Annotated in this window: 772 protein-coding genes, 36 pseudogenes and 2 riboswitches (1 of these 810 cut by a window edge); of the genes and pseudogenes, 367 read left to right on the plus strand and 441 right to left on the minus strand. The window is 71.1% G+C overall.

Annotated elements, in window-relative coordinates; translation table 11 throughout:
- Positions 1-85: 85 nt before the first annotated feature.
- Together H4687_RS01555 and H4687_RS01560 are read left to right on the plus strand one after the other, a co-directional pair.
- Positions 86-553: an STAS domain-containing protein gene (locus H4687_RS01555; RefSeq protein ID WP_078907546.1), complete on the plus strand. Its 468-nt coding sequence runs from the start codon at positions 86-88 to the stop codon at positions 551-553.
- A 442-nt stretch (positions 554-995) separates the two neighbouring features.
- Positions 996-1,751 (plus strand): DUF4142 domain-containing protein, encoded by a 756-nt coding sequence (locus H4687_RS01560; RefSeq protein ID WP_037723406.1) that lies wholly within the window; start codon positions 996-998, stop codon positions 1,749-1,751.
- A gap of 404 nt (positions 1,752-2,155) precedes the next feature.
- Here H4687_RS01560 and H4687_RS01565 read toward each other — a convergent pair whose 3' ends face one another.
- The gene (locus H4687_RS01565) at positions 2,156-2,689 is read right to left on the minus strand and encodes a MarR family winged helix-turn-helix transcriptional regulator (RefSeq protein WP_037723408.1); all 534 of its coding nucleotides are present in this window, start codon (positions 2,687-2,689) and stop codon (positions 2,156-2,158) included.
- Between the two features lie 34 nt (positions 2,690-2,723).
- Positions 2,724-3,812: a PP2C family protein-serine/threonine phosphatase gene (locus H4687_RS01570; protein ID WP_046916281.1), complete on the minus strand. Its 1,089-nt coding sequence runs from the start codon at positions 3,810-3,812 to the stop codon at positions 2,724-2,726.
- 162 nt (positions 3,813-3,974) lie between these two features.
- On the opposite strand from H4687_RS01570, the gene H4687_RS01575 reads away from it, so the two are divergent.
- On the plus strand, positions 3,975-4,481 hold the full coding sequence (locus H4687_RS01575) for a nitroreductase family deazaflavin-dependent oxidoreductase (protein WP_037723411.1): 507 nt from the start codon (positions 3,975-3,977) through the stop codon (positions 4,479-4,481).
- 213 nt (positions 4,482-4,694) lie between these two features.
- Here the strand turns inward: H4687_RS01575 and H4687_RS01580 are convergent, their stop codons facing one another.
- Positions 4,695-5,909: a lactonase family protein gene (locus H4687_RS01580; RefSeq protein ID WP_225966551.1), complete on the minus strand. Its 1,215-nt coding sequence runs from the start codon at positions 5,907-5,909 to the stop codon at positions 4,695-4,697.
- Positions 5,910-7,424: 1,515 nt separating this feature from the next.
- On the opposite strand from H4687_RS01580, the gene H4687_RS01585 reads away from it, so the two are divergent.
- Entirely contained in the window at positions 7,425-9,212 is a 1,788-nt protein-coding gene (locus tag H4687_RS01585; RefSeq protein ID WP_107067378.1) for a copper resistance CopC/CopD family protein, read from the plus strand.
- Positions 9,213-9,833: 621 nt separating this feature from the next.
- Here H4687_RS01585 and H4687_RS01590 read toward each other — a convergent pair.
- Genes H4687_RS01590 through H4687_RS01600 form a run of 3 tightly spaced genes read right to left on the minus strand, consistent with a single transcriptional unit; the run spans position 9,834 to position 12,180 of the window.
- On the minus strand, positions 9,834-10,763 hold the full coding sequence (locus tag H4687_RS01590; RefSeq protein WP_078852305.1) for a methyltransferase domain-containing protein: 930 nt from the start codon (positions 10,761-10,763) through the stop codon (positions 9,834-9,836).
- The gene (locus H4687_RS01595) at positions 10,760-11,407 is read right to left on the minus strand and encodes a TIGR04282 family arsenosugar biosynthesis glycosyltransferase (protein ID WP_037723412.1); all 648 of its coding nucleotides are present in this window, start codon (positions 11,405-11,407) and stop codon (positions 10,760-10,762) included. Before H4687_RS01595 ends, H4687_RS01590 begins: the two co-directional genes overlap by 4 nt.
- Positions 11,404-12,180, minus strand: coding sequence for a glycosyltransferase family 2 protein (locus H4687_RS01600; protein ID WP_078852304.1), 777 nt, complete (start codon positions 12,178-12,180; stop codon positions 11,404-11,406). The genes H4687_RS01595 and H4687_RS01600 overlap by 4 nt, the downstream gene beginning before the upstream one ends.
- Before the next feature lie 68 nt (positions 12,181-12,248).
- On the opposite strand from H4687_RS01600, the gene H4687_RS01605 reads away from it, so the two are divergent.
- The gene (locus tag H4687_RS01605; protein WP_037723413.1) at positions 12,249-12,983 is read left to right on the plus strand and encodes a response regulator transcription factor; all 735 of its coding nucleotides are present in this window, start codon (positions 12,249-12,251) and stop codon (positions 12,981-12,983) included.
- Positions 12,973-14,085, plus strand: a complete 1,113-nt coding sequence (locus H4687_RS01610; protein ID WP_037723415.1) for a sensor histidine kinase — start codon at positions 12,973-12,975, stop codon at positions 14,083-14,085. The genes H4687_RS01605 and H4687_RS01610 overlap by 11 nt, the downstream gene beginning before the upstream one ends.
- 126 nt (positions 14,086-14,211) lie before the next feature.
- On the opposite strand, the gene H4687_RS01615 is transcribed toward H4687_RS01610, so the two are convergent.
- From H4687_RS01615 to H4687_RS01625, 3 genes are all read right to left on the minus strand, one after another.
- Positions 14,212-15,396, minus strand: coding sequence for an ISAs1 family transposase (locus H4687_RS01615; protein ID WP_078852303.1), 1,185 nt, complete (start codon positions 15,394-15,396; stop codon positions 14,212-14,214).
- A gap of 192 nt (positions 15,397-15,588) precedes the next feature.
- Positions 15,589-16,965, minus strand: coding sequence for an IS1380 family transposase (locus H4687_RS01620; RefSeq protein WP_037723418.1), 1,377 nt, complete (start codon positions 16,963-16,965; stop codon positions 15,589-15,591).
- Positions 16,966-17,383: 418 nt separating this feature from the next.
- Positions 17,384-18,201, minus strand: a protein-coding gene (locus H4687_RS01625; protein ID WP_099963510.1) for an IS5 family transposase whose coding sequence is annotated in 2 segments (ribosomal slippage) — positions 17,384-17,847 and positions 17,847-18,201 — 819 coding nt in all. Because the reading frame shifts where the segments join, the coding sequence is not laid out codon by codon here.
- Between the two features lie 78 nt (positions 18,202-18,279).
- On the opposite strand from H4687_RS01625, the gene H4687_RS01630 reads away from it, so the two are divergent.
- On the plus strand, positions 18,280-19,353 hold the full coding sequence (locus H4687_RS01630) for a DMT family transporter (protein ID WP_078852301.1): 1,074 nt from the start codon (positions 18,280-18,282) through the stop codon (positions 19,351-19,353).
- A 173-nt stretch (positions 19,354-19,526) separates the two neighbouring features.
- Here H4687_RS01630 and H4687_RS01635 read toward each other — a convergent pair whose 3' ends face one another.
- The 5 genes from H4687_RS01635 to H4687_RS01655 form a co-directional block, all read right to left on the minus strand.
- A complete protein-coding gene (locus H4687_RS01635) occupies positions 19,527-20,579 on the minus strand; it encodes an NAD-dependent epimerase/dehydratase family protein (RefSeq protein ID WP_037723424.1) in 1,053 nt (350 codons plus the stop codon).
- A 71-nt stretch (positions 20,580-20,650) separates the two neighbouring features.
- Positions 20,651-21,271 (minus strand): hypothetical protein, encoded by a 621-nt coding sequence (locus tag H4687_RS01640; protein WP_046773275.1) that lies wholly within the window; start codon positions 21,269-21,271, stop codon positions 20,651-20,653.
- 93 nt (positions 21,272-21,364) lie between these two features.
- Entirely contained in the window at positions 21,365-21,766 is a 402-nt protein-coding gene (locus H4687_RS01645; RefSeq protein ID WP_037723428.1) for a hypothetical protein, read from the minus strand.
- Entirely contained in the window at positions 21,763-22,899 is a 1,137-nt protein-coding gene (locus H4687_RS01650; protein WP_037723430.1) for a molybdopterin-dependent oxidoreductase, read from the minus strand. The genes H4687_RS01645 and H4687_RS01650 overlap by 4 nt, the downstream gene beginning before the upstream one ends.
- Positions 22,900-23,273: 374 nt before the next feature.
- Positions 23,274-24,773, minus strand: a complete 1,500-nt coding sequence (locus tag H4687_RS01655; protein WP_050399665.1) for a DUF1996 domain-containing protein — start codon at positions 24,771-24,773, stop codon at positions 23,274-23,276.
- Between the two features lie 760 nt (positions 24,774-25,533).
- Here H4687_RS01655 and H4687_RS01660 point away from each other — a divergent pair.
- Positions 25,534-26,955 carry a hypothetical protein gene (locus H4687_RS01660; RefSeq protein WP_233443743.1) on the plus strand — a complete coding sequence of 474 codons (1,422 nt, stop codon included), beginning with the start codon at positions 25,534-25,536 and terminating at the stop codon, positions 26,953-26,955.
- A gap of 116 nt (positions 26,956-27,071) precedes the next feature.
- Here H4687_RS01660 and H4687_RS01665 read toward each other — a convergent pair whose 3' ends face one another.
- From H4687_RS01665 to H4687_RS46060, 4 genes and pseudogenes are all read right to left on the minus strand, one after another.
- Positions 27,072-28,700: a serine/threonine protein kinase gene (locus H4687_RS01665; RefSeq protein ID WP_037723432.1), complete on the minus strand. Its 1,629-nt coding sequence runs from the start codon at positions 28,698-28,700 to the stop codon at positions 27,072-27,074.
- Between the two features lie 481 nt (positions 28,701-29,181).
- A complete protein-coding gene (locus H4687_RS01670; RefSeq protein ID WP_037723434.1) occupies positions 29,182-30,045 on the minus strand; it encodes a cytochrome c biogenesis CcdA family protein in 864 nt (287 codons plus the stop codon).
- A gap of 7 nt (positions 30,046-30,052) precedes the next feature.
- Complete coding sequence (locus tag H4687_RS01675) at positions 30,053-30,643, minus strand: redoxin domain-containing protein (protein ID WP_037723436.1); 591 nt, start codon at positions 30,641-30,643, stop codon at positions 30,053-30,055.
- Between the two features lie 230 nt (positions 30,644-30,873).
- Positions 30,874-31,464, minus strand: a pseudogene (locus H4687_RS46060) (galactose oxidase); the annotation flags it as partial.
- Between the two features lie 554 nt (positions 31,465-32,018).
- Between H4687_RS46060 and H4687_RS01690 the strand changes: the two are divergent.
- A complete protein-coding gene (locus H4687_RS01690; protein WP_037723441.1) occupies positions 32,019-32,993 on the plus strand; it encodes a DNA-directed RNA polymerase subunit alpha in 975 nt (324 codons plus the stop codon).
- A gap of 357 nt (positions 32,994-33,350) precedes the next feature.
- Here the strand turns inward: H4687_RS01690 and H4687_RS47315 are convergent, their stop codons facing one another.
- On the minus strand, positions 33,351-33,473 hold the full coding sequence (locus H4687_RS47315; protein ID WP_259408158.1) for a hypothetical protein: 123 nt from the start codon (positions 33,471-33,473) through the stop codon (positions 33,351-33,353).
- 161 nt (positions 33,474-33,634) lie between these two features.
- Here H4687_RS47315 and H4687_RS01695 point away from each other — a divergent pair, with 161 nt between their 5' ends.
- The 3 genes from H4687_RS01695 (at position 33,635) to H4687_RS01705 (ending at position 37,932) form a co-directional block, all read left to right on the plus strand.
- The gene (locus tag H4687_RS01695; protein ID WP_037723443.1) at positions 33,635-34,957 is read left to right on the plus strand and encodes a hypothetical protein; all 1,323 of its coding nucleotides are present in this window, start codon (positions 33,635-33,637) and stop codon (positions 34,955-34,957) included.
- Positions 34,958-35,045: 88 nt separating this feature from the next.
- Entirely contained in the window at positions 35,046-36,626 is a 1,581-nt protein-coding gene (locus H4687_RS01700) for an AMP-binding protein (protein ID WP_037723445.1), read from the plus strand.
- A gap of 91 nt (positions 36,627-36,717) precedes the next feature.
- A complete protein-coding gene (locus H4687_RS01705; RefSeq protein ID WP_037723447.1) occupies positions 36,718-37,932 on the plus strand; it encodes an alpha/beta fold hydrolase in 1,215 nt (404 codons plus the stop codon).
- A 482-nt stretch (positions 37,933-38,414) separates the two neighbouring features.
- Here the strand turns inward: H4687_RS01705 and H4687_RS01710 are convergent, their stop codons facing one another.
- Positions 38,415-38,879: a hypothetical protein gene (locus H4687_RS01710; protein WP_037723449.1), complete on the minus strand. Its 465-nt coding sequence runs from the start codon at positions 38,877-38,879 to the stop codon at positions 38,415-38,417.
- Positions 38,880-39,399: 520 nt separating this feature from the next.
- Positions 39,400-40,635: an alpha/beta fold hydrolase gene (locus tag H4687_RS01715; RefSeq protein ID WP_050399667.1), complete on the minus strand. Its 1,236-nt coding sequence runs from the start codon at positions 40,633-40,635 to the stop codon at positions 39,400-39,402.
- 385 nt (positions 40,636-41,020) lie between these two features.
- On the opposite strand from H4687_RS01715, the gene H4687_RS47925 reads away from it, so the two are divergent.
- Positions 41,021-41,308, plus strand: coding sequence for a hypothetical protein (locus H4687_RS47925; RefSeq protein ID WP_037723451.1), 288 nt, complete (start codon positions 41,021-41,023; stop codon positions 41,306-41,308).
- A 726-nt stretch (positions 41,309-42,034) separates the two neighbouring features.
- Here H4687_RS47925 and H4687_RS01725 read toward each other — a convergent pair.
- Positions 42,035-48,508, minus strand: coding sequence for an RHS repeat domain-containing protein (locus H4687_RS01725; protein WP_046916745.1), 6,474 nt, complete (start codon positions 48,506-48,508; stop codon positions 42,035-42,037).
- 163 nt (positions 48,509-48,671) lie between these two features.
- The gene (locus H4687_RS01730; RefSeq protein ID WP_037723455.1) at positions 48,672-52,370 is read right to left on the minus strand and encodes a LamG domain-containing protein; all 3,699 of its coding nucleotides are present in this window, start codon (positions 52,368-52,370) and stop codon (positions 48,672-48,674) included.
- Positions 52,371-52,796: 426 nt separating this feature from the next.
- On the opposite strand from H4687_RS01730, the gene H4687_RS01735 reads away from it, so the two are divergent.
- A complete protein-coding gene (locus H4687_RS01735; protein ID WP_050399669.1) occupies positions 52,797-53,381 on the plus strand; it encodes a uracil-DNA glycosylase in 585 nt (194 codons plus the stop codon).
- Between the two features lie 796 nt (positions 53,382-54,177).
- On the opposite strand, the pseudogene H4687_RS01740 reads toward H4687_RS01735, so the two are convergent.
- The 5 genes and pseudogenes from H4687_RS01740 to H4687_RS01750 form a co-directional block, all read right to left on the minus strand.
- Positions 54,178-54,483: pseudogene (locus H4687_RS01740) on the minus strand (transposase); the annotation flags it as partial.
- 114 nt (positions 54,484-54,597) lie between these two features.
- Positions 54,598-54,729 (minus strand): hypothetical protein, encoded by a 132-nt coding sequence (locus H4687_RS47320; RefSeq protein WP_259408156.1) that lies wholly within the window; start codon positions 54,727-54,729, stop codon positions 54,598-54,600.
- 695 nt (positions 54,730-55,424) lie between these two features.
- Positions 55,425-55,703, minus strand: a complete 279-nt coding sequence (locus tag H4687_RS47930; protein ID WP_318787697.1) for a group II intron maturase-specific domain-containing protein — start codon at positions 55,701-55,703, stop codon at positions 55,425-55,427.
- Positions 55,619-56,809 carry a group II intron reverse transcriptase/maturase gene (ltrA, locus tag H4687_RS01745; RefSeq protein ID WP_318787698.1) on the minus strand — a complete coding sequence of 397 codons (1,191 nt, stop codon included), beginning with the start codon at positions 56,807-56,809 and terminating at the stop codon, positions 55,619-55,621. Before ltrA ends, H4687_RS47930 begins: the two co-directional genes overlap by 85 nt.
- A 1,789-nt stretch (positions 56,810-58,598) precedes the next feature.
- Positions 58,599-59,432 carry a class II fructose-bisphosphate aldolase gene (locus tag H4687_RS01750; RefSeq protein ID WP_046916744.1) on the minus strand — a complete coding sequence of 278 codons (834 nt, stop codon included), beginning with the start codon at positions 59,430-59,432 and terminating at the stop codon, positions 58,599-58,601.
- A gap of 208 nt (positions 59,433-59,640) precedes the next feature.
- On the opposite strand from H4687_RS01750, the gene H4687_RS01755 reads away from it, so the two are divergent.
- Entirely contained in the window at positions 59,641-60,432 is a 792-nt protein-coding gene (locus H4687_RS01755; RefSeq protein WP_046916743.1) for a DeoR/GlpR family DNA-binding transcription regulator, read from the plus strand.
- A 329-nt stretch (positions 60,433-60,761) separates the two neighbouring features.
- Here H4687_RS01755 and H4687_RS01760 read toward each other — a convergent pair whose 3' ends face one another.
- Genes H4687_RS01760 through H4687_RS01770 form a run of 3 tightly spaced genes read right to left on the minus strand, consistent with a single transcriptional unit; the run spans position 60,762 to position 63,895 of the window.
- Entirely contained in the window at positions 60,762-61,649 is an 888-nt protein-coding gene (locus tag H4687_RS01760) for a carbohydrate ABC transporter permease (protein ID WP_046914859.1), read from the minus strand.
- On the minus strand, positions 61,646-62,620 hold the full coding sequence (locus tag H4687_RS01765; protein ID WP_046914860.1) for a carbohydrate ABC transporter permease: 975 nt from the start codon (positions 62,618-62,620) through the stop codon (positions 61,646-61,648). The genes H4687_RS01760 and H4687_RS01765 overlap by 4 nt, the downstream gene beginning before the upstream one ends.
- Positions 62,621-62,623: 3 nt before the next feature.
- Positions 62,624-63,895 carry an extracellular solute-binding protein gene (locus H4687_RS01770; protein WP_050399670.1) on the minus strand — a complete coding sequence of 424 codons (1,272 nt, stop codon included), beginning with the start codon at positions 63,893-63,895 and terminating at the stop codon, positions 62,624-62,626.
- 248 nt (positions 63,896-64,143) lie between these two features.
- Between H4687_RS01770 and H4687_RS01775 the strand changes: the two genes are divergently transcribed.
- The 10 genes from H4687_RS01775 to H4687_RS01820 all read left to right on the plus strand — a co-directional run bounded on the left by H4687_RS01775 (position 64,144) and on the right by H4687_RS01820 (position 83,836).
- Positions 64,144-65,043 carry an SIS domain-containing protein gene (locus H4687_RS01775; RefSeq protein ID WP_046914861.1) on the plus strand — a complete coding sequence of 300 codons (900 nt, stop codon included), beginning with the start codon at positions 64,144-64,146 and terminating at the stop codon, positions 65,041-65,043.
- A 232-nt stretch (positions 65,044-65,275) separates the two neighbouring features.
- Positions 65,276-68,278 (plus strand): TIM-barrel domain-containing protein, encoded by a 3,003-nt coding sequence (locus H4687_RS01780; RefSeq protein ID WP_046914862.1) that lies wholly within the window; start codon positions 65,276-65,278, stop codon positions 68,276-68,278.
- Positions 68,279-68,379: 101 nt separating this feature from the next.
- Complete coding sequence (locus H4687_RS01785) at positions 68,380-70,248, plus strand: DUF4091 domain-containing protein (RefSeq protein WP_046914863.1); 1,869 nt, start codon at positions 68,380-68,382, stop codon at positions 70,246-70,248.
- Entirely contained in the window at positions 70,245-73,919 is a 3,675-nt protein-coding gene (locus H4687_RS01790; RefSeq protein WP_046914864.1) for a beta-galactosidase, read from the plus strand. Before H4687_RS01785 ends, H4687_RS01790 begins: the two co-directional genes overlap by 4 nt.
- A complete protein-coding gene (locus H4687_RS01795; protein WP_046914865.1) occupies positions 73,919-75,151 on the plus strand; it encodes an SGNH/GDSL hydrolase family protein in 1,233 nt (410 codons plus the stop codon). Before H4687_RS01790 ends, H4687_RS01795 begins: the two co-directional genes overlap by 1 nt.
- Before the next feature lie 12 nt (positions 75,152-75,163).
- Positions 75,164-77,317, plus strand: coding sequence for a GDSL-type esterase/lipase family protein (locus tag H4687_RS01800; protein WP_050399671.1), 2,154 nt, complete (start codon positions 75,164-75,166; stop codon positions 77,315-77,317).
- An 11-nt stretch (positions 77,318-77,328) separates the two neighbouring features.
- Positions 77,329-78,780, plus strand: a complete 1,452-nt coding sequence (locus tag H4687_RS01805) for an alpha-L-fucosidase (RefSeq protein ID WP_046914866.1) — start codon at positions 77,329-77,331, stop codon at positions 78,778-78,780.
- A 5-nt stretch (positions 78,781-78,785) separates the two neighbouring features.
- Positions 78,786-79,727 (plus strand): hypothetical protein, encoded by a 942-nt coding sequence (locus H4687_RS01810; protein WP_046914867.1) that lies wholly within the window; start codon positions 78,786-78,788, stop codon positions 79,725-79,727.
- Positions 79,724-80,617 carry a sialidase family protein gene (locus tag H4687_RS01815; protein ID WP_046914868.1) on the plus strand — a complete coding sequence of 298 codons (894 nt, stop codon included), beginning with the start codon at positions 79,724-79,726 and terminating at the stop codon, positions 80,615-80,617. The genes H4687_RS01810 and H4687_RS01815 overlap by 4 nt, the downstream gene beginning before the upstream one ends.
- A gap of 66 nt (positions 80,618-80,683) precedes the next feature.
- On the plus strand, positions 80,684-83,836 hold the full coding sequence (locus H4687_RS01820) for an alpha-N-acetylglucosaminidase (protein WP_046914869.1): 3,153 nt from the start codon (positions 80,684-80,686) through the stop codon (positions 83,834-83,836).
- 109 nt (positions 83,837-83,945) lie between these two features.
- On the opposite strand, the pseudogene H4687_RS47935 reads toward H4687_RS01820, so the two are convergent.
- From H4687_RS47935 to H4687_RS01830, 3 genes and pseudogenes are all read right to left on the minus strand, one after another.
- A pseudogene (locus tag H4687_RS47935) lies at positions 83,946-84,070 on the minus strand (IS5/IS1182 family transposase); the annotation flags it as partial.
- A 123-nt stretch (positions 84,071-84,193) separates the two neighbouring features.
- A pseudogene (locus tag H4687_RS01825) lies at positions 84,194-84,907 on the minus strand (DUF1996 domain-containing protein); the annotation flags it as partial.
- A gap of 310 nt (positions 84,908-85,217) precedes the next feature.
- A complete protein-coding gene (locus H4687_RS01830) occupies positions 85,218-86,576 on the minus strand; it encodes a membrane protein (protein ID WP_046914870.1) in 1,359 nt (452 codons plus the stop codon).
- A 640-nt stretch (positions 86,577-87,216) separates the two neighbouring features.
- Here H4687_RS01830 and H4687_RS01835 point away from each other — a divergent pair.
- Positions 87,217-87,558, plus strand: coding sequence for a hypothetical protein (locus H4687_RS01835; protein WP_225966554.1), 342 nt, complete (start codon positions 87,217-87,219; stop codon positions 87,556-87,558).
- A 53-nt stretch (positions 87,559-87,611) separates the two neighbouring features.
- The gene (locus H4687_RS01840; RefSeq protein ID WP_046914871.1) at positions 87,612-88,664 is read left to right on the plus strand and encodes an NAD-dependent epimerase/dehydratase family protein; all 1,053 of its coding nucleotides are present in this window, start codon (positions 87,612-87,614) and stop codon (positions 88,662-88,664) included.
- 106 nt (positions 88,665-88,770) lie between these two features.
- Here the strand turns inward: H4687_RS01840 and H4687_RS01845 are convergent, their stop codons facing one another.
- Both H4687_RS01845 and H4687_RS01850 read right to left on the minus strand, forming a co-directional pair.
- Positions 88,771-89,883: a sensor histidine kinase gene (locus H4687_RS01845; protein WP_046914872.1), complete on the minus strand. Its 1,113-nt coding sequence runs from the start codon at positions 89,881-89,883 to the stop codon at positions 88,771-88,773.
- Positions 89,873-90,607 carry a response regulator transcription factor gene (locus H4687_RS01850; RefSeq protein WP_046914873.1) on the minus strand — a complete coding sequence of 245 codons (735 nt, stop codon included), beginning with the start codon at positions 90,605-90,607 and terminating at the stop codon, positions 89,873-89,875. The genes H4687_RS01845 and H4687_RS01850 overlap by 11 nt, the downstream gene beginning before the upstream one ends.
- 139 nt (positions 90,608-90,746) lie before the next feature.
- Between H4687_RS01850 and H4687_RS01855 the strand changes: the two genes are divergently transcribed.
- Genes H4687_RS01855 through H4687_RS01865 form a run of 3 tightly spaced genes read left to right on the plus strand, consistent with a single transcriptional unit; the run spans position 90,747 to position 93,000 of the window.
- The gene (locus H4687_RS01855) at positions 90,747-91,460 is read left to right on the plus strand and encodes a glycosyltransferase family 2 protein (RefSeq protein ID WP_046914874.1); all 714 of its coding nucleotides are present in this window, start codon (positions 90,747-90,749) and stop codon (positions 91,458-91,460) included.
- A complete protein-coding gene (locus H4687_RS01860; protein WP_046914321.1) occupies positions 91,457-92,104 on the plus strand; it encodes a TIGR04282 family arsenosugar biosynthesis glycosyltransferase in 648 nt (215 codons plus the stop codon). Before H4687_RS01855 ends, H4687_RS01860 begins: the two co-directional genes overlap by 4 nt.
- Complete coding sequence (locus H4687_RS01865; RefSeq protein ID WP_107082319.1) at positions 92,101-93,000, plus strand: class I SAM-dependent methyltransferase; 900 nt, start codon at positions 92,101-92,103, stop codon at positions 92,998-93,000. The genes H4687_RS01860 and H4687_RS01865 overlap by 4 nt, the downstream gene beginning before the upstream one ends.
- A 149-nt stretch (positions 93,001-93,149) precedes the next feature.
- Here the strand turns inward: H4687_RS01865 and H4687_RS01870 are convergent, their stop codons facing one another.
- The 7 genes from H4687_RS01870 to H4687_RS01900 form a co-directional block, all read right to left on the minus strand.
- Complete coding sequence (locus tag H4687_RS01870) at positions 93,150-93,512, minus strand: ArsR/SmtB family transcription factor (protein WP_046914334.1); 363 nt, start codon at positions 93,510-93,512, stop codon at positions 93,150-93,152.
- 563 nt (positions 93,513-94,075) lie between these two features.
- Positions 94,076-94,429 (minus strand): zinc ribbon domain-containing protein YjdM, encoded by a 354-nt coding sequence (locus tag H4687_RS01875; RefSeq protein ID WP_046914335.1) that lies wholly within the window; start codon positions 94,427-94,429, stop codon positions 94,076-94,078.
- Between the two features lie 372 nt (positions 94,430-94,801).
- Positions 94,802-95,227 carry an ATP-binding protein gene (locus tag H4687_RS01880; protein ID WP_046914323.1) on the minus strand — a complete coding sequence of 142 codons (426 nt, stop codon included), beginning with the start codon at positions 95,225-95,227 and terminating at the stop codon, positions 94,802-94,804.
- Positions 95,224-95,607 (minus strand): pyridoxamine 5'-phosphate oxidase family protein, encoded by a 384-nt coding sequence (locus H4687_RS01885; RefSeq protein WP_225966555.1) that lies wholly within the window; start codon positions 95,605-95,607, stop codon positions 95,224-95,226. Before H4687_RS01885 ends, H4687_RS01880 begins: the two co-directional genes overlap by 4 nt.
- A 17-nt stretch (positions 95,608-95,624) precedes the next feature.
- Positions 95,625-97,268, minus strand: a complete 1,644-nt coding sequence (locus tag H4687_RS01890; RefSeq protein WP_225967086.1) for a SulP family inorganic anion transporter — start codon at positions 97,266-97,268, stop codon at positions 95,625-95,627.
- Between the two features lie 68 nt (positions 97,269-97,336).
- Complete coding sequence (locus H4687_RS01895; RefSeq protein ID WP_046914326.1) at positions 97,337-97,678, minus strand: ArsR/SmtB family transcription factor; 342 nt, start codon at positions 97,676-97,678, stop codon at positions 97,337-97,339.
- Between the two features lie 319 nt (positions 97,679-97,997).
- Complete coding sequence (locus H4687_RS01900; protein WP_097251188.1) at positions 97,998-98,345, minus strand: hypothetical protein; 348 nt, start codon at positions 98,343-98,345, stop codon at positions 97,998-98,000.
- On the opposite strand from H4687_RS01900, the pseudogene H4687_RS01905 reads away from it, so the two are divergent.
- A pseudogene (locus H4687_RS01905) lies at positions 98,326-99,271 on the plus strand (molybdopterin-dependent oxidoreductase); the annotation flags it as partial. The gene H4687_RS01900 and the pseudogene H4687_RS01905 sit on opposite strands and share 20 nt — an antisense overlap.
- Positions 99,272-99,521: 250 nt before the next feature.
- Here H4687_RS01905 and H4687_RS01910 read toward each other — a convergent pair.
- Positions 99,522-100,223 (minus strand): hypothetical protein, encoded by a 702-nt coding sequence (locus H4687_RS01910; protein WP_050399716.1) that lies wholly within the window; start codon positions 100,221-100,223, stop codon positions 99,522-99,524.
- 783 nt (positions 100,224-101,006) lie between these two features.
- Here H4687_RS01910 and H4687_RS01915 point away from each other — a divergent pair.
- A complete protein-coding gene (locus H4687_RS01915) occupies positions 101,007-102,806 on the plus strand; it encodes a protein-arginine deiminase domain-containing protein (protein ID WP_046914330.1) in 1,800 nt (599 codons plus the stop codon).
- A 425-nt stretch (positions 102,807-103,231) separates the two neighbouring features.
- On the opposite strand, the gene H4687_RS47940 is transcribed toward H4687_RS01915, so the two are convergent.
- The 3 genes from H4687_RS47940 to H4687_RS01925 form a co-directional block, all read right to left on the minus strand.
- Positions 103,232-103,720: a transposase gene (locus H4687_RS47940; protein ID WP_404819263.1), complete on the minus strand. Its 489-nt coding sequence runs from the start codon at positions 103,718-103,720 to the stop codon at positions 103,232-103,234.
- 145 nt (positions 103,721-103,865) lie between these two features.
- Positions 103,866-104,654, minus strand: a complete 789-nt coding sequence (locus tag H4687_RS01920) for an alpha/beta hydrolase (protein ID WP_318787700.1) — start codon at positions 104,652-104,654, stop codon at positions 103,866-103,868.
- Positions 104,655-105,101: 447 nt separating this feature from the next.
- Positions 105,102-106,568: an APC family permease gene (locus tag H4687_RS01925; RefSeq protein WP_225966556.1), complete on the minus strand. Its 1,467-nt coding sequence runs from the start codon at positions 106,566-106,568 to the stop codon at positions 105,102-105,104.
- Between the two features lie 3 nt (positions 106,569-106,571).
- On the opposite strand from H4687_RS01925, the gene H4687_RS01930 reads away from it, so the two are divergent.
- Positions 106,572-107,177 (plus strand): TetR/AcrR family transcriptional regulator, encoded by a 606-nt coding sequence (locus tag H4687_RS01930; protein ID WP_233443749.1) that lies wholly within the window; start codon positions 106,572-106,574, stop codon positions 107,175-107,177.
- Positions 107,178-107,712: 535 nt separating this feature from the next.
- Here the strand turns inward: H4687_RS01930 and H4687_RS01935 are convergent.
- Positions 107,713-108,882, minus strand: a complete 1,170-nt coding sequence (locus H4687_RS01935; RefSeq protein WP_046914332.1) for an ROK family protein — start codon at positions 108,880-108,882, stop codon at positions 107,713-107,715.
- A gap of 1,084 nt (positions 108,883-109,966) precedes the next feature.
- On the opposite strand from H4687_RS01935, the gene H4687_RS01940 reads away from it, so the two are divergent.
- From H4687_RS01940 to H4687_RS01955, 4 genes and pseudogenes are all read left to right on the plus strand, one after another.
- Entirely contained in the window at positions 109,967-111,316 is a 1,350-nt protein-coding gene (locus H4687_RS01940) for an aspartate aminotransferase family protein (protein WP_050399676.1), read from the plus strand.
- Between the two features lie 24 nt (positions 111,317-111,340).
- A complete protein-coding gene (locus tag H4687_RS01945) occupies positions 111,341-112,429 on the plus strand; it encodes a phosphotransferase (RefSeq protein WP_233443750.1) in 1,089 nt (362 codons plus the stop codon).
- A gap of 15 nt (positions 112,430-112,444) precedes the next feature.
- Positions 112,445-112,600 (plus strand): annotated as a pseudogene (locus H4687_RS01950) (transposase); the annotation flags it as partial.
- Positions 112,601-113,141: 541 nt separating this feature from the next.
- Positions 113,142-113,954, plus strand: coding sequence for a methyltransferase domain-containing protein (locus tag H4687_RS01955; RefSeq protein WP_050399677.1), 813 nt, complete (start codon positions 113,142-113,144; stop codon positions 113,952-113,954).
- A 128-nt stretch (positions 113,955-114,082) separates the two neighbouring features.
- Here the strand turns inward: H4687_RS01955 and H4687_RS01960 are convergent, their stop codons facing one another.
- From H4687_RS01960 to H4687_RS01970, 3 genes are all read right to left on the minus strand, one after another.
- The gene (locus tag H4687_RS01960; RefSeq protein ID WP_046912863.1) at positions 114,083-115,723 is read right to left on the minus strand and encodes an AMP-binding protein; all 1,641 of its coding nucleotides are present in this window, start codon (positions 115,721-115,723) and stop codon (positions 114,083-114,085) included.
- 212 nt (positions 115,724-115,935) lie between these two features.
- Positions 115,936-116,859, minus strand: coding sequence for an NAD-dependent epimerase/dehydratase family protein (locus H4687_RS01965; RefSeq protein ID WP_046912864.1), 924 nt, complete (start codon positions 116,857-116,859; stop codon positions 115,936-115,938).
- A 1,220-nt stretch (positions 116,860-118,079) separates the two neighbouring features.
- Positions 118,080-118,862, minus strand: a complete 783-nt coding sequence (locus tag H4687_RS01970) for an FAD-dependent oxidoreductase (protein WP_079028207.1) — start codon at positions 118,860-118,862, stop codon at positions 118,080-118,082.
- A 175-nt stretch (positions 118,863-119,037) separates the two neighbouring features.
- Between H4687_RS01970 and H4687_RS01975 the strand changes: the two are divergent.
- Positions 119,038-119,538: pseudogene (locus H4687_RS01975) on the plus strand (ATP-binding protein); the annotation flags it as partial.
- 49 nt (positions 119,539-119,587) lie between these two features.
- Here H4687_RS01975 and H4687_RS01980 read toward each other — a convergent pair.
- From H4687_RS01980 to solA (H4687_RS02045), 14 genes are all read right to left on the minus strand, one after another.
- Complete coding sequence (locus tag H4687_RS01980) at positions 119,588-120,322, minus strand: SDR family NAD(P)-dependent oxidoreductase (RefSeq protein ID WP_046912866.1); 735 nt, start codon at positions 120,320-120,322, stop codon at positions 119,588-119,590.
- Positions 120,323-120,371: 49 nt separating this feature from the next.
- A complete protein-coding gene (gene aspA / locus H4687_RS01985; RefSeq protein WP_046912867.1) occupies positions 120,372-121,781 on the minus strand; it encodes an aspartate ammonia-lyase in 1,410 nt (469 codons plus the stop codon).
- Positions 121,782-121,873: 92 nt separating this feature from the next.
- On the minus strand, positions 121,874-123,157 hold the full coding sequence (locus H4687_RS01990) for an NAD(P)/FAD-dependent oxidoreductase (RefSeq protein ID WP_046912868.1): 1,284 nt from the start codon (positions 123,155-123,157) through the stop codon (positions 121,874-121,876).
- Positions 123,158-123,206: 49 nt separating this feature from the next.
- Entirely contained in the window at positions 123,207-123,872 is a 666-nt protein-coding gene (locus tag H4687_RS01995) for a haloacid dehalogenase type II (RefSeq protein WP_046912869.1), read from the minus strand.
- A gap of 44 nt (positions 123,873-123,916) precedes the next feature.
- The gene (locus H4687_RS02000; protein ID WP_046912870.1) at positions 123,917-124,855 is read right to left on the minus strand and encodes an aldo/keto reductase; all 939 of its coding nucleotides are present in this window, start codon (positions 124,853-124,855) and stop codon (positions 123,917-123,919) included.
- On the minus strand, positions 124,852-126,312 hold the full coding sequence (locus tag H4687_RS02005) for an aldehyde dehydrogenase family protein (protein WP_050398147.1): 1,461 nt from the start codon (positions 126,310-126,312) through the stop codon (positions 124,852-124,854). Before H4687_RS02005 ends, H4687_RS02000 begins: the two co-directional genes overlap by 4 nt.
- The gene (locus H4687_RS02010; RefSeq protein ID WP_097251181.1) at positions 126,309-127,262 is read right to left on the minus strand and encodes a succinylglutamate desuccinylase/aspartoacylase family protein; all 954 of its coding nucleotides are present in this window, start codon (positions 127,260-127,262) and stop codon (positions 126,309-126,311) included. The genes H4687_RS02005 and H4687_RS02010 overlap by 4 nt, the downstream gene beginning before the upstream one ends.
- Before the next feature lie 23 nt (positions 127,263-127,285).
- Entirely contained in the window at positions 127,286-128,668 is a 1,383-nt protein-coding gene (locus tag H4687_RS02015; protein WP_046917170.1) for an aminotransferase class III-fold pyridoxal phosphate-dependent enzyme, read from the minus strand.
- Complete coding sequence (locus tag H4687_RS02020; RefSeq protein ID WP_046917171.1) at positions 128,665-129,531, minus strand: ABC transporter permease; 867 nt, start codon at positions 129,529-129,531, stop codon at positions 128,665-128,667. Before H4687_RS02020 ends, H4687_RS02015 begins: the two co-directional genes overlap by 4 nt.
- Positions 129,528-130,427: an ABC transporter permease gene (locus H4687_RS02025; protein ID WP_046917172.1), complete on the minus strand. Its 900-nt coding sequence runs from the start codon at positions 130,425-130,427 to the stop codon at positions 129,528-129,530. Before H4687_RS02025 ends, H4687_RS02020 begins: the two co-directional genes overlap by 4 nt.
- A gap of 3 nt (positions 130,428-130,430) precedes the next feature.
- Positions 130,431-131,570, minus strand: coding sequence for an ABC transporter ATP-binding protein (locus tag H4687_RS02030; protein ID WP_050398146.1), 1,140 nt, complete (start codon positions 131,568-131,570; stop codon positions 130,431-130,433).
- Positions 131,563-132,669 (minus strand): ABC transporter substrate-binding protein, encoded by a 1,107-nt coding sequence (locus tag H4687_RS02035; RefSeq protein WP_046920066.1) that lies wholly within the window; start codon positions 132,667-132,669, stop codon positions 131,563-131,565. The genes H4687_RS02030 and H4687_RS02035 overlap by 8 nt, the downstream gene beginning before the upstream one ends.
- 77 nt (positions 132,670-132,746) lie before the next feature.
- Positions 132,747-133,814 carry a M14 family metallopeptidase gene (locus tag H4687_RS02040; protein WP_046920065.1) on the minus strand — a complete coding sequence of 356 codons (1,068 nt, stop codon included), beginning with the start codon at positions 133,812-133,814 and terminating at the stop codon, positions 132,747-132,749.
- A complete protein-coding gene (solA, locus tag H4687_RS02045; protein WP_046920064.1) occupies positions 133,811-134,950 on the minus strand; it encodes an N-methyl-L-tryptophan oxidase in 1,140 nt (379 codons plus the stop codon). The genes H4687_RS02040 and solA (H4687_RS02045) overlap by 4 nt, the downstream gene beginning before the upstream one ends.
- 282 nt (positions 134,951-135,232) lie before the next feature.
- On the opposite strand from solA (H4687_RS02045), the gene H4687_RS02050 reads away from it, so the two are divergent.
- Together H4687_RS02050 and H4687_RS02055 are read left to right on the plus strand one after the other, a co-directional pair.
- Complete coding sequence (locus H4687_RS02050) at positions 135,233-135,979, plus strand: IclR family transcriptional regulator (RefSeq protein WP_097251178.1); 747 nt, start codon at positions 135,233-135,235, stop codon at positions 135,977-135,979.
- A 332-nt stretch (positions 135,980-136,311) separates the two neighbouring features.
- Positions 136,312-137,055 (plus strand): IclR family transcriptional regulator, encoded by a 744-nt coding sequence (locus tag H4687_RS02055; RefSeq protein ID WP_050398145.1) that lies wholly within the window; start codon positions 136,312-136,314, stop codon positions 137,053-137,055.
- A 27-nt stretch (positions 137,056-137,082) separates the two neighbouring features.
- On the opposite strand, the gene H4687_RS02060 is transcribed toward H4687_RS02055, so the two are convergent.
- The 4 genes from H4687_RS02060 to H4687_RS02075 all read right to left on the minus strand — a co-directional run bounded on the left by H4687_RS02060 (position 137,083) and on the right by H4687_RS02075 (position 143,243).
- Entirely contained in the window at positions 137,083-137,436 is a 354-nt protein-coding gene (locus H4687_RS02060) for a cupin domain-containing protein (RefSeq protein ID WP_046913884.1), read from the minus strand.
- A 205-nt stretch (positions 137,437-137,641) separates the two neighbouring features.
- Positions 137,642-139,081 (minus strand): NAD-dependent succinate-semialdehyde dehydrogenase, encoded by a 1,440-nt coding sequence (locus H4687_RS02065; RefSeq protein WP_046913883.1) that lies wholly within the window; start codon positions 139,079-139,081, stop codon positions 137,642-137,644.
- A complete protein-coding gene (locus H4687_RS02070; protein WP_046913886.1) occupies positions 139,078-141,978 on the minus strand; it encodes an FAD-binding and (Fe-S)-binding domain-containing protein in 2,901 nt (966 codons plus the stop codon). Before H4687_RS02070 ends, H4687_RS02065 begins: the two co-directional genes overlap by 4 nt.
- Positions 141,975-143,243: an aspartate aminotransferase family protein gene (locus H4687_RS02075; protein WP_046913882.1), complete on the minus strand. Its 1,269-nt coding sequence runs from the start codon at positions 143,241-143,243 to the stop codon at positions 141,975-141,977. Before H4687_RS02075 ends, H4687_RS02070 begins: the two co-directional genes overlap by 4 nt.
- Positions 143,244-143,504: 261 nt before the next feature.
- Between H4687_RS02075 and H4687_RS02080 the strand changes: the two genes are divergently transcribed.
- Entirely contained in the window at positions 143,505-145,130 is a 1,626-nt protein-coding gene (locus H4687_RS02080) for a PucR family transcriptional regulator (RefSeq protein ID WP_046913881.1), read from the plus strand.
- Between the two features lie 243 nt (positions 145,131-145,373).
- Here the strand turns inward: H4687_RS02080 and H4687_RS02085 are convergent, their stop codons facing one another.
- Both H4687_RS02085 and H4687_RS02090 read right to left on the minus strand, forming a co-directional pair.
- On the minus strand, positions 145,374-145,835 hold the full coding sequence (locus H4687_RS02085) for a hypothetical protein (protein WP_143685517.1): 462 nt from the start codon (positions 145,833-145,835) through the stop codon (positions 145,374-145,376).
- 89 nt (positions 145,836-145,924) lie between these two features.
- Positions 145,925-147,199 carry an ArgE/DapE family deacylase gene (locus H4687_RS02090; RefSeq protein ID WP_107082311.1) on the minus strand — a complete coding sequence of 425 codons (1,275 nt, stop codon included), beginning with the start codon at positions 147,197-147,199 and terminating at the stop codon, positions 145,925-145,927.
- Between the two features lie 170 nt (positions 147,200-147,369).
- On the opposite strand from H4687_RS02090, the gene H4687_RS02095 reads away from it, so the two are divergent.
- A complete protein-coding gene (locus H4687_RS02095; RefSeq protein ID WP_046913878.1) occupies positions 147,370-147,807 on the plus strand; it encodes an Lrp/AsnC family transcriptional regulator in 438 nt (145 codons plus the stop codon).
- An 882-nt stretch (positions 147,808-148,689) separates the two neighbouring features.
- Here H4687_RS02095 and H4687_RS02100 read toward each other — a convergent pair.
- A complete protein-coding gene (locus H4687_RS02100) occupies positions 148,690-149,148 on the minus strand; it encodes a hypothetical protein (RefSeq protein WP_046919399.1) in 459 nt (152 codons plus the stop codon).
- Positions 149,149-149,580: 432 nt separating this feature from the next.
- Between H4687_RS02100 and H4687_RS02105 the strand changes: the two genes are divergently transcribed.
- Positions 149,581-150,573 (plus strand): aldo/keto reductase, encoded by a 993-nt coding sequence (locus tag H4687_RS02105; protein ID WP_046919400.1) that lies wholly within the window; start codon positions 149,581-149,583, stop codon positions 150,571-150,573.
- Positions 150,574-151,295: 722 nt separating this feature from the next.
- Here H4687_RS02105 and H4687_RS02110 read toward each other — a convergent pair.
- The 8 genes from H4687_RS02110 to H4687_RS02145 all read right to left on the minus strand — a co-directional run bounded on the left by H4687_RS02110 (position 151,296) and on the right by H4687_RS02145 (position 176,141).
- Positions 151,296-152,564, minus strand: coding sequence for a diaminobutyrate--2-oxoglutarate transaminase (locus H4687_RS02110; RefSeq protein ID WP_046919402.1), 1,269 nt, complete (start codon positions 152,562-152,564; stop codon positions 151,296-151,298).
- 62 nt (positions 152,565-152,626) lie between these two features.
- A complete protein-coding gene (locus H4687_RS02115; RefSeq protein WP_404819264.1) occupies positions 152,627-153,646 on the minus strand; it encodes a TauD/TfdA family dioxygenase in 1,020 nt (339 codons plus the stop codon).
- A gap of 97 nt (positions 153,647-153,743) precedes the next feature.
- Positions 153,744-153,953 carry an MbtH family protein gene (locus tag H4687_RS02120; RefSeq protein ID WP_046919403.1) on the minus strand — a complete coding sequence of 70 codons (210 nt, stop codon included), beginning with the start codon at positions 153,951-153,953 and terminating at the stop codon, positions 153,744-153,746.
- Between the two features lie 147 nt (positions 153,954-154,100).
- Positions 154,101-170,615 carry a non-ribosomal peptide synthetase gene (locus H4687_RS02125; RefSeq protein WP_050398144.1) on the minus strand — a complete coding sequence of 5,505 codons (16,515 nt, stop codon included), beginning with the start codon at positions 170,613-170,615 and terminating at the stop codon, positions 154,101-154,103.
- Between the two features lie 2 nt (positions 170,616-170,617).
- Positions 170,618-170,902, minus strand: a complete 285-nt coding sequence (locus H4687_RS02130) for an acyl carrier protein (RefSeq protein WP_046916670.1) — start codon at positions 170,900-170,902, stop codon at positions 170,618-170,620.
- A 114-nt stretch (positions 170,903-171,016) separates the two neighbouring features.
- Positions 171,017-172,729, minus strand: a complete 1,713-nt coding sequence (locus H4687_RS02135) for an acyl-CoA dehydrogenase (RefSeq protein WP_046916669.1) — start codon at positions 172,727-172,729, stop codon at positions 171,017-171,019.
- Positions 172,726-174,390 carry an acyl-CoA dehydrogenase family protein gene (locus H4687_RS02140; RefSeq protein WP_046916668.1) on the minus strand — a complete coding sequence of 555 codons (1,665 nt, stop codon included), beginning with the start codon at positions 174,388-174,390 and terminating at the stop codon, positions 172,726-172,728. Before H4687_RS02140 ends, H4687_RS02135 begins: the two co-directional genes overlap by 4 nt.
- Positions 174,387-176,141, minus strand: a complete 1,755-nt coding sequence (locus H4687_RS02145; RefSeq protein ID WP_267886922.1) for a fatty acyl-AMP ligase — start codon at positions 176,139-176,141, stop codon at positions 174,387-174,389. The genes H4687_RS02140 and H4687_RS02145 overlap by 4 nt, the downstream gene beginning before the upstream one ends.
- Before the next feature lie 139 nt (positions 176,142-176,280).
- Here H4687_RS02145 and H4687_RS02150 point away from each other — a divergent pair, with 139 nt between their 5' ends.
- The 10 genes from H4687_RS02150 (at position 176,281) to H4687_RS47325 (ending at position 187,445) form a co-directional block, all read left to right on the plus strand.
- Positions 176,281-177,306 (plus strand): ABC transporter ATP-binding protein, encoded by a 1,026-nt coding sequence (locus H4687_RS02150; protein WP_050398143.1) that lies wholly within the window; start codon positions 176,281-176,283, stop codon positions 177,304-177,306.
- Positions 177,303-178,214 carry an ABC transporter permease gene (locus H4687_RS02155; protein WP_078907114.1) on the plus strand — a complete coding sequence of 304 codons (912 nt, stop codon included), beginning with the start codon at positions 177,303-177,305 and terminating at the stop codon, positions 178,212-178,214. Before H4687_RS02150 ends, H4687_RS02155 begins: the two co-directional genes overlap by 4 nt.
- A gap of 94 nt (positions 178,215-178,308) precedes the next feature.
- Positions 178,309-179,436 (plus strand): LLM class F420-dependent oxidoreductase, encoded by a 1,128-nt coding sequence (locus H4687_RS02160; protein WP_050398142.1) that lies wholly within the window; start codon positions 178,309-178,311, stop codon positions 179,434-179,436.
- A gap of 47 nt (positions 179,437-179,483) precedes the next feature.
- Positions 179,484-180,209 (plus strand): thioesterase II family protein, encoded by a 726-nt coding sequence (locus H4687_RS02165; protein WP_046917314.1) that lies wholly within the window; start codon positions 179,484-179,486, stop codon positions 180,207-180,209.
- Positions 180,210-180,259: 50 nt separating this feature from the next.
- A complete protein-coding gene (locus H4687_RS02170; protein ID WP_046917313.1) occupies positions 180,260-181,084 on the plus strand; it encodes an SDR family oxidoreductase in 825 nt (274 codons plus the stop codon).
- A gap of 46 nt (positions 181,085-181,130) precedes the next feature.
- Entirely contained in the window at positions 181,131-183,812 is a 2,682-nt protein-coding gene (locus H4687_RS02175) for a non-ribosomal peptide synthetase (RefSeq protein ID WP_079028249.1), read from the plus strand.
- A 153-nt stretch (positions 183,813-183,965) separates the two neighbouring features.
- The gene (locus H4687_RS02180; protein ID WP_046917318.1) at positions 183,966-184,859 is read left to right on the plus strand and encodes a LysR family transcriptional regulator; all 894 of its coding nucleotides are present in this window, start codon (positions 183,966-183,968) and stop codon (positions 184,857-184,859) included.
- A gap of 571 nt (positions 184,860-185,430) precedes the next feature.
- Entirely contained in the window at positions 185,431-186,288 is an 858-nt protein-coding gene (locus tag H4687_RS02185) for an alpha/beta fold hydrolase (RefSeq protein WP_046917317.1), read from the plus strand.
- A gap of 5 nt (positions 186,289-186,293) precedes the next feature.
- Positions 186,294-187,163 carry an LLM class flavin-dependent oxidoreductase gene (locus tag H4687_RS02190; protein WP_225966558.1) on the plus strand — a complete coding sequence of 290 codons (870 nt, stop codon included), beginning with the start codon at positions 186,294-186,296 and terminating at the stop codon, positions 187,161-187,163.
- A gap of 156 nt (positions 187,164-187,319) precedes the next feature.
- Positions 187,320-187,445 (plus strand): hypothetical protein, encoded by a 126-nt coding sequence (locus H4687_RS47325; RefSeq protein WP_257035288.1) that lies wholly within the window; start codon positions 187,320-187,322, stop codon positions 187,443-187,445.
- A gap of 143 nt (positions 187,446-187,588) precedes the next feature.
- Here the strand turns inward: H4687_RS47325 and H4687_RS02195 are convergent, their stop codons facing one another.
- The 3 genes from H4687_RS02195 to H4687_RS02205 are packed head-to-tail and all read right to left on the minus strand — an operon-like array spanning position 187,589 to position 191,157.
- Entirely contained in the window at positions 187,589-190,147 is a 2,559-nt protein-coding gene (locus tag H4687_RS02195) for an ABC transporter permease (RefSeq protein ID WP_046917311.1), read from the minus strand.
- Positions 190,148-190,150: 3 nt separating this feature from the next.
- Complete coding sequence (locus H4687_RS02200) at positions 190,151-190,912, minus strand: ABC transporter ATP-binding protein (RefSeq protein WP_046917310.1); 762 nt, start codon at positions 190,910-190,912, stop codon at positions 190,151-190,153.
- Positions 190,909-191,157, minus strand: coding sequence for a hypothetical protein (locus H4687_RS02205; RefSeq protein WP_225966559.1), 249 nt, complete (start codon positions 191,155-191,157; stop codon positions 190,909-190,911). The genes H4687_RS02200 and H4687_RS02205 overlap by 4 nt, the downstream gene beginning before the upstream one ends.
- Before the next feature lie 188 nt (positions 191,158-191,345).
- Between H4687_RS02205 and H4687_RS02210 the strand changes: the two genes are divergently transcribed.
- From H4687_RS02210 to H4687_RS02225, 4 genes are all read left to right on the plus strand, one after another.
- Positions 191,346-192,671, plus strand: a complete 1,326-nt coding sequence (locus H4687_RS02210; protein WP_225966560.1) for a sensor histidine kinase — start codon at positions 191,346-191,348, stop codon at positions 192,669-192,671.
- 65 nt (positions 192,672-192,736) lie between these two features.
- Entirely contained in the window at positions 192,737-193,396 is a 660-nt protein-coding gene (locus tag H4687_RS02215; protein WP_046912956.1) for a response regulator transcription factor, read from the plus strand.
- A 180-nt stretch (positions 193,397-193,576) separates the two neighbouring features.
- Complete coding sequence (locus tag H4687_RS02220; RefSeq protein WP_046912957.1) at positions 193,577-194,452, plus strand: CPBP family intramembrane glutamic endopeptidase; 876 nt, start codon at positions 193,577-193,579, stop codon at positions 194,450-194,452.
- 619 nt (positions 194,453-195,071) lie between these two features.
- A complete protein-coding gene (locus H4687_RS02225; RefSeq protein ID WP_225966561.1) occupies positions 195,072-195,698 on the plus strand; it encodes a cysteine hydrolase family protein in 627 nt (208 codons plus the stop codon).
- Positions 195,699-195,700: 2 nt separating this feature from the next.
- Here H4687_RS02225 and H4687_RS46070 read toward each other — a convergent pair.
- Positions 195,701-195,886, minus strand: a pseudogene (locus tag H4687_RS46070) (ATP-binding protein); the annotation flags it as partial.
- Positions 195,887-195,926: 40 nt separating this feature from the next.
- Here H4687_RS46070 and H4687_RS02230 point away from each other — a divergent pair.
- On the plus strand, positions 195,927-196,904 hold the full coding sequence (locus H4687_RS02230) for an alpha/beta fold hydrolase (protein WP_050398140.1): 978 nt from the start codon (positions 195,927-195,929) through the stop codon (positions 196,902-196,904).
- A 194-nt stretch (positions 196,905-197,098) separates the two neighbouring features.
- Here H4687_RS02230 and H4687_RS02235 read toward each other — a convergent pair whose 3' ends face one another.
- From H4687_RS02235 to H4687_RS02260, 6 genes are all read right to left on the minus strand, one after another.
- The gene (locus tag H4687_RS02235) at positions 197,099-197,710 is read right to left on the minus strand and encodes a hypothetical protein (RefSeq protein WP_050398139.1); all 612 of its coding nucleotides are present in this window, start codon (positions 197,708-197,710) and stop codon (positions 197,099-197,101) included.
- 194 nt (positions 197,711-197,904) lie between these two features.
- The gene (locus H4687_RS02240; RefSeq protein WP_046912959.1) at positions 197,905-198,216 is read right to left on the minus strand and encodes an SCO5918 family protein; all 312 of its coding nucleotides are present in this window, start codon (positions 198,214-198,216) and stop codon (positions 197,905-197,907) included.
- Positions 198,217-198,268: 52 nt separating this feature from the next.
- Positions 198,269-198,676 (minus strand): CBS domain-containing protein, encoded by a 408-nt coding sequence (locus tag H4687_RS02245; protein WP_046912960.1) that lies wholly within the window; start codon positions 198,674-198,676, stop codon positions 198,269-198,271.
- Between the two features lie 52 nt (positions 198,677-198,728).
- Positions 198,729-200,240 (minus strand): DEAD/DEAH box helicase, encoded by a 1,512-nt coding sequence (locus H4687_RS02250; protein ID WP_046912961.1) that lies wholly within the window; start codon positions 200,238-200,240, stop codon positions 198,729-198,731.
- A 323-nt stretch (positions 200,241-200,563) separates the two neighbouring features.
- Positions 200,564-200,767, minus strand: a complete 204-nt coding sequence (locus H4687_RS02255) for a cold-shock protein (protein WP_020114795.1) — start codon at positions 200,765-200,767, stop codon at positions 200,564-200,566.
- 741 nt (positions 200,768-201,508) lie between these two features.
- Entirely contained in the window at positions 201,509-201,844 is a 336-nt protein-coding gene (locus H4687_RS02260; RefSeq protein WP_046912962.1) for a helix-turn-helix domain-containing protein, read from the minus strand.
- Between the two features lie 1,367 nt (positions 201,845-203,211).
- Between H4687_RS02260 and H4687_RS02265 the strand changes: the two genes are divergently transcribed.
- Positions 203,212-203,859, plus strand: coding sequence for a hypothetical protein (locus tag H4687_RS02265; RefSeq protein WP_046912963.1), 648 nt, complete (start codon positions 203,212-203,214; stop codon positions 203,857-203,859).
- Positions 203,860-204,437: 578 nt separating this feature from the next.
- Here H4687_RS02265 and H4687_RS02270 read toward each other — a convergent pair.
- The gene (locus H4687_RS02270; RefSeq protein WP_225966563.1) at positions 204,438-205,127 is read right to left on the minus strand and encodes a hypothetical protein; all 690 of its coding nucleotides are present in this window, start codon (positions 205,125-205,127) and stop codon (positions 204,438-204,440) included.
- A gap of 841 nt (positions 205,128-205,968) precedes the next feature.
- Here H4687_RS02270 and H4687_RS02275 point away from each other — a divergent pair.
- Complete coding sequence (locus H4687_RS02275; RefSeq protein ID WP_046912965.1) at positions 205,969-207,183, plus strand: alpha/beta hydrolase family protein; 1,215 nt, start codon at positions 205,969-205,971, stop codon at positions 207,181-207,183.
- A gap of 450 nt (positions 207,184-207,633) precedes the next feature.
- Here the strand turns inward: H4687_RS02275 and H4687_RS02280 are convergent, their stop codons facing one another.
- The 3 genes from H4687_RS02280 to H4687_RS02290 form a co-directional block, all read right to left on the minus strand.
- Positions 207,634-208,404, minus strand: a complete 771-nt coding sequence (locus tag H4687_RS02280; RefSeq protein WP_046912966.1) for a DJ-1/PfpI family protein — start codon at positions 208,402-208,404, stop codon at positions 207,634-207,636.
- A complete protein-coding gene (locus tag H4687_RS02285) occupies positions 208,401-209,432 on the minus strand; it encodes a GlxA family transcriptional regulator (RefSeq protein ID WP_046912967.1) in 1,032 nt (343 codons plus the stop codon). Before H4687_RS02285 ends, H4687_RS02280 begins: the two co-directional genes overlap by 4 nt.
- Positions 209,433-209,787: 355 nt before the next feature.
- Positions 209,788-210,642 carry an alpha/beta fold hydrolase gene (locus H4687_RS02290; RefSeq protein ID WP_046912968.1) on the minus strand — a complete coding sequence of 285 codons (855 nt, stop codon included), beginning with the start codon at positions 210,640-210,642 and terminating at the stop codon, positions 209,788-209,790.
- 114 nt (positions 210,643-210,756) lie between these two features.
- Here H4687_RS02290 and H4687_RS02295 point away from each other — a divergent pair, with 114 nt between their 5' ends.
- Positions 210,757-211,263, plus strand: a complete 507-nt coding sequence (locus H4687_RS02295) for a MarR family winged helix-turn-helix transcriptional regulator (RefSeq protein ID WP_046912975.1) — start codon at positions 210,757-210,759, stop codon at positions 211,261-211,263.
- Positions 211,264-211,644: 381 nt separating this feature from the next.
- Complete coding sequence (locus tag H4687_RS02300) at positions 211,645-212,379, plus strand: sulfite exporter TauE/SafE family protein (RefSeq protein ID WP_078907112.1); 735 nt, start codon at positions 211,645-211,647, stop codon at positions 212,377-212,379.
- Positions 212,380-212,623: 244 nt separating this feature from the next.
- Here H4687_RS02300 and H4687_RS02305 read toward each other — a convergent pair whose 3' ends face one another.
- Entirely contained in the window at positions 212,624-213,574 is a 951-nt protein-coding gene (locus H4687_RS02305) for an alpha/beta fold hydrolase (protein WP_046912969.1), read from the minus strand.
- A gap of 146 nt (positions 213,575-213,720) precedes the next feature.
- Here H4687_RS02305 and H4687_RS02310 point away from each other — a divergent pair, with 146 nt between their 5' ends.
- Positions 213,721-214,347: a TetR/AcrR family transcriptional regulator gene (locus H4687_RS02310; RefSeq protein ID WP_046912970.1), complete on the plus strand. Its 627-nt coding sequence runs from the start codon at positions 213,721-213,723 to the stop codon at positions 214,345-214,347.
- A 156-nt stretch (positions 214,348-214,503) separates the two neighbouring features.
- Here H4687_RS02310 and tkt read toward each other — a convergent pair whose 3' ends face one another.
- From tkt to H4687_RS02335, 5 genes are all read right to left on the minus strand, one after another.
- Positions 214,504-217,755 carry a transketolase gene (gene tkt / locus H4687_RS47945; protein WP_192781799.1) on the minus strand — a complete coding sequence of 1,084 codons (3,252 nt, stop codon included), beginning with the start codon at positions 217,753-217,755 and terminating at the stop codon, positions 214,504-214,506.
- Between the two features lie 144 nt (positions 217,756-217,899).
- Positions 217,900-219,054, minus strand: coding sequence for a substrate-binding domain-containing protein (locus tag H4687_RS02320; protein ID WP_404819265.1), 1,155 nt, complete (start codon positions 219,052-219,054; stop codon positions 217,900-217,902).
- Positions 219,055-219,163: 109 nt separating this feature from the next.
- The gene (locus H4687_RS02325) at positions 219,164-220,360 is read right to left on the minus strand and encodes an ABC transporter permease (protein ID WP_050398980.1); all 1,197 of its coding nucleotides are present in this window, start codon (positions 220,358-220,360) and stop codon (positions 219,164-219,166) included.
- Positions 220,360-221,928, minus strand: coding sequence for a sugar ABC transporter ATP-binding protein (locus tag H4687_RS02330; RefSeq protein ID WP_050398979.1), 1,569 nt, complete (start codon positions 221,926-221,928; stop codon positions 220,360-220,362). The genes H4687_RS02325 and H4687_RS02330 overlap by 1 nt, the downstream gene beginning before the upstream one ends.
- Before the next feature lie 191 nt (positions 221,929-222,119).
- Positions 222,120-222,914 carry an IclR family transcriptional regulator gene (locus tag H4687_RS02335; RefSeq protein WP_233443549.1) on the minus strand — a complete coding sequence of 265 codons (795 nt, stop codon included), beginning with the start codon at positions 222,912-222,914 and terminating at the stop codon, positions 222,120-222,122.
- Between the two features lie 180 nt (positions 222,915-223,094).
- Here H4687_RS02335 and H4687_RS02340 point away from each other — a divergent pair, with 180 nt between their 5' ends.
- The 4 genes from H4687_RS02340 to gnd are packed head-to-tail and all read left to right on the plus strand — an operon-like array spanning position 223,095 to position 227,025.
- On the plus strand, positions 223,095-224,054 hold the full coding sequence (locus H4687_RS02340) for a cyclase family protein (protein WP_050398963.1): 960 nt from the start codon (positions 223,095-223,097) through the stop codon (positions 224,052-224,054).
- Complete coding sequence (locus H4687_RS02345) at positions 224,054-225,142, plus strand: NAD(P)-dependent oxidoreductase (protein WP_050398962.1); 1,089 nt, start codon at positions 224,054-224,056, stop codon at positions 225,140-225,142. Before H4687_RS02340 ends, H4687_RS02345 begins: the two co-directional genes overlap by 1 nt.
- Positions 225,139-226,107, plus strand: coding sequence for an NAD(P)-dependent oxidoreductase (locus H4687_RS47950; RefSeq protein ID WP_050398959.1), 969 nt, complete (start codon positions 225,139-225,141; stop codon positions 226,105-226,107). The genes H4687_RS02345 and H4687_RS47950 overlap by 4 nt, the downstream gene beginning before the upstream one ends.
- Positions 226,108-226,110: 3 nt before the next feature.
- A complete protein-coding gene (gene gnd / locus H4687_RS02355) occupies positions 226,111-227,025 on the plus strand; it encodes a phosphogluconate dehydrogenase (NAD(+)-dependent, decarboxylating) (protein WP_050398957.1) in 915 nt (304 codons plus the stop codon).
- A 627-nt stretch (positions 227,026-227,652) separates the two neighbouring features.
- Here gnd and H4687_RS02360 read toward each other — a convergent pair.
- A complete protein-coding gene (locus H4687_RS02360) occupies positions 227,653-229,134 on the minus strand; it encodes a gluconokinase (protein WP_046916174.1) in 1,482 nt (493 codons plus the stop codon).
- A gap of 175 nt (positions 229,135-229,309) precedes the next feature.
- Between H4687_RS02360 and H4687_RS47955 the strand changes: the two genes are divergently transcribed.
- The 5 genes from H4687_RS47955 to H4687_RS02385 all read left to right on the plus strand — a co-directional run bounded on the left by H4687_RS47955 (position 229,310) and on the right by H4687_RS02385 (position 234,362).
- On the plus strand, positions 229,310-230,194 hold the full coding sequence (locus H4687_RS47955; RefSeq protein WP_233443548.1) for an NAD(P)-dependent oxidoreductase: 885 nt from the start codon (positions 229,310-229,312) through the stop codon (positions 230,192-230,194).
- Positions 230,191-230,964 carry an SDR family oxidoreductase gene (locus tag H4687_RS02370; protein WP_046916176.1) on the plus strand — a complete coding sequence of 258 codons (774 nt, stop codon included), beginning with the start codon at positions 230,191-230,193 and terminating at the stop codon, positions 230,962-230,964. Before H4687_RS47955 ends, H4687_RS02370 begins: the two co-directional genes overlap by 4 nt.
- An 83-nt stretch (positions 230,965-231,047) precedes the next feature.
- Entirely contained in the window at positions 231,048-232,091 is a 1,044-nt protein-coding gene (locus H4687_RS02375) for an L-idonate 5-dehydrogenase (protein ID WP_063778532.1), read from the plus strand.
- Between the two features lie 63 nt (positions 232,092-232,154).
- Positions 232,155-233,183 carry a 2-hydroxyacid dehydrogenase gene (locus H4687_RS02380; protein WP_046916178.1) on the plus strand — a complete coding sequence of 343 codons (1,029 nt, stop codon included), beginning with the start codon at positions 232,155-232,157 and terminating at the stop codon, positions 233,181-233,183.
- Positions 233,184-233,639: 456 nt separating this feature from the next.
- The gene (locus H4687_RS02385; protein ID WP_046916179.1) at positions 233,640-234,362 is read left to right on the plus strand and encodes a peptidoglycan recognition protein family protein; all 723 of its coding nucleotides are present in this window, start codon (positions 233,640-233,642) and stop codon (positions 234,360-234,362) included.
- Between the two features lie 244 nt (positions 234,363-234,606).
- Here H4687_RS02385 and H4687_RS02390 read toward each other — a convergent pair whose 3' ends face one another.
- Positions 234,607-234,879, minus strand: coding sequence for an SGNH/GDSL hydrolase family protein (locus H4687_RS02390; protein WP_046916180.1), 273 nt, complete (start codon positions 234,877-234,879; stop codon positions 234,607-234,609).
- A gap of 337 nt (positions 234,880-235,216) precedes the next feature.
- Positions 235,217-235,594: a MerR family transcriptional regulator gene (locus H4687_RS02395; RefSeq protein WP_005473611.1), complete on the minus strand. Its 378-nt coding sequence runs from the start codon at positions 235,592-235,594 to the stop codon at positions 235,217-235,219.
- A gap of 75 nt (positions 235,595-235,669) precedes the next feature.
- Between H4687_RS02395 and H4687_RS02400 the strand changes: the two genes are divergently transcribed.
- The 3 genes from H4687_RS02400 to H4687_RS02410 all read left to right on the plus strand — a co-directional run bounded on the left by H4687_RS02400 (position 235,670) and on the right by H4687_RS02410 (position 239,570).
- Positions 235,670-236,398 carry an SDR family oxidoreductase gene (locus H4687_RS02400; RefSeq protein WP_046916181.1) on the plus strand — a complete coding sequence of 243 codons (729 nt, stop codon included), beginning with the start codon at positions 235,670-235,672 and terminating at the stop codon, positions 236,396-236,398.
- A gap of 732 nt (positions 236,399-237,130) precedes the next feature.
- Positions 237,131-237,589: a MarR family winged helix-turn-helix transcriptional regulator gene (locus tag H4687_RS02405; RefSeq protein WP_225966564.1), complete on the plus strand. Its 459-nt coding sequence runs from the start codon at positions 237,131-237,133 to the stop codon at positions 237,587-237,589.
- A 1,003-nt stretch (positions 237,590-238,592) separates the two neighbouring features.
- Positions 238,593-239,570: a phage baseplate protein gene (locus H4687_RS02410; RefSeq protein ID WP_046913916.1), complete on the plus strand. Its 978-nt coding sequence runs from the start codon at positions 238,593-238,595 to the stop codon at positions 239,568-239,570.
- Between the two features lie 331 nt (positions 239,571-239,901).
- Here H4687_RS02410 and H4687_RS02415 read toward each other — a convergent pair whose 3' ends face one another.
- From H4687_RS02415 to H4687_RS02425, 3 genes and pseudogenes are all read right to left on the minus strand, one after another.
- Positions 239,902-240,501: a dihydrofolate reductase family protein gene (locus H4687_RS02415; protein ID WP_046913917.1), complete on the minus strand. Its 600-nt coding sequence runs from the start codon at positions 240,499-240,501 to the stop codon at positions 239,902-239,904.
- Positions 240,498-241,007 (minus strand): annotated as a pseudogene (locus H4687_RS02420) (SRPBCC family protein); the annotation flags it as partial. The pseudogene H4687_RS02420 and the gene H4687_RS02415, both read right to left, overlap by 4 nt.
- Positions 241,008-241,198: 191 nt before the next feature.
- A complete protein-coding gene (locus tag H4687_RS02425; protein ID WP_046913918.1) occupies positions 241,199-241,735 on the minus strand; it encodes a hypothetical protein in 537 nt (178 codons plus the stop codon).
- 127 nt (positions 241,736-241,862) lie between these two features.
- Between H4687_RS02425 and H4687_RS48675 the strand changes: the two are divergent.
- Positions 241,863-241,996, plus strand: a pseudogene (locus H4687_RS48675) (winged helix-turn-helix domain-containing protein); the annotation flags it as partial.
- A gap of 39 nt (positions 241,997-242,035) precedes the next feature.
- On the opposite strand, the gene H4687_RS02435 reads toward H4687_RS48675, so the two are convergent.
- The 4 genes and pseudogenes from H4687_RS02435 to H4687_RS02450 form a co-directional block, all read right to left on the minus strand.
- Positions 242,036-242,803 (minus strand): ribosome-inactivating family protein, encoded by a 768-nt coding sequence (locus H4687_RS02435; protein WP_046913919.1) that lies wholly within the window; start codon positions 242,801-242,803, stop codon positions 242,036-242,038.
- Positions 242,804-243,141: 338 nt separating this feature from the next.
- On the minus strand, positions 243,142-243,627 hold the full coding sequence (locus H4687_RS02440) for a hypothetical protein (protein ID WP_179860226.1): 486 nt from the start codon (positions 243,625-243,627) through the stop codon (positions 243,142-243,144).
- A gap of 276 nt (positions 243,628-243,903) precedes the next feature.
- Positions 243,904-244,020: pseudogene (locus H4687_RS46090) on the minus strand (glycosyltransferase); the annotation flags it as partial.
- A gap of 76 nt (positions 244,021-244,096) precedes the next feature.
- The gene (locus tag H4687_RS02450; RefSeq protein ID WP_159026093.1) at positions 244,097-244,273 is read right to left on the minus strand and encodes a hypothetical protein; all 177 of its coding nucleotides are present in this window, start codon (positions 244,271-244,273) and stop codon (positions 244,097-244,099) included.
- 105 nt (positions 244,274-244,378) lie between these two features.
- Here H4687_RS02450 and H4687_RS02455 point away from each other — a divergent pair, with 105 nt between their 5' ends.
- On the plus strand, positions 244,379-248,107 hold the full coding sequence (locus H4687_RS02455; RefSeq protein WP_046913921.1) for an nSTAND1 domain-containing NTPase: 3,729 nt from the start codon (positions 244,379-244,381) through the stop codon (positions 248,105-248,107).
- A gap of 56 nt (positions 248,108-248,163) precedes the next feature.
- Here H4687_RS02455 and H4687_RS02460 read toward each other — a convergent pair whose 3' ends face one another.
- From H4687_RS02460 to H4687_RS02470, 4 genes are all read right to left on the minus strand, one after another.
- Positions 248,164-248,331, minus strand: coding sequence for a hypothetical protein (locus H4687_RS02460; protein WP_192781641.1), 168 nt, complete (start codon positions 248,329-248,331; stop codon positions 248,164-248,166).
- Positions 248,332-248,650: 319 nt separating this feature from the next.
- Positions 248,651-249,592, minus strand: coding sequence for a nitrilase-related carbon-nitrogen hydrolase (locus H4687_RS02465; protein ID WP_050399134.1), 942 nt, complete (start codon positions 249,590-249,592; stop codon positions 248,651-248,653).
- Between the two features lie 29 nt (positions 249,593-249,621).
- The gene (locus tag H4687_RS47355; RefSeq protein ID WP_257035252.1) at positions 249,622-249,750 is read right to left on the minus strand and encodes a hypothetical protein; all 129 of its coding nucleotides are present in this window, start codon (positions 249,748-249,750) and stop codon (positions 249,622-249,624) included.
- 277 nt (positions 249,751-250,027) lie between these two features.
- Entirely contained in the window at positions 250,028-251,041 is a 1,014-nt protein-coding gene (locus tag H4687_RS02470; RefSeq protein WP_046913924.1) for an NADP-dependent oxidoreductase, read from the minus strand.
- Between the two features lie 157 nt (positions 251,042-251,198).
- Between H4687_RS02470 and H4687_RS02475 the strand changes: the two genes are divergently transcribed.
- Both H4687_RS02475 and H4687_RS02480 read left to right on the plus strand, forming a co-directional pair.
- Positions 251,199-251,708 (plus strand): winged helix-turn-helix transcriptional regulator, encoded by a 510-nt coding sequence (locus H4687_RS02475; protein ID WP_225966565.1) that lies wholly within the window; start codon positions 251,199-251,201, stop codon positions 251,706-251,708.
- Positions 251,709-252,661: 953 nt separating this feature from the next.
- A complete protein-coding gene (locus H4687_RS02480; RefSeq protein ID WP_159026095.1) occupies positions 252,662-252,814 on the plus strand; it encodes a hypothetical protein in 153 nt (50 codons plus the stop codon).
- 158 nt (positions 252,815-252,972) lie between these two features.
- Here the strand turns inward: H4687_RS02480 and H4687_RS02485 are convergent, their stop codons facing one another.
- Positions 252,973-253,800, minus strand: coding sequence for an SDR family oxidoreductase (locus H4687_RS02485; RefSeq protein WP_046913925.1), 828 nt, complete (start codon positions 253,798-253,800; stop codon positions 252,973-252,975).
- A gap of 63 nt (positions 253,801-253,863) precedes the next feature.
- Here H4687_RS02485 and H4687_RS02490 point away from each other — a divergent pair, with 63 nt between their 5' ends.
- Complete coding sequence (locus H4687_RS02490; protein ID WP_046913926.1) at positions 253,864-255,090, plus strand: acyl-CoA dehydrogenase family protein; 1,227 nt, start codon at positions 253,864-253,866, stop codon at positions 255,088-255,090.
- Between the two features lie 132 nt (positions 255,091-255,222).
- Positions 255,223-255,717: a MarR family winged helix-turn-helix transcriptional regulator gene (locus H4687_RS02495; RefSeq protein WP_078907403.1), complete on the plus strand. Its 495-nt coding sequence runs from the start codon at positions 255,223-255,225 to the stop codon at positions 255,715-255,717.
- Positions 255,718-255,830: 113 nt separating this feature from the next.
- On the opposite strand, the gene H4687_RS02500 is transcribed toward H4687_RS02495, so the two are convergent.
- Entirely contained in the window at positions 255,831-256,682 is an 852-nt protein-coding gene (locus H4687_RS02500) for a LysR family transcriptional regulator (protein WP_233443547.1), read from the minus strand.
- 81 nt (positions 256,683-256,763) lie between these two features.
- Between H4687_RS02500 and H4687_RS02505 the strand changes: the two genes are divergently transcribed.
- Together H4687_RS02505 and H4687_RS02510 are read left to right on the plus strand one after the other, a co-directional pair.
- A complete protein-coding gene (locus H4687_RS02505; RefSeq protein ID WP_179860225.1) occupies positions 256,764-257,258 on the plus strand; it encodes a cupin domain-containing protein in 495 nt (164 codons plus the stop codon).
- Between the two features lie 175 nt (positions 257,259-257,433).
- On the plus strand, positions 257,434-257,793 hold the full coding sequence (locus tag H4687_RS02510; protein WP_046913929.1) for a DoxX family protein: 360 nt from the start codon (positions 257,434-257,436) through the stop codon (positions 257,791-257,793).
- Positions 257,794-258,082: 289 nt separating this feature from the next.
- On the opposite strand, the pseudogene H4687_RS02515 reads toward H4687_RS02510, so the two are convergent.
- From H4687_RS02515 to H4687_RS02530, 4 genes and pseudogenes are all read right to left on the minus strand, one after another.
- Positions 258,083-258,660 (minus strand): annotated as a pseudogene (locus H4687_RS02515) (TetR/AcrR family transcriptional regulator).
- Positions 258,661-258,758: 98 nt separating this feature from the next.
- The gene (locus H4687_RS02520; protein WP_046913930.1) at positions 258,759-260,066 is read right to left on the minus strand and encodes a DUF3533 domain-containing protein; all 1,308 of its coding nucleotides are present in this window, start codon (positions 260,064-260,066) and stop codon (positions 258,759-258,761) included.
- Positions 260,067-261,022: 956 nt separating this feature from the next.
- The gene (locus H4687_RS02525) at positions 261,023-262,471 is read right to left on the minus strand and encodes an FG-GAP repeat domain-containing protein (protein WP_046913932.1); all 1,449 of its coding nucleotides are present in this window, start codon (positions 262,469-262,471) and stop codon (positions 261,023-261,025) included.
- Positions 262,472-262,610: 139 nt separating this feature from the next.
- Positions 262,611-263,408: a hypothetical protein gene (locus tag H4687_RS02530; protein ID WP_225966566.1), complete on the minus strand. Its 798-nt coding sequence runs from the start codon at positions 263,406-263,408 to the stop codon at positions 262,611-262,613.
- A gap of 373 nt (positions 263,409-263,781) precedes the next feature.
- Between H4687_RS02530 and H4687_RS02535 the strand changes: the two genes are divergently transcribed.
- The 4 genes from H4687_RS02535 (at position 263,782) to H4687_RS02550 (ending at position 269,347) form a co-directional block, all read left to right on the plus strand.
- Positions 263,782-265,074, plus strand: coding sequence for a sensor histidine kinase (locus H4687_RS02535; protein WP_159026096.1), 1,293 nt, complete (start codon positions 263,782-263,784; stop codon positions 265,072-265,074).
- Positions 265,071-265,721, plus strand: coding sequence for a response regulator (locus H4687_RS02540; protein ID WP_046913933.1), 651 nt, complete (start codon positions 265,071-265,073; stop codon positions 265,719-265,721). Before H4687_RS02535 ends, H4687_RS02540 begins: the two co-directional genes overlap by 4 nt.
- A gap of 169 nt (positions 265,722-265,890) precedes the next feature.
- Positions 265,891-266,658, plus strand: coding sequence for an ABC transporter ATP-binding protein (locus H4687_RS02545; RefSeq protein ID WP_046913934.1), 768 nt, complete (start codon positions 265,891-265,893; stop codon positions 266,656-266,658).
- Positions 266,659-266,815: 157 nt separating this feature from the next.
- Positions 266,816-269,347, plus strand: a complete 2,532-nt coding sequence (locus tag H4687_RS02550) for an ABC transporter permease (protein WP_046913935.1) — start codon at positions 266,816-266,818, stop codon at positions 269,345-269,347.
- A 316-nt stretch (positions 269,348-269,663) separates the two neighbouring features.
- Here the strand turns inward: H4687_RS02550 and H4687_RS02555 are convergent, their stop codons facing one another.
- Positions 269,664-270,275: a hypothetical protein gene (locus H4687_RS02555; RefSeq protein ID WP_233443546.1), complete on the minus strand. Its 612-nt coding sequence runs from the start codon at positions 270,273-270,275 to the stop codon at positions 269,664-269,666.
- A 160-nt stretch (positions 270,276-270,435) separates the two neighbouring features.
- On the opposite strand from H4687_RS02555, the gene H4687_RS47360 reads away from it, so the two are divergent.
- Both H4687_RS47360 and H4687_RS47365 read left to right on the plus strand, forming a co-directional pair.
- Positions 270,436-270,603 carry a DUF805 domain-containing protein gene (locus tag H4687_RS47360; protein ID WP_159026097.1) on the plus strand — a complete coding sequence of 56 codons (168 nt, stop codon included), beginning with the start codon at positions 270,436-270,438 and terminating at the stop codon, positions 270,601-270,603.
- 20 nt (positions 270,604-270,623) lie between these two features.
- A complete protein-coding gene (locus tag H4687_RS47365; protein WP_050398949.1) occupies positions 270,624-270,812 on the plus strand; it encodes a DUF805 domain-containing protein in 189 nt (62 codons plus the stop codon).
- 42 nt (positions 270,813-270,854) lie between these two features.
- On the opposite strand, the gene H4687_RS02570 is transcribed toward H4687_RS47365, so the two are convergent.
- The 4 genes from H4687_RS02570 to H4687_RS02585 all read right to left on the minus strand — a co-directional run bounded on the left by H4687_RS02570 (position 270,855) and on the right by H4687_RS02585 (position 284,154).
- Positions 270,855-272,930, minus strand: a complete 2,076-nt coding sequence (locus H4687_RS02570; protein ID WP_046913936.1) for a SpoIIE family protein phosphatase — start codon at positions 272,928-272,930, stop codon at positions 270,855-270,857.
- A 193-nt stretch (positions 272,931-273,123) separates the two neighbouring features.
- On the minus strand, positions 273,124-281,526 hold the full coding sequence (locus H4687_RS02575) for a type I polyketide synthase (protein WP_050398948.1): 8,403 nt from the start codon (positions 281,524-281,526) through the stop codon (positions 273,124-273,126).
- Between the two features lie 464 nt (positions 281,527-281,990).
- Positions 281,991-282,584, minus strand: coding sequence for a hypothetical protein (locus H4687_RS02580; RefSeq protein ID WP_225966567.1), 594 nt, complete (start codon positions 282,582-282,584; stop codon positions 281,991-281,993).
- A gap of 448 nt (positions 282,585-283,032) precedes the next feature.
- Positions 283,033-284,154, minus strand: coding sequence for a lipid II:glycine glycyltransferase FemX (locus tag H4687_RS02585; RefSeq protein ID WP_046917462.1), 1,122 nt, complete (start codon positions 284,152-284,154; stop codon positions 283,033-283,035).
- Positions 284,155-284,380: 226 nt separating this feature from the next.
- On the opposite strand from H4687_RS02585, the gene H4687_RS02590 reads away from it, so the two are divergent.
- A complete protein-coding gene (locus tag H4687_RS02590; protein WP_046917463.1) occupies positions 284,381-284,812 on the plus strand; it encodes a hypothetical protein in 432 nt (143 codons plus the stop codon).
- A gap of 197 nt (positions 284,813-285,009) precedes the next feature.
- On the opposite strand, the gene H4687_RS02595 is transcribed toward H4687_RS02590, so the two are convergent.
- Together H4687_RS02595 and H4687_RS02600 are read right to left on the minus strand one after the other, a co-directional pair.
- The gene (locus tag H4687_RS02595; protein ID WP_046917464.1) at positions 285,010-286,317 is read right to left on the minus strand and encodes an MFS transporter; all 1,308 of its coding nucleotides are present in this window, start codon (positions 286,315-286,317) and stop codon (positions 285,010-285,012) included.
- 114 nt (positions 286,318-286,431) lie between these two features.
- Positions 286,432-287,373 carry a LysR family transcriptional regulator gene (locus H4687_RS02600; protein WP_046917465.1) on the minus strand — a complete coding sequence of 314 codons (942 nt, stop codon included), beginning with the start codon at positions 287,371-287,373 and terminating at the stop codon, positions 286,432-286,434.
- 133 nt (positions 287,374-287,506) lie between these two features.
- Here H4687_RS02600 and H4687_RS02605 point away from each other — a divergent pair, with 133 nt between their 5' ends.
- The 7 genes from H4687_RS02605 (at position 287,507) to H4687_RS02635 (ending at position 294,539) form a co-directional block, all read left to right on the plus strand.
- Complete coding sequence (locus tag H4687_RS02605; protein ID WP_046917466.1) at positions 287,507-288,484, plus strand: fumarylacetoacetate hydrolase family protein; 978 nt, start codon at positions 287,507-287,509, stop codon at positions 288,482-288,484.
- On the plus strand, positions 288,481-289,458 hold the full coding sequence (locus H4687_RS02610) for a cyclase family protein (RefSeq protein WP_046917467.1): 978 nt from the start codon (positions 288,481-288,483) through the stop codon (positions 289,456-289,458). Before H4687_RS02605 ends, H4687_RS02610 begins: the two co-directional genes overlap by 4 nt.
- Positions 289,459-289,577: 119 nt before the next feature.
- The gene (locus H4687_RS02615; RefSeq protein WP_046917468.1) at positions 289,578-290,726 is read left to right on the plus strand and encodes an FAD-dependent oxidoreductase; all 1,149 of its coding nucleotides are present in this window, start codon (positions 289,578-289,580) and stop codon (positions 290,724-290,726) included.
- A complete protein-coding gene (locus H4687_RS02620) occupies positions 290,723-291,757 on the plus strand; it encodes an amidohydrolase family protein (protein ID WP_046917469.1) in 1,035 nt (344 codons plus the stop codon). The genes H4687_RS02615 and H4687_RS02620 overlap by 4 nt, the downstream gene beginning before the upstream one ends.
- Positions 291,758-291,767: 10 nt before the next feature.
- Positions 291,768-292,730 carry a VOC family protein gene (locus H4687_RS02625; protein WP_046917470.1) on the plus strand — a complete coding sequence of 321 codons (963 nt, stop codon included), beginning with the start codon at positions 291,768-291,770 and terminating at the stop codon, positions 292,728-292,730.
- 88 nt (positions 292,731-292,818) lie between these two features.
- The gene (locus tag H4687_RS02630) at positions 292,819-293,784 is read left to right on the plus strand and encodes a fumarylacetoacetate hydrolase family protein (RefSeq protein WP_046917471.1); all 966 of its coding nucleotides are present in this window, start codon (positions 292,819-292,821) and stop codon (positions 293,782-293,784) included.
- On the plus strand, positions 293,781-294,539 hold the full coding sequence (locus H4687_RS02635; protein ID WP_046917472.1) for an SDR family NAD(P)-dependent oxidoreductase: 759 nt from the start codon (positions 293,781-293,783) through the stop codon (positions 294,537-294,539). Before H4687_RS02630 ends, H4687_RS02635 begins: the two co-directional genes overlap by 4 nt.
- Before the next feature lie 122 nt (positions 294,540-294,661).
- On the opposite strand, the gene H4687_RS02640 is transcribed toward H4687_RS02635, so the two are convergent.
- The 4 genes and pseudogenes from H4687_RS02640 to H4687_RS02655 form a co-directional block, all read right to left on the minus strand.
- Positions 294,662-295,360, minus strand: a complete 699-nt coding sequence (locus H4687_RS02640) for a Clp protease N-terminal domain-containing protein (RefSeq protein WP_225966568.1) — start codon at positions 295,358-295,360, stop codon at positions 294,662-294,664.
- 56 nt (positions 295,361-295,416) lie between these two features.
- Entirely contained in the window at positions 295,417-296,448 is a 1,032-nt protein-coding gene (locus tag H4687_RS02645; protein WP_046917473.1) for an aminotransferase class I/II-fold pyridoxal phosphate-dependent enzyme, read from the minus strand.
- Positions 296,445-297,785, minus strand: a complete 1,341-nt coding sequence (locus tag H4687_RS02650; protein WP_225966569.1) for a radical SAM protein — start codon at positions 297,783-297,785, stop codon at positions 296,445-296,447. The genes H4687_RS02645 and H4687_RS02650 overlap by 4 nt, the downstream gene beginning before the upstream one ends.
- A 215-nt stretch (positions 297,786-298,000) precedes the next feature.
- Positions 298,001-298,654, minus strand: a pseudogene (locus H4687_RS02655) (hypothetical protein); the annotation flags it as partial.
- A gap of 431 nt (positions 298,655-299,085) precedes the next feature.
- Between H4687_RS02655 and H4687_RS02660 the strand changes: the two are divergent.
- From H4687_RS02660 to H4687_RS02675, 4 genes are all read left to right on the plus strand, one after another.
- Positions 299,086-299,772, plus strand: coding sequence for a hypothetical protein (locus H4687_RS02660; RefSeq protein WP_046917476.1), 687 nt, complete (start codon positions 299,086-299,088; stop codon positions 299,770-299,772).
- An 87-nt stretch (positions 299,773-299,859) separates the two neighbouring features.
- Positions 299,860-300,372: a hypothetical protein gene (locus H4687_RS02665; RefSeq protein ID WP_046917477.1), complete on the plus strand. Its 513-nt coding sequence runs from the start codon at positions 299,860-299,862 to the stop codon at positions 300,370-300,372.
- Positions 300,373-300,692: 320 nt separating this feature from the next.
- Entirely contained in the window at positions 300,693-301,250 is a 558-nt protein-coding gene (locus tag H4687_RS02670; protein WP_046917478.1) for a glycoside hydrolase family 25 protein, read from the plus strand.
- Positions 301,251-301,277: 27 nt separating this feature from the next.
- Positions 301,278-301,820: an MOSC domain-containing protein gene (locus H4687_RS02675; RefSeq protein WP_046917479.1), complete on the plus strand. Its 543-nt coding sequence runs from the start codon at positions 301,278-301,280 to the stop codon at positions 301,818-301,820.
- A 29-nt stretch (positions 301,821-301,849) separates the two neighbouring features.
- Here the strand turns inward: H4687_RS02675 and H4687_RS46100 are convergent, their stop codons facing one another.
- From H4687_RS46100 to H4687_RS02695, 5 genes are all read right to left on the minus strand, one after another.
- Complete coding sequence (locus tag H4687_RS46100; RefSeq protein ID WP_225966570.1) at positions 301,850-302,500, minus strand: hypothetical protein; 651 nt, start codon at positions 302,498-302,500, stop codon at positions 301,850-301,852.
- Between the two features lie 193 nt (positions 302,501-302,693).
- A complete protein-coding gene (locus tag H4687_RS02685; RefSeq protein ID WP_225966571.1) occupies positions 302,694-305,582 on the minus strand; it encodes a helix-turn-helix transcriptional regulator in 2,889 nt (962 codons plus the stop codon).
- Between the two features lie 159 nt (positions 305,583-305,741).
- Positions 305,742-305,981 (minus strand): aminotransferase class I/II-fold pyridoxal phosphate-dependent enzyme, encoded by a 240-nt coding sequence (locus tag H4687_RS46105; protein ID WP_046914349.1) that lies wholly within the window; start codon positions 305,979-305,981, stop codon positions 305,742-305,744.
- Complete coding sequence (locus H4687_RS46110; protein WP_225966572.1) at positions 305,975-306,115, minus strand: hypothetical protein; 141 nt, start codon at positions 306,113-306,115, stop codon at positions 305,975-305,977. Before H4687_RS46110 ends, H4687_RS46105 begins: the two co-directional genes overlap by 7 nt.
- A gap of 673 nt (positions 306,116-306,788) precedes the next feature.
- A complete protein-coding gene (locus H4687_RS02695; RefSeq protein ID WP_046914350.1) occupies positions 306,789-307,145 on the minus strand; it encodes a cupin-like domain-containing protein in 357 nt (118 codons plus the stop codon).
- A gap of 336 nt (positions 307,146-307,481) precedes the next feature.
- Here H4687_RS02695 and H4687_RS46115 point away from each other — a divergent pair.
- Positions 307,482-308,012 (plus strand): annotated as a pseudogene (locus H4687_RS46115) (hypothetical protein).
- 65 nt (positions 308,013-308,077) lie between these two features.
- On the opposite strand, the gene H4687_RS02710 reads toward H4687_RS46115, so the two are convergent.
- A complete protein-coding gene (locus tag H4687_RS02710; protein WP_159026117.1) occupies positions 308,078-308,683 on the minus strand; it encodes a hypothetical protein in 606 nt (201 codons plus the stop codon).
- Positions 308,684-309,065: 382 nt separating this feature from the next.
- A complete protein-coding gene (gene hppD, locus H4687_RS02715) occupies positions 309,066-310,271 on the minus strand; it encodes a 4-hydroxyphenylpyruvate dioxygenase (RefSeq protein ID WP_046914352.1) in 1,206 nt (401 codons plus the stop codon).
- A gap of 199 nt (positions 310,272-310,470) precedes the next feature.
- Here hppD and H4687_RS46120 point away from each other — a divergent pair.
- Positions 310,471-311,403 (plus strand): annotated as a pseudogene (locus tag H4687_RS46120) (IS5 family transposase).
- Between the two features lie 46 nt (positions 311,404-311,449).
- Here the strand turns inward: H4687_RS46120 and H4687_RS02725 are convergent.
- The gene (locus H4687_RS02725; RefSeq protein WP_078907399.1) at positions 311,450-312,367 is read right to left on the minus strand and encodes a zinc-binding dehydrogenase; all 918 of its coding nucleotides are present in this window, start codon (positions 312,365-312,367) and stop codon (positions 311,450-311,452) included.
- A gap of 77 nt (positions 312,368-312,444) precedes the next feature.
- Here H4687_RS02725 and H4687_RS02730 point away from each other — a divergent pair, with 77 nt between their 5' ends.
- The gene (locus H4687_RS02730) at positions 312,445-312,843 is read left to right on the plus strand and encodes a winged helix-turn-helix transcriptional regulator (protein ID WP_046914354.1); all 399 of its coding nucleotides are present in this window, start codon (positions 312,445-312,447) and stop codon (positions 312,841-312,843) included.
- Positions 312,844-313,043: 200 nt separating this feature from the next.
- On the opposite strand, the gene H4687_RS02735 is transcribed toward H4687_RS02730, so the two are convergent.
- Entirely contained in the window at positions 313,044-313,715 is a 672-nt protein-coding gene (locus H4687_RS02735; RefSeq protein ID WP_046914355.1) for an IclR family transcriptional regulator, read from the minus strand.
- A gap of 232 nt (positions 313,716-313,947) precedes the next feature.
- Between H4687_RS02735 and H4687_RS02740 the strand changes: the two genes are divergently transcribed.
- From H4687_RS02740 to H4687_RS02765, 6 genes are all read left to right on the plus strand, one after another.
- On the plus strand, positions 313,948-315,129 hold the full coding sequence (locus H4687_RS02740) for a homogentisate 1,2-dioxygenase (RefSeq protein WP_046914356.1): 1,182 nt from the start codon (positions 313,948-313,950) through the stop codon (positions 315,127-315,129).
- Positions 315,126-316,010: a hypothetical protein gene (locus tag H4687_RS02745; RefSeq protein WP_046914357.1), complete on the plus strand. Its 885-nt coding sequence runs from the start codon at positions 315,126-315,128 to the stop codon at positions 316,008-316,010. Before H4687_RS02740 ends, H4687_RS02745 begins: the two co-directional genes overlap by 4 nt.
- Positions 316,007-317,203: a fumarylacetoacetase gene (fahA, locus tag H4687_RS02750; protein ID WP_046914358.1), complete on the plus strand. Its 1,197-nt coding sequence runs from the start codon at positions 316,007-316,009 to the stop codon at positions 317,201-317,203. The genes H4687_RS02745 and fahA overlap by 4 nt, the downstream gene beginning before the upstream one ends.
- Before the next feature lie 160 nt (positions 317,204-317,363).
- Positions 317,364-318,038 carry a DUF4389 domain-containing protein gene (locus H4687_RS02755; RefSeq protein ID WP_046914359.1) on the plus strand — a complete coding sequence of 225 codons (675 nt, stop codon included), beginning with the start codon at positions 317,364-317,366 and terminating at the stop codon, positions 318,036-318,038.
- A gap of 53 nt (positions 318,039-318,091) precedes the next feature.
- Positions 318,092-318,427 carry an ATP-binding protein gene (locus H4687_RS02760; RefSeq protein WP_046914360.1) on the plus strand — a complete coding sequence of 112 codons (336 nt, stop codon included), beginning with the start codon at positions 318,092-318,094 and terminating at the stop codon, positions 318,425-318,427.
- A gap of 529 nt (positions 318,428-318,956) precedes the next feature.
- Positions 318,957-319,841, plus strand: coding sequence for a universal stress protein (locus H4687_RS02765; protein WP_046914361.1), 885 nt, complete (start codon positions 318,957-318,959; stop codon positions 319,839-319,841).
- A gap of 562 nt (positions 319,842-320,403) precedes the next feature.
- Here H4687_RS02765 and H4687_RS02770 read toward each other — a convergent pair.
- Entirely contained in the window at positions 320,404-322,122 is a 1,719-nt protein-coding gene (locus tag H4687_RS02770) for a sensor histidine kinase (RefSeq protein ID WP_046914362.1), read from the minus strand.
- Positions 322,123-322,443: 321 nt separating this feature from the next.
- On the opposite strand from H4687_RS02770, the gene H4687_RS02775 reads away from it, so the two are divergent.
- On the plus strand, positions 322,444-322,908 hold the full coding sequence (locus H4687_RS02775) for a pyridoxamine 5'-phosphate oxidase family protein (protein ID WP_046914363.1): 465 nt from the start codon (positions 322,444-322,446) through the stop codon (positions 322,906-322,908).
- Between the two features lie 38 nt (positions 322,909-322,946).
- On the opposite strand, the gene H4687_RS47370 is transcribed toward H4687_RS02775, so the two are convergent.
- Together H4687_RS47370 and H4687_RS02780 are read right to left on the minus strand one after the other, a co-directional pair.
- Positions 322,947-323,078: a hypothetical protein gene (locus H4687_RS47370; RefSeq protein WP_257035204.1), complete on the minus strand. Its 132-nt coding sequence runs from the start codon at positions 323,076-323,078 to the stop codon at positions 322,947-322,949.
- A 523-nt stretch (positions 323,079-323,601) separates the two neighbouring features.
- Positions 323,602-325,983 (minus strand): phosphoketolase family protein, encoded by a 2,382-nt coding sequence (locus tag H4687_RS02780; protein WP_046914364.1) that lies wholly within the window; start codon positions 325,981-325,983, stop codon positions 323,602-323,604.
- Between the two features lie 47 nt (positions 325,984-326,030).
- Here H4687_RS02780 and ppk2 point away from each other — a divergent pair, with 47 nt between their 5' ends.
- Positions 326,031-326,834 carry a polyphosphate kinase 2 gene (gene ppk2, locus H4687_RS02785; protein WP_046914365.1) on the plus strand — a complete coding sequence of 268 codons (804 nt, stop codon included), beginning with the start codon at positions 326,031-326,033 and terminating at the stop codon, positions 326,832-326,834.
- 17 nt (positions 326,835-326,851) lie between these two features.
- Here the strand turns inward: ppk2 and H4687_RS02790 are convergent, their stop codons facing one another.
- Genes H4687_RS02790 through H4687_RS02800 form a run of 3 tightly spaced genes read right to left on the minus strand, consistent with a single transcriptional unit; the run spans position 326,852 to position 329,728 of the window.
- Positions 326,852-327,769, minus strand: a complete 918-nt coding sequence (locus H4687_RS02790; protein WP_046914366.1) for a universal stress protein — start codon at positions 327,767-327,769, stop codon at positions 326,852-326,854.
- A 5-nt stretch (positions 327,770-327,774) separates the two neighbouring features.
- Positions 327,775-328,797: a zinc-dependent alcohol dehydrogenase gene (locus H4687_RS02795; protein WP_046914367.1), complete on the minus strand. Its 1,023-nt coding sequence runs from the start codon at positions 328,795-328,797 to the stop codon at positions 327,775-327,777.
- A gap of 25 nt (positions 328,798-328,822) precedes the next feature.
- Positions 328,823-329,728: a universal stress protein gene (locus H4687_RS02800; RefSeq protein ID WP_046914368.1), complete on the minus strand. Its 906-nt coding sequence runs from the start codon at positions 329,726-329,728 to the stop codon at positions 328,823-328,825.
- 695 nt (positions 329,729-330,423) lie between these two features.
- Between H4687_RS02800 and H4687_RS02805 the strand changes: the two genes are divergently transcribed.
- Both H4687_RS02805 and H4687_RS02810 read left to right on the plus strand, forming a co-directional pair.
- A complete protein-coding gene (locus H4687_RS02805) occupies positions 330,424-330,891 on the plus strand; it encodes a cyclic nucleotide-binding domain-containing protein (RefSeq protein ID WP_046914369.1) in 468 nt (155 codons plus the stop codon).
- A 326-nt stretch (positions 330,892-331,217) separates the two neighbouring features.
- On the plus strand, positions 331,218-331,916 hold the full coding sequence (locus tag H4687_RS02810) for a response regulator (RefSeq protein ID WP_046914370.1): 699 nt from the start codon (positions 331,218-331,220) through the stop codon (positions 331,914-331,916).
- Positions 331,917-331,938: 22 nt separating this feature from the next.
- Here the strand turns inward: H4687_RS02810 and H4687_RS02815 are convergent, their stop codons facing one another.
- From H4687_RS02815 to H4687_RS02865, 11 genes are all read right to left on the minus strand, one after another.
- Positions 331,939-332,940 (minus strand): endonuclease/exonuclease/phosphatase family protein, encoded by a 1,002-nt coding sequence (locus H4687_RS02815; protein ID WP_046914371.1) that lies wholly within the window; start codon positions 332,938-332,940, stop codon positions 331,939-331,941.
- A gap of 135 nt (positions 332,941-333,075) precedes the next feature.
- Complete coding sequence (locus tag H4687_RS02820; RefSeq protein WP_225966573.1) at positions 333,076-333,369, minus strand: hypothetical protein; 294 nt, start codon at positions 333,367-333,369, stop codon at positions 333,076-333,078.
- An 86-nt stretch (positions 333,370-333,455) separates the two neighbouring features.
- A complete protein-coding gene (locus tag H4687_RS02825) occupies positions 333,456-334,976 on the minus strand; it encodes a S8 family serine peptidase (RefSeq protein WP_046914373.1) in 1,521 nt (506 codons plus the stop codon).
- Positions 334,977-335,559: 583 nt separating this feature from the next.
- Positions 335,560-336,993, minus strand: a complete 1,434-nt coding sequence (locus H4687_RS02830) for a glycoside hydrolase family 43 protein (protein WP_046914374.1) — start codon at positions 336,991-336,993, stop codon at positions 335,560-335,562.
- Between the two features lie 449 nt (positions 336,994-337,442).
- Complete coding sequence (locus tag H4687_RS02835; RefSeq protein WP_046914375.1) at positions 337,443-340,634, minus strand: RICIN domain-containing protein; 3,192 nt, start codon at positions 340,632-340,634, stop codon at positions 337,443-337,445.
- 221 nt (positions 340,635-340,855) lie between these two features.
- Positions 340,856-342,643: an amylo-alpha-1,6-glucosidase gene (locus tag H4687_RS02840; protein WP_046914376.1), complete on the minus strand. Its 1,788-nt coding sequence runs from the start codon at positions 342,641-342,643 to the stop codon at positions 340,856-340,858.
- A 49-nt stretch (positions 342,644-342,692) separates the two neighbouring features.
- Entirely contained in the window at positions 342,693-343,526 is an 834-nt protein-coding gene (locus H4687_RS02845) for a carbohydrate ABC transporter permease (protein WP_046914377.1), read from the minus strand.
- On the minus strand, positions 343,523-344,506 hold the full coding sequence (locus H4687_RS02850; RefSeq protein WP_097251116.1) for a carbohydrate ABC transporter permease: 984 nt from the start codon (positions 344,504-344,506) through the stop codon (positions 343,523-343,525). The genes H4687_RS02845 and H4687_RS02850 overlap by 4 nt, the downstream gene beginning before the upstream one ends.
- Before the next feature lie 21 nt (positions 344,507-344,527).
- Positions 344,528-345,772: a sugar ABC transporter substrate-binding protein gene (locus H4687_RS02855; protein ID WP_046918422.1), complete on the minus strand. Its 1,245-nt coding sequence runs from the start codon at positions 345,770-345,772 to the stop codon at positions 344,528-344,530.
- Positions 345,773-345,964: 192 nt separating this feature from the next.
- Positions 345,965-346,984 carry a LacI family DNA-binding transcriptional regulator gene (locus tag H4687_RS02860; RefSeq protein ID WP_046918423.1) on the minus strand — a complete coding sequence of 340 codons (1,020 nt, stop codon included), beginning with the start codon at positions 346,982-346,984 and terminating at the stop codon, positions 345,965-345,967.
- Positions 346,985-347,727: 743 nt separating this feature from the next.
- A complete protein-coding gene (locus H4687_RS02865) occupies positions 347,728-349,086 on the minus strand; it encodes a glycoside hydrolase family 43 protein (RefSeq protein WP_046918424.1) in 1,359 nt (452 codons plus the stop codon).
- 1,109 nt (positions 349,087-350,195) lie between these two features.
- Between H4687_RS02865 and H4687_RS02870 the strand changes: the two genes are divergently transcribed.
- The 3 genes from H4687_RS02870 to H4687_RS02880 all read left to right on the plus strand — a co-directional run bounded on the left by H4687_RS02870 (position 350,196) and on the right by H4687_RS02880 (position 355,830).
- Positions 350,196-352,502 carry a beta-L-arabinofuranosidase domain-containing protein gene (locus tag H4687_RS02870; RefSeq protein WP_046918425.1) on the plus strand — a complete coding sequence of 769 codons (2,307 nt, stop codon included), beginning with the start codon at positions 350,196-350,198 and terminating at the stop codon, positions 352,500-352,502.
- 160 nt (positions 352,503-352,662) lie between these two features.
- On the plus strand, positions 352,663-354,081 hold the full coding sequence (locus H4687_RS02875; protein ID WP_046918426.1) for a non-reducing end alpha-L-arabinofuranosidase family hydrolase: 1,419 nt from the start codon (positions 352,663-352,665) through the stop codon (positions 354,079-354,081).
- A gap of 102 nt (positions 354,082-354,183) precedes the next feature.
- Positions 354,184-355,830 carry a glycoside hydrolase family 27 protein gene (locus H4687_RS02880; RefSeq protein ID WP_050398877.1) on the plus strand — a complete coding sequence of 549 codons (1,647 nt, stop codon included), beginning with the start codon at positions 354,184-354,186 and terminating at the stop codon, positions 355,828-355,830.
- A gap of 175 nt (positions 355,831-356,005) precedes the next feature.
- On the opposite strand, the gene H4687_RS47375 is transcribed toward H4687_RS02880, so the two are convergent.
- Positions 356,006-356,137 (minus strand): hypothetical protein, encoded by a 132-nt coding sequence (locus H4687_RS47375; RefSeq protein ID WP_264086496.1) that lies wholly within the window; start codon positions 356,135-356,137, stop codon positions 356,006-356,008.
- A gap of 557 nt (positions 356,138-356,694) precedes the next feature.
- Here H4687_RS47375 and H4687_RS02885 point away from each other — a divergent pair.
- Both H4687_RS02885 and H4687_RS02890 read left to right on the plus strand, forming a co-directional pair.
- Positions 356,695-359,589, plus strand: a complete 2,895-nt coding sequence (locus tag H4687_RS02885; protein WP_046914902.1) for a glycosyl hydrolase family 95 catalytic domain-containing protein — start codon at positions 356,695-356,697, stop codon at positions 359,587-359,589.
- 210 nt (positions 359,590-359,799) lie between these two features.
- On the plus strand, positions 359,800-361,236 hold the full coding sequence (locus H4687_RS02890; protein ID WP_046914901.1) for an FG-GAP and VCBS repeat-containing protein: 1,437 nt from the start codon (positions 359,800-359,802) through the stop codon (positions 361,234-361,236).
- Between the two features lie 92 nt (positions 361,237-361,328).
- Here the strand turns inward: H4687_RS02890 and H4687_RS02895 are convergent.
- The 6 genes and pseudogenes from H4687_RS02895 to H4687_RS02920 all read right to left on the minus strand — a co-directional run.
- Positions 361,329-361,685 (minus strand): annotated as a pseudogene (locus H4687_RS02895) (ABC transporter permease); the annotation flags it as partial.
- A 317-nt stretch (positions 361,686-362,002) separates the two neighbouring features.
- Entirely contained in the window at positions 362,003-363,190 is a 1,188-nt protein-coding gene (locus H4687_RS02900; protein WP_046914899.1) for an ABC transporter ATP-binding protein, read from the minus strand.
- A 26-nt stretch (positions 363,191-363,216) separates the two neighbouring features.
- The gene (locus H4687_RS02905; RefSeq protein WP_046914898.1) at positions 363,217-364,050 is read right to left on the minus strand and encodes a carbohydrate ABC transporter permease; all 834 of its coding nucleotides are present in this window, start codon (positions 364,048-364,050) and stop codon (positions 363,217-363,219) included.
- A complete protein-coding gene (locus H4687_RS02910; protein ID WP_046914897.1) occupies positions 364,050-365,009 on the minus strand; it encodes a carbohydrate ABC transporter permease in 960 nt (319 codons plus the stop codon). The genes H4687_RS02905 and H4687_RS02910 overlap by 1 nt, the downstream gene beginning before the upstream one ends.
- Before the next feature lie 70 nt (positions 365,010-365,079).
- Positions 365,080-366,324, minus strand: coding sequence for an ABC transporter substrate-binding protein (locus H4687_RS02915; RefSeq protein ID WP_046914896.1), 1,245 nt, complete (start codon positions 366,322-366,324; stop codon positions 365,080-365,082).
- A gap of 758 nt (positions 366,325-367,082) precedes the next feature.
- Positions 367,083-367,985, minus strand: a pseudogene (locus tag H4687_RS02920) (non-reducing end alpha-L-arabinofuranosidase family hydrolase); the annotation flags it as partial.
- A 781-nt stretch (positions 367,986-368,766) separates the two neighbouring features.
- Here H4687_RS02920 and H4687_RS02925 point away from each other — a divergent pair.
- Positions 368,767-369,243 carry a hypothetical protein gene (locus H4687_RS02925; RefSeq protein ID WP_046914895.1) on the plus strand — a complete coding sequence of 159 codons (477 nt, stop codon included), beginning with the start codon at positions 368,767-368,769 and terminating at the stop codon, positions 369,241-369,243.
- Positions 369,244-369,452: 209 nt separating this feature from the next.
- Here the strand turns inward: H4687_RS02925 and H4687_RS02930 are convergent, their stop codons facing one another.
- From H4687_RS02930 to H4687_RS02955, 6 genes are all read right to left on the minus strand, one after another.
- Positions 369,453-369,911, minus strand: a complete 459-nt coding sequence (locus tag H4687_RS02930; RefSeq protein ID WP_046914894.1) for a hypothetical protein — start codon at positions 369,909-369,911, stop codon at positions 369,453-369,455.
- Positions 369,912-370,139: 228 nt separating this feature from the next.
- The gene (locus H4687_RS02935) at positions 370,140-370,316 is read right to left on the minus strand and encodes a hypothetical protein (RefSeq protein WP_159026135.1); all 177 of its coding nucleotides are present in this window, start codon (positions 370,314-370,316) and stop codon (positions 370,140-370,142) included.
- Positions 370,317-370,447: 131 nt separating this feature from the next.
- Entirely contained in the window at positions 370,448-371,023 is a 576-nt protein-coding gene (locus tag H4687_RS02940; protein ID WP_233443531.1) for a DUF4232 domain-containing protein, read from the minus strand.
- A gap of 702 nt (positions 371,024-371,725) precedes the next feature.
- Positions 371,726-371,983, minus strand: a complete 258-nt coding sequence (locus tag H4687_RS47380) for a snapalysin family zinc-dependent metalloprotease (protein WP_050398869.1) — start codon at positions 371,981-371,983, stop codon at positions 371,726-371,728.
- 272 nt (positions 371,984-372,255) lie between these two features.
- A complete protein-coding gene (locus H4687_RS02950; protein WP_046914892.1) occupies positions 372,256-373,179 on the minus strand; it encodes an RNA polymerase sigma-70 factor in 924 nt (307 codons plus the stop codon).
- Between the two features lie 154 nt (positions 373,180-373,333).
- Positions 373,334-373,807: a carboxymuconolactone decarboxylase family protein gene (locus H4687_RS02955; protein ID WP_046914891.1), complete on the minus strand. Its 474-nt coding sequence runs from the start codon at positions 373,805-373,807 to the stop codon at positions 373,334-373,336.
- A gap of 788 nt (positions 373,808-374,595) precedes the next feature.
- Here H4687_RS02955 and H4687_RS02960 point away from each other — a divergent pair.
- Positions 374,596-375,201, plus strand: a complete 606-nt coding sequence (locus H4687_RS02960) for a DinB family protein (RefSeq protein ID WP_046914889.1) — start codon at positions 374,596-374,598, stop codon at positions 375,199-375,201.
- A gap of 215 nt (positions 375,202-375,416) precedes the next feature.
- Here H4687_RS02960 and arr read toward each other — a convergent pair whose 3' ends face one another.
- From arr to H4687_RS02975, 3 genes are all read right to left on the minus strand, one after another.
- Positions 375,417-375,827: an NAD(+)--rifampin ADP-ribosyltransferase gene (gene arr, locus H4687_RS02965; RefSeq protein WP_046914888.1), complete on the minus strand. Its 411-nt coding sequence runs from the start codon at positions 375,825-375,827 to the stop codon at positions 375,417-375,419.
- Positions 375,828-375,839: 12 nt separating this feature from the next.
- On the minus strand, positions 375,840-376,373 hold the full coding sequence (locus H4687_RS02970) for a hypothetical protein (protein ID WP_225966576.1): 534 nt from the start codon (positions 376,371-376,373) through the stop codon (positions 375,840-375,842).
- A gap of 383 nt (positions 376,374-376,756) precedes the next feature.
- Positions 376,757-377,536 carry an inositol monophosphatase family protein gene (locus H4687_RS02975; RefSeq protein ID WP_046914887.1) on the minus strand — a complete coding sequence of 260 codons (780 nt, stop codon included), beginning with the start codon at positions 377,534-377,536 and terminating at the stop codon, positions 376,757-376,759.
- Between the two features lie 55 nt (positions 377,537-377,591).
- Between H4687_RS02975 and H4687_RS02980 the strand changes: the two genes are divergently transcribed.
- Positions 377,592-378,491 carry a LysR family transcriptional regulator gene (locus H4687_RS02980; protein ID WP_046914886.1) on the plus strand — a complete coding sequence of 300 codons (900 nt, stop codon included), beginning with the start codon at positions 377,592-377,594 and terminating at the stop codon, positions 378,489-378,491.
- 30 nt (positions 378,492-378,521) lie between these two features.
- Here H4687_RS02980 and H4687_RS02985 read toward each other — a convergent pair whose 3' ends face one another.
- Both H4687_RS02985 and H4687_RS02990 read right to left on the minus strand, forming a co-directional pair.
- The gene (locus H4687_RS02985; RefSeq protein ID WP_046914885.1) at positions 378,522-379,130 is read right to left on the minus strand and encodes an NAD(P)-dependent oxidoreductase; all 609 of its coding nucleotides are present in this window, start codon (positions 379,128-379,130) and stop codon (positions 378,522-378,524) included.
- Positions 379,131-379,237: 107 nt separating this feature from the next.
- On the minus strand, positions 379,238-380,047 hold the full coding sequence (locus H4687_RS02990) for an IclR family transcriptional regulator domain-containing protein (RefSeq protein ID WP_050398865.1): 810 nt from the start codon (positions 380,045-380,047) through the stop codon (positions 379,238-379,240).
- A 202-nt stretch (positions 380,048-380,249) separates the two neighbouring features.
- Between H4687_RS02990 and H4687_RS02995 the strand changes: the two genes are divergently transcribed.
- The 5 genes and pseudogenes from H4687_RS02995 to H4687_RS03010 all read left to right on the plus strand — a co-directional run bounded on the left by H4687_RS02995 (position 380,250) and on the right by H4687_RS03010 (position 382,656).
- A complete protein-coding gene (locus tag H4687_RS02995) occupies positions 380,250-381,347 on the plus strand; it encodes a homoserine dehydrogenase (protein ID WP_046914883.1) in 1,098 nt (365 codons plus the stop codon).
- Positions 381,348-381,541: 194 nt separating this feature from the next.
- Positions 381,542-381,623: pseudogene (locus H4687_RS47385) on the plus strand (hypothetical protein); the annotation flags it as partial.
- Positions 381,624-381,707: 84 nt separating this feature from the next.
- A complete protein-coding gene (locus tag H4687_RS46135; protein ID WP_233443530.1) occupies positions 381,708-382,043 on the plus strand; it encodes an aldehyde dehydrogenase family protein in 336 nt (111 codons plus the stop codon).
- A complete protein-coding gene (locus H4687_RS03005; protein ID WP_046914881.1) occupies positions 382,040-382,249 on the plus strand; it encodes a hypothetical protein in 210 nt (69 codons plus the stop codon). Before H4687_RS46135 ends, H4687_RS03005 begins: the two co-directional genes overlap by 4 nt.
- Positions 382,234-382,656: a hypothetical protein gene (locus H4687_RS03010; RefSeq protein WP_078907388.1), complete on the plus strand. Its 423-nt coding sequence runs from the start codon at positions 382,234-382,236 to the stop codon at positions 382,654-382,656. The genes H4687_RS03005 and H4687_RS03010 overlap by 16 nt, the downstream gene beginning before the upstream one ends.
- Here the strand turns inward: H4687_RS03010 and H4687_RS03015 are convergent.
- The 5 genes from H4687_RS03015 to H4687_RS03035 all read right to left on the minus strand — a co-directional run bounded on the left by H4687_RS03015 (position 382,631) and on the right by H4687_RS03035 (position 386,731).
- Positions 382,631-383,077 carry an Lrp/AsnC family transcriptional regulator gene (locus tag H4687_RS03015; RefSeq protein WP_046914880.1) on the minus strand — a complete coding sequence of 149 codons (447 nt, stop codon included), beginning with the start codon at positions 383,075-383,077 and terminating at the stop codon, positions 382,631-382,633. The genes H4687_RS03010 and H4687_RS03015 overlap by 26 nt on opposite strands.
- 79 nt (positions 383,078-383,156) lie before the next feature.
- Positions 383,157-383,930 (minus strand): cyclase family protein, encoded by a 774-nt coding sequence (locus H4687_RS03020; RefSeq protein ID WP_046914879.1) that lies wholly within the window; start codon positions 383,928-383,930, stop codon positions 383,157-383,159.
- Entirely contained in the window at positions 383,927-384,622 is a 696-nt protein-coding gene (locus H4687_RS03025; protein ID WP_046914878.1) for an HAD hydrolase-like protein, read from the minus strand. Before H4687_RS03025 ends, H4687_RS03020 begins: the two co-directional genes overlap by 4 nt.
- Positions 384,619-386,064 carry an amino acid permease gene (locus tag H4687_RS03030; protein ID WP_046914903.1) on the minus strand — a complete coding sequence of 482 codons (1,446 nt, stop codon included), beginning with the start codon at positions 386,062-386,064 and terminating at the stop codon, positions 384,619-384,621. The genes H4687_RS03025 and H4687_RS03030 overlap by 4 nt, the downstream gene beginning before the upstream one ends.
- 193 nt (positions 386,065-386,257) lie before the next feature.
- Positions 386,258-386,731: a hypothetical protein gene (locus H4687_RS03035; protein ID WP_046920116.1), complete on the minus strand. Its 474-nt coding sequence runs from the start codon at positions 386,729-386,731 to the stop codon at positions 386,258-386,260.
- Positions 386,732-386,916: 185 nt separating this feature from the next.
- Here H4687_RS03035 and H4687_RS03040 point away from each other — a divergent pair, with 185 nt between their 5' ends.
- The 3 genes from H4687_RS03040 (at position 386,917) to H4687_RS03050 (ending at position 389,175) form a co-directional block, all read left to right on the plus strand.
- On the plus strand, positions 386,917-387,681 hold the full coding sequence (locus H4687_RS03040; RefSeq protein ID WP_233443528.1) for an IclR family transcriptional regulator: 765 nt from the start codon (positions 386,917-386,919) through the stop codon (positions 387,679-387,681).
- Between the two features lie 163 nt (positions 387,682-387,844).
- Positions 387,845-388,648, plus strand: coding sequence for an SDR family oxidoreductase (locus tag H4687_RS03045; protein ID WP_046920114.1), 804 nt, complete (start codon positions 387,845-387,847; stop codon positions 388,646-388,648).
- Positions 388,649-388,890: 242 nt separating this feature from the next.
- Entirely contained in the window at positions 388,891-389,175 is a 285-nt protein-coding gene (locus tag H4687_RS03050) for a GlsB/YeaQ/YmgE family stress response membrane protein (protein ID WP_005473800.1), read from the plus strand.
- A gap of 116 nt (positions 389,176-389,291) precedes the next feature.
- Here the strand turns inward: H4687_RS03050 and H4687_RS03055 are convergent, their stop codons facing one another.
- Positions 389,292-389,759 (minus strand): membrane protein, encoded by a 468-nt coding sequence (locus tag H4687_RS03055; protein ID WP_046920113.1) that lies wholly within the window; start codon positions 389,757-389,759, stop codon positions 389,292-389,294.
- A 15-nt stretch (positions 389,760-389,774) separates the two neighbouring features.
- On the opposite strand from H4687_RS03055, the gene H4687_RS03060 reads away from it, so the two are divergent.
- From H4687_RS03060 to H4687_RS03070, 3 genes are all read left to right on the plus strand, one after another.
- Positions 389,775-390,395, plus strand: coding sequence for a helix-turn-helix transcriptional regulator (locus H4687_RS03060; RefSeq protein ID WP_046920112.1), 621 nt, complete (start codon positions 389,775-389,777; stop codon positions 390,393-390,395).
- Positions 390,396-390,548: 153 nt separating this feature from the next.
- On the plus strand, positions 390,549-391,166 hold the full coding sequence (locus H4687_RS03065; RefSeq protein WP_050398861.1) for an RNA polymerase sigma factor: 618 nt from the start codon (positions 390,549-390,551) through the stop codon (positions 391,164-391,166).
- Complete coding sequence (locus tag H4687_RS03070) at positions 391,163-391,765, plus strand: hypothetical protein (protein WP_046920338.1); 603 nt, start codon at positions 391,163-391,165, stop codon at positions 391,763-391,765. The genes H4687_RS03065 and H4687_RS03070 overlap by 4 nt, the downstream gene beginning before the upstream one ends.
- A 321-nt stretch (positions 391,766-392,086) precedes the next feature.
- Here H4687_RS03070 and H4687_RS03075 read toward each other — a convergent pair whose 3' ends face one another.
- From H4687_RS03075 to H4687_RS03130, 12 genes are all read right to left on the minus strand, one after another.
- Entirely contained in the window at positions 392,087-392,938 is an 852-nt protein-coding gene (locus H4687_RS03075; RefSeq protein WP_046920337.1) for an ABC transporter permease, read from the minus strand.
- Positions 392,939-392,949: 11 nt separating this feature from the next.
- Positions 392,950-393,861, minus strand: coding sequence for an ABC transporter ATP-binding protein (locus H4687_RS03080; RefSeq protein ID WP_046920336.1), 912 nt, complete (start codon positions 393,859-393,861; stop codon positions 392,950-392,952).
- Positions 393,858-394,211 (minus strand): transcriptional regulator, encoded by a 354-nt coding sequence (locus H4687_RS03085; RefSeq protein ID WP_046920335.1) that lies wholly within the window; start codon positions 394,209-394,211, stop codon positions 393,858-393,860. The genes H4687_RS03080 and H4687_RS03085 overlap by 4 nt, the downstream gene beginning before the upstream one ends.
- Positions 394,208-394,717, minus strand: coding sequence for a hypothetical protein (locus H4687_RS03090; RefSeq protein WP_046920334.1), 510 nt, complete (start codon positions 394,715-394,717; stop codon positions 394,208-394,210). Before H4687_RS03090 ends, H4687_RS03085 begins: the two co-directional genes overlap by 4 nt.
- A gap of 185 nt (positions 394,718-394,902) precedes the next feature.
- On the minus strand, positions 394,903-396,405 hold the full coding sequence (locus H4687_RS03095) for a carboxylesterase/lipase family protein (RefSeq protein ID WP_046920333.1): 1,503 nt from the start codon (positions 396,403-396,405) through the stop codon (positions 394,903-394,905).
- Between the two features lie 83 nt (positions 396,406-396,488).
- Entirely contained in the window at positions 396,489-397,337 is an 849-nt protein-coding gene (aac(3), locus tag H4687_RS03100; protein WP_063778582.1) for an aminoglycoside 3-N-acetyltransferase, read from the minus strand.
- 137 nt (positions 397,338-397,474) lie between these two features.
- Positions 397,475-397,879 (minus strand): hypothetical protein, encoded by a 405-nt coding sequence (locus H4687_RS03105; RefSeq protein WP_078907386.1) that lies wholly within the window; start codon positions 397,877-397,879, stop codon positions 397,475-397,477.
- Entirely contained in the window at positions 397,860-398,681 is an 822-nt protein-coding gene (locus H4687_RS03110) for an ABC transporter ATP-binding protein (protein ID WP_046919387.1), read from the minus strand. Before H4687_RS03110 ends, H4687_RS03105 begins: the two co-directional genes overlap by 20 nt.
- Entirely contained in the window at positions 398,678-399,691 is a 1,014-nt protein-coding gene (locus tag H4687_RS03115; protein WP_046919388.1) for a FecCD family ABC transporter permease, read from the minus strand. Before H4687_RS03115 ends, H4687_RS03110 begins: the two co-directional genes overlap by 4 nt.
- The gene (locus tag H4687_RS03120; RefSeq protein WP_046919389.1) at positions 399,688-400,728 is read right to left on the minus strand and encodes an ABC transporter substrate-binding protein; all 1,041 of its coding nucleotides are present in this window, start codon (positions 400,726-400,728) and stop codon (positions 399,688-399,690) included. Before H4687_RS03120 ends, H4687_RS03115 begins: the two co-directional genes overlap by 4 nt.
- 61 nt (positions 400,729-400,789) lie before the next feature.
- A riboswitch (cobalamin riboswitch) is annotated at positions 400,790-400,966 on the minus strand.
- A 403-nt stretch (positions 400,967-401,369) separates the two neighbouring features.
- Positions 401,370-402,011, minus strand: coding sequence for a superoxide dismutase (locus tag H4687_RS03125; RefSeq protein ID WP_046919390.1), 642 nt, complete (start codon positions 402,009-402,011; stop codon positions 401,370-401,372).
- A 288-nt stretch (positions 402,012-402,299) separates the two neighbouring features.
- Positions 402,300-403,457, minus strand: coding sequence for a Nickel transporter NicT (locus tag H4687_RS03130; RefSeq protein WP_179860222.1), 1,158 nt, complete (start codon positions 403,455-403,457; stop codon positions 402,300-402,302).
- A 618-nt stretch (positions 403,458-404,075) separates the two neighbouring features.
- Between H4687_RS03130 and H4687_RS03135 the strand changes: the two genes are divergently transcribed.
- Entirely contained in the window at positions 404,076-405,359 is a 1,284-nt protein-coding gene (locus H4687_RS03135) for a MalY/PatB family protein (RefSeq protein WP_046919391.1), read from the plus strand.
- A gap of 44 nt (positions 405,360-405,403) precedes the next feature.
- Here H4687_RS03135 and H4687_RS03140 read toward each other — a convergent pair whose 3' ends face one another.
- The 3 genes from H4687_RS03140 to H4687_RS03150 form a co-directional block, all read right to left on the minus strand.
- Complete coding sequence (locus tag H4687_RS03140; protein WP_046919392.1) at positions 405,404-406,237, minus strand: alpha/beta fold hydrolase; 834 nt, start codon at positions 406,235-406,237, stop codon at positions 405,404-405,406.
- A gap of 213 nt (positions 406,238-406,450) precedes the next feature.
- A complete protein-coding gene (locus tag H4687_RS03145; RefSeq protein ID WP_233443527.1) occupies positions 406,451-407,005 on the minus strand; it encodes a TetR/AcrR family transcriptional regulator in 555 nt (184 codons plus the stop codon).
- A complete protein-coding gene (locus H4687_RS03150; RefSeq protein ID WP_046919393.1) occupies positions 407,002-407,442 on the minus strand; it encodes an ester cyclase in 441 nt (146 codons plus the stop codon). Before H4687_RS03150 ends, H4687_RS03145 begins: the two co-directional genes overlap by 4 nt.
- Positions 407,443-408,340: 898 nt before the next feature.
- Between H4687_RS03150 and H4687_RS03155 the strand changes: the two genes are divergently transcribed.
- Positions 408,341-409,312: an NAD-dependent epimerase/dehydratase family protein gene (locus H4687_RS03155; RefSeq protein WP_046919398.1), complete on the plus strand. Its 972-nt coding sequence runs from the start codon at positions 408,341-408,343 to the stop codon at positions 409,310-409,312.
- A 128-nt stretch (positions 409,313-409,440) separates the two neighbouring features.
- Here the strand turns inward: H4687_RS03155 and H4687_RS03160 are convergent, their stop codons facing one another.
- Both H4687_RS03160 and H4687_RS47960 read right to left on the minus strand, forming a co-directional pair.
- Positions 409,441-410,388 (minus strand): hypothetical protein, encoded by a 948-nt coding sequence (locus H4687_RS03160; RefSeq protein ID WP_046919394.1) that lies wholly within the window; start codon positions 410,386-410,388, stop codon positions 409,441-409,443.
- A gap of 185 nt (positions 410,389-410,573) precedes the next feature.
- On the minus strand, positions 410,574-410,855 hold the full coding sequence (locus H4687_RS47960) for a S1 RNA-binding domain-containing protein (RefSeq protein WP_046919395.1): 282 nt from the start codon (positions 410,853-410,855) through the stop codon (positions 410,574-410,576).
- Between the two features lie 375 nt (positions 410,856-411,230).
- Here H4687_RS47960 and H4687_RS03170 point away from each other — a divergent pair, with 375 nt between their 5' ends.
- Entirely contained in the window at positions 411,231-412,127 is an 897-nt protein-coding gene (locus H4687_RS03170; RefSeq protein ID WP_050398859.1) for an SDR family oxidoreductase, read from the plus strand.
- A gap of 47 nt (positions 412,128-412,174) precedes the next feature.
- On the opposite strand, the gene H4687_RS03175 is transcribed toward H4687_RS03170, so the two are convergent.
- On the minus strand, positions 412,175-412,858 hold the full coding sequence (locus tag H4687_RS03175; protein WP_046916338.1) for a TetR/AcrR family transcriptional regulator: 684 nt from the start codon (positions 412,856-412,858) through the stop codon (positions 412,175-412,177).
- A 319-nt stretch (positions 412,859-413,177) separates the two neighbouring features.
- On the opposite strand from H4687_RS03175, the gene H4687_RS46145 reads away from it, so the two are divergent.
- The 3 genes from H4687_RS46145 to H4687_RS03190 are packed head-to-tail and all read left to right on the plus strand — an operon-like array spanning position 413,178 to position 416,599.
- Positions 413,178-414,146, plus strand: a complete 969-nt coding sequence (locus tag H4687_RS46145) for an enoyl-CoA hydratase/isomerase family protein (protein WP_046916337.1) — start codon at positions 413,178-413,180, stop codon at positions 414,144-414,146.
- Positions 414,147-414,153: 7 nt separating this feature from the next.
- A complete protein-coding gene (locus tag H4687_RS03185; RefSeq protein WP_046916336.1) occupies positions 414,154-415,083 on the plus strand; it encodes an alpha/beta hydrolase in 930 nt (309 codons plus the stop codon).
- A 37-nt stretch (positions 415,084-415,120) separates the two neighbouring features.
- A complete protein-coding gene (locus tag H4687_RS03190; protein ID WP_046916335.1) occupies positions 415,121-416,599 on the plus strand; it encodes a class I adenylate-forming enzyme family protein in 1,479 nt (492 codons plus the stop codon).
- A 189-nt stretch (positions 416,600-416,788) separates the two neighbouring features.
- Here the strand turns inward: H4687_RS03190 and H4687_RS03195 are convergent, their stop codons facing one another.
- The 3 genes from H4687_RS03195 to H4687_RS03205 form a co-directional block, all read right to left on the minus strand.
- Positions 416,789-417,133 (minus strand): Rossmann-fold NAD(P)-binding domain-containing protein, encoded by a 345-nt coding sequence (locus H4687_RS03195; RefSeq protein WP_225966577.1) that lies wholly within the window; start codon positions 417,131-417,133, stop codon positions 416,789-416,791.
- Between the two features lie 165 nt (positions 417,134-417,298).
- The gene (locus H4687_RS03200) at positions 417,299-417,868 is read right to left on the minus strand and encodes a TetR/AcrR family transcriptional regulator (protein ID WP_046916334.1); all 570 of its coding nucleotides are present in this window, start codon (positions 417,866-417,868) and stop codon (positions 417,299-417,301) included.
- Positions 417,869-417,979: 111 nt separating this feature from the next.
- Positions 417,980-418,594: a TetR/AcrR family transcriptional regulator gene (locus H4687_RS03205; protein WP_046916333.1), complete on the minus strand. Its 615-nt coding sequence runs from the start codon at positions 418,592-418,594 to the stop codon at positions 417,980-417,982.
- A gap of 380 nt (positions 418,595-418,974) precedes the next feature.
- On the opposite strand from H4687_RS03205, the gene H4687_RS03210 reads away from it, so the two are divergent.
- From H4687_RS03210 to H4687_RS48390, 3 genes and pseudogenes are all read left to right on the plus strand, one after another.
- The gene (locus H4687_RS03210; RefSeq protein ID WP_046919253.1) at positions 418,975-419,676 is read left to right on the plus strand and encodes an SDR family oxidoreductase; all 702 of its coding nucleotides are present in this window, start codon (positions 418,975-418,977) and stop codon (positions 419,674-419,676) included.
- Positions 419,677-419,738: 62 nt separating this feature from the next.
- Positions 419,739-420,617, plus strand: coding sequence for an alpha/beta fold hydrolase (locus H4687_RS03215; protein ID WP_046919254.1), 879 nt, complete (start codon positions 419,739-419,741; stop codon positions 420,615-420,617).
- A gap of 65 nt (positions 420,618-420,682) precedes the next feature.
- Positions 420,683-421,009: pseudogene (locus H4687_RS48390) on the plus strand (CocE/NonD family hydrolase); the annotation flags it as partial.
- Between the two features lie 143 nt (positions 421,010-421,152).
- On the opposite strand, the gene H4687_RS47395 reads toward H4687_RS48390, so the two are convergent.
- Positions 421,153-421,275 carry a hypothetical protein gene (locus H4687_RS47395; protein WP_264086568.1) on the minus strand — a complete coding sequence of 41 codons (123 nt, stop codon included), beginning with the start codon at positions 421,273-421,275 and terminating at the stop codon, positions 421,153-421,155.
- Between the two features lie 233 nt (positions 421,276-421,508).
- Between H4687_RS47395 and H4687_RS03225 the strand changes: the two genes are divergently transcribed.
- Positions 421,509-422,606, plus strand: coding sequence for an NmrA family NAD(P)-binding protein (locus H4687_RS03225; protein ID WP_046919256.1), 1,098 nt, complete (start codon positions 421,509-421,511; stop codon positions 422,604-422,606).
- A 920-nt stretch (positions 422,607-423,526) separates the two neighbouring features.
- Here H4687_RS03225 and H4687_RS03235 read toward each other — a convergent pair.
- Together H4687_RS03235 and H4687_RS03240 are read right to left on the minus strand one after the other, a co-directional pair.
- A complete protein-coding gene (locus tag H4687_RS03235) occupies positions 423,527-423,742 on the minus strand; it encodes an acyl-CoA carboxylase epsilon subunit (RefSeq protein WP_046919257.1) in 216 nt (71 codons plus the stop codon).
- A 17-nt stretch (positions 423,743-423,759) separates the two neighbouring features.
- Complete coding sequence (locus H4687_RS03240) at positions 423,760-425,361, minus strand: acyl-CoA carboxylase subunit beta (RefSeq protein ID WP_046919258.1); 1,602 nt, start codon at positions 425,359-425,361, stop codon at positions 423,760-423,762.
- Between the two features lie 286 nt (positions 425,362-425,647).
- On the opposite strand from H4687_RS03240, the gene H4687_RS03245 reads away from it, so the two are divergent.
- Both H4687_RS03245 and H4687_RS47400 read left to right on the plus strand, forming a co-directional pair.
- The gene (locus H4687_RS03245) at positions 425,648-426,331 is read left to right on the plus strand and encodes a TetR/AcrR family transcriptional regulator (protein ID WP_046919259.1); all 684 of its coding nucleotides are present in this window, start codon (positions 425,648-425,650) and stop codon (positions 426,329-426,331) included.
- A 113-nt stretch (positions 426,332-426,444) separates the two neighbouring features.
- Positions 426,445-427,740: a cytochrome P450 gene (locus H4687_RS47400; RefSeq protein ID WP_046919260.1), complete on the plus strand. Its 1,296-nt coding sequence runs from the start codon at positions 426,445-426,447 to the stop codon at positions 427,738-427,740.
- A 479-nt stretch (positions 427,741-428,219) separates the two neighbouring features.
- Here the strand turns inward: H4687_RS47400 and H4687_RS03255 are convergent, their stop codons facing one another.
- Together H4687_RS03255 and H4687_RS03260 are read right to left on the minus strand one after the other, a co-directional pair.
- On the minus strand, positions 428,220-429,368 hold the full coding sequence (locus H4687_RS03255; protein ID WP_046919261.1) for a PDDEXK family nuclease: 1,149 nt from the start codon (positions 429,366-429,368) through the stop codon (positions 428,220-428,222).
- 152 nt (positions 429,369-429,520) lie between these two features.
- Positions 429,521-430,078 (minus strand): hypothetical protein, encoded by a 558-nt coding sequence (locus H4687_RS03260; protein WP_233443591.1) that lies wholly within the window; start codon positions 430,076-430,078, stop codon positions 429,521-429,523.
- Positions 430,079-430,219: 141 nt separating this feature from the next.
- Here H4687_RS03260 and H4687_RS03265 point away from each other — a divergent pair, with 141 nt between their 5' ends.
- From H4687_RS03265 to rox (H4687_RS03285), 5 genes are all read left to right on the plus strand, one after another.
- A complete protein-coding gene (locus tag H4687_RS03265) occupies positions 430,220-430,630 on the plus strand; it encodes a VOC family protein (RefSeq protein WP_046919269.1) in 411 nt (136 codons plus the stop codon).
- Positions 430,631-430,670: 40 nt separating this feature from the next.
- Positions 430,671-431,192, plus strand: a complete 522-nt coding sequence (locus H4687_RS03270) for a helix-turn-helix transcriptional regulator (RefSeq protein ID WP_046919262.1) — start codon at positions 430,671-430,673, stop codon at positions 431,190-431,192.
- 5 nt (positions 431,193-431,197) lie between these two features.
- Positions 431,198-431,857 carry a VOC family protein gene (locus H4687_RS03275; RefSeq protein WP_046919270.1) on the plus strand — a complete coding sequence of 220 codons (660 nt, stop codon included), beginning with the start codon at positions 431,198-431,200 and terminating at the stop codon, positions 431,855-431,857.
- Between the two features lie 265 nt (positions 431,858-432,122).
- Complete coding sequence (locus H4687_RS03280) at positions 432,123-433,163, plus strand: vWA domain-containing protein (protein WP_046919263.1); 1,041 nt, start codon at positions 432,123-432,125, stop codon at positions 433,161-433,163.
- A 244-nt stretch (positions 433,164-433,407) separates the two neighbouring features.
- Positions 433,408-434,952: a rifampin monooxygenase gene (gene rox / locus H4687_RS03285; protein WP_046919264.1), complete on the plus strand. Its 1,545-nt coding sequence runs from the start codon at positions 433,408-433,410 to the stop codon at positions 434,950-434,952.
- 128 nt (positions 434,953-435,080) lie between these two features.
- Here the strand turns inward: rox (H4687_RS03285) and H4687_RS03290 are convergent, their stop codons facing one another.
- Positions 435,081-436,040: a 5'-nucleotidase gene (locus tag H4687_RS03290; protein WP_046919265.1), complete on the minus strand. Its 960-nt coding sequence runs from the start codon at positions 436,038-436,040 to the stop codon at positions 435,081-435,083.
- 249 nt (positions 436,041-436,289) lie between these two features.
- The gene (locus H4687_RS03295) at positions 436,290-436,724 is read right to left on the minus strand and encodes a RidA family protein (protein WP_046919266.1); all 435 of its coding nucleotides are present in this window, start codon (positions 436,722-436,724) and stop codon (positions 436,290-436,292) included.
- A gap of 133 nt (positions 436,725-436,857) precedes the next feature.
- Between H4687_RS03295 and H4687_RS03300 the strand changes: the two genes are divergently transcribed.
- The 8 genes from H4687_RS03300 (at position 436,858) to H4687_RS03335 (ending at position 447,552) form a co-directional block, all read left to right on the plus strand.
- On the plus strand, positions 436,858-437,673 hold the full coding sequence (locus H4687_RS03300; RefSeq protein WP_046919267.1) for a fumarylacetoacetate hydrolase family protein: 816 nt from the start codon (positions 436,858-436,860) through the stop codon (positions 437,671-437,673).
- 80 nt (positions 437,674-437,753) lie between these two features.
- Positions 437,754-438,284: a cupin domain-containing protein gene (locus H4687_RS03305; protein WP_050399322.1), complete on the plus strand. Its 531-nt coding sequence runs from the start codon at positions 437,754-437,756 to the stop codon at positions 438,282-438,284.
- Positions 438,284-439,216, plus strand: coding sequence for an acyl-CoA thioesterase (locus H4687_RS03310; protein ID WP_050399323.1), 933 nt, complete (start codon positions 438,284-438,286; stop codon positions 439,214-439,216). The genes H4687_RS03305 and H4687_RS03310 overlap by 1 nt, the downstream gene beginning before the upstream one ends.
- A complete protein-coding gene (locus H4687_RS03315; protein WP_046919088.1) occupies positions 439,213-440,847 on the plus strand; it encodes an AMP-binding protein in 1,635 nt (544 codons plus the stop codon). Before H4687_RS03310 ends, H4687_RS03315 begins: the two co-directional genes overlap by 4 nt.
- Complete coding sequence (locus H4687_RS03320) at positions 440,844-443,219, plus strand: bifunctional salicylyl-CoA 5-hydroxylase/oxidoreductase (protein WP_046919089.1); 2,376 nt, start codon at positions 440,844-440,846, stop codon at positions 443,217-443,219. The genes H4687_RS03315 and H4687_RS03320 overlap by 4 nt, the downstream gene beginning before the upstream one ends.
- A complete protein-coding gene (locus H4687_RS03325; protein ID WP_233443592.1) occupies positions 443,216-443,689 on the plus strand; it encodes an acyl-CoA thioesterase in 474 nt (157 codons plus the stop codon). The genes H4687_RS03320 and H4687_RS03325 overlap by 4 nt, the downstream gene beginning before the upstream one ends.
- On the plus strand, positions 443,686-444,585 hold the full coding sequence (locus H4687_RS03330; RefSeq protein ID WP_225966578.1) for a PaaX family transcriptional regulator: 900 nt from the start codon (positions 443,686-443,688) through the stop codon (positions 444,583-444,585). The genes H4687_RS03325 and H4687_RS03330 overlap by 4 nt, the downstream gene beginning before the upstream one ends.
- A gap of 186 nt (positions 444,586-444,771) precedes the next feature.
- Positions 444,772-447,552 (plus strand): alpha/beta hydrolase, encoded by a 2,781-nt coding sequence (locus H4687_RS03335; RefSeq protein WP_046919092.1) that lies wholly within the window; start codon positions 444,772-444,774, stop codon positions 447,550-447,552.
- A 134-nt stretch (positions 447,553-447,686) separates the two neighbouring features.
- Here H4687_RS03335 and H4687_RS03340 read toward each other — a convergent pair whose 3' ends face one another.
- The 7 genes from H4687_RS03340 to pdhA all read right to left on the minus strand — a co-directional run bounded on the left by H4687_RS03340 (position 447,687) and on the right by pdhA (position 455,169).
- The gene (locus H4687_RS03340) at positions 447,687-448,502 is read right to left on the minus strand and encodes an enoyl-CoA hydratase/isomerase family protein (protein WP_046919093.1); all 816 of its coding nucleotides are present in this window, start codon (positions 448,500-448,502) and stop codon (positions 447,687-447,689) included.
- Positions 448,493-449,359 (minus strand): 3-hydroxyacyl-CoA dehydrogenase family protein, encoded by an 867-nt coding sequence (locus H4687_RS03345; protein ID WP_046919094.1) that lies wholly within the window; start codon positions 449,357-449,359, stop codon positions 448,493-448,495. Before H4687_RS03345 ends, H4687_RS03340 begins: the two co-directional genes overlap by 10 nt.
- Positions 449,356-450,117 (minus strand): enoyl-CoA hydratase/isomerase family protein, encoded by a 762-nt coding sequence (locus tag H4687_RS03350; protein ID WP_046919095.1) that lies wholly within the window; start codon positions 450,115-450,117, stop codon positions 449,356-449,358. Before H4687_RS03350 ends, H4687_RS03345 begins: the two co-directional genes overlap by 4 nt.
- Positions 450,114-451,295 (minus strand): thiolase family protein, encoded by a 1,182-nt coding sequence (locus H4687_RS03355; RefSeq protein ID WP_046919096.1) that lies wholly within the window; start codon positions 451,293-451,295, stop codon positions 450,114-450,116. Before H4687_RS03355 ends, H4687_RS03350 begins: the two co-directional genes overlap by 4 nt.
- A gap of 189 nt (positions 451,296-451,484) precedes the next feature.
- Positions 451,485-452,969, minus strand: a complete 1,485-nt coding sequence (locus H4687_RS03360; RefSeq protein ID WP_046915710.1) for a dihydrolipoamide acetyltransferase family protein — start codon at positions 452,967-452,969, stop codon at positions 451,485-451,487.
- A complete protein-coding gene (locus H4687_RS03365; RefSeq protein ID WP_046915711.1) occupies positions 452,966-453,991 on the minus strand; it encodes an alpha-ketoacid dehydrogenase subunit beta in 1,026 nt (341 codons plus the stop codon). The genes H4687_RS03360 and H4687_RS03365 overlap by 4 nt, the downstream gene beginning before the upstream one ends.
- A 5-nt stretch (positions 453,992-453,996) precedes the next feature.
- A complete protein-coding gene (gene pdhA, locus H4687_RS03370; RefSeq protein ID WP_046915712.1) occupies positions 453,997-455,169 on the minus strand; it encodes a pyruvate dehydrogenase (acetyl-transferring) E1 component subunit alpha in 1,173 nt (390 codons plus the stop codon).
- 120 nt (positions 455,170-455,289) lie between these two features.
- Between pdhA and H4687_RS03375 the strand changes: the two genes are divergently transcribed.
- Positions 455,290-455,796 (plus strand): Lrp/AsnC family transcriptional regulator, encoded by a 507-nt coding sequence (locus tag H4687_RS03375; RefSeq protein ID WP_046915713.1) that lies wholly within the window; start codon positions 455,290-455,292, stop codon positions 455,794-455,796.
- A gap of 9 nt (positions 455,797-455,805) precedes the next feature.
- Here H4687_RS03375 and paaN read toward each other — a convergent pair whose 3' ends face one another.
- The 4 genes from paaN to H4687_RS03395 form a co-directional block, all read right to left on the minus strand.
- Positions 455,806-457,473: a phenylacetic acid degradation protein PaaN gene (paaN, locus tag H4687_RS03380; RefSeq protein WP_046915714.1), complete on the minus strand. Its 1,668-nt coding sequence runs from the start codon at positions 457,471-457,473 to the stop codon at positions 455,806-455,808.
- On the minus strand, positions 457,461-458,507 hold the full coding sequence (hisC, locus tag H4687_RS03385) for a histidinol-phosphate transaminase (RefSeq protein ID WP_046915715.1): 1,047 nt from the start codon (positions 458,505-458,507) through the stop codon (positions 457,461-457,463). The genes paaN and hisC overlap by 13 nt, the downstream gene beginning before the upstream one ends.
- Positions 458,508-458,684: 177 nt before the next feature.
- Positions 458,685-459,347, minus strand: a complete 663-nt coding sequence (locus H4687_RS47965; protein WP_233443594.1) for an SPW repeat domain-containing protein — start codon at positions 459,345-459,347, stop codon at positions 458,685-458,687.
- 75 nt (positions 459,348-459,422) lie between these two features.
- Positions 459,423-459,830 carry a RidA family protein gene (locus tag H4687_RS03395; RefSeq protein ID WP_046915716.1) on the minus strand — a complete coding sequence of 136 codons (408 nt, stop codon included), beginning with the start codon at positions 459,828-459,830 and terminating at the stop codon, positions 459,423-459,425.
- Positions 459,831-459,972: 142 nt separating this feature from the next.
- Between H4687_RS03395 and H4687_RS03400 the strand changes: the two genes are divergently transcribed.
- Positions 459,973-460,353 (plus strand): winged helix-turn-helix transcriptional regulator, encoded by a 381-nt coding sequence (locus tag H4687_RS03400; protein ID WP_046915717.1) that lies wholly within the window; start codon positions 459,973-459,975, stop codon positions 460,351-460,353.
- Positions 460,354-460,468: 115 nt separating this feature from the next.
- Here the strand turns inward: H4687_RS03400 and H4687_RS03405 are convergent, their stop codons facing one another.
- Together H4687_RS03405 and H4687_RS03410 are read right to left on the minus strand one after the other, a co-directional pair.
- Positions 460,469-460,834 carry a hypothetical protein gene (locus H4687_RS03405; RefSeq protein ID WP_225966579.1) on the minus strand — a complete coding sequence of 122 codons (366 nt, stop codon included), beginning with the start codon at positions 460,832-460,834 and terminating at the stop codon, positions 460,469-460,471.
- The gene (locus tag H4687_RS03410) at positions 460,831-462,021 is read right to left on the minus strand and encodes a cytochrome c oxidase subunit I (protein WP_078907504.1); all 1,191 of its coding nucleotides are present in this window, start codon (positions 462,019-462,021) and stop codon (positions 460,831-460,833) included. Before H4687_RS03410 ends, H4687_RS03405 begins: the two co-directional genes overlap by 4 nt.
- A 274-nt stretch (positions 462,022-462,295) precedes the next feature.
- Here H4687_RS03410 and H4687_RS48395 point away from each other — a divergent pair.
- Positions 462,296-462,688 (plus strand): annotated as a pseudogene (locus H4687_RS48395) (SpoIIE family protein phosphatase); the annotation flags it as partial.
- Positions 462,689-462,715: 27 nt separating this feature from the next.
- Here the strand turns inward: H4687_RS48395 and H4687_RS03420 are convergent.
- Together H4687_RS03420 and H4687_RS03425 are read right to left on the minus strand one after the other, a co-directional pair.
- On the minus strand, positions 462,716-463,156 hold the full coding sequence (locus tag H4687_RS03420) for an ANTAR domain-containing protein (protein ID WP_046915719.1): 441 nt from the start codon (positions 463,154-463,156) through the stop codon (positions 462,716-462,718).
- A 446-nt stretch (positions 463,157-463,602) separates the two neighbouring features.
- Positions 463,603-463,833: pseudogene (locus tag H4687_RS03425) on the minus strand (GNAT family N-acetyltransferase); the annotation flags it as partial.
- Positions 463,834-464,132: 299 nt separating this feature from the next.
- Here H4687_RS03425 and H4687_RS03430 point away from each other — a divergent pair.
- A complete protein-coding gene (locus H4687_RS03430) occupies positions 464,133-467,099 on the plus strand; it encodes an MGH1-like glycoside hydrolase domain-containing protein (protein ID WP_225966580.1) in 2,967 nt (988 codons plus the stop codon).
- A 246-nt stretch (positions 467,100-467,345) separates the two neighbouring features.
- Here H4687_RS03430 and lpdA read toward each other — a convergent pair whose 3' ends face one another.
- Entirely contained in the window at positions 467,346-468,758 is a 1,413-nt protein-coding gene (gene lpdA, locus H4687_RS03435; protein WP_046915721.1) for a dihydrolipoyl dehydrogenase, read from the minus strand.
- A gap of 327 nt (positions 468,759-469,085) precedes the next feature.
- Here lpdA and H4687_RS47970 point away from each other — a divergent pair, with 327 nt between their 5' ends.
- Positions 469,086-469,490 (plus strand): SDR family NAD(P)-dependent oxidoreductase, encoded by a 405-nt coding sequence (locus H4687_RS47970; protein ID WP_306459068.1) that lies wholly within the window; start codon positions 469,086-469,088, stop codon positions 469,488-469,490.
- Complete coding sequence (locus tag H4687_RS47975) at positions 469,457-469,864, plus strand: SDR family NAD(P)-dependent oxidoreductase (protein ID WP_306459067.1); 408 nt, start codon at positions 469,457-469,459, stop codon at positions 469,862-469,864. Before H4687_RS47970 ends, H4687_RS47975 begins: the two co-directional genes overlap by 34 nt.
- A 236-nt stretch (positions 469,865-470,100) precedes the next feature.
- On the opposite strand, the gene H4687_RS03445 is transcribed toward H4687_RS47975, so the two are convergent.
- Positions 470,101-470,595, minus strand: coding sequence for a PaaI family thioesterase (locus tag H4687_RS03445; protein ID WP_046915722.1), 495 nt, complete (start codon positions 470,593-470,595; stop codon positions 470,101-470,103).
- 92 nt (positions 470,596-470,687) lie between these two features.
- On the opposite strand from H4687_RS03445, the gene H4687_RS03450 reads away from it, so the two are divergent.
- Both H4687_RS03450 and H4687_RS03455 read left to right on the plus strand, forming a co-directional pair.
- Positions 470,688-471,155, plus strand: a complete 468-nt coding sequence (locus H4687_RS03450; protein WP_046915767.1) for a winged helix-turn-helix transcriptional regulator — start codon at positions 470,688-470,690, stop codon at positions 471,153-471,155.
- A 114-nt stretch (positions 471,156-471,269) separates the two neighbouring features.
- Positions 471,270-471,554 (plus strand): annotated as a pseudogene (locus H4687_RS03455) (TetR/AcrR family transcriptional regulator); the annotation flags it as partial.
- 83 nt (positions 471,555-471,637) lie between these two features.
- On the opposite strand, the gene H4687_RS03460 reads toward H4687_RS03455, so the two are convergent.
- Positions 471,638-472,747, minus strand: a complete 1,110-nt coding sequence (locus tag H4687_RS03460; protein WP_046915723.1) for an FAD-dependent monooxygenase — start codon at positions 472,745-472,747, stop codon at positions 471,638-471,640.
- Positions 472,748-472,913: 166 nt separating this feature from the next.
- On the opposite strand from H4687_RS03460, the gene H4687_RS03465 reads away from it, so the two are divergent.
- The gene (locus H4687_RS03465; protein WP_046915724.1) at positions 472,914-473,885 is read left to right on the plus strand and encodes a TetR/AcrR family transcriptional regulator C-terminal domain-containing protein; all 972 of its coding nucleotides are present in this window, start codon (positions 472,914-472,916) and stop codon (positions 473,883-473,885) included.
- Positions 473,886-474,040: 155 nt separating this feature from the next.
- Here H4687_RS03465 and H4687_RS03470 read toward each other — a convergent pair whose 3' ends face one another.
- Positions 474,041-474,595 (minus strand): hypothetical protein, encoded by a 555-nt coding sequence (locus tag H4687_RS03470; RefSeq protein ID WP_046915725.1) that lies wholly within the window; start codon positions 474,593-474,595, stop codon positions 474,041-474,043.
- A 202-nt stretch (positions 474,596-474,797) separates the two neighbouring features.
- On the opposite strand from H4687_RS03470, the gene H4687_RS03475 reads away from it, so the two are divergent.
- Entirely contained in the window at positions 474,798-475,868 is a 1,071-nt protein-coding gene (locus H4687_RS03475; RefSeq protein WP_046915726.1) for an AraC family transcriptional regulator, read from the plus strand.
- Between the two features lie 87 nt (positions 475,869-475,955).
- Here H4687_RS03475 and H4687_RS03480 read toward each other — a convergent pair whose 3' ends face one another.
- Genes H4687_RS03480 through H4687_RS03490 form a run of 3 tightly spaced genes read right to left on the minus strand, consistent with a single transcriptional unit; the run spans position 475,956 to position 479,631 of the window.
- On the minus strand, positions 475,956-477,413 hold the full coding sequence (locus H4687_RS03480) for an aldehyde dehydrogenase family protein (protein WP_046915727.1): 1,458 nt from the start codon (positions 477,411-477,413) through the stop codon (positions 475,956-475,958).
- On the minus strand, positions 477,410-478,288 hold the full coding sequence (locus H4687_RS03485; RefSeq protein WP_046915728.1) for an SDR family NAD(P)-dependent oxidoreductase: 879 nt from the start codon (positions 478,286-478,288) through the stop codon (positions 477,410-477,412). The genes H4687_RS03480 and H4687_RS03485 overlap by 4 nt, the downstream gene beginning before the upstream one ends.
- Positions 478,285-479,631: a flavin-containing monooxygenase gene (locus tag H4687_RS03490; protein ID WP_179860221.1), complete on the minus strand. Its 1,347-nt coding sequence runs from the start codon at positions 479,629-479,631 to the stop codon at positions 478,285-478,287. The genes H4687_RS03485 and H4687_RS03490 overlap by 4 nt, the downstream gene beginning before the upstream one ends.
- 453 nt (positions 479,632-480,084) lie before the next feature.
- Here H4687_RS03490 and H4687_RS48400 point away from each other — a divergent pair.
- From H4687_RS48400 to H4687_RS03500, 3 genes and pseudogenes are all read left to right on the plus strand, one after another.
- A pseudogene (locus H4687_RS48400) lies at positions 480,085-480,603 on the plus strand (alpha/beta hydrolase); the annotation flags it as partial.
- A 26-nt stretch (positions 480,604-480,629) separates the two neighbouring features.
- Positions 480,630-481,184 (plus strand): alpha/beta hydrolase family protein, encoded by a 555-nt coding sequence (locus tag H4687_RS47405; RefSeq protein ID WP_233443598.1) that lies wholly within the window; start codon positions 480,630-480,632, stop codon positions 481,182-481,184.
- 143 nt (positions 481,185-481,327) lie between these two features.
- Complete coding sequence (locus H4687_RS03500) at positions 481,328-483,013, plus strand: ribonuclease J (protein ID WP_046915729.1); 1,686 nt, start codon at positions 481,328-481,330, stop codon at positions 483,011-483,013.
- Positions 483,014-483,116: 103 nt separating this feature from the next.
- Here the strand turns inward: H4687_RS03500 and H4687_RS03505 are convergent, their stop codons facing one another.
- The gene (locus H4687_RS03505) at positions 483,117-483,320 is read right to left on the minus strand and encodes a cold-shock protein (RefSeq protein WP_046915770.1); all 204 of its coding nucleotides are present in this window, start codon (positions 483,318-483,320) and stop codon (positions 483,117-483,119) included.
- An 891-nt stretch (positions 483,321-484,211) separates the two neighbouring features.
- Positions 484,212-484,691, minus strand: coding sequence for an Lrp/AsnC family transcriptional regulator (locus tag H4687_RS03510; protein ID WP_225966583.1), 480 nt, complete (start codon positions 484,689-484,691; stop codon positions 484,212-484,214).
- A 101-nt stretch (positions 484,692-484,792) separates the two neighbouring features.
- Here H4687_RS03510 and H4687_RS03515 point away from each other — a divergent pair, with 101 nt between their 5' ends.
- Genes H4687_RS03515 through H4687_RS03530 form a run of 4 tightly spaced genes read left to right on the plus strand, consistent with a single transcriptional unit; the run spans position 484,793 to position 487,666 of the window.
- On the plus strand, positions 484,793-486,184 hold the full coding sequence (locus H4687_RS03515) for a pyridoxal phosphate-dependent decarboxylase family protein (RefSeq protein WP_046915730.1): 1,392 nt from the start codon (positions 484,793-484,795) through the stop codon (positions 486,182-486,184).
- Between the two features lie 44 nt (positions 486,185-486,228).
- Entirely contained in the window at positions 486,229-486,921 is a 693-nt protein-coding gene (locus tag H4687_RS03520; RefSeq protein ID WP_233443599.1) for a hypothetical protein, read from the plus strand.
- 32 nt (positions 486,922-486,953) lie between these two features.
- Positions 486,954-487,445, plus strand: coding sequence for a DUF2975 domain-containing protein (locus H4687_RS03525; protein ID WP_046915732.1), 492 nt, complete (start codon positions 486,954-486,956; stop codon positions 487,443-487,445).
- The gene (locus H4687_RS03530; RefSeq protein ID WP_046915733.1) at positions 487,445-487,666 is read left to right on the plus strand and encodes a helix-turn-helix domain-containing protein; all 222 of its coding nucleotides are present in this window, start codon (positions 487,445-487,447) and stop codon (positions 487,664-487,666) included. Before H4687_RS03525 ends, H4687_RS03530 begins: the two co-directional genes overlap by 1 nt.
- A 118-nt stretch (positions 487,667-487,784) precedes the next feature.
- Here H4687_RS03530 and H4687_RS46165 read toward each other — a convergent pair whose 3' ends face one another.
- The gene (locus tag H4687_RS46165) at positions 487,785-488,417 is read right to left on the minus strand and encodes a helix-turn-helix domain-containing protein (RefSeq protein ID WP_225966584.1); all 633 of its coding nucleotides are present in this window, start codon (positions 488,415-488,417) and stop codon (positions 487,785-487,787) included.
- Positions 488,418-488,554: 137 nt separating this feature from the next.
- Here H4687_RS46165 and H4687_RS46170 point away from each other — a divergent pair, with 137 nt between their 5' ends.
- Positions 488,555-488,731 carry a hypothetical protein gene (locus tag H4687_RS46170; RefSeq protein ID WP_225966585.1) on the plus strand — a complete coding sequence of 59 codons (177 nt, stop codon included), beginning with the start codon at positions 488,555-488,557 and terminating at the stop codon, positions 488,729-488,731.
- A gap of 199 nt (positions 488,732-488,930) precedes the next feature.
- Entirely contained in the window at positions 488,931-489,566 is a 636-nt protein-coding gene (locus H4687_RS03540) for a hypothetical protein (RefSeq protein ID WP_159026157.1), read from the plus strand.
- A 72-nt stretch (positions 489,567-489,638) separates the two neighbouring features.
- Here H4687_RS03540 and H4687_RS03545 read toward each other — a convergent pair whose 3' ends face one another.
- The 3 genes from H4687_RS03545 to H4687_RS03555 form a co-directional block, all read right to left on the minus strand.
- Positions 489,639-490,532, minus strand: a complete 894-nt coding sequence (locus tag H4687_RS03545) for an RNA polymerase sigma-70 factor (protein ID WP_046915735.1) — start codon at positions 490,530-490,532, stop codon at positions 489,639-489,641.
- Positions 490,533-490,599: 67 nt separating this feature from the next.
- Positions 490,600-491,778 (minus strand): NAD(P)/FAD-dependent oxidoreductase, encoded by a 1,179-nt coding sequence (locus H4687_RS03550; protein ID WP_192781643.1) that lies wholly within the window; start codon positions 491,776-491,778, stop codon positions 490,600-490,602.
- A gap of 249 nt (positions 491,779-492,027) precedes the next feature.
- Positions 492,028-492,195 (minus strand): hypothetical protein, encoded by a 168-nt coding sequence (locus H4687_RS03555; RefSeq protein ID WP_159026158.1) that lies wholly within the window; start codon positions 492,193-492,195, stop codon positions 492,028-492,030.
- Between the two features lie 16 nt (positions 492,196-492,211).
- Here H4687_RS03555 and H4687_RS03560 point away from each other — a divergent pair, with 16 nt between their 5' ends.
- Positions 492,212-492,439, plus strand: coding sequence for a hypothetical protein (locus tag H4687_RS03560; RefSeq protein WP_046915737.1), 228 nt, complete (start codon positions 492,212-492,214; stop codon positions 492,437-492,439).
- 125 nt (positions 492,440-492,564) lie between these two features.
- Entirely contained in the window at positions 492,565-492,738 is a 174-nt protein-coding gene (locus H4687_RS03565; protein WP_078907487.1) for a CsbD family protein, read from the plus strand.
- Positions 492,739-492,852: 114 nt separating this feature from the next.
- Here H4687_RS03565 and H4687_RS03570 read toward each other — a convergent pair whose 3' ends face one another.
- Both H4687_RS03570 and H4687_RS03575 read right to left on the minus strand, forming a co-directional pair.
- The gene (locus H4687_RS03570; RefSeq protein WP_046915738.1) at positions 492,853-493,230 is read right to left on the minus strand and encodes a hypothetical protein; all 378 of its coding nucleotides are present in this window, start codon (positions 493,228-493,230) and stop codon (positions 492,853-492,855) included.
- Positions 493,230-493,469 (minus strand): hypothetical protein, encoded by a 240-nt coding sequence (locus H4687_RS03575; protein WP_005473974.1) that lies wholly within the window; start codon positions 493,467-493,469, stop codon positions 493,230-493,232. The genes H4687_RS03570 and H4687_RS03575 overlap by 1 nt, the downstream gene beginning before the upstream one ends.
- A 239-nt stretch (positions 493,470-493,708) precedes the next feature.
- On the opposite strand from H4687_RS03575, the gene H4687_RS03580 reads away from it, so the two are divergent.
- The 3 genes from H4687_RS03580 (at position 493,709) to H4687_RS03590 (ending at position 495,177) form a co-directional block, all read left to right on the plus strand.
- A complete protein-coding gene (locus H4687_RS03580; protein WP_046915739.1) occupies positions 493,709-494,161 on the plus strand; it encodes a hypothetical protein in 453 nt (150 codons plus the stop codon).
- 34 nt (positions 494,162-494,195) lie between these two features.
- On the plus strand, positions 494,196-494,762 hold the full coding sequence (locus H4687_RS03585; protein WP_046915740.1) for a hypothetical protein: 567 nt from the start codon (positions 494,196-494,198) through the stop codon (positions 494,760-494,762).
- A gap of 187 nt (positions 494,763-494,949) precedes the next feature.
- Complete coding sequence (locus H4687_RS03590) at positions 494,950-495,177, plus strand: hypothetical protein (RefSeq protein ID WP_046915772.1); 228 nt, start codon at positions 494,950-494,952, stop codon at positions 495,175-495,177.
- 165 nt (positions 495,178-495,342) lie between these two features.
- Here H4687_RS03590 and H4687_RS03595 read toward each other — a convergent pair whose 3' ends face one another.
- Complete coding sequence (locus H4687_RS03595) at positions 495,343-496,041, minus strand: 2-phosphosulfolactate phosphatase (protein WP_046915741.1); 699 nt, start codon at positions 496,039-496,041, stop codon at positions 495,343-495,345.
- A 112-nt stretch (positions 496,042-496,153) separates the two neighbouring features.
- Positions 496,154-496,594, minus strand: a complete 441-nt coding sequence (locus H4687_RS03600) for a MarR family winged helix-turn-helix transcriptional regulator (RefSeq protein ID WP_046915773.1) — start codon at positions 496,592-496,594, stop codon at positions 496,154-496,156.
- Between the two features lie 106 nt (positions 496,595-496,700).
- On the opposite strand from H4687_RS03600, the gene H4687_RS03605 reads away from it, so the two are divergent.
- The gene (locus H4687_RS03605) at positions 496,701-497,351 is read left to right on the plus strand and encodes a maleylpyruvate isomerase family mycothiol-dependent enzyme (RefSeq protein ID WP_046915742.1); all 651 of its coding nucleotides are present in this window, start codon (positions 496,701-496,703) and stop codon (positions 497,349-497,351) included.
- 107 nt (positions 497,352-497,458) lie between these two features.
- Here the strand turns inward: H4687_RS03605 and H4687_RS03610 are convergent, their stop codons facing one another.
- From H4687_RS03610 to H4687_RS03645, 8 genes are all read right to left on the minus strand, one after another.
- Positions 497,459-497,749 carry a hypothetical protein gene (locus tag H4687_RS03610; RefSeq protein WP_046915743.1) on the minus strand — a complete coding sequence of 97 codons (291 nt, stop codon included), beginning with the start codon at positions 497,747-497,749 and terminating at the stop codon, positions 497,459-497,461.
- Positions 497,750-497,947: 198 nt separating this feature from the next.
- On the minus strand, positions 497,948-498,118 hold the full coding sequence (locus H4687_RS03615) for a hypothetical protein (RefSeq protein ID WP_005473988.1): 171 nt from the start codon (positions 498,116-498,118) through the stop codon (positions 497,948-497,950).
- Positions 498,119-498,249: 131 nt separating this feature from the next.
- A complete protein-coding gene (locus tag H4687_RS03620) occupies positions 498,250-499,161 on the minus strand; it encodes an aminoglycoside phosphotransferase family protein (protein ID WP_046915744.1) in 912 nt (303 codons plus the stop codon).
- A 260-nt stretch (positions 499,162-499,421) separates the two neighbouring features.
- Positions 499,422-499,649 carry a hypothetical protein gene (locus H4687_RS03625; RefSeq protein WP_046915745.1) on the minus strand — a complete coding sequence of 76 codons (228 nt, stop codon included), beginning with the start codon at positions 499,647-499,649 and terminating at the stop codon, positions 499,422-499,424.
- A 66-nt stretch (positions 499,650-499,715) separates the two neighbouring features.
- Positions 499,716-500,495 carry a trypsin-like serine peptidase gene (locus H4687_RS03630; protein WP_404819267.1) on the minus strand — a complete coding sequence of 260 codons (780 nt, stop codon included), beginning with the start codon at positions 500,493-500,495 and terminating at the stop codon, positions 499,716-499,718.
- Positions 500,496-501,569: 1,074 nt separating this feature from the next.
- Positions 501,570-502,406 carry an endonuclease/exonuclease/phosphatase family protein gene (locus H4687_RS03635; protein ID WP_179860218.1) on the minus strand — a complete coding sequence of 279 codons (837 nt, stop codon included), beginning with the start codon at positions 502,404-502,406 and terminating at the stop codon, positions 501,570-501,572.
- Between the two features lie 147 nt (positions 502,407-502,553).
- Positions 502,554-503,096, minus strand: coding sequence for a DUF1707 SHOCT-like domain-containing protein (locus tag H4687_RS03640; protein WP_107082346.1), 543 nt, complete (start codon positions 503,094-503,096; stop codon positions 502,554-502,556).
- Between the two features lie 142 nt (positions 503,097-503,238).
- Positions 503,239-503,865, minus strand: a complete 627-nt coding sequence (locus H4687_RS03645) for a class I SAM-dependent methyltransferase (protein ID WP_046915748.1) — start codon at positions 503,863-503,865, stop codon at positions 503,239-503,241.
- Between the two features lie 371 nt (positions 503,866-504,236).
- Here H4687_RS03645 and H4687_RS03650 point away from each other — a divergent pair, with 371 nt between their 5' ends.
- The 4 genes and pseudogenes from H4687_RS03650 to H4687_RS03665 all read left to right on the plus strand — a co-directional run bounded on the left by H4687_RS03650 (position 504,237) and on the right by H4687_RS03665 (position 508,341).
- A complete protein-coding gene (locus tag H4687_RS03650; protein ID WP_225966586.1) occupies positions 504,237-505,445 on the plus strand; it encodes a hypothetical protein in 1,209 nt (402 codons plus the stop codon).
- Between the two features lie 120 nt (positions 505,446-505,565).
- The gene (locus H4687_RS03655; protein WP_318787702.1) at positions 505,566-505,925 is read left to right on the plus strand and encodes a RacP protein; all 360 of its coding nucleotides are present in this window, start codon (positions 505,566-505,568) and stop codon (positions 505,923-505,925) included.
- A 13-nt stretch (positions 505,926-505,938) separates the two neighbouring features.
- Positions 505,939-506,504 (plus strand): annotated as a pseudogene (locus tag H4687_RS03660) (transposase); the annotation flags it as partial.
- Positions 506,505-506,853: 349 nt separating this feature from the next.
- Positions 506,854-508,341, plus strand: a complete 1,488-nt coding sequence (locus H4687_RS03665) for an FG-GAP and VCBS repeat-containing protein (RefSeq protein WP_046915750.1) — start codon at positions 506,854-506,856, stop codon at positions 508,339-508,341.
- Positions 508,342-508,512: 171 nt separating this feature from the next.
- Here the strand turns inward: H4687_RS03665 and H4687_RS03670 are convergent, their stop codons facing one another.
- Complete coding sequence (locus tag H4687_RS03670; RefSeq protein ID WP_046915751.1) at positions 508,513-509,376, minus strand: LLM class flavin-dependent oxidoreductase; 864 nt, start codon at positions 509,374-509,376, stop codon at positions 508,513-508,515.
- 120 nt (positions 509,377-509,496) lie between these two features.
- The gene (locus H4687_RS03675; RefSeq protein ID WP_046915752.1) at positions 509,497-509,988 is read right to left on the minus strand and encodes a MarR family winged helix-turn-helix transcriptional regulator; all 492 of its coding nucleotides are present in this window, start codon (positions 509,986-509,988) and stop codon (positions 509,497-509,499) included.
- Between the two features lie 177 nt (positions 509,989-510,165).
- Between H4687_RS03675 and H4687_RS03680 the strand changes: the two genes are divergently transcribed.
- The gene (locus H4687_RS03680; protein ID WP_046915753.1) at positions 510,166-511,569 is read left to right on the plus strand and encodes a pyridoxal phosphate-dependent decarboxylase family protein; all 1,404 of its coding nucleotides are present in this window, start codon (positions 510,166-510,168) and stop codon (positions 511,567-511,569) included.
- On the opposite strand, the gene H4687_RS03685 is transcribed toward H4687_RS03680, so the two are convergent.
- Positions 511,532-512,176: a hypothetical protein gene (locus tag H4687_RS03685; protein WP_046915754.1), complete on the minus strand. Its 645-nt coding sequence runs from the start codon at positions 512,174-512,176 to the stop codon at positions 511,532-511,534. The genes H4687_RS03680 and H4687_RS03685 overlap by 38 nt on opposite strands.
- A gap of 152 nt (positions 512,177-512,328) precedes the next feature.
- On the opposite strand from H4687_RS03685, the gene H4687_RS03690 reads away from it, so the two are divergent.
- Positions 512,329-513,459, plus strand: coding sequence for a hypothetical protein (locus tag H4687_RS03690; protein ID WP_046915755.1), 1,131 nt, complete (start codon positions 512,329-512,331; stop codon positions 513,457-513,459).
- Positions 513,460-513,499: 40 nt separating this feature from the next.
- Here H4687_RS03690 and H4687_RS03695 read toward each other — a convergent pair whose 3' ends face one another.
- The gene (locus tag H4687_RS03695; RefSeq protein ID WP_046915756.1) at positions 513,500-514,663 is read right to left on the minus strand and encodes a beta propeller repeat protein; all 1,164 of its coding nucleotides are present in this window, start codon (positions 514,661-514,663) and stop codon (positions 513,500-513,502) included.
- A 107-nt stretch (positions 514,664-514,770) separates the two neighbouring features.
- Between H4687_RS03695 and H4687_RS03700 the strand changes: the two genes are divergently transcribed.
- The gene (locus H4687_RS03700; RefSeq protein WP_192781644.1) at positions 514,771-515,553 is read left to right on the plus strand and encodes a restriction endonuclease; all 783 of its coding nucleotides are present in this window, start codon (positions 514,771-514,773) and stop codon (positions 515,551-515,553) included.
- An 11-nt stretch (positions 515,554-515,564) separates the two neighbouring features.
- On the opposite strand, the gene H4687_RS03705 is transcribed toward H4687_RS03700, so the two are convergent.
- The 3 genes from H4687_RS03705 to H4687_RS03715 are packed head-to-tail and all read right to left on the minus strand — an operon-like array spanning position 515,565 to position 517,204.
- Positions 515,565-515,993, minus strand: a complete 429-nt coding sequence (locus H4687_RS03705; protein WP_046915758.1) for a VOC family protein — start codon at positions 515,991-515,993, stop codon at positions 515,565-515,567.
- A 42-nt stretch (positions 515,994-516,035) separates the two neighbouring features.
- Positions 516,036-516,965, minus strand: a complete 930-nt coding sequence (locus tag H4687_RS03710) for a sensor histidine kinase (protein ID WP_046915759.1) — start codon at positions 516,963-516,965, stop codon at positions 516,036-516,038.
- Positions 516,962-517,204: a hypothetical protein gene (locus H4687_RS03715; protein ID WP_318787703.1), complete on the minus strand. Its 243-nt coding sequence runs from the start codon at positions 517,202-517,204 to the stop codon at positions 516,962-516,964. The genes H4687_RS03710 and H4687_RS03715 overlap by 4 nt, the downstream gene beginning before the upstream one ends.
- Before the next feature lie 298 nt (positions 517,205-517,502).
- On the opposite strand from H4687_RS03715, the gene H4687_RS03720 reads away from it, so the two are divergent.
- Positions 517,503-518,354, plus strand: a complete 852-nt coding sequence (locus tag H4687_RS03720; protein WP_046915761.1) for an RNA polymerase sigma factor SigF — start codon at positions 517,503-517,505, stop codon at positions 518,352-518,354.
- 54 nt (positions 518,355-518,408) lie between these two features.
- On the opposite strand, the gene H4687_RS03725 is transcribed toward H4687_RS03720, so the two are convergent.
- From H4687_RS03725 to H4687_RS03735, 3 genes are all read right to left on the minus strand, one after another.
- Entirely contained in the window at positions 518,409-518,828 is a 420-nt protein-coding gene (locus H4687_RS03725) for an ATP-binding protein (protein WP_046915762.1), read from the minus strand.
- 135 nt (positions 518,829-518,963) lie between these two features.
- A complete protein-coding gene (locus H4687_RS03730) occupies positions 518,964-521,519 on the minus strand; it encodes a SpoIIE family protein phosphatase (RefSeq protein WP_050399324.1) in 2,556 nt (851 codons plus the stop codon).
- Positions 521,520-521,595: 76 nt separating this feature from the next.
- Positions 521,596-525,864 carry a HAMP domain-containing protein gene (locus H4687_RS03735; protein ID WP_046915639.1) on the minus strand — a complete coding sequence of 1,423 codons (4,269 nt, stop codon included), beginning with the start codon at positions 525,862-525,864 and terminating at the stop codon, positions 521,596-521,598.
- Positions 525,865-526,279: 415 nt separating this feature from the next.
- Here H4687_RS03735 and H4687_RS03740 point away from each other — a divergent pair, with 415 nt between their 5' ends.
- From H4687_RS03740 to H4687_RS03750, 3 genes are all read left to right on the plus strand, one after another.
- Positions 526,280-526,687: a YciI family protein gene (locus H4687_RS03740; protein ID WP_046915640.1), complete on the plus strand. Its 408-nt coding sequence runs from the start codon at positions 526,280-526,282 to the stop codon at positions 526,685-526,687.
- An 8-nt stretch (positions 526,688-526,695) separates the two neighbouring features.
- Positions 526,696-527,841, plus strand: a complete 1,146-nt coding sequence (locus tag H4687_RS03745) for an RNA polymerase sigma factor (RefSeq protein ID WP_046915641.1) — start codon at positions 526,696-526,698, stop codon at positions 527,839-527,841.
- A gap of 149 nt (positions 527,842-527,990) precedes the next feature.
- On the plus strand, positions 527,991-528,374 hold the full coding sequence (locus H4687_RS03750; protein ID WP_046915642.1) for a hypothetical protein: 384 nt from the start codon (positions 527,991-527,993) through the stop codon (positions 528,372-528,374).
- A 55-nt stretch (positions 528,375-528,429) separates the two neighbouring features.
- Here the strand turns inward: H4687_RS03750 and hypE are convergent, their stop codons facing one another.
- From hypE to H4687_RS03840, 19 genes are all read right to left on the minus strand, one after another.
- Positions 528,430-529,518 (minus strand): hydrogenase expression/formation protein HypE, encoded by a 1,089-nt coding sequence (gene hypE, locus H4687_RS03755; protein WP_046915643.1) that lies wholly within the window; start codon positions 529,516-529,518, stop codon positions 528,430-528,432.
- Complete coding sequence (gene hypD, locus H4687_RS03760; protein ID WP_046915644.1) at positions 529,511-530,641, minus strand: hydrogenase formation protein HypD; 1,131 nt, start codon at positions 530,639-530,641, stop codon at positions 529,511-529,513. Before hypD ends, hypE begins: the two co-directional genes overlap by 8 nt.
- On the minus strand, positions 530,638-530,943 hold the full coding sequence (locus H4687_RS03765; protein ID WP_020114736.1) for a HypC/HybG/HupF family hydrogenase formation chaperone: 306 nt from the start codon (positions 530,941-530,943) through the stop codon (positions 530,638-530,640). The genes hypD and H4687_RS03765 overlap by 4 nt, the downstream gene beginning before the upstream one ends.
- Positions 530,944-530,976: 33 nt before the next feature.
- Positions 530,977-533,373, minus strand: a complete 2,397-nt coding sequence (gene hypF / locus H4687_RS03770) for a carbamoyltransferase HypF (RefSeq protein ID WP_046915645.1) — start codon at positions 533,371-533,373, stop codon at positions 530,977-530,979.
- On the minus strand, positions 533,370-534,179 hold the full coding sequence (gene hypB / locus H4687_RS03775; protein WP_046915646.1) for a hydrogenase nickel incorporation protein HypB: 810 nt from the start codon (positions 534,177-534,179) through the stop codon (positions 533,370-533,372). The genes hypF and hypB overlap by 4 nt, the downstream gene beginning before the upstream one ends.
- A gap of 3 nt (positions 534,180-534,182) precedes the next feature.
- Complete coding sequence (locus H4687_RS03780; RefSeq protein ID WP_046915647.1) at positions 534,183-534,581, minus strand: hydrogenase maturation nickel metallochaperone HypA/HybF; 399 nt, start codon at positions 534,579-534,581, stop codon at positions 534,183-534,185.
- Between the two features lie 135 nt (positions 534,582-534,716).
- Positions 534,717-534,821 (minus strand): DUF6893 family small protein, encoded by a 105-nt coding sequence (locus H4687_RS48405; protein ID WP_373560660.1) that lies wholly within the window; start codon positions 534,819-534,821, stop codon positions 534,717-534,719.
- An 11-nt stretch (positions 534,822-534,832) separates the two neighbouring features.
- The gene (locus tag H4687_RS03785; protein ID WP_046915648.1) at positions 534,833-535,378 is read right to left on the minus strand and encodes a hydrogenase maturation protease; all 546 of its coding nucleotides are present in this window, start codon (positions 535,376-535,378) and stop codon (positions 534,833-534,835) included.
- Complete coding sequence (locus H4687_RS03790; RefSeq protein ID WP_046915649.1) at positions 535,375-536,808, minus strand: hypothetical protein; 1,434 nt, start codon at positions 536,806-536,808, stop codon at positions 535,375-535,377. Before H4687_RS03790 ends, H4687_RS03785 begins: the two co-directional genes overlap by 4 nt.
- The gene (locus H4687_RS03795) at positions 536,805-537,497 is read right to left on the minus strand and encodes a DUF6084 family protein (protein WP_046915650.1); all 693 of its coding nucleotides are present in this window, start codon (positions 537,495-537,497) and stop codon (positions 536,805-536,807) included. The genes H4687_RS03790 and H4687_RS03795 overlap by 4 nt, the downstream gene beginning before the upstream one ends.
- The gene (locus tag H4687_RS03800) at positions 537,494-538,165 is read right to left on the minus strand and encodes a DUF5947 family protein (RefSeq protein ID WP_046915651.1); all 672 of its coding nucleotides are present in this window, start codon (positions 538,163-538,165) and stop codon (positions 537,494-537,496) included. The genes H4687_RS03795 and H4687_RS03800 overlap by 4 nt, the downstream gene beginning before the upstream one ends.
- Entirely contained in the window at positions 538,162-538,695 is a 534-nt protein-coding gene (locus H4687_RS03805; protein ID WP_046915652.1) for a hypothetical protein, read from the minus strand. Before H4687_RS03805 ends, H4687_RS03800 begins: the two co-directional genes overlap by 4 nt.
- On the minus strand, positions 538,692-540,476 hold the full coding sequence (locus H4687_RS03810) for a nickel-dependent hydrogenase large subunit (RefSeq protein ID WP_046915653.1): 1,785 nt from the start codon (positions 540,474-540,476) through the stop codon (positions 538,692-538,694). The genes H4687_RS03805 and H4687_RS03810 overlap by 4 nt, the downstream gene beginning before the upstream one ends.
- Before the next feature lie 83 nt (positions 540,477-540,559).
- The gene (locus H4687_RS03815; protein WP_046915654.1) at positions 540,560-541,648 is read right to left on the minus strand and encodes an NADH-quinone oxidoreductase subunit B family protein; all 1,089 of its coding nucleotides are present in this window, start codon (positions 541,646-541,648) and stop codon (positions 540,560-540,562) included.
- Positions 541,649-541,786: 138 nt separating this feature from the next.
- The gene (locus H4687_RS03820) at positions 541,787-543,520 is read right to left on the minus strand and encodes a hydrogenase maturation protein (protein WP_046915655.1); all 1,734 of its coding nucleotides are present in this window, start codon (positions 543,518-543,520) and stop codon (positions 541,787-541,789) included.
- A 198-nt stretch (positions 543,521-543,718) separates the two neighbouring features.
- Positions 543,719-543,976: a hypothetical protein gene (locus H4687_RS03825; RefSeq protein ID WP_046915656.1), complete on the minus strand. Its 258-nt coding sequence runs from the start codon at positions 543,974-543,976 to the stop codon at positions 543,719-543,721.
- Positions 543,963-544,277: a DUF6400 family protein gene (locus H4687_RS03830; protein ID WP_046915657.1), complete on the minus strand. Its 315-nt coding sequence runs from the start codon at positions 544,275-544,277 to the stop codon at positions 543,963-543,965. The genes H4687_RS03825 and H4687_RS03830 overlap by 14 nt, the downstream gene beginning before the upstream one ends.
- A gap of 53 nt (positions 544,278-544,330) precedes the next feature.
- Positions 544,331-544,948 (minus strand): TOPRIM nucleotidyl transferase/hydrolase domain-containing protein, encoded by a 618-nt coding sequence (locus tag H4687_RS03835; protein WP_046915658.1) that lies wholly within the window; start codon positions 544,946-544,948, stop codon positions 544,331-544,333.
- Between the two features lie 149 nt (positions 544,949-545,097).
- Positions 545,098-545,547, minus strand: coding sequence for a hypothetical protein (locus H4687_RS03840; protein WP_046915659.1), 450 nt, complete (start codon positions 545,545-545,547; stop codon positions 545,098-545,100).
- Between the two features lie 294 nt (positions 545,548-545,841).
- Here H4687_RS03840 and modA point away from each other — a divergent pair, with 294 nt between their 5' ends.
- From modA to H4687_RS03885, 9 genes are all read left to right on the plus strand, one after another.
- The gene (gene modA, locus H4687_RS03845; protein WP_046915660.1) at positions 545,842-546,666 is read left to right on the plus strand and encodes a molybdate ABC transporter substrate-binding protein; all 825 of its coding nucleotides are present in this window, start codon (positions 545,842-545,844) and stop codon (positions 546,664-546,666) included.
- Positions 546,663-547,529, plus strand: a complete 867-nt coding sequence (gene modB, locus H4687_RS03850) for a molybdate ABC transporter permease subunit (protein WP_046915661.1) — start codon at positions 546,663-546,665, stop codon at positions 547,527-547,529. Before modA ends, modB begins: the two co-directional genes overlap by 4 nt.
- A complete protein-coding gene (locus H4687_RS03855; RefSeq protein WP_078907489.1) occupies positions 547,526-548,626 on the plus strand; it encodes an ABC transporter ATP-binding protein in 1,101 nt (366 codons plus the stop codon). The genes modB and H4687_RS03855 overlap by 4 nt, the downstream gene beginning before the upstream one ends.
- 105 nt (positions 548,627-548,731) lie before the next feature.
- Positions 548,732-549,940 carry an MFS transporter gene (locus H4687_RS03860; RefSeq protein WP_046915662.1) on the plus strand — a complete coding sequence of 403 codons (1,209 nt, stop codon included), beginning with the start codon at positions 548,732-548,734 and terminating at the stop codon, positions 549,938-549,940.
- 591 nt (positions 549,941-550,531) lie between these two features.
- Positions 550,532-551,053, plus strand: a complete 522-nt coding sequence (locus tag H4687_RS03865) for a toxin-antitoxin system HicB family antitoxin (RefSeq protein WP_046915663.1) — start codon at positions 550,532-550,534, stop codon at positions 551,051-551,053.
- An 83-nt stretch (positions 551,054-551,136) separates the two neighbouring features.
- The gene (locus tag H4687_RS03870; protein WP_046915664.1) at positions 551,137-551,991 is read left to right on the plus strand and encodes a DUF4097 family beta strand repeat-containing protein; all 855 of its coding nucleotides are present in this window, start codon (positions 551,137-551,139) and stop codon (positions 551,989-551,991) included.
- Positions 551,992-552,074: 83 nt separating this feature from the next.
- Complete coding sequence (locus H4687_RS03875; RefSeq protein WP_192781645.1) at positions 552,075-553,109, plus strand: ATP-binding cassette domain-containing protein; 1,035 nt, start codon at positions 552,075-552,077, stop codon at positions 553,107-553,109.
- Positions 553,106-553,891 carry an ABC transporter permease gene (locus H4687_RS03880; RefSeq protein WP_192781646.1) on the plus strand — a complete coding sequence of 262 codons (786 nt, stop codon included), beginning with the start codon at positions 553,106-553,108 and terminating at the stop codon, positions 553,889-553,891. The genes H4687_RS03875 and H4687_RS03880 overlap by 4 nt, the downstream gene beginning before the upstream one ends.
- A gap of 309 nt (positions 553,892-554,200) precedes the next feature.
- Complete coding sequence (locus H4687_RS03885; protein ID WP_046913776.1) at positions 554,201-555,031, plus strand: class I SAM-dependent methyltransferase; 831 nt, start codon at positions 554,201-554,203, stop codon at positions 555,029-555,031.
- 254 nt (positions 555,032-555,285) lie between these two features.
- Here H4687_RS03885 and H4687_RS03890 read toward each other — a convergent pair whose 3' ends face one another.
- The 4 genes from H4687_RS03890 to H4687_RS03905 form a co-directional block, all read right to left on the minus strand.
- Positions 555,286-555,432, minus strand: coding sequence for a hypothetical protein (locus H4687_RS03890; protein ID WP_167358644.1), 147 nt, complete (start codon positions 555,430-555,432; stop codon positions 555,286-555,288).
- 15 nt (positions 555,433-555,447) lie between these two features.
- A complete protein-coding gene (locus tag H4687_RS46175) occupies positions 555,448-555,606 on the minus strand; it encodes a hypothetical protein (RefSeq protein WP_225966588.1) in 159 nt (52 codons plus the stop codon).
- Between the two features lie 88 nt (positions 555,607-555,694).
- Positions 555,695-556,366, minus strand: coding sequence for a hypothetical protein (locus H4687_RS03900; RefSeq protein WP_046913775.1), 672 nt, complete (start codon positions 556,364-556,366; stop codon positions 555,695-555,697).
- Positions 556,367-556,423: 57 nt separating this feature from the next.
- Entirely contained in the window at positions 556,424-556,885 is a 462-nt protein-coding gene (locus H4687_RS03905) for a VOC family protein (RefSeq protein WP_046913774.1), read from the minus strand.
- Positions 556,886-557,291: 406 nt separating this feature from the next.
- Between H4687_RS03905 and H4687_RS03910 the strand changes: the two genes are divergently transcribed.
- Positions 557,292-558,071 carry a hypothetical protein gene (locus H4687_RS03910; RefSeq protein WP_046913773.1) on the plus strand — a complete coding sequence of 260 codons (780 nt, stop codon included), beginning with the start codon at positions 557,292-557,294 and terminating at the stop codon, positions 558,069-558,071.
- Here the strand turns inward: H4687_RS03910 and H4687_RS03915 are convergent.
- Together H4687_RS03915 and H4687_RS03920 are read right to left on the minus strand one after the other, a co-directional pair.
- Positions 557,993-558,775 (minus strand): GntR family transcriptional regulator, encoded by a 783-nt coding sequence (locus H4687_RS03915; protein ID WP_234317439.1) that lies wholly within the window; start codon positions 558,773-558,775, stop codon positions 557,993-557,995. The genes H4687_RS03910 and H4687_RS03915 overlap by 79 nt on opposite strands.
- A gap of 85 nt (positions 558,776-558,860) precedes the next feature.
- Positions 558,861-559,127, minus strand: a pseudogene (locus tag H4687_RS03920) (family 78 glycoside hydrolase catalytic domain); the annotation flags it as partial.
- On the opposite strand from H4687_RS03920, the pseudogene H4687_RS03925 reads away from it, so the two are divergent.
- The 3 genes and pseudogenes from H4687_RS03925 to H4687_RS03935 all read left to right on the plus strand — a co-directional run.
- Positions 559,116-559,313: pseudogene (locus H4687_RS03925) on the plus strand (ABC transporter substrate-binding protein); the annotation flags it as partial. The pseudogenes H4687_RS03920 and H4687_RS03925 sit on opposite strands and share 12 nt — an antisense overlap.
- Before the next feature lie 87 nt (positions 559,314-559,400).
- Complete coding sequence (locus H4687_RS03930) at positions 559,401-559,895, plus strand: MarR family winged helix-turn-helix transcriptional regulator (protein WP_005474101.1); 495 nt, start codon at positions 559,401-559,403, stop codon at positions 559,893-559,895.
- Positions 559,896-560,078: 183 nt separating this feature from the next.
- The gene (locus tag H4687_RS03935) at positions 560,079-560,705 is read left to right on the plus strand and encodes a DsbA family protein (RefSeq protein WP_046913771.1); all 627 of its coding nucleotides are present in this window, start codon (positions 560,079-560,081) and stop codon (positions 560,703-560,705) included.
- A 44-nt stretch (positions 560,706-560,749) separates the two neighbouring features.
- Here H4687_RS03935 and H4687_RS03940 read toward each other — a convergent pair whose 3' ends face one another.
- Positions 560,750-561,718: an alpha/beta hydrolase gene (locus H4687_RS03940; protein ID WP_046913770.1), complete on the minus strand. Its 969-nt coding sequence runs from the start codon at positions 561,716-561,718 to the stop codon at positions 560,750-560,752.
- Between the two features lie 183 nt (positions 561,719-561,901).
- Between H4687_RS03940 and H4687_RS03945 the strand changes: the two genes are divergently transcribed.
- Positions 561,902-562,579 (plus strand): ATP-binding cassette domain-containing protein, encoded by a 678-nt coding sequence (locus tag H4687_RS03945; RefSeq protein WP_078907296.1) that lies wholly within the window; start codon positions 561,902-561,904, stop codon positions 562,577-562,579.
- A 22-nt stretch (positions 562,580-562,601) separates the two neighbouring features.
- Here the strand turns inward: H4687_RS03945 and H4687_RS03950 are convergent, their stop codons facing one another.
- Entirely contained in the window at positions 562,602-564,125 is a 1,524-nt protein-coding gene (locus H4687_RS03950; RefSeq protein ID WP_046913769.1) for a glycoside hydrolase family 43 protein, read from the minus strand.
- Between the two features lie 76 nt (positions 564,126-564,201).
- On the opposite strand from H4687_RS03950, the gene H4687_RS03955 reads away from it, so the two are divergent.
- Positions 564,202-564,528 (plus strand): hypothetical protein, encoded by a 327-nt coding sequence (locus H4687_RS03955; protein WP_233443457.1) that lies wholly within the window; start codon positions 564,202-564,204, stop codon positions 564,526-564,528.
- 38 nt (positions 564,529-564,566) lie between these two features.
- Positions 564,567-565,211, plus strand: a complete 645-nt coding sequence (locus H4687_RS03960; RefSeq protein ID WP_199813391.1) for a DNA alkylation repair protein — start codon at positions 564,567-564,569, stop codon at positions 565,209-565,211.
- Positions 565,212-565,254: 43 nt separating this feature from the next.
- On the opposite strand, the gene H4687_RS03965 is transcribed toward H4687_RS03960, so the two are convergent.
- The 4 genes from H4687_RS03965 to H4687_RS03980 all read right to left on the minus strand — a co-directional run bounded on the left by H4687_RS03965 (position 565,255) and on the right by H4687_RS03980 (position 568,532).
- On the minus strand, positions 565,255-565,647 hold the full coding sequence (locus H4687_RS03965) for a VOC family protein (RefSeq protein ID WP_046913766.1): 393 nt from the start codon (positions 565,645-565,647) through the stop codon (positions 565,255-565,257).
- Positions 565,644-565,946: an ArsR/SmtB family transcription factor gene (locus H4687_RS03970; protein WP_005474121.1), complete on the minus strand. Its 303-nt coding sequence runs from the start codon at positions 565,944-565,946 to the stop codon at positions 565,644-565,646. The genes H4687_RS03965 and H4687_RS03970 overlap by 4 nt, the downstream gene beginning before the upstream one ends.
- 106 nt (positions 565,947-566,052) lie before the next feature.
- The gene (locus H4687_RS03975; RefSeq protein ID WP_046913779.1) at positions 566,053-566,958 is read right to left on the minus strand and encodes an amidohydrolase family protein; all 906 of its coding nucleotides are present in this window, start codon (positions 566,956-566,958) and stop codon (positions 566,053-566,055) included.
- 95 nt (positions 566,959-567,053) lie between these two features.
- Positions 567,054-568,532, minus strand: a complete 1,479-nt coding sequence (locus H4687_RS03980; RefSeq protein ID WP_046913765.1) for an eCIS core domain-containing protein — start codon at positions 568,530-568,532, stop codon at positions 567,054-567,056.
- A 204-nt stretch (positions 568,533-568,736) separates the two neighbouring features.
- Between H4687_RS03980 and H4687_RS03985 the strand changes: the two genes are divergently transcribed.
- The 5 genes from H4687_RS03985 to H4687_RS04005 all read left to right on the plus strand — a co-directional run bounded on the left by H4687_RS03985 (position 568,737) and on the right by H4687_RS04005 (position 572,985).
- The gene (locus H4687_RS03985) at positions 568,737-569,267 is read left to right on the plus strand and encodes an SRPBCC family protein (RefSeq protein WP_046913764.1); all 531 of its coding nucleotides are present in this window, start codon (positions 568,737-568,739) and stop codon (positions 569,265-569,267) included.
- Positions 569,260-570,903, plus strand: coding sequence for a phytoene desaturase family protein (locus tag H4687_RS03990; RefSeq protein WP_050398567.1), 1,644 nt, complete (start codon positions 569,260-569,262; stop codon positions 570,901-570,903). Before H4687_RS03985 ends, H4687_RS03990 begins: the two co-directional genes overlap by 8 nt.
- The gene (locus H4687_RS03995) at positions 570,900-571,778 is read left to right on the plus strand and encodes an SDR family oxidoreductase (RefSeq protein WP_046913676.1); all 879 of its coding nucleotides are present in this window, start codon (positions 570,900-570,902) and stop codon (positions 571,776-571,778) included. The genes H4687_RS03990 and H4687_RS03995 overlap by 4 nt, the downstream gene beginning before the upstream one ends.
- 90 nt (positions 571,779-571,868) lie before the next feature.
- Positions 571,869-572,057 carry a hypothetical protein gene (locus H4687_RS04000; protein ID WP_046913677.1) on the plus strand — a complete coding sequence of 63 codons (189 nt, stop codon included), beginning with the start codon at positions 571,869-571,871 and terminating at the stop codon, positions 572,055-572,057.
- A complete protein-coding gene (locus H4687_RS04005) occupies positions 572,047-572,985 on the plus strand; it encodes a hypothetical protein (protein ID WP_046913678.1) in 939 nt (312 codons plus the stop codon). Before H4687_RS04000 ends, H4687_RS04005 begins: the two co-directional genes overlap by 11 nt.
- A 359-nt stretch (positions 572,986-573,344) precedes the next feature.
- Here the strand turns inward: H4687_RS04005 and H4687_RS04010 are convergent, their stop codons facing one another.
- Complete coding sequence (locus tag H4687_RS04010; RefSeq protein ID WP_046913679.1) at positions 573,345-574,193, minus strand: NAD(P)H-binding protein; 849 nt, start codon at positions 574,191-574,193, stop codon at positions 573,345-573,347.
- Positions 574,194-574,344: 151 nt separating this feature from the next.
- Between H4687_RS04010 and H4687_RS04015 the strand changes: the two genes are divergently transcribed.
- The 6 genes from H4687_RS04015 to H4687_RS04040 all read left to right on the plus strand — a co-directional run bounded on the left by H4687_RS04015 (position 574,345) and on the right by H4687_RS04040 (position 579,674).
- The gene (locus tag H4687_RS04015) at positions 574,345-574,785 is read left to right on the plus strand and encodes an RrF2 family transcriptional regulator (protein WP_078907295.1); all 441 of its coding nucleotides are present in this window, start codon (positions 574,345-574,347) and stop codon (positions 574,783-574,785) included.
- Between the two features lie 126 nt (positions 574,786-574,911).
- A complete protein-coding gene (locus H4687_RS04020) occupies positions 574,912-576,117 on the plus strand; it encodes a globin domain-containing protein (protein WP_046913681.1) in 1,206 nt (401 codons plus the stop codon).
- 101 nt (positions 576,118-576,218) lie between these two features.
- Positions 576,219-576,719 carry a group III truncated hemoglobin gene (locus tag H4687_RS04025; protein WP_046913682.1) on the plus strand — a complete coding sequence of 167 codons (501 nt, stop codon included), beginning with the start codon at positions 576,219-576,221 and terminating at the stop codon, positions 576,717-576,719.
- A 176-nt stretch (positions 576,720-576,895) separates the two neighbouring features.
- Complete coding sequence (locus H4687_RS04030; RefSeq protein ID WP_046913687.1) at positions 576,896-577,798, plus strand: UTP--glucose-1-phosphate uridylyltransferase; 903 nt, start codon at positions 576,896-576,898, stop codon at positions 577,796-577,798.
- A 332-nt stretch (positions 577,799-578,130) separates the two neighbouring features.
- Entirely contained in the window at positions 578,131-579,165 is a 1,035-nt protein-coding gene (locus H4687_RS04035) for a glycoside hydrolase family 5 protein (protein WP_046913683.1), read from the plus strand.
- 359 nt (positions 579,166-579,524) lie between these two features.
- Positions 579,525-579,674: a hypothetical protein gene (locus tag H4687_RS04040; protein WP_159026082.1), complete on the plus strand. Its 150-nt coding sequence runs from the start codon at positions 579,525-579,527 to the stop codon at positions 579,672-579,674.
- A gap of 26 nt (positions 579,675-579,700) precedes the next feature.
- Here the strand turns inward: H4687_RS04040 and H4687_RS04045 are convergent, their stop codons facing one another.
- From H4687_RS04045 to H4687_RS04050, 3 genes are all read right to left on the minus strand, one after another.
- Positions 579,701-581,347, minus strand: coding sequence for an acyl-CoA synthetase (locus tag H4687_RS04045; RefSeq protein ID WP_225966592.1), 1,647 nt, complete (start codon positions 581,345-581,347; stop codon positions 579,701-579,703).
- Positions 581,348-581,686: 339 nt separating this feature from the next.
- A complete protein-coding gene (locus H4687_RS47410; protein ID WP_257035083.1) occupies positions 581,687-581,812 on the minus strand; it encodes a hypothetical protein in 126 nt (41 codons plus the stop codon).
- Between the two features lie 178 nt (positions 581,813-581,990).
- Positions 581,991-583,322: a cytochrome P450 gene (locus H4687_RS04050; protein WP_046913684.1), complete on the minus strand. Its 1,332-nt coding sequence runs from the start codon at positions 583,320-583,322 to the stop codon at positions 581,991-581,993.
- A gap of 215 nt (positions 583,323-583,537) precedes the next feature.
- Here H4687_RS04050 and H4687_RS04055 point away from each other — a divergent pair, with 215 nt between their 5' ends.
- The 4 genes from H4687_RS04055 to H4687_RS04070 all read left to right on the plus strand — a co-directional run bounded on the left by H4687_RS04055 (position 583,538) and on the right by H4687_RS04070 (position 588,539).
- The gene (locus tag H4687_RS04055; RefSeq protein ID WP_046913685.1) at positions 583,538-584,263 is read left to right on the plus strand and encodes a DinB family protein; all 726 of its coding nucleotides are present in this window, start codon (positions 583,538-583,540) and stop codon (positions 584,261-584,263) included.
- Positions 584,264-584,326: 63 nt separating this feature from the next.
- The gene (locus tag H4687_RS04060; RefSeq protein WP_046913686.1) at positions 584,327-585,589 is read left to right on the plus strand and encodes an LmeA family phospholipid-binding protein; all 1,263 of its coding nucleotides are present in this window, start codon (positions 584,327-584,329) and stop codon (positions 585,587-585,589) included.
- A gap of 135 nt (positions 585,590-585,724) precedes the next feature.
- The gene (locus H4687_RS04065) at positions 585,725-586,762 is read left to right on the plus strand and encodes a glycoside hydrolase family 5 protein (RefSeq protein WP_050398566.1); all 1,038 of its coding nucleotides are present in this window, start codon (positions 585,725-585,727) and stop codon (positions 586,760-586,762) included.
- 235 nt (positions 586,763-586,997) lie between these two features.
- Positions 586,998-588,539: a serine/threonine-protein kinase gene (locus H4687_RS04070; protein WP_050398565.1), complete on the plus strand. Its 1,542-nt coding sequence runs from the start codon at positions 586,998-587,000 to the stop codon at positions 588,537-588,539.
- Positions 588,540-588,616: 77 nt separating this feature from the next.
- Here the strand turns inward: H4687_RS04070 and H4687_RS04075 are convergent, their stop codons facing one another.
- Positions 588,617-589,483, minus strand: a complete 867-nt coding sequence (locus tag H4687_RS04075) for a LuxR C-terminal-related transcriptional regulator (RefSeq protein WP_046920147.1) — start codon at positions 589,481-589,483, stop codon at positions 588,617-588,619.
- Between the two features lie 456 nt (positions 589,484-589,939).
- Between H4687_RS04075 and H4687_RS04080 the strand changes: the two genes are divergently transcribed.
- Positions 589,940-590,809, plus strand: a complete 870-nt coding sequence (locus H4687_RS04080; RefSeq protein ID WP_179860213.1) for a helix-turn-helix transcriptional regulator — start codon at positions 589,940-589,942, stop codon at positions 590,807-590,809.
- 72 nt (positions 590,810-590,881) lie between these two features.
- Here H4687_RS04080 and H4687_RS46185 read toward each other — a convergent pair whose 3' ends face one another.
- The 4 genes from H4687_RS46185 to H4687_RS04095 form a co-directional block, all read right to left on the minus strand.
- Positions 590,882-591,538 (minus strand): 2OG-Fe(II) oxygenase family protein, encoded by a 657-nt coding sequence (locus tag H4687_RS46185; RefSeq protein WP_225966594.1) that lies wholly within the window; start codon positions 591,536-591,538, stop codon positions 590,882-590,884.
- Positions 591,535-591,924 carry a 2-oxoglutarate and iron-dependent oxygenase domain-containing protein gene (locus tag H4687_RS46190; RefSeq protein ID WP_225966595.1) on the minus strand — a complete coding sequence of 130 codons (390 nt, stop codon included), beginning with the start codon at positions 591,922-591,924 and terminating at the stop codon, positions 591,535-591,537. Before H4687_RS46190 ends, H4687_RS46185 begins: the two co-directional genes overlap by 4 nt.
- 391 nt (positions 591,925-592,315) lie before the next feature.
- Positions 592,316-592,774, minus strand: a complete 459-nt coding sequence (locus H4687_RS04090; RefSeq protein WP_046920149.1) for an SRPBCC family protein — start codon at positions 592,772-592,774, stop codon at positions 592,316-592,318.
- Between the two features lie 9 nt (positions 592,775-592,783).
- Positions 592,784-593,782, minus strand: a complete 999-nt coding sequence (locus tag H4687_RS04095) for an AraC family transcriptional regulator (protein ID WP_050398564.1) — start codon at positions 593,780-593,782, stop codon at positions 592,784-592,786.
- Between the two features lie 167 nt (positions 593,783-593,949).
- Here H4687_RS04095 and H4687_RS04100 point away from each other — a divergent pair, with 167 nt between their 5' ends.
- Both H4687_RS04100 and H4687_RS04105 read left to right on the plus strand, forming a co-directional pair.
- Positions 593,950-594,885, plus strand: coding sequence for a squalene/phytoene synthase family protein (locus H4687_RS04100; RefSeq protein ID WP_046916696.1), 936 nt, complete (start codon positions 593,950-593,952; stop codon positions 594,883-594,885).
- A gap of 135 nt (positions 594,886-595,020) precedes the next feature.
- Complete coding sequence (locus tag H4687_RS04105) at positions 595,021-595,674, plus strand: hypothetical protein (RefSeq protein WP_078907292.1); 654 nt, start codon at positions 595,021-595,023, stop codon at positions 595,672-595,674.
- Between the two features lie 17 nt (positions 595,675-595,691).
- Here H4687_RS04105 and H4687_RS04115 read toward each other — a convergent pair whose 3' ends face one another.
- The 3 genes from H4687_RS04115 to H4687_RS04125 form a co-directional block, all read right to left on the minus strand.
- Positions 595,692-596,342: a GNAT family N-acetyltransferase gene (locus tag H4687_RS04115; protein ID WP_046916695.1), complete on the minus strand. Its 651-nt coding sequence runs from the start codon at positions 596,340-596,342 to the stop codon at positions 595,692-595,694.
- A gap of 114 nt (positions 596,343-596,456) precedes the next feature.
- Positions 596,457-597,884, minus strand: a complete 1,428-nt coding sequence (gene rox / locus H4687_RS04120; protein ID WP_046916694.1) for a rifampin monooxygenase — start codon at positions 597,882-597,884, stop codon at positions 596,457-596,459.
- A 324-nt stretch (positions 597,885-598,208) separates the two neighbouring features.
- A complete protein-coding gene (locus tag H4687_RS04125; RefSeq protein ID WP_046916693.1) occupies positions 598,209-598,442 on the minus strand; it encodes a hypothetical protein in 234 nt (77 codons plus the stop codon).
- Positions 598,443-598,624: 182 nt separating this feature from the next.
- On the opposite strand from H4687_RS04125, the gene H4687_RS04130 reads away from it, so the two are divergent.
- From H4687_RS04130 to H4687_RS04140, 3 genes are all read left to right on the plus strand, one after another.
- Positions 598,625-599,713, plus strand: coding sequence for a glutamate--cysteine ligase 2 (locus H4687_RS04130; protein WP_005474195.1), 1,089 nt, complete (start codon positions 598,625-598,627; stop codon positions 599,711-599,713).
- Between the two features lie 222 nt (positions 599,714-599,935).
- Positions 599,936-601,663 carry a SpoIIE family protein phosphatase gene (locus tag H4687_RS04135; RefSeq protein WP_046916692.1) on the plus strand — a complete coding sequence of 576 codons (1,728 nt, stop codon included), beginning with the start codon at positions 599,936-599,938 and terminating at the stop codon, positions 601,661-601,663.
- Between the two features lie 164 nt (positions 601,664-601,827).
- Positions 601,828-602,262 carry an ATP-binding protein gene (locus H4687_RS04140; RefSeq protein ID WP_046916691.1) on the plus strand — a complete coding sequence of 145 codons (435 nt, stop codon included), beginning with the start codon at positions 601,828-601,830 and terminating at the stop codon, positions 602,260-602,262.
- 67 nt (positions 602,263-602,329) lie between these two features.
- Here the strand turns inward: H4687_RS04140 and H4687_RS04145 are convergent, their stop codons facing one another.
- From H4687_RS04145 to H4687_RS04155, 3 genes are read right to left on the minus strand one after another with little or no spacing between them, the layout of a single operon-like run.
- Complete coding sequence (locus H4687_RS04145) at positions 602,330-602,794, minus strand: ATP-binding protein (protein WP_046916699.1); 465 nt, start codon at positions 602,792-602,794, stop codon at positions 602,330-602,332.
- Between the two features lie 42 nt (positions 602,795-602,836).
- Positions 602,837-603,139 (minus strand): DUF5133 domain-containing protein, encoded by a 303-nt coding sequence (locus H4687_RS04150; protein WP_046916690.1) that lies wholly within the window; start codon positions 603,137-603,139, stop codon positions 602,837-602,839.
- Positions 603,140-603,197: 58 nt separating this feature from the next.
- Complete coding sequence (locus tag H4687_RS04155) at positions 603,198-604,037, minus strand: SigB/SigF/SigG family RNA polymerase sigma factor (RefSeq protein ID WP_005474205.1); 840 nt, start codon at positions 604,035-604,037, stop codon at positions 603,198-603,200.
- Positions 604,038-604,422: 385 nt separating this feature from the next.
- Between H4687_RS04155 and H4687_RS04160 the strand changes: the two genes are divergently transcribed.
- Both H4687_RS04160 and H4687_RS04165 read left to right on the plus strand, forming a co-directional pair.
- On the plus strand, positions 604,423-605,250 hold the full coding sequence (locus tag H4687_RS04160; RefSeq protein ID WP_005474207.1) for an RNA polymerase sigma factor SigF: 828 nt from the start codon (positions 604,423-604,425) through the stop codon (positions 605,248-605,250).
- Between the two features lie 116 nt (positions 605,251-605,366).
- Positions 605,367-605,771 carry an STAS domain-containing protein gene (locus tag H4687_RS04165; RefSeq protein ID WP_046916689.1) on the plus strand — a complete coding sequence of 135 codons (405 nt, stop codon included), beginning with the start codon at positions 605,367-605,369 and terminating at the stop codon, positions 605,769-605,771.
- Between the two features lie 182 nt (positions 605,772-605,953).
- On the opposite strand, the gene H4687_RS04170 is transcribed toward H4687_RS04165, so the two are convergent.
- Positions 605,954-606,388, minus strand: coding sequence for a MarR family winged helix-turn-helix transcriptional regulator (locus tag H4687_RS04170; protein WP_046916688.1), 435 nt, complete (start codon positions 606,386-606,388; stop codon positions 605,954-605,956).
- 117 nt (positions 606,389-606,505) lie between these two features.
- Between H4687_RS04170 and H4687_RS04175 the strand changes: the two genes are divergently transcribed.
- The 6 genes from H4687_RS04175 to H4687_RS04200 are packed head-to-tail and all read left to right on the plus strand — an operon-like array spanning position 606,506 to position 612,329.
- On the plus strand, positions 606,506-607,681 hold the full coding sequence (locus tag H4687_RS04175) for a PP2C family protein-serine/threonine phosphatase (RefSeq protein ID WP_046916687.1): 1,176 nt from the start codon (positions 606,506-606,508) through the stop codon (positions 607,679-607,681).
- 59 nt (positions 607,682-607,740) lie between these two features.
- Positions 607,741-608,640, plus strand: a complete 900-nt coding sequence (locus tag H4687_RS04180; RefSeq protein WP_046916686.1) for an STAS domain-containing protein — start codon at positions 607,741-607,743, stop codon at positions 608,638-608,640.
- Positions 608,637-609,077, plus strand: coding sequence for an STAS domain-containing protein (locus tag H4687_RS04185; protein ID WP_046916685.1), 441 nt, complete (start codon positions 608,637-608,639; stop codon positions 609,075-609,077). The genes H4687_RS04180 and H4687_RS04185 overlap by 4 nt, the downstream gene beginning before the upstream one ends.
- Entirely contained in the window at positions 609,077-609,517 is a 441-nt protein-coding gene (locus tag H4687_RS04190; RefSeq protein WP_046916684.1) for an anti-sigma regulatory factor, read from the plus strand. Before H4687_RS04185 ends, H4687_RS04190 begins: the two co-directional genes overlap by 1 nt.
- Complete coding sequence (locus tag H4687_RS04195) at positions 609,517-610,587, plus strand: ATP-binding SpoIIE family protein phosphatase (RefSeq protein WP_046916683.1); 1,071 nt, start codon at positions 609,517-609,519, stop codon at positions 610,585-610,587. The genes H4687_RS04190 and H4687_RS04195 overlap by 1 nt, the downstream gene beginning before the upstream one ends.
- Positions 610,584-612,329 (plus strand): PP2C family protein-serine/threonine phosphatase, encoded by a 1,746-nt coding sequence (locus H4687_RS04200; protein ID WP_046916682.1) that lies wholly within the window; start codon positions 610,584-610,586, stop codon positions 612,327-612,329. Before H4687_RS04195 ends, H4687_RS04200 begins: the two co-directional genes overlap by 4 nt.
- Here the strand turns inward: H4687_RS04200 and H4687_RS04205 are convergent.
- The 5 genes from H4687_RS04205 to H4687_RS04225 all read right to left on the minus strand — a co-directional run bounded on the left by H4687_RS04205 (position 612,322) and on the right by H4687_RS04225 (position 615,465).
- On the minus strand, positions 612,322-612,747 hold the full coding sequence (locus tag H4687_RS04205) for a MarR family winged helix-turn-helix transcriptional regulator (protein ID WP_046916681.1): 426 nt from the start codon (positions 612,745-612,747) through the stop codon (positions 612,322-612,324). The genes H4687_RS04200 and H4687_RS04205 overlap by 8 nt on opposite strands.
- A gap of 87 nt (positions 612,748-612,834) precedes the next feature.
- Positions 612,835-613,644, minus strand: coding sequence for an SAM-dependent methyltransferase (locus tag H4687_RS04210; RefSeq protein WP_046916680.1), 810 nt, complete (start codon positions 613,642-613,644; stop codon positions 612,835-612,837).
- Positions 613,645-613,678: 34 nt separating this feature from the next.
- A complete protein-coding gene (locus H4687_RS04215) occupies positions 613,679-614,173 on the minus strand; it encodes a hypothetical protein (RefSeq protein ID WP_046916679.1) in 495 nt (164 codons plus the stop codon).
- Positions 614,174-614,389: 216 nt separating this feature from the next.
- Complete coding sequence (locus tag H4687_RS04220) at positions 614,390-614,641, minus strand: DUF397 domain-containing protein (protein WP_046916678.1); 252 nt, start codon at positions 614,639-614,641, stop codon at positions 614,390-614,392.
- 2 nt (positions 614,642-614,643) lie between these two features.
- Complete coding sequence (locus H4687_RS04225; protein ID WP_046916677.1) at positions 614,644-615,465, minus strand: helix-turn-helix domain-containing protein; 822 nt, start codon at positions 615,463-615,465, stop codon at positions 614,644-614,646.
- Positions 615,466-615,768: 303 nt separating this feature from the next.
- Here H4687_RS04225 and H4687_RS04230 point away from each other — a divergent pair, with 303 nt between their 5' ends.
- Positions 615,769-617,190, plus strand: a complete 1,422-nt coding sequence (locus H4687_RS04230; protein ID WP_046916676.1) for a tetratricopeptide repeat protein — start codon at positions 615,769-615,771, stop codon at positions 617,188-617,190.
- 12 nt (positions 617,191-617,202) lie between these two features.
- Here the strand turns inward: H4687_RS04230 and H4687_RS04235 are convergent, their stop codons facing one another.
- A complete protein-coding gene (locus H4687_RS04235; RefSeq protein WP_050398563.1) occupies positions 617,203-618,105 on the minus strand; it encodes an SDR family NAD(P)-dependent oxidoreductase in 903 nt (300 codons plus the stop codon).
- Between the two features lie 352 nt (positions 618,106-618,457).
- Here H4687_RS04235 and H4687_RS04240 point away from each other — a divergent pair, with 352 nt between their 5' ends.
- Positions 618,458-619,009 carry a DUF6624 domain-containing protein gene (locus tag H4687_RS04240; RefSeq protein WP_046916675.1) on the plus strand — a complete coding sequence of 184 codons (552 nt, stop codon included), beginning with the start codon at positions 618,458-618,460 and terminating at the stop codon, positions 619,007-619,009.
- A 148-nt stretch (positions 619,010-619,157) separates the two neighbouring features.
- Positions 619,158-619,743 (plus strand): annotated as a pseudogene (locus tag H4687_RS04245) (GNAT family N-acetyltransferase).
- A gap of 55 nt (positions 619,744-619,798) precedes the next feature.
- On the opposite strand, the gene mraY reads toward H4687_RS04245, so the two are convergent.
- Complete coding sequence (gene mraY, locus H4687_RS04250) at positions 619,799-620,866, minus strand: phospho-N-acetylmuramoyl-pentapeptide-transferase (RefSeq protein WP_050398562.1); 1,068 nt, start codon at positions 620,864-620,866, stop codon at positions 619,799-619,801.
- A gap of 394 nt (positions 620,867-621,260) precedes the next feature.
- Between mraY and H4687_RS04255 the strand changes: the two genes are divergently transcribed.
- A complete protein-coding gene (locus H4687_RS04255; protein WP_050398561.1) occupies positions 621,261-621,761 on the plus strand; it encodes a hypothetical protein in 501 nt (166 codons plus the stop codon).
- A gap of 58 nt (positions 621,762-621,819) precedes the next feature.
- Here the strand turns inward: H4687_RS04255 and H4687_RS04260 are convergent, their stop codons facing one another.
- From H4687_RS04260 to H4687_RS04270, 3 genes are all read right to left on the minus strand, one after another.
- Positions 621,820-622,788, minus strand: a complete 969-nt coding sequence (locus tag H4687_RS04260) for an aldo/keto reductase (RefSeq protein WP_050398560.1) — start codon at positions 622,786-622,788, stop codon at positions 621,820-621,822.
- 130 nt (positions 622,789-622,918) lie between these two features.
- Positions 622,919-624,220 (minus strand): MFS transporter, encoded by a 1,302-nt coding sequence (locus tag H4687_RS04265; protein WP_167358643.1) that lies wholly within the window; start codon positions 624,218-624,220, stop codon positions 622,919-622,921.
- Positions 624,221-624,367: 147 nt separating this feature from the next.
- Positions 624,368-624,973 (minus strand): LysE/ArgO family amino acid transporter, encoded by a 606-nt coding sequence (locus tag H4687_RS04270; RefSeq protein WP_225967157.1) that lies wholly within the window; start codon positions 624,971-624,973, stop codon positions 624,368-624,370.
- Between the two features lie 79 nt (positions 624,974-625,052).
- Here H4687_RS04270 and H4687_RS04275 point away from each other — a divergent pair, with 79 nt between their 5' ends.
- Entirely contained in the window at positions 625,053-625,961 is a 909-nt protein-coding gene (locus H4687_RS04275) for a LysR family transcriptional regulator ArgP (protein ID WP_046913628.1), read from the plus strand.
- Between the two features lie 10 nt (positions 625,962-625,971).
- On the opposite strand, the gene H4687_RS04280 is transcribed toward H4687_RS04275, so the two are convergent.
- Positions 625,972-626,655, minus strand: a complete 684-nt coding sequence (locus tag H4687_RS04280; RefSeq protein WP_046913629.1) for an NUDIX domain-containing protein — start codon at positions 626,653-626,655, stop codon at positions 625,972-625,974.
- 103 nt (positions 626,656-626,758) lie between these two features.
- Here H4687_RS04280 and H4687_RS04285 point away from each other — a divergent pair, with 103 nt between their 5' ends.
- Positions 626,759-627,436 (plus strand): AIM24 family protein, encoded by a 678-nt coding sequence (locus H4687_RS04285; RefSeq protein WP_046913630.1) that lies wholly within the window; start codon positions 626,759-626,761, stop codon positions 627,434-627,436.
- A gap of 95 nt (positions 627,437-627,531) precedes the next feature.
- Positions 627,532-628,161 carry an alpha-ketoglutarate-dependent dioxygenase AlkB gene (locus H4687_RS04290; protein WP_046913631.1) on the plus strand — a complete coding sequence of 210 codons (630 nt, stop codon included), beginning with the start codon at positions 627,532-627,534 and terminating at the stop codon, positions 628,159-628,161.
- A 28-nt stretch (positions 628,162-628,189) separates the two neighbouring features.
- Here the strand turns inward: H4687_RS04290 and H4687_RS04295 are convergent, their stop codons facing one another.
- Positions 628,190-629,407 (minus strand): FAD-dependent monooxygenase, encoded by a 1,218-nt coding sequence (locus H4687_RS04295; protein ID WP_192781647.1) that lies wholly within the window; start codon positions 629,405-629,407, stop codon positions 628,190-628,192.
- A 338-nt stretch (positions 629,408-629,745) separates the two neighbouring features.
- On the opposite strand from H4687_RS04295, the gene melC1 reads away from it, so the two are divergent.
- The 3 genes from melC1 (at position 629,746) to H4687_RS04310 (ending at position 631,547) form a co-directional block, all read left to right on the plus strand.
- A complete protein-coding gene (melC1, locus tag H4687_RS04300) occupies positions 629,746-630,111 on the plus strand; it encodes an apotyrosinase chaperone MelC1 (RefSeq protein ID WP_046913633.1) in 366 nt (121 codons plus the stop codon).
- Positions 630,112-630,167: 56 nt separating this feature from the next.
- Positions 630,168-630,992, plus strand: a complete 825-nt coding sequence (gene melC2 / locus H4687_RS04305) for a tyrosinase MelC2 (RefSeq protein ID WP_046913634.1) — start codon at positions 630,168-630,170, stop codon at positions 630,990-630,992.
- 102 nt (positions 630,993-631,094) lie between these two features.
- A complete protein-coding gene (locus H4687_RS04310) occupies positions 631,095-631,547 on the plus strand; it encodes an SRPBCC family protein (protein ID WP_046913635.1) in 453 nt (150 codons plus the stop codon).
- Positions 631,548-631,587: 40 nt separating this feature from the next.
- Here H4687_RS04310 and H4687_RS04315 read toward each other — a convergent pair whose 3' ends face one another.
- Positions 631,588-632,331, minus strand: a complete 744-nt coding sequence (locus H4687_RS04315) for a ribonuclease H family protein (RefSeq protein WP_078907291.1) — start codon at positions 632,329-632,331, stop codon at positions 631,588-631,590.
- A gap of 63 nt (positions 632,332-632,394) precedes the next feature.
- A complete protein-coding gene (locus tag H4687_RS04320; protein ID WP_046913636.1) occupies positions 632,395-633,204 on the minus strand; it encodes a VOC family protein in 810 nt (269 codons plus the stop codon).
- Positions 633,205-633,397: 193 nt separating this feature from the next.
- On the opposite strand from H4687_RS04320, the gene H4687_RS04325 reads away from it, so the two are divergent.
- The 3 genes from H4687_RS04325 to H4687_RS04335 all read left to right on the plus strand — a co-directional run bounded on the left by H4687_RS04325 (position 633,398) and on the right by H4687_RS04335 (position 635,733).
- Complete coding sequence (locus H4687_RS04325; RefSeq protein WP_046913637.1) at positions 633,398-633,817, plus strand: DUF6153 family protein; 420 nt, start codon at positions 633,398-633,400, stop codon at positions 633,815-633,817.
- 86 nt (positions 633,818-633,903) lie between these two features.
- The gene (locus tag H4687_RS04330; RefSeq protein ID WP_046913638.1) at positions 633,904-634,593 is read left to right on the plus strand and encodes a DUF3105 domain-containing protein; all 690 of its coding nucleotides are present in this window, start codon (positions 633,904-633,906) and stop codon (positions 634,591-634,593) included.
- Between the two features lie 198 nt (positions 634,594-634,791).
- On the plus strand, positions 634,792-635,733 hold the full coding sequence (locus H4687_RS04335; protein WP_046913639.1) for a lipoprotein: 942 nt from the start codon (positions 634,792-634,794) through the stop codon (positions 635,731-635,733).
- Here H4687_RS04335 and H4687_RS04340 read toward each other — a convergent pair.
- Together H4687_RS04340 and H4687_RS04345 are read right to left on the minus strand one after the other, a co-directional pair.
- The gene (locus tag H4687_RS04340; RefSeq protein ID WP_046913640.1) at positions 635,730-636,734 is read right to left on the minus strand and encodes a TerC family protein; all 1,005 of its coding nucleotides are present in this window, start codon (positions 636,732-636,734) and stop codon (positions 635,730-635,732) included. The two genes, H4687_RS04335 and H4687_RS04340, sit on opposite strands and share 4 nt — an antisense overlap.
- Before the next feature lie 157 nt (positions 636,735-636,891).
- Positions 636,892-637,371: a VOC family protein gene (locus H4687_RS04345; RefSeq protein ID WP_046913641.1), complete on the minus strand. Its 480-nt coding sequence runs from the start codon at positions 637,369-637,371 to the stop codon at positions 636,892-636,894.
- A 221-nt stretch (positions 637,372-637,592) separates the two neighbouring features.
- On the opposite strand from H4687_RS04345, the gene H4687_RS04350 reads away from it, so the two are divergent.
- Positions 637,593-638,249: an ATP-dependent Clp protease proteolytic subunit gene (locus tag H4687_RS04350; RefSeq protein WP_046913642.1), complete on the plus strand. Its 657-nt coding sequence runs from the start codon at positions 637,593-637,595 to the stop codon at positions 638,247-638,249.
- Positions 638,249-638,851, plus strand: a complete 603-nt coding sequence (locus tag H4687_RS04355) for a ClpP family protease (RefSeq protein ID WP_046913643.1) — start codon at positions 638,249-638,251, stop codon at positions 638,849-638,851. Before H4687_RS04350 ends, H4687_RS04355 begins: the two co-directional genes overlap by 1 nt.
- An 18-nt stretch (positions 638,852-638,869) precedes the next feature.
- On the opposite strand, the gene H4687_RS04360 is transcribed toward H4687_RS04355, so the two are convergent.
- The gene (locus H4687_RS04360; RefSeq protein ID WP_046913644.1) at positions 638,870-639,277 is read right to left on the minus strand and encodes a helix-turn-helix domain-containing protein; all 408 of its coding nucleotides are present in this window, start codon (positions 639,275-639,277) and stop codon (positions 638,870-638,872) included.
- Positions 639,278-639,378: 101 nt separating this feature from the next.
- Positions 639,379-639,972, minus strand: a complete 594-nt coding sequence (locus H4687_RS04365; RefSeq protein ID WP_046913653.1) for a DinB family protein — start codon at positions 639,970-639,972, stop codon at positions 639,379-639,381.
- Between the two features lie 255 nt (positions 639,973-640,227).
- Here H4687_RS04365 and H4687_RS04370 point away from each other — a divergent pair, with 255 nt between their 5' ends.
- A complete protein-coding gene (locus tag H4687_RS04370) occupies positions 640,228-641,697 on the plus strand; it encodes an FG-GAP-like repeat-containing protein (protein WP_046913645.1) in 1,470 nt (489 codons plus the stop codon).
- Positions 641,698-641,729: 32 nt separating this feature from the next.
- Here the strand turns inward: H4687_RS04370 and H4687_RS04375 are convergent, their stop codons facing one another.
- Positions 641,730-643,067, minus strand: a complete 1,338-nt coding sequence (locus H4687_RS04375) for a DUF6777 domain-containing protein (RefSeq protein WP_179860208.1) — start codon at positions 643,065-643,067, stop codon at positions 641,730-641,732.
- A 218-nt stretch (positions 643,068-643,285) separates the two neighbouring features.
- On the opposite strand from H4687_RS04375, the gene H4687_RS04380 reads away from it, so the two are divergent.
- A complete protein-coding gene (locus tag H4687_RS04380; RefSeq protein WP_046913647.1) occupies positions 643,286-644,572 on the plus strand; it encodes a streptophobe family protein in 1,287 nt (428 codons plus the stop codon).
- Between the two features lie 97 nt (positions 644,573-644,669).
- Here H4687_RS04380 and H4687_RS04385 read toward each other — a convergent pair whose 3' ends face one another.
- A complete protein-coding gene (locus tag H4687_RS04385; protein WP_046913654.1) occupies positions 644,670-645,998 on the minus strand; it encodes a lysine N(6)-hydroxylase/L-ornithine N(5)-oxygenase family protein in 1,329 nt (442 codons plus the stop codon).
- A gap of 130 nt (positions 645,999-646,128) precedes the next feature.
- Here H4687_RS04385 and H4687_RS04390 point away from each other — a divergent pair, with 130 nt between their 5' ends.
- Complete coding sequence (locus tag H4687_RS04390; protein WP_046913648.1) at positions 646,129-647,076, plus strand: methionyl-tRNA formyltransferase; 948 nt, start codon at positions 646,129-646,131, stop codon at positions 647,074-647,076.
- Positions 647,077-647,156: 80 nt separating this feature from the next.
- Here the strand turns inward: H4687_RS04390 and H4687_RS04395 are convergent, their stop codons facing one another.
- From H4687_RS04395 to H4687_RS04405, 3 genes are all read right to left on the minus strand, one after another.
- A complete protein-coding gene (locus H4687_RS04395) occupies positions 647,157-648,119 on the minus strand; it encodes an ABC transporter ATP-binding protein (protein ID WP_046913649.1) in 963 nt (320 codons plus the stop codon).
- A 4-nt stretch (positions 648,120-648,123) separates the two neighbouring features.
- Entirely contained in the window at positions 648,124-649,233 is a 1,110-nt protein-coding gene (locus H4687_RS04400) for a FecCD family ABC transporter permease (protein ID WP_046913650.1), read from the minus strand.
- 534 nt (positions 649,234-649,767) lie between these two features.
- On the minus strand, positions 649,768-650,808 hold the full coding sequence (locus H4687_RS04405; protein ID WP_005474300.1) for a FecCD family ABC transporter permease: 1,041 nt from the start codon (positions 650,806-650,808) through the stop codon (positions 649,768-649,770).
- A gap of 193 nt (positions 650,809-651,001) precedes the next feature.
- Between H4687_RS04405 and H4687_RS04410 the strand changes: the two genes are divergently transcribed.
- On the plus strand, positions 651,002-669,976 hold the full coding sequence (locus tag H4687_RS04410) for a non-ribosomal peptide synthetase (RefSeq protein WP_050398559.1): 18,975 nt from the start codon (positions 651,002-651,004) through the stop codon (positions 669,974-669,976).
- A 31-nt stretch (positions 669,977-670,007) separates the two neighbouring features.
- Positions 670,008-670,217, plus strand: coding sequence for an MbtH family protein (locus H4687_RS04415; protein ID WP_046914601.1), 210 nt, complete (start codon positions 670,008-670,010; stop codon positions 670,215-670,217).
- A 64-nt stretch (positions 670,218-670,281) separates the two neighbouring features.
- Here the strand turns inward: H4687_RS04415 and H4687_RS04420 are convergent, their stop codons facing one another.
- From H4687_RS04420 to H4687_RS04430, 3 genes are read right to left on the minus strand one after another with little or no spacing between them, the layout of a single operon-like run.
- Complete coding sequence (locus tag H4687_RS04420) at positions 670,282-671,349, minus strand: iron-siderophore ABC transporter substrate-binding protein (RefSeq protein ID WP_046914600.1); 1,068 nt, start codon at positions 671,347-671,349, stop codon at positions 670,282-670,284.
- A complete protein-coding gene (locus H4687_RS04425) occupies positions 671,349-673,217 on the minus strand; it encodes an ABC transporter ATP-binding protein (protein WP_046914599.1) in 1,869 nt (622 codons plus the stop codon). Before H4687_RS04425 ends, H4687_RS04420 begins: the two co-directional genes overlap by 1 nt.
- Positions 673,214-674,968, minus strand: coding sequence for an ABC transporter transmembrane domain-containing protein (locus H4687_RS04430; RefSeq protein ID WP_046914598.1), 1,755 nt, complete (start codon positions 674,966-674,968; stop codon positions 673,214-673,216). Before H4687_RS04430 ends, H4687_RS04425 begins: the two co-directional genes overlap by 4 nt.
- A gap of 375 nt (positions 674,969-675,343) precedes the next feature.
- Here H4687_RS04430 and H4687_RS48410 point away from each other — a divergent pair, with 375 nt between their 5' ends.
- Positions 675,344-675,595: an amidohydrolase family protein gene (locus H4687_RS48410; protein ID WP_046914597.1), complete on the plus strand. Its 252-nt coding sequence runs from the start codon at positions 675,344-675,346 to the stop codon at positions 675,593-675,595.
- A 238-nt stretch (positions 675,596-675,833) separates the two neighbouring features.
- On the opposite strand, the gene H4687_RS04440 is transcribed toward H4687_RS48410, so the two are convergent.
- A complete protein-coding gene (locus tag H4687_RS04440) occupies positions 675,834-676,325 on the minus strand; it encodes a hypothetical protein (RefSeq protein WP_046914596.1) in 492 nt (163 codons plus the stop codon).
- Between the two features lie 175 nt (positions 676,326-676,500).
- Between H4687_RS04440 and H4687_RS04445 the strand changes: the two genes are divergently transcribed.
- Positions 676,501-677,181, plus strand: a complete 681-nt coding sequence (locus tag H4687_RS04445) for a hypothetical protein (protein ID WP_046914595.1) — start codon at positions 676,501-676,503, stop codon at positions 677,179-677,181.
- Here H4687_RS04445 and H4687_RS04450 read toward each other — a convergent pair.
- Entirely contained in the window at positions 677,147-677,284 is a 138-nt protein-coding gene (locus H4687_RS04450) for a hypothetical protein (protein WP_225966599.1), read from the minus strand. The two genes, H4687_RS04445 and H4687_RS04450, sit on opposite strands and share 35 nt — an antisense overlap.
- Before the next feature lie 83 nt (positions 677,285-677,367).
- Between H4687_RS04450 and H4687_RS47415 the strand changes: the two genes are divergently transcribed.
- Both H4687_RS47415 and H4687_RS04460 read left to right on the plus strand, forming a co-directional pair.
- Positions 677,368-677,496 carry a hypothetical protein gene (locus tag H4687_RS47415; RefSeq protein WP_264086497.1) on the plus strand — a complete coding sequence of 43 codons (129 nt, stop codon included), beginning with the start codon at positions 677,368-677,370 and terminating at the stop codon, positions 677,494-677,496.
- A gap of 10 nt (positions 677,497-677,506) precedes the next feature.
- On the plus strand, positions 677,507-677,971 hold the full coding sequence (locus H4687_RS04460; protein WP_046914594.1) for an RpiB/LacA/LacB family sugar-phosphate isomerase: 465 nt from the start codon (positions 677,507-677,509) through the stop codon (positions 677,969-677,971).
- On the opposite strand, the gene H4687_RS04465 is transcribed toward H4687_RS04460, so the two are convergent.
- From H4687_RS04465 to H4687_RS04480, 4 genes are all read right to left on the minus strand, one after another.
- On the minus strand, positions 677,943-678,947 hold the full coding sequence (locus H4687_RS04465) for a serine/threonine-protein kinase (RefSeq protein WP_046914593.1): 1,005 nt from the start codon (positions 678,945-678,947) through the stop codon (positions 677,943-677,945). The genes H4687_RS04460 and H4687_RS04465 overlap by 29 nt on opposite strands.
- Positions 678,940-679,590: a hypothetical protein gene (locus H4687_RS04470; RefSeq protein WP_050398557.1), complete on the minus strand. Its 651-nt coding sequence runs from the start codon at positions 679,588-679,590 to the stop codon at positions 678,940-678,942. Before H4687_RS04470 ends, H4687_RS04465 begins: the two co-directional genes overlap by 8 nt.
- A gap of 5 nt (positions 679,591-679,595) precedes the next feature.
- Entirely contained in the window at positions 679,596-681,923 is a 2,328-nt protein-coding gene (locus tag H4687_RS04475) for an FHA domain-containing protein (protein ID WP_050398556.1), read from the minus strand.
- Positions 681,924-682,031: 108 nt separating this feature from the next.
- Entirely contained in the window at positions 682,032-682,442 is a 411-nt protein-coding gene (locus H4687_RS04480; RefSeq protein ID WP_046919422.1) for a hypothetical protein, read from the minus strand.
- Between the two features lie 417 nt (positions 682,443-682,859).
- On the opposite strand from H4687_RS04480, the gene H4687_RS04485 reads away from it, so the two are divergent.
- Both H4687_RS04485 and H4687_RS46195 read left to right on the plus strand, forming a co-directional pair.
- Positions 682,860-683,249, plus strand: coding sequence for a nuclear transport factor 2 family protein (locus H4687_RS04485; RefSeq protein ID WP_046919423.1), 390 nt, complete (start codon positions 682,860-682,862; stop codon positions 683,247-683,249).
- Between the two features lie 37 nt (positions 683,250-683,286).
- A pseudogene (locus H4687_RS46195) lies at positions 683,287-683,400 on the plus strand (DUF1905 domain-containing protein); the annotation flags it as partial.
- Here the strand turns inward: H4687_RS46195 and mgrA are convergent.
- A complete protein-coding gene (gene mgrA / locus H4687_RS04490; RefSeq protein WP_046919424.1) occupies positions 683,393-684,391 on the minus strand; it encodes an L-glyceraldehyde 3-phosphate reductase in 999 nt (332 codons plus the stop codon). The pseudogene H4687_RS46195 and the gene mgrA sit on opposite strands and share 8 nt — an antisense overlap.
- 125 nt (positions 684,392-684,516) lie before the next feature.
- Here mgrA and H4687_RS04495 point away from each other — a divergent pair, with 125 nt between their 5' ends.
- Positions 684,517-685,422 (plus strand): LysR family transcriptional regulator, encoded by a 906-nt coding sequence (locus tag H4687_RS04495; RefSeq protein WP_046919425.1) that lies wholly within the window; start codon positions 684,517-684,519, stop codon positions 685,420-685,422.
- Here the strand turns inward: H4687_RS04495 and H4687_RS04500 are convergent.
- Positions 685,412-687,124 (minus strand): helix-turn-helix domain-containing protein, encoded by a 1,713-nt coding sequence (locus H4687_RS04500; protein WP_192781648.1) that lies wholly within the window; start codon positions 687,122-687,124, stop codon positions 685,412-685,414. The two genes, H4687_RS04495 and H4687_RS04500, sit on opposite strands and share 11 nt — an antisense overlap.
- A 246-nt stretch (positions 687,125-687,370) precedes the next feature.
- Between H4687_RS04500 and H4687_RS04505 the strand changes: the two genes are divergently transcribed.
- On the plus strand, positions 687,371-687,991 hold the full coding sequence (locus H4687_RS04505; RefSeq protein WP_050398555.1) for a hypothetical protein: 621 nt from the start codon (positions 687,371-687,373) through the stop codon (positions 687,989-687,991).
- A gap of 106 nt (positions 687,992-688,097) precedes the next feature.
- Entirely contained in the window at positions 688,098-688,613 is a 516-nt protein-coding gene (locus H4687_RS04510; protein WP_046920157.1) for a mycothiol transferase, read from the plus strand.
- Between the two features lie 28 nt (positions 688,614-688,641).
- Here H4687_RS04510 and H4687_RS04515 read toward each other — a convergent pair whose 3' ends face one another.
- From H4687_RS04515 to H4687_RS04530, 4 genes are all read right to left on the minus strand, one after another.
- Positions 688,642-689,712 carry an adenosine deaminase gene (locus tag H4687_RS04515; RefSeq protein ID WP_050398554.1) on the minus strand — a complete coding sequence of 357 codons (1,071 nt, stop codon included), beginning with the start codon at positions 689,710-689,712 and terminating at the stop codon, positions 688,642-688,644.
- 93 nt (positions 689,713-689,805) lie between these two features.
- The gene (locus H4687_RS04520; protein ID WP_046916770.1) at positions 689,806-690,201 is read right to left on the minus strand and encodes a VOC family protein; all 396 of its coding nucleotides are present in this window, start codon (positions 690,199-690,201) and stop codon (positions 689,806-689,808) included.
- Between the two features lie 188 nt (positions 690,202-690,389).
- Positions 690,390-691,598: a hypothetical protein gene (locus tag H4687_RS04525; protein ID WP_046916771.1), complete on the minus strand. Its 1,209-nt coding sequence runs from the start codon at positions 691,596-691,598 to the stop codon at positions 690,390-690,392.
- A gap of 192 nt (positions 691,599-691,790) precedes the next feature.
- Entirely contained in the window at positions 691,791-692,678 is an 888-nt protein-coding gene (locus H4687_RS04530) for a glycoside hydrolase family 19 protein (protein ID WP_046916772.1), read from the minus strand.
- 289 nt (positions 692,679-692,967) lie between these two features.
- Here H4687_RS04530 and H4687_RS04535 point away from each other — a divergent pair, with 289 nt between their 5' ends.
- A complete protein-coding gene (locus tag H4687_RS04535) occupies positions 692,968-694,011 on the plus strand; it encodes an acyl-CoA dehydrogenase family protein (RefSeq protein WP_046916773.1) in 1,044 nt (347 codons plus the stop codon).
- 56 nt (positions 694,012-694,067) lie between these two features.
- Positions 694,068-694,568, plus strand: coding sequence for a GNAT family N-acetyltransferase (locus tag H4687_RS04540; RefSeq protein WP_046916774.1), 501 nt, complete (start codon positions 694,068-694,070; stop codon positions 694,566-694,568).
- Positions 694,569-694,578: 10 nt separating this feature from the next.
- Here the strand turns inward: H4687_RS04540 and H4687_RS04545 are convergent, their stop codons facing one another.
- From H4687_RS04545 to H4687_RS04560, 5 genes are all read right to left on the minus strand, one after another.
- The gene (locus tag H4687_RS04545; protein WP_046916775.1) at positions 694,579-695,730 is read right to left on the minus strand and encodes an LLM class flavin-dependent oxidoreductase; all 1,152 of its coding nucleotides are present in this window, start codon (positions 695,728-695,730) and stop codon (positions 694,579-694,581) included.
- An 85-nt stretch (positions 695,731-695,815) separates the two neighbouring features.
- Positions 695,816-696,370: an NADPH-dependent FMN reductase gene (gene ssuE, locus H4687_RS04550; protein WP_046916776.1), complete on the minus strand. Its 555-nt coding sequence runs from the start codon at positions 696,368-696,370 to the stop codon at positions 695,816-695,818.
- A 333-nt stretch (positions 696,371-696,703) separates the two neighbouring features.
- Positions 696,704-696,787 (minus strand): putative leader peptide, encoded by an 84-nt coding sequence (locus tag H4687_RS48415; protein WP_404819307.1) that lies wholly within the window; start codon positions 696,785-696,787, stop codon positions 696,704-696,706.
- A gap of 238 nt (positions 696,788-697,025) precedes the next feature.
- A complete protein-coding gene (locus tag H4687_RS04555; RefSeq protein ID WP_046916777.1) occupies positions 697,026-699,119 on the minus strand; it encodes an MMPL family transporter in 2,094 nt (697 codons plus the stop codon).
- A 161-nt stretch (positions 699,120-699,280) separates the two neighbouring features.
- Positions 699,281-699,778: a MarR family winged helix-turn-helix transcriptional regulator gene (locus H4687_RS04560; protein ID WP_078907297.1), complete on the minus strand. Its 498-nt coding sequence runs from the start codon at positions 699,776-699,778 to the stop codon at positions 699,281-699,283.
- A gap of 134 nt (positions 699,779-699,912) precedes the next feature.
- On the opposite strand from H4687_RS04560, the gene H4687_RS04565 reads away from it, so the two are divergent.
- Both H4687_RS04565 and H4687_RS04570 read left to right on the plus strand, forming a co-directional pair.
- Positions 699,913-701,442, plus strand: coding sequence for an SDR family oxidoreductase (locus H4687_RS04565; protein WP_046916778.1), 1,530 nt, complete (start codon positions 699,913-699,915; stop codon positions 701,440-701,442).
- A gap of 117 nt (positions 701,443-701,559) precedes the next feature.
- A complete protein-coding gene (locus H4687_RS04570; RefSeq protein ID WP_046916779.1) occupies positions 701,560-702,921 on the plus strand; it encodes a cryptochrome/photolyase family protein in 1,362 nt (453 codons plus the stop codon).
- Here H4687_RS04570 and H4687_RS04575 read toward each other — a convergent pair.
- Positions 702,855-703,931: a MerR family transcriptional regulator gene (locus tag H4687_RS04575; RefSeq protein WP_046916783.1), complete on the minus strand. Its 1,077-nt coding sequence runs from the start codon at positions 703,929-703,931 to the stop codon at positions 702,855-702,857. The two genes, H4687_RS04570 and H4687_RS04575, sit on opposite strands and share 67 nt — an antisense overlap.
- Before the next feature lie 363 nt (positions 703,932-704,294).
- Here H4687_RS04575 and H4687_RS04580 point away from each other — a divergent pair, with 363 nt between their 5' ends.
- The 3 genes from H4687_RS04580 (at position 704,295) to H4687_RS04590 (ending at position 707,254) form a co-directional block, all read left to right on the plus strand.
- The gene (locus H4687_RS04580) at positions 704,295-704,750 is read left to right on the plus strand and encodes an SPW repeat protein (protein ID WP_046916780.1); all 456 of its coding nucleotides are present in this window, start codon (positions 704,295-704,297) and stop codon (positions 704,748-704,750) included.
- Between the two features lie 126 nt (positions 704,751-704,876).
- Positions 704,877-706,127 (plus strand): aminoglycoside phosphotransferase family protein, encoded by a 1,251-nt coding sequence (locus H4687_RS04585; protein WP_233443452.1) that lies wholly within the window; start codon positions 704,877-704,879, stop codon positions 706,125-706,127.
- 248 nt (positions 706,128-706,375) lie between these two features.
- Complete coding sequence (locus tag H4687_RS04590; protein WP_050398553.1) at positions 706,376-707,254, plus strand: GNAT family N-acetyltransferase; 879 nt, start codon at positions 706,376-706,378, stop codon at positions 707,252-707,254.
- 30 nt (positions 707,255-707,284) lie between these two features.
- Here H4687_RS04590 and H4687_RS04595 read toward each other — a convergent pair whose 3' ends face one another.
- Positions 707,285-708,079, minus strand: a complete 795-nt coding sequence (locus H4687_RS04595; protein ID WP_046919156.1) for a GNAT family N-acetyltransferase — start codon at positions 708,077-708,079, stop codon at positions 707,285-707,287.
- A gap of 213 nt (positions 708,080-708,292) precedes the next feature.
- Here H4687_RS04595 and H4687_RS04600 point away from each other — a divergent pair, with 213 nt between their 5' ends.
- Both H4687_RS04600 and H4687_RS04605 read left to right on the plus strand, forming a co-directional pair.
- On the plus strand, positions 708,293-708,862 hold the full coding sequence (locus H4687_RS04600) for a nucleoside deaminase (RefSeq protein WP_046919157.1): 570 nt from the start codon (positions 708,293-708,295) through the stop codon (positions 708,860-708,862).
- Positions 708,863-708,941: 79 nt separating this feature from the next.
- Positions 708,942-710,114 carry an acyltransferase family protein gene (locus H4687_RS04605; protein WP_050398552.1) on the plus strand — a complete coding sequence of 391 codons (1,173 nt, stop codon included), beginning with the start codon at positions 708,942-708,944 and terminating at the stop codon, positions 710,112-710,114.
- Here H4687_RS04605 and H4687_RS04610 read toward each other — a convergent pair.
- Positions 710,092-710,943 carry a GNAT family N-acetyltransferase gene (locus tag H4687_RS04610; RefSeq protein ID WP_046918145.1) on the minus strand — a complete coding sequence of 284 codons (852 nt, stop codon included), beginning with the start codon at positions 710,941-710,943 and terminating at the stop codon, positions 710,092-710,094. The genes H4687_RS04605 and H4687_RS04610 overlap by 23 nt on opposite strands.
- A 327-nt stretch (positions 710,944-711,270) precedes the next feature.
- Between H4687_RS04610 and H4687_RS04615 the strand changes: the two genes are divergently transcribed.
- From H4687_RS04615 to H4687_RS04625, 3 genes are all read left to right on the plus strand, one after another.
- Complete coding sequence (locus H4687_RS04615; RefSeq protein WP_046918146.1) at positions 711,271-712,920, plus strand: alpha/beta hydrolase; 1,650 nt, start codon at positions 711,271-711,273, stop codon at positions 712,918-712,920.
- Positions 712,921-713,043: 123 nt separating this feature from the next.
- Complete coding sequence (locus H4687_RS04620) at positions 713,044-713,574, plus strand: DUF4232 domain-containing protein (protein ID WP_046918147.1); 531 nt, start codon at positions 713,044-713,046, stop codon at positions 713,572-713,574.
- Positions 713,575-713,748: 174 nt separating this feature from the next.
- A complete protein-coding gene (locus tag H4687_RS04625) occupies positions 713,749-714,873 on the plus strand; it encodes a baeRF3 domain-containing protein (RefSeq protein WP_046918148.1) in 1,125 nt (374 codons plus the stop codon).
- Positions 714,874-714,908: 35 nt separating this feature from the next.
- Here the strand turns inward: H4687_RS04625 and H4687_RS04630 are convergent, their stop codons facing one another.
- Positions 714,909-715,322 carry an SsgA family sporulation/cell division regulator gene (locus H4687_RS04630; protein WP_046918149.1) on the minus strand — a complete coding sequence of 138 codons (414 nt, stop codon included), beginning with the start codon at positions 715,320-715,322 and terminating at the stop codon, positions 714,909-714,911.
- 417 nt (positions 715,323-715,739) lie between these two features.
- On the opposite strand from H4687_RS04630, the gene H4687_RS04635 reads away from it, so the two are divergent.
- Positions 715,740-717,158: a PP2C family protein-serine/threonine phosphatase gene (locus tag H4687_RS04635; protein ID WP_050398551.1), complete on the plus strand. Its 1,419-nt coding sequence runs from the start codon at positions 715,740-715,742 to the stop codon at positions 717,156-717,158.
- A 48-nt stretch (positions 717,159-717,206) separates the two neighbouring features.
- On the opposite strand, the gene H4687_RS04640 is transcribed toward H4687_RS04635, so the two are convergent.
- Complete coding sequence (locus tag H4687_RS04640; protein WP_046917564.1) at positions 717,207-718,703, minus strand: DNA-binding protein NsdB; 1,497 nt, start codon at positions 718,701-718,703, stop codon at positions 717,207-717,209.
- 235 nt (positions 718,704-718,938) lie between these two features.
- Between H4687_RS04640 and H4687_RS04645 the strand changes: the two genes are divergently transcribed.
- Together H4687_RS04645 and H4687_RS04650 are read left to right on the plus strand one after the other, a co-directional pair.
- The gene (locus H4687_RS04645) at positions 718,939-720,081 is read left to right on the plus strand and encodes an aminoglycoside phosphotransferase family protein (RefSeq protein WP_005474392.1); all 1,143 of its coding nucleotides are present in this window, start codon (positions 718,939-718,941) and stop codon (positions 720,079-720,081) included.
- Positions 720,082-720,330: 249 nt separating this feature from the next.
- Entirely contained in the window at positions 720,331-722,307 is a 1,977-nt protein-coding gene (locus tag H4687_RS04650; protein WP_046917563.1) for an N-acetylmuramoyl-L-alanine amidase, read from the plus strand.
- Positions 722,308-722,385: 78 nt separating this feature from the next.
- On the opposite strand, the gene H4687_RS04655 is transcribed toward H4687_RS04650, so the two are convergent.
- The 7 genes from H4687_RS04655 to H4687_RS04685 all read right to left on the minus strand — a co-directional run bounded on the left by H4687_RS04655 (position 722,386) and on the right by H4687_RS04685 (position 728,907).
- Entirely contained in the window at positions 722,386-722,883 is a 498-nt protein-coding gene (locus tag H4687_RS04655) for a hypothetical protein (protein ID WP_046917562.1), read from the minus strand.
- Between the two features lie 155 nt (positions 722,884-723,038).
- Entirely contained in the window at positions 723,039-724,289 is a 1,251-nt protein-coding gene (locus H4687_RS04660) for an MFS transporter (protein ID WP_050398550.1), read from the minus strand.
- A gap of 172 nt (positions 724,290-724,461) precedes the next feature.
- Complete coding sequence (locus H4687_RS04665; RefSeq protein ID WP_033526253.1) at positions 724,462-724,707, minus strand: DUF397 domain-containing protein; 246 nt, start codon at positions 724,705-724,707, stop codon at positions 724,462-724,464.
- An 82-nt stretch (positions 724,708-724,789) separates the two neighbouring features.
- Positions 724,790-725,956, minus strand: a complete 1,167-nt coding sequence (locus H4687_RS04670; RefSeq protein ID WP_005474398.1) for a thiolase domain-containing protein — start codon at positions 725,954-725,956, stop codon at positions 724,790-724,792.
- Positions 725,953-727,029: a thiolase domain-containing protein gene (locus H4687_RS04675; RefSeq protein WP_046919521.1), complete on the minus strand. Its 1,077-nt coding sequence runs from the start codon at positions 727,027-727,029 to the stop codon at positions 725,953-725,955. The genes H4687_RS04670 and H4687_RS04675 overlap by 4 nt, the downstream gene beginning before the upstream one ends.
- Positions 727,026-727,967 carry a Zn-ribbon domain-containing OB-fold protein gene (locus tag H4687_RS04680; protein ID WP_046919520.1) on the minus strand — a complete coding sequence of 314 codons (942 nt, stop codon included), beginning with the start codon at positions 727,965-727,967 and terminating at the stop codon, positions 727,026-727,028. The genes H4687_RS04675 and H4687_RS04680 overlap by 4 nt, the downstream gene beginning before the upstream one ends.
- A 139-nt stretch (positions 727,968-728,106) precedes the next feature.
- Entirely contained in the window at positions 728,107-728,907 is an 801-nt protein-coding gene (locus H4687_RS04685) for a crotonase/enoyl-CoA hydratase family protein (protein ID WP_046919519.1), read from the minus strand.
- Between the two features lie 167 nt (positions 728,908-729,074).
- On the opposite strand from H4687_RS04685, the gene H4687_RS04690 reads away from it, so the two are divergent.
- The gene (locus H4687_RS04690) at positions 729,075-730,694 is read left to right on the plus strand and encodes an acyl-CoA synthetase (RefSeq protein WP_046919518.1); all 1,620 of its coding nucleotides are present in this window, start codon (positions 729,075-729,077) and stop codon (positions 730,692-730,694) included.
- 21 nt (positions 730,695-730,715) lie between these two features.
- Here H4687_RS04690 and H4687_RS04695 read toward each other — a convergent pair whose 3' ends face one another.
- Together H4687_RS04695 and H4687_RS04700 are read right to left on the minus strand one after the other, a co-directional pair.
- Positions 730,716-731,555 carry an alpha/beta fold hydrolase gene (locus H4687_RS04695; protein ID WP_046919517.1) on the minus strand — a complete coding sequence of 280 codons (840 nt, stop codon included), beginning with the start codon at positions 731,553-731,555 and terminating at the stop codon, positions 730,716-730,718.
- Between the two features lie 61 nt (positions 731,556-731,616).
- Positions 731,617-733,116, minus strand: coding sequence for an acyl-CoA synthetase (locus H4687_RS04700; RefSeq protein ID WP_046919516.1), 1,500 nt, complete (start codon positions 733,114-733,116; stop codon positions 731,617-731,619).
- A gap of 232 nt (positions 733,117-733,348) precedes the next feature.
- Here H4687_RS04700 and H4687_RS04705 point away from each other — a divergent pair, with 232 nt between their 5' ends.
- A complete protein-coding gene (locus tag H4687_RS04705; RefSeq protein ID WP_046919515.1) occupies positions 733,349-735,766 on the plus strand; it encodes a penicillin acylase family protein in 2,418 nt (805 codons plus the stop codon).
- A 245-nt stretch (positions 735,767-736,011) separates the two neighbouring features.
- Here H4687_RS04705 and H4687_RS04710 read toward each other — a convergent pair whose 3' ends face one another.
- A complete protein-coding gene (locus H4687_RS04710; RefSeq protein WP_078907287.1) occupies positions 736,012-737,682 on the minus strand; it encodes an acyl-CoA synthetase in 1,671 nt (556 codons plus the stop codon).
- A complete protein-coding gene (locus H4687_RS04715; RefSeq protein WP_046914130.1) occupies positions 737,679-738,791 on the minus strand; it encodes an NAD(P)H-dependent flavin oxidoreductase in 1,113 nt (370 codons plus the stop codon). Before H4687_RS04715 ends, H4687_RS04710 begins: the two co-directional genes overlap by 4 nt.
- Positions 738,792-738,976: 185 nt before the next feature.
- Between H4687_RS04715 and H4687_RS04720 the strand changes: the two genes are divergently transcribed.
- Positions 738,977-740,803: a serine hydrolase domain-containing protein gene (locus tag H4687_RS04720; RefSeq protein WP_046914131.1), complete on the plus strand. Its 1,827-nt coding sequence runs from the start codon at positions 738,977-738,979 to the stop codon at positions 740,801-740,803.
- A 50-nt stretch (positions 740,804-740,853) separates the two neighbouring features.
- Here the strand turns inward: H4687_RS04720 and H4687_RS04725 are convergent, their stop codons facing one another.
- The 4 genes from H4687_RS04725 to H4687_RS04740 all read right to left on the minus strand — a co-directional run bounded on the left by H4687_RS04725 (position 740,854) and on the right by H4687_RS04740 (position 746,642).
- Positions 740,854-742,479: a phytoene desaturase family protein gene (locus tag H4687_RS04725; protein ID WP_046914132.1), complete on the minus strand. Its 1,626-nt coding sequence runs from the start codon at positions 742,477-742,479 to the stop codon at positions 740,854-740,856.
- Positions 742,480-742,688: 209 nt separating this feature from the next.
- On the minus strand, positions 742,689-744,974 hold the full coding sequence (locus tag H4687_RS04730; RefSeq protein ID WP_046914133.1) for a serine/threonine-protein kinase: 2,286 nt from the start codon (positions 744,972-744,974) through the stop codon (positions 742,689-742,691).
- Positions 744,975-745,041: 67 nt separating this feature from the next.
- Positions 745,042-745,953 (minus strand): oxygenase MpaB family protein, encoded by a 912-nt coding sequence (locus H4687_RS04735; protein ID WP_078907284.1) that lies wholly within the window; start codon positions 745,951-745,953, stop codon positions 745,042-745,044.
- Positions 745,954-746,177: 224 nt separating this feature from the next.
- Complete coding sequence (locus H4687_RS04740; protein WP_046914134.1) at positions 746,178-746,642, minus strand: MarR family winged helix-turn-helix transcriptional regulator; 465 nt, start codon at positions 746,640-746,642, stop codon at positions 746,178-746,180.
- Between the two features lie 59 nt (positions 746,643-746,701).
- Between H4687_RS04740 and H4687_RS04745 the strand changes: the two genes are divergently transcribed.
- Positions 746,702-747,070, plus strand: coding sequence for a VOC family protein (locus tag H4687_RS04745; RefSeq protein ID WP_005474434.1), 369 nt, complete (start codon positions 746,702-746,704; stop codon positions 747,068-747,070).
- 329 nt (positions 747,071-747,399) lie between these two features.
- Here the strand turns inward: H4687_RS04745 and H4687_RS04750 are convergent, their stop codons facing one another.
- A complete protein-coding gene (locus H4687_RS04750) occupies positions 747,400-748,539 on the minus strand; it encodes a DUF418 domain-containing protein (protein WP_046914135.1) in 1,140 nt (379 codons plus the stop codon).
- A 394-nt stretch (positions 748,540-748,933) separates the two neighbouring features.
- On the opposite strand from H4687_RS04750, the gene H4687_RS04755 reads away from it, so the two are divergent.
- Positions 748,934-749,077: a hypothetical protein gene (locus H4687_RS04755; RefSeq protein ID WP_159026109.1), complete on the plus strand. Its 144-nt coding sequence runs from the start codon at positions 748,934-748,936 to the stop codon at positions 749,075-749,077.
- 363 nt (positions 749,078-749,440) lie between these two features.
- On the opposite strand, the pseudogene H4687_RS04760 reads toward H4687_RS04755, so the two are convergent.
- From H4687_RS04760 to H4687_RS04790, 8 genes and pseudogenes are all read right to left on the minus strand, one after another.
- Positions 749,441-750,034: pseudogene (locus tag H4687_RS04760) on the minus strand (aldehyde dehydrogenase family protein); the annotation flags it as partial.
- An 80-nt stretch (positions 750,035-750,114) separates the two neighbouring features.
- A pseudogene (locus H4687_RS48420) lies at positions 750,115-750,237 on the minus strand (aldehyde dehydrogenase family protein); the annotation flags it as partial.
- Positions 750,237-751,172: pseudogene (locus H4687_RS04765) on the minus strand (ABC transporter ATP-binding protein); the annotation flags it as partial. The pseudogenes H4687_RS04765 and H4687_RS48420, both read right to left, overlap by 1 nt.
- Complete coding sequence (locus H4687_RS04770) at positions 751,165-751,635, minus strand: extracellular solute-binding protein (RefSeq protein WP_234317562.1); 471 nt, start codon at positions 751,633-751,635, stop codon at positions 751,165-751,167. The gene H4687_RS04770 and the pseudogene H4687_RS04765, both read right to left, overlap by 8 nt.
- A gap of 502 nt (positions 751,636-752,137) precedes the next feature.
- Positions 752,138-752,872, minus strand: a complete 735-nt coding sequence (locus tag H4687_RS04775) for an SDR family NAD(P)-dependent oxidoreductase (RefSeq protein WP_046920408.1) — start codon at positions 752,870-752,872, stop codon at positions 752,138-752,140.
- Positions 752,873-752,954: 82 nt separating this feature from the next.
- A complete protein-coding gene (locus H4687_RS04780; protein WP_050399718.1) occupies positions 752,955-754,061 on the minus strand; it encodes an alanine racemase in 1,107 nt (368 codons plus the stop codon).
- Positions 754,062-754,173: 112 nt separating this feature from the next.
- Entirely contained in the window at positions 754,174-754,647 is a 474-nt protein-coding gene (locus H4687_RS04785; RefSeq protein ID WP_097251487.1) for a RidA family protein, read from the minus strand.
- A 746-nt stretch (positions 754,648-755,393) separates the two neighbouring features.
- Complete coding sequence (locus tag H4687_RS04790) at positions 755,394-756,080, minus strand: GntR family transcriptional regulator (RefSeq protein WP_046919456.1); 687 nt, start codon at positions 756,078-756,080, stop codon at positions 755,394-755,396.
- A 604-nt stretch (positions 756,081-756,684) separates the two neighbouring features.
- Here H4687_RS04790 and H4687_RS04795 point away from each other — a divergent pair.
- The 7 genes from H4687_RS04795 (at position 756,685) to H4687_RS04820 (ending at position 762,221) form a co-directional block, all read left to right on the plus strand.
- Positions 756,685-757,365 (plus strand): haloacid dehalogenase type II, encoded by a 681-nt coding sequence (locus tag H4687_RS04795; RefSeq protein ID WP_050399683.1) that lies wholly within the window; start codon positions 756,685-756,687, stop codon positions 757,363-757,365.
- A gap of 55 nt (positions 757,366-757,420) precedes the next feature.
- A complete protein-coding gene (locus tag H4687_RS04800) occupies positions 757,421-757,792 on the plus strand; it encodes an Atu1372/SO_1960 family protein (protein WP_257034974.1) in 372 nt (123 codons plus the stop codon).
- On the plus strand, positions 757,725-757,907 hold the full coding sequence (locus H4687_RS47420) for a RidA family protein (protein WP_264086498.1): 183 nt from the start codon (positions 757,725-757,727) through the stop codon (positions 757,905-757,907). Before H4687_RS04800 ends, H4687_RS47420 begins: the two co-directional genes overlap by 68 nt.
- A gap of 27 nt (positions 757,908-757,934) precedes the next feature.
- Positions 757,935-758,183 carry an SDR family oxidoreductase gene (locus H4687_RS47980; RefSeq protein WP_046919457.1) on the plus strand — a complete coding sequence of 83 codons (249 nt, stop codon included), beginning with the start codon at positions 757,935-757,937 and terminating at the stop codon, positions 758,181-758,183.
- Positions 758,180-759,583, plus strand: coding sequence for an NAD(P)/FAD-dependent oxidoreductase (locus H4687_RS04810; protein ID WP_046919458.1), 1,404 nt, complete (start codon positions 758,180-758,182; stop codon positions 759,581-759,583). The genes H4687_RS47980 and H4687_RS04810 overlap by 4 nt, the downstream gene beginning before the upstream one ends.
- A 20-nt stretch (positions 759,584-759,603) precedes the next feature.
- Positions 759,604-760,749 (plus strand): N-methyl-L-tryptophan oxidase, encoded by a 1,146-nt coding sequence (gene solA, locus H4687_RS04815; RefSeq protein ID WP_046919459.1) that lies wholly within the window; start codon positions 759,604-759,606, stop codon positions 760,747-760,749.
- A gap of 179 nt (positions 760,750-760,928) precedes the next feature.
- Positions 760,929-762,221, plus strand: coding sequence for an IS256 family transposase (locus H4687_RS04820; RefSeq protein ID WP_046914736.1), 1,293 nt, complete (start codon positions 760,929-760,931; stop codon positions 762,219-762,221).
- A 582-nt stretch (positions 762,222-762,803) separates the two neighbouring features.
- Here the strand turns inward: H4687_RS04820 and H4687_RS04825 are convergent.
- Positions 762,804-763,775: a succinylglutamate desuccinylase/aspartoacylase family protein gene (locus H4687_RS04825; RefSeq protein ID WP_050399682.1), complete on the minus strand. Its 972-nt coding sequence runs from the start codon at positions 763,773-763,775 to the stop codon at positions 762,804-762,806.
- Positions 763,776-763,987: 212 nt separating this feature from the next.
- Complete coding sequence (locus H4687_RS04830; protein ID WP_050399681.1) at positions 763,988-767,014, minus strand: aminotransferase class III-fold pyridoxal phosphate-dependent enzyme; 3,027 nt, start codon at positions 767,012-767,014, stop codon at positions 763,988-763,990.
- A 945-nt stretch (positions 767,015-767,959) separates the two neighbouring features.
- Here H4687_RS04830 and H4687_RS04835 point away from each other — a divergent pair.
- The 4 genes and pseudogenes from H4687_RS04835 to H4687_RS04850 all read left to right on the plus strand — a co-directional run.
- A complete protein-coding gene (locus tag H4687_RS04835) occupies positions 767,960-769,177 on the plus strand; it encodes a PucR family transcriptional regulator (RefSeq protein WP_050399679.1) in 1,218 nt (405 codons plus the stop codon).
- Between the two features lie 602 nt (positions 769,178-769,779).
- The gene (locus H4687_RS04840; RefSeq protein ID WP_050399678.1) at positions 769,780-770,463 is read left to right on the plus strand and encodes a haloacid dehalogenase type II; all 684 of its coding nucleotides are present in this window, start codon (positions 769,780-769,782) and stop codon (positions 770,461-770,463) included.
- Between the two features lie 50 nt (positions 770,464-770,513).
- Entirely contained in the window at positions 770,514-771,806 is a 1,293-nt protein-coding gene (locus H4687_RS04845) for an NAD(P)/FAD-dependent oxidoreductase (protein WP_046912877.1), read from the plus strand.
- A 1-nt stretch (position 771,807) separates the two neighbouring features.
- Positions 771,808-772,371, plus strand: a pseudogene (locus H4687_RS04850) (transposase family protein); the annotation flags it as partial.
- Between the two features lie 12 nt (positions 772,372-772,383).
- Here H4687_RS04850 and H4687_RS04855 read toward each other — a convergent pair.
- The 3 genes from H4687_RS04855 to H4687_RS04865 form a co-directional block, all read right to left on the minus strand.
- Complete coding sequence (locus H4687_RS04855) at positions 772,384-773,052, minus strand: hypothetical protein (RefSeq protein ID WP_179860205.1); 669 nt, start codon at positions 773,050-773,052, stop codon at positions 772,384-772,386.
- A gap of 60 nt (positions 773,053-773,112) precedes the next feature.
- Positions 773,113-774,366: an SLC13 family permease gene (locus H4687_RS04860; protein ID WP_225966602.1), complete on the minus strand. Its 1,254-nt coding sequence runs from the start codon at positions 774,364-774,366 to the stop codon at positions 773,113-773,115.
- Positions 774,367-774,473: 107 nt separating this feature from the next.
- A complete protein-coding gene (locus H4687_RS04865; protein WP_097250984.1) occupies positions 774,474-775,592 on the minus strand; it encodes a PrpF domain-containing protein in 1,119 nt (372 codons plus the stop codon).
- Between the two features lie 172 nt (positions 775,593-775,764).
- Here H4687_RS04865 and H4687_RS04870 point away from each other — a divergent pair, with 172 nt between their 5' ends.
- Together H4687_RS04870 and H4687_RS04875 are read left to right on the plus strand one after the other, a co-directional pair.
- On the plus strand, positions 775,765-776,718 hold the full coding sequence (locus tag H4687_RS04870; RefSeq protein ID WP_050399664.1) for a LysR family transcriptional regulator: 954 nt from the start codon (positions 775,765-775,767) through the stop codon (positions 776,716-776,718).
- Between the two features lie 62 nt (positions 776,719-776,780).
- Positions 776,781-777,323, plus strand: a pseudogene (locus H4687_RS04875) (IS5 family transposase); the annotation flags it as partial.
- Here H4687_RS04875 and H4687_RS46205 read toward each other — a convergent pair.
- Together H4687_RS46205 and H4687_RS04880 are read right to left on the minus strand one after the other, a co-directional pair.
- Positions 777,311-777,490, minus strand: a complete 180-nt coding sequence (locus H4687_RS46205; RefSeq protein WP_143685504.1) for a DUF6083 domain-containing protein — start codon at positions 777,488-777,490, stop codon at positions 777,311-777,313. The pseudogene H4687_RS04875 and the gene H4687_RS46205 overlap by 13 nt on opposite strands.
- A 157-nt stretch (positions 777,491-777,647) precedes the next feature.
- The gene (locus H4687_RS04880; RefSeq protein WP_046917150.1) at positions 777,648-777,911 is read right to left on the minus strand and encodes a helix-turn-helix transcriptional regulator; all 264 of its coding nucleotides are present in this window, start codon (positions 777,909-777,911) and stop codon (positions 777,648-777,650) included.
- Positions 777,912-779,164: 1,253 nt separating this feature from the next.
- Here H4687_RS04880 and H4687_RS04885 point away from each other — a divergent pair.
- From H4687_RS04885 to H4687_RS04900, 4 genes are all read left to right on the plus strand, one after another.
- Complete coding sequence (locus H4687_RS04885; protein ID WP_046917149.1) at positions 779,165-779,377, plus strand: hypothetical protein; 213 nt, start codon at positions 779,165-779,167, stop codon at positions 779,375-779,377.
- A gap of 81 nt (positions 779,378-779,458) precedes the next feature.
- A complete protein-coding gene (locus H4687_RS04890) occupies positions 779,459-780,100 on the plus strand; it encodes a type 2 periplasmic-binding domain-containing protein (protein WP_046917148.1) in 642 nt (213 codons plus the stop codon).
- Positions 780,101-780,105: 5 nt separating this feature from the next.
- Positions 780,106-780,639 (plus strand): hypothetical protein, encoded by a 534-nt coding sequence (locus H4687_RS04895; protein ID WP_225966603.1) that lies wholly within the window; start codon positions 780,106-780,108, stop codon positions 780,637-780,639.
- Positions 780,573-781,085: a hypothetical protein gene (locus tag H4687_RS04900; RefSeq protein WP_046917147.1), complete on the plus strand. Its 513-nt coding sequence runs from the start codon at positions 780,573-780,575 to the stop codon at positions 781,083-781,085. The genes H4687_RS04895 and H4687_RS04900 overlap by 67 nt, the downstream gene beginning before the upstream one ends.
- Positions 781,086-781,152: 67 nt before the next feature.
- Here H4687_RS04900 and H4687_RS04905 read toward each other — a convergent pair whose 3' ends face one another.
- The gene (locus H4687_RS04905) at positions 781,153-782,331 is read right to left on the minus strand and encodes an acyl-CoA dehydrogenase family protein (protein WP_046917146.1); all 1,179 of its coding nucleotides are present in this window, start codon (positions 782,329-782,331) and stop codon (positions 781,153-781,155) included.
- Between the two features lie 104 nt (positions 782,332-782,435).
- Positions 782,436-782,813: a ferredoxin gene (locus tag H4687_RS04910; protein ID WP_046917152.1), complete on the minus strand. Its 378-nt coding sequence runs from the start codon at positions 782,811-782,813 to the stop codon at positions 782,436-782,438.
- A 163-nt stretch (positions 782,814-782,976) separates the two neighbouring features.
- Here H4687_RS04910 and H4687_RS04915 point away from each other — a divergent pair, with 163 nt between their 5' ends.
- A complete protein-coding gene (locus H4687_RS04915) occupies positions 782,977-783,339 on the plus strand; it encodes a DUF6479 family protein (protein ID WP_046917145.1) in 363 nt (120 codons plus the stop codon).
- Positions 783,340-783,458: 119 nt separating this feature from the next.
- Here the strand turns inward: H4687_RS04915 and H4687_RS04920 are convergent, their stop codons facing one another.
- The 5 genes from H4687_RS04920 to H4687_RS04940 all read right to left on the minus strand — a co-directional run bounded on the left by H4687_RS04920 (position 783,459) and on the right by H4687_RS04940 (position 790,836).
- A complete protein-coding gene (locus tag H4687_RS04920) occupies positions 783,459-784,649 on the minus strand; it encodes a 4-hydroxybenzoate 3-monooxygenase (RefSeq protein WP_046914478.1) in 1,191 nt (396 codons plus the stop codon).
- Positions 784,650-784,836: 187 nt separating this feature from the next.
- Positions 784,837-786,027, minus strand: coding sequence for a type III PLP-dependent enzyme (locus H4687_RS04925; protein ID WP_225966604.1), 1,191 nt, complete (start codon positions 786,025-786,027; stop codon positions 784,837-784,839).
- 14 nt (positions 786,028-786,041) lie between these two features.
- Positions 786,042-787,754: an IucA/IucC family protein gene (locus H4687_RS04930; protein WP_050399663.1), complete on the minus strand. Its 1,713-nt coding sequence runs from the start codon at positions 787,752-787,754 to the stop codon at positions 786,042-786,044.
- A 41-nt stretch (positions 787,755-787,795) separates the two neighbouring features.
- A complete protein-coding gene (locus H4687_RS04935; RefSeq protein ID WP_404819308.1) occupies positions 787,796-789,610 on the minus strand; it encodes an IucA/IucC family protein in 1,815 nt (604 codons plus the stop codon).
- 35 nt (positions 789,611-789,645) lie between these two features.
- Complete coding sequence (locus H4687_RS04940) at positions 789,646-790,836, minus strand: ATP-grasp domain-containing protein (protein WP_046914483.1); 1,191 nt, start codon at positions 790,834-790,836, stop codon at positions 789,646-789,648.
- A gap of 401 nt (positions 790,837-791,237) precedes the next feature.
- On the opposite strand from H4687_RS04940, the gene H4687_RS04945 reads away from it, so the two are divergent.
- Together H4687_RS04945 and H4687_RS04950 are read left to right on the plus strand one after the other, a co-directional pair.
- The gene (locus H4687_RS04945) at positions 791,238-792,128 is read left to right on the plus strand and encodes a (2Fe-2S)-binding protein (protein WP_046914484.1); all 891 of its coding nucleotides are present in this window, start codon (positions 791,238-791,240) and stop codon (positions 792,126-792,128) included.
- Positions 792,129-792,318: 190 nt separating this feature from the next.
- Positions 792,319-794,424, plus strand: a complete 2,106-nt coding sequence (locus H4687_RS04950; protein ID WP_046914485.1) for a family 43 glycosylhydrolase — start codon at positions 792,319-792,321, stop codon at positions 794,422-794,424.
- Between the two features lie 5 nt (positions 794,425-794,429).
- Here the strand turns inward: H4687_RS04950 and H4687_RS04955 are convergent, their stop codons facing one another.
- The gene (locus H4687_RS04955) at positions 794,430-794,789 is read right to left on the minus strand and encodes an ArsR/SmtB family transcription factor (protein WP_046914486.1); all 360 of its coding nucleotides are present in this window, start codon (positions 794,787-794,789) and stop codon (positions 794,430-794,432) included.
- Between the two features lie 133 nt (positions 794,790-794,922).
- Between H4687_RS04955 and H4687_RS04960 the strand changes: the two genes are divergently transcribed.
- Entirely contained in the window at positions 794,923-796,272 is a 1,350-nt protein-coding gene (locus tag H4687_RS04960; RefSeq protein ID WP_046914487.1) for an MFS transporter, read from the plus strand.
- 26 nt (positions 796,273-796,298) lie between these two features.
- On the opposite strand, the gene urtE is transcribed toward H4687_RS04960, so the two are convergent.
- The 5 genes from urtE to urtA form a co-directional block, all read right to left on the minus strand.
- Positions 796,299-796,991: an urea ABC transporter ATP-binding subunit UrtE gene (gene urtE, locus H4687_RS04965; protein ID WP_046914495.1), complete on the minus strand. Its 693-nt coding sequence runs from the start codon at positions 796,989-796,991 to the stop codon at positions 796,299-796,301.
- Positions 796,992-796,996: 5 nt separating this feature from the next.
- Positions 796,997-797,800 carry an urea ABC transporter ATP-binding protein UrtD gene (urtD, locus tag H4687_RS04970; protein WP_046914488.1) on the minus strand — a complete coding sequence of 268 codons (804 nt, stop codon included), beginning with the start codon at positions 797,798-797,800 and terminating at the stop codon, positions 796,997-796,999.
- Positions 797,797-798,963: an urea ABC transporter permease subunit UrtC gene (gene urtC / locus H4687_RS04975; protein WP_046914489.1), complete on the minus strand. Its 1,167-nt coding sequence runs from the start codon at positions 798,961-798,963 to the stop codon at positions 797,797-797,799. The genes urtD and urtC overlap by 4 nt, the downstream gene beginning before the upstream one ends.
- On the minus strand, positions 798,960-799,844 hold the full coding sequence (gene urtB, locus H4687_RS04980; protein WP_046914490.1) for an urea ABC transporter permease subunit UrtB: 885 nt from the start codon (positions 799,842-799,844) through the stop codon (positions 798,960-798,962). Before urtB ends, urtC begins: the two co-directional genes overlap by 4 nt.
- A gap of 183 nt (positions 799,845-800,027) precedes the next feature.
- Positions 800,028-801,281 carry an urea ABC transporter substrate-binding protein gene (urtA, locus tag H4687_RS04985; protein WP_046914491.1) on the minus strand — a complete coding sequence of 418 codons (1,254 nt, stop codon included), beginning with the start codon at positions 801,279-801,281 and terminating at the stop codon, positions 800,028-800,030.
- Between the two features lie 238 nt (positions 801,282-801,519).
- Here urtA and H4687_RS04990 point away from each other — a divergent pair, with 238 nt between their 5' ends.
- A complete protein-coding gene (locus H4687_RS04990; protein ID WP_046914492.1) occupies positions 801,520-802,014 on the plus strand; it encodes a MarR family winged helix-turn-helix transcriptional regulator in 495 nt (164 codons plus the stop codon).
- Here the strand turns inward: H4687_RS04990 and H4687_RS04995 are convergent.
- Together H4687_RS04995 and H4687_RS05000 are read right to left on the minus strand one after the other, a co-directional pair.
- Positions 801,971-803,089: a substrate-binding domain-containing protein gene (locus H4687_RS04995; RefSeq protein ID WP_046914493.1), complete on the minus strand. Its 1,119-nt coding sequence runs from the start codon at positions 803,087-803,089 to the stop codon at positions 801,971-801,973. The two genes, H4687_RS04990 and H4687_RS04995, sit on opposite strands and share 44 nt — an antisense overlap.
- 169 nt (positions 803,090-803,258) lie before the next feature.
- On the minus strand, positions 803,259-803,993 hold the full coding sequence (locus H4687_RS05000; RefSeq protein WP_050399662.1) for a DUF1775 domain-containing protein: 735 nt from the start codon (positions 803,991-803,993) through the stop codon (positions 803,259-803,261).
- Between the two features lie 219 nt (positions 803,994-804,212).
- Positions 804,213-804,396, plus strand: a riboswitch (cobalamin riboswitch).
- A 30-nt stretch (positions 804,397-804,426) separates the two neighbouring features.
- Here H4687_RS05000 and H4687_RS05005 point away from each other — a divergent pair.
- Genes H4687_RS05005 through H4687_RS05020 form a run of 4 tightly spaced genes read left to right on the plus strand, consistent with a single transcriptional unit; the run spans position 804,427 to position 807,342 of the window.
- Positions 804,427-805,140 carry an energy-coupling factor ABC transporter permease gene (locus H4687_RS05005; RefSeq protein WP_046913827.1) on the plus strand — a complete coding sequence of 238 codons (714 nt, stop codon included), beginning with the start codon at positions 804,427-804,429 and terminating at the stop codon, positions 805,138-805,140.
- Positions 805,137-805,748 (plus strand): energy-coupling factor ABC transporter substrate-binding protein, encoded by a 612-nt coding sequence (locus H4687_RS48425; RefSeq protein ID WP_046913826.1) that lies wholly within the window; start codon positions 805,137-805,139, stop codon positions 805,746-805,748. The genes H4687_RS05005 and H4687_RS48425 overlap by 4 nt, the downstream gene beginning before the upstream one ends.
- A 5-nt stretch (positions 805,749-805,753) precedes the next feature.
- Positions 805,754-806,503, plus strand: a complete 750-nt coding sequence (gene cbiQ / locus H4687_RS05015) for a cobalt ECF transporter T component CbiQ (protein ID WP_046913825.1) — start codon at positions 805,754-805,756, stop codon at positions 806,501-806,503.
- Positions 806,500-807,342, plus strand: coding sequence for an energy-coupling factor ABC transporter ATP-binding protein (locus H4687_RS05020; protein WP_046913824.1), 843 nt, complete (start codon positions 806,500-806,502; stop codon positions 807,340-807,342). Before cbiQ ends, H4687_RS05020 begins: the two co-directional genes overlap by 4 nt.
- Here the strand turns inward: H4687_RS05020 and H4687_RS05025 are convergent.
- Genes H4687_RS05025 through H4687_RS05050 form a run of 6 tightly spaced genes read right to left on the minus strand, consistent with a single transcriptional unit; the run spans position 807,324 to position 812,526 of the window.
- Entirely contained in the window at positions 807,324-808,202 is an 879-nt protein-coding gene (locus H4687_RS05025) for an amidohydrolase family protein (RefSeq protein ID WP_046913823.1), read from the minus strand. The genes H4687_RS05020 and H4687_RS05025 overlap by 19 nt on opposite strands.
- Positions 808,199-808,510 (minus strand): L-rhamnose mutarotase, encoded by a 312-nt coding sequence (locus H4687_RS05030; RefSeq protein ID WP_046913822.1) that lies wholly within the window; start codon positions 808,508-808,510, stop codon positions 808,199-808,201. Before H4687_RS05030 ends, H4687_RS05025 begins: the two co-directional genes overlap by 4 nt.
- Positions 808,507-809,523 carry an aldo/keto reductase gene (locus H4687_RS05035; RefSeq protein ID WP_046913821.1) on the minus strand — a complete coding sequence of 339 codons (1,017 nt, stop codon included), beginning with the start codon at positions 809,521-809,523 and terminating at the stop codon, positions 808,507-808,509. Before H4687_RS05035 ends, H4687_RS05030 begins: the two co-directional genes overlap by 4 nt.
- Positions 809,520-810,329: an SDR family NAD(P)-dependent oxidoreductase gene (locus tag H4687_RS05040; protein ID WP_192781650.1), complete on the minus strand. Its 810-nt coding sequence runs from the start codon at positions 810,327-810,329 to the stop codon at positions 809,520-809,522. The genes H4687_RS05035 and H4687_RS05040 overlap by 4 nt, the downstream gene beginning before the upstream one ends.
- Positions 810,326-811,663 carry an L-fuconate dehydratase gene (locus H4687_RS05045; RefSeq protein WP_050399713.1) on the minus strand — a complete coding sequence of 446 codons (1,338 nt, stop codon included), beginning with the start codon at positions 811,661-811,663 and terminating at the stop codon, positions 810,326-810,328. The genes H4687_RS05040 and H4687_RS05045 overlap by 4 nt, the downstream gene beginning before the upstream one ends.
- An 11-nt stretch (positions 811,664-811,674) precedes the next feature.
- Complete coding sequence (locus tag H4687_RS05050; protein WP_097250965.1) at positions 811,675-812,526, minus strand: fumarylacetoacetate hydrolase family protein; 852 nt, start codon at positions 812,524-812,526, stop codon at positions 811,675-811,677.
- A gap of 408 nt (positions 812,527-812,934) precedes the next feature.
- On the opposite strand from H4687_RS05050, the gene H4687_RS05055 reads away from it, so the two are divergent.
- The 4 genes from H4687_RS05055 to H4687_RS05070 all read left to right on the plus strand — a co-directional run bounded on the left by H4687_RS05055 (position 812,935) and on the right by H4687_RS05070 (position 817,507).
- A complete protein-coding gene (locus tag H4687_RS05055; protein WP_050399661.1) occupies positions 812,935-813,984 on the plus strand; it encodes a sugar ABC transporter substrate-binding protein in 1,050 nt (349 codons plus the stop codon).
- Between the two features lie 91 nt (positions 813,985-814,075).
- A complete protein-coding gene (locus H4687_RS05060; protein WP_046916072.1) occupies positions 814,076-815,740 on the plus strand; it encodes a sugar ABC transporter ATP-binding protein in 1,665 nt (554 codons plus the stop codon).
- A 2-nt stretch (positions 815,741-815,742) separates the two neighbouring features.
- Positions 815,743-816,783, plus strand: coding sequence for an ABC transporter permease (locus H4687_RS05065; protein WP_046916073.1), 1,041 nt, complete (start codon positions 815,743-815,745; stop codon positions 816,781-816,783).
- 22 nt (positions 816,784-816,805) lie between these two features.
- Complete coding sequence (locus H4687_RS05070) at positions 816,806-817,507, plus strand: FadR/GntR family transcriptional regulator (RefSeq protein WP_046916074.1); 702 nt, start codon at positions 816,806-816,808, stop codon at positions 817,505-817,507.
- Positions 817,508-817,545: 38 nt separating this feature from the next.
- On the opposite strand, the gene H4687_RS05075 is transcribed toward H4687_RS05070, so the two are convergent.
- Positions 817,546-818,868, minus strand: coding sequence for a phytase (locus H4687_RS05075; RefSeq protein WP_046916075.1), 1,323 nt, complete (start codon positions 818,866-818,868; stop codon positions 817,546-817,548).
- A 145-nt stretch (positions 818,869-819,013) separates the two neighbouring features.
- Positions 819,014-820,273 (minus strand): DUF418 domain-containing protein, encoded by a 1,260-nt coding sequence (locus tag H4687_RS05080; RefSeq protein WP_046916076.1) that lies wholly within the window; start codon positions 820,271-820,273, stop codon positions 819,014-819,016.
- A gap of 190 nt (positions 820,274-820,463) precedes the next feature.
- Between H4687_RS05080 and H4687_RS05085 the strand changes: the two genes are divergently transcribed.
- Both H4687_RS05085 and H4687_RS05090 read left to right on the plus strand, forming a co-directional pair.
- Positions 820,464-821,141, plus strand: coding sequence for a response regulator (locus H4687_RS05085; RefSeq protein WP_046916077.1), 678 nt, complete (start codon positions 820,464-820,466; stop codon positions 821,139-821,141).
- The gene (locus tag H4687_RS05090) at positions 821,138-822,259 is read left to right on the plus strand and encodes a sensor histidine kinase (protein WP_046916078.1); all 1,122 of its coding nucleotides are present in this window, start codon (positions 821,138-821,140) and stop codon (positions 822,257-822,259) included. The genes H4687_RS05085 and H4687_RS05090 overlap by 4 nt, the downstream gene beginning before the upstream one ends.
- Positions 822,260-822,298: 39 nt before the next feature.
- Here H4687_RS05090 and H4687_RS05095 read toward each other — a convergent pair whose 3' ends face one another.
- The 5 genes from H4687_RS05095 to H4687_RS46210 all read right to left on the minus strand — a co-directional run bounded on the left by H4687_RS05095 (position 822,299) and on the right by H4687_RS46210 (position 830,143).
- Positions 822,299-823,567, minus strand: a complete 1,269-nt coding sequence (locus H4687_RS05095; RefSeq protein WP_078907646.1) for an SGNH/GDSL hydrolase family protein — start codon at positions 823,565-823,567, stop codon at positions 822,299-822,301.
- Between the two features lie 3 nt (positions 823,568-823,570).
- Positions 823,571-825,994, minus strand: coding sequence for a glycosyl hydrolase family 95 catalytic domain-containing protein (locus H4687_RS05100; protein WP_046916079.1), 2,424 nt, complete (start codon positions 825,992-825,994; stop codon positions 823,571-823,573).
- Between the two features lie 26 nt (positions 825,995-826,020).
- Positions 826,021-827,862, minus strand: coding sequence for an alpha-galactosidase D (locus H4687_RS05105; protein WP_078907645.1), 1,842 nt, complete (start codon positions 827,860-827,862; stop codon positions 826,021-826,023).
- Between the two features lie 130 nt (positions 827,863-827,992).
- Entirely contained in the window at positions 827,993-829,180 is a 1,188-nt protein-coding gene (locus H4687_RS05110; protein ID WP_046916080.1) for an ROK family transcriptional regulator, read from the minus strand.
- 564 nt (positions 829,181-829,744) lie between these two features.
- Positions 829,745-830,143 carry a response regulator transcription factor gene (locus H4687_RS46210; protein ID WP_046916081.1) on the minus strand — a complete coding sequence of 133 codons (399 nt, stop codon included), beginning with the start codon at positions 830,141-830,143 and terminating at the stop codon, positions 829,745-829,747.
- A 252-nt stretch (positions 830,144-830,395) separates the two neighbouring features.
- Here H4687_RS46210 and H4687_RS05120 point away from each other — a divergent pair, with 252 nt between their 5' ends.
- The 10 genes from H4687_RS05120 (at position 830,396) to H4687_RS05160 (ending at position 840,513) form a co-directional block, all read left to right on the plus strand.
- The gene (locus H4687_RS05120) at positions 830,396-831,079 is read left to right on the plus strand and encodes a response regulator (protein ID WP_046916086.1); all 684 of its coding nucleotides are present in this window, start codon (positions 830,396-830,398) and stop codon (positions 831,077-831,079) included.
- Positions 831,080-831,178: 99 nt separating this feature from the next.
- Entirely contained in the window at positions 831,179-832,516 is a 1,338-nt protein-coding gene (locus H4687_RS05125) for a sensor histidine kinase (RefSeq protein ID WP_225966605.1), read from the plus strand.
- A 265-nt stretch (positions 832,517-832,781) separates the two neighbouring features.
- Positions 832,782-834,212 carry a phytoene desaturase family protein gene (locus H4687_RS05130; protein WP_046916082.1) on the plus strand — a complete coding sequence of 477 codons (1,431 nt, stop codon included), beginning with the start codon at positions 832,782-832,784 and terminating at the stop codon, positions 834,210-834,212.
- 198 nt (positions 834,213-834,410) lie between these two features.
- Complete coding sequence (locus H4687_RS05135; RefSeq protein WP_050399660.1) at positions 834,411-834,689, plus strand: hypothetical protein; 279 nt, start codon at positions 834,411-834,413, stop codon at positions 834,687-834,689.
- A gap of 116 nt (positions 834,690-834,805) precedes the next feature.
- Positions 834,806-836,725, plus strand: coding sequence for an alpha/beta fold hydrolase (locus tag H4687_RS05140; RefSeq protein WP_046916083.1), 1,920 nt, complete (start codon positions 834,806-834,808; stop codon positions 836,723-836,725).
- Entirely contained in the window at positions 836,722-837,342 is a 621-nt protein-coding gene (locus H4687_RS05145; protein WP_050399659.1) for a hypothetical protein, read from the plus strand. Before H4687_RS05140 ends, H4687_RS05145 begins: the two co-directional genes overlap by 4 nt.
- 3 nt (positions 837,343-837,345) lie before the next feature.
- Positions 837,346-837,471 carry a hypothetical protein gene (locus H4687_RS47425; RefSeq protein WP_257034935.1) on the plus strand — a complete coding sequence of 42 codons (126 nt, stop codon included), beginning with the start codon at positions 837,346-837,348 and terminating at the stop codon, positions 837,469-837,471.
- Positions 837,472-837,510: 39 nt separating this feature from the next.
- Complete coding sequence (locus H4687_RS05150; protein WP_046915044.1) at positions 837,511-839,403, plus strand: ABC transporter ATP-binding protein; 1,893 nt, start codon at positions 837,511-837,513, stop codon at positions 839,401-839,403.
- Between the two features lie 115 nt (positions 839,404-839,518).
- A complete protein-coding gene (locus tag H4687_RS05155) occupies positions 839,519-839,710 on the plus strand; it encodes a hypothetical protein (protein WP_046915045.1) in 192 nt (63 codons plus the stop codon).
- Positions 839,707-840,513 carry a class I SAM-dependent methyltransferase gene (locus tag H4687_RS05160; RefSeq protein WP_046915046.1) on the plus strand — a complete coding sequence of 269 codons (807 nt, stop codon included), beginning with the start codon at positions 839,707-839,709 and terminating at the stop codon, positions 840,511-840,513. The genes H4687_RS05155 and H4687_RS05160 overlap by 4 nt, the downstream gene beginning before the upstream one ends.
- A 61-nt stretch (positions 840,514-840,574) precedes the next feature.
- Here the strand turns inward: H4687_RS05160 and H4687_RS05165 are convergent, their stop codons facing one another.
- Positions 840,575-840,970, minus strand: coding sequence for a GNAT family N-acetyltransferase (locus H4687_RS05165; protein ID WP_046915047.1), 396 nt, complete (start codon positions 840,968-840,970; stop codon positions 840,575-840,577).
- Between the two features lie 120 nt (positions 840,971-841,090).
- Between H4687_RS05165 and H4687_RS05170 the strand changes: the two genes are divergently transcribed.
- From H4687_RS05170 to H4687_RS05185, 4 genes are all read left to right on the plus strand, one after another.
- Positions 841,091-841,441 (plus strand): S24 family peptidase, encoded by a 351-nt coding sequence (locus tag H4687_RS05170; protein WP_046915048.1) that lies wholly within the window; start codon positions 841,091-841,093, stop codon positions 841,439-841,441.
- A gap of 320 nt (positions 841,442-841,761) precedes the next feature.
- Positions 841,762-842,754: a dihydroxyacetone kinase subunit DhaK gene (gene dhaK, locus H4687_RS05175; protein WP_046915049.1), complete on the plus strand. Its 993-nt coding sequence runs from the start codon at positions 841,762-841,764 to the stop codon at positions 842,752-842,754.
- Positions 842,755-842,844: 90 nt separating this feature from the next.
- A complete protein-coding gene (dhaL, locus tag H4687_RS05180) occupies positions 842,845-843,462 on the plus strand; it encodes a dihydroxyacetone kinase subunit DhaL (RefSeq protein WP_046915050.1) in 618 nt (205 codons plus the stop codon).
- The gene (locus H4687_RS05185) at positions 843,455-843,865 is read left to right on the plus strand and encodes a PTS-dependent dihydroxyacetone kinase phosphotransferase subunit DhaM (RefSeq protein WP_046915051.1); all 411 of its coding nucleotides are present in this window, start codon (positions 843,455-843,457) and stop codon (positions 843,863-843,865) included. Before dhaL ends, H4687_RS05185 begins: the two co-directional genes overlap by 8 nt.
- A gap of 69 nt (positions 843,866-843,934) precedes the next feature.
- Here H4687_RS05185 and H4687_RS05190 read toward each other — a convergent pair whose 3' ends face one another.
- Entirely contained in the window at positions 843,935-844,666 is a 732-nt protein-coding gene (locus tag H4687_RS05190; protein WP_046915052.1) for a glycoside hydrolase family 75 protein, read from the minus strand.
- 425 nt (positions 844,667-845,091) lie between these two features.
- Here H4687_RS05190 and H4687_RS05195 point away from each other — a divergent pair, with 425 nt between their 5' ends.
- Both H4687_RS05195 and H4687_RS05200 read left to right on the plus strand, forming a co-directional pair.
- A complete protein-coding gene (locus H4687_RS05195) occupies positions 845,092-846,072 on the plus strand; it encodes a fibronectin type III domain-containing protein (RefSeq protein WP_046915053.1) in 981 nt (326 codons plus the stop codon).
- A 184-nt stretch (positions 846,073-846,256) separates the two neighbouring features.
- Complete coding sequence (locus H4687_RS05200) at positions 846,257-846,793, plus strand: hypothetical protein (RefSeq protein WP_046915054.1); 537 nt, start codon at positions 846,257-846,259, stop codon at positions 846,791-846,793.
- Positions 846,794-846,808: 15 nt separating this feature from the next.
- Here the strand turns inward: H4687_RS05200 and H4687_RS05205 are convergent, their stop codons facing one another.
- From H4687_RS05205 to H4687_RS05220, 4 genes are all read right to left on the minus strand, one after another.
- A complete protein-coding gene (locus H4687_RS05205) occupies positions 846,809-847,372 on the minus strand; it encodes a PadR family transcriptional regulator (RefSeq protein WP_046915055.1) in 564 nt (187 codons plus the stop codon).
- A 61-nt stretch (positions 847,373-847,433) separates the two neighbouring features.
- Entirely contained in the window at positions 847,434-849,455 is a 2,022-nt protein-coding gene (locus H4687_RS05210; RefSeq protein ID WP_046915064.1) for an NADPH-dependent 2,4-dienoyl-CoA reductase, read from the minus strand.
- A 129-nt stretch (positions 849,456-849,584) separates the two neighbouring features.
- Positions 849,585-850,361: a putative protein N(5)-glutamine methyltransferase gene (locus tag H4687_RS05215; protein ID WP_046915056.1), complete on the minus strand. Its 777-nt coding sequence runs from the start codon at positions 850,359-850,361 to the stop codon at positions 849,585-849,587.
- A gap of 405 nt (positions 850,362-850,766) precedes the next feature.
- Entirely contained in the window at positions 850,767-851,513 is a 747-nt protein-coding gene (locus H4687_RS05220) for a GNAT family N-acetyltransferase (protein ID WP_046915057.1), read from the minus strand.
- Between the two features lie 231 nt (positions 851,514-851,744).
- Between H4687_RS05220 and H4687_RS05225 the strand changes: the two genes are divergently transcribed.
- The 7 genes from H4687_RS05225 to H4687_RS05255 all read left to right on the plus strand — a co-directional run bounded on the left by H4687_RS05225 (position 851,745) and on the right by H4687_RS05255 (position 857,369).
- The gene (locus H4687_RS05225; RefSeq protein WP_046915058.1) at positions 851,745-852,350 is read left to right on the plus strand and encodes a sulfite oxidase-like oxidoreductase; all 606 of its coding nucleotides are present in this window, start codon (positions 851,745-851,747) and stop codon (positions 852,348-852,350) included.
- Complete coding sequence (locus tag H4687_RS05230; RefSeq protein ID WP_046915059.1) at positions 852,343-853,137, plus strand: ferredoxin reductase; 795 nt, start codon at positions 852,343-852,345, stop codon at positions 853,135-853,137. The genes H4687_RS05225 and H4687_RS05230 overlap by 8 nt, the downstream gene beginning before the upstream one ends.
- A gap of 366 nt (positions 853,138-853,503) precedes the next feature.
- Positions 853,504-854,088 (plus strand): Rv1733c family protein, encoded by a 585-nt coding sequence (locus tag H4687_RS05235; protein ID WP_046915060.1) that lies wholly within the window; start codon positions 853,504-853,506, stop codon positions 854,086-854,088.
- Between the two features lie 94 nt (positions 854,089-854,182).
- Entirely contained in the window at positions 854,183-854,470 is a 288-nt protein-coding gene (locus H4687_RS05240) for a hypothetical protein (RefSeq protein WP_234317462.1), read from the plus strand.
- A 231-nt stretch (positions 854,471-854,701) separates the two neighbouring features.
- On the plus strand, positions 854,702-855,670 hold the full coding sequence (locus tag H4687_RS05245) for an acetylxylan esterase (protein ID WP_046915062.1): 969 nt from the start codon (positions 854,702-854,704) through the stop codon (positions 855,668-855,670).
- Between the two features lie 13 nt (positions 855,671-855,683).
- Positions 855,684-856,103, plus strand: coding sequence for a nuclear transport factor 2 family protein (locus H4687_RS05250; RefSeq protein WP_046915063.1), 420 nt, complete (start codon positions 855,684-855,686; stop codon positions 856,101-856,103).
- 105 nt (positions 856,104-856,208) lie between these two features.
- The gene (locus H4687_RS05255; RefSeq protein WP_046915065.1) at positions 856,209-857,369 is read left to right on the plus strand and encodes a serine hydrolase domain-containing protein; all 1,161 of its coding nucleotides are present in this window, start codon (positions 856,209-856,211) and stop codon (positions 857,367-857,369) included.
- Positions 857,370-857,570: 201 nt separating this feature from the next.
- Here H4687_RS05255 and H4687_RS05260 read toward each other — a convergent pair whose 3' ends face one another.
- Complete coding sequence (locus tag H4687_RS05260; protein WP_050399658.1) at positions 857,571-858,329, minus strand: class I SAM-dependent methyltransferase; 759 nt, start codon at positions 858,327-858,329, stop codon at positions 857,571-857,573.
- Positions 858,330-858,393: 64 nt separating this feature from the next.
- On the opposite strand from H4687_RS05260, the gene H4687_RS05265 reads away from it, so the two are divergent.
- Positions 858,394-859,980: an alpha-amylase family glycosyl hydrolase gene (locus tag H4687_RS05265; protein ID WP_050399657.1), complete on the plus strand. Its 1,587-nt coding sequence runs from the start codon at positions 858,394-858,396 to the stop codon at positions 859,978-859,980.
- 58 nt (positions 859,981-860,038) lie between these two features.
- Here the strand turns inward: H4687_RS05265 and H4687_RS05270 are convergent, their stop codons facing one another.
- Positions 860,039-861,895 (minus strand): alkaline phosphatase family protein, encoded by a 1,857-nt coding sequence (locus H4687_RS05270; protein ID WP_050399656.1) that lies wholly within the window; start codon positions 861,893-861,895, stop codon positions 860,039-860,041.
- A 370-nt stretch (positions 861,896-862,265) separates the two neighbouring features.
- On the opposite strand from H4687_RS05270, the gene rho reads away from it, so the two are divergent.
- Complete coding sequence (gene rho / locus H4687_RS05275) at positions 862,266-863,408, plus strand: transcription termination factor Rho (protein WP_046917159.1); 1,143 nt, start codon at positions 862,266-862,268, stop codon at positions 863,406-863,408.
- Between the two features lie 80 nt (positions 863,409-863,488).
- The gene (locus tag H4687_RS05280; RefSeq protein ID WP_078907643.1) at positions 863,489-864,712 is read left to right on the plus strand and encodes a D-alanyl-D-alanine carboxypeptidase family protein; all 1,224 of its coding nucleotides are present in this window, start codon (positions 863,489-863,491) and stop codon (positions 864,710-864,712) included.
- Positions 864,713-864,987: 275 nt separating this feature from the next.
- On the opposite strand, the pseudogene H4687_RS46215 reads toward H4687_RS05280, so the two are convergent.
- From H4687_RS46215 to H4687_RS05330, 11 genes and pseudogenes are all read right to left on the minus strand, one after another.
- Positions 864,988-865,845 (minus strand): annotated as a pseudogene (locus H4687_RS46215) (glycosyltransferase family 87 protein); the annotation flags it as partial.
- Positions 865,842-867,240: pseudogene (gene mptB / locus H4687_RS05285) on the minus strand (polyprenol phosphomannose-dependent alpha 1,6 mannosyltransferase MptB). The pseudogenes mptB and H4687_RS46215, both read right to left, overlap by 4 nt.
- A gap of 122 nt (positions 867,241-867,362) precedes the next feature.
- On the minus strand, positions 867,363-868,283 hold the full coding sequence (locus tag H4687_RS05290; RefSeq protein ID WP_046917157.1) for a glutaminase: 921 nt from the start codon (positions 868,281-868,283) through the stop codon (positions 867,363-867,365).
- Positions 868,283-869,695: an aspartate ammonia-lyase gene (aspA, locus tag H4687_RS05295; protein WP_097250943.1), complete on the minus strand. Its 1,413-nt coding sequence runs from the start codon at positions 869,693-869,695 to the stop codon at positions 868,283-868,285. Before aspA (H4687_RS05295) ends, H4687_RS05290 begins: the two co-directional genes overlap by 1 nt.
- A 248-nt stretch (positions 869,696-869,943) precedes the next feature.
- Entirely contained in the window at positions 869,944-870,990 is a 1,047-nt protein-coding gene (locus H4687_RS05300) for an asparaginase (RefSeq protein ID WP_050399654.1), read from the minus strand.
- A gap of 8 nt (positions 870,991-870,998) precedes the next feature.
- A complete protein-coding gene (locus tag H4687_RS05305) occupies positions 870,999-872,447 on the minus strand; it encodes an amino acid permease (RefSeq protein WP_046919903.1) in 1,449 nt (482 codons plus the stop codon).
- A complete protein-coding gene (locus tag H4687_RS05310) occupies positions 872,444-873,175 on the minus strand; it encodes a FadR/GntR family transcriptional regulator (protein ID WP_078907642.1) in 732 nt (243 codons plus the stop codon). Before H4687_RS05310 ends, H4687_RS05305 begins: the two co-directional genes overlap by 4 nt.
- Before the next feature lie 65 nt (positions 873,176-873,240).
- Positions 873,241-874,074 (minus strand): undecaprenyl-diphosphate phosphatase, encoded by an 834-nt coding sequence (locus H4687_RS05315; RefSeq protein WP_046919901.1) that lies wholly within the window; start codon positions 874,072-874,074, stop codon positions 873,241-873,243.
- A 127-nt stretch (positions 874,075-874,201) separates the two neighbouring features.
- The gene (gene crcB / locus H4687_RS05320) at positions 874,202-874,576 is read right to left on the minus strand and encodes a fluoride efflux transporter CrcB (protein WP_046919900.1); all 375 of its coding nucleotides are present in this window, start codon (positions 874,574-874,576) and stop codon (positions 874,202-874,204) included.
- Positions 874,573-875,169: a fluoride efflux transporter CrcB gene (gene crcB / locus H4687_RS05325; protein ID WP_225966607.1), complete on the minus strand. Its 597-nt coding sequence runs from the start codon at positions 875,167-875,169 to the stop codon at positions 874,573-874,575. Before crcB (H4687_RS05325) ends, crcB (H4687_RS05320) begins: the two co-directional genes overlap by 4 nt.
- 276 nt (positions 875,170-875,445) lie before the next feature.
- On the minus strand, positions 875,446-876,432 hold the full coding sequence (locus tag H4687_RS05330; RefSeq protein ID WP_046913440.1) for an SMP-30/gluconolactonase/LRE family protein: 987 nt from the start codon (positions 876,430-876,432) through the stop codon (positions 875,446-875,448).
- Positions 876,433-876,542: 110 nt separating this feature from the next.
- Here H4687_RS05330 and H4687_RS05335 point away from each other — a divergent pair.
- A pseudogene (locus H4687_RS05335) lies at positions 876,543-877,375 on the plus strand (hypothetical protein).
- Between the two features lie 71 nt (positions 877,376-877,446).
- Here the strand turns inward: H4687_RS05335 and H4687_RS05340 are convergent.
- Together H4687_RS05340 and H4687_RS05345 are read right to left on the minus strand one after the other, a co-directional pair.
- Positions 877,447-879,015, minus strand: coding sequence for a glycoside hydrolase family 53 protein (locus H4687_RS05340; protein WP_046913442.1), 1,569 nt, complete (start codon positions 879,013-879,015; stop codon positions 877,447-877,449).
- A 130-nt stretch (positions 879,016-879,145) separates the two neighbouring features.
- Positions 879,146-881,167 (minus strand): beta-galactosidase, encoded by a 2,022-nt coding sequence (locus tag H4687_RS05345; RefSeq protein WP_046913439.1) that lies wholly within the window; start codon positions 881,165-881,167, stop codon positions 879,146-879,148.
- 185 nt (positions 881,168-881,352) lie between these two features.
- On the opposite strand from H4687_RS05345, the gene H4687_RS05350 reads away from it, so the two are divergent.
- The 4 genes from H4687_RS05350 to H4687_RS05365 are packed head-to-tail and all read left to right on the plus strand — an operon-like array spanning position 881,353 to position 885,573.
- Entirely contained in the window at positions 881,353-882,672 is a 1,320-nt protein-coding gene (locus tag H4687_RS05350) for an extracellular solute-binding protein (protein WP_046913438.1), read from the plus strand.
- A complete protein-coding gene (locus H4687_RS05355; RefSeq protein WP_046913437.1) occupies positions 882,669-883,643 on the plus strand; it encodes a carbohydrate ABC transporter permease in 975 nt (324 codons plus the stop codon). Before H4687_RS05350 ends, H4687_RS05355 begins: the two co-directional genes overlap by 4 nt.
- Positions 883,640-884,545: a carbohydrate ABC transporter permease gene (locus tag H4687_RS05360; protein WP_005474661.1), complete on the plus strand. Its 906-nt coding sequence runs from the start codon at positions 883,640-883,642 to the stop codon at positions 884,543-884,545. The genes H4687_RS05355 and H4687_RS05360 overlap by 4 nt, the downstream gene beginning before the upstream one ends.
- Positions 884,542-885,573: a LacI family DNA-binding transcriptional regulator gene (locus H4687_RS05365; RefSeq protein ID WP_046913436.1), complete on the plus strand. Its 1,032-nt coding sequence runs from the start codon at positions 884,542-884,544 to the stop codon at positions 885,571-885,573. The genes H4687_RS05360 and H4687_RS05365 overlap by 4 nt, the downstream gene beginning before the upstream one ends.
- Positions 885,574-885,586: 13 nt before the next feature.
- Here H4687_RS05365 and H4687_RS05370 read toward each other — a convergent pair whose 3' ends face one another.
- Complete coding sequence (locus tag H4687_RS05370; protein WP_046913435.1) at positions 885,587-887,200, minus strand: MFS transporter; 1,614 nt, start codon at positions 887,198-887,200, stop codon at positions 885,587-885,589.
- 221 nt (positions 887,201-887,421) lie between these two features.
- Between H4687_RS05370 and H4687_RS05375 the strand changes: the two genes are divergently transcribed.
- Entirely contained in the window at positions 887,422-888,222 is an 801-nt protein-coding gene (locus tag H4687_RS05375) for a VOC family protein (protein WP_046913434.1), read from the plus strand.
- 23 nt (positions 888,223-888,245) lie between these two features.
- Here the strand turns inward: H4687_RS05375 and glgX are convergent, their stop codons facing one another.
- Both glgX and H4687_RS05385 read right to left on the minus strand, forming a co-directional pair.
- Entirely contained in the window at positions 888,246-890,372 is a 2,127-nt protein-coding gene (glgX, locus tag H4687_RS05380) for a glycogen debranching protein GlgX (RefSeq protein ID WP_097251482.1), read from the minus strand.
- A complete protein-coding gene (locus H4687_RS05385) occupies positions 890,369-890,884 on the minus strand; it encodes a pep a2 (RefSeq protein ID WP_046913433.1) in 516 nt (171 codons plus the stop codon). Before H4687_RS05385 ends, glgX begins: the two co-directional genes overlap by 4 nt.
- Before the next feature lie 267 nt (positions 890,885-891,151).
- On the opposite strand from H4687_RS05385, the gene H4687_RS05390 reads away from it, so the two are divergent.
- The 7 genes from H4687_RS05390 (at position 891,152) to H4687_RS05420 (ending at position 899,954) form a co-directional block, all read left to right on the plus strand.
- Positions 891,152-891,487 carry a DUF5133 domain-containing protein gene (locus H4687_RS05390; RefSeq protein WP_046913432.1) on the plus strand — a complete coding sequence of 112 codons (336 nt, stop codon included), beginning with the start codon at positions 891,152-891,154 and terminating at the stop codon, positions 891,485-891,487.
- 58 nt (positions 891,488-891,545) lie between these two features.
- The gene (locus tag H4687_RS05395; RefSeq protein WP_192781651.1) at positions 891,546-893,561 is read left to right on the plus strand and encodes an alpha-1,4-glucan--maltose-1-phosphate maltosyltransferase; all 2,016 of its coding nucleotides are present in this window, start codon (positions 891,546-891,548) and stop codon (positions 893,559-893,561) included.
- Positions 893,558-895,294, plus strand: a complete 1,737-nt coding sequence (gene treS, locus H4687_RS05400; protein ID WP_097250935.1) for a maltose alpha-D-glucosyltransferase — start codon at positions 893,558-893,560, stop codon at positions 895,292-895,294. The genes H4687_RS05395 and treS overlap by 4 nt, the downstream gene beginning before the upstream one ends.
- A gap of 29 nt (positions 895,295-895,323) precedes the next feature.
- Positions 895,324-896,712: a maltokinase N-terminal cap-like domain-containing protein gene (locus H4687_RS05405; protein WP_046916440.1), complete on the plus strand. Its 1,389-nt coding sequence runs from the start codon at positions 895,324-895,326 to the stop codon at positions 896,710-896,712.
- A gap of 4 nt (positions 896,713-896,716) precedes the next feature.
- Positions 896,717-898,954, plus strand: a complete 2,238-nt coding sequence (gene glgB, locus H4687_RS05410; RefSeq protein WP_046916441.1) for a 1,4-alpha-glucan branching enzyme — start codon at positions 896,717-896,719, stop codon at positions 898,952-898,954.
- A 173-nt stretch (positions 898,955-899,127) separates the two neighbouring features.
- Positions 899,128-899,481 carry a VOC family protein gene (locus H4687_RS05415; RefSeq protein WP_046916442.1) on the plus strand — a complete coding sequence of 118 codons (354 nt, stop codon included), beginning with the start codon at positions 899,128-899,130 and terminating at the stop codon, positions 899,479-899,481.
- Between the two features lie 71 nt (positions 899,482-899,552).
- Positions 899,553-899,954, plus strand: a complete 402-nt coding sequence (locus tag H4687_RS05420) for a MarR family winged helix-turn-helix transcriptional regulator (protein ID WP_046916443.1) — start codon at positions 899,553-899,555, stop codon at positions 899,952-899,954.
- 72 nt (positions 899,955-900,026) lie between these two features.
- Here H4687_RS05420 and H4687_RS05425 read toward each other — a convergent pair whose 3' ends face one another.
- Positions 900,027-900,449 (minus strand): SseB family protein, encoded by a 423-nt coding sequence (locus H4687_RS05425; RefSeq protein WP_046916444.1) that lies wholly within the window; start codon positions 900,447-900,449, stop codon positions 900,027-900,029.
- Between the two features lie 269 nt (positions 900,450-900,718).
- On the opposite strand from H4687_RS05425, the gene H4687_RS05430 reads away from it, so the two are divergent.
- Positions 900,719-902,008, plus strand: coding sequence for an alpha-L-fucosidase (locus H4687_RS05430; RefSeq protein ID WP_046916445.1), 1,290 nt, complete (start codon positions 900,719-900,721; stop codon positions 902,006-902,008).
- On the opposite strand, the gene H4687_RS05435 is transcribed toward H4687_RS05430, so the two are convergent.
- A complete protein-coding gene (locus H4687_RS05435; RefSeq protein WP_046916446.1) occupies positions 901,984-902,568 on the minus strand; it encodes a cysteine hydrolase family protein in 585 nt (194 codons plus the stop codon). The genes H4687_RS05430 and H4687_RS05435 overlap by 25 nt on opposite strands.
- Entirely contained in the window at positions 902,565-904,031 is a 1,467-nt protein-coding gene (locus tag H4687_RS05440; protein WP_046916447.1) for a purine-cytosine permease family protein, read from the minus strand. Before H4687_RS05440 ends, H4687_RS05435 begins: the two co-directional genes overlap by 4 nt.
- Before the next feature lie 234 nt (positions 904,032-904,265).
- Between H4687_RS05440 and H4687_RS05445 the strand changes: the two genes are divergently transcribed.
- The 3 genes from H4687_RS05445 to ligA all read left to right on the plus strand — a co-directional run bounded on the left by H4687_RS05445 (position 904,266) and on the right by ligA (position 911,321).
- Entirely contained in the window at positions 904,266-907,241 is a 2,976-nt protein-coding gene (locus H4687_RS05445) for a helix-turn-helix transcriptional regulator (protein ID WP_225966608.1), read from the plus strand.
- Between the two features lie 311 nt (positions 907,242-907,552).
- On the plus strand, positions 907,553-908,998 hold the full coding sequence (locus H4687_RS05450) for a glyceraldehyde-3-phosphate dehydrogenase (protein WP_046915397.1): 1,446 nt from the start codon (positions 907,553-907,555) through the stop codon (positions 908,996-908,998).
- A 223-nt stretch (positions 908,999-909,221) separates the two neighbouring features.
- Positions 909,222-911,321 carry an NAD-dependent DNA ligase LigA gene (ligA, locus tag H4687_RS05455; protein ID WP_078907058.1) on the plus strand — a complete coding sequence of 700 codons (2,100 nt, stop codon included), beginning with the start codon at positions 909,222-909,224 and terminating at the stop codon, positions 911,319-911,321.
- Positions 911,322-911,347: 26 nt separating this feature from the next.
- On the opposite strand, the gene H4687_RS05460 is transcribed toward ligA, so the two are convergent.
- On the minus strand, positions 911,348-912,574 hold the full coding sequence (locus H4687_RS05460; protein ID WP_046915395.1) for a PP2C family protein-serine/threonine phosphatase: 1,227 nt from the start codon (positions 912,572-912,574) through the stop codon (positions 911,348-911,350).
- A gap of 881 nt (positions 912,575-913,455) precedes the next feature.
- Here H4687_RS05460 and H4687_RS05465 point away from each other — a divergent pair.
- The 4 genes from H4687_RS05465 to H4687_RS05480 all read left to right on the plus strand — a co-directional run.
- On the plus strand, positions 913,456-914,322 hold the full coding sequence (locus H4687_RS05465) for a DUF4132 domain-containing protein (RefSeq protein ID WP_046915394.1): 867 nt from the start codon (positions 913,456-913,458) through the stop codon (positions 914,320-914,322).
- Positions 914,319-919,229: a DNA-binding protein gene (locus H4687_RS05470; protein WP_192781652.1), complete on the plus strand. Its 4,911-nt coding sequence runs from the start codon at positions 914,319-914,321 to the stop codon at positions 919,227-919,229. The genes H4687_RS05465 and H4687_RS05470 overlap by 4 nt, the downstream gene beginning before the upstream one ends.
- 82 nt (positions 919,230-919,311) lie before the next feature.
- Entirely contained in the window at positions 919,312-920,472 is a 1,161-nt protein-coding gene (locus H4687_RS05475; protein WP_050398033.1) for an ATP-binding protein, read from the plus strand.
- A protein-coding gene (locus H4687_RS05480; RefSeq protein WP_046920330.1) for a vWA domain-containing protein crosses the window boundary here: on the plus strand, positions 920,469-922,746 show its 5' portion. Its footprint extends 1,580 nt past the window's final position; the window shows 2,278 of its 3,858 coding nt (coding positions 1-2,278); it begins with the start codon at positions 920,469-920,471; its stop codon lies off the right edge, out of view. The genes H4687_RS05475 and H4687_RS05480 overlap by 4 nt, the downstream gene beginning before the upstream one ends.

The following is a 922,746-nucleotide window of genomic DNA, read 5'->3' on the forward strand; positions in this document are numbered from 1 at the left end:
GATTGGCCAGGTGGAGGGGCAGCCCGCCTGGAGTGCCGGGAAGTCTGGTCGGCGTACGGAGACCGCTCTAACCGGAAGACGCGCGATGAAACCGCCCCAGTCCAACCCCGAGGACGAGACAACAGCCGCCAAGCCGATGAGTAGTGGCGTTCCGCCTCACCATGGGGAGGACCTGCTGGAGGTCGGGAGCTCAAGGCTTTCGATCCAGCCCATCGCCGGTGGTCAATCCCCTCCCCTGCTGGAGCTACATCTCGCAGGGGAGCTCGACATCGACACCTCCGCGAGCTTGCGCGAGTACCTGGCTGGACTTGCCGCCCGTTCATCTAGCGGCCTACTGGTACTGAACCTCTCCGGTATCACCTTCTGCGATTCCGCAAGCCTGTACACGCTGCTGGGTATCCGGCAGGCACTGTCCGTGGCAGGCATCGAGGTACAGGTCGCCGAACTCAGTGCCGCTACGCGGGCTGCTGCAGAAAGAGCCGGTCCGCCCGTCCTCCGCAAGGTTCTGGGCACCCCTGGCCCGATTCCGCCCGATCGCCGACGTTTCTCCTGACATCTCCGGCCGCGCCTGGCCAGATCTTGCACGCAGCGCCTCGCGGCATCCATGAATGGAGTCGGGACGGCAGATCAGGTCTCCATAGGCGGCGGCCGAAAGCCCGTGGGCCGCGCTGCACCGGACTCTCCCCTCCCACAACCCGGCGCCGACGACACTCGCGCCTGCAGGCCAATGCGAGGTCGTGGCCGTCGGCGCCCATGAGGCCCCCTCATTGGCGCCGGTGTTCATGTGACGGAAGCACCGGACCCCCGCCCTTCCCCCAGGTCAGGGAGATCTGCACCTCAGCATCCGGGATACCGTTTCGATCACACTGCAAAATTTACCCAGCGCAATGATTCATTCGCCCGTTCCATCCGTACCCCCTGACGACCCATCCGCACGGTGGGTCCGGTGCCACGCGCCGGACCCAGGGTGCGGCCACCCGCTGCCAGGAGCTGCCATGCCCCGCACTTGGAACATCGGAACGATCTTCGTCAGCGGCGGTCTGCTGCTGACCGTCGCCGCGCTCGCCTACCCCGCGATGCTGGGAGTCGAGAAGACGGCCACGGGAACAGAGCGGATCATCGCCAACACCCCCTACGGGCCGCTCACAGAAGCCGACCGTGACTTCGTCATCAAGGTCCGCTCCGCAGGACTCTGGGAGTACCCCCTCGGTGAAATGGCCATGGAGCGCGGTACGACGCCGGAGATGAAGGAGGCCGGCGAACACCTGATCGTCGGCCACGCCGGCCTCGACGAGATGTGCCGGAAGATCGCCCCCGAGCTGAACATCACGCTCAACAACCAGGCGAGCCCGCAACAGCAGCAGTTCGTGGCGACTGTGGACGCGGCCAAGGGCAAGGAGTTCGACTCCACCGCGGTGCAGATCATGCGTGTCACGCACGGCCAGATCTTCCCGGCCATCGCCAAGATCCGCGCCAGTACGCGCAACACCCTCGTGCGTCAGTTGGCGGACCTGGCCAACGACACCGTGCTCGACCACATCACCGTGCTGGAGAAGACCGGCCTGGTCAACCACGACCAGGTCAACTACCAGCAGACCAACCCGCCGAAGCTCCCCAGCGAACAGGTCACCCCTCCGGTTCCCCAGCAGGGAGCCCCCATGGTCGTCCTGACCCCGCGCCCGGATCTGGATGTGCAGACCGCTGCCCCGACAGCAGGCCCGACTCCTGATCCCTCACCGTCGTCCAAGTGACGCGACCACCGACCCGCCACGCCGGCCTCGTCCTCAAGCGAGGGCGGGACGAGGCCGGGTCCGGGCCGCCGCACGAAAGGAGCGCACATACGGGAGGAACGCGGGACCGCTACCGCATCGACGACCCGTGCACCACGGCCAGAGCGGCAATGGCGAACCTCGGCACATGGGACATCAGTCCGCCCTCCGCCCCGCGGTCACCGACGCATCGCAGACCGCCCCGCCTACAAGTCGTCCGCTGTCGCGTGCCGCGGCTGCCCCGATACGGCGCGCAGATCAAGAGCCCTCGCCCCCTTACTCGCCCATCACGGCTTCCCTGACTAGTGCGATACCGGTCAGCGGGCAGGTCGGATCGGCCGACCAAGCGCGCACGACGGCAATGGCCGCGTGCCCGGGGCATGCCCTCAGGCGCCGTACCCCACCGTCGCGTCCACCCAGCCCAGGGGATACAGCTCCGGGTCGTCCGTCATCGGGGCCAGTGGCTCCATGCCCGCCTCGTTGAACGCGGTGAGCGCGTCCACGAGCGCCGTCCGCTGGTCCGGCACGAGCCGTTCGACGATCGTGGCGATCTCTGTACGGCGCCGGGCGGTGACGTCGGCGACCGTTCGCCGCCCCTCGTCGGTCAGCTGGAGCATGGTCTCGCGGCGGTTGTCCGGGTTGATCCGGCGGTCGGCGAGCCCGGCAGCGATCAGCCGGTCGACCATGCGCATGGCTGTGGACGGCGCGACCTGGAGCAGGTCCGCGAGCACGACGAGTTTGGTGGCGCCGCGGGTCGACAGCACCACCAGCATGCGGAACTGCGGCAGCGTCACCCGCTCCTCGACCTCGGCCAGGGATCTGGCCGACACCGCCACCAACAGCCGTGACGCGGTCAGCACCGCACGGGTGACCGCGTCGACATCGTCCATGCCCCTTGAAGGGGTCCTACGTTCCGCCATGCCCCCCTTTCTACGCGCTGAGGCACCCGCGTACTCAATCGGCAGGAGCAGATTTTCCCATTCCATGACCGTGGTAGCGCAGCAGGAGCATGGCGGCGTCGTCGTGCGGCGGACCAGCGGCGTGCCGCACCACGTCCTCACGCAACGCGATCAACGCGCTGTGCAGGTCAGGGTCTTTCAGCAGATGCGCCCGTTCGGCGAGCGGATAGAAGGCTCCCTGATCGTCACGTGCCTCGGTGACGCCGTCGGTGTACAGAAGTAACTGCTCACCGGGTGCGAAGGACACCGGGTACGGTTTCGGGCCGTCGCTCCCGGGAGCGCCCAACCCAAGCGGCAGGGCATAGGAAGGAGGCTGCGGGAAGTCGGCGGTGCCGTCCCGGCGCACCCGCATCGGATCCGGGTGACCGTAGTTGACGAACACCACTTCGTGATCGGAGCCGAACTCGGCAAGGATCGCCGTGACGAACTTCTCCCCCTCCAGTTCCCGGGCGACACTCCGCTCCAGCCGCTCGCCGAGCCCCACCAGGTCGGGTTCGTCGTGCGCTGCCTCCCGGAAGGCACCGAGCACCACGGCGGCCGTCTCGACGGCGGCCAGCCCCTTGCCCTGCACATCACCGACGATCACCCGCACACCGTGCGGCGAGGCGACCACCTCGTACAGATCGCCCCCGATCCGCGCCTCGGCCACGGCGGAGGTGTACGACACCGCCACCCGCAGCGGGCCCGCCGTCAACGGCACCGGTCGCAGCAGGACCCGCTGGGCGACCTCGGCGATCGAGCGGACACCGGCCAACTCCGTTTCCCGGCGCGAGCGCATCACGGCGGCGGCGATACCCACCCCGGTGACCCCGGCCACCGACCCCAGGGCCGCGAAGCCCCGGCTCGCCTCGAACAGGCCGTTGTACAGGCCGAGTCCCACGCACAGCAGCAGCGCCACCACACCGATGACGGCGGTACGCCGCCATCCCCCGACCAGCCCGGAGAAGGCCGGCCCGAGGGAGACCAGCGGGAGCAGTCCCACCCCGGGCCCCGCCACGACGTCCACCCCTGTCACCACGGCCATCACCGCGACAGGCATGCAGGACAGCAGCATGCCGTGGGACGGCGGCTCTTTCATGGTCATGGCGCTCTCCAGCGGTGTCGCGGCACTGGAGAGCCGCCCTGCGCAGACACCCCTCCTCAACACTTAGACTATGCAAGGATTGCTGCGACGGCACGGCTCTCGCTCCGGCCCTTTACCCAATCGATGCCGAGATCCGACATCCCACCGGCTCATGGAGACCCGATGCGGCAACCGGAAGGCGACGCCCCGCACCGCCCCCGACTCCCCTCCGGATGGAGATGCTTCGCCCTGCGGCTGCCGATCCTGTTGTTCCGTGCGGGACTGGGGCCCCTCTTCGGCGGACGGTTCCTGCTGCTTCACCACGTCGGCCGCGTCACCGGAGCCGACCGCCATGTGGTTCTGGAGGTGGTGGCGCGCGATCCGGCAGGTGGCAGTTGGACGGTTGCGTCCGGCTTCGGGCCGACGGCGGACTGGTACCGCAACCTGCGCCGCCGACCGCAGACCGTCGTCCAGGTGGGGAATCGCCACTATGCGGTCGACGCACGATTCCTCGCCCCAGAAGAGGGGGCAGAGATCATGGCCCGGTACGCGGCGCGACATCCACGGACCGCCCGCCGACTGTGCGCCTTCATGGGTCTGACCGTGGACGGCACCGCGGCATCGTTCCGAGAGGCGGGCAGAGCCATCCCGTTCGTACGGATCCATGCGGCCGAACAGCATCTGCGCTGAGCAGCCCGTCCGCCATCGCCTCGGCTTGGCCGGGAGTGACGATCACGGGCTGCTTCAACCGCATTCCTGGATTCACGGCGAAAGGCGGTGCTCACCCGGCCCTCCGTTCCGGCCCTCTGCAGGAAGGTTTCAACGACACACCGTGATCCGGCCCGTGCAGCCTGGCGCCCTGGATCAACTGCGGGGCGCCGCACCGCGGTGACCGTTTTGCCGTCACACCGCGGCGATGCCCTCCATTCCGGATTCGGCGAAGGCGGGCAGTCCTGTCACGGTCGTGACCTTCGTGAGCGAGCCGTTCCTGCCCACGCGGAAGCCGTCGACCGTACCGGAGACGGCGTTCTGCACATACAGGAACTTCTCGTCCTCGGTGACGGCCAGGTCGATGACGCCCTGGGACCGGGCCGACGGGGGCGTCGCCACGCCCACGTCGTTCGTGAGCGCCAGGCGCCCGCGCTTGTCCACGCGATAGCCGCTGACCGTGGAGTTGCCGGTGTTGCCCCCGTAGAAGAAGTCACCGGCGCGCTCCAGCCAGCACAGGGTCTCCTGCCCGTTGGCCAGCGGGCCCTGAACGACCTTCAGGGTGCCGTCGCGGCGCACCTTGTAGGTACTGACCGTCGACTTCTCCGCTTCGGCCACCAGCATCCGGCCGCCCCGGGCGAAGGTGATCGCGAAAGGCACCCCGCCTGCGGACTCGTTGACGACCGGTTCCTGCGCTGGGCGCCCGTCACGCCCCATGGGGAAGACCTCGACGGTGTTCGCGGACTTGGTGGTGACGACGAGCGCCCGGCCGTCCGGGGTGAACGCGACCTGCCCCGGCGAACTGCTGAACAGGGGGACCTCCTCGTTGTCCAGTCCCAGGGAGCGCTGCGAACCGCGCAGGGGCTTCAGCCCGTCGGAGGTGATCCGGAAGCCCTGGACGCTCCCCTCCCCACCCGCGTTCATGACGTACGCCAGCCGGCCGGAGACCGTGATCGACGCCGGGAAGTCGCCCCCGGAGGGCACTGTCTGCCTATCCGTCAGCTTCTGCCCCTGGACCAGGAACGAGGTCACCGTACCGCTTCCGGCGTTGACCGCCAGCAGCCGCCCCGACCGGTCGTCGTAGACGAGCGAGCCCTGCGAGGCGAGGGAGTCGGTCGGTGCGTCGATCTGGTCGCCGCCCCTGCCGCCTGTGGCGTAGCGGCCCGCGGCGGTCAGCGTGCCGTCGTCCCCCCGTTTGAAGACGTGGATGGTGTTGCCATCGAGTTCGTTGCCCTGCACGAACACCGCGTGGTCGGCGCCGACCTGCCCGGAACCCGCGTACCGGCGGCTGGTCTCCCCCGCCGAGGCCACGGTCACCGTCACCGCGGCCGCCGCCATGGCCAGGGCCACGGCTCCGGCGATCGTCAGCCGGGCCTGTACCGGGGACCTGCGCCTGGTGTGCCTGCTCATAACTCGCTCCTCGAACCCCTCCGCCATCCTCGAACAGTGGCGGATTGAGCCAGAGTCACCGATGAGACGCCTGAGCCTGAAGGGGTTCAGCCTCCCTGTCAGGTTCTCGTAATAACCCTGACGTCCGTGTGACGACCACGCGGGCCCGCCAGATCGCCGTCGGGGCCTCGCGGCCGGGCCCACTGCTGGCGCTCTCGCTTTGCACTGTGCAATCATCGAGTGGGGCCCGCCCGGCGGCGGACCGCCGGACGCCCGGGAGTGACGACGGCGGAGTACCGAGGTGAACATCGACGCGTCGGTCGCCGGAGGCCCCGCCAACCGGTCCGCGCTCAACACGGCCCCCAAGGCCGTGGCAGACCACAGGAGACCACGGGGCGTCAGCTCCTGCCAGGAGTCCGGCGCGCAACGGGGTCGCCGGCCAGAAGTGGGGAACGGAAGGTGCGGCGTGACCGCTCGCATGCCGGACGGAGACCAGACACCGGACGGCGATGGCCTCAGACCACTCGCCGCGGATGAGGTCTGGCACAGATTCCTGACCGACAGCGAACACGCGATACGGGAAACCGCGCCCAAGGAGCTCTCCGCCGCGGAACGTGGGACGGCGTCTCGGACGGCCAGCCCGCCCTCCCGTCCCCAGGGGGGAGGACACACACGAAGGCGTCCTACAAGCCCTCTCCGGCAAAGGCCCGCCTCGCTCGACGGGACGGGAGCCGTCGGTGAGCTGTGGCAGCCCACCGAGCCCCGCCCCCACTCGCCCTGGCGGGAGCTGGACGGCCGAGCAAAGTGCCGCCGCATCGTCCGTGCACTGGGAACGGCTGCCGCGATCACTCTCGCCCTCGGTCTCTGCTCCCAGCTGGCAGCCCCCGGCGACCCACACGACGGAGAGGACGACACCGTCTCACAGCAGTCGGAGCAGGCTCCCTCCGCATGGCCCGCAGACACACCCCACATCACGGCTCCGCCATCCGGCTGAGGGCCGTCGACGGCTGTGCGTCGATGCTCGGCAGGACTGCGGCCGTCGGCGCTGCCCGCCCCCCGCCGCCAACACCGCCGGACCCTGGCCCCGCAGGATGGCGGACCCGGATGTCCGACGTACATCGCCGAAGCATCGCCAGTGACCGTCACGGTCACAGCGCAGCTCGCACGCCCACGGCGGTCCGTCCACAGGGCCGGCCCGGCGGGGCGCCCGCGCCAGGCTCATCCACGAAGACGGCCGCCGACGTCCCGCCCGCCGAAAGGAGCACCGTCGCACCGGACGACTCGTCAACCGCCCGTCCGCTCACCGGCTCCCTGATCGCCGTGCCGGTCGTACCGGGGGCGGCACCTGGTGGCTGGTCAGGCGTCGGGCGTTCTCCGACACGGGGTGCTTTCCCGTGCCGACCCCGCGGCAGGAGACACCCGCCCTCGAACGACACGGTGGCGGGCATCTGCACACGCGTGCAGCACTCTCGCCAGATCCAAGAACCGCTCCGGAGACATGAAGTGGAACGACAACAGACGCAACACGCACGGCGCATGGGCAAGGCACTGCTGGTGGTGGTTGTGCTGCTGGCCGGTACCCTCCTCGCCGGCGCGGCACCCGCCTCCGCTCACGCGGTGCTGACCGGCAGCGACCCGCGCGAGGGTACGGTGCTGAAGACCGCGCCGGAACACGTCACGGTCTCCTTCAGCGAGTCCGTCGCGCTCACCGAGGACTCGGTGCGCGTCCTCGACCCCGACAGCCGCCCGGTGACCGCCGGCGACCCCGTGCGTGCGGACGGTAGGGCCGACACCGCGCGCGTGCCCCTCACCGACGGTCTGCAGCAGGGCACGTACACGGTCTCCTGGCGGGTGCTTTCCGAGGACAGCCACGCCGTCTCCGGTGCCTTCACCTTCTCCGTCGGCACGCCTTCGCAGACCCGCGCCGCATCCGCCGCCGAGCCTGCCGTGGCCCCGTCGGTCGACGTGCTGTACGGCATCGGCCGCTACGTCGCCTACGGGGGCCTGGCCCTGCTGATCGGCACCGCCGTATTCGTGCAGGTCTGCCGTCCCGGTGCCGGGGCCACGCAGGCGTTGCGCGGCCCGTTCCTGGCCGGCTGGTGGGCCCTGACACTGGCGACGACCGCGCTGCTGCTGATGCGCGGTCCGTACGCGAGCGGAGACGGACCGGCCGGTGTGCTCGACCCTCGACTTCTGCGCGACACGGTGGACAGCCGACCGGGCATCGCACTGCTGGTCCGTCTCGCTCTACTCCTGCTGGTCGCCATGCTCCTGAGGCACGGCAGGTCCGAACAGCGACACGACCGGCGCACGGTCACGGTGGGCATCGCCCTCACTCTCGCTCTGGCCACGACCTGGGCAGCGGCCGAGCACGCCTCGACGGGCATCCAGGTGCCGGCCGCGATGACGTCCGCCGCACTGCACCTGCTGGCCATGTCCGTTTGGCTCGGCGGGCTGACCGCACTGCTGGTCACGCTGTACCGGGCACCGGCCGACGACCCGCTCCGGCCCACCGTCGTCGGTCGCTTCTCCCGGCTCGCCCTCGGTGCCGTGGGCGTACTGGCGGCCACCGGCATCTACCAGTCCTGGCGCGGCCTCGGTTCCTGGGACGCGTTCACCACCCCCTACGGCAGGGTGCTCGCGCTGAAGACCGGGACCGTGATCCTCATGCTGACGGCGGCGTCGTACTCCCGGAGCTGGACTGAGCGGCTACTGCGCGTGCCCCCGGTACAACCCGTGCTCGTCACCGCGGGCAGCGGCCAAGGCACACCGCCCGACCCGCCGACGAAGGACGGCCCCGGTGCCGTGCCTGAAGCAGCCGGCATCGGCTCTGAGGGCGGCCGGCGCGGGCTGCGCAGGTCCGTGCTCGCGGAGGCCGTCATCGGTGTGGCAGTGCTCGCGCTCACGACCGTGCTGACGGGCAGCCAACCGGGGCGGGCCACCGTCGAGGCGGCGCGAGCCTCCACGGTGTCCGGACAGCCGGACGTGAACCTGACCGTGGTCCCGTTCGACACGGGCGCTCCGGCCGGGAGCGGCAGGGTGCAGATCACCCTGGAACCGGGCCAGGTCGGCCGGAACGTGGTCGAGGCCGTCGTATTCGGTGCCGACGGCGGCCTCATCGCCATCCCCGAACTACGCCTCACCTTCACCCAGACCGACAAACGCGTCGGCCCGCTCGATGCCGAACTCGTCGACCAGAGCGGCTACTGGGGCAGTGACACCCTCGACCTCCCACTCGCCGGAACATGGACGATGCGGGCCACCGTCCGCGTCTCGGACATCGACCAGGTCACCGTCTCCAAGACCGTCGAGATCGCCTCGTGAGGACGGGCCGGGACCATCGTCCTGAGGACGTGCGGCCCGCAGAACCCGGACGGGCCGCCAACTGCGGCCACGACGCCCGCGGCAGCCGATCGCCCGAAGTGACGAAGGAAGAGCCTCGGCCAGAGGCGGAACCGGATTGAGTCGCGTCGGGTGGAGGGCGCGAGGACTCAGCAACCCGGCGCCATGGGCGGCACGAGCCGGTTCCGCGGTCGGTGCAGCTCCCGGCCGCTGAGCAGGGCCGACCCGGCGAGGGGGCGAACCCCGGGCCGCTCGGGGCGGGCCTGCGTCAGCTGTCCCGGCCAGCGTCAGCCACCCGTCACGGGCCTGGAGCCGATGGCCGCGCAGGCCGCCTTCTCCGCGGTGTAGCCCGTCCGCGGGGTAGATCACCGGGTGATGTCCGGTCGGGGCGGAACTCCTACAGCGTGCGGAGTATCCGGGATCGGCCCGTCTCGGCAAGCGTGACACCGGCAAGGCACCACCGATCCGAAGGCCCTGCTTCCAGACGCTCCGTCAATACTGCGCTGCGCAAGCCACCCACGCCGAGCCCGCAGGGATGATCTCGAAATCTGGGCACCGCAGTCGACCGCGGGGCCCGTGCACCGCGACCAGGCTGACGGAACGTCACCGAACCCTGTGCCCATGGAGCCCGGACGGGCCGTTGACCTGTGGCCCCTCACCGGTTGTGGGGGTGTGGTCGGGCGGCGCGACGTGCCCGTCCCGGGCCGCGTCCGGCTCCTGGCGCTCCGACGTGGGGCGGTGGAGTTCCAGGAAGGAGCGCCTGTCGACGCTCCATCGGCCGGTGAGGATCCAGCCGGTGGAGTCGGCCGCGCGCAGCAGGGCGGTCGTGCCGACGCGGGCCCAGGGGAAGGGGCGGCCGTGGCGGCCGTGGGCGTCCTCCACGCGGACGGTGAGACGCTGGTCCACGTCTTCGTCCGCCGCCTCGGCCAGGAGGCGGCCACCGGGGCGGAGGAGGTCGCGCAGGCGGGTGAGGAGGGCTGCCGGGTCGCCCCCGATGCCGACGTTGCCGTCCATCAGCAGGACCGTGCCCCAGCGGCCCTCTCTCGGCAGGCGGTCGAAGACGGAGCGCCGTAGGGCGGCTCCGCCGTGGCGCCGGGTCCGGGCGACGGCGGCCGGGCTGACGTCCACACCGAGGGCTGTGACGCCACGTGCGGCCAGGGCGGCCACCAGCCGCCCCGGACCGCAGCCGACGTCCAGGACGGGGCCGGTGCAACGGCCCAGCACTTCGGTGTCGGCGGCGTCGGGGGCGGCGCACCAGCGCTCCACCTCCAGTGGAAGCAGCTCGGCCTCCCCCGGAGTGAGGGGCCCCAGGCTGCGCAGGTACAGCGGGCCCCGGCCGGCGCGCAGGGCCTGGGCGTAAGGGTCGTCCGTCCAGGGCTTGCCCGGCGCCACGGACGTCACGAAGCGGTCGGCGCACGGCGCGGGCACGATGCGCCGCTCGGGCGGCTGAACGTCGGTCTGCGGCCGGGGCGCCGTGTCGCTTCGTTCCGCCGGCTCGACGACGGATTCCGTACCGACAGCCGCGCCGCTCACCGGGTCACCTCCGCGAGCGAGTGCAGGACGGTGGCGAAGTGCGAGCCGGGTGGACACAGGCCGGCGACCGAGGCGGCATCGGACGCGGTGTCGACGTCCCGCAGCAGTGGGAGGTCGCGGACCGTCAGCCCCGCCTCGACGAGTCTGCGCCGCTGGATCGCGCCGGTGCGGTCGGTGGACATGGGTACACCCCGGACGAGCGACCCGGCGCGGGAGGGGTCGGCGAGGCCGAGAGCCCAGAAGCCGCCGTCGGCGGCCGGGCCGAACCAGGCGTCGTGGCCGTCCGTGCCGACATCGGCCAGCAGGCCGGCAGTGAGCTGCGGGGTGTCCATGCCGACCAGCAGTGCCGGCCCGTCGTCGCAGAGGGCGAAGGCGCCCGCGATCCGCTCGTCCAGCCCTCCTGACACCTGCGGGACGATGTCGAAACCCGGCGGCAGCCAAGGGCCCGGCGTTCCGTCGAGGACGAGCACCCGGCGCCGGGCCGGGACCCGGAGCAGGGTGCGGAGGGTGTCGGTGAGGGCGGCCTCGGCCAGGCCCGCCGCCTCGTACGGCGTGTAGGGCGGCGTGAGCCGGGTCTTGACGCGGCCGGGGACCGGTTCCTTGGCGATGATCAGCAGTGTGGCCGCTGCCGTGACGGTGTTCACCGCGCCCCTCCTGCGATCGGCGCGTTCGGGCCGGTGGAGGTGTGACCGATACCGGCCGACTGCTCGGCGAGAACGGCACGCATGTCACGGACCGCCTGCCAGGTGCCCCGCCAGGTACCGGTGACCTTCGAACGGCCCGTACGCGGGTGGTACGGCACGTCCGTCTCCTGAATGCGCCAGCCGGCGTCGGCGGCCCGGACCACCATCTGCAGCGGGTAGCCGGAGCGGCGATCGCTCAGGCCCAGGCCCAGCAGCGCTTCGCGGCGAGCCGCCCGCATCGGGCCCACGTCGCGCAGGCGCAGGCCGGTACGACGGCGGATCAGCCGTGCCAGTTCGAGATTGGCGAGCCGGGCGTGCAGGGGCCAGGCCCCGAGAGCGGTGGGCCGGCGTCGCCCCAGCGCAAGGTCGATGGAGCCGTCGAGGACGGGTCCGGCGACAGCCGGCAGCAGGCGGGGGTCGAGTGAGGCGTCGCAGTCGCAGAAGCAGACCACGTCGGCCGTGGCGGCGGTCAGCCCCGCGTGGCAGGCGGCGCCGAAGCCGCGGCGTGGCTCGTGGACCACCTGCGCCCCTAGGTCGCGGGCGATGTCGGGGGATCCGTCGGTGGAGCCGTTGTCGACGACGATCGCGCGCCAGCCGGGCGGGATGCGGTGCAGCACCCAGGGCAGGGCTTCGGCCTCGTCGAGGCAGGGCAGCACGACGTCCACGGAGGGAGAGGTTGTCTCGATCACCCCACTGAGCCTACGAACGCGGAGCGGACATAAGGGATGTGACATCCTTACGGATCGCTGACGTCCGCCGTCGCACCGCTGGGCGACGGGACGCCGGTGCGAGACTCACTCGTGTGAAACGCGTACTTGTCGTGGACGACGATCCCACCGTCTCCGAGGTCGTCGCGGGGTACCTGCATCGGGCGGGCTTCTCAGTCGACGTCGCCGCCGACGGCCCCGCCGCCGTGGAGACGGCAGCCTCCCGACCACCCGACCTGGTGGTACTGGACCTGATGCTGCCCGGAATGGACGGGCTGGAGGTGTGCCGCCGCATCCGAGCGAACGGTCCCTTGCCAGTGATCATGCTGACCGCGCGGGGAGACGAGGAGGATCGCATTCTCGGCCTGGAGGTCGGAGCGGACGACTACGTCACCAAGCCCTTCAGCCCGCGCGAGCTGGTGCTGCGTGTGGAGTCCGTGCTCCGCCGCGCCGGAACCCTGGCCGCCACGCGAACCGAGCCCGCGGAGCCCTGGCTGCGCAGCGGCCCGCTCGCCCTGGATCCCACCGCACGACGCGCCACCCGCAGCGGCGCCGAACTGGCCCTTACGACAAGGGAGTTCGATCTACTGGAGTTCTTTCTCCGCAACCCCGGCCGGGCAACGAGCCGCGAGGAACTCATGCGCCAGGTCTGGGGCTGGGACTTCGGCGACCTGTCGACGGTGACGGTCCACGTCCGGCGCCTGCGGGAGAAGGTCGAGGACGACCCCGCCAAACCTCATCTGATCAGCACCGTCTGGGGCGTCGGATACCGCTTCGACCCTCCCCCGTCGGACGTCACCCACGGGAGAGGAGCCGGCGATGGTCGGTGACACGCTGCTCATCGCCCTCTACGCCGCCGTCGGCGCGGCAGCCGCAGGGCTGACCGGTGCGGCGGCCCTGCGGCTGCTCCGCGACCGATCGGTCGCACTGTCCCTGTCCGTCGTCGCGGCCGTCACGGTCGCCGCGATGCTCGCCGGCACGATGCTGGTGTCCTGGGCGATGCTCCTCTCGGAGCACGACCTGTGGGTGGTCACGATGGTGTGCCTCATGGCCGCCGTCGCCTCCTTCGCCGTCGCCCTGCTGCTGGGCCGCCGTGTCGTCCGGGGAAGCCGGGCCCTCGCCGAGGCCACCCGCGCCCTCGGCGACGACGGCAACTTCGTCCCGCCCACCACCGCGCTCACCGCCGAACTCGCCCAGCTGAGCCGTCAGCTGGCCACGACGAGCGCCAGACTGGCCGCCTCCCGGGAGCGGGAGCAGGCGCTGGAAGCGTCCCGCCGCGAGCTGGTGGCCTGGATCTCCCACGACCTGCGCACGCCGCTGGCCGGACTCCAGGCGATGACCGAGGCCCTGGAGGACGGCCTGGTCGACAACCCGCACGTCTACCACAGCCGCATCCGCACCGAGGTCGGGCGGATGAGCGAGATGGTCAGCGACCTCTTCGAACTGTCACGCATCCAGGCCGGCGTCCTCGCCCTGACCCCGACCCGCATGTCGGTCTACGACCTGATCGGCGACGCCATCGCCGGTGCCGACGCCCTGGCCAGGGAGCACGGGGTACGTCTGGTGGGCGCCGGGGTGGAGCAGGTGCCCGTCGAGGTCGACGGTCGGGAGATGTCCCGTGTCCTGGTCAACCTGCTCGTCAACGCCATCCGCCGCACTCCGGCCGACGGCACCGTAGCGATCTCCGCACGCCGGGAGGCCGACCGTGTCGTGCTGGCGGTGACCGACGGCTGCGGCGGCATTGCCCCCGAGGACCTGCCCCGCGTCTTCGACACCGGATGGCGCGGCACCCACGCCCGGACCCCGCCCGCCGGAGCCGGACTGGGCCTGGCCATCGTGCGCGGCATCGTCGAGGCCCACCAAGGACACGCGGCTGTGTCCAATGTGCCGGGCGGCTGCCGGTTCGAGGTCCATCTGCCCGCAGCGGTCTGAGGTCGGGGCGGGAACGATCCGTGATCGTCCCGAAGGAGCGGACCGGCCGGAGGAATCCCAGCCGGTCCCTTGGTCACTCCCCTTGGGCCAGGGCTTCGGCGTAGTTGCTTGATGTCCGGTTCGTGATCACGCGAGTCCCAGGACAGCGAGCGGGCGTCGTGCGTCGCGAGCGTTGTGGCGCAGAGCGGCTGCGATGTTCGTGACGCCGGTCAGCTGCAGGGCTCCGATTGCGAGGTTGCGCCAGGTGGCCATTGCGCGGGGTGCGTTTCCGGTCCGCAGTTGTGAGGCATCCTCGGCGAAGGTGGTGTCCCGGACGTGGTGCAGGGCCTCCACCTTCCAGTGGCCACGCACGAGGGAGGCCAGTTTTGCGGGGGTGGCCTGCTCGGAGGTGAGGCTGGTGACGGCGTAGACGGTCTTCACGGTGGTCTTGCCGGTCTTGCGGTCGGTGCGGCGGCGCTTGATCTGGATGGCCTGGCGGGCGCCGGGAAAGAGCAGGTTGTTCACGGTGCACGCCTTGATCCGGCGGATTTCCAAGCGGCCATGGCCGGTACTGCGGGAGCGTCCTTGAAGAGGGATCTGCTTCCAGGGAAGGGACTTCAGCTGCTTGCGCAGTTTCTTCTGGTTGCCCTTGACGAGCACGATGTAGTGAGAGCCGCGGCTCAGCAGGTAGTCGGCGTGCTCGCGCTGGGTGTGCATCGCGTCGCTGGTGACGACGGTTCCGGCCAGGTCGGCGACGGTGTCCAGCAGCGGCTTAAAGCAGGTGATCTCGTTCGTCTTCTCGCCGACGTCCAGCTGGGCCAAGACCAGGCCGGTGGTGTGGTCTAGGGCGGCGAGCAGGTGGATCCTCCGGCCTTCGGCCTTGGCCGCCCCACGCAGGCTCTTGCCGTCCACTGCCAGCGCGCGCAGACCGCTCGCGGTGCGGGTACGGCGGTCGGCGAGCCAGCGGCCCACGGCTCGATCCAGGGCGTCGCCGTCGATCCTGGCCAGCAGTCGGCGGACCGTCGATTCCGCGGGCAGCAGCCGCTCGGGAATCAGTGGATCGGGATGTGCGCCGACAGCTTGCAGCACCTGCGGCGGGGCGTCGGCGATCCACTCGCCGACCGCCAACAGTGACCTCGCCCCGGCCAGTACTGCGCACGCGGTGAGCGCGAGCACGGCGGTCAGGGCGTGTCGCACCCCGCGCGGATCACGCGGGTCGGGCACCTCGGCCAGCCGTTCCAACAGGCCCGGCACGTCTGCGGGTTCGACCCGTGGATGGCCGCGGAGTTGGTCAAGAGCGGGTTGGATTGGCAATGATGCGTTGGCAGGCACGGGCTTCCACTTGAAATCACGAGGCGTCTAGCCTCGATCTTGCGTGACGGTCCGCCGACGGGGTCGGTGGACCGTTTTCGTGCTGTGGGCTGAGGCTGGGCAGGTTGAGGGCCCGAGTGTCGTCTCGGATGGACGCCGGGTTCCACTGTTCCGGCTGGAGGGTTCTCTCGTAGGGGCGGGTGAATCCGTTGTTCATCCCGGGTTCGGCAGGCGTGCGAGCCGTTCGAGGGCGGCGGTGATGTGACTGGTCCAGGGCCAGTGCCTTGCCAGGCGGAGGATCCGCCGACGACCGGTGGTCACGAACTGCCCCGCCGTGGTGAACAGGCGGAGCCGCAGGCGGCGGGGTTCCCAGAGACGGGCCTTGCCGGTCAGGGCGAGCATCGGCATCCAGGCCAGCAGGTCGAGAGCGATCTGCACGATCTCCAACCAGATCCGGTTCTGGGCCGTGCGGTGCAGAGGAAGATTCCGCAGGCCGGTGGCCCGGGCGGCCCGGATGCGGTCCTCGGCCCGGGCCCGCAGCCGGTGACGGAGCTCGAGCTCGGCGATCGGTCGGCCGGAGGTGTTGGTGGCGAAACACGTCAGACGCAAGCCGTCCGCGTCCGTGAGCCTCAACTGTGCCCCGGGGTGCGGCCGTTCCTTCCTGACGATCAGCCGCATCCCCCTGGGCCAGCCGTCCAGAACGTCGCCGGTGAGTTCTGCGACCCAGGCGCCGTCCCGGATCTCGCCGCCGGTCTCGACGGCCGCCGTCCAGGCCGAGGCCGGAACCTTCAGCACGTGCTGGTGGATCGCGTCGGTGATCACCATGCCGGCCGAGTAGGACAGCCACCGTCCCCGCTGAGCGAGCCAGCCCACGAAGTCGTGGGTGCCGCCCGCGGAGTCGGTGCGGATCAGGGTCCGGCGCCCACGCCGGTACTTCTTCGGCAGCTGGGCCAGCGCCAGTTGGGCGGCGGTGACGTGGTCGGACGCGGTGTTCGAGCCCGCGTTTCCTGGTCTGAGCAGGGCCGCGACCGGTTCCCCCGTGCCGCCCGGTCCGTGGTCGACGAAGCCCATCAGCGGGTGATGGCCGTAGGTCCGCTTCCAGGTGGGTGCGGCGTCCTCCTTGTCCGAGTGCGCGATCACCAGCACCCCGTCGAGGTCCACGGTCACCGTCCCGCCCGCATCAGGCGCTGCCCGTCCGGCCAACCGCCAGGCACGTTGACGGACTTCAGCCCGCTCGGAACGGACGGCTTGTAGGGCCTTCTCCCCGGAAGCTGCGAGGGTGTCGATGAGGCGGGAGACCGTCGGGTCGGAGGCGACCGGCCCGAACACGGCCGGCTCGGCCCGCAGCATGCCGATATCGGCCAGGCAGTCCCCGCCCATCGCGACCGCCAGCGCGAGGTCCAGGAGGATCTTCCCGGGATCGTGGACGGCCCGCGGCTTGCGCCAGGGCGCCAGGGCTGCCGATATCGCCTGGTCAAGACCCGTCTTGCGGACCGCCTCCAGCAGCAGGACCGCACCGGCCTGCGAGACCACCTGCCGACCGTCTCCCTGGACACGGACACGCGGGTACGACGAGATAGGCTCTCTCACCTGGAAAGTGCTCTTTTCCTTGCAGCCAACAGGACCCTCAGCAAGTCCTATCGTTGCAGGTCAAGGGCACTTTCTGTGTTTCTGATCAACTCTTGGACAGCCCACCTCGTGAAAGCGCGAGGCTAGGAACCCATGATCTTGGGAGCCCGTGCCTGTCTCGTTCTCGGGCGACCGCTGAGCTGGCAGGTCATTGCGATAGCAGCCCGGGGCGTCCCGGTCACGCTGCCGCGTACCACGGCCTGGCCACAGCTTCGGCAAAAGAGAAGGCGCCATCCCAGTTCGAAGAGGTCAACGCCCGGTGGCTGATTCAGCGTCAATGCGTCACTTGAATGCCGGGACGCCTGTCCCCGTTGCCGGGTAACGTGATCACATGCAGCTGTTTTTGACGCCTCCGCCGCCCGCCGCTTAAGACGGTGTCCTATGTGGTGAGGCGGACGAGTCGCTTGTAGCAGCACAGGGCGGCGGCGAGACCGAGAAAGGCCAGGTAGTTGCGGGGATTTCGTTCATAGCGGGGGCTGAGCCGACGGTAGCCGGACAGCCAGGAGATGGTCCGCTCGATGACCCACCGGCGGCGGCCCAAACGTTCGCTGGACTCGATGCCTTTGCGGGCGATGCGCACACCGATGCGCTTGCCACGTAACCATTTCCGCAGGTGAGGCACGTCGTACGCCTTGTCCGCATGGAGCCGTTGGGGCTTGAAGTGGCGGCCGCGGTGGGGGTCGTGTCTCGTTTGGTGACCGGCCACCATCGGCTTCAGCCCTTCGCTGTCGTGGACGTTCGCGGCGGAGACGCCGACGACCAGGGGCAGCCCGTTCGCGTCCGACAGGACGTGCATCTTGGAACCCGGCTTGCCCCGGTCCACGGGGCTCGGGCCGGTATGACCGCCCCCTTTTTCGCCCTGACGTGGGCGGAGTCGAGGACGACGCGTGAGACATCGATCAGGCCCGCGTCGTCGAGCCGGTGCAGGACGGCCTCGTGCAGACGGCCCCACACGCCGGCTCTGGACCAGATCAGGAACCGGCGATGGGCGGTGGACTTCGAGATCCCAAAGCAGGGTGGCAGGTAACGCCAGGAGCAGCCGCTGACCAGCACGTAGATGATCGCCGCGAACAGCGTCTCATCAGGCGTGTCCTGCGTTCCGCCGCCCTGCGGCCGCACCTTCGACGGTGGGATCAGCGGCTTCGCGATCTCCCACAGCCCGTCCGGAACAATCCAACTCCACGTACCCCGCCCCATACATGGCTCAACGAGCCCTCACCACATAGGACACCGTCTAAGGCGGGCAGTCGTCCACAGCCATCCCGAGGTGCCGGGATGGCTGTGTGGGTTGCCCACGGAAGAGATCGTGCTGGCAATCACTCGAGGAGATCTCAGTTGCAGTCCTCTTCTGCCCTGCCTGTTCGGCAGGGTGTTCTCTACGTCGCGATCGCGGCCACAGCGTGGGGTACTGGCGGTGCTGTGGCCGCCGAACTGTACGACGTTGCCGGGATCGGCCCCATCTCCGTTTCCTTCTGGCGATTCCTGACCGGACTCGGGCTGCTCCTGACGGCTCATCTGGTGAGGCGGACCCGGCGGCTGGAGACGGCGCTCTCGCTGCGCGCAACGTACGCGGCGAATCCACGGCGAGCCCTGCTCATAGGATTCGGGCTGGCCGTGTATCAAACGGCCTACTTCGCCTCCGTGCAACAGGCCGGACTGACCGTGGCCACGGTGGTGACCCTGGGCTCGGGTCCCGTACTGGTCGCCGTCGGAGCCCGGCTCACCCTGGGCGAGCGTACCGGTGTCGCCGGAATTGCCGCCGTGGTGAGCGGCGTCATCGGCCTGGTGCTGCTGATGGGCGGCGCGGACGGGAGTACCGGCCCGGCTCCCCTCCTGGGCATCGGGTATGCGCTGCTCTCGGCAGCCGGCTACGCGGGCGTGACTCTGCTGGGCCGCTTCTCCGGCCGGAAGAACGCGGGTGGCGGGTTCGAGGCGACGGTGACCGGCTTCGCGGTGGGCACGGTCTGCCTTCTGCCGATGGCGCTGCTGGAGGGCATGCTGCCCGACATGGAGCGTGCGGCTTGGACCCTGGGCCTGATCCTCTACTTGGGGGCGGTGCCGACGGCGCTGGCGTACACGTTGTTCTTCGTCGGCCTCGGAGCCGTACGGGCGACCACGGCCTCCGTGGTCGCCCTGGTCGAGCCGCTCACCGCGGCGGTCATCGGCGTCCTGGTCTTCGACGAGCGGCTCAACGCGGTCGTCCTCACCGGCACGGCCCTGTTGCTGTTCGCCGTGCTCTTCCTCACGGCGGGCGAAGGGGCCGGCCGAGCGGCGACCCGACGGACCCCCGACCTCAGTGCTGGCCATGGCAGGAACACGTCGCATCCGGCCACGCAGACCAAGGACTGACGCCGACGCAGCATGCGTAGGCGGGCAGTGGGCCGCCGGGCCCACTGCCCGCCGTGACTGACAAAGGCGGACGATGCACATCACGCCATCTGAGCTGACAGACCACCACGAACCGGATGTCTCCCAACTACGCCGAAGCCTTGCCCCTTGGGCGACTCGGCGCCCGGCCGGGCTCATCCGGCTCGTAGGGGTGCCGCCGCGAACTCCGCCATTCCTTCCGCGAAGGTGACTTGCGGCTTCCACCCCAGTTCCTCGCGGAGACGCCGTGAGGAGGCCGTGATGTGGCGGACGTCGCCGAGCCGGAACTCCCCGGTGACGACCGGTACCCGATCGCCGTACGCCGCGGCCAGCGCGGTGGCCATCTCCCCCACGGTGTGCGGCTCCCCACTGCCGACGTTGTACGCCCGCACCCCGCCCTCCGAGAGGCCCCGCACGCCGTCGAGCGCGGCGAGGTTGGCCCCGGCCACGTCCCGGACGTGCACGAAGTCCCGCCGCTGCCCGCCGTCCTCGAACACGCGCGGGACCTCCCCGCGCGCCAGCGCGGACCGGAACAGGGACGCGACCCCGGCGTACGGCGTGTCGCGCGGCATGCCCGGGCCGTAGACGTTGTGGTAGCGCAGGGCGGACACCCTGCCGCCCGTCGCCCTCGCCCACGCGGCGGCCAGGTATTCCTGGGCGAGCTTCGTGGCGGCGTACACATTGCGCGGGTCCGCAGGCGCGTCCTCGTCCACCAGCCCGCCGGTGAGCGGCTCACCGCAGTGCGGACACGGTGGTTCGAAGCGCCCCGCCTCCAGGTCCGCCACCAGGCGCGGCCCCGGCCGGACCACGCCGTGCCGGGAGCATGTGTAGCGTCCCTCGCCGTACACCACCATCGAACCCGCCAGCACCAGGTGCCTCACTCCGGCCTCCGCCATGCCCGCCAGCAGCACCGCGGTACCGAGATCGTTGCAGCCGACGTAGTCGGGCGCGTCGGCGAAGTCCTTGCCGAGGCCCACCATCGCGGCCTGATGGCAGACGGCGTCCACGCCCCGCAAGGCGTCGGTGACGGCCGCCCTGTCACGGACGTCCGCGTGCCGCCAGTCCACCCCGGGAGGGATCTGCGGCGCGGTGCGGTGGGCGGCGGGCAGCAGTGCGTCGAGGACGCGCACCGCGTGCCCGGCGCCGACGAGGGCGGTGACGACGTGCGAGCCGATGAAGCCCGCACCTCCGGTGACCAGGATCAACATGCTCCGACCGTAGGGCCGTCCATGCGCCCGCGGGCCGATCGGCTCGGGAACGTCAGCGGTTCGTAAGCCTTTCAGCGGTTCGCAGGCACTTCGGTCCGTGCCGTGTCCTTCGCCGGCCGGTATGTCGCCACCGTCAACAGGGCGAAGGCGACGGCGAAGCCGAGCATGGTGAACACGCCTCGCGGCCAGAAGATGTGGCTGTCGACGAAGAACCAGCAGGCGGCGAGGAGCACCACGGCCCCCGGCAGGACCCGCGCCCCGTGCCGGCGCCACAGCACCGCGCACGTGGCGAGGCAGGCCACCGCCAGCGCGTACACCCCCGTCCGGCCCAGCTCGCCGCCGACCGCGAACAGCCGCCCGGCCGCACCGCGGATGCCGTTATCCACCACGGTGCCGGCGGAGATCCCCGCCACCGCGTCGAGCCCGGAGTAGTACGCCGCATAGACCAGGCACCCGGACCAGGCGAGCACCGTCAGGGCACCCTCGGCATCCCGGCCGGGCCTGCCCCACAACGGGACGATCAGGCCGAGCGCCAGAAGGGGGAACACCGGCAGCAGGGCGATGTGCAGCCCCGCCCAGTGACCTGCCGTCGCCGCCGTCAGATGCCGCGGATGCAGCAGACCCGCGACGGCCAGTATGAGTGGTGCGGCCGTCACCAGAGCCGTCGTACGAAGAACACGGAGGGATCGCATCCGGTCACCGTAGGAGGCCCTCGGCTCAGCGGCACCGGCCGGCGGGAAGGCGTAAGACACCCGTAAGACGGCGCGGCGCGGTCGCCGCCTTCCTCATGTCGGCGGCCGCCGACGGCGGGCGAGTCCCCGCGAAGCCAGGATGAGCGCCGTCACAGCGGCCACGACGACCAGTGCGATCAGCCAGTTGCGCGGGTAGTCCAACGGCAGTACGGAGGAGTTGGCCGTTCGTCCCGGGCGGAGCAGCGCGGGCAACGCCACCACCGTCAAGGCGCCCGCGACGACCAGCGCCCCGCGCACGGGACCACGCGCACGACCGTGCACCGCCACCAGTCCGGCCAGCAGCACCAGCGGCGCGATCACCACGTCGTGGAGGACAACCGCCCCTCCCAGCCAGACCAGAACGCCGGTCAGGTCACGGACTTCCAGCAACAGCGACACGCCGAAGCCCATGAGTGCCGCACCGGCCACGCCCGCGAGGACCCGTGTCACCCTCATGACAGCACCTCCAGCCGACCGACCCACTTGGTCTGCAGCACACCGGGCCGGTTCGGGGCGATGAGCCGCACCGGGTAGCCGTGGTCGGGGTCGAGTTCCCCTCCGTTCAGGCGCAGGGCGAGCAGAGTCAGCGGATCCCGGGCGTGCTCATGCCCCATCTCCGACACTCGGTAGCCACCACGCAGCTGCAAGGACACCACCCGCACCCGTGCATCCGGCCGCGCGCCCGCCCGCTCCAACAGATCCACGACCCGCACACCCGACCAGTGCGCCGACTTGCTCCAGCCCTCCACGCACGCGATCGGCAGCTCCACCTCGTGCTGCGGCAGTGCGCGCAGCTCGTCCAACGTCAGGGTGTACCGCCGCGGGCCGTCCACGACCAGGCGGTACTTCTCGTCGACGATCCGGCCCACCCCGGCCGCAGCGGCTGTCCGGTTGACGGGCAGGCCCTGCGGACCCCGATCGGGGTGACGGGGCGCGAACAGGATCAAGCCCTTCAGCGGGGTGAAGGACTGGCCCACCGTGGTGAGGGTGACAGCCCCGACAGCTGCCCCCACCGCGGCCAGCAGCGACCGCCGGTCGGCCGCGTCCTGCGTCGGCAGTGTGAGAGTCCCGGGCGACCGCCGACTCCAGTGCGCCCGGATCTCCGGCGCCCTGACCGCGATGTGCAGCAGCAGCGCCCCCGTCACCAGCCACGCCACCGCGTAGTGCACCGGTACGAACGAGAACGGCCACGGGTACCACTGAGCCGTGTTCAACAGCCCGGTCGCCAGCTCGAAGACGGCGCCGGCCACCAGCAGCGCGATCGACAGACGCTCCAGCGCGTGCCGGAACGACCGCAGCGGCGGCCACGCGAACAACCGAGGGTAGACCGTCCACAGCTTGGCCAGCAGCAGGGGGATCGCCGCGATGCCGGAGGCGACGTGCAGGCCCTGGGTGAACCGGTAACCCCACGCCGGGCGACTGGGGATGCTGGGGGCCAGCCAGCCCGGCGGGTGTTGCATGAAGTGGCTGACCAGACCCGTGACGAAGCAGACGACGAACGCCGGCCCCAGCAGCCGGCCGATGGAGGTCGCCGTGCGGGCGTCATGCAGGCCGCCCTTGAACACCGGCGAAGAGACACGCAGTTTCATGTCTCCATCCCACCCGGCGCCAGGCCGCCGGGGAACGTGCGCGCTCCTTACGAAGTCGGAACGTCCCCGGCGCCGTGGGAGAGGTCAAGCGAGCAGCGGCTGACCAGGTGTGCCGCGGGCACGGACAGCGCCGGCTCCGGAGCGGTGCCGGTGCCTGCGGAAGCGGCACGGTGGTCAACACGCCCTGCGCCGCGCATCCCTTCCTCCTGCGGTCGGCGGCCACGCCGGTCTCGTAAGGTACGCACGGGTCCGGTCGACGCAGCCGACGCCGGAGTCGAGTGGCATGGAGCACCGGGAACGAGCGCGGGTCCTGACCGCGGCATGCGTCAGCCGCGGACAGGCCCGTGCGGTGGCTAACCCCCTCGGGGTCACTGTCACTTCTGGCCGGTGTTGATGCACTCGACCATCCGGTTCATCAACTTCTCGTCGAAGACGTTGACGAAGTCGCCGTGATCGGTGACCGGCTTGTGCAACTGCTCCGGGAACCCGTCCACGGAGAAGAAGGGGCGCGACCGGCCGCCGTCGTTCAGGCTCGGCGCGTCCACGTCGTACACCAGGCGCTGGACCAGCTGCGGAATGGCCCGGAAGCCGTTCGGACAGGCACCGGTACGCGGGTCGGCGAACGCGACGTGGTCGCGGTGGTTGGCACTGTCGACGTTCTGGCCGTCCCAGCAGCTCTGGAACTTGGACGTACGGACCACGCTGCTGCCCTGGGGGCAGATCGGGTACTTGTCCGTCAGCTGCCGGTCCTCGAAGCCGGTGCAGCTCCACGCCGCGTTGGCGTTGGCGGTTCCGTTGGTGAACGCCTTCGCGTCTCCGGTGATGATGCGCAGGAACTTCGGCATCGCCACGACCTTTCCGCTCGGGTTCCCCACGTAGTCGAGGGTCACCTGCGACGCGGTGAGGATCCTGCCCACGTTGCCCTCGGCTCCACCGCCCTGCTGGCCGGCGTCGAACTCCTGAGTGCCGTCCTGCAGGCGGAGGACCGGCCAGTAGTACGAGGACTTGTCCCCCTGGTTCCGGCAGGTGGTGTCGCCCGCCGCGAAGTCCTCGTTGTCGGCGAAGGCGTCGTTCGCCTGGTTGCCGACGTAGTCGTGCGTGTGGTGCGCCCCGTTGTCCACGCCGGGAGCGACGATGATGTTGTCGGTGTTGTACAGCTTGTTCCCGTTCACACCGCAGTCGGTGGTGAATTTGCCGAGTGAGGCGTTCTGTTGCCGCTGAGGGCTGGGGACGTTGGGCTGGACGGTGGTGATGTCCACGAAGTCCGCGGCGACCGGACCGTTACCGGCCTGTCCGCCGTTACCGGCGGGCTTCCCCTGCCCGTTCCCCTGGTTCTGTTCCTGGCCCTTCTGCCCATCGCCGCCTTGGCCGTTGCCCCCCTGGTTGCCGGAGGCGCGGAGCGTGCAGGCGGCGAGGGACTGGAGCCCCTGCGGCCGGTCGGCCACACGGCCGATGGCGATCTCTATGCGGTCGATGGCCGCGGTGCGCTTGCTCTTCAGCGGCCCCATGACCGCGTTGTCGGCGAAGGCGCTGTCCTGCTGTATGGCACGGACCGAGCTCTGCAACCGCTGGTATGCCTCCGCGACCTGCTGGTCCAGCAGCGCGAGTTCCTTGTCGACCTCGGCCCGGGCCTGGTCGGGCACCTGCCGCAGTCGGGAGCCGACGTCGGGGCAGTCGATGGTGGCGGCCCCCGCCGCCATGGCCTGATCGATCCGGTCCTGAGGGGAACTCCTGGTCGTATTGCCGGCTCCGCTCTCACCAGCCGAGGCATACACGTTGGCCACCACCAACCCCCCTGCTCCCATCACCACCGCGGCCAGTGCGGCTACGGTCCGGCGGGTCGTCTTCGATCGCTTGCGCGTGTTGCGTCGCATGAGACTCCTTCGAGAACTCTGGTCAGGTGGGTTCAGATGTCGCTGTGGTGCCGCTTGGGGCCGCTATGCGGTGAGCATGAGGCGTCGGATGCGGCCGGAGCCGCAGCCGTTGAGCGAGCCGCAGTGACGCGTATCGGAACCGCCCGGGGCCGCCCTGCTCCGTGACGGCCCGACGCGACCCGCCACCGTCGCTCGTACAGGAGGCGGCCGGTGCCTGTCCGTACGGCAGAAGGCCACCTCCAGGGTCCGGAGCCCAAGCCAGCCACGCGGACCCGGACTTGAGAGCTCGTGCGGTGTGCTGGCGTGATCACCGTCGGCTCCTCACATTCCTCTCGGCGTCGCTCTGCTGCGACGTCGTGACCAGAGTTACGTGTGGGACTGACGCGATGAGCAAGATCAGATACCTCGTCAGGGTCTCGTAAGGATTCGAGGAACTCGGGCCCGCCGTTTCCTGGCAGCAGAAACGCACGCCGGAGACACGCCTACCGCAGGACCCCCGCTCGGTCTCCATACGATCTGCGCCCCGCTCACCGAGCGGCGCGCCAGCCACTGGACCCTCGCCGTCGGCGCAAACAGGCACGGCATGAACGTCCAGCTCATGCCACTGCACGAGAAGGCGCACGCCCGGCCCCGCGAACGGTCAGGTACCACAGGGCTACGCGGGTGGGCGGCACAACACCGCGTCCGTGAACCATGACGAAATGCTGACGTCCGCGTCCGACCCAGGCCCGCCCGCCGCCGTCCGGCCTAACGTTCCCCCGTGAACCATGATCTCCACAGTGACCTGCGTTGCGATACCAGCCCCGGCCTTCGCCGCGATCTGTACGCCGTCGCCGGCGCCGCACTACTCGTCCTGACGGCCGCGCTCGTCGGTGTCACCATCAAGCGGTCGAAGGACATCCTCCACGTCGGCTGGCCGCCCTTGTACGCCAACTGGCTTCCCCACGTCGGCCCCGGCACCCCGGCAGCGCTCACCGTCGCAGTGGTCGTCGTGGCGTACGGCCCCACCGTCGCCGCACGCCTGCCCTGGCGCAGCCTGCTGCTCGCCTCCTGGGCCACCGCCACGGCGTGGACGTTCTCCCTCGCTCTCATCGACGGCTGGCACCGGGGCGTCGCCCGGCGGCTGACCACCCGGTACGAGTACCTCCAGGTCATCGACCGCTTCCACGACATCCCCGCGACCCTGCGGGACTTCACGAACCACATCCTGCTCGACTCTCCCGACCACTGGCCCCCGCACGTCGCCGGACATCCCCCGGGCGCCACCCTCACCTTCGTCCTCCTGGACCGGATCGGGCTGGGCGGAGGCGCCTGGGCCGGGGTATGGGCCATCACCGTCGGGGCCACCACGGCGGTCGCCATCCTCGTCACCGCGAGGAGCCTGGCCGATGAGTCCCTGGCCCGCCGGGCGGCGCCCTTCCTGGCACTCGCGCCCGCCGCCGTGTGGATGGGGACGTCGGCCGATGGCTACTTCGCGGCCGTCGCCGCGTGGTTCGTAGCCCTCGTCGCACTCGCGGCCACGGCAAGGACGGCACGCCGCTCGTGCACCGCCGCGTTCGGCGCGGGCCTGCTGTTCGGCCTGATCTGCTACCTCTCGTACGGGCTCACGCTGTTCGCGGTGATCGGGGCGGGGGTGCTGGTCCTCGGGCGAAGGAGGCTCAGGGCACTGCCCTTCCTGTTCGCGGGAACCGCCGTCGTACCGCTGGCCTTCACACTCGTGGGCTTCGACTGGTGGGAGGCGTACCACCTGCTCGTCGAACGCTACTACCAGGGAGCGGGCGGGTTCAGGCCCTACGGCTACTGGGTGTGGGCGAACCTCGCCTGCACCGTGCTGGTGGTGGGCCCGGCCACGGTGGCGGGGCTGCGGCGGATCGCCGCCGTACTCGTCCGGGAGCGCGAGCGGCTCTGGCCGGTCCGGGCACACGCACGATCCTTGCCCGTCGACACGACGCTCCGCCACACTCCCGAAGTCCGCCTGGCCCTGCTGGTACTCCTCGCTCTTGCCGCACTCCTCGTCGCCGACCTGTCGGGTATGAGCAAGGCGGAGACCGAACGGATCTGGCTGCCCTTCGCCGTGTGGCTACTCGCGGCGGGCGCCCTGCTGCCCCGGCCCCGCGCCTGGCTGGCCGCCCAGGCCGCACTCGCGCTGCTCCTCAACCACCTGCTGCTCACCGGCTGGTGAAGGTCCGGACCGGCACGCAGGCCACGGTCCACCGGGCGGACGCCGCTTCGAGAAGCGCGCACGCACCGGTTTGCCAGTCCCGTGGGCCGGGCAGGCAGCCGGCCGGACCGTCGGCCTCAGACGGCCGGGTCCGGACGAAACGTCACGAGGAACGTCTCCAGGGCTTGGCGATTGGCGGCCTTGTCCCAGTTGGCGGACGGCGTCGTCCAGCGCAGTGAGAAACTGCGGTGTCCGCCGAGGAGGAAACCCCGCCCGAAGGTGCGGCCCCGTCGGCCGTCGGTGTCCGAGAACCACTCCATGTCGGCGGCCTCGTACCCCTGGTACGTCGTTGCCTCGATCGCGCCGATCCGCCGGAAGCCCGCCTGCCGGCGCAGCGCGGGCTCAACGTCGTCGCGCCAGACCGCGACCGGGTCCGAACCGGCCCGCGTGCTGTACGTCACCGCGAGTGTGCGCGGGTCGCCGTCCGACCCGAACGTGACCCGGTACGCCGCATCGCCCTGCTTCCGGGTGGTCAGCCGCTTCCAGCCGTCGGGCAGGGCCACGGAGAACCCCTCGGGCGCACGGTACACCTGGTACCCCGCCGGGAGCGCGTCGACGGACACGGCGGGAGGGGACGGAGCGGCGGTGGCCGTCGGAGCCGGGGAGGAAGGGGTGCCCGAGGACGCGTCGGACGGGCGGGGGGTCGCGTCGACCGGCTCGCCGGCGTCCTCGGCCGCGGGTGCCGTGGACACCGGCGGCCGGGTCTGCGCGCCCCCGCCCGCAGTCTCCTCGGTGTGGGGCGGCTGTTGGGTCACAGCCAGGGCTGCGACCGCCACCGTGACCACGGCCAGCGCCGTCCCTGCGACCATGGCACGTCCGCTCCGCCGTGGCCCGAGGCGCCGGGCCGCGGCACAGGCTCGCCGCAGCCGGGAAGCCGCCACGACGGCTTGCGGATCCTGCTCCAGCACGCGGTTCAGGCTCTGGCGCACCGTGGTCCGCGTCGGCCGCTCCCAGGAGTCCTTGCGCAGCAGACCCTGGACGGTGGCTGCGAGCGGGCCCGCCCGCAGCATGCTCCCGAGCGGCGGCCGGGCCGCGCCACGCGGGGTGCTCGCCGGCCAGTCCGGGTCCGGGTACGGCGGCCTTCCCTCGAGCATCGTGTACAGGATGGCGCCCAGCGCCCACAGGTCGGCCGCCGGACCGATGCGCTCGTCCCGGGCCTGCTCGGGAGAGGCGTACGACGGTGCCGCCAGCCTGGGCACGAGGGTCGCCCCCGCCAGTCCGAAGCCGGTGACGACCAAGTGGCCTTGCACCCGGAGGAACACCTGCCCCGGGCTGAGTTCGCCGTGCGTGATGCCCTCGCCGTGCGCGGCCTCCAGCACGTCGAGCAACTGCAGTGCGACTGCGGCCGCCATGGTCGGGTCGAACGGACCCTCCTGATCGACGAGCTGACCGAGCGGCAGCCCGTCGACCCACTCGGTGACGGTCCACAAGGAACCGGCCCCCGTCAGCGCGTCGAGGACCGTGGCCACCCGGCCAGGGCTGACCCGCGCCATCGTCTCCGACATACGCATCACCCGGTCCGCGGCCTGCACCGCCTCCTCCTCGCCCAGGTGGGCGGGGAGACCGATCCGGGTGACCAGGCACGGACGCCCCTCTTGTACGTCCTCACCATGCCAGCTGACCCGGTTGGTCTCACGGTGCACGATGTCGATGAGCCGGTACCTTCCGGCAATCAACTCGTGCGGGGACACATGCGCCTTGACCATGGTCGTCCTTCGCTGAGACACCGGTTTCCTTCCTTTCCCGGAAGTACGGGGGACGCGTCGGGATCCGTTCAACTGGCCGCGACTCCGGCGTGATTCCTGTCTTTCATTCAAAGGCGTTCGACCATATGTACAAGGGAAAGGACGTCCCCACAGCTGTCCGGCCGTTCAACCAGCGGTGAACACGGCGGGTCGCGCGGTCCTGCGAAGGTGAAAGCGCGGTCTCGGAGTGAGCTTCGCCCGAAACGCGGAAGATATGGACTGAGGTCAGATGGGTTTTTGATGAGAGTTCATGCTCCAGTCGCACATGGTTACGCGCCTGGGGCCTGGCGCTGTCTGCCGCTGGTGATGAAACGCAGGTGGGCTCGGTGCCCTTGCTGGGCAAGGTCGGGATGCGTGCCTCCGGCGGTCATGCAAGATCGCGATGCCGGGTGCCGCACGTGTAAGGCCATCTCTCGAGGCGCGTGTGTCGAAAGCCCCTTGATCACGCTCGGGAGCCGGTGCGTTGACGTGTGCGCCTGTAGCGCCGGATCAGCAGTGCCGCGAGGAGCAGAGTCCCGAAGAGCACAGCGATCACGGCCGGACCAGCAGCGTCCAGGGTGCCGGCAACGGCTCGCTGGGCAGTGGCCGCCGTGTCGATGACGAGGTCGTTGGTGGTGGGGTCGCGCAGGGCGCGGATCTCGTACCAGCCGTAGTAGGCGACGTAGGCGCCGACCAGGAGGATCAGGCCGCCCCCGAGTCGGGGGGCGATCGCGCCGAGGCGGCGCAGGCGGGTGACGGCGGTGGTGCGGGTGAGGGCGACGGTCAGGGAGGCTACGCCGACGATCAGGCCCATCCCTGCGGCGTAGGCAGCGAAGAGGAGGATGCCTTCCACGGTGGAGCCGCTGCGGAAGGCGGAGACGACGATGGCGAGGAACGGGGCGATGGTGCAGCCGAGGGAGGCGGTGGCATACGCCGTACCGAACAGTGCCATCGAGGGCACGGAGCGCGTGATGGTGGGGGCACGGCGGAGTTTCGGGGCGAAGGTGGACAGTTGGCGGCCTGCGAGGAGCCATGCTCCGGCCGTGACGATGAGCAGGCCGAGGACGATGGTGAACCAGGGCAGGTGCTGCTGGATCTGGCCGGCGACGGGCTGGATGACGAGTCCGAAGACGCCGAAGAAGGTGGCGAAGCCGGCGGTCATCGCGGCGGTGGCGGCGAGCGCCCGGCCGACGGCGACGGTACGGCTGGGGCTGTCGTCGCCGAGGACGAGCAGGGAGAGGTAGGCGGGGAGCAGGGCGAAGCCGCACGGGTTGACGGCGGCGAGCATCCCGGCGCCGAGGGCGAGGGCGAAAGGGAGGTCGGCCATGGCGGGGTCAGCCGGTGAGGGCGGCGACCTTCTCCGCCAGGCCCTTGCCGCCGGGGAGCACGCCCTCGTAGACGGTCATTCCGGTCTGGTCGAGGATCACGTAGTAGCTCTGCTGGGTGATCTTGAACCGCTTCCACACCTCGCCTTTCTCGTCGGACAGGTGGGGGAAGGAGCCGGTGCCGGTGTCGGAGACGAAGGCGCGCATGGCGGTGTTCGTGTCCAGGCCGGCCACGCCGACGACGTTTGCCTTGCCGTGCTGGTTGGCGGCGACCTTGGCCGTCTCGGCGGCCTGCCCCTTGCAGGTGGGGCACCAGGGCGCCCAGAACCACAGCACCGTGGGCTTGCCCGCGAGCGTCTTCGCGTCGAACGGCTTGCCGTCCACCGTGGTCGCGGCGAAGTTCAGCGCTGCGGGGGCCTTCACGTCCAGCGACCCGCTGCCGCCGCCGTAGGAGTCGGTGGGTGACTGGGCGGGGGAAGAAGGCTTCGAGGGGGAGGTCCCCTCGTCGTCGGCGGGCGCGGAGCCACCGCCCGAGCCGCATGCGGTCAGGGTGAGAAGAGCGGCGGTGAGGGCGGCCGGGAGGAGGGTGCGGGCGCGCAAGGAGGACTCCTGAAGGGTCGGGACCGGTGGCGAGCGTAGTTCGTCGCGGCTCGAGCGGGCAGGGGGCCGGGGCCTTACGGATTGGTGACATCAGCCAGCGGCGTCATTGAGTCGTTCGAGGTCGAGGACGCTGATGCGTCCGCGGGCCAGGCGGAGCGGGCCGTCGGCATAGTCGCGCATGACCCCGTGCCCCGCCCGGCCGGCGGGCCCTCACGGTAGCCGCCGACGACGAAGATCTTCTTCGCGGGCTTGACGGAGACGGGGTCCTTGGAGACGAACGTCTTGTGGTTCTGCTTGCCGGTGAACTGCGTCCCGGCGGGCAGCGTGACCGTTCTATCGGGGTCCTCGTTGTGGACGATCATCAGCCCGTCGGCCTCGGCGACATCGCCCCTGAGCTTCTCGTGGCGCTTGGTGCCGTCCGCGAACAGCAGCCTGCCGTCGGCCAGGTGGATGTGGCCTTCAGAAGAGGTCGGCCAGGGTCCTCACCTCGTGGAAGGTGTTCTCGACCGGGTCCCAGACCGCCGAGCGGAAGTTCTTGCCGCCGAAGTTGTCGAGGTTGTTGCCGGACTCGGCGACCAGCAGGATCTTGCCGGTGTACAGCAGGGCCGCGTGGATGGTGTTCTGCCGGAACTCCTTGGGGACGTCGCCCACGTCCCAGTGCCCGTTCTCCGCCTTGTACTCGGGTCTGTTGATCTCGTAGTGGTGGTAGTTCGCGCTCCCGACGCGGTACAGCCACGGCCCGTTCAGACCGCCAGCGCCATCACCACCACGGTGCCGACCGGCAGACGACGGATGCGACGGCATCTGGCATTGCCCTCCATGTCGCGGATCCCCCCGGAACAGCTGGATGGTCGGTCGGGCCGCCGCCTCCCCTGTGTGCCGCGGCCCGACCGAGCCTGCACTGCGGCGTCCACCGGGTTCCCGCTCCCACTTGCACAGTGTCGGCGGCCGTCTGACGCCCCATGCTATTTTGCATCATGCAAAGTTGGACACAAGAGGAAGTACGAACGCCGCAAGCAACAGGGGGTCGGCACTGACACCTTTCGCCGCGCCTTGAACGGCTGGAGGGAGAAGCCGCGTGGCCGGTTCGGACGCATCGCGGCGCACCGCGCGGTCTGTGACTGTTCCTGCGGTGCCTTCCAGCGGCGCCGACCGTCTGCTCACCGACAACGGCGGCGGGATGTGCGCCGTCCCCGGCGCGCGCGTCCGGACGACGCCGGAACCCGACTTCGGCTCAGGTCGCGCGTGTGCGCGGGTCGGGTTTCCGCTCAGGGCCTCGATGCCGCTCTGATCCACAAAGAGACCGAAAGGCTTTCGACACTTTGATGTCCATGACGCCCGCCAGTGGGCACCGAATAGCCGGAGGCTTCACCTCATGCTGATTGCCCAACGTCCCTCGTTGACCGAAGAGGTCGTCGACGAGTTCCGTTCCCGGTTCGTGATCGAGCCGCTGGAGCCGGGCTTCGGTTACGCCCTCGGCAACTCCCTCCGCCGTACCCTCCTGTCGTCGATCCCCGGTGCTGCTGTCACCAGCATCCGTATCGACGGCGTGCTGCACGAGTTCACCGCCGTGCCGGGCGTGCGGGAGGACGCCACCGACCTGGTCCTGAACATCAAGCAACTGGTCTTCTCCTCGGAGGACGACGAGCCGGTCGTGATGTACCTGCGCAAGCAGGGCCCGGGTCTGGTCACCGCCGCCGACATCGCTCTGCGGGGCAGCGTCGAGGTGCACAACCCCGACCTGGTCCTGGCCACGCTGAACGACAAGGGCAAGCTGGAGATGGAACTCACGGTCGAGCGTGGCCGCGGTTACGTCTCCGCCGCACAGAACAAACAGGTGGGCCAGGAGATCGGCCGTATCCCGGTCGACTCCATCTACAGCCCTGTACTCAACGTCACGTACAATGTCGAGGCTACCCGTGTCGAGCAACGCACCGACTTCGACAAGCTGATCGTCGATGTCGAGACCAAGCAGGCCATGCGTCCCCGTGACGCCATGGCGTCCGCCGGTAAGACCCTGGTCGAGCTGTTCGGCCTGGTCCGCGAGCTCAACATCGACGCCGAGGGCATCGACATGGGCCCGTCCCCCGCGGACGCCGCCCTCACCACCGACCTGGCGCTGCCGATCGAGGAACTGGAGCTCACCGTCCGCTCCTACAACTGCCTCAAGCGCGAGGGCATCCACTCCGTGGAAGAACTCGTGGCCCGCTCCGAGGCCGACCTGCTCGACATCCGCAACTTCGGTACGAAGTCCATCGACGAGGTCAAGGCGAAACTGGCCGACCTGGGCCTGGCCTTCAAGGACAGCCCCGGAGCCGAACCTCTCACTCCCTTCGGGAGCACTGCCTGAAGTCCCGCCGCCATACGGCAGCGAGCTCAGTGGAGAGCAAGCAGCACCCAAAGTGAGCGCTCTGTCACCTTGGCAGCGCCTGACGGATCAGCAGGTGAGAGTGCGCTGAGACGAGAATGCCGGGTGTGGTTGGAGTGTCGGGTGTTGTCGGACGTCGACCCGTTTCACGGCCGACCGGACGGCCTGGAACACCCACAGTCGACGAGGATTGCCGTTCGCTAGCAGCACCAATGGTGTGTCGTGCTCGACTGACAGCAATCGAAGAGCCTGCTTCGCCGCACACGCCTCACCCCTTGAGAGTTCCCTGTCCGTCCTCGCTCAAGAGGAGGTACGGGCCGTCACAGGCGTTCGGAGAGATCACGGAACTCTTGTATCGCCGCGGCCGGCCCTCCGTCGGACCACGCACCAGCCGGTCGGGATCAGGTCGCGGTTGTCCAGGGTGGTGACCAGGATGTCCCTGCCGTCCTCCGTCTGCTTCACCTGTCCTCAGCCTCTCCTCAGAGTTCCGCCAAGCGGTGGCCCGACGGCAAGCCCGACCATCGGAACACACGCGACGCGGCAGTCCTCTCCGACCGTTTCACGCAGGGTCGGCGCCGCCGGCCCGCCCACACACCGACGACACCCCACAGGCGGACTATCAGATGATCACTCGATGCTACGGCGACCTGGAGATCGGCTACACCACCCGATGGAACGGCTCGGTCCATGCCGGAACCGCTTCCCGGACCGGGGCGTGGCGCACGCTGGGCAGCGTCTTCGGGGGTGGCTTCGTGTGGAATTGGCAGGACGCGTACGGCGCTCTCGTGGTCCAGGACCGCTCAGTCGGCCAGGACCTGCTCAAGCCGCCCGTCGACTTCCAGCATGTGGGTCGTTTCCCCGGCTTCAGCGTGCTCAAGACCGAAGTGTGGCGTCCTGTCCCGCCTGCCGGGTACGTGGCTCTGGGGGACGTGGCGAACTGGTCTATGTCCGGGAAGGGGGTGGAGAAGCCCGACGCCTCCGCCCTGGGCATCGTGTGCGTGAAGAAGGAGCACAACGGGCGCTCCTACGTGCGCCGCGCGGAACTCGGCCGCCTTCCCCTCCTCACGAACGGCAACGGGAAAGGTCTGTGGGCCGTCACGCCCCCGCTGTATCCGTCCGACGACACCGAGGAGCACCTGTTCCTGCACGCCGGTACGTTCAGCTGCGGCCCCGACACCCCGCACGGGCCGACGGCCGTGACCTGGGTGCTGGACTTGCCCGCCGTCGTCGACACAGCCGACTACGCCCCTGAACTGCGGCTGGAGTCCTACAACGCGCACCCGGCCCAGGCGATCGTCACCGACCGGGCCGTGACCGTGCCCTACTTCATGGTCAAGGACGATGCGCGCTCCGAGGCGTGGAAGGTGGCCAACTCCCCCTTCTACAAGATCCAGCGCAAGCGCCAGTACGACCTCATCCGGCACGTCGACTTCCGTAGCGCCGGCGGCGGACAGATCGCCGAGACGGTCGAGGAAGGCGTCTCGAAGGAGAGGGGTGAGGAGTTTGCCCTCACGACCGGGATCACCGTCGGCGTCACGGCGGGCGTGGAGGCATCGGCCAAGCCCTTCGGCGTGGGTGCGAGCGTCTCCGTGGAAACCTCGGTGAGCGCGTCCGTCGAACTGGGCTACACCACGCGCTACGGCGTGTCCACCTTCGAGAACAAGAGCGTGAGCGTGACGTTCGATGTGCCCGCCGGCCATGCCGGCGCGCTGTGGACCGATACCCACCAGCTGGTCCCGATCCGCCGTGACGGCACCCTGGTCACCAACGCGAACCTGCGGCTGAACGCCGGCGATTCCGGTTCCTACGTGGGCCGCACCTTCCCGGAGACCGCACAGTCCCAGGTCTCCGTCGTCCGCAAGGTCTCCGACATGGCACTAAAGGCCGCGGAGGAAATGGGCATCGATCTCAAGACCCTGGCCGACGTCACCGAGATCCCGCAGTAACACCCGCTTGGCGACAGCAGGGGCATACCGACAGGCGGGTGTGCCCCTGCTGTTGTGACCAGCAGGGCAACCGAGAAAAGGAGTTTCGATGATCTACACCAGCAAGTACCCGGCTGTCTCCGTCACCGATCGCCCCCTCCACGAGTGGGTGCTCGGCGATGCGTCGCGGCGCGGAACGCGGCCGGCCTTGGTGGACGTGGCGAGCGGACGGACGCTCAGTTACGGCGAACTGGCCGCGCTGGTCCGGGGGATCGCGGCGGGCCTTGCCGCAGAGGGCATCGGCAAGGGTGACGTGGTCGCGCTGCACTCGCCGAACACGGTTCTGTTCCCCGTGCTCCTCTACGCCACCACCACCGCGGGCGGGACGGTGACCACACTGTCGCCGCTGGCCACACCCGGCGAGATCGCCAAGCAGCTGATCGATGCCGAGGCGCGGCTGATGGTGAGCGTGTCGGCGCTGATCGAGACCGCGCGGGCCGCGGTCGAGCTGGTCCGGCAACAGACCGGCCGGGGCATCGAGGTCCTGGTCTGCGACAGGGCGGACGGTCAGCGTTCGGTGCTGGAGCTGCTGAGCGACGGCGACGTGCCGGCCTTCGACTTCGACCCCGCCGTGGACGTCGCCGTACTGCCGTATTCGAGCGGTACGACGGGCGTGCCGAAGGGCGTGATGCTGACCCACCGCAACCTGTGCACCAATCTGGAGCAGTTGAACGGCCTGCACCGGGTCGCTGAGAACGATCGTGTCATCGCGATCCTGCCCTTCTTCCACATCTTCGGGCTGACCGCGCTGGTCAACAGTGCGCTGCGCCGTGGCGCGACGGTGTACGTGCACGCGCGGTTCGATCTCGACGCGTTCCTGACCAGCCTGGAGCGCGACCGCATCACCCACGCCTACGTCGCCCCGCCGGTGATGCTCGCACTGGCCAAGCACCCCGCGGTCGGGAACCTGGACCTGTCGCACCTGCGGCGCGTCATCTGCGCCGCGGCGCCGCTCGACGCCGGGCTTCAGGCGGCGGTGGCCGATCGGCTGGGCGTGGAGGTCGGGCAGGCGTACGGCATGACCGAGCTGTCCCCCGCCTCGCACATCCACGCCGACGGCAACCTCGACGAGCCCGTCGCGTGTGTGGGGCACCTGCTCCCGTCTACGCAGGCACGGCTGGTCGATCCGTTCACGGGGCTGGATGTGGCGGCGGGTGAGCCGGGCGAGGTGTGGATCCGGGGGCCGCAGGTGATGAAGGGCTACTTCGGGCGCCCGGAGGACACCGATGCGACCGTCGACGCCGACGGCTGGCTGCACACCGGTGACATCGGCCGGGTCGACGAGGACGGGAACTGGTTCATCGTCGACCGGGTCAAGGAGCTCATCAAGTACAAGGGCTACCAGGTGGCGCCGGCCGAGCTCGAAGCCATCCTGGTGCAGCATCCCGGCATCGCCGACGCGGCCGTGATCGGCGTCGACGACGAGGAGGGCAACGAGATACCCAAGGCGTTCGTGGTGCCCATGACGGGGGTGCCGATATCCGCCACCGAGGTGATGGCCCACGTCGAAGGCCAGGTCGCCTCGTACAAGAGGATCCGCCGGGTCGAGTTCATCGAGGCGATACCGAAGGCGGCGTCCGGGAAGATCCTCCGGCGTCGGCTGCGGGAACGGGAGCCGGCGCGCTCCTGAACGGTGTCGGTGCTCGCGGGCCCGGCGCTTGGGGCGCCAAGGGTGGACATCCAACTCCCGAAAGTTTCCACGGACGTTGTAAAGTTTCCGTGTGGACAGCGCGGTTTACCGGTTCGGGCAGTACGCGTTGGACGCGGACCGCCGTTGCCTCAGCCATGAGGGACAGCGGGTCGACGTCGAGCCCCAGGCTCTGGATCTTCTGTGCCACCTGGTCGAGCACCGCGGCCGCGTCGTGCCCGAATCGGAGCTGCGCGAAAGGATGGGACACGGACACGCGGTCAGCGAGGACGCACTCGCCACCTCGCTGCACGCGGCCCGTATCGCCATCGGTGACAGCGACACACGACAGCAGGTGATCCGCGCCGTAAGCCCGCACGGCTATCGGTTCGTCGCGCAGACGACGGTGGCTTCCCCTCTTCCGGTCGCCACGGCCACGGCCCCCGGCATCCCGGCAGGGGCGGAGGCGGACCACGAGGTCATCCGCTTCTGCCGGTCCGCCGACGGCACCCGCATCGCCTACGCCCGCTCCGGCGAGGGCCCGCCCCTGGTGAAGACCGCCAACTGGCTGACCCACCTCGACCTCGACCGGACCAATCCGATGTGGGCCCACTGGTTCGACGGTCTCACCCGCGGCCGGCAGCTCATCCGCTACGACGAGCGCGGTTGCGGCCTCTCCTCATGGGACATGGGCAGCTTCACCCTCGACGACCTGGTCGCCGACCTCGATGCCGTGGTCGACTCCGTCGGCCTCGACCGCTTTCCCCTGCTCGGGGTGTCACAGGGCAGCGCCGTTGCGGTCGCCTACGCCGCTCTTCGCCCCGAGCGGGTCAGCCATCTGATCCTCACCTCCGCCTACGCCCGAGGACAGCAGATCCGTGCGGGCAGCGACGCCGAGCGCGATGCCGCCGAGGTCGACCTCAACATCGCCCGCGCCGGATGGCGTTCGAAGGACAACAGCTTCCTGCGCCACTTCGCCTCCCAGTTCCTCGCCGACGCCACTCCCGCGGAGTGGGACGCGTTCGCGGCCTACCAGCGTCAGACGACTTCGCCCGCCAACGGCCTGCGCTTCCTGGAGGAGTTCACCCGCATCGACGTCTCGGGCATCGCTCACGACGTGACCTGCCCCACGCTGATCATCCACGCCCGCGACGACGCGCGAGTCCCCGTCGCGCAGGCCCTGGAACTGGCCACGCTCATCCCCGACAGCCGGCTGGTCCTGCTCGACAGCCGCAACCACCTGTTCACCGCCGACGACTCGGCCTGGCCCACCTTTCTCACCCACCTCTACAGTTTCCTCTCCGAGTAGCCCGGCGGACGGAACGCCCGCAGCGACGGGAGCGCGCCGCGGTGCGGCGACCGCGTCCGGAGGCGGTCCGCAACGCCGGGGGGTGCCTCGGTCGCACACAGTCCGTGGCCATGCCGCCGGGGCGAGGAGGCGAGGCTCCCGCAAGACACACCGGTGCCGCCGCGGCCAGTCCGGTTCCATCGCGGCAGCTCCGGATGGAGATGAACTACGGGCAGGGGCCCACCGGCGCTACATCGGCCGGTGGGCCCCTGCCGCCCGTCAGAGGGCGTCTATTGCTCGATCTCGATGACGTGAATGGTCACGTGTGAACTGGTTCACGCGCCACCGCGTGGTGTAGGCGACCTGCAGGTCGCCATAGCTTGGGGTGATCACGCGCCCGGGTTCCACCGTGGTGTTCTGATCCGACGTCCGTGAGGCGGACGGCTTCACGGAAGCCGATGGTTTTGCCGGGCAGACGTGCGGGCTGTGCGAACGGTGTGCGGCTAGCCGATGACGATGTCGCAATCGGCCCTGCCCCGGGCGGCGATGTCGGTGAAGTCCGCCTGGACGGCGGGGTCGAACGCCGCCGAGCTGATACTGCGGGTCTTCTTGCCGGGTACGGCCTTCTTGCCAGTCGAGTGCGTCACCTTCGCCGCGTCCCACGTCAGGTCACAGGTCCAGTGGAAGGTGCGGACGAGCAGGTGCGAGTTGCGCCCGCTTCCCGCGATCGACCAGTTGCCGTCCGACTTGACCACGAAGGTGACACTGCCGCTGACGCCCCGGCTGCTGTCGCTCGTGGCGAACGTGATCGACTGGCCGTCCGCCGCCACCGTCTTGGTGGTGTCGTTGGCCTGCGCCGGAAGCGTTCCCAGCAGCAGGGAGCCCAGCCCGGCCCCCGTCGCGATCAGCAGCGCCAGCCCCCGGCGAGTCCGGGCCCGGCCGGACGTCCTGGTGTTGTCGATTCGCATCTTCTGTCCTTCTCTCGTGTGTTTTTCCGTGTCTGCGGTGAGTGCCGGGCGGAAATGCCCCATCACTGCTCCTTGGCCCAGCACCGCTCAAGCATCGCGTTCACCGGGAGCCAAGACTTGGTGGAGGTCTGAGGCTCGTCTGAGGGTGGGCTGAGGACGGACTGAGGGTGCCTCTCTCAATGAGCGAGCCGGATTGACGGGAGGCCTGTGAGCACCACGTCCGGCGAACCGAACGCCAACGGGGTAGGTGCGGCTGCCGGGACGTTCGCTTCGCGCGCTGCAAGCCGCGCCCTTGAGTCCAGGAGCAGACAGCCGGAGATCGAGCAGCCCGCATGTGGGCCGGCGCGGGCCCGCCCGGGGAATCAGGTCGAGCAGCTCTGGGGCAGCCCAGGCCCGCCCCGCGCGCCAGGTCACCAGGACCGCCTTCGTCGGCCCGAGTCGCTGATGACACGGTCACGGCCGTCGGGTGCTGTCAGCGGCCCGGCGGCACTTCGGCTGCCGGATTACGAGGCCACGCGACTCACTCGGTCAGGAAGGCGTCGATGTGTGACAGGAACTCGTCCCAGGCCGGTTCGAACGCGGTGAGCAGGTGACTGCGGCTTTTGAGCAGGACCAGTCGGCTGTCGGGTATGAGAGCGGCCAGCTCATTGGCCTGCGAGACCGGCACCCGCTCGTCGTCCCGGGAGTGGAGGATCAGTGTCGGACAGGCCACCCTGTGGGCGATGTCGGACACGTCGATCCGGGCGAACTCCTCTAGGAAACGGACCCCGTTGGAGGGCGAGGTCGTCTGTCGCTGGAAGGTCGTGAACTCGTCCCAGTCCTCCGGTGTGCCGTCGGGCAGGAACTGAGAGGCGAAGACCCGAAGGAATTTGGGGTCCTGGTGGATCCATCCCACCCGGGCCACATCCAGATCGAGGGCTGCCTCGGCACCCTCGGTCTCGCTTCGAGCCCGAACCTGCCTCCCTCGGGCGTAAGCCCCGGCGAGCATCAGCCGGCTGACCCGCTCCGGATGGCGTACGGCATAAGCGACCGCCACCGCCCCGCCCTGCGACACCCCGAGCAGGGGGAACCTGTCGAGCCCCGCGGCTTCGACCACGGTCTCCAGGTCGTCGACCCAGTCCTCGAACGTGAAGCCGGGCACCACCCAGTCGGAGAGACCGCACCCGCGCTCGTCGTAGCGGATCAGCCGACGGTTGCGGGCGAGCCCTCTCAGCCAGTGCGACCACACCGGAGTCGTCCACTCCAGGTCGAGATGGGACATCCAGTTGGCCGCCTTGAGCAGGGGCGGGCCCGAGCCGACGGCGGCATAGGCGATGCGCGTCCCGTCACCGGCCCGGCAGAACCGGATGGTCTGACGATCGGCGCCGAGCGGCCCTCCGGCCGCCGCCAGATGCACACCGGCCTCGCCGCCGGGGTCGTCGGGTGGCGCCCCCGCCCCGATGACCATCGCCGCAGCCACAAACTGGTATCCCCGCCGGTGCACCGTACGGATCACCTGTTGTCGGCTGCCGGTGTCATCCACGGCCAGCCGCGCGGTCCGCAGCGCCGTGGTAAGCGCGGCTTCGCTGACGAAACGGTCCCCCCACACCTCGTCGAGCAGCTCGTTCTTCGGCACCACGCGGTCACGGTGCTCGACCAGATGTCGCAGCAAGTCCAGGGCCCGGGGCTCGACGTGGACCGGTTCGCCGGCCCGCCGGAGCTGGTGCCGAGCCGTGTCCAGCTCGTAATCACCGAAGTGATACTTGTCCCCCTTCACCTTTGCAGCGTACAACTCATGCTTGTGTGTGTACACATGAACGAGTGTCAGGCACGCCGCCATACAGCCGGCCACGGACACATGGCCCGCATCGCAGGCAGGATGCCTATTGAGGTGACCGGCAAGGCGGAGCCGCCCCCGAACGGAAACCGGGATTCCGTGCCGCGCCCTGCCGAGGCTGTCCGGCATGGCGGGCACGAACTCGCAGTCCACCTGAGCACGGCGGGTCGTCTCCGTCGGCAGAGGACCCCGTCCGCACCGCTGTCTGCGTAGGCGGCCACAAGCAGGACCTGTACGGCCGTCCAAACCTACCTGCCGTGGGCGCCGCACATGGACATCGCGAACCGGCCCGCCGGCAGCCCAGGCTGGGAAGTGCACCGTTTCCGTGCCCTCGCGCTTGCACATCGCGGCGCAGCGCGACGAGCGCGGCATGCGCGTCAGGGTCCTTGAGCAGAGCGGCGCTTTCGGCGAGCGGCTAGAAGTGCCCGTCCTCGTCCCGCGCCTCGGTGACACCGTCGGTATGCAGCAGCAACTGCTCGTCCTGTGCGAACCCCACCTGGCAGGGCCGCGGCCCGGCGTCACCGTGCGCGCCCGGGCAGCGCAGGAGACGGCGGTTCGGGGAATTCGGCGGTGCCGGGCGTTCCCGAAAGGCCACCACATAGCGCAGACCTAAAGCGAGGCGCGCCGCAGAATGTCGCGGCATTCCTCTCCCCACTGTCCGAGCCACTACCCGAGCGGGCACGAAGTCGCGCCCCAGCCAACTCCCACCAGGACCGCAAACATCCCCGCCAGCCGGAAGGTCCCGGCAGTAGCGCGTCCAGGACTCATGAAATCGGCGAAGAAGGTGTAGAGGCGACTGGCGACTCTCCCGAAGTCCCCGATGAGACAGGCGCCGAGGACGATCAAAACGCTTCCGAAGATCAACCCGAGCATCTCGGCACCTTCCTCAATCTCACCGGTTGACCCAAGCGCCACTCCACGCCTGCTCACGTCGGTCCAGCCGGAGGCCGTCCGAACCGCTTCCACCAGGCGGCAACCCGACCTGACCACGGCACCGCTATGACGTCAGACCGCTCACGAACGACCAGGTCGAAACGGCGCCTATGAGTGCCCCGACGATCCTGATGACGAGCGGGCTGAAACCTGGGCCGGGGGCGAATGGCCCGCGACTGGTGAAGAACTCGTAGATCCGATAGGCGGCGTCGCGAATGTTGAGGGCGATGCAGAATCCGAGAATTCCTAGAACTCCCTTCCACGCCAGATAAAGGAAGCCCATAGCCCCCTCGGGGCCAGCTGCAAATATCATGCTTCCCGGCATTGCCTCTCCAGCGGTGCGAAGTGAGTAAATGTACTGAGACTGCCGCGCCGCAGTCTACAACAGCGGCGCGGCAGCACGTTTCTACCAGAACTTCAGGAAATCCCCCACTTCCCCGAATACTGTCCCCGCACTGGCAATCCTGGTGTTTCCGGCACCGAAATTGCCGCCGAGGCCGCCGAAAGCGCCGGCAGATGTCGTCACACTGTGGACGATGTCACCGCGACTGTTCCTGGTTCCGAAAGTTCCGCGGTGGCTCAGCGAGAAGGGGCCGGCGCTTCCGCCGATACCTGCCGACTCGCCTCTGACCTGGTCGATCGAGTCCGCGTTGCTCCAGACCAGACCGGCGGTGACACCGATGGAGGCTTCCCCACCCGATTGGTCCTCCTCGACCCAGGCGAAGGCATATTCGTCGCCCACCCGCATGAAGCATCCGGAGTACTCCGCTCCCGCACCGAACATCGCGCTGCCGCTCACGCACAGGCCCGAGGTACTGCTGTACGACATGACGTAGTCGTAGCCGTCCTTGACGTCCTCCCAGGAGGGCAGCCAGCCGGTTGCCTTCTCGAACCAGTTCTTGTTGGCCTCGGCCTTCGGCTTGGGGCCGGGGTTGGGCGGAGGTACGACCTTGAGCCAGCCCGTGGGAGGCGGTGTCGACGGCAGGGTGATGTTGCGGCGGCCCGGGATGCCGCCGAGTCCGGTGGGCTTCATGCCCTTGACGAGTGTGGGCCGTCCTCCGCAGCGGCAGGCCCGGACGGGGCCCTCACCACCGCTGCTGGTGGTCTTCTTCTTGCCGCTACTGACCGGAATGCCGCCCCGGCACGTGATGCCGTACTTTTGCGGCTCCCTGCACTCGGGCACGCCGAGACCGGACGGGTCGGCGAGGGTCGACGGATTCTGGACGGCGTAGCTGTAGCCGTTGAGGGTCTGCCCCACACCGGTCTGCAGAAGCGGGTCGACGCTGATGAACTGGCCGAGCTCGGGGTCGTACTGGCGGGCGTCGACATGGGTGAGACCGGTGCCGGTATCGGTGGTCTTGCCGAGGAACCCCTTGTCGTCGGGCCAGGCGGCCCCGGTGGTGTCGCCTCTCGGTGCGCCGAAGGGGGTCGTGTAGCGCCGGGAGAACTCCTGGTTCGTGGCGTCGATGGCGAGGGTGGCCGTGCCGTGCTGGTCGGTGACGAGGTAGCTGAGTTCGTCGGCGCCGCTCTCGTTGGAGCGGACGGCGACGGTCAGGCTGCCCGAGCCGTAGTGGCGCTGGGCCCACGTGCTGCCGTCCGCTCGCAGGTGCAGTTCGGTGGCCCCCACGTACAGGACGCGCTCGCCGCCCTCCGTGGAACGGATCAGGAGCGTGCCGTCGGCCCCGTACAGATAGTCGGTCGTCTTGCCGCTCTCGGTCAGGGTCGCCAGCCTGCCCTCGTCGGACCAGTCGAGGTCCTGGGTGGCGGTGCCGTCCGGCCGGCTGGTGGTGTTGCCGGTGCTGTCGAACTCGTAGGACCGGTCGGGGGCGGTGCAGTCGGCCTTCGTGCTGGTGCCGGTCAGGGCATGGGGCTGGTCCGCCTTCTCGTAGCAGTAGGTCGTGGTGGTGTCGCCGGTGGAGGTGTGTTCGGTCTCCCTGGCGCGCTGACCGGCGTCGTTGTAGCCGTAGCTGGTCCAGTACGCGGACCGGCCGCCCAGGCTGCTCGCGCTGCGGGCGTCGGAGCACTTCTGCGAGGCGGGTGTCCATGCCTCGGTCAGGCGCCGGTGCCCGTCGTGGGCGAAGCACTGGGTCTCCGCCGGTGCGGTGCCGCCCAGCGTGCTGGTGTCGGCGACGGAGGTGACGTTGCCCGCCTGATCGTAGGTGTAGGCGAGGTTCTGCAGCTTGTACGGGTGGGTCTGGTCCGTGACATGGCTGCCCAGGAGCCGCCCGGTCCCCTCCTCCCAGGTGTTGGTGACGTACGCCTTCTTGTGTTCCTCGGTGTTCGCGGTGCCGATCACGAGCTGCCGGGCCTGTCCGAGGGCGGAGTAGTCGGCGTGCAGGAGGTAGCCGGTGCTGCCTCCTATGGAGCTGACCTGGCCTGTGCCGGTGTAGCCGTAGTCGACGATCTCGGAGGGCAGTCCGCCGAGCGCGGGCTCCTTGCTGTTCTGCAGCGTGCCGTCGATGTTGTAGTTGTTCTCGAATTCGAGGGTGGCCGGTGCGCCCGCCGCGACGAGCGGGTCGGAGCCCGGCAGGGACAGCTCGGTGGCGGTGGGCCGGGACAGGCTGTCGTAGGCGGTGACGGTCCTCGTGTACGCCTTGCCGGTCTTGCCGCCGACGTAGCGGGTGCTCGCGTCGGGCAGGCCCTTGAGCAAGGAGTCGTAGGTAAGGGCGGTCAGTTGGTTCGCGTCGGTCTTCGAACCGGTCCAGGTGCCGGTGACCCGGCCGATCGCGTCGTATCCGGAGAGGACGGCGCGGCCGAAGGAGTCGGTGGTGCTGATGAGCCGGTCGAGACTGTCGTACTCCAGCTCGGTCAGACCCTTGTCCGGGTCGTCGGCGCTGGTCTTGCGGCCGAACAGGTCGTAGCCGTACGACCATGTGGCGCCGTCGGGGCCGGTGACCTGGGACTGTTGGTCGTCGAGTGTGTACTGGAACGTGGTGGAGGTGTACGAGGCGGTGCCCGAGCCGCCGCCGAACTGCGGGTCGGCCGGGCTGGCGCCCGCGTACTCGCGGGTCTCGACGGTCCGTTCGCGGGCGTCGACGATGGTGCGGGTCGACGAGCCGCCCTGGACGGCGGTGGTGGCGGTGGAGTCACCGGTGTAACTGGTGGTGGTCGACCACTTCTTCACCCCGTACGAGTGGAGGGTGCTGGTCGTGATCCGCTCCGCGCCGTCGTAGGCCGTCTCGATCTGCCGGGGTGCCTCGCCGTACTCCTCGCGCGTGTAGGTGCCGTCGGGGGTCGTGGTGCTGTCGAAGATGTCCTCGTACGTCTCATGGGCCAGGCCGCGGGTGTCGTAGCGGGTGTCGGTGAGCACCCGGCCGCCGAGCGGGGTGGGGGTCTGGGTCTGCAGCGGGCGCATCATCGAGTCGTACAGCTCGTAGCCCGTGTTGTACGTCTCGCCGTCCTTCTTCAGCTTCGAAGTGGACACCCAGGACGGTTCACTGCTGCTGATCCGGTACTTGAACGTGGTGTTCGCGCTGTAGCCGGCGGCCTTGTTCCGGTTGGGTTCCCAGACCGCCGTCAGTCGGCCGAGGGCGTCGTAGGTGGTCTCGGTCTTCTTCAGGTTTGCGTCGTACACCCGCAGAGGCTGGCCGTGCCGGTGGTCCAGGAAGCTGGTGACCTTGTGGGTCATGGGGTTGGTGACGATCGTCTTCGTCAGGGGGCCCGCGGAGACCGGGGTGTAGGCGGTGTTGGTGGTCTCTCCGGCGGCGTCGGTGACGCCGACGGGGCGGCCGAGGGTGTCGTACGTGGTGGCCGTGATCCTCTGCCAGCCCGAGGCCGCGCGCAGCCCGTCCGCACCCGCCATGGTTCCGTACCCCGTGGCGCGGCCGGTCCAGGTAGCCGCCCCCTTGGTGGGGGTCTGGGTCGCGGACCATGCGGTGGCCGAGGGGTTGTCGTAGACGGTGGCGGTGTCGGACAGCACATCGCCGCGCGTCCTGGAGTTCGCCGGCAGGTTCAGGCTCGTGTCCGCCACCGAGCAGGACTGGCCGACGGTACGGCTGCGGGAGACGAGGTCGCTGATGCCGGCGTCGGCGTTGCGGGCGTACCAGGTGCGGGTGCAGGTCTGGTCGCCCCCCTTGCCGACCTCACCCGAGTCGTCGACCGTCACCGGCATGCCGTGGTCGTCGTAGGTGGTGGTGAGCGCGCGGGCGCGCCAGGTCTTCGCCGCGGTCAGATACGCATGGGTGGTGGACTTCCCCATACGGACGAAACGGGCCACGTGGTCGGCGGCGTCGGAGGGCGCGCTCTGGCGCGCGGTCTCCTTCGACCACGGGTCGTTGACCTCGACGGTGATGGGGGTCGAGCCGTCGTAGGTGACGTGTTCGCGCCGCATGCCGGAGTACTGGTCGCTGTCGGTGACGCTCGCCACGCCGATCGACGGAGAGGACAGCGGGGCGAGTGAGACGGAGCGGGTGGTGCCGTCCTTCTTCTTGTCGCCGTGCATGCCCTGGAAGTAGAGCGAGACCGTCTTGGAGCGGGTCGTCTCCACGGCACCCGTGTGGACGGTGACCTGGCGGTAGCCGCGCCAGCCGGACCAGGTGCGCTCGGCCTTCGGGGTGAAGGGGTCGTCGGTGTGGTGCCAGGCGGCGCCGCTGTAGTCGTAGGCGTACTCGACGGCGTCGTTGTGGCCCGCCGGGTCCGATACGACGACGGCCTCGACCCGGTACTTGTGGAACCAGTCCACCGACGCCTCACTGGCCCCGTTGATGTTCCAGTACTTCGGGTAGCAGGAGCGGGTGTTGGTGTCTTCGGCCGCGCCCAGGACCTCACTGCGCACGCACTCCGGCGAGGACAGCGTGACGGTGGTGATCGAGCCGGTCTCCGAGGTGACCGTGGAGATACGGGGCCGGGTCAGGGGAAGGATGTCGTCGGTGCCGTCGACCCGGTTCTCCCGCCACTGGTAGGTGAACGAGATCGGGTTGAGGGCGATGGCTGTGTCGCCGGCCTTGCCTGTCCGCTTGATCGACTTCAGGGTCAGGACATGGTCGGAGGTGTCACCGATGTCCCCGCCGTCGAGGTACTTCTGCGTGAGGTCCCAGGAGTCGACTGGATCGTAGGCCCCGGCGGCAGCGTCCCACGAGAAGGTGTCGATGCCGGTCAGGCGCTTGCGGGAGAAGAACGAGGGGCCGTTGGCCAGGCAGTCGTCGTCTCCGTCGGTGCAGAGGGCGTCGAAGGGGACGTCGGGCCAGTTCTTGGCAGTGTCCTTGGTCAGCGAGGAGCAGTCCGATGCGGTGCACCGCTCGGCGTGGGAGAAGGTGACCTTGGCGTCGGCGTCGTCGGTGAACAGCGCGCCCTTGCGCAGGCCGTACTTGATCTCCTTGAGGTAACCGCCGCGCGTGTAGGAGGCATTGGCGGTGGTGGCCTTGTTCTTCTTGTAGTGGTTGGTCTCCTTGGCATACCAGTACGTGGAGGCGTTGCCCTGGGTGTCCTCGACGTAGTCCAGGTTCCAGCGCCATGCCTGGGTCACGGCGCGGTCGGCGAAGGCGTCGCCGTTGCCGTAGCCGGGGTCGCCGGAGTCGTCGCCGAAGACGGGCACGGTCCAGGTGGAGTTGGTGCGCTGGTCGGCGGCGCCGGCGAGCTTGTTCAGGCCGAAGACGTACTTGGTGCCGTCGCCGGTGGTGACCGTCCAGTGCTCGCCGTTGTCGTCGCCGTTGTCCGCGTCGGTGGACCGGGTCACGATCGAGGCGTCGTCGTTCTCCAGCCGCCAGGTGCTCTCCCAGGTGCCGGACACCTTCACCAGCCGCGTGGACTTGCCGTTGAGGACCAGCTGGGCGTTGTCGTACTTCCAGCAGTGGTCGAAGACATCCTCGTGGCCGTCGTCGTCGCAGGAGCCGTAGCCTCGCTCGATGTAGGACTCGCTCAGACCGAAGCCCTCACCGACCGCGCTGCCCTGGTTGTTGGTGGTGGCGATGCGGCCGTCGACACTGCCCGAGTCGTACGACAGAGACAGTTCCGGCTCCGGACCGGCCGCCGCGGACGGCACGTTGAAGTCGTGGTTCCACGTGAAAGAACCGGAGTTGTCGCCCGCCGTCCAGGAGGAGGACTCCGACAGTTCCGTGGCCGAGTAGTCACCGGCGCCCGAGGGGGACTCGCCGGCGCCGGGGTCGGCCGCGGTCACCGCGAACACCATGGCGTCAGCAGTCGCCGCGGCACGGGCCAGTTGCGTCGAGAAGCCCTCGCCGGTGGCGGTCAGCGGAACGGAGGCGGTGACGGTGCGGTCCGCGACGTCGTTGTCGGACGCGATGGGGGTGGCAGTGCGGCACGCCGCCTTCTCGGGTGTGTCGAGCACACAGGCAGGCAGGCGTACAAGGCGCAGTCTGGAGGACCAGCCGCCGCCGACGGCCGAGGCGAAGCCGCTGTAGTCGACGGCGATCTCGGCCCGTCCGGCATGGTCGGCCTCGGCGGTCAGCAGGACGCCGGTGATCCCGGCCTGCTGGGCTGCCTTCTGGCCGAGCACGGTGATCCGGGCCGTGGTGCCGTCCTCGACACCCTGCTTACCGTCGGCCGGTGCGAGGGTGACAGGGAGGCCGCCCGGCTTCGCCTGTGCGCTCTTGCCGGTGTCCAGATCGAGGACCACGTCACCCTGCTGCGGCCAGGCTGACTGCTGTTCGGCGCGGGCCCGCCGGGCGCGTTCGGCGTCGGCCTTCTTCTCCTTGGCGACCTTGGCGCGGGCCTTCTTGGCGCCGGGCCCGTCGACCTGCCTGACCTTGCTCGCCTGTTGCTCGGGGACATCCGGCCGGCCGAGGCCCTTGTCGGCGGCCTGCGCGACCGGGGTGAGGCCGGTCGGGACGACGAGCGCGAGGGCCAGGGCCGCGACGATCGCTCCGACGCGACGTCTTCTCCCGCCCCGCACTCTTTCTGATGTGCCTATGCCAAAAGTCATGGTTGTTGGACCACCCCGTTGTTCCGAGCCGTGATAGCTGACAAGTGACATGCCAGTGACCGGTGCTGTGCCGGGTGACAGGTCATGTGCTGGTCGGGTGGTGCGACGCCGCCGTTGGGCGCCGCACCACTCCTTGCGCGCGGATCGGTCCGCGTGGATCAGATCAGTCGCCTACGCGGACTTCGACCTGCTCCGGGCTCGCCATCGCCCCCGCCCACAGGCGGACTTCAGAGACGCGAGCGGGTAGATAGTGCTTCCAGGCTCCGTTGGTGAAGCCCTTGCCGATGGCGAAGTCCCCGCTGCCCAGCTGGACGGTGAACGCCTTCGCGTCACCGTTCTGTCCATAGCCCAGATAGAGGCTGATCGTGCCGTACACCGAGTCGTAGATGCCGGTCAGCCGCACCGGACTGTCCAGGGCGGCCACTTCGTCGGAGACCACGGAGGAGAAGGTGCCGTCCGCGTTCAGACGACCGAAGTGCCAGACGCCGACCGGCTTCGTGACCTCCTCCAGTGTCTCCTCGTCGAGCACGGTGTCCTTGCCGGTCAGCTCGTACCAGAGACCCCAGGCCGAGCCGTCCGCCGTTCGCTGGCCCAGGACCTGGCCGGTGTATCCGACGTCCTTGCTCACCAGTTTCGCGGAGTTCAGTTCGACGAGCGTGGACACGGTGAAGGGTGCGTGGTCGTAGACCAGCGGGCCCGGGGCCGTGGCCGCGTCGTCCACTCCGTCCAGAACTATGGCCTCGTCCGCGAGGGAGGCGCCGCCGGTCAGGGTCAGACTCCTGCCGTAGCCGGACGTGGTGTCCGCCACCGTCGTTCCGCTTCCCCTCGCCGCGTTCCAGTCGGCCACCAACTCGACGCCGGCGAAGTTTTCCGAGACCAACAGCTTCGTCTCGTCCGCGACCTCCTCGTGCGTCAGGACGCGTTGCCAGACCGCGACTTCGTCGATCGAGCCGGGGAAGTGGTACGTGCTGCTGCCGCTCGGAAACTTGTAACGGCCGAACTGCAGCCCTCCGGTGGACTCCCAGGAGCCCGCGCCGGTCGCCAGGGGCTGGCTCTGCCGACGGCCGTCCACGTAGAAGATCAGCTCCTCCGTGGCCGGGTCGTAGCTACCGGCAAGGTGGGTCCACACCCCCGTCTGGGCCGCGTAGACGGAGTACTTCCCTCGGAGCGTGGAGCCGTCCTGGTCAAGTACGCCGAAGAACCACTGCTTCACATCGGCGAGGTACCAGAGGACGAACGTGTTGCCCTGTCCCCCGGGCTGTGCGAGCACGGAGGCGTTCTTGCCGCCCTCGTCCAGCCGCGCCCAGGCGGAGACCGTGTAGGCGGACCGGGTCTCCAGCACCGGCGCACTGGTCTCCGCGTAGGCGGTGGTGCCGTTCAGCGACAGCCCCTTGTCGGTGACCGCCTCCGCCAGAGGCTGGCCTTCGGCGTCGTGCGTGACCAGCCCACGCCGGCCGCGGTCGTCGCGCACCGCGCCCCCGGCCAGCGTCGCGTTGTCGGCGCCGTCGGCGGTCGCGGAGTCCACCGCGGTACCGTCCGGCTCGTCGAAGTGCCAGCGGCCCACCGGTCCTTCGCCGGCGGCCACGAGGAAGTCCACCACGTTCTGCGCGCCCCAGCGACCCACCGAGTCCTTCGCCCGCACGTACACGCTGTACGTGCCGGAGCGGTCGGGCGTGATGTCCTTCGCCACGGTCGCTCCGTTGATCGGGGAGGACCAGGCCGCCGCGGTGGAGAGCTTGTACTGGTAGGCGACGTTCGAGTCACCGGTGGCCGGACCGAAGGTGAAGGTTCCCTTCTGGCCGGGACCACCACCCGCCGGACATGCCGTGTCGGTACAGCCGGAGTAGGGACTGCCGACTGTGATCTTCGGGGCCTTGGGAGCGGTCGGGTCGACCTTGAAGTAGCACCAGCCAGTCGTCGAGGCGTTGGAGGGCCCTGCGAGGTAGCTGCCGCCGCTGTTGTAGTACGAGCGCACCCACGCCCGGTACCGGTACAGCTTCCCTTCGGTCAACGTGGACCAGGACTTGGTCAGCTTCACGCCGTCGCCGACATACCCGCTGGACGGGCCGAGCTCGCCGTTTCCGGCCGTGGTGTCCGACCAGGTGCTGTCGCTGTTCTTGTGGTCGAGGTCGTAGAAGACACGGAGCTGCGCGTCCTTCTCACCACCGGCCGCGGTCTGCGCCGTCGCGGTCAGAGCCGGGGTGGGGTCGGAGACGATCGCCGGGTCCGACTCGGCCGTCTCGCACACCGTGCCCGATCCGGTCACCAGGCCGATGCCGGTGGGCTTGGCGGGCAGGCCCACGAAGTCGACCGCCAGCACGGCATCGTTCTTGAACCGCTTCCAGGCGCTGGTGTCGCTCTCGTCGTGCGCCCGGATCTCCAGTGTGAGCCGCGAGAACTTGCCCGCCGCGAAACTCCGCACCGTGGGCGTCAGGTTCTCGTTCGTCTCCTCGGGGTTGTCGTTGAACTCGATGGGCGCGTCAGGGGAGTCCGGATCGCACAGCGAGCCGCGGCCCGCCGAGACGTGCCGATCGCCCATCAGATCCAGCGCCTTGGGCCGCGAGGACCAAGTAGTGGAGGACGAGATGTTGTTCGTGCGCACCAGATCCACCCAGCGCGGATCGCACTGGAACGCCCACGGCTCCGTCACCCGGAACGTGGCGTCCAGGACGTGCTTGCCCTTCAGGCTGGCCGGCGAGAACTCGAAGTAGAGCCGCTGCACATATCCCGGTCCGCAGTAGTAGTTGCTCCAGGTACCGCACTTGCCCGCGCCCTTGCCCAGGCCGTCGTCGCCGTTGCCCCAGCCGTACGACTCGTAGCCGTCGCTGCGCAGCAGGGTGCGCTCGGACTCGCCCCAGGTCACCGTGGGGTCGATGAACAGCGGGAAGGCCGACTCCTTCGTGCCGGTGAGCATGCCGCTGTCGGGGATCACCGTCAGCGTGTCGTCGGAGAGCTTCACGTCCATCGTGGCGACCTTGTCGCCGGCGCGGGGTTCGGAGTCGTTGGAGGCCGAGGCGCCGGCCTCGGCCGGGTCCGAGCCCTGTGATGCCTCGGGGCCGGCGGCGTCCGTAGTGCCCGTAGCGCCCGTGGTGTTGCCAGTTTCCCCGGTGTCCAGGGCGGCTGTCCGCGCGGACGTGGGTCGAGTTCCCGCTGCGGCATCGACGGCGTCCGCTCCGGCCGAGTCCCACATCTGCGCGCGCGGCGCACGGAACACCCGGTTGCCGTCGTCGTCGACCGCGGTGAGGTTGCCGGTCCTGCCCTTCACGACGTCCAGAGCGGTCGTCCTCAGCGCGTAGTCGATCCTCTCGAGGTCCTCCGAGGCAGCGGCCTCGGGCGACTTGACCACCAGAACGTGCCGGAACCCCTCCGTCGACGCCGTGACCTTGAGGTCCACGCCCGGCAGCACCTCCGGATACACCGCGTCGGCGCCGTCCAACTCGGGCTCGGGAAGCTTGCCCGGCCAGCTCAGCCCCAGAGACCGTCCTCGGTCGGATATCTTCACCAGCGGATCGGAGGTCCCACCTCCGGAGAACTCCATCTCCACCGCGGCAGCCTTGGGCGCCACAGTCCCGTCGCCACGAACCTCCAGCGTGGCATCCGGCGTGAGCCAACCCCCGTCAGGGCCGGGCACCCGCACCGGAACCGCCGACTCCTCCAACGTGAAGGTGAAACCGTCGGGGTTGGCGTACACGGTCGTACGCTCCGTCCGCTCACCGACCACCTCGACGCGCTGACCCGACTCCCTGGCCTCGGTGAGGGCCTTCTGCCCCTCCGACAACGCGGGTTCCGCCTCATCGGCCACCGCCGTCCCCGGCAACGGACCCAACGTGGCCAGCAGCGCCAGCACCACGGCCCCGGTCACACCGGGAACCAGGCCCCGCCCCTGTCTTCCCCGTCTTCCACGCACGCCTCTGACACGTATCCCCCGTCTCACAGCCACATCCCGCCCCGGCTTCCGCCGCTCGAAGTTGACTATTCGATGCATCAACCTTTGCCTAATGCCACTGTTCGCAAAACTGCCGTGATGAAGATGTGACTTATGGTGTGCCGGTGGCTTGCGGAGTCGTTCTCCGCGTCGGCAGAGGGAAGGACGAGGGCTACGAACTCGGCAGGAGGAAGGGCCGTTGTACGGCTGCGGCCGTGGCCGTTGTTGTCAGAGGGGCCTGACACACTGCGGCCCATGACGTCACACGAGCGTTTTCACACCACGGCCCCTCGCACTCTGCGGGATCCCGATGCGCTGAGCGCCCGGCTGCTCGCTGTCAGGACGGAACCCGCGGTAAGCCCCTTGAACGACTGGGTGGAGAGACTGCGCGAACGGCTCGGCGACGCCGAGTCCGTGCCGTGGTTCGACCCCGCTGCCGGCGGCACCGAGGCCCGTAGCCTCTTTCTCCTTGAGGCACCCGGCCAGAAGTCCATGGGAGCCGAAGCTCCCCTGAGACGCACCGGCAGCGGCATCATCTCCATCGACAACGACGACCCGACGGCACAGAACTGCTGGACGCTGCGCGCCGAGGCCGGTCTGCCGTACCGGGAGTCCCTGCACTGGAACATCGTGCCCTGGTACCTGGGCACCGCGGACCGCATCGCCGCCCCCGGAAGGACGGAGATACAACGCGCGGCACCCTTTCTGCACGAGGTGATCTCCATGTTGCCCAAGCTGGAGGTGGTGGTACCGATGGGCCGCAAGGCCCAGGCCGGCTGGGCGGCCTACCAGGAGCGATACGCGCCGGCGGTCCACACGCTGACGACCTGGCACCCAAGCCCCCGGGTGTTCGCCTCACGCCCTGCGGCCCGCCAGGAGATCCTGGACGTCCTGCGCCGAGCGGCAGACCTGCTCGACGTCGACGTCCCGCCCGCCGAAGGCGACTGACGGCCGCTACGGTCGGCCAGAGGAGGGGAGAACGGCATGAGCGGAAACCGACGCGCGTTGCCTGCTGGAAAGAGCGTGCGCGGTCATCGCAGCGCTCTACGCGACGCTCTTGGCGTTGTCCACGAATTACGACGCCTTGCTGATCACCTACAGGAACGGCGACCTCACCCCGACGATCGCGGTCTTCACAGGGGCATGCGTCGGTTGGCTGGGTCTGCGCCTGGCGCGCTCCCCGCGACGCCCGCCGGTGCTGTGCGTCGGTGGCGGGTGCGCCGTTGGCCTGGTGGCCGTGTTGTGGTGGACGAACCACTCCACGGCGGATGAGGAGCAGGTCACGCCCACTCCGAGCACCGGAGGCTTGCGGTCTCAGCCTTCCGATAACACTCCAGGCACTGCGCCCCTTCCGGCCTCGCCCACCGCGGGGCCATGACCAGCCCGGCCCTCTAACGAGTGACGAGGAGACCACGCCCCGGGCTGTCTTCGGGGCTGGTGTCCGCAGCCCACAGGGCGAGTACGCCGCCTCCGCGCAGAACGCCGGCAGGAACAGGCCCGACAGGACCAGACGCAGCCTGAGTGCGCTCTGTGCGGTGATCGGCTCGGTACCGCTCCGGGGGAAGTGGCGGCCCAGCATCCCGGATCGCCCTCGTCGCTCCCGGTCCGTGGGCTGCATCGGATGGTTGTTGTCCATGGTCGCTTCCCGAACGATGTCGACGGTCATTGCGCCGAGCGCCTCTTGTGCGGTTTCACACCGGGCATCCGGCCTTCCGCTGAGCGGTCCGAGCTCCGCGGTGCCTCCCAGCTCACGGTCGACCAGGGCCCGGCCGCAGGCGGAGGCGTAGGCGGAGGCGTAGGCGGCGAAGACGCCGATCTGGCAGTTCTCGGTGCGGAGGGCGGTGCCGGAGTACTGGCGCTGAACCCCGGCGGAGGTGGTGCCCTTCTTGATGAACCCGGTGTCATCGATGATCAGGACACCGTCGGCTTCGCCGAGCTTGGCGGCGGCGTGTTCCTGCAGGTCGTCGCGGATGTCATCGGGCTCCCACTTCGATCCGGCGAGGAGGTGCTGCAGGCCGTCAGGGGTGGAGTGGCCGACCCGTTCGGCCAGCTGGTGAGGTCGGACCGGGGCGCCCTGCCGACGTTACCGTCGGTGGGTTTCCCCGGCCCGCCTCCCGAACCAGACGTGCCCGATCTCCAGGCATCCGGCTCTCCACAAGCCCCCTCAGGCGGCCGCTGCGATCGTGGTCCCGTTGGGATCACGATCGCCGGTCGCCCAACAGTGCAGCTTGGTCTGCATCTCCAGTACCCGGCGCTCGGCCTTGAGCAGCGCGAACTCCAGCGCGTCGGTATTCACCAGCGGCCTCCCGGCATTGCAGCATCCTCCCTGCCGACTTGCTGGCCCCCTTCGCCATGCACGGAGCTTTCCTCCGCTCGGACTACTAGGGGGCCTCCGCCCCACCTGCGGACCTCAGCCGGCAACGGGCCTGCCCTCGCTCTCCGGACCGGATGCCGGGAAAGCGGGGGCGACCGCAGGCGGTTCCCACGTTCATCATGTGCCGATCGGCCAGGTCGGCGTCCCGCTACTACCCCGGCAGCATCACCACGCCTACGCCGCAGACCTTCAGCGTGGTCTCCCCACCGGCAGTTGGAGACCGGCTACGGAGTTGACCACCCCTGCCGAAGCGAGCGGTCACGCACTGCACCCCGGGCCCATATCCGCCAGATTTGAGCCCGGTGCAAGACTTACGGGGCTTTACACGGGTTCCTCTTCGTACGCCTTCTGGCCTTGCTTGCCGAACCCGACGCGTCTGGCAGTACCGCGCCGTCCCGGCGTTGTCAGGGCTGCTTTCCGTCCTCACCGGCGTTCCCCGGCTCGGACTGCCCTCAGCTTCTACCCGGCCGCTGCGACGGCCCGGCGGCAGAGTAGGGGTCGGACCGGGGCGCGGTACTGGCCTTGTGACCAGCCCGTTTCCCCGGCCCGCCCTCCGCACCGGACATGCGACTCTCACCGCATCCGGCGCTCCACGGACTCCCTTGGGACCGCGCGGTTCACACCGTCGCGGCCTTCGCCCACGGTGTCGGGATGCTGTATCCACGCCAGCGATAGCGGGTCACCTTCACCCGCTGCGGGACGAACAGCGTGATCCCGTCCTCCTCGGGCCGCCAACCGGGCTCGCCGGTCAAGTAGCGGCGCCGCAGAGTCCTCCAGTCGATCCCGGGATGCTGCTTCCTCAGCCACAACGTCACTCGACGCCAGCAGAAGTCGTCGAGATAGTGGAACGTGGCTGTGGACGACCCGAACCGGAAGTAGTAACACCATCCCCGCACGCCGAGTTGAGCTGGCGGAGCAGGTCAGCGAGAGTGCGTTGACCTCTCTTGTTCGTCATCGCCCGCACCTTGCCCGTGATGGAGGCCAGGGCCTTCTTCGACGGATAGGTGTAGACGTAGTGCTCGCTGGTGCCCTTCTTGCGTCTCCGCTGGATGTGGAAGCCGAGAAAGTCCAGCCCTTCGTCGATATGGCAGACGCGGGTCTTGGCCTCGGACAGGCGCAGCCCCAGAGGGGCGAGCACGGCCGTGACCTCCTCCCACAGCGCGTCCGCGTGAGCTCGGGCGCCGCATACCATGATCAGGAAATCGTCCGCGTAGCGGACGATCCGGTATGTGGCACCTCCGCGTCGGCGGTGTGCTGTCCGCCTGCCGCCGTTGCCGTGAGCGTCCCACTTGGCGCAGAAGTGTTCATCCAGCGCCGAGAGGGCGATGTTCGCCAACAGCGGCGCGGCGATGCCGCCTTGGGGTGTGCCGGTGTTCGTGTCCCTGGTCTCGCCATCGGCGGACATGATGCCCGCCTTCAGAAACGCCTTGACCAGGGCGAGAACCCGCTTGTCTCCGACTCGTCGGCGCATCCGCTCAAGGAGAGCGGAGTGGGCGATGTTGTCGAAGCACGCTTCGATGTCCGCATCCAGCACCCAGTGGTAGCCCTTGGTGCCGAAGTGGTGCACCTCCGCGATCGCGTCATGGGCTCGTCGTTCGGGGCGAAAGCCGTAGCTGACCGGCTTGAAGGACGCCTCGAAGATCGGCTCCAGAACCAGCACGAGCGCGGCTTGCACGAGCCTGTCCATCGCGGTGGGAATTCCCAGCCTCCTGAGCTTTCCCCCGCTGCCCGGCTTGGGGATCATGCGCTCCCGCACCGGCAGAGGGGTGAACGTGCGGGCCTTCAACTGCTCCCGCGTGTCCTTCAGGAAGGCCACGATGTCGGCATCATCGGCGATGAAGGCCGGGATGACCCGGTCCACGCCGGCGGTGCGCGCGCCCTTGTTGCCCCTCACCCTCTCCCACGCGACGGTGAGGAAGTCGGGGTGATGGACAAGGTTGTAGAGATCATCGAACCTTCGGTCGGGATCATCGACCGCCCATTGGTGCAGCTTGGTCTGCATCCGTCGTACCCGCAGCCAGGCCCCATCGGGGTCGGGCCACAGCTGACCGGTATTCACCAGCGTCTCCGTCCCCTTGCAGTTCCTCAACTACCTGAATCCGCTGTGCTGCTTCGCCATGTGGACGGCTTTCCCGCCCCCGGACTACTACCAGCCCTCCGCCCCACCTCGGGCCGTCGGCGGACGTCGCGCCTTCCCGCCCTATCGCACCTGGAGAGTGCACGAAGACGAAAGCTTCGAGGTGGTTCCCACGTTCACTGTGAACCGCTCGTCGGGTGAGGCGGCCAGCTTTGCCCCTGCGGCATCGCCACGGTTACGCCACAGTCCTTCTCCGTGGCCTCCCGACCGGCAAGATCAATCCGATCCAGGAGTTCCTGCCCTGACAGGCAGTGCGCACCGCGATCCAGCCCAGATCCACCGGGTTTGAGCTGGCGGAGGTCTTGAGGGGCTTTACACCGCTGGTTCCTCGCGTCCACCTTCCCGTCTCGCTTGCTGGACCCGCACCGTCCGGTAGTTCCAGTGCGTCCCGTCGTTGTCGGGGCTGCTCTCCATCAGATCCGGCCGACTCGCCGGGCCCGACTGCCCCCTGCTTCTGTCGTCCCGCTGCGACGGGACAACGGTGCGGGTCTCACACCCGCACACGGATCACAGCGCCTCGTGGCGCACGGTCTCGCACCTCCACTCGGTCACATGGGGCCTCGTGGCGCACCCAGCTGTTCTTGCGGGCGACCGGGCGAGCAGCCCGCGCACGCAGTCCCGCATGCGGCAGCGGAGCCGACTCGGCCGAAGGGGTGCCCGATGGTCAGGAAGAGATCGGCCAGTTCGAGGTCCCACTGCGCGGCGGCAGACTCGGTGATCACCCTCGAAGGCTGCCCCGCCGCTGTCACTATCTGCGGCGTTATCGCACGATCGAGGGGCGGTCTCCATGAGACCGCCCCGGCACGACCGAAGTCCCGCTATACTCCCGCCACCCGGCGAAAGACCAGGGCAGGCAGCGAAATCCTGCTGGAATACTAACCATGCATGGCCCGGTCGGCCATGCCGAACCAGCAGTTGAACGAGGCGGCACGTCGCCGCCTCCTTCACTCACCGTGACCGGTACCGCTGATCGGACGCCCTCGAAAACTCCGCCGGATGCGCCTCCACCGCAGCTCCCCTGGGGAGAATCTGGGGAGTACGAGCGTCCCTGGGGAGCGCCTGGGGGGAATCGACTGCCTAACGAGGCACGAGGTTGAAAGACCACGAAAGAAAGATCCGTGCAGCTCAGAGACCTGATCGGCGGCATTTCCGCAGGTCAGGGCCGCCCGGTAGACGTCTTCAAGAAGATCGCTTCGTCTCCGGCTTCCCGAATCGTGGTCCGCCTGCCATGCGCGCTGCCCTCTCTTGCCGCACCACCTCACAACCAAGATCCGGACCATACGCGGGCCAGAGTCCGCCCACGTCCCTTAGAACCGCGCATTCGCGCTGATCAGGGCGATGCGCGTGATGTACCACCAACAGACCAAGAACCTGCTGGTGAACTACTCCCCCAAGAAGCTGGACTTCTTCCAGGCACAGGTGAAGAGCACCTGACCAGGACAGATGCCCGTCGAGCGCCCTACGCCTGGCCCATCTGAGCGGTGAGTCGACACACTGTCCCCACTCCCGTCGCATCGCACCGATACGCGGCCCGACCAGCGGTTCCGGGCATTTCGAGGCCAGTGTCCGCTCGCCCTGGGCGCCGGCAGAATCCAGCTTTCCCAGAGCGCCCCCGGCTCGCCCCGACGCAGGCCAGGAGAATCCTGACGGACATTCACCCGAGTGCGCGCAGCGCCTGGGCCACCGTCTCCGTCGTGCGGGCGCGGGCGGCGGAGAGCCAGGGTCGTGGGTCGACGGTTGGGGAGCCGTCGACGAAGGCGTCGCGGACGGCTCCGGTGAAGGCGACGTTCAGTGCCGTACCTGTGTTGATCTTTGTCATGCCGGCGGTGATCGCGCGGCGCAGCTCGTCCTCGGGCACACCGGTGGAGCCGTGCAGGACGAGGGGAACGGGGACGGACTCCTTCAGGCGGGCGATCAGTTCATGGTCGAGCCGTGCGGTGCGGGTGGTCATGGCGTGCGAGCTGCCCACGGCGACGGCGAGGGCGTCCACGCCCGTCCTGGTCACGAACTCGCGTGCCTGCGAGGGGTCGGTACGTGCGCCGGGTGCGTGGACGCCGTCCTTGCCGCCGACTTCGCCGAGTTCGGCCTCCAGCCACAGCCCGTGGGCGTGAGCCCACTCGGCGGCGGCGCGGGTCGCGGCCAGGTTGCGGTCGTGCGGGAGCGCCGAGGCGTCGTACATCACGGAGCCGAAGCCGTTGTCCGCGGCGCGGTGCAACAGGGCCTCGTCGGTGACGTGGTCCAGGTGCAGGGCGACCGGGACGAGGGCCGCCTCGGCCACCGCCGCGGTGGCGCGGGCGATCGGTGCGAGAGCGCCGCCGTGGAACCGCACCGCGTTCTCGCTGACCTGGCAGATGACCGGGGCACCCACACTCTCGGCTGCGGCCACGATCGCTTCGGCGTGCTCCAGGGTGATCACGTTGAACGCACCGACCGCGCGCCCTTCGGCGCGCGCGGCCCGGACGAGGTCGGCGGTGGGAGTCAGTGGCATGTACGGATGGCCTTTCCGGACGGCGGTTTCCCGTGCACAGCTCCCGGCATCGCTCCGCGCATGATGACGTGACGGAAATTGTGGAAGTTGATGCAGGAGATTGCTGTTTTAGAGGCGATAAATCGCTGAAAGATGCGACGTGCGTCAGAAAGAGGTGCCCCGGCCGTGGTTTCATGGGCGTCTACTTCACCGACAGGGAGCGACTGAGATGGCGGCACCGCAGGCCAGGTGGAGCGCGCTGCTGGACTTGCTGACGCGCGACGGGCGTATCGAGGTCGAGGCAGCCGCGGCCGAACTCGCGGTGTCCGCCGCGACGATCCGGCGTGACCTCGACGAACTGGCTCGCCAGCAGATGGTCACCCGCACCCACGGTGGCGCGGTGATCAACGCGATCGCGTACGACCTGCCCCTGCGGTACAAGGCGGCACGCCACGCCCCCGAGAAGGAACGCATAGCGCATGCGGCGGCCGGCCTGGTCAAGGCCGGAGCGGTGGTGGGTCTCAACGGCGGCACCACGACCACCGAGGTCGCGCGGGCACTGGCGACCAGGAGCGACCTGGGCCCCGAGGGCGGGGCCGAGCCGTCGCTGACGATTGTCACCAACGCCCTGAACATCGCCAACGAGCTGGTCGTGCGCCGCCATGTGAAGCTCGTCGTGACCGGCGGAGTGGCGCGCCCGGCCTCGTACGAACTGATCGGGCCGCTGGCCACCGAACTGCTCGCCGAGATCACGCTGGATCACGTCTTCATCGGAGTCGACGCGATCGACTCCGTGCACGGTGCGACCGCGCATCACGAGGGTGAGGCCAGCATCAACCGGGCGTTGGCGCGGCGCGCCCAGCAGGTTGTCGTGGTCGCCGACTCCTCCAAGCTGGGCAAGCGGACGTTCGCGCGCATCTGCCCGTTGGAGGACGTCCATGTGCTGGTGACCGACAAGGACGCTCCCGCCGGGCTGACCGAGCCGTTCGCCGCCGCCGGAGTGGAGATCATCCGCGCCTGACCTTCGGTGCCCCGCAGGGCTGTTCGCGACGTCCGTCACCGGCCGCACGCGCGGACACCCGGCGCCGCGCGGGTGAGTAGGGGTGAGCCGCGCACGACGCCCTGGCCGAACACCTCGCGGGGCGGGGGAGGTTCCGTGTGCGAGCAGAGGCGGTCCGTCGGTCCCTGCACCGTGGTCGACCGGACGGACAGCAGTGTCGGTGCCGTCGACAACGACCGCAGGTCCCCGGTCCGGACCCGCAGACCGGCGTCCGGCGGGTCGCACGGCGTGGTCCGGGCCGGCCCGGACTCCCTGCAGAGAAGTCACCACTTCACCCCGCTTCGACCACGTCACCCCTTGACTCCGCCGGCCGTCAGACCGCTGATCAGATGGCGCTCCACGAAGACGAACAGCACCACGACCGGGACGACGGCGATCAGCGAGGAGGCGAAGAGGTACTGCCACTGCTCCTGGTAGGCGGTGACGAACCCGGGAACGGCCTTGGTCAGCGTCGTGCGGTCACCCGAGGACGTGATGGTGAGGGCGACGACGTACTCGTTCCACGCGGCGATGAACGTGTACACCACCGCCGTCACCACACCGGGCATGGCCAGCGGCAGAGTGATCCGGGTCAGCGCCCCGAACCTGCCGACCCCGTCCAGGTAGGCCGCCTCCTCCAGCTCCTTGGGGACGCTCGCGAAGTAGGCGTTGAGGATCCAGACGCAGAACGGCAGGTTGAACGCCGCGTTGACGAGGATCAGCGCCTCTCCGGTGTCGGTCAGATCAAGGCTGACCATCTCGCGGTAGATACCGACCAGCAGTGCGGTGGGCGCGAACATCTGGGTGACCAGAACGAGCAGCAGGAACGCGCCGCGGCCACGGAACCGGTGTCGCGCGGTGTAGTAGGCGGCCGGCAGCCCGACCAGCAGCGCGAGCAGCGTGGACATCCCGGCGACGTACAGGGAGAAGCCCAGCGAGCCGGCGACGGGCGGATCGTCGAGCGACCACACGTCGGCGAAGTTCGACCAGCGCCATGCGGACGGCAGGTACGAGGGCGGGGACTTCATGAGTTCCGGCGTCGGCTTCAGCGCCGTCAGCAGCATCTGGAGGTACGGAGAGAGGAAGACCAGGGCGACCAGCCAGCCGGTGCCGGCGATCAGCGCGGTGCGTACCGTGAGTTCTTTGCGCGTGGACAGTAATCCGGTACGTGTACGCGTGCGTGTGGCCGGCGTTGTCATCGGATCTCCTCCCGCCAGCGCACGACCCGGAGGTACGCGAGCACCACGACGAGGATCAGTGCGAAGTTCACGACGGCCATCGCGGCCGATTCGCCGACGGCCTGGTTGTCGAAGGCGAGCTTGTACATGAACGTCGTCGTCGTGTCGGTGGCGAAGCCGGGTCCGCCGCGGGTCATCGCCCAGATGATCGGGAACGAGTTGAACACGTTGATGATGTTGATGATCGCGGCCACCAGCAGCGAGGGCCGAAGCAGTGGCAGCGTCACGGACAGGTACGTCCTGGCCGGGCCCGCGCCGTCCATCCGGGCCGCCTCGTAGACCTCCGCGGGGATGGTCTGGAGTCCGGCGAGTATGACGAAGGCGGTGAACGGCAGCGAGACGAACACCGCCACGGCCATCATCGCCGCGAATCCCAGGACCGGGTCGGCCAGCCAGTTCACCGGCTTGTCGAGGAGACCCATGTCCATCAGGACGCGGTTGACGACGCCGTAGAAGTTGTTGAGCATCCAGCGCCAGATGAGCGCGGTCATGAGGACGGACGCCGCCCAGGGCACGATGAGCGCCCAGCGGACCGCCCGTTGCCCGGGGAAGCGGGTGTTGAGCAACTGGGCGAGGCCCAAGGACAGCAGGAGGGTGACCGTGACGACGCCGACGACCCAGACCAGCGTGCGCAGCAGTACGCCCGGCAGGTCCTCCTCGGCGAACAGGTCGGCGTAGTTGTCGAGGCCCGCGGGGCCGAGGGACAGTCCTGTGGAGCTGATCCTGGTCAAAGAGGTGCGGGCCATTTCGACGACGGGCCAGACCACCATGGTCAGGATGAGGGCGACGGCGGGACCGAGCCACAGGAGCGGTTCGAGGGACCGTAGATCTCGCCGCCTCTTTCGGCCCGGGGCGGCGGGTGGTGCCGCCCCCGGTGGGGCCGACTCCCGCCGGTCCCCCGAGGCGCGTACGGGGATGTCGTGGACGGCCATGCGTCAGCCGGCCTTCTGGGCGGTCTTCTCCGCGGTCTCCTGGATCTTCTCCAGGACCTTCCGGGGATCGCCGTCGGCCACGGCGGTGCCTATCTGCTGCTTCACGGCGCCGTCGACGGCACCCCAGCCCGGGTTGTCCGCCGGGGCGAACCTGGCGCCCGCCAGTGCGTCGACGAAGGGCTTGTAGTAGTCGGTGTCCGAACTGAGGGCGTCGCCGGCCGACTTGGTGACCGAGAGGAATCCCTCGGTGGACAGGAAGGTGGAGGCGTTCTTCTTCTGGTACACGAAGTCCAGGAACCTGTTGACGGCTTCCCGGTTCTTGTCCCCGTCCTTCTTGAACGCCACCAGGTAGTCCTGGACGCCCAGGGTGTTGTGGGTGGTGCCGTTCTTGCTGGGCAGTGGCGCGACGCCGTAGTCGAGGTTCTTGTCGACGGGGTCGATGAAGCCCTTGCGCAGGAAGACGGCGCCGTTGATCATGCCGATCCGGCCCTGTGCGAACTGGTTGAAGACGTCCTTGCGGTTGGTGGTCTCCGGGTTGGGCTGGGTCAGGCCGTCCTTGGTCAGTTTCCTGAGGTAGGTCAGGGTGTCCACGTTGGCCGGCTGGTCGACGGCCCATCTGCCGGAGTCGTCGACCCAGCCACCGCCGTTGTTCATCGACCAGATGCCGAACTCGCCCTGGGCCTCCTCCGGTCCGAGCGGCAGACCCAGCGGGATGACGCCGCTCCCCCCGTTTTTCTTGATCTTCCTGGCGGTTGCCTCGACCTCGGCCCAGCTCGTCGGCGGCGCCGTGACACCCGCCTTCTTGAAGATCTTCTTGTTGTAGAAGAACAGCCGCGCGCTGGAGATGAACGGCAGTCCGTACTGGACCTGTTCGTACGTGGCCTGTTCGGCGAAGAGGGGCAGGAAGTCGCCCAGCACCTTCGCCGACACCGCCTCCTCGGCCGGGTAGATGAGGCCGTCGCGGGCGAAGTCCGAGAACTTGTTGTAGTTGAGGACGTCCGGCTGCTGCTTGGTCTGGATGTACGTCTTGACCTTGGAGTCCATCTGCTCCCAGTCGACGACTTCCAGGTTGACCTTGTAGCCCGGGTTTCCCGCCTCGAAATCCCTGATCAGGTTCTTCCAGTAGGGCTGGGTGTCGTCGTCGTACTTCGCGGCCACGAAGGTGATCGTCCGGCCGTCGGAGTCGTCTCCGCTCGAGGACCCTCCCTTGCCGCATCCGGTGAGAGTCAGGGCCAGAACCAGGCCTGCGGCCGTGCCAACGATGTGCCGATTCACGCGAGTACCACCTTCTCTTCGTGTGACAGTGCCCTGAACGACCAGTGCGGCTCCATGCTCATTTATGCTCGAATCTTGCTAAGATCAAGCATTGAACGTCATCATGCTCAATCGATCACGCATGGTGTCAAGGGCCCGCCGGATCACGACTCGGTCACGCCGAGGCGGATCGCCTTGGGTGCCCGCACCCATCAAGAGCGGCGCTTCACCGTGCGACCACGCCCTGTGCGTCCGAGACGGGAGTCCCGATGAGCCAGACCGAGACCGAGATCGCCACACAGCCGGAGTGCTGGCACCGCGCCGTCGCGCTCGCACGCCGGCCGGGGGCATCAGGCGTCGCCCAACTGCCCCGGACCGGCGAGCGCGTGGCCGTCGTCGGCTGCGGCACGTCCTGGTTCATGGCCCAGGCGTACGCGCTGCTGCGCGAGTCCGCCGGCCACGGCGAGACCGACGCCTTCCCGGCGTCCCAGATGCCGCTCGGGCGACGTTACGACCGGGTGCTCGCCCTGACCCGGTCGGGCACCACCACCGAAGTGCTGGAGGTGCTCCGGCGCCTGCGGGGGGTGACACCCACCGTCGCGGTCACCGCCGATCCGGCGACGCCCGTCATGGAACTCGCGGACATGACCGCCGTCCTGGACTTCGCCGACGAGACGTCGGTCGTGCAGACCCGGTTCGCCACCACTGAGCTGGTGTTTCTGCGGGCCCTGCTCGGCGAGGACCTGAGCGGGCTGGCCGCACAGGGGACGGCGGCGCTCGCCGAGCCGCTGACGGACGAGCTCCTGGCCGCCGAGCAGTTCACGTTCCTCGGCAGCGGCTGGGCCTACGGGATCGCCCAGGAGGCGGCGCTGAAGATGCGCGAGGCGGCGGGCGCCTGGACGGAGGCGTATCCCGTGATGGAGTACCGGCACGGGCCGATCAGCGTCACCGGACCCGGGCGGGTGGCCTGGTGGTTCGGCGACCCGGCCGCCATTGCCGAGGGACTGCCCGACGAGATCGCCCGCACCGGCGGCCGACTGGTGGCCTTCGGCCGCGACCCGGTGGCGGACCTCGTCGTGGTGCAGCGGCTCGCCACGGCCCTCGGCTCGGCACGCGGCCTCGACCCGGACAACCCGCGCCACCTCACGCGTTCGGTGATTCTCGCCTGACACCGTTCGACCGAATGCGACGGTCCGCCGAAGCCGGGCCCGCTGCCCGCGGCTCATGCCGTGAGCAGCGGGCCTGTCCGTCGTCAGCGACCACACCGGCCATCGGGGCCCCGCGAGAACCAGGGAACGCATCGTTGACAGATGTTTTTTCCTGCAAGAGTATGTGCACAAAACTACAAGATCTTGCATTGCTCGTCAGAGACTCCATGCCTCTCCCCGCTGGAGGACACCAGTGCGTGCACAGCCCCGCAGAGTCGGCGCCTCCCTCGCCGCCGCCCTGACCCTGACCATCGCCTCGCCGGGCACCGAAGCCCTCGCCCAGCCCCTACGGGCCGATGCGGCCCCGCGGCCGAGAGTGACCGAAACCGCGGACGGCCTGACCCTGTCCGTACCGGCCGCCGGGAAGGCCCCCGGCTACACCGTCGACGTATCCACCGACGGCGATCTCACCCTCACCACCGGGCGCGCGGGCGCCCCCGTCCTCGCCACCGCGGGCGGTGACACCGGCGGCTTACGGTTCCGCTCCGGCGGCGCCTGGCAGCACGCCACCGACGTCACCGCCTGGAGCTGGAAGAACGGCGTCCTGACCCTGACCGCCGACACCACCCTCGACGGGGCCGGCATCGAAGCGCGCCTCACCCCGGCCGCCGACCGCTACCAACTCGACTGGAACGTCGAAGGAGTCGAGCCGGACCGGCTGGGACTCGCCTACGACCTGGCCTCCGCAGGGCACTGGTACGGGCACGGCGAGGCCGAGACCCCGCAGGGCGGCCCCGGCACCGACCAGCCCTGGCCGCTGGACAGCGGCGAGGTCGAGCACCCGGCGTTCTCCCCCGCCTCATACCACATGATCGACCCGTTCTGGTACACCTCCAGCTCGACCGGACTCCGCGTCGACACCGGGAATGTCATGGACGTGGCGATCAACGAGGGCAAGGACGGGCTCGGCCGCTTCGATGTACGGTCCGCCGACGCCTACAAGGCCACCGTCTTCGTCGAGTCGACACCGCTGGAGGTCTACCGCGACTACGTGGGCATCGTCGGGAAACCCGCGAAGAGCGACGCCACGTACGAGCAGTACGCCAAGCCGGTCTGGAACTCCTGGGCGCAGTTCTACACCCACATCGACCAGGAGAAACTCCTCGACTACGCCACCGACCTCAAAGACGACGGGCTCGACGGGCACGCCCTGCAGCTCGACGACAAGTGGGAGTCGAACTACGGCAATCTGACCTTCGACGCCAAGGCCTACCCCGATCCGAAGGCCATGTCGAAGAAGATCCACGACCTCGGCTTCGACTTCGGGCTCTGGACGACTCTGTGGATCAACCTCGACTCCGACAACTACCAGTTCGCCGTCGACAAGGGCTACTTGCTGGGCGACGCCGCCGACCCCGCCAAGCCGTGCACGGTGACCTGGTGGAACGGCACGGCCGGAATCATCGACCTCGCCAACCCTGAGGCCCGGGCCTGGTACACCGGCCGCGTCAAGTCCCTGATGAGCGACTACGACATCGACGGCCTGAAGTTCGACACCCGCTTCTTCGACGACAAGTGCGCCCCGCGCGACGGATACGAGCCGACCGACTACCAGCGGCTCGGCACCGAACTCGCCGACGAGTTCGACCTGCAGGGCGTCGGCATCCGCGTGCACTGGGACTCCACGGCCCACCGGGCGGGGTTCGTCACCCGGCAGGTCGACAAGGGCACCGGCTGGGACTCGGTCCGCGCCTCGGTCACCCAGAACCTCGCGATCTCCACGATCGGCTACCCCTTCGTCACCACCGACATGATCGGCGGCTCCGGCGGCCAACCGGCTCCGGACAAGGAGGTGTTGATCCGCTCGGCGCAGGTGGCGTCGCTGATGCCGCTGATGTACTCCTCCACCTCACCCGTCGACACCATCGATGTGACGACCGGCCAGAAGGTGGTCTACGACCAGGAGACCATCGACCTCTACCGGGCGGCGGTCAAGCGGCACGAGCGTCTCGCGCCCTACATCTGGGACCAGGTCCAGCAGTCCCTCAGGACCGGTGACCCCATCGTCCGGCCGCTGTTCTTCGACTTCCCGAAGGACAAGGCGAGTTACACCGTCCCGGACGAGTGGATGCTCGGCCCCGCCGTCCTCGCCGCGCCGCAGGTCGCCGACAGGGCCACCCGCACCGTACACCTGCCGCCGGGCACCTGGTACGACGTCAACCAGGGCACCGTGATCCGCGGCCCGAAGGATCTGAAGGGCTACGGCGCTCCCCTCGGGGTCGCCCCGGCCTTTGTGAACCTCAAGGCCAAGGGCGCCGACAAGGCCCTGCGAGCCCTGCGCGGCAACGACGCTCCCGCCGCCTCCGTACTGCTCGCCCCCGACGCACCGGAGACCGGCAACGGCGCGGCCTTCGAGATCACCACCACAGCCACCAACTGGGGCTCCAGGCCGCTGAAGAAGGTCACCGCCACGCTGGCGGCCCCCACCGGCTGGCGCGCCGAGGCCATCACGGCCGCGACCACCACATCCCTGACCACCGGCGCCACTCTCACCACCCGATGGAAGGTCACCCCGTCCGCCGACGCCGACTGGGGCAGCCACCCCCTCACCGGAACCGTCACCTACGACGGCGGTACGAAGGTCTCCGACCGCGTCCCGGTGAAGGTGACACCGGAGCCGGGCACCGTCTCGGCGCCGTACCGCACGGCCGACACCACCGGCGGCGCCCAGTTCGCCCAGGCAGGCGACCAGTTCGCCATCTGGGCGGGCGGCCAGGACCTGTCGGGCTGGAAGGACGAGAAGGCAGCCGTCTACGAGAGTGGGGTGGTCGGTGACAAGGCCACCGTGCGGGCGCGAGTCGTCTCGCAGAACTCCGCCGGCCCCCTCGGCAAAGCCGGCCTCGCCGTCGCCAACGACCTGGCCGCGCCCGAGAAGGGCGGCTACGCGGTCCTCGTCATGACGGACAAGTACGGCCTGGAGTTCCTGACCGACAGCGACGGCGACGGAAAGCTCGACACCTGGGCCGGCGGCGGCCAGACCTACCACCCGGCCCACCTCAAGCTGGTGCGCGACGGCACGACGTACACGGCGTACGCGAGCAAGGACGGCACCACCTGGTCCACCGTCGGCTCGGCCACGATCGCCTCGGCCTCCGGCCGCGGGGACGCGGGAGTGATCGCCTCCGCCGTGAACCTCAACTACCCCGGCGATCGGATCCAGGCCGTCTTCGACGACTTCTCCGTCACCGCGTCCTGACCGGTCACCGCACCCTGGCGCTCCCGGTCGTCGCAGCCCGGCAGCGCCCCCACCGCCGGCTTCGGCAGCACCCGACGACCCTTTTGCGAAAGGGATCCACCATGACACGGCCCACACGCATACCCGCACGCGTATCCGCCCTCGCCGCCTCCTTCGTCGCCGGCGCGCTCGTCGCGACCACCACGACCGTCATCGCGGCCACCGGCGACGACCAGCACAAACCCACCACGACCTGGCTGACCGTGAAGGTCGCCGACGCCATGGGCACCAGGGACACCCTCACCTGGGTGCCCACCGGATCCTTCGCGAGCTCGGCCGAGGTCCGCGTGCCGCGCTATCCGATGACCGCCATCGAGGGCAAGGACACCAAGGAACTCGCCCTGGACGCCGTACGCGGCGAGCAGGTCTCCGCGCAGCTCGCCATCGCCTCCGGCAAGAGGCTCGACGACGTGCAGGCGAGGGTCGGCGACCTGACCGGGCCGGGCGGCGCGAAGCTCGACGGTGACAGTACGCAGGTGCGGTTCGTGAAGTACGTGCCCGTACAGCGCTCCAAGAGCGAGGTCGACTGGTCGGCCACCATCGACCAGGTCAGCTCCGCCAAGGAAGTCTCGGGCGACCGTGATCCGGACGTCGTCGGCGACCCGCTGGAGGAGCGCTCCTCGGTCGACGTGCCCGCGTACGCCGCACAGCCACTCTGGTTCACCTTCCGCGTCCCCAAGAACGCCCGCCCCGGCACGTACAGGGGCACGGTTGACGTCGACGTCGACGGCGACACCCACACCACGTACCCCCTCACCATCGATGTCGCCGACGCCACCGTGCCCGCCGCCGCCGACTACAGGTTCTTCCTCGATGTCTGGGCGCAGCCGGAGACCATCGCCCAGGCGCACAAGGTCGAGCTGTGGTCGAAGAAGCACTGGAAGCTCATCGAGGCGTACAACCGTGATCTGGCGTCGCGCGGTCAGAAGGTCATCAACACGACGATCGTCGACAACCCCTGGCACCACCAGTGGTCGCTCGGCACCCGGGAGTCGCAGACCGCGACGCCGTACACCAGCATGGTCGGCTGGAAATGGAACGGGACCAAATTCGCCTTCGACTTCGACCGCTGGGACACGTACGTCGAGACCGCCAGGAAGGCCGGGCTCGGCCCCGACATCGGCGCCTTCTCGATGCTGGCCTTCCAGGACCAGGAACACCTCACCTACACCGACACCCGCACCGGGAAGACCGTCTACGAGAACGTCGACCTGGGCGGGAACCGCTGGCGGCAGGCCTGGGGCGCCTATCTGCCCGCCTTCGAGGCCCACTTGAGGAAGAAGGGCTGGCTCCAGGACACCTGGCTGTCCTTCGACGAGCGGCCCATCAGCACCATGACGGTGGTCAAGGACTTCGTGCACGAGGTGGCGCCGGTCTTCGACGACCGCATCTCCGTCGCCGGATCGATCACCACGGAGGGTGTCGCGTCGAACCTCTCGGTGGACTGGGGCGGCATCGACGCGATGACGAAGGAGAAGGCGGCCGAGCGCCGCGCTGCCGGCAAGACCACCACGTTCTACGTGTACGGCGAGCCCGCACACCCCAACACGCTGTCCTACTCCCCCGCCGTCGAGTCGCGGATGCTGCCGTGGATCTCCGCGCGGCGCGGCCTCGACGGATTCCTGCGCTGGTCGTACAACAGCTGGACCAGCGACCCCTTCAGGCAGCCCGTGCACATCTTCACCCAGGGCGACGAGTACCTGATCTATCCCGGGAAGAACGGGCCGATGTCCAGCATCCGCTGGGAGCAACTCAAGGAAGGCGTCGAGGACTTCGAGCTGATCGCGCAGCTCCGCAAGAAGGACGGCGGCGACAGCGCCACTCTCACCGAGGCCCTCACGAAGGCCACTCGGGACCTGGACGGCCGTACGAAGAACGTCACCGACATCGAGACCGCGCGGGCGGCCGTGGTGAAGGAGCTGACCTCATGAGCCGGCATGTGCGAGGGCACGTGAGAGCGCTACTGCTCGCATCGGTGCTGGCCGCCACGTCCCTGGCCGCTCCGGCCGCCGACGCGGCCGCGCCCCCGGCGAAGGCGCAGGTGGCGCCCGCGGCGGGGAAGCAGCACACGGTCACCTACGACCAGTACGCCGTGCGGGTCGACGGCAAACCCCTGTACATCTGGGGCGCCGAGTTCCACTACTTCCGGCTGCCCAGCCCGGACGCCTGGCGCGACGTGCTCCAGAAGATCAAGGCGGGCGGGTTCAACGCCGTCTCGCTCTACTTCGACTGGGGCTACCACTCCGCCAGGCCGGGCTCGTACGACTTCACCGGCGTGAGTGACGTGGAGCGGCTGCTCGACGAGGCCGAGCGCGCCGGTCTGTACGTCGTCGCGCGGCCCGGCCCCTACATCAACGCCGAGGTGTCCGGAGGCGGTTTCCCGGCGTGGCGCAAGACCCGCGCGGGTGTGAACCGGACCTCCGAGGAGGGGTATCTGAAGGATGCCCGGGAGTGGATGAGCCGGATCAATCCGATCATCGCGCGTCACCAACTCACGCGCGGCACCGGCTCGGTGATCCTGTATCAGGTCGAGAACGAGTACCAGGGCGGACGCCACGACGCCGACTACATGCAGACGCTCATCGACTGGGCGAAGGAGGACGGCATCGACGTGCCGACCTTCGTCAACGACGGCGGCGCCAACCGGAACTGGGTGAGCGGCAAGGGCGCCCCCGACATCTACGGCTTCGACGCCTACCCGCAGGGCTTCGACTGCAAGGATCCGGACGTCTGGAAGAATCTGCCCGACTATTCCTACGTCAACGACTGGAAACCCGAGTCACCGCTGCTCATTCCGGAGGCTCAGGGCGGCGCCTTCGACCCGTGGGGCGGCACCGGTTACCAGGACTGCGCGAAGCTCACCGGCACCGACTTCACCCGGGTGTTCAGCAAGATGAACATCGCCGCCGGGGTCTCCGGTCAGTCGTTCTACATGACGTACGGCGGTACCAACTGGGGCTGGCTCGCCGACCCCAACGCCGTCTACACGTCGTACGACTACGGCGCTCCGATCAACGAGTCGCGCCAACTGACGGACAAGTACCAGGAGTTCAAGCGGCTCGGGTACTTCGTCAACTCGGTCTCCTCGCTGGCCCGGACCGACAAGGCCGAGGCGCCCGTCCCCTCCGACGAGGCGCTGCGCATCGACCGGCGCGTCAACCCCGACGACGGCACCCAGTTCTTCACGGTCCGGCACACCGACACCCGGGTGAAGGACAGAGACGAGACCACCCTGTCCCTGACCGGGGCGGACGGCGACTATCCGCGGGTGCCGCAGCGGGGTGCGATCACCGTCGACGGCCGGGACGCGAAACTCCTCGTCGCCGGCTACGACCTGGGCGATCAGCGGCTCGTCTACTCCACCTCGGAGATCATGACGCACGCCACGATCGGCGACCGCGAGGTGGCCCTGCTGTACGGGCGGGCGGGCGAAACCGGCGAGACCGTGCTGCGGTACGCGAAGCCGCCCCAGGTGAAGGTGCTCGCCGGCGACGTCACCACCACCTGGGACGCGGAACGCGGCGATCTGCGGCTGAACTACACCCACAAGGGTCTGGCCCGGGTGCTGGTGGACGGCCTGGAACTGCTGATCGCCGATGTCGCCGAGACCGCCCACTGGTGGCGGCAGGACACCGCCGACGGTCCGGTCCTGGTACGCGGCCCGTCCCTGGTCCGTACGGCCGAAGTCGCGGGCGGCACGCTGAAGTTGACCGGCGACTCCGCCAAGGCCGGGAAGATCGAGGTCATCGCGGAAGCGAAGAAGGCGACGTGGAACGGCCGCCGGACCACCGTCACCGAGGCACCGCGCACGGTACGGCTGCCCGCGCTGACGACCTGGAAGTACAAGGAGGAGGCCCCGGAGACCGGCCGGGACTTCGACGACTCCGCCTGGCCCACCGCCACCCGGCTCACCGCCGCCAACGCCGAACTGAACGGCTCACTGCCGGTGCTCGCGATGGACGAGTACGGCTTCCACCACGGCGATGTCTGGTACCGGGGCCGGTTCAGGACCACCGGCGTGGCGACCGCGCTCGCGCTGAACGCCAACACCGGCCCGACCGGCCAGTACGCGGTCTGGCTCAACGGCCGTTACCTCGGCAGCTCCGGTGACGGCGCGCACACCTTCGACATTCCGGCGGGCGCGCTCAAGGACGGCGGCGACAACGTGCTCGCCGTCCTGGCCGAGAACGCCGGCCACAACGAGGAATGGGGCCACGACTACTCCAAGGAACCGCGCGGCCTGCTCGGCGCGGAGGTGATCGGCGGTGCCTCCACCCTCACCTGGAAGATCCAGGGCAGCAGGGGCGGCGAGAACCCGGTCGACACCGCACGGGGTCCCTACAACAACGGCGGGCTGTACGGGGAGCGGGCCGGCTGGTCGCTGCCCGGTTACCCGGACGGCGACTGGAAGCGCACCTCACTGTCCACGTCCGCCCGGTCCGGGGCCACGGAACCCGGGGTGCGGTGGTACCGCACCGGCGCGAAGCTCGATCTGCCGACGGGCCAGGACAACGCGCTCGCGCTGGACCTCGCGGAGCCCGAGGGTGGCAGCACGGCGTACCGCGCCCAGATCTTCGTCAACGGCTGGCTGATCGGCCGCTATCTGCCCGACACCGGCCCCCAGACACGGTTCGTCGTCCCCAAGGGCATCCTGCGCGAGCGGGGCGACAACACCATCGCCCTGGCGGTGTGGTCCACCGGGAAGGCGGCCGGCCCCGGTTCGGTGAAGCTCGTCGACCTCGGCGCGAGTGCCGGTGGCATCAAGGTGAACACGGTGGCCGCGCCCTCGTACGACGCGAGGACCTACGCCATGCCCGCCGCAGGTGCGCGGGTCACGGTGGACGCCGAGCCGTTCCTGAGCACCGGCACGGCCACCGAGGTCCCCGTCACGGTCACCGTGCCGAAGGGCGCTCCCACCGCCCGCGACGTCGAGGTGTCACTGACCGTCCCGGACGGCTGGACCGCTGGTGCCGACGGCGCCACCGGCTTCGACCGGGTCCGCCCCGGCGCGTCGGTGACCGCCGTCTACACCGTGACTCCGCCCGCCGACCCGGTGCACTACGCCGTGCTGTCCGCGACCGCGGGACTGAAGCAGTCGGGTCGGCCGAAGCGTGTCACCGGCGAGCGGGCCGTGCAGGTGCCGCCGCCAGGACTCTCCAAGGACGCTTACGTCAGCGATCTGACCCTGGTCAAGGCGGTCAACGGCTGGGGTCCGGTCGAGAGGGACCTGTCCAACGGTGAGGCCGCGGCGGGTGACGGACGGACCCTCACCATCGACGGCACCACCTTCGGCAAGGGTCTCGGCGTCCACGCGAACAGCCAGGTCAGGGTCTATCTCGGCGGCGGCTGCACCCGGTTCACCGCCGTCGCCGGTCTGGACGACGAGGTCGGTGACGGCGGCAGCGTCTCCTTCCAGGTGATCGCCGACGGCCGCACCCTCGCCACCACCCCGGTCGTGTCCGGCTCCGACGGCGGCACCACCGTCGACGTGGACGTGTCCGGCGCCCGCTGGCTGGACCTGGTCGTCGACGGAAACGGCGATGTCTCCAGCGACCACGCCGACTGGGCGGACGCCGAGTTGACCTGTACGGGAGGTTCCTGATGGCCGTCCGGACGCGTGCGACACGCGGCGGCCCCATGGTTCTGCTGCTGGCGCTCATCGCCGTCCTGGCGGGGCCGGTGGCACCCGCCGAGGCCGGCCGGCGAACCGACGGGCACGGCTGGACGGGCACGTGGGCGACGGCCCCGAGCGAGCACTACGAGGTCTCGGGCATGTCCGAGGTGACGGTGCGGATGCCGGTGCACACCAGCGTCGGCGGCTCCCGGGTGCGCGTCCGGCTGTCCAACGCGTACGCCACCCAGCCGGTGACGATCGGTCACGCGACCGTGGGGCCCCGCGACGCAGGCTCCGCGGTCGAGCGGGCGTACGAGGTGCGGTTCGGCGGGAAGCGGCAGGTGACGATCCCGGCGGGCGGCACGGCGGTCAGCGACCCGGTCCCGTTCCCGCTGCCCGCCGGTGCCGACCTGGTGGTCAGCCTCTATCTGTCCGGTCAGGTCACGCACATCACCGACCACTGGTGGGCGCAGCAGACCGTGTACTGGACGGACTACGGGGCGGGCGACCATGCCGCCGACACCGGTGGTGACGCCTTCACCTGGACCACCACGAGCTGGCCGTTCCTCTCCGGTGTCGACGTGAGCGCGCCGAGAGCGCGGGCGGTGGTGGCGCTCGGCGACTCGATCACCGACGGCTCCTTCTCGACGGCCGACACCAACCGGCGCTGGCCCGACCTGCTGTCCGAACGGCTGAACGCCTGCCGGCCCGGCGCCGGGGTGCTCAACGCGGGCATCACCAGCAACCGGATCACCGCCGGGACGGAGACCAACCCCTCGGCGCTGGACCGTCTCGAACGGGATGTGCTGTCCCAGCCGGGAGCCAGGACCCTGATCCTCTTCGAGGGGATCAACGACCTCGGCGGGGCGAGTGCCGAGCAGATCATCGCCGGGATGAAGACGATCGCCCGCAGGGCCCACCAGCACGGGATGCGGGTCGTCGGCGCCACGATCACCCCGTACATGGGATTCACCTGGGGCGGGTGGACCGAGGAGACGGAGGCGCGGCGCCGGCAGGTCAACGCGTTCGTACGGCACTCCGCCCACGTCTTCGACGACTACGCCGACTTCGACCGGGCGGTACGCGACCCGGCGGACCCACGAAGGCTCGGTCAGGCGTACGACTCGGGCGACCATCTGCATCCCAACGACGCCGGCATGCAGGCGTTCGCCGACGCCGTCGACCTGACCTCGCTCGGCCTCGGCCGCGGCTGTTCCTGAGGAGGACCCGCAGTGCTCGGAGTTGTTGGACACGGAAGAAGGCCGGCGGCCCTGGCCACGGCCGTGATCGCCCTGGTGGCAGGACTGCTGCTCCCGGCCCCCTCGGCGGCAGCGGCTCAGCAGACACGGCACACACAGCAGTGGACGGGAACCTGGGCGACCGCCCAGCACGCCGCGTACGACCCGGGCACCTCGGAGGTGACCGTACGGATTCCGGTGCGGGTGAGCGCGGGCGGGTCGAGCGTACGCATCCGGCTGACCAACGGCTTCACCACCGAGCCGGTGACCATCGGGCACGCGACGGTCGGATCCGGTGACGGCGGCAGCGCGGTCGCAAGGCCGCGGAAGCTGAGCTTCGGCGGGAAGAGCGCGGTGACGATCCCGGCCGGCGGGCAGGTGGCGAGCGACCAGGTCCGGCTCTCCGTGCCCGCCCGGAGCAGCGTGGTGGTCAGCCTGTACTTCCCGGGCCGTCTCACCCACATCAGCCAGCACTGGATGGGCCTGCAGACCGTCTACTGGACGCCCGACGGCGGCGGCGACCACGCCGGGGACCCCGCCGGAACCGCCTTCACCCGTACCGACTCCACGTTCCCGTTCCTGACCGGTGTCGATGTACGGGGCGGCGGCGCGGCCGGTTCCGTCGTCGCGCTCGGCGACTCGATCACCGACGGCGCGTCCTCGACGGCGAACACCGACCGGCGCTGGCCCGACTACCTGGCGGCCCGGCTGTCCGGCTGCGCCACCACCGCCGGAGTACTGAACGAGGGCATCAGCGGCAACCGGATCACCGCCGGCACGGACGGCAACCCGTCGGCGCTCGAACGGCTGGAGCGTGATGTCCTGGCCCAGCCGAACGCCCGGACGGTGGTCCTGTTCGAGGGTGTCAACGACCTCAGCTGGGGCGGCGCCACCGGCGACCAGGTGATCGACGGCATCAAGGAGATCGCCCGGCGCGTGCACGCCCGCGGGCTGCGGCTGATCGGAGCGACCGTCGTCCCGTACCGGGGCTGGGGCGACTGGTGGACGGAGGCCAAGGAAGCCGACCGGCAGAAGGTCAACTCGTTCGTCCGGGACTCCGGCGGCGTCCTCGACGGGTACGCCGACTTCGACCGGGCGGTACGCGACCCGGACGACCCCGCCCGCTATGCCGCCGCGTTCGATTCGGGCGACCATCTGCATCCCAACGACACCGGGATGAAGGCGTTCGCCGACGCCGTCGACGTACCCGGTCTGCGCGTGGCACGCGACTGCCCCTCGACCCGCGTCCGCCTCACCCCGTACCGGCCGATTCTGCAGGCCGGCGGCCAGGGCACGAGGATCACGGCAACCCTGACCAACGACGGCCGCTCGGCGGTCACCGACGTCCGTACCCGACTGGATCTCCCGGCGGGCTGGTCCGCGGAACCGGCCGGCGGCGCGCGCCTCCGCGTCCTCGGCCCCGGGAAGAGCGCCACCGTCACCTGGGCCGTCTCCCCCGGGCCCGAAACCGCGTGGGGTACCCACCCGTTGAAGGTGCGCAGCTCCTACCACCAGGGCGGGACGCGGCGGTTCGACACCGACGAGGTGGACGCCACGGTCACCCCCGTCCCCTCCGGGGTGAAGGCGCCGTACCGGACGACCGCGACCGCCGAGGACGCCCAATACGCGCAGAACGGCGCCCAGTTCGCCATCTGGGCGGGCGGCCAGGATCTGTCCGGCTGGAAGGACGAGAAGGCCGTCGTCCATCTGCCCGGCGCCGCACCCTCCTCCGGCTCCGTGACGGCACGGGTCGTCGCGCAGACCGGCAGCGGGCCCTCCGCCAAGGCCGGGATCGCCGTCGCCAACGACCTGACGGCGCCCGGGAAGGGCGGCTACGCCGTACTGACCATGTCCGCGCAGTTCGGCCTGGAGTTCCTGACCGACAGCGACGGCGACGGCCGCCTGGACACCTGGGCCGGCGGCGGCTCCTCCTACCACCCCGCCTGGCTGCGGCTCGTCCGCGACGGGGCCACGTACACCGCCTACGCCAGTGCCGACGGCACCGCCTGGCAGCAGATCGCCACCGCCACCGTGCCGTCCGCGAGCGGCGGCGTGGGCGACGCGGGAATGGTCGCGAGCGCCGTCAACCTCAACCACCCCGGCCAGACCACCACCGCTGTCTTCGACTCCTTCTCCTCCTCCACGTGAGAGGCACCTCCATGGCAGTCAATCGCAGGCACTTCATGACCACGGCTGCCGCCGTCGGCGGCGCCGTGCTCCTCGCCCCGCCCGGGACCGCCGCGGCCCTCACCGGCCCGACGCTCACCGGGAACGGAACCGGCATCCCCGACTACCGGCCCACCAAGGCGTCCCTCGACACCCATCCGGTGCCGCGCTGGTACAAGGACGCCAAGTTCGGCATCTTCGTCCACTGGGGCGTCTACTCGGTGATCGGCGGCGCGACGCCGAGAAGCGCCTCCGAGTGGTATCTGTGGTACCAGAGCACCAAGGACACCGCCGAGTGGAAGTACCACCGCGACACCTACGGCGAGAACGTCACCTACGACGACCTGATCCCGCGGTTCAAGGCCGAGAAGTACGATCCCGACTCCTGGGTGGAGCTCTTCGAGCAGGCGGGCGCCGAGTACTTCGCGCTGACCAGCAAGCACCACGACGGATTCGCCCTCTACCCCAGCAAGGTGACGGACCGTCACTCGGGCGCGTACGGCCCGAGGCGGGACCTCGTCGGCGAGCTGATGGCCGCCGCCCGCAGACGCGGCACCGTGCGGCCCGGTCTGTACTACTCCCTCGGCGAGTACTTCAACCCGGCGATCGGCCGGCCGATGCGCAACTTCTACACCGACAAGGAGATTCCCCTGACCGGCTACAAGCCGGTCCAGGACTACGTCGGCGACTACGAACTCAAACAGTTGTACGAGATCATCGACCGCTACGACCCGGAGCTGCTGTGGGCGGACGGACAGTGGTTCCGCCCCGAAGGCAACCCGCCGTGGCGCAGCGAGGAACCCATGGCCCACTACTACAACCAGGCCAAGAACCGCAGGCATCCCAAGGGCGTGGTGACCAACGACCGATTCGACACCCACTTCGACTTCGCCACGTACGAGCAGCGCACCAATCCCACGATGGACCCGCAGAAGTGGGAGTGCTGCATGACGATGGGTTACTCCTGGGGCTACAACAAGCACGAGCCGGACGAGGACTACAAGACCTCGGAGTTCCTGATCCGGCTGCTCGCCGACGTGGTCAGCAAGAACGGCAATCTGCTGCTGAACATCGGCCCCAGGCCGGACGGCACGATTCCCGGCATCATGCAGGAGCGGCTGCGGGACATCGGAGCCTGGCTGAAGGTCAACGGCCCCGCGATCTACGGCTCGACGCCCTGGGTGCGGGCCGAGGAGGAGGGCAGCCCGCTCGGCATCCGCTACACCGTCTCCCCGGGCAAGTTCAACATCATCGTGCTGGGCGCGCCCAGCGGCACGCTTTCGGTGCCAGGCGACATCCCCGTCAGTGCCGCTTCCCGGGTCCGGCTGCTCGGCAGGAGCGGCAGTCTGAGGTGGACCCGCCGTGACGGAAGGATCCACATCGCCGTCCCGCCGTCCCTCCCCAGCGAGATCGCCAACGTCTTCACCGTCGACTGGGAGCGGTGAGCCGGATGGGATTCCGCGACACCACCGCGTACGACGCCCTGGGACCCACGCTCACCGTGACCACGGAGCCCGCCGAGCCGACCGGCGGTGGCACGGTGACCGCCACCGCCGTCCTCACGAACGACTGCCCCTTCCCGCTCCGCGATGTCGTGCTCCATCTGATCGACCCCGGCGCCACCTCGGCAGCGAAGACCATCTCCCTCGGCGACCTGCGGCGCGGTGCGAAGGTCACCCGGCGGTGGGAGACGAGGATGCCGGCCGACGTGGCCGGGGACGTGGCGTTCACCGCGCACGCCGTCTTCGACGTCGACGCGGGCGGCAGCGACTGCGCGCGAGCCGCGAAGACGTTCACGGTGCCCTACGAGCCCAATGGGGTGCGCGCCCCGTACCGGACGTACACCACCACCGACGACGCCCGATTCGGCCAGTTCGGCAGCCAGTTGGTGATCTGGGCGGGCGGCCGGGACCTGTCCGGGGGCACCGACGAGAAGGGAGTCGTCCTCCTCCTGGGCGCCGCCACCGCGTCGAGCACGGTGCAGGTCAGGACGGTGAGCCTCACCGGTACCGACAACCCCACCGCGAAGTACGGCATCGCCCTCGCCAACGACCTGACGGCGCCCGAGAAGGGCGGCTACGCCGTACTGACCATGTCACTGCGGTTCGGCCTGGAGTTCATGACCGACAGCGACGGCGACGGCCATCTCGACACCTGGGCCGGCGGCGGTGGTTCGACGCACCCGACCTGGCTGCGACTGGTGCGCTCCGGCACCACGTACACGGCGTACAGCACCACCAACCTGCTGTCCTGGACAGAGATCGCGAGCGTCACAGTGCCCTCGGCGAGCGGAGCCATGGACGCCGGTGTGGTCGCCAGCGCGGTCAACACCAACTATCCCGGGACGACCGTGCGCGCGGTCTTCGACCGTTTCTCCGTGGAGGAAGCATGAGCACCTACCGCCCCGAGGAGGACTTCCTCCCGCCTCCCGTGTCGCTCTCCCACGAGCCCGCCGCCCCCGAGCCCGGACAGGCGGTGACACTGACCGCCAAGCTCACCAACACCACACGGATCACGCTGTGCGGCACGGTGTTGTACCTCTCCGTATCCGGCGTCGGCCAGGCGTCGTCCATCGGCAAGCTGGCATCCGGTACGTCGGTGACCCGGACCTGGAAGACCCGGCTTTCCGATGACGCCGAGGGTGTGGTGTCGTTCGTCGCGCACGCGCTCTTCGACGTGCACGAGGACGGGTCCGACTGCACCCGCGCGACCGCGCTGCTGCGACTCCCGTACGGATCCCTGGCCGCAGCTTTCGACAACGCCGGGATCTCCTCCGACGACGCCACCACCACGGCCGACATCGACGGCTCGCGCTCCAGCCTGTCCGCCGAGGCACTCGCGTCGGCCGGACTCACTCCAGGGGCTTCGGTCACCTACGGCGGGACCACTTTCACCTGGCCGGAAGCCCAGCCGGGCGACAAGGACAACGTGGTGTCCTCCGGCCAGACAGTGCGGCTGTCCGGCACCGGCACCCGGCTGGCCTTTCTCGGGACCAGCACCTGGGGCGCGGGCAAGGGCCCCGGGAAGGTCATGTACGCGGACGGCACGGAGCAGGACTTCTCGGTGGACGTCCCCGACTGGTACGGGTCGTACGCCTCCGCCGCAGCGGTACTGCCGTACCGCAACACCCCTTCGCGCCGGGACGACAACCCCGTCAGCCTCTTCACCTTCGGTGTCGATCTGGAGGGCAGGGAGCTGCGCTCCGTCGTGCTGCCGAAGGTCGGCGACGGGCTGGGCAGCAGCAGTCCCGCCCTGCACATCTTCGCGATGACCGTCGCCTGATCCGAGCGGCGGTGCGACCGGGTCGGCCGCGGCTCGGAAGATCCGGCAAATTCTGAGAGGACGTTCATGACAGGCAATCAACCCCTCAGCCGCAGGCGCCTGCTGACCGGAGCGGCCGTGTTCGGCGGTGTGGTGCTGCTGTCCCCTCCGCAGGGCGTCCAGGCCGCCCCAGGGGGCGCGGACACGGGCACGAAGCCGTTCGACAGGACCGCCGCATCGCTCGCGCTGCGACGGCTACTGCCCTCGCACCACCGCCAGGTCACGCTGCGCGCGCTGGCCGCCGACGGCGCCGACCGGTTCCGGGTCACCGGCCGGCCCGGGGCGATCACCGTGGAGGGCACCAGCCCGGCGGTGCTGCTCACCGGCCTCAACACCTATCTCGCGCGGGTGGCGAAGGCCGACATCTCCTGGAACGGCGAACAGCTGGACCTCCCCCGGCTGTTGCCCGCCCCCGACGGCGAGATCGCCGGTTCGGCGAACGTGCCGCACCGCTTCGCCCTCAACGACACCAACGACGGCTACACCGGCCCCTACCGCGACTGGGAGGCGTGGGAACGGGAACTGGACGTCCTCGCACTGCACGGCATCAACGAGGTCCTCGTCTACACCGGCGGCGACGCCGTCTACTACGACACCTTCCGCCGGTTCGGCTACTCGGACGCGGAGTTGCGGGCGTGGATCCCGGCCCCGGCCCATCAGCCGTGGTGGCTGCTGCAGAACATGTCGGGGTTCGGCGGCCCGGTGTCCCGGCGGCTCATCGAGAAGCGCGCCGACCTCGCCGCGAAGATCACGGACCGGGTGCGGGAACTGGGCATGACGCCGGTCCTGCCCGGCTACTTCGGTACGGTGCCCGACGGGTTCGTGGCGAAGAACGGCGGTGACGCGGCGGTCGTACCCCAGGGCGACTGGGGCGCGTTCAAGCGACCCGACTGGCTCGATCCGCGGACGACCGCGTTCGACGAGGTCGCCGCCGCCTTCTACCGGGCCCAGTCGGAACGCTTCGGCGACAGCACGATGTACAAGATGGACCTGCTGCACGAGGGCGGCAACCCCGGTGACGTACCGGTGGGGCAGGCCGCCAAGGCCGTGGAGGCGGCGCTGCGCAAGGCCCACCCCGGCGCCGTCTGGGCGATCCTCGGCTGGCAGAACAACCCCAGCAGGGAGATCCTCGACGCCGTCGACAAGTCCCGCATGTTCGTCGTCGACGGCCTGTCGGACCGCTACACCACGGTCACCGACCGGGAAGGCGACTGGGGCGGCACACCGTACGCGTTCGGCAGCATCTGGAACTTCGGCGGCCACACCCCGATCGGGGCCAACGCCCCCGACTGGGTGGAGCAGTACCCGAAGTGGCGGGACAAGGACGGCAGCGCCCTGGCCGGCATCGCCGCGATGCCGGAGGCCGCCGACAACAACCACGCCGCACTGGCCCTGCTCACCGACCTGGCCTGGACGCCCGGCACCATCGACCTCGACGACTGGTTCGCCTCGTACGCCGTGTCCCGGTACGGCGCCGAGGACCCGCACGCCCTCGCGGCCTGGAAGATCATCGGTGACACGGCGTACGGCATGTCCCGCGCCGACGGCTGGAGCGAGGCACCCGACGGACTGTTCGGGGCCCGCCCGAGCCTGGGCGCGAACAAGGCGGCGGCCTGGGGACCGGAGGCGGACCGCTACGACACCACCGCCTTCGACCTGGCGCTGACCGAACTGCTCCAGGTGGCACCCGGGCTGCGCACCAACTCGGCCTACCGCCACGACCTGGCCGATGTGGCGCGGCAGGTGCTGTCCAGCCGGAGCCGGATGCTGCTGCCGCAGATCAAGGCCGCCTACGACACGGCCGACCGGGCTCGCTTCGACGAGCTCACCGGCACCTGGCTGGACTGGATGAAGCTCATGGACAGGGTGCTGGCCACCAGCGAACAGCACCTGCTCGGCAGGTGGCTGGCCGACGCCCGCTCCTGGGGTGGCACGAGGGCCGAGAAGGACCAACTGGAGTACGACGCGCGCTCGATCATCACCACCTGGGGCGGCCGGGCCAGCAGCGAGGAGGGGCTGCACGACTACGCCAACCGGGAGTGGTCCGGACTCGTCGCCGGCCTCTACCTGACCCGCTGGAAGTTGTACTTCCGCGAACTGTCCCGCGCCTTGAAGGAGAACCGGCCCGCCAGGACGGTCGACTGGTTCGCGCTGGAGGACGACTGGGCGCACCGGCACGACAGCTACCCGACGAAGACCAGCGGCGACGTCCACCGGCTGGCACGGCGGGTGCACGACACCCTGGCCGCCGACACCCACCAGGTCACGCTGACCGCGTCCTCCCCCCGGGGCGCGGTGGTGGAGGGCGGTGCGGTCACGGTCACCGTGGCGTTCACCAACCGCAACGGGTTCGCCCCCGCGACCGGGGTGGCGCTGGCCGTCGAGACGCCGAAGGGGCTGACCGCCCGGCCGGTCGGCGCGGTGACCGCCGCGTCGGTCGCGCCGGGCGAGACGTTCTCGGCGGCCTTCGAGATCACTCTCACCGGATCCGTCGACGCTCTGGTCACCCGCGTCCGGGCGACCGCCTCGTACCACGGCGGCGCCTCGAAGGGACCGGCGGGCGCGGCGGATACGCCCCGGGGTTCGGCCTCGGCGTCGGTGCGGCTCATGGCCGGCACCGGGGTGCGGGATCCGAACCGGACCGCGAACTTCAACGACGCCGTCTTCGGCCAGGCGGGTGCCGCGCTGGCCATCGAGGGCGCGGGCGCCGACCTGTGGGCCGGCACCAACCAGTTCGGCAGCATTCACCGCGCGGGCGCGTTCGGTACCGCCTCCACCGCCACGGTGAAGGTCGTCTCGCAGGACGGCACCGGCGGCTGGGCCCGCGCAGGGCTGATCGTGCGCAACGACCTGTCCACCGACGGCTCGCCCGGGTACGTCAACCTGGCCGTGACACCGTCCAACGGATGCGTGCTGTCCTGGGACTCCGGCCAGGACGGGACGTTCGACTCGATCAGGCTGGCAGGTTCCTTCGCCGCACCGGTGTTCCTGCGCCTGACCCGCGCCGGCTCCGCTTACACGGGCGAGGCCAGCACCGACGGCACGACCTGGACCACCGTCGGCACGGCCACCCCGGGCGGCGCCGCCGACACCCAGGACGTGGGGGTCTTCATGACGGCGGCGAACGGCTGGACCAGCACCCGTGGGATCGCGGAGTTCCAGGACTTCACCGTCTCCTGACCCCCTGCCCCGCCCGCCTCGGGCTCACGTCCCGGATCTCCCACGTCCCTCAGTTCAAAGACCCGATGGGCGCCGAAGGCCCAGGTCAGCGCCCCGCCCACGGGGCCTCCATGCCATAGGCGCCCTGGTGGTCGCTGACCGAGCGGGGCCGGTCCCTTCTCGCGGTGATCACGGTTCGGTCAACGCCCACCGCTCGTCCGATAGGTCACTCGGGTACGGCTTGCGTTCAGTCACCAGGTCACATCACCAGACCACCAGCGGCGGACCGGCAGCTTCCACCTCGCCGCCACACCATCAGGGGGCAGCAGAGCAACTCAGAGACTCACAGAGCGCCCACTCGGATTCCAGGAGACGAGATCATCGGCACTGTCGTCCGGTGTTGATGCACCGGACCATTTGGTTCATCAGGGCCTCGTCGAAGACGTTGATGAAGTCGCCGTGGTCGGTGATCGGCTTGTGCATCTGCTCCGGGAAGCCGTCCACCGCGTAGAACGGGCTGGACTTGCCGTTGTCGCCGGGGCTGGGGGCCTCCACGTCGTGCACGAGGCGCTGCACCAGCTGCGGGACGGCCTTGAAGCCGGCCGGGCAGGCACCGGTCCTCGGGTCGGCGAACGCGACGTGCGCGCGATGGTTGGCACTGTCGATGCTCCGGCCGTCCCAGCGGCTCTGGAACTTCGACGTACGGACCAGCTTGCTGCCTTCCGGGCAGATCGGGTACTTGCCCGTCACCTGCCGGTTCTCGAAGCCGGTGCAGCTCCATGCCGCGTTGGCGTTCGCGGGGCCATTGGTGAACGCCGTGGCGTCACCGGTGATGATCCGCAGGAACTTGGGCATCGCCACGACCTTGCCGCGCGGGCTGCCGACGAAGTCCAGGGTCACCTGGGACGCGGTCAGGATCCGTCCGGTGTTGCCCTCGGCACCACCGCCGGGTTGCTTGGCGTCGAACTCCTGGGTGCCGTCCTGCAGACGGAGAACGGGCCAGTAGTACGTGCACTTGTCGCCCTGGTTGCGGCACCCCTGACCTTGCCCCTGGTTGGCGCCTTGCCCCTGGCCGTTGCCTTGCTGGTTGCCGGAGGCACGCAGGGAACAGGGGGCGAGGGAGTCGAGGCCCTGCGGCCTGGGGCCCGACCTCCCTGATCGCTTGCGCATGTTGCGTCGCATGGGTTCCTCCGAGGGTTTCGGAGCAAGTGGGTTCGTGTCGTCGCCCGGGTGGCTGACCTGCCTGGTCGTTTGTCCGCTGCACCTGGCTTTCCCTCGGACGAACCCGGCTCCCGTCCCTCCTGGTGCACCACCGTCGCACCCCTTCGACTCGGCTGTAGTTCGGCACGGCCGCCTTCCACTTCACCCGCCTCGCGCCTCTCAAGATGCCGACGGAAGCTCGTCACCAGCCGGTCAGCAGCAGGTGGTTGAGGAGCAGCGCGAGTACCGCCTGAGCGGTGAGCCAGGCGCGGGAGCGGGGCAGGAACGCGCCGACCGCGAGCAGCCACAGGGCGTAGGGCAGCCAGATCCGTTCGGTCTCCGCCTTGCTCATCCCGGACAGGTCGGCCACGAGGAGTGCGAGGAACGCGGCGAGCACGAGCAGGGCCAGGCGGGGTTCGGGGGTGAGCCGGGACATGTCCCGAACGGGGAGCAGCTGTTCCCGCTCTCGTAGGAGCACGTTGGTGGCCCGCCGCAGCCCCGCCACCGTGGCGGGGCCGACCACCAGCACCGTGCAGGCGAGGTTCGCCCACACCCAGTAGCCGTACGGCCTGAAGCCACCCGCTCCTTGGTAGTAGCGCTCGACGAGCAGACGGTAGGCCTCCCACCAGTTGAATCCGATGAGCGTGAAGAGCAGTGGTATGACGGCGACGCCGGCAAGCAGGAAGGGCAGTACTCGGATCCGTTTCCGTCCGAGCAGCAGCACCCCCACCCCGATCACCGCAAACAGCGTGAGACCGTACGAGAGGTAGCAGGTCAGACCGAACAGCAGCCCCGCCCCGAACGACGCCGCCCACAGCCGGCGCTTCGTCCGCGCCGTCACCGCGAGGGCCAGCAGGGCCACGGACCATGCGGCGACGGCGGCGAAGTAGCCGTCGGCCGACGTGCCCATCCACACGGCGGCGGGCGCGAGGACGATGAACGGCGCGGTCCGGCGGGCGAGGGTTTCGTCGGCCAGGGCCCGTACGGTGACGAGGACGGCCGCCACCGCAGTGGCGCCGCCGGTGATGCACCACATGCCGGCCCACCCGCCGCCGCCCAGGCCGATGCGGTCGAGAAGGACGAAGGTGAGGGTGGCACCCGGGGGATGTCCGGCGACGTGCGGTGGCCACTGGCCCGGTGTGCCGTCCAGGATGTGGTGGGTGAAGTCCCGCAGGGTGGCGGGGATGTCGTCGAAGCGGTCGATGACCTGGAGGTATTCGTACCGGGTCGTCAGCCGACGGGCGATGCCGCGGTGCCAGCCGTCGACGAGGGCGAGGGAGAAGGTCCAGGCCGTGGCCGTGGCCCAGGAGGCGAACAGCAGGCGGCGCCAGGGCAGGCGTGCGGCGAGGATGGGGCCGTACGCCACGACGGCCACCGCGACGGCGAGCGCAGCCGGGGTTCCGGGGCCGACATGGGGCAGCCAGTTGGCGTACAGGGGTGGCCAGCCGACGTGGAGGACGTCCTTCGATCGTTTGATGGCGACTCCGACCAGAGCGGCCGTCACGACGAGCAGGGCGGCGGCCACGACGGTGCACAGGTCGCGGCGGAGATCACGGTTCACGCGGGGAACGTTAGGACGGACGGCGGCTGCCGTGCCCGTGTCGGACTCGGACGTCAGCGTTTCGTCATAGGTCGTCGGTGCTGTCGGCAGGCCTTCCGGCGCGGTCCGGCGAGCGGCCCCGGTTCACCTCGCTGCTCGGTGTCGTGTCGCTGGCAGGCACCACTGTGCGATGGGTGACCTGGCTGCTTCGTACCCGCCCACAACCCGCAGCTCACGCCGGTGAGGAACAGACTCCCCGACCCCGGTGGCAGACCGATGGGGCCTCCACGGGAGCCTCGGCCGGCCGGTCTGCCCGTCCGCCGGGACGAAGGCCGCCCCACCTGACGACCCAGCAACTTCGTTCCCCGGGCACGGAAGGCGGTCACCGTGCCGCTGCCGGCGTTGACCGCCAGCAGCATCCCGGAGGCGTCGTCGTAGACGAGGGAGCCCTGGGAGGCGAGCGAGTCGGCGGGGGCGTCGACCTGGTCGCCTCCCTTGCCGCCGGTGACGGCCGCGCCCCTGCTGCTGGCCGTTGCGGGGCTGGTCCACCCCCGGCATCTGACGGCGGCCACGGCAGGCGACTGGGCAGGGCTGCACATCGCCCTGTTGCCCGTGTTCCCCTTCCTGGTGCTCGGCGGCGTACTACTCCGGGCTCGACGCGGTGACGGGGATCTCCGCCGGCACAGTGGTGGATCACGGCGTCCACGGGGCGGCCGGACGGCTGTTCGCCGTGGGCAACGAGCTGGGCCGCACCGGGGTGTACGCGCTGGCCTTGGCCTGTCTCGCCACGTGCGCGGTGCTGTGGCGGCGGCACGGGGTACGGGTGCTGCCGGGTGCCGCGGTGCTGCTCGTTGCGTGTCGGTCGTTCGTCGACAGCCACATCTTCCGGCCGTGGGGTGTGTTCACGATGCTCGGCTTCGCTCTGGCCTTCGCTCTGCTGTCGGCGGCGGCATCCCGGACCGCGGCGGACTCGTCGCGGACCGGAACGCTTACGAACCGCTGACGTCCCCGCGCCGAACGGCACCCGGCCCGACGAACGGCCCTACGGTCGGGGACATGTTGATCCTGGTCACCGGAGGCGCGGGCTTCATCGGCTCGCACATCGTCGCCGCCCTCACCGGCGCCGGGCACGAGGTGCGCGTCCTCGACGCCTTGCTGCCCGCCGCCCACCGCACCGCACCGCCGCCCCCCGAGGGGGTGGACTGGCGCCACGCGGACGTCCGCTCCGCGGCGGACGTCACCGACGCGCTGCACGGCGTGGACGCCGTCTGCCACCAGGCCGCGATGGTCGGCCTCGGCAAGGACTTCGCCGACGCGCCCGACTATGTCGGCTGCAACGACCTCGGCACCGCCGTACTGCTCGCCGGCATGGCCGAGGCCGGGGTGAGCCGCTTGGTGCTGGCCGGCTCGATGGTGGTGTACGGCGAAGGACGCTACGAGTGTTCCCGGCACGGCGTCGTCCGGCCGGGACCGCGCCGGGTGGCGGACCTGGAGACGGGGCGCTTCGAACCGCCCTGCCCGCACTGCGGCGAGCCACTCGTCTCCGGCCTGGTGGACGAGGACGCGCCCGCCGACCCGCGCAACGTCTACGCCGCCACGAAGCTCGCCCAGGAGCACCTCGCCGCCGCCTGGGCGCGCGCGACGGGCGGCAGGGTGTCGACGCTGCGCTATCACAACGTGTACGGCCCCGGCATGCCGCGCGACACCCCGTACGCGGGCGTCGCGTCCCTGTTCCGGTCCGCGCTCGCGCGCGGTGCGGCCCCACGTGTGTTCGAGGACGGCGGGCAGCGGCGGGACTTCGTTCACGTACGGGACGTCGCCGGAGCCAACCTCGCCGCGCTGGACGGTCTCGACGCCCTGCCGGAGGGCGGGCATCGGGAGTACAACGTCGCCAGCGGGGAGCCGCACACGGTGGGAGAGATGGCCGCCGCGTTGGCCGAGGCGTACGGCGGCCCGGAGCCCGTCGTCACGGGGGAGTTCCGGCTCGGCGACGTCCGCCATATCACCGCCTCGTCGCGGCGCCTTGGCGAGGAGCTGGGGTGGAAGCCGCAGGTCGCCTTCACACAGGGAATGGCGGAGTTCGCGGTGTCCGGCCTGCGAGCCGTGTGACCTCACCTGTCATGCCCCTGGCCGGGCGAGCCGGATTCGCACCGCCCGGACCTGAGGGAACGGCCCGGCATTCCCCGCCGGGCCGTTCCCTCTTCTGCGGGTGGATTCAGCCGGCCGCAGGCAGGTGGACCTCGAAACGGCAGCCGCCAGGCACGTTGGTCACCGCCGCCCGGCCCATGTGGGCCTCCACGATGCCGCGCACGATGGCCAGTCCCAGCCCGGCCCCGGCGGGTGGGGTGCGGGCATCGGTGCCGCGCCAGCCGGTGTCGAAGACCCGGGGCAGGTCCTCCGGCGCGATGCCGCCGCAGCCGTCGGTCACCGACAGCACGACACGGCCGGCCTCCCGGCGAGCGGAGATGGCGACGGTGCCGTCGGCCGGTGTGCGACGGATGGCGTTGACGAGCAGGTTGGCCAGGACGCGCGACATCTCCCGGCCGTCGACCTCGATCGGCACCTGTTCCACCCCGGCACCCACCAGCCGCACCCCGTGCTCCCGGGCCAGGGCGTCGGCGCCCGCGATGGCGTCGCCGACCAGGTCGTAGACCGACATGCGGGTCGGGGTCAGGGCGAGAACGCCGGCCTGGATGCGGGAGAGTTCGAAGAGGTCACTGACCATGCCGCTCATGCGCTCGACCTCGGTGCGGATGCGGGTGTGGTAGACGCGCGGGTCGGCGACCATGCCGTCCTCCAGCGCCTCGGTCATCGCCTGCAGTCCGGCCAGCGGTGTGCGCAGGTCGTGGGAGATCCAGGCCACCAGTTCGCGGCGGGAGGCTTCCAGCGCTCTCTCCCGCTCCCGCGAAGCGGCCAGCTTGGCGCTGGTGGCGACCAACTGCCGACTCAGCAAGGCGAGTTCGGCGGTGGGCGCGGTGACGGGTGGGGTGAAGCTGCCGTCGTCGCCCAAGGCGCGCGTGGCCTCGGCCAGGGCCCGGCTGCCCTTGACGACGCTCCGGCCCAGCAGGAGGGCGACGGCGAGGGAGGCGACCGCGGCCATGGCGCACACCGTCGTCACCACCCACAGGTCGTGCTCCGACAGGAACATCGCCCAGGACACCAGCATCGTTCCGGCGAGCATCGCGGCGACCGTGACGGCCGCGACGACGGCCAGCGACAGCGCGACCGACCGGTTGCGCAGCAGCCGCAGGGCCGTCGCACCGGTCATCCCCGCGGCTGCCGCGCCGACGGCCGCGTACAGGGCGATGAGCAGCGTGTCAGCGACCATCGCCGACTCCCCTCTCATCGGTCTCTTCCGGCCGGGGAGGGTCGAAGCGGTAGCCGACACCCCACACGGTGCTGATCAGACGAGGGCTGGCCGGATCGTCCTCGACCTTCTCGCGCAGCCGCCGTACGTGGACGGTCACGGTCGACAGATCGCCGAACTCCCAGCCCCACACCCGGCGCATGAGTTCCTCGCGGCTCGTCGCGCGCCCGGGGTTGCGCAGGAAGAACTCCAGCAGGTCGAACTCCCGGATCGTGAGGGCCAGTTCGACGCCGACGCGGGTGGCGCGCCGGGCGATGGGAGCCAGGGCGAGCGGACCGCCGCGCAGCCAGGGCTCCGCAGCCTCGGTCCGGACGGCCGCCAACGCACCGGTGCGGCGGAGTACGGACTCCACGCGCAGGACCAGTTCCCGGGGGCTGAACGGCTTGGTGACGTAGTCGTCCGCCCCGACCTCCAGGCCGAGAACGCGGTCCTCCTCGTCACCGCGCGCCGTCAGCATGATCACCGGCAGTGGTCCGGCCTCGCGGATCCGGCGGCACACCTCCAGCCCGTCCATGCCGGGCAGCATCAGGTCCAGCACCACCAGGTCGGGCGGTCGGGCGGCCGCCCGTGCCACGGCGGTGAGGCCGTCGGCGGCGACGTCGACGGCGAAGCCCGCTCGGTGCAGGTACCCGGCGACGACCTCGGAGACGGTGGGGTCGTCGTCCACGACCAGTACGTGTTTCACACCAGCGAGTCTCGCACCGGGGCTCCACCGTCCCCAGGGGCGGCGGCGGACGTCAGCGTTCCGTAAGGAGTGGCGACGTCAGCGTTCCGTAAGGACACCAAATCCCTTATGCCCCCTTTGTGTTCGTAGGGTGAGTGGGGTGAACGAAACCTCCCCCGCTCCCGTGGACGTTGTGCTGCCGTGCCTCGACGAGGCTGATGCCCTGCCCTGGGTACTGCGACGGATCCCGCCCACCTGGCGCGCGATCGTCGTCGACAACGGCTCCACCGACGGCTCACCGGACATCGCCCGGGACCTCGGCGCGTACGTGGTTCACGAACCGCGCCGCGGCTTCGGCGCCGCCTGCCACGCCGGGCTGACCGCCGCCACGGCCGACGTCGTCTGCTTCTGCGACTGCGACGCCTCCCTCGACCCCCATCTGCTGCCGAGGGTCGCAGGACCCGTCCTCGACGGCTCCGCCGACCTGGTCCTGGGCCGACGCCGACCGACCACCCTTGGAGCCTGGCCGACCCACGCCCGGCTGGCCAACCTGGAACTGGCCCGCCTGATCCGCCGACGCACTGGCCTGCCCCTGCGTGACCTCGGGCCCATGCGCGCGACGCGTCGCGAGACGCTGCTGAACCTCGGGCTGACCGACCGGCGCTCCGGCTACCCGCTGCAGATGGTGGTCCGCGCCGCCGACGCCGGCTGGCGCGTGCACGAGACCGACGTGCCCTACCATCCGCGTACGGGCCGTTCCAAGGTCACCGGCACCTGGCGCGGCACCTGGCATGCCGTCAGCGACATGCGCGCCGTCCTCGCCGCACAGCCCGCGACCGGCCCGTTCACACCGGCTCCCGGAGGCGCGCGATGACCGCCGGCACGGGAGCGGCCACACTGCTGATCATCGCCAAGGAACCGGTTCCCGGCCGCGTCAAGACCCGGCTCACCCCGCCCTACACGCCGCACGAGGCGGCCGCCCTGGCCGAGGCGGCGCTCGCCGACACCCTGCGCACGGCGCTCCAGGTCCCCTCCCGGCGCCGCCTCGTCGTCCTCGACGGGGACCCCGGCCCGTGGCTGCCGCCAGGCTTCGACGTGGTCCCGCAGATGTCCGGCGGGCTGGACGAGCGGATCGCGGCCGCCTTCTCCCTCTGTCACGACGGGCCCGCGGTGCTGATCGGCATGGACACCCCGCAGCTCACTCCCGACCTGCTGGACGACGTCGGCAGGGACGGTCACGACGCCTGGTTCGGCCCAGCGGCAGACGGCGGCTTCTGGGCCCTCGGCCTCGCCGACCCGTCCCGCGCCGGAGCGCTCGTGCGGGGCACGCCGATGTCCACCGACCGCACCGGCGCGACGCAGCGGCGCAGGCTCGCCGAGGCGGGGCTGACGATCCGTGACCTGCCGGTACTGCGGGATGTCGACACCGCGGCCGACGCCGCCTCGGTGGCCGGCCTCTGCCGTCCCGGTTCGAGCTTCGCCACCCTCCTGACCTCCCTCGCGGAGGTCACCCGGTGAGCGGCACGGCAATCGGTACGCAAACCGCCGCCGCCGAGTGGTCCGACCGGGTCGGAACGGTGCCCCAGCCACAGACCGGCACTCCGCCGCCCGCCCGCCTCGCCGCGCCGGTACATCCCGCCGATCGCTCCGCGCCTGCCGCGGAGCCGGGCGAACCGTGGACGGACGACCCCTACGCCCAAGCCCTGCGCAGCGGCCGCGGCCCGCTGTACCTGCGCCGCCTGGAACCCTACGCCCACGGCGCGGCCGAGTTGATTCCCCTGGATGTGGAGCGCTGGTGCGCCGCCCCCGACACCGCCGACGCCGGCGTGCTGCGCCGCTGCACGGGTCCCGTGCTGGACGTCGGCTGCGGGCCCGGACGCCTGGTGGCCGCCTTGGCCGCACGCGGCGTTCCAGCCCTCGGCGTGGACGTCAGCCCGGCCGCCGTCACCCGAACCCGCCGCCATGGCGGAGCCGCCCTGCGGCGCTCCGTCTTCGACCCCCTGCCGAGAGAGGGCCAATGGGGCACCATCCTGCTGATGGACGGCAACGTCGGCATCGGCGGCGACCCGAAGGCCCTGCTCGCCCGCCTGCGCGACCTCGTACGCCCCGGTGGCCGTCTGCTGGCCGAGGCGGCCGACGACGATGTGAATCAGCGCCTCACCGTCCGCGTCGAGGACGCCCACGGCCGCCACGGCCGCCCCTTCCCCTGGGCCCGCACCGGCACGACCGCCCTCCTGCATGCCGCTGACACCACCGGCTGGATCCTCACCGGCAGATGGAGCACCCACAGCCGGACCTTCGTGGAACTACACCGTGCGACCACAGGATTCGAGGAGCTGCCCGCGGTCCCGGACGAGCACTCCACGGACAACGACAAGGATTCCGCCGGCCTCGAAAGGCGGGCCCAACCGTGACCGACACCGGCGCTCTTCGTATGACCAGGAGGGAAAAGAGGACGTGTGGTGACAGCGGGTGCGCCCCGGGTGTCGCCCGTCGCGGCCGTCTTCGCCTGGCGTCCCGCCTCGTGTCCGCCGGGAGGCGGTCGCCGCCGGAGTGAGGCCGACTACGACGGCCCGCGACGCCGGGGTGGGGCGGCGGGCTCGGTGGCCTTGAGGTTGGCCAACAATTCTGCCTGGCCCGCCAGTACGCCGGACAGGATGGTGCGTGCGACCCGCAGTAGCTCCGCCACCTGCGGATTGGCCAGCGAGTAGTAGACGGCCGAGCCCTCCCGACGGGGAACAACGAGGTTGGCCCGGCGCAGCACCGCCAACTGCTGGGAGAGGTGGGCCGCTTCGACACCTACTTCACCGAGCATTTCGGAGACCGCGTGTTCGCGCTGGCTGAGGAGTTCCAGCACGCGGATCCGTACTGGGTGGCCGAGGGTCTTGAAGAACTCCGCCTTCAATTGGTACAGCGGCGCGCTCACCGCGCCCGCCCCGCGCCCGTCAGGGCCGCCGGGGTGCCGGACGGCCGCTGTCGTGCGTGCACCATCCATCGGATCCACCCACAACTCTTCGCCATGGGGACATCCTCGCGCCCTCTCACGCACCTGACGACCTAGGGGATTTCATGAGATCGGCAATTCAGCAATCCGTGAGGGTGAGGTTGGGACGGTTGGCGCCATCCGCTTCACCGGCGGGTCATTGCTGGGTGCTGCCCACCATGAGGCCCTCATCGTGCTGGATGCCGGCGTGTGGCTGGGCCGGAGCCCCGAGGGTGCGGCCGCGGTCCGGGACCCGGCCCGCCGTGGAGCGGGACGCGCGCACCCGTCGGCCCTGTGCGTGCGGTACCGGCTCCTGCCCGCAGGTGCCCTGAGGACCGGCCACCTGATTCTGTCGACTGTGCATGCGGATCTGGACGCTGCGCCGGACGCCCTGCCCCCGGCCCGCGGGTAGGCACGGGGGCCGACAAACGAGTGGTCTCGCACTCCGCCGAGGACGGGACCACGTGGGTCTGCCATCAGCCCTCGATACGCCGACGGGCCGTTTGTCAGGCTTTCTTGACCACACTGGCCTTGAGCTGCATGGGACCGAAGCCGTCGATTCTGCAGTCGATGTCGTGGCCGTCCACCCCGTCCACGAGGCGGATGTTGCGCACCTTGGTGCCGGCCTTGATCCCGGACGGGTGTCCCTTGACCTTCAAGGTCTTGACCACCGTCACCGTGTCGCCGTCGACGAGCACGTTGCCCACCGCATCCCTGAGCACCCCGTCGTCGGCGCCGCCCACCGGTTCGGCGGCTGCGGGCGACCACTCGTGGCCGCACTCGGGGCAGACCAGGAGCGCGCTCATCTCGTAGGTGTACGCGCTGGAGCACTCGGGGCACGGCGGCAGCGTCTCGGTCACATCGTTCATGGTCTTTCCTTGCCTTGGTTCTTCCTGTGCCTCACGTGCATCAGGCTTCATGTCGCCGCGGCGGGCTCGCCGGGCCACACGTCCCTGCACCGCCGGCGCTGCCCACCGACCACGGCCTGGTGAACGGCGAGGGGGGACGGTCCACTTGCACGGGGATCGTGGGAGGGTGCCGTCGGTGACCAGGGGGCCCAGTGGCGGTCAGGTCCAGGATGACCGGATCGGGGCCCCGGTCCAGGACCCGGGCGATCGCGCCGGCGCACCGGGCGACGGCCTCGAGGCCCAGGTGTCCGGTCAGGGAGAGGACACCCCGGTCGGGGCGGGTGGTGTAGCGCCACTCGATGGTCATCCGCTGCCGCCTCGATCTCACAGCGGGAGGGTGATCCAGATGCTTTTTCCCTTGCCGTCCGCGTCACCGCGGATGACGGCGGTGCCGCCCAGACCCAGAGTCAGCTCCATGACGGTGCCCAGCCCGCCGCCGCCCGTACCCGTCACCGCGGCGTGCAGCGCGGGCTGGTAGGGGTGGCGATCATGGACGGCGAACGCGAACGTGTGCGAGCCGGCCGCGTAGATCACGGTGACGTTCGGGGACAGACCGGCGGCGTGCTGGACGCTGTTGGTGACCAGCTCGGACAGGATCAGCAGCGCCGGATCCACCGTGGGATGCCGTCGGCTGATGCCCCACTCGGTAAGGACCTGCTCGGTGGTCTCGCGGGCGACCCGTACCGCAGAGCCCATCGCCGGCAGGGTCAGCACATGCCGCAGGGGCAGGGTTTCCAGTCGGGCGCTCATCGGACGGCCTCGGCGTGGGCCAGGCGGAACCCTGCCCCCGCCTGCGGACGAACGCGGACCAGGGTGTCGTGCGGGTCGTGCGCCCAGCCGGGCAGCGTACGGCAGTGGTCCGCGGCCTCGATGATCACCTCGTCCGGGCCCGTAGCGGTCAGGTGCCGGCCGCTCCCGCCCGCCTTCTTGATCGCCCCCGGGTGATCGGTGAGCGATGGCCGCCGGGCCGGAGAGGCGGCCTGCGCGGGAGTACGGGCGATCGGACCCGCGTACTCCAGGACATGGACGGCCGGGCGGACCGCAGCCATCTCACGCCGGACATGGACCATGTGCTCCTGGGCGGCGCCTTGGAGCGGCCTCGGCGCCTCGCTGCCCGGAGCCTCTGTCATGCGGCGGGATGGAGCGCTCATCGGCAAGCCTCTTCGGTGACAGGGACGCAGGGCAGAAGCCCGGCCCGATGCAGGTGGGCGCGGGCCCCGGCGATGGCCTCCGGCGTGTTGGCGTACTCCCGCCCCTCCATCTGGAGCAGGTCCAGGACGCCGACCGACTGAAGGGCTTGGCGCTGGCCGGGGCGTATCCCGGAGATCAGCACGGCGATGCCGCGCCGGTTGAGCTTCGCCACCGCGTCCTTGATGACCAGGGCTCCGGTGGCGTCCATGGTCGTGATCCGCGACATGCGCAGGATCACCACGCGGACGTCGGCCACCTCGCTCAGTTCCAGGAGGAAACGGTGGGCGCCGGCGAAGAACAGCGGCCCGTCGATCCGGTAGGCGACGATGTGCTCGGCCAGCAGGGCGTGCTCCTCCTCACTGTGCTCCCCGGGTAGATCGGCCTTGAAGTCCACTTGATCCATCCGGGCCTGGTCGGCGACAGCCCGCAGGGCCAGGGCGCCGGCCACGACCAGGCCGATGACCACCGCATAGACCAGATCCAGGGCGAGCGTGGCGCAGGCCGTCAGGACCAGGACGATCGCGTCCGAGCGGGTCGCCTTCACCATCGCCCGCAGCGCGCCGACCTCGACCATCCGGATCGCGGTCGCCAGCAGTACCCCGGCCAGGGCGGCGAGCGGGATCTTGGAGACCAGCGGGGCGGCGGCGAACACGATGCCGGCGAGGACGGCGGCGTGGGTGAGAGCGGCCAGCCGGGAGCCCGCGCCGGTGCGGACGTTGACGGCGGTGCGGGCGATCGCCGCGGTGGCGGGGACGCCGCCGAACAGCGGGGCGGCCAGGTTCGCGATGCCCTGCCCGAACAGCTCCTTGTCCGGATCGTGCTGCTGGCCCACCGTCATCCCGTCCGCCACCGTCGCCGACAACAGCGACTCCAGCGCGGCCAGCGCGGCGACCGCGACGGCGGGGGCGAGCAGCGAACCCACCGCGGACACGTCGAGAAAGGCCAGGGAGGGGGCGGGCAGTCCGGAGGGCAGGTCGCCGATCGGCTCGGCGGCGTCCAGGTGGAAGGCCTGGGACACGAGGGTGGCGGTGATGACCGCGACGATCGAGAACGGGATGGTGGGCCACCACCGGGCTCCGAGCAGCATCACGGCCGCCACGGCGAGCGCGAGGATCACGGCGGTCCAGTTCGGCGCCTTCGCGAACTCCTCGACCGCCCGCCAGGTCACCACCAGGACCTTGTCGCCCTCGGGCTTGGCCACCCCCAGCGCGTTCGGGAGCTGCTGCAGGGCGATCACGCAGGCAATGCCGAGGGTGAAGCCCTCCACCACCGGCGCGGGAATGTAGCGCATGTACCGGCCGGCCTTCAGAAAGGCCAGCGCGACCAGCAGCACACCGGCCATCAGCCCGACGGTCAGCACTCCGCCGGGCCCGTACCGGGCGACGATCGGCACCAGCACGACCGTCATCGCTCCTGTGGGGCCGGAGACCTGGAGGTTGGAGCCGCCGAACAGCGCCGCCAGGGCGCCGGCCACCACGGCAGTCGCAAGTCCTGCTTCGGCGCCGAGGCCGGAGGAGACCCCGAAGCCGAGCGCGAGCGGCAGTGCCACGATGGCGACCGTGAGGCCGGCGAGCAGATCCCGGCGCGGGTTGCGGGCCATGAGAGCGAGGTCGGCGCGGGCAGGCAGCAAGGAGCGGACCCGGCCCACGGCCTGGGTGTGGAACGTACTCACGAAGCCGCGACCTCGGATTCCCGCAGCTCTTCCAGGAGTTCGTTCTGCCCGGCCAGCAGCTCCGTCAGGATCCGGCGCGCGGCCCGCATCAGCTCCGCCACGTCGCCGCCCGCCAGCTCGTACACCACGGTCGAACCGTCACGGGCCGAGGTGACGATGCCCGAGCGACGCAGGACCGCGAGCTGCTGCGAGAGCGCCGAGGCCTCGACGTCGATCGCGGACAGCAGGTCACGAACCGGCATCGGCCCACCCTGCAGCAGCTCGAGTACGCGGATGCGGACCGGGTGCCCGAGCATCCGGAAGAACTCTGCCTTGGCCTGATACAGCGGAACCGGCACGACCTGGGATTCCCTTCACCACCCCGATGGCTCGGGGGTGTCGTCTGGCTCCATGCCAGCGGCCACCTGCGGACACGACAAACACAGCATGTAGTGAATTGCAGAATTTCGCAATTCATTGATTGGTGTATGTCTGATCCGCAGGGGGCAGGAACCGCGGCGCCGCACCTTCAGGTCGCTGATGGGCAACCGGAGCGATCCGGCGGTGCCGCCGGACAGGCGACAAGGTGCCGGGGGACGGCCCCGGAAGCGCCCCGGAGCTTTCCCAGTCGAACCGGCGCACAACCAGCTCGGGCACGGCCTCCTCCTCCGCACGGCCTCACCCACACGCTCCGCCGCAGCCGCCGGTCTCCCCGGTCCGCCGCTCCCGCACGTCCTTGCCTTCCTCGGTGCCCTGCGTCCCGTAGACCCCTTTGGCAGGCGTGTCGTTCGCGAGCCGGTGGTGCATGTCCGCGAGCAGCGCGGCCAGGGAGACCTCGGGCGTCATGGCGAGCGGAGGCGGGACGAGGCCGTTCTCCTTGGCCACGTGCTCCTCGGAGAGCACCTGGAGGGCCCGCGCATCGGCCGCCGCGCCCGCCGGGTCGGGTGCGGCGCGCACGGCGTCGACGAGGGCGGTGAGACAGCGGTGTTCGCAGGTGAGGCTCTCGACCTGGGAGCACCAGGCCACCGACTACCCGTCGATCGGCACGGACTGCCCCGAGTACGAGCCGCGTGGTTGCCCGCGCGGGGCGTCGTTCTCCTGGTACACGTACTCGCCCGGCCGGGTCCGCTACCCCTACGTGCGCGGGGCGCTGCCGAAGCTGTGGCTCGAGGCCCGCAAGCGGCTCGGCGACCCGGTGGCTGCCTGGTCCGAGATCACGTCCGACCCGGCGAAGGCTCGCGCCTACGAGCGGGCGCGCGGCGAGGGCGGTCTGGTGCGCGCCGACTGGGACCCGGTCAGCGAGCTGATCGCGGCCGCCCAGGTGCACACCGTCAAGGCGTACGGCCCCGACCGCGTCGCCGGGTTCTCGCCCATCCCGGCGATGTCGATGGCGTCTTTCGCGGCCGGTGCGCGGTTCCACTCGCTGATCGGCGGCACCCTGCTGTCGTTCTACGCCCCCCGCGCGAGCACGACCGCGGGCTGGTCCCGGACGGGTTCCTGACCGCCGCCGACCTCGGGCACGACACTGAGCACGCCGAGTCCAAACAGTTCTCCTGGACAGGGCCACGGGCGAACCCGTGGTCCCGGGCGGCTCGCTCGGCTTCCGGTGGGGGAAGCCGGGCGAGGCCGCTGGAACCTGGACCTGGGCGACGTCGTACCCGAACTGAGCCTTCTGGAGCGGGCCGAGGAGACGGCCGAGGTCGCGCTGCCCCGCTTCGACGAGGGCAGCACGGAAGGCGGCTCGGTCATGGTGCGCGGGTTGCCGGTGCGCCGGGTCGGCGGCCGGCTCGTCACCACGGTCTTCGACCTGCTTCTGGCGCAGTACGGCGTGGCCCGCCTCGTACGAGGACACGTGCGAGCCGTACACCCCCGCATGGCAGGAGACGATCACCTCGGTCCCGGCGGAGCAGGCGGCCCGCATCGGCCGGGAGTTCGCCCGCGGCGCCGAGCGGTCCGTGATCGCGCTGGGTGCCGGCACCAACCACTGGTTCCACTCCGACACCATCTGCCGCGCCTTCCTGGCCCTGACGACGATGACCGGCTGTCAGGATGTCAACGGCGGCGGCTGGGCGCACTACCGCAGGAGCGGACGGCCGCTCTCGAGCCCGACCTGGGCATCGTTCTCGAAGTCGACCGCGCCATCCTCCTCGCCCTCGCGGGCGGTGCCGCATGACCGATGCCTGGCCGTGTGCCCCACGCTGATCAGCGCACCAGCGCCGCTGCCACCATGGGCGGCAGTACGTCGCACAGGTCGGTGACCCGGACATGGCCGGCGTGGCGCTCGGTGAACTCCGCGACGGAGACGTCCAGGGAGCCGAAGGACTCCGCGAAAGCTCGGCGCGCGTGCGGCGTGCGGTCCAGTGCCCAGGCCGCTGTCGCCCTGGAGGTGCGCAGGAAGCGGCCTGGCTCAGGTCCGACGACGAACAGTTCGGCGCGCCGGCCCGTGCCGTCGGCGGCAAGCATGACCAGGTCCTTGAACGTCTGCCGCTTGCGCATGGCGTCCGCGCCGCGCCACCGCGCCAGTTTGAACTCCGCCACGCGCCGGTCCGTCTCCAGGTCGAAGGGCCGGTGCGGGTCGTTGCCGGCGGCCAGCGAGGGACGTACGGCGATCTCCTCCCCGTCCTCCAGAAGATGCGGCAGCGCCAGCACGATCCCGGCCGCGTGGATGAGGTCGTTCAGCCGGCCGAGGTTCTCACGCACGGTCAGCGCGGCCACCATCAGTTGGGGGCTGATACCCCGAGCGGCGGCCATCTCACCGACCTCCCTCACGGGCCTTCCCGTCAGGTCCCGTTCCAGTGAGGCGATGGCCGCGGTCAACGGCTCGGCGCCCAGGAAGCCCGCCAACAGCGCCACGGCCTCACCCAGTTGCGGAGCAGCCATGTCATCGCGGGCTTCGTCGGTCATGAACAGCATTGTGCCCGGCGGTGTTCCGGCAGCGGGGCGGTTCCCGACCGGGGCGGGCCGGCGCGCGGTGATACGTGCGGAGCAGGCGGGATCCACCGGTGGCAGGACGAGTGAGTGCTCGGCGGCCTCGGCAGGGTCCTTCTCGGGCTCGAACGCGCGGGCAGTTCTGTGCTCAGTAGGCAGGACTGCCTGCTGCGGCGCGGACGGAGTGTTCCTGCACCTGCCAGTGGTCCGCGAAGAGGACCGCCAGACCTACGCGCGCAACATCGTCGCCGTTCCAGGCTGAACGCCCACCCAAGACGCCGGCTTCACCACGCTCGAGCTGGCAAGGGAGATCACGCAGGCAGAGTCTTCAGCCGCAGCACGGACTGGGCTACGGCCGCTGCCACGGGCGCGGCGCTGCCGGTCCGACGTGCAGCCGATCCTCGTCAGCCTCTCGCGTCACCGACAGGGGTCCGATGACCGGCCTGTGCCGGTCGGTTGGCCGTGCGGCCGCTGCGGTGGGCGCATCCCCCTGTGCGCTGGGCGGCCGCCCGGCGGCAGTGATCACTGGGCTGCGCCGGTCGGGTCACCTGGTCTCTCTGGCGGTCTCCGCGCCGGAGTCGGCGAGGGCGCGGCAGGTCCGGCGGCGCCGCCGGACCTGCGCCGCCCGGTCACGGGTACCACTTTCGGATGATCGGAGTCCGGCCTGTCGGCGGGGGTCGCTCCACCGGTCAGCGGAGGGCATGCCTCATGGGAGCGCGATGGGATGGAGGTGCAGACACCCCCATGAGGAGTACGCGAATGAACAAAGTGAGTGCCAGGACTGCGACAGCGTTGGCGATCGCTCTGGCGGCTGTCTCCGGCACGGTGCCGGCCTCTGCGGCTGACGCCACGGGCGCTGTACGGGCAGACATTCGTGCCGATGTGAACCGGGACGGTGCGGTCGATGTCACCGGGGATTCCGATGCGGCGGGCCAGACGACATGGACCAGCGGGCGAGGCGCGATCTTCCTGCCGAACCTCGGTGACAAGCAGCGGCGTTGCAAGACGAGGACGCCGGACGGCCGTTGGCTGTCCAACGCCCGTCTCCAGGCGTGCAACGACGCCGAGGGCACTGTCGTACGGGCTCCCGAGTACTTGGCGCCGCTGCGGACGGTCCCGGCCGGTGACGTCTCGGACACCGCCACCGGCAGCCTCCAGCTCGTCGGCGCGGGCAAGTCCAAGGTCCGGCTGTTCCTCCGGCGCGGCGGCACCTGGTCGTACGTCACCGATCGCACCCGGGTCACCGCGGCTGAACTGCGGTCCGGGCTGCGGCTCGGCCTCGACGGGCGGGACGTCATCCGGGAGGACTGGGACGGCCGGATCACCGTCCGTTTCACCGTCACCGACGGCGAACGCACCTCCACGGACGAGGTGATGCTGCGCGCCGCCCCGGTCCTGACCCAACACCACCTGCAGCGTGTCCAACAGGCGCTGGTCGTGGACGGAAACCGCGATGACACCAACCAGCGCACGTTCGCAAGGGCGTTCGCGAAGGAAGTGCGCAAGGCCGGTATCACCAAGCCGACGTACATGTTCAAGGACGGCTCGGACGTCTGGGCGCAGGACTTCATCGAGCCCGGTTACGTCAGTATGCCCGGCCCGGGCGGCAAGCCGCGTGTGCTGCGGATGATGATCCGCTCGGCGCAGATGGACCGCGACCCGGGCAAGCAGGTCTTCGAGCTGCGCGGTCCCGGCGTCGGCGCCGTACAGATCAACAAGGGGCTGTACGACGGCCAGATCAACTCCACGGGCAACCTGGAGACCATCCCGCCGTACACCCACAACGGCAAGTCGTACCCGGCTGGCCGGATCATCACCGGTCGGCACGGCTCCCGGCTGCCCTCGCACACCGGATTCCTCAGGGCGCAGCAGGCCCAGGACCCGCTGGTACTCGACGCCAGCTGGCTCGGTGTCGGTCATGTGGACGAGTTCGTGCAGTTCCTGCCCGCCGACACCCCGCGTGGATGGAAGATCGGCATCGCCGACCCGGAGGGCGCGCTCGCCCTGCTGCGCAAGGCGCAACGCGACGGGCACGGCCACACGAAGGTGTTCTCCATACCCCGCTCCTACGCCTGGGGCCGCATCCCCACGATCGACCAGGCCCTGTCCGACCGGCAGTTGCTCAAGGACAACGCGTACGCGGCCGGGAAGCTCAAGGAGAACCTGGCACTGCTGAAGCGCGAGACCGGCGTCACGGACGCAGAGATCGTGAAGATCCCGGCGATGTTCGAGAGCGGCTTCGGCTTCGGCGGCTCCCCCGGGACGCCCTCCGCGCCCTCCGCGCCTGCGCAGAACCGGCCGGTCATCGCGTATTACCCCGGCGCCGTCAACGGCGTCGTACTGACCCCGAAGACTTACCTGGCCGCCAAGCAGTGGGGCCCGGTCGTCGGCGGCAAGGACATCCTCGCCGCCGCGGTGACCAAGGCATACGCCAAGACCGGCATGCGGGTGCGCTACCTGGACGACTGGCGCACCCACCACGTCTCCGCCGGCGAGGTGCACTGCGGCACCAACACGATCCGCGCTGCGGACACGGCGTGGTGGAGTTCCATTCGGTAGGACCGAATCTCGATGGCCTCGGGCACATACCGGTACAGCGTGGTGGCCCCGGCGGCGGGCTGAGAGTAGGTGTGTCCACACCGCCGGGGGCACCGGCAGGCCTGCTGCTCCGCGCCGAGCCGTCACCATCGGGTGCCGCGCCCTCGGCGCCGGGCAGGCGGGCAGGGCGGTCAGGCGGGACAGGAACCGCAGGGTCGCGCTGGACGGATCGACGGCCGAACAAGGGGCGGCCCGCCGACGCAGGCAGGCCGCCCCTTCGCCGGACTCCTGCGCCAACCGCATCCCGAGCGCGTCCATGACGCCGATCTGATCCTCGGGGAGCCTCCTCCGCCGTGCCCGCAGGTCTCGCCTGTTCGTCGGCCGGCGGCGGAAAGATCTCGATGTCATGCCTGCCCCTCGGTCGTCGGCAGCGGGGCGGCGTGGTTTCAGCTCGACAGCCGGGCGCCGTCGGCCTGGCAGGCCGGACTTCTCGTGGTACGCCGGTTCGCCGCCCGGATCGGAACCGAGTACGGCCAGCCCGGCATCATCTGATGTTTGGCCTCGCCCCGGCCGTAGGTGCGGCAGAAGGAGCGGTCCGGGCAGGTCGCGGCGTCCGGCCGTAGCCACGGTGAGACGTCGACCGCCAGGACCAGGCGGTCTTCGGCGGCCTTGGCAGCGACAGCCCCGCGATCCTCCTCCCCAGCCAGCGGATTACCACATGCCCCTTGTCCAAGCCGCCGTACAAGGCACCGTGACCACGGCCATGTTCCGGCGCCAGGGCGAGATCGACCGGTGTCCTGACCGGCCCATCCGTGCAGATCAGCGTCGGTGAGTGCGAACAGTGCGTCAGCCCGCCCGTTCAGGCAGTCGTAGAAGTCGCTACGAAAGCGTGACAGCCTCACGAAGGCCTCATGCCGGTCCTCCTGTTGCAGCACAACTCATCTCTACGGCCTCGGTCTCGTCAGGTGCCGCCCAGGTCGGAGCACACGGTCAGGCCGAGGCCACCCGCGCGTCCCACGAATGCCCAGGTGAGCGACGCAGGTCGAGGCATGTTTCGACCTCGTCAGAGAAACGACAAGCTCAACTGTCGTGCCCGTTCCTGTCGGCGTCGACAGGAACGGGCTGCATATCGAGAGCCCTGCGAAGCGCTCGGAACCGGACCGTCCACATGTGGCGTGCCGCTTCCGCGTCGGGCGCGTAGTGCTCCGCAGCGTGATAGACGCCGGGGTAGACGTGCAGCTCTGTGGAGACACCGGCGGCGAGGAGCCGCTGCGCCAGGGCGATGTCCTCGTCCCGGAAGACATCAGCTGTTCCCACATCGATGAACGTCGGCGGCAACCCGGCCAGGTCCTCCGCGTGCAGCGGAGCGGCATATCCGTCAGGCTCCTGCCCGGCGAGGAACCACTCCCAGGCCTCGACATTGGTCCGTCGGTCCCACGCCCCGATCTCCGTGACCTCGTGAGCCGACGGCGTGGTGTTGCGGTGGTCGACCATCGGGTAGAGGGCCATGACGTAGGAGAGCGCAGGTCCTGCAAGGTCACGCGCCTTGAGAGCAGCGGCAAGGGCCAGATTGCCACCCGCGCTTCCTCCGAAGATCGCCAACCGTTCTGGGTCGAAGTCCAGGGGCGCCGCGTTGTCGCTCATCCACCGGAGGGCGGCGTAGCAGTCGTCGACCTGTGCCGGGTGCGGATGTTCAGGCGCCTTGCGGTAGCCGGTGGAGACGACGAGTGCCCCGAGTTCCTCGCAGATCTTCACGGCCGTTGCGTGCTCGTAGTCGAGGTCACCGAGGCACATCCCGCCGCCGTGGATGAAGAACACGGCGGGCGAGACGGGCGCAAGCCACCTGGGCCGGTAGATACGTACAGGCACGTCTGCGCACCCCGTCGGACCAGGCACCCGCACGTCCTCGGTGGAGCACGTCTGGGCCGAATTGATTGCCTCGACCATTTCTGCCGCATGCAGGGCATCGATGCGCCTGCGCTCTGCCAGGTCCTCGATGGCGTACACCCCACCAGGGAAGTTCTCGAGGAGCGCTTCCAACGGTGCCCGTAGCTCAGGATCGAGGCTGTCGAGCTGACTGATCTTCACTGAGGCCCCTCTGCCAGTTGTGAAAATTCTCAATGCACATTCATGCCCTCGGAGTCGAGGGCGGCCACCATCGCGTTGACGACCCACGCGGGCGCGTCAGCGGCGTCGCCGACACCAGTGCGATCCGGTCTTCGCTCACCGCACCTTCGTCGTCGTACGGCACGGCCGGGCCGGCGGTGTACACATTCGCGCCGGTCAGGGTCAGGACTGGTGACGGCTCCCGGTGGCTCACCGGTCCTCCCTTGCGTCCACCAGGAAGCGGGTGTCGCGACGCGGGCGCAGGTACAGCACCTCGTAGCCGAGCGCGGCGACGACGATCCCGGCGGTGATGACCAGGTCCACCGGAGCCGACTGGGACACGGCGTAGGTCAGGGCGATGATCACCACCACGGGAGCCAGCGGCCACAGCGGCATCTTCCAACCGGCATGCGGAGTACGACGGGCAGCGAGCGTCCCGATGGCCAGCAGCAGGTAGACGGCGGCGACGATGACGCCGGTGATCCCCAGCAGGGACTCGATGTCGACGAAGTAGGCGAACACGGCACCGGGCAGTGCGACCGCCAGCGTCGCCACGACCGGCGTGTGGAAGCGCCGATGCAGCCGGGTGAGCGCGGCGTTGACCGGAGCAGGCCATGCCCGGTCACGCCCCGACGCATACATCACGCGGCCGTTCTGCAGCACCATCACGATGACGGCGTTGAGGATCGCCAGCGCGATGCCGGCGCTCACCGCCGCAGCGACGCCGGGGCCGGCCCAGGCCTCGACGAAGTCGGGGAGGCCCAGCACCCCCAGGTCCTTGAGTGACCCAGCGCCCACGACGACGGCGGCTGTCGGCACGATGATGACCGTCGCAGCGATGAAGATCGAGCCGAAGACCGCACGCGCCACGTCACGGCGAGGCTCGATCATCTCCTCGGCCAGGTACGACGCGGTACCGAAGCCGTTGACGATGAGCATCGCCACAACGAGCCCGGACACCGCGACGCCGAGCGTGAACGGGGAAAGCACCCCGTCGGTCAGCGCCTCCGGCCGGACCAGCGTGCTCACCGGGCGCTCGGCGTGCGCGAAGCCGAGAAAGGCGACCACCCCGGCCGCCAGGACTTCCAGGGCGAGGAAGCAGCTGGTCACGAATGCGTTCGCGCGGACGTCGAGGATGGCCGTGCAGGTGGCCAGCAGCATCACCACCGCACCGGTGGTGGCCCGGTCGAGGTCGGCGATCGAGCTCAGGTAGTCGGCGGTGCCGAGCGCGATGATCGGCGGGATGATCACGAGCAGGGCGGCCGTCAGCACGAAGGTCAGCCAGCCGAGTGTGCGCCCGATCGCGTGGGTGATCATCGCGTACTCACCGCCCGAGCTCGGGGTGCGCGTGCCAAGTTCGGCGTAGCAGGCGCCAACGGCGATGGAGACCGCGACGCCGAGGAGCAAGGCGATGACGACGCCCGAGCCCTGCGTGGCCAGCAGCGCCGGGACGATGATGAAAAGGCTGGAGGCCGGCGTGATGCACGAGACGGTCAGCAGGATCACCGCGGTCACGCCGAGCACCGGTCTCAGCCGTCCCGTCGCTCGGCCTGAAGGTTCAGCGGGAGGCTCGGCGGTCATCTCGGCGGGGTTCGGTGCCATGACGGACTCCTCGCATTGAAAGCCTTTCAAACCTGGGTTCCGCGTAACTGTGCGGCGCGCCGTGGCTAGAGTCAAGAGGTGACCGACCAAAAGTCGAGGCGACACCGCCGGCTCGAACGTCCGCGTGAGCGGGTCATGCAGGAGGCGTGGGCGCTGCTCGTCGAGCGCGGCTTGGCCGACTTGAGCCTCTCCGAGCTCGGGCGGCGCTTGGACACGAGCGCCGGCCACCTCTCGTACTACTTCGGCAGCAAGAGCGGTCTGCTCCTCGAGCTGCTCCGCTGGAGCGAGCACGAGCTGGCCGAGCAGCGGGACCTCGTGCTGGAGTCCGGCGGCTCGGCCGAGGAGCGGCTGCACAGTCTGTGCATGCTCAACTTCCCTCGTGCCGCCGGTGACCCCCGCTGGCTGCTCTGGGTCGAGCTGTGGCCGCGGGTGATGCACGAGCCCGCCCTGCGCGAGGCTCAGCTCGAGTTCGACGCGGCCTGGCGTGAGGCGATCGCCCGGATCCTCGGCGAGCTGACCGACGACACCGAAACGCTCACGCAGCGAGTGGTCGCCCTCATGGACGGGCTGAGCGTGGCCCTGCTGACGGGCGACACCACGCTCACCGTCGAACAGGCGTGGCAGCATGTGAAGGCGCTGCTTCCGTCTGCCAGTCGTGACACGCAGCGACCTGCAAAGCGATGACGCCCGCGTCCTCGGTGCAGTTGTCGGCCTCGATGAACAACGCCCCGCTCCGGCAGGGTTGGCCGGCCGGGTAATCCACTGCGGTCTCCTACCGCCGGCCCGGCTCGGTCAGCATCCGGTCGCGACCGAAGAACAGGTGCCGGTCGCCCGGCTCGAACCGGCGAGACCTCGCGGCCCGTCACATGGGGCTCGGCCGGCAACCAGACGATCCTCCGCCGGACCTCTTCCCAGCGCAGCCGCCAGAGGGGCCGATGGCGAAGGACAGGCTCCTTGATCGGTCTCAGCGCTTGATGCGTCCGCGTACGGCGAGGACCGCGAGGGCCAGGAGGGCGCGTTCGAGAAAGCGCGAGGTCGTCTCCATGCAGGTGCCGGCTGTAGCGAGGTCTGGCCCGCTGGGCGGAAGATGACCGAGACACACCAACCAGAAGATCATTCCACCCGGTCAACCAACGTGCCACACCCCTTGGAGGGTCGTCGCATGTCACGCCCACAGCGCCTATGCCCAGCCCATCCCGATCGCCTGTCGGCGGTCGGCTCAGAAGGCCGGTGTGGACCGCTCCGTGAGCCGGCTCTGATGCCGTGCTCCGAGCACGGCTTCTCTCAGTCGTCTCTGTGCGATCGTCAGGCACGCGTAGACCGCTCCCCGGGCCGTCGACAGACCGATCAGATGCGGACCCGTCCTGAGTTCCGGCACGGCCGGAAGGATCTGGTCGAGCCGCCCGCGCACCTGGGGAAGCACGACGTCGACGAGTGGACGCAACCGGCCCACGAAGTAGACCGACTCCGGGTCCAGCGTCACGGCGACGACACTGACAGCGGTCACGATCGCCGCGGTGAACGCCTGAAGCACCTCGGCGTGCGGCACGTCGGTGCGCGGTTGCAGCCAGAGATCCTCAACGCGCTCCAGATCGAGCCCCTGTTTGCGGGCGAACCGAAGGAGACCCCTCGTGCTCAGCAGTTCGTCGAGGATCTCGTTGCCGACTCCGGAGGAGAGTGCCCCGATGTCGCCGAAGGTGGGTGTGCTCCCACGGGCGAGCTCGTGATCTGTGCAGTGGGCGAAGTTCAGTCTGGTGCTGAGGCTGAAGAGCGCGGCGTTGGCGAGGGTGGCGTCGTCGGTGAGGATCCCGAGCAGGGCCGCGTTCGCGTCGCTGTCGAGGAGCACAGGGGCGTCCACCAGGTCTTCGATGGCTCGGTGGAGATCGGAGCCCTCGAAGATTTTCATCGACTCCGCAGGGCCGAAGATCTCCGTGCCGCCCCGGACCCGCCCGGGCACGGCGACGACGATCTGCCGCAGGGGGCCCTGCGCGGACTCCGCGGCCTGCGCGATCAGACCGACCAGCCATCGCGCGGCGTCCGCGATCTCCTGGTGATCGGCGGTGGGAACCGTTACCTGCTGGATCTCGCGGCCCCTGAGGTTGGTCACCAGCACACCGGTGGTCTGCGCGCCGAAGCTGACACCGGCGACGTGGCCGGCTGTGTCGGACAGGTCCAGATAGGTGGACCGGCGGCCGCGGCCGGTGACCTCGTCGATCCCGCAGTCGACGAGGAAGCCGTCGGCCCAGAGCTCCTCCACCGCTCTGAAGACCGTGGCCCTGCTCAGGCCTGTCAGCTCGGTGAGCTTGTTACGTGTCAAGGGCGCGTGGGAGAGGACCGCGTCCAGGACTGACGCCTTGTTGTAGTCGCGGGAGGTCGGGTTGGTGGTCACGTGATGACCATAGCGAGAGCGGTACGCCGACCGTGCCCGCATCGGTCTGGGCGGCACGGCCAAGGGCGACGCGGTGACAAGCGGTTGTTTCGACGGACTTGCCGTTCCCTCCTGGCCGCCCTTGAGGCGTCCTCGCCGAAGGCTTCCACCGTGTCGGACGGTTCTCGAATCATCTGTCGATGCACTCCAACAGCGTCCACAAGGCTCCGAGAACACATGCCGCGCTGCGGCGAGGGCCTGGAAGCCGGGGTCGACGACCAACTGACTGTCGGCAACGAGCATCGATCAGCCGGAACAACCTCGACGTCGCCGGGTCGGCACCGTGCCCTGGGGCGACGGGACCGACCCGCGCTCCTGTCGCCGACCGGCATCCGGCTCGGTAGCCCCCGGCCCCGGCTGCGCTCCTGGTACGCGATGTGGCGATCTTCGGGCCGGCACGACCGGCCTCCCGGCGGCACTTCACCTGGCACGGAAGAGCGCAGACGTCCATGTCTTCGTGACGGGGACGGTCGACCTTCGGCGCCCCTGGGCGCCACGACAGCATGGCCACCCCGGGCATGCCGATCGGCTTCCGGGAGGCGCTCTCCCGCTACGGCTTCGACAACGCGAAGGCATGCCGCGGGCGCACCACGACGCGGTCGACGCCATCCAGAACCCCGTCAAGGGAGAGAACTTCGACTGCGGCTTCGCCCGCACGGGCCAGCTGAACCTGGCGTCAAAACCCGCCCACTTCGACTGGAGGGCATGGACGAGGCGATGGTGGCACCGCGAGCCCCCGCGGGGGCGGGGACTCGGTCACCGGCTACCCGCCCGGTAGCCCGCCTGCTCAACGAGACCGGCAGTGAGCCATATGTGTGCCCAACAGGCACCGCCGCCCGCTCCGGATCGGCGGCGACAGGGGCCGTTCGCGGTAAGACTGCGATGACGAAAGCGCCCCTCATCGTGCATGCGGGGGCCTCCCTGGATCCCGAAGATCCGGCCGAAGGGAAGTTTTTAGTCTCAGGTTGAAACTGAGATAAATGATGGTTACGATTTCGGCCAACGCAGCCAGTAGCCCCGGACAGAGACTGAAGGTGTGCCTGCCGTGACTTCGACGATCAGTCGGGCTCTCGCCCACTACCCCAACAGGTTCGATCCGGGGATACTGAGCGAACTCCCCGAACACCTCCAGGAGACCATTCAGCGCCGCGACAAGGTGCTGGGCCCTGGCTACACACTCATCTACAAGGAGCCGGTCGAGTTCGTCTCCGGTCACGGGGCCCACCTGATCGACCGTGACGGCAACGACTACCTCGACGCCTACAACAACGTCCCCTGCGTCGGACACGCCCACCCCCACGTGGCCGAGGCGGTCGCCCGCCAGATGACGGCGGTCAACACCAACACGCGCTACGCCCAGGAGGCCCTGGTCGACTACGCGGAGCGGCTGCTCGCGACCTTCCCCGAGGAGCTGTCGAAGCTGAGCATCGCGTGCAGCGGGTCCGAGGCCAACGACCTGGCGGTGCGAGTCGCGCGGTTCCACACGGGCGGCGAGGGCATCATCGTCACCCGCTGGGCCTACCACGGCCTCACCCGGGAGGTGGCGAGCTTCTCGCCGACCCTGGGCGCAGGCTCACCGCTGGGCCCGAACGTCCGGTTCATCGACGCTCCTGACCCCCGCCTCGTCGAGCCCGGATCCACGCTCGCCGAACACATGCGGCAGCAGGTGCGCGGCGCGATCGGCGACCTGGAGCGCCACGGCTACCGGCTGGCCGCGCTGATCACCGACTGTGCCTACTCCAGCGACGGCATCTTCACGGATCCCGTCGGATACATGCAGGGCGTGGTGGAGGAGGTGCACGCGGCCGGCGGTGTCTACATCGCGGACGAGGTGCAGTCGGGCTTCGCCCGGCTCGGGGAGTCGATGTGGGGCTTCACCCGGCACGGCGTCCTGCCGGACATCGTCACCATGGGCAAGCCGATGGGCAACGGTATTCCGATCTCCGGTGTGGTCTTCCGCCCCGAGGTCAGCGACGAGTTCGGACGCAACGTCCGCTACTTCAACACCTTCGGCGGCAGCTCGATCCCCGTGGCAGCCGGCGCGGCGGTGCTGGACGTCTTGGAGAAGGAGAACGTGCAGCAGCGCGTCCTGGTCAGCGGCAACGCTCTGCGCGCCGGGCTGAGGGAGATCACGAAGGACTCCCCCTACGTCGCCGAAGTCCGCGGTGCCGGCCTGTTCGTGGGCGTGGAGATCGTGAAGGACCGGGGCACCCTTGAGCCGGACCGCGCGCTGACCGACAACGTCATCAACGACATGCGCGAGCGCCGGATTCTCATCAGCGGCACGGGCCCCTCGGCGAACACCCTGAAGATCCGCCCTCCGCTGGCCTTCGACTCCGCCGATGTGACCCGATTCCTGGAGACCTTCGCCGAGGTCGCGAAAAATCGTCTGTGACAAGGCCGGCCGAAGGGACTGACCGTGAACACCTCACCAGCTACGAACCGTGCACAGCGGCTCCTCCAGGAGAGCGGTCTGACGTCGTCCCACGAGCCCATCGACGTGATGCTGGTGAGCGCTTTCCTCCAGGAGCACTATCACCTCACCGGGCGCTTGGGGCGACTGGCTACCGAGAAGGACGACACGTTCAGACTCAGCACCGACTCGCGCAAGTACCTCGTGAAGGTCTCACCGCCTGACGAGGCGGAGGCGGTCGTCCACCTCCAGACCGCAGCGCTGCGCTACCTCGAAAGCACCGCTCCGCACTTGCCCGTCCAGCGGGTGAAGCTGACCGCTGACGGAGAGGACCATGTCACGATCAGGGTGAACGACGGCAGGCCTCGGGTCCTGCGGGTGTTCGACTTCGTCGAAGGCCAGATCCTGGCCTTGGCGAGCCCGGACGTCGAGCGGCTCGCCAAGGCGGGCGAGATGTTGGGGCGGGTCGACGTGGCGCTCAGGACGTTCACGCATCCGGCGGACCGACGAGGTCTGGCCTGGGACCTCCGGCACTTCCACCAGCTGACCGAGCTGGTCGAGCACACGCCGAATCCCGAGCACCGCCGGTTGGCCGAGTCGGTCTTCCGGCTCTTCGGCGAAAACGTCGTCCCGAGGCTGAGCGATCTCGAAGCACAGGTGATCCACGGGGACTTCAGCCCCTACAACATCGTGGTGGACCCAGAGAAGAGCGAGCATTTCATCACCGGCGTCATCGACTTCGGCGACACGGTGCGCAGTGCGGTGATCTTCGACCCCGCCGTTCCCATGGCGAACCTGCTCGCCAGGACGCCGGATCATCCCTGGCGGGATGCCTGCGCCTTCGCCGCAGGCTACCAACGCACGCGGCCGATCAAGGACTCGGAACTTCCACTGCTCCCGGTTGCCGCACTGGCACGACTCACGCTGCGCGCGCTGCTCACCAACTGGCGAGCGGAGCGCGCACCCGAACGGCGTGAATACCTCCTCGGCCACGCCAAGGACGACTGGATCAATGTCGAGCGCGCCTTGGCCGTAAGCCTGGACGACGTCATCGCCCGACTCCGATCACGCATTGTGTCCAGTGCCAGTAGTTGATCGTTGGTCGGGTGTGTGACTTCTACTTACTACGGCACCCACGAAACCCCCGCCATCAAGAACTGGCTGGCCGAACGCCCCCGGTTCGAGCTGCACTTCACTCCGACCGGCTCCTCCTGGATCAACCAGGTCGAGCGGTGGTTCGGCTACCTCGCCCGCCTCTGCCGACGACCGAGGGAGTTCCTGCCCCGGGCAAGCCAGCAGGCGGGGCGACCACCGTGCCACATCACCGCGAACCGCCCGCCACACCCTCGCCCTGACCAAGATCCGGACCATAGGCGGGCCAATTCGGTGAGTACGACACCAGAAGGTTCTCGGTCTGCTGGTGGTACATCTGCAAAACCCGCATCTGCGCAAGAAGCCGGGCTTCTTCCAGGCACAGGAAGAAGCCGACAGAAAGATGAAGGCGCCTGCCCTCAAGGGGCTGCTGACGGGGGTGAGTTGACCCTGAGGCGGGGGCGGTGGACGAGGCGTGGGTCCGCCGCCCCTCGTCGTGTCCGGGTGGCGGCCCCGGGCCCCCGCGAGGTACCGGCCGGGGCCGGACAGGCCCCACCCGTGACCACGCCGACGACGAACCCGGAAAGCGGCCCCGGCAGACACCGATTGCAGTACTCCACGGTCCCCAACTCCCCTACTGATACGCTGCTTTGACTTTCAACAAGCGCCACTCGCACGCGAACATCAGGCACCCCCTGACGGGAGACAGCAGCACGTGGACACCACCGGACCACGCACAGCCGAGAGCCTTGCCGCACGCTTCCACGACGTCGACTCGTCCGGCGTCCCCGAGGACTTCATCGCCTATCTGCGGAAGATGGAGGAGAGCGAGAGCGGTCGCGCAGTGCGGGAGGCCACCTACCGCGCTCTGGAGACCGCCGAGGGCAGAGGAACCGACGTCGGGTGCGGCGCCGGCCGCGCCGTAGCGGATCTCGTACGGCTCGGAAAGGACGCCGTGGGAATCGACAGCAGCCAGGCCATGGTCGACGCGGCCCTGGCCAGGTTCCCGCACTGCCGCTTCGTCCAAGGCAGCGCCTTCGAGCTGCCGTTCGAGGACGGTGAACTGTCGTGGTACCGGTCCGAGCGGACCTTCCTCCACTTCGGCGACCCCGCCGAGGCACTGTCCGAGGCCCGCAGGGTGCTGAGGCCGGGCGGAACCATCGTTCTAGCAGACCCCGATCTCGGTTCGATGGTGGTGAGTTCACGGATTCCCGAGACGACCGAGGCGGTCAAGCACGCGTTCTGTTCAGCCGTCCCGAATCCCCACTCCGGCACCCGCAGCGCCTCCCACCTCGCCGACGCGGGCTTCACCGACATCGAGGTCGTTCCCATCATGGCGGCGCTGAACGATCACGCGCCCGCGTTCGGCGTGGTGCTGGAGCCGGCCCTGACGGCGGCTCTCGCCCAAGGCGTCGTCAGCGAGGAGGAGGCGGCGCGATGGAAGGACGACCTGAGCGATCTCTCGCGCCGCAACGCCTTCACCGCGACGGCGACCTTCTTCGTCACCACGGCCCGCCAGGCGTCATAGCGGACCGGGATCGGCGTGGGCGGCCCGCCGCGTCCTCCTCCGACGGAGGCGAACCCGCGCAGGGTCGGCACAGGGCTTGACGATCGGGTCGCCCGGGGACGGTCTCCCGGGCGACCCGAATCCCCAGGTCAGTTCGAGTGGGGCTGGATCCGTTCCCGGAGCAGGTTCTTGCGCACCTTGCCGGTCTCGTTGCGCGGCAGTTGGGGCAGGAGTTCCAGCTGGGAGGGCAGGCACCATTCGCTCATGCCGAGCCCGCCGAGCCAGTCCCGCAGGCCTTCGAGGGTGGGCGTCCGCTCCCCCGGGACGACGACCGCGCAGGCCAGCTCGCCGCCGTGGCCGTCCGGGTAGCCGACCAGGGCGACATCCCGTACGTCGGGGTGGTCCAGAAGGGCCGACTCCACATCGCTGACCGGGATCATGATGACGCCGATCCGGTCTTCGGCGCGGCCGTGGAGCCGGATGCCGCCGTGGCCGTCCGGCGCCGCGAGGTCACCGGTGTCGTACCAGCCGTCGTCGTGCTCGGCCAGCACGGTCAAACGGCCGTCGTCCCGGCCCCAGGTGGCCAGGCACAGCGAAGGGCTGCGCACGAAGAGACGCCCGGGTCGGTCGTCGCTGATCGGGTGGTCGGCCCGCAGGTCGATCTCGTGGCCCGGCGCGCAACGCCCGACCGTGCGCCCGGCGAGGTCCGGGTGCTCTCCGGCGCGTGTGAAGGTGTTGGCGCCCTCCGTCATGCCCCAGCCCACGTCCAACGGGATTCCGAAGGTCTCCGTCACCCGCCTGAACAGCGGCTGCGGAACCGTGGTACCTCCCGCGCGGATGATGCGCACGGTGTCCAGTCGCCGCGAGGCGCGTTCCATCGCGTCGATCAGCGCCGAGAGGAAGACCGGGACGATGACCATCCAGGTGACCCGGGCCTGGGCCAGGAAGGGGACGACGGCATCCGGCGCCCAGCGGTCCGTCATGACCGCGCACCCCCCACGGTGCAGCGGCATGAAGATCCCCATGGTGAGGCCGACGATGTGTGTCGCCGCGTTCGGTGAGTAGACGCGGCTGTGCGGGCCGATGCCGTCGGCGGCCGCGACGGGGGCGTACCAGGCGTACAGGGTGTTGAGGGTGTGCAGTACGGCCTTCGGCTCACCGGAGGTACCGGAGGTGAAGAGCACCAGGGCAACCCGGTCCGGGTCCACCACGGACGGATCCGGCAGGATGCTGTGCTCCGTGTGCTCGAAGAACTCGCGGAAGTCGAGTTCCCCGTCCCCGGTCCGCTCGCCGAGCACCACGCGGTGGCGCAGTGCGGGCAGCCGGGGTGCCATCTCGGCCAGCGCCGCGGCGTGCTCGAACCCGTCCCACCGGTCGATGGTCACGCAGACGACGGCGTCCAGTCGGCGGAGCATCCGCTCCAGCTCACGGGGGCGGAACGCGCACATGATGGGCGCGGCGACGGCCCCGAGCCGGGCGCAGGCCAGGAGCAGCGGTCCGACCTGCCAGACGTTCGGCACCTGCATCGCGACGACGTGACCGCTGCGCACCCCCAGGGCGTGCAACGCGCCGGCGAAGCGGTCCACGTACTCGGCGTAGCGCGCGTAGCTCATCCGTATGAGGCCCCGGCCGGCCTCCGACACAAGAAGGGCGGGGGCGTCGGGTGTCTCGGCACGCCACCGCGTCAGGTCGTCCAGGATGGTGTCGGCGCGCCAGAAGCCCTCCTTGCGGTACCGCTCCGTGGTGTCGGCGGACGGGCGTAACGTGGTGATCGGGTTCACAATTTCCACTTCTCATAGGATGATCGCGTCATTTCATTGCGTCGCAGCGGCCTTTGTGCCGCAGCCCGGCACCTCCGTGCACCGGTATCACGGCGCCGTCCTCATGCGCGGACCGGCGAGACACGCCACCGTGTCGGCGCCCTCGTCGGACACGGACGGCGGGCGGCGAAGGCGACGCGCACCGAACGGGCCGGTGAGCGTGTCGCCCCGGACCGTGCCGGTCATTCCTGGCCCAGTCCCTCGCGCCAGCTCGGGCGCAGCGGCTTCCAGCCCAGAGCCGTACGGGCGCGGTCATTGGCCGCGCCGTGTGCTGCGGTGAGCTGGTGGGCCAGGAACCAGCCGAGCAGCCGGGGCGCGAGGTCCTCCGGGATCGTACGAGGGGCCGGGCCGCCCAGCGCCTGAGCCCAGTGGGGCAGCCACTGCGCGGCCGGGGCCGGGTCGTCGTCCGTCACATGGAACACCCCGGTGGCCTCCGACTCGACGGCGGCGACCGTGGCTCCCACGGCGTCCTCCACGTGCAGGAACGACGTGATCCCCGTGCCGTTCCCGGGCAGCGGGAGCTGCCCGGCCCGTACCGCCTGGGCTGCCCCGCCGTCGCGGGCGTACATGGTGCCGGGGCCGTACAGCGTGCCGTACCGCAGGACCGCGCCGGCGAGCGGTCCGCTGTTCAGAACCAGGCGCTCCAACTCGGCGACAGCCCGTACGGTGGCGGCCCAGCCGGGATCGGGTGCGTCCACGTACAGCGGTGCGTCCTCGTCGAGGACCGGTTCCTCGGCCGGGGCGGCCGCGAAGGCGACGGACTGCGCGACCAGCCGTCGCGCACCGGCCGCCCGGGCCGCCTCCATCAGGTGGGCGGTGCCCTCGGTACGCAGGCGCGCGGTCAGGGCGAAGGCCGCCGCCGGGTCGTCGCCCAGCAGGCGCAGCGCCGTCATCTGATGGACCACCACCTCGGGGCGGACGGCCGACACCGCCGACACCAGGGCCTCACGGTCGAGGGCGTCGGCGCTCACGACGCTGTCCGCCTCCGGGGCCCGCTCCCGCGACTCCTGGCGCACCAGCGCGCTCACCTCATGGCCCCGGGCCCGCAGCGCTCCCACCAGGGGGTGGCCGATCACTCCTGTGGCCCCGGCGACGAGAATACGCATGCTTCATTCCTCCGTATCGGTAGAGAGAGGGTGCGAACCGCCTCGGCGGACGGCACGCCTTGTCACACTTGTGCGGACCGTTCTCGGTCAGGGCACGCCGAGCCCTCGGACCGGCCCGCGTGGAGTCGCGCACGGGCCGGTTCGAGCCTTCCGGCGGACCACCCGTCGGCACCCTGGCGAGGACGACATCCCGCCAGGGCATGCGGACGGTATCGGGGCGCGGCGCGAGGTGTCCGGGAGGAGGTCCTTGGTCGACCCATCCGGCGCTTTTCCGCCAAGTCGGCGGCCAGGCGGTCCGCCTGATGCCCCGTTCGCTGCCGCATACCGCTGTCCGGTCCCGCCGCGCCGGTGCCGCGTGATGCGCGCATGGCGCCCGCACAGGGCGCGCACTGGACGCGGTGCCCGGCCCTCGATCACGTCGGGCCGGGGGCCATCGGGTACCCCGGGAAAGTTCTTGCGGCAGGTCAGCGGCTCCCGAAGGACGGCCGTGGTGACGATGAACGGCGCGGGGTCCCGTACCGCTGCCGTGCTTCGTTCACCGGGACTCGCGTGCGCATTCTTTCGCTCCGCGCCGGACGACCCCGCCTCCGAATCCGTCGAGGCCAAGGGGTCGATGTCGGGGACCGGGACATCCACGCCTGAGAGCGACTCCAGGTGCAGTGGCGGGCTCGATCGGCTCGGCAAGGCGAGACCTAACACTCCGACGGCCACCGTGGTCACGTGTGGACTCCGGCCGACGACAGTCGCCTTGACCGAAATCGTGTGCCCCGTTCTCGCATCCCACCGCCACTGCCACGCCCGAAAATCGATGGTCGTGCAACTTTCAAGGACTCGTCGCGCATCAGCATTCCCCTTGTGATCACGCGTTGGCAAGGCGTAGCCACGGGTGGATTTATATGCCGCCCACCGCATGATTACCGGAAAGGAATCGAGGACTGCCGTCATGCCCGATTGGACGCCGAGCAGGGAATTTGTGGATCATTGCGCGCAATGACACGCTCGGTCTGCATCGCCTTGAACGCGCTCCGGGCGGCACGGCAGCCTCACTGCTGTACCGGCCGAGCAGCAGCCTCGTTACGGCATCCACGCGCACATGCGGGGTAGTTCCCGTTTCCGGCACTCCGGGCCGGCGTAAAGCGGCGTCCCTTCACGGGTGCACGGTTCAGCAGATGACAGACCGTCGCGAGGCTGCTGTCTCCAGGCGGCGGAAGTGGGCGGGACTACCTGGTCTTGAAGCGGTCCGGGTGCACGAAGTCCAGGCCGTCGACGGTCTGTTTGCCGAGCGCCTCGTGTGCGGCGATGTGGCCGTAGCCGGTGGCCATTTTGAAGCCCTTGCCGAGAAAGAACCCAGTGCCGATTTCGGTGACTTTCGCGATTTCTTCCCGGGTGAGTTCTCTGGGGACGGAGTCCGGGTCGGGGGTTGCTCTTGCGCGCCCGGCCAGCGGTCCGTCCACGGATGCCTTGACCGTCACGCCGTCGACGGCGGGTGCGCCGTACAGGGAGCGATCCTCGTACCACCGGCTGAAGATGGGGAAGTTCTCCGGTGCGAACTGTGTGGCCTCCTGGGCGATGAACCAGGTCAGGACGATCCGATGGGTTTCCGTGACGGCCTTGAGGTGGTCGGGCATGAGCCTTCGGGACCAGCCGCCCGAGGCGACGATGACCTTGTCGAAGGTCCAGGTTCTGTCGCCCGCGGTGACGACGACGCCGTGGTCGGTTTCGGCGATGCTGTCCACGGGGGTGTTCTCAAGGACGGTGGCACCGTTGGCCCGGGCCGCCGCGACGGCGGCGCTGACGGCGCGGTCGGTGCGCAGAACACCGGCGCGGGGGTCGTGGACGGCGCAGTCGTCGGGGCGGAGGTTGTGCTGGGGATAGCGGTCCGCCATCTCCTCCCGGCTCAGGACGCCGTGCTCGGCTCCGGGGCGATTCGACCCTCGCGCCGCACCCGTGGAGGCCGGTCCACCGCCACACCGCTGTTGCGCCTGCTCAACAGTCCGGTGCAGAGAATCTGGATCTCCACCGGACTGTTGAGCGGCAGCCCGGCGAAACCGACCGCGGTACGGGCGCGCCGTCCGTTGTCGCCCAGTACTTCGATGAGCAGTTCATGGCCGCGTCGGCCACGCGCGACTGCTCACCGAAGTCCGGCGTGCCGGCGACGAAGACCAGCATCTGCGCAATCCGGCCCGTCCGAGCGACGACATCGCGCTGGTCGTCGCGCGGACCCGCCTGCTGGAGCCCTCCCTGGTCGCCGACTGGGAGGTCCCGGCGGATCCCGCCTCCGTCGCCGGGATCCGAGCCGATGTGGCCCGCCGCCTCACGGAGTGGGGCTGGAGGATCTCGCCTTCGCGACCGAACTCGTGATCAGCGAACCGGTCACCAACACCATTCGCTACGGCGTCGAGCCAAGACGGCTGCGGGTGCTCCGGGAGGGCACCAGCCTGATCTGCGCGGTCGCCGACGGCAGCAGCACCTCACCGCACCTGCGACGGGCGGCCGACACCGACGAGGGCGGGCGGGGCCTGTTCCTCGTCGCCCAGTTCACGCAGCGCTGGGGGCACCCGCTACCTGCCCCGCGCCAAGGTGATCTGGACGGAGCGGTCGCTCCACAGCACGTCGGCCGAACCCGACGCGGACATGGCCGAAGCGCTGCTGGACCAATGGAGCGACGCGGACTGGTGATCGCCGTGACGCTCGGGCACGTGCACGACCGGCGCCCGCGCCGTGGGGCTCAGAACGCCGTGTAGCCTCCGTCCACGGGCAGGACGGCACCGGTGACATACGACGACTCCGGGCAGGCGAGAAAGAGGACCGCGTCGGCGATCTCCTCGGGTGTGGCGAGCCTGCGGAGCGGGATGGAGTCCTCTCTGACGCGCCGGTGGGCAGCAGGGTCGGGGCGTCGCTGGAACGACGCCTCGATGATCGGCGTCATGGTCAGACCGGGCGCCACCACGTTGACGCGGACGCCGCGGGGCGCCCATTCGATGGCGGCGCCGCGGGCGAGCGCGATGAGGCCGCCCTTGGCCGCGGAGTACAAGGTCTGGTTCGGCATGCCGACCATGCCGAGGCGCGAGCTGACGCACACCATCGACCCTCCGGACCGGGGTGCAAGCGGCATCAGGTGCTTCATCACCAGGAAGGCGCTCAGGAGGTTGCTGTGGAGCAGGTCGCGTGCGTCATCGGCCGTCGTCTCCGAGAGCGGGCCGGACTTCTGAAGTCCGTGGCAGAGGACGACCACTCCCACGTCACCGAAATGATCCGCCGCACTGGCGGCGAGTTCGGAGACGAAGGCCTCGTCATTGAGGTCGCCGGGGAGGTAGAGCTCGTCCGGATGGCTCTCGGGCAGCTCGGGTCGCCGTCCGGTGAGCAGCAGGTTGGCGCCCTCGCGGCGGAAGTGGGAGGCCACCGCCTGGCCGATGCCGCTCGATGCTCCGGTGATCACGGCGTTCACGTCCTGCAGTCTCATGTGCGTTCCTCCTCAGTCTCTGACGGGCCGGTACCGGGATCAGCGGCCGTCAGAGCAGTACCTGACCACTGCCGGCGACAACCTCCGGCCGCAGCAGGCGGGTGAGGGTGTCGGCGGGCAGCAGGCCTTTCTCCTGGACGAGTTCGGCCACGCCCCGGCCGGTGGCGAGGGCCTCCTTGGCGATGTCGGTGGCCGCCGAGTAGCCGATGTAGGGGTTGAGGGCGGTCACCAGGCCGATGCTGTTCTCCACGCTCGCGCGCAGCGCCTCGGTGTTGGCGGTGATGCCGTCCACGCACCGCTCGGCCAGCGTCAGGCAGGCGGCGCGCAGATGGGTGAGGGACTCCGACAGGGAGTGCAGGATGATCGGCTCGAAGGCGTTGAGCTGCAGCTGCCCGGCCTCGGCGGCCATCGTGATGGCGACGTCGTTGCCGATGACCTCGAAGGCGACCTGGTTGACGACCTCGGGGATCACCGGGTTGACCTTGCCGGGCATGATCGACGAACCGGCCTGCACCGGCGGCAGGTTGATCTCGTTCAGGCCCGCGCGCGGGCCGGAGGACAGCAGCCGCAGGTCGTTGCAGGTCTTGGAGAGCTTCACCGCGACCCGCTTGAGCACACCCGACATCTGCACGAACGCGCCGCAGTCCTGCGTGGCCTCCACCAGGTTCGCGGCCGTCACCAGCGGCAGCCCGGTGATGGCGGCGAGGTGACGCCGCGCCGACTCGGCGTACCCGGCCGGGGCGTTCAGCCCCGTACCGATGGCCGTCGCACCCAGGTTGATCTCATGGATCAGCTCGACGGCCTCGGCAAGACGGGACCGGTCCTCGTCGATCATGACGGCGAACGCGGAGAACTCCTGACCGAGGGTCATGGGCACCGCGTCCTGGAGCTGGGTGCGTCCCATCTTCAGCACGTCACGGAACTCGACCGCCTTGCGGGCGAAGGAGTCCTGGAGCACCGCCATCGCCCGGAGCAGCTCGCGCACGGCGTAGACGGTCGCGATCTTCACGGCGGTCGGGTAGACGTCGTTGGTGGACTGGCCGAGGTTCACGTCCTCGTTGGGGTGCAGGTACCCGTACTCGCCCCTGGCGTGGCCCAGCAGTTCCAGCGCCCGGTTGGCGATGACCTCGTTGGCGTTCATGTTGGTGGAGGTGCCGGCGCCGCCCTGGATGACGTCGACGACGAACTGGTCGTGCAGCTTGCCGTCACGGATCTCCCGGCAGGCCTCGACGATCGCGGCGGCCTTGTCGGGGGCGAGCAGACCCAGTTCCTCGTTGGCCCGGGCGGCGGCCTCCTTCACGGCGGCCAGGGCGTCGATCAGGTGCGGGTAGGCGGAGATCGGGGTGCCGGTGATGGGGAAGTTCTCCGTGGCGCGCAGCGTGTGCACGCCCCAGTACGCGTCGGCGGGAACGTCACGGTCGCCGAGGAGATCGTGCTCGATGCGGGTGTCGGCGGTCATGGGGCCTGTGCCCTCTCTCGGGAGGCATGGTGGGGGCCTTCCACGCCGCTGCGCGGAAGGCCCCGCGGTGTCACCGGTGTTCCGGCACCTGCTCAGAGAAGGCGGTCCTTCGCCTTGTAATAGGCACCGCCGAACGGCAGGAACCAGGGTGTGCCGTTGTAGAAGGGGACGGGCACCTTCGGGAAGCCGAAGCCACGCAGCGGGTTGGCCTCGGGCTTGCCGTCCATCATCTCGGCGACCGCACGGCCCATGTACGTGGCCATCTGGACGCCGTGACCGCAGTAACCCATGGAGTAGTAGAGGCCGTTGACTTCACCCGCGTGCGGAATGCGGTCCCAGGAGAAACCGACCATGCCGCCCCACACGTAGTCGATGCGCACCCCCGCCAGCTGCGGGAAGATCTCGGTCATCTCCCGCTTGAGGATGTCACCGCTCTTGGCGTCGGAGGCCGGGTTGGACGGGGCGAAGCGTGCCCGGCCGCCGAAGGCGAGGCGGTTGTCCGGGGTGAGGCGGACGTAGTGGCCGACGTTCTTGTGGGCGACCAGCAGACGGCCGTTGGGGATGAGTTCCTTGGCGCGTGCCTCCCCCAACGGTTCGGTGACGATGATGAAGCTGCCGACGTTGATGAGCCGCTTGCGGAACCATGGCATCGACTTGTCGGTGTAGGCGTCCGTCGCCGCCATGACCTGCTTGGCACGAATGGTGCCGTTCATGGTCTCCACCACGAAGCCGCCGCCGGGGAGGCGGGTGAGGCCGGTGGCGGCGTTGCGCTCGTGGATCTCGGCGCCGGCGCGTTCGGCGGCGTCCGCGAGGCCGCCGACGAACTTGCCCACGTGCAGGGCGGCGCTGTCGGGGTCGAGCAGGGCGCCGTGGTAGTAGTCCGTGCCGAGTTCTGCGCGGAGTTCGCTCCTGCTGAGGACGATCGTCTCGTGGCCGAAGTTGTCGGCCAGGTCACGTTGCTTGGCTCGCAGGCCGTCGAAGTGCCCGGGCTTGCAGACGGCGCCGAGGCGCCCGGCACGGTGGAAGTCGCAGTCGATGTCCTCGGTCCTGGTGAGTTCCTCGACGACGTCGACGGCGTCGCGGAAGGCGTTGTACAGCTCCAGGGCGCGCTCCTGGCCGTAGCGCTTGCGCGCCTCGGCGGGGCTGATGGTGATGCCCTGGGTGCACATGCTGCCGTTGCGCCCGGAGGCGCCCGAGCCGACCTGGTCCTTCTCGACGAGGACGGTCCGGGCGCCCTTGCGGGCGGTGTGGTAGGCAGTGGACAGGCCGGTGAGGCCGCCGCCGATGACCACCACGTCCGCCTCGTCGGGCAGGGCCTTTCCGGAGCGGTCGGGTCGGGCGGGGGCTGTGTCCAGCCAGTAGGGGATCTGCTTCATGGCGTGCGTCCTCTGTGTTCTCGGTCCTGTTTCGCCGTCGGGCCCTCGGTCAGCAGCCGAGGAGCTTCGGCAGGCCCGACAGATCGGGCAGCTCGTCGTAGGGCTGGTAGTCGGCGCTGCCGGGGTGGCCGTAGCGGTTGATCCACACGCGGCGCTTCAGGCCGAGGTCGCGGGTGGGGATGTGGTCGTACTCCCAGCCCTGGGCGGTGTGGATGACCTGGGAGGGCTCGACACCCATGGTCTTGAAGGCGTGCTCGAAGGTCTGGCGGTCCGGCTTGTAGGCGCCGGCCTGCTGGGCGGTGATGACGTAGTCGAACTCGACACCGATGTTCTCCACGTTCCGCGCGATCAGGTTGTCGTCGGTGTTGGAGATGATGGCGATCTCGTACTTGGTCTTCAGGGCACGCAGCGCGTCCGGGACCTCCGGGAAGGGGCCGAAGGTGGGGACGGCCTCGACCAGGGCGTCGCCGTCGGACTCGCGGTACTCCAGGCCGTGCAGGCGCATGGCGTTGCGCAGGCTGGAGTGCAGGATCTCGTGGTAGGGGCGGTAGGCCTCCAGGACGGCCTGGAACCGCATGACGCGGAAGTCGTCGAGGAACTCGTCGACGTCCAGATTGTCCAGGTCCAGCCGGTCTTCCAGAACCTTCAGGGTCGTGGGGGCCAGCTCGAAGTTGATGAGGGTCGCGTAGGCGTCGAAGGTGACGATCTCTCGCATGATGTCCAGCCTCGGGGTCGCGGGTTTCCGGAAAGGGTGGGGCTTCAGACGACGCGTTCGCCGGGGGCGACGATCGCGTCGAGCTCGGCCAGGTCGGCCGGGCTCGGTATCCAGTCGGCCGCCGCCGCGTTGGCGGTGACCTGTTCGGGGGTCATGGCTCCGCAGATGACGGAGCCGACGGCGGGCAGGGCCGCCAGTGCGCCGACCGCGACCTGGAGGAGGGTCAGGCCGCGTTCGGCGCCGTATTCGGTAAGTGCCTCGACCCTGTCCAGGGCCGCGTCGGTGAGCCAGCCCTGGCGCCAGGACAGGCGGCTGCCGGGCGGGGGCTCCGCACCGCGGCGGTACTTTCCGCTGAGCAGACCGTTGGCCAGCGGGTAGTACGGCAGCAGTCCGAGGCCGTGGTGCACGCAGGCAGGGATCAGTTCCTGCTCCACCTCGCGGTCGAGCAGGTGGTAGCGCGCCTGGGTGGTCACGAAGGCGTCCGTGACCTGATCGGCCGGGAGGTTGGAGCAGCCGATGTGGCGGATCTTCCCTTCGTCGACCAGCTCCTGGAGCGCGGCGACCGTCTCCTCCAGCGGCGTGACGCCGTCGGGTTCGTGGTACTGGTACAGGTCGATCCGGTCGGTGCCGAGCCGACCGAGCGAAGCCTCGACCGCGTAGCGGATGTAGGCGCGGGATCCACGCGGGCCGTACAGGTCGGCGTCCCGGCCCATCTCCATGCCGAACTTGGTGGCCAGCACCACGGTGTCGCGGCGGCCCTTGAGCGCGGCACCGAGGAGCCGTTCACCGTCGCCACGGAGGCCGCCCCGCTCGCCGAACCCGCCGTACATGTCGGCGGTGTCGAACAGCGTGATCCCGGTGTCGAGAGCGGCGTGGACGACGGCCTTCGTGCCGTCCTCGTCCAGGCGGGCGCCGAAGTTGTTGCCGCCCACGCCGACCACCGAGACGACCGGGCCGCGCTCTCCGAGCGAGCGGTATCTCATGACCGGTTCCCGAATCCGATGCAGACGTTCTTGGTCTGCAGGTAGCTCGCCAGACCTTCGAGCCCCTTCTCGCGGCCCCAGCCACTGTGCTTGTAGCCACCGAAGGGAAGCTCAACGCCGGTGCCGACGCCGGTGGCGTTGACATAGACCTGGCCGGCCCGGATGCCCTCGGCCAGGCGCATCGCCTTGTCGATGTCCCGGGTCCAGACGTAGGAGGCGAGGCCGTACGGGCTGTCGTTGGCGATCTCCAGGGCCTCGTCCGCGTCGTCGAACTCGATGACCGTGACGACGGGGCCGAAGATCTCCTCGCGGGCGCAGCGGGCCTGGTTGTCGAGCCCGGTCAGGACGGTCGGCTCGACGAAGTAGCCGTCGGCCAGTTCAGGGTCCGGGGGAGCGCCCCCGCCGGCCCGTGCCACGGCGCCCTCCTGCCGTGCCAGTTCCAGATAGCCGAGGACCCGGTCCCGCTGTCGTGCGGCGACGAGAGGGCCGACGTCCGGGTCGGTGAGACCCGGGCCGAGGCGCAGGGAAGCGACGTGCGCGACGAGCTTGTCCAGGAACTCCTCGGCGCCGCGCTGGAGGAGCAGCCGGGTGCCGGCCGAACAGGTCTGCCCGGCGTTGCCGAAGGCGGAGGCGGCGACAGCGCCGAGCGCCAGGTCGAAGTCGGCGTCGGCGAAGACGACGACCGGTGACTTGCCGCCCAGCTCGGTGACCGAGGGCACCACGTTGGCGGCGGCGGCCTGGGCGACCTTGATGCCGGTGGGCACCGAACCGGTGAAGGTGACCTGGTCGATGTCCGGGTGGCCGGCGAGGGCCGCGCCGGTCTCGCCGTCACCGGGGACCACGTTCAGCACGCCCGGCGGAAGACCGCACTCCAGGGCGATCCTGCCGATCTCCAGCGGGGTGAGCGGCGCCTCGGGTGAGGGCTTGAGGACCACGGTGCAGCCGGCGGCCAGCGCGGGGGCCGAACCCCTCGCGGTGTTCTGCAGCGGGTAGTTGAACGGGATGATCTGGCCGGAGACACCGATCGGCTCACGGACGGTGTAGTCGATCAGGCCGGGGCCGAGGGGGATCGTCGAGCCGCCGAGCTTGTCGGCGACGCCCGCGTAGAACTCGAAGTAGCGGGCGGCCGCTTCGACATCGGCCTTCGCCTGGCGAAGCGGCTTGCCGACGTCCTGGCTCTCCAGGCGGGCCAGCCGTTCGCCCTGGTAGCGGATGGCCTCCGCGATCCGGTACAGGATCCGGCCGCGGTCGGCGGCACGCATCCCGGCCCACGCCGGGGAGGTGAGGGCCGCGCGCGCGGCGGCCACCGCCTGGTCCACGTCCGCCTTGCCGCCCAGCGCCACCTCGGCGATGGCCGTGTCGTTCGACGGGTCGAGGACGGTGAAGGAGCGTCCGTCGGCGGCCGGGACCTGCTTGCCGTCGATGAGCAGCTCGGTCAGCTGCAGTTCGTTGGTCATGGCCGGATCTCCCCGAGCACCTCGCCGAAGATGACGACCTCGTCGCCGGGACGGACCGTGCGGATGCGGCGGACCCAGAGCACGATGCCGTCCTGCGGCGCGCTGACCTCTTCCAGCGTGGTGCCGTAGTGGTCGGTGATGGTGGCGATTCTGTCGCCTTCCTTGCAGGTCTCCCCCGGCTCGGCGTGGGCGACGAAGAAGCCGCCGGCGGCGGAGCGGGCGAAGGTCCCGGAGACGGTCGTGTAGGTGTCCCGCAGCTCCGCCTCGCCGTCGGTCAGGCCGAGGCGGCGCAGGATGTTGCGGATCGACTTCATGTGGTGCTCGACATTGGTCTCGCGGTAGGTGGCGCCGCCGCACTCGATGGTGATGGCGGGCTTGCCCGCTTCGAGGACGGGGTGGCGGACCGTGCCGCCCCACTTGCCGCCCTTCCAGACCAGCTCGTGCCCGGCGGCGAGCGCCAGGTCCGTCGCCAGGTCCTCGTAGCCGCCCTGGAGGATGACGAGCGGGGCGATCTCGCCGTAGGCGCCACCGGTGTGCAGGTCGACCACGGCGTCGACGGCGGGGACGACCTGCTCGACGAAGGTGGCGGCCAGCCGCTGCGAGTAGGAGCCCTCCGCGTCGCCGGGGAAGATGCGGTTGAGGTTGAGGTGGTCGATGCCGCTGGCGCGGGCGGCGGCCTCGAAGGCGGGGGTGTTCAGGCAGGGGATGCCGACGACGGTGCCGCGCAGGGTGGCCGGGTCGAGCTCGGCGAGCACGCGCCGGATGGCCTCCTGCCCGTCGTACTCGTCGCCGTGCACGCCGGCGTCCACACACAGGACGGGGCCGTCCTGGACGCCGTTGACGACGATCAGTGGAATGCCGAGCTCCACGCCGTAGCTGCTGGTGCCGACCGGGATCAAACCGTGGGCGCGCTCGCCCGGGGCGACGGTCAGCGGACCGATGGAGTACATGTGCTTCCTTCCCAAAACGTGGATCAGATACGGGTGGACGCCTCGGCGAGGGTGCCCGCGATGATCGCGGCGATACGGTCGAGGACTGCGCGGTCGCTGATCAGCGGGGGTGCGATCTGGAGCAGCGGCGCGGAGCGGTTGTAGACGCGGGCCAGCAGGCCGGCCTCGCGCAGCCGGCGCGGAATCAGGTCGGCGATCAGACCGGCGCGGGCGAGGTCGCTGAAGCCGCCGTCGTCGAGGTCGCCGACGAGTTCGCAGGTGTAGAAGAACCCGGTGCCGCGGACGTCGCCGACGATCGGCAGGTCCTTGAGGGCGGCCATGCGCTGGGCGAGGTCGACCTGGAGGGCGCGGACGTTGTCCAGGACGCGGTCCCGCTCCAGGATCTCCAGGTTGCGTAGGGCGATGGCCGCGCTCAGCGGGTGCCCGGCGAAGGTGTAGCCGTGGTTGAGGACCACACCGGGCCGGTTGATGACGTCGGTGACCTTGGTGCCGACGAGGGTCGCGCCCAGGGGGGCGTAGCCGGACGTGATGCCCTTGGCGACGGTGACCATGTCCGGGCGGGCCTCGAAGCGGTCGCCGCCGAACCACTCCCCGAGCCGGCCGAATCCCGTGATCACCTCGTCGGCGACGAGCAGGAACCCGTAGCGGTCGGCCAGCGCCCGCAGTCCCTGCCAGTAGCCCCGGGGCGGTGTGATGCAGCCGCCCCGGTTCTGCACGGGTTCGGCGATGAGCATCGCGACGGTCTCTGGGCCCTCGGTCAGGATCGTCGCCTCCAGCTCGGCGAGGAGCCAGGCCGTCCACACCTCGTCGTCCGCGAACTGAGGATCGAGGCCGAAGCGGCTGGTGTTGGACACGAACCGGGTGTCGATCGCCGGAGGCCCGTACGGCTCGGTGAGGCCGGGGTCGTCGGTGAGCGACAGCGCGCCGACGGTCAGGCCGTGGTAGGCGCCGCGCCGGGCGATCGCCTTGGTGCGACCAGGCTCGCCGCGCAGGACGTGGTAGCGGCGGGCTATCTTCCAGGCGGTCTCGACGGCTTCGGCGCCGCCGCTCGAGAAGAAGGTGTGCTCGATGTCGACGGGGGCGATCCAGGACAGCCGCTCGGCCAGTTCGATGGCCGAGGGGTGAGCGGATCCGGTCCACAGAGGGCTGTAGCACAGCTCGCGCAGCTGCCGTTCGGCTGCCTCGGCGAACTCGGGGCCGTAGGAGTAGCCGAGCTGGCAGCAGTACAGCCCTGACAGGCCGTCGATGTAGCGGTTGCCGTCGGCGTCGTCGACGTACGGGCCCTCCCCTCGCTGGACGACGAGGAGGTCTTCGCCCTCGTGGCCGAGCGATCCGTTGGCGGTCATGTTCAGCAGCAGGTGCCGCTGAGCGGTGGCCGCGGTCGGGTGAGCAGCGGCGGTGGTCATACGGCCTCGCCTCCGGGGGTGGCGACTCCGACGGTGTTGTCGACGGAGAGCAGGGATTCCTGTCGTCCCGTGCCGAGCCAGCGGACCAGGGCGACGAGGCCGAGGGCGAGGACGGCGAAGGCGATGAGGATGGCGCTGACGGCGGTGACGCTGGGGTCGATCTCGAAGGTGAGGGAGTTGTAGACCTGCACGGGCAGGGTGACGGTGTCGACGGAGGAGAGGAACTGGGAGATGTAGAACTCGTCGAAGCTGGTGATGAAGGAGAAGACCGCCGCCGCGATCATCCCCGGCGCCGCGAGGGGAAAGGTGATCTTCCGGGCGATCGTGAGGCGTCCGGCGCCCATGCTGGCGGCGGCGTCCTCCAGGCGTTCGTCGATGCCGCGCAGGGTCGCGATCAGGATCAGTACCGCGATCGGTGAGGCGAGCACGGTGTGGCCCAGGGCGATGGCGATCGGGCTGCCCAGCATCGCGGCCGGCTCGAAGAGGAGGAACAGGCCCAGTGCGGTGACGATCTGCGGGATGAGCAGGGGTCCGAGGACCAGGGCGAAGACGGCCGAGCGCAGCGGGAGTTCGCTGCGGACCAGGGCGGTCGCCGCGGTCACCCCGATGAACAGGGAGAACACCGTGCTCAGGGCGGCGACCAGGGCGCTCAGGGAGAGCGCGGCGGGCCATTTGCTGCCGTCGGCGAACAGGGCCTTGTACCAGTTCAGCGTCCATGTCTCGGGCGGGAAGGAGGCGAAGGCGTTGTTGCTGAAGGAGGTGACGAGGATGACGACGATCGGCAGGGCCAGGAACAGCAGGATGACGGTGGCGACGGCGGTCAGCACGATCCGTCCCGCGAGGGTCTTGCGCAGCTCCATCATGATCCGCTCCCCTTCCTTCTACGGCTGGCGCCGAGCGAGGTGACGACCTTGACCAGGAGCAGTCCGGCGAGGGTGAGGACCAGCAGGATGACGCCCTGGGCGGCCGCCCCGTTCCACTGGTTCTCCTTGGTGACCTGCTGGTTGATGAGGGTGGCGATCATCGTCTGGTTGGGGCCGCCCATCAGGGCCGGGGTGATGTAGTAGCCCAGCGAGAGGATGAAGCTGAGCAGTCCGGCACTGGCCAGACCCGGCGCGACCAGCGGCAGATACACCCGGCGGAAGATCGTCACCTTGCCGGCGCCCATGCTCGCGGCTGCCGCGAGCAGCCTGCGGTCCACCCCGCGCATCACGCCGTAGAGCAGCAGCACCGTGTACGGCAGCATCATCGAGGTGGTGCCGATCACGACGCCGAGTTCGTTGTAGAGCAACTGGAACGGAGCGCCGGGGACCGACATGGCCGTCAGCGTCTCGTTCACCAGGCCCTTGTCGCCGAGCATGATGATCCACCCGTAGGTGCGCACCAGCGCGGAGACGAAGTGGGGCACGACCACGACCAGCATCGCAAGTCCCGCGAGGACGGGCTTGAGCCGGGAGATCGCCTGGGCCAGGACGAACCCGAAGACGAGGCTGAGGACGGCTGTTTCGGCGGAGATCCGCAGCGTGGTGAACAGGACGGAGAGGTTCACGCCGGTCAGTGCGTCGGCGTACCAGTGCAGGGTGAACGAGCCGTCGGCGTCCTTCAGGCTCAGCAGCAGCGTGGAGAAGATCGGGTAGACGAACAGGACCAGCAGATAGACGACGACCGGCAGGGCGTAGAAGATCCCGACGCGGGTGCGGCGTGAGGCGAGGAGCTTGCGGGGGCGAGTGGGAGCCCCCGCGGTGAGGGTGGCAGCCATGACTCACCCCGCCTGTTCGTCTGCGAAGAGGTTGACGTCCTCGGGGTCGGCACTGATGCCGATCCGCTCGCCGGCGACGGGGCCCCGGCCTGCGGGTACTTCGAGACGCAGCAGCGGCGCCTGACCGCCGTCGACGCGGACACCCGCGCGCACCAGCGTGCCCACATAGGTGGCGGTCTCCACCGTGCCGGTACAGAACCCGTCATCAACGGCCGAGGCCCGCAGCCGGCCCGGCTGCACGGCCACCTTCACCTGGCGGCCGGAGGCGAGGTCGTGACGGCGGGCCTTGATCAGTCCGCCACTGCCGTCGAGTCGGACCAGGGTGTGTGTGTCGGTGTGCTGTTCGATGCGGCCGGGCAGGAAGTTGGCCGCGCCCAGGAAGTCCGCCACGAACGGCGTCCGCGGTCGTTCGAACAGCTCGCGGGGGGTGTCGAACTGCTCGATCAGGCCGTTGCGCATCACCGCGATGCGGTCCGACATCACCAGCGCCTCTTCCTGGTCGTGCGTCACGTAGATGACGGTCAGGCCGAGTTCCTGCTGGATGGTCTTGATCTCGATCTGCAGCTGGTCGCGGAGCTTCTTGTCCAGCGCGCCCAGGGGTTCGTCCATGAGGATGACCGGCGGCCGGTAGACCAGCGCCCGGCACAGGGCGACGCGCTGCTGCTGGCCGCCGGACAGTTCACGCGGCTTGCGTCCGCCGAACCCGGACAGCCCCGCGATCTCCAGCGTCTCCCCCACCCGCCGGCGGATCTCGTCCTTGCCCACCCCGCGCAGGGTGAGGGGGAAGGCGACGTTCTCGCTGACGGTCATATGAGGGAAGAGCAGGTACTGCTGGAAGACGAAACCCAGGCCGCGCTTCTGCGGCGCCAGGCGGGTGACGTCGCGGCCTCCGACGGTGATGGTGCCGGAGTCGGGTTCGCAGAACCCGGCGATCATCATCAGCGTCGTGGTCTTGCCCGACCCGGAGGAGCCGAGGAAGGTGACGAACTCCCCCGCCGCGATCTCCATCGACGCCTCGTCGACGGCGACCACGCCGCCGTAGGTCTTGCGCAGAGCCACCACCGACAGCGCTTTGCCGGTCGCGGTGGCCGGCGCCACGCCTGTCACCTTCACCGCCGGTGCGGCGACACCGAAATCAGCCACGAGCCCACTCCAGCCAGCGCTTGGTGACGGCCGACTCGTTCTTCAGCCACCAGTCGATGTCCGTGTCGAAGCCCTTGTCGTAGTACTTCGGCGCACCGGCGAGGGCATTGCGCTCGTCCTCGGTCAGCCTGGCGTAGGCCAGCGGCGAGGACGGGTTCGACGGGAAGGCCTTCGCCAGAGCGGCCTGGCTCTCCGCACGCAGCGAGAAGTCCATCAACCGGTAGGCGTTGTCCGCGTTGGCCGCGCCCTTGGCGATGGCGTAACCCTGGAACTGGCGGCGCATACCGTTGAGCTGCCGGGTGACCGGGACACCCTGCTTCTCCAGGTCGGCGATCCGGCCGTCCCAGACGGTGGACATCGTCACCTCCTGGCGGCTCAGCAGCACACCCGGGAGCGGGCCGCTGTCCCAGAACTTCTTGATGTCGCCTCGCAGCCGGGTCAGCACCTTGAAGGCACGGTCCACATCCAGCGGGTACAGCTTGTCCATCGGGACACCGTCGGCCAGGAGCGCGAACTCCAGCTCCGGCAGGTCACCGTCCGGGCTGCACATCGAACGGCCACCCTTGAACGCCTTGGTGTCGAAGAAGTCCGCCCACGACTCCGGCTTCCTGCCACCGAAGGCATCGGTGCGGTACGCGATGCACTGACCGTAGAAGCTGCTGCCGACGGCATGGTCGGTGATCTGGTTGTCCGGGATCTTCGCGCTCTTCACGCTCTTGACCCGGTCCAGGTCGAGCGCCTCCAGCGCGTCCTGCTTCACGTACTTGGTGTGCGACATCATCGAGTTGTTGATGAGGTCGCACTGCGGGCGGCCCTGCTTGATCTGTGCCAGCAGCGGGGCGTCGTCCAGGTTGAGCACCTTGACCTGGATACCGGTCTCCTGCGTGAACGGCGTGTAGATCGCCTTCTGCAGAGCCGCGCCGTAGGAACCGCCGCTGTCACGGACGATCACCGTCTTGGAACCCTTGCCGCCGCTGCTCGCGGCGGTCCGGCTGGTACCGGTGCCGCAGGCGCTGAGGGTGGTCGCGGCGGCGAGACCCGCAGTGACCCCGCCTATTCCTCGCAGGAACAGTCTGCGGTCTATTCGGGCATCTTTCATCTGGTGCCTCCTGGTGGTACTGGCCGTGAGAACGGGCGGCTGGGGAGTTGGACAAGGGGGGCGGCTGAAATGGGGGTCTAGGAGCGGGAATCGACCTCGTCGGATCCGGCACCCATGCCGGGCGCTCGGAGGGTGTCGGCCCGGGCTGCCGTGTCGGGGTCCCACGGGATGGCGAGGGCGGCGAGTTCGGTGCCGGGGGCGACGGTGAGGCCGTGCATGGCATAGAAGATCCGTCCGCCGGCCGGGGCGTGGAGGGTGTGTTCCGTGCCGTCGACCGGGTCGACGATGCGGCCGAGGAGGTCGCCCTCGGAGACTTCGCCGATGACGTCGGCGTCGAAGGAGAACTCCGGGTACCACAGGCCGGTGGCCTCGGCGGTGACGCCGGCGGACCAGACCCATGCGCGGACGGGTGTCGGGGCGGAACCGTCATGGTCGAGGACACTCAGGTGTCGAAGGGCCTTCAGCAGGCCGTCGACACGGCGGAGGGCAGTGGCCTCGTCCCGCCGGCCGAGCTCGCCCACCTCGACGAGGACCGCCGAGATGCCCCGGCGGGCGGCGGCCGCGTGGCTGTTGCCGCCCTCGGGCGTCAGTCCGAGGATGACGTCCTCGATGCCGAAGGAGCCTGCCAGTTCGGCCGTCGCCTTGTCCAGGTCCGGATCACCGGTGATGCGGTAGCCGACGAAGTCCCGCAGGACCTGGTCGATGCCGCCGCAGTGCAGGTCGATGTAGACGTCGGCGCCGTCGATCAGGTTCTCGAAGAGCCAGGCGGCCAGCCGCTCGGTGGGGCCGCCGGCCGGGTCGCCGGGGAAGACACGATTGAGGTTCACGCCGTCGACCGGGGAGATGTTGAGCCTGCCCTTGTACACGGCGGGAGGGTTGGCGACCGGACAGATGATCACCTGTCCGTGCACCTCGGAGGCCTCCAGCCCGTCCGCCAGTCGTACGACGGCGTCGATGGGCGGAAACTCGCCGCCGTGCACACCCGCGGTGATGACGACCCGGGGGCCGGGACGGGTCCCGTTGACGAGGGTCAGCGGGATGTCCGCGGTAAGGGTGCCGAGGTCGGCGGTGACGTAGCCACGAGCCTTGGTGCCCGGCTCGGCGACGAGGGTGCCCACGGAGAGCGTGGTGTCGTTCACGGTCATGCCTCCGTACGGCCGACGGTGGAGAGGAAGTCGATGGGCTGGGGCGAGGCGCCGTCCAGCGCGAGGTCCGCGGCGATGTCGCCGAAGGCGGGCGAGAGTTTGAATCCGTGACCGGAGAATCCGGCGAGCAGGATGACGTTCTCGGCGCCGGGCAGCGGGCCGACCAGGGGGCGGCTGCTCTCGGTGTAGCCCTCCATGTAGACGGAGAGGCGGGTGGGGTCCGGGTGCAGGTCGGGCAGGTATCGCCCGATCAGCTCGGAGAAGACCTCCAGTTCGTCCGGCCGCACGGTACGGTCCAGCCGGTTGGGGTCGTCGGCGAGCCGGTGCAGCGCGCGGGACAGTCCGAGCTTGACCGAGATGCCGTCCGGGGAGGGCAGGCCGTAGCAGTGGGTGGGTGCCGTACGGATGAACGCCGGCCGCTCCTCGCCGAACCAGGCGTCGGGGGCGATGGGCACGTACCAGGCACTGATGATGCGGCGGACTTCCACCTCCCACGGCAGGTCGGGCAGCAGGTCGTTGACCCAGGGGCCGGGCGTGACGACGGCGGTGTCGAAGCGCTCGCTGCCTGAGTCGGTGCGGATCTCCACACCGCCCGCGACGGGGACGATCTCGCGGACCGTGCTGTAGCGGTGGATCACGGCGCCCAGCTGCTCGGCGCGGCGGGCGGCGGTCTGGATCGTCAGTTCGGGGCGGATGAACCCGGCGCGGCGGTCGAGTACGGCCGCGTCGCCGTCCTCGATGCGGTACTGCGGGAATCGCTTGGCGAGCGTCTCGTCGTCCAGCACCTCGTGGTCGAGGTCGTGCTCGGCGATGGACTCAAGGACGGTGGCCATCTGCTGGTGGCCGGTCGGCCCCATGAGCAGGCATCCGGTCAGGCGGCGCAGCTCGCGGCCGGTCTCGTGCTGGAGCCGGCCCCAGAGGGCGTCGGCGTGCTTGAGGAGGGGGACGTAGCGGGAGTCCTCGAAGTGCGCGCTGCGGAAGATGCGGGTCTCACCGCCGGCGGCGCTGCGGTCGTGGCCGGGGGCGTAGCGGTCGTATCCGACGACCTCGGCGCCGCGGGCCGCCAGCCGCCAGGCGGCCTGGCTGCCCATCGTTCCGACGCCGACCACCGCGACGCGCTTCCTGGCAGCTGACACAGGACTTTCCTTTCGTATCGCCGAGGCGCATGCTGAGCCATCGACGTGAGGCTGTTCGATTCGAGATGGTTTGAGCGGGAGCCAGGCCCCCTTTGTGGACCTGCGGCTCGCAACCGCCGCGTCTCGCAGTCCGGCTCTCGGCGAGGGATCCCCTCAGATGCCGTGCCACTATGTGGAATGCTGTGCTAGAATCTGGCACAGAGAATGACAGTGCCTTGAGAGGGGAGTCAAGAGGGTGTCCAGCAGAAATTTTCTGGATCAACAGGGGGAAACAGGATGGAAATGAAGAGCGTCACCAGGTCGCTGCGCGTCCTGGAGGCGGTCGCCCAGCATCAGCCCGTGACCGTGGGAGAGTTGACGAAGCTCTTCGGGCTGCCGAAGTCCACCGTGCAGCGCACCCTGGTCACCCTGGCCGAAGCCGGCTGGCTGCGCGCCAACCGCAAGGACACCACCCGCTGGGAGATCGGCGCCCGCGTCCTGGCCGTACGACCCGCCGCCCTCCAGGGCTCCAGCCTCTTCGCCGCAGCCCGCGAACCCATGGTCCGCCTACGGGACACACTCAACGAGACCATCCACCTGTCGGTACCCGACGCCCTGCAATGCATGGTCGTCGTCGACCGCGTCGACTCCGACCACGCCGTACGCACCTTCCATACGATCGGTGACACCTCGCCCCTGCACGCCACCGCCGTCGGACGCGCCATCCTCGCCCACCTTCCGCGCCGGGATGTCGACGAGCTCATCAGTGCCGGGCTGGAGCGATTCAGCGACACGACTCCCGTCGAGCCCGACGAACTGCGCGCCGAGCTGGACCGGATCCGCACCGACGGCTACGCGGTCAACCGCAACCAGTACCAGCCGGGCGTCTGCGCCGTCGCCGCCGCCGTACTCGACGAGGACGGGACTCCGCTGGCAGCCGTGGCCGCCTCCATGCCCGAGGCCCGGTTCGACGGCGAACGCACCCCCAAGTGGGGTCGCCTCGTCGCCGACACGGCCGCGGAGATCTCACAGCGCCGCCTGGGCGCCTGAACGGCGGACAACACCCCGCAGGCCATCCGTCGAGGGCCGGGCACACCAGCGTGCGAGCCGGCCCTCAGCCTTGTGTCACGGCAGCCACCGCCCCGCGCCCGGCCGGGGGAAGGCCGGACGCAGGGCGGCCGCACCACGCGGCACGGCAGGGACGGCCAGTGACCCACCACTGTCCATTGCCGCGGGGAATCGGGATCCTCCTTCACACCTCACCGATCGTGCCATATTGTGGAACGCTATGCTATTATCCGGCACGACTTGACGTGACTCCTTGCTGGAGTCACCGGGCGAGAAACAGGAATCCACAGGCCTGAAGGGGAAACAGGATGGAAATGAAGAGCGTCACCAGGTCGCTGCGCGTCCTGGAGGCGGTCGCCCAGCATCAGCCCGTGACCGTGGGAGAGTTGACGAAGCTCTTCGGGCTGCCGAAGTCCACCGTGCAGCGCACCCTGGTCACCCTGGCCGAAGCCGGCTGGCTGCGCGCCAACCGCAAGGACACCACCCGCTGGGAGATCGGCGCCCGCGTCCTGGCCGTACGACCCGCCGCCCTCCAGGGCTCCAGCCTCTTCGCCGCAGCCCGCGAACCCATGGTCCGCCTACGGGACACACTCAACGAGACCATCCACCTGTCGGTACCCGACGCCCTGCAATGCATGGTCGTCGTCGACCGCGTCGACTCCGACCACGCCGTACGCACCTTCCACGCCATCGGCGACACCTCGCCCCTGCACGCCACCGCCGCCGGGAACGCCGTCCTCGCCCATCTGGGGAAGTCCGAGATAGCAGAGGTCACCGGGGGGACGTTGGAGGGCTACGGCGAGGAGACCATCACCGAGCCGGGTCAACTGCGGGCAGAGCTCCACCGCGTGCGGGAGCGCGGCTACGCCGTCAACCACAACCAGTACCTCCAGGGGGTCTGCGCGATCGCGGCACCCGTGTTCGACAGTGAGGACACACCGCTGGCCGCCGTGGCCGCCTCCCTGCCCGACTCCCGCTTCGAGCCCGGCCGGCTGCCCGAGCTGGGTCGGCTGGTCGCCGAGACGGCGGCGGAGATCACCGCCCGGCATCTGGCCTGACGACGGCCCGGCTCCGGCCGGGTTCCCTCACTTCACGATCACGTAGATCTTGCGCACGGTTTCGACGGTCTTCCAGACACCGACGAAGCCCGGCTTCATGACAAAGCTGTCCCCCGCCTTGTAGACCACCGGCTCGCCGCCTTCCGGTGTGAGTTCGGCGATGCCGGCGAGGATGTGGCAGAACTCGAAGGTCTCGCCCTTGACCGAGCGCGTCTCGCCGGGCGTCGCTTCCCAGACCCCCGTATGGATCATCTCCCCGCGGGCGACGTCCTGCGGCCAGGTCATGAATGTGGGGTCGCCGGAAACCAGACGTTCCGGAAGCGGGCCGGACCGGTGCGGCGCGAAGGAGGGATGGGCGTCGATGGTCTTCAGGAGCGACATGTTCTTCCTTGCCTGGAACTCGAGAACTGGTGGCCGCGGCCTCGGTCGTTCCATCGGCCCGCAGGGGCTCTGATGGAAGCGCTGGCTGGCGAGGCCGTCGTCGAGGAGAGGGGATGGCCTGCCCCCGCGCCCGGCGGTGTGGAAACCGGGCACGAGTGCGGCCCGCCACAGTGCGTGATGCGGCGTGGCCAGGGCATGACCGCCGTCAGCTCACGGGCACCGCGAGGTACTGGTACTCCAGGAACTCGTCGATCCCCACCCGGCCGCCCTCGCGGCCCAGCCCCGACTGCTTGACGCCGCCGAACGGTGCGGCGGGGTTGGAGACGAGACCCGTGTTCACGCCCACCATGCCCACCTCCAGCCGCTCACTCACCCGCAGGGCACGATCGAGGCCCTCGGTGAAGACATAGCCCACCAGGCCCCAGGGGGTGTCGTTGGCACGGCGGATCACCTCGTCCTCGTCGTCGAAGGTCAGGATCGCGGCGACCGGGCCGAAGATCTCCGTGTCCATCAGGCGGCTGCCGGGATCGACGTCGGCCAGCACGGTCGGCGGGTAGAAGCTGCCGGGGCCTTCGGGCGTACGGCCTCCGGCGAGCACCCGCGCCCCGCGCTCCACCGCGTCGGCGACCAGCTCCTCCACCTTGCCGCGCCCCCTCCTGTCGATCAGCGGACCGACGTCGACGCCCTCCCGGGTGCCCGGACCGACGACCAGCGCGGCCATCCGCTCGGCCAGCCGCCGTCCGAACTCCTCCGCCACCGAGCGGTGCACGAAGAAGCGGTTGGCGGCCGTGCACGCCTCGCCCATGTTGCGCATCTTGGCGACCATCGCGCCGTCCACGGCCTTGTCCAGGTCGGCGTCCTCGAAGACGACGAACGGCGCGTTCCCGCCCAGCTCCATCGAGGTCCGCACAACCGCCTCCGCGCTCTGGGCGAGGAGCAGCTGCCCCACGGCCGTGGAACCGGTGAAGGACAGCTTGCGAATCCGCCCGCCGCGCAGGAGCGGTTCGCACACCTCCCCCGCACGGGAGGTGGTGACGACGTTCAGCACGCCGTCCGGCAGCCCGGCCTCCTTGAGGATCGCGGCGAGAGCCAGGCTGGACAGAGGGGTCTGCGGGGCGGGCTTGAGCACCATCGTGCAGCCGGCGGCGACCGCCGGTCCGATCTTGCGGGTGCCCATCGCCAGCGGGAAGTTCCACGGGGTGACCAGCAGGCAGGGGCCGACCGGGCGGCGGGAGAGCAGCATGCGGTTGCGGCCGTCCGGCAGCGTGGCGAGGCCGCCGTCGATGCGCACGGCCTCCTCGGAGAACCAGCGGAAGAACTCCGCCGCGTACGCCACCTCTCCCCTGGCCTCGGCGAGCGGCTTGCCCATCTCGGCCGTCATCAGGTGGGCGAGCTCGTCGGTGCGCTCGACGATGATCTCGTAGGCGCGGCGCAGGATCTCGCTGCGCACTCGGGGCGCCGTACGCGCCCACTCCTCCTGCGCCTGCACGGCCGCTTCCTCGGCGAGCTTCGCGTCCTTGGCGCCGGCGTCGGCGACGTGGCAGAGGGTCTCGCCGGTGGCGGGGTCCTCGACGGGCATGGTGGCACCGTCCGCAGCGTCCACCCAGGCGCCACCGATGAACAACTGCGTGGGTGTGTCGGTCATGAGTTCTCTCCTGGTTGTCCGGGTCGGTCGGCGGCGGGGTCGAGCAGTTCCGCGAGGTGCAGGGCGCGGATGCCCCCGCCTCCGGCGAGGTGGTCGATCTGAGTGGCGCAACTGAATCCGTCGGCCACGACGACGGCCGGTGTCCGCGGGTCGATGTCGTCGAGGCGTGGCTTCAGAGCGAGGTCGGCGACGGCCATCGAGGTGTCGTAGTGCTGTTCCTCGAAGCCGAAGTTGCCGGCGAGCCCGCAGCAGCCCTCGGCCTCGTCGACCTTGCCTACGCCGAGGCGGCCGAGCAGGTCGCGGGGGTGGCGGCCCTTGAACGTGGCGTACTCGTGGCAGTGGGTCTGCAGCACGACGTTGTCCGGCAGTTCGGGGGGCGTCCAGCCGGGTGCGGCGAGATCGGTCAGGGCTCCGGTGAGGGTGTGGACGCGGGCCGCGACGCGCCGGGCGGCGTCGGTACCGAGGAGTTCGGGCACGTCACGCTTGAGCGCTGCGGCGCAGCTGGGCTCCGCCACGACGATGGGCCGGTCGTCGCCGTTGTCCAGGCGGGTGACCGTACGGGCCATGATGCGGCGCGCCACGGACAGCTGTCCGGTGCTCACCCATGTCAGGCCGCAGCACAGGTCGTCCTCCGCCGTGCAGGGCAGGCCGGCATCGGCCAGTACGCGGCTCGCCGCTCCGGCCACGTCGGGGCGGAAGGCGCGGGTGAAGCTGTCGACGAAGAGCAAGGCCTTCGCCGGCTCACCCGTCCTTGCCGCGCGCAGGGCCCGGCGAATGTCGTGCCGGGAGGAGAAAGCGGGGATCCGGCGTTTTGTGGTCACGCCGCCGAGGCGCGCGAGCAGCCTCCCGACGGGCCCGCGCAGCAGCGCGTTCACCGGGCGGGCCGCGTAGCCGACGAGCCTGGACGTCAGGGGGAGCCAGCCCAGTGAGTAGTGGGAGCGGGGCCTGACTCTGCCTTTGTAGTGCTGGTGCAGGAACTCCGCCTTGTACGTGGCCATGTCGACGCCGACCGGGCAGTCGCTGGAGCAGGCCTTGCAGGACAGGCACAGATCGAGGGCGTCCCGCACCTCCGCGGAGCGCCAGCCGTCCTGAACGGTTCCGCCCCGCACCATCTCCTGGAGCAGACGGGCCCGGCCCCGGGTCGAGTCGTTCTCCTCCCCGGTGGCCCGGTAGCTGGGACACATCACGCCGCCCGCGTCGCTGCGGCAGCGGCCGACACCGACACAGCGGCGTACCGCTCCCGCGAAGCCGTCCTCGTCGTGGGGGAAGGAGAAGAGGCTCTCGACGGGCAGCAGCGAGGGGGTGTGCAGCGCCAGGTCGGCGTCGAGGGGAGCCGGGGCCACGATGACGCCGGGGTTGAGCAACCCCTCCGGGTCGAAGACCTCCTTGAAGGCGGCGAACGTCCGGATCATCCGGTGGCTGTACATGACCTCCAGCAGCTCGCCCCGGGCCCGCCCGTCGCCGTGCTCGCCCGACAGACTTCCGCCGTGCTCGACGACCAGGGCCGCGGCCTCCGTCAGGAACCGGCGGGTGGCGGCCCGCCCCGTGTCCGTGGCGAGGTCGAAGTCGATGCGCACGTGGACACAGCCCGCGCCGAAGTGGCCGTACAGCACGCCGGTCAGGCCGTGCGCGGCCAGCAGCTTGCGGAAGTCGCGCAGGTAGGCGGCCAGGTTCTCGGGCGCGACGGCCGCATCCTCCCAGCCGGGCCAGGACTCCGAGCCGTCGACGAGCCGGGCGGCGAGCCCTGCCCCGTCCTCGCGGACCCGCCACAGCGAACGCCGCTCGGCCGGGCTGTGCACGACCCGCCCACCGGTCATCCGGCCCTGTGCTCCGAGCACGCCCAGCAGTTCGTCCGCGCGGGCGTCGACGGCCGCCTGGTCGTCGCCGTCGAGTTCGACGTAGAGCCAGGCACGTCCCTCGGGGAGGCCGGTGACGGAGTCCGGACCGCGCCGGGCGCGCATGGTGGCGACGATCGCCTCGTCCATGCCCTCGACGGCGGTGGGGTTCCAGCGCAGGATCTCGGGGACGTCCTCGGCGGCGTCGACCACGTCGTCGTAGCCGAGGGTGAGCAGGGTGGAAGCCTGTGCGGTCGCCACCAGGCGGACCGTCGCCGCGGTGACGACCGCACAGGAGCCCTCGGTGCCCACCAGTGCGCGGGCCATGTCGAAGCCGTGTTCGGGCAGCAGGTGGCGCAGTTGGTAGCCGGAGACCTGGCGCGGTACCCGGCCCAGCTCGGTGCGGATCGACGCCAGGTTGCCGTCGATCAGGCGGCGCACGTCTGCTTCCAGACCGGCGACGCGCCGGACGGCGTCCGTGTCGTCCGGGTCGGCGGCCCGCAGTCCGGTGCGGTCGGCGACGGCCCGCACGCCGTCGGCCGTCACGATCTCCAGCGCCTCGATGTGGCCGCTGGTGCGCCCGTGCCGTACGGATCGGTTGCCGCACGCGTCGTTGCCGATCATGCCGCCGATGGTGCAGCGGCTGTGCGAGGAGGGATCGGGTCCGAAGGTGAGCCCGTGCAGGGCGGCCGCGGACCGTAGCGCGTCCAGGATCACTCCGGCCTCGACGCGCGCGCTACGCGCCTCGACGTCGATGTCCAGAATCCGGTTCAGGTACCGGGAGAGGTCCAGCACGACGCCAGGTCCGACGGCGTTGCCCGCCATGCTGGTGCCGCCGCCGCGTGCGGTCACCGGGATGCCTGTCTCACGGCAGGCCCGCACCACCGCGACGACGTCGTCGGCGCTGCGGGGAAAGACCACGGCCCTCGGCGGGACCCGGTAGTTGGAGGCGTCGTAGGCGTAGGGCCCGGTGGAGCCTGGGCCGGTCTCCACCCGCAGGCCGGGAGCGGTCTCGGCGAGCCGCGCGACCAGCGGCTCCAGGGCCGTGGTGGTATCCGTCATCGCGGTGCCGCTCCCGATGTGCCGACCTCGACCGCGGTCGCCCACGCCCGCAGGCCGTCGTCCACCGCGGTCTCGTCGATGACGAGTGCCGGGATCATGCGTACGACCTGGTTCCAGGCGCCGCACTGCAGCAGGAGCAGGCCCTCGTCGACGGCGGCGCGCTGCACGCGGGCGGCGGTCTCGGCGTCGGGGCTGCCGTCCTCGGTGACGAACTCGGTGGCGAGCATGAGGCCGAGGCCGCGCACGTCGCCGATACCGGGCGTCCGGTCGGCGACCTCCTCCAGCCCCTGGCGCAGCCGCTTGCCCATGGCCTCGGCGTTCTCGACGAGCTTCTCGTCGCGTACGACGTCGAGGGTGGCGCACGCCGCGGCGCAGGCGACGGCGTTCGCCCCGTACGTCCCGCCCTGCGAGCCGGGCCACGCCTTGCTCATCAGCTCCTCGGAGGCGGCGATGCCCGACAGGGGGAAGCCGCTGGCCAGGCCCTTGGCGGTGACGAGGATGTCCGGGGTGACGCCGAAGTGGTCGTGTCCCCAGAAGCGGCCGGTACGGCCGACACCGGTCTGCACCTCGTCGAGCACGAGAAGGAAGCCGTGGCGGTCCGCCCGCTCGCGCAGGCCCTCCATGAAGGTGCGGTTCGCGGGGACATAGCCCCCCTCGCCGAGGACCGGCTCGACGATGATCGCGGCCGTGTCGGCGGGCGAGGAGATCGTCTGAAGGGTGTAGTCCAGTTCGTTCAGGGCGAAGCGGGTCGCGGTCTCCTCGTCCCAGCCGTAGCGATAGGCCGACGGGAAGGGGGTGACGACCACGCCGCTCATCAGCGGGGAGAAACCGGAGCGGAAACGAGTACCGGAGGTCGTCATGGAGGCGGCGGCGACCGTGCGGCCGTGGAAGCCGCCGTGACAGACGATGACGTTCGGGCGCCCGGTGGCCTGGCGGGCCAGGCGCAGCGCGGCCTCCACCGCCTCGCTTCCGGAGTTGGTGAAGAACAGGCTGTCCAGGCCGGCCGGCAGCACCTCGCCGAGCTTGTCGACCAGGCGGCGCAGCGGCTCGTGCATGACCGTCGTGTACTGGCCGTGGATCAGCGAGCCCACCTGCTCCTGGGCCGCCGCCACGACCTTGGGGTGGCAGTGGCCGGTGCTGGTGACGCCGATGCCGGCGGTGAAGTCGAGGTAGCGGCGGCCGTCCTGGTCGAAGAGGTGGACGCCCTCGCCCCGGGCCGCCACCACGGGCGTAGCCTGGCGAAGGTGCGGCGACAGTGCGGTCATGTTCGTCTCCCGGCCTCGGTGTTCGGTCTGCTGCGGTCCGCTGCGGTCTCCCGAGCATCCCCGCGGGCGGCGGGTGCGCCAACGCGCGATCTGTCCGGCCGGTACGCGACATCCGGACGTTGTGTCAGCCCCGTCGGTGGGCACGCCGGGCACCGATCACTCACGGACCGCTCTTGCGCAGGTCAGAGACGCTTGTCACTGTGGCCGGGCACTCTCCCGGGCTCCGGGCCGAGTTCGAGCAGGGACCCTCATGGAGAGACCGTGAACGACAACCACCCGGCCGGCCAGGGGCCCGCCCGTCCGCTCACCGTGGCCGATGTCCTGGCGCTTCCCGTCCTGGCCGCCGGACTGCCCCAGGTCGTCACCGGCATGGCGGACATGGACCGACCGGTCCGGTGGGTCCACATCACCGAGCTGACCGACCCCGCGTCGTTCCTCAGAGGCGGCGAACTCGTCCTCACCACCGGAATGCCCCTGCCGCAGGACGCGGCCGGCGTGCGCCGGTATGTCGACGAACTCGCCGACGTCGGCGCCGCGGCCCTGGTCATCGAACTCGTACGCCGCTATCACCGCCCGCCGGAGCCTCTCGTCGACGCATGCCGCCGTCGCGGCCTGCCCCTCGTCGCTCTGGCCAAGGACGTCAACTTCCTGGAGGTCACTCAGGTCGTGCACGCGCTCCTGCTCGGCAACCAGGTGGAGGCGATGCGCCGCACGCAGCGCATCCACGAGGCATTCACCACCCTGACTCTGCGCGGTGCCGGGCCGGAGGAGGTGGTGCGAGCGGCGGCGGAGATGAGTGGGCGCACGGTCGTCCTGGAGAACCTGGTACACCAGGCCCTGATCTGCGAGCCGTCCGGGCTCACGGTCGAGGAGGCACTCGCCGACTGGGAACGGCGCTCCAGGGCCACCGGGCCTGGCGACAGCACGGCGGTACGCGCTCCGGAGGGCTGGCTGACCGCCTCCGTCGAGTACCAGGGCGAGCGCTGGGGTCGTGTGGCCATGCTCCCGGCGCGCACCGAAGGCGCAGCGTTCGGGCCGGAGGAGATCACCCTGCTGGAGAGGACCGCGATGGCCCTGACCGTCGCGCGCCTCATCCACCCCACTCCATGGGAAAGCACCGCGCACCGCAACGCCCTGCGCGACCTCGTGGAGCAGCGCCACCGCTCCGCGGGGGACGCCCGCGCCCGCTGCTCCGCACTGGGCCTGCCGGCCGATCGCGGCCACTTCGTCGCAACCTTGGTGGATCTGCGTGCGGGGGAAGGGGTGCCCGAGATCGAGTCCCTTCTGCTGCGGGAGCTGAGTATGGCGGGCGCGCCGGCCCTGGTCGGCGAACTGGCCCCCGACCGCCTCGGTATCCTGCTGGCTCTGCGCGCCTCCCGGACCTGGCGCCCCCTCGTCGAGCGTCTGTCCGGCTCGGTACTGAGCTTGGCCCCGGAGGCGGTCGTGAGTGTCGGCTCCGAGGTCACGGATCTCACCGAGACCGCCCGCTCCTTCCGCGAGGCGGCCCGCGTCGCCGAGGCCACGCCACCCCGTCAGCCTCTGCCGTCGGACCGCTCCTTCCACGAGCTGTCCGACATCGGTCTGCGCCGCCTGCTGTACGCCGTCCGTGAGGACGCCCGGATCCAGGAGTACACCGAACGGCAGCTCCGGCGCCTGATCGACCACGACACCCAGCACGGCACCGACCTGTTGACGACCCTGCGCCACTACCTCGACGCGGCCGGCAACAAAACGACCGCCGCCCGTCGGGGAGGCCTCTCCCGCGAAACCATGTACCAACGGCTGCGCACCATCGAGCGTCTCCTCGCCCGTGACCTCGAAGCGGGCGACCAGCGCACCGAGCTCCACGTGGCACTCACAGCACTCGATGTGTCTCGGGCCGGCTGACGTAGCGGCCCGGTCCGGCTGATGACAGGGACGCTGCACCGTCGTAGCTCAGCAAGGGGGTGTGCGTGTCGGTTGAGCGCGGCCTCTTGAGCGCATCGACGCTGTCCCTTCCGCCCATGGTCTGTCATGGGCATCCGCGACGAGGAGCACCGGCCGATGCGTACGGACCTGCGGACCTCCGTGGCGGACGGCTCGCACCGCACCGCCTGAAGCGAGTCCCCGAGGGCGCCGAAACGCCCGTCCCTACACCCACTGCCTGCTCACCGACAGCCCGGCACTGACCCGGCACCCTTCGGCAAGGGGCACGACCGGTATTTCTCCATCCGGCTCGACGAATACGCCTGCGGCGCCCCGGTCGGACGGCTGCCGAAGCATCGGCGTCGAGCCGTACCTGCCGGGCCTGCCGGCCGATGTCGACGCCGTCGCCCGGCACGCGGCGGACGGCCGCCGCCGACACGTCCTGATCAACCACACCGCGGGCGCCGTACCCCTGCCGAATCTGGCCCACAGCGGACGATGCCGAGGAGTGGTCAGGGTCACATGTTCGAACGAGAAGCAGCCATACTCGGACCTGGCGCCGCCGCTGACCACGCCGAAGCAGGTCTGCCGCCGATGACCGAGCTGGCCGCCGCTGTCGCCCAGGGTCACACCGATGCCGCCGCCCGCGCAGAACACCGATCCGGCCTTCAGCGAGGTGGCCTGCACGCCGTCGAAGTCCCCAAGGCGATGCCTTTGCGGCCCGCGCACCCGCACACCCCCGTCCCCCCGAGGCTGCGCGCACGGGCTCGGCGGTACTACTCGGCGCCGACCGCACGCAGCGTGGCGAGCACCAGTGCCCGGGTGACGGTGACGATTTCGCTGACTCGGACCTGTTCCTGCGGGCCGTGCGCGAGGCGTACGTCGCCGGGGCCGTACTGCAGGGTGGGGATCCCCGCCCCCGAATACAACCGCAGGTCGCTGCCGTAGGGAGCGCCTCGCTCCGGCGGTCGTGAGCCGCCGGTGACGTCGGCGTGCGCGTCGCCGACCAGGGCTGCGAGCGGGTGTCCGGCGGGCAGCCGTCCGCTGGCGAACTGGCCTCCGGGCCACGTCACCGTGGCGGGGTGCGCGCGCAGCCACGGATCAGCCGCACAGGCTTCGGCCACGCACACCTCCAGTTCGGTGCGCGCCTGGACCGGATCCTCGCCCAGCCGGACACCCAGTCTTCCCTCGGCCAGCAGCAGGTCGGGCACGCTGCTGGCCCAGTCGCCGGCCCGGACGGTGCCCACGGACAGCGGGTAGGGAATGGGGTATTCGGCCATCAGCGGGTCGGCGCCGGTGTTGCGGCGGGCTTCGAGACGGGCGAGCGCGCGGTGGATGGGCAGGTAGGCGTCGACGGCGCTCATGCCCGCGTACCGGGTGCTGCCGTGAGTGGCACGGCCGGGTACCGCGAGACGGAAGGTCAGGGCGCCGGCGTTCGCGGTCATGAGCGCGCCGCTGGTCGGTTCCGTGATGATGCAGGCATCACCGGTGTGGCCGCGTTCGAGGGTGCCGAACGCTCCGAGTCCGCCGTCCTCCTCGCTGACCACGAAGTGCGCGGACACCTGGCCGCGCAGCCTCACGCCCGCTCGGCGTATCGCGGCCAGGGCGGCGAGTATCGCCACCACGCCCGCCTTCATGTCGCACGCTCCTCGTGCGTGCACCACGTCCCCGGTAACCCGGGGGCGAAAGGGGTCGCCCTCCCATCGCGCCAGGTCCCCGGAAGGGACGACGTCGACGTGTCCCTGGAGGACCAGGGTCGACCCGTCGCCCTGGGGCCGCGTACCACCCACCAGGCCCCACGCCTCCGTGCGCGGGGCCTCGCTGCCGGGAAATTGGGGATGGGCACGTAGCTCGGGCAGGTTCATGGACCACAGGTCGACATCGAGGTCCATCCGCTCCAGGTGCCGGGCCAGGACATGCTGCATCTCGGACTCCGCGCCGCTCCCCGTCACGCTCGGAACAACGAGAAGTTCCAGCAGCAACCGGCCGATGGCCGCCTCGTCCACCGCGGCCAGTGCCGAGGCTTCCCCATCGCTCAGGCTTGCTGTCATCTCAACACTGCTCCCGGCACGTGACATCAGAACAAGCCGGAGACTATGTTCGGCTGGTTGACGCAAGCAATCGCCATTTACTGCTGCCCTCTGTCGATTTCTTGCAATGTCAGCGTGTGCGTGGCGAATCCGTGCGTCGCGTCACAGGTTCCGACGTCTGGAGTGGGGTCATGGACGCCATCGATCAAGCGATCATCCGCTACGTGCTGCACAACGCACGTGCCACCTACGCCGACATCGGGAAGGCGGCCGGGCTGTCCGCGCCCGCCGCCAAGCGACGTCTCGACCGTCTGGAGGCCACAGGCGCGATCCGCGGTTACACCGCGCTCATCGACCCCCAGGCGTTGGCCTGGCACACCGAGGCTTTCGTCGAGGTCTACTGCACCGGCAATCCCACCCCCGCCGAACTACGCCAAGCCCTCGAAAACATCCCCGAGGTCGTCGAAGCGTGCACCGTCTCTGGCGCCGCCGACGCAGTCGTCCACATGCTCGCCAGAGACATCCCCCACCTGGAACAGGCCATCCAACGCGTGCGCGCCACAGCTCCTATCGAACGGACCGAGAGCGCCATCGTGCTCTCCCGGCTGTTGAACCGGCCTCGCGTGTGATCGACACCATGGGATCACCGCGAATGCAGAGACTCGCGTCGTGCACCGGCCAACGGTGACACCAAAAGGGGCCGCTCAAACGCTCAGTCACAGATCTGGGGATGGCCGGCGGAGTGGTTGAGCAAATCTGGGGTTGGCCCACTGGCCTCATCAGAGGTGCACTGCGATGGAGCGGCTGCGGTGACCTGCGACTTCTTCGGCCAGGAGGTGGGGCCCGTACGGGTCAGACGCTGTCGCGGTGACGGACCAGGCGGACCCGGACGTCACCCTTCGCCTGACCGAGTCCGTCCGGACCGCCGGTCCCGGCGGCGGGCCGTCACCGCACATCCCTCACCGGTGCGGGCCGTTCAGCGGGTGTCACGCCAGGCGCGCCGTCAGCGCGCGACACCGCCGGGGGACGTCGGCGGGGGCGGTCGGGGCGGGCACGGTGCCAGCGTGCGAGTGTGTCGCATCGGCCAGAGGCGTCTCGGGCAACGCACGGGACACCTGTCGGTGGCCGGACTGAGTGCCATGCGACCCGGCTCCCGCACCAGGCTGTGCCCTTGCCTACGCACCCACCCCGCGGGCAAGGGCAAACGCTGCGGCATGGCGAGCGCGACGGCATCGCACTGATCGAGCGGCGGTCAGCGGGCGGCCGGCCGGTCACCCCCGCGCGGCTGGCGGACGCGACCGCCTTGAGCTGCGCGTTGGCCGTATGGAACGCCGCAGGTCGTCTCGCCTTCGAGCAGGTACCGAACCGGCTTCAGCGTCGCTGCGCCGGGGCTCCCGCTGGCATCGCCGCCGCACTGACGGCGGCACGGGCGCGGAGGCCCCGCCGACGCGCGACCGAGCCGCCGACTGTTCTCTCAAGCCAGTCGGCCGTCGCGCTCACGCCAGGTCTTGCTAGGTGATGTCGCCGGAGTCGTCGTCGTTGTCGGCGTACCACCAGCTAGCGCACTGCTGGCTGCCGTTGCGCCGCAGGCAGGCCCGCACACCGTGGTGTGCTCCATCGATCCGTTCAGTTTGCACGAAGCCGTCGCGGGACGCGGTCGTCTCGCAGTAGTCATAGGAGCCCGCCTGCGAGTTGTTCCACCAGTAGTGCTCCGCACTTCCCGTGGCGACTCTGTGGGTCCGGTGGATGGAGAGGACGTCCCCGGCTCTTGCGCCGACCGTCTGGAAGAACGCGGCTCCGTTCCTCCGCTCGCTGTACAGCTTGATGGTCGCGCCGTGAAGTGTCACGGGATAGTGGGTTTTGATCTCGGCTGTCACCAGGATGTTGTTGTTCCGGTGACAGGCGTTCGCGGCGTGGGCGGTCGTCGGCGCAAGCAGCGGCACGGTTGTGGCCATGACAAGCGCGCCCATGACAGCGGCGTAGGTTCTGGATCTCATGCGGTGGATCAAGGCTTCCCCTTACTTACCTCGCCCCAGAGGGCGTTGGTCACCACTCAGACGCACGAAGGCAGCGAATGGTTGTGGCCACTTCCCGCTCACCCTCGGCGGCGGAAGTAGGACTGCGGCGACGGATCGGAAGCCGGTGTCACACAGGCCCAGTCGGCACGCGGCCTTCCACCGCAGGCCACATCATGGACCGCGTTGTCGCCGACCAACTGCCGATTCCGACCTCACCCGCAACGGAACCTCAACAACCCAAGTCAGCGGTTGAGTTGACGCATCCGTCCATCCGCCGGTGACCGGCATCAGTGACGTGTTGCTTGGCAGGGATTTGGCATGGAGATGCGGGATCCGAAGGTATGCGCTTGCCTAGCTTTTACTCCACGCGACTAGCGTGCATCCATGAAGTACACGCAGCTCGGACGCACGGGACTCAAGGTCAGCCGGCTTGTCCTCGGCACCATGAACTTCGGTCCGCAGACCAATGAGGCCGACAGTCACGCGATCATGGACGCGGCACTGGACGCCGGCATCAACCTCTTCGACACGGCGGACGTGTATGGCTGGGGCGAGAACAAGGGCCGTACCGAAACCATCATCGGCAACTGGTTCGCCAAGGGCGGCCGGCGGCGCGACAAGGTCGTCCTTGCCACCAAGGTGTACGGCAACATGGGCGCGGACGACGCGGCGTGGCCCAACCACGAGAAGCTGTCGGCGGTGAACATCCGGCGCGCCGTGGACGCATCGCTCCAGCGGCTCCAGACCGACCACATCGACATCTACCAGTTCCACCACATCGACCGGGACACCCCGTTCGAGGAGATCTGGCAGGCCGTCGACGTACTGATCCAGCAGGGAAAGATTCTCTACGTCGGGTCCTCCAACTTCCCGGGCTACAAGATCGCCCAGGCGAACGAGATCGCCGCCCGTCGCGGCGGCACCATCGGCCTCGTGAGCGAGCAGTGCCTGTACAACCTCTACGAGCGCCGCGCCGAGATGGAGGTGATTCCGGCCGCGCAGGAGTACGGCCTCGGTGTCATCCCGTGGTCGCCGCTACACGGCGGTGCGCTCGGCGGCGTGTTGAAGAAGCAGGTCGAGGGCGGTCGGCGCAGCGAGGGGCGGGCCGCGGGCGCCATGTCCGGCCCTGAGGTACATGCGAAGATCCAGGCATACGAGGACCTGCTCGACAAGCACGGTCTGGAGCCCGGTGAGGCCGCCCTGGCCTGGCTGCTCACCCGTCCCGGCGTGACCGGCCCGATCGTCGGCCCGCGCACGTTGGAACAGCTCGAATCCGCCCTGCACGCCGTCGAGTTGCAGCTGAGCGAGGAGTTGTTGGCCGGGTTGGACGAGATCTTCCCGGGACCGGGACCGTCTCCAGAGGCCTTCGCCTGGTAGCGGTGGCAGCCGCTTGGTTCGCAGTCGCCGCCACCGTCGCCGAGGCAGGTGCGGCGCTCGGCCTGCCGAGTGGCTGCCATTCATGACGACCTTGCCACGCAGGAGTCACTGCCCTGCGAGCAGGTCGTCCATGTCGGTTGTCCCCCTGCACACATCGAACGGGCCGCTCGGGCGCACGGCATCACCCTGGTCGCCCCGGTGGTCCTCGACAACAGCAGCCAGGCCAAGGCTGGCTCGTCGAGCTTCCCCAGCTCGGCCCTCCCCGTCGACTGGGACGACCATCAGGCATCTCACCTCCGCCACCCGGCCGAGAGCCCTCGCCCCGCTGCCCACCCGCGAACTCCACGAGATCCAGACGCACGACAGACTCGACCAGATGAACGAAGAGTGGCAGTACCGCTACACGATCCGGGCCAGCATCGAAGCCGCCCCCCTCTCGCAGTACGGCCGCGCCCACGGTTCTGCACGCCGCTTCTCGCTACCGCGGCCAGAAGAATCTCGCGTCCGGCACGTGCGCGCCACGCCGGCCGGCGACATCGCCCGTGTCGCGGACCGGCTCGGCACCGGACCCGGAACCCGACGCCGGACCACCCGCTTCGCACCCTGTGCTCAGCCGCATGACCCCGCCAACATCACCAACAGAGTGACGGTATCGGCGCACCCTGGCCCTGGGGATCTGACCGCAGCCGCGCCGCTTGTCCCGTCCCCAGGGCGTCGGATGACTACACCGTGGCGAATACCTGGACGGTGTCGCCCAAGATGTCCGCCACTTCCTTCCAGTCGGTGAGTGGAATCGTCAGGGGTGGCAGGAGCTTCAGAACACGCCCGGACCCCGAGGTCTCGGCGACGACGTCGGCGTGGAACAACGCCTCCCGCACCCGCTCGGCCGTCTCCGGGGCGGGGAAGCGCAATCCGCTCATCGCGCCCTTGCCGACGACTTCGACGGCACCCGCCGGAAGGGCGTCGGTGATGCTCGTGAGGCTGGTGCGGATCGCGACGGCCAGTTCGGCGGCGTGGTGGGTGAAGTGCGGGTCGGTCCAGTGGTCCAGGGCCGCGGAGCCCGCCACGAAGGCGAGGTTGTGGCCGCGGAAGGTGCCGTTGTGCTCGCCGGGTGCCCACTGGTCGATCTCGCGCCGGATCAGCAGGGCCGCCATCGGTAGTCCCATTCCACTGAGGGACTTGGACAGGCAGACGAGGTCGGGGCGTAGTTCGGGTGCGTCCTCGAAGCTGAAGAAGGTACCGGTGCGTCCGCAGCCCGCCTGGATGTCGTCCACGATGACCAACGTGCCGGTCGCGTCGGCGAGTTCACGGATCCGGGCCAGCCACGCGCGGGGAGCGGTGTGCAGTCCGCCCTCGCCCTGGACCGTCTCCAACAGGATCGCGGCGGGCGGGGGCGTCGCCGCGTCGGGGCCGAGGGCGTGTTCCAGGGCGACGAACGGATCGGGCTCGGTCGCGTCGCCGTACGGCAGGATCATGACGTCGGTCAGGGGCACCCCCGCTCCCCCGCGCAGCAGCGGGGAGGTCGTGGCCGCGAGGGCGCCGAGGGAGGCTCCGTGGAAGCCGCCGGTGAAGGCGATCACCTCAGTGCGGCCGGTGACCTTGCGGGCCAGCTTGAGCGCGGCCTCGACGGCGAGCGTGCCGGCCGGGCCGGGAAACTGGACGACGTGGTCACCGAGTCCGCGCGGCTGAAGGACGAGGCTGGTGAACCGCTCCAGGAAGTCGGCCTTGGCCGTGGTGTGCAGGTCCAGCGACTGCACCGGTCCGCCGGCCGTGAGGTAGGAGGTCACCCGTTCGACGATGGCGGGCGGGTTGTGGCCGTAGTTGAGCGATCCGGCCCCGCACAGCAGGTCCACGTAGCGGCGACCGGAGGTGTCCCACAGGTGGTGCCCGGCGGCGCGTTCGAACACGACCGGAAAGTCGCGGCAGTAGCTGCGTACGTTCGACTCGTGACGTTCGAACACATCAAGGGGTGTCCGGTCGGTCTCGGTCATCTCAGCACGTACCTTTCTGGATTCTCGAACTCATGAATCTCGTGACCCATGTGCTGACGACGTCACTTGACGAGGACCGTTCCGTCGCCGGGGCGGTGGTCGCGGGAGCGGCGGAGGTCGCTGAATGCGAACGTCCGCTGGAGCCAGCGGTCACGGCCGTCGTAGCGCGGGGTGAACGCCGAACGGCCGTGCAGGGTGACCCGGTTGTCGACGACGGCGAGGTCGCCGGGGCGCAGGCGTACCGAGGTGTACGTCCGGTGGGCCACCTCGGCCAGTTCGGCGAGGGCCGTTCGGGCCTCGGGGGTCACGCCCCGGGTGGCCGCCTCGTCGAAGCACCAGTCGGGGTCGTCCGGGTCGCCGGTGAGGACGGCATGCGCGGTGCCCTGACCGACCTGGCCGAAGGACGGCGGGGCCTCGGTGACGTACTCGGGGCGCCCGAGCGCGGCCCGGGTGGTCGGCGTCAGCAGGGGCAGGACGCGGCGTACGCAGCTGGTGCGCAGTTCGGCGACGCCCTCGTGGTCGGCCCGCAGGCACAGCAGCATGACGTAGTCGGGGCGGTGGGGGTGGAAGGCGTTCTCGGTGTGGAAGGTGAGTTCGACCGAGCCGACGTTGCCCTGGACCTTCTCCTGACCGGGCACCGGGACCACGTCCTGGACCAGTGCGCCGGACTTCTCCGCCGCGAACGCGGCCGGGTCGCCGAGCCCGGCCGCGAACAGCAGCAGTGTCGCCGCCGCCAGGGTGGGGGTGTGCTGGACGGAGCCCTTCACCATGGGGGTGGAGGGCAGGTCGGCGGCGCCGATGGGCAGCCGCCGCAGGACGAGGGCGCCGTCGGGGCCGGAGTTCCTGCGGAACTCCCGTATCGGACGTCGTACTTCGGCCGGGGCGTCCTCCCAGGCGTGGCGGGCCCGGCCCACCCAGACGGGGTCGTCGACCCGGTCCCCCGCCTCGTCCAGCAGACCGCTCGTCACCCGGGCCAGTACGGCGAGGTCCAAGGCACCGAGGCGCACCGTTCCGTCGTCGGTGGCGGGGCGGGGGGGCCGCGCCGGGTCCGCGGGTGCCGTCGTCGAATCGACGCTGATCACGTCGTGTTCACTTCCGTTCCGTACGTCGCATGAAAGGCCGTCGCGTGTTTGAGGCCGGCGCATGGATTCGGCCGTCGCGTGGATTCGGCCGGGGCGGTCAGGCGTCCATGGCGTCGACGAGGCTCTGGGGGCGCAGGTCGGTCCATTCGCGCTCGACGTACTCCAGGCAGGCGGTGCGGCTGTCCGGGCCGAAGACGGTGGTCCAGCCGGCGGGGACGTCGGTGAAGTCGGGCCACAGGGAGTGCTGGTTCTCGTCGTTGACCAGGACCCGGTAGGTGCCGTCGGGGTTCTCGAAGGGGTTGGTCATGGCGGGTCGGTGTTCCTTTCGGGAGCCGGGAGGCGCTTTGCCTCCCGGTGCAGGGGAGTTGGGCCACGGTTCCGGCCGAGAGTCCGGGCGGTGTGGTCGGTCGTCAGGTCGATGTGGTGGGCGGCAGGCCGGTCCGTGCGGCTCGCCTCACCGTTCGACGAAGTCCCAGTAGCGGGAGATCGCGGCTTCGTCGATGTCCGGGATCGCGACCGCCAGATCCCGCAGCCGCTGGAGCGTCCTGTCGTTGTCGAACTCCAGGGTCGGCTGCCGCTGGTCCGGCGCGTTCCTCGCGTGCTCTTCGAGATACGCCTGGTAGGGCAGGATCGGCAGGTCCTGTCCCCGTTCGCTCGCGTCCCACAGGCGCCGCAGCCACTCGGTGAGCGGGACCGGTTCGCAGACCGTCCCGCGCATCCGGTCGAGGCCGCTCATGAAGACGTCGGCGCCGACCCTGCGCGGGTGGTGGAGGTGGTGCACACGGGCGGTTCCCGTCCCGGTCAGGATCAGCCCCACGACGGCGCGGGCCAGGACGTCGACGGGGAGCAGCGCTTCCTCCAGGTCCGGTCCGACCGGATGGCAGCCGAGCGCGGCACAACTGGTGAGCAGCCGGGAGAACATGTCGTCCGGACTGACGGCACCGGTCGAGGTGTGCGCCCAGATGCGGCCGAGCCGGTGGATGGCGCCGGTGGCCCCCCGCTCGAAGGCACGCTCCACGAGCCGGTCCGCGACCCATTTGCTCGCCGCGTACCCGTGCCCGAACGGGTGTTCCTCACCAGCGATCGGCGAATCCTCCGTCACCAGCCGGGAGTCCTGGCCGAGCCCGAACACACCGAGGGTGGAGAGGTGGTGGAACGCCTTCGGCCGGCCTTCGGCGGCCAGGCGCAGCAGGGTCCGGGTGCCCTCCACGTTGGCCGGCTTCAGCCGGCCGTACGGTGAGAGGTGATGGACGTGTGCGCCGCTGTGCACGATCGTGTCGACCCGCTCGCGCAGCCCCGCCCAGTCCGCGGGGTCGAGGCCGAGGTCCGCTGCCGCCAGGTCACCCCGGACGACGTTCAGCCGCGGCTCGTCCGGCGTCGGACCGAGGTCGATGCCATAGCGCCGCAGGGCCCCAGTCAGCCGCTCGCCGGCCTCGTCGTCGGTTTGCGCACGGACCAGGCAGTGCACCCGCGCCGACGTCCGGTGCAGCAGCTCGGCCAGGAGGAAGGCTCCGACGAACCCCGTGGCCCCGGTCAGCAGAATCTCCCGAGGACCGTCGCCATACGCGACGGCGTGCCGCGTGTCAGGTGGGGCGGACGGGGATGTGCCGGACGTGAAGCGCAGGGCCGGACTCAGCTCGGCTTCCGAGTCCGGCACCCACAACGTGGTGTGCGGGGCGCCCCCGGTGAGGTGGCGGGCCAGTCCCGCCGGGGTCGGCGCTTCGAGGAGCGCCGACAGGCTGAACCGGACCGCCAGCGCCTCCCCGATCCTCCCGGCCAGCCGGACGGCGAGCAGGGAGTGACCGCCCAGCGCGAAGAAGTCGTCGTCGGCGGAGACCTCGGGCACCCCCAGCACCTCGGCGAACAGCCCGCACAGCAGGGCCTCTCGTTCGGTCCGCGGCGCCCGGCCGGTACCGGCGGCGGTGTCCGGCGGGGCGGGCAGTGCCCTGCGGTCGAGCTTGCCGTTGGCGTTCAACGGGATCGCGTCGACCTCGACGAACGCGGACGGCACGAGGTGGGCGGGGAGGACGGCGGCGAGCCGGGCCTTCAATTCGTCGGCCGCCAGGGCTGTTTCGGCGCCCGGTACGACGTACGCCACCAGCCGCTGGTCTCCCGGACGGTCCTCGCGGGCGATCACCGCGGCCCGCTCGACGCCGTCCAGCGCGGTCAGGGCGGTCTCGATCTCGCCGGGCTCGATCCGATAGCCCCGTATCTTGACCTGGTCGTCGACGCGTCCGGCGTACTCCAGGACTCCGGCGTGGTTCCAGCGGGCCCGGTCGCCCACCCGGTACATCCGGGTGCCGGGCGGGCCGTACGGGTCGGCGACGAACCGCTCGGCGCTCTGGCCGGGCCGGCCGGCGTAGCCGCGGGCGAGTCCGGCGCCGGCCAGGTAAAGCTCGCCCCACACCCCGTCGGGGACGGGCTGGAGGCGTGGGTCGAGCACGTACACGCGCGCGTTGCCGATGGGGCGGCCGATCGGCACCGGCCCCGCGTCGAGGCGGTCGTGGGGTTCGAGGCGGTGGACGACGCAGCCGACGGTCGCCTCGGTCGGCCCGTACTCGTTGATCACTACGGCGCCGGGGTGCCGGTCGCGCCATGCCTGGAGCGCGGTGCCGTCGAGTGCCTCGCCGCCGATGACCAGGTTCCGGGCGTCGCTGACGCGGTCGGGCAGCGACTCCAGGAGCCGCAGATGGCTCGGGGTGACCTTGAGCAGGGCGGATGGCGGTGTGTCCTGGTCGAGGTCAGCGAACCGCACCCGTCCGCCTGTGACGAGCGGGGTGAACAGCGTGGTCACCGGCATGTCGAAGGCGAGGGAGGTGTGCACCAGGGACTCGCCGGACGCGGCCGGGTACATCGCCGCGGCCTCGCTCAAGTAGACGGCGAGCGAACCGTGTTCGACGACCACGCCCTTCGGGCGGCCCGTCGATCCGGAGGTGTAGATCAGGTAGGCGGCCTGGTGGGGGTGGACGGGCACACCCAGGTCGCCGTCGGGGAGATCGTCCGGGGCGGCCGGGTAGGTGTCCACGTCCAGCACGATCCGCGCGCCCGCGTCGGCGACCAGCGCGTCGATCCGCGCACGCGGGTTGGCCGGATCGACCGGCAGATAGGCCGCCCCGGTCTTCAGGACCGCGAGCAACGCCACGACCACGTCCGGCCGGCGTGGCAGCACCACGGCGACGACGGTCTCGGGTCCCGCGCCGAGGGCGATCAGGTGTCGGGCGAGCCGGTTGGCGCGACGGTTCAGTTCGTCGTACGTCAGCCCCGTGGTTCCGGTGGCGTCCTCACCGTCCGCGACGACGGCCACCGCGTGCGGGGTGTGCTTCACCTGGGCCTCGAACATCTCCGGCAGCGACGCCCCCGGCAGCGGTCGGCCGGTGTCGTTGCGGCGGACGAGCACGTCCTCGCGTTCGGCGGGGGTGAGCAGGGGCAGGGCGTGCAGGGGACGCGCCGGGTCGGCGGTCACCTCCTCCAGCAGCCGCAGATAGCGGTCGGCGATGCCCTCGGCGGTGGCGCGGTCGAACAGGTCCGAGGCGTACTCGACCGATCCGGACCAGCCGCCCTCGCCCCGCTCGCCGGTCTCGACGAGCGTCAGGGACAGGTCGAACTTGGCCCGGTCGCCGGGCACGTCCCCGACGGTCACGTCGAGGCCGGGCAGCGTGGGGGCGACCGCCTGCTGGTTGACCGTCAGCATGACCTGGAACAGGGGGTGCCGGGAGCGTGAGCGCGCCGGGTTGAGGACCTCGACCAGTTGCTCGAACGGCACGTCGGTGTGGTCGTACGCTGCCACGTCCCTCCTGCGCACCCGGTCGAGGAGTTCCTCGAAGGTGGGGTCGCCGGAGGTGTCGGCGCGCAGCGCCAGGGTGTTGGCGAACAGGCCGACGAGGTCTTCGAGGGCGGTGTCCGGGCGGCCCTCCACGGGCGTGCCGATCACGATGTCGTCACCCGCGCCGAGCCGGTCGAGCAGGGTGACGAGTGTGGCGTGCAGCACCATGAAGGCGCTGGCGCCCCGCTCCCGGCCGAGCGTCTCGACCCGGTCGCGCAGCACGGCCGGCACCGTGAAGGGCACGGTGCCACCGCGCTGGGAGGCGACGGCGGGCCGGGGCCGGTCGGTGGGCAGCTCGGTCTGTTCGGGGATCCCGGCCAGTTCCTCGGTCCAGAAATCGAGCCGGTCGGTGGGCAGTTCGCGTTCCCACAGCGCGTAGTCGGCGTACTGCAGGGGCAGCGGGGCCCAGTCGGGAGCGCGGCCGGCGAGACGGGCGGTGTAGGCGGTGGAGAGGTCGGCGGCGAGGGGCCGCATGGAGGTGCCGTCGCCCGCGATGTGGTGCAGGAGCAGCAGCAGGGCGTGCTCCCGCTCTCCGTCGGTGAACAGCACGGCGCGGATGGGCGGTTGGTGGTCCAGGGCGAACGGGAGCCGGGCGGCCTCGGCCAGCCCGGTGTCGAAGTCGGCCGGGTCGGGGTCGGCCGGGTCGTACGACCGGATCGTGAAGCGCGGTTCCGTGTCGACGACGACCTGGTGCGGTCCCTCGGGCCCGTCGGCGATCACGGTGCGCAGCACGTCGTGCCGTCGGCACAGGTCGCCGAAGGCGTCCCGCAGGGCGTCCCGGTCGAGGGCGCCGGTCATCCGCAGGACCACGGGGATGGTGTACGTGCGGGACTGGCCGTCGAGCCGGTCGAGGAACCACATCCGGCGCTGTGCCGCCGACAGGGGCACCCGCTCGGGCCGTTCGCGCCGGACCAGCGGCGGCCTGGCGGCCCGTGTCGACCGACCCTCCAGCAGTTGAGCGAGCCCAGCGACGGTCGGGTGCTCGAAGACCTCCCGGATGGACAGCTCCGCCCCGAGGCCCGCGCGGATCCGGTTGACCAGCCGGGCGACGAGCAGGGAGTGGCCGCCGCGGTGGAAGAAGTCGTCGTCGGCGCCCACGTCGGGCACGCCGAGGACGGCGGCGAAGAGATCCGCCACGCGCCGTTCCGTGCCGTCGGCGGGTGGCCTGCCCGTGCCTCCGGGGGTGCGGTCGGGCGCGGGCAGCGCCTTGCGGGCGATCTTGCCGTTGGCGGTCAGCGGCAGCTTCTCCAGGACGACGAACGCGGCCGGGACCATGTAGTCGGGCAGGGCCCGCGCCGCCGCGGCGCGCAGCGCGGCCGGGTCCGCCGGGTGATCCGGCTCCGGCACCACGTAGGCGACGAGGCGCTTGTCGCCGGGGGTGTCCTCGCGGACGACCACGGCGGCGGCGTCGATCCCGGGCCGGGCCGTGAGCACGGCCTCCACCTCGCCGAGTTCGATGCGGAAGCCGCGGATCTTCACCTGGTCGTCGACGCGGCTGACGAACTCCAGCCGACCGGCGGCCGTCCAGCGGGCCAGGTCGCCCGTGCGGTACATCCGGGTACCGGGCGCACCGTACGGATCGGCGACGAAGCGGCCGGCGGTCAGTGCGGGGCGGCCGTGGTAGCCGCGGGTGACGAGGTCGCCCGCGACGTACAGTTCGCCGGCGGTGCCCACGGGTGCGGGGCGCAGCAGCGCGTCCAGCACGTACATCCGGGTGTTCCAGGCGGGTGTGCCGATGGTGATGACACCGGGCGGCACGGCGTCGCCGGGTTCGATGCGGAACAGGCTGCAGCCGATGGTGGTCTCGGTCGGGCCGTACTCGTTGAGGACGGTCACGCCGGGGTGCCGGGCGCGCCAGGCGTCCAGTACGTCGCCGAGCAACGACTCGCCGCCGAGGACGAGTTGGCCCTCCGGCGAGTACTCCTCGGGCACCACGCCCAGCAGGTGCAGATGGCTGGGGGTGGCCTTGACGAAGTCGGGCCGGGTGACGGTCGCGTCCGGGTCGGGGCCGCTCGCGCTCCAGCGGACCAGTTCCACGGTGCCGCCGGAGATCAGCGGCCCGAACATACCGGTGGCGGTGAGGTCGAAGGAGACCGGTGAGTGCACCAGGACGCGTCGGCGCAGGCTCTCGTACTCTTGGGTCGCCCACGCCAGGTAGGCGACCAGCGAGCGGTGTTCGACGACGACCGCCTTGGGCCGTCCGGTGGAGCCCGAGGTGAAGATGACGAACGCGGCGTGTTCGGGCCGACGGTCCACGGCGGTGAGCGGGCCGGAGGGTCGTGCGGCGATCGCCGGGTCGGCCGTCGACACGACCGGCGCGTCCGTCAAGGAGCGGACGGTCGCGGCGAGTTCGGCCGTGGTGACCACGGCGACCGGCGCGATGTCCCCCAGCATGAAGGCGAGCCGGTCGGCCGGGTGCGCCGGGTCGAGTGGCAGATAGCCGGCGCCGGTCTTCAGGGCGGCCAGCAGGGTCACCGGGATGTCCTCGGAGACCGGCACCAGCACGGCGACGTACCGCTCGGGACCGGCGCCGAGGCCGATCAGGTGCCTGGCCAACCGGTTGGCACGGGCGTCGAGTTCGGCGTAGGACAGCTCGGTCGCGCCGAACACGACGGCAGGGGCGTCCGGGGAGAGGGCGGCCTGGGCCTCGAACAGGTCGGTGAGCGTCCGGGACGGCACCTCGTGGTCGTTGCTGTTCCACTCGGTGAGCAGCAGCCGTCGCTCGTCTGCGTCCACGACGTCGAACTCCCCGACCGGGCGGTCGGGTTCGGCGACGACGGCGGTGAGCAGCCGGGTGAAGCGCTCGGCGATACGGGCGGCCGATTCGCGGTCGAAGAGGTCGGTGGCGAACTCCAGGAGTCCGCCGATCCCGCCCTCGGGCCGCTCGGTGAGGAAGAACGACAGGTCGAACTTGGCGGCGGGCGACGCGACCGGCCGCACCCGGGCCGTGAGGCCGGGCAGGTCGACGGCGAGGTCGAGGGCCGCCTGCTGGTCGGCGTTGTTGAAGTTCAGGCCGGTCTGGAACAGCGGGTGCCGGGCGGTGGAGCGTGCCGGGTTGACCGCCTCCACGACCCGTTCGAACGGCACGTCCTGGTGGGCGTAGGCGGCCAGGTCTGCGGCCCGCACCCGGCGCAGCACCTCGGTGAAGTCGGGGTCACCGGTCAGGTCGGTGCGCAGGACGAGGTTGTTGGCGAAGAAGCCGACCAGGGGGGTGAGGGCCTCGTCCGTGCGGTTCGCGACGGGTGAGCCGATCACGATGTCGTCGCCCGCGCCGAGCCGGTGCAGCAGGGTGGCCAGCGCGGCGTGCACGACCATGAAGACGGTCGTGTGATGCTCGCGGGCGAGCCGGACCAGGGCCTCGTGGACAGCGGGCTCGACCGAGAGGGGCACGGTGTCGCCCCGGTGGGTGGGGACGGCGGGCCGGGGCCGGTCGAAGGGCAGCTCCAGCTGCTCGGGCAGCCCGGCGAGCGTCGTACGCCAGTGGTCGAGTTGCCGGGAGAGAGCGCTCGCCGGGTCGTCCGCCTCGCCCAGCGCCTCCCGCTGCCACACCGCGAAGTCGGCGTACTGGACGGGGAGTCGGGCCCAGCCGGGGGCCTCTCCCCTGGCGCGGGCCGTATACGCGTCGGCGAGGTCGCGGGCGAGCGGGGCCATGGAGGCGCCGTCGCCGGCGATGTGGTGCAGGACCAGCAGCAGCACGTGTTCGCCCCCGCCGAGGTCGAACAGGGTGGCGCGCAGCGGCGGTTGGGCGGTGAGGTCGAACGGGGTGCGGACGGCGTCGGCCAGTCCGGCGGCGAGCCCCTCCTCGTCGACATCCACCACGCTCAGCGGCGGCACGGACGCCAGGACCACCTGGTGGGGTCCGTGCTCGTCCTCGGCGAAGACCGTGCGCAGCGCCTCGTGCCGCTCCGCCAGGTCGTCCAGGGCGGCGGTGAGCGCGGCCACGTCCAGGTCACCGGTCAGCCGCAGCGCGACGGGCAGGTTGTACGTCGGGGACGGGCCCTCGAAGCGGTGCAGGAACCACAGGCGTTCCTGCGCGTACGACAGCGGAACGCGGCCCTCGCGGAGCAGTGCCGTGACGCCGGTGCGGCGCGGGCCGCTTCCGTCGAGCCGGGACGCGAGCTTCGCCACGGTGGTCGCCTCGAACAGGACCGACAGTTCGAGGTCGGTGTCGAGGGCGGCGCGGATGCGGCTCGCCAGCCGGGTGACCAGCAGGGAGTGTCCGCCGAGCGCGAAGAAGTCGTCGTCGATCGAGACCTCGGGGACGCGCAGCACCTCGGCGAACAGGCCGCACAGGATCTCCTCCTGCGGGGTGCGCGGGCCGCGCCCGGCGGTGTGTGCGAGATCGGGGACCGGCAGGGCCCGGCGGTCGAGCTTGCCGTTCGGGGTGAGCGGCAGCACGTCCAGGGTGACGATCTGGGCCGGGACCATGTACTCGGGCAGCCGTGCCGCGAGGCGGTCCCGCAATGTCTCCGCGTCGACCGGGACGCCCGGGGCCGGGACGACGTAGCCGACGAGCCACTGCCCGTGCACGGCCGCGGCGGCGCGGGCGACGGCCGGGTGATCGGTGAGCGCGTCCTCGATCTCGCCGAGTTCCACGCGGAAGCCGCGCAGCTTCACCTGGTTGTCGGCGCGTCCGAGGTACTCCAGCTCGCCGTCCGCCGTCCAGCGCGCCAGGTCCCCGGTGCGGTACATACGCGCTCCGGGCGGCCCGTACGGGCTCGCGACGAACCGTTCGGCCGTGAGCGCGGGCCGGTCGAGATACCCACGGGCCAATTGGACGCCCTCGACGTACAGTTCACCGGGCGCTCCGGGGGCGACCGGTGCCAGCGTCGCGTCGAGCACGTAGGCGCGGGTGTTGGCGACGGGTCCGCCGATCAGCACGGTCTCGGTGTCCGCCGGCGCGGCCCAGGCGGTGACGTCGACCGCGGCCTCGGTGGGGCCGTAGGCGTTGAGGAGCACGGCGCGGGAGTCGTCGTGGAAGCGGCGGACGAGCTCGGCGGGCAGGGCCTCGTCCCCGGAGACGACCAGGCGTACGGAGTCCGGCAGCCCGGTCTCGGCCAGGTAGGCGCCGAGCATGGAGGCGCTGAGGTGGACGACGGCCACGGACTCCTCGCGCATCAGCCGCTCCAGGTAGAGCGGGTCACGGTGGCCGTCGGGCCGGGCGACGACGAGGGTGCCGCCGTACATCAGGGTCCAGAAGACCTCCCACACCGACACGTCGAAGCTGACCGGGGTGGACTGCAGCACCCGCTCGCCCGGGGCGAGTCGGTGGTCGCGCTGCATCCACCACAGCCGGTTCGCCATGCCCGCGTAGGTGTTGACGGTGCCCTTGGGGCGGCCGGTGGAGCCCGAGGTGTAGATGACGTACGCGGAGTTGTCCGCATGGGCCGTCACCCCGGGGTTGTCCTCGGGGCCCTCGGCAACGGGCGGGATCCGTTCGAAGCCGTCCGCGTCGCGGTCGGCGATCAGCAGCCGGGCGCCGGAGTCGGCGAGGATGTAGGCGATCCGGTCGGCCGGGTAGCCGGTGTCGATCGGTACGTACGCGGCGCCCGCCTTGAGCACCGCCCACAGGGCCACCATCAGGTCGACCGAGCGGGGCAGCATCACGGCGACCCGTGACTCGGGTCCGACGCCCCGCTCGCGCAGGGCGTGGGCGAGCCGGTTCACCCGGGCGTTGAACTCTCCGTAGGTGACGCTCGCGCCCTGGAACCGGACCGCCTCGGCGTCGGGAGTGCGCAGGGCGTGCGCCTCCAGCAGGTCGACCGCCGACCTCTCTGCGTCGAACGACACGGTGGTGTCGTTCCAGCCGGTGAGCACCAGGGCGCGGTCGTCGTCGCCGAGGACGTCGACCTCGGCGAGCCGTTGACCGGGGTCGGCGGTGACACGCTCCAGGACGCGGACGAAGCGGGCCGCGAAGCTCTCGGCCGTACGGCGGTCGTAGAGGTCGGTGGCGTACTCCAGGCGGCACAGCAGGCCGCCACCCTCGTGGACGTGGCAGTCGAAGTGCACGTCGAACTTGGCGGTCCCGCTGGTGACCGGGCCGGGGTCCGCGCTGACGCCGGGCAGGTCGAAGCGGGCCTCGGTGAGGTCGAGCCAGGCCAGCATCACCTGGAAGAAGGCGTGCCGGGAGCGGGAGCGCTCCGGGTTCAGCTCCTCCACGAGGCGTTCGAAGGGGACGCCCTGGTGGGCGTAGGCGGCGAGGCCCGTCTCCCGGACGCGGACGAGCAGTTCCTCGAAGCTCGGGTCGCCGGAGGTGTCCATGCGGTAGACGAGGGTGTTGATGAAGACGCCGACCACGTCGTCGAGGACGGAGTCGGGCCGGTCGGCGATCACACCGCCGAGCGGGATGTCCTCACCCGCGCCGAGCCGGGTCAGCAGCAGGGACACGGCGGCCTGGAGGACCATGAACGGGGTCGTGCGGGTGCGTCCTGCCAGGTCCAGCATCCGCTGGTACAGCTCGGGGGCGACGCGGAACTCGACGTGGTCGCCGCGGTGGGTGGCCACCGCCGGGCGCGGCCGGTCACCGGGGAAGGTGACCTCGGGCGGCAGGCCGTCCAGGTGCTGCTTCCAGTACTCGATCTGGCGGGGCAGGTCGGTGGCGAGCGTCTCGCGCTGCCAGATCGCGAAGTCCGGGTACTGCACGGTCAGTTCGGGGAAGCCCGACGTGTCGGCGCCGGTCCGGGCGCGGTAGCCGGTGGTGATGTCCTCGGCCATCGGACGCAGCGAGGCACCGTCCGCGGCGATGTGGTGCACGACCAGCAGCAGGACGTACGTGTCCGGCCCGGTCTCGTACAGCGTCGTCCGCAGGGGCACGTCGCGGGTCAGGTCGAAGGGGCGGCCCGCGTCGGCGGCGAGGTCGGGGGCGGCGTCGCGGACGTACTGCGTGGTGTAGGGCGTCTCGGGCGGCAGGACCACCTGGTGGGGGCCCTCGACGTCCTCCGGGTAGACCGTGCGGAGCGCCTCGTGGCGGGCTACCAGCTCGGCCAGCGCGCCGGCGAGGGCGTCCGTGTCGAGGGTGCCGGTCAGCCGGATCGCGAGGGGGATGTTGTAGGTGCCGGAGGAGCCCTGGAGGCGTTGCAGGAACCACATGCGTTCCTGGGCGAACGACAGCGGGACACGGCCGGGCCGTTCCTCGGCGGTGATGCGTTTGGCCTGGGGGGCCAGGCTGGTCAGTCGTTCGGCGACGCCGGCGACGGTCGGGGCGGCGAAGAGGTCGCGCAGCGACAGGTCGACGCCGAACTCGTCGCGCACCCGGTGCACCAGACGGATCATCAGAATCGAGGTGCCGCCGAGTGCGAAGAACTCGTCGTCTACACCGACGCGTTCGACGCCGAGGACGTCGGCGACGATGGCGCACAGGGACGTCTCCTCGGGCGAGCGGGGCTCGCCGCCGCCGGCCGGGGCCACCGGCGCGGCACGGGTCTCCACCCGCGCGGCGCCCATGACGAGCAGTCGGTCCGCGTCGTCGACCTCGATCAACTCGCTTGCCGGGACGTCGAGTTCGACCATCGCGTCGCCGAATCGGCCGAACAGTCCGGACAGGAGGTCGGCCAGGCGGGTGACGGCCGGGGGGTCGAAGGCTCCGGCGAGGTAGGAGAACTTCAGCCGCAGCCGTGCGCCGGGGAAGACCGACAGGGTGACCGGGTAGTGGGTGCGCTCGACGAGATCGGCGTGGGCCAGGCGCAGACCGCCGGCCTCGATGCCGTCGTCCATCGGGTAGTTCTCGAAGGCGACGATGGTGTCGAACAGCGCGTCGAAGCCGGAGGCGCGGGTCAGTTCCGCCAGCGAGGCGTGCTGGTGGGCGTGGAGGGACCGCTGTTCCCGCTGGAGCCGGGTCAGCAGCGCGGCCAGTGTCTCGTCCCGGTCGATCCGCACCCGGACCGGCAGGGTGTTCACGAACAGGCCGAGCATCGACTCCGCGCCGGGCAGCTCGGGCGGGCGCCCGGAGACGGTCGCGCCGAACACGACGTCGTCCCGGCCGGTGAAGGCGCCCAGCAGCAGCCCCCACAGGCCCTGCACCACGGTGTTGAGCGTGAGCCGGTGCGCGCGGGCCGTCGACACCAGCGCGTCGGTGAGCGCCTCGGACAGCATCAGTTCGTGGACGTCGTGCCCGTCGGAGGCGCGGTCGGCCCGCGCGAGCAGGGTGGGGGCCCGCAGCCCGTCGAGGCGCCGCCGCCACAGCCCGGCCGTGGTCTCGTGGTCCTGCCGGTCGAGCCAGGACAGATAGTCGCGGTACGGGGTGGTCGGCGGCAGTTCGGCGCCGCCGTACAGGGTGAACAGTTCGCGTACGAGCAGGGGCAGGGACCAGCCGTCGAGCAGCAGGTGGTGGTGGGTCAGCACGAGGCGGCGGTCGCCGAGGGCGGTGAACCGCAGCAGGGGCGGGCGGACGACGCTGAAGCCGCGGGCGCGGTCGCGGGCGAGGAAGGCAGCCAGGTCGTCCTCGTCGCGCTCCTCCCAGGGGACCTTCACGTCGGCGGGGACGACCTGCACGGGGGCGCCCGCCGAGCGGCTGCGGAAGGCGGACCTCAGGTTCGGGTGGCGGTGCAGCAGGGCGGTGGCGGCGGCCCGCATCCGCTCGGGGTCGAAGCCGCCGTCGGTCTCCAGGACGAGCTGGCCGACGTAGGGGTCCTCGGGCTCGTACAGCGCGAGGAAGAGCAGGCCCTCCTGGAGCGGGGAGAGGGGCAGGACGTCGGTGGCGCCCCGGAACCGGTCCAGTTCCTCCTGGGTGATGCGGACGAGGGGCACGTCGGAGACGGTGAGGCCGCCCCGGGTGTGCGCGGCCAGTTCGGTCAGGGCCTCGGTCCACGCCTCGGCGAGGGCGTGTACGTCGGCCTCCGTGAGGACGCCCGGGGGGTAGGTCCACTCGGCGGTCAGTTCGCCGTCACGGACGTGGGCGTCGATCTGGAGGGCGTGGGTGAGCGCGAGGTCGTCGTCGGCCAGCAGGTCGACGGCGGCCTCACCGTCGGCGAGGTGCCAGCCACCGAGATCGTGCGCGTCCAGACGGCCCAGGTAGTTGAAGGCGATCTGGGGCGCTCGCAGTCCGGTGAGCCGGTCGCGCAGCAGGTCGTGGCCGCGACCGCCGTGCGGGACGGCGCGCAGCTCCTCCTTGGTGCGCTTGATGAGGCGGGCTCCGGTCTCGGTGCCGGCGCCCAGGCGCACCGGGTGGATACGGGTGAACCAGCCGACGGTGGTGGACAGGTCCGTCCCGGGCGGGAGGTGATCGCGGCCGTGGCCCTCCAGGTCGACCAGGACCTGCCCTTCGCCCCGCCGGCGTTGTACGGCGGCCGAGAGCGCGGCGAGCAGGATGTCGTCCGGGGTGGCCCGGTAGGCGGCGGGCAGGGTGGCCAGCAGGGTCCGGGTGAGGTCGGCCGGGACGGTGACGGTGACCGAGCGGGCGGTGCCGTGGACGTCCCGGGCGGGGTCGAGGGGGCGGGCGCCGAGCACGGGTTCCGGGGTGGACAGCAGGTCGGTCCAGAGCGGGAGTTCGTCGAGGGGGGCCCGGAGGAGTCCGGCCCAGCGGCGCAACGAGGTTCCGGGCGGGGAGAGTTCGGCGCCCTTGAGTGCCTCGGCGAGGTCGGTCAGCAGGATGCGCCAGGACACGCCGTCGACGACCAGGTGGTGCAGGACGAGCAGCAGCCGGCCGGGGTGCGCGGGTCCGTGGTCGAACCACACCGCCCGGACCATCACGCCGTCGTCGGGTGACAGCGCGCGACGCGCGGCCTCCTTGTGTTGGGCCACCTCCGCGTCGCGGGCGGCCACGTCCTCGCCCGGTCCGGCCTCATCCTGCCCGCCCGCGTCCTCGCACCGGGCGTGGGTGAGGCAGTCCTCGGCCCGTACGGCACCCACCGGCCGGATGTACCGGCCGCGCATACGCAGGGCGTCGTGGCGGTCGAGGACCTGCTGGAGGGCGGCGGCCAGCCGGTCGTACGACAGTCCGGGCCCGGTGGCCAGCAGCAGGGACTGGGCGAAGCCGGCCGTGGAGCCGGCCCGTTCGGCGAGGCGCCGGGCCATCGGGGTCTCGGGGAGTTCGCCGACCGGGTCGTCCTCGACGGGCGGGGCCGCCGGTGCCGTCGTGGTGACGGCGGCGAGCCGGGTGACGGTCGGGTGGTCGAAGACGTCCTGGGGTGTGAGGTGGAGGCCCTGTCGGCGGGCGCGGCTCACGAGCTGGATGGCGTGGATGCTGTCCGCGCCGAGGGCGAACAGGTCGTCGTCGACGCCCAGTTCGGGGCGGCCGAGCAGGGCGGCGGCGAGGGTGTGCAGGGTCCGCTCGGTGTCGGTGGAGGGGGCGCGTCCGCCGACCTGGCGGGCCGGGGCGGGCAGCGCGCGACGGTCGATCTTGCCGTTGGGGGTCACCGGGATCGACGGCAGGACGAACACGGTCACCGGCACCATGGGGGCGGGCAGCCGCCGCGCGAGATACGCGCGGGGGTCGCTCTCGGGGGTGCCGGTGGCGTAGCCGACCAGTTGGCGGGCGCCCGTGGCGGAGTCGTGGACGAGGACCACGGCCTGTTCGACGCCGGGTACGGTCGCGAGGACGGCCTCGACCTCGGCGGGTTCGACGCGCTGTCCGTTGATCTTGATCTGGTCGTCGGCGCGTCCGACGAAGTCCAGGCCCCCGTCGGCGCGGCGGCGCACCAGGTCGCCGGTGCGGTACATCCGGGTGCCGGCCGGGCCGTGGGGGTCGGCGACGAACCGTTCGGCGGTGGCGCCGGGCCGGTCGAGGTAGCCGCGCGCGAGCTGGACGCCCGCGAGGTACAGCTCACCGGTGACCCCGTCCGGCACCGGTCGCAGGGCCGGATCGAGGACGTAGGCGCGGGAGTTGTGGGTGGGCGTGCCGATGGTGACCGTCTCGCCGGGCACGCAGGCGTGGGAGGTGGCGGTGACCGAGAACTCGGTGGGGCCGTAGGAGTTGTGCAGCCGGGCCCCGCACACGCGGTGGAAGCGGTCGGCGAGTCCGGCGGACAGCGCCTCGCCGCCGCAGCTGACCATGCGCAGCGTGGCGCTCGGCGCGTCCTCGTACTCGTACTCGTCGAGGAAGGGGCCGAGCATGGCCGGGACGAAGTGGATGACGGTGATCTGCTCGTCGTGGACCAGCCGGGCCAGATAGGCCGGGTCCCGGTGGCCGTCGGGGCGGGCCACGACGAGGGTGGCGCCCCGGGTGAGGGTCCAGAACACCTCCCACACCGACACGTCGAATCCGACGGGTGTCTTGTGCACGACCCGGTCCGCACGGGTGAGCCGGTACTCGTCCTGCATCCAGGCCAGCATGTTGCCGATGCCGGCGTGGGTGACGACGGTGCCCTTGGGTCGGCCGGTGGTACCCGAGGTGTGGATGACGTACGCGGCGTGGTCCCCCCGCAGGACGACGCCGGGGTTGGTGTCGGGCTGCCCCTGACCGAGGGCGCGTACGTTGTCCTCGTCGAGGACGAGGGTCGCGCGGGAGTCGGCGACGAGGTACGCGATCCGGTCGGCCGGATAGCCGGTGTCGACGGGCACGTACGCGGCGCCGCTCTTCAGCACCGCCCACAGCGCGACGATCAGGTCGACCGAGCGCGGCAGCTTCACCGCGACCCGCGACTCCGGGCCCACGCCCCGCCCGCGCAGGGCGTGCGCGAGACGGTTCACGCGGGCGTTGAGTTCGCCGTACGTCAGCCGCTCGCCCTCGAAGGCGACGGCCTCGGCGGCCGGGTCCTGGGCCTCGAAGAGGTCCACCAGGGAGCGCGGGTCGATGGCGTGGCCGGTGTCGTTGTGGGCGTGGAAGCGCTCCCGCTCCGCGTCGTCGAGCAGGTCGAGGGCGCCGATGGGCCGGTCGGGGTGCTCGGTGGCGGCGGTGAGGAGGCGGGTGTAGCGGTCGCGGTGGGCGGCTGCCGTCCCGGGGGTGAAGCGGCCGGGGTGGGCGTTGACGGTGAGCTGGATGCCGTCGCCCGCCTCGGGGTCGCCGAACGCGTGCAGGGCGAGGTCGCGCACCGGGCCGGAGGCCAGCTGGTGCGCGTCCGCCTGAGTGGGGCCGAAGGGCAGGCGGGCGGCGGCGAAGGAGAGGACGTTCACGGACGGGCCGCTGAGAGTGCCCGGGTGGGCGGCGGCTGCGAGGTCGCGGCGGAGTTCGTCGTGCGGGTAGCGCTGGTGGCGGGACGCCTCGGCGAGCCGGGCGGCGACGCGGTCCAGCAGCTCGGTGAAGGTGGTGGAACCGTCGACACGGATGCGCAGCGGGACGTCGTTGACGAGCATGGCGGGCGTGGCCAGGGCCCGTGGGCTGAGCCGGGCGGCCATGAACACCCGGACGACCACGTCGTGGGCGCCGGTGACCCGGTGGGTGTGCGCGGCCATGGCGGCGATCACGGGAAGCGCCCAGCGGGACCCGGCGAGTCCGCGGACGCGCCGGGCGGTGGGCTCGGTCAGACGGCCGGTGGCGCTGGGGAGGCTGGGGGCGAGACCGGTGGTGTGGGAGGAGGGGGCCGAGGGGGCGGCGGTGCCGTCGGCGGGGGAACCGAGGATCGTGGCGCCGAGTTCGGTGGACTCGGGCAGGTCTGCGAACTCGCCGCGCCAGTAGGTGCCGTCTCGCTCGCGGCGGGGGGACTCCAGATAGGTCCGCTCCTCGGCAAGGACCTCGGACAGGGTGCCGAAGCCGCTCGCCGGCGGCTGCTCGCCCGCCGCCAGGGCCGTGTAGACCTCCAGCAGACGGCGGCAGTGCAGCACCTGTCCGTAGCCGTCGAGGAGGATGTGGTGGTACCGGAAGTGGAACCAGTGCCGGTCGGGGCCGAGCCGCAGCAGGGTGTGCCGGAACAGCCGGTCGCCGGTGACCGGCACCGGCCGGGCCAGATCGGCGTCGATCCAGGCACGGGCGGCACCGGCCGGATCGGCCTCGCCGCTCAGGTCGAGATACTCCAACTCCCCCTGGACGGACGGGTCCACGCTCTGGCGGACTGTCTCGCCGTCGTCCTCGAAGCGGACCCGCAGCGCCTCGGTCTCGGTCACGGCCCGCTCCACGGCACGGGCCAGCAGGGCGCGGTCCACGGGCCCGGGAACGTCGTAGTGGATGCCGCACGTGTAGAGCGGGCTGTCGGGGGTGAGGCGCTGGGCGACCCACACTCCGTGCTGGGCCGCCGTCAGCGGCAGGCCCTGATGCGTCGGGGCAGCACTCCGCATGGTCAGACCTGCTTCCCGCTCGTCCGAGCCGCCTCGGACTCTCGGCCGACCAGCTCGGACAGCGCCGCGCTCAGCGCGTCGACCGTGGGGTGGTCCCAGGTCAGCGCGTCGTCGACGGTCACCTCGAACTCGTCCTCGATGTCGGCGGTGATGGCCAGCGCCGTCAGCGAGTCCAGGCCGTAGGCGACCAGCGGAACGGACGTGTCGATGTCCTGCGGCGCACGGCGCAGGTAGGTCGCCACCCGCGCGGTCAGCCAGGTGTGCACGTCTGGGTTGCCAGCGGTCATGAGGGGATCTCTTTCTTGAGCGGAGGGGCGGTCGGAAGCCGCGGCGCACGACGGCGCGGCGCGCGCCCGTGCGGGCGGACGGTGGAGGCCGTACGGCTGTGACGGTGGCGGTTGTCAGACCGCGAGGTGTCTTCCGGTGAGGCCGAAGGAGCGGCCGGTGGCCCGGCGGTCGAGGAGTTCGGCGAACAGCGCGTCCTCGGCCGGTGCGGGCAGCGGGCCGGTGGCATTCGGGCCCGGCGCCGATCGGTGCAGGGCCGCGCGCAGCCACGCGGGGTCGGCGAGGAAGTCGCCCGGGCGGGCGTGCCGCCAGACCTGCACGTAGACGGTCCGGGAGAGGAGCCGTACGTACCGGGTGACGAGGTCGTAGTGCTCGGGCCGGGCCTCGACGCCGAGGTCCACCGGCGACAACGTGCCGCACTCGGCAGCCAGTTCGGCCAGTTCGCTGCGGTCGCCGCGGACCGCCGTACGCAGTTCGGCGTGGCCGGCTGCCCAGGACGCGTCGGCCAGGGCGTGCAGGGATCCGGCGACGGGGTCGCGGCCGGCGGCGTGCAGGGCCAGCCGGTCGTACCGCAGGGGCGGCAGCGGCTCGGCGAGCGCGAACAGGTCGCCGGGCGGCTCGGTGCCGGGGCGGGCCCAGGTGCGGCGGGCCAGCAGCGGGAGCTGGGGCAGCAGGCTCATCTGGCAGGCGGCGCGCGCGATGTGTCCGAAGCCGACGGGCGCGAGGTCGCGCAGCAGCTTCTGGAAGAGGGCGGTGGGCCCTTCGCGGAGGTAGAAGTGGGCGCCCAGGAGTTCCGCGAGCCGGTCCATGGCGTCGAGGAGCAGCCGGGACACCTCGAACTTGACCGCCGAGGCGTAGACGCTCGCCGCGCCGGGGGCCAGGTGCAGCGCGCGGGCGCCGACCGCGCCGAGGGTTTCGGCGCGCAGCAGGTCGGCGAAGACACCGGCCAGCACCGAGCGGACGTGGGGGAGGTCGGTCGCGCTCCCGCCGTACAGTCGGCGCGTCGTCAGATGGTCCAGGGCGATGCGCAGTCCGGTGTCCAGGATGCCGCTGGCCATCGCGGGCAGGACCGTGCGGGTGATCTGGAGGGCCTTCAGGGCGGTCTCCAGGCCGGAGCCGACCGGGCCGAGAATTGCGGAGGCGGGAACCGGGAGTCCGTCGAAGGTCAGGCCGCCGAGCTGGACTCCCCGCATCCCCACGGTCTCGAAGCGCGGCAGGTCGGTCAGGCGTGCGGGGTCGGCGCTCGCCCGGTCGACGAGGATCAGGGAGTGGCTGCGCGGACCGGGCCGGGGGTCGGTGCGGGCGAGCACGACCATGGCGTCGGCGCGTCGGATGTTGGTGACGACCTCCTTGCGTCCGCTCAGCCGCAGTGAGCCGTCGTCCGCCGCCGTGGCGGTGAACTCCGTTCCCGCCATGTCGTTGCCGTGCGCCAGTTCGTGGAAGGCGATGGCGATGCGCCGGCCGTCCAGGAGGAGGTGGGCGGCCTGTTCGGTCTGCCGTGCGTCGCCTGCGGTCCACAGGGTGACTCCGGCGATGAGCGAGCTGGCGCCGTAGCCGAGGCCGAGCGCGGGGTCGCGGCGGTACAGGGCGCGCATCACCTCCGCGAGGTGGTCGGCGCGCTCCAGTCGGCCGCCCAGCTCGGGGGGCACGAACTCGGCGTTCAGTCCGTAGGAGTGCAGCAGCGACTCCCCCGCGGTGAGCGGCTCCGCCCGCTCGTCGGCGGCGAGGATCGCGGGCGCGCCGGTGGGGTTCGCGGGATCGGAGAGGCTTCCGAGCAGGTGCTCCAGTTCGTCGGCGCGCTTGGGGGCGAGGCCGGTGGTGGGGGTCATGCGGCACCTCCCAGCAGGGTGAACTCCGGTGCGGGTGTGCGGAGTACGGCTTCGGCCAGGGTGTCGAGGACCTTGCTGTCGTCGACGCCCAGCAGGACGGTCAGACAGGCCCGCAGCCACAGGGCGTTCCCGCCGAGCCCTCCTGCGCGCAGGTGCGGGTTCTCCAGCCACAGCAGCAGACAGGAGGCCGAGGCGTAGGCGCGTTCGTATGCTTCGGCGAGGCGGAACGCCGTGCTGGGCAGGCCGCCCGCCACGGGGACGAAGTCAGCCGACTCCTCTTCCAGGCGGGCCAGTTCGGCGAGCAGGAGGTCGAGCAGCGGGCCCGCCTCCGGGGGCCCCTGCCGCCGTAGCCGTGCGGCCAGGTCGGGCAGGGCCTGCACGGCGCTGCAGCCCGTCACGGACAACAGCGTCAGCCGGTCGGGGGCGAACGGGGGCAGCGGGGCGGTGAGGTCGGCGGCGGCGCGCAGGCCCTCGCCGTCGGTGCGGCGGCGGCTCAACTGGCGTGCCAGGCGCGGCATCTGGTTGAGGAGGGCCGCGCGGTTGACGGCCGTGCTGCCGTCGAAGATCGCGCAGATCCGGTGGTCGCGCTCCAGTTTGGCGAAGCCGCCGCCGGGCGGTGAGGTGAGGAAGCCGCGGACGCCCAGCAGTTCGCCGAGCGCGCCCAGGGTCTCCTGGGTGAGCGTCGGAACGTATGCCTTGGTGATCGCGGAGACGGCGCTCAGTTCGCCGGGCAGGGTGTGCACCGAGCGGGCGGAGAGCACGCTCACCGCCTCCGCCGTCAGTGCGGCGGCGGCTGCCCGGCCGAGGATGCGGCGTACGTGCGGGACGTCGGCGAGGCGGCGGCCGTACAGTTCGCGTCCGATCACGAAGTCCCGGGCCAGGCGCAGGGCGTGGTCGGCGGCGCCGAGGGAGAGCGCGGCGCAGGTGACGCGGGTGAGCTGGAGGGTCTTGAGGACCACGGGGATGCCGTCGCCCTCCTGCCCGATCAACGCGTCGGCGGGGACGGGTGCGCCGTCGAGGACGAAGCCGCTGATGTCGGCGCCCCGGATGCCGTGGGTCCGGACCTTCGGCAGGTTCCGCCAGGCTCCTTCGGGCAGGCGGCTCTTGTCCACGAGGAAGAGGCTGAAGCCGCGTGCGCCGCCCGCCGGGTCGGTGCGGGCGAGGACGCAGGCGAGGGTGGAGCGGGTGGCGTTGTTGATGAGCCACTTCTCGCCGGTGAGCCGCCAGCCGGCTCCGTCGCCGTCGGCGCCCGTGTCGGTGTCGGCCGCCGCCGCGAACTCGCCCGCCAGCAGGTCGGCACCGTGGTGGCGTTCGGTCAGTCCCCAGCAGACCGGTTCGCCGGCGCGTACACGTGCGGCGAGCCGGGCCGCCTGGTCCCGTGTGCCGGCCACCCAGACCGGTGCCGCCCCGAGGAACGTCTTGCCGTGGGCGATGGCCACGGTCAGATCGCGGCGGGCGACCGTGCGCAGCAGCGCCACCGTCTCGCCGAGGTCGCCGTCCGTGGGCAGCACGTAGTGGGCGGGCAGCCCGGCGTCGTCGAGCAGGTGGACGGCGCCGGCGGGGAACTCCTCCCGATGGTCGAGGGCGGCGAGCGCGTCCGGTGCGAAGGCGTCGTTCTCGTGGGCGGCGAGCAGGGTCTCCAGGTCGGCCGTGGTGGTCATCGTGCGGTCACCCGCCGGTGCCGGGCCAGGGCAGCGGTGAGCAGCGGGTCCTCGCCGAGGTGGAGGGTGTCCAGTTCTCCGGTGAGGTAGAGGGCGCGCATGGCCGCGCGCTGCACCTTGCCGCTGGTGGTGCGCCGGACACCGCCGGGGCGGACCAGGGCGACCGAGGCGACGGGGACGCCGAACTCGCGGGCCATGGTCTGTTTCATGTCGACGGCGATCTGCCCGAGGCGCTCCGCACCCCAGTGGGCCCGGATCTCGTGGACGGCGACGACCGACGGGGCGACGGCCGTCCCGTCGTCGTCGCCGACCAGGAAGACGGCGCCGTGCAGACCTTCCAACTCCTCATGCTGGGAGCGCAGTTCGTACTCGATGTCGGAGGGGTGGAGGTTGCGTCCGTGCAGGACCAGGACGTCCTTGCTGCGGCCGGTGATGTAGAGGTCCCCGTCGAGCAGGGCTCCGAGGTCGCCGGTGCGCAGGTACGGTCCGCGTCCGTCGCCGGTGCGAGCCCGGAAGGTCGCGGCGGTGATGTGCTCGTTCTCCCAGTAGCCCGCGGTGACACAGGGGCCGTCGAGCCAGATCTCGCCGATACGGCCCTCGGGCAGGGCCTCGCCGCTGCCGGGATCGACGATCAGTACGTCCGACCCGGTCGGCGCCCCGCAGGCGACGAGTACGCGGGAGGGGTGCGTGGGGCCGGCCGGCCGCAGGAGCCGGTTCTCCAGTGCCGTGGCGTCGACGGCGGTCCTGAGCGGTGGCCGTCCGGTGGTGCCCGACGCCATCAGGGTCGCCTCGGCGAGGCCGTACACCGGGATGAGCGCGTCGGACCGCAGTCCCGCGGTGGCGAACCGTTCGGTGAAGGCGGTGACGACGTCGGCACGGACCGGTTCGGAGCCGTCGGCGAACTTGACCCGGGACAGGTCGAGCGCGGCGAGCTGCTCGTCGGTGACGCGGCGGACGCATATCTCGTAGCCGAAGTCGGGCGCGGCGGTGAATCCGACGCCGTGGGCGTCCAGCATGCGCAGCCAGTGGTAGGGGCGGCGCAGGAAGGACATGGGGTCCATCTGCACATAGCCGTCGCCGGAGAGGAGGCCGGGCAGCATCAGGCCGATCAGGCCCATGTCGTGGTAGAGGGGGATCCAGCCGCCGTACCTGGTGTCGGCGTCGTTGCGGAAGGTGTCCACCATCCGTTCGACGTTGGCGGCGAGGTTGCCGTGGGTGACCATGACGCCCTTGGGGTCTCCGGTCGATCCGGAGGTGTACTGGAGCAGCGCCAGGGTGTCGGGCGACACCGCCGGGGCGGTCCAGGCGTCCGGGTCGCCCTCGCCGGTGTCGGTGGTGTGGCAGACCGCGCCGACGATGCCCTCCTCGGCGACCCACTTCTCGACGTCCGGCAGATCGCCGCTCTGTGTCAGGACGACACGCACACCGGCGTCCCTGGCGATGGCGGCGAGGCGGCGGCGTTCATGCCGGTAGCGGCCCGGCAGCGGGGCCGGCACCGCGATGACCCCGGCGTACACGCAGGCGGAGAACGCGGTGGTGAATTCGATGCCTGGGGAATAGAGGAGAAGCGCCCGGTCTCCTGGGGAGAACCTTTCCTGGAGCCAGGAAGCGATACGCCTGGAATGCAGATCGAGTTCTGCTCGATTGCGCACCTTGCCGCTGATCTCGCTGAATTCGGAAACGTAGGTCACTGCGGGCCGCCGCGGATTACGCGCTGCTCGCTCCGTCAGCTCCGTGAGTAATTCTCGCACGACAGGAACGGTACGTGATCTTGTTTCCCGAACTTGTACCGAAAGCTTCAAGCACGCCCAAAGCAAGACCATCGAACGGGCAAGAAAACTTGACACTTCCATGATCGACTTGACGCGGCGTCAGGCGTAGAAACGTTCCGTGCATGCGTCTAGCGGGTCAACGGTCGTCGTCGACGATCTCCACAAGCAATATCGGGCGAACCATGCGTTACGCGGAGTCGAACTGGAGGTGAGAACCGGTGAGGTCATGGGCCTGCTGGGTCCCAACGGAGCCGGTAAAACCACTCTGGTAAAGATCCTGACGACACTTCTCAGGCCGGACCACGGGCACGCTTTCGTGAACGGATGGAATGTGGCGGCGGAACCGGAGAAGGTCCGTTCGACCATCGGCATGGCCGGCCAGTACTCGACGGTCGACGGACTGTTGACCGGATTCGAGAATCTGTATCTCCTCGCGAAGCTGCGTGGCGCGGGCCGCCGTACGGCCCGCCGGGTCGCCGACGATCTGCTGTCCCGGTTCCGGCTCACCGACGTGGCGGGACGCCCGGCCGGCGGCTACTCCGGCGGGATGCGCCGACGGCTCGATCTGGCCGCCGCCCTGGTCGGCTCCCCACCCCTGGTCGTCCTGGACGAACCCACCACCGGACTCGACCCCGAGAGCAGGCTGGACACCTGGGAGGCGGTCACCGAACTCGTCGCCGGCGGCACCACGATCCTGCTGACGACCCAGTACCTGGAGGAGGCGGACCGCCTCGCCGACCGGATCACCGTCATCGACCGGGGCCAGGTGGTGGCCGAGGGCACCAGCGACGACCTCAAGGCCGCCGCCGGCAACCGGCTCGTGGTCTGCGTCGCCGCGGACGCTCAGCTCGACGCAGCCGCCCGCGCCGCCGCGCGGGCCACCGGCGCGGTCCCCACGGTGGACCGCCGCGCCCGGCGGGTGGAGGCGGCGGCGGGCGACGGCCGGGCCGCGCTCGCCCGCGCCCTCGCCGCGCTGGAGAGCGAGGACGTCGACGTACTGGAGATCGGCCTCAGCCGTTGCACCCTCGACGACGTGTTCCTCGGCCTGACCGGCCACGCCCACCGCGCGGACCACGTCGACAGCGCGGGCCGCGGCAACCGCGCGGATCAGGCGGACCACGCCGATCGGGAGATCACCCGATGAACGCTCCCGGTCGCGCCCCGGTCGCCGCCGCACCCCCCTGCGACCAGGTCGGCCACCGCCCGCGGCCGAACGCCACCGGCCTCGCACTCCACCCGACCGCAGCCCGCCGGAACCCGGTGATCCGGGTGGTCGCGGAGAGCGCGGACCTCGCCCTGCGCAATCTGCTGCATCTGCGGCGCACCCCGGGCCTGCTCATCACGTGCCTCGTCGAACCGGTCGTGTACGCCCTGCTCATCGGATACGTCTTCGGCAACAGCCTGGGCGGCCACGCCTACCGGTCGTACATGATGGGCGGTCTGATCGCCCAGACGGTGGCGTTCACCGCCACATTCACCACGGTCGGGCTCTCCAGGGACCTGGAGCAGGGGATGGTGGACCGCTTCCGCACCCTGCCGATCTCCCGGGTGGCCCTGCTGCTGGGCCGTACCACCTCCGATCTCACCACCTGTCTGGCGAGCGTCGCCGTCACCACCTCCTGCGGACTGCTGATGGGCTGGCGGGCGCACACCGGGCCAATCGAGATCGGGGCCGGACTCCTGCTGGTGCTGCTGTTCTCCTTCGCGATGTCGTGGATCGGCGTGTTCGTCGCCCTCATCGCGCCGAACGTCCAGGTGGCGGGCAGTCTCGGGCTGATCTGGCTGTTCCCGGCGACGTTCATCTCCTCCGGGTTCGTCTCCGGCTCGACGCTGCCGGGCCCGCTGCCCACCGTGGCCGCCTGGAACCCGATCACCTCGCTCGCCGACGCCCTGCGCCGGCTCTTCGGCAACACTCCCCCGCCGGGCTTCCACGTCCAGCACGACTGGCCCGCCCAGCATCCCGTGCTCTACACCGCCAGCTGTTCGGTCCTACTCATCGCCGTCTTCGTCACCCTGTCGACCTGGCGCTACCGCACCCGCACGAGCCGCTGACCGCACCCCCGCGACCGCCGCCGAGACCGCCGCGTCCCTGGCCGGCGGCCGCCCACCGCGAACACGCGGACCGTACGCCCCCACAGGAGCCCCCATGCCCGTCCCCACCCTGCGTCTCGGCCTCAATCTCGGCTACTGGGTCGGCGGCAACGACGCGTCCAACCTCCCGCTCGCCTCCCTCGCCGAGGAACTCGGCTACTCGGCGGTGTGGGTCTCGGAGGCCTACGGGTCCGACGCCGTCACCCTCATGTCCTGGATCGCCGCCCGCACCTCCCGGATCGACGTCGGCAGCGCGGTGCTGCAGATCCCCGCCCGCTCGCCCGCCATGACGGCGATGACCGCGGCCACCCTCGACACCCTCTCCGGCGGACGCCTCAGGCTCGGGCTCGGCGTGTCCGGGCCCCAGGTCTCGGAGGGCTGGCACGGCGTCAGGTTCGCCTCACCGCTGGGCCGCACCCGCGAATACGTCGACCTGGTGCGCCGCGCGCTGTGCCGGGAGCCGCTGGCCTACCAGGGCCGCCACTTCACGCTCCCCCTCCCGGACGGCCCCGGCAAGGCGCTCGCCCTGACGATCAGACCCCCGCGCGAGCGGATACCGGTCTACCTGGCCGCCCTGGGCCCGAAGAACCTGGAGCTGACCGGGGAGATCGCCGACGGCTGGCTCCCGGTGTTCTTCTCCCCCGACCACGCCGCCCAGCAGCTGCGCCCCCTCAGGGCCGGCCTCGCGAAGTCGGGGCGCACCCTCGCCGGCTTCGACATCGCCCCCGGGGTCCCCCTGGTCACCGGCCCCGACTGGCGGACGTGCGCCCGACGGGTACGCGGGTACGCCGCGCTCTACCTCGGCGGTATGGGCGGCAGGGAGGACAACCACTACACCCGGCTCGCCGAGCGCATGGGCTTCGGCGCCGAGGCCCGTGCCGTCCAGGAGCGGTTCCTCGCCGGCGACTACCCGGGCGCCATGGCCGCCGTACCGCTCGCGTTCCTCGACGCCACCTCGCTGCTCGGGCCCCGGGAGCGGATCGCCGAACGGATGACGGCGTTCGCCGAAGCCGGCGCCACCACGCTCAACCTGATGCCGGTGGGTCCCGGACTGCCCGGCCCGGACCGCGCCTCCGACGCGCTGCGCGTCGCCGTGGAGGCGGCGGAACTCGCCGGGGTCCTCGCACCCGGCACCACCTGCGACGCCGCCCGCCCACCAGGCACACGACAAGCACATGCCTGAGCACCCGCCTCACCGGCACCCCATCCCACAAGGAGACACCCGCACCCATGACCACGCGTGACACGACCCAGCTGATCTGCCTCCCGTACGCCGGGGCGGGCGCCTCGTTCTACCGGCCCTGGACCGCCCTCGCCGGGGACTCGCTGGAGATCGTCGCCCTGCAACTGCCGGGCCGCGAGCGGCTGATCGACGAGGAGCCGTACCGGAACGCACACCAGGCCGTCGACGGGCTCGTGACCCAGCTCCGGGAACGGCTCGGCGACGGTGGCGGCCACCGGGTCGCGATCTTCGGGCACAGCCTCGGGGCCGTGCTCGCCTACGAACTCGCCCACCGGCTGGTCGACGGCCCGGACTCCGTACCGGGCGTCGAGCTGGTCCATGTCTTCGTCAGCGGATCGCCGGAACCGGCCCGAGGGCGCGAGCAGCGCGCGTCGGGCCTGTCCGACGAGGACTTCCTCAAACGCGTCGGCGAGTTCGCCGGGTACCACCATCCCGCGCTGGACGACCCGGAGATGCGCGAGATGATCCTGCCCGCGCTCCGCGCGGACGTGGAGATGCACGAGGGCTACGAGCCCTCCACCACCCTCCCGCTCAACGCGCCCCTCACGGTCGTCCGGGGCGAGGAGGACGACCTGGTCGGCTACGACGACGCCGAGTCCTGGAGCAAGGTCGCCGGGCGCGACTTCGAGCATGTGGAGATCCCCGGGGGCCACATGTATCTCACCGACGCCGCGCCCGCGCTGGTCCGGCTGATCGTGTCGACGGTGCTGTGACTCCGCCCGTCCGGTCCCGCCGACAAGCCCGCTTCTCCGAGGAGTTCCCGATGCGTCTGCACGGCAAGTCCGTTCTCGTCACCGGCGCCGCCCGCGGACTCGGCAGGGCCACCGCGCTCGCCTGTGCCGCCGAGGGTGCCGACCTCACCCTGCTCGACCTCTGCGCCGACCTTCCGGGGGTGCCCTACCCGTTGGGCACACCGGGGCAGCTGGAGCACACCGCCGCGCTGTGCCGGGAGGCGGGCGCGGCCGTCCTCACCACCGTGGCCGACATCCGTGACCTGCGTGCCGTACGGGAGTCGGTGAACCGGGCCGAGGACCGGTTCGGCCGGATCGACGTCGCCGTCAACAACGCGGGCATCGCGGCGCCCTCGGGCAAACCGGTGCACGAGATCGACGAGGAGGAGTGGTCCCTGATGCTCGACGTGGACCTCTCCGGAGCCTGGCGGGTGATCCGCGAGGTCGGCAAGGCGATGAGCGCCCGGCGGGCCGGCAGCATCGTCAACGTCGCCTCCACCGCCGGACTCGTCGGCTACCGCCACTTCGCCGGGTACGTCGCCGCCAAGCACGCCGTCGTCGGCCTCACCAAGGCCGCCGCCCTCGACTACGCGCCGACGAAGGTGCGGGTGAACGCGGTCTGCCCCGGCTCGGTACGCGACGACGCGCGGGCCGAGGGCCGGATGCTCACCGAGATCGCCAGGGCGCTCGACGTACCGGTGGACGAGCACGAGAAGACCTTCGTCGAGGCGCAGCCGATGAACGCGCTGATCGAACCCGAGGACGTCGCGTCCGCGGTGGTCTTCCTCGCCTCGGACGAGTCCCGGCAGATCACCGGCTCGGTCCTGACCGTGGACGGCGGATTCAGCGCCCGCTGAGCACGCCTACGCCGTCCGCACCCCCAGAACGACAAGGAGTACCCCCGTGTCAGGCTCCCTCCACCTCGCCGCCGCCCGTTGCCACGCGGTGCGCGTCCGCTCGGACCGCTCCCCGGGCCCCGCGGAACCTCCGGGACTGTGGACCGAGGACGTGCCCGTGCCGGCCGCCCACCCGCTCGCGGAGCGCCGCCGTCACGCCGAACTCGCCCGCCCGGCCGAAGCACCGCGCAAGGTCCTGCTGCGCTATGCCGACGGGCCCTGCGACCTGATCGTCGTGGCCCCGCGCGACCGGTGGAACCGTACGGCCCTGGGACTGCTGGCGGCCGGTGAGGCCGTCGTACCCGGAACCGCCGAGGCGCCCTCCGGCGCGCCCACGGTCGCGCCCCCGCCCGCGTGGGGCCTGGGGGACGACGGCCCCACCGTGCCCCACCTCTTCTCCCTCACCGACGGGGGCGACGAGGCGACCTGGCTCGCCGCCCTCGCCGTCACCCTGCGCCGCTACGACCCCGAGAGCACCCCCGTCATCGGCACGGACCACGGTTCCTTCACCGTCGAGCAGGCGCCCACCCTCGGTGAGCTGAAGCCCTCCCCCGCGGACCGTCCCGCCTTCGCCGGCCTGCTCTTCGACGAGGCGGAGGTGCCCGGCGCGTATGTGCCCTGCCTGGCACCCCCGTTCCCGCTCACCCTGTCGGTCTTCAGGGACGCCGACGGCTGGCGGCTGCGCTGCGACCACGTCGGCGCGTATGTCTCCACCGAGATGGCCGTGCAGTTCACCCGGCACCTCGTACGCGCGCACCAGCACATCCTGAGCGCGCCCCGGACGGCGGTCGACGACGTCGATCCGCTGGACGAGGCGGAACGCGAGCGGGTCGCCGCCCTCGGCCGGCCGGCCCACCCCCTGGTCAGCACCCCGACCGGCGTATCCGAGGCGTTCGCACGGATCGCGGACGCGACGCCGAACCGTATCGCCGTGACCGACGGCGCCGCCGACCTGACCTATCGCGAGCTGGACGACCGGGCCGCCCTCCTGGCCCAGGGCCTGCGCGCGCACGGCGTCGGCCCCGGGGACCGGGTGGGTGTCTGCCTGGAACGCACGGCCGAACTCGTCATCGCCCTGCTCGCCGTGCTGAAGGCGGGCGCGGCCTACGTGCCCGTCGACCCGGCCTACCCGGCGGACCGTGTCGCCCACACCGCACGGGACGCGGGCACAGGCGTGGTGATCACGCGTCTGCCCGACTTCCCGGACGTACCGGGCTGCGCGCCCCTCACACCGGACGATCTCCTCGACGCGGCAGCGGCAGCGGCAGCGGCAGCGGCAGCCGGGGCGGGGGCGGCAGGAGCAACCGGTTCCGGGGACGCGGCCCCACTCCCCCGCGTCGCCCCGGACGCCGCCGCCTACGTCATCTACACCTCCGGCTCCACCGGCCGTCCCAAGGGCGTCGAGGTGCCGCACCGCAGTGTCATCGCCCTGATCGACGCGACCCGCGACGAGTACGGGTTCGGGGCCGAGGACGTGTGGACCTGGTTCCACTCCAGCGCCTTCGACTTCTCCGTCTGGGAGATCTGGGGCTGCCTGCTGACCGGCGGGCGCCTGGTCGTCGTCCCGTACTTCCTCTCCCGCGAGCCCGACGGCTTCCGCGATCTGCTGGTGTCGGAGAAGGTCACCGTGCTGAGCCAGACCCCGTCGGCGTTCGCGCAGCTGCTGGACGTGGACCACTCCCAAGTCGGCGTACGGCTGGTCGTGTTCGGCGGCGAGCCGCTCGACGCGCGCATGCTGCTGCCCTGGTTCGACCGGCATCCCGAATCGGCCTGCCGGCTGGTGAACATGTTCGGCATCACCGAGACGACCGTCCATGTCACCCACCAGACCCTCACCCGGCACCTGGCCCTCACCGCCACCCGCTCCGTCGGACCCGCGCTGCCCGGCTGGCACCTGTACGTGACCGACGAGGCGGGACGGCTGCTGCCGCCCGGCGTGGCCGGTGAGATCTGCGTCGGCGGCGCCGGGGTCGCCCTCGGCTACCTCGGCCAGGAGGAACTGACGGCCCGGCGCTTCGTGGCGGACCCGTTCACCGGCGGGACGATGTACCGCAGCGGCGACCTCGGACGACTGCGCCCCGACGGACGCCTCGAACACCTCGGGCGAATCGACAGCCAGGTCAAGATCCGCGGCTTCCGGATCGAACTGGACGAGATCCGCGCGGTCCTGCTGGAGGACCCCGACGTACGGTCGGCGGCCGTCGTGGTCCACCGCGACGACCCGGCCGACGCGGCCACCGCCAGGATCGACGCGTACGTGGTCCTCACGGGCGGCACCCCGGCCACGGTCCGCAACCGGGCCGCGGGCCTGCTGCCCGACTACATGCTCCCCACCACGGTCACTCCCCTGGAGTCGCTCCCTCTCACGGCCAACGGAAAGCTCGACACCACCCGACTCCCGGCGCCGACGTCAACGCCTCCGGAGGTCCCGGCACCGGGCACCGAACCCGCCACGTCCTCCACCGACGACGACCTCACCGGTCACCTCCGGGAGATCTGGAGCGACGTACTGGGCAGGCCCGTCGGCCTGGACGACGACTTCTTCGAACTCGGCGGCAACTCCCTGTTCGCCGTCCGCATCGGCGCCGCCCTGCGCGCCCGCGGTCTGCCGTCCCTCCGCCTGCGGGAGCTGTACCGCCACCCGACCATCCGGGAGACCGCCGAAGGCCTCGCCTCCTCATCCGGCTGAGCGCGGCGAGGCGGGTCGGGACCTTGCCCTGTCCCGACCCGCCAGCCACTGCCGCAGGCTCCCAAGCCCAGGAAATGGGCGCCAGTCGCCGTAATCTTAAGAAAGAGCGATTGAAGCCGACACATGCAATCGCCAATGGCTATGGTCGACGTCATGACCGACGTGGAGCTGCGCCACCTGAGGACCATGGCCGCCATCGCTGAAGAAGGAACGTTCGGGGGAGCGGCGGGGTCGCTCGGTTACACGCAATCATCCGTGAGCCAGCAGATCGCGGCACTGGAGAAGGCCGTCGGCGGCGCGGTCTTCGATCGGCCTGGCGGCCCCAGGCGGGTACGGATCACTCCTCTCGGCCAGGTCGTCTTGGCACACGGTCGCGATCTGCTCACGAAAGCGGGAGAGTTGGCAGACGCCGTCGATCGCTTCAGGGCGGGCAACGGTCGGATCGACATCGGCACCTTCCAAGGCGCGACCAACACGATCCTGCCGACCGTCGTGCGTCAACTGCTGAGCGAGCACCCTGGCTGCGACATCAGACTGTCCGAGGTGGAACCTGAGGATCCGCGGATCGGAGACCGTGATCTGTTGTTCCACTACGGTCAGCTCGAAGGCGACGTCGAGCATGTCGAGTTGCTCGACGAGCCGTACCTCTTGGTGGCCCACGCCGGCACGTTCCCCGATGGGCCCGTATCGGTGAAGCTGCTCCACCAAGCCCCCATGGTCGCCTGGCCGGCCAGCCCTCACCAGACATGGCTGGAGCGGACCCTCGCCAGGGGCGGCGCGCGGCCGCGCATCGTGTTCCGAACCGCTGGCCACGAATCCATCGTGTCCATGGCGCGGGCGGGCATCGGCTCGGCGGTGCTGCCCGCACTCGCCCTCCACGGATCCGACGCCTGGTCCGACGACCGGCTCAGCATCCATCGGCTGCAACCATCGCCCGCCAGTACGTGGTACCTGTATTGGCCGACCGGGCGCACCCATTCGCCGCTCGCCGCCCGTGCCGTCGACATCGCCCGTGAAGTCGCCCAAGAGCTGGTCGGCCAGATGTGACATCGGACGAACTCGACGGCCGCGACGCGTCGCGGCCCCCGTGGTGAGTCCTGCGAGGCGACACAAGATCTCGTGAAACACGGGAGCGCAAGGAGCGTGTTCCGCAGCGGAATCGATCGTAGAACGACGGACTGATGGAGGACCCGGAGCTGGTCGCTTGCCCGGACGGAGGTCCGGGGCCGGCGCCTACCGCCATTCGCCCGGCCGGCCGGCCCAAGGGCGAACGATCGGGTCCAACCCGCTTGGCGAGGCCCTCCGCAGTCGCCATGTGGTTCGTCGCTGGCGGATCCTGCCCGTGTGCGGGCGCGACCGCACAACTCGGTGATGCGCACCGGCTTCGGTCCGCCCGGCCGGTCGACAGGCACCGGCTGACAGCCTTCGCGGGTGCATCCGAGCCCACGCGGTCGGAGCGCCCGAGCGAGCCCTCGCCCTCCGCGGCTGCCACCGAGGCGAGATACCCCGACTCGACGTCGATACCGCCCCCTCAACGCTTTCAAAATCGCCATAGGCGATCAAGTTGATCGGTAATCATCGCTTTTCATGATGTTCCGATGAATCTAGCGTGGTGCCCATGACCAATCACCTGTCGAACGGCGAAAAGCTCCTCAAGATCAACGATGCCGAACTGTGCGTCGAGACCTTCGGGCACTCGACGCACCCGGCCGTCCTGCTGATCGACGGTGCGAGCGCCTCGATGCTGTGGTGGGAAACCGAGCTGTGCGAGCGGATCGCGCGTGGCGGCCGGTTCGTGATCCGCTACGACAACCGGGACACCGGGAGGTCCACCAGCTACCCGCCGGGCAGACCCGGCTACGCGTTCACCGACCTGGCCGGGGACGCTCTCGGCATCCTGGACGCCCTGCATGTCGAACGCGCGCACGTTGCATGCCGGTCCATGTCAGGCGGCATCGGGCTCATCATCGGGGTGGACCACCCCGACCGGGTGGAATCGCTGACCTTCGTCTCCACCTCCACGGGCGAGGACGGCCTCCCACCGTCGTCGGACGAGCTCACCAGCGGAATCCCCGACAACCCGGACCCCACCGACTCCGGCGCCGTGGTGGACTTCGTCGTAGCCTCGGCGAAGGCGTGCTCGGGCGGCTCGCCCTACTTCGACGAAACCGCCACCCGCGTGCTGGTCGAGCAGGACGTGGCTCGCACCCGCGACATCGCGGCCACCCTCGTCAACCACTACACGTTGTCCTTCGAGGGATCGTCCCGCGACTTCACCTCCATCAAGGCGCCGACTCTCGTGGTGCACGGCGACCACGACCCGGTCTGTCCCCTCCCCCACGGACATGCGCTGCACGAGGCGATTCCCGGCGCCGAACTGCTGGTTCTGAAAGGGGCCGGACACGACCTGCCGAGGCCACTGTGGGACACGTTCGTCCCGGCGCTGCTCCAGCACACGGAAAGGGGGCAAGATTGACCCGATTGCGTTCTGCCCTCTGGCTGCCGCTCTTCGACGATCTCGCCGACTCGATGGCGGTCGCCCGGCTGGCTGCCGAGGCGGAGGAGACCGGGTGGGACGGCGTGTTCGTATGGGACCACCTGCGCTGGCGGGCTCCAGTACGGCGGGTGGCCGACCCGTGGATCACGCTGGCTGCGATCGCCACCGCCACCGAACGCCTCCGGTTCGGCCCCATGGTCACCCCCCTCGCACGCCGCCGACCGGCCAAGGTCGCCAAGGAGACCGCGACATTGGACCGGCTCAGCGGCGGACGCCTCACGCTCGGCGTCGGACTCGGCAGCGAAGGCTTCGCCGGCGAGCTGAGCGCAACCGGCGAGGAGATCGACGACCGGCGGCGGGGCCGGATGCTCGACGAGTCACTGGAGATCCTCACCGCCGCGTGGTCCGGCCAGCCGGTGCACCACCACGGCCGGCACTACACCGTCGACGGCGTCTCCTTCCTTCCCCGACCGGTTCAGCTCCCCGGCGTGCCGGTATGGGCCGCGGGATTCCCCGGCAACGTCAAACCGATCCGCCGCGCCGCCCGGCACGACGGGTTCTTCCCGGTCAATCTCGAACATCCCGACCAACTCGCCGACGTCGCCAACACCCTCACCGATCTCCGCCGGCAAGAGACGACCCCGTTCGACATCGCCGTCCCCCTCCCACCCGACACCGACCCGTCGCCCTACGCCGCGGCGGGCGCCACCTGGTGGCTGGCGGAGTTCGACCCGGAAAGAGTGTCACTGGATCAGGTACGAGGCGTGGTCCGTGACGGCCCCGTCAATATCGCTGTTTCGAGGCGTACAGCACGTCGTAGTCGTGCTCGTCATGGTCGAACAGCGGGAACGTGATCGTGGATGAGCCGCGTCCGGCGACCCCTTCGATGCGTCCGGGAGCGAGGGAGGTGGGTGGTGGCGAGCTGCTGGAACACCCGGATCGGGTCGTCGGTCGACAGGACGGTGGTGGTGCCGAGCCTGACCCGGTGAGGTGGGGGGTCAGGGCGTGGAATGGACCATACCCATGCCACGGCCGGTGACGACCCCACCGGACAGACGGCGGTCGAGGTCGAGGGCGCGGTGGAGGCGCCCTCCCTCTACATCCACCCGGTGCGCGCCCGCCGTGTTTGTCCTTGACCTCGTGAAGTGGACGCCTGACGCCCGTCGTTGTGCACCGCCGTCGGTGTGCCTGCCGGTCGCCCTGGCGCACTGCATGCGCTCACCCGGCATCGTCCTGTCCGCCGCGGAATTCATAAGCGGCGGCGATGCCGGGTGGATCCTCACGTCGCCCGGATCGCGTCCGCCGGGGCCGTGCGCAGGGCCTGGCGGGTGGGGAGTTCGATCGTGAGGAAGGCCGTCGTCACGATCGTCGCCGCGACCGCGGGGAGCAGCCAGGCCGGGCCTGCCGGCCAGGGGCGGTCCAGGAAGCCCTGGCCGAGGAGGGCGAGGGGCAGGGCGGAGAGGAGCAGGCCGGAGACGAGCGCCGCCGTGGCGACCACGGCCGCCTCGCGGCGCATCATCGCCCGGATCTGCCGCGGCGTCGTGCCGACCAGCCGCAGGGCGGCGATCTCGGTGCGGCGCTGGGCCGTGGCCGCGACCAGCTTGTTGGCGATGCTGAGGAGGAGGTAGCCGAGGAGTACGACGATCGTCGCGAGGTTGATCCACACCTCGGGCGGGGTGTCCTGCTTGCCGCCGGAGGTCGTCTGGGAGGTGTTCTCCAGGGCCAGGCCCGGGCGGGAGGCCGTCAGATCGGCCAGTGCGCGTGCCGCCGTCGCCGTGCCGTCGGTGCGGACGAGGAGGCTCTGGGTGAGGCCGGAGGTGGTGTGGCCGGCCACGAGGTCCCCGGAGACGATCAGTGAGCCGAAGCCGAGGCCCCGGTCGTAGACGGCCGCCACCCGCGCCTCGGTCCGTGTGCCGTCGCCGAGGACCAGCCGGATCCGTCGGCCGAGTCCGGCGTCCCGCGAACCGGCGACCTCGCTGCTCACGGCGACCGTGGCGCCTTTCAGACCGGTCAGAGCGCCCTCGCGCACCCCGAGGTCGAGGACCCCGGCCGCGTCCGGCGTGGCGATCAGCGCCGGTACCGACTCCACATCCGGTTCGCCGAACATCTCGTACGGCCAGACGACGGTCGTCGAGCCGACGGGTGCGGCGGAGCGCACTCCGGGCAGCTTGCGTACGGCGTCCCGTGTGCCGGCCGGCAGGCCGCCGAGGGCCGGTGCGCTCAGCCGGTACTGGGCGAGCGTGCCGGTGCGGGTGTCCTGCGCGGTCGCCGCGAGGACGGTGCTCTGCGCGAGGGTGTAGGTCAGGACGAACACGACCGCCATCGCCAGCGGGCTGACCACTGCGGCGACCCGCAGCGCGTACGCCCGCACGTTGGCGAGGGCGAGCCAGGTCGGCGCGGGCGCCGTGGGCCGCAGCCGGCGTACGGCGGCCGCCCCGACCGTGCGGACGAGGGCCGGGCCGCACAGGGCCAGGCCGATCGCGGCGACGATCCCGGCGATGGAGGTCGCCGACGCGCCGATCACCGTGCGGGTCAGCAGCGGGGTGACGGACAGCGCGCACGCGGCGGCGATCAGCAGAGCCCCGGTGAGGGTACGGCCCTTGGAGGGCTTGCGCGGTTCGCTGCGGGACTCCGCGACGGCCTCCGTCGCGGGCATCCGGGAGGTGCGCCAGGCCGCGCCCCGGGCGGAGACCTGGACGGTCAGCGCGAGCAGGAGGAGCGTGGCGGCGGCGGGCAACGGGCCGACGGTCAGCGGAAGTTCGGGGGGCAGGACGCCTCGGTCGGCGAGCATGTCGTGGAAGCGGCCCGCCAGGAGGTAGCCGAGGGCCACTCCGGGGGCCAGGGCCACGGCCGCCACCACGGTGGACTGCGCGGCGGCCAGCCGGCGGATCTGCCGCGGGGTCGCCCCGACCGCCCGCATCAGCGCCAGGTCGCGGCGCTGCCCTGCGATCGACACACCCAGCGCGCCCGCCGTGACGAACCCGGTGATCAGCAGCACGATCCCGCCGAGCGAACCGGCGAGGAGGATCAGTAGCGAGCGGGCCGTGCCGACGCCCGGTGCCACGCTCTCGCCGATGTCCGCGCCGGTGCGGACGGTCAGCCCGGTACCGGCCAGCCGGTCGCGTACCGCGTCGGCGACCCGCTCGCCGGTTCCGGGTGCGGTGCGCAGGCCGATCAGGTCGTAGCGGTGTGCGCTGTCGCGGCCCGCGAGGCGCAGGGCCGTGGCGTCGGCGAAGTACACGCCCGCGCCCGGTGCGTCGACCACCGCGGCGACGCGATAGCGCACGGCGGGACGGCCGCCCGCCACGACCTGGACCCGGTCCCCGGTGCGCAGACCGGTCGCGGCGGGGACGGCGATCTCGTCCGCGCCGGCCGGCGCGCGGCCGGTGACGCGCGGGCGGGCCAGCAGTTGGGTGGAGGACCAGCCGTGTCCGGCCGCCGCGGGGTCGTCGGCGGTCGCTACGACCCCTCCCCCGACGTCGACCAGCGCGGCCGGGAAGCCGAGGTCGCCGACCACGGCCGTCACCCCGGGCAGGCCCGAGAGCCGGTCGGTCAGCGACGACGGGACGCGGGCGCGCTCGGGCAGGGCGAGCGGCAGGTCGCCGTCCGGGTGGTACTCCTGATCGGCCGCGACGACGATGTCCGCGCCGCCGAGGCGGCCGGGCGGCAGCTGTGAGCGCAGCCCGGACTCGGCCAGCACACCGGTGCCGGTGATCAGGGCGGCCCCGCCGAGTACCGCGCACACCACGGCGAGCAGCGCGGAGATCCGGTGCGCGGCCATACGCAGGGCGATCGGGAAGAGGGGGAGGCGGGAAGGGGTGCGGAAGTGCTCGGACATGGGTCAGCGCTCTCCCAACGCGACGAGTCGCTCGGCCAGTTGGGGCGCGGTGGGGTGGTCGAGGGCATCGACGACCCGGCCGTCGGCCATCACCAGCGCCTGGTGGGCGCGGGCCGCGGCGGCCGGGTCGTGGGTCACCATCACCACCGTCTGGCCCAGTTCGTCGACCAGGGCGCGCAGCAGCTCCAGCACCTCGTGCGCGCTGCGCAGATCCAGCGCTCCGGTCGGCTCGTCGGCGAACACGACGGCCGGACGGGCCGCCAACGCCCGTACCACAGCGGCGCGTTGCTGCTGTCCGCCGGAGAGTTCGGCGGGGCGCCGGCCGAGCCGGCCGGCCAGGCCGACGCGCTCCACCAGCGCCGCGATCCACTCCCGGTCCGGGGCTCGGCCGGCCAGCCGCAGCGGCAGCGTGATGTTGTCCTCGATGGTGAGGGACGGGATCAGGTTGTAGGCCTGGAACACGAACCCGACGCGCTCGCGCCGTAGTTCGGTACGGCGGGTCTCGCTCAGACCGGCGATCTCATGGCCGTCGATGCGGACGCTGCCCGAGGTCGGCGAGTCCAGCCCGGCCGCGCAGTGCATCAGGGTGCTCTTCCCGGAGCCCGAGGGGCCCATCACGGCCAGGAAGGTGCCGGGCCGGACGGTCAGAGACACCTCGTCGAGGGCCTTCACATCGCCCGGGTAGGTCTTGGTGAGCCGCTCCAGCGCGATGGCGGGGGCAGGCGCGGGCGCGGTGGCCCGTACGGCACTGGTCGCGAGGTTCACCGGCGGCCGCCCTTGAGACGGCGTACGACGAGGACGGTGGCGGCGAGGGCGGTGACCCCGCCGCTGGCGAGATTCACTGCGACACCGACGGCGGCGTAGGAGGCGACCATGTTGGCGACCGCGCTGATCACCAGGACCAGCCACAGCAGGACGCGGGTGGCCTCGCCGCGGGTGACGGCCGGGGCGGGGGCGTCGTGATGCGCGTCGTGGACGCTCAGTCGGTAGGGGTCGGTGGTCGCCATCATGGGCTCCTTCGGCGGGGACTTGGGCTGATGTCTCGGCCGGCGTCCCGGCTGATGTCTGCGACGCTACGGACCGCGACCCCCCTCGGCCGATCCCACCAGCAGCCGGGTCGGTGGTACAGCCTGCTGTACCTCACGGCGAAGTGACCCTGCCCCTAGGGTCGTTGGCACACATCAGGAGCGGAGTGAGCATGACGACGACCGACCCCACCGGCACTGCGGACGCCGACCCGACCGGCACTGCGGACCCCACCGGCACCGCTGACGCCGGCCCCACCGCCGAGCGTCCGCGGGAGGTCGCCGTCCAGGCCCTGCGGACCTCCGGTGCCGCGCTCGGGCAGCTCGTCGGCGGGCTCGGGACGGCGGCGATGGCGCTGGGCGTGCTGGTGCTGGCGGCCGTCGCCGCGGTGACCGCGCCGGCCGGGGTGGGCCTGCTCCTGGTGCCGGCCGTCGTCCGGGCCCTGCACGCCCTGGCCGACCGCGAACGGGAGCGGCTGGCCCGCTGGGGGCCCGAGATCGCCGCCCCCACCCCGCCGCCGACCGCGCCACGGGCCGCCCTCGCCCACCCCACCACCCGGCGCGAGCTGCGCTGGGCACTGCGCCACGCCAGCCTCGGGTTCCTGCTGGGGCTGCTCGGGGTGTGGCTGCCGCTGGCCGCGTTCCGGGACACCCTCTACCCCCTGGTGTGGCCGTTCATGCCGCCGGACACCAGCAGCACGTCCTTCGGCTTCGGCGTGGCGCACACCTGGACACAGGCGCTGGCGGTGAGCCTGGTCGGCGTCGGCTGGATCGCCGTCATCCTGGGTCTGACACCGGGCATGGCCCGCCTCCAGGCCCGCCCCGCACGGACGCTGCTGAGGGCCGGCCCGGACACCGACCTGTCCCTGCGGGTGGCCGAGCTGACCGCGACCCGGGCCGCCGCGCTCGACGCCCACGCCAGCGAACTGCGGCGCATCGAGCGGTCGTTGCACGACGGGACGCAGAACCGGATCGTCACGGTGACGGTCCTGCTCGGCGCCGCCCGGCGGATGGCCGTCCGGGATCCCGAGTGCGCCGACGAGCTCCTCGAACGCGCCCAGAACGCCGCCGAGCAGGCGCTGGCCGAACTGCGCGCGGTCTCCCGCTCGATCCTCCCGCCGGTGCTGTCCGACCGGGGGCTGGCGGGGGCGCTGTCGGGCCTGGCAGCCGAGTGCGCGGTGCCGTGCCGGACGGACGTGCAGGCACCGCAGCGGTGTGCGGCGTCCGTGGAGGCCACGGCGTACTTCGTGGTCGCGGAGGCGCTGACGAACATCGCCAAGCACAGCGGGGCGAACGCGGCGGCGGTCACCGTGCGGGCGCGGGGCGGACGGCTGCATCTGCGGATCGAGGACGACGGGCGGGGCGGCGCCGACGAGGAGGGCGGCTCCGGACTGACCGGCATCCGCCGCAGGGTGGCGGCCCATGACGGTACGCTCCGCGTGACCAGCCCGGCGGGTGGGCCGACGGTACTCGACGTGGACCTGCCCTGCGGCACGTGACGTTCCGGAAGCCGCGGGGCCGGTCCACCGAACCGCCCTGTACGACAGATGAGTTGGTTACCGACATGCGCATAGTGATGGCCGAGGACGACCCGTTGCTGCGCGAGGGTCTCGCCCTGCTGCTGGGTGCCGAGGGCCTCGACGTGGTGGCGAAGACCGGGACGGCCGAAGAGGCCCTGGACGCCATCGAGGAGCACAAACCCGACGTCGCGATCCTCGACGTAAGGATGCCGCCCACGCACACCGACGAGGGAATCCGCGCGGCGGTTCAGGCCCGGCGCCGCCGCCCCGACCTGGCCGTGCTCGTCCTGTCCGCCTACGTGGAACAGAGCTTCGCCACCGACCTGCTCACCGGCGGGGTGGAGGGACTGGGCTATCTGCTCAAGGAACGCGTCGGCCGGGTCGAGGAGTTCCTCGACGCGCTGCACCGGGTGGCGTCCGGCGGTACCGCCATCGACCCCGAAGTCGTCGCCCAGTTGTTCACCCGCTCCCGCCAGGACACCCGGCTGGAACGGCTCAGCCCGCGCGAACGTGACGTCCTCGCCCTGATGGCCGAGGGTCTCGGCAACAGCGCGATCGCGGAGCGCCTCGTGGTCACGGACGGCGCGGTCCACAAGCACATCCGCAGCATCTTCGCCAAGCTCGACCTGTCCCCGGCCGACCAGGTGGACCGCCGGGTGGCGGCGGTCCTGCACTACCTGCGGGACGCGAGGCGACGGGGGTAGTACGGGACACGGGGGGGGCGGCACGGGCTGGTACAGCCTGCTGTACCCGGGGTTGGGGTGTGCGCGGCAGTGATCGGAGAGCTCGGCGCTGGTGTGCTTGCGGCATCACAAAGGGCGGCGCTCGAAGGCCGCTCAGCCGCTGCCGAGCCGCCGCTCGGCCTCCCCGAAAGGGCACCCCCGGTGACGCTCACGAGCCACCCCCAGCAGGCCTCGGCACCACGCCACTCGGCCATCCGCCGCCGGCCCCTCACCTGGTTCTTCGCGCTGGCCCTGGGGCTGAGCTGGCTGGCCTGGACGCCGTACATTCTCTCCGCCAACGGTGTCGGCCTGTGGCATTGGACCTTCCCGGGCGGCGCGCTCGGCAGTCAGCTCCTCGGCGTCCTGCCCGGTGCCTACCTCGGCCCGATCGGTTCGGCGCTGCTGGTCACCGCCACCACCGAGGGGCGCGCCGGACTGCGGGCGTGGCGGGGCCGGATGACGAAGCTGAGGGTGAGCTGGCGCTGGTTCCTGGTCGTGGCGCTCTCGGTGCCGGCCGCGCTGACGGTCACCAGCGCCGCGCTGACCGACCAGAATCCGGTGATGCCGTCTGCCGCCGTGTTCGCCGCGTACGTCCCCGGCCTGATCATGCAGATGATCACCACGGGTCTGGCCGAGGAGCCGGGGTGGCGCGAGTACGCGATGCCGCACATGCAGCGCCGCTTCGGTCCGCTGGTCGCCACCCTGGTCGTGGGTGTGCTGTGGGGCTCCTGGCACCTGCCGCTGTTCCTCACCGAATGGGGCGGCGGCCCGGACGTCGACCCCTCCCGCCCCCTCGCCTTCATGGGCACGACGCTCGCGTTCAGCTTCGTGATGACCTGGGTCTTCAACCGCTCCCGCGAGAGCATGCCGCTCGTCATGCTGCTGCACACCAGCGTGAACAACTACTTCTCCCTCGCGTGGTCGGACATGTTCCCGTCGGCGGAGATCGAGACCACGACCTACGCTTTCCTGATCGCCGCGACGCTGGCGGCGGCGGTCATCCTGCTGGCGACCCGCGGACGCCTGGGCCTGCGCTGACCTGACACCACGCCACCCGACGTCCTCGAAGGCCTCCTCACCACGAGGAGGCCCTTTTCTTCATGACCTCACCCCCGGCCCCGTCTCCCTCCCCCGTCCACACGGCGGTTCGGCGACCTGACCGTCGGCTTGCCTCTGTCAAGGCCTCCGCCATCTTCATCCACGATCCCTGGGCCGGAACCAGAAGCGTCTCGATCGTCTGGTCGGGGACATGCAACGCGTCATCCGGGTGGTAGACCGTCTCGTCGACGATGTAGCCGAGGTTGGCGCAGTCCGGCCGGCCGCAGGAGATGGACGCGTGACGCTCGCCGACCGCTCGTATCGACGCCCCGCTGTCGGCATTCGGCTTCGGGGCGTCGAGTGTTGACGCGTCAGGTCTCGGGCACTCCTGGCGAGCGAGGCGTCCCTGAGCCGGCTTCGTAACTGACGGGCGACAGCGCTTATCGCCGAGTTTGGACAGCACTTGGTGATCACAGGGCAAGAAAATGTCGACGCGAACTGACACCGGTTCATGGGCGCACTGCGGCGCGACGCTGATGGGGATCTCCGAAACCTCCACCGTAGTTCGGTTGATCCACCAGACTTGCCCTTGTTTCCCGAAGGAGAAGGGACGGCAAACATGGCCAAGAGCGCGCTTCTGGTGATGGACATCCAACGTGATGTCGTGGCCATCGCCGACGACGGTTCCGGATATCTGCCACGCCTGCGCAGAGCGATCGACGGTGCCCGGGCTGCCGGCATCCCCGTGATCTACGTGGTGATGGGGTTACGGCCGGGCGATCCTGAAGTCAGCCCTCGCAACAGGGCGATGACAAACGCCGTGCGGGCCGGTCTGTTCACCGAGGGCGCCCCTGGCACCGAGATTCACGACGACGTTGCGCCCCAGCAGGGCGACGTGGTGGTGACCAAGAGGCGCGGGAGCGCGTTCTCGGGCAGCGACCTCGACCTGGTACTCAGGGCTCGCGACATCGACAGCCTCGTTCTCACCGGCATCGCCACCAGCGCTGTAGTGCTGTCCACCCTGTGGCGCGCCATCGACCTGGACTTCGGCCTCACCGTCCTGACGGATGCCTGCCTCGACACCGACCCCGAGGTGCACCGGATGCTCACCGAAAAGCTGTTCCCGCAGTGGGCAGATGTCGTCGCCGTAGAGGACTGGCTCAAAGCCATAGCACCGCGACAGCGGGAGGCCGTCCGGACTCACGCGTGCGGGGCAAGACAGCATCGCCTCTCACCGCCCGGGTGAAGTCAGCCGGCGGCGTTCCGTGCTGCTGTCCGGGCTTGGGCGATAGCGAGACGGTAGGAGTCGGTGCCGGTCTGGATCAGGTTGCCGCCGACGGAGAGCCGGTCGACGATGCCGGCACCAAGCCGGGGATCGGCGAAGGTCTTGGTCCAGCCGCTGAATCTTTCGTTCGAGGCGATGGCGACGCTGTTCGGGGTCGTGACTCCAGACCCCGAAGATCGTTCACCTCGCGTGATTCTCCCCGGCACCCCGCTCAAGACGCCTCAGCCCGCCGAGACCGCCCCGTCACCGGGCGAGGCACTGGTGCGGACACATCAGTGGCAGGGCTTCTCCTGCGAATCACGTACGGTCCGCGCCGCCTCCGCGCCGTGCTTCCCGCCCGTACTGCTCATCGGTGGGGCGTTCCAGCGAAAGGAATCCTGGGGACGCTGCGAGGAGGTGTTCCTCAAGAGCATGGACGTGTTCACCGTCGACCCGCCCGGCTGGGGAGCCGCCGACCTGCTGCCCGAGACCTACGGCGTCGATTTCCTTGCCGACGCCGTCTGCCACATGCTCGACGAGTACGGTACCCGCCTGGTCAATGTGCTGGCCGGTTCCTACGGAAGCGCCATCGCCTACGAGATCGCCCGGCGTTACCCCGACCGGGTCGGACGCGTGGTCCTGGTCGGCACGATGACGGCCATCCCCGACCACGCGCAGGCCGCGATGCGCCGCACTCTGAAGTACCTGGCCGCCGGACACATGGAGACGTACGCGCACGCCACGGTCGACCTCCTCATGACCCCAGAGCGCCTCGCGGACATCCCCAACGGCACCCGCGTCCGAACACTGCTGCTGCGCCGCATCGCCAACCTCTCCGAAGCGGAGGCGCACCAGATGTACACCAACACCCTGCGCCTGCTCACCCATCAGGCCCTCGACACCAGCCAGCCGCCGCGCGCTCCGGTCCTGACCGTGACCGGCGAATACGACTCGTTCACCACTCCGGAGCTGTGCCGCCAGATGGCAGCGGCGTGTGCCGACAGCTGGTACGCCGAGATCCGCGACGCCGACCACATGCTCATCCTGGAGCGGACCGCAGAGACGGCCGACTTGATCACCCGATTCCTGGCAGGCCAGCCGCTCGACGGCCTGCCCTACTGCCGCAGCGTCGAGCGAGTGTCACCGACCCTCACCCCGCCGACCGCCGAGCCCCTCTACATGACCTGACTCGCCCTGAGCCTTTGCTCCTGATGTGCGGGGTCGTTGCCCGGGTCCGCGGTGAAAGGGAGTTGAAGGCAGACGCGCAGAACGTCGACGCAGGTCCGGCCTCGCCCTTGCCGACGCCATGGACGACGGAGTCCATGGCTGCACACGGCCGGTCCTGGCAGGAGACGTCACCTGCCAGGCGCGGTTCGGATGTTCTACCAGCCGGTCAGGTCCACGAGGAGATCGCAGTGCGGGTCCTCGGGGGACGGACACTGGTACTGCTTTTCTCTGATGAGGCTCGGCAGAGAGGCGACCAGCGCGGTGGGCGTACCCGTGAGGCGGGTGTCAACGCCGATGATGCCGGGGAGATCAGGACGCTGCACGTACAGGCGCAGCAGGCTGGGGCCCAGGAGCAGAAACCCGATCAGGAAGGGGTTCTCCTCGTCATCGGGGTTCGACAGGGCGCGCAGGACGGTGAGTGCCAGGCCGTGTTCGGGTTCTGGGTCCGGGGTGAGCTCCGCGGGACGGAGGCGGATGACCGTCATCCCGATGGCTTCGCTGATGTCGCTGCTGCTGTGGAGCTGGGTGCCGGCCAGGACGGTGCGAAGGATGCCGGGGATGTAGTAGGGCGCGACGGTGTCGTTCGGGATCTCGTACAGGAAGGTCGCGCCGTCCTCGTCGTCTGCGGCAAGGACGGCGATCCGGACGGCGCCTGGGGCGGGCAGGACCCCGCGCAGGCGGCAGCCCTCAGCGATGGGCGCGTTGAGGTAGTACAGCAGCAGGCGGCTGACGGCCGCCTGCTGCTCCCGGTCTTCGGAATCGATCACTGGCTCATCCGTGCGGGGCACTTGTTGTGTGGCTGGTTGCGGCAGAAGGCGTTGATGACGCCGATCTTCTGTCCACGGCCGGCGTCATGCCTCCCGTCCGCAGCATTGCGGGTGTACTGAACGATCCCGACAGACGTGACCTGCGCGGGGTGGCCGCCAGTTCTGGGCGACAGCGGCTCACGCCTGCCCGTCGGTCAGACTGCCGCGGGGGCTCCGAGCATGGCGGAGGCCTGTTGCAACGGGCTGAGAATGCGCTCGGGTGCGGCAGCTCGGGAGAGGTCGCGGCAGGTGAAGCCGAGCTGGGCCATGGCTCGCAGGACCTCGTCGGCGCTGAAGTCGCGGCGGTCCTGGCGGGTGACGACCTGCCCGACCTGCTTGACGGGGTAGGTGCGACGACCGATGGTCACGGACGCCCCGATGACTTCCTCGGGCTTGACGCCCTTCATCGATTCCAGGACGCCGCTCTTGGTGAGGTCGAAGGGGAAGCGGGCGATGACACAGCGCATGATGCCTCACAGGGAGAAGAACGAGGGAATGGTTCTGACGCGGTCGAGGCGGTCAGCGTGCCAGGGCGAGGACGCCCAGGGCGTTGCCGTGTTCGTCCACCACGGGCAGGGCATCGAGGCGGCGGTAGCGCATCGCGTGCTCGGCTTCGGCCATCGTGGTCACGGGGGAGGCGAAGGGCCCCGGGTCGACGAGGATGTCCCGCAGCTGGACCCGGTCCGTATACACGGAGCTGTCGCGGACCGCGGTGAGCTGGGCCCGGGTGACAAGTCCGGTGCACACGCCGTCGTCGTCGCAGACGAGCAGATGCCCGGAGCGGACGCTCGCCATGACGGACAGGGCCACCTCTACGGTCATGTCGTCACAGGCCTGCGGTCCGGCGGTTTCCATGGCGTCTGCCACCGTCCGGAGCACGGGGGCGGCGGCGCCCGTCGAACGAAGCTGCATCTGAACCATCGTCAAAACGTGCCTCCTACAGAGGTGGGCCGGTTTCCTGAACCTGAACGCGAAGTCTTCACGCCGCCGGGTCGAACGAGGACTGCTGGGTCCTGCGCCGGGCGGCCGAGGCGGTGCTGCGTCGGCCGCGTGAGGACGACGTGCTGCGCTGCCGCCGCTCGGCGACCGGCGCGGTGATCGTCACCGGGATACCGGAGGGTGTCCGGGCGCCGGTGATCCGGCCGAGTGCCTCCTCGCCGGAGCGGACCTGGGTGGTCTGGGGCGAGATGCCGGCGGCGGTCATGAGGCGGGTCATGTCGCGGCGCTGGTTGGGGGTGACCAGGGTGACGACGCTGCCGGACTCGCCGGCGCGCGCGGTGCGGCCACCGCGGTGCAGGTAGTCCTTGTGGTCGGTCGGCGGGTCGACGTTGACGACGAGGTCGAGGTTGTCGACGTGGATGCCGCGGGCCGCGACGTTCGTGGCCACGAGCACGGTGACGTGCCCGGACTTGAACTGGGTCAGGGTGCGGGTGCGCTGCGGCTGCGATTTGCCGCCGTGCAGGGCGGCGGCCCGCACTCCGCTGTTCAGCAGGTCCTGCGTCAGACGGTCGACGGCGTGCTTGGTGTCCAGGAACATGATCACCCGGCCTTCGCGTGCCGCGATCTGCGTCGTCGTCCATTGCTTGTCCGCGCCGTGGACGTGCAGCACGTGGTGCTCCATCGTGCTGACCGCACCCGCGGACGGGTCGACGGAGTGGACGACCGGGTCGACGAGATAGCGGCGGACCAGGCGGTCGACGTTACGGTCGAGGGTGGCGGAGAACAGCATCCGCTGGCCCTCGGGGCGGACCTGGTCCAGGAGCGCGGTGACCTGGGGCATGAAGCCCATGTCGGCCATCTGGTCCGCCTCGTCCAGGACGGTGATCGCGACCTGGTTCAGTCGGCATTCCCCGCGGTCGATGAGGTCCTTGAGACGGCCCGGCGTCGCGACGACGACCTCGGCTCCACTGCGCAGCGCATTGGCCTGCCTGCCGATCGACATTCCTCCCACGACCGTGGCGAGACGCAGCTGCACCGAGCGGGCGTAGGGGGTGAGCGCGTCGGTCACCTGCTGGGCCAGTTCACGCGTGGGCACGAGGACCAGGGCCAGCGGCTGGCGGGGCTCGGCGCGCTGTCCGGCGGTGCGGGCCAGCAAGGCCAAACCGAAAGCGAGGGTCTTGCCGGAGCCGGTGCGCCCGCGTCCCAGGGCGTCGCGGCCCGCGAGAGTGTTGGGCAGGGTCGCGCCTTGGATCGGGAACGGGACGCTCACGCCTTGGGCGGTCAGCGCCGCCAGCAGCTGCTTGGGCATGTCGAGGTCGGCGAAGGTTTCCACCGCGGGGAGTGCGGGAGTGATCGTCTCCGGCAGGGCGAACTCGCCCTGGACGACTGCGGGCCGCCGGCCGTAGCCGCTCGAACGGCTCGGCCCCCCAGAACGGCTCGGGGTGGACGATCCGAAACGGCCGCCCCGCCTCGAACCGGCGCCGGCGCCGAAAGCGGTGCCGTCACCACGGCTGCGGCGGGAAGAACGGGAATTCGTACGTGCGGAGTTCATCGAGAACCCTTCCTTGATACGGCACGCATCAAGGAATTCCCGCAACAGAAGCAGCGCAGGGAATCACAAGCACGGACCGAATAGAATGCGAAAAAGAATGAGGGGTGCGGTAGATCTGGCGCGGATTGCATCAACGGAATTTCCGGCACCACATGGACGTGACATTCCGGATGCCTACCGGTTGCATCTTGGACCAGGCGCGTCCCTGGACGAGGGACCAGGGACGCTTCTCGTCCCGCAGGTCGCACCACTGCGGCACATGTCCGTAGCTGGGGCCCGCACCCCGAGGGATGCGGGCCCCAGCTACGAAGCGCGCGCCAACGTCAGGCGATGACGATGTTCTCGGCCGTCGGGCCCTTCTGGCCCGCCGCGATGTCGAAAGTGACCTTCTGGCCTTCGAGCAGCTCACGGAAGCCCTGGGCGGCGATGTTCGAGAAGTGGGCGAACACGTCCGCTCCCCCACCGTCCTGCTCGATAAAGCCGAATCCCTTGGCCGCGTTGAACCACTTCACCGTGCCTGACGCCATGTCATGTCTCCTCTTGGGCAGTACGCCGGGACCCGCGATGCACGGATACCAGGTCGCCGCGATGATGCCCCGTCCGGAAACAACCGGCCATACGAAAAAGACGCCAGTGGCGAAAAATTCCGACGCAGATTTTGGGAACCACAACTGCAACTGAGATCGACAGTAGCATGAGATGGCGAGCCGGGTGCTGTAAGCGACCCCGCCCTGTCTATAGCAGCAAAAACACTTTCCGCGCCATGTGCCAAACCCTCACGTCGCGGATATAGATATTGACCGACCCGAAGCGCAGCGTTTCAGCAACAGCGGCACCGTGGAGCGCTCAAAAGAGCGCGCAGCTCATCGGAGATGGTGGCTCCGCGATCTCGAACTCACGGCCTGGCACGTCCTGCGCTCAGACCGCAGGTCGGACGACCCTGCTGGACGGACAGCCCTCCTCCAAGCCTGGACGAGTGCCTGAACGTCTACTTCCCCACGCCGCCCGTAGCCACGACCTCGCAGTGCTACTCTCCCGGCCCGGCGCGCCTGTCTCTTCCGAGCCACACCGTGGCCGCCAGCGATCAGCACGCAGACGACAGGGACCGCAGCGTCGTCGCTGCCAAGGCGGAGGTGACCGCCTGGTCCAGCAGCACGGCAGAACGCCCACGCCGACGACGTAGGTGCTGGAGAACCTCCGCACCACCACATCTGACGCAGGTGCCACTCGCCGTAAACCCTGTCATCCGAGGCGATGATCCCGCTGTCTCAGGCTGCGGGTGGTTTGGACGCTTCGGCGGCGCGGCGGTGCTCGGCGTTGATGCGCTGGGCTTCTTGAAGTTGGTCTTCGAGGATGATGATGCGGCAGGCTGCCTCGATGGGGGTGCCCTGGTCGACGAGTTCGCGGGCGCGGGCGGCGATGCGCAGCTGGTAGCGGGAGTAGCGGCGGTGTCCGCCCGCGGAGCGCAGCGGGGTGATGAGGCGGGCTTCGCCGATGGCGCGGAGGAAGCTCTGGGTGGTGCCGAGCATCTCGGCGGCCCGGCCCATGGTGTAGGCGGGATAGTCGTCGTCATCAAGACGGCCGAAGAAATCGTCTGCTGTCATCGCACCTCTCTGTGGACACGTGGAGGGGCCCTGGTGCCATCTTGCACCAGGGCCCCGAAGGAACTGCTACACCATCTGCCGGCCCCAGTAATGCGCCGGCCTTCTGTTTCCGCGAGCCCGGCCTGAACGCTGCCGGGGATGCGGGGATCGCGGATGCGTGACCGGAGACCACCTCACTATCGATGTCCTGCGGTACCCGGACCCACTGCTCGTCCGGGCGATCCTGATGGCGCTGGGCTCCTCCGTTCTTCCTCTGATCACTCACTTGCCAAACCAGTACTGCGGTACTGCTGGTGGCCTGTCGGAGCGCCACTCTTCGACAGCCAGCCCCGTCGCCCGTCCTGCGTCTGCTCTGGCTTAGAACCCCACTGCCGAACCTCCCGGTACGCGCGCCCGCAGTCAGACGCCTTTACCGGGGTACCACTCGAAAAACTGCACTGCGGGTACTGCGGTCCCGCTCGTGGCGGCCCCTGATCACTGCGGGCCACCCGGTCCGGCCGTCAGTCCCGTCACCGTCCTGCAACAACCCTGGCTCCGGAACTCCACCGCCGCACCGTCCTGCACTTGCAACTACGTACTGCTGCCAGGCAGTTCATCTCTGCCGGGCCCTCTTGATCTCGGCTACGAGAGAAACCATAACCGGCTCATCGACCAATGTCTACTCCGGCCAATACAGATTTTCATGAGCCTGACTGCGAGGTAGTCGCCCACGAACGGAACAGCGAACAACAGACACCTGGCCCCTGCGGCTGGGCAGCCGCCCCGGTCAGCGCACCTGCGCCTCGTCGCGGGTCGCAACACCCCCTCGGGCCTCACTCGCGATCGGCGCCGCACGTTGAGACGGGCCCAGCGCGGTCCGAGGCCGGGCAGGGGTGGCGCCGTGCAGGCGGACCGGCCATCGACGATCCAAGACCCGGGTGACCGGATGGAGACGTGAGCGTCAGCGCCGTAGCCGAGTGTTCCGCGACCGCCGAAGCCGCCGCACGCGATGCCCCTGGCACTCCTGAAAGCCCCCGAGCAGCAGGAAATCGCACCCGGAAACGCCGACTCCGTGATCCTGGTCGTCTCCGAACGCGTCACCGACGCCCTGCGCCACGGCGGCGAAACCCGCACATCAGTGACAGCCTGTGATCGATCTTCCCGGACCCCCGCGATCACGTCCCGCAGGCCCGGGGCTTCATCCCGCTCCCGACGTACTCCCCGTCGGGCGGGCGCCAGTGGCATACCAGTTCATTCACGTGCGCGGGCCGGACCCGCGGGCGCGGCCAGTAGGCTCTGGTCGCGGTGGGACCCGCGAGCCGCCGCCCAATGCCTTGGCGACGGCCGGCGAGCCGCCGCACCACGGCCATTGCGGGAGGGGAAGCGTGATGATCGCTGCGGAGTACGGCTACGAGGTGCTGCCGGGAGCGGCGGTGGACACCCCGGGCGTCGAGGACGTCCTGCGGCGGCGTGAGCGCGGCCTCCGGTGGGGCATCCTCGCATCGGCCGCCGAAGTGCTGCTGTTGGCGGCAGTCCTCTCCCTGGCCGGCCCCCTCTCCGCCCCCGGTTTGGTCACCGCCGCCTTCCTGGTCCCCGTCATCGCCGTCACGGCAGGCCTGACGCTGCTGTGGCGCCGGGCGCGACGCCGGGAGCGGCTGGTGATGTCCACCTACGGTTGGCAGGTCTGGCCCGTGCGGACGCAGGAGGTCCGGGTGGTCGCCGCCGAGGGCGAGCGGGTCCAGGGCCGCCGTTGGGGAAGGGATGGACGGGTGGTGCTGCTCCAGCCGGACGGCCAGAGCCACTGCTCGTTCCCCGTCCCGGCGGACGGCTGGGACGGCCCCCGCCCCGGGGGACCCCGCCCGGCAGACCGGGTGTGGTTCGCCGGCGACACCAGGTTCGGCGGCATGATCGCCGAACCTGGCGGGCTGCCCTTTCGCTACGTCGTCCGCTCCACGCCGGGCAAGCGCCGAGGCACCGGATCGGAGGACGAACTCGCCCGCCACGCGGGCCTGATGCCCCGGAACCGGCGGCGGTAGGATTCCCGCCCGCCTCCCGGCCGGATGCCGGATGCCGGATGCCGGATGCCGGATGCCGGATGCCGGAAGAAACTGAACCGGGCGTGTTCTGTGAGCGCCTCATGGCGGGCAGCTCATCGTTGGCCAGCACCTGCCCGCTCCTGCCGACCGCGACGGAGAGCACCTTGCCGTCCGGAGCGGAGTGGTACTTCACCTCCGCGCCGCTGGTCATCAGCCCAGCAAATCGTGGCCGGCGCCGCGCAGATGCCGGGACGTGACCGCGCTGGACGGCAAGCTGATCGTATGGGATACCGCAGGCCACCTCGCGTTCGAACGGTTGCGGAACCAGCTTGCCCGGCGCGGTACCAGGGCGGACGGGGCAGCGGAGGAGTGGCTGGCCCACTTCGTCGCGTGCGATGCTCCTTCGGCTGTCCGGGACGGACACGACCGGGTGGCCGTACCAGCGGCGCAGGGCCGCGCTGGAGTCGGTGTTCGCCGCGCGGAGGTTGTCGCCCGTTGAGGGCCCAGTCGGGCCCCTTCCGGGTCTCTCTCGTCTAACTCGGCCCTGAGCGGTACCCGCCGGTCCAGGTTGTCGCCGGTTACGGCGTGTACGGGGCGTCGCTGTGGTGCAGTTCCACCATGGTGGGCTCGCTGACCTCGTACACAGCGGTACGGGTGAGGGTGACGACGGCTGCCGGATCGTCATCGCCGCGGGTGCGGTAGACGACGGTCACCTGTCGTGGTGCCCCGCCGGACGGGAAGTCGATGGAGACCACAGGCGTACGGTCGCCGAGCTCGGCGGCGGCTGCGGGGACGGGGGTGCCGCCGTCGTTGCGCCAGGTCACCAGCGTGTAGAACTTTCCGGTGCCGCCGGTCGAGATCTTCAGGGCTCCCACGGCGTCGGGCGCACTGTCCCCGGTGATGTCACCGATCGCGCACTGCGGTTGCAACTCGATCACTACACCGTCCGCGCCCTCCCAGCGCCCTGCGCTGAGGGCAGCACCCGAGATGCCGTATCCCTCCAGCCCTCCGCCGTCCAGCGACGCGTTCCGCAGCTGCTCGCAGGTCAGAGCCTTGGCGCCGCCGGCCGCCGTACCGCTCGGCTTCAGGGACGGAGGCGTGGTGGGGGTGCCGGGTGTCTTCGCCGGGCTGTCGGGCGTCTTCGCCGGTGCGGCGGTCGCCGGCTTCGACGTCTTCTCCGGCTTCCCGCTCACGGCGGCTTCCCCCGCAGCCGAGTCCTTCGGCCCGCAGGCCACGACCAGCCCCGCGACCAGCCCTGCGGCAGCCATCTGGGACACCCGTCTCGCCCATCCCCTGGATCGGTTCACTCGTCACTCCCGTCGCACCATGGCCCGGCATTCCCGCTGGGCAGGACCGGAGACGCGGATGGGTGGGGGACGGTTGCACCGAGTTGTCCCTGTTCCGTAACTCCCGGACCCTGCCCAGCGAAGCGGACGGAGCCGGCCAAGCGGCTTCAGCCGCGTACTGGACGGCGACGATCCCGCCGGGCAACGGCCCGAGCAGACCGCCCACACCCTCCTGGCCGCCCACAGGGCCAGTCCCGGCGCAGTCCGCGACCGGCCCGCGATCCGCCACATCGTCGCCGAAATCGCCGACCGGCACCCGCGGGTGTGGTGTGCGCGAACTGCGCGCCGCAGTGATACAGGCCTGCTGACGCCCGCGCGGCGGCGCCGGCCGGTGGCTCATGAGAGCCGCGCACTGCGGTCGAGCGCTTCTGCCTGCGCCCGTGCCTGGCGAAATGACCCTCTCCCGCTGCCGTCGGCGCGGCTGCGTGCCCGGACGTCGCGAAACGGAGGTGACGGAGGTGACGGAGGTGTTCGGCGGATTGGTGCTGTCGCGGTCGACTGGGCGGGCGATGGCGGATGTTCCGCTGCAGGTGCAGTCGGTGGCCTTCCCTCCGCTGTGGTGCGGTGAGCCAGCCGCTGACCTGGCGCCGGGAGGTCGGCCGCAGACCGCATCGGCCCGAGGATGTAGACCTGTGGGCCGATGTCGCGCGAGTGATCAATCGGTCGGCTGATGCCGCCGGGGTGGGCAGATGACAGCGTCGCCCTGTGCCCACGGACCGGCCGTCCCGGCACGATTGACGATTCGTGACCACGGGAGGGGACCATGAACACCACGCCGTTCATCAGCCGGAAAGGCATGACGCGCCGCCGCATGCTGGGGGCCGCGCTGGCGGCCGGGACCGTCGCGCCGCTTGCCGCCGTCGCCGGGCCCGCGTGGGCGGGCACCCCCGCCTCTGCTCCGACGCGGCTCTCGCTGCCTGAGCCCACCGGGCCGCACCCGGTGGGCACGGTCCAACTGCACCTCGTCGACCGGTCGCGCCCCGACGACATCGCGGGACCCGGGCACTTCCGGGAGCTGGTGGCCACCGTCTGGTACCCCGCCCGGGACGTCGAGCGGTACCCGGTGGCCCCCTGGATGCCGGCCGGCGCCCTTCAGGCGTTCCTCGCCGACGCGGGGCTCAGCGACCTGGTCCCCCTGGCGCCGCTCACGGCCGGCCACGTGGGCGCTCCGGTGCGGCGGTCGGGTCGGCGGCTGCCCGTCGTCGTGTTCTCGCACGGCGCGCACAGCCACCAGGGCGACCACACCGTCATGGTCCAGGAGCTCGCAAGCCACGGATACGCGGCGGTGACGGTGGCTCACCAGTACGACACGTACACCGAGTTCCCCGACGGCCGGGTCGTCGTCCCGCTCTACGACCCGACGGCGCCGACACTGCCCGGGGACTTTGCCGAGGACCTGCGCTTCGTTCTTGACAGCGTCGAGCAGCTCGCCGCCGGGTGCAATCCGGACGTCGGCCGACGGGAGCTGCCGGCCGGGCTGCTCGGCTCCCTCGACCCGCGGCGCATGGGTGCGTTCGGCTGGTCGAAGGGCGGTACGGCCACCGCCTGCGCCATGCTCGCGGACGAGCGGATCCAGGCCGGGCTGAGCCTCGACGGCCCGATGCAGATGAACCCGCCGCTGGACGGCGACCTGGACCGGCCGTTCATGATGATGTCCGCCAAGTTCACCCGGGCCACGGATCCCGAGGTCGCCGCGTTCTGGTCGCATCTACAGGCCTGGCGGCTGAACATCCAGGCCCAGGGCGCCGCCCACATCTCGTACGGCGACAACGAGGCGCTCTTCCCACAGGTGGCAAGGCTACTCGGATGGAGCGCACAACAGCTCCAGGGCGTGATCGGCACCCTCGATCCTGACCAGGCGGTGAAGATCCAGCAGTCGTACCCGCTCGCGTTCTTCGACGAGCACCTGCGCCACCGTCGGGGACACCTGCTCGACGGGCCGTCCTCAGACTTTCCGGCCGTGGCGTTCCTTCCATGAGTGCCTGCGACCCGCGACATCGGGTCGGTCCGGCCGCAGGCGCTCGAGGGGGGAAGGCGACGACTGGGCCAAGTACTACCCGAGCCGCCTGTCACGCCCGGTTGTGAATTCAGCCAGCTGTCCAAGGCTGCGGACAGCCGGCCGTATTCGATCGTGGCCACGCCAGGCCGTGGCCTCGGCTGGCGGTGGACCGCGAAACAGCACGTTCCGGCGGCAGCCGGTTCGGGCAGAACTCAGGCCTGCGGAAAGGCGATTCTGCGACCCTGCGGTTACGGCAGCCCTCATGTCGAGCTCGTGGCCTCGCCGAGCGTGGAAGGACGTCGCTCGCTACGCGAGCAGCCAGACGCTGAAGTGCTGCCGGCGGCATCGGCACCCGGGCAACCGCTTGCCCTTGCTCGGGAGGCCTCTTGCCCGGGTGCAAACTCCGCGTGACACGGTCCGCCCGCCTCCCTATACCTGTGATGCAGCGAGCAACTGCAGGGCGTGCTCCTTCAGTTGAGGACTGGCATGTGAAGCGTTGCCTGAACCGAAGGGGGGTTGGGGATCATATTCGACGGCGAGCTGGATCGCCTTGGCCGTGTCGTCGTCCGCGATGAGGGACGCGAGGTACAGGGCCATGTCCACGCCCGCCGACACCCCGGCCGCAGTGATGATCTTTCCGGAGCGTACGTATCGCTGCGGCAGGTAGGTGACATCGAACGTGGACCGGAGGTAGTCGGCGGAGGCCCAATAGGTCGTCGCCTCCCGGCCGTCCAGCAGCCCGGCCGCGGCAAGGACGATGCTGCCCGTGCAGACCGAAGTGGTCCACTGGGTGTGTCGGTGCATCCTGCGGATCCAGCGCAAGAGCGCCTGGTTGTTCATCGCTCCGATGGTGCCGCGGTTGCCCGCGCCTGGCACCAGGAGGACGTCGAGACGGTCGACCTCGGCGATGGAACGCTCGGCGACCACGGCCACATCTCCGGTGTCCGTGCGGATGGCTCCGCGTTTCTCGGCGATCATGGTCACGGTGGCGTCCGGCAGCCGGGACAGGATTTCGGCCGGCCCGGTGGGGTCCAGCAGGCTGTAGCCGTCGTACAGCAGGATGCCGATGTTCGGGCCCGCGCTTCCGCCGGGCTGGACCGCGTACGCCGTTTCGGTCCGGGCGGCTGCCGCCGTGGCCGCGAGCACGGCGGTGGCCGCGGTCCCGCGCAGGACGTTTCTGCGTGTCGTGGAATGGCTCATGGGCTGGGAGTCTTCTGCCTCGGTGGGACACGCGGGGGTGGCATGTCCGGCATCCTGCGAAGTCTGTCCCCCGTGACCCCATAGCGGTCGAGGAACGCCTGCCGCAGCGTCTCCGCCGACCGGAAGCCACACCGTCGGGCGATCGCTGTCATGGACAGTGCGCTGGAGCGCACGAGGTGCGCCGCCGCTTCGGTCCGTGCCGCGCGTACGGCGCGCGCGGCAGTTGTACCGAGGTGTGCCGTGAACAGCCGAGTCAGGTGCCGAGGGCTGACCCCTGCCCGGGCCGCCAAAGCCGCTGGACTGAGGTCCTCGGCCAGGTGGCCGGCGATATAACCCATCAGGTCCCGTACGAGCCGGTCTTCCGGCGGTGGAGCGGCAAGGAACATGGAGATCTGGGCCTGGTCGGCGGGCCGGTGCAGGTAAGTGACGAGTTCGCGGGCGACGGTCCGCGCGAGTGTCGGACCATGGTCGTCCTCTATCAGGGCCAGTGTCAGGTCCAGGGCGCTGGTCACACCGGCGGAGGTGTAGACGTTGCCGTCGCGGACATAGAGGGGATTTGCGTCCACGGCCACGGCGGGGTGGCGCTCGGCGAGCCGTTCTCCCCATCCCCAGTGGGTCGTCACCCGTCTGTGGTCGAGCAGTCCGGCGGCGGCCAGTACGTACGCGCCGGTGCAGACGGAGGCCACCCGTCGACTGCGTGCGGCCAAACGGCGAACCTGGCTCAGTAGTCGCTCGTCCGCCGCCGCGTCTTCGCATCCGATTCCGCCCACGACGATCAGTGTGTCCAGCCGTCCCACGACCGCCTCCAGACTCCGACCGGCTGCCAGCAGAATCCCGGCCGAACTCCGGGCAGCCCGGCGGCCGAGGGTGCCCAGCTCGATGGCGTAGGGCGGCTGTGCGCCGTACCGGTTGGCGACGTCCAGGGCACCGCTGGGACAGGCGATGTCGAGGATCTGCGCGTCGTCGTAGGCGATGATGAGAACGCGCCGCTGGTCCCCGTGCTCGTGCCCACCCTGATTCAAGCGCATACCCCGAGCACCACTTCTCTCATCCGCTCATCCGCTCGTCCGCTGCCTCAAGGGGCGTGCTTCGACCGGGCCGATGGCCTCATGCACATCCGCCCCACGGGACTTACGCCCGCAGGACATCACCTTCGCGTAAGGCCCCAGGAACTGGAAGCTTGCTCCTACCGGCCGGGGCTTCACGGTGTCGGGGACGAAGCTCGCCTGGGCGAGGAGGGGCACTTACGTACCCTCCCGTGACGTGTGACCGCTCCCCCTTCACAGGTTCCGCCCTCCCGCTCGCTGCTCTGCGCACGCGGGCCCGTCGTATGTCACTGGCCGCGACCTCAGGCGGGGCTTCTCGCTGTGCACCGTTGGATGATCACCACCCGAGCCCGAGTACGTCCTTCAGCACCTTCGCCGTCGCACGGGGGAACGCGGTGTTGCCGTTGTGTCCGCCCGGGAACTGGACCGGCTCCGTGTCCAGTTGTGCCGCCAGCGCCAGTGCGCAGCGGTAGGTGTGCACCGTGGACCGCGTGGTCCGGCCCGTCGCCGGGATGATCCGCGTGCCCGCGGCCGTCGCGGCCGGCACCGGCTCGTCCCGGTAGTGGTCGTCGGAGGTGACGGCTGTGAATTCCGTTCCGATGAAGAACGCGAAGTTGGCCTTTCTGCGGATCGTCAGCGGCTGGGGCGTGAGCCCCTCCTCGGTCTCGTCGTGCGCCGGGTCGATGCCGAGGTGGCGGGCGATCGCCGGGAAGGCTGCCTCGAGGCCCCCGGCTGTGTATGCGTCCTGGATGGCCTTCAGTTCCGCCACGTGCTCCGCGCGGTCTGCCTCGGACAGCAGGTTGGGCATCACGGGCTCGTGGGCGATCAGTGTGCTCACCAGGCCCGGATGCCGGGCCACGGTCTGCAGGCCGATGGCGGCGCCCATGCTGAATCCGGCCATCAGTGCCGGCCCGTCACCGACCTCGGTGATCAGCCGGGCCACGTCGTCCGCGTGGTCGGCCATGGTTACGGGGCGGGCAGGGTCGTCGAGAGTGCTGCGCGACAGACCACGGCGGTCGTAGGTGACGACGGTGAACCTGTCGGCCAGGTGCGGGACCAGGTCGACCGTTCGGTCCGCGTCGCCCTCGCCGCTCTGGGACAGAACGAGGACCGGGCCATCGCCCTCGATCTGGAAGTGAAGGGTGGCGCCCGGAACAGAGAGCGCGCGGATGGTGGCGGCGGTCGTCGGCATGGCGGATCCCCCTTGTTCGGCTGTCGTCGGCATCTGCCGACTGACACCACGACAATAACGCATCTAAATCGATACATCAATCATGATGCATCGATCTGGATGTACCATCCGTGCATGAACGGAGTCGAACTGTTCCTCCTGGGCCGCACCCTCATGAAGATCGGCGAACAGGCCATGCCACCGGCGGCATCGGGTGCGCCGGGGTCGGCCCGCTCGGTGCTCGTCGTCCTGGGCGATCTCCTCTCCCACCCCGGGACGACGGTCGGTGAAATCGCCGCACGGACGGGCCTGCCGCAGAGTCAGGTCTCCACCGCTGTCGCCCGGCTGGAGCAGGCCGGCTCGGTCGAGACGGAACCCGATCCAAGCGACCGGCGCCGCCGACTGGTTCGCCCAGCCGCGATGCCCTCCGCCCGCGTTGCCGAAGTCCGCGCCACAGCCATCGACGACACTCTCGCCGCGGCCCTGACCGGCGCGGACGGCGTCGCACCGGGCCCGGACACCATCCGCGAGGTCACCCAAGCCCTGGATCTGCTGGCCCGCCGACTGACCCCCTCCGTCGTCGCCCGCGCCCGCGACCTCGCCTCTGGCGGAGAGCACGCCACACCGAAAGCCACGCCGTAATCACCGCTCACACGGACCCGCGGCAACGACGCCCGGGCTCATCGCCCCGCACAGACCAGTGCTGCAGTGTGAAAGATCCGGAGTGGAGGGGAAGGCGGCATGCAGCGACCTCTTTGGGGGCGGGTCGCACCGATGGCGGGGGACTGCGTGTACCGCGCAGGGAACGTACGGAGGAGAGCGCACGACGCATCCCTCCGGGCCCGGGTTTCCTTGCGTCGCCGACCTGTCCGAGCAGGCGCGAGTTCTGCGTGACCTCGCACGTAGGGCTGCGTCAGCATTCGGGTCGCAAGTCTGCACAACTTCCGTGCCGGGCCGTTGCGTTCGCAGTTGTCCCCTGGAGAGGATGGCGTAGATCATCTCGGAGGACGGTAGGTGTGAGCTGTGGCGAGCGCGGGGACGGCCGAGTTACTGCTGGGCGGCATAGTCATGCTGGGTGCGTCGGTGCAATGGCTCACCGGCATGGGTTTTGCACTCATCGCGGTGCCCGCGCTCGTTCTCATACTCGGGACGGCTCAGGGCGTCACGCTCGCTAATGTCGCGGCCGGGGCCATCAGTCTCGTGGGACTCACCGCCAGCTGGCGGCTGGTGCGGATCGACGCCATGATTCCCTTGATCGTCGCCGCAGGATGCACGGTGCCTGCGGGTTCCTGGGTGGCAGCCCGACTGCCCGAAGCCGTACTGCTGGCCGCTATCGGAATGCTGACGACTCTGGCCGTCGCTTTCGTCATGGGAGGCGTGCGGATACCGGCTCTGGCGGGTGCGAGAGGCGCTGTGGCTGCAGGAGCCGTGGGCGGGTTCATGAATTCCGCCGCCGGTGTCGGCGGGCCGCCGTATTCGCTTTATGCGGTCAATGCGGGCTGGCCGGTCCGTGAATTTGTGCCGAACGCACAATTCTATGGAGTCATGGTGAACCTCTTCTCGGTGACCGCCAATGGTGCACCTCGGCTGAGCGGGCCGGCCTGGTCGGTGACCGTGGCCGCCCTGGTGACGGGCGCCCTCCTCGGCAGGCAACTCGCATCGAGGGTCCCCGAAGAGTGGGTGCGTCGCCTCATCTTCACCCTGGCCCTGACCGGCGGCCTCTCCGTTCTCATCAAGGGCATACAGGGAATGCTTTAACGCCAGCTCAGATGCCTCCGGCCTTCAGTCAGTGACGTCGAGCCGCAATCCGTCCAGCGGCCCGCCCACCAGTTCGACATAGCTCCGTCCCGACTTCGGGCCGGGACTGCCGTGGTCGGTTCCGTAGATCCGATCACGGCCGCTACTCGTCGTCGCAGTCCATGCCCTCCAGCCTCGCAGCCGCCACCGACACGAGGGATTGCCCCCTTGGACGCCCCGCGATTGGTTCCGGAGGTCTCAGCGGCTATGCGTCGGTGACGTTCCGGGTCGTCGCCGGGTGGAGGGAGTCGATGTCCTCCATGAAACTCCGGATCCGGGTGTTGACGAGGCTGGGGTGGTCGATCTGCGGCCCGTGTCCGGTCGCTGCGACGACCTCGGCTCGGGCGCCGGGAATCACCCGAGGAACGCGTTCGAGCTGACGCTTCGGGTGCACCAGCAGACTGCGCTTACCCATGATCAGGTAGAACGGTGTCCGGATGGAGCCCAACTCGTCGTCGGACAGCGGCAGTGGAGCGGGACGGCGTATCCGGAAGGCCTTCACGCCGGCCTGGATCCAGGCGCGCAGATCCGGGTCGGATACGACCGGCTGCTCCAGCCACTTGGCCAGGGCCGGGCGCAGCCGCTCGGGAGCGAACGTGGCGAAGAGGCTGGCGAAGATCCAGACGAAGAAGCGCAGCCCCACCTTCTCCAGCCCACCCGGGTCGAGGGCGGTGACGGAGGCGAGCCGTTCGGGCCGGCGATGGACCTGGTTGATGACGAGCCAGCCACCGTAGGAGGAGCCGACGAGGTGGACCTTGTCGAGGCCGAGGGCGTCGAGCGCCTCGTCCATCCACTGAGCGGCCCGATCGGGTTGCCACATCGGCTCGCGGTGGATGCTGCGGCCCGGGTCGCCGGGGGTGTCGAGGGCGTAGACGGGGCGGTCGGCGCCGAGCGCGGCCGTGTTGGGGTACCACATCGCGGAGCAGCCGCCCGAGCCGTGGATCAGGACGACCGGCGTGCGGGACTGGGCAGCCGGGTCCGCGGGGCCGTAGCGGTAGACGTGGGTGGTCCCGAAGCTCGTCTCCACGTCGGTCTCGGAGCGGAGGGGTGCGCCCTTCGCGTAGAGCGTGTCGCATGCGGCGAAGTAGCGGTCGCGCAGTTGGTCGTTGACGTAGCGGCCTATGTCGCGGCGCGTTCGGGGCGTGTTCTCGGGCATGGCACCTCCGTGAGATCCACTCTTTGTGATACGACCGTATCATAGTGATGGTACGGCGGTACCATGAAAAGGTGCCGTCGGGCCTGACCCGACGGCGAACACGCACACACAACCCACCACCCCGATCACGGCCGGAGACACCACGGATGCCCAAGCGCGTGGACCACGATGAACGCCGCACCCAGATCGCTGAAGCACTCATCCAGGTCGCGGGGCGGCAGGGCCTGCACGCCGTCGGCATGCGCGACGTCGCCGCCGAGGCGGGCGTCTCACTGCGCCTGGTGCAGTACTACTTCCAGACGAAGGAGAAGCTGCTCTTCCACGGCCTCCAACACCTGACCGACCGCTTCACCGCCCGCGTCGGCGCCCGCCTCGCCGCGGCCGGCCGGGACCCGGGCCCCCGCACGACGATCGAGGCACTACTGCTGGCCTCGCTGCCGACCGACGAGGAGAGCAGGATCTTCCACCTTCTCTACAGCTCCTACGCCATCCTGTCCGTGACCGACGAGGCCCTCGCCGCCCAGCCGTTCATCGACAACCCTGACGCAGCCGAGAACGCCCTCACCCAACTGATCCAACAGGCACAGGAGACGGGCCGGGCCGACGCCGGAGCAGACGCTCGCACGGAGGCGATCAGCCTGCTCGCCATGACGGCGACCCTGGGTACCAGCATCCTCGTCGGGCAGCGGACGCCGGAGTCTGCCATCACGGCACTCCGCTACCACCTCGACAGGATCTTCAACAGCGGCCGGGCCGAGCCTACGCCCCGGTGACTTGCGCAAGTAGTCTCACCGGGATCGGCCTGAGCTGCTGTCAGGCCACCGGACCAGCAGCACGACCCGCTTCGCCGAGGAACGTACAAGCGCAACCCGACCCGCGCCTCGCTTCACGACGACGCCACGGCACGTCGGTACGGTGAGCGTGGCCGCTCAGTGTTGCAGTGGCCGGGCCGCGCGGACCGCTTCCAACAGGCTGTCCCAGGACTGCTGGAACTTCTGGATCCCTTCGGTCTCCAGGGCCTGTACGACTCCGACGTACGAGATGCCCTGCTTCTCCAGGGCGTCGAGGTGGGCGCGGGCCTGCTCGTAGGTGCCGGCGATGGAGTTGCCGTTGATCTCGCCATGGTCGGCGGTGGCCTCCAGTGTGGCCTCGGGCATGGTGTTGACGATGCCCGGAGCAACCAACTCGGTGACGTACCTGGTGTCGGGGTAGGCCGGATCCTTCACACCGGTCGAGGCCCACAGCGGGCGCTGCTTGTTGGCGTGCAGCCGGTGCAGCACCGCCCATCGCTGCGAGGACGGCGTCGAACCGTCGGCCGAACCGAACACCTCCTCGTACGCCTGGTAGGCGAGGCGGGCGTTGGCGATGCCGGCCTTGCCGCGCAGTGCCGCGGCCTCCGGAGTGCCCAGGGCTTCCAGCCTCTTGTCGATCTCGGTGTCGACTCGCGAGACGAAGAACGAAGCCACCGAGTGGATCTTGGACAGGTCGAGGCCGCGCTCCCTGGCCTTCTCCAGACCGGCCAGGTAGGCGTCCATGACCTGGCGGTAGCGCTCCAGCGAGAAGATCAGCGTGACGTTGACGCTGATACCGAGGCCGATGACCTCGGTGATCGCCCGGAGCCCCGCTCTGGTCGCCGGGATCTTGATGAGCGTGTTGGGGCGGTCCACGAGCCAGGAGAGGTGCCTCGCTTCGGCGGCGGTCGCGTCCGTGCCGTGCGCGAGCCGGGGCTCGACCTCGATGGAGACCCAGCCGTCCCGTCCCTGGGTGGTGTCGAAGACCGGGCGCAGGATGTCGGCGGCGTCCCGGACGTCCGCCGCGGTGATCATGCGAACGGCCTCGGAGACCGTCACCCCGCGCAGGGCCATGTCATAGATCTGTTCGGCATACCCGCTCGCGTCGCCGACCGCCTGTTGGAAGATCGTCGGGTTGGTGGTGACACCGACCACGCGCCGCCTGCGCACGAGTTCGGCCAGGCTCCCGGACGTGATGCGGCCGCGAGAAAGATCATCCAGCCAGATCGAGACCCCTGCGCCGGACAGCCGCTCCAGCGGATCGTCAGTCGTGCAAGACGTGCCGCTCGGTGTCTCGGACCCGAGGGATTCCCGGGCGGCCGCGGCCACGTTCTCCGCGGTGAAGCCGAACTCCTGGAAGAGGACCTTGCCGTCGGCCGAAGCGCCGAAGTGCTCCAGCGAAACGATGCGGCCGGCGTCGCCGACGTACTTGTGCCAGGTCAGTCCGATACCGGCCTCGACCGCGACACGCGCCTTGACGGACGGCGGCAGAACGCTCTCCCGGTACCCCTGGTCCTGCTCCTCGAACCACTCCACGCACGGCATGGACACCACCCGCGTGGGCACACCGTCGGCCTCCAGCCGCTCGCGGGCCTCGACGGCCACATGCACCTCGGAGCCCGTGGCGATGAGGACGACCTCCGGCGCGCCGTTCGACGCGTCGAAGAGCACGTAACCGCCCTTGGCGGCATCCTCGTCGGCCTCGTACGTCGGCACGCCCTGACGGGTCAGCGCCAGACCGTGCGGGGCGCCCTTGCCGAACTCCTTGGTCCAGCGCCTGAGGATCTCGCGCCAGGCGATGGCCGTCTCGTTGGCGTCGGCCGGACGGACCACGTTCAGACCCGGGATCGCCCGCAGCGAGGCCAGATGCTCGACCGGCTGGTGCGTGGGGCCGTCCTCGCCCAGACCGATGGAGTCGTGCGTCCACACGTACGTCACCGGCAGATGCATCAACGCCGACAGGCGCACGGCGTTGCGCATGTAGTCGGAGAAGACCAGGAACGTGCCGCCGTAGATACGGGTGTTGCCGTGCAGCGCGATGCCGTTCATCTCCGCGGCCATGGAGTGCTCACGGATACCGAAGTGGACCGTGCGCCCGTAGGGATCGGCTTCGGGCAGCGGGTTGTCCGCGGGGAGGAACGACGACGTCTTGTCGATCGTGGTGTTGTTGGACCCGGCGAGGTCGGCGGAGCCGCCCCACAGCTCCGGGATCACCGCGCCGAGCGCCTGGAGGACCTTGCCGGACGCGGCGCGCGTGGCGACGCCCTTGCCCGTCTCGAACTCCGGCAGGTGCGACTCCCAGCCCTCGGGCAGCTCGCCCGCGCTGATCCGGTCGAACTCGGAGGCCCGCCCGGCGTTGCCGTCCCGCCACTCCTGCAGCTGCTTGTCCCACACCGCACGCGCCTCACGGCCGCGCTCGCCCAGCGCACGCGTGTGCGCGATGACCTCGTCCGCGACATCGAAGCTCTTCTCCGGGTCGAAGCCCAGCACCTGCTTGGTGGCGGCGACCTCGTCCGCGCCGAGCGCCGAGCCGTGCGCGGCCTCGGTGTTCTGCGCGTGCGGGGCCGGCCAGGCGATGATCGAACGCATCGCGATGAAGGAGGGCCTGTCGGTGACCGCCTTCGCCGCCTCGATCGCCGCGAACAGCGCGACCGGGTCGAGGTCGCCGTTGTCCTTGGGCTCCACCCGCTGCACGTGCCAGCCGTAGGCCTCGTACCGCTTGGTGACGTCCTCGGAGACGGCCGTCTCGGTGTCACCCTCGATGGAGATGTGGTTGTCGTCCCACAGCAGCACCAGGTTGCCGAGCTTCTGGTGCCCGGCCAGCGAGGACGCCTCGGCGGAGATGCCCTCCTGCAGGCAGCCGTCACCGGCGATGGCGAAGACGTGGTGGTCGAACGGCGACTCCCCGACCGCGGCTTCCGGGTCGAACAGGCCGCGCTCGTAACGGGCGGCCATCGCCATGCCCACCGCGTTGGCCACCCCCTGGCCCAGCGGCCCCGTCGTCGTCTCCACACCCCTGGTGTGCCCGTACTCGGGATGGCCCGGGGTCTTGGAACCGAAGGTGCGGAAGGACTCCAGATCGGCCAGCTCCAGGCCGAAACCCCCCAGGTACAGCTGGATGTACAGGGTCAGCGAGGAGTGGCCCGCGGACAGGACGAACCGGTCACGGCCCACCCAGTCGGGGTCGGCGGGGTCATGGCGCATCACCTTCTGGAAGAGGGTGTACGCGGCGGGCGCGAGGCTCATCGCCGTCCCCGGATGGCCGTTGCCGACCTTCTGGACGGCGTCGGCGGCCAGGATCCGGGCGGTGTCGACGGCCCGCTGGTCCAATTCGGTCCACGCGAGGGCTGTGACGGAGGCGGTGACGGAGGCAGGGCGGGAGGCGTCCACGGGCGGGGACGGGTGCACGAGCGAACTCCAGGGTGTGCGAGGCGGAGGGCAGGGCGAAGAGGGACACGAACGCGACGCGCGACGCCGCCCTTCCCGCCGGGGCGAGCGGGGAGGGTGGCGTGCGGTCGGCTCGGGTCGGTCGGGTTACTTCCCCCAGACCTTCCGGTAGGCCTCGCGGTACCCGCTGGGGTCCCAGGACGACTTGCCGCCGCTGTTGTCGGCCGTCGTGATGTGGACCGGGGCGACGTAGCCGCTGGCGGGCTTGCCGGCGAAGGCGCGGTTGAACTCGTCGACCATCTGCCAGCCCTGCTCGGTCAGCGGCTCGGGCACCGTCGCCGTCTGGTACTGCTTGCTGTTGATGCGCTGGAAGGCGGACGGGTCGCCGTCGCCCGCGCCGATGTTGAAGGGAGCCCCGTTGCCCTTCTTCCCGGCCGCGCGCAGGGCCGGGGCGGCGTCGGCGAAGTAGAGGTCGTTGATGGCGACCGAGCTGGTCCACTTGGTGCCGAAGCGGGACAGCAGCGCGGACACCTCCTGGGGGGTGCGGCTGCTGGCGTCGGCGATGGGGATGTTGGACGTCGTCAGTACCTTGACGTCGGAGCAGGTGACGAGTTCCTTCTCGATCAGGTCCGACTTGCCCTTGGCGAAGGGAATGGAGGCGTCGGTGAAGACCACCACGCCGGCCCGGCCGTTGGACTGACCGATGATCCAGTCGGCGCTGATCTTGGCGACGCCCTCCACCTTGGTGGTGATGTTGCTGAACAGCTTGGGGTCCTTGCTGGGGCCGGGGGCGTCCACGGCGTGCCAGCCGATGAGCGGGATACCGGCGGTGTTGGCCTGGGCGACCTGCTGGGCGGTCGACTTGGGGTCGAAGCCGGAGAGCACGATGCCGTCGGGCTTGACGGCGACGGCCTGGCTGAGTGCGGCCTGGATGCCGGCCGGGGTGCCCTGGCCGTCGATGATCCGTATCTTCCAGCCGATGGCCTTGGCGGCCTCCTTGGCCCCTTCGGCGGCGCCGGCCACTCCCGGGTTGGTCATGCTCTGGGCGACGTAGACGATGGTCTTGCCGGCGACCGCCTTGGGACCGGTGGTGGGGCCGTCCCAGGGGGCGTTGACGTCCTCGGCCGCCTTGACCGCTGCCTTGGCCTTGGCGAGGACGGCGGGGCAGCCTCCCTTGGTCTCGGCCGCGGTGCCGGCGGTGCCGGACTGGGACCCTCGGGTGCAGCCTGCGGCGAAGGCGGTGACCACGGCGAGGGCGGCCAGGGTTCTCAGGGTCGCCTGGCGGGTGTGGTGGTGCGACACGGACGGCTCCTTGTATGGCGTACGGGGAGGAAAGGAGGGCAGCGGGGGGTGTATCGAGGGGATGGAGGTGGGGTCGGCCGCCTCGACGTGAAGGGGGCGGCGATGCGGATTACTCCGGTGTCGCGGCCGGTGGCGGGGGTGTGGATTCCGCGGAGGAGGGGGACGTCTGCACGGAGGCGGTCGGCGCGGCGGAGGCCGACGGCTCGGACAGTGACGTGCGGGTGGCGTTGGCGCCGGCGCGCAGCCTGCGGCGGGCGGAGTAGCCGGCCAGGCCGACGGCGAGGAGGAGGGTGCCGCCGTTGAACAGCGAGGTGGCCCAGAACTCGGCCCCCATCTGCTGGATGCCGGCGAGGCCGATGGCGAGGATGGCGACGGCGACGACCGTGCCGGCGGCGTTGGCGCGGCCCGGCTTGATGGCGGTGGAGCCGAGCAGGGCGCCGACGAAGGCGGGCAGCAGGTAGTCCATACCCACGCTGGGGTTGCCGATCTGCTGCTGGGCGGCGAGCAGGACGCCCGCGCAGCCGACCACGAGCCCGGAGCCCGCGAAGGCGTAGATGCCGTAGCGGCGGGTGGGGATGCCGACCAGGTCGGCGGCTCGGGCGTTGGAGCCGATGACGTACAGGTAACGGCCGAGCGGCAGCCGTTCCAGGAGCAGCCAGAGGACGACGGCGAGGCCGAGGACGTAGAAGGCGGGTACGGGCAGGCCGAGGAGTTTGGAGTCGTACAGGTCGGTGAAGGCCGGGGGCAGTCCCTGCGGGCCGGGGACGATGCGGGCGCCGTCGGTGATCCAGCCGGTGCAGGCGTACAGCACGCTGCCGGTGCCGAGGGTGGCGATGAAGGAGTCGATCTTGGCGAACTCGACGAGCAGTCCGTTGAACACGCCGATGATGCCGCCGCCGATGACGACGACCAGGCAGGCCATGGGCCAGGCCCAGCCGTTGTTGACGATGAGCTGCATCGTCAGCACATGGGCGAGACCGAGGCCGTAGCCGACGGAGAGGTCGAACTTGCCGGTGACGATGGGGATCATCGCGCCGAGGGCGAGCATGGCCGGGATCGACTGGTTGGACAGGATCGAGGAGATGTTGTCGAGGGTGGGGAACGTGTCCGGCAGGGCGAAGGAGAAGACGAGGAAGAGCAGGACGGTGAGGGTGAGCAGACCGTAGGTGCCGATCAGATGGCCGCGTGCGCGGCTGCCGCTGGACCGGCGGGCAGAGGGTGTGGTGTTCGTGCGCTTGCTCCTGTCGGTGTCGCTGCCGGTCGTGGTTCCCTGATCGCGGCGGGAGGATGTGGTCTCGGTGGCCATCAGTGGTTGCCCGTTCCGGTCAGCGCCGGCATGGCCGACGCGGCGTGGGTGAGTTCGGTGACGGTGAGGGCCGCGCCGGACAGTTCGGCCGTGACGGCACCCCGGACGAAGACCAGGGCGCGGTGGCAGACGTCGGCGACTTCCTCGAAGTCGGTGGAGATGAGCAGGACGGCGAGTCCTTCGGCGAGGGCGTCGTCGAGGAGGCGGTAGATCTCGGCCTTGGCGCCGACGTCGACTCCGGCGGTCGGTTCCTCGAGGATCACCACGCGGCGGCTCAGGCGCAGCCAGCGGCCGATCATGATTTTCTGCTGATTGCCGCCGGAGAGGGTGGCGATGGGGGCCTCGGGATCGCCGGGGCGTACGCCGAACCGCTCGACGAGTGACCTGGCCTGGGCGCGTTCCCGCTTGGGGCTGATCCAGCGCCACGGGGAGCGGGCGTCCGCCCGGGGGTTGGCCAGGAAGTTCTCGCGGACGGAGAGTTCCAGGGCGCAGCCCTCCTCCTGGCGGTTGCTGGTGACGAAGCCGATGCCCGCGTCGACGGCGGCGGAGACCGATCCGGGGCGGTAGGGCCTGCCGTCCAGGAGCACCTGGCCGCCGGTGAGGGGCCGGGAGCCGGCGAGGGCGCGGCCGAGGTGCATGTGTCCGGCTCCGGTGAGGCCGACCATGCCGAGGACTTCCCCGGCGCGCAGTTCGAGATCGACGGGGCCGGCGCCCTCGGTCGTGGCGCCGGACATGCGCAGCACGGTGGAGGCGGAGGCAGAGGTGGTGCGCGGGGCCGCGGGACGGTGGCTCTCCGGCTCGTGGCCGACGATGTCGCGCACGATCCGGTCGGGGCCGTGGTCGGCGAGGAGGCCCTCGCTGATGAGGTGCCCGTCGCGCAGGACGGCGTAGCGGTCGGCCACCTGGTACACCTCGTCGAGGCGGTGGCTGACGTAGACGATGGCGTGGCCTCGGTCGCGCAGGGTGTGCAGGACGTCGAAGAGCCTCGCGCAGTCGGCGGCGGGGAGGCTGGCCGTGGGTTCGTCGAGGACGATGAGGCGGGCGCGGGTGGCCAGCGCGCGGGCGATGGCGACGAGGGAGCGTTCGGCGCGGGTGAGGTCGGCGACGGCAGCGTCCGGGTCGAGGTGCCCGGCGACTATCTCCAGGGCCTCGGTGCAGCGCCGGCGTACCTGCCGCCAGGAGACGAGCCCGGCGCGGCGGGGGTAGCCGGTGCCCAGGGCGACGTTCTCGGCCACGGTCATCCATTCCACGAGGCCCAGGTCCTGGTGGATGAAGGACATCTCGGCGCTCGCGGCGCCGGAGCCGAGAGGGTGGTCGGCGACGGTGACCTGGCCCTCGTCGGCGCGATAGACACCGGCGAGGACCTTGATAAGTGTGGATTTTCCGGCACCATTGTGCCCCAACAGGGCAAGGACGCTGCCGGCGTGGATGTCGAGGTCCACATCGGCGAGCGCGAGAGTGCCGCCGAACCGCTTGCGCAGGCCGCGGACCGTCACGATCGGGCGGGAGGCCGCGCGCCCGTCGGGCGACGGAGAACTGGCGGCTATGTCGTCGGGAGCGTCGTTCACGGACTTCTCCGGGATCTGCAGGCCGAGGACCGATCCATCGGCTCGACCAGCATCCTGAACTCATCACAGCATGTTGGTCAATACTCCCGTTGCCATAAGTTGCCCAAACGTTGCGGCGGCCGTACGGAGAGATTTCCGTACGGCCGCCGCGACGACGATCACCCAGGCGGAGGCGGGGCCCCCGCCTCACCTCATCGGCCCCCCTCGGACGCCCCCTGCGGGAGCATGGGGTTCTCCATGCCCGCCGCGATGGCGCGCAGATCCTTCAGGAGCGCCGCACGGAACTCGTCGTCGAGCCGCGCCTTGAGCACGGTGACGCTGATCGCGAAGGGCGCCGAGTCGGTGCGGAAACCGGTTACCGGCACGGCCAGACACAGCACACCCGCCGTCGCCTCCTCGTCGTCGACCGCGTACCCCCGCTCCCGGGCCTGCGCCAGGTCCTGGAGAAGCGCGGGCACCGAGGTGATGGACCGTTCACTCAGCGCGGGCAGCGTACGGCCGCGCAGCCGGTCCTCCGCCACCGCCGGATCCAGCGTGGAGAGGATGGCCTTGCCGGTGGCCGTGCAGTTCGCGGGGAAACGGTCGCCGATGTTGGCGGTGAGCCGCAACGGCTGGGTGCCGTCGTACCTGGCCAGGTACAGCACGTCCAGGCCGTCGAGAACGGCCACCCGGGCGGTCTCCTGCGAGATGTGCGAGCTGCGCCGGCACAACTCGTAGAAGTCGCGCAGCTGGTCCACCGTGGACAGGTACCGGCCGCCGAGCTCCACCAGTTTGCGCCCGAGCGCGAAGCCCGCGCCGTTGCGCGTGATCATGCCCGCCGCCTCCAGGGAGGCGCAGAGATTGCCCGTCGAGGACTTGGGCAGGTCCAGGGCACGCGCGATCTCGCTGACCGACAGCGGGCGGCCTTCCGCCTCGCCGAGCACGTCGAGAATCGCCACCGCTCGGGTCACCGCCGGGACGAGGCTTCCCGGGTCGCTTGCGCTCACCGTCGATTCCACCCATCATTCTGTTCGAAGTTCAGCATGTTGTTATTGTCTCTCGTCTGTCGCCGAACGACAATGCCGTCGCCGCGCGCTTTGCATCGGGATTCGCCGAGTCCGCCGACCGTAGCGCGCCTTGTAGGCCGGCCGACGACACCCTCCGAGCCTTGGAGCGCTGAGCACCTCATGACCAGCAGCCCGACCGACTCCCCGCCCCCTCCGCCCGACAACGGCCCCCCGCTGTCGCGTGAGGAGTTCGACTCCCTCTTCGCCGCCGTACGGACCTGGGGCAGTTGGACCCCGGCCGACCGTGGCGCGTGGAACCGGGTCACGCCCGCCCACGTCCAGCGGGCCACCGCCCTGGTCCGCAGCGGCGTCACCGTCCCCATGGCCCTGCCCTGGAACACCGTGCCCGGCCCCGACAACGGTAAGCCCGCGCTGCACTACATGTCCGACCTCGGCGACGTCGAGGCCCCCGAACCCTCCTGCCACAAGGACTTCATCGCCGTCGACTACCACGGCAAGGGCGTCAGCCACCTCGACGCGCTGTCCCACATCGCCTATCGCGGTCAGCTCTACGACGGCCGCACCGCCCGCGAGGTGGTCGACGCCGCCGGCGCCCACTTCGGCGCCGTCTCCGCGCTGGGCCCCCTCGTCACCAGGGGCGTACTGATCGACCTGCCCGCCGCCCTCGGCATCGACTGGCTGGAGCCCGGCACCGCCGTGCACGCCGAGGACATCGTCGCCGCGGAGAAGGCGCTGGGCGTGAGCATCGGCGAGGGCGACGCGGTACTGCTGCGTTCCGGACACTTCCGGCGGCGCGCCGAACTCGGCCCCTGGAACCCGGACAACGCGAGCGCCGGCTTCCACGTGGACGCCGTCCCCCTGCTGGCCGAACGCGGGGTCTCCCTGCTCGGCGGTGACGGCGACAGCGACGTACGTCCCTCGCCCGTCGAGGGGCTGCACTCCCCCGTGCACGCCCTCGCCATCACCGCGATGGGCGTACCGCTCCTGGACAATCTCGACCTGGAGGCGCTGTCGGCCGCCTGCGCGACGCAGGGCCGCTACGAGTTCCTGCTCGTGGTCGCGCCGCTGAACATCCCCGGCGGCACGGGCTCGCCCGTCAACCCGGTCGCGGTGCTGTGATGGCGGGCCTCCCCCCGGCCGACGGCCCGTTCACCGTCGGGGTCAGCCGCGACTTCCTCGACGCGGACGGACGTAATGTGTGGGGCGACATCCGGCTGGGCGAGCTGGACGCCGCCGGGATCGACTGGCACTACCTGCCGCGCGATACCGACGAACTCCTCGCCCCGGACGTCGACGGCCTCGACGCCGTCCTGTTCGCCGGCCCCGCCGTCACCGCCCGCACCTTCACCGGCCTCACCAGAGCCCCGGTCCTCTTCGCCCGCTTCGGGGTCGGCTACGACGCCGTCGACCTCGACGCCTGCACGCGGCACGGCGCCCTCGTGACCATCACCCCGGACGGCGCCCGGCGGCCCGTCGCCACCGCCGCCCTCACCATGCTGCTGGGGCTCCTGCACAACATGACCACCAAGGACCGGCTGGTACGCCAGGGACGCTGGGCCGAGCGGGAGCAGTGGATGGGGCTCGGGCTCACCGGCCGCCGTATCGGCCTCCTCGGACTCGGCAACACCGCCCGCGACCTCGTCGGACTGCTCCGGCCGTTCGACACCGAGATCATCGCCTACGACCCCTACTGTCCGTCGGAGACCGCCGCGGAACTGGGCGTACGTCTCGCCGACGCCGACGCCGTGCTGGCCGAGTCGGACGCGGTCATCGTGATGTGCGTGCTGACCGAGGAGACCCATCACCTCGTGGACGCCCGGCGGCTGTCCCTGATGAAGCCCCATGCCGTCCTCCTCAATGTCGCCCGCGGCCCGATCGTCGACGAGACGGCACTGATCGACGCACTGCGGGCGGGCCGCATCAGAGGCGCCGGCCTGGACGTCTTCGAGACCGAACCGCCCGAGCCGGACAACCCGCTGCTGCACATGGACAACGTCGTCCTCAGTCCGCACAGCCTGGCCTGGACCGACGAGATGTCCGCGGGCAACGGCGGCAGCGCGGTCCGGGCCGTGCTGGACGTGGCGACCGGCCGACTGCCGCGTTTCGTCGTCAACCGGGATGTGCTCGCTCACCCCTACCTGTCCGAACGGCTGGGCGCGCTCGCGGACGACGCGAGCCGGCCCGCGCGGGCGGGGGTCAGGCCGTGAGCCCGCCGCCCTCCCGCTCCGACACCGTCGGCTTCGTCGGGCTCGGCGCGATGGGCCTTCCGATGGCGGTCAACCTGGCGAAGGCCGGCTTCGACGTCCTGGCCTGGAACCGACGCGGGGCGCCACTCGACGCGGCGGTCGCCGGCGGCTGCCGGGCCGCGCACAGTCCGGGCGAGGTGGCGGCCGGCGCTCGCACGGTCGTGACGATGCTGCCGGACCTGCCCCAGGTCCGGGATGTCTGGGCCTGCCCGGACGGATTGCTCGCGGGCCTGGCCGCCTCGGCCACAGCGGGCCGGACGATGGACACGCTCGTCGTGATGGGCACCGTCTCTCCCGTCGCCGTACGCGCCCTGGCCGAGGAGCTCCGTCCACACGGCGTCCGCGTCGTCGACGCTCCCGTGAGCGGCGGGGTGACCGGCGCCCGCGACGCCATCCTGTCGATCATGGCGGGCGGAACGGAGGACGCCGTCGAAGACGTCCGCCCGTATCTGCGGGCCATGGGCTCGACCGTACGCCGCATGGGCGACACCGGAGCCGGATCGCTCGCCAAGGCGTGCAACCAACTCGTCGTCGCCGGGACGCTGGTGGCCCTCGCGGAGGCCGTCGTGCTCGGGGAGGGCGGCGGACTCGACCCGGCGGCCCTGCTGGAGGTGCTGGCCGGCGGCCTCGCCTCCTCGGAGGTGCTCGCGCAGAAGCGCCACCACCTCGCCGAGAGCGACTTCACGCCGTCCGGGCCCGCCCGCTACCTCCACAAGGACCTCGGCTTCGTCCTCGACAGCGCGACCGACGCGGGCGTCGCGCTGCCGTTGTCCTCCACCGTCGCCCGCCTGTACGCGGCCGTCGACGACAGGGGGCTCGGTGACCTCGACAACAGCGTCGTCCTCCGGCTGCTGCGCGAGGACAACGGTCCCTCCCACCCGCACCCCACTTCCCAGGCCCATCCGCACCACCCCTCTAAGGACTGAGCAATGCAGACAGGAATCGTCGGTCTCGGACGCATGGGCGGCAACATGGCGGCCCGCTGGCGTGACCGCGGCCACGAGGTGATCGGCTACAGCCGCACCTCCCCCGACCGTGACGTGAACTCCCTGGAGGAACTGGTCGGCAAGCTCGCCGCCCCCCGTGTGGTCTGGCTGATGCTCCCGGCCGGGGACCCCACACGCCAGGCGATCCGTCGGCTGGCCGAGCTGCTGTCCCCGGGCGACGTGGTGGTCGAGGGCGGCAACTCCCGCTTCAGCGACGACGCCGAGCACGCCGGGACGCTCGCCGAACGCGGAATCGGTTACGTCGACTGCGGTGTCAGCGGCGGTATCTGGGGCCGGGAGAACGGCTACGCCGTCATGTGCGGCGGCGCTGACGAACACGTCCGCCGCGTGTGGCCCCTGCTGGAGGCGCTCGCGCCGGAGGAGGACGGCATCTGCCACGCGGGCCCGGTGGGCGCCGGCCACTACACCAAGATGGTCCACAACGGCATCGAGTACGGCATGATGCAGGCCCTCGCCGAGGGCTACGAGTTGCTGGAGGCCAGCGAGTACGTCCCCGACGTGCCGAAGGTGCTCGCCTCCTGGCGGCACGGCACGGTCGTACGGTCCTGGCTGCTCGACCTCCTCGTCCGCGCCCTGGAGCAGGACTCCGCCCTGAGCGGTCTCTCCGGCCGGGTCGACGACTCCGGCGAGGGACGCTGGACGGTCGAGGAGGCGGTGCGGCTCGCGGTCTCCGCTCCCGCCATGACCGCCGCGCTCTTCGCCCGCTTCGCCTCCCGCGAGCCGGACGCCGCCCAGCTCAGGGCGCTGGCGGCGATGCGGCAGCAGTTCGGCGGACACGCCGTGCATGCCGTGCATGCCGTGCATGCCGTGACCGGCGTGTCCGCGGGCTCGGCCTGACCTAGCGAAAGCAGCGGTGTCGGGGCCGCTGGGGCCCGCCGCGTCTTCGTCCGGGCGATCGTGGGGTGCGCCGGGGCCTCGGGCCGGTGCCCGTCCGACTGCCCGTCCGACAGCGGGTTCCGTCGTGTGCATCACGCATGTGCATCACGCACCGACGGGACCTGCTGTGCGGGCGACGCCCCGGGTCACCTGGGCCGGGGCTGCTCGGCCCTGTACTCGCGCCCTGGGTTCAGCGCGCTGTGCACCACATGCGCCTGGCGAAGGCTGGATCTCCGCGGTGAACGTGCCGCTGGGCAGGGCTGCGCCGGCCGTCGTCCTGTGGCTTGTCCCCGTTGTCCGGCGCGCGAGAGACGGCGAAGCACGCAGGGCCGGTCAGGGTCGGGTTCGTCCTCACGGGGCGGGACGGGGCGGGGCGGGGCGGGGCGGGGCGGGCGGCCGATCTGATCATCGGCCCGCAGCTCAACGGCGGGTCGCCAGACGACCGGGCTACGGCCGTGGCCGTCGCCGTGGCCGTGGCCGTGGCCGTCGCCGTGGCCGTGGCCGTCGCCATGGCCGTGGCCGTGCGAGGAGGTGGGATCGGTGGGCAGACGGACCGTGGGCGATCGTCGCCGCTCCCCGACGGGGGTGCTACGCGCAGAGGCCCCGCAGCGTCTCGTAGCACCGCTCCACCAGGGGCCGCGCCTGCGACATGCGTCGCACGGCGACCGGGTCCGGGTGGACGGTGCGGTGGGGGCGGGCCCAGACGTCGGCGGGCAGGGCGGAGAGGTGGTCCACGGCGCCGAGTGCGCGCCAGCCGAGGAGGGCTGCCCCGAACCCGGAGCCGGCCGTGTCGTCGGTGATCTCCAGCGGCGAGTCCAGCGCCGCCGCGACGATCTCCGCCCACAGCGGCGACCGCAACGCTCCGCCCGTGGCACGCACCGAGGCGATCGGGGCCCCGGCCGCGAGCACCGAGTCCCGGACCAGCGCCAGTTGCTGTCCGACGCCCTCGATCATGGCCCGGGTCATGTGGGCCCTGCCGTGCCCGCGGCGCAGCCCGACGAGGGCGCCCCGGGCGTCGGGGTCCCACCACGGGGCGCGTTCGCCGAGGAGGTGGGGCAGTGCCATGAGGCCCTCGGAGCCCGGTTCCACTGCGGCCGCCTCCTTCAGCAGGTCGGCGACGTCGACCCCGCCGAAGGACTCGGCGGCCCATTGGGCGACGACTCCGGCGTTGCTGACCGCTCCGCCGAGCACCCACAGGCCGTCGGCGAGGTGGTAGCAGAAGACGCGGCATCTGTCGTCCACGCCCGGCCGCTCGCGTACGACGCGCAGCGCGCCGCTGGTGCCCAGCGAGAGCGCGGCCGTCGCGGGGGAGATGGCGCCGACGGCCAGGTTGGCGAGAGGACCGTCGCCGGCGCCCGCGACCACGGGCAGTCCGGAGGGAAGACCGAGTTCGGCGGCCGGTCCGGGCAGCAACGGAAAGACGGAAGTCGGCGGGACGAGTTCGGGGAGTCGTTCACCGGATATGCCGGCGGCCTCCAGGGCGGGCCGGTGCCAGTCGGCGGTGTGGATGTCCAACAGTCCGGTCGCGGAGGCGCACGAGAGGTCGGTGACGAGTCGGCCGGTGAAGCGGGAGAGAACATAGTCCTTCACACCGCACCAGCCGTTCGTGCGACGGACCAGCTCCGGCTCGTGCGCGGCGAACCAGGCGAGCTTGGACAGCGGTGCCATGGGGTGCACGGGAGTGCCGGTGACGCGGTGGAGAGCGTCCCCACGTTCGGCCCGCAGACCCCGGGCGATGTCGGCCGCCCGAGTGTCGGCCCAGCTCAGCGCGGGTGTGAGCGGGTCACCGTCGCCATCGAGGGCGAGCAGGGTGTGGAGGGCCGCACTGAAGGACAGCCCTCGTACGGCCAGTCCCTGTCGCGCGCAGTGTTCCGCGCTCTCGCGCACCGCGTCAACGACCCCGGCCAGCACCACCGCGGGGTCATGGACGGCTTCGCCGGCACGCCCGGTACGCAGGAGGGCCGGGCGTTCGACGGTCGACAGCGGGCGGTAGGAGGCGTCCACCGCGACCACCTTGGTGGCCGTGGTGCCCAGATCGATGCCGAGCACCACCTCGCCGACGTCGTTCATGACAGGTCTCCGTTTCTCACGACGCCGAGAAGATAACAGCATGTGGCCATCACGCCAATATGCTGTCCATGCCATCCTTTGATTCCATCTTCGTTCCGTGTTCAGGGTTGACCAGCCCTAGAAAGACAGCCAGCATACTGTTTTCATAACAGCATGTTGTTCAGGAGGTCTTCAGGTGTCCATAGCTACGGAGGTGGGCGTCGCCGGGCTCGGGGTGATGGGCTCCGCCCTCGCCCGTCGACTGCTCACGTGCGCACACCCGGTACGCGTCTACGACATCCGACCGGAGGCCGCCGCTGAACTCGCCCGGGGCGGAGCGGCCACGGCACCGTCCCCCGCCGCGCTCGCCCCCTCAGGCATCGTGATTTTGTCCCTCAACACCGCGGAGATCGTGGACCACGTCGTCTTCGGACCGGACGGTGTCCTGAGCACGGCTCCGCACGGCGTGCTGATGATCGACATGTCGAGCATCGACCCCGGACACACCCGAGAGTTCGCCGAGCGTGCCGCGCGTCTGGGCGCCGGCTGGGTCGACGCCCCGCTCTCGGGCGGAGCGCCGGGTGCCGAGCGTGGCGAACTGACCCTGATGCTCGGCGGCGAGGCCGAGCACGTCCAACGCGCCCGGCCCGTCCTCGGCGCACTGGCCTCACGACTGACACACCTCGGCCCTGCCGGTTCCGGCCAGCTGGTGAAGTCCGTCAACCAGGTACTGGTCGGCTGCGGATTCGCCGCACTCGCCGAGGCGGCCGCCCTGGTCCGCGGGGCCGGTCTGCCACCCCGGCAGGTGCTCACCGCCCTCACCGGGGGCAGGGCCGACTCGGCCCTGCTCCAGGAGTTCTTCGTCAAGTTCGCCGAGGCCGACCTCTCCCCCACCGGACGCGTCGGCAACATGGTCAAGGATCTCGACGCCGCCCGGGACCACGCGCGGTCCGCCGGCATACCGCTTCCGATCACCACCGCCGTGGCCGAACTGCATCGATGGCTCGGCGCGGCCGGCCACGGCGACGCCGACAACGCGGCACTGATGCACTACTACGCCCCTCTGGAGGTACGGCCGTGAAGGCTCCCGCCCTGTTCGACCTCACCGGCCGCCGGGCCCTGGTGACCGGCTCCAGCAAAGGCATCGGAGCCGCCCTCGCCACCGGGCTGGCCGAGGCGGGTGCGGAACTCGTCCTGAACGGCCGCGATCCCGGGGCGCTGGAACGCGCCCGCCAGGAGCTGGCCGACGCGACCGGTGCCAAGGTGCACACGGCCGCCTTCGATGTCACCGACGAGGAGGCCGTACGACGGGCGATCCGGGAGATCGAGGACGCCACCGGCCCGCTGGACATCCTCGTCAACAACACCGGGGTGCAGCACCGCGAACCGATGCTGGACATCTCCGCGGAGAACTTCGAGCGGGTGCTGCACACCAACCTCACGAGCGCCTTCCTCGTCGGCCGCACGGTGGCCGCCGGAATGGTCGAGCGAGGCCACGGAAAGATCGTCAACATCTGCTCCGTACAGACCTGGCTGGCCCGGCCCGGCATCGCCGCCTACGCGGCTTCCAAGGGCGGCCTGGCCATGCTGACCCGCAGCATGTGCGCCGAGTGGGCGGGATCAGGGCTGACCGTCAACGCCCTCGCCCCCGGCTATGTGGTCACCGAGCTGACCCGCCCGCTGGTGGACGACCCGGCCTTCGACTCATGGATCCGGGGCCGCACCCCGGCCGGACGCTGGGCCACGGTCGAGGACCTGGTCGGCACGCTGATATGGCTCGCGGCACCCGCGTCCGACTTCGTCAACGGTCAGGTGATCGCCGTCGACGGCGGACTGACCGCAGTCGTCTGACGCATCACCACCCCTGTACGAACCGATCGAAGCAGCCGAGCAGCCGATCAGCCGAGGCCCTCGGCGGAGAGCGGGACGAGAACATGGACTCAGCGACGATGCGCGCCGTAGTGGCGCACGGAGCGGGCGACCTTCGCCTGGAGGAACGCCCGGTGCCGGTGCCCGGCCCCGGCGAGGTCGCGGTCGACATCCGGTACGGCGGCATCTGCGGCTCCGACCTGCACTACTGGCGCCACGGCGCGGTCGGGGAGTTCCGGATCCGTGAGCCGCTGGTGCTCGGCCACGAAGTCGTGGGCCGGGTGCGCGAGGTCGGCCCCGGCACCCCGGCGCCGGCCCCCGGAACACCGGTGGCCGTGCACCCGCTGGCCTCCTGCGGCAGCTGCCGCCAGTGCCTGGCCGGTCGGCGCAACACCTGCCTGGACACCGGCTACCTGGGCAGCGCCGCGCGCGACCCCCATGTCCAGGGCGGCTTCGCCGACGTCATCGTCGTCCCCGCCGAGCGAGTGCTCCCCCTGCCCCACGGCCTGGATCTACGGCTTGCCGCCGTGGCCGAGCCGGCCGCGGTCGCCTGGCACGCCGTCCGACAGGCCGGGGACGTACGCGGCAAGCGGGTGCTGGTCACCGGAGCGGGCCCCATAGGCTGCCTCGTGGTGGCGGCGCTCCGGGCCGCCGGCGCCGCCGAGATCACCGTGACCGATGTGCACGAGGCCCCGCTGGCCATCGCCAAGCAGGTGGGCGCCACCTCGACCGTGCGGGTCGGCGCCGGCGTCGACGGGCTCGACGAACTCGCCGCGGACCTCGCCATCGAGTCCTCCGGCAGCCCGGCGGGACTGCGCACCTGTGTGTACGGGGTCGACCGCGGCGGTCTCGTCGTGGGCCTCGGCCTCCTGCCGCCCGGCGACACTCCGGTGGCGGCCAACGCACTGATCACCCGGGAGGTACGACTCGTCGGCTCCTTCCGCTTCGACGACGAACTCACCGACGTCCTGCGAGCGCTGGCCGACGGCAGCCTGCCGGTGGACCCGGTGGTCACCTCCGTAGTACCCGCGGCCGACACACAGGCAGCGTTCGAACTGGCGGCCGACCCCGCCCGTTCGTGCAAGGTGCTGCTGGACTTCAAGGCCTGAAGACGACCTGAGACACGGGACCTCACCCGCCCCCGATCCCCTTCGCCTGCAACGGAGTCGAACATGCCCGGCACACCCACCGGCCGCCCTCGCGTGGCAGTCAGCCGCACCGGCCTTCCCGGTGACGGCCTCGGGCGCCTCGCCGCCCGCTTCGACGTCACCGGCTGGCCGGAACCCGCGCCGCCGACCCCGGCCGACCTGGCCGAGCTGGCCCGGGACTGCGAGGGGCTGCTGGTTCTCGGCAGCGACCGCGTCGACACCGCGCTGCTCGACGCGGCGGGGAGCCGCCTGCGGGTCGTCGCTCTCGCGTCGATGGGCTACGACGGCATCGATGTGGCAGCCGCCATGGAGCGCGGTGTCGTCGTCACCCACACCCCCGGCGTACTCGCGGACACCACCGCCGACGTGGCGATGGCGCTGATCCTCATGGCCCGGCGCCGCCTGCCCGCCAGCATGGACAGTGTGCGCCGCGGCACCTGGGGCGCCTTCCGCATGGACGCGTTCCTGGGACTCGACGTGCACGGCGCGACGCTCGGGCTGATCGGCTACGGCCAGATCGCCCGCGCCGTGGCCCGCAGAGCCGCCGGTTTCGGCATGCGCGTGCAGCACCACCATCCACGCCGCAAGGAGGACGACGAACTGTCCCGCTGGGTGCCGTTCGAGGAACTTCTGCGGACCAGCGACGTGCTGTCCGTCCACACCCCCCTCACGGACGAGACCCGAGGACTGATCGGCGCCGCCGAACTCGCCCTGATGAGACCGACCACGACCCTGGTCAACACCGGACGAGGCGGAGTGGTGGACGAGGACGCCCTGTTGGCCGCGCTGCGCCGCGGCGAACTGCACTCGGCGGGGCTGGACGTGATGACCGGTGAACCGCGCTCTGACCCGTCCGACCCGCTGTTCGCCGAGCCGCATCTGGTGGTCCTGCCGCACGTCGGCTCGGCGACGGAGGCGACCCGCGCGGCCATGGTGGACCTCGCCGCCCGCAACATCGAAGCGGTACTGGACGGGCAGGCCGCCCCCACCCCGATCCCCGGCACATCAGGCAGGCCCGGCAACTCGTGGCGCAGGCCACCGCATGACGCGTGACGCCTTCGTCGCGGCCGTTGTGTAGCGGGGCCACCACCTCGCCACCCCCGCTGACGTGGATGGTGTGCGGCCGGAGGCGCTGCGCAGCGCGGACGCGCACCTCGACCGAAATTGACAGGGTTTACCCACGGGGCGAACCTGGAAGCAGACGCCCTGACCGGCCTCTCAGAAGTGCCTATGGCAACCAGAATCGCGTTCGTCGTCACCGGCCGCGCCCGAGGTGACTCCCATGCACGGGCTTGTGCGCTCCCTTACCGGTGACGAGCCGATCTCCATGATCAAGGTCAGCGTCTGGCCTCCCGCCCGACCCACTGGTTCGCGTGGGACGGCTCGCGGATACGGCACGCGGCATCGATGTACTCGCCGCCAACCTCCTGGCCATCGAGCCCCATCTCCTCCTCGTCCGCCACCCGGACCATCTGTTACGCGAAGTTGCGCGACTGAAAGGACGGCGTCATGCCCGAGAAGAACGTCGACGACGAGGACGTGAAGGCGGCCATCGAGAGGCCCGACACCGGCGATGGACCCGGCACCGACAACCTCGACGACCTTCCTGAGAGCGACTTCGTCGGCTTCGCCGAGGACTACGCGGAGGCCGGCCCCCAAGCGGCCGCCACCATCCCCTACGACCGTCCCGTCGCGGACTTCATCGACGAGCTCAGCGCGACGGGCCACGTCACCCACACGTCGTACAAGAAGACGTCGGTCACGCTGCACCACAACGCCGGCCGGCTTTCGCATCAGGGTGTGCTCGACGTCTGGAGGGTACGTCCGGCTTCGGCCCACTTCGACGTGGACGCCGCCGGCGCCGTCGCTCAATACGTCAAGGTGAACGAGTACGCCTGGGCCGTCGGCAACACGTTCGGCAACCAGAGCTCGATCAGCATCGAAATGGCGAACGCGACGCTCGCGCCCAACTGGACGGTCGGCGAGACCACTTGGAAGAACGCCGCACGTCTCGCCGGCTGGCACTTCGCCGAGGTGATCGGCGAACGCCCCAGCAGGAGCAACCTCTTCTACCATCACCACTGGTCCTCAACCGTCTGCGCCGGCCCGCACATGGACCAGATCTACGACGAGGTCCTGACCGCGGTACAGGTGGCGTACGACCACTTCAAGGATGCACACTCCACCCTCCGTCCGGACACCGAGCGGGTACCGGTCGTGCGCCAGCGCTGATCAGTGGGACGCGGGTGCCGGCGGCCGCCCTTCGGCAGGTGCTGCTACCGCCATCTGATGGGCCCGTCGGGCCGGGCCCGTTCTGCGAAGACAAGGGTGACGGCACGCGGCGCACTACCCGACCGGTATCGGACCGCGGGGTGCTGCTCGGCGAGGCCCCGGGTCGTGGACCCGGGGTCTCGTTGAGGAGTGGATGTCACCCGTCAGGCATGGGCCATCCGGGTTCGGGGCGAGTAGCCCCTGGTCAGCGGTTGAGGACAGCCTCGATCTTGGCTGCCACCCGCTCGGCCTGAAGGTCACGGCCCTTCTCGTCGGGGTGTGCGTACCACGGCACCGGCTGGCCGAGGAGTTCGAGCTTGGAGTTCTCCAGCAGGCCGCCGATACCCCGGTCGGCGCCGTCGCACGCCGTGTTGTTCGCGGTGTGGTCGTAGAGGTCCACGAAGTCGGCACCGTCATCCGCGGCGACCTTCTTCATGACGTCGTCCAGCCGGTTCTGGACCTGGTCCAGAACCGGCAACGCGTCCTAACGAGGAGGGGCTTGCCCGCTCGCCGCGCACGCCCGGCGGCGCCGCCGTGTACCGAAAGGGCAGAGACGCCCTGGCATACGGTCGGCTGTGCAGCACGCGGAAGCGGCGTGGAGTTCCGCGGCTGACGCGCTCGCCTCTGCGCACTTGGCCGGAAGGGGCGGACACACGGCGGAGTCCGTCGACGTACCAGGCGGCCTAGCCGAGGCCGCCAACAGCACTCAGATCCTGCTCACGTCCTGCTCACGTCCTGCTCACGTCCTGCTCACGTCCTGCTCACGTCCTGCTCACGTCCTGCTCACGCAAGACGGTGAAGGCCCGTCGAGTGACCTACGGGTGCGTGTCCGTGATCGCGATGACCCCGTCGAGGCGGTCCAGGGCAGCCTGCAAGTCGTCGACCTTGGCCTGGATGCGGTCCCGCTCGGTGCGCAGCATGGCTCGTTGCTCGGCGTCGGTGTGCCCGGAGGCCCAGCACGGAAGAAGCTCCGTGATCCTGCGGCTGGTCAGGCCGGCGGCGAACATCTGCTGGAAGAAACGGACCAGGGTGACGGCATCCTGCCGGTAGAGGCGCTGGCCGGATGGGCTGCGCTCCGCGATGAGCAGCCCCTGCTGCTCGTAGTAGCGCACCGCGCGTACAGAAACGCCTGCACCCCGCGCCACCTCGCCGATGCGGATCAGCCGCTCGGCCGCGGCCTCTGTGGCGGTCATGGTGATTCCTCTCAACCCGGCCCTGTGGAGCAGGACTTGCCTCTGACGTTGGCGTCAGGTTTTAGCGTAGCGGGCATGGACATCAACAACTCAGTTGCCCTTGTCACCGGAGCCAACCGCGGCCTGGGCCGCGCCTTCGCCCAGCGCCTGCTCGAACGGGGCGCCCGCAAGGTCTACGCGACGGCTCGCCGACCCGAGTCCGTGGACCTGCCCGGGGTCGAGGTGCTGCCTCTCGACATCACCGATCCCGTATCCGTGAGGGCCGCAGCCGAGTCCGCCCCGGACGTCTCACTGCTCATCAACAACGCGGGAATCAGTACGGGGACCGACCTGGTGACCGGTTCGCTGGACGCGGTGCGTCACGAGCTGGAGACCAACATGTTCGGCCACCTGGGAATGATCCGGGAGTTCGCGCCGACGCTCGCCAGGAACGACGGGGGCGCGATCGTCAACGTCCTCTCCGCCATGTCATGGTTCGGGGGCAAGGGCGCCAACGCCTACCACCTGACCAAGGCCGCCGCCTGGGCCATGACCAACGGCGTCCGCCTGGAACTCGCCGAGCAGGGCACGCTCGTGACAGCGGTGCACCTCGGTTTGGCTGACACCGACATGGCCGCGGGCTGGCCCGTAGCCAAGATCGCGCCCTCGGACCTGGCCGACGCGGCGCTCGACGGTGTCGAGGCGGGCTCCGCCGAGGTCCTCGCCGACCAGTGGAGCCGGGACGTCAAGTCCCGACTGCCGCTGACGCCGGAGGAATTCAACGCCGCGATGGACCGCGCCTTGTCAGCGCTGATGACGGTATGAGGGCTCCTTGGGCCGCACTGATTTGGGTCATGGCTTCTGAGCGCATGCACGGTTAGCCCTGAAACAGGCGCCGTGGGACCACGACATCCGCCATGTGTCGTAGAAGGTGCAGCCCAGGTCGAACGCCGCGCGGATCAGGTCAACGGCCTCAGATTCGCTCGCTGAGAGTCTGCTGGATCCGATGGCCAGCGGGAGGCTGTCCAGCGGGGCCAGGTTGTAGGGCTGATCGACGCCGAACGTCGCTTGGTGAACATCGTTTGCCCTTGAGCCGGCGATCCCGCAGAGCATTCATGCACGGCGCCGGGGACTCATCCTCCTCATCCGCGTCCTTGGCTTCCGTCGCATCCGCCGTGTCTCGGCGTGCCCGGTTGCTCGGCTGCCCGTCCGGTCGCTGCGCGGATGCCCTCCGCCCGCAGCGGTATCCGTGCCGGGAGCGGGGCCGGGGCCACTTCATGGGTTTCAGAACACCGCACGTGGTTCCGGCAGCGACAGCAGGCCCGCACGATCGTGCGGGCCTGCTGTTCCGAGGGGGCAGTGTGCCGAGATGAACACGTACACGACGATCTCGGTGCCGCCGCGGACCTGAGGCACCACGTCTCCCCAGTACAGAACACCTTTTCTGCAAGATACTCTGCCCACAAGACTATCTGTAACCATGCTGAAAGATGCTAGGGTCATGTGATGTCCTCTGAACCCCACGGCCGAGCGAGCAGCAGCGCCGAGTGTCTCGCCTTGGACAACGACCTGGTTTGGGCCATTCGCATGATCTCGGGGGCGCTCCGCCGCGCTGCGGCCGACGCCTCGGAGACGCTGCCCGGAGGATCGCGCGCCTACTTGGTGCTCGTGGCATTGGCCGAGGCCGGCGACAACCCCCCCCCCCCCCCCCCCCCCCCCCCCCCGCAACTCGAACTGGCCGGTCAGGTCGGTCTCGACCGGACCGTGATGACCTACCTTCTCGACGACTTGGAGGGGCAGGGCCTGCTCTCGCGACGCCCGAATCCGCGGGACCGGCGGGCTCGCCACGTGATCCTTTCGGACGAAGGCCGATCGCAACTGCAGCACATGCGAACGGACGTCGCGGCCGCTGAAGCACGACTGCTCGTGGAGTTGAGCGAAGAACAGCGGGCCCAGTTTCGAGACCTCCTGACCCGGGTCGCGCTCACCGCTCAGCGGGGCACTGCCAAAGCCTGAGGCGTTGGCGAATCGGCGGTCTTGGCCGCGACCCGCCGCCTTGCGGTACAGGGGCTGTCCCGCATCACTCGCTTCGGGGAACCAATGCCATCAAGTCCGGAGTGCCGGGCACACGCTCGGCACTCCGGCTACCCCGCGAAAGTGATCCACTGCATGCGCCACCCGCGGGCCCCGTCGCCGCCCAGGCCTTCCGCGGTCACGAACTGAACGCCGGCGCACGACCGTGAGGCTCCCGCCGAGACAGTCCGCCGTATCCGGCGTTCTCCCGGCCCTTCTGCCAACACAACCTGCCGTTCCGGACCGTCAGCATCGACAACCACGGTGGAACGCGGGAGCTCTTGCGCGCCCTGGTCGGCTCGGCCACCAGCGGTTCGCGGTGCTCCGCGCAGGCGTCGGACTCAGGACGTTTCGTGACCGATGCGACAGCTTCGTGGTGGGCCTTCACGAGTTCAACACTCGACGTGGACGAGCGGTTCGTCGTCGAAGGCGAGTTCAGCCGTGGAGGCAGTTGTGCGGCAGGCCACGAGCTGGCCCGCAGGGGCTGGTCGGCACCGAACTCCCCTTCGCGTCAGCGACGTCATGGCGCTCGGCGTCATAACCGCCTTCCGCAACGCCGGGCCGGTCCCCGGTCGGCTCCCTGAGCGTTCCGCCCGCACGTCACGCAAGGCCCCACTACTCCCGCCGCTCCGTGCCCCGGAAGTACATGTGCCCTTCGCGAGGGCAACGCCTCTCCGGCCCACCACGACTACACGCTCTCCTGGCAGGTCCCCCGTCGCTACGGCGACGGTCTTCCCCGGAGAGGTCCGTACTCCGCCCGCCCCCGCGCTGGAATCACGCCAGTTCCCCTCGCCTGACGGCCCCTCATCTGCGTGCGTCGGACGCCGGTTGTGCCGGTCCGGTGCCGCAGTTGTGACGGACTCCGCCCGATCCGCAGCGACGGCCGGCCCAGGAGATAGCATCACCCACTTCCGCCCTCTCCCCCACCATGCTTTGGAGTCCCCCCATGCACCACCCGCACGGTTCTCCCTTCTCCCGCCGCGGCCTCATACGCACCGGCGTCGGCGCCTCGCTCGCCGCGCTGGGGCTCGGTGCCGGCGCGCAGACGGCTTCCGCGGCGGTGGCCACCACCAAGAGGTTCGATCTCACGGAGCCGTCGTACGACCTGTTCCGGTCCAAGGACACCCACGGGGCACGGGTCCAGCAGAGCTTCGCCTTCGACTGGGTGAACAAGTTCCTCTTCGTGGCGACCAAGCGGAGTGACAGCCCCGAGTCCGCTGGTGACCTGTGCATCAACAAGATGGACTTCGACGGCAACTACATCTCGTACATGCACCTCAACGGCTTCGGTCACGGCGTCGCCTTCGCCGCGCTGCCGAGCGGTTCCGGCACCGAGCTGTGGATCGAGTGCGCCGCGAACACCGCCGGATACGGCACCGCACTCACCCCCGTCCGGTACACCGCCGGCACCACGCTGAGCTCGCCGGCCGGCTCGGCCGCCTACCGGCCCATCTCGGGAGCCACCGAGTACACCTGTTCCGTCGACCCGGTCTATCAGCGCATGATCGTGCGCTACCACAGCAGCTCCGGCAAGCGCATCGCCGTATACCCGCTCTCCGCCTTCGAGACGGGCAACTTCGGCTCGCCGCTGGTCGACTTCAAGCAGCCGGCGATCTCCGGCACACCGCAGGGCTACACGTTGTACGGCTCGTACATGTACTACCTGACGGGTGACGCGTACCCGGGCGACGGCACCCCCACCGGTGACGGCAACACCTACGTCACCAGCATCGACATCAACACAGGCACCGTGAAGCAGGGACCTGTGCTCACCAAGGCCGGCTCCACCCTGCACCACCGCGAGCCCGAGGGTCTGGCGATCTACCGCACCGACGCCGGTGAGGCCCGTCTCTTCATCGGTTTCGCCACCGGCGTGGAGGGCGACCGACGCTCCAGCATCTTCTATAAGAACGCGCTGATCTGAGCCCTCCGGGCCATACAAGGCGGGTCCACTGCCCGGCTCCCACCCGCGCATCGCGTGCGGTGGGAGCCGACGGCACGTCCAGTGCACCGACACCGAGCGGGCCGGTGTCCCCCGCCCCGGGGGTGTCTCGAAGGTCCCGCACAGCGCCCAAGGCGCCCAGCACGCCGGGCACATACGACAGCGACAGCACACGGGCCTGCCGCCGCACGGCCGCCGCCCTGACCGCGCCGCCAGACGGGTACCGCACCGGCTCGATCCGCCGCCGTTCCCACGACCGGTACGCAGCTGCCGGGCCGGCAGCCCCGCCCGCTGAATGCGCTGGTCGGCCGGATCAGCGCACTCGGTCGTAGACCACGGCGATCTCACCCAGATCGCCGGTCTCCTGATGGGCGAGCTTCCACTTCGAACTCGGCAGGCCGTCGTCGAACAGCCGCTGCCCACCCCCGACGATCTCGGGGAAGATCATGAGGTACAGCCGGTCCAGCAGGTCTGCCGAGAGAAGCGCCTTGATGACGCTGGCGCTGCTGTTGACGAGGATGTCACCCTCGCCGGTGGTCTTGAGGTCGGCGACGACGCGCGCAGCGGGGGCGTTCACCACGCGGGTGTGTTCCCACGGTGTCTCGGACAGAGTGGTCGAGAAGACCACCTTTTCCGTGTCGACCAGCCACTTTGCATATCCACGATCACGCGGATCGGCGTTCTCGTCCACGGCGACCGATGGCCAGTACCCCAGGAATCCCTCAGCGTTGACCCTGCCGAGCAGCGCCGTCGTCGCGCCCTCATGGATGCGGGTGAGGTGGTTTCGCGCCACCTCGGTGGTCACGTACGGGGAGAACGCACCGAAGTCGTTGGCCCCGCCGGGACCGTTGTAACGCCCGTCGAGGCTGAGAGTCAGGTTCGCGGTCACCCTGCGGCCGGTCGAGTTGGTCATTTCGTACTCCTTGTATCGGCGCTGTCGGTGTTGTGCGGGTCTGCGGCGAGGGCCGCCTTGAGTTTGTCGAGGCTCTGGCCGAAGCCGATCTCGATGCCCGCGATGAAGTCGGCGGAGTCGACCGTGCTGTCAGTGATCCGCCAGTGGACGTCGAGGTCCGTGCCGGTATCGGTGGGCTGCAGACCAAGGTCGACGTGGGCAGTGAATGCGAGGCCCCCGTCGGGCAGCACGGGAGAGAGCCGGTAGCGAAGGCGCTCACCGGGGCGCACGTCCTCGACGATTCCCTCCGCGCGACCGACGACCAGGTCAGAGCCGTTGACGTCCTCGGCATCGCGGTACTCCTGGACGATCCGCCCACCCGCTCGCGCCTCGAAGACGAGCTCGGAGACGCGAAGGTCGTCCGGCGTCCACCAGCGGGCGAGTAGGGACGCCTCGGTGAGGTGGCGCCAGACCAGCTCGGGGCTCCCCGTCAGCGACCGGTGGAACCTGAAGAGGCGGCCGCATGCGTGCCGCTGAATGTGGACCAGAGCCCGGGAACGGACGTCACCCGCCCGTCAGCCGACGGCATGTGGCGCTCATGGCCTTTGCAAGCGTCCTCATCGTGTCCGGTCCAGCTGCGGTCCGGGTGAAGACGACGCGAGGCGCGGTGTCGACGGCGACAGCGGCGTGACACGAAGGGCGTGACGGACGAGAAGAGCTAATGGATCAGAGTATTCAACATAATGATCACTAGGCCGATCAACATGTCGAGGCCCCCTGCCCGGCACGAGGACGGCCATCCCTGTCCAGCCCTGCGGGCGGCCCAGGCGCCCAAGCCGAACAAGGCGACGGTGTTGAACAGCAGGGCCACGTCCACCGCAGTGGCCTCTGCCCACCACCCGGCTACCGCGGGGAGCAATACCCCCACCGTGGGCAGCACGGTGGCGACCAGGGGCCACTCGGCGAGCACCGACCGCAGTCTGCTGGAGGTGGCTGCCCCGTCGGCGGACGCGCGCTGGGCGATGACGTGCGCGTACCCATGAGCGGCACTGGACGCCAACGCGGTGATCAGTACCCACAACGCGTCCCCACCGGGATCGGCCTCCTCTCCCGTCGCGTCCAGCGCGGCCACCATGGCACTGGCCAGCACAAGTCCGTAGATGCCACTGAACAGCCACTGCTCCGGCGGCTGGCGCCGCAGGGTCTTGCGTGCTGCGACGCCCTCGGGGCGGACACGGTCGGCGCGGTCGGGCATCGCATCCCCTCGGAGGCGGGAAGAAGGCTGTTCCGCACATGCTCACCCGCGTGGCGACAGGGAACACGACACCACGCGAGCGAGCACGACTGTTGTGCCCGAAGAGAGGCTGAGCCTGTCGGTGACGACGGCGTGGCGGCTGTTGAAACGGCACGGCTGGTCATGGCGCCCGCCCGCAGAGCGCTTGAACGCGACGAACACGCCGTCGAACTGTGGCAGAAGGATGTGTGGCCGAGAGTGAAAGCCTCGCGGCAACCCGCGGGGGCTGGATCACCATGTGACGACATCACGGCACCAACGTCAGTAGGTACGCATCAAGTCGACCTGCTGCGCGGTGACGAACACGTCGGACCCGTTGTCCATGCCGTTCGCGATGCGGCTGGCGATGGGGTGGAACCGGGATGCCTCGGTGATGGCGACGATGTAGCGCAGCAAACCGCGCGCCTGGGCAGTGCGGTCGGTGCCGCGGGTGCTGAGGTCCCTGAGGCTCTGCTCAAGGCTGGACTCGCTCAGGTCGACAGCGGTCAGCGACTGGTTGGCGACCCGGGCGAGGGCATCGTAGCCCTCCTTTCCGAGGAACCAGTTGTCGTCGGTGACGTCCCTCTTGCCGGGGACGTCGGAGACGAGGTTCAGGACGAAGTTGTGCGGGATGTCGTTGGAGAGGAACCGCACGACGGAGAAGTCGCTGAGCCGCACGATCGCATGCAGCGTCGGGGAGGTGCCGCCACCGCTGATCACGATGTCGGCGAAACTCTGGGTCTCCGTTTCGTCCGTGATGACCACGTTCACCTCGGCGTCGACGTTGCTCATGGTGCGGTCGGCCGAGGTCTCCGCGAGGTTCCGCAGTCGGCCGACCATATTCAGATAGGCACCCGAGCCGTGGTTGATGTTCCAGTGCACCTGTGGGAAGTCGACCTGTTCCTTTCCGGCGGCGAGGGTCTCGGCGTTGATCGGCACATGGTCCGCCTCCGTCGACCCGGATGTCTCGGCGCCTCCAGTGGGTAGCACCATCACCAGCAATCCGAGGAGCACGGACAAGGCGACCACGATCAGGACGCTGGTGGGCATGGTGTGCTCCGGGTTGTTCGACGCTCTGGGATGTCACTACCGACACTCACAACCGGAAGGTTGTTTGGCAGGCCTCCTTCGCCGCCGCATACAATTCCAGAGGCCGGGTCCTATACGGCTTTGTTCGTATATAAGCGTCGTTCCCTCACGCCGCACGACTCTGCCACTGCCTCTGCCTCTGCCTCACGGGCCTTCAGCCCCGGCGGCACGACCATGACGCGGCCGGAGGCGATGCCGACCTGGTGCAGGACGCCGCCGGCATACGGCGGCTGCCCGGTGACCTGTTCGACGCCCCGCCCGCCTCGTCGCATCGGCGGCTCAAGCCCTTGCCCGCGCGCTCACCTCGCACGTTTCCGGAGTGGGCGGTGATGGCGTTCGTGGGACCACGTGGAGAGCGTCGTTGCCGTCGGGGCGGAAGCCGTCCTGCTGCCACAGGTCGAGCCACGCGCGCTCCGCGAGCAGCGGAAGGTGGGAGTCGTGCGCCCGGACGCCACCCACACCGCCGCCGGGCGGTACAGGATCCGCAGCCAGGGTCGGAATCCCAGCCAGAGCGCACCGCCGGCCAGCAGGAACAGCCACACCCTGAGCAGCGCCGTCGAGTCGCTCCAGGAGGCGATCGGAGCAAGCAGCATTGGGACCCCGCGGGTACGCGGGGCGCTGAACGGGGTTGCGGGACCGTACGATCCGAAGCGGCCGGCGTACACGATCTCGTCCCAGCCGAGCGGCAGCGTGAGCGGTACGAGGACGGCCGACAGCAGACAGAACCCGCCGACCACGATCCACAGCATCCGCTGTGCCGAGGCCGCTGTGCGGTCCGCGTTCATCCGACCCGGCCCGGCTTGCGCCGCCCGCGGCACAAGCCGGGCCGCGGGCGAGGATGCCTGCCGTGGCGGCGAGCACGGTGGCACGGTCACGCCAGTCGGCCGGGGCCGGGCGGTGGAGGAGCGGACCGCCCGGCCCACTCCTCCACGAGTGTGCTGAACAGGCACTCGTAGCGGTCGGCGATGCCATCCGGGGTGAATCGTTTCGCCGCACTGGCTCGGGGCGGCCCTGCCGATCTCCGCACGCCGTCCGTCGTCCCGCATCAGTGCCACCAGCGCGTCGGCCACGCCCCGGGTGCTGTCGCGCAGGACGAAACAGCCGTCCACACCGTGGCGAATGATCTCGCCGGGCCCGTGGGGGCAGTCGGTGCTCACCACGGGCAGGCCGAGGCGCATGGCCTCCACGATCGTCGTTCCGAACGACTCGTGCGGAGCTGGCCGTGTGCGTTCCTCTTCCTGGTCATCGAGGTCGTCATCGCTGCGCGATCGACGACAGCGCCGCGGGCATCGTCCTGCTGGACCAGGTCGCCGAGAGCACACCGGCGACACCGTCCGCGAAAGCCTTGGTCGACCGGGGCCGCCGGGGGTCGTCGGCCAAGGCGCCGGCCTTGGCCTTGACGTCGAGATCGCGCCGCCTCCGCGAGCCCACTGGCGAACATCACAGCCGGAACGGGTTCTCGCCCGGGGAGGACGAAAAGTACCTTGGAGCGCTGATCATCAGCGCGTTTTGACCGTAGGTGAAAGAGGCTTCGCGATGGGACGTCCCGAACTACCGGTCGACCCGGCGGCCGGTCCCGTGCAGCGACTGGCCCACGATCTTCGGGAACTGCGCTGCTCGGCGGGGGGCGTGTCGTACCGGACCATGGCGAAGAAGGCCGGCTTCTCGGTGACGACCCTGGCGAAAGCGGCGAGCGGCGAGCGACTGCCGTCCTTGGCCGTGCTCCAGGCGTACGTCCGGGCATGCGGGGAGGACCCCGCTCCGTGGGAGGCACGGTGGGCGGAGGCGGAGGCCGAGGCGCTGGCCCGGGAGGGGAAGCGGGAGGATGACGACGTCGCACCGCCCTACCGTGGTCTCGCGCGTTTCGAGCCTGACGACCGTGAGCTGTTCTTCGGCCGGGACCGCATGGTCGACGAGCTGAGCGAGCTGGGGTGCGGGTCCCCGTTCGCCGTGGTGTTCGGGGCATCCGGCAGCGGCAAGTCCTCCCTGCTGCGGGCCGGTCTGATTCCCCTGTTGCGGGAGAAGGCCGCGCAGCAGGGACGTGGGGCGGTGCTTCGGATCCTCACTCCGGGAGCCCGGCCCGCCACCACCTACGGGCACCTGCTGGCGCCCAAGGCCGACGATCCGGAGAGCTGGGTGGTGGTGGATCAGTTCGAGGAGGTCTTCACCCTCTGCCGCGAACGCGCCGAGCGGGACCGCTTCCTGGACCTTCTGCTCGCCGCGCGCGACCCGGGAAGCCGACTGCGCGTGCTCATCGCCGTACGGTCCGACTTCTATGCGCGGTGCGCCGAGCACCCGCGACTGGCGGAGGCGCTGCACGGGAGCGGGCTCCTGGTCAGGTCCATGACCGGCGACGAACTGCGCGAAGCGGTGGTCGGTCCCGCGCAGGCGGCCGGGCTCATCGTGGAGCGGACGCTGACCGCACGGATCGTCGAGGATGTTCTCGACGAGCCCGGTGGGCTGCCGATGCTGTCCCACGCCCTGTTGGAGACCTGGCGGCGGCGCAAGGGACGGATGCTGACCCTGGCCGCGTACGAAGCGGCCGGCGGGGTGCGCGGCGCGATCGCGGTGAGCGCCGAGGAGGCGTACGGGGAACTCTCACCCGCGCAGGCGCACGCCGCCCGGCACCTGCTCCTGCGGATGGTCGAGCCCGGCCAGGGCAATTCCGACACGCGCCGCCCGCTCAGCTGGGAGGAAATGGCCGGGTGGGAGGACCCCGAAGTACGCGCCGTCACCCGGCGGCTGACCCAGGCGCGGCTGCTGATCACCGACGACGACGGAGTGCAGCTCGCCCACGAGGCGCTCATCACGTGCTGGCCGCGGCTGCGCGAGTGGATCGAAGCGGACCGGGAGCGGCTGCGCCACCACCGGCAGCTGACCGACGCCGCCCGCACCTGGCTGGAGCACGACCGCGACCCGGGCACTCTCTACCGGGGCACCCGCCTGGCGCGGGCCGAGGAACTGTTCGCGGGCGACGACCGCGGGTACGACGGTCTGACGTCCGCGGAGACAGCCTTCCTGGTCACCGCGGCGGAGCAGCGTGCGACGGAGGAGCGGGCCGCCACCCGGGCCCGGCGCCGGAGCCGTACACTCACGGCCTCGCTGTGCGCCGTGCTGGCGGTGGCCCTGGTCGTCGGCCTGACCGCCGTGCGACTGCGTCAGGACAGCGAGAAGCAGACCACCGACACGGCGGCCCGCCGGGTGGCCGCGGTCGCCGAGGCGCTGCGGACCACCGACCCGCGCACCGCGATGCTGCTCGGCGTCGCCGCATGGCGCATGTCCCCGCTGCCGGAGTCCCGCCGAGCCGTGCTGGGGGCGCTGGCCCAGCCCGAACTGGACACCTTCACCGACCCGGCGCCCGGTGACCAACCGAACCGGTACCTCGACAGCTCCGGGCGCACTCTGCTCAGCATCGGCGACAACACCTGGCGGACGTGGGATGTGAGCACCCACCGCCGTATCGCCTCGGGTCCGGTACCGCACGGGGCGATACTGGGCGCGGGTCCGGGCGGCCGGGTGCTCGTCATCCGGACCGCACAGCAGACCCAGCGGCTGTGGGACACCCGAACGAGGCGCTGGATCGGGGGTCCCCTGCCGTTCTGGGACACCGTGCGCTTCGGGGCGAGTGGCCGCAATTACCTGGTGAGGAGCCCGGACGACAACCGGGCTGGGCTGTATTCCGTTGCCGACGGCCATCTGATCTTCCGGACCCCGTCGACCGGCGAGGACGTCGCCGCCGCAGCGGCCGACGACGGGCTGCTGGCCGTCTGCCCGCGCGGCCGGACCCCGCAGGTCTGGGACACCTCCGCGCGCAGCGTCCGGCCCGGTGCCTGGACGAGCGTGCGCGGCCTCTGTGGTGGTGACCGCACCCTCCTCGCCTTCACCGGCGGCAGGCTCCTCGGTCTCGCCGGGGACCGGGTGCGGGTATGGGACACCGCGTCGGGACGAAAGCTCGCCGACGTCGTCCACCCGGGTGTCGTTACCGCTGCCGTGAGCGCGGACGGCTCGTTTCTGGCGACCGGCGGCGGCCAGGAGATCAGAGTGTGGCGTATGCCCAACCGCGGCGTCCCCGTTTTCCGGCACTCCTTGGACAACGAGTCGCTCTCCCGTCTCGCCTGGGACTCCTCGCGGCCGCTGCTGCGGTACTTCGAAGGGGGCACGGTCCACACCCTCGACCTCACCACGACGCTCACCCGCGCCTGGCGCAAGAGTCCGCTCGCCGGGGTCCGGCTCAGCCCCGACGGCAGGACGCTCGCCACCGCCGAACGTATTGGTGAACGCTACGTCGTCCAGCTGCGGAACACGCACGACGGCCGTCTGCTGCGCACCCTGCCGACCCCGTCACTTCCCGCCTTCAGCACCGGCACAGCGACGGTCCCCGCAGAGGTCACCGAGCCTTTGCTGTCCTTCAGCCCCGACGGCGGCACGTTCGCGTACGGAGTCTCCGTCCCTCTCGGGGACACGACGTCTCAACGTCTGACGGTGTGGGACGTGGCCGCCGGACACGTGAAGACCACTGTGGACGCGGCGACGGCGTCCGCGACACCTACGGACGCGATCGCCCTGGGACCGGGCGGTCGTTCGCTCCTCACCGCACATTCGACCGAAGGCGGCTTCGTCAACGAGATATGGGACACCACGCGGCAGCGGAGGACGGCGCTCCTCCCCGGCCCGGGCGGCGATCATCTGGCCGTCAGCCGGGACGGCGGGCTCCTCGTGACCGACAACCGCGTCGTCCGAGCGGGCCGGTCCCACACCCATGACCTCGTCCAGCACGACGGCATCGGAGCCATCGCCTTCGCTCCCGACGGCTCCCGCCTCGCGGCGGGCGACTGGACAGGGCGGGTGGCCCTCTGGGACGGCAGCCTCCGGCACCGAGCGGGCATCCTCAGGAACGTCTTCCCGGGGCCCGTCAATCAGTCGTCCGACTCAGCCGAGGTGATCACGGCTCTCGCCTTCAGTCCGGACGGCGGCACGCTCGCCGTGGGCGGCAACGCGGGCACCGTCCAACTCTGGGACATCGCGACCCAGCAACCTCTCGGCCCTTCTGTGCCCACCTCGGGTGAGAGCATCGACACGCTCGCCTTCAGCCCGGACAGCACCATGCTGTACGCGGGCGGCAACTACGTCCCGCTCCAGCGGTACGTGGTGGATCCGGACCAGGCGGTATCCCTTGTCTGCTCCCGCGCCGGGAACAGGGAACTGACCCGGGCGCAGTGGCGCACCTACGTTCCGGACCGGCCGTACCGGCGGGTCTGCACCTGACCGTCTCCCGGAATCATGGAAGCGGCCGAGTCGTTCCTCCTCCTCGCCCATGACTCCTACCTGCCCGTCATCCTGCCGTCCGAGTTCACCACCGGCGTGTTGATCCGCACGCCCGTGCAGCTCTCGCCCAGGTAGTACCAGAAGTCGTGGCCGTGCTTGCGCCTGCCGTGGTGGACCTCGGTCCTGCCCTCCTGCGATATCTCAGGCCTGCCCAGTGCGCGCACGAAGCACGTCGTGGGCAACTCCCGAAGGACGCATGTGTCCTCCATGGACGAGCGGGCCCTGCTGTGCCAGGTCGTGTCCGGCCCGCCTACCAGCAGGCATGGCACGTCCGACGGGGAAACGATCCGGCGCACTGCGGGCTGCGCACTGCGGGCTGCGGGCTGCGGGCTGCGGGCTGCGCCGGGCCGTGGTGACGTGCAGGCGGAAACAACCGCCGATCCCGGGGACCAGCACGAACTGACGCCCTCTCGCACTTGCCGTGCCTGAACTTGCGGTCAGGCGTCCCGGGAGGGTGTCCTTTCACGCTTCTGCTGGTGTCGGTCAGCTGACGGTGATCGTGGGGTGGGGGGATTCGTCGACGTGGAGGGTGAAGATGTCGGGGCGGGCGTAGTGGCCGGTGATGTCGAGGTCGAAGCGGGCCCGGGTCAGGTCGTCGAGATCGAGTTCGGCGGTCAGGATGCCCTCGCCGTCACGCAAGGGGCCGGCCAGCACCTCGCCGAGCGGGGAGACGATGACGGAGCCGCCGCCGATCAGGACTGTGTCCGGTTCGTCGCCCTGGACAGGGTGGAGGTCGGCCGGCAGAGCATCGCGGCGCAGGTACTGGGCGGCACTGAGGACGAAGCAGCGGCCTTCCAGAGCGATGTGACGCATGGTGGCCTGCCAGGCGTCACGGTCGTCGACGGTAGGGGCACACCACAGGTCCACGCCCTTGGCGTACATCGCCGTACGCAAGAGCGGCATGTAGTTCTCCCAGCAGATGGCGGCGCCGAGGCGGGCATTGCCGGTGTCGACGACGGGGAGGGTGGAGCCGTCACCCTGGCCCCACAGGTAGCGCTCGGCGGCAGTGGGCATCAGCTTGCGGTGCAGGCTGATGTAGCCGTCGGGACCGAAGAAGAGCGCGACGCAGTACAGCGAGCCGCCCTGGCGCTCGACCGCGCCGATCACCGCGTGACAACCCAGCTCGCGGGTGACCGCGGCCAGTTGTTCGACCTCCGGGCCGGGAATCTCGATGGCCGCAGCGTGGTAGCGGCGGAAGAGGTCGCGGCCGGCCGGGGTGCGGCTGCCGACCGTGATGCCGAAGTCCAGCCCCTTCGGGTAGCCGCCGAGGAACGCCTCGGGGAGAACGACGACCTCGGCACCCCGGCTGTTTCCCTCGCGGACGAGCTCCTCAGCCCTGGCCAGTGCGGCCGGGGTGTCGAACAACGGGACAGCCGCCTGGGCGACGGCGACTGTCATGGTGCGACGGGCTACAGAAGAGGTCATGCCGTCGACGGTAGAAACCGCGACACGCATCAAGCAAACCAATCATCACGATGATCGACATTGATGAAGCCGAATTCAGGAGGGCTGACCTCGATCTGCTGGTCGTCTTCGCGGCACTCTTGCGCGAGCGCAGCGTCACCCGGGCCGCCGCCCTGCATCTGAGGCAGGACGCGGCCAGTGCCGCCCCTTCGACGCGGCCACCGCGCGGCGCGCCTTCACACTGGGCATGTCCGACGACATCGAAGCCGCCCCATGTCGGACGACATCGAAGCCGCCCTGTCGCCTCGCCTGCTGGCCGCGACGGCGCAACTGCCCGCCAGCCGGTTCACCGTACGGCAGGCGAGCCACAACGCCGTCGCCCCCACGTTCGACCGCGGCGAGGTCGACCTCGGCCTGGCCGCCGCCCCCGCGCACGGCGCCGACCACCGCGACGTCTCAGCCGTTGTCCGACACCATCGAGACCACGACCTTGCCGGCCTTGGTACGGCCCTGCTCGACGTACGCCATCGCCTCAAGGGTCTGGTCGAAGGGGAAGGTGCTGTCGATGACCGGGCGGAGCTTTCCGCTGTCGTAGAGGGCGCCGAGTTTGCGCAGCTGGGAGCCGCTGGCCTGCATGAAGAGGAACTCGTAGCGCACGCCCAGAGCCTTGGCCTGCTTGCGGATCTTGCGGCTGAGCGTGTTCATGACCAAGCCCAGGACGGAGGGGGCGCCGAGCTGCTTGGCGAAACCGGCGTCGGGTGGGCCGACGACACTGATGGCCAGGCCGCCGGGCTTCAGTACGGTCAGTGACTTCTCGAGGTTCGCCCCGCCCAGGGAGTCCAGCACCAGGTCGTAGCCCGAGAGCACCTTGGAGAAGTCTTCCTTGGTGTAGTCGACGACGACGTCGGCACCGAGGCTCCTGACCAACTCCTCGGACCTGGTGTTCGCGGTCGTCGCCACCGTGGCGCCGAGATGCTTGGCGAGCTGGATGACCGTCGACCCGAGGCCGCCGGCTCCGGCGTGGACGAGCACTTTCTGCCCCTGGTTCACGTGCGCGCGCTCGACGAGGATCTGCCAGGCGGTCAGGGCCACCAGCGGCACCGCGGCCGCCTCCTCCAGGGAGAGTGAGGCCGGCTTGGGGGCGACATCGTCCGCGTCGATCGCGATGAACTCCGCGAAGCCCCCGACCCGCAGGTCGCGCGGGCGGGCGTAGATCTCGTCGCCGACCTTGAGACCGTGTACGGCGGAGCCGACCTGTGTCACGACGCCTGCCACGTCGTGGCCGAGCACGAACGGGCGCTTGTACTTCAGGATCTGCTTGAACTCCCCGTTGCGGACCATCTTGTCCAGCGGGTTGATGCTGGCGGCGCTCACTCTGACCAGAACGTCACGGGCCCCGACGGTGGGCTCGGGTATGTCTGCGGCACGGACGCCGTCCTTGCCGTACTTCTCGACGACGAATGCCTTCATGACGGCAGCCTTTCTACGTAGGTGTCTCGGCGGTCGGCGTGATTCTCCGAGGATCCCCTGCGCGCCCGTTTCTCGCGTGCGGCCGGGTTGATGTGCCGCTCATGACGCTACTCGCTGAGTATAGAAAAGTAAACTTAGGTGAGGTTAGACTCCCCCCATGGATGCAACGACCGAAGCTCTGCAGGACACCGACGTGGACCCCCGCCTCGACCGGGACACGTCGAACTGCTCGATCGCCCGGACCCTTGAGGTCGTGGGCGAGAAGTGGACGATCCTGATTTTGCGCGAGGTCTGGTACGGCTCATCCCGGTTCACCGAGTTCGAACGCGTCCTCGGCTGCCCTCGCAACCTCCTCGCCGCCCGACTTCGGATGCTCGTGGAAGAGGGGATCCTGACCACCGAGACCTACAAGGAGCCTGGCTCGCGGAGCCGGCTGAAATACGTGATCACCCCCAAGGGCATGGATCTGGTCCCGGCCGTGATGGGGCTCCTGCAGTGGGGCGACCGCTACCGCGCCGACTCGGAGGGCCCGGCCATGCTGTCCCGGCACCGTGGATGCGGCGCACACGTCGACGCCCAGATCCGCTGCGACCGGGGCCACGCCGTACAGCCGGAAGACATCGAGAGCACCCCCGGCCCCGCCTTCCGCCTCAAGCCCGCCGAGTGAGCTGAGCGCGGTGGTGCCCGGAACGCGTGATGGGCTCAGCCTGCCGGGAGGCACTCGCTCCGTAATGCCCGGCCTGGTGAGAGCCGGGCTTTGCGTGGCCGACGCGGCGGGACGTCGAGCACCTGCGACGGTCGTACGCGGGGTGTACGGTCCGCGCAGCGCCCAGGACCCTTGCCCGCACCAGGAGCGGGCGAGGCCACACAGTCTCGGCCACCCCCACCATTGCCCGGAGGCCTGAGGCCCCAGCCCTCAATCCATCGGGATCACGTACCTCGCCGGGTCGCCTCCGGGCGGGCTTTGTCACGTCCTGGCAGTGCTGACTACGAGGCCGACCTGGCCGAGCGCTGGGGATGGGGATGGTTCGACCGAGCGACACTGCGCCGAACGCTGACCTCGTCGCCCCCTTCACCGCGTTCGGGAACACCCTGACCCTGGTTCCTGTCACGTAGGGCCGGACTCGGCGCAGTCGCCGCCGCCACGGGGCTCGACGTCGAGTACCGGCTCGGCACATGTCATCGGCAGCGACGTCCTTGTGCTGTGACGTTCGACCACACCGGCAGAGGGGCGTCGGTGTTGGCGGTCGGTTCCTCTTTGGGTCCGGTGGCCGTGATCGCGCGGTTCGGCACGGAGGCCAGGGCCCCGGTCGGCCCGAGGCCACGGCGCCCGTCGCATCACCGGCTGAAGCCGCCGAGTCGGGCGTTCGCCGCCTCGGCGAAGCGACAGCTCATGGAGTCCGTGGAGGACGCCCACATGGACACCGCCCCACCGCTCGTGGCACTGCATCGCGTCACGGCGAACGTACTGCGGTTCAAGAGCATCTGGCGGTTCACCCTCGGCCACCCCCTGGCCGACACCCCCTCACCGCGGCGATCTGCTCCGAGATCAACGCCGGCGCCCTCGAGTTCTTCGCCCGGGCCCAGCGCGAAGGGCTCCTCGCCCCGGACACCGACCTGATGTGGGCGCGACGGGCCTACTACGCCCTCTTGGACGAGGCCCAGCACGGAGGCGGCGCGAATCTGGGCCCGGAGCAGGTCCGGGAGAACGCGGACGCACTGGCCACACTCGTCGTGGACACGTTTCTGCGCGGCGTGGGCCCCCACGACTGAACCGCCCGGCCGACGGCCCACCTCTCCCCTGGTCCTCCACCGCTTCCCGGGCGACCGCGGACCGTGCCTCGGCACGCCTCAGGAGGACCAGGTGCGCCATTGATCGAGGGTCATACCGAAGACCGGACTCCCCGCCCACACCTCGAAACCGGGCGGGATCAGGCCGGGTCGACGAATATGTCGAGCGCGAGAGCGCCCTCGAAGCCGGCAGGGCTGTAGGCGGTCAGGTCGGTGACGCCTTCGTCGCGCAGGACGTCGTCGTCGATGAACAGGTTGGCGGTGCACGTGCGCGCGTCACGCGTCAGGACGGCGTACGCGGCGTCGGCCATGATCTGCGGACTGCGGGCCTGCCCGGCGCCGCCGACCACGTTGCGTACGGCGGCTGTGTCGATCAGGGTGCGCGGCCACAGCGAGTTGGCGGCGATGCCGTCGGCGGCGAGTTCCTCGGCGAGCCCGATGGTGCACAGACTCATCCCGTACTTCGACAGCGTGTAACCGAGATGCTTGCCCACCCAGTGCGGCGCGAGGTTCAAGGGCGGCGAGAGGGTGAGGATGTGCGGGTTGGCCGCCGCACGCAGGTGCGGGACCGCGGCCTTGCTCAGCAGGAACGTGCCACGTGTGTTGATGTCCTGCATCAGGTCGTACCGCTTCATCTCCAGTTGCTCGGACGACGAAAGGTCGATCGCGCTGGCGTTGTTCACCACGATGTCGATGCCACCGAAGGCACCGACCGCGGCGTTGACGGCGCTACGCACGTCGTCCTCGTTGCGGACGTCTCCGACGACGGCCAGCCCCTTGCCGCCCGCACGCCCGACCTCTTCGACCGCGGTGTGGACCGTGCCTTCGAGTTTCGGATGCGGTACGGCGGTCTTGGCGAGCATCACCACGTTCGCACCGTCGCGGGCCGCGCGCAGGGCGATGGCGAGTCCGATGCCTCGACTGCCGCCCGACATCAGAACGGTCCTGCCGGCCAGTGTCCGTGTCATGGTCGAACCTCCAGAATCGATTGATGAACTAATGATACGCGGTACGAATGATATGGTCCGCGCATGAAATTCACTGCAGTACGCCAGAGCGACCGGCTCTACCACGAGCTCCTCGCCACCGAAGAGACCCGGTCCGTACGCGCCGCCGTGCGGCGGATCGCGGAGCACGAGGTGGCACCCCACGCCGCGGCGATCGCGAACGGCGACGAGCGCACGGACGGCTTCCCCCGGCAGGTGTTCGACGCGCTCGCATCAGCGGGGGTCTTCCGGATCCCCTTCCCGGGCGAGGTCGGCGGCGACGGCCTGATCCACCCGGCGACCGGCACCGCCGCGGCGATCGAGGAACTGGCCTACTACTCCAGCAGCGTCGCGGCCGTCTTCGACGTGCACTGCATCCTGGCGGGCAACGCCCTTCGCCAGGGCACCGAGGAGCAGCAGCAGCGCTGGCTGCCCAAGGTCGCACAGGGCTCGGTGGTCGGCGCGTTCGCCACCACCGAGCCGGACGCCTCAAGTGACCTGTCTCCGCAGGCCGTTCGGACCGAGGCCGTGCGCACCGGGGCCGGTTGGGTGCTGAACGGCCACAAGAGGTGGATCTCCAACTCGCCCGTGGCCGCCTTCGTGGTGGTTCTCGCCCGCACCGGCGAGCGGCTGAGCATGTTCATCGTCGACACGGCGCTTCCGGGCGTTCAAGTCGGCCTCGCCGACCGGAAGATGGGCAACCGCGGCCAGCTCACCGCGGACATCCGCTTCACGGATGTGCACCTGTCCGAGGACGACCTCCTCGGCGGCACCGAGGGACACGGACTGCGCCACGCGCTGTCCACGCTGACGTACGGCCGGATCGGTATCGCGGCCGCCGGGGTCGGCATGGCGCAGGCCGCCTTCGACCACACCGTGGCCCACCTGTCGACGCGGCACGCCTTCGGCAAGCCGGTGGCCGCCAACCAGCACTGGCAGTTCCTGCTCGCCGAGCGGGCCACCGAGATCGACAACGCCCGCACCCTCGTCACCAAGGCCGCCCTGCGCCTGGACGCCGGCAACCCGTCCCCGGAACCTGAGGCCGCGATGGCGAAGTACTACGCCACCAAGCTGTCGGTGGACATGGCGCGCGACGCCGTCCAGGCTTTCGGAGGCCTCGGCTTCGCCCGCGAACTGGGTGCCGATGGCAGCGCCGGCCCTGTCGAGGCGATCTACCGGGACAGCAAGATCGGCGAGATCTACGAGGGCACCAACGAGATCCAGAAGTGGGTCATCGCCCGGCAGATCTTCGGTCGGGCGGTCGTCGGCTGACGGCTCCCGCATTCCCTGCCCTTGCGAGCCCAGCTCCTGCGCACCCAGATCGCTGCCCCGGTCCGACCACGTCAGGTCGCCTCGTACGATGGACCCGACGATACGCAGGGCTGACCATAGGCGGGATGAACGATGTCCGAGGCTCCGCTGGTACCGGGGACAGTGGCCGAACACACCATCTGCCTGCTGGTCAAGCTCGGGCAGGTGGCCTTCAGGATCGCCGAGGACGGCATCAGCGGTACCGGCCTGCGCGTGCGCCACTACAGCGTCCTGCAGGCCCTGGCCGACAACGGAGCCATGCCGCAACTGGCTCTCGGCTCGTTCCTGCGCATCGACCCGGCGACGATGGTGACGAGTCTCGACGATCTGGAGCGGGCCGGATACGCCGAGCGGACACGCGATCCGCAGGACCGACGCCGCTACGCCGTCGACATCACCGACGACGGGCGCAAGGTCCTGGCCGATCTCAACCGCACCCTCGTCGGCCTCGACAGCGAAACCCTCGCCGACCTGGACACCACTGAACGACACTCGCTGCACGCCCTGCTCAGCAGCCTCGCCGAGAGTCCCGCTCTCACGTCCATGTTCGACGCCGTCCGCGAGAAGAGCAGCGCGAAGAGGACGTAAAAAAAAGGGGGTCGCAAACAGCACCTCAGTCTGGCGAGGCTTCCAGCTGTGCCGTGAGCGCGCCCCGGGCCGGAAGGTCGTCCATGCGCTGCGACGGCACCGGTTGCCGTTGCTCAGCGGCGGTACGCGGCTGTCGCGATCTCGGTGAAGGATCGGATCAACGGATTGGTGTCGCCTTCGTTCCACACCGCCACCACTCGGCTCGGCGCCATGTCGATCAGCGGTACCACGGCCAACTCCGTGGGCAGATCGTGTCCGAGCGGGGCCAGGCCGACCGTGCCGTTCCACAACACCGCCTGCAGGCATTCCTGGACGGCGCGCACCACGGGGCCCTCGCGCGGCCTGCCGCCGTTCCAGTACGACTGCCAGTCGGGGTCGGTCCCCTGCGGGAACTGAAACCAGCGGCGGTCGCTCAGGTCGACCAGCCGCAGCCGGTCGCAGCGAGCCAGCGAATCGTCGGCCCGCAGGACCGCGCCGACCTGATCGGTCCGCAGCACACGCACCGTCAGGGCGGTCTCGTCGAACGGCGCTCGAGTCAGGGCGACGTCGACCAGTCCGGCGCGCAGCCCGCACGTCGGGTCGGTCAGATCGGTGTCGCGGATACGAATCTCGATGCCGGGGTGGCGCCGACGGAAGGCAGCGGCCAGCCTGGTCACTCCTGGGTCGGTGCCGTCACCCAGGATGCCGACGGTGAGGGTCGTGACGCCGGCCGCCGCGCTCACACGTTCACGGACGCGGTCGGCATGGGCGAGCAGGGCCCGCGCCTCGTCGAGCAGCACCCTGCCCACCGGTGTGAGCAGGACGCCCGCAGGCGAGCGGGTGAACAGCAGGGCCCCGACCTCGGCCTCCAGCTGCTTGATCGCCCGGCTCAGCGGCGGCTGGCTCAGGTGCAGTCGGGTGGCGGCCCGACCGAAGTGGAGTTCCTCGGCGACCGATACGAAGTAGCGCAAGATCCGTAGCTCCACCCTGCAACGATACCCAGCAGGTATCGGCGCGGTGGGATAGGTCTTGGACACCGACCGAGCCCTCGCGGTGCACTCGTGAGCATGACCGAAGAAGCCAGTACCAGCGAGCCGCAGGCCGACCCCGCCGTATCGGTGGTGGGTCCCGGCGACGGCGAGACGATCGTTCTCGGCACCACACGGATGCGCGTTCTGGAGGACGGAAGCCACACCGGGCACCGCCTCGCGATCGCCGAGTCCGTCCTCGCCCCGCACACCCCGGGTCCGCCCCAGCACCGCCACGCCCGACACGACGAGGGCTTCTACATCCTTTCCGGCACCGTGCGTTTCACCGTCGGGGACGAGGACCACGACGCCAGCGCAGGCACGCTCGTGACGGTTCCGCCCGGTACCCCCCACACCTTCGCCAACCGGACCGACCAACCCGCCGTCATGCTGAGCACCTTCACTCCCGACCTGTACGTGCAGTACTTCCGGGACCTGCAGGACGTGCTCGCCGACGGCCGGCAGCCGACGCCACAGGCCGGCATCGACACGATGAACCGCTACGCGACCGAGCCCGCCACCGAACCTGCCTGAAGCCGCCGGGCCGCGCGGCCCGGCGCTCCCTCCGACCGACCGGCGGGGCCGTTGCGCTTCGGCCTTTTGTCGGGGTCCGAGCTCCTCGGACGACGGACCGGGCTTCTCCAGGGCTCCTCTGGCATTCGAAGCAATCGACGGGGCGCCGGGAGCCGGTGGCCCACGAACGGGAACTATGAACATCACCTATTGGACCGTCGCGGGACTGCTCGCGCTCTTCTACTTCTACGCGGGCACGATGAAGCTGATCCGCAGCCGCGATCAACTCCGCCCGATGATGGCCTGGGTCGACCGCACGCCGCTGCCCGTCGTAAGAACGCTGGGGGCGGTCGAATTGCTCGGCGCGACCGGACTGATCCTGCCGCCGCTGACCGGCATAGCTCCTTCGCTGGCGCCGGCCGCGGCCATCGGCTTCGTTCTTCTGCAGACAGGTGCGGTCGCCGTCCACCTGGCCGGCCAAGACCGCCGGATCGCCCTCAACCTCGGACTCATCGCCACCGCGGCCGTGACCGTCTGGCTGGCCGTCGTGCTGTGACCGAGCGGTCACCTGGATGCACCGGACGGCCAGGCGCCACACGGCCACTGTTGTGAGGACGCCACGGGGCGGATGCGGCACCACGGCCCGGGAGCAGGCGAGTTGAGGGCCTCCTGGGCACCCGCGATTCGTTGTGGAAACGCGGCGAACAGGTCGACACCGGGGCCTGTGATGACGTGCCTGGCTCCCTCGGCGTAGTCCCGAAGCACTCCCCCAGCGCCCAGCCGAGATGCGAGACGGGGTTCATCGCGCACCTCCGGCGCCTGATTCATGCCGAATCGTCAGCCATTCAGCTTTTCTTGCGCACGCCTGCCGTGTCGAGCAGGGTGACCACTGTGGGAGCGACGAGTCCCGTGACGGTGTCGGCTCCGATCCCCGCGCGGGCGCTGGCGCCGTCGAAGACCAGGATGAGCCGCAGGGCCAGCAGGCCGGGATCGCTCGCGCCGCCCTGTTCGGCCTCGGCTCGGAAAACGGCCGTCAGTTTCGCCTTGATCCGGTGTGCCACTCGGCTCGCGGCGTGACCCTGGTCCTTCAGCTCGATCTGCACAGCCAGGTACGGGCAGCCCTGGAAGCCGGGCGCGCCCGCCTGCGCCTCCATCTGCCGGAAGACGTGCAGGATCCGCTCGCGGGGGAGCGGTCGTCATCCGCCGCGGGCAGGAGCGCGGCCACGAAAGCGGCATTGCGCTCCTTCAGGCTCGCCGCCAGCAGTTCGTCCTTGCTCTAGAACAGCCGGTACATGGAGCGCTTGGACACTCCCGCCGCCTTGCACAGCGCGTCGACGCCGATACTGACGCCTTCTTGGTAGGTGAGCGTGGCCGCTGCCTCCAGCAACCGCTCTCTGGAACCTGGCTTCACTTCGGTGGTCATAAGGTGAGGTCAACTCGAATCGAATGCCATGGAAACCGATCGGTTTCCAGCTGTCGCCGAGAGCACGCCGCCGCGTCCCGACCGATACGGAAGCCGTTCTATTGCGCCGGGGTGACGTTTTGCTCGGGCTCGGGCTCGACGGGGGCGGGGATGCGGTGCAGTCCCTTGCGGTCGTACCAGCCAGTCACACCGAAGCCGAACACCACGGCCGCCACGAGCCCGACCGCCATCATGACCCAGCCCCGGGTCAGTCCCGCGTCGCCCTGCGCGTCGTAGTAGAGGATCGCGCGGATACCGTCGGCGATCTGCCGCAGCGGCTCGAACTCCGCGAGGAAGCGGTAGAAGCCGGGCAGCGCCTGAATCGGCGTGGTGGCGTTGGCCGTCGGCACCGCCATCCCGATGAAGACCAGCGTGGCCACCAGCATGCCGGGCGTGCCGAACACCGCCAGGAGGGCGAGCGCGCCGATCCCGGAGACGGCGATGGCGCACACCGAGTACAGCCACAGCAGCGGCAGGTGGGAGGCGTCCATGCCCATGATGCCGACCGCGCCCGCCATGACCAGGGTGCCCATCAGCAGGGAGAGGCCGGTCATGAGGGTGCTGCTGATGGCCAGGGTCTGGACCCGGGTCGCCCGGATCAGCGGGCGGTGCAGACGCAGCGGACCCATGTCGTTGTGGGTGTAGCCGAGGGCGTGGTCGACCTGGCCGCTGATGACGTTGGCGGAGAGCATGCCGACGACCACCAGGGCGAGCGCGTAGTAGAACGCCGTCATGCCCAGGCCGCTGTGCGCGTCGAGCGGGTGACCGTCCCTCACCGTGACGGCAGCCGGGTCGGCCAGCAGAAGGCGCGCCGCGGCGGGCAGCTTCGCCGCCTCGTCACCGGCCTGTGCGGTCAGTTCCCCACCCAGATGGAGTGAGGCGTTCTCGGCCGCCCGGGTCGTCGCCGTCCGGGCCAGAGCGGAGCCCATGCTGCCGGCGGACTGGTTCGTCACCACCGTCAGCGTCGGACGGACCGGCGTTTCGGTGGCGGCGGTGCCGCTCAGGGCGGTGACGGAGGACGTGAAGCCGGAGGGGACGACGAGCGCGCCGTACAGCTTGCCCTTGCCGAGCGCTTCCGCCATCTCCTTCTCGTCCATCACCTTCCACTCGATCTTGCCCGCTCCCGCGGTGGTCTTCCGGATCGACTCGGTGACCTGCTCTCCCAGGTTCACCCGCCGACCCTCGACCGAGTCCCCCTTGTCGGCGTTGACCAGACCGACCGGCAGCCTGGTCATGTGGCCGACCGGGTCGATGTTGGCGCCGACATAGAACACCGCGAACAGCAGCGCGAGGACGCCCGTGATCACGCCGTTGGCGATCCACAGAGGCCCTGCGCGCAGCACGCGGAAGGGGTGAATTCCATTCATGACTTACTCCGGCCTGGACAACGGCTACATCGGGAGGGGACCGGACGGCACTATCGCAGACCGGAACTTTCTGCATCAAAACCCTGCGGCACGGGTTGCGACGACCTGGCGGGGGTGAGCCCTCGAAGCCGGCCGGTTTCCGTCATGGTAAACCGATCGGTTTCCAAATCCAAGTCGAGAGACCTCGCTCGGCGGGATCTCTGCGTTCCACAACGCCTGAAACGCCCAGCCAGCGACATGGGCGGCGTTCCAGGCGTTCCCTTCTGACGTTCGAGCCTTGCTGAGCGCCGACCCCTGATCCACGATCGCGTCGCAGGTCGGGCCGTGGCTGGGCTGGGGCGGTCGCGGGGCAAGCCACACGGGCCGACCGCGCCGACCCGCCCACGGACCGAGCGCCGAACCGGCGGCACGTGGCGCCTCGGGAAGCAACAACCGGACAACCGCTAGAGGAGAAGAAATGCCACTACAAGAGCGGTTCAGCAAGCGGTCGAAGGCGGTGGCCGTGGTGGGGGCCACGGCCACCGCGTTCGTCGTCGCGGGACCCGCACCCGCTGCGTACGCGGGCCCCGAGTGCGGAAATGTCGGATGCTCATCGACGGTGAATGACAGCGGCGTCGGAGCCGTGGCCTACTTCAACCGGTGCAGGAGCTGGGATCTCACCGGCGCCTCGACGACTACCGAGCCGACGTGCAGCAGCGGTGGGGCCACTCAGAAGACAGAGTGGCCCAGCCCGGGCGAGCACACCCCGTGGACCAGGACTGGGACGCTTTCCGAGTCGACGCCGGGTGGTGCTACAGGGTGTCGTTCGACATCCCCGGACCGATCAACGACGACGAGACGTACGACCGGAGGGGCAAGTCTGCGCTCTACGTCAAAGTCGGGGACGAGGCCAACGCCCACATCGTGCGGCAGAGCTCCAGCAGCTGCCAGCCCGGCCTTGCCGCCCGCTCCGGACGTCAGCCGCGGCCGAAGTCCTTCGTTCTGACGAAGCGGCGGTTCGTCTTCGACGGGCCGTCCTTCGTTCCGTGCAGGATCCAGTAACCAGCGTCCTTGCGGGGATTGTTGAAGCCGAACGTGCCGATGAGCAGCTCGTCGCGGCCATCGGTGTCGAGGTCGGCGAGGTACAGGTCCCAGCCGAAGAAGTCGCGGTCTCCCTCGTGCTGTGGGAAACCGCCGATCCCGATCGCGTACCGGTCGATCATGACGGTACGGGACGCGCTGAGTCCGTCATCGCCGCCGGTCACCACTGTCACCTGGCCGATGCGGCGATCGTCGCCCGAGGACTGTGTGGCGATGTCGTCGCGCCCGTCGCCGTCGACATCGCCGACGGCGAGGGCGCCGACGAGGTCCAGTGTGCCGAGCCCGGTTTCGGTCCTGCCCCGGCCGGGTCCCTTGCCGCTGCCGTAGACGGCAACGGCTTGCCTGTAGCCCTGCCGGGCGAGGATGTCGGCACAGCCGTCACCGTCGAAATCCCCCGCCGCCACGGGGATGGCGCCGTCGCCCAGGCCGGGAGCCTGGGCCGTGATGCCCGGTACGGCCCCGGCGAGCTTCAGTCCTCGTGCCGTACCCCGGTGGAGCACGGCGTCGACGACGTCTTTCGGCATGCCGTCCTCAAGGCGAACGTCTTCCTCGTCGTATGCGGCCTTGGTCGCCAGATCGTCCCGGCCGTCACCGTCGAAGTCGCCCACGACCGCGTGCGCCATGTACGCCCAGCCCCCTTGGCCCACATCGGCACTCCATGTCCTGCGGGGCACCCCGCCCTCGCGGCTGAGCGGGCCGTACAGGACAGCGGCGGGCTGGGGCGTGTCGTCGTACTCGCTGCCGGGCTCCGCGAGGGTCAGCAGGTCGAGGGCGCCGTCGCCGTCGAAGTCTCCCGCAGCGATGGCCCGCAGGACGTCGGCCGGGAGCTTGGTGGCACCCATGGGGCCGTCCGGGCCACCCCAGACGATGCGCTGGTCGGGCGTGAACTTCCCGTTGGGGTGGCTCAGCCGGTTGCGCACGACGACGTCGGCGTAACCGTCGTCATCAAGATCCGCGGTGAACTGAGCCGAGCGGTCGTACTCGATCGGCGCGCTGGTGACCTGCGGGTCCGGCTTGGCGTAGCGCTCCGCGAGGCGGAAGGCCTTTCCCGGCTTCGTGCCACCGGAGGCGGCCAGGGCGACGAAGCGGTTGTTGTGCCAGTCGCCCCCTGACTTCGGCTCCTTGTACCAGCCGTTGACGACCTCGTCGCCGTACCCGTCGCCGTTCACGTCGTCCCGATTGACCTCGCCGTCGTCCCGCTGGGTGAGGGAAGGGGGCGGCAGTGGCGTCGGCTTCCCGCCACCGTCCGAGCAGCCCGTGACCAGCAGGGTGCTCAGACAGAGGCACACCACAACGACGGCAGGACAGCGAGGGCGCAGGCGCATGGTGCAAGCCTCCAAGACGCAGCTCACGGCCTCGTAACGACCGGATCAGGGTCGGATTCCGGTCAGCGTCCCGGATGCCTCTCGCCGCCGTGCTACTGGGCACCGTCGGCAACGGCGCTACTACGACGGAGGCAAGGCACTAACGGCGGCGGGATGTGCTCTCGTCCGACGAGGACGATGCGTCAAGAATGGTTTCGACCTCGGGTGTGGCCCGCCTTGCCCTGCCCGACCGGACGCGCCTCTCGTGCTGGGCACCGCCGATTCGTCCCTGCGGGTAGTCATTGAGGAACTCCGGGGCTTCGTGGGACGGGTTCGCCTGCCGCCTGAGCGCGCTGCGGATGTGCTTGATCGCTCCCGGCTCGCGAACCGCCTCGGCGTTGGCGATTCCCATGAGCATCGCCGCTGCCCGGCACTGTTCGTCACTCAGACCGGCGATATCCTCCTCGCTCAACTCCCGCCCCTTCAGCGCTTCGACGAGGGGGAGGAACTGCTCGGCGTCGAGAGTGGGGATCAGGCCGGTGAACTGGTTCTCTTCCTCGCGGACGTAGCGGTCGTCGCCCTGGGTTCCCGGATACTGCTTCTTGTTGGAGCTGATGTACGGAGCCCCGCCGCGCCCGGGGCGCTCGTTGTACGGCCCGAACGCCGTCTCGTGACTGGTGAAGCTCTCTGCCTGCTGCGCACCGCCACGTCCGGTGTCCCGCGCGGCCCAACGTTCCCGGCGAGCGTTGGCCTTGTCACGATCCGCGTCGGTGACCCTCTGCACATACGCGGTGGCGGCTGCGTTCCCGGCCATGCGCTGCACGGCTCGGACGGACGACGGCGTGACCTGACGGTTTCCCAAGAAGCGCGCCGCATCGGCGCTCTGGACTGCTGAGGTCCGACGGGGCAGAGGCTTTCCTTCCCGGTCGCCACTCTCTTTCTTCCGGTCGAGACCCATGACGCCGCCGCTCCCTGTAGTGGGGTCGGGAGCAGGGCACAGCACCCGGCCCCGAACCGTTCTGCCAGTCGTCTTCGACGGTAGGCGTACGGGAGGCGTCCGTACATGTCCATGAGGGCAGTTCTCCGCTCACGCGGGCACAACTGGCGCGCGCCGACGCGGTGGTGGAGTTGCGTGTGGCCACCGACTTCATGGGCGCCGCACGGGGGCAGGACAGCTGCGATCCCCGGCCTCGGACACTCCCCGGGGCGACCGGGGCCCCACCCACGGGGACGCGGAAGCGGATGCCGGCGCGACTCCCGGCCCATGCCCACCGACCCGTTCCCGGGGAGGTCGGCAGCGATCGCCGCCGTAGGTGCGTAGGGTGACGCGGATGCGAATAGGTGTGTCCTCCGGCCGTGCCGGTCACCGCAGTTGGCCGGGGCGGATCCTGGTCTCGGCGCTGGCGCTGTTGTTCCTCTTCTCCGTCTTCGAGGACGTACGGGGGCGGATCGTCTTCGACCCGGCCTTGGACATGGAGGCCTTCGTCGGGGACTGGGTGCCGGTCTGCTCCGGAGCCCTGGCAGGGGCGATGGCCGTACTGGCCTCGGTGTGCGACTCCCGATGGGTCCCGCGGGCCGCGCTGGTGGCCTGCTTCACGACCTTCGTGGCCACGGTGGCGTACCACCTGCTGCCGGTGAACATGGTGACCAGCGAGAGCAGCGGCAGCGAACTCATGGGCCTGCTGGTCCTCCTCGCCGTGGCGGTGCGCCGCTGCACGCCCCGGTGGGCCCCGGTGGTCGTGGCGGCCGTGGGCATCAGCGTGTTCTCCGTCCCGGTGCTGCGGGACTCGGATCCCGGCGACTTCTCCGACAGCACTGTGCTGGAACTGGCCCTGGCCTTCGTCTGCGGCCTGGTACTGCGCCTCTACGACGTCCAACAGGAACGCACCGGACAACTGGTCCGGCAGGAGGAACGGCTCGCGCTCGCCCGCGACCTGCATGACACCGTGGCCCATCAGGTGACCGCGATCGTGGTGCAGCTGCAGGCCCTGCGCCATGTCACCGGCCGGGGCACCCCCGACCCGCGGATGCTGAACGAGATGCTGGAGGCCGTCGAGCACGCGGGCGGCGAGGCGCTGACGTCGATGCGGCGTCTGGTCGGTTCGATGCGCGGTGACGGGGCCCCGCGGCATGCGGAGAACCTCGGCGAGGTGCTGACCCGCATCGTGGACGAGGCACGGGCGACGGGACTGCCGATCCGGCTGGACCTCGGACCGGAGCCGCCGATGGACGTCCCCGCGGAAGTCACCGGCGGGCTGAGTCGCGTCCTGCAGGAAGCTCTGACCAACGCCCAGCGCTATGCGCGTGGCGCGCGGTCGGTCGACGTGTCCGCCCGGGTCGCGGCACGCCACGCCGAACTGGTCGTCGAGGACGACGGACACGGCTCACCGTCCGGCCCCCGCGGCAGCCTCGGGCGGCTCGGCGGCGGCTTCGGCATCATGGGCATGCGGGAGCGCATCGAGCTGCTCGGCGGTGTCTTCGAGGCGGGGCACCGACCCGAAGGCGGGTGGCGTGTCCATGCCTCCGTACCGCTGCACCCCGACGAGGCCGCACGGAACGCCCGTGCACGCGGACGGCACGCCGTACGCTCCGGGTTGCGGCTACGGGAGGGCAGGACGGCATGACCCTACGCATCCTGGTCGCGGACGATCAGTATCTGGTGCGGGCCGGGTTCCGCATGGTGCTGTCGGCCGAGTCCGACATGGAGGTGGTGGCCGAGGCCGCCGACGGGGCCTCGGCCCTGGCCCTGGCCCGCGAGACGAGGCCGGACGTGTGTCTCGTGGACATCCGGATGCCTCCGCCCGACGGACTGGAGGTCACCCGCCAACTGGCCGGCGGCGGTCGTCCCGGAGCGCCGAAGGTGGTCGTGGTCACCACCTTCGACCTCGACGAATATGTGTATACGGCGCTGTCGAACGGGGCGTCGGGCTTCCTTCTCAAGGACGCCGGGCCCGCTCTGCTGACCGAGGCCGTCCGGGCGGCCGCCCGCGGGGACGCCATGATCGCCCCGCAGATCACCCTCCGTCTGCTGCAGCACTTCACCAAGGCGCGGCGACGCGGCGCGTCCGAGCCGGCCGAACCGCTGACCGACCGCGAGGAGGAGGTCGTCCAGGGCATCGCCCGCGGACTGACCAACCCGGAGATCGCCGCCGAGCTGTACATCGCTCCCAGCACCGTCAAGACGCATCTGGGGTCGGTCCAGGCGAAGTTGGGCCTGCGCAACAGGGTCGAGGTCGCGGCCTGGGCCTTCCGCTCGGGACGCGCCGAATAGCGTTCGCGCCGTAGGAACCGGCAATCTCCCCCGATCGGGGGATGCGGTGCCGGATGTTCGGGGGATCCGCCGACGGGCGCCCGAGCGGGAGGCTCATGGAGGTCGCCGTCAGCGGCGACCCCCTCTGCCACGAGGGGTCATCCACGTCGAGCGTCCACCGGGGATCGCCATGCACGCACACCTGCCCCCTTCCGCCCCGGAGAGCTACGCGGCCCGGGCCACCGACCTGACGAAGGTGTACGGCACGGGCGACACCCGTGTGGTGGCCCTCGACGCGGTCACGGTCGGCTTCGTCCGGAGCCGCTTCACCGCGATCATGGGCCCCTCCGGATCGGGGAAGTCCACCCTGATGCACTGTATGGCCGGTCTCGACTCGTTGTCCTTCGGGTCGGTCCGCCTCGGCGACACGGAACTCGCCTCCCTGAACGACCGTCAGCTCACCCGGCTGCGCCGCGACCGCATCGGCTTCGTGTTCCAGGCGTTCAACCTCCTGCCCACCCTGAGCGCCTTGGAGAACATCACCCTCCCCATGGACATCGCGGGCCGCAAGCCCGAACGGGCCTGGCTGGAGGGCGTCATCCAGACCGTCGGCCTGGCCGACCGGCTCGACCACCGGCCCGGCCAGCTCTCCGGCGGCCAGCAGCAGCGCGTCGCCGTCGCCCGCGCGCTGGCCGCGCGGCCCGACATCGTCTTCGCCGACGAGCCCACCGGCAACCTGGACTCCCGCAGCGGGGCCGAGATCCTCGAATTCCTGCGCGGCTCCACGAGCGCCCTGGGCCAGACCGTCGTCATGGTCACCCACGACCCCGCCGCCGCCTCCTACGCGGACCGCGTGGTCTTCCTCGCCGACGGGCGCATCGTCGACGAACTCCACGCGCCCACCGCCGAGGCCGTTCTGGAGCGCATGGGACGCCTGACACCCGCGCACCCGGTCTGACGCTGACGCAACGCCACGCCTGCCGTCGGCCCACCGCTCCTGCCGTCGACATACCGGACCTGCCGTCGGCTCACCGCGCCTGACGCGCGTACGCCCCGCGCCCGACGCGCCTCCCGCTCCCCGAGCACCCCTCACCGGCATCCCTGGAAGGCCGCCCGTGTTCCGCACCGCCCTGCGCAACGTCCTCGCGCACAAAGCCCGCCTGCTGATGACCATGCTCGCCGTTCTGCTCGGCGTCGCGTTCGTCGTGGGCACCCTCGTCTTCACCGACACCGTCGGCAACGCCTACAAGGAGCGCTACCTCAGCACGCTGCGCGATGTCTCGGTCCAGGCCACACCGCCGTTCGACGAGAAATCGGGCGAGCCCGGAACCTTTGGGGAGGACATGCTGGGGCGCCTACGACGGCTGCCCGGCGTGGCGTCCGTGACCGGCTCCGTGGAGGGGTTCGCCGCCGTGGCCGCGAAGGACGGCCGCCCCCTCGGCGAAGGCAAGGTGGCAATGGCGGGCAACTACTTCCCCCAGGCCGACGGCAAGGACGACCGCCATCCCCTGACCACCGGACGCGCCCCCAGCGGGCCCGACGAGGTGCTGATGGACACCAGCACCGCCGACCAGGGCGGTTACCAGGTGGGCGACACCGTCCGGCTGGCCATCGACGGACCCGTGCTGCACAGGAAGCTCGTCGGTATCGTCCGCACCGACGACACCTCGGGCTCCGGCGGCACCTCGGTGTTCTTCGACGACGCCACCGCGCAGAAACTGCTGCTGAGGCCGGGTCAGTACCACGGTGTCTCCCTCGATGCCGAGCGCGGTGCCTCCGAGCAGCGGCTCGCGGCGAAGGCACGCGACCTGCTGCCCGAGGACTCCGAGATCAGCACGGCGGCGCAGTTGCACGCGCAGCAGCGGGCCGCGGCCGCCGAGGGGGCGGACGGGCTGGGCCAGGTACTGCTCGTGTTCGCGGCCATCGCCCTGTTCGTCGGCGTCTTCGTCATCGGCAACACCTTCACCATGCTGGTCACCCAGCGTTCGCAGGAGGTGGCCCTGCTGCGGGCCGTCGGCGCCGAGCGCCGCCAGGTGACCCGTTCCGTCCTCATCGAGGCCGCGCTGCTGGGGCTGTGCGCGGGGGCCGCGGGGTTCCTCCTCGGGATCGGCGTGGCCCTGGCCATGCGGCAGCTGTTCGCGTCCACCGGATCCGGTGTCCCCGACGGGCCGTTGGTCGTCGCTCCGGGCACGGTGCTGGTCTCGTTCGGGGTGGGCGTCGTCGTCACCATGCTCGCCGCGTATCTGCCGGCCCGCCGCGCCGCCGCCGTGCCTCCCGTGGCCGCCATGTCCGCGCTCCACACACCCCCGCCGGCCCGTAGCCTCCGCAGGCGCAACGCCATCGGTGCCGCCCTGATCGTGATCGGTGTGCTCGGCGTGGTGTTCGCCGCGTCCAGCGGCGAGCAGGGCCGCACCGTCGTCCTCTTCCCGTCCGCCCTGCTGCTCGTCGGCCTCATCGTGGTGACCCCGGCACTCTCCGGACCGGCGATCGCGCTGGCCGTGCCTCTCCTGCGCCGCTTCGGCGTCCCGGGCACACTGGCCGCGCGGGGCGCCCGCCGCAATCCCCGGCGCACCGCCTCCACGGCCTCGGCCCTGATGATCGGGCTGTCGATGGTCACCGGCCTCACGGTGGTCGCGGTGTCCGCCACCACATCGCTGCACCAGCGGGCCGAGAACGCCGTCACGGCCGACTTCGAGATCTCGTCGAGGCGAGGCGGCTCCCTGCCCGCGTCGGTCCATGACACCCTGGCGAAGTCCACGGCCGTGACCGCCTCCAGCCCGCTGCGCCAGAGCGCCGTCCGGATCGGCGGCGACGAGGTGAACCTGACCGGTGTGGACGCCCGGAGCATCGGCGCCCTCCTCGACCCCGGCTTCGCGTCGGGGTCGCTCGCGGCACTGGGCACGGGCGGCGGCAAGAACCTGCTGATCGACACCTCCACGGCCGACCTCTACGGATGGACCATGGGACAGCGGCTTCCGGTGGTCTACCGCGACGGCAGCCGGGGGACCCTGCGGATCGGCGGCATCTACCGCGACGACGAGTTCCTCCCGGCCACCATGATGCCGCTCGCCACCCTCCAGCCCCATCTGAAGGAGTTCGAGGACATCTCGGTCCTGGTGCACACCGAGGACGGCGACGGCGAGACGGTACGGCGGTCCCTGCGGCGCGCCCTCGACCAGAACCCCCTCATCCGGCTGCGGAACACCGACGACCTGGCCGGCTCCGCCGGCGGCGGGGACATCACCCTGCTCCTGAACATGCTGTACGGGCTGCTGGCCATGGCCGTGGTGATCGCCGTCCTGGGAGTCGTCAACACCCTGGCGATGTCCGTGTTCGAGCGCACCCGTGAGATCGGGATGCTACGCGCGGTGGGGCTCCAGCCCGAGCAGACCAAGCGGATGATCCACCTGGAGTCCGTCCTCATCTCGCTGTTCGGGGCCCTGCTGGGCATCGGCGCGGGCCTCTTCCTCGGCTGGGCCGCGGGCAGGATGGCCGCCGACAGCATCCAGGGGTACGAGATGGTCGTCCCCTGGGGCCGCATCGCCGTCGCCCTCACGGGTGCCGCCCTCGTCGGCGTGGTGGCGGGGCTCTGGCCCGCCCGCCGGGCGGCCCGGCTGAACATCCTCACCGCCCTCAAGACGGACTGAGGCACGCGGGACAGCCGGGCCCGGGCGGCGGTCGGACTGATCCGCTCGGGTTCGGCCACCACGCGTGCCTCTCGGCGTACTCCGGCGGGCGGCCAGGCCGTAGCGCGGGCAGACGCCCGGCCCGGGTCGGCCGAGTGCCGCGTGAGGCGCGGACGGCAACCAGTTCTGGCAGGCCCTCTCGCAGGAGCTGATCCCGGTGGATGCCATCGCGGGGGGGGGCACACAGGTCCCCGGGCCGTGAGGACGCGGCGGCTTCGGCATGCCGGCGGCGCGTCCGGGCAGGGCGGATCCGGCGGCGTAGGGGTCTGGCCCGCGGCTATCGGTGACCGTCTCGTTCCCGCGCGCTGCGCCGCAGTGCGCGGCGCTGTTTTCCCGGCAGGGTGGCGGCCAGCTCGCCCACCAGGGAGACGTCATGACAGTCGCCGTCCCTGCTGCCCCGGCACCACCACACCGGTGGGCCGGACGCCTGCGTCTCGCCCTCGCACCGGTCGTCAACCGTCCCCGCGGGACGGGGGTGCATTCCGATCTTGTGTTCCCGGCAGATCGGCCAGGCCTGCCACAGCAGCTCGGTGATGGTGGCCTGCGCCGCATCCGCGACGACGGTCAGTACCACCGCCTCGTCCTCCGGCTCCGGAGGGTCGCACTCCTCCAGGTCACACGCGTTCACCGCATGACCGTGCCAGCGGCCGTCCGGCATCGCCACGTAGACCTGACCTCTGTCGATCCCGCCCGGAGGCAGAGGCGGCCAGGAGGGGGTGACCATCAGTATCAGCGGGTCCTGGTCGGGCAGAGTCGCCACCAGGTCGCGATTGACCAGAGCGAGTGCGGCTTCCAGCTTCGGCCACTGGCCGGGCTCGGCTTGCCAGGACTCCGGGAGAAGCTGCCGGTCATGACCAGGCCCCAGGCTGGAATACGCGAAGGGGTTCACCGGGGCATCGTCGCAGCCGCGCCACCGTTCACCACGGGCAGGGGGCGGAACGCCATTGCCGCCGGGCTCCCCACCCCATGGGGCTCCGGCCAGGTCGAGGGGCCCCTCGGGTGCGGGGCCGCCTGGAGCATCCCCCCAGCGCTTCTCTGAAGGAGCAGCCATGACCAGCATGCCGTTCGCCGACGCGGCACGCGTGTGCCCCACCGGCAAGTACGCCACCTTCTCCGGTCGCACCCGGCGCGCGGAGTACTGGTGGTTCGCCCTGCTCTGCGTGCTCGCCACCGGCGCGGTCGCCGGAATCGGTTCGCAACCGGGACCCCGCTCCTGAGCGCCCTCCTCCTGTCGTTCATGGTGCCCATGCTCAGCGTCTCCGTCCGCCGGTTGCGCGACACCGGCAAGCCGGGCCGGAGGATGCTCATCGCTTTGATCCCCCTGGCCGGCCCGGTCCTCTGCCTCGTGACCATGACCGTGGACAGCGGCCCGGCGACCAACCAGTACGGCCCCTCCCCCAAGGCCGTCAGCCACCCCGTCGGCTGAGCCCGGGAGGCCGCACACGAACTGGCTGCTGGGGGGTGGCGTTCAGTTCGGCGGGCCGACGCGTCGGGCGAGGAGGAGGGCCACGTCGTCGTCCGGTTGCCGGTTCAGGGTGTCGAGGAGGAGGTCGCAGGTCTCTTCCAGGGGGAGACGGGTGTCGTCCAGCAGGCGGAGCAAGGTGTTCAGCCCGGTGTCGATGGGTTCCGTGCGGCGTTCGACGAGGCCGTCGGTGAACAGGGCGAGCAGCGCCCCTTCCGGGAGCTCCCGCTGGTCGGCGGTGAACGGCACTCCTCCCACCCCTAGGGGTACTCCGGCTGCGATGTCGAGGAGTACGGCCTTCCCGCCCGGGTCCACCAGTACGGGCGGGAGGTGGCCGGCGCGGGCGACCTCGCATCGGCCGTGCCGGGGGTCGCAGACGACGTAGAGGCAGGTGGCCAGCGTGTCGGGGTCGCCGAGCGAGGCGGCGATGTCGTCGAGGTGGGCCAGCAGCTCCGCCGGCGGCAGGTCGAGACGGGCGAGGGCGCGGGTGGCGGTGCGAAGCTGCCCCATGATCGCCGCGGCGTGCACGCCTTTGCCCATGACGTCGCCGACGACGAGGCCGACCTTGCCGTTCTTGAGCGGCAGCACGTCGAACCAGTCCCCGCCCACCTCGCTCACCGCGGGCAGATAGCGGGAGGCCACCTCCATGCCGGCGAGGCGCGGGGGTTCCTGGGGGAGGATGCTGCGCTGGAGGGTGAGGGCGGTGGCGCGTTCACGTCCGTACAGCCGGGCGTTGTCGATGCAGATGGCGGCGCGTGCGGCCAGTTCGGTCGCGAGGGTGAGGTCCTGGTCGTCGAACGGCCGGTGGTTGACCGTCCGGTACAGACTGAGCGTGCCCAGCACCTCGCCCCGGGCCACCAGAGGAGCGGCCAGGTAGGAGTGGACGCCGGCCCGGCCCAGCCGGTCGGCGGCGGAGGCGTCCCGGGCGATACGCCGCAGTGTCTTGGCGTTCACGTGTCGCAGGAGGATGGGCCGTCCCTCCCGTACGCACTGGGTGATCACCCGTGCCGAGGTGTACGACGCCGGCTCGCCGACCGGGTCCACGGCCTCGAAGGCAGTGGTGGGGCGGCCTGCTTTCAGCGCCAGCGCTCGGAAGGCCGGCGGGTCGTCCGGGCGTGCCGCGCCCGTGCCGCCGTGGCCGACGACCGAGTCGAGTACGTCGACGACCGCCAGGTCGGCGAGCTGCGGAACGGTCACGTCCGCGAGTTCGTGTGCCGTCTGACGCAGGTCCAGCGTGGTGCCGATGCGAACACCGGCGTCGGCGATCACCGCCAGGCGTTCCCTCGCCTGTACGACCTCGGCGGCCGCCCGTTGCCGCTCGGAGATGTCGAAGATCGCCATCGCCAGGCCCAGCACGCGTCCGCTCGGGTCCTCCAGCCGGTGGTAGGACTCCGAGTAGGCGTGGTCCTGGCTGTCGGCGGCGGTCCGGCCGATCGTCTGCTGGTCCAGCAACGGCTCACCGGTGTCGAGGACCCGCCGCATCCGCGCCTCGATCGCCCGGACGTCGAGCGCCGGCAGTACCTCGGCGACGCGGCGGCCCAGCACGGCCTCCTCGGAAACGCCGTTTATGCGCTCCAGAGAAGGATTGACCCGGACCCACCGGAGGTCGGGGTCGAACACCGCGATGCCCACCGGCGACTGGTTGATCAGAATGTGGGACAGGGCCAGATCCCGTTCCACGTTCCGTACGGTGTCCGCGTCGATGCCGAGCCCCAGGGCGTGGATGTCGCCGCTTGCGTCGCGCAGCTGCATGGTGCGGAATTCCACGCGGCGCGTCGTCCCCCGCTTGTGCAGCATCGGGAAGACTCCCGCCCAGCGTGCCCCGGTGCGTACGCGCCGGAACAGCTCGCGAGCCCGGGACCGGTTCTCCGGGGCCACCAGCAGCGCGCCCGCGTCCCGGCCCAGCGCCTCGGCCGCGGAGTAGCCGAGCAGTGACTCGGCCTCCGGGCTCCACAGCACGATCCGGCCGTCGCTGCCGAGGACCATGGCGGCGACCTTCAGCAGATCGAGCAGCCCGCCGGGCGCGGCGGTGACACCGTCCTCCTGCCGACCGCTCCCGGCCCGGCTCTCTCGCTCAGGCATACCGGACACTCCTTCCGGCGGCAGCGCAGGAAACGGCCTGGGCCTGTTCCGCCGGGCCACGTGTCAGTCATACCTCTGCCCGTGGGGCGCCGCACGCCATGGCTGGACGGTGGGTGCGGCGCCCGGCGGGCAGAGCGGCCGCCGACACCGCCTTCCCGGCTGGTGCCATGCCGAGTACGGGGGGCCTGACGCGTCACCCCTCCTGCTGCTTCGTTCGCGCGTCGATCCATGTCCGGATCGCCGACGTGGTCGTCTCCGCGTCCTCACGCATCATCGTCAGGTGGTCGCCGGGGACGTCCACGACGTCGTGGGCCGACGGCCACGACGTCCGCCATTCGTCCTGGTCCGCGACCGCCATCGCGGGGGTGGGCCGCAGCGCGCGGACGAGGAGTGTGGGCGTGGTCAGCGGCTCGGGGTCCCAGCCGAGGAAGATCCGGTTGTAGGCGCCCACGGCGGCCAGGGCGGTGTCGTCGTCGCCGGGGACGGCGGGCCGCCCGATGGCCTGCGGAGGCGGGGCGGCCAGTGACAGCAGCCACTCCTTGCCACTGTTGTCCGGCGTGATGTGGTAGGTGTCCAGCAGCACCAGACCGGCCGCCGCCCGGCCCATGCCCTCCAGCCGGTGGGCGATCACGTGTGCCGCGTTGCCGCCCGCAGAGCGCCCCACGATCACGAAGGGACCGTCCCCGACGTGTCGTAGCACGTTCTCGGCCTGCGTGCGGGCCAGTGCGGCGCGGTCCTCCGGTACGGCGGCACCGGCGCCGATTCCGGGGTGCGGGAACTCCAGGACGTCCAGGGCATCCGGTCCTTCCTGGAAGGCCCGGTGGAAGCGAGGGAAGTCTCCGCCGTCCGACGCGACCGAGGGGTGGTAGGCCGGGATGTAGACGAGGGTCGGCCTGCCGGAGCCCGGGCGGCCGTGGGAACGGCGGATCGGGGGCAGGGCGTGCTCGCTGCCTCGGGCGGCCGTGAAGGTGGGCAGTGCCCAGGACGCGGTGACGAGCAGGTGCATCGCCGCCACCGGTTGGCCCGAGGCACTGACCGTCCTGAACAGTGAGGAGAGGGTGTACGCGGGCCGTTCGGTCCCTGCGCGCCCGGGGGCCGCCCGCTCGGGGCCCGTCCCCGGCGTGGCAGGTGTCTGAAGGGCTGCCGGTCGGCCGGTCGGGCCCAGGGTGGCCGGTTCGGCGTTCGCGCCCGGGGTGGCCGCTTCGGTGCTCGTGCCGTCGGCGCTCGCGCCCGGGGTGGCGGATTCGCTGTACAGCAGACCGAGGAGATGGCGTGCCAGGTCCTCGGTCGTGCGGTACTCGAAGACCACGGCCGCCGACAGCTGGAGTGCGAGCGCCAGGCTCAGCCGGTTGCGGATCTGTACGGCGGTGAGGGAGTCGAAACCCAGCTCTGCGAGAGTCCGGCCGGCCGGGAGTGCGTCGGCGTGGGGGTACCCGAGTACGGCGGCCACGGCGGCGCGCAGCAGTCGTACGAGCGCCGCCTCGCGCTCCCCCGCCGGCAGTCGATCCAGCGCCTTCCTCCAGGCGCCCGGTTCCGGCGTCTCCTCCGAGCCGGGAAGCGAGCCGGACGGCGTCGCGGCGGCGGTCGGCCGACCGTGGCGCACGAGTCCGCTGAGCGGCGGAGGCAGGTGTCGCGCGCCGGAACGGAGCGCGTCCCGGTCGAGCAGCATCGGCGCCAGTACCGGCTCCGTCGAGCGCAGCGCGGCGTCGAACAGGGCCAGGCCCTGCTGTGTGGTCAGGGGCACGAACACGTCGCCCGGCATTGCAGTGCGTGCGACCCGTGGGGACCCGCCCGCCGCCATGCCGTCGGCGTGCTCCCACGGGCCCCACCCCAGCGAGAGCGTCGGCAGGCCTTCGGCCGTGCGACGGCGGGCGAGGGCGTCGAGGAACGCGTTCGCGGCCGCGTAGTTGCCCTGGCCCGCCCGGCCCAGCAGGCCGGAGACGGAGGAGAACAGGACGAACGCCGAGAGGGGCATGTCACGGGTCAGTTCGTGCAGGTTCCAGGCCGCGTCGGCCTTCGGCCGCAGCACGGCCGCCATCCGCTCGGGGGTCAGCGAGTCCAGCACACCGTCGTCGAGGACTCCGGCGGCGTGCACGACAGCGGTCAGCGGCGGATCGCAGTGCTTGATCACCTCGGCCAGCGCGTCCCGGTCGGCCACGTCGCAGGCGACCACGGTCACGCGTGCCCCCAGCTCCTCCAGTTCGCGTCGCAGTTCATCGGCTCCCGGCGCCCGGGGCCCTCGGCGGCCGGTCAGCAGGAGGTGCCGTACACCGTGTTCGGTGAGCAGATGACGGGCGAGTTCAGCGCCCAGCGCACCGGTGCCGCCGGTGATCAGCACCGTGCCGTCGGCGCCGAAGTCTGGTGCCTCGGCCTTCGGCGCGGCCGCGACATCATGGGCCGGAACCAGTCGCGGAACCGTCACCCGGCCGTCCCGCACACGCAGTTGCGGCTCGCCGCTCGCCACCGCCGCGGCCAGGACCCGCAGCGACTCGGGCCGTTCGTCGACATCCACCACGACCACACGGCCGGGCAGCTCCGACTGCGCCGCACGCACCAGTCCCCAGACCGCCGCGCCCGCCAGGTCCGGCGTCGGCGCGGTGGCATCCCTGGTCACCACGACCAGACGTGAGCCCATCGAGTGCGGATCGTCCTGCCAGGACTGGAGCGTGTGGAGCACCCTGCTGGTCAGCTCGCGCACGGCGGCCGACGGATCGGGGTCGGCCGTACGGTCGAGCGCCGTGGTCGCCGTGGTCGCCGTGGTCGCCGTGATCGCCGTGGTCGCCGTGGTCGCCGTAAAGGCTGTGGCAGGTGTACGCGCTCCGCCCTGCGGGGCGGCGGTCTCCCGGCTCGGGGCGGCCGGCAGGAATGCCGTGAGGTTCAGGGGGTCCGGGCCGATCACCCTCCACGTGTGCTCATCGATGTCGATGTCGGCGTCTGTGTCTGTGTCTGTGTGGCCGGGGCGTTCGGGAGCGATCCAATCCGGGCGCAGCAGAGCCCTTCGGGCGAGGTCGTCCGTCATGTCCGCCTGATGGGCCGGGAGTTCCCTGGTTGCCAGGGAGTCCACGTGCGCCACGAGTCGGCCGGCCGGGTCGGCGAGGGTGAGCGAGACCGTGTGTGTTCCTGTCTTCCGCACCCGGACCCGCACGTCCGTCGCCCCGGTGGCGTGGAGGCTCACTCCGCTCCAGGCGAACGGCACCCGGACCGTGCTCGGGCCGGTGGGCTCGGCGAGCAGCGGCGCGTGCGAGGCCGCGTCGAGCAGTGCCGGGTGGAGCCCGAAAAGGCCCGCTTCCGAGGCATGCGAGACCGGCAGCCGGACCTCCGCGAAGACGTCGTCGTCGCGCCGCCAGAGGGCACTGACCCCCCGGAAAGCGGGCCCGTAGGCGAGCCCGGCGTCGGCGAGGGCGGCATACGCTCCGGTGAGATCCAGTGCCTCGGCGTCTTTCGGCGGCCATGGGGTGAGCTCGTCCGCTACGACCCCGACCCGGCCCAGCCGCCCTGAGACGTGCCTCACCCAGGGGGCGTCCTCGGCGGACCGCTCCGGTCGGGCGTAGATGTCGACCGGCCGTCGGCCCGCGTCGTCCGGCGCACCGACCACGACCTGGACGCGCGCCCCCGCCGACTCGGGCAGGGCGAGCGGTGACAACATCACGAGGTCCTCGACCGCGCCGCAGCCCGTCTCGTCACCCGCCCGTACGGCCATCTCCACGAAGACCGTCGCCGGCACGAGCACCCTGCCGGCGATCACATGGTCCGCGAGCCACGGGTGGGTGGCGAGGGACAACAGCCCGCTCAGCACGGTCCGTTCGGTGTCCGGTACGGGGAAGGCCGGCCCCAGGAGTGTCTGGGGGTCGGCCGCCGTCGGGTGCGGCGCGTCCAGCCAGTACCGCTGCCGTTGGAAGGCGTACGTCGGCAGGTCGACGCGTCGTGCGCCGGAGCCCGCGTACACCGCCGCCCAGTCGACCGGGGCGCCGGCGACATGCAGTCGGGCAACGGCGGAGAGGAGGGTCTCCGGTTCGTGTTCGCCACCACGCGTCGCCACGGCGAGGACGGTGCCGGTGGTGGAGGGGGGGTCAGCTGTGTGGGTGGCGGTGGCGAACGTGTCGGCCAGAGCATCGGCTGTCGCCGCGGTGAGTGTCGGCCCCGGACCGAGTTCCAGGTAGGCGGAGATCCCGTCGTCCGCGAGGTGGCGCACGGCGTCGCCGAAGCGCACGGGCTGCCGGGCGTGCCGTGCCCAGTACTCGGGCGAGCAGAGGTCAGCGCCCTCGGCCAGCCGTCCCGTCACCGTGGAGACGATCGGAATGCGCGGCTGGTGGAAAGCCAACTGCCGTGCGACGTCGAGGAATTCGTCGAGCATGGGTTCCACCAGGGGTGAGTGGAAGGCGTGGCTCACGCGTAGCCGTACGGCTCTGCGTCCGCGCGCCTCGAAGTCGGCCGCGACGGCGAGTACGGCATCCTCCGCGCCCGAGATCACCACCGAGCGGGGCCCGTTGACGGCGGCGATCGCTGCCGAGGGCGGCTCAGGGGCGGAGGCGGTCGCCGCGCGTGGCCCGGACGGGGACAGCGCCGCGAGCGCCTCCTCCTCGGTCGCGTCCAGAGCCACCATCGCGCCGCCTTCGGGCAACGCCTGCATCAGCCGGCCGCGAGCGGCGACGAGGGTCGCCGCATCGGCCAGATCGAGGACACCGGCGACGTGCGCGGCCGCCAGCTCGCCGACGGAGTGGCCGACGAGGCGGTCGGCTCGAACGCCCCACGACTCCAGCAGCCGGAACAGTGCCACCTCGAAGGCGAACAGTCCGGCTTGTGCGAAGTCCGTGCGGTCCATCAGAGCCGCCGACGCTGAGCCGGGCTCGGCGGACACCACCGTGCTGAGCGGCTGCGGGAGACGGTCGTCCAGGCGCCGGCAGACCTCGTCGAAAGCCTCGGCGAAGACGGGGAAGGCAGCACGCAGTTCTCTGCCCATGCCCGGGCGCTGGGCGCCCTGTCCGGTGAACAGGAAGGCCGTACGCGTCTGCGAGTCCGCCACCCCTCGCACGACCCCCGGTGCGTCCCGGCCCTCCGCGAGGGCGTGCAGCGCGTCCGCGATCCGGGCCGGGTCACCGGTCGGCACGACCGCCCGGTGCGCGAGGGCCCCCCGGCCGACCGCCAGCGAGTACCCGACGTCGCCGTGCGACAGGTCCCGCCGGTTGGCCACGTAGGCCGTAAGACGTCGGGCCTGGGCGCGCAGGGCGGTGTCGTCGGCGGCGGAGAGCAGCCACGGAACCGGCGGGGCCAGAGTCACCTCCCGGGGCGTCGCCGTGTCACCGCTCTCCGGCGCCTCCTCCAAGATCACGTGCGCGTTGGTCCCGCCGATCCCGAAGGCCGAAACCCCCGCACGCCTCGGCCGGTCCGAGGCCGGCCAGGGCCGGGCGGCGGTCAGCAGTTCCACCCGGCCCGAGGTCCAGTCGACGTGCGGTGTGGGCGAGTCGGCGTGCAGGGTTCTCGGCAGTGCCCCGTGCCGCATGGCCTGCACCATCTTGATGACGCCGGCGACTCCGGCCGCCGCCTGGGTGTGCCCGAGGTTGGACTTGAGCGAGCCGAGCCACAGGGGCTGCTCACGGTCCTGTCCGTACGTGGCCAGGAGTGCCTGCGCCTCGATGGGGTCGCCCAGCCTGGTGCCGGTGCCGTGGGCCTCCACCGCGTCCACGTCGGCGGCCCGCAGCCCCGCGTCCGTCAGCGCGCGCGTGATCAGACGTCGCTGTGCGGGGCCGTGGGGCGCGGTGAGCCCGTTGGAGGGTCCGTCGGAGTTGACGGCGGAGCCACGGAACACGGCCAGGACCGGATGGCCGTGGCGACGTGCGTCGGACAACCGCTCCAGGAGGACGAGGCCCACGCCCTCGCCCCAGGCCGTCCCGTCGGCCTGCGCCGCGAACGACTTGCAACGTCCCTCCGGGGACAACCCGCGCTGCCGGCTGAAGGCGAGGAACGGCTTGGGCGTCGACATCACCGTGACCCCGCCGGCCAGCGCCAGCGAGCACTCGCCCGAGCGCAGCGCCCGCGCCGCCCAGTGCAGTGCCACCAGTGAGGACGAGCAGGCGGTGTCGATGGTGATCGCGGGCCCGCGCAGACCGTAGGTGTACGAGATCCGGCCGGAGGCCACGCTGCCCGTCGAGCCCAGGCCCAGGTGCGCCTCCAGCTCGTGGTGGCGGGCGAAACGGCCGGCGTAGTCGCCGTGCATCACACCGACGAACACCCCCGTCTCGCTCTCCCGCAGCGACGCCGGGTCGATGCCGGCCCGCTCCCACACCTCCCAGGAGGTCTCCAGGAGCAGCCGCTGCTGCGGGTCCATCGCGAGCGCCTCGCGGGGCGCGATCCCGAACAGCCCGGCATCGAACTCGGCGGCGTGATGCAGGAATCCACCGTGTCGCGTGTACGTCGTTCCGATCCGGTCGGGATCGGGGTCGTACAGGGCGTCGAGGTCCCACCCTCGGTCGGCGGGGAACCCCGAGATGGCGTCCCCGCCCCGCGCCACCAAGTCCCAGAGGTCGTCAGGGGAGTTGACGTCGCCGGGATAGCGGCAGCCCATGGCGACGATCACGACGGGATCGTCCTCGGACGACCGGTCCTGTGCGGCGTCCGGCTGGGGGTGGCTCCCGGGCTCGTCCCCGAACAGCGCGTCGCGCAGGTAGCGTGCCACGTCGGTCGGCGTAGGGCGGTCGAAGACCAGTGTCGTCGGCAGGCTGAGCCCGGTGAGGGCGTCCAGCCGGTCCAGCAGTTCGACCGCTCCGGCGGACGTCATTCCGAGATCGGCGAACGGGCTGTCCGCATCGGACGGATCGTCCGGCGTGTGCCGGCAGATCTCGGCGGTCTCGGTGAGCACCGCCGCGCGGAGCGCGCGCTCCTGGGCCTCGCGTGGGAGAGGACGGAGTCGCTCGCGCAGGGCGGTGCGGGTGCGGCGGGCGCCACGAGCGGCTTGGGCGACATGGGCGGCATGCGTGCCCTCGGCCTCGACCGGGAAGTCCGCGATCGAGGTTGCCGGAGTCGCCGACGGCGGGGCGGTGGCGGCCAGTTCGCGCAGCTCGCGCAGGTCGTGCACCTGGTGCCGGGCGATCTTCCCGGAGGCGGTGCGCGGGACGGCGGGGATCTCTCGGATGCTGGTCGGCACTTTGTAGTCGGCGAGCAACGTCCGGCACTCGGCGAGCACCCGCCGTGTGTCGACCCCGTCCGGGCCCGGTACGACGAAGGCGACCGGCACCTCGCCGAGCACCTCGTGCGGCACACCCACGGCCACGGCGTCGGAGACGCCGGCACACCGCAGGAGCGTCTGCTCGATCTCCGTCGGGTGGATGTTCTCTCCGCCACGGATGATCATCTCGCTGACCCTGCCGGTGAGCCTGAGATGGCCGTGCTCGACACGGCGGCCGAGGTCGCCGGTGCGGTACCAGCCGTCCCTCAGCGCGGCGGCAGTCGCCTCGGGCTGCCCGTGGTACCCGGTCATCAGGCTCGGCCCCCGTACCCAGACCTCGCCCTCGGCCCCGTCCGGAACGTCCGAGCCGCTGCGCGGGTCGACGACACGCACGTCCATGCCCGGTACGGGCGGCCCGCAGGAACCCTCGACCCTGGGCCCTTCCGGACGGTTCACCGCGATCATGCCGCAGGTCTCGGTACTGCCGTAGGCGTCCAGCAGGGGCGCGCCCAGCTTCTCCTCGACGGCCGCGCGCAGTGCGGGACCGCTCGGCGCTCCGGCCACGACGCACATCCGTAGCGCGTGCGGGGCCTCACCGTCGGAGTCGACGAGCCGGTGATACGTCGCCGGTACGCCGGCCAGGACGGTGATGGGCCCGCCGAGCTCCTCGCGCGCCGTGAGCAGTTCCTGCCGTAGACCGCCCGGCGCCGACAGCTCGCCGGCGATCCGGGCGGTCGCGCCCACGGCCGTCACGCCCAGGATCGCCAGCGAGTGGCCGAAGCTGTGGAACAGCGGCAACGGCCAGAGCAGCCGGTCGTCAGCGGAGAGGCCGAAGATCGGGGCGTAGCAGGCAGCCACGGACCACAATGCCGCCCGCTGCGTCGACAGCACGCCCTTGGGCCGGTGCGTGGTGCCGGAGGTGTAGAGCATCCAGGCCGGATCGTCGAGGCCGAGCAGGTCGATCTCCGCGTCCTCGCCGCCCTCGGCGGCGTTACTGAACAGCGGTACGCCACCCGGTACCGGGCCCGACTCCGCGATCAGGACGCCCAAGCGGTCGTACGGCGGCCCCAGGCGCGCCAGTTGTGCGAGGTGCGCGACGTCCGTGATGACGAAGGCGGCGCCACTGTCCTGGAGGAAGTGGGTCAGCTCGGCGTCCGAGGAGCGCGGGTTGAGCAGGACACCGACCATCCCGGCGCGCAGGACGGCGAGGCAACTCTCCACCGTCTCCACGCGGTTGCCGAGGCAGATGGCGACGCGGTCACCGGCGCGCAGTCCCGTCCGGGTGAGGTGACCGGCCAACGAACGGGTACGCCGCTCCAGTTCGGCATAGGTGACGCTGCGCGACGGATCGGAGTACGCGACCCGCTCCCCCGCCGACTCCGCGTGCTCCCTCAACAACTCCGGCAACGCCCGGATCAGCCCGTCACGCCCCACGCCCCCGCCTCCCCAAATCCCTCGTGTCTCAACGAGGTTGAGCCTACGTGGGTCGACAGCAGTGCGGACTTCCGCCTTTGAGCCCCCGGACCCCGCCGCCCCCACCTCCTCGTGTTCGGCGGCCCCGGCGGTGCGGGCGATCAGGCTGTCGCGGATCAGGGTGTTGCCACGGGGACACCACGGTTGTGCGTATTGATGTGCGGTGCGCTGAGCCCTCCGCCAACGTGAAGTCGTAGGTTGATTGGCTGGTGTGCCCGTCTGCCTCGGCCCTCGCGCTGGTCGTGGGCCACAGTCTGCGGAGTAGGTCATCTGCCGGAGTTGTCTTGGGGCGAATCAAGCGTCGGGACAAGTTCTGGGATGTTGCGAGGTGGGGATCAGGCAGGGTGGCCGGATGCATGAGTCGTCCTTGCCCGGGGGTTTCGTCGGTTCGGATCCCCTGCCCAAATAGGCAAGGCCGGACGGAGTCAACGCTCGAAGCCGTCGGCGCGGGTCCAGTGGAGGGTGATGTCCCGGCTGAAGTCGACCGTACGTCCGTCCTCGGAGACGGAGGCCCGCTCCCAGCCGTCGAAGTCCTTCGTGATGTCGATGTCCCACTTGGCCAGGCTGTCGGTGCCGACGGCTGCGACGGACTCGTCCGGGGGCTCGCCGTCGTTGCAGTACGGGCCGAAGTCCGCGATCGCCGCGACGGTTCCACCGTTCGCCCGCAGCTCGATGCCCTGGCACGCGTCGGTCTCGGTGCGGTGGATGACCACCGGCTCGGTCCAGGCCTTCTCTCGGGGGCTGTAGTGCTGCTCGACGAGCCCCTCGCCCCGGCGGTAGTACATGGCCACCCGGCGACCGTCGTCGAGTTTGACCTCGGCGTTGTACGGACTGCGACCGCCGCCGCTCCAAGGGATGTCGCTCCTGCGCAGCACGGAGGTGTAGGTGCCGGAATCGTGGGAGTCGCTCGGTGAGGCGTTGCCCGCCACCGTGTCCGGGTGACCGCATGCCACCACGGCCGTCATCACCCAGACCGAGGCGGCCCCCCAGGCCAGCGCCTGGACGCCGACTCTACGCATTCGTGCCTCCCACGATCTCGCCGCAGCACAGGCTGCGGGGGCGGGAGGCACACACGTGTCCCGCCTCGCGGTGCCGGCCCACGGTCTCCCACTCTCCGACCCGCGTGCGGAGCAGCAAAAGGATCATAGGACGGTCGGCACGTCATCGTCAGCGCCACCAGCTGATCCTCCACGTGCAGAAGTCGATGCGTAACTCGTGGTGGGGGTGGCGGAGGTAGCTGCCGGGGTAGTTGCACGACTCCCCAGGCTGACCGAGCGGGGATCGAACTTGGGCCGGGCGCGTAGAGGGCGTCCTTGCTGAACAGCGCCGTGCCTTTGGTCGCGTTGAAGCGGATACGGAGTCGGTGTGGCGCAGGTAGCAACCGGACGCGTCCTCGGAACCGGTCGCCTCGTGCCTCACTGGCGAGTACGGCGAGTACCGCGAGTCCGCCGCGAGGCTGGTGTCGTGTCAGTGGCGGGACATGTAGAGCTCCAGGGCCTTGTGCAGGACCTTGCTGAGGGGGTAGTCCCACTCGCCGAGGTATTCGACGGCCTGGCCGCCGGCGCCGGCCTTGAAGCGGAGCAGGCCCAGCAGGTGGTTGTCCTCTTCCAGGGTGTCGGTGATGCCGCGGAAGTCGTAGACACTGGCTCCGAGTGCGTGAGCGTCGGTCATCATCCGCCACTGGATGGCGTTGTTCGGCTGGACCTCGCGCTTACGGTTGGTGGAGGCGCCGTAGGAGTACCAGACGTGCTCGCCGACGGTCAGCATCGTGGCGGCCGCGAGCACCTCGCCGTCGTGATGGGCGAGGTAGAGGCGCATCCGGTTGTCGTCCTCGGCCCGCAGCGCGGTCCACATCCGCTGGAAGTAGGCCAGGGGACGCGGGATGAACCGGTCCCGTTCGGCGGTCTCGACGTAGATGTCGTAGAAGGCGGGCAGGTCCTCGTAACCACCTTGGACGACCTTGACGCCGGCCTTCTCCGCCTTCTTGATGTTGCGCCGCCACTGCTGATTGAAGCCGCGTTGGATCTCCTCCAGCGACCGCCCGGCGAAGGGAACCTGGAACACATAGCGCGGCTGGCCCGCGGCGAAGCCGTCCTCGCCACCGGGCTCGGTCTGCTGCCAGCCCATCCGGCGCAGCCGCTCCGCGATGTCGAAGGCCGCTTCCTCCTGGACGGTGGCCTCGACGTCCCGCAGTTGCCGGGCCTGTGGGTCGGCGATCGCGGCCTTGACCGCGTCGGCGCTCCAGCGGCGGGCGACGACGGGCGGCCCCATCTTCACCGAGAACGCCCCCTGCTTCTTCAAGTACGCGAGCATCGGCTTGAGCCACCGCTCCAGATCTGCCGCGGCCCAGTCGATGACCGGTCCCTCGGGCAGATAGGCGAGATACCGCCTCAGTTTCGGCAACGGCCGCAGCAGCACCAGCCCGGCCCCGACGAGACGGCCGTCCTCGTCGAACCAGCCCAGGCTCTCCGCCCGCCAGTCCGGCTTCACATCACCCCACGAGGGAACCTGCATGTGACTCACCGAGGGCCGGGCCATGACGAAGGCCAGATGTTCCTCGCGGGTGATCGCCTTCAGGCGATAGCTCATGCGCCGTGCTCCTTTGTTCGGGCGCACCAGCCTACTGAGGCATCGTCATGTCCAGGTCTCTCATACAGAGGGTGTCGTCGCATACGCGGCAGAAGCGGACCGCTCTGGAAGAACACCGATCCTGGTTGCCGGCGGTGCGTGCGGATGCGCTTCCCCTTCATGCCGCCGACGATCACCCACTTCTCGGGCGTGATGCGGAAGTGAAGCGAGCGCATAGGGTGTTGGCATGTCGCTGAGCCACATAGTCCTCTCGTCCGGTCGCTCGATCGAGCTCACCGAGCTGCGGATGTCCTCGACCTATGGGGGGATGCTGGAGGGCTACCCGTGCAAGCGCGTCAACGACTGGAAGGTCGATGGCCTCCAACGGGAGGCCGAACGCGCGTTTCCCTCGGCGCCGGTCCATCTTGTCGCGCCTTCCCGCGAGTACCCGGATGCGACCGCCGGCCACTTCGGCCCTGTCGAGGTGCTGCCCTCAGTGGCTTGCATCGGCGTTTTCCGCTCGACAGCGATCGATCCTGAGCTCGACCCGGTGCTGCATCGCTCCGTTCTCAGCGTGGCCTGGTTCCAGCCCGCCCCGCAGGTACCGTCGGGCGAGGACGCTGATCTTGCTCTTCGCGGCATTCGCTGGGAGGAACTGGCCCGGGACCACGAGCTGTAGCGACACGTCCTGATCGCCGCCATGCGTTGACGGCCGCGACGAGGACGGTCGCCTCGACGTCGAAAGCTGGTGTGTGGAACGCCTCGGTAGTACGGGCCGAAGCGCATCCGTACCCCGCTGTCTCGACCTCGACCTGGACCGTGCCTGGTCCCTACCGGACAGCGTCACCTCGACTCGCCCGACGCGGGCGGCCCGTCCTACTGGGGCAACGGTGCGACGGCCGCAGCCCTGCGCCGGGCCGTCAGGAAGAGGCCTGCCGCCACGACGGCCGCGGCGAGGCCGAGCAGGCCGACGGCGGCGGCCAGGGTGCCGAGGGCGGACTTGGCCGCGATCAGCACCAGGGGGCAGATGAACTGGCCGATGAAGAAGGAGGCGGTCCACAGCCCGGTGCCCCGGCCGCGGTCGGCGAAGTCCAGCTTGGACATGGCGATGGTGAGCAGGGAGGGCAGCAGGAGACCGGTGCCGAGGCAGTTGAGTACGGCGCCGACGATCAGCAGCGGCGCGCTGTCCGCGAGCCACATCACCACGAACCCGGCCGCGCACAGGGCGAGGACGAGGGGCAGCCGCGGCCCCGGGGCCCCGCGCAGCTTGGCGAAGGTGACCGCACCGGCCACGGTGGCGGCGCTGGCGATGGCTGTGGCCAGCCCGATCACGCTGGTCGCCGTCACGTCGAGGTCGTCCAGCAGGTAGGACATCTCCACCGGGACGGTGTAGAAGACGAGAGCCCCGAACACGGTGAGCCCGCAGATCCCGGCCAGCTGCCGGAAGGGGAACGGACGCTTCGGGGCGACCCCGGTGCCCGTGCTCTCCCCGTCCTCGGCCACGGCATCAGTGGCCGCGGTCGGCTTCGGCAACCCGATGGCCATGAGCGGGGCGAGGATCAGGCTGACGGCGTAGATCCAGAACGGGGTCCGCCAGCCGGCCGACCCGGCGGCACCGCCGATGACGAAGAAGGCGGTCGCGGAGGCGGAGGCACACATGGTCTGGAGGGCGAGATAGCGGTCCCGCACCCGACCGCTGTAGTAGTCGCCGATGAGCGTGGTGCAGCAGGTCATGATGGCTGCCTCGGCGATACCGACCAGGGCGCGGCTGGCCACGATGGCGCCGAGCGACTCCAGCCACAGCGGGGCGGTGCCGAAGATGGCGTACAGCACGGTCGCGGCGATCAGCAGGCGCTTGCGGCCCAGCCGGTCGACGATGACGCCCGCGAAGGGTGCCAGCAGGCCCAGTGCCAGGGCCGGGACGGTGAGGGCCATCGGGACCAGGGCGCCCGCGCCGGGCACGGTGGCGAAGTGGTCCTGCATCTTGGGCAGCACGGGGGCGATCAGGACGGCCCCGAGGATCGGGAGACAGCTGCCGGCCATGAGGAGGGAGACGCGCAGTCGGTGCGCGGCACCGGACGTCGGAAGGATCGCACCGGGCGGCGGCACGGGTTCCGCGTACACGGGCGGGGACGACGGCGACGGCGCCGGCAAGGGCGAGGGCGAGGGCACGGAAGGGGGCATGCGGGAACTCCATGGGGCGAAGGAGGAGCGGCACGCCACCGGGGAACAGACATCCCGAGAAGAGGAGCGTGCGCAGGAACTGCGGTCGACTATGGGTGAGGGACCCGGTCCTGCCTAGCCTCTGTCCGATCGATCTACCGGATCGCGGTCATCCTTGCCGTGGATGGTCTCCGCGACCCGTGCCGCCGTCTCCCGCAGCCACATGTGCGCCGCGTCGTGCGTGTGGACCGGGTGCCACCACAGGGCTTCCCGGAGGGGGACGGCGTCGTAGGGCGGTTCCACGACCCGCACCGGGACGAGTCCGTCGAGCCGGTCGGCGAGACGCCCCTGGATGAGAGCCACCCGACGCGTCCCGGCAACCAGCAGGGGCATCAGCTGGAAGTTGTCGACGGAGACTTCGACGCGCGGCTCGATGCCGAGCATGCCGATCTGGCGTGCGGCGGGTGCGTCGTACGTGCGCTGGTACGTCACCCACGGCAGCCGGGCCAGGTCGTCGAGGGTGAGGTGCTCGCTGACCTCGGGATTGTCGTCGGCGACGAGGTAGACCCAGCGGTCGCGGTAGAGCTCGACGGTGGGGAAGTCGCTGATGATGCCGTGCGGCAGCAGCAGACCGTCGGCGGTGCTGAGCAGCGTGGTGATGTTCTCCGTGATGTCCGTCGGGTGCTTGAACCGGAGCCGAATGCCTGGTGCCTCGGCGTGCACCGTACGGGCGAGTTCGGCGCCGAAGACGGCCACCGCGTAGTCGGAGGCGATCAGCGTGAACTCGTGCTCCTCCTGGGCGGGGTCGAACTCGGCCTGGCTGGTGAAGACACGTTCGAGCAGGTCACAGGCGGTGGCGGTGCGGTCGAGGAGGGCCAGGCCCAGGGCGGTGAGTTCGTAGCGTCCGCCGACCCGGGAGAGCAGGTCGTCGTCGAAGTGACGGCGCAGCCGTGCCAGGGCGGCGCTCATCGCGGGCTGACTGAGGCCGATCCGTCGGCCGGCTCTGGTGACGTTGCGCTCCTCCAGGAGGGCGCGCAGGGCGACGACGAGGTTGAGGTCGAGGCTGGCCAGGTTCACGAGATGCCCCCGTGCGGAGTGGAGTACTGAGCCGGGGTATTCGCCACCTGGATGTCGATCATCCGAGGAATCGATTTCCCCGATCGCAACTTACGCGCCAGATTGGTGGCACCGCAATCGGGAGGACATCTCCGTGAAACCCCCAGCCACGTCGGCGCCCCTCTTCACCGGCCCCTTCGCCCTCGGCACCTTCTCCACCCCGGGCCGGACCCCGTCCGCGGGACTGGTGCTCCCGGACGGCAGGGTGCTGGACCTGCGTACGACCGTCCTCGCGCTCCTGGAGCGCTGGGACGAGGAACTGCCGCGCCTGCACGGCCTCGCGGGCGATCCGACCGGTGACTGGCTGTCGCTCGACGACCTGAACGTGCACGCGCCCGTCGAGCCCCGGCAGATCTTCCAGTCCGGCGCCAACTACCGGCAGCACGTGATCGACCTGGAGGTCGCGCACCGCGCCCCGGACGACCCGCGTACCGTCGAGGAGGCCCGCGCGGAGATCGCGGCGATCATGGACAAGCGGGCCGCCGAGGACCTCCCGTACGTCTTCATCGGCCTGCCGACGACGATCACCGGCCCGTACGACGACGTCGTACTGCCCTCCTGGGCCAGGAAGCCCGACTGGGAGCTGGAGCTGGCCGCGGTGATCTCCCGCCCCACCCACCGGGTCACGGTGGAGGAGGCGTGGGAACACGTCGCGGGCTACACCATCGCCAACGACCTCACCGACCGGTCCACCGTCTTCCGCCGGGACATGCCCGCCATCGGCACCGACTGGCTGCGCTGCAAGAACGCGCCCGGCTTCACCCCGCTCGGCCCCTGGATCGTCCCGGCCGGGTCCATCGCCGACCCGTCCGACCTGCGGGTCACCCTGAAGCTCAATGGCGAGACCATGCAGGACGAGTCCACCAAGGACATGATCTTCGGCGTGGCGCGGATGGTCTCCTACATCTCCGAGACCGCCCAACTCCTGCCAGGCGACCTGGTGTTGACCGGCAGCCCCGCCGGAAACGGCATGCACTGGGGCCGGCTGCTGCGCGACGGCGACGTGATGGACGGCTCTGTCACGGGACTCGGTGCCCAGCGCACCCGCTGTGTCACGCGGGAGGCACCGTGATCGACCACACGACTGTGCCTGACGCGAAGGACGCCGAAAGCGCGATCGCCGCGGCTGCCAAGGCCTACTCCAATTGGGGCCGTTGGGGTGAGGACGACGTCCTCGGCACGCTCAACTTCCTGGACGCCGAAAAGCGCCGCGAGGGCGCGGCCCTCGTCCGCGAGGGCGTCAGCTTCTCACTCTCCCAGCGCTTCGACATGGACGGCCCGCAGAGGGGCTGGCGGCGGCGTACGAATCCGGTGCACACCATGCTCGACACCGGCACCGACGCCGCCCTGGGCAACCAGGGCTTCCCGCACGGCATCGGCGGTGCCGACGACGTGATCGCGATGCCGCTGCAGTGCTCCACCCAGTGGGACGGCCTCGGCCACATCTTCGACCACGGCAAGGCATGGAACGGGCGGGCCGCCGAGAAGGTCGTCACCTCCGACGGCGACCTCGTCACCGGCATCGAGCACATGGCACCGTACGTGGCCGGGAGGGGCGTCCTCCTCGATGTGGGCCTTATCGTCGGCAAGGACGGCGAACTGCCCGACGGCTTCGCCATCACCGAGGAGCACCTGACCGCCAGCGCCGAGGCGCACGGCGTCACCGTCGGCCGCGGCGATCTCGTTCTCGTCCGCACCGGACGGCTGGCCCGCGCCAGGCGTGAGGGCTGGGGCGAGTACGCGGGCGGCGCCTCGCCCGGGCTGAGCTTCACCACCGCGGGCTGGCTGCACCGCAGCGAGATCGCCGGGATCGCCACCGACACCTGGGGCTTCGAGGTCCGGCCCAACGAGTTCGACCACGCCTTCCAGCCACTGCACCAGGTCGCCATCCCCAACATGGGCCTGCTCATCGGCGAGATGTGGGACCTCGACGCCCTCGCCGACCACTGCGCGGCCGACGGACGGTACGAGTTCTGGCTCACCGCCGCGCCGCTGCCCATCACCGGAGCCGTCGGCTCCCCCGTGAACCCGATCGCCGTCAAGTAACGCCCGGTACCGGCCGAGTGGGCCGCCCCGACAGCCACACCCATCCAGGCCCCAGCCATCCGGCCCGTACCACCACCCCTGCCGCTCGAAGCGGCGCGGCATCACCGCAGGGAGACCTCATGACCGACCCCCGCCCCCGCACCGTCCTCGTCATCGGCGGCGGCGCCTCCGGCAACGCCGTGACCGTGCTGCTGCGGCGCGCGGGCATCACCGTGGACCTGATCGAGGCCAAGCCCGACTGGAACGTGCTCGGCTCCGGCATCACCCTCCAGGGCAACGCGCTGCGCGTGCTGCACGAGTTGGGCGTGTGGAACAAGGTCCGGGAGAGCGGCTACGCCTTCGACTCCGTGGGCCTGGCCGCACCCGACGGGCACGTGTTCCACGTCCAGCGGGACATCCGTACCGGCGGGGAGGACCTGCCCGCGACCATCGGCATGCAGCGGCCCCGGCTCCAGGAGATCCTGTGCGAGGCGGTCCGGGCCAGTGGTGCGACGGTCCGCCTCGGTACCACCGCCGACGTGCTGGTGCAGGACGAGAAGGGCGTCACCGCACGCTTCAGCGACGGCAGCGAGGGCCGCTACGACCTCGTCGTCGCGGCCGACGGTCTCAACTCCCTGACTCGCGCGATGATCGGGATCGGCGAGAAGCCCGAGCCGACCGGCATGGCCATCTGGCGCGTCGCGGCGCCCCGCCCGGCGAGCGTGGAGCGCACTGACCTGGCCTTCGGCGGGCCCTGCTACATCGCCGGCTACTGCCCCACCAGCGAGAACACCATCTACGCCTATCTCGTCGAGGCCAACCGCGACCGTGCCTCCCTCGACCCGGCCTCGTTCGCGGACGAGATGCGGCGCCTGGCAGCGCCGTACGGCGGCGCCTGGCCCGAGATCGCCGCGAGCATCACCGACCCAGCCAAGGTCAACTACACCTGGTTCGACCGGCTGCTCGTCGAGGGTTCCTGGCACCGCGGCCGGGTCGTGCTGGTCGGGGACGCCGCCCATGCCTGCCCGCCCACCCTCGCGCAGGGTGCGGCCATGTCGTTGGAGGACGCCTCCGTGCTGGCCGAACTGCTGAGCGCCCAGGAGTCGTGGGACTCCCCCGACTCCCTCGACGACCTGCTGACCCGCTACCACCAGCGCCGCATCGACCGTGTCCGCATGGTCGTCGAGGCCTCGGTGCAGCTGGGCCAGTGGCAGCTGGACGGCGTCCGTGACGCCGACGTCCCCGGCCTGATCGGCAGCACGATGTCCGCCCTGAAGGAGACCCCGTGACGACTCTGGACTCCCCGGACACCCTGGCCACCACGGAAACCCCCACCATCGACGTCCACGCGCACCTCCTGCTTCCGCAGGTCGAGGAGGCCGTGGCCGGACACCCCGGCCTGGCCGCCGCCCGCAGTCTCGACGCCCGCCGCAACGGCCCCGAAGCGCTCGCCGTCAACGGCCCCATGGTCCGCGACCGCATCCCTCGGCTGACCGACGTCAAGGCCCGGCTCGCCGCGATGGACGCCTCCGGCATCGACGTCCAACTGGTCTCGCCCTCCCCGTCGCACTACCACTACTGGGCCGACGAGGACCTCGCCCGCACGGTGTGGGAGCTGGCCAACGCCGGGACCGCCGCGCACGTCGCCCAGGCCCCCGACCGGCTTCACGGACTGGGCCTCGTCCCGCTCCAGCACCCCGACCTCGCGGTCGAGGCCCTCGACCACGCCCTCGGCCTGGGCCTGCGCGGAGTGGAGATCTCCAGCCACGCGCCCGGGCGGGAGCTTTCGGACCGGGCGTACGACACGTTCTGGGCGCTCGCCGAGACGTCCGGGGCGGTGCTCTTCCTGCACCCCTTCGGCTGCACGCTCGACGAGCGCCTGGACCGCTGGTACCTGTCCAACACCGTCGGCCAGCCCACCGAGAACGCCGTCGCGCTCTCCCACCTGATCTTCTCCGGCGTGCTGGACCGCCACCCCGGCCTGAAGGTGATCGCCGCGCACGGCGGTGGCTACCTGCCCACCCACATCGGCCGCTCCGACCACGCCTGGCGGACCAGACCGGACACGCGGGGCTGCGCGTCCGAGCCGAGCAGCTACCTCAAACGGCTGTACTTCGACTCGCTCGTCCACGACCCGCACGTCCTGCGCGAACTGATCCGGGTGGCCGGCCCCGACCGGGTCCTGCTCGGCTCGGACTTCCCCTTCGACATGGGCACCGAGGACCCGGTCGGCGCGCTGCGTGCCGCCACGGACCTGCCCGACCCCCACTTCCACGCCGTACGCGGCGGCAACGCGGCAGCGCTGCTGCACCTCTCCTGAGGAGTCCGACATGACCGACGCCCTCCCCGACCGTCTGCCCGACCGCCTGCTCACCCACCTGCGGCACGTCGACCTCGCCGTGCCCGACTACGAAAAACAGCTCGACTTCTACGCCGGCGTCTGGGGCCTGACAAAGATCGCCGAAGACTCCGGCATCTCCTTCCTGGCGGCAGAGGGTTCACCGGAGCAGTACGTCGTACGGCTCCGCAAGGCGGACGAGAAGCGGCTCGACCTCGTGTCCTACGGCGCCGCGTCGGCCGCCGACGTGGACACGCTCGCCGAGCAACTCCTCGCGGCCGGCGTGCAGGTGATCTCCCAGCCGGGCAAGGTCGACACCCCGGGCGGGGGCTACGGCTTCCGCTTCTTCGACGGCGACGGCCGCACCATCGAGGTCTCGGCGGAAGTCGAGGCCCGGCGGCACCGGCGTATCGAGGAGAAGGAGGCCATCCCGGTCCGCCTCTCGCACGTCGTCCTCAACTCCCCCGACCTGGAGGCCACCCGCGCCTGGTACGAGCGCCACCTCGGCTTCCGGCTGTCCGACACGCTCAGCTCCCCGCACATGGGCGAGGTCATGCACTTCATGCGGATCAGCAACCAGCACCACTCGATGGCCCTCGCCAAGGGCCCGCACACCTCCCTGCACCACGTCTCGTTCGAGATGCGCGGCCTGGACGAGTACATGCGCGGCTCGGGGCGCGTGATGCGCTCCGGCGCCCGCAAGGTCTGGGGGCCGGGCCGCCACATGGCGGGCGACAACACCTTCACGTACTTCCTCGACCCGCACGGCAACACTGTGGAGTACACCACGGAGTTGGAGGAGCTGGACGAGGACACCTGGCATCCGCACGTCTACGACTTCTCCCGGCCCGAGGTCACCGACCAGTGGGGCACGGCGAACCCGATGAACGAGCTGGTCGCCAAGGAGTCCTTCAACGACGTCGATCCCGGCGTCTTCGTCGCCCCGCCCGTCTGATCCCCACGGGTCCGGGGGCACGGAACGGTCCGTGATCCACGCCCTGACTCGCCCCCGGTCCACCCCTCCACCACACCCCTGGATCGCCATGCGCTTCGCCACGTACGAACACCACGGCCGCCGCAGCGTCGCCACCGTGGATGACGACGGCACCCTCCACCCCTTGCCCGGCCGCGCCTCCCTGCTGGACCTGCTCCGGGCGGGCCCCGCGGCGCTGCGCGAGGCGGGCGACGCCACGCAGGCCGTGCCGGGCGGCCCGCACGTCTCGCAGGTGCGGCTGCTGCCGCCTCTCCAGCCGCCGTCCGTACGGGACTTCGTCACCTTCGAGGAGCACGTCGAGGGCGTACGGCGCAGCATCGACAACACGGCCGGTGTCCCCGACGCCTGGTACGACGCGCCGACCTTCTACTTCACCAATCCGTACGCCGTGATCGGCGCCCACGACGACGTGCCCGTGCCGCCCGGCTCCTCGGTCCTGGACTTCGAACTCGAAGTCGCCGCCGTCATCGGCCGCGAGGGCCGCGACCTCGCACCCGGGCAGGCCCGTGACCACATCATCGGCTACACGATCTTCAACGACTGGTCCGCCCGTGACCTCCAATCCGCCGAGATGAGGGTGGGGTTGGGCCCCTGCAAGGGCAAGGACACCGCCGCCACCCTCGGCCCCTACCTGGTCACCGCCGACGAGCTGGAGCCGTACCGGGACACCGACGGCTTCCTGCGGCTGGCGCTGACCGCCTCGGTGAACGGCGAGGTGGTCGGCGAGGACCTGCTGTCCCACATGAGCTGGACCTTCGAGGAGATGGTCGCCTACGCCTCGCGCGGCACGTACGTCCGTCCCGGCGATGTGCTCGGCTCCGGCACCTGCGGCAACGGCGGCTGCCTGGCCGAGCTGTGGGGCGTACGCGGACGCCAGGACCCGCCACCGCTGAAGCCCGGCGACACCGTCACCCTCACCGTCGAGGGCATCGGCACCGTGTCCAACACCGTGGTGCCCGGCACCAAACCGGTACCGGTCCCCCGGGCCCGCAAGCGCACACGGCTGCGCCCGTGAACCGCGGGGCCGCGAGCAGGCTGGACGGCAAGGTCGTCGTCGTCACCGGAGCCGCGCGCGGGCAGGGCGCGGCCGAGGCCGAGGCGCTGACCCGGGCGGGGGCGGTGGTCGTCGCCACCGATGTGACGCAGGCTCCGGGTTGTCTGCGCCTGGACGTCACCGAGCCGAAGGAGTGGGCGGCGCTCGCCGAAGGGCTGCGCCGCCGGCACGGAGAGGTCCACGGCCTGGTCAACAACGCCGGCATCACCTGGCGCGCGCGGTTGCAGGAGGTCACGCCCGAGGACTTCGCCCGCGTCCACGCCGTCAACGTCACCGGCCCGCTCCTTGCCATCCAGCACCTGGCTCCGCTGATGCCGCCGGGCTCGTCGATCGTCAACGTCGGCTCCTCCGCCGGGCTCACCGGGCACTACCCGGTCGCGTACACGGCCAGCAAGTGGGCGCTGCGCGGCCTGTCGAAGACGGCCTGTGTCGAGCTGGGCCCGCGGGGTATCCGCGTGAACACCGTCCACCCCGGCTTCATCGAGACCGAGATGACCGCCTCCGCCGCGCCGGCCTTCCGTGAGGCGAACATCCGTGAGACGCCGCTCGCCCGCACCGGCACCGTCGACGAGATCACCCCGCTGGTGGTCTTCCTCCTCTCCGACGACGCCTCCTTCATCACCGGCGCCGAGATCCCCGTCGACGGCGGCTTCACCGCACACGGCGGCGCCAAGTCCATCTCCGACGCCCTGCGGTCGGCCTCCGACTGGCCCTAGCCTGCGACCCCGGCATCGGCATCGGCATCGGCATCGGCAGCCCAGGCGGCCGGCTCCCGCGCCTGAGCCGGTGACGTCTGGTCACGTTGACCAAGATTCGTAGGTGTGACGCGATGGCGGGTTCAGGCGTCGGAAGGTGTGGTGTCGAGGACGGCCGGGTCGAAGCCGGTCTCGGTCAGGACGTAGGCGGCGACGCCGCGGCCGACCCGGGCGAGACCGATCAACAGGTCGTCGCAGTCGATGCGGTCGGAGCCGTTGCGCTCGGATCGTGCCTCCGCGATGTCGATGGCCTTGCGGGAGTAGGGGGTCCAGGCGATCCGTTCGGCTGCTTGGGATGCCCCCATACTCAGCCGGGTTCCGACGGATCGGTGGACCGTCTCGGGTGAGACGCCGCCGGCCTGCAGGAGTCGGGTGGCGCTGTTGTCCTGCGCGGTCAGTCCCCAGAGCAGGTGCTCGGTACCGATGTAGTTGTTGCGGTGGTGCACCGCCGCCTGCTTGACGTGCACCATCGCCTGACGGAGGTCGTCGGTCATGACCTCGGGACTGTAGCGCTTGTGCGGGGCGTGGAAGCGCTGCTGGACAGCCTGCCGGGTCACGCCCAAGGCGGTGCCGATGTCGGTCCACGAGTTGCCGTGCATCCGGCAGTGCTCGACGTAGTCCTCGACCAGGTCGTCCGCCAAAGCCTGGAGCTGGCCGGCGAGTTGGGCCGCGACGGTGAGCAGGGCGAGCCAGTCGGGCTGGTCCTGTCCGCCGGGGCGGTGTGCGGTGTCGCACCTCCGGTCGACTTCCGCGATGAGATCGTCCAAGTCTGGAAGAGCCATGAGGCAAGTACGCCTTGACATTTCCAAACTGTCAAGACGTACTTGCCTCTTGCGCTTCAGTGGTTTCGGCGTGCCACCGTCGGCGTCGGGCCGAAGGCGTCGCCAAGGCTGGTCAGGATGGAGCCCGGCCAGTTCTTCGCTCCGAACACGCTGGCCGGCAGGGTGAGTACGCCGTACTCGCGTTGGAGCGATTCCGCAGGGATGTCGACCGGGAAGAAGTAGTTGCCGGGGGAGGTACGGCTCGCGGTGGGGATCGCGCCGAGCACTACGTCCGGCAGCTGTTCGAACAGCCGCTCAGCTCGTACGGCCAGTTCGTCGACGACCTGCCCGGGTACGTCGCCGTGCTCGGTCAGCAAGCGGTCGGCGAGCCTCAGCTGTGGCGCTGCCGGCGGGTCCGCCCGGAACGCCTCGGCCCATCCGGCTTGCTCCGGCCCCAGCAGGACCACGCCGAACGTGCGTGGCCACAGCCATCCCTTGGTGACCGAATGCAGCAGGACCGCACGACCGGTGTCCAGCAGTCGCCGTGTGCCGGTGGCGAACGGGGCCCCCAGGTCGTAGACGCTGTCGATCAGCACGCGGCGGCCTGGTGACTCCCGCAACCACGAGATCACCGCGGCGCATTCGGCATCGGACAGGTATCGGCCGAGCGGCTTGGTGGGGTTGGCGAGGAGCAGGTATTCGGGCCGGTGATCCGCAGGCGCCGGCGCCTGCGGCAGGGCCGGCGCCGGCAGTGTCGGGTACGCCTCGGGCACCAGGCCCGCAGCGTGGGCCAGCTCGAAGTAGACCGGGTACACGTCGCTGGGCAGCCACAACCGCGCTCGCTCGGCGCGCAGTCCGTGGAAGACCGTACCGAGCCCGTGGCGAACCCCTCGGCAGACCAAGGCGCGGCCGGACCACTCTTCCGGCAGCTCGAAGCGCCGCAGCCAGGCACGGGCGAGATCACAACGGTGCACCGTACGCGCGTCGGTCGGCGTTTCCGGTCGCAGCGGAGCGAGCGCCCGGTACACGTTGGTCTCGGCGGCGTCCAGAAGTGACGAGGACGCGCTGAGTTGCCGCTGCCGGAAGTCCTGGAACTCGTCGAACCTCATGCCGCCGCGCCTTCCGGCACGATCTCGCTGGCCCGGTCCTCCAGGGAGGCGTAGCAGCGTCCGTCGGCCATGACGTTCCAGCTGCGTGCGATCCCGCTGGTGCGTTCCCAGAGCAGGCTGGGCTCGGTGTAGGCGGCGATCCGCATCGGCCGTCCGTCCCAACTGCCGTGGTAGACCGGCGCGCCCCAGGGCAGGCGGTCCGCCAGTGCGAAACCGTGCTGCTCCGCGAACCGGGTGACGACGGACAGCGACACCTGGTGCTCTCGGCTCCAGACATTGGCGGCACGGTCGAAGTAGAGGGACTCGGTGCTGGTGGATACGTACAGCTCTTTGAAGCAGACTTCCTCGACGCCGAGACCCGCGGCCCACGACAGGTAGTCGGCGACCCCCGCCGCGTCGGCGACGCCGCCGTGCTGGAGCACGCAGATCAGCCTCATCCGCAGGCCCGTCCAGCGGTCACGTTCCGCGCGCCAGGTATCGATCACCGCGCTCACCGGGGTGCGCAGCATCATCAGCCGCCCGCTGACGGCGTCGTTGTGGTGATGCCGGGAGACCGCCAGCACGCTCAGGCCCGCGCCGCTCAGGGCTGCGAGGCGTCCGGCCCGGTCAGCGTGCTCGCCTTTCGCCAGGGTGTGCGCGTTGGTGATCAGGACGACCTTCGGGAAGGCCGCCGAGCAGGCGGACACCAGTCGCAGCTGCTGTTCGAAGGGTATGAGCGTGGGTTCCCCGCCGCCGGTGATCACCGCACGCTCGGCGCCCGCCGCGCGAGCACGCTCCAGCCACTGGGTGACCGCGTCCCACGGCACCCGCGCCGGCGCCTGGTCGCTGGAGATCGAGGCAGCGGAGAAGCAGAACGAACACCGCGCCTGGCAGGCGGAGGCCACCGGCAGAACCGAGACCGAGCGCGGCCGTGTGTCGGCGTAGTGACACAGTGCCGATCCGTGCAGGTGCAGGGAGGCCGCCATGGCGTCCTCGACGGTCGTAGGGCGCAGACTGACCTCGTCGCCCGGCTGGTCGAGTTCATGGACTGCCGACAGCCGGATACGTGCCTCGTGCAGTTCCATGCCGAGGCCGGTCGACACGTTGGGCACCAGCTTGTCGGGGTCCACCATGGTTTCCAGCACCAGCAGCCGGTCGCCGGGAATGGCCAGACGGTCCAGCAAACGTGTTGCCTTGCCGATGCCGATTCCCAACTCCGCGCGGGTCAGCAGGTGGAACCGGTCGGGATAGGTGCTTTCCGGAACTCCGGCCTTGCCGTACGCGTAGGCGTACTTGTCGAAGCCCTTCGCGAAGTTCGACAGCACGATGACGTGGAAGCGCTGGTCACTCTGGTTCATCCCGTCATCATGCATGAACGGGTCCCGCACGCCAGGGGCCGAGCCGCAGGCGGGACGGGGACATCTCGGCTTCCCCGACCCCGCGCAGCGGACGGCCATCGCGGCGGCCGCCCAGCAGGCGGGGGTCGGCATGCAAGCGGGGGTCGGCATGCAGGAGTGCATCCTTGTCGGGAGGCAAGGTTTTGCTTCCCGACAAGCCCTGGACACCCCCTGCCTTACGGCTTGTCGAGCACCGTCCCCGTCAGCACCGGTGTGCCGGGCAGCGGCTTGGCGTTACGGTCGGTCAGTGCGAGGCGCATCGACTCGGTCGGCTCGGCCAGGTGGTCGTGGACGGTCGGGACGACGAAGTCGTGCTCCACGTCGTCGCCGTAGACCGTGTCGCCCTTCACCTCGACCGGCACGTCGATCGTGCCGCTGCCGAACCGCATGGTCACGAGGCGTATCTCGGCCGAACCGCTGTCCGGGTCGATGACGTACACACGGACCTGCCCGCTGCCGTGGCCGGAGGTCTCGACCGGGATCCAGTAGGTACGGGTGCCCGCGTCGCCTTCCTTGACGGTCGTGCGGCCCACGTCGACCCGCGGCAGTGCGGCCGCCTCCACCGCCGAGGTGCCGGGCGCCCAACCCCAGGCGTCCATCAGCCAGGCCCGCCCGGACGGCGAACGGGGCGTCACCTCAAGGAACTTGGCATGCCTGAGATCGAGCCCGGCCCGGGTCGCGGCCGACAGCGGGACGCGCAGTTCCTGAGCCCAGTAGGAGGCGGTGTTCTCGGAGCCCGGGAGCCCGTCCACCTGGACCGAGCCCAGCGTCACCCGTCGGTCGGAGGAGTCGGTGACGGACACGTCGAACTTCGTGCCCGTCGTGTTCGGCGCAGACGTCCCGTCGGTCCCAGGCGCCTCGCGGGTCACTGAGGACGAGTAAGGGCTGTCTGTGGGTTGACAGCCAGGAGACACCGACGGCGGCAGAGCGTCGCGATCCAGCCACCAGGACGGGTGGTGAAGGTGGTGCGGGTGGAGCGTGCACGGGCGTTGAGCGTGCACGGGCGAGGACCGTGCACGAGACCATCGGCAGCACGACAGCGAGCGTGGGGCCGCCCACCTCCACGTCGGCTCGGGTGGCTCGGTGAAAACACGTAGATCCCTACGGAACTTGGGGTCGGCACCGTGCCATGAGCCGTCGGCGGGGTCATGATCTCCGTGGCGGAGGAGCTACCGGGTGCGCAGGGGGTGGTCATGTCGGACGCGCGTGGGGACCGACCGAAACGGGTCGGCGTCGTCGTGGTGGTGGTGTTCCGCCTGCCATGGCGGCGGTGATCACGCTGGACGCCTGGCGAACGTACGGAGAGATCGCCCGCGCCCGCGCCTCGGGGGCACTGGTACGAGCGGACGCCGTCGTCGAGAAGCGAACCGTGGAGCGTATGCGGTCGCTGGGTGGGGCGGGTCAGGACCGTACGTCGGACGTGCACGTCTGGTACGACGTCACGGTCGAACTACGGGTGAACGGTGAGCTGCGAACGCTGAAGGGCGCGGCCGGCAAGGACGTGGGCGAACACGCCCGGGCCGGCCTGTGGCACGGGCAGGTCATCGAAGTCGAGGGGTACTACGTGTGGCGAGGGTGGCACAGCGGCCTCGGAGGCGACATCCTCCTGGCTCTCTCCCCCCTGTTCACGGGCTATGTGAACGTCCTCGCGGTGACGGCGCGCGGCTGGAGGGCGCGTCGGAGAGGCATGAGCGTGGCCGACCCGATCAACGTCGCCTTCGACATGGTGCTCTGCTTCATCGCCGGAGCGGTCGCCATCCCTGTGCCGGCCCTCGTCCCCGGTCTGCTCGGCACCGACCAACCCCGGTACTGGCCGCTCCTCCCTGCCGCCACCAGCATCACGGCCACGCTGCTCCTCGTGCGCCAGACGCTCCGGTCCGGCTCCATCGACATCACCCCCGCCCCGGTCGGCGGCACCACCGCCGAGAGCAAGTCCGCTCCACGCTGACGCGTCCGGCCGACGGGACGGCGCGGGGAGCTTGCGACTGAACGACAACGAGCCATGCCCTCCTCGGGCGTTGAAGGGAACCAACGCGTGACGATCTCCAACAGGCCTGCCCCCAGTGGCTGGAAGCTGACCGTGGCATACGTGCTGACCGGGGCGGCCTCGGTCCTCACTCTCTACGGGCTCTATCTCCTGAACTGGTTCCCGGAACGCTTCGGGGAAGGCCGCATGTTCCTCGACTACCGTGCCGAGTACCTGTCGTTCCGCGCCGAGGCCAGTGATCCGCGGGGGTGGGAGGCTTTGGGTGTCGCCTACTTCCAGATCGGATATCTCTTCCAGACCGCCGCCTTCGTGCTGCTGCCCTTCGTCGTGGCGCGCACCAACCGGTGGCACTGGTTGGGTGCTCTCGCCGTGCCCGCGGCGGCGTGGCAGATCGGCGGCATGAGCGCCGCCGGGATCGTCAACACCACGTTCGCGCCGGTACTGGGCCCCATCGCAGGATTCCTGGCCCTCCTCGGCTGGGGGCTCGCGCGCTGGGCGGTGGATGACGCCGCGGCGTCTGCGATGGCAGGAAGCCGCAGTCGGCGCACGCCCCACCCCTGATCACCTCGAAGCAACTGTCACCACGGCGTTGCACCACACCGGCGATCGACCGCCCGTGCGGCCGGGTTCCGGCTGCGCGGGCGGTCGATGGCCGGCGCGTGGTCGATGGCCGGGGGGCGCCGTCGGCATGAACGGGCGCCTTCGAAGGCCAGGACGACCCCGCAGCCGCCGTCGACGCCCGGCTGTGCATGCGCGGCGCTCCCCGCGGGGCGGTGGGCGGCGGGACCCGACGCGGTGACCAGGAGGCGCAGAGGTTCCCGTCCGGGCATATGGGGCATCATCAACTCCGATTCCCCACTCGCACTTCAGGGAGCCCCCACATGCTCCGTGGCATCGATGTCAGCGCCTACCAGTCCTCGTCCTACGACACGGACGGATACTCCTTCGTCTTCATCAAGGCGACGGAGGGCCGCTCCTACGTCAACCCCAAACTCGCGGCCCAGACCAAGCACGCCCGTGACGCCGGTCTGGTCGTCGGCTTCTACCACTTCCTGTGGCCCGGGAACCTCACCGCCCAGGCCGAGTACTTCGTCAGACACGCCCCCGAGAAGGAGGGAGACATCCTCGCCGTGGACTGGGAGACCACCGGTGAGGGCACGCACGCGTCGAACGCGGAGAAGGACCAGTTCATCCGCAAGGTCAAGCGGCTGCGCCCGAACAACCGGGTCGTGCTGTACGCGAACCGGCACTACTGGCTGACGCTCGACACGACGTCGTACGCCGGTGACGGCCTCTGGATCGCCGACTACGTCTCGGCGGGCAGGCCCCGCGTCCAGGCCAAGTGGCGCTTCCACCAGTACACCGACGACCCGCTCGACAAGAACGTCGCCGACTTCCCGAGCAGGACGGCGCTGCGCACGTGGGCCGCGAACGCCTGACCGGCACCGCGCTCGTAAGCTTGCCCCATGGGTGGGACGATCGCTGCGGTCAGCAGCAACGGAACGTATTCGTTCAGCAAGCCGAACCGGGAGAGCATCACCTTGCTCGCCGGGTTCGGGGTGGAGGGGGACGTTCACGGCGGGGCGACGGTGAAACACCGTTTCCGGATGAGGAAGGACCCTGCCCAGCCCAATCTCCGGCAGGTGCATCTCCTGCACGAGGAACTGTTCGAGGAGGTGCGGCGGGCCGGGTTCGAGGTGGCGGCGGGGGAACTCGGGGAGAACGTCACCACGCGGGGGATCGACCTGCTCGCGCTGCCCCGGGGGACGCGGCTGCGGCTCGGGGAGACCGCCGTCGTCGAGGTGACCGGGCTGCGCAATCCGTGCGCGCAGATCGACGGGTTCCGGAAGGGTCTGATGAAACAGGTCGTGGGACGGGACGAGCACGGCCGGCCCCGGTTCCGGTCCGGGATCATGGGCATCGTGGTGACGGGCGGCGTGGTGCACCCCGGGGACCCGGTGGACATCGGCCTGCCGGCCGGCCCGCACCAGGAGCTGGACATCGTCTGACAAGCAGTCTCCGAGGTGGGCGGCGGTCCTCAGCCGATCCCGGACGGACCGCAGGTCTGGGACGCGTGGAGCGGCACGGCCAAGGTGAGCACGACGGTGACGGCGACCGTGGCGAGCCACACCGCGTACAGCACTGCGGGCCTCGCCCGGCGACGCGAGATCACCCACGCGATCCACGCGGCCGACGATCCGGCGGCCGGCGCGATCAGAAGGCACAGTGCCACCACGTTCCCCGAGATCGGATCCAGGGGCGCATTCCCCGTGCAGTAGTCGCTGTCGTTCGTCAGCGCGGTGTCCAGAACCACCAGGAAGATCCCGAGTGCCGACGCCGTCCAGGCCAGGGCGGCCAGCACCCGGTACGGCACCCTGGGCCAGGACCGCAGGGCGCCCGCCAGCGCCGCGCACATCAGCAGGAGCGGCACCGCCGTCAGCCGGAACGGCACCGCCATCGCCTGCGTCACGCCCCCCAGGCCCACGCGGTACTGGCTGACCTGGGGGTCGTCGGCCCAGTAGAACCCCTTGAACGCCGCGCACACCGAGGTGACGACCAGCAGTGTGGCCAGCGCGTGCGCGTGCGGACGGGCCCGAGGCGCGTCCGGGAAGCACGCCGGCCAGAGGATGTCCCGGAACCGGCCGTTCGTCCCCCGGCCGACAGCAGTCCTGCAGTCTTCTGCGGTCACCAGCCTCACGTCCCCACTCCCCCGTGTCCGTGTCTGCGCCCCACGGGCGTGCACCGCGACGTGGGGAACGCACACCAGCCTGACATGTCGGGGGCCCGCGCCGTATCCGTGCACCTACGTAGGAAGCCGGCGTGGCGGGTGGGCGGGTCGCGCATCAGCCGGGATCGCCGTGGGAGGCAGCGCGCCTGCTGCCTCATCCGCGTCGGCCGAGGGCGGCGCGGGTCATCAGGCCGGCCAGGGCGGAGCGGGAGCGCAGGGATGTCTTGCGGTAGATGGCCGAGAGGTGGGTCTCGACCGTTCGGCGGCTGAGATACAGCTTGGTCGCGATGGCCTGGTTGCTGAGTCCTTCGGCTACGAGTTCGGCCACCTGCCGCTCCCGTGCGGTGAGTTGGTCGAGGCCGGTGGGGGCGGGCGGGGCGGGGGGCGCCTCGTCCCGTGGGCGTGTGAGTGCTGGCAGGTCGGTCAACAGGCGGGCGCCGCCGGTGTCTGCCTGGCGGCGGGCCCGTTCCCACAGCGCGGTGGCGCGTGGAGCGTGGCCCGCGGCCTGGGCCTGGGTGGAGGCCAGCAGCAGGGAGTAGGCCTCCCACAGCGTGGCGCCGGACGGGGCGTAGGCCCGGGCGGCGCGCTCGAAGAGGCGGGCGGCCGTGCGGGGGTTGCGCTGGTGCTGGGCGAGCGCGGCCCGGGCGCGCAGCGCGGCCCCGCGCTGGCCGTTCAGCCCGATGAGGTCGGCTTCCTCGGCGGCTCGTGCGGCCCAGCCCTCGGCCTGTTCGGTGTCGCCGAGGGCGAGGGCGGTGGCGACGAGGGTGTCCAGCTGGCCGGGGCGTATGGAGGGCTGAAGGCCGAGGAGTTCGGGGCCGCCGGCCCGCAGGATGGCGTCCCGGGCCCGGTGCGGGTCGCCGCTCACCAGGGCCGTGTGGCCGAGCACGCATCCGGCCAGCGAGGCCCACCAGTGGCGGCTGGTGCCGGCGGTGGCGACGGCCTCCTCGGCGGTCGTCAGGGCCAGGGTGTCGCCGAGGGGGCGGTGCACCAGGAGGACCAGCGCCTTGAAGCTCAGCGTGAAGGCGAGCAGATCGCTGCTGCCGATGGCTCGGGCGACGGCTTCCGCTTCCTCGGCCGCGGTCAGCGCGGAGGGCAGTCGGCAGGTGGTGAGGTGCACGAAGGCCCGGGCGCTCAGCAGGTGCGGCAGGACGTAGACCTGACCGCTTCGACGGGCGATGTCCAGTCCGCGGTCGGCGTGGCGTTCGGCGTCGGCATAGCGTTCCAGGAGGGCCTCTGCCCAGGCCAGCCAGACCAGCGCCTCGGACAGTTCGGTGAGGTCGGGGTCGGTCAGTGCGTCCGCGAGAGCGGCTGCGGTGTCGGCGAGCCGATCGGCCGCGGCCGTCTGTCCTTCGTAGGCCTCGCCCAGCGAGGCCAGGGCCAGCGCACCCAGCTCTCCCACGAGGTCGTTGTGGGAGCGGGCCACGGCGAGGGTCCGGTCGAGGTCGTCGCGGACAGTGGGGTAGGAGACGGTGTTCAGGGCGGCCATGCCGAGGGCGAGTCCGAGGGAGACTGCCTGGCGGGGCTCGGGGCCGCGGGTGAGTTCCCGCCGGAGCAGAGCGGTCGCCTCGGGAGAATGTCCGAGGTGGCGTTCCATCATGGCGCACAGCGCGGTCGCGTCGCCGCGCAGCGCCGCCTCGTCGGGTCCGCAGCCGCTGATCAGGGCGTGGAGCAGGTCCCGGCTCTCGCGGAGGCTGCCGCCGGCCGCGAGTGCCCGGGCGCGGGCCAGGGTGGTTTCGCCGCGCCGGCGGGCAGAGGCGGGGGTGTCCGGCATGAGCCGCAGGACGACCTCCAGCAGATGGGCGGCCGTGGCAGGTGCCGTGGAGGCGAACTGGGCGGCCGCCTCGGTCAGTACGGCCGCGGACAGCGGATCCCACCCCGTCAGCGAACGCTCGACATGGTGCGCCCGTTCAGTGGCAGGAGCACCGATCGCGGCCAGTTCCGCCGCCGCGCTGCGATGGATCTCGGCACGGTCCGACGCGGATGCGCTCTCGTAGACCAGTGCGCGCAGCAGGGGGTGACGCAGGCTCCAGCGACTGTCGGACTCCAGACGCAGCAGATCACGCCGCGTCAGCGCGTTGATGTCCTCGTCGAGTTGCTCGCCCGTACGGTGCCCTGTGATCAGCCGAAGCATGGCGGGTGTGGCCTGGTGCCCGAGGACCGCCACCGCTTCGACGGTCCGGCGTTGCGCCTCCGTCAGCGTGGTCAGCTCGTCCAGGAGCAGCGATGCCAGTCCGGCGGGCACCCCGGCGACGGTGATGCCGTGGGCCGGGGCGGTGCCGGCGGGTCGGGACGCGCCGTGCCGATGGGCGTGCAGCAGGCACAGGACGTAGAGCGGGTTGCCCTCGCCCGCCGCGTAGATGCGCCGCGCGTCGTGCGGTGCCAGGTCGGGAGCGAGCGCCTCGATCGACTCCTGCTCGGGCAGCGGGCCCAGCACGACGCGCTCCACGGCCCCGCTGTCGACGCCGCGGGTCAGGGCGGCGGCGAGGGGGTGCGGCGTCTGCCGCTGCCTGCGGGCGACCACGAGGGCCACCCGTCCGCGCACCGGATGCCGGATCAGCCGGTCCAGCAGCTCCAGGGACGCCGGGTCCGCCCAGTGCAGATCGTCCAGCGCCACGAGCAGACCGCCGTGTTCCGCGAGCCCGGTCAGTACGTCCGCGACGGCACGGTAGAGGCCGAAGCGGTCACCCCCGCGCATACGTGATGCCGCATCACGTACCCCGTACAGTGCCGGTGCCGCCGCGTCCGGCACGGCACCGGAGACGAGAAGGGCGGGATCGGCATCGGCGAAGGCGTCCACGAACGGCTGGAACGGTGTGTGCCGCTCGTACTCGGTGGCCCTTCCGCACAGCACGGTCAGCCCTCGCCGCCGTGCCCGAGCGCAGAGTTCGCTCAGCAGGCGGCTCTTGCCCATGCCGGCGTCCGCGGCGATGTCGATCACGGAGGGCACACCATCGCCACCGAGGCCGCCGATCACCGCATCGAGTCGCGCGAGTTCCTCGCCCCTGCCGATCAGCCGTGTCGCCGTCTCGTCCCACTCCGGCATCAACGCCCCTTCCTCCTTCTCCGCCCGATCCGCCGCCATCCTCACCGAATCTTCCCAGTCCGACGGAAACCGGCAGATTCCGCTTGCGGGCCTGCCACGGCCCTGTACTCCGTCGAGGCAGTGCACCGCGCGGTGCCCGCTGCCGGCCCCGAGGGGCAGTCAGACGAAGTCGGTCAGGGAGTCAGGTACGTCGAATACGAGCCCCGCCATGCGGACGTGAGTCGCGATCTCCGGCGGCGCCACGAAGTAGCCGACGCGCAGCCGCGCCGGACCATAGGCCTTGGAGAAGGTACGCAGTGCCACCACCTGCAGGCGGTTTCCCAGCAGTTCGAGCGCCGCGTCGGGTATCCGTGCCGGATCGGCGTACTCCCGGCAGGCCTCGTCGACGATGGTCAGCACCTCTTCCGGGACGGGACCTCGGTGAGGATCGGGTACGCCTCGAAGGAACGCCAGCCGAAGGTGACCTCGTCACCGGGGCCCGGGACCGAGTGCAGCACCTGCCCACCGACCTCGGACGACCCGGCGTCCACCACGGTCCGCTCCGGCGCGACACGCCGGGGCTCGTCGGCACCACCCCATCGGGGAGTGTGTGCGCGGACGTATGGCGAGACAGTCGCGTCTGAGACGGACGAAAACGCACCATGACTGAACTCGCTCCTGCCTCGGTGGGCCCCGAGATCGCAGTGCGGGGCGTTCATGACAGGGAAAGCATGAAGATCAGACACCAAATGATCAACTATCCAGCAGTTTCGGCTACAAACGACCATGGCATGACTCGCGAAGCAGCAATCCGTCTCTCCGTCACCTCCACAGATCGGTGGCACGAGACGATTGGCGAGTACCGGCTGACACGGGGTGCCTCGCGGCGGGCGAGTACTGAGTCGCGGGAACCGGCGGCCGTACCAGCGGTGACCGGGCGGCCGGATGACATGTGCAGTCCGCCGTGTCGCGCAGCCCGGCACGATGCAGGGTGTCGCGCACACCGACCCGGGTCCACAGCCGGGCGACATGAGCCCTGGAGCCGAAGAAGCCGCTCAGGAGGATGCCCGCGCTCAGGTTCACGGCCTCGTGCCACCAGCGCGCCGGCACATACGGCGCGTCCCCCGGCTCCAGCTCCACCGCGAAGAAGTCGTCGGCCGCGGCCGCCCCTCCCCCGCCCGCGGCCAGTTCCGCGATGCCCGCACGCGACAGACGTGCCCAGGAGTCTTACTTGGTGGACTGCGCACCGGCGCGTTCGACGGTCCCCGGGCGCGCGAGGAGAAATCGCTTCGTCCCGGTGATCTGGACGGCACAGTTGTCCGGCAGGTCGTAGTGCAGACCGGTACGGGTGCGGGCGGGCCCGATCCAGGCACTGCGCGAGGTGACGGAGCCACGAGGTAGAAAGTCCAGGTCTCCCAAGTCCCCCCGCAGCGCGGGGAACTGCTTCAGCAGGTGGAACTCCTTGAGGTACAGCAGTTCGTGGCCCGCCTGCGGCGGCTCGGCCAAGTGTCGTATGCAGGTGTCCAGTTCCGACCAGGCGAAGGCCGTGTGGACTTTCTCCCTGTTGCCCCGGACCAGCAGCACCCCTCAGCGACCGGGCGAGGGAGGCGGTGTAGGGCAGCGTCCAGATGTCCACGGCGGGCCAGTTCGAGCCGGCCCGCGGAAGACAGCGGGTGTGCGGCGGCGCAGCTGTAGCGCCGGGTCCGCGTCGGACGGCGGCACCTGCAGGGCAGGCAGCCGCATGTGCTGCTGTACCGCGGGCTGTGTGCCATCGAGGAGTTGCTGCCCGGGTTGCGTGAGCAGGTGGTCGCGGCCGGTGGCGTCCCCTTGGACACGGGCGATGTCGCCTGGCTCGGCGAACGGGGCTGGGCCCCGTTCGGTACACCCGCCTTCGAACTGGTCTCTGCCACACGCCCGTTGGTGGAACGCCTCGTCGCCCAGCGGGTGACCTCTCTGCCTGGAGTGAGTCTGCCGGCCGGATTCCGGGTCAGCGGTCTGGGCCGCACACCGTCCGGGGAGGGCTGGCTCGCCCACCACCTCACCGCAGGACATGTCGAGGGCCAAACGCGCGCCATGCGACTCGCTCACGCCGACGCCCAGCTCACCTCCGGGGACATCGACCTCGTGATGGCGCACTCCACCGCCACGCCGAGAGGAGATCTCACCTAGGCCGACGCGATCACCGAAGCCGTCGGAGCGCATCCGACCGTCGCCGCGACCAAGTGCATGCCCGGCCCTCTCTTCGGAGCGGCCGGGGCCCTCGGCGCCCTGGCGGCGGTCCTCTCCCTGCGCGAACGGACGGTACCGCCGACGATCAATCTCGACGACCAGGATCCACGGATCGGCCTGGACATCGTGACCGGGCGTCCTCGCGGTGGCCCGTACACCGCCGCCCTCGCGAACGCCTTCGGGTTCGACGGTCACAACACCTGCCTGGTGCTGCCCCCTTGACCGGGCGGTGTGCCGGCGAGGCTCCTGAGGATCGGTCCACACGGTGGCAGTCCTCCTGGCACGCCCTACACAGGCTTGCCCGGGGTGCCCGTCCACGGCCAGTACTCGAAGCCGTTGCCCTCGTACCAGCCCAGGCGTTCGGTGCCGCAGCCGCCGCTGTGGAATTCGAGGAAGTCGTGGTCCACGGCTTTGACGGACTTCTTGGGGAAGGTGACCGACAGTTCGGTGACGACGCTGCCCCGTGCCGGGATCGTGCCGAGCGACAGGGTCGTGGAGTTCCACAGCGGCAGCGAACCGTTGGTCTTGCTGTTCCAGTGCAGGCTCGCCTTGTGCCAGTGTCCCGTTCCGACGCGCCACTGCACGAGGGGCGCCGGGCCACGGGTCTTCAGCAGGTTGCCGATGGCGAAGACGTACGACGCCTTGGCCAGCTTCACCGTCTCGGCGTTGTGCACCCGGATCCGCGCGTGCAGGGCCACCCCCGCGCGCCGTGCGGTGGGGACCGCGGAACCGGCGAGGTCGGAGGCCGTCACCGCGCCGTTGCGGCAGACGTAGGCGGCCTGGGCGGCGTCGGCCTCCGGCTGGGCGGCCAGGGCGGGGGCGACAGGGGACACCGCGCCCATGACACCGGCCGCGACAACGAGGGCTGTTCTCCGTGAAGCGATGGGGCGCATGATTTCCTCCTCAGCCGCCTGATCCCATCCCGGCCACGGAGCACCGTCAATGATCTTTCCCGAATCATTGCCGGAACCATTCGTCCAGCCGACCATCGCCCGGCAGAGCGTTGGTGCCCGACGGTGAGGAGACGACTCCCGGGGTTCCGGGGGCCGGTCGCGCGACGGCCGACTGTGCCCACACGACTCCAGCTCCGCCAGCAGCATTCGGGACACGCCCTGCACCGGAGCGGCAGGCGCCGGCGGACAGGCTTCGGAGCGGCAGCCATCCAAGCGGCAGCCATCGCAGGGGCAGGTCGCTCACACCGCGCGGCTAGCGCGCGGTGTGCTGTCCGGTTGCGCAGTCCTCGCCCCTCCACATGCTGACGCTCCGTATGGTGCCCTAGAAGTTGCCGCGCCTCTCCTGCTCGCGCTCGATCGCCTCGAACAGGGCCTGGAAGTTGCCCTTGCCGAAGCCGAGAGAGCCGTGGCGCTCGATGAACTCGAAGAACACCGTGGGCCGGTCGCCGATCGGCTTGGTGAAGATCTGCAGCAGGTAGCCGTCCTCGTCGCGGTCGACGAGGATGCCGCGGGAGGCCAGTTCCTCGATGGGCACACGCACGTTGCCGATCCGGGCGCGCAGTTCCGGGTCGGTGTAGTAGCTGGCCGGCGTGGCGAGGAACTCGATGCCCTTGGACCGCAGCACGTCGACGGTCCTGATGATGTCGTTGGTGGCGAGGGCGAGGTGCTGTGCGCCGGGGCCACGGTAGAAGTCGAGGTACTCGTCGATCTGCGAACGCTTCTTCGCGATCGCCGGCTCGTTGAGCGGGAACTTCACCCGGTGGTTGCCGCTGGCGACGACCTTGCTCATGAGCGCCGAGTACTCGGTGGCGATGTCGTCGCCGATGAACTCGGCCATGTTGGTGAAGCCCATGACACGGTTGTAGAAGTCGACCCACTCGTCCATGTTCCCGAGTTCCACGTTGCCCACGACATGGTCGAGGGCCTGGAAGATGCGCTTGGGCTCACCCTCGGGCTTCACGTATCCGGAGCTACGGGCCACGTACCCGGGCAGATAGGGGCCGGTGTAACGGGAGCGGTCCACCAGGGTGTGGCGGGTCTCGCCGTAGGTCGCGATGGCCGCCGTGCGGACGGTGCCGTGCTCGTCGGTGGTGTCGCGCGGTTCCTCCAGCACGGTCGCGCCCTGCTTGCGGGCGTGCGCGACACACCTGTCGACGTCGGGTACTTCGAGGGCGATGTCGATCACGCCGTCGCCGTGCCGGCGGTGGTGGTCGAGCAGCGGGCTGTCCGGGCTGACGCCGCCCTTGAGCACGAACCGGATCGCTCCGGAGCGGAGCACGAACGCGTGGTGGTCACGGTTGCCGGTCTCCGGACCGGAGTAGGCGACCAGCTCCATCCCGAAGACCGTCTGGAAGTACAGCGCCGCCTGCGTCGCGTTGCCCACCGACCAGACCACCGCGTCCCACCCCGTCACCGGGAAGGGGTCGCCCTCGGCGTCGTACTCCACGAGTCCGACCAGCTGCTTGAGCTGCTCAAGGTCGAGCTCCGCCAGCCGCTCCTGGCTCGTGAGGGTCTGCTCGATGCTCATGCGTCATCCCTTTCGGTGTGCGTGTTTCCAGCGCGTGGCGGTAGAAGACACCGGACCTCATGCTCTGCACAAGAGTGGCTCTCCGAGCTGTTCAAGCTGCTCAGTTTGCCTCCCTCCCTGGGGATCCCTCTATACAATCTGCCTAGGACTTGTCCGGCCGATCATGTGACTAATCTGTGCTCGCCTCGTTGATTGGGGCATGGGTCGGGACGATTTGACCGATGGAATGGGAGCGGCTTGAGCCGTTTCTGCCGGTCAGTAACGGTCGTTGTGGTCGGTGGCGGGATCACCGGCAAGTGATCGACGGCATCCTTCACCGCGTGCGGACTGGGGTGCAGTGGCGTGACCTGCCCGAGGGGTATGGGCCGTGGAGGACGGTGTACGAACGCCACCGGCCGTGGTCGGCCGACGGTACCTGGGAACGGCTGCTGCAGGAGGTCCAGGCCGCGGTCGACGCCGCGGGGGAGATCGACTGGGACATCGCGGTGGACTCCACTGTCGTGCGGGCCCATCAGCACGCGGCCGGCGCCCGCACCGTTCCGCCGCCGGCTTTGGCGGCGTCAAAGGGAGTCGGCGAAGTCGAACATCAGGTCGGGACGCCCTGGCAGAGCCTGCTCGCCCGCCTGGCGGAGGTGGTGCAGGAGGTAAGGGCCTGGGCCGATCGCGCGGCGGGTTCACCAGCAAGATCCACCTGAGCGCCGACGGCCGCTGCCGCCCACTGTCCCTGGTCGTCACCGGCGGTCAGCGGGCGGATTGCACCCAGTTCACGGCCGTGCTGGAGAAGATCCGCGTCCCTCGGACCGGGCCGGGCAGGCCCCACAAGAAGCCCGACAGCCTTGCGGCGGACAAGGCCTACAGCAACAGTCCATGCCGCACCTACCTGCGTCGCCGGGGCATCCGCCACACCATTCCCGAGAAGTCCGACAGCCAGGCCGTCCGCCTGCGCAAGGGTTCACGTGGTGGACGGCCCCCCCGGCTTCGACGAAGAGCGGTACAAGAAGCGCAACACCGTCGAGCGGGCGATCAACAAGCTAAAGCAGTCCCGGGCGGTGGCCACCCGCTACGACAAACGTGCTACGTCTTCCTTGGCACAGCCACCGCAGCAGCCCTGGTTATATGGCTCCGCACATGATCGCCCTCGACGTCCCAGCTGCGGAGGCAGTGCCGGCGCATTCCGCTCACTGCGTGACCTGCAGGACTGCTTTTCCGGAGACACGGCGCCCGCGGAGAGCCTCGGCGGCCTCGGCAATGCGGTCCCAGGATCCCTGCCAGCCGATCTCGACAGTGATGGCCCCCTCAGCGGTCAGCTCGGTGAGAACGGTCAGGTCCGGGCCGGCATCGCCCTCGATGACGAAGGACGTCAGCGACCTGGTCGGGCCCACGGTCGCATACGGGGGGAAGACCGCAGGCTCCCCGGAAGTCCAGCCGACGCTCTGCACGCTGCCCCCAGGAGCGAGCAGGCTCCATGCCGCCACCAGCTGGGGACCGCCGACGCTGTCGATGACCACGTCGACGGCTCGCTCGAGTCCCTCCAGGCCGACCAGCACCTCGTCGGCGCCGAAGCCGACCAGCCCCTCCCCGCGGGCCGTCGAGCCCACGGACGCGATCACGTGGGCACCCGCCCTCGCCGCCAACTGGACGGCGAACCGGCCGACGCCGCCGGAGGCGCCGGTGACCAACACCCTCTTGTCCGGCCCGAGCCCGGCGGCCCGCAGCGAGCGCAGTGCGGCCACTCCGGCGACCGGAAGGGCGACCGCCTTCGCCAGGTCCAAGCCCTTGGGCACCTCGGCAAGCGCACCCACATCGATCGCGACGCGCTCGGCGAACGCCCCCGCGGTCAGGGCCACCACCCGGGTGCCCACCGCCGGGCCGGTCCCGTCGGCGGCGGCCCGAACCACCACTCCGGCGGCGTCCGAACCGAGCACCGCACCCACGGGTACCCGCCCGGAGCGAGCGTCGTTGAGGTCGCCGTAGTTCAAGGAGACGTGGGAGACGTCCACCAGGACCTGGCCCGGTCCGGGCACGGGGTCGAAAACCTCGGCGAGGCGGACGGCGGCGGGTGCGGACGGATCGACGACGAGAGCACGAACAGACATGTCTTCCCCCTTGGTTCACGACTTGTAACAGCAGTCATCATCGGTAACCTTGCTGCCCAGCGGAAGGAGGCACATTTATGTCACGCAGTCACACCCGTGTTGCGGAAGCGGTGAGGGACGAAGCCTGCCCGGTCACCGAGGTGCTCGACCGTGTGGCGGGCAAGTGGAGCATCGGGATCCTGATTGCCGCCGCCCACGGCCCGGTCCGCTTCACCGAACTCGAACGCGCCATCAACGGCATCAGCCGGCGCATGCTCACCCTCAACCTGCGCCGACTGGAGCGGGATGGGCTGCTCATCCGCACCGTCTATCCGACCGTGCCGCCCAAGGTCGAGTACAACCTCACACCCATGGCCCGAGAACTCCACACCTCACTGACCGGACTGGTGGGCTGGGCCGAGCGCCACCGGTCCACCATCGCCGAGGCCCGCGCCGCCTACGACACCGCGGCGGAGCAGCGACCGGACACCGACTGAACCGGCCCGGACTGGCTCTCGAGCCCTGGCAATTCCACGACAGCCGGAGAGGAGCAAATGTCTGGCCCCGGTGCCACGAGCCCCGCACATGATCGCCCGGACAGCTCCTAGGTCGCGAGAGGGTGATCGCCATGATCGCGGGGGTGTCACCGGGCGGGCGGCCTCCCGCCTGTCACGCCCCGCTCTGACCCCCGACGCGGTCAGGCGGTGCTCAGCGACGCCAGCCGCGAGGCCGCCGCCCGCACCCGAGCGGCGACGGACTCGATGTCGAACTCGTGCATGGCCACCACGCCGACCGAGGCACCCACCGCGCCCGGGACCTCGAATCCCACCGCGATCCCGGTGGCACCCTGCTGGAGTTGTCCCGAGGTGATGCTGTAGCCCAGCTCCCGGGCCCGCACGATCTCCTCGGGCTCGTCCGGCAGGGGCTGCTGCAGCGCGAGGATGGCGACGCCGTTCGCCCCTCTTTCCAGTGGATGCCGTACACCGATGCGGTAGCCCACCTGGACCGGGCCCTGCTGGACGGTCGGCTGGGCTCCCGCCACCGGAACGCACTCCCCCGCCCCGTGCGCCAGCGTCAGAAAGGCCGAGGCGCCGGTGGCGTCGGCGAGTTCCTGCAGAACCGGCTGGGCCGCCGGTACCAGCTGATGCTGGAAGCGCCCCGCGAGGGTGGCGGCGCCCGCGCCGAGCCGTACCCGCTTGCCCTGCCGGGAGACCAGCGCGTGCTCCTCCAGTGTCTGCACGATCCGGTACGCGACGGCTCGATCGATCTCCAGTCGCGCCGCCAGGTCCGCCACCGTCAGGCCGTCGGCCGCCAGGGAGATCAGATCCAGAGCCCGAAGCCCGCGATCCAGTCCTTGCAGGGTGGCCATCAGCACCTCCTGAATCCCGCGGCGGCACACGCACGCGCGGAAGTCGACAGATCTTCTTCGGGCGCCACGCTAGGCCACGTCACACCGATGGGCGGCCCCGTCCCGTAAGACCGGCCTTGACTGAGTCGCCGCCAAGACCCTACGTTCACATCGTTCCCCCCAATGCACAAAAATGTGCGCTGAGCGCACACAATGCGCGGCACCGCCACTCCGCGAACCCGAGGAGAGAGACATGCCGTACTACCACCGGGCGGGCGCGGTTCCGCCGAAGCGTCACACCCAGCACCGGGACCCCGACGGGAACCTCTACTACGAAGAGCTGATGGGCGAGGAGGGCTTCTCCTCGGACTCCTCGCTGCTCTACCACCGGCACATTCCCTCGGCGGTGCGGGAGTACCGGGTGTGGGACGTGGGGGACCAGACCCTGGTGCCGAACCATCCCCTGCTGCCGCGTCACCTCGCCACGCACAAGCTGTTCAGGCAGGGCGCGTCCGGCATCGACGCGGTGACCGGCCGCAGGCTGCTGCTGGGCAACGAGGACGTACGCCTGGCGTATGTCGTGGCCGACGCGGCCAGCCCGTACTACCGCAACGCGATCGGCGACGAGTGTCTGTACGTCGAGGACGGGCGAGCGCGTGTGGAGACGGTCTTCGGGGATCTGGAGGTCGGCGACGGAGACTATGTGATCGTCCCGAGGGCGACCACGCACCGGATCGTGCCCGACGGGGTCGTTCGGATCTACGTGACCGAGGCGAACTCGCACATCGGGCCCGCGCGCCGCTACCTGTCCCAGCGCGGCCAGCTCCTGGAGCATGCGCCGTTCTGCGAGCGCGACTTCCGACTCCCGGACGGGCCGAGGCTCGTCGACGGCGAGAACGTCGAGGTGTACATCAAGCACCGCGGGCCGGGCAGCATCGTAGGGACGGTCCACACCCTGCCGTACCACCCGTTCGACGTCGTCGGCTGGGACGGCTGTCTCTACCCGTACGTGTTCAACATCCGTGACTTCGAGCCGGTCACGGGCCGGGTCCACCAGCCGCCGCCGGCACACCAGGTCTTCGAGGGCCACAACTTCGTGATCTGCAACTTCGTGCCGCGCAAGGTGGATTACCACCCGCTGTCCGTCCCGGTGCCGTACTACCACTCCAACGTCGACTCCGACGAGGTGATGTTCTACTGCGGCGGGGACTACGAGGCGCGCAAAGGCTCCGGCATCGGCCCGGGCTCCATCTCCCTGCACCCGGGCGGCCATCCCCACGGTCCCCAGCCGGGCGCCATGGAGCGGTCCATCGGGGCGGAGTTCTTCGACGAGCTCGCGGTCATGGTCGACACCTTCCGTCCCCTCCAGCTCGGCGAGGCCGCTCGCGCGACGGACGACGGGACGTACGCCTACTCCTGGGAGCGGAACCGATGAACGCCCCACGGACACCCGGGGTCCCGGTCCCCCCGGTGCTCGCCGGCCTGTTCGACGACGCGGCGGTCTTCCCGCCCGGCGGCCTGCCCCTGGAACGGGCCGTCCCCGCCCATGTACGGCACACCCGCAGCGCCCACGCGGAGCTGGTCGGCGCGTTCGTCCTGGCCGCCCAGGACATCGCCCGGCTCGCCGAGCTGACCGCCGCCCTCCCCGAGCACTCCTTCGGCCTCTCGGTGACCGTCGCGCTCCCGGATGTCTCCGACGCCCTCACCGCGGCGCGCCGGATCCCGGCCGTGCGGCTGGTCGGCCTGGAGGTGGCCGTAGCGGACGGCGTCGGCGCCGCCACGGTCGTGCCCGCGCTGGCCGAGGCGATCGACGACGACACCGACCTCACGGTCTATGTCGAGGTGCCGCGCGACGCCCGGCGCGAGCCGTTGCTCGCCGCGCTCGCCGGGACCCCTTACCTGGCCAAGTTCCGGACCGGAGGCGTGCGCGCCGACCTCTACCCCGACGAGCGTGAACTCGCCGCGGCCGTCCTGGCCGCGGTGCGGGCCGGGGTGGCGTTCAAGGCGACGGCCGGACTGCACCACGCCCTGCGCACCACCGACCCGGTGACCGGATTCGAGCAGCACGGGTTCCTCAACCTGCTCGTGGCCACCGACGCGGCTGTCCAAGGTGCCGAGGAGGAGGAGTTGGTCCGGCTGCTGGCCGACCGTGACGGCGACCGGATCGCCGCGCGGGTGCGCGCCCTGTCACCCCGGGTCCGTGACCTGTTCCGCTCCTTCGGCACCTGCTCCGTGGCCGAACCCGCCGCCGAGTCGGCCGGACTGGGACTCCTGCCCGCCACGACGATCGCCGACCTGACCGAGGTGTCCGCATGACCAGCACCACCCCGTTGACCGTCCCGGCCGAGTCACTGTTCGGCCTGACCAACCTGCCCTACGGCGTCTACTCGGTGCCCGGGCGGGAGCCGCGCGTGGCGACCCGCTACGGCGACCACGTCGTGGACCTGGCCGTCCTGCTGGGCGACGACGTCTTCGCCCGCACGAGCCTGAACGCCTTCATGGCCCAGGGCCACACCCGCTGGGTCGCGGTCCGGGCCGCGATCACCGAGCGGCTCCGGGGCGAGGTTCCCGCCGAGGCGGTCCACGACCTGGGCGCGGTGACACTGCACCTGCCGTTCGAGGTCGCCGACTACGTCGACTTCTACGCCTCCGAGCACCACGCCTCGAACCTGGGCCGGCTCTTCCGGCCCGACAACCCCGACCCGCTGATGCCGAACTGGAAGCACCTTCCGGTCGGCTACCACGGCCGCGCGGCCTCGGTCGTCGTCTCGGGCACCGACATCGTCCGGCCCTCCGGGCAGCGCAAGGGCCCTCAGGACCCGGCGCCGGTCTTCGGACCCTCGACCCGTCTCGACATCGAGGCCGAGCTCGGCTTCGTCCTCGGCACCGGCAGCGCCATGGGCGATCGCATCGCCGCCGAGGACGCGGAGCGCCACATCTTCGGGGTGGTGCTCTTCAACGACTGGTCCGCGCGTGACATCCAGGCCTGGGAGTACGTCCCGCTCGGCCCGAACCTGGGCAAGTCGTTCGCCTCCACGATCTCGCCGTGGGTGGTGCCGCTGCTCGCCCTGGACGCCGCCCGGGTCCCGGTCCCGGCCCAGGAGCCGGCCGTGCTGCCGTATCTGCGGATGGAGCGGCCGTGGGGCCTCGACATCGACCTCACGGTGTCGTGGAACGGTCAGGTCGTCTCCCGGCCGCCGTACGCCGCGATGTACTGGTCCCCCGCCCAGATGCTGGCCCACCAGACCGTCAACGGGGCGCCCTCGCGCACCGGCGACCTGTTCGCGTCCGGAACCGTCTCCGGTCCGCGGAAGGATCAGCGCGGTGCCTTCATCGAGCTGACCTGGGGCGGCAAAGAACCAATCACGGTCAACGGTCGGCAGCGCACGTTTTTGGAGGACGGGGACGAGATCGTCCTGGCCGCCACGGCGCCGGGCGCCGACGGAACCCGCCTCGGCTTCGGCGAGGCCCGCGGCCGGATCACCGGCGGCAGGCGGGAGGCGTACTGAGTCGGAGGTGGGCTCGCCGCGGGAGCGGTCGCCGACAGCGACCGGGGCGGGCAGGCGCGAGGGCAGGATTCGTCCTGCCCTCGCGGCGTCCGGCGGAAGCGGCCACGCTGGTCATGAGCCCACACCGGCGGATATCCGCCGGGCGAAGGAGCTGATCGCCATGACGCACCAGGTGGCATTCTCGGACCCTCCGGTCCGACCGGTCCAGGTGAACGCGCGCATCGACGCGCCACTGTCCCGATGGCTGTGGCTCGTGAAATGGATCCTCGCCATCCCGCACTACATCGTGCTGTTCTTCCTGTGGATCGCCTTCGGCGTGGTGACGGTGATCGCGTTCTTCGCCATCCTGTTCACCGAGCGTTACCCCCGCGCGTTGTTCGACTTCAATGTGGGAGTGATGCGCTGGAGTTGGCGGGTCGCCTACTACGCGTACGACGCCCTCGGCACCGATCGGTACCCGCCTTTCAGCCTGGGCGAGGAACCGGACTACCCGGCCCGGCTGGACATCGCCTACCCGGAGCGACTCTCGCGCGGCCTGGTGCTGGTGAAATGGTGGCTGCTGGCGATCCCGCAGTACCTGGTCGTCGGGTTCTTCCTCGGCGGCGCCCACGTCGGCTGGTGGTCAGGCGGCCTGATCGGCCTGCTGACGGTCGTCGCGGCCGTGATCCTGGCCTTCACCGAGAAGTATCCGAAGGACCTGTTCGACCTGATCATCGGCCTCAACAGGTGGGTCCTGCGGGTCTCGGCCTACGCCGCGCTGATGACGGACGCGTACCCGCCGTTCCGCCTGGACCTGGGCGGCGCGGAGGAGACCACTCGGGAAACGCGGACCTGATCGCCCGGTAGCGGCGACGGCGCCTCGAAGCACCGCCCGATCCGGTCCGGTGCATGCCCTCGGTGCCCGAGGGCCGCGAGTTCCTCTCCAAGGTTCTCGCCTCCTGGGACTGTGCCGGTTCGGGGGAGCACGCGTTGCTGCTGCTCTCCGAGACCCTGACGAACGCCGTCCAGCACGCCGAGGGTCCCATCGGGCTGCAGGTGTGCTGTACCGCGACGGACCTCACGGTCGAGGTCAACGACCGCAGTCCCCACCTCCCCCAGCCCCGTCTCGCCGCCGAGGACGAGGAGTCCGGCCGAGGACTGCTCCTGGTCCGCGCCCTGGCCGACAGCTGGGGGGTACGCCCCACGGACGAGGGGAAGACCACCTGGTTCACGCTCAAGCTGTGATCGCACGCCCGGGAATCACTGCGGGGACCGTGCGGACCGTCGGGGGCCTGGGGGGCGGTAGTGGATGAGGCCGCCGTCGTCTTCACCGCCCGGTGCGGTGACCGCGTCTTCCTCACGCCCACGGCCTCCTCGCCCTGGCCCCGAAGGCACAGAGGCCGGCCGTACGACGGCAGGGAGCGCCTCGGTACGGGGTGGCGCGTCCCCCGTGTCGGCCGACCTCACCGGCCATGGTCCCGCCCCGCTGACCCACATCGCGTGATCGGAAGGGCTTCCCCGACGCATCCCGGCGTACCCGCGCGTGGCGATCACCGGCGGCCCGGTCCACCACTGCAGGAACCCTCCTCGCGTGTCCGTTTTCGCTGGTCCGCCGGGTGCACATGCGCCGGGGCGGGAAAGGGGTAATTCTCGAAGGAGACGACGCATCTCACTCGGCACGCCGACGGCATCCGGACCTCCACGTATCGGACGCGCTCACCGTCACCCACATGCACCGTCGCTTCCAGCTTCGTACGAGACGGAGGCCGCCGCCATGCAACCCGTTGTCACCGTGGGCCTGGACGGCTCACCCGAGAGCCTTGCCGCCGCCCGCTGGGCCGCCGACGAGGCCGAGAAGCGCAAGCTGACCCTGCGACTGCTGCACGCGTGGCCGCTGCTGGCGCCGGAACCGGCCCGCGTGTCCTCGGAGGTCGATCAGAACTACTGGGCGAAGCGGCTCGTCCACACCGCGCGGGCGGAGCTCCAGACCCGCCATCCGGGACTGCTGGTCGTCGGGAGCCTGGTCTCCGACGACGCCCAGAACGCCCTGCTCCAGGCGGCTACCGAGTCCGAGATGACCGTGCTCGGCTCGCACAGGCTCGAATCGGTGGAGAGCTACTTCCTCGGAGACATCAGTCTGCCGGTCGTCGCACGGGCCCAGCGGCCGGTCATCCTCGTCCGCGCCGACGCCCGCCAGGGGCGGGCCGGGGACCAGGAACCCGTTCAGGCAGCCACGAGCCGCGTGGTCGTGGCTCTGAAACTGCACCACTCCTCCGACGAACTGCTGGACTTCGCCTTCCACTCCGCCGCCGCCAGGGGCGTCCCGCTCCTGGCCGTCCACGGACGGAGCGTGCCGCTCCACGCACGCATGCCCTGGGGTGTGGACCACGAGGTCACCGAGGAACTGACCGGGGACGCGCGAAAGCTGCTGGACAAGGCGCTGCAGCCCTGGCGCGAGAAGTACCCGCAGGTGGAAGTGGACGACAGTGTGCGTCTGGCCGGCCACGCCAAGGCCGTCGTGCACGCCGCCGAGGGCGCCTCGCTCCTGGTGGTGGGACGCAGTGCGCACCGCCACGGCCTGGGATCCCACCTGGGCCACGTGGTGCAGGCAGCCCTCCATCATGTGCGGTGCCCGGTGGCCGTCGTCCCCCACAGCTGAGGCCGGCCGGCTGCCCGCCCGTCGCGTCCAACCTGTCCCGGCCTTCACCAGCACCTCTCCCCCTGTTCTTGACCGCCGCGACGCGTCCCACTCCCCCGCGCTCGCTGCTCGGTCATGCCCCTACACGCCCAGTCGCGAGGACAGCCGTGCCAGGCCATGGTCCCTGAAGCCTCCTAAAACGACTGTCATAAGAGGTGGTCATGACGATCATCACCGTGAAGTCCCCGACGGGCCGTCCGAGCCAGGATCAGCGCCGCAGACTGGCCGAGACGCTCACGGACGCGGTCCTCGTGCCCGAGGTGGGGCAGTTCGCTCCGCCCGCGCGGGTCGGATTCCAGGTGCATTTCGTCGAACGTGAGCCCGACATGATGGCGATCGGTGGTCGACGTGTCGCCGATATCGGCCCGGACGCCGATGTCATGGCGATCGACGTGGCGGTGATGGACGGAGACTGGCGGCAGGAGGTCAGGACCGCGGCGATCGAGCGTGTCCTGGCTCCCGGTCGACGCTCCGGCACCGTCGGGCTTCGCCGTCCGGGGCCGGTGGCGAAGCGCCGGCGCTCCTACCCCTTCCGCAACGGCACCCGCCACACCAGCGTGGTGCCGCCGCCGTCGGTCTCGCCCAGCTCCAGTCGGCCGCCCAGTTGTTCGGCGCGCTCCGCCATGTTCCGCAGTCCGCTGCGGCGGCCTTCGGCCGGGAGGCCGACTCCGTTGTCGACGACCGACAGCCTGACCTCCCGGCCGTCGGTGGAGAGCACCACCTCGGTCCGGTCCGCGTGAGCGTGCCGGCCGACGTTGGTCAGGGCCTCGGAGAGCACCGCGACCACGTGGTCGGCGATCTCCTTCGGCACATCGGTGTCCAGCAGGCCCTCCATGCGCACACTGGGGGCGAAGCCGAGTACGGGGGCCGTCTCGCCGACGAGCCGCACGGCACGGGCCCGCAGACCTGCCTCCCCCACTCCCCCGCGGGTCCGCAGACCGAAGATCGTCGATCGGATGATCTTGATGGTCTCGTCGAGGTCGTCCACCGCCCGCACGACACGTTCCGACGCCTCCGCGTGCTCGATGAAGCGGCCCGCACTCTGGAGGGTCATCCCGGTGGCGAACAACCGCTGAATCGCCAGATCATGCAGGTCACGGGCGATCCGGTCGCGGTCCTTGAGCACCGCGACCTCCTCGGCCTCAAGACGGCGTTCCGCCAGCTCCATCGCGATCGCCGCCTGCGCGGCGAAACCCCGCAACGGGTCGATCTCCTTCTCCGTGAACGGCGTCTGCCCGGACTCCCTGACCAGGAGGAGAACGCCGCGTACGCCGCTCTCGCCCGTGCCGACGGGCACGGCGACGGCCGCTCCGAGCCCGGCGATCCTCGGTGGCTCGACCGGGACGCGCTTGTCCTGGGTGACATCCGCGCTGGTGACGGCGGTGACCCCGGAGAACGCCTCACCCATCAGAGTGCCGTCCACAGGCAGGACGAGGCCCTGGAAGACCTCCGCCTCCTCGCCCAGAGCCAGCTCCACCGCGAGCGAGTCCGTGTCCGCCATGGGCATCGCCACCACCGTGAGGGCCGCTCCGGTGATCTCCCGTGCCCGGTCGGCGATCAGACCGAGCACCTCGGCCCGCTCGCCCCCGGACATCAGCCGGTGCGTGATCTCGGCGTTCGCCCGCAGCCAGCGCTCCCGCAGCCGGGACTCCGCGTACAACCGGGCGTTGTCGATCGCGACCCCGGCCGCCACCGCCAGGGTGAGCGTGACCGAGACGTCCTCCTCGTCGAACTGGGCGCCACCCCGCTTCTCGGTCAGATACAGGTTCCCGAAGACCTGCTCACGCACTCGGATCGGGACTCCGAGGAAGGTGTTCATCGGCGGATGGTGGGGTGGGAAGCCGTACGAGGACGGGTGCTCGGAGATCTTCGCCAGGCGCAGCGGCTCGGGGTGGTGGATCAGCTCGCCGAGGATGCCGTGCCCCTCGGGGTACGGGCCGATGCGGGCGATCTGCTCCGCGCTGACGCCGACCGTGTGGAAGGCGGACAGTCGCCTGCCGTCGGGACCGATCACGCCGAGGGCGGCGTACTCCGCGTCGACGAGAACCGCGGCGGCTTCGACGATGCTGCGCAGGGCCTGCTCCAGATCCAGCTCCCGGCCGACCGACAGCACCGCTTCGAGCAGGCTGTGCACCCGGTCCCGGGTGCCGCGGGCGGCGTCCAGCCGGGCCTGCAGCTCCTCCAGAAGCTCATCCAGCCTCAGCTGCGGCAGCCGAATCCGGGCTTCCTCGGGACTTCCCACCAGCGCTCCTCAAGGTCCCCTGACAACGCACGGACCTCCGTCGGTCCGGTCGTGTGCCACGGTAGTACCCGGCCGGCGAGCGTGGTAGCGAGTCGCTCCGGGTGGCAGGTGCTCCACCGGCGCAGTCCCGGGCCGGGCCGACACAGCAGCCGCGACACCCTCCGGCCCCAGCGGGGGGACCGGTGGTCCCCCCGCTGGGGCCGAACGGCCCTGGCGTGCGCGATCTCCGCGCGTTCGAATGGCCCGGACGGCCCGGACACGTTCACGCGTGGCTGCGGCGGACAGCGGCCGAACGACCCGACGACGATACGGATACCTGCCATGGCCGGCGACGACGTCCCGACACCCCTCGCGGGTGCGCACCGGAGTGTCGAGCTGGACCGTACCGAGGCACTGCGACTGTTGGGCACCGTGTCCCTGGGGCGGATCGTCTTCACCCGGAACGCGCTGCCGACGATCCGTCCGGTGAACCATGTCCTGGTCGACGGCGACATCGTCATCCGCACCCACGGCGACGCCGCGCTGACCCGGTACACCCGCCGGACCGGTGACGAGGGCGCCGTCGTCGCCTACGAGGCCGACGCCCTCGACCCCGACACCCACCTCGGGTGGAGCGTGGTGGCCACCGGGTACGCACGGCTGGTCACCGACCCACGCGAACTGGCCCGCTATCGGGCCCTGTTGCGCCCCTGGGCGACGCAGTGGATGGATCACGCCGTCCGTATCCGCCCCGATCTGATCACCGGTCTCCGCCTCACCGACGAGGCCCCTGCGCCCTCCGGCTGAACCCCGTCGGTGCCCATGGCGCGGGGTGCGACCGGGGCTCAGGCGGGCAGGTGCAGGTCGTACAGGGGCCGTCCGGCGGCGAGTTCGCATCCGATGACCAGGTCGGGGCCGATCGCGAGAACCATCCGGGTTCCGCGCCACCGCCCACGGTACGCACCGTCGTTGGGCACAGGGTCGTGACGCTGCGCGGCGAGATCGACCTCGCGGCGGCGAGCCCGATGTCGGCGCTCCTGGACGCCGTCGCCTCCGGCCGCGGCCCGACCTGGTGCTCGACCTTCGATCGGTGTCCTTCATCGACTGCGCGGGCCCCGGCGTGCTGTGCCGGGCACTGAACAGAGTCCGGGCCCGTGGCGGCCGACTCCAGCCGGTCACGGAGAGTGACTCTTTCGGCGGTGCTCCGCTGCGCCGGTCCGGGCGGGATCTTCGAGGTGCATCCGTGTCTGTCCGGGGCGCTGGACCGCGCGACGTCCGCCTCCGCCCAGTCCGCGTCGGTGGGCTGAACGGCCCGCCCCCGGCCGGGAATTCGGTGGTGCTTCGGGAGGAGGGGGCAAGTCGTGGGCTGTGGCGAACCGGCGGGGAGGACGAGGATTCACGGTGCCCGGTTCGCCGTCGTGCCCTCGTAGGCGCCTCGGCCGGGGCCCCCGGTGTGCGGACGGGGCCGGTGTACTCGACGCCACCGGCCCCCTCCGGATCTCAGCTGTCCCAGGTCCAGTCGGCGATCTCGGGCAGGTCGGTGCCGTGTGCGCGGATCCAGGCGTGGTGGCGCGTTCGGACGTCGGCCATCCGCTGGCGTACGGCGGCGGCGCGGACCGCGAGGCCGGGGACGCGGTCGATGACGTCCATGACCAGGCGGTAGCGGTCCAGGTCGTTACGGACGACCATGTCGAACGGTGTCGTCGTCGTGCCGGACTCCTTGTAGCCGCGCACATGCAGGTTCCTGTGGCCGGTGCGGCGGTAGGCGAGGCGGTGGATCAGCCACGGGTAGCCGTGGTAGGCGAAGATCACCGGCTTGTCGGTGGTGAAGAGGCCGTCGTACTCGTAGTCGCCCATCCCGTGCGGGTGTTCCTCGTGGGGCAGCAGCCGGGTCATGTCGACGACGTTCACGACCCGGACGGCCAGGTCGGGCAGGTGACGGCGGAGCAACTGGGCGGCGGCCAGTACCTCCTGGGTGGGTACGTCACCCGCGCAGGCGAGGACCACGTCCGGTTCGCCGCCGTTCTCCGTGCCGGCCCAGTCCCAGATCCCGGCGCCGCGCGCGCAGTGGGCGCGGGCCTGGTCCATGGAGAGCCAGTCGAAGCAGGGCTGCTTGCCGGCCACGACGACGTTGACGTGGTCGCGGCTGCGCAGGACGTGGTCGGCGACGCAGAGGAGGGTGTTGGCGTCCGGCGGCAGGTAGACGCGGACGACCTGGGGGCTCTTGTTGAGGACGTGGTCGACGAAACCGGGGTCCTGATGCGAGAAGCCGTTGTGGTCCTGCCGCCAGACGTGCGAGGTGAGCAGGTAGTTGAGGGAGGCGATCGGGGCCCGCCAGGGCAGCTCCCGCGAGGTCTTCAGCCACTTGATGTGCTGGTTGACCATCGAGTCCACGATGTGCACGAACGCCTCGTAGCAGGAGAACAGCCCGTGCCGCCCGGTCAGCAGATAGCCCTCCAGCCAACCCTGGCACAGGTGCTCGGAAAGGATCTCCATCACCCGGCCGTGCCGGTCGAGGTGCTCGTCGACCGGCAGACGCTCGGCCTGCCAGGCCTTGCCGCTGGCCTTGAAGAGGGCCTGGAGGCGGTTCGACGCCGTCTCGTCAGGTCCGACGACCCGGAAGTCCCGCCGCAGGCGGGTGTCGTTCATGATCTGCTCCAGGAGACCGCCCAGGACACGGGTCGGCTCGTGCAGGGTCGTGCCCGGCTTCTCGACCGGTACGGCGAAGTCGTCCAGGGAGCGGATGGGCAGGTCACGCACGAGGAGCCCACCGTTGGCGTGCGGGGTGGCGCCCAGTCGCCCGGTACCGGAGGGCACGCAGGCGAGGACGTCGCCGACGGGGCGGCCGCCCCGGTCGAACAGTTCCTCGGGCCGATACGACCGCAGCCACGCCTCCAGCTGCCGCAGGTGCTCAGGGTTCTCGCGGACGTGCGCCAGGGGCACCTGGTGGGCACGCCAGGTCCCCTCGACGGGCTCGCCGTCGACCTCCGCGGGGCCCGTCCAGCCCTTCGGCGTACGCAGAACGATCATCGGCCAGTGCACCCGCTGCGTGGCACCGTCCTCGCGGGCCGCCCGCTGCTCCAGGGCGATGAGGTCGAGGGCCTCGTCGAAGGCGCGGGCCATCGCCCGGTGGACGGCCGACGGGTCGTCGCCGGTGACGTGGATCGGTACATGGCCGTAGCCGCGCAGGAGTTCGTCGAGTTCGGCCTCCGGCAGGCGGGAGAGCACGGTCGGGTTGGCGATCTTGTAGCCGTTGAGGTGCAGGATCGGCAGGACGGCGCCGTCGTGGACCGGGTCGAGGAACTTGTTCGAGTGCCAGGAGGCGGCCAGGGGGCCGGTCTCCGCCTCGCCGTCCCCGATCACACAGGCGACCAGCAGGCCGGGGTTGTCGAAGGCGGCCCCGTAGGCGTGGGCGAGCGAGTAGCCGAGTTCGCCGCCCTCGTGGATCGAACCGGGGACGTCCGGGGCGACGTGGCTGGGCACTCCACCGGGGAAGGAGAACTGCCGGAACAGCCGCTCCATGCCCGCCGCGTCGCGCGGCACGTCCGGGTACGTCTCGCTGTAGCTGCCCTCCAGCCAGGCGTTGGCCAGCACGGACGGCCCGCCGTGGCCGGGTCCCCAGACGCACAGCGCGTCCAGCCCGCGCCCCCTGACCACCCGGTTCAGGTGGGTGTACACGAGGTTGAGGCCGGGCGAGGTGCCCCAGTGACCGAGCAGCCGGGGTTTGATGTGCTCGGGCGCCAGGGGCTCGGTCAGCAACGGATTCGCCATCAGGTAGATCTGCCCGGCGGCCAGGTAGTTGGCGGCCCGCCAGTGCGCGTCCAGGGTGCGCAGTTCGTCGTCGGTCAGTACGGTGACGTTCTGGTGTTCGACCTTGGTCATGGGTGACTCCGGAACTCATCGACGGGTCGTCGGGTGGTGGAGGCGGCATGGCTGGCAAGAAGGCGACGAAGGTGCCGCGCGCGGCGTACGAGGAAGAACTGCTGCGCCTGCAGACGGAGTTGGTGAAACTCCAGGAGTGGGTACGGGCGGAGGGCGCCCGGCTCGTGGTGATCTTCGAGGGGCGGGACGCGGCGGGCAAGGGCGGCACGATCAAGCGGGTCGCCGAGCATCTCAACCCGCGCGTCGCCCGGATCGCCGCGCTGCCCAAGCCGACGGAGCGCGAGCGCACCCAGTGGTATTTCCAACGGTACGTGGAGCATCTGCCGGCCGCCGGGGAGATCGTGCTGTTCGACCGGTCCTGGTACAACCGGGCCGGGGTCGAGCATGTGATGGGCTTCTGTACGAAGGAGGAGTACCAGCTCTTCCTTCGGCAGTGCCCGATCTTCGAGCGGATGCTGGTCGAGGACGGGATCCTGCTGCGCAAGTACTGGTTCTCGGTGAGCGACAGTGAGCAGCAGGAGCGGTTCCGCAAGCGGCTGGAGGACCCGCTGCGGCGCTGGAAGCTGTCGCCGATGGACCTGGAGTCGCTCGCCCGCTGGGAGGCGTACTCCCGGGCCAAGGACGAGATGCTCGTGCACACCGACGTCTCCGAGGCGCCCTGGTACGTCGTCGAGAGCGACGACAAGCGTCGGGCGCGGCTGAACATGATCGCCCATCTGCTGGACTCCGTTCCGTACCACGAGGTCCCGCCGCCCGTCCTGGAGCTGCCGTCCCGACCGCCGTCGACCGGCTACGAGCGTCCGCCGCGTGACCTGCAGACCTACGTCCCCGATCACGCGGCGAGACTCTGAGCAACCGGTCACCACGGTCACCCGCTCTCGGGGACGAGCACGACCGGGCAGGCCGAGTGGTGCAGCACGCCGTGCGCCACCCGGCCGAGCTGGAGCCCGAAGTGCCGCTCCCGGCGTCTGGCTCCCACGATCAGGAGGTCGGCGTCGTACGAGGCGTCGACCAGCACGTTCCGGGCGTACCCCTCGGCCGTACGGCGCTGGAGCCGTACATCGGCGGGGGCGTCCCGCAGCGCGGCCTCCAGGGCCTCGGCGGCCTGCCGCTCGTGCGGACCGGCGGGCTCCCCGGCCAACAGCGGATGGCCGGTGCTCTCCTGGGCGGGGCGCCGCCAGGCGCGTACGGCCTCGACCTGCGCCCCGCGCCTGCGCGCCTCCTCGAAGGCGAAGCGCACCGCCGCCGGATTCGTGACGGGCTTCCGTTCGGCACCGTACGCCGGACTGGTCCCGCCGCCGACGCCGACGACGACGCGGCCGTGGGTCGCGGGCAGGGCCCGGTTGTCGTGGCTGCCGCGCACGACGACCATCGGGCAGTGCGCGTGCGCGGCCACCGTCAGGCTCACCGAGCCCAGCAGCGCCTCGGTGAGGGCGCTGCGGCCGCGGGTGCCCGTCACCAGCAGCGAGGCGTCGCGGCTCTCCCTCAGCAGCGTGTACTCGGGTTCCTCGGGCAGCACGTCGGTGGAGATCTTCACGTCGGACCGGCGCCGCCGGGCCCGCCGGGCCGCGGTCTCCACGATGTCGCCCGCCCGCACGCGCTCGGACGGCTCCTCCAGCTCCTCGGCGAGCCGGGCTCCCTCGTACCGCTCCCACAGCGAGGCGTACACGACGCGCAGCGGCACCCCGCGCAGGGAAGCCTCGTCGGCCGCCCAGTCCACGGCCCGCAGACTCGGTTCGGAACCGTCGACGCCGACGACGATCGGCTGGTCCTCGGCTATGGCCACCGCACTCACCGTCCCGCGTCGAGATCGAAGACGATCCGGGCCCTGACCTGGCCGCGCAGCACCTCGTCGACGCACTCGTTGACGGCCGTCAGCGGGCGGGTCTCACAGATGACCCTGCTCCGGCCCGCCGCGTGCAGCTGGAACACCTCGGCGAGGTCCTGCCGGGTACCCACGATCGAACCGATCACGCTGGTGCCGTTCAGGACGGTGTCGAAGATCGGGACCTGGACGGTCCCGTGCGCGGGCAGGGCGACCATGACGAGCTTGCCGCGGCGCCTGAGGCCCGCGTGGACGGCTGCGAAGGACGCGTCGTCCACCGCTAGTGCGAGGGCCGCGTGGGCTCCCCCGTGCCGCCTGAGCACCTCGCCGACGTTCTCCTTGCGGGCGTCGACGACGAGGTCGGCACCGAGCTCGGCGGCGAGTTCCAGCTTCTCGTCGGTCACGTCGATCGCCGCGACGGTGGCTCCGGCGATCTTGGCGTACTGCACGGCCAGGTGACCGAGCCCGCCGACTCCGGAGATCGCGACGAGCTGCGCGGGCCGCACGTCCGCGACCTTGAGCGCCTTGTACGTGGTCACGCCGGCGCAGGTCAGCGGAGCGGCGTCGACGGCGGTGACGCCGTCGGGCACCGGCTGTGCGAAGTCGGCCCAGGCCAGCATCTTCTCGGCGTAGCCGCCGTCGCAGCCGTAGCCGGTGTTGACCTGCTCCTCGCACAGCGTCTCCCAGCCGGACAGGCAGTGCTCGCACCGTCCGCAGGCGCGACCCAGCCAGGGCACGGCGACCCGCTGCCCGACGGACAGGTGGGTGACCCTCTCACCGAGCCTCTCGACGAGGCCGACACCCTCGTGACCCGGGATGAACGGCGGGTGCGGCCTGACGGGCCAGTCACCGTGGGCGGCGTGGATGTCGGTGTGGCACAGCCCGGACGCCTCGACACGGACACGGACCTGGCCGGGGCCGGGTTCGGGATCGGGACGCTCCTCGATGACCAAGGGCTCGCCGAAGGCTCGTACGACCGCTGCCTTCATGGTGACAACTCCTTCAAGTGGCGCGTCAGTTGTGGGGGACGACAGCGACGGGGGCGGTGGAGTGGTGCAGAACGGCGTGGGTGACGGGCCCGATGTGGGCGCCGAAGGGGCTGCGGCGGATCCGGCGGCCCACGACGACGAGCGAGGCCTCGCGGGAGGCGTCGACGAGGTGGTTGCCGGGGGTGCCGTAGTGGGACTCCTCGGTGACCTCGACGTGCGGGAACTTCTTGCGCCACGGCCGCACGACCTCGGTCAGGGCGGTGTTCTCGCGCAGGGCGAGGGAGGCGTGCAGTTCCAGGTCGACGGCGAGGCCGTAGGCGTAGTACGGAGGCGGGTTCCAGCCGTGGACGACCCGCAGTGACGTGCCCCGGCGGGCGGCTGCCGCGAACGCGAAGGCGATCAGCTCCTCGTCCGGGCTCTCGATGTCGAGACCGAGGACGACGGGGAGGAACGGGGTCCCGGCGGACGGTATGCCGGCGGGATCCATCGCGTGCTCGTCCGTGGCCTGTTCACCGGCCCGGACCACGACCACGGGCCGCTCGGCGTGTGCGATGACGGCGAGACCGACCGAGCCGACCAGGAAACCGCCGATCCCGCTGAGCCCGCGCGAGCCGAGAACCAGCAGCTCGGCGTCCTTCGCGGCGCCCACCAGCTGCTCGGAGGGGCGGCCGGACAGCTGCTCGGTGCTCACGCGGAGACCGGGGTGCCGCAGCCGGAGCCCTTCGGCCGACTCACGCGGAACCCGTTCGGTCCAGTGCCGACGGGTCTCGGCGCCGAGGAGCGGTGCCTGGGCGAGGGGATCCGGCACGGGCTCCCAGACGTGCACCAGCTTCAGCGGCAGGTCGGACAGCCGCGCCTCGCGGGCGGCCCATTCGGCCGCCGCGCGGCTCTCGCGTGAGCCGTCGAGGCCGACGGTGACGGTACGGTCCATGATCTCGCTCTCCTGTGTCCGCGCATCGGAAACCCGCTTCGATCCTTGTTCTCGGACAGCGCCCGTGGCAGGGGCCGCAGGTCCCGGCCACGGGCCGAACGGCCCTCTTTCCGGCACGGGCGTGGGCGGCGGACGGCGGACGGCGGCGAACGGGGCGGCGAGGTAGACGGCGCAGGGTCCCGCGACGGCCACGCACCGCGGCGCCATCCCGCCGGCCGGGGGGCGCCAGGCACCGGATGCCGAAGGTCGGTGGCCGAGGGACCGAACAGCCCTGTCCGCAGCGGGCGCCGTCCTCCGCCACCGGCGCGCCTGGCACAGGGGTGACCCCGGCCGGCCCCGAGGCCACGACGCGCTGATGACGGCGACCTCCGTCGCCCCGCTGACCGTCGGTGCCCCGGCCGCTACGCCCACCTTGCCAAGCCCTGAGTGAGATCCGGGACGACTGCAGTCCGGTGAGGCGCGGGTGGATGCGATGGTCGCAGGACCGGTGCGGTCCCCCAGCGCTCCAGACGCTCCTACGGGGTGATGAGCGCGTCGACTCGCCACACTGCCCCGGGGGCGCGGGGCGAGTCGGAAGGCTCCGTGCGCCCTGGCCGAGTGGCCCGGACAGGGGACCGGGTGGCCCATGGCCCAGCCCCGTGCGTCCGGCTCATGCTGGCCCTGGCAGTACCCCTACCCCCGCCGGGAGGCACGTCATGATCGCCACGCCCACTCCCAGCATGCTGCGCGCCCTGCCTGCCGAGCACCGGCAGCGGCTCATGCACGTCGCCCGAGAGGTGTCCTTCCCCCAGGGAACGCGTCTGTTCGAGGAGGGTGGCCGGGCCGACCGGTTCTGGATCATCCGCACCGGCAGCATCGATCTCGACATGCGTGTTCCCGGCCGCCGCCCGGCCGTCATCGAGACTCTCCGGCACAACGAACTCGTCGGCTGGTCCTGGCTCTTCTCCCCGCATGCCTGGCATCTGGGCGCCGAGACGACGACCCCCGTGCGGGCGTACGAGTTCGACGCCACGGCCGTCCGCCTCATGTGCCAGGAGGACCCCGCTCTGGGACGGTCCGTCACCCAGTGGGTGGGAGACGTGCTCGCCCACCGCCTGCACTCCGCCCGGACACGACTGCTCGACCTGTACGCCCCGTACGGTGCCGGCGGCAGCCTCGTCTGAGCAGACCGGGATCCGAGGCAGGAAGGGGCCCCTCCCATGAACGGCACCCCGCACACCGTCGCTCGTCCGAGGCGACGGCCACAGGTGGCTCCGCTCCGCCACGCCCCTGACGGTCGCGACGCTCCGGCCGGCGACACGGCCGATGGCCCACGGCGCCAGGCCGCCCGGCCGTGAACCACGGCCCGGTGGGTCGGATGGCGGGGCGGGTAGGGCCGGATGGCCCTGGTACATCCGGCCCCGGCGAGCGATGATCGTCATCGCGGGCGGCTCACAGCCCGTCCGCCCTCGCGGGCCGCCGCCACGGACATCGGGGACAAGGGGCCGTCATGACCGGAACACGCACCTTCACGGATCAGGATCCGATCCGTGTCTTCCTGCTGGACGACCACGAGGTCGTACGGCGCGGCATCACCGACCTGCTCGACGCCGAACCGGACATCTCCGTGGTCGGCGACGCGGACACCGTGGAGCACGCCCTGGCCCGCGGCCCGGCCCTGCGCCCCCACGTCGCCGTCCTCGACGTGCGTCTCCCGGACGGGGACGGCATCACGGTCTGCCGGGAGCTGCGCAGCCGGATGCCGGAGCTGGCCTGTCTGATGCTGACCTCGTTCGACGACGAGGAGGCCCTCCTCGACGCCATCATGGCGGGTGCCTCGGGCTACGTACTGAAGCAGATCAGGGGCTCCGACCTGGTCTCGGCGGTGCGCACGGTCGCCGCCGGCCAGTCCATGCTGGACCCCGCGACCACGGCCCGTCTGATGCGCTCCCTGCGCGCCGACCCCGCCGGGACACCCGCGGTCGCCCCCGAGCTGGCGAGCCTGACCCCTCGCGAGCGCGACATCCTCGCCCTCATCGGCGACGGCCTGACCAACCGCGAGATCGGCAAGAAGCTCTACCTGTCGGAGAAGACCGTCAAGAACCACATCTCGCGCCTCCTGGCCAAACTCGGCGTCCAGCGCCGCGTCCAGGCCGCGGTCCTGGCCTCCCATCTGGAGCACCCGGACACCGGCGACGCCACGGGGTGAGGGGCGCGAGGCGACTGTGAGGTCAGTCGAAGTCGAAGCTGGCCACGACGGGGGCGTGGTCGGACTCGGGGTACTTGATGTCGGTGGCGAAGGCGATGGAGTCGTCGTGGAGGATCTCGTTGTGGATCTCTGAACCCCGGTAGTGGGCGAGGAGGTTGCGGGTGACGAGCATGTGGTCGATCATCTGGCCGCGACCGTGGTGGAAGAGGGTGTAGCGGGCCTCGTTGGGGATGGTGTGCTCGATGGGGACCAGGACCCGGGTGGCGAGGTCGCCGTTGTTGGTGTCCTCGACGTTGCCGCAGATGGCCAGGACCGGCACCTCCTCTGGCTCGGCGTTGAAGTCACCGGCGACGATGATGCGCGCGTCGGCGTCGTCGTCGAGGATCTGGTCGATGAGGCGCCTGACCTCCAGGGCCTGGCTCATACGCTTCATCGACGACAGGAAACTGCCTTCGGCCCAGCTGTCGGCGCTGCTCCAGATGTCGTGCCGGGGGCCGATCAGCCGGCCGGGGATGTCGCTGGGGATCTTGGATTTGAGGTGCAGGTTGATGACATGGAGCAGACGGCCGGGGGCCGCGTGGTCGATGTCGATCTGCGCGTGCAGGATGGGCCGTTCGATTCCGATCGCGACCGGCGCGGCGTCGGGCGGGTCGGCGGTGAGCCGCTGGTAGCGGGGCTCGTTGACCAGGTCGTTCTTCAGCTGCTGATGCTTGATGACCGGCATGTGGGTGGCGATGACCAGGTTGCGCAGGTCGAAGACCGCGTCGTTCGCGGGCTTGGTGCTGGTCAGGGACGCGCCGTCGAGGTTGGTGCCGGCAAGCAGCTCCTTCAGTGCGAGCAGGTCGCGCGGCTGTCCGGGGCGTTCCTGACCGTGGACTTCCTGGAAGCAGGCGATGTCCGCCCTCAGCCGCGTGATCTGCGGCTTCATCAGAGCGATGCGTTCCTTCAGCGACGGCCGCGGGACGTCCGGGGTGGGCTCGTCGAAGTTCTCCAGGTTGAACGTGGCTATCCGTATCGGTGTCACGGGTTCCTCCTTGGTTCGCCGTGGGCGGGATTCATGAAGGCGGTCACGTCGCCGCGTGGGGACGAGGTCGGGACCGCTGGCCGTTCCGCCGGGCAGCGGGGGGGCAGCGGTGGGACTGGGCGCGTAGCGGCATCCTCATGGATGGGCGGGGCCGAAGTCGGGGGGCATGGTGAAGGCGATCTCGCTGATGTGCCGGGCCACGTCGCGGGGTAGGGCGTCGACGCTGAGCGCCTCGTGCCGAGGGGCGCCCTGATCCTCCGGGCGAGCGAAGGTCGCGTCGAACAGGGAAGGCGGTCCGGTGAGCGCGAAGGAAATACCGACCGCGTCCCCCACCTCGAAGCCGCGAGAGGTGAACCATTGACTGACGGTCCGCACCACGTCCGGGGAGGGGACGAGCCGGTGGACGCGGTCGGCGGTGAGCCGGTCCATGACCGGACCTTCCCCGGACGGGCGGAGGACGACCAGCGCTGACAGGAGTCGCCGGCGGTCGTCGGGCAGGGGCACCGCTGACGGTGCTACAGCTGACGGGCGGCGGTGACGGCCGCCTGGGCGTCGACCAGCCCCGTTCCGGTCGCCAGGTCGGGGCCGGGAACAGCGAAGTGCCCCATACCGTCCTGGACGGAGCAGCGACCCGCCGCCACGTCTCGGGCCGTGCGGCGCAGGACGTCCCGGACCTGGGCCGGATTCAGCTGGGGGGCGGCCTCCTTCACCAGAGCGCAGACACCGGCGAGCTGGGGAGCGGCGGCGGAGGTGCCGCTGATGGCCGCCCAGCCGTCGTCGGCCAGGGTCTCGTCACCGTCGGGGTGGTTGTTCCCGGCCAGGTCGCGGTCGATGTCGTCGTTCGGCTGGACCGGAAGCATGATGTAGGCCGCCTTGGGCCGCATGCCGACCAGACCGCACAGATCGGGGACATTGCGGCCGGGGAAGATCTCGCTGGCGAAGCCGCTGGAGTAGTCCGACGCGCGCAGGGCCCCGTCGGGGGACATGAAGACCCCGCCCGCGGAGATGACGTCGGGGTGCTGGCCCGGGAAGCCGAAATGGCCGTTTCCCGCGGAGAACACCACGATGATGCCGCCGGCGACGGCCACGGCGATCGCTGCGGCCAGCGCCTGGTCCGCCGCGCTGAACTCACTGGGACGCCGCGTGCTCGACCCCCAGCTGTTGCTGATGACCTGAGGGTTCAGCGTGACGGCTCTGTTGAACGCCCCGATGGTGTTGAAGAAGCTCATCTTGACCATCGTGAAGTCCACGTCGGGTGCGACGGCGAAGATGTTCGCGGATTCGGCGGTCCCGTGCCCGCTCTCGTCGTCGGCCGGCGCGGTGGCTCCCGGCCCCAGCTGCACCGGGCGCACCCGGTAGCCGCGCGCCGAGAAGAACGGGTGCCGGAAGTGGCCCGAGTCGGTCATGACGACCCTGATGTTCTTGCCGGTGACGCCGGCGCGGTGCACCTTGTCGGCGTTGCAGCCGAGCGAGACGTCGCCCGGGACGTCCAGGTGCCAGTAGTCCGTGGTCGGCGCCATCGCGGTGGCGAAGAAGTAGCGGGGCTCCTCCAGGGCGACGCCCTCCAGGACGTTCGCGAAGTCGGTGTCGGCCGTGTCGATGAGACCGGGCATCTCGGTCTGCGGGCATTCCACGAACGTGGCGAGATCTTCCCTCTGGTGCTCCTTGAGCACCGGCCGCTCCTGGGACTCCAGCGAGCAGCGGAAGGCACGCTCGTAGAGTTCGGGAGGACCGGAGATGTTGAGCGTCGCCTCCCTCGCGAGTTCGCCGGCGCCGCCTCGGCCACGCTCGGCGTCGCGGAACACCGTGAACCCGGCGTCACGCAGTTGCTGCGCTGCCTGCTCCACCACGCGGGGCTCGGACTGGACCGCCTGCGCCGTTCGCGCGGTGACGGCACCGCTCTCGAAGAGTGAGGTGCCTCCGATCGAACGGGGTGAGGCCTGGGCGTAGACGATGCTGGGCAGACCGTTGTCGAGCTTCGGCATCTTCGGCTTGCTGAGGAACCTCTGGTTTCCGTTCGGATAGGGCGCGTTCATCTCTGCCACCTCGTTCCGCCTGGGTATCCATGCTGCACAGCGGCCGGCGTGGGAGGCTCTGCGTCCTGCTGTTCGGTGTCGCCCGCCGCGCGCCGCGGGTGTGAATTACCTGCAATACACCAATATCGCACGAAAGGTCTTCCCTCACCCGTTCAGCCGATGGAGGGAGGGAAGGCGCCTGCCGACCCGTCAAAACGACAACGGTTGAATCGCGAAAGGTCAGGCGCGCCCAGCACGTTGGAGGAGCGGCGGGTCCGCGTGCGGGAAGATCCACACCGAGCCGCGCCCAGGATCCGGGGCACGCCCGGCGGCAAGCCGGTCGCGGAGGTCGGCGAGGTTCCGGGCATCATCCGGCATGCCTGGCCTGGGAGTTGGCCGCGCCGTCGTGGCCGACCGGAGCCCGAGGCCGTAGACGCCGCAGAAGGCCAAAGCCAGGCCGGGCTACGGGACTTGGTGCCCGGAATGTGAGGGGGATGCCGGCGCCTCGCCCGCCCGAGCGGAGGGTGGGCAGGGGGCGGGAGGTCGCTGCGAGGGCGCCGGCATCCCGGTCGGGTCGACTCGGGTCAGGTCACGTCAGGTCGGGTCAGCTCGTCACGCGGAAGGTGGCGTCGCCGCGCCCCGTGGCGGTGGTGATCGGGTCGAGCCTGAGTTGGTACGCGTAGTGGCGGATGTACCGGTCGGGATAGTTGTAGGACTGGAACGACGACCATGTCGCGTCGGCGAGCCCGGCGACCTGGCGGAAGGTGGCGTCCGCGGCGAACCCGCTCGTGCCGTCGTAGTAGGCCAGCTGGAAGTCGAATCCCGAATGCCGCAGGAAGTAACCGGGGAAGTTCACCGACTCGAAGGAGACGGTACCGGTGCCCGCCAGGCCGGTTCGCATCCGGAACTGGGAGTCGTCGACGGGGCTGACGTTCGGGTCGATGCGCACGTCGAAGTTGGTGTGACGCACGTACCGGTCCTGGAAGTTGTAGGACTGGAGACGATTGATCGCGGTGTTGGGCCAGCGTGCCAGCACGCGGCTCTCCTCGGCGGCCGTCAGGTTCAGGATCCAGCCGTGGCGCTTCTTCGTGCCGCCCATGTCGTAGCTGCTCGACGTCTGCTTCTGGTAGGCGGCGGGGTTGGAGGGGTCGGTCGTCAGGACCGGCATGTACCCCCCGCCGGTGGCGTACTGGTCGAGGTAGAGGGCCCACTTGTTGGTGCCGTTGAACTTCATCCACATCGGGCCCTCCACCATGGACCCGGTGAGGCCGATGCCGGAGAGGTTGCCGAGGTTGGTCCAGGTCCCCAGGATCGAGTTGCTGCCTTCGAGGGTGATCTGGCCGTCGCCGGAGGCCCGCACGTAGCGGTAGTTGCCGACACCCGAGGGCACCTCGATGATCTGCGTGTCGATGATCTCCTGGGTGCCGGGACGCTCGATGTACGTCTGCGGGGTGGTGATGGTACGGAAGTCCGTGGTGCGGGCGTAGTAGATGCGGTGCTTCGTCGCGCCGTTGAGGGGCACGTTGGTCGCCCAGTACAGGACGTAGTCGTTGGTCTCGGGGTTCCAGATCGCCTCCGGTGCCCACGCGTTGCGTCCGTCGGGGATGGCTCCGGCGACGTTGAGCAGCCACGGCTGGGACCAGGTGACCAGGTCGCTCGACTCCCACACCACGAGGTTACGGCTGCCGTCGTTGATGGACTGGCTCCACGTCTGCCCGCAGCTGATGCACAGGTCGGTCGCGATGATCCAGTACTTGCTGCCGTCGGGGGATCTCACCAGCGCGGGGTCGCGCACCCCCTTCGTGCCGACCGGGGAGCGCAGGACCATGCCCCCGCCGTTGAGGTCGTTCCAGTGCACCCCGTCCGTACTGTGCGAGAGGTACATCTGCTGCTTGGCCGACCCCTCCCCCGTGAAGTGCACCATCAGGTAACCCGGGTCGGCTGCGGCGGCCCGCTCGGGTGTGGTCAGGGCTTGGGAGGTGAAGAGTAGACAGGCGGCGACCACTATCGCCGCCAGCCGGCTGATGAGCCTGGCCATGCGCGTCTCCTGTCGTGCTACGGGTGCCATGATCGGGTGCTGGTTCTCAGCGCCTCAGCGTGTCGGCGGCCGCCGTAGGCGGAGCCGACGCGGGGGCCGGAGTGAGAACGGGTGAGGCCGGCAGGGCCGACTCAGGAGCCACGAGAGTGGACCAGTGACAGGTGGGATGCACCGGCTGTCTCCTTTGACGGCCTAGCGTTCGAAATTTCGATCACTGTACGTAACTTCGACAGAAGATAAGTTTCGGGCAAGGGCACGTCAATGGGACCGACTGATCTGCGCTGCGAAATTTCTGTGCGCACGTGCGGACCACGGCGACGGCGGAGCCCGCGGACCCCGGCGAAGCAGTGGTGGGGGTCGCTTCCTGCACGGCGTGGCCGCGTGAAGGCATCGGCCCGCCGGGCTGTCCCGGCGGGCCGATGTCCCCTCATGTGTGGTCGTGGGTCAGGTCAGTCCTTGCCGGTGAGGCGCCAGATCTGGTTCTTCTTGGTGGTCAGGGCGCTCGCCGCGTCGCACGGCCACTGGTGGATCTTCGCGCCGGGTGCGGTGGAGATGGTGCTGACGTCGACGCACTTGCCGCTGTGCACGGCGACGAGCTGGTAGTCGTGGCTGTTGCCGAGCGCGGTCACCGTCTGGAGCTTGTACCGCTGGTTGGCGCCGCCGTTGCAGGTCCACTGCTGGACGGCGGCGCCGTCGGCCGTCGAGACGTTCGCGACGTCCAGGCACTTGCCGCTGAACTGGTTGACGACGGTGTAGGTGTCGGTCGTGCCGGTCACCCGGTGGAAGTCGAAGAGCTGCTCCTGACCGCTCCCGCAGGTGTTCTGCTGGTACTGGGTGCCGTTGGCGGTGGACCGGCCGGGGTCTTCGAGGCAGAGCCCGCTGTGCTGGGCGACGGCCGCGGAGGAGAACCCTGCCGGGGCGCCGATGTGCAGGCTCGCCGGTGCGAAGGAGACCTGGTCGAGATGGGGCGCGGAGCTGGACCGCATGGGCTGTCCGATGTCGCTGCCGCCGCCGGAGTACACCTTGCCGATGGTGGTGCCGTCCCAGTCGAACAGCTGTGAGGCGGTGAACCTGACGGTGTTGGCGCCCTTGGTGAGCGTGACGGGGACGGTGTAGTTCTGGAACTGGTTCCAGTGCAGGGTGCTGGCGAAGTTGACGCGGGTGGGGTTGCCGCCGTTGACGCTGACGTCCGCGTGCTCGGCGTACAGGTCGGGGTTGTAGTGGTTGGAGGGCAGCTCCTCGTTGTTGGCGTAGCGCATGGTCATGGCGTAGGTGCCGGCCGAGGGCGCGTTGACGTCGAGGGTGAGGGAGTTGGCGGTCCCGTCACCGATGCCCTTGACCACGCCGCCGTTGGCCTGGCTGTAGCTGGTGTCGGTTTGGGCGGTGCCGGTGAGGGTGCCGTTCTCGGCCTGGTAGGTGACGACGTTGCCGGTGGTGACGACGGAGGTGGCGCTGAACGGCGTGACGGCCAGGTTGTCCAGGGCGAGCGTGCCGCCGGTGCCGGTCACCCTGACCTTGTTGACACCGCCGTTCAGGTACACCCGGTTGGTGGAGGTCGACCAGGCGCCGGTCGTCGCGCCGGCCAGGGTCTGGTCGTCGGCGGCCTTGCCGTTGGCCTTGAGGTCGGCCTGGCCGGTGTTACGGAAACGGGTCGTCAGGTCCGCGTACCCGTCACGGGCGGAGTAGACCCAGAACGTGGCGGACTTGCCGGAGGTGAGGTTCACCGCGCCCGCGCCGGACTGGCCCTGGGCGCTGTAGCCGGCCGTGCCGTTGTCGGAGAGGTTCGCCTGCTCGGCCTCGTAGAGCGTGGTGCCCTGGACGTCGGCGTCCTTGTACCGGAGGTCGATCTTGTCGATGATGGCGTCGCCGACGGTCGCCGCGCCGTTGTCACCGGTGGTGGCCAGCGTGATGGTGTGGCTGCCCGCGGTGAGGTGCACGGTGGCGTCGTCGTGTCCCCACACCACCCACTGGAAGCCCACCGGGATGTCGATCCTGGTCGAGGCGCCGCCGTCGACCCGCGCGTACACGTTCGTCGGGCCCTTGACGTCGGCGTCCTTGGCGTAGCTGCTGCCGAACACCGACAGGGTGTAGTCGCCGGTGGTGGGAACGTCGACGGGGAAGGAGATCACCGTGGTGGAGCCGGTGCGCAGGCCTCCGACGTCCTTGGTACCCGAGGCGAGGAAGCTGCCGACCCGTGCGGTGGTGCCCTCGGTGTTGATGTTGTAGCCGCTACCGCTGAGCGTGGCGTTCTCGGCCTCGTACGTGGCCGACCAGGTGCTGTCGGAGGCGGTTGCGCTGCCGGTCCCGCCCGGGGAGACGATGACCTGGTAGGCGGACATCGCGTCGAGGGTGATGGGCAGGGTGATGGTGCCGTCGGAGCCCACGGCGACGTCGGCGTCGGAGAGCCGGGTCGGGGTGGCCGCCGCCCCGAGGTAGCCGCTGTAGCGGTCCTGGAAGACGCTGACGTGCACGGTGCTGCCGAACACCGCGGGGTCGATGTTCTTGATGACCGTGTCGGAGGCGCCGCTGGTGCCGCCCCCGGCCAGGATGACGCGGGCCTGCTTCTTGGCCGTGTCCAGACTCGCCAGGCCCTGGAGGGTGTACGCGGCGTTGTTGGAGGCACCGGTCACCTTGACGGTGTTCCCGCTCATGGAGCTGTACCAGTTGTAGAGCCACCACTGGGCGTTGGGGGTGTTCTGGGCGGCTGCGGAGTCGCCGAGGTTGCCGTTGATGTTCCAGTATGGCAGGTTCCCGTCGATCTTCTCGTCCTCGATCGCCGCGATCCACTGGACCATCTGGCCGGGGTCGGTCAGGTGGTAGCGGTGGGCGTACTCGTTGAGGTTGACGGTGATCGGCGAGGTGATCCCCGCGGCGGTCTCCGCCGCGCGGTAGGAGTCGACGGTGCTGCGGACGTCCGCCGGGCTGCCCAGGGTGTGCCAGGTCACGACGTCGGGCAGGCAGTTGTTGGCCTTGCAGTAGGTGAGGAAGCCGCTGAGGGAGGAGGAGGTGTAGCTGGAGGTGTTGGGCCCTGCCAGCCGTGCCGCGGGCCAGATGCCCTTGATGAAGTTGTAGGTCTGGCGCCACTCGGCGTTGAAGTTGGCCAGCGCGGTCGAGTTCGTGCGCATGCCGCTGAACCAGTTCAGGTCGGGCTCGTTGTACGGCACGAAGACGATGTGGTCCGCGTGGGGGCTGGCCATCGCCTGCTCGACCTGCGTCTTCATGGTCGCCTGGTAGGCCGAGTAGCTCGCGCGCTCGTAGTTGGCCCGGTAGACGTCCGTCATGTAGATGAAGACGTCCCCGCCTCCGCTGTCCACGAACGGCTCGGCGATCTCCAGGGCGTCCGAGCCGGGGTGCTGCTGCCCGTCCTGGTACTTGGTGTTGGTGGTCTTGAGCCCCATCCCCTCGATGAGGTTGTTCGTCGGGACGTCCGGGCCGTACAGGCCGTACAGCGCCCCGGAGGCGCCGCCGCGGAAGGCTCCGGTGGTGTTGCCGAGGTCGACGGTGAGGGTGGGGGTGGCGGCGGAGGCCGGGGCCACCCCCAGGGTGCTGACACCGGCGATGAGGGTCAGCGGGAGGAGCGTCGTGGCGACTCCTCGCAGGAGGCTCCTCGCGGTCGAGCGTCTTTGCCCGATTGCTGGCATGTGCTTACGTCCCTTCTGGGATGGGGCTGTTGGTGCTGTGCCGGCCCCCGTGCCGGACGTGTGGGTGGGTTCTCGCCGAGGGTCGTGATGTGGTCCGGCCCGGAGTCCCTGAACGTCGGCGCGTACAAGTCCTCGGCGAGGCCTGAGCGGTCGCTCGCGAAGTCCGTCGTCGCGCGTGGGCCGGGCCGGGGTGGATGTTCCAGGACGGGTCAGGGGGTCTGTCAGCCGCCGCCGGGCACGGCGGGTTCCGCTGCGGGTGCGGGTGCGGGTGCGGGCGCGTCGTGCCGGAGTGCGTGAGCCTCGGCAAGGAGAAGGTAGGCGGCAGCGGTCCAGGTGTAGGCGCGGTCGCGCAGGCCCGTGCCGGTGAGGGCGTCGAAGTTCTCGGCGAAGCCGTGGGTTTCGCACAGGGTGCGGAAGCGGGCGCTGATCTCGTCCGCGAGGTGGTGGTGGCCGGCGCGGCGCAGGCCGTCCTCGATGAGGACGGTGGCGGGGGCCCAGATCGGGCCGCGCCAGTAGCCGTCGGGGAGGTAGTGGGGTGAGGTGGGCAGTTCGGTGGCCAGGCCGTACGGGGTCAGATGGGTCTCGATCCGGGCGGCCAGGGTCTTGCCGATGTCCTCGGGCAGGTGCTCGCCCAGGGCCATCGGCATCAGGTCCAGCAGGCTGGAGCTGTCCCAGGTCGCGGTCGTGTCGACACCTCGGGCCACGAACCGCTCCCCCGTCCACAGTTCGTCGAGCATCGCGGCCTGGGTGGTCCCGGCGGTACGGGTCCAGCGGCTGGCCTCGTCGGGCAGGTCCAACTCGGTGGCCAGCCGCGTGAGTTCATGGAGCTGGAGGGTGAGGAAGGCGGCCAGGTCGGCGGTGACGACCACGCGTTCGGGGTCGAAGGTGGTGGCGTTGTCCCAGCCGCTGTCGTTGCCGTGCTGGTAGTGGGGCAGGGCGGCGCCCGGTGCGCGGCGGGCGGTCAGCCAGAAGTCCGTCCACCGAGCCAACCTGGCGTAGATGTCGGTCAGTTCGGCCTGGCTGAGGGGTTCGGGAAGCCGCCTGCGCAGCTGGGACAGCGTCCAGCCGTGGATGGGGGGTTTGACGAAGTTGTGGAGGACCTCGGAGTGGGTGACCGAGTCGGGCAGGGCGCCGGTCTCGTCCTGGTGGTCGAAGGGCAGGTGGAACTGGTCCAGGGCAAGGCCTGGCAGGCCGGGGGCCAGGGCCAGGGCGTTGAAGCAGTGGTCCCAGCTCCAGACCTTGTCCATCCAGTGCTTGGACATCAGCACGGCGGGCCGGGTGACCAGCCCCGCCGGACGGACCGTCGCCGACCACACGACGTAGGCGGCGAGTTCGGCGGCCGGGGTGACGGACGTACGCCAGGGAGCCACGGCGTCGACGAACGCGGCGAAGTCTTCCTCCGCCGTGGCCACGACAGCGTCGAACGAGTCCGAGGACCGGTAGGGCAGGCGCGCGCTGTCCAGTTCCTCGATCGCCGCCTCCCAGACTCCATCGGGGTCCGCGGTGACGGTGACACCTCGTTCACCGGTACCGAGGGCCTGGCTGCCGGACACCTCCGCGACACAGCCCGACAGCACGGTCACCCGGTAACGGCGTCCGGTCTCGTACACGGTGAACACGTACGCCCCGTCCACCGGGTCGCGGTAGAAGTAGGTGCCCGTGAAGGGGGTCAGGGTGTCCGCCGCCGCGGTGATGCGCAGGCCGAGCCCTTCTCCGCGCAGGCGGACGGTGTCCGGTGAGGCGTAGGCGAGCGCCACGCGCCCCTGCTCACCGGTCCAGTTGAGCAGGCCCGCGGTCGCCCCGAAGCGGGTCCTCGCGCGCTCGCCCGTCGTCGCGTCGAGGGGCGTGAAGCGCAGGATCGCGTGCATGCCGTTCTGGTGCGAGACGAGGTGGAGGTCCTCGGCACGGGTCTTCTCCGCGAGCACGGGAGAGATGCCGAACCAGGAGCCGTGGGTGCTGAACGGGATGTCGTGGAGGGAGAAGGCCGGGTCGGATCGGGCGGCGGTCATGGGGCGTGACTCGTTTCTTCAGCAGGGGTGACCGACGGTCGCGTGGAACTCAGTCCTTGACGGCTCCGGCCGTCACGCCGGCGGCTACATAGCGCTGGGCGAGGACGAGAATCACCGTGGCGGGCAGGGAGGCCAGGACGGCGGTGGCCATGATGGCGTTCCACTCCTGGTTGTTGTTGCCGATGTAGTGGTAGATGCCGAGGGTGATGGGCTCGTGGGTACCGCCGTTGGCCAGGGTGGCGGCGAAGACGAAGTCGGACCACGACCACAGGAACGCGAACAGCGAGACCGTGACGACCGAGTTGCGACTCATGGGCAGCACGATCGACCGGAAGGTGCGCAGCGGCCCGGCTCCGTCCATCTGCGCGGCCTGGAGCAGTTCGCCGGGGATGCCGGACATGAACGCGGTGAAGATGAGGACGGCGAAGGGGACGGCCAGGGTGGAGTCGGCGACGATCAGGCCGGGGACGGACTGGAGCAGGCCGAGCTGGAGGTAGATGGCGTAGAACCCCATCGCCATGATGATGCCGGGAATCATCTGCGCCACCAGGAAGAGGAAGCTGAGGACTCCCCCGCCGCGGGGGCGGAGTTTCGCCAGCGCGTACCCGGCCGGCGCCGCCAGCACCACGGTCAGAGCGACCGTGCCGAGGCCGACCACGAGACTGGTGCCCAGGTAGGGCAACTGCTGGTCGAACACGGCGCGGTAGCCGGCCAGTGTGCCATGCACGGGAAACAGATCCGGCGGGGACTTGCGCATGTCCTGGTCGGGAGTGAAGGACACGTTGAGCATCCAGTAGACCGGGAAGAGCATGACGGCGGTGAGCGCCAGGCCTAGGGCGGTCTTCCACCTCGTACCGGGGAAGCGGTGCGCCAGGTTGTTCATGCCAGTGCCTGCTTTCGCTGGACCCGCAGATACACCAGGCCGAAGATCAGGGCGGCCACCACGAGCAGGTTGCCGACGGCCGCGCCGGGCCCGAAGGCGGGCAGCAGATTGCCGAAGCCGAGCTGGTAGGACCAGGTGGCGAAGGTGGTGGAGGAGTCCGCCGGGCCGCCCTTGGTCATGATCCAGATGATGTCGAAGACCTTGAGCGTGTAGACCAGCCCCAACAGCAGGGTGATGGCGGACACGGGGCGCAGCAGCGGGAAGGTGATGCTCAAGAAGCGTCGCCACGCGCTCGCCCCGTCCAGGGCGGCCGCTTCGTAGAGGCTGTGCGGGATGGACTGGAGGCCGCTGTAGAGGACGACCAGGTTGAACGGGACGCCGATCCAGACGTTCGCGATGATCACCGAGGTCAGCGACCACTGCGGCGATGTCAGCCAGTTCACCGGACCGACGCCCACGGCGTGCAGAACGGCGTTGACGATGCCGGAGTCGCTGTTGAGCATCCACGACCAGGTGGAGGCGGACACGATGAGCGGCAGCAGCCAGGGGACGAGGAACAGGGCCCGCAGGGTGGCGGAGAGCTTGAAGTGCTGGTTGAAGAAGACCGCGAGGGCGAGGCCGAGGGCGTACTGGAAGAACAGGCACACGGCGGTGAAGACGACGGTGTGCAGCAGAGCGGGCGCGAAGGTCGGGTCGTCGAAGACGGTCCGGTAGTTCGCCAGGCCGGTGAACGGCGCGTCGCCCTGGACGAAGGAGCGCACGGTGTAGTCGCGCAGGCTCAGGTCGAGGTTGCGGTAGAGCGGATAGGCGTAGAAGAGGACGAGGTAGAGGGTGACCGGGGTGAGGAAGGCCCAGGCGGCCCACTGCGGGGAGGTGGGACGGCGCCGTGCTCGCGCGTGGGCCGGGGGCGGGGCGGCGGTGGCCGCCCCGTTCCGGGCACGCTTGGACGGGCGGTCCGTCAGCTGTGTCGTCTGGTTCATCTGTGGACCAAGGGTTCCTGGCTACTGGGCGGCGGACTGGGCCTTGGCCAGGGCGTCCTTGGGCGAGGCGGCCCCGCTGAGCGCCGACTGGACGGCCTTCCACAACTGCTCGGAGATCTTCGGGTAGTGGGTGCCCAGGTCGTCACTGGTGCGTCCCTTGGCCGCCCTGACCGCGTGGACCCACGGCTCCAGCTTCGGATTCGCGGCAATCTGCTTGTCCTGGACCTCGGCGGTCGGGGCCACGTAGGACAGGGTGGTATCGGTGTCGAGCAGGTTCTGCGCGCTGGTCAGGCAGGAGACCAGCTTGCGTGAGGTGGCGTAGCGGCCGGTGTCGCCCTGGACGGGGACGGTGACGAACTCGCCGCCGGTCGGGGCTGCGGCGTTGCCGCCGGTGTTACGGGGGATGGGCAGGACGCCGTAGTCGAAGCCGGCCTTCTCGGCGTTGGCGAGCTGCCAGGTGCCGTTCTCCGCGAACGCGTAGTCGCCCGTCGCGAACTCCTGCCAGCTGGTCGTCTGGGTGTTGTTGATGACCGAGTTCGGGGCGTACCCCCTCTTCAGCCAGTCCTTCCACAGCGACAGAGCGGACACGGCCTCGGCGGAGTCGAGGTGGACCAGGTCCGCGCCCGAGCCCCAGTACCACGGCAGGAACTGGAAGCTGCCCTCCTCGGTGCCGATCGCGGAGAACGTGATGCCCTTCTTCCCCGCCTTGTCGACCTTCGCCAGCGCCGCCGTCAGCGACTTCCAGTCCTTCACCGAGGCGATGTCGACGCCCGCCTTCTTCAGCACCTCCTTGTTGTAGTAGAGGGCGAGCGTGTTCGCGCCGATCGGCATGCCGTACGTCTTACCGCCCGACTGACCGGCCGCGAGCAGGTTGGAGTCCACGTTCGAGGTGTCGAGCTTGTTGTCGTCGGTCGAGGTCAGGACGCCCGCCTCGGCCAGCGTCGAGACCACCGGGTTGTCGACGATCAGCACGTCCGCGGAGTTGTCCTGCTGCGCCGCGAGGAGTGCCTTGTTCGACAGGTCGCTCGTGTCGAACGCGGTCCGCTTGACCTTCACACCGGCCTTGGCACCGCAGTCGTCGAGCAGCTTCGCCCACGCCGACCCCTTGTCGAACTGCGGGTACGGGTCCCACACGGTGTACGTGCCGCTGTCGGCGCCCTTGGCGCCGGTGCCGTCCTTGCCGGAGCCGCACGCGGTGGCACCGGCAGTGACGGCGACGACGGTCAGGACTGCGGCGGTGAGACGCCGTCTGGCAGATCTGTTCATTGTTCTTTCCTCATGGCTTTCGGCACAGGGGTGCCTTCGGATGGGCACAGGGGTGCCCTGAGAGGGGTGATGAAGGGTTGCCGGCTCGCCCCGCCCGGCGGTGAGCCGTGCCGTACGGGCAAGCGGGGGGTACGGAGAGGAGTGCGGGGTGAGGGGCAGGGGTTTCTACGGGCCTTGCAGCCCGTGGCCGGGTCAGCCGGCGGGGTTCCCGGCGGGCCCGGTGCTGGACCGCAACGAGATCGGCGGCGCGAGGAGATGGTGCCGGGGCGGCGCGTCGGGATGGGCGAGCCGCTCGGCGAGCAGTTCGACGGCGAGGCGGCCCATCTCGGCCGCCGGGACGTCCGCCGCGGTGAGCTGCGGGGTCACCGTCTCCGCCCACCGGCCGGCCACCACACCGGTGACCGAGAAGTCGCGCGGCACAAGGCGGTCGGCCTGGGCCAGGCCCCGGTAGAGACCGCCCAGCGCCGCCTCGTTCAGGGTGACCAGCGCCGTAGTGGCGGGGTCGTCGTGCAGGATCCGCTGCACACAGGCCTGGCCCGAGGCGGCGTCGTCACCACAGCAGTACGCGCGGACCGTCAGACCGCGCTCCGCCGCGGCCTTGGTGAAACCGTCCAGCCCTCGATGCGCCGACTCGTACCCCGCCCGCAGCAGCTGCTCCGGCCGGTTCACCAGAGCGATCCGGCGATGTCCCAGGTCCGCCAGGTGGTGCACACACGCCGCCGCCAGCGCGGTGTGGTCCAGACCCACCCACCAACCACCCTCGGGACGGGCGGTACGGCCGATGGCGATGGCAGGGAAATCCAGAGCGGTGAGGTGGTCGACCCGGTCGTCCTCCAGCCTGATCTCCATCAGGATCGCACCGTCGACCCGCCGCTCACCCAGCAGCCGCTGGAAGGAACGGTCACTGTCCACACCACTCGGAGAGAGCAGGACGTCGTAGTCGTAGGCCGCGGCGGCCTCCACCACACTGCCGATGAAATCCAGCTGCATGCCCGTGTAGTGATTCCCGGCCGGCGGAAAGACCAGGCCGATCGTACTGGTCCGGCCGTTGGCCAGGGCACGAGCACTGGCGCTCGGCTGATACCCCAGCTCGTCCACGACCTCCTGGATCCTGCGGCGGGTGTCCTCCGACACCGGACGCTTGCCGCTCAACGCGTACGAGACGGTGGAGCGCGAGACACCGGCCCGCCGGGCGATCTCACCGATGTTCATGGCGGCTCCTTGCTCGAACCGGTTCGATGCTCCATACAGGGAACGCCCGGGGACCGGAGTGGGGCACTACGGGGGAGGGTTGACGCTCACCGGTCGTCGAACCGGTTCGGTGAAGCGAAGATAAGAACGACCCGGGGGACTGTCAACACCTGTGCCGAAACTTCTCGAAACAGTGCTGTAACCCGAATTGTCTAGGGACTCTGTCCACGTCAGAAGTATTGCTGGAAGCGTTTCTTCGCTGCTAGGTTCCTGCGAACCGGTTCGATGAGCGATCCCTCCGGTGACCAGAAACCCGTACGCACGGTCCCCTGGGTGCGGGACTCCGTCACCACCGGTAAGCCCCGATCGCCCGCTCTTGGGCCCTGATGACAGTCCCCATGTGAGAAAGGCACCCCGGCCGACGCGCGGCTGGGGTGCCTCCGAGGTGGTGAGTACCGGTCAGCGGATGGAGTGGCCCATGTCGTGAACAGCTCGTCCACGTGTCGGTGGACCGCACCACATCGTGATCACCGTGGAGCGTGCGGGGCAGCCCTGCAGAGTGATGGGCGCCCGGCGGTACGGCAGTTGCAGGTGGGAGCTGTTCGGTGGGAAGTCGGGTCGCTGCCCCGGTAGAGAACTGCAAACGGCAGACGTCGAGGACGAGAGCGCCGGACGCGACCCCGGCGTCTGTGAGGCGAGGAAAGGTCGTGCCGTCGCGGGTGGGGCTCCGCGACGGCACGGCGGGTGGGAGTGGATCGGCCAGGTCAGGCCCAGGGGCTGACCACCGTGAAGGAGCTGTCGGCGCGGAACGTGTCGTTGTCCTGGTAGAGGTCCACACGCAGCGCGTAGTTGTAGTGACGCAGGTAGCGGCCGGGGTAGTTGTACGACTCAAGGCGGACCGAGCCCGAGGTGGCGCCCGGCCGGGCACAGTACGTGGCGTCCTTGTTGAAGACATCGGTGCCGTTGCTGCTGTCGAAGCGGGCCCGGAAGTCCCAGTGGCGCAGGTAGCGGCCGGCGGAGTCACGGAAGGAGTAGCAGTTGGCGTCCGCGAGGCCGGGCACGACCGTGAAGGTGGCGCTCTGCTTGACGGCGGTGGTACTGGAGGACGTCACCGGGTCGACGTAGCCGAGGTTGTCGGAGCGCACCACGGCGTAGCGGCCGGGGAAGTTGACCGACTGCAGCGACCTGGTGGTGTTGATGGGCAGGGTGACGCCGCCGGGGACGGTCTCCTTGAGTACGGTCGCGTGGCGGATGAAGCCGGTCAGTCCGGGCACCTCGGTGGGCGTGGACCAGGTGGCGAAGTTGTCGTAGCTGTCGCTGTACCAGTACTTCCCGGCGCGGTAGCCGTCGTAGTAGATGCGCCAGCCGCCGTTGTCGAGCTGGACCAGGGCGGGGCCCTCGACCCAGCTGCCGAATCCTGCCCAGTCGCCCGTCTTCCGGATGGTGTACGGGCCGGTGAGGCTGGAGGCGGTGGCGTACTCGATGTACTTCGTCGTCTCGTTCTTGGTGAACGCGTGGTAGGTCGAGCCGACCTTGACGACGAAGGTGTCGATGTTGTTCGGGCCGATGCCGGCCAGCTGGGTGGGTGCCGACCAGGTGGTCAGTGCGGAGTCGGTCGCCGTGATCTTGTAGGCGGTGAAGTGGGTCGCGGTGCTCGCGGCCGTCAGCGACACGATGATGTTGACGCTGCCGTCGCTGTCGACGAACCACTCCGGGGCCCAGGTCCGGGTGAGTCCGCTGATCGGGATCGTGTAGTTGTACAGGAACGTCCAGTTCACACGGTCGGCGCTCCGGGCGAAACCGATCGTGTTGCCGGTCCAGTTGGTGGTGTAGGTGAGGTAGTAGAAGCCGTCGGTGTGCTTGATGATGCTGGGGTCCCGGATCAGACCGGACGGCGGGCTGTACGCCGGGCCCTTGCGGAGGGTGAAGCCGGTTGCGTCGGGCGAGTCGTACACGTACATGTTCGACTCACTGGAGTTGGTGAACGCGGTCATCGTGTACCGCGTGGCCTGCCCGGCCGACGGGGCGGCCGCAACCGCGGTGCCCTGCACGGCAGGAACGCCCAGCACCACCAACAGCAGCGGGCCCAGCAGGGCGAGCAGCGTTCTTATGGTTCTGTTCAACTCTTCCTCCAGGGGCCCGGCCCGGCCGCTCGCCGTGACAGGTGACATCATTTGTTCGAGATTGCGAACAATGTGCGGCAATCCGATCAGAAGATAGATTTCAGCCACGCGGGCGTCAATGCGTCAGACGCGTCCCGTTCCAGGCGCCTCCCACTGCGCAGACACGAGATGCGGGAGCCGCAAGCACGCGATGCCATGGGCCTCGCGGGCGGCGGCCCGCTTCTTCCTCATCGGCCACCAGCGGGGAGGAATGGCATCGAAGTCCCCTTTACAGGCGCGGAGTCGGGGGGATCCGATCCAGCAACCCCACTAGGAGGCAGGAGTCGCGGCCACCCTGCCCGCGTCACCTCGGAGGACGCCTCCGAGGCGCCCGCCGTGGAAGTCAAGGAGCATGCGGGTTCCTTTCGGAGGCAACCAAGCAACCAAGGCAACCAAGGCAACCAAGGCAGAAGCGTGACCGGCATACCGAACAGAGATCGACTTACCGAACAACTCGACGCTGAACCTAGAGTTCCGGCCGCGCGGAAGTCAACGGATCGTCCAGGCTTTTCCGGGGCATCGCCGTCAGCCGCCTCCCTGCCACCCCTGACGACAACGGCGGACCGTCGAACCCCCTGGCCACCCTCACAACCATCCAATGTCTGGGCTCACTCGTCCGTCACGACCAGCCGCTCATCTGGTCAGCAATTCAGCCTTTTGTGTCGCGGGACTAGACACAGGCAACATTCATATCCCTTAATCCATCCCATGTAGCAGCAGCGAGGACCGATGGTCCGAGCCCCCTGCGGGCTCGGGCTTCTTCGTCGAGCCTTGTTGCCGCCTCGCCCACGATCGCCGAATCGGACGGAGTTCCGACGATCGAACAGGACGAACCACTGTGCCGGATGAGTCCCACGCGCTTGAGTTTCCCGTCGGCATGGCGGCCGGAACAGAGGTCGCCAGGACGGTGGTCGCCGCCCACGGCTTTGCCGTGATGCCATCGGCCGGCCGGCCGTACGGCGCCCTGTCGGCCGCGCACACGCCCGCGACATGCCGCACCCGACCGCCGTACATCCCAGCGGAAGGGTCAACGGCCACGTAATCGCTCTCTCGCCACCGAAGGGTCAAGGATGTCCTCCTCCGTCAGCAGACGGCACCTCCTGCACGTAGCCGGAGCCACCGCTGCCGCCTCTGCCACCGGATTCTTCCTCGGCAACTCCCCCGCCCGAGCAGCCGTCTCCCCCGCGAGGCCCGACATCGGGGTCTCCGCGCACCCCTTCCGAGTCGGCCAGGTCCGGCTCACCGCGAGCCGGTGGCTGGACAACCAGAACCGTACGCAGAACTATCTGCGGTTCGTCGATGTCGACCGGCTGCTGTACAACTTCCGCGCCAACCACCGGCTGTCCACCAACGGCGCTGCTGCCACCGGCGGTTGGGACGCGCCGACGTTTCCCTTCCGCACCCACGTCCAAGGGCACTTCCTCACGGCCTGGGCCCAGCTGTACGCCGTGACCGGGGACAGCGTCTGCCGGGACAAGGCAACGACCATGGTCGCGGAGCTGGCCAGATGCCAGGCCAACAACGGCGCCGCCGGTTTCAACACGGGGTACCTCTCCGGCTACCCCGAGTCCGACTTCACCGCTCTGGAGCAGCGGACCCTGAGCAACGGCAACGTGCCGTACTACACCGTCCACAAGACCCTCGTCGGCCTGCTGGACGTCTGGCGCCACATCGGCAGCACCCAGGCCCGGGACGTGCTGCTCGCCCTCGCGGGATGGGTCGACTGGCGCACCGGCCGGCTGAGCGGCCAGCAGATGCAGGCCATGCTGCAGACCGAGTTCGGCGGCATGAACGCCGTGCTGGCCGATCTCTACCAGCAGACCGGCGACGCCCGGTGGCTCACCGTGGCCCGACGGTTCGATCACGCCGCGGTGTTCGACCCGCTGGCGTCCGGCCAGGACCGGCTCAACGGACTGCACGCCAACACCCAGGTACCCAAGTGGATCGGGGCCGCCCGGGAGTACAAGGCCACCGGCACCACCCGCTACCGGGACATCGCCACCAACGCCTGGAACATCTGCGTCACCTCGCACACCTACGCCATCGGCGGCAACAGTCAGGCGGAGCACTTCCGCGCCCCGAACGCCATCGCCGGCTTCCTGAAACAGGACACGTGCGAAAGCTGCAACACCTTCAACATGCTCAGCCTCACCCGGGAACTGTTCGCGCTGGACCCGAACCGGGCAGCGCTGTTCGACTACTACGAACGGGCATGGCTGAACCAGATGATCGGCCAGCAGAACCCGGCCGACGACCACGGCCACGTCACGTACTTCACGCCGCTCAACCCGGGTGGCCGGCGCGGCGTCGGCCCGGCGTGGGGCGGCGGCACCTGGAGCACCGACTACGGGACCTTCTGGTGCTGCCAGGGCACAGGTCTGGAGATGCACACCAGGCTGATGGACTCCATCTACTTCCGCAGTGACAACACGCTGATCGTGAACCTGTTCGTGCCCTCGGTGCTCGACTGGTCGGAGCGCGGAATCACCGTCACCCAGACCACGACGTACCCGGTCGGTGACACCACGACCCTGCGGGTCACCGGCGACGCCGGCGGCACCTGGGCGATGCGCATCCGCATCCCGAGCTGGACCGCCGGGGCCACCGTCAGCGTCAACGGCACGGCTCAGAACATCCCGACCACACCCGGCAGTTACGCAACACTGACCCGATCCTGGGCCTCCGGCGACACGGTCACCGTCCGTCTCCCCATGCGGGTCGTCATGCGAGCGGCCGACGACAACGCGAACGTCTCCGCGATCACCTACGGGCCGGTGGTCCTGTCCGGCAACTACGGCACCTCCTCGCTCAGCTCCCTGCCGTCGCTGAACACGTCCTCGATCACGCGGACCAGCAGCAGTTCGCTCGCCTTCACCGCCACCGCCAACGGCTCCACCGTCACCCTGGGCCCGTTCCACGACGCGCACGGCCACAACTACACCGTCTACTGGAACGCCGGCGGCAGCGTCCGTCTGGCCAACGTGGGCAGCGGTCTTCTGCTGGGCATCCAGAACATGTCCACGGCAGACGGTGGCCGCGCTCTGCAGTGGTCGGACAACGGCACCGCCGACCACGACTGGTACATGATCACCGACGGGAACGGGTTCCGCTTCCGCAATGTCCACAGCGGCAAGGTGCTCGGCGTAGGGGACATGTCCACAGCAGACAAGGCGACCGTCCTGCAGTGGTCGGACAACGGCACCGCCGACCACAGGTGGACGCTGCTCGACCAGGGGGACGGGACCTACAAGATCCGCAACGAGCACAGCGGCAAGCTGCTCGCCATCGCGGACAACTCCACCGCTGTCGGGGCGTTCGCGGTCCAGGACTCGGACGACGGCACCGCCGACAACCGGTGGCGCATGGTGAGCAACTGAGGCCCCTCACGAAGGAGCCCTCGGCCACTCCTCCCTCCACTGCGCTCGCCACTTCGACCATTGTTCGACATCACGAACAGCAAGGCCAGAGCAGCGCATCGTCCCTCCGCACAGCCCGACGGGGCAGACCGGAAAACCACTACTCAAGAAATGAGGCTTCATGCGCAGACTACGTTTCCGCCGCAGACATCTTTCCGTGGCACTAGCGGCCCTGGTCGCTTCCGCGGCGACGCTCGTCGCCGACCCGGCTCAGGCGGCCAGCACCGCCGCCGTGCGCGGTGTCGGGTCCGGCCGATGTCTCGACGTACCGGGCGCGAGCCAGACCGACGGGACGAACCTGCAGATCTGGGACTGCTGGGGCGGGACCAACCAGCAGTGGACGCTGACGGACACCAACCAACTCACCGTGTACGGCAACAAGTGCCTGGATGTCCCGGGCCACGCCACCGCGCCCGGTACCCGGGTCGTGATCTGGGCCTGCTCCGGCGGCACGAACCAGCAGTGGCGGGTGAACTCCGACGGCACGATCGTCGGCGTGGAGTCCGGGCTGTGCCTGGCGGCGACGGGCTCCGGTACGGCCAACGGCACGGCGGTGGAGATCGCCACATGCAACGGCGCCAACAACCAGAAGTGGACCGGCCTCACCGCGCCCCCGACCGGCACGTGCTCTCTTCCGTCGACGTACCGGTGGACCTCGTCGGGCGCGTTGGCGCAGCCCGCGAACGGGTGGGCCGCACTGAAGGACTTCACCACCGTGACGTACAACGGCAAGCACCTGGTCTACGGGACGAACTACACGGGGTCGGCGTGGGGTTCGATGATGTTCAGCCCCTTCACCAACTGGTCGGACATGGCGTCGACCGGCCAGATCGGCATGAGCCAGACCGTGGTGGCACCCACGCTGTTCTACTTCGCGCCCAAGAACATCTGGGTGCTCGCCTACCAATGGGGGCAGTGGCCCTTCATCTACCGCACATCGAGCGACCCGACGAACCCCAACGGCTGGTCCGCGCCTCAGCCGCTGTTCACCGGCAGCCTCCCCGGCACCGACCAGTCCTCCACCGGACCGATCGACCAGACCCTGATCGCCGACGGCCAGAACATGTACCTGTTCTTCGCCGGTGACAACGGCAAGATCTACCGCGCGAGCATGCCGATCGGGAACTTCCCGGGCAGCTTCGGCTCCTCGTACACCACGATCATGAGTGACACGGCGGACAACCTGTTCGAAGCCCCGCAGGTGTACAGGGTCCAGGGCCAGAACCAGTACCTCATGATCGTCGAGGCACGGGGTGCCAATGGGCGCTACTTCCGCTCCTTCACCGCCTCCAGCCTGAACGGCACCTGGACCCCCCAGGCCGCCACCGAGTCCAACCCCTTCGCGGGCAAGGCCAACAGCGGCGCCACCTGGACCAACGACATCAGCCACGGCGACCTGGTCCGCAACAACCCCGACCAGACCATGACCGTCGACCCCTGCAACCTGCAGTTCCTCTACCAGGGCAGAGGCACCACACCGCCGAACACCCCCTACGAGAAGTGGCCCTACCGGCCGGGCGTGCTCACCCTGCAGCGCTGATCCTCCCGCTCGCGATCACCAGTTCATGACCGTGCTCCCATGACCGTGCTCTCAGGCCCGCAGAGCGGCTTCCGCCTCGCGGGCCGGGAAGGACCCCCCTCCATGGTTCCCCTGCACAAACGAGTACTGCGTCTCATCGCGGCCACCGCACTGACGCTCACCGCCTGCGTCACCGCCTCCGTCGGCACGCCCGCCGAGGCCGCACCGGGCAGCCCCGCGCTCACCCCGCCGCTGGGCTGGAACAGCTGGAACAGCTTCGGATGCGGGATCACCGAGGCTCAGGTCCGCCAGGCCGCCGACGCGATGGTGTCGTCGGGGATGAAGGACGCGGGTTACCAGTACGTCGTCGTCGACGACTGCTGGTTCAACCCACAGCGTGACAGCGCGGGCAACCTCCGGGCCAACCCGACCACCTTCCCCAGCGGCATGAAGGCGCTCGGCGACTACATCCACGGCAAGGGCCTGAAGTTCGGCATCTACCAGGCACCCAACGAGCGCACGTGCGCCCAGGGCGTGGGCACCTATCCCGGCTCCACCGGCAGCAAGGGCCACGAGGCGCAGGACGCCGCAATCTTCGCCTCGTGGGGCGTGGACTACCTCAAGTACGACTGGTGCTCCGGCAACGGCACCCTCAACGAGCAGATCGCCCAGTTCACCGTCATGCGCGACGCCCTGCGCGCCACCGGCCGCCCGATCACCTACAGCATCAACCCCAACAGCTTCCACTCCCCCACCGGCGCCACCTACGACTGGGGCCAGGTGGCCGACCTGTGGCGGACGACCGAGGACCTGCTCGACATCTGGCAGAACGGCAACACCAACAGCTACCCCATGGGCGTGGGCAACGTCCTGGACATCACCGCGCCGCTGGCCGCGCAGTCGGGTCCGGGCCACTGGAACGACCCCGACATGCTGGTCGTCGGCCGTCCCGGTCTGTCGCTGACCGAGTCCCGCTCCCACTTCGCCCTGTGGGCGCTGCTCTCGGCCCCCCTCATCGCCGGCAACGACATCCGCACCATGTCCGGTGACGTGAGCGCGATCCTGCGCAACCCCCGTCTGCTCGCGGTGAACCAGGATCCGCTGGGCGCGGGCGGTCGCAGGGTGCGCGACGACGGAGACACCGAGGTGTTCGCCAAGTCCCTGTCCGACGGCTCGGTCGCCGTGGGTCTGTTCAACCGGGGCAACAGCACCGCGACCCTCACCTCCACGGCCACGCAACTCGGCCTCGCCGGCGGGTCGTTCACCCTCACCGATCTGTGGACCGGCGCTACGTCGACCACCTCGGGCCAGATCTCCGTGAGCGTTCCGGCGCATGGTGTGGCCGTGTACAAGATGACCGGCGGCAGCCCCGTGGCCTCCACCACCGCACGCCTGCGCGGTACCGGTTCCGGCCGCTGCCTGGACGTGGACCGCGCCTCCACCGCGGCCGGGTCGACGGCGCTGATCTGGGACTGCCACACCGCCGCCAACCAGCTCTGGACCACCTGGGCCGGAGGCGAGATCCGCGTCTACGGCGACAAGTGCCTGGACGCCTACAACCAGGGCACCACCAACGGCACACGCGTCATCATCTGGTCCTGCAACGGCCAGAACAACCAGAAGTGGACCACGCAGGCCGACGGGTCGATCCGCAACGTCCACGCCGGACTGTGCCTGGACGTCCAGCAGGGGGGAACCGCCAACGGAACCCCTGCCGTCCTGTGGACCTGTAACGGCCAGAACAACCAGAAGTGGACCACTCTCCGGTAGCCCGCGCCTGCCGCGCAGCCAAGCGCCCGACCGGAGGAGGGCGGTCCCACGACAGCGTGCCACGCTACGGGAACCGCCCTCCTCCCCCGTCATGGCCGACCTCGTTCGGTCGATCGGCTGCCGAAGCTCGGCCCGGATCCGGACGGTTCGCTCGGCGAGGCCCGCCAGGTCCACCTCACCGGGCGTCCTTGTCGTTCCAGGCGCACATCGGCATGATGACCCGCATGGTCAGGTCTTCCTTGGCGACCACCTGACAGGTGACGGCGACGTCCGCGCCGGAGGGACGGAAGTCCCGCGGCGCCCGCACGACCGACCTGCCGTCCGAGCCGGTCGCGTCCTTCAGGGCGCGGTCGCCAGTCGACCGCGATCGCCGTCCGCCGCCGAGGCCCGATGCCGAGCCCGGCCGACCCGATGCCCGGCATCTTCACGATACATCCCATGACCAGCGAATTGGCCGAGCGCCTCACCTCATCCCGTATCACACCTAATGATGCAGAACCTCCCTTTCTGTTCGGACGTCAAGGCAAGATTCCTCTCTCCGGCTCTGGACATGGTCACCGAACTCACCCTTAAATCCATCCCATGTCCGCTCCTCGCCCTGCCGCGACTCCGAACAGGCACCGCCCGAACAAACGGCGTCGGCGAGAAGCCGGTGCGACCGCCCGAGGAGGCCGTCGCCGCCTCCCCTAGCGCTCTCCCACGTCACGGGAGGCAGGGTCGAGGCTCCCCGTCGCCTCCCCTGCCGCCCGTCCCGGTCACGCGCCGAACCGCACGGCAGCGGGACCGTCACCACGTACGTACGTACCGGCCCGCCGCCCAAACACCCGCACCCCCCACCGCCCGACAGACCAAGGAATCCGCGTCATGGAACACCCCCACCCCCTGGACCGCAGACACTTCCTCACCGCCGCCGCACTGACCGCCGGAGCAGCCGCGCTCCCCGGCGGGCTCCTCTCCGGTACGGCCGCGGCGGCCGTACCGCCACAGATCACCGTCCCCGACCGCGGTATCTACGACACCTCCCCCGCCTCCTCCTGGACCGACGGCTTCCTCACCGGCAACGGGGAGTACGGCGCCATCCTCCACGGGGCCGCCGCGCTGGAGAAGGTGGTCTTCAACTACCACCGCCTGGTGCTCCCGAACGGCACCCGCACCGTCAAGCCTCCCATTCTCTCCGGCCGACTGGAGGGCGTACGGGACAAGGCGCTGGCCGGAAACTACGCCGGTGCCAACAGCGACTTCGCCTCCGGATGGTCGCTGCGCTGGACGCAGACCTACCATCCCGCGTACGAGCTGCGTATCGCCACGCCGGGCATGACCACCGTCAACGACTACGGCCGGGTCAACGACTTCCGTACCGGCGAGGTCAGTTCCAGCTGGACCGACCAGCACGGCACCTGGACCCGCCGGGCCTTCGTCTCCCGCGCCGACAACGTGATCGTCCACGAGCTGACGCCCGCGCCCGGCCGCACTGTCGACACCACGCTCAGCGTCAACACGGCGCTCGACGGGCTGCCCGGCAGTCTGAGCTTCACCACCCGCGCCACCACGAGCAACGGCTCCGGCTATCTGAACCTGCGCGGCACCTACCCCGCCGGACAGGGCGCGTTCGGCTACGAAGGCGTCACCCGCGTCGTCGCCACGGGATCGGGCTCCTCCGTCAGTGCCAGTGGTTCCACGATCGTGGTGGCCAAGGCGACCAAGGTGATCCTGCTGACCAAGCTGGACCGCTACGAGTCCTCCACCGCGTGGAACTCCGAGCCGTTGCACGCCGAGCTGGCCGGGCTGGGCACCGACTACACGGCACTGCGGTCCGCGCACTGCGCCGTCCACACCGAGTTGTACGACCGCTCCCGCCTCGACCTGAACGTCTCCGACGCCGACCGCAAGCTCTCCGTCAGCGAGCTGATAGCCCGCCAGAACGCCAACCGGAGCGTCATCGACACCGCTCTTCTGGAGCGCCTCTACGACTCGGGCCGCTATCTCTTCATCAGTTCCAGCGGCGTACTCCCGCCCCGGCTCACGGGCATCTGGACGGGGTCCTGGAACGGTGCCTGGGCCGACGACTTCACCACCGACGCCAACATCAACCTCCAGGTCGCCGGCAGCAACATCCTGGACCTCACCGACGTCATGGAGGGCTACTTCGACCTGATCCTCGACCAGCTGGACGACTGGCGGACCAACGCCACCAGCCTCTTTGGCGCGCGAGGTTTCCTCGCCCCCTCCCGGACCGACGGCGAGTACGGCCACATGCTCCACTTCAACAACAACAGCTTCCCGGGCCATTGCTGGACCGGCGGCGCGGACTGGCTGCTCTACCCGCTGCTGGAGTACTACGAGGTCACCGGTGACAGCGACTTCTACCGCACCAAGCTGGCCCCCGCCCTGATGGAACTGGCCCTGTTCTACGAGGACTTCCTCACCCGTACGGACTCCGACGGCAAGGCGGTGTTCGTGCCGTCCTTCTCCATGGAGAACTCCCCCGGCAACACCGGTGTGTGTCTGTCGGTCAACGCCACCGGTGACATCATGGCCGGCAAACACGCCCTGCAGGCCGCCGTCGACGCGGCCGACACCCTGAACGTGGAACAAGGCAGCGGTCAGGGAGTGGCACGCTGGACGGCGCTGCTGCGGAAGATCCCCGACTACCGCGTCAACGGCGACGGCGCGCTCGCCGAGTGGTCCTGGCCCACGCTGAGCGACCGCTACAACCACCGGCACATCCAGCACCTGTACGGCGTCTGGCCACTGCACGAGATCAATCCCGAGGATGCACCGAAGCTCGTTCCCCCGGCGCTCAAGGCCCTGGAGAAGCGCGGCGACCAGAACATCTCCGCCCACGGCAGCCTGCACCGCGCCCTGGCCGGCGCTCGGCTGAAGGACGGCGCGAAGGTCTACGACAACCTCAAGAAGATCATCGGCAACAACATGCTCTTCAAGTCGCTGATGACCTCCCACAATCCCGACCTCGACATCTACAACGCCGACGCGGCCAACGCCTTCCCGGGCGTACTCGCCGAGGCCCTGCTCTACACCCGCCCCGGCGTCCTGGAGATCCTTCCCGCTCTGCCCGACCAACTCGCCAAAGGCTCCCTCACCGGCGTAAGAGCCCGCGGCCGGATCCGTGTCCACACCTTCAGCTGGGACCTGTCCGCCCGCACCGCCGTCCTCTCCGTCACGTCCGCCGTCGACCAGACCATCAGCCTCATCAGCCGCCGCGGCATGACATCGGTGACCACCTCCGCGACCGTGTCCTCCTCCCCGCTCGGCACCCACGCCCGCGAGGTGACCCTCGTCGCCGGGCGCCGCACCGACATCAGCGTCTCCCTGCTGACCGGCTGGTTCAAGCTGGTCAACCGGCGCAGCGGCAAGGTCCTCGACATCAGCGGCGCCGGCACCACCAACGGGGCGAAGGTCATCCAGTGGGGCTGGTCCGGCGCCGTCAACCAGCAGTGGCGCTTTCTCCCCAACCCCGACGGCTCCTTCCGCATCGCCGCCCGCCACAGCGGACGGCTCCTGGACAGCCCCGGCGACTCCGGCCCGGGCACCCAGCTCGACCAGTGGCAGGACACGGCCAGCGACAACCAGTGGTGGAAGCTCGTCGTCGCGGGCGACGGCCACTACCGCCTCGTCAACGTCCGCAACCCCACCTGGTGCGTGGACGCCGACGGCGGGCCGACGGCCGACGGCGCCCGAGTCGTCCAGTGGCCCGTCGGCTCCGGCACGAACCAGGAATGGCAGATCGAAGGTGTGTGACGGCACGTGCGCCGCTCACCGGGCAGTGGCGCGCCTCGCCGTCCCGTGAGGTGACATCGTCGGCTGCTCGGTGTGCGGGTGAGGGAGAGGGGTGTACGGGGAGGTCGAGTCCACCGGGCGGCCGCTTTCACACAACCGTTCGTACACCTCGTGCGTCACACCCCCGTAAGCCATCACCGTCATTTCCTGCTTCGACCATGGGAGTTCACCGTGCGCGCACGCACCCTGGCCGCCACCGCCGCCGTCGCGGCCCTCACCGCTACCGGCCTGACCCTGCCGCTCGCCGGGAGCGCCGCGGCCGCGACGACCGCGCGGTTCGACTTCAACGGTGACGGATACGCGGACATCGCGGTCGGCATGCCCGACGCCACGGTGAACGGCAAGGCCAAGGCCGGCTACGTCAGCGTGATCTACGGCGGCGCGCAGAGCCCGTACCAGTCCACCGGTGTCATCAGCCAGGCCGAGACCGGCATACCCGGCACGCCCGAGGCGGGTGACCGTTTCGGCTCCTCCGTGGCGCCCGTCGACGTGAACGGCGACGGCGTCTTCGAACTCGTCGTCGGCGCGAGCGGCGAGTCGCTCACCTCCGACCAGCTCAAGGACGAGGGCACCATCACCGTCCTGGACGGCTCGGAGTGGCACATCAAGGGCACCACCGTGGCCCGGGGCACGTCCGAGTACAGCAGCATCGGCCGCACCATCGCCACGGGTGACTACGACGGCGACGGCGACACCGACCTCGCGTACGGCGAGAACGGCGAGGAACACGGCGCGCTCCGGTTCCGCCCGGGCCCGCTCACCGCCGATCCGGTGACCACCACCACGGTGCGCAGGTACAGCATGGGCGGCAGCACCCGCGCCCTGGCCACCGGCGACTTCGACGGCGACGGCCGGGACGACCTCGCCGCCACCTGGAAGGGCTTGGAGGACTCCAGCACCTTCATCACCCGCTGGGACGACCAGGGCAAGCCCGCCCAGTGGTGGACCGACGCCGACCGCGGCAGCACGCTGGCCGCCGCCGACTTCGACCAGGACGGCACCGACGACCTCGCGGTCGGCCTCGTCCAGCCCAATCCCGAGACGGAGACGACGCATTGCGAGGACCGGCTCGGCGGTGCGGTGCTCCTGCTCAAGGGCTCGAAGACCACGCCGTTCGGCACCGAGAACGAATGCATCACCCAGTCGAGCCCGGAGGTCGGCGGAAACGCCGAGGAGGGCGACGACTTCGGCGCCGCGCTGGCGGCCGGTGACCTGAACGCCGACAGCCGCCCCGAACTCGTGGTCGGCGTGCCCGGTGAGGACGTGGGCACCTTGAAGGACGCGGGCGGATACGTCGTCATGAACAACACGGGCCAGGGCCTCCACGGCGGTCTGGCCCGCAGCCAGAGCACCCCCAACATGCCCGGCGCGGCCGAGGCCGGCGACCGCTTCGGCGCCCAGGTGGCCGTCGGCGACTACAACCGCGACGGCCTGTGGGACACCGCCGTCGGCGCGCCCGGGGAGAACGAGGGTGAGCCCAGGTCGGGTGGCGTCTGGTTCGTACCGAGCAGCGCCGAGGAGACGTACCCGCCCGGCAAGTCGCTGACCCCGTTCGGCTTCGCGCTGCCCTACGGCGCCATCAAGTACGGCGAGGTGCTGGGGCTCTAGCCGGTCTCGAACGGCTCCTCCCCCGGCGGCAGTCCCGGCGACGGTCCCGAGGCCGCCGCCGGGAGCCTGGCTCCCGGTCGTCCGGGCCCGGCTCACGTCGATGCCGGCACCTCCGTAGGAGGAAGGCGTGCCGCGCGGACCGCGGGACAGACGCCGGCCGCCATGCCGATCAGCAGGGCGCCGAGGCAGCCGCCCGCGACCGGGAGCAGGGGCATCACCGTGGGCCGGCCCCGGTAGGCCGCGTAGCCGACGGCGGCGAGGACGCCGAGCGCGGTGCCCGCGAGGACGCCGACCAGCAGGGCCACGCCCGCCAGGCCGAGGAAGGGGGAGGAGAAGGTGTTCTGTGTGGCGCGCCTGGCCGCCAGGGCGTCGAACGGGCGGCTGACCTGGACCTGTCCGGGCTGTTCCGGGAACACGGCGGCGGGGAGCACCTTCCGTACGTCTTCCACGACAGCACCGGCACCGCCATCAGCCTCGTTCTGGTGAGTCGCGTGATCGGCACGGCCGCAGGAGCACAGATCGGCGCGGCGTTCCTCGCCGCCGGGACCCACCCCGGAACGGATGAAAACGGCGCGACGACATGCTGAGCGGTCTGAGCACCAGGCCCGCCACGGTGGGACTGCCGGCCGCCACGGTGGGACTGCCGGCCCATTCGGCCCTCACCCTGCCCGACTTGACGCCCACGCGGTAGCGCCCGGCACGCGCGGCGACGGGGGTCACGCGGAAGGTGCGTGACTCGGAGAGGAGCGCCTTGTGTGGCGCGTCGTCAGTCCGCCATCACCGGATGGGTGAGGTTCGCGCCGGTCGCCGGGTCGAACACGTGCGCCTTGGCCATGTCGACCCGCAGTTCGACCGGCTCGCCCTCGCGGGCGCGCGTGGCGGCGTCCAGGCGGGCCACGATGTGACCGGCGTCGGCGCCCGTGTCGCGCAGGCCGGAGTCCTTGGCCAGTTCCTCCAGTTCGGTGGTCGTCGCGGGTCCGCCCTCCGCGCTGAAGTAGACGTACACATCGGAGCCCAGGGACTCCAGCACCTCCACGGTGGCGGTGAAGACCGGGCCCGTCCGGGCCCGTTCGTGCGCCAGGGCGGCGTCCTGGAACGCCTCCGGTCGCAGCCCCACGATGACCTCGCGGGGCGCGTTCTGGCGTTCCAGCGCCTGCCTCGTACGGTCGTCGAGAGCCAAGTCGCCCAGGGGTGAGTGCAGGACGCCGTCCTCCATCGTGGCGTTCACGAAGTTCATGGCCGGGGAGCCGATGAAGCCGGCCACGAAGATGTTGCGCGGCAGGTCGTACAACTCGGCGGGGGTGCCGATCTGCTGGACCAGACCCTGCCTCATGACCACGACACGGTCGCCGAGCGTCATCGCCTCGGTCTGGTCGTGGGTGACGTACACGGTGGTCGTGCCGAGGCGCCGCTGCAGCCGGGAGATCTGGGTGCGCATCTGGACCCGGAGCTTGGCGTCCAGGTTGGACAGTGGCTCGTCCATCAGGAACGCCTTGGGATCACGGACGATGGCCCGTCCCATGGCCACCCGCTGGCGCTGCCCGCCGGAGAGGTTGGCGGGCTTGCGGTCCAGGTGCTCGGTCAGGTCGAGGATCCGCGCGGCTTCCGTCACCTTGGCGTCGATCGTGCCCTTGTCGACCTTGGCCAGGCGCAACGGGAAGCCCATATTCTCGCGGACGTTCATGTGCGGGTACAGGGCGTAGCTCTGGAACACCATGGCGACGTCGCGTTCCTTGGGGGCGAGGTCGTTGACGACTCGGTCTCCGATGCGCAGTGTGCCCTCGGTGATGTCCTCCAGTCCGGCGATCATGTTCAGGGTGGTGGACTTGCCGCATCCCGACGGACCGACGAGGATCACGAACTCGCCGTCGGCGATCTCGAGGTTCACGTCCTTGACGGCGAGGGCCCCGTCGGGAAAGCGCTTGGTGACTCCCTCAAGGATGATCTCGGCCATGGATGGTGCCTCCTTGCCTTGCCCGTTCAGCCCTTGACTGCCCCGGAGGTCAGTCCGGCGACGATGCGCCGCTGGAAGAGCAGAACGAAAACGATGATCGGGATGGTGATGACCACAGCGGCGGCGGCGATCGACCCGGTGGGTTGCTGGAACTGGGAGCTTCCGGTGAAGAACGCGATCGCGGCGGGCACCGTGCGCGCGGACTCGGTGGATGTCAGCGAGATCGCGAACAGGAAGTCGTTCCAGCAGAAGATGAATACGAGAATCGCGGTGGTGAACACGCCCGGCGCGGCGAGTGGCACGATGACCATCCGGAAGGCCTGCGCGGGTGTCGCCCCGTCGACCTTGGCGGCCTTCTCCAGATCCCAGGGGATCTCCCGGAAGAAGGCCGACAGGGTGTAGATGGCCAGCGGCAGCGAGAAGGTCATGTACGGGATGATCAGGCCGATCCAGGTGTCGAAGATCCCGATGATCCGCTCGATGTTGAACAGCGGGGACACCAGGGAGATCGGCGGGAACATGGCGATCAGCAGGGACATGCCGATGAGCACCCGCTTGCCGGGGAAGCGCAGTCTGGCCACCGCGTAGGCGGCCATGGTGCCCAGTGCCACCGCGATCACCGTGGCGATGAGGGCGATACCGATCGAGTTGATCAGCGCGCGGGTGAACTCGGCGGTCTCGAAGATGCCCCGGTAGTTCGCCCAGGTCCAGTCCGTGGGGATGTAGTTGCCGTCGGTCAGGGTGGTGGGGTCCTTGAAGGACAACGCGGCGATCCACCACACCGGGAACAGGGCGTACAGCACCACCACCACGTTGATGACACCCCATCGGGCGGCATGCGTCTTGCCTACTTCGGCCATCAGCGCTTCACCTCCGCGCCGGGCGCGGCAGCGCCGAACAACTTGACGAACGTGAAGGCGATGATCCCGACGCAGAGGAAGATCAGGACCGAGATCGCCGACCCGATGCCCAGGTTCAGCGAGGTGAACAGGTTGTCGTACCCGAGGATCGACAGAGAACCTGTGTCCTGGGCTCCCGCGGTCAGGACATAGATGTTGTCGAAGATCCGGAACGCGTCCAAGGTACGGAACAGCAGCGCCACCAGGATCGCCGGCTTCATCAGCGGCACCATGATCTTGGTGAAGCGCTGCCAGGCAGTGGCACCGTCCACCATGGCCGCCTTCAAGGTCTCCTCAGGCACCAGCGCCAGGCCCGCGAGCAGCAGCAGCGCCATGAACGGCGTCGTCTTCCACACCTCGGCGAGGATGATCAGCCAGAGGGCGGGCCACTTCTCGGTCAGCGGAGCGTCTCCGCTGGGCAGCAGTTCGGCGAGGTATCCGAGGTCGGGCGTCCAGGCGTACTGCCAGGAGAAGGCGGCGACGACGGTGACGATCCCGTACGGAATGAGGACCGACGTGCGGACGACACCGCGCCAGAAGATCGTGCGGTGCATGATCAGGGCGAGCACCATGCCGAGGACGAGTTCGATCGTCACGGACACGACGGTGATGAACAGGGTGACCCAGAACGCGTCCCACCAGAACGGGGAGGAGAGCACCGCCCCGTAGTTGCTCAGGCCCACGAACTCGGCCCGTCCGGGAAAGCGCAGGTCGTATCGCTGGAGGGACAGATACACGGCGTACCCGATGGGATAGGCGGTCACCGCGACCATGACGACGACCGCGGGCGCACAGAGCAGCCAGCCGAGCCGCCGCTCCTGTCTGGCACCCGCCGAGAGCGCCGACCGCTCCGGCCCCGCCTGCTTGGTGTCCGCCCCCGGGGGTGGCGGGGTTCCGGGCGGTTGCGCCCGCGTGGTCATCTCGGGCCGTCCGGGGAGGAGGCACGCGCACCTCGGCGCCGGCTGCCGGAGTCGGGCGGTAGAAGGTGGTTCACGGGATCACACCCTCGGATCGCAGGGCATCGTCGATCTGCTCCCTGATGGTGTTGACGGAGCTCACCGGTCGGATCCCCGACGGCGGGGACAGCGTGTGGGAGACCGCGATCGACACGTTCTGGTAGGCGGGAGTGAGTGGGCGCACGCTCGCCGACTCCAGGGCGGCCAGCACCTCGCGGGAGAACGGGTACTCCTTCATGAACGCGGGCTCGTCGTACAGGGCGCGCAGGGTGGGCGGAAGACCGCCCTCGAGCGCGGCGGAGAGCTGGTTCTCGCGGTTGCGCAGGCACAGCGCCGCCTCGAAGGCCAGGCCGGGGTGGCGCGAGTACGCGCTCACCGCCAGATCGATGCCTCCGATGGTGGGCCGTGCCGGACGGTTCGCGTCGACCCTCGGGTACGGCGCCCAGCGGAAGTTCTTGAACAGGTCGGGGTTGTTCGCCTTCATCGACGGATAGACGAACGGGTAGTTGAGCTCGAACGCCGCCACTCCCGACTCCATGGAGAGCCGGTTCTGGTCCTCCATCTGGTTGGGCAGGGAGGGGTCCGCGGCCGGGGACTTCGCCAGATCACGCATGATCCCTGCGGCCCGCACGGCAGGAGCGCCGAGGGAGGGCGCGGTCGCACTCGCGTTGAGGATGGAGCCGCCGGCGCTGTTGATCAGCGAGTTGAACCAGACGGTCAGGCCCTCGTACTGAGCGCCCTGGATCTCCACGAAGTGCGGTTTGCCCTGCCGGGCGAGCACTTCGGCCGCGTCCAGCATCTCTGCCCAGGTCCTGGGCGGGGTGGGCACCAGATCCTTGCGGTACCAGAGGAGTTGGGTGTTGGTGTTGTAGGGGACGGCGTACAGCCGGCCCTTCCAGGTCGAGGTCTGCAGAGGCACACGCAGGGTGCCCGTGACGGCCCGCTGCTTCGCCGCTCCCGTCCATTCTCGGATCCAGCGCGCCTCGGCGAACTCCGCCGCCCAGGTGACGTCCAGGCCCAGGATGTCGAGCGAGTCGTCCTCGGCGGCGAGTCTGCGGACGAGCTGCTGGCGCTGTCCGTCCGCGGCACGCGGGAGCTTGTTGTAGCTGATCCTGTAGCGTCCGCCCGACGCCTGGGCGCACCGGTCGGCCGCCTTCTGGAGGGCACCGGAGTCGTCGGGGAAGTTGTACCAGTTGAGGGTGGGCCGGCCGGAGCCCTCGTCACTGCCACAGGCGGCGAGCATCGACGCCAGCAACGGCAGCACGGCGAGCGCGCGCAACCAACGTGTGTCCCTGTGACGCCTCATCTGGCCCGAAACCGGCCGGTAGCCGCACCTCGCCTGCACGCGCTCCACACCTCGCTTCCGGACGGTGGCGCGGGAGCCGGACCCCGCGGTTTTCCTCCCGGCGAACACTAAAGGCTACATAAAGTGACATCAAGCACATAGGGATCGAATCGCCCATCGGTGCGCCATGAGATCTGCCGAGCCGGTTCCGAGATCGCCGGGAGCGCCCGGCCGCACTTCCCCCAGCCAGGCCTGCGCGCCGCCGCCGCGGGCCCGGTTTGCCGTACGTTCGTGCGATGCGGCGAATCCGTCGGCGCACGCACTGCCGAGCCCCGGGGTCAGGCCGCTGGGCGCCCACCGCGTGATCGACTACACCTACGAGGACTTCCTCGCCGGCCCGTGACGCTACGACGTCATCATCGGCATCGCCGGCAACTGCGGGCTCTGCGCCCGGCCCTCATGACCCAGGGCCGCCTCGTCATCACCGGCGGCGAGACGAACGGCCCCTGGCTCGGCAGCACCGGTCGACAGCTCCGCGACAGTTGCTGTCCCCGTTCACCGGCCAGCCCCTGGGCGCCTTCATCGCCTCCGAGCATGCCGTTCCGCCGGGCGAGTAGGTCGGCGGGTGAAGCTGCGGTGCGACGCCGTTCCATGCCCCCGTGGGCCCGAGGCGAGCGAGGTGATGGAGAGGGTGCCTGACGTAAGAGAGCTTCGGCCAGGCACCCCTTCATCGGCTGCTGGGCCCAGGCGGGTCAGCGCTGCAGGGTCAGGACACCCGGCCGGTACGGGAGTTGGTTGTAGGGGCCGTTCGCGGAGGGGGACTTGCCCTGATAGAGGAACTGCAGGTTGCAGGGGTCGACGGTCATGGTCTGGTCGGGGTTGTTGCGGACCAGGTCGCCGTGGCTGATGTCGTTGGTCCAGGTGGCGCCGCTGTTGGCCTTGCCCGCGAAGGGCCTGCTCTCGGTGGCGGCCTGCGGGGTCCATGAACCGCTCAGGCTGGAGGAGGTGAACGAGCGGAAGTAGCGCCCGTTCGCCCCCATCGCCTCGACGATCATGAGGTACTGGTTCTGGTCCTGGAGCTTGTAGACCTGCGGCGCCTCGAAGAGGTTGGCCGTCGTGTCGCTCATGATCGTGGTGTACGAGGAGCCGAAGTTGCCCGGGAAGTTCCCGATCGGCATGCTCGCGCGGTAGATCTTGCCGTTGTCACCGGCGAAGAACAGGTACATGTTCTGGCCGTCGGCGATCAGCGTCTGGTCGATCGGGCCGGTGCCGGAACCGGAGATGCTGCCGGTGAACAGTGGCTGTGGCGCGGACCAGCCGTTGGGGTTGGTGGGGTCGCTCGACGTGCGGTAGATGAACGGCCACTGACCCCACTGGTACGCGAGCACCCAGATCCTCTTGGGCGCGAAGTAGAACAGCGTGGGCGCCACCGCCGACTGGTTCATGCCGGTCTGGCGGGCCGAGCCCATGTCCGACCAGTTGGTGAAGGGGCTGAACGTCAGCGAGCCCCACGACGATCCCCCGAAGTTCGTCGCGTAGACCAGGTGCTTGCCGTTGTACGTCACGGTGGTGAAGTCCTTCAGCGAGGCCCACCCGTTCGCCGGTTGCGCCAACGCACCTGTCGAGGTCCACCGGTACGTCGACGGAAGGGAGCACGCACTGGTGGCCGCCTGAGCGGGGTTGGCGACGAGTGACGCCGCCGTCGAAACCAGGGCCGCGACCGAGGCGGCCAGAACCATGGACAGACGTTTGCGGCTGAAACCTACTTTGCGCATGTCGACCTCTTGATTCTTGAGTGAGGGGTTGGGGGGTGCAGGTTCGGGTCGTACGGGGGTTTGGTCGGCCCGGCTCTACGCGACCTCCTGACACACCGGCGGTGACCGGGAACGGCGGCCCGGCACCTCCGCGCAACGCCTGTGCCCCTGCCGGTCGTTGCTCGTGATAGCGCGAGCCCACCGCACCGCGACCGTCACATGCACCGCGGGCCGCTCCTGGGGCGACCGAGATCGCGCACGATCACCCGAACAGGCATAGCAAGGACATGACACAGACATGAGCGACGTACTCCTTGCGGCTCGGCCAATTCGTGAGCGCGACCAGGACGACCCCCCTCTGCGAGTGAAGCAGTCCTGGCATGTGCGCAATTTCGAACAAGGGGCGAAGTGTCGATCAATCGGATCATAGGGGGCCGGGAAGTAACGTCAATACTTCTCGCAAGATTCGTGAGCATTGCCGAATTTTTCGATGGCTGAACGAACCAGCGTGGATCGGATCCTCCGGCGCGAGTTCACCGGGAAGCGGGCGTTGACGCCGTTGGCCCGAACTCGCTCAGGGGAACGACGGTGCGCCCGCAGCCCGCGAACGGCTCATGGTCGCGTCGGTGCAGACCGACACCGCTGGTCAGGGCATCCGCATGTACCGGTAACGTGTGGGGCCATGGCGGACGTCTTCGAACTCACTGTCACGATCGATCTGCGCCACGACATAGCGGAGAGGGAACTCGCCGAGCTTCGCTGGCACCTCGGACTGGACAGCGAGCCGGACGTGCTGAGCATCGTCACCGACTTTCCCGTCGTGGTGGAGGACGAACACGGACGGCCCGTGATCGAGAATCATCCCGGGCCGCTCCTGGGCCGACACGACCAGGCCTCCAAGGTGGACGGCTCGCTGGCCTCGGCCCTGGTACGCAGGCAGCACTCCGAGGCCGACGCGTGGAGTCTGACCAGCCGACAGGAGATCCACCCCGACGACTTCGAACGCGTCGGACAGCTCCTCAGCTGGCTCGCGGCCAAGGCCGACAGCCGAGACGGAAACCCGGACGGCGAGGTCACCTTGGGGTGGACCCGTTTCTACGAAGATCCTCGGCCCGAACCGCTGGTCGTGCGTGACGGTGCGGTGATGTGGCCGTCGTAGCCGGGCGGTGCGTGACCGACACGCGCGCGAGTCAGCCGCTCTGCGGCATCGCGGCGTCGGGTTTCAGCGGCAGCCCGGAGGTCGTGAAGATCGAGGGAAGCCCGGCGAGTGAACACCTACCCCACTCGTCTGCAGTGCTTCCCATCCACGTCAGGGCCGCCCACCCGTCTGCCATCAGGCCTGTCGATCGGCCCTCTCCACACCGTTGTTCAGGGAGTGTCCCGAGAGGCCATGGCTCTCTCGAACAGGTACATTCCGACGATCTTCCCTTTGATCGCCACGCGTTGCCCCGATGACAGCCACTTGTCGCGTGACTCCTCGCCCAGCTGTACGTGGATGTACTGAGCGGTATGCAGCTTCCAGCCCACATCCTCGATCCGTGAGAGCAGGTCGCTGCGTGGCGATGGACTCGCAGCGTGCCGATCAACCCTGCTCCTGACCATGGACGACCGCCCGAGGTCCAGCCCGGTATTTTCGTACGGATTCAGGCTGCCTGAACTGCGCTGGTCGATCTCGGTCGCGAACCAGCCGTCACCGCGCTCGAACGCCAGACGGGCCTGTTCGAGAATGGGGTCCTGAAATCGTTCGACGTACTCGTTCCACCGTTCGACCTCTGCGGTCCCCGGTCCTCTGCCCGAGCCGCAAGCTCTTCCTGCCTGCTCTGCCACCGCTCTTGGAACCCCATCGGTACCTCCTCCCAGCGGCCTGCCATCGGGTGCGGCGGTCCGTACAGTCCGCTACCTACACCAGACGACGCGAACACGGCAAAGCGAGGTACCACGCCGAGGGGACGCCTCGAAACTTTCGCTGCTACCGATCGTGCGCGCGGGCATCGACCCCCGGCCCTGACAGTCCACAAGGCTCCGGCCGGGCAGCCGCTACGCGGTGGAGGGGCATCAGGGGCAGGAGGTGGTGGACTGGTCGCGGACGTAGGCGGTGCCGAAGTTCTCGCTTCTGACGCGGGCGGGAGTGGACCTGACCCTGCGGTCGCAGGTCACGTGCCCCTTCTTGGCCATCCAGTCCCGCACCGCGAGGACCAGGGAGCCCGCCGCCGGAGCCTGCGCGTAGCCCATCCGAGGACAGGCCTGCAGGCGCGACCGCGGGCGCGCCGGTCAAGCACGCCCGCGGTCCGCCTCGTTACACCCCCGCCCGCTCAACTCGCTTTCTGGTCAACGGCTGGAGAAGCGGTTCCTGTCGAGGTCCGTCACTTGGACATGATGAAGTCCAGCGCGAAGCCGGGAGCGGTCGTCCAGTAGGTGACGCGCTGGCCGTCGTTGGCGTACAAGGTGGGGACGGGCATGGGGACGTCCATCGGCTTGCCCGCGCTGCTGCCGGGCTTCTGCCCCTGGAGGCCGAGGGTGATGCTCTTCGCCTCGTACTCGTCCATGGGGCCATTGACGAGCAGACCCGCGTACGCCTCCTCACCCGGGGCGAGGGTGACGGGCACCCCCGGGTTCGGGTCGCTCTCCTTGATGACGGGGGCCGTGGTCCGACCGGCACCGAGGCGCACGAGAGGGTAGCGGTAGAGGTTGCACTTCTTGTCGCCGGCGTTCTGGACGGTGAGGAGGAGGTGTCGGGCGTCCTTGCTGTCTGCGGGCTCCTTCACGGCGGAGACGCCGAGAACCTTGTCGGAGCAGGCGGCGACGGTGGCCTTGGCGACGATGCCGCCGGAGCGGTGCGTCGCCGCGTCCTGGGCCTTCCCGTTGATCGTCCGCGGCCCGGTGGCGGAGGCCTGTGCCGACACACCACACCCGAGAGCCAGGACGAGACCTGCGGCCACGGCAACACGGTGGACCGGGAGGGACTTGATGTTCATATGCGTGGACTCTCTTCTGGTCGGTATGCGGTATGAGGTCGCGTACAGGGCTGTTCGCGCCGCACCACCCGGCTCCGCCTCGGCCGGCGGTAGCGGGGGCGACGGCGCCGACCCATGGGCCGCCGCGCCATCGGGCGCCCTTGGGAGCGTCCGCGTCCTGCGCCGGTACGAGTCGGGAGTCGTGGTGCGTCGTAGCGATGCCGTGTGGTCGGCCACTTCGGCCGGTGCGACAGCAATAGCGTCGGATGACCGGGGAGCGCGGGGCAACAGCTGCCCGCAATCTGCAACGGTGGGGCGATCCCACCCCCTCCGACCTGCAGGGACAACGGAGCCTGAGATGCCTGTCTGAGATGGAACAGCCCGAACGGCCCCGGAGGGTTCGGCGGGTTCGGCGGGTTCGGCGCCTGGTGGACTCGACGGGCCGGTGCAGTTGCCCCTGCCGCCCGTGAGCGGTCAGGCCGTGCGTGAGCGGTCAGTGCGATTGACGGGTCGGGTCGCTTCGGGAGCATCGGTCATGGCTCGGCTCAACGCACAGGCGGACCTTGGCCAGACGGGCCAGCTCGGGTACGGAGGTATAGACGGGCAGACTGGACCCTCAGCGGTCGTGGGGCTTTCCTCGCGCCCAGGGAGTGCCGGGCCACGATCGGCGGCCCGGCGACATCGCCCCTACCTCGCAACGAGCCCTGACCCCCACCAGGGAACCCGGTCACCGACGTTGTTCTTGGCGAAGAAGTCGGTGACGGCGGCGATCTCCTCGGCGTCCGGCTGGTCGTTGGGGCAATCCGCCCCTCCCCATGCACCTGACATCACCTTGGGGCAGGGCGCGCCCGGGTACATATCGGGAAGCGACAAGATGTGCCCCAGCTCGTGGACGACGATGCGAGAAGGCTTGTACAGCTGGGCGTCCCCGACTTCCAGGTGCACCCAACCCCGTCCCGCCCCCTTGATGTTGACGTGGGACTGGCCCCCCTGGCCGTCGTGTACTCCATGACCCGAAGCGCCGCCGGCGTGTCCTGCTCGACGAAACCCCCAGAAGTGCTGAGGCGAGGAGTTCCGAAGCCTCCACGCTGGTTCGGGCACGTAGCGCGACCACCAAGCGGTCAACGGCATCGTCGGGTAGCTCGTCGTCGCCCAGCGCGGGCAGCAGGAGGGCATCGCCGGTTGGGCGAACGAGCCGACCCGCTCCGTTCCCGGGGTCACTGCATCTGTCGGCGGGCCTGCTTCACCTCGCCGTCGATGGCCCAGGCGTCGGCAACCGGTCCGAGGTGGCCGAGCTTGTCGGGGTTGATCACCGAACGAATGGTCTGGATCTGCCCGTCGAGCACGTCGAGGGCGAGGGCGTGGAGGACCTTGCCGTCCCGGTCGCGGAAGATCGCGCCGGGCTGGCCGTTGACCTCGTGCGCCGTGAACGTCACATCGATCCGGGCCAGCAGCGGGAAAACGGAAGCCAGCAAGCGTGCGACGTTCTCGGCGCCGACGACGGCCCTGGCCAGCTGCGGGGCCTTGCCGCCGCCGTCCCCGACCAACTGCACGTCGGCGGCGAGCAGATCCCGTAGGCCGGCGACATCGCCTTCGCTGAGGGCGTCGAAGAACCGTGTCGCCAGCTCCTGCCGGTGCTGACGGTCCGCTTCGAACCGCGGCCGCCCGGCCTCCATGTGCCGACGTGCCCGTACCAGCAGCTGCCGGCACGCCGCCTCCGAACGCCCCACCGCCGAGGCGATGTCGTCGAACCCGAAGCCGAACACCTCCCGCAGCACGAACACCGACCGCTCCAGAGGGCTGAGCCGTTCCAGCAGCAGCAGCGCCGCCATCGACACCGAGTCGGCCAGCTCGGCCGAGCGCGACGGGTCCTGGTACGGATCGCTCAGCAGCGGCTCGGGGAACCACGGGCCCACGTACGCCTCCCGCCGCACCCGCGCGGAGCGCAGCACGTCGATCGAGATCCGCGTCACCGTGGCGGACAGGAACGCCTTGACCGACGTGGGAAGGGTCGCCGAGCCGTCGAAGCGCAGCCATGTCTCCTGCACCGCGTCCTCGGCCTCGCTCACGCTGCCCAGAATCCGGTAGGCGATCGAGAACAGCAGGGGCCGCAGCTCCTCGAACTCCCCGACCTTGTTCACTCCGCATCCTCCTTGAGTCTTCGAACGCTGCCCACCCGGCCGTGTCGCGCGGGGCGGGCACGTTCTGGTGATCTTGTGGTTGTTCGGCGGGGCTGGGTCACGCCCCCGTACCCGGGGCCTGTGGCAGCGCCCTGGGTGGGTCATCGATGGCCGTTCAGTGGAACTGCCCGACCTCGTAGTCACCGGCCGGCTGCTGGGCGATGATGTTCAGCCGGTTCGCCGTGTTCATGAAGGAGACCAGGACCACCAGGGCGGTGAGCTGTTCCTCGTCGTAGTGCTTCGCGGCACGCGCCCAGACCTCGTCGCCGACCCCGCCGGCGGCGTCCGCGACCCGGGTCCCCTGCTCCGCCAGCTCCAGCGCGGCGCGCTCGGCCTCGGTGAAGACGGTTGCCTCCCGCCACGCCGTGACCAGATGCAGCCGCACCGATGTCTCGCCTGCCGCGGCGGCCTCCTTGGTGTGCATGTCGACGCAGACGGCGCAGCCGTTGATCTGGCTCACGCGCAGGGCCACGAGCTCCTGTGTCGCGGCCGGCAGTGGCGACTCCTTGAGCGCTTTGCCCGCCGACATGAAGTGCTTGAGGGCCTTGGCGGCGGTCGGGCTGGCGAAGTAGTTCAGTCGCGCGTCCATTGCGTACTCCTCCGTGCTCGTAGACAGCTGTGTCCCCTGGGACGAGACAGCCCGACGCCCTGTGACACGAAAGCATGTGATCCACGTCTCCCCGAACTCGGATGTCCGGAGATGACACAGGCGGGAAGGCTGTCTCGTCCCAGGAGGGCAAGCGGGCAATCCTCGATCAGGGAGCCGATGATGAACCGCGCGCTCTGGGGGGTCGCCGAACTGATGGCCCCGCCCGTCTGCCTGACCGGCAGCTCCAGAATGTTCGTGCCCAAGGCGAAGCCGGCTGCCACGGGCGGCACCGACAGTCGACGGGTCGATGACTTCAGCCCGGGTGCCTCAAGACCATCGGCGCCGTCGAACTCCTGGCTGCGGCGGGCCTGATACCACCCGCCGCGCTCGGCGTCGCGCCCGTTCTGGTGCGCTGGCCGCAACCGGACATCCTTCACGGGGTCAGCACCCAGGTCGGCGTGCACCGGTTGCCGAAGGCGCGCAGGCTCACCCCGGTGAACGGACTCCCAGCACGGCTCCGGTACCGCGGCACAGCCAGCCGCGCGGTTTCCAGGGCAGGCCCCCCCGGCCGTCCGCGCCGCACCTCGTCAGCGCCCTCGCTTCCCCCATTCGCACCGTGCACAGAGGTCCGGTACACCCTGAGAGGTCGTCCCACCTGGCACGTGTCGCAAGCTTCCTGCGGCAGGTCAGGGCCGCGGCCACCACGGCCGAGTCTCGGCTCTGCCTGTCCTTGCGGACCACGTACGGGATCTTGAGACCACGAGCAGCCCATGGCAGGCTCATGCCGCATGATCGATGAATTCGCGAAAGGCAATCTGCACGGGAGGCTGCTGCGGGACCGCGAGGCGCTGCTCTGGAAACTCGACGGCCTGTCCGAATACGACGCCCGCCGGCCTCTGACAGCGACCGGGACCAACCTCCTCGGCCTGGTCAAACACGTGGCCATGGTCGAGGCCAGGTACTTCGGCGAGGTCTTCGACCGCCCTTTCGCGGAACCGCTGCCCCGGTGGCAGGACTCCGACGGCAGCGATCTGTGGGCGGCCGAGGACGAGACCCGCGAGCAGATCAGCGGTTTCTACCGGCGCACGTGGGACCACTCGGACACGACGATCAACGAGCTTCCCCTCGACGCCCCCGGCCACGTGCCGTGGTGGTCGGAGCCGCACGCCGACACCAACCTGTTCGCCATCATGGTCCATGTCCTCGGCGAGTCCATCCGGCATGCCGGGCACGCCGACATCCTGCGCGAGGGCATCGACGGCCGGACCGGGTTGCGCGCCGAACTCGAGAGGCAGATCGACGAGGAAGCCCGCGCGGCCCACTGGGCGAAGATCGAGCAGGCCGCCAGGTCGGCCGCACCGACCAAGGCACAGAGGTTGTCTCAGGTCACTTGATGCTCGTGCGGCATAGTGCCGGCGTGGATGCCGATCTGTCGAAGCCTCCGGTTTTGATGAACTCCGGGACTTGGCCGCGCCGTTGCTGCCATCGTTCGCTGCTCGTCCGCAAGGCGGTGTTGGACGAACTCGGGGCCCGGGGCGGGGTGGACCGGATGCCCGGGCAGGTATTCCGCTCGCCGTCCCGCGTCCGGCGCGAACCGCACGGCCGCCGCTTAGTTGATGATTTCGGCGCGATCATCCACGCGGATCGCGGCAAGCCGGTCTTGCCACATCCGGAGGGCCTCAGGTGTCTGTCGCGTCCAGTCGGTGACCTCGCCGACGATCCGCAGTGGCTCCTTGCTGCGATAGGAGCGGGTGGGATTGCCAGGGAACTTCCTGTCGGTGACGTTGGGGTCGTTCTCGAACTCCCCGGTCGGTTCGACGACATACACGCGCGGCGCCCCGTCGCCGGCGGCGAGTTCGGCGGCTAGTCCCGCGCCGTCACGCAACGCGGTGAAGTAGATGTGGTTCATGACGATCTCTGGCCGGTAGTTCGAACGGAAACCGGCGGTGAGGCGGTCTCCCACCCTCAGATCGGCCTTCGTGCCGTGAAAGAACGGACCCTCATCCAAAGCCTCATCCATCGCGACAGGTTATCAAGCAGGTTTGCGGACCCGGCCCCACCGCTTGAAGACCGAGAGCACCATCGCGAAACTCAGCGACACCATGGCGGTGGCGGCGAGGAACGCCACGGACCAGATGTCCTGCAACGGTTGTTCGCCCGTGGCCAGTTCGGTGATCGGGCCGAGGAACACCAGCAGCATCACGCAGGCGATCACGTTCAGAACCAGCTTCACCGCGACCCACCGGTAGCGAACGAGTCCCCACTTGGTCGCCATTCCCAGCAGGACACCGGTGCCGAGGCAGATCGAACCCGCTACGAGAGCAGACAGCAGTAGGGGAACGACGAAGTAGTCCGCGAGTACCCGGTATACGGCGGTACGGTCGTCGCCCTCGCGTACCCAGCCGACGGCCACCAGAACGGCCGAGATGACATCGAAGCCGATCCAGGCTCCCGCGGCCACGACATGCGTGACGAGGATGCTCTTGCGCGGCCGGGCCGGAATGCGCCAGCGGACTCGGTTCCCCCGTGTCGGCGGGCTGGTTCGCGGTGTGGTGAGGGTGCTCATGAGCGTCCTTCGCTATGGAGTTCGGTCTCGGCGAGAAGGGCGGGGGCGTGGGGCGGCGGTGGGTGGACGGCGAGGCGCAGGTGTGCGGCGGCCTACGGGGCCTGGATCGCGGTGTTCTGCACAGCGACGCCGCGACGACCCGCCGTTCCGGTGTGTGCAGCCCCGGAACCGTTCGGTGGTGCCCGAATGCTCCCGGACGCGAGCGGTGAGCGGCGTCGGGCGGTGTCCCTCCGCGTGCCCCCGCCGCGTGCCTCCGGGAGCGTCGTCCCGCCGAACATCTCGGCACACTCCCCTTGCAGGAAGACGCTCCCGGCCGCGACGTTCCGCTCATCCGCCCCCGACGGCGTACCGCCGTCGGCTTCGTGGATGGATCCGGCCTTTCGTCAGGCCGAGAGGACGTCCAGCGCGGCGGCGTGCACACCCGGCGCGGCGGCGAGGTAGCTCTCGCTGGCCAGTTCCCAGGGCTTGCCCTCAAGGTCGGTGACGACGCCTCCGGCCTCCTGGACCAGCAGCACTCCTGCCGCGTGGGACCGGACGTTGTCGAACTGCCAGTGCACGTCCATCCGGCCCGCGGCGACCTGGGCGAGCTGGTGGGTCACGGGTACGGAGACCCGTACATGGAGTGCGGCGTTCGTCATCGCGGCGAAGGCGGAGCCCATCCGGGTCGCGAGCTCGGGGTCGTGACCCGGCTGAGCCTGACCGGTTCCGGCCAGGGCGCCGTCCAACGACGTCTTGGCCGACACCCGCAGCCGTATCCCGTTGAGGAACGCCCCGACGCCCTCGGTCGCGGTGAACATCTCGTCGAGGACCGGGAAGTAGACCACGGCCAGTACCGGGCGGCCGTCGCGCACGAGGCTCACGCCGATGTTCCAGTCGGGCATGCCGTGCACGGCGTTGACGTTGCCGCCGACCGGGTCGATCAGCCACCACTCCCCCGTGGCCAGCGGTCCCGAGCCGTGCTCGTCGTTGAGCCAGCCCGCGCCCGGCAGGGCCTCGGCCAACGCGGGGCGCAGCGTTTCGACGACGGCCGCGTCATTGGCCTGGAGGCTCGCGAGCAGTTCGGGGAGCCCGGGCTGACGCGACTCGGTGGAGTAGCGCGTCATCATGCGGGCCCCGGCGTGGCGGACGGCGGCGACGGTGGCGGCGAGAAGTTCCTGGCTCATGACATGCTCCTGGAGTTGATGGAAGTGGATCTGTGTCTTGTGAGGATTTACCTGTATGCAACTGGACTTGAATCTGCTGACCGTGCTGGATGCCCTGCTCGAAGAGGGCAGCGTGATGGGCGCTGCCGAGCGGCTCCACCTGTCCTCGCCCGCGGTCAGCCGGACCCTCGGGCGGCTTCGCGCCGTCACGGGGGACGACATTCTGGTGCGTACCGGCCACTCGATGACTCCCACTCCGTACGCGGTGTCGGTGCGGGAGGACGTGCACCGGCTGGTCAGGCAGGCGCACGAGGTGCTCTCGCCGGTCCGTGAGCTGAACCCGGCCGAGATGGAGCGCACCTTCACGATCCAGTGCCATGACGCGGTGGCCGCGTCACTGCTGCCGGTCCTGGTCGAGAGGATCCAGCAGCGGGCCTCCGGGGTGCAGCTACGGGTGCTGGCGGAGAGCCCCGTCGACACCGACGACCTGCGGCACGGGCGTGTCGATCTGGAACTCGGCGGTGGGAGGCCCGGCCTGCCCGAGTTCCGGTCCGAGTCGCTCGGCGACGATCCTCTCGTCGTGGCGATGCGTGCGGACCACCCTTGTGCCGCCGGGCTCGACCTGGCCTCCTACGCGGCGCAGCCGCATGTGGTGATCTCCCGGCGTGGCCGTCTCACCGCGCCGATCGACGACGTGCTGGCCGCCGAAGGGCTGCGGCGCCGGGTGGTCGCGGCGGTGGCGACGGTGTCCACGGCCCTGCAGATCGCCGCTCGCGGTGACGCGCTGGTCACCTGCACGGCGATCCACAGCCGCCCGCTCATCGAGGCGTTCGGGCTCCTCACACGGCCCCTGCCCATCGAGTCCCCGGCGGCGACGATCAACTGCAACTGGCACCAGCGCTTCGATTCCGACCCCGCCCACGCCTGGCTCCGCGAGCAGGTCCGGGCATCGCTCGCGGAGATCACCGCCCGTTGACCGCTCCGCCTCGCGCGCCAACCGCACTGCCTACCGCGCCAACGGCAGGGCGACGGCGCCGGGGAAGGCAGACATCTCCGCTTCGTCGAGCATCGCCGCTGCGACGGTTTCCCGGCTGACCTTCGCACCGAGGTCGAAGGGAGGCCCGGCTTCCAGGCCGATCGTGCGCCGACGAGGGCTTTCCGGCCCGTCCGCGAGCATCCCGGCGTGGAAGACGGTGCCACCGGCCGCGAGGACGGTGTTGTCGGCTTCGACCTTGTCGGCGAGCCGGTCGCCCAGCACCTTGGCGAGCATGTCCGCGCCCTCCCCCGCCACTTCGGCCGACTTGCCCGTGCCGTAGGCGCCGAGCCAGATGACGCGCCGTGGGCCGGCGGCGACGACGGCCCGGGCGCCGGCCAGCAGCGTCCCGGCACGGTCCGTCCCGAGTGCGGAGAGGACCACGGAACTCCCGTCCACGACGGCGGCGATGCTCGCCGCGTCGTGCACGTCGCCCGCCACCTTGCGCAGGTTCGGGGAGTCGGGCAGGGCGATCCGCTCGGGATCACGCGCGACGGCGGTCACGGTGTGACCACGTCGAAGTGCCTGTCGAGTGAGGGCGATTCCGGTCTGGCCGGAGGCCGCGAGGACGGTGAGGTTCATGCCGAGAACGTTAGGGAGTTCCTCACTTAACATCAAATGCAAGTATCTGACTTGATAATTTACCCATACGCAATTGCTCGGGCGGAAGACTGAGGGTGCGCCGCGCCCTACCGGTTCGTGGCGTCGTCGTCGATGGACGGGGCCAGTGCGGTGGCGGCCGTCGTGAGGGCCGTGCGCAGTGTCCGCTCACGGGAGAGCAGGTCCTGCTGCCTGCCGACGACCGACACGGCGGCGCGGATGTGTCCGCCGGCATCGCGCACGGGTACGGCGTACTCGGTGACGCCGTGCTCGAACTCGCCGTGCGCCGCGACGATGCCGCGCAGGCGGTCGCGGTCGTTGGCGGCGGAGAGTTCCGCGGCGGAGTGGGCGGCGTTGGGGCCGCCGACGCCGATCAGCTCGTAGTCGTCGAGCAGGGCGGAGATCTCCTCGGCGGTGTGGTCGAGGAGGAGCGCGCGGCCCGCGCCGGTGCACCAGCACGGGGTGACGAGGCCCGCCCGGCCCTGCCACTCCTGGGCGAAGGCCGCGGCGGACTCGGCACGCAGCAGCCGGACCTGGACGCCGTCACGGACGGAGAGGCGTGCGCCCACGCCGTGTTCGACGGCGATACGGCGCAGGAGCGGGCGGCTGCGTCGGAGCAGGCCGGGGTGCAGGGAGGCGGCGGCGGTGAAGAAGGCGTTGCCTACGCGCAGTGTCGAGTCGTCGCGGCGTTCGAGGAAACCCTTGTCGCACAGGTCCTGGGTGGTACGTGATGCCTTGCTGCGCTCGACCCCGACCTCGTCGGCGAGCCTGCTGACGTTGAAGCCGGTCCGGCCGGAGGCTTCGCGGTCCAGCACGGTGTTGACCATCCGCAGGGCCATCCGCAGTGAGGAGGCCGCTCCCGGGCCCGTCTGTCCGGATGAGGGGCCGTTCGTCGTCACCTCGGCACTATAGCGGGCCGATGATCCCCGGCCCTCGGTCGCGGGCGCTGCCGCGCACGCAGGACGAGTGGCATGCGGCAGGAGCACATCGGCAGTCGTATCGGCCGTTTCGGCATGGCCTGACCGACCTGCCCGAGCGTGACGCTGTACGTGATCGCGCCGCCGGACGGGTGGCGCCGGTGGAGACAAGGAGGAGGTCCGGATGACCCGGTACGACCTGGCGCTCATCGGATTCGGCGGGGTGAACCGCGCGCTCGCCGAGCTGATCGCCGAACGCGGAGACGTCCTGGAGGCCGAACTCGGCTTCGCCCTGCGGGTGGTGGCCATCACCGATCTTCGGGCCGGATCGCTCGTACGGACGGACGGCGGCGGGATCGACCTGGCGGGGCTGCTCGCCGTGGCGCCCGGTGAGCTGGACTTCTCGGGGTGGGAGGGCGGTAGCCCGGAGCCGCGTAACGAGTGGGTGATCCGTGAGGTGCCCGCCGACATCATCGCCGAGGCCACCTTCACCGACCCCACGGACGGGGAGCCCGCGCTGTCGCACGTGCGGTGGGCCGTCGAGGCCGGCAAGCACGTGTGCACCACCAACAAGGGTCCGGTCGCCCTGCACGGGCAGGCGCTGAAGGACCTGGCACGACGCCACGGCGTGTGCTTCGAGTCCGAGGGCACCGTGATGTCGGGCACGCCCGTGCTGCGCACCGCCCGCCGCATGTTCGGCGGGCTGTCCGTGCACGGCTTCGAAGGGATCATGAACGGCACCTCCAACTACGTACTGGGCCGCCTGGAGTCGGGGCTGTCCTTCGCCGAGGCGGTCGCCGAGGCCCAGGCCCTGGGCTACGCCGAGGCCGACCCGACGGCCGACATCGAGGGCCACGACGTCCAGCTGAAGGTCGTGATCCTCGCGAACGAGGTGCTCGGCGCCGACCTGCGCCGCGTGGACGTGCCCTGCACCGGTCTGTCCGCCCTCACCGCCGACGACGTCCGCCGGGCGGCGGCCGAGGGACTGCGCTGGAAGCTGGTCGGCTCCGCCACCCGGCGCCCGGACGGCACGGTCGACGCACGGGTCGCGCCGGTCGCGCTGCCCGCCGAGCACCCCCTCGCCGGCATCGCCGGTCCCGGCAACGCCATCGCCTTCCACACCCACCCGCTGGGCACCGTCACCGTCGGCGGCCCGGGAGCGGGGCGCATCGAGACGGCGTACGCCCTGCTGTCCGATGTCATCGCCATCCACGAGCACACCGCCGCGGGGGCGGTGCCGGGAGCCGGCAACGCGATCCTCGCGAAGGCCCACCGTGTCTGACACCACCGTCCTCGGTCCCCGCCCGGCCTCCCACGAGGAGGTGGGCGAGGGCATGGCGGCCGTGCGCAACCCCTACAGCGGCGAGCCCATCGGCTCGGTGTGTCTCAGCCCGGCCTACGCCGTGGACGAGGTCATGCGGCGGACCCGCGTGGGGCGGAAGACCGCCGGCAGGCATCGCCGACGGCAACGCGGTCGTGCTCAAACCGTCGCTGCTCACCCCGCTGTCCGCGCTGCGGCTGGTCGACACCCTGGTGGAGGCCGGGCTGCCGGAGGACGTGGTGACCGTGGTCAACGGCGGCGCCGAGCTGGGCGCCGCCCTGGTGTCCGCGCCGGACGTGCGCGCCGACCGTGCTGGAGGACGTGCCGGACACGTCCTCGGTCTGGCGGGAGGAGGCGTTCGCGCCCGTCGTGGTGCTCCAGGCCGTCGACTCCTTCGACGAGGCCGTGGAGCGGGCCAACGAGATCGACTTCAGCCTGCACGCGGGCGTGTTCACCGGCTCCCTGGACCGGGCGATGGACGCGGCCCGGCTGCTGGAGGTCTCCGGCGTGATGGTGAACGACTCGTCCGACTACCGCTTCGACGCGATGCCCTTCGGCGGCTTCAAGTACGGCAGCATGGGCCGTGAGGGTGTGCGCTTCGCCTACGAGGAGATGACCCAGCCGAAGGTCGTCTGCCTCAACAGGGAGCCGGTGTGAGCGAGTTCGACGCCGGGCCGAGCGCGCCCGGCACCGGGTTCCGGATCGAGACGGACGCGCTGGGGGACGTGGCCGTACCCACGCGGGCGTACTGGGGTGCGCACACGGCGCGGGCCCTGGAGGACTTCCGCGTCAGCTGGGTCCCGGTCTCCGTCCATCCCTGCCGCCGCGTCAGGCCGGTTCGTCGGTCATGCCGGGCAAGGTGAACCCGGTCATCCCCGAGGTGGTCAACCAGATCGCGTTCGCGACCGTCGGCGCGGACGTCGCCACCACCATGGCCGCCGACAACGGGCAGTTGCAGCTGAACGCGTTCGAGCCGCTGATCGGCCATCTGCTGCTGCAGCACATCGCCTGGCTGACGCGCGGCTGCTCCGCGCTGCGCACCCTGTGCGTGGCGGGCATCACCGCCGACCAGGAGCACCTCGCGCGCGGGGCCGCCCACGCGGTCGGTGCGGCGACGGCGCTCGCTGCGCACATCGGGCACGAGGCCGCGGCCGAGGTGGCCCGGCAGGCGTCGCTGACCGGGACCGATGTGATCGAAGTGGCCGTCGAACGCGGATTGTCGGAGCGGGAGACCGCACTACGCGTCATGGCTGCCGCGGCGGCCGGCTGACGACCCGGGACAGCGCCAGCGCTGTCACCGTGTCCCGTACACCGGGCATCTGGGCGATCTGCTCCCAGATGCCCTGTACGCGTTCCAGGGTGCCCGCCTCCACACTGACCAGCAGGTCGAACTGGCCGCTGAGGACGTCGCAGGAGACCACCTCGGGGATGCGTTTGAGCGCGGTGAGGACGTCTCCGCCGCGCATCCGGTCCTCCCGGTAGACCATGACGTGCGCGGCCACCGTCGCCCGGTCCGGCCCGCAGGACGGACGCACGATCGTGTAGCCGCCGATGTGTCCCTGCCGTTCCAGACGCTCCACGCGCTGGCGTACGGCGTTGCGGGACAGCCGTACGCGCTGGCCCAGTTCGGCGTGGGAGATCCTGGCGTTGTGGGTGAGTGCGGTGATGATCTGCTCGTCGATGGCGTCCATGGCGCTGTCCGTCTCCTGACTGGCCGAAGGCTCCGGTGGCCTGGGGCCACCGGAGCCGGGTGTGCCGGTACGACTGGGGTCAGCTCTCGTGGTGCAGGGCGAAGACGCGGGCCGGGAAGCCCGAACCGCCCTGCGGCTTGGGCCAGGTGGCGACGATCAGTGCGCCCGCCTCGGGTACCCGGTCGAGGCCGGCCATCAGCTCGATCTGCCAGCGGTCCCGTTCCAGGACGTAGCTCTCGAGGCTGAAGTCACCGGCGGAGGTGGCCAGTCCGGGGTCGGTGTCGGTCTGCTCGTGCCCGATCGCGGTGACGCCGACTTCCTCGAAGAGGTACCGCAGGACCTCGGCGGACCAGCCGGGGTAGTGGCTGACGCCCCCCTCGTCCTTGTTGGCCATGGCGGCCGGGTCGGGCCAGCGACGGCCCCAGCCGGTGCGCAGGGCGACGAACGACCCCTGTGGGACACGGCCGTTGCGGGCCTCCCAGGCCGCGACGTCGTCCAGGGTCGGTACGGCGTCGGGGTCGGTGGCGACGCGGTCGCTGATGTCGAGGACGACGAGCGGGAGGATCATCTCGTCGACGGGTATCTCGTCCAGGGTCCGGGCACCGTCGACGAAGTGCACGGGCGGATCGACGTGAGTGCCCCACTGGCCGACGATCGTGTAGAGGTGCACGTTGAAGCCGTCGCCGCGGGACATGTCGAAGGGCATCTCGCGCTTCTCGTCCGGGAAGGCGGGGAAGTGCGGCTGACCGGGGTGGAAGGCGTGGGTGAGGTCGGTGCGGACCGTCCCGCCCATCAGTTCCCGGTGCAGGGCCCACAGCGGCGGTAGGGCGGTGGTGGCCGTGTTCGGTGTCATGCGTGCTCGTCCTCTGTCTCGGCTGTCTCGGTGTGGTGCAACAGGTCGACCAGTTGGGCCAGTTCGGCCGGTTCTGCGACGCAGGCGACGGCACCCGCCGACTCCGCCGGGCCGCCGTACCCCCACCGCACATGGACGGCGGGGATCCCTTCGGCGGCGGCGCTCTCGATGTCGTAGGCGCGGTCGCCGACCATGAGCGGCCGGCGGACGTCGGTGCCGCCGGCCCGCAGCCGGGCGACGCACTCCCGGATCACCAGCCGCTTCGTCGTACGGCCCGCCTCGTCGGACACACCGCAGACGGTCCGGAGCCGGGAGTCGAGGCCGAAGCGGCGCGCCATCAGCTCCGCCTGGTCCTGCACCTTGGAGGTCGCGATGCCCATGGGCAGCCCGCGCGCGACCAGGGTGTCGAGCAGCTCGGGTATGCCGTCGTACAGCGTGGCGGCGGACGCGCCGCCGCGGGCGTACGCGGCGCGGTAGGCGGCCAGGGCGGCCCGTGCGGCGGGCTCGTCGAGGCCGACCACATGCCGGAAGGTGTCGTACATCGGCGGGCCGACGAAGCCACGCAGTGTGGGTGCGTCGGGGACCGGGGCCCCGACGGTCCGCAGGGCCTCTGCGGCGCTGGCGGTCACTCCGGGGGCGGAGTCCACCAGGGTGCCGTCGAGGTCGAGCAGGAGGCAGGTGGGCGGCTTCACTCGGCCGTCCCCGAGGTACGGCGACGGCCGTGCCGCAGCCAGTGGTACAGGTAGCAGCCGGCGACGAACGGAACGCCGAAGTACAGGGCCGTCGCCTGCGCCGGGTCCAGTGCGATACCGATGAGCGAGGCGAGGCACAGGACGAAGGCGAGGACGGGCACCACCGGGTAGAAGGGTGTCCGGTAGGCCAGGGTGGCGGGGTCGCCTCCCTCGCGGACGAAGGTCCGCCGGTGGAAGAACTGCGCGGCGACGATGGACATCCAGACCCCGACCGCGGCGAATCCGGCGATGGACACCAGCACCAGGTAGACCGTCTCGGGCGCGGCGACGCTGCTCACGAGGGAGGCCAGACCGCCGAGCATGCTGAGCGACAGCGCTGTCAGCGGGATGCCGCGGCGGCTGAGCCGGCGCAGCGCCTGCGGCGCCTGCTTCTCCTGCGCGAGGGAGAACAGCATGCGGGCGCAGGAGTACAGGCCGCTGTTCCCGGCCGACAGCAGCGCCGTGATGATCACGAAGTTCATGACGTCGGCGGCATAGGGGATGCCGATGGAGGAGAAGACGGTGACGAACGGGCTCTCGTCCAGGCCGACTTCGTCGTACGGGATGGTCGCGGCGATCACCGTGATCGCGCCGACGAAGAAGATCAGCAACCGGACGACCGTGACCCGCAGGGCCTTGGGCACGGCCTGGGCGGGGTTCTCGGTCTCGCCGGCGGCGACGCCGATCAGCTCGGATCCGGAGAAGGCGTAGAACGCGGCGAGCACGGTGACCAGGACGCCCGAGAAGCCGTGCGGGAACAGGCCGTCCGCGGTGCTGAAGTTCTCCAGCAGGAAGGGGTGGGATCCACTGTCGGCGAGGGGGTGGAAGCCGGCCAGTGCCGCGCCGCCGAGCACGATGAGGGCGACCACCGCGACGACCTTGACCAGCGAGAACCAGTACTCGGTCTCGCCGAAGACGCGGGCCGAGAAGGCGTTCACCCCGAAGACGACGGCGGCGAAGACGACGCACCAGATCCAGACGTCGACGCCGGGGAACCAGCGCTGCATCAGCAGCCCGCACGCGGTGAACTCGGAGCCGAGGGCGACGGCCCAGGTCAGCCAGTACAGCCAGGCGGTGGCGAAGCCCGTGGCGGGGCCGATCGAGCGGGTGGCGTAGACGTGGAAGGCGCCCGAGACGGGGTAGGTGACGGCGAGTTCACCGAGGCAGGCCATCACCAGCCAGACGACGAACGCGCCCACCAGGTAGGCGAGGACGGCACCGAGCGGGCCGGCCTGGGAGACGGTGAATCCGGAGCTGAGGAACAGCCCGGAGCCGATGACACCACCCATGGCGATCATGACGAGATGCCGGGAACGCATGGTGCGGCGCAGGCCGTCGCCGGGCGGCTGGGGAGCGGAGTCGGCGGTGGCCGGAGCGTTCTCCGGTACGGCTGAGACGGACATGGCGGTCTCCTCTGCGGAGCTGAGCGGGAGGGGCGGGGCGGGGTGTGGGGGTGATCGGCACGGCATGGCTGTGGGGTGTGGCCGCTTTCGACGGATGAGAGGTGCGCGTCGGGGTGTGCGCGCAGGGTGGGAGCGGGCGCCCGGTGTGGGCGACGGCCCGGGGGTGAAGGGCCTTGCGGGGCTGAGGGGGAGGTCAGGCCCGGGCGACGAGGTCCAGCGGGGCGGAGAGTTCGATCACCGGGATCTCCCAGGGGTGGGCGTCGGCGAGGCGGGCGAGCACCCGCGCGAGGTCGTCGTCGTCCGCCTCGGCGTCGACGTAGGTGGTGACGGCGAGGGTCGAGGAGAGGAACCGTCCGCCTACCGACCCGAGGGACGGACGGGCTCCGGGCCGGACCGTGAAGCCCTCGGCACCGAAAGCCACTTCGAAGACATCTCCGTAGACGCCGAAGTCCCCGAGTTCGGGCGAGGCCTCCAGGACCCGCAGCAGCGAGGCGAAGGACGCGTCGGCGCGCAACGCTTCGAGGTCGCCCTCCGCGCACGCGGTCAGGGTCGACGTCTCGACCGGCCAGTACACCTTGACCGTCCGGACCGTCCGGCGTCGGACGGAGGCCGGTACGGCCTCCCGCTCCTCTCCGGTGACACCCGGTGTGATCGTCGTCGTGGCCATGCGCATCTGTCCCTCGGCGTTCGGCGGCGGCTGATGCGTGGATGTTAGGCCGTGCATTAAATGCACGACAAGATGCAGATGCTGCACAATTTCAGTTGGGTCGTACAGGCGGCGGTACAGTGCGCACCGACCGTCGCGGGGCCGGTACCCCGGCGACCACGCACGTCGGCATGGCGGAGGAGCACGTGGACTCAAGCGTGACCAGGGGCCTGGACGCCCTGTCGGCACTCGCCGACAGCACGACCGAGGGCCGGCGGCACGGCCCCGCCGCATCCGTCTCGGAGCTGGCCCGGCGGATGGGCCGCGACCGCAGCCAGGTGTCCCGCATGGTCACCGCCATGGCCGCGGAGGAGTTCGTGGTCCGCGACGACGTCTCGGGCGGCGTCGCACCGCACTGGCGGCTCTACGCGGCGGCACGCGATCTCACGGCGCACCGGCTGCGCACGGACGGGCTCACCGCCCTGGAGGGCATGGCCACCGAGACCGGCGAGAGCTGTTATCTCGGAGTCCTGGTCGGCGACACCACCGTGACCATCGCCGAACGGGTGCCTCCGGGCAGCCGACAGCTCGGCTCGTGGATCGGCCGCCCCTACCCCGCGTACTGCAGCGACTGTGGCCAGGCCCTGCTGAGCGACGCCGACGACGACGAGGTGGCCGCGGTCTTCGCCCGCACCGAGTTCGTCCGCCACGGCCCCCGCACACCCGCCGACCTCGACGACTTCCTGCGCCGGCTGGAGCTGACCCGGCGGCGCGGATACTCCGTCGTCGACGAGGAGGCCGAACCGGGCCTGTACTCGGTCGCCGTACCCGTACGCGACTTCACCGACGAGGTCGTCGCCGCCGTACAGGTCGTCGGACCGCGACGACGCCTGGAACCCAGGACCCAGGAGTGCGTGGCCGCCGCCCTGCGCTGGGGACGCCACCTGGAGACGGCCCTGCGCGGCGCCTGATCACACACCGCGGGCCGCCGACTCGACGGTGCAGCGGCTTTCGGCGGCGCCGCCGTCGGCCGTAGTACTGGTGGCATGCACTCCACCACGGGTACGCCGCAGGCGAGTTGCCGCAGGGAAATGTGATTGACGCTCCGGTGTGGGTCGTGAACGATCTCGGACCGTGACGACGAGCGAGGATCAGGATCAGCCCGCCCCCAGAGGGGCCACTCCGCCCGCCCGCCCGATCGCTCTGGTGACCGGCGTGGGTCGCACCGTCGGCATCGGTGCCGGCATCGCTCGCAGGCTGGCCGCGTCGGGCTGGGACATCGCCTTCACCTACTGGACCCCCTACGACGACCGCATGCCCTGGGGCAGGGAGCCCGGCGCGACGCAAGCGATCCGTCACATGCTGGCCCAGCACGGTGCGTCCACCGCCGCCGTCGAGGCGGATCTCGCCGACCCGTCCACCCCGGCACGCGTCTTCGACGAAGTCGAAGAACACCTCGGCAAGGTCACCGCGCTGGTCATGTGCCACTGCGAGTCGGTCGACTCCGGTCTCCTCGACACCACGGTCGAGAGTTTCGACCGGCACTTCGCCGTCAACGCGCGTGCCACGTGGCTGCTCATCCGCGAGTTCGGGAGCCGTTTCGCCTCCGCCCCGGGTACCGGCCGGATCGTCAGCCTCACCAGTGATCACACCGTCGGGAACCTGCCCTACGGGGCGAGCAAGGGAGCCCTGGACCGCATCACCCTGGCCGCGGCCCGGGAACTCGCCCACCTGGGCGTGACCGCCAACGCGATCAACCCCGGACCGGTCGACACCGGCTGGATGTCCGAGGAGATCCGGGATCACTGCATCCGCAGCACCCCGCTCGGCCGTGTGGGCACTCCGCAGGACACCGCGCACCTCGTGGACTTCCTGTGCTCCGGGGAGGGCGAGTGGATCAACGGTCAGCTGCTGATGAGCAACGGCGGCCTCGCCTAGCGACCGCAGGGGCGGCGGCATCAACGCCCCGGAACACCTCCCGACGCAGCCGTCCCACATTCGAACGGACACCTCGCTCGGGGCTGCGGGAAGGCCGGGCCGCGGCCTGATCGGCATGCCCATGGACCGCTCTCCGGCCCCTTCCCAGGCGGTGCGTCCGAGTCTCCGGCGCAGTCTGCAGTTTGGCTACGTGTTCCTTGGAAACACGTCTGGCGAATCGAACGCAAGGGAGAATCACTGCCATGGGCATCATCGCGTGGATAGCTATCGGTCTGCTCGCCGGGGCCATTGCCAAGGCGCTCATGCCGGGTAAAGACCCGGGCGGGATCATCGTCACCATGCTCATCGGTATCGCTGGAGGCCTTCTCGGCGGCTTCCTCGGCAAGGTGATCTTCGGAGTCGACTCGATCGACGGCTTCTTCGATCTGTCCACCTGGATCGCAGCCATCATCGGGTCCGTCATCCTCCTCGCGCTGTACCGGCTGTTCACGAACCGTGGACACCGGCGCGGGCACGCTCACGCCTGACGGTTCAAGGAGGCGTGACCAGAAGAACAGCCGCACGCAGTGAAGTAGCAGCGGAGTACGCGAGCGCCCCCGCCGACAGGCGGGGGCGCTCGCTGCCGTGTGGGCGAGTCGTGCGGTCACCCGACGTGGCCCGCGCCGGCTCCGTGCCGCCGTTCGCCGTGGTAGCGCGTCGCAAGGCGGGCGAGGGCGACAGCGGCGAGGAGGAGGCCGAAGTCGCGCAGCGTGATGTCGTAGTGGTCGGGGGTGGTCAGCAGGTTGACGATGACGCCGGTCAGCCAGGCCGCCACCAGCCAGGCTCCGAACCGGGGAGCGAGGGCCACGGCGATGCCTGCCACGATCTCGATCACGCCCACGGCGTACATGGCCGCCTGGGCACTGCCGGGTACGAGGTCGTCGATCCACGGCGCGAGGTAGGCGGGCCAGTCCACGAGCAGGTTGGCGAACTTGTCCAGTCCGAACAGGACCGGCGCCACCGTGAAGGCGGTCCGCAGGATCACGAACGCCTGATAGCCGGGATCGGCGAGCAGCGCACGCCGCGGAGTGGCGGACGTGGTGCGTGAGGTTAGGGAGGTTAGGGAGGACATGACGCCCCTCCTTCTATAGACGAGCCGACGCGCAGGAGGCTGTACGACCACGTGGTGCGCCGGCCCGGCCCCGTCAGCCGGGACGAAGCGGCCGCAGCGCTGGGTCTGGCGCGCCAGACCGCGGCCTTCCACCTCGACCGCCTGGCCGACGAGTCCCTGCTCGACGTCGTCTACGAGCGACGCAGCGGGCGGGCGGGACCGGGTGCGGGCCGGCCGGCGAAGCTCTACCGGCGGTCGACGACACAGATCGCGGTCAGCCTGCCGGACCGGCGCTACGAGCTCGCCGGGCGACTCCTCGCACAGTCCGTCGAGGAATCCGCGGCGACCGGCGAGCCGGTGCGGGAGGTGCTGCACCGCAAGGCCGACGAACTCGGCACGCAGCTGGGAGAGCCGGCCGGCGGAAGCCTCCTCGACCTGCTCGAACGGTACGGCTTCGAGCCGCGACACGAGGAAGGCGCCGTCGTGCTCGGCAACTGCCCCTTCCACGCCCTGGCCCGTGAGTACACCCAGACGGTGTGCGGCATGAACCTGCGTCTGCTGCGCGGTGCCCTGCACGGGCTGGGCGAGCGCGGGTATACGGCCTGCCTGTCGCCCGGCCCGGATCGGTGCTGTGTCCGGTTGGAGCCCGTCGACTGAGCGCCCCCCGCAGGGCAGGACAGGCCTGTTCCGCGTCGTACGCGTACGGCCGTTCTCGGTTGACGACGGCGGACGTTGTAAGGAATCCGGCTCAGCCGCACATCTCCCGGTTGACGGCCTGATGGCGGTCGCGACCGGAACCATGGAGGTGTTGTGACACGACGACGAGATACCGCCGATGAGCACGCGGACCCCGACGGGCACAGGGCACTGGAAGCCCTCTACACGGCTCACGCCGACCGGGTCCGCGCGTATCTCCTGCACCGCACGGACCGGGAGACGGCGCAGGACATCCTGTCGGAGACCTTCGTACTGGCCTGGCGCAAGTCCGACTCCGTGCCCGCCGACGCCCTGCCGTGGCTGCTCGCCTCGGCACGACGGCTGCTCGCCAACCGTGTGCGCTCGGATCAGCGCCACCGGGCACTGTCCGAGCGCATGGCGGCCATGGCCGACCGGGCAGGGGCGGCGGAGATCAGTGACGAGATCGGGACGCGTACCGAGGTGGCCGCCGCGCTGTCGGCACTGTCCGAGCAGGACCGGGAGACGCTGTTGCTGAGCGCCTGGTACGGCCTGACGGCCAGACAGGCGGCCGTGGTCATGGGCTGCAGCACCACCGCCTTCGCGGTGCGCCTGCACCGGGCCCGCAAACGCTTCAGTGCGGCGCTGACCCGCGCGGACCGGGCAGAACCCGTCCACGTCACTCACCCCCGCCCCCATCCCCACCCCCACCCCCACCCCCACCCGAGCTTCGCCGAGCAGGAGTCAGCATGAAGCGGACGGCCACCACCAAGCAGAGCCAGGCGCCCGACCTCGTTGCCATCCGCGCGCTGCGACCCGACGACGAGGAGTGGGCGACGTCCGCCGACGGCCGGGCCGCACTGCGGGACATCCTGCGGCGTACCGAACAGCCGCCCGCCCCGGTCGGTTTGAGGAGGCGTCGGCGTCTGGTCCTGGTGGGCGCCGCCACGGCCGCGCTCCTGGCAGGTGCCACGGCCACGGCCGTCGCCACTCTCGGGCCGTGGGACGAGAAAGGGCGCAACGTCATGTGCGCCCGCACCTTGTCGGCCGAGGCGGACCTGAGCCAGCTGCCGCTCAAGACCAAGTTCGATCCGCGGGACGCCGCCCGTTCCTGCGCGGCAGCCTGGAAGCGGATGTGGGGCGAGTCCGCAGCCGGCACGGGGCCGGGCACCGCCAAGCCGACACGGCTCGTGGCCTGCTACCACCCGAACGCGCAGCCCGACAACGGCGAGTCCTCGGACACCGGCGCCCCGGGCGCCCTCGGCGCCCCGGTGATCTACCCGGCGGACGGGCATCCCACGGACGAGGCGGCCTGCGCGGCCATCGGATCCAGGCCTGTCGTGGGCGGCTGAGAAACCCCGAGGTCGGTGGCCCGTGGGAGCCACGGGCCACTGACAGTCCGAGCCGCGGCCCAGGCGGCCTTCGGGCTGATCAGGTGCGTTCCTCGGTGGGAGCACATGATCGGCCGAGGGCCGCCTCAAGGCAGAGATCAGAGGCCGTAGCGTGCGTGGATCCTGCGCGAGACGCTGCGGTGCCTGCTGGAGGACATCCATCGCAGGATCCGCGCGCAGCCCACGGCTGCACCGGATGCGTCCTGAGGCGGGGCTCGGGCACCCGGCCGCCGTGTGGGTGCCGAGCGCCCGCTGGACGCGCTGCCCTCTTGCCCGGCTCGCCTACGCGGACAGCGCGCCGCTCTGTGCCGCTTTGTGGTGGCGCGCGGACAGGCGGGAGCCGGACTCGCGCCGGGCGGCGCGCCGCAGGAGGGGTACCGCGAGGAGGAAGCCGAGCACCGCCCAGGCTGTCAACACCAGCGCCACCATGGGCAGCTCCCAGGAACCTGCCGCTTCGGCCGACCGTGCCGCGTCGGGGAGCAGCGCCGAACGCAGGCCCTGTGCCATCCACTTGAGCGGAAAGACGGCGGCGACTTGCTGGACCGGCACGGGCAGCGAGGTGATCGGGAACACCGTTCCGGAGATGAGGAGGAGCCCCATCGTCGGCAGCATGATCAACGCCAGCGCCTCGCGGGGGTTGGGCAGTACGGCGCCGATGGCCGCGCCCAGGGGCACGACGGCGAGCAGCCCGAGCGTGGTGACCCACAGCAGTGTCAGCCAGTCGCCGGGCCCCCGGGGCAGCGGCCCGTCCACCAGCAGCGCCGCGGCCGCCAGGAGCAGGGCCAGGGTGCCGACCGCCACGACGACGACCAGCAGGCACTTGGCGACGAGGTAGGCAGGTATTCCGCCGGGCGTGGCGCGCAGCCGCAGCAGGGCACCCTCCTCCCGCTCGGTCACGAGTATCTGGGGCAGGTTGATCAGTCCGATCTGGAACAGCAGGTAGGCGGCGAAGCCCGCCAGCACCAGATGGGCCATCGGGGTACGGGTGCCGGGTACGTCGTCGCTGAGCCAGGCGGCGACGGCCAGCGCGACGACCACGTTGGTCAGGTGGCCGGACATCTCCTTGCCGTTGCGCAGGAGGTGACGCAGTTCGATGCCGCCGCGCTGGATCCCGGCTCGCCAACTGTGCGTCATGACTGTCCTGTTCACGCTGTCCGCGCCTCCTCGTCCGTGTGCTTGTCCCTGCCGTCGGCGTCCCGGTGCACCATGTGCAGGTAGGTGTCCTCCAGCGTCGGGCGGCGGACCTCCAGGCCGGCGATCGGGCTGTCCGCGTGCCGGTGGAGTTCCCAGACCAGCCGTGAGGGGTCCTCGGTGCGTTCGCGGCGCATCGTTCCGTCGTCGGCCGTCCAGCGGACCTCGGCCCGGGCGGCGGCCCGCCGGGCCAGTTCCGCGGGGGTGCCGCAGGCTCGGATCCGGCCGCCGACCAGCATGGCGATCCGGTCGGCCAGGCGCTCGGCCTCCACCAGGTCGTGGGTGGTGAGCAGGACGGTGACGCCGTCGTCGCGGGCCAGTCGTTCGACCAGGACATGGAACTCGTGCCGCGCCTGGGGGTCGAAGCCGGTGGTCGGCTCGTCCAGGAAGAGGAGTTCGGGGCGGCCGACGATGCCGAGCGCGACGTCCAGCCGTCGGCGCTGGCCGCCGGACAGCCGGTCCACCCGCCGGCCGGCCTGGTCGGTGAGGCCGACCAGGGCCAGCAGTTCGGCCGGGTCACGCGGGTCGGGGTAGTACGTGGCGAAGTGCGTCAGCAGCTCGGCGACCCGCCAGCGGCGGTGGTCGCGCCAGGACTGCAGGACCAGTCCGATCCTGCCGCGCCAGGCGTCGCCGCCGCGCTCCGGGTCCGTACCGAGGACGCTCACCTCGCCCGCGGAGCGGCGTCGGAAACCCTCCAGGATCTCGACGGTGGTGGTCTTCCCCGCGCCGTTGGGCCCGAGAAGCGCGAAGACCTCGCCGCGATGGATGTCCAGGTCGACACCGTGGAGGACGTCGACGTCGCCGTACGTCATCGTCACGCCGCGCGCATGGACGACGGGTTGGCCGGAGGTGGGCTTCGGCGTCATCGTCCTGCCCCCGAGGGGTGTCGCGGTGGTAGCGGTGATCCGGTCGACGCGGGAGGACCGGCGCTCTCGACGATCGCCCGGAGCGCCGCGACGTGCCCGTCGAAGGCGCCGCGTCCGCGGTCCGTCAGCCGTACCCTGGTGCGCCGTTTGCGTCCGCCGCCCTCTTTGTGGAGCTCCAGATATCCCGCCTCCTCCAGGGTGTGCAGTTGCTTGGAGAGCGCCGAGTCGCTGAGCGAGAGGCTGTCGCGGACGAACGCGAAGTCCGCCCATTCGGTGGCCGCGAGCAGCGCGACCACCGACAGCCGGGTGGCGGGGTGGATCAGTTCGTCGAAGCCGGAGGGCGTGCTCATCGGTCCTCCCCCGTGCCGGCCGCTCCCGCTTCTGCCACCTGTGCGCCGCTGCGCCGCGCCGACCTGGCCGCCCAGCGGCTAGTCGGCCCGACGAACAGCACGAACACCGTCGCCGAGATCGTCGCCTGGATCAGACTGGCCGGCATCGGCGCCAGCGCGTCGACCAGCCGACCGGACAGCAGGACCGTCCCACCGGTCACCACCGCCCCCGCGACGAAGGTGGCGAGCATCGGCCGGGTGCACCGGGTGTGGTGCAGGCGCACGCGGCTGCGGCGGTTGTGGAACACGGCCAGCGCGCTCAGCAGCGCCACGTACCCGGCGGCGGCCAGACCCACGCCCCATCCGGGCAGGTCGAATCCCAGACCGGCCAGGAAGAGCCACATGAGCATGGCCGTGGCCCAGGGGGTCCCCGAACTGCTCGCGGCGGACCGCTCGACCTCGTCGTACACCCGCTCCTGCGGCACACGGATGCGCTGCAGATCTCTCCATGCCTGTTCGGCGTCCATCGGCGTACGCACGTCCCCGACCCCTCCACTCCCCGCGTTACTTTCCTACCAGGAAAGTTATCTTCGACTTTCCTGTCAGGCAAGTCGGCGCTTCGTCTCGGTGCCGACCGACGTGCGCGAGGTCGTACGTCGGGGCACGGGGCCACAGATCTACGGTCTCCGCCCGGCGCCGAGGAGCTTCCAGGTCACGGGCGCAGGAGTGGAAAGTCGGCCTTGGCCCAGAGGGCACGGACACCGGCGGGTCCCACGTCGGCGGGGGTGTCCTCGGTGCTCCAGACTCTGTCCTGGGTGGAGCTGTCGACGGGTGGCCAGCCAGGATTCCCGGTGGCGGCGAAATCGGCCCACGCGCGCACCATGCGGCGTGAAAGTCCATGGTCCGCGGACGTGGGTGCACCGCCGATGAGGAAGGACACGCTGTCACCGTCGAGGTTGCCGAAGGCGAAGGGGATGTCCGCGCAGTGCCACGCCCGCACCACCGCGTTCGGTGGCCCGGCACGACGACGGTCGAAACGCGACAGGAACGCCCGGCCGCCTGCTCGGGCATGCTGCTCTGCGAGTCGGTTGCTGTACTCGCCGAACAGCAGATCGCCGAAGACGCTGAGATAGATGTCGAGCACCGGGGCCTGGGGCAGCGCGGCGCGGTAGCCGGCCACCAGGCCGTCGGGGAGGCCGAAGTCCTCGGCGAATCGCGCGAGCCGCGCATCCGTGGTGATCTTCGCGCAGCTGCCGACGGCGTCGAGCAGCCAGTACTCCTGCGTGGTGTGGCAGACCAGCAGGTCCACCCCCCGGGCCGCACCGGCTGCCATCCCGGTGAGGGGGTCGGTGGGCAGGACGTCGCCGTCGAGGACGGGCGCGTAGAGCACGGGGTCGTAGTGGCGGGATCCGGAGGCGGGGTCGCGACGATAGTCGTCGACCACCCTGTCGGAGGCGGCGACGAGCGCCAGCGCAGTCGCGGACGTCAGGCCTTCGGCCGTTGCGGGACAGCCCGCCGCCGCGGCGACCTCGCGGGTGGTCGCGGCGGCGATCTCGCGTGTGTAGCAGGGACTGGCGGCGCTGTGGGCGATGGCACGGTGGAACAGCCCGCGGGCACGATCCATCACCATCAGGCAGGCGACCGAGGCGGCTCCGGAGGACTGGCCGGCGACCGTGACGTTGCCCGGGTCGCCGCCGAAGGCGGCGATGTTCTCATGTACCCAGCGCAGGGCCGCGACCTGGTCGAGCAGGCCCCGGTTGTCCGGGTGGACCGGTCCTTCGGCTCGGGGGACATGGCCGAAGCCCTCGAAGCCGAGCCGGTAGTTGAGGGTGACCACGACCAGACCGGCGCGGGCCAGCGCCGTGCCGTCGAAGTCGGGTTGGGCGGAGGATCCGAAGGTGTAGGCGCCGCCGTGGATCCAGACCAGGACGGGCAGGTGGCCGCCCTCGGGTGCCGGCGTCCAGATGTTGACGGTGAGGATGTCCTCTTCGTCGGGCGACCACAGAGGCGCCCCGGGCAGCTGTGCCGACTGCGGGGCGATCGGGCCGTACTCCGTGCCCGCCCGCACACCGGCCCACGACGGTGCCGGAAGTGGTTCCCGGAACCGGCCCGCTCCGAACGGCGGGGCGGCATAGGGGACGCCCAGGACGGCGACGACATCGGCAGAGGCCCGAAAACCTTGCACCGAGCCGCCTTTCGTCCTGAAGGTGACCACGCGAAGACTTCCTCTCGCTGCTGCACACGGGAACGCCGGGGAACCGACACGAACACGGGGCCGGCCACGCGGGGGCCACGCCTCTACTCGCTCAGTCCGTCCTCGATCCAGGTGGTGGCGAAGTCGACGACCTGCGCGGCCTCGAACAGATGGCTCTCGGCGGCGCCGACCCTGCCTCGGCGACCGATTCCCGCAGCGAGCATGTCCTGGACGATGACGTCGAACGGCTCCCGTCCCTCGGCCACCGCGGAGGAGTAGTCGAAGGCGCCTTCTTCCGAGTCGATGTCGTGGAAGCGGCGCCAGACCCGTCGGCCGTCCACGAGGAGGGGCTGTTCGTAGTCCACGAACCGCTTGCCGGGGGCGTCGGCGAGCGCCTCGGCGTGGTGCAGGAGCGTCAGGGTGTCCAGAGGTGCTCCCAGCAGGAGTACCCGGCCGCCGCCGGCGGTCAACCGTGCCAGGGGGCTGCCGGGGCCGTGGGGGTCGTCCCAGGGATGGTCGGCCATCAGGTCGGTTGCCGCGGGCCCCAGGGCCGCGAAGCTGACATCCGGGTGGCGGCTGCGGATCGCTCCGGGCCGGCGGCGCAGCGCTTCGGGGAGCCGGCCGTTGCTGTGATCGGCTTCGCTGAAGTCCGGGTCGTAGACGGGGTGTTCCTCGCGCAGGGCATCCTGCCAGGCCTGCGGCCAGGTCACGAAGTCGTACGGCGGCGCGTCGTGCCAGCCGCAGGTCACCATCAAGGTCCCCTGCGGTCCCACCACGTCACGAAGGGCCTCGATGACCGTCTCCGGTCCGCCGGCCACGTAGCCGATGGCGGACATGCGGGTATGGAACATCACGAGATCGCCGTCGCCGAGGCCGAGTTCGGCCAGGTCATGGCTGATCCGGCTCCGGGTCACGGGACCGCCGGATCGCCTGAGCAGGTCCATTTCATCCACGCCCGCGAACCTATCCCCGCACTACGGCCTCCGGGCAACCGAATTGCCGTCGGGAGCTTCCGGAGGGGGGTGGGGTGCTGTGCGCGTGCGGTGGCGTCGATGCGGCGTGGCTGTCGGGGCGGGGCAGGGCGGGGGCTTCAGCGATCGCCATCACGCCGCGCCCTTCGGGGCGGGGTGAACACATACAGGTCAAGGATGTCGGGGCAGGGAGCGACACCCGGACCGCCGGCCTGTACCCAGGCGGCGATGTCCTCGGTGGCGTCGGAGTCGTTGACGAGGCCGAGCCAGACCGGGCGGGCTCCTGCCGCGCGTGCGGCGGTGGAGGGCTGGACGACGACGACGTTCGCGTGCTCGCAGACGTCGAGGCAGGCCGCGACGCGCACGGGGGCGTTCTCGGACAGCCGCTCGACCTGCCGGGTGTGATCGACTCCGGTGACCTTCGGGGTTCCGCAGCAGCAGTCCCGGCAGACCACGATGCGGCACGGCGCCGGTTCGGCCCGGCCGTGCTTCCTCTGTGCTGCTTCACGTCGCTGTCGAGGCATCGTTCGTCGTGCTCCTCTCGGGGGCGGATCCGCCCTGGGCCGTGGGGCGCAGGAAGCGGATCACGGGGTGGCCGGGGGCGTGGGTGACCTCGGCGCGGACGCCGTAGACCTCGTCGATGAGGCTCGGGGTCAGGACCTCGGTCGGCGTGCCCTGTGTGACGGCGCGGCCGTCGCGCAGGACGAGCAGGCGGTCGCAGTACATCGCGGCGAGGTTGAGGTCGTGCAGGGCGATCACGGTGGTGACCGGTAGGTCGGCGACCAGGTCCAGCAGGTCGAGTTGGTGCTGGATGTCGAGGTGGTTGGTCGGTTCGTCGAGCAGGAGTTCGCGGGGCTTCTGCGCCAGGGCGCGGGCGATCTGGGTGCGCTGGCGCTCGCCGCCGGACAGGGTGTGCCAGGACTGGTCGGACCGGTCGGTCAGTCCGGTGCGTGCCAGCGCCTCGGTGACGGCCTCCGCGTCGGCCACCGTGGGCGGTGTCCAGGCGCGGCGGTGCGGGATGCGGCCGAGGGCGACGACCTCGCGGACGGTCAGTTCGGTCTGGGTGTGGGCGTGTTGTTCGACGGTGGCGACGCGGCGGGCGATGGCACGGCGGCCGACCTCGGTGAGCGGGCGCCCGTCCAGGGTGACGACTCCGCCGGTCGGCGCGAGAACCCCGGCCAGCAGCCTGAGCAGCGTCGACTTTCCCGAACCGTTGGGGCCGAGCAGACCGACGGTCTCACCGGGGCGGAGGGCGAGGGTGACGCCGTCGACGACGACCTTGTCGCCGATGCGCCGCACGACACGGTTCGCGTGCAGGCTGGTCATGTCCTTCTCCGTCCGCGGTAGAGCACGGCCACGAACGCCGGTACCCCGATGAGGGACGTCAGTACGCCCACCGGGACCTCCTGGGGGTCGAGGACGGTTCGGGCGAGGGTGTCCACCCACACCAGGAAGACGGCTCCGGTCAGCGCCGTGACCGGCAGCAGACGGGCGTGGCCCGCGCCGGTGAGAGCGCGGGTGGCATGGGGCAGGACCAGGCCGACGAACCCGATCGCTCCGGCGCAGCTGACCAGGGCGGCGGTGAGCAGCGCGGTGGCGCAGAGCAGGATCAGCCGGGTACGGGCCACATGGACGCCCAGCGATGCCGCCGCCTCCTCACCGAACGCGAACGCGTCCAGGGTGCGGGCGTACGCGAGGCAGACCAGCAGGACCACGGCCAGGGCGACCGCGCAGAGCACCACCTGGCCCCAGTCGGCGCCGGTGAGCGAGCCGAGCAGCCAGAAGAGCACGCCACGGGTGGTCTCGGCGTCGGCGGAGGTCAGGACGATGAACGAGGTCAGGGCGGAGAAGAGTTGCATGACGGCGACCCCGGACAGGACGACGCGGTCGGTGCTGCCACCGAGGGTGTGGCTGAGCAGCAGCACCAGGGCGAAGGAGAGCAGCGCGCCGAGGAACGCCCCCGCCGACAGGGACACCACTCCCCCGCCCACGCCCAGGACGACGACGGCGACCGCTCCGGTGGAGGCGCCGGAGGAGACGCCGAGGACGAACGGGTCGGCGAGAGGGTTGCGCAGCAGGGACTGCATGACCGCCCCGCAGACCGCGAGTCCGGCCCCGCACACCGCGGCGAGCAGGGTGCGGGGCATGCGCAGGTTCCACACGATGCCGTCCCGTAGCGGCGCCAACGTGCCTTCGCCGAGGCCGAGATGGGCGGCGACGGAGGCCCAGACATCGCCGGCGGAGATGTCGGCGGGTCCGATCGTCACCGCGACGGCGACCGACGCGAGCAGCGCGGCGGAGCCGCCGCCGGTCAACAGCAGTGCGCGCAGGCTCACTTGACGAGCCCGAAGTCGCGCAGGCCGGCGGCGACCTTCTCGATCCCTTCGACGGTGCGGATGGAGGGGTTCATCGCCTGCCCGCTGAGCAGGACGTACCGCTTCTTCTTTACGGCGGTCAGGTTACGGGTGGCGGGGTTGGTCTCCAGGAAGCGGATCTTGGCCTTGGCCGTCTCGGCGGTCTGCTGCCTGCGGGTGAGGTCGCCGATCACGATGACGTCGGGGTCACGGTCGGCGACGGTCTCCCAGCCGATCTGGGGCCACTCGTCATGGGTGTCGGCGAAGGCGTTCTTCGCGCCGACGGCCCGGGTGATGGCACCGGGGGCACCGCAGCAGCCGGCGAGGTAGGGCGACTGGGAGTTGGCGAACCAGTACATGAGCGAGACGCCGGAGGCGTCCAGCCCTTCGGTCGCCTTGCGCACCCGCTCCTTCAGCTCGGCGACGAGCTTGTCGCCGCGGGCGTCGACGTCGAACGCGCGGGCCAGGTCGTGTATCTCGCCGTAGACGGCGTCCAGGGTGAGGGGCTTGCTGCGCGATCCGTCGCCGCCGCTGTCGTTGTCCTTGCCGGCCGAGCAGTCGGAGGGCGAGACGTACGTGGGCACGCCCAGCCTCTCGAACTGCTCGCGGGTGGCGACGCCGCCCTTGCCGAGGGTGGAGACGAACGAGGCGGTGACGAAGTCGGGTTCGGCGTCCAGGACCTTCTCGAAGGAGGGCGCGTTGTCGGCGAGCCGGGGCACGGACGCGTTGGCCTTGTCCAGGCCCTTCATGACCGGGTCGGTCCAGGTGGCGGTGCCTGCCAGCCGGTCGGCGAGGCCGAGGGCGAGCAGGATCTCCGTGGTGCCCTGATTGAGCGAGACGGCCCTCTGCGGTGCCGACGTCAGGGTGACCTTCCGGCCGCAGTTGTCGATGGTGCGCGGGTAGTCCGCGCCGGCGGACGGCTTGGTGTCCTCGGTGCCGCCTGCGGAACCGCCGCAGGCGGTGAGCAGCAGCGCGGGAGCAAGGAGGAAGGCGGCGGGACGGAGGGCGGTGCGGAGCACGGGCGTACCTCGGTGGTCGGGGCTCGTTCGCGGAGCCTGGCCTACGGACGTCCCTCCGCACACGGGTGCGGAGGTGCCAGCAGGTCTTCGGACTCGGGTTCGTCCGGACGAGGCGCCTTCCCGGTCTCCCAGTGGCATGCGTGCCCCGCCCGTCCCCCTCACCGCTGCGCGTCAGTTCCGGATTCGCACCGGATTCCCTGGCCTCGGATGTGGCTCGACTGGCTCCCCGAGGCTATCAAGATCGCCGCGTCGTCGGGTCGTGCGATCGGTCACGGGACTTGGGACACGGGACACGGGACACGGGACACGGGACGGAGGTGCTCACGTTCTGATGCAGCATGCCGTCGACCGCGAGGCGATCCGCAGCGCGCGCAGCACAGGGGTGCTGCGGTGCACCGGGGCCCGCTCGCACCTGCGGGTCGGCCGTGCACGCGCCGCCCATGGATACGCCCGCGAAGCCGGACCCGAGGCCCGCAGAGCAGGGTCCGGACCCGGACGGCGGGTCCAGCGGATGAAGAAGGGCCCTCGCAAGTCACGTCCTTGCGAGGGCCCTTCGCCTTGCCGCCTGCCCGGTGAAGGTTGAGAAGACGATCACGAGCAGGACGTCGGTGCGGACGCCGTCACGGTCACGGCGTCAGCGCTCAGGGGGTGAGCAGCAGGCTGTCGCCGCGCTCCTTGGCGGCGGCGTAGCGCCTCGCCACGTCCTGCCAGTTGACGACGGCCCACATGGCGTCGATGAAGTCGACCTTCTGGTTCTTGTACTGCAGGTAGAAGGCGTGCTCCCAGGCGTCGAAGACCAGGATCGGGGTGGAGCCCTGGCCGACGTTGCCCTGGTGGTCGTAGACCTGCTCCACGATCAGGCGACCGCTCAGCGGCTCGTAGGCGAGGACACCCCAGCCTGAACCCTGCGTGGTGGCCGACGCCTTCGTGAGCTGGGCCTTGAAGCCCGCGAAGGAGCCGAAGGACTCGGCGATGGCGTCGGCCAACTCGCCCAAGCCGTCCGCGGCCAGGGGCTCGCCACCGCCGTCGCCGGTCATGTTGTGCCAGTAGATGGAGTGCAGGATGTGGCCGGAGAGGTGGAAGGCCAGGTTCTTCTCCAGGCCGTTGATCGAGCCCCACTGCTCCTTGTCCCGCGCCTCCGCCAGCTGCTCCAGGGTGTCGTTCGCGCCCTTGACGTACGCCGCGTGGTGCTTGTCGTGGTGCAGCTCGACGATCTGCGGGTTGATGACCGGTTCGAGCGCCGCGTAGTCGTAGGGAAGCTCCGGGAGCGTGTAAACCGCCATGTCCAACGTCCTCCGCCAGATAATTGCCACTGGTATGCAGGTACACGCTAACAGCATTTGCAACTGATTGGTGATCAGACACAGGTCCTGGGACCACGGTCGCGTGGCGGACCCCGAGGACGTCTCGGTGCCGTGACGCCTGCACGGCCGCCGACAGGGCAGGACACGAGCGGCCGGAATGCCGGGGCCAGGGCCGGACTTCCCCACATCACCGCTGATGTACGGCCGGTGCGCGGGCCGCGCCGGCCGGAGCGGCGGGAAGCAGTCCGCCGGGAGCCCGGAAGGCTCCTACTCCGCGGAGGTGGGCGTGCGGGTCAGCCCTGAGGTCCACTTCTCCTCGATCCTGCCGACCTTCCACACCAGCAGGGCGATCACCCAGGTCGCGAAGAACAACCCGACGACGACGTATCCGATGATGTTGAGGTCCAGGCCGGAGACCCAGTCCCAGAACGGGCCGTGCAGCCCCGCCTCCCGCGCGAGCAGGCCCAGCAGTTCGACCGTGCCGACGAGGAGGGCGACGGCGACGGACAGGCCGGTGATGGTGAGGTTGTAGTAGACCTTGCGGACCGGCTTGGAGAAGGCCCAGCCGTAGGCGAAGTTCATGAAGGTGCCGTCGATCGTGTCCAGCAGGGACATGCCGGCCGCGAACAGGATCGGCAGGCACAGGATCGCGTACCAGGGCAGCCCGGAAGCGGCCCCCGACCCGGCGAGCACCAGCAGGGCGATCTCCGTGGCCGTGTCGAAGCCGAGGCCGAACAGGGCACCGAGCGGGTACATCTGCCAGGGCTTGGTGATCGACTTCATCACGCGGCCCAGGAGGCGGTTCATGAAGCCCCGGTTGTTCAGCCGCTCCTCCAGCGCGGCCTCGTCGAAGTGGCCGGAACGCATCTGCCGGAAGACCTTCCAGATCCCGGCCATGATCACCAAGTTGATGATCGCGATGACGTAGAGGAAGACCCCGGAGACCGTCGTACCGATCCAGCCGGTGACGCCGTGCAGGGCGGAGTCGTCGTTCTCGACCGGTCCGGACAGGGCCTTGACGCCGAGGGAGAGCAGGAAGGCGAGGGCGAAGACGATGGTGGAGTGGCCGAGCGAGAACCAGAAGCCGACCGAGAGCGGGCGCCGCCCGTCGTTCATCAGCTTGCGGGTGGTGTTGTCGATGGCCGCGATGTGGTCGGCGTCGAAGGCGTGCCGCATGCCGAGCGTGTAGGCGGTGACACCGATCCCGATCCCGAACGTCTTGGTGCCCAGGCTGTAGTGGTGCGGCGCGACGACGGCGACCAGCATGAACCAGCCGAGGACGTGCAGGGCCAGGATGAACGCCGCCATCCCGCCCAGGCTCGCCCACTCCTTGCGGGTCATCGACGCACGAAGGCGGCGCCACGAGAGTCCGCGCCCACCGGTGAGGGCGTCCGGACGGGCGGAGGAGTCGGGAGCGGTCGACATGGGAGCGTGAGCCTCACTCTCGGCGCGGCGAACTCGCGCGGTGAGCGGCTGTCCTCAGCCGCTCACCCAGGTTTCTGCGCATGAGTCGCAGGAACAAGGTTGATGCGGCAAAGCCCCCGTCAGGATTGCGTCAGCGGTCGGGAACGTGCCGGTCAAGCCCGGTCGCCGCCCCGCGCTCACCCGCACGCCCTCCGGTAGGCGGTTGTCGCCACTTCCGGGTTCGGGTACAGATCGAGAGCGCCTCACCGCGTGCCACTTCGCCCTCCGGCGCGACCGACGTCGAAGTCTCAACACCTCTGACCCACACAGCGGTTGCGAACAAGTGACCCATCCAGGCGCATCGCACGGTGAGGACGGCCACCGGGCGGCGCGCCGGGATCCGACCAAGGAGGCCCTTATTGCAACTACTGTGCAGTTACCTTTCCAACGCAAGGCAAGGCGATTGCGTTCAACGCCGACCGGACCTTCTGCGGTACGCGGGGTTCCGCGCCGCGCCGGGCACCTGTCGTCGCCTGCGATCCCGGGGCCTTCCGGGACCGAGGGCCGTCACGCGCGCCCGGCGCTCGGGGTGCTGTCCCTGCGCCTGGGCGCTTGCGTGGAGATCGAGTCGGCGGTCCAATGCTGAAGATGAATGCCGCTGATGGGCACGGCCCCGCAGACACCGGAGCCGAGGTCGCGAACCCTCTTGAGGTGCTGTCGCTCGAACAGCTCCGCGAGCGCAGGAGCATGAAGTGGCGCACCCACCCCGCTGACGTCCTGCCGCTGTGGGTGGCGGAGATGGACGTCCCGCTCGCCGAGGCGGTCGCCGACGCACTGCGCGAGGCCATCGCCTCGGGCGACACGGGGTATCCCGCGGGAACCGACTTCGCCGAATCGCTGGCCGGTTTCGCCGTACGGCGCTGGAACTGGGACGGCGTGGCGATCGACCGCTCCGCGCTGATCCCGGACGTGATGATGGGCGCGGTCCAGGTACTGCGGCTGATCACCGAGCCCGGCGACCCCGTCGTCGTCAACTCCCCCGCGTACGCGCCCTTCTACGCCTTCATCGCCCATGACGACCGCGTTGTCGTCGAAGCCCCACTGGGGCAGAACCTCCGTATCGACCTGGACACGCTCGAGGACACGTTCCGCCGGACCCGGGAGCGGAGCGGCAGCGGCGCGCTCGCGTACCTCCTCAGCAATCCGCACAACCCCACCGGCACGGTCCACACCTCCGAAGAGCTGTGCGCCGTGGCGGAGTTGGCCCGCCGGTACGGAGTTCGTGTCGTGGCCGACGAGATCCACGCGCCGCTCGTCCTTCCCGGTGCGACGTTCACGCCCTACCTGAGCGTGCCGGGCGCCGAGGACGCCTTCTCGCTCATGTCGGCGACCAAGGGCTGGAATCTCGCCGGAATCAAGGCCGCGCTCGCTCTCGCGGGACCGGAGGCGGCCGGTGATCTGCGGAGGATGCCCGAGGAGGTGCACCACGGCGCGAGCCACCTCGGCGTCATCGCCCACGCGGCGGCCTACCGTCACGGTGACAGGTGGCTCGACGCGTTGCTGGCAGGGCTCGACGCGAACCGCGCCCTGCTGGCCGACCTCGTCGCCGAACACCTGCCCGGGATCGGGTACACCGAGCCGGAGGGCACCTACCTGGCGTGGCTCGACTGCCGCTCCCTCGGCCTCGACGCCGAACAGGGCGCGACCGACCTCGCGGTCGTCACCGACCTGGCGGGCCCCGCACAGCTGTTTCTCGACCACGCCGGAGTCGCCCTGTCCTCGGGGCACATCTTCGGTACGGGAGGAGCCGGGCACGTCCGCCTGAACTTCGCCACCTCCCGGTCCATCCTCACCGAGGCGGTCACCCGCATGGGACGCGCCGCAGCCCTCCACCCGCGCTCCGACGATCATCCGCACGGATGACGACGTCCGCCCCGCGGCCGCACTGCGCGAGGCTCTCGCTCACGTCACTCATGTTCGTTGAGGTGCTCGATGATCAGGCGTGTGAGGGTCAGGGAAGCCTCCTCGGGGATCCAGTGACTCACGCCCTGCAGCTCGTGGAACGAGTAGGGGCCGTGCACCCATTTCTCCGTGGCATGAGCCGCGGTGGACCCGAGCGCGATGTCCTCGGTGCCCCAGACGTAGAGCGTGGGGACCTGCACCGGCCCGACGGCGGCATCGGGCCGGTCGGCGCGGTAGTAGTTCAGTGCCGCGCCGAGCGTGCCGGGCTCGGACAGACGTCGTACGTACGCCTCGACGTGACGGGCGGGAACCTTGCCCTGGTAGAGGGAACGCAGCAGTGCGGCGTCGTCGGCGAGAAAGCGGTCTTCCGTGCCGGGGCTGCGCCAGTCCTGCTGGTATCGGGAGCGACGCAGTTGGTCGTCGTCGGTGCGATGAGCCTCGCCCAGCGCACTCGGATGCGGCGTCGACACAGCGGTGAGCGTGCGGAGTCGGGCGGCGTGGCGGGCCGCGGTCCACCAGGCGACGGCGCCGCCCCAGTCGTGCCCGACGAGGTCGAAGCGGTTCCAGGCGAGCGCGTCCGCGATCGCCAGTACGTCCCCGACCAGCTCGCTCACCCCGTAGGCGTCGGCACGCATCGGGCGCACGCCGGGCGAGTAGCCGCGGGCGTCGGGGGCGACCGCACGGAAGCCCTGGTCGGCGAGCGCGCCCACCTGTTCCTCCCAGAGAACGGCCGTCTGGGGAAAGCCGTGCAGCAGCAGGACGGGGCGGCCGTCGGCGGGGCCCGCCGCTATCGCGTCGAAGGTGCCCGCGGCCGAGGGGATCCGCAGATGTTCTGTCATGGTGCCGTCCCTTACGGTGGAAGGTGGAGGCCCGGCTCACGACATCGCCACGTCGGGAGCGCGCGAGTGGCCCGTGTGTGGACCGAGCGCCTTCGAGAGAGTTCTGTCCGCGCGAAACAACGCGTGGGAGCCGGGTGTTGGGCGCGTCGGCGGAAGGGCGCACCATTTCGGCCCAGGAGCGCACCCGGCATCCCCGCCGGCCGGGCGCACACCTCACGGCCCGTGGGTGGGCGAGTCCGCAAGGCCGATGATCCAAGCGCCCCACTGCGCGTCGGCACGCCGATCGGGCAGGTCCAGCACTGTGGAGACCGTCAGGACAAGGCCGGTGGCCACGAAGGAACGCACCTGCATCGGATCGGCCCCCGTCAGTCGGGTAACCGTCTGCTGGAGGGCGAGCTGGCGTTGCCGTACCGACTCCTTGACCACCTCCTCGCCTGCCGCGGCATAGGCCTGCAACAGGACGGCGCCGACGGTGGGTTGGCTCTGCAGGAGGTGCCGATAGGCGTCGCCGAGCGCGCCCAGCGTGGGCTCGGCGCTCTCGAAGGTGGTCTCGATCCTGTCGTAGGCGGCGCGAACGACTTCCAGGAACAGGTCGAGCTTCGAGCCGAACATCTGCACGACTCGGGGGTGCGAGACCCCGACCCGTGCGGCGATGGCCTCGATACCCGCTCCCGACAGTCCCCGCAGGGCGAACTCCGCGTCTGCGGCCGCCATGATCTCGGCGCGCCGCACCGCCGCGGGCTTGCGCGTGCGGACCGGCTCGGTCACTTGGAGGTTTCCGCGCGACCGAGCTGACTCAGCACCAAGTGATTGTCGTACAGGCATCGGTAGGCATGGATCAGCCCGTCCTCGCCCAGTTCGAGGCGGTCGTCGCCATGGAATTCCACACGCCGGTCGGTGCCGGCGAGGGTCCCGGAGAAGCGCCAGGCGACCAGTACGGCCCGCCGCGTCACCTCCGCGTACAGCCCGATACGGGTGAACGCGTAGTCGGGGAAGGTGCGCGCCATGCGCGACACGAAGTCACGGATGCTGTCCGGGCCGTACGCCGTCTCCCCCAGCGCCGGCTCGTCGTAGACCAGGTCTTCCGCGCACAACGCCGCCACGGCGTCACTGTCGTGCTCGTTCCACGCCTTCTCCCATCGCTCGCAGAGCGCCTCGACGGCAGTGATGTCCGTCGCGGCCACGTCAGCCGGTGTCGTCGTCATACTTCTAACTTACAGGTAAGTAAGTAGTGGGAAAAGGTGTCGGCGAGGGATCTGCCGGAAGAGGCATCCGGCGGGCGTGGTCGGCAAGTGGGCAGCGCGAGCGGGCAGTGCGAGCACCGCTTCGGCGGCTGGCGGAGCGGTGGCGCAGAGGGCCACGAGGGCCGTCGGAGTTCGCGTCGTGCTCGTCGTTCCCGTCCGCCTCCGGCCGAGACCAAGGCCGAGGGGTGGAGGGGCCGGGCCTGTTCCGGTCCCAGGAGCCGGTGGCGGCGGCTCGGTCGCGGTTGACCCGGATCTCGTCGTGGTGATCGGCGGCCCAGGTGAGGGCGTACTCGCCCCGCGCCGGCACCTCCGCGTATGCGGTGCGGGTGATGGGGGCGTCCTCGTGCAGCCATCTTCCAGGCCATGCGCGAGCACGGTGTCGAGCGTGTGGTGGCGATGGGTACGCCGAGCATCACCGACCCGGCGGACGGCAGGGAAGCCAAGATCGGCCTCATGGTCACGGCCATACGGGAGTTCCAGCCCGTGGCCTACCACGCCATCGTGCTGGAGGTAGTACGCGGCGGTGTTGGCCCGTGGCAGGCGGACAACGCCCCTGTCGCCGACGGTACGGACGGTGAGGGAGGCGGTCCTCAGGCCGTGGGAGAGCATGAGGAAGCGGACGATGGTCCACTTCAGCCCGGACTCGCGCACGATCCGACCGATTGCGGCCGCGCGCAGGCGGGATGGCGGCCGCGTCCGGCGCGGCCCGGACGGCGGCACAGCGGCTCGGCCGACCCGGGCAGACTCGACGGTGGCCCGCTCGCGACATCCGTTGCCGTGCAGACTGGTTGCACCACTGTGCAGGCAGGCCACGGGTACGGGGCGGTCAACCGGCCTGTCCATCACCGAAAGGATGTTCATGCGAGTTGTCGTCATCGGCGGGAGCGGGCACATCGGAACGTATCTCGTCCCCAGGCTGGTGCGGGCCGGCCATGAAGTGATCAACGTCAGCCGGGGCAGCAGCACCGCCTACACCGATGCTCCTGAATGGCAGCAGGTGCGTCAGGTCGTGGCCGACCGGCAGCGCGAGGACGCGGCAGGCACCTTCGGCCGCACGGTGGCCGGGCCGGCTCCCGACGCCGTGATCGACTTGGTCTGCTTCACCCTGGAGTCGGCCACCGCACTGGTCGAGGGCCTGCGCGGCGAGACGGGCCACCTGCTGCACTGCGGATCCGTGTGGCGTTACGGCCCCAGCCTCAGACTGCCCATCTCCGAGGGCACGGGCCCCGCTCCGATCGGGGAGTACGGCGTCCAGAAGGACCTGATCGCCCGCATGCTCAAGGACGAGACCGCGTCGGGAGGCCTGACGACCACATCCCTGCACCCCGGGCACATCGTCGGCCCCGGCTGGCACCCGATCGGGCCGCTGGGAAACCTCGACCCGGCCATCTGGACCGTGCTCTCCGCCGGACAGCCGCTGCGGATCCCGGGCAGCGGAGCCGAGATGATGCACCATGTGCACGCCGACGACGTCGCCCAGGCGTTCGAGCTGGCGATCGAGCACCGGGACACGGCCGCGGGAGAGGACTTCAACATCGTCGCCCCCACCGCCCTGAACGTCCGCGGCTTCGCCCACATCGCGGCCGCCTGGTTCGGGCAGACCGCGACACTCGAACCGGTCACCTGGGACCAGTTTCGCCAGACCGCACCCCCACAGCACGCCGAGCAGAGCTGGGACCACCTCCACCGCAGCCACTGCCTCACGATCGAGAAGGCCAGGACCCTCCTGCACTACACGCCACGCTACGAGCCGGAGGTCGCCGTGCTCGAATCAGTACGCTGGCTGATCGAGCACGGCGAACTGGACGTCGCCGGCCCGTTGGTCGCCTGAGAACGCCGGGCCGCACATCGGTTTCGCCGGCCGCCCGGATCCGCACCCTGCCGCAACGAACGGTGCCCGGCTTCGCCATGCACGGCACGCACAGCGCCGACCGGGGCCGCGTCCGGGCCGGATCCGGTTCACCACCGCGCGCGCAGCACCCCGTCGCTGTCGGGCAGGGCAGCGTGGAACAAGGGGTGGTGTGTTTCGGCGTCCAGGGTCAGTACGCAGGCTGCCCGGGCGCCGGCCACCAGAACGGCAAGTTTCTCGTACTCGGTGTCGTCGACGATCACGTGGCTGATCGTCTCGTCCTGCGCCTCCCAGACGAACTCCACGGATTCCTCCTCGGGCAACGCGGCCAGGACCGCGCCGACGTCGGGGTCCAGGTCGGGCCAGACAGACACCAGGGCGCGGGGGCCGAGACCGGCGCGCACCCCGTCGAGGTTCACCACTGTGAGGCGATGCCAGCGCGTGGCGTTCCGGACACAGGTCTCCTCCAGGAGCGCTGCCTTCCGCGTGTCCAGCTCCGCTCGCACGCGCTCCCAGAAGTTTTCGTCGGCCGCCTCGGTCGGTTCAGATTCCTCCAGGTCCACGGCGTAGGGGGAGGCGTTCATCGGTTCCGGGTAGAGGCCGAGTTCCCGTGTGCGGGCAAGGGCGCCCGCGCAGCGCCTGTCGCTGCCCACGTATACGTACTGGTCCCACCCGACGTGCACGGTGAACGCGTCCCCCGCCTCCAGCCGACACCAGGCGCCTTGGTCACGGAGCATGCCCCGGACCAGTTCCAGAGCGACCGGTAGCGAGACCTCGGCACCGTCGTGGTAACCGGACAGGTCAGGCGGGAAGAGCCCATCGAGACCGTGTCCCGCGACCGGCGGCTCCACGCCGAAGTGGACGTACCCGGCGACCGCGGGCTCGCGGATCTCCAGCCGGTCGATGCCCGAGGCCTCCGCGAAGGCGGCGATGGCGTCCAGATACGCCGCTTCGACCGCGCCGTGGTCGCTGACCGTGTCCTCGGTGCCGGTGTAACCGCCGTGTTCGTCGCGGTCGGCAGGGTCGTACTTGGTGATCCGATGAACGAAAGGTGGCATTTTGCTCCCAGCGAGTGGGCACGGCGCCGAGGGGTGGCCGAGGCCCGCACCGTCACGTCGCGCGGCTCTCAGTCGCCCGTCCCTGCGCGTGCCAGGCGGATGCGGCGCATAGGTACGTCGACCTCGGTGATGCGCACGGTCATCTCATCACCGATACGAACCGCACGTTCGGGGCCCGCTGGTGGCTACTCGGAGCAGTGCACCAGCCCTGCTGTCCCGGCATCGAGACCTACGAAGATCCCGAACGGGACCAGCTTCGTGACCGGGCCGCGAACGACACTGTTGACGTAGCCGCCCAGCGCGGCCGAGCCGCCGGCCGGGGCCTGGTGGCCGAGGGAGGCGATCAGCGAGTAGGTGCGGCCCTCCTTGAGGTTGTCGAGCGTGGTCTGCTGACGGGGTTTCTCGTTCCGCTGATCGGAGGCGCCTGGTCCGTGCACGTCAGCGTCGACGAGATCGGCGGCACCCACGACTGACGTTCCACTCGGTCTGCACCTTGACGGGGGTGCCGGGCTTGACGACGTAGGCGGGGCTGCCGTCAGGGTCGAGGACGACGGCGCTGATCAGGCCGTCGAGTGCCGTGGCGGGTACGGAAAGCGACGGGAAGGTCCCGCAGGCTACTCCAGCCCGCGACTCCGAGCAGGCTGCAGACCCACCCGTCGAAGCCAGACCCCGAACGCGACACGGGTCACGGGTCACGGGGCGCGGGGCACGGGGCACGGGGCACGGGGCACGGGGCACGGCATCGCAACCGGCGCACAAGCAGCGTTCGGGCACTCCGGTCGACACCCAGCCGAGACGCACGATGTCTTGCACTCCTTCAATAACGAAGTTATGTTGCCGCCATGAAACGTGACTTGTTGGGCAGGAAGCTGATCGTCACCGGAGGGGCACGCGGCATCGGAGAGAAGGTGGCCCGCCTGGCCGCCTCCCGAGGGGCGCGAGTGACCGTGATCGGTCTGGAGGCCGACCGGTTGCGCACCCTCGTCGACGACCTGGGACCCACCGCATCATGGCGGGAGGCCGATGTGCGTGACGGCGTGGCTCTGCGGTCGGCGATCGATGAGGCCGCGGAAGTCATGGGCGGCATAGACCTCGTCGTCGCCAACGCGGGCGTCGTGGCGTACGGGACGGTGCGACAGACGGACGAGGCGTCGTTCGAGCGGGTCGTGGACGTCAATCTCAACGGCGTGTTCCGCACCCTGAAGTACGCGACACCCCATCTGGAGCGCAGCCGCGGCCATGTGCTGGTCGTGGCGTCGGCGCTGTCCTTCATGCCGTTCCCCGCGATGTCCTCCTACGGCGCGAGCAAGGCCGGGGTCGAGCTCCTTGCCCTGACCTATCGCCAGGAAGTGGCGCACCTCGGGATCACGGCCGGTCTCGTGCATCCCTCCTGGATCGACACGGACCTCGTCCGTGGAGGCGAGGCGGACCTCCCTTCGTTCGGCGGCATCCGCAGGAAGCTGCCCTACCCGGGCAATGTGACCACGAGCGTGGAGCGGGCCGCTTCCGCGATCGTCGACGGGCTCGTACGCCGCCGCAGCCGCGTCTACGTCCCGCGTGCGGTCGTCGTGGCGAACTGGGCGAAGGCGGCGCTGAACTCGCCGATGTCATGGCCCTGGGCGAGACGCTTCGCGGCCGCGTCGGTTCCGGTCGTCGAGCGGGAGGTCGCGGCGCTGGGCAGGTACGACCAACTCACGCCGGGCAGTGACACACCGGGTGCGGGGACCGGGTCGCCCTGATCGCGCGCACGGGGCAGCACCCGAGCACCCCGCAGCCCCCGACACGTTCAATGACCGGCGACGACCGAGTCGTAGAGGCGCGCGCCGGTCTGGTGCGAGGCCTCGGCACGGGTCCGTTCGTCCCCCAGCCCGACGGCGAAATTCACACCCATCGGCACAAACACCTGCGCCACCGCGTCCTCGAACTCGACGAAGTGCGCGCCCAGTTCGAGGGTGATGTATCCGTGCACCATGCTCCACAACTGCGCGGCCATGACCTCGGGTTCCCGCTGTTCGACCCTGCCGGAGCGCGCGAGTCGTCCGCATGCCGCGGTGATATGAGCGTGTGCGTCCCGAAAGGCCGACGAATGCCCACTCAGGCGATGGTCCGCTTCCGTCAAGGGCCGGTACGTCGCACGCGTGGACAGCCCGAACATCAGGTCGTAGAGGTGAGGGTTCTCGCGGGCGAGCCGACGGCAGCTCAGGGCCATGGCGAAGAGATCCGCGATCGGGTCGTCCGTCACCGGCACCTGCGCGAACGCTCTGCCGAGTTCCTGGAAGCCGCGGTCGGCGACGGCGCCCATCAGCTCGGGGATCCCACCGAAGTGGCTGTAGACCACCATCGTCGACAGTCCGCTAGCCGAAGCCACCGTGCGCGCCTTGATGGCCGACGGTCCCTGCTCCGCGAGCAGGCCGATGGCCGCCCGCACCAGCCGCTCCGGCGCGTCGTCGAGTTTCGCCCGCCCTGCCATGTCCCGTACGCCTCCGGCATTGACACCCAAGCGATAACTTGGTTATCTCACTCTTCACGGCAATAGTACACATCTCGCGTGGCATGCCGTATCGAACGCAGGCGTGCGTGCCCGGACACGGCATCCCGCCTCGTCCCGGGGTGCGACATCCCGCACCACCCCGGACGCGACATCCCGCGTCGTCCCAGCTCACGCCGCCCGCACGGACACGGCCCGTCCAAGGATCCCGATCCTCGCCCCTACGACAGGGTTCGGCGGTCGTGGCCGTGCACCCTCCCACTCTCCCACCCCTCATGGACTCGACCCAGGAGCGGAACACATGCCATACAAAGACGAAGGTCACCTGGAGACAGAAGACCGGGGAGCCGTCCTGGTCGTCCGGGTGGACGGTGGACCCCACCAGGAGTTCGGCCTGGATCTCGCCGAACAGCTGGACCGGTTGGTGAGGCGGGTCGACAGGAACCCGACCGTCCGGGCCGTCGTCTTCACCGGCGCGCATCCGGAGCGCTTCGTCAGCCATGCCGCGGTCGAATGGCTGCAGGCAGAGGGCGCCGCGAGCCCGCCGGTGGGCCGGCGCGGTGCCGCCGCCGTCGTCCGCATGGCGAAGCACGTGGACCGGTCCCGTCTCCTCGGGCTCCTGCTGCGCCGGACCCCGATGCGAGGGGCCCTGCAACTGGAGCGCCTGCACTCGACCTTCCTCCGCATGAACAGAAGCGGTGTGCTCTTCGTCGCCGCGCTCAACGGTTCGGCTCTGGGCCTCGGCGCGGAGTTCGCCTGGGCGTGCGACCTGCGAGTCATGGCCGACGGGGACTTCTTCATCGGCCAGCCGGAGATCCTGCTCGGCATCATCCCGGGCGGAGGCGGCACCCAGCGGCTGACCCGGCTGATCGGCACCCACCGGTCGTTGGCCGCGATCCTCGAAGGCAAGCCGTTCACACCCGCGGAGGCTCTCGCCAACGGAGCGGTGGACAAGGTCGTCGCGCAGGACAAGGTGGTCGCACAGGCCGTGGAACTCGCCGAGCACTTCGGGAAGCGGTCGAGGGGCTCGGTCGCGGCCGCCAAGAGGTCGGTGTACTTCGGCGGCTCCATGTCGCTGGAGGACGGCCTGCATGTCGAACGCGCCGAGTTCTTCACCAGGATTCTTTCGAAGGAGGGCCAGGAACTGACGCTCGACTACATGGCGACGACCGACGTCACCGGCGAACTCCCCCTCTACACACCGGGCACCTACGGCCGGGCGCTCGCGTCCGGCAGCGTGCCCGGTCGTCGCCCGGCGAACGGACGGTGAGCCCACGATGACCACGCCAAGCCCACAGTCCTTCACCCGGCTCGACATCACCTTCCGCTCCGGCGACAGCACCTGCGCCGGCTGGTTCTACCTCCCCACCGGTGTCACCTCCGCGCCCGTCGTCGTCCTCGGGCACGGCCTGGGTGCCACCCGCGAGATGCGTCTGGACGCCTTCGCCGAGCGCTTCGCACAGGCCGGCATCGCCGCGCTGGCCTTCACGTACCGGCACTTCGGGGACAGCGGCGGCCATCCGCGCCAACTCCTGTCGATCAAGCGGCAGCTCACCGACTGGGACGCCGCCGTCGACTACGTCAAAGCTCGCCCTGACGTCGATCACACGCGCATCGCCGTGTGGGGCAGCTCGTTCGGCGGCGGCCACGCCATCACCGTCGCCTCGCGCCACCCCGAACTGCGCGCGGCCGTGGCCCAGTGCCCCTTCACCGACGGTCTCGCCTCCGCACTGGCGCTGGGTCCTCTCGCCTCGCTCAGGATCACTCCGGTGGTCGCCCGCGATCTGTTGACCGGCATCCGCGGAAAGGCACCCGTCACTGTTCCCATCGCCGCCGCCCCCGGCACGCCGGCCCTCATGAACGCCGCGGACGCCCTGCCCGGATACCAGGCGCTGCAACCTGCGGGGACGACGTTCCGCAACGAGGTGGCGGCGAGGGTCATTCCGGCCATCGTGGCCTACCGGCCCGGGCGCGCGGCCAGGAAGATCGCCTTCCCGATCCTCTTCTGCGTCAGCGACACCGACACCGTCACGCCTCCCGCCCAGACCCTCCGTCATGCGCGCACCGCGCCCAGGGCGGAGATCAAGAGGTACGGCGCCGGCCACTTCGACTTCTACACCGGCGAGACCTTCGAGGAACTGGTACGCGACCAGATCGAGTTCCTCGCCCGTCAGCTGAACCCGGCAGCCGCCGCGTCGGCTCCGTGACCGGATCGCATCTCACCCAGACAGGTACGCCCTCGCCATGAACTTCGCCTCCCTGCCCGACCGCCGCGCGGCCCTCGACCCCGACGGGGCCGCGGTCTCGGACGGCCGTCAGACCCTCACCAACGACCAGTTGCTGCGTCGTGTCCAGGCTGCGGCGCGGCACCTTCAGGACCTCGGAATCGGTCCTGGTGATGTCGTGGCCGTCAAGCTGACCAATCGCGTCGAGTTCGTGCTGCTGCTGTTCGCCGCCTGGCGGCTCGGCGCCACCATCACGCCGGTCAACCCGAGCATGACCGATGTCGAAGTGGCCCGGCAGCTCGCGGACTCCGGCGCACGCCTCGTGGTGCGCGAGGACGGTGAGGTCGACGGCGCGGACGCAACTGCCGTCCTCGCCGTCGGTGAACTGCGCGGCGGTGTGGTGCAACCGGAGCAGGCACCCCCGCCGGACCCGTCCGCGCTGGCCCTCCTCATCTACACCAGCGGCACCACCGGGGTGCCGAAGGGCGTGATGCTCGACCACGCCAACATCGATGCCATGGCGGACATGGGGCGTCGAGCGCTGGAGGTCGGGCCGGCCGACCGATGCCTGCTGATCCTGCCCCTCTTCCACGTCAACGGCATCGTGATCAGCACGCTCATACCGTTGCTCGCGGGCGCGAGCGTCGCCATCGCCGACCGCTTCAGCCCGGACACCTTCTTCGACGTCGTCGAGCGCGAGCGTCCGACCTTCGTCAGTGCCGTGCCGACGATCTACAGCATGCTCGCGGCGCTCCCGGACGAGATCCGCCCCGACACCTCGTCCCTGCGCTTCGGGGTCTGCGGCGCCGCCCCGGCCTCCGCCGAGCTGCTGACCCGGTTCGAGGCGCGCTACGGTTTTCCGCTCGTCGAGGGATACGGACTGTCCGAAGGCACCTGCGCTTCCACCGTCAACCCCGTCGCCGGCCCTCGACGCGCCGGAACCGTGGGACCGCCCTTCCCCGGTCAGGAGATCCGGATCGTCGACGCCGACGGCATTGAGGTGCCGCGCGGTACGGACGGAGAGGTCGTCCTGAGAGGCCCCAATGTCATGCGGGGCTACCTCGGCCGTCCGGACGAGACGGCCCGAGTCGTGGTCGACGGCTGGCTGCACACGGGCGACGTCGGTCATCTCGACGCCGACGGCTACCTGACCCTCGTCGGACGCTCGAAAGACATGATCATCCGGGGTGGGGAGAACATCTATCCCAAGGAGATCGAGGACGTGCTCGCGGGCGACCCGTCCGTACTCGAAGCCGCCGTGATCGGCGCCCCCGACGAGAAATGGGGAGAAGTGGTCGTCGCCTACGTCCAGCCACGACCGGGCCGGACCGTCGATCCGACGGTTCTCCAGGACCTCTGTGCCCGAAGCCTCAGCGGCTACAAACGCCCGACCTCGTACGTGGTCGTGGAGGCCATTCCCAAGAACGCCGTCGGAAAGATCGACAAGGTCACGTTGCGGGCAGCACACTCCGCGGCATCCGTCGGCGCTCGACCTTGAGCGGCCGCTCAAGCCGCACCGCGGCGCCTACGCAGCGATGCGATGCGGTGCGGTGCGGTGCGGCTGACGAACCATTCATCCCTCACGAAGCCGCCCACGCCCTGAACGGGCGCAAACACTCTCAGGGCCTGTCAGGGACTGCTGGGAACTCTGAGGACTGCTGGGGACTGCTGGGGACTGCCACCCAGACTAGGCAGCCGTCAGCTTCTGGATGCGCGGGTGGTTCTCCAGAGCCCACCGCACAGTCTTCGGCGGGCGCCCGAGCAGGGTTTCCAGTTCGTCGGTGAGACCGCCGTAGCCTCCGCGTCCGATGATCCGGGTCAGGGTCTTCAGGTGCTCCGCGATGTGCGGGTACGCGGACATGTGGGTGTCCACGTAGGTCTCGTTCCAGGTTTCGATGTCCTCGGGAACATACGTGACCGGGCGTCCCAGCACGGCCGCGAAGTCCTCCGCGATTCCGTGCATGTCCTTCAGCTCCGGGCCGGTGAGCGCGTAGCAAAGCCCGATCGGCGCCTCGTCCGGTCGCCGCCGCACGAGGATCCAGCAGATCGCGCGCCTACCGTCTCGCCAGCGCCGTTGACGACCGAACCGCAAGCTCCCCACCTGTGGCACGCCCGGCAACACTCTTTCGGCCGCACGGACGTCCCCCGTACATCGGGGCACGCCGGCGACAGGGAAACACCTTGGAGGAGTGAGGCGTCAGCGCGCGCCCGCCGCGTCGAGCAGGGTGATCACCGTGGGTGCGACCAGCCCGGTCAGCGTGTCCGCCCCAATGCCCGCGCGGGCGCTGGCGCCGTCGAAGACCAGGCTGAGCTGCCGGGCCAGAAGACCGGGGTCACTCGCCCCGCCCCGCTCGGCCTCGCCACGGAAGAAGGCGGTCAGGTTCTCCTTGACCTGACGGGCGACCCGGCTCGCGGGATGGTTCTGGTCCTTGAGCTCGATCTGCGCGTCCAGGTAGGGGCAGCCGTAGAACTCGGGCCCACCGGATTGCGATTCCACCTGCGCGAAGACATGCAGGATCCGCTCTCTGGGGGAACGGTCGTCATCCGCCGCGGGCACGAGTGCCGCCACGTAGGCGGCAGTGCGCCGCTCCAGGCTCGCCGCGAGCAGTTCGTCCTTGCTCGAGAACAGCTGGTACATCGAGCGCTTGGACACCCCTGCCGCCTTGCACAGGGCCTCGACGCCGATGCCGACGCCTTCTCGGTAGGTGAGTGTGGCCGCCGCCTCCAGCAGCCGCTCCCTCGGGCTTGATTTCAGTTCAGTGGTCATGCTGCGAGGTTAACCCGATTCCGACCGAATATAAACCGATCGGTTTCTTGGTGGCGTACGGGGCCACTCCGAGCGAGGGCCCCGCAATTCCGTGGTTCGAACGTCACCTCGTCAGCCCCGGAACCGGCTCCTCGCTCTCCCGCAACCCCGCCACCAACGCCGCAGCGCCCGCTCGTAGCAGTCGGCGACCGCCAGCTCCGGCGGCTCGTTCCCGGACAGCACGAGGGAGACCAGGCCGTGGGCCGTTCCCCAGACCGACAGCGCGATGACCTCGGGATCGGACGCGGAACCGAACCGCCCGGCCCGCTGCCCACGGCGCACCGCGTCGACGAGGGGCCGGTACGACTCGACGACCTCACGCGGCCGCTCCGCGCCGGACGGGCACTGTTCACCGCGGTCGGAGAAGAGGATCGCGTAGAGGTGCGGGTTGGCCACGGCGTACTCGCGGTAGGCCAGCCCCATACGGATCACGTCCCCGGCCGGGTCGCTCGTCGGGCGTACGGCACCCAAGCGCTCGACGAAGAGGCTCACAGCCTCCTGATACAGGCTGCCGAGCAGACCCGCCTTGCTGCCGAACAGCGAGTAGCCCGCCGTCGCGGAGGTCTTCGCGTCCGCCACGAGCTGTCGCAGGCTCAGCGCGGCCGCGCCCCGGTCGAAAACCGTGGCGGCCGCGCGATGCAGGAGCCGGAGGCGGAGCGCTTCGTCATGTGTCTTGAGCCTGGCCATGACTCCAGCACGGTCTACGACCGATTCGGCATCAAGGAGACCGACCTGCCGACAGAGACGGGCACGCGAGCGGGTGCCGGTTCGGGCACCGATGGCGACATGGGGGATACGGATACTGCCGAGCGAATCCCTGTCATCACGGGCTGAACCCTGCCGTCACGGCCGAACGAACGTCGAGCGGGGCACCGATGGCAGGTCGGCGCCCCGCCGGGGCTCCCGCGGAGGGCGCCCACGAGCCCCCGCCCCCACCCCTCACACCCCCCAGCCCGAGCCCCCGCCGCGACTTCTCCCTTCGTTTCGCCTCCTTGGGACTTGCGCCAGGAAACCGACCGGTTTACTGTTGTGGAAACCGATCGGTTTCTCACTCTGTGGAGGCAGTCATGACCGCTCTCAAGGGCGCGAACGTCCTCGTCACCGGCGGCAGCCGCGGCATAGGCAAGGCCCTGGTGGAGGAGCTCTACGCCCGCGGCGCCGGCAAGGTCTACGCCACGGCCCGCGACCCGCGCACCGTGACGCACCCCGACGCCGTCCCGGTGGCTCTGGAGGTCACCGACCCCGCAGCCGTGGCCGCGGCCGCCGCACAGGCGGACGACGTCACCGTACTGATCAACAACGCCGGCGCCTCGGTCGGCGCGTCCTTCCTGGACTCCCCGGTCGAGGACGTGCGCCGGGAGTTCGAGACCAACTTCTACGGCCCCCTGCTGGTCACCCGGGCCTTCGTGCCGGTCATCGAGCGCAACGGTGGCGGACACATCCTCAACGTGCACTCAGTGCTCTCCTGGCTGGCCCTCGGCGGCTCCTACAGCGCGTCCAAGGCCGCACTGTGGTCGCAGACGAACTCCCTGCGCCTGGAACTGCAGCCGCGCGGCATCGGCGTCACCGGACTGCACGTCGCCTACGTGGACACGGACCTGACGGCGGGCATCGAGGCACCCAAGTCCACCCCTCGTGATGTCGCCGCTCTGGCCCTCGACGGCATCGAGACCGGAGCGTACGAGGTGCTCGCCGACGACATCACCCGACAGGTCAAGGCGGGCCTCGCCGGAGACCTCGCGGGCCTGTACGCCCAACTGGCCAAGTAGCAGTAGCAGTAGCCGACCGATTAGCCGACAGCCGTAACCGAGCAGGAAGAGGAGCCGACGAGATGCCCAGCCAGGATCCACGTCCCACGATCCACATCCCGGGAACCACCACGCACACCATCGCGCCGCGCGCGGGACGCGAAGGTCACGAGGGAACGCTGCGCTACCTCAAGGCGGGCACCGGCGCTCCGCTGGTCCTGCTGCACACCGTGCGCACGCAGGCCGAGCACTTCCGCCTCCTCATCCCGATGATCTCGGACCAGTACACCGTGTACGCCCTCGATCTGCCGGGGATGGGTTACTCCGAGATCGTGCCCGGCGCGTCGTACGACGAGCCGGCGATGCGCGCGGGCGTGGAGCGGCTGCTGACCGAACTCGACCTCCGCGATGTGACGCTGGCCGGGGAGTCCATGGGAGCGGTGCTCGCCCTGACCACCGCGGCCGCACTGCCGGAGCGGGTACGGCGCGTCGTCGCGGTGAACGCGTACGACTTCAGCGGCGGGATCGCCCGGTCCAGCCTCCTCGCCCGCGTGGTGGTGAGCGGTGTCCTCACTCCGGGAGTGGGCCCGGTGATCGCCGGGGTGGAGCCCAAGCCAGCCCTCAGCAAGATCCTGCAGGGTGGCCTCAACGACAAGAGCGCGCTACGGGAGGACTACGTGGACGAGCTCCTCCAGGTGGGCGGCCGCCGCGGCTACCCGACCGTCGCGCGGGCCGTGTACCAGAGCCTGCCCAGCCTCATCGCGGCACGCTCGCTCTACTCAGCGGTCAAGGCCCCCATCCATCTCGTCTACGGGGAGAACGACTGGTCCCGGCCCTCGGACCGGCAGGCCAACAAGAAGCTGCTGCCGGCCGCCGACTTCACGCAGGTGGCGAAAGCGGGCCACTTCATCGCCCTGGAACGGCCGGACGTACTGGCCGACCTGCTGACCGCGGTGGCGTGACGACCCCGCGAGCACCGCGGCCACCTCCGTTCGGGTGTACTGCGTGAGGGTGGCCGGGTTCGACCATGTCGCGTGACAGCGTCGTCATACGCGGAGGAACGTTACGTGGCAGAGATCCAGATCGAGTTCGACGTTCCGGCCGAGATACGGGACGACACCGTACTGCGCGCCGATGTCTACCGCCCCGGGGCACGGGGCCGTGGCCGGTGTTGCCAGGCCGACTGCCGTACGGGAAGCAGATGCCCCTGGCGATCGCGGTCCTCGATCCCCTGACGGCGGTTCGGCGTGGCTTCATGGTCGTCCTTCAGGACACCCATGGCCGGTTCGCCTCCGAGGGTGAGTAGGACCCGTGGAGGCACGAGGAGAGCGACGGGTACGACACCGTACGGTGGGCTGCCGCCCTTCCCGGCGCGAACGGCTCCGTCGGCATGATCGGCGCCAGCCACTTCGGCAACGCAGTGGATGGCGGCGCTGTCCAAGTCAGCGGGGAGGACCTGGCCGAGGCGTTCAGGACCCGGCCCGGGCGGGCCGTGACCTACGAGGCGACCGACCCCCACGCCTTCTTCGCGCCGCTCGCCCCCATGCTGGGCGAGCAGGCCGCCGCAGCCGTCGCGGACGTGTACCAGGCCCTCGCCACGCAGCCGGACCACTCGATCACGGCCGAACGGTCCGCCCAGAAAATCCCCGGTGTGACGCTCCGGACCGTGAGCCAGTGGCTGGCCGGCATCGACCTCTGCCCCGGATCGGCGGGTTGCCCGCGCGGGCGTAGATCTGGGCCGCGGCACGGCCGGGCCCCTTGCCGCCAGGAAACCGATCGGCGCACCGTAAGGGAAACCGATCAGTTTCCTTATGACTTCCTACGACCTCCTACGACTTCCGGAGCCGCGACCCATGTCTCCCCACGCCACCTCCACCATTTTCGTCATCGGCGGTACAGGCGCCCAAGGAATTCCTGTTGTCCGCGCTCTGGTCGCCGACAAGAAGTACTCCGTCCGGGTCCTCACCCGCGATGCCACCTCCCCCCGGGCCCAGGAACTCCTCGCGCTCGGAAACGTCTCCGTCCTCGAGGGGTCGTTCGCCGACGAGGACGTGCTGCGCGAAGGATTCCGCGGCTGTGACGGGGCTTTCATCAACATCGACGGATTCAACACCGGCGAGAAGACGGAGACCTACTGGGCCTTCCGCAGCTACGAGATCGCGATCGAAGAGGGAATCAAGTTCTACGTCTACGGAAACCTCGACTACGCCCTCAAGAAGTCGGGCTACGACTCCAGGTTCCGCACCGGCCACTATGACGGAAAAGGTCGCATGGCCGAATGGGTTCTGTTCCAGAACGAGAAGAACTGGGACCGGATGGGGGCGGCGGTCTTCACCTCGGGTCCCTACATCGAGATGGTGATCTCCCCGCTCACGCCGATGACTCCCGGCATCGAGGACGGCGTCGTCACGTGGCGCGTCCCGCTCGGCGAGGGAGCCGTTCCCCACGTGGCACTCGACGACTGCGGATTCTACGTCCGCTGGCTCTTCGACCACCCGGAACGCGCCAACGGCATGGATCTCGAAGTCGCCATCGAGCACATGACCTACGCCGATATGGCCGCGGCGTTCGAGAAGGTGACCGGCCATCCCGCGCAGTACATCGACACCGACCTGGAAACGTATTGGAACCATCCGGACCTCAAGGGGATCGCCGACGACCCCGCCGGATACAACGCCGACCCCGGCGACAAGAGCACGATGAGCTTCCGTGACAATTTCACGGGCTTCTGGAATGTGTGGAAGCACGGGATCATCACCAGGGACTACACCCTCCTCGACGAGATCCACCCCAACAGGATCAGGAGCGCCGAGGAATGGTTCCGCCGAGAGGACCGGCTCGGGAGGGAACTCGGCAAGGGAAGCCTCTGGGAGCGGGTCCAGCCGGAGAACTGGACCATGGAATCCGCGATCCTCAAGAGCAGCGCCGACTTCCGGACGGGCAAGCTGTAGGCGGACCGGCCTCAACCGATACGACCGGTCCCGCCGGGGACATACGTCTGCCGATCGCCGACGACTCCCACCTCGGTTCGCACGCACGAGGGCATCGGTGAACCGCCCTGCACCGGAAGCGAGTTGCGGGTGAGGGCCGGGCGCCCGGTCAGGGGCGATCCGGGGCGTGTGCCTCTTCCGCGGAGGGGGCCTGCCCCGAACTGAGGCCGTCCAGCAGGAGGTCCCGAGTTCGGAGAAGGCGTCGCCGGCCGTCAGGCCCGTGCTCTCCAGGAGGACCCCCGACTGAACCGCGTCGATGGTCACGGCCACGACCTGGGCGGCGAAATGCCCGTTGAGCTCGCGGAAAACGCCGGCCCGCACGCCCTCCTCGATCAACTCGTGGACCCGGTGCGCGGCGGCGGAGTTCTTGCGGTAGATCTGTGCCGTCGGCTCGTACCCGACCATGTCGTCGTAGAACGCGTGGGAGTGCCGCCGCATGGCCGTGCCGACGCCGGCGAGGTAGACCCGGATGCGCCGACGGGGGTCGGGATCGGCCTGGACGGCCTGCTCGATCTCGGCGGTCGCGTCCCGGAAGAAGGCCAGGGTGACCGCCGGCACCAACTGCTCTTTCGTCGAGGCCAGGCTGTACAGCGTCGCCTTGGAGCACCCGAGCCGCTGGGTGAACTCATCCATGGTCACCGCGGTGAAGCCTTCGGCCAGAATGATCGCCTCGGCCTGGCGCAGCAGTTCGTCTCGTCGGCGAGTGTCGACGACGCGCCTGCGTGCCGTTTTGCGCGGGCGCCGGTCGCGCGAGTCAGAGGGGGGTCGTCACCGCAGCAGTCCCCCACGCATGGCTCCCCCGGGACCGGCGGGCGGTCGCCCAGCCCGCCCCGAGCTTCACAAAAGGGTACTAGCGTACCGCGCAACGTACCCGGACGGGTTCAGCGGAGCCGATAGGAACTGCGCCAGGTCGTCGGTCCCGGCTGTGCGAAGGCGTCGCGGAGGATGGCGCGCTTCTTGTCCGCCCACTCGTTCGGCTGCGCAGGCGCTTCGGGGACGGCTACGGCTGCTGCTGCCGCGGTGCGGGCGCGGACGACGGCGAGTGCGGCGGCGAGTTCTTCGGGGGTGGGGTTTCCCCGGACGACCTTGATGGTCATGTCGGCTCCGTGGGGGGTTAGAGGGGGATGTTTCCGTGCTTCTTCGGGGGGAGACTCTCGCGTTTGGTGCGCAGTTGGCGCAGGCCGCGGATGAGGTGGCGGCGGGTTTCGGAGGGGGTGATCACGGCGTCGACGTAGCCGCGTTCGGCCGCGGTGTAGGGGTTGAGGAGGGTGTCCTCGTACTCCTGGATGAGGCGGGCGCGGACGTCTTCGCGTTCGGCCTCGGGGGTGGCGGCGATGGTGCGGCGGTGCAGGATGTTGACCGCGCCCTGGGCGCCCATGACGGCGATCTGGGCGGTGGGCCAGGCGAGGTTGAGGTCGGCGCCGAGGTGTTTGGAGCCCATGACGTCGTAGGCGCCGCCGAAGGCCTTGCGGGTGATGACGGTGATGAGGGGGACGGTGGCCTCGGCGTAGGCGTAGATGAGTTTGGCGCCGCGGCGGATGATGCCCTCGTGTTCCTGGCCCACGCCGGGCAGGAAGCCGGGGACGTCGACGAAGGTCAGGACGGGGACGTTGAAGGCGTCGCAGGTGCGCACGAAGCGGGCGGCCTTCTCGGAGGCGTCGATGTCCAGGCAGCCGGCGAACTGCATGGGCTGGTTGGCGACGATCCCGACGGGGTGGCCCTCGACGCGGCCGAAGCCGGTGAGGATGTTCGGGGCGAACAGGGCCTGGGTCTCGAAGAACTCGGCGTCGTCCAGGACGTGTTCGATGACGGTGTGCATGTCGTAGGGCTGGTTGGCGCTGTCCGGGACGAGGGTGTCCAGTTCCAGGTCCTCGCCCGTCACGCTCAGGTCGGCCTGCTCGGGGAAGACCGGGGGCTCGCTGAGGTTGTTGGAGGGCAGGTAGGACAGCAGCTGTTTGACGTACTCGATGGCGTCCTTCTCGTCGCCCGCCATGTGGTGGGCCACGCCGGAGGTGGCGTTGTGGGTGCGGGCGCCGCCCAGTTCCTCGAAGCCGACGTCCTCGCCGGTGACGGTCTTGATGACGTCGGGGCCGGTGATGAACATGTGCGAGGTCCGGTCGACCATGACGGTGAAGTCGGTGATCGCGGGGGAGTACACCGCGCCGCCCGCGCACGGGCCGACCACCAGGGAGATCTGCGGGATGACGCCGGAGGCATGGGTGTTGCGGCGGAAGATCTCGCCGTACATGCCCAGCGCCATCACCCCTTCCTGGATGCGGGCGCCGCCGGAGTCGTTGATGCCGACGACCGGGCAGCCGGTCTTCAGCGCGAAGTCCATCACCTTCATGATCTTCTGGCCGAAGACCTCGCCCAGGGACCCGCCCAGCACCGTGAAGTCCTGCGAGAACACGGCCACCGGACGGCCGTCGACCGTGCCGTAGCCGGTGACGACACCGTCGCCGTAGGGGCGGCTTCGTTCCATGCCGAAATCGGTGGAGCGGTGCCGGGCGAACTCGTCGAACTCCACGAAGGAGTCCTCGTCCAGGAGCAGTTCGATACGCTCACGGGCCGTCAGTTTGCCCTTCGCGTGCTGCTTCTCCACCGCGCGCTCGGAGCCGGCGTGCGTCGCCTCGTCGATACGACGCTGCAGGTCCGCGAGCTTCCCCGCGGTCGTGTGGATGTCGTTCTCGGACGTATCCGTGGGCTCGGCGCTCACCGGATGGATCCCTTCTTGCCGATGTCGTCGCGGGCTGTCGGCCGCGCGCCGGGGTTCCTACGGTTCCGTGTCGACCCCTGCGTAACGCCTTACCGGCAGGACGTCATCGCTGTCGCGACGGAATGCCCACCGAACCCTTCGGTACTCGATTTCACTCAGACGGTACTCAGTACCATGGGCGAGGGCAAGAGACACCGGACACGGGGTCGGGGTCGGGGTCAGTGAGGGTGACGGTGACGGTGACGGTGACGGTGACGGTGACGGTGACGAGAGAGGATGGGTGGTCATGAGCAAGCCATCTGCGCGGATGCGACTCGCGGATGCCGCGTTCGCCCTCTTCGACGAGTGCGGCTACGAGCAGACCACCGTGGACGACATCGCCGAACGGGCCGGGGTGGGGCGCACGACGTTCTTCCGGCACTACCGGTCCAAGGAAGGGGTCATCTTCCCCGACCACGACCGGTTGCTGGAGCTGATCAAAGACCGGCTGACGACGTCGACTCACCGCACCGCGCTGGTCTCCGTGTCCGACGCGGTCCGCCTGGTGCTGCTGCACTACATCGACGAAGGCGATCTCGCCCGGCGGCGGTACGCGCTGACCAGCAAGGTGCCTGCCCTGCGCGACCGGGAGATCGCCAGCGTGGCGCGATACCAGCGGCTGTTCCGTGAGTTCATCGCGGACTGGATGGGTGACCCGACGGAGTCGGCGTCACTGCGAGCCGAACTCATGGCGGCATCCGTCGTCGCGGCCCACAACCATGTGCTCCGCCGATGGCTGCGCGGCGAGTCGACCGATCCGGTCGCGGAGATCGACGAAGCCATGCGCGAGGTGCTCGCGCTCTTCCCGGCACCCGGTTCCTCGTCGGATGACGGGCGCGGTACCACCGTCGTCGCGTTCCGGACCGGTCACGACCTCGATGCCCTGCTCCCCGAGCTGCGGCGCCTCGTCGAGGGCGAGCCCGGGCGGTGAGTCGGGGGCTGAGGGTGGGCCAGTGGAGCCGGCGATCGCCGGGTGATGCCGCGCACATACGGTCGGGTATGCCCTCTGGTGCGTGTTAGCTTCCGGCCGTGATTTCCCCAGCCATGGACGGATGCGCGCCCGCGGACGGAGCGACAGGGCACGGCCCGGGTGACGGATCTCCCGGCACCCGGGACCCGCTCGGCCTGCTCGACCTGTTCGGCGAGCCCTTCGTCCGCGACCCCCATCCCTGGCTGGACCTGCTGCGGTCCGAGGCTCCCGTGCACCACGACCCGGCGACAGGGCTCTGGCTGGTCAGCCGCCACCACGACGTGCGCCACGTACTGCTGGACCCGGACGTCTTCCTTCCCGACAACGCCCAGCACACCGTCACTCCCCTGCCCGTCGCCGTGCTGCGGGTCCTTGCCCGTGGCGGCTTCGCCCTTCCGCCCGCACTCGCCAACAACGGCACCCCGACCCACCCCGGGCTGCGTCGCGTGGTCACCCGGTTCTTCCACGCGAACCGTGTCGCGGACGCCGTACCGGTGATCGAGCGCATCGCCGACGAACTGCTCGACGAGGTGCGGTCGCGGATCGACGCGACGGGCAGCTGCGACCTGTTCACCTCGTTCGCCCAGGTCCTCCCCTGCCGGGTGCTGATGGAACTGCTCGGCATACGGGGCGTCGAACCGGCCACCCTGATCCGCTGGAGCGACGCGTCGCTGGAGCTGTTCTGGGGCAGGCCCACGAGAGAACGTCAACTGGAGCTGGCGAGCCTCGTCGTGGACTTCCACCAGTGGCTCACCGCGACCGTGCGCGACGGCACGGCCTCGGCCGACTCGTTCATCGGGGCGCTCGCCCGTCACCGGCTGCCCGATGGCAGACCGTTGGACGTGGAGACCGCGGTCGGCGTGTGCTTCTTCGTCTTCATCGCCGGCCAGTCCACGACCGGGCAGCTCATCACCACCGTACTGCGACGGGCGCTGGCCGAGTCCGGTATGTGGTCGCGTGTGGCCGGGGAGGCGGGCCTGGCCGAGGCATGGGTGGAGGAGGTCCTGCGGCGCGAGCCGCCCGTGACCACCTGGCGCCGGGTGACGGCTCGGACCACCGCACTGAACGGGGTGGAGCTGCCGGCGGGCGCACAGTTGCTGGTGATGCTCCTGGGCAGCGGATCCGATCCGGAGGTCTTCCCGTCCCCGGAACGCATGTGCCCGCACCGGGAGAACGTCCGCCACCATCTGGCGTTCGGCGTCGGCCGTCACCGCTGCCCGGGCGCCTCGCTGGCACGCACGGAGGCAGCGGTCGCCCTGCGGGCCGCGGCCCGCGGCCTTCCGGGTGTCCGACCGGCGGTGCGGGCCGGGGAGCCGCCGATGCTCGGCCTGTTGTCGTTCCGAGCCCCCTTGGAGATGGTGGTCGAGTAACGGCCGCCCCCGTGGCAAAGCCATGCCTCGCACGGGCCGAGCGCTTGAGGATGCGCGGCGGACGGGCGTACGGAGCCCACACGGCACCGCGGTCGGCGACGCGGTCGCGGCGGCTCGACAGGTCGCGCCGGTCGTCGGCAACCGGGTGCGGCCGTCACCACGGCATTCCACCGCCGGGTCCGGCCTTCGCGCGGCCCGTCCTCGCGTGACCGTCTCCGCGCCGAGCTGCTCGGGTGGGCGACAGGCGATCGGTTCGTCGTGCGGGGGCGCCGATCAGCGGCATGCGGCGCACCACCTCACGTGCCTTCTCGCGCAGTTCTGGCGCCCAGGTGCCGCCCTCCGTCGGGGCGGACGTCCCTGTGCCCGCCGAGACCTGCGCATCAGCGAGCAGGCCGTCCAGAAGTGGCCCCCCACGGCGACGCGATCCGCTGCGATGCCGCGTCCCGCCCCGCGATGACACGATCAGACAGATGACACGATCAGACAGCGGATCCCTGACCGTCCATGAGGCCCTGGATCGCGGACAGGATGGCCTCCAGAGCGCCGGGCTCCGAGGCGAGGGAGGGCAGGGAGACGGAAGGCCAGGCGTTGTACGCCTTCGACGGCAACACCTGCAGCCTCGCCGCCAGTTCGGGAACGGCCGGCAGCGACGCCGCGAACGCTGCCGCCTGCTCACGACCGAGGTGATGGGTGATCGACCCGAAGGCGAAGGAGAGATCGTCCCTCGCCGGTCCGTCCTGCAAGGACAGAGTCCACAGCGGCACGTGCCGCCCGGAGACAGGGTAGTAGGCGGACATGCTGCGGTACTTGGCCGTGCCACCCTCCGGCCGTCCCCACGCCGCCGCGTGATCGAGCAGGGCGGCGGCGATCCGCCGTACCTCGGGATCGCGGCGGGAGCCGATGGACACGTCCATGTCGGCCCGCGTGGTCCGCTGGGTGGTGCGGCGGCCGGAGGGGGACTTCGCCGCCGTGGCGACCTCCCCGTGAATACGCGGAACGAGGACCCGCAGGTCTCCCCCACCGCGATACTGGGTCAGCTCCACCGCGTACACGTCGGTCTGGCGCATCTGCCGGTTCAGGAACTCCACGATCGCCCGAAGCTCCAGCGGAATCCGGTCGGCGACGAACAGCAGCCGCATCTGCCCCGCGGCCAGCCGCTCCTCCACCGTCGTCCAGAACTCGTCCGGGGAGCGCTCACCCAGAAGCTCACCGTACGCCTCGTCCAGCGGTCGCCCGTCCTTGACGCAGGTCTCCTCGAAGGAACGCTGGAGCAGCACCGCCGGCCAGTAACGGGCGGCGTTCGCCGCGTAGTCCAGCATCTGGCCGACGACCTCACGGCGGATACGCGTGTCCGTGGCCCGCTTGACCTCCACCAGCGTCGGCACACCGTCGGCGTCGACGAAGAGATGGTCCAGCCAGTACGCCGCCCCGCTCTCCGTGTGGGTCGCCACCCCCATCTCCCGGGCCACCAGCACCAGCCGCAGCGGTCGCCCATCGGCCAGCGCCCCGAAATCCAGCACCCGAGGATGGCGCGCCAGCAACTCCTGGAACTCCTCCTCCGTCTCGAACCCGGCAAGCTCCAGCGCCTGCAGTTCCGCACCCAGAACGAACACCGGCTGATCGGTCATCCGCTCCCCACCCCTCTCGCACCCGCCGCCCAGGACGCCTACGCCGCGCCCCGTCGAAACGTACGCGGGACAGGCTGCCTGGACCGAATCCAGGTACGGCGGAACCGTCGTGCGGGTAGGATGCCGCACGCCTCACAGAGGCAGGAACACGCCTATCGGGGCAGGCGGCCCACCACCACACGCAACCTCTCCCGCCCTGCCGTGACACTCGCCTCCCACAGGCCCGAGGCGTCGCCGCTCAGCGAGAGCGACTGCAACCGTTGCTCCTCGGCGAGGAGGTCGGCACCCGACACGTTCCGGTCCAGCAACCCCATCGCGGTGAGCGCCGCATGACCGCAGGACACCGCCTCATCAGCGTTTCCTGACCCGTGGGCCAGCAGCGCATGCCGCAGGCAGAGGACACCGAAGAAGGCGTAGGTATCGGCGACCCCCGTGATCCCCTCCTCGTTCGGCTGAAGCTCAGGGAACCGCTCCAACCGGCGTACGCGCTCGGCGGCGTCGGCGAGCGGCCGGTCGACGGACCAGAGATCGCGCACGGACTCCGCATAGAAGTCCAACTCGGCTTCCCGCCCCGGCGTGCCTGCCCGCAGGCCCACGAACAGGGGCGCCATGCGTTCGGTGCAGGCGGAGACATACAGGCGAATCGCCTCGCCGCCCCTGTCGCGCAGCGCCTGCGCGACGGCGCCCTCCACCAACGTCCGCACGCCCACCCTCATCCCCTTCGAACAGATCGACAGGCTACACAGCGGGATGACGGCCCCGGCTCGACGCCCCTCGTGCTGCGCCGGCTCTCCCTGTTCTCGGCAGGAATCGAGAAGCGCGGCACACGCAGCGCGTCTAGCCTGCTCGCCATGGACATCACCATTCACACCACCTCCCTGCCGCACGACGACCCGGACGCGTCGCTCGCCTTCTACCGCGACGTCCTCGGCTTCCAGGTCCGCAGCGATGTCGGGCAGGGCAGGATGCGCTGGATCACGGTCGGCCCGGCCGGTCAGCCCGGCACGTCGATCCTGTTGGCCCCACCTGCCGCCGATCCCGGCATCACGGAGGAGGAACGCCGCACCATCACCGAGATGATGGCCAAGGGCACCTACGGCTGGATCCTGCTGGCCACCCCGGACCTCGACGCCACGTTCGAGAAGGTGCAGGCCGGTGACACCGAGGTCGTCCAGGAGCCGACCGAGCAGCCGTACGGCATCCGCGACTGCGCCTTCCGCGACCCCGCGGGCAACCTGGTCCGCATCCAGGAACTGCGCTGAACCCTGTGGGGGATGACGAACCACGAAGGGGAGGGTTCTCATGTGCAAGCCCGAATGGCGGCACGCACGCGTCCAGGCACAGCGCCTGGACGATCTCGCGCGGCTCCGCCGCGTCCGCGACCGGATCGACAGGGAGTACGCGCGGCCGCTCAACGTGGAGGCGCTCGCTCGCGACGCACACATGTCCGCCGGGCACCTGAGTCGGCAGTTCCGGGCCGCCTACGGTGAGTCGCCGTACGCGTATCTGATGACGCGTCGCATCGAGCGGGCGACGGCACTGCTGCGGCGGGGCGATCTCAGCGTCACCGAGGTCTGCTTCGCGGTCGGCTGCGCGTCGCTGGGTACGTTCACCACCCGCTTCACCGAGCTGGTCGGCATACCTCCCGGGGCCTTCCGACGCCAGGCGGCAGACGCCGTCGGCGACGCTGCCGAGGGCTCGGGTACGTCCCGAGACGCGAGCCCGGCGATCACGGTGGAGGGAATGCCCGCGTGCGTGGCCAAGCAAGTGGCGAGACCGGTCAGGAATCGAGAAGCCCAGGCCACCGCCCGGCCTCTAGCGTGAGGGACATGGCAACCACCGCTTCCCTCGCAGCCCGCACCATCCTCGCGTCCGTCACCCTTGAGGTGGCCGACCCCGATGCCGCCCGCCGCTTCTACAGCGCCTTCGGCGTCGACACGTACATACGCCTGCGGGAGTCCGTGGGGCACTCGACGGGATTTCGCGGCTTCACCCTGGCGCTCACGGTGTCCGGGCCGGCCACCGTCGACGGCTTCGTCGCCGCCGCCGTGGACGCCGGTGCCGCGGTACTGAAGCCCGCCACGAAGTCGATGTGGGGTTACGGCGGCGTCGTCCGGGCCCCTGACGGGACGATCTGGAAGATCGCGACCTCGACGAAGAAGGACGCCGGCCCCGCCACCCGCGAGATCGACGAGGTCGTCCTGCTGCTCGGTGTCGAGGACGTCAAGGCCACCAAGCAGTTCTATGTGGGCCGGGGCCTGACCGTGGCCAGGAGCTTCGGCGCCAGGTACGTCGAGTTCACCCCCGGTCAGTCCAGCCCCGTCAAGCTGGCGCTGTACAAGCGCCGCGCGCTGGCCAAGGACCTGAGCGTCCCCGCCGACGGCACCGGCTCGCACCGCATCGTCCTCGGCGGCACGGCCGACGCCTTCACCGACCCGGACGGCTTCGTCTGGGAGGCCGTCGCGCCGCCCGCGCCCACACCGTCCTGACGTCCGGGGACCGACGGCGCCACATGACCGCGCCGTCGGAGACGGTGTCGGACCGGATGCGGGACCGGGCCATATGACTGTCGTGGGCGGATGCCCCGATCTCAGCGTCCTCGCAGTGCCCGTGGTGTGGCCACGCCGGCTGACCACCGTCGATGCGATCGGACCGCTGCTCACGGACAGTTGGTCCCGCCCCCCGGAACCAAGATCGATTGTCAGTGGTGGGTGAGAGAGTAGAAGCATCGGGTCGGAACGAGGGGGAGCCACCATGTCCGGAAGCCAGAACTACATCAATCACGTCGCTCTTGTGTTGGACGCCAGCTCGTCCATGTCGCACCTGAGCCGCAAGGTCGTGGAAGTCGCCGACCAGCAGATCGCCTACCTCGCCCGCCGGTCGGGGGAGTTGGACCAGGAAACCCGCGTCACGGTCTACGTCTTCGCGGACAAGGTCGAGTGCGTCATCTACGACAAGGACGTGCTGAGGATGCCGTCCTTGAAGCAGTTGTACCGGGCCGGTGGGATGACCGCCCTGCTGGCGGCCGCGCTGAAGTCGCAGGGGGAGCTGGCGCAGACGGCTCAACTGTACGGCGACCACAGCTTCCTGACGTTCGTACTGACCGACGGCCAGGAGAACGCGAGCCATCGCTGCCCGGATGTCACTACCAGGACTCCCCGCGACCTGGTCAAGGCGGTGTCCGAGATGATCGCGACACAGCAGGACAACTGGACGCTGGCCGTCCTGGTGCCGGACCAGATGGGCAAGCGCGAAGCCATGCAGTGCGGTTTCCCGAAGGACAACATCGCCATCTGGGACGCCACGAGCACCCAGGGGCTGGAGGAAGCCGGACAGGTCATCCGGCAGGCCACCGAGAACTTCATGGTCGGCCGTACCCAGGGCATCCGGGGATCGCGGGCGGTGTTCTCCACCGGTGCGGAGGCGGTCAACAAGGACACCATAGAGGCGGCCGGGCTCACCCCGGTGGACCCCTCGCGGTACCAGCTGATCCCCGTGGCCCGCGACGCGGCGATCCGGGACTGGGTCGTCGAGTGCGGGCACGCCTACCGCACCGGTGGTGCGTTCTACCAGCTGAGCAAGTCGGAGAAGGTCCAGGCGAGGAAGCAGATCGCGGTGCTGGAGAAGAAGACGGACCGGGTGTACACCGGGCCGGAGGCCCGAGCCCTGCTCGGCCTGCCGAACACGGAAGTCCGCGTCAAGCCGGACCACAACGACGACTTCACGATCTTCGTACAGAGCACCAGCGTGAACCGCAAGCTCGTACCGAACACGCGCCTGCTGCTGATGCTCTGACGCACTGTCGGCTTCGGTCTCGCGAGGTCTGGCTCTGTACCCGGCCGAGAGCACGTGACGTAAAGAGTTGGACGGCGTGACGTGGCGGCTTGTAGCTTGAGTCGACTGTGACGCCGTCCGAGGAGGTGAGACCCATGAACGCTGTATCGCTGTGGGTGCTCCCTCTTGCCGTCATGGTCGGGCGATCGACGTAGGTGTCGCCGGGAGTGCCTCGACAACCAGGCACTCCCGAAAGGCAACACCTATGAACTCTCCGCAGTTCACCACCGAGCCGTCGCCGAACGGTACGGCCGAGCACGACCGCACCGGGGGCGACGCGCCCGGACTCCGTGCGTCGGCCTCAGGCGCCGGTCGCGCGCCCTTCGTGTACGACGTGATCATCGCCGGGTGCGGGCCGACCGGCGCGATGCTGGCCGCCGAACTGCGGCTGCACGATGTGCGGGTCCTCGTTCTGGAGAGGGAGACCGAACCCGTTTCGTTCGTCCGCATCGTCGGTCTGCACATCCGCAGCCTTGAGCTGATGGCCATGCGCGGCCTGCTGGACCGTATTCGCCGGCACGGGAGACAGCGCCCGGCCGCCGGATTCTTCGCCGGCATCGACAAACCGGTGCCCCAGGGCCTGGATTCCGCGCACGCCTATCTGCTGGGCATCCCGCAGCCGGTCATCGTTCAGCTGCTCGAAGAGCACGCGACCCAGCTGGGTGCGCACGTCCGGCACGGTTGTGCGGTGGTCGATTTCGAGCAGGACGAAGAGGGGGTGACCGTCGAGCTGTCCGACGGCGAACAGCTTCGCTCGCGCTATCTCGTGGGCTGCGACGGCGGGCGCAGTGCGGTGCGCAAACTGCTCGGCGTCGGCTTCCCCGGCGAGGCCTCTCGGACCGAGACGCTGATGGGCGAGATGGAAGTGGGTGTGCCGCAGGAGGAGATCGCCGCCAAGGTGACCGAGATCGGCAAGACCGACAAGCGGTTCTGGCTCAGGCCCTTCGGCGCAGGGGCGTACAGCGTCGTGGTCCCGGCCGCCGGGGTCGGCGACCGTGCGGAACCGCCCACCCTTGAGGACTTCAGGCAACAGCTGCGCGCCATCGCCGGAACCGACTTCGGTGTGCACTCCCCGCGCTGGCTGTCCCGCTTCGGGGACGCCACCCGGCTGGCCGAGCGTTATCGGGTCGGGCGGGTGCTGCTGGCCGGCGACGCGGCGCACATCCATCCGCCCACCGGCGGTCAGGGCCTCAACCTGGGCGTTCAGGACGCGGTCAACCTCGGCTGGAAGCTGGCCGCGCAGATCCGCGGCTGGGCACCGGAAACACTGCTGGACACCTACCACGCCGAACGCCATCCGGTCGCCGAGGACGTGCTGGACAACACCCGCGCCCAGATGGAACTGCACTCCACCGAACCGGGCCCACAGGCCCTGCGCAGACTGCTCACCGAACTGATGGACTTCGACGAGGTGAACCGCCGTCTGATCGAGAAGATCACCGCGATCGGCATCCGCTACGACTTCGGCGAAGGCCCCGATCTGCTCGGCCGCCGTCTGCGTGACATCGACGTGGAACAGGGCCGCCTCTACGATCTGCTGCATCGCGGCCGGGGCCTGCTGCTGGACCGCACCGAACGTCTGACTGTCGGCGGCTGGTCGGACAGGGTCGATCTCCTCGCGGATCCCACCGCGGCACTGGATGTTCCGTGCGTCCTGCTGCGTCCCGACGGCCACGTCGCCTGGGTCGGCGATCGTCAGCATGACCTGGACGATCACCTCTCCCGCTGGTTCGGCAGGCCCGCCGAGTAGATCGTCCGTCTGGTGGCGGCTTCGTGAACTGCCCTTCGGGGTGGGCCATGAAGCCGCCGGCCAAGTCGTGGCAGCCATGACTCAAGCCCGGCCGAAATCCCCCTTGTCCGCGCTGTCGGTCGCGAGGCTCATCGTCGAGCTTGCTCAGGCACCGAGCGGTCCGGCTCGTTGATCTTCCCGAAGGGGACGTGCACGCTGGGCGTGCTGCGGGCCGTGCCGGTCAGGTGACCGACCTGGTCGTCGAAGAAGATGTGGGGCCTGAGGACCTCCATGATCGTGCTCTTGTCTATGCCGCCGAGGAAGAAGGCGTCGTTGACGGTCACACCCCAGTTCTGCAGGCTGCGCACCGCGCGCTCGTGAGCCGGTGCGTCGCGGGCGGTGACGAGGGAGACGTGGACGCGCATCCTGTAGTCGGCGTCGGCCGCCCGCCGTTCTTCCTCGCGCCGCTGGAGCCGGTTGACGCCTGCGAGGAAGTCACGCAGGGGGCCCGGGTCGTGCGGGGTGGCGGCGTTCGTCGTCTCGTGGGAGCGGAAGCCCTCGATGCCGTCGGCCTGGTAGACCTGTTCCGAAGCGTCGTCGGCGAGGACTCCGTCGAAGTCGAAGGCGATCCGCAGGTCCTGGTCGTCGTCCTCGTCGGCCACGGCTGGGCCGAGCACGCGGCCGGCGGGCAGACCGAGCGCGACCGCCTCGCGGACGTCGTCCTCGTTCGCCGACAGGAACAGGGACATGTTCAGCGCGGGCATGAAGCGGTAGGGCGAGCGGCCCTGCATGAAGATGGCCCGGCTGATCGGCAGACCGTGGCGCTGGATCGACCGCATGACCCGCAGCCCGGTCTCGGGATCGTTGCGGGACAGGATGATGACCTCGACCAGGGGGTCGTCCGGTGAGAGGTGGTTCAGGGACAGCAGCCTGCGGATGAAAGGGAAGGCGACCCCTTTATCCAGCGTGTCGTCCAGGTGCTCCTCCTGGTAGCCGCGGTAGTCCTCCTCCCCCTGATCACGGAAGACGGCATCCGCCTCCGCCAGGTCGAACAGTGCGCTGGAGGCGACACCGACGACCAGGCGGTTCTCGAGTTCGTAGACGGCCACGGCGTCCTCCCCGGCTGTACATCGCGGCAGGCTCCGATCATGGCATGTCGCGCGCGCCACGACGGCGACCGGCGTCGACGCACGCCTCTACGGGGCGGGGGTGTACCTGGGTTTCCCGAGCCCGGCGGGCAACACGTCTGGGGGCCCGTTGTAGTCGCCAGTGACACGGCGTCACCACCGCCGATCCGCCCGCCCGTCCGGGATCACCGCCGGACGTACGGCCCGCGTCGCGCGACCTCAGGCCGAGTTTCAGGAGGATGCGGGCCGGACCAGTCGCCCGTCCGGGATGACCGCGACGCCGACGATCTCGATCAGCGCCTCCGGCTGCCACAGTGCCGTCGTGCCGATGCCGGCCATCGCGGGATAGACCGGCCCGGCCAGCTCACGCCACACCTTGCCGATCTCCTTCCCGTGCGCCTGGTAGTCGGGGATGTCGGTCAGGTAGAGCGTGATGCTCACCAGGTCCTGCGGGATGCCGCCCGCTTCCGACAGCGTGGCGAGGACGTTGGCGAAGGCCTGCCGGAACTGTTCCACGATGCCGCCGGGGACGATCTTCATGTCCCGGTCGAGGGCGGTCTGGCCGCCCAGGTGGAGCGTGTTGCCGCTGAGCGTCCCGTGCGAGTAGCCGCTGGGTGTGGGCAGGGACACGGGGTTGATCGGGACCGGGGCCGAGTGGGTCGCCATAGAAGCTCCTGCGGGACGTTGCCGGGGCTGGCTGTCTGCCGCCTCACCGTAGCATCTATTGACAGAGGTCTGACGGTCGTAGAAATAATGAAATACCCCGAGAGTCGGATAACGACCAGGAGAGGGAACACCCATGCGTCTTGCGACCGTCTCCCACGCGGCGGGCACCAGTGCCGCCGTCCTCCATGGAGACACCTGGCGAGCGCTCCCGGCCGCCGACCTGTCGGCCCTGCTGACGGCCACGCCACCCCAGCGGGTCGCGGACCTGGCCGGTGAGGCACTCGTCGATGCCGTACCGGTGCTGCCGCTCCCCGCTCCGGCCAAAGTGGTCTGCTGCGGGCTGAACTACGCCGATCACATCCGGGAGACGGGCCGGGAGCTGCCCGCGTACCCCACGCTCTTTCCCAAGTACGCCGACACCCTCACCGGTCCCGAGGCCGAGATCGTGCTGCCGAGGGGCCTCCAGGTCGACTGGGAGGCCGAACTCGCCGTCGTGGTCGGTGCGACCCTGCGCCGGACGGACCGGGAGACCGCGCTCGCCGGAATCGCCGGCTACACGGTGGCGAACGACATGTCCGTCCGCGACTGGCAGTACCGCACCCTGGAGTGGTTCCAGGGCAAGGCATGGGACGCGTCCACTCCCCTCGGTCCCGTGATCGTGACGGCGGACGAGATCGACCCCACCGCGGGCCTGGACGTGATCTGCCGGGTCAACGGCGAGCAGGTCCAGCGTGACAACACCAAGACGCTGGTGTTCGACGCCGCCGATCTGCTCGCGTACATCTCCACCTTCACCGTGCTGCGCCCCGGCGACCTCGTGCTCACCGGCACGCCCGGCGGCGTCGGGGTGGCCCGGACGCCCCAGCGCTTCCTCTCCGACGGAGACGTCGTGGAGACCGAGATCGCCGGCATCGGCACGCTGCGCAACACCGTGCGCCTCACCGACTGACGCCCTCCCCCTCCCCTCCCCCGCAAACCACCCCTCGCCCCCGCAGCCGCAGCCGCAGCCGCAGCCGATCAGGAGACCGCATGAACCCCGATCCCGATCAGTACGTCCCAGGTCAGTACGCCCCCGGTCAGCCCGCCCCGGGCCAGTACGTCCTGGACGGGGACAACTCGATGTACGCCACCGCGAGCGGCCTGGTCGTACCGGTCGTCACGCGGGCCGGTGCGGAGCCCGGGGACACCGGGCAGTCCGCCGGCGCCACCCGGATCTCGGGGGTCAGCATCCAGCACACCCCGGCGACCCGGATCTGGTTCGGCAAGGTCCACAACGACGGTGGCTACCGGTCCGTGCCCCACCACCACGGTGAGGCCGAGACCGGCGGCTACGTGCTCTCCGGCCGGGCGCGGATCTACTTCGGCGCGAAGTTCGAGGACTACATCGACATGTCGGAGGGAGACTGGGTCTTCGTGCCGCCGTTCCTGCCCCACGTCGAGTGCAATCTCGACCGCAACAGGCCACTGACCTGGATGACGACCCGGACGCCGGAGAACATCGTGGTCAATCTCCCCCAGGTCGAGGACACGGACCTGCGCGACTGGACGGACCGGCCCTGATGACCGACACCACCTCAGACGTCTTCACGGCCGCCGTCACCCTGACCCCGGCCGAGGCCGAGCGCTTCGACCTCGCCTTCACCGCGGTCACCCAGCCCTGCCCCTGGCCCAAGGCGTACGGGGGTGACCTCGTCGCCGCAGCCGCCGCGGCGGCGATGAGGTCCGTCGGCGACGGCAAGACGCTGCACTCCATGCACTCGTACTTCATGCGCCCCGCCGACATCGGCGCCGACGTGCGCTACGAGGTCGAGCTGCTGCGCGACGGCCGCGGGTACGCGACCCGGCAGGTGCGCGGCTATCAGAACGGCAAACCGCTCTACGTCTGCCTGGCCAATTTCGCGGCCGGCGAGCCCGGCGGAGGCTACACCTGCGCGGTCCCCGACTGGCTGGGCACGGACCTGCCCGATCCCGAGGAGCTGCCCAGCTCCGCGGAGTGCCTCGCGGGGCGAGCCGGCGGGACGATGACCGAGTCCTCCCAGGGCTACTGGTCGGAGGGCCGGGGCTTCGACATGCGTCATGTGCCGGGGCCGGTCTATCTCGACATCGAGGGTGCCCGGGAGCCGCACCAGGCGGTCTGGGTCAAGCCGTTCGACGCGCTGCGGCCGGTCGACGGGCTCACCGACGGCCAGCGCGACACGGCCGCCCTCGCCTACGTCTGCGACTACACCATCCTGGAGCCCGTGCTGCGCGTCCTCGGCCTGCCCTGGGCCCAGGAGGGCCTGGTCACGGCGAGTCTCGACCACGCGATGTGGTTCCACCGCGCTCCGCGTCCGGGTGTGACGGACGGCTGGCTGCTCTACACCCAGCAGGCGGTCGCGGCGGACGGCGGACGCGGGCTGGGCTCCGGCCGGTTCTTCACCCCGGACGGCACCCACCTGGCGACGGTCGTCCAGGAGGGAATGGTCCGTGCCTCCGAGGGGAGGCCGGCATGACCCTCTCCCCCTCGGGACACGTCGACACCTTCGCCCGTGACCACCTCCCCGGACCCGGGCAGTGGCCGGTGCTGGAGTTCACGACCGACCTGCTCCAGTACCCCGAACGCCTCAACGCCGCCGTCGAGTTGATCGACCGTCCGGCCGCCGCCTTCGGGTCCGACCGGCCCGCGCTGCGTACACCCGAGGGTGAGGTCTGGAGCTACGGCGAGCTGCGGCGGCGGGCCGCCCAGGTCGCCCAGGTACTCACCGAGGATCTCGGTCTGGTGCCCGGAAACCGGGTGCTGCTGCGCTCCCCCAACACCCCGTGGGCCGTCGCCGCCTGGCTGGGCGTGCTCAGAGCGGGCGGGATAGCCGTCGCCACCATGGCCGCGCTGCGGGCCCGTGAGCTGGCGCCGATCGTGGCGAAGACGCGGCCGGCCGTCGCGCTGGTCGACCACCGCTTCCTCGACGACGTGTTCGCGGTACGGGACACGAACGCGCCGAAGCTGGTCGTCGTGCCGTACGGCGGCGACGCGGCCGACGACCTGAGCAACCGGGCCGCGCGGAAGTCGGGGCGATTCGCGGCGGTCGACACCGCCGCGGACGACGTCGCGCTGTTCGGGCCGACCTCGGGCACCACCGGCGTCCCGAAGATCACCACCCATTTCCACCGCGACATCCTGTCGATCGACAACACCTTCGGCAAGCACACGCTCCGGCTGCGATCCGACGACCTGGTGGCGTGCACCGCACCGCTCGCCTTCACCTTCGGCCTCGGCATGCTGGTCGTGTTCGCCCTGCGGGCGGGTGCCTGCGCCTTCCTGACCGAGCCCGTGCCGCCGCCGCGGCTCGCCGACCTCGTGGCCGAGCACGGGGTGACCGTCCTGGCCACCGCCCCGACCGCGTACAAGCAGATCGTCACGGCCGGCAAGGTGACACGGCTGGCCGGACTGCGCCGCGCGATCAGCGCGGGAGAGCACATCCCGCAGGGCCTGTGGGAGGAACTGCGCGACCTGCTCGGCATCAAGGTCATCGACGGGATCGGCGCCACCGAGATGCTGCACATCTTCATCTCGGCCGACGGCGACGACATCCGCCCCGGGGCGACCGGCAGACCCGTGCCGGGCTACCGCGCGGCGATCCTCGGACCGGACGGCGAGGAGCTGGGCCCGGGCGCCGAGGGCCTGCTCGGGGTGATCGGCCCGGTGGGCTGCCGCTACCTCGACGACGAACGGCAGGCCGGTTACGTCGTCAACGGCTGGAACGTCACCGGCGACACCTTCCTCCGCGACGAGGACGGCTACTTCTGGTACCGGGCGCGCAACGACAGCCTGATCGTGTCGTCGGGCTACAACATCGCCGGCCCCGAGGTCGAGGCCGCCATCGACACCCATCCGGACGTCGTCGAAGCGGCGGTCGTCGGCGCGCCCGACGCCGAACGCGGCGCGATCGTCTGCGCGTTCGTCGTGCTGCGCGAGGGAGTCGTCGGCGACGCCGTGCGGGCCAAGGACATCCAGGACCACGTCAAACGGCAGATCGCGCCGTACAAGTATCCGCGCGAGGTGCGCTTCGTCGAAGCGCTGCCGCGCAATCCCAGCGGCAAACTGCAGCACTTCAGGCTCCGTCGGCTCCTGGAGGAGCAAGCATGAGGATCGCCATCGTCGGCGGCGGCCCGGGAGGGCTGTACTTCGCCGCGCTGATGAAGCAGCTCGACCCGGCGCACGAGGTCACCGTCTGGGAACGCAACGCTCCCGACGACACCTTCGGGTTCGGGGTGGTCTTCTCCGACGAGACGTTGGGCGGCATCGACGACGCCGACGAAACCGTCCACGCCGCCATGGAGAGCCGGTTCGCCCGCTGGACGGACATCGACATCGAGTTCCACGGCCACCGCTTCACCGTCGGGGGCCAGGGTTTCGCGGCGATGAGCCGCAAGGAGCTGCTGCAGATCCTGCAGCGGCGGGCCGCCGATCTCGACGTCACCGTCCACTACCGGACCGAGGCGCCGGACGTGGACGAACTGCGGGCCTCCCACGATCTGGTGCTGGCCGCCGACGGCCTCAACTCCGCCGTCCGCACGAAGTACGCCGACGTCTTCCGGCCGTCGCTGGACACGCGGCGCAACAAGTACATCTGGCTGGGCACCGACCTGGTCTTCGAGGCGTTCCAGTTCTTCGTCAAGGAGACGCGGTGGGGCACCATGCAGATCCACGGCTACCCCTTCTCCGACTCGGGCTCGACCTTCATCGTCGAGATGCACGAGGACGTCTGGCGGCGCGCCGGCTTCGACCGGACCGCGGACCAGGTGTTCCCGCCGGGTGTCTCCGACGACCACGCGGTCGCGAGGATCGGGGAGATCTTCGCCGACGAGCTGAAGGGCCACCGGGTCCTCACCAACAACTCCAAGTGGCTGAACTTCACGACGGTCCGCAACGAGCGCTGGTACGACGGCAACGTGGTCCTGCTCGGCGACGCCGCCCACACCGCCCACTTCTCGATCGGTTCGGGCACCAAGCTGGCCATGGAGGACGCGCTCGCCCTGGCGGCCTGCCTGCACGAGCATCCGACGGTGGCCGAGTCGCTCGCCGCCTACCAGAGCGAACGCAAGCCCGTCGTCGAGTCGACCCAGCGGGCCGCCCAGGCGTCGCTGGAGTGGTTCGAGAACATCGGTATGTACGCCGGTCAGGAGCCGGCGCAGTTCGTCTTCAACCTGCTCACCCGCTCGCGGCGCATCACCTTCGACAACCTCAGGGAACGCGACGGCGAGTTCGCCGCGCTGATGGAGGCCGAGTTCGCCAGGCACCAGCGGGCGCCCGCGGTGGCCCCGGCGATGTTCCAGCCGGTCCGGATCGGTCCGCTCGAACTGAAGAACCGCGTGATCGTCTCCCCGATGGACATGTACTCCTGCGACTCCGGTGTCCCCGGCGACTTCCATCTGGTGCATCTGGGCTCCAAGGCGCTGGGCGGGGCCGGTCTGGTGATGAGCGAGATGGTCTGTGTGTCGCCCGAGGGGCGGATCACCCCGGGTTGCCCGGGGCTGTGGACGGACGAGCAGCGCGACGCCTGGCGCCGGGTCACCGACTTCGTGCACGAGCGCACGAGCGGGAGGATCGGCCTGCAGCTCGGCCACTCGGGCCGCAAGGGCTCGACCAGACTCATGTGGGAGGGCATCGACCAGCCGCTGGACGCGGGCAACTGGGAGGTGATCGGCCCCTCGGCACTGCCGTACGGCGCCGGCTGCCACGTCCCCCGGGAAGCCACCCGCGCGGACCTGGACAAGGTGGTCGCGGACTTCACCGGCGCCGCCCTGCGCGGGGTGGAGGCGGGCTTCGACCTCATCGAGGTGCACGCCGCCCACGGCTACCTGCTCTCCTCCTTCCTCTCCCCCGTCGCCAACAGGCGCACCGACGAGTACGGCGGCTCCCTGGAGAACCGGCTGCGCTTTCCCCTGGAGGTCTTCGACGCGGTGCGCCGCGCCGTCCCGTCCGCCGTCCCCGTCACGGTCCGCATCTCGGCGACCGACTGGATGCCGGACGGCAACACCGACGACGACGCCGTGGACATCGCGCGCGCGTTCATCGAGCACGGTGCTGCCGCCATCGACGTCTCCTCCGGTCAGGTCTCCCAGGAGGAGAAACCGGCCTACGGCCGCTCCTACCAGACGCCGTTCGCCGACAAGATCCGGCACCTGGTGGCCGCACCGGCCGGGGTGCCGGTGATCGCGGTCGGTGCCATCTCCTCGTACGACGACGTGAACTCGATCCTGCTCGCCGGACGGGCCGACGTGTGCGCCCTGGGGCGCACCCATCTCTACAACCCGCAGTGGACCTTGCAGGCCGCCGCGGAGCAGGAGTACGCCGGGTCCGGCGCGCAGTGGCCGGTGCAGTGGACGGCGGGCAGCCGCAGACCGCCCTCCTCCCGCACCGACAAGATCTCGCCGCGCCTGTCGCTGCTGCGGGCGGGAGCCGCCGACGACGTGCACCTGCGGTGGACTCCCGCTTCCGGCGCGGCGTCCACGTGAGCGCCCCGCCCGGCGCCGAGAACCCGGTCGGCGTGCACCGCACACGGATCGAGTGGATCGACACCGACGCGGCCGGTATCTACCACAACAGCACGGTCGTACGGTTCGTGGAGGCCGCGGAGGCCTCGCTCATGGCCGGGCTCGGCCTGCACGGCTACTTCCCGGTCGCACCGCGCGTGCGCTACGAGGTGGACTTCGACGCGCCGCTCTTCTTCGGCCAGGACGTGTGCACGGTCGTGGAACCGGTGCGGGTCGGCACCAGTTCGATGACCTTCGCCTTCGAGGTCTGGGGCGAGGAGTTCCGCGGCCGTCCGCGCGGCCGGGCCGCACACGGCCGTTATGTGACCGTGCATGTCGGAGGGGACCACCGCGAGGGTGCCGCGAGTGCCCCGTGGCCCGCGGAGTGGGTCGCCGCGCTGACCAGGCCGGTCCGGCCGTCGGATGCCCGTCCGGCATACTCACTGGAATGAGTACGATCAAAGGCGACCGGCCCACGGCGGCCGGGCGTCGTTCCCGGACAGTGCTCGTGAGCTTCCTCGGCGCCATCGTCCGCAAGATGGGCAACTGGATGCCCATCGCCGGCACAGTCGAACTGCTGACCGAGTTGGGTCTGGACGCGCCCAGCGTGCGGACGGCGGTCTTCCGGCTCAAGAAGCGCGGCTGGCTGGAGTCGGAGAGCCGCGCGGGGATGCGCGGTTACACACTGACGCCGACCGCGCTGGAGGCACTCGCCGCGGGTGACGAGATCATCTGGCACGCCCGGCAGCCGGCCGATCTCGGGGACGGCTGGTGCTTCGTGAACTTCTCCGTCCCCGAGTCCGCTCGTGCCCTGCGACACCAGCTGACCGCGCACCTCACCTCGCTCGGTTTCGGCAACATCGGATCGGCGGTCTGGATCGCGCCCGCGCGGATGCTCCCGGCCGCGCAGCGCGCCATCGCCGAACTGGACCTCACCGAGCAGTGCGCCGTCTTCGTCGGCGACTACGTCGCCGGGCAGAACCTGACGGCCATGGTCCGGGGCGGCTGGGACCTCGACGAGATCGACCGGCGCTACCGCGAGTTCATCGGCGAGTACGACGGGGAGGCGGACCTCCTCGGCGAGGCCGCGGTCATCGACGGGCAGCACGCCTTCGTCACCTACCTCGCTGTCATCGACCACTGGCGCAAACTGCCCTTCCGCGACCCCGGGCTGCCGCGCGAGGTGCTGGCCGAGGACTGGAGCGGCCCGGCCGCCGTCCAGCTCTTCGAGCGGATGGTCACCCTTCTGGAGGGCAGGGCGCTGGCCCACGCCGCTCCCTACTGGTCCACGCAGGCGAAGGCGGCCGAGCGCGCGGACGACACCAGGGCGCTCCAGCGCAGCTCCTGATCGTCCTGCGGTCCCGCAGGGCGGGGCACGCGGGCCGGGCGCGAGTCGTCGGTGACTCACCTCCGGTGATGCGTAAGCGAGTTCGACCGACACAGGCAACCCACAGGTCCCGTTTCACCTCCTTCGTGGCGTGAGGCGCTCCCGGTACGTACGGGGCGCCCGCGCTCGAAGCGTGAGGAGGGACCCTTGATCCGTACCCGGCGAACAGGTGTCATCGCCGTTGCCGTGCTCGCGGCACTGGCGGGATCACCCGGAGTGGCCCAGGCCCAACAGCCGTCCGGCGCCCCGGCGGCGGTATCGGCGGCGTCGGACGACGACCTGCCGAAGGGGTGGAGTATCACCGACCAAGGACTGGTACGGAAGCTGGTCTGGCGGTCCGGGCGAAATGTGCCCATGGGGGACGCCCGCGTCGAGTTCCACACCGGTGGCCGGCTGCTCGGCGTCCCGAAGGCGGCCAAGGACGGGCGTACGTTCCGGCTCGCGCTCGACCAGGACATCCCGCTGAAGGACCTCAGGGTCATGGCGGCCGGACGCCGACTGGACGCGGCGGCCGGCGACTCCGGCGGGAGCGAGGACCTTTCGCCGGACACGATGCGGCCCTCGGCACAGCCGCCGGCGAACTCCGTCGACCCCGGCAGGCCCGGCGCGTACCGCACGGTCTCCGGCGAGTACGACCTTCCCCCGGTGCGGTTGCCCGGATTCCCCGAGCCCGTCGAGATGCGGGCCGTCGTCGTCGCGCCGAAGGGCGCCACCGGCAAGCGGCCCCTCGCGCTGTTCCTGCACGGCCGGCACAGCACCTGCTACAAGCCGGGCGGCGAGGACGTCACCGGTGAATGGCCCTGCCCGGCCGGGCAGAAGGCGATCCCCAGCCACAGGGGTTATCTGCGGGACCAGAAACTGCTGGCGTCGCAGGGCTATATGACGGTGTCGATCTCGGCGAACGGCATCAACGGCCAGGACTGGCAGGCCGAGGACGGCGGCGCGCAGGCCCGTTCCTCGCTGGTGCGGCAGCACCTCGCGCGCTGGGCCGGCTGGAGCGCCGACCGGGCCGACGCCCCGCCCGTGGTGCGCGACGCGCCCACGGCCGACCTCTCCCGCGTCCTGCTCGTCGGTCACTCGCGCGGCGGCGAGGGAGTCGACCGGGCCGCGATGGACAGCCTCTACCCCGCGCCCGCCGCGCAGGACGGCTACCGCGGCCCGGTCCGCTGGAAGATCCGCGGGACCGTGCTCATCGGACCCACGACCTTCGGCCAGAACCCCGTGCCCGACGTCCCGTCCGCGACCATCCTGCCCGGCTGTGACGGCGACGTCTCCGACCTCCAGGGCCAGGTGTACGTGGACGGCACGCGCGGCGTCAGCAAGGGCAAGGCCCTGCACAGCGCCGTCTACATGGTCGGCGCCAACCACAACTTCTTCAACACCGAGTGGACGCCGGGCCAGGCCGAGGCGCCCGCCTCCGACGACTTCTCGGACGACCCCGAGAGCGACGAGCGGGACGCGGTGTGCTCCCCGGGCGCCCGTACCCGGCTCACCGCCGACCAGCAGCACAAGGCCGGCGCCACCTACATAGCCGCGGCGGCCCGGCTGTTCGTGGCGGGCGACGACCGGGTACGCCCACTGCTGGACGGCTCGGACCGGCGCGCCCCGTCGGCCGACCCGGCCCGGGTGCTGACCCACGCCGTCGGCGCCCGCCGCACCGGCGGATTCCTGCCCGACGGCGGAGTGAAGGTGACCGGCGGAGGCAGGCTCTGCGCGGCGATCGACCCCGCCCCGGCCAGGGCGTGCCTGGGCAAGGGCGTCCGAGGGGCGTCCCCGCACTTCGCCTGGTGGCAGACGGAGAAGGAGGCGGGCCGCAGCGCAGTCGCACTGAAGTGGTCCGCGGCGGGCAGGGCGACGAAGGTCACGCCGGCCGAGCCGCTCTCCCTGACCGGCGCCAAGGACCTGGCTCTGCGGGTGATCGTGCCGCCGAACACCGCCGGTACCAAGCTGGACGTGTCCCTGACCGACTCCGCCGGCCGCCGGGCCGAGCTCGGTCGGGTGAAGGTCGCGGGGCTGCCCGGCACCGAGCGCACCGCTTCGTACTGGGCGCGCGAGGTACGGGTCCCGCTGACCGCCGCCACCCGTGGCCGGTTCGACCTCAAGCACGTCAAGTCCCTTGAGCTGACGCCGCGTTCGCGGTCCGGGCGAGCCTGGATGATGGATGCCTGGGGCTGGTCACCGGGTACTCCGGCGGTCACCGCCGCCGCCCTTCCGCGCGTCGACATCGGCCGGCTCACGGTCAAGGAGGGTGACTCCGGCACCCGCACGTACCAGATACCGGTCAAGGTCTCCGGCCACGGCAGCGGCAAGGTCCGCTTCTCGGTCCTGGACCCGGAGACCGGCCGCGCCGTGGACAAGCTGGTCACGGTACGGCCCGGGGTGAGCCCGATCAAGGTGCCGGTCGTGGTCGAGGGCGACACCCGCTTCGGTGACGAACAGAGCCAGGATCTGGTCGCCAAGGCCGTGCGCGGCGCGGTCGTGGGCACGTACCTGGGCGGCGTCACCGCGGTGAACGACGACCCCGAGCCCGAGATGACGCTGACGCCGGTCGCCGACCGGGTGACCGAGGGCGGCAAGCTGACCTGGCGGGTGTCGCTCTCGGCGCCGGCCGAGGTGGAGCTCGTGCGGGATCTCCGGGTGCTGCCGGTCACCGAAGGCGTCGAGTTGTCCACCAAGGACGTGGATCCGCGGTGGTTGAGGGACAACACCGGTGAGGGGCCCGATCCGGAGCGTCCGCTGTCGCGGGCGGGTCTGTGGCTGTTGGCCGACATCCCCGCCGGGAGCACGACCGGGGACATCACGGTGCCCACGGTGAAGGACGGGGTGGCCGAACCGGCCGAGTCGTTGCGCCTGGCGCTGACCGGTGAGGACGGCGAGCCCGTGCCCGGCCGGCCGGTGGTGACGGGGACGGTCGTGGACGCGCCGTAGGCCATATGCCCACGACGCGAAGGGGGCACGGACCGAGGAACACTCGGTCCGTGCCCCCCTGCCGTGCCGAGACCGTGCCGCGGATGAGGACGCGGACACGGATACAGATGCGGAGACGGTTGCGCGGGCGGCGGTCAGTGGCCCCGGAAGACCGGAGCGCGCCGTTCGAGGAAGGCCTCGACGGCCTCGCGGTGGTCGGCGGTGGAGCCCAGCCGCCGCTGGACGACGGACTCGCGGTCCAACGCGGCCGACAGGCTCGCGGCGGCCGCGGACCGCAGCAGCGCCTTGGTCTCCCGGTGGGCCGCGGTGGGCCCGGCAGCGAGCGCACGGGCCACGGCCAACCCCTCGGCGGCGGCCGAGCCGTCCGCCACCACGCGGTGCACCAGGCCCCATTGCTCCGCGTCCCGCGCGGAGAACGCGTCCCCGAGCAGCATGAGCCCGGCCGCCCGTGAAGGGCCCAACTGGCGGGCGAGGGCGCGGGCGACACCTGAGTCGGAGGCCAGGGCGACCCCGGTGAAGGCGGTGGCGAACCGGGCGCTCTCGGCGGCGACCCGCACGTCGGCACAGAGCGCGATGCCGAGGCCGGCCCCGACGCAGGCGCCCTCGACGGCGGCGACGACCGGGATGGGCAGCGCCTGCAGTTCCTTGACCAGCGGGTTGTAGTGCTCGGGGATGTTGGCGAAGGCGGCGCCCGGTGCGTCCTTCAGCAGCCGGGCGTGCTCCTTGAGGTCCTGGCCGACGCAGAAGTGCCGTCCGCGTGCGGTGATCAGGGCTGCGCGTACGTGCCGGGCGGCGTCCGTGGTCAGCCGACGGGCCGCCGTCAGGAGCGCGCTGCGCAGGTGTGCGTCGAGGGCGTTGCCGCCGGCGCCCCCGCGCAGTTCGATGACGGCGACGGCGTCGGTGGCCTCGTACGACACACCATGGGGAGCGGGGGTGTCGGTCACGGCCATGCGTAGAACCCCTGTCCGCTCTTGCGGCCGAGTTCGCCGCGGGCGACCATCTCCCGCAGCAGTCGGGGCGGTGCGAACCGTTCGCCGAGGGTGGCGTGCAGGTGTTCGGCGATGGCGAGGCGGACGTCGAGTCCGACCAGGTCGGTCAGGCGCAGCGGCCCGATGGGGTGCTTGTAGCCCAGGGACATGGCGGTGTCGATGGCGTCGGGGGCGGCGACGCCCTCCTCCACCATGCGGATCGCCTCCAGTCCGAGGGCGAGACCCAGGCGGCTGCTGGCGAAGCCGGGCGAGTCGCCGACGACCACCTCCTGTTTGCCGAGGGCGCGGGTCCAGCCGACGGCCGACTCCAGGGTGTCGCTGGTGGTGCCGGGTGCCAGGACCACCTCGATCAGGGCGGAGACCGGCACGGGGTTGAAGAAGTGCATGCCCAGGAACCGGCCGGGCCGCCGCAGGGCCGCCGCGAGGTCGGTCACCGACAGGGAGCTGGTGTTGCTGGCGAGCACGCACCGCTCCCCCACGGCCTGTTCGGCCGCGGCGAGCAGGCGGGCCTTGAGCGCCGCGTCCTCCGGCACCGCCTCGACGACGAGATCGGCGTCGCGGGGCAGTTCGGACACCGACGCCACCACGGTGAGCCGGAACGCGTCGTCCTCGGCCCCGCCCCGGCGCAGGGCGGCGGCGATGCGCTCGACGGCGGCGTCCGCGGCTTGGGCGTCCTGTTCCACGACCACCACCGAGGACCCGACGGCCGCGAAGGACTGTGCGATACCGGCGCCCATCCGGCCGCCACCGATCACTCCCACGACCGCGGGCGGTGCCGCTTTCTGTTCTTCTGTTTCTGCGGCTGCTGCCGAGGTCATGCCCGGCCTCCGTTCTTGTCCAGGAAGCGCGTCATGCGCTCCTGCTTGTCGCGGCCCTCGAACAACACGGCCTGGGCGAGGTCGTCGGCGACCGGATGGGCGCCGGGGGCGTCCGTGACGAGCTTGGTGAGGCGCAGGGCGAGCGCCGAGGCGCGGGCCATGCGGTCGAGCAGGGCATGCGCCTCGGTGGTCAGCCGCCGCGCCGGTACGACGTCCATGACCAGCCCGCAGGCGAGCGCGGCGGCCGCGTCGAGGTTCCGGCCGGCCAGCAGCACCTGCTTGGCCACCGACTCGCCGACGAGTTCCCTCAGCCGCCAGCAGGCCCCGGCGGCGGCGAGGATGCCGAGGCCCGGCTCGGGGTTGCCGAACACCGCGTCGGGACCGGCGATCCGTATGTCACAGGCGTACGCCAGCTCGGCGCCCCCGCCGAGGGCCCAGCCGTCGACGGCGGCCACGGTGGGCAGGGGCAGTCGGCGGACCCGTTCGAAGAGGCGGCTGTTGATGCCCTGCAGGGCCTCGTCGCGGCCCCGTGCGCGCAGTTCGGCGATGTCGGCGCCGCCGGCGAAGACCCCGCCGTGCCCGGTGAGCAGCATGAGGCGCGGGGTGCGCTCCAACTCCTCGCACAGCTGGTGGAGTTCGGCGATCATACGGGCGTCGATGGCGTTGCGGGCCTCGGGCCGGTGCAGGGTGACCACGACCCGGTCCGCGTGTTCTTCGACGAGGAGGGTGTCGTACGAGGGTGAAGCGGCCGTGCTCATACGCGCTCCACCAGGAGCGACACGCCCAGCCCGACGCCCACGCACATGGTCGCCAGGCCCCGGCGGCCGTCCTCGCGCTCCAGTCGGCCGAGCAGGGCGAGCACGATGCGGGTGCCCGAGCAGCCGAGCGGGTGTCCCAGGGCGATCGCGCCGCCGTCGGCGTTGACCCGGTCCTCGTCGAGCTTCAGTCGGCGCACCACCGTCAGCACCTGGGAGGCGAACGCCTCGTTCACCTCGATGGCGTCCAGGTCGCCGGTGGCCCAGCCCGCCCGGTCCAGCGCCTTGGCGGTGGCCGGCACGGGGCCGAGCCCCATGAGACGGGGCTCGACCCCGGCCGAGGCGGCGGTGACGACACGGGCCCGTGGCGTGAGGCCGTACCGTTCGACCGCCGCCCCGCTCGCCACCACCACGGCGGCCGCCCCGTCGGACAGTGGCGAGGAATTGCCCGCGGTGACGATCCCGTCGCCGCGGAAGGAGGTGCGCAGCCCGCTCAGCCGCTCCAGTGAGGTGGCCGGCCGGGGCCCTTCGTCCCGGGTGACCTCGCCGTCCTCGACCGGCACCGGGACGATCTCCCGGTCGAACCGGCCGGCCTGCTGGGCGGCGACGGCCCGGCGGTGGCTGCGCAGCGCGAAGGAGTCCGCCTCCAGGCGGGTGATGCCGTCCAGGGCGGCGAGTTCCTCGGCGGTCTCGCCCATCGACAGGGTGGTGTCGGCGGAGAAGCGCGGGTTGGTGAACCGCCAGCCGAGGGGGGTGTCGTGCACCTCGCCGGGGCGGGCCCAGGGGGTGCCGGGTTTGGCCATCACCCAGGGCGCGCGGGTCATCGACTCCACGCCGCCCGCCACGACCAGGTCGGCCTCGCCCGCCCGTACGGTCTGGGCGGCGGAGGCCACGGCCGTCAGACCGGACGCGCACAGCCGGTTGACGGTGTATCCGGGCACGGTGTGCGGCAGTCCGGCCAGCAGCGCCGCCATGCGGGCCACGTTGCGGTTGTCCTCGCCGGCCTGGTTGGCGGAGCCGAGGATCACCTCGTCGACGGCCTCGGCCGGGATCGCGGAGCGCTCCATCGCCTCACGGACGACGAGGGCGGCCAGGTCGTCGGGGCGTGCGGAGGCCAGTGCCCCTCGGTGCCGGCCCAGGGGGGTGCGGGCGCCGTCGATCAGATAGACCTCGTCAGGCATGGGTGGGCTCCTTCGCGGGGGCGGGGCGGGGGGACCGGGCGACCGCGGCCGGTCCGGTCACGGCGGCCGGGCGGGTGACGGCGGTGTGAAAGGCGGTGGGCAAGGGGAACTCCAGGCCGAACGTTCGGTCGATAAGGGGGTGTACTGCGCCCTGGGCGCAGCGGGAAACAGAGACGGTGGAGAGTCCGGTCAGACGTCGGCGAGCAGGATCGACGGGCGTTCCACGCAGTCGGCGACGTAGCGCAGGAAGCCGCCGGCCACGCCGCCGTCACACACGCGGTGGTCGAAGCTGAACGACAGCTGGGTGACCTTGCGGACGGTCAGCTCCCCGTCCACGACCCACGGCTTGTCGACGATCCGGCCCACACCGAGGAGGGCGGCCTCCGGGTGGTTGATAATGGGTGTCGATCCGTCGACACCGAACACCCCGTAGTTGTTGAGGGTGAAGGTGCCGCCGGTCAGCGCCGCCGGCGGAAGGTTGCCGCCTCGGGCGAGTTCGGTCAACCGGGCCAGTTCCGCGGCCAGTTGGACCGTCGTCAGACGGTGGGCCTCACGGACGACGGGGACCATCAGGCCGCGGTCGGTCTGGGCGGCGAAGCCCAGATGCACCTCGTCGAAGCGGACGATCTCGCGACGCTCGGTGTCGACGGTGGAGTTCAGCTCCGGGAAGCGGGCCAGTCCGGCGACACAGATGCGGGCCAGCAGGGCGAGCAGCCCGACGCGGCCGCCCGGCTCGGCGGCGTTCAGTTCCCTCTTCGCCCGCAGCAGGCCCGTGGCGTCCACGTCGACCCAGGTGGTGGCGTCGGGGATCTCGGTGCGGCTGCGGGAGAGCTTGTCGGCGACCGCGCGGCGCAGTCCGCGCAGCGGGATGCGTTCGGGGCCCGCCGGTGCGGGGTCCCCCTGCGGGCGCGCAGCCGGCGCGGGCGCGGGCCGCGACGCGGTCTGCCGGGCCAGCTCGACGGCCTGCTCCACGTCACGGCGCAGCACGATCCCGGCCGGGCCGGAGGGCGTCAGAGCGGCGAGGTCGATCCCGTGGTCCCGGGCCATCCTGCGGACCAGCGGCGAGATGGCGCGGGGCGCGGTGAGCCGCGTGGGTCCGTCGACCGGCGTCGGCGCCATCTCCCGTGCGCAGGGCGCCTGCGGTACCGGGCGATCGGCCGCCGTGTCGGCGCCTCCGGCAGGCGTGTGGCCGACGACCAGGGGCGCGCCGGTGGCCGACGACGTGCCGGGGCGCCTGCGCCGGCGCCGCGGGGCCGGGCCGTGGCCGGTGCCGTAGCCGATCAGGACGTTGCCGGAGCCGGCCTGCTCCTCCTCCCGGTACCGCTCCGCCGCGGTGTCCGGTCGAGCGGCAGCCCCGGCGGACCCGGCGAGGGACGGGCCGATCTGGCCCGCGCCCCGGTCGCCGTTCCCGCCGGAGGCGGCCGCACCCACCGTGATCAGCGGCTCGCCCACCGCCAGTGGCGTGCCCGCCTCCGCGTGCAGGCGCAGCACCGTGCCCGCGTACGGGACCGGCACCTCCACCGCCGCCTTGGCGGTCTCGACCTCGACGACGATCTGGTCGATCGTGACCGTGTCGCCGACCGCGACCTTCCACTCGACGATCTCGGCGTCGGTGAGGCCCTCACCGAGGTCGGGGAGCCGGAACAGCTGTTCGGCGTGTGTCGCGGTGGTCATGCGGCTGCTCCCTTCGGCAGGCCGAGGTGCCGGACGTCCGGGTCGTCGGCGAACTGGAGACGGTCGACGGCGTCGAGGATCCGGTCGACGCCGGGCAGGTGGGCGTGCTCCAGCTTGGGCGGCGGGTAGGGGATGTCGAAGCCGGTCACCCGCAGGACGGGCGCGGCCAGGGAGTGGAAGCAGCGTTCCTGGACGCGTGCGGCGATCTCCGCTCCGACGCCGGCGAAGCCCTGGGCCTCCTGGACGACCACGCAGCGGCCGGTGCGGCGTACGGACGCGGTGACCGTCTCGTCGTCGAAGGGCACGAGGGTGCGCAGGTCGACGACCTCCAGGTCGATGCCCTCGGCCGCCGCAGCCTCGGCCGCGGCCAGGGCGACCGGGACCGAGGGGCCGTAGGCGACGAGTGTGGCGTCGCGGCCCTCCCGCCGGATCGCCGCCCGGCCGAAGGGCAGGGCGCCGCGGTGCCGGAGGTCGGTGTCCTCCTTCGACCAGTACAGCTTCTTGGGCTCCAGGAAGACCACCGGGTCGGGGTCGGCGACGGCGTCCCGCAGCAGCCAGTACGCGTCCTCGGCCGTCGCGGGGGTGACGACCTTCAGCCCGGGGGTGTGCGCGTAGTACGCCTCGCTGGAGTCGCAGTGGTGCTCGACTCCGCCGATGCCGCCGGCGTAGGGGATGCGGATGACCATCGGCAGGGTCAGCCGTCCCCGGGTGCGGTTGCGCAGCTTGGCGACGTGCGAGGCGATCTGCTCGAACGCGGGGTAGGCGAAGGCGTCGAACTGCATCTCGACGACGGGCCGGAAGCCGCCCATCGCCATGCCGACGGCCAGACCCACGATGCCGGCCTCGGCCAACGGGGTGTCGAAGCAGCGCTCCTCGCCGAAGTCACGGGTCAGCCCGTCGGTGATCCGGAAGACACCGCCGAGCGGGCCGACGTCCTCGCCGAAGACCAGCACGCGCTCGTCCTCGCTCAGCGCGTCGCGCAGCGCGGTGTTCAGCGCCTGCGCCATCGTCACTTTGGTCATGGTGGTCAGTCCTCCTGGGCGTACGGCGTGGCGATGTCGGCGGGCGCGGCGGACTGGGCTGTCTCGACGGTCTCGACTGTCTCGGCCAGTTCGGCCGCCAGCAGGGCGCGCTGTTCGCGCAGTTGCGGGGTCGGCTCGGCGTAGACGTGGTCGAACAGCTCCAGCGGGTCGCCGACGGTCTCGGCGTTCATCCCGGCGCGCAGTTCCGCGGCCAGTGCCTCCGCCTCCTCCCCCACCGCCGCGATGTCCTGGTCGGTGAGCGCGCCGCGCGCCCGCAGATACCTCTCCAGGCGGATGAGCGGGTCGGCGGCCCGCCACTGCTCGACCTCGTCCGCGTCCCGGTAACGGGTGGCGTCGTCGGCGTTGGTGTGGGCGTCCATGCGGTAGGTGTGCGCCTCGACGAGGACGGGGCCGTGGCCGGCGCGGGCGTGGGCCACGGCCTCGGTCAGCACGGCCAGGACGGCGACCGGGTCGTTGCCGTCGACCTGTTCGGAGCGCACCCCGTAGCCGACGCCCTTGTAGGCGAGGGCGGGCGCCGCGGTCTGCCGGGCCAGCGGAACGGAGATCGCGTACTTGTTGTTCTGGACGAAGAAGACGACCGGCGCGCGGAAGACCGCCGCGAAGTTCAGTGCCTCGTGGAAGTCGCCCTCGCTGGTGGCGCCGTCACCGACGAGGGCCATCGCCACGCCGTCCTCGCCCTTGCGGCGCAGGGATTCCGCCATGCCGGTGGCGTGCAGGACCTGGGTGGCCAGGGGGGTGCACTGGGGCGCTGTGCGGGTGGCGGCGGGGTCGTAGCCGCAGTGCCAGTCGCCGCGCAGCAGTGTCAGCACCTCGACGGGGTCGATGCCGCGGGTGACCAGGGCGACGGAGTCCCGGTAGGTCGGGAAGAGCCAGTCGTCCGGTCGCAGCGCCAGCGCGGCGCCGACCTGGCAGGCCTCCTGCCCCCGGCTGGAGGGGTAGACCGCGAGCCGCCCCTGCTTGGTGAGGGCGGTCGCCTGGGTGTCGAACCGGCGCCCCAGCACCATCCGCCGGTGGGCCTCGCGCAGGACCTCGACCGGGGGCTCGGCGTACGCGGCCGGCGGCCTGGCCACCGGCGTGCCGTCCTCGGCCACGAACCGCACCGGCGTGAGCGACGGCAGGAGGCCCTGGACCGTCTGTCGGAGGCTCTTCACGGACATGGAGGGCGCTCGCTTTCTCTGGACACTTGACGGGAGAATGGTCGCTACTGCGGAATATGTGTTCAATACTTCGGCGGAACCGGCGATGAACTGCCGGATCCTGCGTCCCGGGAGAGCAATGTGTCCGAGGAATTCCCCGCGCCGGTCCAGGAGACCGGACGAACTGCCGCCCCCGTCCCGCTCGACGCCATCGACCGGCAGATCCTGGCCCGGCTCCTGAAGGACGGCCGGGTGTCGGTCCGGGCCCTGGCCGACCAGGTGCACATCTCACGCGCCAACGCCTACACGCGGATCGGCAGGCTGCTGGCCGACGAGGTCGTCACCGGCTTCACCGCCCAGCTGAACCCGCAGCGGGCGGGCCTCGGCACCAGCGCGTACGTCACGATGTCGATCGAGCAGAACGCGTGGCGGGACATCTCGCGCGAGCTGCGCGAGATCCCCTACATCGAGCACGTCGCTCTCGTCACGGGGGACGTCGACGTCCTCGCCCTGGTCCGCACGCCCGACAACGCACTGCTGCGCCGCGTGGTGCTGGAGAACATCCAGGCCATTCCGGGCGTGCGGTCGACCCGCACCTGGCTGGTCTTCGACGAGGTGCGGGGGCGAGGAGCCGACTGGAGCGCCTGAGCGCGCCGTTCACGCCGCCGCGGCGACGTGCCGGCGGGACCGTACGACCCGGAACCGGCCGGTGACGAAGTGGGCTCCCCCGGCCGGGAGGTCCGATCCGCCCGAGGAGGGGTCGGCGGGGAGGTCGTCCGCGAGGTTCTGCACCAGGTGCGCTCCGGCGTCCAGCGCAGCCGCCTCGGCGACCGCCAGCACCAGCGGATCGGTCGAGTGGACCGCCGCGTACAGCGCGCCGTGGCGGCCCACGGTACGGCGGAACAGTTCAAGGCTGTGCGCGGTCGAGTCGGTGCCGATCAGGAAGGCCACCGGCCCCGGCCACTCCCGGGAGTAGATCCGTTCGTCCCGCGCGTCCAGGCGCACGAGCAGCGGACTGCGCACATCGGCGTGCGGATGGTCCGGATGACGCAGCGCCTGCGAGGGGTGCACCACCGTGCCGCACCGCGTGGCCCGCGCGAGTTCCGCCGCGACCGTGTCGTCGGTGATCGCTCCCACCAGCCTTGCCACCCGGGCGGGATGCCCGAGCAGCCGGTCCACCGCCTCGCCGAGGTCGGCGCCGAGGTCCCGCAGACTCTTGCGTCCCTCGTCCGTCGCGATGCCCGCCGCCGGCGCCAGGAGGTTCTGCGGGGTGGTGCGGAGCCTGCCGTTGCACCGGCACAGGGAGGCCGCGAGGCCGCGCACGAGAGAGCGGTAGTCGTGGGTGGAGTCGACGATCACCGTGTTCAGGCCGGTCCGCTGCGCGAACACGACGGCCTGCCGGGCGTTCTGCTCCAGCCAGTCGGCGAACCGCGCCGCCCCGGTGAAGTCGACGATGCGCACGGCCGGGTCCGTGGCCAGCCGCCGGTGCAGCCGCTCCTCCGGCGGGGCCACCGCGAGCGTCACGATGTCCGGGGAGTGACCGGCCTCCGCCAGCACCTGCCGGGCCACGCGCACGGTGATCGCCAGCGGCAGTACGGCCCTCGGGTGCGGAGCCACGATCACGGGATTGCCGGTGACCAGGCTGGCGAAGAGGCCCGGGTAGCCGTTCCAGAGCGGATAGTCGGCGCAGCCGATGAGCAGCGACACCCCGCGGGGCACCAGGGTGCAGGTGCCCCGCATCTCCAGCGGCCGTCCCCGCCCCCGGGCGCTCTCCCAGCGCAGGTCGGCCGGAACGCGCTCGGACTCGGCGAAGGCCTGGGCCACCGCCTCCAGCGCGCGGTCCTGGGCACGCGGCCCGGCGGCCCGGAGCGCCGCCGTCGGCGGCTGGCCGGTGGTGTGGTGCACCGCGAGGGCCAGTTCGTGGCTGCGGGTGTTGAGCCGGCGCAGGATCTCCACGGCCAGACCCGCGCGTTCGGACGGGCCCGCGGCACGCCATCCGGCCGTCGCCCGGGTGGCCGCGGCCACCAGCGCCGCGGGATCGCAGTGCGGATAGCCGATGCCCATGGCGATCCCGTACGGGGAGAACTCGGTGGCCACCCGGCCCAGTTCGCCCGGCTGGTCTAGGTCGAAGGGCCGTCCCAGCAGGGAGGCGAAGACCTTCGCGGCCGTCCGGGTCGAGCGCATGCCCGCGTCCGCGGCGTCCTGCCCGGTCGCCGCCGTGAAGGGCATACGGCACTCACCGGCCGCCATGGCCCGTACGACGTCGTGGAGCAGCGCCCGGTGCCGCTCGTAGGCGGTGGCGCCCACGGCCGTCAGCCTCTCCACGCCGCGGCGAGGGCGAGGAGGGTGTCGTTCTCCTCCGGCAGGCCGATCGTCACCCGGACCCCCTCGCCCGGGAACGGACGGACCACGACCCGTCCGTCCAGGCAGTGCAGGGCGAAGGCGGCGCTGTCGTCCGCGAGCGGCAGCCACACGAAGTTGGCCTGGGATGCGGGGACTTCGAAGCCGAGTGCGCGCAGTCTCCCGGTCACCCGCTCACGCTCGGCGCTGGTCAGCGCGGCACGGCGGGCGACCTCAGCGCGCTCGCCGAGGGCGACGACGGCGGCTTCCTGCGCGAGAGCGCTGACGCTGAACGGCACCTGGGTCTTGCGCACATGGGCGGCGATCTCCGGGGGCGCGACACAGTACCCGGCGCGCAGGCCCGCCAGTCCGTACGCCTTGGAGAACGTGCGCAGCACCACGACGTTGGGCCGGTCGCCGAGCAGGGCCAGACCGTCGGGGACCAGCGCCGGGTCGGCGTACTCCCGGTAGGCCTCGTCGACGACCACCAGTACGTCCCCGGGCACGCGGTCGACGAAGTCGCGCAGGGCCTTCTCGCCGACCGCGGTGGAGGTGGGGTTGTTGGGGTTGCAGACGAAGACCAGCCGGGTCCGGGCGGTGATCGCCGCCGCCATCGCGTCGAGGTCCAGCGCGTGGTCGCGCAGCGGCACCCGGACCGCCGTACCGCCCGCCACGGCCGTGAGGATCGGGTACGCCTCGAAGGAGCGCCAGCCGAAGACGACCTCGTCGCCCGCCGCGACGACCGCGTGCAGCAGCTGGCCGCAGACCTCGGAGGAGCCCGCGCCCACCGCGATCCGCTCGGGGTCGACTCCGTGGTGGTCGGCGATGGCCTGCACGAGGCGGGTGGCGCTCAGGTCGGGATAGCGCGACACGCCGCCCGCCAGTTCGGCGAGCCTTCCGGCGACGCCCGGCAGCAGCCCGTACGGGGTTTCGTTGCTGGCCAGGACGATCGCACCGGGGAGTTTGCGACCCGGGACGTAGGAGGGCAGCTCCGCCAGGGAGGAACGGACACGCACCATGCTCGACTCGCTTCTGCGGTGGTGAGGCCCGGGGCCGCGCCTCCGGGCACTTGTGACAGGGAAATGGTGGAGATAGCGCGACAAACGCTCAACCCTTTGGGGAATTCGACGACAGATCGCCGATGATCACCCTGCAGTGCGGCAAGTCGTCTTTGTACCGGCTGGTACCGCACCGCCTCACGAGACGGACTGCGCGGCGGCGTCGTGCCCGACGGACCGTGATGGATCGGGCACATGGTCACGCGCTCCACCCCCGCGAGCTCTCCCTGGACTCCCTGTCGCACCCGAGGGGACTGGCCGTGCCCGGTTCCGGACTCGCTCGCTCCCTGCGCCCGCGGTCGGGCTTCGGGGCGCTCCGACAGCTTGAGGGAGCAGCAAGGACAGGCCTGACAGCACCACCAGGACGATGCCTACGACGACGTCGGTCACCTGGGTGCCGTCGAACACCTCGGTGTTCTGCCGACCGATGCCCCAGGGCGAGGCGATCACCCAGGCACCGGCTGCCAGCACTGCCAGATCGGACCACGCGCCGGGGTAACGGAGGAACCGGGCCATCGCGAGGAAGAGGACGATCAGCCCGACACCCAGTTCGTTTCGGTGTGCGTCCTTGGCCGTCTCGGGATAGCCGGCGATCCACGGCGCCATGAGCAGCACCAGCGCGCAGATGATCAAGAACAGCCCGATGATCTGTTGCCGTTGACCTCGCAACAGAATCTGCCGGGAGTCCCGCTCGGAGCGGACGGTGCCGGCATTCCGCACGGTCGCCATATCGACCACCTCCGCCTGACGGGGTTGTCCGACCGGGTACCCAGACTCCCGGCGAAGGGTCACGTCGCCCACTGGCTGGGCTGCTCCCAGTGGGCGAAGCGCATCTGTTCAGTCCAACTGGTCAGTCCAACTGGTCAGTCCAACTGGTCAGTCGAGGATCGCGGTGGCTTCGATCTCGACCAGGTGGTCGGGGACGTCCAGGGCCGCGACACCCAACAGCGTCGCCGGCGGGACCGGGGTGATGCCCAGCTTGGCGGACGCCCGGGAGACACCCTCCAGGAGCGAGGGCATCTTGTCGGGGGTCCAGTCGACGACGTAGAAGGTCAGTTTCGCCACGTCGTCGAAGGAGCCGCCGGCCTCGGCCAGGGCGGTGTCGATGTTGAGGTAGCACTGCTCGACCTGGGCGGCCAGGTCGCCTTCGCCGACCGTGGTCCCCTCGGCGTCCCAGGCGACCTGGCCGGCGATGAAGACCAGCTTCGATCCAGTCGCGATCGACACCTGCCGGTAGACGTCGATCTTGGGCAATCCACTCGGGTTCACCAGTTTGATGGCCATTGTCGCCTGCCTCCTCGTCCGTGACACCTGTGGGCTCATGTCCACCCGACCAGGCGCTTGCGGTCTCTTGTGGTTACTCAGGAACCGTAGGAGAGTGGCAGCTGACATGGAAGAACGCACTTTTCAGTGACTGGGGAACCTGATGGTGACCAAACAGAGCAAGGGCCCGTCCGAGGAAGCAGACTTCAGGCGCGCGGACTCATTGGCGCGAGAGATCTTCTCCGACGTCGCCAACAAGTGGGCGTTACTGATCATCGAGACTCTCGGTGAACGCACGCTGCGCTTCAGCGAACTGCGGAACCAGATCGAGGGCATCAGCCACAAGATGCTCACCCAGAACCTGCGCATGCTGGAGCGCAACGGCCTGGTCGTGAGAGACGTGTACCCCACCGTCCCTCCGCGTGTCGAGTACACCCTCACCGAGCCGGGCCAGGGCCTGCGCGCGACCGTCGACGCGATGTGCGACTGGACGCACCGCTACTTCGGGCACATCGAGGCGGCCCGCCACCGCTTCGACGCCTGACGGCTGACGGCTGACGGCTGACGGCTGACGGCTGACGGCTGACGGCTGACGGCTGACGGCTGATCACGATCTACGGCTGACATCAAGACCCGACTCGCAGTTGATGGGGCAACCTCTAGTGCCCTAGGGCGTCGACCACGGCAGTGATGCCGGCGCACCCGGCCAGGACGACACAGGCACCGGCGACATGGCGTTTGAGCAGGTCACGTCGTAGTTCCTGGTAGCGGTTCTCGTATTGGTCACGCAGTTCGTCGAGGTGATGGGCCAGTGTGTGCCGCGTGCGAGTGAGGCGCTGTTCGATGTAGTGACGCGTGATCTCTTCGGCCTGTGCGGTGGTCGCCCAGGGCAGTCGCGAGCACAGCGCCTCCGCTTCCTCGCGCGCCTGGAGGTGGCAGATCCGGGCCTTGAGGTAGCCCTCGACCTCGCCGACGAGGGCCGTGTTGAGGTCGGCGTGCGCACGATCGCTCCCGCCCTTGCTCATGAGCGGTCGCCCGGGTGTCCTTCGGCCTCGATGACGTCACGCCGTCCGACATTCGCCGCGTGCTCCTGCTTGGCGATGTGCGGGTGGTGCAGATCGAAGGCGGGGGATTCGGACCTGACCCTCGGCAGCGTGATGAAGTTGTGGCGCGTAGGCGGACACGAGGTGGCCCATTCCAGGGACCGGCCGTACCCCCAGGGGTCGTCGACGTCGACCTTCTCGCCGATCTTGGCGGTCTTCCAGACGTTGTAGAGGAACGGCAGGGTGGACAGGCCGAACAGGAACGCGCCGATACTGGAGAGCGTGTTGAGAGCGGTGAAACCGTCGGCGGCGAGGTAGTCGGCGTAGCGGCGGGGCATGCCTTCGGCTCCGAGAGAGAAGAACGGCAGGGCGAGGATGCAGACCTCGGGATGGCCGAAGAACCAGAACAGGTGCTTCCAGGGGATGGCACCGCCGTTCTCGGGGTCGAAGACCTGGGCGCCGAGCTTGCGGTCCGCCTCCAGTACCAGCAGCGCGGCGGCCAGGACGGGGAAGGCCAGCAGGACCAGCACCGAGGTGAGCGGTACGTTCCGGGTGAAGATCGGCAGTCGGAACATGGTCATGCCGGGTGCGCGCATGCAAATGATCGTCGAGATGAGGTTGACCGCGCCCAGAATGGTCCCGAACCCGGCGAGCGCCAGCCCCATGATCCACATGTCGCCGCCGACATACGGTGTGCGCTCGCCCCCGCTGAGCGGGGTATAGGCGGTCCAGCCGAAGTCGGCGGCGCCCTGGGTGGTGAAGAAACTGCTGAGCACGATCAGCCCACCGAGGAGGAAGAGCCAGTACGACAGCATGTCCAGCCGCGGGAAGGCCACGTCCGGTGCGCCGATCTGCAGCGACATGATCGCATTGGCGAAGCACGCGAAGGTCGGGGTGGCGAAGAGCAGCAGCATGATCGCACCGTGCATCCTGAACGACTGGTTGTACTGCTCGGCGGACAGGAACCGCAGGCCCGGCCGGGCCAGCTCAGCCTGGACCGCCATGGCCAGGAGCCCGCCGATCGGGAAGAAGGCGAAGGACGTGATCAGGTACAGATGACCGATCTTCTTGTGGTCGGTCGTCGCCGGCCAGGAGACGATCACCTGCCCCTTGCCGCGGCGTTCCACCGCCGGCACGGGAGAGACCGGCTCAGTCACATCGGTCGCCATCAGCATCCTTTGTCAGTCGCCGCAACACAGCAGTTCCAGGGGGCAGGCCGAGGGCAGGCCGCGTGCGCAGATCGCGCCTCGGGCAGGAAAGGCGTGTGACCGCCGGTCGCGAAAAACCTAGTCCAGCGTTCTGACCCACTTGCGGGCTCACTGGACACACCAGACCGAATGATGGCTTTTTCTATTCTTTCGGGTGAACCGCTCCGCCAGGTGCGCCGAGGCCGAAAGACGCGCGGACGGTGAGCCGGCGGGGTCAAGACACGCCACCGCGAAGCGCGTTGAACGGCGGGACGCCGCGGCACCGTGGCACCGTGGGCTCACCGAGGCTCGCGACGCACGCGACGCACGCGGCCGGGAGTTCGGCCTGAACCGGTTCACCGACTTCCTCATCCGCCACCACGCCGACGGCCTGCCCGTACCCGAGACCCTGCGCCGCCTCATGCGCGCCGTCCTGGACCACCACGCCGGCCGGCTCGGCGATGACGCCACCGTCGTCTGCCTGGAATGGGCACGGGCCCAGCCGGAACACCACGCTGCACCCCCTCCACGCCCCGGCCACGGACACCGACGGCGACGGCGACGGCGACGGCTGCACCGGCACCAGCACCGGCACCAGCAGCGGCACCAGCAGCGGGCCTTCGCACAAGGCGTAGCGTGGGAGATGTGAGGACGGGGAACGTGACGGCCCCCGCCCTCACCCGCGCGGTGGGGGACTCGGCCGGTGCTCGCCGTCGTCCGTCGTCCGCTCACTTCCACCGGCGGCGTGCGGGTCCGGCGCGATCCCGTGCGAAGGGGCGGACTGCGCCTTCTTCAGCGCTGCGTCGAGAGCCTCCTGAACGTCGTCGGGCAGGTGGTGGGTGAGCACCCAGTCGACGATGAGACCGGCGATCTCGCGCAGTTTGATGTTGGTGTGCTGGGAGACGTCCTTGAGCACGTCGAAACCCTGCTGAGGGCGAAGTGCACCGAGGGCGATGATCACTCCGATCGCCTGGTCGATCACCGCATGGGACGTGATGGCCGTTTGCAGGTGGTCATTGTCCCGCTGAAGATCGATGATCTTGGCAGCGGAGTCGTCCGGCCCCTGCGGATGGCGCACTTCAGCCGACTCGGGACGGCTGTTGTGCGGGACACCCATCGTTATCACGCTCCCATTGCGGCGGCTTTTCGGCGCCGCCCGGACGTAACACCGTCCGAACGCGCCGACGACACCACCACTCTTACCCACAAACCCGCTCTGTCGGCATCCCTCTCGGTGTGCCATGGCCCGCATGTGCGCAACCAGCCACTGACCAGGCGTGATTCTTTGCGTCACGGGCCACCGCGCGCAGGTCGTGTCGGTGGCGCGGCGGCGGGGCAGACCGCGCGGTGGCCCACGACGCATCGGCTCTCATGCCCGCGCGGCCTGCAGGGAAAGGAGTAGCCTCGCTGATACGCGGAGGTCGGTTCCCGGGAGCCCATCAGCGCGAGGCTCCCTCTGTTCGACCGATGAGCCGAGGGAGCCACCCCGCGGGCCCACGACCGGACGGCGCCCTGACCGGACCTTCACCGCCGGACCGGTGCGCCGAGATGCCTTCGCATGAGGTCGGAGACCGTGTGGTCGACCCCGCCGATCGTCACGGGCAGGTCCGCGGGCGTGCGTACGGCCAGGTGGTCCACCTCGCCGGCCGCGGCACGCGCCAACTCCCGCTCCGCATGGCGCAGACGGGTGGCCGAACCCGACCAGGTGCAGGCCGGCAGGTCTCCGGGAAGCAGGTCGCGCACGCCGAGAGGTACGACGATGGCGGCATCGGTGGAGCCGGGTGCGATGATCACGCCCGTGAGCGTGCCGGGCACCGCAGTGTCACGGCAACGCGTTTGCCGAGCAGGTCGATCGGGTCGAGACGCGGCCGCAGGGGAACCGGCCGGGTCGAATCTGCGGCCGAAGGGGAACCGGTCCGGTCGAATCTCTTGACCTCCTCCCTCGTCGGACATTACCGTCGCGCAGAATTTCGAACAGTGTTCGCAGTATCGAACATATCGAACCGCCGCATGAGTGCCCAACGGAGGACACCTCGATGCGTTTCCGCCCCAGACGCAGCAGTCGCGCGCTGGCCGCCCTGTGCGGCTCTGTGATGACCATCAGCCTCCTGTCGGCAGGACCCGGCGCGCCCGCGGCCCAGGCCGCCGACGACCCCGACACGGTCGCACTGGACAAGGACGCCATCCTCGCCGCCAACCAGCTCGACGAGCGGCAGTGGTACAAGGACAACATCCCGTTCCTCGACACCCCCGACAACGACATCGACGAGGTCTACTACTACCGCTGGAGCACCTTCAAGCGGGCGTTGCGCTACACGGTGCCGGGCACCGGGTACGTGTCGACCGAGTACGACGTGCCGATCGGGTATGCCGGCAACCCGTACACCGCGCTGCCTGACGCGACCGGATACCACCTGCTGGACGGGCGCTGGCTGCACAACCGCGACTACGCGGGCGACTACCTCGACTTCTGGCTGCGCGGCGCGGGCAACTCCGGCGCCCGGAACTTCAGCGAGTGGATCACGAGCGCCGCGTACCAGCGCTTCCTGGTCACCGGGGACGCCGCCGAGATCAAGGCCGATCTCCCCCACCTCATCGCGCTGTACAAGCGATGGGACTCGAACTTCGACACCGACGTCACGGTGAACGGTACGCAGTCCTCCAGCGATCTGTTCCACCAGACCCCGCTGTCCGACGCCACGGAGTACACCGAGACGTCGATGCACAGCAGCGACTGGTTCGGCGGCGGCCGGGGCTACAGGCCCACCATCAACGCGTACATGTACGCCGCCGCCCAGGCGATCAGCAAGATCGCCACGATGAACGGCGACACGGCGACCGCGAACGACTACGACGGCAAGGCCGCCTCGCTCAAGGCCGCCGTGCAGAACTCGCTGTGGGATCCGCAGCGCGAGTTCTTCATGCAGGTCTACAACACCGACAACACCAACGGGACCCTGAAGCAGACCAGGACGACCTGGCGTGAGGCGATGGGCTACGCCCCCTGGGCGTTCAACCTGCCCGACGCGCAGTACTCGTCTGCGTGGAAGTACCTGACGGATGCCAAGCGGTTCAAGGCGCCGTTCGGGCCCACGACGCTGGAGCGGGTGCACGACTTCGAGGCCGAGCAGGCCGCCGTCACCCACGCGAACACCCACAGTGCGACGACCGCCTCCAACGGCAAGTACGTGGGGCAGATCGACTTCGACGACAGCGCGGTCGGGTTCACCGTGGACGCGCCCGGCAACGGCACGTACCCGGTGACGGTCCATTACGCCAACGGCACCTCCGGCACCTCGACGCACAAGCTCGTCGTCAACGGCGACACCGCGAACCCGATCACCGTCAGCTACGCGCCCACCGGCGGCTGGGGCAGCTTCTCGGAGTCGAAGTCCGTCACCGTGCAGGTCCCGATGAAGACCGGGGCCAACACCCTGAAGTTCACCAAGGGAACCGGCTTCGCCGAGCTAGACCGGATCGCGACGAACCCCTACTTCAACTACCAGGCCATACCCGCCGAGCAGAAGCGCGACGACGCCAACTGCTGCCACTGGAACGGTCCGAGCTGGCCGTACCAGACCAGCCAGATCCTGACCGGCCTCGCGAACCTGCTCCAGGACTACCCCGCGCAGAGCTTCGTCACCAAGGCCGACTACCAGACGATGCTGGCCCAGTTCGCCGACCTCCAGCACAAGGACGGCAAGCCCTACATCGCAGAGGCCGCCAACGGTGACACCGGCGACTGGATCTACGACGGGTTCAACTTCAGCGAGCACTACAACCACTCCAGCTTCAACGACCTGGTGCTGAACGGTCTGCTGGGCATCAAGCCGCAGGCGAACAACACACTGGTGCTCAAGCCGCTGGTTCCTTCCGGCTGGGACTACTTCGCGGTGGAGAGCCTGCCGTACCACGGGCACACGTACTCGATCCGCTGGGACCGGGACGGTTCGCACTACGGCAAGGGCAGCGGCCTGCAGATCTTCCAGGATGGCCGGCGCATCCACCAGTCGTCCACGGTCGGCAACATCACGGTGGACGTGGCCGCCCCCGTGACTCCGGCCCAGCCCGTGCGGATGATGAACGTGGCGGCCAACCCGCTGACGGCCGAGCAGGACTGGCTGGGCCGGACCGTCACCCAGCCGTACCCGAAGGCGTTCGCCTCCTACACCAACACCGTCTCCAACGGCCCGCACTGCCACAGCGGCCAGACCTGCAAGCCGACCACCTTCGACGCCCCGCTACGGGCCACCGACGGATGGATCCGTTACGACAAGATCCCCGACAACAGGTGGACCAACTCCGGCTCCCCCAACGCCACCGACCACCTCGGCGTCGACTTCGGCGCGCCACGCAAGATCAACGAGGTGAAGTTCTACACCTACGACGACGGCGCGAACATCCGCGTCCCCGCGAGCTACACCGTCCAATACCTCAAGGACGGCGCGTGGGTGACCGTCCCGAGCCAGACGAAGACCCCGGCCGCGCCGGTCGCGAACAATGCCAACGAGGTGACCTTCCCGACGATCACGACCTCGCAGTTCCGGGTCGTCCTCACCCCGCAGGCAGGCAAGTTCGTCGGTGTCACCGAGCTGGAGTCCTGGTACCCGGAGACTCCGTCCGTCAAGATCACCAACAAGAACAGCAACCTGGAGCTGGGTATCTCCGGCTCCTCGATCACCGCCGGAGGCGCCGTCCAGCAGCAGTCCGCCAGTAGCGCCGCCAACCACTGGTGGAAGATCGTCCCCGCCGAGAACGGCTACTACAAGATCTTCAACACCAACAGCGGACAGGTCCTCGGCATCAAGGACGCCTCCAAGACGGCCGGCGCCACCGCGCTGCAGTGGGGCGACACCCTGACCGCCGACCATCTCTGGTCGATCGTCGACGCGGGCGGCGGCTACGCCAAGATCGTCAACAAGAACAGCGGCATGGTCCTCGGCATCCAGAACATGTCCACCTCGTCCGGAGCCCAGGCCCTGCAGTGGGACGACACCGGCACCGCCGACCACCTGTGGAGACTCGTCGCCGAGGACGGCTCCACGCCGTTCACCTCCTGACCGGACGTCCGCCGCGGCTCCTGGCCGCGGCGGACTCCCTCAGCTGCCAGGGCAGCGCGGCCAGGGCCCGTTGCGGGTTCGCCTGCGACGGTCGGGCAGGGGGTTTCTCCGTTGCCCGGCCGCGCGAGGGCCGCGTGCCACTGGCTCACCCTCCGCGACAGGAGACAGGGCCCCTCGGCAGCCGGAGGCCGCGAACCGATCCGGGTGCCGACAGGCCTTGCCCGCTGTCGCACCGAACACACTCCGCTACATGTTGATCATGTGGCCCGCGAGTCCGTGGACGGCTTCCTTCACCGCTTCCCCGAGGGTGGGGTGGGCGTGGACGTTGCGGGCGATCTCGTGGACGGTGAGGTCCCACTGCTGGGCCAGGGTCAGCTCGGGCAGGAGCTCGGTGACATCGGGGCCGATGAGGTGGGCGCCGAGCAGCTCGCCGTACGTGGCGTCGCTGATCAGCTTCACGAAGCCGGTCGCGTCGCCCAGACCGTGCGCCTTGGCGTTCGCGGTGAACGGGAACTTGGCGACCTGGACATCGAATCCCTTCTCCCTCGCCTGCGCCTCGGTGTAGCCGAAGCTGGCGATCTGGGGCTGGCAGAAAGTGGACCTCGGGATCATCACGTAGTCCAACTCCATGGTCTCCGCGTCCGCGATCGTCTCGGCGGCGACCACACCCATCGCCTCGGCGGCGTGCGCGAGCATCAGCTTCGCGGTGACGTCCCCGATGGCGTAGATGTGCGGGACCGAGGTGCGGCAGCGGCCGTCGACGTCGATCGCGCCGCGCTCGGTGACCCTCACGCCGGTGTTCTCCAGGCCGTAGCCGGTGACGTTCGGCGCGAAGCCGATCGCCTGCAGGACCTTGTCGGCCTCCAGGACCTGCTGGGCGCCGTCCTTGCCGGTGACGGTGACCCGGACCCGCGGGCCGGACTCGTCGATCGACTCGACGCGGGTCGAGGTGAGCACGTCGATGCCCAACCTCCGGTACTGCTTGGCCAGTTCGGTGGAGACCTCGACATCCTCCAGCGGGGCGATCCGGTCCAGGAACTCGACGACGGTGACCTTGACGCCGTAGTTGTGCAGCACGTAGGCGAACTCGACACCGATGGCCCCCGCGCCCGCGATGACGATCGACTGCGGCAGGTCCTCGGCGAGGATCTGCTCCTCGTACGTCACCACGCGCGAGGTACGGCGGGTGCCGGGCAGCAGCTTGGGAGTCGCCCCGGCGGCGATGACGCAGTGATCGAAGCCGATCGTGCGGGTGTTGCCGTCGTAGTCGGCCACCTGGAGTGTGTGCGGGTCGAGGAAGGTGCCGCGACCGCTGATTTCCGTGATCTTGTTCTTCTTCATCAGGTAGTGGACGCCCTTGACCCGGCCGTCCGCGACCTTCCGGCTGCGCCGGAAGGCCTCCCCGTAGTCGAAGGAGACCTCACCCTCGACCTTGATGCCGAAGGTCTTCGCCTCGCGCGTGAAGAGGTGCGCCAGCTCGGCGTTGCGCAGCAGCGCCTTGGTGGGGATACAGCCCACGTTCAGGCAGACGCCGCCCCAGTACTTCTCCTCGACGACCGCGACGCGCTTGCCCAGTTGGGCGGCCCGGATGGCGGCAACGTACCCGCCGGGGCCCGCGCCGAGTACGACGACGTCGAAGCGCTCACTCTGCTCGTCCATGGACGGCTTCCTTTCCGCTGGGGCGGCCGACCCCCGCGAAGGGCCGGCCCGCTCCCGATCGAAGAACCTGTTCATCAATACTCGACGACGGCCGTGTCGACCGCCGCGTGACACCTGGATGCCGGTGGAGGACGAGGAGGCGACCTGTGGTTCACCACCACGGCAGCGATGTCCGGGACGTGGACTACAGCGCCCCGGCGGCTTCCCGTATGCCCGTGCCGTTCAGGAGGCGTGTTGGGCAGGGCAGCCGCGCGCACGCTCCTCGCTGGGGCATCGGATGCGACCACCGACCGGGTTGGTTGCGATCACCGATTGCATCGACTTGATATGACGATCATAATCACATCTGTCCTGGTGTGCCTGATCATCGGGTTGGTGCAACCCCACCATCCCCACCACGTCGGGAAGCTCATGGACCTCTCCACCAGCACCGCCCTCGTCACCGGAGCCAACCGAGGCTTCGGCCGGGCCCTCGCCGCCGAGCTGCTCGGCCGCGGCGCCACCGTCTACGCCGGCGGCCGCAACCCCGACCAGGTCGACCTGCCCGGTGCGAAACCGATCACGCTCGACGTCACCGACCCCACCTCCGTCGCGGCCGCCGCCGGGGCCCTCGGCGAGGTGACCGTGCTGGTGAACAACGCGGGGTCGTCCACCGGCGCCGACCTGCTCACCGCCGACCCGGCGACATCCGCCTGGAGATGGACACGCACTACTTCGGCACCCTTGCGGTGACCCGTGCGTTCGCTCCCCGGATATCGGCGAACGGCGGCGGCACGATCCTGAACACCTGTCCGGCCTGTCCTGGGTCAGTTTCCCGGTTCGGGGCCTACTGCGCCGCCAAGTCCGCCCAGTGGTCGCTCACCAACACCCTGCGCGTACAGCTCGCCGACCAGGGCATCCGAGTGGCGGGCCTGCATGTCGGCTACATGGACACCGACATGGTCCGGGCCGTCGACGCGTCCAAGTCCCACCCGGCCGACATCGCGCGCATCGCCGTGGACGGTATCGCCGCCGACGCCTACGAGATCCTCGCCGACGACGCAGCCCGCCAGGCGCAGGCCGCCCTGTCCGGGGGCGTCCGGGCGCTCCACCCGCAGCTCCCCTGAGAGGCTCCCGCAGCCGCCCCGCACTCTGAGCCGGGGCGGGTGCGGTCGATCCCGCGCTGCCGGTGTCCCGCACGGGAGAGGTCCGCACTTGTGGGCGTAGGCGACGTCCGGCGGGCGAGGGCGCCGTCGGCGAGAGAGTACGAGAGGGCACCGGACACCGCGCGGACGGACCTCGGCAGCGGGCAGGACGGCGTCACCGGTCGCCGTCGCGGCTCACGCCTTGAGCAAGGCATGCCCTATGAGGAAGGCACAGCGAAGAGCATGCAGCTGCTGGTGGCATGGGCGAGCAGCCGGTCCGAGCCGTCGACCAACTGCGCTTGGGCGAGGGCGGTTTGCCGCCCCTTGCTGACCACCGTGCCGATGGCCCGCACCGTGCCCGTGTCCACGGTGATCCGCCGCAGGAACTTCACCGACAGGTCGAGCGAGGTGTACGCCATGCCCTGCGGGAGGACGGACTGGACGGCGCAGCCCGCCGCCGAGTCGAGCAGGGTGGCGAAGATGCCGCCGTGCACGCTGCCGATCGGGTTGTAGTGCTCCTCCCCCGGCGTCAGCGAGAACACCGCGCGTCCGGGCTCCACCTCGTCCAGGGCGAAGTCGATGGCGTGGTTGATGGGCGGCGCCGGCAGCCGCCCCGCCTGCAGCTCGCGCAGGAAGTCGATGCCGGCCATGCCACCGGCCGCCTCCGCCAGGACCGCGGGGTCTTCCCATTGATACGTACGTGTGCGTCCCACGACCGAGCGCCCTTCCTCTGACTTTTTCAAATGAAGCTAGCTGCGGCCTCACCTGACTGTCAATGACGAAGCCAGCCGTCTACGATGACGGGATGGAGTGGCTTGAGGCGAGCACCGACAACTGCCCCGTCCAGCGCACGCTCGACGTGGTCGGCGAGAAGTGGACGTTGCTGATCCTTCGCGACGCCGTCAACGGAGTCCGGCGCTTCGACGACTTCCACCGCCACATCGGCCTGTCCGAGGCGGTCCTCAGCGATCGCCTGAGGAAGCTGATCTCGGCCGGCGTCCTCAAGACCGCCCCCTACCGCGAGCCGGGCAGCCGGTCCCGCAACGAGTACCGCCTGACCCGCAAGGGCTGGGACCTGTGGCCGGTCCTCATGGCACTGAGCCAGTGGGGCGAGCTGCACACCGTGGGCCCCGACGGCCCGGTACTGGACGTCCGCCACACCGCCTGCGACGCCTCGGTCCGCGTCGTCGTCGAGTGCAGCGCGGACCACTCCACCCTCACCCCCGCGGACGTCACCGCCCGGTTGGGACCAGGCGCCCGCCCGCGGTCGTGAGCGTCAGGCCCGCGCGGACCACAGCGACGCCTGCACCTCTGCACCTGCACCTACACCTGCAGCACCCATACCTGCCGATCGTAATAATACGTATGACAGACCACCCGGCAACGGATCATCGAGAGGGCCGGCCACCGGTTCAAGCAGGACGGCATCGACGGCTCGGGCATCTCCACGCTGATGTCGGACGCAGGGCTCGTCAACGGCGCCTTCTACGCCCACTTCACCTCCGAGGGCGACCTCGTCGCCCATGTCGTGGCCGACCGACTGCGCACGCAGGTCGCCTCGTACGACACCCTGCGGCCCGGCCGCCCGGGACTTGAGGACCTCGTGCGTGAGGATCGGTTCTGGAGCGGGGAATCGAGAACGCCCTCGTCCTCATGGGCTGACGAGCGCGGCCCGTGACGGTGGTGGCCGCGCCGGGGCGAAGGAGGCCGTGGCACCAGGTCGGCCGTCCGCCGATGTCCGGTCGGGGCAGAGGATCAGCCGTCCAGTGAGAGTGCGTTCTTGGCGTGGGCGATGGACTCCTCCGCGGCGGGTCCGCCGGAGTTCTCGGTCGCCAGGGCCTGGTTGAGAGTGACGAAGGGGCGCATCCGCCGCTCATAGCGGGCGAACGCGAAGCGGTGGTCGCCTCCCGCCCCGGCAAGGCAGTCGGCCAGCACGTACGCTCCGACGAGGGCCAGGCTGGTGCCCTGCCCCGAGAGGGGGGAGGGGCAGTAGCCCGCGTCTCCGAGGAGCGCCACCCGGCCCAGCGACCAGGAGTCCATGCGGATCTGGGCCATGGCGTCGCAGTAGAAGTCGGGCGCCTTACGGGCGGCCTCGGCCAGGCGGGCCCCTTCCCACCGCAACGACGCCAGCTTGTCCACGACGAGTTGCCGTAGGGCGCCGCCGTCGCGGAGGTCGCGGGTCAGCGGGGCGGACTCGAAGCCGAAGGCGATCCTCAGTTCGGTGTTGTCGCGTACGGGCATGATGCCGAAGCCGATGTCGCCGTCCCGCAGCCACATCTGCCAGTCGTCCAGGGCGAGGAAGTTGTCCGCGCTGAACACCGAGAGGTAGCTGCCCAGATGGTGGGCGAAGCGCTCCTCCGGGCCGAAGGCCAGGCGTCGCACGGCGGAGTGGAGGCCGTCGGCCCCGACCACGAGATCGAAGGTGCGCGAGGGCCCGTGCGCGAAGTCGACGCGCACGCCGGTCTCGTCCTCGTCGAGCGCGGTGACGCTGTCGCCGAAGAGGTGCTCCACGTCGGCGCGCGTGTGCTCGTACACCATCCCCACCAGGTCCTCGCGCAGCACCTCGATGTCGTCGCTGTCCAGCCGGCCGCTGCTGAAGGTCGCCTCGGTGGAGCGGTCGACCTCGTGGCCGTCGGGAGCGAGGATCGACATGCCGCGCATCCGGGTCCGCACGCGGCTGGCCCGCTCCAGCAGGCCCATCCGCTCCACGACTTCGAGCGCGACGCCGCGGATGTCCACCGCCTGGCCGCCGGGGCGGGGGCCGGGGGCGCGTTCGACGACCGTGGGCGCGAAGCCGTGGCGGCGCAGCCAGTGGGCGAGGACGGGCCCGGCGATTCCGCCGCCGGAGATGAGTACGGTCTGCATGGGAAGCTCCTTGGGTGGTTCGTACGCTGTACGCATGCTGAACGTACGCCGTACGCACACCCCCTTCAACTGGCAAAATGTGGCGCCTGTACTAGGTCAGAGAGCTTTCGATCGACGGCGGTGCTGCTAACCTCTGCACTAGTACAGGACAGAAGGGCGGCACGGTGTGACGAAGGCCACAGGCGCAGCGGGTGATCCGCCCTATCTGCGCATCGTCGCCGCGATCCGGCAGCGCATCGCGGACGGTGAACTCGCCCCCGGGGACCGGATTCCCTCTACGCGGCAGATCGCCCGGGAGTGGGGCGTCGCGCTCGCCACCGCCACCAAGGTTCTGACCACCTTGCGGCTGGAAGGACTCGTGCGGACCCGGCCCCGGGTCGGCACGGTCGTCGCCGGACCGGCCACCGCCGCGCCGCCCCGCAGGCACCCCTCGCCCGCCTCGCCCGTCCCGGACTCGGAGAGGGAGCTGAGCCTCCACCGCATCGTCCGTACGGCCATCGACATCGCCGATACCGAAGGGCTGTCGGCGCTCTCGATGCGCGGTGTCGCGGCCCGGCTGGGCGTCGCCGCCATGTCGCCGTACCGGTACGTTCCCAGCAAGGACGAACTGATCCTGCTCATGGCCGACACGGCCTTCGGCGAGGAGTCCTACCCCGTGGACGTCCCCGGAGGGTGGCGTGCCCGCATCGAACTGAGTGCTCGGACGCTCTGGACCCTCTACCGCAAGCACCCGTGGCTGGCCCAGATCGGCTCTCTCACCCGTCCTCTGCTCGTGCCCAACCTGATGGTCCACGGCGAGTGGGTGCTGCGAGCCCTCGACGGCCACGGACTCGATCCCACCAAGCTGTTCGACATCCACGTCCTGCTCTACAGCCATGTCCAGAGCCTGGCTGTGCACCTGGAGATGGAAGCGCACGCCCAGGCCGCCACGGGTCAGTCGGAGGACCAGTGGATGGACAGCCGTACCCCCGCGCTCCAGGAACTGGTGGAATCCGGCCGCTTCCCGACCTTCAGCAAGGTGGTCGGAGCCTTCGAGGACGGCTACGACCTGCGGCTCGACGCTCTCTTCGAGTTCGGCCTCAAGGCGCTCCTCGACGGTCTGACTCCGCTCGTCGAAGGAGAGCAAGCGGATCCGTAGACACAGGAACGCCGTTCGGGTTCGGGGTGGCGTAGCCGCCCATCGGCCGGCTCCCCCTGTCGCGCGCAACCGGTCTCACGCAAACGGTCGCGCGGAACGCCCGGGGCCGCTGTCGACATGGTCGAGCACCTGGTCCGACACGACAGGGCAGGTACTCACGCGCCGCCGGGCGCCTCCCCTCCCGCCCCACGCGCGGTAGCGGGCGCCGTCCCCGCGACGGTCCATACCGCCGTGGCCCACAGGGAGAGCGCGGACGCGAGACCCACGACGAGCCGCACGGTCTCGTCCGGACCGTCCGCGAGCCAGACGGTCACACCCGCTGCCCCGGAGACGACCAACAGAGCGGCCGGCACGCGCAGTCGTGGCTGTTCGAACACCACCGCCAGTGGCAGGAAATGGAGCCCGACGACGACCGCGACCAGCGCGGGAACGAGCACCGGTTCCCCGGCCTGACGGCAGACCACGGCGATGACGATGATCAGCAGCCACTGCAGCCCGTTGATCTGGCTGAACCGCCGGCGCCGGTCGGCGGGGAACGGTCCCCCGGCCGAGGCCGGAAGAAAGCGCCGCGCGGCCAGCATCAGCCCCACCGCGACGACACCGCCGACGACCATCACAACCAGCCGCACCGGCCCCCCGAACGCACTCGACCCGAGCAACCACCATCCGAGCCCGAACAGCGCGAGAAACCCCACCCCTGACTTGAACATGATCAAGACCCTAGGCGCAGAGCGGCCCGCCGGTCCAAGCATTCACCTCTCGGCGGGGGCTTCGCCGCCGCGCCACAGCCGAGGGGGCGAAAGGGTCCGCTGCGGCCGAGCCGGCGGAAGACCAGGTTCCGGCACGGAGATCATCACGGTGGTGCCGGTCTACTGTGTGCTCAGCGAGCGACACCCGGTCCCAAGGAACTCCATGCCCCCGAGCCCCGCCCCGGCCGCGTCGTCGGGAACCAGCCGCAGTACCTCGGCGACCATTCCGCCGAACATCCTGCGCTGCCTCATCCCGGTCGCCGACGGGTACGGGGTCGATCTGCGGCCCGAGCTGAAGCGGGTCGGTCTGGACGAGCAGATGATGCGGTCGGCGGCGCTGCGGGTCTCCTACCGGCAGGGCAGTGCCGTCATCCGGCGTGCGCTGGAGCTCACCGGTGACGCGCATCTGGGTCTGCGGGTCGGTGCCGCGCAGCATCTGACCTCCTGGGGGCTGCTGGGGTTCGCCCAGATGGCCGCCGACACGCTGCGGGAGGCCATCGAGACGGGCGTGCGTTTCCAGAACCTGTCCGGGGCGATGGTGGTCTGGTCGGCGGGGGCGGAGGCAGCCGGCTATGTGCTGCGCGCCGAACTGCCCGATCCCGCCCTCGATCCTCCGGTCGCCGTCTTCCTGGCCGAGGAGGCGTTCGGCAGCGTCGTCGCCGTCACACGGCTGAGTTCGGGGGAGGAATTCGCCCCGCAGAGCGTCGAGTTCGCCTTTCCCGCCCCAGGTGACACCGGGCCGTTCGCCGAGCTGTTCCGCTGCCCGATGCGTTTCGGCGCCGCGGCGAACCGTCTGGTCTTCCCCACGGCATGGGCCGGGCGGCCGATGCCGGGCCACGACCGCGTCACCTACGCCGCCGTCGTGGAACTCCTGGGCGAGCAGGCGGCGGCGCGGCGCGATCAGCAGGACCTGCTGGAGGTACTGGAGATCTCGATCGCGCAGAGCCTGCCCGATGTGCCCTCCTTCGTCGAACAGGCCCGACGGCACGCCTCCAGCGAGCGCACCCTGCGCCGACGGCTGGCCGAGTGCGGCACGACGTACGAGGCGGTCGTCGACGGGGTGCGCCGCGAGCGGGTCGAGCAGTTGTTGCGCCGCCCCGGACCGACGTTGCGGGACGTCGCCCGGCAGGCCGGTTTCTCCGACGTGCGCGCACTGCGGCGCGCGGTGCGCCGCTGGCACGGAGTCACCCCGGCCCACCTGCGCGGTGCGGCCCAGGAACGGCAGGGCGACTGAGGCCCGTCCCACTGAGGCCCGCACCCGTCGACACGGGTGGTCCGGACGGTCCTCCCTGTCCCATGCGTGCGGATCCGCCCTCTCTCCTCAACGTGTGCGGATCCAGACGGTCTTCTCCCTGGTCCACTGCGCGAAGGCGTCGGTGGACTTCTCCGCGCCGCCGAACCCGGACTGTTTCCACCCTCCGAAGGGGGTGGTGATGTCGCCCTCGCTGTACGCGTTGACGGAGACCACCCCGGCCTCGATCCCCCGTGCGAGCCGGAACGCGGCGTCGAGGTCGCGGGTCCACACCGAGGCGGCGAGTCCGTACTCCGTGGCATTCGCGAGCCCCACCGCCTCGTTCTCCGAGGTGAAGGTCTGGACGGTGACGACAGGGCCGAACAGTTCCTGAATGAGGACATCGCTGTCCGCCGGGGGCCGGCTGACCACGGTGGGCGGGTAGTACGCACCTCGCGGCGGCAGGCCGTGCGGCAGGCCGCCGGTGTGGATCTGGGCTCCGGCGGACCGGGCCGCGTCGACCGCCGCCGCGACCCGGTCGAAGGCGGCACGGCTGATGAGCGGTCCCATCCGGGTGCCCGCGTCGGCGGGGTCACCGATGGTGAGGTCCCCCGCGGCGGCGGTGAACCGGTCCAGCACCTCCTCGGCGATGCTGTGGTGGACCAGGACGCGGGAGCCGGCGGTGCAGTTCTGCCCCATGGTCAGGAACGCGGCCTCGATCATGTGGTCGATCAGTTCGTCGCCGTACGCGAGCGCGTCCGGCATGAGGATCTGGGGGCTCTTGCCACCCATCTCCAGGGAGACCCGCTTGAAGTTGGTCTCCGCCGCGTCGGTCAGGACGCGGCGTCCGGTGGCGGTGGAGCCGGTGAACGACAGTGCGCGCACCAGCGGGTTGCGGGCGAGCGCCGTACCGGTGACGGAGCCATGGCCGGGCAGGACGGTGAGTACGCCCTCGGGCAGGCCCGCCTCGGCCGCCAGGGCGGCCAGGTGCAGGGTGGAGCGCGGGGTGGCCTCGGCGGGCTTGAGCAGCAGGGAGTTGCCCGCGGTGAGCGCGGGGCCGACCTTCCAGGCGGCCATGGCCAGCGGATAGTTCCAGGGCAGGATCGCGGCGGACACCCCGACCGGTTCCCGGCTCACCAGACCCAGGCCCGCGTGGCCGGTGGGGGCGATGCGGCCGAAGACCTTGTCGGCCGCCTCGGCGAACCAGCGGATCGACTCGATCGCCGCGGGCACGTCGCCCGTACGGCACTCGGTGATCGGCTTGCCCGCGTCCTCGCAGTCCAGCCGGGCCAGGGTCTCGGCGTCACGCTCCATGAGGTCCGCCAGACGCAGGAGGACGGCGGCCCGCTCCCGCGGGGACCGGCCGGCCCAGACGCCGCTCTCGAAGACCTTGTGCGCCCGCTCGGCCGCGAGCACGACGTCCTGCTCGCTCGCCGCCGGCACGGTCGTGATCAGTTCGCCGGTGGCGGGGTTGACGATGTCGAGACGCGACCGGTTCCGGTGGAGCCGAGCGCTGCCCCCGCCACCGGTGATGTCCGTGCCGCTCATGCCTCCTCCACCAGTTCCCAGTGGCCGCCGGCGGCCCGGCGGGCCAGCCCTCTGCGGCGCAGGTCCTCCAGATAGCGGGCCATGCCCCGCTCGCCCCGCCTGCGGAACAGCGGGAAGAGTCGGGGCAGCAGGTTCGGCGCGAGCATGGCGAACCGCACCAGCCGGGACTCGCCCGGTCGGACGTAGGACTCCAGGCGGGGCCGGTCCAGCAGGCTCACGACCGCCCGGACGACGTCGGAGGGCTGCTGCGGCGGGTCCTGGAACTGCATGGAGTTGCCGCCCTCGACGGCCTCCTGCCGCAGCATCCGTGTGTCGGTCGCCGACGGCAGTACCGAACCGGCCTGGATGCCCTTGCCCCGCAGGTCGAGACCGATGGCGAGCATCGCGCCACGCAGCCCGAACTTCGAGGCCGTGTAGATCGGCGTCTCCCCCAGCGGGAAGATCCCGCCGAGGGACACGGTCGTGACCACCCGGGGGTCGGCGGAGGCCCGCAGCAGCGGCACGGCGAGCCGGGTCGTGACCAGCGGGGCGGTCAGGTTGACGTCGATCTCCCGCTCGATGCTCTCGACGCTGCGTACGTCGAACCGTTCGGCGCTGGTCATGCCCACGTTGTTCACGAGGACGTCGATACGGCCATGGGTGGCCGTGACGCCGTCGAGCAGCCGCTGCAGGGCAGCGCCGTCCAGCAGGTCGCAGCCCCGCCCGGCATGCCCGCTCCCGGGCAGTTCGGCGGCGGTCCGTTCGGCCCGCGCCTCGTCGATGTCGACCACGAGGAGGCGGGCCCCGCCTGCCGCGAAGCGGTGGCACAGGGCGCTGCCGATGCCGCCGGCGCCGCCCGTCACCAGGATGACCTTGTCATGGAAGTCGTACGTCATGACGCCACCGCCGCCTGCCGAGCAGAGGTCGCCCGGGGCGGTCGGCCCGCGGTGCGCCAGCCCATCTCCTCGGCCACCTTGCCGAGGTACTTCACGAAGGCGTCGCTGTGGACGTAGCCGGTGTGGCGGGGCGAGTCGACGAACCGCAGTCCGCCGGACAGGTCCGGCCGGTCGCTGCGGATCCTGCGGGCGAACCGCTCGGCGGTCGGCACTCCGGCCCCCGCGTCCCGGATGTAGGAGGCGATCAACTGGGCCTGGCTGTCGAAGAGTTGGTAGGCGCCGGAGTTGGTCTCCACGAAGCCGACGCCGAACAGGCCCTCGTGCTCGCGGGAGAAGGAGGACAGGTAGAGGTCGGGGTGCTGCTCGTCGCCGAAGTACTTCTGCGCGACCGGGACGGTGTGGACGTACCCCGTGGCCAGCAGGATCAGGTCGAAGTCGTCGCTGGAGCCGTCGGTGAAGTGGACCGTCCGGCCCTCGGTGCGCGCGATGCCGGGCCGGGCCGTGATGTCCCCGTGCTGGAGGTGGTGGATCAGCAGCGAGTTGAGGGCCGGGTGGGTCTCGAACAGCTTGTGGTCGGGCTGTTGCAGACCGAGCCTGCGCGGGTCGCCGTTGAGCAGCCGCAGCAGGCCGCCGAACAGCTTCTGCTGCAGCCACATCGGCAGGTGGGGTCCTCCTGCGGCGATGGTGTCCACCGGCCGGCCGAAGAGGTGCTTGGGGATGAACCAGTAACCACGGCGCATGCTGATCGCCGCGTGGTCGGCGGAGCGCGCCGCGTCGCAGGCGATGTCCAGCCCGGAGTTCCCCGCGCCCACCACCAGCACCCGCTTGCCCCGCAGTTCCGCACTGCTGCGGTAGGTGACCGTGTGCCGGATCTCTCCGCTGAAGTCGCCGGGCAGATCGGGGACGTTGGGGTGCCACTGCGCTCCCGTGCAGACGACGACCTGCCGGTGCGTACCGGTCCGGCCGTCGGCCCGCGTGACCGTCCAGGTGCCGTCCGGGTTCTTCTCGACGCCGCGGACCTCGGTACCGAACTCGATCCGGTCGGCGAGCCCGTAGGCCTCGGCGAACGACGTCAGGTAGGACAGGATCTGCCGGTGCGGCGGGTAGTCGGCGAAGTGGTCCGGCATCGGATAGCCGCCGAAGCCGGACAGGGTCTTGCTGGAGATGAAGTGGGCCGACTCGTACATCGGGCTGCCCGGATTGTCGATGTCCCACAGCCCGCCGGGGCCCGTGTGGCGCTCGATGTGCGTGTACGGCAGGTCCCGCTCGGCCAGCGCCCTCGCGACCGCCAGTCCCGCGGGTCCCGCGCCGATCACACATGTGTCGTACTGATGCTCACTCACCGGTCCGCTCCCTTCTCCGATGCTTCTGGTCCGTGAACCTATGCACCGCGCGGCCCACGGGAACTGACCCCTGCGGCCACAGAGAGGACCACAGCGGCCAGGGACGGGCGGCTGCTGCCCGGGGGCCGCAGGGATACGGGGCCGCGGGGGCCGTCTGGTGGAGGCGGCCCCGAATGCCGGACGCGGCGGCCGTCAGAGCCGGGCTGCGGACCGACGTCCCCCGCAGAGCAGGGGATCAACACGGCGCGGGGTTCCGGAAGATGTCGGTGTGTCATGCGTTGCACGCACGACTCGAACGCACACCCCGGCGGGGTGAGGGGTCGAGCTTGTACCCCCCCATGAACCCGACCTGCCACGCCTGGCGCAGAACCGATTTCCTGGAGTCGCGCCTCGATCACGACACCACCGACCGTCGCGCTTCTCCCCCCACCGATCGAAGATGAGGTCCCCTCCATGGAACGTCGCAAAGCGCTCGGACTGATCGCCGCCACCGGCGCCGCCACCGCCTTCTCGGCCGCGCCCGCCTTCGGTGCGCAGGACGGCCGCGCCGCGGGCGCCACGGGACGGAGCAGGACCGCGACGAAGGGCGGCTACACCTTCGCGCTGGACAAGAACGTCAGGCGGACCTCGGTGCGGTTCACGAACCGCTACGGCATCGAGGTCGCCGCGGACCTCTACGTACCGAAGAACACCAGGGGCAAGCTGCCCGCCCTGGTGGTCAGCGGCCCGTTCGGCGCGGTCAAGGAACAGTCCTCGGGTCTCCACGCCAACGAGTTCGCCCGCCGCGGCTACGTCGCGCTCGCCTTCGACCCGTCCTTCACCGGGGAGAGCGGCGGCACGGTGCGCGACGTGGGCTCGCCCGACATCTACAGCGAGGACTACAGCGCCGCCGTCGACTTCCTCGGCCTGCGGAAGAACGTCGACCGCGAGCGGATCGGCGCGCAGGCCATCTGCGGCCTGAGCGGTATGGCGCTCACCGCGGCGGCCGTATCAAGGCGGTGGCCACGGCCTCGATGTACGACATGTCCCGCGGCCACGAGGACTACTACACGCGTGAGCAGCGCCAGAAGGTCGTGGACCACCTCAGCCGGCAGCGCTGGATCGACGCCGAGAACGGCACCTACGCGCGGCTCTCCCACGAGGTCCCCTTCGACGAGAACGGCGACGTCGCCCCCTCGAACCGCGTCCTGCCCAAGAGCCTCCCGGCGGACGCCGAGCCGATCACGAAGATCTTCTTCGACTACTACCGCACCGAGCGCGGCCACCACCCGCGCTCGATCAACTCCACCACCGCGCGGACCGCGACCACGCCGATGCCGTTCTTCGCCTTCCCGATGATGACGAACATCGACATGCTCGCGCCCCGCAAGGCCCTCCTGGTGGCCGGCGCCGACGCGCACTCCCGCTACTACTCCGAGGACGTCCAGAGGACGGCGCCCGAGAACATCGAGCTCGTGATCGTCCCGGGCGCGGACCACGTCGACGTGTACGACCGCAAGGACCTCATCCCCTTCGACAGGCTCGACACGTTCTTCACCGAGAACCTCGCCTGACCGCAAGCGCCCCCGACAGGCCACTACCACGCCCGGCCTGTCGGGGAGCCCTCACGGCGCAAGCGGCTTCCCCCGCCCCGTCGGAAGCGGAGAACACGGAGGCAGTGGATCATCCCCGTCCCGCTCTCCGGTAACGTCGGGGTATGAGTCATCCGCATCCCGACCTGAAAGCCGCCCCGCCCCTTCCCGAAGGAGGACTGCGGGTCACCGCCTTGGGCGGCCTGGGTGAGATCGGCCGCAACATGACGGTCTTCGAGCACCTTGGCAAACTGCTCATCGTCGACTGTGGCGTGCTGTTCCCCGAGGAGAACCAGCCCGGCGTGGACGTGATCCTGCCGGACTTCACTTCGATCCGGCACCGGCTGGACGACATCGTCGCCGTCGTCCTCACCCACGGGCACGAGGACCACATCGGCGCCGTGCCGTATCTGCTGCGCGAGCGGTCCGACATCCCCCTCGTCGGCTCCAAGCTGACGCTGGCGTTCGTGGAGGCCAAGCTCAAGGAGCACGGCATCCGCCCGCGCACGGTGCGAGTACGGGAGGGCGACCGGCGCCGCTTCGGGCCCTTCGACTGCGAGTTCGTGGCCGTCAACCACTCCATCCCGGACAGTCTCGCGGTCGCGATCCGCACCGGCGCCGGGATGGTGCTGCACACCGGCGACTTCAAGATGGACCAGTTCCCGCTCGACGACCGGATCACCGATCTGCGCGCCTTCGCCCGGCTCGGCGAGGAGGGTGTGGACCTGTTCCTCACCGACTCCACCAACGCCGAAGTGCCCGGCTTCACCACCTCCGAGCGTGAGTTGAACCCGGCGATCGAGCAGGTGATGCGCACCGCGCCGCGCCGTGTCATCGTCTCCAGCTTCGCCAGTCACGTGCACCGCATCCAGCAGGTTCTGGACGCCGCCCACCAGCACGGCCGCAAGGTGGCCTTCGTGGGCCGGTCCATGGTCCGCAACATGGGCATCGCCCGTGACCTCGGCTATCTGAAGGTCCCCTCCGGTCTGGTCGTGAGCACGAAGGAGCTGGAGAAGCTCCCGGACCACAAGATCACCATGGTGTGCACCGGCTCCCAGGGCGAACCGATGGCCGCGCTGTCCCGCATGGCCAACCGCGACCACATGATCCGGATCGGCAAGGGCGACACCGTCCTGCTCGCCAGCTCGCTCATCCCCGGCAACGAGAACGCCATCTACCGGGTGATCAACGGGCTCACCCGGTGGGGCGCCCACGTGGTCCACAAGGGCAACCCCAAGGTGCACGTCTCCGGGCACGCCAGTGCCGGCGAACTCGTCTACTGCTACAACATCGTCAAGCCCCGGCACGTCATGCCCGTGCACGGCGAATGGCGCCATCTGCGGGCCAACGGCGACCTCGCCATCCGGACCGGTGTCGACCCCGACCGGGTCGTCATCGCCGAGGACGGCGTCGTCGTCGACCTCGTCGACGGGCGCGCGTCCATCACCGGCAAGGTGCCCGCCGGCAACGTCTACGTGGACGGCATGGAAGTGGGCGGGGCCACCGAGGCCTCCCTCAAGGACCGTCTCACGCTCGCGGAGGAAGGCGTCGTCACGGTGGTGGCGATCGTCGACGCGGACACCGGCGCTCTCGCCGAGGCCCCCGACTTCCTGGCCCGCGGCTTCGTCCACGACGACACCACCTTCGAGCCGGTGATCCCCGTGATCGAGAAGACCCTGGCCACCGCGGCGGAGGAGGGCGTCGGGGACGCCCGCCAACTCGAACAGCTCCTCGCCCGCGCCGTGGCGAACTGGGCGTTCCGCACCCACCGCCGCAGGCCCCTCATCATCCCCGTCATCATCGACGCCTGAGCCTGCACAGCATCAGGGGCCGCGACAGCCATCGCTGCGCGGCCCCTGATCTGTTGGTGCGGAGCCGAGGCCCCGGACGACGTCGGCCGGTCGGGCCGGGAGGTCAGGCCGGGCTGATGTTCTCGGCCTGCGGGCCCTTCTGGCCCTGGGTGACGTCGAACGTCACGCTCTGGCCCTCCTGGAGCTCACGGTAGCCCGAGGAGTTGATCGCGGAGTAGTGCGCGAACACATCCGGGCCGCCGCCGTCCTGGGCGATGAAGCCGAAGCCCTTCTCCGCGTTGAACCACTTCACAGTTCCCGTTGCCATGTCTGATGCCTTCCGGTCGATGAACGCCTCCCACTCCATGTGGAAGACGGAGGTGATCGCCCTGGTCCCTGCGGCACAGCACAGCAAAACGCCTACGCCGAGAAGGCGCAGGCAGGAAGTAATTCCGAACCACGACAGCTGACGCTGACGCTACACGCCCACACGCCGCGTCACCATAGGAAGCGATCACGCCACACCCAGAGACCGTGCGCGGGTGCCCCCCGACGCGGACGCGCACATCGTCGTCATCGAGCCCGGCGTACGTGTCGTGCGCTGTCGTCGCACCTCGCGGTGGACACGTGGAGGGGCCCTGGTGCCTGTGGCACCAGGGCCCCGAAGGAACTGCTACACCATCCGCCGGTCCTGATGCACCGGCGCTCTGTTTCCGCGGACCCGACCTGCTTGCCGTCGGGGGCGCGGGGATCGCGGTTGCCTGACCGAAGACCACCTCACTATCGATGTCCTGCGGTACCCGGGTCCGGTACTGCCTCCCGGGCGATCCTGATGGCGTGGGGCTCCTCCGTTCTTCCCTCTTGATCAACTACTCACTTACGGATACTGCGACCTGCTGGTACTGCGCCACTGCTCTCGGCGGCCCCTGATCACCGCGGGCCACCCGGTCCGGTCGTCAGTCCCGTCGCCGTCCTGCAACCGCTCTGGCTTCGAAACTCCACCACCGCACCGTCCTGCCAACTGCGACTTCCGTACTGCTGCCCGGCAGTTCATGTCTGCCGGGCCTCGCTCGATCTCGGCTACGAGAGAAACCTTATCCACACCACCACCCAAAGTCTACTGTTGCTGACATAGATTTCGGCGCGCCCGGAGATGAGGTTCCGTGTCGCCCGCCGACGCGTGTTCCGTCGGCCGAAATCGAGGCCGTCGCCGGCCCGGTCAGGAGCCGGCGTGCCGCCGCAGCAGGGATCGGACGCTGAACGGCTGCACCTCCAGCAGGACGATGGTGGTGTTGGAACGGACGACACCCGGCGCTTCGAGCAGCAGGTTCGTGATGCGGTGCAGATCCTCGGTGTCGCGGGCGACGACGCGGGCGAGGAGGTCGCCGTCGCCGGTGGTGACGAGCAGCTCGACCACCTCGGGGATGCGCAGGATCGCCTCCTGGGTGGGCGCCCCCACGCGCTGGCTGATCGACATCGTGATCAGGGCCAGCAAGGGATGGCCGAGGGCCGCGGGGTCCACGCGCCGACTGGGCTCCCGCAGCCGTCCGCTCTCCTCAAGACGCTTCAGGCGGGCCTGCACGGTGTTACGGGCCAGGCCCAGCCGGTCGGCCAGGGCAATCGTGGTGGCCCGCGGATCCGCGTCGAGCGCCAGGAGGATACGGGCGTCGAGAGTGTCGAGGCCGTCGATGTTTCGCATGATGCCCATCTTCACACGCCACGCTCGGCCCACATTGAGCATTATGCTCATCTTCCTTCTCACATATTGCGCAGTTCGACCGGCCTTTCTAGGTTCATGCCATGCAAAAAGCTCAGAGTTCAAGCAGCTCGGCAAGGGACGCCTCGCACGTCGGCCCACGGCTGTGGGGTGACGAGGACGAGGTCGTGGCGACCGCCATGGGCTACGCGTGGCGGCGCATCATGCAGGCTCCCGACCAGGTGGCGAGTGCCCGCCCCGCCAAGGACCTCGCTGTCGCGGCCGGTACGGCCATCACCCCGCTGGGGATGGGTGGATCCGCGGCCCTCAGACTGTTCGACCAGGTCCTGGCACCCGCCACCCGCGCCCAGAACGGGCCGACGAACCTCGCGTACGTCCCCGCGGCGCCCACGCGCGCCGCACTCGCCTTCGAAGCGGTCACCGGTGCGGCGAACATCTTCGCGGGAACCTGGGAGTCGGGAGCCGGGGCCATCCACGCCGAGAACGAGGCGTTGAACTGGCTCACCCAGCTCATCGGATGGCCCGGTACCGCGGCGGGATGCTTCGTCAGCGGTGGCACCATGGGCAACCTCTCCGCCCTCATCACGGCCCGCGCCGCCGCCCAGGCCTCGCGGGGTCGGCCGGCGGACGGCTGGAAGATCGTGTGCGCCGACAGCGCGCATTCCTCCATCGGGTCCGCCGCCCGCGCCATGGACGTGGAGATCGTCACCGCTCCCGTGGACCGGCGGGGCCATCTCACCGGCTCCGCCGTGAACGCGGTCCTGGAGTCGACCCCCGGCGTCTTCGCCGTGGTGGCCACAGCCGGGACCACGAACGCCGGCCTGATCGACGACCTCGACGCCGTCGCCGACGCGTGCGCACGCCACCACGTGTGGCTGCACGTGGACGGCGCCTACGGCGGAGCGGGCCTGGCGGCGCCCAGCGTGCGGCATCTCTACACCGGCATCGAACGAGCCGACAGTTTCATCGTCGATCCGCACAAATGGCTTTTCGCGCCCTACGACTGCTGCGCACTCCTCTACCGGGATCCGGCCTCGGCGCGCGCCGCGCACAGTCAGTCGGCGCACTATCTCGACGCCATCGACCGCGACGCCCACAATCCGGCGGACCTGGCCCTGCACCTGAGCCGCCGTGCCCGCGGCCTGCCGTTCTGGTTCAGCCTGGCCGTCCACGGAACCGACCGGTACGCGCACGCGGTGGAACGGACACTGACGACCAGCCGCCTGGTCACCGACGCCATACGCCGGAGCGACCATCTACGGCTGACCATCGAACCCGAGTTGTCCGTCGTCCTCTTCGAACGGCCCGGTTGGAGCCCGCGGGACTACGCGGACTGGTCGGCGCGGGCCGCCGAAGCGGGCACCATCCTGTGCGTGCCGACACAGTGGAACGGCTCCACCGTCCTGCGTCTGGCCTTCGTCAACCCGGACACCGATGCGGACGACGTCATCCGCACACTCGAGACACTGCGCTGACTGTCAGAGACTTCCGGTTGGATGAGCGGGTGACTGTTCAAGACGTGGCTCGCCGGTTCCCCTCCCTCGCCGATCTGCATCGCCTGTGCCGCTCACCGGCGATGCTCGATGCGATCCTGAGCCCCGACCGGGACGGCCGGTACCACTCCTTCGACGCCGGCTGGGCCGAGGGCGATGAGATGGCCTCGATGCACGACGGGTCGGGGGACGAGTACTCCATCGTGTTCTCGGCAGACGGCGCGTACGTCCGGGGCTTCGCCCACGAATCGCCGATGAGCCCGTACGGCCAGGACCACGAGCCGTGGCCGGGAGTGCTCGACGACGTCCCTGAGGTCTTCAGGGCCTACGTCGAGGAACCGGCGTTCACCGACGAGGACAACGTCCCCGTCGTGACGGCCTGCCTGTGGCGGAGGGCGGCGGACGATCGGTGGCAGCACGGCACGATCGACTTCCCCGTGGGAACTGCCGACCCCGACGGATCGGCGGGGCCGTTCGCGCTCCTGGTCGACCGTACTCCCGAGGCGTACCGGCGTTTCGCCGAGGATCACTACGAGGTTCCCGCGGATCTGGAAGCGGTACGCCAGGTGTACGCCTTGCGGCCGCTGAGCCCGACCCTCGTGTCGGCGCTGAACCCGGCGCGCACGCTCGCGGACCTGGCCGAGGACATCGCGGAGATCGCTTATCCGCAGCCGGGAGCGGACGCGCACCCCCTTGCTTCACCTATCGAGATTCGATAGATTCCCATCGCAACTCGATGGGAGGACAGGTCATGGGAAAACTGACCGTGGGTGCGCTGCGCGCCGTGCTCGTGGTGGTGCTCGTCGGCACCGTGTTCGTGCAGGTGTCGATGGTGTGGACGCTGATCAGCGGGAACGACCCGGAGGACGGCTCGCTCCCGCTGACCCCGCTGCGCGTGATCACGATCATGGGCATGGTGGCCGCCCAGGTCGTCCTGGTCTGCGTGTGGCGCCTGGTGACGATGGTGCGACGCGGGACCGTCTTCTCCGACGCCGCCTTCCGGTACGTGGACGTCGTGATCGGCGCGATCGTGGCGGCCGCGCTCCTGTGGTTCGCGGTCACGGCCCTCAACGCGCCGGGCCAGCGCGACGACCCGGGCGTCAGCGTCATCATGGCCGGGATCGGCGTGGCCATCCTCGGTGTCGCGCTCCTCGTGCTCCTGCTGCGGATGCTGCTCGCCCAGGCTGTCGCGCGCGACGTCGCGGCGACGCGGATGCAGGCCGAGCTGGACGAGGTGATCTGATGCCGATCACCGTCGACATCGACGTGATGCTGGCCAGGCGGAAGATGTCCGTGGGCGAACTCGCGGACCGCGTAGGGATCACGCCCGCCAACCTTGCGGTGCTCAAGAACGGCCGCGCCAAGGCCGTGCGCTTCGCGACACTCGCCGCACTGTGCGAGGTACTCGACTGCCAGCCGGGCGACCTGCTGCGCTGGGAGGCCGAGGACACCGCGAGCGGATGACCCACCTGCGCCGGAGGCGGATGTCCCACCTGCCCCGGGGACGGCGTGGAAGCGCCCGCCCCCATCGCCCGAGAAGTCAGACGTCAGAAATCAGAGATCAGAAGTCAGGAGTCAGGAGTCAGAGGGTGCCGGGCGGGCGGCTCGGGGGCGTCGGCGTCATCGCCTCCGCTCGGGCCTCGCTCGGGGTGAGGCCGATTCGGGAGCGGAAGAGTCGGGCGAAGTGGGCCTGGCCGGAGAACCCCCACCGGTGGGCGACGTCGGCGATCGTGGTCTGGCGCGCCCCGGGCCCGGTGCGTTGCCGGTGTGCCCCGGTCAGGGCCGTTCCGTGATGTGCCGTGCCGTGCCGTGCCGGAGACCTTCCGGTCGGCTCGAAGATCCGTCCCAGGTGCCGTACCGAGATGCCCATGATCCGGGCCACCTGTGCGCTCGCCAGAGCGGGGTCGTGCAGATGCCGGTCGATGTAGTCCTGCGCCACGATGAGCTGGGAGCGGCGGCCTTCCGACACCGGCCGCCCTCCCGTGCGCTCGTCGGCGAGTCGCCCGAGCAGGTCCAGCACCGCTCCCTCGGCGTCGGCGGGGACGTCCGGCCCGCCGGGCGGTGCGGCCACCCTGCCGAGCAGTGCGCCCAGCGCGGCCACGAGCGCGCCCTCGCGCGCCGCGTGCCGCCCGAACAGCATCGGGCCGGGCAACCCGCTTCCCGCACACACCTCGGCGAACAGATGACGCGGCACGTCCACGAGGATCTGCCGCATGGCGGAGGAGAACCCGAACAAGATAGGGCCTGCGCGTGTCGTAGAGGCACAGCTCGCCCGCCGTGGCCGCGAGGCAGCCGTTCTCGTGCAGGAACACCGCCTTCCCTCTGAGCAGCAGGGTCGCGAACACCGAGTCCTTGGGCGCCGACCGGACCGTCTGCGGGCTGCGCTCGATGGCGTGGGCGTTGCCGGTGATCTCGGCGAGCCGCAGACCGCCCAGCTCGATGTCGGTCTGGCTGGCCAGCAGGCCCCGCTCGGAACAGGAGGTGCAGGACAGGCCCACCAGCGCCCTGCGGTTGCAGTCCTCCCAGTAGTGGATGCGTTCGGCGGGTGCGATGTGCTCGGTGGTGGCTCGGGAGATCACGGAGGGCGCGGACATGTGACCCCCTGGTGTCGCCACGCTTGTCGGGGGCTCAGCGTAGGGGACCGTCACACGGCCGGGTAGCCCCGTCCACGGGGGCTCCCCCGCCCGTGACTTACGTCGCGCGGACGACCGGCGGCATGATGACCGGCATGGATGTGGTGAGGGACCTGTGGTCCAAGGAGTTTCTGTCCGCCATGGCGGGTGTCGTCGTCGGCGGGCTCGTCACCTTCTTCGTGGCGATGTACCAGGCCCGGAAGTCCCTGGAGGCCCTGCGGATCCAGGGTGAGGAAGCCCGCAGGCTCGCCAAGGAGGACAGGGAGGCGGTCCATGCCCGGGAGGCCGGGATGCTGATCATGGACCTTCTGCTGGCCCAACGCTCGGGCCTGAAGGAGCACGGAACGGAGGAGGACTGGCTGGAGGAACAGGGCCCGGTGATCGACCGCATCCGGTCGTACACCCGCATCCTCCCCGAGGGGAGACACCGCACGTTCCTCCTGGACCTCTTGAAGGACCTGAAGCGCAGACGCCCCGCCGGCTATCACGAGGTGGCGTTCAAGAACGACAAGGTGAAGGTGGCCAACGCCGCCCTGGTCGTGATCGGTTCGCACATGAACGGTGAGGACGTGACGGGCGGTGCCCAGCTGGCCGAGATGCGACGTGCGTGGGACAGGGCGGCCGAGGAGGCCCACAACCGGATGATCGAGGCAATGGAGAACGAGCCTCCCCCGGACGACTGGGAGAACGACGCCGGTCCTCGTCAGAGCAGCCCGTCGCCCTCCTCCTGAGGCTCGTCCGGTTACGGAGGCAAGTCGGCCCGGGCGTCCGCGCGTTGGGCCGGGTCTCCGCGTGCGGACGCTTCAGGGGGCCGCCTGTCCGTTGTCGGTGGTCAGCCCGCCGAGCTTGTCGGGGTTGACCTGGAACCACAGGTTCTGGATGCGGCCGTCGACGAGGTCGAAGGTCAGGGCGCCGACGGTGGTCCCGTCGAGGGTGGCGAGCACACCCAGTTCGCCGTTGATGACGGTCGGCTCCATGACCAGAGCGGCCAGTTCGGGCTTGGCCAGGAAACCCACGAGCCAGCGCGCAACGCGGTCGACGCCGTTGACAGGTCGGCGTGCGGCGGTGACCTTGCCGCCGCCGTCGGACCAAGCGGTGACCTCGGGGGCGAGCAGCTCCATAACGGCGTTCAGGTCGCCGCCCGCGCACGCCTTCAGGAACTGGGTGGTCACCTGTCGGCGTCTGGCCTGGTCGGCGTCGAAGCGGGGACGGCGGTCCTGTACGTGTCGGCGGGCGCGGTGGGCGATCTGACGGACCGCCGGTTCGGGGCGGTCGAGGGTCTCGGCGATCTCCGCGTGCGAGTAGCCGAAGACCTCGCGGAGCAGGAAGACGGCGCGTTCGACGGGACTGAGGGTTTCCAGGACGACCATCATTGCGGTGGAGATGGTGTCGGCCAGTTCGCTCTCCACGGCGATGTCGGGAGAGGTCAGCAGGGGCTCGGGGAGCCAGGGGCCGACGTAGGTCTCGCGGGTGGCCCGTGCAGAGGTGAGGCGGTTCAACGAGAGGTTGGTGACCGTGCGCACCAGATACGCCTTGGGGTGGCGGACCGCGTCACGATCCGCGCTGTTCCAGCTCAGCCAGGTGTCCTGGAGGACGTCCTCGGCGTCCGTGACACTGCCCAGCATGCGGTAGGCGGTGGCGAACAGCAGTCGGCGGTGCTCGGTGTACGGGTCCTTCTCGGCCCTGGCGTCGATCACCGGTGCATGCTGCCAGCGCCGTGATCCGGTTGCAAGGGCACGACCACGGCGCCGGTGGCCGGGCCCGTCATACCGCGGGGTCGCGGGTGGCGCGTCCGCCCCTGGAGACGACGGTGGTGACGTTCATGCGCTTGCTCAGCCGGTATGTCGTGAGCGGGCTGCCGCTGACCATCTCCTTGTAGGCGACGGCGCCGCGGCCTGTGAGATGGATGCGGCGGGGTGTTTCGTCGGCCTTGGTGAACTGGATGACCGCGTCGCGGCGGCCGAGGCTGACCGGCTGGTGGAAGTAGCCGAAGCGGAACGGCTTGACGGCCCGGCCGCGCACCAGCCGTGCGATGGTGTCGGCGGTGTACTGGGCGGTGGGCAGACCGCTCTGGCAGGTGCCGTGGAGCTGTCCCCAGCCCAGGCGTACGGCGGCCGCGTCGCCGATGGCGTGGATCTCCGGGTGGGACACCGACCGCAGGGTGGCGTCGACCAGGACGAGACCGCGCTCGTCCGTGGCGATCCCGGCTTCGGCGGCGAGCGCCGGCACTTTGACGCCGGTGGTCCACAGACAGGCGTCGGAGCGGACGAGTCTGCCGTCGTCCAGCCCGACGGCGTCGGGGAGCACCTTGGTCACACGGGCGCCGGTCTCCAAGGTGACGCCGAGGCGGTCCAGGGCGCGGTGCAGGTACGCGCGAGCCTTGGCGCCCATCATGCCGCCGGGCTCGTCAAGGCTGATCAGCGTGACGTGCAGGCCGGGGTGGCTCTCGGCGATCTCGGTCGCGGCCTCGATGCCGGTCAGGCCGCCGCCGCAGACGGTGACCGTGCCGGCGAAGGTGGCGACCTCGGTGAGGCGTGCGGCGAACCGGCCGGCGATCTCCGGGTTGTTGAGGGTGAACGCGTGGGTGTCGACGCCCGGGACCGTGCCGGTGTCGGTGGAGCTGCCCAGCGCGTAGACGAGCGTGTCGTATCCGAGGGTCTCGGCGCCGTCGAGGGTGATCCGCCGGGCCTCGGGGGCGATGGCGGTGACCGTGCCCTGGACGAACGAGACGCCGGTCCCGGCGAGCAGGTCGGGAATCCGATGCTCGGCCAGTTCCTGCCCGGCGGCGATCTGGTGCATCCGCAGCCGCTCGACGAACCGGCACGACGCATTGACCAGAGTGATCTTCACCCCGGCCCGGCGGGTGCGGCGGGCCAGCCGGATGGCGCTGAACATGCCCGTGTAGCCGGCGCCGAGGACGACGATGTGATGGCCCTTGCTCATCTCGGTCTCCCAAGGTCGGGCACCGGCTTCGGTGCCGGTGACGTCCATGGGACAAGCGACCCGCGCCGGACGTGACAGGCCACCGATGTGAGCCACATCACAGCCCCTGGTCTGACCGTCGGCGCCCGCACGGCGAGGCACGCCGGGCCGCGAACTCACCGTTCACCGCGGTCCGGCCGCGGGCTGCTCCCCCGGCACCTCGATCGACCGTTTGGGCCCGCGATGCCGTCCGGGTCCCGAACGGGCGGCTCAGGTGCCCGCGACCGTCACCCCTTCCTGGGCCGCCTCCCCGATGGCCTCCATGACCTCCTCCACCTCGGCCGACGACGTCGTGAGGGACGGCAGGAGCTTCAGGACGTGGCCGAGGCCGGAGGTCCCGGGGATGACCGACGCACGGAAGAGGGCTTGCCGGACCACGGACGCCAGAGCGGGCGTGGCGAAGCGCAGACCACTCATCCGAGGCCTCGCGGGTGCCGACGGTCGGCCGGGGCAGGGTGCGACGCACGACGGCTTCTCCGAGCTCGGCGGCGACTCCCTGTTCGCGGTCCGCATCGGCGCCGCCCTGCGCTCGCGCGGCCTGCCGTCGCTACGGCTGCGGGAGCGGTACCCGCACCCACCGATCCACGGCATGGTCGAAAGCCTCACGTCCACGCCCCTGTGAGCCGGCCCCACGCACGCCATCGGGGCTTCCGGATCCGCGCTCGCGCCGAGCCGTGTTTGGGCGCCCCGCTGAGGGCTACTTGCCGTAGTGACACCGAGGTCCGAGCTGTCAGGGAGTGATGAACGGTGGCACGAGACCAGAAGGCCAAGGCGAAGAAGGAAGAGGTCAAGGGCAAGGCCAAGGAAGCGACGGGCCGTGCCCTGGGCAACGAGAAGATGGAGGCCGAAGGCCGCGGCGGCCAGGCGAAGGGCGACGCCCGCCAAGCCAAGGAGAAGGCGAAGGACGTCTTCCGGCACTGACGAACGGCACCCCCTGGACGGACCCCCGCCGACCCGCGGGGGTCCGTCGGCTGCCCCCTGTCCGCCCCGCGCCGCGGTACGCGCAGGCAGAACGGCTACGCCGTCGCAGTCGTGTCAGGTGGCGGTGGGCCAGGTTCGCAGCAGGGCGGCGATCTTCCCGGCCGTACAGGTGGGGTCGAGGAGCAGATCCTTGAGGGCGACGGCATCCTCGCGGGTCGGCTTGACGGTCGTCCCGGCCGCTTCGAGGTACATGACGCCGGTGGCGGCGGCGACAGCCATGTTCGAACGCTCCAGCCAGCGGCACCGGCCGAGGGTGTGCACCAGAGCGGCGGCCTTGGCGTAGCGGCCGTCATAGACGGGCTGCTCGAACAGCTCGGCCCGATGGCGGGCCACCGCCGAGATCGGGACGCCGTAGTCGTCAGGCGCCGGATCGTTCGCCCCGGCGGCCTCGGCGACCTGCAGAATCCAAGGAACGTCGATATGCAGGTCCATCAGGCGGCGCGCGCTCCCCGAGGCGTCTGCTGCGCGTCCTCGGCCTCGTCGAAGACCGCCTGGTGTTCGGCCAGGAAGCGGGCGGCCGCCTCCACCCCACGGGCCCGCAGACCACTGGCGTCTTCCTGCACCAGACGGGCGAGGTAGTCCCCGATGCTCAAGCCCAGGTCCGCGGCACGCCGCTTCGCGAGATCCGCCACGTCCTCATCCACGCGCGCGCCCAGCTGCTTCTTCGCCATGCCAGCATGGTAACAGCTGTTACCGCGATGTGGCCGGGAAGGCGGCAGTCAGGGAAGCGCACGACGCAGCACCCGGCCCACCGGACACCCTCGGCCCGAGCGACGGGTCCCTCCCTGTCGGCAACTCCCCCACCCCGGCGGTCACTTCGTGACCCCCGCACCTGCGGAACCGTTTCGCCGGGCACCGTGTCCTCCTTCGCGGAAGGTGGTTCCGCGCCGCGGGACCACCGGTGAGGGGGATGACCATGGGGCAGATACGCGAGGGAGCACGGTGGGGGGCCTGGGCCGTCGGCGGAGTCATCGGCCTGGCGGTGCTGTACGTCATCGGCGCGTTCGCCTTCGGCGGCGCGGCCTGGATCACCGCGCCGTTCCGGGGGGAGGCCGGCGAGCGCGAGAACACCGTCGGCTCCGGCGAGTTCCGTCAGAGCACGTACGAGGAGTTCTTCCAGCTGTGCGAGGCCGCGCAGAACGCCGAAGGGACGATCCAGGCGCTCAAGGAGGAGCGGAAGTCCGCCACCGGGACGCGCACGGCGCAGATCGACCAGTCGATCACCGCGCTGAAGGCCACGCGGATCGAGTCGGTCAACGACTACAACTCCAAGGCCGCCCAGGAGCACCGCGCCCCCTTCCGCGACAAGGACCTGCCGTACCGGCTGGACGCCGACGCCGAGCGCACGACGTGCACCCACTGATCCGCATCTCATCCAGGGAAGAGGGCAGCACCGCATGAAGAGGTTCGCACGCATGGCCCGGGCCACCGTCATCGCGCTCGTTGTGGGCCTCGCCCTGACGTCCTGCACCGACGACTCCAGCCAGGACAAGGAGAACGAGGCCAAGCAGGAGAACTACGACCACCTCGTCGCCCAGCAGCCTGCGGGCCGCATGGAGTATTCGCCGACCCGCGAGGCGATCAACCAGTGGATCAAGACGTGGGGCAAGCGCGGGAAACTCTCGTACGTCTACATCCAGAACGCCAACGGCGAGTACGGGTACTTCGTCATGAAGGGTCTGCCGGTGCCGCGCTGCAAGATGCTCACTCCGACGGAGAAGGTGGAGTCCTCCTCCAACGGCATCGCGGTCCTCGCCCAGCCCGGCATGGACGGCACCTACACATCAGGCTCCACCTGCAACGCCTACTACGGCTTCGACGCCACGACGGGCGCGTACATGGAGTTCACGGTCGGCACGAACCAGTCGTTCTTCCTGTTCGACAAGCCCATGACGATGCCGGAGTACGCCAGCGCCAAGCAGTTGGGGCCGACTTCGGTGAAGGACGTCGAGAAGCGGCCCTGAGCGGTTGGGGCCGCGGAAGGAGCGCCGGCCCCGCGGCCCGTCGAGTGCGACGGGTACGCAGGCACGCACTCTCGCCCGGCAGAAGCCCGGAGCTGACACACCGCGCCCGCCGCTGCACGTCATCGGGCCGGGCGTGGGCCGATTCACCGTGGCATGCTGTGGCGGGATGCTGATGGGGGAGGATGCCATGACCGATACGCCGCTGACGCACAAGCAGGCGCTCTCTGCGGTGATTCTGGCGCTGGGGGGCATGTGGGACACGCAGCGCGCCGCGCTGGCTCTGCGGGTGGCCGGGCACGAGCCGAAGGACCAGGAGGCCGCGGAGAAGGCGGCCCGCACCCATCTCCGCGCCTTGGCCGAGGACGGGGTCATCGTGCGACCGGACCCGGGAGAGGCCGTGTATCGACTCCCGTGACCGTCGCGGTGTGAGCCCCGCCACCTGCTCCCGCCCCGTGCGCGGGCCCGCCCTCGGCCGCGTCACGCGCTCCGGCGAGGACCCTGGGGGCCGGTACGGACGGTGGCTCTCACCTGGATCGGACGACGCGCGTCACCGGTATCGCAGTGACGAAGTTCCGGTAAGTCAGCGGACGTCGGGCACGACCGCGGGGACCGCGACCGGTCGAAGCACCATCAGCGGCCCTTCCTGGGCGGCGGTCATGGCGAACGGGAACCTGTCGAGCTCCAGGCAGAGATCGACATCATCCGGGTGCCACCCGCTCCGCAGGCCACCGGCGAGGTCAGCCGCGGCACGAGACGTCCTCGCGCGGAGGAGATAGGGAGCCGCCTCGACATCACCTCCGGCCATACGTCGACCGATGTACTCGGCGCAGGCCAGGTCCTCGTCGGCCCGACCACCGTCGCCGGTGACCACGAAGGTCACCGGGCCCGCGTCCCTGGCCCGAAGAAACCGTGCGGTCGGGCCGGCCACGGCGAAGCTCGCGCACAGGACCAGCGGCGCGTTCGCGACGGCCAGCGCGCCCACGGTTCCAGCCGTCGTCTTCTGTACCAGCGTGCGGCCGGTGAAGTCGCGTGCCCTGAGCAGGCCGGGCGAGTTGACCGCGTCGAAGCCCACCGCCGGCGGCCCGTCCTTCAAGGCCAGCCAGCCCGGGTGGGCTTCCTTCAGCGAGAGCGCCTCGCTCTCCGTCGAGGCCAGGACGATCTTCTCCACGCCACGCGAGAAGGCCCAGGCCGCCACGGTGAAGGCGCGCATGACGTCGATGACGACCGCGACGCGGGGAACGCCGGTCAACTCCGGGATGCCGACGAAGTGATGATCCATCCCACCATTCTGCCGCCTTCGGACCGACCGACGGCGCGCCTCGGCCGGTGCGCGGCCACGCCGGCCCGACGGGCCTCGTTCCCGCCGTGAGGAGGTCGGTCGGGCGACGGACCTAACGCCACGGGTCGGTGATCTCCCTCAGCAGAAGCAGGGCCTCCCGGAGCTGCTTGGTCCGCCGCTTGCCCAGGTGTTCCTCCCACTCTTTCTCCACCTCGGCGACCACCGCGTCGGCGACCTGCTTGGCCGCCCGGGCCTTGGCCGCGCCGCACACCAGGCGGGCCCGCTTGTCGGTCGGATCGGCGACGCGGGTGACGTAGCCCGCCTTCTCCAGCTGGTCTACGAGGAAGCCCGCGGTCTGTTTGGTGATCTGGGCCTGCTCGGCCAGCTCGGTGAGGCGGGTGCCGTGGGGGCCGATGCGCTGCATGACCCGGGCCTGGGCCGGCGTGAAGTCGTCGAACCCGGCCTCGGCGAGAGCGGCGAAGACCCGGTTCTCCAGAGCGCGGTACGGCAGGAACAGGAGTACACCCGTGTTGGGCTCGTCGGCCGTCACCATCGTCGGCTCGCCTCCGGCAGCATCGTCGACGCCCACCCCCTCCTCCTTGACATTGGTAAGCTTCCCTGACTACTTTAGTCAGGGAAGCTTACCACTTGAGTGGGTGATGACCGTGGGTGCAGCACTGGACACCGACGAGCTCTGGCGGATCGTCGACGAGGAACGGACGAGTCTGGCCGACCTGCTGGAGAGCCTGAGCCCCGAGGAGTGGGAGACGCGCACCCGGTGCGGGGACTGGCGAGTGCGGGACGTTGCCGCACATCTGACCATCGCGGCGCGCTTCTCGTACGGACAGGTCGTACGGGAGATGCTCCGGGCTCGCGGGAACTGGAACCGCCTCATCCACGACTCCGCCGTACGCGAGGCGGCGCTGCCCGAGACCGAGATCGTCGGCCATCTCCGCTCGATCGTCGGCTCCCGCCGCCTGGCACCCACCACCTCTCCTCGCGAGCCGCTCATCGACCTCCTCGTCCACGGCCAGGACATCGCGCTGGCGCTCGGCCGAACGCGCGAGATGCCCCCGGTCGCCGCCCGTGATGCCGCCGACCGTGTGTGGACCATGCGGATGCCGCCCCGCCCCTGGCCCCTGCCCAAGGGCCGGCTCGTCGCCACCGACATCGAGTGGACGCGCGGAGACGGCCAGGAGGTCCGCGGTCCGATCGCGGCCCTGCTCCTGCTGCTCACCGGCCGCCCGGAGGCTGCCAAGGTGTGGGCCGAGCGCGCTGGAGTGTCATGGATGGGGATCCCGGCCCCGTGATCACCGCCGCCCCTCGCCCCTCGTCCTTGCCCCTTGCCGGAGCAGGCGTTCCGGGTGGAGGTGAGAGGGGGCTGGTGCGTGACCGGATGCCGAGGCGGCTCGGTGACTCAGGCGGTCCCCTGGACGGGAGCGATCCTCCTCGGAGCGGAACGGTGTGCGGGTTCACCCGCGGCAGCGGTCCGATGACGCCACAACCACAGGGACGTCACGGAGAACAGCCCGCTGAAGACCACCAGCAGGACCACCGCCACCCACATGGGCCGACTACCGGGATGCTCCCACCCCTCCCAAGCCGCCAATGCCGCCCACAGACAGACGGCCGTCGCGTAGAAGGCGCGGATCCGGCGCAGCTGTCGCACGGCCCGCACGGGCAGGAGGTGATCGTTTGTCGGTGCCATGCCGCCCGTGTACCCCCATCTCTCACCGTTTCACCGGCCCTGCACCACAGGAAATTCCGGTGCCTCTTCTCCTGACCATGCGCGCCTCTTCCGCACGCCGAAGGGGGACCGCGAAAGGCCCACGACATCCGCGCGGGCAGACGGCGGGGTGGGAGCGAGACGCCGTCACGCCTTGCTCCCACCCCGGTCGACGATCCGTCAGCGTCTGCGGCCGGACCAGCCACTCCCGATTCCCGCGACATGCAGGGCCAGGAGCATCAGGCCGAGAAGCATGACGTTCGTGGAGGAGAAGACGTCGTTCGTCGTGATCTCGGCGGCGTTGATCAGGAAGGCGAAGAAGAACAGTACTGCCGCGGCGATACCCAGCATGGAGCGGTTCCTTTCGTATGGGTGAAGTCCGTGTGCCCCCGTATCGACGCGCCAGACATCGGACTGTCCACGTCACTTCGCCGCCATGTGCCGTCCCTGTCCCCTGCGTTGGCCGGTGGTACGCGCCAGGCTCAGGCCGATGCCGTGAGGCGTCGCAGCGCGGCATGGGCGGGTGGGCCCCAGGTGGCCTTGCCGCCGGGACGGCCGTGGAGGCCGGCGTGTCCGATATGGATGCCGCCGAGGGCACGCAGGACCGCCCAGCCGCGAGCGCGGCGCAGGGTCGCGGGGTCCGGGTTCGGCTGGTAGGTCTCGTGGAAGAGGTCGACGGCGCCGTCCGGCAGCAGGCTCCAGGCGCCGGAGAGGTCGCAGGCCGGGTCGCCGGCGAAGAGATCGCCGAAGTCGATCACGCCGCAGAAGGTGCCGTTCCTGGTCACGATGTTGGCCGGGTGCAGGTCGCCGTGGAGCCAGAGTCTCGGGCCCGTCCATTCCGGTGCGGCCGCGGCGTCCTCCCAGACCGCGCGGACGGCCTCCGGGTCCCGGATGAGCCCCAACTCGGTGGCCGAGGTGAGCCCTTGGGTGAGGCGGTCGGCGGTGTCGGCGAGTGAACCGCCTCGGTCCCGGCCGGTGGGCGCTCCGTCGGGGGCGGGGCGGTGGAGGGCGGTGAGGAAGTGGGCCAGGGTGACGGCCGCCTCCTCGGTGCGCGTGGCAGGGGCGTGATCGGCGGGGTCGCCGGGCACCCAGGTGGTGACGAGCCAGGGCCGGGGGAACCGTTCGGAGGGCTCACCGAGGTGCTGTGGCACGGGAGTTGGCAGTGGAAGACGCGGAGCGAGGACCGGCAGCCACATGTGCTCCTTGTACAGGAGCGCGTCCGCGGACTCCGTCGCCCAGGGCAGTCGGACCGCGAGGTCGTCGCCGAGCCTCCACACCTGGTTGTCCCAGCCACGCGCTCCGAGCTTCAGGGGCAGATCCGCCAGGTCGGGGAACTGCTCGCGCAGCAGTTCCCGGATCAGGTCCTCGGTGATGTCCAACTCCGTCACTGTCATGTGTGCCAACGCTAGCCGGGGTTGGGTTCTGTCCACCGGTCGAGGCACTCGCCCGCCGCGGCACCCTGCTCGTCTTCAGGCGGACGAGCGTCGTCCACGGTGGTACGTGGCCGTCTGGCGGAAGGCAGCTTGGTGGTCCGGGGCGCGCCCGGCGCGCCGTATGGCCCGGGCACGGCGCCTGCCCATACAGGAGCGCGGGGCGGCGAGAGTGACTCGCCGCCCCGCGCCCTGGTGTCCTGCTCGTTGCGACCCGCCCGCCGTCAGTCGCGCTTCGGCATGGGCGCGTCCTGTGCTCCGCGCATGCGCTCAGGCGTCCAGTAGTCCCGGACCGTCTCCGGGTCCTGCCGTACCTCGTTGACCGTGCTTCCCGGCTCCGGCTGTGCCTCGGAGTCCGAGGCAGTGGCCGCGGTCCGCCAGGCCGCCACCGCCACGACGACGGCGACGAGGCCGGCGGCTGCCGCCCAGCGGCTCAGGCTACTGCGACGCATGGAAGGGTCTCCTTGTCCTGTGCCCGATCTCCGGGTGCGGTGTCGGGTGACCGGGCTTCGGGCCCGTCAGGTGACGTCGCCCTGGGCGTCGTACATCGCCTTGACCGCGTCGTCGAAGTAGGCGGCCTCGTTCCAGCCGGTCGAAGTGACGGTGCTCATCACCCCGTTGACCGATCCGAGACCGTTGGAGTCGTTGAACTCCCGAAGCCACGGTCCGCCGCTGGAGCCGCCGCCGAAGTTGCACTGCAGCTCGATGCCGCCGTCACCGGCCGCCCGTGTGGTGCCCGTGCACGCCCACTGGAGTTCCCCGCTGTCGAAGTTCCCGGGGTAGCCCATGATGGTGATGGGCTGCGTGCGCGAGAAGTTCCAGCTCATCCCGTGTCCGCCGGTGACGTTGACGATCTTGTTGCCGTTGAGCGGCCACGTGGTCACCATGGCGACGTCCCGCCGGAGATCGCTGCTGTTGATCCAGGCGTTGAACGTACGCATCTGCTTGGCGGCGAAAGTGCCGAACGGACGGGCTCCGGAACGGTAGCGCGGCACATAGACCCAGTTTGTCATCCATGTGCCGCCACTGCCGCCGTGGACGCAGTGCCCGGCCGTGACGACCATCTGTTTGGATCCGCTGTTGAGCGCACTCGCCGAACACGCGTAGGTGCCGCCGTTGCTGGGGTTGGTGAAGAACACCTTGCCCACCGCGGCGGATTCATTGATGCGCACGGATGCGGTGTGCGTGCGCGCGGGGGCGGACGGAATGGTTCCGGGCGTCCCGGTGGGCCCGGCCGGCTTGGCGAGGTCCTTGCGCGACGAGGTGGCCACGTTGTCGAGCGAGATGGCCTTCGCCATCCGTTCCGGTGTCCAGAAGCGCGCCAGTGCCGCCGCATCCTTGGCCGAGTCGACAGGGGCCCCGTTCGACAGCCGCGCGGTCCGGTCGACGCTGGTCGTGCCGTTCCCGGCGGTGACGGCACCTGCGCTGCTCTCGGCTCTGGCCTGGCCCGGGGCGGGCGCCGCCTCGGCCGTTCCGGCACCGATCAGGGCGAGTACGGTGGCCGCGGCCAGCGGAAGTATGGAGTGTCTGAGACTGCGCACGAACTTCTCCTTCGACAGTCGTTGGAGTGCGTATTTCTGACGGCATGACCGATCAGGGTGCGGAGCACAGCGAACCTAGGCGGGCCGGGAACGCGCGAAACAGCCTCAGACCAGCCGCTCTGTTCTGCGCTTTGCCGGGTCCTTCTTTTTCGGCCGGTCCGAATTACCGCTTGTTTCGCGGACTGTCCGTCGTGTGCGCCGGCTCGGCGCCTGTCGCGGCCGTCTCGCAGCGGGCGGAAGGTGGGACCGGCTTCACTCCGAACCCGGCCGATATCGGTGGGTGAGACGGCCGCCGCACCCGTGGCTGTCGCGAACCGGCCGCGCACGGGGGTACGCCTGGACGGTCGCGCCGGGCATATCTGGCGGGTCCATGCCATCGACAGGAGGAGCGGGAGCGCCGGCGGACGCGCGTGCTCGGTCGGCGGTACGCCGGAACCAGCCCCGAGGGGGAGGCCGTCCGGTCTCCCCCTCCTGACACTCCGGCATCGTTTCGCTGTTCCTGCTGATCAGGTGTCCGCTTCTACGCGCAGGGAGTTGATGCGATGTCGCAACTTGGGATGGCTGGCGTCGCGATGGTCGTGGATCGGGCGCCGCTGAGCTTCCAAGGGCCCACCGCGGCTTGATGTGGACGGTGACGGCAGTTGTGGCATGCGTGGCCGCCCCAGCACGGCTTCCGCCTGCTTCCGCTTGCCCCCGTCTCCCTCCGTAAGTACGGGTACTCACCTGCGGCGGCCGCCCCCGAAGCCTCCGAGACGCCAACGACCCGACGTTCCCTACGCCCGCAACGCCCCCAGGACCGCCTCAGCCCAGATCCGATCAGGTCAGGTCAGGTCAGGTCAGGTCCAGGTCGGCGTGCACCAGGTTGTGGTCCGAGGACTCGGAGAGCTCCACGCCTTGCCCCAGCGGGGAGATGCCCCGCAGGAAGATGTAGTCGAACTTGCTCTGCCAGTCGGTGGTCAGCCCACAGGCCCCCGTGGACGGCGGTCTGCAGGCGGAGTCCGCGTCCGTGGCCACGTCCCACATCGGGGCGATCTCGGCGGAGTCCGGCACCGCGTTGAAGTCACCGAGCACGATCGCGCGGTCGTACCGGGCGACGTCCGCGGCGAGCACCTCGATCTGGTCCGCCCGGACCGCCTCCTGGCGCCGCTGGGCGAGGTGCGTGTTGAAGACCCGCACCTGCCGGCCGCCCACTGTCGCGGTGACCGCCGTGTATCCACGGTCCTCCGACCCGCCGTCCGGGTACTCCACGCCGACCCGGTCCGTCAGCGGCGCCGCCGAGAGAATGGCCTGCCCGAAGCCCCCCGGACTCCACGGCACTCCCCCGCACCGGCTCCAACTCCGCAGAACCGATCCGTACTCGACGTGATAGACCAGCCCGTGGAACGTCTCCAGGTACTCCCGGATCCTCTCCACGTCACGCACGCACGCCTCCTGCAGGCCGATGACCTGGGGCGCCACCGCGGCGATCTCGGCGGCCCGGTCGACGTTGCTCTCGTCGCAGGGGTTGCAGATGTTCCAGGTCATGACACGGTTCGGGTCGACATCCTTGACGGCGTCCACGGGCAGTGACCTGGCGAACAGGGCATCGCCCGGTGCGCTGGGGCCGACGAGCGCCACGCAGGCCACCACCACCGCACCCGCGAACAGCCGCGTGCCCCTTCCGAACACCGCCGCCTCCTCGATGTGGGTCCCGTGGCATCAGACGTCTCCACGTTCACGCACGAGGGTAGGGGACGAAGCTGTCAACACTCATGCGCGTGGCGCGGGCTCGACAGCCCGTTCAGGCAGCGCGGCGGCTCCTGGAGCGGGAAGGGGTCAGCGTCGCGCGTGGCGGATCCGCAACCGTCCGAACCCCATCACCCCGGAGATCCGGATCTTCGGTCCAACGGCGTTGGGGCGCCGCGGAGTTCTGTAGCGCGAGTCTTTCCATCCGGTACGCAGACCCTCGATGTCGACGACCGCGTCGCGAGGCACCGTGATCCTGGCCCCGCCGGTACCGAGTCTCAGCTCGATGTCGATCACCGCGTGCTCGATGACGGCCCGCGACAGATCCAGTCGCACCTTCGCGCATGCGGACTCGACCTTCAAGAACCGAGGTACCCGCCATCCGCCCCGTCGCCTGATCCGTCCACTCGCGGCGGCAATCGTGGACGTGACCGCCCCGTTTCCTTCTGGGAGGCCGGCCAGGACCGAGAGGAGTTCGCCCTGCGTCGCCGCCGTCATTACCTGGTGCAGTCGCTCGTCCAGATCGTCGTGCGCGATGTGCCCTTCGGCGTACGCCTCCTGCACGCGCCGCACGGCGGTGTCGCGGTCCTCGTCGCCGATCGGTGGCGTCCGGTCCTCCGGCAGAGCGGTCACCGTCGCACCCTACTGCCGCCCGTCGCCCTGCCGATGACACGAACGCGCCAAGGTCTCCAGTGGGCGCGGGCGAAGGTCCCCAGGGGGCGGGGCGTCCGCCGCTGCGCGCGGGCGTGGAGGACGGTCGCGGGCAGGCGCGAACTCAGGTGGCGGGTCGGGAGTGCACGCTCACGGCGTAGCCACAGCCGTCCTCGTAGGGGTCGCCGCTCCACGTCGCGCAACGCTGCCGCAGGGTGAGACCGGCCTCGGTGCACCAGTGGTCGAACTCCCGCAGTGTCAAGGGTGGTTCTGGCAGCGGCAGGTGTGCCGCATCCAGGCCCATGCCCGTGACCAGCAGCCCACCGGGGCGCAGCGCGGCGGCCAACTGCCGGACGACGGCCGGTTCGGTGCCGGGGGCCAGGAGGGGGATGACATTTCCGGCGGCGAGCACCAGGTCGAAGTCCGGCTTCAGGCCGAGGATGTCGAGGTGGGCCAGGTCGCCGAGGAGCCACTGCCGAGCGGGGGCGTTGCGACGGGCGACGGCGAGCATCGAGGGGTCCACGTCCACACCGATGCACTCGTGGCCCAGTTCGGCGAGCCGGATCGCGATCCGGCCGGTGCCGCAGCCGGCGTCGAGCACCCGGGCGGGAGCCTCCAGCAGTTCGGCGCAGAAGGTCGCCTCACCGTGGACGTCTTGGCCCGACTCGGCGAGCCGAGCGAAGCGCCGGGCGTACTCCTCTCCGGCTCGTCCGCCGGTCAGTTCCGCCCAACGGTCGCGTTCCCCGGTCATGCGCAGCGTGCCTTCCTGTCGGCTCGGAGTGGGCCTCACCCGACAGAGCGGAGGTGAGGAGGGTGCCCTCGCACCTTATGCCGCTGTCCGGGCGTCCGCAGGAAACAGGAGCCGGTCAACACGGCAGCCACACTCCACTCTGTCGGAGAGGACGAACTGGCGGCCGAAGCGGCCACGGTCGACGTCGTCCCAGAAACGCGTCTCCCCGGTCGCGGCACGTGCCCCGGCCGGGCGGACGAGGGCAGCCCCGGACCTCTCCGGGACGGTTTCGCGGCAGGGGCGCGCGGCCGGGCGGGACCCCGGGTGATCTCCGCCGGATCGCGGTGGCGATACTGGTATGCGCACATGTGCCCCTGCTCCCCGATGGACTCATGCCGACTTCCCCAGCTCGTCCCACGACTCCTTCCACGGTGTGGCCGGCTCGCGGCCGCCACGTCGGGCCCGACGCGGAGGACGTACTCCGCCGCACCCTGGGCCGGCTGAAGGACAGCCAGGTCATCGACGACTTCCTGGAGGTGCCCGACGCCGGCGGCGACTCGCCGGAGCGGGTCTTCGAGGCCCGGTGGCGGGTCGCCGACGAGGTGACCGTACGCGCCCGCCTCAGCCTCGCGCCCGATCTGGGCGGCGGGCGGGAGTGGACCCTGCTCGCGGAGGCGGAACAGCCGTGGGACCCGGCGTGGCCGTCCCCCGTCACCCGTTTCTGGCCGGAGTACGGCGACTGGGACCACGACGCCGCCGCAGGTCTGTCGTTGAGCAGGATCAACGCCCTGCCCGAGGACGACAAGGACGTACGGCGTGTGCTCAGGGACTCCGGGCGCAGCGGATGGGGCGTGCACGTCGTCGTCCACGAGGCCATGACCACGGACGAGCGCGGCCGCCTGCCGCTGGCACGTTGGCTGCCGCCGGGCCTGCGTCACCGGATCGTCGAGCACCGGGCCGCGCCGCATCAGCTGCGGGTCGTGAACTGGGCGCTGCGGGAGTTCGACGTGGAGGTGCCGCGCGGTGGGGCGGCGGTGCTGCCCGGAGCCCCGGCCCCGTCCGGGTACGACGCGGAGGACTTCACCGTACGGACGGTGTTCCTGGACGGTTCCGAGCCGGTCGACCTCGTCGCGGCGGTGACGCGGTTCGACACCCTGCTCCGGCCGTTGCCGGAGGGTGCCGATGACGCCCTGACCGCGCTGCGCAAGGACTGGCACCTTCTCACGCTGGAGGAGGAGCTCGTGCGGGAACGGCAGCGGGTCGCCGCGTACGCCGAGGCGCTGAAGGCCATGACGGAGTCCCGGGACCTGTACCGGGAGGCGACCGAGCGCGCGCACGAGGCGCTCGCCGCCTATCGCGAGGCCGCCGAGGCCGCTCCCGCCGCGCTGCCGCCGTCCGGGGCGCCGGCGACGTCCGCGTTCCAGCAACTGACGCGCACACTGGAGCGTTTCAAGGGCGGCGCCAAGACCCTGCGCCCCGCCGCCCGGCCCCAGGACCGGGAGAACCAGGGCCGGGGGAACAGGGAGAACGAGGGCCAGAGGAACGGGGAGAAGGAGGGCCAGGAGAGTTCGGACGCCCCTCCGGACGGCCTCGAGCACTGACCGGTCGGCGCCCGGGGCCGTCCCGGGGCAACCGGTCCGACCCATTGCTGCGGGACCAGTAGCCGTGCCCCGCAGGTCACGCCGCTGCGGCGATGCCGCCCGGGCGCACGCCCAGTGTCCGTGCCGCATCCTGCTCGAAGCACACGCCCGGCCGGGCTGCACTTCCCCCAGCTCTGGGTTGCCTGCGAACTCACCCTCGCCCAGGCCCGTTCCGGGCTGGCGATGCTGCGCGATCTCATCACCGAGCGCGGCTGGCCGCCGCTGATCTACACCCGCCACGACGGATACCAGTTCACCGCCGACCCCGTAGCACTGGAGGTGTACGAGACGGCCCGGGTGCGGGTGCTGCTCACCGAGGTCCACCGTCTGATCACCGGCACCCTCGCATCGCACGCCACCTTGGCCGCGGACGACAAGCGGATCCGCCACATCGTCACCCAGCTCAACGCGGTCGAGTCCACCCTCGGCCTGATCGCTTGAAGACGGGATTGCAATGCGGCAGCGCCGCTGTCCCTCGGACACCACGGACGAAGAGTGGTCGTTCGTGGAACCTGTGCTTCCGCCGCCGGCCTGGACCACGGCTCGTGGTGGCAGACCTGAGAGGCATCCCCGGCGGGCGATCTTCGACGCGATCCGGTACGTGTGCTCCGAGGGGTGTCGATGGCGGGCCCTGCCTGCGGACTTCCCGCCGTCCCCGACCGTCTACGGGCAAGCCGGCGAAGGAACTGCTCCTGCGCGCTCGCCGCCAGCATCCCGAACCTGCCGTCGTGCGGGCCGACTCCGCCTACCGGGGCCCGTTTGCCGTATGGGCCAGGTCCGAGCTGCAGCTCACCGTCCGGACCATGAGCAGGCCGGAAGACGCCTCAGGCTTCGTTGCCCTGCCGCGCCGCTGGATGGTGGAACGATCTTGGGCATGGTTGATGCATGCCCGACGTCTGGTCAGGGACCATGAACGGCTGACCGAGAGCTCACGAAGCGATGCTCGACCTCGCGGCCATCAGGCTGATGCTCCGGCGGCTCACTCGCCGGCCTGCCCATCCCACCGCCGCTCGTCCTCGGCCGGGTGAGCCACTGAGAGCGGCCTGAACGTGTTGGCTGACGCCGGGAACGGGGTCGGGTCGGTGTTGTTCGATCACGGGGCCGCATGCGGATCGCTGCTCGGCCACGACATGGTCCCGGTTCTCTCAGAACCCGTTCGTCGAGCACCCGAGTGGGTCGAGACGATCTGGTGGACCGACGGCGACACGCGCTGAACTCCCTTTGAGAACAAGGGAGTTCAGCGCCACACCTGTCTCCTCGGTTACGAATCCATGACATTGGGACGTACAACTGGGATCGCCCGGCTCGAGTCGTACCCACTGAACGCGGCCTTCCGCGTACAGAACCGACCGACTCGAAAGGCTCACGTATGTCCCGAGCACACCGCCGAACCCGTACCGCGCTCACCGCACCCCTGGCAGCCGCGGTGCTGCTCGCCGGAGGATTTGGCGCCATGGCTCTCACCGGGGGCCCGGCGCTGGCGGCCACCGGGTCAGCGGACACGCCGGACGACTTCAACGGCGACGGATACGCAGACCTGGTCGTGTCGGCTCCGGACGCCACGATCTCCAGCAAGGCCAAGGCGGGCTACGTGGCCGTCATGTACGGCTCCGCCCATGGGGTCTCCGCCGCCAACAAGAAGCTCATCAGCCGCTCCACCAGCGGCGTTCCCGGCTCCGCCACCGCGAACCAGCGCTTCGGAACCAACTTCACCAAGGGCGACCTGGACGGCGACGGCTTCAGCGACCTGGTGATCTCGGGCGGCAGTCCCGGCTCCGTCATCCTCTGGGGCTCCGCCTCCGGACTCACCGGCGGCACGGCCATACCCGGGTACGGGCAGTCCCCCACGACCGGCGACTTCGACGGCGACGGCAAGACGGACCTCGCCCTGTTCTCCTACCTGTCCGGCGCGGGCGACGACCCGGCGAGCGGCGACGCCACCGTGTGGAAGGGCCCGGTCACCCGTGCCGGACAGCCCACCGCCACCCTGCCGCTGCTGGACAAGGCCGACTGGTGGGGCTACGACGCGGGCGACGCGTCCTGCGCCACCAACGGCGGCTGCCAGGAGGACGGCGACTCGATCAGCGGGCCCATCCGCTCCACCCGGACCGGCGACGTCAACGGCGACGGCAAGGACGACATCGTCGCCTGGAAGTACGCGGGCGACGGCCAGTGGGGCAACCGTCTGTTCCTCGGCGGCGGCAGCACGGGCTTCACCAGTGGCTGGGTCCCCGCGGACGGCACGGCGACCGGTACGGGCACCGGCATCGGGGACGTGAACAACGACGGGTTCGACGACGTCGTGGGGGGCAACTACTGGAACGGCGGCAAGGTCCAGATCGCGTTCGGGTCGGCCTCCGGCCTGTCCGAGGAGCGCGTACAGACCTTCGACCAGGACCTGCCCGGCTTCCCCGGCGTGGAGGAGGAGGGCGACGGGATCGGCTCCACGGTCTCGGTGGCGGACGTCAACGGTGACGGCTTCGGCGACATCGCGCTCGGCATCCCGGGCGAGGACATCGGCGACATCACCGACGCCGGGTCCGTCGCCCTGGTCCCCGGCAGCGCCTCCGGTGTCACGGGCGCCGGTACGCAGACCTTCCACCAGGACACCGCCGGGGTACCCGGAGTCGCCGAGAACGACGACCAGTTCGGCGCGAGCAGCGCGCTGCTGGACGTCGACGGTGACGGCCACGCCGACCTCGCGGCCGGTTCCCTGGCCGAGAACAGCTGGAACGGCGCGGTCTGGGTGCTGCGCGGCACGGCGACCGGTCTCACGGCCACGTCGTCCCTCGCGTTCGGCGCCGGCGACCTCTCGGCGCCCGCCACGGGCGCCCGGTTCGGCGCGCTCCTGCGCTGAGCGAGCCGATCGGGCAACGGGGGTTCGGTGGGGCGGCCTGGTGCCGCCCCACCGTCATGTCCGGCCGGCCGGCGACACGACCCGACCCCATCCCCGAAGCGTCGGACCAGAGCCAGATCGATAGCGACCAATGGCCGGCGCTTACGTGCAGACAGCTTCCCCTTCAGGTTCTCACCGGGCCACGAGCACGGCCTCCAGCTGCCCGAGCGGGTCCTCGCCCACGAAGCGCAGGACGACCGTGTCCGCGCCGGCCGCCGCGAGTTCGCGGATGCCGTCGGCGGCCCGCGCGGCGTCGCCGGAGACGGTGAAGACCTCCTCCTGCGGGCGGCCCAGCCAGGCGCCGTGGCCCTCGGTGTGGGGGTGGAGGGTGCGGGCCACCTCGTCGGGGTCGTCACCGACGTACGCGAAGGCGAAGACGGTCAGGGTGTGGTCGCCGGCGGCGCCCTTGGAGGTCAGCTCGCGGATCTGTTCCAGATCGCGCGGACCATGGCCCTCGGCGATCAGTGTGCCGTCGGCGACCCGGCCGGACAGTTCGAGGGAACGGGGGCGCACCACACCCGCGACGACGGGCGGCACCTCGGTCGGCGGATGCACCAACTCGACTCCGTCCAGCCGTACTTCACGTCCCGTCAGCTCGACCCGCTCGCCGCGCAGCAGTGCGCGCACGGACGTGATCGTCTCCTCCAGGAGGGCCAGCGGGGAACGGGGAGCGGCGCCGACCTGGACCATCCACTCCCGCACGCCGTGCCCGATGCCGGCGACCAGACGCCCGGGGAACACCCGGGCCAGCGTGGCGAGTTCCATCGCCAGCAGCGCCGGGCTGCGCAGCGGGGCGGGGGCGATGCCGATGCCCACCCGCAGGCGGTCCGTCGCGCCCAGGGCGACGGCCGCCGCCGACACGCCGCCGTTCCAACCGAGGTCCTCCACCACCCACAGGTCGTCCACACCGAGCGCTTCGGCCCGCCGCGCGAACTCGGGCAGTCCCTCCGGGGCCCAGTCGCGGTCGTGCATCACACCGATCCGTACGTTCGTCATACGAGGGAACCTACGCGGCGGACGACGAGTGGATCAACGGCGTATATCGCCTGCCGAACATCGGCCGAGTGCTCGGAGACCGGCTCCCGGGGCACGGCCGTCGTCAGGCGCGGGCGCCCGTCAGTCGGCGGCCTCACGCAGCGCCCTGTCGATCTCGCCGAGGGCGCTGGTCAGCCGAGTGTAGTCGGCGGCGGCCAGCGGCCTGACGAAGTACTCCTCCACCACGCGGGCGTGGACGGCGGCGGCGCGGAGGAACGTCGTACGGCCCTCGGCGGTCGGCTCCACCAGGGCCACCCGCCGGTCCTCGGGCGAGGGCACACGACGGACGAGGCCGGCCTCCTCCATCCGGTCGATCAAACGGGTGGTGCCGCTGCTGGTGAGGATGAGGTCGTCGGCCAGCTGCCGTTGCGAGACCTCCTCGCCAGGGCTGCGACAGAGGCGGATGAGCACCTCCAGCGCGGTGTGGCTGATGCCGCACTCGCGCCGCAGGGCCGTGTCGATGCGCTGTTCCAGGCGGGTCGCGGACTTGATCAGCAGACCGAAGTCCCGGACCAGCCCGCCGTTGGCGGCGTGGGCGGCGGCCGCAACGTTCGGCTCGGGTGTCTCGTTCATCGCCGTGAGTCTACTGCCGGGTCACCTACTGCAGAGTCACCTACTGCTGGATCATCTACTGCTCAGTCACCTACTGCTCAGTCATCTACTGCGACATCAATCACTGACTAGTCAATTGCTGATCAGTCAATTAAGTTCTCCGGTGAGCCCCCGAGAGCGGCAGCGAGAGGGAGAGCAGTGGATCTTCAGCACTGGCTCGGCCGAGCCACCCACGCGATACAGGACTGGGCCGACACCTTCGGCCCCTACGAGGCCCACCCGTCCCTCCAGGTGGACGACGACCGCTTCGCCGACGCCTTCGCCCTGTTCACCGGGCGGCTGCGCGACAACTATCCGTTCTTCCACCCGAACTACGCGGGCCAGATGCTCAAGCCTCCGCACCCCGCGGCCGTGGTCGGCTACCTCACGGCGATGCTGATCAACCCCAACAATCACGCCCTGGACGGCGGCCCCGCCACGGCGGCGATGGAACGCGAGGTCGTCGGGCAGCTGGCGGCGATGTTCGGCTACGACACCCACCTGGGCCACCTCACCACGAGCGGCACGATCGCCAATCTCGAAGCCCTGTTCGTGGCCCGCGAACTCCACCCCGGCCGGGGGATCGCGTACAGCGCCGACGCCCACTACACCCACCACCGCATGTGCCACGTCCTCGGCCTGCGGGGGCACCCGGTGCGCACCGACGAGCGCGGCCGCATGGACCTCGCGGCACTGGAGGACGTCCTGCGCACCGGGCAGGTCGGCACGGTCGTCGTCACCACCGGCACCACCGGGCTGGGAGCCGTCGACCCCGTCCATGAGATCGTCCCTCTCGCGGAGCGCCACGGCGTCCGCGTGCACGTCGACGCCGCGTACGGCGGGTTCTTCACGCTCCTCGCCGGCGCCGAAGGCCCCGCGGGCCTCCCTGCGGAGCCATGGCGGGCCATCGCCCGGGCCGACTCCCTCGTGGTCGACCCCCACAAGCACGGACTCCAGCCCTACGGCTGCGGCGCCGTCCTCTTCCGCGATCCCGAAGTCGGCCGCTTCTACCTCCACGACTCGCCCTACACCTACTTCACCTCGGCCGATCTCCACCTCGGCGAGATCAGCCTGGAATGCTCACGCGCCGGCGCCTCGGCCGCAGCCCTGTGGCTCACCTTCCAGCTCCTTCCACCCACCCCCGCCGGCCTGGGGCAGGTCCTGGCCGCCGGTCGGCGAGCGGCCTTGAACTGGGCACAGCTCATCGACACCTCCGAACACGTGGCGCTCTACCAACAGCCCGAGCTGGACATCGTCAGCTACTTCCCCACCGTCGAACCGGCCGCCCTCACCGGCATCGACAGGGCTTCCGCCCGCATCCTCTCCGACGGCATGACCGGCCCCGACCCCGTCTTCCTGAGCACCCTCAAGGCCGACCGCGAGGCGTTCACCGCACGGCACCCCGAGATCACCGCCGACGCCGAAGGTGCCCGCATCCTGCGCAGCGTCCTCATGAAGCCGGAGTCCGAGCACCACGTCGAGGATTTGCACAAGCGCGTCGAGCACCTCGCCCGACCCGGCAGGTCTACGGCCGCTGCAGGCCCGCCCGTTCCCACGCCCTGACCATGGCGGGCCGTTCCGGTGCCCGCCGGTCGGGTCCGGTGGCGAGGGAGAACAGGAGGTCCTGCGTCAGCCGGTAGCTCTCGGCATGGTCCAGCAGGGTCGCGGCGTCGTGGGCCGGCAGGGCGCCGTGGTCCTCGTCGGCGATCACCTGGAGGACGTCCGTCCTGTCGACGAAGCGGCTCACACCGCAGTCGAGCCCGTCGTCCTTCAGGGTGGACGGGTACGGGGCCCGGGCCCAGGTGCCGTTCTCGTACCAGTAGACGCAGCCGAGTGCGCAGCCCTCCAGCAGGTCCCGCAGCCGCTCGTGCGGGAGCCATGCGGGGGCACCGGCGAGCATGTCGACCGGCGGCTCGTGCCACTTGACCTGACTCGACTCGTCCTCGCCGTAGAGGACGTACCGGCCGGCGCCCCGCTGTGCGAAGGCCCACCAGGTGCAGCCGGCGTCGTCCAGATGAAGTCCTTCGTCGTCCACCCAGGTTCCCGTGCGGTGGCACCCCGCCCGCTCGTCCGCCGTGGTGGCCTCCAGCACGGCGACGAGCGCCCAACGCGCCCACAGAACCTCCGCCGACGGCAGATCCCCGGGCAGCCCCGGCCGGTTGACGGTCATGTCCCACACTCCGGGGGTCGACGTCGATCACGATCACGGCAAGACTCTCACGGGCCGAACGGCCGCCGGTCCCTCCCCTCGGCCCGGTCGACCGCGTTGTCGGCGCCCCCTCGTAGGGTGTCCGCAAGATCCCTTCGTACGCCGGAGAACCCGTGACCGCATCGGCTCGTCTCGTCGCCACGCACCCCGCCCCCCTCTCCTCGTCCGAGGCCGACGCTCCGTACGCGGAGCGCGGCCCGGGGAAGCGGCTGTTTGTGCAGCGCGGCGACACCGAACTGGTGGTGCGGGTGCTGGAGCGGCCGACGGACGGATCGGGCGAGTCCGAGCCGATCCGCTTCCCGGCGCCCTGGCCACGCCGCTTCGGTACGTGCGCGGTGGCACCGACCCTGGACCTGGCCGTCTTCGCCGGGGTCCACTCGGTACGAGCGGTGGAGCGAACCGGCGCGGTGCGGTGGGAGATTCGGCACCCCTGCTGGGCCGGCACGGGCCGCGAGCCGCACGAGACGCACGGATCGTACGACGAGTACGCCGACGACAGGGACCATCGCTACGCGAGCAGCGGATCGGCCGGATTCTCGTCCGACGGAACCGTGGTGTGGGCGCATGTCCCAGGACCCGTCGCCGAGGAGGGGCAGGAAGGAGAGGCCACCGAGCCTGCCAGGGAGGAATGGCTGGTCGTCGACGCGGCCCAGGGGCGTGTGCTCGCACGGGCGGACGCGCGGGCGGCGGCTGCCGGATCGGTCCACGTACCCCACCCGGATCCGAGCCAGATGGGCCTGTCCGTCGGGGAGGGCCAGGAGGGCGCCCCGCTGCGGTGGGGACGCTGGGACGGCCGGACGCTCTCCGTCTCGTACTTCGACGACGAGGACCGGATACTCATGGCGGTCAGCCCGTCCGGCGACCGTCTTCTGACGGTCTCCCACGATCAGGACACCCTGGCCGTGCACGCGGTGACCGACGGTGCGGTGGAGGCCGAGCTGGGCGCCGACACCGTGCCGGCACACCCCGAGGCGGCCACGGACGACGAGGACGAGGACGCGACCGAGGCCTTCTGGGACTACGAGGGAGGCTTCCTCGACGAAAGGACCGGCATCGTCGGCACGGTCGAGAGCGACGAGGAGTACGGGGAGGGCCGGCACTGGCTCATCGACCTGTCCCTGATGCGTCTGGGCGACCGCGTCGCCTACCCCGAACCGGTGTCCGGCCCGCCGAGGGCGCTCGGCGACGGCACCTGGTACACGGTCTCCGAGGCGGGCGACACCTTGCGCGTCTGGAGCCTGTGACGACCGACGTACGGGGCCGGGCCCACCCGCGGCCCGCGTGCTACCCGCGCTCCGCCAATCGCCGCCACTGACGTCCGCCGTCGCGAGAGGTCCACACTCCTTCGCCCTTCACCAGGTCGTACGTCGCCGTCGTCGCGTCCGCGATGCCGTAGAGCGTGGTGCCGTGGACGGCGAACGACGTGAAGGGCACCGGTGTCCTCAGCTCGTGGAAGGTGCTGTCGCCGCGGTCGTCGGCGAGCCAGTAGCGGCCGCCTTCCTCGCCCACGAGCAGCCGGCCGTCCGTGAGCACCTCCAGGACCAGCGACTCCTCGCCCCGGTCCAGGTCCTTCCAGGGAATGCCGCCGTCGAGGACCGTGCGCCAGTGCGCGCCGTCGTCCGTCGTCACCAACAGGCCGCGCACACCCTCGTCCAAGGTGAGGGCCAGCGCCGTGGTGCCGCCCCGCGCGGCGAGACCGGTCCCGGCGTAGGGCTGCGGGACGGCCTCGGAGCCCAGGGTGCGGCCGTCGCGCTGCCGTACGACCCGGTGGGGGTCGTCGGTGAGGGACTGCTCCAGGCTCCAGATCGTGCCCTGTTCGTCGACGGCGAAGTCGATGGCCTCGTCCGGCGCTTCGGCCGGGGGCGCCATCGTGCGTGTGGCGGGGCGGTAGACGAGGGTCGGCTCCGGTTCGGCGAGCAGGATGTCGCCGGGGCGGGTGCGCAGCGGGGTGTCGGTGACGACGACCTCGTGCCGCTCGCCGCGTACGTCGAGGCCGTACGCTTCCTCGTCCCCCTCCCCCGAAGGCACCTTCACGAAGCCCCCGGGCACACCCTCGAACGCGGTCCGCACCGCCTCCGCGTTCGTGTGTTCCGCGTGCTCGGCGACGGTACGGCCCGCCGGGTCGAGGATGCGCCAGGCGGTGGCGGCCGGTCCCTCGTCGTCCTCGACGTTGCCGGCGTCGTACGTCAGCAGCAGTGAGCCGTCACCCGAGCGGGCGACACCGGACGGTGCGCCGGCCGCCTCGACGACATCGGCGGGACGCGGATGGGGGTCCTCGATGACGCGCTGGTATCTCGCCTCCCGGCTGCCGCTGCTCGGCCCCCCGTCGGGGCCGTTCGCGGCGGAACCCCCGGCGCCCGCGGGCCCACAGGCGCCGAGCGCCACCGCCGTACCCACCGCGGCCACCAACTCGGCCGCCCGCCACCCGCGTTCCCTGAGCCGCACCATGGCCGCATCCTCCCATGTGGCCCCGCTACGGCAGCCGGACGGTGAAGTTCCCGATCTTGGGCACACGATGAGTTGATCTTCTTACCGGTCTCATGAGGGGGCATGCCGTGACCACATCCGCGCGCCGTACACCGCCCGCGCACCGCCGACGAGGGTTCGACCTTCGCGCCACCGCCCTGTTCTTCGTCCTTCTCGCCGTGGTCGTGTGCGCGTCGGGCTTCGCGGTCCACACGGTGGCCGGCGCTGTCGAGCGGCGCCCCGCCTGGGTGTTCGTCCTGGTCGTCGTGGGTGTCTCGGGTTCCGTGGGGCTGCGTCGCCGGTGGCACGTGGCGAGAGCGGCACGCCGAGCGGCGGCGGCGCTCGACGAGGCGGCGCGGGAGGCGGCCGCCCGTCTGGAGGCCGAGGCCGAGGCCGAAGCCGAAGCCGAGGCCGAGGCCGAAGTACTGGCGATTCCCCGTCCGCGTCCGGCCGCCGAGGCCACCGTCGACTACGACGCCCTGACGCCGGAGGGGTTCGAGGAGGCGATCGCAGCCCTCTGCGCACGCGACGGCTGCACGGCTGTCGACGTCGTGGGAGGGGCCGGGGACCTGGGCGCCGATGTCGTCGCCCTGGCCCCCGACGGGTGCCGGGTCGTCATCCAGTGCAAGCAGTACGGCGACTCCCACCGCGTCGGCTCCCAGGATCTGCAGCGCTTCGGCGGCACCTGCTTCACCGTCCACGAGGCTGATGTCGCCGTGCTGGTCACCACCAGCGACTTCACCGCGCCGGCACTGGAGTACGCCGACCGGTGCGGGATCGTGTGCGTGGACCGGGAGACCCTGCGGGCATGGACGGACGGCACCGGCCCCCGGCCCTGGGAGGCCCCCCTGGCGGAGTGGACGGCCGGATGAGGACGGCACCCTCAGTCGAGACAGAACTCGTTGCCCTCGATGTCCTGCATCAGGATGCAGGAATCGCTGCCGTCGTACAGGAGCCGCACGCGTACCGCGCCGAGCGCGAGCAGGCGGGTGCATTCGGCCTCCAGCGTGGCCAGCCGCTCCTCGCCCACGAGTCCGGTGCCGACCCGCACGTCGAGATGCACCCGGTTCTTGGCGGCCTTGCCCTCGGGGACGCGCTGAAAGTACAGGCGCGGGCCGACACCCGAGGGATCACCGCAGGCGAACCACGAACCCCGGTCCTGCGGGGACTGGGAGGCGTTGAAGTCGTCCCAGGTGTCGAAGCCCTTCGGCGGTGGCGGTACGGCGTACCCCAGGACCTCGCACCAGAAGCGGGCGAGGCGCTCGGGTTCCGCGCAGTCGAAGGTGACCTGGAACTTCCTGATCGTTGACATCGGCGCACCCTACCCCGCTCGTCGCGGGCGGGGCGGGGGCCGTCAGCGGTGGAGGTAGAAGCGGACGGTGGTGCTGTCCGGGGCGGTGTGCAGGCGTACGAGGTCGGAGACGTAGTGGACCAGCATCAGGCCCCGACCGCCCAGCTGGTCACGGGCCGGCGGCCGGCGGCCGGCCAGTTGGTCGGTCAGCCGGCCGCGGTCGTGGACCTCGCAGACGATCTGGTCGCCGTCCGCCCAGATCCGCAGGGTTCCCGTGCCACCGCCGTGCACCACGCTGTTGGTGGTCAGTTCCGCCACCGCGAGCATCAGATCCTGCCGCCGGTCCTCGGCGAGGCCCAGCTCCCGGGCCTCCCGCACGGCGAAGGCGCGTGCCTCGGGGAGTGCTTCCGCGTCGAACGACAGCGACGCGGCTCCGGGCGGGCAGACGAGCGGCTGGTTGTAACGGGCGACGACGCGGTCGGGATCGTAGGCGTCGCTGGTCAGTTCGACACCGGTGTCGATGACGACGGGATGCGTGGCGTAGGCGTCGGTGAGCACCTCCGGCTCCAGCGCGTCCGCGTCGTAGGGACACAGGATCGTGACCTCGCGGCCCTGGAAGGCCGCGTTGATGAGCGCCTCGTGCTGGACACACGCCGGGTACTCCACGGCCGAACGGCCGGCCCAGATCGGCTCGCCGATGATCCGCACCCGGCCCGCCGGGTGGGCGTCGGCGAAGGCCCGCAGGACCCCGGGGATGATCCGCCCCGGGTTACGGCCCACCCGGGTCATGTCGAGGAACTCGACCTCGGCGGCGCTCGCTCCCATCCCGGCCTTGATCAGTTCGAGGTTGGGGCCGGGAACGGCGACGGCGACGGCCTCTCCGGCGGCCAGGCCCTCCGCCAGGAACGGCACCGTGCCCGCCGTGTACTGCTCCTCGCCCCGGTAGAACAGCGCGGGGTGCACAAAGGGTTCGACGGGGAGGGCCGTGCTCATCGTCCTGCCACCTCGATCCCTGTATGGCCGGGCCAGAAGATGTGCAGGATGCGCTCCAGCTCCGGCGGCGGACGGTCCACGACGATGCGGCCGCTGCCCAGTCGCTGCGCGGTGACCGCCAGCGCCGCGGTGCCGCCCACATCGATGGACGTCAGATCGGACAGTTCCACGAAGGAGACCTCCGTATGGAGGCGCGCCAGGTCCTCCAGTCCTTGTGCCCAGAACGAGCGGGTGATCACGTTGATTTCTCCTGCAGCACGAATACCAGGACGACTGGGCAGAGAGCGGATCTCCAGCACCGCGCCGCCACGCGGCGACCCCGGCACCGTCCTGTGCGCACCATGAGAGACGTCCACGCCCTCTCCCCCTGCCTCTGGCTGCCCCAGCGGGCTACGGACACGTCATCGTATAACTTCGTCGGCGCTCGGATCCGTTCGTGAATACGCACGCATGACTGCGGGCAGACGGGGTAGGCGGCACGCCGGCGGCCGAGTCCACGGACTGAGGCCGGCTGACCAGCGAGGAAGGAAAGCAAGGATGACGGCGACAACGAGTCTTGGGACGAGCGTCGACCACACCACCGTTCAGCTGCCGGAGATCTCCGATCCGCTGAAGGTGGCACCCAGGGACGCGCGATCGCTGTCGAAGCTGTTCTTCGAGCAGCTGGCCGTCCTCGAAGAGGGCACCCACGCATACCAGTACGCGCGCAACACACTGATCGAGATGAACATCTCCCTCGTCCGCTACGCGGCCGGCCGGTTCCGCAGCCGGGGCGCGGACGAGATGGAGGACATCGTCCAGGTCGGCATGATCGGCCTGATCAAGGCGATCGACCGGTTCGAACTCTCGCGCGAGGTGGAGTTCACCACCTTCGCCGTGCCCTACATCGTCGGAGAGATCAGGCGGTTCTTCCGCGACACCTCCTGGGCCGTGCACGTGCCCCGTCGCCTGAAGGAGGCCCGCGTCGAACTCGCCCGCGCCACCGACGAACTCAGCAGTCGCCTCGGCCGCGGCCCGACGGTCAAGGAGCTGGCCGAGCTGATGAACCTCTCCGAGGAGGAGGTCATCGAGGCCCGTCTGGCCGCCAACGGCTACAACTCCTCCTCCCTCGACGCCGCCATCGGCGGTGACGAGACCGGGGAGGCGGCGCTCGCGGACTTCATCGGCAGCGAGGACGCCGGCATGGAGCTGGTCGAGGACTTCCACGCCCTCGCCCCGCTCCTCGCCGAACTGGACGAACGCGACCGGCGGATCATCCACATGCGGTTCGTCGAAGAACTCACCCAGGTCCAGATCGCCGAACACCTCGGCTGCTCGCAGATGCACGTCTCCCGTCTGCTCTCGCGCACCCTGGCCCGCCTGCGCCGGGGCATGCTGAGCACGAACTGAACCCAGCGGCGCCCCGGCGGCCGGCCGTCCGTCCCGGGCGGTCGTCACCGGGGCTCAACGGTCGTCGCCCGTCCGGCCGGTACCGGCCGGACGGAAGCACGCCGACACCGTCTTGCCGTGCCGCTGGCACTTCATCTCCAGCTCGTCGGCCAGCATCCGTACGATGCCCACGCCGCGGCCGGAGACCTCCCCGGCCTGCGGATTGCGCTGGCGCGGCAGGGTGGGGTCCTCGTCATGGACGCTCACCTGAAGGCATTCGCCGTCCCAGGTGAGAATCAGATGCGCGTCGCTGTGCGCGTGGACATGTGCGTTGGTGAGCAGTTCGGACACGGCCAGGACGATGGCGTCCACCGTCTGCGGCTCGGCGGCGGTCCACGGGAGGGACTCCAACTGCCTCTGTGTCCACCGCCTGCCGGCCCGCACACCCCCGGACACGGGAAACGAATGTGCCCAGCCCTTCGCCTTGATCGTCACCGGCTTCCCCGTTCTGTCCTCGGAACCGACCTCGTACCCCTCGTGTGCCCGCCGACGGCGTTCACAGACGTCCCGTCGGCCGATGAGATCCCGTCGTCCGGTTCCGAGCCGTGCACGGATCCGTCAGAGAGGGCCCTAGGTCACCTGGACGCCCACGAGGCAGGTGTCGTCGTCCGTGTCGGACTTGCTGTGGGTCAGCAGCCGGTCCAGCTGCTGGTCGAGCGTCGGCGGGACCGTGCGCGCGGCCGTCAGCAGCTGGGCCAGTGATTCCTCCACGGACCGGTCACGGCGTTCGATCAAGCCGTCGGTGTACATCAACAGAGTGTCGTCGACGGCCAGCTGGGTCTCGTTCTCCTCGTACGTCGCATCCGGCAGCGCACCCAGCAGCAGCCCCTTGACCAGGGGCAGCGGGGTCGCCTCACCGGCGCGCACCAGAACGGGCGGCAGATGGCCCGCCCTGGCCCAGCGCAGGGTGTGGCGGTCGGGGTCGTACAGGCCGCAGACCGCGGTGGCGGTGACGGCGCCGGTCAGATGGTGGGCCACCATGTTGAGCCAGGACAGCAACTGGCCCGGCCCCGCACCGGTCACGGCGAGCCCGCGCAGCGCGTTGCGCAGGACGACCATGCTGGTGGCGGCCTCTATGCCGTGCCCGGCGACGTCTCCCACGCACAGCAGCACCAGCCCGGACGGCAGGACCACCGCGTCGTACCAGTCGCCACCGACCAGGTTCTGGGTCTCGGCGGGCCGGTAGCGCACGGCCACGCGCAGCCCGGGGGCCTCCAGCGGGGCCTGCGCGGGCGGCATGATCGCGTGCTGGAGCTGGAGGGTGAGCCGGTCGCGTTCGCTCGCCTGCTGCTCGGAGTGGGCGAGCTGGTCGCGGGTGGCGGCGAGGGCGACCTCCGTCCAGTGGTGGGCGGAGATGTCCTGGTAGGCGCCGCGGACGACGAACAGCCGGCCGTCGGAGTCGAGGACCGGTTCGGCCACGACGCGGATGTGCCGGGTGACACCGTCGGGCCGCTGGAGCCGGAAGGCCGCGGAGGCGGGGCGACGGTGGTGGAGCAGCGTGCGCAGGAACCTGCCGATGGCGACGGCGTCGTCGGGGTGGGCATGGGCGGGCAGGTCCTCCAGCGGGACCGGGCCGCTGACGGACGGCTTGCCGTAGAGGCTGTAGAGCTGACCGTTCCAGGTGATCTCGCCGGTGAGGAGGTTCTCCTCGAAGCCGCCGATACGGCCGAGGCGCTGGGCGTGCTGCAACAGGCTCGCCAGCCGGGCGGTCTCGTCCTCGATGCGCCAGATGAGCAGCACGCTGCCGCCGTGCCGGCTGATGTTGACGTCCGCCACCGCCGACAGCGGGACCTCGTCCACCAGGGACGTGAGTCGCATGCGCCGGGCCCGGAACGGCTCACCGGTGGCGTAGACCCGCTCGACCTGCCCGAACAGCTCGCGCTCGCCGGCGGCCATCGGGTACGTCTCCAGGAGCAGGGCTCCGTTGACGACCCCGCGCGGCCGGCCGGCCGGGTCGAGGAAGCGGCTGTTGACGTGCTGGATGCGGAAGTCGACGAGCTCTCCGGTGGCGTCCAGGTACGGGACGAGCACCAGGGCGGGGTCGTGCAGGCCGTCGGCCAGGTTGATCAGCTCGGCGACGTCGGGCAGGATCGCGGCCCGCGTCTCCTCGTCGGTGCGGTCCGGGACGTTGGTCTCCAGGGCGTGCGCGCACAGCTCGGCCAGCGCCTCGATCTGGCGGACGATCTGCGGCGGCTGGTCCTGCAGCGGCGTGGGCCAGACGATCTCCAGCACACCATGGATGCGGCCGCCGGTGCCCGCGGGTACGGCGAAGCGGCCGCCGTCGGGGTGGTGGTGCCGGCCGATGGAGGGCAGGCCGGCCTCCGACAGACAGCCGATCCAGTGGCCCCTTCGCTCGCCGAGCCCATGGCGGGCCACCGTGGCGACCCCCGGAGGCACGTACCGCCAGCGGGCCGCCTCCGCGGCGGGGAAGCCCGCGCTGCCGGCCAGGGTGAGGGAGCCGTCGGCGCCCAGCGCCCAGATGGCCACCGCTTCGGCACCGAGCGGTGTCAGAGCGTGTTCCAGCAGGGAGTCGGCCACGGCCTGGGCGTCGTGGGCGGCCAGCGCGCCGCTCTCGGCGGTCCGCAGCCGTACGGCCGGGGAGTCGCCCCCCGGCGCCTCGGGGGCCTCGTGGCGGCCCTCCGTGATCGCGAGGAAGGTGGTGGTGACCTCGGAGAGCCGGTCGCGCGCGGCCTGGTTGATGACGTCGACGGCGAATTCGAGCGGGGTCACGCCCGCCTGCTCGGTCAGCTCGGCGAGCTGGCGTGCCGCCTGCGACGGCCCGCACCCGAGCCGCTCGACGAGGATGCCCTTGGCCAGCTCGATCAGGGCACGCCCGTCCGCCTCGGCCTGCGCCTCCTGCACCTCGCGGCGCAACCGCTCCACGGTCGCGGCGAGTCGGCCGACAGGGGTCGACACCCCCTTGCCGTCCCCTTCCCTTCCGTCGGCCGCCTCCTCGTCCGTCTCCTGGCGGCCCGGCACGGCGGGAAGGTCGTCACGGGGCACGGACAGCACGCCGAAATAGTCGTCGGACAGCAGGCCGGTGTCGGCAGTCGGGCCGCCGACGGCCGACTGGTCCGTCGGCGCGCCGGCGTCCTGCGGCTCGGCCGGCTGGTGGGGTTTGCTCACGTTCGACCTGTTCCTCGGCTCGGGTGTCCGGGGACACCGCACGGTCGGCTGGTACGCGGGGCGGCGGGTGTCCCCGTCATACGGACAGCCAGCGCCGGACGCGGCCGATGAGGTCGTTGGTGTCGACCGGCTTGGTGACGTAGTCGTTCGCGCCCGACGCGAGACTCTTCTCCTGGTCGCCGGGCATGGCCTTCGCGGTGACGGCGATGATGGGCAGTTCGGCGTACTGGGGCATCGCCCGGATCTCCGAGGTCGCCGAGTACCCGTCCATCTCGGGCATCATCACGTCCATCAGCACCAGCGAGATGTCCGGGTGGGCCAGCAGCATCTCGATCCCCCTGCGGCCGTTGTCGGCGTGCAGGACCTGGAAGCCGTGGAGCTCCAGCATCCCGCTCAGTGCGAAGAGGTTGCGCGCGTCGTCGTCGACCACGAGCACCGTACGGCCGAGGAAGGCGCCGTCGACGACCTGCGCGGCGGGGCGCTGGGACTCCTCGGCGCGCACCAGGGACAGCACGTCGCCCGGCTCCTCGGCGGACAGGTGCAGGGTGATCCGTTCACGCAGTTCGTCCAGGCTGGAGAGGAAGTCCAGCGGGCGGTTCTCCGCGCGGGAGCGCAGCGTCTGCTCGTGCGCCAGGTCCACGCGGTGACCGGTGTGCACGAGGACGGGCACGCTGGCGAGCGCGGAGTCGCCCTCCATGGCCTCCAGCAGTCGGGCGCCCTCGCCGTCGGGCGTGCCGATTTCGAGGACCACGCAGTGGCAGGGTTCGGCGGCCAGTGTGCTCGCGGCCTCCTGGGCGCCGATCGCGGTGATGATGTCGATCGAGCCGAGCGGGTCGTCGCCGGGCGCGAGGTCGGCGACCGCGCGTTCGGCGACGAGGGTCAGCAGTCCGCGCGGGCGGTCCTCGACGACCAGCAGACGCCGCCGGCGCTGCTCGGGCACCGCGGGGGAGGCGGCGACCGGTCGCGAGGCCGGGGTCAGTTCGCGGCCGGCGGGGTGGGGGTGCTCGGTCAACAGAGCGCTGCCGTCGAGCACTTCCTCGAAGTCGGCGCGTGCCACGGGCAGGTAGAGGGTGAAGGTGCTGCCCTGGCCGGGTGTGCTGTCGACGGTGACCGCGCCGCCGAGCAGATGGGCGATCTCCCGGGTGATCGACAGGCCGAGGCCGGTGCCGCCGTACTTGCGGCTGGTGGTGCCGTCCGCCTGCTGGAAGGCCCCGAAGATCGTCTCCAGCTGCTGCTGAGGGATGCCGATACCGGTGTCCTTCACCCGGAAGGCCACCACGGCGCCGCCGCGCAGGACACCCGTGGGCACCTCCCGGTCCGCGGCGGGCTCGATGCGCAGGGTGACACCGCCCTGTTCGGTGAACTTCACCGCGTTCGACAGCAGGTTGCGCAGGATCTGACGCAGCCGGGAGTCGTCGGTGAGCAGGTCCACGGGCGTGCCCGGCGCGGTGGCCACCGTGAAGTCCAGACTCTTCTGCGTCGTCATCGGCCGGAACGTCGCCTCGACGTACTCCAGCAGCTTGCGCAGCGGCACCCGTTCGGGGGTGACGTCCATCTTGCCCGCCTCGACCTTCGACAGGTCGAGGATGTCGTTGATCAGCTGCAGCAGGTCAGAGCCTGCCGAGTGGATGATGCCGGCGTACTCGACCTGCTTGGGCGTCAGGTTGCGCGAGGGGTTCTGGGCGAGCAACTGGGCGAGGATCAGCAGGCTGTTGAGCGGGGTGCGCAGTTCGTGGCTCATGTTGGCCAGGAACTCGGACTTGTACTTCGAGGCCAGTGCCAGCTGCTGTGCGCGGGTCTCCAGTTCCTGCCTGGCCTGTTCGATCTCCAGGTTCTTGGCCTCGATGTCGCTGTTCTGCGAGGCCAGCAGGGATGCCTTCTCCTCCAGCTCGGCGTTGGAGCGCTGCAGTTCCTCCTGCTGCACCTGCAACTCCTCGGAGCGTGCCTGGAGTTCGGCGGTCAGCCGCTGGGACTCCCCCAGCAGCTCGTCGGTGCGCGCGTTGGCCACGATGGTGTTGAGGTTGACGCCGATGGTCGGCATCAGCTGGGAGAGGAAGTCCTGGTGGATCTGGGTGAAGGGGGTGACGGAGCCCAGTTCGATGACACCGAGGACCTGGTCCTCGACCACGATGGGCAGCACCACCAGGGCGCTGGGCACGGCCTCCCCGAGACCGGAGGAGATCGTCACGTAGTTCGGCGGCAGTTCCTCGACGCTGATGGTGCGGCGGTTGCGGGCGGCCTGTCCGACCAGGGAGCGGCCGACGGGGATGCGCTCGGGCCGGTCGGTGTCGTCGGGGTAGCCGTACGAGCCCACCAGCCGCAGCTCGGGGCCGCGTTCGGTGTCCTCGGCGAGGAAGAAGGCGCCGTACTGGGCGGAGGCCAGGGGCGCGAGTTCGTCCATGATGAGTTCGGCGACGACGGGCAGTTCGCGGTGGCCCTGCATCAGGCCGGAGATCCGGGCGAGGTTGGTCTTCAGCCAGTCCTGCTCCTGGTTGGCCCGGGTGGTCTCCCGCAGGGACTCCACCATGGAGTTGATGTTGTCCTTGAGGTCGGCGACCTCGCCGGACGCCTCCACGGTGATGGAGCGGGTCAGGTCGCCCTCGGCGACGGCGCTGGTGACCTCGGCGATCGCGCGGACCTGGCGGGTGAGGTTCCCGGCGAGTTCGTTGACGTTCTCGGTGAGCCGCTTCCAGGTGCCCTCGACGCCCTCGACCTCGGCCTGTCCGCCGAGCCGTCCTTCACTGCCGACCTCACGGGCGACTCGGGTGACCTCGGCGGCGAACGACGACAGCTGGTCGACCATCGTGTTGATGGTGGTCTTCAGTTCCAGGATCTCGCCGCGGGCGTCGACGTCGATCTTCTTCGACAGGTCGCCGTTGGCCACCGCCGTCGTCACCAGGGCGATGTTGCGGACCTGGCCGGTCAGGTTGTTGGCCATGGAGTTGACGTTGTCGGTGAGGTCCTTCCACGTGCCCGCGACGTTCGGCACGTGCGCCTGGCCGCCGAGCCGTCCCTCGGTGCCGACCTCGCGGGCGACACGGGTGACCTCGTCGGCGAACGCGGAGAGCGTGTCGACCATGGTGTTGATGACGTCCGCGAGGGCCGCGACCTCGCCCTTGGCCTCGACCGTGATCTTCTGGGAGAGGTCACCGCGCGCGACGGCGGTGGCGACCTGGGCGATCGAGCGGACCTGGCCGGTCAGGTTCGACGCCATCACGTTGACGTTGTCCGTCAGGTCCTTCCAGGTCCCCGACGCGCCCCGGACGATGGCCTGTCCGCCCAGGTTGCCCTCCGTGCCGACCTCGCGGGCCACGCGGGTGACCTCGTCGGCGAAGCCGGACAGCTGGTCCACCATCGTGTTGATGGTGTCCTTGAGCTGCAGGATCTCGCCGCGGGCGTCCACGGTGATCTTCTGGGAGAGGTCGCCCTGAGCCACCGCCGTGGCCACCTGGGCGATGTTGCGGACCTGGGAGGTGAGGTTGGCCCCCATGAAGTTCACGGAGTCCGTGAGGTCCCGCCAGGTGCCCTTGACCCCCTTCACGTCCGCCTGCCCGCCGAGCCGTCCCTCGGTGCCGACCTCACGGGCGACGCGCGTGACCTCGTCGGCGAACGCGGAGAGCTGATCCACCATCGTGTTGATGGTGTTCTTCAACTCCAGGATCTCCCCGCGGGCATCCACGGTGATCTTCTGCGACAGATCGCCCTCGGCCACCGCCGTGGTCACCTGAGCGATGTTGCGGACCTGCGAAGTGAGGTTCCCGGCCATGAAGTTGACCGAATCGGTCAGGTCGCGCCAGACGCCGCCGACGCCGGGCACCTGGGCCTGACCGCCGAGCCGGCCCTCGCTGCCGACCTCACGGGCGACGCGCGTGACCTCGTCGGCGAACGCGGAGAGCTGGTCGACCATCGTGTTGACGGTCTCCTTCAGCTGCAGGATCTCGCCGCGCGCGGGTACGTCGATCTTCTGCGACAGGTCGCCCTTGGCGACCGCGGTCGCGACCTGCGCGATGTCGCGCACCTGCGTGGTCAGATTGCCCGCCATGGCGTTGACCGAGTCGGTCAGGTCGGCCCAGGTGCCCGAGACCCCGGGCACCTCTGCCTGACCGCCGAGCGTGCCTTCGGTACCCACCTCCCGGGCCACCCGCGTCACTTCCGACGTGAACACGGACAGCTGGTCCACCATGCCGTTGAAGACCGTGGCGATGTCGCCGAGCAGGCCCTCACCGTCGGACGGCAGCCGGGTACCGAAGTCGCCGTCGCGTACGGCGGTCAGTCCGGCCAGAAGCTGGCGTAGCTCCTGCTCGCCCGGGGCCCGGTCGACGGCCTCGATCGTCTTGCTGCTCATGCGCACCCTCGTTCCGCTCCCCAAGAGCCCTCGCGCCGAGGACTCGGAACCCGCGCCGGGCCGTGGGCCGGCCCGCTCACCGCCCGCATTTCCGCAGTTCACGAATCGGCCCGATGAGAAAATCCGGTGAAGGTTAACTCAGTTGTCGTCCGACAACCAAAGCCTGGTGCAGGCATCCCGACCGCCCCGAAAAGATACCGCCCGGAGGGGAATACATGACCGAGGGCGGGGCACTCGGCGGGGTTCGGCAAAGCCCCCGCGCGGCCCCGGTCCGACCTCCCTTCCTCAGGCCCTCCACGAGTCGCTCACCCGATCCCGGAAAAATCTTGGCCGACCATGTCGAGAACCCGCAACCCGCTCCGTCCCCGCTGTGAACGCGACCACAATGGCCGCACCAGTACCGAGGAGACGCACGATGGCCAAGTACCTGCTGCTCAAGCACTACCGAGGCGCACCGGCCGCGGTGAACGACGTGCAGATGGACCAGTGGACACCGGAGGAGATCTCCGCGCACATCCAGTACATGAACGACTTCGCCGCCCGACTGGAGAAGACCGGCGAGTTCGTCGACGGTCAGGCGCTGGCCCCCGAGGGGACGTGGGTGCGGTACGACGGTGAGGGGCGTCCGCCGGTCACCGACGGCCCGTTCGCCGAGACGAAGGACCTCATCGCCGGCTGGATGGTGATCGACGTCGACACCTACGAACGCGCCGTCGAACTGGCCGGTGAGCTGTCGGCCGCCCCCGGGGCGGGCGGGAAGCCGATCCACGAGTGGCTGGAGCTGCGCCCCTTCCTGACCGCGCACCCCACCATCACGGAGTGACCTCGTCGATGGACGAGGCACTGCTCCGCAGCCTCACCCCTGGTGTGCTCGCCGTCCTCGTCCGCCGCGGAGCCGACTTCGCGGCGGCCGAGGACGCCGTGCAGGACGCGCTGGTCGAGGCGGTCCGCGTATGGCCGGCCGACCCGCCGCGGGACGCGAAGGGCTGGCTGGTCACCGTGGCCTGGCGCCGGTTCCTCGACGCGACCCGCGCGGACGCCGCCCGGCGCCGGCGCGAGGGCCGCGTGGAGGAGGAGCCGGCGCCCGGCCCCGCGCCCGGCGCGGACGACACGCTCCAGCTCTACTTCCTGTGCGCCCACCCGTCCCTGACGCCGTCGTCGGCGGTCGCGCTCACGCTGCGCGCCGTCGGCGGGCTCACCACCCGCCAGATCGCGCGGGCCTACCTGGTGCCCGAGGCGACCATGGCGCAGCGCATCAGCCGGGCCAAGCGCACCGTCTCCGGCGTGCGGTTGGACCGGCCAGGCGACGTCGCCACCGTGCTGCGCGTCCTCTACCTGGTCTTCAACGAGGGCTACTCCGGCGACGTCGACCTCGCCGCCGAGGCCATCCGGCTCACCCGGCAGCTCGCGGCCGCGATCGACCATCCCGAGGTTGCGGGGCTGCTCGCCCTCATGCTGCTGCACCACGCCCGGCGCGCCGCCCGGACCGCGCCCGACGGAAGCCTGGTGCCGCTCGCCCAGCAGGACCGCGACCGGTGGGACACCACGGCCGTCGCCGAGGGCGTCGGGATCCTGCAGACGGCTCTCGCCCGCGACCGGCTGGGCGAGTTCCAGGCCCAGGCCGCCATCGCCGCACTGCACGCCGACGCGCTCACGGCCGAGGAGACCGACTGGGTGCAGATCGTCGAGTGGTACGACGAACTCGTGCGCCTGACCGACAGCCCGGTGGTCCGGCTCAACCGCGCGGTGGCCGTCGGTGAGGCCGACGGTCCCCGTGCCGGGCTGGCGGCGCTCGCCGCGCTGGAGGACTCGCTGCCGCGTCACACCGCGGTCGCGGCGTATCTCCACGAGCGCGACGGTGACCTGGCGACGGCCGCCCGGCTGTACGCCGAGGCGGCCCGCAAGGCGCCCGACCTCGCCGAGCGCGACCACCTGACCCGCCAGGCGGCCCGGCTCAACACCCGCCTGCGCGGCTGACGGGTCGCGCTCCGCTTCGCCACGGCATCGCCCCCCACCCGTGCCGAGAATGCCCCGATATGCCTTAAATACGAAGAGAAGGGGTACTTCACCCAGCGCGGCGATGCCACCACCGGCGTCCCCTCGACCAGGAAGAGGCAGGTCGGCCCATGTCGAAGAAATCACGAGCGTCCGAGCCCCCGCACGGGAAGGGCCCCAGCCGCCACGAGGGCACCGGGCAGCACGGCTGGTCGCCCGATGTGGACGAGACACGCCAGCAGGACAACCCGAGCGCTCCCCGCTCCTTCCGTACGGCCGAGCACGCCGAGGAGAGGGGCCGGGACCGCACGAAGTCGGCGGCGGAGAGGAAGTCCGTCCCGGGGGACACCGTGAAGAGTCACGGGACACGCGGTGAGGAGTACGGCGACGCGGACGAGAAGGGCCGCCGCGACACCGGGCCCAAGGGCCGCTCCCAGCGCCCCAGCGGCGCCAGGGACGCCTCTTCCTCGACCGGCGTGGACCCCCAGGACCCACCGCCGTCCAGCCACCGGTAGGCACCGGGCGTCCGGACGACGGCCCCCTCGACCGACCGGAGCCGCGAGGCTCCGGTCAGCAGATCCGCGGCAGCTGCTCCCCGATCGGCAGATCGACCACGCGTGTCCCGCCCAGTCCGGTACGGGCCACGACCATGCCGGGATGCGCCTCGACGGTCTCGCCGATGATCACCGAGTCGGCGCCGAGCGGATGGGCCCGCATCGCCTCCAGGACGGCGTCGGCATGCTCGCGCGGGACGAAGGCCACGAGCTTGCCCTCGTTGGCGATGTACATGGGGTCCAGGCCGAGGATGGCGCAGGCGTTGGCCACGGCCGCCGGGACCGGTACGTCGCGTTCCCGGACGACGACCCCGGTTCCGGAGGCCGCCGCGATCTCGTTGAGGGTCGCGGCCAGGCCGCCCCGGGTGGGGTCGCGCAGGACGTGCAGATCAGGGGTGACGGCGAGCATGGCGTCGACGAGACCGCCGAGCGCCGCGCAGTCGCTCTTGATCTCCACGCCGAACTCCAGACCCTCGCGCACGCTCATGATCGCGACCCCGTGGACGCCGATGGCACCGCTGACGATCACGACGTCGCCGGGGACGACCCGCTGGGGCCGCAGGTCCACGCCCGCCGGTACCAGGCCGATGCCCGCCGTGTTGATGAAGATCCCGTCGCCGTGGCCGGCCTCCACCACCTTGGTGTCCCCGGTGGCCACCTCCACGCCTGCCGTGCGCGCGGCGGCACCGAGCGCCTGGGAGACCCGTGTGACCACGTCCAGCTCCACGCCCTCCTCCAGGACGAATCCGCAGGAGAGGTAGGCGGCGCGGGCACCGCTCATGGCGAGGTCGTTGACGGTCCCGTTGACCGCCAGGTCGCCGATGCTGCCGCCGGGGAAGAACAGCGGCCGTACGACATAGGTGTCGGTGGAGAACGCCAGCCGGGCTCCGCCCAGGGAGAGGACGGCCGCGTCACCCATCTGGGCCAGCACCTCACCCCCGAAGGCGGGCGCGAAGATCTGCTGGACCAGCTCGGCGGAGAGGACTCCCCCGCCGCCATGGCCCATGACGACCCGGGGGCGGTCACGCACGGGCGCGGGACAGGTCCACGCCTCGATGTCCAGCGCGGCGGGGACGGGGAGACCGGTGGCGGTGGTGTCAGACAACGGGGCTCGCCTCCCGAACCTCGGTGGTGGCGGGCAGGTCCAGGCGCCGGTAGAGGTAGTACGCCGCACAGGCGCCCTCGCTGGAGACCATGGTGGCCCCCAAGGGGGTGCGCGGGGTGCACAGCGTGCCGAAGGCCTCGCACTCGTGCGGCTTGAGCAGCCCCTGGAGGACCTCCCCGCTGCGGCACGCGGCGGGCTCGGCCGTCCTGATGCCGTCGACCGCGAACCGGTGCTCGGCGTCGTGGTCGCGGTACTTCGGCGCCAGCCGCCAGCCGCTGTCGGGGATCACTCCGATCCCGCGCCAGGCCCGGTCGGTGACCTCGAAGACGTCCTCCAGCATCGCGCGGGCGGCCGCGTTGCCCTCCGGCCGGACGGCACGGGCGTAGGCGTTGTCGACCCTGTGCTCACCGCGTTCCAGCTGGCGGACGGCCCGGCGCACCCCTTCGAGGATGTCCAGCGGCTCGAAGCCCGTCACCACGATCGGCACGCGGAAGCGCTCCGCCAGCTCCGGGTACTCCCCCACACCCATCACGCTGCAGACGTGCCCGGCGGCGAGGAAGCCCTGCACCCGGCACTTCGGCGAGGACATGATCGCCTCGATGGCCGGTGGAACGCGGACGTGGGAGACCAGCATGCTGAAGTTCCCGATGCCCAGCTTCCGGGCCTGATGGACCGTCATCGCGTTGGGGGGTGCCGTCGTCTCGAAGCCGATGCCGAAGAACACCACCTCGCGGTCGGGGTTCTGCTGGGCGATGCGCAGGGCGTCGAGCGGCGAGTAGACGACCCGCACGTCACCGCCCTCGCCGCGGACCTGGAACAGGTCCCGGCCGGTGCCCGGCACGCGCAGCATGTCCCCGAAGGAACAGAAGATCACCTCCGGCCGGGAGGCGATCTCCAGCGCCTTGTCGATGACCTCCAGCGGGGTCACGCACACCGGACAGCCCGGCCCATGGATCAACTCCACCTGTTCCGGCAGGAGTTGGTCGATGCCGTGCCGGATGATGCTGTGCGTCTGCCCTCCGCACACCTCCATCAGCGCCCACGGCCTGGTCACCGTGGCATGGATGTCGTCGAGCAGCCGACGCGCCAGCTCCGGGTCCTGGAACTCGTCGATGTACTTCACGGGTTGCGCACCTCCTCCACCGGGTCCATGCCCGCCTCCGCCGCCGCCGTCTCCCACGGATCTCCGAACTCCTCCTGCAACAAACCGAGTTCGGCGAAGAGTTCGAGCGTCTGCCGTGCCGACTCCTCGTCCAGGCGTTGCAGCGCGAAACCGACGTGCACGATGGCGTACTCGCCGACCTGAAGGTCGGGCAGATACTCCAGGCACACCTCCTTGACCACTCCGCCGAAGTCGACGGTGGCCATCCGGGTGCCCTCCCGTTCCTCGATGTCCAGCACTCTGCCGGGTACCGCCAGGCACATGAGCCTCTCCTCGCTGTGGGGGTCGCGCGTCGCTCAGTCGGTGGGCGTGGGGACGGCGGTCGTGGTCCGGGCGGCCACCATCAGCTGCCCCAGCGCCAGGCCGCCGTCGTTGGGCGGCACCAGGTGGTGCCGCAGGACCGTGAACCCGTCCTCGCGCAGGCCGGCGGCGCAGGCCGAGGAGAGCAGTGTGTTGGCGAACACGCCCCCCGTCAGGGCCACCGTGTCCAGCCCGTGCCGTTCGCGCGCCCGTACGCACATCGCGCGCACCAGAGCGGCCACGCCCCGGTGGAACCGGGCCGCGATCAGCGCCGGCGCGACGCCCGCGCGCAGGTCGTCGACGACCGCCGCGAGCACGGGCGCCGGATCGGCCCGTACCGGGCCCGTCCCGCTCTCCCGCGACGCGTGCAGGGCGAAGGTGTACGCCTCACCGTCCCCGGTGGGCGCGAGCAGCGCCGCGCCCTCCAGTTCGACGGCGGCCTGCGCCTCGTATCCGGCCCGATGGCACACACCGGCCAGCGAGGACACCGCGTCGAAGAGCCGGCCCATGCTGGACGTGGGAACACAGTTCAGGCTCCGCTCCAACTGCGTCGTCAGGGCACGGAGTTCGTCGGGCGGGCAGGCGGCTGCACAGGGGAGGTCGTCGGGCCAGGGCAGGCCGGCCGCCCACAGGTGGGCCAGTGCCATGCGGTACGGGCGGCGCACCGCGGTGTCGCCGCCGGGCAGCGGGACGTAGGCGAGGTGACCGAACCGGATGAAGCGGGCGTAGTCGGCGAGCAGGAACTCGCCGCCCCATACGGCGCCGTCGTCGCCGTGGCCCGTTCCGTCGAAGGCGACGCCGATCACCGGCCGGGTGCCGTCCAGCCCGTGTTCGGCCATCGCGGCGGCGATGTGCGCGTGATGGTGCTGGACGCGTGCGACGGGCCGGTCCGCCGCGTTCCGGTCGGCCCACCGGGCGGAGCGGTAGCCGGGATGCCGGTCGGACACCAGCGCTTCGGGCCGTACCCCGGTGAGGGACGTCAGCTGCCGCGCCGCGCGCTCGAACGCGCGCTGCGTGGCGACGTCGTCCATGTCGCCGATGTGCGCGGAGAGCCAGGCGCGGCGGTCCGACCCCAGACAGAACGTGTTCTTCAGGTCTCCGCCGACGGCGAGGGCGGGCCGCACGGGCAGGGGAAGGGTGAGCGGCAGCGGTGCGTAGCCGCGCGAGCGGCGGATCACCAGGGGCCGTCCGTCGCAGACCCGGACCACGGAGTCGTCGCACGGGACGTGGATCGGGCGGTCGTGGGTGAGCCAGGCGTCGGCCAGGTGCGCGAGCCGCTCCAGTGCCTCGGTGTCGTCGGTGACGATGGGTTCACCGGACACGTTGCCGCTGGTCATGACGAGCAGGCGGGGGCCGTCCACGTCGCCGGGCAGTCCGAGCAGCAGATGGTGCAGGGGCGTGTAGGGCAGCATCAGGCCGAGGTCGGGGCTGCCGGGCGCGACCGCCTCGGCGGGCCGCGGACCGCCGGGGGTGTCCGGACGGCGGCGCCTGACCAGGACCACCGGTCTGGCGACGTCTTCGAGCAGCCCGCGCTCCTCGGGAGACAGCCGCACCAGGTGCCGGACGTCGTCCGCCGTCCTGGCCATGACGGCGAAGGGCTTGTCCCCGCGCGCCTTCCGGCGCCGCAGCAGGGCGACGGCTGCCTCGTTCGTGGCGTCGCAGGCCAGGTGGTAGCCGCCCAGCCCCTTCACGGCGAGGATCGCGCCCCGTGCGAGCAGGGCACGCGCCTCGCCCACGGGGTCGGCCCCGTCGACGCTCCCGGCCCCCGGCCGCGGTCCGAGGACCAGCCGCAGGCGCGGCCCGCAGGCCGGGCAGGCGACGGGCTGCGCGTGGAAGCGCCGGTCCGCCGGGTCCGCGTACTCGCGGGCGCAGTCGGGGCACATCGCGAAGCCGGCCATGGTCGTGGCGGCCCGGTCGTAGGGCACTGCGGTGACGATCGTGAAGCGCGGGCCGCAGTTGGTGCAGTTGACGAAGGGGTGGCGGTGGCGCCGGTCCGCCGGGTCGGCCAGCTCGGCGAGGCAGTCGGCGCAGGTGGCGGAGTCCGGGGAGACCAGGGTGCGGGCCGGTCCGCCGGAGTACGAGGCGAGGATGGTGAACGCGGCGCCGCCGCCGACGGCGGGCAGGTCGTGGTGCTCGACGGACTCGACGCGGGCCAGCGGCGGCGCCTGGGCGGCGATCCGGTCGCAGAACCGGGCCACGGCCGAGGCGGCGCCCTCGATCTCCACGACGACGCCCTCGGCGGTGTTGGTCACGTGGCCGGCCAGGGCGAGTTCGGTGGCGAGACCGTACAGGTAGGGCCGGAAGCCCACCCCCTGCACCACTCCCCGCACGACGACCCGGCGGCGCAGCGGAGCGGACTCGGCGACGGCTGCCGGGGCCTGCGGACCGCTCACGGGTGGGTGTGGGCCATGGCGCCGTCGGTCTCCGGACGCGCGTGCGTATGACCGTCATGTGCGGGGACGTGACCGTCGTGGGCGTGCACAGGAGCGTGGACGTGACCGTGGTGGTGGGGCTGGCCGGCCATGACCGGCGCGTGGACCGGGGCGCCGTCCGCGGCCGCCATCGCCCGGTCGAGCAGGGCGCCGACCCCCCGTCCCCGGCGTGCGGAGGTCATGACCACCTCGACCCCGGGGTTGACCTGTTCCACGTTCGCGCGGAACGCGACCTCGTCGAACTCGACCGCCTCCGCGAGGTCGGTCTTGGTCACCACGACCAGGTGCGCGAGCCCGAAGGCGGTGGGGTACTTCAGCGGCTTGTCCTCGCCCTCCGTCACCGAGGCGAGGGCGACCCTCAGCGTCTCCCCCAGGTCGTAGGAGGCGGGGCAGACGAGGTTGCCGACGTTCTCCACGAACAGCAGCCGGGTGCCGTCGGGCAGCCATCCGTCGAGGTGCCCGGCGAGCATGCCCGCCTCCAGATGGCACAGTCCGTCGGTGAGCACCTGTTTGACCGGGACACCCGAACGTGCCAGGCGGATCGCGTCGTTCTCGGTGGCGAGGTCGGCGCTCAGCGCGGCGACGGGTACGGACCGCTCACGTGCCCGCAGCAGTTCCTGCTCCAGCAGCGCGGTCTTGCCGCTGCCCGGACTGGACAGCAGGTTGACGACCGCCGTGCCTCGGGCGGTGAGACGCGTACGCAGTTCGCGGGCGCTCTCGTCGTTCTTCGCCAGGACGGCCTGGCGCAGGTCGGCGACACGGCACATGGTTCAGCGCTCCTCGGAGATCGGTTCGCGGGTGGACGGGTGCGCGGGGCGGCCGTTCTCCCAGCGCACGTCGACGATCTGCAGTTCCCGGCCCGCGAGCAGGTCGGTCCGCGTCCCGCCGCACGCGGGGCAGGTCAGCCGGGGCGGCATGCCGACGTCCCAGGCGTGTGCGCAGGAGGTGCAGCGGGCTCGCCCCGGCACCTCCTCGGTGACCAGTTCGGCGCCTTCCAACAGCGTTCCGGCACAGGCCAGTTCGAAGCCGAAGGCGAGCGCGTCGGGTACGACGCCGGCGAGTTCGCCCACCTGGAGCCGAACCGATCGCACCGCCGTGACGTCTCCGGCCCGGCCGGCGGCCTCCACGACCTGGTCGACGACGGCCAGCGCGACGGACATCTCGTGCATGGGGATCTCGTCCTTCCGCTGCCTGCCTCCCGCCGGGGTTCATTAGAGGCGCGCGGGACCGGGGCGTACGGCCCGGCACGCCGTGACCGGGCGGCGGGTACGCCGTTCGACCCAACCGCACGGGAGCCCGCGGCCTCACATGCGTCGGATCCGCAGATAGCGCCTGACGTCCGGCAGTACCTCGGCGGCCAGGGCGACCACGGCGGCCAGGGCCGCTCCACCGATGACGATCTTCTTCATTCCGTCTCTCCTCATGTCGTGGCCTCAGCGCTTGAGGCCCGCGCCACGGACGGATCGCCGTCCCGCAGCAGCTCTTCGATCAGCCGGACCGCTTCCGGTACGGCGTCGGCCACCGGCGCGCTGAGTCCGATGCGCTCGTCCACCGAGGCCGGTTCGCAGCCCACGACCAGGACGCGGCGCGGTGGGTCGGCGCCCGTGCCGGCGCAGAGCGTGGCCAGCAGCGCCAGGACGGAGTCGGGGGTCATCCGGTGGCCGTCCAGGGGCGGGGTCTCCTGCGCCGGGCCCGGGGCGTCGACCTCGTGCTCGATCACGTACAGCGTGCCGGGGGCTTCGCCGCGTGCCGTGGCGTCCACGAGGACGAGGGTGTCGTAGCCGTCCAGGAGCTGGTAGGCGAGGTGGACCCCCCGCACGCCGATGTCCACGATCTCCACGTGGGCGGGCAGCTCGCGTCCGGCGAGCCGGCGTGCGGTCTCCACGCCGAAGCCGTCGTCGCCGAGGAAGATGTTGCCGATCCCGGCGACGAGGGTCCTGGGGGGCGACGTGGCCGAGGGGTTCATGCGCCGTCCTCCAGCGGTGTGACCTCGTCGGGCTGGAAGTACAGGAAGCGGCCCTGCTCGCGGCGGATGTCGGCGCCCGGGTCGCCCTCCACCGTGACCGCCAGATGGACGCCCCCGTCGACGTCGTGCAGCACGGCCTCGACCACGGCGGTGCGGCCCCGCAGGAAGATGTCCTGTGCGTCGGTGTGCCGCAGGCCCGGGTGCAGTTCGACCCGGCTGCCCTGGCCCACCGAGCGGCCGGCGACGACCACCCGGTCCCGCGCCGGGTCGAAGCCCGCGTCGCTCGCCGGGTCCCACCAGGGGGTGTCGGGCCGCCCCACCCCGAACTCGTCGGGGAAGCCGACGCCCGGATCGGCGGGGCCGGGGCCGGCCGTCACCTCGCGCAGACTGCGTACCGCCCCGTGCAGCCGCTCCAGCACCTCGGCCGGCATCGACTCCGCCAGCTCGATCACGGCGGCCGCCCGTTCGTCGGTGCCTCTGGCCTCGCGTTTCTCCTCGTCGGTGAGGGCGGCGGTGCGCAGCGCGAGGATCTCGTCGATCTCCGTGGCGTCGTAGAGCGCGCCGGGGCTCTCCGGGGCGATGGCCGGATGGTCCTCCAGGATGATCGGCGAGGACAGCACCAGGTCGGCCCGGCCGGGTTCGCCGGCGAGCACGGGCCAGGTGTGCAGGTTGCGGCAGGCGGCGACCGCGCCCTTCGCCCACTCGGGGGGATCGGTCATCGACAGGAACGATCCGGCACTGAGGGCCATGAGGAGGTGGGTGGCCACCAGGGAGTGCGGCAGCGCCGCGTCCCGGTCGGCGGCGTGGCCCTCGGGCGGTGTCCAGTCGCTGGTGTTCTCGACGACGGCGGTCAGCCGCAGGGTCCGGTAGGGGCCGTCGAGTTCGCGGGCGGACAGCCGCACCGTCCCGCTGACCGCCTCGCACCGCCGCAGCAGCCGGCCGACGGTACGGCCGGCCGCGTCCAGGACCGGGGCGGTGTCCTCCCTCGCCGGCAGGCGGAAGGGGTGGGTGACGCCGTCGCCGAGGAGCGCGTCCACCGGCGCGATCACCTCGACGCGTTCCTCGAACCCCTCGTCCCAGGGCACCAGCACCCGGTCGTCGAGGTCGAGTTCGGTGACGGTGTCGAAGCCGCCGTCCGGGCGGATCCGCTGAACCGTGCGCCGTCGGGCGTGCAGGAAACGCATCTCGACCGAGAGGGTGGCGCCCGCCTTCGGTTCCATCAGGCATTCGGTGTGCTGGAAGTCGTGCTCCTCGCACTCGGCGCCCCAGCCGGGCGGCACGAGCACCCCGAACTGCCAGCGCAGCCGGTTCTTGGCCGACGAGGCGCGGTACGGGTAGAGGACGTAGCCCTCGAAGAGGACGGCGTCGGCCACCTGGCGCGCGAGGGCGAACCGCTCCTCGGTCTCGGCGGCGAACGCGGTCAGGGTCACGGGTCGGTCCTTCCGGTGGTGCCGGTGAGCGCGCGGAACGGGTCGCGCGCGGGCGGCTCGGCGGCGGCGCCTTCGTCGAGGAGGGCCTTGAGGGTCGCCTCCCAGGAGGCCAGCGCGTGCCGGGAGCGGTAGGCGAGGAGGGCGTCCATCGTGTCGCGGGGCAGCCGGATCCAGCCGCAGCCGGGGAAGTGCTGCTCGACCATCTCCCGCCAGACGGTGACCGGCATCCGGAAGGCCGCCTCCCGGTCCCAGGGGACGGGTTCGACGCGGAAGCCGCCGGCTCCGGTGAACGCCGTACCGGAGAAGAGCATGAGCAGGGGGACCTCGCCCTCGGTGAGGGCGGTGAGGTAGCGGGTGGCGGCGATCTCCATGTCGTAGGTGCAGGGCACGACGACGTCGGTCTCGATCTCTCCGGTGAAGCTGGGGACCATGACCGACACCTGGGCGAACTGCACGGGCTGGAGGGTGCTGCCCCAGCGGGAACGCTCACCGAAGAGGTCCGTCAGACCGTCGGCCTCGGCGGGCTCGTAGCCGCGGCGGGCGGGTTCGATGCGGATCTGGCAGCGCAGGGCGACCGCGTGCACGGGAGCGTTGTCGGCGGCGGTGACGCGCAGCCGGAAGACGAGGGTGGGCCCGGCGGCGTACCGGTCGGCGCGGACGCCGGTGCAGGCGAAGGAGAACTCCGTCACGGCCGCACCCCCGTCCCCGCCGGGCGCGGCGGCTCGCAGTCCACGTCCCGCAGGTCGTCCACGGGCCGGGCGCGGCGGGTGACGTCCGCGAAGAACGCGTCCAGGGCGGCGCGGGCCTCGGCTCCGCCGTCGAAGCCCTGCCACGACAGGCGCATACGGCCCACGAGTTCGTAGCAGATGTCGATGGGGACGAGGTGGGTCTCGCAGCGGCCGTCGGTGCGGCGCAGCAGCAGTGCCTCCACGTCGGGTTCGAGGAGGGCGGCGAGACGGCTCTCGCCGAGGACGGCCGCCCAGGTGTCCGGTTCGAGTTCGCTCTCGGTGGCTCCGGCCGGGCTCGGGTAGAGGGCGACCAGCCGGTCGAGCGCGGCGTTGCGGAAGAGGAAGGCGACGCCGACCGGGATCTGCAACGCCTCCCACGCGCTGTCGTCGAGGCGGTGGCCGGGGTCGGTGAGGTAGCGGGCCGGGACCGTGCGGAAGCGCCCCGCGGCGGCGCCCGGCTGTTCCATCAGCAGGGCGCAGGGGGCGCAGGCGCAGACGAGGGCGCGTTTCTCGGTGTCGACGAGGTGCCGGTGGTCGCCGGGCACCTCCACCGCGCACAGTTCGCACCGCTCTGCCTGCGGTGGGCGTTCCGCCAGGAACCTCTTCAGACCGGTGGCGGTCGCCGTCATCGGGACCCCGTAGGTGCCGTGCTGATCTGCAGGAGGGTGGGGCCGGCGGGTGCGGTGTGGACGTCGACGGCCCTGACCTCGGGTGCGAAGCAGGCGAGTGCCGCCTCGGCGGCCTCCCGGGCGTCCGCGCCGGATCCGCAGCCGCAGCCGCCGCCCGCTCGGGCGCGCACCCGCAGGGTGCCGCTGTCCTCGTCGAAGTCCACGACGTCCAGGGTGTGTTCGCGGACGCTGTCGAGGGCGCGGGCGATGCGGGTGTCCCGGTCCTCGGGGTGCAGGTCGTGCAGGACCAGCAGGCTCGCGACCACCTCGTCGCCGAGGAGTCCCTTCGACGGTTCACCGGGCGCGGAGGACAGCAGGTGGAGGATGCGGGCCAGGCCTGCGCCGTAGAAGTCCATGAGGGAGCGCACGAGTTCCTCGGCGGCCGCGGCGGCGGCCTGGTCGCCGCCCGAGGTGAGCCGGTCCAGCACCTCCTCGACGCGGCGTCCGGTCCGCTCGGCGTCGACGGGCCGGGCCGTCGTCGGCGCGCTCATCCGCCCAGTCCGCTCAGGCCGGTGGGCACGTGCATCGACTTCACGGTCCTGCCGCCGCCGACGTACATGTGGACGCCGCAGGGCAGACAGGGGTCGAAGCTGCGGACGGCGCGCATGATGTCGATGCCCTTGAAGTTCTCCGGGGTGTTCTCCTCGAAGATGGGCGTGTTCTGCACGGCGTCCTCGTACGGGCCGGGTGTGCCGAAGGTGTCCCGGGTACTGGCGTTCCACGGGGTCGGTGGATACGGGTGGTAGTTGGCGATCTTGCCGTCGCGGATCACCATGTGGTGGGAGAGGACGCCGCGGACGGCCTCGGTGAAGCCGACACCGATGCCCTCGTCCGGGACCTCGAACTTCTCCCAGGTCTGGGTGCGTCCGGCGCGGACCTCCGCCAGGCCCTTCTCCGCGCAGTGCAGGGCGACGGCGGCGGCGTAGGCCTGGAAGTACGTGCGGGCGCGGTTGCGTTCCAGGGCGTTGGACCACTTCGGGATCTTCCACTCGAAGGTGGTCTCCGGCTTGGTCATGGTGCGGGGCAGGTTGATGACCACGCTGTGGCCGGTGGCCTTGATGTAGCCGATGTCGACGAGGCCGGACAGAGCCGTGGACCACAGGCGGGCGATGGGCCCGCCGCCGGTGTCCAGGGCGAGGTGGTCCTTGCCGTCGAACCAGCGCGGGGACATGACCCAGCTGTACTTGTCGTCGAAGTTCCGCTTCTGCGGGGCGGGGATGGTGTGCTGGTTCCACGGGTGGCGCGGGTCCACCGGGTTGCCGAGCGGGTCGTGGGTGACGAACTGCTCCTGGCCCTGCCAGTCCTCGTAGTAGGAGCTGCCCAGCAGGATGCGGATGCCGAGGTTGATCTCGGTGAGGTCGTTGGTGACGAGTTTGCCGTCGACGACGACGCCCGGGGTGACGAACATCTTCCGTCCCCAGTCGGTCATGTTCGCGTAGGTGAAGTCGCAGTACTCGGGGTCGTTGAGCGCGCCCCAGCAGCCGAGCATGACCCGGCGGCGGCCCACTTCCTCGTACCCGGGCAGGGCCTCGTAGAAGAAGTCGAAGAGGTCGTCGTGCAGGGGCACGACGCGCTTCATGAACTCCACGTACCGCATCAGGCGGCTCATGTAGTCCGTGAAGAGCTGGACGGAGGCGATGGTGCCGACGCCGCCCGGGTAGAGCGTGGAGGGGTGCACATGGCGGCCCTCCATCAGGCAGAACATCTCGCGGGTGTAGCGGCTGACCTGGAGGGCCTCACGATAGAACTCGCCCTCCAGGGGGTTGAGCGAGCGCATGATGTCCGCGATCGTGCGGTAGCCGTGCTCGGCGGCGTGCGGGGCCTCGGTGCGTTCGGCGAGTTCGAGGACGCCGGGGTTGGTCTCCTTGACCATTTTTTCGCAGTAATCGACCCCGACCAGGTTCTCCTGGAAGATGTTGTGGTCGAACATGTACTCCGCCGACTCACCGAGGTTGATGATCCACTCGCCGAGGTGCGGGGGCTTCACGCCGTACGCCATGTTCTGCGCGTACACCGAGCAGGTGGCGTGGTTGTCGCCGCAGATCCCGCAGATGCGGCTGGTGATGAAGTGGGCGTCGCGGGGGTCCTTGCCGCGCATGAAGACGCTGTAGCCGCGGAAGACCGACGACGTGCTGTAGCACTCCGCGACCCGCTTCTGCTTGAAGTCGATCTTCGTGTGGATGCCCAGGGAGCCCACGATCCGGGTGATCGGGTCCCAGGCCATCTCCACCAGGCCACTGCCGTCGCCGGCCGTCTTCGTCTTCGGTGCCATCTGGGTGGGTGCCCTTCGTTGCGTCACTGCGCGGGAGGTTGGGGTGGGGGTGCGAGAAGCGGGTGCGGGCTAGGCGCCGCGGTTCACCAAGGGGGCCGGTATCCGGTGGTGATCTTGTCTCCGGTACGGCGCCACTTGGGCTCCTTGTCCACGGTCTTGGCGGTGATGGAGCGCAGCTTGCGCACGACGGCGCCATAGGCCCCGCTGGCGCCGCTCGACACCTTGGCGCCGGGAGGTTCGTCCATGAACGGCATGAACTTGTCGGGGAATCCGGGCATGGTGCAGGCGATGCAGATGCCGCCGACGTTCGGGCAGCCGCCGATCCCGTTCATCCAGCCGCGCTTGGGCACGTTGCACTTGACGACGGGGCCCCAGCAGCCGAGCTTGACCAGGCACGTCGGCGAGTCGTACGACAGGGCGAACTGGCCCTGTTCGTAGTAGCCCGCGCGGTCGCAGCCCTCGTGCACGGTGGCCCCGAACAGCCAGGTGGGGCGCAGTTTGTCGTCCAGCGGGATCATCGGGGCGGAGCCGGCCGCCTGGTAGAGCAGGTAGGTGAGCGTCTCGGAGAAGTTGTCGGGCTGGATGGGGCAGCCCGGGACGCACACGATGGGGATGCCGGCGTGGGACTTCCAGTCCCAGCCGAGGTAGTCCGGCACGCCCATCGCGCCGGTGGGGTTGCCGGCCATGGCGTGGATGCCGCCGTAGGTGGCGCAGGTGCCGATGGCGACGACCGCGAGCGCCTTCGGGGCGAGCCGGTCGATCCACTCGCTGGTGGTGATCGGCTGGCCGGTCTCCGGGTTGTCGCCGAAGCCGCACCAGTAGCCCTCGGGCTTGATCGCCTCGTTGGGGATGGAGCCCTCGACGACCAGGACGAACGGGTCGATCTCGCCCCGTTCCCCCTTGAAGAACCACTCGATGAACGTGTCCGAGCCGCCGATCGGACCGCACTCGAAGTCGATGAGCGGCCAGTGGACGGCGATCTTCGGCAGCCCTGGCAGCACACCGAGCACGATCTCCTCGATGCTGGGCTGCATGGCCGCCGTCAGCGCGACCGAGTCACCGTCGCAGCTCAGGCCCGCGTTGATCCAGAGAATGTGGATCGTGGGCGCCTCGTCGGCGGGCGCGCCGCCCGCGTTCGTGGCATCGACCGTTGCCGGCGTCGCCTCAGTCATGGGACCGCCTCCTGGGGAGGTAAGGGATGAAAGCCTCTTTTTCGGCCTTCGCTCCTCTTCGTAGCAGCCGTGCGGCCGCGATGGGACACCGACGGGGGCCGTTCCGGTGACACCGGCGCCCCTGCCGACCGGGCCCGTTCACGCAACCGGGACGGGACCGAGGTGCGGCGGGGTGCGGGCCGGCCGCACCTTGTGGACGAAGGCGCGGCGCAGCGCGTGGTACGGCGCGTCCGCGTCGTCGAAGGTCCGGCGCATCCGTGCCAGCTCCTGTGCGCGGAACCCGGCCAGCGGGGTCGTGCTCTCCAGCCGGTCCAGCTCCGTCTTCTTCACGGTGATCCGGGACGCCGTGGCCGGAAGCGACGCCAGACGCGCCGACAGCGCGGCCACCTCCCCCGCGAATCCGCCGGGACCGCTGTCGACGACCCGGTCGACGAGCCCGAGACGCAGCGCGCTCGCCGAGCCGACCGGCAGCGCCTCCCGCATGAGCCGTTCGGCCGTCGCGGAACCCACCCGGCGCGGCAGCGTGTACGTCCAGTACTCCGAGCCGTACAGGCCCATCAGCCGGTAGTGCGGGTTCAGCACGGCTCCCGCGCGGCACCACACCTCGTCGGCGGCCAGGGCGAGCATCACGCCCCCTGCCGCGGCGTTGCCCGCGACGGCCGCGACCACCAGACGGTCGGTCGTGGTCAGGACCGCCTCGACCAGGTCGTCGATGGCGTTGATGTTCGCCCAGGACTCGGCGGCGGGCTCGGCGGCGGCCTCGATGACGTTCAGGTGGATCCCGTTGGAGAAGAAGTCCCGCTCGCCGCCCAGCACCAGCACCGAGGTGGGCCGCGCGCACGCTTCCCGGTAGGCGTCCAGCAGCCGGCGGCACTGCCGCGTGCTCATGGCCCCGCCGGGGAAGGAGAACGACAGGAAGCCGACGTGCCCCTCCTCCCGGTAGCGGATGTCCGCCCAGGTCAGGCCCCGTACCTCGGGGAGTCGGGGCAGGGCCTGTTCGGGCAGCGGCGGCAGCCGGTCGCCCAGCGCCGACACGGCGGGGAGTTTGAAGGTGGGCGGCTGTCCCGGCCCGCGCCGGGGCCGCAGCTCGGGGATCCACACCGCGCCGTCCGTGGTGGCCCGGCAGACCGCCCCGGCCCGGGTGGCCAGCAGCTCGCCCGGACGGCCGCGCAGCTCGCCCTCGGGGTGACCGCCGTGCAGGTACCACTCGCCGCCGAGCAACTCGTCCAGCACCCCGGGCTGCGAGTCGGCCGCGCGCAGCTTGCGCAGGACGTCCCGGGTGGATTCCTCGGCCCAGTCGATCCGCCGGACGCTCTGGTCGAGGTACGGACGTGTGCGCGACCGTGAGCGGGGGGCGGGCGCCTCGGGGTGGGCGGCGGTCGGGTCGGCCGCGTCCTGCGCGCGCGGCCTGTAGGTGCCCCCGGCGAAGCGCTCCACCGCGAGCACGACGGCCTCGATCGCGGCATCGGCGATCTCGCCCCGGTACAGCTCGCTCTTGGACACCTGCGGAACGCGGCACGCCACGGAGGCCCACACGTCACCGGCGTCCATCTCCCCGTCGGCCTGCAGGACGGTGACACCCCACTCGTCCACGCCGTCGTGGATGGCCCAGTCCAGGGAGGACGGTCCCCGGTCGCCCACGGGTCCGGGATGGACGATCAGGCAGGTGTGGGCCGACCACACCTCCTCGGGGATCGCCGTTTTCAGCATCGGCGCGATGATGAGCCGCGGCGCGTGCCGTCGCACGACGTCGGCCAACGGGCTGTCCGGCAGGGCGAGTTCGACGGCCACGGTGTGGCCGCGGTCGCGCAGTTCGGCGTGGGTGCGCTGGGTAAGACTGTTGAACGCGCTGGCTAGGAGCAGGATGTGCACGGCTGCCTCCGGGCGGACGAACGGCAGCAGGGATGACCGCCGACCGAGATCCTCGGCCCTGGCGGCCCGCCGCCCCCGGCGACAGACGGTGAGGTCATCCGAAAAGCGGGCGCCCATCGGCCGTCCGGCCTCACCCGGCACCCGCCCGCGACGGCTCGGCGGGCCCGGCTCACCGAGCCGGCCGCCGCCCGCGCACGATCAGTGTCGACGCAGGCCGCTGGTGATGCGCTCCCACGGGGAGCGGGTGGCGCCGAAATGGGTCTCGTGGGTCCAGATGTGGGTGCACGAACGGCACTGCAGATGGAGCAGGCTGCCGACGTTCGACAGCAGATAGCGCCAGTGCTCGGAGCAGGTGCGGCCCTGCTCACAGGTGTCGCATCCGCGCCGGTCGTCGCAGTTGGGGCAGGCCACCCAGGCGCGCCGGCCGATGTCGGCCTGCGGGTCAAGCGGCAGCATGGCCGTCTCCTCTCCGCGGCAGGACACCGGCCGCGACCAGGTCGTCGTACACGCGCTGCTGCTCCGCGTCGAGACCGGAGTACAGCAGTGCGTACGCCGCTTCCTCGCCGCGCAGCGCGGCGAGGGGGTCCCAGTCGGCGCCGAGGGCGTCCAGGACGTGCGCGCGCCGGAGCATCTCGTGTGCGCTCAGGTCGATGACCAGATCGGTCGTCGGGGAGGCGTGGGGACGTTCCGCGGCGGGGTCGTTCGCCGCGGCGGGTTCGTCCGGTTCGCCGGGAAGGGCGCGGCCGTGGTGGGACATGCGACCGAACGTAGGTAAGCGTTCCCGGCCCCGGCAAGAGCAGGTGGGAGAAGTCACAGGTCGGCGAAGAGGTCGTCCAGTGGGGCGGGCACCTGGTCGGGGGTGAGGGCTTCGACGAGGAGGCGGCCGTAGCGGATCTTGCGGCCCTTCTTCGTGCCGAGGAAGCGGCGCAGTTGCCGGTGCCGGGAACGGCCGTGCTGGGCGGGCTGCCGGACGAAGGTCTGCCAGGCACGCAGTTCGTCCTCGGCCTCGACGATCTGCTCGACGCGCGCGGTGCCCAGCGCACGGATCAGCTCGTCCTCCAGGTCCGCCGCGCAGACGTGGACGCTCGGGCGGGGTGTCCAGGCCGGGTCGAGGCCCCGGTCGTAGAAGGGTTTCTCGCGCTCGTCGCACAGCCCGATCAGACGCAGGCCGAGGCCCGGCGCTCCGAGGAGCCCCGCATAGCGTCCGACGCTCATCGCCCCGCCCATCGACACCACGCTCACTCCCTCGGCGGCCAGGTCACGACCCCGGCGGTCGGCCAGTGCCTCGACGGCCGCGAGGTCGCTCAGCCCTTCCAGCAGGACCGCCGTGCGCACCCCCAGCAGCTCCGCCAGCTCCCTCGCCGGCCCACCGGGACCACCGGCAGCCCAGCTCGCGACCTCGTCCCGGAACATGCGCATGTCGACCATGTCAAGGAGTCTCCTCCGTACGCCGACGGCCGCGCACCCGAATTCCACCGTGAGAACCCGCACCGCCGGCGGCTCTGAGCACCTTCCCGGGCGACGTCGGACCACGGGGAAGCGGCGGTGCGGGGACTCTGAGCGGTCGAGCTGCCGGATCAGCGGACCTCGGTGGTCCGGTGCTCCTTCAGGGACGCGCAGTTGGAGTTCTCCACGTTCACGTACACGTTGGCGATGTTGCCGCCCCAGCTCACGCAGTAGCCCTTGCCGTAGACGTAGGCCGGTCCGGCGAACGACGTGTAGCTGCCGAAGTCGTCGTCGAACTCGTCGGTGGCGGGGACGTAGATGTACGTGGACATGTTCTTGGCCGTGCCCGGGTTGGTGCGGATCGTCGCCACGCAGTTCTTGCCGTTCTTGGCGTTGTACGTCAGGTAGACGGTGCCCAGCGTTCCGACGGGCGCGGAGTTGACCGTCTTGTAGGCACTGCCGCAGACGCCCTGCGGGGTGACGTTGGGTGCGGCGGACGCGGTCGTGCTGAACGCGGTCCCGGCGCCGACCGCCAGTGCCGCTAAGGCACCGACAGTCGCGACATGACGCATCTTTCGCATATTTCCCCCTTGGGTCCTTGGGAGCCCTTTGCTCCCACTTGATGTGACCCTCGGGCGGGACGGATGGTTGCCCCGGGTCTGCCAGGAATTTCTTGACGGCCGCCGACAGGCAGGGCGCAAGGCCGCGCACCTCCCGCATGGCCGCACCCGGCACCATCACCGTCCCGATTCAGGAATACGCACATGCCACCTCAGCACATCTCTCATCTTGCTCATGCGAAGCTACAGGCGCTATCACCATCGCATCTGCGGCAGAATAGGGAATCCGTCTGGAGCTGAGGAAATGGACCCGTGATGCCCCGAACCGCCCGCCGGACCCGCCGATCGACGCGGGCGGCCGCCCTGGGGGCGACCGCGCTGCTCGCGCTCAGCGCATGCTCGTCGTCCGACGACTCGACCACCGCGACGTCGGACTCCTCCTCCGCCTCGTCGTCGGACGAGGTGCGCGGGACGGTGACCGTGTTCGCGGCCGCGTCACTGAAGGAGAGCTTCACGACCCTGGGGAAGCGGTTCGAGGAGGAGCACCCGGGCACGAAGGTCACCTTCAGTTTCGGCGGCAGTGACTCCCTCGCCGCGAGCATCACCGGCGGCGCTCCGGCGGACGTGTTCGCCTCGGCCAGCCCGAAGACGATGGAGATCGTGACGGACGCGGGGGACGCGTCGGGGACACCCACGACCTTCGTCCGCAACCAGCTGGAGATCGCCACCACGCCGGGCAACCCCGACGGGATCGACTCCCTCAGGGACCTCACCGGGTCGGGCCTGAAGGTCGTGCTCTGCGACAGGGCGGTGCCCTGCGGTGCCGCCGCCCAGAAGGCTCTGGACGCCGCCGGGCTGAAGCTCACCCCCGTCTCCTACGAACAGGACGTCAAGGCCGCGCTGACGAAGGTCGAGCTGAAGGAGGCCGACGCCGCCGTCGTCTACAAGACCGATGTGCGCGCGGCAGATGGCAAGGTGGAGGGCGTGGAGTTCCCCGAATCCGCCGACGCCGTCAACGACTACCCGATCGTCCGGCTCAAGGACGCCCCGAACGCCGAGGCCGCCGAGGCGTTCATCGCGCTGGTGCGGTCCGCCGAGGGCCGACGGGTTTTGACCGGGGCGGGGTTCCTCAAGCCGTGACCCTCCCGACCGGCAGGTCCGACGCCGCGGCCGACACCCTCCGGGACGGGCCGCGGCGTCGGCGCGTCCGCACCGGCGAGAGCGGCCGAGGCGTGCCCCTGCCGCTGCTGGTGCCCGCGCTGATCGGCCTGGCCTTTCTGATCGTGCCTCTGGTCGCGTTGCTGGTACGGGCCCCGTGGCGCAGCCTGCCCGAGCTGCTGACCAGCGCCGAGGTGTGGCAGGCGCTGCGCCTGTCCCTGGTGTGCGCCACCGCCGCCACCGTGGTGAGCCTGGTCATCGGTGTGCCGCTGGCCTGGCTGCTGGCCCGCGTCGAGTTCCCCGGACGCGGCCTCGTCCGGGCGCTCGTCACCCTGCCGCTCGTGCTGCCCCCGGTGGTCGGCGGCGTGGCGCTGCTGATGGCACTCGGCCGCAACGGCGTCGTCGGGCGGTGGCTGGACTCCTGGTTCGGGATCACGCTGCCGTTCACCACGGCGGGGGTGGTGGTCGCGGAGGCGTTCGTCGCGATGCCCTTCCTCGTCATCAGCGTCGAGGGCACGCTGCGCGCCGCCGACCCACGTTTCGAGGAGGCGGCCGCCACGCTCGGCGCCTCCCGCTTCACGGCCTTCCGCCGGGTCACGCTGCCGCTGATCGCGCCGGGCATCGCGGCGGGCGCGGTGCTGGCCTGGGCGCGGGCGCTGGGCGAGTTCGGCGCGACGATCACCTTCGCCGGCAACTTCCCCGGCCGTACCCAGACCATGCCGCTGGCCGTGTACCTGGCCCTGCAGAGCGACCCGGAGGCCGCCATCGCCCTCAGTCTGGTCCTGCTCGCCGTCTCCGTCGCGGTGCTGGCGGGCCTGCGCGACCGCTGGATGACAGCGAGATGACCGAGCCCCGTCCCATGCCGGACTCCCCCACCCACGGCCCACGGGCCGACGCCTGCGGGCAGGGCCTCGACGCCCACCTCGTCGTCGAGCGCGGAGCATTCCGCCTCGACATCGCGCTGACTGTCGCACCGGGTGAGGTCGTCGCCCTGCTGGGCCCGAACGGCGCCGGGAAGACCACCGCCCTGCGCGCCCTGGCGGGTCTCACCCCGCTCAGCGGCGGCCGTCTGCGACTGGACGGCACGGCGCTGGAGCGTACGCCGCCGGAGTCCCGGCCGGTCGGCGTCGTCTTCCAGGACTACCTGCTGTTCCCCCACCTGACCGCACTGGACAACGTGGCCTTCGGGCCCCGCTGCCGGGGCGCCGGCAAGGCGGCGGCCCGGGCCACCGCCGCCGCGTGGCTGGACCGCCTGGGGCTCGCCGACCACGCCGGCACCAGGCCACGCAAGCTGTCCGGCGGCCAGGCCCAGCGTGTCGCCCTGGCTCGCGCGCTGGCCACCCGCCCCCGTCTGCTGCTGCTGGACGAGCCGCTGGCGGCGCTGGACGCGCGCACCCGTCTGGAGGTCCGCTCCCGACTCCGGCGGCATCTGGCCGAGTTCGAGGCCGTCGCCGTCCTGGTCACGCACGACCCGCTCGACGCGATGGTGCTGGCGGACCGGCTGGTCGTCGTCGAGGAGGGCCGGGTCGTCCAGGAGGGCGCCCCGTCCCACATCGCCCGTCACCCCCGCACGGACTACGTCGCCCAGCTGGTCGGCCTGAACCTCTACCGGGGCGAGGCCGACGGTCACACCGTCCGCCTCGACTCCGGCCCCTCCATCACCACCACGGAAGTGCTGTCCGGCCCGGCCTTCGTGGTGTTCCCGCCGAGCGCGGTCACGCTGTACCGGGACCGCCCGACCGGCGCCAGCGCCCGCAACCTCTGGCGCTGCGCGGTCGCGGGCCTGGAGACCCACGGCGACCGGATCCGCGCCGACCTCGCGGGAGAGCTGCCGCTCGCCGCGGACCTGACCACGGTCGCCGCCGCCGAACTCGGCCTCCACCCGGGCGCGGAGGTGTGGGCGGCGGTGAAAGCGATGCAGACGCACGCCTATCCCGTGTGAGGCGGCATACGGGCGGGTGGGCACCGTGCCGGAAGCGTCGGGGCGCGTGCACCGAGTTGGCGCGCCGGGTGAGTCTCGGCGGCGGGCGCGGTTACCTTCGGCGGTATGGACGGTGATGTTGGACGCCGGCGCCGGTGCCTGCTCGGCGGGGCGGTGTTCGCCGTCTGTATGGCCGGCACGACCCTGCCGACCCCCCTCTACGGCCTCTACCAGGAGAAGTTCGGCTTCTCCGAGCTGACGGTCACCGTGGTCTACGCCGTCTACGCCTTCGGGGTCATCGGGGTGCTGCTGCTGGCGGGCAACGCCTCGGACTCCGTGGGCAGGCGTCCGGTGCTGCTGTGGGGCCTGGGATTCGCGGCCGCGAGCGCCGTCTGTTTCCTCTGCGCGACCGCGCTGGGCTGGCTGTACGCCGGGCGCCTGCTGTTGGGGCTGTCCGCCGGCCTGTTCACCGGGGCCGCCACGGCGTACGTGATGGAGTTGGCGCCGCCCGGCGGGGCCTCGCGGGCCACGTTCGTGGCCACCGCCGCGAACATGGGCGGGCTCGGCTGCGGCCCGCTGCTCGCCGGGGTGCTCGCGCAGTACGCCGACCACCCGCTGTATCTGCCGTTCGCCGTCCACCTCGCCCTGGTCGCCTGCTCGGCCGTCGTCCTGCTGCGGCTTCCGGAGACCGTACGGGAGATCCGGCCGCTGAGCACCGTACGGCCGCAACGGCCCAGCCTGCCCCCTCGGGTACGGGCGGTCTTCGGGCCGGCTGCGGCCGCCTCCTTCGTCGGCTTCGCCCTGTTCGGGGTGTTCACCTCGGTCAGCCCCGCCTTCCTGGCCCAGTCCCTGGACGTCCACAACCACGCGGTGAGCGGGCTGGTGGTCGCCCTGGCCTTCTTCTCCTCGACCGCCGGGCAGCTGGCCGTCGGCCGGGCCGGCATGAGCCGGTCACTGCCCCTCGGCTGCGCCGGGCTCCTCGCCGGGCTGGCGCTGCTGGCCGGCGCTCTGCGGTGGGACCTGCTGCCGCTGGTGGTGCTGAGCGCCGTCGTCGGCGGGGTGGGCCAGGGGCTGGCGTTTCGCGGAGCGCTCTCCGCCGTGGCCACCGCCTCCGAGGCGGACCGGCGCGCGGCTGTGATCTCGGCACTGTTCGTGGTGGCCTACACGGGTATCTCGGTGCCGGTCATCGGCGTGGGACTGCTGGCGGAACCGCTGGGCCTGGAGGGTGCCGGGCTGGTGTTCATCGCGTGCATGGCGCTTCTGGTGTCGATCGCGGGCGTCTACCTGCTGCGGCGGCCGGTACCGGCGCCCTCCGAGGCCGACGGCCGGCGCTGACCGCGTTCGTCCTGGGGGCGGGGACGGGTTCTCGCCGCAGGCGGATGGCGGTGCCGCAGGGGGTGGCGGCGCCACAGGCGCTCAAGTGGGTCGCCGACGCGTGGCCTGTGCGGCCTGTGCGGCCTGTGCGGCCTGTGCCAGCAAGCCGGGTCGGGCCGGGATCCGGCTCGGCAGGGATTCGGCTCGGCTCGCCCGACCGCCGCCCACCTGCCGGGGCGGGCGGGCCGCGGGCAGCGGGCCGCCGGCGCCGGCCGCCGCTGGCAGGACTGCTCGACGCCCGTGTCGCGAACCGTCGCAGAAGCTTCCCAGCCGCTCCTCCAGCCGGGCATGTCCTCGCGGGCTCGTCCCACGACGCGGGAAGCCCACCGGTGCCTGCGCTCGGTCGGCGGCGGACTGCGCCAGGCATGGCACTCTCTGGCGCCACTTGGCGCCATCTCGCGCCACTCCAGGCACCGACGAGGACGTGGCGCCACAGCGGCCCTCTTCGACGCCATCACGTTTTCGCAGATCAGAGACCTCTTCATCTCCGCCGAGCGAAAAAGGTCGCGAGGAGACTTGCGCATGGAGCCACTATGGCGCCATGATGGCGTCATGGACCTCACGCCGTATGTCGACACCCTCCGCCGCGAACTCGCGGTGGCCGCCGAAGCCGGCGGCGAAGAAGCACGCGAGCTGGCCGAGCGGCTCACCGCCCCCCTGGAGTCGGCGACCCGGCTGACCATGCTCAACGTGCTCTCCGCCGCGATGGACGAGATCACCCGCGAACTCGCCCCCGGGTCGGTCGACGTACGGCTGCGCGGGCTGGACCCCGACTTCGTCGTGACACCACCGCCCCTCCACGGCGGCGCGCCCGCCGAACCGGCCGCCGCCGTGGAACCGCTGCCCCCCGCGCACCCGGCCGACGGGGACGAGGGCGGCACCGCCCGCGTCAATCTGCGTCTGCCCACCCAGCTCAAGGCCCGCGCCGAGGAGGCCGCGAACCGCGAGGGGCTGTCGGTCAACGCGTGGCTGGTGCGCACCGTGTCCGCCGCGGTCGACGGCGGCGCCCGGCCGACGCGTACGACCGAGCGGGCCCGGACCGTCGGACAGAGCTTCACGGGCTGGGTGCGCTGACCGCACCCTCCGCCCGCACCACTTCACCCACACCACGTCCCACCAGCGGGGACGACCCAAGAACCCATGAGGACGGGACAGCCATGCCTTCTTTCGACACTCCCGAACCGATCGCGGCCACGGCGCACGTGGAGGCCGGTTCCATCCAGTTCACCGCGGGCGACCGCCTCGACACCGTCGTCGAGGTGCGGCCCCGTGACCCGAAGAAGGACCTGGACGTGCGGACGGCCGACCAGACCGAGGCCACCTACGCGAGCGGTGTACTGACCGTCCGGACACCGAAGCCCAATCTGCTCGGTCTCGGCATCGGCCGTACCGGCACCGTGGACGTGACGGTCGAACTGCCCACGGGCTCGCGCGTCGACATGACCGGCGCCTGGGTCCAGGTGCTCGGCGAAGGCCGGCTCGGCGAGGTCCGCGTGAAGACGTCCTCCGGCGACGTCCGCCTCGACACGACCGGCCCCCTGCACCTGACCGCCTCGCACGGCTCGATCACCGTGGACCGGGTGGAGGGCAGGGCCGAGATCACCACCAGTTCCGGCAGCATGCGCGTCGGCATCGTCGACGGTCCCGCCGTCCTGAAGAACTCGCACGGCACCACGACCGTGGGCGCCGCGACCGGCGAGCTGCGGGTGCGCGGGGCCAACGGCGACATCGACATCGCGCGCGCCGAGGACTCGGTCACCGCCGCCACCGCCCACGGCACCCTGCGCGTAGGCGACGTGGCACGCGGCACCGTCCAGCTGGAGACCTCCTACGGCGCCATCGAGGTCGGCATCCGCGAGGGCACCGCCGCCTGGCTCGACGTCAGCTCGAACTCCGGCCAGGTACGCAACACCCTCACCGCGTCCGAGACCCCGGACGGGACGGGGGACACCGTCGAGGTCCGCGCCCGCACCCGGTACGGAAACATCGACATCCGCCGCGCCAAGGCCTGACCTCTCAGCGGCTTCGGCCGCGCCCCCACGCTCCCCACACCACTTCAGCCTTCGAACGGGAGGGCACCATGCCTTCATCTGTCATGCCCACATCCAAAAACGGTGATGGCCGGGACGGTTCCCGGACGTCCACCGCGGCCTCCACGGCCGTCTCCGCCGTCGGTCTGCGCAAGTCCTACGGTGACAAGACCGTCCTCGACGGTATCGATCTGCGTATCCCGACCGGGTCCGTGTTCGCCCTGCTGGGGCAGAACGGTGCCGGCAAGACCACCGCCGTCAAGATCCTCTCGACCCTCGTCCCCTCCGACGGCGGCCGGGCCCAGGTCGCCGGCCACGACCTCACCGCCGACCCCCAGGCCGTACGCGCGGCCATCGGTGTCACCGGGCAGTTCTCCGCCGTCGACGGCCTGATCACCGGCGAGGAGAACATGCTCCTCATGGCCGACCTGCACCACCTGACCAAAGCCGAAGGACGACGCGTCGCGGCCGAACTCCTGGACCGCTTCGACCTCACCGACGCCGCGAAGAAACCCGCCTCCACCTACTCCGGCGGCATGAGACGCCGCCTCGACATCGCCATGACCCTCGTCGGCGACCCCCGCATCATCTTCCTCGACGAACCCACCACCGGCCTGGACCCCCGCTCCCGCCACACCATGTGGCAGATCATCCGCGAACTGGTCACCACCGGCGTCACCGTCCTGCTCACCACCCAGTACCTCGAAGAAGCCGACCAGCTCGCCGACCGCATCGCCGTCCTGCACAACGGCCACATCGCCGCCGAAGGAACCCCCGAACAGCTCAAACGCCTCGTCCCCGGCGGACACGTACGCCTGCGCTTCACCGACCCCACCGCCTACCGCACCGCCGCCACCGCACAGCCCCACGCCACCCGCGACGACGACGCCCTCGCCCTGCACCTGCCCAGCGACGGCACCCAGCGCGAACTGCGCGCCATCCTCGACCAGCTGCACACCGCCGGCATCGAGGCCGACGAACTCACCGTCCACACCCCCGACCTCGACGACGTCTTCTTCGCCCTCACCGCCGACACCACCCTCCCCACCCAGACCGCGCAGGCCACCGAGGCCACCCAGACCAAGGAGACCGTCCGATGAGTTCCCTCGCCCTCGCCGTCCGCGACTCCTCCACGATGCTGCGCCGCAACCTCCTGCACGCGCGCCGCTACCCGTCGCTCACCCTGAACCTGCTGCTCACGCCGATCATGCTGCTCCTGCTCTTCGTCTACATCTTCGGCGACGTGATGAGCGCCGGCATCGGAGGCAGCGACCGCTCCGACTACATCGCCTACATCGTCCCGGGCGTCCTGCTGATGACCATCGGCAGCAGCACGATCGGCACCGCGGTGTCCGTGTCGATGGACATGAACGAGGGCATCATCGCCCGCTTCCGCACCATGTCGATCCACCGCGGCTCCTTCCTCATCGGGCACGTCGTCGGCAGCGTGCTGCAGTCCCTCGCCAGCGTGGTCCTCGTGGGTGTGGTCGGCCTGGCCATCGGCTTCAGGTCCACGGACGCGACGCCCCTGGAGTGGCTGGCGGCGTTCGGGCTGCTCGCGCTGTTCGCCGTGGCGCTCACCTGGATCGCGGTCGGCATGGGCCTGGTCAGCCCGAACGTCGAGGCGGCCAGCAACAACGCGCTGCCACTCATCTTCCTGCCGCTCATCTCCAGCACCTTCGTGCCGATCGACGCGATGCCGGGCTGGTTCCGGCCGATCGCCGAGTACCAGCCCTTCACCCCGGCCATCGAGACCGTACGCGGCCTGCTCCTCGGCACCGAGATCGGCCACAACGGCTGGCTCGCCCTCGCCTGGTGCCTGGGCCTCTCCGCACTCGGCTACTTCTGGTCGAAGTCGGTGTTCAACCGCGGCCCCAAGTAGCCGCCACGACCACGCCGATCACCTCCCACAGCCCACCCCGCCCGAGGCGGCGTACACCGACACCACGTCGGAGTACGCCGCCTCGTGGCTGGTCCTGCCGGACAGCGAGGACGACGGAGCGCCGCCACATCGAACGACGGTGGATCTGGCTGGAAGGACCGCGGTCGTGAACCCTGGCCCTCGAGGGCCGCACGGCCCAGTCACGGCGCGCCTCGGCCGTGCGGGCGGGCGGGCCCCGGTGGAGGATCGGTGGGGTGGTGGCTTCGGTACGGTCGCCCGGCACACCCACGGCGTAAAGAGGCTGAACACATGGACGAACGCGCCACGGGCGACGGCCGCTACGGTGAAACCGTCTTCCGTCCGGAACAGACGGGTGAGGGTGAGCGGATCGACCTCGGCGCCCTCGCCTACGACGACATCACCATGGCTCGGCTGCGGGCACTCGGGGCGGGACCCGGATGGCGCTGTCTCGACGTGGGTGCCGGTACGGGCACGGTCTCGCGCCGGCTGCTGGACGAGGCTGGAGTGACGAGCGTCCTGGCCGTGGACCGCGACGTACGCTTCCTGCGCACCCAGCCCGTGCCGGGGCTGGACGTGCTGGAGGCCGACATCACCGCACCGGGCTTCGCCCCCGGCCGGTTCCGGCTCGTCCATGCGCGCTTCGTGCTCATGCACCTCGCCGAGCGCGACCGCCTGATCGCGGCCTTGGCCGAACTCCTCGCGCCCGGCGGTGTGCTGGTGCTCAGCGACGCGGTCGACCTGACCAGCGACCGGACGCCCGTGACGCCGTACACCACGGTCATGCGAGCGATGTGGCAGGGGCTGCGCGCCAGCATCGGCACCGATGTCTCCTGGGTCCCGTCCTACCCGCAGCTGCTGCGGGCGGCGGGCCTCACCTCCGTCGCGGCCGAGATCCATGTGCCGCCCCTGTTGCCGGGCGGTCCCCTCAGCCGCTTCTGGGCGGACACATGGGAGCGGAGCCGGGACGCCATGCTCGCCACCGGCCTGGTCGACGACCGGGCCGTCGACGCGGCGGTCCGGTACCTGGGCTCGGACGAATGCGCCGCGTTGTCGGCCGGCATGCTCACCGTCTGGGGGTGGAGACCGGCGAAGGAGGTCTCGCGTCCGGCGACGACGTGACCCACGCGCCTCGGCCACGTCGACGAAGGTCGCGCGGTCCGTCTCCTGACGTTGGCCGAAACTTGGCTGCCTGTCATGACCACCACCTGTGATGATCATTGCTTGTCCGCGGCCACGGGGGTCGCGGATGAGAGGGGGACCGACATGCGAGTGGCACGAGCGGGCGCAGGGATAACAGCCGTCAGCACCGCCGTTTTCGGGCTGGGTCTGGCTACCGCGGGCCCCGCCGCAGCGGCGGAGGGCAACTGGCGTGCCTACGGCAACACGAATCCGATCACGTCCAGCACCAGCACATGGCGTTGCGCCAGCACCGACAAGATCGCCGTCGACGTGTTCGCGCAAGCCTGTGCGATCAGATCGTCCGGCGGAACCGGTGTGCAGGGAGCTGTGATCGTGCGCAACGACCGATCCAGCCTCTACAACGTGTCGGCGCACATGGACCTGCGTACTTCCTCCGCCGGCCTGGGCAGTTGGAGGTGCGACTCGTCGGGGGTCGGGGCGAACTCCTGGTCGGTGTGTTTCGGAGAGACCGTCACCCAGAGCAGCCCGGTGAACTCGGCGGGGTTCGCCAACACCGCTTTCCTCGGCGTGTCACCGACTGTCTGAACCGGTTACCCAGGCCGGGGAACCGACCGTCGCGGCTCGCGGCAACCACGGATCGGGTCATCGCCCCGGCCGTCGGAAGTGGGCGTAGGGCGGATACGGCTTGAAGCAGACCAACACCTCCAGGGGGTGTCCGCCGCCGGGTGGCTGGACCAAGGCCGGGAGTGCCGTCATGAGTGTCGAGCGGCCCTTGGCGACACCCTTCTGCAGCGGGCCCCAGCCCGCCGCGTGGGCGAAGGACATGGCGGTTCCGGCGAAGACGTCCCGGCTGCCGAACAGGAAGAACGTTCGGGCGTGGGTGGCGTGCCGCAACTCGTCACGGTTGTCGGTCCGTTCGTGGCGTTCGCGCCAGGCGGTGGAGTCCCGGTCGGTGCGTGCCTCGTCGGTGTGGACGGTCAGAGGGGTGCCGTCGGTCAGCTTGCGGCGCAGCTCGGGCCATGCGCTGGGGCGCAGCCCGAGTGTGTGATGGGCCAGGACGAGGTCGACCAGCTCGCCCACACCCTCGTCGGGCGGCAGGCTGTCGCGCAGTGGTACGTGCACGATCGTGTGCCGGGAGTAGGCGGCGAAGGAGAACAGTCCCGCGAGTCGGTTCAGCCCGTCTTGGTCGCCGAGCAGCATGCCGATGGGCTCGGGAGCGCGCAGTGTGGTGTGGCGGAGGGGCTGTCCGGGTTGGACGACACGGTGCCGGCGGGGCCCGGTCCGGGGCCTGAACTGGCGCAGCCTCAGCCGCATATGGAGAACCTCATGGCCTCAGGATCGCGCTGTGCGCGTGACCTCGGCAACGGAGATTCAGTCGGGCATGGCCTCCCTGACCCGCTTCGCCATCTCCTCGGGCGGGACGTCCTCCACGTGCGTGGCGACATGCCACCGGTGACCGTAGGGGTCCTCGAACTGCCCGACCCGGTCGCCGTAGAACTCGTCCTTGACCGCGTTCACCTCGGTGGCTCCTCGGGCGAGGGCCTCGGCGAAGACCGCGTCCACGTCCTCGACGTACACATACAGGTGCACCGGTGTGCCGCCGAGTGACCTGGGTCCGCGGAACCCCAGCTCCGGGAACTCGTCCGCGACCATGACGACCGAGTTGCCGATCTGCAGTTCGGCATGGTGGACCTTGCCGTCCGGTGACGCCATCCGCATGCGTTCCGTGGCACCCAGGACAGCTACGTAGAAGTCGATCCCGGCCGCCGCGCCGTCGACACTGAGATACGGCGTGACGCGCGGGTCGTCCTCCGAGAAGGGCTTTGTGCTCACTGTCTGCCGCCTTCCGACAGGTGATGTCCGTTGCTGTGTTCGGAACCGTTCATCGCCGGCGCACAGCCAGTCTCGCCACCCCGATGGTTGCCGGGACACGGCACAAGCCTGTCACTCATCACGGGACCACGCAGCCAGACGGTGGCTACGCCTGCCGCATGCCACTCATGCACGGCTATGACCTGCGACAACGCAAGGTGGTGCTCGCCTCACCCCTGACGTCCCGGGCCCCGCAGCGGACGTCGTGCGCGAGCATGTGCACTCGCCTGCCGGGACGGCTCACACACCTCGTTCTCGTCGGCGAGCACCCCCTCTTCGTAGGAATCAACGCAGACAGCAGGGTTGTGGACTGGGAAGGGTGAGTAACATCCGCACACAGCACATTCATTTGTCGGGAAGGACTGCCATGACCGAAACACCTTCGGAGACGACTGATCTCAAGGCGCAGTACACCGCTCAGGTCGCCGCCGACCTCGAACGGAACACCAAGGAACAGGAGCGCCTCCACGGAGAGATCGACGCTCTGCAGGAGCAACTCCGCAATCTGCAGCACGACCACAGTGTGCTGGCGAACGTGCAGCAGGCACTCGGCTTCGTGACACCTGAGACCGCTCCCGCGGCCGAGGAGGTCCTCGCAGCCCCCGTTCCGCGGCAGAAGACCGCCCCCACCCCGTCGGCCACCAAGCGCACGCGGGCGAAGAGGGCCGAGAAGGTCGAGAAGGCCGCTCCCGCACCGAGTGCCAAGCAGGCGAAGAAGCCCGCCGCCGCGAAGACCGCGGCTCCCAAGACGGCCGCAACCAAGACGGCCGCCGCCAAGACCGCGGCTCCCAAGTCGGCGACTTCCAAGGCCGCCGCTTCCAAGTCGACGGCTTCCAAGGCCGCGGCTACCAAGTCCGCGGCCCCGAAGAAGGACCAGCCCACCCTCGTCGAGCTCATCCGCCGGCACCTCATCGAGCAGAGCGAACCGCGCTCCGCCGCCGAGGTCGCCGCCGCGCTCACCCAGGCCCACCCCGACCGCCGTATCCAGACCAATGTCGTCCGCACCACGCTGGAGGGACTCGTCGCCAAGAGCAACGCCCAGCGCAGCAGGCAGGGCTCGTCCGTCTACTACACCGCTCCCGACGCGCCGGAGCAGTCGGCCGCGCCCTCCCAGGCCGAAGCCGAACCCGCATCGGCGAACGCCTGAGCCGACTGTTCAGGGGCCGGCGTCGTCGCCGTCGTCGAGGTGGTCCGGGTCGTCCGCCGATGTCCTAGTCGGTGGCCGTCTCGGCGAACTGGTTGGTGTCGAACAGCTGGTTGATGTGTCCGCCCAGTTCGGACCAGTGGCGTCCGGAGAGTTCGGCGGCGGAACGGGCGTTTCCGTCTGCACACGTCGATGAGTTCGTCGTGGTGTTCGATGGTGTTGCGGCCGCCGAGCAGGGTGGAGAACCTGCGGTGGAGGATGCGGTGGATCTGCGGGTGGAGCTGCTCGACGATCCTGCTGAGGACAGGGTTGTCCGCGGCCTCGACGGGGACGGCGTGGAAGCGGTCGTCGGCGTCGAGGGCGCCGCCGATGTCGTGGGCGGCGACTGCCCGTTCGAAGTCGCGGTTGGCCTCGCGCATGCGCCGGAAGTCGTGCTCGGTCATGACCGGGACGGCTGTCTCGGTGGCGAGTCGGTCCAGGGAGCGCAGGACGGCGAGGGTCTTCTCCGCGTCGCGGCGGTTGAGGGTGGTGATGCGGGTGTAGACGCCGGGCTTGGCCTCCACCAGGCCGATGTCGGCGAGGCGGGCGAGCGCCTCGCGCACCGGGGTGCGGCTGAGGCCGAGGCACTCGGCGAGCTCACCGTCCCTGACCTTCTCGCCGGGGACGGGTTCACCGCGCACGATGGAGTCGCGCAGGCGAGGGAACACCTCGTCACTGAGGAGGCGACGGGAGACAGGGCGGTCGCTGCGGGCAGTCGGTGGGCACCCAGAGATAGTTGCCGCGCTGGCCTCAGCGGATGTTGCCCGCCAGTTTGTTGGCATCGGGATCGTTCGTCGTGACCGTGCCGATCTCGCGTACGGCGGAGGTGGCGACCCGGCCCGTCAGCCGGGTGACCGTGACGGGCTCCGACGCCGTGACGGACACGAAGCGGAAGCCGTAGAAGGTCAGGGAGTCCTGATGGGTCTCCCCCTGCGGGTCGCCCCGGAGGATGTACCTGCTGGTGGCCTAGGCGCTGCGGAGATTGGCCCGGTGGACGGAACCCTCGGGGCCGTCCACACCGACGCCACTCCCCCCGCCGGCCTGAAGCCGATCTGGAAGTACCCTGACGCCCATGTCGGCGGCTTCCCCCGCTGCATGGCGGACCGGGCCGCCGTCGAGCGCTGGAAGCAGACCTTCGCCCTGTACTTCGGCGAGGTGCGGGGCGAGCCGACGCCGGGTTGGCTCGGGCTCCACCCAGGGACGTAGCGACCGGGCCCGGCCGGGGGCCGTCCCCCTCGGTCACGGCAAGATCGGTACGGTGGCGGACGGGACCAGGAGAGGGGCGGAACCGCCGTGAGCGAGCAGGCAGGGATCAGTACGGCCAAGGAGGCCGCCGACCACGAACTCGTGCTCGCCTTCGGGCGGCTGCAGGGGGCGGCCAACCGGCTGGAGTACATCCTCGGGCGGTCGCTCGAAGTCGAGTGCGGGATCAGTCACCTGATGTTCGAGGTGCTGCTGATCCTCGGCCGGGCAGGTGAGCCGGGACTGCCGATGCGGGCCATCGCCCAGGAGCAGGTCCTCACCACCGGCGGCGCCACCCGGCTGGTGGACCGCATGGAGGCGGCGGGGCTGGTGGCCCGGGCCGAGTCGCCCTCCGACCGGCGCGGCAAGCTGGTGCGGCTGACCACGCTGGGCGAGGAGACGACGGTACGCGCGGCCCAGGTCCATGTGGAGAACATCAAGCGGTACTTCGTCGCCCCGCTCCCGGAGGCGGACCGCGAGCGCTTCGCCGAGGATCTGCGGATCCTCAGCCACACGGCTCGGGACGTCCTGCCCCGGCTGCCCTGACCCGTACGCCGAAGCGGGCGGCCGAGGGCGGCGGCAAGAAGCCTCGCTGCCGACGTCCTGACGTCGGCCGGGGCCCTGTGACCTCCTTCACAGAACCCCGCCGAAATATCTGACACGTCAGTCACTGTTCTGTCAGATGATCGCCCGCACCGGGCGACCCGGTCACACGCTGTTGAGGTCACCATGAAGCTGGTCTACGTGTTCGACGCCTACTGCGGCTGGTCCCACGGTTTCTCCGGGACCCTCCGCGAGGTGGTCTCCCGCCACCCCGAGCTGCCGGTGGAGGTGGTCTCCGGCGGTCTGTTCACCGGATCACGCCGGGTGCCGATCCGCGAGTTCGGCTACGTCCAGGGCGCGAACGCCCAGATCGCGGAGCTGACCGGTGCCGAGTTCGGCGAAGCGTACGAGAAGCTGATCGCCGACGGCTCGTTCGTCATGGACTCCGAGGCCGCCGCCCGCGGTGTGGCCGCCCTGCGCCAGGCGGCCCCCGACCGCGCCGCGGCCCTGGCCACGGACGTACAGCACGCCTTCTACTCCGACGGCCGCAGCCTGTCCGACCCGGTGACGTACGGCCTGCTCGCCGAGGCGGCCGGACTGGACGCCGACGCCGTCGTGACCGCGTTCGCCTCGCCCGAGGTGCGGGCAGCCGCCGGGGCCGACTTCCGCCGCGCGGCCGAACTGGGTGTCACCGGCTTCCCCACCCTGCTGGCCGTCGACGGCGACTCCGTGGTCCCGCTGGCCTACGGTCGTGCCACCGCGGACGAGGTCGACCGGCGACTGGCGACCCTCGGGGCCACCCGTACCTCCTGACCGTCCCCGTCCGGATGGGCCGTGTCCCGATCGGCCGTGTCCCCTCACTCCCCCAGCAGCCGCCGCAGCCACCGCAGTCGGGCCTCCCGGGCGTCGGCGGAGAGGGACGCCTGGGGCACCAGACCGTCGAAGCCGTGGAACCCGCCCGGCCACACGTGGAGTTCGGCGCTTCCCCCGGCCTGCCAGATCCTGGAGGCGTAGGTGACGTCCTCGTCCCGGAAGGTCTCGGCGGAACCCACGTCGATGAAGGCGGGAGGCAGACCGGACAGGTCGGCCGCTCGGGCCGGGGCGGCGTACGGCTCGACGTCGTCGGTGCCGCGCCGTTCCCCCAGCAGAGCGCTCCAGCCCGTCTCGTTGGCGGTGCGGTCCCATACGCCGAGTCCGGCCATCTGATGGGCGGACACGGTGTCGTTGCGGTCGTCGAGCATCGGGCACATCAGCAGCTGGCCCAGCAGCCGCGGACCCCGGCGGTCGCGTGCGAGGAGGGCGAGAGCCGCGGCGAGTCCGCCGCCCGCACTGCCCCCGGCCAGGATGACGCGGTCCGGATCGCCGCCGATCTCCTCGGCGTGCGCCACCGTCCACAGCAGTCCCGCGTAGCAGTCCTCGATCGGTGCCGGGTGCGGGTGCTCGGGGGCGAGGCGGTACTCCACCGACACCACGACCAGGCCCAGTTCCTCCGCCCAGTCCAGGGGCAGGCCCAGCCGGTTGTGACCCACGATCATGCCGCCGGGGTGGGTGAAGTAGACGACGGGTCGTGGGCCGGGCACCGAGGTGGGCCTGCAGATCAGCAGCGAGACGTCCGGCGCGCCCGGCGGGCCGGGCACCGTGCGTTCCTCCACGTCGAAGAGACCGCCGCAGCTCAGTTCGTCGATCGTCAGGAGGGGGACGTCGCCGTTGAGTCGCTCCCTCGCCGCGGGGATGTCGTCCGGGGTCGCGGTGGTCGGTGCCAGGTCGCCGAGTTCGACGAGAGCGGCCGCCAGTTCCGGGTCGAACGGCGGAGGGGCGGTGGTCATCTGTACCTCCTGCGAGTTGATCGTCCTGATCGTCGACGTCGTCCCGGCCGGCCGGCCGGGAGGGCCGTCGCGCGGGGATGCAACCGTGGGGCGAAACGGTGGGGCGGATGTCCGCCCGCCGGACGCGGCGGGCCTGCGCGAGGACGCGGGCGGGCGACGTGGGAATCGGGGCCGGGGCCCGGTGTGCGCGGTCGAACGGCCCGGGCGCGTGGGCTCGTTCCTGCCGGGTCGTGCGGCGCCGTACGCCTGTGGCCGAACGGCGCCCCGGCGTCCCGCCGTCCGAGCGGGGGTCGCGGGGCGGCTCGCACCGAAGGCGACGGGCGGAACCGTAACCGCACGCGCCGCTCTCCGTCCAGCCTCCTCACCTCGCTCGCCGGTTCGTGCCGGTCACCCGGCGAGGTCCGCGACGACATCGCCGAGCTGCTCCGCCGGGTCGGGCCGCCCGAGGACGCGGCGGACCGGTACCCGGCGCAGTTCAGCGGGGGCCAGCGCCAGCGCATCGCCATCGCCCGGGCGGTCGCCCGCAGGCCGAGGCTCATCATCTGCGACGAGCCGACCAGCGCCCTCGACGTCACCACCCAGGCGGCGGGGCTGAGCCTCCTCTCCGAACTCCAGGACACCCTCGGGTGCGCCCATCTGTTCATCACCCACGACCTCGCCGTCGTCAAGGAGTTCGCGGCCCGCACCCTGGTCCTGCAGCACGGGCGCATCGTGGAGGAGGGAGCCAGCGTCGACGTGTGCGACCGGCCCCGGCACGCGTACACCCGACGGCTGGTGGCGGCCGCCCCCGACCCCGACCCCGACCCCGACTTCCAACGCGTCCGGCGCCAACGGCGGTTGAAGGTGTCGGCGACGGCGTGAGCGACGGTTCCGGCCCGGTGTCTCAGTCTTCCAGCGGCTCGTGGTCGAACCAGTCGAAGTGCACCGTGCCGGCGGTGGCGAACAGGCCGATGACCCGGCCCGTGAAGCCGCCGGCCACCTCCGTGGACAGGTAACGGCCGTCCAGCGAGGCCAGTTCGACGAAGGTGCCGTCCCGCTCCTCGAACCCGAGCGAGACGAAGTCGGGTCCGGTGCGCGCGTCGTTCATGGTCCGCACCGGAACGGTCTCCACACGGAGCACCACGGGTCCCGGGGGCACCGGCCGGGACGTCACCACGGTGTTCAGCGGGCCGATGCGGGCCCGGACCCGGACCTGCCCTGACTCGACCTCGACGGAGTAGTGGTGGCGCTCGTCGAGACGCACGGCCAGACCGCCGCCCTGCCCCTGCGCCACATCGGCCGAGGTGCGCACGCGACACGCCCGGTGCTGCTGCCGTCGGCCCACGAACGTCACCTCGGCGTCGTCGAGGGACGTGCCGCGGGCGCGCAGGGTCAGCCGGCCGGGCCGTTCCTTCGTGGTGCACTCCTCCGGGGAACGCCGGCGCAACGAGATCCACTGCGGGGCCAGTTCGGCGGCGTCGAAGTCGTCCCGGCGCTCCGGTGCGACGGCGGGTGGATCGAGGGGCCAGGGCGGTGCGGGCATGTCGGTCGACAGTTCGCCGACGACGGGCCAGCCGTCGACCCATTCGACCGGCGCCAGGTAGGTCTCCCGGCCCAGTACGTGCCAGCCGGGGGTGCCGCCGCCCGGCCGTACCCCGAGCAGCACCATCCACCAGGAGCCGTCGGGTCCCTGCACCAGGTCGGCGTGGCCGGTGTTCTGGATGGGGTGGTCGGTGCCGCGGTGGGTCAGGATCGGGTTGTCGGGGCAGGGTTCGAACGGGCCGGTGGGTGCGTTGCCGCGGGCGATCGAGACGCCGTGGCCCCGCTCGGTGCCGCCTTCGGCGATGAGCAGGTACCAGTACTCGCCGATGCGGTACAGGTGGGGTGCTTCGGGGGCCTTGGCGCCGGGCGCGCCGGACCACAGCTGCCGGCGCTCGCCGAACGTCTCCCCGGTGTGGGGGTCGAGGCGGATCTGTCCGACTCCGGCGGTGGTGCACCAGCAGGTGCCGTCCTCGTCCCAGGCGATGTCCGGGTCGATGCCGTGCACTCCGGGCAGCCGGATCGGGTCGGACCAGGGGCCGGCCGGGTCGGTGGCCGTGAACAGCAGGTTGCCGTCGGCGCTGACGTTGGTGACGATCAGCCAGAACCGGCCGTCGTGGTGGCGCAGCGTGGGGGCGTAGATCCCCCCGGAGGAGGCGGTGTCCGGCGGCAGACGCAGTTGGCTCGGTCGGTCGAGCGCGTTGCCGATCTGGGTCCAGTGCACGAGGTCGCGGCTGTGGAAGAGGGGGATGCCGGGGAAGTACTCGAAGCTGGAGCAGGCGAGGTAGTAGTCGTCGCCCGCCCGGCAGATGGACGGGTCGGGGTGGAAGCCGGGGATCACCGGATTGCTCATGGTGGTTCCCGCCTCGGACACGCTCGTCACCCTCATCGGGTCCTTTCGCCGTTTCGAAAGTTTCTCTCGCATTGACAGATACTTTCTCGATCAGGCTAGGCGGGGGCCTGGGGTGAACGCGACACCGGAGGCCAGGTTCTCCCGCGGTGTGCCGTGGCGGATCGATCTGATCAGCTACGACATCCCGGTCCTGGCGAACGCCTCGGGCGGCACCGGCGGCCTGTCCGTCCCCACTCTGTTCCGGGGCGACCAGCTCGCCTCCATGGAGGCCCGGGACGACGACGGGAGCAACGCGGGCCCCGCGAGCTGGACCTCGTTCCAGCAGTGGGACACCGCGTTCTCGGCGTACACGGACGATTTCATCAAGCTGACCGCCGAGTTCCTCACGGCGCCACGGGTAGGGTGCATCCGCCACGTGAGGGACGGGAGACCGAGGTGACCGAGACGACGCGGACCGGGAAGACGGTCGCCGAGGTGATGGCCGAGCTGGCCGCGCTCGACGACCCGAGAGCGCGCGAGGTCAACGAGCGGCACGGCGACGACCACGGTGTGAACCTCGGCAGCCTGCGGACCCTCGCGAAGCGGCTCAGGACGCAACAGGATCTCGCGTGCCGGCTGTGGGCGACGGGGGACGGCGCGGCGAGGCTGCTGGCGCTCCTGATCTGCCGCCCGAAGGCGTTCGGGCGGGACGAGCTGGACTCCATGCTGCGCGAGGCGCGCACTCCCAAGGTGCACGACTGGCTCGTGAACCACGTGGTGAAGAAGAGCCCGCACGCCGAGGAACTCCGCCTGGCGTGGTGTGCCGATCCGGACCCCGTGGTCGCGAGCGCCGGCTGGGCGCTCACCACCGAACGGGTGGCGAGGAGGCCCGAGGGCCTCGACCTCCCCGGGCTGCTCGACGTCGTCGAGGCACGGATGAAGGCCGCCCCGGACCGCCTGCAGTGGGCGATGAACCACTGCCTCGCGCAGATCGGCATCGAACACGCCGAGCACCGAGCCCGTGCGATCGACATCGGCGAGCGCCTGGAGGTGCTCAGGGACTATCCGACCTCTCCGGGCTGCACATCGCCGTTCGCGCCGGCCTGGATCGCCGAGATGGTGCGGCGGCGGCAGGCGACGTAGGGGCGCGGCGCGGCGGGCCGCCGCGCCCGCACCCTGCCGGTTCCTACTGCGGCTGGGTCGCGATCTGGATGAGGTTGCCGCAGGTGTCGTCGAGGACGGCGGTGGTGACGGGGCCCATCTCCAGCGGCTCCTGGGTGAAGCGCACGCCCAGGCCGCGCAGGCGCTCGTACTCCGCCCGCACGTCGTCGACGGCGAACTGGGCGAGCGGGATGCCGTCCCCGACGAGTGCGTCGCGGTAGGGCTTGACGGCCGGATGTCCGGCGGGCTCCAGGAGCAGTTCGGTGCCGTCGGGCTCGTCCGGCGAGACGACGGTCAGCCAGCGGTCCTTCTCGCCCAGCGGGACGTCGTGCTTCTTCACGAAGCCGAGGATCTCGGTGTAGAAGTGCTCGGCCTTGGCCTGGTCGTCGACGAAGACGCTGGTCAGACGGATCTTCATGAGGTGCTCTCCTGCGGTCCGGAGGGGTCGGGCATGAGCCACCGCTCGGTGATCTGCCGCAGCGGGGCGGTGTTCAGGTCGTGGAACTTGTAGCGGCCCTCCCGCCTGGTCTCGACGAGCCCGGCGGCCTCCAGCACGGCGAGGTGCTGGGAGATCGCCTGGCGCGAGCTGTTGAGCCCGTGCTTCATGGTCAGCCGCGAACAGATCTCGAACAGTGTCTGTCCGGACTTCTCGGTCAGCTCGTCGAGGATGGTCCGGCGGGTGGGGTCGGCCAGGGCTTTGAACAGGTCGTCGGCCACACCTCCACCATAGGCAAGCGACCACTTGCCTATCAAGTCCGACCGCGCACCTCTTCCGTGGGGACCCGCCGCCGCTTTCCGCGCGGACCCGCCGCCGCCTTGCCGGTCACAGCCCGAACAGCTCTGCCGCGTTGTCGTGGCACACCGCCCGCAGCCACTCCTCCCCCAGGCCCAGGCGCTCCAGGGCGTGGAGCTGGTGGAGGTACGGGTAGGGGATGTTGGGGAAGTCGGAGCCGAGGAGGACCCGGTCACCGAGGGCGGCCAGCCGCGGCAGGGCCCGGCGGGGGAACGGCATGAACCGCTCGCTGAAGTCGGTGAACGCCATCGTCGTGTCGAACCGCACCTCCCCGTACCGCTCGGCGAGTCCGAAGAACTCCTCGTACTCGGGCATCCCCATGTGCGCGACGACCAGCCGGAGCCGGGGATGGCGCGCCAGTACGCGCGTGATCGGCTCGGGGCCGGTGTACGTGCCGGGCGCGGGCCCGGAGCCGCAGTGGATGACCACGGGGACACCGGCCTCGGCCAGCAACCCCCATGCCTGGTCGAGGAGTCGGTCGGCCGGGTCGTACGCCCCCACCTGTACGTGCGCCTTGAAGACGCGCGCTCCCGCCTCGACGGCCTCCCGGACGTACGCGGCGGTGTCCGGCTCGGGATAGAGGGTGGCCGTGTGCAGACAGTCGGGGGTGCGGCGGGCGAAGCCGGCCGCCCAGCCGTTCAGCCAGCGGGCCATGCCCGGCTTGTGCGGGTAGAGCATCGAGGTGAACGCCCGCACGCCGAAGGCCCGGAGCAGGTCCGCCCGTTCCGTCTCCTCCTGGCGGTAGGTGATCGGCCACTCCATTCCGCCGGTCAGCGGTCCGAGCGCGTCGAAGTACTCCCACACCTTGCGCAGGACGCGCTCGGGCATGAAGTGCGTGTGGACGTCGATCAGACCGGGCAGACCGAGCGCCTCGGCGAACCGGCGGATCTCTCCGGCCTCCTCGCCCACGGGCACGTCACTGGGGTGATCACTCATGCCGTCCACGATCGACTCCCGTGCGGTGGCGGGTCCACCACCGCACGCGGGTGATCCATGAGGGATCCGTCACCCGGCCGTTCCCGGCCGGTCGGCTACAGGTTCTGGCCGCCCTTCACCGGCTGCACGTCCTCGACGAACAACTGGAAGAGCAGGCGCGTGATGTCGGTGTCCCCGAGCGAAAGGCTGAACGGCTCTTTCTTCTCGGGCTTCAGGCCGATATAGCCCGGAAGTGCCCCTTCGCCGGCCGCGGCCTGCGGGAAGGTACTCCCGGTCTCCTCTTCACGGGTCTTCCTGATGTGATAAGGAGTGCCCTTGTCTCCGGATATCGCCATGTAATTCGGGTGGAACAGGTAATCATGCGCGCCCTCCTTGAGGGTGAACTCCATCATCACCTGCTGATCCTCGTCCTTGAAGTACTCGTCGGCCTGGCCGATGTCACCGAGGTGGTTCTTCACGGGCATGGCGCCGATCGGGCCGCTGCCCCCCGCCTCCGTCTCGCGATAGCGCTTCGCGATCCCGACGGGGTTCTTGCTCTCGGTCCTCATCCACTCTTCCGTCTCGGCCGCCTTTCCCCGTCCCTTCCACTCCATGATGGCGACGGCCTCGCTCGTGAACATCGACCTGTAGAGCTTCAGGCGCCCGGTCTCTCCCTTTCCGCTCCGCTCGGCCAATTCAGCCAGGAGAGCGGGCCCCACGGTGTGCAGGACATCCTCCAGCTTCCGCTTCGCGGGTGCGGCACCCTTGCCCTTCTTCTTCGGCGCCTTGGGCGGAAGCAGCGAGTGCCCCGCCTCCGTCATCTTGTTCTTCCAGTGATCCTCCTGGAACAATTCCTGCGGGTCGCCGAGTACCCGCTGAACAAAGGCACCGGAGGGTGCACCGTGAGCGCCGCGCGATTCCTCCGGCGCCCGGGAGGAGTCCGTCGCACGCTGCACGGCGGGCTGTGCCGGGCCGGACATCACCTTGCGCGCGTTGGCCTCGGCGGCCTGCTCGAAGCGGTCGGAGGGGTCGGAGACCCTCAGCCCGCCGCCGTCGTCGGTGCCGGCGACGGGACCCTGACGCTGCTGGATGACATGGGTCAGCTCGTGGGCGAGAGTGTGCTTGTCCGCGCCGCCGTCGCCGATGACCACATGGCTGCCGGATGTGTAGGCGCGGGCGCCGACCTCGGCGGCGGACGCCTTCGCCGCGCTGTCGTCGTGGATGCGGACGTCGGAGAAGTCGGCGCCGAGCCGCGCCTCCATGTCCGTGCGGGTGGCACTGTCCAGGGGCTGGCCGGGGGCGCGCAGCACCTCGTGGACGGCCGAACGCTGCACGTCGTGCACGGCCGAGCGCTGCACGGTGGGCTCCGCGGCACCCTGGTGTCCGCAGTCGGCACCGTGCCGGTGCTCCTCCTGGGCCCAGGAATGGCCGGCCCGGCGCAGCAACTGGACGACCGCGGCATTGCCCGTGGTGCCCTGGAGCGCGAGCAGCCCCTGCGGCGACGACAGATCCGGCCCCCGCCGCGCGGGCGTTTCCGTCGTCGTGACGGCGGGGACCCGGACGGCCTTCGCCTCGTCGCTACCGCGTGTCCGCACTGACAGTCCTCTTCCATGATCAACGACTCGACCTTTCTTGGTACACCGGCGCCGACGCGTTCGAGAAGGTCCCTCGGGGCAGACCTCGGCATCCGATCGGGCAACGGGACCGGTCGACGCGGCGCCCGCTCCTTGACCTGGTGTGGATCCCCTCGGGCCGGGCACTCGGCCGTCGACCGGGGCGGGACCGGCTGGAGGTGTGTCATGGCGGTACGGCATCGTCTGATCAAGGTGAGTCCGCAGGTCGTCTGGGCCGTCCTCGCGGACGGCACCCGGTACGCGGAGTGGGTGGTGGGAACGTCGGCCTCCGAGCCGGTGCGGGGGCACTGGCCGCAGGTGGGCTCGGCGATCGAGTACGAGATCCGGGTGGGCCCGCTGCGCCTGAGCAACGAGACCGTCGTCCGGTACTGCGACGAGGGCTCCGAACTGGGACTGGAGGCGCGGGCGGGTGTGCTGGGGACGGCGCGGATCTCCCTCCGGCTCCGCCCCTGGGGACCGTACTGCCTGGTGATCGCGGACGAACACCCGCTGCAGGGAGTGGGCGGAGCGCTCCACAACGTCGGCGTGGAGGCACTGATCCAGCTCCGGCACCGCGCGATGCTCGCCCGGCTCGCCGGGATCTGCGAGGCGCGCGCCGAGGACGGCGACGCCGAGGCGCGGAGCGAGGCCGAACAGCCCACGAAGCTCCACGCGCGGCGCAGGGCCGCGGGCCACGGCACCGGCGGCCATGCCTGACGCGGTGGTGATCGGAGCCGGCCCCAACGGGCTGGTGGCCGCCAACCTGCTCGCCGACGCCGGATGGAGCGTCGACGTCCTGGAGGAACAGCCGGAACCCGGCGGCGCGGTGCGCCACGACAGGGGGGTCGACCCCGACTTCGCGAGCGACCTGTTCAGCTCGTTCTATCCCCTCGCCGCCGCCTCTTCGGTCCTGGCACGGCTCGGCCTCGACGAACACGGCCTGCGCTGGAGCCACGCGCCGCACGTCCTGGCGCACCCCCTCGGCGACGGCAGGTGCGCGGTGCTCTCCCGGGACATCGACACCACCGCCGCCTCCCTCGACGCCTTCCACCCGGGCGACGGCGACGCCTGGAAACGCCTGCACGCCACCTGGGAGGACCTCGGCCCCGACATCGTCGACGCGCTGTTCACCCCCTTCCCGCCGGTGCGCGCCACCGCCCGTCTCGCCGTCAGGCTGAAGGCGGCCGGCGGCCTGCGGATGGCCCGCACCCTGGTCGCGCCGGTCCGCCGCATGGGGGAGGAGGAATTCCGCGGCGAGGGCGGCAGACTGCTGCTGGCCGGCAACGCCCTGCACGCCGACCTCGCGCCGGAGGCCGCCGGCAGCGGCGGCTACGGCTGGCTGCTGTGCATGCTCGGACAGACCTACGGCTTTCCCGTGCCGGCCGGTGGCGCGGGCGCCCTGACGGCGGCCCTCGTCAGCCGGCTGAGGGCGCGTGGCGGCAGCGTCCGCTGCGGGCATCGGGTCAGCCGCGTCCTGGTACGGAACGGACGGGCCGCCGGGGTCCTCACCTCCGACGGCGAGAAGGTCGCCGCGCGCCGCGCCGTGCTGGCGGACGTGTCCGCGCCGGCCCTCTACGGCGAACTCGTCGGCGCGGAACACCTCCCGTCCCAGCTGATGGCCGACCTGAAGCGCTTCCAGTGGGACTTCGCCACCTTCAAGGTCGACTGGGCCTGCGACGGGCCGGTGCCCTGGCGCGCCGAGGAGGCGGCGCGGGCCGGGACGGTCCACCTCGCCGACGGCGTCGACGAACTCACCCGCTGCGCCGCGCAGATCGCCATGGGCCAGGTCCCCGACCGCCCCTTCGCCCTGTTCGGCCAGATGACGACCGCCGACCCCTCCCGCTCGCCCCGGGGCACCGAGGCCGCCTGGGCGTACACCCACGTGCCGCACGTCATCAAGTCCGACGCGGGCGACGAGGGACTGACGGGCGCCTGGAGCAGCACGGAGCAGGAGGTGATGGCCGACCGCGTCGAACGTCAGGTGGAACGGTTCGCGCCGGGGTTCCGCTCGCGGATCCGCGCCCGCCGGGTGCTGGCGCCGCCCGCCCTCCAGGCACTCGACCGCAATCTGCACGGCGGCGCCATCAACGGCGGCACCGCGGCCCTGCACCAGCAGCTGTTCTTCCGCCCCGCCCCCGGCACCGGCCGCCCCGAGACCCCCGTGGACGGCCTCTATCTCGCCTCCGCCTCCGCCCACCCCGGCGGCGGGGTGCACGGCGCGCCCGGCGCCAACGCCGCCCGCGCGGCACTGCGCCGACACCGGCTGCCCGGGCTCACCCGCGCCCAACGCGTCCTCGCCCACCGGGACCGCACCGGCCGCAGGCAGGACCGGACAGGAAGGGACCAGCCGTGAACGACAGCCCCCTCAAGGACCGCACGGTCGTGGTGACCGGCGCGGCACGCGGCATCGGAGCGGCACTGGCGAACGCGCTCGCCCGGCGAGGCGCGCGGCTGGCCCTCCTCGACCTCGACGAACCGGCGCTGAGGGCGACCGCCGCCGCCCTCCCCGGCGAGGCGCTGGCCATCCGCGCCGACGTCTCCGACGACGCCGCGCTCGACGACGCGGCCGAAGCCGTCCGTAGCCGCCTGGGGCCGCCCTCGGTCGTGGTGGCGAACGCGGGCATCGCCGAGGGCGGCCCCTTCGCCCGGTCCGACCCCGACACCTGGCGCCGGGTGATCGACGTCAACCTGATCGGCAGCGCCCAGACCGCCCGGGCCTTCCTGCCGGACCTGATACGGACCGCCGGCTACCACCTGCAGATCGCCTCGCTGGCCTCGATCGGCGCCGCCCCGATGATGAGCGCGTACTGCGCCTCCAAGTCCGGCGTCGAGGCCTTCGCCCACACCCTGCGCGCCGAGACGGCCCAGCACGGTGTGGCCGTGGGCATCGCCTATCTCGGCTGGACCGACACCGAGCTGATCCGCGACGCCGACCACTACGTGACCATGCGGGAGCTACGCGCCCACATGCCGCCGCCGGCCCGGCGTGTCCACCCCACCGAGACGGTCGCCGCCCGCCTCACCCACGCGGTGGAACAGCGACGGACCGCCGTCTACGTCCCCCGCTGGCTGCGTCTGACGCAGCTGACCCGAGCCGCGATCCCGCCCGTCGTCCTGCGCGCCACCCGCCGCGCCCTCCCCCGTCTCGAAGCGGAGCAGCCGCTGCACCCCACCGGCCTGCTGGGCCCGGGTGGCCGCGCCGACGGCGCCACGCGGGCGGGCGGCTGAGCCACGGTCACGACGGGTGGCCGAACGTGATGGTTCGGATACTCTGCGGAATCGATGACACGGTCGATGGCACCGGGCTGGGAGAGGCGTATGGGCGCGGGCAGGCGGCGATACCTCGGCGGGCGGGAAGCGGTGGCGGCAGGAGTCTCTGCGCCCCTCTCCACTCCGGAGCCGCCCCTGGGCGGAGTCCTGGCGGGCCGCACGAACCGCTGGTTCCAGGAGGCCCGGCGACTGCGCGAGACACTCCCCGACGGCACCCTCGGCGACCATGCCGCGTAAGGGTGCGCGGGGCGGCGAGGGCCACGACGTGGAAAAGGCGCTCGACGAGCTCTACGCCACGCCGCCCGCGCGCTTCGTCTCCCGCCGCGAGGAGCTGGCGCTGGAGGCCAGGACCGACGGACGCGCGGAGGACGCGCGTCGCCTCCATGCCGCCCGGCGCCCCTCCCTCGCCGCCTGGACGGTGAACCTGCTGCGGCGCTCCGAACCGGAGGAGTGCAGGCGGTTCCTGGAGCTGGGGCGTGCGCTGCGCGAGGCCTACGAGAGCCTGGACGCCGACGGGATCAAGGCTCTGTCCGAGCAGCGCCGGAGCATCGTCGCGGCCATGTCCGGGCAGGCCTCCGCCCTGGCCGCCGAGGCCGGTCACCGGCTGTCGGAGCCGGTACGGCGGGACGTCGAGGCCACCCTGCGTGCCGTCCTCGCCGACCAGGAGGCAGCCGACCGGTGGGCCACCGGTCGGCTGGAGAGCGCCCTCACCCCGCCGACGGGCTTTCCCGGGCGGGCCCCCGCGACCGCGCCGGCCGCCCCACCCCGCGCACGGGCCCGAGCGGTGGATCCGCCGGCTTCCGCGCGGTCCCGTGCGAAGGACGAGGTCGCCGAGCGGCGCCGCCTGAAGGAGGAGCAGCTCGGCCGGGCCCGTGAGGCGGCCGAGGCCGCCGAGCGCCGGCTGCGCGATCTGCGCACCGCACGGACGGAGGCCGAAGCACTGCTGGAACGGGCGCGTGAACGGCACGACCGGGCGGGGGACGACGTGTCCGCCGCCGAGCGGCGACTGCGGCAGGCTCGGGAGGACCGGCAACGGGCGGACCACGACCGACAGGAGGCGGAGGAACGCTGTGCGGTGGCTGCCGACGAGGTGTCCCGGGCCGAGCGGGCGGCCCGCGAGGCCTCCCGTGAGGTGAAACGTCTGTCCGGACGGTCCGTCAGGTAGCGCGGGCTCCCGTCCGGCGTCCAGCGGGAGGGGGCTGTGTGGGCCGTACCCAGCCGGCCGCCTTGCGCCCTGTCGGCGGAAGTGGCGGCCAGGCTCCCCCTCCGGGGCAACTGCTCCCGGCCGCCTTCGCCCTGTTCACCGCCGGGCTGCTGGTCCGTCACCTCTCCACCGGCGGGAGGCCGCGCCATGCCTTGCCTGACACGCCCTACCTCCTGGCCGCGGTCACCGTCTCCGCCGCCGTCGCCTGGGCACCGCGCGCCCCACCGTTCGCCGTTCTCGCCCCGTTGCGGTCCAGCGAGACCGTCCGTCCGCTGCCTCCGCACCCGTATGCCGGCCGGGGTCGCGCTGCGCGTGTCAGGTCACGCGGACGCCGCCGGCCTGAACACGTCCGCGTGCCGCGCGGACCACTGGGCGAAAGTGCGGGCCGGGTCGCCGGTGACCTTCTCCACGGTGTCGACGACCGTGCGGCCCACCTCCGGGGTGTTGCCGTACGCCTCGACCAGGAAGCCGATCACCTCGTCCGGGTGGCCCGCCGCCCGCCATTGCGCGACGGCCTGCTCCTCGGTGAGTTCGGTCAGGGCGATCTCCCGGCCCCGGGCGGCGGCGATCGCGGCCACCTTGTCGCCGACGGTCAGCAGCTCGGGACCGGTGATGACGTATTCCTGGCCGGCGTGGCCCTCCTCGGTCAGCGCGACCGCGGCGACGGCGCCGATGTCGCCCTCGTGGACCATGGCGCTCAGCCTGGAGACGAACGGCTCGCGGACCTCGTCCGAGGCCACGATCCCGTCAGCCCACTCCAGGGCGTTCGCCATGAACTCGACCGGCATGAGCACGGTCCAGTCCACACCCTCATCGGCACGCACCGCGTCCTCCAGTGGAGTCGGTCCGCCACCGTGCAGCACGGTGACCCGGCGCACGCCGGCCGCGCGGGCCAGCTCCAGGATCCGCGGGCCGGTCTCCAGCGGAGCGAAGTAGGCACCGCCGAAGGTGATCAGATGAACGCCGGTCACGCCGTCCAGGGCCGGGATCAGGCTGTCCGGTTGGGCCAGGTCGCCCTGGACGACCTCGACCTCGGCCGGGAGGTCGGCTGTGGACGCGTCCCGGGTGAGGGCCCGGACCGCGTGGCCACGGGCGAGGAGTTCGGCGACGACCTGACGGCCGACGGTTCCGGTGGCGCCGGTCACAAGGAGCTTCTGCGTCTGAGTCATGACACGACCGTACGGAGCTTTGCGGTCAACTTCTGTCCGCAAGGCCGGAGTTCGGACCGCTGATGCCGGACACGAGTTCGCACGGCCGAGGAGACGCAGACCACTCCCTTTCAAATAGGTATCTCAGATGCAACATTGCTAGAGTGCTGCCGTGAGGCTGACCAGATACACGGATCTCGGACTGCGGGCAGTGATGCGCCTGGCCGTCGTGGACAGCGAGGAGTTGCTGACCACGAGGCAGATCGCCGACTCCATGAACGTCCCCTACACCCACATGGCGAAGGCCATCGCGCAGTTGCAGCACCTCGGGGTGATCGAGGCGCGGCGCGGGCGCAACGGTGGACTGTCCCTCACCGACGCGGGCCGGAGCACCCCGGTGGGGAATCTGGTCAGGACCCTGGAGGGGGACCGGGAAGCCGTGGTGTGCGAAGGCGAGACGCCCTGCCCCCTGTCGGGCGCCTGCCGGCTGCGCCGAGCGCTGCGCGAGGCACAGGAGGCGTTCTACTCCTCGCTCAACGGCGTGACCGTCGGCGATCTGGTGGCGTCACCGACAGGGCCGATACTGCTGGCACTGGGCGCCCCACCGGGCTGACGGCCGCGGTAGCGAGCAGCACCCGCGGCCCGAACTGTTCGCGTGACGCGCGATCAAAAATATGCATCCTGCCTACCAATTCAAACCAATTCGATCGAACCTCGATCAGGTCCAGGAGTGTGTCTGATGCTTTCCGCGCAGTCGGCCCCCGTCGTCAAGGCGACGCTTCCCGTGGTGGGGGCCTCGCTGACCACCGTCACGGAGCTGTTCTACAGGCGGATGTTCGAGGAGCGTCCGGAGCTGCTGCGGCATCTGTTCAACCGGACCAACCAGGCGACCGGCGCCCAGCGCGAGGCATTGGCCGGCTCGGTGGCGGCCTTCGCCACCCTGCTGGTCGAGCGGCCCGGGGACCGCCCGGACGCCGTCCTCGCGCGCATCGCGCACAAGCACGTCTCGCTCGGCATCACCGCCGACCAGTACCCGCTGGTCGGACGCCACCTGCTCGGCGCGGTCGCCGAGGTCCTCGGTGACGCCGTCACACCCGAGGTCGCGGCCGCCTGGGACGAGGTCTACTGGCTGATGGCCAACGCCCTGATCGCCATCGAGGCCCGCCTGTACACCGAGGCCGGTGTGGAGGACGGCGACGTATGGCGGCGTATGGAGATCGCCGAGCGGCACCAGGAGACCCCTGACGCAGTCTCCCTGGTCCTGCGCCGGACCGACGACCGCCCCACCGCGCCGTTCCGCCCCGGCCAGTACGTCGGTGTGCGGGTGGAACTGCCCGACGGCGCCCACCAGATACGCCAGTACAGCCTGTCCACGGCACCCGACCACAAGACCTGGCGCATCACCGTCAAGCGCGAGCGGGCCGCCGACGGTTACGTGCCCGACGGCGAGGTCTCGTCGTGGCTGCACGCCCACGCCGAGGTGGGCGACCTCCTGGACGTCTCACTGCCCGCCGGTGACCTCGTACCGCCCGAGGCCGGCACGCCCCTGTTCCTCGCCTCCGCCGGCATCGGCATCACCCCGATGCTGTCGATGCTCGACCATCTCGCCCTCACCTCCTCCTCCCGCCCGGTCACCGTCGTCCACGCCGACCGCAGCCCCCTCGACCATGTCCACCGTGACGAACAGGCGGACCTCGTCAGCCGTCTGACCAGCGCCGATCTGCACCTGTGGTACGAGAACGACGCCCACCTCGCACCCGGCGCCCGCGTCCACGCCGGCCGCGCCACGCTCGACCACCTGACCCTGGCCCCCGACACCACCGCCTACCTCTGCGGCCCGCTGCCCTTCATGCGCCTGATGCGGGGCGAGTTGCTCGCCAAGGGACTGCACCCGTCCGCCGTGCATTACGAGGTCTTCGGCCCCGACCTCTGGCTCGGCGAGTAGGCATGGCAGACCCACGGCGGCTCCTCGCACGCCGCGCACAGCTCGCACACGACGGAAAGCAGCCGACGCCGGCCGTGGCCGTACGCCCCCGGAGGAACCACATGACCCACGACGACCGGCGGCTGCCGGCCGACGGCCCGCAGGAGCGACTCCCCGACATCGCGGGCCGCGAGGACGTGGAGCGCCTGGTGCGGGCGTTCTACGACGTGGTCCTCGACGACCCGCTGATCGGACGGCTCTTCACGGAGGTGGCCCGCGTCGACATGGCCACCCATCTGCCCGTCATGGCCGACTTCTGGGAGAGCGCCCTGCTCACCCCCGGTGTCTACCGCCGCAACGCCCTGCGCGCACACCGCGACCTGCACGCCAGGAGCCCGCTGCGCGCCGAGCACTTCGATCGCTGGCTGGAACTGTGGACCGTCGCCGTACGCGGGCGTCACGCGGGGCCGGTGGCGGACCGGGCGGTCACCAAGGCGCGGGCCGTGGCCGGGGCACTGCTGCACAACACGGCCGGTGACGGACGGCCTCCCGCGGTGCGCGGCCCCGTCGTCGTCGACCTCGAGCCACCGGCCAGACGCCCGTCACCCGCACCACGGAGCTGAGCACCTCGTCGACGGCGCGGCGAGCGCGGGTGTGGCCGTCCCCGCCGCGCGGCGGGGACGGCGCACGTGGCGCCCCGGAAGTGCCTGGGTAGGCTTTCTCCCGGAGCCGCGCGACCGTGTGCGCCCGGGTCGCCCCGCCAACCGGCGCGGTGTGCCGCTCGACCGAGAGAGACATGATGTCCCCGACGATTCGCAGGGCTGTGATCCCCGCCGCCGGCCTCGGCTCCCGTCTGCTGCCGCTGACGAAGGCGACGCCCAAGGAAATGCTCCCCGTCGGCGACAAGCCGGTCATCGAGCACACGGTCCGTGAGCTGGTCGACTCCGGCATCACCGACATCACCATCGTCGTCTCCGGCGGCAAGAGCCTCATCCAGGACCACTTCCGCCCCAACCCCGCCCTGGTCGAGCAGCTGCGCGAGGACGGCAAGACGGCCTACGCGGACGCGGTGGAGGAGGTCGCGGAGCTGGCCCGGCGCGGCCACATCACCTACCTCGACCAGTACGGCCCGTACGGCAACGGCACCCCGGTGCTCAACGCCGCCCGGGCCTTCGGCGACGAACCGGTGCTGGTGCTCTGGCCCGACGACGTCTTCGTGGCCGAGACCCCCCGCGCCCAGCAGCTGATCCGCGCCTACGAACAGACCGGCTGCCCGGTGCTGGCCCTCCTGCCGATGGACCCCACCGAGTCCCAGCGCTACGGCGTGCCCATAGTCAAGGAGGATCTCGGCGACGGCCAGCTGCGCATCACCGGCCTGGTGGAGAAGCCCGAGCCCGCCGCCGCGCCCTCCGCGTACGCGGCCATCGGCGGCTACGTCGTCACCCCCGGCATCATCGACGAACTGCGCGAGCAGACCCGCCGCTGGTACGAGCACCGCACCGGCGAGGTCTACCTGACCGACGCCATCAACGCCTACGCCACCACCCGCGCGGTCTACGGACAGGTCATCAAGGGCCGCTGGTACGACACCGGCAACCCCGCCGACTACCTGGTCGCCCAGATGGCCTTCGCCCTCTCCCACCCGGAGTACGGCCCCCTCCTACGCGGCCTGGTCAACGGCCTCGACGCCGACCCGGCCTAGCACCGCCCCCCGACCGTCGGGCACATACCGCACGGCCGCGAACACCCCTCACCCGAGCGCCTGTCGACGCACGACGTCCCTCCCCAGACCTGCGTCAGCGCGTCACCAAAGACCGCGGCTCAGAACCACGGACAGGCGACCCATCCGCCCGACGTGGCCGAATTCGCGTGCGTCATCGACGCCGAAGCGCGTGCGGCGGTCTTGTCAGATCTCTTGCAAAGGTCCGGACCAACTGATAATTCCCTTTCTGTTAGGAAAGTTTCCTACCAGTTGTGTTCCCCGACTGACCGATCGGTGACCGCCGGTCGGCCACAGACCGCCAGGAGTCCCCCATGAGACCGGCACGACATGTTCCGCTCGTCGCCGTGCTGCTCCTTCTCGGCCTCGTTCTGACCCCCAGCACCGCCCAGGCCGGCCCCACAGCCCCGAAAGCAGTCACCCCCGTCGCCGCCAACGGACAGCTCAAGGTGTGCGGTACCAAGCTCTGCAACCAGCAAGGAAAAACGATCCAGCTGCGAGGGATGAGCACGCACGGCCTGCAGTGGTACAGCAACTGCGTCACCAACGGCTCGCTCAACGCCCTCGCCACCGACTGGCGGGCCGACGTACTGCGCGTCTCCATGTACGTCCAGGAGGGCGGCTACGAGACCGATCCGCGCCGCTTCACCGACCTGGTCCACGCCGCCATCGAACAGGCCACGGCCCGCGGCATGTACGCCATCGTCGACTGGCACATGCTCGACCCGGGCGACCCGCACCACAACCTCGCCCGCGCCAAGACCTTCTTCTCCGAGATCGCCCAGCGCCACCGCGACAAGAACAACGTGCTGTACGAGATCGCGAACGAGCCCAGCGGAGTGAGCTGGTCCCGCATCAAGAGCTACGCCGAGCAGCTGATCCCCGTCATCAGGGCCAAGGACCCGAACACCCCGATCCTGGTCGGCACCCGCGCCTGGTCCTCACTCGGCGTGTCGGACGGCGCGAACGAGTCCGAGGTGGTCGACAACCCGGTGAACGCGGCCAACATCATGTACACCTTCCACTTCTACGCGTCCTCGCACCGCGACGACTACCTCCAGACCCTCTCCCGCGCGGCCGACCGCATACCCGTGTTCGTCACGGAGTTCGGCACCCAGAACTACGCGGGCGAGGGCGCGAACGACTTCGCCATGTCGCAGCGCTACCTGGATCTGATGGCGGCCAAGAAGATCAGCTGGGCCAACTGGAACTACTCCGACGACGAACGCTCCGGTGCCGTCTTCAAGCAGGGCACCTGCACCGCCAACGGCCCGTGGACCGGCACGTCCCCCCTCAAGCCCGCGGGCGTCTGGGTCCGCGAACGCGTCAGGACTCCGGACGACTTCTGACCCGTACGAAAGCGTGACGGGAGCCCGGCCCACCGGTACCTCGCACCGCACCCACGGGCCGGCTCCCCCGTGTCGAGGTGGGCGCACGTCCGCCGATGGGGCAACTTGGGGGAATGTCCTCGGGCGAGGTCGCGGCAGGGGCGGGGAGGAGGCGTACGAGCCCTTCGGTGACGACGCGCTGCTCACCGTCCACGTCCTGCCGGGCGCCACCGTCCTCCTGCTCGGCGCCGCCCGCCTCGCCTGGCGCCTCGCCACGCCCCTGCCCCCGTGGGCGCCCGCCCTCACCCCGGGGGAGCGACGCCTCGCGCACGGCACCGAGACCGCCCTGTACACGGCCACGTTCGCCGTCCCGGTCACCGGTGTCGCCCTGCTCCTCTCGGGCGAGGACCCTGCTCGTCCCGCACATCGCCGCCCAGGCCGCCCTCTACGCCGCCCTCGCGGCGCACGTCGCTCTCGTGCTCAAGCACCGGCTGATCGACCGCGACCGTCTCCTGCGCCGCATGCCGTGACGGGCAGATCCGCTCCCCGAGGGACGTCAGTCCGCCTCGTCGAGCAGTCGCCGCACGCCGGTCCGGTCCAGCTTCCCGGAGGCGTTCCTCGGGACGGCCGGGACGATCGTCAGATGCTGGGGCAGTTTGTAGCCGGCCAGCGTCTTCGCCGCGTACGCGTGGACGGCCTCCAGGGTGACGTCCGTCGTGCCGTCCACGCTCATGACGGCCTGTACGGTCTCGCCCCACTCCTCGTCGGGGACCCCGACGACCGCGATGTCGACCACACCCGGCATGGGGGCCAGCGCCCGCTCGACCTCCGCCGGATAGATGTTCTCGCCACCACTGATGATCATGTCCTTGAGCCGGTCGACGATGTACAGACAGCCGTCCTCGTCGAGGTGGCCGATGTCGCCCGAATGGAACCACCCCTCGTCGTCGAAGGCCGCCCGGTTGGCCTCCGGGTCGTTCCAGTAGCCCGGCGTGACGTTCGGGCCACGTACGACGATCTCCCCCGGTTCCCCCGGTCCCAGCGGCGCGTGGGTGACGATGTCCACGACCCGGACCTCGGTGAACGGCATGGGGATGCCGGCGGAGCCGAGCTTGTCCCGGGTCCGCTCGGCCGGCAGATGCGTGGCGAAGGGGGCGGTCTCGGTCAGGCCCCACGCCTGCTGCAGCACCACCCCGTGGTCGGCGTACTGCTCGATGAGCGCGGGCGGCACCGGGGCGCCCGCGACCACGATCGACCGCAGACGACTCAGATCCTGGTCGAACAGGCCGGGCTGCCGGGCCAGGGCGGCGAACATCTGGGGGACGGCGAACAGGGAGTTGACCCGGTGGGTGACCAGGTCGTCCAGGCACGTCCGCGGGTCGAAGGCGCGTCTGACGACCACGGTCCCCCCGCGCACCAGGGTGCGGAGCACGAAGCTGTTCAGGGTGCCGATGTGGAACAGCGGAGCGACGGCGTACGTGACATCCCCGCGGCGGGTGTCGAGTCGGAGGTCGACGTTCACGGCGTTCCAGAAGACGTTGCCGTGGGTGAGGACCACGCCCTTGGGTGTGCCGGTGGTGCCGGAGGTGAACATCAGGATCGCCGGGTCGTCGGCGTACTTGGCGGCGACGGAGGACGTGGGTGCGGCGGCGGCGAGAAGGGACGCCCACGGCTCCCAGCCCGCCGCGCTCCCGGCCGGCACCTCGGGGTCGTCGTCCACCAGGAGGAAGCGTGTGAGGGCGGTCCGCTCGCGTACCGCGTCCACGCTCTTTCGGTGCCCCTCCTCGCAGACGAGGGCGGTGGCGCCGCTGCGGACGAGGACGGCCTCCAACTCGGCTGCCGCCAGGCGGAAGTTGACCGGGACGTAGACCGCCCCCAGCCGGTGGGCGGCCAGAAGTGTGACGACGAAGGAGCCGCTGTTGAGGCCGAGGTAGGCGACCCGGTCCCCGTCGCCGATGCCGCCGTCGGCCAGGACGGTGGCCAGTCGGGCGGCCCTGTCGTCGAGTTCGGCGTAGGTGAGATCGCCGCCCGCGTAGCGGATGACGACCGAGTCGCCGTGGTGGCGGGCGTTGTACGCGACGGCCGCGGCCGGGTTGAGGTCGACCCGCAGACCCGAGTTGCGCGGGTGCGGTCTCGTCGCTTCAGGTGTGGTCACGAGCGGCTCCTCATCGAGCGTCGGGGGGCGGGCGTCGCGAGTGGTCATGGTCGGCAACACCGAGGACCGCGAGGCATCGGCGCGCTTTCGCGCGGACGAGCCGAGAACGCGCGACCGGGGGCCAGGGCCTCGGGCCGCCGCGGAGCGGTGTCCATGCCGCCGCAGGCTACGCCGTCGACGCGGACCCGCGGGGCGAGTCCGTGGACGAGGTCGTCGTCCACGTCGCCGGGTCGATGGAGTCCGCCCCGGCGGGGGCTCCTCGCCGTCCGTCCCGGCCAGATACTCACGCGGCACCATGATCCTCGTACTCCCGCCCCCGGTCCTCCACCCGCGTCGCGTTTCGCACGATCAGGGAAAGAGCCGCTCCGGGACTCACCGCCCCGCACCTCACCCCGCGTCGAAGCCGTACGAACCCGCCCGCGCCCGGTAGACCATCTCGGCCTCCGTGTTGTAGGGAATCCGCACAGCCAGGTCGATCCTGCCGTCCGCGCCCAGGCCGGCACCGCCTTCCACGCCGCGTTCCGACCGGGGGTGCGGTCGTAGCCGTAGCCGCCCTCGGCGACGGGGACGATCATCGGCAGTCGGCCCGTGGAGATCTGGTTGTCGGGAAAGTGGCGCAGCCAGTGGGTGAGGACGGCGTTGACCTCCCAGGTGAGGGATCGGGACTCGGAGCTGGCGGAAGCCGAAGTGGTCAGCCCAGGGACGGGCCCAGTGCCGCGGGGCTGGATCCGTCGGGGCGGACGGTGATGCCGAACACGGCGGTGGTGGGGGTGGAGCGGAAGGCCGGGACGTGGGCCGGCAACAGGTGTTCCAGCAGGACGGTCGACTCGCGGAGCGCGAACTGCAGACCGAGGCAGGCGCGGGGGCCGATACCGAAGGGGAAGTAGGCGCCCGGGTGGGTCGGGCGGCCGTTCGGGGTGGTGAAGCGCCGGGGGTCGAAGCGCTCCGGGTCCGGCCACGGTTCAGGGTCGCGGTGGGTGAGGTAAGGGCAGACCAGGAGGTCGGTGCCCGCCTCGACGGCGTGGCCGGCGAGGATGTCGTCCTCGGCGGCGTGGCGGGGCAGGATCCAGGCGGGCGGGTAGAGCCGGAGCGTCTCGTGGATCAGGGCCTGGATGGCCCGGCGGCGCTCGGCCGAGCCCTCGGCGCCGGCGGCGAGGGCCTGTTCGCGGGCCTCGGGGTGCCGGTCGAGGAGCAGGTGGAGCCAGGTCAGGGTGGTCGCGGTGGTCTCGTGTCCGGCCGCGAGCAGGGTGACGAACTCGTCGCGGATCAGCCGGTCGGTGTACTCGGGGCGCTCGGTGGCGGCGTCGGTCAGAAGGTGCAGCAGGCCGGGGCCGTGTGGGCCTGCCGCCCCGCCGCGGGCGGCCTCGATGGCGTGCCGGGCGACCGCGTCGATCCGGGCGAGATCGGCGGCGACGGCTTCGCGGGCCTCGTCGGCGTCGGCGGGCAGGGTCGGCAGGGCGGCTCCCACGGTGTCCACGGCTGCCAGTTCGCGCTCGGTGGCGTCGTCGAGGGGGTGGCCGGTGAGTGAGCGCCAGATGGTGTCCAGAGCGAAGCGGCGCATCTCCTGGCCCACGTCGAAGGTCTGCCCGGTGCGGGCGTACGCGTCCCAGCGTCCCGCGGTGGTCCGGGCGGCGGCGGTGATCCGCTCTTCGTGGCGGCGCATCCCGGTGCCGGTGAACTGGCCCTGCAGCAAGCGGCGTTGCCGTTGCCACGCCGCGCCGGTGGCGGCCAGCACTCCGTCGCCGATCAGCAGCCGGGCGCGGTGCGAACGCTTGACGTACCGCTCCGGCCGTCGGGCGAGGACGTGTTGCACCGCGGCCGGGTCCGTGACGAGGACGGTGGGTGCCGGGCCCAGACGGAACGCGGCGACACCGCCGAGCCGTTCGCGCACCTGGGTCAGCAGCGCGACCAGTTCGCCTCCGTCCGCCCGCCACCGCTCCACGAGCCCCGGCTCGGCCTCGGGGATCGGCTTTGCCGCCCCGGGAGTGTACGGAAGAGCGCCGAGACCGGCGTCGGTGTCCATCTGTCTTCCCCCTGATCGACCGCTGAGCCGATTCCCTGAACCGTCGAGGACGTACGGCACGACTGGACGTACGGCACGGACTGTACGGGAACAGGCACATCGCGTGACAGTCGCTCGCAGGGTGCCCGGGAAAAGCGGTCGCCCTTCGTGAGGGAGGCCGTTAGCTTCCCTCTGCGCGTGACAGCGAAGTGCGCCACCGGAAAAGGGAGCCGCAGATGGAGAGGCAGGGTGCGCCGAGCGACCGATTGGGGCTGCTGCTCGACCAGTTCGACCAGGCCGACGAGATGGCACGGGTACGGCTGGCGGGGCTCGGCGACGCGGAGTACCTGTGGGAGCCGGTGCCCGGTTGCTGGTCGGTCCGGCGCCGGGGCGAGGCGACGACGCCCAGGGCGTTCGGGCCCGGCGAGTGGGTGCTCGACCTCGGTGCCCCGGACATCCCCGCGAGCGAGTACGCCGAGGTCGCCCGGCAGGCCGCCGGCGGAATGAGCGTCGCCGCGATCGCCGAGGACTGGAGCGTGAGCGTCGAACGGGTCGAGGAGGTGCTCGCCCACACAGGCAGCCCGGAGCCCGACCGGACGCCGGTCACGACCATCGCGTGGCGACTGGCGCACCTGCACGTCCAGTTCGCGGGCGGCTGGGAGTGGACCTTCGGCGGACGGCGACAGGATCCGAGGCTGGCGGTCGATTTCCAGCCGTCCGCCGCCTCGGCACTCGACCGGTTCTGGCCCGTCGTCGACCGGTGGCGCGCAAGCGTCGCCGGCGTGACCGACGAGCAACTCGACACGATCGGCTTCTCGCAGTATCCGTACGGCTCCGCCCCGCACGACCCGTTCGTGGGCGTCCTGGCGGGGAGCAACCTCGAATTCATCCACCACATGGCCGAGATCGCCCTGCTGCGCGACCTGTGGCGGGCCCGCGCCGACGCCGCGTCGCAATCGTGAACTAGATCGCATACCCGGGGTTCGAGTTGCGGGCAGGGGTGGTGCACATGTTCGGATGAGACGATGCGCTCCCCCCACCGCACAGATCCGCACGAACCGGCCCTCGACCGCTCCACCGCGCCCCGCAACCCGTACGACGAACTCGGCACCCTCGACGACGGCCCGCTGGAAGCGACTTCGCTGGAGGACTTCTTCGACGAGGACACCACCCGAGCGCCCACCGGGCAGGGGGACGAGCGGGAGCCGGAGTGGACTCCGCCCGTTCACCGTCGCGGCGGCCGACGCCGACGCGGACGCGGGCGATTCACGGGGCTGCCCCTCGCGGTGAAGGCGGTGGTGGGCATGGTCGTCCTCGCCTCCTTCGTGACCCTCGCCGACCGCTGGGCCGTGTTGTACGCCGAACACCGGGCCGCGGACACCCTGGAGGACCGGCTGGACCTGGCCGCCGCACCCGAGGTGGAGATCGGCGGATTCCCCTTCCTCACCCAACTCGCCGGCAAGCGGCTCGACTCGGTGCGGGTGACCGTGCCGGACGTGGCGGCCGACCGGGTGTCGCTGGCGAAGGTGTCGGCCACGGCCCACGACGTACGACTGGACGCCGACGGCCTCACCTCCGTGCGCGGCGCCCGCGTCCCGCGGCTCGACGGCGATGTGCTGCTGTCGTTCGCCGACCTCAATCGTGAACTCGGCGCGTCCCAGGTGACGTTCACCGGTGACGGCCGGGACCGGGTCCGGGCGCGCGGCACCCTGCCGGTCGCCGGACGTGATCTGCGGCTGCGTGCCGAGGCCACGATCCAGCGGGAGGGCGAGCGGGGTATCGCCACACGGATCGGCGGCATGCGCCTGGACATCGGGGACCTTGCCACCTATCGCCCCGGCACGCGCGCCTCGGACGGTCTGCATCTGACACCGAAGGCGGCCGCCGGCCTCGCCCGGGAGACCCGCAGGGCGAAGGCGCTGCTGTCGGTCCCGGCGATCGTGAAGCGGCTGGGGGTGTCCGACGCGACCGCGCGCGCCGCCCTGAGCGACGACGGCGAACTCGCCGAAGTCACCGGCTCACCGCGGTTCGCGCGCCAGGCCCGGAGCCTCAACCTCATCGATCTCGCCCTGGACAACCCCGCTCTGCTGCGCGACCTGGGCCTGGACCCCAACCTCCTGAACGCTCTGTCCCGGCTCACCCGGCCCGTCCTCGCCGACCAGCTGTCCCTGTCCTTCCAACTGCCCGAGCCGGAGCGCGGGAGCATGCGTCTGCGGGACGTCCGGGTGGAGGAGGACGGCATCCGGGTGCGGCTCACCGGATCGGAGCTGGCCGTGGGCGGCCCCTAGCTCTGTGTTCTTGATGAAATTTGGTGTGCAGATGTGTTGACCTCTGTTCGAGATCTCTTCTACTTTGCGGGAGTTACAGATCCGCCGACCTGCCCTTCCAGGTTTCGCGGACGCAACTGCCCAGAAAGGGATCTGGTGCCACTAAAGAACCATCGCGGGACAGCCTGCCTCGCGGCGTCGCTGGCCGGCGTCACGGCGTTCGGCGGACTCGTCGCCTCCCCCGCGTCCGCCGCTCCCGCCGCCCCCCACCACGCCTCGCCGCCGCCCGTCAGCGAGTTCCGCGGCGTCAACTGGGCCGACCCGCGTGACAACTACGCCGACGACGCGGTCGTGCCCTCGGGCCTGTCCACCACCGACGGCTACGCCACGACCTACGCCAAGTCCAAGGCGATCATCGGCGGGTTCTCCAAGCTCGGCGCCAACACGGTGCGCCTCCCGGTCAACCCCACCTCCGTGAACGGCCCCTTCTGGAAGTCGTACCGGGGCGCGATCGACGCCGCCACCGCCAAGGGCTTCAAGGTCGTCCTCGGCTACTGGGAGGCCGACAACGCCAAGGACGGCAAGATCGACGACCAGGCGACCTGGGACCGGATGTGGCGGCGGATCACCTCCGCCTACGGCCACAACGGCCAGGTGTACTTCGAGCCGATGAACGAGCCGTTCGGCTACACCTCCCAGGAGTGGCGCGACGTGGCCGCCCGCTGGCTGGACAAGCACCGCTCCATCCCCCGCGACCGGGTCCTGATCGGTGGTTACAAGTACAGCGAGGACGTCAAGCCGGTCTGCGCCGACAAGCGGCTCGACGGTACCCGGATCGCCCTGCACAACTACGGCTTCTGGCACACCGACTGGACCAGCGTCGACCAGTGGAAGGCGGACTTCAAGGAGCGCATCGGCACCTGCGCCTCGCGCACGATCCTGGACGAGTTCGGCGCTTCCATGACGACCGGCCTGGACTACAACGGCCCGGTCAACGGCTCCAACGAGGTCGCCTACATCCAGGCCGCCACCGACGTCATCCGGGAACTGCGTCTCGGCTCGGTCTACTGGCCCGGCCTGCGCAACGGCGACACCTACTCGCTGACCACCCTCCAGGGCACGGGCACCCGCCTCAGCCTGAAGGTCAACAACCAGAGCGGGCTCGACCGTCTGCACTGGGCGTGGAAGAAGTAGCGGCGGCACGACAGCCCCGCTGACCCGTCCGGGTCCGGGCGCCCCGGTGCGCCCGGACCCGGACCTGCGCGCTTCCGCTCGTCGCCTCAAAGACCTTGTCCGGCACCGCAGTTGACACGCCGCCACGACCTCACTCTCCGCTATGCTCGCGCCGTTCGAACACATGACGACGGACCGAACGAGCGACGACACCGGTGGACGCCCCGTCCGCCGGGAAGGAAACGTGAGAGAGCGCGTGACACCCGGACACGGCGACGACCAGACGGCGACACGTGCGCAGCACGGTGCGGAACGGCTGATCGCCGGCCGGTATCTGCTCCACGAGGTTCTCGGCAGAGGCGGTATGGGCACGGTCTGGCGCGCCCATGACCAGTTGCTGGACCGTCCCGTCGCCGCCAAGGAACTGCACATCCTCACCCACGGCGACGAGGAGCACCGCGTCCGGATGCGCCGGGCGGTCCGGGAGGCCCGCGCGGTCGCCCGGGTACCGCACCCGCATGTGGTGGGCATCCATGACCTGGTCGAGGCGGAGGACCGGCTGTGGATCGTCATGGAACTCGTCGCGGGGCCGTCGCTGGCCGGCCGGATCGCCCAGGGCGGACCGCTCACCCCCCGGCACGCGGCCGCCCTCGGGCTGCAGATGCTCGCCGCGCTGGAGGCCGTGCACGCGGCGGGCGCCCTGCACCGCGACGTCAAACCGGCCAACGTGCTGCTGCGCCGCGACGACGACGCCGTCCTCACCGACTTCGGGATCGCCGCCCTGGACGACGGCGAGTTCCTCACCGGCACCGGCCAGCTGGTCGGCTCCCTGGAGTACATGGCTCCCGAGCGGGTGACGGGGACCGAGAGCGGCCCCGCCTCCGACCTGTGGTCCCTGGGCGCGACGCTCGCCACGGTCTGTGGCGGACAGTCCCCCTTCCGCAGGCCGGGCGGGCCCGCGACCCTGCACGCCGTGGCGTACGAGGAGCCCGTCCTGCCGGAGCGGCTCGGCCCGCTGCGGCCGGTCGTCGAGGCGTTGCTGCGCAAATCCCCCGGCGAGCGCCCTTCGGCGGCCGGCGTGCGGGCCGCGCTGGGGCGCGTCGCGGCGGGCGAGACCGACGCCGGGCCACTGCCCTCGGCGACCGTGCGTGTCCCCCGCCCCTTCGCCTCGTCGGCCGACGCCGACACCGTGACCGGCGGCCAGGGACGGCCCGTCCGGGCCGGGCGGACCGTGCCGACCGCCGGGCACGCCTCGTCGCCCGCGCCCTCGCCGCGTCCGGCGGGACGCAAAGGTCTGTGGTGGGCCCTGGCCGGCACGGCGGTGCTGGCGGCGGGTGGTGCGGGCGGTCTGTTCCTCTCCGGATTGCTGCCGTTGGAGAAGGAACCGACCACGACGACCGTCAGCCATGTCGTGCAGTCGGCGACCGGCTGGCAGCCGGTGACCGGAGTCGCGGTGCGGCGGGGCGACCGGGTCACCGTGCGTTTCGTGTCGGGGGAATGGACGGCCGACCATCGCAACATGCCCATGACCGGACCGGCCGGCTACGACGCGGCCACCAACGCGCGGCTCGACGGCGCGAAGGACTGCAAGGTCAAGGCGGCGGCGCCCTTCGGCACGCTCCTCGCCGTCCTCACCGGCGACCGGAAGTTCCCCGTCCACACCGTCGCACGGAAGCTGACCTTCGTGGCCACCGGGGACGGCACCCTGCACCTGGGCATGAACGACGCCGCCGGCTCCTGCTCCGAGGACAACAGGGGCACGCTGATCGTGCGGGTCGCCGTCACACACCGGAGCTGACGGGACCGGCGGACCTTGCCGGGCCTCGGCGTCCTGCCGGGGCAACCGCGGCCGATTGAGCGGCGGACCCGCCCGGGTCACGGCAGCAGGCCAGCGCGCCGCGCCGCGGTGACCGCTTCGAAGCGGGTGGTGGTGCCCAGTTTGCGCATGACCGAACGCAGATGGCCCTTCACGGTCTCCAGGCCGATGTCGAGCCGGGCGGAGATGTCGAGGTTGGTGCAGCCCGCGGCGACCGCGGTGAGGACGTCGAGTTCCCGGGGAGACAGCCGCGACGGCCTCTCCGGCACCGATTCCCCGGGCCCCTCGGAGCAGCAGCCCCGCTCCAGCAGACGGCACACCTCGTGGAAACGCTCCTTGAGGTGTCCGTCGTCGAGGGCGGCGGTGAGTTCCAGGAGGTCTGCATGGGCCTCGTGGACGCGTTCCCAGGCGGTGTCGTCGCGGGGCGCGGTGCCGACGCGGCCGGCCCTGGCCTCCGACAGCAGCCGGTGGACCTGCTCCTGGCACGCGAGGAACTGCTCCAGATCGCGCGCCGCCCGCGTCACCGCCGTCAGCACCCGGTCGCCGAGGCGTACCGCGTCGCGCGATCCGACGAAGAGCACCGCCCGGACCGTGGTTCCCACGATCACGGGTGCCGCCGCCATCGCCCGCACCCCCTCGGCCGAGACGAAGGAGTCGTACTCATGGCTGATCCGCCGAGCCGACCGGTAGTCGCTCACCGCCGCCGGCCGGCCGGTCGTCAGCACCTTGCCGATCAGTCCGGCACCCGCCGGCACGGACAGCCCCCGGCGGTCCCGTGATCTCACCCCGCTCGTCTCGCCGATCCGGAGCTGCCCCGGCCCGACGACCCAGGCCACCCCGGCGACGGACATCCCGCTCTCCCTGCGCAGAGCCAGGACCGCGGCGCGGGCGGCCGCCGCCTCTTCGCTGTCTTCCGCCGGTAGCACGACCGGGTCGACTCCTTGTCTGACCGACAGTGGGGAACGCGCCGACTCCCCCGTCGTCGGAAGAACAGTTCTGTAGAAGTCTCAAGTACGTCAAGAGCCTCCGAGGAAAACGTAGTTGACGAAGCGTCAGCACAGTCCGGCGGTGACACGTGCACGCACACCCCCGGACGGTCGCAACCCTGCCGGACCGTGTTGTTCCCGGCTCGACTTCGACCCGGTACACATGGGTATGTCGCCTGCGCACCCCCCTCACACGGGGGTAGCTGGACGGACCCGCTCTCCCTCATGGTGGCCCAAGGCCCTGTGGACGCGGGGCCGTTGTCCGCTCCTTGTTCTTGGACAGCACCCAGGTACACGCTCACATCAGTCGCCACACCGCACCACTCCCGCACGAGGCCCGCGCACGACGCGGGCAGGGGGCGTACTTCTGCCCCCGGGCAGATCGAGGTAGCCGCAATGACACTGACATCACCCCCCGTTCCGGACGACGACCGCCAAGTCAAACGCGGTGTCCAGGCGTTACGGGACACCGCCGGAGTGGACCTCGCCTTCGGCGGCGTCGTCGTCAGGGGCCGGCACGCGCAGCTCACCGAGTTCACGGGGAACGACACCAATGCCCTGTCCGGACTGACTCTCGGATTCGGCATGGGGCTCGGCGGCAAGGTGGTGGCCCTGCACCGCCCCATCGCCGTCAACGACTACGCGAACTGCAAGCAGATCAGCCACCATTACGACCTCATGGTCGCGGCGGAGGGCATCCACGCCGTCGTGGCCGCGCCCGTCGTGGTGAACCGGACGGTGCGCGCGGTCATGTACGGCGCGGTCCGCCGGTCCGTGGCCCTCGGCGACCGGACCGTCGACTCGGTCATGCGGGCCGCCCGCGATCTGGAGCAGAGCCTCGCGGTGCGGGACGAGGTGATGCGCCGCCTCGACGGCCTGCGCGCTTCCTCGGAGCGTGCCGAGGGGTCCGAGCGTCCCACGTCCCCCCGGTGGGAGACGATCCGCGAGGCCTACGCGGAGCTGCGCATCCTCGCCCAGCGACTCCCGGACGACGAGGCGCGCGACCGGGTCGTCGGAGTGTGCGACAAACTGGCCGGCGCCGGCACCGGGGCCCCCGCCTCCCACCCCCCGAGCGCTCTCTCGGCACGCGAACTCGACGTGCTGTCCTGCGTCGCGCTGGGACGCACCAATGCCGACGTGGCGGACGAACTCGGCCTTCGCGCCGAGACGGTGAAGAGCTATCTGCGCAGCGCGATGCGCCGGCTCGGCTGCCACACCCGGATGGAGACGGTCATGACGGCCCGCCGTCTGGGCCTGCTGCCCTGACGGCGGGGAAACCGGCGCGGACGCCCGAGGAAGCCGTCCGGCACGTGCCGGACGGCTTCCTCGCTACGCCGTTCAGGAGTTGAGGGCCTCCTTGCGGAGGCGTTCGAGGACGGCGAGGCGGTCCTCGTTCTCGATGCGCGCGGTGGCGGCGCGGTCGGGGTAGCAGCGCATGAACATGTTGGTGAAGTGCGTCCCGTAGTGGATGAACTCGTCCGGGGCGCTCCCTTCCAGGGGCCGCGCGACCGCCTGGAAGGACGGCTCGTGGAAGTACGCGATGGTGTACCGCTCGCGGTCGGCCAGGCGCACCTTGTGCGGGGTGGAGAGCAGGGTACCGCCGGTGATGAACTGCATGATGTCACCGGGGAAGACGGTGAACACCGAGGGGACCGGGGTGACGAAGGTCCAGGGCTCCTCGTTCTCGTACCGCCCGGCCATGGACTCGTCGGCCAGCCAGTTGCGGCCGCGGGTCTCGCCGGGTACCGGCGGGCGGATGTAGAGGCCGCCCACGTCGTCCTGGACCGCGATGACCAGCAGACCGTAGTCGGTGTGCGAGCCGATGCCCCGCTCGGAGGTGGCGTCCGCCCGCGGGAAGCGCAGGACCCGCATGTGGTGCCAGCCGTCCTCGGTGAGCTTCGTGAAGTGGTCCATGTCGTCCAGACCGAGGCCCAGGGCGACCAGGCGGAGCAGTCTCTCGCCGATGTCGCCCACGGCGCCCATGTAGTCCTTCATGGCGCGGCGTACTGCTCCGAAGGCCAGGGAGCGGGGCCGTGACACGGCCACTTGTCGACCGCCCGGGCGTCGTCCTCGGGGATGTCGGGGCAGACGGTGTAGATCTCCGAGCCGTCCTTCTCCCCGGCCGTCTCCTCCTCGCCCGAGGCGACGTAGCCGCTGTAGGTGAGGTCGGACACGTGCCCTGACTTCTCCTCGAACGGGCGGCCGAAGAAGCCCCGGGAGGCGTCGAGGGCCCGCTCGGTGGCGGCTTCCTGTTCCGGGGTCGCCTGGATCTGGAAGATGCCGTCCGCCTGCCAGGCGGCGATCAGCGCCTGGCCCAGTGCCTTGTCCACGTCACTGCCGTCAACCACCGGGGGCAGTACGAAGGTCTGCAGTTCTGTCATGCCCCAACCCTGAACCGGAGCCTTTCGATCCACTACCCCCGTCTGAGGGGAGCGCCACTCGCGATGCCGCGCGGGGGCGGGATCGGCTGTGTCCGAGCTGGAGCAGCACGGCGGTTCAGGTCCGCCCGACCTCGTCGGGGAACTGGCGGGCCCGGACTTCGGCGCTCGGCCTCCCACGCGGAGGTGGAGAGGGCACGCCCCGAACCGGTGGCGCGTTCGACGTCGGAGCCGGGCGAGCATCGCGTCGCGGTTCGGGTGAGTTCGACGATCTCGGTGGGGCTCGTCACGGTCGTACGGCTGCCGGGCGGAGAGGAACAGGAGCGGTTTCCCGCACGGGTCCGGCCGATGACGACCGTTCGCCGCGCAGGCGGCGAACCGGCCCGGCGGGCGACTAGGAACCCTCGACCAGCCGGGCCAGGTTCTCCAGTGCCATGCGGGTGCCCGTCTCGTTGTCGGCGGCCGGCACGGCGTCGGGGATGCCTTCGTGCACGACGAGGACCTCGGTGCCGCCGTCCGCGTCGGTGAGCCGGGTGGTCATCGTCATCGTGCCGCGCAGCGCGGGGTCGTCCGACTCGAACCGGAGGACCTCGACCACCTCCTCATCGGGCACGAGCCGCGCGAAGTGGCCGTGGTAGGTGTCGGTGTGGGACGCCGACTTGCCGGTCCCGGCCGGCGTGTCGTAGGTGAGGGAGACACGGAACCTGCCTCCCTCACGGGCGTCGAACTCGTGCACCTCGCCGCTCATGCCGTCCGGGACCCGCCATCGCGCGATCGCGTCCGGGTCCACCAGCGCCCGGTACACGTCCGCACGTGCCGCGTTCACATGTCTGGAGACCCGCGTCGCGTACATGGACCCAACCTAGTGTCCGCGCTCATCGACGTCGGACAACGCCCGCAGCCGGAACTCGCTGGGTGCGATTCCGTGGGCGGTACGGAAGGCGCGGGTGAAGTCGGAGGCACGGGGCATGCCCCAGCGGGCGGCGATGACATGGATCGGTGTGGTGCGCAGGGACGGGTCCGCCAGGTCGCGGCCCGCGCCCTCCAGACGCCGGGCGCGGATCCAGGCGGCCACGGTCTCGCCGTCCGTCTGCTGCTGGAAGACGCGGTGGAGGTAGCTGAGAGAGATGTGGTGTGCGGCGGCGATCACCGGTGGCGCCAGTTCCGGGTCGTGCAGGTTCTGCCGGATGAACGCCTGGATGCGTCGCGTCAGCGCGTGCAGACGCGTCTCTGGGGACAGGGCCGCCTCGGCCTCCAGCGCGTGGGCGAACCAGGCCGACAGCAGGTCGAGGACGACCGTGCCGAGCCGTGCCGCGTCGGACGGCTGGAGGGAGTCGGCCTGCCGCTCCAGGCCGATGAGGAAGTCCGCCAGCAGGGCGCCCAGGCCCTCCCGGCCCGACAGCCCCCGGCCGAGCAACTCCCGGACCTGGTGCGGCGGCAGCGGAAACAGCGCCTTGGGGAAGTCGACGCCCACCCCCTTGATGACCCCGGTCCCCCCGCCGTCCGCCGACCGGATGTCGTACGGCCGCGAACTGTCGGCCAGGTGCAGATCGCGCGGGCCGAACGTGTCGCACCGGTCGGCGTGGTCGAGGGCCAGGCCCCCGTCCAGCAGCAGTGTCAGGTGGTACAGCTCGGGGTCGGACCGGCGCACCATCCGCTGGTCACGCCGGTAGCGCGAGGGCAGGAACGACGCCGGCCACACGGTCACCGGGCCCAGCTCCATCAGGCGCAACTCCCCCCAGAAGTCCGCCGAATGAGGGCTGATCGCCTCGCTCGCCCGTGTCGTGCCGAGCAGTTCTCGCCAGAAGTCGAATCTGTCCTCCGCCGGCACGTCCTCACTGCGGAACACGGTCCCGATCATTGCGTCCCATCTCCGATGTCCCCGCCGGGTCTTCGCGCCGACATCCTTACACGCGCGGATCACCGCGGTCGCGGCGCCTCCGCTCCCGCGCACCGTCTCGCGCAAGAGCCGAAGGGGCAGGTCCGCGGGCATCGGACGTGCCTCGGCGTGCCGCCTACGATCGGCGTATGAGCACGTGGAAGCAGAGCCTGGACGCAGCAGGTGTGCGGGAGCCGGAGTCGCGGCGGGACTACGACCGACAGCGGGACCTGGTGGCGCGTGCCCGGCGCACCTCCTACCTCGCCGCCCGGTTGCTGTTGCCGCGGGCGCTGTTGCCGCACGTCGTGGCGGCGACGGCGATGATGCACCACAGCGACGACCTCTTGGACACCGGCCCGAAGCAGTCGCGGGTCTCGGCGTGGGCGTCGTGGGAGCGGGAGGTGCGTGAGGCGCTGGAGACGGGAGTGAGCACCGATCCCTTGATCCGCGCGCTGCTGAACAGTGCGGCGGCCCGTCCGGAACTGCGCGTGGCGGTGGAGCGGTATCTGGACACCGCGACCGTGGATCTGGAGTTCACCGGTTTCACCACCGAGGCCGACTACCAGGCCTATGTGGACGCCTACTCGCTGCCCGCGTTCATGCTGGTCGCGTCGCTGCTGGGCCCCGAGGGCGACGACGGCCGGTTCCGCGCGGCCTGCCGGACGCTTATGGAGGGCAGCCAGCGGCTGGACTTCGTCAACGACCTGGCCGAGGACCTCCCGGAAGGACGCCTGGGCATCCCGGCGGAGACGCTGAAGCGCTTCTCGGTCACGGCGGAGGATCTCGCGGAGGGCCGCGAGTCGTCGGGCGTACGGGAGTTGGTGGAGGATCAGATCGAGGCGGCCCGTGTCCGCCTGCGGGCGGCGAGGGCTCTGCCGGTGCTCACGCAGGGCCCCGGTGGAGTGCTGCTACGGACGGTCATCGACATCGAACTGCTCACCGCTGACGCGGCGTTCGCGCGAGGTGCGAGGCTGCTGCGCGGCTCGGCGTCCCCGCCCGTGCCGGCCACGGCACGGACGCTGCTGGGAGCGCGACGCGAAGCCCGGGGCATGCGCGGGCCCCGGGGTACGCTCGGAGCCCGGTAGGACCCGCGCTGGGCGGTGGTGTCGCGGCGGCATGGCGACGGCGGCGCCGAAGCCGTCCGCCTGGAGGAGTACGACTCACCCCCTGGAGCAGGCAGAATCCCGGCGGCCGGCGGCGCCTGTGCCAGCCTGAGTGACATGACGGTGCGTCAAGTCTCCACGTGCCTGCAGTTGACCAGCCCGGAGGAGACCACCCCGGGGCTCAGAGAGCAGATCGCCGACTGCTGGGAGGCCGTGGCGAACGCCGGTGGCGCGGTCCTCGCGACCGAGTTCCCTCCTCTTCCGGTGAGCGCCCACGACGTCGCACCCGTGGTCGACTCACTCGTCCACGAGCTGCATCCCGCGCGCGGCAGACTGCTCGTCGCTGTCGTCGGGGACTCGCTCGCCGGCTGGCTCATCGTCCGCCGGGAGCCGCATCCGCTCGGCGCGCACTGCGGCACCGTCAACCATGTCCAGACCCATCCGCGCTTCCGCGGCCGGTGCATCGGCGTCGCGCCGATGCACCGCGTCCACGGCATCGCCCGGGACGAGATGGGCCCGGAGCGGCTCTCCCTGTCCACCCGGGGCGGCGCCTCCCTCGCCGAGGACTGGGACTCCTGGTGGTCCGGCGCGGCCGGCGACCCGGAGCTGGCACCCTTCCTCACGCGTGGCGACGACGGCGCACGTCCCCGCTGCGAGGGCAACGATCTGACTCTGTCCGGCCATGTCGCGCTGTTGCGCGAGGCGGGCTTCGAGCACGTCGGAGCGGTCTGGCAGGTGGGTCCCAGCCACGTTCTGGCCGCCGTGCGGTGAGCCGCGCGGGGCCGGAGTCAGGAGCGTGTCCCGCCCGGCGGCTCCTCGTTCTCCGTCGTCGCGCGCCCCAGGTAGGTCACCGGGCCGGGGTCCGGGACCGCTATCCCGTGAAAGCCCATGCGGTCGTAGAAGGCACGGGCCGGTGTGTTGGCGGTGACCATGGAGAGATGGACGGCCGGCACCCCTCGGGCGCGCAGGGCCCGCAGGAACGTGCGCAGCAGGGCCCGGCCGTGGCCCCGGCCCTGCTGGGCGGGAAGGATGTCGATGTGCAAGTGGGCCGGATACGGGGCGAGTTCGGGCAGGACCATGCGTTCGGGACGGTGCAGCAGCTCGGCGATCACCTCGTCGGGGGTGGTGGGAGGACCGAGGGGCGCCGGGAAGCGCTCGGCGACCAGGGGGAGCCACTGCGCGCGGAAGGCGTCCACGAAGGCGGGGGTGTCCGCGGTGCCGAGGATGTAGCCGACGGCCCGCCCGCGGCCGTCGTCCAGCACGAAGGTCAGTTCCGGTTCCAGATGGGCGTACGGCGTGGCGAAGGTCGCCGGGAAGACGTCGGGGTCCGAGTGGAAGGGCCGGCTGTCGCCGCCGTTGTGGGCGGTACGGATACAGATCTCGTGGAGGGCGTCGGCGTCCCCGGGGCGGTACGGGCGTACGGCGGGAGGCGAGGTCATCGCAGCATCCTGCGCGGTGCGGGACGGTCCCGGCAACGGTCCGCCGGCGGCCGGTCGTGCGGCCCGCCCCTTCGGCACCCGCCGCGTACGACCTCGCCTCCCGCGCGACCGGGCTCAGCCGGTGGCGGCCCCGAACCACCGCGGGAGCCGGTCGAGGAGTTCCCGGCCGTCCTCACCGGCCCATGCCACATGGCCGTCGGGGCGCAGCAGCACCGTGGGGACGTCCAGGTCCTCGGCGGTGTCGACGACGTGGTCCACCCGGTCCGCCCAGCCCTCGACCGAGAGGGTGCCGGTCGGGTCGAGCAGCAGGCCGCGGCCCTCGCGCATCAGCTCGTACAGGCGGCCCCGCTTCAGCCGCACGTCCCGCATGCGCCGACCGAGGAGGTCATGGCCCTCACCGAAGTCGTAGCGGACATCGACGGCGGTGATCATCCCGGTGATGTACCGGTTCACCTCCTCGAAGTCCATCAGCTCCGACAGCAGCTGCCGCAGCGCGGTCGGGCCAGGGCCGGATGCCAGGAGGGTGATCTGCGCGCGGGTGTTGACCAGCACGCGGGCGGCCACCGGATGCCGCTCGGCGTGGTAGCTGTCCAGCAGGTCCTCCGGCGCCCAGCCGTGGACCGCGGCGGCCAGCTTCCAGCCGAGGTTGAACGCGTCCTGCACTCCGAGGTTCAGCCCCTGTCCGCCGGTCGGCGGATGGATGTGCGCCGCGTCGCCGGCCAGCAGCACCCGGCCGACGCGGTAACGCTCGGCCTGCCGGGTGGCGTCGCCGAACCGGGAGAGCCAGCGCGGTGAGTGCACCCCGAAGTCGGTGCCCGCGAACGCCCGCAGCTGCTTTCTGAACTCGTCGAGGGTCGGCGGGGCCGTCCGGTCCTCCGCCACCCCCTCGGCCGGCACGAGAACGCGGTAGTGCCCGTCTTCGAGGGGGGCGAGACCGAACCGCAGCTCGGCCTTGCGTACCTCCTCGACGACAGCGGTGATCGTCGCCGGATCCTCGGACGCGGCCATGTCGCCCAGCAGTGTCTCCACCGTGGCGGACTCGCCGGGGAAGGCGACACCGAGGAGTTTGCGCACCGCGCTGCGGCCGCCGTCGCAGCCGACGAGATAGCGGGCGCGCAGCCGTGTGCCGTCGGCCAGCTCGGCGCTCACGCCGTCCGGGTCCTGGCTCAGTCCGACCAGTTCGCTGCCCCGCCGGATGTCGGCGCCGAGTTCGACGGCGCGCTCGTAGAGCAGACGCTCGGTGACCGGCTGCGGAGTGGCCACGCCGTACGCGTGGCCCGTGTCCAGTGTGTCGGGCCAGGGTTTCATGATCCCGCCGAAGAGGCCGCCCACCCGGAACGTCTCGCTGACCGCGAGGAAGCGGTCCAGCAGTCCGCGCTGGTCCATGATCTCGACACTGCGCGCGTGCAGTCCCTGCCCGCGGGACTCGCCGGTCGGCTCGGTCAGCTTCTCCAGCACGACCGTGCCCACTCCGGCCAGCCGCAGTTCGCTCGCCAGCATCAGCCCGGTCGGCCCGCCGCCGACGACGATCACGTCGATCATCACTACCCCCATGTGCGCGGATTCGCGTTTCGGTCGGCGATTCTGCGGCACGGGCGGGGTCTTGCCGCAAGCCCCCCGGTGCGCTATAAGTTGAGCGTGGCAAGGAGTCGTGGACTCCTTGCCTCTGTCGTTTCCGGACTCTCCGCGCCTCGTCGCTTCCGGTCTCTCTGCCCGGGGAAGCCGCGGCCCGCGGGGCGGACGTCCATTCCCGGCGCCACCGCTCCGGCCGGTTCGCGTGAGGGCCCCGGCCGTGCCCACAATGGCGCATGCAGGGAACGGACTGTCCGATGGTCTCCCGCACCGCGGGCGGCCCGGGTCGGGCCGTCAGTCGCTCAGGCGTCGGTGCAGAAGCCGCTTGCCGAGGTCGGCGCCCTTGCGGCTGTCGGCCTGTGCCTTGCGGAACAGCTCGGCCACCTCGGTGTCCTTCTCCCACTCCGCGTCCTCGATGTACGTCTCCAGGCGCAGCGCGTTGTTCAGACAGGCCTCGACGGACCAGATCAGGTTGTAGTCCTTGTCGGCGGTACCGGTCACTCGGCCGGCCTCGGTGGGGCTGGTCACGTTCTCCTCCTGTCGCGGCGGACAGGGCGCCGTGCCTGCCCGGCACGACCCCAGAAGCTCCGCCCGGGTACCCGTGGCGACACCGCGTACACGGATCCGGCCCGGACGTCGGCCGGTGAGGTGTTCCGCCGTCGTCCGAGGGCACACGGCTGTCACCACCTAGCGCGAAAGGGCCTGATGACGTGCGTACCGTCGGAGTGGAAGAGGAACTCCTGCTGGTCGACCCCGAGACCGGCGAGCCGCGGGCACAGGCCGCGGCGGTGCTCGCGCGGGCCGCGCAGGAGGGCACCGGCCAGGACGTGTTCGAGAAGGAGCTGCACGACGAGCAGGTGGAGTTCGCCACCCATCCGCAGTCGTCGATGGCCGATCTGGGGGCCGAGATCATCCGCTGCCGCAAGGACGCGGCGCGCCATGCGGAGGGGCTCGGCAGCGCGGTCGTGGCGCTGGCCTCGTCGCCGTTGCCGGTGAGCCCGACGATCACCATGAACAGCCGGTATCTGTGGATGGCGCGGGAGTTCGGTCTGCCCACCCAGGTGCAGCTCGTGTGCGGCTGCCATGTCCATGTGTCGGTCGAGTCCGACGAGGAGGGCGTCGCCGTCCTGGACCGTATGCGGCCGTGGTTGTCGGTCCTGACGGCCCTGAGCGCGAACTCCCCGTTCTGGCAGGGCCGCGACAGCCGGTACGCCAGCTACCGCACCCAGGTGTGGGACATGTGGCCGATGGCCGGGCCCGCCGACCTCTTCGGTTCGGCGGAGCGATACCACCGGTGCGTCGAGGATCTGATCTCCACGGAGGTCGTACGCGACCGGGGAATGATCTACTTCGACGCTCGGCTCTCCCAGCGGTACCCGACCGTCGAGATCCGGGTCGCGGACGTCTGTCTGCACCCCGACACCGCGGTCCTGATCGCGACCCTCGCCCGGGGGCTCGTGGAGACCGCGGCCCGCGAGTGGCGGGCCGGTCAGGAACCTCTCCCGCACAGTGCCGGGCTGCTGCGGCTGGCCGCCTGGCGGGCCGCCCGCTCCGGTATGTCGGAGACCCTCCTGGACCCCGCGACGATGCGGCCCCGGCCCGCCGCCGAGGTGATCCACGCGCTCCTCGACCATGTCGAGGAGGCCCTCGTCGACCACGGTGACGCCGAGTCGGCCCGCGCGTCCGTCGCGGAGTTGATGGCGCGCGGCAACGGGGCCCGGGTGCAGCGTGAGGTGATGGAGCGCACGGGGAGCCTGCGCGAGGTCGTCTCGGCGTGCGTACGGCACACCCAAGCCTGAGGTGGCAGGCCTGGGTGACGGGGCCGTCGCCCACGGCCTGCCGCACACCGCACACACCGCGCACCGCCGCGACAGCCGTCGGCGGGGCCTTTGACCTGCTGTCTGGGACCTTTTGCGCGTAGGGGGCCGGGGAGCGGGGTACTGCGTGAGGCACGCAGGACGGACACGCCCGCCGAGGCGTACTACAGTCCCGTCCACGACCGGAGCAGGAGGAGCCCGAACATGAGCGCGTCGAGTCCGGATCACGTCGGCCGGCAGCCGCCCGGCCCGGCTGTGCGGTCCCCGGACGGGCTGCCCGATCTCTCGGACGCGGGCATGTATCTGGTGCACGACAACGGCTCCATCGTCTCGGTGAACGCCCGCGCGGAGGAACTTCTCGGCCGCACGGCCGCCGAACTCGTCGGCCATGACGCCCACGACCTGCTGCACCGCGACCACCTCGGACAGACGATGACCCGGTCGTCGTGCACGATGATGCGGGTGCTCCTCAGCGGCCGTACGGGCGGCGGGGACCGCGAGTGGTTCGAGCGCGGCGACGGCACACTGCTGCCGGTGACCTGGCTGGTGACCCCGTGCCGGCTCGACGACGGGGCGGCCGGCGTCGCCGTCCTCTTCTACGAGTCCGCCGCGGGGAACGAGTCGCTCCGGTCCGTCGATTCGACGACGCTGTCCCAGCTGGACCGGCTGGCGCTGCTCGCCGAGACGACGACCCGGCTGACCTCGACGCTGGACGCCGACGAGGCGATCGCGCGCCTGGTCCGGCTGGTCGTACCGCGGCTGGCGGACTGGGCCGTCGTGGACCTGATCACCGAGAGCGACGACGTCTGGCGGGACACGGTGGCGACCCACCACAACGGTGCCGTGGTGCGGCGCGAGGAGCTGGAGGGCCCGCTGCCGCCGGTGCACGAGGAGTCGTTCATGCCGCTGTCCCGGGCCCTGCGCGGGGCGGCGTCGGCCCTCGCCGGGCCGGAGACCTACCAGGGGCCGCCCGATTCCGGGATCACGGTCGCACAGCAGAAGCTGTTCCAGGTCACGGGTCTGCGCTCGGCGGCGATCGCGCCCATCCGCGGGCCGCGCGCGGTGCTCGGCGCCCTCACCCTGGGCCTCAGCGACCGGCCGGGTTCCTTCACCGACACCGAGCTGTCCCTGCTGGAGGACATCGCACGCCGGGCCGGGCTGGCACTGGAGAACGCGCGCCTGTACCAGCGCCAGCGGCACATCGCGGAGACCATGCAGCGCCATCTGCTGCCCCAGATGCCGGAGGTTCCGGGCCTGAAGATGGCCGCCCGCTACGAGTCGGCGTCGGAGTCCTCCCAGGTCGGCGGCGACTGGTACGACGTGTTCTCGTTGTCGGACGGTGCCACGGCGGTGGCCATCGGCGACGTCGTCGGGCACAACATCGACGCGGCCGCGGGCATGGCGCAGGTCCGCAACATGCTCCGGGCCTACGCCTGGGCCCTGCACGAGCCGCCGAGCATCATCGTGGAACGGCTGGACCAGGCCGTGGTGAACGTGGCCGAGGCGTCCATGGCCACCCTGATCTTCGGCCGCGTGGAGCGCGACGACGAGGACTGGACCCTGCGGTGGACCAACGCCGGGCATCCGCCGCCGCTGCTGATCACGCACGACGGCCGGTCCCGGTTCCTGGACGAGGAACACGACCACCTGCTCGGCACGGGCCTGGTCCGGGCGCGCTCCGACACCCTCACGCGGCTGCCGCCGCTGTCCACGCTCGTGCTGTACACGGACGGTCTGATCGAGTCGCCGGGGCAGACGCTCGACCGGGGCCTGGCCCGGCTGCGCCAGCATGCCGCGGCCCTCGCCCACCGGCCCCTGCACGTCTTCTGCGACCTGCTGCTGGAGCGCGCCCGTCCCGTCGACAACGACGACGACGTGGCCCTGCTTGTCCTGCGGACACCGGACGGGGGCGGTGAGACCGGTGACCTCTAGTGCGCCGACGCTCACCATGGGCACCGGAGAGCCACTCTCTTCCCCAAGGCCCCACACATCCCTACGCTTTCGCACGCGTAGCCACTCCACCCACGGGAAACACGAGCGTCGGAGGGGGACGAGACATCACGTCCGCCTCAAGAAGCCGAGCGGGGGAAGACAAGTTGGCAACAGAGTCACGTAGGGAAGACAAACTGCCTGCCGAGGAGATCTACGACGGACACGCCGCCTTCGACGGAGAGTTGGGCGACGTGACGGGCGCCCGTACGGCCGCCGAAGGGTTCCTGGGCGTTCTCTCCCGCACCTCGCCGCCGGTGGCGGTCGAGCACTGGGACGACATCCTGCTGGTGGTCACGGAGCTGGCCGCCAACGCGGTGCAGTACGCACCTGGGCGCTTCGAGCTGACGATGCGCCGCACCATCGACGGGGTCCATGTGACGCTCGGGGACACGAGCACGACGTCGCCGGCGCCGCGCCCCTTCAGTCCCAGCAAGGGCGGCGGCGGTATCGGCTGGTATCTGATCCACACACTGTGCGACGAGGTGAGCGTGGTGGTGCACGAGCACGGCAAGGACGTGCACGTCTTCCTGCCCTGGTGAGGCGGCGCGAGAAGGACACGCGAAGAGGCCAGAGGGAGAGGACAGGGAACATGGGCGAGGTGCCGCGTCAGGTCAGCGGCACCAGCACACTGATCGTCTTGCCGCCGGCCGCGGGGCACTCGACGCGGACCTCGCGGGACAGCCGGTTGATCAGCGGCCATCCGTAGCCGTTGCCCTCGTGGACACGCGGCAGCGCGCCGTGCCCGTGGAGGTCCACGGGCACGGCGGCGCTGTTGTCCCGCACGCTCAGCCACACCCCCTCAGGGGTGAGGCCGACGTCGAAACCGGCGATCCCGCCGCCGTGCCGGACCGCGTTCGTGACCAGTTCCGACACGACGAGCAGGAGATCGATCATGGCCGCCTCGGTCGGCGGCCCGGACGGGGAACGCCACCGCTCCCCCACGAACGCCCGCACATGGCGGCGGGCCGCCCCGGCGGTGGTGATCGCGACCGGGGGTCCCACCGGCCGGCCGGGCGGTTCCTCCGCGGGGCCGACGTCGTGGTCGGTGAGGCGGTGGCGCTCCCCCGGCATCACGGGACGTGCGGGGTCGACGACTCGCAAGGGCCCGGCTGGTCACTGTTCATGCAGCGCCGCGTACCCGCTCGCGCGCGAACCATGGCTGTCGGCTTCCGGGGAGAGGATCACCCGCTTCCCGCACAACTCCGCCGTCGCGGTGGCCTGGGCCGCGGCGAGCTGCCTGCGTGCCACTTCGAGGGCCTGGCGTATGTCGCGGGTGCCCGTGGACACGCACAGCGTGTAGGCCAGGTCCTGCGTGCGCCGCGTGGCCTGGGGATCGCTCTGCTCACCCTCGTGTGCCGCCAGTGACTCGTACTCCTCGACGAGCCTGCGCAGGGTCGCGGGGTGGGGCATCAGCATCTGTTTCGCTCCTGGGTGATCCGATGACGGCAGGGGGACACGGGTGGGGCGGCGAGGGTCAGGAAGACGGCGTGGTGCGGCCGAGGGCCTCCTCACGGACGCGGGCGCAGCTGCGGCTGATGAGGCGGGAGACATGCATCTGCGAGATGCCCAGGCGATCGGCGATACGGTTCTGCGTCATGTCCTCGAAGAAGCGCATGTAGAGGATGGCGCGCTCGCGCTCGGGCAGTCGGCGCAGGCCCTGCTTGACCGCCTCGCGGTCCACCACCACGTCGTACGCGGCGTCCGGTGCGCCGAGGGTGTCGGCGAGGTTGTAGCCGTCGTCGCCGGAGGACATCTCGGCGTCCAGCGACAGGGCGCTGAAGCTGTCGAGCGCCTCCATCCCCGCGTGGACCTCCTCCTCCGTGAGTCCCGCCAGGGCGGCGATGTCGGCGACCGAGGGCTCGGTGGCGCCGCCGGAGGTCTGGCTGAGTTCGCGGCGCGCCACCCGTACCTTGTTGCGGAGGTCCTGGACCCGCCGGGGGACGCGCAGCGTCCACATCCGGTCGCGGAAGTGCCTCTTGATCTCGCCGGTGATGGTGGGCACGGCGTAGCTCTCGAACGCCCCCCGCTCGGGCTCGTAGCGGTCCACCGCCTTGACCAGGCCCATCGCGGCGACCTGGCGCAGGTCCTCCAGCGACTCGCCGCGGTTGCGGAAGCGGCTCGCGATGCGGTGGGCCATGGGCAGCCAGGCGCGGACGAGTTCGTCCCGGACGTGGTCGCGTTCCGGCCCCGGGTCCATGGCGGCGAGCCGGGCGAAGGCGGTGGCGGTGTCGGGGGCGTCGTCGTGCGTCCTCCTGTCGGGCGTACCGGGACGTACGGGGGTGCCTGAACCGTTTGCGGACACATTGACCAGCATGGGAAATCGCTCCTGAACGACGCTTTCAGGGACTTCGCGGCGGGGAACGGTGAATGGGCGACCAAGTCCGTGCGCGGACGACCGCTCCCGCCGACCGACCTCCGATCCGGAGGCGTGGAACTCCGATTGCCCCGCGATTCCGTGGACAAACAACGGTTCGCGTATTCATGGTGACGCAGCGGCTCGGCTCCGGATCCGCCCGTCTCCGGGGCCGACGGCGACTTTTGGCCAGAGTGGGGAGCGACACGGCCCCTTTCGGGTCCGAGGGGGACTGAGTCGCGGCTTTGGGGGCAAGCGTGGGTTGGCAACGAGGCTCTGGGCGAGAGGGGTGGACAGCATGGCAGCCGTGACGGCACTTACTACGGCCACGGCACGGGGGAGGGTCATGTCGGAGGAAGTGGACCTCCCGCTGATCGAGGACCCGTCACAGGTCAGGCCCAAGGACGCACGGGCGATGTCGCGGCAGTTCTTCGACCGGCTGGCCGTGCTGGAGGAGGGCACGCACGCGTATCAGTACGTGCGCAACACGCTCATCGAGATGAACCTGTCCCTCGTGCGGTACGCGGCCTCGCGCTTCCGCGGACGCGAGGACTCCCTGGAGGACATCGTCCAGGTGGGCACGATCGGGCTGATCAAGGCCATCGACCGGTTCGAGCTGTCCCGGGAGGTGGAGTTCACCACGTTCGCCGTGCCGTACATCGTCGGCGAGATCAAGCGGTTCTTCCGGGACACGAGCTGGGCGGTGCATGTGCCGCGGCGGCTGCAGGAGGCGCGGGTGGAGCTGGCCCGCGCGACGGACGAGCTGCAGTCCCGGCTGGGCCGGATGCCGACGACACGTGAGCTGTCCGAGCTGATGTCGCTGTCGGAGGAGGAGGTCATCGAGGCGCGCAAGGCGTCCAACGGCTACAACACCTCCTCGCTCGACGCGGCCCTCACCTCCGACGGCGGCGAGGACGGCGACGCCGTACTGGGCGACCTCATCGGCGAGGAGGACCACTCGCTGCAACTCGTCGAGGACTTCCACTCGCTGGCGCCGCTGATCGCCCAGCTCGACGACCGTGAGCGGCGCATCCTGCACCTGCGGTTCGTGGAGGAGCAGACCCAGTCGCAGATCGCCGAGCAGCTGGGGGTGTCGCAGATGCATGTGTCCCGACTGATCAGCCGGATCATCAAGCGGCTGCGCACGGGGCTCCTCGAACCCGGTGTCGCCTGATCGGGGCGGTGTGTCCGGACGATTCGCGGGTATGCGCACGGGCGCATCGCCGGGCGATGCGTCGAATCCGTGAATCGGGGCGCCCGTCCCGATCGGTAAGTGCCTTGGAGGCTCCTGTGTCCGTTGCCCAGAACCCGCTGTCGATCAAGGTCGACCTTCCTCGGGACGACGCCGTGCTGCTCACGATCGAGGGGGAACTGGACATCGACACGGCGACCGAGCTGCAACATCATCTGGCGAACCAGCTGCGCCACGGCCGGCGGCATTTCCTGCTCGACGTGTCGGCCGTCCCCTTCATGGACTCGTCGGGCATGAACATCATCCTGCGGACGTACCAGGAGGTGCGGCGGATCCCGGGCGGCGTCTATGTCATCGCCCCGACACCGGCCGTGCGGCGCATACTCGACCTGACCGGTGTCAGTCTCACCGTCGCCACGGTGGACAGTGTGGACGAGGCGCTGGCCGCCGTGGACTCCGGGCAGGTCGCCTCGCTCCCGGACGAACATCCGGCGCACGAATAGCCGTTGACGATGCGTCGGCGCACCCGGCGGGCCGCGCAAGTCGGCCTTTTCCGTCGGTGCGTCAGGGCATACCCATGGCCAACAGTTGTCGTTTGACAACTATGGCCGGAAGGCAACAGAGTGGGCCGGGCCAAGAGCGTGGGAAGGGTTGGGATGAGGCTGTCGGACCAGGGCTTCGGTGGTCAGGCGCTCCGGACGGCGGCGTCGGCGTCGCCCTCGTGGATCTCCGCCGCCGCGGCGGCGCAGAACGCCTCCAGCCCCTCCAGCAGCGCGGTCCGCTTCCCGGCGGGCATCTGTTCCAGCACGGACCGCAGGGCCTGTTCACGACGGGCGCGCAGGTCCACCAGGAAGGCCTCTCCGCGCCGGCTGAGCCGCAGGCACAGCTCGCGCCTGTTCGCCGTACTGGCATGGCGCTCGACGAAGCCCACCGCTTCCAGCCGGTCACAGAGCCGGCTGGTGGAGGGCGGGGTGGAGCCGAGGGCGTCGGCGAGCATCCGCAGGTTGATGCCGTCGTTGTGCTCCAGGATGAAGAGCACGCGGAGCTGGGAGGCGGACACCGGAGCCGTCGAGGCGCGCCCCCACAGGACCTCCAGCAGCTCGGCCGCCTCGGAGGTCACACGAGCCACCTCGTCCGGCCGCGGGTTGGAGGAGGAAGTCACGGGCCCACTCTTCCAGGCATCCCGAACACTGTCAGCTCTGGAAAGAATGGCGTATCCGACATCGTGAACAGATCCGTGGCAGCCGAACGGGCACTTCGCTCCGCTGCTCCGCACCGCCTGCTGGACGCACTGCGCGAGGTACTCGGCGAGGACGCCTGGTCCGCGCGGGACGTCGAGCTGTACCTGGCCGACTACTCGCTCACCGCGTTGCGGCCGGTCTCCACACACCCCGACGCGCCGGAACCCCTGCCGATGCACGGCGGCCCGACCGGCCGGGCCTTCGGGTCGCAGGAGCCGTACCTGGAGAAGCGCGGCGACGGCCGAGTGCGGGCGCATCTGCCGGTGACCGTGCGCGGCGACCGGCTGGGCGTGCTGCGTCTGACGCTGCCGTCCGTCGCGCACGCCGAGGAGGGCCTGGCCGAACTGACCGAGCTGGCCGGAGTCCTGGCCCATGAGCTGGTCGTCGCGGAGCGCGACACCGACCTGTACGTCCGTGCGCGTCGCTCCAGCAGGCTGACCCTGGCGGCGGAGATGCAGTGGCAGCTGCTGCCGGGCCGTTCCTCCACCACCGCGGAGTACGCGCTCGGTGGCCAGCTGGAACCCGCCTACGCGATCTTCGGCGACAACTTCGACTGGTCCGCCGACGCCGACCATCTGATGCTGTACGTCACCAACGGCATGGGCGAGGGCATCGAGGCCTCCCTGCTGACCAACCTGGGGATCAACGCGCTGCGCAACGCCCGGCGGGCCGGCGTGCCCATCGCCGAGCAGGCGGCCCTGGCCGACCAGGCCCTCCACGCCCAGTACGGCGGGGCCCAGCATCTGTCGGTGCTGCTGCTGGACCTGGACCTGGCCACCGGGCGGCTGAGCATCGTCGACGCGGGCTCCCCCCGGATGCTGCTGCTGCGCGAGGGGAACGTCTCCGCGATCGCCCTGGACGCCCAACTGCCCCTGGGCATGTTCGAGGAGACGGAGTACACCGCCCAGGAGCTTACGGTCGAGCCCGGAGACCGGCTCGTCTTCGTCAGCGACGGGGTGTACTCCGTCGCCACCCCCGCCGGGGAGCAGTACGGCGACCGTGCGCTGGCCCGCGCGGTCAACGCCACGCGGCTGCTGCCCGCCGCGGACGTCCCCGGCGCGGTGCTCAGGGAGCTCTCCGGTCACCGCGGCTCCCCCGTGGCGGACGACGACGCGCTCGTGGTCTGCCTCGACTGGTTCGGGCAGGAGGAGTCCGGCCGCACCTGCCCATGAGTTCGACCGACAGGCGTTTCCCGCAGAGGGGAGGCGCACCAGTATGTGAGGAGAGATCCGTGCCGGAACAGGACACGGCAGACCGGCAGTTGACCCCGGCACAGGAGGTGGCGGAGTTCCTGCGCAGCCGCCAGGAACAGATCGCGCAACGCTGGGCCGACGCGGCGCTGTTCCGCACCGTCTTCACCCACTCCCGGGACGAGGCGGTGGAGGCGGGCCGGGCCGTCGTGGACGCCCTCGCCGCCGTGGCCGCCGCCGAGAACGTCGAGGACGCGGAGTCCGGCGGCTTCCACGTCGTGCGCGAACAGCTCGCGCGGACGGCCGCCGCCCGGGCGCGGGCGGGCTCCACCGTCACACAGATCTCCGCCGAGGTGGACGCGCTGCGGCCACCCGTGACCGAGCTGCTGGTCGCCGAGTTCGCCGCCGCGCCGGCCACGCATCTGCGGGAGTGCACCACGACACTGACGGTCCTGATGGGCACCCTGCGTCTGGTGGTGCTGGAGACGGCGCTGAGCGAGGGCGAGGAACTCATCCACCGGCAGCGTCTGCAGCTGATGGAGGTCGCCACGCCGGTGATCAGCCTGTGGGAGGGCATCGTCGCCGTCCCCCTGATCGGCACCCTGGACAGCGCGCGCAGCCAGGTGGTGATGGAGCGGCTCCTCGACTCGATCGTCGAGCAGCACGCCCGGTTCGCCATCCTGGACATCACCGGGGTCCCGACCGTCGACTCCCTGGTGGCCCAGCACCTCATGAAGACCGTGGCGGCGGCGCGGCTGATGGGAGCCGAGTGCATCGTCTCCGGCATCCGGCCGCCGATCGCGCAGACCATCGTCCACCTGGGCATCGACCTCAGCTCGGTGCTCACCCGCACGAGCCTCGCGGACGCCCTGGCCTACGCGCTGCGCGAGCTGGGCACGGACATCGTGCCCCGCGACCCGGCAGGTTCGGGGCGCAGGTGAGCGGCGATCTCTTCGCCGCGTACGGCGGTCCGTCCTCCTACGGGACGCCCGTGCCGGTGCTCAAGCTCGGCAACGTGCTCCTGGTGTCCCTCCAGGGCGACCTGCACGACGGTGCGGCGGAGCAGCTCCAGCAGGACATCAGCTCCACCGTGGCGCGCAGCGGCGCCACGGGCGTGGTCATCGACCTCTCCGGTGTGGAGATGGTGGACTCGTTCCTGGGCCGGGTGCTCGGCGACATCGCCGCCCAGACGAGTCTGCTCGCCGCCGGGACGGTGGTCTCGGGCATGCGTCCGGCCGTCGCGATCACCCTGGTGGAGCTGGGTCTCACCCTGCCGGGGCTGCGTACCGCGCTCAGCACCGAGGACGCGTTCCGTCTCCTCGGCGAACCGCATCCGACCTATCCCCGCCGAGGACACGCCCGCCAGGAGAGTCCGTGATGCAGACCGTCGGCGGCCTCTCCGCCTGCCTGCCGATCCGCTCGGATCTCGATCTGGTGTGGGTACGTCAGCATGTGCGACAGGCGGCCGCCCAGCTCGGCTTCGGTCTGGTCGAGCAGACCAAACTCGTCACCGCGGCCAGCGAACTGGCCCGCAACACCCTGGTCCACGGCGGCGGGGGACAGATGGAGTGCGAGCCCGTGGACCGGGGCGGCGCACGCGGACTGCGCCTGGTCTTCAGCGACGAGGGACCGGGCATCCCGGACCTCGACCAGGCCCTCATCGACGGCTACACCTCCGGCGAGGGCCTCGGTATGGGCCTCGGCGGCGCCCGGCGGCTGGTCCACGAGTTCGCCATCGACAGCCGCCCCGGCTCGGGTACCGCCGTCACGGTGACCTCCTGGACGGCGGGTGCGCCGCGCCCCCGCGAGGAGCGGTGATGCCGCGCGTCTGGGAGGTTCCGGTGCACGACTCCACCCGGGTGCGTGACGCCCGGGTGGCCGCCGAGGCCGCGGCGGCACGGGCCGGGCTGGACGCGGACCGTGCCGCCGGCTGCGCGCTGGTGGCCACCGAGCTGGCGACGAACCTGCTCAAGCACGCCGGTGGCGGGCTGATACTGCTGGACGTCGTCTCCCGGCCCGCGCCGGAGCGGGCGGACGGCGCGGCCCCCCTGGTGCAGATCGTCGCGATCGACCACGGTCCGGGGGTACGCGACGTGGCGGGCGCGCTGCGCGACGGTTTCTCCACGACGTCCTCGCTCGGGGCGGGCCTCGGCACCTGCCGCCGGGTCGCCGACGACTTCGACCTGCACAGCACGGTCGGCCGGGGCACCGTCGCCCTGGCCCGGCTCGGCGCGCGGCCCCGCCGCCGCGCCGGCGCGGCCCCCTCCCCCACCGGGGCCCTGCGCGCCGGAGGCGTCAACGTGCCCTTCGCCGGGGCCGAGTTCTCCGGCGACGCCTGGGCCTGGGTCCGGGAGGGCGACCTCGTCACACTGATGCTGGCCGACGGTCTGGGCCACGGCGTGGCGGCCGCCCGCGCCTCCTCCGCGGCCGTGGAGCAGCTGTACCGGGCGCCCGGGCTGCCCCCCGCCCAGCTGCTGCGGCGGCTGGAGGGCGCGCTGCGCGACACCCGGGGCGCCGCCGTCGCCGTCGCCCAACTCGACGTCGCCGAGGGCAGGCTGCTGTTCTCCGGCATCGGCAACATCGGGGCGCGGCTGCGCACCGGCGCGCACTGGCAGCCGCTGCTGTCACGGCCCGGCATAGTCGGCGCCCACCGGGCCGCCCACCTCCCGCAGCACACGGCGGACTGGGGGGACGACTGCCTGCTCGTGCTGCACAGCGACGGTCTGCCCAGCCGCTGGAGTCCCGGACCCGCCGCCCACAGTCCCTCCCTCGACCCCGCTGTGATCGCCGCCGTGATCGTGCGCGACGCGAGCAGCCCCGCCCGGCCGGTACGCGACGACACCACCGTCGCCGTACTGAGCCCCTCCCCGCCGGACCGCTTTCCATGACACGTACCTGGCATGTCAGCTCCGTCACCGACGCCGCCCGGGCCCGTATCGCCACCGCGCGGCTGGCCACCGCGCACGGGGTCTCCGCGACCGACCGGGCGCGGCTGGTGTCGGTGCTCTCCGCACAGCTGCGGCAGTGCCTCACCAAGGGGGGCACGTGGCTGCTGACCGCCCGGGTCACGACGGTGGGGCCCGGTGGCAGCCGGTTGCTGGTCGAGGTGACGTCGGCGAACCGGCGGCCGGGCGAGTTCCGGCAGCCGTGGCGGCTCACGGTCGCCTGTTCGGGGGAGGGGCGCCTGCCGGACAGCGGGCACGTGCCGGGTGATCCGGAGACGCTCGCGGAGGCCCTGTTCGGGGCCGACGAGGACGCCGCGCTGCTGCTGGAGAAACTCGACGAGCAGGAGGCGCTGGTCGCCTTCCACCGTGAGGAGCTCCACCAGACCAACCAGGGCGTCCTCGCCCTGCACGCCGAGCTGGACGCGGCCGGCGTCGCGCAGCGCGAACTGTTCGCCGCCGAGCAGAAGGCCCGTGAGGAGGCCGAGAACGCGCGCGGCCGGCTCACCTTCCTCGCCGACGCCAGCGCCGCTCTGACCGCTTCCCTCAACCCCGACGCGATCGTGCGGCTGCTGCCCACCCTCCTGGTCCCCCGGTACGCGCACACCGCCGACGTATGGCTGTTCGACGGGGAGGGCGATCTGGCCCGGGGCGGCCCGCGACCGGCCGCCGCCGTCGTCGCGGCCCGCCGCGGGCGTCCTCAGTACGCCGCCGACCACCCCGGCGGGCTGCCCGGCGTCGACGACCATCCGCCCTCGGCGCTCGCCCCCGCCCGGCCCCTGCTGTGCGTGCCGCTGGTGACCCGGGGCGCGCCCCTCGGGGTGCTGACGCTGTCCCCGCCGAACGACCAGCGGTGGGACGCCCACGACGCCGTGATGCTGATCGAGCTGGCCCGGCGCGCCGGTGTGGCGCTGGAGAACGCCCGCCGCTTCGAGCACAACCGTGACATCGCCGAGACCCTGCAGCGCGCCCTGCTCACCGAGCTGCCCACCACCCCGGGGCTACGGCTCGCCGCCCGCTATCTGCCGGCCACCCGGGGCCTGAACATCGGCGGCGACTGGTACGACGCCTTCCGTCAGCCCGACGGCAGCCTGATCACCGTCATCGGCGACGTCACCGGGCACGGTCTGCGCGCCGCGGTGATGATGAGCCAGCTGCGCACCGCGCTGCGCGCCTACGCCGTCGACGGCAAGACCCCCGGACAGCTCCTGACCCGTCTCCATCTGTTCCTGCACCATCTGCAGCCCGACCTGTACGCCACCGCCGTCATCGCCCGGTTCCATCCGAGCGAGCCCACCCTCACCTGGGCCGCCGCGGGGCATCCGCCGCCCGTGCTGCGTTCGCCCGACGGGCGGGTGCGGATCCTGGACGCCAAACCCGGTGCGATGCTCGGCATCCCTCTCCATCAGGAGATCCCCGACCACACCGTGCCGCTGCCGCCCGGCTCGACCCTGGCCCTCTACACGGACGGGCTGGTGGAGCGCCGCGCCCAGGGCATCGACCCGGGCATCGAGCGGCTGGCGACCACCCTCGAAGGCCTTCCCTCGGCGACGCTCGACGACGATGTCGCGGAATCGGCCGACCGGCTGCTCGAGCCGCTGCTGGACGACGAGCACGAGGACGACGTGTGCCTGCTGCTCTGCCATGTGCACAGTGACGGCGGGCGGATCGCGGCGCGGGTCAGCTGACGGATCCCCCGAGGGCCCGCAGCGTCTGCTCGACCCGGGCGCGCTCGGCGGCCGGCATCGCGGCCAGGACGTCGGCCAGACGCGCCGACAGGCGCCCGGTGAGGTCGGCGAGGAACCCGTGTCCGCGCTCGGTGACCATCAGGTGCACCTCGCGCCGGTCGTCGAAACGGACGCCCCGGCGGAGCAGGCCCGCCGCTTCGAGCCGGTCGCAGAGCCGGCTGGCCGTGGGCAGGCCCACCGCGAGCTGCTCGGCCAGGGCGGTCAGGTTCAGCTCGGGCTGCCCGCGTACGGCGCGCAGCGCCAGTATCTGTCTCGGGGACAGCCGGGGGGAGACGTCGCCGACGGCCGAGAACCACAGGGGCACCAGGTTCTCCACGGCGTCGAGGAGCTGCCGGTCGATGTCGTGGGGGCCCGTCATGCGGGGGGCCTACCCGAAGTGCCCGGGAGTACACGGGTGTCCTTCCGTGCCTCCCGCGTCCCCGGTCCGCCCGCCGGGCGGATGCCACTAAGCCTTGTGGGCCACTCCCCCGTACACGTCCGTCGGCTCCGGGTTCGTGCCCGGCTCCGGACGCCACAGCGGGCAGGACACGATGCCGGGCTCCAGCAGCTCCAGGCCCTCGTAGTACGCGTGCAGCTGGCGGGGGCTGCGCAGCACGTAGGGGACGGCGCCGGTGTCGTCGTAACCGTCCTGGGCACGCTTGAGTTCGGCGTCGGTGTCCGTGCTGTCGTAGTGGACGAAGTAGCTCCCCGACGGGAGGGCGGCCTGCAGGCGGCGGACGATGTCCTGTGCCTGCTCGTAGTCCTGGATGTGGCCGAGGATGCCCATCAGCATCAGGGCGACCGGCCTGTCGAAGTCGAGGACCTTCCCGGCGGCTTCGAGGATGGTGTCCGGGTCGCGCAGGTCGGCGTCGACGTAGTCGGTGACGCCTTCCGGGGTGCTGGTGAGCAGGGCCTGCGCGTGCCGCAGCACCAGGGGGTCGTTGTCGACGTAGACGATGCGGGACTCCGGGGCGACCTTCTGGGCGACCTGGTGGGTGTTGTCGTACGTCGGAAGGCCGGTGCCGATGTCCAGGAACTGACGGATGCCGCGCTCCCGGGCCACGAAGGTGACCGTGCGGATGAGGTACACGCGGGAGGCGCGCGCCATCGTCTCGATGTTGGGGGCGATCTCGCGGTAGGCGTCGCCCGCCTCGCGGTCGACCTCGTAGTTGTCCTTGCCTCCCATCCAGTAGTTCCAGATGCGGGCCGAGTGCGGCACCGTGGTGTCGATCTTCGACAGGGCTTCCTGGTCGGGAGTGGGGTGGCCGTCTGCCATGGGTACTCTCCTGCCTCACATCGCGTGGTCGTCGCTAACCTATCGTCAACTGTCCTGCGTTTTGCCAGAGTTGGGGCGGACGAGCAACGGGGGCACGGATGGGGCCGACCGGCTCGCCGACGTCGAGGGTGACCACGGGTACGTGCTGGGCGAGGGTGCGGAAGACCCGGGTGTAGGCGGTTGCCGCCTCCGTGGCCTCGGACGTGGTCAGGTGGAGCATGGCCCCGTCGCGTTCGGCCACGGCGTCGGCGAGGTCCAGTGCCTGGATCCAGGTCACCCGGGAGCGGCCCCGGCGCAGTGGTCCGTGCACGAGTTCCGCGATGAGGTGCCCGTCGACGGCCAGCCGGCCGGGTCCGTCGAGGAGTTCGCGGTAGGGCAGGGCCGGGTCCAGGTGGTGCAGGGCGGGCGGCATGCGTCGGACCTCGAAGCCGAGGTCCGCCAAGCCGCCGAGGAGACGGTCACGGCCGGGCCCGTCGTGCCCCTCGACGATCAGGGTCCGGTACCGGGTGAGCACGGGCGGCGGGATCATCCCGAGTTCCTCGGGAGCGGCCGGCCGGGCTCGGCCCGGAACACGCGACGGCACGACCATGCCGCTCCCTTCGGGTGGTGGGCCACGGGCGCCGGCCCGACGGTCCGTGCACGGCCTGGAGGAGCACCCAGTCTGACCACGGCCGGCGGACGAGGGGAGTGTGCGCACCGGGTGTCCGGTTGTGCGCGCGTAGTGACCCGCCGTGTGGGCGGGTGGTCAGGCGATGAGGAAGTCCGCCTCGCCGGCCTTGGCGCCGTTCAGGAACGCCACCATCTCCTCCCGGGAGTAGACGAGGGCGGGGCCGTCCGGGTCGGTGGACTGGCGGAAGGCCACGCGGCCGTCGGCCAGGCGCTTGGCCTCGACGCAGGAACCGCCGTTCGTGCCGCTCCAGGGCTTGCGCCAGCCCTCGGCGCCGAGTTCGGGAGCGGGCATGCCGCTGTGGACGGGGCTGTCGGGTGTCCTTGCCATGGTCACAACTCCTTGCGTAGTGCCGCCAGGATGTCCCTGGTACGAGCGACCGGTTCCGCCTGCACGGACATCCGGTCCAGTACCTCCAGATAGGTCACGACGTCCGCGGGCTGGTCGACGTACTGGGCGCCCGCGAGGCCCTCGGTGTAGACGATGTCGGGGAGTTCGGAGAAGCCGAAGCGGAAGTAGTGGAAGGGGCCGTACGCCCCGGGGTGGGGTCCGGCCGCGAACCGCATGATCTGGATCCTGACCTTGGGCCGGTCCGTCGCCTCGGCGAGCCGGTCGATCTGGGCCCGCATCACCTCGGGGCCGCCCACCGGCCGGCGCAGCACGGTCTCGTCGAGGATGGCCCAGACGGCCGGCGCCTCGGGTTTGGCCAGCAGGTCCTGACGTCGCAGACGCAGGGCGACCCGGCGGTCGACGTCCTCGGGGGCCGCGTTCGGGAAGCCGACCCGCATCAGCGCGGCGGCGTAGTCGTGGGTCTGCAACAGACCCGGTACGTACTGGGGTTCGTAGAGCCGGATGACGGCGGCTTCGCTCTCCAGGCTCACGTACGCGCTGAACCACTCGGGCAGCACATCACGGAACTTGTGCCACCAGCCCGGCTGGTTGGCCTCGCGGGCGAGGGCGAGGAAGTCCTCGATCTCGCCGCCGGAGACCCCGTAGGTGCGCAGCAGCTCCTTCACGTAGGGGATGCGGAGACCGACCTCGGCCTTCTCCATACGGCGGACCGTCAGCGCGGTGACCTCGATGGCGCGGGCGGCGTCGTCGAAGGAGACACCGGCCTGCTCCCGCAGTTGGCGGAGCCGTTTACCGAGGACCATGCGCAGGACCGTGGGCGCCGCGGGAGCGCTCCCTCCGACGCGGGTCTCACTCACGTGCAACCTCCCGGGGCGGGATCCACAGCGTGCAGTGTGCCATGCGATCCATTGACACCGACAGGTCTTCGCGGTTCATTCTGAAATTATCAGAACGCAGGTTGCGGGCCGCGTCGTTCGGCCACCATAGTGACCGAGTGACCTGCCGCACATCACCGGCAGCGTCCTCGAACTCCTCCGGCCCGCCCAGGAGTTGGCGCCACGGCGGGCAGGGGTCAAGCCGCGCGCCGACACGATGCGACAACCTGGATGGCCGCCGTGACGAACGGATTACAGGGATTACCGAGGAACCCGGCCAAGGGAACCGGTGGGCCCAACAAGCCACTGGCGGCAGCGCTGAAGGAGGCCGGCTGCTCGTACGCCTCCCTCGCCCTGCGGGTCAACGACCTGGGCCGCTGCCAGGGCGCGGACACCAACTACGACAAGGCCTCCGTCACCCGCTGGCTCCAGGGCCAGCAACCACGGGGCAACACACCGGAGTTGATCGCCGCGGTTCTCGGTGAACGGCTGGGCCGCGCGCTCACTCCGGCCGACCTCGGTTTCCCGCTCGACCGCGGGCGACCGGTGACGGGGCGGGCGCTGATGTACGTCGAGAACGTGGCGGAGACCCTGCACACCCTGGCGGAGCTGGGCTCCACCGACATCTCCCGGCGCAGCCTGCTCGGTTCGGTGCCCTTCGTGCCGGGCGCGCTGACGAACCCACAACGGGCCTGGCTGCTGTGGCTGGTGGAGAGCCAGGACGCGCCGAAACTCGCTCCGGTGTCGGGCGGCGGGCCGGTGGAGCAGGTCCACGCGATGCTCCGCATGTTCGACGAGATGGACAACCACTACGGCGGCGGCGGTATCCGCACGAGCATCGTGCAGTACCTCACCACCGAGGTCGTCCCGCTGCTCCAGCAGCGCGGCACTCCCCCGCACCACCGGCGCGAGCTGTTCGCCGCCGCCGCCCGGCTCGCGGCCATGGCGGGCTGGAGCTCCTACGACGCCGGCGAGTACGGCCTGGCCCAGCGGTACATGACGCAGGGCCTCAGGCTCTGCGCGGAGGGCCGCGACCACGTACTGGGCGGCCAGATCCTGGCCGGGCTGTCTCATCTGGCGACCAGCCTCGGCCGCCCCGACGAGGGTGTGGCCCTGGCCCGGGCCGGGGTGGCCACCGCCAGGGACTCGGGCAGCCCCCTCGGTCTGATGCGCCTGCACGCCATGTCCGCGCGCGGCCACGCGGCACTGGGCCGCCCCCGTGAGACGGCCGAGGCGTTGCGCGCCGCCGAGAAGCAGCTCGACGCGAGCCGGGGCGCCGGCCAGGAGTCGCCCTGGGTGCGGTTCCTCGACCACCACTACCTCCAGGCCGAGTCCGCCCTCTGCTTTCGCGATCTGGGTCTCGCCGCGCAGGCCGAGCACACGGCGGGCGAGTCGGTGCGCGCGCACGCCGACCGCCGCCGCCGCCAGGCCATCAGCCGGTCCGTCCTCGCGACGGCCCACCTCCAGCAGAACCGTCTGGACGAGGCGATCGCCACGGCCACCGTCGCGCTCGACGCGCTCAGCGGTGTGCACAGCGAACGGTCCATCCAGGCCCTGCGCGACTTCCGCGGCCGGCTGACGTCCCGCCGCGACGAGCCCCTCGTACAGGACTTCGAACGCCGGTCGCGGGTGGTGCTGGGGGCGGCCGCCTGAGGGCTGCGCGGTTCAGTAGCCGTCCGGCGAGGGCGCGTTCTGGGCCCGGTCCACGGGCAGGTGGGCGCCGGAGACACCTGTCGCCCAGTCGGAGAGCAGGAACACCACCGTGCGCGCCACCTCGTGCGGAGTGACGGGGGCACCGGACGGCAGCTCCGCTCCGGCGAAGTTCTCGTACGCCGGTGGATCTTCGCGGCGCATACGGTCCCAGCGGCGGCCGGGGATCAGCATCGAACCCGGTGACACGGCGTTGACGCGGATACGGTCCGGACCCAGCTCGCGGGCCAGGGAGGCGGCCAGATGGATGAGGGCACTCTTCGCCGCCCCGTACTGCGCGGGTGGTCCCGGTTTCCAGCCCGAGATCGAGCCGACCAGCACGACCGAGCCGCCGTCGGCCGCGCGCAGAAACGGCAGCGCGGCCCGGACGAGACGGGCGGTGTGTCCGACGTTCAGTTCCCAGGTGGCCGCCCAGTCGGCACCGTCCGCCTGCTCGAAGGTGCCGCCGCGCGAACCGCCGACGCAGGCGACGACGCCGTCGAATCCGGCGGGCCCGGCGGGTCCGGCCGGTCCATCGGGTGCGGCAGGCCCGGCGCATCCCGCGGGCCCAGCGGCGACGAAACGTTTCGCCGCAGTCGTCACGAAGTCCTCCAGCCGTCCGGGCTCGGTGACGTCGAGCCGGTCGGTGAACAGCCGGTCTCGCTGCGCCCCCGCCAAGGAGCCCTCCAGCGCCGTCAGCCCCACCCGCTCGCGCGCGCAGGTGGCGACCTGCGCGCCCTCGGCGAGCAGCAGGCGTACGACGCTCTCGCCCAGCCCCCGGGTACCCCCGGTGACCAGCACCCTCTTGCCGCGCATGCCGGGCCAGCCGGCGGGGACGTCCCGCTCACGAAGGGGCGGGTTCTCGTCGACGTTCACCATGGTCGGGAACCTATACAGCGCGCGCCACTACCCGCCCGCACCTGCACAACCCCTCCACCACCTGGCGTTTCGTGCGCCCGGTGCTGTTGTCTGCGACAACAGCACCGGCGGCCCGCCACGCCGGTCGACCCCGCCACCATGAGGACACGGAGGAACCCGATGACGGCAGTCAGGGTCGGCGCGCCCCGCCGACGGATCCCTGCCGCGACAGCGCACGGCCCCCGGCGGAGCGCCCACGAGGCTCCGTACGGCGGGGCAGGCCGCCCCCGGGGCGCGGTGAGGCTGCCGTGATCCCGCGCGAGGAGCGGCTCTCGCACGCCGTCCGGGAGCCGAGGTGAGGGGCGCCCCGGCCATGGAGAACTCGACGGAACCGACGCCCGGGACGGCACCACCGCGTCGCGGGGTGGTCGCGGCCGAACTGGTGCGCAGGGCCGAGTACGAGCGGCGACTGGCCCACGAGGCCCGGTCCGCGCCCACCGCGCGGGCCCGGGACCGTATCGCCGAGTGCCGGGCCGGCAACGGGGACGCCCTCCGCGCGATCGTCGCCCGCCACGGCTGGCCCACGGCCGAGTCGGTCGGCGAAAGCGCCTCGACGGCGGCCCTGATGCTCCTCCTGAACTCCCCCGACCTCGGCTTCCAGCTCACCTGCCGCGATCTGATCGCCGAGGCGGTCGCGGACGGCAGCTGTCCCGCCGTGCACCACGCCTATATCGCCGACCACTGTGCCGTGGCCCTGAGCCAGCCCCAGTTCTACGGCACCCGGATCGACCCCGGCACCCTCTTCCCGTATCCCATCCGCCACCCCGAGACGGTCGACGAACGCCGTCACGACGTGGGCCTCGGCCCGCTGACCGACCATCTGCGGGCGGTGCGGTGCGGGCTGGGGGCGGGCGGAGGGCTGTAGGCGGCGGGTGCCACGGCGGCGGAGCCTGCCGACGCGAGCGGGTGGCGATACCCCGGCCGTCCGGTGCCGAGGGAACCGTAGCGGCAACCGCCTTGCCCGGCAGGGTCATGCGATCGCCCGCGCTCCGGGATCCCGTTGGGTCGGCGCGATGTCCGAACTGCGAACCGACCGCCTGCTCCTGCGCGCCTGGCGGGAGTCCGACCCGGCGCTCTGGGCGGCCCTGAACGCCGATCCCGAGGTGCGCGCGCACTTCCCGGTGTCCTCACGAGGGAACAGAGCGACGCGTCCGCCGCCCGCTTCCAGAGCGACCTCGACGGGCGGAGGTGGGGGTGGTGGGCGGTGGAGGTGCGCGCGACGGGCGAGTTCGTCGGCTTCGCCGGGTTGGATCCGGTGGACGAGGACATGCCGTTCTCCGGCGTGGAGGCGGGCTGGCGGCTGGCGGCTGGCGGCTGGCGCGTACGCCCTGGGGGCCAGGGTTACGCCACCGAGGCCGGGCGGGCCGTCGTGGACTTCGGCTTCACACGCCTGCGTCTGCGTCTGCGTCTGCGTCTGCGTCTGCGTCTGCGTCTGCCGGAGATCCTCGCGGTGACCACCGCCGGCAACCTCCGCTCCCAGGCGGTGACGCGGCGTCTCGGCATGTCCCGGGACCGTCCGACGACTTCGAGGACCCGAGCGTGCCGGAGGGGCCGTTGCGACGGGGCGTGGTGTTCCGGCAGGCGGCCGGCGTCCCGTAGGACACGGGGTGGGTCCGGGGCGGTGGCCGCTGCCCGGACCCGTCGCTCGTTCCTCTCAGCCCGCGGCCCACGCCGCGTAGAACAGGCCGAGGCCGGCGATCACGCAGATGCCCTGGATGGTCCAGAAGCGGACCACGACCAGGACTTCGGACCAGCCCTTGAGTTCGAAGTGGTGCTGGAGCGGGGCCATCCGGAAGACCCGCCTGCCGGTCAGCTTGAACGAGCCGACCTGGATGACCACCGACAGGGTGATCAGGACGAACAGCCCGCCGAGGACGGCGAGGAGCAGTTCGGTGCGGGAGCAGATCGCGAGGCCGGCGAGGGCGCCGCCGAGGGCGAGGGACCCGGTGTCCCCCATGAATATCTTGGCCGGCGAGGTGTTCCACCACAGGAACCCGAAGCAGGCCCCCATCAGCGCGGCCGCGACGACCGCGAGGTCGAGCGGATCGCGCACCTCGATGCAGGAGGCGGGGTCGGTGAGTTCCATGGCGTTGGCGCAGGAGTTCTGGAACTGCCACAGGCCGATGAAGGTGTAGCCGCCGAAGACCATCACCGACGCCCCGGTGGCGAGGCCGTCCAGACCGTCGGTCAGGTTCACCCCGTTCGACATGGCCAGGATCATGAACAGGGCCCACACCACGAACAGCACCGGCCCGATGGTCCAGCCAAAGTCGGTGACGAACGACAGTTTCAGGGACGCCGGCGTCTGGCCCCGCTCGTCCGCGAACCGGATGGCGAGAAGGGCGAACACGATGCCCACGATCAGCTGACCGGCCATCTTCGCCCCGGCCCGCAGCCCCAGCGAACGCCGCTTCACGATCTTGATGTAGTCGTCGAGGAACCCGACCACACCCATGCCCGCCATCAGGAACAGCACCAGGAAACCGGGGTACGTCGGGCTCTCCCCGGTGATGACCTTGGTCGCGACGTAGGCGACGACCGTGGCCAGGATGAAGGCGATACCGCCCATCGTGGGGGTGCCGCGCTTGCCGGCGTGGCCGCGCGGGCCGTCGTCGCGGATGTACTGCCCATAGCCCTTCCGTGCCAGCAGCTTGATCAGCAGCGGGGTGCCGATCAGCGTCAGGAACAGGCCGATGGCCCCGGCAAACAGGATCTGGTTCATCGGACGGCGGTCTCCCCCTCGGTCGCGCTCTGGTACGCGACGGCCTCACCGGTGTCGCTGGTTCTCACGGGCCCCACCCTATGCAGACACCTGATCTTCGTACGGCGGCGGGTAGTTGACGACGAAACGGGGAGCGCCAGGCGGTCTCCGTGGTCCCCGCGGCGGCGGTTGTTCCGCTTCCCCGTGGGAGGCGGGCCGGCCCGGGGCGGGCGCCGCCGGGTCACTCGAAACGGTGCTCACGGCGTGAGCGGGCACGCGGGCGGCGCCCGGGGCGCTCCGGCGCGGGGCGGCCCGCCGTCCGGGCACGGACCGACCGTCCGGCATGCCCCGCGTCGCCCCCTCCCCCACCGGGCCACCGCGCCCGCCCCCGCGCGGGGCTGAGACACTGCACGTCATGGCCACCTTCACACCCGCGCGCGCCCTGCTGATGCTCACCACCGGGCTGACCTGTCTGCTGATGGCGGTCGGCGCCCTCATAGGCGCGCTGATCGGCGGCGGCCCCGTGGCCCTGGGGGCGGCGGTGTGCGCCGGGCTCGTCGGCATGGTGGGCTCGCTCATCGTGCGGCGACGGGCCATGGCGCACTTCGCCATGGCCCAGCGGCAGGCCGGGCAGCGGGGCTACGCCGAGGGCATCGCGCACGGCGTGCTCATCCACGTCACCGCCTACGAGGCCGCCGTCTTCCCCCGCACCGGGCCGCACGGCGTCAGCGCCGAGGAGCGCGCGGCCCGCCGCACCATCGCCTACCGCATGGCCGCCCTCGACGAGGTGCCCCAGAAGGTCCGTGTGGCCGCCGCGGACGCCCTGGCCCGCCTCGACAAGACCGACCGCGAGGGCGCCGAGGAGGCGCTGGCCCGCCTCGCCACCACCGTGCGCCTGGAGTACTCCCGGCCGTGATGCCGGCGCTCCCGGCGCGAATGGCGCCCGCTTCGGGGGTGCCGGGCGCCGCTCTGGCTCAGTGACCGCTGATCGCGCGGGGCGTGTAGGGCCGCTCCAGTTCCTCGATCTCCTTCTCCGTCAGGGTGACGTCGAGCGCGGCCACGGCGTCGTCGAGGTGGTGGGGTTTGGTCGCGCCGACGATGGGCGCGGTGACGGTCGGACGGCTCAGCAGCCAGGCCAGGGCGACCCGGGCACGGGGCACGTCGCGCTCGCCGGCGATCCGGGTGACGGCGTCGACGATCTCGCGGTCGCCCTCCTGGTAGAGGGTCTTGCCGAAGGTGTCGCTCTCGGCGCGTGCGGTGACGGTGTCCCAGTCGCGGGTGAGACGGCCGCGGGCGAGCGGGCTCCAGGGCAGGGTGGCGACGCTCTGGTCCTCGCACAGCGGCAGCATCTCGCGCTCCTCCTCGCGGTAGAGGAGGTTGTAGTGGTTCTGCATGGACACGAACCGCGTCCAGCCGTGCAGGCGGGCGGTGTGCTGCATCTTCGCGAACTGCCAGGCGTACATCGAACTCGCGCCGATGTAGCGGGCCTTGCCCGCCTTCACGACGTCGTGCAGGGCCTCCATCGTCTCCTCGACCGGGGTGTGCGCGTCGAAACGGTGGATCTGGTAGAGGTCCACGTAATCGGTGCCGAGGCGCCGCAGGCTGGCGTCGATCTCCGTCATGATCGCCTTGCGGGACAGGCCCAGGGCGTTGGGGCCCTGGTGCATGGCACCGTTCACCTTGGTCGCGAGGACGATCTCCTCGCGTCGCGCGAACTCCGCCAGCGCACGGCCGACGATCTCCTCGCTGGTGCCGTCGGAGTAGACGTTCGCCGTGTCGAAGAAGTTGATCCCGGCGTCCAGCGCCTGCCGGATCAGCGGGCGTGACGACTCCTCGTCCAGGGTCCACTCGTGCGGGCCCCGGTCGGGGATCCCGAAACTCATGCAGCCCACACAGATCCGGGACACGTCCAGACCTGTCGAGCCGAGCTTCACGTACCGCATCGTTGCGACTCCTGCCTGTGGGGGGTGCGGCTGCCCAGCGTACGAAACGGCGGTGGCGGACCGGATGCGGACGGGAGGGAACGGATAAGGAACGGAGGTGTGACGGATGCGGGACGGAGATGCCGATCGGTCAGATCCGGTACCGCCTCAGTGCCGGTGTCACGGTCGCCAGGAGCAGCGTCGCGGCGATGACGAGCAGGCCGCCGCCGACCACGGCCGTCCGGGCGCCGAAGGCCGCGCCGGCGGTGCCGTGCAGGACGTCGGCGAGGCGGGGCCCGCCGGCGACGACCACCGTGAAGACGCCCTGCATCCGGCCGCGCATCTCGTCGGTCGCGGCGGACAGCAGGATGGCACCGCGGAAGATCATGGAGACCATGTCCGCTACACCGGCGGCGGCGAGGAACAGCACGGCGAACCAGAGGCTGGTGCTGAGCCCGAAGCCCGTGATGGCCGCGCCCCAGCCCATGACCGCCGCGATCACCATCAGGCCGTGCCGGCGGGCGCGGGAGAAGGTGCCCGACAGCAGACCGCCGAGGACGGCGCCGATGGGGATGGCGGCGAACAGCAGGCCGAGGGCGAGCCCCTCGTCGTAGGGGGCGTACGTGGTGTCGGCGAGCTGGGGGAAGAGGGCGCGGGGCATGCCCAGGACCATCGCGATGATGTCGGCGAGGAAGGACAGCAGGAGCACCTTGTGCAGGGCGATGTAGCGGAAGCCCGCGAGGACCTCCCGCCAGCCGGCGCGCCGGGTCGTCGTGTCGTCCAGGGGCGGCAGGGACGGCAGTCTGTGGACCGCCCAGAGGGTGAGGCACAGGGCCAGCGCGTCGATCAGATACAGCTCGGACAGGCCGATGACCGGGATGAGGGCGCCGGCGAGCAAGGGGCCTGCCACCAGCCCGAGTTGCATCACGGTCGAGCCGAGGGCGGCGGCCGCGGCCAGTTCGTCGGCGGGGACCAGCCGGGCCACGGAGGCGTTGCGGGCGGGTGAGTTGAGGCCGAAGAACGCCTGCTGGAGGGCGAGCAGTGCCATCAGCGTCCACACCGATTCGAGGCCGGTGACGGCCTGCACCCAGAACAGCACCGAGGTGACGGCGATACCGGTGTTGGTGACCAGCAGCAGGGTGCGGCGGTCCACGCTGTCGGCGACCGCGCCGCCCCACAGCGCGAACACCACCAGGGGAAGCAGGCCGGCGAGGCTCGCGTAGCCGACCCAGGCGGAGGAGCCGGTGATGTCGTAGATCTGCTTGGGTACGGCCACGGCGGTCAGCTGGCTGCCGACCGCCGTGACGATGGTGGACGACCACAGGCGCCGGTAGGCGGGGCGGCGCAGGGGGCGGGTGTCCATCGCCCACAGGCGCCGGCCCCGGCGGGGTGGCGTCGGGGCGTCGTCCTCCGGTGCGGTCTCGTCGCCTGCGCTGCTCTGGGTGGTGTCCACGGGCATCCTGATGCTCGATACATCTTTCGATTCGGGCACCACTATCGCGGAGATCGCCACCGCCGGGACAGGCGGTCGGGCGGCCGTCTCACATGCTGTCGCCGCGACCCGCGCCCCCCGGGGCCACGGACCCGCGCCCGCCGGGGGTCACGCTCCGGCGATCAGCATGCCGCCGAGCGCGAGCATCGTCACCGCGACCAGGCCGTCCAGGACCCGCCAGGCCGACGGGCGGGCCAGCAAGCGGCTGAGCAGCCGGGCGCCGAAGCCCAGGGCGGCGAACCAGCAGAGGCTGGCGAGGCCGGCGCCCAGGCCGAAGGTCCAGCGCAGGGGACCGCGGTCGGAGGCGATGGACCCGAGCAGGAACACGGTGTCGAGGTAGACGTGGGGGTTGAGCCAGGTCAGGGCCAGACAGGTGAGGACGGCCCGGCGCCGTGAGCCCGCGGAGCCGCTGTCCGCGCGCAGGGCGGCGTCGCCGGGCCACAGGACGCGGCGGGCGGCCAGGGCGCCGTAGACCAGGAGGAAGCCGCCGCCGACCAGGGCGACCGCCTTGAGCGCGCCGGGCCAGGCGACGACCACCGCACCGACCCCGGCGACCCCGAGGGCGATCAGCACCGCGTCGGAGAGGGCGCAGATGGCCACGACGGGGAGCACGGCGTCGCGGTGCAGCCCCTGGCGCAGGACGAAGGCGTTCTGGGCGCCGATGGCGACGATGAGGGACAGGCCGGTGCCGAATCCGGCCGCGAGGGCGGTCATTTCGCTGAACACACCCCGCACGTTAGGAAACGCGACACTCATGCGTACAGCTAAAGATTCTTACGTATCATTAGCGTTCGTGATGTCTCAGCTTCCGGCCGATCTGGTGCGCACCCTGCTCGCGGTGGTGGACGAGGGCACGTTCGACGCGGCGGCCGCCGCCCTGCACGTGACGCCGTCGGCGGTGAGTCAGCGGGTCAAGGCGCTGGAGCAGCGGGTCGGACGGGTCCTGCTGGTCCGTGCGAAGCCGGTGCGGACGACCGAGTCCGGCGAGGTGATCGTCCGGTTCGCGCGTCAGCTGGCCCGCCTCGAACACGACGCGCACACCGCGCTCGGCATGACCGGCGCCGGCGAGACCACGCGGGTGTCCATCGCGGTGAACGCCGACTCCCTGGCCACCTGGTTCCTGCCCGCCCTCACCCGCGTGCCCGAGGAGCTGCGCCCCTGCTACGAACTGCTGCGCGAGGACGAGCAGCACACGGCCCGGCTGCTGCGCGAGGGCCTGGTGACGGCCGCGGTCACCTCGGCACCGGACGCGGTGGCCGGGTGTTCGGTCCGGCCGCTCGGCCGGATGCGGTACGTGCCGTGCGCCTCGCCCGCGTTCGCGGAACGCCGGCTCGGCGTCGGTTCGGGTGTGCCGCTCAAGGACGTGATCGGGGACGCGCCGGTGGTGTTCTTCGACCGGCGGGACGACTTCCAGAACGTCTTCGTCCGCCGGCTGACGCGAGGTCGTCCGGCCGGGGCGCGACGGCACTACGTGCCGACGTCCGAGGGCTTCGCCGACGCCGTGGCCGCCGGGATGGGCTGGGGCATGGTGCCGGCGGCGCAGGCCGAGCCGCTGCTCGCCGCCGGACGGCTCGTCAACCTGGCGCCGGAGCGGCCCGTGGACACCCCGCTGTTCTGGCAGCAGTGGAAGCTCGACTCCCCGACGCTGACGGCCGTGGCGGACGCGGTCGCCGCCGAGGCCGCCGAGGCGCTCGACCCGTGAGCCGCTCCCGCTACGCCCCGTCCCCGGCCGCGAACGGCCCCTCCAGCGCCGCCCACTGGAGCAGCATGATGGTCTTGGCGTCGGCGATCTCGCCGCTGCGGATCATCCGCAGGGCCTGACGGAAGGGCAGTTCGACGCGTTCGATGTCCTCGCCCTCCTCGTCGAGGCCGCCGCCCTCGTGGGTGCGGGTCGACGGGCCGTAGGAGGCGGCGTAGAAGCTGACGCGTTCGGTGACCGAGCCGGGGCTCATGTAGATGTCGAAGACGTGCTGGATCTCGCCGATGGTGTGGCCGGTCTCCTCGATCACCTCGCGCCGTACGGCGACCTCGGGGTGCTCGTCCTCCTCGTCGAGCAGGCCGCCGGGGGTCTCGACGAGCATCCCGTCGGGGTGCCCGTTGACGTAGGCCGGGTAGCGGAACTGCCGGGTGAGCAGGACGGTTTCGCGGGCGGCGTCGTAGAGCAGGACGGTGGCGCCGTTGCCCCGGTCGTGCGTCTCGCGCTCCTGGGTGCTCCAGGTGCCGTCGGTGTGCTGGAAGTCGAAGGTGGTGGTGCGCTCCACGTACCAGTGGCTGGACAGCAGTCGCACGTCCCGCACCTTGACGCGGGGGTTGCCGGTCAGGTCCCGGCCGGTGCGGTCCAGTCCGGTGCGGCCCCGGCGGTCCGGGAGGTCGACGCCGACGGTCTTGTTGGTCATGTGTCCGCTTCTACCATCCCGATCACGACGTTGTCAGGCGCCCCAATTCGCCTGCTCCGCGCGTCGCTTGGCGGAATCGGGCACTCCGGGACAGCATGCCCGTATGAAGAGTGATCTTTTCTCCCACGAGAACATGGTCCAGCCGGCGCACGCGCCCGGGATGACCGTCCAGAACGCCAAGTCCATCAAGTACGCCGTCAACGGCGAGATGCTCGCCCGGCAGGGCGCGATGATCGCCTACCGGGGAAACCTGCAGTTCGAACGCAAGGGCCAGGGCGTGGGCGGCATGCTCAAGCGCGCGGTCACCGGGGAGGGGCTGCCGCTGATGGCCGTGCGCGGTCAGGGCGAGGCCTGGTTCGCGCACGAGGCGCAGAACTGTTTCATCGTCGACGTCGAGCCGGGCGACGTGTTCACCGTCAACGGCCGCAACGTGCTCTGTTTCGACGCCTCGCTGTCCTACGAGATCAAGACCGTGAAGGGCGCCGGCATGACCGGCGGCGGCCTGTTCAACAGCGTGTTCACCGGGCAGGGCAGACTCGGCCTCGTGTGTGACGGCAATCCGCTGGTCATCCCGGTCTCCCCGCAGCTGCCCGTGTTCGTCGACACGGACGCGGTCGTGGGCTGGACGGCGCACCTGAGCACGTCGCTGCACCGCTCCCAGTCCTTCGGCTCGATGATCCGGGGCGGCTCCGGGGAGGCCGTGCAGCTGAAGCTGGAGGGCGAGGGCTTCGTGGTCGTACGACCGAGCGAGCTGACGCCGCAGAAGGCCCAGCAGCACTGATCGACGGCGAAGGAGGGAGCCGAGGTCCCCGGGCCCTTCGACAGCCCCGACCTCCCGAGCGAACACGCTTTCGAATTCGGGGGTACGCTGGCCGTATGGCCACGCACCTCCAGGGCTCCCTCTTCGACCAGTCCGACGACCTCCGCCTCGGCCCCCTCGACGGGCTGCGCCGGCGTGAGCTGGGCGCCGGGGCCTGGATCGACCTGCTGCCGGGATGGCTCACCGGCGCCGACGCCCTCTTCACCCGGCTCGCCGAGGAGGTGCCCTGGAAGGCGGAGCGGCGCCAGATGTACGAGCAGGTCGTGGACGTACCGCGACTGCTCGCGTACTACGGCGCCGAGGACGCCCTCCCCGACCCCGTCCTGGACGAGGCCCGGGAGGCACTGTCCGCGCACTACGGCTCCGAGCTGGGCGAACCGTTCGCCACGGCGGGGCTGTGCTTCTACCGCGACGGCCGGGACAGCGTGGCCTGGCACGGCGACCGGATCGGGCGGGGCGCCCGGGAGGACACGATGGTGGCCATCCTGTCCCTGGGCGACCCCCGCGATCTGGCCCTGCGCCCGCACGGCGGCGGCGGCGAGACCCTGAGGTTTCCACAGGGGCACGGCGACCTGATCGTGATGGGCGGCTCCTGCCAGCGCACCTGGGACCACGCGGTCCCCAAGTCGACGCGGGCGGTGGGGCCGCGCATCAGCGTCCAGTTCCGGCCGCGCGGCGTGCGTTAGCCGTACGGCCCCGGGGGGCGGGGGCGCGCTACCTCCGGTCGGCGTCGGCGAGGGCACGCGCCTGTGACGACCGGGCCAGCTTCGGGCCCAGCCAGCGCTTGAGGCGGCGCAGGACCTCCAGACGGCCGGCCGCGCGGTCGAGGCGGTAGTAGAGCTGCGGCGGCACGTACGGCAGCAGCGGGGAGTGGCGCTGGCCGAGGAGCGCGAACATCTGCTCCGGGGGCAGGTCGATGTACCGCTGGATGTTCTCGTACCACTGCGCGCTGTGGCGGGCCGCGCTCTGCAGCCGCAGCAGCTCGGACTTGCGCCGCCGCTCGTACGCGTCGAGCGCCGCCTCCATGTCCGGGTGGGCGCCGAGCGATTCGGCCAGGCAGATCGCGTCCTCCAGGGCGAGGGTGGTGCCGGCGCCGATGGAGTAGTGGGTGGTGTGGGCGGCGTCACCCAGCAGGACGAGGTTGCCGTGGTGCCAGGTGCGGTTGGTCAGGGTGCGGAAGGTGAGCCACTGGGCGGTGCCGTCGTCCTGGGCGCGCCCGAGGAGGGGGTGACCGTCCAGGATGTCGGCGAACAGCTTCTCCAGCAGGGCCAGCCCGTCGGCCTCGCCGAGGCGGTCCAGGCCCAGGCCGTTCAGCGTCCGCGGGGAGCACTCGATGACACAGGTGCTCTGCTCGTCGCTGAAGGGGTAGGCGTAGGCCCAGATCCAGCCGTGGTCGGTCTCCTGGAAGGAGAAGGTGAAGGCGTCGTGGACCTTGGTGGTGCCGAGCCAGATGTAGGTGTTGCGGCCGAGCGTGATGTCGCTGCCGAACCGGTCGGCGTACCGCTCGCGCACGGTGCTGTTGACCCCGTCGCCCGCGATGACGAGATCGGCGTCCGGCAGGTCGTCGGCCGTGATCGCGTCCTCGTACTCGACGCGGACGCCCAGGGCCCGCGCCCGTTCGGCGAGCAGTTCGAGCAGCCGGCGCCGGCCGATGCCGAAGCCCTCGTCGCCCGGCTGGACCGTCCTGCGGTCGCGGACGTGCGCCACCCCGCGGTCCCAGGTGACGGAGTTCCCGCTGATGGCGAGGGCCGTCTCGGGGTCCTGCTCGCGGAGCTTGTCCAGTAGCTCGGACCAGTAGGTCACGCCCCAGCCGTACGTCGATCCGGCCGGGTTCCGTTCATGGACGGTGATGTCGTGGGACGGGTCCTGCCGCTTCATCAGGATCGAGAAGTACAGGCTTGCGGGTCCGCCGCCGACGCACGCGATCTTCACGCACACTCCCATTTCGCTGCGCAAAGCGATCAATTGACCACGAAGAGTAGCAGTGCGGACGCTCCCAGGATTCACGCCACTTTGCGCGCGTGACACCGACCACAGGATCCGCACACCCACCGCAAGATCATCGGCCGCGACCTCGCCGCCGGGCGGAATTTCCCCCTCCACCCCTACTCGAAGATCCACAACAGCAAGATCATCTTTGTTCAACCTTGCACGACATATACGTGATTGTCCTGATCGCGGCCAACCGGCTTCCGGGGATTTCTCCCGTTCCCCACCTGATCGATAGGCATGACGAGTCATCAATCCCCCCATGTCCAGGAGGATCTCGCATGCCCGACATCACCCGCCGCCACGCCCTCGGCGCCGCGGCCGCCCTCGCCGCGACCGTCGGCGCCCCGCTCACCGCCGCCGTCGCGGACGACCACGCCACCCACCAGGACCACAAGGCCCCGCAGACCTTCGACGAGGTGTACCGGGGCCGCCGGATACAGGGGCACGCGACCGACGGCGGCGGCCACCATCACGGCGCCGGGTACGCCGTGTTCGTCGACGGGGCCGAACTGCATGTCATGCGGAACGCCGACGGCAGCTGGATCAGCGTCGTCAGCCACTACTCCCCCGTGCCGACCCCGCGCGCCGCCGCCCGCGCGGCGGTCGACGAACTCCAGGGCGCCCGTCTCGTCCCCTTCAACTGACCCGCACCCGCACCCGCACCCGCACCACGCGAACCACCGCAAGGAGCCGCAGAGCCATGACCGTACGCAAGAACCAGGCGACCCTGACCGCCGACGAGAAGCGGCGCCTCGTCGACGCGCTGATCGCGCTGAAGCGCTCCGGCCGCTACGACGAGTTCGTCACGACGCACAACGCGTTCATCCTCGGCGACACCGACAACGGCGAACGCACGGGCCACCGTTCGCCCTCCTTCCTCCCCTGGCACCGCAGATTCCTGCTGGAGTTCGAGCGGGCCCTGCAGTCCGTGGACCCGGCCGTCGCCCTGCCCTACTGGGACTGGACGGCCGACCGCACGACCCGCGCGTCCCTGTGGGCGCCCGACTTCCTCGGCGGCACCGGGCGCAGCCGCGACGGGCAGGTGATGGACGGCCCCTTCGCGGCGGCCACCGGGAACTGGCCGATCACCGTACGGGTCGACGGCCGTACCTACCTGCGCCGCTCCCTCGGCGCCGGGGTGCGGCAGCTGCCGACCCGGGCCGAGGTGGACTCGGTGCTCGCGATGCCGACGTACGACATGGCGCCCTGGAACAGCGCCTCGGACGGCTTCCGCAACCACCTGGAGGGCTGGCGGGGCGTCAACCTGCACAACCGGGTGCACGTCTGGGTGGGCGGCCAGATGGGCACCGGGGTCTCCCCCAACGACCCCGTCTTCTGGCTGCACCACGCGTTCGTCGACAAGCTCTGGGCGGACTGGCAGCGTCTGCACCCCGGTGCCGCGTACGTGCCGGCCGCCGGGACTCCGAACGTCGTCGACCTGAACGAGCCGATGAAGCCGTGGAACGACACCACACCGGCGGCACTGCTGGACCACACCGCCCACTACACGTTCGACGCGGCCTGACCGTGTCGACGCGTTGATCCTCGGGGAGTTGGGTACCCGCTCCGGACGCGCCCGGGGTGACCCGGACGCGATCGACACGCAACCGATGTGAGGAGGCGACCGATGACCCAGATCGAGGAGTCCGTCGAGGTCCACGTCCCCGTCCGGACCGCCTACAACCAGTGGACGCAGTTCGAGACGTTTCCCGAGTTCATGAGCGGGGTCGAGCGGATCGAGCAGCGTTCGGACACGCTCACGCACTGGGTGACCAAGGTGGACGGCGTGCGGCGGGAGTTCGACGCGGAGATCACCGAGCAGGTCCCGGACGAGCGGGTGGCGTGGACGACGGTCGGCGGCGAGGCCCGTCAGGCCGGCGTCGTCACCTTCCACCACCTCTCCGAGGAGCGCACGAAGGTCATGCTGCAGATGGACTTCGAGCCCACGGGCACCGCCGAGAAGGTGGCCGACAAGCTGGGGGTCGTGAAGCGGCAGACCAAGGGCGACCTGGAGCGCTTCAAGACGTTCATCGAGAAGCGCGGCCGGGAGAGCGGGGAGTGGCGCGGCGCCGTCGTGTGACGCGGGCGCCCTCCCACGAAAGCGCTGTGCCGTGCGGCGGCTACTCGGCTCCGGCCGACGCCGTCGTACGGCACTCCGGGTGGCCCCAGCCCTGGTCGTTCTTGGCGATGGGCTCACCCGCGGCGTAGGGGCGGCCGCACAGACAGCGGCCGGGGAACTTCGCCTTGATGGTGCGGGACGACGCCGAGGACGAGGAGGAGCCGGTCCGGGTGCCGGACCTGGCGGGCTTCCCGGACTTTCCTGATTTCTTCGCCGCGCTCCAGCGCGACGGGACGGCGTCGGGCGCGGCCGGAGGTTCCGGGGAGCCCAGCTCGGTGCCGGCCGGTTCCTGGACGACGGCCGCCTGGCTCGCCGCGCGGTCGGCGAAGTCGTTGAGAGGGTCGCCGTCGACCTGGTGCGCGGGCACGTAGCGGAAGTCCACGGTACGGCCGGTGAGCAACTCGTCGATGCGGACCACGAGTTCCCGGTTGGCGACCGGCTTTCCGGCGGCCGTGCGCCAGCCGTTGCGCTTCCAGCCCGGCAGCCAGGTGGTGACCGCCTTCATCGCGTACTGGGAGTCCATGCGGATCTCGATCGGGACGGCCGGGTCGGTGGCCGCCAACAGCCGCTCCAGCGCGGTGAGTTCGGCGATGTTGTTGGTGGCTCTGCCCAGCGGGCCGGCCTCCCACCGGGTGGGGATCTCAGCGTCCTCGGCGACCACCCAGGCCCAGCCCGCTGGTCCGGGGTTTCCCTTGGAGGCTCCGTCACAGGCGGCCACAACACGTTCCGGCATGCGCTCGATCATGCCATGGGTGGGGGCAGGGGACCGTCCATGGGTCCCCTGCCCCCACGTGTCCGGCCGGGCCGCTCAGTCGACGTCGGAGAGCGCCGGCATCTCGCCCTTGGTGTGGCTGACGTCGATGACCGAGAACGACGCGCCCTGCGGGTCGCTGAGCGCAGCGAAACGGCCGAAGGGGGTGTCCATCGGTCCGAAGCGCAGGATCCCGCCCCGCTCGGTGGCCCGGGCGACCGCGGCGTCGCAGTCGGGGACGGTGAAGTACACGTTGATGTACGAGGGCACCTCGGGCGGGAAGTCCTCCGCCGTCATCTTCATCCTGCCGAGCAGCGGGCCCTGCCCCAGCTCGAAGACCCGGAAGTCCATCTGCGGGTTGTCGGGGTCGTCCATCCGCTTGGCCCGGAAGGAGAAGACGGCCGGGAAGAACACGTCGGACTTCTCGGGTTCGCGGGTGAAGACCTCGGCCCACACGTACGCGCCGGGCACGCCCATGGCCTCGAAGCCCTCGTGGACGCCCGCCTGCCAGACCCCGAAGACGACGCCGTCGGGGGAGCGGGCCAACAGCATGGAGCCGAACTCGCCGACCCGCATCGGCTCCATCAGCACCTCGCCGCCGTTGTCACGGATCCTGGCCGCCGTGGCGTTCACGTCCGGCGAGGCGAAGTACAGGCACCAGGCCGACTGGCCCTCCTGGCCGGGCATCGGCGGGACGACGGCGGCCACCGCCTTGCCGTCCGCGTACGCCTGGGTGTAGTTGCCGTACTCGGACGACGACCCGCCGAAGGTCCAGCCCAGTACGTCGCCGTAGAAACTCTTCGCCCCCTCGACGTCGCTGAACATCGCGTCGACCCAACAGGGCGTTCCCTCGGCATGTGCGGCCATCGCGCGTCTCTCCTCGGTCCGACGGGTGGTTTCCCGGCTCTCACGCTAACCAGGGCCGCTCGCGGACGCGCGCCGAAGGGGACGGACCGCGTGAAACCGGCACGGATCCCCGGGTCGGGACCACGGCTGTGCGTCGTCTGATAATTTCGGCGACGCTCGCACTCCCGTTCGCCTCGACTCGTGAGGTGGCTCCATGCCCGGCCGGCCGTTCAGACGTACGGTGCTGCCGTGCGCCCGGGGCCGGTCGGCGCGTGTCCTGCTGGTGGTCGCCTCGGCCCTGACCACGTTCCTGATGTTCTGCGCGGGCTCGCCTCCCGGTGAGGCTCCGGCGCAGCGACCGCACACGGTGTCGGCCGTGCCCGTGACGGAGGGGTCCGCCGTCGCGCGTGCGGGCCAGGTGGACCGCGACCCCTGTGAGCACAGTCCCGGCGGACACGCCTGCCACTCCCCCGACCCGGCCGCGGTGCTGGGCCAGGCGCCGCTGCCCGGCGCTCCCACCGCCGTCTCCTGGCAGCCCGCGACGGCCACGGCCCCGACGGCGCTCGACGGCTCGGGTGAGCCGGGGCTCTCCCGCCCTCCCGATCTCCACGAACTGCAGTTGCTCCGCGTCTAGGCCGGCACCGGCCCGCGCGACACATTCCGGACGACCAGCAGCACCGCCGGGCCCGTACGGGGTCACGGCGGGGAGAAGGACACCCCATGGCTTCATCCAAGGCGAAGACCAACAGCGGCGGCCCCAAGGGCGGGAAGAACAGCCCCAAGGCCAGGGAGGCGGCGCGGCGGGCCCGCGTCGAGGAGATACGCAAGGCCGAGCAGGCCCGTGAGCGGCGCTCGCGCGTGCTCATGATCGGCGTCACCACCGCCATTCTCGCCGGCCTCGTCGGCGGCGGCTGGTACCTCATCGACTCCGCGCAGGAGAAGGAGGCGGCGGAGGCGGCGGCGAAGGCCGCGCCGGTCGACGGTGTGAAGAGCTGGTCGAAGCTCACCCAGAACCACGTGTCCGAGCCCGTCACGTACAAGATGAGCCCGCCGGTGGGCGGCGACCACAACCAGGTGTGGGTCAACTGCGACAAGCAGGTGTACACCAAGGCCGTGCCGAACGAGAACGCGGTGCACGCCCTGGAGCACGGCGCGGTCTGGGTCACGTACAACGACAAGGCGGCCGAGGCCGACGTCGAGTCGCTGACCGGGCTGGTGAAGAAGACGACGTACACCTTCATGAGCCCCTACGAGGACCAGTCCTCACCCATCGTGCTGAGCGCCTGGGAGCACCAGCTCAAGGTGGAGAAGGCGTCCGACCCTCGGGTGCGGAAGTTCCTCACCAAGTACGTCCAGGGCGAGCAGACGCCGGAGCCGGGTGCCGCGTGCAGCGGCGGCATGACCCCCTGACCCGGCCGGGTGGGGCGTCCGGCCGGACCGGGCGCCCCCGTGGGGTCGGCGCCGGAGCATGACCGCCTCGGCTCCGGCGCCCGTGCGGGGGCCGTGCCTCGGCCGGACCCCCACGCGTGGCCGACACATGTCTTCCGCCCCGACCCGGGCTGTGCTTGCCTGGGGAACCGTTTCGACGGCCGGGGCGGGAGTCGCCGTATGCGCAGGGCGTGGATCGTGGGAGTGGCCGGGGCGGTGCTCGCCGCGCTGTCGCTGGGCGCGTGCGGGGATCCGGAGTCCGCTCCGGAGGGGACACCTCCGTCTGCCACCGCGCCCGACCCGTCACCGACCACGCGTCAGCGGGCCGCCACCGCGCCCCCGGACAGCGGCGGGGACGCCGGTACGGCGAAGCCGGCGCCCGAGGTGCTCTACCTCGGGGACTCGCTCGCCGTGGAGAACCAGAAGGTCCTCGGCGCCCAGCTGAAGGACGAGCTCGGAGCCGTCTACACGAGCGTGCCGTACGGGGGCACCACCCTGTGCGACTACCTGGAGGGCACGGCCGACCGGTCGCTCGTCCCGCCCCGGGACAAGGCCGCCGCCCTGGTGCGGCGGCTGGGCCCGGACTACGTGGTCCTGCAGTTCTGGGGCAACTCCTGGGACTACACGCCCTGCATGGACGGGGTCACCTACGGCAAGGCCCGTACGGAGTACGTCCGGCGGTACGAGGCCGCCGCCGAGCAGCTCACCGAACAGATCGCCGACGCGGGCGGCGAGCACCGGCCGACGATCGTGTGGGTGCTCCAGGGCCCGGACCCGATGACCCCGGACCGGGTGCGCCGGGTGAACGCCCTCTACGAGAGGCGGGCCAGGGCCTCCGGTGACATCACCGCCGACGCCGGCCGGGCCGTGAGCCCGGCCTCCGACCGCTACACCTGGACCCAGTACCTGCCGTGCACCCCGTACGAACGTGCGCACGACGGCTACTGCACCCAGCCGGGCCGGGCCCGCACCGCCCTCCACCACGACCAGGACTACCTGCACTTCTGCCTGGCCCCGACGACGTCCACGCCGAGGCCGTGCCCGGTGGTGTCGCCCGGCATCACGCGGATGGCCCGCGAGATCACGCGGGCCATCGCCGACGAGGTCTCCCAGGGCCCCTAGACCGGCTGCGACGTGTGCTCGTCGTCGCCCGCGCCCGCCGCGTCCCGCTGGTCCCGCTGCTGCTGCCGCTTCGAGGCCCACAGGCTCGTCACCGTCGTCACGGCCAGGACCAGGACGATGAAGCCGAGGGAGAAGGGGATGGAGATCTCGGGGACGTGGACCCCGGACTCGTGCAGGGCGTGCAGGACGAGCTTGACGCCGATGAAGCCGAGGATGATCGACAGGCCGTAGGAGAGGTGGACCAGCTTCTTCAGCAGGCCGCCGATGAGGAAGTACAGCTGCCGCAGGCCCATCAGGGCGAAGGCGTTGGCGGTGAAGACGATGTACGGGTCCTGGGTGAGGCCGTAGATCGCGGGGATGGAGTCGAGCGCGAAGAGGACGTCGGTGGAGCCGATCGCGAGCATCACGACGAGCATCGGCGTCATGACGCGCTTGCCGTTCTCCTCGATCCACAGCTTGGTGCCGTGGTACCGGTCGGCCACCCCGAAGCGCTTCTCCACGGCCTGGAGGAGCTTGTTCTCCTCGTACTCCTCCTCGTGGGAGCCCTTGCGGGCGTCCTCCACCAGCTTCCAGGCGGTGTAGATCAGGAACGCGCCGAAGATGTAGAAGACCCAGGAGAAGCTGGAGATGATCGCCGCGCCGGCCGCGATGAAGATCGCGCGGAGCACCAGCGCCATGAGGACGCCGACCATCAGGACGCGCTGCTGGTACTGCGAGGGCACCGCGAACTTCGCCATGATCAGGACGAAGACGAAGAGGTTGTCGACGCTGAGGGACTTCTCGGTGATGAAGCCGGCGAAGAACTCTCCCGCGGGCCTGCCCCCGCCGACGGCCAACACCCCGAGGCCGAACGCGATGGCCAGGGCGATCCAGACGGCCGACCAGATACCGGCCTCCTTGATCGACACGTCGTGGGGTTTTCGGCCGATGAAGAAGTCGACGGCCACCAGGAGGCCCAGGGCGACGATCGTGAGCAGCCAGGTGGTCAGGGAGACGTTCAAGGTTCCTCCGGGTAACAGGTGGTGCCCGGCCAAGCCTCACCGGAGTCCTTTGCGGCCGCTACCCGGCTCAGGTAAAGAATCGGCGACATCGCGGTGCCGCCCTGGTGGGAGGCCCGGCCACGGGGGCCGCCCACCGGAACGAGGATGTGCGGAACGGCTATTCGCCCGCGTACGCCTTCTCCAGCGCGGCGAGGTCGAGCTTGCCCATCGACATCATCGCCGCCGTCGCGCGGGCCGCCTTCTGCGCGTCCGAGTCGTTGATCATCTCGATGAGGGCGGTGGGCACGACCTGCCAGGACACCCCGAACCTGTCCTTGAGCCAGCCGCAGGGGCCCGGCTCGCCGCCCTCGGTGAGGCTGTTCCAGTAGTAGTCGATCTCGTCCTGGTCGGCGCAGAGGATCTGGAAGGAGACGGCTTCGGTGAACGTGAACTGCGGGCCGCCGTTGAGCGCGACGAACCGCTGGCCGTTGGCCTCGAAGTCCACGGTGAGCACCGTGCCGGCGGGCTGGAACGCGCCCTCGCCGTAGTGGGTGACGCGGCCGAGCCGTGAGTTCTTGAAGATCGAGACGTAGTGGGTGGCGGCCTCCTCGGCCTGACCGTCGAACCACAGGCAGATGGTGAATCCGTCGCTGGACATGGGTGCCTCCTCGGGCGGGGGTGTGTCGTCTCTGTATCGACCGATCCTGCTTCCGAAACTCATCGGTGGCGCGGGCATCCGCTGCGTCGCATCACGGCGGGCGGTCGCCGCTCTGCCGTCGGCGAATCTGCCGTGGGCAGAGAAAGGCCAGGTGAGGGGTGGTTCGTGGGGAGAGTGGAGACAGCGGCCACCGCGGTCGTGTTCACCCTCAGGGAGGAACCGTGGCTCCACTGACCACCGGCCGGGCCCCGACGCTCGCCCCGCGCGCCGAGGAGGGCGACACCTCGCCGTCGCGCTTCGACGACCATCTCGCCGCGCAGCTCCTCGCCCAGCGGATCGTCCTCCTCGGCACCCAGGTCGACGAGGTCTCCGCCAACCGGGTCTGTGCCCAGTTGCTGCTGCTGTCGGCGGAGGACCCGCGCACCGACATCAGCCTCTACATCAACAGCCCCGGCGGTTCGGTGACCGCGGGCCTCGCCATCTACGACACGATGCGGCTGATCCCGAACGACGTCTCGACGCTGGCGATGGGCTTCGCGGCGAGCATGGGTCAGTTCCTGCTGAGCGTGGGCGCCCACGGCAAGCGCTACGCGCTGCCCAACGCGCGCATCATGATGCACCAGCCGTCGGCGGGCATCGGCGGCACCACCGCCGACATCGAGATCCAGGCGGAGAACCTGGAGTTCACCAAGCGGGCCATCGAGCGGATCACCGCGGAGCACACCGGCCAGACCGAGGAGACGATCTCCCGGGACGGCGACCGCGACCGCTGGTTCACGGCCGAACAGGCCAGGGAGTACGGGATGGTCGACCGGGTCGTCGAGGCGCTCGACGACGTGCGGCCGGCCTCGTCACGCCGACGGATGGGACTGCAGTGATGGGGACGTACACGATTCCGAACGTGGTCGAGCGGACTCCGCAGGGCGAACGGTCGTACGACGTGTTCAGCCGGCTGCTGTCCGAGCGGATCATCTTCCTCGGTACGGAGATCGACGACGGGGTGGCCAACGTCGTCATCGCGCAGCTGCTGCACCTGGAGTCCTCGGCGCCGGAGAGCGAGATCGCGATCTACATCAACTCGCCCGGGGGATCGTTCACTTCGCTGATGGCGATCTACGACACGATGTCCTACGTACGCGCGCCGATCTCGACGTTCTGCGTCGGGCAGGCGGCCTCGACGGCGGCGGTGCTGCTGGCGGGCGGGGACCCCGGGCGGCGCTTCGTGCTGGAGCACGCGCGCGTGCTGCTGGGGCAGCCGGCGAGCGGAGGCCGTCAGGGCACGGTCTCCGATCTCGCTCTGCAGGCCAAGGAGATGGTGCGCATCCGGGCCCAGGTCGAGGACGTGCTCGCGCGGCACACCGGGCGCGAGGTGTCCGGTCTGCGGGCCGACATGGATCGGGACAAGGTGTTCACGGCGGAGGAGGCGGTGGCGTACGGGCTGGCGGACGAGGTGTTGAACCGGCGGCTGGTGGGGGTCTGAGGGCCGCCCGCGCGAACATCAGGCCACGAGGCACAGGCCGTTGTAGGGGGCCCTGGGCGTGCCGCGGGTGGTGCTGCGGGGTGTGTGGCGGGTCAGCTCCGTCTGCGCCAGGGACAGCAGGTCTGCGAGGTTCAGGCCCAGGGCCTGGGCGGCTGCCGCGAGGACTTCCGACGAGGCCTCCTTGCGGCCCCGTTCCACCTCGGAGAGGTACGGCATCGAGATGCGGGCCTCGTCGGCGACGTCCTTCAAGGTGCGTTCCTGGGCCAGCCGTTCGCGGCGCAGTACGTCACCGACGAGGTCACGCCAGAGGGGTTCCCTGGCGGGTGGGCCGGCCGGACGGGGGGTCGCCGGGCGGACCGCCGCCGGACCGGCCGTAGCCGGGCGAAGGGGGATGACGCGGGCTTCGTTCGAGGCGTGTTGGCTCACTTCTCCAGCCTAGGAACCACGGGCGGGAGGGGAAGGGGTCGGCGTTCCGCCCTCAGGGAAATCGTCGGGAACCCGCATCGCCCGGAACCCGCTCCCGGGCGTCATTCTCCGACGCGGCCGTCGATGCGTTCGCGCAGGAAGTCGGCGTGACCGTTGTGGCGGGCGTACTCCTCGATCATGTGGACGAGGACCTCGCGCAGGGCGATGGGCTCGCCGTCGTGGCGGCCGGTGAGGGCGAGATCGGGGGCCGCCGCCACGAAGCGTTCGGCGAAGTCGACCTCGCGCCGCCAGGTCCTCCAGGCGTCGGCGACGGCCCCGGGGTCCGCGACGGCGTCGTTGAAGTCCCCGTCCGGGTCGTCCCCCGCGCGGTAGTGGCGCGGCGACGGCGGCTCGCCCGCCAACGCCTGGCGGAACCAGTACTGTTCCACGCCGGCCAGGTGGCGCACGAGGCCGAGCAGCGAGATGTTCGACGGCGGCACCGCACGGCGGGCCAGAGCCTCGGCGTCCAGATCCGCGCACTTCAGCTCCAGGGTCAGCCGCTGGTTGCGCAGATACCCGACGAGCGTGGCCCGCTCCCCCTCGAACCCTCCGTCGCCGCGCGGGTCCCCCTCGGGGCCGACGAACCGGTCGCCCCAGCCGGGCTTCCTCTCGGGCAGGGGCCGGTCGTCGGGACGGGTCGCACCATGGTCACTCATACGGAGGAGCATCGGCGGTCACCGTGCCGCTCCGCCACTCCATTTCCGCCGGTCACCCCCTCCGTCCGGCCCACGAGGACCCCGGGACGGCCACACCGCCGCGGTCGCGTCCGGAACCCGGGCCTCCTGAATCGGCCGTGTACTCCCGTACAACCCTTGTTCACCACTCGGTGTCGAACAGGGCGCCGGACAAGGAACGGGCCCTTTCCGGACACCCCCGCGCTGCCCGGCCGTTCTTGTCTCAGGGAGCCGAACATGCGCAAGAACCGTTCGGCAGCGCTGGCCGCTGCCACCTTTCTTCTCGTCTCCGGCGCGGCGATCGCCACCGCGCCGTCCGCGTACGCCGGCTCGCCCGGCAGTACGCGGGCCGGTGACCGCAACAGCGACTTCGACGGCGACGGCTACGAGGACGTCCTGATCGGCGCGCCGGGCGCCACCGTGAGCGGCAGGAGCGGCGCGGGCCTGGTGACCGTGCAGTACGGCTCGGCCAAGGGCATCGGCACGAGCAAGGTCGCCAGATTCAGCCAGTCGACGTCCGGGGTCGCGGGCGCGGCCGAGACGGGCGACGGATTCGGCCGGGCGGTCGCCACGGGCGACCTGGACGGCGACGGGTTCGACGACGCGGTGGTCGGCATCCCCGGCGAGGACCTCGGCACCGTCAAGGACGCCGGTGGCGTGGCCGTCCTGTGGGGCTCGAAGGCCGGGCTGACGGGCGCCGCGAGCGACTGGCTGGAGACCGAGGAGCCCGCCGCCGGCGAGCAGTTCGGCACCGCTCTGGCCGCCGGCCGCTTCACCGCCGAGACGGACGGGGACATCCTCGCCGTCCTCGACCCGTACGGCGTGGAACTGTTCGCGTACGACGACGCGGTGCGCGGTTCGATGCGCCGGGAGTCCACCCAGCGGTTCGGCGCGAAGGCCGAGGCCCGCGACATCCGGCCCGTGTCCATGACCACCGGCGACTACGACAAGAACGGCTTCGCCGACCTCGTCGTGTCCGGGCTGAGCCTCGGCGACGAGCCCGGGTACGGGTGGTCCGCGTATCTGTCGGGCGACGCGGACGGACTGAAGTACGAGGGCGATCTGCGCGGCGGTCCGGTCGCGGCGTCCGGGGACATCAACAACGACGGGTACGACGACCTGGTGACCGGTGAGCCGCACTCCCCGGACGACGCGCCGGGTGAGACGCAGACCGGCGGACTGGTCGGCGTGCGTCTCGGCGGTCCGGACGGCCCGGCGGCGGATCCGGACTGGTGGGTGCAGGACTCCCCCGGTGTGCCGGGTGTCGCCGAGGCGGGTGACGGCTGGGGCTCGGACCTGTCGGTCGCGGACACCGACGGGGACGGTTACGCGGACGTGGCGATCGGCGCGGCGGGCGAGGACATCGGCACGGTCAAGGACGCGGGCGCCGTGTGGGTGCTGCGCGGCTCCGCCGCCGGGCTGACCTCGGTGGGCGCCGGGTCCTGGGACCAGAACTCCACGGACGTGCCGGGTGCCGCCGAGAAGGGCGACAAGTGGGGCGCCCAGGTCCGGCTGACCGACCCGAACAGCGACGGCCGCTTCGGACTGCTGGCCGCCGCGCCGGGCGAGAACACCGGCGACGGTCATGTCTGGGTGCTCTCGGCGGGCTCGGGCGGCGTCACGGCGGCCGGGTCGTGGACGTACGACGCCGCTTCCCTCGGGGCGCCCCATGTGGACGCCCTGTTCGGCTCGGCGATCGACGAGTGAGGCGGTAGGGCCCCGTCGGCGCCGCCGGCCCGTCAGGAACTTGGGGCGACCGGCGCCGGGACGCTGTCGAGGGACGCCGACCCGGAGGTCGTGGTGTCGTCCGGCGGCACCTCGGCCGTCTCGGGGCTCTGCGGCGCCGACGGCGGCGAGGTGGACGGAGTCTCCGGCGCCGACGGGGGCGAGGTGGACGGGGTCACCGAGGACGAGGAGGGGCAGGGGCTCGCGCTGTGGTCGGCGTCCCGGTTCTTCTCGGTCTGCGTCGCGCCGCCCGGGGACGAGGGGCACGGCTTGGGCGACTTCGAGGGCGGTTCCTCGGAGAACGACGTCGACGTCGACGGGGAGGGCTGGTTGACGGGCGGGGTGGTCTTCTTGTCCTTCCCGCCCGTGTCGCCGGCGGGCCGGGTGAACCAGTCGTCGTGCTCGGGGTCGTAGAGGACGAAGACGTTGATGACCGTCGTCGAGGGCTCGACGACCACGACGTTCTGCGGCCGGTACGACGGCCAGGAGTCGCCCTTGGGCTCCGGCGTGGTCTTCAGCGCGACCGGCGGCTTCAGCGGGTTGCCGCAGGCGCAGCGCACCCGGGGCACGCCCCGGTCGTCGACGAGGACGGCGGTGCCGGACTGGAGGACGGCCTGGTAGCTGGTGGCGGCGCCGTCGCGGTAGCCGTGGTTGGTGACGCGGGTGTCCATGCGCAGCTGTACCGGGGTGAGTGAACGCAGGTAGGCGGGTACGCCGGAGGGCTTGACTCCGGCGACGGAGGCGAACGCGTCGTTCTTCGCGGGGTTCGCCCCGAGGACCTTGACCTGTTTCTCCACGTCACAGCTGGAGACCTTGCGGGTGCCGCCGTAGAGGCCGGGGGACGAACCGTCCACGGCACGCGTCACGTTGGCGGGTTCCGAGCTGCTCGCTGTGGCCGTCGGGGTCTCGGGCGGGGTGGAGCTGTCGGTGGCCGTCGACTCGGTGAACGGGTCGGGGCCCGACTTTCCCGCGGCCTGGAGGAAGACCTCGCCGCCCGCCGAGTCGCCGGAGTCGTCGGAGCGGGTGAGGACGACGACCAGGACCACCGCGACGACGACCGCGGTGACCATGAGGGCGACGCGAGGGGCGGACCGCCACCACGGCTGACCGGGACCTCCCCGGCCGCCTGGTCCCGCCGGGCCGCTCGGTCCGCCGCCGGGACCGCCCGAGCCTCCCGTTCCGCCCGGCCCGCCGGTGCCGCCGGGGCCCGAGGCGTCGCCCGGCGGCTCCGGGGGCACCTGACCGCTCGGCCGCGTCGGGCCGGGCGGCGTGGGGCTGGGTTGCTGGGGCCCGGACAACGGGCCGGAGGGCGGTCCTGTCGGGCGGCCGGAGGACGGCTGTTCGGAACTCACGGGTCTTCTCCCGGCGTAGGGACTTCGCGTCAGGACTTCGCGGCGGCACACATGGTGCACATAGGCCGAGATGGCGTTTGTGCATTTTTCATCTATTTAGCGCCGCTTTATTGCACAACAGGGCCATTGTGTGCCCTGGTCCCGTGCAGCCCGCAAGCCGAGCGGGCGGCGGGTCTCCCGGCGCGCGGAGAGTCTCCGCCGTGCTTAGCGTGGCAAGAGTGAGTCACCGGACCCTGCCTCCCCGGCAGGCGACCGCACCCGAGCGGGCGGTCGCCCGCCATGGCTGGCTCCAGGCCCTGGCGGCCGTGCTGGCCGGTCTGATCGCGATGATCGTGGTGGCGTCGCTCGGGCTGTGGGCGGCGGGCGCGGCGGACCTCCCGGACGGCGCGTTCCCCCGGGTCGTCGCGGCCACCGTGGTGACGGCGGTGGGCGGCACGATCGAGCTCTCCGGCGGCGCCGGGTCCCTCGCCGAGACACGGGCGGGCCTGACCGTGATCCCGCTGTCGGTGACCCTCGTGGGCGCGCTGGTGATCGCCGCCGGGTTCCTGCGGCCCCTGCGCCACCGGGCGGTCGCGGGGGCGGGCGAACTCGCCGGCTGGGCCGCCCGGATCGCCGTCCTGTGGCTGGCGGCGCTGATCGGCCTCGCCCTGGCCGCCCGTCAGACCTTCGACATCCCGCTCGGCGACGTGGGCGACTTCCTCGGCACCTCCGCCGACGTGGGGTTCGAGACGGCCATGGCGCCGACCCTGTTCTTCGGACTGCTCTGGCTCTCCGGTGTCCTCGTCCTGGCGCTGCTGGTCTCGCGCGGGGCGCCGCTTCCGCCGCGGCTGCTGCGATTCCAGGAGTCGGTGCGCCCGGCCGCGTACGCCATGGTCGGGCTGCTGCTGGCGTACGTCGGCCTCGGACTGGTGATCGCGGTCGTGGTGGCGCTGACCCGGGGGCACGCCGCGGAGACGGCCGCGGTGATCCTGCTGGGCCTGCCGAACGTGACATGGCTGGCTTTCACGATCGGCCTGGGCGCCACCTGGGACAGCCAGGTGGAGGGGCCGTTCGGACTGCCGATGCCGAAGGTCCTGGACGAGGTGGTGCGCGGGCCCGACGTGTCCACCCTGAACCTGGGCTCGCTCGCCGAGTACGACGGCCGGGTGTGGTGGCTGCTCGCCGTGAACGCCGTCCTGCTGGTCGCCGCCGCGTTCGTGATGGCCGCCCGCTCCCCCGCCCGGGTACGGCTGTGGCAGCACGCCGTGCACATGGCGGCCGCTCTCGCGCTGACCGTCCTCATGGTCTGTCTCCTGGCACGGATCTCCGCGCACTACGGGCTGTCGGTCATCGGCATCGGCGACCTCGGCGGCGACCTGGGCGGGGAACTGTCCCTGCGGCCCCATCTGTGGACCGCGCTCGGGCTCGCCGTGCTGTGGGGACTCGTGACCGGGTTCCTGGGCGGCGCGCTGGCCCGGGGTGTGCGCCGCCGGGGCGCGGTCGACGGGGGCGCCGGCCGGCAGTAGGCGCGGTCGGCTCGGATGCCCGATTCTTTGGGGGCCGGCACGTACCGACCGGGCTCGGCCCCGGTGTCAGCGACTCCGGGGGCCCCGCATCCGCCTGTCAGACCTCCGTCGTCGTCAGGTCCCTCGCGCGGCGCGAGAGAAGCGAGGCGCAGATCTCCCCGGCGCGGACGGCGGTGGTGGAGAGCAGCGTCGAGGTGAGGCCGTGGGTGTGTTCGGTGCCGCCCTGGAGGTAGATGTCCGCGCTGACGTTGGGGGCGGTGGCCACCCGGTGGTCCCGGCCGACCCGGAGGGCGTCCTCGTCGTCACGCAGGCAGAGCTTGCCGATCTCCCCGAGGTGGTCGCTCACACCGCGCGGCCGGTAGCCGGTGGCGTGGACGAGGAGGTCGCAGGAGAGGGTCTCGCGCTCTCCCGTCGGCAGGAACTCCACGGTCACCCTGACGTCGTCCGCGCCCTCCTCGACCTCACGCAGGCGGGAGACGTTCATCATCCGCAGCCGTTCGCGGCCCTGGACCTTCTCCCGGTACATGGACCGGGACAGCGACTCGATCAGGTCCATGTCCACGACGGAGTAGTTGGTGCTGCGGTGGTAGTCGAACAGCGACTGCTTCACCTCGCGGGGCGAGCCGTAGTACAGGTCGACGGCCTCGGGGTCGAAGATCTTGTTGGCGAAGGGGCTGTCGTCGGCGGGTGTGTAGCCGTACTTGGCGAAGACGGAGCAGATCTCCGCCTCGGGGAAGCTGCGGTGGAGGTAGTCGACGGCCTCCGCCGCGCTCTGTCCGGCGCCGAGGACGACCGCACGGCGTATCGGCCGTCCCGTGCGCTGGGCCTGCTCGACGCGGGGCAGCAACTCGCTGGTGTGCCAGACGCGGTCGGACAGGGCTGCGTCGGGCGGGAGGTGCGGTTCCAGGCCGGCGGCCACGCAGATGCTGCGGGCGCGGCGGACGGTGAACCGGTCCGGGTCGCCGGGGGTGCGGCTGGTGACGTCGAAGTAACGGATCTCGCCGTCCCGGGTGACGGGGCGCACGGAGACGACCTCGGCGGAGTACTCGACGAGGTGGGAGACGCGGGCGGCGGCCCACTCGAAGTAGTCGTGGAACTCGATGCGCAGCGGGAACAGGGTCTTCAGATTGAGGAAGTCGACGAGCCGGCCCTGCTCGCGCAGGTAGCACAGGAAGCTGAAGTCGCTGGTGGGATCACGCATCGTCACCAGGTCCTTCAGGAAGGACACTTGCATGGTGGCGTCGTCGATGAGCATGCCGCGGTGCCAGCCGAACCGGGGTTGCCTTTCCAGGAACCCGACCCGGAGTCCGTCCTCGGCGCCGGTCCCGGCGGAGTGTTCGTGGAGCGCGATGGCGAGTGCGAGATTCGACGGGCCGAATCCGATCCCCAGTACGTCGTAGATGGAATCCGGCCCGGTGTGCAGCATCGTCACCGCGTCATCGCCTTTCGTCGAGAAAAGGGGTCCACACAGTCGCCCCAGCAGGAACACCGCCTCCCCCAGCAGAGACATGTTAGATAAGGTAAGCCTTACCTAGCAACGGTTGAGGAGGGCTCATATGCGGATCGCCATGTTCGGATACCAGACGTGGGGACACCGGACGCTGCGTGCGCTGCTGGATTCCGGACACGATGTGGTACTCGTCGTCACACATCCCAAGAGCGATCACGCGTACGAGAAGATCTGGAACGACTCGGTCGCCGATCTCGCCGAACAGCACGGTGTGCCGGTGCTGTTGCGCAACCGGCCCGACGACGAGGAACTGCTGCGCGCGCTCAAGGAGGCCGATCCGGACCTCATCGTGGCCAACAACTGGCGCACCTGGCTGCCGCCCGAGATCTTCGATCTGCCGACGCACGGCACGCTCAACATCCACGACTCGCTGCTGCCGACGTACGCGGGGTTCTCCCCGCTCATCTGGGCGCTCATCAACGGCGAACAGGAGGTCGGTGTCACCGCCCACCGCATGGACGGCGAACTCGACATGGGTGACGTGCTGTTGCAGCGTTCGGTGCCGGTCGGACCGAAGGACACGGCGACGGACCTGTTCCACCGCACGGTCGACCTGATCGGCCCGCTCGTCACCGACTCGCTCGAACTCATCGCCTCCGGCGAGGCCGTGTGGACGCCGCAGGACCGCTCCCGGTCGAGTTTCTTCCACAAGCGGTCCCTGGAGGACAGCCGGATCGACTGGACCTGGCCCGCCGAGGACCTGGAGCGCTTCGTACGGGCCCAGTCCGACCCGTACCCCAACGCCTTCACCCACCACCGGGGAGAACGGATCCGGATCGTCTCGGCCTCCGCCTCCGAGGGACGCTACGGCGGCACGCCGGGGCGGATCTTCATCCGGGAGGGCGACGGGGTCGTCATCGTGGCGGGTGCCGACGCCCGCTCCGGACGGCTGCCGGGGCTGGTGGTCGAGCGGGTGCGGACGGAGGACGGCACCGAGCACGCGGCGACGGACTACTTCCGCACGATGGGGGGTTACCTGACGGCCCGCCCGTGACGGCCCGGAGGTGAGGGACGGGCGTGAGGGACGGGGCGTCAGGGACGTCGCGTCAGGGACGGGGCGCCGTCGGCGGCGGGTCAGCCGGCGGCGCCCGACACAGGTACCGCGGCCGTGGCCCCGTCCGAGTCGGCGCCCCTGTCGGCGTGGGTGCCCTCGTGGTGGCGGCCCATGGGGATGACCATGGGGGTACGGCTGACGGGGTCCTCGCCGACGACACAGCGCAACCCGAAGACGTCCTCGACCATGGGGGCGGTGATGACGTCGGCGGGGGCGCCCTCGCCCGCTATGCGGCCGCCCTTCATGGCGATGATGTGGTCGGCGTACCGGCAGGCCTGGTTGAGGTCGTGCAGGACCATGACGACGGTGCGGCCCTGGTGCCGGTTGAGGTCGGTGACCAGGTCGAGGACGTCGATCTGGTGGGCGAGGTCGAGGTACGTCGTCGGCTCGTCCAGCAGCATCACGGGGGTGCCCTGGGCCACGGCCATGGCGATCCAGGCGCGTTGGCGCTGTCCGCCGGAGAGTTCGTCGACCGGCCGGTGCGCGAGGTCGGTCATCGCGGTCGCCCGCAGCGCCTCGTGCACGGCCTCCTCGTCGCCGCGCGACCACTGCCGCCACCACGTCTGGTGCGGTGAACGCCCGCGCCCCACCAGGTCGATGACCGTCAGCCCCTCGGGGGCGACGGGCGTCTGCGGGAGGATGCCGAGCTTCTGGGCGAGGGTCCGGGTCGGGATGGAGTGCACCGCTCGGCCGTCCAGGTGCACGGCGCCGGCCTTGGGCGTGAGCAGCCGGGCCAGGGCACGCAACAGGGTGGACTTGCCGCAGGCGTTGGCGCCGACGATGGCGGTGACGCGGCCCGTGGGGACGACCAGGTCGAGGTCCTCGACGACGACGCGGTCGTCGTAGGCCAGGCGCAGGCCCTCGGCGCGCAGCTCGGGACCTTCGACGCGGCCCTCGGCGGGGCCTGCGACCGGAGCTTCGGCGCGGGCTTCGCGCTTCGTTGCCGGGTCGTACCTCGATGCCGGTTCGTACTTCGATGACACGTCTTCAGCCTCCTGAACCGGCGCGGTTGGCGCGGATGAGCAGCCACAGCAGGACGGGGGCGCCGAGCACCCCGGTGACGATCCCGACCGGGAGTTCCGTGTCCGGGACGATCTTCCGTGCGGCGAGGTCGGACACGAGCACCATCACGGCACCGGTGAGCCCCGCCGCGAGGGGTGGCGGGAAGGGGGTGCCGGCCAGGCGCTGGGCGACCTGGGGTGCGGCGAGCGCCACGAACGCGATGGGTCCGGCGGTCGCCGTGCCGAAGGCGACGAGCCCGACCGCGATGAGCAGGACGGCCACCCGGACGGTGTGGACCCGGGCGCCGAGGCCCTTGGCGACGTCGTCCCCGAGTTGCAGGACGCGGATCTGCCGGCCGAGCAGGACCGCCGGGGGCACGAGCGCGGCCATGGTGACGGCGAGCGGGCCGATCTGGTCCCAGGTGCGGCCGTTGAGGTTGCCGACGAGCCAGCCGAGGGCGGCCTGCGCCTGGAAGCGCTGGCCTCGGGCCAGGAGGTAGTCGGTGACGCTGGTGCAGATCCAGGCGACACCGATGCCGACGAGGACGATGCGGTAGCCGGTGGTGCCGCGCTTCCAGGCCAGGAGGTAGACCAGGAGTCCTGCGGTCAACGCGCCCAGCAGGCCGAGGGCCTGGGTGCCGAGGCCGCCGTCCCAGCCGAGGACGATGCCGGCGACGACCACCGCGCCCGCGCCCTGGGTGATGCCGATCATGTCGGGGCTGGCGAGCGGGTTGAGCGTCACGGTCTGGAGCAGAGCCCCGGAGATGCCGAACGCGATGCCGACGAGCAGCCCGGCCAGGGCGCGCGGCAGCCGCAGTTCGTGGACGATCAGCTCGGTGCCGGGATCGCCCGTGCCCGCGAGAGCCTTCAGCACGTCGGTGAGCGGGAGGTCGATGTCCCCGACCGAGGTCTCCACGGCGAACGCCAGGAACGCGGCGGCCGCGAGCAGCAGGGAGACGCCCAGCAGCCTGGGCCGTACGACACCGGACACGGGCGGCACGGGAAGCCGGAAGGCGAGACGGTCGGCCGTGCGGCGCCGACCGGCCGTCTCCGCGACGCCCTTCGCGGGCGGCACGGGCACGAGATCGGTCGTCATCGGCTCACCACTCCATGGGTCTGGTCTTCACGGGGCGTCGTCACTAAGGTTTCGAAGGCGGGGAGTTGGCGATGGGAGAGGTCGGTGACCGCGGGTCGCCGAAGCGAGGGGTCGGTGACCGCGGGTCGCCCAAGCCAGGGGTCGGTCACCGCGGGTCGCCCAAGCCAGGGGTCGGTCACCGCGGGTCGCCCAAGCCAGGGGTCGGTCACCGCGGGTCGCCCAAGCCAGGGGTCGGTCACCGCGGGTCGCCCAAGCCAGGGGTCGGTCACCGCGGGTCGCCGAAGCCAGGGGTCGGTGATCGCGGGTCGGCGACACCATGGCCGCCGGGATGCGAGCCGGGCCGGCCACAGCCCCGCGGCCACGCAACCGCGGCTCCGCGACCCGGTCGCCGCGGGACCCTCTCTTCGTGGGTTCTCGGGCATCGCCCGGACGCGGGGGCGGCGCGGGGCCGGTGCCCGGGGCCCGGCGGGCCGGAGCCGGGGCTCTCGCCGTGTGTCCGCCCGGGGCTCATGACTCCGTCGACGAGACGTCATGTCACAGCTCCGCGAGGCGTCGGCGGCGGACCAGGGCGATGAAGAAGGGGCCGCCGAGGAAGGCGACGAGGATGCCCGCCTGGATCTCGGTGGGGCGGGCGATCAGGCGGCCGGCGATGTCGGCGGCCAGCAGCAGGCAGGGGGCGAGGACGGCCGACAGGGGGAGCAGCCAGCGGTGGTCCGGGCCGAGGCCGGCCAGTTGGGCGAGGACGCGGGCGATGTGCGGGACGACCAGGCCGACGAAGACCACGGGCCCGATGACGGCGACCGCTCCGCCGGTGAGGAGGGTGACGGCGAGGACGCCCTGGACACGGACGAGACCGAGCTTGAGGCCGAGCGACTTCGCCACGTCGTCGCCGAGCGCGAGGCTGTTGAGGGCCGGGGCGCAGGCGAGGGCGAGGAGCGCGCCGACGGCCAGGAACGGCAGGACGCGCAGCAGGACCCCCTCGTCCTGGTCGGCGAGCGAGCCCGCGCTCCAGAACCGGTACCGGTTGAGGGCGTCCGGGTCGGTGAGCGCGATGGCGCTGGTCAGCGAGAACAGCAGGGAGGTCACCGCGACCCCGGCCAGGGCGAGTTTGACCGGTGTGGAGCCGGACCGGCCGAGCCCGCCCAGCAGGTACACCAGGACGCTGGCGGCGAAGGCGCCGCCGAAGGCGAACCAGATGTAGCCGTAGACCGAGGAGATGCCGAGCACGCCGACCGAGAGGACGACCGCGAAGGCGGCGCCCGCGCTGACGCCGAGGATGCCGGGGTCGGCGAGCGGATTGCGGGTCAGCGCCTGCATCAGCGCGCCCGAAAGACCGAGGGCGGCGCCGGTGGCGAGTCCGAGGACGGTGCGCGGCAGGCGTACGGACCAGATGACGCTGTCGACACGGGAGTCGGGGGCGTCGCCGAGCAGGGTGTGCCACACCTGGTCGAGGGGGACGCCGAGCGCGCCGAACGCCATCGACAGGGCGCACAGGGTGAGCAGGGCCAGGGCCGAGAGTGTCAGCAGCAGTGCCGCGCGGGGGCCTTTCGCCGCCCGGACCGTAGAGGTCCCCACGTCTTCAACTTTCTTTGATGAGGCTTGCCTTAACTGTAGGGCGAGCGCGGGTCGAACTGTAGATCCTCCGTGGATTGCCGTCCCGCCCTCTGGGCATCACTAGGAGCACTCTGTGAATTAGGTAACCCTTACCTTAGTATGTCGGCGACCCGGCTCAGAACCGGGCCCCGACCTGGTGGGAAGGCTCACTGCTGTGTGCGGTACCGAGGAAGTCCTGGCCTATTGGCGGCGGCTGCTGACATCGCTGCCGCTCGAGATCTCACTGCCCGCCGATCGGCCTCACCCGCCACAGCCTCTGTTCGAACGCGACACGCGCGTGCTCGCGGATGTCCCGGACGCCCCCGACGCCGTACGCCTCGCCGCCTTCGTCGCCCTGCTGCACCGCTACACCGGGGCGACGGACCTGACCGTGGGCCACGACGGGCTCCCGCTGCGGGTGTCCGTCGACCACGAACCCTCCTTCGCCGAGCTGGTGCGGCGGGTGACGCAGGCGCACGAGGAGGCGCAGACCCACCGGGTGCCGGTCGGGCTCCTGGTCGAGGAGCTGCGGCCCCGGCCCACACGCGGTGGCGGGCTGTTCTTCAACACGGCCTTCGCCACGGCCGCCCGGCCCGCCACCGACCTGCCCGCCCCCGTCGACATGCTGCTGGAGGTGGCCGAGGGCTCGGTACGGGCCGTGTACCACCCCGGCATCTTCGACGCCACCACGATCGACCGCCTCCTCGGCCACTACCGCACGCTCCTCGCCGACGCGTTGGACCGGCCGGAGACCCCGGTCGCCCGGCTGGAGCTGATGAGCCCGGAGGAGTACCGCCAGGTCGTCATCGACGGGAACGACACCGCGCACACGGTGCCGGCGGACACCTGGCCCGCGATGTTCGCCGAACAGGTGCGGCAGCGGCCGGACGCCGTGGCGCTGGTCTTCGAGGACGAGGAACTCACCTACGCCGAGCTGGACTCGCGCGCCAACCGCCTCGCGCACGCGCTGCTCGCGCGGGGCGCCGGCCCGGAGCGGATCGTCGCCCTGGCCCTGCCGCGCTCCGCCGAGCTGATCGTGGCGGAGGTGGCCGTCCTGAAGTCGGGCGCCGCCTATCTGCCGATCGACCACGACTACCCGGCGGACCGCATCGCGTACATGCTGGGCGACGCGCGGCCCGTCTGCATGGTGACCACCGGGGAGACCGCACGGGAACTGCCCGGCCAGGCCGACGGCATGACCGTCCTGGAGCTGGACTCCCCCGCCGTCGCGGCCGAGTTGGCCGAACGGCCCGCCCACGATCCCACCGAGGCCGACCGCGGAGGACCGCTCACGGTCCTCAACGCCGCCTACGTGATCTACACGTCGGGCTCGACCGGCCGCCCCAAGGGCGTCGCCCTCGCGCACTCCGGTGTGGCGAAGCTGGTGGCCACGCAGAGCGAGCGGTTCGGCATCGGCCCGCACAGCCGGGTACTGCAGTTCGCCTCGCCGAGCTTCGACGTCGCCTTCTGGGACCTGTGCCTCGGCCTGCTGTCCGGCGGCCGGCTCGTCGTCGTCCCGGCGGAACTGCGGGTGCCCGGCGCCCCGCTCGCCGACTACGCGCACGCGCACGGCATCACCTTCATGATCCTGCCGCCCGCGCTGCTCGCCGCCCTGCCCGACGACGTCCATCTCCCGCCGACCGCCACGCTGCTGGCGGGCACCGAGCGCGTCTCGCCCGAGCTGGTGGGGCGGTTCGCGCGCGGACGGATGATGTTCAACGCGTACGGTCCGACCGAGGCCACCACCAACTCCACGCTCGGACTGTGCGATCCGGACATCCCGGCCGGGGCGATCGTCCCCATCGGCGTGCCCGACCCGGGGACCCGGGCGTACGTCCTGGACGCCTACCTGCGGCCGGTGCCCGCCGGCGTCACGGGCGAGCTGTACCTCGGCGGCGCGGGTCTGGCCCGGGGCTATCTCGGGCGGCCGGACCTGACCGCCGAGCGGTTCGTCGCCGACCCGTTCGGGGAGCCCGGCGAGCGGCTCTACCGCACCGGTGACCTGGTCCGCCGGCGGGCCGACGGACGGCTGGAGTTCCTCGGGCGGGCCGACGCCCAGGTGAAGATCCGCGGGTTCCGGATCGAGCCGGGCGAGATCGAGTCGGTGCTGCGCGGCCACCCGGCCGTCGACCAGGTCACGGTGGTCGTCCGCGAGGACCGGCCCGGCGACCGCCGCCTGGCCGCCTATGTCGTCCCCGCCCTCGACGCGCCGCGCGACGCGGACCCGGACACGCGGGTCGAGGAGTGGAAGGAACTGCACGAACTCCTGTACGGGGCGGCTGGTTCCGAGGACGCGGGCGACGTGCGGGACGCGGCACCGGCGGACGGTCCCGGCACGGACCCCGCCGGTTCCGCTCTGCGGGAGAACTACGCCGGCTGGAACAGCATGTACGACGGCACGCCGATCCCCGTCGAGGAGATGCGGGAGTGGCGGGCGGCGACCGTCGAGCGCATCCGCGGACTCGGCCCGGCCGGGCGGGTGCTGGAGATCGGCGTCGGCAGCGGCCTGATCCTGTCCCGGATCGCGCCCGACTGCGAGGCGTACTGGGGCACCGACCTCTCGGCGCGGGCCGTCGCGGCCCTGCGCGCCCAGGTCGACACCGATCCGGAACTGGCCGCGAAGGTCGAGCTGCGGACCCAGCCCGCCCACGACACCACCGGTCTTCCCACCGGGTACTTCGACACGGTCGTCATCAACTCCGTCGCCCAGTACTTCCCCGGCGGGGACTATCTCGCCGACGTACTGCGCCAGGTGGCGGGCCTGCTGGCCCCCGGCGGCCGGATCTTCGTCGGTGACGTCCGCAACCTGCGGCTGCTGCGTACCCTGCGCGCGGCCGTGGAGACCCGGCGGGCGACCGGCGCCGAGGGTGAGGACGAGGACAAGAGCGCGCTGCGGACGGCCGTCGAGCGGTCGGTGCGCTGGGAGGGCGAACTCCTTCTCGACCCGGACTTCTTCGCCGCTCTCGACGGGTTCGACGCGGAGATCCGGATCAAGCGGGCCACGCACCACAACGAACTGAGCCGGTACCGGTACGACGTCGTGCTGCGTCCCGGAACTCCGGCGGCGGCCCGGGAGCTGCCGGAGACCGACTGGGCGGCCGTCGGCGGACTCGCCGGACTCGGCGAGCTGCTGGCCGGGCGGCCGGACGGGATACGCCTCGCCGGTGTGCCCAACGCGCGCCTCGCGGACGACCTGGCGGACCTGCGGCGGCTGGACGGCAGCAGCCGGGAGGCGGCCTCGGGGGCCGACCCGGAGGACGTGCACGCGCTGGCGGCGGAGCACGGCTACCGGGCCGCGCTCACCTGGAACGGCAACGCCGACGACGGGGCGTTCGACGCCGTGTTCGTCCTCGACGGGCCCTTCGGGCCGCTGTACCGGACGGCCGGCGCGCATCCGCACGCCAACCGGCCCGCGCCCTTCCGTGACGTCGCCGCCCTGATGCGGACCCTGCGCGGTCACGCCGCCGAGTGGCTGCCCGACTACATGGTCCCCTCGGCGTTCGTCCCGCTGCACACCCTGCCGGTCACCCCCAGCGGCAAGATCGACGCGAGGGCGCTGCCGGCCCCGGACCACGCCGCCATGAGCGCCGGCCGCGCCCCGCGCACCCCCCGCGAGAAGCTGCTGTGCTCGCTGTACGCGGAGGTGCTCGGGCTGGACGCCGTGACGGCCGAGGACGACTTCCTCGCGCTCGGTGGCGACAGCATCAGCGCCATCCAACTCCTCATCCGCGCACGGGAGTCGGGCCTCAGACTCACCACCCGTGACGTGTTCCGGCACCGCACGGTCGAGGCGCTGGCCGAGGCCGCCGTCGAGCGGGTCACCGAACACACCGCCGACGCACCGCTCGTGCGGGTCGACGACACCGAACTCGCCGAGATCCAGGGCACGCGCCCGCTGCCGGTCGAGGAACTGCTGCCGCTCACCCCGCTCCAGCAGGGTTTCTTCTTCCACTCCCTGACCGGCGGCGCCGACGGGGACACGTATGTCGTCCAGCAGGTCCTGGACCTCGCCGGGCCCGTCGACGGCACGGTGCTGCGCCGGGCCGCGCAGAGCCTGCTCGACCGGCACGCGCCGCTGCGGGCCGCGTTCCGGCAGCTCCCGGACGGCACCCCGGTGCAGATCATCACGCGAAGCGCCGAGCTTCCGTGGCGGGAGGTCGACCTGTCGGCGCAGGACGGTGGGGTCCGCGAGGCGCTCGGCGACGCGGTGGCCGCCGACGAGCGGGCCCGGGGCTTCGACCTGGCCGCGCCGCCCCTGCTGCGCTGCGCCCTGGTCCGCCTCGGCGACGAACGAAGCCGCCTCGTACTGACGTTCCATCACATCGTGGCCGACGGCTGGTCGTTGCCGGTGCTGCACCGCGAACTGATGGCGTTCTACGGCACCGACGCTCCCCCGCTTCCCGACGTCGCCCCCTACCGGGGCTTCCTGCGCCGCCTCGCCGCGCAGGACCGCGACGCGGCCCGTGACGCCTGGCTCGACGCGCTCGCCGGGCTGGAGGAGCCGACGCGGCTGGTCGACACCCCGGCCGACACGGCTCCCGTGCGACCGGAGCACGTCCGGGTGGAGCTGTCCGAGCGGACCACCGCGCGGCTCGCCGAGCGAGCCCGGGAGCACGGGGTCACCCTCGGCACGGTCGTCCAGGGCGCCTGGGGTCTGCTGCTCGGCAGGCTGACCGGCCGCGACGACGTCGTGTTCGGCACCACGGTCTCCGGGCGCGACGGCGAGGTCGAGGGCATCGCCTCCATGGTGGGTCTGTTCATCAACACCCTGCCGACCCGCTTCCGTTGGACCTCCCGCGAATCCCTCGGGGCGCTGCTCGTCCGGCTCCAGGAGGAGCAGGCCCGGCTGCTGGACCACCAGCATCTCGGTCTCGCCGAGATCCAGCGGCTCACCGGGCACGCGGGCTCCGGGGAACTCTTCGACACCCTGGTGGTGTTCGAGAACTACCCCGCCGAGACCGACCTCCGGGACGCCTCGGGCACCGTGCGCATCACCGGCGACGCCTTCCACGACGCCGTGCACTACCCCCTCGCCCTCGTCGTGAAGCCCGGCCGACGGCTCGACCTGCGGCTCAAGCACCACGCGGAGCGCCTCGACGGCGACGCCGTGCGCGCGCTGGGCGACCGTCTGGCCCGTGTCCTGGAGGCCATCGCCGAGGCACCGGACCGCGCGGCCGCCTCCGTCGAACTCCTCTCCCCCGACGAGGCCCTGCGCGCCCACCCCGCCGGCGAGGAGCGCCTCGTCGCGGAACACACCCTGGCGGAGGGCTTCGCCGCGCAGGTCGCCCGGACGCCCGACGCGACGGCCGTCGTCTTCGAGGGCGAGCGGCTGAGCTACGCGGAACTCGACGCCCGAGCAGAGGAGTTGGCCGTACGGCTGCGCGGCCGGGGCGCCCGGCCGGGCACCTTCGTGGCGGTCGCCGTGCCGCGTTCGGCGGAGCTGATGGTGGCGCTGCTGGGCGTGCTGAAGTCGGGCGCCGCCTATCTGCCGGTGGACCTGGACTATCCGGCGGACCGGGTGACCCACATGCTCACCGACTCGGGCGCCACGACCGTCATCACGCTGTCGGCCACGGCCGGCCGGCTGCCCGAGCGGGCTCCTGCCGCGCTGCTGCTCGACGCCCACGACCACGAACCGCCCGCCGGGCGGCCCCCGGTCCCCGCACGCCCCGACGACCCCGCCTACCTCATCTACACCTCCGGCTCGACCGGCCTGCCCAAGGGCGTCGTCGTCACCCACCGCGCCGTCGTGAACCGGCTCGCCTGGACGCAGGGCGCGTACGGGCTCGGTGCGGACGACCGGGTGCTGCAGAAGACACCGTCCAGCTTCGACGTGTCCGTGTGGGAGTTCTTCTGGCCGCTCCTCGCGGGCGCGACCGTGGTGCTCGCCCGCCCGGACGGCCACCGCGACCCCGCCTACCTGGCGGGACTCGTCCGCGAACAGGCCGTGACGACCCTGCACTTCGTGCCGTCGATGCTGGAGGCCTTTCTCCGGCACGACGAGGTCACCGCCGACCCCACCTGGTCCGCGTCGCTGCGCCGCGTGCTGAGCAGCGGCGAGGCGCTGCCGGTCGCCGCCGCGAGCCGCTGGCACGCGCTCACCGGCGTACCGCTGCACAACCTGTACGGGCCGACCGAGGCGGCCGTCGACGTCACGTACCACCCGTACGCCCCCGACCAGGACCGGGGCGCCGCGGTGCCCATCGGGCGCCCCGTGTGGAACACCGGCCTGCGGGTCCTGGACGCCTGTCTGCGGCCCGTCCCCGACGGCGTCCCGGGTGAGCTGTACCTGACCGGCGTCCAGCTCGCCCGTGGGTACCACGCCCGCCCGGCGCTGACCGCAGAGCGCTTCACCGCCGACCCGTACGGGCCGCCCGGCAGCCGGATGTACCGCACCGGTGACCTGGTCCGGCGGCGCGCGGACGGGGTGATCGAGTACCTGGGCCGCACGGACCGGCAGGTCAAGCTGCGCGGCAACCGGATCGAACTCGGCGAGATCGAGGCGGCCCTCGTCCGGCTGCCGGAGGTCGCGCAGGCCGCCGTGACGGTACGCGAGGACGCGCTGGTCGCCTACGTCGTCCCGGCCGGAGGCACCACCGACGCGAGCGGCCTCCGCGAGGCCCTGGCCGACGCGCTCCCTGCCCCCATGGTTCCGGGTGCCTGGGTGCTCCTCGACACGCTGCCGCTCACCCCGAGCGGCAAGCTGGACCGAGCCGCGCTGCCCGCCCCGCAGGCCGTACGCGGTACCGTCACCCGCGCCCCGGGCACCCCCCGGGAGCAGGTACTCGTCGAGATCTTCGCGGCCGTGCTGAAGCTCTCCGAGGTCGGTGTCGACGACGACTTCTTCCTGCTGGGCGGCGACAGCATCAGCTCGATCGCCGTGTCCAGCCGGGCCCGCCGCGCGGGGCTGGTGATCGGCCCGCGCGAGGTGTTCGAGCACCGCACCCCGGCGGCGCTCGCGGCGACGGCCGCCCTCGACGAGACGACCGCGGACGGCACCCCTTCGGCGTCCGCGTTCGCGCTGACCGAGGAGGAGCGGGAGCGCGTCGAGCGGCTCGCGCCGGGCCGCGTCGAGGACGTGTGGCCCCTCGCCCCGCTCCAGGAGGGCCTGTTCTTCCACTCGAACTTCGACGACAGCTCCCTGGACGTCTACACGGTCCACGAGTCCTTCGACTTCGCCGACCGCGTGGACGCCGAGCGGCTGTCGGCGGCCGTGCGCACCCTGCTGGCCCGCAACCCCAGCCTGCGGGCCGGGTTCACCAGCGAAGGGCTGCGCCAGCCGGTGCAGTTCATCGTGCGGGACGCCGCCGTCCCGCTGACCGAGGTGGACCTCGCCGGGCTCCCGGCCGCCGAACAGGACCGCAGGATGCGGGAGTTGCTGGACGACTCACGCGCCCGGCGCTTCGACCTCACCCGCCCCCTGCTCTTCCGGATGCTGCTGGTACGGCTCGGCGAGGAGCGCGGCGACCGGCTGGTCGTCGGCCGTCATCTGATCCTGTGGGACGGCTGGTCGGCCTGGCTGTTCCTCGACCAGCTGTTCGCGCTGTACGAGAGCGGCGGCGACCCGGCGGGCCTGGCCCGCCCCGGCTCCTACCGCGACTACCTGACCTGGCTGGAACGGCAGGACGACACCGAGGCCACCCGGGCGTGGCGGGCGGCCCTGTCCGGTTTCGAGGAGCCCACGCTGCTGGTGCCGGCCGCCGACGACCGGGGGCGGGAGCCCGTGATCCCGGAGCAGTTGGACGCGGTCCTGGACGTGACGGTCGCGGAGCGGCTGCGGGACACCGCACGCACCCACGGTCTGACCCTCAACACCGTGCTCAACGCGGCCTGGGGACTGGTCCTGGCCGGTGCCACGGGCCGTACCGACATCGCGTTCGGTACGACGGTCGCCGGGCGGCCCAGCGAGGTGCCGGACGTCGAGAACGTGATCGGCATGTTCCTCAACACCGTGCCCGCGCGCATCGCCTTCGACCCGCGTGAGCCGGTCCTCGCTCTGCTGCGCCGCGTCCAGGGCGAGCGGCTGGAGGTCATGCCGTACGAGCACCTGGGCCTCGGTGTGCTGCAGGCCGAGTCGGGTCACCGACGGCTGTTCGACACGCTGTTCGTGCTGCGCAACTCTGACACCGACGAGCGGCTGGCCGAACTGCGCGAACGGCACGGTGCGACGGCCGTCGCCAACGTGGACGCCACGCACTACCCGGCGAACCTGGTCGTCACGCCCGGCGACCGCGTGCGGGCCACCCTCGCCTACCGGCCCGACCTGCTGGACGGCGCCTACGCGCAGAGCCTGTTGGACCGCTTCGTGCTGCTGGTCGGCCGTCTGGTGGCCGACCCGCACGCGCCCGTCGGCTCGCTGGACTCCCTGCTGCCCGCCGAGGCCGTCGCACTCGCCCGCCAGGAGGCGGAGCAGCGGCAGCCCGTGCCGCACGAGACGGTGGCGGACATGCTGGCCGCGCAGGCCGCCCGGACCCCGGACGAGACCGCCCTGGTCTTCGGCGCGCAGACCCTCACCTATGCCGAACTCGACGAGCGCTGCGACCGGATGGCCCGGCTGCTGCTCGCGCGGGGCGCCGGTCCCGAGCGGGTGATCGGGCTCGGGCTGCCGCGCTCGATCGACATGGTGGTGGCGCTGTTCGCCGTACTGCGGACGGGGTCGGCGTATCTGCCGCTGGAGCTGGACCACCCCGCCGACCGGCTGTCGCTGATGCTGGCCGACGCCCGCCCGCTGCTCCTGCTGTCCACGGCGGGCGTGTCGGCGACGCTGACGGGCGACACGCCCCGCGTGCTGCTCGACGACCCGGCGGTGGCGGCCGAACTGGCGGCCTCCCCGGCCGGTCCGGTGTCGGTGTCCTTCAGCCTGGACCACCCGGCGTACGTGATCTACACCTCGGGGTCGACGGGCCGTCCCAAGGGCGTCGTCACGCCGTACCTCGGCCTGACGAACATGCAGCTCAACCACCAGAAGGAGATCTTCGCCCCGGCGATCGCGTCGGCGGGCGGACGGCGGCTGCGCATCGCGCACACGGTGTCGTTCGCGTTCGACATGTCCTGGGAGGAGCTGCTGTGGCTCGTCGAGGGGCACGAGGTGCACGTCTGCGACGAGGAGCTGCGGCGGGACGCGACCGCGCTGGTGGCCTACTGCGAGGAACACCGCGTCGACGTCGTCAACGTGACCCCGACCTACGCCCATCTCCTGCTGGAGGAGGGCCTGTTGGAGGGGCACCGACCGCCGCTGGTGCTGCTCGGCGGCGAGGCCGTCACCGAGACGGTGTGGAACACGCTGCGGGACACGGAGGGGACGTACGGCTACAACCTGTACGGCCCGACCGAGTACACGATCAACACGCTCGGCGGTGGCACCGAGGACAGCGCCACCCCGACCGTCGGCAAGCCCATCCGCGCCACCCGGGCCCGCGTCCTCGACACCTGGCTGCGGCCGGTGCCGGACGGTGTGGCCGGTGAGCTGTACATCGCGGGCGTCGGTCTGGCGCGCGGCTATCTCGATCGGCCCGGCCTGACCGCCGAGCGGTTCGTGGCCGACCCGTACGGGCGGCCGGGCGAGCGGATGTACCGCACCGGCGACCTCGTACGCCGCCGCCCGGACGGCAATCTGGACTTCCTCGGCCGTACCGACGACCAGGTCAAGATCCGGGGCCACCGGGTGGAGCTGGGTGAGATCGAGACCGCGCTCGTCCAGCACCCCGAGGTGTCCCGGGCAGCCGTCGTCGCCCGCGACGACCTCCATGCCCCCGGCACGAAGCGTCTGGTCGGCTATGTCGTCCCGGCCGAACCGGACGCCGAGGCACGCGAGTCGGCCGAGCGGGAGCAGATCGGTGAGTGGCGGGAGATCTACTCCGCCGAGTACACCGAGATCGGCACCGCCCTGTTCACCGAGGACTTCGCCGGCTGGGACAGCTCCTACGACGGCTCCCCCATCCCGGTGGAGCACATGCGGGAGTGGCGTGAGGCCACCGTGGAGCGCATCCGCGAACTCGGCCCCCGCCGCATCCTGGAGATCGGCGTCGGCTCGGGCCTGCTGCTGTCGAAGCTCGCCCCGGACGCCGAGGCGTACTGGGCCACCGACTTCGCCGCGCCCGTGATCCGCAAGCTCACCGAGGGCGTGCGGAGCGACCCCGCGCTGGCCGGGAAGGTCGAACTGCGCTGCCAGCCCGCCGAGGTGACCGACGGCCTGCCCACCGGCTACTTCGACACGGTCGTCATCAACTCCGTCGTCCAGTACTTCCCGAGCCTGGACCACCTCCACCAGGTCATCCGGGGCGCGCTGGGCCTGCTCGCGCCCGGCGGCGCCCTGTTCCTCGGCGACATCCGGGACCTGCGGCAGGCCCGGGTGTTCCAGGCCGGCATCCAGGCCGCCCGCGCCGACGCGCACACCGAGCCGGAGAGTCTGCGCCGGGCCGTGGAGCGGGGCCTCGCGCTGGAGAAGGAACTCCTCGTCGACCCGGACTGGTTCACCACCCTCGGCGTCGGCGTCGACCTGCGCACCAAGGCGGGCCGCCACCACAACGAACTGACCCGCTACCGGTACGACGTGGTGCTGTACGAGGGGGACGCCGGGCTCTCGCTGGACGGCGTCCCGGCCGTCGTCTGGACCGGCCGGGACGCGCTCCTCGCCCGCCTCGACGGCACGACACCGCTGCGGGTGCGGGGTGTCCCGGACGCCCGCACGGCCGGTGACCTGGCCGGGCTGCGCGCCCTGGACACCGGCCGGCCGACGGCCGTCGCGGCGACGGGCGTGGAACCGGAGGACCTGCGGAAGACTGCCGAGGCGCGCGGCTACCGGCTGCTCACCACCTGGTCGGCCGAGCCGGGCTCCTACGAGGCCGTCTTCGTGTCCGGCGACCTGAACCCCGGCGCCGGCACCGCCCGCACGGCGGGCCTGTACCGGCCGCGCGCCGACCGGGGCGACGACGCCCCGTACGCCAACACCCCGGCCGCCGGGCGCGGTCACACCGCGCTCGTCAGGCGGCTCCGCGACGACCTCGGCCAGCGGCTGCCCGGCTACATGGTGCCCGCCGCCTTCGTGGTCCTGCCCGGACTGCCGATGAACGACAACGGCAAGCTCGACGTCCGCGCCCTGCCGGACGCCGAGCCCGCGGTCGCCCTGTCGGCCGGGCGCGGCCCGCGCACCCCCGTCGAGGAGGTGCTGTGCCGCCTCTTCGCCGAGGTGTTGGGCCTGCCCCGCACCGGCGCCGAGGACAACTTCTTCGACCTGGGCGGTCATTCGCTGCTCGCGACCCGGCTGATCAGCCGCGCCCGCACCGAGCTGGGCGCCGAACTGGCCATCCGCGACCTGTTCGAGGCACCCACCCCGGAGACGCTGGCGCTGCGCGCGGCCACCGGGCAGCCGGCCCGGCCCGTGCTGGAGCCCGCCGCCGAACGACCCGCCCGTATCCCGCTGTCGGCCGCCCAGCGCCGGCTGTGGCTCGTGGAGCGGATCACCGGCGACGGTGTCGCGTACAACTTCCCGCTGGTGTTCCGGCTTCGCGGCGCCCTTGACCTCGACGCGCTGCGCGCCGCCCTGCGCGATGTGACGGACCGCCACGAAGCCCTGCGGACACGGTTCGTGGAGGCGGACGGTGAGCCGTACCAGTGGATCGCGGCGCCCGGTGAGGCCGAGCCCGCGTTCCTGTTCTCCGAAGGCACCGAGGCGGGGCTCGCGGGGTGGATCGAGGACGCCCAGCGCCGCCCGTTCGACCTGGGCCGCGACCTCCCGGCGCGGGCCGGGGTGCTGCGGCTGGCCGACGACGACCACGTGGTGGCCGTCGTCCTGCACCACATCACCACCGACGAGTGGTCCGACCGCCCCTTCCTCGCCGACCTGCACCGCGCCTATGCGGCCCGCGCCGCGGGCGGGGCGCCCGAGTGGGCTGCGCTGCCGGTGCAGTACGCCGACTACACCCTCTGGCAGGAGCGGCTGCTCGCCGAGGTGGAGGAGGGACAACTCGCCTACTGGAAGCAGGCTCTGAGCGGGCTCCCGGAGGAGGTCCCGCTGCCCCTGGACCGGCCGGGGGCGGCCCGCGCCACCGGGCGCGGGGCCGTGGTCCGCGCCACGCTCCCGGGCTCCACCGGGGACGCGCTGCGCGACCTCGCCGGCACCCACCAGGTCAGTATGTTCATGCTGTTCCAGGCCGCCACGGCGGCGCTGCTGCACCGGCTGGGCGCCGGGGACGACATCCCGCTCGGCGCGCCCATCGCGGGCCGCACCGACAGCGCGGTGGACGATCTGGTGGGCTTCTTCGTCAACACGCTGGTGCTGCGCACCGATCTGTCCGGCACCCCCTCCTTCGAGGGGCTCCTCGGCCGGGTGCGGGAGGCGGCCCTGGCCGCGTTCGAGCACCAGGACGTGCCGTTCGACCGGGTCGTCGAGGCCGTCAACCCGGTCCGGACCGCCGACCGCAACCCGCTCTTCCAGGTCATGCTCGGCTACCACCACCGGCCCGACGGCGACCCGGACCTCTTCGGGCTGCCCACCGAGTGGTTCGACATGGACAACGGCATGGCGAAGTTCGACCTGGACTTCACCTTCGTCGACCACGGCCCCGGCCAGGACATGGCCCTGCTGCTGGAGTACGCCACCGACCTCACCGACGAGGAGACCGCCGCCGGGCTCGCCGAGCGGCTGCTGCGGCTGCTGGAGCGGGTCGTCGCGGAGCCGTCCCGGCCGCTGCGCTCCCTCGACGTCCTCACCGACGCGGAGGAGACGGCCGTCGCGGCCGTCTGGAACGACACCGCCCGCCCCCTGGAGACCCGGTCCGTCCCGGAGATCCTCGACGACGTCGTCCGCGCCCGGCCCGACGCGCCCGCCCTCGTCACGGGGGCGTCCCGGCTCACCTTCCGGGAGCTGGGCGAGCGGGTGGACGCGGTCGCCCGGCTGCTGCTGCGCCGGGGCGCCGCCGCCGAGCGCGTGGTCGGACTCGCCCTGCCCCGGCACCTGATGGTCCCGGCGCTCCTCGGCGTCCTGAAGTCCGGCGCCGCCTATCTGCCGCTCGACCCCGAATATCCCGCCGACCGGCTGGAGTTCATGCTCCGCGACGCGGCCCCGCTGTGCGTGCTCACCACGGCGGAGCTGGCGGCGAAGCTGCCGCAGGGGTGTCCGGTCGTCCTGATCGACGACCGGCTCCCGGACGTGGAGGAGGCGTCGGCGGCCCTGCCGCCCGCCCCCGCCGGCTCCGCCTATCTCATCTTCACCTCCGGTTCCACCGGTGCTCCCAAGGGCGTCGTCGGCACCCACCGCGGCCTGAGCAACTTCTTCGCCGCCCACCGCGACGACCTGATCCGGCCCGCCGAGCGGTCCCTCGGCCGCGACCGGCTGCGGGCCGTGCACGCGGCCTCGTTCAGCTTCGACGGTTCCTGGGAGCCGCTGATCTGGCTGCTCGGCGGCCACGAACTGCACGTCACCGACGAGGCCGTGATGGCCGACCCGGCCGCGCTGCTCACCTACCTCGGCCGGGAGGACATCGACTTCCTCGACGTCACCCCGACCTACCTGCGCGAGCTGATCCACCACGGCTTCCTGGAGCCCGGCGCCCACCTGCCCGGTGTGATCGCCGTGGGCGGCGAGGCGACCCCGGCCCCGCTCTGGGAGCGCCTGTGCGCCCTGCCCGGCACCCAGGTCCACGACCTGTACGGGCCCACCGAGAGCGCGGTCGACGCCTACGGCTGGCACGGCGACGCCACCGGCCGCTGGGCCGCGCCCCTGGACAACATCCGTGCCCACGTCCTGGACGAGCTGCTGCGGCCCGTCCCCGTGGGGGTCACCGGTGAGCTCTACCTCGCCGGCGAGGGCCTGGCGCGGGGTTACCTCAACCGGCCGGGGCTGACCGCCGAGCGGTTCACGGCGGACCCGTTCGGCGCGCCCGGCACCCGGATGTACCGCACGGGCGACCTCGTACGACGCCGCCGCGACGGCTCCCTGGAATTCCTGGGCCGCGCCGACGGACAGGTCAAGCTGCGCGGTTTCCGCATCGAACTCGGGGAGATCGAGGCGCTGCTCGCCGACCACCCCGACGTGGCCACGGCCGCCGTGGTGGTCCGCGAGGACACCCCGGGCGTGCGCAGGCTCGTCGCCTACGTCCTCCCGGGCGCCGGGCGCGTCCCCGACCCGGCGGAGCTGCGCGGCCACACGGCCGGGTCCCTGCCCGCGCACATGGTGCCGTCCGCCTTCGTCACGGTCGCGGCCCTGCCGCGCACGGTCGCGGGCAAGCTCGACGAGAAGGCGCTCCCCGCGCCCGACCTCACCGCGCCCAGCTCCGGCCGCAGGCCCCGCACCCCGCGCGAGGACCTGCTGTGCGAGGCGTTCGCCGCCGTCCTGGACGTGCCCGAGGTGGGCGTCGACGACGACTTCTTCGCGCTCGGCGGCCACTCGCTGCTCGCGATGCGCCTGACCGCGCGCGTCCGGACGGTGCTCGGCGCCGAGGTGTCGCTGCGCACGGTCTTCGACGCGCCGACTCCGGCCCGGCTCGCCCGGCACCTCGCCGGCACCGCCGACGCCACGGGCACCACCCGTCCGGCCCTGACGGCCCGGACGCGTCCCGAGCGGCTGCCGCTGTCCTCCGCCCAGCAGCGCCTGTGGGTGCTGTACCAGGTGGAGGGCCCCAGCGCGACGTACAACATCCCCTCGGCCTGGCGGCTGACGGGCGCGCTGGACGTGGCGGCGCTGCGGGCCGCCGTGCACGACGTGGTCGTCCGGCACGAGACGCTGCGCACGGTCTTCCCCGACGACGAGGGCCGGGCCCACCAGCTGGTGCTGACGCCCGAGCAGGTCCGCGTCCCGTTCGAGGTCGTCGACACCGACGACGAGCTGTTGCCGGACCTGCTCGCGGAGGCCGGTGCGTACGGCTTCGCGCTGGACCGTGAACTCCCTCTGCGCGTGCAGGTGTTCCGTACCGGCGACGAGGACTGGACCGTTCTGCTGTTGCTGCACCACATCGCCGGGGACGAGTGGTCGGAGGGCCCGCTCCACCGGGACCTCGCACTCGCCTACGCCGCCCGTACGGCCGGACACTCCCCTGCGTGGGAGCCGCTGCCCGTGCAGTACGCCGACTACACGCTGTGGCAGCGGGAGGTCCTGGGCGACGAGAGGGACGAGGACAGCCTCGCCGCCCGCCAGCTCGCCCACTGGAAGCAGGCACTGGCCGGGCTGCCCGAGGAGCTGGCGCTGCCCGTGGACCGGGCCCGCCCGCTGGAGGCGACCTACCGCGGTGGCTCCGCCGGCCTGTGGCTGGACGCCGAACTCACCGCCGCCCTGCACGCGTTGGCCCGCGACAACGGGGCCAGCGTGTTCATGGTGCTGCAGGCGGCCGTGGCCACCCTGCTGTCGCGGCTCGGGGCGGGGCACGACATCCCGATCGGCAGTCCGATCTCCGGGCGCACGGACGCCGGGCTGGACGACCTGGTCGGGTTCTTCCTCAACACGCTGGTGCTGCGCACCGACACCTCCGGCGATCCGACGTTCCGGGAGCTGCTCGGCCGGGTCAGGGAGGCCGACCTGGCCGCGTTCGACCACCAGGACGTGCCCTTCGAGCGGCTGGTGGAGGTGGTCAACCCGGCCCGGTCGCTCGCCCGTCACCCGCTGTTCCAGGTGATGGTCGTGTACCTGGCGTCGGGCGGCGACGACACCGGACTGCCCGGGCTGGACACCCGCCGGGACGACGTGGCGCAGACGACCGCCAAGTTCGACCTGTCCTTCGACTTCGTCGAACGCGGCGACGGCACCGGGGTGGACGGTGTGCTGGAGTACAGCGCCGACCTGTTCGACCACGCCACCGCCCAGTCGTTCGCGGACCGGCTGCTGCGCGTCCTGCGGGCCGTGACCGCCGACCCGGACACGGCACTCGCGAGCGTCGACATCCTCGGCGCGGACGAGCGGGCCCGCCTGGTCGGCGGCTGGCACAGCAGGCCCGCGGCCGGCGCGCCGACCACGGTGCCCGCCCTGTTCGAGGAGCGGGCGCGCCTCCACGGCGACCTGCCCGCCGCCGCGTCCGACGGGGTGGAGCTGACGTTCGCCGAACTCAACGCGGACGCCAACCGGTTGGCCCGGCTGCTGGTGGAGGCGGGCGCCGGCCCCGAGCGGTTCGTGGCGCTCGCGCTGCCCCGCACCGCGCACTTCCTCACGGCCGTCCTCGCGGTCCACAAGGCGGGCGCCGGCTATCTGCCGCTCGACCCGGACGCCCCGGTCGAGCGCACCGCCGACGTCCTCGCCGACGCCGGACCGGTCCTCACCCTGACCACCCGCGCCCTGGCGGCCACGCTGCCGCCCGGCACGACGCCCCTGCTGCTGGACGACCCCGGCACCCGGGACCGCCTCGCGGCCCAGGACCCCGCCGACCTCACCGACGCCGACCGCGCCGCCCCGCTGACGCCCCGGCACCCGGCGTACGTCATCTACACCTCGGGCTCCACCGGCCGCCCCAAGGGCGTGGTGATCACCCACGAGACCCTCGGCACCCTGTTCCACAGCCACCGCGAGACGCTCTACGCGCCCGCGGTCGAGGCGGCCGGGCGGCGCCATCTGCGGGTCGGCCACGCCTGGTCGTTCTTCTTCGACGCCTCCTGGCAGCCGCAGTTGTGGCTGCTGGACGGGCACTGCGTCCATGTGCTGTCCGAAGAGGTCCGCCGCGACCCCGAACTGGTCACCGAGGCCGTGCTCCGGCACCGCTTCGACTTCCTGGAGGTCACGCCGTCGTTCTTCACGCAGATGGCCGACAGCGGTCTGCTGCGGGGCGGCGACTGCCCGCTCGCGGTGGTCGGCGTGGGCGGCGAGGCCGTCCCCGTCGCCCTGTGGAAGCGGCTGTCCGAACTGCCCGGCACCGAGGCGTTCAACCTGTACGGGCCGACCGAGTCGACCGTGGACGCCCTCGTGGGACGCGTCCGCGACAGCGAACGCCCGCTCGTGGGACGGCCGGTGGCCGGCACCCGGGCGTACGTCCTCGACGACCGTCTGCAGCCGCTGCCACCCGGCGTTCCCGGCGAGCTGTACCTCGCGGGCGGCGGTCTCGCCCGCGGCTACCTGGGCGGCCCCGCCCTGACGGCCGAGCGGTTCGTCGCCGACCCCTTCGGTCCCGCCGGATCCCGGCTGTACCGCACGGGCGACCTGGCCCGCTGGACCGCCGACGGCCGGATCGACTACCTGGGCCGCGCCGACGACCAGGTCAAGATCCGCGGGTTCCGCATCGAGCCCGCCGAGATCGAGGCGGCCCTCACCTCCCACCCGGAGGTCGGGCAGGCCCTGGTGACCGTCCACCAGGACGGCCCACGCAAGCTGCTCGTGGCCTACGTCGTACCCGCCCCGGACACCGCGCCCGACCCGGCACGGCTGCGCTCCCATGTCGGCGGCCGGCTCCCGGACCACATGGTCCCGGCGGCCGTCGTCGCCCTGGAGCGGTTCCCCCAGCTGGCCAACGGCAAGCTGGACCGGTCCGCGCTGCCCGCGCCCGACTTCTCCGCCCTGTCCTCCGGACGGGCGCCCGCGACCCCCGTGGAGGAGCTGCTGTGCACGGTCGTCGCGGAGGTACTGGGGCTCGAACAGGTCGGTGTGGACGACGACTTCTTCGCCCTGGGCGGTGACAGCATCGTCGCCATGCAGCTCGTGGGCCGGGCCCGCGCGGCCGGTCTGCGGATCAGCCCGAGGCTGGTGTTCCGGCACCGCACGGTGGCCGCGCTCGGCACCGTCGCGGAGGCGGCCGAGGTCGGCGCGCCGCGCCCGGCGGACGACGGCACCGGCAGCGTGCCGCTCACCCCGGTCATGCACTGGCTGCGCGAACTGGGCGGTCCCTTCGCCGCCTACCACCAGGCGGCCCTGGTCCGCACCCCGGCGGAGCTGGACCTGCCCGGTCTGACGACCGTGCTCCAGGCGCTCGCCGACCGCCACGACCTGCTCCGCGCCGCCCTGGTCCGGCCCTCCCGCGAGGACACCGAGAACTGGTCCCTGCACGTGCCGCCCGTCGGCGCGGTCGACGCGACCGGCTGGATCGACCGGGTCGACGTGTCCGGTCTGGACGCCGCCGCGCTGGGCGAGACCGTACGGCGGCACACCACCGCGGCACGGGCGTCGCTCGACCCGGATGCCGGGATCATGGTCAGGGCCGTGTGGTTCGACGCGGGCGACGCGCCCGGCCGGCTGCTGCTGATGGGCCATCACCTCGTCGTGGACGGGGTCTCCTGGCGGGTGCTGCTGCCCGACCTCGAAGCGGCCTGGCGGGACGTCTCGGCCGGCCGGCCCGTCGGCCTGCTGCCCGTCGAGACGTCGTTCGCCCGCTGGTCCCGGCTGCTCACCGACCTCGCCCAGGCACCGGAGCGGGAGGCCGAACTGCCCGTGTGGGAGGCGATCCTCGACGGCGGCGCGGAGTCCCTGCCGCTCATCCGGGAGCGCGATCCCGACCGCGACACCACCGCCACCCAGCGCGAGGTCGTGCTCCGGCTGCCCGCCGAGCACACCGGACCGCTGCTGTCGGCCGTGCCCGCCGCTTTCGGCGCCGCCGTCAACGACGTGCTGCTCGCCGGACTCGCCCTCGCCTTCGCCGACCTGCGGCGGCGCGACGGCGGCACGGACACCTCGGTGCTGGTCGACCTCGAAGGCCACGGCCGCGAGGAGGAGCTGGGCGGCGACGGCGTCGACCTCTCCCGTACGGTCGGCTGGTTCACCAGCGTCTACCCGGTCCGCCTCGACGCGGGCCCGGCCGACCCCGCCGACGCCTTCGCCGGCGGTCCGGCCGCCGAGGAGGCCGTACGCCGGGTGCGCGAGCATCTGGCGGCGCTGCCCGCCAACGGCGTCGGGTACGGGCTGCTCCGGCACCTCAACCCCCGTACCCGTGAGGTGCTGGCGGCCCACGAGCCGCCGCGCGTGGAGTTCAACTACCTGGGCCGGTTCGGCATCCCGGAGGAGACGGACTGGTCGTACGCGCCGGAGGAGGACGCGGCGGACATCGGGTCGGAGGACTCGATGCGGGAGGGGCACGCGCTGGAGATCAACGTGGTGACCGAGGACCGGGCGGAGGGGCCGGTGCTGGCCGCGCACTGGTCGTACCTGGAAGGACTGCTGCCGCGCGACACGGTCCAGGATCTCGCCGAGACCTGGTTCCGGGCCCTGAGGGGGCTCGTCGCGTGGGCGGAGCGGAACCCGAAGTGAGCAAGCAGGCGAAGCGAGAAAGAGGAATGCGATGAGCAACCCGTTCGAGGACCCCGAGGGCACCTACCTGGTGCTGGTCAACGACGAGAACCAGCACAGCCTGTGGCCGGACTTCGTGGAGGTGCCGGCCGGCTGGCGGGTGGTGCACGGACCCGATTCGCGGCAGTCCTGCCTGGACCACGTCGAGGCCCACTGGACCGACATGCGGCCGCGGAGCCTGGCCGAGTCGATGGACGGCTGACACGAGGGACACGGGAAGGGGGGCCGGTCGGTGACCGGCCCCCCTTCCCGTACCTTCTGCCGCGTCAGGACGCGGGCTGCTCCACCTCGGTGTCCGTCTTGCCGTCGACGGCCGCCGCCAGCTGCGGGGCCAGCCGCTCGACCACGTAGGGCAGGCTGAGGACGGAGACGAAGGACGTGGCGTTGCCGTAGTCGCTGCTCTCGTTCACGAAGACCTCGCGGCCCTCCTTCACGACCCCCAGGTCCTTGTACGAGGCGTCCTTGTGCAGCTTCGCGGCGTCCTTGGCCGGGTCGCCGACGATCCACACGATGACGTCCTGGTCCAGCAGGTCGGTGCGCTCCTTGCTGATGTTCGCCCCGAACCGGTCGCCGATCGCCTTGTCCAGGTCGGCCGGCAGGGAGAAGCCGAGGCCGGTCAGGAGCCGTGAGCGGGCGTCCTCGCTGCCGAAGACGAACATGCCCTCGTACGGGGTGGCCATGACGGCCGTCGCGCCCTTGAACGCCGGGTACTTGTCGGCGGCGGCCTTGATCTTCGCCTCGGTGTCGGCGACCGCCTCGGTGGCCTCCTTCTCCTTGCCGAGCGCCCTGCCGATCGTCTCGGTCTGCTCCTGCCACGGCACGCCGTAGTCGTTGTACGCCTTCGGCTGGGCGACCACGGGCGCGAACTTGGACAGCGACTCGTACTGGTCCTTGGTGAGTCCGCCGTACACCGCGAGGATCAGGTCGGGCTTGAGGGCGGCGATCTTCTCCACCTGCGGGCCGGTGCCCGTGTCCTTGAGGACGGTCGGGGCCTTCGCGGAGCCCAGCTTGTCCTCGGCCCAGGGGCCGATGGCGCCCTTGTAGCCGCCGAGCCACTCGGTGGTGCCGACGGGGACCTTGCCGAGGGCGAGGACCGCGTCCTGGTCGGTGAGGCCGACGGTGACGATCCGCTCGGGCTCGGCCTCGATGGTCGTACTGCCGTACTTGTGGTCGATGGAGACCGGGAAGGCGGACCCGCCGGAGGACGTGCTCGCCTCCGCGCCGGCGCCCGAGGTGTCGGAGTCCGAATCGCCGCCACCGCACGCGGTGGCGAGGAGCAGGGTGGCGGAGGCGAGCACGACGGCGAGCCGTGGCGCTCTGCGGGAGCGGAACATCAGAGGTCCTTCGGTTCGGGGTTCTGCGGAGCGGTACGTGTGGGGGTCTCGGAGGCCGGCCGGGGGCCGGTGTCGCGGGCGTCGGACCAGGCCGACCAGAGGGCGGCGTAGGGGCCGCGCGCGGCGTGCAGTTCGTCGTGGGTGCCGCTCTCGACCACCCGGCCGGCCTCCATGACGACGACGCGGTCGGCGGTGGCGGCCTGGCTGAGGCGGTGGGCGACGATCAGCGCGGTCCGGCCGTCCACCGCGCGGGCGACCGCCTTCTCCAGCGTGCGCGCGCCGGCGCTGCCCGCCTCGGCGGTGGCCTCGTCGAGGATCACCAGGGGCGGGTCGGCGAGGATCAGCCGGGCCAGGGCGAGGGCCTGGGTCCGTTCGCCGCTGAGCCGGTGGCCGCCGTCGCCGACGACCGTGGCGAGCCCGTCGGGCAGGGCCTCGGCCCAGGCGAGGGCGTCGACCCGGTCGAGGGCGGCACGCAGTTCGTCGTCGCCGGCGTCGGGCTTGGCGAGCCGCAGGTCGTCGGCGAGGGGGCCCGCGAAGACATGGGTCTCCTGGGTGATCAGGGCGATGGTGCGGGAGGCGGCGGAGCCGAGTTCGGTGGGTGGGACGCCGCCCACCAGGACGCTGCCGGTGGTGGGGGGCTGGATGCCCGCGACGAGCTTGGCCAGGGTGGTCTTGCCGGCTCCGCTGGCACCGACGAGGGCCACGCGTTCGCCGTGCCGGATGGTCAGGTCGATGTCGTGCAGGACGGGATGGCCGGGCCGGTAGGCATGGCCGAGACCCCGGACGGTGACGTCGGCGCCGCCGGTCCGCACGGTGTGCGCCGGCGCCGGGGGTACGGGCTCGTCGGTGACGCCGACGAGCCGGGCGAGGCCCGCCGTGGCCGACTGGGCGTCGTCGAGGAGGGCCAGGGCCGCGTTGACGGGGCCGAAGAGGTTGTGGAAGTACAGGGCTGCGGCGGTCGCGGTACCGATGCCGGCCGAGCCGTCGCGGACCAGCCAGTAGCCGGTGACCAGGACGGCGGCGAGACCGATGTACTCGGCGATGTGCAGCCGGCTGTAGAAGCCGAGGACGAGCCGTACGCCCCGCATCGTCAGCGCCACCACGGACCAGGAGCGTTCGGTGACCCGCTCGGTGTGCTCCCTGCCGAGCCGGAACGCCCGCACGGTGGAGCTGCCCCCGATGGTGTCCAGCATCTGCTGCTGCTGGGCACCGGCGGCCACCCGCTGCTCGGCGTAGAGCGGGATGGCGCGGCTGACGTACCAGCGTGCGGTGGCCGCCTGGACGGGGACCGCGAGCAGCGCGGCCAGCAGGAACCGCCAGTCGAGCAGGGCCATGGCGCCGAGGGTGAGGACGATGGTGAGCAGGGAACTGCTCAGCGCGGGCAGCGCGTTGCGGACGGCGTCGGCGATGAGGGAGACGTCTGCGGTGACCCGGGCGGTCAGGTCGCCGGCGCCGGCCTTCTCGACGCGCTCCAGCGGGAGGGCGAGGGCCCGTTCGACGAAGCGTTCGCGCAGCCGGGCCAGGGTCGTCTCGCCCAGCCGGGCGATCTGCGACAGCCCGAACCCGGCGGTGACGCCCTGGACCACGGCGACGGCCACCAGGAGAACGGCCGTGACCGTGATGGCGTCGGCGGACCCGCGGTCGGCGGCCAGGTCGACGATCCGGCCCAGCAGGGGCTGGACGAGCAGGCCGACGGCGGTGGAGGCGACCATGACGGTGAAGGCGGACAGTGCCAGTCGCCGTTGCGGGCGCAGCAGTTCGGCGACGGCGGCGCGGGTGCGGGCGGGTGTGGCGACGGGCAGCAGTGCGGGTCCGGTGCGGTCGTCGTCGCGGGGAGCGGCTTCGACGGCGTCGGATGGCTCGGTCATGTGAGTACCGCCGTACGGTAGTCGGCGCACTCGTGGACGAGGCGCTCGTGGTCGCCGGTCGCGGTGACCCGGCCGTCGCGGAGGAGGACCGCGCGGTCGGTGACGGCGAGCAGGGCCGGGCTGTTGGTCACCAGGAGCGTGGTGCGTGCGCCGCGGACGTCCCTGATCCCGGCGGCGATCCGGGACTCGGTGACGGCGTCGACGGCGGTCGCGGGCTCGTGCACGACGAGGACGGGCGCGTCGGCGGCCAGGGCGCGGGCCAGGGCCACGCGCTGACGCTGGCCGCCGGAGAGCGAACGGCCGCGTGCGGTGACGGGCGTGTCCACGCCGTGGGGCAGCGCGCGGACGACCTCGTCGGTGCCGGAGGCCACCATCACGGCGGTGACGCGGGGTGAGTCGGCGGTGGCGCGCGCCGATGGACCCGTCGCCGGTACGGCCTGCGCGGGGGCGCCGACCGCCGCCGTGACGTTGTCGAGGACCGTCCCCTCGAACAGGTCCGCGTCGTGCTCGGCGACGAGGATCGCCGCGCGTACGTCGGCCAGGCCCAGCGCGGTCAGTGGCGTGCCGTCGAGTTCCACGGCGCCCTCGGCGGGGTCGACGCGGCGGCCGAGGACGCGGAGCAGGGCGGCGGCGTCGGCGGGGTCGGTGGTGGCGATGCCGACCATCTCGCCGGGGGCGATGTCGAGGTCGAGGGCGCGCAGGGTGCCGTACGTGAGGGCGCGCAGCGTCAGCCGTCCCTCGACGCCGTCCGCGGGGAGGCCGTCGGCTGAGGGGGCGTCGGACACGTCACCGGGGGCTTCGAGCACCTCCGCGATCCGGGCGGCGGAGGCGCGGCCCTGGGCCAGTTCGGCGTTGACCCAGGCGAACTCGCCGAGCGGGCCGACGAGGAACAGGGCGAGCCCGACGGAGGAGACGAGTTCGCCGAGGCCGATGTCACCGCGGGCGGCGAGGCGTCCGCCGACGAGGGCGACCAGGGCGATGAAGGCGCCGGTGAGGATGGTGACGACACCGTTCTGCCAGGCCTCGGCGCGGGCGGCGCGCAGGGTCGCGGCGAGGGAGTCCTGGCTGACGCGCCGGTAACGGCTGACAGCCGCCCGCTCGGCTCCGATGCCCTTGAGGACGCGCAGTCCGGCCACCAGGTCGGCGGCGACGCCGGAGGCCTGCGCGGCACGTTCCTGTTCGGTCTCGCTGCGCCGTTCCAGGGGCTTGCTCAGCAGGTGTCCCAGCCACAGCAGCAGCGGGGTGCCGAGGAGGACGAGCAGGCCCAGGGCGAGGGAGACCCGCAGCAGCGCGACCGCTCCGACCACGAGACCCGCGGTGGCGGCGAAGGCGACGATGAGGGCCATCGCGACGGCACCGACCCGTTTGGCGTCCTCGGTGGCGATGTTCGTCAGCTCGCCCGGCAGCCGCCCCTCCTCGGCACCGCCCTCGGGGGCCAGGACGCGGCCGACGAGTTCGGTCCTGAGGTGGTGGGCGGCCGTGACGGCGGCGCGCTCACCCGCCCTCGCGCTGAAGCGGAAGCTGAAGGAGAGTCCGACATACACGACGGCGAGAACGGCGAGCCACAACAGCAGTCCGGGGACGTCACCGTCCACGACTCCGCGCTCGATGGCCAGTCCGATGAGCACCGGCACCAGGGCCTCGCCCGTCTGGTGGCCCATCCCGAGGACCGCGCCCACCAGGACATCCCGACGCTGTCCGCCGACCGCACGCCACAGGACGTTCCGTCCCGGCGGGTCCGCCTTCCTCACGTGCCCCTCCGGACCGGTTTCACCTACACAGAAGAAGTACAAGAAACTTAGGTAAGGCTAACTACATTTGCCTTCCCGTGACCAGCCCCGAGACGTCTTCGAGACCTGACCGAGCTTGTCCGAGGCCGGGGGCGCCATCCGATTGACGCGCCAACTTGCTTACTCAGCACGCCAGTTCATCGTCGTCATCCAGCCGAACTTCCTGCGCCACTACGGCGACGACTACGCCACGACCATGGGCGAGGACCGGGCCGGCTGGCTGCACCGGGGCCGGGTCTTCCTCGACCACGGCGTCCGGGTCGTCGGCAGCTCGGACCGCCCGGTCGCGGACGGCCCCCGGTCGCGGACGGTGCCCCGCTGCGGGCGGTCCGGTTCATGGTGGAGCGGGCCTCGGAGTCCGGCCGCCTCATCGGCGCGGACGAGGCGGTCACCGTCGAGGAGGCTCTGCGCGCGTACACGATCGAGGCGGCACGCGCCTGCCAGGGGGAGAGCGACGCCGGCACCCTCGCCCCCGGCAAGCGGGCCGACCTCGTGGTGCTGGGCGACGATCCGCGCCGGGTGGAGGTGTCACGCATCGGGGAGATCGAGGTGGTGCGGACGTTCGTCGAGGGTGAGGACACGTCCTGACGGGGTGAGGGGGCTTGGGCTGCGGGATCGCGGCCCATCGCTTCGGGGAAGAACAAACGGCGGCCGCTGACGGACAGCCGGTTCGAGGGTCGGCTGCGCCGTCGCCGCCGACCCGTACGACTGCGTCGGCGTGGCGTGCTCGGGGCAGGTCGAGCCCCGGTCGCCGTGTCCGGCTCTCGGACTCGGACTCGGACTCGGACTCGCCCGCGCCCGCGCCCGCGCCCGCGCCCGCAACGCGTCAGCCGATCCGCGGTTCCGCCAGCAACACCACTCGGTCTGACGCGACGTCGAACCCAAGGACCGGATGCCCCTGGTCTCGGTCGCCCTCGGACACCAGCACCACCGGCTTGCCCAGTCGGCGCCCGATCGCGCGGAGAAGTCCGCTCAGGAGTTCCAGCCGTTCTTGCCCCCGCAACTCCCGCAGGTCCACGTCGAAACCGATCTCGTCGGCCGACTCCAACCGGAAGATCGCCAGGACATCCGGCACCGGCCAGACCCACAGATCCGCGCACTCGCCATCAGCGGGCCGCGAGAACATCTCTTCGGCCCGCGGCATCGGCATGATCCCCCCGCCTTCGGAGTACTCACTCCGCCAGCCACTCGAAACGATCAGATCAAGCACCGTCTGCCAGTCCTGGACCGTGGTTCCCGTGACCCACACGTCCGGCAGGTACCCCTCCCACTCAAGGTCGAAGAAGCCCTTCACGTCATCCCACCGCAGCTCGGACACCGGGCAAGGGTGGCCTCAGTGCGGACACGAGCGCACCCGGATTTCCCCCACCGAGCCCCCAGGTCCCACGCCATCCGTGGTCGGAGCCCCCAGGCCGCACGGGAAGTCACCGAAGTTGTATACGCGGAGAGTCGGACGCCCAATACTGTGCGCAGACGTCGTCAGGGGGCGCGAGATGAAGTGGTTCCAGCGCGAGCGCGCCGCACAACAGGCAGTCGTGGCACCGCCGTTGGCCGGGCCCGGCAAGAGCGACGAACCCCCTCGGCAGGCACCCCCGCTGCTCACCGCGGGCGGCCCGCCGATCCAGCGGATCGGCGGCGAGGGTGATCAGGTCACCCAGCTGACCACCGGGAAGGGTCCGGTCATCCTCGACATCACGCACACGGGGGCCGGGCACTTCGTCGTGGACGCGCTGGACGGGCGGCTGCACTCCCAGAGCCAACTCGTCTACACCGACGGGCCCTTCTCGTGCCGTGCCCTGGTGAACGCCGACGACCGGCCGGTGCGGGCGCTGCGGATCCAGGCGGACGGACCGTGGACGGTCGACGTGAGGCCGGTGTCGAGCGCGCTCCCCTGCGAGGGCCACACCGTGCGTCCCGCCTCGGACGTACTGCGCCACACCGGCGGCCCGGGGATCGCCACCCTCCGGTACGAGGGCGATCCGCGGTCCGAGGACGGCGGCTACTTCCTCGTCGACACCTTCGAACCGGACGGCAGCGCCTTCCTCGACGAACTGGCCAACCACGTGGGCCCCTGGCACGGCGAGGCCCCCCTGGCCGGCCCCTGCCTCATCCACGCCCGCTCCGACGGCCCGTGGTCGATCACCGTCCGGCCGCTGGAGCAGCGGGGCCGATGATGCCGACGCCGTCTCGGGCCAGGGACTCGTAGTACGCCTTCTGCGCCGGGTAGCAGTCCTCGAAGTCGGGCCGGGGCCCGCCCCGGCGTGCGGCCGTGAGCATGTCCAGGTAGTACTCCCAGCCGGGGCCGATCGAGCCGACGGCTGGACGAGGAGCGTGAGGGCAACGTCCGCAGCCTCGCCCTGGTGCCGGAGGGCTGGTTCGAGGAGGACATCGCCGGATTCGCCGACAACCTCCAGCGGTTCGACACCAGCATCGAGCGGCTGCACGGAAAGGCATGGCCGCGCCCGGAGCCGGGGGCCGGGGCCGGGTAGCCTCGGGGGCATGCGGATCTCCGTCTCCTCGGACATGGACGAGCCCGTCGCCCGCCTCCTTCTCACGGAGTTGCGCGACCGGGGCCATGAGGTGCTGACCCACGGCGCGCTGCGCGTGGGGGACGACGCCAGGTGGGCGGCCTGCTCGGAGGCGGCGGCGCGCGATGTCGCCGCCGGGAGGGCGGACCAGGCCGTCGTGTGCTGCTGGACGGGCACCGGCGCGTCCATCGCCGCGAACAAGGTGCCCGGGATACGGGCGGCCCTGTGCGCGGACGCCTACACGGCCGACGGTGCCCGGCGCTGGAACGACGCCAACGTCCTGGCGATCGGGCTGCGGCTGACCTCCGAACCGCTGCTGAGGGAGATCCTCGACGCCTGGTTCGCCGCCGAGGCCGGACAGGACGCCGACGACCGGGAGAACGTGGCCCTCGTCGAGCGTCTCGACCTCAGCCGGGGTACCGGCCGGAGCGGATGAAGACGGGCGCGGCCCACGGCGGCGGTCGTGGCGGGGCCTCGGGCGGCCCGGAGGCCTTCGGCGCGACCGACCGGGTCGGCGCGTGCCCCGCCGGGAAGCCGTGTGCGGCGTCGGCGGCCCGGAGCGCGGCCACGAAGGACAGACAGGAGTCGTAGCGGTCGTCCGGGGACTTGGCCAGCGCCGTCGCCAGCACCCCGTCCACGGCCGGCGGCAGATCGGGGCGTCCGGCGGTCAGCGGGGGCGGCTCGTCGTACTGGTGGGCCCACAACAGGGCCATGTCGTCGTCCCGTTGGAACGGCGGCCGGCCGGAGAGCGTCTCGTGGACGACGCAGGCGAGGCTGTAGACGTCGCAGCGGCCGTCGACGGGCTTGCCTGAGATCTGCTCCGGGGCCACGTAGTCCAGGGTGCCCACGAACTGGCCGACGCTGGTGAACCCGGTCAGGGACAGGGACTTCTTCGTCAGACCGAAGTCGGTGAGGTAGACGTGCTCGGGATGATCGCTGTCGGTGCCCTGCGCGACCAGGATGTTGCCGGGCTTCACGTCCCGGTGCACCAGCCCGTGATCGTGCGCCGCGTCGAGCGCGGAGGCGACCTGGGCCGCGATCCGGGTGGCGGTCGTGACCGGCAACGGGCCCTCCCGGTCCAGCAGATGCCGCAGATCGCTGCCCGCGACGTACCGCATGGCGATGTAGAGGACCCCGTCCGTCTCGCCCGCCTCGAAGACCGGCACGATGTGCGGGTGGTCGATCGCCGCGGCCACCCGTGACTCGTGTGTGAAACGGCGCCGGAAGGTGTCGTTGCGGGCCAGTTCCGGGGCGAGCAGCTTCAGCGCGACCGTCCGTTCCAGGCGCAGGTCCAGCGCCTGGTAGACGACGGCCATACCGCCCCGGCCGATCTCGCGTTCGATGCGGTAGCCGGCGATCTGCCGTCCGACCAGCTCGGAGGGGCGCCCCGCGTACGGCTGTGTCTCACTCATCGCGGGTCACCGGCGGGACCAGCCGGGTGGGTTCGTGATCGTGCGGCCGGTCGGTCGCGCGGTCCCGCGCCGGCCCGGGACCGGGTTCCGCGACGACGCGCGTCGCCTCGGGGGCGGGAGCGGCGGTGGGCGGGGGATGCGGGGCGGCCGGCGTCGTATGCGGGGTGTCGCCCACGGCGAAGGTGCTCAGCCGGGTCCCGTCGCAGTACACCCACCGCTCGTGCGCGGCGTCGAACAGCCACAGCGACTCGCCGTCGACGACCACACCGATCCGCAGCCCCTTCGTACGGTCGCGGAAGGCCTCCCCGTCGCGATGTCCCGCGGCGAGCGCCTCCGCCTCGGTCCGGTAGCGCGACAGGGCCTCCTCGGCCCGGGCCAGCAGCGGACGCGGGTCGGCGGTGCGGGCGGCGTCCGCGCCGGCCGCCGGCGGGTCCTGGGGTACGGCGACGAGCAGACGGGCGTCGATCCAGGCGGACCAGCCGTTGGCGCACAGGGCGTGACCCCAGTCACCGCGCCGCTCCAGCAGCTGGACGGGCAGCAGCGCGTCGAGGGCCGCGGTGGGGCGGGAGGGATCGGGGAGTTCCCAGGCGGGCAGTCCGCCCGGCGGGACGACATGGGTGGGAAGGAAACCGGGGGTCGTCATCGCGGCTACTTCCGCATCACCGCGGGTTCACGGCGGCGCAGCAGCCGGGCGACGAGCCAGCCGCAGAGCAGCGACAGGACGACGAGCATCCCCATGTCGAGCAACCACACGCCCGCCGAGTGTGCGAACAGCGGGTCCGTCGTGTCGGGGACGATCCGTTCGAGGTCGATCGTGCCGGCCATCGCGGCGAACGCCCACCGCGACGGCACCAGCCACGCCAGCTGTTCGAGGACGATCGTGCCGTTGACGTCCAGCAGCGCGCCGCAGAACACGACCTGGACGATGGCGAGGAGCACCAGCAGCGGCATGGTGACCTCCTCCTTGCGCACCAGCGCGGAGACCACCAGGCCGAGCATCATCGCGGTGAAGGCCAGCAGCGCCACGGCGACCGTGATCTCGACCAGGGGCGGCATCAGCACCCCTTCGCCGCCGGGGGCGTTGAGGTCGACGCCGAGCAGGGCGACCAGGGTGAGGACGACCGCCTGCAGGACGGTGATCGTGCCGAGGACGACGACCTTGGACATCAGGTACGCGGATCTGGACAGACCGACGGCCCGTTCACGCCGGTAGATCACCCGTTCCTTGACCAGTTCGCGCACGGCGTTCGCCGCACCCGTCAGCACCCCGCCCACACACAGGATGAGCAGCGCGTTCATGGCGGTCTCCCGGTCCAGCGTGCTCCCCGCGAGTGCCCTGGCCATCGCGCCCATCACGAACGGCAGCGCGATCATGATGGCGAGGAAGGTGCGGTCGGCGCCGAGCGCGGCCGCGTACCGGCGTACCAGCGTGCCCAGTTGGGCGCCCCAGCTCTGCGGTTTGGGCGGTGGTGCCACGGCGACCGGCTCGGGGTCGTCGGGCAGATACGGCCGGCCCATGGAGGTGGTGACGTACTGGCGCTGGAAGGGCGAGTCCCGGTACTCCCCCGCCCAGTCCCGCTCCTGGTCGCGTTCGAAGGCCTCGAAGGCCTCCGGCCACTGTTCGAACCCGAAGAAGGCGAGGGTGTCGTCCGGCGGGCCGTAGTAGGCGACCTTGCCGCCGGGCGCGAGGACGAGGAGCCGGTCGCAGACGTCGAGGCTGAGGACGCTGTGGGTGACGACGATGACCGTGCGGCCGTCGTCGGCGAGGCCGCGCAGCATGTGCATCACCGAGCGGTCCATGCCCGGGTCCAGGCCGGAGGTCGGTTCGTCGAGGAACAGCAGGGAGGGCTTGGTCAGCAGTTCCAGGGCGACGCTGACCCGTTTGCGCTGGCCGCCGGAGAGGCTGTGGATGGGCTGGCCGGCGCGTTGTTCGAGGCCCAGTTCGCGGATCACCTCGTCGACCCGGGCCTGTCGCTCGGCCTTCGCGGTGTCCTGCGGGAAGCGGAGTTCGGCGGCGTAGGACAGGGCCCTGCGGACGGTCAGCTGTGCGTGCAGGATGTCGTCCTGCGGGACCAGGCCGATGCGCTGGCGCAGTTCGGCGTAGTCGCGGTAGAGGTCGCGGCCGTCGTAGAGGACCGTGCCGCTGTCGGCCGGGCGCTGCCCGGTCAGGGCGTTCAGGAGCGTGGACTTGCCGGCGCCGCTGGGGCCGACGACGGCCAGGAGGCATTTCTCGCCGACCGGAAACGAGACCTTGTCCAGGAGCGTCTTGCGGCCGCGGTCGACGGCCACGGTGAGTTCCTGGACGTCGAGGGAGACCTCGCCGGTGTCGACGTACTCCTGCAGTTGGTCGCCGACCAGGCAGAACGCGGAGTGCCCGATGCCGACGATGTCACCGGGGGTGACCGGGGCCCGGTCGACGGGCGCGCCGTTGAGAAACGTGCCGTTGTGGCTGCCGACGTCGACGATCTCGTACGTGCCCTCCGGCCGCGCCCGCAACTCCGCGTGCCGGCGGGAGACGATGAGGTCGTCGACGACCAGGTCGTTGTCGGAGGCACGGCCGATGCGGACGGTCCGCTCGGGCAGTGGGCGGATGCTGGTGGGCCGGCGGAAGGTGCCGGTGGAGGCGGGTCGGAAGATGCCGGAGGGGCGCTCGGGGGCGAGACCGGTGAGGACCGCTCGGGGGCCGTCGGGCAGGCTCCCGAAGTGGATGACGGTCCCGGGGCCGACGTCCCACTCGCGGACGCGGTGGCCGTCGGCGTACGTGCCGTTGGTGCTGTGCTCGTCCTCGATCGTCCAGTGACCGGCCTCGGCCCGCAGCACCGCGTGGTGCCACGAGACCCGGTCGTCGTCGAGGACGACGTCGCTGAGCGGGTCGCGTCCCACGTGGTACGCGTGGTTCGGGGTCATCACCGTGGAGCCCGACTCGGTTTCCAGCACGAGTTCGGGCGCGGTCGGTGCGATGGACCGCTCTGCCATGCAGAGAATTCTACCGATTCACCCGGATATGCGCCCGGCCGCCGCGGCGAGGCCGGGTGACGGCGGTGAACCTCGACTCCGGGGCGTGACCGCCGGACGGTCCCGGGGTCAGGCGGCGGGAGCGGCGATGCGCTGGGCGATGCGCTGCATGCGCACGGCGTCGACGGACTCCGCGAGCAGTTCGTACTCCGTGGTGTCGTCGTTGGTCGCGATCCGGACCAGGTTCCCGGCCGCCAACTCGTCGGCCACCAGGTCCTGTTGCGCTTCGTCGGTGGACCAGGCACGCAGCAGGGCCGGTACGTCCGGCACGGTGTCGGCGACCGGAACGACCGCGTTCGGGGGGAAGTTCGGGTTCTCGGGGCGCGGGTCGAGGCGTTCGGCGATCCATAACGCGCGGTCGCGCATCCACCACAGGGCCAGCGCCAACGTGGGGGCGCGGTAGGTTCCGAGGGGCACGCCGACACGCTGGCCGCCGCACCACCCGTACGCGGTGACATGGCACAGGAATTCGTCGTGCACGCTTCGCTCCCCCGATCGCATGCCGTTCCGCCCGACCTCGCTCGCCGCGCGGACTTGCTCCCGCCTCACAGATTTGCCGACGTCCGGCGACCCGAGAGTCACGCACAGTGACGCGATGCACGCGCACGGGTGCGCGTTCGTTCATGACTCAATCGCCCTGTCAGTCGAGTATCGCCACGGCTGACACTCTGTCACCATGCCAATTCGGCCAGTCTCTTGGCATATGCGAGCGCGCGCGTGGCCGAAACGATGCGCTGGGCCCTCCGACCGGGCCTTCCTCGGGATGACCTCCGAGGTAATCGACGCCTGCGGCACGTCCGGGCATCGTGTGCGGTGCCGGATCACGAGGAGGCCGCATGCGGCCGCGGATCCGGTCACCGTTTCCTACGCAGATCCCCGAGAAAGGGTTCAACGATCATGCCCGCGAATCAGGAGAGCCCGGACCGCTACGAGACCGCCGTCGCCCGCTACTTCGAGGCCTGGAACGCGGACGGCGAGGAGGAGCGGGCACGGGCGGTCACCGCCGCCTGGGCCGCCGACGGCGGCTACACCGATCCGCTGGCCGACGTGCGCGGCCACGAGGAGATCGCCGCCCTGATCACGGCGGCCCGCAAACAGTTCCCCGGCCTCGCCTTCCGCCTGACCACGGCCGTGGACGGCCACCACGGCACCGCCCGCTTCGCCTGGGAGCTGGTGGACGAGGCGGGCGGCGGGGCGCCGGTCGCCGGGTTCGACGTGATCACGCTCGACGCGCAGGACCGCATCCGGAGCGTGTACGGCTTCCTGGACCGGGTGCCGGCGGCGTAGTCCCGGCGATCGGCGTCGTAGCCCCCAAGCTGCGGGGCTGCGCAAGTGCCCCGCCGAAGGCGGCTGGACCTACCCCGTACGGCCCCGGTCCGCCGCCTTCTTCGGTACGCGCGGCCCGGTGAAGGTCCGCGGCACCATCGAGGTCAGCCCTTGCCCTCGATGATCGCGTCGATACGGGCCAGTTCGTCCGCCTCGAAGCCGAGGTTGGCGATGGCTCCGACGCTGTCCTCGATCTGCCGGGCGCTGCTCGCGCCGACGAGGGCGGAGGTGACCCGGCCGTCGCGCAGCGTCCAGGCCAGGGCGAGCTGCGCCAGCGTCTGGCCGCGGGACGTGGCGACCTCGTCCAGGGCGCGGAGCCTGCCCACCAGGTCCTCGGTGACGGCGTCCGACCGCAGGAACGGGCTGTCGCTCGCGGCGCGCGAGTCCTCCGGGATGCCGTCGAGGTAGCGGGAGGTGAGCAGGCCCTGTTCCAGCGGGGAGAAGACGATGGAGCCGACCTGGAGCTCGTCGAGGGCGTCGAGCAGGCCCTCGCTCTCCGGGCGCCGGTCGAGCATCGAGTAGCGGGGCTGGTGGATGAGGAGCGGGGTGCCCAGCTCGCCCAGGATGCGGGCGGCCTCCCGGGTCTGCTCGGCCGAGTAGTTCGAGACGCCGACGTACAGCGCCTTGCCCTGCTGGACCGCCGTGTGCAGCGCGCCCATCGTCTCCTCCAGCGGAGTCTCCGGGTCGGGGCGGTGCGAGTAGAAGATGTCGACGTAGTCCAGGCCCATGCGCTTCAGGCTCTGGTCCAGCGAGGAGAGCACGTACTTGCGGGAGCCCCACTCGCCGTACGGGCCGGGCCACATCAGATAGCCCGCCTTGGTGGAGATGACCAGTTCGTCGCGGTACGGCGCGAAGTCGGACCGCAGGGCCTCGCCGAGGGCGGACTCGGCGGAGCCGGGCGGCGGGCCGTAGTTGTTGGCCAGGTCGAAGTGGGTGACGCCCAGGTCGAAGGCGCGGCGCAGGATCGCGCGCTGGGTCTCCACGGATCGGTCGGGGCCGAAGTTGTGCCACAGGCCGAGCGACAGCGCGGGAAGTTTCAGACCGCTGCGTCCGGTGCGCCGGTAGGGCATGTCCGCGTAGCGGTCGGGGTGTGCGGTGTACAACGCGACTCCAGAGGTCGGCACGGTGGGAGCGGAGTCCCTGAGAACCGGGGCCCACTCTTTCGCGACCTGGGGGCATTGGTCCAACAGAAGAATCCGATGGGATTCAGCGTCTACGCTTCTCAGTCATGGAACTGCGTCACCTCCAGCATTTCGTCGCGGTGGCCGAGGAGGAGCACTTCACCCGGGCCGCCGAGCGGCTGCTGGTCTCCCAGTCGGGTCTGTCCGCCTCCGTACGGTCACTGGAGCGCGAGCTGCAGACGCCGCTGTTCGTCCGGACGACCCGCCGGGTGACGCTCACCCCGGCCGGGCGGGCGCTGCTGACCGAGGCGGAGCGGATTCTGGCACAGGTGCGGTCGGCCCGTGAGGCGGTGGCGGCCGTGCAGGGCGTCCTGCGGGGCATGCTCGCGCTCGGGTCGGAACAGTGTGTGGCCGGGCTGCATGTGGCGGGGCTGCTCGCCTCCTTCCGGCGGCTGCACCCGGACGTGGAGATCTGCCTGCGGCAGGCGGGCTCGGGCGCGCTCGCCGAGGAGGTGGCGAGCGGACGCCTGGATCTGGCGTTCGCCGTGCGGACGGCGCAGGAGGACACCGACCAGCTGCGAGTCGTCCCGCTGTCCAGCGAGCCGATGACCGTCCTGTGCCATCCCGGTCACCGCCTCGCGGCCGTCGGCGCCGCCGTGAGCCCCGAGGAGCTGGGCGGCGAGGTCTTCGTCGACTTCCACCCGGACTGGGGCCCGCGCCGCGCCACCGACGCGGTGTTCGCCGCCGCGGGTGTCCGCCGGTCCGTCGCCCTGGAGGTCAACGACGTGCACAGCCTCCTGGACCTCGTCGACGAGAACCTCGGCGTCGCCGTCGTCCCGCGCCACTTCCGCCACAAACGCGACTCGCTCGTCGCCCTCCCCGTCAAGGGCACCGGCGAGAGCGTGTACGAGACGGTGGCCCTGCTGCCGCCCCCGCAGGCCACGAGTCCGGCGGCGCGGGCCCTGCTGGAACTGCTGGACCCGCCGGTCGACTGTGCCCGGATCAGTCCGTGAGGGGCACCCACCGGTGGTTCTCGGTGGCGTACGTGTAGCGCGGCAGCCCCTTGATCGCGGTCGTGCGGAACGGCCGGCCGCCGTCGTCGATCCGGACCGTGCCGGTACGGCCCTCGGAGGACCACTCCAGCTCCAGGTACCACTGGCAGTCGCAGGTCTCCGTCTCGGCACTGACCATCAGGACCTCCGGGTCATCGGCGGACACGCTGTACGGAAACCGCACGGCGGGCAGCGGGATGTCCAGGTCGGCGCCGTCGACCGGGCGGGCGATCGGCCGGTTCTTGTCCAGGTCGACGTCGAAGTACCGGGGGCTGACCCGGCCTCCGCAGCCCTGGTCCATCGCGTAGGCGTTGCCCGCGGCGGGTGCGGTGCGTCCGACGACGCGCACCCGCAACGCCGTCAGGACGACGGCCGCGGACTTCCGCCCCTGCACGGTGATGTCCACGATCGTGTTCCGCCCGTGCACGGCCCCCTGCGTCGCGGCCCAGGCACCCGCGTCCTGTGGCGGCGGGGGCGGGGGAACTTCTTTCGGCGGCTTGGCGATGACGTAGTCGTGCCCGCAGCCGAGGTTCCAGACCTGTGAGTCGGCCGTCCAGGTCAGCGGCACCCCGGTGGCCGGGGGCCGCGCCTTGCCGGTCTCGCCGCCCTTCGTGGGGCTGCTCGGGGGCTCGCCGGGGGTGGGCGAGGCCGTGCCGGAAGGGCTCTTGGTTCCGTCGGGAGAAGGGGACGGGCTCGTGGGCGCGGTCGACGGACGCTGGGCACCCGATGTCGTACGCGCAGGTGCCGGGCCGCCGCCCGGGGCGGCGCTGTCCGCCGGGGGACGCCCGGACGGCAGGGCGGCGATGCCGCCCAGCGTCACGAGGAGCACCGCGACGACGGCCCCGCTGACGAGCGTACGCCGACGACGGTGCCAGGGGCGGCGGGCCGGGGCGGGGGCCGGGGCGCAAAGCGCGTCCGGTGGAGTCGGCGAGGCTCCCTCCTGGTCCTGGAGCGTCTGCCCCGCCGCGTCGGCGGTGTCGGACCGTCCCGGGTCGGCCGCCTGCGCGGAATCGGGCGACTCTGCGGCCTCGGACGGTTCGGCGGGTTCGGGCGGCTCGATCGGATCGGACAGGTCGGACAGGGCGGACGAATCTGATGCATCGACGGGCCCGGATGCCCCGTCGGCTGCGGACGGCTGGACGGACTCGGACGCCCCGCCGGCTGCGGACGGCCCGGCGGCAGAGCCGGTCCCCCCAGCTCGGGACGGCCCCGCGGCCGCGACCGACCCCCCGGCGGCCTCGGTCAACCCCGCCGCCTCGACCGGCGCGCCTGCTTCCGGCGTCGGCGCGCCGACCTCCGACGCGGCCGTTCCCGACGCGGTCGCTCCCGGCTCGGCCGCCCCCCGCCGCCCCGCCTCCGGCCCCGCCGCCCCGGCCCCGGCAGCGTCCGCCCCGGCCCCCCGCACCCGCTGCCGTGTCGCCATCGCCGACAGCCACAGCCGGTGGAGTTCCAGCCGCTCCTCCCCCGTCGCCCCGCACAGGACGGCGAAGCGCTCGACGGGTGCGAAGTCGAGCGGGACGGTGTCGCCCGCGCAGTAGCGGTGCAGCGTGGAGGTGTTCATGTTGAGGCGCCGGGCGAGCTGCCCGTAGCTGCGGTCCGTGCGTTCCTTGAGACGCGTGAGCGACGCCGCGAACGCCTGGACGTCGTCCCGTGCTGCCGACACTGTTCCCCCGTGCTCTCCCCGGCCCGGGCGGTATCCCAGGCACTCCCTATACGTGCACGTCAGAAGGGCTGGGATGGTTCCATGGGCGCCGATGGTCCGTCGGCCGTTGCGCCCGCACCCCGTGACGGCCGATGCTCCTGGTGTCGCACCGACCAGGGCCGGACGGACCATCCGGCGTCGTCGGCGCGGCGGGCACCACACCCACATCCACGTACCCGTCGAGGTACACGTTCACGGGGGACACCCATGCCCAGGCGCACCCGAGCGCACACGCTCACCGCACTCGTCGTCGCGGGTCTCACCGCGGGCTCCGCACTCGCCGCCGGCGCCTTCCCGGCGGCCGCGGCGCAGGCGAGCGGCGCACCGAAGTACCTGTCGGCGTCCCAGCTCCCGCCTCACCCCTCGTCCTCGTGGACGGCGGGCACGATCGAGGACGGCGTCCCCGAGGAGCTGCGGTACTGCCTGGGCGACGCGCTCCTGGCCTACGACGTCAACCACCGCTCCTTCCGGACGGACCTGGAGACCAGTGCCAGGCAGCTCGTGGTCGTCGCCGGCAGCGCCGGCAAGGCCAAGGCGCTCGCCACCCGGCTGAACAAGGACTTCCGGGACTGTGTCAGCGAGTCCTCCGACCCGGACGTCGAGGCCGAGTACCGGGACCTCGGGACGCTGCCCGTCGAGGAGGGCGCCCACGTCCACGGCGTCGCCACCGTCACGTCCTGGGGGGCCATGGACATCCGGCTGCTGTCGGTGGGCCGGGACGGCCGGACCGTCACCGTCGTGGACTGGGGCCAGATGGGCGGCTTCAAGGACGCGCCGGTCAAGGCGTTCAAGAAGACGACCACCACCGCGGTCAACAAGCTCTACTGAGCATCACCGCACCCGCGCCGTCCCCGTTCGGTGGAAGGTCACCGACCACGGCACCGTGAACCGCGGGGGCGGTGCGGGAGCGGCCCGGATGCTCGATGGTGGACGTATGGATGTGAAGGACGTTCTCATCGACGCGTTCGACCGGATCAGGGAGGAGGTCCACGCCGTCGTGGACGGACTGTCCCAGGCCGACCTCCACGCCCGGCCCGCTCCCGACGCCAACTCCGTCGCCTGGCTGGTGTGGCACCTCACCCGGATCCAGGACGACCATGTGGCCGACGCCGCCGGACGGGAGCAGGTCTGGCTGTCCCAGGGCTGGGAGAAGCGTTTCGGGCTGGCCCTGCCGGCCCGGGACACGGGCTACGGGCACAGCCCGGCGCAGGTGGCGCAGGTACGGGTCGGCTCGGGTGACCTGCTCACCGGATACTTCGACGCCGTGCACGAACAGACGGGGGAGTTCGTGCGCGGCGTCGATGCCGACGCCCTCGACCGGATCGTGGACGAGCGGTGGACGCCGGCCGTCACCCTCGGCGTACGCCTGGTGAGTGTCCTGGCCGACGACCTTCAGCATGTCGGCCAGGCTGCGTACGTACGAGGGCTGGTCCGGCGCGAGGGCCGCTAGCAACCGGCCCGGGGACCTTCGGAGGCCTCTAGGAGGCGGAGGCGTAGCCCGGCAGGACGACGTCCTCGATGAGGGCGTTGCGCTCGTCGAACGGGACGAAGGCGCTCTTGAGGGCGTTGACGGTGACCGTGCGCAGGTCGTCGAGGGTCCAGCCGGCCTCGTCGACGAGCAGGGTCATCTCCCGGGTCATGGTGGTGCCCGAGACCAGACGGTTGTCGGTGTTGAGGGTGACGCGGAAGCCGAGGTCCTTCAGCGCCGTGATCGGGTGCCCGGCGATGGAGTCGGCGGCGCCGGTCTGGAGGTTGGAGGTGGGGCACATCTCCAGGGCGATCCGGCGGTCGCGGACCCAGGACGCGAGGCGGCCGAGCTTGCCGTCGACGATGTCCTCGGTGATGCGGACGCCGTGGCCGATGCGCTGGGCGCCGCAGACCTGGAGGGCCTGGTGGATGCTGGGCAGTCCGTGGGCCTCGCCGGCGTGGATGGTGAAGGGGACGCTCTCGCGGCGCAGGTGCTCGAAGGCGGCCAGGTGGTCGGCGGGCGGGAAGCCGTCCTCGGCGCCCGCGATGTCGAAGCCGACGACGCCGGCGTCCCGGAAGGCCACCGCCAGGTCGGCGGCCTCGCGGACCCGGTCGAACATGCGCATCCCGCACAGGATCGTGCCGACGCGGACCGGGGTGCCCTGGGCCGCCGCCTTGGCCATACCCGCGGCCAGGCCCTCCTGGACGGTCTCGACGACCTCGCTCATGGTGAGCCCGCCCGTCGTGTTCAGCTCGGGGGCGTAGCGCACCTCGCCGTAGACGACACCGTCGGCGGCCAGGTCGAGCACGTACTCCTCGGCGGCGCGCAGCAGTCCCTCACGGGTCTGCAGCACGGCGAGGGTGTGCTCGAAGGTGGCTATGTAGCGCACCAGGTCACCGGAGTTGGCGGCCTCGTAGAACCAGGTGGCGAGCGCCTCGGGGCCGGTCTCCGGGAGGGTGTGACCGACCTGCGCGGCGAGTTCCACGAGCGTGGCGGGGCGCAGACCGCCGTCGAGGTGGTCGTGCAGGACGACCTTGGGGAGGCGGCGGATGGTGTCGGCGTCGATGCGGGGCGCGGTCATGGCGTTCGTTCCTCGGCAGGTGGTGCGGTGGTGGGTCGGGGGCGGGTGACCGAGGGGCTCGGTCGGCGGCGGGACAGGTTCGGGCGGCCCGGGTCAGTCGGCGGCGGGCTGGAGGAGGTCCCAGCGGTTGCCGTACAGGTCCTCGAAGACGGCGACGGAGCCGTACGGCTCGTGGCGCGGTTCCTCCAGGAACGTGACACCGGCGGCCCGCATCCGGGCGTGGTCGCGGGCGAAGTCGTCGGTGTGCAGGAAGAAGCCCACGCGTCCGCCGGTCTGGTCGCCGATCCGGCCGCGCTGGGCCTCGTCCTTGGCCTTGGCGAGCAGCAGTCCGCCGCCCTGCCCCTCGTTCCCCGGCTCGACGACGACCCAGCGGCTCCCGCCCGGTCTCGGTTCGTCCTCGACGAGCCGGAAGCCGAGTGCCTCGGTGTAGAAGCGGATGGCCTCGTCGTAGTCGTCGACCACGAGGGTGACCAGGGCAATGCGTCTCATCGGGGCCTCTCGGGGTCGCTCGGGGTTCCCGGGAGGTTATACGTAACACGCACCGGACGGCAAATAGCATTTTTCCGGTACGGCCGCAGAGTCGCCGCGCGGCACGCCCGAGGCCCCCCGCCGCGCAGGGGGCCTCGGGGCCCGGCGGGCCGTAAGCCCTGATCACCCGGCGGGGCCGGGTTCCGGAATCACTCGCCCGGGGATGCCTTGCGCAGGGCGGCGATGCAGGTGCTGAGGGCCTGCTGGAGGTCCTCCAGGCGCTGGAGCATGTCGTCCTCGTAGATGGCGTCGAGGTCGACGGCGTCGTCGAGGGTCAGCTCCTCGAAGACCTTCGTCGCCTTCTGGAGGCTGCTGTAGAACTTCGTCCGGCGCTCCTGGACCCGCAGTTCGGGGTCCGCCTCGACGGTCTGGACGACGAGTTCCTTGACGGTGTCGTACGCCTCCGTCGCCCACTCGCCGGTGTCCTCGTCGTCGTCCAGCTCGTCGATGAGGGACAGGTGCCGCTCGGCCTCGGCGCGCAGCTCGGCGGTTGCGTCGATCACCTGGCCGGCCGGGGTCTTGACCTGCCCGTTCTCCACGATCTGCCGGACGTACCCGATACGGCTGGCCGCCTGGGTCTCGCTGGCGACGGCCTTCTTGAGCTCGTCGGTGCGGGCGATGTCGCGGGCCAGTTCCGTCTGGAGGGAGGGGTCCTCCTTCAGGCGGTCGAGGAGCGCGGTGCGGGCCGCCTGCGCGGTGGAGGGGTCGGCGAGGATCGCGGCGCGCAGCGCGGTGGGGTTCTCGGCGACCTCCAGCGCCTTGGTCGGGCGGATGCCCTCGGCCTCGGCCGCCGCCGTGATGGCGGTGCCGCGGTCGGAGGTCGCGCTGGAACGGGAGCTGTAGTACGACAGCCACACGTCGGAGTCGGGGAGGTCGATCTCCGCGCCGGGGGCGAGCGCCTCGAAGTGCGGGACCATGCCGTCGTCGGCCGCCCGGTCCCACGCCTTGTAGTACCGCATGACCCGCTCCGGCGAGCACTCGGCCAGTTCGGCGAACCGCTTCGCCGACACCTTCGCCGTCTCCCCCGCCGTCTCCCCGCCGGGCCGCACGCTGCGCGCCACCTTCAGCGCGAACGCCCAGCCGCCGGTGCGCGCGTACACCCCGAACTCCCGGGCATCACGGGCGACCCGCTCGTCCACGGCGTCGGCGGAGGTGTCCTCCTCGGGCGCCCGCGCCCCGGACGGCTGCGCCGGCACCCCGGCACCGGACGCGTCCTCGGACGCCGGCCCCTCGGCCGCGACGGGCTCTACCCAGAAACCCTCGTCCTGCGCCGGGATCGTCTCGGTGGCCTCCGGCGCGGCGGGGGTCTCGTCGGAGGGCGGTACGGCCGATGCGGAGTGGGCGGTGGCTACGCTCACGGGTGACGCTCCCGGGTGGTGACGAACGGCAGGGACAGAACAGGCAGCCTATATGAACCTGTTGACGCCGCTTTGCCCCGACGCCTCGCCCCCGGCGCACCGGAAGGGACAGGGTGTCGCGGGGCCCGGCCGTGACCGGCGGGACCCCGCGGGAAAGTCAGGTGCATGACATCCGGGATCGGTGTGCCGGCCTCAGCAGTACAGGTTGCCGCCCGCCGAGGTGCCGAGGATCTGGACGAACCGCTGGTACGCGCTGACCCGGCTCTGCACCTGCGCCGGGTTCTTGCCGTCGCACTCCAGCGAGCCGTTGATGCTGCGGATCGTGTGCCCGAAGCCCGCACCGGTGACCATCGCGTTGTGGCCGGTCATCGAGCCGGGGCCCCGCTGGGTGTTCCAGTACCACAGGGCGGTCTTCCAGGCGACGGCCGAGTCGTTCTGCACCAGCCAGGGGTTGCCCAGGAGGTTCAGGCCGAGCGCGTCGCCGGCCGCCTTGTAGTTGAAGTTCCAGCTGAGCTGGATGGGACCGCGCCCGTAGTAGGCCGCCTGTCCTGCCGGGCAGCCGTAGGACTGGCTCCGGTCGCAGTAGGTGGGGTAGTTGGCGGTGTTCTGCTCGACGATGTGGACGAGACCGCCGGTCTCGTGGTTGACGTTGGCGAGGAAGGCCGCGGCCTCCTGCCTCTTGACGGTGTCGCTGCCGGTGGTGGCGAAGGCCGGGTAGGCGCTCATGGCCGCCCGCAGCCCGCTGTACGAGTAGAACGAGTTCCGGTTGGGGAACATCTGGTTGAACTGTGCCTCGCTCACCACGAATCCGGAGGGGTTGCCGGGCCCGTTGTCACAGGCGTACGGCTCCCAGTACCAGGTACTGATGGTGGGGTCGTACCCCGGGTTGTCGTGCTCGGCAATGTACGCCTTGCCGTCGGTGTAGCGCACGATGTTGCCGGTGACGTAGGACTTGCCGGCCACCCAGCTCGCATAGCTGGAACAGGGAGCCGCGGACGCGCTCTGGGCGGGCAGCAGCAACGGTGTGGATCCGCCGATGACCAGCGCGGTCAGTACGGCGGAGATACGGCGCCTCGACACGGGACCAACTCCTTCGTGGAGCACGGCCGCACCCGGCGAGGACCCGAAGGCATGACGGGACGGGACCTCGCGCGCACGCACCGGCGGGGCCGGTCACGGCGTGGGGCGACGGCGGTGGGGGGTGTGGGGCACACTCAACCGCGTTGGTCTGTACCAGTCAAGGGTGTAGACCAGTCAACTCGTATGACGGCAGGTCAGGTGCGCCGCGAGAAGGCCGGCTGGAGAAAAGACGTGATGCTCCGGCCCCGATGATGTGATCTTTGGGGCAGGAGCCGGGGAGAATCACTCCATGACCACGTCACCGCACCCCCTCGTCGTCCAGGCGCGCCGACTCGCCGCCGAGGTGCTCGCGCCTCGGGCGGAGCGCGTCGACCAGGAGGGGGTGCCCGCCGACAGCGTCGAGGCGATCAAACGCTCGGGGCTGCTCGGGGTGAGCGCGCCGGTGGCCTACGGCGGGTCGGGCGCTCCCCCCTCCGTGGCGCGGGAGACCGCCGAGATCCTCGCGGGGGCCTGCTGCTCCACGTGGTTCGTGCAGACCCAGCACCACACGCCCGTGCTGACCCTGATGAAGAGCGAACTCCCCGCTCGTGAACGCCTGCTGGGGAAGCTGGCCGGCGGCGAGCTGCTGTCCGGCGTCGCGTACGCGCATCTGCGCAGGTACCCGCAGGTACCGGTCCGGGCGGTGCCGAAGCGTGGTGGCTGGCTGTTCCACGGCACGGTGCCCTGGTACACGGGGTGGGGCCTCAACGACGTGATGCTGCTGGCCGGGGTGACGGACGCGGACGAGGTGGTGTTCGCCTTCGCCGAGGCCAGGGAGCAGTCCGGGCTGAAGGCCTCCGCGCCCCTGCGGCTCGCGGCGCTCACGGCCGCCCGTACGGTCTCGCTCCACCTCGACGGGCTGTGGATCCCCGACGACGCGGTGGCCCTGCACGCCCCGTACGAGTCCTGGGCCGCCGGCGACCGCCCCAAGCCCACCAACGCCTCACCGGCGGTGTTCGGGGTCGCCGAGTCCGCCCTCGCCCTGCTGGACCAGGACGATCCCCTGACCAAGGGGCTGCGCCTGCGGGTGGACAAGGTGCGACGGCAGGCGTACGCCCTCGCCGACCATCCCGCGCCCCACGAGCACATGGAGGAGCGGCTCGCCCTGAAGACCAAGGCGTTCGACCTGATGCGCACGGCGACGACCGCCGCGGTCGTCGCCGGCGGCGGACGCGCGCTCGACCTGGACAACCGTGCGCAACGCCTGGCCCGCGAGGCCCTGTTCCTGCTCGTGCAGGGCCAGACCGCCGAGGTCCGCCGGGCCCACCTCGGCTCCCTGTCGGCCGCCTACTGACCCCGGGCGCCCCGGGCTCGTGCGAAGCCCGGCCGGTGCCATGTGATGCTGGCGTCATGACCGATCAGCGCGCTGTCTCCGTCGTCCGATGGCCGGGCCGCACCGCGTCCACCGGGGGCGGCCCGGCCCCGCTGCTGGCCGCCTACCACCTGCGGACGGAGGCCGAGAAGGGCGACCCCGTCAACGATGCGACGGAGCTGCCGGACCGCTACCGGGCGGAGATCACCGACCCGGGATCCGCGTTCGCCGGCGATGTGGTGCTGCTGGCCCTGGACGGTGACACCCCGGTGGGCTGCGTGGTGGTGACCGCCCCCACCGGGGGACGGTCGGAGATCAAGAGACTCTGGACGGACCCGGCGTTCCGGGGCCGGGGCGCTGCCACCGCCCTGCTCGACGCCGCCCTCGCGCACGCCGCCGACCTCGGCGCGGACACCGTACGGCTGTCGGTGTGGCAGTGGCGGGCCGGGGCCATCGCCCTGTACGGGCGACTCGGCTTCCACGTCACCGAGTCGTGGGACGAGCGGGAGCGACTGGTGTGCATGGAACGCGCCGTGTGATCGTCTCCGCTCACGCCGACCGACCGGCGAACGGCACCTGTGCCGAGGCGGCCGGCGGCGGGGTGAAGGGGTGCTGCCACAGGCCCTGGGCGGCGAGGCGCGGGAGGACGCCCTCGCCGAACCAGTACGCCTCCTCCAGGTGGGGGTAGCCGGAGAGGACGAACTCGTCGATGCCGAGGGCGTGGTACTCCCTGACGCGGTCGGCGACCTCGTCGTGGCTGCCGACCAGCGCGGTGCCCGCGCCGCCGCGCACCAGGCCGATGCCGGCCCAGAGGTTGGGATGGATCTCCAGGCCGGCCCGGCTGCCACCGTGCAGGGCGAGCATGCGCTGCTGGCCCTCCGACTCGCTGCGGGCGAGTCCGGCCTGCACGGACCGTACGGTCTCGGCGTCGAAACCGTCGAGCAGCCGGTCCGCCTCCGCCCATGCCTGTTGGGCGGTGTCGCGGGTGATGACGTGCAGCCGGATCCCGAAGCGCGGGGTGCGGCCCTCCTTCGCCGCCAGCCCCTTGATCCAGGCGATCTTCTCGGCCACCCTGGCCGGCGGCTCGCCCCAGGTGAGGTAGACGTCGGCGTACCGGGCGGCGATCTCCCCGGCGACGGGCGAGGAGCCGCCGAAGTACACCTCGGGCACCGGGTCGGGCAGCCGGGCCAGCCTCGCGTCCTCGACCCGGAGGTGCTCGCCGTCGAGGTCGACGGTCCCGCCCTCCCACAACCCCCTGACGACGTGCAGGAATTCGCCGGTACGACGGTACCGGGCGTCCTTGTCGAGGAAGTCGCCGTAGGCGCGCTGCTCGTGGCTCTCGCCCCCGGTGACGACGTTGAGGAGGAGCCGTCCGCCGGTGTGCCGCTGGAAGGTGGAGGCCATCTGGGCGGCGAGGGTGGGCGAGACGAAGCCGGGGCGGAAGGCCACCAGGAACTTCAGGCGTTCGGTGTGCTGACTGACCATCGCGGTGGTCAGCCAGGCGTCCTCGCACCAGGCACCGGTGGGGGTGAGCGCGCCGACGAATCCCAGGTCCTCGGCGGCGCGGGCGATCTGCCCCAGGTAGGCGACCGTCGGCGGCCGGTCCCGGCCGGAGGCGGTGGCGGGGGTGCCGTGGCCGCCGCCGACGACATGGCGGCTGTCGCCGTTGGTGGGCAGGAACCAGTGGAAGGTGAGGGACACGTGGGGTCTCCGATCAGGGGTGTCCGCGGCTGCGGGTCGTCCCGGTCGCCGTCCGGCCGGGTCCGGTCCGGCGCCGCGTCACGTGTCAGCTCGCGGCGGCCAGTACCGGCGCCGGGCCGAGGGCGGTGAGGAACTGGTCGACGACCTGGTCGAGGGCCTCGGCCGTGGCCGGGGCGACCGTGACCCTGCCGTCCTCCCCCACGGCGATGTCCTTGTCGAGGGTGAACCAGCCGGGGACGATGTGCCGGGCGCCCATGGAGCTGAGCACCGGCCGCAGCGCGTAGTCGATGGCGAGGACGTGGGCGGTGGTGCCGCCGGTGGCCAGGGGCAGCACGGTTTTGCCGGTGAGGGCGTACTGCGGGAGCAGGTCGAGCAGGGCCTTGAGGACTCCGGAGTAGGCGGCCTTGTAGACGGGGGTGCCGATGACGATCCCGTCCGCCCGCTCGAAGAGATCGGTGGCCTCGACGATGGCCGGATGCCTGAAGTCCGCTCCGAGCAGGGCCTCGGCCGGGATCGTGCGGATGTCGAGCGGGACGACCTCGTGGCCCTGGGCGACCAGACGCGCGTCGAGGTGGCGCACGAGCTTCGCGGTACGGGAGGAGACGGAGGGGCTGCCGGAGACGGACAGGACGGTGGCCATGGGCCCTCTTTCTGGGAGCACGGGGAGCCCGAGCGGACGGGCGCCCCGCAAGGAGGTGGTCTGAAGTACCGGGTGGGTCGGGGCGGTCGGCCCGCGCGCGCCCGTCCGTCCGTCCGGACGTAAACGGCTCGGACCCGGCCGGGGCATGGTCGAAGCCATTGCTCCGCTCGGTCCCGGTCGCGCAATGCCGCGGAATGTTTTCGGGCACGCCGAATTCGGAGTCAAGGGGGTGCGCGGGACGCCCGTAAAGGGGCGCGTTCGCTTCAAGGAGTGCGCGGGCAGGGTGAATTCAGGCGCGGAAAGCGAAAATGCGCGGCGGATCGGGAGAGGTGATCAGGCCACGGAGCGACAGGAGGCACTGGAGACGCGCGCGAGGTCGACATGGCGTCGCCGCGTGAGGTCCAGTCGCATCTTCATGGAGTCGATCGTGACAGCCGCCGACGACGACCGTCAAGAAGAACCCGACCGGGTCTCGTATCGCGGACCATCGCATGTCACGACGGCCCGTCAGGAAAACGCTGGAACGGGTCGGAAAGCGGCGCGCATTCGGCAGGCGCGTCGCCGACGGAACAGCCGGGTCGCACAACACACGGGTGCGTCACCGACCGTGGGGTGCCCGGGCTCGATTCGGCCCGGACACCCCATCGGTCATCGGTCATCGTTCACCGTGTGCCGCTGTCCCGCCCGACCCCACGCTCCCCGGCCACCAGGCGCGCTCGCCGAGGTCCCGTACCAGCGCCGGCACCAGGAGCGAACGCACCACGAGGGTGTCGAGGAGGACGCCGAAGGCCACGATGAAGGCGATCTGGGCGAGGAAGGCGAGCGGGATGACGCCCAGCGCGGCGAAGGTCGCGGCGAGCACCACGCCCGCGGAGGTGATGACCCCGCCCGTACTGACCAGCCCGCGCAGCACACCCTGGCGCGTGCCGTGCAGCAGTGCCTCCTCGCGGACCCGGGACATCAGGAAGATGTTGTAGTCGACGCCCAGCGCGACCAGGAAGACGAACCCGTAGAGCGGCACGGAGGGGTCGGTGCCGGTGAACCCGAGGACGTGCTGGAAGACGAGTGCGGAGACGCCCAGTGTGGCGAGGAAGTTCAGGGCGACCGTGGCGACCAGCAGGACGGGCAGCAGCAGGGAGCGCAGCAGGCCCGTCAGGATCAGCAGGATGAGGGCGAGGACGACGGGGACGATCAGCGTGCGGTCGCGTTCGGCGGTGCGCAGGGTGTCGTACTGCTGTGCGGTGTAGCCGCCGACGAGGGCGTCGGCGCCGGGCACGGCGTGCAGGGCGGTCCGCAGGCGGGCCACCGTCCGCTTCGCGGCGTCGCTGTCCGCGGCGGCGTCCAGGGTGACGTCGACCCGTACCCGCCCGTCGACGACCAGGGGCTCGCCGCCGGGTCGGCCGGTCCGGTCGACGGCGGCCGCCGTCGCGACGCCGTCGGTGTCCCGGGCCGCGGCGAGCACCCGCGCCAGCCGGTCCGCGTCCGCGACGACGACGGCGGGGTTGCCCGAGCCGCCGGGGAAGTGGTCGCCGAGGGTCTTCTGGGCGGCGACGGAGGGCGCGTCGTTGACGAAGGTCTCGTCCAGGGGGACGCCCTTGGAGGTGAGGGTGGGCGCGAACGCGGCCCCGGCCAGCAGCGCGGCCAGGGTCAGCGCCCACACCCGGCGCGGCGCCCGGTCGACGAGGCCCGCGACCCGCCGCCACACGCCCTCACCGGCCCGCGGGGCGGCGGCCGACGGACCGCCCGGCGCGGCGGGCCAGTAGGCGGCGCGGCCGAGCGCGACGAGGACGGCGGGCAGGAAGGTGAGCGTGGCGAGGACGGCGCAGCCGATGCCGATGGCGCCGACCGGGCCGAGCGCACGGTTGTTGGTGAGGTCGCTGAGCAGCAGGGCGAGCAGGCCGAGGGCGACGGTCGCGGCGCTGGCCACGATGGCGCCCCAGGACTGGCGCAGGGCGGCCCGCATGGCGGCGAACCGGTCGGTGCGCGCGCCGAGTTCCTCCCGGAACCGGGCGGTGAGCAGGAGGGCGTAGTCGGTGGCCGCGCCGATGACGAGGATCGACAGGATGCCCTGGACCTGGCCGTCCACGCGGACCATGCCCTGGTCGGCGAGCGCGTACACGACCGCGCAGGCGAGACCGAGGGCGAACACCGCGCCCAGGATGATCACCAGCGGGAGCAGCACGCTGCGGTAGACGAGGAGCAGGATCACCAGCACGGTCAGGAGCGCGACGGCGAGCAGCAGGCCGTCGATCCCGGCGAACGCGTCGGAGAGGTCCGCCTGACTGGCGGCGGGGCCCGCCAGCCGGACGGTGGTGCCGGGAACGCGTTCGGCCGCGGCCCGGATCCGCTCCAGGGCGCCGGGCAGGGCGTCGCCGAGGCCGGGCCGCAGCGGGACGACCCCGCGCAGTGCCGCCCGGTCCTCGGAGAGCAGGGCGGGTGAGACCTGTCCCGTCACGCCGGGAGTGCCGTCGAGCGAGGACAGTGCCCGGTCGGCCGCGGCGTGCCGCTCGGACAGGCCCTCGCCGGTCCACACGACGATCGCCACGAGCGTCTCGTCCTGCCGGAAGGCCCGCTGGGCGGCTATGACCTCGGTGGATTCCGCGCTGCGCGGCAGGAACGCGGCCTGGTCGTTGGTGGCGACCTCGCCGAGGCGTCCGGCGTAGGGGCCGAGGACTCCTCCTACGACGAGCCAGACGGCGATCAGCAGGAGGGGAACGAGCCGGCGGGCGCGTCGAGGGGTGGTGGACATGGTGCTCCAGGCTCCGGGGCGGACAGGTCGCCAACAGTCGACGAGACAACTAGCTCAATGAAAAACAATCTCAATCATTGAACTTATTGTGGGCGGCGATCATAGACATCACCCGTTCTTCCGCCCGCACCCGGCCCCTGGATGCACCGTGCCCCGCCCGGTCAGCGGGCGAGGTCGGGGCCGGCGCCCAGCTCCTCGTTCATCGCGGCGAGGAAGCGCAGCACCACGACCAGTTCGTCCCCGGTGAACCGCGAGCGGACGGCCTCGGTCGCCTCCGCGAGGGGCCGGAAATAGGTACGGGCGGCCGAGCGCGCGTCGGCCGCGTAGTACAGGTGGACCACCCGGCGGTCGGCGCTCTCCCGGACCCGGCGGACGTGTCCGGCGCGCTCCAGCCGGTCCACGCAGGCGGTGACGGCACCGGAGGTGAGGCCGAGGTGTTCGCGCAGACGTTTCGGTGTCATGGGGGCGTCCGCGTCCAGGATCGCCGCGAGGGCCTGGACGTCCGTCGCGTGCAGACCGTGATCGCCCGCGAACGCGTGCACCAGCCGGTTGATCTCGCCGTTCATCCGGCGCAGCGCGACGGCGAAGGCGTGCAGGTCGGTCGCTGCCGCGGGGCGGCCGGACCCGTCCCCACCCGCCCGGCGCCCGGGGTCGTTCACTGTGGCCACGCGGTCAGCGTAGCCGTCGTACCGATCACCCGATCGCGCGGCGGTACCCCTCCGGCGCATCCACGACCGCTCTCGCGGTGGAAGGGATGACGGGGGGGACGCCGACGCGAGGAACCGAGGAGCCCATGACGGGAGACGCACGCGACAGCGGACCGCTCTGCCTGGTGACCGGCGCGACCGGGTACATCGGCGGGCGGCTCGTCCCCGAGCTGCTGGAGGCGGGCCTGCGGGTGCGCTGTCTGGCCCGCTCACCGGAACGGCTGCGCGACCACCCGTGGGCCGACGACGTCGAGACGGTCCGCGGCGACGTCACCGACGCGGGGTCCCTGGCCCGGGCGATGCGGGGCGTCGACATCGGCTACTACCTGGTCCACGCGCTGGGGACCGGCAAGGACTTCGAGGACACGGACCGGCGGGCGGCGCGGATCTTCGGGGAGAGCGCCCGGACCGCCGGGGTGCGCCGGCTCGTGTACCTGGGCGGCCTCACCCCGTACGACGTACCGGAGCGGGAACTCTCGCCTCATCTGCGCTCACGTGCCGAGGTCGGCCGGATCCTGCTGGAGTGCGGTGTGCCCACGGCCGTGCTGCGGGCGGCGGTCGTCATCGGCTCGGGGTCGGCCTCCTTCGAGATGCTGCGCTATCTCACCGAGCGGCTGCCGGTGATGGTCACCCCCAGCTGGGTGCACACCCGCATCCAGCCCGTCGCCGTCCGGGACGTGCTGCGCGCGCTCGTCGGCTGTGCCCTGCTGCCGGACGACGTCAGCCGGACCTTCGACATCGGTGGCCCGGACGTCCTGACCTACCGCGAGATGATGCGGCGCTACGCCGTCGTCGCCGGGCTGCCGCACCGGCTCATCCTGCCGGTGCCGGTGCTCTCCCCGGGGCTTTCCAGCCACTGGGTCGGGCTGGTGACACCCGTGCCGGCCTCGATCGCCCGGCCGCTCACCGAGTCGCTGCGGCACGAGGTGGTCTGCCGCGAGCACGACATCGCCCGGTACGTGCCGGACCCGCCCGGCCACCCGGTCGGCTTCGACGAGGCCGTACGGCTCGCCCTGCGGAAGGTGCGCGAGGCCGAGGTCGCCACCCGTTGGTCGTCGGCCTCCCTGCCCGGGGCGCCCAGCGACCCGCTTCCCACCGACCCCGACTGGGCCGGCGGCAGCCTCTACACCGACCAGCGCACGCTGGGCGTGGACGCGCCGCGCGCGTCGCTGTGGCGGGTCATCGAGGGCATCGGCGGTGACAACGGCTGGTACTCCTTCCCTCTCGCCTGGGCCGTACGCGGGTGGCTGGACCGGCTCGCGGGCGGGGTGGGTCTGCGCCGGGGCCGCCGGGACGCCACCCGCCTGCGGGTGGGCGACTCGCTGGACTTCTGGCGGGTCGAGGAGATCGAGCCGGGGCGGCTGCTGCGGCTGCGGGCGGAGATGCGGCTGCCGGGTCTGGCGTGGCTGGAGATGCACGCGGAGACCGACGACACGGGACGCACCCTGTTCCGTCAGCGGGCCCTGTTCCACCCCCACGGCCTGCTCGGTCACGCGTACTGGTGGAGCGTGGCGCCCTTCCACTCCGTCGTGTTCGGCGGCATGGCCCGCAACATCGCGCGGGCGGCGGTGGCGGACGCGACCGCACGGGAGCGGGAGGGAGCGCCCCTGTCCTGATGTGCGCCCGGCGCCCGCGCCCGGCCCGTGCATCCGCCGGGTGCCCCGGGCCGGAAGCGGCCGATGCCCCCTCGTCCCCTCCCCTCTTCCCCCTCGTCCCTCTCCCCGGAGCCCGTCATGAACGTCTCGGTCGTCCTGTTCACCTGCGACTTGCGGTTGCACGACCATCCGCCGCTGCGCGCCGCCCTCGACGGATCCCGGCAGGTGGTCCCGCTGTTCGTGCGCGACCGGGCCGTGGACCGCGCCGGGTTCGCCGCACCCAACCGGCTGGCGTTCCTCGCCGACTGCCTGCGCGACCTGGACGCGGGACTGCGGGAGCGGGGCGGCCGGCTCGTGATGCGCTCCGGGGACCTGGTGGAGGAGGTGTGCAAGGTGGCCGGCGAGGCGGACGCCGACGAGGTGCACCTCGCGGCCGACGTCAGCGCCTACGCCCACCGTCGCGAGGAACGGCTGCGGCGCGCGCTGGAGGCCGAGGGCGTACGCCTGCACGTCCACGACACGGTGACGACCGCCGTGGACCCCGGCGCGGTGCTGCCGACCTCCTCGGACCACTTCGCGGTCTTCACGCCGTACTTCGCCCACTGGTCCCGGCGGCGGCTGCGGGACCCGTTGACCGCGCCGCGGACGGTACCCGTGCCGGACGGCGTCGGCTCCGAGGAACTCCCGTCCCGCGCAGGGCTGTCCGGCCTCTCGCCCGGCCTGGCGGCGGGCGGCGAGGCCGAGGGCCGTGCCCGGTTCGCGGCCTGGCTGCGGTCGGGCGTCGAGGCGTACGAGGACCGGCACGACGACCTGGCGGGTGACGCGACCTCCCGGCTCTCGCCCCATCTGCACTTCGGCACCCTCTCCCCCGTCGAACTCGTGCACCGCTCCCGCCGGGTGGGCGGTCCGGGCGCTGAGGCGTTCGTACGGCAGCTGGCGTGGCGGGACTTCAACCGCCAGGTGCTGGCCGCGCGACCGGCGGCGGCGACCGTGGACTACCGCGCCAAGCACGACCGTTGGCGGACCGCGCCGGACGAGGTCGAGGCGTGGCGGGCGGGCCGCACCGGCTACCCGGTGGTCGACGCGGCCATGCGCCAGCTCCGGCACGAGGGCTGGATGCACAACCGGGGCCGGCTCCTGACGGCGAGCTTCCTCACCAAGACCCTGTACGTCGACTGGCGCGTGGGCGCCCGGCACTTCCTGGACCTCCTGGTCGACGGCGACTTGGCCAACAACCAGCTCAACTGGCAGTGGATGGCAGGCACCGGCACCGACACCCGCCCCAACCGGGTTCTCAACCCGGTCACCCAGGCGAAGCGGTACGACCCGGACGGGGAGTACGTACGGCGCTGGGTACCGGAGTTGGCGGACCTCGCGGCACCGGCGGTGCACGAGCCCTGGAAGCTGCAGGGGCTGGACCGTGCCGCGCTCGACTATCCGGAGCCGATCGTCGAGCTGTCGGAGGGGCGGGAGCGGTTCCTGCGGGGGCGCAGTTCCTGATCCGGCCGGGCCGCTCGTCCGAAGAGGCCGGACAGTGCCTCCACCGCCTCTTCGAGCGAGGACGGCCGGACCGTCCCCGAGGTGGGGCGCCCGTGCCAGCCGGGGCCCCCGAGCACGACGAGCGGCCGGCGGCGGGCGCCCTTGACGCCCCAGCGCATGGCGGCGACATGGCGGGCCAGGGGCGGGCTCGCCGTGGAACGGGCCTGTGCCCACAGGACCACGGCCGCCGGGCCGAGCCGCTCGACCGCCGAGGTGAGCGCCTCGGCGGGGACGGCCGCGCCGAACATCCTGGCGGGCAGGCCCAGTTCGCCGAGCGCCGCGCCGAGCGCCTCCAGCGGGAGGCTGTGCTGTTCGCCGGGCACGCAGGCCAGGACGACCGGGCCCGGGGCGGTGGCGCCGTGCGAGGGTGCGGGCGCCCGGGTGTGGCGGCGCAGGGCGGTGGAGACGTGCCAGGAGAGCAGGTGCTCCACCTCGACGTAACGGTCGCCGGACGACGCCCACTTGCGGCCCACGGCGTGCAGCGTCGGCACCATCACGTCCTGCCAGGCCGCCGTGAGCCCGTGCCGCTCGACGGCACCGGCCAACAGGTCCTCCACCGTCGGGGCGTCGAGGCGTACGGCGGCGCGGGCGAGGCCCCGGCACTCCTCGCGGGTGCCTTCTCCCGGGGACGGCCGATCGGACGCGGACCGCCGCCTGGGAGGATCCCCGTCCGGCGCTCCCCCGCGCCCGTCCTCCGCGTCTCTCGCCGTCGGGGTCCCTGCCCCCGCGCGTGCCGCGCGGGCCGCCTCGCCGGGTGGCAGCCCGGCGGACGTCAGCCGGCACATCTCCTCCAGCACCGCCACGTCCCGCGGGCTCCAGCGCCGGTGCCGTCCGTCCGCGCGCACCGCGGGCCCGATGCCGTAGCGGCGGTCCCAGGACCGCAGCGTCGTGGGCGACACGCCCAGCCGTCGCGCCAGGGCACCGCTGGTCAGGCCCGGATCGGCGGGGTTCTCCTCCCCGTACGCACCCATGAGGGCGATCATACGATGCACAAACGATGCGAGGTGAGGGCCCGCCTCGCGGGCAACACGGTCACGCAAGCGTTCGATGCGCAAACGTTCTAGGCGATCGAGTGCATCCGGCTGCCGCCCGGCCGAAGAAGAAGCAGGCGCGGGGGCCGAACGACCGGGTCACTCCGGTCGACGGCGCGACCCCGCCAGGACCCGCCCCCGAGGAGCGGTCGGCGCTTCTCGGGGGCGGGTCCGCCCCCTGCACTCCCTCGACTCCGACGACTACACATAAAGGGAAAATAAGCGCAGAATGAACATACGCGGCGCTTACCGCACACCCCACCAGACGCGGTCAGGCCTGCAGAGTTCAAAGGAGTTCGAGTCATGGCCAACGTCTCACACAGGAGTGACATCACCAGCCACCCCGACGCACCCGAAATGCAGGCCCGGTTCGCCAGCATGCTCGGAGGCCGCGATGTGGCGCTCGTGGACGGACCGGTGTTCCTCCTCGGTCTGTACTGCGCCGTGTCCCCATGGATACTCCACTACACGACGAGCCAGCCGGCGCTCGCGTCCCACAACCTCGTCGTGGGCATCGCCATCGGTCTGCTGGCCCTCGGGTTCACCGCCGCACCGGAGAGAATGTACGGCCTGAGCTGGGCCATGTGCGCGCTGGGTGTCTGGATGATCGTCGCGGCGTGGATCGTCGGCGACAGCCCGGACGCCGGTGTCGTGGTCAACAACATCATCATCGGCTGCCTGGCACTGCTGCTGGGGCTGATGTGCGCAGGCGCCGCGGCCAAGGGCACCACGCATGCGGGCCGCACGCCACAGGTGTAGAACTGGACGCCCGCGAGGGGTGACGGCGGCCGACCCGCTCAGGCGGGCCGACCGCCGGCCGCCCGCCCCGGTCCGCGCACGGTTATTCGCTGGCCCGCCTTCGACCGAGACCCCCAGACTGCCGCCGTGAGTCGAACCTTCAGCGCATGGGTGACCTCGGGTGCGGACTTCCTCGGCGTCACCGGTCCGTTCCCCGTCGACGTTCCGTGGTGGGCCGAGGTCGAGCCCGTCGTGGAGCGACTGGAGCACATCCTCGGGGTCCCGGTGTTCGTGCTGCGCCTGCTGGAGGTGGACGGCGGCGAGAGCGGCTGCGACGGGCACGTGACGTACCACGTGGAGGCGTCGGGGCGCCCCCGGGCCGGGTCCCTGCGCCAACACCCCGTGGACCAGGGCATGTTGTGGACGGAGGACGCCCTGCGCTCACCCTGGGCGCGGGCCGACGGGCTGCGGGAACTGCTGGACTGGGCCACGCGCGCACTCGCCGCGCAGGGGCGGCCGGTGTTGGGGCCGGCCGAGCAGCGGCGGACGTGGAACCTGGCGGTACTCTTCCGGCTGCCCGCCGCCCGGGGGCCGGTCTGGCTCAAGGCGACACCACCCTTCGCCTCCGACGAGGCCGCGGTCATCGCCGCGTTCGCCGGGGTGGACACCGGCCTCGTGCCGACGGTCCTCGCCGTCGGCGAGCGGCGCGTCCTGCTGGAGCACATCCCGGGCGAGGACTGCTGGACGGCCGACGACGCCACGGTCGCGGCCGGGGTCCGCCGGTTCGTCGCCGCCCAGGCGGCCCTGGCCGGCCGACGCCCTCCAGGACTTCGCGACCGGCGGGACCGGTTCCTCGGTGATCTGGTGCGCGAACTGCTCGACGGGCGAGTGGAGTTGGGCCTCACCGACGAGGAGCGGGACCGGGCGCGGGAGCTGACGCACCGCTGGGACCGCCTCGCCGCATGCGGGCTGCCCGACACGCTCGTCCACGCGGACTTCCATCCGGGCAACTGGCGCAGCGACGGCCGGCCGCCCGTCGTCGTCGACTTCGCCGACTCCCACTGGGGCAACCCCGTGCTGGACTGTCTGCGCCTGCACGACTTCCTCCCCGAGGCGGTACGCCCGACGGCCGTCCGTGTCTGGGCCGACGCCCGGCGGACCCGCGTCCCCGCCGGCGACCCCGTCCGCGCGCTCGCCCTGGCCGAGCCCCTGGCGCACCTCTCGTACGCCCTGCGCTACCAGGAGTTCCTCGACGGCATCGAGCCGTCCGAGCGGCCGTACCACCAGGGGGACCCGACGTCGGTGATCCGGCGGGCGCTGCGGTGCGCGGCACACCCGAGCCCCGACTTCGTGCGGGCGGCCGACCGGAGGGGCCGTGCCGGGGAGCCGTTCGCGTGAGGACCGGGGAGCCGGCCGCATGACAAGCGGCGGGACCGCACGCCGTCATCGCCGCCACGGGAGGCCGGTCACCCGCCGACCGGGGGCAGGGTGCGGCGGCCGGACGGGTGGTGGCAGGGGCGGCGGCCGGACGGGGTGGCCGCCGCGGCGGCGCCGGGCGCGCCCGGAATCGCGTTGCGGGGCGGCCCGCCCGGCGGCTAGCGTCGCCGGGCCTCGTCATCCACCCGCCGACCAGCCCCGGAGCCCTCTTGCCCCCGCGCGTCACGCCGCTCGTCGACCCCGCCGCCACCCCGTCCGGCCGCCGCCTCGCCTGGCTGGCGTCCGAGGCGGACGGCGTCCCTCGCGGATCCGCCTTCCTGCGGCTGTTCACCAAGGAGGGGCAGACGCATCTGGCCGAGCTGGACGGCGCCGTACACCCGGCCGAGCGGCGGCAGGGCGTCGGCACCGCGCTCCTCGACGCGGCGGTCGGCTCCGCCCGCGCCGACGGCCGCCGCGCTCTCATCGCCCAGGCCCGACAAGGCTCCCCGGGCGACGCGTTCCTGGCGGCACGCGGCTTCCGCCGGGTGCTGACCCTGGTGTACGCCCGCCTCGAACTCGCCGCGATCGACCCCGACCACGTCACGCGGATCCTCGAACAGCCGTGTCCCGGCTACCACTTGACCAGTTGGACGGGCGTCGTACCGGAGGAACTCGCGCGGAGCTATGCCGCGTCACGCCGCGCGATGGACGACATGCCGATGGGCGACACCGACTACGGGACGGTGGTCTGGGACGTGGAGCGCGTGGTCGCCGCCGCCGAGGCGATCGCGAAACGCGGCGACTCGCTGTACACGGTGGCCGCGGTGCACACGTCGAGCGGCACCGTCGTGGGCTTCTCGGAACTCGTCCTGCCGGGCGACGGCGAGGGCGAGGGGCAGTACTACGGCACCGCCGTTCTGCCCGAGCACCGGGGTCACGCGCTGGGGCTCCGGATGAAGGCGAGGGCCGTCCTCCATGCCCACCGCCTGGCCCCCGCCCTGGCGCTGCTCACCGACACCGCCGCGGAGAACGCCCCGATGCGCCGGGTCAACGACGTGCTCGGCTACCGGCCCACGCACACGTCCATCGAGTACCAGCTCGACCTGTGACGCGGTCGGCGCCGACCGCCGCCCGGAAGGTCAGGCGGCTGCCGTGCTCCCGACCGCGTACTCGTACGGCGTGGTGGTCGTGAGCGGCTCGAAGCCCAGGCGGGCCAGGATCGGACGGCTGGTGGCGAGCGCGTCGACCTGCACGTAGCGGTAGCCGCGGTCGGCGGCGACGCGGGCGCGGTGGGCGACCAGGGCCCGGTAGACACCGCGGCCCCGCCATCCCTCGACGGTGCCGCCGCCCCACAGGCCGGCGAAGCGCGTGCCGGGGACCAGTTCCATCCGCGCGGCGCTCACGGGTTCGTCGCCGACGAGGGCCACGACGGCCACGACCGACTCGGGGTCCCCGGTGAGCTGGGCCAGCAGCTGGTGGCGCATCCGGGTGCTGTCCGTGCCGAACGCCCTCTCGTGGACGTCGGCCACCAGGTCCACACCCGCGCTGTCGGTGACCGGGAGCAGCCGTACGCCCTCGGGCGGCTCGATGTCGAGGCTCAGGTCGGCGACCTCCGCGATCATCAGCGTCTCCTCCGGAGCGGCCGTGAACCCGGCGTCGCGCAGGCGCTGCCCCAGGTCGACCGGGAGATCGTGGCCGTACAGCTTCCATTCGAAGTCACGGCCGAGGCCGGAGAAGTACCGGATCTGTTCGGTGATCGCCGCGTCCGCGCGCGCCTCGTCCAGGTCGGACCAGACGACACCGCTCCAGCCGTTCTCGAAACCGACCTGGCGCACCACCCCGCCCACGCGCTCGATCCGGGCTCCGGGCCCGTCGGGGCGGGCGCCCTCCCGCATGTCCCGGTCGAACAGTGCCAGCACAGCAGCGTGATCCATACCGCTCACTCCATCACCAGTCGTTCGCCCTGGCAACGGAATTCACCCGCTTCTTCGCATCGGGAGCGCTACGGGCCCAGGCCCGCGCCGCCCGCCGGGCCGCACGGCGCGGCCGCACGGGTGTCACTCGCGCAAGCGGTCGGGGAGCGGACAGACGACGTAAGGTGCACCTCGCGACGGTGGCCGAGGGGTGCGAGGAGGGCGTGGACGACCATGATGAAGGAATCCGAACTGGTGTACCTGCGACGCTGCGTGACGCTCGCGACCGAGGCACTGGAGAGCGGTGACGAACCGTTCGGTTCGGTCCTGGTCGGCGGTGACGGCACCGTGCTGGCCGAGGACCACAACCGGGTGGCCGGTGGCGACCGCACCCGTCACCCGGAGTTCGAGCTCGCCCGCTGGTCGGCGGCACGGCTCACCGTCGAGGAGCGCGCGGCGGCCACCGTGTACACCTCGGGCGAGCACTGCCCGATGTGCGCCGCCGCCCACGCCTGGGTGGGCCTCGGCCGCATCGTGTACGTCGCCTCGTCCGAGCAACTGGGCATCTGGCTGGACGAGTTGGGGGTGCCCGCGCCGCCGGTGCGGACACTGCCGGTGCGGGAGATCGCGCCCGGGGTGACGGTCGAGGGGCCGGTGCCGGAGCTGGCCGGGGAGGTGCGGGCCCTGCACCGCCGGTTCCACGCCGGAGCGGGCGGCGCGGTCGCCGCCGAGGACGGAGACGGGCGGGACGGAGAGGGGCAGGACGAGGACGAGCGGGACGGAGACGGACGGGACGGGGACTGAGAGGCGGAAGAAGGACTGGGACGGGCGGGACGGGGCAGGCGGTCCGGGTTCCGTCGTCGTCGTCCGGAGACCTTCACCGATGTCCGAAGACGTGGTGCCGCACACCGCCCCGGGCCCGTCGGCCCAGCCCGAGGGCGCGAGGTCACGGCCGAGGCAGGTCCCGCGGGACCCGTACTTCGACAACGCGAAGTACCTGACCATCGTCCTGGTGGCCTGTGGGCACGCGTGGGAGCCGCTGACGTACGGCAGCCGGACCGTGACGGCCGCGTATCTGACCGTCTACGCGTTTCACATGCCGGCCTTCGCCCTGATCTCCGGGTACTTCTCGCGGAGCTTCGACATGGCGCCGGGCCGGCTGAAGCGGCTGATGACGGGGGTGGTGCTGCCGTACGTCGTGTTCGAGACGGCGTACACGCTGTTCTACCGGTGGGCGCAGGACGATCCGGGCTATCCGCTGAGCCTGCTGGATCCCTGGTACGTGATGTGGTTCCTGGTCGCCCTCTTCATCTGGCGGCTGACCACGCCCCTGTGGCTGACGCTGCGCCATCCGCTGCCCGTCGCGCTGGGTCTGGCGATGCTGGCGGCGGTCTCACCGGATCTCGGCGGTGACGTCTCCATCCAGCGCGTGCTGGGGTTCCTGCCGTTCTTCGTCCTCGGGCTGACGCTGCGGGCCGAGCACTTCGAACGGCTGCGCACCCGCCGGGTGCGGCTGTGTCTGCTCCCGGTGGGCCTCGGGGCGTTCGCGGCCGCGTACCGGGTGGCGCCGTGGTTCGACGCGGGCTGGTTCTATCACCGCGGCAGTGTCACCGGCCAGGGGGTGTCCCGCTGGACGGGCCTGCTGACCACACCCGCCCTGTTCGCTCTGGCGGTGCTGCTGACGGCCTGCTTCCTGGCCTGGGTGCCGCGCCGGCACCTGTGGTTCACGACGCTGGGCGCCGGCACGATGTACGGCTACCTGCTGCACGGTTTCGTGATCAAGTGGGCGCGCTTCCGGGACTGGTACGCCGTGGAGTGGCCGCACACCCCGCTCGGGCAGCTGGCGGTGACGGCCCTCGCGGTCGGCGGCATCACCCTGCTGTGCACCGCGCCCGTACGCGCCGCGCTCCGCTGTGTCGTCGAGCCACGCATGGAGTGGGCGTTCAAGAAGGGCGACGCCGCCCGGCCGACCGGGGCCGAGGACGCCCCGGCGGGGGCCGGGCCGGGGAACGCCGCCCCGTCGCCCGCGTCGCCTAGCCGAGTTCGAGAGTCGTGACCCCGAAGACGCGCTCCGCCGCGTACGGCCGGATCGGGCCGGTGTACATGCGGGCCGTCTCGAAGGACGGTGTCAGCCCGTACTCCTCCACCAGCGCGACGGCGGCCGTGTGCGGCTCCGGCACGTCGATGGCCAGCTCACGGCCCGCCGCCTCGGTGGCGAGCCCGGTGAGGAGCGCGCGGGCGTCGGCGGCGGTGTCGGCGAACAGGGGGCCGATCCGCAGGGCGTCCCGGCCCGGGCGGATGACGCCGTAGCCGGCGAGCCGCCCGTCGACGATCCGCGCGAGGGCCCGGTGCCCGTCGGCGGTCAACCACCGCTGGAGGAAGCGGGGGCGGTCGGCCGGGTGACAGGCGCTGTCGTACGCGGCGAGCGACGCGGCGTCCCGGACCGGCCGCACGCCGTCGGGCAGGGCGGCCGCCCCGGGGATCACGCCCGCGTACCGGAAGGTGCGGTGGGCGGGCTCGAAGCCGGAGCGGCGGTAGTCGTCCTGCTGCGCGACCACTCCGTCGAGGCCGACCGTGCGGTCGCCGGCGTGGGCGAGTGCGGTCTTCCAGGTGGCGAGGCCGTGGCCCCGGCCGCGCAGGTCCGGGCGGACCAGGTAGAAGCCGAGGAAGGCGTGGTGGTCGCCGTAGGTGACGACGGAGACGGACGAGACGGGTTCGCCGTCGATCCGGCCGAGGAAGAAGCCCTCGGGGTCCTGCGCGAAGAAGCACGCGGGGTCGCGGAGCCCCGGGTTCCAGCCCTCCTCGCCCGCCCATCGGGCGACCACCGCCCAGTCGTCGAGCGTGGCCCGGGTGACGACGAGGTCCTGATGCCCCGCAGAGGTCATCTCTGCGCTCCTTCACTGACGCGGACGCGCGGCCGCCGGGCGGCCGGGGACGCGGTGGTCGGCCCGCCCCGCTCAGCATCCTCGCCGAAGCCCGATCCCGCCCGCGACGCCGGATACGGCCGATCCCGGCGGGCGACGGGCCCCCCGGCCGGCCCTCTTCACACGGACGAGCGACCCCCGCCCCCGGCCGCCGTACGGGGCCGGCGCGGCGCAGGATACGGCGCTCGCGGCCGCTCCGCCCGCTGGGAGGCGTGGCCGCGAGGGGCCGCCTATGGTGATCCGGGGGTTGTCCCCGGCCGCCCCGGCCGGGTGTCCCTGGAGGCACGCATGCGGTCCACGCACAGACGGCGCCCGCTCGCCGGAGCCGCGGTCGCGGTGCTGGCCCTGCTGGGGGCCGGGCTGCCGGCCACGGTGGCGAGCGCCGAGAAGAAGCAGGACGACGAGCGGGCCGATCTGACCCGCTTCTACCGCCAGAAGATCAAGTGGTCGAAGTGCGAGGGCATGGAGATGCCCAGGGATCTGCGGTGCGGCAAGATCACCGTGCCGCTCGACTACGCCCGGCCCACGGCCGGCACCCTCGACCTGGCCGTGGCCCGCTACCGGGGCACCGGCGACCCGCGCGGCTCGCTGCTGCTGAACTTCGGCGGCCCCGGCGGCCCGGGCGTTCCCGAACTCGCCTACAGCGGCGCGGACTTCATGGATCTCACCAACGGCTACGACCTCGTCTCCTTCGACCCGCGCGGGGTGGGCCGCTCCTCCCCCGTCAGCTGCGGCGACGGCACCGAGGAGGCGCTGGAGGCCACCGACGACGGGAGCGACGCCGACCACCCCGAGGCCGCGCTCACGCGGCTGCGGCGGGCCGCTGCCGCGTGCCGGAAGAACTCCGGCCCCGTGCTGCCGCACATCGGCACCGTCGACGCCTCCCGCGACCTGGACGTGATGCGCGCCGCCCTCGGCGACAGGAAGCTCAACTACCTCGGCTTCTCCTACGGGACCCGGCTGGGCGCGGTCTACGCGGCGCGGTTCCCCGACAAGGTGGGCCGCATGGTCCTCGACGGGGTGGACACCCTCACCGAGCCGCTGACCGAGCAGGGGCTGGTGGGCGCGGCGGGCCAGCAGACCGCGCTGGAGGACTACCTCGACGCGTGCACCGAGCAGCTGACGTGCCCGTTCGGGCAGGACTCCCGCTCGGCCCGTGAGCAGGTCGAATCACTGGTCGCGTCACTGGACGAGTACCCCGTGCCGTCGGACTTCGGGGCGGACTTCACGGGCCAGGACCTGGTGGGCGCCATCGGTCACGCCCTCTACAGCGAACAGCTGTGGCCCCTGCTCACGCAGGCGCTCAACATGCTCGTCCACGACGGCGACACCCGGGGTGTCATCGCCCTCACGGGCGGCGGTTTCGCCCCGCACACCACCCCGTACCGGTCGGCGCCGTCCGCCGCGGTACCGACCCGCCCGCACGAGCCCACCGAACCCACCGCGTCCGGCACACCGGCCCCGCACGCCGGGCTCGTCGACGCCGAGAAGGTGCCGCTGGACAACTATCCGGCCGCGCTCATGGCGATCAACTGCGCCGACGACCCCGACCGTCCCACCGCCGGGGAGATCACGGACAACCTGGCGGAACTGCGGGCGGCCTACGAGGACGCCTCCCCGGTCTTCGGCGCGTACCGGCTGACCCAGGTGCTGATGTGCTATGGCCGCCCCGCGGGGACCGACTTCATCCGCGAGAAGGTACGGGACGTCGACACCCCGAGGATCCTGCTCGTGGGCACCCGGGGGGACCCGGCCACCCCCTACCGCTGGACCGTGGAGACGGCGAAGCGGCTCGGCTCCTCGGCCGTCGTGCTCGACAACAAGGGCAAGGGGCACACCGGGTACGGATCGTCGAAGTGCGTGCACGAGAAGGTCGACGACTTCCTGCTGTTCGGGACGCTGCCGGACGACGGAAGTTCATGCGGAGCCGACGATTGAGCATCGGGCGTGTAACACGCACCGGTCCCGTACAACCGAGCGCCCACCCCGGACGTCACACTGGGCAGACGTCACGTTTGCGCGTGCCGTACCCGTACGTGACAAAACTGGGGGATTCCACCGATGCGTATTCGTTCCTTGCTCACCGTCTCGACCGTGGCGACCGCCGGCGCCGCGCTGCTCATCGCCGGCGCCCCGCAGGGGCTGGCCGCCCAGCCCGCCGCGAAGACCCCGGTCTGCAAGTCGAAGGTCCTCAAGCTGGGGGCCAAGCAGTCGAAGGACGCGCGGGTCGTGCACATCAGCGTCAAGAACACCGGCACCCGCACCTGCACCATCGACCGCCTGCCCGTGGTCACCTTCGGCGACCTCGACGGGGCGGCCCAGCCGGTGCCGTCGGGCGAGAGCGGCCCGTACAAGGTCGGCGCGGGCAAGACGGTCTACGCGGCCGTCCGTACGATCGCCGACCTCAAGGACCCCGAGGCGCGTCGCGTCGACACGATCACGGTGTCGGCCAACCCCAACCTCAACGGCCGCACGTTCACCCTGAAGCAGCTGGGCGCGACCAAGAAGGTCAGGGTCTGGGAGCCGGTGACCACCTGGTGGAAGCCGTCCAAGGCCGCCGCCGACAAGGCGCTGGAGAAGGAAGTCGGCTGACCCACGCGGCAGCCGCACCGCACCACCGAGCCCGTCGGCGCGCACCTGTACGGTGCGCGCCGACGGGCTCGTCCGCTGTCCCGCGCCATGGCTCCGCCGATCGCCGCGGCGACGCGCACCGAGGACCGGATTACCCCAAATGCCCGACACGCGAATCAGTCCTATCGTGAAGTCATGGAGCATGCCCTCAGTCCCGCGACCCTCACCGAACTGCGCCGCCCGCGGCCCTACCCCGCGGTGTCGGTGCTGACGCCGACCCACCGCAGGGAACCCGAGAACGCCCAGGATCCGGTCCGGCTGCGCAATGTGGTGGCCGAGGCGAAGAAGCGGCTGGAGCACGATCCCGCCGTCACGCGCGAGCGGCGCGCCGACGTGGTCAGGCAACTGGACCAGGCGCTGGCCGAGGTGGACCTGGCACACGCCGAGGACGGCCTGGTGATCTTCGCGGCTCCCGGCGAGCACCAGGTCTGGTCACTGGCCCGGCCGGTGCCGGAGCGCGTGGTGCTCTCGGACACCTTCCTCACCCGGAACCTGGTGGCCGCGCAGGCCGCCGAGCGGTCGTTCTGGGTGCTGTCGGTCTCCGCCGACCGGGTCACCCTGTGGAACGGCGGCCCCGACCGCGTCACCGAGGCGCACATCGGCGGCTTCCCGATGACCAGGGAGCGCGACAACTTCGACGCCGAGCGCCAGGAGCGCACCGGCGACCTGCCGTCCACCTTCCGCGACGAGGACACCCGCCGCTTCCTGCGGGACGCCGACACCACGCTGGCCCGGGTCATGCGCGCACAGCACCGGCCCCTGTACGTCACCGGGGCGACGGCGGCGCTGTCCCTGTTCCACGAGATCGGCACGGTCACCAGGGACGCCACCCACATCCCGCACGGCGGTCTCGCGCACGGCACCCCGGACGCGGTGTGGCAGGCGGTCGGGCCCCTGGTCGCGGCCGAGGACCGCAGGAACGCCGACAGCGTGGCCCGGCGGCTGGAGACGGCCCGCGGCCACAAGGCGTTCGCGGCCAGCGTCGACGAGATCTGGCAGAACGCGCAGCAGGGCCGCATCCAGTTCCTGGCCGTCGAGGAGAACTACCGCACGAGCGTGCGAGCCGACGGCGACGGCGCCGGCCCCGGTGGGGCGGGGGGCGGGCACCTGGTGCCGGCCGAGAGCGGCGACCTCGACGTCCGCGAGGACATCGTGGACGAGATCGTCGAGCGGTGCCTGGACACCGGCGCCGAGGTCTTCTTCGTGCCGGACGGCATGCTCGGCGACGCCCACGGGATCGCCGGGGTCCTGCGCTACTGAGCCCGGCGCGCGCGCCGACCGTAGCCGCGCGGGCGTCACACCCCGCCGAGGAGGGACGTCAGGCCCCGGTCGAGTGCCGGCCCCAGCTCCTCCCTTCCGGCGGGGACGACGCCGTAGCTGCGCAGCAGGAAGCGCTGGAGCGCCGCCTTCTCGAACCGGAGGAGGGCGGTGCCGTAGGGGGAGCGCAGTTCCACCACCGTGCGCAGGCGGCCGCAGGGCCAGATGTGCACATCGCCGGTGCCGGCGGGGGCCGCGACCCCTCTCTCCAGCAGATCGCGGGAGAAGGTCCAGGTCACCATGGTGCCGTTCAGCGAGATGTCGGCCGGGAAGTCGAGGTGCACGGCCAGCGGATCGTCCGAGGAATAACGCAGGCTCGCGGGCACCGGCACCTCCCGGTCCTCGGCGGTGACGAGGAGAGCGCGGGCGGGCTGTTCCAGCGTGACGGTCATTGAACGGTCTCCGTTTCGGTGAAGCTCTTTCCGCGACGCGTCCGGCCCGTGCGCCGACGTGCGTCTCGACCTCGCGAAGGGTTTTCGTGACCCGCGGCTTCCTGGATTCATCACTGTGACCCAAGTCACTTGATTTCCCGCCACGAAGCTCGCACATATGCCCCTCGAACACGGGAATGAAAGAGGTGTGCGGGCGGTCGATGATCCGCCAAGTCACGTACGATTCCTACGACTTGGCGCCCGTGGACGCGTACCGGCGCGCAGTGGACGACCCCGACCGCGAGGACGGTGGCATATGCCGCAAGCACCACCGCATCGTGTCTTGCCAAATCCCTTACAGCGCGTCGAGGGCTGTGCAACAGTCGTAATCGGCCCTTACGTCAGCGTTGGTCGTACCGTCCCCCATCGGAGTACGTGATGCCGTCCCCTCTCTCTGCGGATCGTCCCGCCGCCCAGCCGCCCCGCCGCGGCACGGTCGACGCGCTCATCTCGCAGACGCGACGGCTGCGCGGCGAGGTGGACGCCGTACGACGCGACGCGCCTGCCGACGGAGGGGACCCCGAGGTCCGCTGGCAGCGCGCGCTCTACGACCTGGCCCTGCATCAACTCAGCGACCTCGACGACCACTTGGCCCAGCTGAGGGACGGCCCCACCCTGCCGCCGGCCCCCGAGCCCCCCGTCGCGCCACCCCCGGCGCCCCCGCGCACGTCGCTGCTCAGCCGGGTCGGCAGCGCCGAGTGGAACCTGCTCACGGACGAGGCGGGCTGGTCCGGGGAGCTGTACCAGATCCTCGGCCGCGACCCCGCCTCGCCACCGCTGACCCTCGACGAACTGCCGTCGCTGGTGCTCGACGAGGACCGGCCGACCCTGACCGCGATGGTGACGGACTGTCTGATCGACGCCAAGCGCATCGACGGGGAATTCCGGGTCGTGCTCCCCGACGGCGGGGTGCGCACCGTGCACATGATGGGCGAGCCGGTGCTCGACGACGACGGCGCCACCGCCTCGATGTGGGCCGTCCTGCGGGACGTCAGCGAACTGCGGCGCAGCCAGCGCGCGGAGAGCGAGAGCCGCGACTCGCTGCACCGCCAGCGGCACATCGCGCAGACCGAGCACCGCCTCGCGGTCGAACTGCAGGAGGCCGTGCTGCCACCGTGGCGCGCCTCCCTGCGCCTCCCCCAGCGGGGCCCCGAGAGGCTGGACCTGGCCGCCCACTACCTGCCCTGCTCGACGAGCGCGCTCATCGGCGGCGACTGGTACGACGCCCTGGAACTGCCCGGCGGCGAGAGCCTGTTGAGCGTCGGCGACCTCACCGGTCACGGCGTGACCGTCACCTCGGGCATGGCGATGCTGATCGGCGCCCTGCGCGGCATGGCGATGGCGGGCACCGAGCCGGGCCGGCTGATGGCCTGCCTCAACCAGTTACTGGACAGCACCGTGCAACCGGCCCTCGGCAGCGCCGTCTGCTGCCGCTACCGGCCGCAGACCCGCACCCTCGTGTGGGCACAGGCGGGGCACCCCGCCCCGCTGCTGTTCCGCGACGGGACGGGGCAGGTGCTGACGGCGCCGGACGGCGTCCTGCTCGGAGCGACCTCGGGTGCCGTCTACGGGCAGGCCGAAGTGACGCTCGAACAGGGCGACCTCCTGCTCCTGCACACCGACGGACTGGTCCCCCGGCGCGATGGAGAGGCCGCCGTGCAGCGGCTGCTGGACCTGGCCCCACGGTTCGGCGGGGCCCGTACGGCCCAGGAATGCGTACGGACTGTGGTGGAGGAGTTCGGCGAGGCCGAGCGTGCGGACGACGCCTGTGTACTCGTCGCCAGGGTCAGCTCCTGAGGAAGCGCCGGCATCGGCTCCGGACGGTCCGGGGGCCGTTCGCCGCGCTCACGCCGGCGCGATGTCGCCCTTGTTCCTCGACTGCGGTTTGGGCAGGGCGAGTTTGAGCTCCTCCCGCAGCTCCCGGATCTTCGGATAGCTGGAGTACTGACCGGTGAGCCGGTACATCTGACGCAGCCGGTCCCAGGTGCGGTGGGAGGAGTTGGAACCCATCGACATCAGGGCGAGGCGGGCGTACCGGTCCGCCTGTTCGGGGTCGTCACCGATGAAGCAGGCCGAGGCCATGGACAGGAAGTCGAAGATCTTGGACCGCTGCCGGCCGTCGACGCGCAGCTCCAGTGCCTTCTGCGCGTAGTGCTGGGCCTGCTTGGCCGCGGCCGGGTCGTGCTCCGCGAGGGTGCGGTAGGCCAGGGCCTGCATGCCGTAGAGGTCCTCCTCCTTGAACATCTGCATCCAGCTGGGCGGCGGCACGTCCGACCGGTCGGAGACGAACAGGTCCTCGGCCTGCCCCAGGGTGCGGCGCATGGCCTGGCCCTTGCCCATGGACGCCTGGGCCCAGGCCTCGACGGTGTGGAGCATGGCCTTGGTGCGCGGCAGCACCTGCTCGCCGGAGCCGGACTGGGCGAGCTTCATGAGGTCGAGCGCCTCGTCGGGCTTGCCGAGGTGCACCAGTTGTCGGGCCGCCCGGGACAGGGCCTCGCCCGCGCGGGGCCGGTCACCGCCCTCCCGGGCCGCGTGGGCGGCGATGATGAAGTACTTCTGGGCGGTGGGTTCGAGGCCGATGTCGTGCGACATCCAGCCCGCGAGGACGGCGAGGTTGGCGGCGACGCCCCACAGGCGCCGCTGGATGCGTTCGGGGTGGTGGTAGGAGAGCATGCCTCCCACCTCGTTGAGCTGTCCCACGACAGCCTTGCGTTGCAGTCCGCCGCCCCGGGCCGCGTCCCAGGCCCGGAACACCTCGACCGAGCGCTCCAGTTCCTCGATCTCCTGCACCCCGATGGGGGCGGCCTCGTAGCGGTCGAACCCGGCGGGGTCGGCGTGCAGGGGGTTGTCGAGGTCGGGAGCGTCGGCCACGAGGGCCGGATCGGTGTGCAGCCAGTCGTGCATGGCGCTGCTGAGAGCAGGTCCCGCGGTGAGCGCGACACCCGCGCCCACCAAGCCGCGTCGGTTGAGCATGAGGTCCATTCCCGTGAATTCGGTGAGGACCGCGGCAGTCCGTTCGGGCGCCCACGGCACGCCGTCGGGATGTTCCACATTCCCGCCGCCCCGCCGTTTCCCCGTACGCCCGTGCCGGACCAGACCGAGGTCCTCTATGGTCACGACACGGCCGAGACGCTCGGTGAACAGGGCCGCCAGCACCCGCGGCACGGGATCGCGCGGGATCTCTCCCATGTCGATCCACCGCCGTACCCGTGAGGTGTCGGTCGCCAGCTGGGGGTGGCCCATGGCCGCCGCCTGCCGGTTGACCAGCCTCGCGAGCTCTCCCTTGGACCAGCCGGCCAGGCCGAACAGGTCTGCGAGTCGGTTGTTGGGTTGTCCGCTCACGTCAAGCCCCCAGGTTCTCGGCTGAGTTGAATGTAGCCCGCTGTCAGTTGCACGGGGACTATTCGCCAGGCTTCGCCAGGGTGCGCTACATGGTGTGCCAGGGCCCATCCGGTGTCAGGTAGGAAAGCGCCACCCCGACCCGGTCGCCCCGACGGGCACTCCCCAGGGTGTCCCCGGACGGCCGGGGCGGGCGGCGCGTGACATTGCCGGCACACGAAGGGATCTGTCTTCCCCCATGTACGCAGCATCGTCCTCCGTGTCCGCTCCCCCCCGGTCGCTGCACCCCCGTCAGCCGGGCGGCGGCGGCCCCTACCTCGACCCCACGCGTACGGCGGCCCCGGTGCTCGGTGCCGGCCGGGCGCGGCGCGTGCCGGGCCTCGGCACCCAGCCGCTCAGCGGCAGGCTCGATCTGTCCGGCCCCCAGGGCGCACAGCTGCGCACGGCGATCGCCTCGGTGCACCGCATCTGCCCGGAGTTCACCCCGGTCCAGGTGCTGCGCCGCAGCGGCCGCTCGGTGCTGCTCGTCGGGACGACCGGGCGCAGCACGGCCGTCGCCAAGTGTTTACTGGACCATTCCTCCATCTGGGAGGAGCGGCTGCGGCACGAAATAGCGGCATACCGCTCGTTCGTCCGGCACCGCCCCCCGGTGCGGGCGCCGCGGCTGATCGCAGCGGATCCGGACAACTGCACCCTGGTCATCGAGCGGATGCCGGGCCGGGTGGCGGCCCTGCAGCGGCATCCGGTGGAGGCGCCGCCGCGCGCCGACATCCGGGCGGCGCTCGGCGCGATCTGCCGGCTGAACGCGTGGCGGCCACCGACGGGGACCTTCGACGCCCCGCTGGACTACGCGGAGCGGATCTCCCGCTTCCATGAGCTGGGTCTGCTCACCGACCGGGACATGGGGGACCTGCAGAAACTCCTGCACGGCATCGCGCACGCGTCGGGCCGTCAGGGCATGGGCCAGTTCTGCCACGGCGACGCCCTCCTGTCGAACATCCTGCTCTCACCGGCCGGTCCAGTGCTGGTGGACTGGGAACACGCGGGGTGGTATCTGCCGGGGTACGACCTGGCCACGCTGTGGGCGGTGCTCGGGGACGCGCCGGTGGCGCGGCGGCAGATCAGTCAGCTGGCGCAGTCCGCGGGTCCGGCCTCGCGGGACGCGTTCCTGGTGAACCTGATGCTCGTCCTGACCCGGGAGATCCGTACCTACGAGACCGCCGTGCAGCGTTCGATGCACGACGCGACACCGGCGGCGCCGGGCGCGGCCCACCCGGCCGCCGCGCCGTCCGGCGAGGAACAGCGGTTGCTGCTCAGGCGGCTGCACGACGACTGCCAGTTGGCCCGCAAGGCCGTCCGGGCGGCGGTCGGCACGCGCTGAAGGGTGGGAAGGTCCGCGGTGCGCCCCTGTACGAGGGGCGCACCGCGGACCTTCGCCGTGTCGGCGGACCCCGCCTCCGGGTGCGGGCGAAACCGTCGGCGCGCGCGGCGTTCGTGGTCGCGGGGTCGGCAATCACCGGGGAACAGGCCTCCTGCGGGCATGATTGACGGATCGTCGGCCGATCGACAGCACCGGTGCCGTTCGGTCCCGCACGCCCCCGCCAACGCCCCACCGTTACAGGAGGCCGCCTTGCGAGGTTCCCCGACCGACCGCAGGCCCATCCCACACTCCGGACGTATCCGCAGAACAGCTTTCGCCACAGCCCCCGCCGTCCTGCTGCTGCCCCTGCTGGGCGCGGCCCCACCCGCCGGCCAGGCGTCCGCCGCCACGGCTCGCCTCCAGGGCGCCTTCGGCGCGGCGGCCGCCGAGTACGGCGTACCGCGCGAGGTCCTGCTCGGTGTCTCCTATCTCCAGTCCCGCTGGGACACGCACGGCGGCGCGCCGAGCGTCACCGGCGGCTACGGCCCCATGCACCTCACCGACGCGCGTACGGCCCTGGCCGAGGCTCCGCATCACAGCGAGGGCACCGAGGACGCGCGCGGTGACGACTCCCGGCGGCCTCTGGTCGCCGAGGCCGGCCTGCCCGACCCCGCCCGACTGCCCGCTCGGCTGGCGACGTTGACGCGGGCCGCCGAACTGACCGGCCTGTCCGCACGGACGCTGCGCACCGACCCCGGCGCGAACGTGGCGGGCGGTGCCGCGCTGCTCGCCGCCGCGCAGCGGGAGCTGGGCGCGCGGCCCAGCTCCGATCCTGCGGACTGGTACGGGGCGGTGGCCCGCTTCTCCGGCGCCGACGACCGGGCGACGGCCGCGGCGTACGCGAACGAGGTGTTCGCGGTGATCCGCGACGGCGCCGCGCGCGTCACGGACGCCGGCCAACGGGTGTCGCTCGACGCCGAGCCGGGCCTGCGCCCCGGCTCCGGGCAGCTGTCCCGGGCGGGGTTGCGCCCCTCGGCCGCGGGCGGCACGGAGTGTCCGACGACGGTGTCCTGCGAGTGGATCCCGGCGCCGTACCAGGAGTTCGGCGACAACGACTACGGCAACCACGACCTGGCCGACCGGCCGAACTCGCAGCGCGTCCGGTACATCGTCGTCCATGACACCGAGGGCTACTGGGACACCACCCTCGAACTGGTCCAGGACCCGACGTACGTGTCGTGGCACTACTCGCTGCGCTCCACGGACGGTCACATCGCGCAGCACATCAAGAGCAAGGACGTGGCCTGGCACGCCGGCAACTGGTACGTCAACGCGGCGTCGGTCGGCCTGGAGCACGAAGGGTTCCTCGCCGCGCCGGACGCCTGGTACACGGAGGCGATGTACCGCAGCTCGGCGCGGCTGGTGAAGTACCTCGCCGACAAACACCGCATCCCGCTGGACCGGCAGCACATCCTGGGCCACGACACGGTACCCGGCCCGACGACGGCGACGGTCCGGGGGATGCACACCGATCCGGGTCCCTACTGGGACTGGCGGCACTACTTCGAGCTGCTGGGCGCGCCCCTCGGCGCGACGTCCGGCAGCGACAGCGCCATGGTCACCATCCGCCCGGACTACGCCGACAACCGGCCCGTGTTCACCGGCTGCACGTCCGGCGGCGGCTCCTGTGCGGTGCACGGTTCCAGCGCCGTACGCCTGTACACCCGGCCCGACACCACCTCGCCGCTGATCAAGGACATCGGACTGCGGCCGGACGGCAGCGCCTCGACGACCGGGGTGAACGACCTCGGCTCACGGGTCTCCACCGGGCAGAGTTACGCGGTGGCCGAGCGGCAGGGCGACTGGACGGCGATCTGGTACCTGGGGCAGAAGGCCTGGTTCAAGAACCCGAAGGACAAGCCGACGGCGGTCGGCGCGGCCGGTCTGCTCGTGACGCCCCGGGCCGGCCTGGCGGACGTCCCGGTGTACGGCCGGGCCTACCCGGAGGCGTCGGCGTACCCGGCGGGCGTGCCCGCGCAGGAGGTGTCCCCGCTGCCGTACAAGCTCCTCAAGGACCAGAAATACGTGGCCGGCGACCAGGTGCCCGGCGAGTACTACTACGCCGTCTCCTTCGACACGAGCGGACACCGGGTCGTGGTCGGCAAGGACCTCTACTACGAGATCCAGTTCGGCCACCGGGTGGCGTTCGTGCGGGCGGCGGACATGCGGGTGCTGCCCGCCGCGTGAGGTGTGAGCGTCCGAGGACGAGGAAACGAGAAGGGCCGGGTGCGCACCCGGCCCTTCTCGTTCTGTCCTCTGCTGCGCTCAGCCCTGCTGGAACAGCTCCGCCGGGAGCGGCTTGAGCAGTGCGTACAGGTCGTCGGTGATGGGGCGGTCCCAGGCGGCGATGGTCACCAGGACGTTGTCGCTGCGGTCGAACTGGACGCAGGAGATCCGGGACTCGGAGAGCTTGAGGCGACGGACGATCAGGAGGTTGTCGCCCTGCATCACCGGGATGTCCTCGGAACCGACGACGGTGATGTCCTCCTCGTTCTCCAGCGCGATCAGCAGCTGGCTCACCTCGAAGGGGATCTCGCCGTCGGAGACCTCGCGCGCCGGGGAGCCCTCCGGAAGGTTGCCGATGATCATCGCGGGGCCGCGGCCGCCGTAGAGGTCGTAGCGCAGGAAGACGCCCTGGCAGCTGCCGTCGGGGGCGGGCAGCAGGCCGGCACCGAGATTGCCCGGCCAGTCGCCCGGATCCATGGCCAGTACGTCGAATTCGGGACCGGCGGGAGTGGCGCTGCGGCGGCGGAGGAAGGACATGCGGCAATGGTACGGCGTGCTGTGCGGCGGTGGGGCCGAGGGAGCTGTGGGGGTGGGGGCGTTCCGGGGGTCGGTGTCGGCGCAGCCTCCCCGTGGTACCGCCCGGGACGAGGCGGGGGCGGCAACTCCCGTTCGGTGGCGTGGCGGGCCGTCCGTCACGGCTGCGAGCGTTCCGGCGAGCCGGAGCCGGTGGGGACGCCGTCGGCGAGGGGCGCCCCGCCTGCGGCGGTGGACCGGCGGGTGGTGTCGACCGCGGGGGCCAGGAACGCGGCGCAGGCGACGCAGGCGAGGACGACGAGCATGGCGGGGCGCAGGCCGATGTGCTCGCCGAGGAAGCCGAGCCCCGGCGGGCCGACGAGGAAGGCGACGTAGCCGATGACGGCGACCAGGCTGACCCGGGCCGTCTCGTCGGGGCCGGACTCCCCGGCGGCGGAGAGCGCCAGCGGGAAGCCGAGCGAGGCGCCGAGACCCCAGAACAGCACGGCGGCACCGGCCACGGCGGGGTTGTCGGAGACGACGACGAGGAGCAGGCCGAGTGCGCCGGAGGCGGCACTGGCGCGGACCACGGTGACGCGGCCGTAGCGGTCGAGGACATAGGTGCCGGTGAAGCGGCCCACCGTCATGGCGGCGGCGAATCCGGCGTAGACGAGGGAGCCCGCGGTGGGGTCCATGCCGTGTCCGTCGACCATGAGCAGGGGCAGCCAGTCGTTGGCCGAGCCCTCGGCCAGGGCCATGGCCAGCACGATCGCGCCGATGAGGAGGAGCCTGCCGTCCTTCCAGACCGCCGGGTGGCGCACCTCGCGGCCGTCGTCCCGGGGCTCGGCGGGGGTGGTGCGTCCGGTGCCCGCCGGGATGGCGCGCACGGCGTGGAGCAGGAGGGCGGCGGACAGCGCGACGATCGCCGCGAGGTGCCAGTGGACCGGGACTCCGGCCGCCGTCGCCGCCATTCCGGCACCGGCTCCGCACACCGTGCCCAGGCTGAAGAAGCCGTGCAGCGGGGGCAGTGTGGTGCGCCCGCTGATCCGTTCGACGTCGGCGCCGTCGACGTTCACCGCCACGTCCCCGACGCCCATCCCGGCGCCGAACGCGCACAGGCCCGTGGTCACCAGCGGCACCGACGCGGCGAAGCCGCCGAAGCAGACCGTGACCATCCCGGCCAGCAGCAGCCAGGTCCCCCAGACGATCACGGGGCGTGTCCCGTATCTGGACGTCAGCCGCCCCGAACAGCTGATCCCCAGCATCGCGCCGAGCGACAGCCCGAACAGGACCAGACCCATCTGCGCGGTGGAGACGTCCAGCCGGTCCCGGATCGCGGGCGTGCGGGTCACCCACGACGACATCGAGATGCCGGCGAGCAGGAAGACGAGGAACAACGCCTGCCGGCGTCGGCACACGGCGTCGTCCATGAGACTGCTTCTCCAAGGGAGCGGAGCCACTGCGGGCCCTCTGCGGCGCCCCCTGACCGAACAAATGTACAGGGCAGGCTCGCTCCCGCCTCCGGGTCCTCGACCCCACCCCCTCCTCGTCGGTGGCCGCCGTCGGGCTCCGGGGGCCCGGCGACACCACGCGTAGCGCCGCTCAGGTCAGGTCGAACTCGCCTTCGCGGGCGCCCGAGACGAAGGCGCCCCATTCGGCGGGGGTGAAGATCAGCGAGGGGCTCTCGGGGCTGCCGCTGTTGCGCATGGCGATGAAGCCCTCGACGAAGGCGATCTGGACATCTCCCCGCCCCTGGCTGCTCGACCGCCAGTCCGCGTTGCTCAGGTCCAGTTCCGCCGGTTTGTGCCAGCCGTCGAGGGATCGCTGCTGCATGGTGGTCTCGGCCACGTCCGTGCTCCTCCCGGTTCGTCGTCCGCCCGCCAGACTAGCGATCGACCCCCACCGCCGACAGGCCACGTGAGGGGGAGGTTCAGGAGGTGGGCGGCTCGGCGCCCACCAGCCACATCGAGAAGAACTGCGATCCGCCGCCGTAGGCGTGTCCGAGCACCCGGCGGGCGCCCTCCACCTGGTGTTCTCCCGCGAGGCCCCGCACCTGGAGCGCGGCCTCCGCGAAACGGATCATGCCGGAGGCACCGATGGGGTTGGTCGACAGGACTCCGCCGGACATGTCGACCGGGAGATCCCCGTCCAGCTCGGTGACACCGGACTCGGTGAGCTTCCAGCCCTCCCCCTCCGCCGCGAAGCCCAGGTTCTCCAGCCACATCGGCTCGTACCAGGAGAACGGGACGTACATCTCCACCGCGTCGATCTCGCGGCGGGGATCGGCGATGCCCGCCTGCCGGTACACGTCGGCCGCGCAGTCCCGTCCCGCGCGCGGCGACACGCTGTCCTTGCCCGCGAACAGCGTGGGCTCGCTGCGCATCGCGCCGCCGTGCATCCACGCGGCGGGCCGGGGCGCCCGGGCGGCCCCCGCGCGGTCGGTGAGGACCATGGCGACGGCCCCGTCGGAGGACGGGCAGGTCTCGGAGTAGCGGATCGGGTCCCACAGCATGGGCGAGGCCTGGACCTTCTCCAGCGTGATGTCGTGCTCGTGGAGGTGGGCGTAGGGGTTCTTCAGCGCGTTGCGGCGGTTCTTGTACGCGACCAGGGAGCCGACGGTGTCGGGGGCGCCGCTGCGTCGCATATACGCCCGCACGTGCGGGGCGAAGAAGCCGCCGGCGCCGGCCAGCAGCGGCTGCTGGAACGGGATCGGCAGGGACAGGCCCCACATGGCGTTCGACTCGGACTGTTTCTCGAAGGCGAGGGTCAGCACGGTGCCGTGGACGCGGGCGGCGACCAGGCTCGCGGCGACCAGCGCGGTCGAACCGCCCACCGAGCCGGCCGTGTGCACCCGCATCATGGGCTTGCCGACCGCGCCGAGCGCGTCCGCGAGATACAGCTCGGGCATCATGACGCCCTCGAAGAAGTCGGGCGCCTTGCCGATGACGACGGCCTCGACGTCGGCCCACGTCAACTCGGCGTCGTCCAGGGCCCGCCGGGCGGCCTCACGGACGAGCCCGGCGATCGACACGTCCCGGCGCGCCGCCACGTGCTTGGTCTGGCCGACGCCTACGACGGCCACGGGCTCCTTGCTCATCGGGGATCCCCTTCGAGTACGGCGACCAGGTTCTGCTGCAGACACGGGCCGGACGTGGCGTGTGCCAGCGCCCGGTCGGACTCGCCCCGGTGGATGCGGGCGGCGGCCTCGCCGATCCTGATGAGGCCGGCGGCCATGACCGGGTTGGCCGCCAGAGCCCCGCCCGACGGATTGACGCGCACCCTGTCGTCGAGCCCCAGCACCTCGCGCAGGATCACCTCCTGCGAGCTGAACGGCGCGTGCAGTTCGGCGGTGTCCACCGGGCGGGCGAACGCTCCGGCGCGCTCGGCGGCGAGCCGGGTGGACGGCGAGTCGGTGAGATCGCGTACGCCGATGCCGTGCGCCTCGATGCGGTGGTCGATGCCCCGGATCCAGGCGGGCCGCTCGCACAGGTCACGGGCCCGGTCCCCCGCCGCGAGGATCACGGCGGCGGCGCCGTCGCCGATGGGCGGACAGTCCCCGGTGCGCAGCGGCCGTACGAGATAGTCCCCCTGCGGTACCGAACCCCGCAGCTGGGCGTGGGAGTTGGCGGCGGCGTCGGCGCGGCTGCGGGCCCCGACGGCCGCCAGTGCCGGCTCGTCCGTGGTGCCCGCGTCGATGAGCGCCTGCGCCTGGAGGGCGGCGAGGGCGACGGAGTCGGGCCACAGCGGGGCCACGTAGTAGGGGTCGAGCTGCCGGGTCAGGACGTCCCGCACCGATCCGGGCGAGGACTTGCCGTAGGAGTAGACGAGCGCGGTGTCGGCGTCGCCGGTCCGCAGTTTCACCCAGGCCTCGTACAGCGCCCACGCCCCGTCCATCTCGACGTGCGACTCGGAGATCGGCGGCCAGGCGCCCACGCCGTCGAGGGCCAGGGTGAAGGAGAAGGCGCGCCCCGCCAGGTAGTCGCTGGAGCCGGAGCAGGTGAAGCCGATGTCGGCGGTCTTCAGTCCGGTGGCCTCCATGACCTCGTGGAGCACCGGCATGAGCATCTCCACCTCGGAGACGTCGTCGCTGGTTCGCCGGTGGTCGGTCTGGGCGAACGCGACGACGGCGATGTCACGTGCGTCCGCGTGTCGTGCTGCCTCGCGTGTCATAGCGTCTCCCTGAACGTCTCGTAGTCCGCGTCGGGTTCGCCGGTGGGCCGGTAGTGGTCGGGGTAGCGGGCCCCCTCGGTCCACACCGGTTCGACGCGCAGTCCCATGCGCACCTGGTCGTAGGGGATGCCGGCGATCCGGCCGTGCAGGGCGAGTCCGGCGCCGTCGAGGGCGATGTGGGCGTAGACGTAGGGGACTTCGATGTCCAGGTTCTTCGCCTTGATGTTGACGATGCAGAACGTGGTGACCGTCCCGCCGGGCCCGACCTCCACCTGTTCGGCCGTGGCCACCCCGCAGGTCGGGCAGGCGCCCCTCGGCGGGACGTACACCTTGCGGCAGGAGGGGCAGCGTTCGCCGACCGTGCGGCGGCCGCCGAGGGCGTTGATGTAGCCGGTCTGGGCGCGGCCGGGCGAGTAGGTGTAGTCGAGGCGGGCGGGGGCGACGATCCCGGTGACCGCGTCCTCGAACTCGCCGCTGTGGCCCGCCGGTTCCGCCGCCTGCCCGTCGTAGGGCTCGAAGCAGGCGATGTCCGTGATGGCACCGGACCGTTCCTCGGCCCACCGGACGCGGACGCGCATGCCGGTGCGGACGGCGTCGGGGCCGGGCGCGTCGAGGGCGTGGAGCAGGGCCGTGTCGGCGCCGTCGAGCCGCACCAGCACCCAGGCGAAGGGGGTGGCGAGAGGCTGGCCGCGGCGCGGCTCGGGGTTCCAGGCCCAGGTGGTCACGGTGCCGGTCGGCGCGACCTCGACCAGGTCACGGATCTCCTCGGCGGTGACGGGGTCGTACTCGACCGGTGGCACGAGCACCCGGCGGTCGCCGGTGCGCACACCGAGGACCACACGTTCTCGCAGTCCTGTGAGGAAGGCGCTCTGTACGGGCCCGAGAGACCGGGTGAAAGGGAACTCGACGGTGAGGGGCGCTCTGAGGATCGCGGACATCGGGGTTGTCTCCTCGAACAGAGGGTCACGGACGCTTTTCGGGGGCGCGGGCTGTGCCGACGCGGCTCCGCCGTGGGGGCGCGACCGGTCACGACGGACCCGCAGCCGAGGCACGACCGCCCTCCGCCCCGCGCAGGACCTACGCCCGCTTGTAGACAGGGGGCCGCTTCTCGGCGAAGGCACGGGCACCTTCCTTCGCGTCGGCCGTGTCGAAGACGGGCCACCCCCGTTTCAGCTCGGCGGCCAGCCCCTCCGCCTCGGTCATCTCGGCCGTCTCGTACACGGACGCCTTCACCGCCTCCACGGCCAGCGGCCCGCACGCGTTGATCCGCTCGGCGATCTCCAGGGCCTTGGCCAGGGCCGTGCCGTCGGGCACGACATGCCCGATCAGCCCGATCCCGGCGGCCTCGCGCGCGCTGTACGGCCGCCCGGTGAGCAGCATCTCCAGCGCGTGCGTGCGCGGGATCTGCCGCTGGAGACGGACCGTGGAGCCGCCGATCGGGAAGAGCCCGCGCCTGACCTCGAAGAGGCCGAACGTCGCCGACTCGCCCGCGACCCGGATGTCGGTGCCCTGGAGGATCTCCGTGCCGCCGGCGACGCAGTGTCCCTCGACGGCGGCGATCACCGGCTTGCGCGGCCGGTGGTGACGGAGCATGGCCTTCCAGTGCAGGTCGGGGTCGGCCTTGAGCCGGTCCCGGTACTGCTGCCCCTCCATCCCCTTGCCCGCGAGGGCCTTGAGGTCCATCCCGGCGCAGAATGCGCCGCCCGCTCCCGTGAGGACGATCGAGCGGACCTCCTCGTCCTCGTCGGCCTGGACCCAGCCGTCGTACAGGCCGACGAGCATCGGCAGCGAGAGCGCGTTCTTGGCTTCGGGCCTGTTGAGCGTGAGCACCAGTGTGCCGCCTTCGCGCCGCACGGTGAGGTGTTCGGTGCCGCCCATCGGGGTTCTCCCTCCACAGGAAACGAGAACAGGTTGCAGGAGACGGGGCGGCACTTCAAGAGGTTTCTGACAGACAGTCAGATTTCTGTGCGGGGACTCTTCACAGTTGTGCCGCCCTTTGCTCTGATGACCGGCAACCGAGGGGCAGCGAGGTCAGGAGGAGCGCGGTGGAGTACAACCTTGCCGACCTGTTCGAGTCGGTGGTCGACGTGGTTCCGGGCCGGGCGGCGCTCGCGTATCTCGACATCCCCGGCACGGGCGCGGAACACCGGCTCACCTACGCGGAACTGGACGCGGCGGCCAACCGGGTCGGACACCATCTGCTCGACAGCGGGATACGGCCCGGCGAGCACGTGGGGCTGCACCTGTACAACGGCATCGAGTACCTGCAGACCGCGCTCGGGTGCCTGAAGGCCCGGATCGTGCCGGTCAACGTCAACTACCGATATGTCGAAGAGGAGTTGGTCTACCTCTATCGGGACGCGGATCTGGCCGGTCTGGTCTTCGACACGGAGTTCACGGGGCGGGTGGCGGCCACGCTGCCGCGCACGGAGAAGCTGCGGCACCTGGTGCGGGTGGGGACCCCCGCGCCGGACGCGCCCCCGCTCGACGCGGTCGACTTCACCGAGGCGGTGGCTGCCGCGTCCGCCGAGCGGGGCTTCCCCGCGCGCTCGGGCGACGACCAGTTCATCATCTACACCGGCGGCACCACCGGCATGCCCAAGGGCGTGATGTGGCGTCAGGAGGACCTGTTCTTCTCGGGGTTGGGCGGGGGCGCCCCTACCGGGGAGCCGGTGAAGTCGCCGGAGGAGCTGGCCGAGCGCGTCGCGGCCGGCGGCGAGGGGATCACGTTCTTCCCCACGGCCCCGCTGATGCACGGCACCTCCACCCTCACCGCGTTCATCGGGTTCAACTTCGGCCAACGGGTGGTGATCCACCGCAAGTTCGTGCCCGAGGAGGCCCTGCGGACGATCGAGAAGGAGAAGGTCACCAGTGTGTCGCTGGTCGGCGACGCCATGCTGCGCCCGCTCATCGACGCGCTCGACGGCCCGATGCGGGGCACGGACTGCTCCTCCCTGTTCAGCGTGTCGTCGTCCGGGGCGATCATGTCGGAGACCGTCCGGCAGCAGTTCCAGGCCCTGGTGCCGAACGCGATGGTGCTGAACAACTTCGGGTCGTCGGAGTCCGGTTTCAACGGCACGGCGACGGCGGACTCGGGTGCGGGCGACGGGTTCCGGATACGGGTCCACTCCCGGACACAGGTCGTGGATCCGGCGACGTACGAACCCGTGCCGGTCGGCGTGCCGGGCCGGGTCGCCCAGCGCGGCCATGTCCCCCTCGGCTACTACAACGACCCGCGGAAGACCGCCGAGACCTTCTTCGAGCGGGACGGCGAGCGCTGGGTGCTCCTCGGCGACATGGCGACCGTCGACGAGGAGGGCGTCGTCACGGTCCTCGGCCGGGGCTCCCAGTGCATCAACACCGGTGGCGAGAAGGTGTACCCGGAGGAGGTCGAGCAGGCCCTGAAAGCCCACCCCGACGTGTACGACGCGCTGGTGGCCGGGGTGCCGGACGCCCGCTGGGGCAACCACGTCGCCGCCGTCGTCCAGCTGCGCGAGGGCGCGGACCTGCCGTCCCTCCAGGACATCCAGAGCCACTGCCGCGCCCGCCTCGCCGGCTACAAGATCCCCCGCCAGCTGGTCCTCACCGACACGATCCAGCGCTCCCCCAGCGGCAAGGCGGACTACCGCTGGGCGCGGTCGGTGGCGGTGGCGGCCGACGGGTGAGCCACCCCCCCCGGGGTCCCGTCAGCGGCCGGTGAGAAACGCCTCCACCTCCCTGACGAACCACCGCGGGTCGTCCAGCCACGGGAAGTGGCCGCCGCCCGGCTGGACCGCGAACCGCGCGTCCGGGAAGAAGGCGGCCGCGCGGTGGGCGAGTTCGGGCGTGGGGCCGGTGTCGAGTTCGCCCGCGTACATGAGGACCGGCGCCCGCAGCGCGGCGAGGGCGGCTCGGGTGACGGGCGGGTCGTAGGCGCCCTCGGAGCCGTAGACGGCGGACGCCTCGTCGTTCGTCTGGTCCTCGTCGGCAGCCATGTGGGCGCGGGCGGTGTCGTCCCAGCGGCCGTAGAACAGCGGCATCATGGCGTCGTCGAAGGGGCCGCGGCCGGTCCAGGCGGCCTCGAAGGCCGCGTACGCCTCGGCGAACCACGGTTCGCCCACGCGCAGGCGGGCGGCGGCGAGGCGGTCCTCGACGGTCACCGGCAGGCCCACCGCCCAGGGGGTGGCGGTGATCAGCGCCAGACGGGAGACGCGCTCGGGGTGGCGGGCCGCGTAGAGCGTGGCCAGGTTGCCGCCGGCCGAGTGGGCGAGCAGGTCCACGCGGTCCAGGCCCAGGTGGGCGCGGAGTGCCTCCACGTCGTCGACCTGGCGGTCGCAGCGGTAGGTCGCGGGATCGGCGGGGACGGCCGAGTCGCCCGTGCCGCGCAGGTCGAGCAGGACCAGGCGCCGGTGGGCCGTCAGACCGCCGAGGTCGCCCAGGTAGGCGGAGGCGCGCATCGCTCCGCCGGGGAGGACGATCAACGGGTCGCCCTCGCCGCGCAGGTGGTAGGCGAGTGCGGTTCCGTCGGGTGCGGTGAAGGTCGGCATGGTTCGATCTTCGGGGGCGGGCGGTGTGCGCCGCAACGGGGTTCACGGCGCCACCGGGCACTCAGGTCCGCGTGAGGCGGTCCCGCAGCTCCCGTTTGAGGATCTTGCCGCTCGCGTTGCGCGGCAGCGCGTCCACGAAGTGGATCGACTTGGGTGCCTTGAAGTGCGGGAGCTTCTCGCGGGCGTGGGCGAGGAGTTCGTCCTCCGTGACCTCTTCCCGGCGTACGACGACCGCCGTGACGGCCTCGATCCAGTGGTCGTCGGGCAGGCCGACCACCGCGACCTCGGCGACCGCCTCGTGGGTGTAGAGCGCGTCCTCGACCTGGCGGGAGGCGATGAGGACGCCGCCGGAGTTGATGACGTCCTTCACGCGGTCGACGACGGTGAAGAAGCCGTGGGCGTCGCGCACGGCGAGGTCCCCCGAGTGGAACCAGCCGTCGCGGAACGCCTCGGCGGTCTCCTCCGGCTTCTCCCAGTAGCCCTCGCAGAGCTGCTGCGACTGGTAGACGATCTCGCCGGGCGTGCCGTCGGGCACCTCCTCGCCGTCCTCGTCGACGACCTTCGCCTCCACGAACATCACGGGACGCCCGCAGGAGTCCATGCGGCCCTTGTGCTCGTGCGGTCCGAGAACCATCGCCAGCGGGCCGATCTCGCTCTGCCCGAAGCAGTTGTGGAAGGCCAGCTCGGGCAACCGCTCCCGGAGCCGTTCCAGGACGGGCACCGGCATGATCGACGCCCCGTAGTACGCCTTGCGCAGGCCGCCGAGGTCACGCGTGTCGAAGTCGGGGCGGCCCGCGAGGGCGATCCACACGGTGGGCGGGGCGAAGAAGCTGTCGGCGCGGCCCTCTTCCACGAGGTCGAGGATCCGGTCGCCGTCGGGGGCGTCGAGGATCGTGTTCGTGGCGCCGACCGCGAGGTACGGCACCAGGAAGACGTGCATCTGGGCGGAGTGGTACAGCGGCAGGGAGTGCACGGGCAGGTCGCCCGCCTGGAGGTCGAGGGCGGCGATCGCGCTGAGGTACTCGTGGACCAGCGCGCGGTGCGTCATCATCGCGCCCTTGGGAAGCGCGGTCGTGCCCGAGGTGTACAGGAGCTGGACGAGGTCCTCGGCCCGGGGCTCCTCGCCGTCGTACGGCTCGGTGCCGGCGAGTCGTACGAGGAGCGAGTCGTCCGCGTCGCGCAGGGGCAGGGCGCGGGTGCCCTCGGGGAGGTTGCCGGCCAGGTCGGGATCGGTGAGGACGAGGGTGCTGCCGGACTGGTCGAGGAGGTAGGCGAGGTCGTCGCCGGTGAGGTTCTGGTTGACGGGGACGTGCACCAGGCCGGCGCGCGCGGCGGCCAGGAAGGCGATGAGATAGGCGTCGGAGTTGTGGCCGTAGGCGGCGACCCGGTCACCGGGCCGCAGTCCGGTGTCGCGCAGGGCGCGGGCCGCGCGGGAGACCGCGTCGTCCAGTTCGGCGTAGGTCCACGACCGTTCGCCGTAGTGGATCGCGACGCGGGCGGGAACGCGCCGGGCGCTGCGGCGCAGCGTCCCGTCGACCGTCACACTGCGGCCTGCCGTCATGTTTCCCGCTCCTTCGTCCACGTTTCCGACGCCCGATCCTCGTTCCGTCCCACGAGCGAGGTCAAGCGCGCCACCCTCGCGGCCGGAATCCGGCACACATGGCGAGAAGTGGCTCAACTCCGGCCGCCGGACGACGAGTCACCTTGAGGGAGGATCCCGCACCCGTATGGACTACGCAGACACGTGTCGACATGCTCAACCATCCTTTCCCTGAACGACGTTGGGAGCCCGTATGCGCACCCGCCTCAGACGGTCGGTGGTCTCGGCCGTCGCCCTGCTCACCGCCTCCGCCGTCCTGCCCTCGGCCACCGCCGCCGACGACGCGCGAACCGGTGAGCGCCGCACCTCCCACGGCGGTTTGTCCGCCGTGATCCGCTACACCGAGTACGGCGTACCGCACATCGTCGCGAAGGACTACGCGAACCTCGGCTTCGGCACCGGCTGGGCGCAGGCCGCCGACCAGGTGTGTGTGCTCGCCGACGGGTTCGTGACCGTGAGGGGGGAGCGCTCCCGCCACTTCGGGCCCGACGCGGCACCCGACTTCTCGCTCTCCTCCGCCTCCAAGAACCTCACCAGCGACCTGTACTTCCGGGGCGTCCGGGACGCGGGCACCGTACAGCGGCTGCTGGACCGGCCCGAACCGCTCGGGCCGAGCCGTGCGGCCAAGGACCTGATGCGGGGCTGGGCGGCCGGCTACAACGCGTGGCTGAAGAAGAACCGGATCACCGACCCGGCCTGCGAGGGCGCCGCCTGGGTGCGGCCGGTCTCCACGCTCGACGTCTTCTCCCGCGCGTACGCCCTCGCCGTGCTCGGCGGCGAGGGGCGCCTGGTGGACGCCATCACCACCGCGCAGCCGCCGGCCCCCGGCACCACGAACAGGGCCACCGCCCCGGAGCCCGCGGCCGCCGCCCGCGCCGCGCGCGAACTGTTCGACGCCGCCGACGCGGACATGGGGTCGAACGCCGTCGCCTTCCGCGGTGACACCACGGCGAACGGCCGCGGGCTGCTGCTCGGCAACCCGCACTATCCGTGGGTCGGCGGCCGTCGGTTCTGGCAGGCGCAGCAGACCATCCCCGGGGAGCTGAACGTCTCGGGAGGGTCGCTGCTCGGCACGCCGATCACCCAGATCGGCTTCAACGCGAAGGTCGCGTGGAGCCACACCGTGGCGACCGGCGTCCCCATGAACGTCCATCAGCTGGCGCTGGACCCTGCCGACCCGACCACGTACCTGGTGGACGGCGCGGCGGAGCGGATGACGAAGCGGACCGTGACCGTCGGCGTCAAGGACGGCTCCCCGGTCACCCGCACCCAGTGGTGGACCCGCTACGGCCCGGTCGTCACCTCGCTCGGCGCCGACCTCCCGCTCCCCTGGACGGGCGGCACCGCGTACGCGCTGAACGACCCCAACACGGCGAACATCCGCTTCACCGACACCTCGCTGGGCTTCGCCAAGGCCCGCGGCACGGCGGACGTTCTCGCGTCCCTCGCCCGGCACCAGGGCCTGCCCTGGGTGAACACCGTGGCCGCGGACTCCGCCGGACACACCCTGTTCACCCAGTCGCAGACGCTGCCCCGGATCACCGACGACCTGGCGGCCCGCTGCTCGACACCCCTCGGCAGGGCCACGTATCCCTCGGCGGGCGTCGCGATCCTGGACGGTTCCCGGGCCGACTGCGCGCTCGGCAGTGACGCCGACGCCGTGCAGCCGGGGATCTTCGGGCCCGCGAGGATGCCGACGCTGAAGGACGCGCCGTACGCGGAGAACTCCAACGACAGCGCGTGGCTGGCCAACGCGGACCAGCCGCTGACCGGGTACGAGCGGGTCTTCGGCAACCTCGGCACGCAGCGCTCGATGCGCACACGCGGCGCGATCGAGGACGTGGCGGCGATGGCGGACGAGGGCGGCCTGACCGTACGGGACCTGCAGCGGCAGCAGTTCGCGAACCGGGTGCCCGCGGCCGACCTCGGCGCCCGGGACGCGGCGCGGGCGTGTGCCGCGCTGCCGGACGGCACGGCGACCACGGGTGACGGCCAGGCGGTCGACGTCTCCGAGGCGTGCCGGGTGCTGCGCGCATGGAACCGGACCGCCGACAGCGACAGCCGGGGCGCGCTGCTCTTCGACCGGTTCTGGCGACGGCTGAACGCCGTGGTGCCGCGCGCACAGCTGTGGAAGGTGCCGTTCTCGGCTTCGGACCCGGTCGGCACCCCGAACACGCTGAACACCGACGCGCCCGGCTTCGGGACGGCCCTCGCGGAGACGGTGACGGAACTGCGGGCGGCCGGCATACCCCTGGACGCGAAGCTCGGCGACCACCAGTTCGTCGTACGCGACGGTCGACGCATCCCCGTGTCCGGCGGCACGGAGTCGCTGGGCGTGTGGAACAAGATCGAGTCGTCCTGGCGTCCGGCCGAGGGCGGCTACCCGGAGGTCTCGTCGGGTTCCAGCCATATTCAGGCGGTCGGCTGGGACGGCGGCCGCTGCCCGGTGGCCCGCACGCTGCTGACGTACTCGCAGTCCTCCAACCCGAACTCGCCCCACCACCTGGATCAGACGCGGCTGTTCTCCGCGGAGAAGTGGGTGACGTCCCGCTTCTGCGAGAAGGACATCCTGTCCTCGCCGAAGCTGAAGGTGGTCCGTGTGGGCCAATGAGCGAAGGGAGGTGGTGCCGCCCCGTCCGGGGCGGCACCATTTTCATGGCGGCACCTTTCCGCCGGCATATCACCGCTTTCCCCGAGGAGGCCGCCCGGTGGCGCAGGACCCGTTGCGTCCGTGGACGGATTCGACCGCCAGGATCGACACGACGGTGGCGCGCAAACCATGAGGGCCGCGTGCGTATGCCCCGACAACCGTGCGCGGGCCGTGCGGCCCGCGCACGGCGCGCGCGACAGCGGTCCTCAGACGGCCTTCTGCCGTCCCTCCCAGTACGGCTCGCGCAGCCGCCGTTTGTAGAGCTTGCCGTTGGGGTCGCGGGGCATCGCCTCGGTGAAGTCGACGCTCTTCGGGCGCTTGTACCCGGCGAGCCGACGGGCGCAGTGGGCGAGGATCTCCTCGGCGAGACCCGGCCCCGGCGTGAATCCGGGGGCGGGCTCCACCACGGCCTTGACCTCCTCGCCCCAGTCGTCGTGCGGGATGCCGAAAGCGGCGGCGTCGGCGACGGCGGGGTGGGTGAGCAGGGCGGACTCGATCTCGGCGGGGTAGATGTTGACGCCGCCGGAGATGATGAGGTCGATCTTGCGGTCACGGAGGAAGAGATAGCCGTCCTCGTCGATGAGTCCGAGGTCGCCCACGGTGAAGAAGTCGCCGATGCGGTTCTTGCGCGTCTTGCCCTCGTCCTTGTGGTACGAGAATCCGCCGGTGCTCATCTTCATGTAGACGGTGCCGAGTTCACCGGGCGGCAGCCGGTTGCCGTCGTCGTCGAAGACGGCGAGTTCGCTGATGGGCCAGGCCCTGCCGACCGTGCCGGGCTTCTTCAGCCAGTCCTCGGCGGTGGCGAAGGCGCCCCCGCCCTCGCTGGCCGCGTAGTACTCCTCCACACACTCGCCCCACCACTCGATCATGGCCCGCTTCACATGGTCCGGGCAGGGCGCGGCCCCGTGGATGGCGTGCCGCATGGACGACACGTCGTAGCGGGCGCGCACCTCCTCGGGGAGGGCGAGCAGGCGGTGGAACTGGGTGGGCACCATGTGGGTGTGCGTGCAGCGGTGGGCGTCGATGACGCGGAGCATCTCCTCGGGCGTCCACTTGTCCATCAGCACCAGCCGGTGCCCGATGTGCAGGGAGGCGCCGGCGAACTGCAGGACGGCCGTGTGGTAGAGCGGCGAGCAGACCAGGTGGACGTTGTCGTCGAAGGGCCTGATGCCGAAGATGCCGAGGAAGCCGCCGAGGTAGGACTCCTCGGGGAGCTTGCCCGGCAGCGGGCGGCGGATGCCGCGCGGGCGGCCGGTGGTGCCGGAGGTGTAGTTCATGACCCAGCCGAGGGTGCGCTCCCCGGGCGCCGACTCGGGCTGTCCGTCCAGGAGTTCGGCGTACGGGCGGAAGCCTTCGGCCGTACCGACCGTGTAGCGGTGGCTCGCGGGGAGCTTCGCCTCGTCGGCGGCGCCGCGGGCCGCGTCGGCGAACCGCTCGTGCGCGATGAGTACCTTGGCGCCCGAGTCGGAGACGATCCAGGCGATCTCGGGGCCCATCAGATGGTGGTTGACGGGGACGAGGTAGAAGCCGGCCTGGGTGGCGGCGAGGTAGGCGGTGAGGAACTCGACACCGTTGGGCAGGACGACGGCGAAGGCGTCACCGCGCTCCAGCCCGGCCGCCCGCAGTCCGTGCACCAGGCGGTTGGTCTCGGCGTGCAGACGCCCGGCGGTCCACTCCTGCCCGTCGGGGGCGATGAGCACCGCACGGTCGGGGTCGGCGGCGGCCTGCGCCCAGAAGCCCTGGGGAGGCTGGGCGTTCGGGGCTCCGCCCCGCGCGGACCGGCTTTGGGGGGCACGGTCCTGGGCGGGTCCGTCCTGGGCGGGTCGGTCCTGGGCGGGTCGGTCCTGGGCGGGTCGGTCCTGGGGGGCTCGGCTCACTGTCCCTCGCTCCTTCCGGCGATCCGGTTGATGCGGTCCACGGCCTGCTCGAAGCCCCGGGTGAGGTCGTCGAAGACGGCCTGGACGCTGCGTTCGCTGTTCATACGGCCGACGATCTGGCCGACCGGAGTGCCGAGCAGCGGCTCCACCTCGTACTTCTGGATGCGGGAGACCGCCTCGGCGACGAGCAGGCCCTGGAGGGGCATGGGGAGGGTACCGGGTCCGCTGGGGTCGTCCCAGGCGTCGGTCCACTCGGTACGGAGCTGGCGCGCGGGTTTGCCGGTGAGGGCGCGGGAGCGGACGGTGTCGCCGGAGCCGGCGGCGAGCAGCTTCTCGATCAGCCGGGGCGAGGACAGTTCGGCCTCGGTGGTGGTCAGCCACAGCGAACCGAGCCAGACCCCCTGGGCGCCGAGCGCGAGGGCGGCGGCCACCTGCTGTCCGCTGCCGATACCGCCGGCGGCGAGGACGGGCAACGGGGCCACGGCGTCGACCACTTCGGGGGTGAGGACCATGGAGGCGATCTCGCCGGTGTGGCCGCCGGCCTCGTAGCCCTGGGCCACGACGATGTCGATGCCCGCCTCGGCGTGCTTGCGGGCGTGGCGGGCGCTGCCGGCGAGCGCCGCGACCAGGACGGCCTGTTCGTGGGCGCGGTCGATGACGTCGGCGGGCGGGGAGCCGAGGGCGTTGGCCAGCAGCTTGATCGGATAGTCGAAGGCGACGTCGAGCTGGCTGCGGGCGACCTGTTCCATCCAGCCGGTGATGCGCCAGCCGGAGGCCTCGCCCTCGGCCAGCTCGGGCACGCCGTACTTGGCGAGGGTCTCCTGGACGAACTGCCGGTGCGAGTCGGGGATCATGGCCTCGACGTCGGCCTCCGTCACCCCCTCGACCTTTTTGGCCGGCATGACGACGTCCAGTCCGTACGGCATGCCGTCGACATGGGCCTCGATCCAGTCGAGGTCGCGCTTGAGATCGTCGGGGGCCGTGTAGCGGACCGCGCCCAGCACCCCGAAGCCGCCTGCCCGGCTGATGGCCGCCGCGACCGCGGGGAACGGCGTGAAGCCGAAGACGGCGTACTGGACTCCGAGTGTGTTGCTCAGCTCCGTCTGCATGGTGCGCAGGATGCCGTAGTCCTCCGGACGAGGGAAGGGGTTTTCTGATGCACCGTCAGATTTTGTTGGTGTCGTGTGTGCGGGGGCGGGTCGCTGATCCGTGGGTGGCCGACGGGTGCCTGTTCCCCAGGGGCCGGGCGCGCGGTTCCTCGCACCCTTGGGGGGTGGGTGCTTGACTGGGTTTCATGAGTGAAGCTGTGGGGGGCTCGGGGTCCGGGATGAGTCGGCGGCAGCTCGGCCGGCGGGTGTTGGCGGTCGGTGGAGGGCTCGCCGCGCTGCCCTTTCCCGCCGGGGCGGTCGCCTCTGCCTCCGCCTCCGGGGGTGGTCGTCCGACGCTGCGCCACGGTTCTCCCGAGCGGGCCGGTCTCCTCCCCGAACCCCTGGATCGGCTCGTCACCGATGCCGAAACGTTCCTCGGGCCCTCGCCCAAGCACCCCTGGTACGCGGGCGCCGTCCTGCTCGCCGGGCGGGGCGGGACCGTCGCCCTGCACCGGGCGATCGGGATGGCGGTGCGGTACTCGGCGTACGACGAGAAGACGGACACGGGGGTGGAGTTCCCGGCGGACCAGCGGATTCCGATGACGCGGGACACCGTCTTCGATCTGGCCTCGGTGTCGAAGCTGTTCACGTCGATCCTCGCGGTGCAACAGATCGAGCGGGGCGCGCTGGAGCTGGAGGGCAGGGTCGCCACGTACCTGCCGGAGTTCGGCGCGGCGGGCAAACAGGACATCACCGTGCGCCAACTGCTCACCCACACCTCGGGTTTCCGGCCCTGGCTCCCGCTCTACAAGGAGCCGACGCACGAGGGGAAGCTCCGGCTCGTCTGGAACGAGGCGCCGCTGAACCCGCCGGGCACGACGTACCTGTACTCGGACCTGAATCTGATCTCGCTGCAGCTCGTCCTGGAGGAGATCACCGGTCTCGGTCTGGATCGGCTGCTCCGAAACGAGATCACCGCTCCACTCGGGATGCACCGCACTCGCTTCAATCCTCCGGCCTCCTGGAAACCCGGCATCGCGGCGACCGAGGACGCCCGCCTCCCCTGGTCGGGCCTGGACCGGGGGCTGGTGTGGGGCGAGGTGCACGACGAGAACGCCTTCGGTCTCGGCGGGGTCGCGGGCCATGCCGGTGTCTTCTCCAGCGCCTGGGACCTGGCCGTCCTGGGCCGCACCCTGCTCAACGGCGGTGTGTACGGCAGGGCCCGCATCCTCGAACCCCGTTCGGTGGAGCTGATGTTCACCGACTTCAACACGGAGTTCCCCGGCGACGAACACGGGCTGGGCTTCGAGCTCTACCAGCACTGGTACATGGGCGCGATGGCCACCCCGCGCACGGCGGGACACACCGGCTTCACCGGCACCTCCCTCGTCCTGGACCCGACCACCGACTCCTTCCTCGTGGTCCTCGGCAACTCCGTCCACCCGGTGCGCGGCTGGCGGTCCGGCTCCGCGCCCCGGGTCGCCGCCGCGAACAACCTCGCCCGCGCCGTTCCCGTACGCCCCGCCCGGGGCCGTGCCTCCTGGTTCTCCGGAATGGCGTCCGCCACCACGGCGACCCTCGTTCTCCCGCCGCTCGACACCACCGGAGCCGGGAAAGCCACCGTCACAGCCTCCGCCACCGCCCCCGGGCGGCCCCGCCTGCGGTGCGCCCTGTGGTGGGACACCGAACCCCAGGCCGATGCCCTCTTCCTGGAGACCTCCGCCGACGGCGGCGACACCTGGCTGCCGGTGGCCTTCACGACCCTCCGGGACGGGGAGGCACCGCTGGAGCATCCGTCCGGGTCGGTCACCGGCTGGTCGGGCCGGGCATGGCACCGGGTCACCGCGGAGTTGCCGGGGACCACCGGGCTCACCGTGCGCTGGCGCTACACGACCGACCGGCAGTACGTCGGCCGTGGGGTGTACGTCGACGGGCTGCGGGTCGCGGCGGGAGGCGGCACCCTGTTCGACGAGTCGCGGCCGGCGGACGCGGGGCGGATCACGGCGGTGGGCTGGACGGCCGCCGCCGACTAGCGGAGCGAACGGGCGGCGGCCCCGCGACCGGACCTGCCCGGACGTGCCGCCTACGCCGGGCGCGGGCCGTCCGCCCCGGACTCCTCCAGGACCGCCATGGCCGCGTTGTAGCCCGGGACCCCGCTCACCCCGCCACCGCGTACGGCGCCCGCGCCGCACAGCAGGACGTTGGCGTGGCGGGTCTCCACACCCCAGCGGCCGGTGCCTTCCTGCGTGTGGGGCCAGGCGAGGTCGCGGTGGAAGATGTTGCCGCCGGGGAGGCCGAGGTCGCGTTCCAGGTCGAGGGGGGTCCTGGCCTCGATGCACGGGCGGCCGTCGGCGTCGGTGGCCAGACAGTCGGCGAGGGGCTCGGCGAGGTGGGCGTCGAGCTGGGCGAGGGTGGCCTTGAGGAGGTCCTCGCGTACGGCGTCGTTGTCGGCCTCGAACAGCCGCGCGGGCGTGTGCAGGCCGAACAGGGTGAGCGTCTGGTAGCCCTGATCGACCAGGTCCGGGCCGAGGATGGTCGGATCGGTGAGGGAGTGGCAGTAGATCTCGGAGGGCGGGGCCTCGGGGAGCACACCGGAGGCGGCCTGGGCGTGGGCGAGGGCCAGTTGGTCGTATCCCTCGGCGATGTGGAAGGTCCCGGAGAACGCCTCGCGCGGGTCGACGTCCTGGTCGCGGAGCCTCGGAAGCCGCGTGAGCAGCATGTTCACCTTGAGCTGGGCGCCCTCGGCAGGGGTGGGCGGTGCGTCGCCGGTCAGCGCGGCCAGTTCCTGGGGCGAGGCGTTCACCAGGACGTGCCGCGCGGCGACGGTGCCCTCGATGTCGGCCGTCCGGTAGGTGATCTCGGCGGACCGTCCGTCCGTCGCGATCCGCCGCGCCTCGTGACCGGTGGCGATCACGGCACCCGCCGCGCGCGCGGCCGTGGCCAGCGCGTCCGTGAGCGCGCCCATGCCGCCGACCGGCACGTCCCAGGCTCCCGTACCGCCGCCGATCACGTGGTAGAGGAAGCACCGGTTCTGACGGAGGGAGGGGTCGTGGGCGTCCGCGAAGGTGCCGATGAGCGCGTCGGTGAGGACGACCCCGCGCACGAGGTCGTCGGCGAACCTCGCTTCGACGGCCGCGCCGATCGGCTCCTCGAACAGGACCCGCCACGCCTCCTCGTCGTCGATACGCCCGCGCAGGTCGTCGCGGGTGGGCAGGGGCTCGGTGAGCGTCGGGAACACCCGTTCGGCGACGCGGCCCGTCATCGCGTAGAACCGCTGCCACGCCTCGTACTCGCGGCCCGAGCCCGTCAGCCGCGCGAACGCCTCGCGGGTGCGGCGCTCTCCGCCGCCGACGAGCAGGCCGGTGGGGTGACCGTCGCGTTCGACGGGGGTGTACGACGAGATCGTGCGGCCGCGGACGCGGAAGTCGAGGTCCAGGTCCCGCACGATCTTCCGGGGCAGCAGGCTGACCAGGTAGGAGTACCGCGACAGCCGGGCGTCGACCCCGGCGAAGGGCCGGGTGGACACGGCGGCTCCGCCGGTGTGGTCCAGCCGTTCCAGCACCAGCACGGAACGCCCGGCGCGGGCCAGGTAGGCGGCGGCGACCAGGCCGTTGTGGCCGCCGCCGACGATCACCGCGTCGTACGTGTCGTGAGGCCGGGGTCCGGCCGGACGTCCGGGGCGGTCGGAGTGTGCGGGGGTGGCAGGCATGGCTCTTGGTAACACGCGATGATCGAGGTCGGCCAGGGGGGCGGGCCGGCTGGATCAACGCCGCCGGGGCGGTGGGCCTGAGGCCTACGGGTCGACGGCCGTCCGCCGGGCGGCCCCCGCCGGGCGACCTCCATCGAACGCCCCCGTCGGGCGACCTCCACCGATCGGCCTCCCGGTGCTCGCCTCTCCCCCGGCCGCCGGCCGCGGTGTCACCCGCCGCCCGGAACCCGCTGCCGTATCGCCGCCACGCGACGGTACACCTCCACCGCCTCCGGGCCACGGCCCAGTTGTTCCAGGCAGCGGGCCTCGTCGTTGCGGCTGGTGAGGGCGTCGGGGTGGTCGGCGCCGAGGACGCGCTCGCGGGCGTCGGCGACGTGGCGGTACGCGGTGAGGGCATCGGCCCAGCGGCCGAGCCATCCGAGGCCGACGGCGACCTCGCGGCGGCTGACGAGCGTGTCGGGGTGGTCCGCGCCGAGGACGCGCTCGCGCAGGGCGCACACATCGCGGGACTCGGCGAGGGCCTCCTCCCAGTGGCCGATGCGGCCGAGACTGACGCCGAGACCGTGGCGGGCGCGCAGGGTCTCGGCGTGTGCGGGGCCGTGGACGCGGGTGCGGTCGCCTGCCAGGGCCCGGTACAGGGTCAGCGCCTCGGCGGGGCGGCCGAGCCGGCCGAGGCTGATGCCGACCTCGTGACGGGCGGCGAGGGTGTCGGGATGGTCGGGGCCGAGGGCCTGGGCGCGGGCCTCGGCGACCTCCCGGTAGGTCCGCAGCGCCTCGGTCCAGCGGCCCAGCTGACCGAGGGCGTAGCCGACCTCGAAGCGGGTGACGAGGGTGTCGGGATGGGTGGCGCCGAGGACGCGGGCGCGGGCGGTGGCGACCTCGCTCGCCATGCGGTACGACTCCTCCGGCCGGCCGATCCTGCTGAGGTTGAAGGCGAGGTTGTGGCGGCAGCGCAAGGTGTCCGGATGGTCGGGTCCGGCGATGCGTTCCCGGGCGGAGAGGACGGACAGATACGCCTGGTGGGCTTCGAGGTGCCGGCCCAACCGCCCGAGTACGTACGCCATTTCCTGCCACGCGGCGAGGGTGTCGGGATGCTCGGGGCCGAGGGCGTGCCGGCGGGCGAGGGCGACATGGGCGAACGCGCGCAGCGCGTCGGCGGGGCGGCCGGTGCGGCTGAGGGCGAGGCCGACCTCGTAGCGGCTGGACAGGGTGTCGGGGTGGTCGGGGCCGAGGGCGTGCTCGCGTTCGGCGGCGACCGCGCGGTGCACCTCGCCGGCCTCCGTCCAGCGGCCGAGGCGGCCCAGGTGCAGCCCCGCGTCGTGCCGGCCGGCCAGGGTGGTGATCAACTCCGCGGACGGGGCGGGCTGTTCGCAGCGTGGGGAACGCTCCGCGCGGCCGGTGGCGGGGCGGGCGATCCACTCTCCCGTGAGACCGGCGGAGGCGTCCTGCGGGGTGAGGCCCCCTCCGGCGCCGACGGCCTTGTGGCCGGTGGTCATGCCATGGGTCCAGGAGGGCAGCCGGGGTTCGCGCGACGGCGGTTGCTCGGGGCGCCTGCGGGGCCGGGGCGTGGCGGGAGCGGGCTCGGGCCAGTGGGGACGCGAGACGCCGGCCGGCACCGGGGAGCGGGCGGGCGCGGTGGTGGTCGCCGCCCGCCCCTCGCCGACCCTGCGGCTCACCTCACCGGCGTCGTACGGTCGCGCCGCGGGCTCCTTGGCCAGCAGGTCCAGGATGATCCGGTCGAGGTACTCGGGTACCTCGCGGCGGTGGCTTCGCGGGGGCGTCGGCGCGGTGTCGCGGTGTCCCATCAGGACCGCCCAGGCGTCGTCGAGGTCGAACGGCGGCACCCCGGTGGCGATCTCGTAGAGCACACAGCCGAAGGAGTACAGATCGCTGCGCCGGTCGACCCGGTCGCCGCTGATCTGCTCCGGCGACATGTAGTGCGGGGTGCCCATCGCGATGCCGGTACCGGTGAGGCGGGAGGTGAAGGTGACGTCGCGGCCGAGGCGGGCGATGCCGAAGTCGCAGATCTTCACGGTGCCGTCGGGGAGCATCATGATGTTCGCGGGCTTCAGGTCCCGGTGCACGATGCCCTGGCGATGGGTGTGGGCGAGGGCGGCGGCCACCTGGTCGGCGATCTCCACGACCGCGGGGACGGCCAGCGGACGGTGTCTGTTGTCCTCCAGGAGCTGGCTGAGGTTGCGTCCCTCCAGCAACTCCATGACGAGGAACAGCACCCCGTCGGACTCTCCGAAGTCGTGGACCACGGTCACCCCCCGGTGTTGGAGGGCGGCCGCGACGCGCGCCTCGCGCCGGAAGCGTTCCCGGAGCACGTGGGTGTCGGACCGGTCGGGCCCGGTGTCGACGGGCTTGAGGCACTTGACCGCGACCTGCCGGGCCAGCGATTCGTCTCTGGCGCGCCAGACCTCGCCCATCCCCCCGCGCCCGATCAGATCGAGCAACCGGTACCGGCCCTGGATCAGCCTGGTGTCCGCCATCGCCAACGATCGCCCCCGTCCCCGTACGGACCCGCCTCGCCCTCCCCGGCCCGTCCAGTATGACGGGCTATGGCCTGACTTTGTACGGTGCGGGACGGGAGCCGGGGCCGAGCCGTGCCAGGGCGCGGAGGATGTGCTGGGGCGGGAGTTGCCAGCGCAGACGGGCGGGGACGCGGCGCAGGAGGGTGCCGGTGCGCCGCAGTCGGCGGGTGACCAGGGCGGGCGCGGGGGCCGCCCTGCCGTACAACTCGTGGGCGTACGGAGGCAGGGAGGCGTACGCCAGGTCGGCCACGCGCCGCCACAGTGCCTCACGTGCCGGGACGAGCAACGGGTGGGTGGGCGGCCGGCGCAGGCAGTCGTCGACGTCGTGTGCCTCGGGTCCGGCGGCCGGCTCGGGGCGGGCCTTCTCGAAGTAGGCCGCCAGCTCGGCCCGGTCGCCCGGTACGTCGTCGAGGTCGAGGCCCACCAGGCGGGCGATGACGCGGTGTTCGCCGACATGGCGGTCGGCGGCGGTGTCGGTGAGGGGGTATCCGGAGCGGCGCAGGATGTGGGGGTAGGAGTCGATCTCGGCGCAGTGCACCCACAGCAGGAGGCCGGGTTCGTCGACGCCGTACCGCTCCCCCGTGTCCGGGTCGGTCGCCGGGAGGAGGCGGTGGGTCTTCCGGACGCGGGCACCCGCCCGCTCGGCCGCCTCCGTGGTGCCGTACGTCGACGTACCGACGAAGTTCGCCGTGCGCATCAGTCGGCCCCAGGCGTCCTTGCGGACGTCGGAGTTCTGCATCACGCCGCGCACCGCGCGCGGGTGCAGGGCCTGGAGGTAGAGCGCGCGGATCACGGCGATCCACATCACAGGGTCGCCGTGGGCGGCCTGCCAGGTCACGGAGGCGGGCCCGAACAGGCCGGGGTCGGCCGCAGGGGGACGGCTGCGGGCGTCCTCGCGGTCAGGTGGGACCGCGGCCGCCCGGTGCCTGCGGAGCATCACGTCGACCCGCGCCGGTGCCGACCGGACTCAGCCGGGTGCTGGGCTCTCCGCGGAGCCTTCTTGCCACATCGGTGCACCTTCATGGACCTTTCCGCCCTTGTCCTCCGAGTGACTCTTCCCGGAGCGCCGCCGGAGCGCCGCCGGATCATCCTCGTGCGACCGGACGCGTGCGCCGCCTCGACGGGGCAGCCGCGATCTCCGGAGAACGAACTCTGCGCCGGCTACGCACCGCCGTCGCCGTCGCCGTCGCCGTCGCGCAGGGAATGGATCATGCTCCGCAGGATGCGGAACGCCTCCGACTGCTCGGTCCCGGTCATCCCGGCCAGCATTCTGACCTCGACCGACCGGACCGCCACGGTCGCCTTCTCCAGGCTCCGCCGACCGCGCGGCGTGAGCCGTGCGGGGAGAGCCTTCCCGACCGGCGCCTCCGCGGGCCTGGTCACGTAGCCGTCCCGTTCCAGGGCCTGGAGCAGTACGTTCATCGACTGCCGGGTCACGAACGCACCCCGCGCGAGTTCGGAGTTCGACAGGCCCGGTCGCTGGGCCAGCAGTTCGAGGCAGGAGTAGTGCGTCACGTTCATCCCGAGCGGCCGCAGCACCTCCTCCATGGCCGTGCGCAGGACGCTCGACGCCTCCTTCAGCAGGTAGCCCAGTGACGTCTCCAGGTCCACACCGTCTTGATTCATGTCAGTACTTTGACATAGGGTCCTGTGTCAGAAAGCTGACATAGAGAAGGAGCATCAGCATGCCCGTCACCGGCCCCGACTTCATTTCCCTCCAGGCGCGCGACCTCGACGCCTCACGGGCGTTCTACGAGCAGTACCTGGGCCTCGTCCGCTCGCCGGCCGGCCCCCCGCACGCCGTGGTCTTCGAGACGAAGCCGATCGCGTTCGCACTGCGCGAAATCGTTCCCGGCACCGATCTCGCATCCGTCGCCCAGCCCGGCATCGGCGCCGCGATCTGGCTGCACGCCACCGATGTCCAGGCCATTCACGACGCCCTCGTCGCCGACGGTCACACCATCGTCTCCGGGCCGATCGACGGCCCCTTCGGTCGGACATTCACCTTCGCCGACCCCGACGGCTACCAGATCACTCTGCACGACCGCACCTGACCGGCCGAACGCCGCCGGATGATCACCCGCTCCTTTGAAGACATCTCGCTGGTGCACAGCCCGTACGGGCCGGCGGTGTGAGTTCGTCCGCGTCGGCAGCGACACCCAGGGAGAGCCGTTCACGGCAGTCGCGCGCCCGCACCGGACCTCTCCCTCGTGACCCGAGCCCCCAGCACTGCGCGCCCATGCCTGACCTGCGGTTCTGGCCCGCCGGAGCCGGGCACCGGTGACAGACCGGGCATCGGCGAGCACCTCCGCCGACCGAATCCGGACTGCTCGGGCATCTCGGTGCCGGGGTGGACCGGGGGGCGTCCCACCCCGGCCGGGTCTCATCGGATGTTCTTCGCCGGCTTGGTGGCGGCGTCGAGGAGGTGTTCCAGGGGGCCTCGGCGGAAGAAGCGGGACCAGATCGCGGCGAAGACGGTCGCCCCGAGGACGAACATGATCAGCGGCACCCACGATTGCTGGGTGCCGGTCCCGGCGGGCACGGACAGCGCGGACTGGGCGAGGAAGTGGCCGACGTAGGCGGTCAGGGACATGGTGCCCACGGCGATGACCGGCTTCGCCAGGCGGCGCAGTCGCGGCAGGCGGTCCATCGCCACCGTCGCGCCCACGATCACGAGGATCGCGACACCTACGCTGCCGATGATGTCGAACGTGGTCCCGCTGTGCGGCCCGGCCTTCAGCAGGAACGACGCGGACAACTCGGGGAACGACCCCCCGTCCGGGGGCATCGAACCGGAGCTGCCGGACGACGACCCGTCTTCCGCCATGCTCCTCAACGCGCCCGATCCGGCGAGCAGCAGGGACATGCCGTAGGCGGCCGCGATGAGGCAGGCGCCGAGCGCGGCGAGGCGCTTCTGAACGGTGCCGCAGGACAGGTCGAGGCGGCCCAGTGCCATGCCCGCGATCACGAACGACATCCACGTGAGCGCCGGGTAGAAGCCGGTGAGCAGCAGATCGAGCACTCCCACCTCGCTGAGGCGGCGGAGCGGGTCGTAGGCGTTGATGCTCTCCTGGACCGGCGAAGTCAGCAGCGAGGTCAGGACGAACGCCAACTGCGGTGTGACGAGGGCGAACGCGGCCGCGATGATCGCGAGTGTCCTGGCACGCAGTCGCACCAGGGGCAGGGCGAGGAGGAAGTAGACCCCGTAGAAGCCGAGGATGATCACTCCCCCGTACTCCCTCGCCAGCACGGTGCCCAGCACCAGCAGGACCACGGCACGGATCGCGATACGGGCCTTCGCCTGCCGGCCCGCCAGGCCCGTCTTCGGCTCGCGGCGGCCGGCGATCAGCATCAGCGAGAACCCGGCGAGAGTGGCGAACAGGACCGACGAGTGGCCGTCCGCCACGTAGCGGATCCAGCTCGCCACGCCGGTCGTGGCGGACAGCGGGGGGCCGATGTGCACGATGTACATGCCGAACACCGCCAGCGCGCGGGCCAGGTCCACCCCGACGAGGCGTCCCATCGAGGGACCGGGCGAGGCCGGTACGGCGGACTCTGGGGAGGTTCGGGGCGGCGGAGGTGAGTTCTCCGGGAGAGTTGACGTCTCCTGCGGCGGCTGTGTCTGTGTCATACGGCAAACCTCGCGCGGAGCCCACGGGACGGGCCATCCGGCAGGCTTCGGTATCGCCCCCGCCGACCGGTGGGTACCGCCCTGCCGACTGGCGGAACCTCGTCCCCGACCCGGTCCGGTGCGACCGGGCGGTGCTCTTGTCCAGCCACTCGGCGGGGGTGGACCCGACGGTTGCCGGATGGGTGCGGGCCGGCTGCGCTTCCAGAGTGGAGGCATGACACACCGTGCGCGACACAGGGAGCCCGACACCTCCCGCGCCTCACCAGCTGACGAACCGGGGCATGACGTGGTCCCTCGCAGGGGCGACTTCCTGGAGTTCCTCGGCCTGGTGCTGGCTGCGGGCGCCCTCGTCCTGGTCGTCGTACGCCCTGAGTTCCCCGAAGCGTTGGTGCGCGCCCTCTCCTCGAGCACGGCCGGACTCGTCCGCTGAGCCCGCCCACCATCACGCTCTCGGGTCCCGCGCCGAGGGCGATCAGGTGCCGGGCGAGGCGGTTGGCGCGACGGTTCAGTTCGTCGTACGTCAGCTCCGTGGTTCCGGTGGCATCCTCGCCGTCCGCGCGGCTCATGTCGGTCACGTCGTAGACGAACTTGGTGGCCAGGACAACCTCGTCGCGGAAGCCCTTGACCGGCCGCCCGAGCAGTTGCTCGCTGGTGTCGCCGCCCCGCCCGTACTCGGCGGCACCGCACCTCGCCCGCTAGGGCACCGACGTGCACGTCACGCACGGGCAAGCCGTCCGCCCGGTCGCTGCGTCGCCCTGCACGACGGGAGCAGGCTCCGCTGGTGTCGGCTTGCTCAGATGTGAAAGCCTGGCAGTGACAGGTACTTGAGCTGCTGGTACTCGTGGAGGCCTTCCGGTCCGCCCTCACGGCCCAGGCCGGACTGCTTGATCCCGCCGAAGGGTGCCGCGACGTCGGAGACCAGGCCGCGGTTGATGCCGACCATTCCGGCCTGCAACCGGGCGGCGACCCGCCGGGCGCGGTCGATGTGGGACGTCATCACATACGACGCGAGGCCGTGCTCGGTGTCGTTGGACACCGCTATGGCCTCGGCCTCGGTGGAGAAGCGGTGGATGGCGGCGACGGGGCCGAAGACCTCCTCGCACATGATCGCGGCATCGGCGGGGACGTGGTCCAGCACGGTCGGGGCGGCATAGTGCCCCGGCCCGTCAGGGATGTCCGCCTGGCCGACGACGACGGCACCACGGGCCACGGCGTCCTCGACGAGGCTGCGGACCTTGTCCACCGCGCGGGGGTCGGCCAACGGGCCGAGCTCGGTGTCCTCCCGGTCCGGGGCACCCACACGGATGGCGGCGATCCGTTCGCCCAGCGCCGCGGCGAACGCGTCGGCGATTCCCTCCTGGACCAGGAACCGGTTGGCGCCGACACAGGACTGGCCCCCAGCCGCATCTTCGCGATCATCGCTTCACGGACCGCGAGGTCGAGGTCGGCGTCGTCGAAGACCAGGAACGGCGCGTTGCCGCCCAGCTCCATCGAAGTGCGCAGCACCCGCGCACCACTCTGCAGCAGCAGTAGCCTGCCGACCGGAGTAGAGCCGGTGAACGACAGCTTGCGCAGCCGGGAATCGGTCAGGCGGCCGAGGCCCGCAGCCGCCCCGGCTGCACGGCGACCTTCACCTCGGTGCCGGGAGCCAGCTGATGGCGGCGCGCCTTCAGCAGACCACCGGAGTTGTCCAGGCGGACCAGGGTGTGCTCGCCGTCGTGCTGTTCGATGCGGCCGGGCAGGAAGTTGGCCGCGCCGAGGAAGTCGGCCACGAAGGGGGTCTTGGGCCGCTCGAACAGCTCGCGAGGGGTGTCGAACTGCTCGATCAGGCCGTTGCGCATCACCGCGATGCGATCCGACATCACCAGCGCCTCTTCCTGGTCGTGCGTCACGTAGATGACGGTCAGGCCGAGTTCCTGCTGGATGGTCTTGATCTCGATCTGCAGCTGGTCGCGGAGCTTCTTGTCCAGCGCGCCCAGCGGTTCGTCCATGAGGATGACCGGCGGCCGGTAGACCAGCGCCCGGCACAGGGCGACGCGCTGCTGCTGGCCGCCGGACAGTTCACGCGGCTTGCGTCCGCCGAACCCGGACAGCCCCGCGATCTCCAGCGTCTCCCCCACCCGCCGGCGGATCTCGTCCTTGCCCACCCCGCGCAGGGTGAGGGGGAAGGCGACGTTCTCGCTGACGGTCATATGAGGGAAGAGCAGGTACTGCTGGAAGACGAAACCCAGGCCGCGCTTCTGCGGGGCGAGGCGGGTGACGTCGCGGCCTCCGACGGTGATGGTGCCGGAGTCGGGTTCGCAGAACCCGGCGATCATCATCAGCGTCGTGGTCTTGCCCGACCCGGAGGAGCCGAGGAAGGTGACGAACTCCCCCGCCGCGATCTCCATCGACGCCTCGTCGACGGCGACGACGCCGCCGTAGGTCTTGCGCAGAGCCACCACCGACAGCGCTTTGCCGGTCGCGGTGGCCGGCGCCACGCCTGTCACCTTCACCGCCGGTGCGGCGACACCGAAATCAGCCACGAGCCCACTCCAGCCAGCGCTTGGTGACGGCCGACTCGTTCTTCAGCCACCAGTCGATGTCCGTGTCGAAGCCCTTGTCGTAGTACTTCGGCGCACCCGCGGACTCGTTGCGCTGCTCCTCGGTGAGCTTGCCGTAGGCCACGGGCGAGGACGGGTTCGACGGGAAGAACTTGACCAGGTTGGCCTGGCTCTCCGCGCGCAGGGAGAAGTCCATGAGCTGGTAGGCGTTGTCCACGTTCGCCGCGCCCTTGGCGATGGCGTAACCCGAGAACTGGCGGCGCATACCGTTGAGCTGCCGGGTGACCGGGACACCCTGCTTCTCCAGGTCGGCGAGTCGGCCGTCCCAGACGGTGGACATCGTGACCTCCTGGCGGCTGAGTAGCACGCCGGGCAGCGGGCCGCTGTCCCAGAACTTCTTGATGTCACCCCGCAGCCGGGTCAGCACCTTGAAGGCACGCTCCACATCCAGCGGGTACAGCTTTGGGGACGCGTGGGACCAGCTGTGCGGGGCCTTACCTCGCGGGTGGGGGGTGGGGCAGGGTGGCGAACGTGGGCAGAGCATCGCCCGCTTGCGTTGCCGATCGCCGTTCGGGGCGCGTGTTCGTCGTGGATCGAAGTCCCCGACGGCCTTGTCGTCGGCGCGACATCGGCTGGGTGACCGGGTGAGTGGCGGTGGGCACTGGATGAGCCGTTGCCAAACGGGGTCTGGCACGCACTCGTGGGCGTGGCCCTTCCCGATATGCGGAGGCCGACGACGCGTCGCGGCTGTGCCGGCGGGTCCGGGGGCTCGGATGCGGTTGTCGGCCCGAGCGCACTGTGGGTGACACCGTTCGAGTGCGGAGCATGGGGGACGCGCTCGACGCGTATTCGACAGTTCATGCCGCAATCCGCAGTTGTCCAAGGCAGAAGGTGAGAGGAGAGCGGGTCGTCCAGCCCTTGCTGGTGGTGGTGCCCGGCAGGGGTGTTCAGGAGGCGGTGTACCCGCCGTCGACGGTCAGCACCGATCCGGTCACGTACGACGACTCCGACGATGCGAAGAAGAGCACCGCGTCGGCGACCTCTTCGGGGGTGGCGAGGCGCTGGAGCGGGATCGTGCTCTCGCGCTCGCGGCGGTAGGCCTCGGGGTCGGGCCTGCGCTCGAATGCCGCTTCGATGATCGGGGTGGCGGTCAGGCCAGGAGCGACGACATTGACACGGATGTTGCGCGGGGCCCACTCGATCGCCGCGCCCTTGGCGAGCATGATGAGGCCCCCCTTCGCGGCGGAGTACAGGACCTGCCCGGCCATACCGACCATGCCCAGCCGTGAACTGACGCAGACGAAGGAGCCGCCGGACTCGGGCATCAGCGGCGCGAAGTGCTTCATCACCAGGAACGCGCTGAGAAGGTTGCTCTCCAGCACGTTCCTCGCGTCGTCGCAGGCCATCTCGGTGAGCGGACCGTCGGCCTGCAGACCGTGGTTGAGGACGACGACGTCGACGGTGCCGAAGGATTCCGCGGCCTGCTCGGCCAGGTGCTCGACGAACGCCTCGTCGTTGAGGTCGCCGGGAACGTAGAGGTCGTCGGGCTGAGCGCTGTCGAACCGCTCCCTGCGGCCGGTGAGCAGCAGCCGACCGCCCTCACGGCGGAAGTGGGAACTCACCGCCTGCCCTATGCCACTGCTGGCGCCTGTCACCAGGGCGGTGACGTTCTTGAGTCTCATGTCGGGCACTCCTGTCGCGGGGGAGATCGGTCGGGGGCGGGGCGGGGGCGGGTACGAGGGTCTCGTCCCGTGCCGCTCACGCTCAGTTCAGGAATCCGCGGGCGTCGACCGGCCAGCGCTCCAGCGAGGTGCCCGTGCTGTCGGTGACGATCAGTTCCTCGAAGCCGAGGACGACCGGGCATACATGGTTCGGCACCACGGGGACGACGGTGCCGACGCTGGGGCGGAACTCGCCGTCCGGCAGCAGGAGGAACCCGTGGTACTCGTTGACCTTGGACAGGACGGCCTTCGTGCCCGCGACGCCGCCGTAGCCGATCTCGGGGCTGCCCTCTTTGCTGAGGGCCTTGTTGCCCACATCGAGGATGACCTGGCCGGGGACCCAGTCACTGACCACGGTGCCGGCGACGAACAGCGCGATCTGGTCCTCCGTGCAGGCACCCAGCCGGGCGTTGTTCAGATCGCCGAAGACGTACTCGCCGGGACGTATCTCGGTGATCACGCTGCTGGTGGAGAACTCCAGGGTGGGCGTGGAGCCGGCGCTGACCACCTCCGCGCTGACCCCGACGCCTTCGAGGCCGCGTACGGCGGTGGTGAGCGCGGCCTCCTGATCCTGCGCGGCGCGCCGGCGAGCGTCCCGGCCGACGCAGCCGTGACCGGGATAGGTGAAGACGCCTACCGGCACCAGACCGCGCTTGCGGGCGGCGAGCGCGAGATCACCCGCGGCCTCGGGCGGCGCCCCCGAACGACGGGCACCGCAGTCGACCTCGATCACGACCTGCAGCCGGTCCGGTTCGTCTCCCATCGCGTCGGCGAGGGCCTCGATCGCCGCGACGTTGTCGGCCCCGACCCGCAGTCGGGCGGACTCGGCGAGCCTGCGGATCCGGGCTCGCTTCGTTCCCGCGGCCCATATCGGGTAGGCGAGGAAGATGTCGTCGAAGCCGGCCGCGGCGAAGACCTCGGCCTCACCGACGTTTCCCGCGGTGATCCCGACCGCGCCGGCCTCGATCTGGCGTCGCCCGATCTCCACGCACTTGTGGGTCTTGACGTGCGGCCTGACCTTGAGGTCGTGCCGGTCGGCGAAGCCTTGTATGCGGTCGATGTTGCCCTGCATGACGTCGGCCAGCACGATCGGTGCGGGGGTGTCGATCCGCTCGACCAGAGCGTCGAGTACTTGTTGCAGCCGGTTCACGCTGCCCTCCTTGTGGTTCTGCCTGGAATGGGGCGCGTGCTGACTCCCCCTGGATGCCGAACGCGCGCGGCCCGCGGTATCGCGTGCTTGCGTACACCGTCGTAGGGTCCGCCTACACAGCGGTGCAGACCATCTGGATCTCGACAGGGGTGTTGAGCGGCAGCCCGGCGACACCGATCGCGGTGCGGGCGTGGCGTCCGTTCTCCCCCAGTACCTCGATGAGCAGCTCACTGGCCGCGTCGGCGACCTGCGACTGCTGACCGAAGTCCGGCGTACTGGCGACGAAGACCAGCATCTGCACGATCCGGACCCGCTCCAGATCGCCCACCGCCTGCACAGCGGCAGCGAGACAGTTGAGCGCGGCATGGCGCGCGAGTGACCGCGCCGTCTCCAGCTCCACGTCCCGGCCGACAACACCCTGCCCCAGCAGCTCGCCGCCCTTGTACGGCAGTTGGCCCGAGATGTAGATGCTGGACCCCACCGTTCGGTGGTGCACGTAGTACGGGTTGTCACGGAGCTCGGGAAGAGCCAGCCCCATGGCCTGAAGCCGACCGGAAGCCGAGTCGGTGTTCGCTGCGGAAGTCATGGACTGGCTCATCGCGCCTCATCCGCGTACGGAGCAGGGCACAGGCCCACGGGGTTGGCGACGAGAACCCGCTTCTCATGAATGTTGATCATCTGCACTCGACTCTCTCGAGCAAAAGTGGCGACATAACGCCGAATAGCGTCTTAAACCAGCCACTCTTATTGTCGTTTGTCGACCATATGGCGGCCTGTCGAGCACTGTCAATACAAACCTCGGCCTCCAATGCAACCTCGGTGGACGACGTGCGACTGGACCCGTCGCCGCTGGAAACGACGGTCGGCGTCTGGCTCACCGGTCCCTTCCGGGGTCGGCATGGACGACCAGGTTCAGCACGCCCCCGCGTGACGATCGCCGACGGCGCGGGATTCTCGAGCGGTCGACGCGGACGTCGACCTCATGCCCGACAAGATCCCCGTGTCGAGAGAGAGGCTCGGCCTGCTGCCCGGTTGTCCGGCGGGTCTACAGGGACTGGCTGCAGGTCCGGGTGATCAGGAAGCTGCCGCAGAGCAGGAACGACCCCGCTCCTGGCATCGCGTCGTCCGCGGCCGCGCCTCCAGCATGGGCACATCGAGCCGTGGCCACAGCCGAGGCCGGCGCTGCGGCAGCGATGAGCGGCGGCCTGAACGGGCACCCCTCACTCAAGGTCCCCCACAAGGTCGCAGCGACAGCGCGAGCTTGATCCTGGACGTTTCAGCATGGGTGTGCGACACCACGGTGGTGAGCGGGCTCACTCAGGCGGCATGGCCTCATGCATGCCGGTGCGTGCCTTCCCCTGGATCTGCCGTCTGGGCCCCCAACCCCATAGGGAAATGGGCAGCCAGTTCCTGACGGAACGCGTCCGTGTCCCCTTCCAGGGCGACCGCGGCCAACCTCTCGTGCTCGATGACCAACTGACGCGGGTCGTCGCTGTAGGTGCGGTGATCGACGCTGAGGTGGAGGCGCAGCCTGGTCTCCCAGCCGTTCCACAGACTCTGCAGGACGCCGTGTCCCGAGAGATCGTAGAAGAGCCTGTGGAAGCGGAGGTGCGCGTCGATGCTGGCCGGGATGTCGTCCTTCTCCATGGCCCGGCGCAGATCTTCTACGGTCTGCAGCAACCGGGGCCGCTCCGGACCGCGCAGGGCTTCGGCCGAGAGCTCGGCGGCATAGGGTTCGACACGCAGCCGGACCGAGTCGATCTCGGCGACCTCACGAGGGCTCACCTCTGCGACGAACGCCCCACGGTAGGGGAACTTGACGACGAGCCCTTCCTCCTCCAGCTTGGTCAGCGCCTCGCGCAGCGGGGCCCGGCTGATCCCGAGATCCGAGGCGATGTGCGCCTCACGCAGCTGGCCACCAGGAGGTACGGTCCCGTCGAGGATGGCGGCACGCAGTGTGCGGTAGACGCCGTCCGGCGTCGTCATCCGCTGCTCCTGCCACTCGAACTTGTGGTCCACCCCGTGGCCCTCCCTCACTGCTTGTCGACCACTTGGTCGTTTGTCGACTATACCCCTGCTGGTTATCCGCATCCACACCTCAAGTTGACTGCCAGGCGCGGAGTTCACCGATATTCACAGCGGTGCCCACATCCGGTTGGCGGGTCGCGGTGACAGGCGGCGCCTCGGGGGCATTGGCTCTCAGGCCGATGCCGGGCCGGCGACACCGATGCCTGTGGATCCGCAGCGGATGCAGCCCACCAAGAGGGAAGCGCTGTGGGCGCATCTCCGTGTCGTCGGACGCCGACGCCGCGGCCTTCTTCGTCGAGTCGGCACCAGGTCGCACATCAGGAACTGAGCGCCTGACCGACACAGTGACATTGCCGTTGCTCGCGGCCCTGCGCAAGGAGGCCGGCGCTCAGCCGGTCCGCACGAACTCGGAGGTGACCTCGGCCGTGAGCCGATTGCCTCATCCGTTCCGGAAGCAGGTCACCATCGAGTGTGCCCGAGCGCACTCCTCCGATGCGGTTGACAGCCGAGATCGCTTGGTCGACAATCGACCAATAGGGATAGTCGACAATCGACCAGGACGCGGAACCGCTCCACTGACGCACTAGGAGGAACAGTGGGATTCGATGTGAAGCCCAAGTTCGTGACGTTCGACATGAACGGAACGCTGATCAAGTTCAGCATCAACGACACCATGCGTGAGGTCCTGGGGGATCGGCTGCCGGCCGAGGTCGCCGATGAGTACCTGCGGGTCTGCAAGGCGTACCGGATCGACGAGTGCACGGGCGCCTACCAGCCGTTCCACCAGGTCGTCGCCCGCTCCATGGAACGCGCCTCGCGCAGCGTCGGTCTGGAGTACCGCGAGGACGAGGCGCGGGCCGTGTACGAGACCGTCCCCACCTGGGGCCCGTACCCCGGGGTCACCGAGGCACTGAACCGCCTGGCCGAAGAGGTCCCATTGGTGATCGTCACGAACAGCGACACCGCACACGCCGTGCGTCTCGCGGAGAACCTGAAGGCCCCGTTCGAGGTCGTCATCAGCGCCGAGGAGATGGGCGTCTACAAGCCGCGGCTCCAGGCTTTCGAGTACATGCTCGACAAGCTCGGTGTCGCACCCGACGAGATCGTGCACGTCTCCGCGAGCCCGATGTACGACCTGCGCTCTGCGGCCATCATGGGCATCGAGAACAAGGTGTACATGGACCGCGGCTGGGAGCACGACGAGCACTGGCTCGGCTACGAGCGGATCACCGACATCGCCGACCTCCCCGTCCTCTTCGGCCTCCCGCGTCCCTGACGCCTGAGCCCGGGCGGAGAACTGAGGAAATGATCCACAGCAAGACGGTGGCTGCATGACTCAGCCCCTGCCTCAAACCGTCAAGGGTGACTCGGCTTCAGAAAGGCTCCAGGCCCTGGGACTGAAGCTACCCGTCCTCTCCGGCACCACGTACCTCGTGCCCCACCGGACGGTGGGCTCCACCATCCGTCTCTCCGGCCGACTCCCCTTCAAGGGCGGCGAGCTGCTGGGGCAGGGTGTTGTCGGCCGGGACGTGGAGCTGGAGACAGCGCGGTCACTCGCGCGCCATGCCGCGCTCAACTGTCTCGCTGCCGCTGTGCAGGCGGTGGGCGATCTGGAGCGGGTCCGGGATCGTGCAGATGCTGGTCTTCGTCGCCAGTACGCCGGACTTCGGTCAGCAGTCGCAGGTCGCCGACGCGGCCAGTGAGCTGCTCATCGAGGTACTGGGGGAGAACGGACGCCACGCCCGCACCGCGATCGGTGTCGCCGGGCTGCCGCTCAACACCCCTGTCGAGATCCAGATGGTCTGCACCGCTGTGTAGCGGCGAGCCACCCATGGCTGTGCGGCGGTGGCCGGCTTCGACGGGCACTCCCTCGGCCGTCACGATCGACACCCCGATGCAGACCCTGCCGACCGACGCGAGGGGCAGATCCCGCCCCGGCGCCTCGCCCCTCCCGAGGAGATCGCCGACGCCGCCCTCTTCCTCGCGTCGCCGGAATCCTCGTACATCCCCGGGGCAACGCATCCCGTCGACACCGGGCACGCCGCCTTCCAGCAGCGGCCCACGCGGTTCCCAGAGACAAAGGACACACCATGAACGCCCTCGCGGCACGACCCCGAAACGGAGAGCTCGGCTTCTGGGTGGCCGGGCTGGCCGACAAGAAGCCCTCATTCCCCCGTTTCACCGGTCAGGACTCCGTCGACGTGGCCATCGTCGGCGGCGGCTACACCGGCCTGTGGGCGGCGTACTTCGCCAAGAAGCTCGAACCGTCCCTCTCCGTCGCCGTCTTCGAGGCCGAACAGATCGGCTACGGCGCCTCCGGGCGCAACGGTGGCTGGCTCTCGGCGATGCCTCCGGGCAACCGTGCCGCCTTCGCCCGCGCCGGGGGAGGACTGGCAGCGAGCCGGGCACTGCAGCAGGAATTCGTCGCCGGCGTCGACGCGGTCCTGGACATCCTCCATGCCGAGGGCATCGACGCGGATCAGCACAAGGGCGGCGCACTCGTCGCCGCCCACACGCGGGCGGGCCTGGGCCGACTGGTGGCCAGACGTGATGCCGACCTGAAGTACGGGCTGGCCGACGACGAAGTCCATCTGCTCGACCGGGACGAGTTCCGGTCCACGATCAACATCTCCACCGTCCACGGCGGGCTCTTCTACAAACACTGCGCGCGGATCCACCCCGCGAAACTCGTCTACGGCCTCGCCGACACCCTGACGTCCATGGGGGTCAACATCTACGAGGGCAGCCGCGTGGACGGTGTCGGGGGCAAGACCCTCACCCTGGCCCACGGCCGTGTCACCGCGGAGAAGACGTTCATCTGCACCGAAGGCTATTCGGGACAGCTGCTGGGCAGCCGGACCCTGATCCCGGTCAATTCCTCGATGATCGTGACCAAGCCCCTGCCGCAGGAGGCGTGGCAGGCGATCGGCTGGGACGGGCCCCAGTGCCTCAACGACTCCGCGCACACCTTCGTCTACGCCCAGCGGACGGCGGACGGCCGGATCGCCATGGGGGGCCGTGGTGTCCCCTACCGCTTCGGGTCCGGTACGGGAGGAGCCGGTGCGACCGCCCAGTCCACCATCGATTTGATCTCGCACAAGCTCGGATCCTTCTTCCCGGGCATCCCCTTCGAGGTGGACCACGCCTGGTCGGGAGTCCTCGGCGTCACACGTGACTGGAACGGCGGCGTGCTCTGGGACCCGGCATCCGGGATCGGCTCGTCCACCGGCTACGCGGGCCACGGCGTCACGGCGGCCCATGTGGGCGGCAGGACCCTCGCTGAACTCGCCTTCGAGAGGGAAACCGAACGGACCGCACTCCCCTGGGTCGGCTACCGGGCGCGGAAGTGGGAACCGGAACCCGTTCGCTGGCTGGGCGTTCACGCCATGTACCGGCTCTTCGGTATCGCCGACCACTGGGAAGAACGCAGGGGTTCTGGCAAGACCTCGCTCCTGGCCCGATTCGGCAGCCGCCTCGCCGGACTGCACGAGTGAACGAAAAGGGAACTGCTGTCATGGACGCAAAACTCGCAGTCATCGGCTTGGGCAGCATCGGAAGCATGACCCTGTGGCAGGCCTCCCGGCTGTCCGACTCGGTCGTCGGTTTCGAGGCCTCCACCCCCGCCCACGGCCGCAGTGCCGTCGGCGGGGACACCCGCCTGTTCCGCATGATCTACCTCGGCAGGCCCGAGTACTACCCCATCATCGAACGCTCCCGCGGCCTGTGGGCCGAACTCGAAGCGGAAACCGGGCAGGACATCCTCACCCCTACCGGAGGTCTGTCCATCGGGACGGCGAACGGCAGTTACATCAACAGCCTCCTCGAGGCCACGCGCGTCACCGGAGCCGAGCACGGCGTCCTGAGCCGGGAGGAGATGGCGGACCGCTATCCCCAGCACAACCTCCGCCCCGACGACTGCGCCGTCCACGACCCCCGCGCCGGTGTTCTGCGCACCGACCGCGCCGTCAGCGCCGCCGTCGCGGCAGCCCGGGCCAACGGTGCCACCGTCCTTGAGAACACCCCCGTGGACAGCATCACCGAAACCGACCACGGCGTCGTCGTCACCTCGGGCGACAGAACCTGGACCTTCGACAAGGTCATCGTCGCCTCGGGCGGCTGGTCCCGAAGGCTCATGCCCGACCACCTCAAGGCCGTCACGGAAACCCATCGGATCGTCCTGACCTGGTTCATCGCCCAGGACAGCACACAGTTCGCACCGGAGAACTTCCCCATCTTCAGCCGGTGGTACGAGGATCGCTCCCTGTACGGCGCACCCGCCGTCGACGGCGTGACGGTCAAGGCATCCGTGGACGGACCGCTGGCCGGGCGCGCAAGAGCAACCCCCGACCCGGACTCCGTCCCCAGAGAACTCACCCGGGAAGAAATCGCGAAAGTCACCGAAATCGTCACCGAGTTCTTCCCCGGCCTGATCCCCACCATCGCGCGCGCCGACGCCTTCCCCGACCTCTTCACCCGGGACAGGCACCCCCTCATCGGCCGGCTGGATCAGAACAGCAGCATCTACTGCGCCACCGGATTCTCCGGCAAGGGCTTCAAGATGGCCACCGGCTACGGCCACATCGCCGCACACGAGGCGCTCGGCAAACAGACCGTCGACGGCCTGGACTTCGTGCGTCCGGGCCGCTTCAAGACCAGGTAACCGCCCACTCCTGCCGCCTCGGCGCAGTGGCCTCGGTATCGCCTTCCGGCTGACGGTCGTCGCAGGACTCAATTCTTGATGTCCTCCAACGGTGCCGACAATTAGCCGTATGCCGAACGCGCCCTCTGGGCGGGACTGTAATTCGTTCGGTGTAACTCCCGATCATGGAAGATGCATCGATGACCAGTGAGAACGTGTCCGAGCACGAGGCTGCCGGGTCGGCAGCGGCGGTGTCGGCGAAGGCCGTGGACGACCAGCTGATCGACGAGCTGGTGAGCCGTGCCCAGGCCGAGGGCCTTCAGTTGACCGGCGAGGGCGGGCTGCTGCAGCAGTTGACGAAGCGGCTGCTGGAATCCGCCCTCGAGGGCGAGATCACCGATCACCTCGGCTATGACAAGCACGATCCGGCGGGCAAGGACGGTGGCAACTCCCGCAATGGCAAACGATCCAAGACCGTGCTGACCGACGTGGGGCCGGTGGAGATAACCGTGCCCCGCGACCGGGACGGCTCCTTCGAACCGAAGATCGTCAAGAAGCGGCAGAAGCGCCTAACCGGCGTCGACGAGATGGTCATCTCGCTGGCCGCCAAGGGCTTGACCACCGGAGAAGTCCAGGCCCACCTGGCCGAGGTCTACGGCGCCGAGGTCTCCCGGCAGACCATCTCCACCATCACCGACAAAGTCCTTGAGGGCATGGCCGAATGGCAGAACCGCCCCCTCGACGCCGTCTATCCGGTGGTCTTCATCGACGCCATCCACGTGAAGATCCGCGACGGTGCCGTCGCCAACCGGCCCATCTACGTGGCCCTGGCTGTCACTGTCGAGGGCCGGCGCGAGATCCTGGGCCTGTGGGCCGGGGACGGCGGTGAGGGCGCCAAGCACTGGCTTCACATCCTCACCGAGATCAAGAACCGCGGTGTCAACGACGTGCTGATGCTGGTCTGCGACGGGCTCAAGGGCCTGCCCGAGGCGGTCGAGACGGTCTGGCCCCGCACCATCGTGCAGACGTGCGTGGTGCACCTGCTGCGGAACTCCTTCCGCTATGCCGCCCGCCAGGACTGGGACAAGATCGCCAAACTTCTCAAGCCCGTCTACACCGCACCGACCGAGGAGGCCGCCCTGGAGCGGTTCGCGGAGTTCGCTGACGCGTGGGGCAGGAAGTATCCGGCGATCGTGAAGCTGTGGGAGAACGCCTGGGAGGAGTTCACCCCGTTCCTCCGGTTCGACACCGAGATCCGCCGCATCGTCTGCACCACCAACGCAATTGAGTCGGTGAACGCGCGGATACGACGGGCGGTCAAGGCCCGCGGCCACTTCCCCAGCGAGCAGGCCGCGCTGAAGTGCGTCTACATGGCGATCATGTCTCTCGATCCCACCGGCAGGGGCCAGGCCCGCTGGACCATGCGCTGGAAGACCGCGCTGAACGCCTTCGACATCACCTTCGACGGCCGACTCTCAGCAGCCCGTCAGTAACCAACAACCCCAGTTACACCGCTCGTTTGACAGACCCCTCTGGGCGACCAGCGTCGGTGGTCACAGGCGGTGTGACCGAGATCGATAGTTGGCACCGGGCCACGTTCACGACCTGCACTGATGCCAAGTAGCTTCAGCAGCCGGAGCCGCAGAATCAGCGAAATGGTTGGCACTTTGGTACAGCGCAGGTCATGAGGCGTGTGTCGCCATGGCGGGGCCAGAAATCTTCGGCGGAGACAGCCTTGATATGACGCGGCAGCCACATCGCCGTGTGCCTGCGAGGCGAGAAGCTGTGCTGGACGGCAAGCCGTACCGCTCGCGCCAGTTTGCGCCGGTCAGTCCATGGCGGAAGGAACAACACCTCCCGCTCCCGCTTGGGCTACCCGCCGAGCTCCCGTGAGACGGCTGGGGACAGCCGCCCGTCGGCAGTCGCGTCATCGATGCCCGGCCTGAAGCAGTACGCCTCTTAGATCGCCCGTACGAATTCAGCTGCGGTTGCCAGCCCTGCCGAGGTCTCCTGGAAGGAGTGAGATGGAACCATCTCGGTGAGGTAGGGGGATCAGTGGGCGGGCGTGCGGCCCGTCAGTGGTGCGGGGTGGCGATGGCGGCGAGATGCGTGCCGGGGCGGACGGAGAGTCCGTTCATGTTGTAGATGATCTTTCCGGTGGCGATGGCGGTGATCTTGTGCTCGGTGCCGTCGATCGGGTCGATGATGCGGCCGATGGTCTGTCCCTCAGTGACCTCGTCGCCGGTGACCGCGTCCGGGTACCACAGGCCGGCGGTCGGGGACTCGACGTCGCCCGTCCAGATCCACTCGCGCGGCGGCACGGTCGGCGGCTTGACGTGCTGCGACGCCTCGATGACGCCGAGGTGGTGCAGGATCCGGTACAGGGCGTCGAGCAGCCTGCGCACGGTGGCGGGGTCGCGGTCGCCGAGTTGCCCGGTCTCGACGAGGATCGCGGGGATGCCCTGCCGGTTCGCCGCGGCGTGGCTGTTGCCGCCGTCTGCGCTGGTGCCGAAGATGACCCGTTCGTATCCGACCGCGTGGGCCATCGCCTTGTTCTTCGCGTCCAGCTCGTCGTCGCCGGTCAGGCGGTAGCCGACGAAGTCGAGCAGGTGCTGGTCGATGCCGCCGCTGTGCAGGTCCACGTAGGCGTCGGCGCCGTCGATCAGGTGCTCGAACAGCCAGGCCGCCATCCGGTCGGTGGGGCCGCCCTTCTTGTCGCCGGGGAAGACGCGGTTGATGTTGACGCCGTCCAGCGGGGAGATGTTGAGCCTGCCCCCATAGACGGCCGGCGGATTGGCCACGGGGCAGATCACCAGCTGGCCGGCGACCTCGTCCGGTTCCAGCAGCCCGGCCAGGCGGGTGGTGGCGTCCACGCCGATGAACTCGCCGCCGTGGACACCACCGGTGATCACCACCCTGGGGCCCGGGCGGGAGCCGTTGACGAGGATCAGGGGAATGTCCACCGTCGTGGTGCCCAGGTCGGCGGGCAGGCTCCCGCGAGTCTTCTGGCCGGGCTCGGCCCTCAGCGCGCCGATGGTCAGGGTCATGTGTTTCCTCTTTCCGACTCAGGCCGCGGTGCGGCTGTTTGTGGTGATGAAGTCGATCGACTGGGAGGTGCGGCCCTGAAGGGCGAGGCCCGCGGCGATGCCGCCCATGGCGGGCGAGAGCTTGGAGCCCTGGCCCAAGAAGCCGGCCCGCGGGGCACTTCTCGCTATCGCGGGCCGCTCTCGTTCACTGCCGCAGTAGACGGTTGCCCGTCTCAGGACTGAACGGCCGAGCGCAGCTCGGGCAGGGACAGGACCTCGTCCAGCGCGTCGACGTAGAGATCCACGTGCTCGCGGCGGAAGGTCATGGGCGGTTTGATCTTCAGTACGTTGTCATGCACGCCATTGGGGAAGACGATGACGCCTCGCTCCTTCATGAACTCGGTGACCATGAAGGCCTGCTCGGTGGCCGGCATTTTGGTGGTGCGGTTGCGGACGAGTTCGACGCCGAGGTAGAGCCCTTCTGCCCGCACGTCACCGATGAGCGGTTGGCGCTGCTGGAGTTCGCGCAGCGACTGGGCGAAGTACCCGCCCACGCTCACGGCGTTCTCCCTCAGCCCGTCCTGCTCGACGATGTCGAGCACGGCCTCGCCGATCGCGCAGGAGACCGGGTTGCCGCCGAAGGTGTTGAAGTACTTCATGCCCGTGTCGAACGCGTCGGCGATCTCCCGAGTCGTGACGACCGCCGCGAGGGGATGCCCGTTCCCGAGCGGCTTGCCCATCGTGACGATGTCCGGGACCACCCCCTGGAGCTCGAACCCCCACCAGGGCCCGAGTCGTCCGACGCCGACCTGGACCTCGTCGGAGATGCACAGGGCGCCCGCCCGCCTGGCAGCGGTGAACACGCCGTCGAGGTAGCCGTCGGGGAACACGATGTTCCCACCCGATCCCATCAGGGACTCGGCGATGAAGGCGGCCGGGGGCCGGCCGTCGGCCGTGATCCGCTCGATGACGGCCGCGGCGTCGCGTGCGTACTTGTCTCCGGCGTCCGTGTCGTCGTACCCGTAGGTGCTGCGGTAGCGGTCCGGGATGACGACCTCGTGGGTGGTCGCGGGTGCGCCGGCGCCGCCGGGGCCCTTGTATCGGTTCGGGCTGATCCCGGTCACCGCGCCGGTGTTTCCGTGGTACGCGCCGTCGATGTTGACGATGTGCTGACGGCCTGTCACCTGGCGGGCGATCCGCAGGGCCAGGTCGTTTGCCTCGCTGCCGGTGCACACGAGGAAGACGACCTCGAGCGGGTCGGGCAGGGTGGCTACCAGCTTCTGCACGTAACTGGCGATCTGCGGGTAGACGAAACGGCTGTTGGTGTTGAGCTTGCGCAGCTGTCGGGTGGCGGCGGCCGTCACCCGTGGCTCGGCATGGCCGACGTGGGTGACGTTGTTCAGCGAGTCCAGGTAGGCCAGGCCGTCCTCGTCGTGGAACCACACGCCCCGCCCACGCACGAGGTTCATCGGGTTGCGGTAGTAGTTGCGCTGGGAGCGGGCGATGTGGCGACGGCGTACTGAGACGACGTCGTCGATGGTGGGGGCCGCGACGGAGGACTCGGTGAACCCGAGGAGCCGGGCGGGGTCGGGTGACAGGTGGCTCCACACCTGCCGTGCGGAGGGCGGCACGGCGCGAGGCGGCGGCCACGTGGCCATCCGTGAGGTGCGGTGGACCTGCACCTGGACGCAGGGCCCGAGTGGGTCCGTCTCATCCCTCGCGCCGGCGCGTCCCAACGGCGCCCCGGCCGGGACTGTCGCCGCAACGGGCGGCGTGTCGTCGAGTCCCCACCAGCACGTCCAGAACTCCAGCCCCTCGACCGCATGTCGCAGTACCAGCGGCATACCGGCGCCACCGCGGGCTTCGACGACGCCGGACAGCGGGCTGGCAACCTCCTCGGCGTCTGCCACGATCAGCGAGCCGCCGATCTGAACCGTCGCGGGCTCGTCGGCTCCTGGGCGGCGCCGGCCCTCCAGGAGCAGCGATGCGCTGAGGTGGGGCACGTAGCCCCGTCGCCGTCGTCGGTCGAGGAGGTTGTCGATGCTCGCGCGCACCGCCCTCGCTTCGTGCCAGTCGACTTCGTCGTAGAGATCACTTGCCGGTCGCAGGTCGAGCAGCTGCGGGGCCGGTGCGTACGGGGCACCGTCTCGGGCCGCCTCTGCCAGGACCTCTTCCAAACCCCGCTGCTCCCGCGTCGGGGGGAGCCCACACGCGACCCGGAACGTCGCCTCGGCGACGTCGGGGCAGACCTCGGCCACCTGCGCGATCGCCGGCCAGGTGTGTTGCATGCGGCTCCGCCCGTACGGCGTGTCGCTCTCGGCGACCCGGCGCGTCCACGTCACGGCGTTCATGCACAGCCGGGCGGCCGCCAACGGATAGACAGCCGCCAGTTCCTCAGCTGTGAGGGGGAGCACCGAGTGGAAGCCGGCCACGACTTCGGCCGCCGCAGCGAGCGGGTCGGCCTTGCGGACCATGGCGTAACCCGCCGCGATCGCCACCTCCGCCGCGCGCACACTGTAGAGCGAGTCGCCCAGGTCGACGATGCCCGAGATCCTCAGCGCCCCGTCCTCGTCGGCGTCGGCCAGGACGTTGGCGTCATTGAGATCCTGGTGTACGACGCTCCGAGGCAGTCGGTCCCATGCCGGCAGGAGATCGTCGTACCAGCCCATGATCGTGCGCACCGACTCCCGCCGGTCCGCGTCCTGTACAGCGTGCAGCGACGCCTCGACGATCTCGGAGGCCCGGCGCATGTCCCAGTCGTGCGGTTCCAGGCCCACCGGTGGCTCCAGGCTGGAGAGTCCGAGGCTCAGGCGTCCAGCGGCTTCTCCCAGCTGACGCAGAAGCGCCGCGGGGTGGTCGTCGAGATCCGCCAGGACCCGGCCCTCGATCCAGCTCATCACGCGGACCACGTGCGTTCGGCCCTCGTGGAGGACGGCGGCGAGGAACTTCCCCTCGCGTGTCGGGACCAGTCGTGGCACCCGAAGGTCGGGAACGGTGGAGGCCAGATGCTGGAGGAGCGAGTTCTGCCAGAGGACGTCGGCTGAGTCCGGCTCCGCGCGGGTGACCCGTACGAAGTAGCGCATGCCGTCGTCGCCGGTGATCCGGACGTTCTGGTCGACCTCCCCTCCGAGTGGGTGCTGGACATATCCCTCGAGTCCGAAGGACTGCCGCAGCACGTGATCGAGGAGCGAGCCCGGTAGTTGGCCGGTGTGACCGGGGATGGTCGTACCGTCCTGACCGGTGGCGGTCGCTGAGGTCATCGGTTCGTTCTCTCTCTCGTCGTCAGGTCGCTCATCACTCACCGGGAGCCTGCGTCACGACGCTCAGGTCGTGGCCAGTCCCCCGCCGCCACCCGTGTCGGACCTTTGCCCGACGCTGTCAGCCAGCTCCCGGACGGTCCGATCGATGCGGTTCCTGGGAGGAGGCGGGCAGGGCTGCCGCGGCTGTGTCTCGATCGCTTCACGGGCTGCGCAGACCTCGGCCAAGTCGACGAGCGACAGGTCCAGGGCGGACTCCCCCGTTTGGCACTTCCCCTCGATGCCCCACTCCGACGGCCGCAGGGGCCCGGCCAGGACGCGCTTCACCACCTGGGGCTAGTCGGCGATCAGGTCCGAGGCGGGCCGTCCGTCAAGGGCGGAGCGCTCATCGAAGACCGGTCATCTGCTCACGCGGCGGCGGTCATGGCGTCCCAGGTGACGTTGGCGGCGAGCACCCCGCGCAGCGCCTCGGCGGGCTCCAGCGGTGTCCTCGTGGCCCCCTCGACCCTCGCCTTGAGCTCGGCGCAGTCTCTGGGGAAGTCCTGGGTGATCTCGATCCCGCTCTGCTGGCGAACTGGTTGGCTCGGCCGCCTTGGTCATCGCCTCCTGGTGGGCTCCGTAGCGGAAGGCCGACACTGAGCCGAGGAACGCGGCGCCCCTCAGCAGCGCCTGCTCAAGGTGACGGACTGGGAATCAGGTGCTTACGGAAGTGCCATAGCTGCTCCAAGTGCGTGGTCATGTCACGAGCTCTCTCCAGCCCGAGGTGATGCGTCAGATGAAACACCGCGGAGCATCCGGCAACAAGGGACGCGAAGCCGCGACATCGACCCCGTATTTTGTGCCTGTGCACAATTACTGCTACGGAGCCCCACCGGCATGTCAGCGGCATTACCCGGAGACGGCCTCGGATCCGTCCGGTGACGGCTGTCGTCGGGAGGGGCGGTCCTCATGAGCGGCCCGGGACGCCGTCAGGGCGGGGCCCGCCACGACGCCGTGCAGGCGATCGCGCGCCGGCTCCTCGAGGAACGACTCGACGAACTGACCTCTCGTGCTCTCGAACAGTTGGAGGCCGAGGAGCCTGCCTACGCGTCGGCGGACTGGGACCCGGTCCAGAAACGGGAGGGGATGCGACGAACCCTCGAACTCGCCCTGACCCGGCTGGCCGGCGGTCCCGTGCCTCGGACGGTCTCACGCGCCACCGAGGACGTGGGACGCGAGCGAGCGGAGCAGGCGTTCCCCCTGACCGCTCTGATGCACTCCTTCCAGCTGGACCTCAGGACCCTGTGGGAGGCCGTGCTCGCAGAGGGGCGAGCACGTGGCATCAGCGCCGATCCCGACTTCCTCGACGGACTGATCCGCGTCTGGGAGGCGACGGACGCCAACAGCGTCGAGGTCGTCGACGCCTACCGCCGCACCGAGCGCGACCTGGCGAGCCGTCGTACGGAGGTGCGCAACCGCGCCTTCAGCCGCCTGGTCCTGGAAGGGGAGCAGGATCCCTCCACCGTCGCCGAGGCCTCCACGTTGCTGGGCTTCTCCGAGAACGTCGCCCTGACCGTGGTCGTGGTCGAATCCGTTCCTACCGGGGACCCGGCTGTGTCCCAGGTCGACGATGCGCTGCGTCGGGGCGGCCTGGTACGTCACTTCGGATGGATGGGCGACGAGCTCCTCGGCATCATCGGTCACGGACGGCGCGATGAAGAGGCCATGCTTGCCATGCTCCGGCCGTTCGCCCCGTGGCGCTGCGGCGTCGCGGAAGTCCCCGGGCTGGCGCTGACGGCGCGGGGCATCCGGTTCGCACGTGCCGCGATCCGCAGCTCCGCGCAGCCCGGAGTGCGGCACGTGGAGGGCCACTGGATCGGGGCGATCATGTCGGCGCAGGAGGAGCTCACCGGTGCGATGGCCACCGGCGTGCTGCGCCCACTGCTCGAGCTGCGCGACAGCGACAGCATCGTCGAGACCCTGCGCTGGTACCTCGACCTGGGCTCGGTCGCCGAGGTGGCCGCACACACCTACCGTCACCGGAACACGGTGGGCAATCGCCTGCAGGCTGCGGAAGAGGCGACCGGGCTGAAGCTGTCCCGACCGAAGGATGCCGCCCGGCTGGTCCTCGCCCTGGCTTGGCTGGAGACGGACGCAGGCGCCCGCTTCCGGGCGACGATGTCCTGATCCACCGATCGCTGGACGGGGCGAGGCAACCGGCCGGGGCCGCGACCGAGAGAGCTGGAGCCAAAGCGTGGCGGTCAGAGGCCACATGCCCTTCATGAGGACGGCAGCCTTGGCGGCCGACAGCCCAGTCACGCCGCCGGGCAGCAGCGCCGAGCGGCCGCAGCTCGCGCCGGAGCCGCTCGCGGTGCCTCTCAGAGACCCATTCGGTTCGGGCAGAACTACATCGGATCCCTGACAGGAAATTGTGCACAGGCACAAAATACGCGGTCGATCTCGCGGCCTCACGTCCCTTGTTGCCGGATTCTCCACAGTGCTTCACTGACGCATCACCTCGAGCCGGAGAGAGGCTCATCGCATCGGAGCAGTAATGATGCTGCCGCCGACTGCCTGATCGGCATTCGTCGTCTCCAGCCCTGTCCGGGGGCTCGTCCTTCAGTGGCGGCCCCTCGGGCATCCCCTCAGCCCCCATCCCCCTAAACAGGTCGCCCCCTCACGCCTCGGCAGCCTCCTGAACCCCCGATGCGGCCGACCTGGCCGCACTCGACGAAATCGTGACTCCCCGCCAACAGGGTGTCCCATATGTCCGGAAAAGGTTGAACGCCATGCGCCAGATCGTCACCTTCGATGCCTACGGCACCCTGGTCGACTTCCAGCTCGGCCCCACCACCCTTAAGCTCCTGGCCGACCGGCTGGACCTGGACCGTCTGAACGTCGACGAGTTCCTCGACGACTTCCGCATCATGCGGTTCCACGCCGTCCTGGAGACATACCGCCCCTTCCGTGAGCTGCTGCCCGCCAGCCTGGAGATAGCGATGCGTCTGCACGGCCTGGAGTACCGGCAGTCCGACGGCGAGGCCCTGGTCGCGGCCGTGCCCACCTTCGGCCCACACCCCGAGGTCCCGGCCGCCCTGCGGGCGCTGAAGTCCCGGTACGAGATCGCCATCATCTCCAACACGGACGACGACCTCATCGCCCAGAACCTGGCCAATATCGGCGTGGAGTTCGACCATGTCATCACCGCCCAGCAGGCCAAGGCGTACAAGCCGTCCCGGCAGACCTTCGAGTACGCCTTCCAGGCCATGGACATCGACCCCGCCCAGGTCATCCACGTCGCCCAGGGCTGGGAGTACGACCTCATCCCCACCCGCGACCTCGGCCTCGCTCGCCGCGTGTGGATCAACCGCTACGGCCACAACGGCTCCATCGGCGCCCGCGGCAGCGCCGACTACCAGCCCTTCGACGAGCTGCCCGACCTGTCCGGCCTGCCGGCCCTGCTCGGCTGCTGACCCCACGGCGACACGGCGACACAGGATAGAGAACGCAAAGGACGCACGCCATGAAGCAGATCCCCTACTGGCTCGACACCGCTCCCGCCCTGCCCGACCGGTCTGGAAAGGACCTGCCGGACGAGGCCGACGTGGTGGTCATCGGCGGCGGCCTCACCGGACTGTCCACCGCTTACCACGCCGCCCGCAAGGGCGCCCGGGTCGTCCTCGTCGAGAAGGACAAGGTCGGCTCGGGAGCCTCCGGACGCAACGGCAGCCACTGCAACCCCGGCATCACCATCAGCCCGGCCGAGGCCCGCAAACGCTACGGGATGGAGCGCGCCCGCGAGATCTACGATGCGTTCCGCGATGCGGTGGACCTCGTCGAGGAGCTCGCGGTCAGGGAGAAGATCGACTGCGACTTCCACCGTGCCGGGCGCCTCGGCGTCGCCTTCAAACCCCAGCACTTCGACGCCATGCGGGCCAAGCAGCGCGATCTGGCCGAGAACTTCGGCCACGACACGGTATTGCTGACCAAGAGTGAACTGCGCGCCGAACTCGGCTCCGACTACTACCACGGCGCGCTGCTCGACCCGCTCGGCGCGGCCCTGCATGTGGGCAAGTTCGTCCATGGCCTGGCCGAGGCCGCGGAACACGCCGGTGCGGAGATCCACGAACGGAACGCCGCCACGGGCCTGACGAGGACCCCCGGCGACGGCTTCCTCGTCGAGACCATGCACGGCACCATCCGCGCCAAGCAGGTCATGGCGGCCACCGACGCCTACACCGACAAGGCGCTGCCCTGGTTCCGGAAGCGGTTGATCAACGTCGGCAGCTTCATCATCGTCACCGAACCGCTCGGCGAGGCGCGCGCTCGCGACATCATTCCCAACGGGCGCCTGGTGGTCGACTCCAAGAACGTCGGCCACTACATCCGCCTCACCCCCGACAACCGCCTCGCCTTCGGCGGCCGGGCCCGCTTCGCGCCCTCCAACCCGGCCTCCGACGTGAAGAGCGGGGACGTCCTGAAGCGGGAGATGACGGAGATCTTCCCGCAACTGGCGGGCGTCCGGGTCGACTACGTCTGGGGCGGCATGGTCGGCTTCTCCTGGGACCGCCTCCCGCACGCGGGTGAGGCACAGGGGGCCAAGGGCCTGTACTACTCCATGGGGTACTGCGGCCATGGAGTCCAGATGGCCACCTACATGGGCAGGGCGGTCGCCGAGATGATGGACGGCAAGCCGGAGGCCAACCCCCTGCGTGACCTTGGCTTCCCCAAGGTTCCCGTCCCCTTCTACAACGGCACCGCCTGGTTCCTGCCGTTCGGCGGCGCCTACTACAAGGCCAAGGACCGCCTGCGCTGACCTCCGCATCAGCGACGAGGCCATCGCCGCCCTGCCCATCACACGCCACCGCTTCCACGGAGACTGGAACTACACCTTCCACCCCGCAGGCCACCCACCACTCCCGGACCTTCCCCGGAACGGCGGAGGGTCGGCCTGCGGCTCTCGCCCCCTCATGCTCCACGACCTGCAGCACCCCGAACTGACCGGCATGCCCCGCAAGCAACTCAGCGACCTCACCGACACCTTGATCCTCGCGCTGGAAGAGCACCGCGAACAGGTCCGCCCCGCAGCCCGCGGCGGACCACGCCGCGTCGCCCCAGGCACCGGCCGCAAACCCACACTCACCCCCGCCGACCAGATCCTGGTCACCATCCTCTACCTGCGAAAACACAGTCTTCAGGAGCTTCTCGGCCAGCTCTTCAACACCACTGCCATGACCATCAGCCGTGCAGTGGAAGACGTACGCCCGCTACTGGAGGCCAACGGTGTCTGTCTCCCCGCCTCAACAGCCCGTTCCCGCACGCCAGACGACGTCGCCCGGTTCCTCGACCCTGACGAAACCAAGATCAAACCAACGTGTTGATCCCGGCAAGCCCTAACCTTCGTCCCGGGCGAAGCCCTCATTTCGGCGGTGTTGGCGGGTGGGGTTGCTCTTCAGCGGCCCGGAGACGGTGACCTGGTGTTCGCGGGTGGCCTGTTCCAGGTGAGGCAGGGAGGTGTAGCCGGCGTCGACCAGGTGCTCGGCGGGCAGCAGTCCGCGGCGGGAGAGGCGGGTGTGGATGCCGGGCAGGACCTTGCTGTCGTGGGTGGTGGCCGCGGTGGTGGCCACGTCCGTGATCACGTTGGGGCCGTCAAGGGCACAGGTCTCGGTCAGGTGAGCGGAGAACCCCTTCCAGCTGACGATGTGTCCGTGCCGTGCGTAGCGGGCCGAGGTGTCGTAGGGAGAGACGACCGCCCGGGACGAGGGCGGCAGCCCGGGCCCGCCTTCCGTCTCGGCAGTGCGCCAGCGCAGGTGTCCTGCGGCGTCACGGTGGTAGTTCTGCACCATGATCTGGCGCAGGGCCTGGACACGCGGGCCCAACGTGCGGTCTGCTCCGTGACGGTAGAGGTGCTCCAGGAGCCGGACGGCGTCGTTTCCGGTGGCGAGGATCCTGGTCTTGGGTTTGGTGGGGTTCTTACCCAATCGGACCGGTCGGCCGTAGCGGCGCCCCCAGTCCTCATCGACCAGCTCGTCCAGCCCTGGTCCTGCACACAGAATCAGCAAGGAGGGCGCCGTGCGTGGTCCAGCTCGGCGCCCTCCGCTGTCCGTCGTCGGTCTTCTGCGCTATGACCAGGGCAGGACCAGGGCGCCCCAGGCGACGACGGGGCCGAGGGCGACGATTCCGCCGGTGTAGCCGATGACCTGGCGGTAGAAGCGGCGGGTGTCCACCCCACGGGCGTTGCTGAGGACGAGTGCTCCGTTGGTCGAGAAGGGAGAGGTGTCGACGATCGTCGTGGAGACGGCGAGCGCGGCGATCAGTCCGGCGCCGCTGAGGTGGCTGGAGAGCAGCAGCGGTACGGCGATGGGGATGATCGCTGTGAGGATCGCGGTGGAGGAGGCGAAGGCGGAGGTGATGGCCACGGTGAAGCACAGCAGCAGGGCGACGACGAGCGGGGCGCCCAGGTTGGCGGCATGTTCGGAGATCTCCTCGATGATGCCGGCCTTCTCCAGCATCGCGATGTACGTCATCATGCCCGCGACCAGAAGCAGGGTGGACCAGCTGACACCGTCCACGGCCTTCTCCTGCCGCTTCATGTCCACCAGGGCCAGCAGGGCGCCGGCAGCCAGCGCAAGGAAGCCGATCTCCAAGTGGAAGCCCAGCGCGCCGACCACGAGGGCCACCAGAGAGGCGAGGGTGAGCCCCTGCCGCCAATCGGGCCTGCCGGAGACGGCGACGTCCTCGTCGTCGGCTGCCTCAGCGGCGCCCTCGACCAGCGGGGCGGGACGCTTGGCGAGCAGGGCGTAGGTGAGGATCGAGAGCACCAGGTTGATCACGAAGCTGGCGCTGAACAGCGTCACCGCGGAGACCTGCAAATCGGTCTTGTCGACGAGGCCGAGCACCAGCGCACCGGAGACGGCCAGCGGGGAGAACGCGCCCGCGTGCCCGCCGCTGATCACCATCATGCCGACGACCAGCGGGTTGAGCTTGTAGCGGTAGGCGAAGTTCATGCCGATCGGCGCGAGGATCGCGACCGCGGCCGGGGTGAACGTACCGAACGCCGTCAGCAGGGCGGCCACCAGGAACAGCACCCAGGGGATGAGCTCGACCTTGCCGCGTACCAGCCGCACCCCGGCCGAGACGAGCCAGTCGATGGTGCCGTTGCGGCGGGCGACGGAGAACAGGTAGGTGACTCCGACGATGGTGACGAAGAGCTTCGCCGGGAACCCCTCGAAGATCTCGTCCTCGGTGAGGCCGAGCGAGGCGGTGCCGACCACGAAGGTCGCGACGAAGGCGAGGATGCCCAGGTTGATCGGCAGCACGGTACCGACCACGAACATCACCAGCAGGGCGCCTATGGAGATCATTTCAGCAGACATCTTTGTCCTTGGTGCGGTGGGGACGGGGTGGCGCGCCCCGAGGGCGCGAGGGTATCCCGGTGTGGACGGCTGGGAGCCGGCCTGACCGAGGTGATGTTCGTCGCGGCTCAGGCGGCTTGTGTGCTGCCTGCTTCCGGTACGTAGATTCGGGCGTCGGCGAGGAGACGGGCCGCGCGCTGCACGGTGACCCGGTGCGGCAGGCCGTCCCTGATGTCGGTGCAGCGGACCGCGACGACGCCGGCGGGCGTGCCGAGACGCAACCACTCGTCGGTCGGGCCCCCCGTGGTCCGGGAGACTACGGACCCCTCCAGCAGCCCGGCCGCCGCGGCGGCGACGGCAGAGGTCAGGCCGATCGCGGAGTGCGGGGCGTTCATGGTGAGCATGCGCACCGACACGTCGTAGTCCGCCGCGCCGATCGGTTCACCGAGGGTGGTGGTGTACGGGACCGGCGGGCCGACCAGGCCCACCTTGGGCACCGCGTCGCCCGGTTCCTCGCCCGGCTGGAGCAGCCCCATCAGGGGGGCGGCGGTATGACGGATGGTGCGCAGCCAGGGGACGTCTGCGCTCATCCGCTCCAGTGACTCGGCACCGGTACGCCCGGCACTGGCGGCGTCGACAAGGACGACCGGAGCTCCTGCGGTCACCATGCTCACGCGTACCGGCTCGGCGGCGCCGACCCGCAGGTCCTGGGCGGCCTGGCCGGTAGGGAGCAGTAAGGCAGTGGTACCGGCGGGGTTGCGGAAGGTGAGGCCGACCGCGACCCCGCCGGCACGGGTGCCGGGTACCGTCTGGCGGCCGAAGTGGTGCACCACGCCTCCGGGGGTGTCGACGGTCCCTTCGAGGACAGCGCCGGTATTGGTGTTGCGCATCACCACGCGCGTCCGGTCGCCGGTGACCGGAACCATTCCTTTGGTCACCGCGTACAGGGCGACGCCGGTGGCGCAGTTGCCGCAGTTGCTCGTCCACTCCACCGAGCCCGTCCCGATGCCGACTTGGGCGAACAGGTAGTCGACGTCGACGCCAGGCTGGGGTGAGGCGCTGACCACGGCCGCTTTCGAGGTGGTGGGGGTTGCCCCGCCCACCCCGTCCAGCTCCACGGGATCGGTGGCGCCGTACGCGGCGACCAGCAGCCTTTCGAGGGCGCCACGGTCGGTCGGGACTTCGACCTGGTTGAACAGCCAGCACTTGCTTGTGCCGCCACGCACCAGGGTCGCGGGAATGTGCACGTCTGAGGCTCTTTCTGGGGCAACGGAGGGGAGGGAGAAGGGCCGAGAAGCGGTTACGGGCTCATTGCGGGCCGGTGAACCGCTCGGCGATTGCGGAGACCTTCGCAGAGGCATGACTTCGGAACAATCGCAGTTCGCTTCACCTGGGTTTAGCTCAGCTAAAGTCGACGGCATGCTCAACGTGCGCCGTCTGCTGCTGCTCACCGAGGCCACCGAACGCGGCTCACTCACCGCGGCGGCGGAAGCCCTCGGCATGACCACCTCCGCCGCCTCCCAGCAGATGTCCCTGCTGGAGCAGGAGGCGGGGCAGCCCCTCATCGAGCGGCTGCCCCGCGGTATCCGCCCCACCCCGGCGGGTGCCGCGCTGGCCGAACGCGGTCAGGCCATCCGCCTGGAACTCCGTGCCGCCCAGGCCGACCTGGACTCCTTCACCGCCCTCGACCAGGGCACCTTGCGGCTCGGTTCCTTCCCCACGGCGAGCGCGTCCCTGCTGCCGCTGGCGCTCACGCGTTTCCGACGCCGCCACGCAGGCATCCGCATCGAGGTACGCGCCGGAGTCCTCGCGAAGCTCAGGGAGATGCTGCACACCGGCGAGGTGGAGCAGGGGCTGCTCTGGGACTACGAATGGAACCGACTCGACGATCCGGCGCTCGCCCTCACTCACCTGCTGGACGACCCCACCGTGCTGGTCGTCCCTGCCGACTCGCCTCTGCGTACACATCCCTCCGTGCGCCTCGGTGACCTCGCCGAGCAGGAGTGGATCATCCGCGCCGACAACCATCCCGTCGCCGACGTCCTGCGCCGTAGCTGTCGCCAGGCGGGATTCGAGCCGCGCATCGCCTACTCATCGCACGACTACCAGGAGGCGCAGGCCATGGTCGCCGCCGGTCTCGGCATCGCGCTCGCACCCCGCCTGGCCCTCACCAGCCGACGCAGCGACGTACGCCTCCTGCCGTTCGCCTCCGACGTCCCGGCTCCCACCCGCCGCATCCTCCTCGCCCGCGCCGCGGCACGCCCCGCCACCCCACCCGCCCAGGCGATGGCCCGCGTCCTGCGCACGGTGGCGCAGCGATTCACCGCCCCAGACCTGCACCGGGCCCAGCTCGGGGCGGTCCGGCGGGGCTGACGGTGCGCCAAAGAGCTGCGCCCCCAGCCAAGCCGCGAGTTGCCTTGCTTACCTGAAGCGCTCTTGACCGACTGCGAGTCGACGTGGGAAGCGGAAGACCGTCAGCCACGGCCGTCAGGGCGGCCCGGCGCGGCCCAAAAGCGGGCCCAGCCCGGTCGACCGCGCACGGCCGGGCAGCAAGCACCACGTCCTCACCGACGGCCAGGGCATCCCGCTCGCGGTGTCGCTGACCGGCGGAAACCGCAACGACATCACCCAGCTGATCCCGCTGCTGGACACAGGTCCCGGCCGTGGCCGGTGTCGTCGGCCGGCCACGGCGCAGGCCCGACGCGCTCCTGGCCGACCGCGGCTACGACCACGACAAGTACCGCCGACTGCTCCGGGCCCGCGGCATCCGCCCGGTCATCGCCGAACGAGGCCAGCCACACGGCTCCGGCCTGGGCATCTTCCGTTACGTGGTCGAGCGGACGATCGACTGGCTGCACGGCTTCCGCCGACTGCGCATCCGCTGGGAACGACGCGACGACATCCACGAAGCGCTCCTCGGCCTCGCCACCTGTCTGATCACCCACCGCCACGTCCAACGCCTTTGTCAGGACCTCTGAGTGCGGTGGTACCACTCGATTCGGTTGCCGCAGTCCCGGCAGCGGTCACTCTGACCGCATCGCACGAGACGACTGGCGCTGTCGTTGCTTACGCATAGGGAACGCCTCACGCGGACATGGACGCGGCTGCCATCCCAGCGGTGCGGAAAAGGGGGTGTGGAGTGCATACGGCGAATCTGTCAGCCGACACGCCGTCCAGCCGTCGCCAGTACCGTAGGTGTCCCCCGAAGTGTCGCATCTGGTGAGACTGGCTTTCGAAGATGCGATTGTGCGTTCACGTGGAGTCACCCGTTCGAGCGTTGGTCAACGTCGCCCTGAAAGCGGTCAGTCGTCGGATTGCCCGGGAGGCTCGTGTCCGCTGCACAGGGTGGCGAAGAGGTCGTCGACAGGGGGGCTCAGGGCGTGCGCGAGGGCGTGCCAGGATTTCAGAGTCCCGACCGTGCGGCCCTGCTCAATCTCGATGAGAGTCCCTCTGGCGAGCCCACTACGGGCGGCGAGCTCGTCATGACTCCATCCTCGGGCCGCCCGCAGGCGCGCGAGCTCCAGGCGGAGCGCCTCGAAGTCCGGATCGGGCGGAAAGATCGTCACCCGACCATCCGACGGGGCAGACCCCTGCCCTGTCAGTGCAGACCTCTGCCCTATTTCTCCAGGTCGCAGCGCGGGCGCGAGGGCAGAGGTCTGCACTACCGTGTGCGGCCGTCGCTCTCTTGAGCAGACGACGAGCGCGGAAGCAGAATTAGGAGGAGCGCGCGCCCTATGAGGCTTTGCACAACACGCCCGGCAGCGCGGCATGCCTGGACTGTGGAGCTGCGGCCAGGTTCTGGCAGGCCGCAGCTTGTGTGTCAGCAGTGCGACCACCGGGGCGTGCTGCTCGCCGACGTATCCGCGCGCTCCGCAGCGCTCGAGCATCTGGCCGGACATGCCCGGCGCGACGCCCTGCCGTCATACATGCGCACCTGCGAGTGCCACGAGCGGGGTTGCCGTTGGCATCCCCGTCACCGCGGCTGTGCCGGCCCCGTCCGTCTGCTCCTCGCCGGCGAGCGGGGAGGACGGCTCTGGCGTCTTGCCGACGCCTGTACGGCCTGCGCGTCGATGACGGCGCAGGCCGCCGTGGTTCCGGAAACCTTCCTGCGTGTGGCCGTGGCATCGTCAGGCGGACCCTCGCGGCGTCGGCAACGACGATCCAGAGGGCCGGGCGACCAGATTCGCGTGCGGGAGATGCTCAGCTACTTGGCCGCAGCCCTCCCGAGCCACACGGGGGCCGCAACCCGGCTGCTGGCCGTGCAGTGTGCACTGCGCATGGACTCCAAGGGGGAGGTCCGGCTGCCGACCGGGGTCCTGCGCAGTCTTCGCCTTGGCCCCAATCCGCTCCCGTGGTGTGAGCTGGAGCGGGCCCGGTGGCTCCGCAGAACGCCAGCCGCCCCGGGCTCTAACGCCAGTATGGCAGGCGCCCACATCCTCGACGGCGTGTCGTTTACTCAGAGCCCCGCACGTCCAGACCGTAGGAGCGCTGCCGACTGGGCGCTGCGTATGGGGGCGAGGTGGCTGTGTGGAAGTCGACGACCCGTCTCTGCGGCTGACCGCCCTCTGCCTTGCGGCGCACACCGACTTCTCAACGGGTCGCGGGTGTGCCGACATGGACCGGATCGCGCGTGAGTGTGGACTCGTTCCTGAGGCTCTGTTCCCCGTGCTCGACCAATTGGCCAACTTCCTGGCCTCCTGGAGCATGGCCCTCGCTTCAGGAGATCTGCACTGGGAGCTCTTGCCGAAGGGGAGGCAGAAGCAGCGGTCAGCCAGCCGATCCGACGCTGTCACGAATCCCGAGAGCTGAGGCGACCGGCTTGGGAATCGACCCGTTACATCTCAGCAGACCGGTCGCCGATCGCCTCGCGGAGATCGGCGCCCTCGACTACCTGTACGACGGACGCTTCACACCCTGCGACCTGCTGCGGCAGATCGCCGCACTCCACGAGGCCTTCTTCACGCGTTCCGCGGGCAAAGGCCAACTGCGACATCCCGCACCAGGCGCCCTTCACCGCGTGCGCTGCCCCTAATCTCTCAGGACATCACCTCGCCAGCCATATGACCGAATGGACGATCAGCGTCTACAGACGGGAGGAAGCGCCCGGGACCTCATGGAGACGGTCCGCGAGGTGATCCATGAGGACCTCGATGACGAGTTCGACAAGCTCACCATCGAGGTCGAAGGCCGGCGCCGCGCCGTGCTCGTACGCTTCGCCGACCCGATCACCCACACCCGGATGGTGCTCCAGGCGATCGAGGACACCGATGTGGTTTTCGCTCGTACGGTCCGGCTCTTGAAGCACTGGAACTGCACGCACAGCAAGCCGATGTGCTCCTGGAACATCAAGGCCCTCTGCCTGGGGTGCCTCGAGGAGCCCATGCCGCCTATCAACGCGCTGCAGATCTTCTTCACTTACGCGGCGGACGAGATTGACAAGGGGCAGACGCCCGACCCGGCTGGTGTGGCCGGCCCGATCCCGCTCAACATGCCGCGTCGGGATGTGCACAAGCGGCTGCACACCGCCAAAGAGTACATCGACCTCGCGATCGAGCATGAGAAGGCCGGGCGCCCGCTCAGTGCGCAGCACGCGCTGCACCAGGTGCTCCCGGAGCTCGTGCCGGACGCGGACGGCACACCGGAGGAGGCCGCGCGCCTCGCCCGGACCGTCCTCGCGGGCGGTACGGCCGCCTCAGGACTGGGGCTCGCCACCCTGCTGGGCACGTCGACCCGGCCCCGGGCCTGGGGAGACTGACCGCCATGCCCCTTTGGTACGGGGTCCAGCCGTCATGGTGGGCACCGCTCGAACGGGACGCCCGGCAACACTTCGGCGACGCGCTCCAACACACCTACGACCGAGAGTCGTTGACGTACGAACTCACCGGCCTCGACGTCATAGGCGAACCCGACCCCATCGACGTCCAGATCCGCTTCCACTCGAACCCGCCCTACCCCACCTACGGCCAGCGGCCCGAGGACTTCCCCCGCGTGCACGCCAAGCCCGGAGTCCCGTCAAAGCACCGATACAGGTTCGACGACGCCCTCTGCCTCTGGTACCCGCTCGACCCGGCAGAGCAACGCTGGACGAGTTCGAAAGGGCTACTGGACCTCATCGAGACAGTCCGCACACACTTGTTCCTCAAACACTACTGGCGGCTCACCGGCGGTGAGCAGGGCGGCCAGTGGCTCGTAGAGGATGCGCCTCACGGCATGCCGGAGAGTGATGCGTGGCGGTCATCGCGGCGGCACAAGCGACGGACGGCGGCTGGACCTGGGCCCAGACCGCCGCACTGATTGTCCCCTTCATCGCCCTCTTCGGCGCCTTCTTGACGTACGCCCTCAACCAACGGGCCGTACGCAAAGAACGTCGGGCCAAGACCTTCGCGGAAGCCCTGACAGCGGTCGAGGAGTACCTGGAAATGCCGTACCGCATACGACGACGCCCCAAATCCTCCTCCACCGTACGGCAACAGCTCACCGACGAGGTCAGCGGCCTACTGGCCCGGATGGCATTCCACCAGGCGTGGCTCCAGATCGAGGCATCGGCGGTCGCGGGCCCCTACGCGACGCTTGTGGCCACGGCCACGGCCAGGGCGGAGGCCGGGGCACAGATGCGCCTCGCCTGGGATCAGCCGCCGATCACCACGGACAGCGGCATGAACCTCGGGGTGCCGTATCCGCGGGACCGATCAAACGCCGCTCGAGCCGAGTGCATTGAGGTGATGCGCAGTCACCTTTGAGAACGCCGTGATCTTGGTGACAACTATCCCTCTTTTGTGCCAACTATGAATCCTCGTCACAAGGCGGCTAGCGTCGCACCCTGGGCATCCCGAGGCCGATCCACGAGATGATCTCGCGCTGGATCTCGTTGTTGCCCCCGCCGAACGTGAAGATGACGGCCGAGCGGTAGCCGCGTTCGAGTTCGCCGTGCAGGACGGTGCCCGCGGAGCCCTCCTTGAGCGCGCCGGCGGCGGCGACGATCTCCATGAGCCAGGCGTAGGCGTCACGGCGGGCCTCGGAGCCGTAGACCTTGACGGCGGAGGCGTCCTGCGGGGTGAGGGTGCCCTCCTGGAGGGCGCTGACCATGCGCCAGTTGAGGAGTTTGAGGGCGTCGAGCCTGGTGTGGGTCTGGGCGAGGCGGCGACGGACCCAGGGCAGGTCGATGACGCGGCGGCCGTCGGCGAGCTTGGTCTCCATGGCCCAGCGCTGGACGTTGTGCAGCGAGCGGATGGCCATGGTGCCGTGGGCGGCGAGGGTGACGCGCTCGTGGTTGAGCTGGTTGGTGATCAGCCGCCAGCCCTTGTTCTCCTCACCCACGCGGCGGGAGACGGGGACGCGGATGTTCTCGTAGTAGCTGGCGGTGGTGTCGTGCGAGGCGAGAGTGTTGATGAGGGTGCAGGAGTAGCCGGGTTCCGTGGTGGGGACGAGGAGCATCGTGATGCCCTTGTGGGGCGGGGCGTCGGGGTCGGTGCGCACCGCGAGCCACACCCAGTCGGCCGTGTCGCCGTTGGTGGTCCAGATCTTCTGTCCGTTGACGACGTAGTGGTCGCCGTCCCGGATCGCGCGGGTCTTCAGCGCGGCCAGGTCGGTACCGGCGTCGGGCTCGCTGTAGCCGATGGCGAAGTCGAGCTCGCCGGACAGGATCCGCGGCAGGAAGTACGACTTCTGTTCCTCGGTGCCGAACTGCATGATCGTCGGGCCGACCGTGTTGAGCGCCATCAGCGGCAGCGGAACGCCCGCCTGGGCGGCCTCGTCGAAGAAGATGAACTGCTCGATCGCGGTCAGGCCGCGTCCGCCGTACTCCTCCGGCCAGCCCACGCCGAGCCAGCCGTCGGCGCCGAGGCGGCGGATGGTCGCACGGTAGAAGCGCTTCTGCGCCGCCGGGTCGGCATGCCGGGTGTAGGCGCCCTCCGGAACCAACTCGGCGAAGTAGGCGCGCAGTTCGGTGCGCAACCGCTGTTGCTCGGGCGTGTATTCGAGGTGCACGGCGCCTCCAGGCTCCCCAAGGCCGACCTGACGGCGCACACGCTAGAACGTGTTCCAGTAAGGGGGAAGAGCGGAGGCGGGGGCCATTTCCGGCACCCGGGGGCTCAGCGGAGGGTGGTGAGGAAGTCCGTGCAGGCCTGGGCGCACTCTCGGCAGGCCTTGGCACCGTCGTGGGCCCCGGGAGAATCGTCGAAGACGCGTGCGCACTCCAGGGCGACGGTGCGGCACCACTCCACCTGGAGGCGGATGCCCGCTTCGTCGAGGTTGGCCTCCTCCGAGAGCGCCCGGCACGTGGCGTCGCACACCTCCGCGCACATGATGCCCTTGCGGCGCATCTTCTCCTGGGCCTCGGGCCCGTCGGGATCGGCGAGGCTCGCCCGTAGCGCGCACGCCCGCGCGCATTCGGTGCACGCCTGCGCACAGGCGAAGCGGTCCTCGAGGAATTGGATGAGTTCCTGCTGGGATGTCGTCGTCGTGGTCACCCCGGGCGGGTAGCCGGTGCCCCTCGCGCCAAACACGGGCCGCCGGGATCCGCCCGGCACGCGGTTCGGGGGGTTCCGTTTCCGGGAGTCCGGACAGGGCACCCGGGCACGAGCCGTTCGAAGCGGACCGGTTCACTCGACATATTGGGGGTATTCATCCCTTATGAACATGGAATGGACTGATATAGCCGCAGAACGAAGCGTACTGGCCGGTGCCGCCCCGTTCGTGGCAGGCCTCGTGGTGGTCGCCATGCTCATCGGCGCCCTGTGGCTGGGCGCCCGCGTACGCGCTCGTGAGCCGCGCCGACCGCGCCCCGACGAGCAGCCCCGGATCCCCGAGGGCGGCCCCGTCCGTGAGGAGCAGCTGAACCGCGAGCCCGACGAGATCCCCCAGAGCGACCGCCGGCTGACGCCCTACGAGGTGCACGGCAGCCAGGGGACCCGGCCGAGCCCGGACAAGAAGCGGCCCCGCTGGAGCAAGAACAGCAGCGGCGGCTTCGGCAGCGGCGGCCTGGGCGCGCACTGACGGTCCACAGCGAACGCCGAGGGGCGTGGCGTCGAACAGATTCGTTCGACGCCACGCCCCTCGGCGTTCGCGCGGTCGCGCCGGGCGATGTCCACCGCCGAGCGCTCACCACCGCCCGGTCAGGAATCGGCCTCCAGCGACAGCCCCGTGTAGTTCTCCGCCAGTTCGGCCGCCGCGTGGCGCGAGGTGGCGACCCGGTCGAGCTGCGAGAGCTGGAGCCTGGTCTCGAACGGGGACTGGTCAGGGTCCGCGTGCAGGGTCGTGGTCATGAAGTAGGAGAAGTGCTCGGCCCGCCAGACCCGGCGCAGACAGGTGTCCGAGTAGGCGTCGAGCAGCTCGGTCGAGCCGGTCTCCCTGAGCCGGGCGAAGGCGCGGGCCAGCACGATGACGTCGGTGGCGGCCAGGTTCAGCCCCTTGGCCCCGGTGGGCGGCACGATGTGCGCGGCGTCGCCGGCCAGGAAGACCCGGCCGTAGCGCATCGGCTCCGTGACGTGGCTGCGCATCGGGAGGACGGCCTTGGAGGTGACGGGCCCGCGCTTGAGCCGCCAGCCGGGTTGTGCGGTGAGCGCGAGGCGGGCGTCCAGCTCGTCCCAGATGCGCTCGTCGGACCAGTCGGCCGGGTCCGTGCCGTTCGGGACCTGGAGGTAGAGGCGGCTCACGGACGGCGACCGCATGCTCGCCAGCGCGAAGCCGCGCTCGGAGTGGGCGTAGATCAGCTCGTCGTAGACGGGCGGGGCGTCGGCGAGGATGCCCAGCCAGGAGTAGGGATAGGTCCGCTCGTACGTCGTTCGCACGCCGGCCGGGACGGCGTCGCGGGCCACGCCGTGGAAGCCGTCGCAGCCGACCACGTAGTCGCAGGTCAGGGTCTGCTCGCGGCCCCCGTGGGTGTAACGGATCGAGGGGCGGTCGCTGTCGGCGCCCTCCACCGCGTGCACCTCGGCCTCGAACAGCAGGGGTCCGCCGCCGGTGAGCTGGAGGGCGATGAGGTCCTTGACGACCTCGGTCTGGGCGTAGACCCACACCCGGCGCCCGCCGGTCAGCTCGGGGAAGTCGACGCGGTGGGCGCGGCCGTCGAAGCGCAGTTCGATGCCGTCGTGAGGGATGCCCTCGGCGTCCAGCCGGGCCCCCGCGCCGGCCGAGCGCAGTACGTCGACGGTGGCCTGCTCCAGGATTCCGGCACGCTGACGCTGCTCGACGTAGGCGCGGTCCTTGCGTTCCAGAACCACACTGTCGATTCCCGCGTTGTGCAGCAGACGGGCCAGCAGCAGCCCCGCCGGGCCGCCGCCGATGATGCCGACAGTGGTGTGCATTGAGTACTCCTCGTCGTTGAGGACGAGCCGCGTCCCGTCCCCGGGTCCCGAGCTTGTTCGCCAGGTGAAATTTGCTTCACTATGTTGTGCGCATGAGTCTGCGCCCGGCCTGCCCGCCTGTCAACGGTCCACACTCCACCAGAGGGTCCGGGCGGGCGATCGGGTTCCCTGGCGGGGCGAACGGGAGTCAGGCGACGAAGTGGAAACCCGGGTGCGGATGCATCAGGAAGTCGTGGTGCGAGATGTTCCAGGCGTAGGCGCCCGCGAGGGCGAAGGCGACCCGGTCCCCCGCCCGCAGCCCCGGCGCGTGCACCCGGCGCGCGAGGAGGTCCTTCGGCGTGCACAGCTGCCCGGCGAGGCTGACGCGCTCCCCCTGTGCCGCCGGGCGCGGCCACGGGTGCGGCCACCGCGCCACCGGCAGCACCGAGCACGGCTGGTCGTGGCCCTTGGTCGCCGGGGTGCGCAGATGGTGGGTGCCGCCCCTGACCACGGCGAACTCCTCGCCGTGGCTGCGCTTCACGTCGAGCACCTCGGTGGCGTACCAGCCGCAGTAGGCCGTCAGGGCCCGCCCGGGTTCGATGCGCAGTGTCAGTTCCGGGTACGTGTCGGCGAGCCGGGCGAGGCCTTCGCCGTACTGCTTCCAGTCGAATCGGCTCTCGGGGCGCGTGTAGTCGACGGCCATGCCGCCGCCGACGTTCACCTCGCGCGGCGGTACGTCCAGTGTCGTCGCCCATTCCACGATCGAGCGGGCGAGGAGGAGCAGTTCGGGGGCGTCGAGCCCGCTCGCCAGGTGGGCGTGGACGCCCAGCGGTTCGAGGTGCGGGTAGGTGCCGTCGGTGAGCGGGCGCAGTACGTCCGCCGCCCGGGTCGGGTCCAGGCCGAACGGGGTGGGCCGGCCGCCCATCGCGAGTGAGCTGCCCGCGAGCGAGCCGTCCGCCACCGCGAGGTTGAAGCGGAGCAGGACCCCGACGGGCCCGGCCGGTGCCACCCGGCGTGCCAGCTCGCCGAGCGTCCGCAGCTCGTGCTCGCTCTCGACGTGGAAGCGCGCGACGCCCCGCTCCAGCGCTGCCCGGATCTCGTCCGGGGTCTTGCCGGGGCCGCCGAAGGCCAGCGCTCTGTCCGGTACGGCCCGCGCCACGTGGGCGAGTTCACCGCCGGAGGACACCTCGTAGCCGTCGACGTACGGACCGAGCGCGGCCAGGATCTCCGGCTCGGGGTTGGCCTTGGCCGCGTAGTACAGCTCGACCCGGTCGGGGAGGGCGGCACGCACCTGCGCGGCGTGGTCGCGCAGCGCCGTCAGGTCGTACACGTAGGCGGGGAGTCCGGTAGGCGGCAGGGACAGGACACGGTCGCGTACGGCGGGGGTGGGCAGGGTCATCGACGGCTCCTGGTTCATCGGGCGCCCCGGCGCAGGACGTCCTCGGCGAGGGGGGAGGGCAGGCGGACGTAGCCGGCCTCGCGGTCGGCCCTGCGCTCCCAGCGGGTGAGCAGATTGGCCTTGGCGGGGAGCGGGGCCCCGGCGAGGAGGGCGGAGAGAGGGGGCGGGCAGCCCTCCTCGTCGGCGTGGGCCCGCAGGGTCGCGCGAACGGCCGCCCACAGGTCGCGCTCGGTCCCGGGGTGCAGGTCGGCGAGGGCGGCGAGGAGCTCGGCGACGTGGTTGACGAGGAGGCAGTACACGACGCGGTCCCAGCCGCGCCGGGCGTCGTACGACATCGGGCCGGCGACCTCGGGCGGGAGGGCCGCGAGGGCGTCGGTGTGGTGGTCGGGGACGAGCTTGGCGCCCTCCAGGTCGCGGAAGAGGACCTGGGCGGGCATGCCGTCGGTGTCGACGCAGACGAGGACGTTCTGGAGGTGGGGTTCGAGGACGAGCCCGTGGTCGAAGTAGGCGGCGAGGACCGGCGGCAGGAGGAGGCGGAGGTAGGACTTCCACCAGGTCAGGGCGGTCTCGGGGCCCGTGCCGGCGAGAAGGCGGGAGATGTGGGCGGCGCTGGTCGGGTACTCGTCGGCGACGGCGGCCGCGAGCAGCGGGGTGGTGCCGGGCAGCAGGCGCCGGGACAGGCCTTCGCGGACGATCACACCGAAGCCTTCGAGGAGGGCCCGGTCGGTGGTGCCGTCGGGGCCGGGGACGGCGAGGCTGCGGTAGGCGGGTTCGCGGAGCATCGCGCTGCCGGGGAAGCGGCTCTCCAGGTCGGTGAGGACCGGGGCGAGGAGGCGGGTGAGGGCGACGGCGCCGGAGAGTTCGTAACTGGCGTTCTTGCGCACGCAGTTGGTGATGCGGACGTTGAGGCTGAACTTCAGGAAGGCGTCACCGTCGAAGAGGGTGCGGACGGAGGCGGTGGCCGCGTACTCCCGGCCGCCGGGGCCCAGGTCGAGGATGTCGCCGCGGCCCAGCGCCTCACGCAGCAGCCGGTGCCCGCGCAGCATCTCGTACTGCCAGGGGTGGGCGGGCAGCGGGCGGTAGCCCCCGGGGACGTCGCCGAGGTCCCCGTCGAGCACGGCGGTGGCCCCCGCCTCGGCGCTCTCCTCGGCGATGAGGTGCTCGCGGACGGCGAGGCGGCGCAGCGGGAAGGAGGCACCGGCCTCGGGGGCGTACGACTGCCATGCCTCGGTGGCGCCGGTGCGGGCCTTGGGAGTGGGGTGGAAGCGGTGGCCGAACAGCAGGGACTGCTCGGAGGCGAGGTAGTCCGGGCGCCCGGGCGGGAGGTGCGCGCCGGTCTCGCGGGCGCTGAGCGTGGTGGCGAGGGTGCGGTGACTGGAGTCGACCTGCTGCAGGAACTCGGGGTTGCGGACGCCGGTGCGCAGGGACAGTTCGTCGTGCGTGTACTCGGCGAGGCGGCGCCAGTCCAGCCGCGTCCATCCGGCGTCGGACCGCTCGTGGACGGGGCCGGTGAAGCGGTGGGCACCCAGCAGGGAGGTGCGGCGCAGGGCCACCCGGAGGAGGAGGCCGCGGCGGGGCAGGCGCAGCAGGAGGTGGCCGTCACTGACGGCGGTCTGGTGTTCGGGGCCGGAGACCTCGCGCAGCAGACAGTTCAGGAGGGTGTGGGCGACGGCGTCGTCGGCGGTGGGGAGGTGGGTGGTACCGAGCGAGTCGGTGAGCGGGGGCATGCGGTGGCTCCAGCGGGTACACGGACGTGGGGGCGGGGCGGTCACTCCGGCGGCGACGGCGAGGGCCTGAGCAGGTAGTTGGGGCCGGTGGTGTAGTGCTTGTTGATGTCGGCGGCGCCCGACCGCTCCTTGCTCAGCAGGGTCCCGGCGGTCACCATCGCCTTCACCGGCAGCTCGGGGGCGTACAGCACCCGCGCGCGCAGTACGGCCGCCGCGTCACCGCCGAGGCGGTCGACGGCCTCGGCGAGCCGGTTGCGTACGAGGCTCAGCAGTTCCGGCAGCGGGGCGCGGCCGTGCCGGGCGAGGCCGAACGCGTAGGCCCCGGCGCACAGGTGGACCGTGATGGTGGTGAAGACATCGGTCACCGCGCGGTCGTCGGGGGTGAAGGTGCGGGCGTCGTCGAAGCCCCAGGTGCCGCCGTCCTCCCCTTCGCGGGCGCCGAACGCGGCGGCCAGGCGGACGCGGTCGACGCGCGGGCCGTCGTTGTCCTTCAGCAGCAGCCGCAGGTCGCCGGGGGCGGGGCCGAGGACCAGGGAGACGTTCTGCTGGTGCGACTCCAGCGCGATGCCGTAGCCGAAGAGCGTGGTCTGCCAGTCGAACAGCAGGGTGAGCACGGCGTCCAGCAGCGCGATCGGGTCACCGCCGTGGAAGCGGTCGGCGAGGTGGTCGAGGACCAGTCGCCCGCCGGGTGCCGGGGCGAGGAGGGCGGCCATGGGGACGACGGCCGCGTCGTCGAGGTCCGCCGGGTGGCGGCGGCACAGTACGGCGAGCATCTCGTGACCGGCGTGCGCGTACACCGACTCGTCGGCGTGCAGCACCCGGCCGCGGAAGCGGGGCTCGCGGTCGGTCACCGCCGCCAGCAGCCGCTGTCCGGCGGCGCCGTCGGCGAGCGTGCCGGGCTTGATGGACCGCTTGTTGCGCAGGCCCAGGGTGGCGGTCGCCAGCGGCAGTTTGAGGTGCAGCGCGGGAGTGGCGGCCGGGGCGACCGTACGCATCGACAGGGTGGGGACGACCGAGAGGTACGGCCGGTCGGCGAGTACGGCACGGTCGGCGAGTCCAGCCTCGCGCAGGGCCGCGTCGAGGGGCGCGCCGACGGTCGACGGGTGGACGGGCAGGGTGACATGGGTGTGGTCGAGGCCGGCGAGACCGAGCCCGGAGGGGGTGGGCCAGCCGTCCGGGAGATCCCCGGTCACGGAGACGGACTCCCGGGGCAGGGCGAGCCACCGGAGGGGGAAGCTCGGGTGGAACTCCGGTGCGTAGAGCCGCAGTTGTTCCTCGTCGAGGCCGGAGCGGCCGCGTGCGGTCGGGTAGACCGGGTGGTCGAGTCGTGCGGCGAGGGTGTCGTAGGCGAGGCCGGCGCGCGGGCCCGTCCAGTCGGCGGGGTCGGCGCCGTACAGGTCGGTGAGGCCGTCGGCGACCTCCTGCGCCGTCGCCTCGTGCAGCAGCATCGTGGCGAGGGCCTGGCGGCACTCCTCGGCGAAGGCGTCGAAGCCGGCGCGGTCGACGGGCTCGGCGAGGTCGCGCAGCGCGGCGAGGACGGAGCCGCAGGTGACGAGGCGCGTGCCGTCCGACTCCCGGACGAGCAGGGGCAGTCGGGCGGCGTGCGTGTGCTGGAAACCGTCCTCGGTGACGGGCATCAGGAGGGCGTCGGCACCGGCTGACAGGCGGAGCCAGGGGCCGTCGGGGTGGTGGACGGGGGTGCTGCGGGAGCGCAGGCCGACGACGTCCTCGCGGAGCAGGGCGCCGAGCACGCGGGTGAGGAGTTCGGCTTCGACGGTGTGCGTGGGCGCGTCGGCGGCGGGAGCGTGACCGCTCCCGGAAGCGGCGGGCGCGTGCTCGGTGGCGGCGGGCGCCAGGTGGGTGGCGGCGGGCGTGAGGGGGACGGCGGTGTTCAAGGCTGGATCTCCCAGCGCTGGGCGGCGAGGAAGTCCGCCGCGACCCGGTCGACGGTCTCCTGGGAGGTGCCGGTGGCGTGGAGGACACCGAGGTAGTCGCGGTTGGTCCGGTACAGGTCGTGGTGCTCGCCGGTCCGGCGCAGCGGACGGTACGTCAGCTGCACGCCGTCGACGTCGAGTTCGGTCGGGCCGGGCGCGGCGACGAGGGTGCCGGCCCGGTCGGCGCAGGGGTAGTCCAGGCGGGCCGCGCCGACGCGTCCGACGCCCAGGTCGGCGGGCAGTGGCTCGCCGAGGTGGGTACGGAGGATGTGGTCGAAGAGCGGCAGGCCGAGGAGCCGCGCGAGCAGCAGGTCGCACTGGTCGCCGATGGCACGGTAGTTGACCTCGATGATGCGGGCCCGGCCGTCGTGGACCACGAACTCGGTGTGGCAGGCACCGAACCCGACGCCGAGCGCGTCGAGTTGGGCGAGGATCTGCGCGACGACCGGTTCGGGGTGGGCCGGCACGAAGGTCAGCCGCTCCTCGACGAAGTACGGCAGCGGGGACAGTGTGGTGTGGAAGCCGCCGATGACATGGCGGACCCGGCCGTCGCCGAGGGTCTCCAGGGTGTACAGCTCGCCGGGCAGGTACTCCTCGACGACGAGGGCGGCGCCCGGACGCCGGGCCAGGATCTCCTTGCCGCGGGCCACGAGGTCCCCCGCGCCGGTCACGAGCACGACGTCCTCGCTGGCGACTCCCTCGCGGGGTTTGACGACACAGGGATAGGGGGCGTCGGCGACGAGCGGGCCGGTGAGGCCGGCCGGGTCACCGACCTCGGCGGACCAGACGGTGTCCACGCCGGAGGCGGCCAGACGGCGGCGCATCTCGCCCTTGTCCTTCGCGCGCAGGGTGGCCCGCCAGTCCTTGCCGGGGAGTCCGAAGTAGTGGGCGGCCAGGGCGGCCTGGGTCTGCAGGTGGTCGCTGTTGGTGAAGACCGCGTCGGGCCGGTGATGGGTGGAGATCCGGGTGACGACGGCACGGTGGTCCCGTACGTCGCACTCCAGGACCTCGGTCTCTGGGTACGCGGCGCGATGGGCGTCGGGCTGGTCGGTGAGGACGGTGACGTGCAGGCCGAGCCGGGCCGCGGCGGGCAGGAAGCCCTCGGTGACGGAGTCGGTGGGGTTGAGGGCGAGCAGGTACAGACGCATCGGGTGGTGCACAACTTCCGCTAGCGGGTGAGGTGTCGGCGGGGCGGGCCCGTCTCGCGGTGGGGGCCGCCCCGGGCACGCGTGAGTCACTGCTCGGACAGCCGTACGCCGGTGGTCCTCGGAACGGCGGCGGGCCTCTCCCGGCCTGCCGGGCCGCCCGGACGTCCGGAAGCCGACTGCCGGGCATCCGGGGTCTCGTCCGGTGCCGGGAAGGACGGGGTGGGAGGTGACCTGCTTCCGCCGGGTCCTGTGCGGTGGGCCGGCGGTGGTGGCGAAGATCTGGTCGGCGTCGGCCCGGTCGATCTCCTCGGGGTGGGTCTGGTCATCGCTACGCGATCTTGTGGATAAGGTAAGCCTCACCTACCCCGACCGCCAAACCCCTTCACGCTCTGGAGTGACCGATGACCGTGGCCCACCTGGAGAACCCCCAGGCCGACACCGCCACGCCCGTCCCGGAACTCCTCGCCGCCGCCTACCGCCGTCTGGACGCGGAGTGCGAGGCCCTGGCCGTACGCGTGGCGGTATCCGGCCGCCCGGCCGACCGGCAACGGCCGCCCTCCGGACCGCGCTCACCCCGGATCGGCACGCCCACGGTCGGGCTGATGGACGGTCAGCATGCCGTCGAAGCGTTCGTCGAGGCGGAGGCCGCCCGCATCCAGGACCGCTACGACCACTCCGCGCCCCGGCATGTCGCCGCCTCCCGCGCCCTGCACGACTACGCCTGGTCGGTCGGCCTGCTGATGAGCGGAGTCTGGTACCTGGAGCGGCGCGTACCCCGTGTCGCCCCCGACGACATACGGGTCGACCTCGCGACGGGCACGTTCGAGGTACGGCCCGGCTCCGGACTCGTCTGTCTGCCGGACGACCCGGTGGCGGTCCTGCCCGGTACCCGCGCCGTGGCCCACGAGGAGGCCTTGTGTGCCGAGTTGCGGGCCGCCGTCGCGGACCACATGGGCCCGGTGCTGGAGGCGATGGGCCCGTACGTCCGCCGGGGCTCGCGTGCGCTGTGGGGTCTGGTCTCCGACGACCTGGTCTCCGGGCTCTGGTACCTCGGCCGTGCGCGCGGCGACGAAGCCGCCGGCGTCCGCGCCGCCTCCGCAGTCCTTCCCACCGCCCACGCGCCCTTCCCCGGCGGCGCCGACTTCCGGTCCCTCCGCACGAGTGACGGCCGCGACCACCCGACCCGCACCCGCGTGGGCTGCTGTCTCTACTACACGATCCGCCCCGCCGAGGCCTGCTCCACCTGCCCCCGCACCTGCGACGCGGAACGGCTGCGGCGGCTGGAGGGGTGACCACCACCCGGCCGACGCCCCTACGGCCCGAAGCCGGTGCGGTGACGACCGCGTGGGCCGCGCACCGCCGCCGAAACTTTCGGACCGCTCCGGAGGCCCGTTCCGATTGACGCCGCTCACCACAGATGGCAACACTCTTCGACGAGTTTCCAACAGGAAGCGTCAAAAGGTCGCAGCACTGGAGGTCGGCTTGCGCGAGTACGCCGGATACGTCTTCGTCTACTTCACCGGCGAGGGCAGCCCGGACGGCGAGCGGATCAGGTTCGCGCTCAGCCGGGGAAACGATCCCCTGCGCTGGCGCGAGCTGAACGGCGGTGCGCCGGTGCTCACTTCGGACCTCGGCACGCGCGGGCTGCGCGATCCGTTCGTGGTCCGCGCACCGCGGGGCGACCGGTTCCATCTGATCGCCACCGACCTCCGGATGCACGGCGAGCCCGACGGCGACTGGGACCGGGTGCAGCGCACCGGCAGCACCTCGCTCGTGGTCTGGGACAGCACCGACCTGGTGCACTGGACCGACCGCCGTCTCGTGCGTGTCGCCCCGGACACCGCCGGCAACGTCTGGGCCCCCGAGGCCTGCCACGACCCAGGCCTCGACGCGTACGTCGTCTTCTGGGCGTCGAAGCTCTACTCCGAGGACGACCCCGGCCACACCGCCGACACCCACAACAGGATGCTGTACGCGACCACCCGCGACTTCCGCGTCTTCGGCGAGCCCCGCGTCTGGAACGACCCCGGGCACTCGGTCATCGACTCGACCGTCGTCCGCCACGCCGGCATGTACTACCGCTTCACCAAGGACGAGCGCGGCAACTCCCCCGCCACCCCGGGCGGCAAGTTCATCACCGTCGAGAAGTCGGCCGGGCTGTGCGACACCTCGTACGCGTTCGTGGCCGACCGGATCGGTCAGGGAGCCGTCGAGCAGGGCGAGGGACCGATCGTCTTCCGGTCGAACACCGACGAGCACAAGTGGTACCTGTTCGTCGACGAGTTCAGCGGGCGCGGCTACGTCCCCTTCGAGACCTCCGACCTCGCCTCCGGCAAGTGGATCCCCTGCGAGGACTTCGCGCTGCCGCCCGGCGCCCGGCACGGTTCGGTGCTGCCGGTCACGCGGGCCGAGTACGAGCGGCTGCTCGCCGCGTACGCGCCGAAGGCGTCCGTCGTCGACGCCGGCGTCCCCGGCGGCCTGAAGGCCTACGCGATCGTGGACGACGCCGCCTCGAAGGTCGTCCTGCCCCTGCACCCGGGCACCGAACTCGACGGTCTGGCACCGGAGTTCGATCTGTCGGCGGACGCCCGCATCGACCCGCCCTCCGGCACCCCGCGCGACTTGCGCACCCCGCTGCCGTACACCGTCACGACGGCCGACGGAACCGCGCGCACCTGGACCGTCGAGGCCGTACACATGCGCAGCCCGCTGTTGCCGGGGCTGTACGCCGACCCCAACATCCAGGAGTTCGGGGGCCGTTACTACATCTATCCGACGACCGACGGTTTCGAGGGCTGGGGCGGGACACGGTTCGAGGTGTTCTCCTCCGACGACCTGGTCACCTGGCAGGGCCACGGGGTCGTCCTCGACCTGGAGTCCGACGTCGGCTGGGCGGACCGCTGCGCCTGGGCGCCGGCCGCCGGGGAGCGCGACGGTTCGTACTACTTCTACTTCTGCGCCGAACAGCAGATCGGCGTGGCCGTCGCGAACAGCCCGACCGGTCCGTTCCGGGACGCGCTCGGCCGGCCGCTCATCGGACGCGACGACTACGAGGGCCAGATGATCGACCCGGCCGTCTTCGTGGACGACGACGGCACGGCCTACCTCTACTGGGGCAACTGCGAGGCCTACGGGGTACCTCTCGCCGAGGACATGATGTCCTTCGACCCGGCGCGGGTACGGCGGTTCACCCCGGACGGCTTCCGCGAGGGGGCCTTCGTCGTCAAGCGGCGGGGCGTCTACTACTTCATGTGGTCCGAGGACGACACCCGCAGCGAGGACTACCGCGTCGCCTACGCCACCGGGCCCACACCGCTCGGCCCGTGGACGAAGCAGGGGGTCGTGCTGCGGAAGCGTCCGGGGTACGGGATCCTCGCCACGGGCCACCACACGGTCGTGAACGTCCCCGGCACCGACGACTGGTTCATCTGCTACCACCGGTTCGCGGTTCCCGGCCCCGGCACTCCGCGCGGCGACGGCGTCCGCCGTGAATCCACCCTGGACCGGCTGGTGTTCGCTGCGGACGGCTCGATCGAGGAGGTCGTACCGACGCTGGAGTCCATCGGGCCGGTGACCGGCGCGGGGTGACGTCCTCAGTCGTGCGGCGCCTGTCCGCTGACCCTGTGGTCCGCGTGGCTGAGGGCCTCCATGACCAGGCGGCGCAGATGTCCGTCGCCGAGGCTGTAGTGGATGTGACGGCCTTCCCGGCGGGTGTCCACCAGACCGGCGAGCCGGAGTTTCGCCAGATGCTGGCTGACCGCCGTGCGGGACGCCTCGCAGCGGTCCGCCAGGGAGCCGACGTCCGACTCGCCCTGGGCGAGCAGCCACAGCAGATGGAGCCGGGTGGCGTCGGAGAGCATCGCGAACACGCCGGTCGCCTCGGCGAGCCGCGCGCTGTCGGGGGCGCGCAGATGCGCGCCGGACGCAGGTGACACGGCGTGGCGTTCTGGCATGGCCCCAGCGTAGGCGGTTCGCCGCCGACGCGGGGTCTCGCACGCTCGGACACCATCATGTGCGCAGGTGCGCACATGATGGTTACACTGGGCCGTACCGACACCCGACGCCACGCCGAGGGGAGCCGTTCGCATGCTCGCCGTTCTGCGTCATCGCGCCTACCGGCGGCTGTTCGCCGCCCAGGTCGTCGCTCTCGTGGGCACGGGGCTCGCGACCGTCGCCCTCGGACTGCTGGCCTACGACCTGGCGGGCGCCGACGCCGGTTCCGTCCTCGGGACGGCCCTGGCGATCAAGATGGTGGCGTACGTGGTGATCGCCCCGGCCGTCGGCGCGGTCGCCGACCGGCTTCCGCGCCGGGCGCTCATGGTGACGGCGGATCTGGTGCGCGCCGCGATCGCGCTGTCGCTGCCGTTCGTCGGTGAGGTCTGGCAGGTGTACGTCCTGGTGTTCCTCCTGCAGTCCGCCTCGGCCGCGTTCACCCCCACGTTCCAGGCCGTCGTCCCCGACGTACTGCCCGAGGAGCGCGACTACACCCGGGCGCTGTCGATGTCACGGCTGGCGTACGACCTGGAGAGCCTCTTCTCCCCCGCCCTCGCCGCCGCCCTGCTGTCCGTCGTCACCTACGACCGGCTGTTCACCGGCACCGTCCTCGGTTTCCTCGCCTCGGCCGCGCTGGTGGTCTCCACCGCCCTGCCCGAACGGGCCGCCGCCACCCTCCCCCGCACCGGCGGTGTGTACGCCAGGGCCACGGCCGGCACCCGCCTCTTCCTCGGTGTCCCCGCGCTGCGGGCCCTGCTCGCCCTGAACCTCGCGGTCGCGGCGGCCGGTGCGACGGTGACGGTGAACTCCGTGGTCTACGTCCGCGAGGTGCTCGGCCTGTCGGCGAGTGCCGTCCCGCTCGCGCTCGGGGCGTACGGCGCCGGGTCGATGGCCGTCGCCCTGCTGCTGCCCCGCCTGCTGGACAGGGTGCCGGACCGGGCCGTGATGCTGCCGGGCGCCCTGTCCCTGACCGTCGTCTTCGCCGGGCTCGGGGCCGTCACGGCCGCGCGCGAGGGGAGTTGGCGGCTGCCCGCCCTGCTCGTCCTCTGGGCCGCGTTCGGCGCCGCCTCCTCGGCGGTGCTCACCCCGGCCGGGCGGCTGGTGCGCCGCTCGGTGGCGCCCGGGGACCGTACGGCCGCGTTCGCCGCGCAGTTCTCCCTCTCGCACGGCTGCTGGCTGCTGACGTACCCGCTGGCCGGGTGGCTGGGCGCGGCGGGGCTCGGCCGGGCCGTGCTCGCGCTGGGGGCGATCGCCCTGGGCGGGGCGCTGCTGGCCGTACGCCTGTGGCCGTCGGCGGCCGCTTCTCCCGCGCCCCCCGCGCCGAAGGCCCACGTGCACGCGGACCTCCCGCTCGGCCATCCCCACCTGGTGGGCGCCCTGCGCGTGCCGACGGGCTGGCGGCACAGCCACGGACACCTCACCGACGGGCTGCACGCCCGGTAGCGGGGGCGCGTGGTCCGGCCGCGCCGTCACACGCTGAGCGCCGCCCGGACGGTCCGCTCGGCCCCCGTCCCCCCTTCTCCCGAGGAGGTGACCCGGCCCGCCTCCAGTACGTAGTACCGCTGGGCCGCCCGCATGGCGAAGCCCACGTGCTGTTCGACGAGGAGGACGCAGAGGCCGCCCCGGCGGGTCAGGGCGAGGATCGTCTCCTCGATCTCGGCGACGACGGAGGGCTGGATGCCCTCGGTCGGCTCGTCGAGCAGGAGGAGCCTCGGGCGGGTGATCAGCGCGCGGGCGAGGGCGAGTTGCTGGCGCTGACCGCCGGAGAGGAGGCCGGCCCGGCGGCCGGACAGCTCCCGCAGGACCGGGAACAGGTCCAGGGCCTCCGCGACCGCCTCCCTGCCGTCCGGGCGGCCGTCGGCGACCAGTTGCAGGTTCTCGGCGGTGGTGAGGTGCGGGAAGGACTGCTGGCCCTGCGGGACGTACGCCATGCCCCGGGCCACCCGCTGGTGCGGGGCGAGATGGGTGATGTCCTCGCCGTCCAGCAGGACGGTCCCGCCCTTCGGCCTGATCAGACCCATGGCGGCGCGCAGGAGGGTGCTCTTGCCGGCGCCGTTGTGGCCGAGGACGGCCGCGACGCCGTCCCCCGGGACGGAGACGGTCACGCCGTGCAGCACGGTCGTGCGGTCGTAGCCGGCCCGGACGGAGTTGATCTCCAGCATGGTCGTCACGCCTCCTCGGCGACGGGGACGGGAGCGGAAACCGGCTCCGTGGCGGTCACGGACACGGGATCGGGCTCCGACGCGCGGCCGAGGTAGACCTCCTGGACCCGGGCGTCGGCCTGGACCTCGGTGACGGAGCCCTCGCTGAGGACTCGGCCGGCGTGCAGGACGGTCACGCTTCGGGCGAAGGAGCGCACGAAGTCCATGTCGTGCTCGATGACCACCACCGTGCGGTCTTCGCCGATCCGCCGCAACAGCTCGCCCGTGGCCTCGCGTTCGTCGTGGCTCATACCGGCGACCGGTTCGTCGAGCAGGAGCAGCTTCACGTCCTGGACGAGCAGCATGCCGATCTCCAGCCACTGCTTCTGGCCGTGCGCGAGCACACCCGCCGGACGGCCGGCCAGCTCCGTCAGACCGGTGGTCTCCAGGGCCCGGGTCACCTCCTCCGGCACGCCCCTGCGGCGCCGGAGCATGGTCAGCGGGCCGCGCCCGGCGCCCGCCGCGATGTCGAGGTTCTGCAGGACGGTCAGCTCCTCGAAGACGGTGGCCGTCTGGAACGTACGGCCGATGCCCTTGCGGGCGATCCGGTGCACCGGTCTGCCGATGAGTTCCTCGCCGCCGAAGCGGACCGATCCGGTGGACTTCACCAGACCCGTGACGGCGTCGACCAGCGTGGTCTTGCCGGCGCCGTTCGGGCCGATGAGGAAGCGCAGGTCGCCGGGGTGGATGTCGAGGTCCACGCCGTCGACGGCCTTGAACCCGTCGAACGTCACCCGCAGATCGCGGACCGTCAGTCCCTCGCCGCTCATGCCGTTCCTCCTGTCGGGGCCGAGGCCGGAGCCGTGATCGTGGTCGTGGCGGCCGGGCCGGCCGTGGGGGTACGGCGGCGGCGCACCACGCTCGCCAGGGAGGCCAGGCCGCCGGGCAGGAAGCCGACGGCCAGCACGAACAGCAGGCCCTGGAGGTAGGTCCACGCGGCGGGGAAGGCGTCGGAGAGGGTGCTCTGCGCCCAGGCCACCGCGATCGCGCCGAGTACGGCGCCCACCAGGGAGGCCCGGCCGCCCACCGCCGCGCCGATGACGAAGCCGATGGACGGGACGACGCCGATCAGCGCCGGGGAGATGATGCCGACCGCCGGCACGAACAGGGCGCCGGCGAGGCCCGCCATGCCCGCCGCCACGACGTACGCGACGAGCTTGACGTTGGCGGGGTCGTAGCCGAGGAAGCGGACGCGTTCCTCGGAGTCCCGTACGGCGACGAGGAGTTCGCCGTACCGGCTGACGAACAGCTGGCGGGCGGCGGCCATCAGCAGCAGGAGCACGGCGGCGATGACGAAGTACACCATCCGCTGGTTCACCGGGTCGTCGAGGTCGTACCCGAAGAAGCCCCTCATGTCGGTGAGGCCGTTGGTGCCGCCGGTGGTCGCCTGCTGGCCGACGAGCCAGATGGCGAGGGCGGCGGCCAGCGCCTGACTGAGGATCGCGAAGTAGGCACCCTTCACCCGGCGGCGGAAGACGAAGAAGCCGAGCAGCGCGGCGACCGCCATGGGCAGCAGGACGGTCATGGCGAGGGCGAACGCCGGCTCGGCGAACGGCCGCCACCACCAGGGCAGGGTGTCGCCGGTGCCGTAGAGCTGCATGAAGTCGGGCAGGGTCTGGCCCGCGTCGGCGGCGTCGGCGAGCTTCAGGTGCATGGCCATGGCGTAGCCGCCGAGGCCGAAGAAGACGCCCTGGCCGAGGACGAGCAGCCCGCCGCGGCCCCAGGCGAGGCTCACGCCGACCGCCACGATCGCGTAACACAGGTATTTGGCGAGGAGGTTGAGCCGGAAGTCGGACAGGGCGAGCGGGGCGACGCCGAGGAGCAGGGCGGCGCCGAGGAGGAAGGCGCCTGGGACGCGGAAGCGGTCCAGGAGGGACGGTGACGGCTCCGGCACGGGGGCCGTCTTCTCGGGGGAGGGCGTGGTCGTCGTCATGCCAGGCTCCGGGTGCGCAGTGTGTACAGGCCCTGGGGTCGCCACTGCAGGAAGGCGACGATCGCCACGAGCACGATGACCTTGGCGACGCTGACCGTCGTCGAGTACTCCAGCACGGACTGCAGGACGCCGAGCGCGAAGGCGGTGATGACGCTGCCCTTGAGCTGGGCGACGCCGCCGACGACCACGACCAGGAAGGCGTCGACGATGTAGTTGGTGCCCATCGTCGGGCCGATCGGGCCGACCAGGGTGAGCGCCACCCCGGCCACGCCCGCGAGACCCGAGCCGATGAAGAACGTCGTCCGGTCCACGCGCTCGGTGGCGATGCCGGACACCTCGGCGAGGTCCCTGTTCTGCACGACGGCCCGGATGCGGCGGCCCAGCGGGGTCGTGCGCAGGATCAGGGTGAGACCGAGGACGCAGAGCAGCGCGAGTCCGAGGATGAACAGCCGGTTGGTGGCGAAGGTGATGCCGCCGACCGCGATGTTGCCGGTGAGCAGGTCCGGGGCGCGGGTCTGGACGTTCGGGGCGCCGAAGATGTCGCGGGCGAGCTGCTGGAGCATCAGGGAGACGCCCCAGGTGACCAGCAGGGTGTCCAGGGGTCTGGTGTAGAGCCGCCGGATGAGCAGCCATTCGAGCAGCGCGCCCATGGCTCCGGCGACCAGGAAGGCCAGCGGCAGGGCGAGGAGCAGGGAGAGGCCTGCGCCGCTGATGGACTTCTGGAGCACGTACGTGGTGTAGGCGCCGGCCATGATGAACTCGCCGTGCGCCATGTTGATCACGCCCATCTGACCGAAGGTCAGGGTGAGGCCGAGGGCGATGAGGAGAAGGACGGCACCGATGCTGATGCCGGTGAAGGACTGGTTGAGGATGACCGTCATGACGCGGCTCCCGGTCGGGGGGTGGGGTGCGTTGGCGGGTGCGGGTGAGTGGGGGGTGCTCGCGCAGTTCCCCGCGCCCCTGAAAGACACAGCCCCTGCGGGCCGATGAAAAGCAGCGGGCGCAGCCCGCGCTTTTCAGGGGCGCGGGGAACTGCGCGACCAGCCCCCCACTCACCCGCGGACTCACGACAGACCGGCGGCCCAGGCGTACCCCTTCAGATACGGGTCCGGCTTGATCGGCTTGCCGGAGTTCCAGACCTCCTCGATCAGCCCGTCCGAGCCGATCTTCCCGATCCGCGCCGTCTTGTAGACATGCTGCGTCGCGCCGTCGACCATGACCTTGCCCTCGGGAGCGTCGAGTTCGATGCCGCCGGAGGCCTTCTTGACCTTGGCCACGTCGAAGGACCCGGCCTTCTCGACCATCTCCTTCCAGAGGTACACGGAGATGTACGCGGCCTCCATCGGGTCGCTGGTCGGCTTGTCCTTGCCGTACGCCGCCTGGTAGGCCGCCACGAACGTGGTGTTGGCGGCGCCCGGCGTGGTCTCGTAGTAGTTCCAGGCGGTCAACTGGCCTTCCAGGTACTGGGTGCCGATGCTCTTGACCTCCTCCTCGGCGATCGACACCGAGAGCACCGGCAGGCTCTTCGCGGTCAGCCCGGCGGACTTGTACTCCTTGAAGAAGGCCACGTTGCTGTCGCCGTTGAGAGTGTTGAAGACGGCGTCCGCGCCCGCGTCCTTGACCTTGTTGACGATGGTGCTGAACTCGGTGGAGCCGAGCGGCGCGTAGTCCTCGCCGACCACCTTCATGCCCTGGGCCTCCGCGTACGCCCTGATGATCTTGTTGGCGGTGCGCGGGAAGACGTAGTCGCTGCCCACCAGGTACAGCCGCGTCAGGCCCTGCTTCTTGAGGTAGTCGAGGGCGGGGACGATCTGCTGGTTGGTGGTGGCGCCGACGTAGAAGATGTACGGGGACTGCTCCAGGCCCTCGTACTGCACGGGGTAGAACAGCAGCGACTTGTAGCGCTCGAAGACCGGCTTGACGGCCTTGCGGCTGGCGGAGGTCCAGCAGCCGAAGGTGGCGACCACCTTGTCGTCGGTGATCAGGGCCTCCGCCTTCTCCGCGAAGGTCGGCCAGTCGGAGGCGCCGTCCTGGCTGACGGGCTTCAGTTTCTTGCCCAGCACGCCACCGGCGGCGTTGATCTCCTTCACCGCGAGCAGCAGCGCGTTGTGGACGGTGACCTCGCTGATGGCCATGGTGCCCGAGAGCGAGTTCAGCAGACCCACCTTGACGGTGTCTCCGGAGGTGTCCGCCTGCGCTCCCGCGGCCGACGACGTACCGCTGCCCGTCTTGGCGCCGCACGCGCTGAGGGCGGCGGTCGTACCGAGGGCCGACGCACCCGCGAGCAGACCACGTCTGCTGATGCCGATCCGGGACATGCAATACCTCCTAGGTCGCTGAAGTGCGACCACAGCCTGCGAGAGGACTGTTTCCCCGGCGTTTCACGGCAATTGAAGAACAGTTTCCGGAGGAAGTATTTTTCGAGGTCCACGAAATGATTGTTACTTCGCACGGAAAGGATGTACTCCTGGTTTGTCTGTGAGGAGCGGGGTGATCGAAGGTAAGCTCCCGGCACCACCGTCGCGGGGTCGGTGGAGAGCGAGTCGAGGGAGTGCGATGGCGAGGCGGCCCGAGGAACTGCTCCATCTGCTGACCCGGGCGGAGCGCCTGTCCGTACGCCGAGTGCAGTCCGTCCTCGACGAGTTCGGCTGTTCCGTCGAGGCGTGGCGGGTGCTCGACCTGCTCTCCGACGGGCACGGTCACAACATGACGGCCCTCGCCGAGCACGCCTTCCTGCCGGCGCCGAGCCTGACCAAGCTGATCGACCAACTCGTCGACCAGAACCTGCTGTTCCGCCGCGTCGACCCCGTCGACCGGCGCCGCATCCTGGCCCACCTCACCCCGCGCGGCAGGGAGCGCTGGCAGCTGCTCGCCCGCGAAGTGCGCGCCGACTGGGCCGAGTCGGAGCCACCGCTCACCGACGAGGACGGCCACCGGCTCGAAGCCCTGCTGGACCGGCTGGCCCGGAATCTGGAGGGCGGCGGGAGCGCCGACGGCCGGGGCCGGGTCAGCTCAGGTCGTGCGGAGCGCGCAGCTGGGCGAGGACGTTGAAGTCGTAGCCGTCCGCCCGCGCGAGGTAGATGCGCTGGCGGACATGCCGCCCGTCCAGGCCGAGCAGCCCGCGCGGGCCCTCGTACGAGACGGTGTCGGCGACCGCCCCGATCGCCGGCACGTCCGGGGCGCCCGCCCGTTCGACGAGCGCGGCGAGCAGCAGGACACCCTCGTAGCAGGACTCGCCGAGGCTGCCCGGGGTCGGCGCCTCCAGACCGTAGCGGCCGGTGTACTGGCCGTGGAAGTCCAGGGTGTTCTGATCGGCGAGCGAGGCGAAGTAGCCGGCGGCGCTGTACAGGTCGACGGTGGCCTCGGGGCCGCTGCCCAGCAGCATGTTCTCGTCCATCAGCGTGCTCAGCCGCAGGCACCTCCGGTCCAGTCCGCCGGCGGCGAAGGCCCGGTTGAAGCGGACCGCGTCGCTGCCGACCAGGAGCATCAGGACGCCGTCGGCGTCGGCCCGCTCGATGCGGCGCAGGACGGGTCCGAAGTCCTCGGTGCCCAGCGGCAGGTACGCCTCACCGCTGACCCGGCCCCGGCATGCGCGGGCGTACCCCCGGGCCGCCCGCGCGGTGCCGCGGGGCCACACGTAGTTGTTGCCGACGACGAACCAGCGGCGCACCCCGCGGGACTCGGCGAGCAGCCGCATCGCGGGCAGCAGCTGCCAGGACGGCGTCTCGCTCGTCATGAAGACGCCCTCGGTGCGCTCCCCGCCCTCGTACAGGGCCGTGTAGACGTAGGGCACCCGGTGTGCGATCCGTGGGGCCACGGCCTGCCGGACGGAGGAGATGTGCCAGCCGGTGACGCCCTGCACCGCGCCCGAGGCGACTAGGGCCTCGACGTCCTCGGCGACCCGCCACGGCTCGGCCCCGCCGTCGACCTCGACCAGCCGCAGCTCCCTGCCCAGCACTCCCCCGGCCTTGTTGACCTCCTCGGCGGCCAGCCGCGCACACGCCCCGCAGGTGGGGCCGAAGATCCCGGCGGGGCCGCTCATCGGGTAGACGAGCGCGACGTCGAAGGCCGAGTCGTCGGCCGTGTACCACCCGGGGGTGCGGAGGCGCAGCGGTCGCCGATTCATGGGCTCATGATGGCGTGATCGTCAGCGACGCCCCAGGTGGTGCCACGGATCGAGACCGATTCGTTGGCCGGGCCGAGGACCGGTGACGCGGTCGCCGGGGGCGGGTGGGTCACCGGGCCGTCGCGTCCCCTTGCTCGAACAGCGGCGGCTGCTGTCCCGAGCGCGGACCTCAGGCGGTCCCGCCCTTGCGGGACCTGAGCCACCACACGCCGCCGCCGAGGGCGAGGACGACGGCCGCGCCGATGGCGAGGGGTACGGCCGGGGAGCCGCCGTCGTCGTCGGTGCTGTCCGCCGCCGCCTGTGCCGACGGGGCGGAGGTCTTCGCGCTGGGTTCGGGTGAGGGGGCGGCCGTGGTGGGCTCCTCGGACGGGGTGGGGCTGACGACCTCGGCACCCGGGGCGGCGGCCTTCAGGTCCAGACGGGGGGCCGGGTGACCGTGGCCGTGGCCGTCTCCTTCGGCCTCCTCCTCCAGCTCGATCCAGCGGTCGACGTTGCCGTCGCTGTAGGACTGCAGGGTCTTGAAGGCCAGTGACTTCGCGTCGGGCAACTGCCGTACGGTGACGACGTACTCGACGTCCTCCCCCACGGGGAGCTTGGCGCCGGAGACGGTGTAGCCCCGGGCGGTCGGGGTGAACTTCCAGCCGTCCGGGCCCTTCTTGTAGGTGAGGTCGGCGGGGGTGATGCCCTTCGGGAGGATCACCTCCAGCTTGGTGATGCCGGCGGAGGCGGACTCCGACTCGGCGGAGAAGGTCAGGTCGACGTTCTGGTCGAGGGCCCGGGCGCCCTCCGCCTCGACCTCCGCGTGGGCCGCGGCCGGCCCCGCGGTGGCGACGGCGACCGCGAACGCGGCCGCGGTGAGGACGCCGAGACGGCGCGAACTGCGTACGAAGGTGGGGCGGTGCACTGCGGACTCCCTGGGCCGGCGGCATGAAGGGTGCATTCAAGCGCAGTCCGGGACCCGTGGCCAAGGTCGGTCACCTGTACGAACGGTTCCCGCCGTCCGCGGTCGTCGCCGGGTCACTCGTGTGCGGCATGGGGAGGGTGGGGCGCGCGCCGGGGTGTGAGCTGTTCCACGGCGCCCGCGCGCCCCTCGACGCCGCTTGTCAGCGCGCTTATGTGGGCACTACTGTCACCACGCCTTGGTGAACGGGAAATCCGGTGTGATGCCGGTGCGGCCCTCGCCACTGTGATCGGGAAGTCCGGCTCCAGTCCTCATGGACAGCCACTGGGTTGATATGACCCGGGAAGGCGGAGCACGGGCGGTGGGACCCGTGAGCCAGGAGACCGGCCAAGGCGCGTCAACCATCCACGAGGTGCTGGAGAGGGTCTGCTGAGCCATGCACATAGCCGAGGGTTTCCTTCCTCCGGCGCACGCGATCGCCTGGGGCGTCGCGTCCGCGCCATTCGTCGTCCACGGAGTCCGGGCACTCACCCGTGAGGTGAAGGAGCACCCCGAGAGCACGCTGCTGCTCGGCGCCTCGGGGGCCTTCACCTTCGTCCTGTCGGCGCTGAAGCTGCCGTCGGTGACCGGCAGTTGCTCCCACCCCACCGGCACCGGACTGGGTGCCATCCTGTTCCGGCCCCCGATCATGGCGGTCCTGGGCACCATCACCCTGCTCTTCCAGGCGCTGCTGCTCGCGCACGGCGGCCTGACCACGCTCGGCGCCAACGTCTTCTCGATGGCGATCGCCGGCCCCTGGGCGGGCTACGGCATCTACCGGCTGCTGCGTCGGTTCGGCGTGCCGCTGATGGTCACCGTGTTCTTCGGCGCCTTCGTCGCCGACCTGGTCACGTACTGCGTCACCAGCGTGCAGCTGGCGCTCGCGTTCCCCGACCCCGGCAGCGGCTTCCTGGGCGCGCTCGGCAAGTTCGGCTCCATCTTCGCCGTCACCCAGATCCCGCTCGCGGTCAGCGAGGGTCTCCTCACCGTGCTGGTGATGCGTCTGCTGGTGCAGTCGAGCAAGGGCGAACTGACCCGGCTCGGCGTGCTCCTGACCGGCCGGCGTGACAGCACCGCGACCGAGGCCGGGACGGAGGCGGTGGCCCGATGAACCGCAACGCGAAGATCAACACCGTGCTGCTGCTCCTCGTGGCCGCGCTCGCCGTCCTGCCGCTGGCTCTCGGCCTCGGCGACCACAAGAGGGAGCCCTTCACGGGCTCGGACGCCGAGGCGGAGACCGCGATCACGGAGATAGAGCCGAGCTACGAGCCGTGGTTCTCCCCTCTCTACGAACCGCCGTCCGGTGAGATCGAGTCGGCCCTCTTCGCCCTTCAGGCCGCGCTCGGCGCCGGAGTCCTCGCCTACTACTTCGGCATCCACCGGGGCAGGCGCCAGGGCGAGGCGCGGGCCCGGGCGCAGTTGGACGGGGCCGATGGCACCGGCACGGTCCCGACGGCTCCGGTGAGCGCGACCGCCACGGCGGCCTCCAGGGCTTCCGCGGCCACGCCGGCGGCGACGGGCGCAGCGGTGTCGCCGACCGCATCCGGTTCCACGGACACGTCGCCTTCCACGGGCACGTCGGCCTCCACGGCCGGATCGTCTGCGACGGCCACGTCGGCTGCCCCGACCGCATCGGCTTCCACGGCCACGAAGACCGAGCCCGGCGAGGAACGCCCCTCCGGCGGTCCCGCCGGGGGCTCCCCCGCCGGGCGGGTCTGACCCTCGTGCTGCCGATCGACGCGGCGGCGCACAGCAGTCGCTGGCGCCGCCGCCATCCCGTGGACAAGGCCGTGCTCGGACTCGGCCTCACCCTGCTCGCGATCTCCCTGCCCCCCTGGCCCGGCGCCGCCCTGGTCCTGCTGACCGCGCTCGTCGTGCTGCTGGGCCCGGCGGGCGTGCCCGGCCGCCGGCTGTGGCGCGCCTACCGGGTGCCGCTGGGCTTCTGCGTGACCGGCGCGCTGCCGCTGCTCGTCCAGGTCGGCGGGCCCGGCGGGTTCGTCACCCCGGCCGACGGCGGCCCGGTCCGCGCCGGGGAACTGCTGCTGCGCACCTCGGCCGCCTCCCTCGGTGTGCTGCTGTTCGCCTTCACCACACCCATGTCGGACCTGTTGCCGCGCCTGGTGAAGGCCGGGGTGCCCGCGCCGGTGGTGGACGTCGCCCTGGTCACGTACCGCATGAGCTTCCTCCTGCTGGACTCCGTGCGCCGGATCCGGGAGGCGCAGGCCGCCCGGCTGGGGCACACCACACGGGCCGCGACCTGGCGTTCGCTCGCCGGGCTCGGCGCCACCGCGTTCGTCCGGGCCTTCGACCGGGCGGCGCGCCTGCAGACCGGGCTCGCCGGGCGGGGGTACGACGGCACCCTGCGCGTGCTGGTGCCCGAGGCCCGGGTCTCCGTCCGCTTCGTCGGGGCCGGCGTCGCACTCCTCGCCACCGTGACCGCCCTCACCTTCGTCCTGGAAAGGCCGCTGACATGAGCGACCCCGTGCTGGTCACCCTGCGGGGCGCCTCCTTCGCCTACGAGGACGGCCCGGTCGTGCTGAGCGACCTCGACTTCGAGGTCCACGAGGGGCGCGCCCTGGCCCTGCTGGGCCGCAACGGCAGCGGCAAGACGACGCTGATGCGGCTGCTCAGCGGCGGACTGCGGCCCCGTACGGGCGAACTGGCGGTCGAGGGGCGGCCCGTGACGTACGACCGGAAGGGTCTGACCCGGCTGCGGACCACGGTCCAGCTGGTCGTCCAGGACCCGGACGACCAGCTGTTCGCGGCCTCCGTCGCCCAGGACGTGTCGTTCGGCCCGCTCAATCTCGGGCTGCCCGACGCCCAGGTGCGGGCCCGGGTCGACGAGGCACTCGGCGCGCTCGGCATCGCCGCGCTCGCCGACCGGCCCACCCATCTGCTCTCCTACGGCCAGCGCAAGCGGACCGCCATCGCCGGCGCGGTCGCGATGCGCCCCCGGGTCCTGATCCTCGACGAGCCGACGGCCGGGCTCGACCCGGACGGACAGGAACGGCTCCTCGCCACCCTGGACGACCTGCGCCGGTCCGGCACCACCGTCGTGATGGCCACCCACGACGTCGACCTCGCCCTGCGCTGGGCCGACGACGCGGCCCTGCTCACCCCGTCAGGCGCGCGCACGGGCCCGGTGGCCACGATGCTCGCCCGCACCGACCTCCTCCAGCAGGCCGGACTACGCCTCCCCTGGGGTGTCGCGGTCGCCCAACTACTGCGCGAGCAGGGCCTGTTGACCGACGAGGCGGCCCGGCCGCGCACCCCCGAGGAGCTGGCGGCCCTGGCTCAGGTCCGCAGGCCGTAGACGCGGACGGCGGTGCCCGCGAAGACCTCCCGGTGTTCTGCCGGGCCGAGGCCGGACAGCAACGCCTCGGCCGTGCCGAGGACTTCGCGGTAGTCGCAGGCGAGCCGGCAGACGGGCCAGTCGGAGCCGAACATCAGCCGACGGGGGCCGAAGGCGTCGAGCACGGTGTCGGCGTACGGGCGGAGGCCGGCGACGGACCAGGTCGTCCAGTCCGCCTCCGTGACCAGCCCGGAGAGCTTGCAGACGGTGTTGGGGAGGGCGGCCAGCCGCCTGATGTCGCCCGCCCACGGCTCCAGTTCGCCGGTGGCCACGGGCGGCTTCGCCGCGTGATCGAGGACGAAGGTGAGGTGCGGGAGGCGGGCCGCCGCCTCCACCGCGGCCGGCAGTTGATGGGGCTTGACCAGGAGGTCGTAGACGAGTCCCGCGTCGGCGACGGCGGCCAGGCCCCGCAGCACGTCCGGGCGGAGCAGCCAGCGGGGGTCGGGTTCGCCCTGCACCTGGTGGCGGATGCCCACCAGGTGCTCGCCGCCGGGGCCTTCGCGCAGCCCGTCGAGGACGGCGGCGACCCCGGGAGCGGTGAGGTCGGTCCAGCCGACGACCCCCGCGACCAGGTCGCTGCCGGCGGCCAGCGCCAGGAACTCGGGGGTCTCCTCGGGCACGGTGACCGTCTGCACCAGCACCGTGGCGGTGACCCCGGCGGCGCGGGCCGCCGGTTCCAGGTCGCGGAGGGTGAAGTCGCGGCGCAGCGGGGCGAGTTCGGGGCCGGTGATCCAGTCCTGGTCGCGGACGGAGAGGTCCCAGACATGGTGATGGGCGTCGACGATCCCGGTCTGCGGAGCGTCCGCAGGGGTCGGCGTCACAGCTCCCACACCACGGGCAGTCCCGCGTCGGAGCCCTCCGCCGAGTAGTCGTGGGTGACGGCGAGGAGGTCGGCCATGCGGGCCTGCCAGGCGATGTTGACCGGAAGTTTCTCCAGCTCGGCGATCATGGCCGGGTAGTCCTCGACCTCCAGCAGGTGGAAGAGGTCGGTGCCGCTGCGCCAGATCGTCCAGGCGCTCACCCCGGCGGCGCGGATGGCGGCGGTCAGCTCCTCGGGGACCTCCCGGTGGGCCGCCTCGTACTCCTGGACGCGGTCGGCGCGGACCTGGGTGTGCAGGGCGACCCTCACGAGAGCTCCTTGTCGTCGACAGGCGCCACGGCGGGCACGGGGGCTTCCGGGGCGAGGAGGCCCGCCGCGCGCAGCTCGTCCCAGAGGGCGGCCGGTACGGGGAGGCGGGACTGCTCCACGGTGTCGCGGACCTCGTCCGGTGAGCGGGCACCGGTGAGAACGGCGGCGACGGCCGGGTGGCCGAGGGGGAAGCGGAGGGCGGCGGCGCGCAGCGGCACCCCGTGGCGTTCGGTGACCTCCTTCAGGCGCAGGGCCCGTGCGAGGACGGCTTCCGGGGCGGGCGCGTAGTCGTAGGTGGCGCCCGGCGCGGGGTCGGTGAGCAGGCCGGAGTTGAAGACGCCGCCGATGAGGACGCTCCGGCCGCGCGCGGCGGCCTCGGGGAGCAGTTCGGCGAGGCCCTGCTGTTCCAGGAGGGTGTAGCGGCCGGCGAGGAGGACGACGTCGATGTCGGTCTCGCGCAGGAAGCGGGCCGGGACGGCGGTCTGGTTCATGCCGACGCCGATCGCTCCGACGACCCCTTCGGCGCGCAGCTGTTCGAGGGCCGGGTAGGCCTCGTCGAGGGCCTGGTCGGCGTGGTCGTCGGGGTCGTGGAGGAGGACGATGTCGACCCGGTCCAGGCCCAGGCGGTCCAGGCTGGCTTCGAGGGAGCGGCGGACGCCGTCGGCGCTGAAGTCCCAGACGCGGCGCAGGGTCGCGGGGACGGCGAAGCCGTCGGCCAGGTCGTCGGCCTCGCCGCCGCCTTCGGCGGGCACCAGCAGACGTCCGACCTTGGTGGAGACGGTGTAGGTGTCCCGGGGGCGCTCGCGCAGGGCGGCGCCCAGCCGGCGTTCGGAGAGGCCGAGGCCGTAGTGGGGGGCGGTGTCGAAGGTGCGGATCCCGGCGTCCCAGGCGGCGTCGACCGCGGCGGCGGCCTCCTCGTCGGACACCGGGCGGAAGAGGTTGCCGATGCCGGCGGCGCCGTACGCCAGCTCGGTGACCCGGACTCCGGTGCGGCCGAGGGCCCTGGTCCTCATGAGCCCACCGGGCGCAGCCGCAGGCCCTGCATGCCGCCGTCGACGGCGAGGGCGGTGCCGGTGACGGAGGCCGCGGCGGGGCTCGCCAGGTACGCGATGGCGGCGGCGACCTCGTCGGCGGTGACCAGTCGGCCCAGGGGCTGGCGGGCGTTGAGGGCGGCGCGCTCGGCCTCGGGGTCGTCGGCGGCGTCGAGGAGCCTGCCGACCCAGGGGGTGTCGGCCGTGCCGGGGTTGACGCAGTTGACGCGGACGCCCTCACGGACGTGGTCGGCGGCCATGGCGAGGGTCAGCGACAGCACGGCGCCCTTGCTGGCGCAGTACAGGGCGCGCTGCGGCAGTCCGGCGGTGGCGCCGATGGAGCAGGTGTTGACGATGGCCGCATGGGACGACTTCCGCAGGTGGGGCAGGGCGGCGCGGCTGGTGCGCACGATGCCGAGGACGTTGACGTCCAGGACGCGGTGCCACTGTTCGTCGGGGTTGTCCTCGACGGTGCCGATGGCGCCGATGCCCGCGTTGTTGACGAGGACGTCCAGGCCGCCGAGCCGCTGGACGGCGTCGGCGACGGCGGACCGTACGGAGGTGTCGTCGGTGACGTCGGCCTTCAGCCCGAGCAGGGGGTCCGAGGCCCCCGCGGGGTCGAGGTCGAGGACGGCCACCGCGGCGCCCCGGGCGGCCAGCAGCCGCGCCGTGGCGAGCCCGATGCCGGACGCGCCTCCGGTGACGATCGCCCTGAGTCCCGCGAATTCACCCCCCGGCCCGTTGGGTCCCTCTGTCGGCCCGGTCGGTTCACCTGTCTGCCCGGTCATGCGACGTCCTCCCGTCCAGCGAGGTCGGCGGCCCAGAACGTGCCGTCGGGGTAACGGTATTCGGCGAGCGAGGCGGGGTGCATGGTGGCGGAGAATCCTGGGGTCAGGGGGGCGACGTAGTGGCCGTCGCGCATCACCACGGGTGCCGTGAAGTGCTCGTGGAGGTGGTCGACGTACTCGATGACCCGGTCGTCGGTGGTGCCGGACAGGGCCAGGTAGTCGAACATCGACAGGTGCTGGACCAGTTCGCACAGGCCCACGCCGCCGGCGTGCGGGCAGACCGGGACCCCGAACTTCGCGGCGAGCAGCAGGATCGCCAGGTTCTCGTTGACGCCGCCGACGCGGGCCGCGTCGATCTGCAGGACGTCGAGGGCGTCGGCCTGGAGGAGCTGCTTGAAGACGATGCGGTTCTGGACGTGTTCGCCGGTGGCGACCTTCACGGGGGCGACACCGCGGCGGACGGCGGCGTGGCCGAGGATGTCGTCGGGGCTGGTGGGTTCCTCGATCCAGTACGGGTCGTACGCGGCGAGGGCCCGGGTCCAGTCGACGGCCTCGCCGATGTTCCAGCGCTGGTTGGCGTCGATGGCGATGCGGATGCCGTCGCCGACGGCGGCGCGGGCGGTGCGCATCCGGCGGACGTCGTCGTCGAGATCGGCGCCGACCTTCAGCTTGATCTGGGTGAAGCCGTCGGCGACGGCCTGCTTGGCCAGCCGGGTCAGCTTCTCGTCGGAGTAGCCGAGCCAGCCCGGTGAGGTGGTGTAGCCGGGGTAGCCGTGCTCCAGCAGCCGGCCCTCGCGGTCGGCGAGTCCCGTACGGCCCCGCCGCAGCAGGTCCAGCGCCTCCTCGGGGGTGAGGGCGTCGGCGATGTAGCGGAAGTCGACCTGGGAAACCAGCCATTCGGGCTCGGCGTGGGCGAGCAGCCGCCACAGGGGCTGTCCGGCGCGCTTGGCGGCCAGGTCCCACACGGCGTTGACGACGGCGCCGATGGCCATGTGCATCACGCCCTTCTCGGGGCCGAGCCAGCGCAGCTGGCTGTCGCCGATCAGGTCGCGGTTGACCGAGCCGGGGTCGGCGCACAGCTCCTCGACGGAGCGGCCCACCAGGTGGGGCCGCAGGGCACCGATGGCGGCGACCTGGACGTCGTTGCCGCGGCCGATGGTGAAGGTGAAGCCGTGGCCTTCGAGGCCGTCCGCGGCGTCGGTGCGCAGCACGACGTAGGCGGCGGAGTAGTCGGGGTCCGGGTTCATGGCGTCGGAGCCGTCCAGCTCCCGCGAGGTGGGGAACCGGATGTCGTAGGTGTCGACCGCGGTGATCCGGGCGGGGGTTGCAGTCACGGGGGTGCCTTTCACGCTTGGCCGAAGGTCTGGCGCTGGCTCCCGAGCCCGTCGATCTCTAGCTCGACGGTGTCACCGGGGCGGAGGTAGGGGGTGCCGGGCAGGCCGAGGGCGACGCCCGCGGGCGTACCGGTGTTGATCACGTCGCCGGGTTCCAGGACCATGTACCGGCTGAGGTACGCCACGATCTCGTGGACGGGGAAGATCATGTCGCGGGTGTGGCCGTCCTGGCGCTTGACGCCGTTGACACTCAGGCGCAGCCCGAGGTCCTGCGGGTCGCCGGCCTCGTCGGCGGTGACCAGCCAGGGGCCCATCGGGTTGAAGGTCTCGCAGGACTTGCCGAGGTCCCATTGCGAGGAGTACTCCAGCTGGAACTCGCGTTCGGAGACGTCGTGGCTGACCACGTATCCGGCGATCACGTCGGCCGCCTCCTCGGGGTCCTCCAGATAGCGGGCCCGGCGTCCGACGACGACACCCAGCTCGACCTCCCAGTCGGTCTTCACCGAGCCGCGCGGGACGAGCACCTCGTCGTACGGGCCGACGACCGTGCCCGGGTCCTTCATGAAGACCACGGGGCGGGGCGGGATCGCGGCGCCGGTCTCGGCGGCGTGGTCGCGGTAGTTCAGCCCGACGCAGACGATCTTGCCGGGGCGGGCGAGGGGGGCGCCGATCCGCAGACCCTCGGTGTCGAGCACGGGGAGTCCGCCCGCCTCGACGGCGGCGCGGGCGCGGTCCACCCCACCGGAGGCGAGGAAGGCGCCGTCGATGTCGGAGGCCACGGAGGACAGATCCAGCAGCCGGCCGTCGTCGGTACGGACGGCGGGCCGCTCCTCTGTGGGGGCGCCGACGCGTAGCAGTTTCACTGGGACAGCTCCCTTGCCATGGGTTCAACCATTCATCGGAGGAATGGCGCACCGTGACTTTAGGGGCAGTTCGGCGCGCTGACAACGTATTCCTCGGATGAATTTGATCGACGGGGAACTGTCATACAGGTCACAGATCCGTCATGTACGACATAGACACCGTGATGCCCGCCACATCACCCCTCGGTCACGCTCAGAACTCATGGGGAGAGAACTCTTGTCAACTCCGGCAATGCCGTCGTAACGTCCTCGTCGTCCGAGATACATCGGAGGAATCGCACCACCGCATCGTGGCCGGTCAAACTCCGCTGCTCGTTCACCGGTTGACACCCAACCCTCCCCTCCGACGGTCCACGCATGCCTGCACCGGAGGGCGGCCTCCCCGTCCTGGCTAAGGAGAACCCGGCCATGAAGATCGCTCGCACCCGCTCCACCGCCGCAGCGGCCTGCGCCCTCGCGGCCCTCACCCTCCTGACCGCGTGCAACCGCGACAGCTCCTCCGGGTCGGCCGGCTCGGGCGGTGACAAGCCCGCCATCGGGATCGACCTGCCGCGCTCCGACTCGGACTTCTGGAACTCCTACGCCGAGTACCTGAAGAAGGACGTCAAGTCCGAGGACATCAACGCGCTGCCGCTCAGCAACTCGCAGAACGACATCACCAAGCTGGTCGCCAACGTGCAGGTGTTCCAGAACACCGGCGCCAAGGCCGTCGTCATGGCCCCGCAGGACACCGGCGCCATCGCCTCGACCCTCGACACCCTCGCGTCGAAGAAGATCCCCGTGGTCAGCGTCGACACCCGGCCCGACAAGGGCGACGTCTACATGGTCGTGCGCGCCGACAACCGGGCGTACGGCACCAAGGCCTGCGAGTTCCTCGGCGAACAGCTCGGCGGCAAGGGCAAGGTCGCCGAACTGCAGGGCGCCCTGGACTCCATCAACGGCCGCGACCGCTCCGAGGCGTTCGCGGAGTGCATGAAGACGAAGTTCCCCAAGATCAAGGTCTTCGAACTGCCCACCGACTGGAAGGGCGACGTGGCCTCCGCCAAGCTGCAGAGCCTGCTCGCCCAGCACCCCGACCTGGGCGGCATCTACATGCAGGCCGGCGGTGTCTTCCTGCAGCCGACCCTGGCGCTGCTGGAGCAGAAGGGCCTGCTGAAGCCGGCCGGGCAGAAGGGCCACATCTCGATCATCTCCAACGACGGCATCCCGCAGGAGTTCGACGCCATCCGCAAGGGCCAGATCGATGCCACCGTCTCCCAGCCCGCCGACCTCTACGCCAAGTACGCGCTGTACTACGCCGAGGCCGCGGCCGAGGGCAAGAAGTTCGAGCCGGGCAAGACCGACCACGACTCCACGATCATCGAGATCCCGAACGGCCTGGAGGACCAGCTGCCGGCGCCGCTGGTGACCAAGGACAACGTGGACGACAAGTCCCTGTGGGGCAACAACGTCGGCTAGCCCCCGCAGGGCCGACGACCAGGCGGAGGGACGCGGCCCCGTCCCTCCGCCCGCACCCCTCGCATCCCTCCCACGAAGGACGGTATCCACCATGGCGGACACCGCGACCGCCGCGGCGAACGGCGGCGGGCATCCCGCCGCCGGGAGTCCCGCCCCGGTGGCCGAGGCCACCGGCATCAGCAAGAGGTTCGGAGCCACCGTCGCGCTGCGCGACGCCCGGATCACCATCGCCCCCGGCGAGTCGCACGCGCTGGTCGGCCGCAACGGCGCCGGCAAGTCGACGCTGGTGTCCGTCCTGACCGGACTGCAGCCCGCCGACACCGGGACCCTGCGCTTCTCCGGCGAGGCGGCGCCCGCCGTCGGCGACATCGACGCCTGGCGCTCCAAGGTCGCCTGCGTGTACCAGAAGTCGACGATCATCCCCGACCTGACCGTCGCCGAGAACCTCTTCCTGAACCGGCAGAGCGACGGCGCGATGCGGCCCATCCGCTGGAAGCACCTGCGGTCGCGGGCCGAGGAGTTGCTCGCCGGATACGGCGTGGACGTGAAGGCCGACGCGCGGGCGAGGGATCTCACCGTCGAACAGCGGCAGTTCGTGGAGATCGCGCGGGCGCTGTCGTTCGGCGCGCGCTTCATCATCCTCGACGAACCGACCGCGAAGCTCGACGCCCGCGGCATCCACCGCCTCTTCGACAAGCTCCGTGACCTCCAGCGCCAGGGCGTCGCCTTCCTCTTCATCTCGCACCATCTGCAAGAGGTGTACGACCTCTGCACCACCGTCACCGTCTACCGCGACGCGGCCCACATCCTGACCGCGCCCGTCGCCGGACTCGGCCACCAGGCGCTGGTGGAGGCCATGACCGGGGAGAGCACCGTCACGGCGGCGGCAGCCGTAGAGAACCGCGCCCCGGTCCGGTCCGACGCACCCGCACTCCTCACCGTCGAGGGCCTCACCCTGCCCGGCGCCTGCGAGAACCTGTCGCTGTCGGTGCGCGCGGGCGAGGTGGTCGGTCTCGCCGGCGCCGCGGCCAGCGGCAACGTACGGGTCGGCGAGAGCGTCGCCGGGCTGCACCGCCCCGAGCAGGGCACGATCTGTGTCGGCGGGCGGCGGGTGCGCGGCGGCAGCGTGCCGTCGGCGCTCGCCGTCGGCGTCGGGCTGGTCCCGGAGGACCGGCATCTGCAGGGCCTGGTCAACAACCGCAGCGTGGCGGAGAACGCCACCCTCACCGTCACGGACCAGCTCGGCCCGTACGGCACGGTGCTGCCCGCCCGGACCAGGACCTTCGCCCAGCGCATGATCCGCGACCTCGACATCAAGACGCCGGGCGGGTCCACTCCCGTGTCGGCCCTGTCGGGCGGCAACCAGCAGAAGGTCGTCGTCGCCCGCGCCCTGGCCACCGACCCCCAGGTACTGGTCGCCATCCGCCCCACCAACGGGGTGGACGTCAAGTCCAAGGAGTTCCTGCTGCGCCGGATCCGGCAGGTCGCCGACGGGGGGAAGGCCGCGCTGATCGTCTCCGACGAGCTGGACGACCTGAAGGTCTGCGACCGGCTCGTGGTGATGTTCCACGGGCGGGCGGTCGCCGAGTTCGACCGCGGCTGGAAGGACGAGCACGTGGTCGCCGCCATGGAAGGCGTGGCCGGGCGCGTGGCGCCCTCCGCCGACGGCGCCACGGACCGGGCGCAGACGTCCGGCGCCGCTTCCGACGACCGGGCGGACGCCGCCCCGGACACCACCGAAGAGCACGGAAGGTAGTCATGTCCGCCACCACTGATGTCACCGACCCCGCCACGAGCACGGCGCGGGAGACCACCGGGGACACCCGCCGCGGGCTCGACCTCGGTCGCTTCCGTGAGCTGTCCCTGGTCCCGGCGATCCTCGTCCTCGGACTGATCGGGTTCATCGTCTCGCCGGCCTTCCTGACCGCCGACAACCTCATCGGCGTGGCCCAGCAGTCCACCGAGCTGAGCCTGCTGGTGCTGGCCACCGCCCTGATCCTGGTCTGCGGCCGGATGGACCTGTCCCTGGAGTCCACCATCGGCGTGGCGCCCGTCATCGCCGTCTGGCTGGTCCTGCCGACCAGCGGCGCCCGGTTCACCGGGCTCGGGCTGCTGCCCGAGTGGACGGCCGTACCGCTGTGTCTTCTGGTGGGCGTGGTGATCGGGGCCGTCAACGGGTTCCTGATCCTGAAGCTGCGCCTCAACGGGTTCATCGTCACCCTCGGCATGCTCACCATGCTGCGCGGTCTCCAGGTCGCCCTGTCCGAGGGCCAGTCCATCGTCGAGCTGCCCTCCTCCTTCACCTACCTGGGCAAGGCGTCCTGGCTCGGTGTGCCGGCCGCGATCTGGATCTGTGTGGTGCTGTTCGCCCTCGGCGGCAGCGCGCTGGCCTGGCTGCGGCACGGCCGGGCGCTGTACGCGATCGGCGGCAACGCGGAGGCGGCCCGCACCGCCGGTATCCGGGTGGACCGGATCGTGTGGGCGGTGCTGATCCTCGGCAGTGTGCTGGCCGCGTTCGCCGGCATCCTCTACAGCGGTCACTACGGCTCGATCTCCGCCACCCAGGGCAGCGGCTGGATCTTCCAGGTCTTCGCCGCGACCGTCATCGGCGGGGTGAGCCTCAACGGCGGCAAGGGCTCGGTGTTCGGCGCGCTCACCGGTGTGCTGACGCTCCAGCTCGTCGTCAACGTCATGACGCTGGCCGGTGTCCCGCCGCTGTGGAACCAGTTCCTCAACGGCGCGATCATCATCGTCGCACTGATCATCTCCCGCTTCGCCTCGGGCGAGAAGCAGGAGTAGGCCCGCAACAGAAAGGCCTCTCATGGCACTGACCGACGAGGCGATGGACAAGATCAAGGCGATGATCGTGGCCGGTGAGCTTGCGCCGGGCTCCCGCCTGCCCAAGGAGGAGATCCTCGCCGCCCAGCTCGGCCTGTCCCGCAGCTCGCTGCGGGAGGCGGTACGGGCCCTGACCGCGATGCGCATCCTCGTCACCCGGCAGGGCGACGGCACCTATGTGTCCAGCCTGGAGCCGCACCTGCTGCTGGAGACGCTCTCCTTCGCCTCGGACGTCTCCCAGGGGCGGACGGCCCTGCAACTGCTCCAGGTACGGCGGCTGCTGGAACCCCAGGCCACCGGGACGGCCGCCGCCCTGCTCTGCGCCGACGACCTCCGGGACCTCGGCACCATCCTGGAGAAGTCGCGGGCCGCCGCCACGGTCGAGGAGTTCGTCGGCCACGACATCGCCTTCCACCTGCGGATCGTGGAGGCGGTCGGCAACCCGGTGCTGTCCATGCTGCTCCGGGTGCTCTCCACCCGGACCCAGCGGGCCCGGATCGTCCGGGGCACCCGCACCGAGCGGGCCGTGGAGCACGCGCACCGGGAGCACGAGGAGATCCTGCGCGCCCTGCGGGCCCGTGACGCCGCCCTGGCGGTCTCCGCCGCGACGGTCCATGTCGCGGCCGTGGAGCAGTGGATGGCGGCCGGGCTCGACGAGGACCCCCTCGGCGCGATCGAGGACTGACCGCGCGGAGGGGCCAGGGGGGTGTCAGGATCCGGCGCTCACATGCCGGTGGCGTCCACCAGGTCACCTAGGTCGACGAACTTGAAGCCGGTGGACGTGCGGGTGCCGCCCTCCCCGTCCGGGACCGCGGGGGTCTCCTGGCCGTCCTGGACGACGAGGAGGCCGCGCGGATAGCGGTGGCCGAGCGGGGCGTTGAGGACGGCGGCGCCGTCGCACTCCTGCACCCCGTCGAGGGTGTCCGACGCGGCCCCGATCCGGAAGCCGCCCTCGTACCCGTTCCCTTCGCCCACCTCGCGGTCGTACAGGGCGAAGGTGTCGTCGCCCTGGCTGGAGGCGAGCAAGTGGCCGTCCCCGTGCCGTTCCTGATAGAGCGTCAGGCCCTCGACGTCGGCCGAGAGCCGCTTACCGCCGAAACCGGGGTCGGCACCCGGCACGCACTCCTCGCTCTCCTCGTCGTAGGTGCCGGGGACGCCGTACTCCCGGGTCCTGTCGACCAGGACCGGCCTGCCGGTGAGGTCGGCGCGCAGCCGCCAGATGCCGATGTCCTCCTGGCCGGCGTACAGGGTGCCCGTGGCGGGATCGACGGCCATGCCCTCCACCTGCGGAAGTTCCCCGGGCTCGCCGCAGGGGCTCCACGTCGTGCCGTCGGGCAGCCGGAAGGAGGAGGGCAGGTCGAGGGTGCGGATCCTGCGGTAGCCGACTGTGCCGTCGGCCGCCGGGAGGAGTTCGAGCAGGGCGAGGCGGGTGCGCTCACGGCGGCTGACCAGGGCGTAGGAGCGGCCGGTGGCCTTGTCCGTCCAGGTGGCGAGGCCGTACGCGGTGCGCTGGTCGTTGATCTCGGCCTGGTCGGCGGAGAACACGGGGGCGGCGTCCGGGTCGGTGATGTCGGTCAGCGGCCGCTTCGGGCGGGCGGGGTCGATGCGGTAGATCCGCAGCCGGTCGTTGCCCCGGTCGCTGACCACGGCCACGTCGGTCCGGCCCGCCGGGGTGCGCAGGCCGGTGACGAGGTCGACGTTGTTGTAGCGGCCGGGGGCGTCGTCCCGTGTCGGCGGCTTCGGCGCGGACAGCGACTGCACCGGGCGGGCGTCCAGGTCGTAGACGCGCAGCCCGCCCTCCTTCGCGGTGGCGACGACGAGACTGCGGCCGGGGTCGGCGGGGTTCCGCCAGATCGCCGGGTCGTCGGCGTCGGAGCTGCCGCCGGCCTCGTCGTCGTACAGCGCGGCCGACTCGCTCGTCGCGGTCACCGTCGGGAGCGCGGACCCACCCGCTCCCGCACCCGCGGGGGACGCCGCGAGCGTGACGGTCAGCGCGGTGACCGTGGCGAGGAGGGCGGCTCTTGCGGCAGTGCGGGGCTTTCTCACAGGCGTTCGCTTCCTTACCGTCGTGTGTGCCGTCGATGGCCGGGACACGCAGAGGGTGCGTGGAGAAGCTTGCGCGCAGGTGCACGTGACCTGTCCATGCCGAAGTCGTCGATCGGCCACGGTTCGGCCGAAGTTCGCCCGGTCCTCACCTCATGTGGCGCGCCGGGCGCGTGGCGAGGTGGAGGAGGTGCTCCAGGGGGCCACGGCGGAACCACCTGGTCCAGACGGTGGCGAGCAGCATCGCCACCGAAGCGTAGAGGAGGAGGTCGGCCAGGGCCGGTCCCGTCTCGTCCTTCATGCCGAACTCCCGGATGGCGAGGATGTGCAGCACGTACGCGGTCAGGGCCGTCATGCCGACCGCGCGTACGGGACCGGCGAGGCGGGTGAGGCGTGGCAGCCGGTCCGTGGCCGTCACACACGCCACCACCACGATCAGCGCGACACCGGTGTTGCCGAGAAGGGAGAAGGTCGTCTGGCTGTGCGGCGCGCCCACCAGGAGCCAGACCGCCGGGGTGCCGTCGACGAGGTCGCCGACGGTGTCGGACCACCAGGCCGAGGCGGCCGGACCCCCGTCGGTGGCGGCGGCGACGGTGGCCCGCGCGTGCGGGACGAGACGCAGGGCCAGCCAGGAGCCGCCGTGGCCGAGGAGAGCCAGCACGCCTGCGGTGACGGCCAGTCGGGTGCGGACCGTGCGCCGGGTGAGGTCGAGGCGGGCGACGGCCATACCGGCGAGCATGTACGACGCCCAGGTGAGCACGGGGTACGCACCCGTGAACAGCAGCTCGACGAACCCGTCCGTGTCGCTGATCCGGGCCAGCGGGTCGGCGGCGATGATCGCGTCCGCCCGGCTCCCCTGCTCGATCGACTGCCGGACCACGTACAGGACCTGGGGCAGGACGAGCGCGCCGGCGGCGGCGAGGAGTGCGAGGGTCCGGGCGCGCAGCCGGTACAGCGGGAGGATGACGAGGAAGGTCAGCCCGTAGAAGGCGAGGATCACGTCCACGTCGGTGTCGAGGGCGGTCAGGGCGAACCCCAGGGCGATCAGGGCCACGGACCGGATGACCATCCGCGTCACCGCCTGCCGCCCGGCGCGCCCGGTGCGCGGCTGGGGCCGACCGGTGATCAGTACGAGGGTGAAGCCGGCGAGCAGTGCGAACAGCGCGGAGGAACGGCCCCGCGCCAGCTCCATGACGAGGCCCAGCGGCCCGCCGGCCCCGGGGTCGGGGCCGACATGCGCGGCGAACATGCCGAGGACGGCGAGCCCCCGGGCCAGATCGACGCCGAGCAGCCGTCCGGTCGAGGGGCCCGGGGAGAGCCCGGCGGGACGGTCGGCGGCGCGCGGGGTGACGGCGGCCGGCGAAGTCACCGGCCGGGACGACAGGTGCGACGACGTCTCTGATGTCATGGCCTTCAGCGTCGGGGGCGCGAGGGGCGCGAACCCATCCGGCGGGCGGCTGGACGATTCCCGCCGACCGGCCGGGGTCACCCCCGCCAGGTGACCGGAAACCGGGAGAAAAGGGAACCCGGCGGCGGTCCCGGACGTCGTAGGTGTTCGGGACAGCTCCAGAGGTGGTCCGACGGCGAGCGGAGCACGGGTGATCCGGGTACTGGTGGTCGACGACGAAGCCCTCATCCGCACGGGCTTCGAGCACATCCTCAACTCCGCGGACGACATCGACGTGGTGGCGGCGGTCCCCGGCGGCCGCGCGGTCCACGCCGTACGGGAACTGCGCCCCGAGGTCGTCCTGCTGGACATCCGGATGCCGGACGTGGACGGGCTCACCGTCCTCGCCGAACTCCGCGGACTCCCCCGCCCTCCCGTGGTGGCCATGCTCACCACCTTCGACATGGACGAGTACGTGGCCGCCGCCCTGCGCTCGGGGGCCGCGGGATTCCTCCTCAAGGACACCGACCCGGAACAACTGCCGTATCTCGTACGCACCTTGGCGGCGGGCGGGGTCGTGCTGTCGTCGCGGGTGACCCGCACCGTCGTCGACGGCTATCTGGACAACGGTCCCCGGCAGGCCGCCGTCCGGCTCGTCGGGCGGCTCACCGCACGCGAGCGGGCCGTGCTCGTCCTCATCACCGAGGGGCTGTCCAACACCGACATCGGTGACCGGCTGCATCTGAGCACCGGGACGGTCAAGGACCATGTGAGCGCGCTGCTCACCAAGCTGGAGGTGGGCAGCCGGGTGCAGGCGGCGCTGCTGGCCGAGCGCTCCGGTCTGCTCAGGCCGTCGCGTCCCGTCGGTGACGAGGGGGTCGGCGGATGAGGCGCCCCGCCCGCATCCCGCACGGGCCCGCCATGGACGCGGTGCTCGTCGCCGCCTCGCTGCTGGACGTGTGGATCCACGACGTGGGCCCCCATCATCCCCGGGAGCTGGCCGCCGCCCTGCTCGCGCCCCTGGCGCTGCCCCTGCGCCGCAGGCTGCCGCTGCCGACCTTCCTGCTCACCCTGCCGACGGCCCTGTTCACCGACGCGGTGTTCGCCACGCTGGTGGCGCTGTACACCCTCGCCTCGCGCACCCATCACCGGGTGCTGCTGGCCGTGTGCGCGCTGGCGTTCACCGTATGCGACCTCACCTGGTGGTCGTGGCCGTCACCGGAGTTCACCGACCTCGACGACCGCCAGGCACTGATCCCCCTGTCCTACAGCGTGGCCCAGGCGACCGCGCCCCTCTTCCTCGGGCAGCTCGTCCAGGCCCGCCGGCAGCTGTCCCTGCGGCTCGTCGAGGTCTCCGAGGCGCGTGAGCACGAGCGGCTGCTGATCGCGCAGAGCGTCCTGGCGAAGGAACGCGCCCAGCTCGCCCGCGAGATGCACGACGCGGTCTCCCACCAGGTCAGCCTGATCGCCGTGCGCGCCGGAGCCCTCCAGGTCGGCAGCCGGGACCCGGAGGCGAAGGAGGCCGCGGCCACGATCCGGCGGCTCGGCGTGCAGACCCTGGACGAACTGCGGCACATGGTCGGCGTGCTGCGCGCCTCCGGCAGCCGTCCCACCGAACTGACCCCGCAGCCCTCCCTCGCCGACCTCGACCGGCTCGTCTCCGGCAGCGGCATCGACACCGACCTGCGGACGGACCTGCCCGACCACCTCCCGCCGCCCGTGCAGCGTGCCCTCTACCGCACCGTCCAGGAGGCCCTCACCAACATCCGCAAGCACGCCCCCGGCGCCACGGCCACCGTCCGCCTCGTCCAACGGGACGGCGCCCTGCACGCCACCGTCACCAACACCGCGCCCCGCCGCCCGGCCCTCTCCCTGCCGGGCGCCCACCACGGCCTGATCGGCCTGCGCCAGCGAGCCGAACTCCTCGGCGGCACGGTCACGTCCAGGCATCTGCGGGACGGGGGCTACGAACTGCGGCTGGAGCTGCCCATGGACGGAACACGCTGAACCGCCCCCGGGCCGGCCGCGTCCGGCGCCTCGTCGTGTTCAGCCGGGGCCGCGGTCGCAGGAGAGGCTGTCGATCCGTACCGCGTCGGCCATCGCCCGCATACCGGTGTCGTTGGGGTGCAGGTGATCGCCGTTGTCGAAGAACGGCAGGATGCGCTCGTGGTCGTAGGGGCTGCGCAGGACGCGGTCGAAGTCCGCCACGGCGTCGAACGCGCCGCCGTCGCGGACGAAGGCGTTGACCTCCTGCCGTACCGCCTCAGCCGGCGCGTCCCACTCGTACCAGCCCTTGAACGGCCCCACCGTCGCCCCGACGACGCACAGACCGGCCGCGTGCGCGCGGTCGATGATGCGGCGGTAGCCGTCGACCAGCTCCCCGGCCGTGACACCGGTGTGGGCCTTGATGTCGTTGACGCCCTCGAAGAGGAGGACCGTGCGGACGCCGGGCTGGGAGAGCACGTCCCGGTCGAGCCGGTTGAGGGCGCTCTGCCCGAGTCCGTCGGCGAGGACCTTGTTGCCGGAGATCCCCTCGTTGGCCACACCCTTGACGTCCGTGCCGGGATCGGCCGCGAGACGGCGGGCCAGATAGTCGGGCCAGCGGCGGTTCCTGTCGGCGGTGGACTGCCAGCCGTCGGTGATGGAGTCGCCCAGGGCGACGACCGCGCCGAACTCCGGGTCGGTCCGTACGGTGACGGCGTCCAGGGAGAACCAGGAGCCGGTGGTACCGGTCCAGTTGTCCGCGCCCTCCTCCGCCACGTGGTCGCCCTCGGCGGTGTACGAGGTCTGCATGGCCATGCCGTGCCCCGTCGCCGGGCCGCCGCCCTCGGACACGTACAGGCTGACCACCAGCGCGGTCGCGGCCGGCAGCCGTCCGGGCAGCGGATCGCTGAGCACACTCCCGCCGGCGGGTACGATCACGGACCGCTCGCCGCCGAACGTCAGCCGCCGGTTGCTGCCCGGCACCAGGGCGGCCCCCTCCTTCTGCACGCCCGCGTACCCCCGCCCGAAGGTCAGGGGCCGGTCGCCGAAGGCGTTGGAGAGGCGGACGCGCGCACCGGTCCCCCCGGCGCTGGTCCGCACGACGAGCCGGTGACTGCGGTCCGGCACCGTCTCGCCCGTGCGGTCGGCGCTCGCGCCCCAGGTGACGACCTCGTGCGCCGCCGTCGCAGCCCCGGCGCCCGGCGCGGCGGTGACCGCCGGGGCGGGGGCCGCCGTCGCGGGCGCGATGAACACCAGCGCGGCGGCGACCGGCGCGAGGAGTGGTAGGGCGAGTCGGCGCGCCGTCAGTCGTGTTCCGTCGTGTCGGAGCATCGTTCACCGCCCCAGGTCGCGCAGGGTCACGGACCGGCCGGGCGTCAGGGTGATCTTCCGGGTCCGTTCCCCGAACGCCACCGTGGTCGTGCGGCCGCCGACGCTCGTCACCGTGACCTCGGTGGGCCTGCCGTTCCGCCAGCGCAGGTCCACGGTGAAGCCGCCGCGCACGCCCACGCCCGTGATCGACCCGGACGCGGCCCAGGCGTCGGGCAGTGCGGGCAGCAGCTGGAGACGACCGGGCCGGGAGTACACCAGCATCTCGATCATCGCGGCGGGCGTACCGAAGTTGCCGTCGATCTGGAAGATGCCCCGGCCCCGCTCGACCTCGTAGATGTCGAACAGGTTGGGCGCGGTGCCGTTGGCGCCGCCGGTGGAGGGCCGCAGGTTGTTCACGATCAGCCGGTAGGCGTTCTCGGCGTCCTTGAGTCGGGCCCAGCACAGGGCGCGCCAGGCGTTGGCCCAGCCGAAGCTCTCCATGCCGCGCGCGGTGAGCAGCGCGGTCGCGCCCTCGACGATCGCCTCGGGGGTGGAGCCGTCGGGGCGGATGCGGTCACCGGGGAACAGCTGGACGAGGGGCGAGAGATGCCGGTGGGTGGTCTCCCCCAGGTTGTCGGGCGACATCCATTCCTCCAGCCAGCCGGTCTTCGCGCTCACCCCCGGGAGGTGGAGCCGTTCCTGCAGTCCGGTGACGGTCCGGGCGTAGGCGGCGTCCCTGCCCAGCACCTCGCACGCCGTGCGGTAGTTGTCGAAGAGGGCCCACACGAGTTCCTGGGCGTAGGTGATGCCTCGGGCGTCGAGCGGACCGTGCTCGGGCGACCAGTCGCTGTCGGCGACGAGGACGTCCCGCTTCTCTCCGGTGACCGGGTCCGTGACGGTGGTCGTCAGCAGCCTGGCCTCCCAGAACTCGCAGGCCCCCTTGAGCATCGGAATGATCCGGGCGAGGTGGGTGCGGTCCTGGGTGAACTCGTAGTGTTCGTAGAGGGAGTTGCACAGCCATGCGTTGCCCGCCGGGTGCCACCACCAGCCCATGCCGCCGTGGATGTTGGTGGAGATGGCCACCGTCCAGCCCGCGAGCTTCCCGGTGGAGTTGCGGTAGCGGTTGCGGGGGTCGTTGAAACGGGTGCGGGTGAGTTCGGTCCACGAGGGCAGCTGGGCGAGGCAGTAGTCGGTGAACGCGTCGAAGCAGTCGGAGAGGGCGGCGCGGTCGGCCATCCAGTAGTTCATCTGGAGGTTGATGTCGGTGTGGTAGTCGCCCATCCAGTCCGGGTCGTTGCCGTCGAGCCACAGGCCCTGGAGGTTCAGCGGCAGGCTGCCGCGCGAGCCGGCGATCATGAGGTAGCGGCCGAACTGCAGGTAGGCCGCTTCGAGTTCGGGATCGGGCGTGGCGTCCGTGTGCCGTGCCCCGACCCGCTCCCAGGTGTCCATGCCGCGCTGCAGAGGGCTGGAGGTGCCGAGCGACACGTGCATGCTCTCGAACAGCGCGCGGTGGTCGGCGACATGGGTGTGCAGCAGGGTGGTCGCGGAGTGCGCGGCGGCGTCGAGGACCTTGTCGCGGGCGAGGCCGCGCGGGTCGAGCGCCGGGGCGCGGTAGTCGGTGGCCGGGTCGGGCGCGTAGTTCGTGCCGCCGGCGACGACGACCGTCAGGCTCCGGCAGTTCCGGAAGGAGATCCGCGCCCCCTCCACGGCGACGGTCCCGCCACTGCCGTACGCGGTGACGGCCGCCCCGTACCGCAGCCCGTTGGCGAACTCGGCACCGAAGGAGGCGTACCGGCCCGCGCGCGTGCCCGTGGTGGTCTCGCCGTGGGTGCCGTCCAGGGCGATGGCGCCGGTGTAGCGGCCACCGCCGTCCTGGGTGAGGTGCAGGACGATCACGTCGTCGGGCGCGCTGGCGAACACCCGTCTTCGGTACGTCACTCCCGAGCGCACGTAGGAGGCGGTGACCAGGCCCTGGCGGAGGTCGAGGGCGCGCCGGTAGCCGGAGACGGCCGAGAGGTCGTGGTCGGGGATGTCGACGGTCAGCTTGCCCAGCAGCGTGAACGACCCGAAGTCGTCCCGCCCGTAGGGGAATTGACCGTCGCCGTCCAGGGTCGGGTTGCGGCCTCCGGTCCATAGGGTGGCGTCGGTGAGGAACAGCCGCTCCCGGCCGGGGTCGTTGCCCACGAGCGCCCCGAGGCGGCCGTTGCCGACCGGGAGGCCCTGGGTGATCATCGAGCGGTCGTCGGCGGGGGCCCGCCACCGGAGTTCGGTGGCGGCACCCTCGCCGTCCGCCAGCATCGGGGAGCCGGCGGGTCGCGCGGGCGCGGCGGAGGCGGTGAAGGCGGGCAGCCCGCCGAGCGCGGCGACGGCTCCGCCGACGGCGGCGAGGGACAGCAGGCCGCGTCTGGTGGGGAGGGACCGCGGCGAATCGGGGCGTGGGGTGTCCATGGATGCGCTCCCTTGCGAGTCGGGCGTCAGGACAGGTTCGGTACGTCGATCCGGTCGATGTCCGGGGCGTAGCCGTCGCCGCTGTCGAAGGTGATCGTGTTGGTGCCGGCCTTCAGGGTGAGCGGCACGCTCACCGTCTCGACGGTGCCCCAGTCACCTGTGGAGGGGAACTTGTGGCCGGTGGCGTTGCCGCCGTTGGCGGAGATCCGCACGGACCGCGCGTCGCCGCTGACGTAGGCGATGCCGACGACGTACCGTCCGGCCTTCGCGACCTTGACGCCGTTCACGGTGAGCTTGCCGCCGAGGTAGAGGTTGCCGACCTTGCGGTCTCCGGAGCAGGTGCCGCAGCCGGCCACCGAGGCGTTGCCGGCGAGGGTGTTGCCGGCCGCCTCGGCCTCGTAGGCCGTCTTCGCCCCGGCCGGGCCCTGCGGTGTGACGGTGAACAGGCGCGAGCCGTGTGCGGGCAGCGCCTGCGTGATCCTGTCGCGGTGGGTGCCGAGGTTCTCGCGGTTCCACAGGTCGCGGACCTTCGCCTTGCCGGAGAAGCCGAGGGCGGACCAGTCGGCGGTGACGGACGCGGGTGCCTCGCCGAGGTTGAACAGGGCGACCGTGAAGCCGCCGTCGGGGTTCTTCGCCGCCCAGACCTGCTGGTCGTCGGAGGGGGTGACGGGCCTGGCGGGCGGGGTGGCGCCCTGGTTGACGGCGATGACCTCCTTGTTGGTGAGCAGGGAGAGGCCGTAGGAGTCCAGGCGCGTCAGGTCGTCCCCGGTGTAGAGCGGGGTCTTGGCGATGGCCCACAGCGTGGCGTAGCTCTGCCGTTCGGCCTGGGTGAGTCCGTCCATCTCGCCGTTGCCGACGTTGAGGGAGTCCAGGTCGTTCCAGCCGCCGGGACCGGCGTGGCGGGTCCAGGCGGGGGTGTCGTCCCAGCGGTCCTCGACGGAGTTCTCCCAGGTGACCAGGGTGTTGCAGTAGCACTCGACGTCGGTGTCGATGCGCCAGCCGTGGGAGTACCGCTTCCAGTCGGCGACATGGCCGCGGTCGAGGGACCAGGACAGTTCGAGGTGGATCGGCCGGCCGGCGGCCGCGATGGCCTTCTGCCAGGCGGCGACGTCGGCGACGTTGTCGTAGTTCTCCCCGCTCTTGAACGAGCCGGGTCCGACCCCGTCCAGCTTGAGGAAGTCGTAGCCCCAGTCGGCGAACAGCCTGGCCTGGGAGTCGATGTACTTCTGCGCGCAGGGCCGGGAGAAATCGATCTTGTACGCGCTGTCCCAGCCGTTGGTGGTGCGCAGATCGCCGTACACGATGTCACCGGTCGAGCAGTCCTCGGCGCCCCAGAGGGGCACCTCCCCCTTGCCGTACGCCTCCTTCTCCAGCCCGACCGGCAGATAGATGCCGGCCTTCAGCCCCTTGGCGTGCAGGTCGTCGGCGACGGCCTTCATCCCGCGCGGGAAGCGCCCGGGATCGGCGGCCTGTCTGCCGTACCCGTCGAAGCGGGGCTTCCAGTCCATGTCCCGCCACCAGCCGGCGTCGACGTTGACGTACTCGTAGCCGTACCGCTTCAGCTTGGCGGCGAGCGCGTCGGCCTGCTTCAGGACGTTCTTCTCGGTGAGATAGCTGTAGTCCCCGTCGGGGTTGAGCCCCGGGTACTTGGAGGACTGCATGCTCCAACTCGTCCAGCCCATGTACGGCTTGGCCGCGAGCTCCGACGACACGGCGTCCGCGGCCGGGGTGGCGGCAGCCGGGGAGTCGGCGGCCGTGGCGGCGGGGGCGAGTCCCGTGAGGCCGGCGGTCAGGGTGAGGGCGAACAGGGTGCCGCTGGTACGACGGGCACGGTGGGCATGGCGGGCACGGCGTGGGGACAACCGCATGGGCGCTACCTCCGGGTCGGTGAAGGCCTCTGCCGGGTTACGGCACAGAGAGAATGGGTGGCGTGCTCATGACATGAAGGAAGAGGTGAGGGTCGGACCTCCGCCCTCCGCGCGACGCGGCCGCGCGGCGTCACCCCTGCTCCTTGGGCGGGTCCGAGCGGATGAAGGACCGGATGGCGGTGGCCGCCGCCCCGCGCGCCCACTCCTCGAAGGGCAGCGGGTGCGTCCTGAGGTCGCAGCGGGCGGCGGTGCCGAAGGCAGAGACGGCGAAGGCCTCCTTGATGTGTTCGGCGAACAGGTCGTAGGCGGCGAGCCCCTCGCCGGAGATGATCACCCGTTCGGGTCCGAGCAGATTGACCACGGACCCGATGGCCCGTCCGATGACCGCGCCCGCGCGGGCGTACACCTCCCGGGCCCCGGGGTCGCCGCGATGGGCGAGGTCGAGCGCCTCGGCCGCGTCCGCCACGTCCCTGCCCGTCGCCGCCCGTACGTCACGCACGATCGCCGACTCGGAGGCGACGGCCTCCACGCAGCCCCGGTTGCCGCAGTGGCAGCGCGGGCCCGCCGGGTCGAGGGACAGATGGCCGATCTCACCGGCCACACCGTGCGCGCCGGAGACGACCCGGCCGCCCACGACGAGACCGCATCCGATGCCGGCACCCACCGTCACCAGGGCGAAATCGGACAGGCCCACGCCCGCGCCGAACCACTGCTCGGCTCCGGTGAGGGCGCGGACGTCGTTGTCGACGGTGACCGGCAGACCGGTGGTCATCGCGGCGAGGTGGGCGAGGGGGACGTCCCGCCACTCCAGGAACGGGGAGTACCGCACCATGCCCTCGGCGGCGTCCACATCGCCGGAGACGGCGATCCCCACCCCCCTGACCGCCACCCCGAACTCCTGCGCCCTGGTGCGCAGTTCGAGGATCAGATCACTCAGGGTGGCGAGCACGCCCGCGGGCCGCCGGTCGCCGAGGGGTGCGTGCCGGGCGACCCTGACGCGGCAGCACAGATCGGTCAGTACGGCGATGATCTCGTCGCCCGTCACCTTGACCCCGATGAACAGCGCGCGACCGCCGTCGACCCGCACCGGGTTGGCGGGCCGGCCGAGCACCGGCCTCGGCTCCCCGTCGGCCTCCTCCACCAGGTAACCCGTCTCGATCAGCGGCCGGACGGCCTTGGTCACCGCGGCCGGTGACAGGGCGGCCCGCCGCGCGATCTCCGCCCGGGTGAGCGGGCCGTGGGAGAGCACGACGGTGAAGACCTGGGCAGCGGCCGGCGTCTGGGCCGGGAACGCCTCCGAGAACGGGGTCGGACGCATGCCGGGAACGTACGGGTAGTTATTTTCCGCTGTCAATAAAAGAAGCAGGATTGCCGTGATCGCGGAGGTGCCGCCCGACGAGGGACAGCCGCGAGCGGGTTCGGCGCGTGCGGGTGGCGATGCGGTCCACCGCGCCGCTACGGCTCACGGTGCCGCTCGCGGTGCGGGGACCGGCATGCCGCCGTAGGTCCAGCAGATCGTCCTGATGACGACCTGCCGAGGCTCTGCCGCACATCGCGCTGATGACGGCCTTCGGACGCCGGGCACGGAGCGAGCAGCCCGAGGCATGCGTCCGCGAGGTCCCCTGGCGCCTACGCGACGGAGGTCATCCGGTGGCGGCCGAGCGGAACCGCGCCGGGACGGCGGCGGTGCCCGTACTGCCCGGGTCCGCCGGGGAGGTGGGCCGCGGGTCGGACACACAGCCCCGGACGGCGGCCGGACGGCGGCCGAACGGCGGGAAAACCGTCCCCTGTTGCCACGCGCCGGCGGCTGACGCGCACGTCCGGTGGGCCGGAGCGACGCCTCGCCCCGGCCCACCGACGCAACCCGACGCAACCCGACGCACTACGCGATGCCGACGGGCCGACCCCGCACTCCGCTCCGTCCGGTCAAGTGGAACGTTTCGTCCAGTCGATCGAGTCGGTCCGGCCGCCCTGGACGACCGGAACGGTCCGCCAGGTCCGCCCGGTCCATCCTGTCCGTCCGGTCGACCCGTTCACCGTGGTCGGCCCTCTCCACCCGGTCCGTCCGCAGCGCCAGGATTCCCGCGCGCAAGGCCGTGACGATGAGATGCGTGCGGTTCTTCGCGCACAACTTCTCCCGGATGCTGCGCATATGGGCCGCCACCGTGCGGGGTGAGATCGACAGCCGCCGGGACATGTCCGCGTCCGACATGCCATGGGCCGCCAGAAGGAGGATCTCCAGTTCCCGGGCGCTGAGCCGGCCGTCGCTGTCCACTGCCATGGGGTGCCTGCCTTGGTTCGGAGGGGGTCGGGGACCCGTGGGTCGTCCGCCTGGTGCGCTGTGACTCTTTCGTGACAACCAGTCCCCGGGCATCGACCGTTCGACCGATACCCGGCAGTAGTCATCGGCCGATCGGCCCGGTCCTCCCGCTCGGGCACATCTTTCGCCGGGAAAGCGGCAACCGCCCGATTCGGGACGGCAGTCGGACCGGCGGCTTCCCCCGACAGCCGGATCGGTCCCGTGATCCATGGCATGCTCGGCCGTGTGAGCGACACCCCCACACGCGTGCTGATCGCCGACGATCAGGACCTGGTCCGGACCGGCTTCCGTCTCATCCTGGACGCCCAGCAAGGCATCGAGGTGGTCGGGGAGGCCGCCGACGGGCTCGCGTGCGTGGAGCTGGCGCGCGTGCTGCGGCCGGACGTGTGCCTGGTGGACGTCCGGATGCCGAAGCTGGACGGACTGGAGGTGACCCGGCTGCTCGCCGGGCCCGGGGCGACGCACCCGACGCAGGTCGTGGTGGTCACCAGCTTCGACCAGGACGACTACCTCGACGTGGCGCTGCGCAACGGCGCGTGCGGATTCCTGCTGAAGGACGCCGCGCCCGCGTTGCTGATCGAGGCGGTACGGGCGGCGGCGCGGGGCGACGCGCTGGTCTCCCCCGGCGTCACGGTCCGGCTGCTGCGGCTGCTGGAGGAGCGGACGTCGGCCGACACTGGTGGGGTGCCCGAATCCGCGCTCAGCGCACGGGAGTTGGAGGTCGCCCGGCTGGTCGCGGTGGGCCGCACCAACCAGGAGATCAGCGACGAGCTGTGCCTGTCCCTGTCCACGGTGAAGACGCACCTGGGCCACATCCACCACAAGCTGGGCGTACGCAACCGGGTCGAGGTGGCCGCGTGGGCCTGGGCCAACGGGACGGTGCGGACGGAGCGTTGAGGGAGCTGCCGTGAGGCTTGCGTGGATGATCTGTGTCCCTCCCCACAGATGGATACTCCGTCTGCCAGGCGGGCATGTGCATGCCTAGCCTCCGGTGGCATGACCACCTCGTCACTCGCGGCACTTTCGGCCCAGGCGACCCAGCCACACCTCGGACCGCCCCGGTTACCCGTGCGACAGCTGAAGCACCGTGCCCTGTACCCGGCTCTGGGGGTGCTGTGGATCCTTGACATCGCCGTCATAGGGTCGCATCAGCGCGGCCCCGTCGACTGGCTTCCGCTGGTGACCGGCCCCGTCGCCCTGGCGCTGGTGGTCGTACCGGCACCGCGGCTGAGCACCGAGTGGCGGGCGGGGATCTGCGCGGCCGCCTCCACCGCGGTGACGCTGGGCACCTCCCTGATGGGATCGGACCTGCCCGCGTGGGGGCTGCTGGAGACCGCGTGCATGCTGGTCCTGCTGATCCGCATCTGCCGCAACGTCCGCCGCCCCCGCATCGCCCTCGCCCTGGCCGCCGCGCTGGGGGCCAGCATCATCGACGAGCCCCTGCGCACCGGGGGCACGGGCATCACCCTGACCTATCCCTTCCTGCTGACGTTCGCGGTCGGCGGCGCCGTCGGAGCCGGGTGCTATCTGCGCACGCTGGACGCCCGGCGGCGCCGTACGATCTCCGCCGTACGGCTCGCCGAGCGCATCCAACTCGCCAGGGAACTGCACGACTTCGTCGCCCACCACGTGACGGGCATCATCGCCCAGGCCCACGCCGCCGGCGTGATCCACGAGAGCGCGCCCCAGCAGGTCGGCCCCATCCTGGGCAACATCGCCGAGGCCGGGCAGCGGACCATGGACTCCATGCGCCGGCTGATCAGTGTGCTGCGCGAGGACGGCGAGCAGGGCTCCATCGAGTCCCCCGAGGCTCCGTACGCCGAACTCGCCAAGCTGGTCTCGGCCTTCGGCGGCCAGGGTGACGGATCCTCAGCCCAGCTGGAGGTCACCGGAGTCGCCCGCAGGAGCACGCTGCTGCCCGAGGTGGGCTGCGCGGTCCATCGCGTGGTGCAGGAGGCCCTGACCAACGTACGACGGCACGCGCCGGGCACCAAGGCGACCGTGCGCGTCCAGCGCACCCGTGGCGACCTGCTCCGGGTCGACGTGTACAACGCCGGGCCCGAGCGGCGGGTCTCCCGCCCCACCGGAGGCCGTGGCGGCTACGGCCTGATCGGCCTTCGGGAGCGGGCCGAGGCCGTCGGCGGCTCCCTGACGGCGGGACCGGCCGACGACGGCGGCTGGTGGCTCATCGCCCATTTCCCCGTCCTCACGGACGCCCCGCCCCCGGATACGGAGAAGTCCGCCACGGCGGCGTCCCGGCGGCCCGCCGGACGCCATGCCAAGCCGAACGCGCATACGGAACCCGAGCCGGACATGAGTTGGGACGCGGGGTAGGCGGTCCGGGAGGCCCCGGAGACGTGAAGGAACGTGGATTAGGCAATTCTGCGCATCGCGCCGGGACGGCGGACGCATTAATGTCGGAGAGCCAAAGGCGCCGGGACGGCCTCATCTCGTCCCGCAGAGTGGTGAACCGGCCCGGACCGGGCCCTTTCGAGGGCCCGTTCCGTCTTTTGTCGCCCGCCATTTCGCGCGTCGGCGGACCGGTGTCCACCGTCGGGAAATCGCAGGAAAAACGGAACGCAGAAGACGCGGGAGACATATGACTACGGCCGTCGTGGTGGGCAGCGGTCCGAACGGTCTCGCGGCCGCCGTGTACCTCGCCCGGGAGGGCGTCGAGGTCACCGTCCTGGAGGCCGCCGACACCATCGGCGGCGGCACCCGCACCAGCGAGCTGACCCCGGGCCTCCTGCACGACCACTGCTCCGCCACCCACCCGATGGCGGTCGGCTCGCCGTTCCTGCGGAGCCTCGACCTCGGGCGCCACGGGCTGACCTGGCGTCTGCCGGACATCGACTGCGCGCACCCGCTGGACTCCGGGGAGGCCGGTGTCCTGCGCCGGTCGGTCCAGGAGACGGCCGACGGCCTCGGCGGTGTCGACGGCCGCCGCTGGCGCCGGGTGTTCGGGCCTCTCGCGCAAGGCTTCGACGCGCTCGCCGAGGACCTCATGCGACCGCTGACGCATGTGCCGCGCCACCCACTGCGCCTGGCGGCCTTCGGGCCGCAGGCACTGCTGCCCGCCGCCGCCCTGGGCCGGCTGTGGCGGTCGCCGGCCGCCCGGGCCCTCTTCGGCGGCGTGGCCGCGCACGCCTTCCGCCCGTTCCACCGGCCGGCCACCGCCGCCGTCGGGCTGACGATCATCGCCGCGGGCCATCGGCACGGCTGGCCGGTGGCGGCGGGCGGCTCCCGGGCGATCAGCGACGCGCTGGCGGCGCAGCTCGCGGAGTTCGGCGGCCGGATCGAGACCGGCGTGCGGGTGTGCACCCCGGCCGATCTGCCACGGGCGGACCTGGTGCTGTTCGACCTCGCCCCCCGTGCGGTCGCCGACATCCTGGGCGACCGGCTGCCGGGGCGCGTCGCGCGGGCCTACCGCCGCTTCCGCCACGGGCCCGGCGCCTTCAAGGCCGACTTCGCGGTCGAGGGCGGCGTCCCGTGGACCAACGAGGCGGCCCGCCGGGCGGGCACCGTCCACCTCGGCGGGACGTTCGAGGAGGTCGCCCACACCGAGCGGCTGATCCACGCCGGACGCATGCCGGAGCGGCCCTTCGTCCTCGTCGGCCAGCAGTACCTGGCCGATCCGAGCCGCTCGAAGGGCGACCTCCACCCGGTGTGGACCTACGCCCACGTCCCGCACGGCTACGACGGAGACGCGAGCGAGGCGATCATCGGACAGATCGAACGGTTCGCCCCGGGGTTCCGCGAGCGTGTCCTCGACATGGCCGTCCGCCCGCCGGCCGCGTTCGAGGCGTACAACCCCAACTACGTCGGCGGGGACATCGTCACAGGGGCGAACACCGCCCTCCAGCTGGCTATGCGCCCCCGGGTGGCGCTCGACCCGTACCGCACCGGAGTCCCCGGAATGTACATCTGCTCCGCCGCGTCGCCACCGGGCGCCGGCGCCCACGGGATGTGCGGCGCGAACGCCGCCGCGTCGGCGCTGCGTCACCTCGGGCGACGACGCGGCGGCGGATGAGCCGGAAAGCAGCCGCGCCTCGCACCAGCCTCCGGAAAAAAGGCCTGGACCGATTCGGTCCAGGCCTTTTCCGTTCCGCGGTCCCGACAATAGGCATTTTTATCGATGTGGCGACGGACGGCGAGAGCCTAATGTTTTCTCCAGAAGGGCACCGGAAGAAAAGACCTTCCGAAGCCCCCATGCGAGAGGAAGAAAGAAATGAGCAGCATCGAGAACGCACTGAACAGCGTGGAAATCCCCGTCGAGGGTGTCGTCTACGTCGCCGCTCGCCCGACCCTGGGCACCCCGCGGATCGCCCGGGTGGGCAACAGGCTGGGCGGACTCGCCCAGGCCGCCGAGGGTGTCGGCGCCATCGGCGCGCTGGCCACCGCCGCGGTCGGTGTCGGCCAGGCCGCGGAGGCCAACAACCTGGCCGCGGAGGCCAACGCCCAGAACGCGGCGGCCCTCGCGGCGGTCGGTGGCGCGCCGGCGGCCTGACGACCGGCGCCGGACACGTAAGGAACCCGCTGTCGGACCAGAGGGCTGTTCTGGTCCGGCAGCGGGTTCCTCCGCACGCGAAAAACGTGCTCAAAAGTACCAGGAAAAGAGGTTCCATGAAACTCGTCCGAAGGATCAATTCCGCGGTGCCGGGCAGGGTCGCCTCCGCGGTGTTCAGCCCGATACCGGTGGGCCGGGACCGCGCGCTCGGCCTGTCGGAGCGGCTGGCCGCCGCGACGAGCCTCACCTCGTCCCTCGAATACCTCACCCAGCGCCACGAGATGGACAAGGGAGGCATGAACGACTGGGACATCGCCAAGGACAGCATCGCGCACGCGAACCCGCTGGTGCGCCGGCTGATCGACATCGCCAGCGGCCCCCGGACCACGACGGCACTGCACGTCACACGGGCCGCGGTCGCCACCGCCATGCTGCTGCCCGGCAGGTCGGGTTGGCGCGGCGCGGGCAGCCTCTTCCTCGGTGCGACCTCCGCCCTCCTCGGCCCCCGCCAGCACTACGGGAGCGACGGCGCCGACCAGGTGGCGACCCTCGTGCAACTCGCCACCGGCGGCGCCCGCCTGGTGCCCTCGCCGGCCGCCAAGGACGCCCTGCTCTGGTATGTCGCCCTGCAGTCCAACCTCTCCTACCTGGTCTCCGGCTGGGTCAAGCTGCTCGGCCCGGACTGGCGCGACGGCTCCGCCCTGCCCGGCGTGATGCGCACCCACACCTACGGCCACGAGGGCATGCACACCTGGATCCGGAACAACCCCCGGGCCGCCAAGCTGCTCGCCCACAGTGTGCTGGCGCTGGAGTGCCTGTTCCCGCTCGCCTATCTCAAGGGGGGCAGGCTGACCCGTCCCGTCCTGGCGAGCGCCGCCGCGTTCCACCTGGCCAACGGTTACTTCATGGGACTCGGCAGGTTCGCGACCGCGTTCCCCGCGATGCACCCCCTGATCGCCTACACCGCGGCCCCCCGCACGCACCCCGCCGTCGCGGGACGTGACGACCGCGCCCTGCCGGCCGCGCTCACCGTGCTCGCCGGGGCGACGGCGGCCGCGGCCGTCACCGCCGTCCAGCGGCGCATGCGCGCCACCGAGGGCTGGCGGACCTCACGCGTGCTGACGACCCGACACGGCAACCGGCTCCAGTACGAGGAGATGTCGGCGGGCGACACCGACCGGCCGGTCTTCGTGCTCGCCGCCGGCCTGCTGTCCACCAGCGAGCACTACGCCTGGATCAGCGAGCGGCTGTCCTACGAGACCACGTACGGCGTCATCACCTACGCCCGCGCCGGATACGCCGGGAGCCGCCGCCGGGCGGTCACCGCCTACCGGCTGACGGAGTCCGTCGACGACCTCGTCGACCTGGTGAACGGGGCCGTCGCGCCGCACCGCAAGGTGATCCTGGTCGGCCACTCGATCGGCGGCGAACTCGCCCGTCGTGCCGTCCGGCACCTCGGCGACCGGGTGCACGGCGTCGTCTACCTCGACTCCTCGCACCCGGACCAGTTCAACCGCTCCGCCCAGCAGCGGGTGACCGGCGCCGCTCTGGGCAGCACCTTCGCGTCCATGAGCCGGGCACTGCGCCTGGGCACCGGGGCCCTGCTGACCCGCCCGTGGTGGATCAAGGAACTGCCCGCCGCCTACCACGACAAGGTCTTCGCCCAGTACGGGGACACCCGGATGTGGTATGCGGCCCGCCGCGAATGGGCCGCGCTGCGGGAGGACTTCCAGACCTTCTCCGGGCCGCTCGACCGGATCGACGGCGTGCCCGGACTGGTGATCTCCGCCCAGCGGACCGTGGACCGCGACCCCGAGCAACTGCTGATGCACCGGGAACTCGCCGAGGCCCACCGCCGGGCGCCCGTCGAAACGGTGGTCGTCGAGGGCGCGGGACACGACTCCCTGCTGATCAACAGCCGTTACGCCCACCAGGTCACCGACCGCGTCCTGGCGTTCTTCCAAGGTGTCGAGGAACGCGCCCGGACACCCCGGCCGGCCCGGTCCGTCACGCTCGACAAGGAGACCGCGCGATGAGCAGCCCCCGACGTTTCCCGCCGCGCAACCCGTTCACCGGCGAGGGCGCGGCCTGGCGGATCGCCGGCGCCGCCATGCTGGCCGTCACCGTCGCCGGCCAGCACCCCTTCGAGCAGTTCTCCCGGTTCCGCGCCAAGGACGTGCTGTCCCTCGTGCCGAACTGGCGGTTCTTCGCCCCCAACCCCTGTATGCACGACAGCCACTTCCTGTACCGCACGGTGGACGCGGACGGCAACGCCTCGCCGTGGCAGGACGCGTTCGCGACGGAGACCCGCAAGCCCCAGCACATCGTGTGGTTCCCCACCCGCCGCGCCGACAAGGGAATGGTCGACGCCTGCGCCGACATCCTGCCGACCCTGGAGTTCGGCGGCTTCGAGGGGGCCGCGCGCACGCCCGGGTACCGGATGATCACCGAGAATCTGCGTGTCCTCATCAGGTCCCGTGGGCCCGTGCCCGAGGGCGTCCGGGGCTTCCAGTTCGCGCTGGCCAAGGACACCGGCTACGACACGCGCCACCGTCCCTCGCTGCTGTTCGTCTCCCCGTTCGTCCCCCTCGACCCCCAGGCCCCGGGCACCCCGCTCACGCGGGTCCCGGCCAAGACTCCCGCAAAGGTGTGACCCATGGACAACGCGACCCCCTTCATCCTCCTCGGCATCCTGATATTCGCGGTCGGCCTGCTCAAGGCGGGCCTGCGGCTCGCCAAGGCCCGCTCGGAATCGGACGAGGACGGCAGGGAGCACGAGTGAACCGGGTCCGGACGGCCACCGCGGGGCCGGGGGCGCGCGATGAGTGACCGTCCGGCCGGCCGGGGGCGGCACACCCGTCCGCAGGACCCGCCGGTGAACCTGGAGAAGGAGGGCGGGCCCGGTGCCGGGCGGCGTGCCGCGCACCGGGCGGTTCCCCAGCTCAACCTGCATCTGCTGTGGGGCGAGGGGGCCAAACCCTGGCGGGCCATGGGCCGGCACCGCCGCCTGGTCCTGCTCGGCATCCTCCTCGGCCTCCTCGGGGCCGCGACGTCCCTGGCCCAGCCCGCGGTCATCGGCCAACTGGTCGGCGCCGTCGGCGAGGGACGCTCGCTGACCGGCCCGATCATGGTGGGCGCGGCCCTGTTCATCGCCGACGCCACCCTGGGCGCGCTCCACTCGTACGTCATCGGGCTGGCCGGGGAGAACATCGTCTACGACATCCGCCGGACCCTGGCCACGCGGCTGCTGCGCTCCCGGTTCAGGGCGTACAGCGGTCTGCAGCAGGGCGATGTGTTCTCCCGGATGGTCAGCGACACCATGCTCGCCCGCTCCACCATGACGCACGCGATCGACAGCATCCTCAACAACAGCTTCCTGGTCGTCGGCGGCATCGTCCTGATGGCCTATATCGACACCGTGCTGCTCGCCGCCACCCTGGCCTGCCTCGGCGTCACCAGCGTCGTCTCGCTCTATCTGGCGCGCGGCGTACGGAAGGTGTCCCTGCTCAACCAGACCGACCTGGGCACCTTCGGCACCGCTCTGCTGCGGGTACTGGGGGCCATGCCCACCGTGAAGGCGTCCCGGGCCGAGGACCGGGAGGCCGAGGGGATCGCGGCCATCGCCCGGCGGGCCCGGAAGTCCGGGATCAAGGTGACGGTGATGTCGTCGCTGCTCGACCCGACCATGAGCATCGGCACCCAGCTCGCCCTGACGGTCGTCATCGGTCTGGGTGCGGCCCGCACCGCCACCGGGGCGATGCCCACCGCCGACCTGACGGCGTTCATCCTCTACCTGTTCTATCTGGTGGCGCCGTTGCTGACGCTGTTCGAGTCGATCGCGCAGTTCCAGATCGGCAGGGCGTCGGTGGAACGGCTCGCGGAACTCGGCAAGATCGAGGTCGAGACGGACCCGGACAGCAGCCTCCCGGCACAACAGCCTCGTACCGCCCGCTCGTTCGGGCGCGGGTACGAACCCGGACTCGCCTTCGACAGTGTCCGGTTCTCCTATCCGGGCAGCGACAAGGTCGTCCTCGACGGCGTCTCCTTCACCGTCCCGGCCGAGGGACTGACCGCCGTCGTCGGTCCCTCCGGTGGCGGCAAGTCCACCGTGTTCCAACTGATCGAGCGGCTCTTCGACCCGGTCGCCGGCGCGATCCGCATCGACGGCACCGACATCACCGACCTGCCGCTCAACCAGCTGCGGTCCATCGTCGGCTACGTCGACCAGGACCACACCCTGCTGCGCGGCAGCATCCGGGAGAACCTCACCTACAGTGCGCCGGACGCCGACGACAAGGACATCGCCGAGGCGCTGCGCATGGCCAACCTGACCGAGGTGATCGCCGCGCTGCCGCAGGGCCTCGACACCCCGCTCGGCGACCGCGGGGCCGGCCTGTCGGGCGGTCAGCGCCAACGCCTCGCCATCGCCCGTACGTTGCTGCAGGCGCCCCGGTTCCTGCTGCTCGACGAGGCCACCGCCAACCTCGACACCGAATCGGAGAACGCGCTGCGCGACAGCATCGCGATGATCTCCGGCTTCTGCGCGGTCATCGCGATCGCCCACCGGCTGTCCACGGTCACCGAGGCCCGGCAGATCGTCGTGCTCGACCGGGGACGGGTGCACGCCGTCGGTACCCACGACGAACTCCACCGGCACAGTGACCTCTACCGCCGCCTCGCCCGGCTCCAGGAACTCAGCGACCTGGCGTCCTGATCCACCGAACGACGGGGCGGCACACCCGCCTTCACCCCGACAGGAGAAGACATCCCGATCACCCCGGCTGTCCCGGCCACCCTGGCCATCCCGATCAATCCGGCAGGAGAAGTCCATGAACGACTTTCTGCTCATCCCGTCCGTGGTAGCCCTCGGCATCGTCGGCTTCCTCATCGCCACCCGGGCCGTCAGCACCCCCGCCGTCATCGGCGTCGCCCTCGTGGTGCTGTGGGGCGCCTGCTCCCAGGCCAGAAGCACCATCCACGCGCGGCACACCCCGTCCAAGAAGCGGAGGCAGCACCCATGAGCACCACCACGACGTCCCCTGCGCCCGGCGCCACGTCCGGTGGCATCGTCGAGGACATCGGCTACGGCCGACAGTTCGGCGACTGGTACCACCGGCTGTTCCCCGACGACGCCTCCGTCGTCGACGAGGTGGAGCGCCTGGTCTCCCTGCATCCTGATCCGGCCCTCGGCACCGTCGAGTTCGGTGTCGGCACCGGCCGGATCGCGCTCCCGCTGTCGCGCCGCGTCGGGCCGGTCACCGGCGTGGACTCCTCCCCCGAGATGCTCGACGTGCTGCGTCGCGACCTGGCCGACGACACCCCCGTCGAGCCCGTGCACGGCGACATCTGCGTCTACACCGCCGACCGCGCCGTGGGGCTGGTGTACTGCGTCTGCGCGACCCTGTCGATGCTGCTGACCCCCGAGGAACAGCAGCTGGCGGTGCGCCGCGCGGCCGAACTGCTGGTCCCCGGCGGCAGGCTGGTGATCGAGACCCACAACAAGCAGGCCATCCTCGCCCTGCACGAGGGCAGCGCCCGCGCCACGTACTTCTCGCCCTACCCGGAGCCGGGCACCGGTCTGCAGAGCCACTCCGTCCTCCTGCCGGAGGGGTCGCTGTGGCATCTCTCGCACGTCTGGTACGAGGCCGACGGCACCACCCGCGTCGGCACGGAGATCTCCCGGCTGACCGCCCCGGAGGAGATGGACACCTACGCCCGCGCCGCGGGTCTCGTCCCCGAGGGCCGCTTCGGCGACTGGCCCGCCGACGCGGCCCCGTACTCCCCGGAATCCCCGCTGGCCATCTGCACCTACGTCAAGCCCTGACGGCCCTCACCGCAGCACGGGTGCGCGTCACCAGGGGGCCGGGACCCGTCCCGGCCCCCTGTCACAGTGCGAGCAGACCGGCCGCCGTCTCCTTGAAGCCGCAGGCGTCGATGGAGAACGGCCGCAGGTGGTCCTCGAAGTCGACGTGCAGCCACTGGCACCGCGCGGCACGGGCTTCGTGGGCGGCGGTCGCGATGAGCGCGACACCGACGCCCGCGCCGCGGTGGTGTTCCGCGACCACCGTGTCCAGGACGAAGGCGTGGACGCCACCGTCCCAGACGACGTTGACGAATCCGATCAACGTCCCGTCCTCAAACGCGCAGACCCAGCCGAGGCTGTGCCGTTCGAGCCGTCCCCGCCAGTCGGTCGCGGCGACCGGGTGGCCGAAGCCTTCCGCGTGCAGCGCGTCGAGTGCCGTGTCGTCGAAGTGGGCCCGCCACTCGTACGTGATCGTCACGCGTCGATCGTAGGGGGCGTGAGCCGAAGGCTTCGCGGGTCCCGCGTCAACGGCCGTCCGCCGACCGCCGCGAGGACTAATTCGGTGGGGCGGTGAAGGGGAATCTGTCACGATCCCCGCATGGGTGCATTGGACATGGTGGCGGAGAGGGTCGTGGCCGGGGCGACCGTGACGTTTCGGCCCAGTGGCTCCTCGATGGTCCCGCTGATACGCAGTCGGCAGCTGGTGGCCGTCGCTCCCGTCGACCCGGCGAAGGTCGAGGCCGGGGACATCGTCCTCGCTCGGGTCGCCGGGACGGTCTACCTGCACCTGGTGTCGTCCGTGGACCACGCCAGGAATCGGGTGCAGATCAGCAACAACCGAGGTCACGTCAACGGCTGGACCGGCCACGGGCGCGTCTTCGGCATCTGCGTCGCCGTCGACGGAACGGCCCGCCCGAGAACGGCGGGCAAGACACGGCCGGGCGGGTGACGCGGCCGCCCCCGACGCACGGAGTCCCCGACGACGGGCCGCCACCGCCTGCTGACCGAGCCGATCACCTCTGCGGCCGACCGAGCCGGTCCCCTTCGCCGACGAGTGCCCTCCCCTCGCCGCTCCCGCCGTCGCGCCAGGTCGGGCGCGCGCACCGGCGTGTCGACGCACGTGACCTTCGCCTCCTCAAGGTCGATACTTTCACCAGACGCGCTTCGACCGACCCGTGCCCGACGACCCCGAGGATCTGATGCCCGTCATCGCAGTCGGCACGACGGCGCAGCCGGAGGCGTGTCTCGACATCTCACCAGGAGGTACCCATGAAGATGCTGATCAACGTCGCGGAGAGCGTCGTCGCGGACGCGTTGCGGGGCATGGCGGCCGCGCATCCGGAGTTGACCGTGGACGTGGAGAACCGGGTGGTGGTGCGGCGGGACGCGCCGGTGGCCGGGAAGGTGGGACTGGTCTCCGGGGGCGGCTCCGGACACGAACCGTTGCACGGGGGATTCGTGGGGCCCGGCATGCTGTCGGCGGCCTGCCCCGGTGAGGTGTTCACCTCGCCCGTGCCCGACCAGATGGTGCGGGCCGCGTCGGCCGTGGACAGCGGGGCCGGGGTGCTGTTCATCGTGAAGAACTACACCGGTGACGTGCTCAACTTCGACATGGCGGCCGAACTCGCCGAGGACGAGGGCATCCGGATCGCCAAGGTGCTCGTCGACGACGACGTGGCCGTCACCGACAGCCTCTACACCGCCGGCCGGCGCGGCACGGGCGCGACCCTGTTCGTGGAGAAGATCGCGGGAGCCGCCGCCGAGAAGGGACAGCCGCTGGAGCGGGTCGAGGCGCTGGCCCGGCAGGTCAACGAGAACTCCCGCAGTTTCGGCGTGGCCCTCGGCGCCTGCTCCACTCCGGCCAAGGGCAGCCCCACCTTCGATCTCCCCGCCGGGGAGCTGGAGTTGGGCGTGGGCATCCACGGTGAGCCGGGACGCGAGCGGCGCGCGATGATGACCTCACGGGAGATCGCCGACTTCGCGGTGAACGCCGTCCTCGACGACATGAGCCCGCGCAACCCGGTCCTGCTCCTCGTCAACGGCATGGGCGCCACTCCCCTGCTGGAGCTGTACGGCTTCAACGCGGAGGTGCAGCGCGTGCTCACCGAACGCGGGGTGCCGGTGGCCCGCACCCTCGTCGGCAACTACGTCACCTCGCTCGACATGGCCGGCGCGTCGGTGACGGTGTGCCAGGTCGACGAGGAGTTGCTGCGGCTGTACGACGCGCCGGTGCGGACGCCGGGACTGCGCTGGGGTGCGTGAGGAGGAAGCGGGTGGTCGCCGCGCCCGGCCGGGTGGCGCGACCCAGTGCCTCACTGTCAGTCAACTCACGTACCACGCAAGGAGATTGCTGTGCTCGACGCGGACTTCTTCCGTCGTTGGATGACGGCCACCGCGGCCTCGGTGGAACATGAGGCGGAACGGCTCACGGCGCTCGACTCCCCGATCGGGGACGCCGACCACGGCAGCAACCTGCGCCGCGGGTTCACGGCCGTGGTGACCGTCCTGGACAAGGACGCGCCGGACACGCCCGGCGCCGTCCTCGTACTCGCCGGACGGCAGCTGATCTCGACCGTCGGCGGCGCCTCCGGCCCGCTGTACGGCACCCTGCTGCGCCGCACCGGCAAGGCGCTCGGTGAGGCGGGCGAGGTGAGCGAGGCCCAGCTGGCGGACGCGCTGCGCGCCGGGGTCGACGCGGTGAGGGCGCTGGGCGGGGCCGCGCCGGGCGACAAGACCATGATCGACGCGCTGGTCCCGGCGGTCGACGCGCTCGGCGAGTCGTTCGCCGCGGCGCGGGCCGCCGCCGAGGAAGGCGCCCTGGCGACCACGCCCTTGCAGGCCCGCAAGGGCCGGGCCAGCTACCTGGGCGAGCGGAGCATCGGACATCAGGACCCCGGTGCCACGTCCGCCGCGCTGCTGATCGCCGCTCTCGCCACCGCCGCCGGGGAACCGGAGGCGGCCGATGTCTGACGTCGAGCCGGTCGGCATCGTGCTGGTGTCGCACAGCGCCGCCGTCGCCGCCGCGGTCGCCGAGCTGGCGCAGGGGCTGTCCGGTGCGGGCGCCGGCGTGCCCGTCGCGCCGGCCGGCGGCACCGAGGACGGCGGCCTGGGCACCAGCGCGGAGCTGATCTCCGCGGCGGCCGCCTCCGTCGACCGGGGCTCCGGTGTCGCGATCCTCGTCGATCTCGGGAGCGCGGTCCTCACCGTGAAGGCACTCCTCGCGGAGGGCGACGAACTCCCCGCGGACAGCCGCCTGGTCGACGCCCCGTTCGTCGAGGGCGCCGTCGCCGCCGTCGTGACGGCCTCGACGGGCGCGGACCTCGCGGCGGTGGCGGCCGCCGCCTCGGAGGCGTACGCGTACCGGAAGGAATGACCTCCCGGACATCCCGGCGGACGGTCCGGGGCCTGGCGCCGAGCGGCACCGGGCCCCGAACCGTCCGGGTCAGCCCGCCACGCCGCCGCGCATCGCCGCGCCCCCGCGCATCGCCGGTCCTCCCACCCACTTCCGCGCCAGCGCCTCCCCCAGTCGCACCGCGGCGGCGTGGTCCTCGATCGGGGTCACCCGGGAGTCCTCGAAGACGATGTAGGTGACACCGGACGCGGTGCCACCGGTGCGCGGGTCGGGGCGGATGCCGAGGGCCTCGGCCGTGGCGTACGAGGCCTCGCCGATGATGTTCTGCGGGCCGGTGTCACCGACGACGGCGTACTGGACGCGGTCCTTGTACACGACGGCGGCCACCGAGCCGCCCTTGATGCCATGGACCCGGTGGTCCCAGAGTCGGCTGGCGACGGGGACGACGATGAACGGCAGGCTCTCGGAGCGCAGGTACCGGCCGTCGGACTGCAGGAACGACGTGGTGGGCTGGAACCACGGGTCGGTGTCGCTGTTGCAGTGCGTGCTGGGCCGGCCGTCGCAGTCGATGTCCATGTCGGCCTTCCAGAACACCGCGCCGTCGACACCGCAGACGGGGATGTCGGCGGGGGTGCCCGCGTCGCTCCTGTACAGCCCCTCGGACACCCGGACACAGCCGCGCGCCTTGGCCAGCAGGGCGGCGGCGGTCACCCCGCCCTCCCGGTGGTGCACCGGGCGCTGCGGGTGGGCCAGGGCGGGCAGGGCGACCGGGGCCAGCAGGGCGGCGCCGACGGCGGCCAGCGTCAACGAGCGGACACGCACGATGAGGACCCTCTCCTGGGGGACATGACGAACACCCACCCCAAGGTGGTGGGGGTCGGAGAGGACGGCCACCGGGAGGGGGCCGGACGGATCACGGCACGCCACGCGACGGGTGCGCGGCCGAGGGCCGGGCCCGACTCGGCCCCGGCCGCTCGGCCGCTCTCGTCGGCGCGGGATCGGCGACGACAGCGGCCCGCGCCGTACGACGCGAACAGGCCCGGAAATCAGGCGAGTTCACGTCGTGTCAGGACACCAGCATACGTATCCGTCCGCCGTGCCGCGCACCGCGTCGCCGTCGGTGTTGAGCACCTGCGCGACGCGGACCGCTCCGCACGCAACCCTTGATGTGGCCGCGTCAGTCATGCCATACATGGAGTCAGGTACAGACCAATCTCGTCCGGCTCGACGACCGAGGGGGCAGGATCGTGCGACGCGTTCCCGTGCCGGCACTCACCCTGGTGCCGCTGCTCTGCGGCTCGCTGCTCCTCATGTCCGGCTGCGCGATCAAGGAGACCCCCGGCCGCCGACCGCCGCCGGCGCCGCCCGGCGTCACCGCCGAGGCGGGCAGCGCCACCAGCGTGCACGTCATGTGGAACCGGGCGTCCGGCGGCCCGCGGATCGCCGGGTACGAGGTGTACCGGGGCCGCACGAAGGTGAAGGACGTGCCGGGCGGCGAGCACATGGCCGACATCACCCGGCTCCGCCCCGCCACCGCCTACGTGTTCACGGTCCGGGCCCGCGATGCCGCCGGGGACCTCGGGCCGCCCAGCGCACAGGTCCGGGCCACGACTCCCGCCGCCGGGACGGGGGACCGCCGGGCCCCCACCCGTCCCGGGCGCCTCGACGGCAGGACGGTCGGGAGCAGGGCGGTGCAGCTGTCCTGGGGGCCCTCGACGGACGACCGTGACGTGGCGTCGTACGACATCCTGCAGGGCGGTTCGAAGATCCACGGCGTGGGCGGGCAGCAGACGGCGGCCGTGGTCACGGGGTTGCGGCCCGGTACCCGCTACTCCTTCACCGTGCGGGCCCGGGACGCGGCGGACAACGTCTCTCCCGTTAGCCCGGCGGTACGCCTCACCACCTCGCCGGGGGCGGACGACGGGCGGGGCACCGCGCCCACCGGGTTCCGCGCCGGCATCCGCCGGGCCGACGGGGCGTACTCCATCGAGCTGTCCTGGCGGCCGCCGCGCGCCGACGGGGTGATCACGGAGTACGAGATCCAGCTCGACGGCCGGCCGGCGACCACGCTCGTCTGGGGCGGGACCCCGCCCCGCCAGCGGGCCACCCACAGCTTCTACGCGGGCCAGGAGTCCGGCGTGGCCTACCGGGTGCGGATCCGCGCGAGGCTTCCGGACGGGACCTGGGGCGGATTCTCACCGGAACGGACGGTGACCACCGGCGGGTGAGCCGGGCGGTCGCGGCGGGGCGCGTGCGCCGGGTCCCCCGCACGGCGCAACGCGTCACCTGCCCGGGGGCCGCCGGCGTGCGGACCGGGCGGACGGCACGTTGGCTCACCCTGAGGCAGCACGGGTCTCCCGATCCTCGGCGGCGCACGGGACGTGCCGCCACCGTGCCGCTGGAGGGCAGACCATGCGTACGTCCCAGCTACTCCTCCGCTTCGGCCCGACCGCGGCCGCCGCCGTGCTGCCGATCGCCCTGACCACGCCGTCGGCCGCCGCCGCCCCCACGGGCATCTCGGTGAGCACCACGGGTTCGTCGGTCACCGTCACCACCGACGACTGCCCCAACAGCACCAACGGCACCTTCGGCACCGCCTCGCTGCTCTCCAGCGGGCAGGCGAACTTCTCCCAGGGACGGCAGGCGACCCTCACCGGCACGAGCGCCAACCAGTCAGCCTCCTGGGCGAACGTGGGCCCGGGCACCTACACCGTGATCGGGGTGTGCAAGGACGGGACCACGGCGGGGACCCAGTCCGTCATCGTCACCGCCGCCACCCCCACCATCGCCGCGACCGCCTCGCCCGCGCGGGGCGTCATGGGCGGCGTCGGCGGAGCCACCCGGGAGTACGGCACCGTCACCCTCGTCGGCGGCGGGGCGCTGGTGGCCCTGGGCACGGGCGCGGCCGTCTGGTACCTGCGTCGCCGGGCCAAGCCGCACCGCCTCTGACCGCCGGGCGGGGGCTCACCCCTCGCCGCCGTCGCCGATGGCTTCCGGCAGGGTCTCGAACTCCTCCAGGGCGTCGGTCAGCCACTGGGTCCAGAAGGTCTGCAGGTCGATGCCCGCCCGCAGGATCAGATGCTGGAGCCGGTCCTGGGTCGTGTCCCGGCCGGGGCCGAAGTCCCGCTTCTCGATCTCCACGTATTCCGCCAACTGCCGCTGATGCAGGGCGAGATGACGCCGCAGATCGTCCGCGAGACCTGCCGTGCCGACCACGGCCGCCGCGCGCAGCCGGACGAACAGCGCGTCACGCCACGGCTTGGGGTCCTGGGGTGCGGCGGTCCAGCGGGCCAGCTCCTCCCGGCCGGCCGGCAGGACCTCGTAGCTCTTCTTCTGCCCTCGGGCGGGCCGCTCGGAGGGCAGGGCCCGGATGTGGCCCACGCCCTCCAGCCGTCCCAGCTCGCGATAGATCTGCTGGTGCGTCGCCGACCAGAAGTAGCCGATCGACCGGTCGAACCGCCGGGTCAGCTCAAGGCCCGACGACGGCTTTTCGAGCAGGGCGGTGAGGATCGCGTGCGGGAGTGACATGGGCTCATCCTAGGAAGGGCCGAAGAGCACGACCGCCGCACGCATCCCGCGGCCGGGCCGGCTACAGCGCCGCCGCCACCTCCGTCCCCTGCTGGATCGCCCGCTTGGCGTCCAGCTCGGCCGCCACGTCCGCGCCGCCGATGAGGTGTGCGGAGCGCCCGGCCGCCACCAGGTCGTCGTACAGGTCGCGGCGCGGGTCCTGGCCGGTGCACAGGACGACCGTGTCGACCTCCAGCACCTGGCGGACGCCGCCGACGGTGACGTGCAGACCGGCGTCGTCGATCAGGTCGTACTGGACGCCGGGGACCATGGTGACGCCGCGGTGCTTCAGCTCGGTGCGGTGGATCCAGCCGGTGGTCTTGCCGAGGCCGGCGCCGACCTTGGAGGTCTTGCGCTGCAGGAGGTGCACCGAGCGCGGCGGGGCGGGCCGCTCGGGCGCGGCGAGGCCGCCGGGGGCGCTGTAGTCCAGGTCGACGCCCCACTGCCGGAAGTAGGCGGCCGGGTCCTCGCTGGTCTTCTCCCCACCGTCGGTCAGGTACTCGGCGACGTCGAAGCCGATACCGCCGGCGCCGAGGATCGCGACCCGGTCGCCGACGGCGGTGCCGTCGCGCAGGACGTCGAGGTAACCGACGACCTTGGGGTGGTCGACGCCGGGGAGTTCGGGCGTGCGCGGGGTGACACCGGTGGCGACGACGACCTCGTCGTACGCCGTCGCCGTGAGGTCGTCGGCCGAGACCCGGGTGTTCAGGCGTACGTCGACTCCGTACGCGTCGAGCCGGTTGCGGAAGTAGCGCAGGGTCTCGTCGAACTCCTGCTTGCCGGGGACCTTGCGGGCCACGTTGAGCTGGCCGCCGATCTCGCTCGCGGCGTCGAAGAGCGTGACCTCGTGGCCGCGTTCGGCCGCGCTCACCGCGCAGGCGAGGCCGGCCGGGCCCGCCCCGACGACGGCGACCCGCTTGCGCAGCCGGGTCGGGGAGAGGACGAGTTCCGTCTCGTGGCATGCGCGCGGGTTGACCAGGCAGGAGGTGATCTTCCCGCTGAAGGTGTGGTCGAGGCAGGCCTGGTTGCAGCCGATGCAGGTGTTGATGGCGTCGGAGCGGCCCTCGCGGGCCTTGTTGACGAAGTCGGGGTCGGCGAGCATCGGGCGGGCCATGGACACCATGTCGGCGTGGCCGTCGGCGAGCAACTCCTCGGCCAGTTCCGGGGTGTTGATGCGGTTGGTGGTGACGAGCGGGACGGAGACCTCCCCCATCAGCTTCTTCGTCACCCAGGTGTACGCGCCGCGCGGCACCGAGGTCGCGATGGTGGGGATACGGGCCTCGTGCCAGCCGATGCCGGTGTTGATGATGGTCGCCCCGGCAGCCTCGACGGCCCTGGCCAGCGTGACCACCTCCTCGAAGCTGGATCCGCCGGGGACGAGGTCGAGCATCGACAGCCGGTAGACGACGATGAAGTCCTCGCCGACCGCCTCGCGCACCCGGCGCACGATCTCGACGGGGAAGCGCATCCGGTTCTCGTAGGAGCCGCCCCAGCGGTCGTCGCGGTGGTTGGTCCCGGCGGCGATGAACTCGTTGATCAGATAGCCCTCGGAGCCCATGATCTCGACGCCGTCGTACCCGGCCCGGCGGGCGAGGCGGGCCGCGTTGGCGTAGTCGTCGATCGTCTGCTCGACCTCGGCGTCCGTGAGCGCGTGCGGGACGAACGGGCTGATCGGGGCCTGCAGAGCGCTCGGGGCGACCAGGTCGCGGTGGTAGGCGTACCGCCCGAAGTGCAGGATCTGCATCGCGATCCGGCCGCCCTCGCGGTGGACGGCGTCGGTGATCCGGCGGTGCTCGTCCGCCTCGGCCTCGGTGGTGAGCTTGGCGCCCCCCTCGGCCGGCCGGCCGGCCTCGTTGGGTGCGATGCCGCCGGTGACGATGAGGCCCACTCCCCCGCGGGCCCGGGCCGCGTAGAACTCCGCCATGCGCTCGAAGCCGCGCTCGGCCTCCTCCAGGCCCACGTGCATGGAGCCCATGAGGACGCGGTTGGGGAGCGTGGTGAAGCCCAGGTCGAGCGGGCTCAGCAGGTGCGGGTAACGGCTCATGGGGACCTCCGTGCGGGGCGTCGTCATCAAGGTTCTAGACGACGCCACCTCGTTTATGCAACTAGTTGCACAACCGTTGAGGGGAAGGCCACATCCGGCGCGGGAGCCCGAGGTGGGCCCTGAGATGCCTCAGGGCCCGGTGCCGAGCACCACGTGGGCGTACATCTCCTCCGAGACGGCCGTGCGCGCGGTGAGGCCGGAGCGGCGGAAGGCGTCCAGGGCGGGCGGCGCCTGGCGCTCGCTCGTCTCGACGAGCAGACAGCCGCCCGGGGCGAGCCACTCGGGGGCCTCGCCGGCGACCCTGCGCAGGACGTCGAGGCCGTCCCGCCCACCGTCCAGGGCGACGAGGGGTTCATGGTCGCGGGCCTCGCTCGGCAGGAACGGGACCTCGCCGGTCGGGACGTACGGGACGTTCGCCGCGAGGATGTCGACACGGCCCCGCAGACGGTCGGGCAGTGCCGCGAAGAGATCGCCCTCGTGGGCGTGGCCGCCGTGCGGGGCGATGTTGCGGCGGGCGCAGCGGACGGCCGCCGGGTCGATGTCGGCGGCGTGGAGTTCGGCGCCGTCGAGCGCGGCGGCCAGGGCGGCGCCCACCGCGCCGGAGCCGCAGCACAGGTCGACGACGACCGCGGCGCCGGGGACGGCGGCCAGAGCCTGCTCGACGAGGAACTCGGTGCGACGGCGGGGGACGAACACGCCGGGTTCCACGGTGATGCGCAGGCCCGCGAACTCGGCCCAGCCGAGCACGAGTTCCAGGGGCAGGCCCGCGACACGCCGGTCCACCATGGTGGCGGCCTCGTCCGGGGTGCGGGCGGTGGCGAGGATCAACTCCGCCTCGTCCTCGGCGAAGACGCAACCGGCGGCGCGAAGTGCCGTGACGACAGAGGAGATGGAGAGAAGTGGCATGACAGCCGAGAGCCTTTCGGTGGGCCGAAGGGCGCTCCCGCGGTGGCCTATCGGCGAGGCACCGCGCCGCGTTGAGGTGAGAGCACCCGACCTGACACAGCGGTAATGGGTCCCACCTCCTCGTTCCACGTGCTGACTGGCCCGGCAACCCTACCCCATGGTCACTCCCGGCCTCCAAGGGCTCGGGCAGCCCGCCCGAGCGCCGTCGAGCCCCCGGTTCCGACGCCGCCGAGGCGTCCGTGGCCGAGGTCCACTGGGGCTCGCGGGGTTCGGCGGACGTCCTCCCGGCGACGCCGAGCCCCACGGGGGCACTTGCGGTGCGTGCCGGATGTCGCGGGCGTGCTCCGCGTGCCGGCCGCCGCCGAGGCTCCCGGCGTCGGCCCCGGCCTGAGCCCGGCGCGGCTGCTACACCCCCACCCGTTCCTCTCCCGCGTCGAGCGCCGGCACCCTGGCCGCCATGAAGCGGGTGGTGCGGCGCAGGCGGAAGCCGAGGGATTCGTAGAGGCGGATGGCGGTCGTGTTGGTCGCGGCGGTGTGGAGGAAGGGAGTCTCGCCGCGTTCGCGGATGCCGTGGGCGACGGCGAGGACCAGACGGGTGGCGAGGCCCGCGCCGCGGAAGGCCGGGTCGGTGCAGACCGCGCTGATCTCGGTCCAGCCCGGCGGGTGCAGCCGCTCGCCGGCCATCGCGACCAGCGCGCCCCCGCGACGGATGCCCAGGTAGGTGCCCATCTCGACGGTACGGGGCAGGAAGGGGCCCGGCTGGGTGCGCTCGACCAGGTCGAGCATCTCGGGCACGTCGGCGGGGCCGAGGCGTACCGCCTCGTCGTCCGGGGCGGCGGCGATCCCGTCGTCGACGAGCTGCACGCCTTCGAGATCGAAGGTCACCTCCCAGTCGGCCGGGAAGCCCCCGGTGTAGGCCGGGACCGGGACCTCCGCACCGGGGCCGGCCAGCGCCGCGAGGTCGGCCCAGTCGTCCGCGCCCGGGTCGTCGGGGAGGGCCAGCCACGGCGACACGTCGAGCGGATAGCGCAGCACCCGCCCGCGCCGCTCGGCGAAGTGGGCGTGCGGCCCGGTGAGGGAGGCGAGAGCGGGATTGTCGAGGACGTGGGGCACGACGCCCGCACCCTTGCTGCCACTCGCGTACTCGGACATGCGCTCTCCGCTCTGCTTCGGACTGCTCTGATCCGCTGCGACCGGGCCGCCGACGGCCGAATCCGCCGGCACCCGCCTCTTGCGGCAAGGAAGATCGCCGAGCCCCTATTCCCGGGCCGCCGGAGAGTTCATACGGCCGCAACGATCGCCGTCCGGCCCTCGGGCCGGAGCACGCGCTCCGGGCACGTACGGTGGTACGACTCAGCATTCACCGTCGTCACGTGGGACCCCATGAACGTCACCCGAGGCTTCACCGGACGCCCCCGCGTCCACCATCCCGGACTGCCGCCCGGCCAGTACGACGCCGGCGACGACTGGCCCGTCCTGTCCGCCGAGGTCACTCCCGATCTCACGCCCGCCGACTGGACGTTCCGGATCGACGGCCTGGTGGCGCGGCCGCGCACCTGGGACTGGGACGAGGCCCACGCGCTGCCCGCCTCGCTGTACGAGGGCGACATCCACTGTGTGACGAGCTGGTCGAAGTTCGGGGTGCGGTTCGGGGGCGTCTCGCTGGACGCGTTCCTGGACGCGGTCGGACCCGACGCGTCCGCCACCCACGCGGTCGCGTACGCGCACAGCGGCTACACCGCGAACCTCCCGCTCGCCGACCTCACCGGCGGGCGCGCCTGGATCGCCTGGGAGTACGAGGGCAAGCCGCTGCCCGCCGAGCACGGCGGCCCGGCGCGGCTGCTGGTGCCGCACCTGTACTTCTGGAAGAGCGCCAAGTGGATCGCGGGTCTGCGGCTCCTCGACCACGACGAGCCCGGTTTCTGGGAGCAGAACGGCTACCACGCGCGGGGCAACCCGTGGGAGGAGCAGCGGTACTCCGGTGACTGAGACAGCGACGAACGCGACCGTCACCCCACCGCCGGGCCCGGCCTTCACACCGCCCACGCGGTTCGCCGTGCCGGGCCGGATCGCCGTGAGCACCCGGGCCGCGTCGCTCTGGCAGCGGGCGACGCTCACGGAGATCCGGCGGGAGACACCGTCCGTGGCCACGTTCCGGTTCGCGGTGCCCGGGTGGGCGGGGCACCTGCCGGGACAGCATCTGATGCTGCGGCTGACCGCCGGGGACGGCTACACCGCGCAGCGCCACTACTCGCTGGCGTCACCACCGGACGACGGCGGGCACATCGAGCTGACCCTGGACCATGTCGAGCGCGGGGAGGTCTCCGGGTGGTTCCACACCGAGGCCCGGCCGGGTGACGAGGTGGAGGTGCGCGGCCCGCTGAGCGGCTTCTTCGCCTGGCCCGGGGACCGGCCCGCGCTGCTGGTCGGCGCGGGTTCCGGTGTGGTGCCGCTGATGTCGATGATCCGCCACCACCGGGCGCGCGGGCTCGACGTCCCGCTGCGGCTGCTGGTCTCCGCGCGCGGGCCCGGGGAGCTGATCTACGCGGCGGAGTACGGCGCGGAGAGCACGGCCGTGTTCACGCGCCGGGCGCCCGAGGGGATGCCGGTGGGACGGCTGGCGGCGGCCCATGTGGCCCCGCTGCTGGCCGAACGGCCGGCGGGCGGCTGGGAGGCCTACGTGTGCGGCTCCAACGCGTTCGCCGAGCACGCCTCACGGCTCCTGGTCGAGGCCGGACAGCCCGTGGACCGCATCCGCATCGAACGGTTCGGCTGAGGGCTGAGAGCTGAGGGCTGAGGGCTGAGGGCTGAGGGCTGAGGGCTGGGAAAAGCTTCGGCCGAGGGTCGGGGGCTCGGCGGAGGGCTGGGCGGCGCGGTACGGCCGCCTCCGGGGCGGCGCCACGACCGCGCCTCCCCCGCGGGCCACGCATTGCCCGCGGCCGCTCCCGGCCGACGCGCCCCGCCCGGCCGACGCGCATCCCGTCCGGCCCCACCGTGCTCCGGTGAGACCCCTAACGGACCGCGCCTCCATGATTTCTTGCGCAAACCATGCCATCACGCCCTCTTTCGGGTAAACCGGAAGTGCGGACCAGTCCAGACCGGGGTTCTCGTACACGAGGACCGGACCGGCGAGGAGGGCGAGATGCGAGGCCAGGTGTTCGGGTGGCGTTGGCATGCCAATCCACTGCGCCGCCGCTCGGACGTCGTCGAGGCGTGGACGATGCTGTGCGTCGTGCTGCTGCTCGTCCTCGGCGCCCCGGCCGCCGGGGTGACGGTGGGCCGGTGGGCCCACGCGGACGCGCGGGCCCATGCGACGGCCGAGCGGGCCGCCCTCGACCGCGTGAGTGCCGTGATCGTCGAGAAGGCCCCGGACTCCGTGCCCTCGGCGCACGACGACAAGCAGCCCACGTTCTGGGTGCGGGCCCGCTGGACCGAGCCCGACGGCGGCTCCCGTACCGGTGAGGCCCGCGTACCGGCCGGCACCGAGCGCGGCGACCGCGCCGACGTCTGGCTGGACGACGCGGGGCGCAGCGTCGAGCCGCCCCCGACCGACACGGCCGTCTGGCAGCACGCGCTGGCCATGGGGACCTGCGCCACCGGCGGTGTCGTCGGCGTCGTCCTGCTCGGGCACGCGCTCGTCCGCCGGGTCGCCACCCGGCACCGGCTGGCCGAATGGGAGCGGGAGTGGGCGAGGACGGGCCCCGACTGGGGACACCGCTGGGCCTGACACCGCACGCGCTCTCACCTCCCGGAAGCAGAACGCGAACCAGCTCGTCGCGGAACCCCTGCGCCACGCGGGCAGGTTTCCCCTCGGCGACGCCCTGGCCCGGCGGTTCACGCCGCGCCGGCGGCCCGTACGACTGGCACTCGCCGTCTGCACGCTCGCCGTGTGCACCCTCTACCTGGTGGCCCAACTGGTCGGCAGCAGCGCGCTGATGACCCGGTTCGCGGGCCAACCCGGCCCGACCACCCGCATGATGGCCGTGATCATCATCGCCACGATCGTGACGATCCACGCGGCGATCGGCGGCCGGGCGCCACCTTCATCCAGGTCGTCGAGGCCGTGCTGCTGGTCGCCGGTGCCGGCGTGGTCGCCGTCCTGGTGGTGAACCGCTTCGACCGGAACGCCGACGGAGTCCTCACGTCCGCGACCGAGGGCAGCGGTCTGGGCAGCGCCCACCTCCCTCCCGGAGGACTTCGAGGTCCGGGCCCTGGTGGAAGCGGATCCGAGGTGAGGGGACGTGGGGCCGTGGCGGGCCCGAAAAAAGACCCTTGGCGGCCCGCGGCGCCCCACGTACGGTGTGATCATCCGCACCTCAGAACTCAAAAGGTGGTCCTTCATGGCCCTGTTCGACCTGCCGTTGGACGAGCTCCGTGGTTATCGAAGCGCTTCGACGGAGCCCGAGGACTTCGACGCCTTCTGGGCGAAGACCCTCCAGGAGGCCCGCGAGCACGACCTCGACGCCCGTTTCGAGCCGGTCGAGACCCACCTGAAGACGGTCGACGTGTACGACGTCACCTTCTCCGGGTTCGGCGGCCACCCGGTCAAGGGCTGGCTGGCCCTCCCGGCCGGCGCCGACGGTCCCCTGCCCACCGTCGTGGAGTTCATCGGCTACGGCGGTGGCCGCGGCCTGCCCCACACCCACCTCCTGTGGGCCTCGGCGGGCTACGCCCACTTCGTCATGGACACCCGGGGCCAGGGCAGCGCCTGGGGCGGTGGCGGCGACACCCTCGACCCGGTGGCCGGCGCCCCGGCCTTCCCCGGCTTCATGACCCGGGGCATCGACGCCCCCGAGAACTACTACTACCGCCGGGTCTACACCGACGCCGTCCGCGCGGTCGAGGCCGCCCGCTCGCATCCGCTGACCGACGCGGCGCGTACGGCCGTCGCCGGTTCCAGCCAGGGCGGGGGCATCTCCATCGCCGTCGGCGGACTCGTCCCCGACCTGGTCGCGGTCGCGCCCGACGTGCCGTTCCTGTGCGACTTCCCGCGCTCCACGACGATCACCGACCGCGATCCGTACCGCGAGATCGGCAAGTACCTCAAGACCCACCGCGGCCGCACCGAACAGGTCGGACGCACCCTCGCCTACTTCGACGGCGTGCACTTCGCCGCGCGCGGCCGGGCCGCCGCCCTGTTCTCGGCGGCCCTGGAGGACCAGACCTGCCCGCCGTCCACGGTCTTCGCCGCCTTCAACGCCTGGGCCGAGGCGAACAAGCGCATCGAGGTCTACGACTTCAACGACCACGAGGGCGGCGGCCCCTACCAGGAGGCGGTCAAGCTGCGCTGGCTGGCCGCGCAGCTCTGAGGAGGCGGACATCATGGACACGGCGGAGGCCGCCCGGCGGTTCGTGGGCGTGTGGCAGCGGGCCTGGGCGGCACACGACGTCGAGGCGATCCTGGAGTTGTACGCGCCGGACTGTGTGCACCGGTCGATGCCCTTCCGGGAGCCGCACCGGGGCCGCGACGAACTCGCCGGGTACCTGCGCTGGTCCTTCACCGGTGAGCGGGTGGACGACGTGCGCTTCTCGGACCCGGTGATCGGCCAGGACGGAGTGGCCGTCGCCGAGTTCCGGGTGCTGTCCGAGGTCGACCATGAGCCGCAGACCCTCGCGGGCTGCGTCTTCGTACGGTTCGACGCGGCCGGCCTCGCCGTGGAGACCCGGGACTACTGGCACCTGGTCCCGGACCGCACGGAGCCCGCCCGGCCCCTGTTCCTGGCCGGGGATCCTCACCGGTAGGAGGGGTTCCGCCGCACGGCTTCCCTGTTGTCCGACCAGTCGGTATGTTCAGGGAGGCCGGGCGGCCCTCGTCCCGGCGAACGACGGCCGGCGATGGAGGGATTCATGTCCGAGTCTCAGGTTCGGGGTCACTGCGACGCACGGTTCGCGGCCGTGCGCGACGCGTTCGAGGAGAATTTCGGCGAGCGTGACGAGCTGGGGGCGGCGGTCACGGTGACGCTGGACGGAGAGACCGTCGTGGACCTCTGGGGAGGCTGGGCCGACGCGGCGCGCGGCCGCCCCTGGGAGCGGGACACCGTCGTCAACGTGTGGTCGACGACCAAGGGCGCGACCGCGCTGTGCGCGCACATCCTCGCCGACCGGGGCCTGCTCGACCTGGACGCCCCGGTGGCCGTGTACTGGCCGGAGTTCGCTGCGGCCGGCAAGGAGGGCGTGCTCGTCCGGCATCTGCTGTCCCACCGCTCGGGGCTGGCCGGGCCGCGTGAGCCGCTCTCGTTCGAGCAGCTCTGCGACTGGGAGCTGACGGTCAAGCGGCTCGCGGCGCAGGAGCCCTGGTGGGAGCCCGGCACGCGGTCCGGGTACCACGCGATGACGTTCGGCTTCCTCGTCGGCGAGGTGATCCGGCGGGTGTCGGGGCTGCTGCCCGGGGCTTTCCTGGCGCGGGAGGTCACCGGGCCGCTCGGCATCGACTTCACGATCGGGCTGCCGGAGACGCAGGCGGCGCGGGCGGCCGAGCTGGTGCATCCGCCGGCCGCGTCGTCCAGCGAACAGGCCGCGGTCTTCGCCCAGTTGACCCCCACGGCGCTGGCCGCCCTCGCCAACCCGCTGGTCGGCGCCACCGAGGCCAACACCCCCGCGTGGCGGGCCGCCGAGATCCCGGCCGCCAATGGCCACGGCTCCGCCCGGGCGGTCGCCGCGCTCTACGGGGTCCTCGCGCTGCGCGGCACCTGGGGCGGCCGACAGGTGCTGTCGCCGGAAGCGGCCGAGCGGGTCCGGGGAGGGCAGGGCGCCTGCCGTGACCTGGTGCTCGGGGCCGGGTTCGGCCGGGACACGGAGATCGGGCTGGGGCTGTGGCTGAGCGGCCCGCACGGCTCGTACGGGCCGAACCCGAGGGCTTTCGGCCACGACGGCTACGGCGGCTCCTGCGGCCTCGCCGACCCGGAGGCCGGCGTCTCCCTCGGCTATGTCATGAACCGCATGGGCCCGCACATCGCCGACGACCCGCGCAAGAGGGCGCTCGTCGAGGCGCTGTACAGCGCGCTGTGACCCGTCGGAGGCGGCAGGGCTGAGCGCGGTCGGGGCGGGGCGGGGCCTTCGGCGGGGCCGCCCCCGCACCGGCGCCTGTGACGCCCGGGCCGTACACCTCGGCGAACACGTCGCCGGCGGGAGAAGCCCGTCGACCCGTACCACCGGGTCCACCCTTCGGGCCGGGCGGCTGCTGCGCGGGCGGTCACCCCCTGTGGGCCGTCACCCCTTACGGGTGGCCACCACCATCCGGCAGCGCGGGCTGCCGTCGGCCCGGCGCCCGAACTCGGGCAGCGCGAACAACTCCACCTCGAAGCCCGTGCGTCGCAGCTCCTCCCGTACGACGCCGAGCCGGAACGGCCGGTAGTACATGACGAACGGCGGTCGCCAGAGCGCGTTGCGCACCCGCATCGCGGTGTCGAAGCCCAGTGCGGCCCAGTACCAGGGGGAGCGGGGCGGGGCGGGCGCCGGCAGCGGGAACGCGAAACGTCCACCGGGGCGCAGCACCGAGTGCACCTCGGCGAACAGCCCCGGCAGTTCCTCCGGCAGGAAGTGCCCGAACGCGCCGAAACTGACGGCCAGGTCGAAGACCGGGCCGAAGGGCAGCGCCAGGGCATCACCGCGCACCCACGAGACGCGGGGCTCGCCGGAAGCGGGGCCGGCCGCGGAGCGGGCGGGTGCGGAGCCCGTCCGCTCCCTCCCCACCGCCAGCATCCCCGCACTGATGTCGACGCCGGTGACACTCTCCCGGCACAGCTCGCGCAGCACCTCCATACCGGCCCCGGTGCCGCAGCAGAGGTCCAGGCCGTGTGCGAAGGGGCCCAGCGGCGACAGGGCCTGCTCGACCGCTTCCAGGACCGGGTCCGGCGTACGGAACGGAGTCTCGTCGAACTTGGGCGCGAGCAGGTCGTAGCCGTGTTCGACCGAGGAGAGCGCCTGAACGGCGAGTTCGCGGAGGCTGGGGCCTTGCGGGGTGAACATCACGTCAGCTTAGGCCCTGGCTCGGGGCAGCGGCGGGTGTGTGCTCTCGCCTAAGGTCCGTGACATGACTTCGTTCCGTCCCGCCCCGACCTGGCTGGCCGACGCCGTCTTCTACCAGATCTATCCGCAGTCCTTCGCCGACTCCGACGGGGACGGCATCGGGGACTTCGCCGGGATCACCGCGCACCTCGACCATCTGTCCTGGCTGGGCGTCGACACCGTCTGGCTGAACCCCTGCTTCGTCTCGCCGTTCCGCGACGCCGGATACGACGTCGCCGACTATCTGAACGTCGCCCCGCGCTACGGCTCCGACGACGACCTGGCGAAGCTCGTCGACGAGGCGGGCCGCCGGGGCATCCGGATCCTGCTGGACCTCGTCGCCGGCCACACCTCCGTCGACCACCCGTGGTTCCGGGCCTCCGCCGACGATCCGGACGACCACCGCTACATCTGGACGTCCGAGGGGCGTCCCGAAGGCTTCGTGCCCTCCCCCGGCAGTCGCCCGGGTGCCTACCTCCCGAACTTCTTCGACTCCCAGCCCGCCCTCAACTTCGGCTACGCGCGCGGGAATCCGGCCGAGCCGTGGCGGCTGCCGGTCGACGCCGACGGCCCGCGCGCCAACCGCGACGCCCTCCGCACGATCATGGACCACTGGCTGAGCCTCGGCCTGGCCGGCTTCCGGGTCGACATGGCCGCCTCACTCGTCAAGGACGACCCGGGCAGGGCCGAGACCTGTCGCCTCTGGAGGGAGCTGCGCCACTGGCTGGACGCCGCCCACCCGGACGCCGTGCTGCTCGCCGAGTGGGGCGAGCCGGAGGTGTCGATCCCGGCCGGCTTCCACGCCGACTTCTTCCTCCACTTCGGCGGCCCCACCGACGGCCTCGCCCTGCGCTCGCTGTGGAACAACGGAGAAGGCACGGTCCACGAGAACTGGGACCCGCTCGACTGCTTCTTCGACGCGAGCGGCCACGGCTCGCCGCGCCCCTTCGTCGAGGCCTGGCAGCAGGCGTCCGCGGCGGTCGGCGGCGCGGGCTCGATCTCCCTGCCCACCGCCAACCACGACTTCTCCCGTCTCAACTGCGGCCCCCGCAACGCCGAACGGCTCCCCGCCGCCTTCACCTTCCAGCTGACCTGGCCGACGCTCCCGGCGATCTACTACGGCGACGAGATCGGCATGCGCTACGTCCCGGGCCTGCCGGACAAGGAGGGCAGCGTCCTCGGCCCCCGCTACAACCGGGCGGGCTCCCGCACCCCCATGCAGTGGGACGGCACCCCGAACGCGGGGTTCTCCACCGCCCCCGCCGACCGCCTCTACCTTCCCCTCGACCCCTCCCCCGACCGCCCGGACGTCGCCGCCCAGCGCGCCGACGACACCTCGCTCCTCCATCTCGTACGCCGCCTGATCGCCCTGCGCGGGCGCACCCCCGAGCTGGGCTCGGGCGGGTCGGTGGAGGTGCTGCACTCGGGGTACCCGTTCGTGTACGTCCGGGGCGGCCGGTACCTGGTGGTCGTCAACCCCCAGCAGCACATGGCGAGTTGCCCGTACGAGGCCGTCGTCCACGCCCCCTTGGAGGCGCGGGGCGTGGAGGTCGCGGACGGCACGATCACCGCCCAGGGCTTCGGCTACGGCGTGTTCGAGCTTCGCCGATAGCCGCCGGAGCGGCTGCCCGGTCCCCCGTGCCGGGCAGCCGCTCTCGTGGCGCGGACCTCTACGGCGCGGGTGTCCCGGCCGGCTTCGGCTCCTCGCCGTACGCGGTGAGGAAGCGGTCGCGGAAGGAGTCCATGCGCCAGACCGGGGCGCCGTCACCGGGTCGCAGTCCATCGGACCAGCCCCAGTCGTCGATCCTGTCGAGGACCTTCGGATCGTGGGCGACGATGGTCACCGGGACGTCATGACTCGCGCCGTCGCCGCTGACCCTCGCCATGGGCTGGTGGTCGCCGAGGAAGACCAGCACGGAGTTCTTGTCGCCGTACTTCTCGATGTACTGCAGGAGGCTGTGCAGCGAGTACTGGACGGACTTGCCGTACTCCTGCTTCACCTTGACGGGGTCGGTGAACACGTCGGCCGGGTCCTTGCCCGCCTTCTCGATGTCCTTGTAGACGGAGCCGTCGCCGACCTCGTCCCAGCCGACCATCTTCGGCAGCGGTGCCCACGGCTGGTGGCTGGAGGTCAGGATGATCTCCGACATCAGCGGCCTGTCGCCCTTCTTGGCGGCCTCCAGGCGCTCGAACGCGGTGAGCGCGTACTGGTCGGGCATGGTCGACCAGCTGAACTTCGGCCCCTGGTAGCCGACATCACGGGAGTCGTAGACCTTGTCGAAGCCGTAGAAGTCGCCCTCCGGCCAGTTGTACCGGACGCCGGGCACCACCCCGACCGTCCGCCAGGCGCCTGTCCTGCCGAAGGCGCCGGGCAGGGTGAGGCGGTCGCCGGCGGTGACCGTGCGGTAGCGGCTCTGGTTGTCGATCCACAGGCCGGTGAGGAACGTGGAGTGGCCGAGCCAACTGCTGCCGCCGTACGTCGCGGAGGTCAGCCAGCCGCTCCTCGCCGCGAACCCGGCCTTGGTCAGCGCCTCGCCCTCCTCGTCGAGGGCGTCGTTCACGCCGGGTGCGATGGCCGGGTCCTGGAGGGCGGCGCGGCCGTAGCTCTCGATGAAGGCGATCGTGACGTCCTTGCCGCGCAGCCCGGTCAGCAGCCGGTCGGCGGGCACGTCGGCGAACTTGTCCTTCTTGGCCTCCTCGGCGAACGCGGCCTCGTCCCGCAGGGTCTCCTGGACCCGGCCCCAGCGGTCCTGCACGAACCCGATGGTGCTTCGGGAGGCGACCGCGGTGTTCTCGATGGGCGTCAGGCCGAGCGCGGCGCAGGTGATCCACACGGTGCCGGCGACGATGGTGCCCTTCGTCGCCCGGTCCCGGTCGCGCACCAGCAGGTCCGCGAGCCGCACCACCGCCAGTGCCATGGCGACGAACAGCAGCAGCACGAGGACCGTCAGACCGAGCACGGCGGCCCGCGCGCCCGTGGGGCCGAGGGTGTCCTGTACGTACGACTCGGCGTCGTCGAGCAGACCCCAGTCGAGGACCACGTTGAAGCCGCGGCCGAGGAATTGGTTGAAGCCGATGTCCAGCGCCTTCACGATGACCAGCGCGGCCAGACCCACCCCGATGACGACCGCCCCCACCCGCCTCGGCCGGCGTGGCAGCACCATCAGCAGGGCGGCGGCGAGGATGGGCTCCACCGGTACGCGCAGGAACTGGCGCGCCTCGAAGTACTCGGCCTTGCCCGGCATGAGCAGCGCGAAGAACACCAGGGCGGCGGCCAGCGCGGTGACCGCCGCCGACAGACCGCGTGCGGCGAGCGGGTACTTCTCCCGGAACGCCGCGCGGTGCCTGCGCCACCGGCGCACCGGTCCGCCGGTCTCCGTCGGAGCGTCGGCGGCGGGAGCGTCCGAGGGCGTCGGGCCGACCGCGGGGTCGGCCGTGGGGTCGGCCGTCGACGGCCCGCTCGTCCCGTCCGTGTCGTCGGTGCCGTCCGTGTCGGGTGAGGGGCTGGAGCGCGTGAAGAGCGACACGCGACGTTCCTTCCGTGCGAAGACCGCTGGCGGTGCCCCCATGTGTACGCGGGCTCCGCGAGATCAGTTCACCGACCACGGGTAAGCCATCGGTAAGGAACTCCCCCACACCCGGCCACCGATGGTGGTACTCTGTCTTCGGCACGCGTGCATCGCCCTCTCTGGGGCGCCGGTGCCGCTCTCTCTCAGATCCTGAGATCACTTCCGCTGAACCGCCCGTCGCTCCCGACCGGCCGTCAGCCTTCCCGCACCGCCCACGACACACGGTCCGCCTCTCGCGCGCGGCCGTGAACGGCTCAGCCGTACCCCGGGTGTGTGCCCTCCCCCTCTCTCACACGCGTCTCCCATGTCCGCGAAAGGACCCCCACTCATGACCACCACCACACTCGAACGCACTTCCACCGACCCGCGGCCTCCCGCCCGGGTCACCGGCGTCCTGGAGATCGCTCAGGGCGGGCAGGGCCACCTGCGCGTCGACAGCGGCCTGCCGAACCCGGCCGACCCGCAGGTCCCCGCCGCGCTGATCCGCCGTCACGGGCTGCGCAAGGGCGACACCGTCGAAGGCGTACGCGACGGCCGGCGCGGCCTCATCGACGTCGAACGGATCAACGGCCGTACGCCCGAGGAGCTGCGCCGCCGCCCGCACTTCCACGACCTCACCCCGCTGCACCCGCGCGAGCGGCTGCGGCTCGAACACCCGGCGAGCGGACTGACGGGCCGTCTGGTCGACCTCGTGGCCCCCGTCGGCAAGGGGCAGCGGGGGCTGATCGTGGCCCCGCCCAGGACCGGCAAGACGGTGCTGCTCCAGCAGGTGGCCGCCGCGATCGCCGCCAATCATCCACAGGCCCGCCTGATGGTGGTGCTCCTCGACGAACGGCCCGAGGAGGTGACCGACATGCGGCGCTCCGTGCGGGGCGAGGTGTTCGCGTCGACGTTCGACCGGTCCCCCCAGCAGCACATCGCGCTCGCCGAACTGGTCGTGGAGCGCGCCAAGCGGCTCGTCGAGCAGGGCGAGGACGTCGTGATCCTGCTGGACTCCCTGACCCGGCTGTGCCGGGCACACAACAACGCGGCCGCCGCCGGTGGCCGCACGCTCAGCGGTGGGGTCGACGCCGCCGCCCTGCACGGCCCCAAGCGGCTGTTCGGCGCCGCCCGGCTGACCGAGGAGGCCGGTTCCCTCACGATCCTGGCCACCGCCCTGGTGGAGACCGGGTCCCGCGCGGACGGCTTCTTCTTCGAGGAGCTCAAGGGCACCGGCAACATGGAACTGCGTCTCGACCGCGCCCTGGCCGACCGGCGCGTCTTCCCCGCCGTCGACATCACGCCCTCCGGCACCCGTCGCGAGGAACTCCTGCTGGCGCCGGGCGAGTTGACGGCCGTACGCGGGCTGCGGCGGGCCCTGGGCTCGCGCGAGGGGCAGGCGAACCTCGAAACGCTGCTGGAGCGGATGCGGGCCACCCCGGACAACGCGACCTTCCTGCGGCAGGTGCAGCCCACGCTGCCGGCGGCATGACATGAGGCATCCGGGTGCTCCGTCCGTGCGCTCGGCCCTGGCATCCCGGAGTCGGACACGCCTCTTCCTACGTTTGCGGTATGACCATCGGATCCTCATCCCGTGTCCCCCGTCTTGCCCGTGTCCCCCGTCTTGCCCGTGTCCCCCGTCTTGCCCGTGTCGCCGTCTGCCTCTCGGCGGTCTGTGCGCTCGGGGCCCTGGCCTCCGTGACGAACCCGGAAGAGGCCGGACGTCCGGCAGGGACGGACCGGCCGGACGCCAAGGCCGCGCAGGAGACGCCGACGTTGTTCCGGCGGGGGACACAGGTGCGGCCACAGGCCGGCGCGCCCCGGGCGCCGCAGGACATCTCCGCGGTGTCGTGGCTGGTGGCCGACGCCGGCAGCGGCGACGTGCTCGCCGCGCACGACGCGCACCGCAGACTGCCGCCGGCGAGCACGCTGAAGACCTTGTTCGCCCTGACCGTGATGCCGGGACTGCCGGCGGGCCTGAGACACACCGTCAAGAGCGAGGACCTGGCGGGCATCGGCGCCGGGAGCAGCCTGGTCGGTATCAAGGAGAACGGCACGTACACCGTCGCCGATCTGTGGCGCGGGGTCTTCCTCAGCTCCGGCAACGACGCCGTACGCGTCCTGGCGTCCCTCAACGGCGGCTGGAAGGCCACCGCCCGGCAGATGCAGGACAAGGCCCGCGCCCTGGGCGCCCGGGACACCCGCGTCGTCTCGCCCGACGGGTACGACGCCCCCGGCCAGGTGTCCTCCGCCTACGACCTGGCGGTGTTCGGGCGGGCCGGGCTGCGCAACGCGGAGTTCGCCGGATACTGCGCCACGGCCACCGCGCAGTTCCCCGCGGGTACCTGGTCGTACGGCATCCAGAACACCAACCGGCTGCTCACGGGTGCCGGGGTCGAGCGCTATCCCGGGCTGATCGGCGTCAAGAACGGCTACACCACCAACGCGGGGAACACCCTGATCGCCGCCGCGAAGCGGGGCGGCCGCACCCTCGTGGTGACGGTGATGCGCCCCGAGTCGGGCGGCGCCCACGCCGTCTACGAGGAGGCACGCTCCCTGCTCGACTGGGGTTTCCGGGCCGCCGGGCACGTCGACGCCGTGGGGTCGCTGCTTCCGCCGCGCCCGGCGGCGGCTCCTCAGGCCGGCCCCGGGCCACGGCCCGTCCGCGAGGGGAAGGACGCGGTCACCGACCCCGGCTGGCCGCTGGCGGGCGCGATCACCGGCGCGGCCGGACTCGGCGCGGCGTCCGTGGCACTGGCCCTGCGGCTCAGGAACGGCCGGCTCCCCCGCGGCTGACCGACCGGCAGCCACAACAGCAGTCCCAGTGTGATCCACACATAGGTGTTGCTGCCGACGAAGCCGCCGGGTCCGGACGCGTCGTCGAACCACAGCCACACGACGCTGCTGCACAGCACCGCGTACAACGCCGCCGTGAGCGGCAGCAGCCGGCGGTGCCTCAGCAGGACGGCGAAGGACGGCAGCAGCCAGACCAGATGGTGCACCCAGGTGATCGGGCTGACCAGACACGCGGTCAGCCCGGTGAGGGCGAACGCGGCCGTCCAGTCCGCGGTGCGCACCGCCGCGCGCACCCGCCACATCCACACGCACAGCACCACCAGCACGAGGAACGCCCAGAGGGCGCGGCTCGGTTCGTGCGGGGCCGCGAGCCGGGCCAGCACGCCCCGCAGCGACTGGTTGGAGACGTAGTCCAGGCGGCCGATGCGACCGGTGTCCCACAGGGCCTCGGTCCAGTAGAAGCGCGAGGCGGCCGGGGCGATCCAGGCCGCCGCCGCGGTGGCGGCCGCGGCGACGGCGGTCGCGAGCCCGGCGGCCCGCCACCGCCGGGCGAGCAGCAGCAGAACGATGAAGATCGCGGGGGTCAGTTTGACCGCCGCCGCCAGGCCGATGCCGACACCCGCCCGCCGGCCCCGGCCGGTGGCCAGCAGCCAGGCGTCGGTGAGCACCAGGGCCAGCAGCACGAGGTTCACCTGGCCGAAGCCGAAGGTGTCGCGCAGCGGCTCGAACAGGGCGAGCGCACAGAGGGCCAGCGAGATGCGGAACCAGCCGTGGCGGCGCGGCAGCGGCCCGGCCAGCACGTACAGGACGGCCGCGAGCGCCGCCAGATTCGACGCCAGGCACAGCGCGATCGCGGTGCGCAGTCCGGTCAGTGCCATCGGCAGCATCGCGACGGCCGCGAACGGCGGATAGGTGAACCCGTAGGTCGTCCCCGGCACCACGTAGTCGTAGAGGCGGCCGTCGTGATGGACCCAGTTGTCGATCGCACCGTGGTAGACGCGCAGGTCGAACCAGTCGCGCAGCAGCGGGACGGTCGCGGTGAACACGGTGACCGCGGCGGCCGACGCGAGGACGAGGAGGAGGCGGGCGCGGTCGGAGCGCGGCCCGTGGCTCCGGTGTCGCGGTTCGCTCATGCCGTGCGCCCCAGGACCGGTGCGCGAGAGCCGAGTTCCGCCTGCCACAGCACGACCAGCGCGAGCACTCCCCCGCACGCCGCCAGCACGATCTGCTCGGTGTCCGCCGGGTAGCCGCTCGGCAGGACGACGACCGCGAGCACCCCGCTGACGGCCACGGCCCGGCGCTGCACGGACACGTCCCGGGCGGCCGCGGCGATGAGGAACAGCCCCCACAGGGCGTACCAGGGGCGGACGGCCGGGCCCAGCGCGGCCACCGCCGCCAGGCTGAGGCCGAGCGCGTACACCGGGCCGGGTCTCAGCCGGAGCCAGATGAACAGCACGACGGCGAGGGTCATCAGGAGTCCGGCCGTGCGCCAGGCCGGGAGGGCGAGGGGGGCCAGGTCGCTGCCGAGGTCGTGCAGCAGGGTGCCGGTGGCGCGGCCGAGGACGCTGGTGGGCGACCAGTTCTGCGGGGAGACCGGGGTGCGCAGGGCGGCGATCCAGCCGTATCCGGTGCCGGTCAGGGCGGTGGCGGCGGCCGTGGTGGCCGTCGCGACGGCCAGTACCGCGGCGGTCGTGCGCAGCCGGCCGGTGCGGCCGCGCATCATGACGACCGCCGGCAGGCCGAGCGCGGCGGGGGCCTTGACCAGCGCGGCGAGCGTGACGAGGACGACGCCGAGGAGGAACCAGCGGCCCGGCGCGAGCGCCAGTCCGACGCCGAGCAGCCCCAGCATCAGCGCGTCGTTGTGGGCCCCGGCCACCAGGTGCAGGAGGACGAGCGGGTTGAGCGCGCCCAGCCAGAGGGCGACGGCCGGGTCGGCTCCACTGTGCCGGGCCAGGCGGGGCAGCGCCACGGCCATCAGGGCCACCCCGAGCAGCGCGATCAGACGCATCCCGATGAGTCCGGCTGGTATCCGCCCCTCGGTGAGGCCGGACAGTGCGGAGGCCACGGCGAGGAAGACGGGGCCGTACGGGGTCGCGGTGTGCTGCCACATCGGGGCCACCTCGTCGGCGAGCGGGCCGCCGAGCCGGGCGGGTCCGTGCAGGTAGACGTCCATGTGCGCGTCGACCATGGCGCCCTGGGCGAGGTAGCTGTAGACGTCCCGGCTGAACAGCGGCGGTCCGAGCAGCAGGGGTGCCGCCCAGACGGCCAGCACCAGGAGCAGCGCGCGCGGGGCCGGCGGTTCGGGGCCGCGGATCACCTTCCCCAGCAGTGCCCAGGCGGCGGTCAGCAGGACCACGCCGAAGTAGACGCCGACCAGACCCAGCGCGCCGCGCCCGGAGGTCGGCGCGAGCAGGTCCTGGACCGGCAGGGCGCCGGCGGTCTCGCCCCCCCAGGGCGAGGAAGGCGGTTCCGGCCAGGCCGAGCGCCCGGCAGCGGCGGAGGTCGACGGGGAAAGCGAGGGCCAACACGCGTTCAGCGTGCCGACACCGGGTGGCGCGGAGACGACGCGGCGCCTTCCTGACGGGTACCGGGACGTGACCATGAGGGCGCCCCTGCCCCTCAGGTCAGGTCAAGGGATGCCGGTCGGGGTTCAGAACACGGACAGCCCCGTCAGGGTCGTGAACCGGTCCAGCGCCGCCACTCCCGCCACCGAGTTGCCCCGCTCGTCCAGTCCCGGACTCCACACGCACAGCCCGCAGCGGCCCGGGACGACGGCGATGATCCCGCCGCCCACACCGCTCTTTCCGGGCAGACCGACGCGGTAGGCGAACTCCCCGGCCGCGTCGTAGGTCCCGCAGGTGAGCATCACGGCGTTGACCTGCTTGGCCTGGCTGCGTGTCAGGAGCCGGGTGCCGTCGGCGCGGACGCCGTGACGGGCCAGGAAGGTGGTCGCGAGGGCGAGGTCGGCGCAGGAGGCCGTGAGGGAACACTGGCGGAAGTACTGGTCGAGGAGGGCGGGTACGGGGTTGTCGATGTTGCCGTACGACGCCATGAAGTGGGCGAGGGCGGCGTTGCGGTCGCCGTGGGCCGTTTCGGAGGCGGCGATCTCCGTGTCGAAGTCCAGGTCCGGGTTTCCGCTCTCGGACCGCAGGAAGGAGAGCAGCTCACCGGCCGCGTCGCCGGTACGGGTGTGGAGGCGGTCGGTGACGACGAGCGCGCCCGCGTTGATGAACGGGTTGCGCGGGATACCGCTCTCGTACTCCAGCTGGACCAGGGAGTTGAAGGGGTTGCCGGAGGGCTCGCGGCCCACGTGCTCCCAGAGGGCGTCACCCTCGCGGGCCAGGTCGAGGGCGAGGGTGAAGACCTTGGTGATGGACTGCGTGGAGAACGGCTCGCGCCAGTCCCCCACGCCGTACACCGTGCCGTCGAGTTCCGCGACGGCCATGCCGAAGCGGCGCGGATCGCGGGCCGCGAGAGCCGGGATGTAGTCGGCCGGCCGGCCGCGGCCCGGAGTCCGTTCGATCTCCTCGGCGATGCGTTCCAGCACCGCCTGGTAGGTGGGCGCCCCCATCAGGCGAGGGGGGTGCCGCTGCCCGCGAGCACCTCGGGCCGCAGCAGTTCCCGGAGCCGTTCGGCGGGCAGCAGGCCTTTCTCCTGGACGAGTTCGGCCACGCCCCGGCCGGTGGCGAGGGCCTCCTTGGCGATGTCGGTGGCCGCCGAGTAGCCGATGTAGGGGTTGAGGGCGGTCACCAGGCCGATGCTGTTCTCCACGCTCGCGCGCAGCGCCTCGGTGTTGGCGGTGATGCCGTCCACGCACCGCTCGGCCAGCGTCAGGCAGGCGGCGCGCAGATGGGTGAGGGACTCCGACAGGGAGTGCAGGATGATCGGCTCGAAGGCGTTGAGCTGCAGCTGCCCGGCCTCGGCGGCCATCGTGATGGCGACGTCGTTGCCGATGACCTCGAAGGCGACCTGGTTGACGACCTCGGGGATCACCGGGTTGACCTTGCCGGGCATGATCGACGAACCGGCCTGCACCGGCGGCAGGTTGATCTCGTTCAGGCCCGCGCGCGGGCCGGAGGACAGCAGCCGCAGGTCGTTGCAGGTCTTGGAGAGCTTCACCGCGACCCGCTTGAGCACACCCGACATCTGCACGAACGCGCCGCAGTCCTGCGTGGCCTCCACCAGGTTCGCGGCCGTCACCAGCGGCAGCCCGGTGATGGCGGCGAGGTGGCGCCGCGCCGACTCGGCGTACCCGGCCGGGGCGTTCAGCCCCGTACCGATGGCCGTGGCCCCGAGGTTGATCTCGTGGACCAGTTCCACGGCCTCCGCGAGACGGCTGCGGTCCTCGTCCAGCATCACCGCGTACGACGAGAACTCCTGGCCGAGCGTCATGGGCACCGCGTCCTGGAGCTGGGTGCGTCCCATCTTCAGCACGTCACGGAACTCGACCGCCTTGCGGGCGAAGGAGTCCTGGAGCACCGCCATCGCCCGGAGCAGCTCGCGCACGGCGTAGACGGTCGCGATCTTCACGGCGGTCGGGTAGACGTCGTTGGTGGACTGGCCGAGGTTCACGTCCTCGTTGGGGTGCAGGTACCCGTACTCGCCCCTGGCGTGGCCCAGCAGTTCCAGCGCCCGGTTGGCGATGACCTCGTTGGCGTTCATGTTGGTGGAGGTGCCGGCGCCGCCCTGGATGACGTCGACGACGAACTGGTCGTGCAGCTTGCCGTCACGGATCTCCCGGCAGGCCTCGACGATGGCGGCGGCCTTGTCGGGGGCGAGCAGACCCAGTTCCTCGTTGGCGCGGGCGGCGGCCTCCTTCACGGCGGCCAGGGCGTCGATCAGGTGCGGGTAGGCGGAGATCGGGGTGCCGGTGATGGGGAAGTTCTCCGTGGCGCGCAGGGTGTGCACGCCCCAGTACGCGTCGGCGGGAACGTCACGGTCGCCGAGGAGATCGTGCTCGATGCGGGTCGCTGCGGCGTTCATGGCGGGGTGGGCCCTTCTTCGTGAGGTGCGGGTGGGAGGGGTGTGGGTGGGTGTGTGTCGTCGGGTGCGGGTCCGGTGGGGCTTCTCGTACAGTTCCCGGCGCCCCTGAAGGACCGGGCCCCGTGGCTTTGCACGGCGACCGGGGCGGGGGTGAAAAGCGTGGGGCGAAGCCCCGGCTTTTCAGGGGCGCGGGGAACTGCGCGACCAGCCCCCACCGGACCCGCACCCGACGACGCACCCCTCACCCGTCAGGGCAATCGCGGCAACGGATCCAGCGCCCGCACCGCGCCGACCCGACCGACCGCCCGACCGCCCCCGAGCAGCACCTCACCCGCGAACTCGGCGAGGGCATCGCGCGGGACACCCGCCCGTGCGAGCGCGGCGGCGGTCACCGGCACCCGCGCCCGGTTCGCACCGTCGGCGATCTTCACGGCGACGGCCCGGCCGTCCGGGAGGGCGGCGGCCTGGACTCCCTCGAAGCCGTCCTTGGTGAGCAGTCCGGGCACGGCCCGCATCAGCTCGGCCACGTCGCGTCCGGCGCCGGACGCCATCTCGGGGTGCGCGCGCATGGCGTCGGCGACCGTGCGCTCGGGGGTGCCCTCGGCGGCGGTGGTGATCCGGGAGAGGGCGCGGGCCAGGCCGTGCAGGGAGACGGAGAAGAGGGGGGCGCCGCAGCCGTCGACGGTGACCCGGGCGACGGCCTGCCCGGTGAGGTCCTCGACGATCTCCGCGATGGCCTGCTGCAACGGGTGGGCCGGGTCGAGGTAGTCCTCCAGGGACCAGCCGTTGAGGCGGCACGTGTAGAGCATGGCCGCGTGCTTGCCGGAGCAGTTCTGCGCGAGACGGGAGGGCTGCCTCCCCTCGCGTATCCACGCGTCCCGCACGGCCGGGTCGTACGGCATGTCGGTCACGTTGCGCAGGTCGTCCTCGGTCGCCCCGGCCAGCTCCAGGATCTGCCGGGCTCCGGCGAGGTGGCGTTCCTCGCCGGAGTGGCTGGCCGCGGTCAGGGACAGCAGCGCGCCGTCCAGCGGCAGTCCGGCGCGCAGCATCGCCACGGCCTGGACCGGCTTGAGCGCCGACCGGGGGTAGAACGCCGCCTCGATGTCGCCGAGTTGGAGTTCCACCTCCCCGTCGGTGCCCAGCACCACGACGGAGCCGTAGTGGATGCCCTCGATGACACCTCCGCGTACGAGGTGGGCCACGGGGGCGTGGAGCGGTTCCCGGATCGCGGGGGCCGCGGCCACCGGAGCCGCAGGGATCGCCGCGGCGCCGGTGGTCGTGGGGTCGTACGTCACTGCCTGAATCACTTCTTCACTCCGGCCGACTGCTGGGCGACCCGGCGACGCACGCCGAACCACCCCGCGATCAGCGCCAACACGATGAGGGGGAGGCACAGCACGGTCGTGCGGCCCGCGCCGCCGTCCGCGTACATCAGGACGAGGACCGAGGCCAGGAAGAACAGGGTCACCAGTTCGGTCCACGGGGAGCCCGGCAGCCGATAGCTCGGCCGGGTCAGCTCGCCCTTCTCGGTCTTCTGCCAGAACACCAGGTGACAGATCATGATCATGCCCCAGGTGCAGATGATGCCGATCGCGGCGAAGTTGAGCACGATCTCGAACGCGTCGGCGGGGACCACGAAGTTCAGTCCGACGCCGAGCACGCAGATACCGCTGGTGAGCAGGATGCCGCCGTAGGGGACCTGGTTGCGGCTCATCACGCCGGTGAACTTCGGGGCGGAGCCCGCCATCGCCATGGAGCGCAGGATACGGCCGGTGGAGTACAGGCCCGAGTTGAGCGAGGACATGGCCGCGGTCATCACGACCAGGTTCATGATGCCGCCGGCCGCCGGGACGCCGATGTTGGAGAGCACCGTGACGAAGGGGCTCTCGCCGGCCTTGTACGAGGACCAGGGCAGCAGCATCGCCAGCAGCAGGACGGAGCCGACGTAGAACAGACCGACGCGCCACATGATCGAGTTGATCGCCTTCGGCATGATCTTCTCGGGGTTCTCGGTCTCGCCCGCCGCGACGCCGACCAGTTCGACGGAGGCGTAGGCGAAGACGACGCCCTGGATGATCAGCAGCATGGGCAGCAGACCGTTGGGGAAGATGCCGCCGTTGTCGGTGATCAGGGACGGGCCGGGGGTGTGGCCGTCGACGGGCTGCTGGGTCACCAGCAGGAAGATGCCGATCAGCATGAAGGTGACGAGTGCGCCGACCTTGATGATCGCGAACCAGAACTCCAGTTCGCCGAACATCTTCACCGAGATCAGGTTCACGGCGAGGACGACCCCGAGGGCGACGAGCGCGATCACCCACTGGGGGATGTCGGAGAACATGCCCCAGTAGTGGGTGTAGAGGGCGACCGCGGTGATGTCGGCGATACCGGTGGTGGCCCAGTTGAGGAAGTACATCCAGCCGGCCGTGTACGCGCCCTTCTCGCCGAGGAACTCCCGGGCGTAGGACACGAAGGCGCCGGAGGAGGGCCGGTACAGGACCAGTTCGCCGAGGGCGCGGACGACGAGGAAGGCGAAGACTCCGCAGACCGCGTAGGCGATGAAGAGGGACGGGCCGGCGTCGACGAGACGGCCGCCGGCGCCGAGGAACAGGCCGGTGCCGATCGCTCCGCCGATGGCGATCATGTTGACGTGACGGGACTTCAGGGACTTGCTGTAGCCGGCGTCTCCGGCGTCGACGTGGGCCGGGGACGTCCTGGTCTGTACGACGTCTTTGTCGAGGGACTGCTCGCTCACGCCTCGGGTCCGCCTTCCGTGGAACTCTCCGTGCGCGGGGGACGCACGATGTCGGTGAGGGTGGTCTCGACGCGGTCGAGGTGGTGGGACATGGCCTCCACCGCGTCGTGTTCTGAACCGTCGATCAGCGCCTCGACGATGGCCCGGTGCTCGCGGTTGGACTGCTCGCGCCGGCCGCCCAGCTCGTTGAGGAAGGCCGACTGGCGGGCCAGCGCGTCCCGGATCTCCTCGATCACCCGGCGGAACACCGGGTTCTGGGCGGCCTCGGCCACGGCCAGGTGGAAGAGGGAGTCCATCGCGACCCAGGCGGTCGTGTCGGTCTCCCGCTCCATCCGGTCCAGCAGATGGGCCAGGTGGTCCAGGTTCTCCGGGGTGCGGCGCACCGCCGCGTACCCGGCGACCGGGATCTCCACGTGCCGGCGCACCTCCAGCAGGTCGCTGGCCGTGAAGTCGCCGAAGGTGGGGTCCTCGACGGCGTTCGCGATCACGAAGGTGCCCTTGCCGGTGCGGGACTGGGTCAGGCCCATCACCTGGAGCGCGCGGAGCGCCTCGCGGAGCACCGGACGGCTCACTTCGAGCTGCCGGCACAGCTCCGCCTCCGAGGGGAGCTTGTCCCCGATGGCGTACTTGCCGCGCTCGACGGCGTCGCGGAGGTGGGTGAGCACCGCTTCCATGGCGCTGACGCGCCGAGGTGCCGAGCCACCTGTCTGGCTGTCTGACAGGTTCACGGGGGTGATCCTGCGGGTGACGGAAGGGGGCTGTCAAGAGGTCAGGTATTTGATCTTCGAGCTGGTCAGCTCAGCCCGCCCGCGCCGAGCAGCCCGAAGAGGAGAACCCCGACGACGATCCGGTAGGCGACGAACACGTTGAAGGAGTGCCGGGTCACGAATTTCAGCAGCCACGCGACGGAGGCGTACGCGACCGCGAACGAGACGACGGTTCCGGCGATCAGCGGAGCCGCGCCCACCCCCGCGCCGAGGGCGTCCTTCAGCTCGTAGAGGCCCGCGCCGGTCAGGGCCGGTATGCCGAGGAAGAACGAGAGCCGGGTCGCCGCGACCCGGTCGAGGTCGAGCAGCAGCGCGGTGGACATGGTGGCGCCGGAGCGGGAGAAGCCGGGGAAGAGCAAAGCGAGGATCTGCGAACCGCCGACGAGCATCGCGTCCCGGAACCGGGTGTCCTCCTCCTCGCGCCGGCGCCGGCCCACCTGCTCCGCGACCCACATCACACCGCTGCCGACGATCAGCGAACCGGCCACCACCCACAGCGAGGCGAGCGGCCCCTCGATGAGGGAGCGGGCGGCGAGCCCCACGAGCACGATCGGGATCGTCGCCGCGATCACCCACCACGCGAACCGGTAGTCACGGTCCTGCCGCTCCCCCGCGTGGCGGATCCCCCGGAACCAGGCGGAGCCGATCCGCGCGATGTCCCGCCGGAAGTAGACGAGCACCGCCGCGATCGCGCCGACCTGGATCACCGCCGAGAACCCGACGACGGCCTTGTCGTCGACCTGGATCCCCATGAGCCCTTCGGTGATCTTCAGATGCCCGGTGGAGGACACCGGCAGGAACTCCGTCACCCCCTCGACCGCTCCGAGGACGACGGCCTGACCGACGCTGATGGTGCTCATGGGGTCCAGTTCTGCTCGGCGAGGGCATGGCTGACGGGGGCATGGCTCAGGTGGGACCGGGCGCGGGTCACGACGACCGTGATCGCGCCGGCGAGGCAGTCGTACTACAACCGGGTAAGGGCCGCGCTCAGGTCCAGAGGGCCCGCGCCACCGCCAGCCCCACGTAGACCGCGCCCAGGCCCGCCGTCACGCTCGCGATCACATTGGCGACGGCGAGCGGACGGGCGCCGTCCTGGGCCAGCCGCAGGGTCTCGTACGAGAAGGTCGAGTACGTGGTGAGCGCCCCGCACAGTCCGGTGCCGAGCAGAAGCCGCAGGTGGGAGTCGGCGGCGCCGGCCGCGACGGCGCCGGTGAGGGTGCCGAGGACCAGCGACCCGATGACGTTGACGGCGAACGTCCCCCAGGGGAAGGCCGTGGCGTGCCGCGCCTGCACGGCGCGGTCGGTGAGATAGCGCAGGGGCGCGCCGATCATTCCGCCGACGATGACGAGCACCCAGTTCACGACGACCTCTTACCTTTCTCGCGGGTTGCGGCGGGCCCGGTCCGGCGGGATGCGGGGGGCGCGGTCCGGCGGGGGGTCGCGGTGGGCCCGGTCCGCGGCAGGCGGCGGGCCGTCGCCGCCGCGAGCCAGACCGCCCCGAGGGCGGCGAGGAGGGTGGCGCCGAGGTAGGCGAGGGCGGTGCCGGGACGGCCCTCCTCCATCAGGCGCTGGATGTCGACGGCGTACGTCGAGAAGGTGGTGAAGCCGCCGAGGACTCCCGTGCCGAAGAACGGCCGGACCAGGCGGTGGACGGGCCGCCCCTCGGTGATCATGATCATGAACAGGCCGATCACGAAGCAGCCGACGACGTTCACCCAGAACGTGGTCCAGGGAAAGCCGGCGGGGCCCGTGGGCCACAGGAGGGACGCGCCGTAGCGTGCCGTCGCGCCGATGCCGCCGCCGGCCGCCACGACCGCGACCACGGGTGCCTGCCCGTGCCAGGGTGCCGGACGGGGCGGATCGGCCACGGGGGCGTCGGGGGACAGCGCGGGCTCGGCCCCGTCCGGGGCAAGGGATCGCGGGGCTTCGGGTCCGTCGGGGTGCGGTACCGACATGGGTGCGCGTCTCTCCTACTCGCCGGGGCCCGGCGTCCGCCGGGCGCGCTCCGTCGCAAGCAGGGACCGTTGGCGGCACGGTGCCGCGGTTCGGGTACGGCGGGCCCCACCGCCGCGCCGCGAGGGTGATCGCGGCCGGTCACCAGCCTAACGCGGCCGAACTCCGCCCCGCACCCGGCCGGCGCCGCGGGCCCCCGGCCGACGCCGCGGGCCCTCGGTCCTCGTCGGCGCTCCCCCGGCCGTGGCCCCGCCGTCGCCCTCAGGCCGCCGTCGTCCTCAGGCCGCCGTCGCCGGCAGCTCGCACACCGCGACACCCCGCTCCCACAGGCTCCCGAGGATCAGCCGGCCGTCGCCGACGCAGGCGGCGGTGACCATGCGGTAGCGGGACCGGTGGTCGACGAGGGTGTGGACGACGTGTCCCTGGTCGTCGACCGCGACGACCCCGGCGAACCCGAGGGGCCGATACGGCGCCCGTACCGCGACCCGGCTCGCGGCCCGCCGCACGGCGGGGCCCGCGCGGTGCAGACGGTCGAGGGCGCCGATGCGCGGCCCCGCCAACGCCACCCACATCAGCCCGTCGGGCCCGCGCCACATGTTGTCGGGGGTGCCCGGCAGATCCTCGACGAACGGCTCGCTCGTGCCCGCCCGCGCCCCGGTGAGGTGGACGCGCGTCAGCCGGCGGGCGCCCGTCTGCGCGACCACCAGGAAGGACTCGTCGGCGGAGGGCGCGAGGCCGTTGGCGAACTGGAGTCCCTCCAGGACGATTTCGGGAGTGCTCTCGCCCGGCGCGAGGCGCAGCAGCCGCCCGGTCCCGGTGTGTTCGACGATGTCGCCGATCCACTGGTGGAGGGGGTAGCGGCGGCTGGAGACGGTGAAGTACACGGTCCCGTCGGAGAGCGCCACGACATTGCTGCAGAACCGCAGCCGCTCGCCGCCCGCCTCGTCGGCGAGCACCCGGACGGTGCCGTCGCCGGCCGTGACCCGCAGCAGCCCCCGCTCGGCGTCGCACACCAACAGGTCGCCGTCCGGGAGGAGTTCGAGGCCGAGCGGCCTGCCCCCGGTCTCGGCGACCGTCTCGACCCGCGCCCGCCCCGGTTCCGCGAGCCCGTCCACCCGCAGGACGCGACCGTCCTCCACCCCGGTCAGCACCCGTCCGCGCTCGTCGACGATCACGTCCTCGGGTCCGCGCCCGCCGATCCCGACGAACGCCGTCGCCCGGAGTCCGGCGCCCCGTGAGTCCGTGCCGCCCGCCACGCCCGTCATGTCCGCCTCCTGGTGTCCGCCCGCTGCCCCGCCGGTCCATCCTGGCAGGCGGCCGGGCCGCCCCAGGTGGCCTCGGGACAAGTTGGCCGTCACCGACCAGGGAGAGTGCCGTGCCCGCCCGCCCCCGCCTGCTGTACGTCACCGACCTCGCCTATCCGGCCCGCGGGCGGCGCTACTGCGACGAGGACGTCTTCCTCACCTCCCGGCTGCGCGCGGACTTCGACCTCGCCCTGTGCCACCCGCTGGACGCGGCGGCCCTGCTGGACGGTTTCGACGCGGTCGTGGTCCGCAACAGCGGGCCCGTCCTGCACCACCAGGAGGCGTACGACGCCTTCCGCGCGCGGGCGACGGCACTGGGCATCCGCGTCTACAACCCGCTGACCGGCCGCGCCGACATGGTCGGCAAGCAGTACTGCTGGACCTGACCGAGGCCGGGTACCCGGTCATCCCGACCGTCGACAGGGCCGAGGACCGGGGGCGGCTGCCCGCGTCCGACACGTACGCCGTCAAGCCGAGAGCGGGCGCCGACTCCATCGGGCTGCGCTTCGTGACCCGTGCCGAACTGGCGGGCCTGGCCTGGGGCGACGACCTGGTGCAGCCACGCGTCGACTTCCGCTACGAGGTGTCGTTCTACTACGTCGACGACACCTTCCAGTACGCCCTGTACGCGCCCGACCCCGACCGGCGCTGGGTCCTGGAGCCCTACGAGGCCTCGGCGGCCGACCTCGCCTTCGCCCGGCGCTTCATCGAGTGGAACACCCTCGGCCACGGCGTCCAGCGGGTGGACGCCTGCCGCACCGAGGAGGGCGGCCTCCTCCTGGTCGAGCTGGAGGACCTCAACCCCTACCTCTCGCTGGACCGCGTGCCCGAGCCGGTCCGGGAGGCCTTCGTCGCCGCCATGACCGCCTCGCTGCATGGCTTCCTGGGCACGGGCGACGGCTGAACGGCCGGAGGGCCGTGAACGACCGAAGGGCCGCACGCCGAAGCGTGCGGCCCTGACTCAGCGGCGGCCCCCTACCGGTGGCCGAACCAGGCCATCGCCGGAAGGGCCCTGTCGTCGTAGCCGAACAGCGCCTGGTTCTCCCATCCGTTCCCGGAGGCGGCGTCCGTCGGGTCCCATCCGTTGCCCGCGACGGCGGTCCACGTCGACTCCCAGTAGAAGATGCCGAGACCACGGCCGTTGGGGACGGCCTCGACGATGCTCGCGACGTCCTTCATCCACCGGGTCTGGCCGGCGGTCGTGGCCGGGTAGCCGGAGACCAGCTCGCCGGACTGGTCGATGATGTTCTCGTGCGCGTCCTCGCTGTCCAGCCGGAACGGGTAGGCCGTCTCGGCGAGGAACACCGGCTTGCCGTACCGGGAGGCCGCGTCGTCCAGCGTGGTCTGGAAGTCCGCCAGCGTGCCGTGCCAGTACCCGTAGTACGACAGGCCGATGACATCGAACTTCACGCCGTTGGAGACGGCGTTGTCGAACCACCAGCGGGTGCCCGACAGGTCGCCGCCCTTGGCGAGGTGCAGCGCCACCCGGGTGGTGGAGTTGACGGCCTTGACCGCGTCGTAGCCGGAGTTGAGCAGTCCGGCGAGCTGGGACCAGTTGGAGGTGGAACCGGCGGACCAGAGCATGCCGCCGTTGATCTCGTTGCCGACCTGGACCATGTCGGCGGTGGTGCCCTGGGCCTTGAGGGCGTTGAGCACGTCGTAGGTGTGGTTGTAGACGTCCGTCCTCAACTGACTGTAGCTGTGCCCGGTCCACGCGGACGGCACGGTCTGGGCGCCGGGGTCGGCCCAGGTGTCCGAGTAGTGGAAGTCGACCAACAGCTTCATGCCCTGCGCCTTGACGCGCTTGGCGGCGGCCAGCACGCGGGCCTTGTTGTTGTAGCCGTCGGCGGGGTTCACCCAGACCTTGACGCGGGCGTAGTTCTGCCCGGCGTTCTTCAGGATGGCGAGCGCGTCGCCGGTGGCCCCGGAGCCGTTCTTGTAGACGCCGCCCTTGGCCTCGCTCTTGACGAGGGAGGACACGTCCGAGCCCTTGATGGCCAGGCCCGTCGATCCGGACGTGAAGGTCAGGTCGTCGACGTTGAGCCAATTGCCCGCGTTGGCGTCGGAGTTGACGCTGATGGTGCACTGATTGTTCGTCACGGCGACGGAGGTGACGATCCGGATCCAGCCGCCGGCGGAGACCGGGATGTCGGTGCGCTGCTCGGCGCTGCCGCAGTTCTTCAGCGCGAGGTACGCGGAGTTCTGGCCGCCGCCGGAACGCACCCACGCGGTGAGCTTGTAGGTGCCGTTGGTCAGGCCGGACAGGTACTGGAAGGTCTCCACCTTGTAGGCCGAGGCCGACCAGTGGCTGAGGCGGTAACTGCCGCCGTGGCCACCGGACTCGGTGAAGGAGGCGGAGTTCTGCCCGGCCGCCGAGTACGTCGACCAGCCGGCCGGCGTCGCGGTCCCGGTGCCGCCGGACTCGAAGCCCCCGTTGGTGAGGGTGGAGGCCGCGGCGGCCGGGCCGGCGGGCAGGCCGGTCAGCGCCAGACCTGCGAACAGCGGTATGAGCAGGGCCCTGAGGGCGCGTCTCGCGTGGAACATCGTCGTCCCTTCGACGAAGGTGGGGACCTGGTTGCGCGGTGCTGAGGCGCCGCCGCACCCGAAGGCCGTGGGCGCGGCGGCGCCGGTACCGGCCGGAAGTCCCCAGAGATCCGGCCGGTGTTCGGGGTGGTCAGGCGTCGAGGCGTACGACCCTGACGCCACCGGCGGGGACGGCGAGATGGCCCGCCGCGCGTTCGCCGGTGAGGAGTTCGGTGCCGTCGGTGTCGAGCGGCACCTTCGTGTCGGCCGTGGTGTGGTTGATCGCGAAGAGGAAGTCGCCGGACTCCCCCGCGCGGCGCACCACTTCGACGTCGCGCGGCAGGTCGCCGCGGGGCGCGAGGCCGGCGTCGTCGGCGGCCCAGCCGAGCAGCGCGTCCAGGCCGTGCGCGTCGAGGCGGGTCGACACGTACCAGGCGGAGCCCTCGCCGAGCCGGTGCCGGGTGACGGCGGGCCGCCCGGCGGTGAGACCGTCGGCGTACGTCCACACCGGTTCGGCGCCCTGCGGCACCACGAACTCCGTCCACACGTCGCCGGTGAGTTCGGAGCCGTCGGGGCCGGTGATGCGGACGCTCTCCCCGCCCAGCAGCGGCGAGAACTCCTCGACGGTCAGGCCGAGCACGTCCCGCAGGGCGCCGGGGTACGGGCCCTCGTGGACGGCGTCGTGCTCGTCGACGATGCCCGAGAAGTAGGAGACGACGAGGGTGCCGCCGTTCTCGACGTACGCCTTCAGGTTGTTCCCGGCCGCTTCGGTCATCAGGTACAGCGCGGGAACGACGACAAGGGGATAGGCCGACAAGTCGGCTTCCGGGTGCGCGAAGTCGACCGTGAGGTGGCGGTCGTAGAGGGTCTCGTAGAAGGCGTCGGCGCGTTCGCGGGCCTCGTGGTCCTCGCTGGGGCGCCAGGCGAGGTTCTGTGCCCACCAGGAGTGCCAGTCCCACACGACGGCCACGTCGGCGACGGTCCGGCTGCCCCGGATCTGGCTGAGGGAGTCCAGGGAGGCGCCCAGTTCGACGACCTCGCGCCAGACCCTCGTCCCGGTGCCGGCCTGCGGCAGCATCGCCGAGTGGAACTTCTCGGCGCCGCGCCGGGACTGCCGCCACTGGAAGAACATGGCGCCGTCGGAGCCGCGCGCCACATGGGCGAGGGAGTTGCGGGCCATCTGGCCGGGGGCCTTGGCGGGGTTGCGGGCCTGCCAGTTGACGCCCGAGGTGGAGTGCTCCAGGAGCAGCCAGGGGGCGCCGTCGCCGACCGAGCGGGTGAGGTCGGCGGCCATGGCCAGGTTGACGTGGGTGCGGCGGCCGTCGGTGATCAGGTAGTGGTCGTTGGTGACGAGGTCGACCTCGCGGCCCCAGGCCCAGTAGTCGAGGGAGTCGCACTGGCTGAGGGCGGTCATGAAGTTGGTGGTGACCGGGATGCCCGGAGCCAGGCGGTGCAGGATGTCCCGCTCGGTCACGAAGTTCTCGCGGATGGTCTCGTCCGCGAACCGCTTGTAGTCGAGGGCCTGGCCCGGGTTGCCCACCGTGGGGGTCACGCGTGGCGGGTTGATCTGCGCGAAGTCGGTGTAGTGCTGGCCCCAGAAGGCCGTGCCCCAGGCCTTGTTGACGGCCTCGACGTCGCCGTACGCACGCTCCAGCCAACGGCGGAAGTGCGCGGCGCAGGAGTCGCAGTAGCAGGCGGAGACGGGGACGCCGTACTCGTTGTGCACGTGCCACAGGGCGAGCGCCGGGTGGTCGGCGTAGCGCTCGGCGAGCTTCGTGGTGATGGTCGCGGCGGCGGCGCGGTAGTCGGCGTTGCTGTGGCAGATGGCGCCCCGGGAGCCGAACTCGTACCGGGTGCCGTCGGCGGCCACGGGCAGCGCCTCGGGGTGCTCGCGGTAGAACCAGACGGGCGGGACGACGGTGGGGGTGCCGAGGTCGACGCGGATGCCGTTGTCGTGGAGGAGGTCGAGTAGACGGTCGAGCCAGGCGAAGTCGTACACCCCTGGTTCGGTCTCCAGCAGGGCCCAGGAGAAGATCCCGACACTCACCATCGTGACGCCGGCCTCGCGCATCAGCCGGACGTCCTCGTGCCAGACGCCTTCCGGCCACTGCTCGGGATTGTAGTCCCCACCGAAGGCGAGCCTGGTGAGGCCAGTGGGGGTGGTCTCCGGCATGGATCTCTCCTGTTGGGTTGATCATCTGGGAACGTGCACACACGGCTGCAGCGGTGTGAGCCCAACATAACCGCACAGCAACAACCATTGACAAGTGTCCGGGATGTTTCTCTACTGTGAACGCTCACAGAAGCATGACACGGTCTTCGCAGCGGGCGAGGACCCAGGTCAGGGGAGAACGATCCATGCCCAACATCACGAAGCACCGGCGCTTTGTGGCCACTGCCGTCGCCGTCGCGCTCGGCGCCACCGCACTTGCCGCCTGTGGCGGGTCCGACGACAGCGAGGCCCGGTCGGGGCCGGCGAAGCTGACGTACTGGACCTGGACGCCGGGCATGGACAAGGTCGTCGACCTGTGGAACAAGGGGCCCGGCAAGGAGCGGCAGATCACCGTCACGGTGAAGAAGCAGGCCTCCGGTGACACCCTGATCACCAAGATCCTCACCGCGCACAAGGCGGGCAAGGGCCCCGACCTGGTGCAGGCCGAGTACCAGGCGCTGCCGACGCTGGTCAGCAATGACGCGGTGGCCGACATAGCGGACGAGGCGCAGGACGCCAAGGGCAAGTTCGCCGACGGTGTGTGGCAGCAGACGACGCTGGGCTCGGACGCCGTCTACGCGATCCCGCAGGACATCGGGCCCATGATGTTCTACTACCGCGAGGACCTGTTCAAGAAGTACGGCCTCGAAGTCCCCAAGACCTGGGACGAGTTCGCCGAGACCGCGCGGAAGCTGAAGAAGGCGGACCCGGACGTCGACCTGACCACCTTCTCCGCGAACGACTCCGGCCTCTTCGCCGGTCTCGCCCAGCAGGCGGGCGCCAAGTGGTGGACCACCGAGGGCCAGAAGTGGAAGGTCGGCATCGACGACGCGGCGACGCAGCGGGTCGCCGACTTCTGGGGCGGCCTCGTCGAGGAGGGCGCCGTCGACAACCAGCCGATGTACACCCCGGCCTGGAACAAGGCGCTCAACACCGGCAAGCAGATCGCCTGGGTCAGCGCCGTGTGGGCGCCGGGCACCCTCACCACCGCCGCGCCCGACACCAAGGGCAAGTGGAAGGTGGCGCCGCTGCCGCAGTGGTCCTCGTCCGAGAACGTGACCGGCAGCTGGGGCGGTTCCTCGACCGCCGTCACCACGGACTCGAAGAACCAGGGCGCCGCCGCCGAGTTCGCCGCCTGGCTGAACACCGACCCCGAGGCGCTCACCGCGCTGGCGAAGGAGGGCGGCATCTACCCGGCCGCCACCACCGCGCAGACCAGCGACGCGTTCGCCGAGCCGCCGGCCTTCTTCTCCGGCCAGGCCGACTTCTACGCGACGGCCTCCGAGATCGCGAAGACCACCGCGCCCTCCGCGTGGGGGCCGAACGTGAACGTCGCCTACACCACGTTCAAGGACGCGTTCGGCGCCGCCGCCAAGAACAGGTCCGACTTCGGCACCGCCCTGAAGAAGATGCAGGACGACACGGTCGCCGACATGAAGAAGCAGGGCTTCGAGGTCGCTCAGTGACGACGGCACGCCGGAGGTCGTACGGGGTCGAGGGGGCCCCGTACGCCCACCCGTCTCCCACCACCACCCGCAGACCGGCGCGCGGCGCCCCCTATGTCTTCCTCCTTCCCGCCACGCTCCTCTTCGCCCTCTTCTTCGCGCTCCCGATCGGCTACGCGGTCTGGCTCAGCCTGCACAAGGTGCAGGTCAGGGGCCTGGGCCTCGGCGCGGGCGCGCGCAGCGAGGTGTGGGCGGGGCTGGAGAACTACACCGACGCGCTGACCGACACCGAACTGCTCGACGGCACGCTGCGCGTCCTCGGCTACGGCGCGATCGTGGTCCCCGTCATGCTCGGTCTGGCGCTGGTCTTCGCGCTGATGCTGGACAGCGACAAGGTCCGGCTCGCCCCCTTCACCCGGCTGGCGATCTTCCTCCCCTACGCCGTCCCGGGCGTGGTGGCGGCCCTGCTCTGGGGCTTCCTCTACCTCCCGGACGTCAGCCCCTTCTCCTTCGTGCTGGAGAGGCTGGGACTGCCGCAGCCGGACCTGCTGGACGGCGGCGGGCTGTACGCGGCGCTGTCGAACATCGCGATCTGGGGCGGCACCGGCTTCAACATGATCGTCATCTACACCTCGCTGCAGGCGATCCCCACCGAGGTGTACGAGGCGGCGAAGCTCGACGGCGCGACTCCGCTGCAGATCGCCCTGCGGATCAAGATCCCGATGGTGGCGCCCTCGCTGGTGCTGACCTTCTTCTTCTCCATCATCGCCACGCTCCAGGTGTTCAGTGAACCGACCACCCTCAAGCCCCTCACCAACTCCGTGTCCACGACGTGGAGTCCGCTGATGAAGGTGTACCGGGACGCGTTCGGCGAGGGCGACATCCACGCGGCCGCGGCCGGCGCGGTGATCATCGCGGTGGCCACCCTGGTCCTCTCCTTCGGCTTCCTGAGGGCCGCGAACTCCCGGAACAAGCAGGAGGCAGCACGATGAGTTCTCTTGCCGTCCACAAGGCAGCTTCGACGGCGGGCACCACGCCCGGCACCGCCCAGGGCCCGCCGCTGCGCCGCCGGATCGCCCTCGTCCCGACGCTCACCCTGCTGCTGGGCGCGATCTACTGCCTGCTGCCCGTGGCCTGGGTGCTGATCGCGGCCACCAAGTCGGGCAGCGAACTGTTCTCCACCTTCACGTTCCTGCCGGGCAGCGGCTTCGCCGACAACCTGTCCGACCTGAACGCCTACCGCGACGGCATCTACTGGCAGTGGATGGGCAACTCCGCCCTCTACGCCGGCCTCGGCGCCCTGCTGTCGACGGCCGTCTCCGCGATCAGCGGGTACGCGCTGGCGATCTACCGCTTCAAGGGCCGCGAGACCGTCTTCAACGTGCTGATGGCGGGCGTGCTGATGCCGCCGGTGATCCTCGCGATCCCGCAGTACCTGCTGATGGCGAAGGCGGACCTCGCCGACAGCTACTGGTCGGTGCTGCTGCCGCTGGTCCTCTCCCCGTACGGCGTGTACCTGTCCCGGATCTACGCCGCCGCGGCCGTCCCCTCCGACGTGGTCGAGGCGGGCCGGATGGACGGGGCGGGCGAGTGGCGGATCTTCACCCGGATCGCGCTGCCGATGATGGTGCCGGGTCTGGTGACGGTCTTCCTGTTCCAGTTCGTGGCCGTGTGGAACAACTTCCTGCTGCCCTACATCATGCTCAGCGACGACGAGAAGTTCCCCATCACGCTCGGTCTGTTCACGCTCCTCGAACAGGGCGCGAACACTCCGGCGCTCTACACCCTGGTGATCACGGGTGCCCTGCTCGCGGTGATCCCGCTGATCGCGCTCTTCCTGGTCATCCAGCGCTTCTGGAGCCTCGATCTGCTCTCCGGAGCCGTAAAGTCATGACCATGAGCAACACCGGGGGCAGGCGCAGGGCGCCGACCATTCACGATGTGGCGCGCGAGGCGGGAGTCTCCCGGGGGACGGTCTCGCGTGTGCTCAACGGTGGTCACTACGTCAGCCCGGCGGCCGCCGAAGCGGTCAACGCCGCGATCCGGAAGACGGGTTACGTCGTCAACCGGCACGCCCGCTCGCTGATCACCGGCCGCTCCGACTCGATCGGCTTCCTGCTCACGGAACCGCAGGAGAAGCTGTTCGAGGACCCCAACTTCAACGTGCTGCTGCGCGGTTGCACCCAGGCGCTGGCCGCGCACGACATCCCCCTGCTGCTGATGGTCGCCGGCACGGAGGACGAGCGGCGCCGGATCACGCGGTACATCACGGCCGGCCACGTCGACGGGGTGCTGCTGGTGTCCAGCCACTCCGGGAACCCGGTCGCCCAGGAACTGCGCGAGGCGGGGATCCCCCTGGTCCAGTGCGGCAAGCCCATGGCGCCCGGCTCCAAGGTGAGTTATGTGGCCGCCGACGACCGGGACGGCGCCCGTGACATGGTGCGCCATCTGCTGTCGCTGGGCCGCCGCCGCGTCGGCGTCGTGACCGGACCGCTGGACACCCCCGGCGGCGTCGACCGGCTCGCCGGGTACAAGGAGGTCCTCGGGGAGGCGGGCGTCGAGATCGACGAGCGGCTCATCGTCTCCGGCGACTACAGCAGGTCCAGTGGCGAGGCGGGCACCGAACGGCTGCTGGCCCGGGCACCCGACATGGACGCGGTGTTCGTGGCCTCCGATCTGATGGCACAGGGCGCCCTGGCGGCGCTGCGCCGGGCGGGCCGCCGGGTCCCCGAGGACGTGGCCGTGGGCGGTTTCGACGACTCGGCGGCGGCGACGGAGGCCGTCCCCGCCCTCACCACCATCCGCCAGCCCTACGACCGCATCAGCAACGAGATGGTGCGGGTGCTGCTGGCCCAGATCGGCGGCGAGGATCCGGCGGCGGTGATCCTCCCGACGGAGCTGGTGCGGCGGGAGTCGACCTGAGGCACGGTGGACGTCAGTGCTCGGCGGGCACCCGTCGGGGCTCGGACTCCTCCTCGGTGACCCGGGTCCCGGGGTGCCGCAGGGCGCACAGGAACCCGATGCCGAGCGCGATGGCCATCCCGTAGAACACCCACTGGTTGGCCTCGGCGAAGTCCATGCGGATGGCGTCCATCGAGTCGCGCATCGCCGTGGCGACGCGGCCGTCGCCGCTGGGCGCCTGGCTGTCCGGGTTGCCGGTGACCGACTCGGCGATGTCGCGGGCGGCTTCCTGTGCCGTGTCGTCCGGCACGCCTCTGGAGGTCAGCGTCCCGACGACGTTGTCGGTGGTGACGTGCGTCAGGATCGTGCCGAACACGGCGAGGCCCACGGCAGCCGCGTAGTTGCGCACGGTCTGGGTGATACCGGTGACCTCGCCGTAGGAGGCGTTGAGGGAGCGGTTGACGGCGTCGGTGGAGGCGGGCGCGAGCAGAAGGCCGATCCCGGCGCCGGCGAGGGCGGCGTAGGGCCACTGGTTGTGCATCGACAGGTCCGTCAGCTTGCTCGCCCACAGCGCGAAGCCGACCGCACCGAGGGCCGTGCCCAGTTTCATCGCGGGCCGCGCGCCCCGCCGGTCGAGGATGTGGCCGCCCCACTGGGAGGCGAGCCCGAAGCCGACGAAGAAGTACAGCAGGAACAGCGCGGCCTGGTTGGGCGAGGCGCTGAGCGAGACCTGCGCGTACACCGAGGCGAAGAAGAACACCGGGACGAAGGCGATCATCGCGAAGAACAGGACGGCCGCGTCGACGCTGAACGCCTTGTCACGGAAGACGTGGAGCTTGATGAGCGGTTCGTCGACGCGGAGTTCGTAGGCGCAGAACAGCACGAGGACGGCGAGCCCGCCGACGATGCAGGCCCAGGTGGCGGCGCTGCTCCAGCCCCAGGACGAGGCCTGTTGCAGACCGAACACGCTCAGGCCCATGCCGACGGCGACCAGCACGGCGCCGGGCAGGTCGAGGCGTTCGCGGCGAGCCCGGTGGGGGATGTGGGCGAGCGCGGTCAGGACGAGGGCGACGAGCGCGACGGGCACGTTGACCCAGAAGATCGCCCGCCAGGTCCAGTCGGTGAGCCAGCCGCCGAGGAGCGGTCCGAGCGCGGTGAGGGCGCCGGACAGACCGAAGAACAGGGCGAGGGCCCTGCCGCGCTTGTCCACCGGGAAGACGGCGACGACGACGGCGAGCGCGGCGGGGAACATCAGCGCGGCGCCCAGCCCCTGTGTGGCACGGAACGCGATCAGCCAGCCCAGCGCGAAGCTGTCGTCGGGGACACAGCCGCAGAGCACCGAGGAGATCACGAAGACGAGAGTGCCGATCACCATCATCCGGCGGTGTCCGACGATGTCGGCGAGCCGTCCGCCGAGCGCGAAGAACGCGGCCAGGGCGAGCAGATAGGCGTTGACCACCCACTGCATGCCCGAGGAGGAGAGACCGAGTTCGTCCACGATGCTCGGGGCGGCGATCGCCACGATGGTCTGGTCGATGAAGGTCATCGAGACGGCGAACAGCATCGCCGCCAGAGCCATGCTCTGGTGGGGCGCTGAGGAGCCGGTGGCGACCGGCCCGGGTGCGGAATCTTCCCTTATGTCGGCCATAGGTGGAATCTTCCCCGCATCCGGCGCGCGGCGCACGCGCGAGGGCCCGGTGGTGACCATACGGAACCCCCGGTCACCACCCGAACGGTCGTCCGAAGATCGCGTCCCACCGGGATCGGAACGCCGACACGGGGGTACTCGACGCGCACCGGCCCCGGATCCGGTTGGACACTGGAGTGCGGCCGGGGTGTGCCGGCGGACGAGACCAGGACGCGACTGCCATGAGCAACGACAGTGATTTCGGGGGCGCGGAGAACGTCGTCTCCAGCCATTCCGTCTTCGGGGCCCCCTGCTGGGTCACCCTCACCAGCCGGGACCTGCCGGCCACGGAGAACTTCTACGCGGCCGTGCTGGGCTGGCGATGGCGTACGGCCAAGCTCGGCGACCACTTCCGGATCGCGCTGGCGGACGGTGTGCCGGTCGCCGGGATCGCTGGGGTGGCGTCCCTGTGGCAGATGGCGGTGGCCTGGACCCCTTACTTCGCCGTGTCCGACGCGGACGCGGCGGCGTCCCGGGCCCGGGAGCGCGGCGGCACGGTCGCGGTCGGCCCCCTGTCCTTCCCGCCCGGCCGGGCGGCCCTGCTGGCGGACCGGCACGGCGCCTCCTTCGGGATCTGGGAGGGCGCGCTGTTCACCGACTGGGAGACCTGGCGCAAGGCGGCCCCGGCCTTCATCCGGCTGCACACCCGCGACGCCTTCGACGCCGCGATCTTCTACGGCGAGGTCCTGGAGTGGGCCACCGAGAAGCCCGGCTGCTGCGAGGTCCACTACGAGGGGAACGAGGTCGTCCTGCGCAGCGAGGGCGAGGCCGTGGCCCGGATCACCTCCGGCGCGCTGGAGGCCGCGCCGGACCCCACGATCCGCCCGCACTGGCAGGTGCACTTCTCCGTCTCCGACGTGGCGGCCCGGGTCGAGGCCGCCCAGCACCACGGTGGCACGATCCTGACGCACGACGCGGACGAGGCGGTGCTCCGCGACCCGGACGGCGCCCAGTTCACGATCACGTCACGCACCAGGCGCTGACCGCCGCCGCGTCCCGGCGCGGGTCAGCCGCCCCGCGGGGGCCGTGACAGCAGCACCAGGCTCCGGGCCTCGACGGTGATCTCCGCACCCGCCTTGTGCTCGGACTCGTCGGGGACGCCGTCCGGCTCCGCCGCCGTGTCCACGAGGCTCACCCACACCTCGCCGTACGCGGCGCCGGGCAGACGGAAGTCCTTCGGCTCCCAGTGGCTGTTGAACAGCAGCAGGAAGGAGTCGTCGACGACCGGGCCGCCGTGGGGGTCGGGTTCGGCGATGGCGTCGCCGTTGAGGAAGACGGCCACGGCGTGCGCGTCGGAGCGGTCCCAGTCGGCGTCGGTCATCTCGGTGGCGTCCGGCAGCAGCCACACCAGGTCGGGCAGCGGCCGGCCCGCGCGGGTGGGTGTGTCGCCGCGGAAGAAGCGGCGGCGGCGCAGCACGGGGTGGGCGGCCCGCAGGGCGATGAGGTCGCGGGTGAACGCGAGCAGCGCGCTGCGTTCGGGGTCGGGCCGCCAGTCGACCCACGAGACCTCGTTGTCCTGGCAGTAGGCGTTGTTGTTGCCGCGCTGGGTGCGGCCCGACTCGTCGCCGTGACCGATCATCGGGATGCCCTGCGAGAGCAGCAGCGTGGCCAGGAGGTTGCGCTGCTGGCGGGCGCGGAGCGCGCGGACGCGCGGATCCTCGGTGGGGCCCTCGGCGCCGCAGTTCCAGGACCGGTTGACGCTCTCGCCGTCCCGGCCGCCCTCGCCGTTGGCCTCGTTGTGCTTGTCGTTGTACGAGACCAGGTCGCGCAGGGTGAAACCGTCGTGCGCGGTGACGAAGTTGACGCTGGCGCGCGGACGGCGCCGGCTGTGCTCGTACAGGTCGGCGGAGCCGGTCAGGCGGGAGGCGAACTCGCCGAGCGTGTGCGGCCGTCCGCGCCAGAAGTCCCGTACGGCGTCGCGGTACTTGCCGTTCCACTCCGACCACAGGGGCGGGAAGTTGCCGACCTGGTAGCCGCCCTCGCCCACGTCCCACGGCTCGGCGATGAGCTTGACGCGGCTGATCACGGGGTCCTGCTGGATCAGGTCGAAGAACGCGGAGAGGCGGTCGACCTCGTGGAACTGCCGGGCCAGCGTGGCCGCGAGGTCGAAGCGGAAGCCGTCGACATGCATCTCGGTGACCCAGTACCGCAGCGAGTCCATGATCAGCTGGAGGACGTACGGGTGGCGCATCAGCAGGCTGTTGCCGGTGCCGGTGGTGTCGTAGTAGTGGCCCCAGTCGCCGTCCACCAGCCGGTAGTACGAGGAGTTGTCCAGGCCCCGGAAGGAGAGGGTGGGGCCCTTCTCGTTGCCCTCGGCGGTGTGGTTGTAGACGACGTCGAGGATGACTTCGAGGCCGGCCGCGTGCAGGGCCTTGACCATCGACTTGAACTCGGTGACCTGCTGGCCCCGGGTGCCGTGGGCGGCGTAGGCGTTGTGGGGCGCGAAGAAGCCGATGGTGTTGTAGCCCCAGTAGTTGCTGAGGCCCCGGTCCTGGAGGACGCCGTCCTGGGCGAACTGGTGCACCGGCATCAGCTCGATCGCGGTCACCCCCAGCGAGGTGAGGTGCTCGACGACGGCGGGGTGTGCCAGCCCGGCGTAGCTGCCGCGCAGTTCGGCGGGGACGTCCGGGTGGGTGCGGGTGAGGCCGCGGACGTGGGCCTCGTAGACGACGGTGTCGGCGTAGGCGCGGCGGGGCGGCCGGTCGTCCCCCCAGTCGAAGTACGGGTCGGTGACCACGCCGAGCATGGTGTGCCCGGCGCTGTCGGCACCGGGCTCGTACAGGGAGGGGTGGTTGTCCGTCTGCCCGTCCACGGCCCTGGTGTAGGGGTCCAGCAGGAGCTTCGCCGGGTCGCAGCGGTGGCCGGCGGCGGGGTCCCAGGGGCCGTGCACCCGGTAGCCGTAGCGCTGCCCGGGTCCGACGCCGGGGAGGTGGCCGTGCCAGACGAACCCGTCGACCTCGGTGAGCGCCACCCGGCGGTGGGCGCCGCCGTCGTCCACGAGGACCAGGTCGACGCGTTCGGCGACCTCGCTGAACAGCGCGAAGTTGGTGCCGGTGCCGTCGAAGGAGGCACCCAACGGGTAGGGGTGCCCGCTCCACACGGGCACCCCTTTCCGGTCCGGTCGCACGGTCACCGCGCGGCCTCGCACGCGTCCGGCTCCTCGCCGACGGGCACGCCGGCGAGCAGGGCCATGTGTGTCGCGCGGGGCACCTGGAGCACCTCGCGCAGCGCCGGTTCGGGCACGGTCGGCACCAGGGGCACGCTCTGGTCGACCGGCGCCCGCTGGGTGAACCAGATGACCGTGCTGCCCGTGGCCGTCGAGCAGCAGCCCCAGCCGTCGCTGAGCGCGGCGATACGGGTCAGGCAGGGGCGCAGTTCCCGGTCCGGGCGCATCTCCCGGTCGTTCGCGCCCACCGCCGCGATCAGGTGCTGGCCGTTCCACCACATCTCGACCGAGGTGTTCTTGTCCGCCGCGTGCTCCTCGATGGCGCGCAGCAGCAGTTCGGCACTGTGGCAGACGGTTTCTGCGAGGGGCTCCAGGTCCCAGAACCGGAGGTGGGCGGCCAGGATGCGCCCGACCTGGCCGACCCGTTCCGGACCGACCTCCACGTCGAGGTGGTAGTAGCGAGGCACTGCGGTCTTCATCGTCGTTGGCTCCTCACCGGCGAAGCTCCCGCCCCATGAGTACGAAGCGTGAGCACCGATCACTTCTGAGTCAGCTCCAGAGTGGGAGTGCTACGCCATTCGTGCAACACGAGCGACCCATGGGGTTGTTGAAGAACCAACAAGACGGCCGGTGGTTCCCTGTGCACCATGAGTGAAGGCATCGGCTCCGTCAGGCGCCGGTGCCCCTCCATGCACGACCTCCCCCGGGAAGCGTGCTCCGCCGAGAGTGCCGGGAGGGACCAGCACATGCTGCTGCCCGCCAAGAACGAGGTGGCCAGACATCTGCGGCGCTACCGCACCTGGGAACGCGCGATGCTCGCGTCCCCGACCGACCGCGCGGCCCGGGACAATTTCGAGGACTCGGGCTACACGCTGTGCGTGCTGATGGGCAAGCGCTGCGCCCGGGAGGCCGTGACGGCCGCCGAGCGCTACCTCCAGACGAGCCTGCCCTCCTACCTCCAGGAGCAGACCGGCCGTCCCCAGCAGGAACAGAACGGCAAGACCCGTAAGGACCAGCCCGGCAAGACCCGTTCCGCCCGACGCGGTCCGCCGTCCGGGCAGCGTTTCACGGCAGGGCGGTAGCACGTTCAGTACCCGTTCGGCCCAGCGCCGATCCCCGAGCACGGCGGAGGTGAGACCCATGAGCCCGATCCCGGCCCCGGCCGTCGGCCGCGTCCCCGTCAGGGACGTCCGCCCGCTCGTCGAGTGCGGCAGGCGTCCCGCGAAGGCAGTCGTCGGCGAGACCTTCGAGGTCACCGCGACGCTCTTCCGGGAGGGGCACGGCGTGGTCGCCGCCAACGTGGTGCTCAAGGATCCGGAGGGCCGCCCGGCCCCGTGGACCCCGATGCGTGAACTCGCCCCCGGCACCGACCGCTGGGGCGCCTGCGTCACCCCGACCGCCGAAGGCCGGTGGACGTACCGCGTCGAGGCCTGGAGCGACCCGATCGCCACCTGGCGTCACACCGCCCGCATCAAGGTCCCGGCCGGCATGGACACCGGACTCGTCCTGGAGGAGGGCGCCGAGCTGTACGCGCGCGCCGCCGCCGGGGTGCCCGAGGCGGACCTGCACGCGACCCTGCTCAACGCCGTGCGGAGACTCCGCGACGACACCCTCCCGGTCGCCGACCGGCTGGCGGCGGCGTTGGCGCCGGAGGTGGACGAGGTCCTGACCCGTCATCCCCTGCGGGAGCTGGTCACCTCCAGCGAGCCGCTGCCGCTGCTGGTGGAGCGGGAACGGGCCCTGTTCGGCTCCTGGTACGAGTTCTTCCCCCGCTCCGAGGGCACCCCCGCCCAGCCCCACGGAACCTTCCGCACCGCCGCCCGCCGCCTGCCCGCGATCGCCGCGATGGGCTTCGACGTCGTCTACCTCCCCCCGATCCACCCCATCGGCACGACCTTTCGCAAGGGCCGCAACAACACCCTCTCCCCCACCCCCGACGACGTCGGCGTGCCCTGGGCCATCGGCTCCCCCGAAGGCGGCCACGACGCGGTCCACCCCGACCTCGGCACCCTGGAGGACTTCGACTTCTTCGTCGCCCAGGCCCGCGCCCAGGGCCTGGAGATCGCCCTGGACTTCGCCCTGCAGTGCTCCCCCGACCACCCCTGGGTCGACAAGCACCCCGAGTGGTTCCACCACCGCCCCGACGGAACCATCGCCTACGCGGAGAACCCGCCGAAGAAGTACCAGGACATCTACCCCATCGCCTTCGACGCGGACATGCCCGGCCTCATCGCCGAGACCACCCGCATCCTGCGGCACTGGATGGACCACGGGGTCCGCATCTTCCGCGTCGACAACCCCCACACCAAACCGGTCGTGTTCTGGGAACAGGTCATCGCCGACATCAACGCCACCGACCCCGACGTCATCTTCCTCGCCGAGGCCTTCACCCGCCCCGCGATGATGCACACCCTGGCCGCCACCGGCTTCCAGCAGTCCTACACCTACTTCACCTGGCGCACCACCAAAGCCGAACTCACCGACTACGCCACCGAACTCGCCGGTGAGGCCGCCGCCTACATGCGGCCCAACTTCTTCGTCAACACCCCCGACATCCTCCACGCCTTCCTCCAGGAGGGCGGCCGCCCCGCCTTCGAACTCCGCGCCGTCCTCGCCGCCACCCTCTCCCCCACCTGGGGCATCTACTCCGGCTACGAACTCTGCGAGAACACCCCCCTCAAACCCGGCAGCGAGGAATACCTCGACTCCGAGAAGTACCAGCTCCGCCCCCGCGACTGGGACACAGCCGCACGCGACGGACACACCATCGCGCCCCTCATCACGACGCTCAACGACATCAGACGGCGCCACCGCGCACTGCACGGGCTCAGGAACCTGCGCTTCCACCACACCGACAACGACGCGGTGATCGCGTACAGCAAGCGCACCGGCCCGGACGCGGTCGTGGTGGTCGTCAACCTCGACCCCCACCACACCCAGGAGGCCACGATCACCCTCGACATGGCGGCACTCGGCCTGGGCCCGGGCGAGGACGCACCCGTGCGCGACGAGTTGACCGGTGAGACCTACCGCTGGGGAAGGACGAACTACGTGCGTCTGGAACCCGGCCGGGCACCCGCGCACGTCCTCCACGTCCACCTCCCCGCCGAGAGCACGTCCTCCTCGCCGCAGATCGGAGTGCCGGGTACGCCATGACCTTGAACAAACCCATCCCTGACACCTTCGAGGACACGCCGCAGAAGGACCGGGACCCGGACTGGTTCAAACGCGCCGTCTTCTACGAGGTGCTCGTCCGCTCCTTCCAGGACAGCAACGGCGACGGCGTCGGCGACCTCAAGGGCCTCACCGCCAAACTCGACTACCTGCAGTGGCTCGGCATCGACTGCATCTGGCTGCCGCCCTTCTTCAAGTCCCCCCTGCGCGACGGCGGCTACGACGTCTCCGACTACACCGCCGTCCTCCCCGAATTCGGCGACCTCGCCGACTTCGTGGAATTCGTCGACGCCGCCCACCAACGCGGCATGCGCGTCATCATCGACTTCGTCATGAACCACACCAGCGACCAGCACCCGTGGTTCCAGGAGTCCCGCAAGGACCCCGACGGCCCCTACGGCGACTACTACGTCTGGGCCGACGACGACAAACAGTTCCCCGACGCCCGCATCATCTTCGTCGACACCGAAGCCTCCAACTGGACCTTCGACCCCGTCCGCAAGCAGTACTACTGGCACCGCTTCTTCTCCCACCAACCGGACCTCAACTACGAGAACCCGGCCGTGCAGGAGGAGATCATCTCGGCGCTGCGCTTCTGGCTGGACCTGGGCATCGACGGTTTCCGCCTGGACGCCGTGCCCTACCTGTACCAGCAGGAGGGCACCAACTGCGAGAACCTTCCCGCGACCCACCACTTCCTGAAGCGGGTGCGGAAGGAGATCGACGCGCACTACCCGGACACCGTGCTGCTGGCCGAGGCGAACCAGTGGCCGGAGGACGTCGTCGACTACTTCGGCGATTTCCCCAGCGGCGGCGACGAATGCCACATGGCGTTCCACTTCCCGGTGATGCCGAGGATCTTCATGGCGGTACGCAGGGAATCGCGCTACCCGGTCTCGGAGATCCTCGCCAAGACCCCGGCGATCCCCTCGAGCTGCCAGTGGGGCATCTTCCTGCGCAACCACGACGAGCTGACCCTGGAAATGGTCACCGACGAAGAGCGCGACTACATGTACGCGGAGTACGCCAAGGACCCGCGCATGCGCGCCAACATCGGCATCCGGCGCCGCCTCGCCCCCCTCCTGGACAACGACCGCAACCAGATCGAACTCTTCACCGCCCTGCTGCTCTCCCTGCCCGGCTCGCCGATCCTCTACTACGGCGACGAGATCGGCATGGGCGACAACATCTGGCTCGGCGACCGCGACGCCGTGCGCACCCCCATGCAGTGGACGCCGGACCGCAACGCCGGCTTCTCCTCCTGCGACCCGGGACGGCTGTCGCTGCCGACGATCATGGACCCGGTCTACGGCTACCAGGTCACCAACGTCGAGGCGTCGATGTCGTCACCCTCGTCGCTGCTGCACTGGACCCGCCGGATGATCGAGATCCGCAAGCAGAACCCGGCGTTCGGCCTCGGCAGCTACACCGAGCTGTCCTCGTCCAACCCGGCCGTGCTGGCGTATCTCCGCGAGGCCCCCTCGATCGAGGAGGACGGGGACGACCTGGTGCTGTGCGTGAACAACTTCTCCCGCTTCCCGCAACCCACCGAACTCGATCTGCGCGCCTACGAAGGACGCCACCCCGTCGAACTCATCGGCGGAGTCCGCTTTCCCGCCATCGGTGAACTCCCCTATCTCCTCACCCTCGCGGGCCACGGCTTCTACTGGTTCCGGCTCTCCCGAGTCCTCACCCGCGCCGCCCCCGGGCGTTGAGGCGCGGCCCGGCGAAAGGACGCGTCACCATGTCGAAGACCGCAACCGCACTGCTCCGGCCGAGCAGCGACGGGGTCGCCGCCGACCTCATGACCTCGCTGGCCGGACTACTGCGCGAGTGGCTGCCGCGGCAGCGCTGGTTCGCCGGCAAGGACCGGCCGGTCACGGACCTCGCCCTGCTGTCGATGACCGAGCTGTATCCGGGCTGTCTGCATCTGCTCGTGCACACCGGCCAGCCGAACCTCACCGGCCACGGCGGGGTGCCCGCGCCCGGTGGCACCCCCTGCGCCGGTGACTGCTACCAGTTGCTGCTCGGCGTGCGCGAACATCAGACTCCGCGCCTCGGCCCGGCGCTCATCGGGCAGGCGCAGGAGGGCCCGCTCGCGGGACTCACCGTGTACGACGCGCTCTACGACCCCCGGTCGGCCCAGCTGCTGCTCGAACGGCTGCGACACCCCGGTACGACGGGCCCGCTGCGGTTCGAGGCGGACCCCGGCGTACGGGTGCCGGCCGGGCTCGCGCCCCGGCTGCTGGACGCCGAGCAGTCCAACTCCTCGCTGGTGTACGGGGACGCGTTCATCCTGAAGGTCTTCCGGCGCATCCAGCCGGGGGTCAACCCCGACCTGGAGGTGCCGGGCGCGCTGGCCGGGCAGGGCTGTGGCCGGGTGCCGGCGCCGGTGGCCTGGTTCCGGACGACCGATCCGTTCCCGGCGACGCTCGGTGTGCTCCAGCCGTTCCTGCCCGACGCCTCGGACGGCTGGACGCTGGCACTCGGCGCACTCGCCGCCGGGCGGGACTTCACGGCGCAGGCCCGCGAGCTGGGCCGGGCCACGGCGGAGGTCCACCTGGCGCTGGCCTCGGCCTTCCCCTCCGGAGCCCATGACGAGAACGGGTGGACGGCCGCCGCGATGACCGAACGGCTGGACGCCGCCGCACGCTCCGTACCGGCGCTGCGGCCGTTCGTCCCCGGTCTGCGCACCGCCTTCCGGGCCCTGCTCTCCTGCGATGTCGGGCCGCCCGCGCAGCGCGTCCACGGCGATCTGCACCTGGGCCAGGTGCTGCGGGCGGGCCGGGAGTGGTTCGTCATCGACTTCGAGGGTGAGCCGTCCCGTCCGCTGGCCGAACGGTGCGGCACCCAGTCGCCGGTGCGGGACATCGCCGGGATGCTCCGCTCCTTCGACTACGCCGCCCGGCAGCGCCGCCCCTGGCGCCCGGAGTGGGCACGCGACTGCCGTGAGGCCTACTGCGCGGGTTACGCCGCGCACGCCGGCTGGGACCCGCGCGAGAAGCACGGGCTGCTGCGCGCCTACGAAACGGACCGGGCCGTGTACGAGGTGCTCTACGAGGCCCGGCACCGCCCCGACTGGCTTCCCGTACCGATGGCGGCGATCGAGCGTCTCGCCGTGAGAGGAGACTGAGACCGTGGCCCTGCGCGACACCACTCCCCCCGAGGCGGGGGGCCCGCCTCCGCGCGGGCCCCGGCTGACCGTGGCCGCCCCTCCCCTGGCCCCCGACGACCGTGCGCGGCTGCTCTCCGGCGCCCACCACGACCCGCACGCCCTGCTCGGCGCCCACCCGGTGCCGGGCGGGATCGCCGTGCGGGCACTGCGGCCGTACGCCCACGCCGTGAGCGTCGTGATCGACGGTGAGCGCACCTACCTCGCCTCGGAGGGCGACGGTCTCTTCTCCGTCCTGCTGCCGGGTGACACCGTCCCGAAGTACACGCTGCGCGTCGCGTACGAGGACACCGACCACGAGGTGCACGACCCGTACCGCTTCCTGCCCGCACTGGGCGAGCTGGATCTGCATCTGATCCGTGAAGGGCGGCACGAGCAGCTGTGGAGGGCGCTCGGCGCGGAACCGATGACCCACCAGGGCGTGCCCGGCACCCGCTTCGCGGTATGGGCGCCGAACGCCCGGGGCGTACGCGTCGCCGGGGACTTCGGCTGCTGGGACGGGACGGCGTTCCCGATGAGGTCCCTCGGATCGTCCGGGGTCTGGGAGCTGTTCCTGCCGGGGGTGGGCGTGGGCGCCCACTACAAGTACGAGATCACCTCCCGCCACGGCCACCGTCTCCTCAAGGCGGACCCGATGGCACGCCGGGCGGAGGTGCCGCCCGCGACGGCGTCCGTCGTCACGGCCTCGCACTACGAGTGGGGCGACGCGGAATGGATGGCGAGGCGCGGGGACACCCCGGTGCACGAGGCCCCGTTCTCCGTCTACGAGATCCATCTGCCGTCCTGGCGCCCTGGGCTGACGTATCGTCAGCTCGCGGACGTCCTGCCCGCGTACGTCTCCGACCTCGGCTTCACCCATGTCGAGCTGATGCCGGTCGCCCAGCACCCGTTCAGCGGGTCCTGGGGCTATCAGGTCACCGGCTTCTACGCGCCCACCGCGCGGCTCGGTACGCCGAACGACTTCCGGTACCTCGTCGACGCGCTGCACCGGGCCGGCGTCGGGGTGATCCTGGACTGGGTGCCCGCGCACTTCCCCAAGGACGACTGGGCGCTCGGCCGGTTCGACGGGGAGCCGCTGTACGAGCCCGGGGACAGCCGCCGGGCCGAGCACCCGGACTGGGGGACGTACGAGTTCGACCTCGGGCGCACCGAGGTGCGCAACTTCCTCGTGGCGAACGCCGTGTACTGGTGCGAGGAGTTCCATGTCGACGGGCTGCGGGTGGACGCGGTCGCGTCGATGCTCTATCTCGACTACTCGCGCGACTCCGGTCAGTGGACCCCCAATGTGTTCGGCGGGCGCGAGGACCTGGACGCGGTCGCCTTCCTCCAGGAGATGAACGCGACGGTGTACCGGCGCGCGCCGGGCGTGGTGACCATCGCGGAGGAGTCCACCGCCTGGGACGGCGTGACCCGCCCGACCGACAGCGGCGGCCTCGGCTTCGGGCTGAAGTGGAACATGGGGTGGATGCACGACTCTCTCGGCTACATGGAGCACGAGCCGGTGCACCGCAAGTACCACCACGACGAGATGACCTTCTCCATGGTGTACGCGTACAGCGAGAACTACGTGCTTCCCATCTCCCACGACGAGGTCGTGCACGGGAAGCGGGCGCTGGTGTCGAAGATGCCGGGCGACTGGTGGCAGCGGCGGGCGAACCACCGGGCGTACCTGGGCTTCATGTGGGCCCACCCCGGCAAGCAACTCCTCTTCATGGGGCAGGAGTTCGCCCAGGGCGCGGAGTGGTCGCAGGCGCACGGGCCCGAGTGGTGGCTGCTCGATCCGGGGTACGGGGCCGAGGCGGACCACCGTGGCGTGCGTGACCTCGTCCGCGATCTCAACGCGGTGTACCGCCGGACACCGGCGCTCTGGCAGCGCGACACCGATCCCGCCGGGTTCCAGTGGGTGAGCGGGGATGCCGCCGAGGACAACGTGTTCGCGTTCCTGCGGCTCGACGCGGAGGGGGTCCCGCTGTTGTCCGTGTCCAATTTCAGCCCGGTCGTGCGCGAGGAGTACCGGCTGGGTGTCCCCGAGGACGTGCCGGCCTGGCATGAGGTACTGAACACGGACGCCGTGGCGTACGGGGGGAGCGGGGTCCGCGATCCACGTCCCGTCGAACGCGAGCCGGTGGCGTGGCACGGACGGTCGGGCAGTGTCCGGCTGACGCTGCCACCCCTGGCCACGGTCTGGCTCCGCCCTGCCTGAGTCCGTCCGCGGGTCCGGTGGGGGCTGGTCGCACAGTTCCCCGCGCCCGAACGTCGAAGGGACACCATCCCTGGATCGATCGATCAGGATCGGAGAAGCCCGCCGAGCCGACCGCGCCCTAGCGTGGACCGCAGTTCACAGCGACCAGCGATACGACCGCCGAGGAGCACCCCATGACCGCCGGACTCAAGACCGTCATCTACCCCGTCAAGGACCTGGCCGCAGCGAAGGCCCTGTTCAGCGCCTTGCTGGAGGTCGAGCCGTACGCGGACTCGGCGTATTACGTCGGCTTCAAGGACGCGGGGCAGGACGTGGGCCTGGACCCGAACGGGCACGCGAAGGGGATGACCGGACCCGTACCGTACTGGCACGTCACCGACATCCGGTCGAGCCTCGCGGCACTGCTGGTCACCGGCGCGCAGGTGCTGGAGGACGTCCACGACGTGGGCGGCGGCAGGCTCATCGCCTCGGTGAAGGATCCGGACGGGAACCTGATCGGACTCCTTCAGGACACCGCGGCGGAGTAGTACCGGGCAGTCGTTGCACCTGCACTAGTTGCACAGGCAACAATCACCTCGCCCTCTGTTACCGTGCACATATGGCAGCGAACACGGCCGGTGTCCGGCTGGAGGACCAGTGGCGGGACATCCTGTCCGTACACGCCCGCACGATGTGCGAGATCGACCGCGTACTGCATCCGCACGGCCTCGGTGCCAGCGACTTCGAGGTGCTCGACATCCTCGCCTCGGGCCTGGCGACCGCCACGGCGGCCGGAGACCTGTGCCGCGTGCAGAACATCGCGGAGAAGGTCCATCTCAGCCAGAGCGCGCTGTCCCGGCTGATCGGCCGACTGGAGAAGGACGGCCTGGTCGAACGGTCCGTCTGCGCGGAGGACCGGCGCGGCGTGTGGGTCGCCCTCACCGACCGGGGCCGCGAGCTGCACGCCGAGGCGCTGCCGCTGCAGCGCGACGCCCTGGCCCGCATGCTGCGACAGGGCTGACAGCCCGCCCGCGACCCCGCCGGACCGGGCACGAGGGGCTGCTCTCCCCGCTTCTGCGTGTAGCTCCCGGACTCAGATTCCCTGCCCTCCCAGGAGGGTGCCCACGTCGTGGGCGTCGAGGGTGAGGCCGTGCGGGGAACCGGCGTCGATGGTGAGGGACAGGTCGACGTCGGCCGGCCACTGGGAGGCCAGGGCGCCCAGGGGTACCAGGCGGTAGCGCGAGACGTAGGGCAGGAGTTCGGCCATCGCCGGCTCCGAGGTGAAGACCGGCACGATCTGTTCACCGCCCGGCTGCTCCAGCACGGGCAGCGCCACGGCCGTCGGATCGCTCACGGCCGCCTCGTCGGCGTCGTCCGGCACGGGAATCAGCACATCACTGTCGGCGAGCGTGTGCAGCGCGGCGGTGTCGTGGGTGTCGATGGCGAGCGCGGTCAGCGCGCGCTGGGCCGGCGAGACGGCCTGGGGCGCGTGGTGGCCGTTGGGGGAGATGTCCATGGAAGATCCCAGGTAGTGATGGATAGGCCGCCCGGCACGGCGTCCGTACCGGGCGCGTCGCCCTGCGCGTACCCGACACGGACGCACGCATTCCTCTACGTCGCTCCGTGTACGGCCGGCCGCTCCGGCCAGGGCCCGTCACCGCCGTCCGGCGGAAGGAACGGCAGCCGCTCGGAGCCGAGCGCCGAAGCGCCCGGTGGTGAAAACGGACCAGCAGTGGTGACCGGGGCCCACGCGCGCGCCGGGACGGTCCGCCTAGCGTGGCCCGTATGACCATGCAACCCTGGTTTCCCGCCGCCAAGCTGGGCATCTTCATCCACTACGGCATCTACGCCGTGGACGGAGTGCCGGAGTCCTGGTCCTTCTACTGGGGCGAGGTGACACACGAGCAGTACATGAAACAGCTCGACGGCTTCACCGCGTCCGCCTACGACCCCGCCGCCTGGGCCGAGCTGTTCGCGCGGGCGGGAGCGGGATACGCGGTGCTCACCGCGCGCCACCACGACGGCGTCGCCCTGTGGGACACGGCCCACGGCGACCTGGACGTCGTCCGGCGCACCCCGGCGGGCCGGGACCTGATCGGCGGATACGTGGACGCGCTGCGCGAGCGGGGCCTGAAGGTCGGCCTCTACTACTCGCACTCCGACTGGAACCACCCGGACTACGCGAGCCTCCGCCACCCCGACATCGACCAGTGGACCAACACCCACCCCGGCGGCAACGACGCCAACCCCTACTCGCACGCCGCACCCGGCGAGGAGGACCCTGCGGCCTGGGACCGCTACCTCGCCTACCGCGACGGACAGGTGAGGGAGCTGGTCGAGCGGTACCGCCCCGACCTGCTGTGGTTCGACGGCGAGTGGGAGCGCACCGAACAGCAGTGGCGGATACCGGAGTTGGCCGAGCTGATCCTCGCGGAGAACCCGGACACCGTCCTGAACGCCCGCATGCTGAGCCGCGGCGACTACGCCACCCCCGAGCAGGGGGTACCGCTCGAAGCGCCCGACGGACCCTGGGAGTTGTGCCTGACCATCAACGACTCCTGGGGGTTCCAGCACGCGGACCACAACCACAAGTCGGTGCGGCAGCTGGTGCGTTACTTCGCCGAGACGATCGGCATGGGCGGCAATCTGCTGCTCGACGTCGGCCCCAGGGCGGACGGGACGATCCCCGCCGAGCAGGTCGAGCGGCTGGAGGGGCTCGGCGCGTGGATCGGGCGGCACTCCGCCGCCGTCCATGGGACGGTCGCGGGGCTGCCCGCCGGGCACCACTACGGTCCGAGCACCCTGTCCGCCGACCGGCGCACCCTGTATCTGACGTGCTTCGACGTGCCGCGCGAGTCCGTCGCGGTGCGGGGGCTGCGCAATCCCGTCCGCAAGGTCACCGTCCTCGGCACGGGCGCCGAACTGGGCCACCGGGTGATCGGCGGCCTCGACGCCGTGCCCGGGGTGACCTGGATCGACGCCCCCGCGGAGGCCGACCTCGACCCGTACGCGACCGTGCTCGCCCTGGAACTGGACGGGGAGCTGGACCTCTACCGGGGTACGGGCCGCGACTGACCGAGGATCTCGTCGACGGTCACGACCCGGACGAGCGGCCGGTACAGGTCCAGCACATGCAGGGCCTTGGCGTGGGACGCGTCGTCCGCGCCCGCGCAGGCGTCGGCGGCCACCAGCACCTCCACGCCCGCGTCGGCCGCCGCGAGGGCCGTGGACAGCACACAGCAGTCGGTGCTGACCCCGGCCAGGACCAGCCGCCCGTCCGTACCCAGACGGGCGGCCAGCGCCGGGCCCCACTTGCCGAAGGTCGGGGCGTCGACCACGTCCCTCGCCTCGCCGGCGGATTCGTCGCCGAGTCCGTCCACCAGTTGCCACAGGCGGGCGCCCGCGGGCCGCAACGCGAAGGGCGCCTGCTCGTAGTACGCCCGCCAGGCCCCCTCGGGGCGCCGCGGCGCGACGAAGCGGGTGAACACGGTCCGTCCGGCGAACGCCGGCAGCAGCCGCCGTACGCCCGCCGCGGCCTCGTCGAAACGAGGGGCCGCCCAGGGGCTGTCGGGCTCGGCGAACACACGTTGCATGTCGATGACGGCGAGCAGGCCCGCCGGGGCGGGCGCGCTCATGCCGCCGTCTCCTGCGCCCGGACCCGGCCCCGCGACAGCGTCAGCGTGCCGAGGAAGCCCACCGCCAGGGCGAGCAGGACGCCCAGGTTGGCGTAGGCCCAGTCACCGGTCCTGCCACCGAGGCCGAAGGGGCCGAGGAGGTAACCCTGCCAGTCGAGCCAGCCCGCGGCGGAGTTGGTGACGAGGCCCCAGCCGAGGGCGGTGGCGGCGACGGTGAGGAGGAGGGGGCCGGGCGGGATGTCGCCGTAGCGGCCGTCCGGGCGGAACAGGTCGGCCTCGGCGTAGTCGCGGCGCCGCAGCAGGAGGTCGGCGAGCATGACACCGCACCAGGCGGCGATGGGGACGCCGAGGGTGGTGAGGAAGCCGATGAACGGGCCGAGGAAGTCGTCGGCGAAGAAGACGATGTAGACGGCGCCCGCGATCATCAGCACGCCGTCCACGAGGGCGGCCAGTGGGCGCGGTACGCGCAGGCCGGCCGCGAGCAGGGCGAGGCCGGAGGAGTAGATGTCGAGGACGGCGCCGCCGACCAGGCCGAGCACGGCGACGGCGGCGAACGGGATGAGGAACCAGGTGGGCAGGAGCGTGGTCAGCGCGCCGATCGGGTCGGCGGCCACGGCCTCGTCGAGGTCGGCGGAGGAACCGGCGAGGAGCAGTCCGAAGACCAGCAGGAGCAGCGGGGCGAGCGAGGCGCCGAAGGTGGTCCAGCCGACGACACCCCGGCCGGAGGAGGCACGCGGGAGATATCGGGAGTAGTCGGCGGCCGCGTTGACCCAGCCGAGCCCGAAGCCGGTCATCAGGAAGACGAGGGCGCCGATGAACTCCTGCGCGGATCCGGCCGGTACGGCGCTGACGGCGGACCAGTGGACGTGGTCGACGACCAGGGCGACGTAGACGACCGTCAGCACACCGGTGACGACCGTGATCACCGTCTGGAAACGCATGATCAGGTCGAAGCCCATCACACCGACCACCACGACCAGCGCGGCGACCAGGACGAGGGCCATCACCTTGGTGGCGGTGCCGCCGCCCGTGCCGAGCCGGCCGAAGACGGTGGCGGTGGCCATGGTGGCGAGCGCGCAGAGCACGGTCTCCCAGCCGACCGTGAGCAGCCAGGAGACGGCCGCGGGCAGCCGGTTGCCGCGCACTCCGTACGCGGCACGGCTGAGCACCATCGTGGGCGCCGAGCCGCGTTTGCCGGCGACCGCGACGAAGCCGCAGAGCAGGAAGGAGAAGACGACACCGATGACACCGGCGGCCAGGGCCTGCGCGAAGGAGATGCCGAAGCCGAGTGCGAAGGCGCCGTAACTCATGCCGAGAATGGAGACGTTGGCGCCGAACCAGGGCCAGAAGAGGGTGCGGGGGGTGCCCTTGCGGTCGGCGTCGCCGATCACGTCCAGGCCGTGGGTCTCCACCTGGAGCGGTCGGACGGCGGCCGCGCCGTCGGGGGTGTGGGAGTCCGTCATCGTCGACCTGCCTGTCTGATCGCGGACCTGTCCGTCCGATCATGCTGATCGCGTCGAGGGGAACCTAGGTGCGCCGGTCAGGGCCGTCAAGGTGGCCCTCGTGCGGGTGCGGGGACCGGACCGTCGGTCCGCCGGGGCCTACGTACAATCTTCGGGAATCGGCCGGAGGTGCGCGATCAGGGCCCTCCGGCGGGGCTCCGGGACGGCCCGGGGCCGGCTTCGGGGGGAATCGCATTGCCGTGGGACGTGGCTCCGCTGGTGGGCCGGGAGACCGAGCTGGCGCGGCTCGCCGGGATACTCGACGGGCTGACGGGGACCGGTGACGGACCCAAGGGGACCGGTGACGGGCCTGGGGCGACCGGCCACGGCCCGGCGGTCGTCGATGTCACCGGCGCGGCGGGGATCGGCAAGAGCCGACTGGTGTCGGAGTTCTGCGCATCGGCGCGGGCGCGGGGCATGACGGTGCTGCGCGGCCGGGCGACCGAGTACGAGCAGCATCTGCCCTACCAGCCCCTCGCCGACGCCCTCGCCGACCTCGACACCGAGACCGGCATCCCGTCCCCGTTCACCGAGGTCCACTCCATGGACCGCTTCGCGCTGCAGCGCGCGGCGGCGGCCTTCCTCGCCCGGATCGCCCGGACCGGCAAGGGCCTGGTGGTGGCCCTCGACGACGTGCACTGGGCGGACCCGGCGTCCCTGGAACTGCTCGACCATCTCGTACGGCATCCGCCGCGCCGCGCGCCCGTGGTGATCGTGGTGGCGCGCCGCGAACGGCAGACCTCGCCCCGGCTCGTCGCCTCGCTCACCCGGGGTGTGGAGTCCGGAACGGTGCTGCGCCTGGAACTCGGCCCCCTGGACCGCGGTGCCTGCCTCGCGGCGCTCGCCCCCGACCGTCCGCCCGCCCTCGCGGCCGAGCTGTACGCGGCCAGCGAGGGCAACCCGCTGTACTTCCTCGCCCTGTTGCAGGCCGGCAGGCCCGCGGGGCTCAGCTCGCTGCTCCTGGACGAGCTGACCCCCCTCACCGACGGCCAACGGAGCACGGTCCAGGCCGTGGCCGCGCTCGGCGACCACGCCGCACCCGCGCTGGTGGCCGCCGTCACCGGCCGCCGGGAGGACGAACTCGACGCGGATCTCAGGGAGTTGACCGCCCGTGATCTCGCGCGGCCGGGGCCCGACGGCCGCTGGGCCCTGCGGCACCCGGTGCTGCGCTCCCTCGTCCACGACACCACCGACCCCTTGCTGCGCACGCGGATGCACCATCTCGCCGCCGCCGAACTCGCCCGGATCGGGGCGCCGGTCACCGAGCGCGCGCATCACGTCGAACGGTCACTGACCGGCTGGGACCCCGACGCCGTACACGTCCTGACCGAGGCCGCCCGGCAGGCCGCCGCCACCGCGCCCGCGAGCAGCGCCCACTGGCTGGGCGTCGCCCTCGCGCATCTGCCGGAGCGGTCGGAGCACGGCGCGCTGCGCCGCGACCTCATGCTGCGGCGGGCCGAGGCGCTCGGCGCCTGCGGTGGGCTGCGGGAGAGCCGGGACCTGCTGCACGAGGTGATCAGCCTGTCGCCGCCGGGCACCGACGACGGCGTACGAGCCTGCGCGGTCACGCTGTGCGCGGTCATGGAGCGCCATCTCGGCCGGTACGCGGAGGCGGTGGCCCTGCTGCGCCGCGAACTGGCCCGCAGCGCCGACCTCTCCCCCGCCGAGACCGTCCAACTCGGCCTGGAACTGGGCTCGTCCGCCCCGCACGCCAGCTCCTACCCGGACGTGCGCGAGGACGTGGCCCGCACTCTGGAACTGGCCCGGACACTGGGCGACGAGGCCGCCGAGGCGGGGGCGCTCGCCGTCACCGCGCTCGGGGAGGCGTACGAGGGGAACACCGCGGCCGCCGCCGAGGCCGCCGACCGGGCCGGCGCGCTCATCGACTCCCTCACCGACCAGGATCTGGCGGGGCTGTGCGAACCGCTGGCCCGGCTCGGCTGGGCGGAGGCCTTCCTCGAACGGCACGCCGACGCCGAACGCCATGCCGAGCGTGGTCTGGCCATCGCCCGCCGGGGCGGCCTGCTCTATGTGGTGCCGCATCTGCTGCTGTGCCTGTCCCACATCCAGGTCATGACGCTGCGGCTGGGGCCGGCCCTGGAACTCGCCGAGGAGGCGGAGACCATCGCCCGGGGCATCGGCAGCGACGAGCTGCTCGCCTTCGTGCTGGCGTCCAAGGCGCAGGCCCTGGTACCCGCCCTCCCGCCGGGTGACGGCGGTGCGCTGGCCGTCGCCGAGGAGGCCGTGGCACGGGCGGGTGCCGGCACGCGCTGGTGGGCGTCCATCGCCTGGTGCATGCTCGCGTACGCGGCGCTCCACGCCGGTGATCCGGCGCGCGCCCGCGCCGCCGTGCTCCGGGCGGGCGGCGAGGATCTCGGCGGCCTGCAGCCGAGCATGCGGCCGCTGTTCATGGAGATCCTCGTCAGTGCCGCCTTCGTCGCCGGGGACCGCGACCAGGCCCGGCAGTGGGCGGAGCGCGCTCGCAAGGAGGCGGAAGGGCTGCGTCTCGTGGCGCAGCGGGCGTCCGCACTGCGCAGTTCGGCACATGTGCCGCTGGCCGACGGCGACGTGGCGGCCGCGGCCGACCTGTTCGAGCACGCCGCGGCCGAGACTGCCCGGGGCGGGGGCCGGCTGTGGGAGGCGCAGACCCTGCTGCTGGGGGCGCCCGTGACCGCGTCGGCCGGGCGCCCGGCCCGCGCCCGCGCCATGTGGGAGCGTGCCCTGCGACTGAGCACCGAGGGCGAGGCCCATCTGCTGACCGGGCTCGCGGAGATGATCCGGCCGGCGGTCTTCGGCGCGACGGACGCAGGGGGAACGACGGGGGCGGGTGACGGGGGGCCTGGGGCGGGTGACGCTACCGGTCCGGCAGCGGGTGCGCGTCCGGGGGCGGGCACGGGGGCAGGGGCGGGCACGGGCGCCGACGGACCGGCGCGGGACGCGCTGTCCGTGGAGCTGGCCGTCCTGTCCCCGCGAGAGCGGGAGATCGCCGCTCTCGTCGCGAAGGGGCTGACCAGCCCCGCCATCGCCGAACGCCTGTTTCTCAGCCCGCGCACGGTCGAGACCCACCTCTCCCGCATCTACCGCAAGACGGGCGTGACCTCGCGGGCCGCGCTGGCGGCTCTCCACACGCGCGACGAACTGCGTGACGGACACCGCGACGGGGACACGTGAGCGCCCCGCGCAACGGGGACGACCACGCTGACCGAGCTGACCGAGCTGACCGAGCGGCACCCTCACTGCCGACCCGGACGACGGGCCCTCCCCCGCCACCACGGCCGAGCCCGAACCCTACGCCCCCTCCGCCTTACCTCCGGGGGAAGTGGAGGAGTGGGAGCACCTGCCTTGCCCAGTCTCACCATCGGCTAGCCGACGGGCGCCCTCGGGGCCGATTCGACGGACTGTGCCCTTTGCGCACCCCTCGTTCGTCTCCTCCGAGCGGGGTGGTTAGCATATGAGCGCCGCCTAGCTCGAAAGATAAATCTGTGACTGTCAACGAGGACTCGTTCACCCAATGGAAGAACCGCGAGGAGATCGCGGAGTCGATGATCCCGATCATCGGGAAGCTGCACCGTGAGCGGGACGTGACGGTCCTGCTGCACAGCCGCTCCTTGGTGAACAAGTCGGTGGTCAGCATTCTGAAGACCCACCGGTTCGCCCGCCAGATCGCCGGTGTGGAGCTCTCGGTTACCGACACCCTGCCGTTCCTGGAGGTGCTCACCACCCTCGACCTCGGCCCCTCCCAGATCGACATCGGCCTGCTCGCCGAGGCCCACCGGGTCGACGACCGGGGGCTGTCGGTCGCGGAGTTCACGGCCGACGCCGTCGCCGGCGCGACGGGCGCCAACAAGATCGAGGGCGGCGAGGGACGCGACGTCGTCCTGTACGGCTTCGGCCGCATCGGCCGCCTCGTGGCCCGTCTGCTGATCGAGAAGGCCGGCTCCGGCAACGGTCTGCGGCTGCGCGCCATCGTGGTGCGCGGCGGCGGTGAGCAGGACATCGTCAAGCGGGCGTCCCTGCTGCGCCGGGACTCCATCCACGGCCAGTTCCAGGGCACGATCACCGTCGACGAGTCGACCAGCACGATCAACGCCAACGGCAACGAGATCAAGGTGATCTACGCCGGCGACCCGTCCGAGGTCGACTACACCGAGTACGGCATCAAGAACGCCATCCTCATCGACAACACCGGCAAGTGGCGCGACCGCGCGGGGCTGTCGAACCACCTGCGCCCCGGCATCGACAAGGTCGTGCTGACCGCCCCCGGCAAGGACGACGTCCCGAACATCGTGCACGGCGTCAACCACGACACGATCAAGCCGGACGAGCAGATCCTGTCCTGCGCGTCCTGCACCACCAACGCGATCGTGCCGCCGCTGAAGGCTATGGCGGACGAGTTCGGTGTGCTGCGCGGTCACGTGGAGACCGTCCACTCGTTCACCAACGACCAGAACCTGCTGGACAATTACCACAAGTCGGACCGTCGGGGCCGTTCCGCGCCGCTCAACATGGTCATCACCGAGACGGGCGCCGCCTCGGCCGTCGCCAAGGCGCTGCCCGACCTGAAGGCGCCGATCACCGGCAGTTCGATCCGCGTGCCCGTCCCGGACGTCTCGATCGCGATCCTCAGCCTGCGACTCGGCCGGGAGACCGACCGCGAGGAGGTCCTCGACTACCTCCGCGGCGTCTCGCTGACCTCGCCGCTCAAGCGCCAGATCGACTTCACCAACGCCCCCGACTCGGTCTCCAGCGACTTCATCGGCTCCCGCCACGCCTCCATCGTCGACGCGGGCGCCACCAAGGTCGACGGCGACAACGCGATCCTCTACCTCTGGTACGACAACGAGTTCGGCTACTCCTGCCAGGTCATCCGGGTCGTCCAGCACGTCTCCGGGGTGGAGTACCCGACGTACCCGTCCGCGGCGGTCTGATCCACCGGGCGGGCCCCCTTCGCACCACGGACCCTCCCTCACAGCACGGGCCGGGCGAGCCATCCGCTCGTCCGGCCCGTGGTGCGTCCATGGTGTGACGGCGCCGGGAGCCGAGCTTCCGAAGAGTCCAACCGCCGTGTGCTGCGGGCCCGGGACGCGAGGGACCGGGCGAATCCTGGAGCATTACCGGCGGGACCCGGCATTGTCAGTGGTGGGAGGCAGGATGGCTCCCATGACGACATCAGTTGCAGTGATCGTGGATGCCGCCGCCTACGCCCAGGCCGTCGAGGACGCGGTCCGGGCCTCCGCCGCCTACTACACGGGGGGCACGTCGGCGCTGGACGACGACACCTACGACCGGCTCGTGCGCGGCATCGCGGCGTGGGAGGCGGAGCACCCCGAGCAGGTCCTGCCGGAGTCGCCCACCGGGAAGGTGGCCGGCGGGGCCGTCGAGGGGGACGTGCCCCACACGATCGCGATGCTGAGCCTGGACAACGTGTTCTCCGCCGAGGAGTTCACGGCGTGGACGGCGTCGCTGGCCCGGCGGATCGGGCACGAGGTGGAGCGGTTCGGCGTCGAGCCGAAGCTCGACGGACTGGCGGTCGCCGCCCGGTACACCCGGGGCCGGCTCACGCGGTTGATCACGCGAGGTGACGGGACGGCCGGGGAGGACGTCTCGCACGCCATCGGCACCATCGAGGGGCTGCCCGAGGAGCTGGCCGAGCCGGTGACGGTGGAGGTGCGGGGCGAAGTCCTCATGACGACCGCCCAGTTCGAGCACGCCAACGAGGTGCGCACCGCGCACGGTGGACAGCCGTTCGCCAATCCGCGCAACGCGGCGGCGGGCACGCTGCGCGCCAGGGAGCGGGCCTACACCGTGCCGATGACGTTCTTCGGGTACGGGCTGCTGGCCCTGCCCGGCACCGACGCCGACTCCGCGGCGCGGCTGGCCGAGTCGGCCCACAGCGAGCTGATGGCGCGGGCCGCCGAACTGGGGGTGAACACGACCGCGAGCACGGCCGTGCCGGGTGTCACCGCCGCCTCGGTCGAGGAGGTGCTGGACCGCGTCAAGGAGATCGCGGGGCTGCGGGCGGAACTGCCGTTCGGGATCGACGGGATCGTGATCAAGGCCGACCTCGCCGCCGACCAGCGCGCCGCCGGGTCCGGTTCACGCGCCCCGCGCTGGGCGATCGCCTACAAGCTGCCCGCCGTCGAGAAGATCACGCGGCTGCTGGAGGTGCAGTGGAACGTGGGCCGCACCGGCATCATCGCGCCGCGCGGAGTGCTGGAGCCCGTCGAGATCGACGGCTCCACCATCACGTACGCCACCCTCCACAACCCGGCCGACATCACCCGCCGCGACCTGCTTCTGGGCGACCATGTCATGGTGCACCGCGCCGGTGACGTCATTCCCCGTGTGGAGGCTCCCGTCGCCCATCTGCGCACCGGCGACGAACAGCCCATCGTCTTCCCCGAGGTCTGTCCGAGATGCGGCTCCGGCATCGACAGGGGCGAACAGCGCTGGCGCTGCGAGAACGGCCGCAACTGCCATCTGGTCGCCTCCCTCTCGTACGCCGTGGGCCGCGACCAGCTCGACGTGGAGGGGCTCGGGCACACCCGGGTCGTCCAGCTCGTCGAGGCGGGCCTGGTCGCCGATCTCGCCGACCTGTTCGCCCTCACCCGGGAGCAGCTGCTGGGCCTGGACCGCATGGGCGAGACCAGCACCGACAACCTCCTCGCCGCGCTCGACACGGCCCGGGGGCGCCCGCTGTCCCGGGTGCTGTGCGCGCTGGGGGTGCGGGGCACCGGACGCTCCATGTCCCGCCGTATCGCCCGGTACTTCGCCACCATGGACAACATCCGTGCCGCGGACGCCGAGGCGATCCAGCGGGTCGAGGGCATCGGCACCGAGAAGGCCCCGGCCATCGTGGCCGAGCTGGTCGAACTCGCCCCGCTCATCGACAAGCTGGTGGCGGCCGGGGTGAACATGACGGAGCCGGGCGCGACCCCGCCCGCCCCGGCCGACGACACGGCGACGTCCGCCCCGCAGGAGGGCGCCGAGTCCGCGGACGGGCCGCTCGCGGGAATGGCCGTGGTGGTCACGGGCGCGATGACCGGCGTACTGGAGAAGCTCAGCCGCAACCAGATGAACGAACTCATCGAGCGTGCCGGAGGGCGCGCCTCCTCCGGTGTCTCCAAGAAGACCTCCCTGGTCGTGGCGGGGGAGAACGCCGGCTCCAAGCGTGCCAAGGCCGAGAGCCTCGGCATTCGGCTGGCCGGCCCGGACGAGTTCGCCGCGCTCGTCGCCGACTTCCTCGACTGACCACCGCGGGCCCACCGCCGCCCGGATCAGAGCTGGATGATGACGAGGGCCGCGTCGTCGGTGGCGCCGGAGGGGAGGAGGTCGAGCAGGAGGGCGTCCGCGAGGGGTTCGGGGCCGGCCTCGCGGTGGCGCGTGAGCGCGTCGGCGAGGCGGGCGAGGCTGCGGTCGATGTCCTCGTCACGGCGTTCGACGAGACCGTCCGTGTAGAGGACGAGCAGGTCGCCGTCGGTGAAGGAGACGGTGGCCTCGGGGCGGAGCGTGTGTTCCGGGCGGGCGCCGAGCGGTGGATCGGTGGCCCCGTCGAGAAAGACGACCTCGCCGTCACGGCACACCAGTGCGGGTGGCAGATGCCCGGCGCTGCTGTAGGTGATCGTGCGGGTCTCCCAGTCGACGCAGGTCTGCACGGCGGTGGTGTTCTCGGCGCCGTCGACGGAGCGGGCGTACAGACCGAGCGCGTCCAGTGCCTGGGCGGGGCCGTCCGCCACCAGGGACGCGGCGCTCAGCGCGCTGCGCAGCTTGCCCATCACGCAGGCGGCGGCCAGGCCGTGGCCGACCACGTCCCCGACGGCGACACCGACGCGGTCGACGCCGGTCAGGTCGACCAGGTCGTACCAGTCGCCGCACACGTTCAGCGCGTCGGTCGCCGGCTGGTAGCGCACCGCCGCGCGGTGGTGACCGAGCGAGTTCGGCGCGGGCAGCATCGCCGTCTGCAGGGCGAGCGCGACCTCCCGTTCGTGGGCGTGCGCCTCGCGCAGCCGCTCGTTGACCTCCTGCAGTTCCCGGGCGCGGGTGTACAGCTCGGCCTCCAGCACGCTGGCCCGGTCGCTCGGCGAGCGCTCACGGGCCCGGATCAGCTCGGTGACCTCCTCGACCTTGTGGATCAGGAGCACCACCTTCCCGTCGGGGCCGAGGATCGGCGCGTTCACCGGGCTCCAGTAGCGCTCCTCCCACTCCCCCGGCCGCTCCACGGACTCCACGTCGTAGCGCTGCAGCGCCATCGCGTCCCGCTCACCGGTCTCCGCCACCCGGTGGAGGGAGGCGGCCAGATTGCGCATCCCGTTCGCGGACGGGTCGGTGGGGTTGTCGGGGAACACGTCGAAGAGGTACCGGCCGACCACCTGCTCGCGGGTGCGGCCCGACAGCCGCAGGAACTCCTCGTTCGCGTCCGCGTACACCAGCCCGGGTGTCAGCAGCGCCACCATGCCCGGCAGTGCCTGGAACACCGCCGCGTAGTCGTTCGCCGTCTCCGTCATGGTCGCCGCCTCAGCGTCCGTCGCCTTCCCGTGACCTCCACCATAGGAGCCCATGGCTGCCGGAGCGCGGTCCTGTTCCAGGAAAACACCCAGGTCACGCACGTGTGTGCGATATTGGGACGCAGCGTCCGAGGGCGGTCACGGTGCGGCACGGAGCAGGAGGTCCCGCGGGGAACCCATGCCGTGTCCGTCTCTCACGGCTGGACAGCTGCGCCGCCGCACGCAGGAGCCGACCGATGTCGAGGCCCGCTCGCCGCGCGTGCGCGCACAGACCGCGCAGTCCAGGTGCGCAGGCCCTCCTCGACGTCCGTGTACGCGGTGAGCATCGCCCGCGGCACGGCTTCGGCCTCTACCCGGACGCCGTGCGCCCGCGGCACGGCTTCGGCCTCCGCCCGGACGCCGTCCTCTCGTCCATCGCGGCCGGCCGACGTCCCGTCCTGCGCTCCCCGCCGGGATCGGTGAGGTCCACCGGCGCCTCGGCGAGCGGCCGCAGCGCCGCGTCCACCCGCGCGGCCGCTCCTCGAACCCGGCCGGCCACTCCATGGTGGCCCCGTCCTCCATCGCATCGCTGCGGAGGGTGAGCGTGCCCGGTGACAGGCATCGACACCGGTGACTGGCCGGTAATACGTACCCCGGTTACGTAGGTCTACGGACGCGGCGGCACACTCGCTTCGGTTGGCTTGCCGGACGCCGGAGGGATCGTCCCGCGTGCCCGCTCGCCGTCGGGGGCTCCCGGCGGTCGCGGAAGGCTCGTCGGGAGGGGCCCCGCGCCGATTGTCAGTGGCTGCCGCTAGCGTTCCGCACATGGTCGCACTCGGGCCGGGATTCCCCGGCTGAACTGTGCTTTCTTCCTGTGCAATTGACGCTAGGGGCTGGGGTTCGTGGGTTGGCTGGCAGCGGGCGACGGGTATGAAGTCGCTCTTGTGGAGGGGCGGGTGGCGGCGCGAGCCACCTCGGGCCGGGCGGCGGGACGGCAGTTGAAGTCGCTGCCGAAGGCGCTGAAGGACCACCCGGAGGTGGACCGGCTGCGGCGGTTCGCCGAATGGCTGGATCGGCACGCGGCGGCGTGCGTCACGCAGGTGGACGCCTGGATGGTGTCGTCACTGCCCGTGCCCACCGGTCTGCTGGCCCGGGTGTGGCCGGACGAGGCGTGGCAGGCCGCACTGCGCGACCTAGCGATCGTCGGCGACGACCCGGACGAGGTCGGCTTCCTGCGGGGCGCCACCGACTCCGGCGAACTGCGGGTGGTCAACCTGGACGGTGAGACGGTCCGCCTCTCCCCGCGCACGGTCACCCTGCCGCACCCGGTGCTGCTGCCGGACCTCGACGACATCCGGGAGTTCGCGGCGGAACTGGGCATCGTCCAGCGCGTCGAGCAGATACACCGGGCCATCTGGCGGCGGCCGGACGGTCTCGCCGCCAAGGCCACCCAGGTACGGGACTTCACCGGGGGCCGGTTCCGTTCCCGCTTCGCCCTCGCCGCCCGCGCCACCTCCCTCGGGTACCGCGTCTCCGGTGGTTACGCCACCGCACGCGTCCGGGACGGCGAGCGCACCGTCGAGGCCTCCGTGTGGATCGGGGAGCCCTACTGGGACGACGAGGTGGACACCGGCAGCCTGACCTGGCAGGACCAGGACGGCCGCGCCCTGCCGCTGGCCGAAGTGGGCCCGGTGGCCTGGTCGGAGGGGATGCGGATGGCCGCGGCGCTGTACGCCGGGCGCGTGATCGAGGAGGGCAAGGACGCATGAGCGGGGGGACAGCGGTGTCGTACGAGGACGTGCTGGCGGCGGGCGGAGTACTGCCGGCGGACACCGAGGGGGCCGGAGAGCGGGCGGTGCCGCTGACGGCGCGGACGTACCGTCATCCGGGTCTGGAGGACCGGGTGGTGGTGCGGCTGGTCGCCGGGGAGCTGGGCGCGGCGGAGGATCTGGCCGCCGGGTTCCTCGGTCTGGAGCAGGACGCGGAGCCGGCGGTCGTGGGGCTGGGGCTGCGGCAGTCGCTGGGCTTCCCCGAGTGGGTGCTGGTGCACCACCCGGCGGACGGGCACCACGCGCTGGGCGTCGTGCCCGACCTGGAGCGGGCGGCCCGGCAGGCGAAGACCAAGCCCAAGGCGGCCATGGACGCCTATGTGGAGCTGGGCGAGCGGCTCGCGGCGTCGGTGCCGCACTTCCTGCCCACGTTCTACGAGCAGGCGGGGCGGGTGTTCCTCGCGGAGGAGAACGCCACGTACGCGGCCCAGTTGTTCACCCGCGCCCGCAAGGCCGAGGCGGAGCACGGGCTGGTCGTCGAGGAGGAGCGGCTCGACGCCGTGTTCCTGGAGTTCGCCCTGGCCGGCGCCCTCCCGGTGAAGGTCCTGTCGGCGTACGCGAAGGAGCTGGCCGCACGGGTCCCGGCCGAGGAGGCACTGCGGCGCTTCACCAAGCTGTGCCTGCGCCGCACCGCGGGCGGTCTGCCGCCGTCGGCGCAGATGGCGAACGACCTGCGCAGGCTGGCCCGCGCCGCCGGCCGCGACGCGGACGTGACCGAGCAGGACTACCTCGCCGAGCTGCTGGTCCTGCCGTCCACGCTGCGCGCGGCGGCGGGCTGGTGGAAGGGCCACCGCACGGCACTCGTGGCGCTGGCGGCGCGCGAGCCGAAGGTGCGCGGCACCCTGCTCGACACGCTCCCCTCGTCCTCCGACGACGACCTGCCCGCGATGTGGCTGGACATCCTGCAGGTCTCCGGCGCCACGGCCGCGCTGTGGGACGGTTCCCTGCCCGCGGAGCAGCGGCCGCACGACGGTACGGCGGGCTGGCTGGAGCGGTTCCTGGTGTTCCGGGAGCGCGCGCGGTCCTGGCGCGGTTCCACGCGGATGCCCGAGCTGTACCCGCTGGTGGAGCGGGCGGCGGATCAGCTGCGGAGCGAACTGACGGCTTCCGCACGGGAGTTGACGGTCACGCACGACATCGACCTGATGGACCTGTTGCTGTCCCTGGACGTGCCCGTGGCGGCCCCGGGGAAGGGCAACGCACTCCCGCTGGAGCAGTGGGCCCCGGGTGAGGGCCACCGCGAGCTGCTGTCGCTGACCGCGGACTCCCGTTTCCACGACGCCTTCCGGCAGGGCGCGGACCGGTTCAGCGACGACGACTCCGGGCGGCGTGCGATCCGCGTGCTGGCCGCCTCACCCGGTGGCCGCCCGCTGCTGGCGCGGTGGGTGAGCGAGGTCGTCCGGCGGTTCACCGCCGTGGGCCTGCCCCAGCTGCCCGACGCGCTCGCCCGGCTGAAGTGGCTGCCCGCCGAGGCGCTGGCGCTCGCCGAGGACGAGGTCCGTGCAGCCGTCGCCACCGACCTGGCACCGGTGCTGACGCGCACCCTGCGCGCCGGCCTCTTCGACGAACTGGGCTGGCCCGCCTGGGAGGACGCCACCGCCACCCTCGTCCCGAAGAACGACGTCGAGGACATCATCGTCGCCGACGCCTGGCCGCACCTCGTCGTGGCCGGTGCCGCCCAGGCCCGCGTGATCGGCGCGGAGGGCACGCTCCTCACCCACGACCTGCGCATCCCGGCGAACGACAGCTGGGGCGACCCGGGCTTCCACCACGTGGACGGCGAACTGCTCGTCTACTGGCGGTCGCGCAACAACGGTCTGCGCGGCTACTGGCACACCCGCGCCGACAGCCCCCGGACCATGGAGGGCCCGGGCGGCACCCGGGGCACCGAGATGGACTGGTACAAGGGCGACCTGAGGCTCACCCTGCCCCTGCCGGGCGGCGGCCGCACCACCGGCGCGGGCGTCCTGCACACCGGGGACACCACCGTGCCCGAGGAACGGTGGCTGATCTTCGACGGCGCGTCGTACTGGGTGTGGCACGCGGAGGGCGAGCAGGACACCCACGGGTTCTACGAGTACGACCCGGCCACGAACACGCGCGGGCGCATGAGCATGCCCGCGTTCCTGTCCGACGCGCTGCGTGACGCTCCCGAGGGCAGCGCCTACGACAGTGGCTGGCTCGGCCCCTCCCCGACCGTCGGCCGCACGCCCGCCTCCGCTCCCGTGGACGGCGTGGTCGGCATCCGCACGGTCCGGCTGCCCGACGGCTCCTGGCGCACCCAGGACCTCGCCGGACACACCGTCACCCTGGCCGCCGAGCGGGGCCGGCCGTCGGCGCTCGTGGTGTTCCCGGGCGACGACCAGGCCCGTGCCGTCGTGCGCAACGGCTGGCAGCTGGAGATCGTCGACACGGACGGCGTCGTCACGTCCGTCGCGAAGACGGACCGTACGCCGGGGGTCTTCGGCGAGGGCACCCTGCTGCTGCCGCCGGTGCAGTTCTGGGAGTGCATGACCGCCCGCGACCCGGAGGGCTCCGCCGCACTGCGCCGCATCGACGGGGCGACCGCGGCGGCACTGCTGACGGCCGCCGCCGAGGAGGACAAGGAGGCGCTGCCCGCCGCGATCCGCTCGCTCCTTCCGGTCACCCACGACGCGCTCGTCGCGGGGGTCGCGGGAGTCGTGCGCCACGCCGCCGGCCAGCAGGCCGTCCTCGACGGCGCGGCGGCGCGGCTCACCCGGGCGCTCGACGGAGGCCTGGAGGAGGCGGAGGGACCCGCCGGGCCGGCGGACACCGTGCTCCAGCAGGCCCTGAGCGGTGTCGGCGGGTCGGCCGGCTACTGGTGGAACCGTGACGACCAGGCCGACACCGTCTTCCGTGCCCTGCGCGCCCTGACCAGGGCCGCCGGGCACGCCGGGACCGCCGTGCCGCGGGAGCGCACCGTACGCCTCCACCTCGACGGGACCGGGCTGCCGACCGGGCGCCCGGAGCTGTCGACGCTGATCGACCGGGTGGGCGCCCTGGCGTTCCGGGCCGCGGCCCTCACCACCACGCAGGAGCACCGCGAGGTGCTGCGGACGCTGCTCGAACGGCTCGACACCCTCGGGCTGGGCAACGACGGCGCGTCCACCCGGTGGCGCGAGGTGACCCTCAGGCTGGGAGCCGACCAATTGCGCACCCCGTCGGGCGCATGGCGCGAGGGTTCGTGGGACGGACTTCTGCCCCTGGGCGGGGGCGCGTTCCTGGCGATCCTGGAGCACGGCTCGCCGGACGACGACGGCTGCGTCTTCCGGGGCTACTTCCACGACCCTGCGGAGCGGTTCGAGACCCCGGAACCGTACACACTGCAGAAGTCCACCCCGCTGGGCGTCGCGGGCGATGCCCCCTGGATCGGTGAGTTCCTGGCGGAGCTGACCGCGCGCGGACCGGCGCCCTGGTTCCCGGAGGCGGCCGAGGAGTTCGCCCGGCTGACCGGCGTCACCGAGACCGTGGCCCGGCTGGTCGTGGCCGGTCTTCCGGGGGTCGACGTCCACCAGCGCACGTTCCTGACCACGGAGGCCCGCAACGCCCTCGGGGTCAAGGCCGCCCCCGCGGCCGTCGCCAAGGACGAGCTCCAGGGCGTCGACAACGCGGTCCGCGCGGCCGTGGTCGGCGCGCTGCTGCCCGACGACCCCGCCGGCCTGTGGACCGACGGGCCGAACGTGGCCGCCGCGGCCGAGCTGTGGAACAGCGAGGTCGGCAGGCGGACGGCCGTGCCCGAGGACGTGCTCGCCGACGCCCTGCGCGCGGTCAAGCACGCGCGATGGAACGTACGCGAGGCCCTGCCCGCCCTGCTGCACCCTGCAGGTGAACCCCGGCTCACCCAGGACCTGGAGTGGGCCGTCAGGGGCGACCGGGTCAGGCCGGTGACGGACGACGCGGTCGGGTTCACGGCGGACACGCTGGTCGGCTCCGTCGGGCTGGCCGCCTGGCTCGCCCACCGCCTGCCCGCCGGCGACCCGCTCCGGGCCGCGCTGCCCGGCGCGCTCACCGCCGTACGGGAGCGGCTCGCCCACCCCGGGCTGGTGCTCGACCTCGGGCAGTACATCAGCATCCAACAGTTCCGGAAGACGGCGGGCACCCCGACCGAGACCGGCCAGGGCTTCGAGCGGTACGGCGCCGTCGTCCTCGCCACCCACGACGACCAGCCGGCGCCGGGCATCCGGGTCGCGCTGCTCGACGAGGCGGGCCAGGACCCGTACCTGCCCGCGCTGCGCGTCGACAACCAGCGGCCCTACGCGGCCGAGGTGGCGCTGCGCCTGGCCCGTTCCGCCCCGTACGCGGCCCTGATGGCCGACCCGGGGGACCCGGTCGCGGGCGAGCGCGCCCAGGACGGCACCTGGTGGCCGCAGGACCCGAGCCGTTCGGTGCCCGAGCTGGTGACCGAGGTGGCGAAGGAGTACGGCATCGGTGAGGACGCGGCCACGCTCTATCTGATGCTGCTGGCCATGCCCGACCCGACCGACCGTACGACGGCCCGCTGGACGGGATGGAAGCCGGCCCGGCTCCGGGCGGCCCGTGCCGAGCTGGCCGGGGGCGAGCTGGTGGTGGAAGCCACCAGGACCAGGGCCGGGCGTTCGCTCTTCCTGCCCGGCGCCTGGGTCGACCCCAAGGCACCGCGCCTGCCGCTGGAGCGGTGGAAGCTGCCGCTGTTCGGCGAACTGATGACCGACGACCACGCGACGTTCGGCGTGATCGTGCCGACCGAACCGGCCGCCGAGCTGTACCGCAGGGCCTGGCAGCGCGTCCAGGACGGCGACGCGCCCCGGTTCGAGGAACTGAAGGTACGGCGGGGCCGCCGCCGCTGACCCACCCGGGGGCGCCCCGCACCGGGCGCCCCCGGCACCCGTCCCTCACAACGACCCACAGACCTGACGAGCAAGGACATCCATGACCCCGACCGACACGGCGACGGCCCTCCCCGCCCGGCAGACCCTGCCCGCCGAGGAACGCCACGCCACCGAACTCGACTTCCTCGCCGCCCACGACCAGGGCCCCCGCCCGCCCGGCTGGCGTCTGACCCCGCGTTCCGTGGTGACCTTCGTCTGCGGCAGCGGCGGCGACGCCCTGAAGCCGGCCGAGCCGCACGAGACGCTGCCCGACAAGCTGGTGATCGCGCCCAAGTTCGTCGGCGAACGTGCCCTGGTCGAGCGGTGCGTGGTCACCCTCGCCGGTGAGCGGGGCCTGCTGCTGGTCGGCGAGCCCGGTACGGCCAAGTCGATGCTCTCCGAGCTGCTGTCGGCCGCCGTGTGCGGCACCAGCGCGCTCACCGTGCAGGGCACCGCCGGCACCACCGAGGACGCCTTCCGCTACGGCTGGAACTACGCCCTGCTGCTCGCCCAGGGGCCGACCTCGCAGGCGCTGGTCGACTCACCGGTGCTCGGCGCCATGCGCTCGGGCCGGGTGGCGCGGGTCGAGGAGATCACCCGGTGTCTGCCCGAGGTGCAGGACGCCCTGGTGTCGATCCTGTCCGACCGCCGGGTGAGCGTGCCCGAGCTGTCCGGCACGGACGACGCCCAGGTCCCGGCCGCGCCCGGGTTCACCGTCATCGCCACCGCCAACCTGCGCGACCGGGGTGTCTCGGAGATGTCGGCCGCGCTCAAGCGGCGCTTCAACTTCGAGACCGTGCACCCGATCGCGGACGTCGACGCCGAGACCGCCCTCGTCCGGCGGCAGGCGGAGGCGGCCGTCCACCGGGCGGGCGCGGCCTTCGGCGTCGACGACGCCGTGCTCGACGTGCTGGTGACCGTCTTCCGTGATCTGCGCGCAGGGCGCTCCGCCGAGGGCTGGGACGTGGAGCGGCCCGGCACGGTGATGTCCACCGCCGAGGCCGTGCAGGTCGCGGCCTCGCTCGGGGTGGCCGCCGCGTACCTGCCCGGCGGGGACGCCCTCGACCTCGTCCCCGGGCACCTGCTCGGTGTGGTCCGCAAGGACGACCCGGCCGACCACGCCCGGCTGCTCGGCTACTGGGACGGTCCGGTGCGCCGCCGCGCAGAGGACGGCTCGGCGATGTGGCGCCGCCTCTGGGACCTGCGGGAGAACCTTCGGTGACGACCACTCAGGACCCGCGGGAGGCCGTCGCGGCCCTCGCCGACTCCGCCGCGCCGTACCTGCTGGGGGTACGGCACCACAGCCCGGCCCTCGCCGCGGCCGTACCCGCCCTGCTGGACGCCTCCGGCGCCGAGGTCGTCTGTGTGGAGCTGCCGGCCGACTTCCAGCACTGGCTCCCCCACCTCGCCGCCCCCGGCACTCTGGCCCCGGTCGCCCTGGCCGGGGCGAGCGAGGGCGGACGGCTCGGCTTCTACCCGTTCGCCGACTTCTCCCCCGAACTCGCCGCGCTCCGCTGGGCGCGGGAGCGAGGGGTGGAGGTGGTGTGCTGCGACCTGCCGATGTCGGATCCCGCGTGGAGCGCGGAGGGGTTCGGCGTGCGCGCGGGAGAGTCCCGGCCGGGTCCGCAGGGCCCGGCACCGGGCACGGACGGCCCGGCGGCGGACACGGACGGGGCGGCGGCGGACACGGGTGAGGCCAGGTCGGCGGCAGCGGGCCCGAGCCCGGCCGCGGCCACGCCAAGCGCAGACGCCCGGGACGCGGACACGCCAAGCGCGGCCACGCGCAGCGCGACCACGCGGGGCGCAGTCACCCGGAGCGCTGCCGCCGAGGCCGCGCCCCTCGCCTCGCCCACCGCCTTCGCGGCCGCGCTCACCGCCGCCGGGACGGGCCGCGACGGCGACGACCTGTGGGACCGCTGCGTGGAGGTGCTCGCCCCCGGCTGCGCCCCCGAGGCGATCCGCCGTGCCGCCCTCGGCGTGGGGTGGGCGCTGCGCCGCGACGCCGAGTCGGCGGACGGCGTGCCGCCGGTGGACCTGGCCCGCGAGACCCATATGCGGGACACGATCGCCCGCGCGGCGGCGGACGGCCGCCGGGTCGCGGCCGTGATCGGCGCGTTCCACGCCCCGGCGCTCACGGCCGCGTCCGCGACCGGCCCTGCCGAGGCGGAAGGAGAGACGCGGACCCAGGGCACGACCGGAGCCGGGGCCACGGCCGGGTCCCGGGGAGCGGCCCTCGTCGGGGACCGCCCCTCCGTCGTCACCTCCCTCGTTCCGTACGCCTTCGACCTGCTGGACTCCCGTTCCGGGTACCCGGCGGGCATCCGGGACCCGCGCTGGCAGCAGGCGGTCTTCACGGCCGCCGGTGATCCCGGGCAGCTGCGGGACGCCGCCGCGCGGGCGATCACCGACGTGTGTCGGGAACTGCGCGCGGCCGGGCACACGGCGGGCACGGGCGAGGCGACCGAAACCCTGCGGATGGCGTGCGATCTGGCGAGTATCCGGGGGCTCACGGCCCCCGGCCGGGGCGAGGTCCTGGAGGCGCTGACGACCGTGATGGGCCAGGGCGAGCCGCTCGGCCGGGGCCGGGCCCTCGCCCGGGCCCTCGAAGTGGTCCTGGTCGGCACCGACCGGGGCCGGACCGCGCCGGGCACCCCGCGTTCCGGACTCGGTCCCTCCGTGGAGGCGGAACTGGCCGCGCTGCGGCTGCCCGGCCCGGACGACCCCGCCGCCCGCGAACTCCGGCTCGACCCGCTCCGCTCCGCGCTCGACAGCCGCCGCGAGACCCTGCTCCAGCGCCTGGCGGTGTGCGGCGCGGGTTACGGCGAGGCCGTGGATGTGGCCGGCACGGGCGACGGGACGGCCCTCACGACCCGGTGGCGGCTGTCGTGGACGCCCGCCGTTCCCGTACGGCTCGACCTGGCCGGGATACGGGGCGTGACCTCGGCCCTGGCCGCCGAGGGCACCCTGCGGGAGACCTTCCGCCGGGAGTCGGCGGACGGCGGACCCACCTGCGCGCTGGTGCTCGCCGGGCTCCGCGCGGCGGCCCGCTGCGACCTGCCCGCGCTGGTCGCCGACCGTCTGGCCGACGCCGCCGCCGTCCTCCCGGCGGCGGCCACGCTCCCCGAACTCCTCGAAGCCCTAGACCTGTTGGAGGCCCTGCGCCGGGGCCATCTGCCCGGCACCACCGCCGAGGGCAGGCTGTCCGCCGCCGCACTGGCCGTCGACCTGTTGGAGGCAGCCGTCCGCGCGCTGCCCGGCCTCGCGGGCAGCGACCAGCCGGAGGACGCGGCCGCGCTCGTCGCACTCGCCTCGCGGGCCGGTGAACACCGCCTCGGCCTGCGCATGGACGACGCCCTGGGCACCCTCGCGCGCACCGGCTCCCCGCTGATCCAGGGCGCGGCGCTGGCCGCCCGCGTCCTGCTCGACCTCGACTCCGCCGACACCCTCGGGGCACGTGCCGCCGGCTGGATCGACACGGCCACCGGGCCCGACAGCC

The sequence above is a fragment of the Streptomyces stelliscabiei genome (genome assembly GCF_014873495.1).
Taxonomy (GTDB): domain Bacteria; phylum Actinomycetota; class Actinomycetes; order Streptomycetales; family Streptomycetaceae; genus Streptomyces; species Streptomyces bottropensis.

Bases quoted from the DNA above. Each gene is read 5' to 3' on its own strand.
- H4687_RS01785 (WP_046914863.1), top strand. From the start codon at position 68,380: ATGACACGGCCCACACGCATACCCGCACGCGTATCCGCCCTCGCCGCC.
- H4687_RS02005 (WP_050398147.1), bottom strand. From the start codon at position 126,312: ATGACCAACGAACTGCAGCTGACCGAGCTGCTCATCGACGGCAAGCAG.
- H4687_RS03200 (WP_046916334.1), bottom strand. From the start codon at position 417,868: ATGACCACTGAACTGAAATCAAGCCCGAGGGAGCGGCTGCTGGAGGCG.
- H4687_RS02440 (WP_179860226.1), bottom strand. From the start codon at position 243,627: ATGAACGCGGACCGCACAGCGGCCTCGGCACAGCGGATGCTGTGGATC.
- H4687_RS04575 (WP_046916783.1), bottom strand. From the start codon at position 703,931: ATGGGTGCGTACGGGGAGGAGAACCCCGCCGATCCGGGCCTGACCAGC.
- H4687_RS02935 (WP_159026135.1), bottom strand. From the start codon at position 370,316: ATGGGCTACGCGCAGGCTCCGGCGGCGGGCTCCCTGGTCCTCGCGGTG.
- H4687_RS02495 (WP_078907403.1), top strand. From the start codon at position 255,223: ATGTCCGAGGCTCCGCTGGTACCGGGGACAGTGGCCGAACACACCATC.
- H4687_RS02675 (WP_046917479.1), top strand. From the start codon at position 301,278: ATGGGTGGGACGATCGCTGCGGTCAGCAGCAACGGAACGTATTCGTTC.
- H4687_RS03225 (WP_046919256.1), top strand. From the start codon at position 421,509: ATGTCTCCCCACGCCACCTCCACCATTTTCGTCATCGGCGGTACAGGC.
- H4687_RS03450 (WP_046915767.1), top strand. From the start codon at position 470,688: ATGGAGTGGCTTGAGGCGAGCACCGACAACTGCCCCGTCCAGCGCACG.
- H4687_RS03880 (WP_192781646.1), top strand. From the start codon at position 553,106: ATGAGTTCCCTCGCCCTCGCCGTCCGCGACTCCTCCACGATGCTGCGC.
- H4687_RS02010 (WP_097251181.1), bottom strand. From the start codon at position 127,262: ATGTACTCCATCGGTCCGCTGACCGTCGCCCCGGGCGAGCGCGCCCAC.
- H4687_RS03010 (WP_078907388.1), top strand. From the start codon at position 382,234: ATGCCGGGCAAGGTGAACCCGGTCATCCCCGAGGTGGTCAACCAGATC.
- H4687_RS03460 (WP_046915723.1), bottom strand. From the start codon at position 472,747: ATGCAGACCGTACTCATCTCCGGCGGCGGAATCGCCGGGCCCGTCCTC.
- H4687_RS02775 (WP_046914363.1), top strand. From the start codon at position 322,444: ATGGCCGGCGACGACGTCCCGACACCCCTCGCGGGTGCGCACCGGAGT.
- H4687_RS04260 (WP_050398560.1), bottom strand. From the start codon at position 622,788: ATGCGGTACGTGAAGCTCGGCTCGACAGGTCTGGACGTGTCCCGGATC.
- H4687_RS05365 (WP_046913436.1), top strand. From the start codon at position 884,542: ATGACCATGAGCAACACCGGGGGCAGGCGCAGGGCGCCGACCATTCAC.
- H4687_RS01645 (WP_037723428.1), bottom strand. From the start codon at position 21,766: ATGAGGGTGACACGGGTCCTCGCGGGCGTGGCCGGTGCGGCACTCATG.
- H4687_RS02060 (WP_046913884.1), bottom strand. From the start codon at position 137,436: ATGTCGCTCCTGAAGACCATCGACGCCCATCCCTCCTTCGCGCCGCAC.
- H4687_RS02165 (WP_046917314.1), top strand. From the start codon at position 179,484: ATGACCACGCGTGACACGACCCAGCTGATCTGCCTCCCGTACGCCGGG.
- urtB (WP_046914490.1), bottom strand. From the start codon at position 799,844: ATGACGGTCATCCTCAACCAGTCCTTCACCGGCATCAGCATCGGTGCC.
- H4687_RS03580 (WP_046915739.1), top strand. From the start codon at position 493,709: ATGACCATGGGGCAGATACGCGAGGGAGCACGGTGGGGGGCCTGGGCC.
- H4687_RS03615 (WP_005473988.1), bottom strand. From the start codon at position 498,118: ATGCTGGGTATCGCCGCGGCAGTACTGTTCTTCTTCGCCTTCCTGATC.
- H4687_RS03685 (WP_046915754.1), bottom strand. From the start codon at position 512,176: ATGACCGTCAACCGGCCGGGGCTGCCCGGGGATCTGCCGTCGGCGGAG.
- H4687_RS02505 (WP_179860225.1), top strand. From the start codon at position 256,764: ATGACCGAAGAAGCCAGTACCAGCGAGCCGCAGGCCGACCCCGCCGTA.
- H4687_RS02340 (WP_050398963.1), top strand. From the start codon at position 223,095: ATGACCAGCAGCCCGACCGACTCCCCGCCCCCTCCGCCCGACAACGGC.
- H4687_RS03355 (WP_046919096.1), bottom strand. From the start codon at position 451,295: ATGCCTGACGAGGTCTATCTGATCGACGGCGCCCGCACCCCCCTGGGC.
- H4687_RS02155 (WP_078907114.1), top strand. From the start codon at position 177,303: ATGAACGCTCCCGGTCGCGCCCCGGTCGCCGCCGCACCCCCCTGCGAC.
- H4687_RS02910 (WP_046914897.1), bottom strand. From the start codon at position 365,009: ATGACCACGCGGGCGCAACCGCCCGGAACCCCGCCACCCCCGGGGGCG.
- H4687_RS04100 (WP_046916696.1), top strand. From the start codon at position 593,950: ATGAGCACGTGGAAGCAGAGCCTGGACGCAGCAGGTGTGCGGGAGCCG.
- H4687_RS03515 (WP_046915730.1), top strand. From the start codon at position 484,793: ATGCAAAAAGCTCAGAGTTCAAGCAGCTCGGCAAGGGACGCCTCGCAC.
- H4687_RS01845 (WP_046914872.1), bottom strand. From the start codon at position 89,883: ATGGTCGCTGACACGCTGCTCATCGCCCTGTACGCGGCCGTCGGCGCG.
- H4687_RS03320 (WP_046919089.1), top strand. From the start codon at position 440,844: ATGAGGATCGCCATCGTCGGCGGCGGCCCGGGAGGGCTGTACTTCGCC.
- H4687_RS02525 (WP_046913932.1), bottom strand. From the start codon at position 262,471: ATGCGCCTGCGCCCTCGCTGTCCTGCCGTCGTTGTGGTGTGCCTCTGT.
- H4687_RS02090 (WP_107082311.1), bottom strand. From the start codon at position 147,199: ATGACAGCAAGCCTGAGCGATGGGGAAGCCTCGGCACTGGCCGCGGTG.
- urtC (WP_046914489.1), bottom strand. From the start codon at position 798,963: ATGACGACGACCACGCCCTCCCCCGAGAAGACGGCCCCCGTGCCGGAG.
- H4687_RS02580 (WP_225966567.1), bottom strand. From the start codon at position 282,584: ATGCGTAGAGTCGGCGTCCAGGCGCTGGCCTGGGGGGCCGCCTCGGTC.
- H4687_RS03860 (WP_046915662.1), top strand. From the start codon at position 548,732: ATGGACGGTGATGTTGGACGCCGGCGCCGGTGCCTGCTCGGCGGGGCG.
- H4687_RS01555 (WP_078907546.1), top strand. From the start codon at position 86: ATGAAACCGCCCCAGTCCAACCCCGAGGACGAGACAACAGCCGCCAAG.
- H4687_RS02820 (WP_225966573.1), bottom strand. From the start codon at position 333,369: ATGGACCGGCTCACCGCCGACCGCGTCCACCGGCTCGTCCCCTCCCCG.
- H4687_RS03135 (WP_046919391.1), top strand. From the start codon at position 404,076: ATGCTGAAGATGAATGCCGCTGATGGGCACGGCCCCGCAGACACCGGA.
- H4687_RS03015 (WP_046914880.1), bottom strand. From the start codon at position 383,077: ATGGACGCCATCGACGAGCAGATCATCACCGCACTCACCCACAACGCC.
- H4687_RS03610 (WP_046915743.1), bottom strand. From the start codon at position 497,749: ATGGCACCGACAAACGATCACCTCCTGCCCGTGCGGGCCGTGCGACAG.
- H4687_RS02630 (WP_046917471.1), top strand. From the start codon at position 292,819: ATGCGCTTCGCCACGTACGAACACCACGGCCGCCGCAGCGTCGCCACC.
- H4687_RS03900 (WP_046913775.1), bottom strand. From the start codon at position 556,366: ATGCGGCTGAGGCTGCGCCAGTTCAGGCCCCGGACCGGGCCCCGCCGG.
- H4687_RS04310 (WP_046913635.1), top strand. From the start codon at position 631,095: ATGACCCAGATCGAGGAGTCCGTCGAGGTCCACGTCCCCGTCCGGACC.
- H4687_RS03085 (WP_046920335.1), bottom strand. From the start codon at position 394,211: ATGAGCACGCCCTCCGGCTTCGACGAACTGATCCACCCCGCCACCCGG.
- H4687_RS04705 (WP_046919515.1), top strand. From the start codon at position 733,349: ATGCGCACCCGCCTCAGACGGTCGGTGGTCTCGGCCGTCGCCCTGCTC.
- H4687_RS05155 (WP_046915045.1), top strand. From the start codon at position 839,519: ATGAACGACTTTCTGCTCATCCCGTCCGTGGTAGCCCTCGGCATCGTC.
- H4687_RS03840 (WP_046915659.1), bottom strand. From the start codon at position 545,547: ATGCGAAAGATGCGTCATGTCGCGACTGTCGGTGCCTTAGCGGCACTG.
- H4687_RS04845 (WP_046912877.1), top strand. From the start codon at position 770,514: ATGAAGCAGATCCCCTACTGGCTCGACACCGCTCCCGCCCTGCCCGAC.
- H4687_RS05060 (WP_046916072.1), top strand. From the start codon at position 814,076: ATGGCGGACACCGCGACCGCCGCGGCGAACGGCGGCGGGCATCCCGCC.
- H4687_RS48405 (WP_373560660.1), bottom strand. From the start codon at position 534,821: ATGAAGAAGATCGTCATCGGTGGAGCGGCCCTGGCCGCCGTGGTCGCC.
- H4687_RS03345 (WP_046919094.1), bottom strand. From the start codon at position 449,359: ATGACCTCGGCAGCAGCCGCAGAAACAGAAGAACAGAAAGCGGCACCG.
- modA (WP_046915660.1), top strand. From the start codon at position 545,842: ATGCCCCGAACCGCCCGCCGGACCCGCCGATCGACGCGGGCGGCCGCC.
- H4687_RS46185 (WP_225966594.1), bottom strand. From the start codon at position 591,538: ATGAAGGACTACATGGGCGCCGTGGGCGACATCGGCGAGAGACTGCTC.
- H4687_RS02685 (WP_225966571.1), bottom strand. From the start codon at position 305,582: ATGCCGGAGTGGGACGAGACGGCGACACGGCTGATCGGCAGGGGCGAG.
- H4687_RS03255 (WP_046919261.1), bottom strand. From the start codon at position 429,368: ATGACCGATCAGCCGGTGTTCGTTCTGGGTGCGGAACTGCAGGCGCTG.
- lpdA (WP_046915721.1), bottom strand. From the start codon at position 468,758: ATGGACGAGCAGAGTGAGCGCTTCGACGTCGTCGTACTCGGCGCGGGC.
- H4687_RS02570 (WP_046913936.1), bottom strand. From the start codon at position 272,930: ATGCCTGAGCGAGAGAGCCGGGCCGGGAGCGGTCGGCAGGAGGACGGT.
- H4687_RS05460 (WP_046915395.1), bottom strand. From the start codon at position 912,574: ATGACGGAGACGGCGAACGACTACGCGGCGGTGTTCCAGGCACTGCCG.
- H4687_RS05440 (WP_046916447.1), bottom strand. From the start codon at position 904,031: ATGACGGACTCCCACACCCCCGACGGCGCGGCCGCCGTCCGACCGCTC.
- H4687_RS05255 (WP_046915065.1), top strand. From the start codon at position 856,209: ATGTCCGAGTCTCAGGTTCGGGGTCACTGCGACGCACGGTTCGCGGCC.
- H4687_RS04345 (WP_046913641.1), bottom strand. From the start codon at position 637,371: ATGTCCAGCGACGGATTCACCATCTGCCTGTGGTTCGACGGTCAGGCC.
- H4687_RS04890 (WP_046917148.1), top strand. From the start codon at position 779,459: ATGGAGACGGTCCGCGAGGTGATCCATGAGGACCTCGATGACGAGTTC.
- H4687_RS03665 (WP_046915750.1), top strand. From the start codon at position 506,854: ATGTCCCGAGCACACCGCCGAACCCGTACCGCGCTCACCGCACCCCTG.
- H4687_RS05210 (WP_046915064.1), bottom strand. From the start codon at position 849,455: ATGAGCCGTTACCCGCACCTGCTGAGCCCGCTCGACCTGGGCTTCACC.
- H4687_RS05330 (WP_046913440.1), bottom strand. From the start codon at position 876,432: ATGACGGGCGTGGCGGGCGGCACGGACTCACGGGGCGCCGGACTCCGG.
- H4687_RS03855 (WP_078907489.1), top strand. From the start codon at position 547,526: ATGACCGAGCCCCGTCCCATGCCGGACTCCCCCACCCACGGCCCACGG.
- H4687_RS05340 (WP_046913442.1), bottom strand. From the start codon at position 879,015: ATGTTCCACGCGAGACGCGCCCTCAGGGCCCTGCTCATACCGCTGTTC.
- H4687_RS05415 (WP_046916442.1), top strand. From the start codon at position 899,128: ATGACCGCCGGACTCAAGACCGTCATCTACCCCGTCAAGGACCTGGCC.
- H4687_RS03800 (WP_046915651.1), bottom strand. From the start codon at position 538,165: ATGACGGCGACCGCCACCGGTCTGAAGAGGTTCCTGGCGGAACGCCCA.
- H4687_RS04230 (WP_046916676.1), top strand. From the start codon at position 615,769: ATGGCCGCCGTGACGAACGGATTACAGGGATTACCGAGGAACCCGGCC.
- H4687_RS02280 (WP_046912966.1), bottom strand. From the start codon at position 208,404: ATGAGCCATTCCACGACACGCAGAAACGTCCTGCGCGGGACCGCGGCC.
- H4687_RS01750 (WP_046916744.1), bottom strand. From the start codon at position 59,432: ATGCCACTGACTCCCACCGCCGACCTCGTCCGGGCCGCGCGCGCCGAA.
- H4687_RS01650 (WP_037723430.1), bottom strand. From the start codon at position 22,899: ATGAAACTGCGTGTCTCTTCGCCGGTGTTCAAGGGCGGCCTGCATGAC.
- H4687_RS04355 (WP_046913643.1), top strand. From the start codon at position 638,249: ATGGGGACGTACACGATTCCGAACGTGGTCGAGCGGACTCCGCAGGGC.
- rox (WP_046916694.1), bottom strand. From the start codon at position 597,884: ATGATCGACGTGATCGTCGTCGGCGGCGGGCCGACCGGGCTGATGCTG.
- H4687_RS47360 (WP_159026097.1), top strand. From the start codon at position 270,436: ATGACCAGCATGCCGTTCGCCGACGCGGCACGCGTGTGCCCCACCGGC.
- H4687_RS02140 (WP_046916668.1), bottom strand. From the start codon at position 174,390: ATGACCACCACGGCCGACCTGGAGACCCTGCTCGCCGCCCACGAGAAC.
- H4687_RS05215 (WP_046915056.1), bottom strand. From the start codon at position 850,361: ATGCCACTTCTCTCCATCTCCTCTGTCGTCACGGCACTTCGCGCCGCC.
- H4687_RS04475 (WP_050398556.1), bottom strand. From the start codon at position 681,923: ATGGCAGAGCGGTCCATCGCACCGACCGCGCCCGAACTCGTGCTGGAA.
- urtD (WP_046914488.1), bottom strand. From the start codon at position 797,800: ATGAGCGGCGAGGGACTGACGGTCCGCGATCTGCGGGTGACGTTCGAC.
- H4687_RS03215 (WP_046919254.1), top strand. From the start codon at position 419,739: ATGCCCAGCCAGGATCCACGTCCCACGATCCACATCCCGGGAACCACC.
- H4687_RS03140 (WP_046919392.1), bottom strand. From the start codon at position 406,237: ATGACAGAACATCTGCGGATCCCCTCGGCCGCGGGCACCTTCGACGCG.
- hisC (WP_046915715.1), bottom strand. From the start codon at position 458,507: ATGGTGCGTGTCCGTTCCTCCCTGGCGGAGCTGCCCTCCTACGTCCCG.
- H4687_RS03620 (WP_046915744.1), bottom strand. From the start codon at position 499,161: ATGACAGTGACGGAGTTGGACATCACCGAGGACCTGATCCGGGAACTG.
- H4687_RS03940 (WP_046913770.1), bottom strand. From the start codon at position 561,718: ATGACCACCGCCCCTCCGCCGTTCGACCCGGAACTGGCGGCCGCTCTC.
- H4687_RS46190 (WP_225966595.1), bottom strand. From the start codon at position 591,924: ATGACAGAACTGCAGACCTTCGTACTGCCCCCGGTGGTTGACGGCAGT.
- H4687_RS47355 (WP_257035252.1), bottom strand. From the start codon at position 249,750: ATGCAGGGCGGCGGCCCGGGTGACGCTGCGCTCGCGCAAGAGTGCCGC.
- H4687_RS04615 (WP_046918146.1), top strand. From the start codon at position 711,271: ATGCGGTCCACGCACAGACGGCGCCCGCTCGCCGGAGCCGCGGTCGCG.
- H4687_RS04115 (WP_046916695.1), bottom strand. From the start codon at position 596,342: ATGACCTCGCCTCCCGCCGTACGCCCGTACCGCCCCGGGGACGCCGAC.
- H4687_RS03280 (WP_046919263.1), top strand. From the start codon at position 432,123: ATGTCCGGAAGCCAGAACTACATCAATCACGTCGCTCTTGTGTTGGAC.
- H4687_RS02980 (WP_046914886.1), top strand. From the start codon at position 377,592: ATGCAACTGGACTTGAATCTGCTGACCGTGCTGGATGCCCTGCTCGAA.
- H4687_RS03475 (WP_046915726.1), top strand. From the start codon at position 474,798: ATGCCCCCGAGCCCCGCCCCGGCCGCGTCGTCGGGAACCAGCCGCAGT.
- H4687_RS02870 (WP_046918425.1), top strand. From the start codon at position 350,196: ATGTCCTCCTCCGTCAGCAGACGGCACCTCCTGCACGTAGCCGGAGCC.
- H4687_RS04205 (WP_046916681.1), bottom strand. From the start codon at position 612,747: ATGACGGGCCCCCACGACATCGACCGGCAGCTCCTCGACGCCGTGGAG.
- H4687_RS04840 (WP_050399678.1), top strand. From the start codon at position 769,780: ATGCGCCAGATCGTCACCTTCGATGCCTACGGCACCCTGGTCGACTTC.
- H4687_RS01700 (WP_037723445.1), top strand. From the start codon at position 35,046: ATGATCTACACCAGCAAGTACCCGGCTGTCTCCGTCACCGATCGCCCC.
- H4687_RS05385 (WP_046913433.1), bottom strand. From the start codon at position 890,884: ATGAAGACCGCAGTGCCTCGCTACTACCACCTCGACGTGGAGGTCGGT.
- H4687_RS04685 (WP_046919519.1), bottom strand. From the start codon at position 728,907: ATGGGCGGCACCGAACACCTCACCGTGCGGCGCGAAGGCGGCACACTG.
- H4687_RS02725 (WP_078907399.1), bottom strand. From the start codon at position 312,367: ATGTCTGTTCGTGCTCTCGTCGTCGATCCGTCCGCACCCGCCGCCGTC.
- H4687_RS02125 (WP_050398144.1), bottom strand. From the start codon at position 170,615: ATGCGGAGTGCTGCCCCGACGCATCAGGGCCTGCCGCTGACGGCGGCC.
- H4687_RS02805 (WP_046914369.1), top strand. From the start codon at position 330,424: ATGATCGCCACGCCCACTCCCAGCATGCTGCGCGCCCTGCCTGCCGAG.
- H4687_RS46205 (WP_143685504.1), bottom strand. From the start codon at position 777,490: ATGCACTCCACACCCCCTTTTCCGCACCGCTGGGATGGCAGCCGCGTC.
- H4687_RS04655 (WP_046917562.1), bottom strand. From the start codon at position 722,883: ATGTCCTTCCTCCGCCGCCGCAGCGCCACTCCCGCCGGTCCCGAATTC.
- H4687_RS04190 (WP_046916684.1), top strand. From the start codon at position 609,077: ATGCAGACCGTCGGCGGCCTCTCCGCCTGCCTGCCGATCCGCTCGGAT.
- H4687_RS05080 (WP_046916076.1), bottom strand. From the start codon at position 820,273: ATGACATCAGAGACGTCGTCGCACCTGTCGTCCCGGCCGGTGACTTCG.
- H4687_RS02745 (WP_046914357.1), top strand. From the start codon at position 315,126: ATGAACGCCCCACGGACACCCGGGGTCCCGGTCCCCCCGGTGCTCGCC.
- H4687_RS02645 (WP_046917473.1), bottom strand. From the start codon at position 296,448: ATGAGGTTCGACGAGTTCCAGGACTTCCGGCAGCGGCAACTCAGCGCG.
- H4687_RS05225 (WP_046915058.1), top strand. From the start codon at position 851,745: ATGAACGTCACCCGAGGCTTCACCGGACGCCCCCGCGTCCACCATCCC.
- H4687_RS04515 (WP_050398554.1), bottom strand. From the start codon at position 689,712: ATGACCGCGCCCCGCATCGACGCCGACACCATCCGCCGCCTCCCCAAG.
- H4687_RS04580 (WP_046916780.1), top strand. From the start codon at position 704,295: ATGGCCAACGTCTCACACAGGAGTGACATCACCAGCCACCCCGACGCA.
- hppD (WP_046914352.1), bottom strand. From the start codon at position 310,271: ATGAGCATCGAGCAGACCCTCACGAGCCAGGAGCGGCTGGCGGAGCTC.
- H4687_RS02465 (WP_050399134.1), bottom strand. From the start codon at position 249,592: ATGACCTCTTCTGTAGCCCGTCGCACCATGACAGTCGCCGTCGCCCAG.
- H4687_RS03265 (WP_046919269.1), top strand. From the start codon at position 430,220: ATGGACATCACCATTCACACCACCTCCCTGCCGCACGACGACCCGGAC.
- H4687_RS02905 (WP_046914898.1), bottom strand. From the start codon at position 364,050: ATGGCCGAAGTAGGCAAGACGCATGCCGCCCGATGGGGTGTCATCAAC.
- H4687_RS02925 (WP_046914895.1), top strand. From the start codon at position 368,767: ATGGCGGACGTCTTCGAACTCACTGTCACGATCGATCTGCGCCACGAC.
- H4687_RS04285 (WP_046913630.1), top strand. From the start codon at position 626,759: ATGAAGAGTGATCTTTTCTCCCACGAGAACATGGTCCAGCCGGCGCAC.
- H4687_RS04635 (WP_050398551.1), top strand. From the start codon at position 715,740: ATGCCGTCCCCTCTCTCTGCGGATCGTCCCGCCGCCCAGCCGCCCCGC.
- H4687_RS05100 (WP_046916079.1), bottom strand. From the start codon at position 825,994: ATGGACACCCCACGCCCCGATTCGCCGCGGTCCCTCCCCACCAGACGC.
- H4687_RS01580 (WP_225966551.1), bottom strand. From the start codon at position 5,909: ATGAGCAGGCACACCAGGCGCAGGTCCCCGGTACAGGCCCGGCTGACG.
- H4687_RS02310 (WP_046912970.1), top strand. From the start codon at position 213,721: ATGCCCAAGCGCGTGGACCACGATGAACGCCGCACCCAGATCGCTGAA.
- H4687_RS03160 (WP_046919394.1), bottom strand. From the start codon at position 410,388: ATGCCACCTTTCGTTCATCGGATCACCAAGTACGACCCTGCCGACCGC.
- H4687_RS01560 (WP_037723406.1), top strand. From the start codon at position 996: ATGCCCCGCACTTGGAACATCGGAACGATCTTCGTCAGCGGCGGTCTG.
- H4687_RS03605 (WP_046915742.1), top strand. From the start codon at position 496,701: ATGACCGTGGGTGCAGCACTGGACACCGACGAGCTCTGGCGGATCGTC.
- H4687_RS05095 (WP_078907646.1), bottom strand. From the start codon at position 823,567: ATGCTCCGACACGACGGAACACGACTGACGGCGCGCCGACTCGCCCTA.
- H4687_RS05145 (WP_050399659.1), top strand. From the start codon at position 836,722: ATGAGCAGCCCCCGACGTTTCCCGCCGCGCAACCCGTTCACCGGCGAG.
- H4687_RS04630 (WP_046918149.1), bottom strand. From the start codon at position 715,322: ATGACCGTCACGCTGGAACAGCCCGCCCGCGCTCTCCTCGTCACCGCC.
- H4687_RS04605 (WP_050398552.1), top strand. From the start codon at position 708,942: ATGTCCGAAGACGTGGTGCCGCACACCGCCCCGGGCCCGTCGGCCCAG.
- H4687_RS01790 (WP_046914864.1), top strand. From the start codon at position 70,245: ATGAGCCGGCATGTGCGAGGGCACGTGAGAGCGCTACTGCTCGCATCG.
- H4687_RS01665 (WP_037723432.1), bottom strand. From the start codon at position 28,700: ATGGTCAAGGCGCATGTGTCCCCGCACGAGTTGATTGCCGGAAGGTAC.
- H4687_RS47975 (WP_306459067.1), top strand. From the start codon at position 469,457: ATGGACACGCACTACTTCGGCACCCTTGCGGTGACCCGTGCGTTCGCT.
- H4687_RS01565 (WP_037723408.1), bottom strand. From the start codon at position 2,689: ATGGCGGAACGTAGGACCCCTTCAAGGGGCATGGACGATGTCGACGCG.
- H4687_RS05290 (WP_046917157.1), bottom strand. From the start codon at position 868,283: ATGGGGGCGCCCACCTACCAGGCGGTGCTGGAACGCATCGCCGAGGAG.
- pdhA (WP_046915712.1), bottom strand. From the start codon at position 455,169: ATGTCCGTGAAGAGCCTCCGACAGACGGTCCAGGGCCTCCTGCCGTCG.
- H4687_RS02160 (WP_050398142.1), top strand. From the start codon at position 178,309: ATGCCCGTCCCCACCCTGCGTCTCGGCCTCAATCTCGGCTACTGGGTC.
- H4687_RS03910 (WP_046913773.1), top strand. From the start codon at position 557,292: ATGACCGAAACACCTTCGGAGACGACTGATCTCAAGGCGCAGTACACC.
- H4687_RS02650 (WP_225966569.1), bottom strand. From the start codon at position 297,785: ATGAACCAGAGTGACCAGCGCTTCCACGTCATCGTGCTGTCGAACTTC.
- H4687_RS04470 (WP_050398557.1), bottom strand. From the start codon at position 679,590: ATGACGACCCCCGGTTTCCTTCCCACCCATGTCGTCCCGCCGGGCGGA.
- H4687_RS03405 (WP_225966579.1), bottom strand. From the start codon at position 460,834: ATGAGCAAGGGCGGGAGCGATCGTGCGCACGCCGACCTCAACACGGCC.
- H4687_RS04535 (WP_046916773.1), top strand. From the start codon at position 692,968: ATGACCACGTCACCGCACCCCCTCGTCGTCCAGGCGCGCCGACTCGCC.
- H4687_RS05470 (WP_192781652.1), top strand. From the start codon at position 914,319: ATGAGCGGGGGGACAGCGGTGTCGTACGAGGACGTGCTGGCGGCGGGC.
- H4687_RS04000 (WP_046913677.1), top strand. From the start codon at position 571,869: ATGGGCGCGGGCAGGCGGCGATACCTCGGCGGGCGGGAAGCGGTGGCG.
- H4687_RS03210 (WP_046919253.1), top strand. From the start codon at position 418,975: ATGACCGCTCTCAAGGGCGCGAACGTCCTCGTCACCGGCGGCAGCCGC.
- H4687_RS04955 (WP_046914486.1), bottom strand. From the start codon at position 794,789: ATGCCAGAACGCCACGCCGTGTCACCTGCGTCCGGCGCGCATCTGCGC.
- H4687_RS02415 (WP_046913917.1), bottom strand. From the start codon at position 240,501: ATGACCAACTCGACCGGCCGCAGGGTGACCGCGAACCTGACTCTCAGC.
- H4687_RS04400 (WP_046913650.1), bottom strand. From the start codon at position 649,233: ATGACGACCGATCTCGTGCCCGTGCCGCCCGCGAAGGGCGTCGCGGAG.
- H4687_RS03695 (WP_046915756.1), bottom strand. From the start codon at position 514,663: ATGGTGCGGCTCAGGGAACGCGGGTGGCGGGCGGCCGAGTTGGTGGCC.
- H4687_RS01710 (WP_037723449.1), bottom strand. From the start codon at position 38,879: ATGCGAATCGACAACACCAGGACGTCCGGCCGGGCCCGGACTCGCCGG.
- H4687_RS04610 (WP_046918145.1), bottom strand. From the start codon at position 710,943: ATGACCTCTGCGGGGCATCAGGACCTCGTCGTCACCCGGGCCACGCTC.
- H4687_RS04570 (WP_046916779.1), top strand. From the start codon at position 701,560: ATGAACGTCTCGGTCGTCCTGTTCACCTGCGACTTGCGGTTGCACGAC.
- H4687_RS01760 (WP_046914859.1), bottom strand. From the start codon at position 61,649: ATGACAACGCCGGCCACACGCACGCGTACACGTACCGGATTACTGTCC.
- H4687_RS02180 (WP_046917318.1), top strand. From the start codon at position 183,966: ATGACCGACGTGGAGCTGCGCCACCTGAGGACCATGGCCGCCATCGCT.
- H4687_RS03480 (WP_046915727.1), bottom strand. From the start codon at position 477,413: ATGAGCGGCACGGACATCACCGGTGGCGGGGGCAGCGCTCGGCTCCAC.
- H4687_RS04255 (WP_050398561.1), top strand. From the start codon at position 621,261: ATGGCCACCTTCACACCCGCGCGCGCCCTGCTGATGCTCACCACCGGG.
- H4687_RS03420 (WP_046915719.1), bottom strand. From the start codon at position 463,156: ATGGGTGTCCCGCACAACAGCCGTCCCGAGTCGGCTGAAGTGCGCCAT.
- H4687_RS03485 (WP_046915728.1), bottom strand. From the start codon at position 478,288: ATGACGTACGACTTCCATGACAAGGTCATCCTGGTGACGGGCGGCGCC.
- H4687_RS02380 (WP_046916178.1), top strand. From the start codon at position 232,155: ATGCCCGGCACACCCACCGGCCGCCCTCGCGTGGCAGTCAGCCGCACC.
- aspA (WP_046912867.1), bottom strand. From the start codon at position 121,781: ATGACCGCCGACACCCGCATCGAGCACGATCTCCTCGGCGACCGTGAC.
- H4687_RS02435 (WP_046913919.1), bottom strand. From the start codon at position 242,803: ATGCCCACCAGCGTCCTGATCGTGGTCGCCTTGTCCGTGCTCCTCGGA.
- H4687_RS04080 (WP_179860213.1), top strand. From the start codon at position 589,940: ATGACACTGACATCACCCCCCGTTCCGGACGACGACCGCCAAGTCAAA.
- H4687_RS02375 (WP_063778532.1), top strand. From the start codon at position 231,048: ATGGACTCAGCGACGATGCGCGCCGTAGTGGCGCACGGAGCGGGCGAC.
- H4687_RS03705 (WP_046915758.1), bottom strand. From the start codon at position 515,993: ATGTCAACGATCAGGAAGTTCCAGGTCACCTTCGACTGCGCGGAACCC.
- H4687_RS04505 (WP_050398555.1), top strand. From the start codon at position 687,371: ATGCCCAGGCGCACCCGAGCGCACACGCTCACCGCACTCGTCGTCGCG.
- H4687_RS04330 (WP_046913638.1), top strand. From the start codon at position 633,904: ATGGCTTCATCCAAGGCGAAGACCAACAGCGGCGGCCCCAAGGGCGGG.
- H4687_RS05020 (WP_046913824.1), top strand. From the start codon at position 806,500: ATGAGCGACCCCGTGCTGGTCACCCTGCGGGGCGCCTCCTTCGCCTAC.
- H4687_RS03315 (WP_046919088.1), top strand. From the start codon at position 439,213: ATGACCCTCTCCCCCTCGGGACACGTCGACACCTTCGCCCGTGACCAC.
- H4687_RS04095 (WP_050398564.1), bottom strand. From the start codon at position 593,782: ATGATCGGGACCGTGTTCCGCAGTGAGGACGTGCCGGCGGAGGACAGA.
- H4687_RS04010 (WP_046913679.1), bottom strand. From the start codon at position 574,193: ATGACTCAGACGCAGAAGCTCCTTGTGACCGGCGCCACCGGAACCGTC.
- H4687_RS04700 (WP_046919516.1), bottom strand. From the start codon at position 733,116: ATGACGGCAGGCCGCAGTGTGACGGTCGACGGGACGCTGCGCCGCAGC.
- H4687_RS04720 (WP_046914131.1), top strand. From the start codon at position 738,977: ATGAGTGAAGCTGTGGGGGGCTCGGGGTCCGGGATGAGTCGGCGGCAG.
- H4687_RS02780 (WP_046914364.1), bottom strand. From the start codon at position 325,983: ATGACCAAGGTCGAACACCAGAACGTCACCGTACTGACCGACGACGAA.
- H4687_RS03110 (WP_046919387.1), bottom strand. From the start codon at position 398,681: ATGACCAGCCTGCACGCGAACCGTGTCGTGCGGCGCATCGGCGACAAG.
- H4687_RS02860 (WP_046918423.1), bottom strand. From the start codon at position 346,984: ATGAACATCGGTGAGATCGCCCGGCGGGCCGGTGTCTCGCGCTCCACC.
- H4687_RS02020 (WP_046917171.1), bottom strand. From the start codon at position 129,531: ATGATGGAGCTGCGCAAGACCCTCGCGGGACGGATCGTGCTGACCGCC.
- H4687_RS03720 (WP_046915761.1), top strand. From the start codon at position 517,503: ATGACGGCGACAACGAGTCTTGGGACGAGCGTCGACCACACCACCGTT.
- H4687_RS03510 (WP_225966583.1), bottom strand. From the start codon at position 484,691: ATGCGAAACATCGACGGCCTCGACACTCTCGACGCCCGTATCCTCCTG.
- H4687_RS02850 (WP_097251116.1), bottom strand. From the start codon at position 344,506: ATGAACCAGACGACACAGCTGACGGACCGCCCGTCCAAGCGTGCCCGG.
- H4687_RS04425 (WP_046914599.1), bottom strand. From the start codon at position 673,217: ATGACCGAGCCATCCGACGCCGTCGAAGCCGCTCCCCGCGACGACGAC.
- H4687_RS01755 (WP_046916743.1), top strand. From the start codon at position 59,641: ATGGCGGCACCGCAGGCCAGGTGGAGCGCGCTGCTGGACTTGCTGACG.
- H4687_RS01610 (WP_037723415.1), top strand. From the start codon at position 12,973: ATGGTCGGTGACACGCTGCTCATCGCCCTCTACGCCGCCGTCGGCGCG.
- ligA (WP_078907058.1), top strand. From the start codon at position 909,222: ATGGCTCCCATGACGACATCAGTTGCAGTGATCGTGGATGCCGCCGCC.
- mraY (WP_050398562.1), bottom strand. From the start codon at position 620,866: ATGAACCAGATCCTGTTTGCCGGGGCCATCGGCCTGTTCCTGACGCTG.
- H4687_RS04680 (WP_046919520.1), bottom strand. From the start codon at position 727,967: ATGTCCGCGATCCTCAGAGCGCCCCTCACCGTCGAGTTCCCTTTCACC.
- H4687_RS04995 (WP_046914493.1), bottom strand. From the start codon at position 803,089: ATGAATCGGCGACCGCTGCGCCTCCGCACCCCCGGGTGGTACACGGCC.
- H4687_RS02100 (WP_046919399.1), bottom strand. From the start codon at position 149,148: ATGGGCGCGCTTGTCATGGCCACAACCGTGCCGCTGCTTGCGCCGACG.
- H4687_RS04135 (WP_046916692.1), top strand. From the start codon at position 599,936: ATGAGCGCGTCGAGTCCGGATCACGTCGGCCGGCAGCCGCCCGGCCCG.
- H4687_RS03765 (WP_020114736.1), bottom strand. From the start codon at position 530,943: ATGTGCCTGGCGGTACCCGGCAGAGTGCTGGACATCGAGGAACGGGAG.
- H4687_RS02660 (WP_046917476.1), top strand. From the start codon at position 299,086: ATGGCGGCGGTGATCACGCTGGACGCCTGGCGAACGTACGGAGAGATC.
- H4687_RS47425 (WP_257034935.1), top strand. From the start codon at position 837,346: ATGGACAACGCGACCCCCTTCATCCTCCTCGGCATCCTGATATTCGCG.
- H4687_RS04660 (WP_050398550.1), bottom strand. From the start codon at position 724,289: ATGGACGACGCCGTGTGCCGACGCCGGCAGGCGTTGTTCCTCGTCTTC.
- H4687_RS02795 (WP_046914367.1), bottom strand. From the start codon at position 328,797: ATGAAGGCAGCGGTCGTACGAGCCTTCGGCGAGCCCTTGGTCATCGAG.
- H4687_RS03960 (WP_199813391.1), top strand. From the start codon at position 564,567: ATGGCCGAGCTGGCCGCGCTCGACGACCCGAGAGCGCGCGAGGTCAAC.
- H4687_RS02800 (WP_046914368.1), bottom strand. From the start codon at position 329,728: ATGGACCGTACCGTCACCGTCGGCCTCGACGGCTCACGCGAGAGCCGC.
- aspA (WP_097250943.1), bottom strand. From the start codon at position 869,695: ATGAACGCCGCAGCGACCCGCATCGAGCACGATCTCCTCGGCGACCGT.
- H4687_RS02455 (WP_046913921.1), top strand. From the start codon at position 244,379: ATGGGACGTCCCGAACTACCGGTCGACCCGGCGGCCGGTCCCGTGCAG.
- H4687_RS04160 (WP_005474207.1), top strand. From the start codon at position 604,423: ATGTCGGAGGAAGTGGACCTCCCGCTGATCGAGGACCCGTCACAGGTC.
- H4687_RS05105 (WP_078907645.1), bottom strand. From the start codon at position 827,862: ATGCGGTTGTCCCCACGCCGTGCCCGCCATGCCCACCGTGCCCGTCGT.
- H4687_RS02210 (WP_225966560.1), top strand. From the start codon at position 191,346: ATGACGACGACCGACCCCACCGGCACTGCGGACGCCGACCCGACCGGC.
- H4687_RS05150 (WP_046915044.1), top strand. From the start codon at position 837,511: ATGAGTGACCGTCCGGCCGGCCGGGGGCGGCACACCCGTCCGCAGGAC.
- H4687_RS05280 (WP_078907643.1), top strand. From the start codon at position 863,489: ATGACCATCGGATCCTCATCCCGTGTCCCCCGTCTTGCCCGTGTCCCC.
- H4687_RS05345 (WP_046913439.1), bottom strand. From the start codon at position 881,167: ATGCCGGAGACCACCCCCACTGGCCTCACCAGGCTCGCCTTCGGTGGG.
- H4687_RS03305 (WP_050399322.1), top strand. From the start codon at position 437,754: ATGAACCCCGATCCCGATCAGTACGTCCCAGGTCAGTACGCCCCCGGT.
- H4687_RS01990 (WP_046912868.1), bottom strand. From the start codon at position 123,157: ATGAAGCAGATCCCCTACTGGCTGGACACAGCCCCCGCCCGACCCGAC.
- H4687_RS03830 (WP_046915657.1), bottom strand. From the start codon at position 544,277: ATGTCCCACCACGGCCGCGCCCTTCCCGGCGAACCGGACGAACCCGCC.
- H4687_RS47325 (WP_257035288.1), top strand. From the start codon at position 187,320: ATGGACCATACCCATGCCACGGCCGGTGACGACCCCACCGGACAGACG.
- H4687_RS05220 (WP_046915057.1), bottom strand. From the start codon at position 851,513: ATGTCCGAGTACGCGAGTGGCAGCAAGGGTGCGGGCGTCGTGCCCCAC.
- H4687_RS04060 (WP_046913686.1), top strand. From the start codon at position 584,327: ATGCGCTCCCCCCACCGCACAGATCCGCACGAACCGGCCCTCGACCGC.
- H4687_RS03270 (WP_046919262.1), top strand. From the start codon at position 430,671: ATGTGCAAGCCCGAATGGCGGCACGCACGCGTCCAGGCACAGCGCCTG.
- H4687_RS01860 (WP_046914321.1), top strand. From the start codon at position 91,457: ATGACCGCCGGCACGGGAGCGGCCACACTGCTGATCATCGCCAAGGAA.
- H4687_RS03125 (WP_046919390.1), bottom strand. From the start codon at position 402,011: ATGGCGGTTTACACGCTCCCGGAGCTTCCCTACGACTACGCGGCGCTC.
- H4687_RS04335 (WP_046913639.1), top strand. From the start codon at position 634,792: ATGCGCAGGGCGTGGATCGTGGGAGTGGCCGGGGCGGTGCTCGCCGCG.
- H4687_RS04025 (WP_046913682.1), top strand. From the start codon at position 576,219: ATGACCCACGACGACCGGCGGCTGCCGGCCGACGGCCCGCAGGAGCGA.
- H4687_RS04725 (WP_046914132.1), bottom strand. From the start codon at position 742,479: ATGCCTGCCACCCCCGCACACTCCGACCGCCCCGGACGTCCGGCCGGA.
- H4687_RS03070 (WP_046920338.1), top strand. From the start codon at position 391,163: ATGAAGCGGACGGCCACCACCAAGCAGAGCCAGGCGCCCGACCTCGTT.
- H4687_RS03155 (WP_046919398.1), top strand. From the start codon at position 408,341: ATGCGAGTTGTCGTCATCGGCGGGAGCGGGCACATCGGAACGTATCTC.
- H4687_RS03550 (WP_192781643.1), bottom strand. From the start codon at position 491,778: ATGAGCAAGGGCCATCACATCGTCGTCCTCGGCGCCGGCTACACGGGC.
- H4687_RS04835 (WP_050399679.1), top strand. From the start codon at position 767,960: ATGAGCGGCCCGGGACGCCGTCAGGGCGGGGCCCGCCACGACGCCGTG.
- H4687_RS03585 (WP_046915740.1), top strand. From the start codon at position 494,196: ATGAAGAGGTTCGCACGCATGGCCCGGGCCACCGTCATCGCGCTCGTT.
- H4687_RS03575 (WP_005473974.1), bottom strand. From the start codon at position 493,469: ATGGCGAAGAAGCAGCTGGGCGCGCGCGTGGATGAGGACGTGGCGGAT.
- H4687_RS02360 (WP_046916174.1), bottom strand. From the start codon at position 229,134: ATGAACGACGTCGGCGAGGTGGTGCTCGGCATCGATCTGGGCACCACG.
- H4687_RS03595 (WP_046915741.1), bottom strand. From the start codon at position 496,041: ATGGATCATCACTTCGTCGGCATCCCGGAGTTGACCGGCGTTCCCCGC.
- H4687_RS04645 (WP_005474392.1), top strand. From the start codon at position 718,939: ATGTACGCAGCATCGTCCTCCGTGTCCGCTCCCCCCCGGTCGCTGCAC.
- H4687_RS01670 (WP_037723434.1), bottom strand. From the start codon at position 30,045: ATGGCCGACCTCCCTTTCGCCCTCGCCCTCGGCGCCGGGATGCTCGCC.
- H4687_RS03295 (WP_046919266.1), bottom strand. From the start codon at position 436,724: ATGGCGACCCACTCGGCCCCGGTCCCGATCAACCCCGTGTCCCTGCCC.
- H4687_RS03030 (WP_046914903.1), bottom strand. From the start codon at position 386,064: ATGTCCGTCTCAGCCGTACCGGAGAACGCTCCGGCCACCGCCGACTCC.
- H4687_RS03870 (WP_046915664.1), top strand. From the start codon at position 551,137: ATGCCTTCTTTCGACACTCCCGAACCGATCGCGGCCACGGCGCACGTG.
- rho (WP_046917159.1), top strand. From the start codon at position 862,266: ATGACCACCACCACACTCGAACGCACTTCCACCGACCCGCGGCCTCCC.
- H4687_RS03750 (WP_046915642.1), top strand. From the start codon at position 527,991: ATGTCGAAGAAATCACGAGCGTCCGAGCCCCCGCACGGGAAGGGCCCC.
- H4687_RS03810 (WP_046915653.1), bottom strand. From the start codon at position 540,476: ATGGCACCGAAGACGAAGACGGCCGGCGACGGCAGTGGCCTGGTGGAG.
- H4687_RS02765 (WP_046914361.1), top strand. From the start codon at position 318,957: ATGCAACCCGTTGTCACCGTGGGCCTGGACGGCTCACCCGAGAGCCTT.
- H4687_RS05375 (WP_046913434.1), top strand. From the start codon at position 887,422: ATGAGCAACGACAGTGATTTCGGGGGCGCGGAGAACGTCGTCTCCAGC.
- H4687_RS02670 (WP_046917478.1), top strand. From the start codon at position 300,693: ATGCTCCGTGGCATCGATGTCAGCGCCTACCAGTCCTCGTCCTACGAC.
- H4687_RS05435 (WP_046916446.1), bottom strand. From the start codon at position 902,568: ATGAGCGCGCCCGCCCCGGCGGGCCTGCTCGCCGTCATCGACATGCAA.
- H4687_RS05160 (WP_046915046.1), top strand. From the start codon at position 839,707: ATGAGCACCACCACGACGTCCCCTGCGCCCGGCGCCACGTCCGGTGGC.
- H4687_RS02295 (WP_046912975.1), top strand. From the start codon at position 210,757: ATGAACGGAGTCGAACTGTTCCTCCTGGGCCGCACCCTCATGAAGATC.
- H4687_RS04370 (WP_046913645.1), top strand. From the start codon at position 640,228: ATGCGCAAGAACCGTTCGGCAGCGCTGGCCGCTGCCACCTTTCTTCTC.
- H4687_RS03350 (WP_046919095.1), bottom strand. From the start codon at position 450,117: ATGAGCACGGCCGCTTCACCCTCGTACGACACCCTCCTCGTCGAAGAA.
- H4687_RS04495 (WP_046919425.1), top strand. From the start codon at position 684,517: ATGGAACTGCGTCACCTCCAGCATTTCGTCGCGGTGGCCGAGGAGGAG.
- H4687_RS04750 (WP_046914135.1), bottom strand. From the start codon at position 748,539: ATGGGACGCCTCGTCGGGGTGGACCTGGCCCGCGCGCTGGCGGTGTTC.
- H4687_RS03990 (WP_050398567.1), top strand. From the start codon at position 569,260: ATGCCTGACGCGGTGGTGATCGGAGCCGGCCCCAACGGGCTGGTGGCC.
- H4687_RS02215 (WP_046912956.1), top strand. From the start codon at position 192,737: ATGCGCATAGTGATGGCCGAGGACGACCCGTTGCTGCGCGAGGGTCTC.
- H4687_RS03170 (WP_050398859.1), top strand. From the start codon at position 411,231: ATGAAACGTGACTTGTTGGGCAGGAAGCTGATCGTCACCGGAGGGGCA.
- H4687_RS04595 (WP_046919156.1), bottom strand. From the start codon at position 708,079: ATGGATCACGCTGCTGTGCTGGCACTGTTCGACCGGGACATGCGGGAG.
- H4687_RS03130 (WP_179860222.1), bottom strand. From the start codon at position 403,457: ATGTCGACCGCTCCCGACTCCTCCGCCCGTCCGGACGCCCTCACCGGT.
- H4687_RS05055 (WP_050399661.1), top strand. From the start codon at position 812,935: ATGAAGATCGCTCGCACCCGCTCCACCGCCGCAGCGGCCTGCGCCCTC.
- H4687_RS05425 (WP_046916444.1), bottom strand. From the start codon at position 900,449: ATGGACATCTCCCCCAACGGCCACCACGCGCCCCAGGCCGTCTCGCCG.
- H4687_RS04465 (WP_046914593.1), bottom strand. From the start codon at position 678,947: ATGAGTGAGACACAGCCGTACGCGGGGCGCCCCTCCGAGCTGGTCGGA.
- H4687_RS02595 (WP_046917464.1), bottom strand. From the start codon at position 286,317: ATGCCCCCTTCCGTGCCCTCGCCCTCGCCCTTGCCGGCGCCGTCGCCG.
- H4687_RS02485 (WP_046913925.1), bottom strand. From the start codon at position 253,800: ATGACACGGACACTGGCCGGCAGGACCGTTCTGATGTCGGGCGGCAGT.
- H4687_RS02735 (WP_046914355.1), bottom strand. From the start codon at position 313,715: ATGGCCACCCTGCAAGGACTGGATCGCGGGCTTCGGGCTCTGGATCTG.
- H4687_RS04450 (WP_225966599.1), bottom strand. From the start codon at position 677,284: ATGCTCACGGCCGCACGCCGGGGCGGGCCCCGGCCCGACTTCGAGGAC.
- H4687_RS02250 (WP_046912961.1), bottom strand. From the start codon at position 200,240: ATGAACTCCGCACGTACGAATTCCCGTTCTTCCCGCCGCAGCCGTGGT.
- H4687_RS02585 (WP_046917462.1), bottom strand. From the start codon at position 284,154: ATGAGCTATCGCCTGAAGGCGATCACCCGCGAGGAACATCTGGCCTTC.
- H4687_RS03965 (WP_046913766.1), bottom strand. From the start codon at position 565,647: ATGAAGATCCGTCTGACCAGCGTCTTCGTCGACGACCAGGCCAAGGCC.
- H4687_RS04625 (WP_046918148.1), top strand. From the start codon at position 713,749: ATGGAGCATGCCCTCAGTCCCGCGACCCTCACCGAACTGCGCCGCCCG.
- H4687_RS03780 (WP_046915647.1), bottom strand. From the start codon at position 534,581: ATGCACGAGATGTCCGTCGCGCTGGCCGTCGTCGACCAGGTCGTGGAG.
- H4687_RS04915 (WP_046917145.1), top strand. From the start codon at position 782,977: ATGAACATGGAATGGACTGATATAGCCGCAGAACGAAGCGTACTGGCC.
- H4687_RS03340 (WP_046919093.1), bottom strand. From the start codon at position 448,502: ATGGCCGTGACCGACACCCCCGCTCCCCATGGTGTGTCGTACGAGGCC.
- H4687_RS02830 (WP_046914374.1), bottom strand. From the start codon at position 336,993: ATGGCCAGGCTCATCAGCCGGCTGGCGGCGATAGTGGTCGCCGCCTGT.
- H4687_RS04800 (WP_257034974.1), top strand. From the start codon at position 757,421: ATGACTCAGCCCCTGCCTCAAACCGTCAAGGGTGACTCGGCTTCAGAA.
- H4687_RS02285 (WP_046912967.1), bottom strand. From the start codon at position 209,432: ATGCGCTTGAATCAGGGTGGGCACGAGCACGGGGACCAGCGGCGCGTT.
- H4687_RS03360 (WP_046915710.1), bottom strand. From the start codon at position 452,969: ATGACCACCGCGACACACGCCGAACAGCTGTTCCGGCTCCCCGACCTC.
- H4687_RS03650 (WP_225966586.1), top strand. From the start codon at position 504,237: ATGCCGACTTCCCCAGCTCGTCCCACGACTCCTTCCACGGTGTGGCCG.
- H4687_RS03885 (WP_046913776.1), top strand. From the start codon at position 554,201: ATGGACGAACGCGCCACGGGCGACGGCCGCTACGGTGAAACCGTCTTC.
- H4687_RS02840 (WP_046914376.1), bottom strand. From the start codon at position 342,643: ATGACCGCCGCCCGATCCGACCCGGCCTTCTCCCTCCACGACATCCCG.
- H4687_RS05360 (WP_005474661.1), top strand. From the start codon at position 883,640: ATGAGTTCTCTTGCCGTCCACAAGGCAGCTTCGACGGCGGGCACCACG.
- H4687_RS04960 (WP_046914487.1), top strand. From the start codon at position 794,923: ATGCTCGCCGTTCTGCGTCATCGCGCCTACCGGCGGCTGTTCGCCGCC.
- H4687_RS02625 (WP_046917470.1), top strand. From the start codon at position 291,768: ATGACCGACGCCCTCCCCGACCGTCTGCCCGACCGCCTGCTCACCCAC.
- rox (WP_046919264.1), top strand. From the start codon at position 433,408: ATGAACTCTCCGCAGTTCACCACCGAGCCGTCGCCGAACGGTACGGCC.
- H4687_RS04745 (WP_005474434.1), top strand. From the start codon at position 746,702: ATGCCCGTCACCGGCCCCGACTTCATTTCCCTCCAGGCGCGCGACCTC.
- H4687_RS03185 (WP_046916336.1), top strand. From the start codon at position 414,154: ATGACCACGCCAAGCCCACAGTCCTTCACCCGGCTCGACATCACCTTC.
- H4687_RS03670 (WP_046915751.1), bottom strand. From the start codon at position 509,376: ATGACGAACGTACGGATCGGTGTGATGCACGACCGCGACTGGGCCCCG.
- ltrA (WP_318787698.1), bottom strand. From the start codon at position 56,809: ATGCAGACCAAGCTGCACCAATGGGCGGTCGATGATCCCGACCGAAGG.
- H4687_RS46145 (WP_046916337.1), top strand. From the start codon at position 413,178: ATGCCATACAAAGACGAAGGTCACCTGGAGACAGAAGACCGGGGAGCC.
- H4687_RS01570 (WP_046916281.1), bottom strand. From the start codon at position 3,812: ATGACCATGAAAGAGCCGCCGTCCCACGGCATGCTGCTGTCCTGCATG.
- H4687_RS05070 (WP_046916074.1), top strand. From the start codon at position 816,806: ATGGCACTGACCGACGAGGCGATGGACAAGATCAAGGCGATGATCGTG.
- H4687_RS05315 (WP_046919901.1), bottom strand. From the start codon at position 874,074: ATGAGCACCATCAGCGTCGGTCAGGCCGTCGTCCTCGGAGCGGTCGAG.
- H4687_RS05065 (WP_046916073.1), top strand. From the start codon at position 815,743: ATGTCCGCCACCACTGATGTCACCGACCCCGCCACGAGCACGGCGCGG.
- H4687_RS46210 (WP_046916081.1), bottom strand. From the start codon at position 830,143: ATGGCAGTGGACAGCGACGGCCGGCTCAGCGCCCGGGAACTGGAGATC.
- H4687_RS03975 (WP_046913779.1), bottom strand. From the start codon at position 566,958: ATGAGTGATCACCCCAGTGACGTGCCCGTGGGCGAGGAGGCCGGAGAG.
- H4687_RS02265 (WP_046912963.1), top strand. From the start codon at position 203,212: ATGATCGCTGCGGAGTACGGCTACGAGGTGCTGCCGGGAGCGGCGGTG.
- H4687_RS01820 (WP_046914869.1), top strand. From the start codon at position 80,684: ATGACAGGCAATCAACCCCTCAGCCGCAGGCGCCTGCTGACCGGAGCG.
- H4687_RS02470 (WP_046913924.1), bottom strand. From the start codon at position 251,041: ATGAAGGCATTCGTCGTCGAGAAGTACGGCAAGGACGGCGTCCGTGCC.
- H4687_RS02520 (WP_046913930.1), bottom strand. From the start codon at position 260,066: ATGAATGGAATTCACCCCTTCCGCGTGCTGCGCGCAGGGCCTCTGTGG.
- H4687_RS04030 (WP_046913687.1), top strand. From the start codon at position 576,896: ATGTCCCCGACGATTCGCAGGGCTGTGATCCCCGCCGCCGGCCTCGGC.
- H4687_RS04670 (WP_005474398.1), bottom strand. From the start codon at position 725,956: ATGAGCAAGGAGCCCGTGGCCGTCGTAGGCGTCGGCCAGACCAAGCAC.
- gnd (WP_050398957.1), top strand. From the start codon at position 226,111: ATGCAGACAGGAATCGTCGGTCTCGGACGCATGGGCGGCAACATGGCG.
- H4687_RS02760 (WP_046914360.1), top strand. From the start codon at position 318,092: ATGCCCTCGGTGCCCGAGGGCCGCGAGTTCCTCTCCAAGGTTCTCGCC.
- melC1 (WP_046913633.1), top strand. From the start codon at position 629,746: ATGCCCGACATCACCCGCCGCCACGCCCTCGGCGCCGCGGCCGCCCTC.
- H4687_RS04055 (WP_046913685.1), top strand. From the start codon at position 583,538: ATGGAGAGGCAGGGTGCGCCGAGCGACCGATTGGGGCTGCTGCTCGAC.
- H4687_RS01840 (WP_046914871.1), top strand. From the start codon at position 87,612: ATGTTGATCCTGGTCACCGGAGGCGCGGGCTTCATCGGCTCGCACATC.
- H4687_RS04320 (WP_046913636.1), bottom strand. From the start codon at position 633,204: ATGGCCGCACATGCCGAGGGAACGCCCTGTTGGGTCGACGCGATGTTC.
- H4687_RS02275 (WP_046912965.1), top strand. From the start codon at position 205,969: ATGAACACCACGCCGTTCATCAGCCGGAAAGGCATGACGCGCCGCCGC.
- H4687_RS05245 (WP_046915062.1), top strand. From the start codon at position 854,702: ATGGCCCTGTTCGACCTGCCGTTGGACGAGCTCCGTGGTTATCGAAGC.
- crcB (WP_225966607.1), bottom strand. From the start codon at position 875,169: ATGTCGGTACCGCACCCCGACGGACCCGAAGCCCCGCGATCCCTTGCC.
- H4687_RS04215 (WP_046916679.1), bottom strand. From the start codon at position 614,173: ATGATCCCGCCGCCCGTGCTCACCCGGTACCGGACCCTGATCGTCGAG.
- H4687_RS02195 (WP_046917311.1), bottom strand. From the start codon at position 190,147: ATGTCCGAGCACTTCCGCACCCCTTCCCGCCTCCCCCTCTTCCCGATC.
- H4687_RS01815 (WP_046914868.1), top strand. From the start codon at position 79,724: ATGAGCACCTACCGCCCCGAGGAGGACTTCCTCCCGCCTCCCGTGTCG.
- H4687_RS03205 (WP_046916333.1), bottom strand. From the start codon at position 418,594: ATGGCCAGGCTCAAGACACATGACGAAGCGCTCCGCCTCCGGCTCCTG.
- H4687_RS01695 (WP_037723443.1), top strand. From the start codon at position 33,635: ATGATCACTCGATGCTACGGCGACCTGGAGATCGGCTACACCACCCGA.
- H4687_RS03875 (WP_192781645.1), top strand. From the start codon at position 552,075: ATGCCCACATCCAAAAACGGTGATGGCCGGGACGGTTCCCGGACGTCC.
- H4687_RS02105 (WP_046919400.1), top strand. From the start codon at position 149,581: ATGAAGTACACGCAGCTCGGACGCACGGGACTCAAGGTCAGCCGGCTT.
- H4687_RS01765 (WP_046914860.1), bottom strand. From the start codon at position 62,620: ATGGCCGTCCACGACATCCCCGTACGCGCCTCGGGGGACCGGCGGGAG.
- H4687_RS02015 (WP_046917170.1), bottom strand. From the start codon at position 128,668: ATGACCACCGCCGCTGCTCACCCGACCGCGGCCACCGCTCAGCGGCAC.
- H4687_RS03805 (WP_046915652.1), bottom strand. From the start codon at position 538,695: ATGAGCGCGCCGACGACGGCCCGGCCCGTCGACGCCGAGCGGACCGGA.
- H4687_RS02410 (WP_046913916.1), top strand. From the start codon at position 238,593: ATGCACCACCCGCACGGTTCTCCCTTCTCCCGCCGCGGCCTCATACGC.
- H4687_RS03835 (WP_046915658.1), bottom strand. From the start codon at position 544,948: ATGGTCGACATGCGCATGTTCCGGGACGAGGTCGCGAGCTGGGCTGCC.
- H4687_RS04740 (WP_046914134.1), bottom strand. From the start codon at position 746,642: ATGAATCAAGACGGTGTGGACCTGGAGACGTCACTGGGCTACCTGCTG.
- H4687_RS04775 (WP_046920408.1), bottom strand. From the start codon at position 752,872: ATGAGACTCAAGAACGTCACCGCCCTGGTGACAGGCGCCAGCAGTGGC.
- H4687_RS03985 (WP_046913764.1), top strand. From the start codon at position 568,737: ATGGCGGTACGGCATCGTCTGATCAAGGTGAGTCCGCAGGTCGTCTGG.
- H4687_RS05405 (WP_046916440.1), top strand. From the start codon at position 895,324: ATGTCGAAGACCGCAACCGCACTGCTCCGGCCGAGCAGCGACGGGGTC.
- H4687_RS03330 (WP_225966578.1), top strand. From the start codon at position 443,686: ATGAGTACGATCAAAGGCGACCGGCCCACGGCGGCCGGGCGTCGTTCC.
- H4687_RS03950 (WP_046913769.1), bottom strand. From the start codon at position 564,125: ATGAGGGTGACGAGCGTGTCCGAGGCGGGAACCACCATGAGCAATCCG.
- H4687_RS05350 (WP_046913438.1), top strand. From the start codon at position 881,353: ATGCCCAACATCACGAAGCACCGGCGCTTTGTGGCCACTGCCGTCGCC.
- H4687_RS02530 (WP_225966566.1), bottom strand. From the start codon at position 263,408: ATGGGTCTCGACCGGAAGAAAGAGAGTGGCGACCGGGAAGGAAAGCCT.
- H4687_RS04925 (WP_225966604.1), bottom strand. From the start codon at position 786,027: ATGACCCTGCCCACCCCCGCCGTACGCGACCGTGTCCTGTCCCTGCCG.
- H4687_RS47365 (WP_050398949.1), top strand. From the start codon at position 270,624: ATGGTGCCCATGCTCAGCGTCTCCGTCCGCCGGTTGCGCGACACCGGC.
- H4687_RS04945 (WP_046914484.1), top strand. From the start codon at position 791,238: ATGACCGTGGCCCACCTGGAGAACCCCCAGGCCGACACCGCCACGCCC.
- H4687_RS03090 (WP_046920334.1), bottom strand. From the start codon at position 394,717: ATGGACGCCGAACAGGCATGGAGAGATCTGCAGCGCATCCGTGTGCCG.
- H4687_RS47420 (WP_264086498.1), top strand. From the start codon at position 757,725: ATGCTGGTCTTCGTCGCCAGTACGCCGGACTTCGGTCAGCAGTCGCAG.
- H4687_RS04895 (WP_225966603.1), top strand. From the start codon at position 780,106: ATGCCCCTTTGGTACGGGGTCCAGCCGTCATGGTGGGCACCGCTCGAA.
- H4687_RS48415 (WP_404819307.1), bottom strand. From the start codon at position 696,787: ATGAAGATGCGACTGGACCTCACGCGGCGACGCCATGTCGACCTCGCG.
- H4687_RS03935 (WP_046913771.1), top strand. From the start codon at position 560,079: ATGAAGCTGGTCTACGTGTTCGACGCCTACTGCGGCTGGTCCCACGGT.
- urtA (WP_046914491.1), bottom strand. From the start codon at position 801,281: ATGTCCCGGATCGGCATCAGCAGACGTGGTCTGCTCGCGGGTGCGTCG.
- H4687_RS01575 (WP_037723411.1), top strand. From the start codon at position 3,975: ATGCGGCAACCGGAAGGCGACGCCCCGCACCGCCCCCGACTCCCCTCC.
- H4687_RS04420 (WP_046914600.1), bottom strand. From the start codon at position 671,349: ATGTTCCGCTCCCGCAGAGCGCCACGGCTCGCCGTCGTGCTCGCCTCC.
- H4687_RS04390 (WP_046913648.1), top strand. From the start codon at position 646,129: ATGCGGATCGCCATGTTCGGATACCAGACGTGGGGACACCGGACGCTG.
- H4687_RS04510 (WP_046920157.1), top strand. From the start codon at position 688,098: ATGGATGTGAAGGACGTTCTCATCGACGCGTTCGACCGGATCAGGGAG.
- H4687_RS04920 (WP_046914478.1), bottom strand. From the start codon at position 784,649: ATGCACACCACTGTCGGCATCATCGGCGGCGGCCCGGCGGGGCTGCTG.
- H4687_RS03745 (WP_046915641.1), top strand. From the start codon at position 526,696: ATGGACGAGGCACTGCTCCGCAGCCTCACCCCTGGTGTGCTCGCCGTC.
- H4687_RS04280 (WP_046913629.1), bottom strand. From the start codon at position 626,655: ATGACCAACAAGACCGTCGGCGTCGACCTCCCGGACCGCCGGGGCCGC.
- H4687_RS02810 (WP_046914370.1), top strand. From the start codon at position 331,218: ATGACCGGAACACGCACCTTCACGGATCAGGATCCGATCCGTGTCTTC.
- H4687_RS05475 (WP_050398033.1), top strand. From the start codon at position 919,312: ATGACCCCGACCGACACGGCGACGGCCCTCCCCGCCCGGCAGACCCTG.
- H4687_RS03430 (WP_225966580.1), top strand. From the start codon at position 464,133: ATGACCATCAGCCTCCTGTCGGCAGGACCCGGCGCGCCCGCGGCCCAG.
- H4687_RS01995 (WP_046912869.1), bottom strand. From the start codon at position 123,872: ATGCGAGAGATCGTCACCTTCGACGCCTACGCGACCCTCATCAACTTC.
- H4687_RS04050 (WP_046913684.1), bottom strand. From the start codon at position 583,322: ATGGACACCGACGCCGGTCTCGGCGCTCTTCCGTACACTCCCGGGGCG.
- H4687_RS05370 (WP_046913435.1), bottom strand. From the start codon at position 887,200: ATGGCCGACATAAGGGAAGATTCCGCACCCGGGCCGGTCGCCACCGGC.
- fahA (WP_046914358.1), top strand. From the start codon at position 316,007: ATGACCAGCACCACCCCGTTGACCGTCCCGGCCGAGTCACTGTTCGGC.
- H4687_RS01725 (WP_046916745.1), bottom strand. From the start codon at position 48,508: ATGACTTTTGGCATAGGCACATCAGAAAGAGTGCGGGGCGGGAGAAGA.
- H4687_RS04385 (WP_046913654.1), bottom strand. From the start codon at position 645,998: ATGCTGCACACCGGGCCGGATTCCATCTACGACGTACTGGGGATCGGA.
- H4687_RS05205 (WP_046915055.1), bottom strand. From the start codon at position 847,372: ATGTCACTCCCGCACGCGATCCTCACCGCCCTGCTCGAAAAGCCGTCG.
- H4687_RS05200 (WP_046915054.1), top strand. From the start codon at position 846,257: ATGCGTACGTCCCAGCTACTCCTCCGCTTCGGCCCGACCGCGGCCGCC.
- H4687_RS03020 (WP_046914879.1), bottom strand. From the start codon at position 383,930: ATGACACCGAACACGGCCACCACCGCCCTACCGCCGCTGTGGGCCCTG.
- H4687_RS02325 (WP_050398980.1), bottom strand. From the start codon at position 220,360: ATGGCCACCGAGACCACATCCTCCCGCCGCGATCAGGGAACCACGACC.
- H4687_RS04520 (WP_046916770.1), bottom strand. From the start codon at position 690,201: ATGAGACGCATTGCCCTGGTCACCCTCGTGGTCGACGACTACGACGAG.
- H4687_RS02615 (WP_046917468.1), top strand. From the start codon at position 289,578: ATGACCGACCCCCGCCCCCGCACCGTCCTCGTCATCGGCGGCGGCGCC.
- H4687_RS02000 (WP_046912870.1), bottom strand. From the start codon at position 124,855: ATGAGATACCGCTCGCTCGGAGAGCGCGGCCCGGTCGTCTCGGTGGTC.
- H4687_RS04445 (WP_046914595.1), top strand. From the start codon at position 676,501: ATGAAGTGGTTCCAGCGCGAGCGCGCCGCACAACAGGCAGTCGTGGCA.
- H4687_RS03600 (WP_046915773.1), bottom strand. From the start codon at position 496,594: ATGGTGACGGCCGACGAGCCCAACACGGGTGTACTCCTGTTCCTGCCG.
- H4687_RS05120 (WP_046916086.1), top strand. From the start codon at position 830,396: ATGCTCGGCCGTGTGAGCGACACCCCCACACGCGTGCTGATCGCCGAC.
- H4687_RS03865 (WP_046915663.1), top strand. From the start codon at position 550,532: ATGGACCTCACGCCGTATGTCGACACCCTCCGCCGCGAACTCGCGGTG.
- H4687_RS02845 (WP_046914377.1), bottom strand. From the start codon at position 343,526: ATGAACAACCTGGCGCACCGCTTCCCCGGTACGAGGTGGAAGACCGCC.
- H4687_RS02260 (WP_046912962.1), bottom strand. From the start codon at position 201,844: ATGACAGCAGACGATTTCTTCGGCCGTCTTGATGACGACGACTATCCC.
- H4687_RS04825 (WP_050399682.1), bottom strand. From the start codon at position 763,775: ATGACCCTGACCATCGGCGCGCTGAGGGCCGAGCCCGGCCAGAAGACT.
- H4687_RS04325 (WP_046913637.1), top strand. From the start codon at position 633,398: ATGCCCGGCCGGCCGTTCAGACGTACGGTGCTGCCGTGCGCCCGGGGC.
- H4687_RS02875 (WP_046918426.1), top strand. From the start codon at position 352,663: ATGCGCAGACTACGTTTCCGCCGCAGACATCTTTCCGTGGCACTAGCG.
- H4687_RS02075 (WP_046913882.1), bottom strand. From the start codon at position 143,243: ATGACCGCACTGTCGCCGCACCTTCGCCAGGCTACGCCCGTGGTGGCG.
- H4687_RS03400 (WP_046915717.1), top strand. From the start codon at position 459,973: ATGGTGACCAAACAGAGCAAGGGCCCGTCCGAGGAAGCAGACTTCAGG.
- H4687_RS05170 (WP_046915048.1), top strand. From the start codon at position 841,091: ATGGGTGCATTGGACATGGTGGCGGAGAGGGTCGTGGCCGGGGCGACC.
- H4687_RS05395 (WP_192781651.1), top strand. From the start codon at position 891,546: ATGAGCCCGATCCCGGCCCCGGCCGTCGGCCGCGTCCCCGTCAGGGAC.
- H4687_RS03310 (WP_050399323.1), top strand. From the start codon at position 438,284: ATGACCGACACCACCTCAGACGTCTTCACGGCCGCCGTCACCCTGACC.
- H4687_RS02240 (WP_046912959.1), bottom strand. From the start codon at position 198,216: ATGCGCTGTGTCATCGCCCGCTTCCCCTTCGACCTCACCAAGAGCGGC.
- H4687_RS02730 (WP_046914354.1), top strand. From the start codon at position 312,445: ATGTCACGCAGTCACACCCGTGTTGCGGAAGCGGTGAGGGACGAAGCC.
- H4687_RS03275 (WP_046919270.1), top strand. From the start codon at position 431,198: ATGGCAACCACCGCTTCCCTCGCAGCCCGCACCATCCTCGCGTCCGTC.
- H4687_RS04460 (WP_046914594.1), top strand. From the start codon at position 677,507: ATGCGGATCTCCGTCTCCTCGGACATGGACGAGCCCGTCGCCCGCCTC.
- H4687_RS05035 (WP_046913821.1), bottom strand. From the start codon at position 809,523: ATGAGGACCAGGGCCCTCGGCCGCACCGGAGTCCGGGTCACCGAGCTG.
- H4687_RS01775 (WP_046914861.1), top strand. From the start codon at position 64,144: ATGAGCCAGACCGAGACCGAGATCGCCACACAGCCGGAGTGCTGGCAC.
- H4687_RS04270 (WP_225967157.1), bottom strand. From the start codon at position 624,973: ATGACCGCCCTCGCGGCCGGATTCGGCACCGGCCTGTCCCTCATCGTC.
- H4687_RS01890 (WP_225967086.1), bottom strand. From the start codon at position 97,268: ATGGCCCGCAACCCGCGCCGGGATCTGCTCGCCGGCCTCACGGTCGCC.
- H4687_RS01810 (WP_046914867.1), top strand. From the start codon at position 78,786: ATGGGATTCCGCGACACCACCGCGTACGACGCCCTGGGACCCACGCTC.
- H4687_RS03785 (WP_046915648.1), bottom strand. From the start codon at position 535,378: ATGAACCCCTCGGCCACGTCGCCCCCCAGGACCCTCGTCGCCGGGATC.
- H4687_RS05140 (WP_046916083.1), top strand. From the start codon at position 834,806: ATGAAACTCGTCCGAAGGATCAATTCCGCGGTGCCGGGCAGGGTCGCC.
- H4687_RS03395 (WP_046915716.1), bottom strand. From the start codon at position 459,830: ATGGCCATCAAACTGGTGAACCCGAGTGGATTGCCCAAGATCGACGTC.
- H4687_RS01795 (WP_046914865.1), top strand. From the start codon at position 73,919: ATGGCCGTCCGGACGCGTGCGACACGCGGCGGCCCCATGGTTCTGCTG.
- H4687_RS02070 (WP_046913886.1), bottom strand. From the start codon at position 141,978: ATGACGGATACCACCACGGCCCTGGAGCCGCTGGTCGCGCGGCTCGCC.
- ssuE (WP_046916776.1), bottom strand. From the start codon at position 696,370: ATGGCCACCGTCCTGTCCGTCTCCGGCAGCCCCTCCGTCTCCTCCCGT.
- H4687_RS04620 (WP_046918147.1), top strand. From the start codon at position 713,044: ATGCGTATTCGTTCCTTGCTCACCGTCTCGACCGTGGCGACCGCCGGC.
- H4687_RS02400 (WP_046916181.1), top strand. From the start codon at position 235,670: ATGGACATCAACAACTCAGTTGCCCTTGTCACCGGAGCCAACCGCGGC.
- H4687_RS03625 (WP_046915745.1), bottom strand. From the start codon at position 499,649: ATGCGTCGCAGTAGCCTGAGCCGCTGGGCGGCAGCCGCCGGCCTCGTC.
- H4687_RS04810 (WP_046919458.1), top strand. From the start codon at position 758,180: ATGAACGCCCTCGCGGCACGACCCCGAAACGGAGAGCTCGGCTTCTGG.
- H4687_RS03300 (WP_046919267.1), top strand. From the start codon at position 436,858: ATGCGTCTTGCGACCGTCTCCCACGCGGCGGGCACCAGTGCCGCCGTC.
- H4687_RS48410 (WP_046914597.1), top strand. From the start codon at position 675,344: ATGGTGGAGCGGGCCTCGGAGTCCGGCCGCCTCATCGGCGCGGACGAG.
- H4687_RS01655 (WP_050399665.1), bottom strand. From the start codon at position 24,773: ATGCGACGCAACACGCGCAAGCGATCGAAGACGACCCGCCGGACCGTA.
- H4687_RS05040 (WP_192781650.1), bottom strand. From the start codon at position 810,329: ATGACCGGGCAGACAGGTGAACCGACCGGGCCGACAGAGGGACCCAAC.
- H4687_RS03235 (WP_046919257.1), bottom strand. From the start codon at position 423,742: ATGACCATCAAGGTCGTCCGGGGAAACCCCACCCCCGAAGAACTCGCC.
- H4687_RS04785 (WP_097251487.1), bottom strand. From the start codon at position 754,647: ATGACTTCCGCAGCGAACACCGACTCGGCTTCCGGTCGGCTTCAGGCC.
- H4687_RS03525 (WP_046915732.1), top strand. From the start codon at position 486,954: ATGGGAAAACTGACCGTGGGTGCGCTGCGCGCCGTGCTCGTGGTGGTG.
- H4687_RS03815 (WP_046915654.1), bottom strand. From the start codon at position 541,648: ATGACTGAGGCGACGCCGGCAACGGTCGATGCCACGAACGCGGGCGGC.
- H4687_RS04695 (WP_046919517.1), bottom strand. From the start codon at position 731,555: ATGCCGACCTTCACCGCACCCGACGGAACCGCACTCGCCTACCACCTG.
- H4687_RS02290 (WP_046912968.1), bottom strand. From the start codon at position 210,642: ATGCCGACGACCGCCGCCACCATCCGCGCGCTCTCTGTTCCGGGCGCC.
- H4687_RS02305 (WP_046912969.1), bottom strand. From the start codon at position 213,574: ATGCCCGAGAACACGCCCCGAACGCGCCGCGACATAGGCCGCTACGTC.
- H4687_RS04210 (WP_046916680.1), bottom strand. From the start codon at position 613,644: ATGGCAGACGGCCACCCCACTCCCGACCAGGAAGCCCTGTCGAAGATC.
- H4687_RS03825 (WP_046915656.1), bottom strand. From the start codon at position 543,976: ATGCTGCCGCTTGACCCGCAGGCCGACATCGGCCGGCGCGCCTGGGTG.
- H4687_RS03410 (WP_078907504.1), bottom strand. From the start codon at position 462,021: ATGGCGACCGATGTGACTGAGCCGGTCTCTCCCGTGCCGGCGGTGGAA.
- H4687_RS02345 (WP_050398962.1), top strand. From the start codon at position 224,054: ATGGCGGGCCTCCCCCCGGCCGACGGCCCGTTCACCGTCGGGGTCAGC.
- H4687_RS03075 (WP_046920337.1), bottom strand. From the start codon at position 392,938: ATGACGCACAGTTGGCGAGCCGGGATCCAGCGCGGCGGCATCGAACTG.
- H4687_RS02040 (WP_046920065.1), bottom strand. From the start codon at position 133,814: ATGACCGTGAACGACACCACGCTCTCCGTGGGCACCCTCGTCGCCGAG.
- H4687_RS01885 (WP_225966555.1), bottom strand. From the start codon at position 95,607: ATGACAGAGGCTCCGGGCAGCGAGGCGCCGAGGCCGCTCCAAGGCGCC.
- H4687_RS03050 (WP_005473800.1), top strand. From the start codon at position 388,891: ATGGGCATCATCGCGTGGATAGCTATCGGTCTGCTCGCCGGGGCCATT.
- H4687_RS03055 (WP_046920113.1), bottom strand. From the start codon at position 389,759: ATGTCCTCCCTAACCTCCCTAACCTCACGCACCACGTCCGCCACTCCG.
- H4687_RS04315 (WP_078907291.1), bottom strand. From the start codon at position 632,331: ATGATCGAGCGCATGCCGGAACGTGTTGTGGCCGCCTGTGACGGAGCC.
- H4687_RS02135 (WP_046916669.1), bottom strand. From the start codon at position 172,729: ATGACCCCCACCACCGGCCTCGCCCCCAAGCGCGCCGACGAACTGGAG.
- H4687_RS46165 (WP_225966584.1), bottom strand. From the start codon at position 488,417: ATGCGGCAGATCCTCGTGGACGTGCCGCGTCATCTGTTCGCCGAGGTG.
- H4687_RS01915 (WP_046914330.1), top strand. From the start codon at position 101,007: ATGAACAAAGTGAGTGCCAGGACTGCGACAGCGTTGGCGATCGCTCTG.
- H4687_RS04415 (WP_046914601.1), top strand. From the start codon at position 670,008: ATGAGCAACCCGTTCGAGGACCCCGAGGGCACCTACCTGGTGCTGGTC.
- H4687_RS04540 (WP_046916774.1), top strand. From the start codon at position 694,068: ATGACCGATCAGCGCGCTGTCTCCGTCGTCCGATGGCCGGGCCGCACC.
- H4687_RS01690 (WP_037723441.1), top strand. From the start codon at position 32,019: ATGCTGATTGCCCAACGTCCCTCGTTGACCGAAGAGGTCGTCGACGAG.
- H4687_RS04090 (WP_046920149.1), bottom strand. From the start codon at position 592,774: ATGTACGCGACGCGGGTCTCCAGACATGTGAACGCGGCACGTGCGGAC.
- H4687_RS04195 (WP_046916683.1), top strand. From the start codon at position 609,517: ATGCCGCGCGTCTGGGAGGTTCCGGTGCACGACTCCACCCGGGTGCGT.
- H4687_RS04220 (WP_046916678.1), bottom strand. From the start codon at position 614,641: ATGGCAAGGACACCCGACAGCCCCGTCCACAGCGGCATGCCCGCTCCC.
- H4687_RS02640 (WP_225966568.1), bottom strand. From the start codon at position 295,360: ATGGCTCTTCCAGACTTGGACGATCTCATCGCGGAAGTCGACCGGAGG.
- H4687_RS01600 (WP_078852304.1), bottom strand. From the start codon at position 12,180: ATGTCACATCCCTTATGTCCGCTCCGCGTTCGTAGGCTCAGTGGGGTG.
- H4687_RS02120 (WP_046919403.1), bottom strand. From the start codon at position 153,953: ATGACCAACCCCTTCGAGAACCCCGACGGCACCTACCGGGTCCTGGTC.
- H4687_RS02880 (WP_050398877.1), top strand. From the start codon at position 354,184: ATGGTTCCCCTGCACAAACGAGTACTGCGTCTCATCGCGGCCACCGCA.
- H4687_RS03735 (WP_046915639.1), bottom strand. From the start codon at position 525,864: ATGAGCAGCAAGACGATCGAGGCCGTCGACCGGGCCCCGGGCGAGCAG.
- H4687_RS04940 (WP_046914483.1), bottom strand. From the start codon at position 790,836: ATGCGTCTGTACCTGCTCGCCCTCAACCCCACCGACTCCGTCACCGAG.
- H4687_RS02995 (WP_046914883.1), top strand. From the start codon at position 380,250: ATGACCCGGTACGACCTGGCGCTCATCGGATTCGGCGGGGTGAACCGC.
- H4687_RS02065 (WP_046913883.1), bottom strand. From the start codon at position 139,081: ATGACCGACACACCCACGCAGTTGTTCATCGGTGGCGCCTGGGTGGAC.
- H4687_RS04730 (WP_046914133.1), bottom strand. From the start codon at position 744,974: ATGGCGGACACCAGGCTGATCCAGGGCCGGTACCGGTTGCTCGATCTG.
- H4687_RS03540 (WP_159026157.1), top strand. From the start codon at position 488,931: ATGGATGTGGTGAGGGACCTGTGGTCCAAGGAGTTTCTGTCCGCCATG.
- H4687_RS04675 (WP_046919521.1), bottom strand. From the start codon at position 727,029: ATGACACGCGAGGCAGCACGACACGCGGACGCACGTGACATCGCCGTC.
- H4687_RS04715 (WP_046914130.1), bottom strand. From the start codon at position 738,791: ATGCAGACGGAGCTGAGCAACACACTCGGAGTCCAGTACGCCGTCTTC.
- H4687_RS02385 (WP_046916179.1), top strand. From the start codon at position 233,640: ATGCCCGAGAAGAACGTCGACGACGAGGACGTGAAGGCGGCCATCGAG.
- H4687_RS05265 (WP_050399657.1), top strand. From the start codon at position 858,394: ATGACTTCGTTCCGTCCCGCCCCGACCTGGCTGGCCGACGCCGTCTTC.
- H4687_RS02590 (WP_046917463.1), top strand. From the start codon at position 284,381: ATGTCGCTGAGCCACATAGTCCTCTCGTCCGGTCGCTCGATCGAGCTC.
- H4687_RS03080 (WP_046920336.1), bottom strand. From the start codon at position 393,861: ATGACGCCGAAGCCCACCTCCGGCCAACCCGTCGTCCATGCGCGCGGC.
- H4687_RS04870 (WP_050399664.1), top strand. From the start codon at position 775,765: ATGCTCAACGTGCGCCGTCTGCTGCTGCTCACCGAGGCCACCGAACGC.
- H4687_RS03500 (WP_046915729.1), top strand. From the start codon at position 481,328: ATGAGTCATCCGCATCCCGACCTGAAAGCCGCCCCGCCCCTTCCCGAA.
- H4687_RS04820 (WP_046914736.1), top strand. From the start codon at position 760,929: ATGACCAGTGAGAACGTGTCCGAGCACGAGGCTGCCGGGTCGGCAGCG.
- H4687_RS02170 (WP_046917313.1), top strand. From the start codon at position 180,260: ATGCGTCTGCACGGCAAGTCCGTTCTCGTCACCGGCGCCGCCCGCGGA.
- H4687_RS02270 (WP_225966563.1), bottom strand. From the start codon at position 205,127: ATGGCTGCCGCAGGGCTGGTCGCGGGGCTGGTCGTGGCCTGCGGGCCG.
- H4687_RS04600 (WP_046919157.1), top strand. From the start codon at position 708,293: ATGATGAAGGAATCCGAACTGGTGTACCTGCGACGCTGCGTGACGCTC.
- H4687_RS03035 (WP_046920116.1), bottom strand. From the start codon at position 386,731: ATGGCCACGACGACGATCACACCGGGTGTCACCGGAGAGGAGCGGGAG.
- H4687_RS05260 (WP_050399658.1), bottom strand. From the start codon at position 858,329: ATGTTCACCCCGCAAGGCCCCAGCCTCCGCGAACTCGCCGTTCAGGCG.
- H4687_RS05125 (WP_225966605.1), top strand. From the start codon at position 831,179: ATGACCACCTCGTCACTCGCGGCACTTTCGGCCCAGGCGACCCAGCCA.
- H4687_RS05250 (WP_046915063.1), top strand. From the start codon at position 855,684: ATGGACACGGCGGAGGCCGCCCGGCGGTTCGTGGGCGTGTGGCAGCGG.
- H4687_RS02480 (WP_159026095.1), top strand. From the start codon at position 252,662: ATGTGGGCGCGACGGGCCTACTACGCCCTCTTGGACGAGGCCCAGCAC.
- H4687_RS01965 (WP_046912864.1), bottom strand. From the start codon at position 116,859: ATGCGTATTCTCGTCGCCGGGGCCACAGGAGTGATCGGCCACCCCCTG.
- H4687_RS05185 (WP_046915051.1), top strand. From the start codon at position 843,455: ATGTCTGACGTCGAGCCGGTCGGCATCGTGCTGGTGTCGCACAGCGCC.
- H4687_RS01880 (WP_046914323.1), bottom strand. From the start codon at position 95,227: ATGAGCGCCCGACTGGAAACCCTGCCCCTGCGGCATGTGCTGACCCTG.
- H4687_RS02095 (WP_046913878.1), top strand. From the start codon at position 147,370: ATGGACGCCATCGATCAAGCGATCATCCGCTACGTGCTGCACAACGCA.
- ppk2 (WP_046914365.1), top strand. From the start codon at position 326,031: ATGGCTGGCAAGAAGGCGACGAAGGTGCCGCGCGCGGCGTACGAGGAA.
- H4687_RS04860 (WP_225966602.1), bottom strand. From the start codon at position 774,366: ATGTCTGCTGAAATGATCTCCATAGGCGCCCTGCTGGTGATGTTCGTG.
- H4687_RS03645 (WP_046915748.1), bottom strand. From the start codon at position 503,865: ATGACCGGGGAACGCGACCGTTGGGCGGAACTGACCGGCGGACGAGCC.
- urtE (WP_046914495.1), bottom strand. From the start codon at position 796,991: ATGCTGGAGATCAACTCCGTCCGGGCCGGCTACGACCGCACGACCGTG.
- H4687_RS04225 (WP_046916677.1), bottom strand. From the start codon at position 615,465: ATGGTCCTCGGTAAACGGCTCCGCCAACTGCGGGAGCAGGCCGGTGTC.
- H4687_RS04830 (WP_050399681.1), bottom strand. From the start codon at position 767,014: ATGACCTCAGCGACCGCCACCGGTCAGGACGGTACGACCATCCCCGGT.
- H4687_RS05390 (WP_046913432.1), top strand. From the start codon at position 891,152: ATGCTGCTGCCCGCCAAGAACGAGGTGGCCAGACATCTGCGGCGCTAC.
- H4687_RS01805 (WP_046914866.1), top strand. From the start codon at position 77,329: ATGGCAGTCAATCGCAGGCACTTCATGACCACGGCTGCCGCCGTCGGC.
- H4687_RS02900 (WP_046914899.1), bottom strand. From the start codon at position 363,190: ATGGCCGAGATCATCCTTGAGGGAGTCACCAAGCGCTTTCCCGACGGG.
- H4687_RS01640 (WP_046773275.1), bottom strand. From the start codon at position 21,271: ATGCGATCCCTCCGTGTTCTTCGTACGACGGCTCTGGTGACGGCCGCA.
- H4687_RS01585 (WP_107067378.1), top strand. From the start codon at position 7,425: ATGGGCAAGGCACTGCTGGTGGTGGTTGTGCTGCTGGCCGGTACCCTC.
- H4687_RS02545 (WP_046913934.1), top strand. From the start codon at position 265,891: ATGCACGCACACCTGCCCCCTTCCGCCCCGGAGAGCTACGCGGCCCGG.
- H4687_RS03630 (WP_404819267.1), bottom strand. From the start codon at position 500,495: ATGGCGAAGGCCATCTCGCTCGACAACGTGGCCACCTCGTCGCGCAAG.
- dhaK (WP_046915049.1), top strand. From the start codon at position 841,762: ATGAAGATGCTGATCAACGTCGCGGAGAGCGTCGTCGCGGACGCGTTG.
- H4687_RS03675 (WP_046915752.1), bottom strand. From the start codon at position 509,988: ATGAACGAGACACCCGAGCCGAACGTTGCGGCCGCCGCCCACGCCGCC.
- H4687_RS02130 (WP_046916670.1), bottom strand. From the start codon at position 170,902: ATGACCGCTGGCAACCCAGACGTGCACACCTGGCTGACCGCGCGGGTG.
- H4687_RS02825 (WP_046914373.1), bottom strand. From the start codon at position 334,976: ATGAACGCGCCCTATCCGAACGGAAACCAGAGGTTCCTCAGCAAGCCG.
- H4687_RS04020 (WP_046913681.1), top strand. From the start codon at position 574,912: ATGCTTTCCGCGCAGTCGGCCCCCGTCGTCAAGGCGACGCTTCCCGTG.
- H4687_RS02970 (WP_225966576.1), bottom strand. From the start codon at position 376,373: ATGAGCACCCTCACCACACCGCGAACCAGCCCGCCGACACGGGGGAAC.
- H4687_RS04990 (WP_046914492.1), top strand. From the start codon at position 801,520: ATGGCGAGGCGGCCCGAGGAACTGCTCCATCTGCTGACCCGGGCGGAG.
- H4687_RS02510 (WP_046913929.1), top strand. From the start codon at position 257,434: ATGAACATCACCTATTGGACCGTCGCGGGACTGCTCGCGCTCTTCTAC.
- H4687_RS05005 (WP_046913827.1), top strand. From the start codon at position 804,427: ATGCACATAGCCGAGGGTTTCCTTCCTCCGGCGCACGCGATCGCCTGG.
- H4687_RS02055 (WP_050398145.1), top strand. From the start codon at position 136,312: ATGAAGAGCGTCACCAGGTCGCTGCGCGTCCTGGAGGCGGTCGCCCAG.
- H4687_RS04565 (WP_046916778.1), top strand. From the start codon at position 699,913: ATGACGGGAGACGCACGCGACAGCGGACCGCTCTGCCTGGTGACCGGC.
- H4687_RS02490 (WP_046913926.1), top strand. From the start codon at position 253,864: ATGAAATTCACTGCAGTACGCCAGAGCGACCGGCTCTACCACGAGCTC.
- H4687_RS01910 (WP_050399716.1), bottom strand. From the start codon at position 100,223: ATGACCGACGAAGCCCGCGATGACATGGCTGCTCCGCAACTGGGTGAG.
- H4687_RS02855 (WP_046918422.1), bottom strand. From the start codon at position 345,772: ATGAACAGATCTGCCAGACGGCGTCTCACCGCCGCAGTCCTGACCGTC.
- H4687_RS03570 (WP_046915738.1), bottom strand. From the start codon at position 493,230: ATGGACCTGCATATCGACGTTCCTTGGATTCTGCAGGTCGCCGAGGCC.
- H4687_RS04735 (WP_078907284.1), bottom strand. From the start codon at position 745,953: ATGCTCCGCAGGCACCGGGCGGCCGCGGTCCCACCTGACCGCGAGGAC.
- H4687_RS04200 (WP_046916682.1), top strand. From the start codon at position 610,584: ATGACACGTACCTGGCATGTCAGCTCCGTCACCGACGCCGCCCGGGCC.
- H4687_RS02955 (WP_046914891.1), bottom strand. From the start codon at position 373,807: ATGGACGCGCGACTGAACTACTTCGCCAGCCCGACCGCCGCCAAGGCC.
- H4687_RS04240 (WP_046916675.1), top strand. From the start codon at position 618,458: ATGGAGAACTCGACGGAACCGACGCCCGGGACGGCACCACCGCGTCGC.
- H4687_RS47400 (WP_046919260.1), top strand. From the start codon at position 426,445: ATGGACGGATGCGCGCCCGCGGACGGAGCGACAGGGCACGGCCCGGGT.
- H4687_RS02975 (WP_046914887.1), bottom strand. From the start codon at position 377,536: ATGAGCCAGGAACTTCTCGCCGCCACCGTCGCCGCCGTCCGCCACGCC.
- H4687_RS02960 (WP_046914889.1), top strand. From the start codon at position 374,596: ATGATCGATGAATTCGCGAAAGGCAATCTGCACGGGAGGCTGCTGCGG.
- H4687_RS02205 (WP_225966559.1), bottom strand. From the start codon at position 191,157: ATGATGGCGACCACCGACCCCTACCGACTGAGCGTCCACGACGCGCAT.
- arr (WP_046914888.1), bottom strand. From the start codon at position 375,827: ATGGATGAGGCTTTGGATGAGGGTCCGTTCTTTCACGGCACGAAGGCC.
- H4687_RS05090 (WP_046916078.1), top strand. From the start codon at position 821,138: ATGAGGCGCCCCGCCCGCATCCCGCACGGGCCCGCCATGGACGCGGTG.
- H4687_RS04485 (WP_046919423.1), top strand. From the start codon at position 682,860: ATGCCCGCGAATCAGGAGAGCCCGGACCGCTACGAGACCGCCGTCGCC.
- H4687_RS02395 (WP_005473611.1), bottom strand. From the start codon at position 235,594: ATGACCGCCACAGAGGCCGCGGCCGAGCGGCTGATCCGCATCGGCGAG.
- H4687_RS02985 (WP_046914885.1), bottom strand. From the start codon at position 379,130: ATGAACCTCACCGTCCTCGCGGCCTCCGGCCAGACCGGAATCGCCCTC.
- H4687_RS02025 (WP_046917172.1), bottom strand. From the start codon at position 130,427: ATGGCTGCCACCCTCACCGCGGGGGCTCCCACTCGCCCCCGCAAGCTC.
- H4687_RS47970 (WP_306459068.1), top strand. From the start codon at position 469,086: ATGACGATCATAATCACATCTGTCCTGGTGTGCCTGATCATCGGGTTG.
- H4687_RS03505 (WP_046915770.1), bottom strand. From the start codon at position 483,320: ATGGCAACGGGAACTGTGAAGTGGTTCAACGCGGAGAAGGGCTTCGGC.
- H4687_RS05430 (WP_046916445.1), top strand. From the start codon at position 900,719: ATGACCATGCAACCCTGGTTTCCCGCCGCCAAGCTGGGCATCTTCATC.
- H4687_RS02535 (WP_159026096.1), top strand. From the start codon at position 263,782: ATGCGAATAGGTGTGTCCTCCGGCCGTGCCGGTCACCGCAGTTGGCCG.
- H4687_RS02035 (WP_046920066.1), bottom strand. From the start codon at position 132,669: ATGAAAGATGCCCGAATAGACCGCAGACTGTTCCTGCGAGGAATAGGC.
- H4687_RS48425 (WP_046913826.1), top strand. From the start codon at position 805,137: ATGAACCGCAACGCGAAGATCAACACCGTGCTGCTGCTCCTCGTGGCC.
- H4687_RS02835 (WP_046914375.1), bottom strand. From the start codon at position 340,634: ATGCCAGCAATCGGGCAAAGACGCTCGACCGCGAGGAGCCTCCTGCGA.
- H4687_RS02755 (WP_046914359.1), top strand. From the start codon at position 317,364: ATGACGCACCAGGTGGCATTCTCGGACCCTCCGGTCCGACCGGTCCAG.
- H4687_RS01980 (WP_046912866.1), bottom strand. From the start codon at position 120,322: ATGAGACTGCAGGACGTGAACGCCGTGATCACCGGAGCATCGAGCGGC.
- H4687_RS02050 (WP_097251178.1), top strand. From the start codon at position 135,233: ATGAAGAGCGTCACCAGGTCGCTGCGCGTCCTGGAGGCGGTCGCCCAG.
- H4687_RS03105 (WP_078907386.1), bottom strand. From the start codon at position 397,879: ATGCCTCGACAGCGACGTGAAGCAGCACAGAGGAAGCACGGCCGGGCC.
- H4687_RS04365 (WP_046913653.1), bottom strand. From the start codon at position 639,972: ATGAGTGACCATGGTGCGACCCGTCCCGACGACCGGCCCCTGCCCGAG.
- H4687_RS02710 (WP_159026117.1), bottom strand. From the start codon at position 308,683: ATGCGCCCCATCGCTTCACGGAGAACAGCCCTCGTTGTCGCGGCCGGT.
- hypB (WP_046915646.1), bottom strand. From the start codon at position 534,179: ATGTGCCGTGTCGCCGACCTGCGCCAGGCCGTCCTGGCGAAGAACGAC.
- H4687_RS02540 (WP_046913933.1), top strand. From the start codon at position 265,071: ATGACCCTACGCATCCTGGTCGCGGACGATCAGTATCTGGTGCGGGCC.
- H4687_RS05235 (WP_046915060.1), top strand. From the start codon at position 853,504: ATGCGAGGCCAGGTGTTCGGGTGGCGTTGGCATGCCAATCCACTGCGC.
- H4687_RS02885 (WP_046914902.1), top strand. From the start codon at position 356,695: ATGGAACACCCCCACCCCCTGGACCGCAGACACTTCCTCACCGCCGCC.
- solA (WP_046919459.1), top strand. From the start codon at position 759,604: ATGGACGCAAAACTCGCAGTCATCGGCTTGGGCAGCATCGGAAGCATG.
- H4687_RS03150 (WP_046919393.1), bottom strand. From the start codon at position 407,442: ATGACGACGACACCGGCTGACGTGGCCGCGACGGACATCACTGCCGTC.
- H4687_RS02740 (WP_046914356.1), top strand. From the start codon at position 313,948: ATGCCGTACTACCACCGGGCGGGCGCGGTTCCGCCGAAGCGTCACACC.
- H4687_RS03530 (WP_046915733.1), top strand. From the start codon at position 487,445: ATGCCGATCACCGTCGACATCGACGTGATGCTGGCCAGGCGGAAGATG.
- H4687_RS05420 (WP_046916443.1), top strand. From the start codon at position 899,553: ATGGCAGCGAACACGGCCGGTGTCCGGCTGGAGGACCAGTGGCGGGAC.
- treS (WP_097250935.1), top strand. From the start codon at position 893,558: ATGACCTTGAACAAACCCATCCCTGACACCTTCGAGGACACGCCGCAG.
- H4687_RS04150 (WP_046916690.1), bottom strand. From the start codon at position 603,139: ATGCTGATGCCCCACCCCGCGACCCTGCGCAGGCTCGTCGAGGAGTAC.
- H4687_RS04290 (WP_046913631.1), top strand. From the start codon at position 627,532: ATGGCCACGCACCTCCAGGGCTCCCTCTTCGACCAGTCCGACGACCTC.
- H4687_RS01630 (WP_078852301.1), top strand. From the start codon at position 18,280: ATGGCTGTGTGGGTTGCCCACGGAAGAGATCGTGCTGGCAATCACTCG.
- H4687_RS03470 (WP_046915725.1), bottom strand. From the start codon at position 474,595: ATGTTCAAGTCAGGGGTGGGGTTTCTCGCGCTGTTCGGGCTCGGATGG.
- H4687_RS03710 (WP_046915759.1), bottom strand. From the start codon at position 516,965: ATGAGCACGGCCCTCCCCGTCGAACCCTTTGTGCACCCCGCGCTGTTC.
- H4687_RS03740 (WP_046915640.1), top strand. From the start codon at position 526,280: ATGGCCAAGTACCTGCTGCTCAAGCACTACCGAGGCGCACCGGCCGCG.
- H4687_RS02475 (WP_225966565.1), top strand. From the start codon at position 251,199: ATGGATGCAACGACCGAAGCTCTGCAGGACACCGACGTGGACCCCCGC.
- H4687_RS04045 (WP_225966592.1), bottom strand. From the start codon at position 581,347: ATGACCACTCGCGACGCCCGCCCCCCGACGCTCGATGAGGAGCCGCTC.
- H4687_RS02110 (WP_046919402.1), bottom strand. From the start codon at position 152,564: ATGACCGAGACCGACCGGACACCCCTTGATGTGTTCGAACGTCACGAG.
- H4687_RS03590 (WP_046915772.1), top strand. From the start codon at position 494,950: ATGACCGATACGCCGCTGACGCACAAGCAGGCGCTCTCTGCGGTGATT.
- H4687_RS02425 (WP_046913918.1), bottom strand. From the start codon at position 241,735: ATGCCCGACCGCGCCGACCGTGTCCGCCCCGAGGGCGTCGCAGCACGC.
- H4687_RS04105 (WP_078907292.1), top strand. From the start codon at position 595,021: ATGACGGTGCGTCAAGTCTCCACGTGCCTGCAGTTGACCAGCCCGGAG.
- H4687_RS03365 (WP_046915711.1), bottom strand. From the start codon at position 453,991: ATGACCAAAGTGACGATGGCGCAGGCGCTGAACACCGCGCTGCGCGAC.
- H4687_RS04555 (WP_046916777.1), bottom strand. From the start codon at position 699,119: ATGTCCACCACCCCTCGACGCGCCCGCCGGCTCGTTCCCCTCCTGCTG.
- H4687_RS05130 (WP_046916082.1), top strand. From the start codon at position 832,782: ATGACTACGGCCGTCGTGGTGGGCAGCGGTCCGAACGGTCTCGCGGCC.
- H4687_RS03245 (WP_046919259.1), top strand. From the start codon at position 425,648: ATGAGCAAGCCATCTGCGCGGATGCGACTCGCGGATGCCGCGTTCGCC.
- H4687_RS05135 (WP_050399660.1), top strand. From the start codon at position 834,411: ATGAGCAGCATCGAGAACGCACTGAACAGCGTGGAAATCCCCGTCGAG.
- H4687_RS02255 (WP_020114795.1), bottom strand. From the start codon at position 200,767: ATGGCGTCAGGCACGGTGAAGTGGTTCAACGCGGCCAAGGGATTCGGC.
- H4687_RS05110 (WP_046916080.1), bottom strand. From the start codon at position 829,180: ATGCGTCCGACCCCGTTCTCGGAGGCGTTCCCGGCCCAGACGCCGGCC.
- H4687_RS04155 (WP_005474205.1), bottom strand. From the start codon at position 604,037: ATGCTGGTCAATGTGTCCGCAAACGGTTCAGGCACCCCCGTACGTCCC.
- H4687_RS04930 (WP_050399663.1), bottom strand. From the start codon at position 787,754: ATGCCCCCGCTCACCGACTCGCTCGGTACCACCCACCTCCCCACCGCC.
- H4687_RS01635 (WP_037723424.1), bottom strand. From the start codon at position 20,579: ATGTTGATCCTGGTCACCGGAGGTGCGGGCTTCATCGGCTCGCACGTC.
- H4687_RS04035 (WP_046913683.1), top strand. From the start codon at position 578,131: ATGAGACCGGCACGACATGTTCCGCTCGTCGCCGTGCTGCTCCTTCTC.
- H4687_RS03190 (WP_046916335.1), top strand. From the start codon at position 415,121: ATGAACTTCGCCTCCCTGCCCGACCGCCGCGCGGCCCTCGACCCCGAC.
- H4687_RS03175 (WP_046916338.1), bottom strand. From the start codon at position 412,858: ATGGCAGGGCGGGCGAAACTCGACGACGCGCCGGAGCGGCTGGTGCGG.
- H4687_RS02185 (WP_046917317.1), top strand. From the start codon at position 185,431: ATGACCAATCACCTGTCGAACGGCGAAAAGCTCCTCAAGATCAACGAT.
- H4687_RS04145 (WP_046916699.1), bottom strand. From the start codon at position 602,794: ATGCCGGGGGAGCGCCACCGCCTCACCGACCACGACGTCGGCCCCGCG.
- H4687_RS02225 (WP_225966561.1), top strand. From the start codon at position 195,072: ATGGCCAAGAGCGCGCTTCTGGTGATGGACATCCAACGTGATGTCGTG.
- melC2 (WP_046913634.1), top strand. From the start codon at position 630,168: ATGACCGTACGCAAGAACCAGGCGACCCTGACCGCCGACGAGAAGCGG.
- H4687_RS04235 (WP_050398563.1), bottom strand. From the start codon at position 618,105: ATGGTGAACGTCGACGAGAACCCGCCCCTTCGTGAGCGGGACGTCCCC.
- H4687_RS04005 (WP_046913678.1), top strand. From the start codon at position 572,047: ATGCCGCGTAAGGGTGCGCGGGGCGGCGAGGGCCACGACGTGGAAAAG.